This window comes from Serratia sp. PAMC26656 (genome assembly GCF_016469055.2).
In the GTDB taxonomy this organism is placed as follows: Bacteria; Pseudomonadota; Gammaproteobacteria; order Enterobacterales; family Enterobacteriaceae; genus Serratia; species Serratia plymuthica.
In genome coordinates, this window is sequence record NZ_CP150486.1 from 515,025 (window position 1) to 1,437,770 (window position 922,746).

822 protein-coding genes, 23 tRNA genes, 3 rRNA genes, 4 other RNA genes, 22 pseudogenes, 3 riboswitches and 3 other annotated features (2 of these 880 running past the window's edge) are annotated in these 922,746 nt (G+C 56.3%); of the genes and pseudogenes, 507 read left to right on the top strand and 367 right to left on the bottom strand.

Going from position 1 to position 922,746, the window contains the following annotated elements; genetic code table 11:
* The 7 genes in view from phnL to phnF are tightly spaced (at most 19 nt apart) and all read right to left on the bottom strand, a layout consistent with a single transcriptional unit that may run on beyond the window.
* On the bottom strand, positions 1–580 hold the 5' portion of the coding sequence (gene phnL, locus JEM67_RS03035; protein ID WP_199635642.1) for a phosphonate C-P lyase system protein PhnL. Its footprint begins 125 nt before the window's first position; only the first 580 of its 705 coding nucleotides appear in the window; its start codon is at positions 578–580; its stop codon lies beyond the left edge, outside the window.
* A 19-nt stretch (positions 581–599) separates the two neighbouring features.
* Positions 600–1,388, bottom strand: a complete 789-nt coding sequence (phnK, locus tag JEM67_RS03040) for a phosphonate C-P lyase system protein PhnK (protein ID WP_004952936.1) — start codon at positions 1,386–1,388, stop codon at positions 600–602.
* Complete coding sequence (locus JEM67_RS03045; RefSeq protein ID WP_199635643.1) at positions 1,388–2,248, bottom strand: alpha-D-ribose 1-methylphosphonate 5-phosphate C-P-lyase PhnJ; 861 nt, start codon at positions 2,246–2,248, stop codon at positions 1,388–1,390. The genes phnK and JEM67_RS03045 overlap by 1 nt, the downstream gene beginning before the upstream one ends.
* Positions 2,241–3,326, bottom strand: coding sequence for a carbon-phosphorus lyase complex subunit PhnI (locus JEM67_RS03050; protein ID WP_199635644.1), 1,086 nt, complete (start codon positions 3,324–3,326; stop codon positions 2,241–2,243). The genes JEM67_RS03045 and JEM67_RS03050 overlap by 8 nt, the downstream gene beginning before the upstream one ends.
* Positions 3,326–3,907: a phosphonate C-P lyase system protein PhnH gene (gene phnH / locus JEM67_RS03055; protein WP_199635645.1), complete on the bottom strand. Its 582-nt coding sequence runs from the start codon at positions 3,905–3,907 to the stop codon at positions 3,326–3,328. The genes JEM67_RS03050 and phnH overlap by 1 nt, the downstream gene beginning before the upstream one ends.
* Positions 3,908–3,910: 3 nt before the next feature.
* The gene (phnG, locus tag JEM67_RS03060) at positions 3,911–4,354 is read right to left on the bottom strand and encodes a phosphonate C-P lyase system protein PhnG (RefSeq protein ID WP_013811304.1); all 444 of its coding nucleotides are present in this window, start codon (positions 4,352–4,354) and stop codon (positions 3,911–3,913) included.
* Complete coding sequence (gene phnF / locus JEM67_RS03065) at positions 4,355–5,080, bottom strand: phosphonate metabolism transcriptional regulator PhnF (RefSeq protein WP_199635654.1); 726 nt, start codon at positions 5,078–5,080, stop codon at positions 4,355–4,357. It abuts the gene before it with no gap.
* A gap of 294 nt (positions 5,081–5,374) precedes the next feature.
* On the opposite strand from phnF, the gene JEM67_RS03070 reads away from it, so the two are divergent.
* Together JEM67_RS03070 and JEM67_RS03075 are read left to right on the top strand one after the other, a co-directional pair.
* Entirely contained in the window at positions 5,375–6,433 is a 1,059-nt protein-coding gene (locus tag JEM67_RS03070) for a permease (protein ID WP_199635646.1), read from the top strand.
* Between the two features lie 56 nt (positions 6,434–6,489).
* On the top strand, positions 6,490–6,681 hold the full coding sequence (locus JEM67_RS03075; protein ID WP_199635647.1) for a hypothetical protein: 192 nt from the start codon (positions 6,490–6,492) through the stop codon (positions 6,679–6,681).
* A 177-nt stretch (positions 6,682–6,858) separates the two neighbouring features.
* Here the strand turns inward: JEM67_RS03075 and JEM67_RS03080 are convergent.
* The 4 genes and pseudogenes from JEM67_RS03080 to JEM67_RS03095 form a co-directional block, all read right to left on the bottom strand.
* Positions 6,859–7,083 (bottom strand): annotated as a pseudogene (locus tag JEM67_RS03080) (integrase core domain-containing protein); the annotation flags it as partial.
* A 288-nt stretch (positions 7,084–7,371) separates the two neighbouring features.
* Positions 7,372–7,836, bottom strand: a complete 465-nt coding sequence (gene nrdG, locus JEM67_RS03085; RefSeq protein ID WP_126527414.1) for an anaerobic ribonucleoside-triphosphate reductase-activating protein — start codon at positions 7,834–7,836, stop codon at positions 7,372–7,374.
* Positions 7,837–8,004: 168 nt separating this feature from the next.
* The gene (nrdD, locus tag JEM67_RS03090; protein ID WP_199635648.1) at positions 8,005–10,143 is read right to left on the bottom strand and encodes an anaerobic ribonucleoside-triphosphate reductase; all 2,139 of its coding nucleotides are present in this window, start codon (positions 10,141–10,143) and stop codon (positions 8,005–8,007) included.
* Between the two features lie 214 nt (positions 10,144–10,357).
* Complete coding sequence (locus tag JEM67_RS03095; RefSeq protein ID WP_199635649.1) at positions 10,358–11,263, bottom strand: LysR family transcriptional regulator; 906 nt, start codon at positions 11,261–11,263, stop codon at positions 10,358–10,360.
* A 104-nt stretch (positions 11,264–11,367) separates the two neighbouring features.
* Between JEM67_RS03095 and JEM67_RS03100 the strand changes: the two genes are divergently transcribed.
* A complete protein-coding gene (locus tag JEM67_RS03100) occupies positions 11,368–11,892 on the top strand; it encodes an NAD(P)H-dependent oxidoreductase (RefSeq protein ID WP_199635650.1) in 525 nt (174 codons plus the stop codon).
* A gap of 198 nt (positions 11,893–12,090) precedes the next feature.
* Here the strand turns inward: JEM67_RS03100 and treC are convergent, their stop codons facing one another.
* Both treC and treB read right to left on the bottom strand, forming a co-directional pair.
* Entirely contained in the window at positions 12,091–13,755 is a 1,665-nt protein-coding gene (gene treC, locus JEM67_RS03105; RefSeq protein ID WP_199635651.1) for an alpha,alpha-phosphotrehalase, read from the bottom strand.
* 178 nt (positions 13,756–13,933) lie between these two features.
* Positions 13,934–15,349 carry a PTS trehalose transporter subunit IIBC gene (treB, locus tag JEM67_RS03110; RefSeq protein WP_199635652.1) on the bottom strand — a complete coding sequence of 472 codons (1,416 nt, stop codon included), beginning with the start codon at positions 15,347–15,349 and terminating at the stop codon, positions 13,934–13,936.
* Between the two features lie 523 nt (positions 15,350–15,872).
* On the opposite strand from treB, the gene JEM67_RS03115 reads away from it, so the two are divergent.
* On the top strand, positions 15,873–16,286 hold the full coding sequence (locus tag JEM67_RS03115; protein ID WP_073439998.1) for an Exc2 family lipoprotein: 414 nt from the start codon (positions 15,873–15,875) through the stop codon (positions 16,284–16,286).
* 104 nt (positions 16,287–16,390) lie between these two features.
* Here JEM67_RS03115 and JEM67_RS03120 read toward each other — a convergent pair whose 3' ends face one another.
* From JEM67_RS03120 to treR, 9 genes and pseudogenes are all read right to left on the bottom strand, one after another.
* Positions 16,391–16,663, bottom strand: a complete 273-nt coding sequence (locus JEM67_RS03120; RefSeq protein ID WP_064799555.1) for a hypothetical protein — start codon at positions 16,661–16,663, stop codon at positions 16,391–16,393.
* A gap of 79 nt (positions 16,664–16,742) precedes the next feature.
* Positions 16,743–17,854, bottom strand: a protein-coding gene (locus JEM67_RS03125; RefSeq protein WP_426406339.1) for an IS3 family transposase whose coding sequence is annotated in 2 segments (ribosomal slippage) — positions 16,743–17,593 and positions 17,593–17,854 — 1,113 coding nt in all. Because the reading frame shifts where the segments join, the coding sequence is not laid out codon by codon here.
* 73 nt (positions 17,855–17,927) lie between these two features.
* A pseudogene (locus JEM67_RS03130) lies at positions 17,928–18,440 on the bottom strand (S-type pyocin domain-containing protein); the annotation flags it as partial.
* A gap of 208 nt (positions 18,441–18,648) precedes the next feature.
* On the bottom strand, positions 18,649–18,906 hold the full coding sequence (locus JEM67_RS03135) for an immunity protein (RefSeq protein WP_199637954.1): 258 nt from the start codon (positions 18,904–18,906) through the stop codon (positions 18,649–18,651).
* Positions 18,906–19,499: pseudogene (locus tag JEM67_RS03140) on the bottom strand (S-type pyocin domain-containing protein); the annotation flags it as partial. The gene JEM67_RS03135 and the pseudogene JEM67_RS03140, both read right to left, overlap by 1 nt.
* Positions 19,500–19,707: 208 nt before the next feature.
* Complete coding sequence (locus tag JEM67_RS03145) at positions 19,708–19,971, bottom strand: immunity protein (RefSeq protein ID WP_126527420.1); 264 nt, start codon at positions 19,969–19,971, stop codon at positions 19,708–19,710.
* Positions 19,968–21,608, bottom strand: coding sequence for an S-type pyocin domain-containing protein (locus tag JEM67_RS03150; protein ID WP_233527814.1), 1,641 nt, complete (start codon positions 21,606–21,608; stop codon positions 19,968–19,970). Before JEM67_RS03150 ends, JEM67_RS03145 begins: the two co-directional genes overlap by 4 nt.
* 98 nt (positions 21,609–21,706) lie before the next feature.
* Entirely contained in the window at positions 21,707–22,819 is a 1,113-nt protein-coding gene (locus JEM67_RS03155) for a tail fiber domain-containing protein (RefSeq protein ID WP_199637956.1), read from the bottom strand.
* A 299-nt stretch (positions 22,820–23,118) separates the two neighbouring features.
* Positions 23,119–24,066, bottom strand: coding sequence for a trehalose operon repressor TreR (gene treR / locus JEM67_RS03160; protein WP_199637958.1), 948 nt, complete (start codon positions 24,064–24,066; stop codon positions 23,119–23,121).
* Between the two features lie 417 nt (positions 24,067–24,483).
* Between treR and mgtA the strand changes: the two genes are divergently transcribed.
* Positions 24,484–27,192 carry a magnesium-translocating P-type ATPase gene (mgtA, locus tag JEM67_RS03165; protein ID WP_199637960.1) on the top strand — a complete coding sequence of 903 codons (2,709 nt, stop codon included), beginning with the start codon at positions 24,484–24,486 and terminating at the stop codon, positions 27,190–27,192.
* Between the two features lie 146 nt (positions 27,193–27,338).
* Positions 27,339–29,732 carry a beta-N-acetylhexosaminidase gene (locus tag JEM67_RS03170; RefSeq protein WP_199637962.1) on the top strand — a complete coding sequence of 798 codons (2,394 nt, stop codon included), beginning with the start codon at positions 27,339–27,341 and terminating at the stop codon, positions 29,730–29,732.
* A gap of 37 nt (positions 29,733–29,769) precedes the next feature.
* On the opposite strand, the gene JEM67_RS03175 is transcribed toward JEM67_RS03170, so the two are convergent.
* The 9 genes from JEM67_RS03175 to argF all read right to left on the bottom strand — a co-directional run bounded on the left by JEM67_RS03175 (position 29,770) and on the right by argF (position 39,201).
* A complete protein-coding gene (locus tag JEM67_RS03175; protein WP_013811319.1) occupies positions 29,770–30,498 on the bottom strand; it encodes a proteasome-type protease in 729 nt (242 codons plus the stop codon).
* Positions 30,499–30,594: 96 nt separating this feature from the next.
* On the bottom strand, positions 30,595–31,401 hold the full coding sequence (locus tag JEM67_RS03180; protein WP_063202332.1) for a transglutaminase family protein: 807 nt from the start codon (positions 31,399–31,401) through the stop codon (positions 30,595–30,597).
* Positions 31,398–32,327, bottom strand: coding sequence for an alpha-E domain-containing protein (locus tag JEM67_RS03185; RefSeq protein ID WP_006323351.1), 930 nt, complete (start codon positions 32,325–32,327; stop codon positions 31,398–31,400). Before JEM67_RS03185 ends, JEM67_RS03180 begins: the two co-directional genes overlap by 4 nt.
* Positions 32,321–33,757, bottom strand: a complete 1,437-nt coding sequence (locus JEM67_RS03190) for a circularly permuted type 2 ATP-grasp protein (RefSeq protein ID WP_006323352.1) — start codon at positions 33,755–33,757, stop codon at positions 32,321–32,323. The genes JEM67_RS03185 and JEM67_RS03190 overlap by 7 nt, the downstream gene beginning before the upstream one ends.
* A gap of 275 nt (positions 33,758–34,032) precedes the next feature.
* Complete coding sequence (gene ridA / locus JEM67_RS03195) at positions 34,033–34,419, bottom strand: 2-iminobutanoate/2-iminopropanoate deaminase (RefSeq protein WP_004953012.1); 387 nt, start codon at positions 34,417–34,419, stop codon at positions 34,033–34,035.
* A gap of 278 nt (positions 34,420–34,697) precedes the next feature.
* Positions 34,698–35,162 (bottom strand): aspartate carbamoyltransferase regulatory subunit, encoded by a 465-nt coding sequence (gene pyrI / locus JEM67_RS03200; RefSeq protein ID WP_013811322.1) that lies wholly within the window; start codon positions 35,160–35,162, stop codon positions 34,698–34,700.
* A gap of 12 nt (positions 35,163–35,174) precedes the next feature.
* Positions 35,175–36,110 (bottom strand): aspartate carbamoyltransferase, encoded by a 936-nt coding sequence (gene pyrB / locus JEM67_RS03205; protein WP_126479957.1) that lies wholly within the window; start codon positions 36,108–36,110, stop codon positions 35,175–35,177.
* A 288-nt stretch (positions 36,111–36,398) separates the two neighbouring features.
* Positions 36,399–37,967 (bottom strand): ABC transporter substrate-binding protein, encoded by a 1,569-nt coding sequence (locus tag JEM67_RS03210; RefSeq protein WP_199637964.1) that lies wholly within the window; start codon positions 37,965–37,967, stop codon positions 36,399–36,401.
* A gap of 214 nt (positions 37,968–38,181) precedes the next feature.
* Positions 38,182–39,201: an ornithine carbamoyltransferase gene (gene argF / locus JEM67_RS03215; protein ID WP_199637966.1), complete on the bottom strand. Its 1,020-nt coding sequence runs from the start codon at positions 39,199–39,201 to the stop codon at positions 38,182–38,184.
* A gap of 163 nt (positions 39,202–39,364) precedes the next feature.
* Between argF and rraB the strand changes: the two genes are divergently transcribed.
* Both rraB and miaE read left to right on the top strand, forming a co-directional pair.
* On the top strand, positions 39,365–39,793 hold the full coding sequence (gene rraB, locus JEM67_RS03220; RefSeq protein ID WP_006323358.1) for a ribonuclease E inhibitor RraB: 429 nt from the start codon (positions 39,365–39,367) through the stop codon (positions 39,791–39,793).
* A 95-nt stretch (positions 39,794–39,888) separates the two neighbouring features.
* Positions 39,889–40,653 (top strand): tRNA isopentenyl-2-thiomethyl-A-37 hydroxylase MiaE, encoded by a 765-nt coding sequence (gene miaE / locus JEM67_RS03225; RefSeq protein WP_199637968.1) that lies wholly within the window; start codon positions 39,889–39,891, stop codon positions 40,651–40,653.
* A gap of 18 nt (positions 40,654–40,671) precedes the next feature.
* Here the strand turns inward: miaE and JEM67_RS03230 are convergent, their stop codons facing one another.
* Positions 40,672–42,279, bottom strand: a complete 1,608-nt coding sequence (locus tag JEM67_RS03230) for a GMC family oxidoreductase (RefSeq protein ID WP_199637970.1) — start codon at positions 42,277–42,279, stop codon at positions 40,672–40,674.
* A 403-nt stretch (positions 42,280–42,682) separates the two neighbouring features.
* Between JEM67_RS03230 and JEM67_RS03235 the strand changes: the two genes are divergently transcribed.
* On the top strand, positions 42,683–43,693 hold the full coding sequence (locus JEM67_RS03235) for an acyltransferase family protein (protein WP_199637972.1): 1,011 nt from the start codon (positions 42,683–42,685) through the stop codon (positions 43,691–43,693).
* Between the two features lie 66 nt (positions 43,694–43,759).
* Here JEM67_RS03235 and JEM67_RS03240 read toward each other — a convergent pair whose 3' ends face one another.
* The 4 genes from JEM67_RS03240 to pepA all read right to left on the bottom strand — a co-directional run bounded on the left by JEM67_RS03240 (position 43,760) and on the right by pepA (position 49,534).
* On the bottom strand, positions 43,760–44,263 hold the full coding sequence (locus JEM67_RS03240) for a GNAT family N-acetyltransferase (RefSeq protein ID WP_041415863.1): 504 nt from the start codon (positions 44,261–44,263) through the stop codon (positions 43,760–43,762).
* 209 nt (positions 44,264–44,472) lie between these two features.
* Entirely contained in the window at positions 44,473–47,349 is a 2,877-nt protein-coding gene (locus JEM67_RS03245) for a valine--tRNA ligase (RefSeq protein WP_013811330.1), read from the bottom strand.
* Positions 47,350–47,362: 13 nt separating this feature from the next.
* Positions 47,363–47,812 carry a DNA polymerase III subunit chi gene (locus JEM67_RS03250; protein WP_199637974.1) on the bottom strand — a complete coding sequence of 150 codons (450 nt, stop codon included), beginning with the start codon at positions 47,810–47,812 and terminating at the stop codon, positions 47,363–47,365.
* 210 nt (positions 47,813–48,022) lie between these two features.
* A complete protein-coding gene (gene pepA, locus JEM67_RS03255; protein WP_062869416.1) occupies positions 48,023–49,534 on the bottom strand; it encodes a leucyl aminopeptidase in 1,512 nt (503 codons plus the stop codon).
* A gap of 281 nt (positions 49,535–49,815) precedes the next feature.
* Between pepA and lptF the strand changes: the two genes are divergently transcribed.
* The 5 genes and pseudogenes from lptF to JEM67_RS03280 form a co-directional block, all read left to right on the top strand.
* Positions 49,816–50,910, top strand: coding sequence for an LPS export ABC transporter permease LptF (lptF, locus tag JEM67_RS03260; protein ID WP_065505834.1), 1,095 nt, complete (start codon positions 49,816–49,818; stop codon positions 50,908–50,910).
* Positions 50,910–51,980, top strand: a complete 1,071-nt coding sequence (gene lptG, locus JEM67_RS03265) for an LPS export ABC transporter permease LptG (RefSeq protein ID WP_013811333.1) — start codon at positions 50,910–50,912, stop codon at positions 51,978–51,980. The genes lptF and lptG overlap by 1 nt, the downstream gene beginning before the upstream one ends.
* A gap of 250 nt (positions 51,981–52,230) precedes the next feature.
* Positions 52,231–52,315, top strand: a tRNA-Leu gene (locus JEM67_RS03270).
* 164 nt (positions 52,316–52,479) lie between these two features.
* On the top strand, positions 52,480–53,739 hold the full coding sequence (locus JEM67_RS03275) for a tyrosine-type recombinase/integrase (RefSeq protein ID WP_199637976.1): 1,260 nt from the start codon (positions 52,480–52,482) through the stop codon (positions 53,737–53,739).
* Positions 53,740–53,916, top strand: a pseudogene (locus JEM67_RS03280) (IS481 family transposase); the annotation flags it as partial.
* 69 nt (positions 53,917–53,985) lie between these two features.
* Here JEM67_RS03280 and JEM67_RS03285 read toward each other — a convergent pair.
* Both JEM67_RS03285 and JEM67_RS03290 read right to left on the bottom strand, forming a co-directional pair.
* Entirely contained in the window at positions 53,986–55,974 is a 1,989-nt protein-coding gene (locus tag JEM67_RS03285; RefSeq protein ID WP_199637978.1) for a hypothetical protein, read from the bottom strand.
* Positions 55,975–56,619: 645 nt separating this feature from the next.
* Positions 56,620–57,327 (bottom strand): NAD-dependent aldehyde dehydrogenase, encoded by a 708-nt coding sequence (locus tag JEM67_RS03290; protein ID WP_199637980.1) that lies wholly within the window; start codon positions 57,325–57,327, stop codon positions 56,620–56,622.
* Positions 57,328–57,881: 554 nt separating this feature from the next.
* Between JEM67_RS03290 and JEM67_RS03295 the strand changes: the two genes are divergently transcribed.
* The 18 genes and pseudogenes from JEM67_RS03295 (at position 57,882) to JEM67_RS03380 (ending at position 77,089) form a co-directional block, all read left to right on the top strand.
* Positions 57,882–58,142, top strand: a complete 261-nt coding sequence (locus JEM67_RS03295) for a helix-turn-helix transcriptional regulator (RefSeq protein ID WP_199637982.1) — start codon at positions 57,882–57,884, stop codon at positions 58,140–58,142.
* Positions 58,139–58,384 (top strand): hypothetical protein, encoded by a 246-nt coding sequence (locus JEM67_RS03300; protein WP_199637984.1) that lies wholly within the window; start codon positions 58,139–58,141, stop codon positions 58,382–58,384. The genes JEM67_RS03295 and JEM67_RS03300 overlap by 4 nt, the downstream gene beginning before the upstream one ends.
* Before the next feature lie 5 nt (positions 58,385–58,389).
* Positions 58,390–58,935 carry a host cell division inhibitor Icd-like protein gene (locus JEM67_RS03305; RefSeq protein ID WP_199637985.1) on the top strand — a complete coding sequence of 182 codons (546 nt, stop codon included), beginning with the start codon at positions 58,390–58,392 and terminating at the stop codon, positions 58,933–58,935.
* The gene (locus tag JEM67_RS03310) at positions 58,932–59,195 is read left to right on the top strand and encodes a hypothetical protein (protein WP_199637987.1); all 264 of its coding nucleotides are present in this window, start codon (positions 58,932–58,934) and stop codon (positions 59,193–59,195) included. Before JEM67_RS03305 ends, JEM67_RS03310 begins: the two co-directional genes overlap by 4 nt.
* Positions 59,192–59,530 (top strand): DUF5375 family protein, encoded by a 339-nt coding sequence (locus tag JEM67_RS03315; protein ID WP_199637989.1) that lies wholly within the window; start codon positions 59,192–59,194, stop codon positions 59,528–59,530. Before JEM67_RS03310 ends, JEM67_RS03315 begins: the two co-directional genes overlap by 4 nt.
* A 12-nt stretch (positions 59,531–59,542) precedes the next feature.
* Positions 59,543–61,876 carry a primase-helicase zinc-binding domain-containing protein gene (locus tag JEM67_RS03320; protein ID WP_199637990.1) on the top strand — a complete coding sequence of 778 codons (2,334 nt, stop codon included), beginning with the start codon at positions 59,543–59,545 and terminating at the stop codon, positions 61,874–61,876.
* Between the two features lie 514 nt (positions 61,877–62,390).
* Positions 62,391–63,614 carry a lysozyme inhibitor LprI family protein gene (locus tag JEM67_RS03325; protein ID WP_199637992.1) on the top strand — a complete coding sequence of 408 codons (1,224 nt, stop codon included), beginning with the start codon at positions 62,391–62,393 and terminating at the stop codon, positions 63,612–63,614.
* A 1,044-nt stretch (positions 63,615–64,658) separates the two neighbouring features.
* Positions 64,659–65,054, top strand: a complete 396-nt coding sequence (locus JEM67_RS03330) for a DUF6088 family protein (RefSeq protein WP_119804576.1) — start codon at positions 64,659–64,661, stop codon at positions 65,052–65,054.
* A complete protein-coding gene (locus tag JEM67_RS03335; RefSeq protein WP_119804575.1) occupies positions 65,047–65,997 on the top strand; it encodes a nucleotidyl transferase AbiEii/AbiGii toxin family protein in 951 nt (316 codons plus the stop codon). Before JEM67_RS03330 ends, JEM67_RS03335 begins: the two co-directional genes overlap by 8 nt.
* A 421-nt stretch (positions 65,998–66,418) precedes the next feature.
* Positions 66,419–67,054: a carbonic anhydrase gene (locus JEM67_RS03340; protein ID WP_119804574.1), complete on the top strand. Its 636-nt coding sequence runs from the start codon at positions 66,419–66,421 to the stop codon at positions 67,052–67,054.
* A 98-nt stretch (positions 67,055–67,152) separates the two neighbouring features.
* Positions 67,153–67,308: pseudogene (locus JEM67_RS03345) on the top strand (IS3 family transposase); the annotation flags it as partial.
* Between the two features lie 591 nt (positions 67,309–67,899).
* Positions 67,900–68,292, top strand: a complete 393-nt coding sequence (locus JEM67_RS03350) for a putative T6SS immunity periplasmic lipoprotein (protein WP_199637994.1) — start codon at positions 67,900–67,902, stop codon at positions 68,290–68,292.
* Positions 68,293–68,326: 34 nt separating this feature from the next.
* Positions 68,327–69,028, top strand: coding sequence for a hypothetical protein (locus JEM67_RS03355; RefSeq protein ID WP_199637996.1), 702 nt, complete (start codon positions 68,327–68,329; stop codon positions 69,026–69,028).
* Positions 69,029–69,237: 209 nt separating this feature from the next.
* The gene (locus JEM67_RS03360) at positions 69,238–69,486 is read left to right on the top strand and encodes a helix-turn-helix domain-containing protein (protein WP_004953056.1); all 249 of its coding nucleotides are present in this window, start codon (positions 69,238–69,240) and stop codon (positions 69,484–69,486) included.
* A gap of 2 nt (positions 69,487–69,488) precedes the next feature.
* Positions 69,489–70,787, top strand: coding sequence for a type II toxin-antitoxin system HipA family toxin (locus JEM67_RS03365; protein ID WP_199637998.1), 1,299 nt, complete (start codon positions 69,489–69,491; stop codon positions 70,785–70,787).
* A gap of 305 nt (positions 70,788–71,092) precedes the next feature.
* A complete protein-coding gene (locus JEM67_RS03370; RefSeq protein WP_199638000.1) occupies positions 71,093–72,238 on the top strand; it encodes a DNA cytosine methyltransferase in 1,146 nt (381 codons plus the stop codon).
* Positions 72,235–75,204, top strand: a complete 2,970-nt coding sequence (locus JEM67_RS03375) for an ATP-binding protein (protein ID WP_199638009.1) — start codon at positions 72,235–72,237, stop codon at positions 75,202–75,204. Before JEM67_RS03370 ends, JEM67_RS03375 begins: the two co-directional genes overlap by 4 nt.
* Positions 75,197–77,089 (top strand): response regulator receiver domain, encoded by a 1,893-nt coding sequence (locus tag JEM67_RS03380; protein WP_199638011.1) that lies wholly within the window; start codon positions 75,197–75,199, stop codon positions 77,087–77,089. Before JEM67_RS03375 ends, JEM67_RS03380 begins: the two co-directional genes overlap by 8 nt.
* Positions 77,090–77,307: 218 nt before the next feature.
* Here JEM67_RS03380 and JEM67_RS03385 read toward each other — a convergent pair whose 3' ends face one another.
* The 4 genes from JEM67_RS03385 to ascF form a co-directional block, all read right to left on the bottom strand.
* The gene (locus JEM67_RS03385; RefSeq protein WP_199638013.1) at positions 77,308–78,069 is read right to left on the bottom strand and encodes an HNH endonuclease; all 762 of its coding nucleotides are present in this window, start codon (positions 78,067–78,069) and stop codon (positions 77,308–77,310) included.
* Between the two features lie 187 nt (positions 78,070–78,256).
* Entirely contained in the window at positions 78,257–78,574 is a 318-nt protein-coding gene (locus tag JEM67_RS03390) for a hypothetical protein (RefSeq protein WP_199638015.1), read from the bottom strand.
* 355 nt (positions 78,575–78,929) lie between these two features.
* Entirely contained in the window at positions 78,930–80,360 is a 1,431-nt protein-coding gene (locus JEM67_RS03395) for a 6-phospho-beta-glucosidase (RefSeq protein ID WP_199638017.1), read from the bottom strand.
* A 152-nt stretch (positions 80,361–80,512) separates the two neighbouring features.
* The gene (ascF, locus tag JEM67_RS03400) at positions 80,513–81,958 is read right to left on the bottom strand and encodes a PTS cellobiose/arbutin/salicin transporter subunit IIBC (protein ID WP_199638019.1); all 1,446 of its coding nucleotides are present in this window, start codon (positions 81,956–81,958) and stop codon (positions 80,513–80,515) included.
* A 285-nt stretch (positions 81,959–82,243) separates the two neighbouring features.
* On the opposite strand from ascF, the gene JEM67_RS03405 reads away from it, so the two are divergent.
* Entirely contained in the window at positions 82,244–83,266 is a 1,023-nt protein-coding gene (locus tag JEM67_RS03405; RefSeq protein WP_199638021.1) for a LacI family DNA-binding transcriptional regulator, read from the top strand.
* A gap of 264 nt (positions 83,267–83,530) precedes the next feature.
* On the opposite strand, the gene yjiA is transcribed toward JEM67_RS03405, so the two are convergent.
* The 4 genes from yjiA to JEM67_RS03425 form a co-directional block, all read right to left on the bottom strand.
* Positions 83,531–84,493 (bottom strand): GTPase, encoded by a 963-nt coding sequence (gene yjiA / locus JEM67_RS03410; protein WP_199638023.1) that lies wholly within the window; start codon positions 84,491–84,493, stop codon positions 83,531–83,533.
* 22 nt (positions 84,494–84,515) lie between these two features.
* Positions 84,516–84,719 carry a YbdD/YjiX family protein gene (locus tag JEM67_RS03415; RefSeq protein WP_004953088.1) on the bottom strand — a complete coding sequence of 68 codons (204 nt, stop codon included), beginning with the start codon at positions 84,717–84,719 and terminating at the stop codon, positions 84,516–84,518.
* A 191-nt stretch (positions 84,720–84,910) separates the two neighbouring features.
* Positions 84,911–87,091, bottom strand: coding sequence for a carbon starvation CstA family protein (locus tag JEM67_RS03420; RefSeq protein ID WP_199638025.1), 2,181 nt, complete (start codon positions 87,089–87,091; stop codon positions 84,911–84,913).
* A 279-nt stretch (positions 87,092–87,370) separates the two neighbouring features.
* A complete protein-coding gene (locus JEM67_RS03425; protein ID WP_199638027.1) occupies positions 87,371–88,570 on the bottom strand; it encodes a serine hydrolase domain-containing protein in 1,200 nt (399 codons plus the stop codon).
* Between the two features lie 312 nt (positions 88,571–88,882).
* Here JEM67_RS03425 and sfnG point away from each other — a divergent pair, with 312 nt between their 5' ends.
* Positions 88,883–89,974 (top strand): dimethylsulfone monooxygenase SfnG, encoded by a 1,092-nt coding sequence (gene sfnG, locus JEM67_RS03430; RefSeq protein WP_199638029.1) that lies wholly within the window; start codon positions 88,883–88,885, stop codon positions 89,972–89,974.
* Between the two features lies 1 nt (position 89,975).
* Here sfnG and JEM67_RS03435 read toward each other — a convergent pair whose 3' ends face one another.
* From JEM67_RS03435 to JEM67_RS03445, 3 genes are read right to left on the bottom strand one after another with little or no spacing between them, the layout of a single operon-like run.
* Positions 89,976–90,677, bottom strand: a complete 702-nt coding sequence (locus tag JEM67_RS03435) for a trehalose-6-phosphate synthase (protein ID WP_006323392.1) — start codon at positions 90,675–90,677, stop codon at positions 89,976–89,978.
* 14 nt (positions 90,678–90,691) lie between these two features.
* Positions 90,692–91,231: a GNAT family N-acetyltransferase gene (locus JEM67_RS03440; protein WP_013811352.1), complete on the bottom strand. Its 540-nt coding sequence runs from the start codon at positions 91,229–91,231 to the stop codon at positions 90,692–90,694.
* Positions 91,232–91,289: 58 nt separating this feature from the next.
* Positions 91,290–92,669 (bottom strand): glutamine synthetase family protein, encoded by a 1,380-nt coding sequence (locus JEM67_RS03445; RefSeq protein ID WP_199638031.1) that lies wholly within the window; start codon positions 92,667–92,669, stop codon positions 91,290–91,292.
* Between the two features lie 255 nt (positions 92,670–92,924).
* On the opposite strand from JEM67_RS03445, the gene JEM67_RS03450 reads away from it, so the two are divergent.
* The 3 genes from JEM67_RS03450 to JEM67_RS03460 all read left to right on the top strand — a co-directional run bounded on the left by JEM67_RS03450 (position 92,925) and on the right by JEM67_RS03460 (position 94,058).
* Positions 92,925–93,239 carry a hypothetical protein gene (locus JEM67_RS03450; protein ID WP_199638033.1) on the top strand — a complete coding sequence of 105 codons (315 nt, stop codon included), beginning with the start codon at positions 92,925–92,927 and terminating at the stop codon, positions 93,237–93,239.
* Positions 93,240–93,404: 165 nt separating this feature from the next.
* Positions 93,405–93,755, top strand: coding sequence for a type II toxin-antitoxin system RelE/ParE family toxin (locus JEM67_RS03455; RefSeq protein ID WP_013811355.1), 351 nt, complete (start codon positions 93,405–93,407; stop codon positions 93,753–93,755).
* Positions 93,756–93,758: 3 nt separating this feature from the next.
* A complete protein-coding gene (locus JEM67_RS03460; RefSeq protein WP_020438386.1) occupies positions 93,759–94,058 on the top strand; it encodes a helix-turn-helix domain-containing protein in 300 nt (99 codons plus the stop codon).
* 91 nt (positions 94,059–94,149) lie between these two features.
* Here the strand turns inward: JEM67_RS03460 and JEM67_RS03465 are convergent, their stop codons facing one another.
* The 11 genes from JEM67_RS03465 to JEM67_RS03515 form a co-directional block, all read right to left on the bottom strand.
* Positions 94,150–95,226 carry a YncE family protein gene (locus tag JEM67_RS03465; protein WP_199638035.1) on the bottom strand — a complete coding sequence of 359 codons (1,077 nt, stop codon included), beginning with the start codon at positions 95,224–95,226 and terminating at the stop codon, positions 94,150–94,152.
* Between the two features lie 284 nt (positions 95,227–95,510).
* Positions 95,511–96,734 (bottom strand): Bcr/CflA family efflux MFS transporter, encoded by a 1,224-nt coding sequence (locus tag JEM67_RS03470; protein WP_233527816.1) that lies wholly within the window; start codon positions 96,732–96,734, stop codon positions 95,511–95,513.
* A 44-nt stretch (positions 96,735–96,778) separates the two neighbouring features.
* Complete coding sequence (locus tag JEM67_RS03475; protein ID WP_013811359.1) at positions 96,779–98,002, bottom strand: cytochrome P450; 1,224 nt, start codon at positions 98,000–98,002, stop codon at positions 96,779–96,781.
* A 14-nt stretch (positions 98,003–98,016) separates the two neighbouring features.
* A complete protein-coding gene (locus JEM67_RS03480) occupies positions 98,017–98,274 on the bottom strand; it encodes an acyl carrier protein (protein WP_006323399.1) in 258 nt (85 codons plus the stop codon).
* A gap of 46 nt (positions 98,275–98,320) precedes the next feature.
* Positions 98,321–98,872, bottom strand: a complete 552-nt coding sequence (locus JEM67_RS03485; protein WP_199638039.1) for an NADPH-dependent FMN reductase — start codon at positions 98,870–98,872, stop codon at positions 98,321–98,323.
* A gap of 4 nt (positions 98,873–98,876) precedes the next feature.
* Positions 98,877–100,577 carry an acyl-CoA dehydrogenase gene (locus JEM67_RS03490; RefSeq protein WP_199638041.1) on the bottom strand — a complete coding sequence of 567 codons (1,701 nt, stop codon included), beginning with the start codon at positions 100,575–100,577 and terminating at the stop codon, positions 98,877–98,879.
* On the bottom strand, positions 100,567–102,309 hold the full coding sequence (locus JEM67_RS03495; RefSeq protein ID WP_199638043.1) for an acyl-CoA dehydrogenase family protein: 1,743 nt from the start codon (positions 102,307–102,309) through the stop codon (positions 100,567–100,569). Before JEM67_RS03495 ends, JEM67_RS03490 begins: the two co-directional genes overlap by 11 nt.
* Complete coding sequence (locus tag JEM67_RS03500; RefSeq protein WP_199638045.1) at positions 102,306–104,060, bottom strand: fatty acyl-AMP ligase; 1,755 nt, start codon at positions 104,058–104,060, stop codon at positions 102,306–102,308. Before JEM67_RS03500 ends, JEM67_RS03495 begins: the two co-directional genes overlap by 4 nt.
* A complete protein-coding gene (locus JEM67_RS03505; protein WP_199638052.1) occupies positions 104,057–105,778 on the bottom strand; it encodes a thioester reductase domain-containing protein in 1,722 nt (573 codons plus the stop codon). Before JEM67_RS03505 ends, JEM67_RS03500 begins: the two co-directional genes overlap by 4 nt.
* A gap of 11 nt (positions 105,779–105,789) precedes the next feature.
* A complete protein-coding gene (locus JEM67_RS03510; protein ID WP_370576175.1) occupies positions 105,790–113,982 on the bottom strand; it encodes an amino acid adenylation domain-containing protein in 8,193 nt (2,730 codons plus the stop codon).
* Between the two features lie 733 nt (positions 113,983–114,715).
* A complete protein-coding gene (locus JEM67_RS03515; protein WP_013811367.1) occupies positions 114,716–115,534 on the bottom strand; it encodes an AraC family transcriptional regulator in 819 nt (272 codons plus the stop codon).
* A gap of 114 nt (positions 115,535–115,648) precedes the next feature.
* Here JEM67_RS03515 and JEM67_RS03520 point away from each other — a divergent pair, with 114 nt between their 5' ends.
* From JEM67_RS03520 to JEM67_RS03560, 9 genes are all read left to right on the top strand, one after another.
* On the top strand, positions 115,649–116,527 hold the full coding sequence (locus JEM67_RS03520; RefSeq protein WP_013811368.1) for a helix-turn-helix domain-containing protein: 879 nt from the start codon (positions 115,649–115,651) through the stop codon (positions 116,525–116,527).
* 174 nt (positions 116,528–116,701) lie between these two features.
* Positions 116,702–117,622 (top strand): L,D-transpeptidase family protein, encoded by a 921-nt coding sequence (locus JEM67_RS03525; RefSeq protein ID WP_013811369.1) that lies wholly within the window; start codon positions 116,702–116,704, stop codon positions 117,620–117,622.
* 247 nt (positions 117,623–117,869) lie between these two features.
* Positions 117,870–118,250: a type II toxin-antitoxin system RelE/ParE family toxin gene (locus tag JEM67_RS03530; RefSeq protein ID WP_199638060.1), complete on the top strand. Its 381-nt coding sequence runs from the start codon at positions 117,870–117,872 to the stop codon at positions 118,248–118,250.
* Positions 118,213–118,536, top strand: a complete 324-nt coding sequence (locus tag JEM67_RS03535; RefSeq protein WP_199638062.1) for a helix-turn-helix domain-containing protein — start codon at positions 118,213–118,215, stop codon at positions 118,534–118,536. Before JEM67_RS03530 ends, JEM67_RS03535 begins: the two co-directional genes overlap by 38 nt.
* 234 nt (positions 118,537–118,770) lie before the next feature.
* Positions 118,771–119,178 carry an ExbD/TolR family protein gene (locus tag JEM67_RS03540; protein ID WP_004949818.1) on the top strand — a complete coding sequence of 136 codons (408 nt, stop codon included), beginning with the start codon at positions 118,771–118,773 and terminating at the stop codon, positions 119,176–119,178.
* 1 nt (position 119,179) lies between these two features.
* Positions 119,180–119,920: an energy transducer TonB gene (locus JEM67_RS03545; protein WP_199638064.1), complete on the top strand. Its 741-nt coding sequence runs from the start codon at positions 119,180–119,182 to the stop codon at positions 119,918–119,920.
* 41 nt (positions 119,921–119,961) lie between these two features.
* A complete protein-coding gene (locus JEM67_RS03550; RefSeq protein WP_199638066.1) occupies positions 119,962–122,205 on the top strand; it encodes a TonB-dependent receptor family protein in 2,244 nt (747 codons plus the stop codon).
* A 19-nt stretch (positions 122,206–122,224) separates the two neighbouring features.
* Positions 122,225–122,875, top strand: coding sequence for a MotA/TolQ/ExbB proton channel family protein (locus JEM67_RS03555; RefSeq protein ID WP_199638068.1), 651 nt, complete (start codon positions 122,225–122,227; stop codon positions 122,873–122,875).
* Entirely contained in the window at positions 122,868–124,118 is a 1,251-nt protein-coding gene (locus JEM67_RS03560) for a phospholipase D-like domain-containing protein (RefSeq protein WP_199638070.1), read from the top strand. The genes JEM67_RS03555 and JEM67_RS03560 overlap by 8 nt, the downstream gene beginning before the upstream one ends.
* Positions 124,119–124,191: 73 nt before the next feature.
* On the opposite strand, the gene JEM67_RS03565 is transcribed toward JEM67_RS03560, so the two are convergent.
* Positions 124,192–125,532 (bottom strand): aspartate aminotransferase family protein, encoded by a 1,341-nt coding sequence (locus JEM67_RS03565; RefSeq protein WP_199638072.1) that lies wholly within the window; start codon positions 125,530–125,532, stop codon positions 124,192–124,194.
* 260 nt (positions 125,533–125,792) lie between these two features.
* On the opposite strand from JEM67_RS03565, the gene JEM67_RS03570 reads away from it, so the two are divergent.
* Complete coding sequence (locus tag JEM67_RS03570; protein WP_199638074.1) at positions 125,793–126,722, top strand: LysR family transcriptional regulator; 930 nt, start codon at positions 125,793–125,795, stop codon at positions 126,720–126,722.
* A gap of 258 nt (positions 126,723–126,980) precedes the next feature.
* On the opposite strand, the gene JEM67_RS03575 is transcribed toward JEM67_RS03570, so the two are convergent.
* Positions 126,981–128,108, bottom strand: coding sequence for an iron-containing alcohol dehydrogenase (locus tag JEM67_RS03575; RefSeq protein WP_013811377.1), 1,128 nt, complete (start codon positions 128,106–128,108; stop codon positions 126,981–126,983).
* 276 nt (positions 128,109–128,384) lie between these two features.
* Between JEM67_RS03575 and JEM67_RS03580 the strand changes: the two genes are divergently transcribed.
* The 3 genes from JEM67_RS03580 to JEM67_RS03590 all read left to right on the top strand — a co-directional run bounded on the left by JEM67_RS03580 (position 128,385) and on the right by JEM67_RS03590 (position 130,932).
* Positions 128,385–129,143 (top strand): response regulator transcription factor, encoded by a 759-nt coding sequence (locus JEM67_RS03580; RefSeq protein WP_199638076.1) that lies wholly within the window; start codon positions 128,385–128,387, stop codon positions 129,141–129,143.
* A 100-nt stretch (positions 129,144–129,243) separates the two neighbouring features.
* A complete protein-coding gene (locus tag JEM67_RS03585) occupies positions 129,244–130,545 on the top strand; it encodes an NAD(P)/FAD-dependent oxidoreductase (protein WP_199638078.1) in 1,302 nt (433 codons plus the stop codon).
* Between the two features lie 21 nt (positions 130,546–130,566).
* Positions 130,567–130,932 carry a cupin domain-containing protein gene (locus JEM67_RS03590; protein ID WP_199638080.1) on the top strand — a complete coding sequence of 122 codons (366 nt, stop codon included), beginning with the start codon at positions 130,567–130,569 and terminating at the stop codon, positions 130,930–130,932.
* A gap of 41 nt (positions 130,933–130,973) precedes the next feature.
* On the opposite strand, the gene JEM67_RS03595 is transcribed toward JEM67_RS03590, so the two are convergent.
* The 4 genes from JEM67_RS03595 to JEM67_RS03610 all read right to left on the bottom strand — a co-directional run bounded on the left by JEM67_RS03595 (position 130,974) and on the right by JEM67_RS03610 (position 134,955).
* The gene (locus JEM67_RS03595) at positions 130,974–131,780 is read right to left on the bottom strand and encodes an alpha/beta hydrolase (protein ID WP_199638082.1); all 807 of its coding nucleotides are present in this window, start codon (positions 131,778–131,780) and stop codon (positions 130,974–130,976) included.
* A gap of 89 nt (positions 131,781–131,869) precedes the next feature.
* Complete coding sequence (locus tag JEM67_RS03600; RefSeq protein WP_199638084.1) at positions 131,870–132,982, bottom strand: class II histone deacetylase; 1,113 nt, start codon at positions 132,980–132,982, stop codon at positions 131,870–131,872.
* Positions 132,983–132,996: 14 nt separating this feature from the next.
* Positions 132,997–134,166 (bottom strand): MFS transporter, encoded by a 1,170-nt coding sequence (locus JEM67_RS03605; protein ID WP_199638086.1) that lies wholly within the window; start codon positions 134,164–134,166, stop codon positions 132,997–132,999.
* 141 nt (positions 134,167–134,307) lie between these two features.
* Positions 134,308–134,955, bottom strand: coding sequence for a helix-turn-helix transcriptional regulator (locus JEM67_RS03610; protein WP_199638088.1), 648 nt, complete (start codon positions 134,953–134,955; stop codon positions 134,308–134,310).
* A 563-nt stretch (positions 134,956–135,518) separates the two neighbouring features.
* Here JEM67_RS03610 and JEM67_RS03615 point away from each other — a divergent pair.
* The 5 genes from JEM67_RS03615 to JEM67_RS03635 are packed head-to-tail and all read left to right on the top strand — an operon-like array spanning position 135,519 to position 139,949.
* A complete protein-coding gene (locus tag JEM67_RS03615; protein ID WP_199638090.1) occupies positions 135,519–137,012 on the top strand; it encodes an APC family permease in 1,494 nt (497 codons plus the stop codon).
* Complete coding sequence (locus JEM67_RS03620) at positions 136,987–137,574, top strand: DUF3156 family protein (protein ID WP_199638092.1); 588 nt, start codon at positions 136,987–136,989, stop codon at positions 137,572–137,574. The genes JEM67_RS03615 and JEM67_RS03620 overlap by 26 nt, the downstream gene beginning before the upstream one ends.
* Positions 137,567–138,349 (top strand): SDR family NAD(P)-dependent oxidoreductase, encoded by a 783-nt coding sequence (locus JEM67_RS03625; protein WP_199638094.1) that lies wholly within the window; start codon positions 137,567–137,569, stop codon positions 138,347–138,349. Before JEM67_RS03620 ends, JEM67_RS03625 begins: the two co-directional genes overlap by 8 nt.
* A gap of 10 nt (positions 138,350–138,359) precedes the next feature.
* A complete protein-coding gene (locus JEM67_RS03630) occupies positions 138,360–139,157 on the top strand; it encodes a MoaF C-terminal domain-containing protein (RefSeq protein WP_199638096.1) in 798 nt (265 codons plus the stop codon).
* Between the two features lie 3 nt (positions 139,158–139,160).
* Positions 139,161–139,949 (top strand): SDR family oxidoreductase, encoded by a 789-nt coding sequence (locus tag JEM67_RS03635; protein ID WP_199638098.1) that lies wholly within the window; start codon positions 139,161–139,163, stop codon positions 139,947–139,949.
* Positions 139,950–140,232: 283 nt separating this feature from the next.
* Here JEM67_RS03635 and hpaR read toward each other — a convergent pair whose 3' ends face one another.
* A complete protein-coding gene (gene hpaR / locus JEM67_RS03640; RefSeq protein ID WP_013811389.1) occupies positions 140,233–140,685 on the bottom strand; it encodes a homoprotocatechuate degradation operon regulator HpaR in 453 nt (150 codons plus the stop codon).
* Between the two features lie 357 nt (positions 140,686–141,042).
* On the opposite strand from hpaR, the gene JEM67_RS03645 reads away from it, so the two are divergent.
* The 11 genes from JEM67_RS03645 to hpaC all read left to right on the top strand — a co-directional run bounded on the left by JEM67_RS03645 (position 141,043) and on the right by hpaC (position 151,736).
* Entirely contained in the window at positions 141,043–141,675 is a 633-nt protein-coding gene (locus tag JEM67_RS03645; RefSeq protein ID WP_199638105.1) for a fumarylacetoacetate hydrolase family protein, read from the top strand.
* Positions 141,672–142,436, top strand: a complete 765-nt coding sequence (locus JEM67_RS03650) for a fumarylacetoacetate hydrolase family protein (protein ID WP_199638112.1) — start codon at positions 141,672–141,674, stop codon at positions 142,434–142,436. Before JEM67_RS03645 ends, JEM67_RS03650 begins: the two co-directional genes overlap by 4 nt.
* Positions 142,433–143,887: a 5-carboxymethyl-2-hydroxymuconate semialdehyde dehydrogenase gene (gene hpaE / locus JEM67_RS03655; protein WP_199638114.1), complete on the top strand. Its 1,455-nt coding sequence runs from the start codon at positions 142,433–142,435 to the stop codon at positions 143,885–143,887. Before JEM67_RS03650 ends, hpaE begins: the two co-directional genes overlap by 4 nt.
* A gap of 37 nt (positions 143,888–143,924) precedes the next feature.
* Complete coding sequence (hpaD, locus tag JEM67_RS03660) at positions 143,925–144,998, top strand: 3,4-dihydroxyphenylacetate 2,3-dioxygenase (RefSeq protein ID WP_199638116.1); 1,074 nt, start codon at positions 143,925–143,927, stop codon at positions 144,996–144,998.
* Positions 144,999–145,050: 52 nt separating this feature from the next.
* Positions 145,051–145,437: a 5-carboxymethyl-2-hydroxymuconate Delta-isomerase gene (locus JEM67_RS03665; protein ID WP_013811394.1), complete on the top strand. Its 387-nt coding sequence runs from the start codon at positions 145,051–145,053 to the stop codon at positions 145,435–145,437.
* A gap of 10 nt (positions 145,438–145,447) precedes the next feature.
* Positions 145,448–146,251, top strand: a complete 804-nt coding sequence (hpaH, locus tag JEM67_RS03670; protein ID WP_004949866.1) for a 2-oxo-hept-4-ene-1,7-dioate hydratase — start codon at positions 145,448–145,450, stop codon at positions 146,249–146,251.
* Between the two features lie 9 nt (positions 146,252–146,260).
* A complete protein-coding gene (gene hpaI, locus JEM67_RS03675) occupies positions 146,261–147,061 on the top strand; it encodes a 4-hydroxy-2-oxoheptanedioate aldolase (protein ID WP_199638118.1) in 801 nt (266 codons plus the stop codon).
* An 87-nt stretch (positions 147,062–147,148) separates the two neighbouring features.
* On the top strand, positions 147,149–148,519 hold the full coding sequence (hpaX, locus tag JEM67_RS03680; RefSeq protein WP_013811397.1) for a 4-hydroxyphenylacetate permease: 1,371 nt from the start codon (positions 147,149–147,151) through the stop codon (positions 148,517–148,519).
* Between the two features lie 48 nt (positions 148,520–148,567).
* Positions 148,568–149,464 (top strand): 4-hydroxyphenylacetate catabolism regulatory protein HpaA, encoded by an 897-nt coding sequence (gene hpaA, locus JEM67_RS03685; RefSeq protein WP_199638120.1) that lies wholly within the window; start codon positions 148,568–148,570, stop codon positions 149,462–149,464.
* A 179-nt stretch (positions 149,465–149,643) separates the two neighbouring features.
* Positions 149,644–151,206: a 4-hydroxyphenylacetate 3-monooxygenase, oxygenase component gene (gene hpaB / locus JEM67_RS03690; RefSeq protein ID WP_199638122.1), complete on the top strand. Its 1,563-nt coding sequence runs from the start codon at positions 149,644–149,646 to the stop codon at positions 151,204–151,206.
* Between the two features lie 17 nt (positions 151,207–151,223).
* The gene (hpaC, locus tag JEM67_RS03695; protein WP_199638124.1) at positions 151,224–151,736 is read left to right on the top strand and encodes a 4-hydroxyphenylacetate 3-monooxygenase, reductase component; all 513 of its coding nucleotides are present in this window, start codon (positions 151,224–151,226) and stop codon (positions 151,734–151,736) included.
* A gap of 46 nt (positions 151,737–151,782) precedes the next feature.
* Here hpaC and ampH read toward each other — a convergent pair whose 3' ends face one another.
* Complete coding sequence (gene ampH, locus JEM67_RS03700; RefSeq protein WP_013811400.1) at positions 151,783–152,925, bottom strand: D-alanyl-D-alanine-carboxypeptidase/endopeptidase AmpH; 1,143 nt, start codon at positions 152,923–152,925, stop codon at positions 151,783–151,785.
* Positions 152,926–153,155: 230 nt separating this feature from the next.
* The gene (locus JEM67_RS03705; RefSeq protein WP_199638126.1) at positions 153,156–153,914 is read right to left on the bottom strand and encodes a FadR/GntR family transcriptional regulator; all 759 of its coding nucleotides are present in this window, start codon (positions 153,912–153,914) and stop codon (positions 153,156–153,158) included.
* Positions 153,915–154,149: 235 nt separating this feature from the next.
* Here JEM67_RS03705 and JEM67_RS03710 point away from each other — a divergent pair, with 235 nt between their 5' ends.
* From JEM67_RS03710 to fucP, 7 genes are read left to right on the top strand one after another with little or no spacing between them, the layout of a single operon-like run.
* Positions 154,150–154,890, top strand: coding sequence for an SDR family oxidoreductase (locus tag JEM67_RS03710; RefSeq protein WP_199638128.1), 741 nt, complete (start codon positions 154,150–154,152; stop codon positions 154,888–154,890).
* Positions 154,891–154,944: 54 nt separating this feature from the next.
* The gene (locus JEM67_RS03715) at positions 154,945–155,790 is read left to right on the top strand and encodes a fumarylacetoacetate hydrolase family protein (RefSeq protein ID WP_199638130.1); all 846 of its coding nucleotides are present in this window, start codon (positions 154,945–154,947) and stop codon (positions 155,788–155,790) included.
* 14 nt (positions 155,791–155,804) lie between these two features.
* Positions 155,805–157,082, top strand: a complete 1,278-nt coding sequence (locus JEM67_RS03720) for an L-fuconate dehydratase (RefSeq protein WP_199638132.1) — start codon at positions 155,805–155,807, stop codon at positions 157,080–157,082.
* A gap of 14 nt (positions 157,083–157,096) precedes the next feature.
* Complete coding sequence (locus tag JEM67_RS03725) at positions 157,097–157,936, top strand: amidohydrolase family protein (protein WP_199638134.1); 840 nt, start codon at positions 157,097–157,099, stop codon at positions 157,934–157,936.
* Between the two features lie 23 nt (positions 157,937–157,959).
* A complete protein-coding gene (locus JEM67_RS03730; RefSeq protein ID WP_199638136.1) occupies positions 157,960–158,736 on the top strand; it encodes an SDR family oxidoreductase in 777 nt (258 codons plus the stop codon).
* A complete protein-coding gene (locus JEM67_RS03735) occupies positions 158,733–159,092 on the top strand; it encodes an L-rhamnose mutarotase (RefSeq protein ID WP_199638138.1) in 360 nt (119 codons plus the stop codon). Before JEM67_RS03730 ends, JEM67_RS03735 begins: the two co-directional genes overlap by 4 nt.
* Positions 159,093–159,125: 33 nt before the next feature.
* Positions 159,126–160,355: an L-fucose:H+ symporter permease gene (gene fucP, locus JEM67_RS03740; RefSeq protein ID WP_199638140.1), complete on the top strand. Its 1,230-nt coding sequence runs from the start codon at positions 159,126–159,128 to the stop codon at positions 160,353–160,355.
* A gap of 45 nt (positions 160,356–160,400) precedes the next feature.
* On the opposite strand, the gene JEM67_RS03745 is transcribed toward fucP, so the two are convergent.
* A complete protein-coding gene (locus JEM67_RS03745) occupies positions 160,401–161,594 on the bottom strand; it encodes an MFS transporter (protein ID WP_199638142.1) in 1,194 nt (397 codons plus the stop codon).
* A 124-nt stretch (positions 161,595–161,718) separates the two neighbouring features.
* Here JEM67_RS03745 and JEM67_RS03750 point away from each other — a divergent pair, with 124 nt between their 5' ends.
* Complete coding sequence (locus JEM67_RS03750; protein WP_199638360.1) at positions 161,719–162,636, top strand: LysR family transcriptional regulator; 918 nt, start codon at positions 161,719–161,721, stop codon at positions 162,634–162,636.
* 20 nt (positions 162,637–162,656) lie between these two features.
* On the opposite strand, the gene JEM67_RS03755 is transcribed toward JEM67_RS03750, so the two are convergent.
* The gene (locus tag JEM67_RS03755) at positions 162,657–163,847 is read right to left on the bottom strand and encodes an MFS transporter (protein ID WP_199638144.1); all 1,191 of its coding nucleotides are present in this window, start codon (positions 163,845–163,847) and stop codon (positions 162,657–162,659) included.
* A gap of 134 nt (positions 163,848–163,981) precedes the next feature.
* Between JEM67_RS03755 and JEM67_RS03760 the strand changes: the two genes are divergently transcribed.
* A complete protein-coding gene (locus tag JEM67_RS03760; protein ID WP_199638146.1) occupies positions 163,982–164,593 on the top strand; it encodes a TetR/AcrR family transcriptional regulator in 612 nt (203 codons plus the stop codon).
* 51 nt (positions 164,594–164,644) lie between these two features.
* On the opposite strand, the gene JEM67_RS03765 is transcribed toward JEM67_RS03760, so the two are convergent.
* Positions 164,645–165,721: a GGDEF domain-containing protein gene (locus JEM67_RS03765; protein ID WP_199638148.1), complete on the bottom strand. Its 1,077-nt coding sequence runs from the start codon at positions 165,719–165,721 to the stop codon at positions 164,645–164,647.
* A 262-nt stretch (positions 165,722–165,983) separates the two neighbouring features.
* On the opposite strand from JEM67_RS03765, the gene JEM67_RS03770 reads away from it, so the two are divergent.
* Complete coding sequence (locus tag JEM67_RS03770) at positions 165,984–166,268, top strand: DUF1435 domain-containing protein (protein ID WP_199638150.1); 285 nt, start codon at positions 165,984–165,986, stop codon at positions 166,266–166,268.
* Between the two features lie 83 nt (positions 166,269–166,351).
* Here JEM67_RS03770 and JEM67_RS03775 read toward each other — a convergent pair.
* The 4 genes from JEM67_RS03775 to JEM67_RS03790 all read right to left on the bottom strand — a co-directional run bounded on the left by JEM67_RS03775 (position 166,352) and on the right by JEM67_RS03790 (position 167,709).
* Positions 166,352–166,438, bottom strand: a tRNA-Leu gene (locus tag JEM67_RS03775).
* Positions 166,439–166,482: 44 nt separating this feature from the next.
* Positions 166,483–166,569, bottom strand: a tRNA-Leu gene (locus tag JEM67_RS03780).
* Between the two features lie 36 nt (positions 166,570–166,605).
* Positions 166,606–166,692 (bottom strand) — tRNA-Leu (locus JEM67_RS03785).
* A gap of 72 nt (positions 166,693–166,764) precedes the next feature.
* The gene (locus JEM67_RS03790; RefSeq protein WP_199638152.1) at positions 166,765–167,709 is read right to left on the bottom strand and encodes a LysR family transcriptional regulator; all 945 of its coding nucleotides are present in this window, start codon (positions 167,707–167,709) and stop codon (positions 166,765–166,767) included.
* A gap of 131 nt (positions 167,710–167,840) precedes the next feature.
* On the opposite strand from JEM67_RS03790, the gene JEM67_RS03795 reads away from it, so the two are divergent.
* Entirely contained in the window at positions 167,841–168,833 is a 993-nt protein-coding gene (locus JEM67_RS03795) for an aldo/keto reductase (protein ID WP_199638154.1), read from the top strand.
* 56 nt (positions 168,834–168,889) lie between these two features.
* Here JEM67_RS03795 and rsmC read toward each other — a convergent pair whose 3' ends face one another.
* Positions 168,890–169,933: a 16S rRNA (guanine(1207)-N(2))-methyltransferase RsmC gene (gene rsmC, locus JEM67_RS03800; RefSeq protein WP_199638156.1), complete on the bottom strand. Its 1,044-nt coding sequence runs from the start codon at positions 169,931–169,933 to the stop codon at positions 168,890–168,892.
* A gap of 156 nt (positions 169,934–170,089) precedes the next feature.
* Here rsmC and JEM67_RS03805 point away from each other — a divergent pair, with 156 nt between their 5' ends.
* The 16 genes and pseudogenes from JEM67_RS03805 to yjjJ all read left to right on the top strand — a co-directional run bounded on the left by JEM67_RS03805 (position 170,090) and on the right by yjjJ (position 185,257).
* Positions 170,090–170,527: a DNA polymerase III subunit psi gene (locus JEM67_RS03805; protein WP_006323488.1), complete on the top strand. Its 438-nt coding sequence runs from the start codon at positions 170,090–170,092 to the stop codon at positions 170,525–170,527.
* On the top strand, positions 170,472–170,915 hold the full coding sequence (rimI, locus tag JEM67_RS03810) for a ribosomal protein S18-alanine N-acetyltransferase (protein WP_199638158.1): 444 nt from the start codon (positions 170,472–170,474) through the stop codon (positions 170,913–170,915). The genes JEM67_RS03805 and rimI overlap by 56 nt, the downstream gene beginning before the upstream one ends.
* Positions 170,916–171,077: 162 nt before the next feature.
* Complete coding sequence (locus JEM67_RS03815; protein ID WP_199638160.1) at positions 171,078–171,332, top strand: helix-turn-helix domain-containing protein; 255 nt, start codon at positions 171,078–171,080, stop codon at positions 171,330–171,332.
* Positions 171,299–172,186 (top strand): annotated as a pseudogene (locus JEM67_RS03820) (type II toxin-antitoxin system HipA family toxin); the annotation flags it as partial. The gene JEM67_RS03815 and the pseudogene JEM67_RS03820, both read left to right, overlap by 34 nt.
* 164 nt (positions 172,187–172,350) lie before the next feature.
* Positions 172,351–173,940: a peptide chain release factor 3 gene (gene prfC / locus JEM67_RS03825; RefSeq protein ID WP_013811419.1), complete on the top strand. Its 1,590-nt coding sequence runs from the start codon at positions 172,351–172,353 to the stop codon at positions 173,938–173,940.
* Between the two features lie 533 nt (positions 173,941–174,473).
* The gene (gene osmY / locus JEM67_RS03830) at positions 174,474–175,088 is read left to right on the top strand and encodes a molecular chaperone OsmY (protein ID WP_004949915.1); all 615 of its coding nucleotides are present in this window, start codon (positions 174,474–174,476) and stop codon (positions 175,086–175,088) included.
* A 113-nt stretch (positions 175,089–175,201) separates the two neighbouring features.
* On the top strand, positions 175,202–175,363 hold the full coding sequence (locus JEM67_RS03835; protein ID WP_004949916.1) for a DUF1328 domain-containing protein: 162 nt from the start codon (positions 175,202–175,204) through the stop codon (positions 175,361–175,363).
* A 55-nt stretch (positions 175,364–175,418) separates the two neighbouring features.
* Positions 175,419–175,604 carry a CsbD family protein gene (locus JEM67_RS03840; protein ID WP_013811420.1) on the top strand — a complete coding sequence of 62 codons (186 nt, stop codon included), beginning with the start codon at positions 175,419–175,421 and terminating at the stop codon, positions 175,602–175,604.
* 10 nt (positions 175,605–175,614) lie between these two features.
* Positions 175,615–176,524, top strand: a pseudogene (locus JEM67_RS03845) (patatin-like phospholipase family protein); the annotation flags it as partial.
* Between the two features lie 208 nt (positions 176,525–176,732).
* Complete coding sequence (locus tag JEM67_RS03850; protein WP_013811422.1) at positions 176,733–177,509, top strand: metal-dependent hydrolase; 777 nt, start codon at positions 176,733–176,735, stop codon at positions 177,507–177,509.
* Positions 177,510–177,707: 198 nt separating this feature from the next.
* Positions 177,708–178,985, top strand: a complete 1,278-nt coding sequence (locus tag JEM67_RS03855; RefSeq protein WP_006320018.1) for a NupC/NupG family nucleoside CNT transporter — start codon at positions 177,708–177,710, stop codon at positions 178,983–178,985.
* Between the two features lie 373 nt (positions 178,986–179,358).
* Entirely contained in the window at positions 179,359–180,138 is a 780-nt protein-coding gene (gene deoC, locus JEM67_RS03860; RefSeq protein ID WP_013811423.1) for a deoxyribose-phosphate aldolase, read from the top strand.
* A 69-nt stretch (positions 180,139–180,207) separates the two neighbouring features.
* The gene (deoA, locus tag JEM67_RS03865) at positions 180,208–181,530 is read left to right on the top strand and encodes a thymidine phosphorylase (RefSeq protein WP_199638165.1); all 1,323 of its coding nucleotides are present in this window, start codon (positions 180,208–180,210) and stop codon (positions 181,528–181,530) included.
* Positions 181,531–181,717: 187 nt separating this feature from the next.
* Positions 181,718–182,941 (top strand): phosphopentomutase, encoded by a 1,224-nt coding sequence (gene deoB, locus JEM67_RS03870; protein ID WP_199638167.1) that lies wholly within the window; start codon positions 181,718–181,720, stop codon positions 182,939–182,941.
* 99 nt (positions 182,942–183,040) lie between these two features.
* Positions 183,041–183,772 (top strand): purine-nucleoside phosphorylase, encoded by a 732-nt coding sequence (gene deoD, locus JEM67_RS03875; RefSeq protein WP_006320026.1) that lies wholly within the window; start codon positions 183,041–183,043, stop codon positions 183,770–183,772.
* A gap of 141 nt (positions 183,773–183,913) precedes the next feature.
* Positions 183,914–185,257 carry a type II toxin-antitoxin system HipA family toxin YjjJ gene (gene yjjJ / locus JEM67_RS03880; RefSeq protein WP_199638169.1) on the top strand — a complete coding sequence of 448 codons (1,344 nt, stop codon included), beginning with the start codon at positions 183,914–183,916 and terminating at the stop codon, positions 185,255–185,257.
* On the opposite strand, the gene JEM67_RS03885 is transcribed toward yjjJ, so the two are convergent.
* On the bottom strand, positions 185,254–185,940 hold the full coding sequence (locus JEM67_RS03885) for a YtjB family periplasmic protein (RefSeq protein WP_062869583.1): 687 nt from the start codon (positions 185,938–185,940) through the stop codon (positions 185,254–185,256). The two genes, yjjJ and JEM67_RS03885, sit on opposite strands and share 4 nt — an antisense overlap.
* Before the next feature lie 104 nt (positions 185,941–186,044).
* Between JEM67_RS03885 and serB the strand changes: the two genes are divergently transcribed.
* Genes serB through nadR form a run of 3 tightly spaced genes read left to right on the top strand, consistent with a single transcriptional unit; the run spans position 186,045 to position 189,747 of the window.
* A complete protein-coding gene (serB, locus tag JEM67_RS03890; protein ID WP_199638171.1) occupies positions 186,045–187,022 on the top strand; it encodes a phosphoserine phosphatase in 978 nt (325 codons plus the stop codon).
* 23 nt (positions 187,023–187,045) lie between these two features.
* Positions 187,046–188,431, top strand: coding sequence for a DNA repair protein RadA (gene radA, locus JEM67_RS03895; RefSeq protein ID WP_199638173.1), 1,386 nt, complete (start codon positions 187,046–187,048; stop codon positions 188,429–188,431).
* Positions 188,432–188,487: 56 nt separating this feature from the next.
* Positions 188,488–189,747 (top strand): multifunctional transcriptional regulator/nicotinamide-nucleotide adenylyltransferase/ribosylnicotinamide kinase NadR, encoded by a 1,260-nt coding sequence (gene nadR, locus JEM67_RS03900; protein ID WP_004949943.1) that lies wholly within the window; start codon positions 188,488–188,490, stop codon positions 189,745–189,747.
* Between the two features lie 33 nt (positions 189,748–189,780).
* On the opposite strand, the gene JEM67_RS03905 is transcribed toward nadR, so the two are convergent.
* Entirely contained in the window at positions 189,781–190,782 is a 1,002-nt protein-coding gene (locus JEM67_RS03905; RefSeq protein ID WP_199638175.1) for a zinc-binding alcohol dehydrogenase family protein, read from the bottom strand.
* Positions 190,783–190,880: 98 nt separating this feature from the next.
* Between JEM67_RS03905 and JEM67_RS03910 the strand changes: the two genes are divergently transcribed.
* Positions 190,881–191,792: a LysR family transcriptional regulator gene (locus JEM67_RS03910; RefSeq protein ID WP_199638177.1), complete on the top strand. Its 912-nt coding sequence runs from the start codon at positions 190,881–190,883 to the stop codon at positions 191,790–191,792.
* A 50-nt stretch (positions 191,793–191,842) separates the two neighbouring features.
* Here the strand turns inward: JEM67_RS03910 and ettA are convergent, their stop codons facing one another.
* The 4 genes from ettA to JEM67_RS03930 form a co-directional block, all read right to left on the bottom strand.
* Positions 191,843–193,510 (bottom strand): energy-dependent translational throttle protein EttA, encoded by a 1,668-nt coding sequence (gene ettA, locus JEM67_RS03915; RefSeq protein WP_013811429.1) that lies wholly within the window; start codon positions 193,508–193,510, stop codon positions 191,843–191,845.
* Between the two features lie 140 nt (positions 193,511–193,650).
* Positions 193,651–194,148, bottom strand: a complete 498-nt coding sequence (locus JEM67_RS03920) for an OmpA family protein (RefSeq protein WP_199638179.1) — start codon at positions 194,146–194,148, stop codon at positions 193,651–193,653.
* A 36-nt stretch (positions 194,149–194,184) separates the two neighbouring features.
* Positions 194,185–195,432, bottom strand: coding sequence for a diguanylate cyclase domain-containing protein (locus JEM67_RS03925; protein ID WP_199638188.1), 1,248 nt, complete (start codon positions 195,430–195,432; stop codon positions 194,185–194,187).
* A complete protein-coding gene (locus JEM67_RS03930; RefSeq protein WP_199638190.1) occupies positions 195,429–196,043 on the bottom strand; it encodes a YfiR family protein in 615 nt (204 codons plus the stop codon). Before JEM67_RS03930 ends, JEM67_RS03925 begins: the two co-directional genes overlap by 4 nt.
* 571 nt (positions 196,044–196,614) lie before the next feature.
* Here JEM67_RS03930 and sltY point away from each other — a divergent pair.
* Positions 196,615–198,543, top strand: coding sequence for a murein transglycosylase (sltY, locus tag JEM67_RS03935; protein WP_013811432.1), 1,929 nt, complete (start codon positions 196,615–196,617; stop codon positions 198,541–198,543).
* Between the two features lie 55 nt (positions 198,544–198,598).
* Complete coding sequence (gene trpR / locus JEM67_RS03940; protein WP_004949979.1) at positions 198,599–198,928, top strand: trp operon repressor; 330 nt, start codon at positions 198,599–198,601, stop codon at positions 198,926–198,928.
* A gap of 18 nt (positions 198,929–198,946) precedes the next feature.
* On the opposite strand, the gene yjjX is transcribed toward trpR, so the two are convergent.
* The gene (gene yjjX / locus JEM67_RS03945) at positions 198,947–199,486 is read right to left on the bottom strand and encodes an inosine/xanthosine triphosphatase (protein ID WP_013811433.1); all 540 of its coding nucleotides are present in this window, start codon (positions 199,484–199,486) and stop codon (positions 198,947–198,949) included.
* A 111-nt stretch (positions 199,487–199,597) separates the two neighbouring features.
* On the opposite strand from yjjX, the gene gpmB reads away from it, so the two are divergent.
* Positions 199,598–200,245 carry a 2,3-diphosphoglycerate-dependent phosphoglycerate mutase GpmB gene (gene gpmB, locus JEM67_RS03950; protein WP_199638192.1) on the top strand — a complete coding sequence of 216 codons (648 nt, stop codon included), beginning with the start codon at positions 199,598–199,600 and terminating at the stop codon, positions 200,243–200,245.
* Here the strand turns inward: gpmB and robA are convergent.
* Positions 200,242–201,111, bottom strand: a complete 870-nt coding sequence (gene robA, locus JEM67_RS03955) for an MDR efflux pump AcrAB transcriptional activator RobA (RefSeq protein WP_199638194.1) — start codon at positions 201,109–201,111, stop codon at positions 200,242–200,244. The two genes, gpmB and robA, sit on opposite strands and share 4 nt — an antisense overlap.
* Positions 201,112–201,454: 343 nt before the next feature.
* On the opposite strand from robA, the gene creA reads away from it, so the two are divergent.
* Positions 201,455–201,934, top strand: a complete 480-nt coding sequence (gene creA, locus JEM67_RS03960; RefSeq protein WP_013811436.1) for a protein CreA — start codon at positions 201,455–201,457, stop codon at positions 201,932–201,934.
* A 46-nt stretch (positions 201,935–201,980) separates the two neighbouring features.
* Here the strand turns inward: creA and arcA are convergent, their stop codons facing one another.
* Positions 201,981–202,697, bottom strand: a complete 717-nt coding sequence (gene arcA, locus JEM67_RS03965) for a two-component system response regulator ArcA (protein ID WP_004949989.1) — start codon at positions 202,695–202,697, stop codon at positions 201,981–201,983.
* Between the two features lie 631 nt (positions 202,698–203,328).
* Between arcA and JEM67_RS03970 the strand changes: the two genes are divergently transcribed.
* The 5 genes from JEM67_RS03970 to thrC all read left to right on the top strand — a co-directional run bounded on the left by JEM67_RS03970 (position 203,329) and on the right by thrC (position 209,062).
* Positions 203,329–204,015 carry a tRNA/rRNA methyltransferase gene (locus tag JEM67_RS03970; protein WP_199638196.1) on the top strand — a complete coding sequence of 229 codons (687 nt, stop codon included), beginning with the start codon at positions 203,329–203,331 and terminating at the stop codon, positions 204,013–204,015.
* Positions 204,016–204,227: 212 nt separating this feature from the next.
* Positions 204,228–204,296: a thr operon leader peptide gene (thrL, locus tag JEM67_RS03975; protein WP_100220745.1), complete on the top strand. Its 69-nt coding sequence runs from the start codon at positions 204,228–204,230 to the stop codon at positions 204,294–204,296.
* Positions 204,235–204,353: a sequence feature (Thr leader region), on the top strand. Its footprint overlaps the gene before it by 62 nt.
* 25 nt (positions 204,354–204,378) lie before the next feature.
* A complete protein-coding gene (gene thrA, locus JEM67_RS03980; RefSeq protein WP_199638198.1) occupies positions 204,379–206,838 on the top strand; it encodes a bifunctional aspartate kinase/homoserine dehydrogenase I in 2,460 nt (819 codons plus the stop codon).
* A 1-nt stretch (position 206,839) separates the two neighbouring features.
* Positions 206,840–207,769 carry a homoserine kinase gene (thrB, locus tag JEM67_RS03985; protein WP_004949998.1) on the top strand — a complete coding sequence of 310 codons (930 nt, stop codon included), beginning with the start codon at positions 206,840–206,842 and terminating at the stop codon, positions 207,767–207,769.
* Positions 207,770–207,772: 3 nt separating this feature from the next.
* Positions 207,773–209,062: a threonine synthase gene (thrC, locus tag JEM67_RS03990; protein ID WP_199638200.1), complete on the top strand. Its 1,290-nt coding sequence runs from the start codon at positions 207,773–207,775 to the stop codon at positions 209,060–209,062.
* A 58-nt stretch (positions 209,063–209,120) separates the two neighbouring features.
* On the opposite strand, the gene yaaA is transcribed toward thrC, so the two are convergent.
* Positions 209,121–209,894 (bottom strand): peroxide stress protein YaaA, encoded by a 774-nt coding sequence (yaaA, locus tag JEM67_RS03995; RefSeq protein ID WP_199638202.1) that lies wholly within the window; start codon positions 209,892–209,894, stop codon positions 209,121–209,123.
* Positions 209,895–210,173: 279 nt separating this feature from the next.
* Complete coding sequence (locus JEM67_RS04000; RefSeq protein WP_199638204.1) at positions 210,174–211,598, bottom strand: alanine/glycine:cation symporter family protein; 1,425 nt, start codon at positions 211,596–211,598, stop codon at positions 210,174–210,176.
* Between the two features lie 381 nt (positions 211,599–211,979).
* Here JEM67_RS04000 and tal point away from each other — a divergent pair, with 381 nt between their 5' ends.
* The 3 genes from tal (at position 211,980) to JEM67_RS04015 (ending at position 215,091) form a co-directional block, all read left to right on the top strand.
* Positions 211,980–212,933 carry a transaldolase gene (gene tal, locus JEM67_RS04005; protein ID WP_013811442.1) on the top strand — a complete coding sequence of 318 codons (954 nt, stop codon included), beginning with the start codon at positions 211,980–211,982 and terminating at the stop codon, positions 212,931–212,933.
* 138 nt (positions 212,934–213,071) lie between these two features.
* Positions 213,072–213,659 (top strand): molybdopterin adenylyltransferase, encoded by a 588-nt coding sequence (mog, locus tag JEM67_RS04010; RefSeq protein WP_013811443.1) that lies wholly within the window; start codon positions 213,072–213,074, stop codon positions 213,657–213,659.
* A gap of 124 nt (positions 213,660–213,783) precedes the next feature.
* Positions 213,784–215,091 (top strand): MFS transporter, encoded by a 1,308-nt coding sequence (locus tag JEM67_RS04015; RefSeq protein WP_199638206.1) that lies wholly within the window; start codon positions 213,784–213,786, stop codon positions 215,089–215,091.
* Between the two features lie 45 nt (positions 215,092–215,136).
* Here the strand turns inward: JEM67_RS04015 and satP are convergent, their stop codons facing one another.
* The gene (gene satP / locus JEM67_RS04020; RefSeq protein WP_013811445.1) at positions 215,137–215,736 is read right to left on the bottom strand and encodes an acetate uptake transporter; all 600 of its coding nucleotides are present in this window, start codon (positions 215,734–215,736) and stop codon (positions 215,137–215,139) included.
* A gap of 324 nt (positions 215,737–216,060) precedes the next feature.
* Between satP and dnaK the strand changes: the two genes are divergently transcribed.
* The 4 genes from dnaK (at position 216,061) to nhaR (ending at position 221,714) form a co-directional block, all read left to right on the top strand.
* Entirely contained in the window at positions 216,061–217,974 is a 1,914-nt protein-coding gene (gene dnaK, locus JEM67_RS04025; RefSeq protein WP_013811446.1) for a molecular chaperone DnaK, read from the top strand.
* Between the two features lie 106 nt (positions 217,975–218,080).
* A complete protein-coding gene (gene dnaJ / locus JEM67_RS04030; RefSeq protein ID WP_013811447.1) occupies positions 218,081–219,211 on the top strand; it encodes a molecular chaperone DnaJ in 1,131 nt (376 codons plus the stop codon).
* 242 nt (positions 219,212–219,453) lie between these two features.
* Positions 219,454–220,620 carry a Na+/H+ antiporter NhaA gene (gene nhaA, locus JEM67_RS04035; protein WP_199638208.1) on the top strand — a complete coding sequence of 389 codons (1,167 nt, stop codon included), beginning with the start codon at positions 219,454–219,456 and terminating at the stop codon, positions 220,618–220,620.
* A gap of 194 nt (positions 220,621–220,814) precedes the next feature.
* Positions 220,815–221,714, top strand: a complete 900-nt coding sequence (nhaR, locus tag JEM67_RS04040; protein WP_004950031.1) for a transcriptional activator NhaR — start codon at positions 220,815–220,817, stop codon at positions 221,712–221,714.
* A gap of 72 nt (positions 221,715–221,786) precedes the next feature.
* On the opposite strand, the gene rpsT is transcribed toward nhaR, so the two are convergent.
* Positions 221,787–222,050, bottom strand: a complete 264-nt coding sequence (rpsT, locus tag JEM67_RS04045) for a 30S ribosomal protein S20 (RefSeq protein WP_006317535.1) — start codon at positions 222,048–222,050, stop codon at positions 221,787–221,789.
* 390 nt (positions 222,051–222,440) lie between these two features.
* Here rpsT and ribF point away from each other — a divergent pair, with 390 nt between their 5' ends.
* The 5 genes from ribF to ispH all read left to right on the top strand — a co-directional run bounded on the left by ribF (position 222,441) and on the right by ispH (position 228,281).
* Positions 222,441–223,379, top strand: coding sequence for a bifunctional riboflavin kinase/FAD synthetase (ribF, locus tag JEM67_RS04050; protein WP_199638210.1), 939 nt, complete (start codon positions 222,441–222,443; stop codon positions 223,377–223,379).
* 156 nt (positions 223,380–223,535) lie between these two features.
* Positions 223,536–226,352, top strand: coding sequence for an isoleucine--tRNA ligase (ileS, locus tag JEM67_RS04055; protein ID WP_199638212.1), 2,817 nt, complete (start codon positions 223,536–223,538; stop codon positions 226,350–226,352).
* Positions 226,353–226,365: 13 nt separating this feature from the next.
* The gene (gene lspA, locus JEM67_RS04060; protein WP_004950035.1) at positions 226,366–226,875 is read left to right on the top strand and encodes a signal peptidase II; all 510 of its coding nucleotides are present in this window, start codon (positions 226,366–226,368) and stop codon (positions 226,873–226,875) included.
* 1 nt (position 226,876) lies between these two features.
* On the top strand, positions 226,877–227,347 hold the full coding sequence (gene fkpB, locus JEM67_RS04065; RefSeq protein WP_199638214.1) for an FKBP-type peptidyl-prolyl cis-trans isomerase: 471 nt from the start codon (positions 226,877–226,879) through the stop codon (positions 227,345–227,347).
* Complete coding sequence (gene ispH, locus JEM67_RS04070; protein ID WP_013811452.1) at positions 227,328–228,281, top strand: 4-hydroxy-3-methylbut-2-enyl diphosphate reductase; 954 nt, start codon at positions 227,328–227,330, stop codon at positions 228,279–228,281. Before fkpB ends, ispH begins: the two co-directional genes overlap by 20 nt.
* A 300-nt stretch (positions 228,282–228,581) precedes the next feature.
* Here the strand turns inward: ispH and JEM67_RS04075 are convergent, their stop codons facing one another.
* Positions 228,582–229,442 (bottom strand): LysR family transcriptional regulator, encoded by an 861-nt coding sequence (locus JEM67_RS04075; RefSeq protein WP_233527819.1) that lies wholly within the window; start codon positions 229,440–229,442, stop codon positions 228,582–228,584.
* Between the two features lie 253 nt (positions 229,443–229,695).
* On the opposite strand from JEM67_RS04075, the gene pvcA reads away from it, so the two are divergent.
* The 8 genes from pvcA (at position 229,696) to kefC (ending at position 241,429) form a co-directional block, all read left to right on the top strand.
* Positions 229,696–230,661: an L-tyrosine isonitrile synthase gene (gene pvcA / locus JEM67_RS04080; protein ID WP_013811454.1), complete on the top strand. Its 966-nt coding sequence runs from the start codon at positions 229,696–229,698 to the stop codon at positions 230,659–230,661.
* 90 nt (positions 230,662–230,751) lie between these two features.
* Entirely contained in the window at positions 230,752–231,615 is an 864-nt protein-coding gene (locus JEM67_RS04085; RefSeq protein WP_013811455.1) for a TauD/TfdA dioxygenase family protein, read from the top strand.
* Positions 231,616–231,639: 24 nt separating this feature from the next.
* Positions 231,640–232,899 carry a glycosyltransferase gene (locus JEM67_RS04090; protein ID WP_199638362.1) on the top strand — a complete coding sequence of 420 codons (1,260 nt, stop codon included), beginning with the start codon at positions 231,640–231,642 and terminating at the stop codon, positions 232,897–232,899.
* Positions 232,900–233,162: 263 nt separating this feature from the next.
* A complete protein-coding gene (gene dapB, locus JEM67_RS04095) occupies positions 233,163–233,984 on the top strand; it encodes a 4-hydroxy-tetrahydrodipicolinate reductase (protein WP_013811457.1) in 822 nt (273 codons plus the stop codon).
* A gap of 470 nt (positions 233,985–234,454) precedes the next feature.
* On the top strand, positions 234,455–235,603 hold the full coding sequence (gene carA, locus JEM67_RS04100) for a glutamine-hydrolyzing carbamoyl-phosphate synthase small subunit (RefSeq protein WP_013811458.1): 1,149 nt from the start codon (positions 234,455–234,457) through the stop codon (positions 235,601–235,603).
* A gap of 16 nt (positions 235,604–235,619) precedes the next feature.
* Positions 235,620–238,844, top strand: a complete 3,225-nt coding sequence (carB, locus tag JEM67_RS04105) for a carbamoyl-phosphate synthase large subunit (RefSeq protein WP_013811459.1) — start codon at positions 235,620–235,622, stop codon at positions 238,842–238,844.
* Between the two features lie 181 nt (positions 238,845–239,025).
* Entirely contained in the window at positions 239,026–239,583 is a 558-nt protein-coding gene (kefF, locus tag JEM67_RS04110) for a glutathione-regulated potassium-efflux system oxidoreductase KefF (RefSeq protein WP_013811460.1), read from the top strand.
* The gene (gene kefC, locus JEM67_RS04115) at positions 239,576–241,429 is read left to right on the top strand and encodes a glutathione-regulated potassium-efflux system protein KefC (protein WP_199638216.1); all 1,854 of its coding nucleotides are present in this window, start codon (positions 239,576–239,578) and stop codon (positions 241,427–241,429) included. The genes kefF and kefC overlap by 8 nt, the downstream gene beginning before the upstream one ends.
* Before the next feature lie 37 nt (positions 241,430–241,466).
* On the opposite strand, the gene JEM67_RS04120 is transcribed toward kefC, so the two are convergent.
* The gene (locus tag JEM67_RS04120; protein ID WP_013811462.1) at positions 241,467–242,081 is read right to left on the bottom strand and encodes a LysE family translocator; all 615 of its coding nucleotides are present in this window, start codon (positions 242,079–242,081) and stop codon (positions 241,467–241,469) included.
* 130 nt (positions 242,082–242,211) lie between these two features.
* Between JEM67_RS04120 and JEM67_RS04125 the strand changes: the two genes are divergently transcribed.
* From JEM67_RS04125 to JEM67_RS04140, 4 genes are all read left to right on the top strand, one after another.
* Positions 242,212–243,012, top strand: coding sequence for a threonine/serine ThrE exporter family protein (locus JEM67_RS04125; RefSeq protein WP_013811463.1), 801 nt, complete (start codon positions 242,212–242,214; stop codon positions 243,010–243,012).
* On the top strand, positions 243,009–243,473 hold the full coding sequence (locus JEM67_RS04130) for a threonine/serine exporter (RefSeq protein WP_199638218.1): 465 nt from the start codon (positions 243,009–243,011) through the stop codon (positions 243,471–243,473). Before JEM67_RS04125 ends, JEM67_RS04130 begins: the two co-directional genes overlap by 4 nt.
* A 143-nt stretch (positions 243,474–243,616) precedes the next feature.
* Complete coding sequence (gene folA, locus JEM67_RS04135) at positions 243,617–244,099, top strand: type 3 dihydrofolate reductase (RefSeq protein WP_013811465.1); 483 nt, start codon at positions 243,617–243,619, stop codon at positions 244,097–244,099.
* Between the two features lie 179 nt (positions 244,100–244,278).
* On the top strand, positions 244,279–246,168 hold the full coding sequence (locus JEM67_RS04140; protein ID WP_199638220.1) for a PhoX family protein: 1,890 nt from the start codon (positions 244,279–244,281) through the stop codon (positions 246,166–246,168).
* 46 nt (positions 246,169–246,214) lie between these two features.
* Here JEM67_RS04140 and apaH read toward each other — a convergent pair whose 3' ends face one another.
* The 6 genes from apaH to lptD form a co-directional block, all read right to left on the bottom strand.
* A complete protein-coding gene (gene apaH, locus JEM67_RS04145; RefSeq protein WP_199638222.1) occupies positions 246,215–247,066 on the bottom strand; it encodes a bis(5'-nucleosyl)-tetraphosphatase (symmetrical) ApaH in 852 nt (283 codons plus the stop codon).
* Between the two features lie 2 nt (positions 247,067–247,068).
* A complete protein-coding gene (gene apaG, locus JEM67_RS04150) occupies positions 247,069–247,446 on the bottom strand; it encodes a Co2+/Mg2+ efflux protein ApaG (RefSeq protein ID WP_004950071.1) in 378 nt (125 codons plus the stop codon).
* 12 nt (positions 247,447–247,458) lie between these two features.
* Positions 247,459–248,277 carry a 16S rRNA (adenine(1518)-N(6)/adenine(1519)-N(6))-dimethyltransferase RsmA gene (gene rsmA / locus JEM67_RS04155; protein ID WP_013811468.1) on the bottom strand — a complete coding sequence of 273 codons (819 nt, stop codon included), beginning with the start codon at positions 248,275–248,277 and terminating at the stop codon, positions 247,459–247,461.
* Entirely contained in the window at positions 248,270–249,262 is a 993-nt protein-coding gene (gene pdxA, locus JEM67_RS04160) for a 4-hydroxythreonine-4-phosphate dehydrogenase PdxA (protein ID WP_199638224.1), read from the bottom strand. Before pdxA ends, rsmA begins: the two co-directional genes overlap by 8 nt.
* Positions 249,249–250,547, bottom strand: a complete 1,299-nt coding sequence (gene surA, locus JEM67_RS04165; protein WP_013811470.1) for a peptidylprolyl isomerase SurA — start codon at positions 250,545–250,547, stop codon at positions 249,249–249,251. The genes pdxA and surA overlap by 14 nt, the downstream gene beginning before the upstream one ends.
* Positions 250,548–250,612: 65 nt before the next feature.
* Complete coding sequence (gene lptD, locus JEM67_RS04170) at positions 250,613–252,976, bottom strand: LPS assembly protein LptD (protein ID WP_199638226.1); 2,364 nt, start codon at positions 252,974–252,976, stop codon at positions 250,613–250,615.
* Positions 252,977–253,204: 228 nt separating this feature from the next.
* Here lptD and djlA point away from each other — a divergent pair, with 228 nt between their 5' ends.
* Positions 253,205–254,011 carry a co-chaperone DjlA gene (gene djlA, locus JEM67_RS04175; protein WP_004950081.1) on the top strand — a complete coding sequence of 269 codons (807 nt, stop codon included), beginning with the start codon at positions 253,205–253,207 and terminating at the stop codon, positions 254,009–254,011.
* A 186-nt stretch (positions 254,012–254,197) separates the two neighbouring features.
* Here djlA and rluA read toward each other — a convergent pair whose 3' ends face one another.
* The 3 genes from rluA to JEM67_RS04190 all read right to left on the bottom strand — a co-directional run bounded on the left by rluA (position 254,198) and on the right by JEM67_RS04190 (position 260,442).
* A complete protein-coding gene (gene rluA, locus JEM67_RS04180) occupies positions 254,198–254,848 on the bottom strand; it encodes a bifunctional tRNA pseudouridine(32) synthase/23S rRNA pseudouridine(746) synthase RluA (protein WP_199638228.1) in 651 nt (216 codons plus the stop codon).
* A 54-nt stretch (positions 254,849–254,902) separates the two neighbouring features.
* The gene (rapA, locus tag JEM67_RS04185; protein ID WP_199638230.1) at positions 254,903–257,809 is read right to left on the bottom strand and encodes an RNA polymerase-associated protein RapA; all 2,907 of its coding nucleotides are present in this window, start codon (positions 257,807–257,809) and stop codon (positions 254,903–254,905) included.
* A gap of 269 nt (positions 257,810–258,078) precedes the next feature.
* The gene (locus JEM67_RS04190; protein ID WP_199638232.1) at positions 258,079–260,442 is read right to left on the bottom strand and encodes a DNA polymerase II; all 2,364 of its coding nucleotides are present in this window, start codon (positions 260,440–260,442) and stop codon (positions 258,079–258,081) included.
* A gap of 183 nt (positions 260,443–260,625) precedes the next feature.
* Here JEM67_RS04190 and JEM67_RS04195 point away from each other — a divergent pair, with 183 nt between their 5' ends.
* Positions 260,626–261,393 carry a DedA family protein gene (locus tag JEM67_RS04195; protein ID WP_199638234.1) on the top strand — a complete coding sequence of 256 codons (768 nt, stop codon included), beginning with the start codon at positions 260,626–260,628 and terminating at the stop codon, positions 261,391–261,393.
* A gap of 146 nt (positions 261,394–261,539) precedes the next feature.
* Here JEM67_RS04195 and ilvN (JEM67_RS04200) read toward each other — a convergent pair whose 3' ends face one another.
* The 7 genes from ilvN (JEM67_RS04200) to sgrR all read right to left on the bottom strand — a co-directional run bounded on the left by ilvN (JEM67_RS04200) (position 261,540) and on the right by sgrR (position 269,113).
* Entirely contained in the window at positions 261,540–261,833 is a 294-nt protein-coding gene (gene ilvN, locus JEM67_RS04200; RefSeq protein WP_199638236.1) for an acetolactate synthase small subunit, read from the bottom strand.
* A 3-nt stretch (positions 261,834–261,836) separates the two neighbouring features.
* Positions 261,837–263,531 (bottom strand): acetolactate synthase large subunit, encoded by a 1,695-nt coding sequence (gene ilvB / locus JEM67_RS04205; protein ID WP_199638238.1) that lies wholly within the window; start codon positions 263,529–263,531, stop codon positions 261,837–261,839.
* A gap of 111 nt (positions 263,532–263,642) precedes the next feature.
* On the bottom strand, positions 263,643–263,759 hold the full coding sequence (ivbL, locus tag JEM67_RS04210) for an ilvB operon leader peptide IvbL (RefSeq protein ID WP_208295193.1): 117 nt from the start codon (positions 263,757–263,759) through the stop codon (positions 263,643–263,645).
* 88 nt (positions 263,760–263,847) lie between these two features.
* A complete protein-coding gene (gene thiQ / locus JEM67_RS04215; RefSeq protein ID WP_013811478.1) occupies positions 263,848–264,552 on the bottom strand; it encodes a thiamine ABC transporter ATP-binding protein ThiQ in 705 nt (234 codons plus the stop codon).
* A gap of 114 nt (positions 264,553–264,666) precedes the next feature.
* On the bottom strand, positions 264,667–266,271 hold the full coding sequence (gene thiP / locus JEM67_RS04220; protein WP_199638240.1) for a thiamine/thiamine pyrophosphate ABC transporter permease ThiP: 1,605 nt from the start codon (positions 266,269–266,271) through the stop codon (positions 264,667–264,669).
* A complete protein-coding gene (thiB, locus tag JEM67_RS04225; RefSeq protein WP_013811480.1) occupies positions 266,247–267,233 on the bottom strand; it encodes a thiamine ABC transporter substrate binding subunit in 987 nt (328 codons plus the stop codon). The genes thiP and thiB overlap by 25 nt, the downstream gene beginning before the upstream one ends.
* A 55-nt stretch (positions 267,234–267,288) precedes the next feature.
* Positions 267,289–267,414: riboswitch (TPP riboswitch) on the bottom strand.
* A gap of 37 nt (positions 267,415–267,451) precedes the next feature.
* Positions 267,452–269,113 carry an HTH-type transcriptional regulator SgrR gene (gene sgrR, locus JEM67_RS04230; RefSeq protein WP_199638242.1) on the bottom strand — a complete coding sequence of 554 codons (1,662 nt, stop codon included), beginning with the start codon at positions 269,111–269,113 and terminating at the stop codon, positions 267,452–267,454.
* Between the two features lie 88 nt (positions 269,114–269,201).
* Here sgrR and sgrT point away from each other — a divergent pair, with 88 nt between their 5' ends.
* From sgrT to JEM67_RS04245, 3 genes are all read left to right on the top strand, one after another.
* Entirely contained in the window at positions 269,202–269,417 is a 216-nt protein-coding gene (gene sgrT, locus JEM67_RS04235) for a glucose uptake inhibitor SgrT (RefSeq protein ID WP_199638244.1), read from the top strand.
* A gap of 383 nt (positions 269,418–269,800) precedes the next feature.
* Positions 269,801–271,006 (top strand): sugar efflux transporter, encoded by a 1,206-nt coding sequence (locus JEM67_RS04240; RefSeq protein WP_199638246.1) that lies wholly within the window; start codon positions 269,801–269,803, stop codon positions 271,004–271,006.
* A 142-nt stretch (positions 271,007–271,148) separates the two neighbouring features.
* The gene (locus JEM67_RS04245) at positions 271,149–272,621 is read left to right on the top strand and encodes a DASS family sodium-coupled anion symporter (protein WP_013811484.1); all 1,473 of its coding nucleotides are present in this window, start codon (positions 271,149–271,151) and stop codon (positions 272,619–272,621) included.
* A gap of 134 nt (positions 272,622–272,755) precedes the next feature.
* Here the strand turns inward: JEM67_RS04245 and leuD are convergent, their stop codons facing one another.
* The 4 genes from leuD to leuA are packed head-to-tail and all read right to left on the bottom strand — an operon-like array spanning position 272,756 to position 277,440.
* Positions 272,756–273,358 carry a 3-isopropylmalate dehydratase small subunit gene (leuD, locus tag JEM67_RS04250; RefSeq protein ID WP_199638248.1) on the bottom strand — a complete coding sequence of 201 codons (603 nt, stop codon included), beginning with the start codon at positions 273,356–273,358 and terminating at the stop codon, positions 272,756–272,758.
* Between the two features lie 11 nt (positions 273,359–273,369).
* On the bottom strand, positions 273,370–274,770 hold the full coding sequence (gene leuC / locus JEM67_RS04255; protein WP_013811486.1) for a 3-isopropylmalate dehydratase large subunit: 1,401 nt from the start codon (positions 274,768–274,770) through the stop codon (positions 273,370–273,372).
* A 1-nt stretch (position 274,771) separates the two neighbouring features.
* Positions 274,772–275,863 carry a 3-isopropylmalate dehydrogenase gene (leuB, locus tag JEM67_RS04260; RefSeq protein WP_004950110.1) on the bottom strand — a complete coding sequence of 364 codons (1,092 nt, stop codon included), beginning with the start codon at positions 275,861–275,863 and terminating at the stop codon, positions 274,772–274,774.
* A gap of 2 nt (positions 275,864–275,865) precedes the next feature.
* Positions 275,866–277,440, bottom strand: coding sequence for a 2-isopropylmalate synthase (leuA, locus tag JEM67_RS04265; protein ID WP_199638250.1), 1,575 nt, complete (start codon positions 277,438–277,440; stop codon positions 275,866–275,868).
* Between the two features lie 876 nt (positions 277,441–278,316).
* Between leuA and leuO the strand changes: the two genes are divergently transcribed.
* The 5 genes from leuO (at position 278,317) to cra (ending at position 285,479) form a co-directional block, all read left to right on the top strand.
* On the top strand, positions 278,317–279,264 hold the full coding sequence (leuO, locus tag JEM67_RS04270; protein WP_199638252.1) for a transcriptional regulator LeuO: 948 nt from the start codon (positions 278,317–278,319) through the stop codon (positions 279,262–279,264).
* A 464-nt stretch (positions 279,265–279,728) separates the two neighbouring features.
* Complete coding sequence (locus tag JEM67_RS04275; protein WP_199638254.1) at positions 279,729–281,537, top strand: AMP-dependent synthetase/ligase; 1,809 nt, start codon at positions 279,729–279,731, stop codon at positions 281,535–281,537.
* A gap of 508 nt (positions 281,538–282,045) precedes the next feature.
* Positions 282,046–283,764, top strand: a complete 1,719-nt coding sequence (gene ilvI / locus JEM67_RS04280) for an acetolactate synthase 3 large subunit (protein WP_004950120.1) — start codon at positions 282,046–282,048, stop codon at positions 283,762–283,764.
* A 2-nt stretch (positions 283,765–283,766) separates the two neighbouring features.
* Positions 283,767–284,258, top strand: coding sequence for an acetolactate synthase small subunit (ilvN, locus tag JEM67_RS04285; RefSeq protein WP_004950121.1), 492 nt, complete (start codon positions 283,767–283,769; stop codon positions 284,256–284,258).
* Positions 284,259–284,474: 216 nt separating this feature from the next.
* The gene (gene cra / locus JEM67_RS04290) at positions 284,475–285,479 is read left to right on the top strand and encodes a catabolite repressor/activator (RefSeq protein WP_004950124.1); all 1,005 of its coding nucleotides are present in this window, start codon (positions 284,475–284,477) and stop codon (positions 285,477–285,479) included.
* A gap of 47 nt (positions 285,480–285,526) precedes the next feature.
* Here the strand turns inward: cra and JEM67_RS04295 are convergent, their stop codons facing one another.
* On the bottom strand, positions 285,527–285,967 hold the full coding sequence (locus JEM67_RS04295; RefSeq protein WP_199638256.1) for an L-alanine exporter AlaE: 441 nt from the start codon (positions 285,965–285,967) through the stop codon (positions 285,527–285,529).
* 891 nt (positions 285,968–286,858) lie between these two features.
* Here JEM67_RS04295 and mraZ point away from each other — a divergent pair.
* The 16 genes from mraZ (at position 286,859) to lpxC (ending at position 304,712) form a co-directional block, all read left to right on the top strand.
* On the top strand, positions 286,859–287,317 hold the full coding sequence (mraZ, locus tag JEM67_RS04300) for a division/cell wall cluster transcriptional repressor MraZ (RefSeq protein WP_199638258.1): 459 nt from the start codon (positions 286,859–286,861) through the stop codon (positions 287,315–287,317).
* Between the two features lie 2 nt (positions 287,318–287,319).
* Positions 287,320–288,261 (top strand): 16S rRNA (cytosine(1402)-N(4))-methyltransferase RsmH, encoded by a 942-nt coding sequence (gene rsmH, locus JEM67_RS04305; protein WP_199638260.1) that lies wholly within the window; start codon positions 287,320–287,322, stop codon positions 288,259–288,261.
* A complete protein-coding gene (gene ftsL / locus JEM67_RS04310) occupies positions 288,258–288,578 on the top strand; it encodes a cell division protein FtsL (protein ID WP_004950132.1) in 321 nt (106 codons plus the stop codon). The genes rsmH and ftsL overlap by 4 nt, the downstream gene beginning before the upstream one ends.
* A 42-nt stretch (positions 288,579–288,620) precedes the next feature.
* Positions 288,621–290,384, top strand: coding sequence for a peptidoglycan glycosyltransferase FtsI (locus JEM67_RS04315; RefSeq protein ID WP_013811490.1), 1,764 nt, complete (start codon positions 288,621–288,623; stop codon positions 290,382–290,384).
* On the top strand, positions 290,371–291,858 hold the full coding sequence (murE, locus tag JEM67_RS04320) for a UDP-N-acetylmuramoyl-L-alanyl-D-glutamate--2,6-diaminopimelate ligase (RefSeq protein ID WP_006323584.1): 1,488 nt from the start codon (positions 290,371–290,373) through the stop codon (positions 291,856–291,858). The genes JEM67_RS04315 and murE overlap by 14 nt, the downstream gene beginning before the upstream one ends.
* Complete coding sequence (murF, locus tag JEM67_RS04325; RefSeq protein ID WP_199638262.1) at positions 291,855–293,216, top strand: UDP-N-acetylmuramoyl-tripeptide--D-alanyl-D-alanine ligase; 1,362 nt, start codon at positions 291,855–291,857, stop codon at positions 293,214–293,216. The genes murE and murF overlap by 4 nt, the downstream gene beginning before the upstream one ends.
* On the top strand, positions 293,210–294,292 hold the full coding sequence (gene mraY / locus JEM67_RS04330; RefSeq protein WP_004950137.1) for a phospho-N-acetylmuramoyl-pentapeptide-transferase: 1,083 nt from the start codon (positions 293,210–293,212) through the stop codon (positions 294,290–294,292). The genes murF and mraY overlap by 7 nt, the downstream gene beginning before the upstream one ends.
* A 2-nt stretch (positions 294,293–294,294) precedes the next feature.
* The gene (murD, locus tag JEM67_RS04335; protein WP_199638264.1) at positions 294,295–295,614 is read left to right on the top strand and encodes a UDP-N-acetylmuramoyl-L-alanine--D-glutamate ligase; all 1,320 of its coding nucleotides are present in this window, start codon (positions 294,295–294,297) and stop codon (positions 295,612–295,614) included.
* Entirely contained in the window at positions 295,611–296,813 is a 1,203-nt protein-coding gene (gene ftsW, locus JEM67_RS04340; RefSeq protein ID WP_013811493.1) for a cell division protein FtsW, read from the top strand. The genes murD and ftsW overlap by 4 nt, the downstream gene beginning before the upstream one ends.
* A gap of 3 nt (positions 296,814–296,816) precedes the next feature.
* Positions 296,817–297,881, top strand: coding sequence for an undecaprenyldiphospho-muramoylpentapeptide beta-N-acetylglucosaminyltransferase (gene murG / locus JEM67_RS04345; RefSeq protein WP_004950140.1), 1,065 nt, complete (start codon positions 296,817–296,819; stop codon positions 297,879–297,881).
* An 86-nt stretch (positions 297,882–297,967) separates the two neighbouring features.
* A complete protein-coding gene (gene murC / locus JEM67_RS04350) occupies positions 297,968–299,443 on the top strand; it encodes a UDP-N-acetylmuramate--L-alanine ligase (protein ID WP_013811495.1) in 1,476 nt (491 codons plus the stop codon).
* Positions 299,436–300,356 (top strand): D-alanine--D-alanine ligase, encoded by a 921-nt coding sequence (locus JEM67_RS04355; protein ID WP_199638266.1) that lies wholly within the window; start codon positions 299,436–299,438, stop codon positions 300,354–300,356. The genes murC and JEM67_RS04355 overlap by 8 nt, the downstream gene beginning before the upstream one ends.
* A gap of 1 nt (position 300,357) precedes the next feature.
* Positions 300,358–301,209 carry a cell division protein FtsQ gene (gene ftsQ / locus JEM67_RS04360; protein ID WP_013811497.1) on the top strand — a complete coding sequence of 284 codons (852 nt, stop codon included), beginning with the start codon at positions 300,358–300,360 and terminating at the stop codon, positions 301,207–301,209.
* Positions 301,206–302,462 carry a cell division protein FtsA gene (gene ftsA, locus JEM67_RS04365; protein WP_004950148.1) on the top strand — a complete coding sequence of 419 codons (1,257 nt, stop codon included), beginning with the start codon at positions 301,206–301,208 and terminating at the stop codon, positions 302,460–302,462. The genes ftsQ and ftsA overlap by 4 nt, the downstream gene beginning before the upstream one ends.
* A 74-nt stretch (positions 302,463–302,536) precedes the next feature.
* Positions 302,537–303,691: a cell division protein FtsZ gene (gene ftsZ / locus JEM67_RS04370; RefSeq protein ID WP_006317617.1), complete on the top strand. Its 1,155-nt coding sequence runs from the start codon at positions 302,537–302,539 to the stop codon at positions 303,689–303,691.
* A gap of 103 nt (positions 303,692–303,794) precedes the next feature.
* Positions 303,795–304,712 carry a UDP-3-O-acyl-N-acetylglucosamine deacetylase gene (gene lpxC / locus JEM67_RS04375; RefSeq protein WP_006317618.1) on the top strand — a complete coding sequence of 306 codons (918 nt, stop codon included), beginning with the start codon at positions 303,795–303,797 and terminating at the stop codon, positions 304,710–304,712.
* A gap of 14 nt (positions 304,713–304,726) precedes the next feature.
* On the opposite strand, the gene JEM67_RS04380 is transcribed toward lpxC, so the two are convergent.
* Positions 304,727–305,251 carry a DUF721 domain-containing protein gene (locus JEM67_RS04380; protein ID WP_199638268.1) on the bottom strand — a complete coding sequence of 175 codons (525 nt, stop codon included), beginning with the start codon at positions 305,249–305,251 and terminating at the stop codon, positions 304,727–304,729.
* A gap of 26 nt (positions 305,252–305,277) precedes the next feature.
* Between JEM67_RS04380 and secM the strand changes: the two genes are divergently transcribed.
* From secM to mutT, 3 genes are all read left to right on the top strand, one after another.
* Positions 305,278–305,811, top strand: a complete 534-nt coding sequence (gene secM / locus JEM67_RS04385; RefSeq protein ID WP_013811499.1) for a secA translation cis-regulator SecM — start codon at positions 305,278–305,280, stop codon at positions 305,809–305,811.
* 86 nt (positions 305,812–305,897) lie between these two features.
* Positions 305,898–308,609, top strand: coding sequence for a preprotein translocase subunit SecA (gene secA / locus JEM67_RS04390; RefSeq protein ID WP_013811500.1), 2,712 nt, complete (start codon positions 305,898–305,900; stop codon positions 308,607–308,609).
* 106 nt (positions 308,610–308,715) lie between these two features.
* Positions 308,716–309,120, top strand: a complete 405-nt coding sequence (gene mutT / locus JEM67_RS04395) for an 8-oxo-dGTP diphosphatase MutT (protein WP_013811501.1) — start codon at positions 308,716–308,718, stop codon at positions 309,118–309,120.
* A gap of 40 nt (positions 309,121–309,160) precedes the next feature.
* Here mutT and yacG read toward each other — a convergent pair whose 3' ends face one another.
* The 3 genes from yacG to coaE are packed head-to-tail and all read right to left on the bottom strand — an operon-like array spanning position 309,161 to position 310,775.
* On the bottom strand, positions 309,161–309,352 hold the full coding sequence (yacG, locus tag JEM67_RS04400) for a DNA gyrase inhibitor YacG (RefSeq protein WP_013811502.1): 192 nt from the start codon (positions 309,350–309,352) through the stop codon (positions 309,161–309,163).
* A 50-nt stretch (positions 309,353–309,402) separates the two neighbouring features.
* A complete protein-coding gene (zapD, locus tag JEM67_RS04405; protein ID WP_013811503.1) occupies positions 309,403–310,155 on the bottom strand; it encodes a cell division protein ZapD in 753 nt (250 codons plus the stop codon).
* 5 nt (positions 310,156–310,160) lie between these two features.
* A complete protein-coding gene (gene coaE, locus JEM67_RS04410; protein WP_013811504.1) occupies positions 310,161–310,775 on the bottom strand; it encodes a dephospho-CoA kinase in 615 nt (204 codons plus the stop codon).
* Positions 310,776–311,221: 446 nt separating this feature from the next.
* On the opposite strand from coaE, the gene JEM67_RS04415 reads away from it, so the two are divergent.
* Positions 311,222–312,265 (top strand): GMP reductase, encoded by a 1,044-nt coding sequence (locus JEM67_RS04415; RefSeq protein WP_013811505.1) that lies wholly within the window; start codon positions 311,222–311,224, stop codon positions 312,263–312,265.
* 62 nt (positions 312,266–312,327) lie between these two features.
* Here JEM67_RS04415 and hofC read toward each other — a convergent pair whose 3' ends face one another.
* From hofC to nadC, 4 genes are all read right to left on the bottom strand, one after another.
* A complete protein-coding gene (gene hofC / locus JEM67_RS04420) occupies positions 312,328–313,527 on the bottom strand; it encodes a protein transport protein HofC (protein ID WP_199638270.1) in 1,200 nt (399 codons plus the stop codon).
* A complete protein-coding gene (gene gspE / locus JEM67_RS04425) occupies positions 313,524–314,972 on the bottom strand; it encodes a type II secretion system protein GspE (protein WP_199638272.1) in 1,449 nt (482 codons plus the stop codon). The genes hofC and gspE overlap by 4 nt, the downstream gene beginning before the upstream one ends.
* Positions 314,969–315,418 (bottom strand): prepilin peptidase-dependent pilin, encoded by a 450-nt coding sequence (gene ppdD / locus JEM67_RS04430; protein WP_199638274.1) that lies wholly within the window; start codon positions 315,416–315,418, stop codon positions 314,969–314,971. Before ppdD ends, gspE begins: the two co-directional genes overlap by 4 nt.
* 199 nt (positions 315,419–315,617) lie before the next feature.
* On the bottom strand, positions 315,618–316,508 hold the full coding sequence (gene nadC / locus JEM67_RS04435) for a carboxylating nicotinate-nucleotide diphosphorylase (protein WP_199638276.1): 891 nt from the start codon (positions 316,506–316,508) through the stop codon (positions 315,618–315,620).
* Positions 316,509–316,593: 85 nt separating this feature from the next.
* Between nadC and ampD the strand changes: the two genes are divergently transcribed.
* Positions 316,594–317,190, top strand: coding sequence for a 1,6-anhydro-N-acetylmuramyl-L-alanine amidase AmpD (gene ampD, locus JEM67_RS04440; protein ID WP_013811510.1), 597 nt, complete (start codon positions 316,594–316,596; stop codon positions 317,188–317,190).
* Complete coding sequence (ampE, locus tag JEM67_RS04445) at positions 317,190–318,044, top strand: beta-lactamase regulator AmpE (RefSeq protein ID WP_013811511.1); 855 nt, start codon at positions 317,190–317,192, stop codon at positions 318,042–318,044. Before ampD ends, ampE begins: the two co-directional genes overlap by 1 nt.
* Before the next feature lie 59 nt (positions 318,045–318,103).
* On the opposite strand, the gene hemL is transcribed toward ampE, so the two are convergent.
* Positions 318,104–319,393 (bottom strand): glutamate-1-semialdehyde 2,1-aminomutase, encoded by a 1,290-nt coding sequence (hemL, locus tag JEM67_RS04450; protein ID WP_199638278.1) that lies wholly within the window; start codon positions 319,391–319,393, stop codon positions 318,104–318,106.
* A gap of 179 nt (positions 319,394–319,572) precedes the next feature.
* Between hemL and clcA the strand changes: the two genes are divergently transcribed.
* Together clcA and erpA are read left to right on the top strand one after the other, a co-directional pair.
* Positions 319,573–321,012, top strand: a complete 1,440-nt coding sequence (gene clcA, locus JEM67_RS04455) for a H(+)/Cl(-) exchange transporter ClcA (RefSeq protein WP_199638280.1) — start codon at positions 319,573–319,575, stop codon at positions 321,010–321,012.
* A gap of 89 nt (positions 321,013–321,101) precedes the next feature.
* Entirely contained in the window at positions 321,102–321,446 is a 345-nt protein-coding gene (gene erpA, locus JEM67_RS04460; protein ID WP_004950184.1) for an iron-sulfur cluster insertion protein ErpA, read from the top strand.
* Between the two features lie 106 nt (positions 321,447–321,552).
* On the opposite strand, the gene JEM67_RS04465 is transcribed toward erpA, so the two are convergent.
* From JEM67_RS04465 to mtnN, 3 genes are read right to left on the bottom strand one after another with little or no spacing between them, the layout of a single operon-like run.
* Positions 321,553–322,167, bottom strand: coding sequence for a TRIC cation channel family protein (locus JEM67_RS04465; protein ID WP_199638282.1), 615 nt, complete (start codon positions 322,165–322,167; stop codon positions 321,553–321,555).
* Positions 322,167–322,973, bottom strand: coding sequence for a vitamin B12 ABC transporter substrate-binding protein BtuF (gene btuF, locus JEM67_RS04470; protein WP_199638284.1), 807 nt, complete (start codon positions 322,971–322,973; stop codon positions 322,167–322,169). The genes JEM67_RS04465 and btuF overlap by 1 nt, the downstream gene beginning before the upstream one ends.
* Before the next feature lies 1 nt (position 322,974).
* Entirely contained in the window at positions 322,975–323,676 is a 702-nt protein-coding gene (gene mtnN / locus JEM67_RS04475) for a 5'-methylthioadenosine/S-adenosylhomocysteine nucleosidase (protein ID WP_199638286.1), read from the bottom strand.
* A 129-nt stretch (positions 323,677–323,805) separates the two neighbouring features.
* Here mtnN and dgt point away from each other — a divergent pair, with 129 nt between their 5' ends.
* From dgt to JEM67_RS04490, 3 genes are all read left to right on the top strand, one after another.
* The gene (gene dgt / locus JEM67_RS04480; protein WP_199638289.1) at positions 323,806–325,323 is read left to right on the top strand and encodes a dGTPase; all 1,518 of its coding nucleotides are present in this window, start codon (positions 323,806–323,808) and stop codon (positions 325,321–325,323) included.
* A gap of 191 nt (positions 325,324–325,514) precedes the next feature.
* Complete coding sequence (gene degP / locus JEM67_RS04485; RefSeq protein ID WP_013811517.1) at positions 325,515–326,954, top strand: serine endoprotease DegP; 1,440 nt, start codon at positions 325,515–325,517, stop codon at positions 326,952–326,954.
* Between the two features lie 219 nt (positions 326,955–327,173).
* Positions 327,174–328,313: a glycerate kinase gene (locus tag JEM67_RS04490; RefSeq protein WP_199638291.1), complete on the top strand. Its 1,140-nt coding sequence runs from the start codon at positions 327,174–327,176 to the stop codon at positions 328,311–328,313.
* 29 nt (positions 328,314–328,342) lie between these two features.
* Here JEM67_RS04490 and barA read toward each other — a convergent pair whose 3' ends face one another.
* Positions 328,343–331,069: a two-component sensor histidine kinase BarA gene (gene barA, locus JEM67_RS04495; protein ID WP_199638293.1), complete on the bottom strand. Its 2,727-nt coding sequence runs from the start codon at positions 331,067–331,069 to the stop codon at positions 328,343–328,345.
* A gap of 179 nt (positions 331,070–331,248) precedes the next feature.
* Between barA and JEM67_RS04500 the strand changes: the two genes are divergently transcribed.
* From JEM67_RS04500 to JEM67_RS04540, 9 genes and pseudogenes are all read left to right on the top strand, one after another.
* Positions 331,249–331,314: a hypothetical protein gene (locus JEM67_RS04500; RefSeq protein ID WP_426406359.1), complete on the top strand. Its 66-nt coding sequence runs from the start codon at positions 331,249–331,251 to the stop codon at positions 331,312–331,314.
* Positions 331,307–331,981, top strand: a pseudogene (gene rlmD, locus JEM67_RS04505) (23S rRNA (uracil(1939)-C(5))-methyltransferase RlmD); the annotation flags it as partial. The gene JEM67_RS04500 and the pseudogene rlmD, both read left to right, overlap by 8 nt.
* 9 nt (positions 331,982–331,990) lie before the next feature.
* Positions 331,991–334,222, top strand: coding sequence for a GTP diphosphokinase (gene relA / locus JEM67_RS04510; protein WP_013811519.1), 2,232 nt, complete (start codon positions 331,991–331,993; stop codon positions 334,220–334,222).
* A 174-nt stretch (positions 334,223–334,396) separates the two neighbouring features.
* Positions 334,397–335,191, top strand: a complete 795-nt coding sequence (mazG, locus tag JEM67_RS04515) for a nucleoside triphosphate pyrophosphohydrolase (protein WP_013811520.1) — start codon at positions 334,397–334,399, stop codon at positions 335,189–335,191.
* Positions 335,192–335,569: 378 nt separating this feature from the next.
* On the top strand, positions 335,570–337,207 hold the full coding sequence (pyrG, locus tag JEM67_RS04520; protein ID WP_013811521.1) for a glutamine hydrolyzing CTP synthase: 1,638 nt from the start codon (positions 335,570–335,572) through the stop codon (positions 337,205–337,207).
* An 81-nt stretch (positions 337,208–337,288) separates the two neighbouring features.
* Positions 337,289–338,584: a phosphopyruvate hydratase gene (gene eno / locus JEM67_RS04525; RefSeq protein WP_013811522.1), complete on the top strand. Its 1,296-nt coding sequence runs from the start codon at positions 337,289–337,291 to the stop codon at positions 338,582–338,584.
* 306 nt (positions 338,585–338,890) lie between these two features.
* Complete coding sequence (locus JEM67_RS04530; protein ID WP_199638294.1) at positions 338,891–340,081, top strand: NAD(P)/FAD-dependent oxidoreductase; 1,191 nt, start codon at positions 338,891–338,893, stop codon at positions 340,079–340,081.
* Positions 340,082–340,093: 12 nt separating this feature from the next.
* Entirely contained in the window at positions 340,094–340,474 is a 381-nt protein-coding gene (locus JEM67_RS04535) for a hypothetical protein (protein ID WP_199638296.1), read from the top strand.
* A gap of 36 nt (positions 340,475–340,510) precedes the next feature.
* The gene (locus tag JEM67_RS04540) at positions 340,511–341,701 is read left to right on the top strand and encodes a methionine gamma-lyase (protein WP_199638298.1); all 1,191 of its coding nucleotides are present in this window, start codon (positions 340,511–340,513) and stop codon (positions 341,699–341,701) included.
* A 30-nt stretch (positions 341,702–341,731) separates the two neighbouring features.
* Here JEM67_RS04540 and JEM67_RS04545 read toward each other — a convergent pair whose 3' ends face one another.
* From JEM67_RS04545 to JEM67_RS04560, 4 genes are all read right to left on the bottom strand, one after another.
* On the bottom strand, positions 341,732–343,123 hold the full coding sequence (locus JEM67_RS04545; protein WP_013811526.1) for an amino acid permease: 1,392 nt from the start codon (positions 343,121–343,123) through the stop codon (positions 341,732–341,734).
* A gap of 161 nt (positions 343,124–343,284) precedes the next feature.
* Positions 343,285–344,820, bottom strand: coding sequence for a histidine ammonia-lyase (gene hutH, locus JEM67_RS04550; RefSeq protein WP_013811527.1), 1,536 nt, complete (start codon positions 344,818–344,820; stop codon positions 343,285–343,287).
* Positions 344,817–346,508 carry a urocanate hydratase gene (gene hutU, locus JEM67_RS04555; protein ID WP_004950232.1) on the bottom strand — a complete coding sequence of 564 codons (1,692 nt, stop codon included), beginning with the start codon at positions 346,506–346,508 and terminating at the stop codon, positions 344,817–344,819. The genes hutH and hutU overlap by 4 nt, the downstream gene beginning before the upstream one ends.
* Positions 346,509–346,907: 399 nt before the next feature.
* Positions 346,908–348,245, bottom strand: a complete 1,338-nt coding sequence (locus JEM67_RS04560) for an MFS transporter (RefSeq protein ID WP_013811528.1) — start codon at positions 348,243–348,245, stop codon at positions 346,908–346,910.
* Between the two features lie 323 nt (positions 348,246–348,568).
* Here JEM67_RS04560 and queE point away from each other — a divergent pair, with 323 nt between their 5' ends.
* Positions 348,569–349,240: a 7-carboxy-7-deazaguanine synthase QueE gene (queE, locus tag JEM67_RS04565; RefSeq protein ID WP_013811529.1), complete on the top strand. Its 672-nt coding sequence runs from the start codon at positions 348,569–348,571 to the stop codon at positions 349,238–349,240.
* A 29-nt stretch (positions 349,241–349,269) separates the two neighbouring features.
* On the opposite strand, the gene queD is transcribed toward queE, so the two are convergent.
* Entirely contained in the window at positions 349,270–349,629 is a 360-nt protein-coding gene (queD, locus tag JEM67_RS04570; protein ID WP_004950240.1) for a 6-carboxytetrahydropterin synthase QueD, read from the bottom strand.
* 559 nt (positions 349,630–350,188) lie between these two features.
* Between queD and cysJ the strand changes: the two genes are divergently transcribed.
* The 3 genes from cysJ (at position 350,189) to JEM67_RS04585 (ending at position 354,507) form a co-directional block, all read left to right on the top strand.
* Positions 350,189–351,988: an NADPH-dependent assimilatory sulfite reductase flavoprotein subunit gene (gene cysJ / locus JEM67_RS04575; protein ID WP_199638300.1), complete on the top strand. Its 1,800-nt coding sequence runs from the start codon at positions 350,189–350,191 to the stop codon at positions 351,986–351,988.
* Positions 351,988–353,703, top strand: a complete 1,716-nt coding sequence (gene cysI, locus JEM67_RS04580) for an assimilatory sulfite reductase (NADPH) hemoprotein subunit (protein ID WP_199638309.1) — start codon at positions 351,988–351,990, stop codon at positions 353,701–353,703. The genes cysJ and cysI overlap by 1 nt, the downstream gene beginning before the upstream one ends.
* Positions 353,704–353,772: 69 nt before the next feature.
* Positions 353,773–354,507 (top strand): phosphoadenylyl-sulfate reductase, encoded by a 735-nt coding sequence (locus tag JEM67_RS04585; RefSeq protein WP_006323641.1) that lies wholly within the window; start codon positions 353,773–353,775, stop codon positions 354,505–354,507.
* Between the two features lie 63 nt (positions 354,508–354,570).
* On the opposite strand, the gene JEM67_RS04590 is transcribed toward JEM67_RS04585, so the two are convergent.
* Positions 354,571–355,641, bottom strand: a complete 1,071-nt coding sequence (locus tag JEM67_RS04590; RefSeq protein ID WP_199638363.1) for an aminopeptidase — start codon at positions 355,639–355,641, stop codon at positions 354,571–354,573.
* A 261-nt stretch (positions 355,642–355,902) separates the two neighbouring features.
* On the opposite strand from JEM67_RS04590, the gene cysG reads away from it, so the two are divergent.
* The 13 genes from cysG to rpoS all read left to right on the top strand — a co-directional run bounded on the left by cysG (position 355,903) and on the right by rpoS (position 367,760).
* Positions 355,903–357,333, top strand: coding sequence for a siroheme synthase CysG (cysG, locus tag JEM67_RS04595; RefSeq protein ID WP_199638311.1), 1,431 nt, complete (start codon positions 355,903–355,905; stop codon positions 357,331–357,333).
* Positions 357,334–357,342: 9 nt separating this feature from the next.
* On the top strand, positions 357,343–358,251 hold the full coding sequence (gene cysD, locus JEM67_RS04600; RefSeq protein ID WP_004950261.1) for a sulfate adenylyltransferase subunit CysD: 909 nt from the start codon (positions 357,343–357,345) through the stop codon (positions 358,249–358,251).
* A gap of 11 nt (positions 358,252–358,262) precedes the next feature.
* On the top strand, positions 358,263–359,708 hold the full coding sequence (cysN, locus tag JEM67_RS04605) for a sulfate adenylyltransferase subunit CysN (RefSeq protein WP_013811534.1): 1,446 nt from the start codon (positions 358,263–358,265) through the stop codon (positions 359,706–359,708).
* Complete coding sequence (gene cysC, locus JEM67_RS04610) at positions 359,647–360,339, top strand: adenylyl-sulfate kinase (protein ID WP_013811535.1); 693 nt, start codon at positions 359,647–359,649, stop codon at positions 360,337–360,339. Before cysN ends, cysC begins: the two co-directional genes overlap by 62 nt.
* A gap of 85 nt (positions 360,340–360,424) precedes the next feature.
* Entirely contained in the window at positions 360,425–360,742 is a 318-nt protein-coding gene (locus JEM67_RS04615) for a DUF3561 family protein (protein WP_013811536.1), read from the top strand.
* 453 nt (positions 360,743–361,195) lie between these two features.
* The gene (gene ftsB, locus JEM67_RS04620) at positions 361,196–361,516 is read left to right on the top strand and encodes a cell division protein FtsB (protein ID WP_004950270.1); all 321 of its coding nucleotides are present in this window, start codon (positions 361,196–361,198) and stop codon (positions 361,514–361,516) included.
* Positions 361,517–361,519: 3 nt separating this feature from the next.
* Positions 361,520–362,227: a 2-C-methyl-D-erythritol 4-phosphate cytidylyltransferase gene (gene ispD / locus JEM67_RS04625; protein ID WP_199638313.1), complete on the top strand. Its 708-nt coding sequence runs from the start codon at positions 361,520–361,522 to the stop codon at positions 362,225–362,227.
* Positions 362,228–362,237: 10 nt separating this feature from the next.
* Entirely contained in the window at positions 362,238–362,711 is a 474-nt protein-coding gene (ispF, locus tag JEM67_RS04630; protein ID WP_004950274.1) for a 2-C-methyl-D-erythritol 2,4-cyclodiphosphate synthase, read from the top strand.
* Positions 362,712–362,714: 3 nt separating this feature from the next.
* Positions 362,715–363,761 carry a tRNA pseudouridine(13) synthase TruD gene (gene truD, locus JEM67_RS04635; RefSeq protein WP_199638315.1) on the top strand — a complete coding sequence of 349 codons (1,047 nt, stop codon included), beginning with the start codon at positions 362,715–362,717 and terminating at the stop codon, positions 363,759–363,761.
* Positions 363,762–364,013: 252 nt separating this feature from the next.
* Positions 364,014–364,775: a 5'/3'-nucleotidase SurE gene (gene surE / locus JEM67_RS04640; RefSeq protein ID WP_006323649.1), complete on the top strand. Its 762-nt coding sequence runs from the start codon at positions 364,014–364,016 to the stop codon at positions 364,773–364,775.
* Positions 364,769–365,395, top strand: a complete 627-nt coding sequence (locus tag JEM67_RS04645; RefSeq protein ID WP_006323650.1) for a protein-L-isoaspartate(D-aspartate) O-methyltransferase — start codon at positions 364,769–364,771, stop codon at positions 365,393–365,395. The genes surE and JEM67_RS04645 overlap by 7 nt, the downstream gene beginning before the upstream one ends.
* A gap of 325 nt (positions 365,396–365,720) precedes the next feature.
* Positions 365,721–366,707 carry a murein hydrolase activator NlpD gene (gene nlpD / locus JEM67_RS04650; RefSeq protein WP_013811539.1) on the top strand — a complete coding sequence of 329 codons (987 nt, stop codon included), beginning with the start codon at positions 365,721–365,723 and terminating at the stop codon, positions 366,705–366,707.
* Positions 366,708–366,761: 54 nt separating this feature from the next.
* Entirely contained in the window at positions 366,762–367,760 is a 999-nt protein-coding gene (gene rpoS / locus JEM67_RS04655; protein WP_004950287.1) for an RNA polymerase sigma factor RpoS, read from the top strand.
* An 80-nt stretch (positions 367,761–367,840) separates the two neighbouring features.
* Here the strand turns inward: rpoS and mutS are convergent, their stop codons facing one another.
* Positions 367,841–370,396 (bottom strand): DNA mismatch repair protein MutS, encoded by a 2,556-nt coding sequence (gene mutS, locus JEM67_RS04660; RefSeq protein WP_199638317.1) that lies wholly within the window; start codon positions 370,394–370,396, stop codon positions 367,841–367,843.
* Between the two features lie 875 nt (positions 370,397–371,271).
* Between mutS and JEM67_RS04665 the strand changes: the two genes are divergently transcribed.
* The 5 genes from JEM67_RS04665 to chbG all read left to right on the top strand — a co-directional run bounded on the left by JEM67_RS04665 (position 371,272) and on the right by chbG (position 376,173).
* Entirely contained in the window at positions 371,272–371,589 is a 318-nt protein-coding gene (locus JEM67_RS04665; protein ID WP_006317708.1) for a PTS sugar transporter subunit IIB, read from the top strand.
* An 11-nt stretch (positions 371,590–371,600) separates the two neighbouring features.
* A complete protein-coding gene (chbC, locus tag JEM67_RS04670) occupies positions 371,601–372,962 on the top strand; it encodes a PTS N,N'-diacetylchitobiose transporter subunit IIC (protein ID WP_199638319.1) in 1,362 nt (453 codons plus the stop codon).
* Positions 372,963–373,010: 48 nt separating this feature from the next.
* On the top strand, positions 373,011–374,396 hold the full coding sequence (locus JEM67_RS04675) for a glycoside hydrolase family 1 protein (RefSeq protein ID WP_199638321.1): 1,386 nt from the start codon (positions 373,011–373,013) through the stop codon (positions 374,394–374,396).
* Entirely contained in the window at positions 374,396–375,259 is an 864-nt protein-coding gene (gene chbR / locus JEM67_RS04680; protein ID WP_199638323.1) for a transcriptional regulator ChbR, read from the top strand. Before JEM67_RS04675 ends, chbR begins: the two co-directional genes overlap by 1 nt.
* 152 nt (positions 375,260–375,411) lie before the next feature.
* Positions 375,412–376,173, top strand: coding sequence for a chitin disaccharide deacetylase (gene chbG, locus JEM67_RS04685; protein WP_199638325.1), 762 nt, complete (start codon positions 375,412–375,414; stop codon positions 376,171–376,173).
* Between the two features lie 34 nt (positions 376,174–376,207).
* Here the strand turns inward: chbG and JEM67_RS04690 are convergent, their stop codons facing one another.
* Positions 376,208–377,602 carry an MFS transporter gene (locus JEM67_RS04690; RefSeq protein WP_199638327.1) on the bottom strand — a complete coding sequence of 465 codons (1,395 nt, stop codon included), beginning with the start codon at positions 377,600–377,602 and terminating at the stop codon, positions 376,208–376,210.
* Between the two features lie 250 nt (positions 377,603–377,852).
* Here JEM67_RS04690 and pncC point away from each other — a divergent pair, with 250 nt between their 5' ends.
* From pncC to luxS, 13 genes are all read left to right on the top strand, one after another.
* Positions 377,853–378,341, top strand: a complete 489-nt coding sequence (gene pncC, locus JEM67_RS04695; protein ID WP_013811546.1) for a nicotinamide-nucleotide amidase — start codon at positions 377,853–377,855, stop codon at positions 378,339–378,341.
* Between the two features lie 112 nt (positions 378,342–378,453).
* Entirely contained in the window at positions 378,454–379,518 is a 1,065-nt protein-coding gene (gene recA, locus JEM67_RS04700) for a recombinase RecA (protein ID WP_004950320.1), read from the top strand.
* A 64-nt stretch (positions 379,519–379,582) separates the two neighbouring features.
* Entirely contained in the window at positions 379,583–380,089 is a 507-nt protein-coding gene (recX, locus tag JEM67_RS04705) for a recombination regulator RecX (protein WP_199638329.1), read from the top strand.
* Positions 380,090–380,221: 132 nt separating this feature from the next.
* The gene (gene alaS / locus JEM67_RS04710) at positions 380,222–382,849 is read left to right on the top strand and encodes an alanine--tRNA ligase (protein WP_199638331.1); all 2,628 of its coding nucleotides are present in this window, start codon (positions 380,222–380,224) and stop codon (positions 382,847–382,849) included.
* A 252-nt stretch (positions 382,850–383,101) separates the two neighbouring features.
* Positions 383,102–383,287, top strand: coding sequence for a carbon storage regulator CsrA (gene csrA / locus JEM67_RS04715; protein WP_004950328.1), 186 nt, complete (start codon positions 383,102–383,104; stop codon positions 383,285–383,287).
* Between the two features lie 309 nt (positions 383,288–383,596).
* Positions 383,597–383,689: transfer RNA gene (locus JEM67_RS04720), tRNA-Ser, on the top strand.
* Between the two features lie 3 nt (positions 383,690–383,692).
* Positions 383,693–383,769: transfer RNA gene (locus JEM67_RS04725), tRNA-Arg, on the top strand.
* A 60-nt stretch (positions 383,770–383,829) separates the two neighbouring features.
* Positions 383,830–383,906, top strand: a tRNA-Arg gene (locus tag JEM67_RS04730).
* 50 nt (positions 383,907–383,956) lie between these two features.
* Positions 383,957–384,033: transfer RNA gene (locus JEM67_RS04735), tRNA-Arg, on the top strand.
* Positions 384,034–384,208: 175 nt separating this feature from the next.
* Entirely contained in the window at positions 384,209–384,775 is a 567-nt protein-coding gene (yqaB, locus tag JEM67_RS04740) for a fructose-1-phosphate/6-phosphogluconate phosphatase (protein WP_004950329.1), read from the top strand.
* Positions 384,772–385,200, top strand: a complete 429-nt coding sequence (locus JEM67_RS04745; RefSeq protein WP_199638333.1) for a YqaA family protein — start codon at positions 384,772–384,774, stop codon at positions 385,198–385,200. The genes yqaB and JEM67_RS04745 overlap by 4 nt, the downstream gene beginning before the upstream one ends.
* 82 nt (positions 385,201–385,282) lie before the next feature.
* Positions 385,283–386,845, top strand: a complete 1,563-nt coding sequence (gene gshA, locus JEM67_RS04750) for a glutamate--cysteine ligase (RefSeq protein ID WP_199638335.1) — start codon at positions 385,283–385,285, stop codon at positions 386,843–386,845.
* 166 nt (positions 386,846–387,011) lie between these two features.
* The gene (gene luxS, locus JEM67_RS04755) at positions 387,012–387,527 is read left to right on the top strand and encodes an S-ribosylhomocysteine lyase (RefSeq protein ID WP_199638337.1); all 516 of its coding nucleotides are present in this window, start codon (positions 387,012–387,014) and stop codon (positions 387,525–387,527) included.
* Positions 387,528–387,596: 69 nt separating this feature from the next.
* On the opposite strand, the gene JEM67_RS04760 is transcribed toward luxS, so the two are convergent.
* Positions 387,597–388,886 carry an HlyC/CorC family transporter gene (locus tag JEM67_RS04760; RefSeq protein WP_199638339.1) on the bottom strand — a complete coding sequence of 430 codons (1,290 nt, stop codon included), beginning with the start codon at positions 388,884–388,886 and terminating at the stop codon, positions 387,597–387,599.
* Between the two features lie 42 nt (positions 388,887–388,928).
* A complete protein-coding gene (locus JEM67_RS04765; RefSeq protein WP_199638341.1) occupies positions 388,929–389,720 on the bottom strand; it encodes a cytochrome C assembly family protein in 792 nt (263 codons plus the stop codon).
* A gap of 169 nt (positions 389,721–389,889) precedes the next feature.
* Between JEM67_RS04765 and ffh the strand changes: the two genes are divergently transcribed.
* From ffh to rplS, 5 genes are all read left to right on the top strand, one after another.
* The gene (gene ffh, locus JEM67_RS04770) at positions 389,890–391,251 is read left to right on the top strand and encodes a signal recognition particle protein (RefSeq protein ID WP_006323687.1); all 1,362 of its coding nucleotides are present in this window, start codon (positions 389,890–389,892) and stop codon (positions 391,249–391,251) included.
* 216 nt (positions 391,252–391,467) lie between these two features.
* Positions 391,468–391,716 carry a 30S ribosomal protein S16 gene (rpsP, locus tag JEM67_RS04775; protein WP_004932501.1) on the top strand — a complete coding sequence of 83 codons (249 nt, stop codon included), beginning with the start codon at positions 391,468–391,470 and terminating at the stop codon, positions 391,714–391,716.
* 18 nt (positions 391,717–391,734) lie between these two features.
* Positions 391,735–392,283, top strand: coding sequence for a ribosome maturation factor RimM (rimM, locus tag JEM67_RS04780; RefSeq protein WP_004950368.1), 549 nt, complete (start codon positions 391,735–391,737; stop codon positions 392,281–392,283).
* Between the two features lie 52 nt (positions 392,284–392,335).
* Complete coding sequence (gene trmD, locus JEM67_RS04785; RefSeq protein WP_006323688.1) at positions 392,336–393,103, top strand: tRNA (guanosine(37)-N1)-methyltransferase TrmD; 768 nt, start codon at positions 392,336–392,338, stop codon at positions 393,101–393,103.
* A 54-nt stretch (positions 393,104–393,157) separates the two neighbouring features.
* Positions 393,158–393,514, top strand: a complete 357-nt coding sequence (rplS, locus tag JEM67_RS04790; RefSeq protein WP_004950372.1) for a 50S ribosomal protein L19 — start codon at positions 393,158–393,160, stop codon at positions 393,512–393,514.
* Positions 393,515–393,605: 91 nt separating this feature from the next.
* Here the strand turns inward: rplS and JEM67_RS04795 are convergent, their stop codons facing one another.
* From JEM67_RS04795 to JEM67_RS04835, 9 genes and pseudogenes are all read right to left on the bottom strand, one after another.
* On the bottom strand, positions 393,606–393,977 hold the full coding sequence (locus tag JEM67_RS04795) for a hypothetical protein (protein WP_199638343.1): 372 nt from the start codon (positions 393,975–393,977) through the stop codon (positions 393,606–393,608).
* Between the two features lie 281 nt (positions 393,978–394,258).
* Positions 394,259–394,477 (bottom strand): DNA-binding transcriptional regulator, encoded by a 219-nt coding sequence (locus tag JEM67_RS04800; RefSeq protein WP_065505891.1) that lies wholly within the window; start codon positions 394,475–394,477, stop codon positions 394,259–394,261.
* A gap of 88 nt (positions 394,478–394,565) precedes the next feature.
* Positions 394,566–395,692: pseudogene (locus tag JEM67_RS04805) on the bottom strand (contractile injection system protein, VgrG/Pvc8 family).
* A gap of 67 nt (positions 395,693–395,759) precedes the next feature.
* Complete coding sequence (locus JEM67_RS04810; protein WP_199638345.1) at positions 395,760–396,272, bottom strand: lysozyme; 513 nt, start codon at positions 396,270–396,272, stop codon at positions 395,760–395,762.
* Positions 396,256–396,474: an HP1 family phage holin gene (locus tag JEM67_RS04815; protein WP_006323707.1), complete on the bottom strand. Its 219-nt coding sequence runs from the start codon at positions 396,472–396,474 to the stop codon at positions 396,256–396,258. Before JEM67_RS04815 ends, JEM67_RS04810 begins: the two co-directional genes overlap by 17 nt.
* Before the next feature lie 3 nt (positions 396,475–396,477).
* Complete coding sequence (locus tag JEM67_RS04820; protein ID WP_041415897.1) at positions 396,478–396,681, bottom strand: tail protein X; 204 nt, start codon at positions 396,679–396,681, stop codon at positions 396,478–396,480.
* A 206-nt stretch (positions 396,682–396,887) separates the two neighbouring features.
* Positions 396,888–397,073, bottom strand: a complete 186-nt coding sequence (locus JEM67_RS04825; RefSeq protein ID WP_233527823.1) for a hypothetical protein — start codon at positions 397,071–397,073, stop codon at positions 396,888–396,890.
* Positions 397,074–397,416: 343 nt separating this feature from the next.
* Positions 397,417–397,638: a TraR/DksA C4-type zinc finger protein gene (locus JEM67_RS04830; protein WP_199638349.1), complete on the bottom strand. Its 222-nt coding sequence runs from the start codon at positions 397,636–397,638 to the stop codon at positions 397,417–397,419.
* A gap of 75 nt (positions 397,639–397,713) precedes the next feature.
* Complete coding sequence (locus JEM67_RS04835; RefSeq protein WP_199638351.1) at positions 397,714–398,022, bottom strand: hypothetical protein; 309 nt, start codon at positions 398,020–398,022, stop codon at positions 397,714–397,716.
* A gap of 229 nt (positions 398,023–398,251) precedes the next feature.
* Between JEM67_RS04835 and JEM67_RS04840 the strand changes: the two genes are divergently transcribed.
* Entirely contained in the window at positions 398,252–399,148 is an 897-nt protein-coding gene (locus JEM67_RS04840; protein ID WP_199638353.1) for a helix-turn-helix domain-containing protein, read from the top strand.
* Positions 399,149–399,194: 46 nt separating this feature from the next.
* Here the strand turns inward: JEM67_RS04840 and JEM67_RS04845 are convergent, their stop codons facing one another.
* Positions 399,195–399,959 (bottom strand): DUF481 domain-containing protein, encoded by a 765-nt coding sequence (locus JEM67_RS04845; protein ID WP_062869687.1) that lies wholly within the window; start codon positions 399,957–399,959, stop codon positions 399,195–399,197.
* A gap of 564 nt (positions 399,960–400,523) precedes the next feature.
* Between JEM67_RS04845 and JEM67_RS04850 the strand changes: the two genes are divergently transcribed.
* Positions 400,524–401,597, top strand: coding sequence for a 3-deoxy-7-phosphoheptulonate synthase (locus JEM67_RS04850; protein ID WP_006323715.1), 1,074 nt, complete (start codon positions 400,524–400,526; stop codon positions 401,595–401,597).
* A 6-nt stretch (positions 401,598–401,603) separates the two neighbouring features.
* Positions 401,604–402,725 (top strand): bifunctional chorismate mutase/prephenate dehydrogenase, encoded by a 1,122-nt coding sequence (tyrA, locus tag JEM67_RS04855; protein WP_013811571.1) that lies wholly within the window; start codon positions 401,604–401,606, stop codon positions 402,723–402,725.
* 40 nt (positions 402,726–402,765) lie between these two features.
* Here the strand turns inward: tyrA and pheA are convergent, their stop codons facing one another.
* The 4 genes from pheA to bamD form a co-directional block, all read right to left on the bottom strand.
* Positions 402,766–403,923, bottom strand: a complete 1,158-nt coding sequence (gene pheA, locus JEM67_RS04860; RefSeq protein ID WP_013811572.1) for a bifunctional chorismate mutase/prephenate dehydratase — start codon at positions 403,921–403,923, stop codon at positions 402,766–402,768.
* Positions 403,924–403,964: 41 nt separating this feature from the next.
* Positions 403,965–404,090: a sequence feature (Phe leader region), on the bottom strand.
* The gene (locus JEM67_RS04865) at positions 404,042–404,089 is read right to left on the bottom strand and encodes a hypothetical protein (RefSeq protein ID WP_197062210.1); all 48 of its coding nucleotides are present in this window, start codon (positions 404,087–404,089) and stop codon (positions 404,042–404,044) included. It overlaps the preceding feature by 48 nt.
* Before the next feature lie 123 nt (positions 404,091–404,213).
* On the bottom strand, positions 404,214–404,555 hold the full coding sequence (gene raiA, locus JEM67_RS04870) for a ribosome-associated translation inhibitor RaiA (RefSeq protein ID WP_013811573.1): 342 nt from the start codon (positions 404,553–404,555) through the stop codon (positions 404,214–404,216).
* Between the two features lie 312 nt (positions 404,556–404,867).
* Positions 404,868–405,599: an outer membrane protein assembly factor BamD gene (bamD, locus tag JEM67_RS04875; RefSeq protein ID WP_006323718.1), complete on the bottom strand. Its 732-nt coding sequence runs from the start codon at positions 405,597–405,599 to the stop codon at positions 404,868–404,870.
* Positions 405,600–405,730: 131 nt separating this feature from the next.
* On the opposite strand from bamD, the gene rluD reads away from it, so the two are divergent.
* From rluD to JEM67_RS04915, 8 genes are all read left to right on the top strand, one after another.
* Positions 405,731–406,708, top strand: a complete 978-nt coding sequence (rluD, locus tag JEM67_RS04880; RefSeq protein WP_004950391.1) for a 23S rRNA pseudouridine(1911/1915/1917) synthase RluD — start codon at positions 405,731–405,733, stop codon at positions 406,706–406,708.
* Positions 406,708–407,439 (top strand): purine nucleoside phosphorylase YfiH, encoded by a 732-nt coding sequence (gene yfiH / locus JEM67_RS04885; RefSeq protein WP_199638355.1) that lies wholly within the window; start codon positions 406,708–406,710, stop codon positions 407,437–407,439. Before rluD ends, yfiH begins: the two co-directional genes overlap by 1 nt.
* Before the next feature lie 130 nt (positions 407,440–407,569).
* On the top strand, positions 407,570–410,143 hold the full coding sequence (clpB, locus tag JEM67_RS04890; protein ID WP_199638357.1) for an ATP-dependent chaperone ClpB: 2,574 nt from the start codon (positions 407,570–407,572) through the stop codon (positions 410,141–410,143).
* A gap of 528 nt (positions 410,144–410,671) precedes the next feature.
* A 16S ribosomal RNA gene (locus JEM67_RS04895) occupies positions 410,672–412,213 on the top strand.
* A 145-nt stretch (positions 412,214–412,358) separates the two neighbouring features.
* A tRNA-Glu gene (locus tag JEM67_RS04900) sits at positions 412,359–412,434 on the top strand.
* Between the two features lie 246 nt (positions 412,435–412,680).
* Positions 412,681–415,590: ribosomal RNA gene (locus JEM67_RS04905) — 23S ribosomal RNA — on the top strand.
* 108 nt (positions 415,591–415,698) lie between these two features.
* Positions 415,699–415,814, top strand: a 5S ribosomal RNA gene (rrf, locus tag JEM67_RS04910).
* The 16S, 23S and 5S rRNA genes sit together here with 2 tRNA genes alongside, the layout of an rRNA operon.
* A 95-nt stretch (positions 415,815–415,909) precedes the next feature.
* A tRNA-Asp gene (locus JEM67_RS04915) sits at positions 415,910–415,986 on the top strand.
* A gap of 190 nt (positions 415,987–416,176) precedes the next feature.
* Here JEM67_RS04915 and JEM67_RS04920 read toward each other — a convergent pair.
* Entirely contained in the window at positions 416,177–416,566 is a 390-nt protein-coding gene (locus JEM67_RS04920) for a hypothetical protein (protein WP_199636682.1), read from the bottom strand.
* 284 nt (positions 416,567–416,850) lie between these two features.
* Between JEM67_RS04920 and JEM67_RS04925 the strand changes: the two genes are divergently transcribed.
* The 17 genes from JEM67_RS04925 to dkgB all read left to right on the top strand — a co-directional run bounded on the left by JEM67_RS04925 (position 416,851) and on the right by dkgB (position 431,328).
* A complete protein-coding gene (locus tag JEM67_RS04925) occupies positions 416,851–417,567 on the top strand; it encodes a beta-ketoacyl synthase chain length factor (protein WP_199636681.1) in 717 nt (238 codons plus the stop codon).
* Positions 417,567–418,385: a lysophospholipid acyltransferase family protein gene (locus tag JEM67_RS04930; RefSeq protein WP_199636680.1), complete on the top strand. Its 819-nt coding sequence runs from the start codon at positions 417,567–417,569 to the stop codon at positions 418,383–418,385. Before JEM67_RS04925 ends, JEM67_RS04930 begins: the two co-directional genes overlap by 1 nt.
* A gap of 4 nt (positions 418,386–418,389) precedes the next feature.
* On the top strand, positions 418,390–418,650 hold the full coding sequence (locus JEM67_RS04935) for a phosphopantetheine-binding protein (protein WP_013811577.1): 261 nt from the start codon (positions 418,390–418,392) through the stop codon (positions 418,648–418,650).
* A 9-nt stretch (positions 418,651–418,659) separates the two neighbouring features.
* On the top strand, positions 418,660–418,911 hold the full coding sequence (locus JEM67_RS04940; RefSeq protein WP_004948952.1) for an acyl carrier protein: 252 nt from the start codon (positions 418,660–418,662) through the stop codon (positions 418,909–418,911).
* Between the two features lie 15 nt (positions 418,912–418,926).
* On the top strand, positions 418,927–419,511 hold the full coding sequence (locus JEM67_RS04945; protein WP_013811578.1) for a hypothetical protein: 585 nt from the start codon (positions 418,927–418,929) through the stop codon (positions 419,509–419,511).
* Positions 419,478–420,851, top strand: coding sequence for an AMP-binding protein (locus JEM67_RS04950; RefSeq protein ID WP_233527742.1), 1,374 nt, complete (start codon positions 419,478–419,480; stop codon positions 420,849–420,851). Before JEM67_RS04945 ends, JEM67_RS04950 begins: the two co-directional genes overlap by 34 nt.
* Positions 420,848–421,192: a hydroxymyristoyl-ACP dehydratase gene (locus tag JEM67_RS04955; protein WP_199636679.1), complete on the top strand. Its 345-nt coding sequence runs from the start codon at positions 420,848–420,850 to the stop codon at positions 421,190–421,192. The genes JEM67_RS04950 and JEM67_RS04955 overlap by 4 nt, the downstream gene beginning before the upstream one ends.
* Positions 421,183–422,895 carry a glycosyltransferase family 2 protein gene (locus JEM67_RS04960; RefSeq protein WP_199636678.1) on the top strand — a complete coding sequence of 571 codons (1,713 nt, stop codon included), beginning with the start codon at positions 421,183–421,185 and terminating at the stop codon, positions 422,893–422,895. The genes JEM67_RS04955 and JEM67_RS04960 overlap by 10 nt, the downstream gene beginning before the upstream one ends.
* Positions 422,892–423,320 (top strand): acyl-CoA thioesterase, encoded by a 429-nt coding sequence (locus tag JEM67_RS04965; protein ID WP_199636677.1) that lies wholly within the window; start codon positions 422,892–422,894, stop codon positions 423,318–423,320. The genes JEM67_RS04960 and JEM67_RS04965 overlap by 4 nt, the downstream gene beginning before the upstream one ends.
* Complete coding sequence (locus JEM67_RS04970) at positions 423,317–423,922, top strand: LolA family protein (RefSeq protein WP_013811583.1); 606 nt, start codon at positions 423,317–423,319, stop codon at positions 423,920–423,922. Before JEM67_RS04965 ends, JEM67_RS04970 begins: the two co-directional genes overlap by 4 nt.
* On the top strand, positions 423,897–426,218 hold the full coding sequence (locus JEM67_RS04975) for an MMPL family transporter (protein ID WP_199636676.1): 2,322 nt from the start codon (positions 423,897–423,899) through the stop codon (positions 426,216–426,218). Before JEM67_RS04970 ends, JEM67_RS04975 begins: the two co-directional genes overlap by 26 nt.
* Positions 426,218–426,790, top strand: a complete 573-nt coding sequence (locus JEM67_RS04980; RefSeq protein ID WP_199636675.1) for a DUF3261 domain-containing protein — start codon at positions 426,218–426,220, stop codon at positions 426,788–426,790. The genes JEM67_RS04975 and JEM67_RS04980 overlap by 1 nt, the downstream gene beginning before the upstream one ends.
* Positions 426,790–427,959, top strand: coding sequence for a beta-ketoacyl-[acyl-carrier-protein] synthase family protein (locus JEM67_RS04985; RefSeq protein WP_199636674.1), 1,170 nt, complete (start codon positions 426,790–426,792; stop codon positions 427,957–427,959). The genes JEM67_RS04980 and JEM67_RS04985 overlap by 1 nt, the downstream gene beginning before the upstream one ends.
* A complete protein-coding gene (locus JEM67_RS04990; protein ID WP_013811587.1) occupies positions 427,956–428,429 on the top strand; it encodes a hotdog family protein in 474 nt (157 codons plus the stop codon). Before JEM67_RS04985 ends, JEM67_RS04990 begins: the two co-directional genes overlap by 4 nt.
* Positions 428,426–429,157: a 3-ketoacyl-ACP reductase FabG2 gene (locus JEM67_RS04995; RefSeq protein WP_041415902.1), complete on the top strand. Its 732-nt coding sequence runs from the start codon at positions 428,426–428,428 to the stop codon at positions 429,155–429,157. Before JEM67_RS04990 ends, JEM67_RS04995 begins: the two co-directional genes overlap by 4 nt.
* Positions 429,154–430,383 (top strand): beta-ketoacyl-ACP synthase, encoded by a 1,230-nt coding sequence (locus JEM67_RS05000; RefSeq protein ID WP_199636673.1) that lies wholly within the window; start codon positions 429,154–429,156, stop codon positions 430,381–430,383. The genes JEM67_RS04995 and JEM67_RS05000 overlap by 4 nt, the downstream gene beginning before the upstream one ends.
* A 141-nt stretch (positions 430,384–430,524) precedes the next feature.
* Positions 430,525–431,328 carry a 2,5-didehydrogluconate reductase DkgB gene (gene dkgB / locus JEM67_RS05005; RefSeq protein ID WP_013811590.1) on the top strand — a complete coding sequence of 268 codons (804 nt, stop codon included), beginning with the start codon at positions 430,525–430,527 and terminating at the stop codon, positions 431,326–431,328.
* Positions 431,329–431,374: 46 nt separating this feature from the next.
* On the opposite strand, the gene yafC is transcribed toward dkgB, so the two are convergent.
* Positions 431,375–432,259, bottom strand: a complete 885-nt coding sequence (gene yafC, locus JEM67_RS05010; RefSeq protein WP_199636672.1) for a DNA-binding transcriptional regulator YafC — start codon at positions 432,257–432,259, stop codon at positions 431,375–431,377.
* Between the two features lie 107 nt (positions 432,260–432,366).
* Here yafC and JEM67_RS05015 point away from each other — a divergent pair, with 107 nt between their 5' ends.
* Together JEM67_RS05015 and JEM67_RS05020 are read left to right on the top strand one after the other, a co-directional pair.
* Positions 432,367–433,542, top strand: a complete 1,176-nt coding sequence (locus tag JEM67_RS05015; RefSeq protein WP_199636671.1) for an MFS transporter — start codon at positions 432,367–432,369, stop codon at positions 433,540–433,542.
* 270 nt (positions 433,543–433,812) lie between these two features.
* Positions 433,813–434,586 (top strand): endonuclease/exonuclease/phosphatase family protein, encoded by a 774-nt coding sequence (locus tag JEM67_RS05020; protein ID WP_004948978.1) that lies wholly within the window; start codon positions 433,813–433,815, stop codon positions 434,584–434,586.
* 63 nt (positions 434,587–434,649) lie between these two features.
* Here JEM67_RS05020 and mltD read toward each other — a convergent pair whose 3' ends face one another.
* The gene (mltD, locus tag JEM67_RS05025) at positions 434,650–436,035 is read right to left on the bottom strand and encodes a murein transglycosylase D (RefSeq protein WP_199636690.1); all 1,386 of its coding nucleotides are present in this window, start codon (positions 436,033–436,035) and stop codon (positions 434,650–434,652) included.
* A gap of 71 nt (positions 436,036–436,106) precedes the next feature.
* Entirely contained in the window at positions 436,107–436,862 is a 756-nt protein-coding gene (gene gloB, locus JEM67_RS05030; protein WP_199636670.1) for a hydroxyacylglutathione hydrolase, read from the bottom strand.
* Between the two features lie 44 nt (positions 436,863–436,906).
* Here gloB and JEM67_RS05035 point away from each other — a divergent pair, with 44 nt between their 5' ends.
* Positions 436,907–437,626: a class I SAM-dependent methyltransferase gene (locus JEM67_RS05035; protein WP_006323760.1), complete on the top strand. Its 720-nt coding sequence runs from the start codon at positions 436,907–436,909 to the stop codon at positions 437,624–437,626.
* On the opposite strand, the gene rnhA is transcribed toward JEM67_RS05035, so the two are convergent.
* Positions 437,623–438,090: a ribonuclease HI gene (gene rnhA / locus JEM67_RS05040; protein ID WP_013811596.1), complete on the bottom strand. Its 468-nt coding sequence runs from the start codon at positions 438,088–438,090 to the stop codon at positions 437,623–437,625. The genes JEM67_RS05035 and rnhA overlap by 4 nt on opposite strands.
* Positions 438,091–438,162: 72 nt before the next feature.
* On the opposite strand from rnhA, the gene dnaQ reads away from it, so the two are divergent.
* Entirely contained in the window at positions 438,163–438,903 is a 741-nt protein-coding gene (gene dnaQ / locus JEM67_RS05045; RefSeq protein ID WP_006322410.1) for a DNA polymerase III subunit epsilon, read from the top strand.
* A gap of 146 nt (positions 438,904–439,049) precedes the next feature.
* Positions 439,050–439,126, top strand: a tRNA-Asp gene (locus JEM67_RS05050).
* A 46-nt stretch (positions 439,127–439,172) separates the two neighbouring features.
* Here JEM67_RS05050 and JEM67_RS05055 read toward each other — a convergent pair.
* Positions 439,173–440,633: an NCS1 family nucleobase:cation symporter-1 gene (locus JEM67_RS05055; protein ID WP_199636669.1), complete on the bottom strand. Its 1,461-nt coding sequence runs from the start codon at positions 440,631–440,633 to the stop codon at positions 439,173–439,175.
* Between the two features lie 166 nt (positions 440,634–440,799).
* Here JEM67_RS05055 and JEM67_RS05060 point away from each other — a divergent pair, with 166 nt between their 5' ends.
* Genes JEM67_RS05060 through puuE form a run of 3 tightly spaced genes read left to right on the top strand, consistent with a single transcriptional unit; the run spans position 440,800 to position 443,247 of the window.
* Positions 440,800–441,549, top strand: a complete 750-nt coding sequence (locus tag JEM67_RS05060) for a GntR family transcriptional regulator (RefSeq protein ID WP_199636668.1) — start codon at positions 440,800–440,802, stop codon at positions 441,547–441,549.
* Positions 441,546–442,289, top strand: a complete 744-nt coding sequence (gene hpxA, locus JEM67_RS05065) for an allantoin racemase (protein WP_199636667.1) — start codon at positions 441,546–441,548, stop codon at positions 442,287–442,289. The genes JEM67_RS05060 and hpxA overlap by 4 nt, the downstream gene beginning before the upstream one ends.
* Before the next feature lie 19 nt (positions 442,290–442,308).
* On the top strand, positions 442,309–443,247 hold the full coding sequence (puuE, locus tag JEM67_RS05070; RefSeq protein ID WP_199636666.1) for an allantoinase PuuE: 939 nt from the start codon (positions 442,309–442,311) through the stop codon (positions 443,245–443,247).
* A 64-nt stretch (positions 443,248–443,311) separates the two neighbouring features.
* On the opposite strand, the gene JEM67_RS05075 is transcribed toward puuE, so the two are convergent.
* Genes JEM67_RS05075 through JEM67_RS05095 form a run of 5 tightly spaced genes read right to left on the bottom strand, consistent with a single transcriptional unit; the run spans position 443,312 to position 451,305 of the window.
* A complete protein-coding gene (locus JEM67_RS05075) occupies positions 443,312–445,507 on the bottom strand; it encodes a TonB-dependent siderophore receptor (RefSeq protein WP_199636665.1) in 2,196 nt (731 codons plus the stop codon).
* Between the two features lie 35 nt (positions 445,508–445,542).
* Positions 445,543–446,871 (bottom strand): lysine N(6)-hydroxylase/L-ornithine N(5)-oxygenase family protein, encoded by a 1,329-nt coding sequence (locus JEM67_RS05080; RefSeq protein WP_199636664.1) that lies wholly within the window; start codon positions 446,869–446,871, stop codon positions 445,543–445,545.
* Positions 446,868–448,616, bottom strand: a complete 1,749-nt coding sequence (gene iucC, locus JEM67_RS05085; protein ID WP_199636663.1) for an aerobactin synthase IucC — start codon at positions 448,614–448,616, stop codon at positions 446,868–446,870. The genes JEM67_RS05080 and iucC overlap by 4 nt, the downstream gene beginning before the upstream one ends.
* Positions 448,613–449,563 carry a GNAT family N-acetyltransferase gene (locus JEM67_RS05090; RefSeq protein ID WP_199636662.1) on the bottom strand — a complete coding sequence of 317 codons (951 nt, stop codon included), beginning with the start codon at positions 449,561–449,563 and terminating at the stop codon, positions 448,613–448,615. The genes iucC and JEM67_RS05090 overlap by 4 nt, the downstream gene beginning before the upstream one ends.
* Entirely contained in the window at positions 449,560–451,305 is a 1,746-nt protein-coding gene (locus tag JEM67_RS05095; protein ID WP_199636661.1) for an IucA/IucC family protein, read from the bottom strand. The genes JEM67_RS05090 and JEM67_RS05095 overlap by 4 nt, the downstream gene beginning before the upstream one ends.
* Before the next feature lie 137 nt (positions 451,306–451,442).
* On the opposite strand from JEM67_RS05095, the gene JEM67_RS05100 reads away from it, so the two are divergent.
* Positions 451,443–452,666 carry an MFS transporter gene (locus JEM67_RS05100; RefSeq protein ID WP_199636660.1) on the top strand — a complete coding sequence of 408 codons (1,224 nt, stop codon included), beginning with the start codon at positions 451,443–451,445 and terminating at the stop codon, positions 452,664–452,666.
* A gap of 5 nt (positions 452,667–452,671) precedes the next feature.
* Entirely contained in the window at positions 452,672–453,556 is an 885-nt protein-coding gene (locus tag JEM67_RS05105) for a siderophore-interacting protein (protein WP_013811608.1), read from the top strand.
* Between the two features lie 193 nt (positions 453,557–453,749).
* Here JEM67_RS05105 and hpxZ read toward each other — a convergent pair whose 3' ends face one another.
* From hpxZ to JEM67_RS05125, 4 genes are read right to left on the bottom strand one after another with little or no spacing between them, the layout of a single operon-like run.
* Positions 453,750–454,136: an oxalurate catabolism protein HpxZ gene (gene hpxZ, locus JEM67_RS05110; protein WP_006322396.1), complete on the bottom strand. Its 387-nt coding sequence runs from the start codon at positions 454,134–454,136 to the stop codon at positions 453,750–453,752.
* Positions 454,137–454,139: 3 nt separating this feature from the next.
* Entirely contained in the window at positions 454,140–455,540 is a 1,401-nt protein-coding gene (locus JEM67_RS05115; protein ID WP_199636659.1) for an AtzE family amidohydrolase, read from the bottom strand.
* Complete coding sequence (gene hpxX / locus JEM67_RS05120) at positions 455,537–455,728, bottom strand: oxalurate catabolism protein HpxX (RefSeq protein ID WP_199636658.1); 192 nt, start codon at positions 455,726–455,728, stop codon at positions 455,537–455,539. The genes JEM67_RS05115 and hpxX overlap by 4 nt, the downstream gene beginning before the upstream one ends.
* A gap of 24 nt (positions 455,729–455,752) precedes the next feature.
* Positions 455,753–457,339 carry a gamma-glutamyltransferase family protein gene (locus JEM67_RS05125; protein ID WP_199636657.1) on the bottom strand — a complete coding sequence of 529 codons (1,587 nt, stop codon included), beginning with the start codon at positions 457,337–457,339 and terminating at the stop codon, positions 455,753–455,755.
* A 144-nt stretch (positions 457,340–457,483) separates the two neighbouring features.
* On the opposite strand from JEM67_RS05125, the gene JEM67_RS05130 reads away from it, so the two are divergent.
* The 10 genes from JEM67_RS05130 (at position 457,484) to JEM67_RS05175 (ending at position 466,191) form a co-directional block, all read left to right on the top strand.
* Positions 457,484–458,323 carry a MurR/RpiR family transcriptional regulator gene (locus JEM67_RS05130; RefSeq protein WP_013811613.1) on the top strand — a complete coding sequence of 280 codons (840 nt, stop codon included), beginning with the start codon at positions 457,484–457,486 and terminating at the stop codon, positions 458,321–458,323.
* Between the two features lie 219 nt (positions 458,324–458,542).
* Positions 458,543–459,334 carry a transporter substrate-binding domain-containing protein gene (locus JEM67_RS05135; RefSeq protein WP_197912127.1) on the top strand — a complete coding sequence of 264 codons (792 nt, stop codon included), beginning with the start codon at positions 458,543–458,545 and terminating at the stop codon, positions 459,332–459,334.
* A 12-nt stretch (positions 459,335–459,346) separates the two neighbouring features.
* Positions 459,347–460,012, top strand: coding sequence for an amino acid ABC transporter permease (locus tag JEM67_RS05140; RefSeq protein ID WP_004949021.1), 666 nt, complete (start codon positions 459,347–459,349; stop codon positions 460,010–460,012).
* Complete coding sequence (locus tag JEM67_RS05145) at positions 460,012–460,668, top strand: amino acid ABC transporter permease (protein ID WP_013811615.1); 657 nt, start codon at positions 460,012–460,014, stop codon at positions 460,666–460,668. The genes JEM67_RS05140 and JEM67_RS05145 overlap by 1 nt, the downstream gene beginning before the upstream one ends.
* The gene (locus tag JEM67_RS05150; RefSeq protein WP_004949026.1) at positions 460,649–461,392 is read left to right on the top strand and encodes an amino acid ABC transporter ATP-binding protein; all 744 of its coding nucleotides are present in this window, start codon (positions 460,649–460,651) and stop codon (positions 461,390–461,392) included. Before JEM67_RS05145 ends, JEM67_RS05150 begins: the two co-directional genes overlap by 20 nt.
* Positions 461,393–461,438: 46 nt before the next feature.
* The gene (locus JEM67_RS05155; RefSeq protein WP_199636656.1) at positions 461,439–462,680 is read left to right on the top strand and encodes a pyridoxal-phosphate-dependent aminotransferase family protein; all 1,242 of its coding nucleotides are present in this window, start codon (positions 461,439–461,441) and stop codon (positions 462,678–462,680) included.
* Complete coding sequence (gene hpxK / locus JEM67_RS05160; RefSeq protein ID WP_199636655.1) at positions 462,680–463,936, top strand: allantoate amidohydrolase; 1,257 nt, start codon at positions 462,680–462,682, stop codon at positions 463,934–463,936. The genes JEM67_RS05155 and hpxK overlap by 1 nt, the downstream gene beginning before the upstream one ends.
* Positions 463,936–464,436 (top strand): 2-oxo-4-hydroxy-4-carboxy-5-ureidoimidazoline decarboxylase, encoded by a 501-nt coding sequence (uraD, locus tag JEM67_RS05165; RefSeq protein ID WP_199636654.1) that lies wholly within the window; start codon positions 463,936–463,938, stop codon positions 464,434–464,436. Before hpxK ends, uraD begins: the two co-directional genes overlap by 1 nt.
* Positions 464,429–464,764 carry a hydroxyisourate hydrolase gene (gene uraH, locus JEM67_RS05170; protein ID WP_013811619.1) on the top strand — a complete coding sequence of 112 codons (336 nt, stop codon included), beginning with the start codon at positions 464,429–464,431 and terminating at the stop codon, positions 464,762–464,764. Before uraD ends, uraH begins: the two co-directional genes overlap by 8 nt.
* Before the next feature lie 74 nt (positions 464,765–464,838).
* Positions 464,839–466,191, top strand: a complete 1,353-nt coding sequence (locus JEM67_RS05175) for a nucleobase:cation symporter-2 family protein (RefSeq protein WP_199636653.1) — start codon at positions 464,839–464,841, stop codon at positions 466,189–466,191.
* 42 nt (positions 466,192–466,233) lie between these two features.
* On the opposite strand, the gene JEM67_RS05180 is transcribed toward JEM67_RS05175, so the two are convergent.
* Both JEM67_RS05180 and JEM67_RS05185 read right to left on the bottom strand, forming a co-directional pair.
* Positions 466,234–467,007 (bottom strand): amidohydrolase, encoded by a 774-nt coding sequence (locus JEM67_RS05180; RefSeq protein WP_199636652.1) that lies wholly within the window; start codon positions 467,005–467,007, stop codon positions 466,234–466,236.
* Positions 466,995–468,155 (bottom strand): pyridoxal phosphate-dependent aminotransferase, encoded by a 1,161-nt coding sequence (locus JEM67_RS05185; protein ID WP_199636651.1) that lies wholly within the window; start codon positions 468,153–468,155, stop codon positions 466,995–466,997. Before JEM67_RS05185 ends, JEM67_RS05180 begins: the two co-directional genes overlap by 13 nt.
* A gap of 162 nt (positions 468,156–468,317) precedes the next feature.
* Here JEM67_RS05185 and JEM67_RS05190 point away from each other — a divergent pair, with 162 nt between their 5' ends.
* Genes JEM67_RS05190 through JEM67_RS05200 form a run of 3 tightly spaced genes read left to right on the top strand, consistent with a single transcriptional unit; the run spans position 468,318 to position 470,157 of the window.
* Entirely contained in the window at positions 468,318–468,932 is a 615-nt protein-coding gene (locus JEM67_RS05190; protein WP_199636650.1) for a methylthioribulose 1-phosphate dehydratase, read from the top strand.
* Positions 468,929–469,618: an acireductone synthase gene (gene mtnC / locus JEM67_RS05195; RefSeq protein WP_199636649.1), complete on the top strand. Its 690-nt coding sequence runs from the start codon at positions 468,929–468,931 to the stop codon at positions 469,616–469,618. Before JEM67_RS05190 ends, mtnC begins: the two co-directional genes overlap by 4 nt.
* Complete coding sequence (locus JEM67_RS05200; protein ID WP_013811625.1) at positions 469,615–470,157, top strand: 1,2-dihydroxy-3-keto-5-methylthiopentene dioxygenase; 543 nt, start codon at positions 469,615–469,617, stop codon at positions 470,155–470,157. Before mtnC ends, JEM67_RS05200 begins: the two co-directional genes overlap by 4 nt.
* 35 nt (positions 470,158–470,192) lie before the next feature.
* On the opposite strand, the gene mtnA is transcribed toward JEM67_RS05200, so the two are convergent.
* Positions 470,193–471,221 carry an S-methyl-5-thioribose-1-phosphate isomerase gene (mtnA, locus tag JEM67_RS05205; protein ID WP_199636648.1) on the bottom strand — a complete coding sequence of 343 codons (1,029 nt, stop codon included), beginning with the start codon at positions 471,219–471,221 and terminating at the stop codon, positions 470,193–470,195.
* Between the two features lie 143 nt (positions 471,222–471,364).
* Between mtnA and mtnK the strand changes: the two genes are divergently transcribed.
* A complete protein-coding gene (gene mtnK / locus JEM67_RS05210) occupies positions 471,365–472,564 on the top strand; it encodes an S-methyl-5-thioribose kinase (RefSeq protein WP_199636647.1) in 1,200 nt (399 codons plus the stop codon).
* 92 nt (positions 472,565–472,656) lie between these two features.
* Here mtnK and JEM67_RS05215 read toward each other — a convergent pair whose 3' ends face one another.
* Positions 472,657–472,809 (bottom strand): Hok/Gef family protein, encoded by a 153-nt coding sequence (locus JEM67_RS05215; protein WP_199636646.1) that lies wholly within the window; start codon positions 472,807–472,809, stop codon positions 472,657–472,659.
* A gap of 346 nt (positions 472,810–473,155) precedes the next feature.
* The gene (fadE, locus tag JEM67_RS05220) at positions 473,156–475,612 is read right to left on the bottom strand and encodes an acyl-CoA dehydrogenase FadE (RefSeq protein ID WP_199636645.1); all 2,457 of its coding nucleotides are present in this window, start codon (positions 475,610–475,612) and stop codon (positions 473,156–473,158) included.
* Between the two features lie 245 nt (positions 475,613–475,857).
* Here fadE and lpcA point away from each other — a divergent pair, with 245 nt between their 5' ends.
* Together lpcA and JEM67_RS05230 are read left to right on the top strand one after the other, a co-directional pair.
* Entirely contained in the window at positions 475,858–476,439 is a 582-nt protein-coding gene (gene lpcA, locus JEM67_RS05225; RefSeq protein WP_004949058.1) for a D-sedoheptulose 7-phosphate isomerase, read from the top strand.
* A gap of 97 nt (positions 476,440–476,536) precedes the next feature.
* The gene (locus tag JEM67_RS05230; protein WP_004949060.1) at positions 476,537–477,340 is read left to right on the top strand and encodes a class II glutamine amidotransferase; all 804 of its coding nucleotides are present in this window, start codon (positions 476,537–476,539) and stop codon (positions 477,338–477,340) included.
* Here JEM67_RS05230 and dpaA read toward each other — a convergent pair.
* The gene (gene dpaA, locus JEM67_RS05235) at positions 477,275–478,042 is read right to left on the bottom strand and encodes a peptidoglycan meso-diaminopimelic acid protein amidase (RefSeq protein WP_013811632.1); all 768 of its coding nucleotides are present in this window, start codon (positions 478,040–478,042) and stop codon (positions 477,275–477,277) included. The two genes, JEM67_RS05230 and dpaA, sit on opposite strands and share 66 nt — an antisense overlap.
* Positions 478,043–478,637: 595 nt before the next feature.
* On the opposite strand from dpaA, the gene JEM67_RS05240 reads away from it, so the two are divergent.
* The 8 genes from JEM67_RS05240 to nqrM are packed head-to-tail and all read left to right on the top strand — an operon-like array spanning position 478,638 to position 485,747.
* The gene (locus tag JEM67_RS05240) at positions 478,638–479,987 is read left to right on the top strand and encodes a Na(+)-translocating NADH-quinone reductase subunit A (RefSeq protein ID WP_013811633.1); all 1,350 of its coding nucleotides are present in this window, start codon (positions 478,638–478,640) and stop codon (positions 479,985–479,987) included.
* Between the two features lie 3 nt (positions 479,988–479,990).
* Entirely contained in the window at positions 479,991–481,232 is a 1,242-nt protein-coding gene (locus tag JEM67_RS05245) for an NADH:ubiquinone reductase (Na(+)-transporting) subunit B (protein ID WP_199636644.1), read from the top strand.
* On the top strand, positions 481,222–482,016 hold the full coding sequence (locus tag JEM67_RS05250; RefSeq protein WP_199636643.1) for a Na(+)-translocating NADH-quinone reductase subunit C: 795 nt from the start codon (positions 481,222–481,224) through the stop codon (positions 482,014–482,016). Before JEM67_RS05245 ends, JEM67_RS05250 begins: the two co-directional genes overlap by 11 nt.
* Positions 482,009–482,638, top strand: a complete 630-nt coding sequence (locus tag JEM67_RS05255) for an NADH:ubiquinone reductase (Na(+)-transporting) subunit D (protein ID WP_004949071.1) — start codon at positions 482,009–482,011, stop codon at positions 482,636–482,638. The genes JEM67_RS05250 and JEM67_RS05255 overlap by 8 nt, the downstream gene beginning before the upstream one ends.
* Before the next feature lie 6 nt (positions 482,639–482,644).
* Positions 482,645–483,241, top strand: coding sequence for an NADH:ubiquinone reductase (Na(+)-transporting) subunit E (gene nqrE, locus JEM67_RS05260; RefSeq protein ID WP_004949072.1), 597 nt, complete (start codon positions 482,645–482,647; stop codon positions 483,239–483,241).
* Positions 483,242–483,256: 15 nt separating this feature from the next.
* The gene (gene nqrF / locus JEM67_RS05265; protein WP_006321304.1) at positions 483,257–484,480 is read left to right on the top strand and encodes an NADH:ubiquinone reductase (Na(+)-transporting) subunit F; all 1,224 of its coding nucleotides are present in this window, start codon (positions 483,257–483,259) and stop codon (positions 484,478–484,480) included.
* A complete protein-coding gene (locus tag JEM67_RS05270) occupies positions 484,481–485,512 on the top strand; it encodes an FAD:protein FMN transferase (protein WP_199636642.1) in 1,032 nt (343 codons plus the stop codon).
* Between the two features lie 7 nt (positions 485,513–485,519).
* Positions 485,520–485,747 (top strand): (Na+)-NQR maturation NqrM, encoded by a 228-nt coding sequence (nqrM, locus tag JEM67_RS05275; protein WP_013811638.1) that lies wholly within the window; start codon positions 485,520–485,522, stop codon positions 485,745–485,747.
* Positions 485,748–485,784: 37 nt separating this feature from the next.
* On the opposite strand, the gene JEM67_RS05280 is transcribed toward nqrM, so the two are convergent.
* Positions 485,785–486,681, bottom strand: coding sequence for a glycerophosphodiester phosphodiesterase family protein (locus tag JEM67_RS05280; protein ID WP_199636641.1), 897 nt, complete (start codon positions 486,679–486,681; stop codon positions 485,785–485,787).
* Positions 486,682–486,921: 240 nt separating this feature from the next.
* Between JEM67_RS05280 and dinB the strand changes: the two genes are divergently transcribed.
* Positions 486,922–487,983, top strand: coding sequence for a DNA polymerase IV (gene dinB, locus JEM67_RS05285; protein ID WP_126480517.1), 1,062 nt, complete (start codon positions 486,922–486,924; stop codon positions 487,981–487,983).
* A 43-nt stretch (positions 487,984–488,026) separates the two neighbouring features.
* On the opposite strand, the gene pepD is transcribed toward dinB, so the two are convergent.
* The gene (gene pepD / locus JEM67_RS05290) at positions 488,027–489,487 is read right to left on the bottom strand and encodes a beta-Ala-His dipeptidase (RefSeq protein WP_199636640.1); all 1,461 of its coding nucleotides are present in this window, start codon (positions 489,485–489,487) and stop codon (positions 488,027–488,029) included.
* Between the two features lie 324 nt (positions 489,488–489,811).
* Here pepD and gpt point away from each other — a divergent pair, with 324 nt between their 5' ends.
* From gpt to JEM67_RS05325, 7 genes are all read left to right on the top strand, one after another.
* The gene (gene gpt, locus JEM67_RS05295; RefSeq protein ID WP_004949082.1) at positions 489,812–490,270 is read left to right on the top strand and encodes a xanthine phosphoribosyltransferase; all 459 of its coding nucleotides are present in this window, start codon (positions 489,812–489,814) and stop codon (positions 490,268–490,270) included.
* Between the two features lie 141 nt (positions 490,271–490,411).
* Entirely contained in the window at positions 490,412–491,659 is a 1,248-nt protein-coding gene (frsA, locus tag JEM67_RS05300; protein WP_199636639.1) for an esterase FrsA, read from the top strand.
* A 60-nt stretch (positions 491,660–491,719) separates the two neighbouring features.
* Positions 491,720–492,121 carry a sigma factor-binding protein Crl gene (crl, locus tag JEM67_RS05305; protein ID WP_004949084.1) on the top strand — a complete coding sequence of 134 codons (402 nt, stop codon included), beginning with the start codon at positions 491,720–491,722 and terminating at the stop codon, positions 492,119–492,121.
* Between the two features lie 114 nt (positions 492,122–492,235).
* Positions 492,236–493,339 (top strand): glutamate 5-kinase, encoded by a 1,104-nt coding sequence (gene proB / locus JEM67_RS05310; protein WP_006323805.1) that lies wholly within the window; start codon positions 492,236–492,238, stop codon positions 493,337–493,339.
* Positions 493,340–493,348: 9 nt separating this feature from the next.
* Positions 493,349–494,602: a glutamate-5-semialdehyde dehydrogenase gene (gene proA, locus JEM67_RS05315; protein ID WP_199636638.1), complete on the top strand. Its 1,254-nt coding sequence runs from the start codon at positions 493,349–493,351 to the stop codon at positions 494,600–494,602.
* Positions 494,603–495,077: 475 nt separating this feature from the next.
* Positions 495,078–495,296, top strand: coding sequence for a DUF6500 family protein (locus JEM67_RS05320; RefSeq protein ID WP_004946854.1), 219 nt, complete (start codon positions 495,078–495,080; stop codon positions 495,294–495,296).
* A gap of 178 nt (positions 495,297–495,474) precedes the next feature.
* The gene (locus JEM67_RS05325) at positions 495,475–495,678 is read left to right on the top strand and encodes a DUF6434 domain-containing protein (protein WP_071919944.1); all 204 of its coding nucleotides are present in this window, start codon (positions 495,475–495,477) and stop codon (positions 495,676–495,678) included.
* Between the two features lie 187 nt (positions 495,679–495,865).
* On the opposite strand, the gene JEM67_RS05330 is transcribed toward JEM67_RS05325, so the two are convergent.
* Entirely contained in the window at positions 495,866–496,111 is a 246-nt protein-coding gene (locus JEM67_RS05330) for a helix-turn-helix domain-containing protein (protein ID WP_063198226.1), read from the bottom strand.
* Positions 496,112–496,207: 96 nt separating this feature from the next.
* Here JEM67_RS05330 and JEM67_RS05335 point away from each other — a divergent pair, with 96 nt between their 5' ends.
* Positions 496,208–496,273 carry a hypothetical protein gene (locus tag JEM67_RS05335; protein WP_426406360.1) on the top strand — a complete coding sequence of 22 codons (66 nt, stop codon included), beginning with the start codon at positions 496,208–496,210 and terminating at the stop codon, positions 496,271–496,273.
* A gap of 119 nt (positions 496,274–496,392) precedes the next feature.
* Here JEM67_RS05335 and JEM67_RS05340 read toward each other — a convergent pair whose 3' ends face one another.
* The 3 genes from JEM67_RS05340 to JEM67_RS05350 all read right to left on the bottom strand — a co-directional run bounded on the left by JEM67_RS05340 (position 496,393) and on the right by JEM67_RS05350 (position 499,545).
* On the bottom strand, positions 496,393–496,932 hold the full coding sequence (locus JEM67_RS05340; RefSeq protein ID WP_199636637.1) for a hypothetical protein: 540 nt from the start codon (positions 496,930–496,932) through the stop codon (positions 496,393–496,395).
* Positions 496,933–497,306: 374 nt separating this feature from the next.
* Entirely contained in the window at positions 497,307–497,831 is a 525-nt protein-coding gene (cybB, locus tag JEM67_RS05345) for a cytochrome b561 (protein ID WP_199636688.1), read from the bottom strand.
* A gap of 115 nt (positions 497,832–497,946) precedes the next feature.
* Positions 497,947–499,545: an ABC transporter substrate-binding protein gene (locus JEM67_RS05350; protein WP_199636636.1), complete on the bottom strand. Its 1,599-nt coding sequence runs from the start codon at positions 499,543–499,545 to the stop codon at positions 497,947–497,949.
* Between the two features lie 340 nt (positions 499,546–499,885).
* Here JEM67_RS05350 and JEM67_RS05355 point away from each other — a divergent pair, with 340 nt between their 5' ends.
* Positions 499,886–501,232 (top strand): condensation domain-containing protein, encoded by a 1,347-nt coding sequence (locus JEM67_RS05355; RefSeq protein ID WP_199636635.1) that lies wholly within the window; start codon positions 499,886–499,888, stop codon positions 501,230–501,232.
* Positions 501,233–501,275: 43 nt separating this feature from the next.
* Here the strand turns inward: JEM67_RS05355 and JEM67_RS05360 are convergent, their stop codons facing one another.
* A complete protein-coding gene (locus JEM67_RS05360; RefSeq protein ID WP_199636634.1) occupies positions 501,276–504,368 on the bottom strand; it encodes an amino acid adenylation domain-containing protein in 3,093 nt (1,030 codons plus the stop codon).
* A 72-nt stretch (positions 504,369–504,440) separates the two neighbouring features.
* Positions 504,441–506,033 carry a condensation domain-containing protein gene (locus tag JEM67_RS05365; protein ID WP_199636633.1) on the bottom strand — a complete coding sequence of 531 codons (1,593 nt, stop codon included), beginning with the start codon at positions 506,031–506,033 and terminating at the stop codon, positions 504,441–504,443.
* Between the two features lie 503 nt (positions 506,034–506,536).
* Here JEM67_RS05365 and JEM67_RS05370 point away from each other — a divergent pair.
* From JEM67_RS05370 to JEM67_RS05380, 3 genes are all read left to right on the top strand, one after another.
* Complete coding sequence (locus JEM67_RS05370) at positions 506,537–508,660, top strand: TonB-dependent receptor (protein ID WP_199636632.1); 2,124 nt, start codon at positions 506,537–506,539, stop codon at positions 508,658–508,660.
* Positions 508,661–508,760: 100 nt separating this feature from the next.
* Entirely contained in the window at positions 508,761–511,664 is a 2,904-nt protein-coding gene (locus JEM67_RS05375) for a condensation domain-containing protein (protein ID WP_199636631.1), read from the top strand.
* 45 nt (positions 511,665–511,709) lie between these two features.
* Positions 511,710–512,942 (top strand): YncE family protein, encoded by a 1,233-nt coding sequence (locus JEM67_RS05380; protein WP_199636630.1) that lies wholly within the window; start codon positions 511,710–511,712, stop codon positions 512,940–512,942.
* 288 nt (positions 512,943–513,230) lie between these two features.
* Here JEM67_RS05380 and JEM67_RS05385 read toward each other — a convergent pair whose 3' ends face one another.
* The gene (locus JEM67_RS05385) at positions 513,231–513,479 is read right to left on the bottom strand and encodes a hypothetical protein (protein ID WP_199636629.1); all 249 of its coding nucleotides are present in this window, start codon (positions 513,477–513,479) and stop codon (positions 513,231–513,233) included.
* Between the two features lie 355 nt (positions 513,480–513,834).
* The gene (locus tag JEM67_RS05390) at positions 513,835–514,083 is read right to left on the bottom strand and encodes a hypothetical protein (RefSeq protein WP_013811657.1); all 249 of its coding nucleotides are present in this window, start codon (positions 514,081–514,083) and stop codon (positions 513,835–513,837) included.
* A gap of 231 nt (positions 514,084–514,314) precedes the next feature.
* Between JEM67_RS05390 and JEM67_RS05395 the strand changes: the two genes are divergently transcribed.
* Together JEM67_RS05395 and feaR are read left to right on the top strand one after the other, a co-directional pair.
* Complete coding sequence (locus tag JEM67_RS05395; RefSeq protein ID WP_199636628.1) at positions 514,315–514,953, top strand: DsbA family protein; 639 nt, start codon at positions 514,315–514,317, stop codon at positions 514,951–514,953.
* Positions 514,954–515,147: 194 nt separating this feature from the next.
* A complete protein-coding gene (feaR, locus tag JEM67_RS05400; RefSeq protein WP_199636627.1) occupies positions 515,148–516,062 on the top strand; it encodes a transcriptional regulator FeaR in 915 nt (304 codons plus the stop codon).
* A 35-nt stretch (positions 516,063–516,097) separates the two neighbouring features.
* Here feaR and JEM67_RS05405 read toward each other — a convergent pair whose 3' ends face one another.
* The 4 genes from JEM67_RS05405 to JEM67_RS05420 all read right to left on the bottom strand — a co-directional run bounded on the left by JEM67_RS05405 (position 516,098) and on the right by JEM67_RS05420 (position 520,017).
* The gene (locus JEM67_RS05405; RefSeq protein WP_199636626.1) at positions 516,098–517,597 is read right to left on the bottom strand and encodes an aldehyde dehydrogenase family protein; all 1,500 of its coding nucleotides are present in this window, start codon (positions 517,595–517,597) and stop codon (positions 516,098–516,100) included.
* Positions 517,598–517,754: 157 nt separating this feature from the next.
* Positions 517,755–518,393 (bottom strand): leucine efflux protein LeuE, encoded by a 639-nt coding sequence (leuE, locus tag JEM67_RS05410; RefSeq protein ID WP_013811661.1) that lies wholly within the window; start codon positions 518,391–518,393, stop codon positions 517,755–517,757.
* Between the two features lie 169 nt (positions 518,394–518,562).
* Positions 518,563–519,423 carry an SAM-dependent methyltransferase TehB gene (gene tehB, locus JEM67_RS05415; RefSeq protein ID WP_199636625.1) on the bottom strand — a complete coding sequence of 287 codons (861 nt, stop codon included), beginning with the start codon at positions 519,421–519,423 and terminating at the stop codon, positions 518,563–518,565.
* Positions 519,424–519,546: 123 nt separating this feature from the next.
* Positions 519,547–520,017 (bottom strand): GNAT family N-acetyltransferase, encoded by a 471-nt coding sequence (locus JEM67_RS05420; protein WP_013811663.1) that lies wholly within the window; start codon positions 520,015–520,017, stop codon positions 519,547–519,549.
* A 132-nt stretch (positions 520,018–520,149) separates the two neighbouring features.
* On the opposite strand from JEM67_RS05420, the gene JEM67_RS05425 reads away from it, so the two are divergent.
* The gene (locus tag JEM67_RS05425; RefSeq protein WP_199636624.1) at positions 520,150–521,265 is read left to right on the top strand and encodes a DUF1615 domain-containing protein; all 1,116 of its coding nucleotides are present in this window, start codon (positions 520,150–520,152) and stop codon (positions 521,263–521,265) included.
* Here JEM67_RS05425 and JEM67_RS05430 read toward each other — a convergent pair.
* Together JEM67_RS05430 and JEM67_RS05435 are read right to left on the bottom strand one after the other, a co-directional pair.
* Positions 521,262–521,870, bottom strand: coding sequence for a glutathione S-transferase N-terminal domain-containing protein (locus JEM67_RS05430; RefSeq protein WP_199636623.1), 609 nt, complete (start codon positions 521,868–521,870; stop codon positions 521,262–521,264). The two genes, JEM67_RS05425 and JEM67_RS05430, sit on opposite strands and share 4 nt — an antisense overlap.
* Before the next feature lie 28 nt (positions 521,871–521,898).
* Positions 521,899–522,744: an alpha/beta fold hydrolase gene (locus JEM67_RS05435; protein WP_199636622.1), complete on the bottom strand. Its 846-nt coding sequence runs from the start codon at positions 522,742–522,744 to the stop codon at positions 521,899–521,901.
* Positions 522,745–522,809: 65 nt separating this feature from the next.
* Between JEM67_RS05435 and JEM67_RS05440 the strand changes: the two genes are divergently transcribed.
* Positions 522,810–523,718 (top strand): LysR family transcriptional regulator, encoded by a 909-nt coding sequence (locus tag JEM67_RS05440; RefSeq protein ID WP_199636621.1) that lies wholly within the window; start codon positions 522,810–522,812, stop codon positions 523,716–523,718.
* 22 nt (positions 523,719–523,740) lie between these two features.
* Here JEM67_RS05440 and JEM67_RS05445 read toward each other — a convergent pair whose 3' ends face one another.
* On the bottom strand, positions 523,741–525,417 hold the full coding sequence (locus JEM67_RS05445; protein WP_199636620.1) for an alpha-keto acid decarboxylase family protein: 1,677 nt from the start codon (positions 525,415–525,417) through the stop codon (positions 523,741–523,743).
* Between the two features lie 644 nt (positions 525,418–526,061).
* The gene (locus JEM67_RS05450) at positions 526,062–526,361 is read right to left on the bottom strand and encodes a hypothetical protein (RefSeq protein ID WP_162470424.1); all 300 of its coding nucleotides are present in this window, start codon (positions 526,359–526,361) and stop codon (positions 526,062–526,064) included.
* Between JEM67_RS05450 and pagP the strand changes: the two genes are divergently transcribed.
* The 3 genes from pagP to JEM67_RS05465 all read left to right on the top strand — a co-directional run bounded on the left by pagP (position 526,308) and on the right by JEM67_RS05465 (position 527,947).
* Positions 526,308–526,901, top strand: coding sequence for a lipid IV(A) palmitoyltransferase PagP (gene pagP / locus JEM67_RS05455; protein ID WP_174270189.1), 594 nt, complete (start codon positions 526,308–526,310; stop codon positions 526,899–526,901). The genes JEM67_RS05450 and pagP overlap by 54 nt on opposite strands.
* Before the next feature lie 174 nt (positions 526,902–527,075).
* Complete coding sequence (locus tag JEM67_RS05460; RefSeq protein WP_199636619.1) at positions 527,076–527,564, top strand: DUF2501 domain-containing protein; 489 nt, start codon at positions 527,076–527,078, stop codon at positions 527,562–527,564.
* A 113-nt stretch (positions 527,565–527,677) separates the two neighbouring features.
* Positions 527,678–527,947, top strand: a complete 270-nt coding sequence (locus tag JEM67_RS05465; RefSeq protein ID WP_199636618.1) for a putative hemolysin — start codon at positions 527,678–527,680, stop codon at positions 527,945–527,947.
* Between the two features lie 29 nt (positions 527,948–527,976).
* Here the strand turns inward: JEM67_RS05465 and JEM67_RS05470 are convergent, their stop codons facing one another.
* Entirely contained in the window at positions 527,977–528,594 is a 618-nt protein-coding gene (locus JEM67_RS05470; RefSeq protein WP_199636617.1) for a hypothetical protein, read from the bottom strand.
* 172 nt (positions 528,595–528,766) lie between these two features.
* Here JEM67_RS05470 and JEM67_RS05475 point away from each other — a divergent pair, with 172 nt between their 5' ends.
* Positions 528,767–529,549: a DeoR/GlpR family DNA-binding transcription regulator gene (locus JEM67_RS05475; RefSeq protein WP_199636616.1), complete on the top strand. Its 783-nt coding sequence runs from the start codon at positions 528,767–528,769 to the stop codon at positions 529,547–529,549.
* A 1-nt stretch (position 529,550) separates the two neighbouring features.
* Complete coding sequence (locus JEM67_RS05480) at positions 529,551–529,934, top strand: VOC family protein (protein ID WP_199636615.1); 384 nt, start codon at positions 529,551–529,553, stop codon at positions 529,932–529,934.
* On the opposite strand, the gene JEM67_RS05485 is transcribed toward JEM67_RS05480, so the two are convergent.
* Positions 529,935–530,843: a LysR family transcriptional regulator gene (locus JEM67_RS05485; RefSeq protein WP_199636614.1), complete on the bottom strand. Its 909-nt coding sequence runs from the start codon at positions 530,841–530,843 to the stop codon at positions 529,935–529,937. It abuts the gene before it with no gap.
* Between the two features lie 126 nt (positions 530,844–530,969).
* Between JEM67_RS05485 and JEM67_RS05490 the strand changes: the two genes are divergently transcribed.
* From JEM67_RS05490 to JEM67_RS05515, 6 genes are all read left to right on the top strand, one after another.
* A complete protein-coding gene (locus tag JEM67_RS05490; protein ID WP_199636613.1) occupies positions 530,970–531,851 on the top strand; it encodes a pirin family protein in 882 nt (293 codons plus the stop codon).
* A gap of 122 nt (positions 531,852–531,973) precedes the next feature.
* Entirely contained in the window at positions 531,974–532,600 is a 627-nt protein-coding gene (ycaC, locus tag JEM67_RS05495; RefSeq protein ID WP_013811677.1) for an isochorismate family cysteine hydrolase YcaC, read from the top strand.
* A gap of 446 nt (positions 532,601–533,046) precedes the next feature.
* Positions 533,047–534,213 carry a type I restriction endonuclease gene (locus JEM67_RS05500; protein ID WP_199636687.1) on the top strand — a complete coding sequence of 389 codons (1,167 nt, stop codon included), beginning with the start codon at positions 533,047–533,049 and terminating at the stop codon, positions 534,211–534,213.
* A gap of 292 nt (positions 534,214–534,505) precedes the next feature.
* The gene (locus JEM67_RS05505; protein WP_199636612.1) at positions 534,506–534,838 is read left to right on the top strand and encodes a hypothetical protein; all 333 of its coding nucleotides are present in this window, start codon (positions 534,506–534,508) and stop codon (positions 534,836–534,838) included.
* Positions 534,839–534,908: 70 nt separating this feature from the next.
* Positions 534,909–535,373, top strand: coding sequence for a thiol-disulfide oxidoreductase DCC family protein (locus JEM67_RS05510; RefSeq protein ID WP_199636611.1), 465 nt, complete (start codon positions 534,909–534,911; stop codon positions 535,371–535,373).
* Between the two features lie 87 nt (positions 535,374–535,460).
* Positions 535,461–535,715 carry an ABC transporter ATP-binding protein gene (locus JEM67_RS05515; protein ID WP_199636610.1) on the top strand — a complete coding sequence of 85 codons (255 nt, stop codon included), beginning with the start codon at positions 535,461–535,463 and terminating at the stop codon, positions 535,713–535,715.
* Here the strand turns inward: JEM67_RS05515 and JEM67_RS05520 are convergent.
* The 3 genes from JEM67_RS05520 to JEM67_RS05530 all read right to left on the bottom strand — a co-directional run bounded on the left by JEM67_RS05520 (position 535,712) and on the right by JEM67_RS05530 (position 538,024).
* Positions 535,712–536,263 carry a GNAT family N-acetyltransferase gene (locus tag JEM67_RS05520; RefSeq protein WP_199636609.1) on the bottom strand — a complete coding sequence of 184 codons (552 nt, stop codon included), beginning with the start codon at positions 536,261–536,263 and terminating at the stop codon, positions 535,712–535,714. The genes JEM67_RS05515 and JEM67_RS05520 overlap by 4 nt on opposite strands.
* A 100-nt stretch (positions 536,264–536,363) precedes the next feature.
* Positions 536,364–537,113, bottom strand: a complete 750-nt coding sequence (locus JEM67_RS05525; protein ID WP_199636608.1) for a DUF2076 domain-containing protein — start codon at positions 537,111–537,113, stop codon at positions 536,364–536,366.
* Between the two features lie 125 nt (positions 537,114–537,238).
* On the bottom strand, positions 537,239–538,024 hold the full coding sequence (locus JEM67_RS05530) for a helix-turn-helix transcriptional regulator (protein ID WP_199636607.1): 786 nt from the start codon (positions 538,022–538,024) through the stop codon (positions 537,239–537,241).
* Between the two features lie 181 nt (positions 538,025–538,205).
* Between JEM67_RS05530 and JEM67_RS05535 the strand changes: the two genes are divergently transcribed.
* Positions 538,206–538,976, top strand: coding sequence for a class I SAM-dependent methyltransferase (locus JEM67_RS05535; RefSeq protein ID WP_199636606.1), 771 nt, complete (start codon positions 538,206–538,208; stop codon positions 538,974–538,976).
* A gap of 57 nt (positions 538,977–539,033) precedes the next feature.
* On the opposite strand, the gene aqpZ is transcribed toward JEM67_RS05535, so the two are convergent.
* The gene (gene aqpZ / locus JEM67_RS05540; protein WP_013811685.1) at positions 539,034–539,729 is read right to left on the bottom strand and encodes an aquaporin Z; all 696 of its coding nucleotides are present in this window, start codon (positions 539,727–539,729) and stop codon (positions 539,034–539,036) included.
* Between the two features lie 446 nt (positions 539,730–540,175).
* Between aqpZ and JEM67_RS05545 the strand changes: the two genes are divergently transcribed.
* Positions 540,176–541,537 (top strand): esterase-like activity of phytase family protein, encoded by a 1,362-nt coding sequence (locus JEM67_RS05545; protein ID WP_199636605.1) that lies wholly within the window; start codon positions 540,176–540,178, stop codon positions 541,535–541,537.
* Between the two features lie 40 nt (positions 541,538–541,577).
* Here JEM67_RS05545 and JEM67_RS05550 read toward each other — a convergent pair whose 3' ends face one another.
* Entirely contained in the window at positions 541,578–542,759 is a 1,182-nt protein-coding gene (locus JEM67_RS05550) for a low temperature requirement protein A (protein WP_199636604.1), read from the bottom strand.
* Positions 542,760–543,070: 311 nt separating this feature from the next.
* Between JEM67_RS05550 and JEM67_RS05555 the strand changes: the two genes are divergently transcribed.
* Together JEM67_RS05555 and JEM67_RS05560 are read left to right on the top strand one after the other, a co-directional pair.
* Positions 543,071–543,355 (top strand): DUF1471 domain-containing protein, encoded by a 285-nt coding sequence (locus JEM67_RS05555; RefSeq protein ID WP_013811688.1) that lies wholly within the window; start codon positions 543,071–543,073, stop codon positions 543,353–543,355.
* A gap of 246 nt (positions 543,356–543,601) precedes the next feature.
* Complete coding sequence (locus JEM67_RS05560; RefSeq protein WP_199636603.1) at positions 543,602–544,159, top strand: class I SAM-dependent methyltransferase; 558 nt, start codon at positions 543,602–543,604, stop codon at positions 544,157–544,159.
* Here JEM67_RS05560 and JEM67_RS05565 read toward each other — a convergent pair whose 3' ends face one another.
* Positions 544,160–544,621, bottom strand: a complete 462-nt coding sequence (locus tag JEM67_RS05565; protein ID WP_013811690.1) for a GNAT family N-acetyltransferase — start codon at positions 544,619–544,621, stop codon at positions 544,160–544,162. It lies immediately after the preceding gene.
* Positions 544,622–544,833: 212 nt separating this feature from the next.
* On the opposite strand from JEM67_RS05565, the gene JEM67_RS05570 reads away from it, so the two are divergent.
* From JEM67_RS05570 to JEM67_RS05590, 5 genes are all read left to right on the top strand, one after another.
* The gene (locus JEM67_RS05570) at positions 544,834–545,949 is read left to right on the top strand and encodes an ABC transporter substrate-binding protein (RefSeq protein ID WP_199636602.1); all 1,116 of its coding nucleotides are present in this window, start codon (positions 544,834–544,836) and stop codon (positions 545,947–545,949) included.
* Between the two features lie 94 nt (positions 545,950–546,043).
* Positions 546,044–546,562, top strand: a complete 519-nt coding sequence (locus JEM67_RS05575) for a GNAT family N-acetyltransferase (RefSeq protein ID WP_199636601.1) — start codon at positions 546,044–546,046, stop codon at positions 546,560–546,562.
* Positions 546,563–546,679: 117 nt separating this feature from the next.
* Positions 546,680–547,204 (top strand): shikimate kinase AroL, encoded by a 525-nt coding sequence (gene aroL / locus JEM67_RS05580; protein WP_004949177.1) that lies wholly within the window; start codon positions 546,680–546,682, stop codon positions 547,202–547,204.
* Between the two features lie 178 nt (positions 547,205–547,382).
* Complete coding sequence (locus JEM67_RS05585; RefSeq protein ID WP_199636600.1) at positions 547,383–548,429, top strand: aldo/keto reductase; 1,047 nt, start codon at positions 547,383–547,385, stop codon at positions 548,427–548,429.
* Between the two features lie 81 nt (positions 548,430–548,510).
* Positions 548,511–549,098: a TetR/AcrR family transcriptional regulator gene (locus tag JEM67_RS05590; protein ID WP_199636599.1), complete on the top strand. Its 588-nt coding sequence runs from the start codon at positions 548,511–548,513 to the stop codon at positions 549,096–549,098.
* Here the strand turns inward: JEM67_RS05590 and JEM67_RS05595 are convergent.
* Positions 549,055–549,816: a helix-turn-helix domain-containing protein gene (locus JEM67_RS05595; RefSeq protein ID WP_199636598.1), complete on the bottom strand. Its 762-nt coding sequence runs from the start codon at positions 549,814–549,816 to the stop codon at positions 549,055–549,057. The genes JEM67_RS05590 and JEM67_RS05595 overlap by 44 nt on opposite strands.
* A gap of 98 nt (positions 549,817–549,914) precedes the next feature.
* On the opposite strand from JEM67_RS05595, the gene JEM67_RS05600 reads away from it, so the two are divergent.
* The 3 genes from JEM67_RS05600 (at position 549,915) to ppnP (ending at position 551,172) form a co-directional block, all read left to right on the top strand.
* A complete protein-coding gene (locus tag JEM67_RS05600) occupies positions 549,915–550,319 on the top strand; it encodes a nuclear transport factor 2 family protein (RefSeq protein ID WP_199636597.1) in 405 nt (134 codons plus the stop codon).
* A 47-nt stretch (positions 550,320–550,366) separates the two neighbouring features.
* Positions 550,367–550,567 (top strand): YaiA family protein, encoded by a 201-nt coding sequence (locus tag JEM67_RS05605; protein ID WP_013811697.1) that lies wholly within the window; start codon positions 550,367–550,369, stop codon positions 550,565–550,567.
* 317 nt (positions 550,568–550,884) lie between these two features.
* Positions 550,885–551,172 carry a pyrimidine/purine nucleoside phosphorylase gene (gene ppnP, locus JEM67_RS05610; RefSeq protein WP_004949189.1) on the top strand — a complete coding sequence of 96 codons (288 nt, stop codon included), beginning with the start codon at positions 550,885–550,887 and terminating at the stop codon, positions 551,170–551,172.
* Positions 551,173–551,438: 266 nt separating this feature from the next.
* Here the strand turns inward: ppnP and rdgC are convergent, their stop codons facing one another.
* Positions 551,439–552,350, bottom strand: coding sequence for a recombination-associated protein RdgC (rdgC, locus tag JEM67_RS05615; protein ID WP_013811698.1), 912 nt, complete (start codon positions 552,348–552,350; stop codon positions 551,439–551,441).
* Positions 552,351–552,438: 88 nt separating this feature from the next.
* Positions 552,439–555,051: an ATP-binding protein gene (locus JEM67_RS05620; protein ID WP_199636596.1), complete on the bottom strand. Its 2,613-nt coding sequence runs from the start codon at positions 555,049–555,051 to the stop codon at positions 552,439–552,441.
* 141 nt (positions 555,052–555,192) lie between these two features.
* On the opposite strand from JEM67_RS05620, the gene JEM67_RS05625 reads away from it, so the two are divergent.
* The 6 genes from JEM67_RS05625 to JEM67_RS05650 all read left to right on the top strand — a co-directional run bounded on the left by JEM67_RS05625 (position 555,193) and on the right by JEM67_RS05650 (position 561,413).
* Complete coding sequence (locus tag JEM67_RS05625; protein WP_013811700.1) at positions 555,193–556,713, top strand: sugar ABC transporter ATP-binding protein; 1,521 nt, start codon at positions 555,193–555,195, stop codon at positions 556,711–556,713.
* A 28-nt stretch (positions 556,714–556,741) separates the two neighbouring features.
* The gene (locus JEM67_RS05630; protein WP_199636595.1) at positions 556,742–557,731 is read left to right on the top strand and encodes an ABC transporter permease subunit; all 990 of its coding nucleotides are present in this window, start codon (positions 556,742–556,744) and stop codon (positions 557,729–557,731) included.
* 104 nt (positions 557,732–557,835) lie between these two features.
* Positions 557,836–558,780, top strand: a complete 945-nt coding sequence (locus JEM67_RS05635) for an ABC transporter substrate-binding protein (RefSeq protein WP_013811702.1) — start codon at positions 557,836–557,838, stop codon at positions 558,778–558,780.
* A gap of 60 nt (positions 558,781–558,840) precedes the next feature.
* Positions 558,841–559,527 carry a D-lyxose/D-mannose family sugar isomerase gene (locus tag JEM67_RS05640; RefSeq protein WP_199636594.1) on the top strand — a complete coding sequence of 229 codons (687 nt, stop codon included), beginning with the start codon at positions 558,841–558,843 and terminating at the stop codon, positions 559,525–559,527.
* 12 nt (positions 559,528–559,539) lie between these two features.
* The gene (locus JEM67_RS05645; protein WP_013811704.1) at positions 559,540–560,400 is read left to right on the top strand and encodes a ketose 1,6-bisphosphate aldolase; all 861 of its coding nucleotides are present in this window, start codon (positions 559,540–559,542) and stop codon (positions 560,398–560,400) included.
* Positions 560,400–561,413: a carbohydrate kinase family protein gene (locus tag JEM67_RS05650; protein ID WP_199636593.1), complete on the top strand. Its 1,014-nt coding sequence runs from the start codon at positions 560,400–560,402 to the stop codon at positions 561,411–561,413. The genes JEM67_RS05645 and JEM67_RS05650 overlap by 1 nt, the downstream gene beginning before the upstream one ends.
* On the opposite strand, the gene JEM67_RS05655 is transcribed toward JEM67_RS05650, so the two are convergent.
* Positions 561,388–562,128 carry a response regulator gene (locus JEM67_RS05655; protein ID WP_199636592.1) on the bottom strand — a complete coding sequence of 247 codons (741 nt, stop codon included), beginning with the start codon at positions 562,126–562,128 and terminating at the stop codon, positions 561,388–561,390. The two genes, JEM67_RS05650 and JEM67_RS05655, sit on opposite strands and share 26 nt — an antisense overlap.
* Before the next feature lie 191 nt (positions 562,129–562,319).
* On the opposite strand from JEM67_RS05655, the gene mak reads away from it, so the two are divergent.
* The 3 genes from mak to JEM67_RS05670 all read left to right on the top strand — a co-directional run bounded on the left by mak (position 562,320) and on the right by JEM67_RS05670 (position 563,946).
* Positions 562,320–563,228, top strand: a complete 909-nt coding sequence (gene mak / locus JEM67_RS05660; RefSeq protein ID WP_199636591.1) for a fructokinase — start codon at positions 562,320–562,322, stop codon at positions 563,226–563,228.
* 101 nt (positions 563,229–563,329) lie between these two features.
* Positions 563,330–563,563 carry a type II toxin-antitoxin system Phd/YefM family antitoxin gene (locus tag JEM67_RS05665; protein WP_013811708.1) on the top strand — a complete coding sequence of 78 codons (234 nt, stop codon included), beginning with the start codon at positions 563,330–563,332 and terminating at the stop codon, positions 563,561–563,563.
* Entirely contained in the window at positions 563,560–563,946 is a 387-nt protein-coding gene (locus JEM67_RS05670) for a type II toxin-antitoxin system VapC family toxin (protein WP_199636590.1), read from the top strand. Before JEM67_RS05665 ends, JEM67_RS05670 begins: the two co-directional genes overlap by 4 nt.
* Before the next feature lie 2 nt (positions 563,947–563,948).
* Here JEM67_RS05670 and licT read toward each other — a convergent pair whose 3' ends face one another.
* Positions 563,949–564,791 carry a BglG family transcription antiterminator LicT gene (gene licT / locus JEM67_RS05675; protein ID WP_199636589.1) on the bottom strand — a complete coding sequence of 281 codons (843 nt, stop codon included), beginning with the start codon at positions 564,789–564,791 and terminating at the stop codon, positions 563,949–563,951.
* Positions 564,792–565,057: 266 nt separating this feature from the next.
* On the bottom strand, positions 565,058–566,425 hold the full coding sequence (gene eat / locus JEM67_RS05680; protein WP_199636588.1) for an ethanolamine permease: 1,368 nt from the start codon (positions 566,423–566,425) through the stop codon (positions 565,058–565,060).
* Positions 566,426–566,859: 434 nt separating this feature from the next.
* Here eat and JEM67_RS05685 point away from each other — a divergent pair.
* Positions 566,860–567,159 (top strand): annotated as a pseudogene (locus JEM67_RS05685) (helix-turn-helix transcriptional regulator); the annotation flags it as partial.
* Here the strand turns inward: JEM67_RS05685 and sbcC are convergent.
* Positions 567,156–570,410 carry an exonuclease subunit SbcC gene (gene sbcC, locus JEM67_RS05690; protein ID WP_199636586.1) on the bottom strand — a complete coding sequence of 1,085 codons (3,255 nt, stop codon included), beginning with the start codon at positions 570,408–570,410 and terminating at the stop codon, positions 567,156–567,158. The pseudogene JEM67_RS05685 and the gene sbcC sit on opposite strands and share 4 nt — an antisense overlap.
* Entirely contained in the window at positions 570,407–571,639 is a 1,233-nt protein-coding gene (gene sbcD, locus JEM67_RS05695) for an exonuclease subunit SbcD (RefSeq protein WP_199636585.1), read from the bottom strand. Before sbcD ends, sbcC begins: the two co-directional genes overlap by 4 nt.
* Before the next feature lie 223 nt (positions 571,640–571,862).
* Here sbcD and phoB point away from each other — a divergent pair, with 223 nt between their 5' ends.
* The 6 genes from phoB (at position 571,863) to proY (ending at position 579,415) form a co-directional block, all read left to right on the top strand.
* On the top strand, positions 571,863–572,552 hold the full coding sequence (gene phoB, locus JEM67_RS05700; protein WP_004949222.1) for a phosphate response regulator transcription factor PhoB: 690 nt from the start codon (positions 571,863–571,865) through the stop codon (positions 572,550–572,552).
* 24 nt (positions 572,553–572,576) lie between these two features.
* Positions 572,577–573,893: a phosphate regulon sensor histidine kinase PhoR gene (phoR, locus tag JEM67_RS05705; RefSeq protein ID WP_199636584.1), complete on the top strand. Its 1,317-nt coding sequence runs from the start codon at positions 572,577–572,579 to the stop codon at positions 573,891–573,893.
* 16 nt (positions 573,894–573,909) lie between these two features.
* A complete protein-coding gene (locus JEM67_RS05710; protein WP_199636583.1) occupies positions 573,910–574,848 on the top strand; it encodes a PstS family phosphate ABC transporter substrate-binding protein in 939 nt (312 codons plus the stop codon).
* 214 nt (positions 574,849–575,062) lie between these two features.
* Complete coding sequence (locus JEM67_RS05715) at positions 575,063–576,169, top strand: cobalamin-independent methionine synthase II family protein (RefSeq protein ID WP_199636582.1); 1,107 nt, start codon at positions 575,063–575,065, stop codon at positions 576,167–576,169.
* Between the two features lie 448 nt (positions 576,170–576,617).
* Complete coding sequence (gene brnQ, locus JEM67_RS05720; RefSeq protein ID WP_013811717.1) at positions 576,618–577,937, top strand: branched-chain amino acid transport system II carrier protein; 1,320 nt, start codon at positions 576,618–576,620, stop codon at positions 577,935–577,937.
* 71 nt (positions 577,938–578,008) lie between these two features.
* Positions 578,009–579,415 carry a proline-specific permease ProY gene (proY, locus tag JEM67_RS05725; protein ID WP_013811718.1) on the top strand — a complete coding sequence of 469 codons (1,407 nt, stop codon included), beginning with the start codon at positions 578,009–578,011 and terminating at the stop codon, positions 579,413–579,415.
* A gap of 33 nt (positions 579,416–579,448) precedes the next feature.
* On the opposite strand, the gene JEM67_RS05730 is transcribed toward proY, so the two are convergent.
* Positions 579,449–579,712, bottom strand: a complete 264-nt coding sequence (locus JEM67_RS05730) for a hypothetical protein (RefSeq protein ID WP_013811719.1) — start codon at positions 579,710–579,712, stop codon at positions 579,449–579,451.
* A 131-nt stretch (positions 579,713–579,843) separates the two neighbouring features.
* The gene (locus JEM67_RS05735) at positions 579,844–581,109 is read right to left on the bottom strand and encodes a mechanosensitive ion channel family protein (RefSeq protein ID WP_199636581.1); all 1,266 of its coding nucleotides are present in this window, start codon (positions 581,107–581,109) and stop codon (positions 579,844–579,846) included.
* Positions 581,110–581,357: 248 nt separating this feature from the next.
* Between JEM67_RS05735 and malZ the strand changes: the two genes are divergently transcribed.
* On the top strand, positions 581,358–583,181 hold the full coding sequence (malZ, locus tag JEM67_RS05740) for a maltodextrin glucosidase (protein WP_199636580.1): 1,824 nt from the start codon (positions 581,358–581,360) through the stop codon (positions 583,179–583,181).
* Positions 583,182–583,246: 65 nt separating this feature from the next.
* Here the strand turns inward: malZ and ggt are convergent, their stop codons facing one another.
* The 3 genes from ggt to JEM67_RS05755 form a co-directional block, all read right to left on the bottom strand.
* Positions 583,247–585,010 carry a gamma-glutamyltransferase gene (gene ggt / locus JEM67_RS05745; protein WP_199636579.1) on the bottom strand — a complete coding sequence of 588 codons (1,764 nt, stop codon included), beginning with the start codon at positions 585,008–585,010 and terminating at the stop codon, positions 583,247–583,249.
* Positions 585,011–585,240: 230 nt separating this feature from the next.
* On the bottom strand, positions 585,241–585,843 hold the full coding sequence (locus tag JEM67_RS05750; protein WP_004949238.1) for a peroxiredoxin C: 603 nt from the start codon (positions 585,841–585,843) through the stop codon (positions 585,241–585,243).
* A 229-nt stretch (positions 585,844–586,072) separates the two neighbouring features.
* A complete protein-coding gene (locus JEM67_RS05755; protein ID WP_199636686.1) occupies positions 586,073–586,654 on the bottom strand; it encodes an ACP phosphodiesterase in 582 nt (193 codons plus the stop codon).
* Between the two features lie 120 nt (positions 586,655–586,774).
* Between JEM67_RS05755 and queA the strand changes: the two genes are divergently transcribed.
* The 5 genes from queA to secF all read left to right on the top strand — a co-directional run bounded on the left by queA (position 586,775) and on the right by secF (position 592,260).
* Positions 586,775–587,845, top strand: coding sequence for a tRNA preQ1(34) S-adenosylmethionine ribosyltransferase-isomerase QueA (gene queA, locus JEM67_RS05760; protein WP_013811724.1), 1,071 nt, complete (start codon positions 586,775–586,777; stop codon positions 587,843–587,845).
* 72 nt (positions 587,846–587,917) lie between these two features.
* On the top strand, positions 587,918–589,042 hold the full coding sequence (gene tgt / locus JEM67_RS05765) for a tRNA guanosine(34) transglycosylase Tgt (RefSeq protein WP_013811725.1): 1,125 nt from the start codon (positions 587,918–587,920) through the stop codon (positions 589,040–589,042).
* A gap of 33 nt (positions 589,043–589,075) precedes the next feature.
* Complete coding sequence (gene yajC, locus JEM67_RS05770) at positions 589,076–589,408, top strand: preprotein translocase subunit YajC (protein WP_004949246.1); 333 nt, start codon at positions 589,076–589,078, stop codon at positions 589,406–589,408.
* Positions 589,409–589,433: 25 nt separating this feature from the next.
* Positions 589,434–591,281, top strand: a complete 1,848-nt coding sequence (gene secD, locus JEM67_RS05775; protein WP_071531432.1) for a protein translocase subunit SecD — start codon at positions 589,434–589,436, stop codon at positions 591,279–591,281.
* A 10-nt stretch (positions 591,282–591,291) separates the two neighbouring features.
* The gene (gene secF, locus JEM67_RS05780) at positions 591,292–592,260 is read left to right on the top strand and encodes a protein translocase subunit SecF (protein ID WP_013811726.1); all 969 of its coding nucleotides are present in this window, start codon (positions 591,292–591,294) and stop codon (positions 592,258–592,260) included.
* Positions 592,261–592,337: 77 nt separating this feature from the next.
* Here secF and JEM67_RS05785 read toward each other — a convergent pair whose 3' ends face one another.
* On the bottom strand, positions 592,338–592,898 hold the full coding sequence (locus JEM67_RS05785) for a DUF3251 domain-containing protein (RefSeq protein WP_199636578.1): 561 nt from the start codon (positions 592,896–592,898) through the stop codon (positions 592,338–592,340).
* 185 nt (positions 592,899–593,083) lie between these two features.
* On the opposite strand from JEM67_RS05785, the gene nrdR reads away from it, so the two are divergent.
* The 6 genes from nrdR to pgpA all read left to right on the top strand — a co-directional run bounded on the left by nrdR (position 593,084) and on the right by pgpA (position 597,211).
* On the top strand, positions 593,084–593,533 hold the full coding sequence (nrdR, locus tag JEM67_RS05790) for a transcriptional regulator NrdR (protein ID WP_199636577.1): 450 nt from the start codon (positions 593,084–593,086) through the stop codon (positions 593,531–593,533).
* A 10-nt stretch (positions 593,534–593,543) separates the two neighbouring features.
* Positions 593,544–594,653 carry a bifunctional diaminohydroxyphosphoribosylaminopyrimidine deaminase/5-amino-6-(5-phosphoribosylamino)uracil reductase RibD gene (gene ribD / locus JEM67_RS05795; RefSeq protein WP_199636576.1) on the top strand — a complete coding sequence of 370 codons (1,110 nt, stop codon included), beginning with the start codon at positions 593,544–593,546 and terminating at the stop codon, positions 594,651–594,653.
* Positions 594,654–594,771: 118 nt separating this feature from the next.
* The gene (gene ribH, locus JEM67_RS05800) at positions 594,772–595,242 is read left to right on the top strand and encodes a 6,7-dimethyl-8-ribityllumazine synthase (protein ID WP_006323924.1); all 471 of its coding nucleotides are present in this window, start codon (positions 594,772–594,774) and stop codon (positions 595,240–595,242) included.
* A gap of 20 nt (positions 595,243–595,262) precedes the next feature.
* A complete protein-coding gene (nusB, locus tag JEM67_RS05805) occupies positions 595,263–595,679 on the top strand; it encodes a transcription antitermination factor NusB (RefSeq protein ID WP_013811729.1) in 417 nt (138 codons plus the stop codon).
* A 52-nt stretch (positions 595,680–595,731) separates the two neighbouring features.
* Positions 595,732–596,715, top strand: a complete 984-nt coding sequence (gene thiL, locus JEM67_RS05810) for a thiamine-phosphate kinase (protein ID WP_013811730.1) — start codon at positions 595,732–595,734, stop codon at positions 596,713–596,715.
* Positions 596,657–597,211, top strand: coding sequence for a phosphatidylglycerophosphatase A (gene pgpA, locus JEM67_RS05815; RefSeq protein WP_174270190.1), 555 nt, complete (start codon positions 596,657–596,659; stop codon positions 597,209–597,211). Before thiL ends, pgpA begins: the two co-directional genes overlap by 59 nt.
* Before the next feature lie 46 nt (positions 597,212–597,257).
* On the opposite strand, the gene JEM67_RS05820 is transcribed toward pgpA, so the two are convergent.
* From JEM67_RS05820 to xseB, 4 genes are all read right to left on the bottom strand, one after another.
* Complete coding sequence (locus JEM67_RS05820; RefSeq protein WP_199636575.1) at positions 597,258–598,232, bottom strand: aldo/keto reductase; 975 nt, start codon at positions 598,230–598,232, stop codon at positions 597,258–597,260.
* 109 nt (positions 598,233–598,341) lie between these two features.
* Positions 598,342–600,207 (bottom strand): 1-deoxy-D-xylulose-5-phosphate synthase, encoded by a 1,866-nt coding sequence (gene dxs, locus JEM67_RS05825; RefSeq protein ID WP_199636574.1) that lies wholly within the window; start codon positions 600,205–600,207, stop codon positions 598,342–598,344.
* Between the two features lie 34 nt (positions 600,208–600,241).
* Positions 600,242–601,162 (bottom strand): (2E,6E)-farnesyl diphosphate synthase, encoded by a 921-nt coding sequence (gene ispA / locus JEM67_RS05830; RefSeq protein ID WP_199636573.1) that lies wholly within the window; start codon positions 601,160–601,162, stop codon positions 600,242–600,244.
* Between the two features lie 5 nt (positions 601,163–601,167).
* On the bottom strand, positions 601,168–601,431 hold the full coding sequence (gene xseB, locus JEM67_RS05835) for an exodeoxyribonuclease VII small subunit (RefSeq protein WP_013811734.1): 264 nt from the start codon (positions 601,429–601,431) through the stop codon (positions 601,168–601,170).
* Between the two features lie 232 nt (positions 601,432–601,663).
* Here xseB and thiI point away from each other — a divergent pair, with 232 nt between their 5' ends.
* Positions 601,664–603,112 carry a tRNA uracil 4-sulfurtransferase ThiI gene (gene thiI, locus JEM67_RS05840; protein WP_199636572.1) on the top strand — a complete coding sequence of 483 codons (1,449 nt, stop codon included), beginning with the start codon at positions 601,664–601,666 and terminating at the stop codon, positions 603,110–603,112.
* Between the two features lie 77 nt (positions 603,113–603,189).
* Here the strand turns inward: thiI and yajL are convergent, their stop codons facing one another.
* Positions 603,190–603,780, bottom strand: a complete 591-nt coding sequence (gene yajL, locus JEM67_RS05845; RefSeq protein WP_199636571.1) for a protein deglycase YajL — start codon at positions 603,778–603,780, stop codon at positions 603,190–603,192.
* Entirely contained in the window at positions 603,743–604,654 is a 912-nt protein-coding gene (gene panE / locus JEM67_RS05850) for a 2-dehydropantoate 2-reductase (protein WP_199636570.1), read from the bottom strand. Before panE ends, yajL begins: the two co-directional genes overlap by 38 nt.
* A gap of 182 nt (positions 604,655–604,836) precedes the next feature.
* Here panE and JEM67_RS05855 point away from each other — a divergent pair, with 182 nt between their 5' ends.
* Complete coding sequence (locus tag JEM67_RS05855; protein ID WP_199636569.1) at positions 604,837–605,328, top strand: YajQ family cyclic di-GMP-binding protein; 492 nt, start codon at positions 604,837–604,839, stop codon at positions 605,326–605,328.
* 47 nt (positions 605,329–605,375) lie between these two features.
* On the opposite strand, the gene JEM67_RS05860 is transcribed toward JEM67_RS05855, so the two are convergent.
* The 8 genes from JEM67_RS05860 to JEM67_RS05895 all read right to left on the bottom strand — a co-directional run bounded on the left by JEM67_RS05860 (position 605,376) and on the right by JEM67_RS05895 (position 614,286).
* Positions 605,376–606,740: an MFS transporter gene (locus tag JEM67_RS05860; RefSeq protein ID WP_013811738.1), complete on the bottom strand. Its 1,365-nt coding sequence runs from the start codon at positions 606,738–606,740 to the stop codon at positions 605,376–605,378.
* Positions 606,741–606,938: 198 nt separating this feature from the next.
* Positions 606,939–607,829: a heme o synthase gene (gene cyoE, locus JEM67_RS05865; RefSeq protein ID WP_004949283.1), complete on the bottom strand. Its 891-nt coding sequence runs from the start codon at positions 607,827–607,829 to the stop codon at positions 606,939–606,941.
* Between the two features lie 18 nt (positions 607,830–607,847).
* Positions 607,848–608,186 (bottom strand): cytochrome o ubiquinol oxidase subunit IV, encoded by a 339-nt coding sequence (locus tag JEM67_RS05870; protein ID WP_004949284.1) that lies wholly within the window; start codon positions 608,184–608,186, stop codon positions 607,848–607,850.
* The gene (locus JEM67_RS05875) at positions 608,183–608,800 is read right to left on the bottom strand and encodes a cytochrome o ubiquinol oxidase subunit III (protein WP_013811739.1); all 618 of its coding nucleotides are present in this window, start codon (positions 608,798–608,800) and stop codon (positions 608,183–608,185) included. Before JEM67_RS05875 ends, JEM67_RS05870 begins: the two co-directional genes overlap by 4 nt.
* Positions 608,790–610,781 carry a cytochrome o ubiquinol oxidase subunit I gene (gene cyoB / locus JEM67_RS05880; RefSeq protein WP_199636568.1) on the bottom strand — a complete coding sequence of 664 codons (1,992 nt, stop codon included), beginning with the start codon at positions 610,779–610,781 and terminating at the stop codon, positions 608,790–608,792. The genes JEM67_RS05875 and cyoB overlap by 11 nt, the downstream gene beginning before the upstream one ends.
* A 4-nt stretch (positions 610,782–610,785) precedes the next feature.
* Positions 610,786–611,733, bottom strand: coding sequence for a cytochrome o ubiquinol oxidase subunit II (gene cyoA / locus JEM67_RS05885; protein ID WP_004949290.1), 948 nt, complete (start codon positions 611,731–611,733; stop codon positions 610,786–610,788).
* 442 nt (positions 611,734–612,175) lie between these two features.
* Entirely contained in the window at positions 612,176–613,654 is a 1,479-nt protein-coding gene (gene ampG, locus JEM67_RS05890; RefSeq protein ID WP_199636567.1) for a muropeptide MFS transporter AmpG, read from the bottom strand.
* Between the two features lie 53 nt (positions 613,655–613,707).
* The gene (locus JEM67_RS05895; RefSeq protein WP_006323933.1) at positions 613,708–614,286 is read right to left on the bottom strand and encodes a lipoprotein; all 579 of its coding nucleotides are present in this window, start codon (positions 614,284–614,286) and stop codon (positions 613,708–613,710) included.
* Positions 614,287–614,651: 365 nt separating this feature from the next.
* Between JEM67_RS05895 and bolA the strand changes: the two genes are divergently transcribed.
* From bolA to JEM67_RS05940, 9 genes are all read left to right on the top strand, one after another.
* Positions 614,652–614,966 carry a transcriptional regulator BolA gene (gene bolA, locus JEM67_RS05900; protein ID WP_004940361.1) on the top strand — a complete coding sequence of 105 codons (315 nt, stop codon included), beginning with the start codon at positions 614,652–614,654 and terminating at the stop codon, positions 614,964–614,966.
* Positions 614,967–615,332: 366 nt separating this feature from the next.
* The gene (gene tig / locus JEM67_RS05905; RefSeq protein ID WP_013811742.1) at positions 615,333–616,637 is read left to right on the top strand and encodes a trigger factor; all 1,305 of its coding nucleotides are present in this window, start codon (positions 615,333–615,335) and stop codon (positions 616,635–616,637) included.
* Positions 616,638–617,075: 438 nt separating this feature from the next.
* A complete protein-coding gene (gene clpP, locus JEM67_RS05910; RefSeq protein WP_004949301.1) occupies positions 617,076–617,699 on the top strand; it encodes an ATP-dependent Clp endopeptidase proteolytic subunit ClpP in 624 nt (207 codons plus the stop codon).
* 162 nt (positions 617,700–617,861) lie between these two features.
* Positions 617,862–619,133: an ATP-dependent protease ATP-binding subunit ClpX gene (gene clpX / locus JEM67_RS05915; protein ID WP_004949303.1), complete on the top strand. Its 1,272-nt coding sequence runs from the start codon at positions 617,862–617,864 to the stop codon at positions 619,131–619,133.
* A 193-nt stretch (positions 619,134–619,326) separates the two neighbouring features.
* Positions 619,327–621,681 carry an endopeptidase La gene (gene lon / locus JEM67_RS05920; RefSeq protein ID WP_199636566.1) on the top strand — a complete coding sequence of 785 codons (2,355 nt, stop codon included), beginning with the start codon at positions 619,327–619,329 and terminating at the stop codon, positions 621,679–621,681.
* Between the two features lie 216 nt (positions 621,682–621,897).
* Complete coding sequence (gene hupB / locus JEM67_RS05925; RefSeq protein ID WP_006323936.1) at positions 621,898–622,170, top strand: nucleoid-associated protein HU-beta; 273 nt, start codon at positions 621,898–621,900, stop codon at positions 622,168–622,170.
* Between the two features lie 182 nt (positions 622,171–622,352).
* Complete coding sequence (gene ppiD / locus JEM67_RS05930) at positions 622,353–624,236, top strand: peptidylprolyl isomerase (protein ID WP_199636565.1); 1,884 nt, start codon at positions 622,353–622,355, stop codon at positions 624,234–624,236.
* Positions 624,237–624,374: 138 nt separating this feature from the next.
* Positions 624,375–624,764, top strand: a complete 390-nt coding sequence (locus JEM67_RS05935; RefSeq protein ID WP_199636564.1) for a ComEA family DNA-binding protein — start codon at positions 624,375–624,377, stop codon at positions 624,762–624,764.
* A 157-nt stretch (positions 624,765–624,921) separates the two neighbouring features.
* Positions 624,922–625,335 carry an acyl-CoA thioesterase gene (locus tag JEM67_RS05940; RefSeq protein WP_013811745.1) on the top strand — a complete coding sequence of 138 codons (414 nt, stop codon included), beginning with the start codon at positions 624,922–624,924 and terminating at the stop codon, positions 625,333–625,335.
* 150 nt (positions 625,336–625,485) lie between these two features.
* On the opposite strand, the gene queC is transcribed toward JEM67_RS05940, so the two are convergent.
* Together queC and JEM67_RS05950 are read right to left on the bottom strand one after the other, a co-directional pair.
* A complete protein-coding gene (gene queC / locus JEM67_RS05945; protein ID WP_199636563.1) occupies positions 625,486–626,184 on the bottom strand; it encodes a 7-cyano-7-deazaguanine synthase QueC in 699 nt (232 codons plus the stop codon).
* A gap of 122 nt (positions 626,185–626,306) precedes the next feature.
* Positions 626,307–628,031, bottom strand: a complete 1,725-nt coding sequence (locus JEM67_RS05950; protein ID WP_199636685.1) for an SgrR family transcriptional regulator — start codon at positions 628,029–628,031, stop codon at positions 626,307–626,309.
* 103 nt (positions 628,032–628,134) lie between these two features.
* Between JEM67_RS05950 and cof the strand changes: the two genes are divergently transcribed.
* A complete protein-coding gene (gene cof, locus JEM67_RS05955; protein ID WP_199636562.1) occupies positions 628,135–628,959 on the top strand; it encodes an HMP-PP phosphatase in 825 nt (274 codons plus the stop codon).
* Positions 628,960–629,016: 57 nt separating this feature from the next.
* Here the strand turns inward: cof and JEM67_RS05960 are convergent, their stop codons facing one another.
* Positions 629,017–630,057 carry a PLP-dependent cysteine synthase family protein gene (locus JEM67_RS05960; protein WP_199636561.1) on the bottom strand — a complete coding sequence of 347 codons (1,041 nt, stop codon included), beginning with the start codon at positions 630,055–630,057 and terminating at the stop codon, positions 629,017–629,019.
* 122 nt (positions 630,058–630,179) lie between these two features.
* On the opposite strand from JEM67_RS05960, the gene JEM67_RS05965 reads away from it, so the two are divergent.
* The 5 genes from JEM67_RS05965 (at position 630,180) to amtB (ending at position 636,243) form a co-directional block, all read left to right on the top strand.
* A complete protein-coding gene (locus JEM67_RS05965; RefSeq protein ID WP_013811750.1) occupies positions 630,180–630,641 on the top strand; it encodes an Lrp/AsnC family transcriptional regulator in 462 nt (153 codons plus the stop codon).
* Between the two features lie 94 nt (positions 630,642–630,735).
* Positions 630,736–632,511 (top strand): SmdA family multidrug ABC transporter permease/ATP-binding protein, encoded by a 1,776-nt coding sequence (locus JEM67_RS05970; RefSeq protein WP_199636560.1) that lies wholly within the window; start codon positions 630,736–630,738, stop codon positions 632,509–632,511.
* Entirely contained in the window at positions 632,504–634,282 is a 1,779-nt protein-coding gene (locus tag JEM67_RS05975; protein WP_199636559.1) for a SmdB family multidrug efflux ABC transporter permease/ATP-binding protein, read from the top strand. The genes JEM67_RS05970 and JEM67_RS05975 overlap by 8 nt, the downstream gene beginning before the upstream one ends.
* 299 nt (positions 634,283–634,581) lie before the next feature.
* Positions 634,582–634,920, top strand: coding sequence for a P-II family nitrogen regulator (glnK, locus tag JEM67_RS05980; RefSeq protein ID WP_004949337.1), 339 nt, complete (start codon positions 634,582–634,584; stop codon positions 634,918–634,920).
* A 36-nt stretch (positions 634,921–634,956) separates the two neighbouring features.
* Positions 634,957–636,243: an ammonium transporter AmtB gene (amtB, locus tag JEM67_RS05985; protein WP_013811753.1), complete on the top strand. Its 1,287-nt coding sequence runs from the start codon at positions 634,957–634,959 to the stop codon at positions 636,241–636,243.
* An 87-nt stretch (positions 636,244–636,330) separates the two neighbouring features.
* Here amtB and tesB read toward each other — a convergent pair whose 3' ends face one another.
* A complete protein-coding gene (gene tesB / locus JEM67_RS05990; RefSeq protein ID WP_199636558.1) occupies positions 636,331–637,194 on the bottom strand; it encodes an acyl-CoA thioesterase II in 864 nt (287 codons plus the stop codon).
* A gap of 230 nt (positions 637,195–637,424) precedes the next feature.
* On the opposite strand from tesB, the gene JEM67_RS05995 reads away from it, so the two are divergent.
* Entirely contained in the window at positions 637,425–637,916 is a 492-nt protein-coding gene (locus JEM67_RS05995) for a YbaY family lipoprotein (RefSeq protein ID WP_199636557.1), read from the top strand.
* 65 nt (positions 637,917–637,981) lie between these two features.
* Here JEM67_RS05995 and JEM67_RS06000 read toward each other — a convergent pair whose 3' ends face one another.
* The gene (locus tag JEM67_RS06000; protein WP_199636556.1) at positions 637,982–638,296 is read right to left on the bottom strand and encodes an MGMT family protein; all 315 of its coding nucleotides are present in this window, start codon (positions 638,294–638,296) and stop codon (positions 637,982–637,984) included.
* Between the two features lie 158 nt (positions 638,297–638,454).
* Between JEM67_RS06000 and ffs the strand changes: the two genes are divergently transcribed.
* An RNA gene (gene ffs / locus JEM67_RS06005) (signal recognition particle sRNA small type) lies at positions 638,455–638,551 on the top strand.
* A 79-nt stretch (positions 638,552–638,630) separates the two neighbouring features.
* On the opposite strand, the gene JEM67_RS06010 is transcribed toward ffs, so the two are convergent.
* The 4 genes from JEM67_RS06010 to JEM67_RS06025 form a co-directional block, all read right to left on the bottom strand.
* Positions 638,631–640,640: a right-handed parallel beta-helix repeat-containing protein gene (locus JEM67_RS06010; RefSeq protein ID WP_199636555.1), complete on the bottom strand. Its 2,010-nt coding sequence runs from the start codon at positions 640,638–640,640 to the stop codon at positions 638,631–638,633.
* A gap of 709 nt (positions 640,641–641,349) precedes the next feature.
* Entirely contained in the window at positions 641,350–641,553 is a 204-nt protein-coding gene (locus JEM67_RS06015; protein WP_006322256.1) for an HHA domain-containing protein, read from the bottom strand.
* 50 nt (positions 641,554–641,603) lie between these two features.
* Positions 641,604–641,972: an Hha toxicity modulator TomB gene (tomB, locus tag JEM67_RS06020; protein ID WP_004949348.1), complete on the bottom strand. Its 369-nt coding sequence runs from the start codon at positions 641,970–641,972 to the stop codon at positions 641,604–641,606.
* Positions 641,973–642,131: 159 nt separating this feature from the next.
* Entirely contained in the window at positions 642,132–642,458 is a 327-nt protein-coding gene (locus JEM67_RS06025) for a hypothetical protein (RefSeq protein ID WP_013811775.1), read from the bottom strand.
* 478 nt (positions 642,459–642,936) lie between these two features.
* Here JEM67_RS06025 and JEM67_RS06030 point away from each other — a divergent pair, with 478 nt between their 5' ends.
* The 3 genes from JEM67_RS06030 to JEM67_RS06040 are packed head-to-tail and all read left to right on the top strand — an operon-like array spanning position 642,937 to position 645,408.
* Positions 642,937–643,650 carry a metal ABC transporter ATP-binding protein gene (locus tag JEM67_RS06030; RefSeq protein WP_199636554.1) on the top strand — a complete coding sequence of 238 codons (714 nt, stop codon included), beginning with the start codon at positions 642,937–642,939 and terminating at the stop codon, positions 643,648–643,650.
* On the top strand, positions 643,647–644,504 hold the full coding sequence (locus JEM67_RS06035; protein ID WP_013811777.1) for a metal ABC transporter permease: 858 nt from the start codon (positions 643,647–643,649) through the stop codon (positions 644,502–644,504). Before JEM67_RS06030 ends, JEM67_RS06035 begins: the two co-directional genes overlap by 4 nt.
* A 25-nt stretch (positions 644,505–644,529) precedes the next feature.
* Positions 644,530–645,408 carry a metal ABC transporter substrate-binding protein gene (locus tag JEM67_RS06040; RefSeq protein ID WP_199636553.1) on the top strand — a complete coding sequence of 293 codons (879 nt, stop codon included), beginning with the start codon at positions 644,530–644,532 and terminating at the stop codon, positions 645,406–645,408.
* A 115-nt stretch (positions 645,409–645,523) separates the two neighbouring features.
* Here the strand turns inward: JEM67_RS06040 and ykgO are convergent, their stop codons facing one another.
* The 4 genes from ykgO to sdeX all read right to left on the bottom strand — a co-directional run bounded on the left by ykgO (position 645,524) and on the right by sdeX (position 650,463).
* The gene (ykgO, locus tag JEM67_RS06045) at positions 645,524–645,664 is read right to left on the bottom strand and encodes a type B 50S ribosomal protein L36 (RefSeq protein WP_013811779.1); all 141 of its coding nucleotides are present in this window, start codon (positions 645,662–645,664) and stop codon (positions 645,524–645,526) included.
* A gap of 12 nt (positions 645,665–645,676) precedes the next feature.
* Positions 645,677–645,931, bottom strand: a complete 255-nt coding sequence (locus tag JEM67_RS06050; RefSeq protein ID WP_004949355.1) for a type B 50S ribosomal protein L31 — start codon at positions 645,929–645,931, stop codon at positions 645,677–645,679.
* Between the two features lie 177 nt (positions 645,932–646,108).
* Positions 646,109–649,258, bottom strand: coding sequence for a multidrug efflux RND transporter permease subunit SdeY (gene sdeY, locus JEM67_RS06055; RefSeq protein WP_199636552.1), 3,150 nt, complete (start codon positions 649,256–649,258; stop codon positions 646,109–646,111).
* 17 nt (positions 649,259–649,275) lie between these two features.
* A complete protein-coding gene (gene sdeX / locus JEM67_RS06060; RefSeq protein WP_013811781.1) occupies positions 649,276–650,463 on the bottom strand; it encodes a multidrug efflux RND transporter periplasmic adaptor subunit SdeX in 1,188 nt (395 codons plus the stop codon).
* 142 nt (positions 650,464–650,605) lie between these two features.
* Here sdeX and acrR point away from each other — a divergent pair, with 142 nt between their 5' ends.
* From acrR to mscK, 3 genes are all read left to right on the top strand, one after another.
* On the top strand, positions 650,606–651,286 hold the full coding sequence (acrR, locus tag JEM67_RS06065; protein ID WP_013811782.1) for a multidrug efflux transporter transcriptional repressor AcrR: 681 nt from the start codon (positions 650,606–650,608) through the stop codon (positions 651,284–651,286).
* Between the two features lie 13 nt (positions 651,287–651,299).
* Positions 651,300–651,653 carry a DsrE/DsrF/TusD sulfur relay family protein gene (locus JEM67_RS06070; RefSeq protein ID WP_199636551.1) on the top strand — a complete coding sequence of 118 codons (354 nt, stop codon included), beginning with the start codon at positions 651,300–651,302 and terminating at the stop codon, positions 651,651–651,653.
* Positions 651,654–651,753: 100 nt separating this feature from the next.
* A complete protein-coding gene (mscK, locus tag JEM67_RS06075; protein WP_199636550.1) occupies positions 651,754–655,140 on the top strand; it encodes a mechanosensitive channel MscK in 3,387 nt (1,128 codons plus the stop codon).
* A 40-nt stretch (positions 655,141–655,180) separates the two neighbouring features.
* On the opposite strand, the gene rsmS is transcribed toward mscK, so the two are convergent.
* On the bottom strand, positions 655,181–655,360 hold the full coding sequence (gene rsmS / locus JEM67_RS06080) for a pleiotropic regulatory protein RsmS (RefSeq protein WP_013811784.1): 180 nt from the start codon (positions 655,358–655,360) through the stop codon (positions 655,181–655,183).
* A gap of 109 nt (positions 655,361–655,469) precedes the next feature.
* Entirely contained in the window at positions 655,470–656,006 is a 537-nt protein-coding gene (gene priC, locus JEM67_RS06085) for a primosomal replication protein PriC (RefSeq protein WP_199636549.1), read from the bottom strand.
* Between the two features lie 150 nt (positions 656,007–656,156).
* Between priC and JEM67_RS06090 the strand changes: the two genes are divergently transcribed.
* From JEM67_RS06090 to JEM67_RS06130, 9 genes are all read left to right on the top strand, one after another.
* A complete protein-coding gene (locus JEM67_RS06090) occupies positions 656,157–656,537 on the top strand; it encodes a DUF454 family protein (RefSeq protein WP_013811786.1) in 381 nt (126 codons plus the stop codon).
* Positions 656,538–656,784: 247 nt separating this feature from the next.
* Positions 656,785–657,336 carry an adenine phosphoribosyltransferase gene (apt, locus tag JEM67_RS06095; protein ID WP_199636548.1) on the top strand — a complete coding sequence of 184 codons (552 nt, stop codon included), beginning with the start codon at positions 656,785–656,787 and terminating at the stop codon, positions 657,334–657,336.
* Between the two features lie 92 nt (positions 657,337–657,428).
* On the top strand, positions 657,429–659,378 hold the full coding sequence (gene dnaX / locus JEM67_RS06100) for a DNA polymerase III subunit gamma/tau (RefSeq protein WP_199636547.1): 1,950 nt from the start codon (positions 657,429–657,431) through the stop codon (positions 659,376–659,378).
* Positions 658,711–658,775, top strand: a sequence feature (DnaX frameshifting element). Its footprint overlaps the gene before it by 65 nt.
* Before the next feature lie 41 nt (positions 659,379–659,419).
* Positions 659,420–659,749: a YbaB/EbfC family nucleoid-associated protein gene (locus tag JEM67_RS06105; RefSeq protein ID WP_004949379.1), complete on the top strand. Its 330-nt coding sequence runs from the start codon at positions 659,420–659,422 to the stop codon at positions 659,747–659,749.
* A complete protein-coding gene (gene recR, locus JEM67_RS06110) occupies positions 659,749–660,354 on the top strand; it encodes a recombination mediator RecR (protein ID WP_004949381.1) in 606 nt (201 codons plus the stop codon). The genes JEM67_RS06105 and recR overlap by 1 nt, the downstream gene beginning before the upstream one ends.
* A gap of 141 nt (positions 660,355–660,495) precedes the next feature.
* Complete coding sequence (gene htpG / locus JEM67_RS06115; RefSeq protein ID WP_062869874.1) at positions 660,496–662,361, top strand: molecular chaperone HtpG; 1,866 nt, start codon at positions 660,496–660,498, stop codon at positions 662,359–662,361.
* Positions 662,362–662,563: 202 nt separating this feature from the next.
* Positions 662,564–663,208, top strand: coding sequence for an adenylate kinase (gene adk / locus JEM67_RS06120; RefSeq protein WP_199636546.1), 645 nt, complete (start codon positions 662,564–662,566; stop codon positions 663,206–663,208).
* 191 nt (positions 663,209–663,399) lie between these two features.
* Complete coding sequence (gene hemH, locus JEM67_RS06125; protein WP_199636545.1) at positions 663,400–664,362, top strand: ferrochelatase; 963 nt, start codon at positions 663,400–663,402, stop codon at positions 664,360–664,362.
* Positions 664,363–664,438: 76 nt separating this feature from the next.
* Positions 664,439–665,743, top strand: a complete 1,305-nt coding sequence (locus JEM67_RS06130) for an inosine/guanosine kinase (protein WP_199636544.1) — start codon at positions 664,439–664,441, stop codon at positions 665,741–665,743.
* A 201-nt stretch (positions 665,744–665,944) separates the two neighbouring features.
* Here JEM67_RS06130 and ybaL read toward each other — a convergent pair whose 3' ends face one another.
* Together ybaL and JEM67_RS06140 are read right to left on the bottom strand one after the other, a co-directional pair.
* Entirely contained in the window at positions 665,945–667,636 is a 1,692-nt protein-coding gene (ybaL, locus tag JEM67_RS06135; protein WP_013811796.1) for a YbaL family putative K(+) efflux transporter, read from the bottom strand.
* A 244-nt stretch (positions 667,637–667,880) separates the two neighbouring features.
* A complete protein-coding gene (locus JEM67_RS06140) occupies positions 667,881–669,101 on the bottom strand; it encodes an MFS transporter (RefSeq protein WP_199636543.1) in 1,221 nt (406 codons plus the stop codon).
* A 183-nt stretch (positions 669,102–669,284) separates the two neighbouring features.
* On the opposite strand from JEM67_RS06140, the gene ushA reads away from it, so the two are divergent.
* Positions 669,285–670,937: a bifunctional UDP-sugar hydrolase/5'-nucleotidase UshA gene (gene ushA / locus JEM67_RS06145; protein ID WP_199636542.1), complete on the top strand. Its 1,653-nt coding sequence runs from the start codon at positions 669,285–669,287 to the stop codon at positions 670,935–670,937.
* A gap of 35 nt (positions 670,938–670,972) precedes the next feature.
* Here ushA and ybaK read toward each other — a convergent pair whose 3' ends face one another.
* The 3 genes from ybaK to copA all read right to left on the bottom strand — a co-directional run bounded on the left by ybaK (position 670,973) and on the right by copA (position 675,374).
* Positions 670,973–671,452 carry a Cys-tRNA(Pro)/Cys-tRNA(Cys) deacylase YbaK gene (ybaK, locus tag JEM67_RS06150; protein ID WP_004949396.1) on the bottom strand — a complete coding sequence of 160 codons (480 nt, stop codon included), beginning with the start codon at positions 671,450–671,452 and terminating at the stop codon, positions 670,973–670,975.
* Positions 671,453–671,680: 228 nt separating this feature from the next.
* A complete protein-coding gene (locus tag JEM67_RS06155; RefSeq protein WP_199636541.1) occupies positions 671,681–672,484 on the bottom strand; it encodes a TraB/GumN family protein in 804 nt (267 codons plus the stop codon).
* A gap of 169 nt (positions 672,485–672,653) precedes the next feature.
* Positions 672,654–675,374: a copper-exporting P-type ATPase CopA gene (copA, locus tag JEM67_RS06160; protein WP_199636540.1), complete on the bottom strand. Its 2,721-nt coding sequence runs from the start codon at positions 675,372–675,374 to the stop codon at positions 672,654–672,656.
* A gap of 107 nt (positions 675,375–675,481) precedes the next feature.
* Here copA and cueR point away from each other — a divergent pair, with 107 nt between their 5' ends.
* Positions 675,482–675,892: a Cu(I)-responsive transcriptional regulator gene (cueR, locus tag JEM67_RS06165; protein WP_199636539.1), complete on the top strand. Its 411-nt coding sequence runs from the start codon at positions 675,482–675,484 to the stop codon at positions 675,890–675,892.
* 132 nt (positions 675,893–676,024) lie between these two features.
* Positions 676,025–677,794 carry a hypothetical protein gene (locus tag JEM67_RS06170; RefSeq protein ID WP_199636538.1) on the top strand — a complete coding sequence of 590 codons (1,770 nt, stop codon included), beginning with the start codon at positions 676,025–676,027 and terminating at the stop codon, positions 677,792–677,794.
* A gap of 53 nt (positions 677,795–677,847) precedes the next feature.
* Here the strand turns inward: JEM67_RS06170 and JEM67_RS06175 are convergent, their stop codons facing one another.
* Together JEM67_RS06175 and JEM67_RS06180 are read right to left on the bottom strand one after the other, a co-directional pair.
* Positions 677,848–678,318 carry an NfeD family protein gene (locus tag JEM67_RS06175; RefSeq protein WP_199636537.1) on the bottom strand — a complete coding sequence of 157 codons (471 nt, stop codon included), beginning with the start codon at positions 678,316–678,318 and terminating at the stop codon, positions 677,848–677,850.
* A 2-nt stretch (positions 678,319–678,320) separates the two neighbouring features.
* Positions 678,321–679,226 (bottom strand): SPFH domain-containing protein, encoded by a 906-nt coding sequence (locus JEM67_RS06180; RefSeq protein ID WP_013811804.1) that lies wholly within the window; start codon positions 679,224–679,226, stop codon positions 678,321–678,323.
* Between the two features lie 262 nt (positions 679,227–679,488).
* On the opposite strand from JEM67_RS06180, the gene cfa reads away from it, so the two are divergent.
* Positions 679,489–680,640 (top strand): cyclopropane fatty acyl phospholipid synthase, encoded by a 1,152-nt coding sequence (gene cfa, locus JEM67_RS06185; protein WP_199636536.1) that lies wholly within the window; start codon positions 679,489–679,491, stop codon positions 680,638–680,640.
* Positions 680,641–680,768: 128 nt separating this feature from the next.
* Here cfa and JEM67_RS06190 read toward each other — a convergent pair whose 3' ends face one another.
* The 3 genes from JEM67_RS06190 to tesA all read right to left on the bottom strand — a co-directional run bounded on the left by JEM67_RS06190 (position 680,769) and on the right by tesA (position 683,143).
* Positions 680,769–681,623: a thioredoxin family protein gene (locus JEM67_RS06190; RefSeq protein WP_041415927.1), complete on the bottom strand. Its 855-nt coding sequence runs from the start codon at positions 681,621–681,623 to the stop codon at positions 680,769–680,771.
* Positions 681,624–681,702: 79 nt separating this feature from the next.
* Positions 681,703–682,479, bottom strand: a complete 777-nt coding sequence (locus JEM67_RS06195; protein ID WP_004949412.1) for an SDR family oxidoreductase — start codon at positions 682,477–682,479, stop codon at positions 681,703–681,705.
* 25 nt (positions 682,480–682,504) lie between these two features.
* Positions 682,505–683,143: a multifunctional acyl-CoA thioesterase I/protease I/lysophospholipase L1 gene (tesA, locus tag JEM67_RS06200; RefSeq protein WP_042437248.1), complete on the bottom strand. Its 639-nt coding sequence runs from the start codon at positions 683,141–683,143 to the stop codon at positions 682,505–682,507.
* Between tesA and ybbA the strand changes: the two genes are divergently transcribed.
* The 4 genes from ybbA to galE (JEM67_RS06220) all read left to right on the top strand — a co-directional run bounded on the left by ybbA (position 683,114) and on the right by galE (JEM67_RS06220) (position 689,146).
* On the top strand, positions 683,114–683,800 hold the full coding sequence (ybbA, locus tag JEM67_RS06205; protein WP_013811808.1) for a putative ABC transporter ATP-binding protein YbbA: 687 nt from the start codon (positions 683,114–683,116) through the stop codon (positions 683,798–683,800). The two genes, tesA and ybbA, sit on opposite strands and share 30 nt — an antisense overlap.
* Positions 683,797–686,229 (top strand): putative ABC transporter permease subunit YbbP, encoded by a 2,433-nt coding sequence (gene ybbP, locus JEM67_RS06210; RefSeq protein ID WP_199636535.1) that lies wholly within the window; start codon positions 683,797–683,799, stop codon positions 686,227–686,229. The genes ybbA and ybbP overlap by 4 nt, the downstream gene beginning before the upstream one ends.
* A 420-nt stretch (positions 686,230–686,649) precedes the next feature.
* Positions 686,650–688,056, top strand: a complete 1,407-nt coding sequence (locus JEM67_RS06215; protein WP_199636534.1) for a sugar porter family MFS transporter — start codon at positions 686,650–686,652, stop codon at positions 688,054–688,056.
* Between the two features lie 73 nt (positions 688,057–688,129).
* The gene (gene galE / locus JEM67_RS06220) at positions 688,130–689,146 is read left to right on the top strand and encodes a UDP-glucose 4-epimerase GalE (protein ID WP_199636684.1); all 1,017 of its coding nucleotides are present in this window, start codon (positions 688,130–688,132) and stop codon (positions 689,144–689,146) included.
* Positions 689,147–689,212: 66 nt separating this feature from the next.
* Here galE (JEM67_RS06220) and purK read toward each other — a convergent pair whose 3' ends face one another.
* The 4 genes from purK to ppiB all read right to left on the bottom strand — a co-directional run bounded on the left by purK (position 689,213) and on the right by ppiB (position 692,195).
* A complete protein-coding gene (gene purK, locus JEM67_RS06225; protein WP_199636533.1) occupies positions 689,213–690,280 on the bottom strand; it encodes a 5-(carboxyamino)imidazole ribonucleotide synthase in 1,068 nt (355 codons plus the stop codon).
* Positions 690,277–690,801: a 5-(carboxyamino)imidazole ribonucleotide mutase gene (purE, locus tag JEM67_RS06230; RefSeq protein ID WP_013811811.1), complete on the bottom strand. Its 525-nt coding sequence runs from the start codon at positions 690,799–690,801 to the stop codon at positions 690,277–690,279. Before purE ends, purK begins: the two co-directional genes overlap by 4 nt.
* Positions 690,802–690,967: 166 nt before the next feature.
* Positions 690,968–691,690 carry a UDP-2,3-diacylglucosamine diphosphatase gene (locus JEM67_RS06235; protein ID WP_199636532.1) on the bottom strand — a complete coding sequence of 241 codons (723 nt, stop codon included), beginning with the start codon at positions 691,688–691,690 and terminating at the stop codon, positions 690,968–690,970.
* A gap of 10 nt (positions 691,691–691,700) precedes the next feature.
* A complete protein-coding gene (gene ppiB / locus JEM67_RS06240; protein ID WP_006322339.1) occupies positions 691,701–692,195 on the bottom strand; it encodes a peptidylprolyl isomerase B in 495 nt (164 codons plus the stop codon).
* 302 nt (positions 692,196–692,497) lie between these two features.
* On the opposite strand from ppiB, the gene cysS reads away from it, so the two are divergent.
* The gene (gene cysS, locus JEM67_RS06245) at positions 692,498–693,883 is read left to right on the top strand and encodes a cysteine--tRNA ligase (RefSeq protein ID WP_199636531.1); all 1,386 of its coding nucleotides are present in this window, start codon (positions 692,498–692,500) and stop codon (positions 693,881–693,883) included.
* A gap of 61 nt (positions 693,884–693,944) precedes the next feature.
* Here cysS and ybcJ read toward each other — a convergent pair whose 3' ends face one another.
* Positions 693,945–694,157 (bottom strand): ribosome-associated protein YbcJ, encoded by a 213-nt coding sequence (gene ybcJ / locus JEM67_RS06250; protein ID WP_004949428.1) that lies wholly within the window; start codon positions 694,155–694,157, stop codon positions 693,945–693,947.
* A gap of 10 nt (positions 694,158–694,167) precedes the next feature.
* Positions 694,168–695,034 (bottom strand): bifunctional methylenetetrahydrofolate dehydrogenase/methenyltetrahydrofolate cyclohydrolase FolD, encoded by an 867-nt coding sequence (gene folD / locus JEM67_RS06255; RefSeq protein WP_006324012.1) that lies wholly within the window; start codon positions 695,032–695,034, stop codon positions 694,168–694,170.
* A gap of 209 nt (positions 695,035–695,243) precedes the next feature.
* On the opposite strand from folD, the gene JEM67_RS06260 reads away from it, so the two are divergent.
* The 3 genes from JEM67_RS06260 to JEM67_RS06270 all read left to right on the top strand — a co-directional run bounded on the left by JEM67_RS06260 (position 695,244) and on the right by JEM67_RS06270 (position 695,960).
* On the top strand, positions 695,244–695,444 hold the full coding sequence (locus JEM67_RS06260; RefSeq protein ID WP_037430385.1) for a hypothetical protein: 201 nt from the start codon (positions 695,244–695,246) through the stop codon (positions 695,442–695,444).
* Positions 695,441–695,737, top strand: a complete 297-nt coding sequence (locus tag JEM67_RS06265; RefSeq protein WP_233527739.1) for a hypothetical protein — start codon at positions 695,441–695,443, stop codon at positions 695,735–695,737. The genes JEM67_RS06260 and JEM67_RS06265 overlap by 4 nt, the downstream gene beginning before the upstream one ends.
* 146 nt (positions 695,738–695,883) lie before the next feature.
* Positions 695,884–695,960: transfer RNA gene (locus JEM67_RS06270), tRNA-Arg, on the top strand.
* A gap of 15 nt (positions 695,961–695,975) precedes the next feature.
* Here the strand turns inward: JEM67_RS06270 and JEM67_RS06275 are convergent.
* The 6 genes and pseudogenes from JEM67_RS06275 to JEM67_RS06300 form a co-directional block, all read right to left on the bottom strand.
* Positions 695,976–696,380 (bottom strand): annotated as a pseudogene (locus JEM67_RS06275) (tyrosine-type recombinase/integrase); the annotation flags it as partial.
* 339 nt (positions 696,381–696,719) lie between these two features.
* Positions 696,720–697,643, bottom strand: coding sequence for an alpha/beta hydrolase (locus JEM67_RS06280; RefSeq protein WP_199636527.1), 924 nt, complete (start codon positions 697,641–697,643; stop codon positions 696,720–696,722).
* 426 nt (positions 697,644–698,069) lie between these two features.
* The gene (locus JEM67_RS06285; RefSeq protein ID WP_199636525.1) at positions 698,070–698,390 is read right to left on the bottom strand and encodes a LysR substrate-binding domain-containing protein; all 321 of its coding nucleotides are present in this window, start codon (positions 698,388–698,390) and stop codon (positions 698,070–698,072) included.
* Between the two features lie 156 nt (positions 698,391–698,546).
* On the bottom strand, positions 698,547–699,476 hold the full coding sequence (locus JEM67_RS06290) for an amidohydrolase family protein (protein ID WP_199636524.1): 930 nt from the start codon (positions 699,474–699,476) through the stop codon (positions 698,547–698,549).
* A gap of 37 nt (positions 699,477–699,513) precedes the next feature.
* Positions 699,514–700,131: a TetR/AcrR family transcriptional regulator gene (locus tag JEM67_RS06295; RefSeq protein ID WP_199636522.1), complete on the bottom strand. Its 618-nt coding sequence runs from the start codon at positions 700,129–700,131 to the stop codon at positions 699,514–699,516.
* Between the two features lie 119 nt (positions 700,132–700,250).
* On the bottom strand, positions 700,251–700,430 hold the full coding sequence (locus JEM67_RS06300; RefSeq protein ID WP_199636520.1) for a hypothetical protein: 180 nt from the start codon (positions 700,428–700,430) through the stop codon (positions 700,251–700,253).
* 237 nt (positions 700,431–700,667) lie between these two features.
* Between JEM67_RS06300 and JEM67_RS06305 the strand changes: the two are divergent.
* The 16 genes and pseudogenes from JEM67_RS06305 to JEM67_RS06380 form a co-directional block, all read left to right on the top strand.
* Positions 700,668–701,051: pseudogene (locus JEM67_RS06305) on the top strand (transposase); the annotation flags it as partial.
* 56 nt (positions 701,052–701,107) lie between these two features.
* Positions 701,108–701,398: pseudogene (locus JEM67_RS06310) on the top strand (SOS response-associated peptidase family protein); the annotation flags it as partial.
* Positions 701,399–701,963: 565 nt separating this feature from the next.
* Positions 701,964–702,197 (top strand): PapB/FocB family fimbrial expression transcriptional regulator, encoded by a 234-nt coding sequence (locus JEM67_RS06315; RefSeq protein WP_426406361.1) that lies wholly within the window; start codon positions 701,964–701,966, stop codon positions 702,195–702,197.
* A 123-nt stretch (positions 702,198–702,320) separates the two neighbouring features.
* Positions 702,321–702,866: a type 1 fimbrial major subunit FimA gene (gene fimA, locus JEM67_RS06320; RefSeq protein ID WP_199637650.1), complete on the top strand. Its 546-nt coding sequence runs from the start codon at positions 702,321–702,323 to the stop codon at positions 702,864–702,866.
* A gap of 75 nt (positions 702,867–702,941) precedes the next feature.
* A complete protein-coding gene (locus JEM67_RS06325) occupies positions 702,942–703,487 on the top strand; it encodes a fimbrial protein (RefSeq protein ID WP_197928232.1) in 546 nt (181 codons plus the stop codon).
* A 68-nt stretch (positions 703,488–703,555) separates the two neighbouring features.
* A complete protein-coding gene (locus JEM67_RS06330; RefSeq protein ID WP_199637648.1) occupies positions 703,556–704,254 on the top strand; it encodes a fimbria/pilus periplasmic chaperone in 699 nt (232 codons plus the stop codon).
* A 90-nt stretch (positions 704,255–704,344) separates the two neighbouring features.
* Positions 704,345–706,930: a fimbrial biogenesis usher protein gene (locus tag JEM67_RS06335; protein ID WP_370576172.1), complete on the top strand. Its 2,586-nt coding sequence runs from the start codon at positions 704,345–704,347 to the stop codon at positions 706,928–706,930.
* A gap of 12 nt (positions 706,931–706,942) precedes the next feature.
* Positions 706,943–707,476 carry a fimbrial protein gene (locus tag JEM67_RS06340; RefSeq protein WP_199637646.1) on the top strand — a complete coding sequence of 178 codons (534 nt, stop codon included), beginning with the start codon at positions 706,943–706,945 and terminating at the stop codon, positions 707,474–707,476.
* Positions 707,477–707,485: 9 nt separating this feature from the next.
* A complete protein-coding gene (locus JEM67_RS06345; protein WP_199637644.1) occupies positions 707,486–707,971 on the top strand; it encodes a fimbrial protein in 486 nt (161 codons plus the stop codon).
* Entirely contained in the window at positions 707,964–708,917 is a 954-nt protein-coding gene (locus JEM67_RS06350; protein WP_199637642.1) for a fimbrial protein, read from the top strand. Before JEM67_RS06345 ends, JEM67_RS06350 begins: the two co-directional genes overlap by 8 nt.
* Positions 708,918–709,256: 339 nt before the next feature.
* On the top strand, positions 709,257–710,483 hold the full coding sequence (locus tag JEM67_RS06355; RefSeq protein ID WP_426406346.1) for a phosphoadenosine phosphosulfate reductase: 1,227 nt from the start codon (positions 709,257–709,259) through the stop codon (positions 710,481–710,483).
* Positions 710,468–711,097 (top strand): IbrB-like domain-containing protein, encoded by a 630-nt coding sequence (locus tag JEM67_RS06360; protein WP_071880440.1) that lies wholly within the window; start codon positions 710,468–710,470, stop codon positions 711,095–711,097. Before JEM67_RS06355 ends, JEM67_RS06360 begins: the two co-directional genes overlap by 16 nt.
* A 546-nt stretch (positions 711,098–711,643) precedes the next feature.
* Positions 711,644–713,200 (top strand): L-lactate permease, encoded by a 1,557-nt coding sequence (locus JEM67_RS06365; RefSeq protein WP_199635549.1) that lies wholly within the window; start codon positions 711,644–711,646, stop codon positions 713,198–713,200.
* A gap of 53 nt (positions 713,201–713,253) precedes the next feature.
* Entirely contained in the window at positions 713,254–713,973 is a 720-nt protein-coding gene (locus JEM67_RS06370) for a (Fe-S)-binding protein (protein WP_013811831.1), read from the top strand.
* A 10-nt stretch (positions 713,974–713,983) separates the two neighbouring features.
* Positions 713,984–715,405, top strand: coding sequence for a LutB/LldF family L-lactate oxidation iron-sulfur protein (locus tag JEM67_RS06375; RefSeq protein WP_199635548.1), 1,422 nt, complete (start codon positions 713,984–713,986; stop codon positions 715,403–715,405).
* Positions 715,405–716,100: a LutC/YkgG family protein gene (locus JEM67_RS06380; RefSeq protein ID WP_199635547.1), complete on the top strand. Its 696-nt coding sequence runs from the start codon at positions 715,405–715,407 to the stop codon at positions 716,098–716,100. The genes JEM67_RS06375 and JEM67_RS06380 overlap by 1 nt, the downstream gene beginning before the upstream one ends.
* 110 nt (positions 716,101–716,210) lie before the next feature.
* Here the strand turns inward: JEM67_RS06380 and JEM67_RS06385 are convergent.
* Together JEM67_RS06385 and JEM67_RS06390 are read right to left on the bottom strand one after the other, a co-directional pair.
* A pseudogene (locus JEM67_RS06385) lies at positions 716,211–716,333 on the bottom strand (DUF4400 domain-containing protein); the annotation flags it as partial.
* A 21-nt stretch (positions 716,334–716,354) separates the two neighbouring features.
* A pseudogene (locus JEM67_RS06390) lies at positions 716,355–716,687 on the bottom strand (integrase core domain-containing protein); the annotation flags it as partial.
* A gap of 197 nt (positions 716,688–716,884) precedes the next feature.
* On the opposite strand from JEM67_RS06390, the pseudogene JEM67_RS06395 reads away from it, so the two are divergent.
* Together JEM67_RS06395 and JEM67_RS06400 are read left to right on the top strand one after the other, a co-directional pair.
* A pseudogene (locus JEM67_RS06395) lies at positions 716,885–717,835 on the top strand (tyrosine-type recombinase/integrase); the annotation flags it as partial.
* A gap of 200 nt (positions 717,836–718,035) precedes the next feature.
* On the top strand, positions 718,036–719,991 hold the full coding sequence (locus JEM67_RS06400; protein WP_199635545.1) for an acyltransferase family protein: 1,956 nt from the start codon (positions 718,036–718,038) through the stop codon (positions 719,989–719,991).
* Between the two features lie 209 nt (positions 719,992–720,200).
* On the opposite strand, the pseudogene JEM67_RS06405 reads toward JEM67_RS06400, so the two are convergent.
* The 5 genes and pseudogenes from JEM67_RS06405 to JEM67_RS06425 all read right to left on the bottom strand — a co-directional run bounded on the left by JEM67_RS06405 (position 720,201) and on the right by JEM67_RS06425 (position 725,594).
* A pseudogene (locus tag JEM67_RS06405) lies at positions 720,201–720,817 on the bottom strand (IS3 family transposase).
* A complete protein-coding gene (locus tag JEM67_RS06410) occupies positions 720,814–722,067 on the bottom strand; it encodes an MFS transporter (protein ID WP_199635544.1) in 1,254 nt (417 codons plus the stop codon). Before JEM67_RS06410 ends, JEM67_RS06405 begins: the two are co-directional and overlap by 4 nt.
* A 173-nt stretch (positions 722,068–722,240) precedes the next feature.
* Positions 722,241–722,927: a hypothetical protein gene (locus JEM67_RS06415; RefSeq protein ID WP_199635543.1), complete on the bottom strand. Its 687-nt coding sequence runs from the start codon at positions 722,925–722,927 to the stop codon at positions 722,241–722,243.
* Between the two features lie 151 nt (positions 722,928–723,078).
* Positions 723,079–724,416 (bottom strand): sigma-54-dependent transcriptional regulator, encoded by a 1,338-nt coding sequence (locus tag JEM67_RS06420; RefSeq protein WP_199635542.1) that lies wholly within the window; start codon positions 724,414–724,416, stop codon positions 723,079–723,081.
* Complete coding sequence (locus JEM67_RS06425) at positions 724,401–725,594, bottom strand: sensor histidine kinase (RefSeq protein ID WP_370576139.1); 1,194 nt, start codon at positions 725,592–725,594, stop codon at positions 724,401–724,403. Before JEM67_RS06425 ends, JEM67_RS06420 begins: the two co-directional genes overlap by 16 nt.
* A 383-nt stretch (positions 725,595–725,977) precedes the next feature.
* On the opposite strand from JEM67_RS06425, the pseudogene JEM67_RS06430 reads away from it, so the two are divergent.
* Positions 725,978–726,260: pseudogene (locus JEM67_RS06430) on the top strand (transposase); the annotation flags it as partial.
* A gap of 47 nt (positions 726,261–726,307) precedes the next feature.
* Here the strand turns inward: JEM67_RS06430 and JEM67_RS06435 are convergent.
* Positions 726,308–727,372, bottom strand: coding sequence for a GlxA family transcriptional regulator (locus JEM67_RS06435; protein WP_233527602.1), 1,065 nt, complete (start codon positions 727,370–727,372; stop codon positions 726,308–726,310).
* Positions 727,373–727,553: 181 nt separating this feature from the next.
* Here JEM67_RS06435 and JEM67_RS06440 point away from each other — a divergent pair, with 181 nt between their 5' ends.
* From JEM67_RS06440 to JEM67_RS06475, 8 genes are all read left to right on the top strand, one after another.
* Positions 727,554–729,452: a beta-ketoacyl synthase gene (locus JEM67_RS06440; RefSeq protein ID WP_199635541.1), complete on the top strand. Its 1,899-nt coding sequence runs from the start codon at positions 727,554–727,556 to the stop codon at positions 729,450–729,452.
* 121 nt (positions 729,453–729,573) lie between these two features.
* The gene (locus JEM67_RS06445; protein WP_199635540.1) at positions 729,574–729,984 is read left to right on the top strand and encodes a hypothetical protein; all 411 of its coding nucleotides are present in this window, start codon (positions 729,574–729,576) and stop codon (positions 729,982–729,984) included.
* A gap of 192 nt (positions 729,985–730,176) precedes the next feature.
* A complete protein-coding gene (locus tag JEM67_RS06450; RefSeq protein ID WP_233527631.1) occupies positions 730,177–730,851 on the top strand; it encodes a hypothetical protein in 675 nt (224 codons plus the stop codon).
* A gap of 55 nt (positions 730,852–730,906) precedes the next feature.
* Entirely contained in the window at positions 730,907–738,745 is a 7,839-nt protein-coding gene (locus JEM67_RS06455; protein ID WP_199635538.1) for a type I polyketide synthase, read from the top strand.
* Positions 738,745–739,761 carry an arylesterase gene (locus JEM67_RS06460; protein WP_199635537.1) on the top strand — a complete coding sequence of 339 codons (1,017 nt, stop codon included), beginning with the start codon at positions 738,745–738,747 and terminating at the stop codon, positions 739,759–739,761. Before JEM67_RS06455 ends, JEM67_RS06460 begins: the two co-directional genes overlap by 1 nt.
* A gap of 1 nt (position 739,762) precedes the next feature.
* The gene (locus JEM67_RS06465) at positions 739,763–740,833 is read left to right on the top strand and encodes a 2Fe-2S iron-sulfur cluster binding domain-containing protein (RefSeq protein WP_199635536.1); all 1,071 of its coding nucleotides are present in this window, start codon (positions 739,763–739,765) and stop codon (positions 740,831–740,833) included.
* Positions 740,827–741,981 carry an alkane 1-monooxygenase gene (locus JEM67_RS06470; protein ID WP_013811847.1) on the top strand — a complete coding sequence of 385 codons (1,155 nt, stop codon included), beginning with the start codon at positions 740,827–740,829 and terminating at the stop codon, positions 741,979–741,981. The genes JEM67_RS06465 and JEM67_RS06470 overlap by 7 nt, the downstream gene beginning before the upstream one ends.
* Before the next feature lie 26 nt (positions 741,982–742,007).
* Entirely contained in the window at positions 742,008–742,925 is a 918-nt protein-coding gene (locus JEM67_RS06475) for an alpha/beta fold hydrolase (RefSeq protein WP_013811848.1), read from the top strand.
* An 88-nt stretch (positions 742,926–743,013) separates the two neighbouring features.
* Here JEM67_RS06475 and JEM67_RS06480 read toward each other — a convergent pair.
* Positions 743,014–743,097: pseudogene (locus JEM67_RS06480) on the bottom strand (helix-turn-helix domain-containing protein); the annotation flags it as partial.
* Between JEM67_RS06480 and JEM67_RS06485 the strand changes: the two are divergent.
* A pseudogene (locus JEM67_RS06485) lies at positions 743,091–743,270 on the top strand (IS5 family transposase); the annotation flags it as partial. The pseudogenes JEM67_RS06480 and JEM67_RS06485 overlap by 7 nt on opposite strands.
* Positions 743,271–743,330: 60 nt before the next feature.
* Here JEM67_RS06485 and JEM67_RS06490 read toward each other — a convergent pair.
* The 5 genes from JEM67_RS06490 to JEM67_RS06510 all read right to left on the bottom strand — a co-directional run bounded on the left by JEM67_RS06490 (position 743,331) and on the right by JEM67_RS06510 (position 748,424).
* Positions 743,331–745,445, bottom strand: a complete 2,115-nt coding sequence (locus tag JEM67_RS06490; protein WP_199635535.1) for a peptidase domain-containing ABC transporter — start codon at positions 745,443–745,445, stop codon at positions 743,331–743,333.
* Complete coding sequence (locus JEM67_RS06495; RefSeq protein WP_199635534.1) at positions 745,438–746,712, bottom strand: HlyD family secretion protein; 1,275 nt, start codon at positions 746,710–746,712, stop codon at positions 745,438–745,440. Before JEM67_RS06495 ends, JEM67_RS06490 begins: the two co-directional genes overlap by 8 nt.
* Positions 746,713–746,818: 106 nt before the next feature.
* Positions 746,819–747,898: a TcdA/TcdB catalytic glycosyltransferase domain-containing protein gene (locus JEM67_RS06500; RefSeq protein ID WP_426406362.1), complete on the bottom strand. Its 1,080-nt coding sequence runs from the start codon at positions 747,896–747,898 to the stop codon at positions 746,819–746,821.
* Positions 747,856–748,098, bottom strand: a complete 243-nt coding sequence (locus JEM67_RS06505; RefSeq protein WP_426406347.1) for a TcdA/TcdB catalytic glycosyltransferase domain-containing protein — start codon at positions 748,096–748,098, stop codon at positions 747,856–747,858. Before JEM67_RS06505 ends, JEM67_RS06500 begins: the two co-directional genes overlap by 43 nt.
* Positions 748,099–748,154: 56 nt before the next feature.
* Entirely contained in the window at positions 748,155–748,424 is a 270-nt protein-coding gene (locus tag JEM67_RS06510; protein WP_199635575.1) for a hypothetical protein, read from the bottom strand.
* 874 nt (positions 748,425–749,298) lie between these two features.
* Between JEM67_RS06510 and JEM67_RS06515 the strand changes: the two genes are divergently transcribed.
* Positions 749,299–749,496, top strand: a complete 198-nt coding sequence (locus JEM67_RS06515; protein WP_233527599.1) for a hypothetical protein — start codon at positions 749,299–749,301, stop codon at positions 749,494–749,496.
* Positions 749,497–749,837: 341 nt separating this feature from the next.
* Here JEM67_RS06515 and JEM67_RS06520 read toward each other — a convergent pair whose 3' ends face one another.
* The 3 genes from JEM67_RS06520 to JEM67_RS06530 all read right to left on the bottom strand — a co-directional run bounded on the left by JEM67_RS06520 (position 749,838) and on the right by JEM67_RS06530 (position 750,775).
* Positions 749,838–750,161, bottom strand: coding sequence for a CcdB family protein (locus JEM67_RS06520; RefSeq protein ID WP_063197941.1), 324 nt, complete (start codon positions 750,159–750,161; stop codon positions 749,838–749,840).
* Positions 750,161–750,409 (bottom strand): type II toxin-antitoxin system CcdA family antitoxin, encoded by a 249-nt coding sequence (locus JEM67_RS06525; RefSeq protein ID WP_081113140.1) that lies wholly within the window; start codon positions 750,407–750,409, stop codon positions 750,161–750,163. Before JEM67_RS06525 ends, JEM67_RS06520 begins: the two co-directional genes overlap by 1 nt.
* 117 nt (positions 750,410–750,526) lie before the next feature.
* Positions 750,527–750,775, bottom strand: a complete 249-nt coding sequence (locus JEM67_RS06530; protein ID WP_199635533.1) for a helix-turn-helix domain-containing protein — start codon at positions 750,773–750,775, stop codon at positions 750,527–750,529.
* A 269-nt stretch (positions 750,776–751,044) separates the two neighbouring features.
* On the opposite strand from JEM67_RS06530, the gene JEM67_RS06535 reads away from it, so the two are divergent.
* Positions 751,045–752,589: a glycosyltransferase family 39 protein gene (locus tag JEM67_RS06535; protein ID WP_199635532.1), complete on the top strand. Its 1,545-nt coding sequence runs from the start codon at positions 751,045–751,047 to the stop codon at positions 752,587–752,589.
* Between the two features lie 71 nt (positions 752,590–752,660).
* On the opposite strand, the gene JEM67_RS06540 is transcribed toward JEM67_RS06535, so the two are convergent.
* Positions 752,661–752,966 (bottom strand): YnfU family zinc-binding protein, encoded by a 306-nt coding sequence (locus JEM67_RS06540; protein WP_199635531.1) that lies wholly within the window; start codon positions 752,964–752,966, stop codon positions 752,661–752,663.
* Positions 752,967–753,134: 168 nt separating this feature from the next.
* A complete protein-coding gene (locus tag JEM67_RS06545; protein WP_062869904.1) occupies positions 753,135–754,199 on the bottom strand; it encodes an aldo/keto reductase in 1,065 nt (354 codons plus the stop codon).
* A gap of 97 nt (positions 754,200–754,296) precedes the next feature.
* Between JEM67_RS06545 and JEM67_RS06550 the strand changes: the two genes are divergently transcribed.
* The 3 genes from JEM67_RS06550 (at position 754,297) to JEM67_RS06560 (ending at position 757,970) form a co-directional block, all read left to right on the top strand.
* Complete coding sequence (locus JEM67_RS06550) at positions 754,297–755,208, top strand: LysR family transcriptional regulator (RefSeq protein ID WP_199635530.1); 912 nt, start codon at positions 754,297–754,299, stop codon at positions 755,206–755,208.
* A 130-nt stretch (positions 755,209–755,338) separates the two neighbouring features.
* A complete protein-coding gene (locus JEM67_RS06555) occupies positions 755,339–755,890 on the top strand; it encodes a flavodoxin family protein (protein ID WP_013811854.1) in 552 nt (183 codons plus the stop codon).
* A gap of 631 nt (positions 755,891–756,521) precedes the next feature.
* The gene (locus JEM67_RS06560) at positions 756,522–757,970 is read left to right on the top strand and encodes a GGDEF domain-containing protein (protein ID WP_233527598.1); all 1,449 of its coding nucleotides are present in this window, start codon (positions 756,522–756,524) and stop codon (positions 757,968–757,970) included.
* A 5-nt stretch (positions 757,971–757,975) separates the two neighbouring features.
* Here the strand turns inward: JEM67_RS06560 and JEM67_RS06565 are convergent, their stop codons facing one another.
* Positions 757,976–758,137: a YnfU family zinc-binding protein gene (locus JEM67_RS06565; RefSeq protein WP_013811856.1), complete on the bottom strand. Its 162-nt coding sequence runs from the start codon at positions 758,135–758,137 to the stop codon at positions 757,976–757,978.
* A gap of 172 nt (positions 758,138–758,309) precedes the next feature.
* Entirely contained in the window at positions 758,310–758,789 is a 480-nt protein-coding gene (locus JEM67_RS06570) for a cold-shock protein (protein ID WP_013811857.1), read from the bottom strand.
* Positions 758,790–759,079: 290 nt separating this feature from the next.
* On the opposite strand from JEM67_RS06570, the gene JEM67_RS06575 reads away from it, so the two are divergent.
* Positions 759,080–759,592 (top strand): VOC family protein, encoded by a 513-nt coding sequence (locus JEM67_RS06575; RefSeq protein WP_199635528.1) that lies wholly within the window; start codon positions 759,080–759,082, stop codon positions 759,590–759,592.
* Positions 759,593–759,626: 34 nt separating this feature from the next.
* Here the strand turns inward: JEM67_RS06575 and JEM67_RS06580 are convergent, their stop codons facing one another.
* From JEM67_RS06580 to JEM67_RS06600, 5 genes are all read right to left on the bottom strand, one after another.
* Positions 759,627–760,454 carry an amino acid ABC transporter ATP-binding protein gene (locus tag JEM67_RS06580; RefSeq protein ID WP_004949541.1) on the bottom strand — a complete coding sequence of 276 codons (828 nt, stop codon included), beginning with the start codon at positions 760,452–760,454 and terminating at the stop codon, positions 759,627–759,629.
* Positions 760,455–760,463: 9 nt separating this feature from the next.
* Positions 760,464–761,351 carry an amino acid ABC transporter permease gene (locus JEM67_RS06585; protein ID WP_013811858.1) on the bottom strand — a complete coding sequence of 296 codons (888 nt, stop codon included), beginning with the start codon at positions 761,349–761,351 and terminating at the stop codon, positions 760,464–760,466.
* Positions 761,352–761,392: 41 nt separating this feature from the next.
* A complete protein-coding gene (locus JEM67_RS06590; RefSeq protein WP_199635527.1) occupies positions 761,393–761,920 on the bottom strand; it encodes a GNAT family N-acetyltransferase in 528 nt (175 codons plus the stop codon).
* 132 nt (positions 761,921–762,052) lie between these two features.
* Entirely contained in the window at positions 762,053–763,378 is a 1,326-nt protein-coding gene (locus tag JEM67_RS06595) for an LLM class flavin-dependent oxidoreductase (protein ID WP_199635526.1), read from the bottom strand.
* Between the two features lie 197 nt (positions 763,379–763,575).
* Positions 763,576–764,739, bottom strand: coding sequence for a M20 peptidase aminoacylase family protein (locus tag JEM67_RS06600; protein WP_199635525.1), 1,164 nt, complete (start codon positions 764,737–764,739; stop codon positions 763,576–763,578).
* A 345-nt stretch (positions 764,740–765,084) separates the two neighbouring features.
* On the opposite strand from JEM67_RS06600, the gene cspE reads away from it, so the two are divergent.
* Entirely contained in the window at positions 765,085–765,294 is a 210-nt protein-coding gene (gene cspE / locus JEM67_RS06605; RefSeq protein ID WP_002210315.1) for a transcription antiterminator/RNA stability regulator CspE, read from the top strand.
* A gap of 68 nt (positions 765,295–765,362) precedes the next feature.
* On the opposite strand, the gene JEM67_RS06610 is transcribed toward cspE, so the two are convergent.
* From JEM67_RS06610 to crcB, 3 genes are all read right to left on the bottom strand, one after another.
* Positions 765,363–766,553 carry a multidrug effflux MFS transporter gene (locus tag JEM67_RS06610; protein WP_199635524.1) on the bottom strand — a complete coding sequence of 397 codons (1,191 nt, stop codon included), beginning with the start codon at positions 766,551–766,553 and terminating at the stop codon, positions 765,363–765,365.
* Positions 766,554–766,559: 6 nt separating this feature from the next.
* Positions 766,560–767,156 (bottom strand): TetR/AcrR family transcriptional regulator, encoded by a 597-nt coding sequence (locus JEM67_RS06615; protein WP_199635523.1) that lies wholly within the window; start codon positions 767,154–767,156, stop codon positions 766,560–766,562.
* 293 nt (positions 767,157–767,449) lie between these two features.
* Positions 767,450–767,833: a fluoride efflux transporter CrcB gene (gene crcB, locus JEM67_RS06620; protein ID WP_013811865.1), complete on the bottom strand. Its 384-nt coding sequence runs from the start codon at positions 767,831–767,833 to the stop codon at positions 767,450–767,452.
* Between the two features lie 77 nt (positions 767,834–767,910).
* Positions 767,911–767,973, bottom strand: a riboswitch (Fluoride riboswitch).
* 82 nt (positions 767,974–768,055) lie between these two features.
* Between crcB and JEM67_RS06625 the strand changes: the two genes are divergently transcribed.
* Positions 768,056–768,487 (top strand): GNAT family N-acetyltransferase, encoded by a 432-nt coding sequence (locus JEM67_RS06625; protein ID WP_199635522.1) that lies wholly within the window; start codon positions 768,056–768,058, stop codon positions 768,485–768,487.
* Here the strand turns inward: JEM67_RS06625 and JEM67_RS06630 are convergent.
* On the bottom strand, positions 768,484–769,545 hold the full coding sequence (locus JEM67_RS06630; RefSeq protein WP_013811867.1) for a diguanylate cyclase: 1,062 nt from the start codon (positions 769,543–769,545) through the stop codon (positions 768,484–768,486). The genes JEM67_RS06625 and JEM67_RS06630 overlap by 4 nt on opposite strands.
* Positions 769,546–769,764: 219 nt before the next feature.
* On the opposite strand from JEM67_RS06630, the gene tatA reads away from it, so the two are divergent.
* A complete protein-coding gene (gene tatA / locus JEM67_RS06635) occupies positions 769,765–769,974 on the top strand; it encodes a Sec-independent protein translocase subunit TatA (RefSeq protein WP_006324068.1) in 210 nt (69 codons plus the stop codon).
* A 95-nt stretch (positions 769,975–770,069) separates the two neighbouring features.
* Here tatA and lipA read toward each other — a convergent pair whose 3' ends face one another.
* From lipA to leuS, 13 genes are all read right to left on the bottom strand, one after another.
* Positions 770,070–771,035: a lipoyl synthase gene (lipA, locus tag JEM67_RS06640; protein WP_004949576.1), complete on the bottom strand. Its 966-nt coding sequence runs from the start codon at positions 771,033–771,035 to the stop codon at positions 770,070–770,072.
* Positions 771,028–771,696: a lipoyl(octanoyl) transferase LipB gene (gene lipB / locus JEM67_RS06645; RefSeq protein WP_199635521.1), complete on the bottom strand. Its 669-nt coding sequence runs from the start codon at positions 771,694–771,696 to the stop codon at positions 771,028–771,030. Before lipB ends, lipA begins: the two co-directional genes overlap by 8 nt.
* 134 nt (positions 771,697–771,830) lie before the next feature.
* Positions 771,831–772,094 (bottom strand): DUF493 family protein YbeD, encoded by a 264-nt coding sequence (gene ybeD / locus JEM67_RS06650; protein WP_004949579.1) that lies wholly within the window; start codon positions 772,092–772,094, stop codon positions 771,831–771,833.
* Between the two features lie 111 nt (positions 772,095–772,205).
* Complete coding sequence (dacA, locus tag JEM67_RS06655; protein ID WP_041415955.1) at positions 772,206–773,417, bottom strand: D-alanyl-D-alanine carboxypeptidase DacA; 1,212 nt, start codon at positions 773,415–773,417, stop codon at positions 772,206–772,208.
* Between the two features lie 241 nt (positions 773,418–773,658).
* Complete coding sequence (rlpA, locus tag JEM67_RS06660) at positions 773,659–774,750, bottom strand: endolytic peptidoglycan transglycosylase RlpA (RefSeq protein WP_199635520.1); 1,092 nt, start codon at positions 774,748–774,750, stop codon at positions 773,659–773,661.
* A 10-nt stretch (positions 774,751–774,760) separates the two neighbouring features.
* Positions 774,761–775,873 (bottom strand): peptidoglycan glycosyltransferase MrdB, encoded by a 1,113-nt coding sequence (mrdB, locus tag JEM67_RS06665; RefSeq protein WP_013811871.1) that lies wholly within the window; start codon positions 775,871–775,873, stop codon positions 774,761–774,763.
* 8 nt (positions 775,874–775,881) lie between these two features.
* Positions 775,882–777,777, bottom strand: a complete 1,896-nt coding sequence (gene mrdA / locus JEM67_RS06670; protein ID WP_013811872.1) for a peptidoglycan DD-transpeptidase MrdA — start codon at positions 777,775–777,777, stop codon at positions 775,882–775,884.
* A gap of 38 nt (positions 777,778–777,815) precedes the next feature.
* On the bottom strand, positions 777,816–778,286 hold the full coding sequence (gene rlmH, locus JEM67_RS06675) for a 23S rRNA (pseudouridine(1915)-N(3))-methyltransferase RlmH (protein ID WP_004949595.1): 471 nt from the start codon (positions 778,284–778,286) through the stop codon (positions 777,816–777,818).
* A gap of 3 nt (positions 778,287–778,289) precedes the next feature.
* Positions 778,290–778,607, bottom strand: a complete 318-nt coding sequence (gene rsfS / locus JEM67_RS06680; RefSeq protein WP_013811873.1) for a ribosome silencing factor — start codon at positions 778,605–778,607, stop codon at positions 778,290–778,292.
* Between the two features lie 188 nt (positions 778,608–778,795).
* Positions 778,796–779,458: a nicotinate-nucleotide adenylyltransferase gene (nadD, locus tag JEM67_RS06685; RefSeq protein ID WP_004949600.1), complete on the bottom strand. Its 663-nt coding sequence runs from the start codon at positions 779,456–779,458 to the stop codon at positions 778,796–778,798.
* Positions 779,448–780,482 (bottom strand): DNA polymerase III subunit delta, encoded by a 1,035-nt coding sequence (holA, locus tag JEM67_RS06690; protein WP_004949603.1) that lies wholly within the window; start codon positions 780,480–780,482, stop codon positions 779,448–779,450. The genes nadD and holA overlap by 11 nt, the downstream gene beginning before the upstream one ends.
* A complete protein-coding gene (gene lptE, locus JEM67_RS06695; RefSeq protein ID WP_199635519.1) occupies positions 780,479–781,039 on the bottom strand; it encodes an LPS assembly lipoprotein LptE in 561 nt (186 codons plus the stop codon). Before lptE ends, holA begins: the two co-directional genes overlap by 4 nt.
* 14 nt (positions 781,040–781,053) lie before the next feature.
* A complete protein-coding gene (gene leuS, locus JEM67_RS06700; RefSeq protein ID WP_199635518.1) occupies positions 781,054–783,636 on the bottom strand; it encodes a leucine--tRNA ligase in 2,583 nt (860 codons plus the stop codon).
* A gap of 266 nt (positions 783,637–783,902) precedes the next feature.
* Between leuS and JEM67_RS06705 the strand changes: the two genes are divergently transcribed.
* Complete coding sequence (locus JEM67_RS06705) at positions 783,903–784,385, top strand: zinc ribbon-containing protein (RefSeq protein ID WP_004949608.1); 483 nt, start codon at positions 783,903–783,905, stop codon at positions 784,383–784,385.
* Between the two features lie 46 nt (positions 784,386–784,431).
* Here the strand turns inward: JEM67_RS06705 and JEM67_RS06710 are convergent, their stop codons facing one another.
* From JEM67_RS06710 to miaB, 12 genes are all read right to left on the bottom strand, one after another.
* The gene (locus JEM67_RS06710) at positions 784,432–785,130 is read right to left on the bottom strand and encodes an FMN-dependent NADH-azoreductase (RefSeq protein WP_199635517.1); all 699 of its coding nucleotides are present in this window, start codon (positions 785,128–785,130) and stop codon (positions 784,432–784,434) included.
* A 148-nt stretch (positions 785,131–785,278) separates the two neighbouring features.
* A complete protein-coding gene (rihA, locus tag JEM67_RS06715; RefSeq protein ID WP_199635516.1) occupies positions 785,279–786,211 on the bottom strand; it encodes a pyrimidine-specific ribonucleoside hydrolase RihA in 933 nt (310 codons plus the stop codon).
* Between the two features lie 309 nt (positions 786,212–786,520).
* Positions 786,521–787,246: an amino acid ABC transporter ATP-binding protein gene (locus JEM67_RS06720; protein WP_006319906.1), complete on the bottom strand. Its 726-nt coding sequence runs from the start codon at positions 787,244–787,246 to the stop codon at positions 786,521–786,523.
* Positions 787,246–787,920, bottom strand: a complete 675-nt coding sequence (gltK, locus tag JEM67_RS06725; RefSeq protein WP_013811879.1) for a glutamate/aspartate ABC transporter permease GltK — start codon at positions 787,918–787,920, stop codon at positions 787,246–787,248. The genes JEM67_RS06720 and gltK overlap by 1 nt, the downstream gene beginning before the upstream one ends.
* A complete protein-coding gene (locus JEM67_RS06730; RefSeq protein ID WP_020438628.1) occupies positions 787,920–788,660 on the bottom strand; it encodes an amino acid ABC transporter permease in 741 nt (246 codons plus the stop codon). The genes gltK and JEM67_RS06730 overlap by 1 nt, the downstream gene beginning before the upstream one ends.
* A 211-nt stretch (positions 788,661–788,871) precedes the next feature.
* Positions 788,872–789,768: an amino acid ABC transporter substrate-binding protein gene (locus tag JEM67_RS06735; RefSeq protein ID WP_199635515.1), complete on the bottom strand. Its 897-nt coding sequence runs from the start codon at positions 789,766–789,768 to the stop codon at positions 788,872–788,874.
* Between the two features lie 385 nt (positions 789,769–790,153).
* Positions 790,154–791,683, bottom strand: coding sequence for an apolipoprotein N-acyltransferase (gene lnt, locus JEM67_RS06740; RefSeq protein ID WP_199635514.1), 1,530 nt, complete (start codon positions 791,681–791,683; stop codon positions 790,154–790,156).
* Between the two features lie 7 nt (positions 791,684–791,690).
* Positions 791,691–792,569, bottom strand: coding sequence for a CNNM family magnesium/cobalt transport protein CorC (corC, locus tag JEM67_RS06745; RefSeq protein ID WP_006319913.1), 879 nt, complete (start codon positions 792,567–792,569; stop codon positions 791,691–791,693).
* Between the two features lie 83 nt (positions 792,570–792,652).
* Positions 792,653–793,126 (bottom strand): rRNA maturation RNase YbeY, encoded by a 474-nt coding sequence (gene ybeY, locus JEM67_RS06750; protein ID WP_004949634.1) that lies wholly within the window; start codon positions 793,124–793,126, stop codon positions 792,653–792,655.
* A complete protein-coding gene (locus tag JEM67_RS06755; protein WP_004949638.1) occupies positions 793,123–794,178 on the bottom strand; it encodes a PhoH family protein in 1,056 nt (351 codons plus the stop codon). The genes ybeY and JEM67_RS06755 overlap by 4 nt, the downstream gene beginning before the upstream one ends.
* Before the next feature lie 202 nt (positions 794,179–794,380).
* Entirely contained in the window at positions 794,381–794,716 is a 336-nt protein-coding gene (locus JEM67_RS06760; RefSeq protein WP_013811883.1) for a zinc ribbon domain-containing protein YjdM, read from the bottom strand.
* A 131-nt stretch (positions 794,717–794,847) separates the two neighbouring features.
* A complete protein-coding gene (gene miaB / locus JEM67_RS06765) occupies positions 794,848–796,272 on the bottom strand; it encodes a tRNA (N6-isopentenyl adenosine(37)-C2)-methylthiotransferase MiaB (protein WP_013811884.1) in 1,425 nt (474 codons plus the stop codon).
* A gap of 197 nt (positions 796,273–796,469) precedes the next feature.
* Here miaB and ubiF point away from each other — a divergent pair, with 197 nt between their 5' ends.
* Positions 796,470–797,651 (top strand): 3-demethoxyubiquinol 3-hydroxylase, encoded by a 1,182-nt coding sequence (gene ubiF, locus JEM67_RS06770; protein ID WP_199635513.1) that lies wholly within the window; start codon positions 796,470–796,472, stop codon positions 797,649–797,651.
* A 108-nt stretch (positions 797,652–797,759) separates the two neighbouring features.
* On the opposite strand, the gene JEM67_RS06775 is transcribed toward ubiF, so the two are convergent.
* From JEM67_RS06775 to nagB, 12 genes are all read right to left on the bottom strand, one after another.
* Positions 797,760–797,834 (bottom strand) — tRNA-Gln (locus JEM67_RS06775).
* A gap of 19 nt (positions 797,835–797,853) precedes the next feature.
* Positions 797,854–797,930: transfer RNA gene (locus JEM67_RS06780), tRNA-Met, on the bottom strand.
* 38 nt (positions 797,931–797,968) lie between these two features.
* Positions 797,969–798,043, bottom strand: a tRNA-Gln gene (locus JEM67_RS06785).
* A gap of 47 nt (positions 798,044–798,090) precedes the next feature.
* A tRNA-Gln gene (locus tag JEM67_RS06790) sits at positions 798,091–798,165 on the bottom strand.
* 29 nt (positions 798,166–798,194) lie between these two features.
* Positions 798,195–798,279 (bottom strand) — tRNA-Leu (locus JEM67_RS06795).
* A gap of 8 nt (positions 798,280–798,287) precedes the next feature.
* Positions 798,288–798,364: transfer RNA gene (locus tag JEM67_RS06800), tRNA-Met, on the bottom strand.
* Between the two features lie 220 nt (positions 798,365–798,584).
* The gene (gene asnB / locus JEM67_RS06805) at positions 798,585–800,249 is read right to left on the bottom strand and encodes an asparagine synthase B (RefSeq protein WP_013811886.1); all 1,665 of its coding nucleotides are present in this window, start codon (positions 800,247–800,249) and stop codon (positions 798,585–798,587) included.
* A 288-nt stretch (positions 800,250–800,537) separates the two neighbouring features.
* Positions 800,538–801,983, bottom strand: a complete 1,446-nt coding sequence (locus JEM67_RS06810) for a carbohydrate-binding protein (RefSeq protein ID WP_199635512.1) — start codon at positions 801,981–801,983, stop codon at positions 800,538–800,540.
* A gap of 201 nt (positions 801,984–802,184) precedes the next feature.
* Positions 802,185–802,937 (bottom strand): HAD-IIA family hydrolase, encoded by a 753-nt coding sequence (locus tag JEM67_RS06815; RefSeq protein ID WP_013811888.1) that lies wholly within the window; start codon positions 802,935–802,937, stop codon positions 802,185–802,187.
* Between the two features lie 67 nt (positions 802,938–803,004).
* Positions 803,005–804,225 carry a DNA-binding transcriptional regulator NagC gene (nagC, locus tag JEM67_RS06820; RefSeq protein WP_013811889.1) on the bottom strand — a complete coding sequence of 407 codons (1,221 nt, stop codon included), beginning with the start codon at positions 804,223–804,225 and terminating at the stop codon, positions 803,005–803,007.
* A gap of 27 nt (positions 804,226–804,252) precedes the next feature.
* The gene (gene nagA, locus JEM67_RS06825) at positions 804,253–805,392 is read right to left on the bottom strand and encodes an N-acetylglucosamine-6-phosphate deacetylase (protein WP_199635511.1); all 1,140 of its coding nucleotides are present in this window, start codon (positions 805,390–805,392) and stop codon (positions 804,253–804,255) included.
* A gap of 18 nt (positions 805,393–805,410) precedes the next feature.
* A complete protein-coding gene (gene nagB, locus JEM67_RS06830; RefSeq protein WP_013811891.1) occupies positions 805,411–806,211 on the bottom strand; it encodes a glucosamine-6-phosphate deaminase in 801 nt (266 codons plus the stop codon).
* 334 nt (positions 806,212–806,545) lie between these two features.
* Here nagB and nagE point away from each other — a divergent pair, with 334 nt between their 5' ends.
* From nagE to JEM67_RS06870, 8 genes and pseudogenes are all read left to right on the top strand, one after another.
* Positions 806,546–808,582 carry an N-acetylglucosamine-specific PTS transporter subunit IIBC gene (nagE, locus tag JEM67_RS06835; protein WP_199635510.1) on the top strand — a complete coding sequence of 679 codons (2,037 nt, stop codon included), beginning with the start codon at positions 806,546–806,548 and terminating at the stop codon, positions 808,580–808,582.
* Positions 808,583–808,823: 241 nt separating this feature from the next.
* A complete protein-coding gene (gene glnS, locus JEM67_RS06840) occupies positions 808,824–810,488 on the top strand; it encodes a glutamine--tRNA ligase (protein WP_199635509.1) in 1,665 nt (554 codons plus the stop codon).
* A 577-nt stretch (positions 810,489–811,065) separates the two neighbouring features.
* Entirely contained in the window at positions 811,066–812,469 is a 1,404-nt protein-coding gene (chiP, locus tag JEM67_RS06845; RefSeq protein ID WP_006324091.1) for a chitoporin ChiP, read from the top strand.
* 48 nt (positions 812,470–812,517) lie between these two features.
* Positions 812,518–812,844, top strand: a pseudogene (gene chiQ / locus JEM67_RS06850) (ChiQ/YbfN family lipoprotein).
* Between the two features lie 18 nt (positions 812,845–812,862).
* Positions 812,863–815,520, top strand: coding sequence for a beta-N-acetylhexosaminidase (locus JEM67_RS06855; RefSeq protein ID WP_199635508.1), 2,658 nt, complete (start codon positions 812,863–812,865; stop codon positions 815,518–815,520).
* A gap of 70 nt (positions 815,521–815,590) precedes the next feature.
* Complete coding sequence (locus JEM67_RS06860; RefSeq protein WP_199635507.1) at positions 815,591–816,745, top strand: MFS transporter; 1,155 nt, start codon at positions 815,591–815,593, stop codon at positions 816,743–816,745.
* Positions 816,746–816,793: 48 nt separating this feature from the next.
* Positions 816,794–817,825, top strand: coding sequence for a UDP-glucose 4-epimerase GalE (galE, locus tag JEM67_RS06865; RefSeq protein WP_199635574.1), 1,032 nt, complete (start codon positions 816,794–816,796; stop codon positions 817,823–817,825).
* Between the two features lie 2 nt (positions 817,826–817,827).
* Entirely contained in the window at positions 817,828–819,789 is a 1,962-nt protein-coding gene (locus JEM67_RS06870) for a glycosyltransferase (RefSeq protein ID WP_199635506.1), read from the top strand.
* Positions 819,790–819,996: 207 nt separating this feature from the next.
* On the opposite strand, the gene fur is transcribed toward JEM67_RS06870, so the two are convergent.
* The 4 genes from fur to ybfF all read right to left on the bottom strand — a co-directional run bounded on the left by fur (position 819,997) and on the right by ybfF (position 822,852).
* The gene (gene fur / locus JEM67_RS06875) at positions 819,997–820,443 is read right to left on the bottom strand and encodes a ferric iron uptake transcriptional regulator (RefSeq protein ID WP_013811900.1); all 447 of its coding nucleotides are present in this window, start codon (positions 820,441–820,443) and stop codon (positions 819,997–819,999) included.
* 322 nt (positions 820,444–820,765) lie between these two features.
* Positions 820,766–821,305, bottom strand: coding sequence for a flavodoxin FldA (gene fldA / locus JEM67_RS06880; RefSeq protein ID WP_199635505.1), 540 nt, complete (start codon positions 821,303–821,305; stop codon positions 820,766–820,768).
* 229 nt (positions 821,306–821,534) lie between these two features.
* Positions 821,535–821,822, bottom strand: a complete 288-nt coding sequence (ybfE, locus tag JEM67_RS06885) for a LexA regulated protein (protein WP_004949692.1) — start codon at positions 821,820–821,822, stop codon at positions 821,535–821,537.
* Positions 821,823–822,078: 256 nt separating this feature from the next.
* Complete coding sequence (ybfF, locus tag JEM67_RS06890) at positions 822,079–822,852, bottom strand: esterase (RefSeq protein ID WP_199635504.1); 774 nt, start codon at positions 822,850–822,852, stop codon at positions 822,079–822,081.
* A 284-nt stretch (positions 822,853–823,136) separates the two neighbouring features.
* Here ybfF and seqA point away from each other — a divergent pair, with 284 nt between their 5' ends.
* The 4 genes from seqA (at position 823,137) to JEM67_RS06910 (ending at position 826,533) form a co-directional block, all read left to right on the top strand.
* Positions 823,137–823,676 (top strand): replication initiation negative regulator SeqA, encoded by a 540-nt coding sequence (gene seqA, locus JEM67_RS06895; protein WP_199635503.1) that lies wholly within the window; start codon positions 823,137–823,139, stop codon positions 823,674–823,676.
* Positions 823,677–823,753: 77 nt separating this feature from the next.
* Positions 823,754–825,397, top strand: a complete 1,644-nt coding sequence (gene pgm / locus JEM67_RS06900) for a phosphoglucomutase (alpha-D-glucose-1,6-bisphosphate-dependent) (RefSeq protein WP_199635502.1) — start codon at positions 823,754–823,756, stop codon at positions 825,395–825,397.
* A gap of 186 nt (positions 825,398–825,583) precedes the next feature.
* Complete coding sequence (locus JEM67_RS06905; RefSeq protein WP_199635501.1) at positions 825,584–826,234, top strand: PadR family transcriptional regulator; 651 nt, start codon at positions 825,584–825,586, stop codon at positions 826,232–826,234.
* Positions 826,234–826,533 carry a DUF3861 domain-containing protein gene (locus tag JEM67_RS06910; RefSeq protein WP_013811905.1) on the top strand — a complete coding sequence of 100 codons (300 nt, stop codon included), beginning with the start codon at positions 826,234–826,236 and terminating at the stop codon, positions 826,531–826,533. The genes JEM67_RS06905 and JEM67_RS06910 overlap by 1 nt, the downstream gene beginning before the upstream one ends.
* A gap of 26 nt (positions 826,534–826,559) precedes the next feature.
* Here the strand turns inward: JEM67_RS06910 and kdpE are convergent, their stop codons facing one another.
* The 6 genes from kdpE to JEM67_RS06940 all read right to left on the bottom strand — a co-directional run bounded on the left by kdpE (position 826,560) and on the right by JEM67_RS06940 (position 834,498).
* Positions 826,560–827,249 carry a two-component system response regulator KdpE gene (gene kdpE / locus JEM67_RS06915; RefSeq protein WP_199635500.1) on the bottom strand — a complete coding sequence of 230 codons (690 nt, stop codon included), beginning with the start codon at positions 827,247–827,249 and terminating at the stop codon, positions 826,560–826,562.
* Between the two features lie 18 nt (positions 827,250–827,267).
* Positions 827,268–829,961, bottom strand: a complete 2,694-nt coding sequence (kdpD, locus tag JEM67_RS06920; RefSeq protein ID WP_013811906.1) for a two-component system sensor histidine kinase KdpD — start codon at positions 829,959–829,961, stop codon at positions 827,268–827,270.
* A 73-nt stretch (positions 829,962–830,034) separates the two neighbouring features.
* Entirely contained in the window at positions 830,035–830,604 is a 570-nt protein-coding gene (gene kdpC / locus JEM67_RS06925; protein ID WP_199635499.1) for a potassium-transporting ATPase subunit KdpC, read from the bottom strand.
* A 19-nt stretch (positions 830,605–830,623) separates the two neighbouring features.
* Complete coding sequence (gene kdpB / locus JEM67_RS06930) at positions 830,624–832,693, bottom strand: potassium-transporting ATPase subunit KdpB (RefSeq protein WP_199635498.1); 2,070 nt, start codon at positions 832,691–832,693, stop codon at positions 830,624–830,626.
* Positions 832,694–832,720: 27 nt separating this feature from the next.
* Positions 832,721–834,409 (bottom strand): potassium-transporting ATPase subunit KdpA, encoded by a 1,689-nt coding sequence (kdpA, locus tag JEM67_RS06935; protein WP_199635497.1) that lies wholly within the window; start codon positions 834,407–834,409, stop codon positions 832,721–832,723.
* Positions 834,409–834,498, bottom strand: coding sequence for a K(+)-transporting ATPase subunit F (locus tag JEM67_RS06940; protein ID WP_004949718.1), 90 nt, complete (start codon positions 834,496–834,498; stop codon positions 834,409–834,411). The genes kdpA and JEM67_RS06940 overlap by 1 nt, the downstream gene beginning before the upstream one ends.
* A 443-nt stretch (positions 834,499–834,941) precedes the next feature.
* On the opposite strand from JEM67_RS06940, the gene JEM67_RS06945 reads away from it, so the two are divergent.
* From JEM67_RS06945 to nei, 11 genes and pseudogenes are all read left to right on the top strand, one after another.
* Positions 834,942–835,148, top strand: a complete 207-nt coding sequence (locus JEM67_RS06945) for a YbfA family protein (protein WP_199635496.1) — start codon at positions 834,942–834,944, stop codon at positions 835,146–835,148.
* Positions 835,149–835,290: 142 nt separating this feature from the next.
* Positions 835,291–836,247, top strand: a complete 957-nt coding sequence (locus JEM67_RS06950) for a YbgA family protein (RefSeq protein WP_199635495.1) — start codon at positions 835,291–835,293, stop codon at positions 836,245–836,247.
* Positions 836,248–836,262: 15 nt separating this feature from the next.
* Complete coding sequence (gene phrB, locus JEM67_RS06955) at positions 836,263–837,693, top strand: deoxyribodipyrimidine photo-lyase (RefSeq protein ID WP_199635494.1); 1,431 nt, start codon at positions 836,263–836,265, stop codon at positions 837,691–837,693.
* 22 nt (positions 837,694–837,715) lie between these two features.
* On the top strand, positions 837,716–838,696 hold the full coding sequence (locus JEM67_RS06960; protein WP_199635493.1) for an MBL fold metallo-hydrolase: 981 nt from the start codon (positions 837,716–837,718) through the stop codon (positions 838,694–838,696).
* A gap of 17 nt (positions 838,697–838,713) precedes the next feature.
* Entirely contained in the window at positions 838,714–839,457 is a 744-nt protein-coding gene (locus JEM67_RS06965) for a type 2 GTP cyclohydrolase I (protein ID WP_199635492.1), read from the top strand.
* Positions 839,458–839,679: 222 nt separating this feature from the next.
* Positions 839,680–840,273 (top strand): 5-oxoprolinase subunit PxpB, encoded by a 594-nt coding sequence (pxpB, locus tag JEM67_RS06970; protein ID WP_232241120.1) that lies wholly within the window; start codon positions 839,680–839,682, stop codon positions 840,271–840,273.
* The gene (pxpC, locus tag JEM67_RS06975; RefSeq protein ID WP_199635491.1) at positions 840,267–841,199 is read left to right on the top strand and encodes a 5-oxoprolinase subunit PxpC; all 933 of its coding nucleotides are present in this window, start codon (positions 840,267–840,269) and stop codon (positions 841,197–841,199) included. Before pxpB ends, pxpC begins: the two co-directional genes overlap by 7 nt.
* A complete protein-coding gene (pxpA, locus tag JEM67_RS06980) occupies positions 841,189–841,926 on the top strand; it encodes a 5-oxoprolinase subunit PxpA (protein ID WP_199635490.1) in 738 nt (245 codons plus the stop codon). Before pxpC ends, pxpA begins: the two co-directional genes overlap by 11 nt.
* A 59-nt stretch (positions 841,927–841,985) precedes the next feature.
* Positions 841,986–842,272 (top strand): annotated as a pseudogene (locus JEM67_RS06985) (5-oxoproline transporter, DUF979 family subunit); the annotation flags it as partial.
* 8 nt (positions 842,273–842,280) lie between these two features.
* The gene (gene pcp / locus JEM67_RS06990) at positions 842,281–842,925 is read left to right on the top strand and encodes a pyroglutamyl-peptidase I (protein ID WP_199635489.1); all 645 of its coding nucleotides are present in this window, start codon (positions 842,281–842,283) and stop codon (positions 842,923–842,925) included.
* Between the two features lie 64 nt (positions 842,926–842,989).
* On the top strand, positions 842,990–843,781 hold the full coding sequence (gene nei / locus JEM67_RS06995; RefSeq protein ID WP_199635488.1) for an endonuclease VIII: 792 nt from the start codon (positions 842,990–842,992) through the stop codon (positions 843,779–843,781).
* Between the two features lie 59 nt (positions 843,782–843,840).
* On the opposite strand, the gene JEM67_RS07000 is transcribed toward nei, so the two are convergent.
* A complete protein-coding gene (locus JEM67_RS07000) occupies positions 843,841–845,133 on the bottom strand; it encodes a citrate synthase (RefSeq protein ID WP_004949745.1) in 1,293 nt (430 codons plus the stop codon).
* Positions 845,134–845,867: 734 nt separating this feature from the next.
* On the opposite strand from JEM67_RS07000, the gene sdhC reads away from it, so the two are divergent.
* The 8 genes from sdhC (at position 845,868) to sucD (ending at position 855,577) form a co-directional block, all read left to right on the top strand.
* Positions 845,868–846,257, top strand: a complete 390-nt coding sequence (gene sdhC, locus JEM67_RS07005; RefSeq protein ID WP_004949747.1) for a succinate dehydrogenase cytochrome b556 subunit — start codon at positions 845,868–845,870, stop codon at positions 846,255–846,257.
* Positions 846,251–846,598 carry a succinate dehydrogenase membrane anchor subunit gene (gene sdhD, locus JEM67_RS07010; protein WP_004949748.1) on the top strand — a complete coding sequence of 116 codons (348 nt, stop codon included), beginning with the start codon at positions 846,251–846,253 and terminating at the stop codon, positions 846,596–846,598. The genes sdhC and sdhD overlap by 7 nt, the downstream gene beginning before the upstream one ends.
* The gene (gene sdhA, locus JEM67_RS07015) at positions 846,599–848,365 is read left to right on the top strand and encodes a succinate dehydrogenase flavoprotein subunit (RefSeq protein ID WP_199635487.1); all 1,767 of its coding nucleotides are present in this window, start codon (positions 846,599–846,601) and stop codon (positions 848,363–848,365) included.
* A gap of 16 nt (positions 848,366–848,381) precedes the next feature.
* Positions 848,382–849,098 (top strand): succinate dehydrogenase iron-sulfur subunit, encoded by a 717-nt coding sequence (locus JEM67_RS07020; protein WP_199635486.1) that lies wholly within the window; start codon positions 848,382–848,384, stop codon positions 849,096–849,098.
* Between the two features lie 276 nt (positions 849,099–849,374).
* Complete coding sequence (gene sucA, locus JEM67_RS07025) at positions 849,375–852,182, top strand: 2-oxoglutarate dehydrogenase E1 component (RefSeq protein WP_199635573.1); 2,808 nt, start codon at positions 849,375–849,377, stop codon at positions 852,180–852,182.
* Positions 852,183–852,200: 18 nt separating this feature from the next.
* Positions 852,201–853,421 (top strand): 2-oxoglutarate dehydrogenase complex dihydrolipoyllysine-residue succinyltransferase, encoded by a 1,221-nt coding sequence (gene odhB, locus JEM67_RS07030; RefSeq protein WP_199635485.1) that lies wholly within the window; start codon positions 852,201–852,203, stop codon positions 853,419–853,421.
* Between the two features lie 117 nt (positions 853,422–853,538).
* Positions 853,539–854,705 (top strand): ADP-forming succinate--CoA ligase subunit beta, encoded by a 1,167-nt coding sequence (gene sucC / locus JEM67_RS07035; protein WP_004949756.1) that lies wholly within the window; start codon positions 853,539–853,541, stop codon positions 854,703–854,705.
* Positions 854,705–855,577, top strand: coding sequence for a succinate--CoA ligase subunit alpha (gene sucD, locus JEM67_RS07040; RefSeq protein ID WP_004949757.1), 873 nt, complete (start codon positions 854,705–854,707; stop codon positions 855,575–855,577). The genes sucC and sucD overlap by 1 nt, the downstream gene beginning before the upstream one ends.
* A 63-nt stretch (positions 855,578–855,640) precedes the next feature.
* Here the strand turns inward: sucD and JEM67_RS07045 are convergent, their stop codons facing one another.
* Positions 855,641–857,539 carry a bifunctional metallophosphatase/5'-nucleotidase gene (locus tag JEM67_RS07045; protein ID WP_199635484.1) on the bottom strand — a complete coding sequence of 633 codons (1,899 nt, stop codon included), beginning with the start codon at positions 857,537–857,539 and terminating at the stop codon, positions 855,641–855,643.
* 684 nt (positions 857,540–858,223) lie between these two features.
* On the opposite strand from JEM67_RS07045, the gene cydA reads away from it, so the two are divergent.
* From cydA to pnuC, 21 genes are all read left to right on the top strand, one after another.
* A complete protein-coding gene (gene cydA / locus JEM67_RS07050; RefSeq protein ID WP_199635483.1) occupies positions 858,224–859,792 on the top strand; it encodes a cytochrome ubiquinol oxidase subunit I in 1,569 nt (522 codons plus the stop codon).
* 14 nt (positions 859,793–859,806) lie between these two features.
* Positions 859,807–860,946: a cytochrome d ubiquinol oxidase subunit II gene (cydB, locus tag JEM67_RS07055; RefSeq protein WP_199635482.1), complete on the top strand. Its 1,140-nt coding sequence runs from the start codon at positions 859,807–859,809 to the stop codon at positions 860,944–860,946.
* A 17-nt stretch (positions 860,947–860,963) separates the two neighbouring features.
* Complete coding sequence (cydX, locus tag JEM67_RS07060; protein WP_004949761.1) at positions 860,964–861,077, top strand: cytochrome bd-I oxidase subunit CydX; 114 nt, start codon at positions 860,964–860,966, stop codon at positions 861,075–861,077.
* Complete coding sequence (gene ybgE / locus JEM67_RS07065) at positions 861,077–861,373, top strand: cyd operon protein YbgE (protein WP_013811927.1); 297 nt, start codon at positions 861,077–861,079, stop codon at positions 861,371–861,373. The genes cydX and ybgE overlap by 1 nt, the downstream gene beginning before the upstream one ends.
* 130 nt (positions 861,374–861,503) lie before the next feature.
* Positions 861,504–861,908, top strand: a complete 405-nt coding sequence (gene ybgC / locus JEM67_RS07070) for a tol-pal system-associated acyl-CoA thioesterase (RefSeq protein ID WP_013811928.1) — start codon at positions 861,504–861,506, stop codon at positions 861,906–861,908.
* Positions 861,905–862,588, top strand: coding sequence for a Tol-Pal system protein TolQ (tolQ, locus tag JEM67_RS07075; protein WP_006324117.1), 684 nt, complete (start codon positions 861,905–861,907; stop codon positions 862,586–862,588). Before ybgC ends, tolQ begins: the two co-directional genes overlap by 4 nt.
* 12 nt (positions 862,589–862,600) lie before the next feature.
* Positions 862,601–863,029 (top strand): colicin uptake protein TolR, encoded by a 429-nt coding sequence (gene tolR, locus JEM67_RS07080; protein WP_013811929.1) that lies wholly within the window; start codon positions 862,601–862,603, stop codon positions 863,027–863,029.
* An 81-nt stretch (positions 863,030–863,110) separates the two neighbouring features.
* Positions 863,111–864,445: a cell envelope integrity protein TolA gene (gene tolA, locus JEM67_RS07085; RefSeq protein ID WP_199635481.1), complete on the top strand. Its 1,335-nt coding sequence runs from the start codon at positions 863,111–863,113 to the stop codon at positions 864,443–864,445.
* 135 nt (positions 864,446–864,580) lie between these two features.
* Entirely contained in the window at positions 864,581–865,873 is a 1,293-nt protein-coding gene (gene tolB, locus JEM67_RS07090) for a Tol-Pal system beta propeller repeat protein TolB (RefSeq protein WP_004949773.1), read from the top strand.
* 44 nt (positions 865,874–865,917) lie between these two features.
* Positions 865,918–866,433, top strand: a complete 516-nt coding sequence (gene pal, locus JEM67_RS07095; protein ID WP_013811931.1) for a peptidoglycan-associated lipoprotein Pal — start codon at positions 865,918–865,920, stop codon at positions 866,431–866,433.
* Between the two features lie 9 nt (positions 866,434–866,442).
* Positions 866,443–867,240 (top strand): cell division protein CpoB, encoded by a 798-nt coding sequence (cpoB, locus tag JEM67_RS07100; RefSeq protein ID WP_013811932.1) that lies wholly within the window; start codon positions 866,443–866,445, stop codon positions 867,238–867,240.
* 178 nt (positions 867,241–867,418) lie between these two features.
* Positions 867,419–867,494: transfer RNA gene (locus tag JEM67_RS07105), tRNA-Lys, on the top strand.
* Between the two features lie 32 nt (positions 867,495–867,526).
* Positions 867,527–867,602 (top strand) — tRNA-Val (locus JEM67_RS07110).
* 7 nt (positions 867,603–867,609) lie between these two features.
* A tRNA-Lys gene (locus tag JEM67_RS07115) sits at positions 867,610–867,685 on the top strand.
* A gap of 14 nt (positions 867,686–867,699) precedes the next feature.
* Positions 867,700–867,821, top strand: a non-coding RNA gene (locus tag JEM67_RS07120) — RtT sRNA.
* Positions 867,822–867,892: 71 nt separating this feature from the next.
* Positions 867,893–867,968, top strand: a tRNA-Lys gene (locus JEM67_RS07125).
* 13 nt (positions 867,969–867,981) lie between these two features.
* Positions 867,982–868,103, top strand: a non-coding RNA gene (locus tag JEM67_RS07130) — RtT sRNA.
* Positions 868,104–868,161: 58 nt separating this feature from the next.
* Positions 868,162–868,237 (top strand) — tRNA-Lys (locus JEM67_RS07135).
* Positions 868,238–868,280: 43 nt separating this feature from the next.
* Positions 868,281–868,410: non-coding RNA, RtT sRNA (locus tag JEM67_RS07140), on the top strand.
* A 246-nt stretch (positions 868,411–868,656) separates the two neighbouring features.
* On the top strand, positions 868,657–869,718 hold the full coding sequence (gene nadA, locus JEM67_RS07145; protein WP_013811933.1) for a quinolinate synthase NadA: 1,062 nt from the start codon (positions 868,657–868,659) through the stop codon (positions 869,716–869,718).
* A 26-nt stretch (positions 869,719–869,744) separates the two neighbouring features.
* A complete protein-coding gene (gene pnuC, locus JEM67_RS07150) occupies positions 869,745–870,470 on the top strand; it encodes a nicotinamide riboside transporter PnuC (protein ID WP_013811934.1) in 726 nt (241 codons plus the stop codon).
* Positions 870,471–870,507: 37 nt separating this feature from the next.
* On the opposite strand, the gene zitB is transcribed toward pnuC, so the two are convergent.
* The 3 genes from zitB to JEM67_RS07165 are packed head-to-tail and all read right to left on the bottom strand — an operon-like array spanning position 870,508 to position 875,287.
* Complete coding sequence (gene zitB, locus JEM67_RS07155; RefSeq protein ID WP_065505974.1) at positions 870,508–871,470, bottom strand: CDF family zinc transporter ZitB; 963 nt, start codon at positions 871,468–871,470, stop codon at positions 870,508–870,510.
* On the bottom strand, positions 871,470–874,685 hold the full coding sequence (locus JEM67_RS07160; RefSeq protein WP_199635480.1) for an ATP-binding protein: 3,216 nt from the start codon (positions 874,683–874,685) through the stop codon (positions 871,470–871,472). The genes zitB and JEM67_RS07160 overlap by 1 nt, the downstream gene beginning before the upstream one ends.
* Positions 874,682–875,287, bottom strand: a complete 606-nt coding sequence (locus JEM67_RS07165) for a response regulator (protein ID WP_199635572.1) — start codon at positions 875,285–875,287, stop codon at positions 874,682–874,684. The genes JEM67_RS07160 and JEM67_RS07165 overlap by 4 nt, the downstream gene beginning before the upstream one ends.
* A gap of 206 nt (positions 875,288–875,493) precedes the next feature.
* Between JEM67_RS07165 and aroG the strand changes: the two genes are divergently transcribed.
* The gene (gene aroG / locus JEM67_RS07170) at positions 875,494–876,546 is read left to right on the top strand and encodes a 3-deoxy-7-phosphoheptulonate synthase AroG (protein ID WP_065505976.1); all 1,053 of its coding nucleotides are present in this window, start codon (positions 875,494–875,496) and stop codon (positions 876,544–876,546) included.
* A gap of 197 nt (positions 876,547–876,743) precedes the next feature.
* Here aroG and gpmA read toward each other — a convergent pair whose 3' ends face one another.
* The 9 genes from gpmA to modE form a co-directional block, all read right to left on the bottom strand.
* Positions 876,744–877,496 (bottom strand): 2,3-diphosphoglycerate-dependent phosphoglycerate mutase, encoded by a 753-nt coding sequence (gpmA, locus tag JEM67_RS07175; protein ID WP_004941818.1) that lies wholly within the window; start codon positions 877,494–877,496, stop codon positions 876,744–876,746.
* A 214-nt stretch (positions 877,497–877,710) separates the two neighbouring features.
* Positions 877,711–878,055 carry a PsiF family protein gene (locus JEM67_RS07180; protein WP_004941822.1) on the bottom strand — a complete coding sequence of 115 codons (345 nt, stop codon included), beginning with the start codon at positions 878,053–878,055 and terminating at the stop codon, positions 877,711–877,713.
* Between the two features lie 197 nt (positions 878,056–878,252).
* Complete coding sequence (gene galM / locus JEM67_RS07185; RefSeq protein WP_013811940.1) at positions 878,253–879,296, bottom strand: galactose-1-epimerase; 1,044 nt, start codon at positions 879,294–879,296, stop codon at positions 878,253–878,255.
* The gene (galK, locus tag JEM67_RS07190) at positions 879,290–880,441 is read right to left on the bottom strand and encodes a galactokinase (protein ID WP_199635479.1); all 1,152 of its coding nucleotides are present in this window, start codon (positions 880,439–880,441) and stop codon (positions 879,290–879,292) included. Before galK ends, galM begins: the two co-directional genes overlap by 7 nt.
* A complete protein-coding gene (gene galT / locus JEM67_RS07195; RefSeq protein ID WP_199635478.1) occupies positions 880,438–881,490 on the bottom strand; it encodes a galactose-1-phosphate uridylyltransferase in 1,053 nt (350 codons plus the stop codon). Before galT ends, galK begins: the two co-directional genes overlap by 4 nt.
* A gap of 284 nt (positions 881,491–881,774) precedes the next feature.
* Complete coding sequence (locus JEM67_RS07200; RefSeq protein ID WP_199635477.1) at positions 881,775–882,593, bottom strand: CPBP family intramembrane glutamic endopeptidase; 819 nt, start codon at positions 882,591–882,593, stop codon at positions 881,775–881,777.
* A gap of 153 nt (positions 882,594–882,746) precedes the next feature.
* A complete protein-coding gene (locus JEM67_RS07205) occupies positions 882,747–883,319 on the bottom strand; it encodes a cysteine hydrolase family protein (RefSeq protein ID WP_013811944.1) in 573 nt (190 codons plus the stop codon).
* Between the two features lie 131 nt (positions 883,320–883,450).
* Positions 883,451–884,923, bottom strand: a complete 1,473-nt coding sequence (gene modF / locus JEM67_RS07210) for a molybdate ABC transporter ATP-binding protein ModF (RefSeq protein ID WP_199635476.1) — start codon at positions 884,921–884,923, stop codon at positions 883,451–883,453.
* A gap of 147 nt (positions 884,924–885,070) precedes the next feature.
* Positions 885,071–885,862 carry a molybdenum-dependent transcriptional regulator gene (gene modE / locus JEM67_RS07215; RefSeq protein WP_199635475.1) on the bottom strand — a complete coding sequence of 264 codons (792 nt, stop codon included), beginning with the start codon at positions 885,860–885,862 and terminating at the stop codon, positions 885,071–885,073.
* Between the two features lie 190 nt (positions 885,863–886,052).
* Between modE and JEM67_RS07220 the strand changes: the two genes are divergently transcribed.
* The 4 genes from JEM67_RS07220 to modC all read left to right on the top strand — a co-directional run bounded on the left by JEM67_RS07220 (position 886,053) and on the right by modC (position 888,893).
* A complete protein-coding gene (locus JEM67_RS07220) occupies positions 886,053–886,202 on the top strand; it encodes an AcrZ family multidrug efflux pump-associated protein (RefSeq protein WP_004941845.1) in 150 nt (49 codons plus the stop codon).
* A gap of 163 nt (positions 886,203–886,365) precedes the next feature.
* Positions 886,366–887,139, top strand: a complete 774-nt coding sequence (gene modA, locus JEM67_RS07225; RefSeq protein ID WP_013811947.1) for a molybdate ABC transporter substrate-binding protein — start codon at positions 886,366–886,368, stop codon at positions 887,137–887,139.
* Positions 887,136–887,825, top strand: a complete 690-nt coding sequence (gene modB, locus JEM67_RS07230) for a molybdate ABC transporter permease subunit (RefSeq protein ID WP_013811948.1) — start codon at positions 887,136–887,138, stop codon at positions 887,823–887,825. The genes modA and modB overlap by 4 nt, the downstream gene beginning before the upstream one ends.
* Positions 887,826–888,893 carry a molybdenum ABC transporter ATP-binding protein ModC gene (modC, locus tag JEM67_RS07235; protein WP_013811949.1) on the top strand — a complete coding sequence of 356 codons (1,068 nt, stop codon included), beginning with the start codon at positions 887,826–887,828 and terminating at the stop codon, positions 888,891–888,893. It abuts the gene before it with no gap.
* 32 nt (positions 888,894–888,925) lie between these two features.
* On the opposite strand, the gene JEM67_RS07240 is transcribed toward modC, so the two are convergent.
* Positions 888,926–889,750 (bottom strand): pyridoxal phosphatase, encoded by an 825-nt coding sequence (locus JEM67_RS07240; RefSeq protein WP_199635474.1) that lies wholly within the window; start codon positions 889,748–889,750, stop codon positions 888,926–888,928.
* 178 nt (positions 889,751–889,928) lie between these two features.
* Here JEM67_RS07240 and pgl point away from each other — a divergent pair, with 178 nt between their 5' ends.
* Complete coding sequence (gene pgl, locus JEM67_RS07245; RefSeq protein WP_199635473.1) at positions 889,929–890,924, top strand: 6-phosphogluconolactonase; 996 nt, start codon at positions 889,929–889,931, stop codon at positions 890,922–890,924.
* Between the two features lie 250 nt (positions 890,925–891,174).
* Here pgl and JEM67_RS07250 read toward each other — a convergent pair whose 3' ends face one another.
* Positions 891,175–891,657, bottom strand: coding sequence for a kinase inhibitor (locus JEM67_RS07250; protein ID WP_199635472.1), 483 nt, complete (start codon positions 891,655–891,657; stop codon positions 891,175–891,177).
* Between the two features lie 165 nt (positions 891,658–891,822).
* Between JEM67_RS07250 and JEM67_RS07255 the strand changes: the two genes are divergently transcribed.
* The gene (locus JEM67_RS07255) at positions 891,823–892,224 is read left to right on the top strand and encodes a YkvA family protein (RefSeq protein WP_199635471.1); all 402 of its coding nucleotides are present in this window, start codon (positions 891,823–891,825) and stop codon (positions 892,222–892,224) included.
* 4 nt (positions 892,225–892,228) lie between these two features.
* Here the strand turns inward: JEM67_RS07255 and bioA are convergent, their stop codons facing one another.
* The gene (bioA, locus tag JEM67_RS07260) at positions 892,229–893,503 is read right to left on the bottom strand and encodes an adenosylmethionine--8-amino-7-oxononanoate transaminase (RefSeq protein ID WP_199635470.1); all 1,275 of its coding nucleotides are present in this window, start codon (positions 893,501–893,503) and stop codon (positions 892,229–892,231) included.
* Positions 893,504–893,593: 90 nt separating this feature from the next.
* Here bioA and bioB point away from each other — a divergent pair, with 90 nt between their 5' ends.
* Genes bioB through bioD form a run of 4 tightly spaced genes read left to right on the top strand, consistent with a single transcriptional unit; the run spans position 893,594 to position 897,206 of the window.
* Positions 893,594–894,631: a biotin synthase BioB gene (gene bioB / locus JEM67_RS07265; RefSeq protein WP_013811954.1), complete on the top strand. Its 1,038-nt coding sequence runs from the start codon at positions 893,594–893,596 to the stop codon at positions 894,629–894,631.
* Positions 894,631–895,782, top strand: coding sequence for an 8-amino-7-oxononanoate synthase (gene bioF / locus JEM67_RS07270; RefSeq protein WP_199635469.1), 1,152 nt, complete (start codon positions 894,631–894,633; stop codon positions 895,780–895,782). Before bioB ends, bioF begins: the two co-directional genes overlap by 1 nt.
* The gene (bioC, locus tag JEM67_RS07275) at positions 895,766–896,533 is read left to right on the top strand and encodes a malonyl-ACP O-methyltransferase BioC (RefSeq protein WP_013811956.1); all 768 of its coding nucleotides are present in this window, start codon (positions 895,766–895,768) and stop codon (positions 896,531–896,533) included. The genes bioF and bioC overlap by 17 nt, the downstream gene beginning before the upstream one ends.
* Complete coding sequence (gene bioD, locus JEM67_RS07280; RefSeq protein WP_199635468.1) at positions 896,526–897,206, top strand: dethiobiotin synthase; 681 nt, start codon at positions 896,526–896,528, stop codon at positions 897,204–897,206. Before bioC ends, bioD begins: the two co-directional genes overlap by 8 nt.
* 59 nt (positions 897,207–897,265) lie before the next feature.
* Here the strand turns inward: bioD and JEM67_RS07285 are convergent, their stop codons facing one another.
* Positions 897,266–898,942 (bottom strand): hypothetical protein, encoded by a 1,677-nt coding sequence (locus JEM67_RS07285; RefSeq protein ID WP_199635467.1) that lies wholly within the window; start codon positions 898,940–898,942, stop codon positions 897,266–897,268.
* A 172-nt stretch (positions 898,943–899,114) separates the two neighbouring features.
* The gene (locus JEM67_RS07290; RefSeq protein WP_004941886.1) at positions 899,115–899,825 is read right to left on the bottom strand and encodes an ATP-binding cassette domain-containing protein; all 711 of its coding nucleotides are present in this window, start codon (positions 899,823–899,825) and stop codon (positions 899,115–899,117) included.
* Between the two features lie 1,318 nt (positions 899,826–901,143).
* Between JEM67_RS07290 and uvrB the strand changes: the two genes are divergently transcribed.
* On the top strand, positions 901,144–903,156 hold the full coding sequence (gene uvrB / locus JEM67_RS07295; protein WP_013811958.1) for an excinuclease ABC subunit UvrB: 2,013 nt from the start codon (positions 901,144–901,146) through the stop codon (positions 903,154–903,156).
* 165 nt (positions 903,157–903,321) lie between these two features.
* A complete protein-coding gene (locus JEM67_RS07300; RefSeq protein WP_063202833.1) occupies positions 903,322–903,579 on the top strand; it encodes a VF530 family DNA-binding protein in 258 nt (85 codons plus the stop codon).
* A 15-nt stretch (positions 903,580–903,594) separates the two neighbouring features.
* Here the strand turns inward: JEM67_RS07300 and yvcK are convergent, their stop codons facing one another.
* On the bottom strand, positions 903,595–904,512 hold the full coding sequence (yvcK, locus tag JEM67_RS07305; protein ID WP_004941894.1) for a uridine diphosphate-N-acetylglucosamine-binding protein YvcK: 918 nt from the start codon (positions 904,510–904,512) through the stop codon (positions 903,595–903,597).
* A gap of 261 nt (positions 904,513–904,773) precedes the next feature.
* A riboswitch (molybdenum cofactor riboswitch) is annotated at positions 904,774–904,917 on the top strand.
* Here yvcK and moaA point away from each other — a divergent pair.
* The 6 genes from moaA to JEM67_RS07335 all read left to right on the top strand — a co-directional run bounded on the left by moaA (position 904,904) and on the right by JEM67_RS07335 (position 908,524).
* On the top strand, positions 904,904–905,890 hold the full coding sequence (gene moaA / locus JEM67_RS07310; protein WP_013811960.1) for a GTP 3',8-cyclase MoaA: 987 nt from the start codon (positions 904,904–904,906) through the stop codon (positions 905,888–905,890). (Overlaps the previous riboswitch by 14 nt.)
* Before the next feature lie 83 nt (positions 905,891–905,973).
* Positions 905,974–906,486, top strand: a complete 513-nt coding sequence (moaB, locus tag JEM67_RS07315) for a molybdenum cofactor biosynthesis protein B (protein ID WP_013811961.1) — start codon at positions 905,974–905,976, stop codon at positions 906,484–906,486.
* Between the two features lie 5 nt (positions 906,487–906,491).
* On the top strand, positions 906,492–906,971 hold the full coding sequence (moaC, locus tag JEM67_RS07320) for a cyclic pyranopterin monophosphate synthase MoaC (protein ID WP_013811962.1): 480 nt from the start codon (positions 906,492–906,494) through the stop codon (positions 906,969–906,971).
* Positions 906,968–907,213: a molybdopterin synthase sulfur carrier subunit gene (gene moaD / locus JEM67_RS07325; protein WP_006324160.1), complete on the top strand. Its 246-nt coding sequence runs from the start codon at positions 906,968–906,970 to the stop codon at positions 907,211–907,213. The genes moaC and moaD overlap by 4 nt, the downstream gene beginning before the upstream one ends.
* Before the next feature lie 2 nt (positions 907,214–907,215).
* A complete protein-coding gene (gene moaE / locus JEM67_RS07330) occupies positions 907,216–907,683 on the top strand; it encodes a molybdopterin synthase catalytic subunit MoaE (protein ID WP_126481030.1) in 468 nt (155 codons plus the stop codon).
* A gap of 130 nt (positions 907,684–907,813) precedes the next feature.
* Positions 907,814–908,524, top strand: coding sequence for a Bax inhibitor-1/YccA family protein (locus JEM67_RS07335; protein ID WP_004941907.1), 711 nt, complete (start codon positions 907,814–907,816; stop codon positions 908,522–908,524).
* 374 nt (positions 908,525–908,898) lie between these two features.
* Here JEM67_RS07335 and JEM67_RS07340 read toward each other — a convergent pair whose 3' ends face one another.
* The 5 genes from JEM67_RS07340 to cecR all read right to left on the bottom strand — a co-directional run bounded on the left by JEM67_RS07340 (position 908,899) and on the right by cecR (position 914,767).
* Complete coding sequence (locus JEM67_RS07340) at positions 908,899–910,005, bottom strand: ABC transporter permease (protein WP_199635466.1); 1,107 nt, start codon at positions 910,003–910,005, stop codon at positions 908,899–908,901.
* A gap of 11 nt (positions 910,006–910,016) precedes the next feature.
* Positions 910,017–911,171, bottom strand: coding sequence for an ABC transporter permease (locus JEM67_RS07345; RefSeq protein ID WP_199635571.1), 1,155 nt, complete (start codon positions 911,169–911,171; stop codon positions 910,017–910,019).
* Positions 911,172–911,203: 32 nt separating this feature from the next.
* Positions 911,204–912,934, bottom strand: coding sequence for an ATP-binding cassette domain-containing protein (locus JEM67_RS07350; protein WP_199635465.1), 1,731 nt, complete (start codon positions 912,932–912,934; stop codon positions 911,204–911,206).
* A 10-nt stretch (positions 912,935–912,944) separates the two neighbouring features.
* Positions 912,945–913,931, bottom strand: coding sequence for a secretion protein HlyD (gene hlyD, locus JEM67_RS07355; protein WP_199635464.1), 987 nt, complete (start codon positions 913,929–913,931; stop codon positions 912,945–912,947).
* Between the two features lie 146 nt (positions 913,932–914,077).
* Positions 914,078–914,767 carry a transcriptional regulator CecR gene (gene cecR / locus JEM67_RS07360; RefSeq protein WP_199635463.1) on the bottom strand — a complete coding sequence of 230 codons (690 nt, stop codon included), beginning with the start codon at positions 914,765–914,767 and terminating at the stop codon, positions 914,078–914,080.
* A 304-nt stretch (positions 914,768–915,071) separates the two neighbouring features.
* Between cecR and rhlE the strand changes: the two genes are divergently transcribed.
* The 3 genes from rhlE (at position 915,072) to dusC (ending at position 918,525) form a co-directional block, all read left to right on the top strand.
* Positions 915,072–916,436 (top strand): ATP-dependent RNA helicase RhlE, encoded by a 1,365-nt coding sequence (rhlE, locus tag JEM67_RS07365; RefSeq protein ID WP_013811971.1) that lies wholly within the window; start codon positions 915,072–915,074, stop codon positions 916,434–916,436.
* A 118-nt stretch (positions 916,437–916,554) separates the two neighbouring features.
* The gene (locus tag JEM67_RS07370) at positions 916,555–917,514 is read left to right on the top strand and encodes a D-2-hydroxyacid dehydrogenase family protein (RefSeq protein WP_199635570.1); all 960 of its coding nucleotides are present in this window, start codon (positions 916,555–916,557) and stop codon (positions 917,512–917,514) included.
* Positions 917,515–917,595: 81 nt separating this feature from the next.
* Positions 917,596–918,525, top strand: coding sequence for a tRNA dihydrouridine(16) synthase DusC (dusC, locus tag JEM67_RS07375; protein ID WP_062869983.1), 930 nt, complete (start codon positions 917,596–917,598; stop codon positions 918,523–918,525).
* A gap of 35 nt (positions 918,526–918,560) precedes the next feature.
* Here the strand turns inward: dusC and JEM67_RS07380 are convergent, their stop codons facing one another.
* Positions 918,561–919,322, bottom strand: coding sequence for an arylamine N-acetyltransferase family protein (locus JEM67_RS07380; RefSeq protein WP_199635462.1), 762 nt, complete (start codon positions 919,320–919,322; stop codon positions 918,561–918,563).
* A 201-nt stretch (positions 919,323–919,523) separates the two neighbouring features.
* Positions 919,524–920,459: a LysR substrate-binding domain-containing protein gene (locus JEM67_RS07385; RefSeq protein ID WP_199635461.1), complete on the bottom strand. Its 936-nt coding sequence runs from the start codon at positions 920,457–920,459 to the stop codon at positions 919,524–919,526.
* A 93-nt stretch (positions 920,460–920,552) separates the two neighbouring features.
* On the opposite strand from JEM67_RS07385, the gene JEM67_RS07390 reads away from it, so the two are divergent.
* Together JEM67_RS07390 and JEM67_RS07395 are read left to right on the top strand one after the other, a co-directional pair.
* Positions 920,553–921,401, top strand: a complete 849-nt coding sequence (locus JEM67_RS07390) for a DMT family transporter (RefSeq protein ID WP_199635569.1) — start codon at positions 920,553–920,555, stop codon at positions 921,399–921,401.
* A 72-nt stretch (positions 921,402–921,473) separates the two neighbouring features.
* Complete coding sequence (locus JEM67_RS07395; protein ID WP_199635460.1) at positions 921,474–922,070, top strand: HD domain-containing protein; 597 nt, start codon at positions 921,474–921,476, stop codon at positions 922,068–922,070.
* A 107-nt stretch (positions 922,071–922,177) separates the two neighbouring features.
* Here the strand turns inward: JEM67_RS07395 and JEM67_RS07400 are convergent, their stop codons facing one another.
* Positions 922,178–922,746, bottom strand: partial view of a hypothetical protein gene (locus JEM67_RS07400; protein WP_199635459.1) — the end only. The gene runs 1,249 nt beyond the window's last position; the window shows 569 of its 1,818 coding nt (coding positions 1,250–1,818); the start codon falls outside the window, past its right edge — the gene reads right to left on this strand; it ends in the stop codon at positions 922,178–922,180.

Here is a 922,746-nt window from a genome sequence, read left to right on the forward strand (position 1 = left end):
GGCCGACCACCGCCGCGCTGTTGCGGCTGTCGAGTGAGGCGGTCGGTTCGTCCAGCAGCAAAATCGGGTAGTCGACAATAAAGCCGCGCGCGATATTCACCCGCTGCTGTTCACCGCCGGAGAAGGTCGAGGGCGCCAACTGCCACAGGCGCTGCGGCACGTTGAGCTGGTTGAGCAGCGTCTGGGCGCGCTCGCGGCATTCGGCACGGTCGACGGCCTGTTCCAACAGCGGTTGCATCACCACGTCCAGCGCGCTGATGCGCGGAATAACCCGCAGAAACTGGCTGACCCAGCCGAGGGTGTGGCGGCGGACCGCCAGGATCTGGCGCGCTTCGGCCTGCACCATGTCCAGCCATTCGCCCTGATGATTGACCCAGATATGGCCGCTGTCGGGCAGGTAGTTGGCGTACAGCGAGCGCAGCAGGGTGGATTTACCGCTGCCGGAGTGGCCATGCAGTACCACGCATTCGCCGCTGCTGACCGTCATGTTGGCGTCATGCAGCACCGGCAGGCGCGTGCCGTGCTGCTGGTGGAGCACGAAGGTTTTGCTGAGGTGTTCAACCCGGATTTGAATCGTCATTATTAATTATCCCCTTGCGTTACGACAGCACCGAAGAAACCAGCAGCTGGGTATAAGGATGGTGCGGATCGTCCAGCACCCGGTCGGTCAGGCCGCTTTCCACTACCTGTCCCTCTTTCATCACCAGCAGCCGGTGCGCCAGCAGGCGTGCCACGCCCAGATCGTGGGTGACGATCACTGCCGCCAACTGCATTTCCACCACCAGATTGCGCAGCAGATCGAGCAATCTCGCCTGCACCGAGACGTCCAACCCGCCGGTCGGCTCGTCCATAAACACCAGTTTCGGGTGAGTCACCAGATTACGGGCGATCTGCAGCCGCTGCTGCATGCCGCCGGAGAAGGTGGTCGGCAGATCGTCAAGGCGCGACACCGGGATCTCCACATCCTCCAGCCACTGGGCAGCCTGCCGGCGGATGTCGCCGTAGTGACGCTGGCCGATGGCCATCAGCCGTTCGCCGATGTTGCCGCCGGCGGACACCTTGGGCCGCAGCCCGTCGAGCGGGTGTTGATGCACTACGCCCCAGTCGGTGCGCAGCAGGCGGCGGCGATCGCTCTCCGCCATCGCGTACAGGTCGTGCTGTTGCCCGGCCTGCGGGCGATAGAGGATCTGCCCGTGCTGCGGCGCCAGCCGTGCGGAGATGGATTTCAGCAGCGTGGTTTTACCGGAGCCGGATTCGCCGACGATGCCCAGCACTTCGCCGGGGTAGATATCGAAAGAGACATCGCTAAAACCTTTGCCCGGCGCGTACAAATGGGTGAGGTTGGCCACCGACAACAGCGGCGTGGTGCTCAGGGGTTGGGAAATCATCAGTGCTGCGCCTCTAGCGAAGGTTGCGCCAGCTGCTGCCGGCAGTAGTCGGTGTCAGAGCAGACGAACATGCGGTTGCCCTGGTCGTCGAGCACCACCTCATCCAGATAGCTGTGGCGCGAGCCGCACAGCGCGCAGGGTTCATCCCACTTTTGCACGCTGAACGGATGGTCGTCGAAGTCCAGGCTTTCCACCTTGGTGAACGGCGGCAGGGCGTAGATGCGCTTCTCGCGCCCGGCGCCAAACAGTTGCAGCGCCGGCATCATGTGCATTTTCGGGTTGTCGAATTTCGGGATCGGCGAAGGGTCCATCACATAACGATCGTTGACCTTCACCGGATAGGCGTAGGTGGTGGCGATATGGCCGTAGCGCGCAATGTCCTCGTACAACTTCACCTGCATCACGCCGTACTCTTCCAGCGCGTGCATTTTGCGGGTCTCGGTTTCGCGCGGTTCGATAAAGCGCAGCGGCTCCGGGATCGGCACCTGATAAATCAGGATCTGGTCTTCGTGCAGCGCCGTTTCCGGAATGCGGTGCCGGGTCTGGATCAGCGTGGCTTCCGGCGTGCGTTCGGTGGTGGCTACCCCGGCAACGCGCTGGAAGAAGCGGCGAATAGACACCGCGTTGGTGGTGTCGTCGGCCCCCTGGTCAATCACCTTTAGCACGTCGGCGCGGCCAATCACGCTGGCGGTCAGCTGAATGCCGCCGGTGCCCCAGCCGTAAGGCATCGGCATCTCGCGGCCGCCGAACGGCACTTGATAACCGGGGATCGCCACGGCTTTTAAAATGGCGCGACGGATCATGCGTTTGGTTTGCTCGTCGAGATAGCCAAGGTTGTAGCCGGTCAATACTTCACTCATTGCGGGCCTCCTGACGCTCGCTAAACTCCTGCCGCAGGCGCTTGAGCAGCTCCAGCTCGGCCTGGAAGTCAACGTAGTGCGGCAGTTTGAGGTGGGAAACGAAGCCGGCGGCTTCGACGTTGTCGGCATGGGCCAGCACGAACTCTTCATCCTGCGCCGGGCTGGCGACGCCTTCCTGGTACTCGGGGCTCTGCAGTGCGCGGTCCACCAGCGCCATGCTCATCGCTTTACGCTCGGCGCGGCCAAACACCAGGCCATAACCGCGGGTGAAGTGCGGCGGCCGGTCTTCCGGGTCGACAAAGCCGTTGACCATTTCACATTCGGTCAGCAGGATTTCGCCGATATCTACCGCGAAACCCAGCTCCTCAGGCACGATCTCCAGCGAAACGTAGCCGGTTCGGATCTCGCCGGCGAACGGGTGGGTACGGCCGTAGCCGCGCTGGGTGGAGTAGCTCAGCGCCAGCAGGAAACCTTCGTCACCGCGCACCAACTGTTGCAGCCGCGCCGAGCGTGAACAAGGGTAAACCGGCGGGTTGCGGGTGATGTCGTCCGGCACGCTGCCGTCGTCGCGTTCCGCCAGCGCCAAGTGTTCTTGGCTGAGCAAATCAAACACGTGGGCGCAATTTTCCGGCAGCGGTTCGTCGGCCTGCGGCGCGCGCGGTGCTTCACCTTCCGCCAGCAGGGCAAAATCCAGCAGCCGGTGGGTGTAATCGTAGGTTGGGCCCAGCACCTGCCCGCCGGGCAAGTCCTTGTAAACCGCCGAGATACGGCGTTCGAGCCGCATGTTTTCGGTCGCCAGCGGTTCGCTGACCGCCAGACGCGGCAAGGTGGTGCGGTAGGCACGCAGCAGGAAAATCGCCTCGACCAGATCGCCGCTCGCCTGCTTGATGGCCAGCGCGGCCAGTTCGGGATCGTAAATACCGCCTTCGGTCATCACCCGATCCACCGCCAGCCCCAGTTGCTGTTCAATCTGCTGGATGCCGAGCGCCGGCACGCTGTCGTCGCCGCGCCGCAGCTGTTCTTGTAACTGATGGGCGGCCTCAATGGCTTTTTCGCCCCCTTTAACGGCTACGTACATCAGCACACCTCCACGCGGGTGGTCCGCGGCAGCGCCAGCAGGCGATCGCCGCAGGTCAGCAAAATATCCAGCCCCAGCGGGAAGCGCAGCGGGCGGTTAATAAGAAAATCCAGCAGCGCCGGCGGCAACTGCGGTGAAACCTGGCGTTGGCGCTCAATGCCAGGGCCGGTCAGGCGTAGCGGGGTGCCTTGTTCCAGCCCATTGAGCTGCACGATGACCGTGGCGCCGAATTCCGGCGAGATTTCACTGCCGTGCGGCAGCGTCAGTAAATCAGCGGCCTGCAACTGCGTATCGAACAGGGCAAAACACACCTCTTCAGGCTGTGCCGCCAATGGCGCACCGCTGTGGAAGCGTATGTTTGTTAGCACTTGCTCACTTTTAAAGGCTTCACACAGCTGGATCGGGGTTTCCTGATCCGCCAGCGTCAGTAACGCGGCGGTGCTGGCGGCGTTCAGTGCGCCCCAGACCGGGCAGCCTTGCAGCGTGACGGTATAGCCAGGTTCGCTTAACGCCTTGAGAATCAGGCGGAAAGCGTGCTGCGATTGGTCTATAGGCTGTTCAAATCCGGTTAACAGGCTCATCGGTTAATCCCCCCGAACCAGCGTAAAGAAGTCGACCCGGCTGGAGGCGACTGAGCGGGCGCGCAGCTGACGTTGTTCGTGCAGCAAGGCGGCCAGCGGTTCAATCAGCCGCTGTTGCAGCAATTCGGTCTGATCCGGCTGTTGCAGCAGGGCGTCCGCCAGCGCGCAGAGTTCGGCATGCACCTTGTCGCGCCCGGCGATATAGCTGTAGCCATAGCCGCCGTTTTCCAGCTGCACCACCGCACGGGTGACGGTCATATCGCCCAGCACAAAGCGGCGGCCGGTGGCGCCCATGCGCCCTTGCAGTTGCGCCAGGCCAATCTCCGGCGCGCGAATGCTTTGGTAGCGCGGGCTGAGGTTCAGCGCCTGCCAGTGGCTGCGCAGCTGGGCCGGTTGGCTGTGCGCCAGTACCGACATCCAGCGTTGTCTCGGCTGTAAGGCTTGCATTTAGTGCTCCATCGTCAGTTCAATCATGTCGGCGCGTGCCAGGCTGACGGAGTATTCCGCCACGTTGGCGCTGCCGGTGCAGACGTTCAGGGTGCGCACGCACAGCAGCGGCGCGTGGGTAGCAATCTCAAGCAGCCGGCTCTCTTTGGCCTGCGCCCGGCGGGCGCTGATGCGTGTCTGGCTGCGGGTCAGCGGCTGGTGAATATGCCGTTCGATAAACTCGTGCAGGGAGCCGCTGTGGAACTGTTGCAAGGCCGGCCACCAGTCCAGATCGGGCAGATAATGGTCGATCAGGCTCATCGGCACGCCGTTGACCCGGCGCAGGGTGCGCAGGTGGATCACCGTTTCGCCTTCTTCACGCGATAGCGCGCTGGCGATATGCCCATTGCACGGGCGTAATACAGCGAGTAAGCGCTCACTGGTGGGGTGGCTGCCCTGCTCGAACAGGTTCTGGCTAAAGCGGGTATTGGCGTGCAGCGGGTAGTCATAGGGGCGCATCAGCACCAATATGCCGATGCCGTGTCGGCGCTGCAGCCAGCCGCGATCGACCAGCTGATCCACCGCTCGGCGCAGGGTATGGCGATTGACCTGGTAGCGATCCGCCAACTGTTGCTCGGAAGGCAGATAGTCGCCACAGCGGTATTGGGTGCGCAACTCTTGCTCCAGCTGCGCGGCGATCTGCTGGTAACGGGTAGGAAAACTGGTCGGATGTCTAGATAAGTCCATCATAATAAAAACCTCGGCGTGCCGGATACCTATTAAACTTTATGATTTATCAGGATTTTTTACAGTACTGGTGCTTACCCTATGACTTTCAAATTGCAGCTAACAACGCTACGGCTTGAAAGGCGACGGGTATGCCCTGTGGCTTTCAAGTTGGCATTATGTTGCCGCCGCCAGATGACAATCGCGTTACGTGCCGGTGGCGAACAGATGAACTATTTTGGACAGGCCGATGATGCGCAGGGGCCGGCGGCGCGCTAAGCTGGCGTTATCGATGCACTGACCTGAGGCAGCCCTATGCCGCAACCCTTGACCGCTCCTGAAAATACTTCCCGCGCCTGGCCGCTGTGGAAACCGATCCTGTTCTTGCTGGTGGTGGCTATCGGCCTCTACTACGTCAAATGGCAGCCTTATTACGGCAAAGCCTTTTTGGCGGCGGACACGCACTCCATCGGCAAATCGATTCTGGCCAATGCCGACAGCAACCCGTGGCTGGCGGCCTGGCACTATGCGCTGGTGTATTTCACTGCAGTGTGGAAGGCGGCGGTGCTCGGCGTGTTGCTGGGGTCGCTGGTGCAAGTGCTGATCCCACGCGACTGGCTGATGCGCACCCTGGGCCACCCGCGTTTCTCCGGCACCCTGCTGGGTGCGGCGATCGCGCTGCCGGGCATGATGTGTACCTGCTGTGCTGCACCGGTGGCCGCCGGGCTGCGGCGTCAGTCGGTCTCCAGCGGCGCGGCGATGGCGTTCTGGTTGAGCAACCCGGTGTTGAATCCAGCAACCTTGATTTTTATGGGTTTTGTGCTCGGCTGGCCGTTTGCCGCTATTCGGCTGGTGGCCGGGGTGATTATGGTGCTGGGCATCGCCTGGCTGGTGCAACGGGTCACCGCCAGGGATCCGCAGCCGGCCGCGCTGCAACCGCCGGCGGCGCCGCAGGTGAGAACCGAGGATCGGCCGTTCCTCGGCCGCTGGTTGAAAGCGCTGTGGGCGCTGTTTTGGGCGACCATCCCCGTTTACATTGTGGCGGTGCTGGCGCTGGGCGCGGCGCGCGTGTGGCTGTTCCCACACGCCGATGGGGCGATAGACAATAGCCTGCTGTGGATTATCGCCCTGGCGATCGCCGGTTGCCTGTTCGTGATCCCCACCGCCGCGGAAATTCCGATTGTACAGACCATGATGCTGGCGGGCATGGGCACCGGCCCGGCGCTGGCACTGCTGATGACCCTGCCGGCGGTCAGCCTGCCTTCATTGCTGATGCTGAACAAAGTCTTCTCCGCCAAAGCGCTGTGCCTGACCGCATTGCTGGTGGTGGTGTGCGGGATAGCGACGGGTCTGGTGGGGATGGGGTTGGTGTAACTGACCTGCTCCCCGTTGATTAGTGGCCCGATGCTATCTCAAAGGAGGAGAGGGAAATGAAACCGCTGGATAAACCTGAAATGGACGTGAAGTTTATGTCTCAAGAGGAAGAGTTGCGCGAGAGAGTGGATGCCGCCTTTGAACGTTTAAGAACCGGTAAAGCGGTTTATATAAGCCATTCGGATGTAGAAAAAAGAATGGCTATATTCAAAGCGAAAATCAGGGCTTGTTATGCTCGGGGGTTGTAAAGGGCGCTTTACTTTGGCTATTCACTACCCTCTTTGATGAGACGCAATACCTCCGTTACCAACCCAGCGGCATATCGCTGATCCTGCAGTCTCTCGTGTTCAAGGGACGCGTCAGAGCCATGCATAAATTGCCCATAACGTATACAACCAGTTAGTCTATATGTAAGTATCCCAGCTTTAGTTCCACGCACTTTTTGAGATTTCCGGTTTCTCAGCCATCAGCCGGTACTCTTCCGGTGTCAGGTTATCCAGGGATTCATGGGGTCGCTCACTGTTGTATTCATTCAGCCAGCGTTCCGTAATTTCCCGTGCTTCTTTCAGCGTTCTGAACAGGTAAAAATCCAGTATTTCTGTCCGGTAAGTTCGGTTAAACCGTTCGATAAATGCGTTCTGCGTTGGCTTAACTCATGTGCATGACAACAGGCTACCCTTCTGTCTGTCATACGATGCACGCATTCTAAATGCGCGCATGCGCTCTCTTTCTGCTCTTTGATTCTGCGCATTTGTCTTCGCTGCGGCAATCCAATGCCCGATAATCCTTCGCGCAACTTGCGGGCACCGGTGTAGAGGTTTACTGAATCTGGCTACTTAATGTCAGCTCTGACACAGACCCGCCTGCTAGATTAGCTCTATGCTGAGCTGCGCCAGGTCGAGTCTGGGCTAATACATGTTGAGCCGTATTTTGTTGGGTCAACGCAGCTTATGCACCACCTGGTTAGCGCTGCCGCGCCAGATCAGCGCCGGGTCTTTCAGATCCTGCACAAACTTTCCGTCAATCAATACGTTAATTCTGTCCACCACCTGCATCTGCTGCGCATCCAGCTCCGCCAGCCGGTAGCCGGTCCATAGCCAGATATCCTTGCCGGGGCACTCGGCGCGTACCCGTTTCACCAGTTGCAAAATCGACGGGACGTTGGCCGGGTGCAGCGGATCGCCACCGGACAGCGACAACCCCTGACGCGGAATGCGTGCGTCGTTGAGATCGGCAATCAGCCGGTCTTCCATTTCCTGAGTAAAAGGCCGGCCGGAATTCAGCCGCCAGGTACTTTTGTTGTAACAGCCGACGCATTGGTGCACGCAACCGGCGACAAACAGCGTGCAGCGGGTACCGGGGCCGTTGACCACATCGATAGGGTAGTACTGGTGATAATTCATGTGAGGCCTGCCCATCAGGCTATTTTACTGGCCATTTTGCCTCCGGGCAGTGCTGCAAATCCTCACGTACTGCGTGTACGCTCCGGTTTGTGCGCGCTGGCCGAAGACAAACTGGCGGCGACGATAACGCCTGATGAACAGGCTTATGCATAGGTTTAACGGCGTTTTTCAGCCGAGCTGCCCATTGCCGAGGTGTTTCACCCGGCGCTTCACCTCTTCCTGCTTGCCGGCGTTGAACGGCCTGGCATCCGGGCTGCCGAGGTAGCCGCACACCCGGCGGGTGACCGACACCTTGGACGGCTCGTGATTGCCGCATTTCGGGCAGGTAAAACCCTTGCTGGTGCAGGCGAATTCGCCGGTAAAGCCGCACTCGTAGCACTCATCTATCGGCGTGTTGGTGCCGTAATAAGGCACGCGGCTGTAGCTGTAATCCCACACGTCTTCCAGCGCTTTCAAATTGTGTTGCAGGTTGGGGTATTCGCCGTAACAGATGAAACCGCCGTTGGCCAACGGTGGGTAAGGCGCCTCAAAGTCCAGTTTGTCGTACGGATTGACCTTTTTTTCCACGTCGAGATGGAAGCTGTTGGTGTAATAGCCTTTGTCGGTAACGCCCGGCACCACGCCGAAATCGGCGGTGTCCAGCCGGCAGAAGCGATCGCACAGGTTCTCGCTTGGGGTGCTGTACAGGCTAAAACCGTAGCCGGTCTCTGCTTTCCAACTGTCGGTCGCGGTGCGCAGACGTTCGACGATGGCGACCGCTTTGGCGCGCAGCGCGGCATTGTCGTAAACGTGAGTACCGTTGCCGAACAGCGCGTTGATGGTTTCATGCAGGCCGATATAGCCCAGCGAAATCGACGCGCGGCCATTTTTGAAGATGTCGGCGATATTGTCGTCCGCCTTCAGCCGTACGCCGCAGGCACCTTCCATATACAGGATCGGGGCCACCCGCGCCTTGATGCCTTCCAGCCGGGCGATACGCGTCATCAGCGCCTTTTTCGCCAACAGCAGCCGCTGGTCCAGCAGACGCCAGAAACGCGCCTCGTCGCCGGCCGATTCCAGCGCGATACGCGGCAGGTTCAGGCTGATCACGCCGATATTATTGCGGCCGTCGTGCACCAGTTCGCCATCTTCCTCGTAAGTGCCGAGGAAACTGCGGCAGCCCATGGGCGTTTTAAAGGAACCTGTGACGTTAACCACCTGATCGTAATTGAGAATGTCCGGGTACATGCGCTTGCTGGCGCATTCCAGCGCCAGCTGTTTGATGTCGTAATTTGGGTCGCCGTACTGGTGGTTCAGGCCGTCGCGGATGGCGAACACCAGTTTGGGGAATACCGCCGTCTTGCGGTTCTTGCCCAGCCCGGCGATACGGTTTTTCAGGATTGAACGCTGAATCAGCCGCGATTCCCAGCAGGTGCCCAGGCCGAAGCCGAAGGTGACGAACGGCGTTTGGCCGTTGGCGGTGTGCAGGGTGTTGACCTCGTATTCCAGCGACTGAAAGGCGTCGTAACACTCTTTCTCGGTGCGCGCCATCGCATAGCCCTGCGCGTCCGGGATTTTCCACTGTTCGGCCACCTGGCGGTGTTTTTCGAAGCTTTCGCTGACGAAGGGCGCGAGGATCTCGTCGATGCGGTTAATGGTGGTGCCGCCATAAATATGGCTGGCCACCTGCGCGATAATTTGAGCGGTCACGGCGGTGGCGGTGGAGATCGACTTCGGCGGTTCGATCTCGGCATTGCCCATCTTGAAGCCGTTGGTCAGCATGCCTTTCAGATCGATCAGCATGCAGTTGAACATCGGGAAGAACGGCGAATAGTCGAGATCGTGGTAGTGGATCTCACCGCGTTCATGCGCCAGCACCACGTCGCGCGGCAGAATGTGCTGCTTGGCGTAGTGTTTGGCGACGATCCCGGCCAGCAGATCGCGTTGGGTGGGGATCACCTTGCTGTCTTTATTGGCGTTCTCGTTCAGCAAGGCCATATTGCTTTGTTCGACCAGACCGCGGATCTCCTGGTTCAGCCGCCCGCGCAGCTCGCGCGCCACGTCGCGATCGTGGCGATATTCGATATAGGCGCGCGCCAGCTGCTTGTATTCGCCGGCCATGAGCTGATTTTCCACCGCCTGCTGAATGTCATGGATATCCACGCGCGGCTGTTGCGCCATCTGTTGAGCGACCACGCGGGCCACGGTTGCGCAGTAATCGGCATCGACAACCCCGACGGCCAGCGCGGCCCGTTCGATAGCCTGCCCAATACGTGCCTCGTCAAAAGAGACCTGACAACCGTCCCGTTTAATCACTACTGGTTTCACGTTGCGACTCCTTGTTCCCCGAAGGATAGGTTATCCACAGGGCAATGCCGCAGCGCACAAGGGCTACGGCGGCGTGTGGATGATTTTGTGGATAACTACTATATATAGGTGATTTGTTTTCTTTACGCACTATATATAGATATTGGCGGGGGTCTTTTGATGTAGAACAAGGAAAGCGGAAGAGCGCGCGCTAGCTGTACAGACGTCAATCTGCTCACGAGCGATCGCGAAAGTGCGCCAGCAGGAAGTTGACCCAGGCGCGTACCCGTGGCGGCAGATCCGCAGAGGCGTAGTACAGCCATAGCTGCGTCGGTTGCGGCCAGCAATCCGGCAGCACCGGTTGCAGCGTGCCCTGCGCAAAATGGGGCTCTGCGTACCAGCTTGCCAGGCAGACGATACCCAACCCGGCCAGCGCGGCGTCCAGCAGCATCTCCGGCCGGCTGGCGACCAGGCGGCCATGCAACTCCAGGGTTTTGGCTTCGCCGTGCTGCCGCAGCGGCCATTTTACGCTGCGGCCGTTGGCCGGATTGCGGTGCAGCAGGCAGTTATGCCGCAACAGATCGTCCGGATCCTGCGGCGTGCCGCGCTGCGCCAGATAACCGGGGGAAGCGGCCAACACCATCTGCATCTGATACAGCGGCCGCGCCACCAGCCGGCTGTCGGGATCGACCCGGCTGCCGATACCCACGTCAAAGCCTTCGCCCACCAGATTGACGACTCGCGCATCCAGCGAAAGATCGAGGTCGATCTGCGGATAACTCTCAAGGAACTGCGGGATCAACGGCATCAGCATCTGGCGGCCGAAGCCGGGGATCATGCTGACGCGCACGGTGCCGGAGGGATCTTGCTGCGCGCCACCGGCGTTTTCCAGCGTGGCGGACAGCGCCTGCCACAGCGGCGCCACCTGCGCCAGCAGCGCTTTGCCTTCGTCGGTCAGCACCACGTTGTGGGTGTTGCGCTGGAACAGACGCAGCGCCAGCTTCTCTTCCAGCACACGGATATTTTTGCTGACCGCCGCCGGGGTAACGCCTAACTGGCGGGCGGCGGCGGAAAAGTTTTGCGCCTGGGCGGCGCTGAGAAAAGCCGGCAGCAGGCGATGCACGTCAAAGGGCAGCGACATAATGGTTGATACTTTCAGTTGAAATTGAAGTGACAGAGAACAGCCTACACCCCGGGCGAAGGAAATGGAAAAATGCGATATCAATTTTCAACCGAGGATCTCTTATGTCACGCATTTTAGCGTTAACCGCTCACCGCTTTCCCGATGATTCACGCGTCAACAAGGCGCTGATTGAGGCGTTGAACCCGCTGCCCAACGTTACCGTGCATGAATTGATGCGCACCTACCCGGATTACCGTATCGACGTGGCCCGCGAGCAGGAGCTGCTGCAAAGCCATGACGCGGTAGTGATGCTGTTCCCATTTTACTGGTACAGCTCGCCGGCGATCCTCAGCGAATGGCAGGACGCGGTATTAACCTACGGTTTTGCCTACGGCAGCGAAGGCACCCGATTGCACGGCAAACCGCTGCAACTGGTGGTGACGACCGGCGGCAATCCGCAGGCCTATACGCCGGAAGGTTACAACCGTTATCCGGTGGCGGATCTGCTGCGGCCATTCAATGCCATGGCCAACCTGACCGGCATGGATTATCTGCCGCCGCATCTGGTGCAGGGGGTGCTTGATATGAGCGATGAACGCCTGGCGCAAGAGGCTGCCGGGGTGGTGAAGCTGCTGCAAAAATTGTAGGGCGCAGCGGGTTGCCGCACTGTGCCCACATTATGGCTGCTAAATAGCTGCGCCGAATAGTGCTACAGGTAGGATCATGCAGAGCGCCGACACGCCGTGACCCCGTCCCTGGGGGCTCGTATCGCGCATCCCTGCGCTCAACGGTCGGCTAACCTGCCATGACGCCCACCCACCTCAAGCTTAGGGTGTAGCGGTATTTTAGTCCTCCAGCAGCCACCATACCGCTTCGAACGGCCGCAGGGTCATCGCCTGCGGTTGGTCTGCTGCATCGGCGTAGTTGCCCATCAGCGGGCGCCACTGGCTGGAAGGTTCCACGCCTTCGGCATCCCAGGCCAGCGGTTCGCGGCTCAGGTTGGCGGCCACCAGCAGACGCTGTCCGTTCCAGCTACGCTGGTAGCACCACAGCGCCGGGTGCTCAGGCGCCAGATCCTGATAGTCGCCGTGGGTCAGCAGCGGATACTGCTTGCGCAGGGTGATCAACTGGCGGTAGGCGTAAAACACCGAATCCAGATCGGCCAGCGCCGCTTCGGCGTTGATCTGCGGATAGTTTGCCGCACAGCCAATCCAGGGTGTGCCTTGGGTGAAACCGGCGTTCGGCGCGGCGCTCCACTGCATCGGCGTGCGGCCGTTATCGCGCGATTTACTGGCCAGGATCGCCAGCAGCTCGGCGTCACGCTTACCCTGGGCGCTCAGTTCGGCATACATGTTCAGGCTTTCCACATCGCGATACTGCCCGATGGCGCTAAAGCCCGGGTTGGTCATGCCAATCTCTTCGCCCTGATAAATATACGGCGTGCCTTGCATACCGTGCAGCACCATGGCCAGCATCTTGGCGGCCGGCACCCGCAGTTCGCCCTCATCGCCGAAGCGTGAAACGATGCGCGGCTGATCGTGGTTACACCAGAACAACGCGTTCCAGGCACGGTTATGCATGCCCTGCTGCCAGTGGCGGAAAATCTGCTTCAGTTCGACGTAGTCCGGCGCCGCCAGCGTCCATTTTTCCCCACCGGCGTAGTCCACTTTCAGGTGGTGGAAGTTGAAGGTCATCGACAGCTCTTCGCCGCTGCGCGCCGCATACTGCTGGCAATGTTCCAGCGTGGTGGAGGACATTTCGCCGACTGTCATCAGGCCGCGCGGCTGGAACACGTCGCGGCTCATCTCTTGCAGGAATTCGTGAATGCGCGGGCCATCGGTGTAGAAACGGCGGCCGTCGCCCTGGGGATCGGACGGGAAATCCTGCTGCTTGGAGACCAGGTTGATCACGTCGAGACGCAGGCCGTCGACGCCTTTGTCCGCCCAGAACTGACACACCTTTTTCAGCTCTTCGCGCACCGGCGGGTGTTCCCAGTTGAGGTCCGCCTGTTCGGTGGCGAACAGGTGCAAGTAATACTGGCCGCTGTCGGCGTGCCACTGCCAGGCATTGCCGCCGAACTTGGAACGCCAGTTGTTCGGCAACGCATCGCCTTCGCCATCGCGCCAGACATAGAACGGGCGGAATGGGCTGTCAGGGTCTTGCGAGGCCTGGAACCACGGGTGTTCGGTCGAGGTATGGTTGAACACCATATCCATCACGATACGGATGCTGCGCTGGTGGGCGGCGGCGATCAGACTGTCGAAATCCTCCATGGTGCCGTAGGCCGGATCGATGGCGCAGTAATCCGCCACGTCATAACCGTTGTCCACCTGCGGGGAGACATACACCGGCGTCAGCCAGATGGCGTCGACGCCCAGTTCCTGCAGATAGTCCAGCCGCTGGGTCACACCGGCCAGATCGCCGTAGCCGTTACCGGTGCTGTCCTGAAAACTCTTCGGATAGATTTGGTAGATGACACCGTTCTGCCACCAGGGGATTGGATTGCTCATAGTTATACCTTTGAATCGTGACAACGGGCCCGATACCCTTCATCTTTCAAACTGCAGCGTTGTTGGCTGCTGACGTTGCACCCCAGTCACTTACCTGAGTAAGTTCCTGGGGATTTACGCCCTTGCCGCCTGGCTGCTGTCTGAAAGCTATTGGGTATTTACGGCCCCTACATTTCAATCAGACCGGCAATTCGCCGCGGGCGGCTTTGCGTTTATAGACCATGATGGTCAGCAGCATTGGGATCACCACGGCCACCACAATCGCCGCCGAGTAAACCAACCAGAACTGCGGTTTGATGGACAGAATACCCGGCAAGCCGCCGACGCCGATGCCATTGGCCATCACGCCGTCCAGGCCGCAAATCAGGCCGGCGAAGGCGGAGCCGATCATCGCGCACAGCATCGGGAAGCGGTATTTCAGGTTGATCCCGTACATCGCCGGTTCGGTAACGCCGAGGTAAGCGGAAATCGCCGCCGGCACCGAGATTTCACGCTCGTTGGCCTTGCGGCTGACGATGATAATGCCCAATACCGCAGACGCCTGCGCAATGTTGGACAGCGCAATCAGCGGCCATACCGGGGTGCCGCCCATGCTCTGGATCATCTGCATGTCGATAGCCAGCGTGGTCTGATGCACACCGGTAATCACCAGCGGCGCATACAGGAAGCCGAACAGCGCGGCGCCAATCGGGGCGAAGCTGCCGGTCATGACGGCCTTCACCGCCCAGGCCACGCCGTCGCCGATCATGCGGCCAAACGGCCCGATCAGCGCGTGCGCCAGGAATACCGCCAGCAGCAGTGAAACGACGGGCACCACCACCAGATACAGGTAATCGGGCACGATCTTTTTCAAGCGGGTTTCAATCCAGCCCAGCGCCATACCGGCCAGCATGGAAGGGATCACCTGCGCCTGATAGCCGACTTTCTGAATGGCGAACCAGCCGAAGTTCCACACTTCCGGCACCTGCTGCCCGAGTTGGTAAGAGTTCATCAACTGTGGGGAGACCAGCGTGACGCCCAGCACGATGCCGAGTACCGGCGTACCGCCCATTTTTTTCACCGTCGACCAGCAGATAGCCACCGGCAGGAACATGAAGATCGCTTCACCGAGCAACCACAGGAAGTCGTAGAGGGTTTTCCACGCCGGGTGCATTTGCGCCAGCGTCTGGCCGCCGGACATCGGGATGTCGCCGATCACGTTGCGGAAGCCGAGGATCAGACCGCCGCTGATCAGCGCCGGCAGCAGCGGGAAGAAGATTTCGGCGAAGTGGGCGATGGCGCGCTCGCTCCAGGTCATGTTCTGCCGCGCGGCGACCTTGGCCTGCTCCTTATCGGCCTCGTTGAGGCCGGTGGTGGCGATCAACGCCTGATAGTAATCGCCGACCTCCGGGCCAATCACCACCTGGAACTGCCCGGCGTTGGTGAAGCAGCCTTTGACCATCGGCAAGGTTTCTATTTCTTTCGGGTTGGCTTTGGCGGGGTCGTTAAGGACGAAACGTAACCGGGTAATGCAATGGCTGACGGTGGCGATGTTATCGCGTCCGCCCACCAGCACAATCAGGCGGTCGATATCCTGTTGCTTAACTTTGCTCATTATAAAGTACCTTTTTTGGGTAAGGCGCAGAGGTGTTGGCTGAGTAATGATCAAAGCTTAGTCATTCCCCTTTTTTTATGGAATGGGAACGTTCCCGGTTTGGGGCGACGATCACAAAAAGATAAAAAATGACCGCATTATGCGCCCTGTCGGGGGACAACAATCTCGGAGTGAGGGGGCGCCCGCAAAGCCGCAAAAACATCCTGCAGACTCCGGTGGGTTGTATTATCCTGTACCGGAATAACAAAGAGTTACCTCTCTCTTATTGGGTAAGAGGTCGGTTGCAGACTGCTGACAAAGCCCGTTATTAGGGAGAGCGTGCCGAAGGGGTCGTAGCGGCTTGCCCGCCGGAGTGCCCCTCGGTGCGCTAGGCCCGGGTATCTCGGGTTCAAAGACAACTTTGTCATCAAACTCAGTTACCTTTCCCTTATTGGGAAAAAGGTCGATTGAAGACATCAATACTCACTGCTTTTTCAACGTGATGCCGGTGGCGGTATCGCAATACACTTTTCAAGGAAGAATAATGAATCTGATAGCCCGCCGTACCCTTATCTTGTGTTCCGCGCTGTTCCTGAGCGCTTGCGCCAGCCAGCAAACCAGCCCTGAACGTCACGCCCGGCATGCCATTCATCAACTGGCCCAGGCGCACTTTGATCCCAATACCCGTACGCAGATTTCGGACTCGATAAAATCGTCCATTCCGTTTTTTGACCAGTTCTATCAGATAGGGAAAACCGATCGGGCTAATGGCATGACGCGCCAGCAGGCACAGCAGAGGGAGGCCGAGTTCCGCAGCCCTGAATTCCTTAGTGACGTAGGGCAAAAAGGGATATTTATCAATCGCAAATATTCGACGGATAACCCGCAAAAACAACGGCAGATTCTGCTGGATTCAGCCGTTGCCACCTACTGGGATGGTTACGAAGGGCGGCCTTGAAGGGCATAGATAAATGGATAGCATAGTAAGAGGCTATTAATGAAAACGCCCAACAAACGAGAATTTGTTGGGCGTTGCTTAAATTTACAGGAAGAGTCTGGAGGTTATTCGATACCGTATTTTTTCTCGGTCACGAACTTTGGGGCTTTCCAGTTAGGGCCTTTTTTATATCCAGAAACGATCTCACCTTGGTTGATAAGAACTTTGGTGTCTGAGATTAATTTCGTATTGTATGACTCATATTTTTCATCTGCTTTGTGCAAATTAAAAAATCTATCTAACGATGGATGAGACATGCCTTGTTCTCTGCGTCCAATCAAGAACAAGATAACGTCTTTCATCTCCTCGCGTATTACCATTTCATCGAAATTTACCATGTTCAAGTACCTCGATTATTTATTCACTGAATCTAACGCATCTGGGGTATATAAAAGTGCGTCTGTAAGTATCCCAGCTTTAGTTCCACGCACTTTTTGAGATTTCCGGTTTCTCAGCCATCAGCCGGTACTCTTCCGGTGTCAGGTTATCCAGGGATTCATGGGGTCGCTCACTGTTGTATTCATTCAGCCAGCGTTCCGTAATTTCCCGTGCTTCTTTCAGCGTTCTGAACAGGTAAAAATCCAGTATTTCTGTCCGGTAAGTTCGGTTAAACCGTTCGATAAATGCGTTCTGCGTTGGCTTACCCGGCTTAATAAATTCCAGCATCACACCATGGTCTTCAGCCCATTGCGCCAAAGCCAGTGATATCAGTTCCGGCCCATTATCCATCCGCATTTTCAGCGGATATCCACGGTTTGCCACAATCCTGTCCAGCACCCGGACGACCCGCTGTGCAGGGATACTCAGGTCAATTTCGATGGCCAAAGCCTCGCGGTTAAAATCATCCACGACGTTGAAGGTTCGAAAACGTCGACCGCACACCAGCGCGTCGTGCATAAAATCGATAGACCAACTCTGATTGAGCGCTTCCGGCGTTGCCAGCGGAGCCGGATTACGCACCGGCAGACGTTGTTTACCCTTACGCCGAAAATTCAGTTTCAGCAGACAGTAAATCCGGTGCACCCGCTTGTGGTTCCAGACGTGACCCTGCCTGCGAAGCACCTGAAAAAGCTTCTTAAAGCCGTAGCGGGGATAGCGCTCGGCCACCTCGGCCAGCACCTGGATCACCGGTTCATCACGTCGCGTATCGGGTTGATAACGAAATACCGTCCTGCTCAGCGATAACGTCCTGCATGCCTGGCGTATGCTCATCGTAAACTGCGCGGTCAAATAGTTGACAAGCTCACGCTTTATCGCTGGTTTTAAAGCTTTTTTTCGATGACGTCTTTCAGTGCCCGACATTCCAGACTCAGATCGGCAAACATCTGTTTCAGGCGACGATTCTCGTCTTCAAGATCTTTGATCTTTTTGATATCAGCGGCTTCCATACCGCCATATTTCGCCTTCCAGTTGTAATAGCTGGCTTCGGAAATAGCGGCCTCACGGCACACATCTTTAACGGTGCGTCCGGCTTCGACAGACTTCAGAACGGCGATGATCTGGTGCTCGGTGAATCGGATTTTACGCATAGCGATCTCCTCGGGGACATAATCAGTATGTCGGAAGATCTCTAAAAGTGAACGGGACGTTTTGCAGGGATACTTACACGTCATCAGAGCTTAATTTATAGTCTTCCAAAGTGGCAGTATGGGTATTATTCCAGACTTCACCTTCATTTTCAGGAAGTTGACCGTCTTTTACTCCTAAATTTCTATACCGTTCCAATTCCCTGACTTCATGCGTATAAAAACGCTTGTCGGTATCGGTGGCAGCAAGCTCACCCTTCAGGATTTTCTCCAGGCGGTCAATCATCACTTGGTTCTCCGGTGCCCCCTCAAAACGTCCAGCATGCAGTTTTACCTTGTCTACACCTGCACGGTCAATTTTAGCGGTTTTCCAGTCCAGATTCTGGATAGGTCCGCCGGCTTTCTCCGTATGGAAGTCGCGCCCGCTGTACTTGCCTTTGGCATTACTTTCCCCATAAGGCTTGCTGACCATCACGTAGATAGCTTCAACACCGACTTCCGTTGCATCCGGATGCCACAAGATAAAATCTTGCAGCTCCTGGACGACATCCGCAGGGAAGGTCGTGACCACGATACTATCAGCCTGCCTGACATTGGTGCCGGTATGTACCGGCGTCCTGGGTACCGGCGAACCGTTGCCGGTAGAGCTTACTCAGTATTACATGGATAGCTTCAACGTCAGTTTTCGGTATGGCGATAAATCATATGCACGATACAGATGCCATCAACAAAAACGCCCAACAAACGAGAATTTGTTGGGCGTTGTTTTAATTAAATTTACCGGAAGAGTCTGGAGGTTATTCGATACCGTATTTTTTCTCGGTCACGAATTGGGGGGCTTTCCAGTTGGGGCCTTTTACGACCTTTCCATTCTGGTCCTGTAGCACCCCTCTTTTTAATAAGTCATCATACCGAGCTGAAAGCTCACCGCTGGTTATAACCTCAATTTTGTTATATGTGAATAATCTGTCTAATTTTCTATAGTCAGATGTTGGCCCTAAGAAGGTCAATACATCCTCTACACTTTCATTTTTAACAATCTCTTTCAAAGACATTATTTTTTCCCTCCCAGAGCATCCTTTAATTCCTGTTCATATGCAGCCTGTAAGGCTTCATCAGTATAAAGAGCCTGTTCTTTTTCGTTTATTTTGTAATCTTCTAGAGTTGCAGTATGCGTATTGTTCCATACTGCTTTTTGTTCCTTAACACTTTGCGGTACCTCGCCATCCTTTATGCCCAAATTCCGATAACGCTCCAGTTCTCTCACTTCATGCGTATAAAAACGCTTGTCGGTATCGGTTGCAGCAAGCTCACCTTTCAGGATTTTCTCCAGACGGTCGACCATTACTTTATTCTCCGGCGATGATTCAAATCGCCCAGCATGCAGTTTTACCTTGTCTACACCTGCAAGGTCAATTTTAGCGGTTTTCCAGTCCAGATTCTGGATAGGTCCGCCGGCTTTCTCCGTATGGAAGTCGCGCCCGCTGTACTTGCCTTTGGCATTGCTTTCCCCATAAGGCTTGCTGACCATCACATAGATAGCTTCAACACCGACTTCCGTTGCATCCGGCTGCCACAAGATAAAATCTTGCAGATCCTGGACGACATCCGCAGGGAAGGTCGTGACCACGATACTATCAGCCTGCCTGACATTGGTGCCGGTATGTACCGGCGTCCTGGGTACCGGTGAACCGTTGCCGGTAGAGCTTACTCAGTATTACATGGATAGCTTCAACGTCAGTTTTCGGTATGGCGATAAATCATATGCACGATACAGATGCCATCAACAAAAACGCCCAACAAACGAGAATTTGTTGGGCGTTGCTTAAATTAAATTTACAGGAAGAGTCCGGAGGTTATTCGATACCGTATTTTTTCTCGGTCACGAATTTTGGAGCTTTCCAGTTGGGACCTTTTAGCGTATGGCCTTTTTCATCCTCAGAGAATTGCCCTTCCTTCAATAACTTCGCATAGGCTGGGTAAAGCAGGTCTTTTTCAACGACTTCAAATTTATATCGGACATACATTCGATCAATAGCAGGATATGCTGTTCGAGGAGCAAAAAATAAAAGCACATCTTCGACACTTTCGTTTTTGTAAATACCTTCAAAATCGATCATTGGCTTTCCCTCATTTCTTGCGCTTCATAAGCCTTTATGGCTTCAGGTGTATACAAAGGCTGCGTTTTCTCATTCACTTTGTAATCCTCAAGTGTTGCTGTATGAGCGTGATTCCATACGGATTTATCTTCAATTCCATCAGGTATGCCTAATGTTCGATAACGCTCAAGTTCTCTGACTTCATGCGTATAGAAGCGTTTATCGGTATCAGTGGCGACAAGCTCTCCTTTCAGAATTCTCTCCAGACGGTCGACCATCACCTTATTATCGGCTTGCTCTCCAAACCGGCCTGTATGCAGTTTTACCTTGTCTACACCTGCGCGGTCAATTTTAGCGGTTTTCCAGTCCAGATTCTGGATAGGTCCGCCGGCTTTCTCCGTATGGAAGTCGCGCCCGCTGTACTTGCCTTTGGCATTACTTTCCCCATAAGGCTTGCTGACCATCACGTAGATAGCTTCAACACCGACTTCCGCTGCATCCGGCTGCCACAAGATAAAATCTTGCAGATCCTGAACGACATCCGCAGGGAAAGTCGTGACCACGATACTATCAGCCTGCCTGACATTGGTGCCGGTATGTACCGGCGTCCTGGGTACCGGCGAACCGTTGCCGGTATGCGAAGGCGCTGCAGGGCCCGTCGGCACCGGGTTTATCAGTATAGTCCGGGCGGGGACCCCTCCCATTGCGGGCAGCGTGATTTTATCAAGCCCCATTTTCTCATCACGAACCGGTCTGAACACCGGCACGCTGGCAGATACGCCGCCGACGCCCGTTCTGACAAAGTTTACACTTTGTTTGCCATCGTCGTCAGTGGTGATAAAACCACGCACCGGCAAATCGACCGAAGTCATCCCTGGCCGGATTGCGGTTTCGCCGACGGCCGCCAGACTTGCCTGGAAGGCAAACATATTGATATCACGACCGGGAACCTGGTCACTGCCCGTTCCAACTGCTGTCGGAATGAAGCCGATAGCAAATGCACCGAGTACCGACCCTGCGGCGACAGCGGTACCGGCACGTATGCTGCCGACTTCCGCAGCCGCTCGCCACAGTGCGCCCGATACCCAGCCGGCCAGTTCACTGGATGTCGTCATAACACCCTGTGCAACCGTCGACGCCTGTAGCATTGCGGGGGCGCGGTTGAGTGCCATTGTTCCTGCGGCAGCCAGCGCCGCAGTGGCCGCTTTCGCTTTTTCAGGCGTGTAAGCCGGGGCGTCCAGAACCCCAGCTTTGGCGAACAGCGCTTTCCTCGCTTCTTCTGCCTTGCGGGCTTCCTCGGCCTTGCGGGCTTCTTCGGCCTTGCGGGCTTCCTCGGCCTTGCGGGTTTCCTCGGCTTTTCGAACCTGCTCCTCTTTTTCCTGTTTTAATATTTCCTGCTGTTCTTGCCATATTTGTTGAGATGCATCAAGCATATCCCAAGAGTTACCACCAAGAATACCTGTCCACGGGTTATTTGTTGGGGTATTTGGAAATCCAATGCCTGGATTTCCTGTATGGTTGGGATTACCATTATTAGGGGTTACTGTTAGTGTGTCACCGTTCCAACTACCTGTAGTTGGCCATCCCCACTGTGCCCCGTCCCATACCTGACCTGTCTCAGGTGGAGTACCATTATTATTGTTACTGGAGTTTTCCATATAAATCCTTTTATTAATTTATAAAAATACAGTTATTTTTTTGTTTTATTTAGATTCTGGTTTACCTTTGGATAATATAAGTTAAATATTGTGCTTATTTATTCCAACATAGCCAACCGAGTTTCCAGCGCAAGCCGGGCCTCACGTTCTTCTTTTAACGCCTCGACCAGAAGGGCGACCACGCCATTGATATTAATTCCGCGGGCATCTTTCAGAACGCTGCCGTCATTCAGTTTCAATTCGGTTTTGGTCACTGTCTGAGGTAATACGCTCTCTACTTCCTGGGCAATGACCCCGGCTTCCGGCACGCCCTGCTTCAGGTAGGTATAGCCACTGATTTTCCCCAGCTTATCCAGCGCACCGCCAATTTTTTCGATATCCGTTTTCATTCGGGCATCTGAGCTGCTGTGCCAGGCACCGTTGGCGTAGGCGTGGCCATCATTGCGGAATTCGTACCAACCCTGTGCGCCACCATTAGCAACATGCAACCCCACAAAATGATGTTGACCGATGCGTTCGTAATGATAGAAGTCTGCACACAGCGCATCCTTCCCTTGGATGCGTATCCCGTTGGTGTTCCGGTCTGCGTTGTTATTAACGTTCTGGTTTCCGCTCGCTACAATCCAACCATCGACGTTGCGTTTGGTCAGTTGCCCAACTGAAAGTTCGGCATTGGCCCTGATCTGAATTTCATTCCAGCGCCCCTGCCAATCCCGGTAGGAGAGCAGGCCGTAATCTTCTTTACCGGGGACGACCCGTGACCCCATCATCATCGTGGTGGTGACGTTGCCGCTGGTAAAATCGGTATGCACAGGCGGTGCGCCGTACGTCTGCCCGCTGATAAGAGAAGCGGGGCCAGTGGTGACCGCGCCAATGCCTGCGTTATGCGATACCAGCGCGCCGCCCGAGACATCCACGCCGTTACGCAGCGCCACGCGGCCGGTAGAGAGGTTGAAGGAGAAGGGACGCAGCGTGTTCCACTGCCCGTTCTGCGCCTGGCCGTCAGGGGTAACCAGGGCGGAGAAGTTAAGCCCGTCACTACGCAGGAGCACGCCGGTATTGCCATTTGCCAGGCGAAAACCGATTTCGGAGCGGGAAACAATCTCACCGTCGCTGACAACGCGTTTACGCAATGTGGACAGTGATTTCAGTTCAGTGATGTCTTCATTAATGCCGTTAAGCACTTGAGCATTTTTCTTTTCTTCAGCCAAGATGAATCTTCCTTTTTGACACTCTGTTATTTGATGGCTAACAGCATCCGGTATCCTTCCGCCCATTCTGGCTAATGGCTATCGGCGTTCACGTTCCGTGCGCTGCCAAACCGCTGGAACACACAATAAATACTGTATTTTTAGCCAGTATATTGTTGCTGTAGGCGACAGAGGTCAATCAGGAAAGGCTATCCGTTGTTGTGTGGTGGCTGATACAAAATGGCGACGAACTTATGCCCACTTGAGTGGGCAAGAACCGAGGATGCGAGTAGGGGGATTGATGGGGGCAAACCCCGCCGTCAGGCGAGTTTGCTGGGCACGATGATTTGGCGGATGCCCTGTTCGCCGCTGAGCTGGCCCAGCAGTTGTTGGGCGGCCTGTAACCCGGCGCTGCCGTAGCCCAGTTCGACCGAAAACGTCTCGGGGAACAGGAAGTTAAGCAGCGGCGTATTGCCGATGCCGCAGACTTGCAGCGGGGCGATGTGCTGCTGTTGCAGGTATTTGATGGCGCCGAGGGCGATGGTGTCGGAGGCGCACACCAGCGCGGTGGTCTGCGGGCCAATCACTTCGGCAGCCAGTTGAAAGCCGCTCTGGTAGCTCAGTTCGCCCAGGGCGACACTCGGGGTGATCCGCTGCTGGCGGCAGGCGTCGAGGTAAGCCTGATGGCGGTGCAGGCCGGTGGTGGCATCGGCAAGTTGCACCCCCAGATAGCTGATATGCCGGTGGCCCTGCTGTTGCAGGCGTTCCATCAGCAGCCGAACTGCGCCATCGTCGTCGTAGCAAACCGATGAAAAACCTTCGTATTCGCGCGCCAGCACCACCATTTTTTCCTGCCAGGGGCTGAGCATGGCCGCCGTCAGGCCGGTGAAACCGAACAGGATCACCCCGTCGACGTTGCGCTGTTGCAGCACGTGCAGGTGCTCTTCCACCAGGCGGGTTTCAAACTGGCTTTCCATCACGATCGGGTCGTAACCCTGTTGATACAGCAGCGGCAGCATGGTGCGCACCGCCTGGTTTTCCGACGGCGAATCGAGGCGGGAAACGATAATCCCCACCACTTTGTCGCTCTGCCCGCGCATGGCGCGCGCCGATTTGGACGGCGTAAACCCCTGCTGGCGGATCACCGCTTCCACCCGTTCACGGGTTTGCGGGCTCACGCTGCCTTCGTTGTTCAATACGCGCGATACGGTGGATTTCCCCACGCCGCTCAGGCGGGCGATGTCCTTGATGGTCAGCCGGTTTTGCATGGTTTACTTATCGTTTAGGTTAAAAGGCGTAATCTGGCGGCCTGCGATGAATGCCCGTCAGCATAGCCTATTTTCCAGTACGGATCTTGGCGCAATGCGGGGATCTTCGTACTGCGCTGAACGGCCGCTCTTGTCGTTCGATCTTTTTATTTACCGGAGGTTATTACCCGTATGGATCCCGATCCGACCCCAATAGACACCCATTCGGCTCACCGGTAAAACCTCTCCGCTTTGCGCTGCTGTTTTACCGGTGAAATAAACGGTAACCGGTCGCGCGCGCGCTGTCGTTCGCTCCTGCTGCTTTTAAAAATACAAGAATCTGCCCCGGCAGAGGCTTTTTGGCGTGTCCGAAAGCTTCATCCGGGCAATTGTGCGTTTACCCGCCGCCGTGAGGTTGCGGGTGACGAGGTGCGAATAATGAAACTTAAAAATATCCCCCGTCAGCTGCTGGGCCTGCTCAGCCGCAATTTGCCGCGCCGCCTGATTCGGCGCGATCCTCTGCTGGAAGGCGTCAGCGGCACAGCGCACGAACTGCCCGCAGGCATGGCCCAGCAACGGCTGGAATGCGCCGCCGCCGATGCGACCCAGCTTTACGAGCGTTTCCACAGCCACCCGGAAGGCATTACCGTCCATGAGGCGGAACAACTGCGCCAGCGCTTTGGCGCCAACGTGATTGAGAACCAGCAGGCGGAGTCCTGGTGGTGCCATTTATGGCACTGCTATCGCAACCCGTTCAATCTGCTGTTGACGGTGCTGGGGCTTATCTCTTACGCCACCGAAGACCTGACCGGCGCGCTGGTGATCGGCCTGATGGTGCTGATCTCCACGCTGCTGCATTTCATTCAGGAAGCGCGTTCCAACAAGGCGGCGGACGCGCTGAAAGCGATGGTCAGCAATACCGCCACGGTCATTCGCAGCGACGCGCTGACCGGTAAAAGCGAACACCTTGAACTGCCGATTGCCCAGTTGGTGCCGGGCGATGTCATCAAGCTGGCGGCGGGGGACATGATCCCAGCGGATCTGCGCGTGCTGTCGGCCAAGGATCTGTTTATCAGCCAGGCGGCGCTGACCGGCGAATCTCTGCCGGTGGAAAAGATCGCCGAACCGCACGGGGTGGCGGAGGATCCGCTGGAATGCCAGAACCTGTGCTTTATGGGCACCAACGTGGTGAGCGGCACCGCGCTGGCGATGGTGATCGGCACCGGCGGCGACACCTACTTCGGCCAGTTGGCGCAGCGCGTCACCAGCCAGGATGAACAACCGAACGCCTTCCAGAGCGGCATCAGCAAGGTCAGTTGGCTGCTGATCCGCTTTATGCTGGTGATGACGCCGATCGTGCTGCTGATCAACGGCTACACCAAGGGCGACTGGTGGGAAGCAGCGCTGTTCGCGCTGTCGGTGGCGGTGGGGCTGACGCCGGAAATGCTGCCGATGATCGTGACCACCACCCTGGCCAGAGGGGCGGTGAAACTGTCGCAACAGAAAGTGATCGTCAAACGCCTGGACGCGATCCAGAACTTTGGCGCCATGGACATTCTGTGCACCGACAAAACCGGTACCCTGACCCAGGATAAAATCGTACTGGAACGTCACACCGACGTGTTCGGTGCCAACAGCGACCGGGTGCTGCGTTATGCCTGGCTGAACAGCTTCTACCAGACCGGGCTGAAAAACCTGCTCGACGTGGCGGTGTTGAGCTGTGCGGAGCAGAACCGGCAGCCGGATACGCTTCAGCATTACCGTAAGGTGGATGAGATCCCGTTTGATTTTGAACGCCGCCGCATGTCGGTGGTGGTTGCCAACGACGAGGAATATCACGAGCTGATCTGCAAGGGCGCGTTGGAGGAAATGCTGGCGATTTGCAGCCATGTGCGTCAGGAAGATGAAGTTCACCCGCTCAGCGATGCGCTGCTGGCGCGCATTCGGCGCATTACCGACGATCTTAACCAGCAAGGGCTGCGGGTGGTGGCGGTGGCCAGCAAGATCCTGCCGGCACAGGCGCATGAATACGGCGTGGCCGACGAATCCGATCTGATCCTCGAAGGCTACGTGGCTTTCCTCGATCCGCCGAAAGAGAGCACCGCACCGGCGCTGGCGGCGTTGAAGAAAAACGGCGTGACGGTGAAGATCCTCACTGGCGATAACGAGCTGGTGGCGGCCAAGGTCTGTAAAGACGTCGGGCTGGCGGCAGATCACGTGCTGTGCGGCAGTGAAATCGAACACATGACGGACGAGCAGTTGGCGCAGGCGGCCGCGCGCACCTCGGTGTTCGCCAAACTGACGCCGATGCACAAAGAGCGCATCGTCAAGCTGTTGCGTCAGCAGGGGCACGTGGTCGGCTTTATGGGCGACGGCATCAACGACGCCCCGGCGCTGCGGGCGGCGGATATCGGCATTTCCGTCGATTCAGCGGTGGATATCGCCAAGGAAGCGGCGGACATCATCCTGCTGGAAAAAAGCCTGATGGTGCTGGAGCAGGGCGTGATCGAGGGGCGCCGCACCTTTGCCAACATGCTGAAGTACATCAAGATGACCGCCAGCTCCAACTTCGGCAACGTGTTCAGCGTGCTGATCGCCAGCGCTTTCTTGCCGTTCCTGCCGATGCTGCCGCTGCATCTGCTGATCCAGAACCTGATGTACGACATTTCACAGATCGCCATTCCGTTCGACAACGTCGACGACGATCAAATTACTCAGCCGCAGCGCTGGAACTCCAGCGATCTGGGACGGTTTATGGTGTTCTTTGGGCCGATAAGCTCGATCTTTGACGTGCTGACCTTCTGCCTGATGTGGTGGGTATTCAAGGCCAATACGCCGGAAATGCAGACGCTGTTCCAGTCCGGTTGGTTCGTGGAAGGGCTGCTGTCGCAAACGCTGATTGTGCATATGATCCGCACGCGCAAAATTCCGTTTATCCAGAGCCGCCCTTCATGGCCGCTGTGCATCATGACGTTGGCTGTGATCGCCACCGGCATCGGCCTGACCTTCTCGCCGTTGGCCGGTTTCCTGCAACTGCAGGCGCTGCCGCTCGGTTATTTCCCGTGGCTGGTGCTGATCCTGGCCGGTTATATGGTGCTGACCCAGTGCGTGAAAGGCTGGTTCGTGCGCCGCTACGGCTGGCAGTAATCCCTCAAGCCCTCTCTGCGCTGCAAGAGAGGGCCTCTGTGATCCACCCCGGCTTTTCATCTTTGCGGTTGGACATCTGAACTATGCTCAGTCTTTATTGACAGCTTCGCTGTTTTTATTGATTTTTTTCCTTCGAGGAATTTCTGATGCATAGACCGCTCCGTTATACGCTACTGGCTTCATCGTTATTGCTTTCCCTCGGCGCGTTGGCCCAACCGGCTGGCTCGCTGCCGCTGATGCCCTGGCCACAGCAGGTCGAACTGACGCAGCCGGCGGGCAGGCTGGTGCTGGATCACCGCCTCACGTTTAGGGTGCAGGGCGACGATCTGGCAGAGGCGGAGCTGCGCTGGCGGCAACGCATCGAACGGCAGACCGGTTGGACGCTGGCACCGCAAACAGCAAAAGCCGAGGGTGCGGCGATTCAGGTGAATATCAAAGATAAAGTGGCCGCTCAGCCACTGCTCGGCAGCGATGAAAGCTACAAGCTGACGGTGACGCCGCAGGGCGCCACACTGACCGCCAATACCCGCTTCGGCGCGCTGCACGGCATGGAAACCCTGTTGCAACTGGTGCAGACCGACGGCCAAAACACCTTCTTGCCGCTGGTGACGATTGCCGACGTGCCGCGTTTCCCGTGGCGCGGCGTGCTGCTGGATTCGGCGCGCCATTTCTTGCCGCTGCCTGATATCCTGCGCCAGCTCGACGGTATGGCGGCAGCCAAACTCAATGTCTTCCATTGGCATCTGACCGACGACCAAGGCTGGCGCTTTGCCTCTGAGCGCTACCCCAAACTGCAACAGCTGGCCAGCGACGGCCAGTTCTATACCCGCGAACAGATGCAGCAGGTGGAGGCTTACGCCACGGCGCGCGGCATCCGGGTGGTGCCGGAAATCGATCTGCCGGGCCATGCCTCCAGCATCGCCGTGGCTTACCCGGAATTAATGAGCGCGCCGGGGCCGTATTCGATGGAGCGCGAGTGGGGCGTGCACAAGCCGACGCTCGATCCGACCCGCGACGAGGTTTATCGGTTCGTTGATGCGATCATCGGCGAATTGGCGGCGATTTTCCCCGATCCCTACCTGCATATCGGCGGTGATGAAGTCGACGCCAGCCAGTGGAAGGCATCGGCCTCGATTCAGGCGTTTATGCAAAAAAATCAGCTGGCGGATACCCATGCGCTGCAAGCCTACTTCAACCAGAAGCTGGAGAAAATCCTCGAACAGCACCAGCGGCGCATGGTCGGCTGGGATGAGATTTATCACCCGTCGCTGCCGCGCACCATTGTCATCCAGTCCTGGCAGGGGCCGGATTCGCTTGGCGCCAGTGCGCAGGACGGCTACCAGGGCATTCTGTCCACCGGTTTCTACCTCGACCAACCGCAGAGCGCCGCCTATCACTATCGCAACGAAATTTTACCCCAGCCGCTGGGGGTAGATACCGAGGTACAGCCCGCTGAGCAGGCGCAGAGCTGGCAGTTCAGCATGCCGCGCCTGAAGGGCAGCGCAGTAGAAGGCAGTTTTACGTTGATCGAAGGCAAGCAGGGCTGGCGTGGTTTTATCGACTTCAACGGCAAATCCCGCCGTGCGTTGCACGATATCGTCTGGCGTTCTCCGCAGCAGGTAACCTTCCGCCTCGACAGCTGGATGGGCGAGACGCGCCCGGTATTCAGGCTGCAACAGGACCAACTGAGCGGCTATACGCTGGTCGGCAACGTGCGCTACCCGACCAGCGGCAGCAGGCTGGCGGCGATCCCGGCGGGCAAAATGCCGGTGGTGCCGGAGGCGAAGCAACAGGCCAATATTCTCGGCGGCGAGGCGGCGCTGTGGGCGGAAAACGTCCGTGCGCCGATCCTCGATCTCAAGCTGTGGCCGCGGGCCTTTGCGGTGGCGGAGCGGCTGTGGTCGGCGCAGGATGTGGCCGATGAAAACAACATGTACCAACGGCTGGCGGCGGTGGATGCCTGGTCAGTGGTGTCGGTGGGCTTGCAGCAGCATGCCGAAACCGCCCGCGAATTCACCCGGCTGGCGAACAGCGTGGAGATCTTGCCGCTGCAAATTCTTGCCGAGGCGGTGGAGCCGGGGCAGTACTACACTCGCCAGCACCTGAAATTCAAGGCCGGTAATTATCATCAGTTCGAACCTTTGAACCGCTTTGCCGACGCGCTGCCGCCGGAAAGCAACGCGGTGCGCGACATGGGGCGACAGGTTGAGGCGCTGCTGAAGGACAAAAACGATCGCGCAGCGGCGCAGGCGATCCGCGAGCGTTTGCAGCGTTGGCAATTGAACACCGCAACGGTGAAAACGACTGTCGCCGGTAACCGGGTATTGCAGGATTTGGCACCGGTGGCGCAGGATGTCGGTGCGCTGTCCACGTTGGGGTTGATGCTGCTGGAGCGCTATCAGCAGGGTAAGCCGTTGAGTAAAACCGAAGCCGGGCAGATACAGCAGCAATTGGATGCCGCGGCACAGGTGCGTGACGAAGTGGTGATTGCGGCGGTCTATCCGCTGGAGGCGCTGCTGCGTGCCTGCGCGATCGAATAAGGGGGGATTTAGGGCTCAGCATGCTGAGCCCTAAAACTTACAACTGCAACGGCGGCAGCTGTTTGAAAATGCTGACCAGCCCTTCGCCCCAGCCTTTGCGAATGGCGCTGAAGTGCGGGTGATCTTCGGTAATGCGGTACTGCTGTTGGCTGCTGAAGCTGTCGCGCGGGTAGATCATCACGTCGAGCGGCAGGCCGACTGACAGGTTGCTGCGCAGCGTGGAGTCGAGAGAAATCAGCGCGCACTGCATCGCCTGCTCCAGCGGGGTATCGTAATTCAGCACCCGATCGATAATCGGCTTGCCATATTTGCTTTCGCCAATCTGGAAATAGGGCGTATCCCGGGTGGCTTCGATAAAGTTGCCCTGCGGATAGATATGGAACAGCCGCATCTCTTCGCCGTCAATCTGGCCGCCGAGCAGCAGGCTGCAGCTGAAATCGGTGGTGCTGCCGCTCTGCTGGGCTTCGCTGTCGCGCTGGATCACTTCGCGCACCGTTTCGCCCACCAGCGTGGCGGCTTCATACAGGTTGGGCACGTTGAGCAGGTTGGGGCGATCGGCATCCTTGCTGCGGCGCAGCAGCAGGCTGATGATGCTCTGGGTGGTCGCCAGGTTACCGGCGCTTTGCAGCACCAGCGTGCGCTCGCCGTCCTGCTGGAACACGTGCAGCTTGCGGAAGGTGGAGATATGATCCACCCCGGCATTGGTGCGGGAGTCGGAAGCAAACACCAGCCCGGATGACAAGCGCATGGCCACACAATAGGTCATACCAAAATCCTTCAAACGCGAAATAATACCGTGCTCGATGACGGCACGCCGGAAAAAACCAGCGTGCCGCAAACCGCTGCGTTCGGCAAGGGGATGTTATTGCCCCTGAGCCTGGCTGGCCGGCATCATCTGCACTGCCGCCATGGTCTGCATATCCTCGCTGCCGCCGCCGAGCCTGATACCGCGCACCGGGCAGGCATCCAGATAATCGATCCCCACCGCCAGCTTAAGGTGCTGATTCGGCAGGCGGGTGTTGTTGGTAACGTCGAAACTGTGCCAGCGTTCGTCCACCCAGGCTTCCGCCCAGGCGTGGGTGGCGACGTGGGCGGAATCTTCGCTGTAAAGGTAGCCGCTGACGTAGCGCGCCGGAATATTCAGGCTGCGGCAGCAGGCCAGAAAGACGTGGGTATGGTCCTGGCAGACGCCGTTGCCGGAAGCGAACGCTTGGGCGGCGCTGTCGGTCACCTCGGTGGCGCCCGGTGTGTAAGGCATTTTCAGCAACAGATCGCCCATCAGTTTTTCCAGCCCGGCAAGCAGCGTTTCCGGTTGGTAATAGCGCAGCGCAAAGGCCTGGATGGCGCTGTCGGGCTGAGTCAGCGGGCTGTGGCGCAGGAACACCAGCGGCGAGAGATGCCCCATCGTCGGGTCCTCTACGCCGTCTTCAATCTCCACCACGCCGTGGGCCTGAATGGTGATCGCCTGATGCGGGTGATCCAGCGTCAGCACGTGCAGCACATTGCCGAAGGCATCGGTGGTGCACACCGCGTCTTCCGGCAGCGTTAACTGCCAGGATATGATGCGCTGGTGCTGCGAATCCTGCGGCGTCAAACGCAGATACTGGGTGCTGCGCTTCACCTGCTGGGCGTAGGTGTAATGGGTATTGTGCTCAATATTCAGTTTCATTGCGCCTCCAGGTAAGTGTGATGGATGCTTTCCGCGATGCCGTTGATCTGCCCGAGGAATAAGCCCAGCCAGTCGCTCAGCCCCACCTTGTTCAGATCCTTCATGCTGCTGAAACGCAGCTCGGCGTGCAGCGTGTGCGCCAGCCTGCGCGGCTCGTTGGCACTGTTGCCGCCAATCTGCTCCAACTGTTGCACCATGTCGCCGACGCAGGCCAGCAGGGAACGCGGAATTTCGTTACGCAGGATCATCAGTTCGGCAATGGTTTCCCGGCTGAGTTGCTGCTTGTAGATGCTGTGATAGGCTTCGCGTGCGCTGACGGCCCGCAGCAGCGTGTCCATGCGGTAATACTCGCGCACCGGATCGTTGTCGTTATCCAGCAACTCGTTTTTGACGCCGAGCAGGCGTGCGGTGCTGTCTGCCCGCTCCAGCAGGGTGCCGAGGCGGATAAAGCACATCGCGTCGCTGCGCAGCAGGGTGCCGAACATCGCGCCACGAAACAGGTGCGAGCGCTCCTTGACCCAGTCGAAGAAGCCGTCGGCGCCCACAGAGCCTATGCCCTGGCGGCGGATCAGCTTCATTTCGATCCAGGTGGCGTTAATGCATTCCCAGACCTCGGAAGACAGGCTGCCGCGCACCGCATGGGCGTTGTTCCAGCCCATTTGCAGGCAGCTGTAGATGCTGCTGTGGTTACGGCTGTCGAGCGCAAAAAAGCTCACCAGATTGGCCATCGTCAGATCGGGATAGGCGGCGGCGTACAGTTGCCCGGTGCCGGTCAGGTTGAGCGGCACCTGCAGATCATGATCTTCGCTGTCGCGGATCGGCATCATCGACAGTTTGTTGGTCACGTCGAGCACCCGGGCGATGCTTTCCGCCCGCTCCAGATAGCGGGCCATCCAATAGAGTTCACTGGCAGTTCGGCTCAGCATGCGTCATCCTCCAACACCCAGGTATCCTTGGTTCCCCCGCCCTGTGACGAGTTGACCACCAGTGAGCCTTGCGCCAGCGCTACGCGCGTCAGGCCGCCGGGCACCAGGCGAATTTCCGCACCGCTCAGGGCGAACGGCCGCAGATCGATATGACGCGGCGCCAGGCCGTCGTTGACAAAGGTTGGGCAGGTCGACAGCGCCAGCGTGTTCTGCGCAATGTAGTTGTGCGGTTTGGCCAGCAGCAGAGCGCGGAAGTGGGCGATTTCGTCTTTGGTCGCCGCCGGCCCAATCAGCATGCCGTAACCGCCGGCGCCGTGAACCTCTTTCACCACCATCTGCTCCAGGTTCGCCAGCACGTACGACAGCTCATTTTTGTGGCGGCACTGCCAGGTGGGCACGTTGTTGAGGATGGGTTCTTCCTGCAGATAGAAGCGCACCATGTCCGGCACGTACGGGTAGATCGACTTGTCGTCGGCCACGCCGGTACCGATGGCGTTCGCCAGCACCACGTTGCCGGCGCGGTAGACGGAAAGCAGCCCCGGCACGCCGAGCATCGAGTCCGGGCGGAACGCCAGCGGATCGAGGAAGGCGTCGTCCACCCGGCGGTAGATCACATCCACCTTGCACGGCCCGGCGGTGGTGCGCATAAACACCGCGCCGTCCTTGACGAACAGATCGGCGCTTTCAACCAGCTCCACGCCCATTTGCTGCGCCAGGAAGCTGTGCTCGAAATAGGCGCTGTTGAAACGGCCCGGCGTCAGCACCACCACGGTGGGATCGTTAATCGGCGAGCTTTCGCGCAGGGTTTGCAGCAGGTGCGACGGGTAGCGCTCCACGGGGGCGATGCGCTGCTGGGCGAACAGTTCCGGGTACAGGCGCATCATCATCTTGCGGTTTTCCAGCATGTAGGACACGCCGGACGGGGTGCGAAGATTGTCCTCCAGCACGTAATACTGGCCGTCGCCGCCGCGCACCATATCCACGCCGACGATGTGCGCGTAAATATTGCGGTGCAGATCGACCCCCTGCATGCAGGGCTGATACTGATCGTTAGCCAGCACCTGTTCGGCCGGAATAATCCCGGCTTTCAGAATATGCTGCTGATGGTAGATATCGTGCAGAAAAGCGTTGAGCGCCTGTACGCGCTGACGAATGCCGCGATCGAGCATCGCCCATTCGCTGGCGGGGATGATGCGCGGCACGCTGTCGAACGGGATCAACCGTTCGGCGCCGTCATCCTCACCGTAAACATTAAAGGTAATGCCCACCCGGTGAAACAGCAGTGCAGCCTCTTCTCTTTTGCGCTGAATAGCCTTTTGGTCGGCCTGTTGCAGCCAATGCCAGTAAGCTTCGTAATGGCCCCGGTGTTTACCCTCAGCCAGAAGCATCTCATCAAAAAACGGTGAAGCGGACAGGTCGATATTTAGCATCGTCACCTCGTTGACATTGCAGGCTGTAACAAGATCGAGCATAAAATGTGCCAAAATGTGAAAGAGGCGAAAACCGGCGTAAAAAGCAGGAAAAAGGCAGGGGAAAGCGCGATTTGGGTGCAGGCGCGGCGGGCGTTGCCTTAAAATGGGGCGAAATTGTGGTGCGTTGGGTTAACTATGATCCCTGATAGCGCACCCTAACGGATCGTTGCTTCAGGCGGGACAAATAAAAACGGCCAGCCGATGGCTGACCGTTGGGCTCGGTGGTCGTGGAATTAACGACGAACGGCGATGGCTTCGATCTCGATTTTCACGTCTTTCGGCAGACGGGCCACTTCGACGCAGGAACGGGCCGGGAACGGCGCGTTGTGCTCGGTGAAGAAGCTTTCGTAAGCGGCGTTTACGGTGGCGAAATCGTTCAGATCTTTCACGAACACCGTGGTTTTCACGATGTCGGCGACTTTCAGGCCGGCGGCTTCAACGATCGCTTTAACGTTTTCCAGCGACTGGCGTGCCTGTGCGGAAACGTCGTCGGCCACTGCGCCGGTTTTCGGATCCACCGGGATCTGGCCGGAAGTGATGATCATGCTGCCCAGATCAACGCCCTGCACGTAAGGACCAATGGCTGCCGGGGCGAGTTCAGTGCTGATATTACGTGACATTTTTTCTCCTGATATATACCCGTCATACTTGAAGCTGCCTCTGTGTTGGCTGCGCTCACCCACCCGAATCACTTACTATAGTAAGCTCATCGGGATGAGTTCCCTTGCCGCCGTGACGCAACTCCAATTATTTTGGGTATACCATTTGTCTTTCAAACCGCAGCGTTGTCGGCTGCGTGTGCTCGCCGCTGGGGGCGAATAAATTCGCCCCCAGCGGCATTCCATTATAGGGAGTGACGAGCGGATTAACAGCGTCGTTCCCGGCAAATGGGCATATTTCAATCCGCCTGCAGCACCACCTGATGGTCGAACTCTTTCTCGCAGTAGCGGCATTTCAGGTGCACTTCGCCGTCGCGGGATTTCACGCCAAAGCTGGATGCCACCGGCTCGCTGCGGCTGATGCAGTTGCCGTTCGGGCAGGTCAGCACGCCGTCGATATGGTCCGGCAGGCTGAGGGTCAGCTTGCGCACCACTTCGTAGTTGTCGATGCGGTTCACCGTGGCTTTCGGCGCGTACATCGCCAGCTGGTTGGCCTGCTGTTCGGTCAGGAAGGTGTTCTCGATTTTGATCAGGTCTTTGCGGCCCAGCTCATTGGAGGGCAGGTTCAGGCCGATGGTGATGCGCTGGTCGGTGGCGGTCAATTTGAACAGCGTCAGCAGCTTAAAGCCCACCTGCGCCGGAATATGGTCAATCACCGTACCGCACTTGATCGCTTCAACCTGCAGTTTGTTATCCTGAGTCATGACGGTTCCCCCTTAAAGAGCCAAATCTGCGTTTAATACCAGTGCCAGCAGCGCCTGGCGGGCGAAGATGCCGTTGCCTGCCTGCTGGAAGTAGTAGGCGTACGGCGTGGTATCCACGTCGGTAGTGATCTCGTCGATGCGCGGCAGCGGGTGCAGCACTTTGAGATTGGCGCGCGCGCCGGCCAGATCCGCCGCGCGCAGCACGAACTGCGCCTTCACGTTGGCGTATTCCGAAGGATCCAGACGCTCTTTCTGCACCCGGGTCATGTAGAGAATATCCAGCTCCGGCACCACTTCTTCAATGCTGCTGTGCAGGCTGTATTCGATGCCTTTTTCTTCGAGCATTTTCAGGATGTAAGCCGGCATCGCCAGCGCATCCGGGGCGATAAAGTAGAAGCGGTTGCCTTCGAACTTGGCCAGCGCCTGCGCCAGCGAGTGTACGGTGCGGCCGTATTTCAGGTCGCCGACCATGGCGATGTTGATGTTGTTCAGGCGGCCCTGGGTTTCCTGGATGGTGAACAGGTCGAGCAGCGTTTGGGTCGGGTGCTGGTTGGCGCCGTCGCCGGCATTGAGCACCGGGATACCGCCGGAAAATTCCGTCGCCAGCCGCGCGGCGCCTTCCTGCGGGTGACGCATCACGATGGCGTCTACGTAGGTGCCGATGACCGAGATGGTGTCGGCCAGCGTTTCGCCTTTCTTGCCCAGCGACGTATTGCTGCCGTCGGCAAAGCCGACCACCGAGGCACCGAGGCGGTGCATCGAGGTTTCGAACGACAGGCGGGTGCGGGTCGAGGCTTCGAAGAAGCAGCTGGCGATCACCTTGTGCTTGAGCAACTCGGGCTGCGGGGTGGCTTTCAGGCTGGCGGCGGTGCGCAGCACCAGCTCCAGATCCTCGCGGCTGAGATCGTTAATAGAGATGATATGTTTGTGATACAGCGGGTTGGCCATTTTTCACTCTCCTCGACTCGTGCCCGTGGCGCGGGGCTTTTTAAGGCAAAAAAAAGCCCCTCAACGAGGGGCTTGAAACGATCGGTTTAGCAACAGGAGAAACAACGGCAGTTGGCCGCCGATTGGCGGTTGGTTTTGTCGGTTGCGGCTAACAAAACACATGGCGTTTTTCATGCTTTCTCCTGGCAAATTGTCGCGCATTATACTCGCGCTTTTCGCCACTGCAAGCGCTAAAACACCGATTTTTGCCGCTTCGCAATCGATTGGCCGGCGATGGCCGCTTGCCGGTTATTTGCTGACGCGATCGTAGTAGACCATGTCGGCGTTCAGGCCCTGCTGGTAGCCTTTGACGTTATCGCGCAGCACCACTTCGGTTTTGGCCTGATCGATAAACACATACGGCGAACTGCGTTGCAGCTCCTGTTGCATGGCAGTGTACAGCGCGGTGCGTTTGGCCGGATCGGCTTCGGCTACCGCCGCCAGCGTCTGTTTGCTCAACTGCGGGATCTGCCAGCCGTTGAGGCCCGCGACCGTGCTGGTTTTACCGTCGTTATAGGCGAAGGCGCTGGCGTTGGAATGCGCATCAAAATAATCCGGGATCCACAGGCGGATCGCCGCCTGGTGCTGTTTGGCGCGTACCCGCGAATACACCTGGCTGCCGGCGGCCGGCAACAGATCCAGCTTCACGCCACCCTGGGCAAAACTGGCCTGCAACGCCTGAGCGAGGGTGATAAACGGCGGCTTGTTCTCCACGTCCAGCGTCAGGGCGGCGTTGGTGATACCGGCCTTGGCCAGGATCGCCTTGGCCTTGGCCGGATCGAAGCTGAACGGGTTGTCTTCCAGCGCACCCGGCAGCCCGACCGGCAGGAAGCTCTGGTGCACAAAATACTGCCCCTTCAGCAGATCCTGAGTAATGCCCTGATAATCGATCAGATAGCGCGCCGCCTCCCAGAAGGCCGGGTTTTTCAGCAGCGGATTGGCGGCGTTGCCGGTGTTGAACACCAAATAGTTCTGCTCGGCGGACGGGATTTCCAATACCTTCACGCCCGGTTGATTTTTTAACGCTACGGTCTGGTCCGGGCCAAGCTCACGCGCCACATCGGCGTCGCCCTGCTGGATCAACAGGCGGCGGGTGGCCGGGTCCGGCACGCTTTTAATGATGATGCTGTGCAGCAAGGGTTTGCTGCCCGGCGAGGTTGGGTTGGCGTCCAGCACGATCGCCTGATGCGGCTGGTAGACGCGCATTTTAAACGGCCCGCTGCCGGCGGAGTGCATTTTCAGCCAGGCGTTGCCGTAGTCGCCGTCTTTGGTGTTCGGCTGCACCGCCTTGCTGTCGACGATCGAGGCGATCGGCGTGGAGAGAATATTCAGCGCCACCGCCGGGCTGACGTCCGCCGTCCAACTCAGTTGCAGGCTGTGCTCGTCGATTTTCTTCAGTTGCGTGTCAATGTTGTCCGGCTGCCAGCCGAGCACGTTGAGGATAAACGCCGGCGATTTGTTCATTTTCACCGCGCGGCTGTAGGAGAAAATCACGTCGTCGGCGGTCAGCGGGTTGCCGGAGGCGAACGTCGCCTGTGGGCGCAGTTTGACGGTCAGGGTTTTTGCCGCCGCATCGCCCTGCCAGCTTTCCGCCAGCACCGGCACCACTTTCGCCGGATCATCGCGATCCGCCTGCACCAGCCGCTGATACAGGCTGGGCACGGTCTGGATGCTGGACAGCTCGTTGGCTTCCGCCGGATCCAGGCTGACGATATCGTCCAGCGATTGCACCACCACCAGCGTATTGGGCGGGGTGACGGCGAGCGCAGAGGCGGACAGGGCGGCAAGCATTAACAGCGGCAGGACTTTGGCTTTCATCGGTGTGTATCCCCTGAAGGCGCCACGCATGGCGCTGAGAAGTGTTTGTTATCGTTGGTTTTCGCACCACGGTAGAACCTTTGCCCAAGGCAGGCAAAGGTCAATCGGCTATTTGATATGACAAGAATATATTAGGCGCGCCGGCCGGGGGTTGCCAGAGCGGGGAAGGGGCTGGGGCACGCGAGCCTGCAGACCTGCGCGCCGGCAATAGGGTTTACATCGTTTCGCTCAGCGTGGCGACCATCACCGCCTTGATGGTGTGCAGGCGGTTTTCGGCCTGATCGAACACCACGCTGTGCGCGGATTCGAACACTTCATCGGTGACTTCCATGCCGCCCTGCAGCCCGTATTGTTCCGCCATCTGTTTGCCGAGGGTGGTTTGGTCGTCGTGAAACGCCGGCAGGCAATGCAGGAATTTGACGTTCGGGTTACCGGTCAGTTTCACCATCGCCATATTGACCTGATAGGGTTTCAGCAGCGCGATCCGCTCCTGCCAGGTTTCTTTCGGTTCGCCCATCGACACCCACACGTCGGTGTACAGGAAATCCGCGTCTTTCACCCCTTCGGCAATGTCTTCGGTCAGGGTGATCTTGGCGCCGGTCTGTTGCGCCAGCGCCTGACACTCGGCGACCAGCTCCGGCTGCGGCCAACAGGCTTTCGGCGCCACCAGGCGCAGATCCATACCCGCCAACGCGGCGGCTTCCAGCAAGGTGTTGCCCATGTTGTTGCGCGTGTCGCCGAGGTAAGCGAATTTCACCTCGCTCAAGGGTTTGCCCGGCAGGTGTTCCTGCACGGTGAGCAGGTCCGCCAGCAGCTGGGTTGGGTGGAACTCATTGGTCAGCCCGTTCCACACCGGCACGCCGGCATGGGTGGCCAGGGTTTCCACCAGATGCTGGCCGTAACCGCGGTATTGAATACCGTCATACATCCGGCCCAGCACGCGGGCGGTGTCTTTCATCGATTCCTTATGGCCGATCTGGCTACCGCTTGGGCCGAGATAGGTGACCTGGGCGCCCTGATCGAAAGCGGCAACTTCGAAAGAGCAACGGGTGCGGGTCGAGTCTTTTTCGAAGATGAGCGCGATGTTCTTGCCCTGCAGACGCCGCGTTTCCTTACCCTGCTTTTTGGCCTGCTTCAATTCGGCCGAAAGCCGCAGCAGCGCCAGCAGCTCTGTCGGCGTGAAATCCATTAACCTCAGAAAGTGACGTTTGTAGAACGGGTTCATCGTACTCATTTCCGCATGTCCTGATCGTTTTAATTGAATTAAAATTCACTTTATATGTATGAATATTCAATTTCAACCCCGAAGCAGAAATCTTTCACGTTTATCGTGGCAGCTATGGCGGCGGTGTGTGAAAATAGAAGGAATACAGGCCATTTGACTTGAGGATATAGGCATGGCAAACCGCGAACAGCTGGAAGAACAACGTGAAGAGACCCGCCTGATCATCGAAGAACTGCTGGAAGACGGCAGCGATCCGGATGCGCTCTACACCATCGAACACCACCTCTCTGCTGAAAAGTTTGAAGTGCTGGAGCAGGCTGCTGTCGAAGCCTTCAAGCTGGGCTACGAAGTGACCGACGCCGAAGAGCTGGAAGTGGAAGACGGCACGCTGGTCATGTGCTGCGACGTGATCAGCGAAGTCGGCCTGAATGCCGAACTGATCGACACCCAGGTAGAGCAGCTGTTGGCGCTGGCGGAACGTTGCGGCGTAAACTACGACGGTTGGGGCACCTACTATGAAGATCCGAACGGTGAAGACGGTGAGGATGATGAAGAAGACGGTGAATTGATCGACGAAGATGACGACGGCAAACGCCACTGATTAATGTTGTGGGCCGGCGCAAGCCGGCCTCTCCCGTCGTCTTTCAAGCCGCAGCGTTGTTGTCTGCACTCACTCACCCCAGTGACTTACTGCTGATGAAATACCAATCCCTGTTATCCCCGATTCTAAACTTCCTGCACTGCGAAACGCCCGATGGCTGGATCGACGCTGCGCGGCGTCCGGAAAACCTGCCGCTGTTGCTGACCGACCATATGGTGTGCGAGCTGAAGGCGGCGCAGACCGGCATGTGGCTGATTCGCCGCTACGTGGCGGACAAAGAGAGTGGCGATGCCTTGCTGGCGCTGCTCAGGCCTTACGAGGCGTTTTTGCATGAAGCGCAGGGCGAGCCGGAAGCCTTGTTCCGCCAGGGCCAGTTCACCAGGAAAATCTTGCCGAAAAACGGTTCGGCCTACGGGCAGGATCTGGCGGACAAGATGGTGCTGCTGATCAAAGAAGAGCTGCACCACTTCTCGCAGGTGCTGGAAATCATGCAGGCGCGGCGCATTCCCTACAAGAAAATCACCGCCAGCCGCTATGCCAAAGGCATGATCCGCGAGGTTCGCACCCACGATCCGGCCACACTGATCGATAAGCTGATCTGCGGCGCCTACATCGAAGCGCGCTCCTGCGAACGTTTCGCCCGGCTGGCACCGCATCTGGACGACGAGTTAAACCGTTTCTACGTCTCGCTGCTGCGCTCCGAGGCGCGGCATTATCAGGATTACCTGACGTTGGCCGAACAGATTGCCGGCGGTGACATCAGCGAGCGCGTGGCTCACTTCGGCCGCATTGAAGCGGCGCTGATCCAGACCCCGGACAGCGAGTTCCGCTTCCACAGCGGCGTGCCCGCCGCTGCCTGACCGCCGGGCGCCCGGTTTTCACATCGGCGCGCCCAGCAGCAAATCCACCGCTTTTTCCGCCAGCATGATGGTCGGCGCATTGGTGTTGCCGCTGGTCACCTGCGGCATCACCGAGCAATCGATCACCCGCAGCCGTTCAAAGCCGTGTACCCGCAGTTGCAGGTCGGTCACCGAGTCCTGCGGCGACTGGCCCATGCGGCAGCTGCCTACCGGGTGATACACCGTTTTGCAGAAGTTACGCACGAACTCCTCCAGTTGCGCCTCATCGTTCAGCCATGCCGGCTGCGGCATCAGCAGATCTTTGACGATCGGCTTGAGGGCGGCGGTTTGCAGGAAGCGCAGGCCGAATTTCACCGCGCGCACGCTGCCGGCCAGATCTTCCGGGTGGCCGAGATAATTGGCGTGCAGTTTGACAGGATCGCGCGGATCGCGGCTGCGCAGCAGCACTTCGCCGCGCGCCTTCGGTTGCAGGTAGCCGACCTTCAGCGTGAAGCCGTGAATATCCGGCAGCGGCTCGCCGGGCACGTCGTCCCAGCTGTCCAGCATCGGCAGAAAGTGGATCTGCACGTCCGGCCAGCCGTCGCCCAGGCTGTCGGAGAAGGCGGCGCCTTCCAGCACGTTGGAGGTGAGCACGCCGCTGCGGAACGCCAACCATTCGGTGCTGTGGCGCAGCGCCTGCAGGCCGCGATCGGCGCCGAACAGGCTGACCGGCTCGCGGGTGCTGACGTTGATCGACATATGCAGGTGATCGTGAAAGTTTTTGCCCACCGGCAAGTCCGCGCGCGGCTCGATCCCCAGCTGTTGCAGGTGTTCGCGCGGCCCAATGCCGGACAACATCAGGATCTTCGGCGAGCCTACCGCACCGGCGCTGAGGATCACTTCTTTTGCGGCCTGCACGGTGACTTCGCCGCCGCCGTTCTGGCTATACGCCACGCCGGTGGCGATGTTGCCGTCGAACACCACCCGATGCACCAGCGCGTTCAGTTTCACCACCAGCCGTTGATCGTTACGCACCGCTTTCAGGTAGGTGCGGGCGGTACTGGCGCGTTCGCCGTTGTGGGTGGTGGTCTGATAAAAGCCCACGCCGTGCTGGCTGTCGCCGTTGAAATCGTTGCGGTAAGGCAGGCTCAGCTCCTGGCCGGCGCGGATAAACGCCATGCTGAGCGGGTGGCGGTAGCGGTTCTCGCTGACCGGCAGCAGCCCCTCGCCGCCGTGATAAGCGTCGGACAGGCTCTCGTTGGCCTCGGCGCGTTTGAAATAGGGCAGCACGTCCTGATAGCCCCAGCCGACGCAGCCATAACGTTCGGCCCATTCGTCGTAATCCTGCCGCTGGCCGCGAATGTAGATCATACCGTTGACCGAGCTGCTGCCGCCCAGCACCTTGCCCTGGGCAATTTGCATGCGGCGGTTGTTGGCGTGCGGTTCCGGTTCGGTTTCATACGGCCAGCTTTTTTTGGCGATGATCTTCGCCACGCCGGCCGGCATCTTGATGAACAGGTTATTGTCGTCGCCGCCGGCTTCCAGCAGTAGCACCCGCGCCTGGGTGCGGCGGATCAGCTGCGCGGCCAGCACGCAGCCGGCGGAGCCTGCGCCGACAATGATGTAATCAAAAGCGTTTTCCGACATGACCGTTCTCCGTGCGAATGCGGCATAAGCCTGTCAGGGCAGAGTATCGCAAGGCGGCAAGAGGTCAATTTGTAATCATTAATTTGTTAATGAATATCACAAAAAATATGATAGTTGGTTTTAATTTTTATTCTATCACTTTGATTTTATTGTTTTTATATAAAAAATACAAAATATAACCATGTTAATGATCATGCGTGTCCTGGTTTCAGGCAGGGTTTTGGCGCCGTGGGATAGCAAAAAACGGTAACGAGAGCGGGAGAAACGCGTTAATAAAATCGCTGTGCCTTTGTTTTTTACCGGGAAATTAAATATGGGATTAATCTGATTAGAAAGAAAGTGTCAGGGAAGCGGGGCTGCTATATTATGACGACACTTGTTAGCGGATAATGTATTAATAAATATGGAAATTTCAATTAATAAGTCTAATTATTTAAAAGGGATTGCCATCATTCTGATGTTGGTCCACCACCTGTTCGCCTATCCAGACCGAATTAGCCCTGATATTCCGGTGTATTATATCGTTAGCGGGATCAATATTGAGATGTATCTTGGTTTGTTCGGCAAGATTTGCGTGTCGATGTTCCTGTTCTTGTCCGGTTACGGTTTTTCACTTAAAAAAGACATTTCTTTTAAATATATCTGGGGCAAGCTGAAGAATTTATATATCAGCTACTGGATAGTGTTGTTTATCTTTGTGCCGATCGGCATTATTTTCTTTCCGGGTGAAAGATATTCCCTTTCGCCGTCATTGTTTATTGAAAACCTGATTGGCCTCAAATCCACCTACAACAGCGAGTGGTGGTTCTTCAAACTTTATGTTCTGTTCGTGCTCTCGCTGCCGCTGCTGTCGAAGCTGAATACGACGGCATTGCTGGGCGTGCTGTTTGCGGCTGCGCTGTGCGGCAGGGGATTACAGTATTTCCCTTGGGCGCCGCAGGCGCTGATCGAGTATTGCACCTGGCTGCTGCCTTTTGGTTTTGGCATGGTGTTTGGCCGTACTCAACAGGCTCCGGCGGACTCGTGGTTGGCGAAGCTGATTGATACGTTGGGCCGCACCCATCCGTTGATCTTGCTGGTGGTGACTGTAGCGGTGTTTATCGTCGCCCATAATCCGGGGCTGCTGGTGGTGACGCCGCTGTTTATCATCGCGATGATGAAAACCGCCGACGGGCTGGGCAGCAGGGTGAACAAGGCGGTGGTTGAGCTGGGCAAACATTCGATGTACATGTGGCTGACCCACAGCTTCTACTGCTATTACTTCACCCAGAAACTGATTTTTGCGCCGCGCTATACGCCGCTGGTGCTGCTGCTGTTGATCCTGGTGTCGTACCTCACCAGCCTGGTGCTGAGCCGGATTGAGGTAGCTATCAAAAGCGGGGGGATGAGGGGAAAAGTGCGAGCCTCTGAGTAGGGCCAGCGCATGCGGCGCTTGCCATGACAGGGGACGAACATCTTCGCCCCCTGCCCAGAAGCCAGATTAAAGCGTTTTCAGCATGGTCACTTCGCAGTCGACGTGGCCGGTGGTGCCCATGGCGCAGTCGATGTGTTCGAAGCCCAGATGCTCATACAGCCCGATGGCCTGCGTCAGGCTGGCGGTGGTTTCTAAATAACAACAGCGGAAGCCCTGTTGACGGGCAAACTCCAGCGCCTGCAACGCCAGGCGTTTCGCCAGGCCCTTGCCGCGCAAAACCGGCAGAAAATACATTTTCTGTAATTCGCAAATATCGTCTTCACCGCCCTGCAGCGGGGCAACGCCGCCGCCGCCGGCAATCTGGCCGTCGACTTCTATCACCCAATAAGCGCTGCGCGGCAGGCTGTAGAGCTGATACAAGACGTCCAGATTGGGATCGGAAACGGTATAGCCTTTATCCGCCGTCAAACCGTGCTCGGCGGAGACTTCGCGAATGACGTTAGCAATAGCGGCATTGTCGTCGGCCGTTATTGGGCGCACCAGAAGACGCACTGGGGTTGCTGTTGTCATGTTTACACTCGCCATAAAAAGAACCTGAATAGTTCCGGAATATCATTTTTGGTGCAGACAAAAACGCGCCGGGTTTATACCCTGGCGGCGTCCATGTGGGACGTTGCCTTTCACCTTGTAATAACATCTTAACCGGGCCGGATGCAACGGCGATAAAAAAACAGCGGGGAGATCCCCGCTGTTTTCAACTGTTGCAGCGAACCGACAGATTACAGCGCGGCGATGGTCGCCTGCTGCTCTTGCAGTTTCACTTTGCCTTCTTTGCAGGCCGCCAGACGCTCACGCTCTTTAGCGACGACCGCTTCCGGTGCGCGCGCCACAAAGCCTTCGTTCGACAGCTTGCCTTCGATCGAGGCGATTTCCGCATCCAGCTTGCCCATTTCTTTCGACAGACGCGCGATTTCAGCGTCTTTATCGATAAAGCCGGCCATAGGGATCAGCAGCTCGGCACCGTCCACCAGTTTGGTGACCGATAACGGGCCTTTGTCACCCGCAGGCAGCAGGGCGATAGACTCCAGGCGCGCCAGACGCTCGATAAAGCTCTGGTTCTCCTGCACGCGGCGCTGGGCGTCGGCGTTGCAGTTGCGCAGCAGTACTTCCAGCTGTTTGCTTGGGGCGATGTTCATCTCGGCGCGGATGTTACGCACCGCGGTGATCGCCTGTTTGATCCACTCCAGGTCGTTCAGCGCCTGCGTGTCTTCCAGCGCGGCGTCGTACTCTGGGAACGGCTGCAGCATGATGGTGTCTGCGGTTTCGCCGGTCAGGGTTTTCACGCGCTGCCAGATGGTTTCGGTAATGAACGGGATCACCGGGTGCGCCAGGCGCAGCAGGGCTTCCAGCACGGTGATCAGCGTGTGGCGGGTGCCGCGCTGTTCCGCTTCGCTGCCGTTGATCACGACCGGCTTGGTCAGCTCCAGATACCAGTCGCAGAACTGGTTCCAGGTGAATTCATACAGAATGTTGGCGGCCAGATCGAAGCGATAGGTGTCCAGCGCTTCGCGGTAAGCCTTCACCGTACGGTTGAATTCGGCCAGGATCCAGCGGTCCGCCAGCGACAGCACTTTCTCGCCGCCGTTAAAGCCGCAGTCTTGATCTTCCGCGTTCATCAGCACAAAGCGGCTGGCGTTCCACAGCTTGTTACAGAAGTTGCGGTAGCCTTCCAGGCGCTTCATGTCCCAGTTGATGTCACGGCCGGTAGAGGCCAGCGCCGCCAGGGTGAAGCGCAGGGCGTCGGTACCGTGCGGCTCGATGCCGTTCGGGAACTGCTTCTCGGTGCGCTTGCGGATTTTTTCCGCCAACTGCGGCTGCATCATGTTGCCGGTGCGTTTTTCCAGCAGGTCTTCCAGCGAGATGCCGTCAACCATGTCCAGCGGATCGATCACGTTGCCTTTCGACTTGGACATCTTCTGCCCTTCGTCGTCGCGGATCAGGCCGGTCATGTAGACGGTCTTGAACGGGACCTGCGGTTTGCCGTTTTCGTCCTTCATGAAGTGCATGGTCAGCATGATCATGCGCGCAATCCAGAAGAAGATGATGTCGAAGCCGCTGACCATCACGCTGGTCGGGTGGAAGGTTTTCAGCGCGTCGGTCTGCTCTGGCCAGCCCAGGGTAGAGAAGGTCCACAGGCCGGAAGAGAACCAGGTGTCCAGCACGTCTTCGTCTTGCGTCAGCACCACGTCGGCGCCCAGGTTGTTTTCGCTGCGCACTTCTTCTTCGCTGCGGCCAACGTAGACTTTGCCGTTCACGTCGTACCAGGCCGGAATGCGGTGGCCCCACCACAGCTGACGGGAGATGCACCAGTCCTGAATGTCGCGCATCCAGCTGAAATACATGTTTTCGTACTGCTTAGGCACGAACTGAATCTCGCCTTGCTCAACGGCTTCCACCGCCACTTTCGCCAGCGGCGCAGTGCGCACGTACCATTGGTCGGTCAGCATCGGCTCGATCACCACGCCGCCGCGGTCGCCGTAAGGCACCGTCAGGTCGTGTGGTTTGATCTCTTCCAGTAAACCAAGCTCTTCAAAGGCGGCAACCACCGCTTTACGCGCCGCGAAACGCTCCAGGCCACGGTATTGGGCCGGAATTTCGTTGCAGTAGTCGGTGCAGATTTCGCCGAGCGTGTTGAACACTTCCGCTTCCTGGCGGATATCGCCGTCGAAAGTCAGGATGTTGATCATCGGCAGGCCGTGACGTTTACCGACTTCGTAGTCGTTAAAGTCGTGCGCCGGGGTGATTTTCACGCAGCCGGTGCCTTTTTCCATATCGGCGTGTTCGTCGCCGACGATGCGGATGCGGCGGCCCACCAGCGGCAGAATGATTTCTTTGCCGATAAGGTCTTTGTAGCGCGGATCTTCCGGGTTCACCGCCACGCCGGTATCACCGAGCACGGTTTCCGGACGGGTGGTGGCGACCACCAGATACTCTTTGCCTTCGGCGGTTTTCGCGCCGTCGGCCAGCGGGTAGCGCAGGTGCCACATCGAGCCTTTGGACTCGCGGTTTTCCACTTCCAGATCGGAGATGGCGGTGCGCAGTTTCGGATCCCAGTTCACCAGGCGCTTGCCGCGGTAGATCAGATCTTCTTTGTGCAGGCGGACAAACACTTCGCGTACCGCGTTGGACAGGCCTTCGTCCATGGTGAAGCGCTCGCGCTCCCAGTCGACGGAGTTGCCCAGACGGCGCATCTGGCGGGTAATGGTGCCGCCGGATTCCGCTTTCCACTGCCAGATTTTGTCGATGAACGCGTCGCGGCCATAGTCATGGCGGGTTTTGTTTTCTTCTGCGGCGATCTTGCGCTCAACCACCATCTGGGTAGCGATACCGGCATGGTCGGTACCGGCCTGCCACAGGGTGTTTTTCCCCTGCATGCGCTGGTAGCGGATCATGGTGTCCATGATGGTCTGCTGGAAGGCGTGGCCCATGTGCAGGCTGCCGGTGACGTTCGGCGGCGGGATCATGATGCAGAAGCTTTCCTGGCTGGTATCGCCGTTTGGCTTGAAGTAACCCTGGTTTTCCCAGTGATCGTACAGCTTCTGTTCGATCTCTTTCGGGTCGTAGGCGGTATCGAGATGACTGTTTGTCTTTTCCATTTTATATCGTTGTTCAGTGAGTTGGCGGCGTTGCCGTGGTCAAATGGAAGCCGACGCTGCGATAGGCTTTATATCGGTCGCGCGCCAACTGTTTCAGGGTGTCTTCGTAAGGGACGAAGTCTACCACTTCATGGAAAGCAGTAGCAAAATCTGCAAACTGCGGCAGCAGGGCGATCAGCAGATCCCGTGGGGAGTTGCCGCGCTTGCCGGGCCAGCACAGCTCTACCGGCGCACCGTAGTGCGGGCCTTCGCCGGCCAGGTTGTGCGGCACGAACTGGTGCGGATCGCGCTGCCACAGCGCTTCGTCCAGCCGCTGGGCCTGTTCCTGGCTCTCGCAGGCGATCAACACCCGCTTGCCGGAACGCCAACGTTCGGCGGCAACGGCGCAGGCCACGGCCTCATGCGCGCTGAGCGCGCCTGCCGGTTCTGCCTGTTCGATAAGATAGAACGTTGCCTGTTTCATATAACCCCTTCATCTTTCAAGCTGCAGCTGTGTTGGCTGCCCTCCCTCACCCCAGTCACTTACCGGTGTAAGCTCCTGGGGATTCTCTCGGTTGCCGCCTTGCTGCAACTCGAAAGCTATCGGGTTTATAAAATTGTGCGCCATTACTAAAAATACAAGGGTACAGCATGCTGTACCCTTGAGGGATTATACCTGAATTACCGCTCAGATTTAATCGTCGCCGTTTAACCCAGCGCGGTTCAGTAAAAACTGAGACAGCAAGGCTACCGGACGACCGGTTGCCCCTTTGGCCTTGCCGGAACGCCAGGCGGTGCCGGCGATGTCCAGGTGCGCCCAGCTGTACTTGCGGGTAAAGCGCGACAGGAAGCAGGCGGCGGTGATGGCACCCCCCGGACGGCCGCCAATGTTCGCCATATCGGCAAAATTGGAGTCCAGCTGCTCGTAGTACTCGTCGGCCATCGGCAAACGCCACGCGCGGTCGCCGGCCTGCTCGGACGCGCCGATCAGTTCGTGCGCCAGCGGGTTGTGGTTCGACATCAGGCCGGTGATGTGGTGGCCCAGCGCGATCACGCAGGCGCCGGTCAGGGTGGCGACGTCAATCACCAGCTCCGGATCGAAACGCTCGACGTAGGTCAGGGTGTCGCACAGCACCAGGCGGCCTTCGGCGTCGGTGTTGAGCACCTCGACGGTCTGGCCGGACATGGTGGTCAGCACGTCGCCCGGACGATAAGCGCTGCCGCCCGGCATGTTTTCACAGCCTGCCAGCACGCCGATCACGTTCAGCGGCAGGTTCAGCTCCGCCACTACGCGCATCACGCCGTACACGGTGGCTGCGCCGCACATGTCGTACTTCATCTCGTCCATGCCTTCGGCAGGTTTGATCGAGATGCCGCCGGAATCGAAGGTCAGCCCTTTGCCCACCAGCACGATCGGCTTAGCGTCCGGGTTCGGGTTGCCCTTATATTCCATCACTGACATCAATGATTCGTTCTGCGAACCGTGGCCGACCGCCAGATAGGCGTTCATCCCCAGCTCTTTCATCTGCTGCTCGCCGATGACGCGGGTAACGATGTTGGTGCTGAAGGCGTCCGCCAGTTGGCGAGCCTGGGAGGCCAGGTAACCGGCGTTACAGATGTTCGGCGGCATGTTGCCGAGATCTTTCGCCGCTTTAATGCCGGAAGCCACCGCCAGACCGTGCTGGATAGCGCGTTCGCCGCTGGTCAGCTCGCGACGGGTCGGCACGTTGAACACCATTTTGCGCAGCGGACGGCGCGGCTCCACTTTATTGCTTTTCAGCTGATCGAAGGTGTAGAGCGTTTCTTTGGCGGTTTCTACCGCCTGGCGCACCTTCCAGTAAGTGTTGCGGCCTTTCACGTGCAGCTCGGTCAGGAAGCAGACCGCTTCCATGGAGCCGGTATCGTTAAGGGTATTGATGGTTTTCTGAATCACCTGTTTGTACTGGCGTTCATCGAGCTCGCGCTCTTTGCCACAGCCGATTAACAGGATGCGTTCGGAGAGAATGTTAGGTACATGGTGCAGCAGTAATGTCTGCCCGACTTTACCTTCCAGTTCGCCACGGCGCAGTAATGCGCTGATATAACCATCACTGATTTTGTCGAGTTGTTCTGCGATAGGGGACAGGCGGCGCGGCTCGAAAACGCCGACTACAATACAGGCACTGCGCTGTTTTTCCGGGCTACCGCTCTTTACACTGAACTCCATGCACTCTCCTGAATCTTAAAGACAAAGGCGGAAGCTACGGCTAGAATGACCCAACTCCGTAATGAACTCCCGCCATTGAGTTAACTAACTATGTTAACCTGAACGGCGTAAATTGCTCTGTTTTGGCGACTATAGGCAAGTTCCTATAGGACACCCAAATGCTAGATGTTGTAATACTATTTTAGCTATGACGGTTGCCATATGATGAGAATAAATGGCGGATTAGCGATGAAACTATCGATTTTCCTGCAAAAAGACAAGTTTTCACAGGCGTAATAAGCGTGATCATCATAAGATATCTGGTACGGGAAACGCTAAAGAGCCAAATCGCGATCCTTTTCATCCTGCTTCTGATCTTCTTTTGTCAGAACCTGGTCAAGGTGTTAGGCGATGCGGTGGACGGCGATGTCCCGACAAATTTAGTCCTTTCTCTGCTTGCATTGGGTGTGCCGAAGATGGCGCAGCTAATCCTGCCATTAAGCCTGTTTCTCGGCTTGTTGATGACGCTTGGGCGGTTGTATACCGACAGCGAAATCACCGTTATGCACGCCTGCGGGCTGGGTAAACGCACTCTGATCATCGCCGCGATGGTGCTGGCACTGATTACCTCCGCCGTGGCGGCGGTAAACGTGTTCTGGGCCGGCCCGCTGGCTTCCCGTTATCAGGATGTGGTGATCAGCGAGGCGAAAGCCAACCCGAGCATCGCCGGCCTGGCGGAAGGGCAGTTCAAACCGTCGCAAGACGGCAACGCCGTGCTGTTTATCGGCAACGTCAAGGGCAGCACCTTCAACGACGTATTCCTGGCGCAACTGCGGCCGAACGGCAACCAGCGCCCTTCCGTGGTGGTGGCCGAGCACGGCAAGATCAACCAAATGAAAGACGGCTCGCAGGTGGTGACGCTCGATAAGGGCACCCGCTTTGAGGGCACCGCGTTGCTGCGTGACTTCCGCATTACCGATTTCAACGACTATAAAGCCGTGGTGGGCCACCGTGCGGTCGCCATTGACGGCAACCAGGCCGAGCAGATGTCGATGCAGACGCTGTGGCAGTCGGACGATCCGGACGCGCGCGCCGAGTTCCACTGGCGCCTGACGCTGGTGCTTTCCGTGGCCATTATGGCGCTGCTGGTGGTGCCGCTCAGCGTGGTGAACCCGCGTCAGGGCCGCGTACTGAGCATGCTGCCGGCCATCCTGTTGTATTTGATTTTCTTCCTGCTGCAGACCTCGCTGCGTTCCAACGGCGGCAAAGGCAAGCTGGACCCGATGATCTGGCTGTGGGTGGTCAACGCGGCGTACTTCGCTATCGCGCTGGCGCTAAACCTGTGGGATACGGTGCCGATGCGTAAGCTGCGTGCACGCCTGAGAGGAGCGGCCTGATGTTTGGTGTTTTAGACCGATATATCGGTAAGACGATTTTCAACACCATCATCATGACGCTGTTCATGCTGGTGTCGCTTTCCGGCATCATCAAGTTCGTCGACCAGCTGCGTAAAGTGGGCCAGGGCGACTACTCGGCGCTGAGCGCGGGGATGTTTACCCTACTGAGCGTGCCAAAGGACATCGAAACTTTCTTCCCGATGGCGGCCCTGCTGGGCGCACTGCTCGGCCTGGGGCAACTGGCGACGCGCAGTGAACTGGTGGTGATGCAGGCTTCCGGTTTTACCCGCATGCAGATCGCCGGCTCGGTGATGAAAACCGCTATCCCGCTGGTGCTGTTGACCATGGCGATTGGCGAGTGGGTGGCGCCGCAGGGCGACCAGATGGCGCGCAACTACCGTGCGCAGCAGATGTACGGCGGCTCGCTGCTTTCCACCAAAAGCGGCCTGTGGGCGAAGGACGGCAACGACTTCATCTACATCGAGCGCGTGGCGGGCGAGAAAGAACTTTCCGGCGTAAACATCTACCACTTCAACGACCAGCGCAGGCTGGAGACGGTGCGCTATGCCGCCACCGCCAGCTTTGAAGACGGCGTGTGGAAGCTTTCGCAGGTGGATACTTCCGACCTGACCAACGAAAAGCAGGTTACCGGCACCCAGACGTTGACCGGCGAATGGAAAACCAACCTCACCCCGGACAAACTGGGCGTGGTGGCGCTGGACCCAACCTCACTCTCCATCAGCGGCCTGCACAACTACGTGAAGTACCTGAAGCAGAGCGGCCAGGAAGCCAGCCGCTACCAGCTGAACATGTGGAGCAAGGTGTTCTCGCCGCTTTCTGTGGCGGTGATGATGCTGATGGCGCTGTCGTTCATCTTCGGGCCGCTGCGCAGCGTGCCGATGGGCGTGCGCGTGGTGACCGGCATCAGCTTCGGGTTCCTGTTCTACGTGCTGGACCAGATCTTCGGCCCGCTGAGCCTGGTGTACAACATGCCGCCGGTGCTGGGTGCGCTGCTGCCGAGCATGCTGTTCCTGCTGATCAGCGTGTATATGCTGCTGAAACGCAAGTAGCGGCATTACGGGCAGTTTAAGAAGGCGTGGCCATTGGGTTACGCCTTTTTTGTTTCTGGAGCCTGGTGGGGCGCGGAGCGTGATTACGGCGGGGTAGGCGTTGGCGCGCTGCATGCTGCGCCCACAAAATGGACACAATGTGACCCCTGCGACGATTTTTTCAGCACTTAACTCATTGAACAACGGATAAGTGTTGCATGCGGATCGCTGAAAGGTATAATTCACCCGTTTTCCGCATACTACTTGCAGTGCCGAAGTGGCGAAATCGGTAGACGCAGTTGATTCAAAATCAACCGTAGAGATACGTGCCGGTTCGAGTCCGGCCTTCGGCACCATTAGTATGTTCGAGAACGTCCGTAACAGTCCGTAAGTTACTAAAATTAAAGCCGAAAGGCTTTTTTTTTGGTCTGAATCCGTCCGAGCACATCCGTTGCAATCCGGGTATCGGTGGGGGCATAATTGGGGGCATCTACACTTCGATTGAAAATGTGCCCCCAAAATGAAGCTCAACGCCCGCCAAGTCGAGACCGCAAAGCCCAAAGACAAAACCTACAAAATGGCCGACGGTGGCGGTTTGTATCTTGAGATCACCGCGAAGGGATCCAAATACTGGCGCATGAAGTACCGCCGACCTAATGACAAAAAAGAAGATCGCTTAGCATTTGGTGTGTGGCCGACAGTTACCCTTGCCGAAGCTCGTGGAAAACGAGATGAAGCCAAAAGGTTACTGGTGCAGGGAGTAGACCCAAAAGCCGAACAGAAGGAAGCACTGGCCGAAACGGCAGGGGCATATACTTTCGAAACCATCGCCCGAGAATGGCATGTCAGCAACAAGCGCTGGAGCGAGGATCATCGTTCGCGAGTGCTCCGCTATCTGGAACTGCATATTTTCCCGTATATTGGCGCAGCTGATATTCGTGGCCTTAAAACCAGCCATCTCTTAGCACCGATTAAGGTTGTTGATGCCACTGGCAAGCACGATGTTGCTCAGCGCCTGCAACAGCGTGTTACAGCTATCATGCGTTTTGCTGTCCAGAATGATTACATCGATTCTAACCCTGCCGTTGATATGGCTGGAGCCTTAACGATAACCAAAGCTCGGCATTATCCCGCTCTACCCCCACACCGTTTTCCAGAGTTTCTTGCACGTCTTGGTGCCTACCGTGGCCGTCAGATGACGCGTATCGCTGTAGAGCTTTCATTACTTACCTTTGTACGTTCTAGTGAACTGCGTTTTGCTCGCTGGGATGAGTTCGATTTTGATAAAGCTTGCTGGCGCATACCTGCAAAGCGGAAAGAAATAGAAGGCGTACGCTATTCCCATCGCGGGATGAAGATGAAAGAAGAGCACATTGTTCCGCTAAGTCGTCAGGCGCTGTCCTTGCTGGAGAGGTTGAAGCAGCTTAGTGGTGATAACGAGCGACTTTTCCCCGGCGACCACGATCCCAAAAAGGTCATGAGCGAAAACACGGTGAATAATGCGCTGCGTGCGATGGGATACGACACCAAAACGGAAGTCTGTGGGCACGGTTTTAGGACGATGGCGCGCGGTGCTTTGGGTGAGTCAGGATTGTGGAGCGATGATGCAATAGAACGTCAGCTAAGCCATTCTGAGCGTAATAATGTGCGCGCTGCTTACATCCATACCTCTGAGCATTTGGATGAGCGTCGGTTGATGGTGCAATGGTGGGCTGATTATCTTGATATGAATAAGAGCAAAACAATTACACCTTATGATTATGCACTCACTAGACAGTAAATATTGTCAAAAAAATATTCAAAGATGTTTCACTATCTAAACATGCAATCGGATCTTGATGAATGGCTGTTTTGCTACAATAATGAGAGAGTTCATCAGGGGAAATGTACTGTAGTAGGGCTTTGATGGACATTTTTTGATGGTAAATACATCTTCGATGAGAAAAAAGTAAACTAGATGTCATCTGACAGGTACCTTTTTTAACCGGTAACTGTCAGGTATTAACTGATTAATTTTATTTTTTCTTTATGCTTGCATGAGATTTCTAGAAAGAGAATATTCCTTATAGAAGTCTCTGGTAGAATGTGAAACTGATGAAAGGGTTCTTAATGCTTTATCTATGCCTTCGCTAGAAACTTTATCCTCCAGTATCATCAGCAATTGCGGGGTACTCATGAAAAATAAGCTATGGAATGGCTCATCATCAAGTTGACCGAAATGCTTAAGTTTTTGGATGTGTTCAGATAATTCATTTATATGCTCTTTCCAGTTATCAAGTTTTTTGTCAATCTTTGCATCAGAGCCTTTGAATGTTGCACCCAGAGAATTATTTAGAATTGAACGGATTGTCATTCTGTCTTGAAAACTTCCGTAATCATACAAAGTGAGAGCAATTTTAAATATTCTTTGAGATTTATATATTAGAGGGGGGGAACCTTCAATATTAATCTCGCCATCACATCTTAAAACTCGCTCCGCCTTGAAGCATTGACTTGTGGCGTGAATCAGACCTCCTCCTAAATCAGAAAGAATTGAATAATCAACTCCCGACATTGAAAGTCTTGTCATTCCTTTCTTTTTTATCTCAATGAAAATAATGGAATTTTCAGTTTCAATGGTTAGGTCGCTTTCACCAGAAACCAAGCCATCGTTACTTACAAAATTACCACTGCGATATGCAATACTATAATGTTTTAATTTATCCTTAACAAATTTTTCTATTACATGTCCTAACATAGCATCATTGTCTTTATTTCTTTTCCCGTCAGGGGCAATGATTGCGTTTAACGTGCTGTTAAGAAATGCTAAAGCAGACAATGGCTTTGGTAATAAAAGATAGTTTTCCTTAAATGGAATTAACTGTGTGAAATTATTATCAATATCTGTGCTTTTTGGGGGGAATTCTAATGATTTATTAGGGGTTTGATTGAGAAGAAGATTGTTAATCATCACAGAGGATTTTTTTGTTCCTAAATTTAAAGTTTTTTTTGCTACATTAAAACTAATGTCAGTGATTTGTTTTTCTAAAGATTTATTAAGTAAGGCCAAGCCGCTATTATATATTTTCCCAATTAGGAAGCCATAGCTTCTTACGTTTTTAAATTCAGCCGAGTTTACTAAGAAATCTAGGAGTTCACTCACGTATCCACTATGCATTTGGGCTATGCAAAAAAGGTTGTCAAATACAATTCCGTCAGAAAGGAATCTAGTTAAGCCATGATGATCAACGTACCAAGATTCGTAAGGGGTATAGTCTTGAAGTTCAAAAATAGATACTATATCCGTTAATAACTCAATTAACTCTTGGATATTACTCTCGTTTTCACTATTACCCAAGCTATTTGAATGTTTCGTACCTAGCGCAATTAAATATGCCCATGGTATAGCAGGCAACGGCCGATTACTCCCCATCGAAAGTGATCTAAAAGTATGGAATCTTTTTTGACTAGAGTCATAGCTATTAGAAATACATTCAAAAACCGCATGCAGGATATTACATCCACCAACTGAAACTGCAAGTCTGTCTATTTCTAACGTTAGTTGGTGATGATAAGTTTCGTCAAAATAGAAAACATCTTCTTTTTCAATTATTGGGAATCCTTTTTTTATGATTCTTGCGCAGGACCGGCTGAAGTCAAAATGTTTAGCATATATATCTTCGTAATTCGTGTTTGCTCTCATCAGTATATTAGTTTCTTTTATTTCCCCCAGAACGCTTATGATGTCATCCCATTTAATAGATGAGTAATTACCTTGTTCTTTGGTTTTTGTATTATCCCTTACTCCATCTAGTAACACATTTACATAAGCTATGTAAGGATTCAAAGGCCTTTCATTAACAACGTGCTCATAAATTATCTTCTTTTGCAGATATATTAGCTTTTCACGTACCAGATAGATCTCATCTCCTGAGATGTTTTTCATTTTAACATAACCGTCCTTACTATTTATTTGAGGGTAAGTTACATTGGAAACTCGCTCATCACATAAATGTAAAAATAATTCATAATTCATTTTCTTCTCCATGAAGTTAAAAGAGAGGGGTTACGAGTGTTATAATAATTTAAAGAACCCAAGACTATAATGGTGTCATTAGCATTTTTTTCTTTAGATGCGTTACCTAAACACTAGGTTAGTACTATTTCCTACATGATCTAACTATTTTTACCACTAAATGATGATTCGTAACAGGGTACCATGCTTAACCTTGCACTGAGCTCTTCCCCCCTTAGATTGAAATTCCCGCTAGTGCTCTCAGGTTTATTTTTCGGGGCGCTACCGGTTTGTTCCCCTCTGCATTCGTGCTTGCTTGCCTGCGCGCGCAATACTCCCTCGCCTACGCGCTCTGACTTTATCATGCGCATTTCATGCATGATGCTGAGGCCCTGTAAGCCCTTGTGGCGCGGGGTTTCGGCTGTTTTGAGGGGCTGGGGATTCATGCAAAATCATGCACCCTATGCATGCACGCACGGTTTGAGGCAGGCTAGCCAGAAAAAAGGCTGTTTTCGGGCTTGGGGAAAAGTAAACGCCCCGCAGCAAAATCAGCATTGCAGCGGGGCCAGTTCAATCAATGAAATGTTTTATTTCGGCTATAACGACTGGTTAGGGTATAAGACGAAGGAGTGCACAGCGGGCAACGCATCATGATTTTGCTCCCTTTTACTGCAAGCGCTGGCGTTTTTCCTGCAGTTCGTTAGCAACCTGCATCCGGCGCATTGGACTTCTTCGCAGCTCCGGTAATACCCCGGTTTCTTCCGGCTTCGTCAGCCCGATGTCTTTCAATACTGGGTGCTCAATGCCCTGTAGTGCCGTGGCCGCATGAATATGGCCGCTCAGCGCCCCTAACAGACGCTGTTCAATCGCTTTCATCGGGTCGTTCCCATAGACGCCGTAAGCCTGCTTCGCCAGTGTACAAGCCTTGATAACATCAGGACTGATCAACGCAGCACTGAGCGCGTCCAACGCCTTGCTCATCGCATGTTCAGCAAATGAAGTCAGGGCTGCTTCGTGTGCCGCTACCATCTTAGGGGCTGTGCCCCCGCAACTGAGGTGAAGCTGCATTTTATCCAGCTCCATTTCCTCAATCAGGCCGTCGAATTCCTTCGCCAGTTCCCGCTTGGAAATCCGGCTGTGATGCTGTGCTTGCAGCTCCGGGGTCATTTCCCCGCGTAGCTTACGAAACAGGGGGCGCCACTGGCTTTCGGCTTCATGACTTTCCACTTCCGTGTCTTTCTTCTGTTGATGACAGCGGGCAATCCCCGTAATGACGTCCGTCAGCGCCTGATAGTTTTTGTCGTGGGCGGCGCGGGCATCACGCAGGGCTTGCAGCTTGTCGTTGATGTGCTTGGGTAATGCAGTTGTGCTCATGGGTTTATCTCCGGTGTCAGTCAATGTGAGGCTATTCTGCTGACTGCCGTACAACATCGCCATTCATCCCGGTTGGACTGTCCGCAGGACAACAGCACTGAAAACTGACGATAAAACCATCAACGAGATTTTAGTTTTATATAAAACTATTCACTACTGTTCACTTTAATAAAAAAGGTAAATAAATCAGTAAATAAAGCAGTGAACAGTTTCTCTAAAACTAGTCACCAAGTGTTCACTACTGTTCACCCGGCTAAAAACAGCCTTTTTTCTGGCTAGCCTTTTCTGAATACCTTGGACTGTTTATGCCTATTAATAACTAACCATTCATTGTTAATTCATTACTGCGGTTCTGCCTCTGTTTGCCAATATAGGCCAATATGAGCCAATATATGCCAAAACGTACACTCAATTGAAAATCAAGGAAAAAATCTCGGATACCACACAACATCCCCTTGTTGCCACCCCGCAAAATATTCACATAATAGGGCGCTACCAGACGAACCCACACAGCGCCGGTGAGATCCCACCGGGCATAAACGAGGTAGCATTCCATGCTTGCAGTTGCCACACAGACCCCTTCCACACTCTCGCCCGTCCCGGTTGATTACACGCCACGCGATCGCTTCATTCGTCTACCTGAAGTGTTGTATACCACCGGGCTGTCACGCTCTACCGTCTACGAGATGATGACCCGCAAGCAATTCCCGGCCCAAATATCCCTTGGCGGCAAAACCGTCGCATGGCTCGAATCAGAAATCGAAAACTGGATGGCTGAACGCATTGCCAACCGTCATCAGGGGGCCACAGCATGATGCGGTTAACCTTTGGCCGACACAGCTTTACCCTGACCGATACCGACGCGCTGTTTGTCGCAGAATCCATCCTGTTGCAACGCAAACAGCCGGATATTGCCTTGCCGGAGCACCGCAGCGATAAGCACGGCGTGATCCGCCTGGCCAGCAGCCAGGCCGAGCCACGTTTATTCCGTGCCGTGCCGGTGCCGCTGACCCGCGCTGCCGCCGATACCCGCAACGACCAGCTTACCGACTGTTGATCACTATGCGATCGATTGAACGTCCGGGGGTGCCTTACCGCTTGCCCCCGCGTCCAGCCCTGCGCTATAGTCCCCCCGCTGTCGCACAATCGGCAGCCGGGCGTGGAAACCCGTGTAACTTATTGGCGACACAACACGCGCCATGCGTGTTTTTTTATGTCGTAGCCTTAGTGCGCTCATTTTTTGCACAGTGGTATTTATGCTACTGTGGCTGTCAAACAATGGTGGCTCAGGCGGGGCTGACTTCGGTCAGGCCGGTTTCCAATAAGGCCGGTATTTCCACCCCCGTCTGGGCTACCACCCATAAGCGTGGAAACTTCGGTGGTAGCAATAACCAATACTTATTGGAGGCTGCCACCATGGCTACGACCCTCACCCCGACTCACCCTAAATTCTGTTTCCTGTTTGCGGCTATTCGCCGTACAGCTCTGACGGCAGCCCCGTGCATGCTGCGCACCGTGGCAGATTCCGAACACAGCGCCCGCCGCCTGCTGGCGCGTGACTACATTCTGTCGTTTGCGGGCCGTCTGCCTGTACAGGGGGTGGCATGAATACGCTGGCCACCCGTTTCCACAGTGAAACCTTCTATCCTATTCCGCATGCTGATTTCCTGCGTCTTCAGCATGCACATTCTACCGGCGTGCTGTTCCTCGACATGCTGGACACCCTTGAATCGACCGGCCAGCGCCCGGACGCCGCTCAAAAAGCCGCCTTTGCGTCTGTCATAGCGGTACTCACTGACCAGCTCGGACAGGTCGTAAAAACCTGTGATTCTCACATTCTCGCCAGCATGGAGGCTTCCGCCGCATGAACACCCCACAGTCTTGTTTACCCGTTGAAGTCCGTACCGCCGTTTACCGCCGCGCATTGGCCCATGCCTATCTCGATACCTGCGCCTTTTACCGGGTGAATCCCGGCTACACGCTGGATGAGCTGCAAATGGCGATTGCGATGGACATTGAAGGCTACTTTGTCCGCCAGCACGGCGCAGAGGTGGGCATGGACATGGCCTGCACCATGCTCAGTGACATGGTGCTGCCGGATATTCTGGTGGCGCCGCCGCGCCTGACCACGCTCGGCCAAAAGATGATGGATGAGCTGTGCTGTAGCCGAATGGCCGTCATCTGTAATACCACCGTGCACTGAGGAGGCAAAACAATGACCGCATTAAGCGTTTCTCACACCTCACGTGCTGCTACCGGTCACTGGCCGGTCTTGCTTCCCGCACTGGGCATTCACATTACTGCCGGGGGCCGGGCGCAGCCCTGCCCGGTCTGCGGCGGCAAAGACCGCTTTCGCTTTGATAATCTGCAGGGCCGTGGCACATGGTTTTGTAACCAGTGCGGCGGTGGCGATGGCCTGAATCTGGTCGAAAAAGCGCTGGCCGTGACCGCCAAAGAAGCCGCTGTGAAGGTGGCCGGGGTATTGGGTGAGCCGTCGGGCAATACATTGCCGGAGCACAATCCCCAGCAGGAACAGCAAGACAGGGCGCAGGCGCGAAATAACGCAGCGCAGCAGGCCAGACAACTGCTCGCCAGCGCCCGACAACAGGCCGGGAATAGCTATCTGACCGCCAAGGGCTGGCCGGACACTGACGCCCTGACATTACAGGGGCCGTCATTACGCATGGGCGGTATTACTTACCAGTACGGCGACCTGTTGTTGTCTCTAACTGACAGCGCTGGGGAGGTGGTTAACGTCCAGTTGATTAACGCCGCAGGTGATAAGCGCACGCTGGCCGGGGGGCAGGTGAAAAACGCCTGCCATTTCCTGCACGGGCAGGATAATGCCGTTATCTGGCTGACCGAGGGCTACGCCACCGGCCTGACCGTGCATCAACTGACCGGGGAAAGCGTCTGCGTTGCACTCAGCGCCAATAACCTACCCGCGATGGCGCAGCAGTTACGCACCCACTACCCTGACGCGCTGTTGCTGCTGGCGGCTGATAATGACGAGAACGGCACCGGGCAGGCCCGTGCTGCCGAAGCCGCGCAACTGAGCGGCGGCAAACCGGCGTTACCGTCAGAAACAGGCGACTGGAACGACATTTACCTGCAACAGGGCAAGCTGGCCGCGCTTGCGCAATTGACTGCCTTTAGCCAGCCCAAGCAACCCAGCCCGTTTGATACGCTCAGCGATGCCGACCTGAAAGCCATGAGCGCCAGTGAAAAGGCCGAACTGCTGGCAGAGCACTACCAGCACCTGCTGGCCGTTCCACAGGTCGGTGAAGACTTGTGCCGCTATGAAAACGGCGCATGGCAGGTGTTGCCATACCGGGTGCTTAGCCGCGAAATTGCCGCGCTGTTCCAGAAAATCCGCGCCCCGTTCTCGGCGGCAGGTATCAACAGCATTCTGGACACGCTCCGGCTGATGGTGCCGCAAATGGGCACGCCGGCACGGCACCTGATTGGCTTTCGTAACGGGGTATTTGATACCACCACCGGGCAATTCAGTGCACACCAGAAAACGCACTGGCTGCGTACCGTCAACAGCGTGGACTACACGCCACCCAAGGCCGGGGAAAATCTGGCCGACCATGCCCCGCACTTCTGGCGCTGGCTGACCCGCGCCGCCGGGCAGCAACCCGACAAGCAGGCGCGTATTCTTGCCGCGCTGTTTATGGTGCTGGCGAACCGGTATGACTGGCAACTGTTCCTTGAGGTCACCGGCCCCGGCGGCAGCGGTAAAAGCGTGATGGCCGCCATAGCCAGCCTGTTGGCGGGGAAAGACAACACCACCTCGGCCACCATCGATACACTGGAATCGTCACGGGAACGCGCCTCCGTGGTCGGGTTCTCGCTGATTATCCTGCCTGACCAAGAGAAATGGAGCGGTGACGGAGCGGGTATCAAAGCGATCACCGGCGGCGATGCGGTGGCTATCGATCCGAAATACCGGGATGCCTACTCCACGCACATTCCGGCGGTGATTTTGGCGGTGAATAACAACCCGATGCAGTTCAGTGACCGCAGCGGCGGGGTGTCCCGTCGCCGGGTGATCCTGCCGTTCCCGGAGGTGATACCGGCCAACGAGCGTGACCCGCAATTGCTGGCAAAAATCGCCGGTGAGCTGGCAGTGATCGTGCGCCATCTGATGCAGCGTTTTGCCGTGCCCGATGACGCCCGCGTATTGCTGGAAGCGCAACAGAACTCGGGCGAAGCGCTGGAGATTAAACGCAGCGCCGATCCGCTGGTCGATTTTTGCGGCTACCTGCTGGCAGTCAGTGCGCCTGACGGCCTGTATATCGGTAATGCCAACATTACCCCGGCGAACCCACGCAAATACCTGTATCACGCTTACCTCTCCTATATGGAAGCGCGAGGACACAAGTACCCATTGAATCTGACCGCGTTCGGGCGCGCGGTGCCGCAAACCCTGCGTGAGTATGAAATCGCGCTATTGAAACGCAAGACCAATCAGGGGATGCAGACCAACCTGATATTGAGCGAAGACTGTGAAACCGACTGGCTCCCCAAGTGTGAAATGCGCTAAGCGAATAGCATCACGATCGTTTCCGCCGATCAATACGCGGTTATTGATCTGCCGAACCCATTGGACGCTGTTGTGTGGGGGCACTTATAGTTCCCCTGTACAAACCGCATACACCCAACACCGGGGAACCCCGTAGCGGTGACTACTCAGGCCTGCATTGCAGGCCTTTTCTTTGCCCTGAAACATCTCCCCCGTTATTCACCCGCTGTGCAAACAATCACCGGCTCAGGCCGGTGTTTTGCATTTTTGGGTATGACTGTTCACTGAGAGTGACCAGTCAGGGTAAACTCGTCACCAACTGGTCACTTCTTAATTTATTGTTTTTAAACAACTAAAATTAAAAGTGAACAGTGTGACCAGTTTTTCTATAAATCTTTTTTTAGCCGTATAAAATGGTGTCGAGTGGCTTATGCAATGGATATCGAAAACATAACGTTTTGTGCCGCCACCAATCCAATTTAACAGTCAGTTACTGAATGTTAAATTTTCTGCTCAAACTCATGGGGGGATTAGATTGCAGAACTTTGACTTTATAAATTGGCTTATTAAAGCTTTGCAAAACCCTTTAGGGCAGTTCGTCCTTTTGCCTATTGGGTATGCTTTATTTAGATTCGCAGAATACTTAGTTAAACGAAAAGTTGAAGGAAAAGATACATCAGAAAAGATTGATCAGTACAGTAAACTTTTAGATCTAAAAGAGAAGCTTGTAAAAAACAAAGTCACTATAAAAGAATTGCAATCACTCAGAACGGAAATGTTTGAAAATGATATTGACAAGGCATTAATTATTTCCACCCAATTTAACGAAAAAGCCAAGCTTTTAATAAGAAATATTGACAATATCAACGGTGAGAATAAAAACGAAAATTCAAGTTTCATTAATGAACCACATCTAACGCAAATTGATATGAATTCAATATCACATCAGAAAGTAAAAGATGCTGAGGAATATCTAAAAGATATTATAGGTCGATTAACACAAGATCTTTCATATAAAAACATAGAGGCACTTAATACTTCTCAGGTCTCATGGATAAAGTTTAGGGATGATGAAGTTTCTAGAGAGACGCTGAAGTGGGAAGGTGGCTCAATATTACCGCTTATGAAAAATGTAAGGCTTGAGGTTTTGACTCGTGAACGTATTGCTTCACTCGAAAATGAATATTATGAACAGGGCAACTTACTAGTTCCTGAGATGACTAAACCAACGCCAACCAATTTATTCCAATATATTGAAGTTGGCCTTGCAAAAAATAAGGCAGAGGTTTTTTTAGGGGAACCATACAAAATTGAAAGTGACACTTGGTATTATAACTATAAAGAAACTCAACTTCAAATCAGTTTTGATGAAGAAAAAGCTATAAGTCAGGTTATGTTGTTACTTAGGCATGGGCATATAGTTTATTGTGCAGATGCAATAACAAGCATCCCTCTTGGCCAGTTAACCTTTCAAGATTTGATAGATAATGAAAGCTCAACTATTATAGCTCATGAAGCAACTATGCGTACCGAAACTCTTTACTCTTGGCAACGTATAGGTCCAGCAGGAGCATGGGATAATTATTGCTTTGGTACAACAACGATTTTTTCGGGTATAGGCCAACTTGAGGATGTATCTTTCGAGTGGGATTGCAACCAAGATGTCCTTGTTAGCCCCCCAAAAGACATTAAAATAAACTGGGTGGGTAAATCACGGACAACTATTGATTACCCATTCTTTAATTACTTTATAAGTTAACTTTCTGATTTATTGACTCTTGCATTTCACTACCTGTTGTTTATGTTGGTACGTGGCTACCAACGATGGTCTTCGGGCGCGCTGTGCCGAAAGCCTGCGTGAGTATGAAATAGCGCTGTTGAAGCTCAAGACCAATCAGGGGATGCAGATCAACCTGATACGGTGTGAAGCTGACAGGCCTCTCAGGTGTAATATGCCGAACTCATTGGGCGCTATTACGCGAGGCCGCTTATAGTCGATCTGTATAAATCGTATACACCCAACACCGGGGAACCCCGTAGCGGTGACTGCTCAGGCCTGCATTGCAGGTCTTTTCTCTGCCTGAAATCTCTCCCTGCCGCTCATCTACAGCGCAATAAATCACCGGCTCAGGCTGGTATTTTGCATTTTGGGGCTGACTGTTCACGCCCAGTGACCAGTCAGGGCAAACTCATCACCAACTAATCACCAGTTAATTAATTGTTTTTAAACAACTAAAATAAAAAGTGAACAGTGTGACCAGTTTTTCTATAAATCTTTTTTTTCAGCCTCCAAAAAAGAGAACGCTGTGTTCAGAAAATACCCGCGACAATTTATGCTTAGTTGCGCTTCCGGTTTGGGTTCGTAGGACGGAACCTAACCGAAATCTTTTATCTGATTGAATACTGGTCGAAAATGTAGGAGGGAATGATCAATTTTCTGATGTATCACGGAATTTATACTGGGGGCACAAAAAGGGGCATATCCTCGAATGAGATATAATTATTTCATATATTTCATTGTGTTACGTCGATGTTTGAGTCCGGCCTTCGCACCATTAGTACAGCGCGAACAAGAAGCCACCGAAAGGTGGTTTTTTTGTGCCTGAAATCCGCCCCGCGAGTTTTCCTCATCTTACCCAGACTTATCTTCAGTACATAACCTTCAAGCGCCTTGAGCTGATGAGTGACATCATCGCTAGACACTATCCGGGAATGCTGGCAGCAGGGTAAGTTAAGTGTCGTATGTTTGCTGTAAAAATGTCGTATGTTTGCTATGATGAAGAAATGACCAAAGGAGGATAACATGACCATAAAAGCTCGTATTCAGTCACGACTGAAACGCTCAAAGCGTTATGTTTTCACTCGTGACGATTTCAAAGATCTTGCTGGTTACGATCAAATTGGCAGAGCACTGCGTGAACTGGTGAAGGAAGGACAGCTGTTGAAAGTAGGCTATGGCGTCTATACCAAAGCGCGGCAAAATGTGATTACCGGCAAGTTGATGCCTGCTGCTCCCGGAGGTTCTGCTGCGGTAGTGATTGAGGCGTTGGAACGTCTGAACGTGGATTACCGCTTGGTTGGAGCAACAAGCGCCTATAATAGTGGTAAATCCACTCAGATCCCCGCATCACTGGAAATCAAAACCTCACCACGTTTTAAGAGAACGTTGTCAGTAGGGAACAGTAAATTAAATGGATGATTTAACAACGCTATTCCCAGATGTTGCCGATGCTCTGGGCATTGAATCAGTTGCAATTGTAGAGAAAGATTATTACATCGTTGAGTTATTGCGATTGCTCCAGCCTCTGGCCTTTGATACGCATCAACTGGTTTTTGCCGGTGGAACGGCATTGTCAAAAGCGGGGATATCTTTGAACAGGATGTCGGAGGACGTGGACATTAAGCTTGTCCCTGTCGCCGGTTTTTCCCAGCAATATTCCAGAGGTCAGCGTAAAAACATCCGTAAGGGTATTATTCAGATCATTATCGAAACGATTGCAGCCTCTGGTACGTTTCGCCTGGATGAAGAGTATCCAAAGGTTACTCGTGATGAATATCGCTATAATGAAATTCCGGTGCGCTACCCGCAGGAATATGCACAAATTCCCTGCTTAAGGCCATTTATCAAACTGGAACTAATGGAAACAGATTTGCTTGAGGTTGCGGAAAACCGCGCTATTAGTTCATTGGTAATGGATCTAACAAAGAAGGGCGAAGTAGTGGGGGCTTTCCCCTGCGCAACTATCACCAGCACGCAGGCTGAAAAGCTGATTTCGATGATGCGTAGAACGGCTGCAAGCATGCGTGATGTGGAGCGTGCAGTGGATGAGTCACTGGTGCGTCATATCTACGACAATTTTTGTATAGTTAGAGAAAAAGGTTCTGACGTTCCTGTTTTGAAGCACTTGGTGCAGGAATGCATTGAGCAGGATATTGAACGTTACGGTGCCCAGTACCCTGAATTCTGCGAATCGCCTGTTGAAGAGCTGAAAATGGGGCTGGAAGAACTGGCGAGCAATCCTGTTTATAAGGAACGCTATCTGCAGTTTGTTACACCAATGGTATTCGGTGAAAGCCAGGTTTCCTGGGAAGAGGCCTATACCTGTTTTCGCAAGACGGCATTGGATGTGGTTGATGCATAGCGCCAGAGATATGTTCGATTGTTAGTATCTTCCTGGGCAGGGCTGGCCCGATTCGAGTCCCAAACTCAACGATTTAATGTGTTGGTATCGATGTTGGTATCGATGTTGGTACATTATCTAAAAGTTATTTTTAATTTTTTAAAATCAAATGATTAATCATTATGTGCGAGTCCGGCCTTCGCACCATTAGTACAGCGCGAACAAGAAGCCACCGAAAGGTGGTTTTTTTGTGTCTGCGATTTGCCCCGCGAGTTTTCCTCATCTTACCCAGACCTACCTTCATCAGCGGATTACTGCACCTCGTAACTTGGTAGGCTTGCCCTCCAGGCCCTTGAAACGCGCCTTTTTGCCAACGAGGTGCTGGACTAACGGGAAGTGATGCTTATCATGTTATCGAGACTACAGATCCAGAGAGCGTGCTATGCAACATATCATTGAAGGTTTCCTCAACTTCCAGAAAGAGATTTTCCCTCAGCGTCAGGAGCTCTTCCGCAGCCTTGCCTCCAGCCAGAACCCTAAAGCGCTTTTTATTTCGTGTTCTGACAGCCGCCTGGTACCCGAGCTTGTGACTCAGCAAGAGCCGGGGCAGCTTTTCGTTATCCGTAACGCAGGCAACATCGTTCCTTCCTTTGGCCCGGAGCCGGGTGGGGTGTCGGCGACCATTGAATACGCGGTGGTGGCATTGGGCGTCTCGGATATCGTGATTTGCGGCCACTCGAACTGCGGCGCCATGAAGGCGATAGCTTCTTGCCAGTGCCTTGACCCGATGCCAGCTGTGGCCCACTGGCTGCACTATGCGGACGCGGCAAAAGCGGTGGTAGAGAAGAAAACGTGGGATAGCGAAACCGACAAAGTTAACGCTATGGTTGAAGAGAACGTTATAGCCCAGCTAAATAATATTAAGACTCACCCGTCCGTTGCTGTTGGTCTGCGCAACAACGGCCTGCGTCTGCACGGCTGGGTGTACGACATCGAAAGTGGCGAGATCCGCACGCTGGATAAAAATACGAAGAATTTCGTTTCGCTGGCGGATAACCCCGAAGTTCACTTCGAATAACGTGATGCCTGGCCTTGGCGATGAAATTGAATCCACGTTCCGGCGTGGATTTTTTTATGGATAGCTCTCATTAGCTGAATGTCATTAATAATGTTCTTTATCTGTTTAGAACGCCGAACGAAGCACGGGAGATAGCCGATCTCAGGTTGAATGAATACAACAGTGAGTGACCTCATGAATCCCTGAATAACCTGACGCCGGAAGAGTACCGGCTGATGGTTGAAAAACCGGAAATATCAAAAAGTGCGTGGAACGAAACCGGGCGTGCTTACAATCGCACCATTCGTAAAATGCGAACAAGAAGCCACCGAAAGGTGGTTTTTTTGTGCATGCGATCCCATTCTGGCAACTTTCCCTCATTTTTCTTTCAGTATAACTCAGTCTGTTCAACCCGTATGCAGGCTACCGTTGCGGGAGCCAATTGGGGGCTTTCTGATAAATCCCTCAGGCTTATCTTATTGACGTAATGAGTTAAAAAAGTTTTATCTCTTCTTCTTTTGAACAGGGAGTTCCAGAATCGAACATAAACAAGAAAAGATAAAACGGGCGTTAACACCTGGCGAAGTTAATCTGGCACGTTCGTGTTTGGCAGCATCAAAGAAGCATGTGGGGGCGCACCAGAGGGCTTCTCAGTTGGGATGTGAGTTATCAATATCGGCTCGATAAACCATTACTGAGCCACTACAGTATGGAGCAGCAAGCATCGATAATTGCAGGCTATTTCAACCTCAAGACGTTTGGCGTCAGCGACTTCATCAGTTTATATGGTAGGAATTACGCAGGGATAGTAGACAACAATACATTGTCAAAATGTCACCCATAATCAGAAGTGCAGGGCTACCACTATGAAAAAATTTTCCTTGCTCTTTCCTCCCCCCTTTTATTTCTGCTTGCCCCATGGGGTCAGAGTTTACTGCGAGTCCGCTCAGGCGACGGTTGCAGGAAATAAAATTTGTGTGTTTGTAGGTGAGAATGACTTGCGGAAATATGAGTCTATTTTAAAAGTCCGTATATGGAAGATTGGTAACGATAGCTATGTCTATGAAAAGGCATACGTGAATAATCCTATAAAAATCAAGTCCGATAAGTGTATTCCAGATATTGGTGATTTCAATTTTATTCCTGTGGTAGGATATGGAATTAGCGTTAGCACTCCACTTAACACTTATATGACGAATTTTATTGTTTGGAAGAGTGGTATACTAGGGGGTATTAGTTTTGTGAATTTATATAGTTAAGTTATTTACATGGTAATATAAATAGGAGTATGTGATGGAGTTAATTAATATTGTGGTTAGTCCTTTTTTAGAGTTGTTGAGGGGATTGCAGTCCAGTGGAGAGTTATCGCAATGGCAGGTGTTTTTTACTTTTTTTTCTTCAGTTCTTTTACTTGTTATTTTCTTAAGAATTAAAACGATTCTAGGTTTTATGAGGAATATGAAAAATAGTCGATTTGATGAGCTGAAATACCTTTATCAATTTTCAGATGAGAAGAGCATCGAGGCTAGGTGCATTAATATAGAAATAAATAAGATAGTGAGATACCGTGTGTGTGGTGTTAGTGATGTTGCTACACAAAATTTGATTTTTAAAGTGTCAGAAAAAAATAGTGATGTAATAGCGCCTTCTTTTTTTAAGAAGTATCGTCTATGGATAGAGAGCAAAGATGGTTTTTTGATTTTTAAGCAAGGTGCTATGTATTGGATTGAGTGTACTATTTTTGTCGTTTTTGCATTGCAGTATATTATGTTTGCTTTTTTGTTTTTATTTTATTCTATCTATTTTGGTGATGCATTAGCATTATGGAAACATGTCTTGATTTATACGATGGCAGTAATTCTTATTATTATGTTCGACTCGTTTTGGAAAATGGTACCAACGCGTAAAGAATGTCATCTTTTGAAAGATGTGCTTAGCAAGCAGTTCGAAGACACTTGTAGCGATCCTGAGCCTGCGGATAAGTCTGCTCTATAGCTATGCGCGCCATTAGTTATCACACGAGCAATAATCCGTCTCAAGGTGGTTTTTGCTCCTAAAATTCGACATATCCCTATTTATATTCAATATGTTACGGATATTTATCCGTGATAGAGGATATGCTCACTTTTACCCCCTGTAGCGGATAATATTTGCTTTATCCGTTATAGGGGATAATACTCATTTCATCCGCTTGGGAGGATAAAATGAAAATCACCTCGGCAAAGATGTTGGCGCATGCGCTACGCAATGAACGTAAAAAGCGTAACCAAAGCCAAAGTAAAACTGCTGACAGCATTGGGTTAAAGCAGGCCACGGTTTCCGCGTTTGAAAACAACCCGGACGGCACCCGGCTGGAAACGTTGTTCAAACTGCTTGCTGCGTTGGATTTAGAGCTACAAGTGACTCCGCGCGGTAAGCCGGTCGATCCCAAAACCTGGGATCAGGAGTGGTGAGCATGGAAAAGCTACGTGTGGTGCTGAATGGCACCCTTGTTGGGACGCTGGAAAAGCATGCGGGTGGCGCGATGTCGTTTGTTTACCACGAAGAGTGGTTGGCACAAGCCGGCGCGCGCGCCATATCGTTATCCCTGCCGCTACAACCAGAACCGTTCCGCGGTGACGTGGTGTATAACTTTTTCGACAACCTGCTGCCGGACAGCGAGCTTATTCGCAGCCGCCTACAGGCGCGTTTTAGAACGGCAACCAAACAGCCTTTTGATCTGCTTTCCAGCATTGGCAGCGACTGCGTGGGTGCGATCCAGCTTTACCCTGAACATGCCGATGTGGCCCCGGTCAAGCAAGTGAACGCCGTGCCTGTCAGTGATGAAGAAATAGAGCAGCTTCTGCTGGGGTACCGCGAGGCGCCGTTGGGCATGGAGGCGGGTACTGATGATTTCCGGATCTCTCTAGCCGGTGCGCAGGAAAAGACCGCGCTGCTTTGGTTCGGCAATCAGTGGTATCGGCCACAGGGGAGTACGCCAACCAGCCACATCATAAAACTGCCCATTGGGCATATCGCGCATAACAATCTGGATCTCAGCGAAAGCTGTGAGAACGAGTGGTTATGTTTACGCATTGCAGAACAGTTTGGCCTGCCGGTAGCGCAGGCTAAGTTGGCGCGTTTTGGTGAACAAAAGGCTTTGATCGTTGAGCGTTTTGACCGACGTTGGGCGCGGGATAACAGCTGGCTGATTCGTTTGCCGCAGGAGGATTTCTGCCAGGCGTTAGGTATTGCCCCTGTGCTGAAATATGAGGCTGATGGCGGGCCCGGTATTGCGGCTGCGATGCAACTGCTAATGGGTTCTCAGCAGCCATTACTCGATCGAGACATCTTCTTTAAAAGCCAAATCGTCTTCTGGATGCTGGCGGCCATTGATGGACATGCCAAAAACTTTAGCCTGTTCATTGAGCAGGAAACGGCCTATCGAATGACTCCGCTTTACGATGTGCTCTCGGGTTACCCATTTATGCATGCCCGTGGCATTGCACCACAGAAAGCAAAAATGGCCATGGCCGTATTGGGGCAGAGTCGCCATTACCGTTGGAGCCAGATCTTGCCCAGGCACTTTACCTCTACCGCGAGAACTGTGGGGTATTCCGAAGAGAAAACGCTGCAGGTGATGACTGAGCTGAAAGCACAAACAGAGCAGGCGCTCGCTAATGTGGAAGCGATGTTGCCGGACGAGTTTCCTCGTTCTGTGAGTGATGCAATTTTTGCCGGGGTTCGGCGGCAGGCTGAGAGGTTGCCGGGGTAGGGCCAGTCCAGTACAAGCTGTCCTCTCTTGCAAATTTGAGGTTTATCAGTAGCTCTATCGTAAAAGGATGGTCCATAATAGACTCAAGGTGTCAAATCCACATGGTTACCTTCATTTCCCAACTCAGTTGCTAGGATTCCCCGCACCTGGATCATGCGTTAGACTCCTGATGTACAGTCAACATGGGAGATTGCCCATATGATAGTACTTCAAAGGTCTTACATAGCATCACTGTTGTTGTGTTTAAGATGTTTACCCAATTGACTCATAGTCAATTTAACCTTAGTTGAGCGTTCTGAACTCGAATGGACAAAAAAAATTGTGAAGTTAAACCTGTTGTTGTCGATTTATTCGCGGGAGCGGGTGGGTTCTCGCTTGCTGCTATCGAGGCAGGCTGTTCAATCGCAGTTGCTATTGAGAACGACCCTTATGCGGTGGAAACCTATAAGGAAAATCTGCTCAAATATGAAGCCGCTAGAAAGGTAAAGGTCTTAGACAACAGTATATTAGATTACATTCCTGAAACCGTTCGTGCTGAAAATCTTGGTGATGTTGAATGTGATCTCCTCCTTGGAGGGCCACCTTGCCAGGGTTTTTCGACACATCGGATATTAGATGCGGGTGTGGATGACCCCCGTAATCAGTTGGTTCTTGCCTATTTTCGGTTCGTCAAAGCGTTTCGCCCGCGCATTTTCCTTATGGAAAATGTGCCTGGAATTCTTTGGGAACGCCACAAATCTTATCTTGATAAATTTTATGAAGAAGGTAAGAAGGCTGGTTACCAAGTACTTGATCCTATAGTTTTAGATGCCCGCGATTTTGGCGTACCGCAACGAAGAAAGAGAGTCTTCATCTTGGGGATTAGAGATCACCAAGACGTGCAGGGCTTCGTTTGGCCCCCTGAGGCGACCCACGTTGCACCAGGAAAGGCTGTGCTGGGTCAAAAAACCTGGGTTTCTTGTGCGGATGTCTTTAAGTCTGCTCCTAAAGGGGACGAAAACGACATCCATATGAACCATGGCTCTGAGTTGGTGGATGCATTTCGTAATACTCCCCCGAATGGAGGAAGTCGCAAGGACTCTGGTCGTATTCTTCCGTGCCATAAAAAACATGACGGGCATAAAGACGTATATGGTCGAATCAATCCGGCAGAACCCGCGCCAACAATGACTACGGCATGCATTAATCCATCAAAAGGACGCTTTGTGCACCCGACAGAGCACCACGGTATTACGCTAAGACAAGCGGCAAGGATCCAGACATTTCCTGATAGTTTCACTTTTATTGGGGGGCTTACTGCCGCTGGCCGACAAATCGGTAATGCGGTTCCGGTTGAGCTTGGCAAGCACTTGATCCAATATATTAAAACCTATTTGATTGATAAATCATTTGACCAGGCGCGAGTCGACGTACCAACTAGCGCCGAAGAACACGAAACTGAGAAAGTATGATTGAAACACTCGCTTTTCGTACCCAGGCCAGAACGGTTGACCACTTAGGACGCGAACAAATTGCCGACTGCCCTACGGCAATTTCGGAGCTTTGGAAAAATGCCTACGATGCATATGCGCGCAACGTAAGCCTCCATATTTTTGATGATTCCGAACCTGTGGCCGCTGTTTTCGATGATGGGCATGGCATGAGCTATGATGATTTCGTCAACAGATGGCTTGTTGTTGGCACAGACTCTAAATACGATAACAGTACTCAGGATAAGGATGATCGGGATGGTTTGCCAAAGCGAACCAAGCAAGGTCAAAAAGGTATTGGCCGCTTATCATCAGCGAATCTTGGGCCGCTTCTCCTAATCGTTAGTAAAAGAAAAAATGCGGACTTTGTTGCTGCACTTATTGATTGGCGCATTTTCGAGAACCCGTATCTGGTCTTGTCAGATATTGAAATTCCGGTGACTCAATTTTCCGACAAGGCTGAACTGTTTCAACTGCTCCCCCGCTTATTTAATCGTTTGAGGGAGAATCTTTGGGGCAGTGCTTCGGATAAAAGTCGAGCGAATCGTTTGATGCTTGCTTGGGAAACATACGATAAGGTTATTCAGGAAGGCGATCCCCAAGCAGGAAAACCATCTGAGCTTATTGCGAACACAATTATTAATGCGCGGTTTGAAGAAAAACATTTGCAGCCTTGGTTGGTTTGGAGCGGAGAAAGAGAGCACGGAACAGCTTTAGTTGTATCTGACATAAACTACGATCTTAGGGCACAATTACCATCAATTAAGTCGGATGCTAATGTTAAAAATATTCGACGGGCATTTATTTCCACCCTTTATGCATTTACTGACCCTTACGTTGTAGTTGATGCCAGCGAGTTTAATTCTTTCGACCCTGAATTTTCTTATGAAGTGAAAACATGGTCCGGTGGATTTTCTTCTGCGATTGTGGAAGATGAGCGGGAAGCTATAAACCGCGAAGTCACCGAAGAAATGGAACATGTTCTTTCCGGAAATATTGATGAGGATGGTGTATTTCGTGGGCAGGTTAAAGCATATGGAGTATGGAGAAAGTTTGGTTCAGATTACAAAATTTTTCCGCCAAGAGATTTAGCTATTCCGAAGGGACCGACCACTTTCATTGGGCCATTTAGCCTACATATTGCAACCTTTGAACAAATGAGGGTTAATTCAACCCTGTCAGATGCGGATTTTACTCGCTTTGATGGACTTGCGAAGCAACATAGTGGTTTTCTAATCTTTCGCAATGGATTACGAGTGCTTCCTTATGGACGCGAGGTCAATGATTTTTTCGAAATTGAAAAGCAGCGTAGTATTAATGCCGGGCGAGAGTACTGGAATGCTAGGCGTATGTTTGGTCGTATCGCAATATCGAGAGAACAGAACCCTAATCTGCGTGATAAGGCTGGACGTGAAGGTTTTATTGACAATCGTGCAGCCAAGATGTTGCGAGAAATTGTGAAAAATATTCTTAGGCGCGCAGCCTACGAGTATTTTGGAAGCAGCTCAGCTTTAAGAAAGGAACTTCTCCCTGACATTCAAGCTCTGAATGCAAGAGAAAGGGCCGAAAGAGAACGTAAAGAACTTTCGAAGATGAATGCGAAGAGGTTTCGTTCTCGCTTAAAGAGAAACTTACCGCTTTTGGCAGCGATATTCGATGAAACGCAAAATATAGACTTCAATACTCAAATTGACGACGAACAGGGACTTGAAGATGCTCAGACGTTGATCAGTGAGTTGAATGCTCGTTTAGCTGATTTACGAATCGTAGGTGCACCAGCAAAGCTCGGTATTACCGAAGATGATTATCGCTCATTTAGAGTTATGTATGCTGAAATACTAGATCGCATCCGGGCGCTTGAAGAAAAGCGCGCTACTGCTATTGAGAGGATCAATCCCGCACATCCTGAAGAGATTGCCCAAAAGCAGCTTAATAGTCACGCTAGTCGGCTACAAGCTCGTTTGCGTTCTTGGCGGAAGTCTATTGATGTCCTACAAAGTACAGAGAGAGACCGAGTTACTGCATTATTCGATGAGCGTAATAAAACGTTTCATCATGAGGCGATTCCACTTGTCGAGCAGGTTCGGTTGGGGCTACTCGGTCTTGACGAAGCTTTGGAGCAGATGAAAATACTGCACGCCAAGCTTGATTCGGAGAATGAAGATACCTTCCAGTCCTATTTGGATGCTCTTGAGTTGATGAGCGAAAATATCAATATCGAGCTTATTGCGCGACAAGGGACGGCCGACAATATTGCTTTACGTGATGATCTGAATCGTCTTAATCAAGTTGCTCAGCTTGGAGTGACTGTCGAAATATTAGGTCATGAACTAAACAATAATGAGCGTATGCTCCGAGAAGGTATTAGACAAATTCGGGAGTCAGGGGATATACCAGGTACTAATTTGGTTGTGGAAGGTTTTGAGGCTCTCAGTCAACAGCTTGAGTTCCTTTCTCCGCTGAAGCTTTCTGGTAGCCGAACTCGTCGGCAGATTTCAGGGAAAGAAATTGAAAGTTACCTCATCAATTTTTTTGATGTTGTTATGAAGAATAGAGCAATTAAAATATATTCATCTGATGAGTTTCTTGCATTCTCAATATATGAACAACCATCTCGATTGTATCCAGTTTTTGTGAATCTTGTGAACAATAGCGTTTATTGGTTAGTGAACTCTGGTACGTCTGACCCAAAAGTATACCTCTCAGTTGAAGAAGAGAAAGTTATTGTTTCTGACAATGGTCCAGGTATTAATCCAGTAGATCAAGAAAACCTATTCAAAATGTTCTTCACACGAAAATCGAGTGGAGGAAGAGGCATTGGGTTGTACCTGTGCCGAGTAAATTTGATGGCGGGTGGGCATTCGATTGAATATACCACAGAGCGTAAATTTAGACGTCTAGAGGGCGCTAATTTCGTAATCGATTTCAAGGGGGCCGACTTTGGCTAAGGAAAATACTTTTGAGGGTTTGGTCCGAGAAGCGTTTATTACGCCTCTGCGCTCTGTATTAATCGTTGATGATCAATACCCGACATGGGAAGAGATTTTTAATTCAAGGATGACGGGTGAGAAACATTCAAAAAAAATAGAGGTTAGTTCCGCTAAAAAGAAATGGCATGATCCCGCGACTGCTGATGAGGTTATAAGATTGATCAGCGAGTTTCGTAGTCAAAACCCTGGTTTCATTATTGATATTCATGATGGAGTTTCAGAAAAAACCTCAGAAAAAACAGCAGGGAGCGAAAGTCCTAACCAACTAGCTGACCATTTGCACCAGTCAGATTTGCTAATCTTAGATTATAATTTAGAGGGTGCTGAAGCTGGGACTGGTGGAGACTCTGCCAGGAAAATTCTAACATCAGTATTGAATAATCAACATTTTAATTTGGTAGTGGTTCATACTAGCGAAGATCTTGAAAAAACTATACATGAGTGCCTTCGAGCCCTTATGGAAAGTTGTACTTCGAAATATGATGAGCAACGTAATGAAAAAATTGATGAGCTCGATGAATTAATTTCTGGTAAAGAAGCTGCTGATGAGTTCGATCGTAGTCATATTGAACATAAACTCGACATGGCGACTTATATTCAGGCGCGGCACCCTGATGGAGGTTTAGCTTCAGGACTGGGTGAGTTTATGCGTGGTAAAGGTGCATATTTTGAGCTCAGTGAATGGGCTGAGGAATTAAAGTTAGCTCAATCGGAAAAGAAAACTTTCTTTTACTGGGCTATACGTGTTTTTGAAAAGCGATATTTGAATGATTTCACAGATACTCCACCTAAAGGGTTGGAGTGGCATATTTCCGCGGCCTGCAAATGGTTACGAACTTCACGCGGATTTGTATGTTTCGTGAGTAAAGGCCCAGAAAATCTTTTGCACGAACTGCAAAGTGCACTTGTTGATTGGAAGCCAACGCCATCTCGTTTGCTTTCGGCTAAATATCGTCATGAAATTAGCCGAATAGGGGCGGAAGTTGAGGATGCATCTTTAAGGCAGAGGCATGCTTTTGCCAAGTTTTACGAGACAATACGAAAACCAGGTAAGGAGGATCTTCCTGGGGCGCAAATTGAGCTTCTTCGCCACTACAAATTAAAAGATCATGTTTCTCGCCAATCTGAAATGCTATCTTTTTTGGTCGAGGAAAGTGTTGCTGATTTCGGGAAGAGAATTTACGCTACCGATGAATTAACAGGTTTCACTTTCCATGGGCACTATAAGGTAAACTTAAATAATGATAAGGATAAAAAAGAGGCTATCAGTCAATACAATCGTTATGTTTGTTGCCTACCATCGAGAGATGATATTTCTGGAGAAATAGGATCTGAACAATTAGATAGTGGTCATATTTTTAAGTTAGAGGATACTTGGTGGGTGTGCGCGACTCCAGCTTGCGATTTACAGCCAGGCCAAGGAACGATTGCTTTTAAAAAAGGCAGTGACTCAAGCTTGCGTCCGTTTACCGCGATAAAGTTATATCCAGTCACGAATTTAGATGAATTAACTTATCAACACATCAATAGCGGCTCTTATTGTTATGTTGAGTATGATGGGAAAATATTAGGGCTAGGAGTGAAGTCGCCCAAAGACGACTCTAGTACTCCCGCAATTCAGAAGGTCGAATGGCGCGCTTTTGTTGCACAACGTGGTGGGATAATTGAAGGTGGAAAACTTTCTTTATTGGAGTTGCAGCTTGAACTCGATGATTTGAAAATCAAGAGTGATAATAAGGAAGCTGAGGTCGTTGCAAAGCTAAGGTATGAATATGCACTCAACTATATTCAGCGTGTTGGAGTAAGTGTAAGCCGTATTGGCCTTGGATATGTGGCTCCATAATTTAAATTTATCTGTAATCAATAGGACTTAAGGTTTGAGCTAAATGTGAATCATTCAATTTACGCAAACAAATTTTTCTGGCCTATGTAGTTATGTCTGGGGTTCCCATTTTTTAGATCAGGGGCACCCCACTATTTTTTTAGCGTGTTTGGTGATATGCAGGATATTAGTGAAATAGCCTGATTTATATATACGGTTACAGTAATGATAAATAAAATTTAATTACATATAAATATATTATCTCTATGATAAGCCAAGTGTTTATTGTCAGGATAATAACTTAATGGCAACCGAAGTTTTTTTCCTTCATATTTCTCAAAATTATCCACATAAACACCGCTTTTCAACTTTTTGAGCTGCGGTGATAAAACCAACTCAAAATTCTCATTAAACGTCATTAACCCGCGGTCAAAAGCCTTGTCATGAAGGCTGGACAGGCACAACCCATTGCTAGGGTTAAGGCGCTGCTCTATCGAGTGACTCCAAGGAAGGATATGACTAGCGACCAACAGTGCGGGTTCTTCCAATCCAGTCACACAACAACGGTACTCATATATCTCAAGTACGTTTTTACGAAATAGGTTCTGATCAACGCGTGTTTTGACGGTGGAAATTCGTTCGTTGCCGCTGAAATTCTTTGGATTCTCATCAAGCTCTGGCGTAACGCTTTCTCCGAGGTGATCCATCGCCAACTGACATTGCTGATTGAAGGCATCAGTATCGTGGCTCATTTCTTGCCATAACGCACGATCAGCATTCGATGCGCCTTTTAAGCCACTGCGGCCAGATTCAGTGATGAAAGGATCTAAACTGGCGAGATTAACTAACTTCATGGCCAACGCCGACGGCGTACGGCCAATCAGTTTTGCAAAATGGATAATATCGGGGTTCTTCGAATGCAGTTTGCCAAACGGAATTTGGCTATACAGCGTGAAAGCGACCAGTAATTCTTCCCGAGTCCAAAGTTTTGCAGCGGCCATACGTAGTCATCCAGCAGTTAGCTCATCGATTTATCGAATGCGTTAACTATGCCAGGCTAGGGGGAAAATGCCTACCTTGGTGAATGTATTTATCTTGATATGTAATCGAAATCTATGGGATTCTCTGGAGAGGATAAGAACGGCACCAAACTAATACCGTCCTTATTATTTTCATTTTTATCTTTTTTTAACCTGCCAGCTCCTGGCACTCCATCTCCCGAAGTGCACGGCCATAAAGGTTGCACAGGGCGGGCACCAAGTGAGCTGTAGCATTGAGGTAGTGATTCAGCTGTTCCCACTGGGTGTCGTCGGATCGCGGGTTCTTTTGCATAAGGTCGCCAAACAGCATCAGGCCATGACATAACCCTTCGGCCTGCTCGGCGGAGAGTGCGGCTAAGTCTAAGAGCTGTGACGAGTCTAAGGTACTGAGATCGAGTTGGTTGAACAGTTGGCGATAGAGGGTGAGGGTATTTGTGGCGGGTTGTGAGGTGGAAGTATCAGCCATGATTGCATCTCCATATGTCATTAGATAATGACTATCACCAGAGACGCTAAACTCGGGTGGTAGCCCAGACGGGGTTAGCGTCACCGGGACATAGGAACCGGCGCTTCTTGCGAAGCCCCCGCCTGAGCCACCATTATTTAGGGTGAGCTAAAGCTGCGGCATTATTACACAACGCCGCGGTATATGTCAGATTCGGAACGCTAACTCCGGCTGCGGATTGTGCCGCAGCCAAGGGACTATAGCGCTGGCAGAAAGGTGAAAAAATAGCCTGTATGGAATTACAGGGGCTTACTGCAAAGTCTGGAATCCAGCTCGCAACAATCACCTTCAGCGGCCCTTGTCGCCGTCAGCCCCATTACCCCAAATCCGCCCCATTACTCGCAATCACCTTCTTGTACCACCAGAAGGATTTCTTGCGCGTGCGGGCGAGGGTGCCGTTGCCGTAGTCGTCGCGGTCGACGTAAACAAAGCCGTAGCGCTTGCTCATTTCCCCGGTCGAGGCCGCCACCAGGTCAATGCAGCCCCAGGTGGTGTAGCCGATCACCGGCACGCCGTCGGCGATGGCGTCGGCCATGGCGCGGATGTGCTCCCGCAGGTAGCTGATGCGGTAATCGTCCTCAATCTCGCCGGCGGCATTGAACTCGTCGTGTGCGCCCAGGCCGTTTTCCACCAGGAACAGCGGCTTTTGGTAGCGGTCGTACATCATGTTCATGGTGATGCGCAAACCCAGCGGGTCGATGCCCCAGCCCCAGTCGCTGCGCGGCACGTGCGGGTTCGGCAGCGATTTCACCACGTTGGCGGCGCTGCTGTTGTTGTCGTTCATATCGGCAGAGGCGCAGCGCGAGGCGTAATAGCTGAAGGAGACGAAATCGACCGTGTTCTTCAGGATCTCGGCGTCGCCTTCCTCCATCGCGATGCGCACGCCTTTCTCGCGGAACACCCGGGCGGAGTAAGAGGGGTAAGCGCCACGGGCCTGCACGTCGATAAAGAACAGGTTCTCGCGGTCTTTCTCCAGCGCGGCCCACACGTCTTCCGGCTTGCTGGACCACGGATAGAAATTGCCGCCTGCCAGCATGCAGCCCACCTGGTTGGCGGGGTTCACCTCATGTGCGATGCGGGTCGCCAGCGCACTGGCCACCAGTTCGTGGTGCGCGGCCTGGTATTTCACCTGCTCGGGGTTTTCGTCGGCTTCGAACACCAGCCCGGCACCGGAGAACGGGCTGTGCAGCAGAATGTTGATTTCATTGAAGGTGAGCCAGTATTTCACCAGCCCGTCGAAGGCTTCGAAGCAGGTGCGGGCATAGCGGGTGAAAAACTCCACCATCTTGCGGTTGCGCCAGGAGCCGTATTCGGTCACCAGGTGCATCGGCACGTCGAAATGGCACAGGGTGACCAGCGGCTCGATGCCGTATTTGCGGCACTCTTCGAACAGGCTGCGATAGAACGCAATGCCCTGCGGGTTGGGCGTCAGCTCGTCGCCATTCGGGTAAAGCCGGCTCCAGGCGATGGAGGTGCGGAATACGCTAAAGCCCATCTCCGCCATCAGCGCGATGTCGTCGCGGTAGCGATGATAAAAATCGATCGCGTCGTGGCTCGGGTAAAACTCGTCTTCACGCAGGGTAAAGCGCTTCTCCAGGCCCAGCTTCACCGGCATGCGGTTGGCGCCATGCGGGATCATGTCGACCGTAGTCAGCCCTTTCCCGCCCTCCAGATAACCCCCTTCAGACTGGTTGGCGGCCAAGGCGCCGCCCCATAAAAACCCTTGCGGGAATGTTGAATCAGACATGCAATCCTCAATAATTACCCGTCATACTTGAAGGCTGCCTCTGTGTTGGCTGCGTCCGCACACCCCAGTCACTTAGCTAACTAAGCTCCTGGGGATGTACGGCCTTGCCGCCGTGATGCAACTCCAATTATCTAGGGTATAAAAATGGTGCGTTAATGGGTCGCGTTAGCGGTATTCGCCGCAGGCGCAGTGGCCGCCGGGCTGGTTGCTTCGCTTTCCGGAATGTCTTCGAACCCCAAGACCAGCGTGAGCACAAACGACAGCACCACGGAAAGCACCATCACGCCGCCCACCCAGACAATGCTCATCGGGTTCGTCGGGTCAAAAAACTGCACGCTGGTGAACAGGCCGGGCGAGGCCATCGAATGGCTGGCCAGCCCGCCGATACCGGCGACGGCGCCGCAGACAAAGCCGCTGATCAGGCTGGCGATTAACGGGCGTTTAAGCCGCACTGCCACGCCATACAGCGCCGGTTCGGAAATCCCCGCCACAATGGCGGAGGCAGCAGCGGCCAGCGCGGTCTGGCGCAGTTCGCGGTTCTTGGTTTTGAACGCCACGGCCAGCGAAGAGCCGCCGAGCGACAGGTTGGCGCCAATCTCCGAAGGCATCACCATGCCTTCTTTGCCGGTTTCGGCGATGGTCTGAATAATGGTCGGGGTGAACACGCGGTGCATGCCGGTCATCACCAGCAGCGGCCAGATGGCGCCCATAATGGCGACGGAAAGCCAGCCCAAATAGCCGTGCACGGTGTACACCAGCGCCGAAATACCGCTGCCGATCCAGATGCCCAGCGGGCCGATAAATACAATCGCGATCGGCGCGGCAATCAGCACAATCAGCATCGGCTTGAGGAAGTTCTTGGTCACCGCCGGGGTGATGTGGTCAACCCATCGTTCGATATACGACAGGATCCAGGTCATCACCAGCGCCGGGATCACCGTATAGGTGTATTTCACCGCCGTCACTGGGATGTAGGCGAACTCCACGGCCTGGCCCTGCGCCGCCTTGGCCATCAGATCGATAAAGTTGGGGTGCAGCAGCACGCCGGCAATGGCGATCGCCAGCGACATGTTGGTTTTGAACTTCAGCGCCGCAGAGGCCGCGACCATCACCGGCAGGAAGAAGAACGCGCCGTCGCCGATCACGTTCAGGATGATCAGGGTCGAGGAGCCTTTTTCGAACAGGCCGGCCATATCCAGCATCATCGCCAGCAGCTTCACCATCGAACCGCCGATAATGGCGGGGATCAACGGCGACATGGTGCCCACCAGCGCATCGAGAATGCCGGCACCAATGCCTTTCAGGGTGATCTTGCGTTTTGCGGGCGCGGCGGCAGGAGTGTTACCCGGCAGGCCGAGCGCCAGCACCGCCTGGTAGGCTTTCGATACCTCGTTGCCGATGATCACCTGGCACTGCTCGCCGCTGTGCACCACGCCCAGCACGCCATTAATCGCTTTGAGCGCGGGGGTGTCGATCAACGCCTTGTCTTTAACAACGAATCTCAGGCGGGTCATGCAGTGCGTCACGGCTTCGATGTTGCCGAGGCCGCCCACCGCATTCACGATTGCCTGCGAGATCTCTGTGTAGTTCTTCGGCATGAAATATCGTCTCTTAAGATAGGAATTCGGATTGCCCAAAGGCGAATTTTTACTGCCTGGGCGATCCGCCGTTCCATCTCAATGAAACGCCCACAAGAAACCGGTTTCACAAAATCATGAAGGTGTATTTTGTTGTTGGCAAGAATTATGATTTTTTGGTTTTTCGTTTCGTGAGGCTGGTCACTTTTAGATCAAGGGTGCTCGCGCTGGCGGGCGTGAAAACATTTCAAACGGGGGGCGTCTTGGGTAGACTGCGCTCATCCAATGGATTTTGACGGCGCACAGATGGCAACAATACTTGAGGTGGCTAAAAAGGCCGGCGTTTCTAAGGCGACGGTATCCCGTGTGTTGTCCGGCAGCGGCTATGTCAGCCCGGAGAAGCGTGCGCTGGTGGATAAAGCCATTGCTGAGACGGGTTATCGGCCCAACCTGCTGGCGCGCAATCTGGCGACCAAAACCACTCAGACCATCGGGCTGGTGGTCACCAACACGCTGTACAGCGGTAACTACTTCAGCGAGCTGATGTCTCAGTCCGCCCGCATCATGGAAGAAAATGGCCGTCAGCTGATCCTGGCGGACGGCAAGCACACCGCAGAAGAAGAAAAGGCGGCCATTCAATTCCTGCTGGATCTGCGCTGCGACGGGGTGATCATCTACCCGCGTTTTCTCTCTATCGCGCAAATGGACGAGATCATTTCCCGGCATAAGCAGCCGATCCTGGTCATCAACCGCCGCTTAAGGCTGAACGACAGCTACTGCATCTTCAGCGATCAGCAAGCGACCAGCGCAGCGGCGGTGGCGCACCTCATCCAACTTGGGCATCGCGATATCGCGTTCATCACCGGCTCGCTGGATTCCCCCACCGGGCTGGAGCGGCTCTCCGGCTACAAATCTGCGCTGGCGGAACAGGGTATTGCGGTCAACAACGCGTTGATTGTCGAAGGGAAGTGGAATGCGCAAAGCGGCATGGCGGCGGTCGATGCGCTGTTGGCCGGCGGCTATGCGTTCAGCGCCATTGTCGCCAGCAACGACGAGATGGCCATTGGTGCGATGAAGCGGCTGGCGGAATGCCAAATCCCGGTGCCGTCCGCCGTGTCGGTGATCGGGTTCGACGATATCCCGCTGGCGCCTTACACCATCCCCTCGCTCTCCAGCATGAAAATGCCGGTGACCGAGATGATTAAGGAAACCATCAACCGCCTGGTGTCGATGCTGGACGGCGGCGAGCTGAGCAAACGCCCGACCTTCCCGGCGAGCCTGATCCTGCGCGATTCGGTGGCGGCGGGGCCCTATTTGCAGAAGGGGTAAGTTATCTCTGATGAACTCTGGGCTGTCGGCATGTTTTAATTATTACGCGTTACGGCCATCTAAATAACTGAGTTTACTACCGCTACACCCTAAGCTTGAGGTAGGTGGGCGCCATTGCAGGTTAGCCGACCGTTGAGCGCAGGGATGCGCGATACGAGCCCCCAGGGAGGGGTTCACGGCGTGTCGGCGTTCTGTATGGCTCCCGCCTGTAGCACTATCAGGCGCAGTTCTTTAGGTTGCCCCCATTAATGCGATTTTTCACTCTCAACCCAACGCGGCAAACCGTCCCCGAATCTCCTCCTCCGGCAAATCCACGCCGATAAACACCAGCGTACTGCGCCGTTCCTCATCCGGCAGCCACTCGCGGTCCCAGTCGGCGTTATACAGCCGTTGCACGCCCTGGAACAGCAGCCGGCGCGGTTCGTCCTTGATCGACAAAATGCCCTTGTAGCGCAGCAGGCTGTCGGCGTATTCCAGCAGCAGACCTTCCATCACTTCGGAAATCTGCATCAGTTCCAGCGGCTGGTCGTGGTACACCACGATCGACCGGATGTTGTTTTGCGGCTGCGGAATGCGGCGGAACAGCGGGGCGGGCGGCGTCAGGTTCAGCCTGTCGTTGAGCGTAAAACCTTCGATGCCGAACAGCAGGCTCAGATCGATATCGCCGTGCGTCACGGTGTAAACCGGCGCGCGGGCGTTCATCAGCTGCAGGCGTTGGGTCAGCGCCTCGCAGTCCGGCGCTACGTCGGTTTTGGTCAGCAGAATGCGGTCGGCGTAGCCCACCTGTGCCTGCGCGATGCTGAACTGGTTCAGTTGCTGGTCGGCGTGCGCGGCATCCACCAGCGTGATGATGCCGTCCAGCAGGAAGCGTTCGCAAATGAGCTCATGCGAGAAAAAGGTCTGGGTGATCGGGCCGGGGTCGGCCATGCCGGTGCATTCGATGATCAGCCGGTCGAATGCCAACTGGCCGCTGTCTACGCCGTCCAGCAGGTCCAGCAGTGCGTCTGCCAGCTCGTTGGCTTTGCTGCAGCAGATGCAGCCGTTGCTCAGGGTGGTGATGCGGCTGGCGCGGTCGCCAATCAGCGCGTTGTCGATCGGCACTTCGCCGAACTCGTTTTCGATAACCGCAATCTTGTAGCCGTGGTCGGCGTTCAGAATATGGCGCAGCAGGGTGGTTTTGCCTGCGCCCAAAAAGCCGGTCAAAATGGTGACGGCGATGGGTTTCATGTCGGGTCCTTATTGACTCAAATCAGCAGCAGCGCATGCCGCCTTTACCGTCGCCGCCGTAGCGGGCCTGCTGGCGTTCGCGGAAAAACTCTTTATAGGTCATCACCGGCTTGTCCGGGTGGTTGTCTTTCATGTGCTGGACGTAGGTATCGTAGTCGGGCACGCCCACTAACATGCGCGCCGCCTGCCCGAGATATTTCCCCGCCTGGCCGAGATTTCCGAACATGGCCTTCTCCCAAAAAATTACCCTGCGTACCCGTCGTCTTTCGAGCCGCAGCGGTGTTGGCTGCACTCGCGAACCCCAGTCACTTACGGGTGTAAGCTCCTGGGGGTTCGCTCATTTGCCGCCTTGCTGCGGCTCGAAATCCATTGGGTACTACTTAGCTTTCATTATGCAGGGTATCCGTTAAATCACCATCAGTGCTGCGGCGAAACTTTGACGTCCCCCTCAGTTACGCCGTGGGATGGCGCTTCTTCGGGCACCGGCACGTACGGCGTTTCCTGGTCGCTGCGGTTCGGGTTTTTATACGCCGCCATCGCGGTTTTCACCCCGTAGAAGATGATGCTGTACACCACCAGCAGGAACAGAATGCTCAGCCCGGCGTTGGTGTAGTTGTTCACCACGATATGCTGCATGTTGGCCACCTGCTGGGTGCTCAGCTCGGCGCTGCCCTCGGCGATTTTGCGTTTGTACTCGCCGGCCTGGAAGAAGAAGCCTTCCAGCTGCGGGTTGTCGCTAAACAGCTTCAGGCCCAGCGCATAGGTGGTGCAGATCAGCAGCCACACCGCAGGCAGCACGGTGACCCAAATGTATTGGGTACGCTTCATCTTGATCAGCACCACGGTGCCCAACACCAGCGCCACGGCCGCCAGCATCTGGTTGGAGATGCCGAACAGCGGCCACAGACTCTTCACGCCGCCGAGCGGATCGACCACCCCTTGGTACAGCAGGTAGCCCCACAGGCCCACGCAACCGGCGGTGCCGACGATACCGGCCACCAGCGAGTCGGTTTTTTTCAGGAAGGGCGCAAAGTTGCCCAGCAAGTCCTGCAGCATAAAGCGGCCGGAACGGGTGCCGGCGTCCAGCGCGGTCAGGATAAACAGCGCTTCGAACAGAATGCCGAAGTGATACCAGAAGCCCATATTGGCGCCAGGGATGATCTGGTGGAACACGTGGGCGATGCCCACCGCCAGCGTTGGCGCGCCGCCGGCGCGGTTCAGCACCGAAGGCTCGCCGATGTCCTTGGCGGTTTGCAGGATCTGTTCCGGGCTGATGACGAAGCCCCAGGAACTGACGGTCGCCGCCGCGTGGGCGGTCACATCTTTGAGCGACGCCATGATCATCGGCGCGTCTTCGGTGCCCAAACGGTGCAGGTCCGGCATGGTGATGCCCAGCGCAGCCGGCGGGGTGTTCATGGCGAAGTACAGGCCCGGTTCGATGATCGAGGCCGCCACCAGCGCCATGATGGCGACGAAGGATTCCATCAGCATCGCGCCGTAACCGATAAAGCGTGCGTCTTTTTCATTGGCCAGCAGTTTCGGCGTGGTGCCGGATGCGATCAACGCATGGAAGCCGGAAACCGCGCCGCAGGCGATGGTGATGAACAGGAACGGGAACACCGAACCTTTCCACACCGGGCCGGTGCCGTCGACAAACTGCGTCACCGCCGGCATTTTCAGCTCGGGGTTGAGGATCACGATGCCAATCGCCAGCCCGACAATCACGCCAATCTTCAGGAAGGTGGCCAGATAATCGCGCGGCGCCAGGATCAGCCACACCGGCAGCAGGGCGGAGACGAACGCATAGCCAATCAGCGTGAAGGTGATGGTGGTGTCTTTAAAGGTCAGTGCCGGGCCCCAGTACGGGTCCTGGGCGATCACGCCGCCGAACCAGATGGACGCCACCAGCAGCACAATGCCAATCACCGACACTTCACCCACCCGGCCGGGGCGCAGGAAGCGCATGTAAATGCCCATAAACAGCGCGATCGGCACGGTGGCGCAGACGGTGAACACGCCCCACGGGCTTTCTGCCAGGGCTTTCACCACGATCAGGGCCAGCACCGCCAGGATGATGATCATAATTAGGAAGCAGCCGAACAGCGCGATGGTGCCCGGTACCGGGCCCATTTCCTTTTTGATGATCTCGCCGAGCGAAGCGCCATTGCGGCGCGAGGAGATGAACAGCACCATAAAGTCCTGCACCGCCCCCGCCAGCACCACGCCGCCCAGCAGCCACAGCGTGCCGGGCAGGTAACCGACCTGCGCCGCCAGCACCGGGCCGACCAGCGGGCCTGCGCCGGCAATGGCGGCGAAGTGGTGGCCGAACAGCACGTTCTTGTTGGTCGGCACGTAGTTCAGGCCGTCGTTGTTGACCACCGCCGGGGTGGCGCGGAAGGCGTCCAGCTTCATCACCTTGGTGGCGATATACAGGCTGTAATACCGGTACGCCACCAGATACACCGCCACCGACGCGACGATGATCCACAGCGCACTGATGTTTTCGCCACGGCGCAGCGCAACCACGCCCAGGCAGGATGCACCGAGTATCCCCAGTAGCATCCACGGAATGTGTTTTAAAATCCCCTCTCGGTTCATGAGGTGTCCTTAATATTCTAATCTGCAAAAAAAATGAGTGAGTTAATCCGCTTATAAGATGTTTCAGGCGCGTGGCCCGGGTGCGAATAACGGTGGAGCCGTAGGTTTGGCAACAGCTCATCATCAAGGGTCTGGAGAGGGGAAGACATGTGAATTTCAGTCAGCGGTTCCCTGCGCTGGGTGAACGGTTGAAATGGGCAGGTGAGCGGTTGGAGATGTGTGAGAGGTGAACGGCATCGGGCGCAGCCGATGCCGTATGCAGCAGCTTAATGGGTTGAGTCAAACGGGGGGCGTTTCCTCGCCGCTCATTATCGCCATCACTTTTTTGGCGAGCCAGGTGGCAAGAGTGGTGCCATTCACCGTCAACCCCTTAACGTTCACCATTACGCTAACCCCGGCAGGAGAAGCGATTTGCCCGGGGGCGTCGCTGGCTATCAGCAACAGATAGCTGTTGGCGCCCGCCAAGTCGCCATCCTTATAGAGCATTGCCGGTGACAGAGCGGATGCCGGGGTCATGAACCATCCCATGCACAGCTGTGACGTACCGGCGGTGACGCCGGTTGTGGGCGTATGGAGTTTTTGCAGCAGGGCTTCGCTATCCGGCAGGTTCTTATTCAGGCCCAGATTAAACCTCAGCCATTGCAGCATATCCCGTGGCGAGGTCATCACGCCGCCACCGCCGTAATAGGCGTCGAAGTTGTGGGAACTGGGCGATGCGAGCTCGTAGGTGCCGTCATTGCCATTGTCGCCCGCGCTATAGGTATAGCAACGAGGGAGCATTTTCGGTGCAGCGGGCGGTTGAGACTCGGTAGAAGAAGTACCCTTGATATAGGGTGGGGTGTACTGCGAGTCGTTCATCTCCAATGGATGAAAAATCCAATGGGTGATGAGCTGCGCAAATTTGGCATGGCCGATTTTTTCGGCCAGCAACCAGCCCAGCAAAGAGAAAGCCAGATTCGAGTAGGTATAACGCTCCGTGGTTCCTTCGGGTTCAAAGGGATTGCCGCGCAGGAACCCGAACATCTCGTCAACTTCATAAGGAACCGGAAAAGGCGTCGGCTGGGTGCCGGATCCCGGCACATTATCGGCCGGAAAACCCGAGGTGTAATTCACCAGGCTGCGCAGGGGAATATCAAGATAATTGCTGCCGAGGGTGGAAGGACGCACGATATCCCCGACGGTGGTGTCGTCATCAATCATGTCTTTTTGCAGCGCCATGGCGTAGGCGGTGGCGGTAAAGGTCTTGCTGCAGGACGCTATTTTAAACAGCACGTCATCGGTGAATGCGATGGAATGGTTATCCCAATCGCGCAGATTGCCGTACCGGTAAATCCCACCTGCGCCGGGGAGATCGCCGCCGTCCCAGCAGATGGCAATCCCCACCCCATCTGGGAAAGGCTCGGTTTGGGCGGCGCTGGCTTGTTGGAGCAATTGATCCAGTTGGTCGGTAGTCGGCGGGCGATAGCTATGGTCTGGCATGGCGCTGTCCTCTATCAACACGCCGGAAGGGGCGTTCAATCAAGATAGCTTATATTTCGTACAGCTGTGGAGAGCGTCGCTCGCTGCTGCATGGGCAACACTCACCCGACAGCCGCTGCTGCCAATGCAACAGGCTCCGTTTTACTTATCTCGCTAACCTTTTATTTTTCAATTAGATCGAATGATCAGGCGGTTGGCATGCATCCTGCTAATCGGTTTATAACCAAATTGCGTGATTCAATATCTATAAATTAATAATGGTTATATAAACGCCGCATAACGGCACCGACATTCAGAAAAGGGAGAGGAAGCATGTCCAAATCGAACGAGCAGCAGCCCATCCAGTTTGCCTACTGGGTGCCGAACGTCTCCGGTGGGCTGGTGATCAGCAACATCCCGCAGCGTACCGGCTGGGATATCGTCTACAACCGCAAGCTGGCGCAAATCGCCGAGCGCGCCGGTTTTGACTACGCGCTGACCCAGATCCGCTTCACCGCCGGTTACGGGGCGGATAATCAGCATGAATCGGTAGCGTTCTCGCAGGCGCTGCTGGATTCCACCTCAAGGCTCAAGGTGATCGCCGCGCTGCTGCCGGGGCCGTGGAACCCCACGCTGGCGGCCAAGCAGATCGCCACCATCAGCCACCTGTCCGATGCGCGCATTGCGGTCAATATCGTCAGCGGCTGGTTCCGCGGCGAGTTCAAGGCCATCGGCGAGCCCTGGCTGGATCACGAGGAGCGCTACCTGCGTTCGGAAGAGTTCATCCGCTGCCTGCGCGGCATCTGGACCGAACCCAGTTTCACCTTCGCCGGCGATTTTTATCGCTACCGTGATTACTCGCTCAAACCCAAACCGCTGGATCCGCTGCCGGAGATTTTCCAGGGCGGCAGCTCACGGGCGGCGCGCGACATGGCGGCGCGGGTGTCGGACTGGTATTTCACCAACGGCAACAGCGTCGAAGGCATCAAGCAGCAGGTGGACGATCTCCAGACCAAGGCGACGGCCAATCACCACCGCGTGAAGGTCGGGGTGAACGGTTTTGTCATTGCGCGCGATACCGAGCAGGCGGCGCAGGCGGTATTGCAGGAGATCATCGACAACGCCAATCCGGCGGCGGTAAAAGGCTTCGAGCATGAAGTGAAGAACGCCGGGGCGGCATCGCCGGAGGGCGAAGGCAACTGGGCCAAATCCAGCTTCGAGGATCTGGTGCAGTATAACGACGGCTTTAAAACCAACCTGATCGGCACCCCGCAGCAGATCGCCGAGCGCATCATCGCGCTGAAAGACGCCGGGGTAAACCTGATGTTGCTGGCGTTCCTGCATTTCCAGGAAGAGGTGGAGTTCTTCGGCAGAGAAGTGATCCCGCTGGTGCGTGAACTGGAACGTCAGCGGGCGGCAGCCTGAATCAGTAAATCTTTCTGGCGTTGATCCCGGCCGGGAAGAGGCCGGTGGCGAAGATGTGCCCGTTAACCTGCAACTGGTCGTCGGGCAGCATCTCCAGCGGGTACTCGTTGGCCAGATAGCTGAGGAAGTTATTGCGGTCATCGAGCGTCTGAAAGCCGATCAGATCATAAAAAAACAGCGACTCGATTAACCCGCGGTGCTCGGGGATCTGCCTGAGCAGCGCCGCCGACGGGAACGGCAGGTGGAAGAAGAACGCGCATGGGTTCAGCAATCCCTGTTCCTTCAGCGCCTGGCCGCAGGGCAGCAACTGGTAATCATCGATGCAGATGATGTCGCTTGGGCAAACATACTCGCAGGCGATGTCGGCGAAGTGCAGGTTGAGCTGCCGGTAAGCCCGGTAATTCTCCGGCGTGAAATGCGCTTTCTCCGGCTGGTTGTGGAACACCGGCCACAGGCCATCGTGATAGTAGCCCTGATAGTGGCGGCAAAACTCGTCGACAGACAGCGGGAAAGTCACCTGTTCATAGCCGGCATTGTGCCGATAGCAAACCGGGCGCTCGCCAAAGTTCTGCACGTCGCCGTTCCAGCCCAGCCACAATCCCCGATCCGCCTCATTCGCGCCGTCGGGCGAAAGGGCCTGCGTGGCGCAGGCCAGATCCTTGCTGTCACACTGCTTATTCGAAATCAAAACCAAACGGGACATGGTGTTTTCCTTACTCAGTGCACAGACTGGGGGATATTGAGTGCGCCGCAGGGGTGATCAATCGTGGGCTGCGTGATGGTCCACACCCTGTCTGGCTGGTTGATCGGTTCATAGCCCACCTTGGCGTACAGCCACGGCGCCTGGCTGGCGTAGAGCATGATACGGTGCAGCCCGCTCATGAGCGGATGTTCCAGGCAACTGTGCATCAGCCATTGCCCCAGCCCATTGCCGCGGTATTCGGCCGTGATAAACACGTCGCTCAACCAGGCGAAGGTGGCGTGGTCCGTCACCACCCGGGCAAAACCGATCTGGCGTTTTTTTCGATACAGGCCGAAGCACAGACTGTGGCGAATGGCGTGCTCCAGCGTGGCGCGGTCGATCCCCTGCGCCCAGTGCGAATGACGGAGAAAGTGATGAATAAAATCGATGTCCAATAGCCGGCGATCGGTGCTGATCGTCAATGCACCTTTATGCCAGGTGAATAGCGGCCCATCATTTACTGCGTTCGGCTGATTATTTTTGTCGGTTATTACCGACCGAGGTTGATACTTCATCGTCGTCCTCTGTGCATTGCCAATAAATAAGGTCGTCACCGGGGGAGAAACCACGGCGTTACAGCATCCAGCTTATTTCCGCCTCGGTGACCTGTTCTTCGAAACGGCGCAATTCGGCGGTTTTGCAGGTGTGCCACAGCGCGGTAAACGCCGGGCCGAGCGTTTCGCGCAGCGGCAGGTTTTGCCGGAACAGCGTTAGCGCTTCTTGCTGGTTAAGCGGCAGCGCCGCCGCGTCGTCGTTTTCATACCCGTTGCCGCAGGCCGCCGGTGGCAGCGGCAGTGCGTGCTCCAGCCCGTACAGCATGCCGCTCAGCATCGCCGCCACCGCCAGATAAGGGTTGGCGTCGGCACCGGCCAGCCGGTATTCGATCCGTTGATTGGCGCTGTCGGCGCAGGGCAGACGCAGCGCCACCGTACGGTTGTTGTGGCCCCAGGAGGCACGCAGCGGCACGTGCATGCCTGGGCGGAAACGGCGGAACGCATTGATGTTCGGCGCGAATATCGCCATCGAGGCCGGCATCAGTGCCAGCATCCCGGCGATCGCCTGCGTCATGGTGGCGCTCAGTTCACCCGGCGTGCCGGCCAACAGGTTGTGGCCCTGTTCATCCTGCAGGCTGATATGAAAATGCAGACCGCTGCCGGCGGCCTGCGCGCAGGGCTTGGCCATAAAGCAGGCGTGCTGGTGGTGTTTTTCCGCCATCTGGCGCGTCAGCCGTTTCAGGGCCAGCACCTGGTCGCAGGCTTCCAGCACCCGCGCACTGTGGTGCAGGTTCAACTCATACTGGCCGGAAGCGGCCTCGGCCACGATCCCCGTCAGCGGCAGCGTCTGCAACCGGGCCTGATGCTCAATCTCATTGAGCAGCGCATGGTGGCGCTCCGGGGCATCGACAGAAAAACTCTGCGTTGGACAGGGGTTGGCCTCGGCGGGCTGTTGCTGCGGATCGTGCAGATAAAACTCCAGCTCGGCCGCCACCACCGGGTAATAGCCTTTGGCATGCAAGCGCCCGAGCACCTGTTGCAGCACCACGCGCGGCTCCAGCTCGCAGGCGTCACCATCGGCATTTTGCATCGTCAGCAGCAGTTGGGCATGGCGTTGCGGATCGCGGGCGCAGGGCCGCAGCGTGCCGGGCACCGGCAGGCACAAGCGATCCGGTTCGCCCGCCTGCTGGCCCAGTCCGCTTTCTTCGATCACCCGCCCGCCGAGATCCATGGCATAAATCGACAACGGGAAATAGCAGCCCTTATCCAGCGAAAACAGTTCGGCAACCGGCAGCCGCTTGCCGCGAAACTGGCCATTCAGATCGTTGAGATAAATATCGACGTGTTCGGTCTGCGGGTAGCGCTGTAAATACTGTTCGACTTCTTTGCGAAACGAGCGCGACCGCGAGGCGGGAATATCCGCCAGCAGAGGGTTAAAACCAATAATATTAGAATACATGGCGGCCCCCGAGCTTAATGAAAAACGCGGGTTCAATAATAAAAAAGGCAGGGGATAAACACATGAGGCATCCGTCTCGTGAGGCCATAGCGGCGATGTAATGATGTTATCCGTGGCCCTGAAAACTGTCTGTAAAAACGCCGTAACTTTATTTCCGCCCGGAATAAAAAAGCTGTAAATAATAGGCTGCGGTCCGATGGCCGAATAATAAAAGGCTGCATATACTGCGGAAAACAAAATAAATCGGAGAGAGCCATGCTCAGAATCATTATCCTGTTTGCCGCCGCCATCACCGTCTTCAACGCGGCGGCCTCGTCCGAAGCGGCCTGGGCCAAGGGCGATAAAGCGATGCAGGCAGCCTGCCTGAAGGCCAGCGGGTTGAAAGCGGCCAAAGCCGCCGGGACGATCATTCATTATGATGACGACGTCGGCTACTCGGCGCTGTTGATCGGCGGGCGTTACCCGCAGCCGTTTATGAAGAACAAACCGGGCAAAGAACTGTGTCTCTACCAGCGGGCGACCCAAAAGGCGGTGGTTCAGGAAGCCGACGGGTTTCTGGGTAAGCCGTAGAGATGGCTTAGTGGGCTGTATTTACAATAAAACTGCGGCGGTTCACTTTCTGGGTGATGATCTGTTTCACCGTTGAGACGCCAAAGCTTCAAATCCGGGGTATTGCATTTATAGGTTGTAGTCTATAATTTAATTATAGACTGTGGTCTATAAAAAGGGAATGCCATGTGGACTGTAATAACAACGGAAGAGTTTGATCGGTGGTTTGCGGTGCAGGATGAACTTACTCAGGAGAAAGTGCTGGCTGCATTAGTATTGCTTGAGCGGAGTGGCCCCAACCTCTCACGTCCTTTTGTAGACTCGTTGAGAGGGTCACAGCACCCTAATATGAAAGAACTGCGGGTTCAGCATAAAGGGCGGCCGATTCGCGCTTTTTTTGCCTTTGACTCACTACGTCAGGCTATTGTTTTGTGTGCCGGCGATAAGACTGGTAACGAGAAGCGGTTTTACAAAGTCATGCTGCCTATTGCTGATGCGCAGTTTACCCAGCATTTGATGTGTAATTTTAAGGAGTAGCCAATGGGTACTTTAAAAGACATGCTAGCCTCGCGTACCCCGGAGAGTCTGCAACGAATCGAAGAAATGGCGCAAGAAATGTGGCTGGAAACACGGCTGTACCAGTTGCGTGAGGCGCTGAATATCTCACAGCAGGAACTGGCGAATAATCTGGGTATCTCCCAGCCTTCCGTCGCGGCGATAGAGCAGCGTGGCAATGAGCTGAAGATATCGACATTGAAGCGCTATGTGGAAGCGATGGGCGGAACGTTGCGGCTGGATGTCGAACTGCCGGACGGCAAGCACGTTGGATTTAGAGTTTAAAAGCCAAAAGGGGCGCTAGGCCCGGGTATCTCGGGCTCAAAGACAACTTTGTCATCAACCTCAAGGGGCGCAGAAGCGCCCCCGGTCTTGATTATTTCAATGCTATGCGAATCACGTCATCCGGAGCCGTGGCTTCTTTTTCGCGGCTGGAAGCCTGTTTGACGCTGACGTACAGCGTCTGGCCATCCGGTGACAGCGCCAGGCTGTTCGGGTGGGTCGGCGTCTTGAGGGTGTTCAGCAGCTTGTAACTTTTGGCGTCAATCACGCTCACTTCGCCCGCCTTGCGGTGGGTCACGTAAACTTCATTGCGCGCCGGGTTGAACAACACCGCCAGCGATTCCGGTACCTCGATTTTGCTCAGGACAGTGCCGTCGCGGGTATCGACAACCAACACCTGTGCCTGTTTGGAGTCGGTGATAAACGCGCGGTGGGTGGCCGGATCCAGGCTGAGGTTCAAGAAGAAGTGCTCTTTGGCTTCATCCAGTTTTTTGCGGGTGAGCACCTTGTTGGTTTTGGTATCGATAGTCACCAGCTCGCCGTCGGCGTTGGTCACATACAGGCGGCCGGCTGCGGCGTCCAGCGCCAGGCCGGTGCCATATTTACCGGTATCGGTGATGGTGGTGCGCAGGGTGAGATCTTTACCGTCCACCACCCAGACCACGCTGGATTCGCCCAGCCCGGTAATGTACAGCGTGTCGGTCGCGGCGTCGGCCACCAGCTCACGCGGCGCCAGCGGTTTTACCGTCTCGGTGCGTTGGCGGGCATCCAGCACCAGGCGGCCTTTCACTTCGCCGGTCTTGGCGTCGATAGCGGTCACCGCGTTGTTTACCGTGTTGCCGAAGAACAGCGTATCGGTCTTGCCGTTAATCGCGGCGCCGAAAGGTTTGATGTCGTTGTGGATCACCTGAGTGATATCCAGCGTCTTGGGATCCAGCCGATAAACCACGCCGCCCTTGTCCAGCTTACGGCTTTGCGAGGTCGCCAGATAGAGCGCGTTTTCGCCCTGGCTATACACCATCTCGTAAGCGCCTTTACCTACCGGTTTGCGCAGCAGCTCAGGCTCGCTCTGGGCCAGCAACGGGGCGGAAAACAGCATTGACGTGAGCAACAGCAGCGGGAAGGTGGCGCGTGCGCCAAAGCGGCGGCTGGTGGTGGTTGCAGAATTCATAACCTCTCCATGGAGTTAAAAAAGCCTATCGCCACAGGGCGGTTGCCCTGGAGCCAGGAACGCTCAACATTGAATAAAGGGAAAATCCGGCCGGTCGCGTCGTGGCGCGCCGATCCTTGTATTTGCGAATAATAATCATTATTCATGGCGAAGGGGAGTTATTTCGGCAGGGGTGGGGGGAAATCACAGTGTGGAGGGGGCGCTGCGCTTTCCTGCGGCTGGGGCGGGATGGCGATAAACAACCGGTGCCAGAAGCCAGGCACCGGTTTTACTGCGATGTGACCTCAAGAACCGTCGGCGCTGTAGGAGACGCGACTGTCGGCTTGCGCATGTCGGCCCCACAGCAATGCCAGCCCCATCAATGCCGAGAACAGCAAAATGGTCGCCGTCATGGCCGTCACCATACCGAGTGGGCTGGCGAGCAGCGAAGCGACGCTGATGGAGATAAACGCGATGGTGGTCACCATAAAACCGATCGAACTGGCGCAAGCGCCGGCTCGGTCAGCGAAGCACTTGATTAAAAAGGCCGAGCCGGTCGGCACCAAAAAGCCGTTGCCGAAGGTGATCAACGAGAAGGGAACGATGATTTTCCAGGCCGCCGAGACGGAGAAAAAGAAGGGCGTGAGGAACAGCAGCAGCGCGCCGGCCATGCCGAAACAGATGCCGACTTTCATGCTGCCCGCGTCGCCCAATTTGGCATACTGGCGTTTGGCCACCTCGGTCCCGGCAATAAAGGTCAGCGCGATCGGCAGATACATCAGCCCAATGGCGTCCGCTGAATAACCGATGCCCGTCAGGATAAACGGCAGCATGGTCAGAAATACCAGATACAGCGTGATGCCGCAGGCAATGGCGCAGGCATGTCCGATAAAAAATCGACTGGACAGGAACGAGCCGTAACTCTTCAAAACCCGGGTGGTGGAAAACGCAGTGCGGTTGGCGGGCGCCAGCGATTCCCGGTAGCCGAACAGCGTCCAGGCCAGCAGCAGAACGGTCAGCGCCAGCAGCAGGCCAAACACCATCTTCCAGCCGAAGTAGGCCGTCACATAGCCGCCGATCAACGGCGCCAGAGCCGGTGAAAGCCCGCCCAGCGCCATCATCAGGGTGAACAGCTTTTGCACGTCGTTACCGTCGAACAAATCGACGATCATCGGTTGCCACAGTACATAGGCGGCGCAGACGCCAAGGGATTGCAGCAGGCGACAAAACAGGAAGAATTCGATCGAGCGGGCGTAAATGCAGCCCAGGGTGCCCGCTAAAAACAGCAGCAGCCCGATAAACAGCGGCGCTTTGCGGCCAAGCTGATCGGAGATGGCGCCGTAGAACAGCTGGCCGATTGAGAATCCCGCCATGTAGATGCTCAGCGATAAGCCGACGGTGCCTGCATCAGTTTGATAAAACTGCTGAATATTCGCGAGTGCCGGCAGGTAAAGATCGGAAGCGAACAGCCCGATAGTGGACAGCAACGCGGCGTAAATTAAAAACAAAACTTTCCTGGTACCTTGCATGGTAGCCCCATCATTGAGTTGAATTTTCGGAGAATCGTTGCGCATCAGGCCGGTTGCCAGCTCACCGGCAGCGCTTTCAGGCCATACAGCACCATTTCATCGCGGTAGGTCAGCGTCTCTTGCGGTACGGCTATCGCCAGGCTGGGGATGCGGGTGAAAATGGCGTGGAAGGCAATGGTCAGTTCGGCGCGGGCGAAATGCATGCCCAGGCATTTGTGAATGCCGTGGCCGAAGCCTAACTGGGTCTTTTCTCGCCGGTGAAGGTTGAAGACATCGGGTTGCTCGAATATCTCCTCATCGCGATTGGCGGAGCTCAGCATGATCAGCACGCCTTCGCCGGCCTTGATCTGCTGGCCGCCAATTTCGGTATCCTCCAGTGCCGCTCGCGGCAGGCCCGCGTGATTGATGGTCAGATAGCGCACCAGCTCATAGACCAAATCGTTGCCCAGATCGATATCGGCGAGAAACGCCTGCAACTGGGCGGGATTGTTCAGTAAGGTCACCACGCCCAGCCCCATGGCCAACGCCATGGTGTCGTAAGCGCTCAGCAGCAACAGCGCGGCCAGGCCGACAATCTCTTCATGGCTGGGTTGGTGCGCCTGCTGGGCCTTATGGATCAGCCTGCCGAGCAGATCATCGCCCGGCGCGCGCTCCTTTTCGGTCACGATACGATCGAAATAACCCATCAGCTCAATCGCCGCCTGTTCGGCCAATTCGGGAGGGCTGCTGCGATCCAGCACGGTATCGGTCCTGCTTTGCACAAAAGGGTGATCCTCAACCGGCGTGCCCAGCAGCTCGCAAATGATCTTGGCGGACGCGGGGATGGCAAAGGCCTTGACGAAGTCTACCGGCGGCTGCATGGACAGCAGCTCATCGAGCTGGCGCTGAATGATGGCCGTCATTTGCGGCTTGAGTTTTTCCACATGCGCGTTGAGAAATTCTTCCGTGACGGCTTTGCGCAAACGCGTATGGTCGGGTGCATCAAGTTGCAGGAAAAAACCCGGCGGTGGCGGCACTTCGCCGGAGATATACGTCGGGAAGCCGGCGGAACGTGGGTCCGAGCTTAACCGTTTGTCGCTCAAAGCCTTTTTGACATCCTGGTGGCGCGTCACCAGCCAGGCGAAATCCCCGCGCGGGGTTTTCACCCGAACCACCGGGCATTCCTGGCGGATAAACCGGTACTCTTCCGGCGGATTGAACGGGCAGGTGCGCCGGGTGGGCAGGCATTCAAGGTGTGGCGTGGCGTTAGCGTCGCTGGATAACATCATCGTATTCCCCCGGCTCAGGCCGCGTTTTTACTGATTTCGGTTTCAAGGAAAGCGCGTAGCTGCCCGACCGAGGGATTATCCCAAATGGCGGTGGGATCCAGCTCCAGGCCGTAGCGATCTTCGATCTCGCCGATCATGGTCAGCGTGAACACGGAATCCATGCCGTAATCGGAAAAATTTTTATCTTCTTCAATCTCGGCGGGCGTGAGGCGGCAGTAGGCGGCGACGCGCTCAACAAGCCATTGTTCAAGTTCGTTTTGTACTGAGGCCATTTTGTTTTCCTTGCGTGTTTTTTTTGCCGACGTCGGCAATGTCGTTTCAGTGCGATTCAGATAGCGCGAGCTCAATGTTGCGCCACAGGTCTTTCAGACGTGGGCCGATTTCGGGGTGGTCGACCAACCTTTGTTCATCCGCTTCCGGCAAGACATAAGGTGCGGCGAGGGTGGCGCAGGGGCTGCAACTTTCAATCAGGCGGCAGCCCATAATCTGCAGCGTTTCCGCCAGTTGCGACTGCGCCAGCTCCGCGCGCACCGAAATGTTGGGAAAAGCCAACGGCTTGTCCACGAGCTCGCCGCTGCCGACGATCCAGTCCAAAGCATTCTTCACCACGCCGGTCACGCCATGCGCGTATTCCGGACTGGCCAGCAGCACCAGATCGGCCTGCGCCAGCGCAGATTGCCAATGGGCGACGGCCGGATTTTCCCGATTTTCATGGTCCGCGTTGAATAAGGGGATGGCGTCCAGGCGCGAGTAAATCTCGAATTGCACGCTGGCGGGGCTCACCTGCGCCATGGCGCGTAAAAACAGGCTGTTCAGCGACGCGGCGCGCAGGCTGCCGGAAATGCCCAAAATACGAAATTTGTGTGCCATAAAATTATTCCTCCCAACCCTGTAGCGGGTAGTGCATTAAGTCGAAACTGACGCGCCGGCGGTAATCGTCGAACAGGCGCTGACAGACATAGTCGGCTTCCGATTCATCCAGGCCTTCATCCGGGGCGATTTGCAGATGAACCAGTTGGCGTTTGACCATCAATTGCGTCAACGCCAGCGGCAGTTTCTCTGCCGCCGTTTGATGCCATTGCAGACAAGCGGCGATGGCGAGCAAACCGGCGTACAGCGTGCTTAGCTGATAGTGACCGGCCGGCGCGGTGGCGGAAATGTCTCGCGGATCCAGCGTTTGCAACTTGTCCAACAGCCGCTCTCTGGCCGCCAGGACCTGTGTCGCCAATGCAGCGCCCAGCAGCGGCGCGGTGTGGAGCAGCGAATCCAGCAGCGGATCGCGCCCCGTCGGCGCCACCTGCAGCCGGTTGAAATCTATCGGCTCGTCGATCGGCGCGTCCGAGGCGAGCATTGGCGAAAGCCGGGCCGCTTCCGGCGTGGCGGCGTTTTTGCGCGCCAGCATGAACAGCAACGGCAGCAGCGTGAGCTGGCAGGCCGGGCGGCCTACGTGTGCGAATCCGGCAGGTTTGATGTCTCTGAGCAGCTTTTGGAACAGGCCGAATTCGCTTTCCGTGAGGTAAAAACTGGCACCCAGATGATCGGCCAGGCGGTTCATGGCGCCGATCAGCAGTTTGGGTACCACAATCTTGATCGACGGCGCATACAGGCAGCAAAATTCAGGATGAACATGCAGTGCCCGGGCGCCCAGTCTGCTGAATGCGTCCGCCAGCAGCAGATCGAGCAACGCGAGGCTCAATACCTGGCGCGCCGAGGGGAAGTCGGCCAGGCAGCGGCCATACAGCTGCCGTTGCAGGCTGAAACGCGTGGCCAATCGCAGGCCGGAGTCCAGCACGCCGACAAACATGCCGGGGAGCAGCGTGCGGGTGACCTGAAACGACCGCAGAGTGGTTTCCAGCGCCTTGCCTTCCGCTCCCAGCAGCAATTCGTCGTCGGCTGCGGCGGGCAAGCGGGTGCGATCGAAACGTACGCCGCCCAGCTGTACGCCGCGCATCCCCACGCTGCTGTGGCGCGGCAGTTCCTGCAAGGCGCCGTCCGGCAGTTGCGACTTCACTATCAATATTTGGGTATGGCTGCGGCTACCGGGCTGTGGCGAGGTGCGGGCGAAGGCCACGAAAACGCTGCTGCGGGCAATGTTGGAGGTGACCTGTTTTTCGCCCTCCAGCACCCAGCGGCCGTCCTGCCTGTCGGCGGAAAATTCCACGGCGGACAGATCGTTACCGTGTTCCGGCTCATAGTAGGAGCAGGCCACTTTTTCATTGCGATGCAGCGCCTGGGCGACGGTGCGTTGCTGCGTGGGTGAACCGACCGCCCAGATATTGCAGCACGCGATAAAGCTGCTGCCGGCATAACCCAACCCCAGGCACGGATCCTTGCGATAGAGCACCCTGAACAGATCCATCAGCACGTCCAGCCCGCGCCATTGGCCGCCCATCGCTTGCGGGATCAGGCAGCGATTGAATCCGGCCTCGTCGAGCCGGGCTTCGCCCTCCGCCCACAACGCGCAGGCGGCGTCGGCCGCCAGTACCGCATTGGCCCAGGCGGCGTAGCCGTCGCAACCGGCTGGCGTCAGCTGTCTTTCAAGCATGTCGACGGTAAGAAGATGTTCAGCGTTCATGGTCAGTTTCCTGCTGCAGAATGGCGTCGGCTGACGTGAAGGGACGATCGGCAAAAGACGCTTTCAGCGTTTGCCAGGCGACGTGCGGCTCTGCGGTTTCCGGCAGCCCCCATTGGCGGACGACGAGCGTCAGGCACAGCGGCAACCAGTGCCGGCATCGGAGCGCGGATGGTGCCGGATTGTTCAGCCAAAACAGCAGGCAGCTTGCGGCGATAAATAGGCTTTCATAGCGCTGAAGGCCCAGCAGCGTTTGCTGAGGCACCTGCGGGTAAACCACGGGTGCGGACGCCAGGTCATCGATAACCCGATGGCTTGCCTGTAGCAGAGTGTCCAGCAGTGCAGCGAGATCCTGCTCCGCCACCTGCCCGGCATGCTGTTGTTGCGCGCGGGCAATCATGGCCGGTAAGGCCTGAACCAGAGAACAGCCGCTGCGAGAGTAAATCGTCAGGGCGTTCAACGGCAGCTCAGCCGGCGTGGGGGAATGCCGGTTTCCCAGCTTGTCCAGCGCGGCGCTGTCGCTTGCGCCACGGCGGTATTGCCGGATTAGGGTCGGCAGCTGCGGCGCCAGGGATGAGCGGCTGACCAAGGTGCTGCCATCGAAAATGGGCACGATTTGATGGTCGCGGATCAACTTTTGAAAAGCGCCGTCGGCAAATAAATCGCTGACGAAGCCCCGCGCGCCCATCTGTTCTTCCAGCAGGCTCAGCTGGTGCGCGGCCAATGACGGGATGGCGGCTTTGGCCAGCGCGGAGACGACGCTCATTTCCTGCGGCAGATAACTGGCGTGGCGGGCGGCTGTCCACGCGGTGATTTCCAGCATCCAGGAGACAGCCTGAGATTCCGCCAACAGCGTCTGTACCGTATCCAGCTCCGACAGCCGGCGGCCATATAAGCGGTGGTGTTGAACCAGCCCGGTGGTCAGCCGCAGCCCGGCGTCGAGTGCGCCGACCGATAACCCGCAGCAGGCGGTGCGGGTCAATTGCAGGGCGCGCAGGGTGATCTCCAGCCCCTGGCCCGGCTCACCGACCAGCGCGTCATCGGGCAGCTCGGCATCCTGCCACTGTTGCCCGCTGATATCCGCGCCACGAATGCCGTAGGTGCTGACCTTGGGCAGATTGCGCCAGCTCGTGGCGGGCAGATGGCGCTTGTCCAGCAGCAAAACGCTCATGCCGCGTGCGCCGGCGAGTTCGTCGGTCCGGGCCAGCAGGGTGATGATATTGCCGCGAGTGGCGTTATTGATCAGCCACTTCTCCCCCTGAAGACGCCAACCTTGCGCATGCTTGACCGCCGTGGTCCGGGTTGCCATTAAATCGGCGCCGCGCCCGCGCTCGGTCAGGCCCCATGCCAGGGCTTCATCGGCCAGCAATGCGCGACGAGTCTGTTCGACTTGCCGTGCGTTACCGGCCAACCAGACGCTGACCGCGCCCAGGAAGGATTTTCCGTGGCCGATGGCGACGGTGAGATCCAGCGCCGCCAAGGCTCGCCACAGCGTGCTGATCTGTTCCAGCCCCCTCAGGCGGCCCCGGTGTTGAGAGGGCAGGTAGAGCAGGGCAGCGCCTTGCTGATTCAACCAGTCCACGGCCTCCTGAGGGAAGGTGGCATCACGATCGTGCTGCATCAGTCGCGTGCTTTCGAAGGCCCGTTCAGCCTGTTCGCGCCAATGCGCGTAAGCTTCTGCGGTCAGCGGCGCATCGCGGGTGGCCTGCAGCGTTTGCAGCAGCAAATCCATCATTCGCCCCTCTCGACGCGGCTTTCATCCTGGCCGGCAATGTGTTCACGGACGGCGGCGGCGAGCCATTGATGGCGGGTGCGCAATGTCTGGCTGAGAAAGCGTTGTTTCATGGCGGTGCGCTGTATTTTGCCGCTGGTGGTGCGGCTGACTTCGCCGGGCGGCACCAGGATCACGCCGGCCAGCGGTGCGCCCCATTCGCGCTGCACCCAGCCCTGAATGTCTGCCGAAAGCTGCTCCAGCTCATGATCTTCAAAGGATCCCGGCAATTCGTGGCACACCACCAACGCCTCCTGCGCAGTATCCAGCGCTACGCCGAACACCGCGCCGTATCGGCCCGCCAGCACGTTGAAATGGCGTCGCAGATCGTGCTCGATGTCCTGTGGATAGAGGTTTTTTCCGTGGGTGATAATCACTTCTTTGATCCGCGCCGTGACGTGGATTTCACCCTGTTGCAGAAAGCCCACGTCGCCGGTGCGCAGGTAAGGGCCCTGGCCGCATGCGGTATAGGCGTCGAAGGTGTCGCGGGTAGCCTGCGGGTTGTTCCAATACCCCTTGGCCACGCTGCCACCTTGCAGCCAGATTTCACCGAGTTCCCCTTCGGCCAGCGGCTGGAGCGTTGTCGGATCGATAATCCGCAAGTCGTAGTGGCGCGCGCAACCGCAACTGACCGACAGTTTCTGCGGGCCCCCGGCCTGTTGGCGATCCGGCAAGCTGATTGTCTGCGGCGGACGCGGCGTACTGCCGGAAATGAACACCGTGCATTCCGCCATGCCATAGCAGGGCTGCATGGCGCTGGGGGTGAAACCGGCGGCGGCGAAACAGTCGATAAACGCCTGAATGGTGCTGGCCTGCACGGGCTCGGAACCGTTGATCAGGTAACGCAGCGACGAGAGATTCAGCGTCGGCCGTTGTTCGGCGGTTATGCGTCGGCAACAGAGTTCAAAAGCAAAATTAGGGGCGCAGGTATGATTGATACTGAAACGCTCAATCATTTGCAGCCAGTGCAGCGGCCTTTTCAGGAACTGGGTCGGGGTCATCATGTAGCAACTGCTGCCGAGGAACAGCGCGGGCAGCAGTTGCGCCATCAGCCCCATGTCGTGGTATTGCGGGATCCAACCGCCGAAACGCGTGTCATCCGCATAGCCCAGCGTTTGCTGGAAACTGTTGACGTTATGCACCAGGTTGGCGTGGGTCAGCATCACCCCTTTGGGGTTGCCGGTGGAGCCGGAAGTGTATTGCAACAGCGCCAGATCGTCGGGATTAACCTCAGATGCGTCGGATTCGAATGCTGGTGCCTCATTTTGCAGGGCGATCGGCAACTGATCGCAGGCGATGGCCGCCTGTTCCAGCCAGTCGCGGATCGCGCCTTCATCGCCGGGGGCATACAGCAGGGCGACGATACCGGCGTCATGCATGATATTGGTCAGCCGTTGACGCTGATGCTGATACTGGGTTGGCAGCGGCGCAGGCACGGCGATCATTCGCGCATACATGCAGGCCAGGAAACCGATCGCAAAATACTCGCTGACCGAGGACGGCAGTAAAATGCGGCTGTTCGGCGCATAGGTCGCCCGCAGTTCCGCCGCCAGATGCAGGGCCGAATGGCGCAACTGGCGGTAATTGACCTGACGGTTTTTTTCGTCATGGTGCGGGTGATTCACCATCATCAGCGCCAGCGCTTCGGGGTTGACGGCGGCATGGTGATCCACCGCCGCTTGCAGGGTCGGAAAACGGGGGGGATTCAGCATCATGACTGGCATCCTTTGCTGGTGGTGTAAGCCATATCCGGCGTTGGGATAAAGCCGATCGCGATGAAATAGTCGAGATAACGATTCAACAGGCTCTGATCCAACGGCTGGGCGGAAATGCCGCTGCCTTCCAGCGCCTGAAGCAGATTGCGGTAGTCATAGTGCGGCAGACTGCCTTCGTCGCCGGCGTCTTTCGACGGCGCCTCTTCACCAAACAGCGAGAAGAATTTGCCGAGGGCATTTTGCTCGCCGGCTTCAAGCGCGGCGGCCAGGCGCTGATACCACTCGGGGTAGCTCACCGCATCAATCCTGTAGCCCCGTTGGCGCAGCATGCCGATGAGATCGCGCCAATGTAACGGCGCTGACTGCGTCAGATGATAAATCCGATGCTCTCCGGCGCCGGAAAGGGCGATATGCGCCACGCTTTGCGCGCAGAAGTCCACCGGCGAGATGTCCAGCATCACGTCAAACGGCAGCTCCGTCTGCAGTTGAATGCAGCTTTTGATGGCGGCGTTGAGGTAGGTGTCCGTCGAACAGGCGCCGTTGGTTTGCGCGCCGGTGATCTGGCCGGGGCGATAAATGCGGCAAGGCAGGCCGCGTTCGCCGGCCAGGGTTATCAAGCGTTCGGAAACCCACTTGGTTTGACGGTATCCTCCCGCCAGGCCGTTGGGGTGCATGAGCGGTTCCTCGCGGAAATGGTGCTCGCCCGGCTGGCCGGGAAACACCGACAGCGAAGAGATGTAATGCAACGGTTTTACCCGCACTTGCCCCGCCAGACGCAGCACCTCGAGGGTGCCGAGCACGTTGGTGGGCTTTAACTGGCGATAAGGCATGGCGTAGCTGGAGATCGCCGCGTTATGCACGATCATCTCGACGTCCTGGCACAGTTGCCGCCAGGTGGGTTTATCTACACCGAGATAAGGTTTGCCCACGTCTCCCGGTACGCCGGCGATGCGCGCACGATCGCCCAGGCGTTGCAGGCCGTACTGTTGCAAGTTGTTCAGGATGCGTTCCACCGCTTGCTGCGGGTTTGCCGAACGCACGACGACCCACAGCATCGCCTGTGAACGATCCAGAAACTCCCTCAACAGGAAGGCGCCGGTATACCCGGTGCCGCCGGTGAGCAGGATATGGCGAAAATCGCTGTTGACGGCGGGCAAGGCCCCAGGCTGGGCGCCAATGTCGGCCGGCAGTTGGGCTTCGGCGCAGAGCTCTTCGTCGCTGAGGTTTTGCAGACCGGCAGAGGCGGTGCGGTGTTTGCCTTTGATATAGGCGGAGAGCGCGGCGATGGTCGGGTTTTTGAACACGTAGCGCAGGCTGACGGCGGTATCCAACTCCCGACGCACTCTGGAGACCATCTGCACCACCGACAGCGAATCGCCGCCGAGTTCAAAAAAGCTGTCTTCAATGCCGACCTGCGACACTGACAGCACGTCCTGCCAGATGCGGGCGATTTTCTCCTCGCTCAGGTTGCGGGGGGCGACATATGCCTGCTGACTGCGCTCTTGCTTTAACGGGGCCGGCAGTTGCTTGCGGTCGATTTTCCCATTCGGCAGTTTCGGCAAGACCGGCATCACCACAACGTGGGCCGGTATCATGGCTTCCGGTAACTCTCCGCGCACAAAGTCGCGCAGTTGCCGGGCCAGCTCAGCGTTGCGTTCCTGCGCCAGCGGGTTGTTGGAAAGTGCGGCGGGTGAGTTCATTGCGTTATTTTTTTCCATTTTTTGGCCACTCACTTCGAGTCTGCGATAACGCCGGTCTGGCGGCGTTCGGTAAGCGGAACTTCGTGCAGCGTCAGTTCGAGGTTGAACAGCCGAAGCCCCTCTTCCGGGGTTAGCGTCAATCGAACCTGATAGCCCTGAGCTTCAAAGTGACTGGCGATATCTTCCGGGTGCAGTGGGTTCGGTTCGGTGATTTCCCACAACCGTTTCTCGATATCCCATTTGGTCTGGTCGTCATCGGCCTCGGCCAATAGCGTCATCAGGTCGCTGTCGCGTTGCAGTCGACAATTCGGCAGATTGCGAATGACGATGTGATGTTTTTCGCGGTTTTCGTCACTAAGCTGCGCGGTCAACGCCGTCAACCCGTGCGAATCGAGGGTTTGCCCTTGCCAGTCCAGATAGCGCGGTGCGGCGGTTGGTTTGCGGCCACTGACAATCACGTCATAACGGAAATCATTCAGTTCGTTGGCGGCTTGCCCGCGCTTGAGCTCCAGTTGCAGCTTGCGCGAGGTTCCGTGGCGCTCGTTGAACGTCTGGAAATAACGCGGAGACAGGCACAACTCTTTCTCCGCCTCCCTGTCTCTTTTGATCTGTTGGCGGATTTCCGCCACGCGGGCCAGAGGCGCTGCCTTATAAAATTGAACGCCGGTATGGAATGCGCTCAGATCGTCGAGGCTGCGGACATCGCCGAGATAGATAACGCCATCGTCCTGGGTGATGCGCAGCGCTTCGTCCAGCACGCTTTTCAGATAGCCGAGGTCCGGGAAGTATTGAATCACCGAGTTCAGGATCACCAGCGTGTCTGGCCGCGCGGCCAGGTTTTCGAGCCGCTTCGCGTCGCCCTGCGTCAGGGTAATGTGTGCGGCGGAATGCAGCGCCGGCGGCAGTGATTGGCGGGCGACGTTCAGCGCCTCCTGAGACAGATCCAGCCCATGATAAGAATGGCTGTCCGCCGCCAGATGACGCATGATTTGCCCCATGCCGACGCCCACATCGATCAGATGGCTGCGATCGCAGGCGCGCAGTTTGATCAGGGTATGGTTCAACCATTCGCGCATCTCGTTCGGCGGAATGGGCGCACCGGTATAGCTGCTTAACCAGCCGGCGAATTGACGATCCTGCTCATGGTGCACTTCATAACTGGCGCGTTCTTCGTAGGCGTTGTTCCACAGTTGTCCCCAGTGAGCGATCAGGGTGTTCGCCGAGTCGCCGGCCTGTTGCTGGGCTTCATTGATTTCAACGTAAGCCACCAATTCGTAACGTTCGTTTTCCTGCTTAACGGCGATGACGGCGGCGTTTTGTACCAGTGGATGCCGTGAGATCACGCTTTCAATTTCATCAAGCTCGATGCGATGACCCAGTACTTTGACCTGCCGATCGATACGGCCGACAAATTCAATGTCGCCGGAGGCATTCCATAACGCGCGGTCGCCGGTGCGGTAGAAAACCTGGCCGACAGCCGGTTGCAGCGCGAAACGTTCGGCGGTCAATTCCGGTCGGCCCAGGTACCCCTGGCAGACGCCGTCGCCGCCAATCCACAATTCACCCGCGACGCCGATCGGGCTTGGGTGCCCGTCCGGGCCGAGAATCAACATTTGGGTATTGGCGATAGGCTTGCCGATCGCGATACGGTTGGCGGCCTGCGACCCTGTGCCCGGCAAGCGATGGACGCTTGACCAGATGGTGGTTTCCGTCGGGCCGTACATGTTGTAAACCGCCGCGTCCAGGCGCTGGGACAACTGCTGGGCCAGGCCGGCGGGGAAGGGCTCGCCACCGATCAAAATGGCGCGCAGATGCTCCATCGCGCTTACCGCCGCGGGCTCCGCCATTACCGCCGCCATAAAGGACGGCGTACTTTGCACCAGGCTGATGCGATGGCGTTGCAGCAGCGCGGCAAAGTTGTAGGGCGCATCGCGCAGTTCGTTCCGATGCAAGGTTTGCAGCTGTTTCAGCGCCTGCAATCCTTCCAGCACCTGTTCGTTGGCGATGCCGAAGTCAATCAGCCCGGCGAGCTCATCGACCCCCGCCTGCTGCAACTGCGTCAACAGCGGCAGCACGCTTTCCGGCGAACCGAACAGACCCGAACGTTCAAAGTAACGCTCCACTGCGCTGTCGAGCAGCGACTCCAGATCTTCCTGCGGCAGATCCTGCTGGAATTCCAGCCCCATGCTGGCGGACAGCTCGCGCAACAGCCCGGTGGAGGTGCGCAGGTAGTCGCGGAAGGGGCCTTTAGCCACCGCTTTGGCGCGTTGTTCGTCCGGCAGCAGGAAGGTATGTATCATCAAGGTGACATGGCCGTTACCCGCATGACCCGCAGCGTGCCAGGCCTGGCGATAGGCGGCGATTTTTTGCTGCAGTTGTTCGAGATCCTGGCCCAGCAGGTGGGTCAGCAGATTGACGCCGTAGGTCCCCGCCAATTCGAACGTGGTGACGTCGCCGGAGGACGTGAACCAAATCGGCAACTGAGGCTGAACCGGGGAAGGGTAAGCCGTCAGACTGACCTCTTTGCCGTCACCGTTGAGGCGGTGAAGGCATCCGCCCTGCCAAAGCGTGCGCAATTCCTGCAGTTTTTGCAGCATCACGGCTTTTCTGGCTGGGTAGTTGTCCGGCGCCAGAGCAAAGTCATTGGTGTTCCAGCCAGAGGCGAACGCCAGCCCGACGCGTCCGGACGACAGGTTGTCCACCAGGGACCACTCTTCCGCCAGGCGCAGGCTGTCGTGCAGCGGTGCGACCACGCTGCCGCAGCGCAGTTCGACGCGGTTCGTGATGGTCGCCAGCGCGGCGGACATGACGGAAGGGTTGGGATACAAGCCGCCGAAGGCATGGAAGTGCCGCTCCGGGGTCCAGACGGCTTTGAATCCGTGGCTATCGGCATAACGCGCAGCGTCCAGCACCAGTTGATAACCTTCGTGACGCCGTTCGTTATTGGCGGCGCCAAAGAAGAACAGGCTGAACTCCAGGGGAGTGACGCGGCTGTCGCCGTGCCACGCCAGATTGTTGATCTGGTGTTCCGGGGCCAGCACCACGTTGGCGCCGCGGCTCAGCGGCCAGAAAATTTCCAGAATGGAGATGTCAAACGAGATGCTGGTCAACGCCAGCAGGCTGTCTTCCTGACGACACCCCACCGCCTCATCCATGCCGACCAGGAAGTTCGTCAGGTTTTTTTGCAGGATCAAGGTACCCTTCGGTTTGCCCGTCGAGCCGGAGGTGTAAATGACATAGGCGACATCGTTGCCGAACGACGCTTGCGGCGGATTTTGATGCTCTTCACGCAGCAACTCCCGATATTCCGGCCATTCGATGCGTGTGGCCGCGGCCAGTTCGGGCGCGTCGGCCTGCGTGATCAGACAGGAAAGCTGCGAGTCTTTGACGATATAGTCCAGTCGCTCCGCCGGGTAGTCGGGATCGAGAGGAACATAAGCCGCCCCGGCTTTATGGATCGCCAACAGGCTGGCCACCAGCGTCACGCTGCGTCGCAAGCAAATGCCCACCAGCGAGCCGGGCATTACGCCGGCTTCGCGCAGGCGCGCCGCCATGGCATTGGCCAACTGATTAAGTTCAGCGTAACTGAGGCTGTCGTCGCGGCAGCACAAGGCTTCACGCTGTGGATTAAGCGCCGCCTGGTGCTCGAACTGTCGATAGGCGCAGGCGTCAGCCTCATAGGCCACATCGGTGCGGTTCCATTCTCGAATCAGCGCCTGTTGGCGCCCGGCCTCCAGCGCGGCGGTGAATACCGGCTGCTGCGGGGCGTCCGCCAGTTGACTCAGTGCCTGCAGGTAATATTCCGGCAGCAGATCGCACAGCGGCTCGCTCAGCTGTGCGAGGTTGCAGTCAAACCACAAAGATAAAGACTGGCTGACCGGATCCTTCAGATAATTGACCGCCAGAGCAAAATTGGTGTCTGCAACGCCATAGGCATGCGAAATCGGTGAGTTTTCATCGCCCCAATTGCGATGGAAATCCATGTAGTTGATATAGCTGTCCAACACGATTTCCTGACCGTAATCGCGTTGCATTGCGGTAAAAGGGTAACGGCCATAAGGATAGGCATCGGCTTCAAACTGCGCGATCCTCTGCGCCAATTCAATAAATGACGCCTGTTCGATAGACAGAGCCAGCGGCAGGGTGTTGAGGAATACGCCGATGGTTTTATCTGCATCCTGTACCCCGAGGCGGCCGTTGAAAACCAGCCCGGTAGCGACCCGATCCTGGCCGGTCAAGACGGCTTGCACCTTCAGGTGAGCCGCAACCAGTAACGCTTTGAGCGGCAATGAGTGAGTTTGCACTAACTGTCCGAGCTTGTTGGCCAGCGTGGCGGGCAGTTCGGCGCGCACGGACTTGTGCCGCGTGGGGCCGGATTTGTCCGGGCGTGGCAAAGGCGCGGGATCCAGCTCGTTCAGTTGCGATTGCCAGAAAGCCGCCGCCTGGCGGTCTGCGGTAATCTGCTGTTCGGCAACGATAAAATCGCGATAGTGGCTTGCAAGCTCGGCACGCTGCGGTTCGCGGCCGTCGAGCAATTGCCGGTAATTATCCACAATCTCATCCAGCATTAATAAGTCGCTCCAGCCATCGAGCACCACGTGGTGCTCGATGACCGAAAGCTGGAAGCGTTGCGGATGCAGACCGTGGCTGAAAAAGGCCAGACACGGGGCTTCAGCCAACGTGAAACGGTGATATTTAGCCTGATCCACCCAGCGCGATAGGGCTTGCCGCTGCTGTTCTGGCGCCAGCGAGGTGAGATCCTCCGCCTGTGTCAGCGGGGTTGTAACCCGTTGATGAACCAACTGCAGCGGCTGACTGTAATTTGAAAGGTCAAAGCTGCTGCGCAGCAAAGGATGGCGCGCCAACGTGAACTCTATGGCGCGCTGCAACAGCGCAAGCGTCAACGGTAGCTCGACGGTCAATGAGGTGACCACGCGATATACCGAGGCCTCGTGTTCAATTTCTGCCTGGTAGGCCATGGACTTTTGCATGGCGGACAGGGGATAAGCGTCTTCCAATCCCTGCGGCAGACGCTGGCGATCCTGCGGGGTGAGCAGTGAGAAAGGGGCCGGAGAAGCGGGCGGCGTCGTTGCTGTGGCCGCCGGTGTCAGCTGCTTTGCGAGTTGGCGTAGCGTCGGGTTGCGAAACAGCGCTGCCAAATCGAGGGCGTAGCCGCGTTTCTCCAGTGCGCTGCGCACGCGAATGGCCAGCATGGAGTCACCGCCCAGGCTGTAGAAGGGCGTATCCGGCGACAACGTCGGCCGTTGCAGTACGCTTTGCCACACCGTGGCGACCAGGCGTTCCTGGTCATTCAATTCACCGCCGCCGTTTTCCAGCTCCGCTTTGGGGCTCGGCAACGCTTTGCGATTCACTTTGCCGTTGCTGAGGTACGGCAGCACCGGCAGGATCACCCATTGCGCGGGGAGCATGTATTCCGGCAGTGTCGCCCTGAGCCGCCGTTCGATCTCGGGGAGCGAGTCGCCGGCCGCGTCGCGTTCGGCCAAGACCAGATAACCCACCAGGCGATCCTGACCGAGAGGATCGCGATAGGTTGACACCAGTGCCTGTTCCACCTGCGGCAGCGCCACCAGTTGGGCTTCAATTTCCCCCAGTTCAATGCGCAGTCCGCGGATTTTTACCTGATGATCGAGGCGGCCAAGAAATTCCAGCCCGTGGTGCTCGGTCAGCCGCACCAGATCGCCGGTTCGGTACAGACGACCGCCATCGGCGGCCAGCGGAATAAGCTCATCGGGTTGCGGAATAAAGCGCTCCGCAGTCAGTTCGGGCTGATTGACGTATCCCTGCGCAACCTGCACGCCACCGATATAGAGTTCTCCCACGGTGCCGGGGGGCAAGGGGCGCAATTGCGCATCGAGCACCCAGAGCTGAGTGTTGGCCACCGGATAGCCGATCGGTACGCTGCCGGCATAGGCCACGCCGGGGAGGCAATCCCAATAGCTGACGTCGATGGCCGCTTCGGTAGGACCGTACAAATTATGCAGACGGCAGTCGGGCAACGACTGATTGGCGCGCGTCACGCTGGCCAATTTCAAGGCTTCGCCGCTGCAAAACATTCTCGTCAGCGACGGTAACGGCCGGCCGTCCAGCTCGGCTAAAAACAGATCCAGCATCGGAGGAACAAAATGCAGCGTCGTAATCTGCGTCGTGCGAATGATGTCGATCAGTTGGCGGGGATCCTTATGGCTGCCCGGAAGCGCGATCACCAACCGTGCGCCCACCGTCAGCGGCCAGAAAAATTCCCACACCGACACGTCAAAAGTAAACGGCGTTTTCTGCAGGACGCGATCCTCCGCGTCAAGTGGGTAGGCCGCCTGCATCCATAAAATGCGGTTCGTTACGGCGCGATGGCTGACGGCCACCCCTTTAGGCTGCCCGGTCGAACCTGAGGTAAAGAGGATATAGGCGATGGCGTCCGGCGAGACCGACGGCAAGGTGAACGGCACCGCATCGTTTAACTCTCTGGTCTGCAATGAAAATACCGCCGTTCCGATATCGGGCGGCGTATCCCAATACAGCAGAGTATGGATGCCGGCCTGGGCGATCTGAGACTGCAAACGGGCCATAGGCAGCTCAGGATCCAGCGGCACAAAGGCCGCGCCGACTTTTTGAATGGCGAGCAGTGCGAGGGTCATGTCCAGGGAACGTTCGCCATAAACGGCCACCGCATCTCCGGGGCGTACCCCCTGCGCTACCAGGCCGCAGGCCCAGCGTTCGCTGCGCTGCACCAGTTCGCTATAGGTGATCGTTTCATCGGCGAATTGCAGCGCAATGGCATCGGGACTGCATTGCGCCTGGCGGTCAATCCGCGCCGGCAGCGTTTGCTGAAGATCGTAATCTTGCCGGTTGGCATTGAATTGCCGGATAGCCAGACGATCTTCGGGCAGCAGCAGCGTCTCCGCCGGGCAATCAATTCGCTGGTGGGTCAAACACCAGCCGATAAACTGCATCAATCTCTGAGCATGATGATCGAGCAAGGTGGCGGAATAGTTTTCCGGGTTGGCGTCCCACAGCAACTCAATGCGATCGGTGCCAATAAACAGCGTCAGAGTCAGATCGGTCACCGGCCCGGTGGTGAATTGGTGGCAGAGGGCTTTTTCATGGCCAAAATAAACATCATGTTCGAATGAAATAATATTGATCAGCGTCTTGGTTAGCTTGTCTTCAGGGGCGCCCAGCCCGATGGCGCGATGAATATCCTCATTGCGGCATTGCTGGTGTTTGATCGCCAACGCCAATTCCTGCCGGGTCAGACGCAACAGTTGAGACAGGTCTGAAATCCCTGAGACAGAGAGCGTCAGGGGAATTTCATTCGCCTGCATCGCGGGCTTTTTCAACGCGACAAGCGTGGCGCGGCCAGTCACGGCCAGCCCCAATTGAACGATATCCTGGCCGGTTAAACGGTGGCTGTAAGCGGAAAACAGCGCCAATAACAATTGCGGCAGCGTAAGGCCGTGCTCAGAGGCGAAGGTGTTGATTTGGCGATAAAGGTCTTGTGCAAGAGTACAGCGAGTTTGCAACAGGCCCCGGGCCATGCTGGACCGGTTTTTGCCCAGCGTGGTGGCGCCTTCCGTCGAGGCCAGTTTAGCTGTCCAAAATGCCATGTCGCGCTGGTGCTGCGTGCCGGCGGTGTAATTGTCCAGGCTTTCGAAATAGGCTTCGCGCGTGACCCACTCGCTTGCGGGGCATGTCGCATGTTGCACGCTGGACGTGTAAATTTTCGCCAGACGTTCGATCAGCATCGATTGGCCAAAACCATCGAGCACCAAATGATGATATTTCCCATACAGCAGCAGATCCCCGGCGGGCAATGCGATGATATGCCATTGCAGCAAGGGCGCTGAGCCGTCCAGGGGGAAAGGGAGCTGGTTTTGCCGTTCCATCCAGGATTGCGCCTGGTGTTGATCAGCAAATGAATGGCGGGCAATCAAAGCATCCGCTGGAAAATGCGGGAATTGAACAGGGCCTTCCTCGGTTGCCGAAAGGGAAATTCTTTGCAGCTCGGCTTCTTGGTTGAGTTGCAGCAAAGCGTCATGCAACGCTTCCTGATTGATATTTTTCCCGAGCTTCAGAAAGAAACAGGCATTAAAGCGGAAATTCTCTGGTTCCATTTGGGCGGCGGCCCAAATAGCGCGTTGCGCTGGGGTAAGTTTATTTAATGACATTGTCATTCCAATTATGTTGTTGGTTTGGATACGGACCATGACATTCTTACCGATTTAGCCCGATATGAATTAAACGCATCTGCTCCGATATAAATAGTAATGAAATATAATTAAAAACTCGCTCAGTACGTCTGGCGCACGGCAGGTAATAAAATGGCGTAGCGGCGCCCGCACCAATAAATAGGGCGTTCTTTCCATTAGGCTATTCACACCCTGTAATAAATCATTGACTCAACAGACGCATCGTCAGAGTGCGTAAGGGCAATTAATGCCGATGAAGTCATCAATAAAAGATCATTTTCTCAGGGCGATTTACCGGTCATTAAAGGTCAGGAATTGACTATAGACATAAAGAAAATTTACATCAATTTGATGAGGGATAAAAACATTACAAAATGTTAACATTGCTATTAAGCTGAGTTGTGTTTTTATTGTGACTTTAAATTTTTTAATTTTGAATTATTTTGGATTTTTATGCTGATTTTTGGCTTTGTTTTTGATTTTTTGTTTTATCAGGAAATCATTTACCGTGCTAATCAATTGAGTGCGGAATAATGCGGCGTGGTAGTAAACTCTTTTGGAATCATTAGGATGTGCATGTAAATATAAAAAATTGCATTTTCAGAATGCAATTTTTCATCATCAATAATGAGTTTAATCCTAAAAATATGACGGTATCTCTTGGGCCGAATATAAACATCGTCATCTTCACCACTGAACATAAAGTTATTTTTACCGCAGCAATTAGAATTTAGTGCTTAACCGCCGCCCGCTACATGGCGATGCCGCTCCCCGCCGTTTGGCCTGTGGCGTTCCTTTCCGCCAAAAAGCGCGCCGGCGGTTTGCCTACCGCTTTGCGGAACATGGTGACAAAGCCGCTGGCGCTCTCATAGCCCAGATCCAGCGCCACCTTCTGCACGCTGTCGCCCTTGGTCAGCCGTTGCAGCGCCAGCATCACGTGCAACTGGCGGCGCCAGTGGCCGAAGCTCATGCCCATCTGCTGCTGCAGGGTGCGGTTGAGGGAGCGCTCGCTCATGCCGATGCGCTGCGCCCATTGGTTCAGGGTGGCTTTGTCCGCCGGATTGGCCAGCAGTCGCTCGGTCAGTTGGCGAATGCGCGCGTCCTGAGAGACCGGCAAATGCAGATTCTCGATCGGCGCATTAACCACCTGATCCAGCAGCACTGCGGTCAGCCGCCCTTCCGGGCCCTGCTCGTCATAGAGCGGATCGAACCCGCTGGCCTGCAACAGCAGCTCGCGCAGCAACGGCGATACCGCCAGCGTGCAGCAATGGGTCGGCAAGCCGGCGATAGCATCCTGATCGACAAACAGGCAATAGCATTCGGTGTCGCCGGCCCCCTGGGCGCTATGCAGCACGTTGCTCGGCATCCAAAGCGCGCATTGCGGCGGCACCAGCCACAGGCCGTTTTCCACTTCGCAGCGGATCATGCCGCGCACCGTATAAATCAGCTGCGCTTTGCGATGGCGGTGATGGGCCATCTCCCAATCGCTGCTGATGGTGGAGCCCTGTACGGCAAAAATCGCCCGCGGTACCTGATCGATATCGAAACGCGGTTTGGTAATAACAGTCATGAGAATTATTCTCAATTTGGCGTGATTGAAAAACATTATGTCCTGATTGTGCAATGTGGTCTAGCGCCGTAGTCGATAAAGTAAGCGCCAGCTTTAGCACTCTGAGGGGGCGCAATGTATCAGCAACAGGTAATCACTCAACTGCTGGCCTGGATTGAGCAAAATCTCGACCAGCCGCTGACGCTGGACGATATTGCCGCCAAATCCGGCTATTCCAAATGGCATTTGCAGCGGCTGTTCAAGCAGTTAACCGGCCACGTTCTGGGGACCTACGCCCGGCGCAGAAGGCTGAGCGCCGCTGCGCGCGAGTTGCGGCTCACCCACATCAGCGTGGCCTGCATTGCCGATAAGTACCAGTTTGATTCCCAGCAGACCTTTACCCGCTGTTTCAAAAAGCAGTTCGGTTTGCCGCCGGCCGGCTATCGCCGCAGTCCGGATTGGGCCAGCCACGGCATGCAGCCGCCGCTGCGTTTGAGCGAAGGGCCGTTGCCGCAGGCAGACATCGTTACCCTGCCGGCCATGCAACTGGTGGGGCGCTCCCAGCGGAGCAACTGCACCCTGGGGCAACTGCCGCATTCGAAACACGAGCTGCGTCAACACGCCTGGCGCCAGATGGTGCGCACGCAAGCCGAGCCGCCGGCAGTGGTATACGGCCTCACCAGCCTGGAGGCGGACAGTCGCCAACGCGGCGGAAAGCGCATTGTCTATACCGTGGCGCTGGCGGATGAGCAGGCGGAAGGCGAGAGGGTGCTCATCGAGCAAGGCGACTACGCCAGTTTTGTCTATCAGGGCAGGGTGGAGGAATTACAAAACTTTATCGCCCGCCTGTACGATACCGCGATCCCGATGATGAAAGCGGTGCGGCGACCGGGGCAGGATATCGAGCGCTTTTACCCGGCGGCGGGCGGCGTTTGCAATGGAGCAAGCACGGCGATCCGTTGTGAATACCTGATCCCCATACGCCGAATGACGCCGCCAGACGTCGCGCTTTAGCGGCGTTTTTCACAGTAAGTCATCTTCATACCGCAGCAGGTTACAAAAAAGTGCGTCATGACACAGGGAATGTTTCGCACTTAGGTCAATGTGCACATATAATGCGCATCCGGTCATTTATGGCCGAAAATAACCTATATCAATAATCTGCCAGTGGCCACGACCAACACGAAGATGAAAATGAACATTCGCGCGTTATTAACCCTGTGTACGGCGCTGGTTGCATTCAGCCAGTCTGCCTTCGCCGTCGTATACCCTTTGCCTGCCAAAGACAGCCGTCTGGTCGGTGAAAACATCCAAGTCACCGTACCCGAAGACAGCAAGCTGCCGCTGGAGAGCTTTGCCGCTCAATACCAGATGGGCCTGAGCAATATGCTGGAAGCCAACCCGGGCGTGGATCCGTTCCTGCCGAAAGCGGGCAGCACCCTGACCATCCCACAGCAGTTGATCCTGCCGGACGCACCGCGTGAAGGCATCATCATCAACAGCGCCGAGATGCGTCTGTACTACTATCCGAAAGGCACCAACACCGTGATCGTGCTGCCAATCGGTATCGGCCAGTTGGGTAAAGACACCCCGCTGAACTGGATTACCTCGGTACAGCGTAAAAAAGATGGCCCAACCTGGACGCCAACGGCCAAGATGCGTGAAGAATACGCGGCAGACGGCGAGATCCTGCCGGCGGTGTTCCCGGCCGGTCCGGACAACCCGATGGGCCTGTATGCGCTGTACGTTGGCCGCCTGTATGCGATCCACGGCACCAACGCCAACTTCGGTATCGGCCTGCGCGTGAGCCACGGCTGTGTGCGTCTGCGTGCTGACGACATCAAATATCTGTTCGACAACGTGCCGGTCGGCACCCGCGTGCAGTTTATCAACGAGCCGGTGAAAGCCAGCGTTGAACCGGACGGTTCCCGTTACGTGGAAGTGCATAACCCACTTTCCGCTAACGAAGAAGAGCTGAAGTCCAAAGATCCGGTGCCGTTAACCCTTTCTGCGCCAGTGGGCAAAGTGGTGATGGATCCTGCCGTTAACCAGAGCGAAGTGGACGCGGCGATCAAAGCCCGTTCCGGTATGCCGGTTAAAGTGAACTGATTGATTCAGTGATGTGAAAAAGACGCCTTAGGGCGTCTTTTTTTTGGTTGAAAATCGCTATTTTGCGTACTCTGCCGCAACTATTTTCTTCTCGTTACTTCTACGGATTTCAACGCTCGGCACCTTAGGCAATTCTAGGTTCTACTCGTTGCGGTCAACCTGTATTACGACGATGTTGGTGAACCCAGTTGCGCTTGGAAAGTATATCACTAAGTGCTATATTTTTTGCAGACAGGACTTCATCGTCATGCGTGCGTTTAAAACCAAGTGGTTTGCTAAAAAAGCCTCTGCTCATGGCATAGCGGATATTGCCTTGTGCGAGGCGATTCAGGATATACAACGTGGTTTAGCTATTGATTTAGGTGGTGGCGTTTTTAAGAAACGGTTGAATTGTAACCGCGAACGGGCGCTGGTGTTGGCAAAGAGCGGAGATAGCTGGGTGTATACCTTTCTGTTCGCCAAGCAGGACCGGGCTGGTATCAGTACGGCTGAATTGCAGACATTCCGAAAATTGGCGGCGCAATATGACCAACTGAGTGTTGGAACCATCGCCACACTGATAGAACAAAATGAATGGGTGGAGATTTGCCATGAAAAAAAAAGCGGATTTTCGCAGCACTGCCTTTGAGGCTATCCATAGCGCCGCTGAAGGTTTACATCAGGTTGGGGCTATTTCACAGGAAACCATGCGCAGTTTCGATGAGTCTTGTCTGGTCCCGCTGGAAGAGTTGCAACCGCAAGAGATCAAGGCGCTTCGTGAACAATTGCATCTGAGCCAACCGGTTTTTGCCCGCTATTTAAATACCAGTCTTTCAACCATTCAAAAATGGGAGTCCGGTGCGAAACTACCGGGAGGCCCGTCCCTTAAACTGCTCTCCATCGTGCAAAAACACGGCCTGAAGGTTTTGCTGTAGCCTGTTAGGTTAATCACATTCACCCGCCGCTATTTTGCCTGCCTTGCAGATGCACTTGCTATTTAAGCATAAAAAATATCAGTTAATTAATTGGTTATATAACCAGTTAGGTCAGGTGTTGTCTGAAACAATCCTCGCAAAATACCCTCTGTGTGATAATAAGATCACAAAAGCGTAACGAAAGGTAAACAAAGGCCTCCTATATTGGCTGCTTTGCTTTTGGGAGGGAGTGCCATGCGTAACTGGAACGAACCGAAAAAGAACAAGGCGCACATCGAATTGATCCCCATGATCGACGTGATGATGTTTTTGCTGGTGTTTTTTGTGCTGATTAGCCTGAACGTGATCCCGGCGCTGGGGCTGAAAACCCAGTTGCCCTCTGCCGGCAGCGCTCAGCAACTGAAGCCGCAGAAAAAAGCGATCATCACGCTGGGGGCGGAAGAACAATTGCAACTGGACGGCCAACCGGTGGCGCTTAACGCGCTGGTCAGCACGCTCAAACAGCAGCAACAGGAAAACCAGACCACCACCATTATCGTCAATAGCGACAAGGGCGTTGCGGTGGAGCGACTGGTGGCGGTGATGGATAACCTGCGCCAGGGCGGATTCTATTCCGTCTCTATCGCCACACGGAAGCTGTGACATGTATCTGCTCTATCGCTCACGTCACCTTTTCAGTTGGATGCCCGCGCTGATCGTGGCGGGTTGTTTGCTGTTCGCCAGCCAGCAGGCTGCGTTGAAAATCCAGCCACGCTACGACGACACCACCATGGAACTGGCGCTGGTCGAGCCGGAGCCTGAACCTCAGCCGGAACCGCCGGTGGAAACGCCGCCGCAACCCGAACCCCCGCCACCGGAGCCGCAACCCGTTCCTGAACCCGTGGTGCCGGCCCCAGAGCCGATTATCGAGGCCAAGCCGGTTCCCAAACCGCAGCCAAAACCCAAGCCCAAACCGGTGAAAGAGAAAGCCAAACCGGTAGAAAAGGCGAAACCGGTATCCGCACCGCCTGTGCCGAAAGCGTCGGTCAGCAAGCCTGCGCCAACGCCGGCCGCACCTGCCGCGCCGAAGGTCAACGCCCAGGCTGTCGAAAACGGTTATTTGCAGGCACTGCGCCACGAACTGGAACAGCGCAAGCGTTACCCGAGCGGACGGCAGGCTTCGCTCGAACGGCCGCAGGGCAACGTCGAGGTCTGGCTGGAGGTTGATCGCAGCGGCCGTGTGCTCTCTTCCGGCATCGCCAACAAGGCTGCCAGCATGCTGCTGAACCGCGCGGCAATGAGCAGTTTACAAAGTATCAGCCAGGTGAAGCCGTTCCCGAGCGACGCTTTTGCCGGGCAAACAACAAAACGATTTTCAGCCACGTTCAATTATCAGGCGCCTTAGCGACCTGGCATAACAGTTTGATTTTTTAGGGGATGGAAACAATGAAGTCTTTCAATCGATCTGGGATTTATCTGGCAGTGATGTCGGCGATGCTGCCGGGCGCGGCGCTGGCGGCGGACACTACCGACGTCGGTACCATCAGCGTGAAAGGGCAGTCGCTGGGCGGCGGCATGATGGTGCAGGACGACAGCGCCAAGGCGCGTTCCACCGTCACCAAAGAGGCGATGGACAAAATGCCCGCAGCGGCCAACGCCATCGACAAGCTGAAGTACACGCCGGGCCTGAACGTCAACAGTAACGACGCCAGCGGCCTGAGCGGCGTCGATTACACCATGCGCGGCATGAACTCGGATCAGATCGGCCTGTCGATGGACGGCATCCCGATCAACGACTCCGGCAACTATGCCGTCTACCCGAACCTGCTGGGCGATTCGGAGAACCTGGAGGAAGTGTTCGTCACCCAGGGATCCTCCGAGGCGGACGGCCCGCATATCGGTTCCAGCGGCGGCAATATCGGCATGGTGACGCGCCGGCCGGCAAAAGATTTCGGCGGCTTCGTCAAACAGACGCTGGGCAGCAACAACCTGAGCAAAACCTTTGCCCGTTTGGAAACCGGCGAGTACAACGGTTTCAGCAACTGGATCTCCTACTCGCACACCGAGGCGAAAAAATGGCGCGGTGAAGGGCGCGAATATTCCAACAAGTTCGAGATGAACTCGCTGTACGAAGACGGCAACGGCAACAGCAGTAACCTGATCATGAAGTACAACCGCCAGCAGAACGTCAACTACAACACCCTGAGCAAGGCGCAATTCGAAAGCGACGGGCGCGATACCGACTACGCCACCACGCCGGAATACAACAACAAGGGGCAGTTGAACAAGTACTACAAACTCAACCGCAACCCGTTCGATACCTTCACGCTGTCATTCACCCAAAAGTTGCAGTTGCGCGACAACCTGTCGCTGACCCTGCAGCCGTATTACTACTGGGGCAACGGCGGCAGCTTCACCGGCCAGACGGCGTCGGTGCTGTCCAATACGTCGGACAAGGCCGGGCAATACGATCTGAGCAATTTGCAGTCCAACACCTATTACCGTCCATCCTGGACCCAGACCTGGCGCCCCGGCATTACCACCAAGCTGAAGTGGGACATCAACGATCAGCACAGCCTGGATATCGGTTACTGGTATGAACGTGCGCGTCAGTTGCAGACCCAGCCGTTTATCGGCATCAAGGGCGACGGCAACCCGGCGCAGATTTCGGGCAAACCGGGCGGTTCCGATCAGGTGCAGGACGCCAACGGCAACACCGTGCAGGGTCGTAACCAATACACCATCACCCCGGCGCAGAAAGTGTGGCTGCAGGACACCTGGTACGCCACGCCGGACTGGACCTTCGTCGGCGGGCTGGCCTATCAGTACGTGGAACGTAAAGGGGACAATCGGGGCAGCCTGTACAACGTGCCGGAGAAGCGTGATGCCACTTACCACGAGTTCCTGCCGAACTTCAGCGCCAGCTACAAGCTGAACCAGGAAAATCAGGTGTTCTATAACCTGACGCGCAACATGCGCACCCCACCGAACTACGTGCTGTACAACGTCGGCGACTCGATCAGCACCAAGCCGGAACTGAGCTGGAACCACGAGCTGGGCTGGCGTTTCCAGCAGGAAGACATGCTGATGAGCGCCACGCTGTTCTATATGCGCTACAGCGATCGTCAGGTCTCCACCACCAACTCGTCCGGCGACTACGAGATGATGAATATCGGCAACGTGGAGAACAAAGGGCTGGAGCTGGAGTGGAGCGGCCAACTGCCGCACAACTTTAACTACTACACCTCATACACCTATACCCAGTCGAAGCAGAAGAACGACATCGTCAGCAACGGCGGGCTGCCGTTGCCGACGTCCGGCAAAGAGGTGCCGAACGTGCCGAAAAACCTGCTGAACATGACGCTGGGCTACGACGACGGCCTGTATTACGGCAGCGTCAGTGGCAAATACGTCAGTTCGTTCTACGGCGATCTGACCAACGACGAGAAGATCGGTGGCCGTACGGTGTTCGATCTGGCGGCGGGCGTGCATTTGCCGGTGGACAAGAAAATCATCAAAAGCGCAGCGCTGCGCTTTGGCGTCAGCAACCTGTTTGACAAGGAATACCTGACCTCGGTGCGTACCACCACCTTCAACGCCGCGCCTTATGGCGGCGTGAAAGCCAGTACGCCGTATTACAACGTCGGAGAAGAGCGCACCTTTAGCGTGTCGCTGGAAGCCACCTTTTAACTAATTTGAGGGGTATGTTATGAATGCCAATTTATTGCACGACATTATTTTCTACGTGATGTACGCCGCGCTGGCGATTGCGCTGGTGATCATTATCGAACGCTCGCTGTATTTCGCCTACACCCAACGCCAGGCGAGTCGACTGGAGCAGGCACTGACGCCGGACGTGCATCGCGCCGCCGATCTGCCGGACGAACTGACCCAGCGCAACAGCCTGCCGCTGGCGGTGATCGCGCCGGTACTGGAGCAGAAGCACCGCGCCGGTGACCGTGAAGCGATAGGCGATCTGGTCGACGCGCAGTACCTGTTGAGCAAACCGCTGATGGCGCGTGGCCTGTGGCTGTTGGAAACCATCGTCACCGCCGCCCCGCTGCTGGGGCTGCTGGGCACGGTGATGGGGATTATCGAAACCTTTAAGGCGCTGGCCGCTTCCGGGGTGTCGGAGCCGAGTCTGGTGTCCGCCGGCATGGGCACCGCGCTGTACGCCACCGGGCTGGGGATCGCCATTGCGCTGCTGTGTCTGGTGGGCAACAACTACCTGCAAAGCCGCATGGAGCGCATCAACGAACTGTTGAAGGTGCTGTTGATCCGCGCCGGTGCGCCGGCCAGCCGGCCGGAAAACGGCAGCCGCGAGCAATGGGTTGACAGTGAGGCACCGCGCTATGCCTAATGGCCGTCAACCACGGCGGCCATTAGGCCGCCTTTACACTGCGTTATGGGGTAGCTGTCTGTTGATGTTGAGCCAGAGTGCGGCGGCGCGTTTTGATATTCCCGGCTACGAGCTGGTGTATACCGCGCCGGTGGAAACTGCGTTGCAGGCGGATGACCTGCGCAACACCGCCGAGGTGTGGCAGCAGATGTTCGATGCGGCCAAAACCCGCATCGATCTGGGTCAGTTCTACGTGGCGAACCAACAGGGTTCGCTGCTGGACGGCGTGCTGCAACATCTGAAAGCGGCGGGCGAGCGCGGGGTGAGAATCCGTTTTCTGATGGAAGAGAAGGGGATTCGTCTCTCCACCCCGGAGACGCTGGAACAGCTGAAGGCGATCCCCAACCTGGAGCTGCGGATTATTCCTTACCGGCGGTTGAGCGGTGGCATCCTGCATGCCAAATACCTGCTGGTGGACGGCGAGCAGGCGTTTGTCGGCAGCCAGAACTTCGACTGGCGGGCGCTGGAGCATATTCATGAAACCGGGCTGCGCATCAGCGATGCCGGGGTTGTCGGGCAGATTCAGGCGATCTTCGAGCAGGACTGGCGGGCGCAGGCGCTGCTGACGGCGGATAAACCGGTGCCGCAGCTGACGTATCAGCCCACGGCGGCAACGCCGCAGGGCAACTATCTGGTCGCCAGCCCGCGCGCCTATAACCCGGCCGGCGTGATTGACTCGCAGGTTGAGTTGCCGCGCCTGCTGGCGAGCGCCAAACAACGAGTGCGGGTGCAGGTGATGGATTATGCGCCGTTGTCTTACGGCCCCGAACGCAGCCGGCCTTATTACGCGGTCATCGACAATGCCCTGCGCAGCGCCGCCGCGCGTGGCGTGCAGATTGAGCTGATGGTGGCCAACTGGAACACCAAAAAACCCGATATCGCCTGGCTGAAAAGCCTGGCGCTGGTGCCGAACGTGCAGATAAAGGTGGTGACCATTCCGCCGGCAAGCCACGGGTTTATCCCATTCGCGCGGGTGATCCACAGCAAGCTGATGACTATCGACGGCGAAACCGCTTGGGTGGGCACCAGCAACTGGACCGGCGGCTATCTGGATAACTCGCGCAATCTGGAGTTGGTGCTGCACAACCCGGCGATGAGCCAGCGGCTGGACACACTCTACAGCCAGCTGTGGGACAGCGTTTACGCCGAACCGCTGAAACTGGATTACGACTATCCGGCACCCAAGCCGGGTGGCGAGTCCTGATTTATCGTGGGCTGCGGGTGCCGGCGGCGGGCTGGCCGTTGATCCAATGTGAAATGGGCATGGCATTCGCTCCTTATTCGGTTGCGTTGAGGGCGTCGCCCAGGGCGTTGATCAGCGAGTCGATCTGCGCCTCGCTGCTGATAAACGGCGGTGCCAGTTGGAGGGTGTCGCCGCCATAGCGGACGTAAAACCCGTTTTCCCAGCAGTGCATCGCCGCTTCATATGGCCTGCGCGCCGCTTCCCCTGGCCGTGCCGCCAGCGTGATGCCTGCCGCCAGGCCAACGTTGCGGATATCGGTGACGTGCTTGCAGCCTTGCAAGCCATGTACCGCCTGTTCGAAATAGGGAGCCAATGCCTGTACCCGTTCGATCATCTGTTCGCGCTCAATGATATCCAGCGTCGCCAGCCCCACGGCACAGCTGACCGGGTGGGCGGAATAGGTATAACCGTGCGGGAATTCGAGCAGGTACTCCGGCTCGTCGGTGTGCATGAAGGCATCGTAAACCGCCGGTTGGACCACCACCGCCCCCATCGGCTGCGCGCCGTTGGTCACCTGTTTGGCGATGTTCATGATGTCCGGCGTGACGCCGAACGCCTCGGCGCCGGTCAACGCGCCACAGCGGCCGAAGGCGGTGATCACTTCGTCAAAAATAAGCAGAATGTTGTTTTGGCTGCAAATTTCACGGATACGTTGCAGATAACCGATTGGCGGTACTATCACCCCGGCGGAGCCGGAGAAGGGCTCGATAATCACGGCCGCGATGGTCGACGCATCGCGCAGCGCGATAATTCGGTTCAGCTCTTCCGCCAGTTCGGCGCCCTGCGCGGGCATGCCGCGCGAAAAGGCGTTACCCGCCAGCAGGGTATGCGGCAGGTGGTCCGCTTCCGCCCCTGCACCAAAAGCCTTGCGGTTACCGGCGATGCCGCCCACCGAAATACCGCCAAAGTTAACGCCGTGGTAGCCCTTTTCACGGCCGATAAAACAGGTTTTTCCTGCCTGGCCTTTGGCCCGCCAGTAGGCGCGTGCCATTTTTAACGAGGTGTCCGCCGCTTCGGATCCGGATCCGGTGAAAAATACATAATCCAGCCCGGCCGGTGTCATGGACTTAATTTTATTCGCCAGTTCGAAGGATAATGAGTGGCCGAATTGAAACGCCGGGGAATAATCCAGCTGAGAAAGTTGACGGTGGGCCGCATCGGCAATTTCCTGGCGGCCGTGGCCTAATCCGCAGCACCATAGGCCGGATAAACCGTCAAAGATTTTACGCCCATCCTGGCTGGTATAATAAGCGCCTTCAGCGTGACTGATCATTCGCGGGTTGGCTTTAAAATTACGGTTGCCGGTAAATGGCATCCAATGTGCTTCTAACCATTCACGATCGGGTTTATTTTCGCGGGGATTTAAATCAGCCATTTTTCCCTCCGGGTAGGAGAATAGGGACGGTTAATTAAATATACCCGTCATCTTTTAAGTTACAGCGTTGTTATTTTCACTCGCTCACCCCAGTTACTGACTTGAGTAAGCGCCTGGGGATGAGCGAGTTGGCCGCCTGGCCGCAAATTAAAAGCTATAGGGTATAAATAAACGTGTTAATGAATTTTTGTGTGAAATTGACTATGTTCCGCTTCTTCACTAATGTGAATAATCATATGTCGAAACTTACTTAAGGTTTTATGCAAGTAAAAAAACGCGCGCTTTTAGGGCAGTTGTCGGATATGGATCTGCGGTTGCTGCGGGTGTTTAAAGCGGTGGTCGACTGCGGAGGAATGAGCGCCGCCGAGCTGGAGCTGAATATCAGCCTGTCGACCATCAGCAAACATATCAAGGATCTGGAGCAAAGGTTGGGGCTGACGCTGTGCCAACGCGGGCGGGAAGGCTTCGCCGTCACCGACGAAGGGCTGTTGATTTACCAGGAAACCATCAACCTGCTGGCGGCCACCGAGGCTTTTCGCCGTGGGGTGGATGACGTGCATCGACGCATGGGCGGCCAGCTGCACGTGGCAATATTTGATCATACGGTCAGTAATCCGCAGGCGCACATCGGCCGGGCAATTGCGTTATTCAGCGAGCGTGCGCCGGACGTGTCTTTGCAAATGTACGTGGAGCCGATAAATACCATTGAGCGTGGCGTTATTGACGGGCAGTTTCAGATTGGCGTTATTCCCATGCACCGCAATGCGGAAAGTTTATCTTATAATTCTTTATTCAATGAGAGGATGTTCTTATATTGCGGTACGCAGCATGAGTTATTTTCCGCTCATCACGACATGCTGAATTGGGATCTGTTGCACCATTATGCCTTTGCAGGATTGGGCTACCATTCACCGAATATGGCGTTAAGTTTGCAGCAGCATTTGCAGCGCAAGGCGACGGGTTTTGCTCAGGAGTCGATAGCGACCTTAATCCTCTCCGGCAAGTATGTCGGTTTTCTTCCCGACCACTATGCGGCGTTTTTCGTCGCGCAGAATATGATGCGGGCGATCAAACCGGAGTTGTTCCGCTACCACTGTGAATATTCCTGTGTGGTACGGCGTTCACCCAGCCCGCAACGGGTGGTGAAGGTATTCCACGACTGCCTGCTGGCGGCGCATGAGGGGGGATGAACGCTTATTCCTGGCCTTCGACGCCTTGCCAAAAATTGCTTATCAATTGCTCAAAACCGCCGTTACCTGCTGCGTAAAGGCGGTTTATTCGAACAGGCTTTCGGCGCTGCCGGCCTTTAAAATCCGCTTACTGCTTTTTCTTCTTACCGAAGATCTTTAGCAGCACGCCAACCAGAATGCCAATGGCGATGCCGGTGAAAATCCAGCTGATGATACCCATTTCCGATCTCCCGCTATTGCTTTGATCTCATTATATTATCATTCGACGCGGAATGCGCCTTCGATCATCAGTTGCCGTTGCGCGGCGGTATAGTCGATCAATGAGTTCTTGCTGTTGGATTTTTCCAGCGTCACCGCCAGTTCGTCGCCGGAAATCGGCAGGTCATCCTGCCAGAACGGCGCGATGGCGTTGCGGGTAATAAACTCGATCAGATAGCGTTCCGGGCTGTCTTGCTGTTCGGGGAACAGCCGTGCGGCCAGATCGCTCATCAGCGCGCGCTGTTGCGGTTGCTCGCTTTGCGCCAGCAGTTCGAGGAACGGCAACAGCAGGCGGCCGCAGACCTGGCCGTGGTGGTAATCGTGCAGCGCGCCAATCTCGCCGGCAATGCCGTGGATCACCCCCAGCCCGGCGGCGCTCAGCGTCAGCCCGCCCAGGTAAGAGGCCTGCATGATGGCTTCACGGGCGCGATCGCTGCGGTTGAGCGCCGGCCAGGCATCCAGGAAATGGCGGATGCCGGTCAGTGACATCTCGCGCGTCATGGCGCTGGCGGTTTTGGACAGATAGGCTTCGAACAGGTGGGTAAAAGCGTCGATGGCGCAGTAAGCCAGCACCTTGTCCGGTGTGCCCTGCAGCAGTTGCGGATCCAGGATGGCGGTATGCGGCACAAAGTTGTTATGGCGCAGCGAGGCTTTCACCTTGCTGAGCCGAGTATCGGTGATCACCGCGTTCTGGGTCACTTCACTGCCGGTGCCGGCAGTGGTCGGGATGGCGATCAACGGCAGGGTGGCGCCGCTGATTTTGGTATCGCCGATCTTTTCCATATAGCGCAGCGTCGGCAGCGGGTGCTCCACCAAGGCAGCAAACGCCTTGGCGGCATCCAGCACGCTGCCACCGCCAATGGCCACCACGCGCAATGCCTTGCCGCGCCAGCGTGCGACCCAGGCGTCGATCTCCTGCGGCGAGGCTTCGTGGCTGACGATCTCGGTGCCGATCAGCAGCGGCGTCAGGGCATCTGCCAATGAGGAATATACCGCGCCATTGAGGAATGAACGGCAGCTGAACAGCAATGTCGGCTGGGGATCGGCGGCCAGTAATGGGATCAGTTGGCTAATACTGCCGTGGCCGAACCAGGTATGCCGGTTGGCGATCGTCAGGCTGGTGGTCATGTTCTCTCCTTGGCGCGGTAAAACCACAGCATAAGCCAGCCTCGTCGGAGGAACCACTGCTTTTCACTGCCGGAAATCCATTCATTAACATATTAACCAGGCCCGTGGGTGACGGGGTGCCATAATCTGGCGAAGCTGTGATTTGTTTTACATGCAAGCAAGCGAAACCTTGCATTTGGCGCTGTTGAATGCTTTTTATAACAAGCGGGCCATGGCGCTGCCGGTTTTATCCGAAACAAGGTAATTGTTAATTTGTTAATGATGGCGAGGGCGGATATGAATATTCAGGTCGAACGGTTATCGGCGGTGATTGACGCGGTCGCGACACCCAGGTTTTATCCCAGCCTGCTGGCCTGGATGGAAGCTTTCTTCGCCTTCGACAACGCCATTGTTTATGCCTTCGAACGAGGCTGTGCGCCGCGTTGCCTGCTCAAAACCGAGCGAGAAAACAGCGACGCGGTCAACCAAATCTACCAGCAGGGCGCTTACCTGCAAGATCCTTTTTACCAGGTGCTGAACGGCGGTGGCGGCGGCGAGGTGTTTTCGCTGCGTCAGTTGGCGCCATGCGGTTTCTATCACACTGACTATTACCGTAATTTCTACCGTAAAACCGGCTGGCACGACGAGGCCGGCGTGCTGCTGCCACTGACGCCGGAACGCGGATTGGGGGTGTTTTTCGGCTCGGCGCGCCAGACGGTAGGGGTACGTTATCCGCAGTTGGCTGAGTTGAGGAGTGCGTTGACGCTGCTCAAAAGCATCGCGCGCCTGCATGGCGAAGTGGTCGTCGCGCCGGTGTTGCCGGATGCGCCTGAGGACAGAACCCTGCAGGTGCGCTATCTGTTGACCCCGCGCGAACGTGAAATTGTCGATCTGATCCTGAGCGGCTGCGGCTCGCAACAGATTGCCGACCGGCTGTTCATCAGCCTGGGGACGGTGAAAAACCACCGCAAGAACATCTACGGCAAGCTGGATATCGGTTCGCAGGCCGAACTGTTCAACCTGCTGTTGGCCGGGCCGAACCGCCGCAGCGCATGATGTTAATTTTTTGTAGCAAATGTCCCTAAGGGGACATGGCGGCTTTGCCGGCCGCTCCCGATAATCCGCTGTAGGGCATAGGGTCTTCGGGAGTGCGGCAGTGAACAATAATATCGAATCGTTAACTTACTACGCGGCAACCAAAAAGTACGATCTGCGCTTCCCGACGCTGGAAGACGATCTGGACGTTGACGTGGTGATCATCGGTGGCGGCTTCTCCGGCATCAATACCGCGCTGGAGTTGGCGGAGCGGGGCATCACCAACATCGCCATTCTGGAGGGGCGCCATCTGGGCTACGGCGGCACCGGGCGTAACGGCGGGCAGGTGATGGCCGGCATCGGTCACGATCTGGAAAAAATCAAACGCCACGTCGGCCCATCCGGGCTGGAAACCATCTTCAAAATCAGCAACCTCGGCGCCGGCATTATCCGTGAGCGCATCAAGAAATACGCTATCGACGCCGATTTCCGCTTTGGTTACGGCTACCTTGGCAGCAATGCACGCCAGGAGAAAACCCTGCGCAGCTGGCTGAAAGAGTTCAAGGCGGTATCGCCGAATGAAGAGATCGAACTTTATACCGGCGCGGAAGTGAAGCAGGTGGTGGGATCCGACGCCTACAGTTGCGCATTGAAGCACATGGGTGGCGGGCACGTGCATTCGCTCAACCTGCTGTTGGGCGAGGCCAAGGCATTGAGCGGCTACGGCGTGAAAATCTTCGAAAACAGCAGCGTGCTTAACGTCGAATACGGTTCGCGCATTAAGGTCCGCACCGCCATGGGCTCGGTGCGCGCCAACAAGATGCTGTGGGCGTGCAACGGCTTTCTCAACGGCATGGAGCCGTTTATCCACAGTAAAACCATCAATACCTACGCTTTCCAGTTGGCGACCGAACCGCTGCCCGAGGCGTTGATCCGGCGCATCAGCCCGATCCGCGGCGCTTACAGCGATATTCGCCCGGTGATCGATTACTACCGTGTCACCAATGAAAACCGCCTGCTGTTCGGCAGCGCCACCCGCTTGATCGAATACATCCCGGCGGATCTCAAAGCCTGGAACCGCAACCTGATGCTGAAAGTGTTCCCGTACCTGCATGACGTGAAGATCGATCTGGCCTGGGGCGGGCCGCTGTGCTGCAGCGCCAACCTGTTCCCGCAGATCGGTACCTTGCCGCAGCACGACAACGTGTTCTACGTACAGGGCTATTCCGGCTTTGGCGTGACGCCAAGCCATATCGTCTGCAAGGTGCTGGCGGAGGGCATGAGCGAAGGATCCGATCGTTACGATCTGATGAGTTCGATCCCGCACGTCAACATCTTCGGCAAAGATCGGCTGCGCCGGGTGATGACCACCGCCGGCAAGGCTTGGCACCAGACATCCGGCTACTGGAAAGGCCGCCGTTAATTCTTATCAGAGGAGAAAGACATGAAACCATTACTGCTTAAACAGCCGCTGCCTGAACTGCTGGAGATTGGCAGCGTCAGCAATCTGGGTGCCAGAGTGATCGCAGGTTCACCCAACGTCGGGGTAGCGACTCTTTTCGGTGAGCCGACCGATAACCTGAACTGCGGCGTTTTCAGCTGTACGCGCGGCACCTTTGTGATGGAGTATCCGTTTGCCGAACACGCTACCGTGTGGGAAGGCACCGCGACGTTGACCGATGAGAACACCGGGAAATCCGTGCAGTATCAGGTCGGGGATTCGTGGTTTGTCGAGAAGGGCACGTCGGTGCGCTGGGAAATCACCTCCGATCGCTTTGTAAAACACTATCTCGCCATCGTCGAAGGTTGATCTAACCGTTATCCCCTCTCCGCCGGGAGAGGGGAAATCCGCTATCCCAGCACCCGCTCGATAAAGTCGGTGACCCGCTTCAATATCTGATCTTTGTTGGTTTCGTTAAAACTCTCATGCCGCCCGCCGGGGTTGATCATGGCGTCGAAATCGCTGCCCTTCAGCCGATCGATGGCGGTCTGCGATTCGGCCATCAGCACCAGCCGATCGTCATCGCCGTGTATCCACAGCGTAGGCAGCGCGCCGAAACCCGGCCCTGCGTTGATTTTTGCCAGGATCTGCTGCATGGCGCGCAACGTCGGGCGTTTGAATGGCCCGTGCCACACCAACGGATCGACCTGATAGGCTTCGCCAACGGCCGGATCGCGTGACAGAGTGGCGGTATCCAGCGGTTCGTTCGGGATAGCGGGCAGATCAAGCAAGTCGGAGATCAGGGTTCTTTCACCGATCAGCGGGCCGGATAGCACCAGTGCGCGGATACCTTCGCGATAACGCTGGGTATAACGAGTTGCGATCATGCCGCCCATCGAATGACCTATGACGACCAGCGGCACGTCTGGGTGTAGCCGCTGAAAATGCTCTACTACGCGGTGAACATCGTCGACTACGGCGTCGTAATCCTCAATCAATACGCGCTCGCCCTGTGACAGCCCATGGCCGAGATGGTCGGGGCCAAACACCCGCGCGCCGTGCGCTTCCAGCGTACGCGCCACATACTGATAACGGCCAAGATGCTCGCCGTAACCGTGTACCAGCAGCGCCAGAAAGCGCGGCCGATCGCGGCTCCAGTCATGCACGGCAATATCGCCATGGCCACCTTTGATAAAGCTAATCTTTTGTTCAGACATAGTATTTTCTCATCGGCAGGATAACGGAAACCCTATTCAGCGTAGCGGCAATGGCGTAGGGGCACAACCTGCGGCGCCCCAGAGGGAAACTACAGTTTGAACTGCTGCGCCAACCGATCGATGGCGTCGCGTTGAAACAGGTTGAAGGCATCACGCGGTTGCTGTTGCCGGATAAAATCCAGCAGCGGATCCTGCACTTCGGTGCGAATGCCGCTGAGCTGTTCCATCACCGCCAGGCCGCAGAACGGCACGTAGGATTCGGCGTAGCCGCCCTCATGAACCATCACCAGTTTGCCGCCGCACAGGCGATCGGCGGCGTCTTGCACCAGCGCGGTCATGCTGCGAAAGCTGTCGCTGTGCAACTGCATGCGTGCCAGGGGATCGATGGCGTTGGCGTCGTAACCGCAGGCAATAATAATCAGTTCAGGCTGAAACTGTTCCAGCGCCGGGATCACTATCTGTCGCAGAGCGTAGAGGTAGCCGTCGTCGCCGGTACCGGCCAGCAGCGGAATGTTGATGTTACAGCCTTCCCCCGCGCCTGCGCCGCGATCCTGCTCGCCGGAATAGCCGGCCGGGAAGCAGCCGTCCTGATGCAGCGACAGCGTCAGCACATCATCTCGCTGCCAGTAGATATGCTGGGTGCCGTTGCCGTGATGCACGTCCCAGTCGAGCACCGCCACCTTGCCCAGGCCGTATTGGGCCTTGGCGCGCTCGATGGCAATCGGGATATTGGCCAGAAAGCAGAAACCCATCGATTGGTCAGGCAGGCAGTGGTGACCCGGCGGGCGCGACAGCGCATAGGCGTTGTCCAGCTCACCTTGCAGCACCGCCTCGACCGCCGCGCAGGCCAGCCCGGCGGACAGTTTCGCTATTTCATAACTGCCCGGGCCCAGCGGGGCTTCTTCCCCCAGCATGCCGCCGCCGTTGTCGCTTAACTGTTTGAAACGTTGCAAATAGCCGGCCGGGTGAATGCGCAGCAGGTCTTCGTCAGTGGCCAGTTCGGCGCTCAGCAGCCTGAGCCGGCGCGACAGGCCGGAGACGTCCATCAGGTTTTTCATCCGCCGTTTGGTTTCCGGCGATTCCGCATGGCCCGCCCCCGAAGGGGGTTGAACCCAGCCGCCGACCGGCAGCGTAGTGGCATGTAAGCCGGTGCTGTGCCAGAAACAGCGTTCATCAAAGAAGAAACCGGTTTTTCTTTTCACCTTTTTACTCCTGGTCAATGGCGCGTCGCGCGCGGTGAAGCTAACAAAATCAATAACAGCGACAGCAGCGCGCAACCCAGCGCGCCGATCAACAGGGCGTCGAAGCCACCCGAAGATTCAATCAGGTAGCCGGCCAGCGTTGGGCCAATCGCCATGCCGCCGCCAATCACCAAATTGATGTTATTCATCAGCTTGCCGTTATTATCCAGCCCGGCGACGCGGGCCAGAATAAACGGCAGGACAAAGGTCCAGGTAAACTTGAACAGCACCGCCGCCACCGCAAAACGCAGCAGCAAGGGGTCACGGATCAGCAGCGCAATGCCGGCGATCAGCAGGCCGTAGCCCAGCCAAATCAGTCCGTTGCCACGGCGGCGTGCGCTGATAAACGCGGCACTGCCGGCACCGACGATGCCAAACAGGGTGGCGGCAGCCAGCACCTGGCCGCTGTTGACCGGCGAAAGGCCGGCCGCGGCGGCGATACTGCCGATAAAGGTCCAGACCGCGCTCAGGCTGATATAAAAGCTAAGTACCGCCAGCACGGCGAAAGCTTTGCGGAACCAGGGAGAGGTGGCGGAGCGCAGCGCTGCGTGCGTCGGGTGAAACCCGGCTGGGAAGGCGCGGATCAGAGGCAGGCAGCACAGCATGATGGCCGCCAGAATCAGATACACCGCCATCAGGCCGAAATGAGCGAACAGCGGGGGCAGCACCAGTAGCCCGACCGCACCCAGCACCAGTTGGCCCAACACCCAGAAGGCGTAGACCCGGCTGGGGTTGGCGGTGCCGCCCGCGCAGGTGATGCACAGGATCATCAACGTGCCGCCCGCCATCGAAACGATAAAACGCAGCCCCAGCAGCAGGGTGAAATCGCTGATGAGCGCCGAGGCCAGATTGCCGGCGATAAACACCGCTGCCGCCAACGCAGCGACCCGGCGCCAGTTAACGCGGCTTATCCACCACCAGGCGGGCAAGGTAGCCAGGCTCATGGCACCCAATTCGGTCGAAAACAAGTGGCCGATTTGCGCCGGGGTGAGCTGCCACTGGCCGGCCAACTGCGCCGCTATCGCCGGGGCGGTCATCAGGATGCCCGGCGCAATGGCGGCAAAAATAATAATGGCGGTCAGCAGCCGTGGCGGGCAGGGGATAGCCGCCCCGGTTGAGGGTACAGAAACTGAATCACTGGACATAATAATTATCCCCGCAGGTTAAACCTGAATCAGATATCGCCGCGATGCCGTATTCAGGGCAGGCGGGAACCGCGCCATGGATGGCGAATAATTAACGAGTTTATTTTTACCTGTTATAAGCCATCGTTATGGCTGTATTCATTAACCCAGGACAATAAAGCTGCTGGCCACCAATTCGGTGCGGTTCACTACCTCGGTTTTGGCAAAGATGTTGCGCATATGGGTTTTCACCGTCGAAAGTGAAATGCCCAGCTTCAGGGCGATGCGTTTATTGCTGGCCCCTTCGCGCACCATATTGACGATCTCCTGCTCCTTGGCGGTCAGCAACTGGGCTTCGCCGCCGGGCAGCAGATCGCGTGTCGCCAGTTCTATCAGCGGCAGTACCGCCCGCAGGCGGCCGCGCTCCAGCTCGGTAAACGGCGTATCGCGGATCAAAGACACCCCGGCGATAATGCGTTTACGCTGACGGATAAAAATCTCCGTCATATCGCGCATGTCATTCGGCAGCATAAAGTCATGATAATAATGGCGGTTATTGGCGATCGCCGCCGGGCTCATGCCGACCATGCTGATATCCTGCTGATGGAAATTGGCGGGTTTAAGCGGATCAATCTGCTGAAAATGGGTCAAATACTGCTGATGCGTCTTATCGGAAATGCCGTGCAGAATATAGTGGTCTGGCCGCAGATCTTGATTGACCAGGTAAAACACCCCGGCGGACACCGGGATCAAATGCGCAATGGTGGTCAGACAGCTGTTGATAAAGGCATCGGATGATGTGCTGTGCATGATTCATTTCCCCCCTTTACCTACCCTGCGATCTGGAGAATACGTCGTTCAATATATGAACGATGTCAGCATAATTGCAGCAATTCAGTAACACAATAAGAACATATTAACAACGTGAGCCTGATTACAATAAAATACATAAATAACAAGGCAACGACCCAGAGTTAGCAGGGAATGGGACGACCTTACGCCAATATTTTGTTCATATGTTAATGAATGAGGCGCATCCTTCCCGCTGAATTTAAAGTGATTTCCCCTGCCAGCGGGGCGGCGCTGTGCGTACCGCCGATTGACGTCCCCTTTTCGCTGACAACCGGAAGCTCGTTCCTAAGAACGATGGACAGACGCGCTGTTCCCCGCATTCTCTCGAAAATCCCCTCGGCGAGATTCAAACCATAACGGTTGGCCGGGCTAAAAAGATAAGAGGAAAAAGCTATGGTTCGGCCTCGTCCTTAAGGACGATAGCCAGCATTTTCCTTTCCTCTCTATAGTGAGATCACCGCTACCTGCGGCGTAAACCTGCACAAACAACACCAGGGCAAAAACTATAAGAGGAACTACCCATGAACCTGTCGTCGCGGCTTCATGCCCACCTTGAACGGGGCAAGGTCGGATTCCCCACTACGCTGGCCAGCTCGGTCGGGGTGATTATGGCCAGTCCGGTGATCCTCACCGTCACCAGCGGTTTCGGTATTGGCGGCGATACCTTCGCGCTGGCGATGCTGATCGCCTTTATCATGATGCAAGCCCAGCTCACCACCTTCTCGGAGGCGGCGGCGATGCTGCCGACCTCCGGCTCGGTGTATGACTATATCGCCTGCGGCATGGGCCGCTTTTTTGCCATTACCGGCGCGCTGTCGGCCTATCTGATCGTGCATATCTTTGCCGGCACCGCCGAAACCATTCTTTCCGGCATCATGGCGCTGGTGAATTTCGAACACCTCAACACCCTGATGGCAACCCACAACGCCTCCTGGATGATTGGCGTCGGGTTGGTGATCCTGTTCGGTCTGCTCAATGCGTGTGGCATCGAAGCCTTCGGCAAAGCGGAGATCGTGCTGACTTTCTCCATGTGGAGCACGCTGGTGATCTTCGGGATCGCCGGGCTGCTGTCGCCGCATGCGGTGCCGCTGGAAGGCTGGTTCGGCAGCACGCTGAGCCTGAGCGATCCTTTTGCGGTGTTCAGCCTGATCGGTATGGCGATGTTTATGTTCGTCGGCTGCGAACTGGTGACGCCGATGGCGCCGGAGATCAAAGGCTCCGCCAGCGTGATCCCGCGCGCCATGTCACTGGGGCTGTGCGGCGTGGCGGTCTGCATGGCGCTTTACGGCGCCGCGCTCAGCCATCAGGTGGAGAACGTGGTGGTGGATGCCGTCAACGGCGTTCACTTGCTGGATACGCCGATGGCGATCCCGGCCTTTGCCGGGCAGGTTATGGGCGAGTTCGGCAAATATTGGCTCGGTATCGGGCTGCTGCTGGCCGGGGCTGCCACCATTAATACGCTGATGGCGGCGGTGCCGCGCATTCTGTACGGCATGGCGCTGGACGGCGCGCTGCCGCGCATCTTCGCTTATCTGCACCCGCGCTTTAAAACCCCGGTGGTGGGCATTCTGGTGGCGGTGCTGATCCCCTGCGTTCACGCCTTCGTCATTCAGGGCAATCTCGAGCGTATTCTCCCGCTGGTGCTGGCGGCGGTGTGCGCCTGGGGTGTGGCCTACTTGCTGGTGACCTGCTCGGTGGTGATCCTGCGTATCCGCCGGCCGGATCTGCCGCGCGCCTACAAATCGCCGTGGTTCCCGTTGCCGCAAATCGTCTCCAGCATCGGCATTGTGCTGGCGATTATCTACATCACTCCGCCGGGCATGAACCCGCGTGACGTTTATATCCCCTTCAGCATCATGATCGGCCTGACCGCCGCCTATGCGCTGTTCTGGACGCTGTGCGTGCAGAAGGTCAACCCGTTCAAACCGGTGCCGGTCGAACAGGTGCTGGAAACCGCCTTCGCCAAAACGGAAAACGAGGAGGCGCAGTTTGATCGGCTTACTTCCCTCACTTAATCGCGTGTGGCGGCGGCAGCCGGCGGGTTATCAGCCGGGGGTGACGCTCACTCGGTTGGCGCAAAATCTTCAGCCCTATGCGTGCGAACGCCTGGCGCCGTGCCAACTGCGCTTGACGCTGCCGCAGGGGCCGGTGATTGAGGTCAGCGAACGGGTTAGCGCGCTGTTTATGGCGCATATCGTCAGCCATCGCTTCCGCCTGCAGGGGGCAAGCACGTTGGCCGAGCCGCTGATGCTACGCATCACCGCTGGGGGTTGGCTGCGGCGGCGGGGCGTGGTTTATCGCGCCACCCGCGACAATGCCACGGCGCAGCGGGTGATCGACGCCTTGCAGCGTTATCCGCAGATTGGCCAGACGCTGACGCAACTCGATTTCCGCAGTATCCAACTGAGGGTGGCCGACGGCCGCTGGTGGCTGGATATCGAACATTTTGCCGCTTCGGAAGTGGTCAGCCGGTTGCCGGCCGGCCGTCGCTACCTGCGGCTGGAGCCGGAACAGCGGCGGTTGTTGCTGAGCAGCCTGCTGATGATCGGCCAACTGATGGAGAAACTTGATGAATAGAGTGGTGGTGATTACCGGCGGCGGCACCGGTGTGGGCGCTGCCTGCGCCCGGCGCCTGGCCGCTCAGGGCGACAGGGTGTTTATCATCGGCCGCCGCCGCGAACCGCTGGCGCTGCTGGCAGAGGAAATCGGCGCCGTGGCGCTGGTGGGCGACGCGTCGAGCGGCGAAAGCTGGGACACCACCCTGCTGCCGGCCATTTTGCAGCAGGGCGGGCGCATCGATTGCCTGATCGGCTGCGCCGGCGGTATGGGGTTTGGGCGCATTACCGACACGAGTGACGCGCAGTGGCAAGGCGCGCTGGACAGCAATCTCAACAGCGCTTTCGCCAGCGCGCGCGCCTGCCTGCCGGAACTGGTGAAAACCGGGGGCAACCTGCTGTTTGTCGCCTCTATCGCTTCGCTGACCGCCGGGCCGGAGGTGTGCGGTTACGTCACCGCCAAGCATGCGCTGATTGGGCTGATGCGTTCCATCGCCCGCGATTATGGCCCGCTCGGGGTGCGCGCCAATGCGGTGTGCCCCGGTTGGGTGACTACGCCGATGGCGGACGAGGAGATGCAGCCGCTGATGGACGCCCATCAGATCTCGCTGGAGCAGGCTTATCGGATGGTCTGCCGCGACGTACCGCTGCGTCGCCCGGCCAGCGCGGAAGAGATCGCCGGCATCTGCCGTTTTCTCTGCTCGGCCGAGGCGTCAATCATTACCGGTGCGGCGCTGGTGGCCGATGGCGGCTCCACCATCGTCGACGTGCCGACGTTGGCTTTTACTTCCCTTTAAGGAGAATCAGATGAGTACAGAGGCGGTATTTATTCAGGTTGGCGCACTGGCGGAAGGCTTTGCGCCGCACAGCAACACGCTGGAACGGCAGCTCGGGCTGAGCGGCAGCACGCTGACGCTGCGGTTTGCCGAGGGTGAAACGCTGAAGTGCCATTTTACCGATGATCAAACGCTGAACTGGGGCGCGCGCGCGGGTATCGCTTATCGTGCCACCAGCATTCGCTCCGGCATTTTGTTTATCGATTTTCTCGATCCTTCACAAGACAACGCCAGCATGACGCTGGTGTGCGATCGCAATCAGGGCAATTTCACCCTGGTGTACGGCCAATTGCCGGACGAGCAGCAAACCCGGCTGGATGCTTTTAGCCGCGTTGAACAAGGGTTGCCGCTCACGGCGGTCAACGCCGAATTCCGCTTCGGCACGCTGGATAATGCGACCGCCGCGCTGCCGCATTTCACCGACGAATTGATCGGCATGCGCAATATGTACACCTACAGCCCGACCGAACGTTACGAGCACATCTACCTGAACGACAATTTTTACGCCTGGCAGTGTCTGGACGGCGTAGAGAAAGGGCTGGCGGACGTCGATCGTTGTCATTACGTGAAAGTCGCCGAGCAGCTTTACCTGTTCGTGTGGCGCGAGAAGATCGTGCCGACGCTGGGCGTGGTGATGATCGATCTGCAGGCGATGCGTACCGACGGCAAGATCCTCGGCTATCAGGGCAGCGACTTCAGCGCGCTGAGCAATTTTGCGGTGGGCGCTCATGCACAGGTGCTGAACACCACCCGCCATCCCAGGGGGTAGCCGATGAACGTAACCTATGCGGCCGATGCCTTCAGCGGCCAGGTGGTGTTGGTGACCGGTGGCGCTCAGGGCATCGGGCTGGCGATTGTCAGCGCCTTTGCCCGCTTGGGCGCGACGGTGGTGATGGCCGATCTGCAACTGCGCAAGGCGCAGGACGCGGCGGAGACTTTGCAACGGCAAGGCTGGCGAGTGCAGGCGATGGCCTGCGATGTGGCCGACGCGACGCAGATTGCCGAACGGGTCGCGGCTGTGGGGGAGCAGTATCGGCGGCTGGACGTGGTTGTCCACAATGCGGCTTACTTCCCGCTGACGCCGTTTGCCGACATTGACGCCCCGCTGTTGCAACGCACGCTGAGCGTTAATCTGATGGCGCCGTTCTTTCTGGCCCAGGCGGCGCTGCCGTGGATGCGCCGCCTGGGCGGCTGCATGCTGGTGACCTCGTCGGTGACCGGGCCGCGGGTGGCTTATCCGGGGCTGGCACACTACGCCGCTTCAAAGGCGGGCGTGAACGGGTTTATTCGCGCGGCGGCGCTGGAGTTGGCACCGGTGGGCATTCGGGTTAACGGCGTGGAGCCGGGGATGATCCGCACGCCGGCGATGGCCAATTTGGGCGGCGCGACAGTCAATCAGGCGATTGCCGCCGCCGTCCCGCTCGGGCGGCTGGGGGAGCCGGAAGACATCGCTGCGGCGATGGTGTTTCTCGCCTCGCCGGCGGCGGCTTATATCACCGGCCAGACGCTGGTGGTGGACGGCGGCGCACTGCTGCCGGAAGCGAATTCTCTTCTTACTTGATGCTGCAGCGTGGTTGGCTGCAGGCGCGCACCCCAGTCACTTACTTGGGTAAGCTCCTGGGGATTTACGCCTTGGCCGCCTAAATAGCTGCGCCGAATAGTGCTGCAGGTGGGGTCATGCAGAACGCCGACGCGCCGTGAACCCGTCCCTGGGGGCTCGTATCGCGCATCCCTGCGCTCAACGGTCGCATGACTCCCACCAACCTCAAGCTTAGGGTGTAGCGGTATTAAACACAGCTATTTAGCTGCAACGCCCATTCATTTGAGGATGCCGATTCATTGAATCATTTCTGGGTGGGATGGGCCGTCACGTTGGCTGGCAGTTTGTCGCCCAGGGTGATCAGCTCGTCCAGCAACGTCATCAGTTGATCCATCTTCTGCTGCGAAAACGCGGCTTCAATTTCGCGGTAACCCTGTTCCACCTGATGGCGTGCCACGTCGTACAGCTCCTGGCCCGGCTGGGTCAGCGAAACGTACAGCTTGCGCTGATCGTTGACCGGCTTCAGGCGGAAAATCAGCTTATCGCGCTCCATGCGCGACAAAATGCCGGTCAGGCTGGGGCGCAGGATGCAGGTCTCCGCCGCCAGTTCGTGGAATTCAATCGAACGGCTGTTGGCCAGCACGCGGATGATGCGCCACTGCTGTTCCGTCAGATTGTGGCTTTTCAGGATCGGGCGGAAAAACCCCATGGCGGTTTCACGCGCCTGCAACAGGGCAATGGTTAAGGATTCATGCATAGATTTGGCCTTTACTGTCAAGGTGTTCGGTATGTCGGCCCTGATTCTGGGAGCCCAGCATGCTGAGCCCACGAGCGCAATAGAGTACGCCCCTGCCAGGCCTGATTTATTAATAACTTAATAATAGCCAGATTTACCCCAACGTATAAAGCGAAAAAGCGGCTGGCGGGTGAAAATACGCCAAAAAACGATTAATCCTTTGAGTAATAACGCAAATGTTCCGCAGTTGTGAATATTTTGTTATCAGGATCACAAATCAATCCAACCGCGTTGCGTAAATCGTAAACAGCGTATAAAACTAATCGTTAATATATTAATGAATGCCGGTTGTCATGTTCTGTCACGAGAGGAGTTTGCATGAAAGGCACCGTATTTTCCGTCGCGTTGAACCACCGTAGCCAGATTGACGCCTGGGATCAGGCGTTCCATGAGCCGCCCTATAACACCCCGCCCAAGACCCCGGTGTGGTTTATCAAACCGCGCAATACCCACCTCGCCAACGGCGGGGCGATCCCGTTCCCGGCCGGTGAGAAGGTGCAGAGCGGCGCTACGCTGGCGGTGGTGATCGGCGATACCGCCCGCAAGGTACCGGCCGAGCGGGTGGCGGACTATCTGGCGGGCTATGCGCTGGCCAACGACGTCAGCCTGCCGGAAAGCAGCTTCTACCGCCCGGCGATCAAGGCGAAGTGTCGCGACGGTTTTTGCCCGCTGGGGGATATCGGCCAGCTGTTGGCAACCGGCCAGCTTGAGATCGTCACCGAAATCAACGGCGTGGAGCAGGATCGCTGGTCAACGGCCGATCTGGTGCGCTCGGTGCCTGAACTGATCGCCGCTATCAGCGATTTTATTACCCTGCAACCGGGCGACGCGGTGCTGATTGGCACCCCGCACCAGCGGGTGGAGATCAAACCGGGGGATGAAGTGACGGTGCGCGCCGCCGGTCTGCCCACCCTGACCAACTGCGTGACGCAGGCAGGAGACTTAACATGAGACACGCCCGTATTCGCCATCATGGCCAGATTGTTAACGCCCGCGTGGATGACCAGCTGCGCGTTACCTTGCCGGACGGCACTGTGTTGCAGGAACGGGACGCCGAGTGGCTGCCACCGGCGCAGGGCACGGTGTTTGCCCTTGGCCTCAACTACGCCGACCATGCCAGCGAGCTGGAATTCAAGGCGCCGGAAGAGCCGCTGGTGTTCCTGAAAGCGCCGAACACCCTGACCGGCCACCGCCAGGTATCGGTACGCCCGGCCGGCGTGGAGTACATGCACTACGAGGCCGAGCTGGTGGTGGTGATCGGTAAAACCGCCCGCAACGTCAGCCGCGAACAGGCGATGGAGTACGTGGCGGGTTATACGCTGTGCAACGACTACGCCATCCGCGACTATCTGGAAAATTATTACCGCCCGAACCTGCGGGTGAAAAGCCGCGACACGCTGACGCCGATCGGGCCGTACATCGTCGATCGCGATGATATCGCCGATCCGCACCGCCTGGCGCTCAGCACCTACGTCAACGGCGAGCTGCGCCAGCGCGGCAGCACCGCCGACATGATTTTCGATATCCCGTTCCTGATCGCCTACCTGAGCGAATTTATGACGCTGCAACCGGGCGACATGATCGCCACCGGCACGCCGAAAGGGCTGGCCGACGTGCAGCCGGGCGACGAGGTGGTGGTGGACATCGAGGGCATCGGCCGTCTGGTTAACCACATCATCAGTGAAAAAGATTACGAGGAGAGCCTGCGATGAAAACCATCAACCATTGGATCAACGGCAAGAACGTCGCTAGCAAAGACTATTTCACCACCAGCAACCCGGCCAACGGCGAGGTGCTGGCGGAGGTGGCGTCCGGTGGGCAGCAGGAAATCGACCAGGCGGTGGCCGCCGCCAAGGCCGCGTTCCCGAAATGGGCCAATACGCCGATGAAAGAGCGTGCGCGTCTGATGCGCCGTCTGGGCGAGCTGATTGACGAGAACGTACCGCAGATCGCCGAGATGGAAACCGCCGATACCGGCCTGCCGATCCACCAGACCAAAAACGTGCTGATCCCGCGGGCCTCGCACAACTTCGAGTTCTTCGCCGAAATCTGCCAGCAGATGAACGGCCGCACCTACCCGGTGGACGACAAGATGCTCAACTACACGCTGATCCAGCCGGTTGGCGTGTGCGCGCTGGTGTCGCCGTGGAACGTGCCCTTCATGACCGCCACCTGGAAAACCGCACCCTGCCTGGCGCTGGGCAACACTGCGGTGCTGAAAATGTCCGAGCTGTCGCCGTTGACCGCCGATCGCCTGGGCGAACTGGCGCTGGAAGCCGGCATCCCGGCCGGGGTGCTCAACGTGGTGCAGGGCTACGGCGCTACCGCCGGCGACGCGCTGGTGCGCCATAAAGACGTGCGCGCCGTGTCCTTCACCGGCGGTACCGCCACCGGCCGCCGTATCATTGAAAGCGCCGGGTTGAAGAAATTCTCCATGGAGCTGGGCGGCAAATCGCCGGTGCTGATTTTTGAGGATGCGGACATCGAACGCGCGCTGGACGCCGCGCTGTTCACCATCTTCTCGATCAACGGCGAACGCTGCACCGCCGGTTCGCGCATTTTCATTCAGGAAAGCATTTACCCGGAATTCGTCAAACGTTTCGCCGAGCGCGCCAACCGCCTGCGCGTGGGCGATCCGCAGGATCCCAACACCCAGGTGGGGGCGCTGATCAGCCTGCAGCACTGGGAAAAAGTCTCCGGCTATATCCGCCTGGGGGTGGAAGAAGGGGCAACGCTGCTGGCAGGCGGCCCGGAAAAACCGGCCGGACTGAGCCACGGCAACTTCCTGTGCCCGACGGTGCTGGCGGATGTCGACAACCGGATGCGCATCGCGCAGGAGGAGATCTTCGGGCCGGTGGCCTGCCTGCTGCCGTTCAAATCGGAAGAAGACGGCCTGCGCATGGCCAACGACGTGGAGTACGGCCTGGCGTCGTACATCTGGACGCAGGATGTGAGCAAGGTTCTGCGTCTGGCCCGCAATATTGAAGCGGGCATGGTTTTCGTCAATACCCAAAACGTACGCGATCTGCGCCAGCCGTTCGGCGGCGTGAAATCTTCCGGCACCGGCCGCGAAGGCGGGGAATACAGCTTTGAAGTGTTCGCCGAGATGAAGAACGTCTGTATTTCCATGGGTGATCACCCCATCCCGAAATGGGGCGTCTAAGCCTCAGGCCACAATAAAAACGAAAGAGATGAGAACGATGACGACAAAACTTACCACCCATGCTGTCCCTGCTCCCGACGTTGTGCGCTGTGCCTATATGGAAATTCAGGTAACCAACCTTAAAGCGGCGCGCGAATTCTACGTCGACATCCTTGGCCTGGTGGTCACCGCCGAGGATGAGAAAACCCTGTACCTGCGTTCGATGGAAGAGTTTATTCACCACAACCTGGTGCTGCGCGAAGGCCCGGTGGCCGCCGTTGCGGCCTTTGCTTTCCGCGTGCGCACGCCGGAAGACGTCGACCGCGCCGAAGCCTATTTCAGCGCCTTGGGCTGCCGCACCGAGCGCCGGGTGAAGGGCTTCGTCAAAGGCATCGGCGATTCGGTGCGGGTTGAAGATCCGCTCGGCTTTCCGTACGAGTTTTTCTACGACGTGCAGCACGTCGAACGCCTGGCCTGGCGTTACGATCTCTACACGCCGGGCGCGCTGGTGCGCCTCGATCACTTTAACCAAATTACGCCCGACGTCCCGCGAGCCGTGGAATACATCCAGGGGCTGGGTTTCCGCGTGACGGAAGATATCCGCGATGAAAACGGCGTGGTTTACGCCGCCTGGATGCGTCGCAAAGCCACGGTGCATGATACCGCGATGACCGGTGGCGCCGGGCCGCGTATGCACCATATCGCCTTCGCCACCCATGAAAAGCACAACATTCTGGCCATCTGCGACAAACTCGGCGCGCTGCGTAAATCCGATGTGATCGAACGCGGTCCCGGTCGCCACGGCGTCTCCAATGCCTTCTATCTCTACCTGCGCGATCCCGATGGCCACCGGGTGGAGATCTATACCCAGGATTACTACACCGGCGATCCGGATAACCCGACCGTGACCTGGGATGTGCACGACAACCAGCGCCGCGACTGGTGGGGCAACCCGGTGGTGCCGAGCTGGTACACCGAGGGATCGCTAGTGTTGGATCTCGACGGCCAACCGCAGCCGGTTATCGAACGCAGTGCGCCAAGTGAAATGGCCGTCACCATCGGTGCCGATGGTTTTTCCTACACCCGCGAGGGCGACAAGGAAAAAGGCTTCAAGCTCGGCAACACCCTGTAACCACCACCGCGCGGGCGGCTTGCCCGCGTAAATTCGCCGTTCGGAGATTGCTATGCCGCATTTTTATGCTGAATGCACCAACAACATCCGCGAAGAGGCCGATCTTCCCGCCCTGTTCGCCAGGGTCAATCAGGCGCTGGCGGACACCGGCATCTTCCCGCTGGCCGGGGTACGCAGCCGCGCCCTCTGGCTGGACACCTGGCAGATGGCCGACGGCAAGCAGGATTACGCTTTTGTGCACATGACGTTGAAAATCGGCCATGGCCGCAGTCTGGAAAGCCGCGAGCAGGTCGGCGAGATGCTGTTCGCGCTGATCAAGGAACACTTTGCCGCGTTGATGGCCAGCCGTTATCTGGCGCTGTCCTTCACCCTTGAAGAGCTGGATCCGGTGCTGAATTACAAGCAGAACAATGTCCATGCGCTATTTCGCAAAGAGTAAGGGGCCGTAAATGTTGGATAAAGAGCTGATTAGCCGCGCCGTGCAGCGCTTGCACCAGGCGGAACAGAGCCGCGAACAGATCCGCGCGCTGTCGCTGGATCATCCCGAGATCACCCTTGAAGACGCTTATGCCATTCAGCGGCAGTGGGTGGCGCTGAAGATCGCCGAAGGCCGTACGCTGAAGGGCCATAAGATCGGCCTGACCTCGCGCGCCATGCAGGTCAGCTCGCAGATCACCGAACCGGATTTCGGTGCGCTGCTGGACGACATGTTCTTCAACGACGGCAGCGACATTCCAGTCGATCGTTTTATCGTGCCGCGCGTCGAGGTGGAGCTGGCGTTCGTGTTGGCCAAACCGCTGCGTGGGCCGAACTGCACGCTGTTCGACGTGTACAACGCCACCGATTACGTCATTCCGGCGCTGGAGATCATCGATGCGCGCAGCCATAACGTCGATCCGCAGACCCAGCGGCCGCGCAAGGTGTTCGACACCATTTCCGATAATGCTGCCAATGCCGGGGTGGTGATGGGCGGCCGGCCGATCAAACCGGACGCGCTGGACCTGCGTTGGATCAGCGCGTTGCTGTACCGCAACGGGGTGATCGAAGAGTCTGGGGTGGCGGCGGCGGTGCTCAACCACCCGGCCAACGGCGTCGCCTGGCTGGCCAACAAGCTGTTCCCGTATGACGTAGAGCTGGAGGCCGGCCAGGTGATCCTCGGCGGTTCCTTTACCCGGCCGGTGCCCGCGCGGCGCGGCGATACCTTCCACGTCGATTATGGCCCGATGGGCTGTATCAGCTGCCGGTTCGTTTAAGGGGGTTCAATGTTTACCAACCATTTCAAACGGGCATTGCAGGAAAAGCGCCCGCAGATTGGCCTGTGGCTGGGTCTGTGCAGCAGTTACAGCGCGGAACTGTTGGCCGGCGCCGGTTTCGACTGGTTGCTGATCGACGGCGAACACGCGCCCAATAACGTGCAGACGGTGCTGGGCCAGTTGCAGGCGATAGCGCCTTACCCGAGCCACCCGGTGGTGCGCCCGCCGTGGAACGATGCGGTGATCATCAAACAACTGCTGGACGTCGGTGCGCAAACCCTGCTGATCCCGATGATTCAGAATGCCGAACAAGCGCGCGAGGCGGTGCGAGCCACCCGTTATCCGCCGCACGGCATACGTGGCGTCGGCAGTGCGCTGGCGCGGGCTTCTCGCTGGAATCGGGTGCCGGATTATCTGCAGCAGGCCGATGCGCAGATGTGCGTGTTGGTGCAGATCGAAACCCGCGAGGCGGTGAAAAATCTGGACGCCATTCTGCAGGTGGAAGGCGTCGACGGGGTGTTTATCGGCCCGGCGGATCTGTGCGCCGACATGGGGTTTGCCGGGAATCCTCAGCACCCCGACGTGCAACGCACCATTGACGACGCCATCGCGCGCATCAGCGCGGCCGGTAAAGCGCCGGGCATCCTGATGGCCAATCCGCAGCTGGCGCAGCATTACCTGGCCTCCGGCGCGCTGTTTGTCGCCGTTGGGGTGGATACCACTTTGCTGGCGCGTGCGGCGGAATCCCTGGCGAGCCGCTTTAAACAGGATCTGCCGCCGGCGCAACCGCAATCCCCAAGCGTTTATTAGGTTGTATCCCTTAATTGATCACCAGCGGCGCTCACGCAATTAAGGGGCACAGCCTATGTTACCGGACACAACCCTATCGGAGCCACCATGAGCAACGTCGATTCGCTGCCGCCGGTCAACCCGGCGCAGCAACATAAAGCGTTAACCGCCGCCGAGCAATCGGTGATTAAAAAGCTGTTTCGGCGACTGATTATTTTCTTGTTCGTGCTGTTTGTTTTCTCTTTCCTCGACCGCATCAACATCGGCTTCGCCGGGCTGACGATGGGCAAGGATCTCGGCCTCAGTTCGACCATGTTTGGCCTGGCGGCGACGCTGTTTTACGTCACCTATGTTGTCTTCGGCATTCCCAGCAATATCATGCTGGGGATCGTCGGCGCGCGGCGCTGGATCGCTACCATCATGGTGCTGTGGGGCATCGCTTCGACCTGCACGTTGTTCGCCACCGGCCCGACCAGCCTGTACGTGCTGCGCATGATCGTCGGCATCACCGAAGCCGGTTTCCTGCCCGGCATTCTGGTGTATCTCACCTACTGGTTCCCGGCGTTTTACCGCGCCCGCGCCAACGCGCTGTTCATGATCGCCATGCCGGTGACCATGGCTATAGGTTCCCTGGTATCGGGTTACATTTTGGCGCTGGACGGGGTGATGAACCTCAAGGGCTGGCAATGGCTGTTCCTGCTGGAAGGCATTCCTTCGGTGTTGCTGGGCGTGGTGGTGTGGTTCTATCTCGACGATACGCCGGCCAAGGCCAGGTGGCTGACCGACGAAGAAAAAGCCAGCCTGAAGGCGATGATGGACGCCGACAAGCTGCAACTGGTGCAGCCCAACGGGCCGCGCAGCCACCGGGCGATGCAGCAGCGCAGCCTGTGGCGTGAGGTGTTCACCCCGATCGTACTGATGTACACGTTGGCCTATTTTTGCCTGACCAATACCCTGAGCGCCATCAACATCTGGACGCCGCAGATCCTGCAGAGCTTCAATCAGGGCAGCAGCAATATCGTGATCGGCATTCTGGCGGCGATCCCGCAGATCTGCACCATCGCCGGCATGGTGTGGTGGAGCAAACGATCGGATCGCCTGCAGGAGCGTAAACACCATACCGCGCTGCCGTACCTGTTTGCCGCCGCCGGTTGGCTGCTGGCTTCCGCCACCGATCACAGCCTGATCCAACTGCTGGGGATCGTCATGGCTTCGGTAGGGTCTTTCACCGCGATGGCGATCTTCTGGACCACGCCGGATCAATCCATCAGCCTGGAGGCGCGCGCGATCGGGATCGCGGTGATCAACGCCACCGGCAATATAGGATCGGCGGTCAGCCCGCTGTTGATCGGTTGGTTTAAGGATCTGACCGGCAGTTTCAACGCCGGGCTCTATTTCGTGGCGGCGCTGTTGGTCATAGGGGCGTTGATCGTCTGGCGCATTCCGATGCAAGGCTCGCGTCCGCGGGCCACGCCATAAGCCTGATATTAGGCTATTTTACCGATCTCATCGCTGAGGGAGGATGATGTGCAGAAAAGTACCGGTTTTATCGCCAATATCGACATCTGCAAAGAGTACGATGCGCGCTACGCCACCGATGAGGTGCATTACGAAACCTTCGCCGGGCTGGCGGCGTTTTTTGGCCGCGACATGCAGGTGCACTGGCACGACCGTTTCTTCCAGGTGCATTTTCTGGAGACCGGCAAGATTGAGCTGCAGCTGGACAGCCAGCACTATTCGGTGCAGGCGCCGCTGTTTATCCTGACGCCGCCCTCGGTGCCGCATGCGTTCTTCACCGAGCCGATCAGTGACGGCCACGTGCTGACGGTGCGCCAGGAGCTGATTTGGCCGCTGCTGGAGCGGCTGTACCCCGGCAGCAATCTGGCGCTCGATATGCCGGGCATCTGTCTGTCGATGGCGGACGCCCCGCAGGAGTTGACGGCGCTGAGCCATTACTGGGCGCTGATCCGCCGTGAATTCGGCCAGCAACTGGCCGGCCGCGAGCAGACTCTGGCGCTACTGGCGCAAGCGGTGTTTACCCTGCTGTTGCGTAATGCCGCGTTGGAAGATACCGCCACCAGCGGGGTACGCGGCGAACTGAAATTGTTCCAGCGTTTCAATAAAATGGTGGATGAACGCTTCCGCGACCACCTGCCGGTGCCGGACTATGCGCAGGCGTTGGGAGTGACCGAATCACGGCTGAACGATCTGTGCCGCCGCTTCGCCAACCAGCCCCCCAAACGGCTGATCTTCGACAGGTTGCTGCGCGAAGCCAAGCGCATGCTGCTGTTCAGCGCCTGTACAGTGCATGAGACCGCTTATAGCCTGGGGTTCAAGGATCCGGCCTATTTCGCCCGTTTTTTCAATCGTCTGGAAGGCTGCTCGCCTTCGACCTACCGCGCCGCACAACATCCCCTTTCGTAACCTGGATCACAATTCGCAGCCATTGCGGCAAATCCGCCTGAAAAGTACCGGCGATTGCCGCAAAAGTCTCTTCTCGAAATCGGCGTTGTCAGCTTCAATTAAGCAACCAAAAAGAAACATGAATTTAACAAATGACCGAGTCCAGGGTCTGAAAAATGCCGATTACGAGGAAGACTTAAATGAAACCAGAAGACTTTCGTGCCGACAGCAAACGCCCGTTCACCGGCGCCGAATACCTGAAAAGCCTGCAGGATGGCCGCGAAATCTATATCTACGGCGAGCGGGTGAAGGACGTCACCACCCACCCGGCATTCCGCAACGCGGCGGCTTCGGTCGGCCAACTGTACGATTCGCTGCACGATCCGGTCAGCCAGGATCGGCTGTGTTGGAATACCGACACCGGCAACGGCGGCTACACCCACAAGTTCTTCCGCTACGCTCGCAGCCCGGAAGAAATGCGCCAGCAGCGTGACGCCATCGCCGACTGGTCGCGCCAGACCTACGGCTGGATGGGGCGCACCCCGGATTACAAGGCGGCCTTCGGCTGCGCTTTGGGGGCTTACCCGGAGTTTTACGGTCAGTTCGCCGATAACGCCCGCCATTGGTACAAACGCATTCAGGAAACCGGTCTGTACTTTAACCACGCCATCGTCAATCCGCCGATTGACCGCCACAAACCGGTCAACGAAGTGAAAGACGTTTACATCCAGGTGGAGAAAGAGACCGACGCTGGCATTATCGTCAGCGGCGCCAAGGTGGTGGCGACCAACTCGGCGCTGACCCACTACAACTTTATCGGCTTCGGCTCCGCCCAGGTGATGGGCGATAACCCGGATTTTGCGCTGATGTTTGTGGCGCCGATGGACGCCGAAGGGGTGAAGCTTATCTCCCGCGCCTCCTATGAGCTGGTGGCCGGCGCGACCGGATCGCCGTTCGATTACCCGCTCTCGAGCCGTTTTGACGAGAACGATGCGATCCTGATTATGGATCACGTGCTGATCCCCTGGGAAAACGTGCTGATCTACCGCGATTTCGATCGTTGTCGCCGTTGGAGCACCCAGGGCGGCTTCGCCCGGTTGTTCCCGCTGCAGGCCTGCGTGCGTTTGGCGGTGAAGATGGACTTTATCACCGCGCTGCTGCAAAAGAGCCTGTCCTGCACCGGCGTGCTGGAGTTCCGCGGCGTGCAGGCCGATCTCGGCGAAGTGGTGGCCTGGCGCAACATGTTCTGGTCGCTGAGCGATGCGATGTGCGCGGAGTCCACAAAATGGGAAAACGGCGCCTATCTGCCGGATTCCGCCGCGTTGCAGACCTACCGCGTGATGGCGCCGATGGCCTACACCAAGGTGAAGCACATCATCGAAAAGAACGTCACCAGCGGGCTGATTTATCTGCCGTCCAGCGTGCGCGACATGAACAACCCGGAGATCGACAAATACCTGGCTCGCTACGTGCGCGGATCCGATGGGATGGATCACGTTGAGCGTATCAAGATCCTCAAGCTGATGTGGGATGCGATCGGCAGCGAGTTCGGCGGCCGTCATGAGCTGTATGAGATCAACTATGCCGGCAGTCAGGATGAGATCCGCCTGCAGTGTCTGCGCCACGCGCAGGGATCCGGCACCATGGATCAGATGATGCAGATGGTCGACAAGTGCCTGTCCGATTACGATCAGCACGGCTGGAAAGTGCCGCACCTGCATAACAATGGCGATATTAATCAGCTGGATAATCTGCTGAAGTAATTCAGGAGGAGGGTTGTATGTCTCAGGAAAATGAACACCGTCTGCGGTTTCGCGACGCCATGGCCAACCTGTCTGCTGCGGTGAATATTGTGACTACCGACGGCCCGGCGGGGCGCTGCGGCATCACCGCCACGGCGGTCTGCTCGGTGACCGATACGCCGCCGACGCTGCTGGTATGCATTAACCGCAACAGCGCGATGAACCCGGTCTTCCAGGAGAATCAGCGGCTGTGCGTCAACGTGTTGAACCATGAACAGGAGCTGATGGCGCGCCATTTCGCCGGCATGACCGACGTCAGCATGGAGGAGCGCTTCCGGCTGGAGGAGTGGCAAAGTGGGCCGTTAGGCCAGCCGGTCCTGCGCAATACGCTGGCCAGCCTGGAAGGGGAGATCGCGCAGATCCAGATCATCGGCACCCATCAGGTGTATCTGGTGCAGATCCGCCAGATCCTGGTGAACGCCGCCGGTAACGGCCTGATCTACTTCAAACGCAACTTCCACCCGGTGATACACGAAATGACCCTGGCGTGAGTGTTGGCGGGGCGAGCCTGTTCGCCCCGACATTCACTCGGCGGGGCTAGCTTTTGTTGGCGGCCAGATCCCCCACCAGCCGGTTAACCGGATCGCTCATATTGGTGAATTTGGTCAGTTCTGAACGGGTTACCACCACGAAGACGCCGATATTTTTCTGCGGGATCATCGCCATATAAGTAATAAAGCCGCCGCCGCCGCCGGTTTTCTGAATAATGCCCGGCAGGCCGTCCTTCGGCGCCATATACACCCAACCCAATCCCAACGCGCTCGCTTCACCCGGCACGTCCATGCCTTTCAGCGACACCAGATCGTTGCGCTGGAAATACATGGTTTGTTCGCTGGCCGCCGTCGATTTGCGTGCGCCGGCGGTGTTGGAAGAGAGGAACTGTTGCATCCAGCGCTGCATGTCGCGCGGGGTGGAATAAACCCCGCCGCTGCCGCCTGCTGCGGTGGTGTCGCGGCAGGCGCTTGGCCCGGCGGCCGCCACCATCAGGCGCGAGCACTGTTCGGCGCTGGGGGTGAGGGTGGTGTCGACCATGCCGAGCGGCGCGGTGATTTTTTCGCGCAGCAGGGCGCTGTAGGGTTTGTTTGCCGCCCGCGACAAAGCATCCGCCAGCAGATCATAGGCCAGGTTGGAATAGGCGGCGCGCACGCCCGGCGGCACGGTGACGTTGGCATGTTCGAGCCACTGCCAGCGCTGTGCCTTGGTCGGCCAGGTGAACACCGGCGTTTTCGCCGGTTTTTGGCCCGGTTGTTCGCGCGGCAGCGAGCTGGTGTGAGTCGCCAGGCTCAGCAAGGTGATGGGCTGTCGCGAATTATAGGCCGGCACGGAGGCGCCCTGCGGGGCGTATTTTCGCAGCGGATCGGTCAGCTTGACCCGACCTTCCGCCGCCATTTTGACCATCACTTCGCTGGTCATCAGCTTGGTGATCGAGGCGATGCGGATCAGCGAATCCGGGCGCGGGCGCAGATCGTTGCCCGGCTTGGTATCGCCAAAGCTGCGGTTAACCACCTGATTGTTATCAATCACCACCAGCGCCATGCCGGTGGCGCCGCTGTTGAAGAAAATGTGTTCGGCATACTGGTCGACGATTTGCGAGGCCAGTTGCGGGTCGGCGGCTTGAGCGGCCAGTGGCGCGGCGCACAGGCTCAGCGCCAGCAATGAAGCGCGGAAAGAGTTCTTCAACGATCGTTATCCATGTTAAAAGGCTGCAGGGAGAGGGCCCGGGCCGTGGCGTAACACGGCCTATACCCGTAGTCTTTCAAGCTGCAGCGCCGTTACCTGCGCTTGCTGCATCTTGAAAGCCATAGGGTGCAATGTGCTGCCAGTGTAATGTGCCTTGGCCCCTGCTGCATGTGGAAAAAAGAGCGGTCCGTCAAAAATTTTTACCCTGGCCCCTGCCGTACCAAAATGGCCTATTGCGCGCGGGTAAAGATGGCGATCACTTCATCCAGATGCGTTTTCATGGCCTTGCGTGCGCCGCGCACGTCACGCGCCTCGATCGCCTCCAGGATCGCCCTATGTTCCTGTTCTGATCGGTGTGGCATATCGTCCGGCGTATAGTGACGTTGCAGCACGCGGAACATGCTGCCGTAGCGGTGGCCGAGCAGGTGGCCGATAACGAACGCGTAGGCCGGGTTGCCGCTGGCCTGGGCAATGCGGATATGGAACAGCCGGTCGCCGGGGTGGGTGGCCGATCCGGCACGGTTATCGCGGCAGTTTTGCTCATAGGCCGCCCGAATGCCCGCCAGCTCTTCGTCAGTGGCATGGCGCGCCGCCAGCGCAGCGGTTTCCGGTTCGATCAACAAGCGGGTTTGCAGCAGCGAAAACGGCGGCAGCTCGGCGTTAAAATCCAGCTCGATATTCAGTTCATCATCGATTTCCGCCCATTGGTCGCGCCCGGCCTGCGCCATTACCGGTTCCTGCGAGGCCAAAATCGGTGCCTGCGCCCGAACGATTACCCCGTTACCGACTTTCACGTCGACCAGGCCAATCACTTCCAGCGCGATCAGCGCCTCGCGTACCGAAGCGCGGCTAACCTGTAACTGCTGGGCCAGATCCCGCTCGGACGGCAGGCGGCTGCCCGGGGGGAATTCGTTGTTTTCGATGAGCCTTTTTAATTGATCGGCTATCTGTCTGTAAATACGAGGATTTTCCAGTCGGGTAATGGGCATGGGTTACCTTGAGCTGTTTAGCGATAAGTGATTCAGCGCACAGTTATTAGTCAATTCGCTTGAGTAATGGTTAATCAAGTGTAAAAAGTTGGTTAATCAAAATGCTGTTTTAACTGTGTCTCATAACATTCTCACCAAACGATAACGCGTAAAGCGTCTTTTGTCATGTTAAAGGCCTGACCTTTAACCGTCTTTAATGGCCTGACCATTAGGCCTTTAGGCCAAGGGAGCAAAAATGAATTTAACCGGGAAACGCGTACTGATCACCGCCGCCGGACAGGGGATCGGCTTCAGCACCGCCAGGCTGTTCGCCGAGGCGGGCGCTGAAGTGATCGCCACCGATATCAACACCAGCCAACTGCAGGGGCTGCCCGGCATTCAGGCGCTGACGCTTGACGTGACCGACCCGGCCGCAATAGCCGCGGCGGCGGAAATCCTCGGGCCCGTCGACGTGTTGTTTAACTGCGCGGGCGTGGTGCACAGCGGGTCGATTCTGGCGTGCAGTGAAGCGCAGTGGGCGTTCGCCAACGAGCTTAACGTGACGGCGATGTTCCGCATGATCCGCGCCTTCCTGCCCGGCATGCTGGCGCGTAAAAACGGCTCGATTATCAATATGTCTTCGGTCGCCTCAAGCGTGAAAGGGGTGCCGAACCGCTTTGCTTACAGCACCACCAAGGCGGCGGTGATCGGCCTGACGCGTTCGGTGGCGGCGGATTACGTTACCCAGGGCATTCGCTGTAACGCCATCTGCCCCGGCACGGTGGAGTCGCCGTCGCTGCGTCAACGCATTGCCGAGCAGGCGCATGAACAGGGGCGCAGCGAGGAAGAGGTGTATCAGGCGTTCGTCGCCCGCCAGCCGATTGGCCGTATCGGCACCACCGCCGAGATCGCCCAGTTGGCGCTGTATCTGGCCTCGGACGCCAGTTCTTATACCACCGGCACGGTGCAGATCATCGATGGCGGCTGGAGCAACTGATTTTTATTTTTTGCGGCGTCGCCGAAGGCGCTTCTACGGAGGATTGAGGAATCTATGAAACTTTTACGCTATGGCGCACCGGGGCAGGAGCGCCCAGGGGTGTTGGACAATAACGGCCAGATCCGCGACCTTTCGCAGCATATCGCCGATGTCAGCGGTGAGGCGCTGCTGCCGGCGTCACTGGAAAAACTGCGTGCGCTGGATATCAACCAACTGCCGCTGGTCGAGGGGCAACCGCGCCTGGGGCCGTGCGTCGGCCAGATCGGCAAGTTTATCTGCATTGGCCTCAATTACGCCGATCACGCGGCGGAAACCGGTGCGGCGATCCCCGACGAACCTGTGGTGTTCAGCAAATGGACCAGCGCGGTGGTGGGGCCAAACGACGACGTGCAAATTCCGCGCGATTCGGTCAAAACCGACTGGGAAGTGGAGCTGGGCGTGATCATCGGCCAGGGCGGGCGTTATATCAGTGAGCAGGATGCGCTGCGCCACGTCGCCGGCTATTGCGTCATTAACGACGTTTCCGAGCGTGAATTCCAGATTGAACGCGGCGGCACCTGGGACAAGGGCAAAGGCTGCGACACCTTCGGCCCCACCGGCCCCTGGCTGGTAACCGCCGATGAAATTGCCGACCCTCACCGCCTGAACCTGTGGCTGGAGGTGGACGGCAAACGCTATCAAGACGGCAACACCGGCACCATGATCTTCCGCATTCCGCACATCATCAGCTACCTGAGCCGCTTTATGAGCCTGCAGCCGGGTGATGTGATTTCCACCGGCACGCCACCGGGCGTGGGCATGGGGCAGAAGCCGCAGCCCATCTACCTGAAGGCCGGGCAGACGATGCGCCTGGGCATCGAGGGATTGGGTGAACAGCGTCAAACAACCGTACAGGCCTGATGGGGAGCCGCACCATGACGACGATTACCGCACTGCGGGTTGAAGATATTCGTTTCCCTACCTCGCTGGGGCTGGACGGATCCGACGCGATGAATCCGGATCCGGACTATTCGGCGGCGTACGTGATCCTGGAGACCGACCACGCCGATCTGCGCGGCCACGGGCTGACCTTTACCATCGGCCGCGGCAACGAGATCTGCTGCGCGGCGATCCGCGCGCTGGAGCATCAGATTGTCGGCGTCCGGCTTGAGGAGATCGCCGCCGATATGGGCGCGTTTTGGCGGCGCTTTACCGGCGACAGCCAACTGCGCTGGATTGGGCCGGACAAGGGCGCTATCCACCTGGCGACCGGTGCGGTGGTGAATGCGGTATGGGATCTGTGGGCCAAATCCGTGGGCAAACCGGTGTGGCGGCTGGTGGCGGAGATGACGCCGGAGGAGTTGGTACGTTGCATCGATTTCCGTTACATCACCGACTGCATTACGCCGCAGGAGGCGTTCAGCCTGCTGAAGCAGCGGGCCGAGGGGAAAGAACAGCGTCTGGTGCGGCTGCTGGAGGAAGGCTATCCGTGCTACACCACCTCCGCCGGCTGGCTGGGTTACCCGGACGACAAACTGCGTCGGCTGTGTCAGGAAGCGGTCGACGCCGGTTTCTCCTACCTGAAGCTGAAAGTGGGCCGCGACCTGGAAGACGATATCCGCCGCGTGCGTATCGCCCGCGAGGTGATCGGCCCCGATCGCCAACTGATGATCGACGCCAACCAGGTGTGGGAAGTTAACGACGCCATTCCGTGGGTGAAGCACCTGGCGTTCGCCAAACCCTGGTTTATCGAAGAACCGACCAGCCCGGACGACGTTGAGGGGCATCGCCGCATCCGCGAAGGGATCCATCCGGTCAAGGTCGCCACCGGCGAGATGTGCCAGAACCGCATTATGTTCAAGCAGTTCATCATGCGCGGGGCGATTGACGTGGTGCAGATCGACGCCTGCCGCCTTGGCGGGGTCAACGAGGTGTTGGCGGTGATGCTGATGGCGGCGAAATACAACCTGCCGGTGTGCCCGCATGCCGGTGGCGTGGGGTTGTGCGAATACGTGCAGCATCTGTCGATGATCGATTACCTGTGCATCGCCGGTACCCACGACGGGCGAGTGATCGAATACGTTGACCACCTGCATGAGCATTTTATTCATCCTTGCGACATCCGGGGCGCAGCCTACATGCCGCCGCAACATCCTGGGTATTCGATCGAGATGCACCCTGCGTCGATCGAACAGTACCGGTTTCGCGGTTGAGGCGGGAGCACGGCATGCTGCGCATCGACGCTCACCAACACTACTGGCGCTACCGACCGCGGAGTTATCCGTGGATTAGCGAACAGATGGCGGTGCTGCGCCAGGACTACGGCCCGGCGCAGCTCGAACCGCTGTTGAAACGCCACGGTTTCGACGGCGCGCTGGTGGTGCAGGCCCGCCAGTGCGAGCAGGAAACCCAGACGCTGCTGGCGCAGGTGCAGCAAAGCCGTGGCGTATCCGGCGTGGTGGGCTGGCTGGACATTGCCTCGCCACAGCTGCCGCAGCGGCTTGAACAACTGCGCCAACAGCCGCTGCTGCGCGGCCTGCGTCATCTGGTTCAGGATGAGCCGCAACCGGCGGCCTGGCTGGAGCGGCAGGCTGTGCGGCGCGGCATGCAGACGCTGCAGCGGCACGGTTATGTCTACGACATTCTGGTCACCCACCGGGATCTGGCGGCTGCGGCGCAGTTTGCCGCCCGGCACGACGATTACTGGTTGGTGTTGGATCATCTCGGCAAGCCGGATATCACCCGTGGCGCGCAGCATTGGGCGCAGCAAATCAAACCGCTGGCGGCGCTGCCCCACGTAGCCTGCAAGCTGTCAGGGTTGATTACCGAAGCGCCCGGCGGCGGTTGGCAGGCGCAGCAGCTGTTGCCGTTTTTTGAGGTGGCGCTGGAGGCGTTCGGCCCGCAGCGGCTGATGTTCGGCTCCGATTGGCCGGTGTGTTTGCTGGCTGGTGATTACGGCCAGGTTTATCACCTGTGCGAACAGGCTGTTGCCACGCTGAGTCCTGCACAGCAGGCGGCAATTTGGGGCGGCACTGCCAGCCGCGTGTACAGCCTGGCTATGGGCTAGCGACGAATTAACGGAGTTGAGTGATGGATTTGTATCTGAACGAGAAGGTGGTGATTGTCACCGGCGGCGGTTCCGGCATCGGCGCGGCCATTTCCCGCCTGCTGGCGGAAGAAGGGGCTATTCCGGTGATTGTCACCAACGTGGCCCCGGAGACGGATTTCCTGACGGCACTGCGCCGGTTGCAGCCGCAGAGCGAAGTGATCATCACCGATCTCTGTGAAGAAAACGACTGCCGGCGAGCGGTGGATCAAACCCTGGCAACCTTCGGCCGCCTCGACGGGTTGGTGAATAACGCCGGGGTGAACGACGGCGTCGGGCTGGAGGCGGGGCGAGAGGCATTTGTCGGATCGCTGGAGAAAAACCTGATTCATTACTATCTGATGGCGCACCTGTGCCAGCAGGCGTTGCAAAGTTGCAAGGGGGCCATCGTCAACATCGCCTCCAAAACTGCGCTCAGCGGGCAGGGCGGCACCAGCGGTTATACTGCCGCCAAGGGCGCGGTGCTGGCGTTAACGCGCGAGTGGGCAGTGTCGCTGCGCCATGACGGGGTACGAGTGAATGCCGTAGTACCGGCGGAAGTGATCACGCCGCAGTATCAGCGCTGGATCAATACCTTCGAACGGCCGGAGCAGCAGCTTGAGAAAATTACCGCGCGCATTCCGTTCGAACAGCGGATGACCACGCCGCAGGAAATCGCCAACACCGTGGTGTTTTTGATCTCGTCGCGATCGTCGCACACCACCGGGCAGTGGCTGTCGGTGGACGGCGGTTACCTGCACCTTGATCGGGCGCTCACATGAGCGGCTCTGCGGGGTTGCCGCGGCGCTTTTGCCAGGCGCTCGATCTGGTCGATTCACCGGCGCTGATTGAGGAGTATCAGCGCCACCACCAACGCATCTGGCCGGAAATTGCCGAACATCTGCGTGAGCACGGCATCCTGGATATGGAGATTTACCGGCTGGGCACCCGGCTGTTCATGATCGTCGAGGTCAGCGCCGCGTTCGATGCCGGGTGGTTTGACGCCGCCGGTCTGAGCAGTCCCCATGTGCAGCGCTGGGAAGCCCTGATGTGGAAATACCAGGTGGCTACCCCCTGGACGCCGCAGGGCGAAAAATGGGTGGCGATGGAGCGGATATTCTCTTTGCAACAGCAATAACAACATCTCATTACCCTACCCGAGGATATATCAATGCTTGCTGAAAAAAGTGCGGCCCCGCCACAGCTGGGTGTCAAGGCGACCTCCAATTTACGCTGGGCCTTTATCCTGGTCACCAGCCTGTTCTTTATGTGGGGGCTGTCGTATGGCCTGTTGGACGTATTGAATAAACACTTTCAGGAAACACTGCACGTGACCAAGGCGCAGTCTGGGCTATTGCAGGCGGCGTATTTCGGCGCTTATTTCCTGGTGGCGTTACCCGCCGGTTATTTTATGGATAGGAAAGGCTATAAGGCCGGCATTCTGGTAGGGCTGTGCCTGTATGCGCTGGGGGCGCTGTTGTTTGTACCGGCGGCCTCCGCCAACAGCTTCGGCGCCTTCCTGTTTGCGCTGTTTGTCATTGCCTGCGGCCTGGGTTGCCTGGAAACCGCGGCCAATCCTTACGCTACGGTGCTGGGCGATACGCAGGGCGCGGAACGGCGGCTCAACCTCGCTCAGTCTTTTAACGGCCTGGGGCAGTTCATCGGACCGATGATCGGCGGTACGTTATTTTTCTCCGCAACCCAGGGGGCAAGTGGCGATGACCAGAGCGCGGTGAAGGTGACTTATGTGGCGATCGCCGCGTTGGTGCTGCTGATTGCCTTGCTGTTCAGCCGCACCCGGCTGCCGGATATCCGTGAGGAAGAGCAGCCGGAACAGGGCGAAATCGCGCAAGGATTGTGGCAGCACAAACACTTTGTCGGCGGGGTGATTACCCAGTTCTTCTACGTGGCGGCGCAGGTCGGCGTGGGGGCGTTCTTTATTAACTACGCCACCGAACACTGGAGCGACGTTTCCAACCAGAGCGCCTCCTACTTGCTCTCCATCGCCATGATTTGTTTTATGATCGGGCGCTTCTTCAGTACCTGGTTAATGGGCAGAGTGAAACCCGCCACGCTGCTGATGCTTTACTCGCTGATCAATATTCTGCTGTGCGGCGTGGTGATGCTCAGTATCGACGGGATCTCGGTGGTGGCGCTGATTGGCGTGTTCTTCTTTATGTCGATCATGTTCCCGACCATTTTCGCCCTGGGGGTGAAAAACATGGGTAAACACACCAAGCGCGCCAGTTCCTTTATGATCATGGCGATCGTCGGTGGCGCCATCATGCCTTACTTTATGGGGGCGCTGGCGGACAGGTACAGCACCGCGCTGTCGTACCTGCTGCCGTTGCTGTGCTTTGCCGTGGTGTTTGTCTACGGCATGCGGCAGCGTCGCCGCTAAGTCCACGGCCCGCCGGCTCAGACAGCGGCGGGCCGCAGGTTGCCATCAGGGGGCAGGTTCAGCCCTGATTTTTACCCGCGCGATAACCACCAATGCCAGACCTGTGGTGGCGCCGGCCATCAGGGTGTTGGTTACCAGACCGTATTTATCGACAAGTTGCCCTCCTGCTACGGCGCCGAGAGAAATACCGATATTAAAGAGGGCGATATAAAGAGAAGTGGCGACCTCAATGGATCGGGGGGTTGCGATCATCATCCAGGTCATCAGCGATACGGAAACCCCGCCATAGGCAAGTCCCCACAACAGGGTAATAAGACCGCCGCCGACGGCGGTTCCTCCCCACCAGGAAAACAGGATGACGGCGGCAGTTATCCCGAGGGCGATCAGCGCCAGCGTCGGGCGAAGGTGTTTTGCCGCTGCGCTGCCGGCAAGAAAATTCCCGGCAATGCCGGCGAGGCCGTAGGCGAACAGCAGCGGGCCAATCCAGTTGTCGTCAAAATGGGATACCGTCTGCAGCAGCGGTCGAATAAAGGTGAAAGCCATGAAATGGCCGGCGACCAACAGGACTGTCACCAGGAGTCCTGCAAGTAGCTTTGGGTTTGCCAGTTGTTCGGCGAATTGCCCTAAAGTGACAGTGTGTTCCGCAGGCACCGATGGGAACGATCTGATGAGCAAGATTAGCGCCAGCAGAGCTAAAAGGGCCATCGCCAGAAAGGCGGTACGCCAGCCGAATGCATCACCCATAAATGCCCCTAAGGGTACGCCTAATACCGAAGCGGCCGCGACGCCGCCAAAAATTATCGACATCGCCAGACCAAGGGAAGCTTGCGGTACCAACCGCCCCGCAATGCCCCCGGCAATGGCCCAAATCCCGCCCATGCAGAAACCGACGATGACGCGGGCGACCAGCAGCCCGTTCATACTGGTTGCCGTGGCCGAAGCAATATTAGCCGCAATCAGCAAAGCGAGAAGCCAGCGGAGGATCGTCCTGCGGTTAATCCCTCCGGAGGTGAGAACAACCAGTGGAGCAAAAAAGGCGGCCAGCAGGGCCGGCAATGAAATCATCAGGCCCGCCCGGCCAACCGTGGCGTTTAGCGTATCCGCAATGGGATTCAACAGGCCGACGGGTAACATTTCGGTGGTGACGACGGAAAATGTGGCGAGCCCGATTGAAAATACCGCCAGCCAGGGCCTTGGGACGCTTGCCGGTTGCCCGGCGGCCCGGTGAGATATGCTCATTGAATTTCCTCGTTTACTGGGTTTGATAGAGGGCATGGGGGGAACGAACACAGTGTATACGCGCGCTATCGGGTGATAAACTGGCCTAAATGAGTAATATTGGGGACAAAACGTGGCTAATTTAATGGCGATGCCGCTGGATAACCTGTCCGATCTGCTGGTGTTTGTGCGGGTCGCTGATGCGCGTAGTTTTACTCTGGCGGCCGAGAGACTTGGCATATCCCGCTCGTCGGCGGGGAAAAGCGTTAATCGGCTGGAAGAGCGGTTGGCCACCCGGCTTCTGCACCGTACGACGCGCAGCGTGAGCCTGACCGAAGAAGGTCTGGTGTTTTATGAACATGCGCTGCGGATTCTGGCGGAAGTTGATGAAGCGGAGACGGCGATAAATCAGCGGCATCAAACGCCAAGAGGACGCTTGCGTATCGATCTTCCCGTCGCCTTTGGCCGTTTGCATATTTTACCGATTTTGAGGGATTTCCTGCTCCAATGGCCGGAAGTGGATGTAGAGGTGACGTTCTCCGATGACTACAGCGATCTGGTGCGCGAGGGGATCGATTTGGCTATCCGCATTGGCGGTAACGATGACAGCCGGCTGGTACGCAAAGTCCTCGCACCACACCGGTTGATAACCTGTGCTTCACCAGGCTATTTGGAGAACCATGGCGTGCCTCAGACGCCGGACGATCTGGTTGATCACCACCGTTTGGTGTTCTCGCACCAGGGAATGCCGGTTCCCTGGCGCTATCAGGTGAATGGACAACATCGCGACGAACCTGTCGGCGGAAGAATGCGTTTCAACAACACCGAAGCATTGCGGGACTCGGCGCTCGCCGGTGTTGGTCTGTGTCAACTTGGTGCTTTTCTGGTTGGCGAACAACTCTCGGCCGGCACGCTGGTGCCGGTACTGGAGCGATATTGCCGGGCTGAAGCGCCAATATGCGCCGTTTATCCCACCCGGCGCTATCTATCGCCCAAAGTGAAACGATTCGTGGGGGCGATAGAAAGCCGATGGGGCGGCAAGGCTATTTGGGAACCGGCCTAACGCTAGCCGGCCATTTCCCGTCAGGGTGCATGCACGGATTTTTGCAGCAGACGGTAACCGCCGGCGGCGACCAGCAATACCACCAGGCCGGCAGAAATCGTAATGATGAACCCGGCTTTTACCCCGGCCTCATCGACAACCCATCCCGCCAGAGCGGCGCCGAGTGCTACGCCAATCCCCAGCCCGGTGATCATCCAGGTTAACCCTTCCGTTAACCGGGAGGGTGGAACGATATTTTCAACCAACCCCATCGCAATGATCATGGTCGGGGCAAAGAACAGGCCCGCGACAAACACCGTGGCCGCCAGCGTGAAAATATCCTCAACCAGCAGCAAGGGCAATGCGGTCATCGCCGTGGCCAGAGCGGCGTATAAAAACAGGTGGGGCAGGGGAACCGGGATTTTCATGGTGCCGAAAATCAACCCGGCCAGACAAGACCCGATGGCGTAAACCGACAGCACCAGGCTGGCTGCGGCAGGTTGCCCAAGCTGTTCGGCAAAGGCGACGCTGATGACGTCCACGGTGCCGACAATGGTGCCCAACGCGACTAAAGCCAGCACCAATATTTGCATCGGCACCTGCTTGATGACGCAGCCGCGAGCCGCGCCGTCGTCAGGATAAACCGGCGGTTCCGAGCCTGTTTGCCAGACAAAGGCCGCGACGCCCATCGTCAACAAAATGGCGGCGGCCAATGGCCCCGCCTCCGGAAAGATCGCGACGCTGAGGCCAACTGAAATGGGGGGGCCGATAATAAAACAGACTTCATCGAGCACGGACTCAAACGAAAATGCGGTGTGCAGGCGTGGTGTGCCACGCAAGATCTCGGTCCAGCGGGCTCTGACCATGGCCGGCATGCTGGGCATGCAGCCGGACACCGCCGCAAAGATGAACAGCGTCCAGTCGGGTGCCTGATAATGCGTACACAGCAGTAATGACAGCACGCCGACTACGCTGACGGCGGTGACGCAGGGCAGCACGCGGCGTTGCCCCAGGCGATCAACCGCGCGTGAGATCTGCGGCGCCAGCAGCGCCATGGAAAACGCAAAGGTCGCCGCTACGGCTCCGGCCAGCCAATAAGACCCCCGCAATTGCGCGAGCATGGTGATGATGCCGATCCCGAGCATGGAGAGGGGCATACGTGCGATAAGCCCGGCAAGGGAAAATGCTTTGGTGCCCGGCGTGCTGAAAAGTTCGAGGTAAGGGTTAGCCATAAAAACTCCAGAGTATTGATGGGGTAACATTGGACCTCATTTCACTTATTGACATACGAGGCGTATGTAAACATAATTGACATACGCTACGTATGTCAATTATAACGTCATGACCCTAAGCCCGGAGCGTCAAAATGGCACGTAAAGCACGAACGGAAATGATTGAGGAAACGCGCAAAAAGCTGGTTGCGACCGCGCGTCAGCAATTTGGCCGCGTTGGATATGCCGATACGGTGATGGATGAGCTCACGGCGCAAGCCGGCATGACGCGCGGCGCGCTGTATCACCACTTTGGCGATAAAAAAGGGTTGTTTCTTGCCGTGGCGCAGGAAATCGATGCAGAAATGGACGCGCGCCTGGCCGATATTTCCGCCTATGCACCGGATAACTGGAGTGCATTCAAAGGGCGCTGCCGGGCTTATCTTGAGATGACGATGGCGCCGGAAGTGCAGCGTATTTTGCTGCGTGATTCGCCGTCGGTACTTGGCGCGGAGTATTTGCAGGCCGGCAAATTGCAATGCGTTGCTTCGATGACCCGCATGCTGAAGACGTTGATGGAAGAAAAACATATCGCGCCAACCTCGCCCGAAGTGCTGGCGCATCTGATTAATGGCGGCTTGATGGACGCGGCTTTTTGGATCGCCAATCGCCCTGAGGACTCGCAAGCATTGGCGCAGGCACTGGATGGGGTGGAACTGCTGCTGAACGGGTTGAAACCTTTGCGTACTCCGACGACGAGCGCATGAGGTTTCTCGCTTTCCCCCGCAAATGATAATGCGGGGGAAGCGGTCAGCTTGTCATGGGGTCACCGCAGCCTGCACGTTTTCCGCCAGCTGGATATTGTTGCGGCCGTTGTTTTTAGCCAGATACAGCGCCGCATCGGCCGCGCGGATCGCCGAGGCCACGTCAAGCTTGTCCAGCATGGCGATGCCAGCGCTGAGCGTGACGTTGGTCATCTCTAACTGGTTAAAACGGTGGGGTATTTTCAATTCCTGCACGCGCTGGCGCACTCGTTCAGCCAGTTGCGCGGCGTAATCTTCTCTGACGTTGGTCAGCAGCACCAGAAACTCTTCCCCGCCGTAGCGCACCACAATATCGCGCGAACGCACCGAGTCGCGGATGGCGATAGCCACTTGCACCAGCGCCTGATCGCCCATGGTGTGGCCATAGTTATCGTTATAGGCTTTGAAGTGGTCAATATCGAGCAACAGAACAAAATGGCGACCCGATTGGGACTCCGGTAACATATTGATCTTGTTCTCCAGGCCACGCCGATTATAAAGGCCGGTTAACGGATCGATCATGCTTAAATTACTGAACCTGTCTCGTTCGTTATACAGGTTAGCCACCAGCGTCTTGGTAAAGGCTTCGCTGCGCTTGAGCATGAGGTGATGGATTGAGAAAGCGATAATCGGCAGCACTGTGGTGAAAACTATCCGCACGGTATTGTGCATACCATCCAGAAATAGAATGACCAGCGCGGACGGAACGGCATGCAGACAAAAAGCGATAAAGTTATCGGTTAAGGCAATAGCGCTGATAAAGAACATACTGAACAGGCTAAGTAATAAAAAGCCTTGGTTATTCGGCGCATAGTACTGACTTTTAATGTAAATATGCGCTGCCCACAGCAGGCCAATAACGCATGAAAACAGATTAAGCTTTTTGACGAATTGCCGCATGGATTGCAGGGTAAATAACAATGCAATCAGACAAAATAGCGGTATGGCTAATAAAGGTAGGGTAAATGCGGGTTTGCCCTGAAACGGAACCAATATTGTAAATATAGAAGAGGCCGCGTTCATCAATAAAAACAAAAACAATGATAAGCGGTGCTTGCTAGTCAGCAGTTCCTGATAAGAACGCGCGTTCATACGGAGTTCACTCTTTACAATATCGATCTGTCGAAAAATTAAGGTTAGAAAGATTCTTTCAGCGTGAATTAAACACCTATATTACATGGTTTTTAATTGTAATTATTAGCACGCTACGGCGACTAAGAATTTTCTTATCGCAAACTATCATTTTTTCGCCGTTCTGTCATCCGCGTTTGGCCGCAGCGGTGAAAATGATGCGCAGTGAAAAAAAGTGGTATATGATATTGGTTCTCATTATCACTTGAAGGGTAGGGTTATCATGATTGCAGCCATGATTGCCGCGTGTGGGTTGTGGGGCGTCAGTTGGTGCCTGGGCAACCGTTTGGCCAGCGCCTGGGGCGTTCTGCTGCCCTGCGCCTTGATGCCGTTACTGGCGTTGATCAACCTGGATATGATGCAACTGCGCACGCTAATCGTGATCGCCATGTTAGCGACGTTGGTGATGCTGTTTAACAGCCGCTGGCGTCATTATTTGCTGCTGCCTTCCTGCATGGCGCTGGCCGGTGGATTGGCGGCGATCAGCCTGAATTTCAGCTTCAGTTAAAAACGCAAAAATCCGCTTCAGCGGAGAGTCTTGGGTGCTATTTGGGGGACTTCAGAGGAACAACGGGAGGAAAACTCATCAATTGGTGCGAAGAGAGGGACTTGAACCCTCACGTCCGTAAGGACACTAACACCTGAAGCTAGCGCGTCTACCAATTCCGCCACCTTCGCACAGTCGATGTTGTTGCTTTTAGATTTATATTACGTCGCCAGCTTGGTGCGAAGAGAGGGACTTGAACCCTCACGTCCGTAAGAACACTAACACCTGAAGCTAGCGCGTCTACCAATTCCGCCACCTTCGCATCGATGCTGCGTGCAATATAAATTATGTGGTTATTTGGTGCGAAGAGAGGGACTTGAACCCTCACGTCCGTAAGGACACTAACACCTGAAGCTAGCGCGTCTACCAATTCCGCCACCTTCGCATGACCAAAACATTACCGGAGTAACGTTACCACGGAGGCGAATTCTAGAGATTTTGGCGGGTACGTCAATAGTTATTTCCCCTGTTTGCGGGCGTTTGCTGGAAAAACAGCCATATCGCTGCTTTTAGGGTTTTCAAACAGCCAAATCAGCCAGTCAATCAATACTCTGACCCGTGGCGCGAGAAATCGGCCAGGCGGATACATGATGTAAATCGGCATCGGCGGCGGTGGCGTTTCCGCCAGCACTTCCACCAACTCCCCGTTTTCCAGCCACGGCGCCAACGAATAGTGCGCCGCCTGTATCAACCCCATGCCGGCGCGACAGCCGCTGGTGTAAGCATCGGCGCCGCTGACGCTCAGCCTGGCGGGCAGTTCGCGCCGATCCACTTTCCCGCTGCGGCAAAATTCCAGCGGGTAGTCACGGTTGTTGGCGAGGGAAAAATACCCCACCGCGCGGTGTTGCTGCAGGTCGTCAATGGACTGCGGTACGCCGAACGCCGCCAGGTAACCGGGAGAGGCGCAGGTTAACTGCGGCAGCATGGCGATGCGTCGCGCCACCAGGCTGTCGTCTTCGGTTTCCCAGGCGCGTAGCACGCAGTCCACGCCTTCACGCAGCAGATCCACGTGAGTGTCATTGGCGCCTAACGCCAGCGTAATATCCGGATAGCGCCGATAAAAATCATCCAGCGCCGGGATAACGACTTCACGCGCCAGCGAATGCGGCATATCGATGCGTACCTTGCCGGAAGGTTGCAGCTTATGGCTGCTGAACAGCGTATCCGCTTCTTCCAACGCGCCCAGCAGTTGTACGCAGCGCTGATAATAGAGCGTGCCTTCGCTGGTCACCTGCACCTGACGGGTGGTGCGGATCAGCAGCCGTACGCCGAGGCGCTGTTCCAGCCGTTTCAGCACGTTGCTGACCGTGGCACGCGGCAGTTGCAAGCGCTCGGCCGCCCGGCTGAAGCTGCCCAGCTCGACGATACGGGTGAAAATACGCATGGCCTGAACCTGATCCATTTTACCGTCCGTGATTGTTAGCGATTTTTGAACAGTGATGAGTAATCTGCATTATTTATCTTTACAGGGTAAACAACCAGACTTTGTTGCGACACCACTCCGGTTTAAAAAAACAGCAAGAGGGCAGCACAATGCAACAGCGCACATTAGGATTTAACGGGCCGGTCGTTTCCGCTCTGGGTTTGGGATGCATGGGAATGAGTGACTTTTACTCGACTGATTCCGATGAAAAGGAAGCTATTGCCACTCTGCATCGGGCACTGGAACTGGGGGTAACCCTGCTGGATACCGCCGATATGTACGGGCCGCACACCAATGAGCAACTGATTGGCAAAGCGATCAAGGGCAAACGGGATCAGGTTTTTCTGGCCACCAAGTTCGGCATTCTGCGCGATCCGACCGATCCCACCGCCCGGGGCGTCAGCAGCCGGCCGGAATATATTCGCCGCTCGGTGGAGGGCAGCCTGCAGCGGCTTGGGGTTGAAGTGATCGATCTTTATTACCAGCACCGTGTGGATCCTGAGGTGCCGATTGAAGAGGTGGTGGGCACCATGGCGGACCTGATTAGCGAAGGTAAAATTCGTTATATCGGGCTGAGTGAGGCTTCGGTCGCCACGCTGGAGCGTGCGCACAAGGTGCATCCGATTACCGCGTTGCAAACCGAATATTCCCTGTGGACGCGCGATGCCGAGCAGGGAACGTTGGCAGCCTGCTCGCGGCTGGGCATCGGCTTTGTGCCTTACAGCCCGCTGGGACGCGGTTTCCTGACCGGAGCGATCCAGCGGCGGGAGGATCTGGACGCCGACGACTTCCGCCTCAGTAACCCGCGCTTCCAGGGCGAGAACTTTGCCCGCAATCTGGCGTTGGTGGAAAAGGTCGCCGAGCTGGCCAAACAAAAAGGCGTCGCACCGTCACAGCTGGCGCTGGCCTGGGTATTGGCGCAGGGCGAACACATTGTGCCGATCCCGGGCACCAAGCGTCGCCGTTATCTGGAGGAGAATATCGCGGCGGCTGAGCTGACGCTGAGCGAGGCTGAGCTGGCGGCGATTGAGGCGGTGTTCCCGTACCAGGCGGCGGCGGGCCCGCGCTATGGCGCCGAGTCGATGACCTACATCAACGGCTAAAAAAAAGCGCAGCGTGGAAACGCTGCGCTCTGGCCATGATATTCAGTGGCTAGTCGTTACTTCTTTTTCTTCGCATCGCGCGGCGCACGGGCTACGGTGGCTTGATATACCTTGAAGCGGCCGTTCTGCGCCAGCACTTCGTGGCTGCCGAAGGTGGCGTCCAGAATGTCCGGGTACGGCAGGAAGGCGTTGGCCACGATACGCAGACGACCGCCTATCGGCAGGTGTTTTAACGCACCGCGGATCAGGGTTTCGGCTGCGGTCAGGCTGGTTTGCAGGCCATCGTGGAACGGCGGGTTGGAGATGATCATGTCGAAGCGGCCGGTAATGTCGGAATAGACGTTACTGACGATCACTTCGCCCTCGATACCGTTGGCGGCCAGCGTAGCGCGGCTGGATTCCACCGCGGCGGCGTTGACGTCGCTGAGCGTCAGCTTCACCTTAGGCGACAGCTTTGACAGCACCGAGGCCATCACGCCGGCACCACAGCCCAGATCCAACACTTTGCCCTTCATGTGTTTTTCCAGGGTCGACAGCAGCAGTGAGCTGCCTACGTCCAGCCCATCGCGGCTGAACACGCCCGGCAGGGTTTTCACTTCCAGATCGTGCAACGGGTAGCTTTCCCACCAGTCGTTCAAATCAAATTCGGTTTGGGCATCCAGGCGACCGTGATACAGGCCACAGCGACGGGCGCTGTCGATTTTCACCAAGGTGGCGTAGTCTTCCATTATCAGTTCCGCACTGCGCACGCCGCTGCGGTTCTCACCGACCACGAACACGTCTGCGCCCACCGGCAGCAACGCCAGGATGTTGCACAGCTGGAACTGCGCTTCCTGTTTGCTCTTCGGCCAGTAGTAGATCAACGTATCGCATTCGGCGACAAACTCGGCATCTACGGTCAGACCGAACTGCACGTTGTCACCCATCGCCCGGTTAAGTAACTGCCAGTGATGGTATTGCTGGGTATGGACACGTACATCCGCGGCTTCGAATTGGGCCGGCAGGGTATCCTGCAGGTCACCGGCGAACAGAACGCGGCGTTCAATAAACTCATCACTGTGGCGCAGCATGACTTCACTGGCGGGGGTTAATGCAGACATCGGTTTTTTGCTCCTGGAAATTAAGCTGGGGATTATAGAGCTTTGTGGCGATATGTTCGACGGGTTTGTTGGCGCAGGCCGCGCGGGTTTGTTAGCATAGCGCGGCGCATGGCAGGCATGGCGCACCACAACGGGTAGCTCCTGACAGGAATCGGCATGGCATCAAAACGCGACTGGCTGTTACAACAACTGGGTATTACGCAGTGGACATTGCGCCGCCCGGGCGTGTTGCAGGGCGAAGTAGCGGTCAGCCTGCCGCCCGATGTGCGTTTGCTGGTGGTGGCGCAGCCACTGCCTGAGCATAACGATCCGCTGTTTTGCGACGTGTTGCGCAGCCTGGGGCTGACCCCGGCGCAAACCTATGGCCTGACGCCGGACCAGGTAGCGATGCTGCCTGAGGATACCGAATGCAACAGTTGGCGGCTGGGCGTTGCGGAGCCGCTCGCGGTGGCCGGCGCACAACTACACAGCCCGGCACTGGCCGAGCTTTCCCTCGACGCGAGTGCCAAGCGCGCACTCTGGCAGCAGATTTGTCATCATGAACAGTATTTCTACCCTGACGGCGGCCGATCTGGCCACGGCATTCAAGATTGAGCAGGCCAGTCACGCCTTTCCCTGGACGCAAGCCACCTTTGCCGGCAATCAGGGCGAACGTTACCTTAACCTGAAACTGGACGCCGAAGGGCAGATGGCGGGCTTCGCCATTACCCAGATCGTGCTCGACGAAGCGACGTTGTTCAATATTGCGATTCATCCTGACTGGCAGCGTCGCGGTTTCGGCCGTTTTCTGCTGGAAGCGTTGATTGCGCAGTTGGAAGCCCGTGGCGTCGTCACGTTGTGGCTTGAAGTGCGCGCCTCTAACCGTGCGGCCATTGCGCTGTATGAAGATCTCGGCTTTAACGAAGTGACTCTCCGCCGTAATTACTATCCGAGCGCCAACGGGCGTGAAGATGCGATAGTGATGGCGCTGCCGCTGGCCTGATCTTGAACAAAAAACAGCTTATTTATTGTTCTGTTGTTTATTTACAACTAATGGGTTGTTTTTAGATGCAGATACAGCAAATGAGTTGTTTTTGCCTGATGTAACAACTAATGTGTTGTTTATTGCGGTAGGTACAATCAATAAGTTGTTTTGAGGTGAAAGATGCGGAAATCATCAGAGATAGCAAAATTTTTGAAAGAGAAACGCACCGAGCTGGGCTGGAACCAAAAAGACTTTTTGATGAAAATCGGTATGACCCAACAGCAATATCAGCGTATTGAATCCGGCAGTGATATGCGAGTGAGCACCCTGCTACGCATATTGGCGGCGATGGATTTGGAATACCTTATCGTGCCGAAAAACGATGTGCGTGATGTGGAGCGCTTGCTGCTAATGAGAGCCCCGCTTGGGCATTAACCTCTCGCGGCGAGCTGGAAGCGGTGCAAATCGACGTCGGGCTGGATACGCAGAAATTTTCTCTGGCAGGCGTGCAGATGAAGTTTTCCTCGCTGCGTAAAGATGGGCGCTTCAACATTTCTTCTCAGGTGGGGGCTGATAGCTGGATTATTAAAACGCCATCGACGGTGCATCGTAACGTGCCTGAAAATGAATATACGGCGATGTGATTGGCGCAAGCTATCGGTGTGGATATTCCTGATATTGAGCTGGTTGCTTTGGGGCAACTGGATAACTTACCGGATATTCGCCTGGCTGATGAGCCTTATGCTTACGCCATTCGTCGTTCGGGCGCGTGCATACGGAAGATTTTGCCCAACTATTTGAACTCTATGCACACGATAAATATCGTGGAAAAAACTATGATCAAATAGCGGCATATCTTTATGACTGGGGCAGTGACCCCTTGGCCGATGTGCAACAGATGGCCCGCCGCTTATTGGCCAATATTTTGTTGGCGAATGGCGATGCCCATGTAAAAAACTGGTCCATGATCTACCCCAACCAAATCGGTGTTCGGCTTTCTCCCGCTTATGACATTGTTACTACACGGGTTTATATCCCGGGTGAATCAGAAGTGGCGCTGAATATGGCGAGAGAAAAGCGTTGGGCAATGATTTCCATGCAGACTTTTGAGCGTTGGGCGGAGCGCGTCGGCATTCCCTGGCCGGCTATTCGGGTGCATTTATTGGATGCCATCGACAAGGCACGCACCTTATGGCCAGGTTTGTTGGAAAACTTACCCATGGTGGCAGAGCACCAAATCCGTATTACGGCAGCACTGGGCTTCACTCTCATCCGACTTCCGTTCGTAATGACAAACAAGGTTATTCCCCCGCCGGGAAAAGCATTGATTGTCACCGGTTGACAAATCAGCGAAAATGCCCGGCTATTATCTTTTATTTACCGCTTTGCCTGGCGCCGTGCGCGGCGCGTTCTGATGATGTCGCAGGGCGGACTAACCGTAGAATCTGAAAAAATGTCTCCTAGTGAATTTGCCCGCGAAGTCTCGAAAAGAAGAACTTTCGCCATCATCTCGCACCCCGATGCCGGTAAAACGACCATTACCGAAAAGGTATTGCTGTTCGGACAGGCTATCCAGACTGCCGGTACGGTAAAAGGCCGCGGCTCGAACCAACATGCCAAATCCGACTGGATGGAGATGGAAAAGCAGCGTGGTATCTCGATCACCACCTCGGTGATGCAGTTCCCGTACCGCGAATGTCTGGTTAACCTGCTGGACACCCCGGGGCACGAAGACTTCTCCGAAGATACTTACCGTACCCTGACCGCCGTGGACTGCTGTCTGATGGTGATTGACGCCGCGAAAGGCGTTGAAGATCGTACCCGCAAGCTGATGGAAGTCACCCGTCTGCGTGATACGCCGATCCTGACGTTTATGAACAAATTGGACCGTGATATCCGCGATCCGATGGAAGTGATGGATGAGGTTGAGCGTGAGCTGAAAATCGCTTGCTCGCCAATCACCTGGCCTATCGGCTGCGGCAAGCTGTTTAAAGGGGTTTATCATCTGTACAAGGATGAAACCTACCTTTACCAGAGCGGCAAAGGCCACACCATTCAGGAAGTGCGCATCGTCAAAGGGTTGGACAACCCGGAACTGGACGTCGCGGTAGGCGAAGATTTGGCCGCGCAGTTGCGTGAAGAGCTGGAGCTGGTGAAGGGGGCCTCCCACGAATTCGATCACGAAGCTTTCATGAGCGGTGATTTGACGCCGGTATTCTTCGGTACCGCTTTGGGCAACTTCGGCGTGGACCACATGCTCGACGGCCTGGTGGCCTGGGCACCGGCGCCGATGCCGCGTAAAAGCAGCACCCGTGAAGTGGTGGCGGCGGAAGATAAATTCACCGGCTTCGTGTTCAAGATCCAGGCCAACATGGATCCTAAACACCGTGACCGCGTGGCCTTTATGCGTGTGGTTTCAGGCCGCTACGAGAAAGGCATGAAGCTGCGTCAGGTGCGCACCGGTAAAGACGTGGTGATCTCCGACGCCCTGACCTTTATGGCGGGTGACCGTTCGCACGTGGAAGAAGCCTATCCGGGCGATATCATTGGTTTGCACAACCACGGCACCATTCAGATCGGCGATACCTTCACTCAGGGTGAAGACATGAAGTTCACCGGTATTCCGAACTTCGCGCCGGAGTTGTTCCGCCGCATTCGTCTGCGCGATCCGCTGAAGCAAAAACAGCTGCTGAAAGGCCTGGTGCAACTGTCCGAAGAAGGGGCGGTGCAGGTGTTCCGACCGATAGCCAACAACGATCTGATCGTTGGCGCGGTCGGTGTGCTGCAGTTCGAGGTGGTCGTTGCGCGCTTGAAAAGCGAATACAACGTGGAAGCCTTGTACGAGTCGGTCAACGTCTCGACTGCCCGTTGGGTTGAGTGCAGTGACGTGAAAAAATTCGAAGAGTTCAAGCGCAAATGTGAGCTTAACCTGGCATTGGACGGCGGCGACAATCTGTCGTACATCGCGCCAACCATGGTTAACCTGAATATCACACAGGAACGCTACCCGGAAGTGGTGTTCCGCAAAACGCGCGAACATTGATAGAATAGCAGGGCGCCTTAGGGCGCCCTGTGTTATGTTGCCTGACCCTACTTCTGCTAATTAATAAATCTCCCTCATCATTTTCCTTTCCCCCGCTTGCCACCAGGATTTCATCGGTATTCCCTACGCTTTTTGCCCTATAGTCTATATTTAACAGGGGAGGGCGTATCCAATAAGCGTAATTCACTGCTTTTTACTTTATAGATAGATAGTTGTTCGGCAGTGTTGCCAATTGGAGACAGGTCGATTTGTTAAAGATCAGTGAGATAGCTAACGTGTTGTTTTTACAGGTTACCATTGTCGCTGATTGGCGACATATTTTAGGTTAAACAATGAGCTGTTTTTTATTTGTAGTTGATTTTTAATGGTATTTTACGGTTGGCACAGGTGTTGCAATAATCCTTGTGTGACAGCAATCGTTTTAGCGTGAACGTTTGATCGTATAGAAATCGTGAAGTATTTACTGAGTGGGCCGCATCATGGCGGCTGAAGGATCCGCAATCATTTGGATCCGCAACCAAAGGAAGAGATCGATGAAAAATACCAAATTTGCACAATCACTGATGGCTGTTGTTTTGGGTTCCGTACTGGTTAGTGGCAGCGCGCTGGCTGAAGATACGCTGCTCAATAAAGCGTCAAGTGCCGCTGACAGCGCGGGTGCCAAAATCGATAGCTCCATGAAAAAAGTCGACGGTTACATGGATGACAGCGCAACAACGGCTAAAGTTAAAAGTGCGCTGGTCGACGATAAAACGATCAAAAGCACCGACATCTCCGTGAAAACGGAAAAAGGCACCGTGACCCTGAGCGGTTTTGTCGGCAGCCAGGCGCAGGCCGAGCACGCGGTTGAAGTGGCCGGCAAAGTAGAAGGCGTCAAATCCGTCAGCGACAAGCTGCACGTGAAAGATGAAGCCAAACAGTCGGTGAAGGCTTACGCCGGTGACACCGCGACCACCAGCGAACTGAAAGCCAAACTGCTGGCTGATGACATCGTGCCTTCGCGCAACGTGAAAGTAGAGACCACCGACGGCGTGGTGCAGCTTTCCGGCGAAGTGAAAACACAGGCGCAGGCTGAACGTGCAGAGAGTATCGCCAAGGCTATCGACGGCGTGAAAAGCGTCAAGAACGACCTGGTCGTTAAGCCGTAATTGAAGCAACGGTAGAACCAAGCTCTACAGGTAGGGGTTCAGCATGCTGAACACATTGATTCATTGGGTCATCACGGGCGCAACTTATTGCGCCCCTACGTAAGGAGAGGCTTATGTTTCGTTGGGGCATTATCTTTTTAGTCATTGCATTGATTGCTGCGGCGTTAGGTTTCGGGACGCTGGCGGGCACCGCCGCATGGGCCGCGAAAATCGTTTTCGTCGTGGGGATTATCCTGTTCCTGGTCAGCCTGTTTACCGGCCGCCGACGTCTTTAGTTTTCTCAAAGTGTAACAAAGCTTGATTCCTTTTCTTGCAGTAGGGAGGTGCGTCATGAACAGCGACATCATCCTCGGACGCTGGAAACAGCTGAAAGGGCAGCTATGTCAGGCCGTGGCGGAATGGTCCGGCAGTGACTGCATTTGGCTGATGGGAAGCAATGATTGCCTCTCTGGCGTACTGCAAGAGGATTACGGAAGAGAGCAAGACGAGGTATCCTCGGAAAAAACGTCTCACTGAGGATACAGGGTTGGGATACAGAATACCCATCACGCTCGGCAACATAGAACCGCTGGCGTATAAACCGTACCGGCCCGGTAAAATGGCGTTGGTATGTGAAGGGGGCGGGCAGCGCGGCATCTTTACCGCCGGCGTGCTGGACGAGTTTCAGCGTGCCCGCTTTAACCCTTTTGAGCTGATGATCGGCACTTCTGCCGGCGCGCAGAACCTCTCGGCCTTTATTTGCGGCCAGATGGGCTACGCACGGCGGGTCATCACCCGCTACACCACCACCGCTGACTTCTTTAACCCGCTGCGCTTTGTGCGTGGCGGGCACCTGATTGACCTCGACTGGCTGATCGACACGACTTCTCAGCAATTGCCGCTGGCGATGGACGTGGCCGAAAAGCACCTGGTCGATGGCCGTGAATTCCTGATGTGCGCCTGCCGCAGCGATGACTTCGAACCGACTTACCTGCCGGCGCTGCGCGCCAGTTGGCTGCCGGCGATCAAAGCCTCCAGCGCCATCCCCGGCTTTTACCGCATGGGCGTAGAGTTGGACGGCGTCAGCTATCAGGACGGCGGCATCAGCGACGCTATCCCGGTCGAAGAGGCCTACCGCCGCGGTGCCGATACCATTGTGGTGATCCGCACCGTGCCTTCTCAGATGTATTACACGCCGCAGTGGATGAAACGCATGGAGCACTGGCTGAGTGAAAGCAGCCTGCAGCAGATGGTGCGCATCCTGCAACACCATGAGCAAAGCTATCACCGCATCCAGCAGTTTATTGAGAAACCGCCGGGCAAGCTGCGCATCTTTGAGATTTTCCCGCCCAAACCGCTGGCCAGCAATGCGTTGGGCAGTCGCGTGACGTCGCTGAATCAGGATTATCATCTGGGCCGCCGCTGCGGGCGCTACTTCCTGGCGACCGTCGGCCATTGGCTGATGCAACAGGAAGAACGGGACGGCGTCAAAGTGAAAAAGGCGCTGTCGCGGCGTCTGCTCCAGCCGGAAAATGTCAGAATGCCATCGCCGATCATTACCGATGTCAATCATCCGCATGGCCTTGCCGCGCAACCGGAGACCAACCTGGCCGCACCGAAAATTATCCTGCCGGGCGACGTGCCGCCAGGTGAAGGAGGCGCGCTGTGAGTCACGGTTTTACCGACACCCACTGCCATTTCGATTTTCCGCCCTTCAGCGGCCATGAGCACGAAAGCCTCGCGCTGGCGGAACAGGCGGGAGTGCAGCGAATTATCGTGCCGACGGTGACCGCCGATCGTTTTGCGCGGGTGTTGAAGCTGGCACGCGAGCATCAGCCGCTGTATGCCGCGCTGGGGTTGCACCCGTTGTATATAGCCCAGCATCAGGATCCGCAGCTTGAGCAGTTGGCCGGGTTCCTGGCCAGTCGGCCGCCGAAGCTGGTGGCGGTCGGAGAGATAGGTCTCGATCTGTACATGGAAAACCCGCAGTTTGAGCGTCAGCAGCGGTTGTTGATTGCCCAGCTGAAGTTGGCGAAACAGCATGATCTGCCGGTGATCCTGCATTCCCGCCGCACGCACGATCAACTGGCCGCCGCGCTGCGCCGCGTGCCGTTGCCGCGCCGTGGCGTGGTCCACGGTTTTGCCGGCAGTCTGTCTCAGGCGCAGGCATTTATTCGTCTGGGCTATTACATTGGCGTCGGCGGCACCATCAGTTATGAGCGGGCGCAGAAAACCCGCAGTGTGATGGCCCAGTTGCCGCTGACCTCCTTGTTGCTGGAAACCGATGCGCCGGATATGCCGCTTTCCGGTTACCAGGGGCAACCTAACCGCCCTGAACGCGCCGCAGAGGTGTTCCGGATATTGTGCCAACTGCGCCCGGAATCCCCTGATGACATTGCCGCCCACCTGCAACACAACACCCACGCCTTGTTTCGCTTCTGAACGATAAATGAGTTAAAAAACGTGACTTGTGTCACGTTATAAGATTTTCATTTGCTTCCTGTTGTATATATTTGTGACATAAATCGGGGCGGGGACTGCCCCGCTCCGTATAATCGCACCCCGAAATCACTTTCCAGCGACCCTCTCGTATCTACCGGGTAGGGATGCATTTTCTTTTTCGCAACAGGGATACTTTGCATGCAACTCATCATGAGCCTGGTAGGAATGGCGGCACTGATCGCCATAGCCGTGCTGCTCTCCAGCAACCGTCGCGCCATCAAATTGCGCACCGTTGTCTGGGCATTCATCATTCAGGTGGCCATTGGCGCGCTGGTGCTGTACGTGCCGGTGGGCCGCAGTATTCTCGGCGGCATGTCGGCCGGCGTGGCTAACGTGATCGCCTACGGCAACCAGGGGATATCGTTTATCTTCGGCGGGTTGGTGTCCGACAAGATGTTCGAGGTGTTCGGTGGCGGCGGTTTCGTCTTCGCTCTGCGCGTGCTGCCGGTGATCGTGTTCTTCTCCTCGTTGATTGCCGTGCTGTATTACCTTGGCATCATGCAACTGGTGATCCGTGTATTGGGTGGCGGCTTGCACAAACTGCTGGGCACCTCACGCACCGAATCGCTGTCGGCGACCGCCAATATCTTCGTCGGCCAGACCGAAGCCCCGCTGGTGGTGCGTCCGTATATTGCCACCATGACCCAGTCAGAACTTTTCGCCGTCATGTGCGGTGGCCTGGCCTCGGTGGCCGGTTCGGTGCTGGCCGGCTATGCCCAGATGGGCGTACCGCTGGAATACCTGATTGCCGCGTCGTTCATGGCCGCGCCGGGCGGGTTGTTGTTCGCCAAGCTGATGGTGCCGGAAACCGAAAAAACCCACGATAAAGACGATGCGACGAAACTGATCGCCGAAGATGACCGCCCGGCCAACGTGATCGATGCGGCGGCATCCGGCGCGGCATCCGGCATGCAGTTGGCGTTGAACGTCGGCGCCATGTTGCTGGCGTTTATCGCGCTGATCGCCTTGCTGAACGGCATTCTCGGCGGTATCGGTGGTTGGTTCGACTACCCGCAGCTGTCGCTTGAGTTGATGCTCGGTTGGGTCTTCTCGCCGATCGCCTTCCTGATTGGCGTACCCTGGCATGAGGCGATGACCGCCGGCTCATTTATCGGCCAGAAGATTATCGTCAATGAATTTGTCGCTTACATGAACTTCGGCGCCTATTTGCGCCCGGACGACGTGGTGGCGGCGGAAGGGTTGCAGGTGCTGTCGACGCATACCAAGGCGATCATCTCTTTTGCGCTGTGCGGCTTTGCCAACCTGTCATCGGTGGCGATCCTGCTTGGCGGCTTGGGCAGCATGGCGCCGAACCGTCGTCACGACATCGCGCGCTTCGGCCTGAAGGCGGTCGCGGCCGGCACGCTCTCCAACCTGATGAGCGCGACCATCGCCGGGTTCTTTTTGGCGCTGTAAGCCTGGCATAGTTCTGCACTAGTGCGCCACGCCCTATTGCGAGACACCGCCTATACTCTAAGACGGGCACATGATGCCGTGCCCGTTGCCTGCGTCCGTTTCTTTAGCGAATTTGTGAACGATATCGCGTTATTTTGTGATGTTCTTCACATATAATTCCGGCCTGTTACAGTGTTATTTCATATAGTGTGACTCTGAGCGCGAATTGCCCCGGGTGATCGTGTTCAAATAGCTATTACTGACCCTGCACGATATGCAGGGCCAAGTGCGGTGAGAAGGATCTCAGTTGCCGCCGTGGGAACCCGTTCCCCAGCGCTATCTTCAAGGAACCAAGTCCGCTCGCCAACACCCAGGTTCGCAGTTGGAGAGTTTTATGACCGAATTAACCGCAGCAGCGCAACGTGCGCTGGCCCTGATGGATTTAACCACGCTGAACGATGACGACACCGATGAGAAAGTGATCGCGCTGTGTCGTCAGGCCAACAGCCCGGCTGGCCATACGGCGGCCATCTGCATTTATCCGCGCTTTATTCCGGTGGCGCGCAAGGCCCTGCGTGAGCAAGGGACGCCGGACATCCGCATCGCGACCGTCACCAACTTTCCGCATGGCAACGACGATATCGACATTGCGCTGGCGGAAACCCGTGCGGCTATCGCCTATGGTGCCGACGAAGTCGACGTGGTGTTCCCATACCGCGCGTTGATCGCCGGTAATGAGCAGGTCGGTTTTGAGCTGGTGAAGCAGTGCAAGCAAGCCTGCCAGGCGGCCAATGTGCTGCTGAAAGTGATTATTGAAACCGGTGAGTTGAAGCAGGCCAATCTGATCCGCAAGGCATCGGAGATTGCCATTAACGCCGGTGCCGATTTTATCAAAACCTCTACCGGTAAAGTGCCGGTCAACGCCACGCTGGAAAGCGCAGAGCTGATGATGTCGGCGATCCGCGATCTGGGTGTCGCCAAAACGGTGGGTTTCAAGCCAGCCGGCGGCGTGCGCACTGCGGAAGATGCACTGCATTATCTGCAACTTGCCGATCGTATTCTGGGTGAAGGCTGGGCCGATGCGCGTCATTTCCGTTTCGGCGCTTCCAGCCTGTTAGCCAGCCTGCTGACGACGCTGGGCCACAGCACCGCAGCGTCCGGCAGCGGTTACTGATCGATAACGTCGGCAAGGCGCGATGCAGCGCCTGCCTGCACCCTACATTCGCTCAATCAGGGGGATGCTTTGTTCCTGGCACAAGAAATTATTCGTAAAAAACGTGACGGTCAGCCGTTGAACGAAGCGGAAATTCGCTTTTTCATCAATGGGATCCGTGACAATGTGGTTTCAGAAGGTCAGATCGCCGCGCTGGCGATGACCATTTATTTCCACGATATGACCATGCCGGAGCGCGTGGCGCTCACCATGGCGATGCGTGATTCCGGCACCGTGCTGGATTGGAAAAGCCTGTCGCTGAACGGACCCTTGGTCGACAAGCACTCCACCGGCGGCGTGGGCGATGTCACTTCGTTGATGCTAGGCCCGATGGTGGCCGCCTGCGGCGGCTACGTGCCGATGATTTCCGGCCGCGGTCTGGGCCATACCGGCGGCACGCTGGACAAGCTGGAAGCCATCCCGGGTTTTAACATTTTCCCGGATGACAGCGCCTTCCGCAAAATTATTCAGGACGTTGGCGTGGCGATTATCGGCCAGACCAGCTCGCTGGCACCGGCGGACAAGCGTTTCTACGCCACCCGCGACATCACCGCTACCGTGGATTCTATCCCGCTGATTACCGCCTCTATTCTGGCGAAGAAGCTGGCGGAAGGGCTGGATGCGCTGGTGATGGACGTTAAAGTCGGCTCCGGCGCCTTTATGCCGACCTATGCGCTGTCGGCCGATCTGGCGCAGGCGATCGTTGGCGTGGCCAATGGCGCAGGGTGCAAAACTACCGCGCTGCTGACCGACATGAATCAGGTACTGGCCTCCAGCGCCGGCAATGCGGTGGAAGTACGAGAAGCGGTGCGTTTCCTGACCGGCGAATACCGCAACCCGCGCCTGCTGGAAGTGACGATGGCGCTGTGCGTGGAAATGCTGCTTTCCGGCGGCCTGGCGAAAGATGACGCCGACGCGCGCGCCAAGCTGCAGGCGGTGCTGGACAATGGCAAAGCGGCAGAAGTGTTTGGCCGCATGGTGGCGGCACAGCAGGGCCCGACCGATTTTGTTGAGCGCTACGACAGCTATCTGCCGGCAGCGACCCTGAGCAAGCCGGTTTACGCCGAAAAACAGGGCATTATCAGCGCGATGGATACCCGTGCGCTGGGCATGGCGGTGGTATCGCTGGGCGGCGGTCGTCGCCGCGCGACCGACAATATCGATTACAGCGTCGGCCTGACCGGCATGGCGCGCCTGGGCGATAAAGTGGATACCCAGCAACCGCTGGCGGTGATCCACGCCAACGACGAAGAGAGTTGGCAGCAGGCGGCCGAAGCGGTACGCAGCGCTATGGTGCTGAGCGATAAAGCGCCGGAAGCGACGCCAGTAGTTTACAAACGTATTTCAGAATAAGTATTACTTTTACAACATTATATAGCGGTAGCAAAACTCGCTGCCGCTATACCCAATGGATTTCAAGATGCAGGTAGGCGGTAACTGAAGGAATCCCCTGGAGCTTGGTGAACCAAGTGACTGGGGTGAATGAAGGCAACCAACACCCCTGCGGCTTGAAAGACGACGGGTATACAGGAGAGCACAGATGAAACGCACATTTATTATGGTATTGGACTCATTCGGCATCGGCGCCAGCGAAGACGCCGAGCGTTTTGGCGACAAGGGTTCCGATACCCTGGGCCACATTGCCGAGGTTTGCGCGCGCGGTGAAGCCAACGTTGGCCGTCAGGGCCCGCTGACCCTGCCTAACCTGAGCCGTCTGGGTCTGGGTAAAGCGGCGGAAGAATCCACCGGCACCTTCCCGCAGGGGCTGGACAGCAATGCGGATATCATCGGTGCCTACGCTTATGCGAGCGAACTGTCTTCCGGTAAAGATACGCCGTCAGGCCACTGGGAAATCGCCGGCGTACCGGTATTGTTCGATTGGGGTTATTTCAGCGACGAACACAACAGCTTCCCGCAGGAACTGCTGGACAAGCTGGTCGAGCGCGCCAATCTGCCGGGTTACCTCGGTAACTGTCACTCCTCCGGCACCGTGATCCTCGATCAACTCGGCGAAGAGCACATGAAAACCGGCAAGCCGATTTTCTATACCTCCGCCGACTCGGTGTTCCAGATTGCCTGTCACGAAGAGACCTTCGGTCTGGACCGTCTGTATGAGCTGTGTGAAATCGCCCGCGAAGAATTGACCGAAGGCGGTTACAACATTGGTCGCGTTATCGCGCGTCCGTTCCTCGGCGACAAGCCGGGCGAGTTCCAGCGTACCGGCAACCGTCACGATTTGGCGGTAGAGCCACCGGCACCTACCGTGCTGAAAAAACTGGTGGACGAGAAGGGCGGTGAAGTGGTGTCGATCGGTAAAATCGCCGATATCTACGCTAACGTCGGCATCACCAAAAAGGTGAAAGCCACCGGCATCGACGCGCTGTTTGACGCGACCCTGATCGAAATGGAAAAAGCCGGCGACAACACCATCGTGTTCACCAACTTTGTTGATTTTGACTCCTCTTACGGCCACCGCCGCGACGTGGCGGGTTATGCCGCCGCGCTGGAGCTGTTCGACCGCCGCCTGCCGGAGCTGCTGAAATTGGTGAAAGATGAAGACATCATTATCTTCACCGCCGACCACGGCTGCGACCCGACCTGGCCGGGCACCGACCACACCCGTGAGCACATTCCGGTCTTGGTTTACGGCCCGAAAGTGAAACCGGGCTCGCTGGGCCACCGTGAGACCTTTGCCGACATCGGCCAGACCGTTGCCAGCTATTTTGGCGTGTCACCGATGGATTACGGTAAATCCATGTTCTAAGCCCCGTCTTTCAAGCCGCAGCGTTGTTGGCTGCGGCTCGACATCCAAAGGCTTATACGTTTAACGTTTTTATTTAATACGATTTGAAGGAAGAGAATTATGGCTACGCCGCACATTAATGCTGAAATGGGTGATTTCGCTGACGTAGTACTGATGCCGGGCGATCCGCTGCGTGCAAAATACATCGCGGAAACCTTCCTGGAAGGCGCGGTGGAAGTGAACAACGTGCGTGGCATGCTGGGCTTCACCGGGACCTACAAAGGCCGCAAAATCTCCGTAATGGGCCACGGTATGGGTATCCCATCCTGCTCCATTTATGCGCGTGAACTGATTGCCGAGTTCGGCGTGAAAAAAATCATCCGCGTGGGTTCTTGCGGCGCAGTGCGCGACGATATCAAACTGCGCGACGTAGTGATCGGCATGGGCGCCTGCACCGATTCCAAAGTGAACCGCATGCGTTTTAAAGATCATGACTATGCGGCGATTGCCGACTTTGACATGGTGCGCAACGCGGTAGACGCTGCGGCGGCGCAAGGTATCCCGGCGCGCGTGGGCAACATCTTCTCCGCCGATCTGTTCTACACGCCGGATCCGGACATGTTCCAGGTGATGAAGAAGTACGGCATCCTGGGCGTAGAAATGGAAGCGGCCGGCATCTACGGCGTGGCGGCTGAGCTGTATGAAGAGTTCGGCTGTAAGGCGTTGACCATCTGTACCGTTTCCGACCACATTCTGCGTCACGAAGCCACCACCGCCGCAGAGCGCCAAACCACCTTTAACGAGATGATCGTTATCGCGCTGGAATCCGTGCTGCTGGGCGACAAAGAGTAATAATACTGCGGGCGCAGCATCCTGCTGCGCCCCTGTGCCAATCTATTCATCTTGCATCAATCATTTTCTTGAAATGCTTTACCTTATAGGTAATTAGCGCTATTACTTTATTCACCAATCTATTCACTAATCTATTCATTTATGACTACCCTCGAGCAAGTTCTGCGTAACGGTTCGGCTGCGTCAAAAGTTCTCACCGAGGCGCTGGGCATCAGCCAACCGACGCTATCACGCCGTATCCGCGAGCTGGCAGAAGCGGTATTGGCTATTGGCAAAGGCCGAGCCACTCGCTATGCGTTACGCAGGGTTGTGGGTGGGGAATCGTATTTTCCGCTGTATCAGGTGGATGAGCAGGGTAAGGTCTCTAAGCTGGCCACGCTTTATCCTGTCTATCCGGCGGAGTGTTATGCGGTACAAAATGAGCAAAATGGCGAGTGGCAACTTTATGACGGTCTGCCTTGGTATCTTAATGATCTGCGGCCGATAGGTTTCCTTGGCCGGGCATGGGGAAAAGCGGTCTCGCAAGTACTGCACCTGCCGGAAGATACACGGCTCTGGAGCGAAGAACAGCGGCTGTTGGCGCTTTGCCACTCTGGGGACGACATGAGCGGTAGTCTGCTGCCCGGTAATGGCAGTTATCAACGCTGGCTGATGCGCAGTCCGGAGAAAGCCGTGCCGATAGCGGATAAAAATGCCCGTTACGCGGAACTGGCGAAACAGGCGTTGGCGGGGGAATTGGTCGGCTCTTCTGCTGGCGGTGAGCAGCCCAAGTTTATCACCTATGCCGAACTTAGGGATGACCGACGTGGTCATGTGTTAGTTAAATTCAGTACTGTCCCGGAAAACCCTAATGCCCAGCGTTGGAGCGATTTGTTGATCGCGGAGTCGCTGGCGTTGCGGGTTGTGGCAGATGCGGGGTTCTCTGCTGCGCAGGGTGAAGTCCTGCTTGATGAGAACCTCCAGTGTTTTCTGGAGATTGAGCGGTTCGATCGCGTCGGGGAGTTTGGCCGGGTGCCGATGGTCTCGTTGGAAGCCCTGGATGCGGAGTTTAGCGGTAGCGGCAATGCCAACTGGGCCACGGCGGCGGAAGGGTTATTGCGGCAAGGCGTGATCGATCGCCAGACCTGCCAGGAAATGACGCTGTATTGGGCATTTGGCCGGTTGATTGCCAATAGCGATATGCATCAGGGTAATTTATCGTTTTTGCGCCCTGAACGACGGCCGGTAGCGTTGGCACCCTTATACGATATGTTGCCGATGGCATTTGCGCCAACCAGCAGCGGCAATATGCGCCAGGAAGCTGTGGAAATCAGGCTGGACCATGAAGTCAGCGGCGCCGTTTGGCGGCAGGCGGAATTGATGGCGCTTGAGTTCTGGCAGCGAACGGCGCAGCACGAGTCGATTAGCGAAGCGTTCCGCATGATTGCCGGCCAGATGCTGGCGCAGGTTCAGGGGCTGAACGAGCGTATCCAGCGCCTGGCTTAAGGGCGTTTCGTTTCTTCTTTATCCTGTGGCTTGTCGTCATCGTCGTCTTCCACCGTATTACCTTCTTCCAGCGGCGTATTGGCGGTCAGCAGATACGGCGATTGCTGCCAGCGGCTGCGGCGATGTTGCAGCAGGGTACGCGCCAGAATAATGCCGATGGCCAGCGCCAGCAGGATCATCAGACGCAGCAGGTTGGTGGTGTTATCTACCTGTTTGGATTCGGTCGCCAGCACGTGGGTGTCCAGCGTAATGCGGATAAAGCCGATCGGGCCGTCTTTGCCCTGAATGGATTCCACCAACTGGTGATTGAAATAGCTGCCGGCACGTTTGCCGTCAAGTGACAGGCGATCGCGTATACTGATCTGTTCACCGGCGTGGGAAACCAGCGTGCCGTCCAACTGATAGACGCTGGCGTCCAGAATGCGGCTGTGGTCGGTAAGCTGTTTGAGAATGGCGTCGACGCGCTGGTTGTCGACGTCGCTGTCGTCATCGAGCAAAGGCGCCAGGCTGGAGGCCACCTGTTTGGTCAGCGTTTGCGCCAGTTCTTCCACCTGTTCGGATCGCGCCAACTGGTGACTCAGGCTAAAATAGGACGCGCCCTGCATCAATAGCACCAGCAAAGCCAGGCAAATCAGGATAATAGCGGTGCGGTGCAGGCGGAATTTCAGTTTAGCGCGAGCCATTCAGGTTCCTTGGGCATCTTGGACACTTTATGTTGCCAGAACCAATGGCGATAGGATAGCTTGATGCGTCGTTTTATCATGCAGCGTTTTTTCAGGAGTTAATGATGTCGAATAGTCTGACCTATTGCGATCTCCCGGCAGAGATCTCTCAATGGCCGGGTCTGCCCCTTTCGCTGAGCGGCGACGAAGTGATGCCGCTGGATTATCGGGCGGGCCATACCGGTTGGCTATTATATGGCAGAGAACTGGATAAAACGCGCATTACTCATTTTCAGCGCAAGCTGGGCGCGGCGATGGTGATCGTCACCGCCTGGTGCGTAGAGGATTATCAGGTCGTGCGTCTGGCCGGCACCCTGACGGCGCGCGCCAAAATACTGGCGGCGGAGAGCGGGCTGGACGTAGCGCCACTCGGCAAGATCCCTCATTTACGCACCCCTGGGCTGCTGGTGATGGACATGGACTCCACCGCGATCGAGATTGAATGCATCGACGAAATCGCCAAGCTGGCGGGTGTGGGTGATGAGGTGGCGGAAGTGACCGAACGCGCAATGCGCGGCGAGCTGGATTTTACCGCCAGCCTGCGTCAGCGCGTTGGCAAGCTGAAAGGCGCCGATGCCAATATCCTCAAACAGGTACGCGATGAACTGCCGCTGATGCCCGGGTTGATCAACCTGGTGCGCAAGCTGCAAGCGATGGACTGGCATGTGGCGATCGCTTCCGGCGGCTTCACATACTATGCCGAGTACCTGCGCGACAAACTGAAGCTGGTGGCGGTGGCGGCCAACGAGCTGGGGATCCGCGATGGCAAGCTGACCGGCGAAGTGCTGGGACCGGTGGTTGACGCACAGTTCAAGGCCGATACGCTGGTCGCGCTGGCGGAAAAGCTGGGCATCCCGCCGCAGCAGACCGTGGCTATCGGCGACGGTGCCAACGATTTGAAAATGATACAGGTGGCCGGGTTGGGCATTGCCTACCACGCCAAACCGAAAGTGTATGACAAGGCGCAGGTGGCCATTCGCCATGCGGACCTGATGGGCGTGCTGTGCGTACTGACCGGCAGCCTGAAACACGAAGTTCGCTAAACATATCGAGTAAGAGGTAATACGTGGCAAAAGCAGCAAAACGGGCGTTTGTATGTAATGAGTGCGGCGCAGATTATCCGCGCTGGCAGGGACAGTGCAGCGCTTGTCACGCCTGGAACAGCATTACAGAAGTTCGTCTGGCTGCGGTGTCCTCTTCTTCTCGCTCCGAGCGTTTAAGCGGCTATGCCGGCGATGCCGGCATCAGCAAAGTGCAAAAACTGTCGGACATCAGCCTGGACGAGTTGCCGCGTTTTTCCACCGGCTTTCTTGAGTTTGACCGCGTACTGGGCGGCGGCGTGGTGCCGGGCAGTGCGATCCTGATCGGCGGCAACCCCGGTGCCGGTAAAAGTACTCTGCTGTTGCAGGTGTTGTGCAAGCTGTCCGAGCAAATGAAAACCCTGTACGTCACCGGCGAGGAATCGCTGCAACAGGTGGCGATGCGCGCTCACCGCCTCGGGTTGCCGACCGGCAACCTGAACATGCTGTCGGAAACCAGTATCGAGCAGATCTGCCTGATTGCCGAACAAGAGCAGCCGAAGCTGATGGTGATCGACTCGATTCAGGTGATGCACATGGCGGATATTCAGTCTTCGCCGGGCAGCGTGGCGCAGGTGCGGGAAACCGCCGCCTACCTGACGCGTTTCGCCAAAACGCGCGGCGTGGCGATTGTCATGGTTGGCCACGTCACCAAAGACGGCTCGCTGGCCGGGCCGAAGGTGCTGGAACACTGTATCGACTGTTCGGTGCTGCTGGACGGCGATGCCGATTCGCGTTTTCGCACCCTGCGCAGCCATAAAAACCGCTTCGGTGCGGTAAATGAGCTGGGCGTGTTCGCCATGACCGAGCAGGGTCTGCGTGAAGTCAGCAACCCGTCCGCCATCTTCCTCAGCCGTAGCGATGAAGTCACCTCCGGCAGTTCGGTGATGGTGGTTTGGGAAGGAACCCGACCGCTGCTGGTTGAGATCCAGGCGCTGGTGGATCATTCGATGATGTCTAACCCGCGCCGGGTCGCGGTCGGCCTGGAGCAGAACCGGTTGGCGATCCTGTTGGCGGTGCTGCACCGCCACGGCGGGTTGCAGATGTCGGATCAGGATGTGTTTGTGAACGTGGTCGGCGGGGTAAAAGTCAGCGAAACCAGCGCCGATCTGGCGTTGCTGATGTCGCTGGTGTCCAGCCTGCGCGATCGCCCGCTGCCGAACGATCTGGTGGTGTTCGGTGAAGTGGGGTTGGCGGGGGAGATTCGTCCGGTGCCGAGTGGGCAGGAGCGCATTTCCGAGGCGGCGAAGCACGGCTTCAAGCGCGCTATCGTGCCGCATGCCAACGTACCGAAAAAACCGCCGGCGAATATGCAGGTATTCGGCGTGAAGAAACTGGCGGACGCCCTGGACGTGCTGGAACAATTCTATTAATTGCCATGTGATGCGCAGAATATGCTATTTTGTTTAGCATATTAAACGGAGGAATTATGCGGCAATTCGACTACCTGAAAGCATCTATCAAGCAGAAGAACTGTACCCTGCAGCAGGTGGCGGATGCCAGCGGCATGACCAAAGGCTACCTTAGCCAGCTGTTGAACGACAAAATCAAAAGCCCGAGCGCCCAGAAACTCGAGGCGTTACACCGTTTTCTTGGCCTGGAATTCCCGCGTCGCGAGAAAAAAGTCGGTGTGGTGTTTGGTAAATTTTACCCACTGCACACCGGCCACATTTACCTGATCCAGCGCGCTTGCAGCCAGGTAGATGAGCTGCACGTGATTTTGTGTCACGACGAACCGCGTGACCGGGAACTGTTCGAGAACAGTTCGATGTCGCAACAGCCTACGGTCAGCGACCGTCTGCGCTGGCTTCTGCAAACCTTCAAGTACCAGAAAAACATTCATATTCATTCGTTCGACGAGCAGGGCATCGAACCCTATCCGCACGGCTGGAACGTTTGGAGCGACGGGATGAAAGCCTTCATGGAACAGAAGGGCATCGTGCCGAGTTTTATCTATTCCAGCGAAACGCAAGACGCCCCGCGTTATCGCGAGCACCTGGCGACGGAAACCATTCTGATCGATCCCGAACGTTCATTCATGAACATCAGCGGCCGCCAAATCCGTCAGGATCCGTTCCGCTATTGGGATTACATTCCGACCGAAGTGAAGCCGTTCTTTGTGCGCACCGTGGCGATCCTCGGCGGCGAGTCGAGCGGCAAATCGACGCTGGTGAACAAGTTGGCGAACATTTTTAACACCACCAGCGCCTGGGAATATGGCCGCGACTATGTGTTCTCGCACCTGGGCGGCGATGAGATGGCGTTGCAGTATTCCGACTACGACAAGATTGCGTTGGGGCAGGCGCAGTACGTTGACTTTGCAGTGAAATACGCCAACAAGGTGGCATTTATCGATACCGATTTTGTCACTACCCAGGCGTTCTGCAAAAAGTACGAAGGGCGTGAACACCCCTTCGTGCAGGCACTGATCGACGAGTACCGGTTTGATCTGGTGATCCTGCTGGAAAATAACACCCCGTGGGTGGCGGATGGCCTGCGCAGCCTCGGTGCGCCGACCGATCGCAAGGCATTCCAGCACTTGCTGGAAGAGATGCTGCGCGCCAACAATATCGAGTATGCGCACGTGGAATCCAGCGACTATGAGGAGCGCTTCCTGCGCTGCGTCGAACTGGTAAAACAGCTGTTGGCGGCCGATGCCAGCCGACTGGTGGGCGCCACGACGGAATAAGCCGGAGGCGCAGCGCGCTGCGCCTCTCTTACCTCAGTAAACAATCACCAGTTTGCCCTGCATATGCCCGTCGAGCAGCTTTTTATGCGCGGCGGTCAGGGTCTCGACCGTCAGCCCCTGCAGCGTTTCGCTCAGTGTGGTGCTCAGCTTTCCTTCGTCCAGCAACTGCGCCACCTGCCTGAGGATTTCACCCTGCTGAGCGATGTCCGGCGTGGTGAACATGCTGCGGGTAAACATCAATTCCCAATGCAGTGCGGCGCTTTTCAGCTTCAACGCGTTCTGATCGAGCGGCTGTTGGTTTTCCACGATGGTGCAGATGTGGCCCAGCGGCGCAATCAGATCCGAGATCGCTTTCCAGTGGCCATCGGTATCGTTCAGGCAAAGAATATAATCCACGCTTTCAATGCCATGCTGCGCCAGATTTCCTTTAAGATCGCGGTAATCCACCACCATATCGGCGCCGCGCTCCCGGCACCAGGCTGCCGACTCGGGGCGCGAAGCGGTGGCAATCACCTTCACCTTGCTCAACTGGGCGGCGAACGGGATCGCCAGCGAACCCACGCCACCGGCACCGCCGATAATCAGCAGGGTTTTCCCTTCCGCCGCGTCCTGGATTTTCAGGTGCTCGAACAGCGCTTCCCAGGCCGTCAGCGCGGTCAACGGCATGGCGGCGGATTCCGCCCAGTTCAGGCTGCTTGGCTTATGTGACACGATGCGCGAATCAATCAACTGCTGAGTGCTGTTGCTGCCCGGCCGAGTGATATCACCGGCGTACCAGACTTCATCACCGGCTTTGAAACCTTTGACGCCGCTGCCTACCTCAAGCACCACGCCGCTGGCGTCCCAGCCGAGGATGCGCGGCTGTTGCAGGCCGCTTTTTTGCAGGCCGGCGTGGACTTTGGTATCCACCGGATTGACTGACACCGCTTTGACCTCCACCAGCAGATCGTATTGGCCCGGGGCCGGTTTTTCAGGGCTGATTTCAATGAAACCGGCGGGGTTTTTCGGGTCTACGGCAATGGCTTTAATTGGCATGATTGTGCTCCTTTAGAATGAATACCCTCAGTGTAGACCTCTGAGAGGGGAGTGATAAGATGGACAATAGCTAACTAAGCGTTCGTTTGAGGTGAACAATGATGTTTAAACAGCTGCAGGATATGGCGTTGTTCGCGCTGGTGGCCGAGTGCGGCAGCTTTACCGCCGCCGCCAACCGCGCCGGTTTGCCTAAATCCAGCGTTAGCCAGCGCATCAGCCAACTGGAACAAACGCTGGGTTTGCGGTTGCTCAACCGCACCACCCGTCAGCTCAATCTGACCTTCGCCGGCGAACGCTATCTGGTGCACTGTCAGGAGATGTTGTCCGCCGCCGAACGGGCCGATCTGGCGCTGCAGCGACTGCGTGACAACCCCAGCGGCCGGTTGCGCATCTCGACGCCCGCCGGGCTGGGGGCGACGTTGTTGGCGCGGCTGGCGGCGGATTTTCAGCGCCAGTACCCGGACGTTACGCTGGAGGTTTCGGTGTCTGATGCGATGGTGGATTTGGTGCAAGAGGGCTATGACGCCGCGTTGCGCACCGGCAAACCGCAGGACTCCTCGCTGATTGGTCGCCGCCTGGGGCATGCCCCGCGTTATCTGCTGGCGGCGCCGGCCTATCTGGCGCAGTACCCACCGATCCTTCATCCTCAGCAGTTGCAGCAGCACCGCTGCATTGCACACCGCGCCTGGCCTGCCTGGAGCCTGCGTCGCGGCGACGAGTATTACCGCTGGCAACTGCCGATGCTGCATATCACTGACAATCTGTTGTACGCGCGTGAATGCGCGATTTCCGGTGCCGGTATCACTCTGCTGCCGGCCTTTCTCAGCCGCGAGGTGGTGGCGCAGAAACAGCTGGTGGAGGTACTGCCGGAATGGCGGGCGGAAGGGAATGAACTGTATTTGGTTTACCCAAGCCGTAAGCTGAACTCGCCGGCACTGGCCTGTTTTATTGATGTGGTGTTGCAGCATCCGGTATTTGTGGACTATGCGCAGGCACTGGATTGGGGATAACAAAAAGCCCGCAAGATGCGGGCTTGAGAGCATAGATAGCCAACCTGATGTTACTTGGTGACTTTCTTGTACTTGATACGGCGAGGTTCCAGTGCATCGGCACCCAGAGTACGTTTCTTATACTCTTCGTACTCGGTGAAGTTACCTTCGAAGAATTCCACCTTGCCTTCATCCTGATAGTCCAGAATGTGGGTAGCGATACGGTCGAGGAACCAACGGTCATGCGAGATCACCATGGCGCAGCCAGGGAATTCCAACAGGGCGTTTTCCAGCGCGCGCAGGGTTTCGATATCCAGGTCGTTGGTCGGTTCATCGAGCAGCAGCACGTTGCCGCCAACCTGCAGCAGCTTGGCCAGATGCAGACGGCCACGCTCACCACCGGACAGCTCGCCCACGCGTTTGCCCTGATCGACGCCCTTGAAGTTGAAGCGGCCGACATAGGCACGGCTTGGCATTTCGGTGTTGCCCACGCGCATGATGTCCTGGCCGCCGGACACTTCTTCCCACACGGTTTTGGCGTTGTCCATGCTGTCGCGGAACTGATCGACTGAAGCCAGCTTGACGGTATCGCCCAGCGTGATGCTGCCGGAGTCAGGTTGTTCCTGGCCGGACATCATGCGGAACAGCGTGGATTTACCCGCGCCGTTCGGGCCGATGATACCAACGATGGCTCCCTTAGGTACCGCGAAGGTGAGATCTTCGATCAGCAAGCGTTCGCCGTAGGATTTACGCAGGTTGCTGACTTCAACCACTTTATCGCCCAGGCGTGCGCCAGGTGGAATAAACAGCTCGTTGGTTTCGTTACGTTTCTGGTATTCGGTGCTGTTAAGCTCTTCAAAGCGGGCCAGACGGGCCTTGCCTTTAGACTGACGGCCCTTGGCACCCTGGCGTACCCACTCCAGCTCTTTCTCGATCGACTTGCGGCGAGCGGCTTCGGTTGAGGCTTCCTGCGCCAGACGCGCGTCTTTCTGTTCCAGCCAGGAAGAGTAGTTGCCTTCCCACGGAATGCCTTCGCCACGGTCCAGCTCGAGGATCCAGCCGGCCACGTTATCAAGGAAGTAACGGTCGTGGGTGATCGCCACCACGGTGCCTTCGAAGTCGTGCAGGAAGCGTTCCAGCCAGGCCACGGACTCGGCGTCCAGGTGGTTGGTCGGTTCGTCCAGCAACAGCATGTCCGGTTTTTCCAGCAGCAGGCGGCACAGCGCTACGCGGCGGCGCTCACCACCGGAAAGGTTGGCGATTTTGGCGTCCCATTCCGGCAGGCGCAGCGCATCGGCGGCGCGCTCCAATTGGGTGTTGAGGTTGTGACCATCGTGGGCCTGAATGATCTCTTCCAGGCGGCCCTGTTCAGCGGCCAGCTTGTCGAAGTCGGCGCCTTCTTCGGCGTACAGCGCGTACACTTCGTCAAGACGCTTGAGGGCACCGACGACTTCGGCCATCGCTTCTTCAACCGATTCGCGAACGGTGTGTTCCAGGTTGAGTTGCGGTTCCTGCGGCAGATAGCCGATTTTAATCCCCGGTTGCGGGCGCGCTTCGCCTTCGATATCGGTATCAATACCGGCCATAATGCGCAGCAGGGTGGATTTACCGGAACCGTTCAGGCCCAGCACGCCAATTTTGGCGCCAGGGAAGAAGCTCAGGGAGATATTTTTCAGGATGTGACGCTTCGGCGGGACCACTTTGCCGACGCGATGCATGGTATAGACGTATTGAGCCACGTTGCTCTAGCCTCTCTATATCAGTTTTTATAGGATGTCTGGCTGCGGAGTGTAGCCCGTTTCGAACACGGATCCCAGACATCATCAGCGATCGCTAAGTATAACCCTTTATGCGCCTTTAACAGGCGCATATCGACAGGTTAAGGTGTAACGACGATCGCGACGCGGCGGTTTTCCGCGCGGCCGCTGGAGGTGCGATTTTCGGCGACCGGATCGCGCTTGCCCATGCCGCGAGTTTCGATATTGGCGCGCGGGATGCCTACGCTGGCCAGCAAATCGGCCACTGCGTTGGCGCGGCGCAGCGAAAGCTGGTCGTTATAGCTGTCTTCGCCGTAGTTGTCCGTATGACCATCCAGACGGAACTTGGTGATGCCTACGCTCATCAGCGCGCGGCCCATTTTCTGGACCGTTTCGGTGCTTTCCGGATTCAGTTTACCGATGTTGTTGCCAAACAACACCTTGTCGGAGAGGCCGAATTCCCAGCCGTTATCCGTCAGTTTGAACCCTTGAGACTGTAACAACGCGACCTGCTCGGGCGTCAGGCCCTGCGGTTTGCTCTGGCACCCGGCAAGGGCGAGCAGGGCGACAAACATCATCGCCAGTAGTGAGAAACGGTTTTTTAGTGTTTGCTGTATCATAATCAAATCCCTGGTTTTAATTTTATAGCTGGGGCTTTATTTCTGTATTGCCAGCCGCCAGCCTCCGTTATAACGATGCTTTGCCTGATACATCGCATCGTCAGCTTCGTGCAAAAGACCCTGAGGCGTTACTGCATGTTCAGGGTAAAGTGCAATACCGATACTCAAAGAGGTCGTCACCGCCTCGTCGTTCGGTAAAATTATCGGTTGGGTCATGCAGTCGATAATGTTGTCGGCAATTTGCAGCACATCTTCCGTACTGTGAACCGGCGCCAACAGCACGGCGAACTCATCGCCGCCTAAACGCGCGACCAGGTCACTTTCGCGCAGTTGCGCGCGAATGCGCCCGGCAATGGTGGTCAGCACCGCATCACCGGCCGCGTGACCGTAACTGTCATTCACTTCCTTGAAGCGATCGCCGTCGATAAACAACACCGCAAGTTTTTCTGTCGGCTCAATATCGCCCAGCGCGCGGCTCAGCCGGCCTTCAAAAAAGGCGCGGTTCGGCAATCCGGTCAGGCTGTCGTGGGTCGCCCGGTGGGTCAGTGAATCATTTTCCTGCTTCAGGTGCGCCTGCCATTCTTCCAGCTCATCAAGCAGGCCGTTGAAGTCGTTGCTCAGTTCATGCAGTTCGGCGATCGGTGCCGACGGCACCCGCAGCCCGAAGGTGCGATCGCGGCGCACCGCGTGCGCCACCTTGGCGATATCGTCCAGCGAACTGACAATGCCGACCAGCATGCGGCGGGAAAGCACCAGCGCGCACAGGGTACTGAGTACCAGGCAGGCGATCATGCCTAGTATACCCCGCAGCAGGAAACGCAGCAGACTACCGCCGTTGCCGCTGAGCCAGACCTTGCCGACCTGTTTGCCTTCATGGGTGATCGGCAAGACCACCGGCTCCGGCAGCGCCCAGCGAGCGACAATTTGCTCCAGGCCATGCAACGGACCGTCCTTGGGACGATGCCAACTGGCCAGCACGTTGCCGCCGTTGTCCAGAATTTTGGCTTCCGACACCTCTTCTTTGGAGGCGATCAGCACCATCGCCTCTCGAATGTAGGGGCGATCCCCAAACACCACGGCGGCCTCGACGGTATAGCTGATGGAGCGCGCAATAAGATGCAGGTTGTGGTTGGCATAGGCGCGTAGCGCGAACAGCGCTACCAACGTCAGGAAAATCCCGGCGGTGCCGACGGCAATCAGCGCCAACCCAAGATTTGCCCGTTGCAGCACCCGGCCCAACGTGGGCCGCGAATGCCCGGAACGGTTCTTGCGCAACCATATCATAGCGGCGGCGCCTGTTTGCGCGCCAACTGCAGCACATTAGGATGAACGCGCACGCCACTGCGTGCCAGAGCGTCCAGGTTCACCTTGAAACCGGCCTGGTCACCGTCAACCTGCAGGCAAAACGCGCTGCCGGCAGAGCATTCGCCGTCGTTCTCGCTGATACTGAGAATGGAATGACCCTGGATGCGCTGTATAAAGTTTTGTTTCTGGCCGGCGTTGATATTACCCAAATAAATCACGTCACATCCGGTGTTCAGCAAAGGGCTGTCAAAGGGCACTCGCTCGGTTTTGATCGGCCGGGGAGCGCTCAGCAAAATAGGGTCGAACAGGCCTTCGGCATATTGGGTCGGCGCCGTTACGCACAGGCGGATTGGTTTGGGCTCACTGGGCCAGCGGGCATAGCTGATAATGCCGACCACGACGGTGGTGACGGCATGTGTGCGGCTCTGATAGGGGCTGCCCGTCTCGGGGCGAGCCAGCCCCGGAAACGCCAGCAGCAGGACCAGAATGAAGGGTAGCAGGCGGCCGTCGTCAAGACGTGCGCAAATGAAGCTCGTGAGTGAGCTTTTTGCGCTGGCTGCTAACATCACGGCATTTTTTGCCATCTTCATCTGCCATTCCTGCCAACGTCCGCAGTACGGTAGCGGTGATCTAACAATGAGAAACCTGACCCAACCGAAGGGGTAAACGTAATACTAAGCACTATCAATCGCACTGTGTGATGAACACTATCTAACCCATAACTGGCGCGGATTGTATTATAAGATATCTCTGTTGCGCGCTTTATGTGCCGTTTTCTCGGATTTATCCTATCTTTTTTTAACAGTATAAAACGCCTCGGGGAGTTGGCCAGGCGTTTTCTGCAAAGAAAACGGCATGGGGTCGGCAGTACGGCGATTTGCGCCACGCCTGCAGTTAATTTGTCAGCCAGGGTAAACGTTTTTTACCTGACGCCCCTCATGACGATAAACTTCTTCTTCTACAGTAGTGAATGGATAGGCGATTGCGCTGTCTATGATAGATGCCTGAGCTTATCGCTCTGCACACCTTTTTGCTCTGGCGTGTATTCCACTTCAGGGCGCGAAATACTCGAAGAACCGGTGTCTCCGGGCCTTGACCGTTGGCGTAGCGCGGCAAGGGGGTAGGGGTTCTGGCAACACAACCAGCGAGGAAAGAGTAAGTATGGTCAAGGTAGACAAATGGCGGCTGTTGGCCGTGGGGGTGTGCCTGACGGCATTCTCGGGCGCGGCACTGGCGGACTCTCTCGACGCACAGCGTCAGCGTTACCTGCAAATCAAGCAGGCGTGGGACAGCAATCAGATGGATGTCGTGGCGCAACTGATGCCGACGCTGCGTGATTACCCGCTTTACCCTTATCTGGAATACCGCGAATTGACGCAGGATCTCAGCCAGGCCGGCTTCTCCGAGGTGAATGACTTTATCAAGCAGCACCCGACGCTGCCGCCCGCCAAGTCGCTGGCGCCTCGTTTTGTCAATGAATTGGCGCGCCGTGAGGACTGGCGTACTCTGCTGGCTTTCAGCCCGCAGGCCCCCAAGCCGATAGCCGCACGTTGCAACTATTACTACGCCAAATGGGCCACCGGCGATCAGCAGGCGGCCTGGAGCGGTGCGGACGATCTCTGGATGAGCGGTAAAACGCTGCCGGGCACCTGTGACAAACTGTTCAACGTCTGGCAGGGGGCCGGCAAGCAAACGCCGTTGAATACCCTGGAACGCATGAAACTGGCGTTAAAAGAGGGCAACAGCAGCCTGGTTAACAGCCTTTACCGCCAGTTGCCGTCCGACTATCAGACCATGGGTGATGCGCTGGTGCGCCTGCAGAACGATCCCGCCACCGTAGAGGCTTTTGCCCGCAGCGTTGGCCCGACTGACTTTACCCGGGCGGCGACCGGCATCGCTTTCGAGCGGCTGGCACGTCAGGATGCGGAAAACGCCCGGGCGATGATCCCGAGTATCGCTCGCCTGCAGAAAATGAGCGACAGCGAGCGGTTGGGGCTGGAAGAGGCGGTGGCGTGGCGCCTGATGGGCAGCGATGCCACCTTCGAGCAGACCCAGTGGCGCGATAAGGTGATCCTGCGCAGCCAGTCTCCGACGCTGCTGGAACGTCGTGTGCGCATGGCGCTGGGCAGCGGCGATCGCCAGGGTGTGGCGACTTGGCTTGCGCGCCTGCCGGCAGAATCGCGCAATAAAGATGAATGGCGCTACTGGCGTGCGAGCATCTTGCTGGACGAAGGTAAACGCAGCGAGGGTGAAGAGATCCTGCGCAGCCTGATGAACGAACGTGGCTTCTACCCTATGGTGGCGGCGCAGAAACTGAATACGCCTTATCCGGTTATGGTGGCGGTGGCGGCCAAACCCCGCGCTTCGCTGGTGGACGGACCGGAAATCGCCCGCGTGCGTGAGCTGATGTACTGGAACATGGATAACCTGGCGCGCAGCGAGTGGAGTTCGTTCGTTGCCAGCCGCAGCCGGCCTGAACAGGAAGCGCTGGCGCGTTTCGCCTTCGAGCAGAAATGGGCCGATCTCAGCGTGCAGGCAACCATCGTCGGCAAGCTGTGGGATCACCTTGAGGAGCGCTTCCCGGTAGCCTGGTCGCAAGAGTTCCGCAGCGCTACCGATGACAAGGGGATCACGCCGAGCTACGCCATGGCGATCGCCCGTCAGGAAAGCGCCTGGAACCCGAAAGCGCAGTCACCGGTGGGGGCCAGCGGCCTGATGCAGGTGATGCCGCGGACCGCGCAACATACCGTGCAAATGTACAATATTCCCGGCTACTCAAGCCCGAGCCAACTGCTCGATCCGCAAACCAATATTACTATCGGTACCAGCTACCTGGAGTATGTTTACCAGCAGTTTGGCCGTAACCGCATCCTGTCGTCGGCGGCCTATAACGCCGGCCCATCGCGGGTGAATACCTGGTTGGGGAGCAGCGAAGGGCGCGTCGATGCGGTGGCGTTTGTTGAAAGCATCCCGTTCTCGGAGACCCGTTCCTACGTGAAGAACGTGTTGGCCTACGACGCGTTTTACCGCTATTTGATGCACCGCCCGGCCAAGGTGCTGACCGATGCCGAATGGCAGAGACGTTATTGATTTTGACGGCGCTATGGTATGCTGCTGTACTAGTTAAATAGTATGGTGGCTTGCCATGACGCAATTATCGCTTAACGATCCGGCTCTTTCAGAACAAGGCAATGAGGATTGGCTGCGCTTTGTCGCGCTGCTGCAAAATTCGTTCGCTCAGGAGTTGCACCAGCCCTTGATGCAACTGTTGCTGACGCCGGATGAGCGCACGGCCTTAGGCACGCGGGTACGGATTATTCAGGAACTGATGCGCGGTGAGATGAGCCAGCGGGAACTGAAGAACGAACTGGGGGCGGGAATTGCCACCATTACTCGCGGGTCGAACAGCCTGAAAGCGGCGACGCCGGCGTTGAAACAGTGGCTGGAGCAACAGTTGCTGGGCGATGCACAGTAGCGCCGCGCCCGGCATAGGTTATTTATTCGGCGTGCCGTTGTGCTGTTGGTAGACAGGATTGTGAAAAGGCACCAGCGCCAGCAGCAGAGCCTGATGATAAACGCTGGTGCGGCTCAATCGCCCATCGGTAAAGATGCCGATAGCGCCACCCTGGCGCTTCACGTCGATATTGCCGGTGATGGCCGCCATCTCCGCGCCCAGTTCGCGGCCGGCGCGAATTCCCTGTAAAATTGTCTCCGGCAGCATCAGGCTGGCTGAGCGCGATTCGCCGCGAGTATTCGGGCTTTCCACCGTCATCCAGGCGAAGGTCATATTCTCTTCGATGCCTGCTTCCACGCCGACCCAAAAGTCGGCCTCCGGGCGAACCTGACGGGCTTCCATTACGCGCTGGCGTGCGCCGGTGCGGGTCTCGTGATTGCCTATCGGTTGCAGTGAGACGCCGCTGGCGACGTCGACAGGTTCAATGCGACATTGGCCCGCGCCAAAGGTGTCATCAAAGGCCAGTTGAATAGCCTTGATCTTTGCCGGGTTGGTAGTTGCAGCGACAACATGATACATAACGGGTTTGGCATCCTTAAGCTAAGAGCTTATTCACTACGTCAGAGGCTTGCGTAAGCCGCTTCTGATGAAGATAAACTCAGGTTTCACGCAGTATAACGGAAAAGCAAAATGTTACAGGTATACCTCGTTCGCCACGGCGAAACGGAATGGAATGCGGCTCGCCGTATCCAGGGCCAGTCCGACAGCCCGTTAACCGCCAAGGGTGAACATCAGGCGCATCTGGTTGCCCGGCGTGTCAGCAAAGAGGGCATCACGCACGTTATCACCAGCGATTTGGGGCGTACTCGTCGCACCGCGCAAATCATCGCAGAAGCTTGCGGCTGCGAGGTGATTAACGATCCACGTTTGCGTGAACTGCATATGGGGGTGCTGGAAGAACGCCTGATCGACAGCCTGACGCCGCAGGAAGAACAGTGGCGTAAACAGATGGTCGATGGCACTGCTGACGGCCGTATCCCTCAAGGTGAATCCATGAACGAGCTGGGCGAACGGATGCGCGCCTCGCTGGAAAGTTGCCTGATGTTGCCTGAAGGCAGTAAACCGCTGATTGTCAGCCACGGTATTGCCCTGGGCTGCCTGATCAGCACCGTGCTCGGGTTGCCGGCCTATGCCGAGCGCCGCCTGCGTTTACGCAACTGTTCGTTGTCGCGTGTTGATCATCAACAGAGCCCCTGGTTGGCTTCCGGCTGGATCGTGGAAACGGCGGGCGATGTCACGCACCTGGACATGCCCGCGCTGGACGAACGACAACGTTAACGGCGGATCGGGATCAGGTAGTCGCAGTTGATCTCGGTTGGCGACTGGGGTGGCCGACGGTCACCCTTGGGATAAAAGCGCTCGATGTCATGCCCTTTGCGGCGCGTCAGTTTGAGCGCCGGCAGGCAGGTGCCATACAGAGTCAGGATAAAGTCCTGCAAGCCAGAAGCCGGTCCTTCGTAGCTGAACATCGCATACTCACCGCCCTGCAACACCAGCGGCTGGCCTTCTTGTACTTTATCCGGCACGTGGTGCGGCTCCAACGCCGTGGTGTACAGCACTTCCTGTTCGTCGTCTTTTTCCTGGCTTGGGCGCGAATGGTGCAACCCGTAGAGCACAGGCGGTAGCGTCTCGGCTTCGCCCAGATATTGGCGCCAGAATTGCGAGCGCAGTTCGGTACGGAAGTTGGAGATTTGCTCCAGCGTGCAAGAATAGCTTTGCGTCAGGCCAATCAGGTGCTGTTCCGGCAACGTGACGAATTCGGGTTGCGGCAGGGTGAAGGCACCCAGGCGGATGGGCGGACAGATGCCGAACGCGTTCCAGTCTTCGGCACGGCGATACAACGCCGGTGTTTGCGCAAACTGTTTTTTAAACGCGCGAGTGAAGGTCTGCTGCGAGTCGAAGCGATACTGCAAGGCGATATCCAAAATCGGCCGGCTGGTTAAACGCAGCGCCACCGCAGCTTTAGACAGTCTTCTTGCCCGGATATAAGCGCCGATGGCGTTACCGGTAATATCTTTGAACATCCGTTGCAGATGCCATTTAGAGTAGCCCGCTTTTGCCGCCACGTTGTCCAGCGACAAGGGTTGGTCCAAATGGCTTTCCAGCCAGCTAAGCAGATCACGAATGATACCGGCTTGATCCATAGATCTTCCTCGTAGAGCTTTAGGGTAGGAACCCGAACTGTTTATTCATTACGCAGGTGCTTGCGCTATCAGACCAATCCATGAGCCATTTTGCGTAGCACTCTTTGCTTCTTGCAGCTCGTTGCGCAAGAGTTGGACAGGGGCACACCTTAAACGGGCGCAAAGAAATAACGACGCAGCATAATAGCAATTTTTTTCCTCCGAGACTCTCAAAGATTTTTTTCACGCTCTGTGCTAGAAAGAGGAGTGCGGACCAGAAAAATCCCGATTCTGTGACCTAAAACATAAACAATATTGATCGCTGAGCCTGCTTTTCCAGGCGGTAGCCGTTGGAGTTAAGTGAATGAAAAAAGGATGGATATTTTTGTTTGGTTTAGTTTGCGCAACGGTAAGCAGCGCGCAGGCTGAACAAGTAGGTTCGGTCGATACGGTATTTAAACTCTTTGGTCCGGACCACAAAATTGTGGTGGAAGCGTTCGACGACCCGGATGTTAAAAATGTAACTTGTTATATCAGTCGGGCAAAAACCGGTGGCATCAAAGGTGGCCTGGGATTAGCGGAAGATACGGCGGATGCGGCTATTTCCTGCCAACAGGTGGGGCCGATTACCCTGAACGATAAAATCAAAAACGGCAAGGCGGAAGGGACGGTGGTGTTCCAGAAAAGGACGTCGCTGGTATTCAAAAAGCTGCAAGTGGTGCGTTTCTACGATGCTACCCGCAATGCGCTGATTTATCTGAGCTATTCAGACCGTGTGGTGGATGGTTCACCGAAAAATGCGCTGAGCGCGGTGCCTATCATCCCTTGGGGTGAGGCGAAATAAAATCAGGGGTTCAAATGAACCCCTGATGTTTTTAACGCGGGAGAGTTTACTCTTCCAGATCGCCGCAGAAACGGTAGCCTTCACCGTGAATGGTGGCGATGATTTCCGGTGTATCCGGCGTTGATTCGAAGTGCTTGCGGATGCGGCGGATGGTTACGTCTACGGTACGGTCGTGCGGTTTCAGCTCACGGCCGGTCATTTTCTTCAGCAGCTCGCCACGGGATTGGATCTTGCCCGGGTTTTCGCAGAAGTGCAGCATGGCGCGGAATTCGCTGCGCGGCAGCTTGTACTGTTCGCCCGCCGGGCTGATCAGTGAGCGGCTATTGATGTCCAGCTCCCAACCGTTGAATTTATAGCTTTCTACCAGTCGACGTTCTTCGCCGACGCTGCCCAGGTTCATGGTGCGAGACAGCAGGTTGCGTGCGCGAATGGTCAATTCACGCGGATTAAACGGCTTGGTGATGTAGTCATCAGCGCCGATTTCCAATCCGAGGATCTTATCCACTTCGTTATCGCGGCCGGTCAGGAACATCAGTGCGACGCTGGCCTGTTCGCGCAGTTCACGCGCCAGCAGCAGGCCGTTTTTGCCTGGCAGATTGATGTCCATGATAACCAGATTGATATCATTTTCAGACAGGATGTTGTGCATCTCTGCACCATCATTGGCTTCATGAACAACGTAGCCTTCCGCCTCGAAAATGCTCTTCAGGGTGTTACGAGTGACTAACTCGTCTTCGACAATCAGAATGTGCGGGGTCTGCATATTTGCTACCTAAAATTGCCAACAAAATAGAAAATAGGAAGTACAGAAGTCTTTGCTTTCTTAGACGAGGGCAGAGATAGCGCTCACGTTCCCTCTTACCAAATGACTAAAGTACGTAAACTCGTTCTTGATGCACTTTCCATCTAATGTCAACAAGATCGCTAGCTTGGTGGGGCGGTTATTCCCTATACCCCAAAGGTGCCAAAACGGCGGATATCCTAACCCTATTAACAGCAATATAACAGTGCGTGCCGAATTCATCACCCAACAAAACTACGCTTTGTTGACATATATCAAATTCAATTGTAGCACGTTAACAGTTTTGTGAAAAACACTTACAGAACTGCCAGCTTAAGTCACAGAACCACAAATTCTGTGTACGATTCAGCATTGTTGCGCTTAATGGGTTACAATTATGGGCTTATTGATAAAGGTATTGTTTTAACATATTGATTAATAAGAACAGCAAAACATAAGTGGCAATAATATCTATTCCACTCTATTTATCCGTTTAAGAACCCATTTATACATCTCTGTAGCAATTTTCGGGATTTTTGTTGCGCAGTTGTAAATATAATCAGACTATCCCGGACAGTCAAAAACTCGCGATTCCTTTTTCTGTGGAGTATTGATGCAGCTTCATATTGTTTTAGTGGCTCCGGCACGGCCGGAAAACGTCGGCGCCGCAGCGCGGGCAATGAAAACCATGGGGTTCACCTCGTTGCGCATCGTCGACAGCGAAGCGCACCTGCAACCGGCAGCACGCTGGGTCGCTCATGGGGCGGGGGAGATCCTCGACGGCGTGCAGACGTTCGCTACCTTGGCTCAGGCGTTAGCGGACGTGGACTTCACCGTAGCCACCACGGCCCGCAGCCGTGCGCGTTTCCATTATTACTGTACGCCGCAGCAACTGTTGGGGCAATTGGGCGAGCGCAGCCAATGGGTGAATCAGGCTGCTCTGGTATTTGGTCGCGAAGATTCCGGCCTGACCAATGAAGAGCTGGAACTGGCCGATCTGCTGACCGGCGTACCTATGCAGGCGGACTACCCTTCGCTGAATCTCGGTCAGGCGGTCATGGTGTATTGCTATCAGCTGTCGGAACTGATGAACGTCAGTGCACCGCAGGAGACGATGGCCAATGAAGGGCAGTTGCGGGCATTGCGTCAGCGCGCCGAAGGATTATTGGGCGCGTTGGGGGTCAGCGATGACCAAAAATTGCGCGATTGGCTGCATCAGCGGCTGGGCGCTCTGCCACAACGGGATACGGCGATGTTGCACACGTTGCTGCATGACATCGAAAAAAAGCTCACAAAGTGATACCTGCAAGCTCTGGTCATTATGCAGTGTGATCCACTGCAAAACTGCCTTCAGGTTGTTTTTTTGTTCTGTCATTTGGCTTTTCTGCTATCGCATTGCTCAATCACCAGGCGGGGCGGCAAAGGAGCAAAAACAAGAAATAATTTGACTTGGGAAAGCGATTGCTTTAACCAATAGAGGGGACAGAGTATTTAATGAGACAGACAGAAAAAATGCGAAACATCAGCCTGAATATCACAATTATTACCACCACCGAAACCACAGGTAACGGGGCGGGCTGACGCGTACAGGAAACAAAAGAAAAAAGCCCGCACCTAACCAGTGCGGGCTTTTTTTTCGACTTAAATTCGGGAGAGATCAGAAATGCGAGTGCTGAAATTTGGCGGAACCTCGGTAGCGAATGCAGAACGTTTTCTGCGCGTTGCCGACATCATGGAAAGTAACGCACGTCAGGGACAGGTAGCCACGGTATTGTCCGCGCCTGCAAAGATCACCAACCACTTGGTGGCGATGATTGAAAAAACGGTGGCCGGGCAAGACATTCTGCCAAATATGAGCGATGCGGAGCGCATCTTCGCCGACCTGCTGAGCGGCCTGGCGCAGGCTCTGCCAGGTTTCGAATACGATCGCCTGAAGACCCTGGTTGATCAGGAGTTCGCCCAACTCAAGCAGGTGCTGCACGGCGTATCGCTGCTGGGGCAATGCCCGGACAGCGTGAACGCGGCGATTATCTGCCGTGGCGAGAAGCTCTCCATCGCCATCATGGAAGGCGTATTCCGCGCCAAAGGTTTCCCGGTGACGGTGATCAACCCGGTAGAGAAACTGCTGGCGCAGGGGCATTATCTGGAGTCGACCGTAGATATCGCCGAATCCACGTTGCGCATCGCCGCAGCGGCTATCCCGGCGGATCACATCGTGCTGATGGCCGGTTTTACCGCCGGTAATGACAAGGGTGAGCTGGTGGTACTGGGCCGTAACGGTTCCGATTATTCCGCCGCGGTGCTGGCCGCTTGTCTGCGCGCAGACTGCTGCGAGATCTGGACCGACGTAGACGGCGTTTATACCTGCGACCCGCGCACTGTGCCGGACGCCAGGTTGTTGAAGTCGATGTCGTACCAGGAGGCGATGGAGCTTTCTTATTTCGGCGCCAGCGTGCTTCACCCCCGTACCATCACACCGATTGCCCAGTTCCAAATCCCTTGCCTGATCAAAAACACCTCCAATCCGCAGGCTCCCGGCACGCTGATCGGCGGTGAAAGCGTGGATAGCGATACCCCGGTGAAGGGCATCACCAACCTGAACAACATGGCAATGATCAACGTCTCCGGCCCGGGGATGAAGGGCATGGTCGGCATGGCCGCGCGGGTGTTCGCCGTGATGTCGCGCACCGGTATTTCGGTGGTGCTGATTACCCAATCCTCTTCCGAGTACAGCATCAGCTTCTGCGTGCCGCAGAGCGAGCTGCAACGTGCGCGCCGTGCGCTGGAAGACGAATTCTACCTTGAGCTGAAAGACGGCTTGCTTGAGCCGCTGGACGTGATGGAGAAGCTGGCGATTATCTCTGTCGTGGGCGACGGCATGCGCACCTTGCGCGGCATCTCGGCCCGCTTCTTCTCCGCGCTGGCGCGCGCCAATATCAACATTGTCGCTATCGCTCAGGGCTCGTCGGAGCGTTCCATCTCGGTGGTCGTCAGCAATGATTCCGCTACCACCGGCGTTCGCGTCAGCCACCAGATGCTGTTCAATACCGATCAGGTGATTGAAGTGTTTGTCATCGGCGTCGGCGGCGTCGGCGGCGCCTTGATCGAACAGATTTATCGCCAGCAGCCGTGGCTGAAGCAAAAGCATATCGATCTGCGCATCTGCGGCATCGCCAATTCCCGAGCCATGCTGACCAATGTGCACGGTATTGCTCTGGAGAGTTGGAACGAGGAACTGGCCGCAGCTAAAGAACCGTTCAATCTGGGCCGCCTGATCCGTCTGGTGAAGGAGTATCACCTGCTGAACCCGGTGATTGTCGACTGTACCTCCAGCCAGGCGGTTGCCGACCAATACGCGGATTTCCTGGCTGATGGTTTCCACGTGGTGACGCCGAACAAGAAGGCCAACACCTCGTCGATGAACTACTATCAACAGCTGCGCACCGCCGCTGCCGGCTCACGCCGCAAGTTCCTGTACGACACCAACGTCGGCGCGGGTTTGCCGGTTATCGAGAACCTGCAAAATCTGCTGAATGCCGGCGACGAACTGACGCGTTTCTCCGGTATCCTGTCCGGTTCGCTGTCGTTTATTTTCGGCAAGCTGGACGAAGGCATGTCGCTGTCGGCGGCGACCCTTGAGGCCAAGGCCAAAGGGTTCACCGAGCCGGATCCGCGTGACGACCTTTCCGGCATGGACGTGGCCCGCAAGCTGCTGATCCTGGCCCGTGAGGCGGGTTACAAGCTGGAACTGGGGGACATTGAGGTCGAGTCGGTGCTGCCGCCGTCCTTTGACGCTTCCGGTGATGTGGAGACCTTCCTGGCGCGCCTGCCGGAGCTGGATAAAGAATACGCCCGCAACGTGGCTAACGCCGCCGAGCAGGGTAAGGTGTTGCGCTACGTCGGCGTGATCGAAGATGGCCGCTGTCAGGTGCGCATTGATGCGGTAGACGGCAACGATCCGTTGTATAAAGTGAAGAACGGTGAGAACGCCCTGGCCTTCTACAGCCGTTACTATCAACCGTTACCCTTGGTGCTGCGCGGTTACGGCGCCGGTAATGATGTGACGGCGGCGGGGGTATTTGCCGACCTGTTGCGCACACTGTCATGGAAGTTGGGAGTTTAATATGGTTAAGGTGTATGCACCGGCCTCAATTGGCAACGTCAGCGTCGGCTTCGACGTTCTGGGTGCAGCGGTGTCTCCGATCGACGGCACCCTGTTGGGCGATTGCGTCAGCGTGGAAGCCGCCGAAACGTTCAGCCTGCAAAATGCCGGCCGCTTTGTCAGCAAACTGCCTGACGATCCGAAAGAAAATATCGTCTATCAATGCTGGGAGCGTTTTTGCCAGGAGATAGGCCGGCAGATCCCGGTGGCGATGCGGCTGGAGAAAAACATGCCGATCGGTTCCGGGCTGGGTTCCAGCGCCTGTTCGGTGGTTGCCGGGTTGATGGCGATGAATGAATTCTGCAACCGTCCGCTGGACAAAATGACGCTGTTGGGCCTGATGGGCGAGCTGGAAGGCCGCATTTCCGGCAGCGTGCATTACGACAACGTGGCGCCATGCTACCTGGGCGGCCTGCAACTGATGCTGGAAGAAGAGGGTTTCATCAGCCAGGAAGTGCCCTGCTTTAAAGATTGGTTGTGGGTGATGGCCTACCCGGGCATCAAGGTGTCCACCGCCGAAGCGCGCGCTATCCTGCCCGCGCAGTACCGCCGTCAGGACTGCATCAGCCATGGTCGCTATCTGGCGGGCTTTATCCATGCCTGCCACACCCAGCAGCCGCGTCTGGCAGCCAAACTGATGCAGGACGTGATTGCCGAGCCGTACCGCACCCGCCTGCTGCCGGGCTTTGCCGACGCGCGCAAGGCCGCGCAGGACATCGGCGCTCTGGCTTGCGGCATCTCCGGCTCCGGCCCGACGCTGTTCGCCGTCTGTGACGACGGCGCCACCGCACAACGCATGGCCGACTGGCTGACCAATCACTATCTGCAAAACGACGAAGGTTTTGTTCATATTTGCCGTCTGGATACCGCAGGCGCACGACTACTGGGATAACGCATGAAACTGTACAACCTTAAGGATCACAACGAGCAGGTCAGCTTCGCGCAGGCGATCAAACAGGGCCTGGGCAAACAGCAAGGGCTGTTTTTCCCGCTGGAGCTGCCGGAGTTTGAACTGACCGAAATCGATCACCTGCTGGAGCAGGACTTTGTCACCCGCAGCACCCGTATCCTGTCGGCGTTTATCGGCGATGAAGTGTCGGAAGAGGCACTGCATAAGCGCGTTGCGGCGGCGTTTGAATTCCCTGCGCCGGTTGCGCAAGTAGAAGACGACATTGCCTGTCTGGAGCTGTTCCACGGTCCGACGCTGGCGTTCAAAGACTTCGGCGGCCGCTTTATGGCACAGATGCTGGCGGAAGTGGCGGGCGATCAGCCGGTGACTATCCTGACGGCGACCTCCGGCGATACCGGCGCCGCTGTGGCGCACGCTTTCTACGGCTTGAAGAACGTACGCGTGGTCATCTTGTATCCGCAGGGCAAAATCAGCCCGCTGCAGGAAAAACTGTTCTGCACCCTGGGTGGCAATATCCACACCGTGGCGATCGACGGTGACTTCGATGCTTGCCAGGCGCTGGTGAAACAGGCCTTTGACGATCAGGAGCTGAAAGAGGCGCTGCACCTGAACTCGGCAAACTCCATCAATATCAGCCGCCTGCTGGCGCAGATTTGCTACTACTTCGAAGCGGTGGCGCAATTGCCGCAGGAAGCGCGCAATCAACTGGTGATCTCGGTGCCAAGCGGCAACTTCGGCGATCTGACCGCCGGTCTGCTGGCCAAGTCGCTGGGCCTGCCGGTGAAGCGTTTTATCGCTGCCACCAATGCCAACGATACCGTGCCGCGCTTCCTGACCAACGGTCAGTGGCAGCCGCAGGCTACGGTCGCGACGCTGTCGAATGCGATGGACGTAAGCCAGCCGAACAACTGGCCGCGGGTGGAAGAGCTGTTCCGTCGTAAAATCTGGCAGTTGAAAGATCTGGGCCACGCTACGGTGAGCGATGAAACCACCAGGGAGACCATGCGGGAGCTGGCGCAATTGGGGTATCTTTCAGAACCGCATGCCGCGATTGCTTACCGCGCTCTGCGCGATCAACTGCGGGAAGGGGAGTTTGGTTTGTTCCTCGGCACCGCGCATCCGGCCAAGTTCAAAGAGAGCGTAGAAGAGATCCTCGGCCAGGAACTGCCGCTGCCGAAGGCGCTGGCTCTGCGTGCCGATTTGCCGCTGCTGTCCCACAGCCTGCCGGCCGGTTTCGCCGAGTTGCGTAAATTCCTGATGGCTCTGCCGGCCTGAAACCGCTCAGCCTAAAAACGAAAGCCGTCATTGCGACGGCTTTTTTTTGCGTTCTTTTTTACTGTTCGGGGCGTTTGAAGACCAGTTCATTGTCTTTGGAGCCGGCTTCATCAAAGACGTAGCCTTCCAGATTGAAACCAAGCAGTTGTTCGCGCTGCGTCAGGCGGTTTTTGATGATAAAGCGGCTCATCAGCCCACGCGCTTTTTTGGCGTAGAAACTGATCACCTTATATTTGCCGTTCTTCTCGTCGAGAAACACCGGTTTGATCAGCGTGCCGTGCAGTTTGGCCGGTTTCACCGATTTGAAGTATTCGTCGGAAGCCAGATTGACCACCACGTCGTCGCCCTGTTGTTCCAGCGCCTCGTTCAACTTTTTGGTGATCTGCTCGCCCCAGAAACTGTACAAGTCTTTGCCCTTGGGATTCTCCAGCCTGATGCCCATCTCCAGCCGGTAAGGCATCATCAGATCGAGCGGGCGCAGCACGCCATATAAGCCTGACAGCATCCGCAGATGCTGCTGGGCGAAATCAAAGTCGTCTTCACTGAAGTCCTGCGCCTGCAGCCCGGTATACACATCGCCTTTAAACGCCAATAACGCCTGGCGGGCGGTGTCTGGGGTGAATTTAGGCTGCCAGTCGCTGAAGCGAGCGGCGTTCAGGCCGGCCAGTTTATCGCTGATGCCCATCAGGCTGGAGATTTGCGCCGGCGTCAGTTCGCGGCAGATTTTGATCAGTTGCTTCGACTTGTCCAGCAATTCGGGCTGCGTGAAGCGTTCTGTCGCCAGCGGACTTGCGTAATCAAGGGTTTTTGCAGGTGAAATAATAACGAGCATGGCCAGATCCTGTTTATCCAAGAGCGGATACTGTAGCAAAAAGCGCGAGAAAAAGGGGCAATGGGTCTGATACCCGTCGCCTTTCAAGCTGCAGCGTTGTTGGCCGCAGGCGCTTACTCCAGTTACTTACTCAAGTAAGCGCCTGGGGTAAGCGACTTTGCCGCCTGGCTGTGCCGTACAGGGATGTACAAATGCCGCGAGCGCATGGATGCGGCTTGAGCGGCCAACTCGAAATTCATAGGGTATAGGAAGAGAGCAGTGATACGCGCCCGTATAAAATTAATCTTTATCCCACACGCCCGGTTCAAGCTGGGATTTCAGCTCGGGAAAACGCTTCGCGTCGAAAGTGGGCAATTGCCCGAGCTTGCGCTGGCGGTGGTAGTCGTTGGCCAGCCTCAGCGCCACGCGCGACAGCAGCAGGATCGCCGTCAGGTTGGTGATCGCCATCAGCGCCATCGAGGTGTCGGCCATTTTCCACACCACCGGCAGCTCGGCCAGTGCGCCAAACATCACCATACCCAGCGCCGCGCAGCGGAAAATCGTCAACCCGGCCGGGTGGTTGTGTTCAAGGAACACCAGATTGCTCTCGGCGTAGGCATAGTTGGCAATGATCGAGGTGAAAGCGAAAAAGAAAATGGCAACGGCGACAAACGGAGCTCCCCAACTGCCGACGGCGGCGGACAGCGCCCGTTGGGTGATATCGATGCCGCTGACGCTGGCTGCCGGCTGATCCAGTACCCCGGACGAGAGAATGATCGCGGCGGTGGCGCTGCAGATAACGACAGTATCGATGAAGACCCCAAACATTTGCACGTAGCCCTGCGAGGCGGGATGCGGGGGGTAAGGTGACGCGGAGGCCGCCGCATTGGGCGCGGAGCCCATGCCGGCCTCATTGGAGAACAGGCCGCGCTGAACGCCTTGGGCCATCGCCTGCGAAATGCCATAGCCGACGGCACCGGCCGCCGCTTCCTGCAGCCCGAAGGCACTCTTGAGCACCAGCGTTAGGATCGTCGACATCTGCTCACTATTGTGGCCAATCACCCAGAAAGCCAGCAGCAGATAGGCGCCGGCCATCAGCGGCACCACCCGTTCGGCCACGCGCGCGACGGAACGGATGCCACCGAAGATCACGATGCCGCTCAGCAACACCAGGCCGATCCCCACGTGCAGCGGCTTCACGTTGAAAGCCACAGCGGAAGCCTGGGCGATGGTGTTGGCCTGGACGGCATTAAACACCAAGCCGAAGGCGATGATCAGGAAAAGAGAGAACAGCACGCCCATCCAGCGCATGCCCAGGCCCTTTTCCATATAGTAGGCCGGGCCGCCGCGGTAATTGCCCTGATCGTCTTTGGTTTTGTAGAGCTGGGCGAGACTGCTTTCAACGAACGAGGTGGACATGCCGATAAACGCCACAACCCACATCCAGAAGATAGCCCCCGGGCCGCCGGCAGTGAGGGCTATCGCCACGCCGGTCAGGTTACCGGTACCGACGCGTGCCGCCAGGGTGGTACACAGCGCCTGAAAAGAGGAGATGCCTGCGCTGTCGCTTTTGTTGCTGTGCTTCAGCACCGAGAACATGTGGCTGAAATGGCGGACCTGAATAAAGCGGGTGCGCAGGGTGAAATAAATGCCCGTACCCAGCAGCAAATAAATCAGTACCGCATCCCACAAAACAGTGTTTATAAAATCTATCAGGTCCGTCACGGATCCCTCCTTGATGAGATTTACCGCACACCGCGCAGCATCCACCGCGGGTGAAAATACATTGAGTCAGTTTTTACAAGAGCTTAGCTGAATTCAGCCGGGTTCAGATGAATTGAGATTTGTCTCAAGGCTCTGGATCCATCGCCTCATTTGGCGCGAATTTAACATAATTCATTTCATCGATAGCACGTTATTGCCTTTTCATTAGCTCGGGAATGACGAAAGATATCTGCGTAAACGGTTGCTCGCCCAAGGAAAAAATCAACGCCGTCTGGCCGTGATTTTCCAGCCTTGCACCGGGCCTTGCGCATGTTATTATCAGGGCAGGGCATGGTTGAACGATGCCAAAAGTTCATGCACAAACGATGAGATAATGCCAACATGACCGATAAATTAACTTCCCTGCGCCAGCTCACTACTGTGGTTGCGGACACGGGCGATATCGCGGCAATGAAGCTGTATCAACCGCAAGACGCCACAACCAATCCTTCGCTGATCCTCAATGCAGCTCAAATTCCTGAATACCGTAAACTGATTGACGAAGCCATTGCCTGGGCGCGCGAGCAGAGCAGCGATCGCGAACAGCAGATCGCCGATGCCGCCGACAAGCTGGCCGTCAACATTGGTCTGGAAATCCTTAAACTGGTTCCGGGCCGCATCTCCACGGAAGTGGACGCACGTCTGTCCTACGACACCGTAGCCAGCGTTGCCAAGGCCAAGCGCCTGATCAAACTGTACAATGATGCCGGCATCAGCAACGATCGCATCCTGATCAAACTGGCTTCTACCTGGCAGGGCATCCGCGCAGCGGAGCAGCTGGAAAAAGAAGGCATCAACTGTAACCTGACCCTGCTGTTCTCCTTCGCTCAGGCGCGTGCCTGCGCTGAAGCCGGCGTGTTCCTGATTTCTCCGTTCGTTGGCCGTATCCTCGACTGGTACAAAGCCAATGGCGACAAGAAAGAGTTCGCGCCAAACGAAGATCCGGGCGTGGTTTCCGTTACCGAGATCTACCAGTATTACAAAGAGCACGGTTACAAAACCGTGGTGATGGGCGCCAGCTTCCGTAACGTGGGCGAAATCATCGAGCTGGCTGGCTGTGACCGTCTAACCATCGCCCCTGCTCTGCTGAAAGAACTGGCAGAGAGCGAAGGCGCACTGGAACGTAAACTGGCTTATACCGGCGAAGTAAAAGCGCGCCCTGCTGCGCTGACCGAGCCTGAGTTCTACTGGCAGCACAACCAGGATCCAATGGCGGTTGAGAAACTGACCGACGGTATCCGCAAGTTTGCCGTAGACCAGGGCAAGCTGGAAAAAATGATCGCCGATCTGCTGTAATTACCGCAATCAGCGCGAAAAAGGTGGCTTAGGCCGCCTTTTTTTATGCTCGCCGCGCCCGGCGGAGGGCAGACACTTTATACTCTCAGGATTAATAACAGGATGGGAAGTGAACCCATCAGGCTGTAGAGGTTACGCATGGACATATTACGTATTGGTTTGGTTTCTGTTTCCGACCGCGCTTCCGGCGGTGTTTACCAGGATAAAGGCATTCCGGCATTGGAAGAGTGGCTGACCGCCGCACTCGTCTCACCCTTTAAAGTGGAAACCCGTTTGATCCCCGATGAGCAGACGCTTATTGAACAGACTCTGTGCGAGCTGGTGGACGAGATGGGTTGCCATCTGGTGTTGACCACCGGCGGTACCGGCCCGGCCCGGCGCGATGTGACGCCTGATGCCACCCTGGCGATAGCCGATCGCGTGATGCCCGGCTTCGGCGAGCAAATGCGGCAAATCAGCCTACACTATGTGCCAACGGCAATTCTTTCACGCCAGGTCGGGGCGATCCGCAAACAGGCGTTGATCATCAACCTGCCGGGGCAGCCGAAGTCGATCAAGGAAACGCTGGAAGGGGTGAAGGATGAGCAGGGCAATACGGTGGTGCACGGCATTTTCGCCAGCGTGCCTTATTGCATCCAATTGCTCGAAGGGCCTTATGTGGAAACGCAGGCGGCGGTGGTAGCAGCATTTCGCCCGAAGAACGCGCGCCGCGAGATAAACCTCTAAATTTCAGCGATCTGTGAGATTAGCTTCAGTGCGTCTGGTGTGAAAATAATTTGCCGCTATAGTAAGAATTCGTTTACAGAAAGCCTGCGGCTTTTATTTCTACAGCCTTTTCCGACGGTACCCTATGCCTCACGATAATAATCGCCGGTTAAACCGGCAAAACTACAAAACTCTGACGTTGGCTGCCCTCGGCGGTGCGCTGGAGTTTTATGACTTCATCATTTTCGTCTTTTTTGCCGCGGTGATGGGCGAGCTGTTTTTCCCGGCGGACATGCCGGAATGGCTGCGACAGGTGCAGACCTTCGGTATCTTCGCCGCCGGTTATCTGGCCCGGCCGCTGGGCGGCATCGTGATGGCGCATTTCGGCGATCGGGTTGGTCGCAAAAAAATGTTCAGCCTGAGCATTCTGCTGATGGCGTTACCGACCCTGGCGATGGGCCTGTTGCCCACTTACGCCAATATCGGCATTGCCGCACCGCTGTTACTGTTGCTGATGCGCGTGTTGCAAGGGGCGGCGATTGGCGGTGAAGTGCCGGGCGCCTGGGTATTTGTCGCCGAGCATGTGCCGCGCCGCCGTATCGGCTTCGCCTGTGGCACGCTGACCGCCGGCCTGACCGTCGGCATCCTGCTGGGGTCGCTGGTCGCGACGGTGATCAACACCACCCTGAGCCAACAGACTATTCTCGACGGCGGCTGGCGCATCCCGTTCCTGCTCGGTGGCATCTTCGGGCTGGTGGCAATGTATTTGCGCCGCTGGCTGCAGGAAACGCCCATCTTCATCGAGATGCAGGCACGCAAAGCGCTGGCCAAGGAGCTGCCGCTAAAATCCGTGGTGCTTAATCATCGCAAGGAAGTGGCGGTCTCTATGCTGCTCACCTGGTTGCTGTCCGCGGGTATCGTGGTGGTCATTCTGATGACGCCAACCTACCTGCAAAAACAGTTTGGCATCGCCCCGGCGCTGTCGCTGCAGGCCAACAGCATTGCCACCATTATGCTGATTGCCGGCTGCATTGCCGCCGGGCTGTCGGCGGATCGCTTTGGCGCCAGCAAAACCTTTATCGTCGGCAGTCTATTGCTGGCCGGTTGCAGCTGGCTGTTCTATCAGACGGTGGGGATACACCCGGAAATGCTGTTCGCTTGTTATGCGCTGGTAGGCTTCAGCGTGGGGGTAGTGGGCGCGGTGCCTTACGTGATGGTGCGGGCCTTTCCGGCGGAAGTGCGATTTACCGGGATTTCGTTCTCATACAATGTTGCATACGCTATTTTTGGCGGTTTAACCCCAATATTTGTCACGCTGATCATGAAGTTAACCCCGTTAGCCCCCGCTTACTACGTACTGGCGTTGTCCGGTATCGGGCTGCTGCTGGGCATCTACCTGCACCGCGATTTAAACAGCGAAACCAAGGTGCAACGCGCCGATTCCTACAGCTAAAAAAAACCCTGCGACGCAGGGTTTTTTGTTTCGGGCCAAAGACAATTACGCCGTCGCCGGCACAGGCTCCGCACGTTTGGCAGTCACTTCGCCAATTGGCAGCACCGTACGGCCAAACTGCTCGTTGAGCACTTCCGCCATGGCCAGGTAAATGGCGCTGGCGCCGCAGATCACCCCTTCATAACCGGCAAAGGTCAGCAGCTCGTGGTTGCCGGTGATGTTGCCAATCGCCAGCAGGGCGAACAGCAGCGTCAGGCTGGCAAAGATGAATTGCAACGCACGATTGGCGCACAGCGTGCCGAAGAACATGAACAGGGTGAAAACGCCCCACAGCGCCAGATAGATGCCCAGCACGGTTGCGTCGGTCGGTTCGGCCAGGCCCAGGCGTGGCAGCAGCAGAATGCCGACCAGGCTCAACCAGAAGCTGCCGTAAGAGATAAAGGCGGTCATGCCGAAGGTGTTGCCCTTCTTGTATTCCAGCAGGCCGGCCATAATCTGGGCCAGGCCACCGAAGAAAATCCCCATGCTGATGATGACGGAAGTCAGTGGGAAAAAGCCCGCGTTGTGCAGGTTCAGCAAGACGGTGGTCATCCCGAAGCCCATCAGGCCGAGAGGGCCGGGATTTGCCAACTTGTTGGTGTGCATATGTCCTCTGCGATAACAGAAAATTAACGGAAACAGCTAAGTAAATTCATAAATGGTCTGAATGGCCGAAAAACCCGTAACTTCCATCAGAGCGCGCGGCATCATAATGATCCCCTGAGCAGGAAACAATGATCTGAGTGACGATAAAAAAGAAATTTTTTTCACCTTGCCCCTTGATGCTGAGTGGGATGGCCCCATCTTATTTGCAACCGCAGTTGCTGACCGCGGGAAAGACTGAGATAGCGGGCAGTTGAAAAGCAAAAAATCGCCCGCATATAGGTTAGCAACCTGACCGATTATGAATTTATTAGTGGAGACGTTTAGATGGGCAAAATTATTGGTATCGACCTGGGGACTACCAACTCCTGCGTAGCAATTATGGATGGTGGTAAGGCGCGCGTGCTGGAAAACGCCGAGGGCGACCGCACAACTCCTTCTATTATCGCCTATACCCAAGACGGTGAGATTCTGGTTGGTCAGCCAGCTAAGCGTCAGGCTGTGACTAACCCACAAAATACCCTGTTTGCGATCAAGCGCCTGATTGGCCGTCGTTTCCAGGACGAAGAAGCACAGCGTGATAAAGACATCATGCCGTACCAAATCGTGGCCGCGGATAACGGCGACGCCTGGATCGAAGTGAAAGGCCAGAAAATCGCGCCTCCGCAGATTTCTGCTGAAGTGCTGAAGAAAATGAAGAAAACGGCGGAAGATTACCTGGGCGAACCGGTAACTGAAGCGGTTATCACCGTACCTGCCTACTTCAACGACGCACAGCGTCAGGCGACCAAAGACGCCGGCCGTATCGCAGGTCTGGAAGTAAAACGCATCATCAACGAACCGACTGCTGCAGCCCTGGCTTACGGCCTGGACAAAGAAGTCGGCAACCGCACCATCGCGGTTTATGACCTGGGCGGCGGTACTTTCGATATTTCCATTATCGAAATCGACGACGTTGACGGCGAAAAAACCTTCGAAGTTCTGGCAACCAACGGTGACACCCACCTGGGTGGCGAAGACTTCGACAGCCGCCTGATCAACTACCTGGTTGAAGAGTTCAAGAAAGATCAGGGTATGGATCTTCGTAAAGATCCGCTGGCAATGCAGCGTCTGAAAGAAGCCGCAGAGAAAGCGAAGATTGAGCTGTCTTCCGCTCAGCAGACCGACGTCAACCTGCCGTACATCACGGCAGACGCGAGCGGCCCGAAACACATGAACATCAAAGTGACCCGCGCCAAACTCGAGTCGCTGGTCGAAGATCTGGTTGCGCGTTCTATCGAGCCGCTGAAAGTTGCGCTGACTGACGCAGGTCTGTCGGTCTCCGACATTCAGGACGTGATCCTGGTGGGCGGCCAGACCCGTATGCCAATGGTTCAGAAGAAAGTGGCTGATTTCTTCGGTAAAGAACCGCGTAAAGACGTTAACCCGGACGAAGCCGTTGCGGTAGGTGCTGCGGTACAGGGCGGCGTGTTGGCCGGTGATGTGAAGGACGTTCTGCTGCTGGACGTTACCCCGCTGTCGCTGGGTATCGAAACCATGGGCAGCGTGATGACTCCGCTGATCACCAAAAACACCACCATCCCGACCAAGCACAGCCAGGTGTTCTCTACCGCTGAAGACAACCAGTCTGCGGTAACCATCCATGTGCTGCAGGGTGAGCGTAAACGCGCTAACGATAACAAGTCGCTGGGCCAGTTCAACCTGGACGGCATCCAGGCTGCTCCACGCGGTATGGCGCAGATCGAAGTCACCTTCGACATCGACGCCGACGGTATTTTGCACGTGTCTGCCAAAGACAAGAATACCGGTCGTGAGCAGAAAATCACCATCAAGGCTTCTTCTGGTCTGAACGAAGAAGAAATCCAGAAAATGGTGCGTGATGCCGAGCTGAACGCCGAAGCTGACCGTAAGTTCGAAGAGCTGGTGCAGACCCGTAACCAGGCCGATCACCTGATCCACGGCACCCGTAAGCAGTTGGAAGAAGCGGGCGACAAACTGCCGGCGGAAGACAAAACGGCTATCGAAGCGGCGCTGAAAGATCTGGAAGTGGCGGTTAAAGGCGAAGACAAAGCCGAGATCGAAGCCAAGACCCAGGCGCTGGTGCAGGTTTCCGGCAAGCTGCTGGAAATGGCTCAGGCGCAGCAGGCTCAGCAAGGTGCTGATGCCGGTGCTGACAACGCGGCGCAGAAAGACGACGACGTGGTTGACGCTGAGTTCGAAGAAGTTAAAGACAAGAAATAATCGCCCTTAAGCGGGCACGTAACGGCCGTCAGGCCGCTACTGGAAACCAGCACGGGCGTCGAGGCAACTCTACGCCCGTGCACGCATGTTAAGGGTAAGAGAAATAATGGCGAAGAAAGACTATTACGAGATTCTCGGCGTCTCCAAGACGGCGGAAGAGCGTGAGATAAAAAAGGCGTATAAGCGCCTGGCGATGAAATACCATCCTGACCGCAACCAGGAGAAAGACGCCGAAGCCCAATTTAAAGAGGTCAAGGAAGCCTACGAGGTTCTGACCGACGCTCAAAAACGCGCGGCCTACGATCAGTACGGCCATGCAGCCTTTGAACAGGGCGGTATGGGGGGCGGTGGCGGGTTTGGTGGCGGCGGCGCCGACTTCAGCGATATCTTTGGCGACGTATTCGGCGACATCTTCGGTGGTGGCCGCCGTCAGCGCGCCAGCCGCGGTTCCGATCTGCGCTACAACATGGAGCTCTCCCTCGAGGAAGCGGTTCGTGGCGTTACCAAAGAGATCCGTATCCCGACGCTGGAAGAGTGTGGCGTTTGTCACGGCAGCGGCGCGAAGCCCGGCAGCTCGCCGGTGACCTGTCCGACCTGTCATGGTCAGGGCCAGGTGCAAATGCGCCAGGGCTTCTTTACCGTGCAGCAGGCCTGTCCGCACTGTCATGGCCGCGGTCAGATCATCAAAGATCCTTGCAACAGCTGCCACGGCCACGGCCGGGTAGAGAAAGCCAAAACGCTGTCGGTGAAAATCCCGGCCGGCGTAGATACCGGTGACCGCATCCGCCTGGCGGGTGAGGGCGAAGCGGGTGAACAGGGCGCGCCAGCGGGCGATTTGTACGTTCAGGTTCAGGTAAAGGCGCACCCGATCTTCGAGCGTGAAGGCAATAACCTGTACTGTGAAGTGCCGATTAACTTCGCGATGGCAGCATTGGGCGGCGAGATTGAAGTGCCGACGCTGGATGGCCGCGTGAAGCTGAAAGTGCCTGCGGAAACCCAGACGGGCAAACTGTTCCGCATGCGCGGCAAGGGCGTCAAATCTGTGCGTGGCGGCAGTCAGGGCGACCTGCTGTGCCGCGTGGTGGTGGAGACCCCGGTTAACCTGAACGACAAGCAGAAGCAGTTGTTGAAAGAGCTGGAAGAGAGCCTTGGCGGGCCATCCGGCGACAAAAACAGCCCGCGCTCGAAGACCTTCTTCGACGGCGTGAAAAAGTTCTTTGACGACCTGACGCGTTAACCTGCTGTTTACGTTAGCGTAATGCATAAAACCCCGGCGTCGAATCCGGGGTTTTTTATTGCTTTCGGGATCTCAACACCCTTCATTAAAATGTGACTTACCTCTTTTATTGCTCGGTTTTTACGATGTTTATAGCATTTATAAACGTGTTTTATCGAGTTAAAACGGCGTCTATACTCATTCCATTACTTTGTCTGCGGGGCGGTTTTCCTAAGCCTCGCAATGCTGTGGAGAGACGTATTGTGACCAACATTATTCGTCAGTTTTTACGTCAGGAAGCCGCGGGCGGCATTATCCTGATTGTGGCCGCGATTATCGCGTTGATCATGGCCAATACCCCAACTCAGGGGATTTATCACGCTTTTCTCGATTTACCGGTCATGGTGAAAATCTCCTCGCTGGAGATTGGCAAACCCTTGCTGTTGTGGATTAACGACGGCCTGATGGCGATCTTTTTCCTGGTGGTCGGGCTGGAAGTTAAGCGTGAGTTGATGGAAGGCTCATTGGCCGGGCGCGACAAGGCGGTATTTCCGGCGATCGCCGCGTTGGGCGGTATGCTGGCGCCGGCGCTGATTTATTTGATGTTCAACGGTGCGGATGAGGTCACCCGTCAGGGCTGGGCAATCCCGGCGGCAACCGACATTGCGTTCGCACTTGGGGTTATGGCGCTGTTGGGGAACCGGGTTCCCACCAGCCTGAAGGTGTTCCTGTTGGCGCTGGCGATTATCGACGACCTGGGCGTGATCGTGATTATCGCGTTGTTCTATACCCATGAAGTGTCGATGGCGGCGCTGGGCGTGGCTGCGGCTTCCATTGCCGTGCTGGCGTTGATGAACTGGCGCGGCGTGGGGAAAACCTCGCTCTATATGCTTGTCGGCCTGGTGTTGTGGGTGGCGATCCTGAAGTCCGGGGTGCATGCGACGCTGGCTGGGGTGATCGTCGGCTTTATGATACCGCTGCATGTGAAAAAGGGGCCATCGCCGTCAGAGACGCTGGAGCATGGGCTGCACCCCTGGGTGGCGTTCCTGATACTGCCGCTGTTTGCCTTTGCCAACGCCGGCGTTTCATTGCAGGGCGTGTCACTGAGCGGGCTGGTCTCGCTGTTGCCGATGGGGATTACCGCGGGGCTGTTTATCGGTAAGCCATTGGGTATCTTCACTTTTAGCTTGCTCGCAGTGAAGCTGGGCATTGCCCGTCTGCCTGAAGGAATTGGTTTCAAACAGGTGTTTGCTGTTTCTGTGCTCTGTGGTATTGGTTTCACCATGTCGATCTTCATCGCTTCGCTGGCTTTTGGCGATGCGGATGTTGCATTAAGCACCTACTCGCGGCTGGGTATCCTGATGGGTTCCACCACCGCGGCGGTAGTGGGATACGGTCTGTTGCGTCTGTCGTTACCTCGAGTCAGATAACTCCTTTAGGGGATCCCCTGTTGATGGGGGCACACTACAATAGCTGGTCGGAGTTGTTCGGTATAAAATATGTTCAGCTTCGACCATTCTGTTTAGGACGAATGCAGCAACAGGTTGTCTGAAACATTACAAGGACATTAATCGCTCATCACGGCAGGTCTTTTGCCGATGCGAAACGTTAAGGAGAGCACCTCGTGAGGATGTCGCATATCAACTTTAATCACCTTTACTACTTCTGGCAGGTCTGCAAAGAAGGTTCGGTGGTCGGTGCCGCCGAAGCGTTGTTTCTGACGCCACAGACCATTACCGGCCAGATCAAGGCGCTGGAAGAACGTTTGGACGGCAAGCTGTTCAAGCGTCAGGGGCGTGGGCTGGTGCCTTCAGAGCTGGGGCAGCTGGTTTTCCGTTATGCTGACAAGATGTTTATGCTCAGCCAGGAAATGCTGGATATCGTCAACTATCGCAAAGAATCGAATCTGCTGTTCGACGTGGGGGTAGCCGATGCGCTTTCAAAACGTCTGGTGAGTCAGGTTCTGGAAACGGCGGTGGTGGTGGATAACGAGCAAATCCATCTGCGTTGCTTTGAATCAACGCATGAGATGCTGTTGGAACAGCTCAGCCAGCACAAACTGGATATGATCCTGTCAGACTGCCCGGTGGATTCCAGCCAGCAGGAAGGGTTGTTTTCGCTGAAGCTGGGCGAGTGCGGCATTAGCTTCTTCTGCCGCCAGCCGGCGCCGGACCTGCCGTTCCCTGCCTGTCTGGAGCAGCGCAAGCTGCTGATACCCGGCCGCCGTTCGATGCTGGGGCGTAAACTGCTCAACTGGTTTAACACCCAGGGCATTCAGGTGGAAATTCTGGGCGAGTTTGATGATGCTGCGCTGATGAAGACATTTGGCATGTACCACAACGCGATCTTCGTTGCGCCGACTCTGTATGCGCAGGACACTTATAACGATGATGACGTGGTGGAGATTGGGCGAATTGATAGCGTACAGGAAGAGTACTACATCATCTTTGCCGAGCGAATGATCCAGCATCCGGCGGTACAAAGGGTGTGCAACAAGGATTTCTCGGCGCTGTTTGCTTACTAGATAGAACGGGTATTGCAGACGTAAAAAAACCGGCCTGAGCCGGTTTTTTTTATCAAGCAGACAACACGATGCTTATTGCATTGCGTTGATGCGCGCCGACAAGTTTGACTTATGACGTGCTGCTTTATTTTTGTGGATCAGACCTTTAGCAGCCTTGCGGTCCACGATTGGTTGCATTACGTTGAATGCGTTTTGTGCTACTTCTTTGTCGCCAGCTACGATTGCCGCTTCTACTTTCTTGATGTAGGTACGCATCATTGAACGACCACTAGCGTTATGCTTGCGGCGTTTCTCAGACTGTACGGCGCGTTTCTTAGCTGATTTGATATTAGCCAAGGTCCAACTCCCAAATATATTCTATTGAGGACAATTCGAAGGCCGAGGAATATGCCCTTTTGGCCTGCGTTTGTCAATGAATTTGTGCAAATAAGCGCCGTTTGTACGGGCGGCACTTGCTACGTTGTGATGGCGCAGGATTTTACCAGCTTCGGTCATGGGAATACAGTCTTTCGCGAGAAAATTCGCCAATGATTTGCCGCCGTGGTCGCAAGCCATTGGCTGTAGTCGGTAATCGCGTTTATAGCACCGGATAAACTGCGGTCTGGGCGTTTCACCTGCAGATTATCTCCGGTATGGTATGTCTATTACATAAAGGCACCAATCGCGGGTTAACCTTAACCGCTGTACAAGGTATAATCCGGCGATTTCCACTGTTTTGAGCCAGCTATGCAGCTAATTCGCGGCGTTCACAATATCCGGGCACGTCACCATGGTTGCGTGCTCACCATCGGCAACTTTGACGGCGTACACCGCGGTCACCAGGCGTTGCTGGAGCAGCTGAAGCAAGAAGGGCAGCGTCTGGGTCTGCCCGTGATGGTCATGATCTTTGAGCCGCAGCCGCTGGAAATGTTTGCAGCGGACAAGGCACCGGCCCGGCTCACGCGTTTGCGTGACAAGGCCAAATACCTGGCACAGGCGGGGGTAGATTACCTGCTGTGCGTCAAGTTTGATCCGCGTTTCGCCGCCAACACCGCCCAGGCGTTCGTCGCCGAACTGCTGGTGGAAAAGCTTGGCGTGAAATTCCTGATGGTCGGGGATGATTTTCGCTTTGGCGCAGCCCGCCAGGGCGATTTTCCGTTATTGCAAAAAGCCGGGGAAGAATACGGCTTTGAGGTGGTCAGTACGCCGACCTTCCGCGAAGGCGATCAGCGTATCAGCAGCACGGCCATTCGCAATGCGCTGCGCGATGATGACCTGGCGCAGGCGGAAACGCTGCTGGGCCATCCGTACAGCATTTCTGGCCGGGTGGTACACGGCGATGAACTGGGCCGCACCATTGGCTTCCCAACCGCCAACCTGCCGCTGAAGCGCCTGGTTGCGCCGGTGAAAGGGGTTTATGCAGTGGATGTTTATGGTCTGGGCCCTGAACCGCTCCCTGGCGTGGCCAATATCGGCACGCGCCCGACCGTTGCCGGCGTGCGACAGCAGCTGGAAGTCCACCTGCTGGATGTCACAATGGATCTTTACGGGCGCCATATTGACGTGGTGCTCCGCGCGAAATTGCGCAATGAACAGCGTTTTGCTTCGCTCGATGCGCTGAAGCAGCAAATCGCCAATGATGTGGTGACGGCCCGAAAGTTCTTCGGGTTAAAAACACTGGTTTAATCGTTTACCCTAAACAATTCGAGTTGTATCGCGGCGGCACCCGCGCCAACCCCGATGAGCTTGCACAGGCAAGTGATTCGGGTAAGAAGCGGCCGCCAACAAAGAGGCAGCTTGAAGTGTGACGGGTAAATAGCCGAAAACGGAAACGAGAATCTCATGAGTGACTACAAGAATACCCTGAACTTGCCGGAAACAGGGTTCCCGATGCGCGGCGATCTCGCCAAGCGTGAACCTGGCATGCTGCAACGTTGGTATGAACAGGATCTGTACGGGATGATTCGTACTGCCAAAAAGGGCAAAAAATCCTTCATTTTGCATGACGGCCCTCCGTATGCGAACGGCAGCATTCACATTGGTCACTCGGTTAACAAGATTCTCAAAGACATTATTATCAAGTCTAAAGGGATGTCCGGTTTCGACTCGCCTTATATTCCGGGTTGGGACTGTCATGGTCTGCCGATCGAACTGAAAGTAGAGCAGCTGTACGGTAAGCCGGGCGAGAAACTTACGCCGGCGGAATTCCGTCAGAAATGCCGCGAGTACGCCGCTGAGCAGGTTGAAGGTCAGAAGAAAGATTTCATCCGTCTGGGCGTACTGGGCGACTGGGATCACCCGTACCTGACCATGGACTTCAAAACCGAAGCCAACATCATCCGCGCGCTGGGCAAAATCATCAGCAACGGTCACCTGCTGAAAGGCGCGAAGCCGGTGCACTGGTGTACCGACTGCGGCTCTTCGCTGGCGGAAGCGGAAGTTGAGTATTACGACAAAACCTCGCCGTCAATCGATGTGGCTTTCCACGCGGTTGACGCAACTGCCGTAGCGGCCAAATTTGGCGTGACCCACTTTAACGGCCCGGTTTCTCTGGTGATCTGGACCACGACGCCGTGGACGCTGCCGGCTAACCGCGCTATCTCGCTGCACCCTGAGTTTGCTTATCAACTGGTACAGGTTGAAGGCCAGTGCCTGATCCTGGCGGCCGAATTGGTCGAGAGCGTGATGAAACGTGCCGGTATCAGCGCGTGGACCGTGTTGGGCAGCTGCAAAGGCGCCGATCTGGAGCTGCTGCGCTTCGAACACCCGTTCATGGGCTTCGACGTGCCGGCAATCCTCGGCGAACACGTCACGCTGGACGCCGGTACCGGTGCGGTGCATACCGCGCCTGGTCACGGCCCGGACGACTTCGTGATCGGCCAGAAATACGGCCTGGAAGTGGCCAACCCGGTGGGGCCGAACGGCTGCTACCTGACCGGCACCTACCCGCTGCTGGACGGCAAGTTCGTGTTCAAGGCCAACGATCTGATCGTTGAGCTGTTGCGTGAGAAAGGCGCACTGCTGCACGTGGAAAAACTGGTTCACAGCTATCCATGCTGCTGGCGCCATAAAACGCCGATCATCTTCCGCGCTACCCCGCAATGGTTCATCAGCATGGATCAGAAAGGCCTGCGTCAGCAGTCGCTGGAAGAGATCAAAGGCGTGCAGTGGATCCCTGAATGGGGCCAGGCACGTATCGAAACCATGGTCGCCAACCGCCCGGATTGGTGTATTTCGCGTCAGCGTACCTGGGGCGTGCCGATGTCGCTGTTTGTGCACAAAGACACTGAGCAGTTGCACCCGCGCAGCGTAGAACTGATAGAAGAAGTGGCGAAACGCGTTGAGCAGGACGGCATTCAGGCCTGGTGGGATTTGGACGCGGCCGATATCCTCGGTGCTGACGCTGCCGACTACATGAAAGTGCCCGATACCCTGGACGTGTGGTTCGACTCAGGTTCGACCCACTCTTCGGTAGTGGACGTGCGCCCCGAGTTCAACGGCCACGGCGCCGACATGTATCTGGAAGGTTCCGATCAGCATCGCGGCTGGTTCATGTCATCATTGATGATCTCTACCGCCATGAAGGGCAAGGCGCCTTATAAAGAAGTGCTGACCCACGGTTTCACCGTTGACGGTCAGGGCCGCAAGATGTCCAAGTCGATCGGCAACACCATCAGTCCGCAGGACGTGATGAACAAGCTGGGTGGCGACATTCTGCGCCTGTGGGTGGCCTCGACCGATTACACCGGCGAGATTGCGGTTTCCGATGAAATCCTGAAACGCTCCGCTGATTCTTACCGCCGTATCCGCAATACCGCGCGTTTCCTGCTGGCTAACCTGAACGGGTTCGAGCCGAGCACCGACTGTGTGGCACCGGAAGAGATGGTGGTGCTGGATCGCTGGGCGGTCGGCCGTGCGCTGGCGGCGCAGCAGGATATCGAGCAGGCTTACGCCAACTATGATTTCCATGAAGTGGTGCAGCGTCTGATGCAGTTCTGTTCGGTCGAGATGGGCTCCTTCTATCTGGATATCATCAAGGATCGTCAGTACACCGCGAAGAGCGACAGCGTCGCCCGCCGCAGCTGCCAGACCGCGCTGTTCCACATCGCGGAAGCGCTGGTACGCTGGATGGCGCCGATCATGTCGTTCACTGCCGATGAAATCTGGGGCTTCCTGCCGGGCAAGCGCGCGCAGTACGTGTTCACTGAAGAGTGGTACGACGGCCTGTTCGGTCTGGCCGAAGGCGAAAGCATGAACGATGCCTTCTGGGCTGAACTGCTGAAAGTGCGTGGCGAAGTGAACAAGGTGCTGGAACAAGCGCGGGCCGATAAACGCCTTGGCGGTTCTCTGGAAGCGGCGGTCACGCTGTATGCCGACAGCGACCTGGCTGAGCGCCTCACTAGCCTGCAAGACGAACTGCGCTTCGTGCTGCTCACCTCGGCGGCGCGCGTTGCGCCTCTGGCCGATGCGCCGGCGGATGCGCAGGCGTCAGAACTGGTGAAAGGTCTGAAGATTGCCTTCAGTACTGCAGAAGGCGAGAAGTGCCCGCGCTGCTGGCATTACACCACTGACATCGGCCTGGTGGCGGACCACGCAGACATCTGTGGCCGCTGTGTGATCAACGTAGCCGGCGACGGCGAAAAGCGTAACTACGCCTGAGAACAAGTGCCTGATGAGTAAACCAATCTGTTCGACCGGCCTGCGTTGGCTATGGGTGATGGTAGTGGTGCTGGTGCTGGATTTTGCCAGCAAGCAGTGGATCCTCGGTAACTTCGTGCTGGGCCAGTCCCAGCCGTTGATCCCGTCGTTCAATCTGTTCTATGCGCGCAATTACGGTGCCGCGTTCAGCTTCCTCGCCGATCACGGCGGCTGGCAACGCTGGTTCTTCGCCGGTATCGCTGTCGCCATCGTGGCGGTGCTGCTGGTGATGATGTACCGCAGCCAGGCGCAGCAGAAGCTGAACAACATCGCCTATGCTTTTATCATCGGCGGTGCGCTAGGCAACCTGTTTGATCGTCTTTGGCACGGCTTCGTGGTCGATTTTATCGATTTTTATGTGGGCAACTGGCACTACCCGACCTTCAACCTGGCGGATAGCTTTATCTGCGTGGGGGCGGCGATGATTGTGCTGGAAGGCTTCCTGTCGCCGGCGAGCAAAGGCGCAAAGAGTAAAGGTGAGTAATATGACGGCTCAGGTTAACGGTGACAGCGCCGTATTGGTTCATTTCACGCTGAAACTGGAAGACGGCTCAACCGCAGAGTCGACCCGCGGTAACGGCAAACCGGCGTTGTTCCGCCTGGGTGACGGCAGCCTGTCGGCACCGCTGGAAGAGCAACTGCTCGGCCTGCGTGCGGGCGATAAATGCGCCTTTACCCTGCAGCCGGAAGCGGCGTTCGGCGCAGAGAATCCGGATCTGGTCCAGTTCTTTTCACGCCGTGATTTCGCGGAAACCGGGGTGCCGGACGTGGGCACCATCATGCTGTTTACCGCCATCGACGGCAGCGAAATGCCGGGTGTGGTGCGTGAAGTAGCGGAAGAGTCGATTACCGTTGATTTTAACCATCCGTTGGCGGGCCATCCGGTGAGCTTCGATATCGAAGTGCTGGAGATTGACCCGCCGCAGGAGGAGACGCATGCAAATATTGCTGGCTAACCCACGCGGTTTTTGCGCCGGTGTTGATCGTGCGATCAGTATCGTTGAGCGCGCGCTGGAAATTTACGGCGCGCCTATCTACGTGCGTCACGAAGTGGTGCATAACCGCTACGTGGTGGACAGCCTGCGTGAGCGCGGGGCCGTGTTCATCGAAGAGATTGCCGAAGTGCCGGACGGGTCGATTCTGATCTTCTCGGCGCACGGGGTTTCCCAGGCAGTACGGGCAGAAGCCAAAGCCCGTGATCTGACCATGCTGTTTGACGCGACCTGCCCGTTGGTGACCAAGGTGCATATGGAGGTGGCGCGAGCCAGCCGCCGGGGTACCGAAGCGATCCTGATTGGCCATGCCGGCCATCCGGAAGTGGAAGGCACCATGGGCCAGTACAGCAACCCGAAGGGCGGCATGTATCTGGTGGAGTCGCCGGAAGACGTGTGGAAACTGCAGGTGAAGGACGAAAGCAACCTGTGCTTTATGACGCAGACCACGCTGTCGGTGGATGACACCTCAGAAGTGATCGACGCCCTGCGCCAGCGTTTCCCGAGCATTATCGGGCCGCGCAAAGACGACATCTGCTACGCCACCACCAACCGTCAGGAAGCGGTGCGCAATCTGGCCGGTGACGCGGACGTGGTGCTGGTGGTCGGGTCGAAAAACTCTTCCAACTCCAACCGTTTGGCTGAGCTGGCTCAGCGCGTTGGCAAGCCGGCGTACCTGATCGACTCTGCGGCGGATATTCAGGAAGCCTGGCTGAAAAACGCCCGTAACATCGGCGTGACTGCCGGCGCTTCGGCGCCGGACGTGCTGGTCCAGGATGTCATCAGCCGCCTGAGAGCGATGGGCGGTGTGGATGTGCATGAAGTCAGCGGCCGTGAAGAGAATATCGTATTTGAAGTGCCGAAAGAGCTGCGTGTTGATATCAGACAGGTAGAATAAGCTTTTTGGCAAAAGTGTTACCGCGGGGAGCTATGGCTCCCCGTTTTGCATGTTGGGGATACGCTGCGGGAGAAATAGCAAAATTGAGAAGAGCTGATTCAAATTTTCTGTTACTTAAAGCCAAATTCGTTCTGACTATTTGAATTAACTCTGCAAGAATGATTATATTAGCGGAAATAAAGTCATTAAGGATAATATCATTAGGCTGCAATCTAAAAAATAACGCTCTGGTGCTGGTCAGCAATCGGCTGGAAAGTTAAAAAACTAAAGTTATTGGTGTTACAGACACTTCTTATTTAATTAAGTGCGTAACTGGTCTACGGAATGTTGTTCTTTTTCTTTTAAATGGATTTTCATATGTTCCAGCAAACGGCGAACTTTTAATGGTTGGCTGTCACGGCGGGGCATAATCGCATAGCAATTAATCTCCGGTAATCGCCATTCAGGCAACACTTCCACTAAATCACCGCTGCGTAATTCACGTTCAACATTGACAAAGAAATTACGGATAATCCCCTTGCCGGCCAGCGCCAATTCTTTCATCGCCATGCCGTTATTGGTAAATAAACGCCCGGTCATGCGCAACCGGTGCTCATCGCCACTCGCGTGGTTCAGCCGAACAAACTGCGGGTTTCCCAAAGGGGTGAAGGTGACCCATTGATGGCGGGTTAAGGCCTGTGGAGACTCCGGCACGCCGTGCTCGTCAAGGTAGGCCGGAGAAGCGCACAACACTTCGCGAAAGCGTGCCAGGCGGGTGGAGACGTAGCTGGAGTCGGCCAGCACGCCGCCGCGGATCGCCAGATCTATCCGTTGGCCTATCAGGTCGATTTTCTCGTCATGGATTTCCAGCCGCAGCGTGATGCGCGGGTGGTCATCCAGAAAGCTTTGCAACGCCGGTACCAGATAATGGGTGGCGAATTCCGTGGAGGTGGCGACGCGCAGTTCTCCGGCCAGTTCGCCGCGCAGCGCGGCAATACGCTGTTGACCCCGTTCTGCGGCATGGATCATCAACACGCAATCCTCATAAAAACATTGTCCGGCTTCTGTCAGGCTCAGTGAGCGAGTAGAGCGCAGAAGTAATTGAATGCCCAGTTCGTTTTCCAGTTGGCGGATATGCTGGCTGACGGCTGAGGTGGTAATGCCTAATTCTTTGGCTGCCATACTGAATGCGCCGCAATCGACAACTTTAGAAAAAATAGCCATGCGTTTTAGAATATTACTCATAGTTTGTTAAGTTCAACTTAACCAAGATTGCAAATTATAAGGGCTAATAATATAGCATTATCTCTTCTATATTGCCTGAAGCAGATAAACGCACGGTGAGACTTATGGCCTGCGCGTCATTCCTCTTTTTGATAAGTCTTATTGCGTTTGCGAATAAAATTCTTATGCCACATCTGAACAGGAGTTAATTGTGGATATTGCCCATATTGAAACCGTGTCATTAAAAATTCTCCATGAGTTATTACAATATCGGCGTCGCTTTCCCGGCCTTGAAACCTCAAATACTGAGGAGGAACAGGTCGTTTCTCAGGTGCAATTGCCGCGTATCCGGGCATTCATTGCAAACAATCAGCGCATCGAATTTGTGCTGCCGGCCTTCCCGACAAAATCACCCAATACCAATAAAGTGATCGGCGCGACGCCCGATATGGCGGAACGACTATCGTTGATATTCCTTAATTCTCTGTGTCAGCGCATCCAGCTTTATTACCCGCCGGGGGCGCATATCGTGATCTGCTCTGATGGCCATGTGTTCGGTGATTTGATCCGTGTCAGCGACGATGCCATCAACCATTATCAGCGCGAAATTGAAAATCTGTTGCACGAGGTGGGGGCGACGCACCTGAGCGTGTTCAACCTGGGTGACGTCGAAGGGCTGGCGGAACATACCGACGACTATGACCTGCTGCGTCAACTGCTGGTCGACGGCTACGCCGAACCGGAGGAGGCCATCAAGCAGCAACTGATGCAAGATGAGCAGGGATTGCAACTGTATCGCGCCATTACCCGTTTTCTGTATGAAGACAGCCAGTTGCCGGGTTACAGCGGCTCCAATGCCGCATTGCAGAAAGACGCCAAACAGCGCGCCTGTGGCGTAATACAGCGCAGTTGGGCCTGGGGCAACCTGCTGGCCCAACATTTCCCGGCGGCGATACGCCTGTCGATCCACCCGCAACCCGCCGACAGCCTGAAAATGGGCATCCATATGATGCCGACCAAAGACGACTGGCTGACGCCATGGCACGGTGTGGCGGCAAACGTCAACGGCCAGTTCGTGCTGATGAAGCGCAAAGACGCGCAGCAGCTGGCGGGTGAGCTGGTGGCGATCCGCGGCACGCCAAGCTATTACCTGATCGAACAGCCTCAGGTGGCGTAACACGCCACGTTACGCCCGCAGCGTTGGTGGGCGTGTTTTAACGGCACGGTTGCCGTGTGAGCAGCAAATTCGCTTCAAGGAGAATCACCGATGGACAATCAACAACTGAATTGCCGCATTGAACTGAATACCCCGTTTGGTGCAGTGCTGACCCCGCAACATCCCGGGCAACAGATCGGCGAGCTGCCGGTAGCGGCGCTGCGGGCGCTGGCGCAAAGGCACCATCTGCTGGTGCTGCGCGGTTTCGATTCCGGCTTTACCGATCCTCAGGTGTTGACCCGCTACGCCGGCGGTTGGGGAGAGATCATGATGTGGCCGTTCGGCGCGGTGCTGGACGTGAAGGAGCACCCGGACGCCAAAGATCACATTTTCGACAGCAGCTACGTCCCGTTGCACTGGGATGGTATGTACAAACCGACCATTCCGGAGTTTCAGTTATTCCACTGCGTGGCGGCGCCGTCGCAGGATGAGGGTGGGCGCACCACCTTTGTCGATACTGCGCGGCTGCTGGCCAATGCCGATGAGTCGCTGTTGGCCCAGTGGCTGAAGGTGTCCATTTCTTATCGGATCAAGCAAGTGGTTCACTATGGCGGCGAGGTATGTTCGCCGCTGGTGGTGACGCATCCGAGCGGCAGCGGGTTAATCATGCGTTACAATGAACCGCCGACGGAGGGCAAGAAGTTCCTTAACCAGCATGCGCTTGAATATCATGGCGTTCCGCAAGAAGAGCAGGAAGCTTTCCATCAGACTCTGCAACAGCATCTCTACGATCCCCGCCATTATTACGCCCACCAGTGGCAGCAGGGCGATGTGGTGGTCGCGGATAACTTCTCGCTGCTGCACGGCCGTGAAGGTTTCACCGCCCGCTCCGCCCGTCATCTGCAGCGCGTGCATATTCAGAGCAACCCGGTGTGCGCCAACCTGGCGCTGAAGCCGGCCAACGCAGAGGCTTAACAGGACATTATGGCAAGGATACTGATGGCGGCCGTCGCCACCCCAGGGCACGTTTACCCGATGCTGGGGATTGCCCGTTACCTGATTGCGCAGGGCCACCGGGTGCGAGTGATGACCGGTGCGCTGTTCCGCGAACGCGCCGAAGCGGTGGGCGCACAGTTTGTGCCTTTCGATGCGCAGGTGGATTTCGATTATCGCTACCTGGAGCAGCATTTTCCCGAACGCGCCGCGCTACCACCGGGCAATGCGCAGATGGCGCTGGCGCTGAAAGATTTCTTCGCCGCGCCGATCCCGTTGCTGGACCGGCAACTGAGGGCGGCGATAGCCGCCGAGGCGACCGATCTGTTGATGGTGGAAAACTGCTTCTACGGAGTATTGCCGCTGTTGCAGGTCACCGAGCGCCTGCCGGTGATCGGTATTGGCGTGACGCCGTTGTCGTTCTCGTCCGAAGATTCCATCTTTTACGGGCCGCGTATTCCCCCGGCGCTGTTGCCGCGCGAACTGCAACGTGAGCAGTTGGTGGACGAAGCCACTCGTGCCTTGATCGATGAGGTACAGCAGAGCTTCAACACCGCGATGGTGCAATCCGGCGGCGGGCCGCTGCAACAGCCGTTCACGGATGCGTTGATAGGCGGCTGCGATCGCTTTTTGCAACTGGCTACCCCGGCTCTGGAGTATTCGCGTGACGATCTGCCGGCAGGCGTGCGATTTATCGGCCCGTTGCGCAGTGCGGTGGCGGCGCAACAAGGCGGGGGCGAGTGGGATGAAACGGATCCTCGCCCGTTGGTTATCGTGACGCAGGGTACGTTGGCGAATGTCGATCTGCACCAGTTGATGGTTCCGACGCTAAAAGCGCTGGCCGGGTTACCGGTGCGGGTGCTGGCGACCACCGGCGGCCGCCCGATTGATGGGGTGTTGGCGCAACTGCCGGACAACGCCAGAGTACGGGAGTTTATCTCTTTCGAGCACTGGCTGCCGCAGGCGGCGCTGTTGATCACCAATGGCGGTTATGGCTCGATCAACTACGCGCTGGATCACGGTGTGCCCTTGATTGTCGCCGGTACCGGTGAGGATAAGCTCGAGGCGGCTTCTCGGGTGGTGGCTGCGGGCTGCGGGATTAACCTGCACACCAGCGAGCCGGATGAGGCGCAACTGCGACAGGCCGTGCAGCAGGTCCTGTCACAGCCGGTTTATCGGCAGCGCGCGGCGCTGGTACAGGCCGACTATGCCCGTCATGATGCATTGGCGGCGATTGCCGAAGAGGTGGCAGCCTTAACCGGCTGAAAGTCGTCATCGAGTTCTTCTGGGCGCCCTTTGCGGCGCCTTTTTTTATGCAGGTTTCTCTCATCAAATTTGCATGATTATGTACAATTAAAAAACGGGTTTTATTTGACCAGTTGTTAACCCATTGACAACATTACTGATGAAAAGCGGGGGATATCATAATTTTCTAATTATGAAATGAATCTTCTGGCGGTGATCAGATGGGGCAGTTACCCTAAACCTATAGCCTATGGAGTAGGCGTCTAATCAAGAAGAGAGCAAGCATGACTGATTCACAAATCCGCATTGCGATTGCGGGTTCCGGCGGCCGCATGGGGCGCCAATTGATCCAGGCGGTACATCAGGTGCAGGGCGTGGTGTTGGGGGCTGCAGTGTCGCGCCCGGGTTCAAGTCTGATCGGCACCGATGCCGGCGAACTGGCAGGCGTGGGCAGGCTGGGCGTTACCGTCAGCGATAGCCTGGAAAAGGTCGTCGATGACTTTGATATTCTGATCGACTTCACCCGCCCGGAAAGCACGCTGGCGTATCTGGCTTTCTGCGTCGAACATCACAAGGCGATGGTGATCGGCACCACCGGTTTTGACGATGCAGGCAAAGAGGCCATCCGCGCGGCTGCCCAGCAGATTGGCATCGTGTTCGCCGCCAACTTCAGCGTGGGCGTCAACCTGGTGCTGAAACTGTTGGAAAAAGCCGCGCAGGTGATGGGCGACTACACCGACATTGAGATTGTTGAAGCGCACCACCGCCATAAAGTGGATGCCCCTTCGGGCACGGCGTTGGCGATGGGCGAGGCGATTGCCGGCGCGCTGGGGCGTGACCTGAAAGAGTGCGCCGTCTATGCGCGCGAAGGTTATACCGGCGAACGCGATCCCAAGAGCATAGGCTTCGCCACCATCCGTGCCGGCGATATCGTCGGGGAGCATACCGCCATGTTTGCCGACATCGGTGAACGGGTAGAAATCACCCATAAAGCCTCCAGTCGCATGACTTTTGCCACCGGTGCGGTTCGGGCGGCATCTTGGTTGAATAGCCACGATAAAGGTTTGTTTGATATGCGCGACGTGCTCGGATTGGACCGGTTATAATCGATTTTAATACCATCGTGATGTGGTTGTATTGATCATAAGGCTATGATTAAAGGACAATAATTTTATTGTCCTTTTTTTTAACATTAAAAATGAAGCGTTTGTTTGTTTTTTATTGGTTAATCATTATTTTTTATAGTTTACTTGTGTTTTATGGCGAGTAATCTCCCTGATAGATACTTTTTAACCGATAACAGACCGTTGGAAAGGTGATTTTTTGTCATTCTTCCTCGCAACCGTTTACCCACCCGAGTTTAGCTGTGTTTTTATGGCTGCTGACCCTATTAAACGTTGAGAAGTGCGAAAATAAGAGAAAAAATGGCGCTTTGGGTAGACAAGCGGAGCACTCATCATTAAAATGCGCCCAATTTGCCAAAAATTGGCCTTGAGGGCGGTTTTTGCATTGATTTAGATCGCGATATCTGAATTAATATGCAGATATTGTGATTGATTATTCCTCGGAGGGTGTTTTGATTAAGTCAGCGCTATTGGTTCTGGAAGACGGAACCCAATTCCACGGTCGGGCCATCGGGGCAGAGGGTACGGCAGTGGGGGAAGTGGTCTTCAATACGTCGATGACCGGCTATCAAGAAATCCTCACTGATCCTTCCTACTCTCGCCAGATCGTTACTCTTACTTATCCTCATATCGGCAATGTCGGCACCAATGCTTCCGACGAAGAATCCTCCGCGGTACACGCCCAAGGCCTTGTCATTCGTGATCTCCCTTTGATTGCCAGCAACTACCGCAGCGAAGAAGGCCTGTCTGAATACCTGAAGCGTCATAACATCGTGGCGATTGCCGATATCGATACCCGCAAGCTGACCCGCCTGTTGCGCGAGAAAGGCGCACAGAACGGCTGCATCATCGCCGCCGACTCACCGGACGCCGCGCTGGCGCTGGCCAAGGCGCAGGGTTTCCCGGGTTTGAAAGGCATGGATCTGGCGAAAGAAGTGACCACCAAAGAAGCCTACAGCTGGCAGCAGGGTAGCTGGACGCTTGAAGGCGAGCTGCCGGAAGCCAAGCCGGCCTCCGAGCTGCCGTTCCACGTGGTGGCTTACGACTACGGCGCCAAGCGCAACATCCTGCGCATGTTGGTGGATCGCGGTTGCCGCCTGACGGTGGTGCCGGCGCAGACCCCGGCAGATGAAGTATTGAAGATGAATCCGGACGGCATTTTCCTGTCCAACGGCCCGGGCGACCCGGAGCCTTGCGATTACGCCATCACGGCCATCAAACAGTTCCTGGAAACCGACATTCCGGTGTTCGGCATCTGCCTCGGCCACCAGTTGCTGGCACTGGCCAGCGGCGCGAAAACCGTGAAGATGAAGCTGGGCCACCACGGCGGTAACCACCCGGTGAAAGATCTGGATAACGACTGCGTGATGATCACTGCACAGAACCACGGTTTTGCGGTTGACGAAAATAACCTGCCGGCCGAACTGCGCGTAACGCACAAATCGCTGTTTGACCACACGGTGCAGGGCATTCACCGCACCGACAAAGCGGCGTTCAGCTTCCAGGGCCACCCGGAAGCCAGCCCGGGCCCGCACGACGCCGCGCCGCTGTTCGACCACTTTATCGAACTGATCGAGACTTACCGTTCTAACGCCAAATAATCAGGAGCAGTAAAAAATGCCAAAACGTACAGACATAAAAAGCATCCTGATCCTCGGCGCTGGCCCGATTGTTATCGGCCAGGCGTGTGAGTTCGACTATTCGGGTGCTCAGGCGTGTAAAGCGCTGCGCGAAGAGGGTTACCGGGTCATTCTGGTGAACTCCAACCCGGCCACCATCATGACCGACCCGGAAATGGCCGATGCGACCTACATCGAACCGATCCACTGGGAAGTGGTGCGTAAAATCATCGAAAAAGAGCGCCCGGATGCGGTATTGCCGACCATGGGGGGCCAGACCGCGCTGAACTGTGCGCTGGAGCTGGAGCGTCAGGGCGTGCTGGCCGAGTTCGGCGTGACCATGATTGGCGCCACGGCCGACGCTATCGATAAAGCCGAAGACCGCCGCCGTTTCGACGTGGCGATGAAGAAAATCGGCCTGGATACTGCGCGTTCCGGCATCGCACATAATATGGAAGAAGCGCTGGCGGTTGCCGCTGACGTTGGCTTCCCGTGCATCATCCGCCCTTCCTTTACCATGGGCGGCACCGGTGGCGGCATCGCTTACAACCGCGAAGAGTTCGAAGAGATCTGCGAGCGCGGCCTGGATCTGTCGCCAACCAAAGAGCTGTTGATCGACGAATCGCTGATCGGCTGGAAAGAGTACGAGATGGAGGTGGTGCGCGATAAGAACGATAACTGCATCATCGTCTGCTCTATCGAAAACTTCGACGCCATGGGCATCCATACCGGTGACTCCATCACCGTGGCACCGGCGCAAACGCTGACCGACAAAGAATACCAAATCATGCGTAACGCCTCGATGGCGGTGCTGCGTGAAATCGGCGTGGAAACCGGCGGTTCCAACGTGCAGTTCTCGGTTAACCCGAAAAACGGTCGCCTGATCGTTATCGAAATGAACCCGCGCGTGTCCCGTTCTTCGGCGCTGGCGTCAAAAGCCACCGGCTTCCCGATTGCCAAAATCGCCGCCAAGCTGGCGGTGGGTTACACCCTCGACGAACTGATGAACGACATCACCGGCGGCCGCACTCCGGCGTCCTTTGAGCCGTCCATCGATTATGTAGTCACCAAAATTCCTCGCTTTAACTTCGAGAAATTTGCCGGCGCTAACGACCGCCTGACCACCCAAATGAAATCCGTCGGCGAAGTGATGGCGATTGGCCGCACCCAGCAAGAATCGCTGCAGAAAGCGCTGCGCGGTCTGGAAGTGGGTGTCACCGGTTTCGACCCGAAAGTGAGCCTGGACGATCCGGAAGCGCTGACCAAAATCCGTCGCGAACTGAAAGATGCCGGCTGCGACCGTATCTGGTACATCGCGGACGCGTTCCGTGCCGGCATGTCGGTAGACGGCGTGTTTAACCTGACCAACGTTGACCGCTGGTTCCTGGTGCAGATTGAAGAGCTGGTACGTCTGGAAGAGCAGGTTGCCGAATCCGGCATCAACGGCCTGACCCACGAGTTCCTGCGTACCCTGAAGCGTAAAGGTTTCGCCGATGCGCGCCTGGCCACGCTGGCCGGCGTAGCCGAGAGCGAAATCCGCAAGCTGCGTCACGGTTATGGCCTGCACCCGGTTTACAAGCGTGTGGATACCTGCGCGGCGGAATTCGCCACCGACACCGCCTACATGTACTCCACTTATGAAGAAGAGTGCGAGTCCAACCCGACCAACGACCGTCCGAAAGTGATGGTGCTGGGCGGCGGTCCGAACCGTATCGGCCAGGGCATCGAGTTCGACTACTGCTGTGTGCACGCCTCGCTGGCGCTGCGCGAAGACGGTTACGAAACCATTATGGTCAACTGTAACCCGGAAACCGTCTCCACCGATTACGACACCTCTGACCGCCTGTATTTCGAGCCGGTGACGCTGGAAGACGTGCTGGAAATCGTACGCATCGAGAAGCCGAAAGGCGTGATCGTGCAGTACGGCGGCCAGACCCCACTGAAGCTGGCGCGTGAGCTGGAAGCCGCAGGCGTACCGATTATCGGTACCAGCCCGGATGCGATTGACCGTGCCGAAGACCGCGAGCGTTTCCAGCAGGCGGTGCAGCGTCTGGGCCTGAAACAGCCGGCCAACGCCACCGTTTCCACCATTGAACAGGCGGTAGAGAAAGCGGCCGGTATCGGTTACCCGCTGGTGGTGCGTCCTTCCTATGTGCTGGGCGGCCGTGCGATGGAAATCGTCTACGACGAAATCGACCTGCGCCGTTACTTCCAGAACGCCGTCAGCGTATCCAACGACGCGCCAGTGCTGCTGGACCGCTTCCTGGATGATGCGGTAGAAGTGGACGTCGATGCCATTTGCGACGGTGAGCGCGTGCTGATTGGCGGCATCATGGAACACATCGAACAGGCTGGCGTGCACTCTGGGGACTCCGCTTGTTCACTGCCTGCTTACACCCTGAGCAAAGACATTCAGGACGTGATGCGTCAACAGGTTGAGAAACTGGCGTTCGAGCTGCAGGTGCGCGGTCTGATGAACGTACAGTTCGCGGTGAAGAACAACGAAGTCTACCTGATTGAAGTCAACCCGCGTGCCGCACGTACCGTGCCGTTCGTTTCCAAAGCCACCGGCGTGCCGCTGGCCAAGGTAGCCGCACGCGTCATGGCGGGCAAAACGCTGGCCGAGCAGGGCGTAACGGAAGAAGTTATCCCGCCTTACTACTCAGTGAAAGAAGTGGTGCTGCCGTTCAACAAGTTCCCTGGCGTCGACCCGATTCTGGGGCCGGAAATGCGTTCTACCGGGGAAGTGATGGGCGTGGGTCGCACCTTCGCGGAAGCGTTCTCCAAGGCGATGCTCGGCAGCCAATCAGGCATGAAGAAACAAGGCCGTGCGCTGCTGTCGGTGCGTGAAGGCGATAAAGCCCGCGTGGTGGATCTGGCGGCAAGCCTGCTGAAACAGGGCTTCGAGCTGGATGCGACCCACGGTACAGCGGTCGTGCTGGGCGAAGCGGGCATTAACCCGCGTCTGGTCAACAAGGTGCATGAAGGCCGTCCGCACATTCAAGACCGTATCAAGAATGGCGAGTATACCTACATCGTGAACACCACGGCCGGTCGCCAGGCGATTGAGGACTCCAAGCTGATTCGCCGCAGCGCGTTGCAGTACAAGGTGCATTACGACACTACCCTGAACGGCGGCTTTGCCACCGCGATGGCGCTGAAAGCGGATCCGACCGAGCAAGTGACCTCCGTGCAGGAGCTGCATGCTCGCATCACCAAGTAATCCAGTGATGCCGTAATGCCAGAGGGCGCTGCATATGCAGCGCCCTTATTTTTTTATCTTGTTCAGCAAATTTGTTGCCTTGAATTAGAAATTTCCGCTATCAATCATTCAGCAAACTGTCACGCTGTATGATTGGTATATGCTTGATGTATTGGCACGGAACGAAGGAACGACGACCCCCATGATTCTGATTATTTACGCCCATCCTTATCCCCGGCATTCGCATGCCAATCACCGTCTGCTGCAGGCGGTAAAAGACATTCCTGACGTGGAAGTGCGCGCGCTCTATGAGCTGTATCCTGACTTCAACATCGATATCAACGCCGAGCAGCGTGCGCTGGAGCGCGCCGATATGGTGGTGTTCCAGCATCCCATGCAGTGGTACAGCCTGCCGCCGCTGCTGAAACTGTGGATCGACAAGGTGCTGGAGCACGGCTGGGCCTACGGCCATGACGGCGATGCGCTGGTGGGCAAGGACTGCCTGTGGGCGGTCACCAGCGGCGGGGACGAGCATCATTTCGAGCTGGGCGATTACCCAAATTTCGCCGCGCTGGGGCAGCCGCTGCAGGCGACCGCGATCTATTGCGGGATGAACTGGCAACCCTACTTTGCCGTGCATAATACCTTTACCTGCAACGAGCCGGCGCTGATTGCCGCCGGCGAGGCCTACCGCCAGCGTTTGGTAGAGTATCTGATGGAACACAGTGAGCCTGCGGATCAGGGAGTCGGCCATGGATAATCACAACATGATGATTGAGGGGCTGATCTATCTCGGATCGGCCGCGCTGTTCGTGCCGATTGCGGTGCGTCTCGGCTTGGGTTCGGTGCTCGGCTACCTGATCGCCGGCTGCATTATCGGCCCCTGGGGGCTGAAGCTGGTCTCCGACGCCGAGTCTATTCTGACCTTCGCCGAGATTGGCGTGGTACTGATGCTGTTTATCATCGGGCTGGAGCTGGATCCTAAACGGCTATGGACGCTGCGCGCCTCGGTGTTTGGCGGCGGCAGCATCCAGATGACGGGCTGCGGGCTGGCGCTCAGCGCCTTTTGTTATTTCCTCGGGCTGGACTGGAAGGTGGCGCTGCTGATTGGCCTGACGCTGGCGCTGTCTTCTACCGCCATCGCGATGCAGGCGATGAGCGAGCGTAACCTGACGCCATCGCCGATTGGCCGCAGCTCGTTTGCGGCGCTGTTGTTCCAGGATATCGCGGCGATCCCGCTGGTGGCGATGATCCCCTTGTTGGCCAGCAGCGGCGCGACCACCACACTGGGTGCGTTCGCGCTGTCGGCGGCGAAGGTGGTGGGCGCGTTGGCGATCGTGGTGCTGCTTGGGCGCTATGTCACCCGTCCGTTGCTGCACTTTGTCGCTCGTTCGGGCATGCGTGAAGTGTTCAGCGCCGTAGCGCTGTTCCTGGTGTTCGGTTTTGGCATCCTGCTGGAAATGGCCGGGCTGTCGATGGCGATGGGCGCTTTCCTTGCCGGGGTACTGCTGGCGAGTTCTGAATATCGTCATGCGCTGGAAAGCGACATTCAACCGTTCAAGGGCCTGTTGCTCGGGCTGTTCTTTATCGGTGTCGGCATGTCCATCGACTTCGGTACTCTGTTCCACCATCCGTTGCTGATCGCTTCGCTGTTATTGGGCTTTATGTTGATCAAGGCGGCGTTGCTGTGGCTGATTGGGCCGTGGCTTGGCGTGCCAAAACGCCAGCGCGGCATGTTCGCTATTTTGTTGGGGCAGGGCAGTGAGTTTGCCTTTGTGATCTTCGGCGCCGCCCAGTTGGCCGGCGTGTTGCCGCCAGACTGGGCTAAATCGCTGACGCTGGCGGTCGCTCTGTCGATGGCGGCGACGCCGCTGTTACTGGTGGTGGCCGCGAGGCTGGAGAAAAATGCGCCGAAGGACGAACGTCCGGCGGATGTGATTGATGAAGAAAACGCCAGCGTGATCATTGCCGGCTTCGGCCGTTTTGGCCAGATCGCCGGCCGTTTGCTGTTGGCTAACGGCGTTCACACCGTGGTGTTGGATCACGATCCGGACCATATTGAAACGCTGAGAAAATTCGGTACCAAAGTGTTTTACGGCGACGCGACTCGTGCCGATCTGTTGGAAGCTGCGGGTGCGGCACATGCCAAGGTGCTGATTAACGCCATCGACGACGTGGAAGCCAACCTGCAACTGACCGAACTGGCCAAGCGACACTTCCCGCACCTGAAAATCGTGGCACGTGCGCGCGATGTCGATCACTGGTATCAACTGCGGCAGTTAGGGGTGGAAAACCCGGAACGCGAAACCTTCGAAAGTTCGCTGCGCATTGGCCGTGAGGCGCTGGAGCTGCTGGGGCTGGACGCCTACGAGGCACGGGAGAAAGCGGATACCTTCCGCCGCTACAACCTGAAGATGCTGGAAAATACGCTGGAGAATTACCAGGATACCGAGTTCCGTATCGCCAGCCTGCAGCGGGCTAAGGAAATGCTCAGCGCGGCCATCGAGCAGGATCAGAATCGGTTGGCCCGGGTGCAGCAAACCGGCTGGCGTGGCAGCATTGACGGCAAGGCACCGGAAGACGACGTGGTGGAAGCCAAGGGCTAACGCCGAGGGCGCAGTTCGGCACTGCGCCCTTTTCGCATCAGCTCAGTGCAACCTTGATACCCAGCGCGATCAGCATGCCGCCCAGCAGCTTATCGACCACCTTCTGCGTTTTTTCCAACCCGCGACGCACCGGTCCGCTCTGGAACAAGAACACCAATACTGGCCACCAGACGGCGGACAGGCCCAGGATAATCCCCGCATACCACAGTTTTTCGCCCAGCCCGGAGTCGATCTGCAGCACCTGCGTGAAGACCGCCAGGAAGAACAGCGTGGCTTTGGGGTTGAGCAGATTGCACAGATAACCCTGCACAAAAGCGCTTTTCAGGCTCACCTGCTGCTGCGGCAGGTTACCGACGTTCATCTTGCTGCCCCCGCGCGACAGCAGCGCCTGAATGCCCACCCAGATCAGGTAGACCGCACCGGCGTATTTCAGCACGTTGAACAGCCACGGCGTAGTGGTGATCACCACCGCCAACCCGGCAACGCAGTAAGACATGTGGGTCGCGACGCCACAGATCACCCCGAGGGCGGTCATCATGGCGGCGGGGCGCGGATAGCGAGCGGCATTCTTGATCACCAGGAAAAAGTCTGGGCCGGGCGACAGCATGCCCAGGGCGACAATACCGGCGACGAACAGCGAAGTTTCAAGCATGGTTTTGAGTCTCTGCACAAAAGGCGTAATTGCGCTGATAATAACGCTGCTTCTCCTGATTAGCATCAACCCATTGGGACCCTGTTAGGCAATATGATGAACTTTTATTCAGGGCGCACCACGGGACATTATGAATCAAACCACAACGATCGAAATGCCGGAGCCGCACCGGCAACAGCGTGAAATCACTCGCCTGTGCATTCAATGCGCCTTGCTGCTGTTGCAGCACGGCGCTGAAAGCATGGTGGTGGAACAATTATCGACCCGGCTGGGCATAGCGCTGGGTATGGACAGCGTGGAAAGCTCCATTTCGGCCAACGCGGTGGTGCTGACGACCATCAGCCATGGCGAATGCCTGACCACCACGCGCAAGAACATCGATCGGGGCATCAATATGCAGGTGGTGACCGAGGTACAGCATATCGTCATTCTGGCGGAACATCGGTTGGCGGATGCGCGCGATGTTGCCCGGCGTTTCGAGAAAATTCGCCCGCTGCGCTATCCTCGCTGGCTGGTGGTGGTGATGGTGGGGCTGTCGTGCGGTTGTTTCAGCATGCTCAACGGCGGCGGCGGGGATGCCTTTGTGGTCACCTTTATCGCCAGCGGCGTGGCGATGCTGGTGCGCCAGATGCTCACCGCCCGTCATATGAATCCGCTGATCAACTTTTGCCTGACGGCGTTTGTCGCTACCTCGGTTTCCGGCCTGTTGCTGCGGTTAGCCGCGTTCAGCGACACCTCCAGCGTGGCGATGGCCGCCAGCGTGCTGTTGCTGGTGCCGGGATTCCCGCTGATCAACGCGGTGGCGGACATGTTTAAAGGCCATGTGAATACCGGATTGGCGCGCTGGGCTATGGCCAGTCTGCTGACCTTGGCTACCTGTATCGGGGTGGTGATGGCGATGTCGCTGTGGGATTTGCGGGGGTGGTCATGAGTCTGTTGTGGGCCTTGTTGCTGGAAATGCTGTTGGCGGCGGTGCCGGCGCTGGGTTTCGCCATGGTGTTCAACGTGCCGCTGCGTGCGCTGCGCTACTGCGCCCTGCTCGGCGCGGTGGGCCGGGGTTCGCGCATGTTGATGATACACGGCGGCATGAATATCGAGTGGGCGTCGCTGCTGGCGGCGATTTTGATCGGCATCATCGGCATCTATTGGTCGCGCTGGCTGTTGGCGCACCCGAAGGTCTTTACCGTAGCGGCGGTGATCCCGATGTTCCCCGGTATTTCCGCCTATACCGCGATGATCACGGTGGTGGAGATTTCGCATCTGGGCTATAGCGAAGCCTTGATGGAAACCATGGTCACCAACTTTCTCAAGGCCAGTTTCATCGTTGGCGCGCTATCGATAGGGTTGTCATTGCCGGGGTTATGGCTGTATCGAAAACGTCCAGGGGTATGAAACCCGGCAGCCGTAAAACGCTGGTTATTAGATATACTGATAAGAGCTATCTTATATATTCATCTTGCTTGATTAGCCTATCGACGACAGATAGGCCTTTACGTATAGTGTGAGCAATTTTGCTGCCTACACAGGGTTTAACAATGATTATCAGCCTGATCGCTGCCTTGGCGGCGGATCGCGTTATCGGTATGGAAAACGCCATGCCGTGGCATTTACCGGCAGACTTAGCGTGGTTTAAACGTAACACGCTGAATAAACCGGTCATTATGGGCCGTAAAACGTTCGAGTCCATTGGTCGCCCGCTGCCGGGCCGCCATAACATCGTTTTAAGCAGCCGTCCCGGCAGTGAAGCCGGGGTGACCTGGGCTACGTCTTTGGACGACGCGTTGGCTGCGGCCGGTGATGTGGAAGAAGTCATGGTCATGGGCGGTGGGCATATCTACACCCAGTTCCTGGCGCGTGCTGACCGCATGTATCTGACGCATATCGACGCCGAAGTCGGCGGCGACACCCATTTCCCGGACTACGAGCCGGATGAATGGGAAACCTCGTTCAGCGAATTCCATGATGCTGACGAACTGAACTCCCACAGCTACTGCTTTGAGATTTTAGAACGCCGTTGATTTTCGGGCGTTAGCTACCACCTCCCAAAGGGCGCAAGAGATTGTGCCCTTTGTCGTTTTTGCGCCGTTTAGTTGTAACATTTTCGTCACACTTACTGATTAGTATGAAGCTCAACTTCGAGCGCCCGGCAACTCTGGTGAATCTTGATCGCGGCGCCATCTAAAAAGGAAGCAGACACATGACGAGCAAAATTGAGCAACTGGACGCCGACCGCCTGACCGATCCCACCCGTCGTAAACTGCTGCTCGGCAGCGCAGGCGCTGTTGGCCTGGCGGGATTTCTTGGCGGCGGCATCTGGACGGTTTCCGCCGAGGCGCTGGCCGAGGATTTACCGCCGAACAAGCTGTTGGGCTTTAAAGGCATTGCAGCCTCCACCGCTGACGAAGTGGTGATTGCGCCGGGGTATCGTGCCGAGGTGTTGATCTCCTGGGGGGAGCCGCTGGTGGAGGGCGCCGCCGCATTTGACGCCCAGGGCAACAACAGCGCCGCCGATCAGGAAAAGCAGTTTGGCGACAACAATGACGGCATGAGCTTCTTCCCGATTGATGACAATCACGGTGTGATGGCCATCAACAACGAATACGTGAATGAGCAGTACCTGTTCGCCCACGGCGGCAGCAAGGCCACCAGCCTGGAGGACGTACGTAAATCCCAGGCGGCGCATGGCGTTTCCATCGTGGCGGTGAAGCGCGCCGGCGATAGCCAACGCTGGGAGGTGGAGCGCCCTTCGCGCTATAACCGCCGTATCACCGCCAACACCGAAATGCAGTTCAGCGGCCCGGCCGCCGGCCATCCGCTGCTGCAAACCGCAGCCGATCCCACCGGGCGCAAAGTATTGGGCACTTTCGGGAACTGCGCTAACGGCAAAACGCCCTGGGGCACCTACCTGACCTGCGAAGAGAATTTCGATACCTATTTCGGCACCCATCAGGCCGACTATCAAACTACGGCAGAACAGAAGCGCTATACGCTGAAGGTCAGCGAACCTGAGCGCAACTGGCCGGACTATGATGAGCGCTTTGACGTGACGAAGAACCCGAACGAATTCAACCGCCACGGCTGGATCGTTGAAATCGACCCGATGAACCCTACGTCAACGCCAATCAAACACACTGCGCTGGGCCGCTTCAAGCATGAAAATGCCGCGGTGACCGTTGCTAAAGATGGGCGTCTGGTGGTCTACATGGGTGACGACGAGCGTGGCGAGCATATCTATAAGTACGTCTCGAAAGGCTTGGTTGATATCGCCAATCCGGCCAATAACCGCAGTTTGCTGGATGAAGGCACGTTGCATGTGGCGCAGTTTGACGGTGACGCCGGCGGCACGCCGCTGAAGGGGACGGGGCGCTGGATTGCACTGGAATTCGGTAAAAACGGCCTGACGCCGGAAAACGGCTTCCGTGATGAGGCGGAGGTGTTGATCTTTGCGCGCAAGGCAGCGGCGCAGGTGGGGGCAACCAAAATGGATCGCCCTGAATGGATCGCCGTGAACCCGCATGACGGGCGCGCTTATTGCACGCTGACCAATAACAGCAAGCGCGGCGAAGAAGGGATGCCGCTGAACGCCGCCAACCCGCGGCCGAACAATGTTTACGGCCAGATTATTCGCTGGGATGAGGGCGGTGACGCCACCGCAGCCTCTTTTACCTGGGATATTTATGCGCTGTGCGGCAATCCGATCGCGCACCCGGAAGGGGTCAATCGCGGTACGCCGAACATCACCGCAGATAATACCTTTAACAGCCCGGACGGGTTGGGTTTTGATAAGACCGGGCGCCTGTGGATCCTCACCGACGGTAAGTACAGCAACAAGGGCGATTATGCCGGGCAGGGGAATAACCAAATGCTGGTGGGGGATCCGCTGAGCGGTGAAATCCGCCGATTTATGGTTGGGCCGAAATCGTGCGAGCTGACCGGCATCACTTTCACGCCGGATTACAAGACGATGTTCGTCAACGTGCAGCACCCGGGGGAAGAGGGCGATTCTCATTTCCCGAACAACAGCCCGCGCCCGCGTTCGTCAGTCTTGATGATTACGCGTGAGGATGGCGGGGTGATTGGCGCTTAAGCTTAAACGGAAAAGGCCGGGGCGGCGTCGAACTGCCCCGGTTTTATTATGACGCTGCCAGCGTATTCGCGTTGTCGAGTATATTGCGGCGGTTTGAAGGTTGAGTGAAGTACTGTTGGTCTTCCCAGCGCAACATGGTCAGATCGCCTCCCCAGCAACAGCCGGTATCGAGGCCCACAATGCCTTCTGGCGTGCCCTTACCTTCCAGCGATGCCCAATGACCAAAGATAATGGTGTATTCAGGATCCACTAAACGCGGCAATTCAAACCAGGGTTTCAGCGGCGCAGGGGCGGTGCCCGGCGCATCTTTGCAGATCATGTCGAGCTGGCCATTCGGGAAACAGTAGCGCATGCGCGTCAGGGCATTGGTGCTGAAACGCAGGCGCGCCAACCCACTCAGTTCCGGAGTCCAGTTGTTCGGCATATCGCCGTACATGGCATCCAGGAACAACGGATAGCTGTCGCTGCTCAGTACCGCTTCGACTTCGCGGGCGCACAGTTGGGCGGTTTCAATATCCCACTGCGGCGTGATGCCGGCATGCGCCATCACCAGTTTGAGTTCTTCATCCACCTGCAGCACCGGCTGGCGGCGCAGCCAGTTGATCAGCTCATCGGCATCCGGGGCTTCCAGCAGCGGGGTAATGCGGTCTTTGGGTTTGTTGCGGCTAATACCGGCATAGACGGCCAGCAGATGCAGATCGTGGTTGCCCAACACCATACGCACCGCAGGGCCAAGTGAACGCACGTAGCGCAACACGTCCAGCGAGCCGGGACCGCGGGCGACAAGATCGCCGGTCAGCCACAGTCGGTCGCTTTGAGGATCGAAAGCCACCTGGGCCAATAGCGATTGAAGTTCATCAAAACAGCCATGAACGTCGCCGATAAGATATGTCGACATAGTTAGTGAATCAGTGTTGGGATAGCTAAGCGGAACACGGGAATGGCAGTGCGGAATGGCTGACCCTGATGATCAACCATTTCGTAATGGCCTTCCATGGTACCCAACGGCGTTTCAAGAACCGCGCCGCTGGTATATTGGAATTCACCGCCGGGCTGAATGAGCGGCTGTTCGCCGACCACGCCTTCGCCCTGAACTTCGGTTTGGCGGCCATTGGCGTTGGTGATTAGCCAATAGCGGCCCAGCAGCTGCACGTTGAAACGCCCCAGGTTGCGGATGGTGATGGTATAAGCGAAGACGTAACGTTCTTCTTCAGGTATCGACTGTGATTCCACGTAGATACTTTGTACCTGAATACATACACGGGGCGAATCAATCATGACCACTACTCCTTATTGCTGTGGCGTGGGGTTGGCTGAAAGCCAGTTAGCCAGCTTACAGTATTGCGCCACAGAAATATTCTCTGCTCTTAACGTCGGATCGATACCTAATTCCGTCAACTGCTCTGGGGTGAACAGATCGCCCAGGCTGTTGCGAACGGTTTTCCGGCGTTGGTTGAATGCCTGAGTGGTAATGCGGCTAAGCATACGCACATCACCCACCGGGTTTGGGTTCACCTGGTGCGGCACCAGACGTACCACGGCGGAATCCACTTTCGGCGCCGGCGTGAACGAGGTAGGTGGCACTTCCAGCACCGGAATCACGTTGCAGTAGTACTGCGCCATCACGGTCAAACGCCCATAGGCTTTGCTGTTCGGGCCTGCAACCAGGCGGTTGACTACCTCTTTTTGCAACATAAAGTGCATGTCGCGAATGGCCTGAGTATAGCTGAAAAGGTGGAACATCAGCGGCGTCGAAATGTTATACGGCAGGTTGCCAAACACGCGCAGCGATTGGCCAGCCTGCTCGGCCATCTCGGCGAAATTCACCGTCATGGCATCTTGCTGGTGAATGGTCAGCTTGTCTTTCAGCTGCGGGTGGTTTGCCAGGCGGGCCGCCAGATCGCGGTCCAGCTCAATCACCGTCATGCGGTCCATGCGTGCGCCGACCGGCTCGGTCAGTGCGCCCAGGCCGGGGCCGATCTCGACCACCGCTTCACCCGGCTGAGGGTGAATGGCGGAGACAATGCTATCGATGACAAACTGATCGGTTAAAAAGTTTTGTCCAAAGCGTTTGCGGGCAAAGTGCCCTTGGTGGACTTTATTATTCATTACAATTAATTATCATTTTAATGGCGAGATTCAAGGCCGTTTTGAAACTGCCCGCATCGGCGGTGCCGGTGCCGGCCAGTTCCAGAGCGGTACCGTGGTCGACCGAGGTACGAATAAAAGGCAAACCGAGGGTGATATTTACCGCCCGGCCGAACCCTTGGTATTTTAGCACCGGCAGACCCTGATCGTGATACATCGCCAGCACCGCATCGGCGTGTTGCAGATACTTGGGCTGGAACAGGGTGTCCGCCGGCAGTGGGCCGATAAGAACGATGCCCTCATCGCGCAACGCATCGAGCGCCGGGATGATGGTATCAATCTCTTCGCGCCCCATGTGGCCGCCTTCCCCGGCGTGCGGGTTAAGCCCGCAGACATAAATCTGCGGCTGGGCGATGCCAAATTTGGTTTTCAGATCGTGGTCGAGTATGCGGATGACTTCGAACAGGCTTTGACGAGTGATGGCGCCCGGCACCGCCAATAACGGCAGGTGAGTGGTCGCCAGCGCTACGCGCAGTTCTTCGGTTGCCAGCATCATCACTACGCGTTCGCAACCGCTGCGATCGGCAAAGAATTCGGTATGGCCGATAAAGGGCACGCCGGCGTCGTTGATCACGCCTTTGTTCACCGGGCCGGTAATCAGCGCGGCGAACTCGTCGTTCAGGCAGCCGTCGCAGGCGCGTGCCAGGGTTTCCACCACATAGGCGCTGTTGCCCACGTTCAGCTCGCCCGCGACAACCGGATGGGCGGTAGCTATCGGCAGCACCGTTAGCGTACCTGCACGCTGCGGTTGGGCGGGTTGGCCCGCCTGATAGTCGCGAAGCTGCAACGGCAGATTCAACTGCCGGGCGCGCTCAAGCAACAAGGCCGGATCCGCGCACACCACCAGTTCAACAGGCCAATCCTGTTGCGCCAGCGCTGCCACTAAATCCGGCCCAACCCCGGCAGGCTCGCCGGGGGTGATGACTATGCGATTATTGTTGTGCATTACCGTCAAGGATCTTCACGTAAGCCTGAGCACGTTGTTCCTGCATCCAGGTCTGCGCTTCTTCAGCAAACTTGCGGTTGAACAGCATGCGGTAAGCGCGATCTTTCTGCGCAGCGTCGGTTTTGTCCACCTGGCGGGTATCCAGCAACTGAATCAGGTGCCAGCCGAAGGAGGAGTGCACCGGTTTGCTGACTTCGCCTTTGCTCAGCTTCATTAACGCATCGCGGAAGGCCGGATCGTAAATGTCCGGAGAAGCCCAGCCCAGATCGCCGCCCTGCAACGCAGAACCCGGATCCTGAGACAGCTGTTTGGCTTCGTCAGCAAACTTGGCGTTACCGCTCTTGATGGCTTCGGCTACTGCCTGAAGCTTGGCGCGAGCCTGATCGTCGGTCAGCACCACAGAAGGTTTCAGCAGAATGTGGCGTGCATGAACCTCGGTGACGGACACGGACTGGTTGGCACCGCGGATATCATTCACTTTCAGAATGTGGAAACCGACACCGGAGCGGATCGGGCCGACCACGTCGCCTTTTTTGGCGCTGGCCAGTCTTTCGGCAAACAGGGTAGGGATTTCCTGCAGTTTGCCCCAGCCCATGTTGCCGCCTTTCAGCGCCTGGGAATCGGCAGAATAGGAGATCGCAAGTTTACCGAAATCGGCGCCGCCGTTGATTTCACCCATCAGCTTTTTGGCCAGGGTTTCCGCTTCGTCAACCTGCTGCTGCGACGGGTTTTCCGGCAATGGGATCAGGATATGGCTGATGTTCATCTCGGTATCGCTGCCGTTCTGGGCACCAACCTGTTTTGCCAGTGCGTCGACTTCCTGAGGCAGGATCGTGACGCGACGACGCACTTCGTTGTTGCGCACTTCAGAAATCAGCATTTCCTTGCGGATCTGGGAACGATAGGTGTTGTAGTTCAGTCCTTCGTACGCCAGGCGGCTGCGCATCTGGTCGATGCTCATTTTGTTCTGTGCGGCGATATTGCCGATGGCTTTGTCCAGATCGGCATCGGAAACGGCGATCCCCATTTTCTTGGCCATCTGCAGCTGGATGTTATCCATAATCAGACGTTCGAGGATCTGGTGACGCAGCGTAGCGTCATCCGGCAATTGCTGGCCTGCCTGTTGCGCGTTGAGCTTCACCGACTGCAACAGACTGCTAACGTCGCTCTCAAGCACTACGCCGTTATCCACGACGGCGGCGACTTTATCCACTTCTTGGGGTGCTGCGAACGCGGTATTGGCGCAAACCACCAATCCGAGAATAAGCGTTCTCCAGTTCTTCATACATTTCCCATTCTGTAATCCGCAAATGCGGGTGAAAGTTGTCGTTTTCAAAGTGTTACAAAGTATCAAAACGCACGCTGGTAAGGCAGAATGCCGGAACGCAGCATTTCCGCGGAGCCCAGGCTGTGATCGCTGCTCAGGCCACGCAGTTCGATATTGAATGAAACTTTGTTGTCATAAACGCTGCTTTGGTTGCTGTTGTTCCAGTCGGTGATCTTGCGTTCATAGCCCAGGGTCACCGCCCAGCAGCAGGTGTTGTACTTCAGCCCGAGCAACTGATCGGCGGACTGTTGCGCGCGGGTGTCGTAGTAATAAGCGCCCACGATTGACCAGCGATCGACAATCGGCCAACTGCCGGTTACGCCCACCTGAGAGATCCCGTCCTGATAGGCTGGAACCTGCCTGGTGTTCAGCGCCGTCTGGATATATTCCGGCGTTGCGTAGCGGTAGTTCAACTGCAGAACGCGTTCAGCGTCCTGGCGGTACTCCAGCACGCCGTTGCCCAATGAGATGCTGTTCAGGCGCGTATCATACTGCAGCCCGCCACGCAGTCCCCAACGATCGTCAATCTTCCAATAGGTATCGCCAGCCCAAGCCAGGCTGCCGGTATTATCGTTGTTGTCGTAGTTCGTCGTCTGGTCACCGGTACGTGAACGGCTGAAGTAGTAGATTTGACCCACGGAAGCGTTAAAACGTTCAACCAGCGCGTCATCATAAATTCGCGTGGTTAAACCGGTGGATACACGGTTCTGCGAGGCGATGCGATCCAGGCCGCTGTAAGTGCGGTCGCGGAACAGCCCGGAGTAGTCGGTCTGCAGCAGCGTGGTGTCGTAGGTATAGATGTTGCTTTGGTCGCGATAGGGCACGTACAGGTACTGGAAGCGCGGTTCGAGGGTCTGGGTAGCGCCTTCGTTCCAGATCATCGGGCGCTCGAACACCAGCTTGCCGTCGACCTTGAACTGCGGTAGCACACGGTTGACCGAGTCTTGCAGGTCTGGCGCGTCGTTGCCGTTGCGGCTCTTGTAGTTGTTGGCAAAGCCGTCAGGAATATCCTGCTGATAATGGGTGGCCAGCAGTTTGGCTTCAGTGTTCAGGCTGGCCCAACCGTTGGTCAACGGTAGATTGAGCGTCGGCTCCAGGTGCAAACGGGTCGCATCCGGGCTGTAGGGGTTAACGCTGGTGAACTTGGCCGCCTGGCCGTAAATACGCAAATCGAACGGGCCAAGATCGTTTTTATAGTAGTTCAGGTCCAGTTGCGGCTGAACTTTGTACGAATCCGATTGGCTGCGGTCGGTGCCGTCATAGATCTGGAACTGCTTGGAGCTTAAGGTGGCATCCCAGTTGTCGATGGCATAGCCGACGCTGAATTTCTGCGTTGCGTAACCGTCGGTGGTAGAGCCGTATTTTGAGTCCAGATCGGTAAAGTATTTGGAGTCGCTGACTTTGGTGTAATCAACGTTAAAACGCCACACCTGATCCATCACGCCGTTGTGATTCCAGTAGAACAACCAGCGGGTACTGTCGTCAGGGTTGTCCTTGCTGTATTCCTTGTCATCCGGCAACCAGTCGAACTCCATCAGGCCCAGGCCGGGCTGCACCAGATAGCGGAATTCGTTCTGCCACTGCAGGCCACGTTTGGACATGTAGTGCGGTGTGATGGTGGCGTCGAAGTTTGGCGCGATGTTCCAGTAATACGGCAACATGAACTCAAAGCCATTGTTGCTGCCGTATTTTGCATTCGGGATCAGGAAACCGGAGCGGCGTTTATCGCCGACCGGCAATTGCAGGTACGGGCTGTAAAACACCGGTACGCCACCGATTTTGAAGCGGGCGTTCCAGACTTCGGCCACCTGCTCTTCGCGGTCGTGGATCACTTCTGAACCGACGACGCTCCAGCTGTTGTCGCCAGGCAAACAAGAGGTAAAGGTGCCGTTTTCCAGAATGGTGTAACGGTTGGCGCCGCGCATCTTCATTTTGTCGGCGTCGCCACGCCCCTGACGGCCTACCATTTGGTAGTCGCCTTCATAGACGTCGGTATCTTTGTTGTTCAGGTTTGACCAGGCTTTCGGGCCTTTCAGCTTGATCTGATTGTCGCTGTAGTGCACGTCACCGGTCGCAGTCACGGTGCGTACCGGTTCGGTCTGCCCCGGATTTTGCGTCTGGTTCAGTTCCACTTGCTTGGCGGTCAGGGTGCTGTTGCCTTGTTCAATATTCACGTTGCCGGTGAACAGGGCGCTTTTCGGATAGTCTGCTTTAGAGTCATCCGCATGGATAGTGACAGGCAGGCTGTTCGGGTCGCCGCTGACCAGCGGTTTGTCATAAACAGGGACGCCAAGCATACATTGCTCGGCCAGATCAGCCAGCGCGTGCTGACTGTAGAGTGCCGTCCAAATCATTGTGGCCAGCAGTGTTGGGAAACTTTTTTTCATACGCGGTTTTGGTGTTCCGTCATCAGAGGCGTCATGTCCGGCAAACGGTCAGAGACTATATCACTCATCTGCGTTGCGCTAGTGTTAAATCCTGCCGTTTACTTGCGTCGTCGTTAGGCGCAAAGATAAATGACAGGTATGATAATCCAAATCCTGGGAAAAATCGCCTTAACCCTTATCTAAGACACAAGGGAGCCGGCGGCTTTCGGCATGATAATTGAGGAGTATATGCAGTATTGGGGAAAACTGCTCGGGGTCATCGTTGCCATTTGGTCTGGCGCGGGATTCTGGGGTGTAGTTTTGGGGCTGATTGTCGGTCATATGATCGACACTGCGCGCAGCAACAAGCGCAGTCGGGGCTTTTTCGCCGATCAGCAAACGCGGCAAACGCTGTTTTTCCGCACCACTTTTCAGGTGATGGGTCACCTGACCAAATCAAAAGGGCGCGTTACCGAGGCGGATATTCAGATCGCCAGCCTGTTTATGGATCGTCTGCAACTGCACGGCGAAGCCCGTACGGCGGCGCAGCAGGCGTTTCGCGAAGGCAAACAGAGCCAGTTCCCGCTGAGAGAGACGCTGCAGCAGTTCCGCAGCATCTGTTTCGGGCGTTTTGACCTGATTCGGATGTTTCTGGAAATTCAAATCCAGGCAGCGTTTGCCGACGGCTCGCTGCATCCGAACGAACGTCAGGTGCTGTATGTGATCGCTGAAGAGCTGGGCATTTCACGCGCGCAGTTCGATCAGTTCCTCAGCATGATGGAAGGCGGGCGCCAGTTTGGCGGCGGCCAGCAGGGCGGCTATCAGCAAGCGCAACGCGGGCCAACGCTGGAGGATGCCTGCAAAGTGCTGGGCGTCAGCAGCAGTGACGACGCTACCACCATCAAGCGCGCCTACCGCAAGCTGATGAGCGAACACCATCCGGATAAACTGGTGGCGAAAGGTTTGCCGCCGGAAATGATGGAAATGGCCAAGCAGAAAGCGCAGGAGATTCAGGCGGCGTATGACCTGATCAAGCGCGAGAAAGGCTTCAAATAACTATACCCGTCATACTTGACGCTGCCTCTTTGTTGGTTGCGCCTGCTCACCCTGGTCACATAGTTGGCTATGTTCCCGGGGATTTCCAGGCTTGCCGCCTCGATGCAACGCCAATTATTTAGGGTATAGATTCGTCATACTTCGAGCCGCAGGGGCCCAGCATGCTGGGCCCGTTTTAAATGCGATTCAGAAATCCGGCTCGGCGCGGAAATGCATCGGCGTCAGGAATGCCGGATGGGTGATGCGCAGTTCCTGCGCATGCAGTTGCAATCGCGGCGCCATTGCCTTGGCTTCGGGGTGCGCATAGAACCCGTCGCCGAGGATCGGGTGGCCCAGCGCCAGCATATGCACACGCAACTGGTGAGAGCGGCCGGTGATCGGCGTCAGTTTTACCCGCGTACTGCCATCGGCATCGCGCGACAACACCAGATACTCGGTTTGCGCCGCTTTGCCGGTTTCGAAACACACCTTCTGCAGCGGCCGGTTCGGCCAGTCGCAAATCAGCGGTAAATCCACCACCCCTTCATCGTGCTCCAGATGGCCCCATACGCGGGCGATATAGCATTTCTTCGGCTCGCGATCGCGGAACTGACGTTTGAGCTCACGCTCTGCGGCCTTGTTCAGCGCCACCACAATCACCCCGCTGGTTGCCATATCCAGACGATGCACCGATTCGGCGGCCGGAAAGTCCGCCTGAATGCGCGTCATCAGGCTGTCTTTGTTTTCCGGCGCGCGGCCGGGCACCGACAGCAGGCCGCTAGCCTTGTTGACCACGATAATGTGCTCATCCTGATACAGAATATGCATCGGGTCCTGAGGGGGATTGTAGGGTTCCATCTTGGCTCCGCTGAAAGTGACCGTACGGGGAACCGGAGTTCCCCGTAACGCAGGTTACTGGTGAGTGACCACCACCAGACGGATAGCGTCCAGACGCCATCCCGCTTCATTCAGGTTGACCAGCACCTGTTTACGGTTGAACTCCAGCGCTTCCACTTCGTCATCACGGATGTTCGGGTTAACCGCCTTCAGCGCTTCCAGACGCGCCAGTTCGGTGCTCAGCTTGTCGTCCGCTTCCTGTTTCGCCTGTTCAATCAGCGCGCGCGCCTGGTCTTCAACCAGGTTTTCCGCCTGTTGCAGCATGGCGTGTACGTCCTGCTGTACGGCGTTGACCAGCTTGCTGGAGGTATGGCGGTTGACCGCGTTCAACTGGCGGTTGAAGCTTTCGAATTCGACCTGCGCCGCCAGGTTGGTGCCTTTGCGGTCCATCAGCATGCGGATTGGCGTCGGTGGCAGGAAGCGGGTCAGTTGCAGGTGTTTCGGCGCCTGCGCCTCCACCACGTACACCAGTTCGACCAGCAAGGTGCCGACCGGCAGCGCCTTGTTTTTCAACAGAGACACCGCACAGCTGCCGGTATCGCCGGACAGGATCAGGTCCAGGCCGTTACGGATGATTGGGTGTTCCCAACTGACGAACTGCGCGTCTTCACGCGACAGCGCCTGCTCGCGATCGAAGGTGACGGTGCAGCCGTCTTGCGGCAGGCCAGGGAAGTCCGGTACCAGCATGTGATCGGACGGCGTCAGCACAATCAGGTTGTCGCTGCGATCGTCCTGGTTGATGCCGACGATGTCGAACAGGTTAAGCGCAAAGCCCACCAGATTGACGTCGTTGTCCTGATTGGCGATGGCCTCCGCCAGTGCCTGAGCTTTCTCGCCGCCGTTGGAGTGCATTTCCAGCAGGCGATCGCGGCCCTGCTCCAGTTGCGCCTTGAGGTGGTCGTGCTGTTGGCGGCAAGCGTGAATGAATTCGTCCAGCCCTGCATGTTCGGTCGGCGTAGCCAGGAAGCCAATCAACTGCTCATAGCCGCTGTCATAAATGGTGCGGCCGGTCGGGCAGGTGTGCTCAAAGGCATCCAGCCCTTCATGGAACCAACGAACCAGCACCGCCTGAGCGGTGTTTTCCAGGTACGGCACCATGATTTCAATTTCATGCATCTGGCCGATACGGTCCAGACGGCCGATACGCTGCTCCAGCAGATCCGGGTTGAACGGCAGGTCGAACATGACCAGGTGGCTGGCGAACTGGAAGTTACGGCCTTCGGAACCGATCTCCGAGCACAGCAACACCTGGGCGCCGTCTTCTTCTGAGGCGAAGTAGGCGGCGGCGCGGTCACGCTCGATAATCGACAGCCCTTCGTGGAACACCGCAGCGCGGATCGCTTCACGCTCACGCAGCACCTGTTCCAGTTGCAGCGCGGTGTCGGCCTTGGCGCAGATCACCAGCACTTTCTTATCGCGGTTGGCGACCAGGTAGTCCAGCAGCCACTCTACGCGCGGATCAAAGTTCCACCAGGTGGCGTTCTCGCCTTCGAACTCCTGGTAGATTTGCTCCGGGTACAGCATGTCGCGCGCGCGTGCTTCAACCGTTTTCTTCGCCCCCATGATGCCGGACACTTTGATGGCGGTCTGGTACTGGGTCGGCAGCTGCAGCTTGATTTGGTGCAGATTGCGGTGCGGGAAGCCTTTAACGCCGTTGCGGGTGTTGCGGAACAGCACGCGGCTGGTGCCGTGGCGATCCATCAGCATGGTGACCAGTTCCTGGCGCGCCTGCTCTGCACCCTCGGCGTCGCTATTGGCGGCCTTCAGCAGCGGTTCGATGTCCTGCTCGTCGATCAGTTCGCCCAGCATGTTCAGCTTGTCATCGGCCAGACGCTCGCCGCTCAGCAACAGGGTGACGGCATCGGCGACCGGGCGGTATTTTTGCTGTTCGCTGACGAATTCTTGGTAATCGTGGAAACGGCTCGGATCCAACAGGCGCAGACGGGCGAAGTGGCTTTGCTGGCCAAGCTGCTCCGGGGTTGCGGTCAGCAGCAGTACGCCAGGGATGTGTTCCGCCAGTTGTTCGATGACCTGGTATTCGCGGCTCGGCGCGTCTTCGCTCCAGGCCAGGTGGTGGGCTTCATCGACCACCAGCAGATCCCACTGGGCGTCCGCCAGCTCTTCCAGGCGCTGCTTGTTGCGGCGCACGAAGTCCAGTGAGCAGATCACCAACTGTTCGGTTTCAAACGGATTGCTGCTGTCGAGTTTGGCTTCCGAATAACGGCTGTCGTCGAACAGCGAGAAATAGAGGTTGAAGCGGCGCATCATTTCGACCAGCCACTGGTGTTGAAGCGTTTCCGGCACCACGATCAGTACGCGCTCGGCGCGGCCCGCCAGCAGTTGCTGATGGATGATCATCCCGGCTTCGATGGTTTTCCCCAGACCGACCTCATCCGCCAGCAGTACGCGCGGCGCATGGCGCTGCCCGACTTCATAAGCGATGTGCAACTGGTGGGGGATCAGGCTGGCCCGCATGCCGCGCAGGCCGGCGAACGGCAGGCGATACTGCTCGCTCTGGTATTTACGCGCGCGAAAACGCAGGGCGAAGCGATCCATACGGTCGATCTGGCCGGCAAACAGACGGTCCTGCGGCTTGCTGAAGGTCAGTTTGCTGTCCAACAGCACTTCGCGCATCGCCACGCCGCTTTCCTGGGTGTCCAGGCGGGTGCCGATATAGGTCAGCAGGCCGTTATCCTCTTTGACCTCTTCTACCTGCAGCTCCCACCCTTCGTGGTTACTGATGGTGTCGCCCGGATTGAACATCACGCGGGTGATTGGCGAGTCACTTCTGGCATAGAGGCGGTTTTCACCGGTGGCGGGGAAAAGCAGGGTAACCATGCGCACATCCAGCGCCACGACGGTTCCCAGACCTAATTCGCTTTCCGTATCGCTGATCCAGCGTTGACCAAGTGTAAAAGGCATATGTTGTTGGCTCGATTCTTTTTAAGTAAGTCTTGTTACCGGGCGGGAAGGGCCGCGGCACCTGTATCAAACGTTTGCTAATCCCGGTTTATTTTAATTTGACGGGCAATAGCTGTTCACGCCATGCGGGCGTCGCGAGACGGCATGGGCGCAGCGTGGTTCAGAATTTGGGAAGGGCGCTATGGTAATGGAAGGCGGCGCGTTCGTCACCTGCAAAACCCGATGATTTTTCTTAACCCTTCGCCAAAGCCCGCATGGCGGGCGCAATGTCAGAATAGCCCCATCTGCCCGGTGACCAGCGTGGTAAAATCGTCATGCAGAAAAGGGAGTATAGCGTCTGCCACCGGTTGCAACTGGCGGTCCAGATAATGCTGGTAATCAATCGCCGATTGCTGGGTCTCCAGGGGTTCCGGCCCAGCCACTGTCATGACGTAGCTGATCCAGCCGCCGCTCTGATATTGCAGCGGCCGCCCCTGTTGACGATTATAGTCGTCGGCGATACGGGCTGCGCGGACATGCGGCGGCACGTTGCGCTGATACTCTTCCAGTTTCCTGCGCAGGCGCTTGCGGTAGACCAGCCGATCGTCAAAGTCGCCGTTAAGCGTTTTGCTGACGTATTCACGCACAAAATCCTGATACGGCTGCTGTTTGAATATGCGCTGGTACAGCAACTGCTGGAACTGTTGCGCCAGCGGCGTCCAGTCGGTACGCACCGTTTCCAGCCCTTTGTAGACCATTTCTTCGCTGCCGTCGGCTTTGACGATCAGCCCGGCATAGCGCTTTTTGCTGCCCTGCTCGGCGCCGCGGATGGTGGGCATCAGGAAGCGCGAGTAATGGGTTTCAAACTCCAACTCCAGCGCGTTCTCCAGCCCGAATTGCTGCTGAAGATGCTGCTGCCACCAGTGGTTAACCTGTTGCACCAGCGCCCTGCCAATCTGCGCCGCCTGCTGTTCGCTGTGTGGCTGTTTCAGCCAGACGAAGGTGGAATCGGTGTCGCCGTAGATCACCTGATAGCCCTGTGCCTCGATCAGTTCGCGTGTCTGGCGCATGATCTCATGGCCGCGCAGAGTGATCGACGACGCCAGGCGGGGATCGAAAAAGCGACAGCCGCTCGATCCCAACACGCCGTACAGCGCGTTCATGATGATTTTTAAAGCCTGGGATAACGGCTTGTTCTGTTGGCGCTTTGCCGCTTCGCGTCCTTGCCAGATTTGTTCGACGATCGCCGGCAGGCAGTGTTTGCCGCGCGAGAAACGCGCGTGGCGAAAACCGGGTACCGAATCGGCATCGCTTGGGTGCTGCATGCCTTCCACCAGCCCGACCGGATCGATCAGGAAGGTGCGGATGATCGACGGGTACAGGCTTTTGTAATCCAGCACCAGCACCGAATCATACAGGCCGGGTTGGGAATCCATGACAAAGCCGCCGGGGCTGTGTTCCTCCGGCTGCTCGCCGAGGTTGGGCGCCACAAAGCCCAGCCGGTGCATGCGCGGCATATACAGGTTACTGAACGCGGCCACCGAGCCGCCGCTGCGGTCCGTCGCCAGCCCGGTGACGGTCGCTCGCTCCAGCAAGAAGGTCAGCAGCTCGGCTTTGGCGAAAATCCGCGTGACCAACTCGCAGTCCTTCAGGTTGTAGCGCGCCAGCGCCGGTTTGTCTTCGGCGAAGCGCCGATCGATTTCCGCCATCCGTTGGTAAGGGTTATCGATGGATTTACCTTCTCCCAGCAGCGCCTGCGCTACGTATTCCAGGCTGAAAGAAGGGAAGTTCCAGGTGGCGGATTTCAACGCTTCTATACCGTCGATAATCAGCCGCCCGGCGGCAGAGGCGAAAAAGTGATTTTGCTTGAAGCCGTGCTCGCGCCACTCCAGCAGGTTGCCGCCACGGCCCAGCCGCAGAGGGATTTGATAGCGCTCGGCGTGTTTTTGCAGTACGCGCAAATCGAACTGCACCAGGTTCCAGCCGATGATGGCGTCCGGATCGTGCCGTTCCAGCCACTGATTCAGCCGCTCCAGCATCTGTGGACGGCTGGTGCAGTATTCCAGCTCGAAATCCAGCGGTTCATTGCCGCCGTTGACCGGCCCCAGCATGTACACCTGGCGTTGGCCGCAACCTTCCAGCGCGATTGAATACAGCTCGCCGTGGGCGGTGGTTTCAATGTCCAGCGAGACCATTTTCAGCGTCGGGCGATAATCCGGCGCCGGTTTCATCTGGCCGTCGAGCAGTGGGCCGCTGCCGTTGGGCCGGCCGCTGAACCACACCGGCGCAGTGATAAAACGCTCCATCAGGTAGCGTTCCGGCGGGCGGATATCGGCTTCGTAGACAGTGATGCCGCCGTCTTTCAGCAGCTTTTCCAGTTTGATCAATTGACGGTGCTGACGGCAATACAGCCCCAGCACCGGGCGGTGATGGAAATCGGTCAGCGGCAGGGTTTTCAGCTCCAGTTGCCGCTCTTCACGCAGCAACAGCTCAGCGCGCTGGCGCTGTTCGGCGGGGATAAAGGCCACGGAGGTTTGCGGAGGCAGGCGAAGTTGCTGCGGCCCGTGGTCGGTCGCCAGCCAGAACTCCACCTCGGTACCTGCGGGCGTATCGCGCCAGTGGCGGGTGAGCAGAAAACCCTGTTGGAGTGACATCACGCGGTTCCTGAGAAGCTAAACTGAAAGGGGATAGGCATAAGTTACAGTATGGGTTTTTATACAGTGTTTGTCCATTGCCGGGCGGTTCCGCTAAAAACGCATACAATTCATCGGTTGACTCACCTCCGGCCGCACCGGACAATCCCACGCCCACGCGCTTTTGATAACGAGTAGAGGTTTATGGAAGCCTATTTGCAGCATTTGATCACCCAGTCATTGGCTTTCACTCTGATGGTCGTCATGTTTGTCGCGTTCCTGGAATCGCTGGCACTGGTGGGGTTGCTGTTGCCGGGAACGGTAATGATGGCCAGCATCGGCGCGCTGATCGGCAGCGGCCAGGTGGATTTTTATTACGCCTGGGGGGCGGGGATCCTCGGTTGCCTGCTGGGGGATTGGATCTCGTACTTTATCGGCCGTGCTTTCAAGGGGCCACTGCACCGCTGGTCATTTCTAAAAAAGAACAAGGCGATGCTGGACAAGACCGAGCACGCGCTGCATCAACACAGTATGGCGACCATTCTGATTGGCCGTTTTGTCGGCCCGACGCGCCCGCTGGTGCCGATGGTGGCCGGGATGCTCGATCTGCCGCCGTACAAATTCGCCCTGCCTAACATTGTCGGCTGCATCACCTGGCCGCCGGTCTATTTCTTCCCGGGTATTCTGGCCGGTGTGGCGATAGACATTCCTGCCAGCGCCAACAGCGCGTTATTCAAATGGTTGCTGTTTGCGGTGGTGGTGCTGATTTGGCTGGCCGCCTGGTTGAGCTGGCGTTGGTGGCGTGAAGGCAAGCGCAGTGCCGATCGGCTGAGCACCTGGCTGCCGCCGGTGCGGTTGCGGATGGCTTGCGTGCTGAGTTGGGTGCTGGCGTTCGGTACCTTTTACTCCCTATACCAACAGCCGTTGATGCCGGTGTATCGGCATCTGCTGTGGAAGGTGCTGGCCGGCTGATGTCGGACAGCAAATTTTATCCCCTATGGATTTCATGCGACAGCTAGGCGGCAAGAACCTAAACTCCCGGAGCTTACTTAGGTAAGTGACTGGGGTTTAGGGACGCAGCCAACAACGCTGCCGCTTGAAATACGACGGGGATATCATTATTGGAAGAACGTTTCCAACTGTTCAAACACCCGCACATCTTCGCTGTGGCGTTTCACCTGCAGCACGTCCTCGAGTTTTTCTACCTGGCTGATCATTTGCACCAGCCGTTGATCGTCCGCCACCAATAGCCAGATGCGGCTCTGCTTGCCGTCTTTCAGCGGCATGCACAGAATGCCTTCCACGTTGAAGGCGCGGCGCGCAAACAGACCGCACACGTGCGACATCACGCCGGGATGGTTGCGGACCGACAGCTCAAGGATCACCTGTGGATTATTGTGTTGTTCTGACATGGCTTATTCTCCAATCATGTCGATGTTGGCGGCGCCCGGCGGCACCATCGGGAAGACTTTTTCATTGATATCGATCAGCGCGTGGATCAGGCACGGGCCAGGGCGTTGGATCGCCTCGGCCAGCGCGGTCTGCGGATCTTCTGCGGCGTTCAGATCGCAGGTGTCCAGCCCGAAACCAGCGGCAATTTTGATAAAATCGGTGCGTTTCGGGTAGGCGGCGGCAAAGATGCGCTGCTGGTAGAACAGGGTTTGCTGCTGATGCACCAGCCCCAGCGCCTGATTGTTCATCAGGATAATCTTCACGTCCAAATTGTGCTCGACGGCAGTCGCCATTTCCTGAATGTTCATCATCAGGCTGCCGTCGCCGGAGAAGCACAGTACCTTGCGCTGCGGTTCGGCCAGTGCTGCGCCGATAGCCGCCGGCAGGCCGAAGCCCATGGTGCCCAGGCCGCCGGAGGTCAGCCACTGGCGCGGCCGGCTGAGTGGATAGGCTTGCGCCACCCACATCTGATGCTGGCCCACGTCGGTGGTGATGATGGCGCTTTCATCCACGCAGCGCGCGGCGGCCAGCACCAGCCCATAGTGGCTCAGCGGATCTTCGGCGTTCGGCATGCTGAACGGGAACTCGCGTTTCAGGCCGTTGACGGTGTCCAGCCACTCGCTGCGCGGCTGCGCTTCAATCTGTGGCAACAGTTGTTGCAGCACCTGGCCGACGTCGGCATGAATGGCAATATTCGCTTGCTTCACCTTGCCCAGTTCGGCGCGATCGATATCCACGTGAATGATGCTGGCGTTAGGGCAGAACTGTTCGGTTTTGCCAATCGCCCGATCGTCAAAGCGTGCGCCCAATACGATCAGCAGATCGGCTTCCTGCAGAATAAAGTTGGTGCTGCGGGCCGCATGCATCCCCAGCATGCCCAGTGACAGCGGATGCTGCACCGGCATGGCACCCAGCGCCATCAGCGTCATGGTGGTCGGCAGGTTGGCGCGTTCGGCCAGCTCAATCGCTTGTTGGTAGGCGTTGGCGCAGATAATGCCGCCACCCAGATACAGCACCGGGCGCTTGGCCTGGTTGATCATTGCGGCGGCTTGCGCCACTGCTGCGGCTTCAAAGGCCGGCGCTGCGTCAGGCACTGCGACGGGCGGCAGTTCATCCAGACTGATCACCGCCGTTTGTACGTCTTTCGGCACGTCAATCCATACCGGGCCGGGGCGACCGGATTCGGCGATGCGGAATGCGTCGCAGATCACCTGCGGCAGTTCGCGGATGTCGCGCACCAGGTGGTTGTGTTTGGTGATGGGAATCGAGATGCCGTAGGTATCCACTTCCTGGAAGGCGTCGGTGCCAATCATTGAAGAGGGCACCTGGCCGGTGATGCACACCAGCGGGATGGAATCGAGTTTGGCGTCGGCGATGGCGGTGACCAGATTGGTCGCCCCCGGCCCGCTGGAGGCGATGCAGACCGCCGCCTTGCCGTTGGCGCGCGCCATGCCCTGCGCCATAAAGCCCGCGCCCTGTTCGTGGCGTGCCAGCACGTGGTGAATGCGGGTGCTTTGGCTCAGCGCGTCATACAGCGGCAGTGCTGCGCCGCCGGGAATGCCGGCTACGGTGGTGATGCCCTGGCGCTCCAGCAAATGAACGATCAGTTCTGCGCCGGTGAAGCGTTGGCCTTGATGTGGCGTGCCCGAAATTGCCATGTTCCTATCCTTTCTCAGGGCCGGTTCGCTTTTCTGGGCAGGGGGCTAAAACAAGAAACCCCGCCCGGTTTGCGCCGGCGGGGTTTGGGAATCGATGCGTTGATTCGGACCCTACGGCGCATTGCCGACGACCACCACCACACGCACGACGACCATCACCGCGGCTGGTAGCGCGGTAACTAGTAGGGTCGAAGTCAGCGAGGATGCGATCACAGGGAACCTTATCATCAATAATAAAAGTCAGGTTTTTATAAAACCACAGGCGAAAAATTCGCACAACAGGTTTATTCGTCCAGCATAAAAAACGCGCTGCAGATCACGGTTTGTGCGAAATGCCCAGCACCCGGGCTTCCGGCGCGCTGCCGTCCAGTAGTGCCTGCGTGGAGCCGTCGTAATAAATCCGCCCGTCGACCACCAACAGGGTGCGCGGCGCGATGCGTGCGGCGTCATCCAGGTTGTGCGACACCATCAGCAGCGTCAGGTTGCGTTGGTCGCAAACCTCTTGCAACAGTTGCAGCATCTCATTGCGCAGCGCGGGGTCGAGCGCCGAGAACGGCTCGTCGAGCAGCAGAATGGGCTGCTGGCGAATCAGGCAACGAGCCAGGGCTGCGCGCTGGCGCTGGCCACCGGAAAGCTGCGACGGCAGGCGTTGCAGATGCTCTTCCAACCCCACCTGGCGGGCAATCTGCGCCAACTGTTGTTGCTGGTCCGCGTTCAGCCGTAGCCCGGGGTCAAGGCCCAATCCGATGTTCTGCGCTACCTTCAGGTGGGCGAACAGGTTGTTTTCCTGAAACAGCATCGAGACCGGCCTTTTGGCCGGCGGCGTGCCGGTGTGGTCGCTACCGTTCAGCAGCAGCTTGCCGCTGGCGGCCGGCAGGAAACCGGCGATCAGGCTGAGCAGGGTGCTTTTACCCGCGCCGCTGGGGCCGAGCACCGCGACACGTTCGCCCGGCTGGATACGCAGGTCAAAGCGCATCGGCAGGTGTTCATACAGATAGGTCAGTTTTTCAAGCGTCAGCATATGTCCTTCATCTTTCAAGTTGCCGCTGTGTTGGCTTTCTTCACTTATCCCAGTCACTTAGTGGACTAAGCCCCTGGGAATTCGCTCAGTCGCCGCCTTGCTGCAGCTTGAAATCTATTGGGCAGAGCGCCCCGGTAAGCGTTCGATCAGGGTAAACAGCAGGAAGCACAGCAGCAGAAGCAACAGTGCGGTGACCGCGCCGTCATTGCTGCGATAGGCGCCGATCTGCTGATACAGGTAAAAAGGCAGAGTACGGAACTGCTCGTTGCCAAACAGGGCAACCACGCCGAAATCGCCGATCGACAGTACGCAGGCGAAAGCCAGCGCCTGCGCCAGCGGGCGGCGCAGCGCTTTCAGCTCGATCCAGCGCAGCCGCTGCCAGCCGTGCATACCCAGCGACAGGCACAGCGGGTTGTAACGCTCGGCCAGGTCTCGCATCGGGTTTTCCAACACCTTCAGGGCGTAGGGTACCGCCATCAGCGCATTGGTGAGGATCACCAACGCATAGGGCGATTGCGGCAACCCGACAGTATCGCTCAACAGCAGGAAGAAACCGGTGGCCAGTACGATCCCCGGCATCGCCAGAATCACCATGCCGCTCAGTTCAAGCGTTTGGCCCCAGCGTAGCCGCTGTTGCAGCTTCAGTTCACGGCTGCTCCACAGCAGCATCATGGTCAACACCACGCACAACGCGCCGGCCCCGAGCGCGATACGCAGTGACGTGAACAACGCTTGCCACAGCACCTGCTGTTGCAGGACGTTGACCATCGTCTGATTGGCGCCATCGGCAATCACCGCCAGCAGCGGGGGCAGCAGCAACAGCAGGGCGGCGGCGATCAGCAGAAAATCGCTGGCGCGACGCCACAGGCTGTCTTCGGGATTGCGCCAGATGTGGGCCTGGGTACTGCCGACCGGCAGCGCCTGGCTCAGCCGCTGGCTGAGCACTACCAGGCCCAGACAGCACGCCAACTGGATCAGCGCCAGCAGGGCGGCGCGGCTGAGATCGTAGTCATAGCTGAGTGCCTGGTAGATCGCCAGTTCTATGGTGGTGGCCTGCGGCCCGCCGCCCAGTGACAGCACGGTGGCGAAGCTGGCGAAACAGAGCATGAAGATCAGCGCGCCGCTCGGCAGGATTTGGCGGCGCAACGCCGGCCACTCGACGAAGCGGAACTGTTGCCAGCCGTTCATGCCGAGCTGAGCCGCCAGTTGGCGCTGTTCGACCGGAATGTTTTCCAACGCCTGCAGCAGCAGGCGGGCGGCCAGCGGCAGATTGAAAAACATATGCGCCAGCAGGATGCCTTGCAGACCATAGGGGGAAAAACTGTAGTTGATGCCGAGCCAGCCGCACAGCAATGCCAGCCAGCCCTGCCGGCCATACACGCTGAGCAGGCCGAACACCGCCACCAATACCGGCAGCACCAGCGTCATGGCGCACAGCCGCAGCAGCAACAGCCGGCCGGGAAAGCGGCGGCGATACAGCGCGCGGGCCAGCGCGATGGCGGGTAGCACCGAGATCAGCGCGGACAGCAACGCCTGCCAGAAGGTAAAGCGGACTACGTGCCACAGGTAGCTGTCCTGCCACAGGCCACGCCAATCGCTTTCCGGTGCGTGCCGCCACAGCGAGCCCATCGCCAGCGCGGCGACGGTCAGGATCAGGCCGGCGGCCAGCAGCCCCGGCCAGAGCCAGTGCGGGATCAGCGGCTGACGGCGGTTTGCCATGCCCGGATCCAGCTACCGCGTTGTTTGGCGACCTCTTCGGCGCTGTATTGCAGCGCGGTCTGGGGTACGGTCATTTGCTCAAAACCGGCCGGCAGTTGAGTCTTGATCACCGGGTACATCCAGTTACCGGTTGGAATGGTGTTCTGGAACGCCGGGGTCACCATAAACTGCATGAAGCGCTCCGCCAGCTCAGGCTGCTTGCTGGCCTTGAGCTTGCCTGCCACTTCAACCTGCAGATAATGGCCCTCGCTGAAGTTGGCCGCGGCGTAGCTGTCTTTCTTCTCTTCGATCAGATGATAAGCCGGGGAGGTGGTGTAGCTGAGCACCAGATCGCCTTCGCCTTTCAGGAACAGGCCGTAGGCTTCACTCCAACCCTTGGTGACGGTGACGGTTTTCTTCGCCAGTTTCTGCCAGGCTTCCGGCGCTTTATCGCCAAACACTTTCTGCATCCACAGCAGCAGGCCCAGGCCTGGGGTGCTGGTGCGCGGATCTTCGTAGATCACCTTCCAGTTTTGATCGCCGTTGACCAGTTCCTGCAGGCTCTTTGGTGGGTTCTTCAGCTTTTCTTTGTTGTAAACGAAGGCAAAGTAGCCGTAGTCATAAGGCACGAAGGTTTTATCCTGCCAGCCGCCCGGCACGCTCAGTTTGGCGCCGTCAACGCGGCTTGGCGCGAATAAACCCGTTTGTTGCGCGGCCTGCAGCAGGTTGTTGTCCAGCCCCAGCACCACGTCGGCGGTGCTGTTTTTCCCTTCCATGCGCAGGCGGTTAAGCAGCGAAACGCCGTCTTCCAGCGCGACGAATTTCAGCTCGCAGTTGCAGTCTGCTTCAAATGCTTTTTTCACCGCCGGGCCTGGGCCCCAGTCGGCCGCGAAGGAATCATAGGTGTAGACCGTCAACGTGGGCTTGGCAAACGCCGGTGCGGCGCACAACAACAGTAATAAGGGCAGGCTTTTTTTGACCACTTTGCACTCCTGAAAGATAAGGGGGCAAAGGTATCTGAGGGCGAGGTGATTACACCGGGTCGCTATGCTCAAATCCCTCCGCCGGTATTGACCGGATCAGGTTCGACGGGTTTGTTCTCAGCAAAACCTGCACGCCGCGTTTTCATCGCGCCGCCGCCGTTTCGCACCCCGTTGAGACGGCGCTATTGTAGAGATTAACGGGCGCCGGCGAAAGGCGCTTATGCTTCCGGCGGCGCAAACCAGGCGGATTTAAAATCAAACCAGCCAAGGGTGTTCATGCGCACACCGCGCATGCTGCGCTGGCCGTGCAGTTGCAGCCAATGATGAAACAGCGGGTGTAACTGGTGACCGCTGACCAACCGTTGGCAAAAATCCGCCAGCGGCAGGGCATTGGCGCGCCATAACGCCGCATCTGCGGCGAGATCGTCATTCATGCAATGCTGCATCAACGGCAACTCATACAGGGTGGCGAACAGCGAGAACTCCAGCGGCAGGTAGAAGTTGGCGCTACCCAGCCACAGATCGCTGGTGGCCTCTCCTTTATGCCAGGCGTCGTAGTTCACCGTCTGCACGTTAAGCCGTACCCCGTGCAGCGTCAGCAGCGGTTCAATTGCCTGCTCAATCGCCTGGAATTCCGAGTGCTCGCTGTAGTAAGTCAGCGTCAGCTCGGTTAACCCGGCCGGCTTTGGCTGCTGCGCCAGCGCACGATTGTGATGCCAGCGCGGCAGGATGCCATAGGCCGGTGACCAATAGCGCTGATAAACCGCTCCGGCATTGCTCAGCAGCGAGATGGGGTTAATCAGCTCGCACAGCCAACTGCGAATGGCCGGATCGGCCGCCAGAGGAGAGCGTTGATCGAACAGCAGGAAATAGCAGCCTTCCTCCAGCCGGCTTTCCAGCTCGTTGTTGCCGGTGTCATCCGCCTGCAACTGCACGCCGGAATGCACCAGGTCCTCGGTGATATCTGGCAGCACCCAGATATTGACCTCATCGATCAGTGCACGGTAGCCGAAGTAGTCATCGAAGGCGTGAATTTTCATTTGGCTGCGGTGGTTGCGCACCACGCTGTATGGCCCGGTGCCCACCGGATGGCGCGAGAACTCCGGCATGCTTTGCCACTCGCGCGGCAGGATCATGGCAGGCACGCTGCCCAGCAGCCAAGGCAACCAGTAATCGGGGCTGTGCAGGTGCACGTCAATCACGAAAGGCGTCGGTGAGGTTACGCTCTCGATATGTGAAAATAGCGGCTGAGGGATCAGACGAGTGAGGGAGCTGATCACATCGTCCATTTCCAGCTCGCGCCCGTGATGAAAATGTATCGCCGGGCGCAGATAAAAACGCCAGTGCAAAGGCGTCAGCGCCTGCCAGTGATGCGACAGGTCCGACTCCAGTTCCCCGTTTTCCTCGTTTATCCGCGTCAGGCCGCTGAAAATCTGCCGGGCCAGATGAGTTTCCGAGCGTCGTAGCGCAGAGCCGGGCAGCAGGTTGTACAACTGGCGATAATAGAGCACGCGCAAGATATGTTTACCCTGCCGGAAACTGCGGCCAAGCTGGGACAGCAGCATCTGCCGCACCACGTTTTTATCGCCGACCAGTTGTACCAGCTGATCGATGCGGTCTTGCTCCAGCAGTTCCTCCGCTCGCTGCTGCTGCAGGGCCAGACCGGTATAGTGGAAGGTCAGCCGCGATCGCTTGCCGCGCCCCGATTCCGCCTGCCAGGTCAGCCACCCTTGCTGTTGCATGGCGCCGAGCAATGAACGCACGTGACGGCGCGAGCAAGTGAGCACTTCGGCCAACTCTTGCAGCGTGGTGTCGGTGGTCTCGCCGTGGCAGCGCTGCCACAGGCGAATGAACTGCTGTTGCAAACGTGAGGTAGACATAAAAGAGGAACTCTCCGGCATCAACTCATCAATTTATCTTTCCCCATATTACGCCGATAATTTTCCTCAATGAATGGGGGAGGGGCGAATGATGAAAGCTTTCTTGTCAAAACAGTTCTATCAGCGCTACTTCAGCGCGGTGCGCCGCCAGCACGCCGATTGGTTGGGACTGGTGCCGGAACAGGCGCGCCTGGAGATGTTGGCTCACCTGACCCAGTGGGATCTTAGGCTACGTCCCACCGTTGACCGTGGTGCCGTCGCAGACCCAAAAGCCCGTTATCCCGACGAAGGGAGCAACCCATAGTGGGCTATGGGCAAGCCCGCCAACACAGAAAACGGATTTTTGGGGCGCGACCCGAAGGGCTGGGGCCATTTGAGCGCACATTTGTGTTGCGCGCCGCTTATTTGGCCCACCAAACCTCACGACACGCGCCTTGCTGCACGCCCAAATGACAGCCAGCGGCGCTCACGTGCAACGGTGGGGCGTAGCCTCGATATGACGGACAAGCAATACCGCGAGCACCTCTGAGGTTGCGGTAGCAAAAATGTTTCTGAGTAATGGTGTTGTTCACCAGCCAGTGGGGTCATGCCCACTGGTTTTTTTATTATCGGTCGCGGTGATGTTCTTGCAATTTTTTCACCGTAGCCTAAGGTTTTGTCTTCCGCTTTAGGGGCAGGGACGAAGATATGAAACGACTGTACGGGTTGCCGCGCCGCTTTAATCCCATTTTTGCCGCATTCCTGCTGATTGCTTTTCTTTCCGGGATCGCCGGAGCGCTGATGGCACCGACGCTGAGTCTGTTCCTCACCACTGAAGTCAAGGTGCGGCCGCTTTGGGTGGGGTTGTTCTACACCGTCAACGCCATTGCCGGCATCGTCGTCAGCTTTCTGCTGGCCAAGCGTTCAGATACGCGTGGTGACCGACGCACGCTGATCCTGGTGTGTTGCCTGATGGCGGTCGGCAACTGCCTGCTGTTTGCCTTCAACCGCGACTACCTGACGCTGATCACCGCCGGGGTGCTGATGTCGGCGATTGCCAATACCGCCATGCCGCAGATTTTTGCTCTGGCGCGGGAGTATGCCGATAGTTCGGCGCGCGAAGTGGTGATGTTCAGCTCGGTCATGCGTGCGCAGCTGTCGCTGGCGTGGGTGATCGGTCCACCTCTGGCGTTCACGCTGGCGTTGAACTACGGCTTTACCTGGATGTTTGGGATTGCCGCCGCCACTTTCGCGATCTGTGCCTTGCTGGTGTGGTTTACCTTGCCTTCAGTGCCGCGCACCCAACCGGCGGCGCAGGGCGATGCGCTGGACGGTGTGCCTTCGGCCCCGATAGCGTCCGCCAGCGCCTGGCGAAACCGCGATGTGCGGTTGTTGTTTATCGCCTCGATGCTGATGTGGACTTGCAACACCCTGTACATCATCGATATGCCGCTGTACATCACCGCCGATCTGGGCCTGCCGGAAAACCTTGCGGGGTTGTTGATGGGCACGGCCGCCGGGCTGGAGATCCCGGCGATGCTGCTGGCCGGTTATTACGTCAAACGTTTCGGCAAGCGCAATATGATGCTGTTTGCCGTGGTGGCCGGCATCCTGTTTTATGCCGGATTGGCGGTGTTTAAATTCAAGCTGGCGCTGATGGCCTTGCAACTGTTCAACGCCATATTTATCGGCATCATCGCCGGTATCGGCATGCTCTATTTCCAGGATCTGATGCCAGGGCGGCCAGGTGCGGCGACGACCTTGTTTACCAACAGCATTTCCACCGGGGTGATCCTGGCCGGCGTGTTGCAAGGCGCACTGGTGGAAAACCTGGGGCACTATGCGGTTTACTGGTTGGCGACAGCCCTGGCGGTGGTGGCGCTGTGGATCAGTATCCGGGTTCGAGAAGTGTAAACGCTAACGTCATTAACATTGACGCATGTCATTGAGAACATTAAGCCAGAACCCCAAGCTATACGGACCTGGAGCGCGATAGCGGCGCTCTTGCCCATCTTGCTGCTGAGATGCCGATCCGTTTAGACCATTTGGGTATGCCATGGACAAACTAACACCGCTCAAACCTGTCCCCTCTTTGTGTGCCGTTGCCGCCGTTTTGCTTATTTGGTTTGTCATCCCGGTTCCTGAAGGGGTTGCGCCCAATGCCTGGCATCTGCTGGCGCTGTTTATCGGCACCATCATCGCCATCATCGGCAAGGCGATGCCGATTGGCGCCGTTTCGGTGGTGGCCATCGCGCTGGTGGCAATCACCGGGGTGACTAATCCCGGCAAACCGGGTGCAGCGCTGGAGGATGCGCTTAGCGGCTTCTCCAATCAGCTGATTTGGCTGATTGGCTTTTCGATCATGATCTCCTTTAGCCTCAACAAAACCGGGTTGGGTTCGCGGATCGGTTACTATTTTATTTCTCTGTTCGGCAAAAAGACGCTGGGTATCGCCTATGCGCTGACGCTGGCGGAACTCACTTTGGCGCCGGTTACCCCGAGCAATACCGCCCGTGGCGGCGGGATTATTCATCCGATAATGAAGTCGATCGCCGACAGCTTCGGATCCCGGCCGGAGCTGAACAGTTCCGGCAAGATTGGCCGTTATCTGGCGCTGGTGAATTACAATATCAACCCGGTGAGCTCGGCGATGTTCATTACCGCCACCGCGTCTAACCCTCTGATCGTAAGCCTGATCGCCAAAGGCACCGGCGGCAGCCTGGAACTGTCATGGTCGATGTGGGCGCTCGCCGCACTGGTGCCGGGGCTCTGTTCGTTGGCGGCGATACCGCTGGTGCTTTATCTGTTGTACCCGCCGGAGATTAAAAGCACCCCGGACGCACCGCGTTTTGCGCGGGAAAAACTCGCTGCATTGGGCCCGGTGACGTTGCCGGAGAAAATCACTTTAGGGGTGTTTGCCCTGCTGCTGGTGCTGTGGGCCGGCATTCCGGCGATGATCTTTGGCCCAGCGTGGCTGGTAAACCCGACCACGGCGGCGCTAATCGGCCTGGCGGTGCTGCTGGCGACCGGCGTGTTGAGCTGGGAGGACGTGCTGAAGCACAAGGGAGCCTGGGATACGGTGGTGTGGTTCTCTGCGCTGGTAATGATGGCCAGTTTCCTCGGCAAGCTTGGGCTGATTGACTGGCTGTCGCACTCCGTCGGCAGCGGCATCGATCATATGGGGATGAGCTGGGTGGGGGGCGCTATCTTGCTAACCGCCATCTATCTCTATTCGCATTATTTCTTTGCCAGCGCCACCGCTCACGTTACCGCTATGTTTGCCGCTTTTCTGGCTGCCGGAATGACATTGGGCGCACCGCCGGCGCTGCTGGGGTTGATTCTGGCGTTCGCCTCTTCTCTGATGATGTCGCTGACCCATTACGGTACCGGCACTGCGCCTATTGTCTTCGGTTCCGGTTACGTGACGCTGGGAGAATGGTGGAAAACCGGTTTTGTGGTGAGCGTGGTTAACCTGTTGATCTGGATCCTGATCGGCGGGGCGTGGTGGAAGTGGCTGGGTTACTGGTAATTCCCGTCATACTTGAAGTTGCCGCGGTGTTGACTGCGTGAGCGCACCCCTGTCACTTGGTTAGCCAAGTGACAGGGGATTGACTCACTTGCCGCCTTGCCGCAGCCCCAATTATTTAGGGTATTGGAAGACGATCAGTTCAGAAACGCCGGCTGCTGCGCCTCGTAGCGGGAGATGTCCGCTTCGTGTTGCAGCGTGAGGCCGATGCTGTCCAACCCGTGAATCATGCAGTGGCGGCGGAAGCTGTCGATCTCGAACGGATAGCTTTTTCCACCGGCATTCACCGTCTGATTTTCCAGATCCACCACAAACTCGGTACCTTCGTTTTCAACCACCAGCTTGAACAGCGTATCCACGTCCTGTTCGCTCAGTGTCACCGGCAGCAACTGGTTGTTGAATGAGTTGCCGTAGAAGATATCGGCGAAGCTTGGCGCTATCACCACGTTGAAACCGTAGTCGGTCAGCGCCCAAGGCGCATGCTCGCGTGAGGAGCCGCAGCCGAAGTTCTCACGCGCCAACAGGATGCTGGCCCCTTTGTAGCGCGGCTTGTTCAGCACGAACTCCGGGTTCGGTTGCTGGCCGGCGTCGTCCAAAAAGCGCCAGTCGTTAAACAGGTGCTGGCCGAAACCCGTACGGGTGACTTTCTGCAAAAACTGTTTTGGAATAATGGCGTCGGTGTCGACGTTGGCCGCATCCAAAGGCACCACTAAACCGGTATGTTGAGTAAATTTAGCCACGGTAGTGCCCCTTAATGAATATCACGGATATCGGCGAAATGGCCGGCAACGGCGGCGGCGGCAGCCATTGCCGGACTGACCAGGTGGGTGCGCCCACCGCGGCCCTGACGCCCTTCGAAGTTACGGTTGCTGGTGGATGCGCAGCGTTCGCCCGGATTCAGGCGGTCGTTGTTCATCGCCAGGCACATGGAGCAGCCCGGCAAACGCCATTCAAAACCGGCTTCAATAAAAATCTTGTCCAGACCTTCGGCTTCCGCCTGCGCTTTTACCGGGCCGGAGCCAGGCACCACGATGGCCTGAACGCCGTTGGCGACTTTACGCCCTTTGGCAATCGCCGCCGCCGCACGCAGATCTTCGATGCGCGAGTTGGTACAAGAACCGATAAACACTTTGTCGATCGGCACTTCCGTCAGCTTGATGCCCGGTTTCAGATCCATATAGGCCAACGCCTTCTCGGCCGAGGCGCGTTCGACCGGATCGCTAAAGGATTCCGGTGCCGGGATCGCCTGATTGACGGCGATCACTTGCCCTGGGTTGGTGCCCCAGGTCACCTGTGGCGCGATGTCTTCGGCGCGCAGGGTTACTACGGCGTCGAATTTGGCATCGTCGTCGGATTTCAGCGTGCGCCAGTAAGCGACGCCTTGTTCCCAACTCTCGCCGGTAGGCGCAAACTGACGGCCTTTCAGATAATCAAAGGTGGTGTCGTCCGGCGCGACCAGGCCCGCTTTGGCGCCCATTTCGATCGCCATGTTGCACAGCGTCATGCGGCCTTCCATGCTCAGCGCTTCAATCGCCTTGCCACAGAACTCCACCACGTGGCCGGTGCCGCCGGCACTGCCGGTTTTACCGATCACCGCCAGCACGATGTCCTTGGCGGTGATGCCTTCCGCAGCGACGCCGGTCACTTCAATTTTCATGGTCTTGGCGCGGCCCTGTTTCAGGGTCTGGGTCGCCAGCACGTGCTCCACTTCCGAAGTACCGATCCCAAAAGCCAGCGATCCGAAGGCGCCGTGGGTGGCGGTATGGGAGTCGCCACAGACGATGGTCATGCCCGGCAGCGTCATGCCCTGCTCTGGGCCGATAACGTGCACGATGCCCTGGAAGGGGTGGTTCAGGTCGTACAGCGAAACGCCGAACTCAGCGCAGTTCTTGATCAGTTCCTGCATCTGAATGCGGGCCATCTCGCCGCTGGCATTAATGTCTTTGGTCTGGGTGGACACGTTGTGGTCCATGGTGGCAAAGGTCTTGCCCGGCTGGCGTACTTTGCGGCCCATGGCGCGCAGACCGTCGAACGCCTGCGGAGAAGTGACTTCGTGCACCAGATGGCGATCGATATACAACAGCGGCGTTTCGTTTGGCGCTTCGTACACCACGTGGGCATCGTATAATTTCTGATATAACGTTTTCGACATGTTATGCCCCCTGAGCTACAAAGCGGGCGATGATGTCACCCATTTCATCGGTGCTGATGGCTTTGCCCTCACCGGCCAGATCGGCGGTGCGGTAACCTTGTTCCAGCGCCTGGTTGATGGCGCGTTCAATGGCGTCGGCCGCCTCAGAGGCCCCCAGGCTGTAACGCAGCAACAGGGTGGCGGACAGGATCTGGGCGATCGGGTTGGCGATGCCTTTACCCGCGATATCCGGCGCAGAACCGCCCGCAGGCTCATACAGACCAAAGCCCTGTTCGTTCAGGCTGGCAGAAGGCAACATGCCCATCGAACCGGTGATCATCGCGCATTCGTCGGACAAGATATCGCCGAACAGGTTGGAACACAGCAACACGTCGAACTGCGACGGGTCTTTAATCAGCTGCATGGTGGCGTTGTCGATGTACATGTGCGACAGCGACACGTCCGGATAGTCTTTGGCAACCTGGTTCACCACTTCGCGCCACAGAATGGAGCTTTGCAGCACGTTGGCCTTATCGATAGAGGTCACTTTGTTACGGCGTTTACGCGCGGACTCAAAGGCGATGCGCGCAATGCGTTCGATCTCGAAGCGGTGATACACCTCGGTATCAAAAGCGCGTTCCTGCATGCCCTGGCCTTCACGGCCTTTCGGTTGACCGAAGTAGATACCGCCGGTCAACTCACGCACGCACAGGATGTCAAAGCCACGGGCGGCGATATCGGCGCGCAGCGGACAAAATTCTTCCAAACCCTGGTACAGGCGGGCTGGACGCAGGTTACTGAACAGTTTGAAGTGCTTGCGTAACGGCAGCAATGCACCGCGCTCAGGCTGTTCTGCCGGTGGCAGGTGTTCCCATTTCGGGCCGCCCACCGAACCGAACAGGATCGCATCGGCCTGCTCGCACCCGCTGAGTGTGGCCTGCGGCAACGGGCTGCCGTGGCGATCGATGGCAATGCCACCGACGTCGTATTCGCTGGTGGTGATGCGGATATCAAAGCGCTGACGCACTGCGTCCAGCACCTTGTGCGCCTGAGCCATTACTTCCGGGCCGATTCCGTCTCCGGGCAAGACGGCAATATGGTAAGTCTTCGTCATGTTCACACCGTTTCCTGATTATTTTGATGTTTGCTTTGCTGCAGACGCTGTTTTTCTTTTTCTACCTGCTGGGAGCGCCAAATATTATTCAATACGTGAACCATCGCCTTGGCGGAGGATTCCACGATGTCGGTCGCCAGACCCACGCCGTGGAAGCGGCGGCCGTTGTAGGACACCACGATATCAACCTGGCCCAGCGCGTCGCGGCCCTGGCCTTTGGCGGTCAGTTGATACTTCACTAATTCGATCGGATAGTCGGTAATACGATTGATGGCCTGATAAACCGCGTCGACCGGGCCGTTGCCGGTAGCTGCTTCGGCTTTTTCTTCATCGCCGCAGATCAGTTTCACCGAGGCGGTGGCCATAATGTTGGTGCCGGACTGCACGCTGAAATAGCCCAGGCTGTAATGCTCCGGCTCTTCCTGCTGCTTGTTAATGAAGGCTAAAGCCTCCAGATCGTAATCGAATACCTGGCCTTTCTTGTCGGCCAGTTTCAAGAACGCCGTGTACAGGGTGTCCAGATTGTAGTCCTGTTCCTTATAGCCCATCTCTTCCATGCGGTGTTTTACCGCAGCGCGGCCGGAACGGGAGGTCAGGTTCAACTGCACGTCTTTCAGACCTATGGTCTGCGGCGACATGATTTCGTAGTTTTCACGGTTCTTCAGCACGCCGTCCTGATGAATGCCGGAGGAGTGGGCGAAGGCATTGGAACCCACGATCGCTTTGTTGGCAGGAATCGGCATGTTGCACAGTTGGCTGACCAACTGGCTGGTGCGGAAGATTTCCTGGTGATTAATGTTGGTGTGCACGTTCATGATGTCCTGGCGCACTTTGATCGCCATGATCACTTCTTCCAGCGAGGTATTGCCGGCGCGTTCACCGATGCCGTTCAGCGTGCCTTCAACCTGACGAGCGCCTGCCTGTACGGCGGCGATGGAGTTACCGACCGCCATGCCCAGATCGTTGTGGCAGTGGACTGAAATAATGGCTTTATCAATGTTCGGTACGCGGTCATACAGGGTGGTGATGATGCCGCCGAACTGGTTCGGCGTGGTGTAGCCGACGGTGTCCGGGATATTGATGGTGGTGGCGCCGGCGTTGATGGCGGCTTCCACTACGCGGCACAGATTATCGATTGGCGTCCGGCCTGCGTCTTCGCAAGAGAACTCCACGTCGTCGGTGTAATTGCGGGCGCGCTTCACCGAGCGTACCGCCATCTCCAGCACTTCATCGAAAGAGCGCTTCAACTTGGATTCAATGTGCAGGGTCGATGTAGCCAGGAACACGTGAATACGGAAGGCTTCGGCAACGCGCAGCGCTTCGGCGGCGACGTCGATATCGTTATCTACGCAGCGGGCCAGGCCACATACGCGGCTGTTTTTGATCTGACGGGCGATGGTCTGCACCGATTCAAAATCACCCGGAGAGGAGACCGGGAAACCGACTTCCATTACGTCGACGCCCATTCTCTCCAGTGCCATGGCTATCTGAATCTTCTCTTTTACGCTCAGACTGGCTTGCAGCGCTTGTTCACCATCACGCAGCGTGGTATCGAAAATAATGACTTGTTGGCTCATCAGGGCGTTCCTTATCGTGTTTATTTCACGCTAAGCGGGTAAAAAAAAACCCGCGCACTAGCGCGGGTTTGTTATGAGTGAGGGACTGAATCAGCTCTGAACTCCGTCCACCAGCATACCGCGCAAAGAAGATGCGTTAAGTAGTAGGCTTAGTAGACGGTGAGTACGGATCATGAGGGTTCAGCTTCTCTTAAAATTGTGTCGTTCCTAATTTGATACGTTATTGGCCTGGCGATGTCAACATCTGATTGAATAGGGGACGAACCCCTTGTCAGGAAATTGGGTAAAAGTGGTCGCAGAGGATAATTCGGTAAAAATGAGTAGGGTTAGCGGAAACGAAGGGGAAGTTTTGCGCATTGCTTAGCATAAATTAATCGAATATATGCGGCGGCAATTGCTTCTGCATCTCATTGGGTTAAAATTTGTATTGAAGCGATAAAGATATCTGACAACTGGAGGACGAAGTGCATACCATTTTTTTTGTAAATGGTTTCATTTAAATACATATAATTTATCTATTGGTGGAAGGGCAAGATAACAAGATGGTGCCTTTTTGCATGAGCTAAACGTCTATTTTAGACGGTTGTGATATGTTTTTATCGCCTGGCTTATAATCGAAACTTTGCTGCTAAACAGTATTCATTATTTCATCTACCTATTTATTAGTACTGTATTGGCGCCGTTCTTCCCCGTAATGGTGGAAGTCTCTGGTACGCACCTCATATGCGGTTTTCGCCACGGCGGTATAGCAAGGGTTTCTGTCGTTTGATTGAAGGAATAACTGATCTTTTCTTGTGGGAATAAAACAATACGGTTTCACATTGTTTGTCTTGCACAGCGATAAGATTATCTACACAGGATTTAGTGGAGTGATATATGGCTGAATATGATTCAGAAGTTGCCATGGTTAAAGAGCCTGCGGACATTCATTTGCGCAGCGTCGATCTTAATTTGCTGACTGTTTTTGACGCCGTGATGCAAATGCAGAATATTACGCGAGCCGCTACTTCATTAGGGATGTCGCAACCGGCGGTGAGCAACGCGGTTGCGCGCCTGAAGGTAATGTTCAAAGATGAGCTGTTTGTGCGCAGCGGGCGGGGGATCCAGCCCACGATGCGGGCCAGACAGTTATTCGGGCCGGTACGTCAGGCGCTGCAATTGGTGCAAAATGAACTGCCTGGCTCAGAGTTCGAACCGCTTACCAGTACTCGGGCTTTCTCGCTATCCCTCTGCAGTCCGCTCGATTTACGGTTGGGAGCCAAGATAATCAACCACGTCAAACAGATAGCTCCACAGCTTAATTTGCAAGTTAAGTCATACATTAACAATAATATTGAGCATCAATTGCGTTATCAGGATGTTGAGTTCGTTATTGGCTACAGCCGATTTGAGTCGGCGGAGTTTCGCAGTTTGGCGTTGTTCGACGATGAGCTGGTGCTGGCAGTCGCGCAGGCGCACCCGAGAATAACTGCGGGTCTGACACCGGAGCAAGCTTTATCCGAGCAACATGCCGTGGTCTCGCTGGAAAGCTTTGGATCTTTCAGCAAGCCTTATTATATCGAAGAAACCATGCAGCGCGCAGTGACTCAGCAGTGCACCGATTTATATAGCGTGTTAAATATGGTATCCCAGACGGAAATGGTGGCTATTGCTCCGGCATGGCTGGTACGGCAACAGGCCACTTCATTGAAGATAAAAGCAGTGCCTTTATGTGCGCAAGACAATAAAGCGACATGTTATCTTTCCTGGCACGAATCGTCCGAACGCGATAAAGGGCATCAATGGATGAAATCCGTTCTGACTGAGGCGGGCAATCCAGAGTAAATCCATGGAATACTCTCCCTGAAGAAAGATACTATTTATATGAGTGGTTTTTTTCATGATAAAAAGCTAAGAACTATCTTGGTTTTTATTAAGATGTTTCTGGGTTTTTGGCGAGAAAATAACTTTTCCATAGCTGTTATGATTATTTTATGAAAAATAATCAACATGAATTTATATTCTGATTTTTTAATTTTTACTGGTGTTTTAAACTGATTTGAATGGACGGCCCGCAGGGGCCGCATTTTGTCCCCGACATAAAACCTTTTCAGCGCTGCTTTGTCCAACCGGAGGGTGTGGTGAAGTTAGTCTGCATTTTGGCTCACACTTCTACGCTGAAAACCCTTTTCCCGCTGCCTGAGAGTAGGTAGACTGCGCGAAAAAAAGTAAACACGTGTAAGCTGAGATTCAGGGCAAGAGGCTCTGTTCGAGGTTAACTGTTTGATTCATTTCAGGCTTAGAGCGCTATGATCAATAATCTGCTGCAATACCATCTGACTCATCGTATACAGCACCAAATTTCCCATCGTGCCGATCGCACAGCTTTTCGCCAATGGTCTCCTGATGGCGAGACACAGCTGACCTGGGGACAGGCCGACGTCCACATTAACCGCATCGCCAGCGCGCTGCTGGCGTTGGGGTCTGAAGTGCAGGAGCGCATCGCGATTTTTGCCAATAACTGCATGGCTTGGTCGCTGGCGGATTTGGCTATCCTGCAACTTCGGGCGGTGAGTGTACCCTTGTATGCCACCAACACGCCCGCCCAGGCAGCATTTATTATTAATGATGCGGATATTCGCATCCTGTTAGTCGGCGAGCAGGCGCAGTTGGATGCAGCCATTGCGCTGCGCGGCGTATGCCCGCAGTTGAACCATATCATCGTGTTCGATGACGCAGCCGATCTGCGTGGGTGCGATATTGCCCTGCATCTGAGCGCCTTTGAGCGCGGGGCCGATGTTGATGCCTTTGAACCTCAACGACGGGAGCGTATTGCAGAATGCGATCTGCGGGATCTGTTCACTCTGATCTACACTTCCGGCACCACCGGCGAGCCAAAAGGGGTGATGCTGGATTACCGTAATCTGGCTGCGCAGCTCTATCTGCACGATGAGCGGCTAACGGTGAACGAAGACGATGTCTCCCTCAGCTTCCTGCCGATATCACACGTATTTGAGCGCATCTGGAGCTTCTTCATCATGCACTCGGGCGCGCAGAACGTGTATCTGCCGAATACTGACTGGGTGCGTGAAGCCATGACGGCGGTACGGCCGACGTTGATGTGCGCGGTACCCCGCTTCTACGAAAAAATCTTTAGCGCGGTGCATGAAAAGGTCGCGCGTGCGCCCTGGCTGCGTCGCGCGCTGTTCCATTGGGCGATCGTCTGTGGTGAACGCAAGTTCCTGCAGGAGCGTGCCGGCAAGCCGCTGGGTAAGTTGTTCAACCTGTCTCACCGCTGGGCCGACAAGCTGGTCCTGAGCAAGCTGCGCGGCATTCTCGGCGGGAGGGTGCGTTTCTTGCCGGCTGCGGGCGCCAAACTTGACGACAATGTCATCCTGTTTTTCCAGGCGATGGGCGTCAATATCAAATATGGTTACGGCATGACCGAGACCTGCGCCACCGTCTCCTGCTGGGAAGAGGGTAATTTCCGCTTTGGCTCTATCGGCAAGCCGTTGCCGGGGGTTGAAGTGCGTATTGGCGAGGAAAACGAGATTCAGGTACGTGGCCCCGTCGTGATGCGTGGCTATTTCAATAAGCCGCTGGAAACCGCCGCTTCTTTTACCGGGGACGGCTGGCTGAAAACCGGTGACGCCGGCGCGATTGACGAGGCAGGTAACCTGTTCATTACCGAGCGACTGAAGGATTTGATGAAAACCTCCGGCGGCAAATATATTGCCCCGCAGATGCTCGAAGGCACGCTGGCTCAGGATCGTTTTATCGAGCAGGTGGCGATCATCGCCGATGCGCGTAAATTCGTATCGGCCCTGATCGTACCCAGCTTTGAGTCGCTGGAAGAGTATGCGAAATCCATCAACCTGAAATACCAGGATCGGCTTGAACTGCTGCGCAATAGCCACATTATAGAAATGTTCGAGAGCCGTCTGCGCGACATGCAAAAAGAGCTGGCGCGCTTTGAGCAGGTGAAAAAGTTTACCCTGCTGCCGGCGGCCTTTTCGATGGAGTTGGGTGAACTCACTCCAACGCTGAAGCTGCGCCGGAAGGTGATTCTACAGCGCTACCAGCATGAAATTGACTCGATGTACCAGGATCAGGTTTAAGGATGTCGCCGGGCAGTGCGGCCGGCTAAAAAAACAGCATAATTATTGCCTGATATAGTTCTGTAATTCCCTATCTGCTCGAAACAATGCCTAGCCCGATCCTCCAGCGGCTAGTGCATTGTTTTTGTAAACCCCCAATCCTCAGCCACATGGCAATAACCACTCTACTGTTAGGTCTTTTTGTCGTTTGCCTGCTCAATACTCTGACGTTATGTTAAGCAGTTATATACCCGTTGTATTTCAAGCTGCAGCGTTGTTGGCTGCTTTATAAGGCCCATCCGTGGACCTTGCCTCTGGGCCGCTGTGAGCTGCGTTCAGATCTGTTCCCGACAGATTTGTCGCTCGCCCCAGTGACTTGCGTAAGCGCCTGGGACTCCCGAACTGGCCGCCCGGCTGCAACTTGAAATCCATAGGGTATAATCAATCCACAAAAATTTTGGGGTATTACCCCACAACAGGCGCTACGTTCCGGCGCCAGACAAGAATAAGTAAGCCTGGAGGCAAACCCATGGAGATGTTGTCAGGAGCCGAGATGGTCGTCCGATCGTTGATCGATCAGGGCGTTAAGCATGTATTCGGATATCCGGGCGGGGCGGTACTCGATATCTACGACGCCCTGCATACGGTCGGAGGAATCGATCACATATTGGTGCGTCATGAGCAGGGTGCGGTGCATATGGCCGATGGCTATGCGCGCGCTACCGGTGAGGTCGGCGTGGTGCTGGTGACCTCCGGCCCCGGCGCGACCAATGCGATTACCGGCATTGCGACCGCCTATATGGACTCCATCCCGATGGTGGTGCTTTCCGGCCAGGTTCCAAGCTCGCTGATTGGTTATGATGCCTTCCAGGAGTGCGACATGGTCGGGATTTCTCGTCCGGTGGTGAAGCACAGTTTCCTGGTGAAGCGCACCGAGGATATCCCCGGCATCCTGAAAAAAGCCTTTTATCTGGCCTCAACCGGCCGTCCTGGCCCGGTCGTGATCGACCTGCCGAAAGATATCGTTGGCCCGGCGGTCAGAATGCCTTACGCCTATCCGCAGGAAGTGAGCATGCGCTCCTATAACCCAACGGTGCAGGGCCACCGCGGGCAGATAAAGCGCGCGCTGCAAACCATTTTGGCGGCTAAAAAACCGGTTATGTACGTTGGCGGCGGGGCGATCAACTCGGCCTGCGATGCAGAACTGCTGGAACTGGCGGAAAAGCTGAATCTGCCGGTGACCTGCACCCTGATGGGGCTGGGCGCCTTCCCCGGTACGCACCGGCAGAGCGTCGGCATGCTCGGCATGCACGGCACTTACGAAGCCAATAAAACCATGCACCATTCCGACGTGATTTTCGCCGTCGGCGTGCGTTTTGACGATCGCACGACCAACAACCTGGCAAAATACTGCCCGGATGCCACCGTACTGCATATCGATATTGATCCTACCTCGATCTCCAAGACGGTCGATGCCGATATTCCGATCGTGGGCGATGCCAAACAGGTGCTGACCCAGATGCTGGAACTGTTGGCGCAGGACGATAAGGCGCAGGACTTCGATGCGTTGCGCGACTGGTGGCAGTCCATTGAACAGTGGCGCGCGCGCGACTGTCTGGGCTATGACAAAAACAGCGGTACCATCAAACCACAGGCAGTGATCGAAACCCTGCATCGTTTGACCAAGGGGGATGCTTACGTCACCTCCGATGTGGGCCAGCACCAGATGTTCGCCGCGCTCTACTACCCGTTCGACAAGCCGCGCCGCTGGATCAACTCCGGTGGGCTGGGCACCATGGGCTTCGGCCTGCCGGCTGCGCTGGGCGTGAAGCTGGCGTTGCCTGATGAGACCGTGGTGTGCGTAACCGGCGATGGCAGTATCCAGATGAACATTCAGGAGCTTTCCACCGCGTTGCAATACAACCTGCCGGTGATAGTGGTGAACCTCAACAACCGCTATCTGGGCATGGTGAAGCAGTGGCAGGACATGATCTACTCCGGTCGCCATTCGCAGTCTTATATGGATTCCCTGCCTGATTTCGTCAAACTGGCGGAGGCTTACGGTCACGTAGGCATCGCCATTCGCACGCCGGATGAACTGGAAAGCAAACTGGCGCAGGCGTTGGCCGAGAAAGAACGACTGGTGTTTGTCGATGTCACCGTCGATGAGACCGAACATGTTTACCCAATGCAGATCCGCGGCGGAAGCATGGACGAAATGTGGTTAAGCAAAACGGAGAGGACCTGATCATGCGGCGTATTTTATCTGTATTGCTGGAAAACGAATCCGGTGCGTTGTCGCGTGTGGTGGGGCTGTTCTCCCAGCGTGGTTACAACATTGAAAGCCTGACGGTAGCGCCGACCGACGATCCCACGTTGTCGCGTATGACCATCCAAACCGTCGGCGATGAGAAAGTGCTGGAGCAGATCGAAAAGCAGCTGCATAAGCTGGTGGATGTGCTGCGCGTCAGCGAGCTGGTGCAGGGGGCGCATGTCGAGCGCGAGATCATGCTGGTGAAGTTGCAGGCCAGCGGTTATGGCCGTGAAGAGGTGAAACGCTGCGCCGATATTTTCCGTGGGCAGATTGTCGATGTTACGGCGACGCTTTACACCGTTCAGCTGGCCGGCACCAGCGACAAGCTGGATGCGTTTCTTAATGCAGTGCGCGAAGTGGCTGAAATTGTCGAGGTGGCGCGTTCCGGCGTCGTCGGCGTGTCGCGCGGCGATAAAATCATGCGCTGAAACGTGATATTGGCATAATCTGAGGGCGCGGCATGGCTGCGCCTTTTGTTTTTCGGTGTTTTTTGTCTGTTTGCTGGCACCTTTCGGCAAAAGCGGTTGCTCGGCAGTGTTTTCTGCTGTTAGATCGCAGAGGCTGGATTGAATAACCGCACGGGATGCGATGGTTAATCCGAGCATGGCTTTCACTTCTATTTTCAGCGTCATTAAGGGGTTAACGTGAAACTGGATGAAATCGCGCGTCTCGCTGGCGTTTCGCGCACCACGGCCAGTTATGTCATCAACGGCAAAGCGAAGCAGTATCGTGTCAGCGATAAAACCGTCGAAAAAGTGATGGCTGTGGTCAGGGAGCATAACTATCACCCGAATGCCGTCGCTGCAGGGTTGCGCGCCGGACGAACTCGCTCTATCGGCCTGGTGATACCGGATCTGGAAAACACCAGCTACACCCGCATCGCCAACTATCTGGAACGTCAGGCGCGTCAGCGCGGTTATCAGCTATTGATTGCCTGTTCGGAAGATCAGCCGGATAACGAAATGCGCTGTATTGAACACCTGTTGCAACGCCAGGTCGACGCCATTATCGTTTCCACCGCTTTGCCGCCGGAGCACCCGTTCTATCAGCGCTGGGCCAAGGATCCCTTACCGATAATCGCTCTCGACCGGGCGCTGGATCGCGAGCATTTCATCAGCGTGGTAGGGGCCGACCAAGAGGATTCCTTCGCGCTGGCGCAGGAGCTTCGCACTTTTCCGGCGGAGTCGGTGCTGTATCTGGGCGCGTTACCGGAGCTGTCCGTCAGTTTCCTGCGTGAGCAAGGATTCCGCCAGGCGTGGGAGGGCGACGAACGGCCTGTCGATTATCTGTATGCCAACAGCTATGAACGCGAGGCTGCCGGCGTACTGTTTGCGGAATGGTTGAAAACGCATCCGATGCCGCAGGCGTTGTTCACCACCTCTTTCTCTCTGTTGCAGGGGGTGATGGATGTGACGTTGAAACAGCGGGGTCGTTTACCGACCGATCTGGCGATCGCCACCTTCGGCGATCACGAGCTGCTGGACTTTCTTGAGTGCCCGGTGCTGGCGGTAGCGCAGCGCCACCGTGATGTGGCTGAACGGGTACTGGAACTGGTGCTGGCCAGTCTGGATGAGCCGCGCAAGCCTAAACCGGGCCTGACGCGTATTCGCCGCAATCTGTTCCGTCGCGGTAGTCTGAGCCGGAAATAAATAATACAGGCGGGGCGGCGACGCTGTTTCCTGCCTGTCTCCCCGCCTTATACGTAGCCGGTTACCCGGAACAGCTTTCTGCAGTATTCAAGAAAGTAGCCATATACCACGCCCATCGCCATCGAGACCACGGCATTTCCGGCCACCGCGGTCATAATTTGCTGTCCATCTGCGCCTACGCTCCACAATATGGCGGCGTACACTGGCGATTGAAAACTGACATACGCCAGCAAGTCGGCGAGGTTACGCAGCAACCATTGCCCGTGATGAGAGTGTTTCGCAAGGCGAATAAACAGGTCGCGGTAGCGTCCATAGGGCCAGGCGATCAGGATATTCACCGGGATCGACACCAGGCGGGAGGAGAGCGATTGCTGAAAATTCATGCCGGAAACCAGCATTTCTATCGCCATTCCTGCGATGAAACAGTACACCACCAGTGCAAAAGTATCGGCGGCGGCGCTGCGCCAATAAGCGACAGGCGAAAGCATGCTGTAATCTCCTTATGTGTTAGTTAATATTCTGTTAATTTATATGATTATGGTTGTTGATTCTTGATTTTTGCATTTTTTATAGTTTACTCCTCTGTCTTGGTTTTCTTGGGTGGTTGAATATTTTTATTTATTGCCCTTGGCCGGTTTTTATCCTGAGGAAGAGCGGTAGAATCTGGCGTGAAGGGATTAAAACGGGAGATTTTTTACTTTTATGATTTAAAACATGCAGTTACGATTATTTTCATTATAAAGTGCATTTTCACAGCAAAAATTGTGGGAATAAATGATGTAAGGAAATGAAACCATAATTGTAAACAGGTATTTTGAGAATAATCTTACCAAACTGATTTAAATCGAAAATAACTCGCCTCGTAATATCCGAGTAATTTATTTTTTCATCTGGCTTATCACTGACGCTTTAATTGAAGTAAAATAGCGCCCGACCTGAAGTGCAATAACCGTTGAGCGTTATTAACTCAATGGCTTATGCCGTATTTCGCCAACGACGGGAGTTAGCGGCGAGCCTTGACCGGTGCGGGTTACGGCGGGTTACGGCGGGTTACGGCGGGTTACAGGGTTGTGATTGCCGAGCTAAAAAATGAGACATCGATTGCAGAAGGAAGTAATGAGTTAATTAATCGCCAATTTGTCAGGTTTTTAATCACCCTCTTTCCGCTCAGAAAATTATCCCCGTTTATCATGATGTTAATTTTAACTCATCGAATAAATAGCGTTCCTTTCGCGAGTCAGCTCCCAAAATGACGGGAGAAATATTGCCAAAGCGCCGCCGCTCTGGCTTGACAAGGTTTTCATACCCTCCGTAAACTCCCTTATGTGGGAATTTGTGGTGTAAAGTGGTGAAAACGGTCATGAAGGGGTAGCTCAGGAATGTTCCGTGGGGCAACGATGGTTAATCTCGACAGCAAAGGGCGGCTTGCCGTACCCACCCGTTATCGGGATTTGCTGAACGAGCAATCGCAAGGCCAAATGGTCTGTACCATTGACCTCCATCAGTCCTGCCTGCTGCTTTACCCCTTGCCCGAATGGGAAGTTATTGAACAAAAATTATCCCGTCTGTCGAGTATGAATCCCGCAGAGCGCCGCGTTCAGCGCTTATTGTTGGGGCATGCCAGTGAGTGTCAGATGGACAGCGCCGGTCGGTTGTTGCTAGCTACTACGCTACGTCAACACGCCGGGCTTACAAAAGAAGTGATGCTGGTCGGGCAGTTCAACAAGTTTGAACTGTGGGATGAACAGACCTGGTATCAACAAGTCAAGGATGATATTGACGCAGAACAGTCGACTCAGGAACCGTTGTCTGAGCGGCTACAGGACTTGTCGCTATAAGCATGTTGGAAAACTATAAACACACCACCGTACTGTTGGATGAGGCGGTCAATGGCCTCAATATTCGCAGTAACGGCATATATATCGACGGTACTTTTGGTCGCGGTGGCCATTCTCGTCTGATTCTGTCCCAACTGGGGCCGGAAGGACGTTTGTTGGCAATTGACCGTGATCCACAGGCGATTGCAGCCGCCAAGTCTATTGAAGATCCTCGTTTTACCATCGTACACGGCCCATTTTCTGATTTGTCACACTATGTGCGGGAACGCGAATTGGTGGGGAAGATTGATGGCGTCTTACTCGATTTGGGCGTTTCTTCGCCGCAGTTGGATGACGCAGAACGCGGTTTCTCCTTCATGCGTGACGGTCCATTGGACATGCGCATGGACCCATCAAGCGGCCAGTCCGCCTCTGAATGGCTGTTGAAAGCGGAAGCGGACGACATTGCCTGGGTGCTGAAAACCTTCGGCGAGGAGCGTTTTGCCAAGCGCATTGCCCGTGCCATCGTGGAAAGAAACCGTGTCGAGCCGATGACGCGCACCAAAGAGCTGGCTGACCTGATCGCCAATGCCAGCCCGTTCCGGGAAAAACACAAGCATCCGGCAACGCGCAGTTTCCAGGCCATTCGTATTTATATCAACAGTGAGCTGGAAGAGATTGAGCGTGCGCTGGACGGCGCGCTGGAAGTGCTGGCCCCACAGGGTCGCCTGTCGATCATCAGTTTCCACTCGTTGGAAGATCGTATCGTCAAACGCTTTATGCGCCACCATAGCCGCGGTGCTCAGGTGCCGGCAGGTCTGCCGCTGACTGAAGAGCAGTTGCGTGGCATGGGCGGGCGTACGCTGAAAGCGCTGGGCAAGATGATGCCTTCGCAAGATGAAGTGGCGGAAAACCCACGCGCGCGCAGTTCAGTGCTGCGTATTGCCGAGAGGATGCCCGCGTGATTGGTAATGAACGCCACGGTTTGGTTGGGGTGATTGGCGGCGATCTGCTGCGTAACGCCAAGATCCCATTGATTTTACTGGTCGCTTCACTGATTTCTGCGATTTTTGTGGTGACTACCGCACACCGTACTCGCCTGCTGACCGCTGAACGCGAGCAGTTGGTGCTTGAGCGGGATGCTCTGGATATTGAATGGCGCAACCTGATTTTGGAGGAGAACGCCCTCGGCGACCACAGCCGGGTCGAGCGTATCGCCACCGAAAAGCTGCAGATGCAACATGTTGATCCATCGCAGGAAAATATCATCGTTAAACAATGAATAGTTTAACTTAAATCATGACACGGAGAAGAAAGGGAACGCATGAAAGCAGCACGCCCCGGTAAGTTGAAACGCCCGGAAAATCAGGCCAGCTTTGTAAGCTGGCGTTTTGCGTTGCTGTGCGGCTGTATTTTGCTGGCGCTGGTGGGATTGATGCTGCGCGTGGCCTATCTGCAGGTCATCAATCCGGACCGCCTGGTGAAAGAAGGCGACATGCGTTCGCTGCGTGTGCAGGAGGTACCGACCTCACGCGGCATGATCAGCGATCGCGCCGGCCGCCCATTGGCGGTGAGCGTACCGGTCAACGCCATCTGGGCGGATCCTAAAGAGCTGAACGAGCGTGGCGGCATTACGCTGGACAGCCGCTGGAAGGCGCTGTCCGACGCGCTGAATATCCCTCTGGATCAGCTTTCTACCCGTGTTAACGCCAACCCGAAAGGGCGCTTTGTTTACCTGGCGCGCCAGGTGAACCCGGCGGTAGGCGATTATATTCGCAAGCTGAAGCTACCGGGAATTTACCTGCGTCAGGAATCGCGCCGTTACTATCCGGCCGGCCAGGTCACCTCGCACATTATCGGCGTGACCAACATTGACGGCCAGGGCATAGAAGGCGTCGAGAAGAGCTTCGACCGCTGGCTGACCGGGCAACCGGGTGAACGAACCGTGCGTAAAGACCGCTATGGCCGGGTGATCGAGGATATCTCTTCGGTCGACAGTCAGGCGGCGCATAATCTGGTATTGAGCGTCGATGAGCGCCTGCAGGCGCTGGTGTATCGCGAACTGAACAACGCGGTGGCGTTCAACAAGGCTGAATCCGGCACGGCGGTGCTGATCGACGTGAACACCGGCGAAGTGCTGGCGATGGCCAACAGCCCGTCCTACAACCCGAATAATATGGCCGGTACGCCGAAAGACACCATGCGTAACCGCGCTATTACCGATATTTTTGAGCCTGGCTCCACTGTGAAACCGATGGTGGTGATGACCGCGTTACATAACGGTGTGGTAAAAGAAAACAGCGTGCTGAACACCATTCCTTTCCGCATTCAGGGCCACGAAATTAAAGACGTGGCGCGTTATGCGGAGCTGTCGGTTACCGGGATCTTGCAGAAGTCGAGTAACGTTGGCGTTACCAAGCTGGCGTTAGCGATGCCGTCCTCGGCGTTAGTAGATACTTACTCTCGTTTTGGACTGGGAAAAGCGACCAATTTGGGGCTGGTCGGAGAAAGCAGTGGCATATACCCAAAAAAACAACGGTGGTCTGACATAGAGAGGGCCACCTTCTCTTTCGGCTACGGGCTAATGGTAACTCCGTTACAGTTGGCGCGAGTCTACGCAACGATCGGCAGCCTGGGCGTGTATCGCCCATTGTCGATCACCAAGGTTGACCCTCCGGTTGCCGGCGAACGCATTTTCCCTGAACCTCTGGTGCGCACCGTGGTGCACATGATGGAAAGCGTGGCCCTGCCGGGCGGCGGCGGTGTGAAAGCCGCCATCAAGGGTTACCGCATCGCTATTAAAACCGGTACCGCCAAAAAGGTCGGTCCGGATGGCAAATACGTCAACCGATATCTCGCTTATACCGCCGGCGTCGCGCCAGCCAGTAATCCCCGTTTTGCTCTGGTGGTGGTGATTAACGATCCTCAGGGTGGGAAGTACTATGGCGGTGCAATTTCCGCACCGGTATTCGGCGCCATCATGGGCGGCGTATTGCGCACCATGAACATCGAACCGGACGCGTTGCCCACCGCTGATAAAAGCGAATTAGTGATTAATAAAAAAGAGGGTTCAGGTGGCAGATCGTAATTTGCGCGATTTACTCGCTCCATGGGTGCCGACGGCGCCCGGGCGCGCGCTGCGGGAAATGACATTAGACAGCCGTATTGCGGCTGCCGGGGATCTGTTTGTCGCCGTTGTTGGCCATCAGACAGATGGACGCCGCTATATTCCGCAGGCCATTGCGCAGGGTGTTGCAGCCGTGATTGCCGAAGCTGAAGGTCAGGCAGAAGACGGCGCAATCACGGAAATGCACGGTGTGCCGGTAATTTATCTGAGCCAGCTTAACCAGCGCCTTTCCGCACTGGCCGGGCGTTTTTACCATCAACCGGCAGAGCGCCTGCGTCTGGTTGGCGTGACCGGAACCAACGGTAAAACCACCACTACGCAACTGCTAGCGCAGTGGAGCCAACTGTTGGGTGAAACCGGCGCAGTGATGGGCACCGTCGGTAACGGTCTGCTGGGCCAGGTGTGCCCGACGGAGAATACCACCGGTTCTGCGGTGGATGTTCAACACGTATTAAACGAGCTGGTCGATCGGGGCGCAACTTTTGCCGCGATGGAAGTCTCTTCTCACGGGTTGGTGCAAAACCGCGTGGCGGCGCTGCCGTTTGCCGCCGCGGTGTTCACCAACCTGAGCCGCGATCACCTGGATTACCACGGTGATATGGCCAATTACGAAGCGGCCAAATGGTCGTTGTTTGCCGGCCACGAAGTGGGGCAGGCGATCATCAACGCCGATGACGAAGTGGGCCAGCGCTGGCTGAGCAAATTGCCGGATGCGGTGGCGGTCACCATGCAGGATAACCTGCAACTGGGTTGCCATGGCCGCTGGTTGAAAACCACTGCGGTCAGTTATCACGATAATGGCGCCACTGTTCGCTTCAGCTCAAGCTGGGGCGACGGCGAAATTGAGAGCCGCCTGATGGGTGCTTTCAACGTCAGCAACCTGTTGCTGGCACTGGCGACGCTGCTGTCACTGGGCTATCCGCTGGACAAACTGGTGGAAACCGGCAATCAGCTGCAGCCGGTATGCGGCCGTATGGAAGTATTCAACGCGCCAGGCAAACCGACGGTCGTGGTGGATTATGCCCACACCCCGGACGCGCTGGAGAAGGCGCTGGAAGCTGCGCGCCTGCACTGCCAAGGGCAGCTGTGGTGCGTGTTCGGTTGCGGCGGCGATCGTGACAAAGGCAAGCGCCCGCTGATGGGTGGCATCGCCGAGCAGTTCGCCGATCGCGTAGTGGTGACCGATGACAACCCGCGTACCGAAGAGCCGCAGGCGATCATTGCCGATATCCTGACCGGTCTGCTGGATGCCGGGCGTGCTCTGGTGATCCACGGCCGTGCCGAAGCGGTGACCAGCGCGATTATGCAAGCCAAAGAACAAGATGTGGTGCTGGTGGCGGGTAAAGGCCACGAGGACTACCAACTGGTGGGGAACCGCCGTCTGGATTACTCCGATCGCACCACCGTTGCGCGTCTGCTGGGGGTAATAGCATGATTCCTGTCTCCCTTCAGGCACTGGCCGATGTATTGAGCGCTGAGTTGATCGGCGCCGATTGCCAAATCATTGAGGTGACGACAGATACCCGCCAGGTAACCGCAGGTTGCCTGTTTGTGGCGCTGAAGGGCGAGCGTTTTGATGCGCATGCCTTCGCTGCCGATGCTGTAGCCGCAGGCGCTGGGGCGCTGCTGGTGAGTAAGCGCTTATTGGTGGACGTACCGCAACTGGTGGTGAAAGACACGCGTTTGGCGCTGGGGCAACTGGCTGCCTGGGTGCGCCAGCAAGTGCCGGCCCGCGTTGTGGCGTTAACCGGTTCATCGGGCAAGACCTCGGTGAAAGAAATGGTTGCCGCTATTTTGCGTGAATGCGGTGAAGTGCTGTATACCGCCGGCAACTTCAACAACGATATCGGCGTGCCGCTGACGCTACTGCGTTTGCAACCGCAGCATGATTTTGCCGTGATTGAGCTGGGCGCCAACCATATTGGCGAGATTGCCTATACCACCGCATTGACGCGGCCACAGACCGCTCTGGTGAATAACCTGGCGGCTGCTCACCTGGAAGGTTTTGGCTCTTTGGCCGGCGTCGCCCAGGCGAAAGGTGAAATTTTTACCGGCTTGCCGGCTGACGGCGTGGCAATCATCAACGCCGACAATAACGACTGGCCGCACTGGCAGAGCATGCTGAACGGTAAAACCGTCTGGCGCTTCTCGCCGCAGGCGGCGGAAGGCGTGGATTTTTTCGCCAGCGACGTGCTGGTGAGCGCCAAAGGTACGCAATTTACGTTGCACAGCCCATTCGGCACCGCGGTGGTAACGCTGCCGTTGCCGGGCCGCCATAACGTGGCCAATGCGCTGGCTGCAGCGGCGCTGGCCATGTCGGTCGGTGCCTCGCTCGAAGCCGTGCGCCAAGGGTTGAAACAGTTGCAGGGGGTGCCGGGGCGGTTGTTCCCGATTGCGTTTACCGAAAATAAACTGCTGCTCGATGACAGCTATAACGCCAACGTCGGCTCGATGACCGCCGCTGCGCAGGTACTGGCAGAGATGCCGGGCTACCGCGTAATGGTGGTTGGCGATATGGCTGAGCTGGGGGCGGATGCCGAAGAATGTCACCGTCAGGTGGGCGAAGCCGCCAGGTTGGCCGGCGTCGATAAAGTGATAGGTATCGGTCCGTTAAGCCAGGCGCTGTGTGCGGCTTCCGGTAACGGCGAACATTTTCAGGACAAGGCAGCAGTGATCGCGCGCGTGGCGGAGTTACTGTCGGAACATGCGGTAATTACCGTGTTAATCAAGGGTTCACGTAGTGCCGCAATGGAGCAGGTAGTACGCGCGTTACAGGAGAAAGCACCATGTTAGTTTGGCTGGCCGAGCATTTGGTCAAATATTATTCCGGCTTCAACGTCTTCTCCTATCTGACGTTCAGGGCCATTGTCAGCCTGCTGACCGCGCTGTTTCTCTCCTTATGGATGGGCCCGCGCGTGATTAAACGCCTGCAGGAGATGTCCTTCGGTCAGGTCGTGCGTAACGATGGCCCGGAGTCGCATTTCAGCAAACGCGGCACGCCGACCATGGGCGGCATCATGATACTGACCTCCATCACCATTTCGGTGCTGATGTGGGCTTACCCGTCCAACCCGTACGTGTGGGGCGTGTTGTTCGTGCTGGTGGGCTACGGCATCGTCGGCTTTGTCGATGACTACCGCAAAGTGGTGCGTAAAGATACCAAGGGGCTGATTGCCCGCTGGAAATATTTCTGGCAGTCGGTGATTGCGCTGATTTTCGCCTTTGCCATGTATGCCGTAGGAAAAGACACGCCAGCCACCGAGCTGGTTGTGCCGTTCTTTAAGGACATCATGCCGCAGCTCGGCCTGTTGTACGTGTTGTTGGCGTACTTTGTGGTGGTCGGTACCAGCAACGCGGTCAACCTGACTGACGGGCTGGATGGTCTGGCGATCATGCCAACGGTGTTCGTGGCTGCGGGCTTTGCGCTGGTGGCTTGGGCGACCGGTAACATGAATTTCGCCAACTACCTGCACATTCCTTATCTGCGTCATGCGGGTGAGCTGGTGATCGTCTGTACTGCCATCGTCGGCGCCGGCCTGGGCTTTTTATGGTTCAACACCTACCCGGCACAGGTCTTTATGGGTGATGTTGGCTCACTGGCGCTGGGTGGCGCGCTGGGCACTATCGCGGTACTGCTCCGCCAAGAGTTCCTGTTATTGATTATGGGCGGCGTGTTCGTGGTTGAAACGCTGTCGGTGATCCTGCAAGTGGGATCGTTCAAGCTGCGTGGGCAACGTATTTTCCGCATGGCGCCGATCCACCACCATTATGAATTGAAGGGCTGGCCGGAACCGCGCGTGATCGTGCGCTTCTGGATTATTTCGCTGATGCTGGTGCTGATTGGCCTGGCGACGCTGAAGGTACGGTAATTATGGCGGATTATCAGGGTAAAAAAGTGGTCATCATCGGGTTAGGCCTCACCGGCCTGTCCTGCGTTGATTTCTTTATGGCGCGTGGCGTAACGCCGCGCGTTATGGATACCCGCATTTCGCCGCCGGGGCTGGACAAGCTGCCTGAAAGCGTTGAACGGCATTTGGGTGACTTGAATCTGGACTGGTTGTTGGCGGCGGATTTGATCGTTGCCAGCCCGGGCATGGCGCTGGCTCACCCGGCGTTGAGCGCTGCGGCGGATGCGGGGGTGGAGATCGTCGGTGACGTCGAACTGTTCTGCCGCGAAGCTCAGGCGCCGATCGTAGCGATCACCGGCTCTAACGGCAAAAGCACCGTCACCACTCTGGTAGGCGAGATGGCGAAAGCGGCCGGCTGGGCGGTGGGTGTGGGCGGTAACATTGGCCTGCCTGCGTTGAGCCTGCTGCGTCAGGAATGCCGGTTGTACGTGCTGGAGCTGTCAAGTTTCCAACTGGAAACCACCTTCAGCCTGAAAGCGGCGGCGGCGACCATCCTGAACGTGACAGAAGATCATATGGACCGTTACCCGTTTGGCCTGCAGCAGTATCGCGCCGCCAAACTGCGCGTCTATGAAAATGCCGCCCTGTGCGTGGTTAACGCAGATGACGCGCTGACCATGCCGGTACGCGGCGCAGACCAGCGCTGCATCAGCTTCGGGGCCGATGTGGGCGACTACCACCTCAACCGCCAGCAGGGCGAAACCTGGCTGCGCGTGCGCGGTGAGAAAATCCTGAATACCCGCGAGATGAAGCTGACTGGCCGCCACAACTATACCAATGCGCTGGCGGCGTTGGCGTTGGCCGATGCGGTGAATATCCCGCGCGCCTCCAGCCTGAAGGCGCTAACTACCTTTACCGGGTTGGCGCACCGTTTCCAACTGGCGTGGGAACACAACGGCGTACGCTGGATTAACGATTCGAAAGCCACCAACGTCGGCAGCACCGAAGCGGCGTTGAATGGCCTGCAGGTGGACGGCACTTTGCACCTGCTGCTGGGCGGCGACGGCAAGTCTGCCGATTTCTCCCCGCTGGGGCGCTATCTGCAGGGCGATAATGTGCGCCTGTATTGCTTCGGCCGCGATGGCGAACAACTGGCGGAGCTGCGGCCGGAAGTTGCCACGTTGACCGACACGATGGAACAGGCGATGCAAGCGATCGCGGGCCGGGTACAACCTGGCGATATGGTGCTGCTGTCACCGGCGTGCGCCAGCCTGGATCAGTTCCGTAACTTTGAAGTGCGTGGCGACGAGTTTGCCCGTCTGGCACAGGAGCTTGGCGGATGAAACTACGGGTGCCGACGTTCGGGTTGACCGAAAGACTGAAAGACTGGGTGATGGGATCGCGCGAGAGCGATTCAGTCAATATGGTGCTGTACGACCGTACCCTGCTGTGGCTGACCTTCGGGTTGGCCATTATCGGTTTTGTCATGGTGACTTCGGCGTCAATGCCGATTGGTCAGCGCCTGGCGGACGATCCTTTCCTGTTTGCCAAGCGTGATGCGCTGTATCTGGGGCTGGCCTTCGGTCTGTCGATGGTGACGCTGCGCATCCCGATGGAAGTCTGGCAGCGCTACAGCAATGTGATGCTGCTGTTGTCGATTGTGATGCTGCTGATCGTACTGGTGGTCGGCAGCTCGGTAAACGGCGCATCGCGCTGGATCGCGCTGGGGCCGTTGCGTATTCAGCCGGCGGAGCTGTCCAAGCTGTCGCTGTTTTGCTATCTGGCGAGCTATCTGGTGCGCAAGGTAGAAGAAGTGCGTACCAACTTTTGGGGCTTCTGCAAGCCGATGGGCGTAATGGTAGTGCTGGCGGTACTGCTGCTGGCGCAACCGGACCTCGGTACCGTGGTGGTGTTGTTTATCACGACTCTGGCAATGCTGTTCCTGGCAGGCGCCAAAATGTGGCAGTTCCTGGCGATCATCGGCTCCGGTGCTTTTGCGGTGGTGCTGTTGATCATTGCCGAGCCTTACCGTATGCGCCGTGTGACGTCGTTCTGGAACCCGTGGGCCGATCCGTTCGGCAGTGGCTACCAGTTGACCCAGTCGCTGATGGCATTTGGCCGCGGTGAATTTTGGGGGCAGGGGCTGGGGAACTCGGTACAGAAACTCGAGTATTTGCCGGAAGCGCACACCGACTTTATCTTCTCGATTTTGGGCGAAGAACTGGGCTATATCGGTGTGGTTTTCGCATTGTTAATGGTATTCTTCGTCGCTTTTCGCGCTATGTCGATTGGCCGCCGCGCGCTGGAGATCGATCAGCGCTTTTCCGGCTTTCTGGCCTGCTCGATCGGCGTCTGGTTCAGCTTCCAGGCACTGGTCAACGTCGGCGCCGCAGCCGGCATGCTGCCAACCAAAGGGCTGACGCTGCCGCTGATAAGTTACGGCGGTTCGAGCCTGTTGATTATGTCGACGGCGATCGTGCTGTTACTGCGTATTGATTATGAAACGCGTCTGGCCAAAGCCCAGGCGTTTGTGAAGAGGTAAGGGATGAGCGGGAAACCTAAGCGTTTAATGGTGATGGCAGGCGGTACCGGCGGACACGTGTTCCCGGGGCTGGCGGTCGCGCATCATCTGATGGCGCAGGGCTGGCAGGTGCGCTGGCTCGGAACCGCAGACCGAATGGAAGCCGATCTGGTGCCAAAGCACGGGATCGAGATTGATTTCATCCGTATTTCCGGTTTGCGCGGTAAAGGGCTGAAGGCCCAGCTGAGCGCACCGCTGCGTATCTGGCATGCGGTACGCCAGGCGAAGGCGATTATGCGCAGCTACCAGCCAGACGTGGTGCTGGGCATGGGCGGTTACGTTTCCGGTCCCGGCGGTTTGGCTGCGTGGTTGTGCGGGATCCCTGTGGTGCTGCATGAACAAAACGGCATTGCCGGGCTGACCAACCGTTGGCTGGCCCGCATCGCCAAAAAAGTATTGCAGGCATTCCCCGGCGCGTTCCCGAATGCGGACGTCGTGGGTAACCCGGTACGTACCGACGTACTGGCGCTGCCGCTGCCGGCGGAGCGACTGACCGGGCGTGAAGGCCCCATCCGCGTGCTGGTGATTGGCGGAAGTCAGGGCGCGCGGGTGCTGAATCAGACAGTTCCTGAAGTCGCGGCGAGATTGGGCGATAGAATTACGCTCTGGCATCAGGTAGGTAAAGGTGCGCTGGAAAACGTGTTGCGCGACTACGAGAGGGTAGGGCAGACGCAGCATAAGGTGACCGAGTTTATCGATGACATGGCCGCCGCTTACGCCTGGGCCGACGTTGTAGTGTGTCGCTCCGGCGCGCTGACCGTCAGCGAGATTGCCGCTGCGGGCCTGCCGGCGATATTTGTGCCGTTCCAGCATAAAGACCGGCAGCAGTACTGGAATGCTCGCCCGCTGGAAGAAGCCGGCGCAGCGAAGATCATCGAACAGCCGCAGTTCAACGCCGATACCGTGGCGGATCTGTTGGCAAGCTGGGATCGCCCGCAGTTGCTGGCGATGGCCGAAAAAGCGCGGGCAGTGGCTATTCCCGACGCCACCGAGCGCGTGGCGGCAGAACTGGTGCGGGTTGCCAAATAAATAATGCAGGGGTTCGGTACGCCGAGCCTGAATCAAAGAAATGTCATTTAGGGGCCCGGCATGCCGGACCCGGATTAGAGAGAGTGATGAATACACAACAACTGGCGAAACTACGTACTATCGTGCCCGAGATGCGACGCGTCCGGCACATTCACTTTGTCGGCATCGGTGGCGCCGGCATGGGTGGTATCGCCGAAGTGTTGGCTAACGAAGGTTATCAGATCAGCGGCTCCGACCTGGCGCCTAACCCGGTAACCCAACAGTTGAGCGCGCTCGGGGCGACGATTTATTTCCATCACCGCCCGGAAAACGTGCTGGATGCGAGCGTAGTGGTGGTTTCCACCGCGATTTCCGCCGATAACCCGGAGATTGTCGCCGCCCGCGAAGCGCGTATCCCGGTTATCCGCCGCGCGGAGATGTTGGCCGAACTGATGCGTTTCCGTCACGGCATTGCCGTCGCCGGTACGCACGGCAAGACCACGACGACGGCAATGGTGTCGAGCATTTACGCCGAAGCCGGTCTGGACCCGACCTTTGTCAACGGCGGGCTGGTGAAAGCGGCCGGTACCCATGCGCGTCTGGGTTCCAGTCGTTACCTGATCGCGGAAGCGGATGAGAGCGATGCGTCGTTCCTGCATTTGCAACCGATGGTGGCGATTGTCACCAATATTGAAGCCGACCATATGGATACCTACCAGGGCGACTTCGAGAACCTGAAGCAGACGTTTATCAACTTTTTGCACAACCTGCCGTTCTACGGCCGTGCGGTGATGTGTGTTGATGACCCGGTGGTGCGCGAACTGCTGCCACGCGTGGGCCGCCATATCACCACTTACGGTTTCAGCGAAGATGCCGATGTGCGCATTGAGAGCTATCGCCAGGTTGGGCCGCAGGGCCACTTTACCTTGAGCCGCCAGGATAAACCCTTGATGACGGTGACCCTGAACGCCCCGGGCCGTCACAACGCGTTGAACGCGGCGGCGGCAGTGGCGGTGGCGACGGAAGAAGGCATTGACGACGAGGATATCCTGCGCGCGCTGGCGGGCTTCCAGGGCACCGGTCGCCGCTTTGATTTCCTGGGCGAGTTCCCGTTGGAGCCGGTGAACGGCAAAAGCGGTACCGCGATGCTGGTCGATGACTATGGCCACCATCCGACCGAAGTCGACGTCACGCTGAAAGCTGCACGTGCCGGCTGGCCGGATAAGCGCCTGGTGATGATTTTCCAGCCGCACCGTTACACACGTACCCGCGATCTCTACGACGACTTCGCCAACGTGCTGTCACAGGTTGATGTGCTGCTGATGCTCGATGTGTACGCCGCGGGTGAGACGGCGATCCCGGGGGCGGATAGCCGCTCGCTGTGTCGTACCATCCGTAGCCGCGGCAAGCTGGATCCGATCCTGGTATCCGATGCGGACATCGTACCGGAAACCTTGGCTCAATTGCTGCAGGCCGACGATCTGGTGCTGGTGCAAGGCGCCGGCAACGTGGGCAAAATCGCCCGCAAACTGGCTGAGCTGAAGCTGCAGCCACAGAAAAAAGAGGAGGAACATCATGGCTGATAAAGTTGCCGTACTGCTGGGTGGCACCTCCGCTGAACGTGAAGTGTCATTGCAATCCGGTGCTGCCGTGCTGGCAGGGCTGCGGGAAGCCGGTATCGACGCCCATGGCATTGATATCCGCGATTACCCGGTAACCCAGCTTAAAGAGCATGGGTTTACCAAAGTGTTTATCGCGCTGCACGGGCGCGGCGGCGAGGATGGCACCCTGCAGGGGATGCTGGAATTCCTTGAGCTGCCTTATACCGGTAGCGGTGTGATGGCGTCGGCGCTGACCATGGACAAGTGGCGCACCAAGATGGTGTGGCAGTCGATGGGGTTGCCGGTCGCGCCTTATGTGGCGCTTAACCGCCAGCAGTATGCCGGTGCAGAGAAACAGAGCCTGATTGCTCGCGTGGAGGCCTTGGGCCTGCCGCTGATCGTCAAGCCGAGCCGCGAAGGCTCCAGCGTCGGCATGAGCAAGGTGACCGAACGCGATGCCCTTGAGGCCGCGCTGGAAGAAGGTTTCCGCCATGACGACGACGTGCTGGTGGAGAAATGGTTGAGTGGCCCTGAATATACCGTAGCGATGCTGGGCGACCAGGTGTTGCCTTCGATTCGCATTCAGCCGGCCGGCGTGTTTTACGACTATCAGGCCAAGTACATTTCGGACGATACGCAGTATTTCTGTCCAAGTGGCCTGGGCGCGGAACAAGAGGCCGAAATGGCTGCACTGGCGTTACGCGCCTACCGTGGACTGGACTGCAGCGGCTGGGGCCGCGTGGATGTGATGCAGGATAGCGATGGCAGCTTCTATCTGCTTGAGGTGAATACCTCGCCGGGCATGACCAGTCATAGCCTGGTGCCGATGGCAGCGCGCCAGTCTGGTTTAAGCTTCTCGCAGCTGGTAGCGAGAATTTTGGAGTTGGCCGACTGATATGTCGCAAGCTGCCCTGAATGCGCGTGAACGCGAGGTGGATAACAGCCCGCGCCGTAGCAATGGAACTCAATTGGCGGGAATGGTTTTCCTGCTGATGGTGCTGGGAACGGTGCTGTGGAGTGGCTGGATGGTGATTGGCTGGATGAAAGACGCCAGCCGGCTGCCGCTCTCACGGTTGGTGGTTACCGGCGAACGCCACTACACCACCAACGATGATATTCGCCAGGCGATTCTGGCGCTGGGAGCGCCGGGCACGTTCATGACGCAGGATGTTGATGTCATCCAGCAGCAGATTGAACGCCTGCCGTGGATCAAGCAGGCCAGCGTGCGCAAGCAGTGGCCGGATGAGCTGAAGATCCACCTGGTCGAGTATGTCCCGATTGCGCGTTGGAATGATTTACACATGGTGGACGCCGAAGGCAAATCCTTCAGCGTGCCGGCAGAACGAATTGGCAAACAAAAATTGCCGCTGCTCTATGGCCCGGAAGGGAGCGAACAGGATGTTCTGGAAGGTTATCAGGCCATGAGCAACATGTTAGCGGCCAGCAAATTTACGCTGAAAATGGCGGCCATGAGCGCTCGCCATTCCTGGCAGCTGGCTTTGGATAATGATGTTCGGCTGGAGCTGGGACGTGATGATCGTACCGGACGCCTGCAGCGGTTTATCGAGCTCTATCCGGTATTGCTGCAGCAGGGGCAGGCGGAAAGCAAGCGCGTCAACTATGTCGATTTGCGCTACGAGTCCGGCGCCTCGGTAGGTTGGACCCCGGTATTGATCGACCCGCAGGCGGCAGGCGGTCAGCAGAACAGTAATCAGCAACAGAATCAGGCACAGGCAAAACAACAATGATCAAGTCGACGGACAGAAAACTGGTAGTTGGACTGGAGATCGGTACTGCAAAAGTCTCCGCATTGGTAGGGGAAGTTCTGCCCGATGGCATGGTCAACATTATCGGGGTGGGCAGTTGCCCGTCTCGCGGTATGGATAAGGGTGGCGTTAACGACCTGGAGTCGGTAGTCAAATGCGTACAACGCGCTATCGATCAGGCCGAGCTGATGGCGGATTGCCAGATTTCTTCGGTTTACCTCGCATTGTCGGGTAAACACATCAGCTGTCAGAACGAAATAGGGATGGTTCCTATTTCCGAAGAGGAAGTGACACAGGAAGATGTGGAGAACGTGGTGCATACCGCTAAATCGGTACGTGTACGTGACGAACACCGCATTCTGCACGTTATCCCTCAGGAATACGCCATCGACTATCAGGAAGGCATCAAGAACCCGGTTGGGTTGTCCGGCGTGCGTATGCAGGCCAAGGTGCACTTGATTACCTGCCATAACGATATGGCAAAGAACATTGTTAAAGCGGTAGAACGCTGTGGTCTGAAAGTTGACCAACTTATTTTCGCCGGTCTGGCCGCCAGCTATGCGGTTCTGACCGAAGATGAGCGCGAGCTTGGCGTTTGTGTGGTGGATATCGGCGGCGGCACCATGGATATGGCGGTGTACACCGGCGGTGCTCTGCGCCACACCAAAGTGATCCCTTACGCCGGGAACGTGGTCACCAGCGATATCGCCTACGCCTTCGGCACGCCGCCGACAGACGCGGAAGCGATCAAAGTTCGACACGGCTGTGCGCTTGGGTCGATTGTTAGCAAGGATGAAAGTGTAGAGGTGCCAAGCGTTGGGGGACGTCCTCCTCGTAGTCTGCAAAGACAGACACTGGCTGAAGTCATTGAGCCACGCTACACCGAACTGTTGAATCTGGTTAACGATGAAATTTTGCAATTGCAGGAGCAACTGCGTCAGCAAGGGGTGAAGCATCATCTGGCAGCGGGTATTGTGCTGACCGGTGGCGCCGCCCAAATTGATGGCCTGGCAGCCTGTGCGCAACGGGTGTTCCACACCCAGGTACGCATCGGCCAACCCTTGAACATCACGGGTCTGACGGATTATGCGCAGGAGCCTTACTACTCAACTGCGGTAGGTCTGCTGCACTATGGAAAAGAGTCTCACCTGAGCGGTGAGGCAGAAGTAGAAAAACGCGCCTCGGTGGGCAATTGGTTTAAACGTATCAATAGCTGGCTGAGAAAAGAGTTTTAATGTTTCAACAAAGAGATCATGCTGAGTAATCTTTTTATGATCTCGCAGCGACAGGCACAAAACGGAGAGAAACTATGTTTGAACCAATGGAACTAACCAATGACGCGGTGATTAAAGTCATCGGCGTCGGCGGTGGCGGTGGCAACGCCGTTGAACACATGGTGCGCGAGCGCATCGAAGGTGTTGAATTCTTCGCCGTTAATACAGACGCTCAGGCGCTTCGTAAAACGGCAGTTGGCCAAACCATCCAGATCGGTAGCGGTATTACCAAAGGTCTGGGGGCAGGCGCGAACCCTGAAGTGGGTCGCAATTCAGCGGAAGAAGACCGTGAAGCCCTGCGTGCCGCACTTGATGGCGCAGACATGGTCTTCATTGCAGCCGGCATGGGCGGCGGTACCGGTACCGGTGCAGCACCTGTTGTGGCTGAAGTTGCTAAAGATCTGGGTATTCTGACAGTGGCCGTGGTTACCAAGCCTTTCAATTTTGAAGGCAAGAAACGCATGGCGTTCGCTGAGCAGGGTATCGCAGAGCTGTCCAAACATGTGGATTCACTGATCACTATCCCGAACGACAAGCTGTTGAAAGTTCTGGGTCGCGGTATTTCTCTGCTGGACGCGTTCGGCGCGGCTAACGACGTGCTGAAAGGCGCGGTGCAGGGTATTGCCGAGCTGATCACCCGTCCGGGCCTGATGAACGTCGACTTCGCCGACGTGCGCACCGTGATGTCCGAAATGGGCTACGCGATGATGGGTTCCGGCGTTGCCTGTGGTGAAGACCGTGCTGAAGAAGCGGCGGAAATGGCGATCTCCAGCCCACTGCTGGAAGACATCGACCTGTCCGGCGCTCGCGGCGTTCTGGTCAACATCACCGCCGGCTTCGACCTGCGTCTGGATGAGTTCGAAACCGTGGGTAACACCATTCGTGCTTTCGCTTCCGACAACGCCACCGTGGTCATCGGTACCTCGCTGGATCCGGAAATGAACGACGAACTGCGCGTGACCGTGGTTGCGACCGGTATCGGCATGGACAAACGTCCTGAAATCACTCTGGTGACCAATAAACAGGTTAGCCAGCCAGTGATGGATCATCGCTACCAGCAGCACGGTATGTCGCCGTTGCCGCAGGAAGTGAAACCGGCCGCCAAGGTGGTCAACGATCCGACTGCGCAGCCTAATAAAGAGCCCGACTATCTTGATATTCCTGCCTTCCTGCGCAAGCAGGCAGACTAAGAATATCCTGAGAATTTGGAATCTCCGCTCTTTGTGCTAAACTGTCCCGCCGGCCATGCTGTATGCTTGGTCGGTAGGATGGATAACATTGCGAGATAAAACGATGATCAAACAAAGGACATTAAAACGTATTGTTCAGGCGACTGGAGTCGGTTTGCATACCGGCAAAAAGGTCACGCTGACAATGCGCCCAGCGTCGGCTAATACCGGGGTCATCTATCGTCGCACTGACTTGAATCCACCGGTTGATTTTCCGGCTGATGCAAAATCCGTGCGTGATACCATGCTCTGTACTTGCCTGGTCAATGAGCATGACGTGCGTATTTCTACCGTTGAGCATCTGAATGCTGCGCTGGCTGGGCTGGGTATCGACAACATCATTATTGAAGTTGACGCCGCCGAGATCCCAATCATGGACGGTAGCGCCAGTCCGTTCGTCTACCTGTTGCTGGATGCCGGCATCGAAGAACTGAACTCAGCGAAGAAATTCCTGCGTCTGAAAGACACCGTACGTGTTGAAGATGGCGATAAATGGGCAGAGCTGTCCCCGCATAACGGGTTCCGTCTGGACTTTACCATCGACTTCAACCACCCGGCGATCGACGCCAGTACGCAACGCTATCGCCTGGATTTCTCCGCCGACTCGTTCGTGCGTCAAATCAGCCGTGCGCGTACCTTCGGTTTTATGCGTGACATCGAGTATTTGCAGTCACGTGGTTTGGCCTTGGGCGGCAGCTTTGACTGCGCCATCGTGGTAGATGACTACCGCGTTCTGAACGAAGACGGCCTGCGCTTTGAAGACGAATTCGTACGCCACAAAATGCTGGACGCCATCGGTGACCTGTTCATGTGCGGCCATAACATCATTGGCGCGTTTACCGCGTACAAGTCAGGCCATGCGCTGAACAACAAACTGCTGCAAGCCGTTCTGGCGAAACAGGAAGCGTGGGAATACGTCACCTTCCAGGACGAAGCCGAAATGCCGTTGGCATTCAAAGCCCCGTCCACCGTATTGGCCTAAGCCGATACCGCTGATTATTTCTTACGACTGGTAGCGTTGGCACTCTCTCCGGCCAGCGACGCCAGTCGTTCCAATACCTTGCGCAGTTTTTCCGGACTGCGGCTCGCCAAACCTCTTAATTCCTCAGCACTTTCCTGACTCAGATGCCGCATCGGCACGTTTGTATGCGTATTCCCCAAAGTTTTTGCGGCGTCCTGCACAAGGTTGCTCCCTTTTGCCATCAAGGCCGGATTAATCCTGATGTCGATCGACGACAATGATGGTAGAATTTGCGCTCGTAGTGCAGATAATAAAGCCGGTTGTTCGTAGCGCAGGCGCATCAGCCAGCTGGCATTGGCCGTTTCTAGCACTAAAATACCCTGTCGGAAATTCGCGACGCGGCACCAGGGATGCAGTTGAACGGGCAATACGCCTTTCACTGCACGGTTAAGCTTAAGCAGCGCCACCGCGCGTTGTTGGACGTTATGCAGCGGCCCTTTGTCTTCTGCAGACGCGTCGTCGAACAGGACATCTAATAATTGTGGACGGCTATCGCGCATAATGGGCTCCGGCGGATTATAAACTCGTGATCGGTATTCTAAATCGTTGGCGACAATTTGGCAGACGTTATTTCTGGCCCCATCTCCTGTTAGGGATGGTCGCGGCCACGCTTGGCGTACCTTCAAATCTGTCAGGCAGCTCCGATCAAGCCGCTCTGCCGAGCACCTCGTCCAGCCTGAACCGGCAAAACTCCGCCAGCGGCGCCTTTAATAGCCTGGCGTTGCTGCAGGAAGCGCACCGCCGCCCGACCTTCAGCGTCGACTACTGGCACCAGCATGCGCTTCGTACCGTCATTCGTCACCTCTCTTTTGCTCTTGCGCCGCAGGCAGTCTACGCGCGGGTGCAGGAAAGCGAGGCGGAAGTCGCCGAACCCCCGTTGCAGGTGGCGCAACTTGCGCTGCTTTCCACACTCAACGCGCTGCTGACGCATGAGCCAAAGCCGCCGACCATCATTCGCAATACCCATCATGCCGTGCTGCCTGCCTTTGCGCAGCACCAGACCGGCTTGTGGCTCGCGCAGGTGCAGGGCATTCGCGCCGGGCCAGTAGCGTTAAGCTGATTCATTGCCCTTTGGGCGACAAAAACCTAAAAATAACAGCAAGTTGACTGCCTGTGTTGGCTGTCATGACAGAGATATTAAACATCATGTTAGTGAAATTATTGACCAAAGTTTTTGGTAGCCGTAACGATCGTACACTGCGCCGCATGCGTAAGTCGGTTGAACTGATCAACCGCATGGAACCGGACATGGAAAAGCTGTCCGATGACGAGCTGAAAGCCAAGACCAACGAGTTCCGCGCGCGCCTGGAAAAGGGTGAAGTGCTGGAAAACCTGCTGCCGGAAGCTTTCGCCGTGGTACGTGAAGCGAGCAAGCGCGTATTCGGCATGCGCCATTTCGACGTGCAGCTGCTGGGCGGTATGGTACTGAACGACCGCTGCATCGCAGAAATGCGCACCGGTGAAGGTAAGACTCTGACCGCAACCCTGCCCGCCTACCTGAACGCCTTAAGCGGCCGCGGCGTACACGTGGTGACCGTCAACGACTATCTGGCACAGCGTGATGCCGAAAACAACCGCCCGCTGTTCGAGTTCCTTGGCCTGAGCATCGGCATCAACCTGCCGGGCATGCCTGCACCGGCCAAGCGTGAAGCCTATGCCGCCGATATTACTTACGGCACCAACAACGAATACGGCTTCGACTATCTGCGCGACAACATGGCGTTCAGCCCGGAAGAGCGCGTTCAGCGCAAGCTTCACTATGCGCTGGTGGATGAGGTTGACTCCATCCTGATCGATGAAGCCCGTACTCCGCTGATCATCTCCGGCCCGGCCGAAGACAGCTCAGAAATGTACATTAAGGTCAATAAACTGATTCCAAAGCTTATCCGTCAGGAAAAAGAGGATTCAGACTCCTTCCAGGGCGAAGGCCACTTCTCGGTAGACGAGAAAGCGCGCCAGGTGCACCTGACCGAACGCGGCCTGATCCTGATCGAAGAAATGCTGGTGGAAGCCGGCATTATGGAAGAAGGGGAGTCACTGTACTCACCGACCAACATCATGTTGATGCACCATGTGACTGCCGCTCTGCGCGCGCACGTGCTGTTCACCCGCGACGTTGACTACATCGTGAAAGACGGTGAAGTGATCATCGTTGACGAACATACCGGCCGTACCATGCAGGGCCGGCGTTGGTCAGATGGTCTGCATCAGGCGGTGGAAGCCAAAGAAGGCGTGGAAATCCAGAACGAGAACCAGACGCTGGCATCCATCACCTTCCAGAACTACTTCCGCCTGTACGAGAAGCTGGCCGGGATGACCGGTACCGCCGACACCGAGGCGTTTGAATTCAGCTCTATCTACAAGCTGGATACCATCGTGGTGCCGACCAACCGCCCAATGCTGCGTAAAGACATGCCGGATCTGGTCTATATGACCGAGCTGGAGAAGATTGGCGCCATCATTGAAGATATCCGCGAGCGTACCGCCAACGGCCAGCCGGTGCTGGTGGGGACGATCTCGATCGAAAAATCCGAAGTCGTTTCCCGCGAACTGGCGAAAGCCGGTATTGACCACAAAGTGCTGAACGCCAAATTCCACGCTATGGAAGCGGACATTGTGGCGCAGGCCGGCCAGACCGGTGCGGTGACTATCGCCACCAACATGGCGGGCCGTGGTACCGATATCGTGTTGGGTGGCAGCTGGCAGGCGGAAATTGCCCAGTTGGAAGACCCAACCGAAGAGCAAATTGCGGCGATTAAAGAAGACTGGAAAATCCGCCATGAAGCGGTATTGAAGGCGGGTGGCTTGCACATCATTGGTACCGAGCGCCATGAATCACGCCGTATCGATAACCAGCTGCGCGGCCGTTCCGGTCGTCAGGGCGATGCCGGTTCATCCCGCTTCTACCTGTCGATGGAAGATGCCTTGATGCGTATTTTCGCCTCGGATCGCGTTTCCGGCATGATGCGTAAACTGGGTATGAAAGAGGGTGAGGCCATTGAACACCCATGGGTCACCAAGGCGATTGCCAACGCACAGCGTAAAGTAGAAAGCCGCAACTTCGATATTCGTAAGCAACTGCTGGAATACGATGATGTGGCCAGCGATCAGCGTCGCGCTATCTATAGCCAGCGTAATGAACTGCTGGACGTGTCCGATGTGAGCGAAACCATTGCCAGCATCCGTGAAGACGTCTTCAAAACCACCATTGACAGCTACATCACGCCGCAGTCGCTGGAAGAAGAGTGGGATATTCAAGGTCTGGAAGAGCGCTTGAAAAACGACTTCGATCTGGATATGCCAATCGCCGAATGGCTGGATAAAGAGCCGGATCTGCACGAAGAAACGCTGCGTGAGCGTATTCTGGAAAAGGCCAAGGAAGACTATCTGCGCAAAGAAGAAGTGGTTGGCACAGATATGATGCGCAACTTCGAGAAGGGCGTGATGCTGCAAACGCTGGATTCCCTGTGGAAGGAGCATCTGGCGGCAATGGACTATCTGCGCCAGGGCATCCATCTGCGTGGCTACGCGCAGAAAGATCCTAAGCAAGAGTACAAACGTGAATCCTTCAATATGTTTGCGACCATGCTGGAATCGCTGAAATACGAAGTGATCAGCGTGCTGAGTAAAGTGCAGGTGCGGATGCCGGAAGAGGTTGAAGCCATGGAGCTGCAGCGTCGCGAAGAAGCTGAGCGCCTTGCAGCACAGCAACAGCTGAGCCACTACGAAGAAAATGCGTTGGTTACCGAAGACTCTAATGCTCCTGCAAGCGCGGAGCGCAAGGTGGGCCGCAACGATCTTTGCCCATGTGGATCCGGTAAAAAATACAAACAGTGCCACGGCCGTCTGCAGAAGTAAGTAAGCTCGGCAGCGTTTAACGAGTCAAACCCAGGGGGTCAGCATGCTGAGCCCCTGTTTTTTAGGGCCAGAGTCCGCGCCCTTATGAATTAATCAGGAGTATGCGATGAAACATCTGAACATCGCCGTCGGTATCATTCGCAATGCCCAGCAGGAAATTTTTATTACCCGTCGTGCCGCAGATTCACATATGGCCGGTTTCTGGGAGTTTCCCGGCGGCAAAATTGAGCAAGGGGAAACCCCGGAGCAGGCGCTCAATCGTGAACTGCTGGAGGAAACCGGAATTGAAACTGAACGGGCTGAGCTGTTGGAGGTGCTGGAGCACCGCTTTAGCGATCGTATCGTGACGCTGAATTTTTATCTGGTGGAAGGTTGGGCAGGGGAACCGTTCGGTCGTGAAGGCCAGCCTATGCGTTGGGTGAAGCAGGCCGAACTGCGGGAGGACGAATTTCCCGAGGCCAATGTCAGTATTATCAAGCTGTTGGTGACGCAGGCGAACGCTGCGCAATAAGACGGGCGGCCTGGCTGGCGCCAGGCCGAAAGAGAGACAATCAGCGATCGTCTTCTTCACTCCATTCTTCGCTTTCCGACAGATCGCTGTTGCTGGGAATGCGTTTTTCTTCATCGGCCCATTCGCCGAGATCGATTAACTGGCAGCGTTTGCTGCAAAATGGGCGGAACGGGCTCACTTCACCCCAAACCACACCTTTGCCACAGGTTGGGCATTTCACTACGGTAGTCATCTCTTTTCCTTACTTCCTTCCAACGCGTGAAAGGTCTTTATGTCATTGGGTTAGCAACAGGCTAACTCAAAGGTTAACCGTTCCGGCACCACGCCAAGCTCGCTGTCCAGAGGCAGGAAGCGGATCGCATAACGCGTCTTATGGCCGGAGATCTGCGGATAAAGCTGATGTGTCAGGCTAATGCGCAAACGCAACAGGTCTGCGCCTTCCGCGTTATCTTGGAAGAAACCGTTCAAACTGATCTGGTTGCGGAATGGGCCGGCCTGACGAATCAGATCCAGCACCATAGTCAGCGCCAGATTCAACGGCTCCAGTGCCTGCAGCCAGTCAGCGACGTCGGCGTCCCGTTCTTGCTGCGGTGCATGCATCCACATGTGCAATGTGGGCAAGTCAAAGCTGCAACAGCCGCCGGGAATGCTCAGACGTTGGCGCACCAGGCTTATCAGCCGATCTTCGCGCAGCGCCTGCCCCAGACGCGGAGCGGACATCAGCGCTGCTGCGCGCACCTTCAGTTGACCGCGTAGCTGGTCCATCAGAGACATATCGACGCCCGGTACATCGGTCCATGCCAACAGTTTTTGTTGCTGACGCTCCAACTCTTTCAGCAGTTCGGTGCGTACTTCGCCACGTTCCAATACGTCCAGCAGGTCCGACACAGTGCGGAAGAAGGTCAGTGCAATGGCGGTTTCGCTCAGCGCCCGCTGGCCATGCAATTGTTGCAGCAAAAACTCGATACGCAGCCAGGTGCGCATTTTTTCATTCAACGGATGTTCAAAAAGAACGCTTGGGGAAACATCACTCATTCAGTTTAATCCTGTCGGGTCGCTGATGCCGCCAGTTCAAGGTAGCGGCGATGCAGTGCGGCAACAAATGGCTCTATCCCCTGAGCGGCACCGCTATTATCGATTATGTCGTCTGCAGCGGCCAGGCGCTGCTCGCGTGTGGCCTGTGCGGACACTATGTTCTGTGCCTGTTGGCGGCTTATCCCGTCGCGGGTAATGGTTCTCGCCAACTGTGTTTCGCTGTCGACGTCGACCACCAACACGCGATCTGCGCGCGCTTGCAGGCTGTTTTCCACCAGCAGTGGCACAACCCACAACGCATAGGGGCTGGCGACCTGCGCCAACTGGCGTTGGGTTTCCTGATGAATCAGCGGGTGCAGCAATTGATTCAGCCAGCGCTTTTCATCCGGGGTGCTGAATATACGCTGCCGCAGTGCCGTGCGGTTAAGCGTGCCGTCAGCCAGCAACATTTCATTACCAAAACGTTCGGCGATAGCGGCTAAAGCAGGGGTGCCGGGTTCGACAACCTGCCGTGCAATGACGTCAGCGTCGACAATCTCCACGCCGTGGCGGGCAAAGGCTTCTGCTACGGTGGACTTGCCGCTGCCGATACCCCCTGTCAACGCTACAATGTAGGCCATGGTATAAAATGCACTCGATATTCATAAAAAAATAATAGACGAATCATAAAGCGATCGTGCAGAAGTGCAAGTCAGTAGGGAACGCTAGCCCGGCAGGTTGCGTTGTACGGTGATAAAAAATGCGGCAGGGAAAGGAAAATGAGCGATAAATCACGCCGCATGTTCGTAGGTAAATTTGTCGGATTGTAGCGTAAACAAAGGTGAATTCGCAGTCTTGTCCGGTGATTATTAGCGCGTATGATAGCGTCACTGGAACTGGCATTAATCTATACCCGTCATTCTTCAAGCTGCAGGCGTGTTGACTGCGAGCGTTCACCCGAATCACTTACGTGAGTAAGCTCATCGGGACTCTCGTTCTTGTCGCCTTCCTGCAACTCGAAATTTATAGGGTATAGGTTCGAATACTCTCCTGCGATCCGTCGCCAAAAACCAGGAAATCATAAGTCATGCGTATTGAAGAAGATTTGAAGTTAGGCTTTAAAGATGTGTTGATTCGCCCAAAGCGCTCCACGTTGAAAAGCCGTTCTGAGGTTGAACTGGAACGCCAGTTTACCTTCAAACATTCTGGCTGGAACTGGTCCGGTGTGCCGATTATTGCCGCCAACATGGACACGGTCGGCACCTTCAGCATGGCAGAGGCTCTGGCTTCCTTCGACGTTCTCACCGCCGTACACAAACACTACACCGTTGAGCAATGGGCCGCATTCGTGCAGCGCGTACCGGCATCGGTACTGCGCCACGTTATGGTTTCAACCGGCACCTCCGAGGCCGACTTTGTGAAGATGAAGCAGATTCTGGCGTTGTCTCCGGGTCTGAAGTTTATCTGCATTGACGTGGCCAACGGTTACTCGGAACATTTTGTCGCCTTCTTGCAGAAAGCGCGCGAAGCTTGCCCGAACCATGTGATCTGCGCCGGTAACGTGGTTACTGGCGAAATGGTGGAGGAATTGATCCTGTCTGGTGCCGATATCGTAAAAGTCGGCATTGGTCCGGGGTCGGTTTGCACCACCCGGGTAAAAACCGGTGTCGGTTATCCGCAGTTGTCTGCGGTGATTGAATGTGCCGATGCGGCACACGGCCTCGGCGGCCAAATCGTCAGCGATGGCGGCTGTTCTGTGCCGGGCGACGTGGCCAAAGCCTTTGGCGGCGGCGCTGATTTTGTCATGCTGGGCGGCATGTTGGCCGGTCATGACGAGTGTGAAGGCACCGTAGTGGAAGAGAACGGCGAAAAATTCATGCTGTTCTACGGCATGAGCTCAGAGTCGGCGATGAAGCGCCATGTGGGCGGTGTTGCCGAATACCGTGCCGCTGAGGGCAAAACCGTTAAGCTGCCTCTGCGCGGCGAGGTTGAGTTTACCGTCCGTGATATTCTCGGGGGGTTGCGCTCAGCCTGCACCTATGTCGGTGCAGAACGCCTGAAAGAGTTGACCAAACGTACCACCTTTATCCGCGTTGCGGAGCAGGAAAACCGCGTATTCGGTGCTAAGTAACCCGTAATAAAGCCCCTCTCCGGGGAACGGCTCACATTCTGCTGTGCCCCGGATCGTTCTGTTTATCCCAAAACATTTCCCAGCTGAAATATCGGCAAATACATGGCGATCACCAGCGTCCCGACTATTCCTCCCACCACCAGCATCAATATCGGCTCCAGCGTTTGCGCCAGCGTATCGGCCAGTTCAAAGGTTTGCTGCTCATGCCACAGCGCCAGCTTGCCCAGCAAGGTGTCAAGCGAGCCAGACTCTTCGCCCACCCGCACCAACTGTTGGCATAATGGGGGGAATAGAGCCTGTTGCCCCAGGGCGCTGTAGAAAGTATGCCCCTGTGCAATCTGTTGCCGAACCGTCTCAATCGCCTGGCGGTAAAACAGGCTGTCTACCGACAGCGCCGCGGCGTTCAGGCCTTCAACCAGGGTGAGGCCCGCCTGCTGAGTCATGGCCAGAATACGGAATATTTGGCTCAGGTTGCCGCCTTTGATCAGTTGCGCGATCAACGGTAAACGCAACAGCGTCGCCTGTTCGCGCCTGCGCCATTGCGGCTGTGGATGCAGCCAGCGGAAATAGGAAAACACCGCGCCGGCCATTATCAACACCAGCCAGGGACCGCTGTGGACCAAGATCGCGGACAGGTTCAACAGCCCTTGGGTAAACCAGGGCAATGGCGCATCGAACGACTGGTAGACGCCGGCAAACTCCGGAAGCACCATCACCAGCATCAGAATGCTCACCAACAGCGCTACTGCGCAGATAAACAGCGGGTAGCGCAGTGCCTTAATCACTTTTTTTTGCAGTTTTTGTTGCGCCTCCTGCTGTTGAGCCAGTTGCAGGCAGCAAGCGTCAAGATTGCCGGTCAGTTCCCCGATAGCGATTAACTGACGGTAGATGAGCGGAAAGATGGCGCGTTGCCCGGCGATAACGTCGGAGAAGGGTTGACCCTGCCGTACCTGTTCGGTTATCTCGCGCAGCAGGCAGCGCCAGGCGGCAGATGGGTGCTCTTCCGCCAACAGTTGCAATCCGTTGACCAGCGGTAACCCGGCTTGCAGCAGGGTGGCGAGCTGGCGGGTGAATTGGATCATGGGCTCGCCCCGCCACTGAGCGGGGGCAATGCGTTTCCCGCTATTAATCTGGCAGGGTTGCAACCCCTGCTCAATGAGCCACTGGCTGACCACGTGTTTTTCGTTGCTCATCCGCTCCCCCTGGCGTAACTGGCCGTGAGGATCGACTGCTTGCCACAGGAAAAGGCGCTGTGCTTTCACGGTGCCGCTCCGCTTTCGGCGGTGATGCCGACAATGCGATATACCTCTTCCAACGAGGTGAAGCCCTGAGAAACCAGCGTTAATCCGGCTTGCAGCAGCGTTATCTGCCCTTGTTGTCGGGCAATATCGGCCAGTTGACCGGGAGCTGCGCCTTGCAGCAGACCGGCTTGAACTTCTGGAGTGATCATCAGCAACTCATAGACCCCAGTGCGGCCGTAGTAACCGCTAAAGCAGTGTTCGCAGCCGTCAGCCTGCCAGGGCAACAGGGGGGTGGCCCAAATGGCGGTGGGAAAGTGAACGGGCAGGTTCTGTTGATAGCGACAGTGACTGCACAGCTTGCGCACCAGCCGTTGGGCGATGACCAGCTTCAGACAGGCGGCGATCAGATAACCCGGAATACCCATATGGGTCAGGCGCGTCAGGGTTTCGCTGGTGGAGTTGGTGTGCAGCGTCGAGAGGACCAGATGACCGGTTTGAGCCGCTTTCACTGCGATTTCCGCCGTTTCCCGGTCGCGGATCTCACCGATCATGATGACGTCCGGATCCTGGCGCAACAAGGCGCGCAACACGCGAGAAAAATCCAGCTCGGTTTTGGGGTTTATCTGGGTCTGGTTGACGCCGAACAGCGGAATTTCAATCGGGTCCTCGACGCTGCACAAATTGCTTTGCGCGTCATTCAATTGTCGCAGGCCGCTGTACAGCGTGACGGTTTTACCGCTGCCGGTCGGGCCTGTGACCAGGATCATGCCCTGGGGGCAGGACAGTGCCTCAGCATACTGCGCCAGCGCCGTTTGGCTCATGCCTAACCGATCCAACGGCAGCTCCTGGCGTTCGGTTTGCAGGATCCTCAGCACCACTTTTTCACCGTGCAGTGTCGGCAAGGTAGCGATACGCATTGAATAACTGGCGTTATCCAGTTGTACGCTGAGCTGCCCATCCTGCGGCAGCCGGCGCTCGGCGATATCCAACTGCCCCATGATCTTCAGCCGGGCGATAAGGCGTGCGGCCAGGGGAAAAGGTGGTGAAGCTATGGCCTGCAACACGCCGTCGATGCGCAGCCGGATACGCAGAGTCTGCAGATAAGGTTCGAAATGAATGTCCGAAGCGCGTCGTTGTATGGCGATGCGCAGAGTTTGGTTGATAAACTGCACCACGGGCGCGTCGCTGTCGTCATTTAATGAGGATGCGTCCGGCTCGGCTTCCGGCGCGCTTTGCCCAAGCCTGTCACCCTGCATTTGCCGGCGGTTCAGTTCCAGCTCCAGTCGGGCCGCAGGCCACTGCTCCAGATGAATACGTTTGCCGGTGGCGAAACGCAGGGCCGGCAGCAGCCCCTGCGGTACTTCAGCGTTCAGGGCAACGGTCAGGCTGTCGTCGTCTTCGCTGAGGGCCAGCGCCTGGTAGCGCTGGCACAGGGCGTGAATTTCATCGCTGATACCGATGCTCATTGAGACGCCCCCTTCGGCGTATCATCAAAGCGGAAGACTTCCTGGCAGGTCTCCTGCAGATTGACGTTGTCGCTGGTGCATTGGCGTGTCCAACGCGTCAGGCCGCTGGCGTTCTGGGTGGGCGTCAGCGCTACGGTCAGCCCTTGCAGCGTTTGCGTGCCGGTCAGCGTGATCACGCCCTGACTGACCTTAACGACGCTGACGTAACGTGAGGTGCCGCTGGCAGGAATACCTTTACTGCCGGCATTACAACCCGCCGGTGCGCCGCCATCGAGCACGCACAGCTCCACGGCCAGCTTGTAAGGGGTCATGACTTGCAGAATGTCAGTCATCGCCGCTTTCTGGATGTAACGTTGGTAGGCGGGTATGCCTATGGCGCTCAATATTGCGATAATGGCGATCACCACCATCAGTTCGATCAGAGTAAAACCGCGCTGTGTTTCCATTTGTTATTGCCTCCCTGTGAATGTGGGGGTAACGGTAACGGCTCATACAGCGGGCTTCTAGCGGGGAGTCAGTGTTCTGCGGCGTGCTTCCATGGCAAGTTGTTCAGTTTGCAGCGGCATGAAAATAGTTGCGGCGGGGTTCGCAGTTTTGACGAAAAAGCACCGTCCCAGCTAGCCAGGACGATGTGAATGGCAGAGATTATTTGAAGCGCATTGACAGATCGAGTGCGGTCACATGTTTGGTCAGCGCGCCAACGGAGATGTAGTCCACGCCGGTTTCGGCGAAGGTGCGCAGGGTTTCGCTGGTCACGTTGCCGGAAACTTCCAACTGTGCGCGGCCTTGGGTCTGCGCCACCGCGGCACGCATCATCTCGACGCTGAAGTTATCCAGCATGACGATGTCGGCGCCGGCATCCAGCGCCTGTTGCAGCTCATCGAGGGATTCTACTTCCACTTCGACCGGCACGTCGGCATGCAGCCAAAAAGCTTTCTCGACCGCATTTTTGATCGAACCGGAGGCGATGATGTGGTTTTCCTTGATCAGGAAGGCATCGGATAATCCCAACCGGTGATTGCTGCCGCCACCGCACAGCACCGCATATTTCAGTGCGGTACGCAGTCCCGGCAGGGTCTTGCGCGTATCCAGCAGGCGGGTTTGCGTCCCCTGCAGCAGTGCCACATAACGGCTGACTTCGGTCGCTACGCCGGAAAGCGTCTGCACAAAGTTCAGCGCAGTGCGCTCGCCGGTCAGCAGTATCCGCGCCGGCCCGCTCAGTTTGCACAGCGGTTGGTCAGGCACCAGGCGATCGCCATCCGCCACCAGCCATTCCACCTTCACCTGGTTGCCCAGCTGGATGAAGACTTCACTCAACCAGCGCCGGCCGCAAAATACGCCGGGTTCACGGGTGATAATGGTGGCTTCTGCCTGTTTGTCGGCCGGTAACAATTGCGCGGTAATATCGCGGTCGGCATCGACTTCGCCTCCCAGGTCTTCGCGCAGCGCCTGGGCAACGGCATAGGGGATATCGCTTTCAATTCGTTCAAGAAGCTCGGTGCGGCGACTGTCGGCATCGTAGCGGCGTGTCGGCATAGAAAACTCCGAAATGGACGGTAAGATCGTAGGGGGAACATGCTACTCTGTTGCCGTGATAAGTACCACCGCAGAGAGGTGTCTGATGCAGTTAGAGCATGGCTGGATTGTCGGGGTGAAACGGGTCGTTTCGCCGCATTGCGATCTTCGCCCGAATGATGAAGCCCCTTCGCTGCTGGTGATCCACAATATCAGCCTGCCGCCCGGCGAGTTTGGCGGTCCCTATATCGATCGGTTGTTTACCGGCACTCTCGATCCCGCAGAGCATCCCTATTTTTCCGGCATCCATCAGCTTCGGGTCTCGGCGCATTGTCTGATCCGCCGCGAGGGTGAAATCATTCAGTATGTGCCGTTCGACAAGCGCGCCTGGCACGCCGGCGTTTCCGAGTATCAGGGGCGCGAACGCTGCAACGATTTTTCGATCGGCATTGAGCTGGAAGGTACCGATCAACTGCCGTTCACGTCGCAGCAATATCAGAGCCTGAAAGCGGTGACCGCGCTGCTAATCAGGTATTATCCGATGTCGGCGGCGAGCATTACCGGGCACAGCAACATCGCCCCTGGCCGCAAAACCGATCCAGGCCCAGCGTTTGACTGGGACTTTTATCTGGCATCTCTGGAACAACCCTGCGAGCCCGATGGCGCTATGCTTGGGAAAATGGAAAGGGAGAGGAGTCGCTAATGACGCTGTTTACGCTGTTACTGGTTCTGGCGTGGGAACGTTTGTTCAAGCTGGGGGAGCACTGGCAGCTGGATCATCGCCTGGAAGTGGTGTTCCATCGGCTGCATAGGTTTTCGCTGGCGCAGACGCTGCTGCTGACCGTTGCCTGGATGGTGGTGGTGTGGGGCATTTTGTGGTTGGCTCACGGGCTGTTTTTCGGCGTGGTGACGCTGCTGCTGTGGATTATTATTGATTTGCTGTGTGTGGGCGCCGGCATCAAGCGCAAACACTATCGTGCTTATCTTAAGGCGGCGCGGCAGGGAGATGCCCATGCCAGCGACCAGATGGCAGAGGAACTGGCGCTGATCCACGGTTTGCCGGTGGATTGCAGCGAAGAGCTGCGCCTGCGCGAGCTGCAAAATGCGCTGCTGTGGACTAACTTCCGTTATTATCTGGCGCCGCTGTTTTGGTTTGTGGTCTGCGGGCCATACGGGCCAATCGCACTGGCGGGTTATGCTTTCCTGCGTGCTTATCAAACCTGGCTGGCGCGCCACAATACCCCTCTGGAGCGTTCGCAGTCCGGCATCGATCATCTGTTGCACTGGCTGGACTGGATCCCGGTGCGCCTGGCAGGCGTGGCCTACGCGCTGCTGGGGCACGGTGAAAAAGCTTTGCCGGCATGGTTTGCGTCGTTGGGCGATCGTCATACCTCGCAATATCAGGTACTGACTCGCCTGGCGCAGTTCTCTCTGGCGCGCGATCCGCATAGGGATCCGGTACAAACCCCGCGTGCGGCGGTCACTCTGGCGCGCAAGGTGACGATGGTTATCGTGGTGGTAGTGGCGCTGCTGACGATTTACGGTACCTTGCTCTAACAAAATAAAAACGGGCGCTCAGTTCACACCGGCGCCCGTTTTTGTTTGACCGCGAAATATTACAGCTTGGCGAAGCAGCGGCGTGCGGCATCGATGGTGCGCTGAATGTCTTCCTTGCTGTGCGCAATGGACATAAAGCCGGCTTCAAAGGCGGAAGGCGCCAGATAAACCCCCTCATTCAGCATCAGATGGAAGAAGCGCTTAAAGCGTTCCACATCGCACTGCATCACGTCCTGGTAGCAGGTCACCGCCGGGGCATCGGTAAAGAACAGGCCGAACATGCCGCCGACGTGGTTGACGACCAGCGCGACGTTTTCTTCTTTGGCTGCATCCTGCAGGCCTGCCGCCAGCATATCGGTCAATTCGGTCAGCGTCTGGTGGACACCGATCCGCGAAACCTCGGTCAGGCAGGCATAACCGGCCGCCATCGCAATCGGGTTACCGGACAGCGTTCCTGCCTGATAGACCGGGCCGGTTGGCGCCAGCGCCGCCATCACGTCGCGACGACCACCGAACGCGCCCACAGGCATGCCGCCGCCGATGATTTTGCCCAGACAGGTAAGATCCGGCTCCACATCGTAATAGGCCTGCGCCCCGGCCAGCGCGACGCGAAAGCCGGTCATCACTTCATCGATAATCAGCAATGCGCCGTATTTGTCGCACAGTGCCCGCAGGCCCGGCAGGAATTCCGGCAGCGGCGGCACGCAGTTCATGTTGCCGGCGACTGGCTCGACGATGATGCAGGCGATCTCGGAAGGATACTGTTCGAACGCGACGCGGACCGAATCCAGATCGTTGTAGGTGCAGGTCAGAGTGTGCTTGGCGAAATCGGCCGGCACACCCGGCGAGTTCGGCTGGCCCAGGGTCAGCGCGCCGGAACCGGCTTTCACCAGCAGGCAGTCGGCGTGGCCGTGGTAGCAGCCCTCGAACTTGATGATTTTATCGCGGTTGGTGTAGCCGCGCGCCAGACGAATAGCGCTCATGGTGGCCTCGGTACCCGAGTTTACCATCCGCACCATATCCATGGTCGGCACCAGTTCGGTGACCAACTCCGCCATTTTGACTTCCATCTCGGTGGGGGCGCCAAAACTCAGGCCGCGCTGCGCCGCTTCGATGACCGCATTGCGGATCGCAGGGTGGTTGTGCCCCAGCACCATTGGGCCCCAGGAACCGACGTAGTCGATATAGGCTTTGCCGTCGACGTCGAACAGGTAAGCCCCGTCCGCCCGCTCGATAAACAGTGGCACACCGCCAACGCCGGTGAATGCACGCACCGGAGAGTTAACCCCACCTGGGATCACCTGTTGCGCTTGGGCATACAGACTTTCGGACTTGCTGTGTAAGCTCATAAATCGGCTCCTGGATTCTCTTTTGAATGATTTAATCGCGCTATTCTAGAGAAGTGTTCGTCGATATGAAACGATCACAGTCAGATACCTATTTTGGGGGGCGGTCGCTCAGCGGGTGCGTTAGAATAATCGGCTTCCCTATTTGTATTACATTTAATTCCGTTAATGAATAACCCATTATGACTGAATTACAGCAACAGCCGCCGGTAGCGCGGGCTCCACGCCTGAAACGCAGCGACGCGGTGCGTCAGTTTATCCGCCGAGACAAAACGCCGGTGGCCATCCTGTTTATGGCGGCGGTGGTGGGCGCCCTGGCGGGTTTGCTCGGCGTAGCCTTTGATAAGGCGGTGGACTGGGTGCAGCAGCGGCGGTTGTCCGCGCTGGCGCAGGTCGCCGATTCCTGGCTCCTGGTTTGGCCGCTGGCCTTCATTCTTTCTGCTGCGTTGGCGGTGCTGGGGTATTACCTGGTGCGCCGTTTTGCGCCGGAAGCGGGCGGCTCAGGCATACCGGAGATCGAAGGGGCGCTGGAAGAGCTGCGTCCGGTACGCTGGTGGCGGGTGATCCCGGTAAAGTTTATCGGTGGCATGGGCACGCTGGGGGCGGGTATGGTGCTCGGCCGTGAAGGGCCTACGGTGCAGATGGGGGGCAACGTCGGGCGTATGGTATTGGATATTTTCCGCATGCGCGGCGCCGAAGCGCGTCATTCGTTGCTGGCCACCGGCGCGGCCGCCGGGCTTTCCGCCGCCTTCAATGCGCCGCTGGCGGGCATTCTGTTTATCATTGAGGAAATGCGTCCGCAGTTCCGCTATAACCTGATCTCGATTAAAGCGGTATTTATCGGCGTGATCATGTCGAGCGTGGTGTTTCAGTTGTTCAACGGCGAACACTCGGTGATTGAGGTAGGCAAGCTTTCCTCTGCGCCGATCAACACGCTGTGGCTGTATCTGGTGCTGGGTGCGGTATTCGGCGCCGTTGGGGTGATGTTTAACGCCCTGATTTTTCGCACTCAAGATATGTTTGCCCGTTTCCATGGCGGGAAGATGCGCAACATCCTGATGATTGGTGGGCTGATCGGCGGTACGTGCGGCATTCTTGGGCTGATCCAGCCGCAAGCGGCGGGGGGCGGTTTTGGTTTGATCCCCATTGCTGCTGCCGGCAATTACAGCGTCGGTATGCTGCTGTTTATTTTCATCGCACGGGTGATCACCACACTGCTGTGCTTTGGTTCAGGCGCGCCGGGCGGGATCTTTGCGCCAATGTTAGCGCTGGGCACCCTGTTTGGCACCGCTTTTGGCCTGGCCGGCGCGCACCTGTTTCCACAGTACGGCATTGAGGCCGGTACTTTCGCCATTGCCGGAATGGGCGCGTTGTTTGCCGCCACGGTGCGCGCACCCTTGACCGGGATCGTGCTGGTGTTGGAGATGACCGATAATTATCAGCTCATACTGCCAATGATCATTACCTGCCTTGGTGCTACGCTGGTGGCGCAGTTCCTCGGGGGTAAGCCGTTGTATTCGTCGATATTGGCCCGTACGTTGCAGCGGCAGGAAGTGCTGCAGGCGCGTGAGGCGGCAAATAAAACAGGTAAAGAAAATACAACAAATGCGGTGAATACTTGAACGCAGCACTCAGGTATTGGATAATCAAAAACATTAATCAGACTGCCATTGTAGCGGCCTGATGCAGAACAATGTTGGGAGTAAAGAGTATGAGTGATGAAACAGCACTGCCCCTGCAATTTACCGAGGCAGCAGCAAGCAAGGTTAAGGTCCTGATTGCTGATGAAGAAAATCCGAATCTGAAGTTGCGGGTTTACATTACCGGTGGCGGCTGCAGCGGATTCCAGTACGGTTTCACTTTTGACGACAAGGTCAACGATGGCGATATGACCATCGAGAAGCAGGGCGTTGCGCTGGTGGTTGACCCAATGAGCCTGCAATATCTGGTGGGCGGTTCGGTCGATTATACCGAAGGGCTGGAAGGTTCACGTTTCGTGGTAACCAACCCTAACGCCAAAACCACCTGCGGCTGCGGTTCTTCGTTCAGCGTCTGATCCCGTCTGCAGCAGCATAAAACCCGCCAACCTCACCGGTTTGCGGGTTTTTTTATGGTTGCCATTTCATGCTGACCCGAGCCGGGTTTGCTTCGGCGGGCAGTCGCTATCGTTCGAGGATAAACGCGGGCAGTTTCAGATGCCAGCGGATGGCCGCCAGCCGGATCGCCAGCGTGATGCCCATGCCAAGCATCATCGCCTGCTGCAGCGGCATACCGAAGGTAGCGAAAGCGGTAACGTGGACGATACCGCCGACAATACAGGCGGTGGCGTAAACTTCGGTTCGCAGGATCATCGGAATTTCCCGCGCCAGGACGTCCCGGATAATACCGCCGCCAACCCCGGTAATGACCCCCATGCACACGGCCACCAGCGCACCGGTATCGGCGGCGAAGGCTTTATTGACGCCGATGCCGACGAACACCGCCAGCCCGACGGCATCCAGCACCGGCAGGATCCATTTCGGCAGGCGTCGCGGCTGGCGTACCAGCAGCAGCGTCAGCACGCAGGTTATCATCGCCACCACCAGATCGGTCGGGTCTTTCACCCAAAATACCGGGCCATTGGCCAGCGCCATATCGCGGATGGTGCCGCCACCGACCGCAGTGACCACGCCGAGCACCAACACGCCGAACGGATCCATGCGCAACTTGCCGGCCAGCAATACGCCGGAGATGGCGAAAACCGCAGTACCCAGAATATCCAGCCAAAACACCAGCATCAGGGGAGCTCCGCCAGTTGGCTGCACAGTTGTTGTGCGGCCAGCATGATGCGCGGGCCGGCGCGGTTGAACCAGTCGCCGTTCAGCGCAATCACCGGCACTTGCAGCTGTGGCGCCCAAAAGGCTTTCACGCTGGCAATCTCTTTTGCGTCGCCGGTAATCACTACGGCCTGAGGCTGGCGGGCCAACACTTGCTCGCGGCTGATTTGCGGCCACGGCATACGGCTGTCGGCAAAGATATTCTCCGCTCCGCACAGCGACAGCACCTGGCTTTGCAGAGTGGCGCCGGAGCTGGTGAACAGCGGCTGGGTGCCAAACTGCAACAAGACCCGGCGCGGCTGGTTGTGCGGGTATTTTGCTTTCAGCGCGGCGATCTGTTGGCGCATGGTGCCCGCAGCCTGGTGCGCCTGCTCCGGATGCGGGCTGTATTTGGCCAGGTCATCCAGCGACTGGGCGATGTCATCGAGCGTGGTGGCATCCGCATAAAAAATCGGGATACCGAAGGCGGCGAGCTGATCCAGCACCCGTTGCGGATTGCCGCCGCGCCAGGCGAGGATCAGATCCGGCTTCAGCGCCAGTACCCGCTCCAGGTTGATCCCTTGCCAGGAAGCCACCTGTTCCAGCTTTTTGGCCGCCGGCGGGTAATCGGAGAAGGCGCTCACCGCCAGCAGGGTATCGCCCATGCCGGCGGCGTAGGCAAGCTCGGTGGCATTGGGTGCCAGGCTGATCACGCGCTGAGCGGCGCCGGCAGGCAGAGCCGCCCAGATCGCGAGCAGCCACAACAGGGCTGAAAGGCGTGGCTTCACATCAACCGCGCTTGGCCAGGGTTTGCAGCATCGCGTTGACCATCAGCGTTGATTGCTTGGCGGCCACGACCAGGAACTCGTCAAAGCTCATGTGCGACTCACTGTCGGCGACGTCAGAGATGGCGCGAACCACCACAAACGGCGTGCCGAACAGGTGGCAAACGTGGCCGACGGCGGCGGCTTCCATTTCTACCGCGGCAACGGTTGGGAAGGTGGTGCGGATGCGCTCCAACGGTTCTGCACCGTTAATGAAGGCGTCGCCGCTGCAGATCAGGCCGCGCACCGCGTTAAGATCCAACTGCTTGATGCAGCTTTCCGCCAGCGCAATCAGTGCTACGTCCGCCACGAAGGCCGCCGGGCAACCGGCCATCTGGCCTGGCTCGTAACCAAAGGCGGTGACGTCGGCGTCGTGATAGCGCACTTCTTCGGAAACCACGATATCGCCCACTTTCAGCGTAGCGGCCAGGCCACCGGCGGAACCGGTATTGATCACCAGATCCGGCTTGCAGTGCTCCAGCAGCAGGGTGGTACCCATTGCCGCAGAAACTTTACCGATTCCGGATTTCAGCAGTGCCACGTCAACGCCGCCGATCTGGCCGGTATAGATTTCACAACCCGCGCGTTGAATGGTTTGACGGTTTTCAATTTGTTCGCGCAGCAGGGTAACTTCCTGCTCCATGGCGCCGATGATGCCTACTTTCATAAATAACACTCGCTGATTGGGTGTGGGAATTGCGCCATAGTCTATCATGGCTCTCATAGAGAGATAATCCGTTGCATATGCCCTCGGGAATTGTTATCACGGAGGCTGGGCGCAACGGAGGAGAAACAGATGTCCGGGATCGACTTTAAGCAAAAAATCAGCTTCCAGCGGCCTTTCAGTAAGCCTATCGAGGCTGAGGAAGAATATGACATCGTGCGGCAGTTTGAGAGCGATCGCGGGCGCATTGTCAATTCAGCCGCCATTCGCCGTCTGCAGCAAAAAACCCAGGTGTTCCCTCTGGAGCGCAACGCCGCGGTGCGTAGCCGTCTGACGCACTCGATGGAGGTGCAGCAGGTCGGGCGGCACATTGCAAAAGAGATCCTCAACCGTTTCAAACAGGAACGGCGGATCGACGCGCTTGGCCTGTCCAAACTGCTCGATCCTTTTGAAAGCATAGTTGAGATGTCCTGCCTGATGCATGACATCGGCAACCCGCCGTTTGGGCACTTTGGCGAGTCGGCGATTAACGACTGGTTTTCCCAGCGGCTCGATCCCGCCAGCTGCGGGAGCGAGCCCGCCAGCAACGATCGTTGCCAGATCGGCGTGCTGCGCCTGCACGAAGGCGAAGGCGATCTCAACCGCCTGCGCAGCCGCATCCGCCACGATCTCAGCCATTTCGAGGGTAATGCCCAGGCTATTCGGCTGGTGCATACGTTACTGAAGCTCAACCTGACCTATGCGCAGGTGGGCTGCATTCTGAAATATACCCGTCCGGCGTACTGGGCGAGCGAGATCCCCGCCAGCCACAGCTACCTGATGAAAAAACCGGGTTTTTATCTGGCGGAAGAGGCGTTTGTCGATCGATTGCGGCGCGAGCTGAATATGGGCGAGTTCGATCGCTTCCCGCTGACTTATATCATGGAGGCGGCGGACGATATTTCTTACTGCGTCGCCGATCTGGAAGACGCGGTGGAAAAAAACATTTTCACCGTTGAACAACTTTATCAGCATTTAACTCAGGAATGGGGCGAGGTATCGCCGGGCGATTTGTTTGATAAAACCGTGGCCAGCGCTTTTCGCAAGATCGATCGCGGCGGTGCGCGGCGCAGCAGCGAAGATCAGTTCTTCATGTATTTGCGGGTGTTCACCGTGGCGCGGCTGGTGCCGCATGCGGCGCAGCGTTTTATTGATAATCTGGATGCGGTTTATCGGGGCAACTTTAATCAGGCGTTGCTGGAAGACTCCAGCCCGGCGTTCCAACTGTTGAAGATCTTCAAAAATGTGGCCTTCAAGCACGTCTTCAATCACCCCGAAGTGGAACAGCTTGAGCTGCAGGGCTACCGGGTGATCAGCGGCTTGCTGGACATCTACAGCCCCTTGCTGGCGATGTCGCTGGCGGATTTTACCCGCTTGGTGCGGGAAGACAGCCATCGCGCTTACCCGATAGAAACGCGCCTGTTCCACAAGCTTTCCACCAAACATCGGTTGGCGTATGTCGAAGCGGTTGAAGGGTTGCAACACCTGTCGCCCGAGCAATTGGCGATCCGGGAATATTATTTCCGCGCGCGTTTGCTGCAAGATTATATCAGCGGCATGACCGATCTTTATGCCTACGACGAATATCGAAAACTAATGGCGGCTGAATAATTCATTCAGTTAATAAATATTATTTGAACGCATGCGTAGCAGGTCGCAGTGAGTATTTCGAGTTTTGTAAAGACGGACAATATTTGTTTACTATTACCAATAACCTGCGCCGGAACTTCAGGCTATTAATAAGCTCTGACTATGCACAAAGAACGCAATACTTTCTGAACGACTTTATAAGAGACACACAGATGAAAAAAACCGCATTAGTTCTTAGCGCCCTGGCTTTCAGTATTGGTATGGCGATGGGCCCGATGACGGCCAGCGCCGCAGAAACCGCGTCTTCAAGCACCCAACAGCTGCCTAGCCTGGCGCCGATGCTGGAAAAAGTGATGCCTTCCGTGGTGAGCATTAACGTTGAAGGCAGCACCACCGTCAATGCGCAGAAGATGCCGCCGCAGTTCCAGCAGTTCTTTGGCGAGGATTCGCCTTTCTGCCAGGACGGTTCACCGTTCCAGGCTTCTCCAATGTGCCAGAACGGCGCTGATGGCGGGCAGGGCACACCGGGTCAGGGCACCCAGGAAAAATTTCAGGCGCTGGGCGCCGGGGTGGTGATTGACGCCGCCAAAGGCTACGTGGTGACCAACAATCACGTGGTGGATAACGCCAATAAAATTCAGGTGCAACTGAGCGACGGCCGCAAGTTTGACGCCAAGGTGATAGGCAAGGATCCGCGTTCCGATATCGCGCTGATCCAACTGAAAGACTTTAAAAATCTGACGGCAATCAAAATGGCGGATTCCGAGCAACTGCGCGTCGGCGATTACACCGTGGCGATCGGCAACCCTTACGGATTAGGCGAAACCGCGACTTCCGGCATCGTTTCCGCGTTGGGCCGCAGCGGGTTGAATATCGAAAACTACGAAAACTTTATCCAGACCGATGCGGCGATTAACCGCGGTAACTCCGGTGGCGCGCTGGTTAACCTGAACGGCGAACTGATCGGCATTAACACCGCGATCCTGGCGCCGGACGGCGGCAACATCGGTATTGGCTTCGCGATCCCGAGCAACATGGTGAAAAACCTGACGGCGCAAATGGTTGAGTTCGGCCAGGTGAAACGCGGCGAGCTGGGCATTATGGGCACCGAGTTGAACTCCGAACTGGCGAAAGCGATGAAGGTGGACGCCCAGCGCGGTGCCTTTGTCAGCCAGGTGATGCCGAAATCCTCCGCCGCCAAGGCGGGCATCAAGGCCGGTGACGTTATCGTCACCATGAACGGTAAAGCCATCTCAAGCTTTGCCTCGTTCCGTGCGGAAATCGGCACGCTGCCGGTCGGCAGCAAAATGTCGCTGGGCATCATTCGCGACGGCAAACCGGTGACCGTGGACGTCACGCTGGAGCAAAGCGCCCAGACTCAGGTGGAGTCCGGCAATATCTACACCGGCATTGAAGGGGCCGAGCTGAGCAATGCCCAGGCCGGCAGCCAGAAAGGCGTGAAGGTGGATAACGTCAAGGCCGGCAGTGCCGCTGCGCGTATCGGCCTGAAAAAAGGCGATATTATCCTCGGGGTTAACCAGCAGCCTATCCAGAATCTGGGCGAACTGCGCAAAATTCTCGACAGCAAGCCGTCGGTGCTGGCGTTGAACATCCAACGCGGCGATACCCAGTTGTATCTGCTGATGCAGTAATTTCTTCCGGTCTCCGCTCTCAAGGCACGCCACGGCGTGCCTTTTTTATGGGGGAGAGTTTATGGCGACGCCAACTGCCGTCATGGACAGGATTCAGGCGTTGTGATTCAGGGGCTGGTTGCAACGGTTCTCAGCGTACCGGCCTGCTATTATCAGATATCAGCCACGGCAAAAGTGAAGCCGACAATGGGTCTATGCAGTCGAGGAAACGGACCGTATATGAAAATAGTGATCGCGCCGGACTCATACAAAGAAAGTCTGTCGGCACTGGAAGTGGCGACCCAGATTGAAGCGGGTTTTCGCGAGATATTTCCTGATGCCGAGTACATCAAACTGCCGGTAGCCGACGGCGGGGAAGGTACGGTGGAGGCGATGGTGGCCGCCAGCGGCGGGCGTAAAGTGGATGTCGAAGTCACCGGGCCGCTGGGCGCAAAGGTGCGGGCCTTTTTCGGCCTGTCCGGCGATGAGCAGAGCGCCTTTATCGAGATGGCCGCCGCCAGCGGGTTGGAACTGGTGCCGGGACGGCAGCGCAACCCGCTGAACACCACCTCTTATGGCACCGGCGAACTGATCCGTTCGGCGCTGGATCACGGCGTAAAACATTGCATTATCGGCATCGGCGGCAGCGCCACCAACGACGGCGGCGCCGGCATGGTGCAGGCGCTGGGGGCGAGGTTGCTGGATAAAAACGGCGACGACATTGGCTTTGGCGGTGCGCAGTTGGAACACCTCGTCGCTATCGACGTCAGCGGGCTGGATGCGCGCATTGCCCAGTGCAAATTCGAGGTCGCTTGTGACGTCACTAACCCGTTAATCGGTAAAGAGGGCGCTTCGGCGATTTTCGGCCCGCAGAAAGGAGCCACTCCACAGATGGTGGCGCAGCTCGATCGCTGCCTGCTGCACTATGCGCAGGTGATTGCGCAGGATATGGCGATTGAGGTGGGCGGGGTACCCGGCGCGGGCGCAGCCGGCGGTATGGGAGCCGCACTGTTGGCGTTCTGTCATGCCGATCTGCGTCAGGGGATTGAGATCGTCACCGAAGCGCTGGGGCTGGACGCGTTGGTGCGCGACGCGACGCTGGTAATCACCGGCGAAGGGCGCATCGACAGTCAGAGTATCAACGGCAAGGTGCCTATCGGCGTGGCGCGCGTCGCCAAGCGCTACAACAAGCCGGTGATCGGCATCGCCGGCAGCTTGACAGCCGACGTTGGCGTGGTGCACCAGTACGGGCTGGATGCGGTGTTCAGCGTGCTGTACAGCATCTGCACGCTCGAGGAAGCGCTGGAGAATGCCGCCGACAACGTGCGCATGACCGCACGCAATATTGCGGCGACCATCAGGCTGTCGCAGCAGATATAGGTTCCGCTAATCATGCTGAGGGGCACCCCTCAGCATGTCGCTGGGCGATCGCTCTCCAGATGGCTGCGGGCTGCCTGGCTCACCAGTTCGATTTCATCCAGCAGTTCCAGCCATTCCGGCTCCAGTTCGTCGTTGCCGACGCCCTTGCGCAACTGCTGTTCAAGGTAGAAGCACAGCTGCTTCATGCGCGGCACGCCACTGTAGCTGCAACTGCCGTGCAATTTATGGATCAAATCGAGAATGCTGTCGTCTGGGGTGCCATCCAGCACCGCCTGCACCCGTTCGCTGACTTGCGGCAGGAAGTCGAGCAGCATCTGCAGCAGGTCGCGCGCCAAATCCTGTTTGTTCGCCGCCTGGCGTAACGCCAGCGGCCAGTCTAACGACAGCAATGGCTCGGCGGCCGATTCGCCGCTGTAATAACGGGCCAGCACGCGGGTCAGCATAGCTTCATCAATCGGCTTGGCCAGGTAGTCATCCATTCCCGCTTGCAGCAAATGCTCGCGCTCACCGCTCACCGCATGGGCGGTAACCGCGACGATAGGCGTAGAGTTGTGGTGCGGCAGTTGGCGGATCAGTTCGCTGGTGCGGATGCCGTCGATATTCGGCATTTGGATATCCATCAGGATTAGGTCCAGCACGTTATCGCGTGCCAGCGCCAGCGCCTCTTCTCCGCTTTCGCACAGCAGGGTCTTTTCCACTTGTTCAGCCAGCAGGGTACCAATCAGTTTCAGGTTGGCCGGGTTATCGTCAACCGCCATCACCGTCAATGGCAGGCGTTTGGGTTCCGGCACGGCGATGAGGCGATGCGGCGTTTCCATGCGCAGCAGCGGGAACAAGCGATTGCCGGTGATGGGTTTGATCAGGCAACCGATAGCGCCCTGTTGTTTAAGCTGTTCGGCGTTGATCTGCGATTGGCAGGGTAGCGCCAGAATCACCCGACCGGCGATACTCAGCGCCGCTTTCAGTTTGCCTTCGTGCTGTGCCAGGTTGTCGCGGAACGGGATCGGTACCCCCACCAGCAGGAAGTCGTAATCCTTTTTCGGTAACTGAGCCAGCGTAGGCGAATGGGTGATCACAAGCGGGGTCACGCTCAGCATGTTGAGCGTGGCTTCTGCCGCCATCGGGTTGGCTTCGATATACCCCAACGTCTTGCCGCGCAGGTCTGGCAGGCTCGGCGGCAACGACAACATACCCTCGTGCAGCTCGAGGGTGATGTGGAACCAGAAGGTTGAACCTCGGTTCAGCTGGCTGTGGAAGCAGATATCGCCACCCATCTCTTTTACCAGCTTCTGGGTGATCACCAGCCCCAGACCGGTACCGCCGTGGCGGCGTGAAATGCTGGCGTCCGCCTGGCGGAACGCCTGGAACAACTGCGACTGCTGCCGTTCTGATATACCGATGCCGGTGTCATGGATTTGCACTTCAAGTTCAACCTGACGTTCCTGCAGGCCACGCAGCTCTACGCGGATATCGATGTTGCCGGTTTCGGTAAATTTGATCGCGTTGCCCAGCAGGTTGGTAATGATCTGCTGCAACCGCAATGAATCGCCGATTACCTGCTCCGGCACGTCATTATGCACGTCCAGCGTCAATTCCAGCCCTTTCTCGTGAGCGCTGGGTGCCAGCAACACAATCACTTCGTCCAGCGTTTCACGCAGCGAGAACGGAATGTGTTCCAGCACCAGCTTGCCGGCTTCCAGCTTGGAGAAGTCCAGCACGTCGTTGATGATGGTCAGCAGGTTGTTGGCCGAGCGTTCGATGGTTTGCAGATAGTCGGTCTGGGTGACGCTCATCTCGGTTTTCAGCATCTGGCGGGTAAAGCCGATCACGCCGTTGAGCGGGGTACGCAACTCGTGCGACATGTTCGCCAGAAACTCGGATTTGATACGCGCCGCTTCCTGAGCACGTTTTTTCGCCAGATCCAGCTCGACGTTCTGGATCTCCATCTGCTCCAGTGTCTCACGCAGGTCCGAAGTCGCCTGGTCGATATTCTGCTGCATCTCTTCGTGATAGGCGGTCAGCGACATTGCCATCGAGTTGATGCCGTTCTTCAGCATATGCAGTTCGCCGAGCATAAAGCCTTCAACGCGGCTGTCGAGCTGGCCGCGGCGGATGCGGTCAACGGTGTTCACCATATTGCGGATCGGGCCGGTCACGTCGCGCATCAGACGGTAAGCAAACAGGATGGCAATGCACATGCACAGCAGCAACAGCAGGGTGGAAACAAACACCTCTTTATACTGTTGCAACCGCACCGATTGAAGATCCAGTTCGATCGCCACATAGCCCAGGTTGTTGTCCGGCGGAACCGGGTCGGTGGCGTTTTGATCCGGGTACTGGCTTTCCGAGAGGATCGGCGTGCGCAGGATCAGTGAGTTGCCGCGCCGCGTCAGCATCAGATCGGTGGGCATTGGCACACCTTTCGGCAACTGCAATTGGGCGAAATTGTGATGATAATTGGAGGTGACAAACAGATTATTCTGCGCATCGAACACCGTAATTGAACGCACAATATCCGAATGACGACGGTGCAACAGGCTGACCAACTGCCTCACCGACTCGCGGCTGCGGAATGTCATGCCGTACTCGCTGGCCACCGCCAAGGGTTCGATAATGCTGGCGCCGGCGTCAACCAGCTGTTCTTGCAACTCATTGTAACGGTGCACCACGAAGAAGGTGCTGAGCAGCAGACCAATCAACAGCGTTGGGGCCAGAATCAGGATCATCATGCGCGCACGCAAGCTGTATTTGGTCATGGGATTCCAATGTGGGAGAATTGCCGGACACACTCTACTTTAATGAGCCAGCACTCAATCGGCAAATATGGCGCAATTCTACTCTCCCAAACGCCGCCTGACGACCCGGCAAAGTCTGCAAATGTGTGAGCGACCTCGCTCCCTTTGGGCAGGGTGTGGCACGCCACAACGGCAAAGACGTGTTTGTGCGGGGAATCTTGCCGGGCGAGCAGGCGGCAATCCAGCTGACCGAAGAAAAAAGATGAGGATCGCCAGGCGTTACTGACCTTTGCGCAGCAAGAAAGCGCAACCATTTATTGGGCGCCCGGCAGCGGCAGGGGCGAAAACTGTGTGGGGGAACGCCGTACTATCAGGTCGACGGGCTACGCTTAGACTTCAGTCCGCGTGACTTTATTGAGATAAATGACACAGTAAATCAGCAAATGGCGGCGCAGGCCCTTGAATGGCTCGACATTCAGCCCAATGATCGGGTATTGGACCTGTTCTGTGGCATGAGCCAACTTTGCCCTGCTGCTGCGGTGGTGGGGATAGAAGGTGTTGCCACGCTGTTAGCGAATGGGCAATATAATGCACATAAGAATAAACTGAATAATGCCTCCTTCTTCCATGAAAATCTGGGAGAAGACGTTGAGTGGCAACCTTGAGCGGCACAAGGATTTGATAAAGTGATGCTGGACCCTGCCCGTGAGGGTGCGGTCGGCGTGATGTCACATAGTGTAAAACTGGCGCCAGAACGGGGAGGGGTACGTTTCTTGTAACCCTACCAGGCTGGCACGCGACAGCAAAATATTGCTGGATGCCGGTTATCGTCTTGCACGTGTGCGGATGTTGGATAGGTTTCCGCATACGGGGCATCTTGAGTCAATGGCGCTGTTTATTAACGACAACACGCCTGGGGTCGCTGCAAAGTAGGGAGAGGGTATGGTTGCGGTAAGAAGTGCACATCTGAACACGGCTGGTGAATTTGCTCTCGACGAGTGGATTGCCAGCTTGGGGCTACCTAACCCGCAGTCATGTGAGCGATTAGCCGCAACCTGGCGCTACTGTGAGCAACAGACCCAGAACCATCCCGACGCACCGCTGTTGTTGTGGCGTGGGCTGGAGATGGTGGAAATCCTCTCCACGCTGAGCATGGACAACGACAGCATGCGCGCCGCGCTGCTGTTCCCACTGGTGGACGCCGGCATCGTGCCGGAAGAAACCCTGACCGAAGCGTTTGGCAAGGGTATCACCTACCTGGTGCACGGCGTGCGCGATATGGACGCCATCCGCCAACTGAAAGCCACCCAGAACGATTCCATGGCCTCCGAACAGGTCGACAACGTGCGCCGCATGCTGTTGGCTATGGTGGAGGATTTCCGCTGCGTGGTGATCAAGCTGGCGGAGCGTATCGCCCACCTGCGTGAAGTGAAGGATGCGCCGGAAGACGAGCGCGTACTGGCGGCAAAAGAGTGTTCGAATATCTATGCGCCGCTGGCCAACCGCCTCGGCATCGGGCAACTGAAATGGGAGCTGGAGGATTTCTGCTTCCGTTACCTGCACCCGGATGAATACAAGCGCATCGCCAAGCTGCTGCACGAACGTCGCATCGATCGCGAACAGTTTATCGATGACTTCGTCGCCTCGCTGCGAAAGGCGATGGGCGACGAGGGCATCAAAGCGGATATCTACGGCCGCCCGAAACATATCTACAGCATTTGGCGCAAAATGCAGAAGAAGGCGCTGGCCTTCGACGAGCTGTTTGACGTGCGCGCGGTGCGCGTGGTGGTCGAGCGTTTGCAGGACTGCTATGCGGCGCTGGGGATTGTGCATACCCACTTCCGTCATCTGCCGGATGAGTTCGACGACTACGTCGCCAACCCGAAACCCAACGGCTATCAGTCGATCCACACCGTGGTGCTGGGCCCGCGCGGCAAAACGCTCGAAATCCAGATCCGTACCCGGCAGATGCATGAAGATGCTGAACTGGGCGTGGCCGCGCACTGGAAATACAAAGAAGGCGCGGTAGCGACGGTACGCTCCGGCTATGAAGAACGCATCGCCTGGCTGCGCAAGCTGATCGCCTGGCAGGAAGAGATGGCGGACTCCGGCGAGATGCTCGACGAGGTTCGCAGCCAGGTGTTCGACGATCGCGTCTACGTGTTTACCCCGAAAGGCGATGTGGTGGATCTGCCGGCCGGCTCCACACCGCTTGACTTTGCCTATCATATTCACAGCGACGTCGGCCACCGTTGCATCGGTGCCAAGATTGGCGGGCGCATCGTGCCGTTTACCTATCAGTTGCGGATGGGCGATCAGATTGAAATCATCACCCAGAAGCAGCCGAACCCGAGCCGCGACTGGCTGAACCCGAACCTGGGCTATGTCACCACCAGCCGTGGGCGCTCCAAAATCCATAACTGGTTCCGCAAGCAGGATCGCGACAAGAACATCCTTGCCGGCCGCCAGATGCTGGACAGCGAGCTGGAGCACCTCGGCATCAGCTTGAAAGAGGCCGAGAAGCTGCTGATCCCGCGATACAATATGAATTCGCTGGATGAAATACTGGCGGCGATTGGCGGCGGTGATATCCGCCTGAATCAGATGGTGAACTTCCTGCAAGGCAAGTTCAACAAACCGAGCGCCGAGGAGCAGGATCGCGAAGCGTTGCGCCAATTGGTGCAGCATAAAGCGCCGCCGGCGACCCGCAGCAAGGACAACGGCCGGGTAGTGGTGGAAGGGGTAGGCAACCTGATGCACCACATCGCCCGTTGCTGCCAGCCGATCCCGGGCGACGATATTGTCGGCTTTATCACCCAGGGGCGCGGTATCTCCATCCACCGTGCGGACTGCGATCAGTTGGTGGATTTGCAGTCGCACGCGCCGGAACGCATCGTTGACGCCGTGTGGGGCGAAAGCTATTCCAGCGGTTATTCGCTGGTAGTGCGTGTGATGGCCAACGATCGCAGCGGCCTGCTGCGCGACATCACCACCATTCTGGCCAACGAAAAGGTCAACGTGCTGGGCGTGGCCAGTCGGAGCGACACCAAAAAGCAGCTGGCGACCATCGACATGGACATTGAAATCTACAACCAGCAGGTGCTGGGCCGGGTGCTGGCCAAGCTTAATCAGTTGCCGGACGTGATAGACGCCAAGCGCCTGCACGGCAGCTAAATCCTCTGCGTCTTTCGAGCCGCATCGTTGTTGGCCGCTAACGTGCCCCCCAGTCACTTGGTTTACTAAGCTCCTGGGGATTTACGTTCTTGCCGCCTGGATGCGACTCGAAATCCATTGTGGATTCACCAGAACGGGCACAAAAATGAGCCCCCATTATTTCAGAGATTTTTTATGACCCAATCCTCCCCGCTGCAGCGCCTGCTGAATATCATGAAAACGCTGCGCGACCCGCAGAACGGTTGCCCATGGGACCGCAAGCAGACCTTCGCCACCATCGCGCCTTACACGCTGGAAGAAACCTACGAAGTGCTGGACGCCATTGAGCGTCAGGATTACGCCGATCTGCGCGATGAGTTGGGCGATCTGCTGTTCCAGGTGGTGTTTTACGCCCAGATGGGGCAGGAGCAGGGGGTGTTCGACTTCGATGAGGTGTGCAACGCCATCAGCGACAAGCTGGAGCGCCGTCACCCGCATATCTTCGGCGATGCCGATGCGGCGGATAGCGAAGCGGTAGCGGCCCGCTGGGAGCAGTTGAAGGCCGGCGAACGCGCCGAGAAGGCGCTGCATTCTGCGCTGGACGATATCCCGCAGGCACTGCCGGCGCTGATGAAGGCGCACAAAATCCAGAAGCGTTGCGCCTCGGTCGGTTTCGACTGGCATACCTTGGGGCCGGTACTGGACAAGGTGTACGAAGAGATCGACGAAGTGATGCATGAAGCCAAGCAAGCGGTGGTTGATGAACAGAAACTGGAAGAGGAAATCGGCGATCTGCTGTTCGCTACGGTGAATTTATCGCGCCATCTCGGGCACAAGGCGGAAAACGCGCTGCAGGCGGCCAACCGCAAGTTCGAACGTCGTTTCCGGCAGGTGGAAGAGATTGTCAAACAGCGCGGGCTGCAGATGGAAGAGGCTACGCTGGAGCAGATGGAAGAGGCGTGGCAACAGGTTAAACGCCAGGAAAACTAATCCCGTTCGGCGTTGTCCTAAAGTTGTTCGGCGAGGGGCGTAATGTTGATCGGCGACAAGGTTCGCTCAAGCTGAAACGGTTAAGCTCAGAGTCCTGGTTTGCTGAACGACGAGAGAACGGCAAGAAAATGCCAACAAACTGAAATTTAAGGCGTTTTGGTGCCATGAAACGGCGGTAAAAGAAAATTTTCCCTGCTAACTCATTGTTTTAAAAAGACAGTAAGCAAGGTGCCCACGGATTAAACCCTGATGAACTCCCGGTGGTGACAGAGATGATGGACAGTAAAACGATCGTTTGTAGGTCTGGAGAGGTTCGGGTATACTACTTTCCCGTCTTGGTACTTCCATCGTCTTTAAACCTAAACTCTCAGGTTCAGCATGACAACTAATTATATTTTTGTGACCGGCGGGGTCGTATCCTCTCTGGGTAAAGGCATTGCCGCAGCCTCTCTGGCGGCTATTCTCGAAGCCCGTGGCCTCAACGTTACCATCATGAAACTGGACCCGTACATCAACGTGGATCCGGGCACCATGAGCCCGATTCAGCATGGGGAAGTTTTCGTCACCGAAGACGGGGCAGAAACCGATCTGGATTTGGGTCACTACGAGCGCTTCATCCGCACCAAAATGTCGCGCCGCAACAACTTCACCACGGGTCGCATTTATTCCGACGTTCTGCGTAAAGAACGCCGTGGCGACTACCTGGGCGCAACCGTACAGGTTATCCCGCACATCACCAACGCGATCAAAGAACGCATTCTCGAAGGTGGCGAAGGTCACGACGTGGTGTTGGTGGAAGTGGGCGGTACCGTCGGCGATATCGAATCGCTGCCGTTCCTGGAAGCTATCCGCCAGATGGCGGTAGAAGTGGGCCGCGAGCACACTCTGTACATGCACTTGACGCTGGTGCCGTACCTGGCTGCCGCCGGTGAAGTGAAAACCAAACCCACTCAGCATTCCGTTAAAGAGCTGCTTTCCATCGGTATTCAGCCTGATGTGCTGATTTGCCGTTCCGATCGCACAGTTCCTGCTAACGAACGCGCGAAAATCGCACTTTTCTGCAACGTGCCGGAAAAAGCGGTTATCTCCCTGAAAGACGTTGATTCCATTTATAAAATCCCGGGCCTCTTGAAATCTCAGGGCTTGGATGATTATATTTGTAAACGATTCAGCCTCAACGCACCGGAAGCGAACCTGGCCGAATGGGAACAGGTGATCTCCGAAGAAGCCAATCCGGGCGGCGAAGTGACCATCGGCATGGTCGGCAAATATGTTGAACTGCCGGATGCGTATAAGTCGGTGATTGAAGCCTTGAAACACGGCGGTCTGAAAAATCGTCTGACCGTGAACATCAAGCTGATCGACTCGCAGGATGTCGAAACCCGCGGTGTGGAAGTGCTGAAAGGTCTGGACGCGATTCTGATCCCAGGCGGTTTTGGCTACCGTGGCGTAGAAGGCAAGGTGATGACCGCGCGTTATGCGCGTGAAAACAACATCCCTTATCTGGGCATCTGCCTGGGTATGCAGGTGGCACTGATGGAGTTCGCCCGCAACGTAGCGGGTATGGAGAACGCCAACTCAACCGAGTTTGTGCCAGACTGCAAGTACCCGGTGGTGGCGTTGATCACCGAATGGCGTGACGAAGACGGCAACGTCGAAGTGCGCACTGAAGAAAGCGATTTGGGTGGCACGATGCGTGTCGGTGGCCAGCAATGCCACCTGACAGACAATAGCCTGGTACGCAAGATGTACGGCGAACCGACCATTGTTGAACGTCATCGTCACCGTTATGAAGTCAACAACATGCTGTTGAAGCAGATCGAAGCCGCCGGGTTGCGTGTTGCCGGTCGTTCTGCAGACAACAAGCTGGTTGAGATTATTGAACTGCCGAATCACCCGTGGTTTGTCGCTTGTCAGTTCCACCCGGAATTTACTTCAACGCCGCGTGATGGTCATCCGTTGTTCGCCGGCTTTGTGAAGGCCGCTGGTGAGCACCAGAAGCGCCAGGTGAAATAAAATATTTGGTAAGCGGCGCGCGGTGAGAACCGCGCGTTGTTTGTCTGGAGTTTTAGTTTAACTTGTACTGAGGAAAACCTAATGTCCAAAATCGTTAAAGTCATCGGTCGTGAAATCATCGACTCCCGCGGTAACCCGACTGTTGAAGCCGAAGTGCATCTGGAAGGCGGTTTCGTAGGTCTGGCTGCTGCGCCGTCAGGTGCTTCTACCGGTTCCCGTGAAGCACTGGAACTGCGTGACGGTGACAAGTCTCGTTTCCTGGGTAAAGGCGTACTGAAAGCCGTTGCTGCAGTAAACGGCCCGATTGCTCAGGCAGTATTGGGTAAAGACGCCAAAGACCAGGCTAACATCGACAAGATCATGATCGACCTGGACGGCACTGAAAACAAATCCCAATTCGGTGCAAACGCCATTCTGGCGGTTTCCCTGGCTGCTGCCAAAGCGGCTGCTGCTTCCAAAGGCATGCCGCTGTATGAGCACATCGCTGAACTGAACGGCACCCCAGGCAAGTTCTCTATGCCACTGCCTATGATGAACATCATCAACGGCGGCGAGCACGCTGACAACAACGTCGACATTCAGGAATTCATGATTCAGCCGATTGGCGCGAAGACCCTGAAAGAAGCCGTTCGCATCGGTTCTGAAGTGTTCCATCACCTGGCTAAAGTGCTGAAGGCCAAAGGCCTTAACACCGCTGTAGGTGACGAAGGCGGCTACGCGCCAAACCTGGGTTCCAACGCCGAAGCGCTGGCTGTTATCGCTGAAGCGGTAAAAGCGGCAGGTTACGAGCTGGGCAAAGACGTGACCCTGGCGATGGACTGTGCAGCTTCCGAGTTCTACAAAGACGGTAAATACGTTCTGGCCGGCGAAGGCAACAAAGCCTTCACTTCCGAAGAGTTCACTCACTTCCTGGAAGACCTGACCAAACAGTACCCAATCGTGTCTATCGAAGATGGTCTGGACGAATCTGACTGGGCTGGTTTCGCATACCAGACCAAAGTGCTGGGCGACAAAATCCAGCTGGTGGGCGACGACCTGTTCGTTACCAACACCAAGATCCTGAAAGAAGGCATCGATAAAGGCATCGCTAACTCCATCCTGATCAAATTCAACCAGATCGGTTCTCTGACCGAAACTCTGGCTGCTATCAAGATGGCGAAAGACGCAGGCTACACTGCGGTGATCTCTCACCGTTCAGGTGAAACCGAAGACGCAACCATCGCCGACCTGGCGGTAGGTACTGCGGCTGGCCAGATCAAAACCGGTTCCATGAGCCGTTCTGACCGCGTTGCTAAATACAACCAACTGATCCGTATCGAAGAAGCGCTGGGCGACCGCGCACCGTTCAACGGCCTGAAAGAAGTTAAAGGTCAGTAATAACGGCTTGGTTCGTTGTTGAATAAAAACCCGCTGCGGCGGGTTTTTTTATCACTATTTTTCAGCATTAATTATTTACGCAAGTAATAGTGTGTTATTTATTGATATTTAATTAATCTTCCAACGATGTTTTTAACTCTATAATTTAATTGTAATAACAAAATTCCCATTTATAAATTCCATTTTTAATTGCTTTATATATTTTAGTTACTAGAATGCCTGTAAGGCAGAGCTATTACCCGCTGTCCTGCCTCTTTGAGTTTCCTAACAGAGTCGCTGCCCTATGGGCGGCTGGGTGAGGGCTTGATGCGGAACAGGATTGTGATTGTCGGCGGTGGAACCGGTGGGACGATATTAGCCAACGTGCTGGCCACTAAATTGCATCGGGATATATTGAATAATAAGGTTGAGTTATTAATGATTTCGGATTCTCCGATTCATTATTATAAACCGGCATTTATGTACGTGGCATTTAATGCCTTTTTTAAACAGGAGTTAATGCGTCCGCAACAAAGTTTGCTGAGTCCGGAAGTTAAGTTTGTTGTTGATAAAGCTGAGCGGTTCGATTTATCTCAGCGGGTGATCCATACCCGTAGCGGCAAACAGTATGCGTACGATTTCCTGGTGTTTGCTACCGGTTGCGTGCCTTGGCCTGAGCGTATCGAGGGGTTAGCGCAGGCGGGGGATCACTTCTATCAGTATCAGGCGGCCCGGCAGTTGGCGCAAAAGCTGGCGACAATCGAAAAAGGCCGCATTTTTATTACCGTCTCCTTCCCTGAAACGCCCAACGTGCCACACCAATGTGGCATCGCACCGATTGAAACCACGCTGATGCTTGATGATTACCTGCGTCGGCGCGGCGTGCGTAAGGCGATTGAGATTGTTTATACCTATCCCAGCGTTTCACAGCTGTTGCGTAATTGCCTGTTTCTACAGCGCCCTACCGCCGAAGCCTTACCCGCGATTTTCGCGGCGCGAGATATTCGCCATCAACGTGGTTTTACCCTCAATCGGGTGGATACGCAGCGACAGGTGGCATACTCCGCCGAGGGCGAGGAACAACCTTTCGATATCCTGATGGCGACGCCGCCGATCCGTGCGGTCGAAGCGGTACGCAATACCGGGCTGAGCGATATTAAAAATGGAGAAGGCTGGCTGCCGACCGATCACCAGACATTGCAGGTCTACGGGCAGCAGGGGGTTTATGTCATCGGCGATACGGTGGATCTGCCCGTCAGCAAAGCCGGCGGTTCCTGCCACAATCAGGCGCCGGTGATCGCCGATAACATTGTGGCTGAACTGAGGCTGGGCCAGACCGTAAGCCACTACGACGGCAAGGTGCAGGCAATTGCCCAGATGGGGCTGCACGCCGGTATGCCGCTGGTTTATGACTACCGGCATGATGTGTTGCCGACGCCGCCGACCAAGGTGGGCGGTATGCTGCGCAACGTGTTTAACCGCAGCCTCTACTGGGCGACGGTACGCGGGCTGATATAGCGAGGGGCAGTGATGAACGCACCTGAAAATGAACCCCTGACGGCACTGCTGGAGAAGCTGGAACCGCTGCTGGCCGGTGGGCGGCTCGATAACGTAGTCGATCTGCTGTCGTTGCTGTCAGATGGGGTGGATATCGCGGATAACGCGCTGGTGGAAAAACTGGCCGGCCAATTTGAAGGCGTAGTAGCCGCAGGATGGGAAGGCGGCATGGCGCTGCGAATGGCACACACGGAACTGCAGCTGGATCCGCCGCCTGCCAATTTTCGTTCACTGTATGCCTTGTTACGTCAGCCGGATACCTTGTTGGGCCTGATGTTGGTGCTGCGTACCTTGCAAATTATCGGTGGGCGTATGCGCATGAGCACGCTGCCGCCTGACGCCGCTGATGAATAACGGGAATTGTTTTACTCAATCAGGTAAGGAGTTGTTATGTCTGACACTATCCGACACGCCTTTGCCACACGTGCGATCCACCACGGCTACAATCCTCAGCAATATTTGGGGGCGCTTTGTCCACCGGTCTTTATGAGTTCGACCTTTGCCTTTCCTACGGCAGAATACGGTGGTGCCTGCTTTGCCGGCAGCGAGCCGGGCTATTTTTATTCGCGCATCGCCAACCCGACGCTAAATCTGCTGGAACAGCGGATAGCCAACCTGGAGGGCGGTGAGGCGGCGGTGGCGTTTTCTTCCGGTATGGGGGCGATCACCGCCTGTTGCTGGACGCTGCTGGCGCCGGGAGATGAGCTGATCGTCGATGAAACCATTTATGGCTGCACTTTCAGCTATTTTCATCAGGGTCTGGCGCGTTTTGGCGTCAAGGTTACGCACGTCGATCTGACGCAGCCGGAAAAACTGGCAGCAGCCATAGGGCCACGTACCCGTTTGGTGTACTGCGAAACGCCGGCCAACCCCAATATGCGGCTGATCGATATTGCCGCGGTGGCGGAGATTACTCATCGGCAGCAGGCGCTGCTGCTGGTGGATAACACGTATTGCACGCCCTATCTGCAACAACCGTTGGCGCTTGGGGCTGACATCGTGGTGCATTCCGCCACCAAGTATATCGGCGGCCACGGGGATTTGCTGGCCGGGTTGGCGGTGACCCGCCAGGATTTGGCGCAGAATATCCGGTTGGTGGGACTGAAGGATATGAACGGCGCGGTATTGTCGGCGCAGGATGCCGCGCTGCTGTTGCGCGGTTTGAAAACCCTGCAGCTGCGCATGGATCGCCACTGCGATAACGCTCAGCGGTTGGCGGAAATGCTGGTTCAGCATCCTGCGGTAGAGCAGGTGTATTATCCGGGGTTGGAGACTTTCCCGCAGTACCCTTTGGCGCAGCGGCAGATGACGCGTCCTGGCGGCATGATCGCTTTTGAACTGAAGGGCGGTATGGCGGCGGGCATTCGTTTCCTCAATGCGTTGGAGTTAATCTTGCGTGCCGTCAGCCTGGGGGATTGCGAAACGCTGGCGCAGCATCCGGCGAGCATGACCCATTCCGCTTACAGCGCGGAAGAGCGTCAGCGGCATCATATCAGCGATGGATTGATTCGCCTGTCGGCGGGCCTGGAAGACATAGAGGATTTGTGCGCCGATATCGAACAGGCGCTGGCACAGGCGTAATAAAAAACCCGCCAGTGGCGGGTTTGAGCGTTAATACTGAGGCGAGCTTGTGACGGGGGAACTTCCCCCTTTTTTACGCACCCACAACCAGTATGCCAAGGTAAGGAAAGCCACCCACACCAGCCCGACGTACAGGGCGATGCGGCTATCCTCGAAGTAACCGAGCAGGCCGATGACGAACAGCATAAATACTGTCGCCAGCGCCGGTGCTATCGGCCACCACGGAACCGGGAAGCTCAGTTTACTGACCTCCTGCGGCGTCAGCGTACGGCGCATGGCTGCCTGCGACAGCAGGATCATCAGCCACACCCAGACGGTCGCGAAGGTGGCGATGGAGGCGATGATCATAAAGACCTGTTTTGGTATCAGGTAGTTAAGCACCACACCCAACAGCAGGGCGACAGACATCACCAGCACCGTCATCCAGGGCACGCCGTTGGCGGTCAGCTTGGAGAAGCTTTTCGGTGCCTGGCCATCCTGCGCCATGCCGTACATCATGCGGCCTGCGCCGAAGATGTCGCTGTTGATGGCGGAAATGGCGGCGGTGATCACCACCACGTTCAACACGTTGGCGGCGGAGCTGATGCCCAGATTGCTGAAGATCTCCACAAACGGGCTGCCGTTCTGGCCGATGCTGTTCCACGGATAGATAGCCATCAGCACCAGCAGCGTCAGTACATAGAACAGCAGGATGCGCACCGGTACCGCATTGATCGCTTTCGGCAGCACCTTCGCCGGGTCTTTCGCCTCGCTGGCGGTGATACCGATGATCTCGATGCCACCGAAGGCGAACATCACTACCGCCAGCGAGGCGATCACGCCGCCGATGCCGTTAGGCATAAAACCGCCGTGCTGCCACAGATTGCTAAAGCCGGTGGCGTGCTGGGTCTGGCCGAAACCAAACAGCATCACCGCCGCGCCGCCGACGATCATCGCCACGATAGCCGCGACCTTGATCAGCGACAGCCAGAACTCCATTTCGCCGAACACTTTCACGCTGCACAGGTTGAGCGCGCCGATAAACATGATAATGCTGAGCACCCACACCCATTGGGCGACGTCCGGGAACCACAGCCCCATATAGATGCCGAAGGCGGTGACGTCCGCCAGGGCGACGATCACCATTTCGAAGGTATAGGTCCAGCCGGTGAGGAAACCGGCCAGCGGGCCAAGATAGTGGCTGGCGTAGTGGCCGAACGAACCGGATACCGGTTGATGCACCGCCATTTCACCCAGCGCGCGCATGACCATAAACACCGCCGCGCCGCCGACCAGATAAGCCAGCAGCACGGCTGGACCGGCCAGTTGGATCGCCCCGGCGGAGCCGTAGAACAGGCCGGTACCGATGGCAGAACCGAGCGCCATAAAGCGGATATGCCGCGCGTTTAATCCGCGTCTGAGTTGTGTTGTTTCATTACGCATGTTGCTTCCCGTTGAGTTTTTATTGCCGAACAGGCACGCGCTATCCGCACCGGGTGGAACGCACCCGGCGGGACAGAACAAACTGCGTGGTATAACCCTTATTTACTCGAAGCCGCCGCGTTGTTAGCGGCAACGCCAACTACTTTGGGTAGAGGTTTTATTTATGCCTGGCTAGGCAGCAGCGCTGAAGGTATCAGCGATGTCAGATGACCGGCCGCCAACAGCTGACTGGCGGCTTCAATGTCGGGAGCGAAGAAACGATCCTTGTCGTAGTAGCTGACATGTTCACGCAGCACGCGGCGTGCCTGCTCCAGACCTTCCGACGTTTTCAGGCCCTTGCGCAGATCCAGCCCCTGACAAGCGGCCAGCCACTCGACGGCCAGGATGCCGCGCACGTTATCCGCCATTTCCCACAGGCGGCGGCCTGCGGCCGGTGCCATGGAGACGTGGTCTTCCTGGTTGGCGGAGGTCGGGATGCTGTCGACGCTGGCCGGGTGGGCCAGAGCCTTGTTCTCGCTGGTCAGTGCCGCGGCGGTCACCTGGGCGATCATAAAGCCCGAGTTCACCCCGCCGTTGTCCACCAGGAATGGCGGCAACTGCGACATGTGTTTATCCATCATCAGCGAGATACGGCGCTCGGACAGCGAGCCTATTTCGGCAAACGCCAACGCCAGGTTATCGGCGGCCATGGCGACCGGTTCGGCGTGGAAGTTGCCCCCGGACAGCACGTCACCCTCTTCGGCGAACACCAGCGGGTTGTCGGATACGGCGTTGGCTTCGATCTCCAGCACTTCGCTGGCCTGGCGGATCTGCGTCAGGCAGGCGCCCATGACTTGCGGCTGACAACGCAGGGAGTAAGGATCCTGCACTTTCTCGCAGTTGCGATGCGAATCGGACACTTCGCTGCGTTCGCCGAGCAAGTGGCGGTAGGCGGCAGCGGCGTCGATCTGGCCACGCTGGCCGCGCACCGCATGGATACGCGGGTCAAACGGGCTGCGTGAACCCAGAGCGGCTTCCACCGTCAGGCTACCGGTGACCGTTGCCGCAGCGTACAGGTCTTCCGCGTCAAACAGGCCGCGCAGAGCAAAGGCGGCGGAAACCTGCGTACCGTTCAGCAGCGCCAGGCCTTCTTTGGCGGCCAGCGTCAGAGGTTTCAGGCCCGCTTTGGCCAGCGCCTCGGTGGCAGGCAGCCATTCGCCCTGATAGCGGGCCTTGCCTTCACCCAGCAGCACCAGGCTCATGTGCGCCAGCGGCGCCAGGTCACCGGAGGCGCCAACGGAGCCTTTCAGTGGAATGTGCGGGTAAACTTCTGCATTCACCAGTGCCATCAGCGCCTGGATCACTTCCAGACGGATGCCGGAAAAGCCGCGCGACAGGCTGTTGATTTTCAGCACCATAATCAGGCGCACCAGGTTGTCGTCGGTCGGGGCGCCAACGCCGGCGGCGTGGGACAGCACGATCGAACGCTGCAGGTTTTCCAGATCTTCACGGGCGATACGGGTGGAGGCCAGCAGGCCAAAACCGGTATTGATGCCATAGGTGGTGCGGTTTTCTTCAACGATGCGTTCTACGCAGGCAACGCTTTGCTGAATGGCGGCATAGGCGCTGTCATCCAGCGTCAGGTTGACCGGATGCTGATAAACCTCACGCAGCTGCGCCAGAGTCAGTTGGCCAGGGCGAATAGTCAGCGCTTTCATGCTTTGTCTCCTTGAGTGGCGGCGACCATCGGCAGATTCAGACCTTGCTCGCGGGCGCATTCGATGGCGATGTCGTAACCGGCATCGGCATGACGCATTACACCGGTGGCTGGATCGTTATGCAAGACGCGGGCGATGCGCTCGGCGGCTTCATCGGTACCGTCGCAAACGATGACCATGCCGGAATGCTGCGAGAAGCCCATGCCGACACCCCCACCGTGGTGCAGAGAAACCCAGGTCGCGCCGCTGGCGGTATTCAGCAGTGCGTTGAGCAGCGGCCAGTCGGATACGGCGTCTGAACCGTCTTTCATCGATTCGGTTTCGCGGTTCGGGCTTGAGACCGAGCCGGAGTCCAGGTGGTCGCGGCCAATCACGATCGGTGCGGACAGCTCGCCGCTGCGTACCATCTCGTTGAACGCCAGGCCCAGTTTGGCGCGCTGGCCCAGCCCGACCCAGCAGATACGCGCCGGCAGCCCCTGGAAGCTGATGCGCTCGCGCGCCATATCCAGCCAGTGGTGCAGATGCTCGTCGTCCGGGATCAGCTCTTTAACTTTAGCGTCGGTTTTGTAGATGTCCTGCGGATCGCCGGACAGCGCAGCCCAGCGGAACGGGCCGACGCCGCGGCAGAACAGCGGGCGAATATAGGCCGGTACGAAGCCCGGGAAGTCGAAGGCGTTGCTGACGCCCATTTCTTTCGCCATCTGGCGGATGTTGTTGCCGTAGTCGAAGGTTGGTACGCCCATTTTCTGGAAGGCCAGCATGGCTTCCACGTGTTCGGCCATTGACTGCTTGGCGGCGATGACCACCTGAGCGGGTTCGGTCTGCGCGCGCTGGCGGTATTCTTCCCAGCTCCAGCCCTTCGGCAGGTAGCCGTTCAACGGGTCATGGGCGCTGGTCTGGTCGGTGACCATGTCAGGACGCACGCCGCGGCGTACCAGTTCCGGCAGGATATCCGCTGCGTTGCCGCACAGGGCGATAGAGATGGCTTTGCCTTCGGCGGTGTATTTCTTGAGACGCGCCAGCGCGTCGTCCAGATCGGTCGCCTGTTCATCGACGTAGCGGGTTTTCAGACGGAAATCGATGCGGCTCTGCTGGCATTCGATGTTCAGCGAGCTGGCACCGGCCAACGTGGCGGCCAAGGGTTGTGCGCCGCCCATGCCACCCAGACCGGCGGTCAGCACCCAGCGGCCTTTCAGGCTGCCGTCGTAATGCTGACGGCCAGCTTCCACGAAGGTTTCGTAAGTGCCCTGGACGATGCCTTGGCTGCCGATGTAGATCCAGCTGCCGGCGGTCATTTGGCCGTACATGGCCAGGCCTTTGGCATCCAGTTCGTTAAAGTGTTCCCAGGTGGCCCAGTGTGGCACCAGGTTGGAGTTGGCGATCAGCACGCGCGGTGCGTTGCTGTGGGTTTTGAATACGCCGACCGGCTTGCCGGATTGCACCAGCAACGTTTCGTCGTCTTCCAGCGTTTTCAGGGTGGCGACAATTTTGTCGTAGCAGTCCCAGTCACGCGCGGCGCGGCCAATGCCGCCGTACACCACCAGTTCATGTGGGTTTTCCGCTACTTCAGGATCGAGGTTGTTCATCAGCATGCGCAGCGGCGCTTCGGTCAGCCAGCTTTTTGCATTTAATTGTGTGCCGCGTGGCGCGCGTACATCGACATGGCGAACTTTGTTATTTGCAGTCACAGCATTTTCCTCAAACAGTATCGGTGCAGATTCCATGACGCGGTGGGGTGAATCACCACGGCATAACAATGCGTAGGGTTTATTAACATATACTTGTATGTACAAGCATATGCAACACTGACCAGTGGACGCCTTAAATGGCATAAGAGAAAGTTATTTTTGTTTATTATCAATAATATGATGTTGTTTGTGAGGCTGGGATCATTAGGTTGGGGCAGAAGAATAGTGAGCTATTCAACAAAAATGAATTAAAAATGGGTCATTTTTGAGCGTCAAATCACAATAATTTTACATACCCATTACAAGTTAGATGCGGTGATAAAAAAATCATATCGCCGACAGCAAAACGCCCGCCACTCTGGAACACAGGGATGCATTCCAGAGTGGCGGGCGTTAGCCTTATGCTGTCGGTTGCAGTGCCGCTCTTCGGGTCATTTTGAATACCGTAGCGATGGCGGCGATCAGCGCCGGCACGCACAGGAACATCAGGATGCTTTGCACTTCCCACTGCATGGCCAGCAGTTGCGCGCCCATCATGGTCCCCGCAACGCCGCCAAATCGGCCTATGCCCTGCATCCACGCAATACCGGTAGCGCGGCTGTGGGTGGGATAAAAGGTGGCGGCCAATGTTTGCAGGCCGGACTGCGCGCCGTTCATGGTGATGCCCATCAGGAAGATAAAGGCGCCCAGCAGCACGATATGGCTGTCCTCGGTCGCCATCGCCACAATCAGCAGGGCGGTGATCACAAAGCCGCTTGATACCACCTTATGGGCGTTCCAGCGGTCCATCAGCCAGCCAGCCAGCAAAATGCCGAGAGTGCCGCCGAAGGTGAACAGCGAGGTCAGAATGGCTGACTGTTCAAGCTGATAACCCAGGCCCTGCATCAGGATCGGCATCCAGCTCAGCAGCACGTAATAAATCACCAGCCCCATGAAGTAGGTTAGCCACAGCATCAGCGTGCCAGCCAGATAAGGGCGGGTGAACAGCAGGCCGATGCTGGTTTTTGACTGCGCCAGCTTCTCTTCATACAGATAGAAACGCGTGACGTTATCAATATTCTGGCTGACAAAACGCTGGGCTATACGTCGGATTTTCATTGCGTCCTTGCCGCGATTCACCATGTATTTTACCGATTCCGGCAGGAACAGGATCAACAATACCGTCAGGATCAGCGGGGCAATCGCCCCCAACAGCAGCACGCTGTGCCAGCCATAGGCCGGGATCAGCCACGATGAGATAGCGCCACCACCGGCCGCACCCAGCGGGAAACCGCAGTACATGGTGTTAATTGCCATCGAACGGCAGCGCTGCGGCGCATATTCCGAAATGAGCGTGATGGCGTTCGGCATCGCCGCGCCCAGCCCCAGCCCGGTCAGAAAGCGCCACAGCGTCAGGCTGTTGAGCGAACCGGCATAGGCGGTGGCCAGGCTGGACAGGCCGAAGAACAGACACGAAAACACCAGCACCCGCTTGCGACCGATGCGATCGGAGATCGGTCCGGCCACCAGCGCACCGAGTGACAGCCCCAGCAGCGCGGCGCTCAGCACCGGGCCAAGATCCTGTCTCACAATTCCCCAATCTTTGGCGACCGAAGGGGCGATATAACCCATTGCCGCAGTGTCAAAGCCATCAATGGCAAGGATCAGAAATCCCAAAATGATTAAAGTCCAATGGAACAGCGAGAACTTGCTGTCGTCGATGGCTTGCTGAATATTCAACTCGCTGGAATGAGCCATGGCAACCTCTAAACGCAGATGTGATGTTGGTGGATGCACTGCCGGAACGGATGTCCGACTTGTGCTTGCCTGTATATACATCTGTGTCGCGGCAGTTCATGTCAAATATATTTGTCCGATTTGTTATCTGGATGTTGTTTTTACACCGCAGGATGCATCGCCAATGCGGCAGTTGACGCAGATAAACGTAATAAATGAAGCAGATAGGCGGTGAGATAGGCTGAGCTACGGGCAGAAGATAAAATTTAATACAATTTAGCCAGTTTGGTTGCCGGGCCGTAATCTGAGATAATCGCTTTTTCCCTATCCTGATTGAGAAACCGATGCAGTACCCGATTAATGAAATGTTCCAAACCTTGCAGGGCGAAGGCTTTTTTACCGGCGTTCCGGCCATTTTTATCCGCCTGCAGGGCTGCCCGGTAGGATGCAGTTGGTGCGATACCAAACATACCTGGGAAAAGGAAGCCAATCGGGAAGTGGATATGCAGCGGATCCTGGTAAAAACAGAAGAGAGCGATGCCTGGGGCAGCGCCAGCGCGGAGCAACTGCTGGCCGTCATGCGCCAGCAGGGCTATACCGCACGTCACGTGGTGATCACCGGCGGCGAGCCGTGCATTTACGATTTGACCCCGCTGACCCAATTGCTGGAAGAAAATGGCTATGGTTGCCAGATTGAAACCAGCGGTACCCATGAGGTCCAGTGCTCGGCGAAAACCTGGGTGACGGTTTCCCCCAAGGTGAATATGCGCGGCGGCATGAAGGTGCTGGATCAGGCTTTGCAACGTGCGGACGAGGTGAAGCATCCGGTTGGACGCGAGCGTGATATTGAAGCGTTGGATGCGCTGCTGGCGACGCTGCACGATGAAAAACCGCGGATTATCGCGTTGCAGCCAATCAGTCAAAAGGAAGAGGCGACTCGCCTGTGCATTGAAACCTGCATTGCGCGTAACTGGCGCTTGTCAATGCAGACGCATAAGTATTTGAATATTGCATAAAATTTAGGGCGCTATACAGCGCCCTTTCTTCAACCTTTATAGACGCATCCCGCGCTGCAGGTTTCTTTCACCATGACCGCACTCAGTTCCGGCAACTGGGGTTTAAGCTGTTGCCAGATCCAGGCGGCAAGCACTTCGCTGGTGGGATTTTCCAATCCTGGAATATCGTTCAGATAATGGTGATCCAGGCGCTCCCAGATCGGGGAGAACACGGCTTTAAGCTCGGCGAAATCCATCACCCATCCGGTGTGTGCATCCACTTCACCGGTCACTTCCAGACGCACCATAAACGAATGCCCATGCAGACGGCCGCATTTATGGCCCTCCGGTACATGCGGCAAACGGTGTGCGGCTTCAAACTGAAAATCTTTAAACAGCGTGGTTGCCATTATTACGGCCTCATTGACTCAAAAACCGCCGCATAGTACCGGAAAGCGCGCCTGCTTGCCATTTATACTGCTTTAGTCTACCCGTGCGCCGTTAAACCGGCGTTAACACTTTTTTTGTTTGGTCCGTGCCGTACCTATCGGATGGGGTAATCAGCGGTAAATGCGATTCATTCAAAAACTGCCAAAAAAACAGGTTTATTTTCAAAAGGATAAAAATCGCTCTTTAGCGTTTTAACCACTATCCCTTACCAGAAAAACCGCTTAGTCATTTTGGTTATTATTTATTGCTATCCCTTATTTAATCGTTGCTATTGTGCTCGGTAACCTTACAAACTCTCCTGATCTTTTCAGGACCCCAGACTGAACGAAAAGACAGCGACTGACATTGGCGAGCGCCTGGCTGGATAGGTGCCATACCCGTTGCCTTTCAAACTGCAGCGTTGTTACCTGCACTCGCTCTTCCCAGTGACTTACCAAAGTAAGCGCCTGGGGTGAGCGAGTTGGCCGCCTGGCTGCAGCTTGAAATTCATAGGCTATAAGTAAGGAAATAAGTACTGCGATGACGACTCAGGCTCCTCCAACATCTTTGCTCCCGCTGACGCCCGAACAGCTGGCGCGCCTGCAAGCGGCGATTGGTGAATATTCACCGACGCAACTGGCGTGGCTGTCAGGCTATTTCTGGGGAATGGTTAACCAACAACCCGGAGCCGTAGCCATTGCGCCGGCTGCATCCGCTGCCGCCAGCATCACGATAATTTCTGCGTCCCAGACCGGCAATGCGCGCCGCCTGGCGGAGCAACTGCGTGACGATCTGCTGGCCGCCAAGCTGAGCGTCACTCTGGTGAACGCCGGCGACTACAAGTTCAAGCAGATCGCCCAGGAACGTTTGCTGGTGATCGTCGCCTCCACGCAGGGGGAGGGCGAACCGGCGGAAGAGGCGGTTGCGCTGCATAAATTCCTGTTCTCGAAGAAAGCGCCCAAACTCAACGAGACCGCATTTGCGGTATTCGGGCTGGGGGACACTTCCTACGAGAACTTCTGTCAGTCCGGTAAAGACTTCGACGGCAAGCTGGCCGAGTTGGGTGCCGAGCGCCTGGTGGAGCGCATTGACGCCGATGTGGAGTACCAGGAACTGGCCACGGCCTGGCGCAAGCAGGTAGTGGATGTGCTGAAAGCGCGTGCGCCGGCGGAAAACGCCGCACCGGGCGTGCTGGCTAGTGGCGCGGTTGACCTGCTCGACAGCAGCCCGTACAGCAAAGAACAGCCGCTGACCGCACAACTGGCGGTGAAGCAAAAAATTACTGGCCGCGGCTCCGATAAAGACGTGCGCCACATCGAGATCGATCTCGGTGATTCCGGCCTGCGCTACAAACCGGGTGATGCGCTGGGCGTATGGTTCGATAACGATCCTGCGCTGGTGGACGAACTGGTTCAGTTGCTGTGGCTGAAGGGTGATGAGCCGGTGGAAGTGGAAGGCAAGACCCTGCCGCTGGCTGAAGCGTTGCGCAGCCACTTCGAGCTGACGCAAAACACCACGCCGATTGTCGATAAATATGCCGCGCTGTCGCGTGACGAGAAATTGATTGGCCTGTTGGCGGATAAAGCCGCGTTGCAGCATTACGCGCACAATACGCCGATCGTCGACATGGTGCGCCAGGCCCCGGCGGATCTTAGCGCCGAGCAGTTGATTGGCCTGCTGCGTCCGCTGACGCCGCGTCTGTATTCCATCGCCTCCTCGCAGGCTGAGACCGAAAACGAAGTGCACGTTACCGTTGGCGTAGTACGTTACGACATCGACGGCCGCGCCCGCGCCGGCGGCGCTTCCAGCTTCCTGGCCGATCGCCTGGAAGAGGACGGCGACGTACGGATTTTCATTGAGCATAACGACAACTTCCGCTTGCCGGCTAACCCGGAAACCCCGGTGATCATGATCGGTCCCGGCACCGGCATTGCCCCGTTCCGCGCCTTTATGCAACAGCGTGACGTCGAGGGTGCGAGCGGCAAGAACTGGTTGTTCTTCGGCAATCCGCATTTTACCGAAGATTTCCTGTATCAGGTTGAATGGCAGCGCTATGTCAAAGACGGCCTGTTGACCCGCATTGATTTGGCCTGGTCACGTGACCAGCAACATAAGGTTTACGTACAAGACAAACTGCGCGAACAGGGCGCTGAAGTGTGGCGCTGGATTCAGGAAGGCGCGCACATTTACGTCTGTGGCGATGCGAACCGCATGGCGAAAGACGTGGAAAACACATTACTGGAACTGGTGGCCGAGCACGGTGGCATCGATACCGAGCTGGCGGATGAATTTTTAAGTGAGCTGCGCCTTGAGCGCCGTTATCAGCGAGATGTTTACTGATGAGTGATAAACACCCGGGGCCTCTGGTGGTTGAAGGCAAACTGGCCGATGCCGAGCGTTTGAAGAAAGAAAGCAACTTCCTGCGCGGCACTATCGCCGAAGATTTGAAGGACGGCCTGACCGGCGGTTTCAACGGCGATAACTTCTTGCTGATCCGTTTCCACGGTATGTACCAGCAGGACGACCGCGATATCCGTGCCGAGCGCGCCGAGCAGAAGCTGGAACCGCGTCATGCGATGATGCTGCGCTGCCGTTTGCCGGGGGGTATTATTTCCCCGCAGCAATGGCTGGGCATCGATAAGTTCGCGCAGGAAAGCACGCTGTACGGCAGCATTCGCATCACCAACCGTCAGACCTTCCAGTTCCACGGTATTGTGAAGGGTAACGTCAAGCCGGTGCACCAATTGCTGAACCGTCTGGGGTTGGACGCGCTGGCTACCGCCAACGACGTGAACCGCAACGTGCTCTGCACCTCGAACCCGGTGGAGTCCGAGCTGCATCAGGAAGCCTACGAGTGGGCGAAGAAGATCTCCGAGCATCTGCTGCCGCGTACCCGTGCTTATGCGGAAGTGTGGTTGGATCAGGAAAAAGTGGCAACTACCGACGAAGAGCCGATCCTCGGCGCTACCTATCTGCCGCGTAAATTCAAAACTACGGTGGTGATCCCGCCGCAGAATGACGTCGATCTGCACGCCAATGACATGAACTTTGTGGCGATCGCCAAGAACGGCAAGCTGGTGGGCTTTAACCTGCTGGTGGGCGGCGGCTTGTCGATTGAACACGGCAACAAAAAGACCTATGCGCGTCAGGCCAGCGAATTCGGTTACATTCCGCTGGAACACACGCTGGCGGTAGCCGAAGCGGTGGTGACCACCCAGCGCGACTGGGGGAATCGTACCGATCGCAAGAACGCCAAAACCAAATACACGCTGGAACGCGTCGGTGTGGATACCTTCCGCGCCGAAGTGGAAAAACGCGCCGGCATTACCTTTGAGCCGATCCGCCCGTACGAATTCACCGGGCGCGGCGATCGTATCGGTTGGGTAAAAGGCATTGATAATCAATGGCACCTGACGCTGTTTATTGAAAACGGCCGCCTGCTGGACTATCCGGGTCGCCCGTTGAAAACCGGCGTTGCCGAGATCGCCCGGATCCACAAAGGGGATTTCCGCCTGACCGCCAATCAGAACCTGATCGTCGCCGGCGTGCCGGAAAGCGAGAAGGCGAAGATCGAAGCCCTAGCGCGCGATCATGGCCTGATCGACGACGGGATCAGCGAGCAGCGTAAAAACTCGATGGCCTGCGTGTCGTATCCTACCTGCCCGCTGGCGATGGCGGAGGCCGAGCGCTTCTTGCCGGAGTTCGTCACCAAGGTGGAAGGGATCATGAACCAGCACGGCGTGGGTGACGAACACATCGTGTTGCGCATCACCGGCTGCCCGAACGGCTGCGGCCGTGCGTTGCTGGCGGAACTGGGCCTGGTGGGCAAGGCGGTGGGTCGCTATAACCTGCATTTGGGCGGTAACCGTGAAGGCACGCGCATTCCACGCATGTACCGTGAAAATATTAACGAAGAAGAAATTCTCAAGGAGATCGACCAACTGGTTGGCCGCTGGGCGAAAGAGCGCACTGTGGGCGAAGGCTTTGGCGATTTCACCATCCGCGCGGGCATTGTCAGGCCGGTTGTGGATCCGGCGCAGGATTTCTGGGACTGACGTCGTTTGGCCCCTCTTTGGTGGGGCCAAGTGAGCGCGGTAGAGTTCAAGAATCAGGAGGCAGGCAATATGGCTGAATTCGATCTGGCGGCGCTGAATGCGTTGCCCAAGTCTGGACAGGCGTTGAAGCTGGGGGCCGTCAACGGTCAACTGGAAACCCTTTCCGCCGAGCAACGCGTGGAATGGGCATTGGAACATCTGCCCGGCGAGTTTGTGCTTTCTTCAAGCTTTGGCATTCAGGCGGCGGTGTGTCTGCATCTGGTCACCCGGATCAAGCCGGATATCCCGGTGATCCTCACCGACACCGGCTATCTGTTCCCTGAAACCTATCAGTTTATCGATCAACTGGTCGACAAACTGAAGCTGAATCTGCAGGTGTTCCGTGCCGAGCAGTCGCCCGCCTGGCAGGAGGCGCGCTATGGCAAACTGTGGGAACAGGGCGTAGAAGGTATCGAGAAATACAACCAGATCAACAAGGTTGAACCGATGAATCGCGCACTGGAGACCCTTGGCGGGCAGACCTGGTTCGCCGGCCTGCGCCGCGAGCAATCCGGCAGCCGCGCCAACTTGCCGGTGCTGGCGGTGCAGCGTGGCGTATTCAAAATCCTGCCGATTATCGATTGGGATAACCGCAAGATTTATCAATACCTGACCGATCACGGCCTGAGTTACCACCCGTTATGGGAGCAAGGCTATCTGTCGGTCGGGGATACCCATACCACGCAGAAATGGGAGCCGGGCATGAGCGAGGAAGAAACTCGCTTCTTCGGCCTCAAGCGTGAGTGCGGCCTGCACGAAGGCTAAGTTTGCAGTGAACCCGCTCAAGGCCCGGCAATGTTTGTCGGGCCTTGTTATTTCTATTTAAAATTACTTTTTCTGCGCTTTAACCGGATGCGCCTGCGCCAGTTCTTTGATTAGCGGCAGCAGGATCTGCACGCTCTCGCGGCTGCGCTTGTCGATCCTGCCCGGCAGATAACGTTCCAGATACTGCAAGTTGTCGTACTGCGGGCGGTGCCAGGTCATGCCTTGCGGGAAATGGGGGCTGACGGCGCGCTGCTGGTAGCCGTCTTTATCACCCAGTGACCAGTTGGTGGCTTCGACCGAAAGCACCGGAATACCTGCGCTATCAAACACCTCTTGATCGGAACAACAACCGGTGCCTTTCGGCCGTTGTTTGCTGCCAGGATTAGTAGCAGCGGCGATGCCGTAACGGTGGGCGATATCCAGGGCGCGATCGCGGCTCCGCTTGGCCATCTTAGGCGGGGTATTGAGACCGGCGTTGAAGTACAAACGATCGCCGGTTACCAGGCTGTCGAGGTTAATCACCAGTACGGTGTTGCGTTTTTCTTCCGAGCTCATACGTTGCAGGTAGTTCTGTGCGCCCAGCGAGCCGATCTCCTCGGCGCTGGTGGCAACAAAGCGCAGGCCGTAAGCGGTGGGGATGTTCTTCAGGCGCTCCGCCAACTCCAGCATTACGCCGACGCCTGAGGCGTTGTCATCCACGCCCTGCAGCGTCAGCCCACCAAGGTTGTTGTCCAGATCGGCATCGCTTTGCGGGGTGTAAGTATCAAAATGCGCCACGATCAGGATCTGCTGCGGGCTGCTGCCATTTTTGGCGGCGATCACCGAACTGGCGGTGACGTTATTCCAGTTCTTTTTACCGTCTTTGCTGGTGTAGAGATAGCGGGTGTTGAAGCTGCGGATATCGCTCTGATAGCCCATCTTGCCGAATTGTTGTTTGAGGTAGTCTGCCGTGAGCAATTCTGCCGGGCTGCCCGCCATGCGGCCGGGGAAATAGGTGGCGATATGGCGAATCTGGTCGGCGGCGAATTTCCCCATTGGGGCTTCTTTCACTGCCGGGAGAGTGGCCGAAACGCTGAAAACGCCGCTGAGCGCTGCTGCCAGCAGGCCGGTCTTCAGGTAAACGCGGGAGAGCATACCGAAAAATCCTTCTTTGATATCGGCGATACCGATGATTTTTTGCGGTGTCCAGTATGAGACGACGCGCGACATTACACAATTTCTTCGGCTCCTAATTTTGGCGCCTGCGCGCAAACTTTCATCCCGCTTATCACCGCCTGAGCCATGCGATGCGGCCTATATTCCATAAAGGAACTATTAATTCCTTTTCGTCATTTCAGAGGCTAAATCTCAGCCCGTATAGTCACACTATCTTTCTGCATATATGAAAAGGCTGTTGTGGACTATCTACCTATATTTGCCGACCTGAAACAACGCCCGGTGTTGGTCGTTGGCGGCGGCGAAGTGGCTGCGCGCAAAGTCGATCTTCTCCTGCGCGCCGGGGCTGAAATACGGATAGTTGCGCAGTCGCTCTCACCGGAACTTGAACATCAGCGTCAGCAGGGGCATATCCGCTGGCTGGGGCAGGCTTTTGCCGCGCAACAGCTGGATGACGTTTTCCTGGTGATTGCCGCAACCGATGACAGCGTGCTGAATGCCCAGGTGTTTAGCGAGGCGGATAAACGCCGGGTGTTGGCTAATGTGGTCGACGATCAGCCGCGCTGCTCGTTTATCTTCCCGTCGATTATCGATCGCTCACCGCTGGTGGTGGCCGTCTCTTCCAGCGGCCAGGCGCCGGTATTGGCGCGCATGCTGCGCGAAAAGCTCGAAGCGTTGTTGCCTGCCAGCCTGGGGCAGATGGCGGAGGTGGCTGGGCGCTGGCGCGGCCAGGTGAAGCAACGGCTGAGTTCAATCGGCGAACGTCGTCGCTTTTGGGAGAAAACTTTCGGCGGTCGCTTCTCCACGCTGGTGGCCAATGGTCAGCAGGCGCAGGCGGAGCAGCAGTTGGAGCAGGATTTGCAGCAGTTTGCACTGGGCAGCGAAGGCACCCAGGGTGAAATTGCGCTGGTGGGCGCAGGCCCTGGCGACGTGGGGTTGCTGACCTTGCGTGGGCTGCAGGTGATGCAGCAGGCCGATGTGGTGCTGTATGACCATTTGGTTAGCGATGAAATTCTGGATTTGGTGCGTCGCGACGCTGAACGCATCTGCGTGGGCAAACGTGCCGGCGCACACTCGGTGATTCAGGAAGAAACCAACCGTCTGCTGGTGGAACTGGCGCAACAGGGCAAACGCGTGGTGCGGTTGAAGGGGGGCGATCCCTTTATCTTTGGCCGCGGTGGCGAAGAGCTGCAAGTGGCTGCAGCCGCAGGCATTCCATTCCAGGTTGTGCCAGGCGTAACCGCCGCTGCCGGGGCGACGGCTTATGCCGGCATCCCGCTGACGCACCGTGACCATGCGCAGAGTGTTACCTTTATTACCGGCCACTGTCGTCCCGACGGCGACGGGCTGGATTGGGCCGATCTGGCGCGTGCGCGACAGACTCTGGCTATCTACATGGGCACCATGAAGGCGGCGGATATCAGTCAGCGCCTGATTGCCCACGGCCGCGAGGCCAGTACGCCGGTCGCGGTGATCAGCCGCGGTACGCGTGCGGACCAACAGGTGCAGATCGGTACCTTGCAACAACTCGAACAATTGGCTCAACAGGCACCGTTACCGGCGCTGCTGGTGATCGGCGAAGTGGTGGAACTGCATCACCAAATCGCCTGGTTTGGGCATCAACCGCAGACGGAAGGGGTATCACGCCCAGCCGTCGTGAATTTGGCTTAAGGATCTGTTATGGACGAAAAACGACTCACTCATTTGCGGCAATTGGAGGCGGAGAGTATCCATATCATCCGTGAAGTCGCCGCTGAATTCGGCAACCCGGTGATGCTCTATTCCATCGGTAAAGACTCTTCCGTGATGCTGCACCTGGCGCGTAAGGCATTCTACCCAGGCACGTTACCCTTCCCGTTGCTGCACGTGGATACCGGCTGGAAATTCCGCGAAATGTACGAATTCCGTGACCGTACTGCGAAAGAATACGGCTTTGAGCTGCTGATACACAAAAACCCGGAAGGCGTGGCGATGGGCATCAACCCGTTCGTGCACGGCAGCGCCAAGCACACCGATATCATGAAAACCGAAGGTCTGAAGCAGGCGCTTAACAAGTACGGTTTCGACGCCGCCTTTGGTGGGGCGCGTCGTGACGAAGAGAAATCGCGCGCCAAAGAGCGCATCTATTCCTTCCGCGACCGCTTCCACCGCTGGGATCCGAAAAACCAGCGCCCGGAGCTGTGGCACAATTATAACGGCCAGATCAACAAGGGTGAGAGCATTCGCGTGTTCCCGTTGTCGAACTGGACTGAGCTGGATATCTGGCAATACATCTTCCTGGAAAAAATCGACATCGTGCCGCTGTATTTGGCTGCACCGCGTCCGGTGGTAGAGCGTGACGGCATGTTGCTGATGGTGGACGACGATCGTATCGATCTGCAGCCGGGCGAAGAGATCAGCCAGCGTATGGTGCGCTTCCGCACCCTGGGCTGCTGGCCGCTGACCGGCGCGGTGGAATCGGAGGCGGAAACGCTGCCGGAGATCATCGAAGAGATGTTGGTATCTACCACCAGTGAGCGCCAGGGACGGATGATCGACCGCGATCAGTCCGGCTCGATGGAGCTGAAGAAGCGTCAAGGGTATTTCTAAGGAGCCGCCGGATGAAGACTACAGTTTCGCAAAACCAGGCAATTGCCCAACAAATCGCTGACCAGGGCGGAGTAGAAGCCTATCTGCACGCGCAGCAACATAAAAGTCTGTTACGGTTCCTGACCTGCGGCAGCGTCGATGACGGTAAAAGCACCCTGATCGGTCGCTTGCTGCACGATACCCGCCAGATCTACGAAGATCAGTTGTCAACGTTGCACAGTGACAGCAAGCGCATCGGCACTCAGGGCGAGAAACTCGATCTGGCGCTGCTGGTGGACGGCCTGCAGGCCGAGCGCGAGCAGGGCATTACCATCGACGTGGCCTATCGCTATTTCTCGACCGAAAAACGCAAATTTATCATCGCCGATACCCCGGGACATGAGCAGTACACCCGCAATATGGCGACCGGCGCTTCGACCTGCGATCTGGCGATCCTGCTGATCGACGCCCGCAAAGGGGTGTTGGATCAAACCCGCAGGCACAGCTTTATCGCTACGCTGCTGGGGATTCGTCACCTGGTGGTGGCGGTCAACAAAATGGATCTGGTGGACTATAAAGAGTCGGTGTTCGAGCAGTTCAAGCAGGACTATCTGACCTTTGCACAACAGTTGCCGAACGATCTGGACATCAAATTTGTGCCGCTGTCGGCGCTCGACGGCGACAACGTCGCGACCGAAAGCGCGCATATGCCTTGGTACAGCGGCCCGACGCTGCTGCAGGTATTGGAAACCGTGGATGTGATCAGCGAGCGTGAAGCGCAGCCGCTGCGCTTCCCGGTGCAATACGTCAACCGACCGAATCTGGATTTCCGCGGCTACGCGGGCACGTTGTCGGCCGGTGTAGTGCGTGTGGGCCAACGCGTGAAGGTCCTGCCTTCCGGCGTGGAATCCACCGTAGCGCGCATCGTCACCTTTGATGGCGACTTGCAGGAAGCAGTGCCGGGCGAAGCCATTACGCTGGTGCTGAAAGATGAAGTGGACATCAGCCGCGGCGATCTGCTGGTCGATGCCGGGGAAACCCTGCAGGCGGCGCAAAGCGCGCTGGTCGACGTGGTGTGGATGGCTGAGAAGCCGCTGCTGCCGGGCCAGAGCTATGACATCAAAGTCGCGGGCAAAAAGACCCGAGCGCGCGTGGAAGGCATTCGCCACCAGGTAGAAATCAACTCGCTGGCGCAGCATCAGGCGGATACCCTGCCGTTGAACGGCATAGGTTTGGTGGAACTGACCTTTGACGAACCGCTGGTGCTGGACAGCTATCAGCGCAACCATGATACCGGCGGGCTGATCTTTATCGATCGTTTGAGCAACGTTACGGTCGGTGCCGGCTTGATCCGCGAAACCTTGCAAGGTGCGCAGGCGCTGGCGGGGGACCATAGCGCGTTCGAGCTGGAACTGAATGCCCTGGTGCGCAAGCACTTCCCGCATTGGGGTGCGCGCGACCTGCTTGGGGGCAAATAACGTGACCGAGGATCAACAACGGCCAACCGGGCCGGATGATGACAACGTGGTCTGGCATCCGCATGCGGTAGCGCGTGCGGATCGCGAAGCCCGCAACGGTCATAAGGGTGTGGTGCTGTGGTTTACCGGGCTGTCCGGCTCGGGGAAATCTACCGTTGCCGGCGCGCTGGAACAGGCTCTGCACGCGCTTGGCGTCAGCACCTATCTGTTGGACGGCGATAACGTGCGTCACGGTTTGTGCCGCGATCTGGGCTTCTCCGATGACGATCGGCGTGAGAATATTCGCCGTGTGGGTGAAGTGGCGAAGCTGATGGTGGATGCCGGGTTGGTGGTGCTGACCGCATTTATTTCCCCGCATCGCGCTGAACGACAAATGGTGCGTGAACTGCTCGATAGCGATCGTTTTATCGAGGTGTTTGTCGATACTCCATTGGCGATTTGCGAAGCGCGCGATCCTAAGGGATTGTACAAAAAAGCACGTGCCGGCGAGCTGCGTAATTTCACCGGGATCGACTCGGTTTACGAGGCGCCGCAGCAACCTGATATTCACCTTGATGGCCAACAATTGGTAACAAATTTGATTGCGCAATTGTTAGACGTGTTGCGTGGTCGGGCTATTATCAAACCCTGAATTCAAAAAAGCGTGTGGCGTTTTTGCGCCATACGCTTTTTACGCTAAGCTCGCCGCAGAGCGCGCCGAATAACCAGGGATTACTATGCAAAATGTCTCGCCTGTCTTGATCGACTCTACGCTTGAAAAAGAGGAACCCTCGTATTCTTTCCTGGGCGGCGTCTGCGGCTTTGTTTTCTACTGGCTGGCGTTCGCGGTGCCGTTTCTGGTTTACGGTTCCAATACCCTGTTCTTTCTGCTCTACACCTGGCCGTTCTTCCTGGCACTGATGCCGGTTTCGGTGCTGATTGGCATCACGCTCAGCATGTTGCTGCGCGACAGGCTGCTGCTGACGTTGCTGCTGACCGGCGTTATCGTGCTTTGCCTGTTCTGGCTGGTATTCAGTTTTCTGACCGGCTGGTGAGCTGCGGGGCGCCAAACCACCGTGCCCGAAGCATTGCAAAGCGGTGCTGAAGGTTACAAAACTTTGCTTAACACGCCTGAATGCGCGGATGGGGCGGGTGGGTGAAAATCTGCTGCGGCAACCTTTCCTCTTAATCATGCCCCGACCGGTGAATTTAGCCCCATCGGCGCTAAAATGCTGTTTTACGGCATTGCCACCGGCGTAAACAAAGTAAAACTGCCACCCCATTTTTCTTGTTGCATCACTTCCAAAAGCATAACAGGAGAAAAAACTGTGTGGTCGGTAGGTTTTTTCTGAGACGAAATGGGCTTTTTTTACCGCTTTCAGCGCGAATTTAGGTTATAAACTCAGTAAATTCTCATCCTTACTCTGAATTTGGCGGTGAATGCCGCTCTCAGTGTGGAGTCCAACGAAAAGTTGTGGGATGATTGGTCGGTTTTTCAGGGGGCGGAGATGGGAAAACTTACGCTGCTATTGCTGGCATTGCTCGGATGGCTACAGTATTCACTGTGGCTGGGTAAAAATGGTGTTCACGATTACGTGCGGGTCAATGAAGATGTTGCGCTCCAACAGGGCAGCAATGCTAAATTGAAAGCGCGTAACGATCAGTTGTTTGCCGAAATCGACGATTTGAACGGTGGTCAGGAAGCGATCGAAGAGCGTGCGCGCAATGAACTGAGCATGATTAAGCCCGGTGAAACGTTCTATCGTCTGGTTCCTGATCAATCAAGACGCAACGCGGCGTCCTCCTCGCAAAATAACGTACAAAAGTAACGAATGAATCACTCTGCAGGCACCTTTCCCTCGGTGATTGCCGTCCTGCCCGCTGCCGGTATCGGCAGCCGCATGCAGGCGGATTGCCCGAAACAGTATTTGACCATCGGTAAGCAAACCATTCTCGAACATGCGATCCACGCGCTGCTGCGTCATCCGCGCATTCCGCAGGTGATTGTGGCGATCGGTCCTGAGGATCGGCAGTTCTGCCAGTTACCTATTGCCCAGGATCCTCGAGTACGAGTGACCGTTGGCGGCCGACAGCGCGCCGATTCGGTGATGGCCGGGTTGCAACTGGCGGGCGAGGCCGATTGGGTATTGGTGCATGACGCCGCACGCCCCTGCTTGCATGCCGAAGATCTCGATCGTCTGCTGGCTATCACCGAACACAGCAACGTTGGCGGCATTCTGGCAGCACCTGTGCGCGACACCATGAAGCGGGCGGAGCCCGGCCACGCAGCTATCTCCCATACCGTTGAACGCCAGGGCCTATGGCATGCGCTTACGCCGCAACTCTTCCCGCTGCAATTGCTCAAGCTTTGTTTGCAGCGCGCGCTGGACGACGGGGCGACGGTCACCGATGAAGCCTCTGCGCTGGAGCATTGCGGTTATCACCCGCTGCTGATTGCCGGGCGCTCGGACAATATTAAAGTGACGCGGCCGGAGGATTTGGCGCTGGCGGCGTTCTATTTAACCCAGTTAGACGATTAAGGAGCGCATCATGCGTATCGGTCACGGTTTTGACGTACATAAATTTGGTGGCGAAGGGCCGCTGGTGATCGGTGGTGTTCGCATCCCTTATGAAAAAGGTTTGCTGGCCCATTCGGACGGTGACGTGGCCCTGCATGCGGCGACTGATGCCCTGCTGGGGGCGGCGGCGCTTGGGGATATCGGTAAACTGTTTCCGGACACCGATCCGGCCTTCAAAGGCGCCGACAGCCGCGAGCTGCTGCGTGAAGCATGGAAACGCATCCGCGCCAAAGGTTATCGCCTAGGGAACCTGGATATCACTATTATTGCCCAGGCGCCCAAAATGGCGCCGCATATTCCGCAGATGCGCATTTTCCTGGCGGAAGATCTGCAGTGCCATATGGACGACGTTAACGTCAAAGCCACAACCACCGAACAGCTTGGTTTTACCGGGCGTGGCGAGGGCATTGCCTGCGAAGCGGTTGCCTTGTTGATCAAGGAATAACGCATGGACATGGCTAATTTGACCTGGCTGTACGGCCAGCCGCAAAGCACCGGGGTGCTGAAAGCCAGCCCGGAAGATTTCGTGGTGGTGGAAGATTTGGGCTTTGAGCCGGACGGAGAAGGCGAACATGTGCTGGTGAACATCCGCAAGAACGGATGTAACACCCAGTTTGTCGCCGATTATCTGGCACGTTTCGCCGGCATTCACGCCCGTTCGGTCAGCTACGCCGGCCTGAAAGATCGCCATGCGGTGACAGAACAGTGGTTCTGCCTGCATCTGCCGGGCAAAGAAACGCCTGATTTCAGCCAGTTCTCGCTGGAGGGCTGCGAAGTGCTGGTCAGTGCCCGCCATCTGCGAAAAATGCGCATCGGTACGCTGAAAGGCAATGCTTTTACTCTGGTGCTGCGTCAGATCTCCGATCGTCAGGATGTAGAGCAACGCCTGCAGGCCATTGCTGCGGGTGGCGTGCCGAACTATTTCGGCAGCCAGCGTTTTGGTCGCGGTGGCAATAACCTGGTCATGGCGCGCCGCTGGGCGAATGATGAGATCCGGGTTAAAGAGCGCAGCAAGCGCAGTTTTTACCTTTCCGCCAGCCGCAGCGCGCTGTTTAACCTGATCGCCAGCCGACGCTTGGCCAATCAACAGCACCGCACGGTGCTGGAAGGGGATGCGCTGCAACTGACTGGCCGCGGCAGTTGGTTTGTCGCCAAACCGGACGAACTGGCTGAGTTGCAGCAGCGGCTGGATGCCGGTGAACTGTTGATTACCGCGCCGTTGCCGGGCGACGGCGAACCGGGTACCGCCGGGGAAGCGCTGAACGTTGAACAGCAATGTTTGGCGGAACAGCCGGAGCTGATGGCGTTGTTAAAGCGCGAACGCGTTGATCCGGCTCGTCGCGCGCTGCTACTGCAACCGCAAAAGATACAGTGGAATTGGTGGGATGATGCCACCGTTGAATTGCGCTTTTGGCTGCCGGCCGGCAGTTTTGCCACCAGCGTGGTGCGCGAAATCATGCGGCAAGATAGCAGTGATGCGGACATTAGCGAGTAATAAAGAAAACCTGCAGAGGCAGGTTTTTTTTCGTCTGGCGAATGGCGGCAGAGGCTAAGTTTATTGTTTTTGGCGTGGTCAATGGCTGGCCGGAAAATTCGACTTTCCCTTGGTTACTGGACACGCCGGGGGGAGTAAACATAATATCTGCTGGTTAAGTACCGCCTTTTGGGCGGCTATTCCGAGTATTTAAATGCCAGGCTGCGTTAAACGCTGTATGGGCGAGAGAGAGATAAAAGAAGACAACCTCTTATGCGGATATTGCTGAGTAATGACGACGGTGTTACCGCCCCAGGTATTCAGGTGCTGGCGGCGGCGCTGCGGGAATTCGCTGAGGTGCAGGTTGTGGCGCCCGACCGTAACCGCAGCGGATCTTCGAATGCGCTGACGCTGGAATCACCGCTGCGTACCCTGACGTTGCCCAATGGTGACATTGCGGTGCAGCAGGGAACGCCGACCGACTGTGTGTATCTGGGAGTGAACGCCCTGATGCAGCCAGCGCCGGACATCGTGGTTTCCGGCATCAACGCCGGCCCCAATCTTGGCGATGACGTTATTTATTCCGGCACCGTAGCGGCCGCCATGGAGGGGCGCCATTTGGGCTTGCCCGCGTTGGCCGTGTCGTTGAATGGCCATCAGCATTACGCTACTGCTGCTGCGATCACCTGCCGCGTGCTGCGTGCTTTACAGCGTGAACCGTTGCGAACGGGAAAAATTCTGAATATTAACGTACCGGACTTGCCGCTGGACCAGATCAAAGGTATTCGCGTGACCCGCTGCGGGAGCCGTCATCCGGCCGACAAGGTGTTCTGCCAGCAAGATCCGCGTGGACAAAACCTCTATTGGATTGGGCCGCCGGGTGATAAGTTTGATGCCGGGCCAGACACGGATTTCGCCGCGGTGGAGCAAGGGTATGTGGCGATTACGCCATTACAGGTGGATTTAACCGCCTATGCGGCCCAGGACGTGGTAAAAACGTGGTTAACCAAAGCAGGGGTTGGCGGGGAATGGTGAACAAGCGTATGCAAACATTGCTGACGCAGCTGCGTCAACAGGGGATCCAGGAAGAACGGTTGCTGCAAGCGATAGAGGCGGTACCGCGTGAACGCTTTGTTGACGAAGCGCTTGAACACAAAGCCTATGAAAATACTGCGCTGCCTATCGGCTCTGGCCAAACCATTTCCCAACCTTATATGGTTGCGCGAATGACCGAGCTGTTAAATCTGACGCCCACTTCAAGAGTATTGGAAATCGGCACAGGCTCCGGTTATCAAACCGCTATTCTGGCGCATCTGGTGCAACATGTCTGTTCCGTCGAACGTATCAAAGGGCTGCAATGGCAGGCCAAGCGCCGTTTGAAACAGCTCGATCTTCACAATGTGTCCACACGTCATGGCGACGGCTGGCAGGGTTGGGCATCGCGCGGCCCGTTTGATGCCATTATCGTTACTGCAGCACCGCCGGAGATCCCACCGGCGCTGATGGAACAGCTGGACGACGGCGGCATTCTGGTGTTGCCGGTGGGTGAACAGACCCAAACTCTCAAGCGTATCCAACGTCAGGGTAATGATTTTGTCATCGATACCGTCGAGGCGGTGCGTTTTGTGCCGTTGGTGAAGGGTGAGCTGGCCTAAGGATTGTCTGAATTTTAGGCGTAAAATGAAATCTGTTGCACTTTCATCACGTCTGGTTAAGGTTTTAACGTTTCAATAAAGTTAATTTTCAATACAATTGCCTTTCTGCGTAGTTGTCTTATGGTGCGGCATCGCTAATGTGGTTAGCATTGGCGCGCTGTTTTGAGGCTCCGGCAGGAGATTTCCTGGCATTCAGGGATCGGCCGCGGGCACCTTTCATCGCAGAAACTGAGAGAGTGGTAAAAGCTCAGCTACGATGTAAAGGGTATTTTGGATATATCGCTGATATTGCTGTCATGGGGGAAGCATGAGCACGGGAAGCCCAATGATTACTTTACGCCGGGTTGCGGTGTGTACGATGGTGAGTTTGTGGTTGGCGGGTTGTACGAATGATGCATCGACATCAGCCCCTATCAGTAGTGTGGGCGGTGGCGGAGCCGCTGCATCCGGCAACGCCGGAGCAAACGCCAGCCCTGAAGGGCGTATCGTTTATAACCGCAGTTACAATTCAATTCCCAAAGGGAGCTACAGCGGTAATACCTACACGGTAAAACGAGGCGACACGCTATTTTACATCGCGTGGATCACCGGGAGCGATTTCCGCGACCTGGCGCAACGTAATAATATTCCTGAGCCATACAGTTTGAATGTGGGTCAAAGCATTCAACTTGGTAATGGTTCTGCGAACGGAAACGGCGGCATGCTGGCGGCGACAGACGCAACCCGCGGCGGTGTTCCGAAGCCGCCTTCCACTACGCAGATACAAACTGCAACGGTTGATTCTCCATCAACTAACGCGTATTCTGATAATTCGGGTAAACAGAATGTAGGTAAGATGTTACCTGCAGCAGGTGCAGTAGCGGCAACCACCGCAGCAGCACCTGTTACCGCGCCGGTCGTTGCTCCACCAGTGAGCAGCACCGTCAGTAACAGCTCGCCAGTGAGTAGCTGGAGATGGCCAACTGACGGTAAGATTATTGATAACTTTTCCTCATCAGAAGGTGGGAATAAAGGTGTCGATATCGCCGGTTCCCGTGGGCAGCCTATCTTCGCTACCGCCGATGGTCGCGTAGTGTACGCAGGCAACGCTTTACGGGGTTACGGTAATCTGATCATCATCAAACACAATGATGATTACCTGAGCGCCTACGCTCACAACGACACAATGCTGGTCCGGGAACAACAAGAAGTGAAGGCGGGTCAAAAAATAGCCACCATGGGTAGCACCGGAACCAGTTCAGTACGTTTGCATTTTGAAATTCGTTACAAGGGGAAATCCGTAAACCCGCTGCGTTTTCTTCCGCAGCGATAGATTGGGCAGAATACGCTGATATTCTGCTCGCGGTATCACGGGTAGGAGCAGCATATGAACCAAAATACGCTGAAAGTTAACGAGTTACAGGATGATGCGGATTTCGACGAGAACGCAACGGAAGCGGAGTCATTCGACGAAAAAGCACTGGTCGAAGAAGAGGCCAGTGAGAGTGATTTAGCGGAAGAAGAGTTGCTCTCTCAAGGCGTTACCCAACGCGTATTGGATGCGACGCAGCTCTATCTGGGTGAAATCGGTTATTCTCCGCTGCTTACTGCAGAGGAAGAAGTTTATTTTGCGCGGCGTGCACTGCGCGGTGACGTGCCGTCCCGCCGCCGAATGATCGAAAGCAACCTGCGGCTGGTGGTGAAAATCGCCCGTCGCTACAGTAATCGCGGCCTGGCGCTGCTGGATCTGATTGAAGAGGGCAACCTCGGCCTGATCCGTGCAGTGGAAAAGTTTGACCCGGAACGCGGTTTCCGCTTCTCAACTTACGCAACCTGGTGGATCCGTCAGACGATTGAACGGGCGATAATGAACCAAACCCGAACCATTCGTTTGCCTATCCACATCGTTAAAGAACTGAATGTCTATTTGCGCACTGCGCGCGAGCTTTCTCATAAACTGGATCATGAACCGAGCGCTGAAGAGATTGCCGAGCAACTCGACAAGCCGGTCGATGACGTCAGCCGTATGCTGCGTCTGAACGAACGTATCACTTCTGTCGATACGCCGTTGGGCGGAGATTCAGAGAAAGCGCTGTTGGACATTCTGGCTGACGAGAAAGACAACGGCCCGGAAGACACCACGCAAGACGATGACATGAAACAGAGCATCGTTAAGTGGTTGTTCGAACTGAACGCCAAGCAGCGTGAAGTGCTGGCTCGTCGTTTCGGCCTGTTGGGCTACGAAGCGGCAACGCTTGAAGATGTGGGCCGTGAAATTGGTCTGACTCGCGAACGTGTACGTCAGATCCAGGTTGAAGGTTTGCGTCGCCTGCGTGAAATTCTGCAGTTGCAGGGCCTGAGCATTGAGGCGCTGTTCCGCGAATAGCGTCGGCAGTTGAATCGCATCAAAATAAAAACGGTGAGCATTATGCTCACCGTTTTTTTATGCCTGTAGCGTCGGCGGATTTACACCATTTTCTTCAGGCGGTAAAGCCACTCCAGCGCCTGGCGTGGGGACAGAGAGTCCGGGTCCAGTGCCTCGAGCGCTTCTACCGCCGGTGAGGTTTCTTCATTCAGCAGCGTCATCTGGGTGGCGTCAACGGTACCGGAGGCGGTATGGCTGGAGATGGCTTCCAGCTCACGCAGTTTCTGGCGTGCGCGTTTGATCACCTCGCGCGGCACACCGGCCAGCGCCGCAACCGCCAGACCATAGCTTTTACTTGCCGCACCGTCCTGCACGCTGTGCATGAAGGCGATGGTGTCGCCATGTTCCAGCGCATCCAGATGAACGTTAACCACACCTTCCATTTTCTCCGGCAGGGTCGTCAGTTCGAAGTAATGGGTGGCGAACAGCGTCATGGCCTTAATGCGGCTGGCCAGATTCTCGGCGCAGGCCCAGGCCAGGGACAGACCGTCGTAGGTCGACGTGCCGCGACCGATTTCATCCATCAATACCAGGCTGTGCTCGGTGGCGTTATGCAGAATATTGGCCGTCTCGGTCATTTCCACCATAAAGGTAGAGCGGCCAGAGGCTAGATCGTCTGCGGCACCAACGCGGGTAAAGATACGGTCCACCGGGCCGATAACGGCTTTGGCTGCCGGCACGTAGCTGCCGATGTGCGCCATCAGAACGATCAGCGCCGTTTGACGCATATAGGTACTTTTACCGCCCATGTTGGGGCCGGTAATGATCAGCATTCGACGCTGAGGCGACAGCGACAGCGGGTTGGCGATAAACGGCTCGCTCAGCACCTGTTCCACCACCGGATGTCGGCCTTCGGTAATGCGTACGCCCGGCTGCTCGCTCATGGTCGGGCAGGCGTAGTTCAGCGTTTCCGCACGCTCCGTCAGGTTAGCCAGCACGTCCAGTTCAGCCAGCGCAGCGGCGCTTTGCTGCAATTCCCCGAGGTGCGGCAGCAGCAAATCGAACAGTTCTTCATACAGGCCTTTCTCGATCGCCAGCGCCTTGCCTTTGGAGGTCAGGACCTTGTCTTCATACTCTTTCAGTTCAGGAATAATATAGCGCTCGGCGTTTTTCAGCGTTTGGCGGCGCACGTAGTGGATAGGTACCAGGTGGCTTTGTCCGCGGCTGACCTGGATGTAATAGCCGTGCACGCCGTTGAACCCCACCTTCAGCGTATCCAGCCCCAACTTTTCGCGTTCGCGGATCTCCAGACGATCGAGATAGTCGCTGGCGCCGTCGGCCAATGCGCGCCACTCATCCAGCTCGCTGTTATAACCGGGGGCGATGACGCCGCCGTCACGCACCAGCACAGGTGGGGCTTCAACCACCGCTCGTTCCAGCAGATCCTGCAGTTCATTAAACTGGCCGACTTGCGACAACAGATGTTGCACATGCGGAGTTTCCACACCCTGGAGCAGAGCGTGAATATCCGGCAACTGCTGGAATGCATGGCGCATGCGCGCCAAATCGCGCGGACGGGCACTGCGCAACGCCAGACGCGCCAGTATGCGCTCCAGATCCCCCACCTGCCGCAGCGAAGGCTGCAGATCGGCATACAGATCCTGCAGCGCGCCAATCGCCTGCTGGCGGTTGTTCAACACCTTGATGTCGCGGGTCGGCATATGCAGCCAACGTTTTAGCATACGGCTGCCCATCGCCGTTGCGGTGCAATCGAGAATGGCCGCCAACGTATTTTCACTGCCGCCAGACAGGTTTTGGGTCAGTTCAAGGTTACGCCGCGTTGCGGCATCCATGATGATGCCGTCTTGCTGACGCTCCATGGTGATGCCACGGATATGCGGCAATGCCGTGCGTTGAGTATCTTTGACGTACTGCAACAGGCAGCCGGCGGCGCGCAATGCCTGATGGGCCTGTTCCACGCCAAAACCGGTGAGATCGCGGGTGCCGAACTGCAGGTTAAGCTGCTGGCGTGCGGTTTCGGGTTCAAATTCCCACAATGGACGACGGCGCAGGCCGTGGCGCTTCTCGATAAGCGCCATGTGTTCAAAGGTTTCTGGATAAAGCAGCTCGGCAGGATTGGTGCGTTGCAACTCGGCCGCCATGGTTTCAATGTCTTCCGGTTCGGCGACGCGAAAACGGCCGGAGCTGATGTCCAGCGTGGCGTAGCCGAAACCGCGCGCATCCTGCCAGATCGCCGCCAACAGGTTATCCTGGCGTTCCTGCAGCAGCGCCTCGTCGGTAATGGTGCCGGGCGTGACGATACGCACGACCTTGCGCTCGACCGGGCCTTTGCTGGTCGCCGGATCGCCGATTTGTTCGCAAATGGCGACGGACTCGCCGAGCTGAACCAGCTTGGCAAGGTAGTTTTCGATCGCGTGGTGCGGCACGCCGGCCATTGGGATTGGCTCACCCGCTGAAGCGCCGCGTTTGGTCAGCGAAATATCCAGCAGTTGGGAGGCGCGTTTGGCGTCATCGTAGAACAACTCATAGAAATCGCCCATGCGGTAGAACAGCAGAATTTCGGGGTGCTGCGCCTTGAGGCGCAGGTACTGCTGCATCATCGGCGTGTGTGAATCGAGTTTATCGGTGCTGGTCATAACGTTACCGGTTCCAATCCATTGAATTTAAAGTTAATTGTGATTTTCATTGTCATCATTAGGTATCACGCCATTTCACAAAAAATCGCTAAATCTGTGGGTTGCGAGCAAAAATATACGATAGCTCATGTAAATCAATCAGTGGGCCTAAAACGGAGCTTATATGGCAGGCAAACAGGCTGGCAAACTTTTGTCGCCTGAGCCATCAAGATGATGAGGCTTGCGTGTTACTGGTAGCGCTACGAATATAAGAACCTTTTCCAACGCTATACTAGCCCAGCGGGCAATCCGCTGTCACAGGTAAAAATTGGAAGCTTTGCGCAAAGATGGCTTGCAATGAAAGGATGAAGTTGCACATCAATCTGCCGGTCGGCACCAAATTTCCATGATTTTTCCCTTCGATGTTTCACTTCTCCTATCCGTTGGCGCACGCCAGAACCTGCCCGTTAGGCTACGGGTTTTCGGGTGCCACCGGTACAGCGACATAATCAACTATGAACTATTTTATACTGTTACCTTGAATGCTATGAGACAAAGCCGCTGATAAGACGTATATATAGCGTGTCTATTTACAACTTATTGTTTATAGATAACATTTAAGGGGTTTCTTCGTTTTTATTTCGTCATGTGCATTTATTTGTTAAGCCGCTCACATAATTTTTTTGCCCGAAATGTGAAGGGAGTCAAGTTGCCAGGTCAAGGAGAGACGGTTATATAGAGCGGTGAATTACTTATCCGCGCTTGCAGCTCCGTATACTGTTCGCAACCAGGGCAACATTCATGGAGTCTTCACAAGGAAAGTGCGTAGGGCAATCGTCATTGCATCTGGCATACAAATGACATGTGGTTTTTTTGATTATCTCAAGGTGCTTGGTATGGAAAAGAAAAAAATCTATCTGTTTTGTTCTGCCGGTATGTCCACTTCTCTGCTGGTTTCAAAAATGAAAGCGCAAGCGGAGAAGTACGAGGTGCCGGTGATCATTGCCGCTTATCCCGAAGCTCTGGCTGCGGAGAAAGGCGCTGAGGCAGATGTGATCCTGCTGGGGCCACAGATTGCCTACACGCTTGCCGAAGTGCAAAAACAGTTGCCGCATAAGCCGGTCGAAGTGATCGACTCCGTTTTGTACGGCAAACTTGATGGCCTTGGCGTACTGAAGGCGGCGGTTGCCACAATCAAAAAAGCTAACCAATAAGGGGCGTTGCCGTGAATACGTTAATTGCCTCGTTGGAAAAGGTCATTCTGCCTTTTGCCGTGAAAATTGGTAAGCAACCCCATGTTAATGCCATCAAAAACGGGTTTATCCGGTTAATGCCGCTGACGCTGACCGGGGCTATGTTCGTTCTGATCAACAACGTGTTTCTCAGCTTCGGTGAGGGATCGTTCTTCTTCTCGCTGGGAGTGCGGCTCGATACATCCACCATTGAAACGCTGAATGGCCTGAAAAGCATCGGCGGCAGCGTTTATAACGGTACCCTGGGGATCATGTCCCTGATGACGCCCTTTTTTATCAGTATGGCTTTAGCTGAGGAAAGAAAGGTTGATCCGTTGGCAGCCGCGTTGCTGGCCGTTGCCGCCTTTATGACCGTGACGCCGTTCAGTGTGGGTGAAGCCTACGCTGTGGGGGCGAACTGGCTGGGGGGCGCCAACATCATTTCCGGTATGGTGATCGGTCTGGTGGTGGCGGAGATGTTTGCCTTTGTGGTGCGCCGCAATTGGGTGATCAGCCTGCCGGACAGTGTGCCTTCTTCGGTATCACGATCTTTCTCCGCGTTGATCCCCGGCTTTATTATCCTGTCGATTATGGGCGTGCTGGCTTACTGCCTTACGCTGTGGGGCACTAACTTCCACCAAATCATTATGGACAGCATTTCGGCTCCGCTGGCGAAAATGGGCAGCGTAGTGGGGTGGGTGTATGTGATGTTCTCCTCGCTGCTGTGGTTCTTCGGGGTACATGGCTCGATGGCGCTGGCGGCGTTGGATAGCGGCATCATGACGCCATTCGCGCTGGAGAACGTGGAGCTTTACAACAAGTACGGTTCCGTCGAGGCGGCGGTTGCTGCGGGCAAAGAGTTCCACATGTGGGCGAAGCCGTTCGTCGACTCTTACATTTACCTTGGCGGGACCGGCTCGACGCTGGGGCTGATTATCGCCATCTTTATCGCCTCACGCCGCGAAGACTATCGTCAGGTTGCCAAGCTGGCTACCCCGTCGGGCATCTTCCAGATCAATGAACCTATCCTGTTTGGTCTGCCGGTGATTATGAACCCGGTGATGTTTATTCCGTTCATCCTGGTTCAACCGGTATTGACGATTATCACCACGGTGGCCTATTACACCGGGATGATCCCGCCCATCACCAACATTGCGCCCTGGACCATGCCGGTCGGGTTGGGAGCGTTCTTCAACACCAACGGCAGCATCGTCGCCATGTTGCTGAGTTTCTTCAACCTGGGCGTGGCGACCTTGATTTACCTGCCGTTCGTAATGATTTCCAACAAGGCGCAAAGCCAGATCGATCAGGCGACCGAGAGCGAAGAAGATATCGCCAAGGCGCTGAAATTCTAACTGTCGGAATGGGGCAACGTCTGCTGCCCCGGTTTTAGGGGCGTTTGAATGAAATATCACTTTGCTGACGATTTCTGGTGGGGAAGCGCCACGTCTGCGCCGCAGTCGGAAGGGGCCTCTGCGCGGGATGGCAAGAGCCGGAACATCTTCGATTACTGGCATGAAACCGCCCCCGAACGTTTTCATCATCAGGTGGGTCCCTCCGAGGCGTCCACGTTTTATGACAATTTTCGCGACGATATCCTGCTGTTAAAAACGCTTGGACATAACACCTTCAGAACGTCCATCTCCTGGTCCCGGCTGATCCCGGAGGGCGATGGCGAAGTGAACCCTAAAGCGGTCGCCTTCTATAATGCGCTGATTGATAGTCTGTTAGCGCAGGGCATCACGCCATTTATCAATCTCTACCATTTCGATATGCCGCTGTGCATGCAGCAGAAAGGCGGCTGGGAAAGCAGGTCTGTGGTCGAAGCCTATGCTCGCTACGCCAAGACTTGCTTCACCCTGTTCGGCGACAGAGTCACCCACTGGTTCACGTTCAATGAGCCGATTGTGCCGGTTGAAGCGGGCTATCTGAACGACCTGCACTATCCGTGTTTGGTCGATTTCAAAAGGGCCGTCGTGGTGGCTTACCACAGCGTTCTGGCGCACGCCAAAGCGGTGAGTCATTTCAGGGCGCTGGGTAACGAGGGCACGATCGGCATTATTTTGAACCTGAGCCCGACCTATCCCCGCTCGACCCGCCAGGACGACCTCGTGGCGGCCAACTATGCGGATCTGTTGCTGAACAAGAGCTTCCTGGATCCAGTGACAAAAGGGCGTTATCCGCAAGAATTGGTGGATTTGCTGAAAGCCAATGGGCTGCAACCGCAGACCGAGCCCGAGGATGCACAGCTGATTGCCGACGGGGTTGTGGATATCCTGGGCGTCAATTATTACCAGCCTCGCAGGGTTAAAGCGAAAGAAGGTTTCCGGGCCACCGATAGGGTGACGATGCCGGAAGATCTGTTCAGCTACTATGAGATGCCGGGCCGGAAGATTAACCCGCACCGGGGCTGGGAGATCTACGAAAAAGGGCTGTATGACATTCTGATGGATCTGAAGGAAAACTACGGCAATATTCCCTGCTATATTTCAGAAAATGGCATGGGCGTAGAGGGTGAGGAGGCGTTCATCGGCGCTACCGGCCGGGTGGAGGATGACTATCGCATCGACTTTATACGCGATCATCTCAAATGGTTGCATCGGGCGCTGGCAGAGGGGGCTCAGTGCAAAGGGTATCATTTATGGACCTTTATTGACTGTTGGTCCTGGCTCAATGCCTATAAGAATCGCTACGGGCTAGTCAGACTGGATCGGGAAAACCAACGGCGCACGCTTAAAAAGAGTGGCTACTGGTTCGCCGAAACGGCCAGACAAAACGGTTTCGACTAATGGGAGCGTACGCGGTGACTGATAATCAGGTTTCGCTGAATGCGAACGACGTTAAGCTGATTCGGGAGCAGGATTTTTTTAACTGCAAAGACTTTCATCTGTTTATCTATAACAAGGTGGAGAGCGCGACCGGGCTGCATCAGCATGACTACTATGAGTTCACCATTGTCCTGAGCGGTAAATGCTATCAGGAGATCAACGGCAAGCGGGTGCTGCTCGAGCGGGGAGACTTTGTTTTTATCCCTATCGGCTCACGCCATCAAAGCTTCTACGAGTTTGGCGCCGCGAAAATTTTCAACGTGGCGGTCGGCAAGGTCTTCTTTGAGGAGCTCTACCTGCAGCTTCTGCCGCGCTGTTTTGTCGCCTCGCAGGCTTACAGTCTGAAGAACGAATTTTTGGCCTATATCGAGTCGGTCGTCGGTTCCCCGCAGTTTCGCGAAGATGACTTTGCCGAGTTCCTGGAAACGCTGACTTTTTATATCGTCAGCCGCATCCGTCATTACAAGGAAGAGTGCGGCGAAGGCGATGACATTCCCCAATGGCTGAAGAATACGCTGGCGGGCATGCATGATAAGGCGATGTTTGGCGAAAAGGCGCTGCTGAATATGGTTGAGCTGTCTGGGAAAACGCAGGAATACCTGACCCGGGCGATGCGGCGTTACTACCATAAAACGCCGATGCAGGTGATTAATGAAATCCGCATCAATTTTGCCAAAACGCAGCTTGAGGTGACGAACTATTCCGTGTCGGATATTGCCTTCGATTCAGGCTACGGTGACGTGAGCCTGTTTATTAAAAACTTTAAAAGACTCACCGAAGTCACCCCGGGTAATTACCGAAAAAAGTTCTACGGCCCTATTTAGGGCCGCTCCCGATAAGTATTAACGCCGATATTCCGAATACCTTTCAGGCCACTCATAGCCTGATGAAATAAGTTTCTTTGTCTACGTGAAGGGACCTGCCGTACCTGACGGACGGCTTTCCCTCGCCAAAAATGTGTTAAATGGATGCCAAAATGGAAAAGTTACTGATAGTGAACGCCGACGATTTTGGCCTGAGCAAAGGCCAGAACTACGGCATTATCGAGGCGTTTCACTATGGGGTGGTCTCTTCAACTACCGCCATGGTGAATGGCGAGGATGTGCACCACGCTGCGCAGTTAAGCAGAATTTTTCCTGGGCTGCAGGTGGGGCTGCATTTTGTGTTGACTCATGGGCGTCCCTTGACTGCGATGCCGTCATTGGTCAATGAGCGGGGGGAACTGGGTAAGTGGCTGTGGGAAAGGGCCGAGTTTGCGATGTTGGATTTGGACGAAATCTACAATGAGCTGGCGGGGCAGTACGACAAGTTTACGGCCGTTTTCGGTAACGCACCGACTCATATCGACAGCCACCATCATGCGCATATGCTGCCGCAGATCTATCCGTTGGTGGAAGCCTTCGCTCAGTCCAAATCCATTCCGCTGCGTATTGACCGCCAGGCAGTGGAGCAACAAGGCATTCCGTTGCGTTATGATCACAGCACCGAGTGGTTTGATTCGGGTTTCTATGGCGAGGCTATATCCAAAGCCCTGTTTTTGCAGGTGCTTGACCGGGCCGACAAACGTGGCGTCGGTTCAGTAGAGATGATGTGCCACCCGGCATTCCTGGATAAGACCCTATTGGAGAGCAAATACTGTTATCCGCGGCTTGCGGAAGTGGAAGTATTGACCGCGCCAGGCATTAAAAACGCGATTGAGGAGCGCGGTTACCGTCTGGGATCCTTCCTGGATCTGTGATGCTCGGATACCGCGCTCAAGGAGGGGCCGATGATTAAAGCATCGAGTGGGCCTTTTTCAACCCCGTATCCTCATCGGGGTCTGCGCCCTGCGGGATAGGCTCCTCCGCTTCTTCCATCGCCGGCGTTTCGCTGGTTTGCTCCTCTATTGGTTCCGGTGCCGCCTCTGGCGGCGGCATGGTATCGTGAATGATCTGCTCATCGAAGGTTGGGTTCAATGCCGGTGAAAGTGGCGAACTGGTCAGGCTGTCCGGCAGGGGAATATGCGGTAATGGCGCATCCTGCACAAACTGCGATTCGTCTTCTTTTACCGTACGGCTGAAGGCCACCAGCAGCACGCCGCAAAGCGAGAAGAACGCATACAGAATGTTGCCGCCCAGCGGCTGAATCAGCGCACCGACCGCCAGCGGCCCGATACTGGCACCAACGCCGAACGCCATCAGCAAACAGGCTGCCAGCGATACGCGCCGCTCCGGTTCGATCAGATCGTTCGCCAATGCCACGACCAGCGGATACAGCGTGAATTGCAGCATGCTGACGATAAATCCCACCACCAGCAGCACCGGAAAATCGATGTGTGGCACCAGAGCCAGCGGCAGTGCTGCCACGATCAGTAAAATGGCATTGATGCGCATCAACAGCGTACGGTTATAGTGGTCCGACAGCCAACTGAGCGGGAACTGCGCCACCAGCCCGGCAAAGATGGAGATCGCCATAAACAGGCCGGTTTGTTGGGTAGTTAGCGCCTGCATGCTGGCGTAGACCGGTGCCAGACCATAGAAAGAGCCGACGACCATGCCGATCACCAGCGTGGTCGCCAATACCTTGGGAATGGCGCCGATAAAATAGCGCAGCTCCATGGGTGCCGGTGACATATGACGCGCATTGGTGCGAGTGGTGAGGGCGATGGGCACCAGACAGAGTGCAAAACACAGTGCGATCACCAACAACGTGGTGATGCCGAGATTGGTCTGCAGCATCAGAACCACCTGGCCCAGCGACATGCCCAGGTAGGTGGCCGCCATGTAGAAACCGAAAACCCTACCGCGCTGATTGGATTCCGACTGGTCGTTCAGCCAACTCTCCAGCACCATAAACTGGCACATCATGCACAGGCCGATAATCAGGCGCAGCACCACCCAGGCCGGAATGTATTCCGTGAGGCCGTGCCCCAGCACTGCGGCGGTAATGATGCCGGCGCAGGAGACGTAAGCGCGGATATGGCCGACGCGGGCAATCAGGAAATGCCCGACTTTACCGCCGATCACCAGGCCGATGTAGTTGGCGGCGATAATCGCGCCGATCAGCGCACCGGTGACGTGGATTGAGGTTAAGCGCAGGGAGATGTAAGTGGTGAGCAACCCTGAACCCAGCAACATCAGCAGGGTGGTGGTATACAACGGAAAGAAGACGCCTAACGTTTTTTTCACTCTATCATCCTAATCTTTTGTCCTGGTTTGCCTGGGCCCGCCATGCCGGCAGCACAGACGGCCCTGTGAGATCCCTCATCCTGAAACGCCATTCGTTAACCCGGGCGTTACATTTGATACTAGCAGTTTGACCCGCGGCTTAACACTGCCTGTCCTGCGAGGCGCTGCGCATTTATGTCAACGCGCCGTCGGCCAGGCATTGATAAGTGCTACTATCGGGCGCATATACCTGATTCGCTATGGAGGGGTTATGAGTGAAAATCAGCTGCGGGAACTCAGCATTGCCGTAGGGGAAAAACTGAAGGCCAAAGGTCTGTGGATCACCTGTGCGGAATCCTGCACCGGCGGCGGCATCGCCAAAGCCATTACTGACATTGCCGGCAGCTCCGCCTACTTCGATCGTGGGTTCGTCACCTACAGCAATGCGGCGAAACACGAGTTGTTGGGCGTGGCGGAAGCGACTCTTGCCGCCCACGGTGCCGTGAGCGAGGAAGTGGTTCGCGAGATGGCGCAGGGGGCATTACACGCGGCGCAGGCCAGCCTGGCGCTGTCGGTCAGCGGCATTGCCGGCCCGGACGGCGGCAGTGCGGAAAAACCGGTGGGTACCGTATGGTTTGGTTTCGCCGAACGCTCTGGGCAGGTGCTGGCGCACAAGATGCAATTTGCCGGCGATCGTGATGCAGTGCGGCTTCAGGCGACGATTTTCGCGCTGCAAACCGCACTTGACGAATTTTTGTAAAATTAGGCTTGATACTGTATGACCATACAGTATAATTAGCGACATTTCCTGCACAACATACATTCCGTGGCAGTGTGGGGTAACACCGGCATTGCGAAACGAAGGAGCAAAAATGGCTATTGATGAGAACAAGCAAAAGGCGTTAGCTGCGGCACTGGGCCAGATTGAGAAACAGTTCGGCAAAGGCTCCATCATGCGTCTGGGTGAAGACCGTTCTATGGATGTAGAAACGATCTCTACCGGCTCACTGTCACTCGATATCGCACTGGGTGCGGGCGGCCTGCCAATGGGTCGTATCGTTGAAATTTATGGTCCGGAATCCTCCGGTAAAACCACTCTGACGCTGCAGGTTATTGCTGCCGCACAGCGCGAAGGCAAAACCTGTGCATTTATCGATGCCGAGCACGCGCTGGACCCGATTTATGCCAAAAAACTGGGCGTCGATATCGACAACCTGCTGTGTTCCCAGCCGGACACCGGTGAACAGGCTCTGGAAATCTGTGATGCCTTGACCCGTTCTGGTGCGGTTGACGTGATCATCGTTGACTCCGTAGCGGCGCTGACGCCAAAAGCGGAAATTGAAGGTGAAATCGGTGACTCACACATGGGCCTTGCGGCACGTATGATGAGCCAGGCGATGCGTAAGCTGGCCGGTAACCTGAAAAACGCCAACACGCTGCTGATCTTCATCAACCAGATCCGTATGAAAATCGGTGTAATGTTCGGTAACCCGGAAACCACCACCGGCGGTAATGCACTGAAATTCTATGCTTCTGTTCGTCTGGATATCCGCCGTATCGGTGCGGTTAAAGAAGGCGATGAAGTGGTGGGCAGTGAAACCCGCGTCAAAGTGGTGAAAAACAAAATCGCTGCGCCATTCAAGCAGGCTGAGTTCCAAATTCTGTACGGTGAAGGCATCAACAGCCGCGGTGAACTGGTCGATCTGGGCGTTAAGCACAAGATGATCGAGAAAGCCGGCGCCTGGTATAGTTATAACGGCGATAAAATCGGTCAGGGTAAGGCGAATGCCTGCAACTTCCTGAAAGAAAACCCGGCTGTTGCCGCTGAGTTGGACAAAAAACTGCGCGACCTGCTGCTGCACAGCAACGGTGAACTGGTTACTGCTACCAATGAAAGCTTCGATGATGGCGAAGCTGAAACCAGCGAAGAGTTTTAATCGCTGTTGAGGTTGGTGCGTGCGGTGTAGGCCGCACCAACGTCGATTAAATCAGGCTTGAATAATGAATGACTTGCTGAGCCGCGCAATGCGCCTGCTGTCGCAACGCGATCATAGTGAAGCTGAACTGCGCCGCAAACTTGCGGCGCAGCCATTTATGGCGAAAGCCAGATTCGGCTCCAAGACCCCCACCCCCTCTGCGCCGCCCCCTGAAGAACCCGTAGATCCCGCCGTTATCGAGCAGGTTATTGCCTATTGCTACCAGCACAACTGGCTGGACGATCAACGCTTTGCCCGCAGTTATATCGGCAGTCGCAGCCGTAAAGGTTACGGCGCGCAGCGCATTCGCTCGGAACTGATGCAAAAGGGCGTGGATAAAGAGCTGACTCAGACGGCGCTGGCAGACTGTGATATCGACTGGTGTGAACAAGCCAAACTGGTGGCGCAGCGTAAATTTGGCGACGAACTGCCAACGGACTGGAAAGAGAAAGCCAAAGTGCAGCGTTATCTGCTCTATCGGGGCTTCTTTCAGGAAGAAATTCAGTCAATTTACCGTGATTTTGCGCAATGAGCGCACACGGGGTTTTACTTCCCTCTGAAGAAAATTTATCTTATCCCCACTTTTTGTTCGTGAGCTAGATGCCATCGTCAGGATGTCGCGCTCTTGCTCACGTGTCGTTATTCTAGCCTTTCCGGGAAAATTATGAGCAAGAGCACCGCTGAGATCCGTCAAGCGTTTCTCGATTTCTTTCATAGTAAAGGCCACCAGGTTGTAGCAAGCAGCTCCCTGGTACCTAACAATGATCCGACATTGTTGTTTACCAATGCCGGCATGAACCAATTTAAAGATGTTTTCCTGGGGCTGGACAAGCGTGCCTATTCCCGCGCCACTACCTCACAGCGTTGCGTGCGTGCGGGCGGTAAGCATAACGATCTGGAGAACGTCGGTTATACCGCACGTCACCATACGTTCTTTGAAATGCTGGGCAACTTCAGCTTCGGCGACTATTTCAAACACGATGCCATCAGTTACGCATGGGAACTGTTGACCGGTGAAAACTGGTTTAACCTGCCAAAAGAAAGGCTGTGGGTGACCGTCTATGAAACCGATGACGAAGCCTTCGACATCTGGCAGAAGCAGATTGGCGTACCGGCAGAACGCATTATCCGCATCGGCGACAATAAGGGCGCGGCCTTCGCGTCTGACAACTTCTGGCAAATGGGCGATACCGGCCCATGTGGCCCGTGCACCGAGATCTTCTACGATCACGGCGATCACATCTGGGGTGGCCCGCCAGGCAGCGCGGAAGAGGATGGCGATCGTTACATCGAGATCTGGAACATCGTTTTCATGCAGTTCAACCGTCAATCTGACGGCACTATGTTGCCTCTGCCAAAACCTTCGGTAGATACCGGTATGGGCCTGGAACGCATTGCCGCGGTGCTGCAGCATGTGAACTCCAACTATGAAATCGATCTGTTCAGCAAGCTGATTACCGCAGTGGCGAAAGTGACCGGCGCGGTTGATTTGGATAACAAATCCCTGCGTGTTATCGCCGACCATATCCGTTCCTGCGCCTTCCTGGTGTCAGACGGCGTAATGCCGTCAAGCGAAGGCCGCGGCTACGTGCTGCGCCGCATCATCCGTCGTGCTATCCGCCATGGCAACATGCTGGGCGCGAAAGAGAGCTTCTTCTATAAACTGGTTGCGCCGCTGATCGAAGTCATGGGCTCGGCAGCCGACGAATTGAAGCGTCAGCAATCGCTGGTTGAGAAAGTGTTGAAAACCGAAGAAGACCAGTTTGCCCGTACGTTGGAGCGTGGTCTGGCGTTGTTGGACGAAGAGCTGGCCAATCTGCAGGGCGATACCCTGGATGGAGAAGCCGCCTTCCGCCTGTATGACACCTATGGCTTCCCGGTCGATTTAACCGCAGACGTGTGCCGTGAGCGCGGTTTGAAAGTGGATGAAGCCGGCTTCGAACAAGCGATGGAAGCGCAGCGACGCCGTGCGCGCGAGTCCAGCGGCTTTGGTGCCGACTACAACAGCATGATCCGCGTTGATGACGCCAGCCAGTTCAGTGGGTATGACCACGAAGAACAGCAGGCTACAGTGACGGCGTTGTTCCGCGACGGCCAGCCGGTGGATGAGATCCACGCGGGCGAAGAGGCTGTTGTAGTACTGGATGAAACGCCATTCTACGGTGAATCCGGTGGTCAGGTTGGTGATAAAGGCGTGCTGAAAGCTGTCGGTGCGGATTTTGTGGTTAGCGATACGCAGAAATACGGTCAGGCTATCGGACATCAGGGCAAGTTGTCCCATGGCGTGCTGAAGGTGAAGGATCGCGTCGATGCGCAGATTGATATCGCCCGCCGTAATCGTATTCGTTTGAACCACTCAGCTACCCACTTGCTGCATGCCGCATTGCGTCAGACGCTGGGCGAGCACGTGGCGCAGAAAGGCTCGCTGGTTAACGATAAATATCTGCGTTTCGATTTCTCGCATTTTGAAGCGATGAAGCCGGAACAAATCCGCGTTGTGGAAGATTTGGTTAACCAGCAGGTGCGTCGTAACCTGCCGGTGCAAACCGAAGTGATGGCGCTGGACGATGCCAAAGAGAAGGGCGCGATGGCGCTGTTTGGCGAGAAGTACGACGACAGCGTACGTGTACTGACCATGGGTGACTTCTCTACCGAACTGTGTGGCGGTACTCACGCCAGCCGTACCGGTGATATCGGCCTGTTCCGCATTCTGACCGAATCAGGTACCGCAGCGGGTATTCGCCGTATTGAAGCCGTAACCGGCGAGGGCGCGATTGCGACCCTTCATCAGCAAAACGATCTGTTACAGGACGTTGCGCACTTGGTGAAAGGTGACAATAGCAACCTGACGGACAAGGTGCGTGCGGTGCTGGATCGTACGCGCGCACTGGAGAAAGAGCTGCAGCAGTTGAAAGATCAGCAAGCTGCGCAGGAAAGCGCTTCGTTGTCCAGCCAGGCGAAAAGGGTCAATGGCGTGCAGCTGTTGGTCAGCCAGCTTGATAACGTTGAGGCGAAAATGCTGCGGACCATGGTTGACGATCTGAAAAATCAGCTGGGTTCTGCAATTATCGTGCTGGCCACTACGGCTGACGATAAGGTTAGCCTGATTGCCGGCGTGACCAAAGATTTGACCGACCGGGTGAAAGCCGGCGAGTTGATCGGTCACGTAGCGCAGCAGGTTGGCGGCAAAGGGGGTGGGCGCCCCGACATGGCGCAGGCCGGGGGTACCGATGTCAGTGCCCTGCCAGCGGCCTTAAACAGCGTAGAGGCCTGGGTGGCTTCGAAACTGTGAATATAAATAAATAGCACTTATAAACGCCATAACTCATTGCTGATTATGGCGTTTTTAGCCTGTGCTAACACAATTTAGTTACAATTCCGGGAACAAAGTTTTTCAGGTCGGCTAAACTTATCATTATCTGAGGTGAGACCAAGCCTGCTTACACTTATTGTGGGTTAGATGGCTTACGTTTTCGCAGCATATGATGGATAATGACGGGGAAACTGAGAGACCCGACTCTTTTAATCTTTCAAGGAGCAAAGAATGTTAATTCTGACTCGTCGAGTTGGTGAAACCCTCATGATTGGCGATGAGGTCACTGTCACAGTGTTAGGGGTCAAGGGCAACCAGGTTCGTATTGGTGTGAATGCCCCTAAAGAGGTGTCAGTGCACCGCGAAGAAATCTATCAGCGCATTCAGGCAGAGAAGTCTCAACAGACGACCTTCTGATTTCGAAGCAGCGTCTCGTTGCTTGGCGAGACGCTACTGAGCTTTTTTGTGCCCATCATTATCTTTTCCCACTTTCTTCTTCTCATTTCCCGATTGCAGCCATTCGCTTTGTTTGCGGTTTTACACTAGTGGTCTGTTGATAAAACACTCTTTTTGCCGTGAAATCGCCCATGTTGAGCGTGAATTGCGCAAACGCACGTGAGTTGGGAAAAATTGTTTGACTTAAAAGTCGGAGAAAGTAATATGTGCGCCACGCAGTGCCGATGAGCTTCTCTAAAGCAAGTTAGGCACAATTCGAAAGAAGCGTATGGTGAGGTGGCCGAGAGGCTGAAGGCGCTCCCCTGCTAAGGGAGTATGCGGTCAAAAGCTGCATCCGGGGTTCGAATCCCCGCCTCACCGCCATTTGCATCCATAGCTCAGCTGGATAGAGTACTCGGCTACGAACCGAGCGGTCGGAGGTTCGAATCCTCCTGGATGCACCATATTTTGCAGTATGGTGGGGTAGTAAAACGTACCATACGGTATCAAAAAAGAATTCCTGTGCATCCATAGCTCAGCTGGATAGAGTACTCGGCTACGAACCGAGCGGTCGGAGGTTCGAATCCTCCTGGATGCACCATTCTTTCTGTCAAACTTGTTTCCTCAAGCAGACAAAACAAAAACAGTAATGCATCCATAGCTCAGCTGGATAGAGTACTCGGCTACGAACCGAGCGGTCGGAGGTTCGAATCCTCCTGGATGCACCATCTAAGAAAAACCCGCTTCGGCGGGTTTTTCGCTTTCCGGTCTTGGCAAAATACTTTCCGCACTTCTCTTCTCTCCGAACTTTTCCCAGAGCACATTCCGCCATTACGCGATCAGCGACAACCCTCCGGCTTTACGCTAAAGTAGTTTTCTTTCCTCAACGATCATGGAGTAACGATGTACGACCGCTATCAGGGTCTGATCTTCGACATGGACGGCACTATTCTTGATACCGAGCCGACGCACCGTAAAGCGTGGCACGAGGTGCTGGCCCGTTACGGTATGACGTTTGATGAAGCGGCCATGGTGGCGCTGAACGGTTCTCCGAGCTGGCGCATTGCCCAGTCGATTATTACCCGCCATCAGGCCGATCTCGATCCCCATCAACTGGCTGCGGAGAAAACCCGTGCGGTGGAAACGATGCTGCTGGATACCGTGCGCCCTCTGCCGCTGATTGAGGTAGTCAAAGCCTATCACGGCCGTCGTCCAATGGCGGTTGGCACCGGCAGCGAACATCGTATGGCGGAGTCTTTGCTACGCCATTTGGGCCTGTTCCACTGTTTTGATGCGATCGTGGGTGCCGATGACGTACTGCGGCACAAGCCCGAACCCGATACTTTCCTGCGTTGCGCCGAGCTGATGGGCGTGCCGCCGGAAAAATGCGTGGTATTTGAAGACGCAGATTTCGGTATCCAGGCGGCGAAAAGCGCCAATATGGCTGTCGTAGACGTTCGCACGCTTTGAGTAGTACGCTGGCGGTTATGTCGTTATTCGGCAGCAGTTTCCTCAGTGCGACGCTGCTGCCGGGAAATTCAGAGATTGTTTTGGTCGCCTTGCTGGCCAACAGCCGTGTCTCACCGGAGTTACTGGTGTTGGCCGCGACGTTGGGGAATACGCTCGGTGGGTTGACCAATGTCATTATCGGACGCTTGTTACCGGCGTTGAAACCGCAGCGGGGGCTGGAGACAGCGCTCGGGTGGATGAAACGCTTTGGCCCGGCTGCGCTGTTGCTCAGTTGGGTGCCGGTAGTGGGCGATTTGTTGTGCGTGTTGGCAGGTTGGCTGCGCATGCCCTGGGGCCCTGTAGCGCTGTTTCTGTGTATCGGAAAGGCGCTGCGTTACATCATTTTGACTATGATAACGTTACAGGGAATGACCTGGTGGCATTAACGAAGTGAATATAACTCAATATTCACTCTGGTGCAGATTCAGTATGCTTACGAGTTATTGTTTTTAGAAGCGGGAGGTCAATTTGATCCCGGACGTATCACAGGCGCTTTCTTGGTTGGAAGCCCACCCCCATGCATTAAAAGGTATTCGTCGCGGCATCGAGCGTGAAACGCTGCGTGTCACTGCGGACGGAAAACTGGCGACAACCGGACATCCGGAGAAGTTGGGGGCGGCATTAACGCACCACTGGATTACCACAGACTTTGCCGAGGCGCTGTTAGAGTTTATTACGCCGGTTGACGATAACCTCGACCACCTGTTGACGTTCCTGCGTGATATCCATCGTCACGTGGCGCGTAATCTGGGTGATGAACGCATGTGGCCGCTCAGCATGCCGTGCTTTATTGAAGCCGAGCAAGACATTGAGCTGGCGCAGTTCGGTTCGTCGAATATTGGCCGCATGAAAACGCTGTACCGTGAAGGATTGAAAAATCGCTACGGTGCGCTGATGCAGACCATTTCCGGCGTGCATTACAATTTCTCGCTGCCGCTGGAGTTCTGGCAGGCATGGGCCGGCGTTAAAGACGCAGAAAGCGGTAAAGAGCAGATTTCTGCGGGCTACTTCCGCCTGATCCGCAATTACTACCGTTTTGGCTGGGTGATCTCGTATTTGTTCGGCGCGTCACCGGCGATCTGTTCCTCGTTCCTGAAAGGGCGTGAGACCGCATTGCCGTTCGAGCGTACTGAACAAGGGATGTGCTATCTGCCGTATGCCACTTCGCTGCGATTGAGCGATCTGGGCTACACCAATAAATCCCAGAGCAATCTGGGTATTACCTTCAACGATCTGCAAAGTTATGTCGCCGGTCTGAAGCGGGCGATTGTCACGCCTTCTGAAGAGTTCGCCGAATTGGGTGTAAAGGATGGCGATCGTTACCTGCAATTGAACAGTAACGTGCTGCAGATTGAAAATGAGCTGTATGCGCCGATCCGGCCGAAGCGTGTGACTAAAAGCGGTGAGACGCCGTCAGATGCGCTGCTGCGCGGTGGTATCGAATATATCGAAGTGCGTTCGCTGGACATCAATCCATTCTCGCCAATCGGCGTGGATGCGGTGCAGGCGCGCTTCCTGGACCTGTTCCTGGTGTGGTGCGTGCTGGCCGACGCGCCAGAGATGAACAGTGATGAACTGCTGTGCACGCGCAAAAACTGGAATCGGGTGATCCTCGAAGGACGCAAGCCTGGCCAAACCATCGGTATGGGCTGTGATGACAGCCGTGAGCCGCTGGAGAAAGTCGGTAAGGCGTTGTTTGACGATCTGCGACGCGTAGCTGAGGTACTGGATAGCGAAGCCGGAGATCGTCAGTACCAGCAAGTTTGCGATGAGCTGGTTGCGGCGTTTGACGATCCGGAGCTGACGTTCTCTGCTCGCATCCTGAAAGCGATGAAGGAAGAGGGAACCGGCCGCGTGGGCCTGCAATTGGCCGAGCAGTACCGTCAGATGCTGATGGAAGAGCCGTTGGAAATTCTGACCGAAGCCGATCTGGCGAAGGAACAGGAAGCCTCATGGCAGCGTCAACGCAACATAGAAGCCAGCGATACGCTAAGCTTTGAAGAGTTCCTGAAGCAACACGGCGGGGGCTGAAAAAGAAAAAGGCCACATCAATGTGGCCAAATATGCATCTCTGATGACAGGGATGATGATAACAAATGCGCGTCTTTCACATACTCAGACTCGCTGGGTTGGAAAAGGTTTCCTGGTTAGTTAAAAAAGTTTCGAAATAAATACTCTTTCACGAGGAGGTAACGAAATGCCACTGCTGGATAGCTTCACCGTAGACCATACCCGCATGGCAGCCCCGGCTGTCCGCGTCGCGAAAACCATGAAAACTCCTCATGGCGATACCATCACCGTGTTCGATCTGCGCTTCTGTCGGCCGAACCTGGAAGTGATGCCAGAACGCGGCATTCATACGCTGGAACACCTGTTTGCCGGCTTTATGCGCGATCATCTGAACGGCCAGGGCGTTGAGATTATCGATATCTCCCCGATGGGATGCCGCACCGGTTTCTACATGAGCCTGATTGGCGTGCCGGAAGAGCAGCGCGTTGCCGATGCGTGGAAAGCGGCGATGTCCGACGTGCTGAACGTGACTGACCAGCGCAAAATTCCTGAGCTGAATGAGTTCCAGTGCGGAACTTATCATATGCACTCTTTGGAAGAAGCGCAGGAAATCGCCAAGCACATTCTTGATCACGACGTGGTAGTGAACCACAACGAAGAGCTGGCGCTGCCGAAAGAAAAGCTGCAGGAACTGCACATCTAGTTCACAGCCACAGGCTACAGCGATAAAAAAAGACGCGAGGTTCGCGTCTTTTCTCTTTCTGGCGGGCAATCAGCGCTGTTGAACGCTGGATTGCAGCGACTTTATCGGTGTGACCCGCACCTGTTTTATCATATTGTCTTGCACGTCGAGGATATCGACGTCGTAGTGACTTATGCGCACACGGGTCCCGATCTCGGGGATCTCTTCCAGCTCTTCCAGCAGCATGCCGTTAATGGTACGAGCCTCGGTGGCCGGCAGCGTCCAGTTGAACGCCTTGTTTAACTCGCGCACGTTGGCAGTACCGTCTATCAGTACGGATCCGTCGCTCTGCGGATTAACTTCCTCCGCCAGCGTGGGTGACATTGAGGTCGTGAAATCGCCTACGATCTCCTCCAGAATATCTTCCACCGTTACCAGCCCCTGAATATCACCGTACTCGTCCACCACGATGCCGACTTTCTCTTTATTCCGCTGGAATTTTACCAGTTGGACATTGAGCGGCGTACCTTCAGGCACGTAGTAAATTTCGTCAGCGGCGCGCAACAAGTTCTCTTTGTTAAACTCTTTCTTCTCGGTCATCAGCCGGTAAGCTTCACGCACCCTCAGCATGCCGATAGCGTCATCCAGCGAGCTGCGATACAGCACGATGCGGCCGTGCGGCGAGTGGGTGAGCTGGCGCATGATCGACTTCCAGTCGTCATTGACGTCGATACCGACGATTTCGTTGCGCGGTACCATGATGTCATCGACCGTCACCTTTTCCAGATCCAGCACCGAGATCAGCATGTCCTGATTGCGACGGGAAATCTGCGAGTGGGATTCATTGACGATGGTGCGCAGCTCGTCCTTGCTCACCGCATCGCTGACGCGCACGTTGGTACGAATACCGAACACGCGTAATATCAGCGTGGTGATGCCATTGAGCAGCCACACTAGCGGGAACATCACCTTCTGCAGAGGCGCCAGTAAAAAGCTGCTGGGGAAGGCGATGCGTTCCGGATACAGCGCGGCGAAGGTTTTTGGCAGCACTTCGGCGAACAACAGCACGGCGAACGTCAATACGCCGGTGGCGATGGCCACACCGAGGTCGCCATACAAACGCATACCGACAATGGTCCCCAGGGCCGATGCGAGAATGTTCACCAGGTTATTGCCGATCAGCACCAGGCCAATCAGGCGATCCGGTTTTTGCAGCAGTTTCTCGACCCGGCGGGCAGAGCGGTTACCCTGCTTGGCGAGATGACGGAGACGATAGCGGTTGAGCGTCATCATGCCGGTTTCGGATGCTGAGAAGTAAGCGGAGACCACAATCATGATCACCAGAATAATGATCAGGGTCCCTGTCGAAACGTGCTCCAACGCGGTATTCCTTATATAAGGGAAAAGAGGGCCTGAGGCGGCTTAGCGCACCATGACTTGTTGAATCAGACGGCTGCCGAAGTAGGCCAGCGTCAGCAAGAAAGCGCCGGCAAAGCTGAACCAAACGACACGACGTCCGCGCCAACCTTCATGATAATGGCCCCACAGCAGAACGATGTACACAAACCAGGCCATGATGGACAGCACGGCTTTGTGAACGTTCTCTTTGCTGAACAGGTTATCCATATAAAGCAGACCGGTACACAGCGTGAGCGTGAGCAGCACTACGCCGATCTGGGTGATGTGGAACATTTTGCGTTCGATACTCATCAGCGGCGGCATGTCGGCACTGAAGGACAGTTTTTTATTTTTTAGCAGGTAGTCCAACCAGGCAAGCTGCAGCGCATACAGTGCGGCAATAATCAGCGTAGCGTAAGAGAACAGCGCCAGACCGATATGCACCATCAGCTCCGGGCTGGCTTCCAGATGGGTGATGAACTCGCCCGGCATAAAGCTGGCGAAGGTCAGATTGATCATCGCGAAGCTATAAACGATGGGCAGCAAGAACCAGCCGCGATTGCGCGAAGCGACAAAGGTCATGATCGAACAAATGATCAGGCTGACGATGGAACCGATGTTCAGCAGGCTGAGATTTTGCCCGGCGCTGACGTCAAAGATGCGTTGCTGCAGTGCGATGGCATGGCAAATTAGCGCCACCACCGCCGAGACGATAGCAAGCCGACGGTATGCGCTATTCTTCCGCAACAAGCTGGGAATAATCAGTCCAAGGCTGAGCAGGTAGGCCATCAAAGCCACAATGGAGAAAACTGGCATAGCGTTTAATTTTGCTTCGGCATGGTTAATTGGATTGCCAGTATAGCGTTGAGCGCGTTCTACTCCAACCGATCTCCAACGCTGGGGCAGAGATCCTGTACGCTTCGTGTTATCATCGCCGCAATTGTGTCGCCAAAGCGGCCTGTCATTACACGTTGAGCATGAGACGATGTTTGAAAATTTAACCGATCGATTGTCGCGCACCCTGCGCAATATCAGCGGCCGTGGGCGGCTGACCGAAGAGAATATCAAGGAAACCCTGCGTGAAGTGCGCATGGCGTTGCTGGAAGCGGACGTTGCGCTGCCGGTGGTGCGCGACTTTATCAACCGCGTCAAAGAGAGTGCGGTGGGGCATGAAGTCAACAAGAGCCTGACGCCGGGGCAAGAGTTCGTCAAGATCGTCAAGAGCGAGCTGATTGCCGCGATGGGCGAGGTGAATACCGAGCTGAACCTGGCTGCGCAACCGCCGGCCGTGGTGCTGATGGCGGGCCTGCAAGGCGCCGGTAAAACCACCAGCGTCGCCAAGCTCGGCAAATTCCTGAAAGAAAAACAGAAGAAAAAAGTATTGGTGGTTTCCGCGGACGTTTACCGTCCGGCGGCGATCAGGCAGTTGGAAACGTTGGCGGAAGGCGTCGGCATCGATTTCTTCCCGTCGGATGTCAAAGAAAAGCCGATCGACATCGTTAACCGTGCATTGCAGCAGGCCAAGCTGAAATTCTACGACGTGCTGATCGTCGATACCGCCGGCCGCTTGCACGTAGACGAAGCGATGATGGACGAGATCAAACAGGTGCACGCGGCGATCAAGCCGGTGGAAACCCTGTTTGTGGTCGATGCCATGACCGGTCAGGATGCCGCCAATACGGCCAAGGCCTTTAACGAGGCGCTACCGCTGACCGGCGTGGTGCTGACCAAGGTCGACGGCGATGCGCGTGGCGGTGCCGCGCTGTCTATCCGCCACATTACCGGCAAACCCATCAAGTTCCTCGGTGTGGGCGAGAAGACCGATGCGCTGGAGCCATTCCATCCAGATCGCGTGGCATCACGTATTCTCGGCATGGGCGATGTGCTGTCGCTGATCGAAGATATCGAAAGCAAAGTTGACCGCGAGCAAGCGGAAAAACTGGCTAACAAACTGAAGAAGGGCGACGGTTTCGATCTGACCGACTTCCTGGAACAGTTGAAGCAGATGCGTAACATGGGCGGCATGGCAAACATGCTGAGCAAATTGCCCGGTGCCGGCCAACTGCCGGACAATGTGAAATCGCAGATGGACGATAAAGTGCTGGTGCGCATGGAGGCGATCATCAACTCGATGACGCTGAAAGAGCGCGCCAAACCGGAAATCATCAAAGGTTCGCGCAAACGTCGTATCGCGATGGGATCCGGCATGCAGGTGCAAGATGTTAATCGCTTGTTAAAGCAGTTCGACGAAATGCAGCGCATGATGAAAAAGATGAAGAAAGGCGGGATGGCGAAAATGATGCGCGGCATGAAAGGTATGATGCCGCCGGGCTTCCCAGGCCGCTGACAGGCGCTTGCCCCTTGGGGTGAGCGTGTTTAAGCATTTGCCGTTCGCGGCAAAAAACGCCCGAAATAGTGCTGGCCGAAAAAAGTTGTTGACGGTGATCTACGCTTTAGATTGCTTTTTGCGCCAAAATGAGTAAAATTTTCGGGCTTTTTATATTGCAACCGGGCCCCGTTCCCTCAATGGGGCCCGGCTGTTTTATTAACTAAAGAGGATGTTATGGTAACAATTCGTTTGGCACGTGGCGGCGCTAAAAAGCGTCCGTTCTATCAAGTAGTAGTGACCGACAGCCGCAATGCTCGTGATGGTCGCTTCATCGAGCGCGTAGGCTTCTTCAACCCGATCGCATCTGGTCAGGCTGAAGCACTGCGTCTGGACCTGGACCGCATCGAACATTGGGTCGGCCTGGGTGCAACCGTTTCTGATCGCGTTCACGCGCTGATCAAAGACGCTAAGAAAGCAGCTTAATCTGTCGCGGTGGTGGCAATGAGCAAGCAACTCAAACCGGTAGCACCGATCGCGCCGATTGTACTCGGTAAAATGGGGTCTACTTACGGCATCCGTGGTTGGCTCAGAGTATTTTCATCCACCGAGAATGCCGAAAGCATTTTTGACTATCAGCCCTGGTTTATCCAGCAGGCGGGTCAATGGCAGCTTGTCGAGTTGGAAGACTGGAAGCGCCACAGTCAGGACCTGATCATCAAAGTCAAAGGCGTTGACGATCGGGATGCTGCGAATCTACTGACCAATCGTGAGATTGTCGTGGATTCGGAACAACTTCCCGAGCTGGAAGGTGATGACTACTACTGGAAAGACCTTATGGGCTGCCAGGTAGTCACTACCACCGGCTACGAACTGGGTAAAGTCGTCGATATGATGGAAACCGGTTCGAACGACGTGATGGTTGTGAAAGCTAATCTGAAGGATGCGTTCGGCATGAAGGAGCGGTTGGTCCCGTTTCTTCATGGGCAGGTTATCAAGAAAGTCGATCTCACTGCTCGCGTGATTGAGGCAGATTGGGATCCTGGTTTTTGACCTCCGAATTAAACGGTCGAAACAAGTGGAATAACGGTATGGGGATTGGCTTGTGTTCATTGGTATTGTAAGCCTGTTTCCTGAGATGTTCCGCGCGATCACCGATTACGGGGTGACTAGCCGGGCAGTAAAAAATGGCCTGCTGAGCGTGCAGTGTTGGAGTCCGCGTGACTTCACCTACGACCGGCATCGTACCGTGGACGATCGCCCTTATGGCGGCGGCCCGGGAATGCTGATGATGGTGCAACCCTTGCGGGAAGCTATTCATGCAGCAAAAGCAGCGGCAGGCGAGGGAGCAAAGGTGATTTATCTGTCACCTCAGGGGCGCAAGCTGGATCAAACCGGCGTGTGCGAACTGGCGGCCAACTCGAAGATGATTCTGGTTTGTGGCCGTTATGAAGGGATAGACGAGCGCGTAATCCAAACCGAAATTGATGAAGAATGGTCAATCGGCGATTATGTTCTCAGCGGTGGGGAACTGCCGGCAATGACCCTGATTGATTCTGTCGCCCGTTTTATACCGGGTGTACTGGGCCATCAGGCTTCAGCAGAAGAGGATTCTTTTGCCGATGGATTGCTGGACTGCCCGCACTATACCCGTCCTGAGGTGTTGGAAGGGATGGAGGTTCCGCCGGTTTTACTGTCGGGCAACCATGCCGAGATACGTCGCTGGCGCTTAAAGCAGTCGCTGGGCCGTACCTGGCTTAGAAGACCTGAACTTCTGGAAAGCCTAGCTCTGACTGACGAGCAAGCGGTGTTGCTGGCTGAGTTCCAACGGGAACATCAGGCCAAGCAGCAGGACTATGAAGGGAACGTCTGAGCATCTGGCTCGACGGGACCGATATATCAGTTTACCTAGGGTAAGAGACATATTATGAGCAACATTATTAAGCAAATTGAACAAGAGCAGATGAAGCAAGACGTACCTGCATTCCGTCCGGGTGATTCCGTGGAAGTGAAGGTATGGGTCGTTGAAGGTAGCAAAAAACGTCTGCAGGCATTCGAGGGCGTGGTTATCGCTATCCGTAACCGCGGTCTGCACTCTGCATTCACTGTTCGTAAGATTTCCAACGGCGAAGGTGTTGAGCGTGTATTCCAGACTCACTCCCCAGTAATCGACAGCATTACTGTTAAACGTCGTGGTGCCGTTCGTAAAGCCAAACTGTACTATCTGCGTGAGCGTACTGGTAAGTCTGCTCGTATCAAAGAGCGTCTGAACCGCGTCGGCTAACGCTGCATCCAAAAGTTAATAGCTATGAAGGGGTTGGCAATATGCCAACCCCTTTTTTTATGTCCGCGGGAAACAAACCACCGCTGGGACGTTACCAACTCAGGTTTTGCTTGCTGGCGTCTAAATCCCGGTCATACATCATCTGTAGGTTTTGATAAGTACACATGTCTATTTGATCGCAGTAGGTTTTAACCACTTTCTTCAGTAGTTTTTTGTCGGTGGCTTCAGTCAGTTTCTTAAAGGCATCCAGATTGGTTTTTTCCATCATGCGTAGGGTGGCTGGGTTATCCATGCCCACTGATTGCATGTCTTTTTTGGTTTTTGCCTGGATATAGCCAATCACGGCTTGTTTTTCAGCTTCAGTGCCTTTAAACCCTGTCGGGTCAACGAAGCCTTTCGGTGCGGCTATTGTCGCCATAGGTACGAGCAAGCTCAGGGCAAATAACACCTGCTTAAATTGCATGGGAACCTCTTTGTGTGCAGTTTATTGAATTATTTAACATGGTGGGGATATCCCGATCCGCTTTAAATCGGCCTTATTCCATGTCTGATATGGGGAAGGAGTCGCTCTTTAGCGGTAACCAATGGTATTCGGCAACTATTCATACAGTTTTATAATGATAATTCATTGATTAAATACTGAAAACCTTATTAGCCACAATTTGACGGATTGAAAGGCAAAATTGATATTTGCCAACTCTTGAGTTGGCAATAAGGAAAAAGCCTGCTGTCGCAGGCTATGCATTAGAGTGCGGTAGCGCGCTGTTTGCCTTTCTCCGGGTGCGGTTGAGCCGGGATGATATCACCGGGCTTTACGATCACCCGCGCGACGGACTCGTGCGTGGCAAAGGTACAGCTGCAGTTAATGTTCTGGCATTGATGATAGCGCTCCTTGGTCGACTCGCTCAGGTAGCGGCTGGAGCGAGTGTGGGCCACGTTACCGCATAGTGGACAGTGCATCATAGTTGAATCCCCCTTTCGACTGCATCAAGTTATGTGACTTATAATAGCCGGTTAACTTGCAAAAGCAAGATTTGGATTCAAAATAAAATCAATGATCGATAATGGTGAACTCAACCCGTTGAGTCAGCACATCGAGATCGATTTTGGTGACATAGCCACTGGCGTTTAATGTGTGAACTACCGTATTGATTATCCAGTTTTGCCGATCGATGGCTTCCTTGAATCCGCGTACCTGAATTGGCGTCTCGGGATAAAGCTCGGGCCGGCCCATCGCCAGGTTGATAGAAAACGGTAGTTTCCCTGCTGGATGCGTTCCCATTTTGCTCTGGCTGCCCGCATAGCATTTTCTTTGTTGGCATAAATCGTAGGCAAAGTGAAAACGTTATTACTGTCACCCTCGAGATAGTTGGGGGTTTCTGCCTCGTCAGAGGCGGCATGCTGGCGTTGCACCGCTAGCTGCTGCGGTTTGGCGTTCTTCGTATCCTGCCACTTGGCGCGAGCGCCGGTGTAATTCCCGCGATCGGCCAGGTTAAAGTAGTGCTGGTCGCCGTCATTACGGGCCAGGATAAACGGATCAATGGATTTGCCTGATGCAGTTTGCCCTCAGCCAGGAATGAGAAACAGCAGTCGCTCGTTTTTGATGGCCGCCACCGCACCATTCATCGTGGCCAGTCGGGTCAGGAACGCGGCATCTGTTTCTTGAGTCTGGTCGATGTGGGATATCTTTATCTCGGCAAGTCCGGTTGCCAGTGTATTGCCCAGACGGTTACGGTTTGCTATCTCATTAACGATGTCACCCAGGGTTTTGTCATGATAAGAATGATCGCGGGCGATGTTCATCGAGCCTCTAAAGTCGACGCTGCGGGCACGGAGGGTGAGTTTATCTGGTGCCCCCTGATGCTCGACTTCATCAATAGTAAACTTGCCTTTATCGACTAACCCCTGACCTTTCCAGCCCAGCTTCAGGGTAATCACCTGATTACGTGTCGGCATCACCACTTGGCCATCGGCATCGTCGAGCTCAAGCACCAACTGATCTGCGGTAAAACCGCGGTGATCGGTCAATGTCAGGGATTGGTATTCGAACGACAGCGAAGGACCCAGCGTAGAAACCACGCGGCCGTCATCGAGGTTGAGGCGTAGCCTGTCGGGGAACGCCTGCAGAGCAGGTAGAGCGTTGACAAGTGCTGTGCGCAACTGCTCGGGTTTTAACATGATATGTCTCCTGGCAGGCGGGGCCTGCTTGGGGGGGAATAGAAGAAAGCAATGCCAAAAGCTGCCGTCATGAACGGCTTCCCTGCAGGCATAATGCTCGTTCGGCGTTGCGGCGGCGTTCCAGCCCTTTGCTTTTGACGCCGTTGACATAAACCCAGCGCGGCAATTGATCGCAGGCTGCCTGCCATTGCCGGCGTTTAATAAAGGTGGCCAGGGTGGAATTACAGGCGGCATTGACGCCGACGTTAAAGGCAAAGGCGCTGACTGCGTCATAAACCTGCTGCGGCATCGCTACATTGATGCAGCGAGCTATACCGCGTTCGACGTTGCGGACATCGTCGAGCAGATTGGCGGCCGCCTGACGTTCGCTGATGGGGGCACCCGGTTTCACGCCGGCGGTATGGCCGATGCCGCTGGTCCAGACGCCTGCGCTGCACTGATAGGGGGCGAGCTGGCAGCCTTCAAAATCGGCGATCAGGCGCAATCCTTGTTCGGAGGTTTTCAGGGTATCGAATTGCGGCAGTAAGGCGGCGATCGCCAGAATAACGGCCACGCTGCAGCGTTTAGCGAGTGAGTTCATCGTAGACTCCGGGTTTCAGGCCGTTTTTTTTTAATGACTCCAACAGCTGATAGCTTTTGCGCCGGTAGTACCAATTCACCGCGAAGGTGCCGACACCGACTGCTGCGCCGACCAGAATGGCGATATCCTGTGCAGAATGTCGTCCGAGCCAGGCCAGGCAGGCTGCCACTATGTAGGCGAAGGTTGATGTGAATTTTTCCATCGCTTAGTCCCAGAGTTTGACGGTTTCGCGTTGCGCCGCCGCCGGCAGGTCCGGTAGCTCGATCGGGTGACCGTGCGGCAGCAGCGGGCCAACGTCGGCCAAGCCGATATTGGCGAGATAGACCTGCTCTACCAGACGTTGTGTACGGCCGTAATAGCGCCAGCAAATCGCGTCAATGGTGTCGCCCTGTTGTGCATAAATTTTCATCATTACCATCCTGCGATGTGAGTGGGTGAGAGGGGGCTGCCCCCCGAATGCTCACCAGTTTCCCGCGCGTGGCAAGAGGCGGCAATGTAATGGCGTTGTGGATGAGGTGGCACAACTAAAGCGAAAAATACGTGCGACAGAAACGAAAACACCCGCTGGCTGCGGGTGTTGGAAATAGGGGGGGGGAGGCGTATTCAGGCGTTGGCCTAGCGAGGGTCCTGCCTGTCGGCCGGGTAAAATATTTCTTGATAATCATTGTCTGGCAGTACTTGGCCGGCGAGATCCGAGATCAGTGACATGGCGATCAGCAACTCGTTGGAGTTGCATTGAGCAGCCTGTGAAACATCGGCGATGAACTGGATTCGGGACAGTGTTACTTGTTGTTTATCCATGACATTCACTGTTTTTACCCTCTATTAATCATACTGTTTATTTATACAGTATTAAGCAAAACGCTAAAGGCGTCAATGGTCAGACTTATCATTTGTGCAGTAAAAATATGCCCAGTCATTGATTAGCAGAAATTGTACGAGAGGGGCGTTGAAGGCGATGCTCCCCTTCTGAGCGGGACTTCCCGTTGCAGAATGCGTGTCCATAACCGGCGTGCGAAAGCGAGTACCCCATAGCGCCAGTGGGTTCAGTCGCTGCCGGTGGCGTTCGGTGAACTGCGCCCGCAAATATAGGGTGGCGCGGGGTGAGCCTGTACCGCCGGCGCAAGGAAGGAGAGCAGGGCTTTTAGCGCCGAATAAAATGACGTTGTTGGGCCTCTGCGATTTCCTGACAGGTCACGCAGCGGCTTACCCCGGGAATGGCGATGCGTCGTGCTGTCGGGATTGCGGCTTCGCATTCAATGCAAAACCGTGCCGAGGTCTGTGTTATTGCCGGTCTGGCGTGCGCGATTTGCTTCTCGAGCATCAGTGCTTGGCGCTCTTGCGCTATATCAATGGTGTCAGCCAAGGTATGTTCTCCTGACAAGGGGCGAATTGGGGCCGAGCGGCATCCGGCGGATTGCACGCCTGGAATGACCAACGGTTATTTTTCCTGAGTTAGCTGGCAGTCTTCTTCGCTGATATAGCGCGGTAGCGACTTACCCAGCGCAATAAAGTCATTGAGCGCAGCAACAATTTTCTGTCGCTGGGGATAGCTCATTTCGTGGAACAACGGCAGCAACGAGTGGCTTTCGGTCAATCCGGCGTGAAAACACAACGTGTGGCGTAAATGCAGCGGCGCCGTGTTGTAGATCTCCTCGGCCTGATTGGTCTGTTGGGCAAACAGCGTACGGCGGATTTCTGCAATGTGCCGCAGGCCGATAGCCCGTTGCTCTTCAGTGGCCAGCAGCATGACAACCTCCTTTGCATGCGCATTGACGTTTTACTTGCAAAAGCAAGGTCCGATTCTTACCGGGCATCTGCAATACAGAGTATCGAACCCGATACCTATGGACTTGCTATTGGCATGATGCGGTGTTTGCATTTTCATTAATCATGTCGCATCATCTTAACTAAAGTGACATGAAAATCGTTTGTTAGGCGATCAGATGCTACTTTAGATCGCAAAATGCGACTTGTAAATGCAAATTTTGATTTTAATCGGTGATGATATGCGTGAAGAGACTGTGAGTGATAATGCCTCTGTGGGCGCAGTGATTGAAAGGCTCCTTTCATCTTATGGCGTTGGTACGCAAAAAGAGCTGAGCGAAATCCTCGGGATAGCCCCAAATAACATCAGCAGCTGGCAACAGCGCGGTAGCGTGCCCGGCTATGTGATCATCAGCTGTGCATTAACCACTGGTGCAGATTTGGCTTGGTTAATGAACGGTGAACTTGCAAAAACAAGAAATATCCACAAGCCAGTACAGCCTGCGCAGGGTAAAGCGCTTTATGATCGGGTGCTTGCTTCGGGTGGGAAGAGCGTGCTTCGTCGTATTCTCGATGCTTATGGCTTCAGTCTGCAAAAAGAATTGGGGGATCTGCTGGGGATTTCTTCGGGCACGATGAGCACCTGGGTGCGCCGTAACTATTTCCCTGGGGATATCGTGGTGACCTGCGCTCTGGATACCGGCGTGTCTTTGTTATGGCTGGCGACCGGCCAGGGAGATATGTGGGCCGACAACGGGGCTGAAACCGCGCCTGCAGGAGGGCGAACCTTACCCAAGTATCGATTGATCGCCGGGCAGTTGAAAGATGCGGGCGAATGGGTGGCGGACAGTTCGTTGATCCCGGCCAGTGTAGCGCAGCCGGCCTATATCGACGGCGGGCGGTTATCCTGGCTGGTGGATTTGTCGGTGACGCACATTGCCAATGGCCGTTGGCTGATCGACATCGACGGCAACCTGGACGTCTATGATATCGCGCGTCTGCCGGGCAATCAGGTGCAGGTGAGTGGAGGTCATACGGATTTTCAATGTTCTCCCGATGCACTGAAAGCGCTGGGCATAGTCTGGTTGACGCTGAGCCCGCAAGCATAAAAAAAGCCCATCAATGATGGGCTTGATCGAGTGAGGCTTGGAAGGATTACAGGCCGTAAACCAGCGAGACCGAGGTGGTGGTGTCGGTATTTTTCGGCGCAGACGCCGGTGGTTTGCTGTTGTAAGTCACGGTGTAAGCCAGGCGCAGCGAGAACTTGTCGTTGATCGCAACGCTTAATGCGGTTTCGGAGTTCAGCGTGGTTTCTTCGTTAGCCAGTGCCGAAACGCCTTCGGAGAACTTGGTGGTGTCGGTCAGCTGGTACGAATAGTTGGCTGCGCCGTAGGCCAGCGCTTTCGTTGAACGGCCACCGCCATGATATTCATCGTGACGCACGCCCGGACCAAATTCTACCCGTAAGTCGCTGAGCGGCCCATTGAGCAATTGACGACCGTAACCGCCGGTTGCAGTAGAACGAGAGTCGTAACCGTTAAAACGATCGCTCAGCCAGCTTGCCTGACCGAACAGGTAATTGCGATCGGACAGATTATAACGGGTACGGCCGCCGGCCTGATACTTTTCCGATGAGCGCACGTTGGAAGACGTGGTGTTGTTGGCCGCTCCCCACAGGCTGTAGGCAGCATCGCTGTTAAACCAGGTCATGCTGGTATTGGCCAACAGGGTCGAACTTTGCGAGTTGCCTGACTGGGCGTTGTATCCGGCCTGGACATTACCTTCAAACGGCTTTTTAGCGGTGGCCGGGTCGTCCATCGCAGTGAAAAGCGTATTGTCGGCAAAGGCTGAAACGCTGGTGAAGGCAGTCAAACAGCTAATGAATAGTGGAATAGCGCGACGAGCGCGTAAAGAGAGCATTTTGGATCCAGTTGTTAAGAGTGATTATAGGTGATAACGGTCACATTATAACGATTCGGCATTGCGACAAAAATAGCCGTGATTAGCTTAAGTTTTAAATTTTCCATCCTCACTTATTCACTTTTCTTCTACTTAATTAACCCCTCCCGTTGGCACATCATGCTAAGTGTCCTTAAGGTCTGATGGGTTTTTAGACGAGATTGTCGCCGGTGGGCAACAAAAACGGCTGTCATAACCCCGCTGAGGCTCCGTTCCTGTCTGCCATGTGCTGCAATGTTTTTTGTACATTAATGTTTACGGTTGTCGTCTGGAGTGTTCAAAACAATAGGCCGTAAATCAGAACCGGAAAGGTGATTAAATTTATTTTTATTGATTTAAAATCAATGAAATGACTGCTTTTTTCTGCTATCGATATCCTGAGTTTTTGGGGGCGTGTTGTGGTGGTAATTTTTTATTTACGGATTTCGGATTGAAAACTTTACAGTTCATGGTAGGGTAAGGCTCTGAAACGCTCAACGTTCTCATCACGCTTACGCATAACGGCAAAACGACAGGAATAGCATCATGCAAAAAGACGCGCTCAATAACGTACATATCAGTGCAGAACAAATTCTGATCACACCGGAAGAACTGAAGAACCAGTTCCCGCTTAGCGCCAGCGATGAAAATGAAATCGCCACTGCGCGCAAAACCATCGCCGATATTCTGCAGGGGCGCGATCACCGCCTGCTGGTGGTGTGCGGGCCTTGTTCTATCCACGATCCGGATGCGGCACTGGATTACGCCCGTCATTTGAAAACCCTGTCGGCTGAATTGAGCGATCAGCTGTATATCGTTATGCGTGTCTATTTTGAGAAACCGCGGACCACGGTCGGCTGGAAGGGCCTGATTAACGACCCGTACATGGATGGTTCGTTTGACGTTGAGGCAGGTTTGCACATCGCGCGTCGCCTGTTGCTTGACCTGGTCGGGATGGGGTTGCCGTTGGCGACCGAAGCGTTGGATCCGAACAGCCCGCAATACCTGGGCGATTTGTTCAGTTGGTCAGCGATTGGTGCCCGTACTACTGAATCGCAAACTCACCGTGAGATGGCTTCAGGGTTGTCAATGCCGGTAGGTTTCAAAAACGGTACCGATGGCAGCCTGGGTACGGCAATTAACGCCATGCGCGCAGCGGCAATGCCGCACCGGTTTGTCGGTATTAATCAGGCGGGTCAGGTGTGTCTGTTGCAAACTCAGGGTAATCCGGATGGCCACGTGATCCTGCGCGGCGGCAAGACGCCAAACTACAGCGCCGAGCACGTTGCGGCTTGCGAAAAACAGATGCAGGATGCGGGACTCCACCCATCCTTGATGATAGATTGCAGCCATGGCAACTCGAATAAAGACTATCGCCGTCAGCCGGCGGTTGCCGAGTCCGTGGTTGAGCAGATCAAAGCGGGTAACCGTTCGATCACCGGCATTATGCTGGAAAGTCACCTGCACGAAGGCAGCCAGTCTTCTGAGCAACCACGTGCAGATATGCGCTACGGTGTTTCTGTTACTGACGCCTGCATTAACTGGGAGAGTACAGAGACGCTGCTGCGCCATATGCACCAGGAACTCGGCGCTGCGCTGACGGCACGCACTGGAGAGTAGTAAGTTATGGTGGCTGAACTGACCGCGTTGCGCGATCAAATCGACGAAGTGGATAAAGCGCTGCTGGAGCTGCTGGCGAAACGCCTGCAACTGGTGGCGGAAGTGGGCGAGGTTAAAAGCCACCACGGTTTACCGGTGTACGTTCCCGAGCGTGAGGCGGCGATGCTGGCCTCGCGCCGTAAAGAAGCGGAAAACCTTGGCGTGCCGCCGGATCTGATCGAAGACGTACTGCGCCGCGTGATGCGCGAGTCTTACGTCAGCGAGAATGACAAAGGTTTTAAAACCTTGTGTCCGCAGTTGCGCCCGATTGTGATTATCGGCGGTAACGGTCAAATGGGGCGGTTGTTCAATCGTCTGCTGACGCTGTCCGGCTACCAGGTCAAGGTGCTGGATCAGGAAGATTGGCCGCAGGCCGACGCATTGTTGGCGGATGCTGGCATGGTGATCGTCAGCGTGCCTATTCACGTGACCGAACAGGTGATTGAGCGGCTGCCGCCGTTGCCGGCGGATTGTATTCTTGTCGATCTGGCTTCGGTAAAAAATCGTCCTCTGAATGCCATGCTTGCGGCACATGGTGGCCCGGTGGTGGGGCTGCACCCGATGTTCGGGCCGGATGTAGGCAGCGTGGCCAAGCAGGTCGTGGTGTATTGCGATGGTCGCCAACCGGAAGCCTATCAGTGGTTGCTGGAACAGTTGCAGGTGTGGGGTGCTCGTTTACACCGCATCAGCGCAGTTGAGCACGATCAGAATATGGCGTTTATCCAGGCGCTACGCCATTTCGCGACTTTTGCCTATGGGCTGCATCTGGCGGAAGAGAACGTTCAATTGGAACAACTGCTGGCGCTGTCTTCGCCAATCTACCGGCTGGAACTGGCGATGGTCGGGCGACTGTTTGCTCAGGACCCGCAGTTGTATGCGGATATCATCATGTCGTCGGAAGAGAACATCGCGCTGATTAAACGCTACTACCAGCGTTTTGGCGAGGCGATAAAGCTACTGGAACACGGAGATAAGCAGGCGTTTATCCAGAGCTTCCAGAAGGTGGAGGACTGGTTTGGCGATTACGCCCAACGCTTCCTGGTGGAAAGCCGTTCGCTGTTGCGGCAGGCGAATGACAGTCGGCAATAAGTTATCAGGGTTCGGCTAGCCGAACCCTTTTTTATTTCATTCAGGACGGATTGACCGGTACCACGCTGTCGCTGGGATAGCAGCCCAGCACCTTCAGCGAACGGGTGATCGGCGTTAGATCTTTCAAGGCTTTTTGCATCGCTTCAGAACGCAGGTTCGCTTGCACATCGATATAAAACATCTCTTCCCATGGATTGCCGTTAATTGGACGGGACTCCAGTTTGGTCATGATGATGCCGTTGTCACGCAGCACCAGCAACGCTTCAACCAGCGCGCCTGACTGCTGGCCGGTGGCCATAATCAGCGTGGTTTTGGCCGGTACTTGTTCCGACACCTCGATAGCCTTGCGCGCCAACACGATGAAGCGGGTAATGTTCTGCTGCTGGTTTGCCAGGTTGTGTTCCAGTACCTGCAGGCCATACAGTGCGCCGCCAGCCTCGCTGCCCAATGCCGCAGCTTTCGGTGAGTTTAGCTTGGCGACTTTTTCCATTGCTGCCGCGGTGCTTTCGCAGTACTCGATTTTCCAGTGCGGGTAGCGGTTAATAAACTGACTGCATTGTTGGAACGGTTGCGGGTGGCTGTACACGGTTTCGATCTGATTCAGGTCGGTGTCGCCGGCTACCAGAACACAGTGATTGATAGGATTGGTCAGTTCGCCCACGATCGACAGGCTGGTGTGCTGCAGCAGATCGTAGACGTCGTTGATCGAGCCGGAACTGGTATTTTCAATCGGCAGGATGGCGTAATCCGCCTGACCGGTTTCGACCTGAGTGAAAATGTCCTGGAATTTATGGCAACCGCACTCAATCAGTTGGTCGAAGTGGCGAGCGGCGTATTGGCGCGCTGCCAGGTGCGAATAAGATCCTTTCGGCCCGAGGAAGGCAATGCGGGCCGAATGTTGGCTGATTTGATTAAGCTGATGCTGCAACAGCGCTTGCTGGGTCAATACCGAGTCTTCGATAATCAGCTGGAACAGGCGGGTAACGTAAAAACCGTCGAGATCGTAGGGTTTGGCGGCGGCGATTAACGCATCGAGCAGGTCTCGTTCGCGTTCTTTATCGCGGATGGGACGATGGGAATGCAACTTGGTTTTTCCGACCTCGACCGCCAGCTCACGGCGCTCTGCCAGCAGCGCCAGCAGTTTGAGATCCAGTGCGCTGATGCGTTCGCGCAGCACGAGTAACGGGTTGTCAGTCATAATCAGCTTCTGCCTTGTATTTTTATACGTCGTAAATAGCCATAAAAAAAGCCCCCTGTTTCAGGAGGCTTTGCTGTTCGTCTTCGCATTCTTTATCACACGACGAAACGCCTCCCAATCAGGGGAAGGTAAAAAAGAATGCGAAGAAAAACGGTTTGCGGGTCATGCGTTATCCAAAATAGGCGTGAGACAGGTTTTAAAGTAACCGCAGGCTTTTATCTCTGTCAATAAAAACTCCAGACAAAAAACGCGCCCTCGGGCGCGTTTGAAGTGAAACAGCCGCTAAACGGTTATTCCTGTTCCGGCTCAACTTCCGGAACGATGTCTTTCACACTGGTGGCGGCGCGGCGTGCTTCGCCTTTGTGCTGCACCTTATTCAACTGACGCTCCAGCTTGGCGATCAGATCGTTAACGGCGGTGTACATGTCTTCATGTTTTGCGCTGGCGACCAGCGGGCCGTTAGGGGTGGTAATGGTGGCGTCTGCTACAAACCCTTTAGGTTCTTTGGATAAAACAATATGCGGGTTAATCAGCTGGGCCTGCCATTTTTCCAGTTTGGTGAGACGGTCTTCGACGTGACTGCGGATTGCGGGAGTGATATCCATTTGTTTGCTGGTAATGTTCAATGTCATATAACTTACCTCTCTGTCTTTCCGTCTTGGATGACCCCAGCATACCGCGCTTTTTGCTTAAATGCGTGATGAAAATCACGTTTTTTTGTCACTTTTTGCAAAGTTAGTTCAATCTGTGATTCAGCATTTGAATCGGTCATCTAACGCTTGAGTCTTGCGAACAGAACGCGCATTATTGAAAGGATAAGCGGTTGTGCAATCTTGCTAATACCTTGTTTTTGCTTGTGTATTTTTCCAATTATGACCAAATTCGCAGCAAATAAAAACGGCAGCCGAAGCTGCCGTTTTGCTTTTCTGCCATCGCTAATCCGCTTATGACGGATTGGCGGCAATCACTTTGGCCACTTTGTCGGCCTGGCCGCTCAATTGCAGCTGTTTGTAAGCGTTTTCCATCAGAGGTAAGGCGTCGCGCGTTGCCTGGGTATCCGGGTATTCACGCAACATCTGATCGGCACGATTAACGACCGCGACGTAAGCACCGCGTTTAGTGTAGTATTCCACCACCGAAAGCTCATATTTGGCCAGGCGGTCTTTCAGATACACCAGACGCTTGTTGGCATCGGTTACATACTGGCTGGTCGGGTATTGCTGAATCAGCTGGCTGAAATCGCGAAAAGCAGCGCGAGCATGCTGTGGATCGCGGTCTGAACGATCGACCCCGAAGAAGCCTTGCAACGCACTGTCATCCAGCGCCATATCGGTCAGACCACGCATGTACATCACGTAGTCGATGTTCGGGTGCGTTGGGTTCAAACGCATGAAACGATCGATAGACGCCTGAGCCAGCGGTAAATCGGCAGATTTATAATAGGCATAAATCAGGTCCAACTGAACCTGCTGGGAGTACGGTCCGAAAGGATAGCGGTTATCTAACGCTTCGAGTTGCGTAATCGCGCCCTTAAAGTTACCGTCCTGCAGTTTTTGCTGGGCAGTAGCATAGATTTCCGAAGGTGGGTTGTCGGGAACCGCATCCTTGGATGTGGAGCAACCTGCCAGCGCCAGGCTCAACGTGGCTGCCGCCACCAGATATTTCATACGCGTCATGACGTTTTGATTATCCTCAGGGTGTTATTCCGGGAGACTGTCCGTTAAGCTCCCGACAAAGACCAGGTACAATAGCACATTATATTAAACGGCATCGCCGTGAAAACCCAACGTTAACGAAGAAGCTGCATATGGCACAACAAGTACAACTCACCGCAACGGTGGCCGAATCTCAACTCGGACAACGTTTAGATCAGGCTTTGGCCGAATTGTTCCCTGATTATTCACGATCTCGCATAAAAGAATGGATCCTGGACGATCGGGTACAGGTTAATGGCAAAACGACGAACAAACCGAAAGAGAAAGTGCTGGGGGGAGAGACGGTCGCCATTGATGCCCAGATAGAAGAAGAAGCCCGTTGGGAACCGCAGGATATTGCACTGAATATCGTCTACGAAGACAGTGATATTTTAGTGATCAACAAGCCTCGCGATCTGGTTGTGCACCCTGGCGCCGGTAACCCGGACGGCACGGTGCTCAATGCGCTGCTGCATTACTATCCGGAAATCGCTGACGTGCCGCGTGCCGGTATCGTGCACCGTCTGGACAAAGACACTACAGGCTTGATGGTGGTGGCGAAAACCGTTCCTGCGCAAACTCGCCTGGTCGAGGCGTTGCAGGCGCGTGAAATCACCCGCGAATACGAAGCGGTCGCTATTGGTACCATGACCGCAGGCGGTACCGTTGAAGAGCCGATCTCACGCCACTCCACCAAGCGCACGCATATGGCGGTGCACCCGATGGGCAAACCGGCGGTGACGCATTACCGCATTATGGAGCACTTCCGCGCGCATACCCGTTTGCGTCTGCGTCTGGAAACCGGTCGTACCCATCAAATCCGCGTGCATATGTCGCACATCAATCATCCGCTGGTAGGCGATCAGCTGTACGGTGGCCGCCCACGTCCGCCGAAAGGCGCATCGGAGGCATTTATTGCTACGCTACGCGGTTTCGATCGCCAGGCGCTGCACGCCACCATGCTGCGTTTGTATCACCCAATCAGCGGTATCCAGATGGAATGGCATGCGCCGTTGCCGCAGGATATGGTCGATCTGATTAACGCGCTGAAGGTCGATACCGAAGAATTCAAAGATCAGATGAATTGGTAATGGATTCGCTTATCCTGCCTGATTGGCCGTTGCCTGCTGGGGTCAAAGCCTGCAGCACCACACGTGGTGGCGGTATTAGCCTGCCGCCATATGATTCGCTCAACCTCGGCACCCATGTCGGGGATGTTGCGTCTGCGGTGGAGCGTAACCGTGAACGGCTGGTGGGGGGCGTGAGCCTGCCGCAGATGCCGCTTTGGCTGGAGCAGGTTCACGGTACCCGCGTAGTGCGGCTGGATGGACAAACCCCAACCGATCTGTGTGCGGATGCGGTTTACAGCAATGTGCCAGGGCAGGTGTGCGCAGTGATGACGGCGGACTGCCTGCCGGTGTTGTTCTGCTCACACGCCGGTGATGAAGTTGCCGCTGCCCACGCCGGTTGGCGCGGGCTTTGCAATGGCGTGCTGGAACAGACTCTGGCGGCATTTGCCGCTGAACCGGACCACATCAGCGCCTGGCTTGGTCCGGCAATCGGCCCGCAGCAGTTTGAAGTGGGGCCAGAGGTTCGTACCGCATTTATGGCAGTGGATAGCGCCGCGGCGGCCGCTTTTATCCCGCACGGCGATAAGTTCCTGGCAGATATCTACCTGCTGGCTCGCCAGCGCCTGCAGCACGCCGGCGTAAAACTCATCTACGGCGGTGATCGCTGTACGGTTAGCGAAATCAGTCAATTTTTCTCCTATCGACGCGATGGAGTAACCGGACGTATGGCAAGTTTAATCTGGCTGATATAACCTATTGAATTGGGACGGTCCACTGACGCATGACGTTGTACTGATAATATAGTGTCGAAATAACCTTGAAAATTTGAGGGATGACCTCATTTAATCTCCAGTAGCAATTTTGACCTACATTGGAGGTGTTATGCGTCTGGATCGTCTTACCAACAAATTCCAGCTTGCCCTCGCCGATGCCCAATCTTTAGCCCTTGGGCACGACAACCAGTTTATGGAACCGTTACATCTGATGAGCGCTCTGCTCACTCAGGAAGGGGGCACGGTTCGTCCATTATTAACTTCAGCCGGTATCGATAGCGGGCGCGTGCGCACCGAAATCGAACAGGCATTGTCTCGTCTGCCTCAGGTTGAAGGCACTGGTGGTGACGTTCAACCGTCCCATGAACTGGTGCGCGTTCTGAACCTGTGCGACAAGCTGGCGCAAAAGCGGGCGGACAAATTCATTTCTTCCGAACTGTTCGTCCTGGCGGTGCTTGAAGATCGCGGAACCTTGACCGATCTGCTGAAAGCCGCCGGAGGAACAGCCGATAAGATCAGTAAGGCCATTGAGCAAATGCGGGGTGGTGACAGCGTGGAAGATCAGGGTGCTGAAGATCAGCGTCAGGCGTTGAAGAAATACACTATCGATCTGACCGAGCGCGCCGAACAGGGCAAACTTGACCCGGTTATCGGCCGTGACGAAGAGATCCGCCGCACCATTCAGGTGTTGCAACGTCGTACCAAGAATAACCCGGTGCTGATCGGCGAGCCTGGCGTGGGTAAAACCGCGATTGTCGAAGGTCTGGCGCAGCGCATCATTAATGGTGAAGTGCCGGAAGGCCTGAAGCACAAACGCGTGTTGTCCCTCGACATGGGGGCGTTGATCGCCGGGGCTAAATACCGCGGTGAATTTGAAGAGCGACTCAAAGGCGTACTGAGCGATCTGTCAAAACAGGAAGGCAGCGTCATTCTGTTTATCGATGAGTTGCATACCATGGTCGGCGCGGGCAAGGCCGATGGCGCAATGGATGCCGGCAACATGCTTAAACCTGCGCTGGCGCGTGGGGAACTTCACTGTGTTGGCGCGACTACGTTGAACGAGTACCGTCAGTATATAGAGAAGGATGCGGCGCTTGAACGTCGTTTCCAGAAGGTCTATGTGGCTGAGCCGAGCGTCGAAGATACCATTGCTATCCTGCGCGGCTTGAAGGAGCGTTATGAGCTGCACCACCATGTGCAGATCACCGACCCGGCGATAGTTGCTGCGGCCACGCTGTCACACCGCTATATCTCCGATCGTCAGTTGCCGGATAAAGCTATCGATCTGATCGATGAGGCGGCGTCAAGTATCCGTATGCAGATGGACTCCAAACCGGAATCGCTCGACAGGCTGGAACGCCGCATTATTCAGCTCAAACTGGAACAGCAGGCGCTGAACAAAGAGTCGGACGACGCCAGCAAGAAACGCCTGGAAATGCTCAGCAGCGAGCTGGAGCAGAAAGAGCGCGAATATTCAGAATTGGAAGAAGAGTGGAAAGCCGAGAAAGCTTCGCTCTCCGGCACCCAGAATATAAAGGCGGAACTGGAGCAGGCCAAGATCACTCTGGAGCAGGCGCGTCGCGTCGGCGATCTGGGGCGTATGTCTGAACTGCAGTATGGCAAGATCCCTGAGTTGGAAAAACAGCTCGCCGCCGCTACGCAAGCCGAAGGCAAAACCATGAAGCTACTGCGTAACCGGGTGACTGACGCGGAAATCGCTGAAGTGCTGGCGCGCGCCACCGGTATCCCGGTAGCCAGAATGTTGGAGGGCGAGCGTGACAAACTGCTGCGTCTGGAGCAGGAGTTGCATTCGCGGGTGATTGGCCAGGATGAAGCAGTCACTGCGGTATCCAATGCGATCCGTCGCAGCCGTGCGGGATTGTCTGACCCTAACCGGCCGATCGGCTCGTTCCTGTTCCTCGGCCCGACCGGGGTGGGTAAAACTGAGCTGTGCAAAGCGTTGGCGTCTTTCCTGTTCGACAGTGACGATGCGATGGTGCGTATCGATATGTCCGAGTTTATGGAGAAACATTCGGTATCGCGGCTGGTGGGCGCACCTCCGGGCTACGTTGGTTATGAAGAGGGCGGTTATCTGACCGAGGCCGTGCGCCGTCGACCTTATTCGGTGATCCTGCTGGATGAAGTGGAGAAAGCGCACCCGGATGTGTTCAACATCCTGCTGCAGGTATTGGATGACGGGCGTCTGACCGATGGTCAGGGTCGTACCGTTGATTTCCGCAATACCGTGGTGATCATGACCTCTAACCTTGGGTCTGACCTGATACAGGAACACTTTGGTCAGATGAACTATGCGCAGATGAAAGAATCGGTTATGGAAATGGTTACCCATCATTTCCGCCCGGAATTCATCAACCGTATAGATGAGGTGGTAGTGTTCCACCCGCTCGGCCAGAAGCATATTGCCGAGATTGCCAAGATTCAGCTGGCGCGTCTGTACAAGCGTCTTGAGGAGCGTGGTTACGAAGTCACCATGACCGAACCGGCATTGGCACTGTTGGGCCAAACCGGCTACGACCCTGTTTATGGCGCACGTCCGTTGAAACGCGCTATCCAGCAGGAAATCGAGAACCCGTTGGCGCAGCAAATTCTTTCCGGCAAGCTGATCCCGGGCAAACTGGTGACGCTGGATGTGGAAAACGAGCATATCGTGGCCAGGCAATAACGGCTATTTAGCGTAATAAACAAAAAGGGAGCGGGATACCGCTCCCTTTTTGTTATCTGTTTTTTGCCGGGCTTGTGGGGTTTGCATCCCCCATAGCCCTAAAACCCCACTTTTTAGGCTAATAAATATCCTAAAAAGCCGTTATTGATTAATGTTTGAGCGCTTGAAAAGTTTTTTGCATTTAGGGGTTGCGGCCTTCTGAGAACTCCCTATAATGCGCCTCCACTGACCGGGAACAACGACTCCTCTAACGAGAACCAGTCGCCAGGTCGGTAAGAGAAAAGCGAAATAAACGCTTGACTCTTCGGGTGAAAAGCGTAGTATACGCCACCTCGAGATAGCAAGCTACGGCGGCTAACTCACTGCTCTTTAACAATTTATCAGACAATCTGTGTGGGCACTCCACAAGACGATATCCAGTACCTTCGGGTACGAAAAAATATCAAGTCTTGAAGAGTGACTACTGAAGTAAAATTCATTTAGTAACCTTTGAGCATCGCTTCACGAGTTGAAGCAAATCGAACTTTTAAATTGAAGAGTTTGATCATGGCTCAGATTGAACGCTGGCGGCAGGCCTAACACATGCAAGTCGAGCGGTAGCACAGGAGAGCTTGCTCTCTGGGTGACGAGCGGCGGACGGGTGAGTAATGTCTGGGAAACTGCCTGATGGAGGGGGATAACTACTGGAAACGGTAGCTAATACCGCATAACGTCTACGGACCAAAGTGGGGGACCTTCGGGCCTCACGCCATCAGATGTGCCCAGATGGGATTAGCTAGTAGGTGGGGTAATGGCTCACCTAGGCGACGATCCCTAGCTGGTCTGAGAGGATGACCAGCCACACTGGAACTGAGACACGGTCCAGACTCCTACGGGAGGCAGCAGTGGGGAATATTGCACAATGGGCGCAAGCCTGATGCAGCCATGCCGCGTGTGTGAAGAAGGCCTTAGGGTTGTAAAGCACTTTCAGCGAGGAGGAAGGGTTCAGTGTTAATAGCACTGTACATTGACGTTACTCGCAGAAGAAGCACCGGCTAACTCCGTGCCAGCAGCCGCGGTAATACGGAGGGTGCAAGCGTTAATCGGAATTACTGGGCGTAAAGCGCACGCAGGCGGTTTGTTAAGTCAGATGTGAAATCCCCGCGCTTAACGTGGGAACTGCATTTGAAACTGGCAAGCTAGAGTCTTGTAGAGGGGGGTAGAATTCCAGGTGTAGCGGTGAAATGCGTAGAGATCTGGAGGAATACCGGTGGCGAAGGCGGCCCCCTGGACAAAGACTGACGCTCAGGTGCGAAAGCGTGGGGAGCAAACAGGATTAGATACCCTGGTAGTCCACGCTGTAAACGATGTCGATTTGGAGGTTGTGCCCTTGAGGCGTGGCTTCCGGAGCTAACGCGTTAAATCGACCGCCTGGGGAGTACGGCCGCAAGGTTAAAACTCAAATGAATTGACGGGGGCCCGCACAAGCGGTGGAGCATGTGGTTTAATTCGATGCAACGCGAAGAACCTTACCTACTCTTGACATCCAGAGAATTCGCTAGAGATAGCTTAGTGCCTTCGGGAACTCTGAGACAGGTGCTGCATGGCTGTCGTCAGCTCGTGTTGTGAAATGTTGGGTTAAGTCCCGCAACGAGCGCAACCCTTATCCTTTGTTGCCAGCGATTCGGTCGGGAACTCAAAGGAGACTGCCGGTGATAAACCGGAGGAAGGTGGGGATGACGTCAAGTCATCATGGCCCTTACGAGTAGGGCTACACACGTGCTACAATGGCGTATACAAAGAGAAGCGAACTCGCGAGAGCAAGCGGACCTCATAAAGTACGTCGTAGTCCGGATTGGAGTCTGCAACTCGACTCCATGAAGTCGGAATCGCTAGTAATCGTAGATCAGAATGCTACGGTGAATACGTTCCCGGGCCTTGTACACACCGCCCGTCACACCATGGGAGTGGGTTGCAAAAGAAGTAGGTAGCTTAACCTTCGGGAGGGCGCTTACCACTTTGTGATTCATGACTGGGGTGAAGTCGTAACAAGGTAACCGTAGGGGAACCTGCGGTTGGATCACCTCCTTACCTAATGATATTGATTCGAGTGGCGTGCTCACACAGATTGTCTGATGAAAAAGTAATGAGCAAAAGCGCTACCTGTTGATGTAATGAGTCTCTGACTCATGCTGATACGAACCGATTAAGACGTTCAGTTTAATCGGATTTTCGTGTCCCCATCGTCTAGAGGCCTAGGACACTGCCCTTTCACGGCTGTAACAGGGGTTCGAATCCCCTTGGGGACGCCAATCCGATAATGAGTGAAAGACATTATCACCGGTTAGTCATAACCGAAAAAATCTTAAAGATGACTCTTGCGAGTCGTGTTTAAGATATTGCTCTTTAACAATCTGGAACAAGCTGAAAATTGAAACATGACAGCTGAAACTTATCCCTCCGTAGATGTATTGGGGTAAGGAGTAACCTGTCATAGAGTCTCTCAAATAAACAGCACGACAGTGTTTTCTGTTTACAGAAACACCTTCGGGTTGTGAGGTTAAGTGACTAAGCGTACACGGTGGATGCCTAGGCAGTCAGAGGCGATGAAGGGCGTGCTAATCTGCGAAAAGTGTCGGTAAGGTGATATGAACCGTTATAACCGGCAATACCCGAATGGGGAAACCCAGTGCAATTCGTTGCACTATCATACGATGAATACATAGTCGTATGAGGCGAACCGGGGGAACTGAAACATCTAAGTACCCCGAGGAAAAGAAATCAACCGAGATTCCCCCAGTAGCGGCGAGCGAACGGGGAACAGCCCAGAACCTGAATCAGTTTGTGTGTTAGTGGAAGCGTCTGGAAAGTCGCACAGTAAAGGGTGATAGTCCCGTACACTAAAATGCATATTCTGTGAGTTCGATGAGTAGGGCGGGACACGTGACATCCTGTCTGAATATGGGGGGACCATCCTCCAAGGCTAAATACTCCTGACTGACCGATAGTGAACCAGTACCGTGAGGGAAAGGCGAAAAGAACCCCGGCGAGGGGAGTGAAATAGAACCTGAAACCGTGTACGTACAAGCAGTGGGAGCCTACTTTGTTGGGTGACTGCGTACCTTTTGTATAATGGGTCAGCGACTTATATTTTGTAGCAAGGTTAACCGTATAGGGGAGCCGTAGGGAAACCGAGTCTTAACTGGGCGAATAGTTGCAAGGTATAGACCCGAAACCCGGTGATCTAGCCATGGGCAGGTTGAAGGTTGGGTAACACTAACTGGAGGACCGAACCGACTAATGTTGAAAAATTAGCGGATGACTTGTGGCTGGGGGTGAAAGGCCAATCAAACCGGGAGATAGCTGGTTCTCCCCGAAAGCTATTTAGGTAGCGCCTCGTGAACTCATCTTCGGGGGTAGAGCACTGTTTCGGCTAGGGGGCCATCCCGGCTTACCAAACCGATGCAAACTCCGAATACCGAAGAATGTTATCACGGGAGACACACGGCGGGTGCTAACGTCCGTCGTGAAGAGGGAAACAACCCAGACCGCCAGCTAAGGTCCCAAAGTCATGGTTAAGTGGGAAACGATGTGGGAAGGCATAGACAGCCAGGATGTTGGCTTAGAAGCAGCCATCATTTAAAGAAAGCGTAATAGCTCACTGGTCGAGTCGGCCTGCGCGGAAGATGTAACGGGGCTAAACCATGCACCGAAGCTGCGGCAGCGACGCTTAGGCGTTGTTGGGTAGGGGAGCGTTCTGTAAGCCGTTGAAGGTGGCCTGTGAGGGTTGCTGGAGGTATCAGAAGTGCGAATGCTGACATAAGTAACGATAAAGCGGGTGAAAAACCCGCTCGCCGGAAGACCAAGGGTTCCTGTCCAACGTTAATCGGGGCAGGGTGAGTCGACCCCTAAGGCGAGGCCGAAAGGCGTAGTCGATGGGAAACAGGTTAATATTCCTGTACTCGGTGTTACTGCGAAGGGGGGACGGAGAAGGCTAGGCTAGCCGGGCGACGGTTGTCCCGGTTTAAGCGTGTAGGGGGAGAGAATTGGTAAATCCGTTCTCTTATTCAACCCTGAGGCGTGATGACGATGCACTACGGTGCAGAAGTAGTTGATGCCAAGCTTCCAGGAAAAGCCTCTAAGCATCAGGTAACACAGAATCGTACCCCAAACCGACACAGGTGGTCAGGTAGAGAATACCAAGGCGCTTGAGAGAACTCGGGTGAAGGAACTAGGCAAAATGGTGCCGTAACTTCGGGAGAAGGCACGCTGGCGCGTAGGTGAAGAGACTTGCTCTTGGAGCCGAAGCCAGTCGCAGATACCAGCTGGCTGCAACTGTTTAATAAAAACACAGCACTGTGCAAACACGAAAGTGGACGTATACGGTGTGACGCCTGCCCGGTGCTGGAAGGTTAATTGATGGGGTCAGCCGCAAGGCGAAGCTCTTGATCGAAGCCCCAGTAAACGGCGGCCGTAACTATAACGGTCCTAAGGTAGCGAAATTCCTTGTCGGGTAAGTTCCGACCTGCACGAATGGCGTAATGATGGCCAGGCTGTCTCCACCCGAGACTCAGTGAAATTGAACTCGCTGTGAAGATGCAGTGTACCCGCGGCAAGACGGAAAGACCCCGTGAACCTTTACTATAGCTTGACACTGAACATTGAGCCTTGATGTGTAGGATAGGTGGGAGGCTTTGAAGCGTGGACGCCAGTCTGCGTGGAGCCAACCTTGAAATACCACCCTTTAATGTTTGATGTTCTAACTCGGCCCCGTGATCCGGGGTGAGGACAGTGTCTGGTGGGTAGTTTGACTGGGGCGGTCTCCTCCCAAAGAGTAACGGAGGAGCACGAAGGTTAGCTAATCACGGTCGGACATCGTGAGGTTAGTGCAAAGGCATAAGCTAGCTTGACTGCGAGAGTGACGGCTCGAGCAGGTACGAAAGTAGGTCTTAGTGATCCGGTGGTTCTGAATGGAAGGGCCATCGCTCAACGGATAAAAGGTACTCCGGGGATAACAGGCTGATACCGCCCAAGAGTTCATATCGACGGCGGTGTTTGGCACCTCGATGTCGGCTCATCACATCCTGGGGCTGAAGTAGGTCCCAAGGGTATGGCTGTTCGCCATTTAAAGTGGTACGCGAGCTGGGTTTAGAACGTCGTGAGACAGTTCGGTCCCTATCTGCCGTGGGCGTTGGAAGATTGAGAGGGGTTGCTCCTAGTACGAGAGGACCGGAGTGAACGCACCACTGGTGTTCGGGTTGTCATGCCAATGGCATTGCCCGGTAGCTAAGTGCGGAAAAGATAAGCGCTGAAAGCATCTAAGCGCGAAACTTGCCTCGAGATGAGTCTTCCCTGGGCCTTTAAGGCCCCTGAAGGAACGTTTAAGACTAAGACGTTGATAGGCTGGGTGTGTAAGTGCAGCGATGCATTGAGCTAACCAGTACTAATGATCCGTGAGGCTTAACCTTACAACACCGAAGGTGTTTTAGAGAGATTGGTGTAGATTTTCAGCGAAGTTCCGAGATTGATTTCAATGGCGACACGAGAGTGAAGCGGTTGGAATGAAACAGAATTTGCCTGGCGGCAATAGCGCGGTGGTCCCACCTGACCCCATGCCGAACTCAGAAGTGAAACGCCGTAGCGCCGATGGTAGTGTGGGGTCTCCCCATGCGAGAGTAGGACACTGCCAGGCATCAAATAAACGTTATCAGCATGACACCTGGTAATGAGCAAGATCGCCAAGCGCGGTTTTGCCTGCATCGAAAGGTGCAACGTAAAAGAATCGGTGGAGCGGTAGTTCAGTTGGTTAGAATACCTGCCTGTCACGCAGGGGGTCGCGGGTTCGAGCCCCGTCCGTTCCGCCACTTATTGATAAGCCCTGAGTCTATGACTCAGGGCTTTTTCATATTGAAAATTTGTCATGATCGAAATATCGTGCGTATTTTATGCGGTGAAAGGTTATTATTGATAAATAATTGTCTGAATTTAACGCCAACATAAAGAATAATATACCCGACATCATTACTTTTGCCGGGTGATGTACCTTGAAGAAGGTTATTTAATATTTTGCCGTGCCAGTTCTAACTGAATATCCTTATTCAGGTTAGCCACCCAGCGATTGTAATTTGAATGAATTTTGCCCTCCTTGGCATCCATATTGTTGCTTCCCACATACCTAATCTGGTAACGATTCGTACTGTAAGTGATACGGATGTCGGCGCTGTGGCCGCGCAACAATATTTTGCCATCGATAACGCCTTCACTGACCGGGTTGATGATCCAGCCACGGTTAAGCCCGGCGTAGAGAATAGCCTGACGCACCTGAACTTCGCTGTGCTTACCGGCAACGCTTTGATTGATGTTTTGCACGGGAGCGGTACCTGCACAGCCGCTAGCCAGAACGGCGACGAATACGCCAGCTAAAATGCGTGTTAACGGTTTCATACTCTTTTCCCTGAGTGATAGTAAATAATAAATACATTAGCTATGAGAATGTTTTAGGCGATATACCACCTTCATTAAGATACTAACAAGAACCATTGTCGATAAATATGGATGATTTTTATCGTGATAATATTACACCGCTTAATTCTCTCTAGGTTATGTCTATAACTAAGCTTAATCATTTAATCGAGTATTCCGAACAAAAATAGGAATTTTGCGCATGCATTATTGGGTTAAATATAATAAATTTACGCACGGAATTTTTCTGACCTGTAATAGCATTAATGGCGGGCGGCATGAATATACTCAGTTGGTGGGCGATGGCTCCCGATCGTGGAACGCGTGAAGCATGGCGCCAGTGGGCTACAGATACTCATCTTGCCGCTGAATACCGGGGTGCCTTACCCGCATGTTCCCATATCCCCATGATGTCGCTACGGCGGATGAGTGTTGGAACGCGGTTGGCCGTTGAGAGCGGGTTGATCTTATTAAACGACCATCAGGCGGATATGGCGATTTTTACCAGTCGTCACGGTGAGCTGGAGCGTACGCACAAAATTCTTCAGCATCTGCATCAGGAACAGCCATTGTCACCCACAGATTTTGCCATGTCGGTGCACAATACCGCGGCGGGGTGGTTGACCATTACGGCGAAGAATACCTTACCGACCACTTCACTGGCTGCCGGTGAAGACAGCTTTCAACAGGGAATGATTGAAGCCCAGGCCGTGTTGGCCACCGGCAGTGCCGAGCGGGTGTTATTAATTGATTTTGACGGTATCGTGCCGGAGGTTTACCAACCTTTCATCCCGGCGAATCCCTTCCCCTATGCAGTCGCGCTGCTGCTCGAAAGCGGCGATTCATTGAATTGTCGTGCGGTAACGCCTGGGCCGGATCTCCGTAAGGAACCGCAGAGCCTGTCGTTTTTGCGTGGCTGGCTTGGCGCAGATAAAGAATTCATGGTGCCTGGCCCGCAGCACTGTTGGATGTGGGAGCGCTGATGGCCAGGGTTATACCTGCTGAACAACTCCCCGAGCAATCCTCATGGGCGAACCGTTGCTGGCGGGTTATCGCCACCGGTTTGTGTTTTTCGCTTTTCGGCCTCGGCGGGCTGTTGCTGTCCGGCATCTGGTTTAACCTGATGCGCCTGGCAGTGCGCGATCCTGCGCGCCGCAGCCAACTGACGCAGAATTCAATCCGAAACAGCTTTCGCTTCTTTCTGGCGACAACCCGGTTTTTTGGCGTACTGGATTATCGTTTCGACGGTGCCGAGCGCCTCAAAGAGGATCGCGGTTGTCTGGTGATCGCCAACCATCCCAGCCTGCTGGATTATGTGCTGCTGGCTTCGCGCATGCCGCGCTGCGACTGCATCGTTAAAGAGGCCCTGCTGAATAATGTGTTTGTCAGCGGTGTGATAAAGGCGGCGGGTTACCTGGCCAATGCGGAATCGGATCGTTTACTGGAGCAATGCCGACAACGCCTGGCTAGCGGCGGTACTATCCTGATCTTCCCTGAAGGGACACGCACCTCGCCAGGCAAGGCACTCAGGCTACAGCGAGGGGCGGCAAATATAGCGCTGCGCAGCCAGTGTGACATTCGGGTGGTACAGATTCACTGTCGCCCGCCCATGCTGACGAAACAGGGCAAATGGTATAACATTCCGCCGATAAAACCTCAGTTCCATATCACCGTTCAGGATAAGATCGAAACCCGTACCTTTATTCGTGCGGATGACGTTTCTCCCGCCCTTGCGGCAAGAAGATTAACCCAGCATTTAACTGACGCTTTACAGTCAGACTCTATAAATAATGAGAAATAGTGGAATGAATTTATTGAGCACCGAAATCAAGCAATTGATCATTGATACGCTCAATCTTGAAGGTATGACGCCGGAGGAGATTGATGCCGAAGCACCGCTGTTTGGCGAGGGACTGGGCCTGGATTCGATTGATGCGTTGGAATTGGGCCTGGCATTAAAGAACCGTTATGGCGTGGTGCTGTCAGCTGAAAGCGAAGACATGCGCCAACATTTTTATTCCGTGGAAACGCTGGTGAAGTTTGTTTCTGCACTGCGTAGCAAATAAGAGGTTTTCATGGATAAGCAAGCTATTTACCTGCAAATTCAGGCACTGCTGGTCAAACTGTTTGAACTGGATGCTGATGATATTAAACCGGAATCTCGCCTTTACGAAGAGCTGGAGCTGGACAGCATTGATGCGGTAGATCTGGTGGTGCATCTGCAGAAAACCACCGGCAAGAAGATTAAGCCGGAAATGTTCAAGTCGGTGCGCACCGTGCAGGACGTGGTTGACGCTATCGATGAACTGCTGAAATCAGACAGTTAACGTCGCGGCGCTAAGATGAGAACCGCCTCTTGGCTGAACCCTGTCTTGCGGTTGCTGCAGATCCTGACCTGGCTGCTGCTGTTGCTTTACCCACTGGCGGTGTGGGCTGGCCTGACGCGCTGGGGAACCACAATCCTGGCACCCTTACTGGCGGCAGTGTTTGCGTTGCGGCTGTTGGTTTTGCGCGGCAACCTGCACCGGCACATGTGGCTGGGCAAGGCGTTAGCCGGGGTAGGTATCCTGCTAGCACTCGCCAGTTGGGGGCTGAAGCAGACCCACTGGTTGCTGTATTACCCGGTGTTGGTCAACGTTTTACTGCTTTTGCTGTTTGCCTACTCCCTGTTTTCGCCGCCCACGGTGGTTGAACGGCTGGCACGAATTACCGAACCGCAATTAGGCGCCACCGGCGTGGCTTATACCCGACGGGTGACTCAGGTCTGGTGCGGGTTCTTTATTGTTAATGGCGCAATAGCGCTGGCAACCTGCCTGTCAGACGATATAGCGCTCTGGACGCTGTATAACGGCGGCATCAGTTATCTGCTGATGGGGGCATTAATGGGTATTGAATGGATAGTCAGGAAAAGGATCAGGCGCGCCTGAGTTTACCGATGAGCCAGTGGCTCAGCGCGGAGCGGGATGATTCCCTGCTTATTGCCTGGCGTGGCCCGCAGGCACTGCGTCTTGGCCAATTCCGTCGCGATGTCGCCACCCTGACCGCGAGGTTGGCAGGCAGGGAGGAACGCCGCTGGGCGCTGTGTTTTGATGATAGTTATCGTTTTGCCGTTGCCTGGCTGGCATCGATTTATGCCGCCAGATTGCCGGTGATCTTCGGTCACCAGCGTGAAGCTATCCTCAAAGAGCAGCGGGCAGATTACGACGCTTTGCTGACCGATTTCCCTCTCAATCCCGGTACGCCGGTTCTGAGTGTGGCAGAGGACTCTGTGGCGGATATACCGCTGCCCACCTGGCCTCAGGATCCTCGATTTATTCTTTATACCTCAGGGTCGACCGGCCAGCCGCAAGCGGTAATCAAATCTGTCGCCTGCATGGATCGTGAGAGCGAGCTGTTGGCCGCCGAGTGGGGCGAAGTCTTTCAGGGCTGCTGCGTGGCGGCATCGGTGTCTCATCAGCATATGTACGGCCTGAGCTTCCGCCTGTTCCTGCCGCTGGCGCTTGGCCTGCCATTTGATGCGCAATTGACGCAATATCATGAGCAACTGATTGCCAGGCATCAGGAACGGCGTCTGATTTTTGTCAGCAGCCCGGCGTGGCTTAAACGTTTGGATAACCGGTTGGCGTTTTCAGCCTGTGCCCAGGTGTTTTCCGCCGGTGGCCCGCTAACCTTTGCCGAAGCGCAGCTTACCCGGCAAATGCTGAAGGTGCTGCCGCTGGAGATTTACGGCACCACCGAAACCGGCATGCTGGCCTGGCGCAGACAAACCGAGGAGGCAGAGCTTTGGCGGTTGTTTACGTCCATTGAGCTAAGGGTTAATTCGGATAAAAGCGTCAACGTAGCCTCGCCGCTGATACCTGATAGCGGTGAGGCGGCGCTGAGCGATATTATCCAGCTCGCACCGAATGGCCGGCTATTTCAGCTGAATGGCCGCGCCGATCGGATTATCAAGGTAGAAGAGAAACGTCTGTCGCTGACGGAAATTGAGCGACGCCTGAAAGCCTTGACGGAGATCGCTGATGCCGCGGTGCTGCCACTCCAGCAAAGAGGGCGTACCCTGTTGGCGGCGGCGATAGTGCTCTCCCCGCACGGTGAAACTCGCCGGCAAAGCATGTCCGAAGGGGCTTTCACCCGAGAACTCTGCCAGGCTCTGCGTAGCTGGCTGGAGCCGGTGGCATTGCCGCGCAGTTGGCGCTTTATTGATGTCATCCCGCTTAACCCGCAGGGCAAACGCGCCTATGCCGAACTACAGGAGCTGTTTTTATGATGCAACCTGAGGTCCTGCAACAGCAGGTGGGCGATGCGACCCACGCCAGCCTGCAATTGCGTCTGCCCGAGGAGCTGTTTTGGTTTCGCGGCCATTTTCCTGAGCAGCCGATCCTGCCCGGCGTGGCCCAAGTGAACTGGGCGATGCAGTATGCGCATCAGCTATTGAGCATCAAGGCAGCGTTCAAAGGCATCGACGTCGTCAAGTTTCAACAACCCTTGCTACCGGAGCAGAGCGTATTGCTGCTGCTTGAATGGCAACCGGCGCGCCACAAGTTGTTGTTCAGCTATCGCCTCGGCGAGGCTACCGCCAGCAGCGGTAAGATTTCGCTATGTCAGTGACCGCGCCGTTCTCCGTCTGCATTGTTATCCCCTGTTTCAATCATGGGCAGATGATGGCCGACGTGCTGGCCTCGCTGGCCGGTTATGGTCTGCCGTGCCTGGTGGTGGATGATGGCAGCACTGCCGCTACTGCCGACGAATTGCAACGGCTGGCGGCTGAGTTACCTTGGGTTCAACTGCTGCGGCTGGAGCAAAATCAGGGCAAAGGCGCGGCGGTGATCGCTGGGCTGCAATGGGCGCACAACCAGGGCTACAGTCACGCTCTGCAGGTGGATGCCGACGGCCAGCATCAACTGAGCGATATCCCGGACATGATCGCCGAATCGCGCGCTCACCCCGATTGTTTGATTTCCGGTCAACCGGTCTACGACAGCTCGGTGCCGAAGGCGCGGCTATATGGCCGCTATGTCACTCACGTATGGGTGTGGATAGAAACCCTGTCGCTGTCGTTGAAAGACAGCATGTGCGGTTTTCGCGTCTACCCGGTGGAACCGACGTTGGCGCTGGCGGCGAGTCATCCGCTCGGCAAGCGCATGGATTTCGATACCGAGGTGATGGTCAGGCTGTACTGGCAAGGTGTGCCAAGCCGTTTCCTTCCGACGCGCGTCACCTATCCGGTCGATGGCGTTTCCCATTTTGACGCGCTGCGCGACAACCTGCGTATTTCCTGGATGCACACCCGTTTGTTTTTCGGTATGTTGCCGCGTATTCCACGCCTGCTGTGCCGCAAGCCGGCTAGTTCATTGCACTGGTCGGCAACCGAAGAACGCCACGGTCTGTGGGGCATCCGGCTCATGCTGCTGGTTTACCGGCTCTTTGGCCGCCGGGCATTTCAACTGCTGCTGTACCCGGTGATGGGTTATTTCTGGCTGACCGGCCGCGCCCAGCGCGAAGCATCACGCGACTATCTGCAACGCCTGCGGGAGTTCGCACAGGGCAGGCAACGAGCCTTGCCCGCACCGCTCAACAGTTTCCGTCACTTTATGCGCTTCGGCGATGCGATGCTCGATAAGCTGGCAAGCTGGCGGGGGGAGCTGCATGACATTCAGTTGGTGGATCGTGCGGGCTGCGAACGGCAGATCGCTTCCGGCCAAGGGACCTTGATCCTGGCTTCGCACCTGGGGGATATCGAGTCGTGTCGTGCGCTGGGCGAGCTGGATGCCAGCGTTAAGGTCAATGCTTTGGTGTTTACCGAACATGCCGAGCGCTTCAACCAGGTGATGAAAGAGGTGAATCCGCGCGCCAATCTGAATCTGATTCAGGTCACTTCGCTGGGCCCGGAAACGGCCATGCGCCTGCAAGACAAACTAAACGCTGGTGAATGGGTGGCGATTGTCGGCGATCGTACCTCCGCCGGAAAGTATCAGCGTGGCGAACGGCCGCGCGTGGTGTGGAGCCATTTCCTCGGCAAGCCGGCGCCTTTTCCGCAGGGGCCGTTCGTCCTGGCCGCCGCGCTGCGTTGCCCGGTATTTCTGATGTTCGGCCTCAAGCAACAGGGGCGGCTGAACCTGTATTTCGAACCCTTTGCCGATCCGCTGCTATTACCCCGTGCTCAGCGCCGCCAGGCATTGCAGCAGGCGGTAGATAATTATGCCGCGCGGCTCGAGCACTATTGCCTGTTGGCGCCGCTCGACTGGTTCAATTTTTTCGATTTCTGGCAGTTGGCGGCACGGCCATCGGCGCAACAGGAGCCTGAGACATGAAGCTAAAAGAGGATCCGCGTTTTTCCACCCGGATTGAGATGACTATCCCGTTCCATGATACCGACGCCATGGGCGTGGTGTGGCACGGCAACTACTTTCGCTATTTTGAGATCGCGCGCGAAGCCTTGCTGAAACAGTTCAATTACGGTTATCGCCAGATGCAGGCTTCGGGTTATGTTTGGCCGATCGTGGATACGCGGGTGAAATACATTGCGCCGGTGCTGTTTGAGCAACGGATCATCGTTTGTGCCGGGCTGGAAGAGTATGAGAACCGTCTGCGCATTGGTTACCGCATCCTTGATGCGCAAAGTGGCAAAACCACCACCCGCGGGCACACTATCCAGGTGGCGGTGGATGCCGAAAGCAAAGAGATGTGCTTTGTTTCGCCACAAATACTGTTGGATAACATCGGGGGTGAGCAATGAAAAGCGGGTTATTGATGGTCGTCGCCCTGTTCAGCCTGAGCGCTCAGGCGGTCACGTTGACGGAGTTGCAGCAGCGCTTTAGCCAACAGCCGGTGTTGCGTGCCGAGTTCGAGCAACAGCGCAGCATCAGCGGTATGGCGAAACCGCTGAAATCGCGCGGCGAACTGCTGATTTCCCAGCAAAAAGGGCTGTGGTGGTCACAACAGAAACCTTTCCCGCTGACCTTGCTGCTGGACGATAAACGTATGGTGCAAACCCTGGCCGGCCAGCCCCCGCAGGTGGTGACGGCGGATAACAATCCGCAGATGTTCCAGTTTAATCACCTGCTGACCGCGTTGTTTCACGCCGACAGCCAGGCGCTGGAGCAAAACTTTGCCTTGCAGTTCAGCGATCTGGGGCACAACAAATGGCGGTTGGTGCTGACGCCAAAAACCACGCCGCTCGATCGCTTGTTCAAACGCATTACGCTCAACGGGGAGCAATTCCTGGAAACCATTGATATCGACGATATGCAAAACGATGCCACGCACATTCGCTTCTTTAATCAACGTACGGTGCCGCAGGAACTGACCGTTGATGAGCAACAGCGTTTTGCGTCCTGAACAGCATCGGCGGCTGGCCTTTGGCTGGTTGGCGATTTGCCTGATATTGCTCGCTGCGCTGTGCTGGCTGCTGCCTCGCAGCCAGATCAACAGCAGTGTGCTGGCGTTATTGCCGAAGCAGCAACTGGTGGGCGTGCCCGATGAACTGGCCGACGGCTTCAGCCGCAGGCTCGATCGCCAATTGATGTGGCTGGTGAGCCCTCCGCCAGGTGCGGACAGCGCGGCAGTGAGCTGGTGGTGGCAGCAATTGCGGCAGATGCCGGAATTGCAGCAGGTTGGCGGCCCGATGGACGCGCAACGCCAGCAGCAGTGGGGACGATTTTTTTATCAGCACCGCAACGTGTTGCTGGACGATGCCACCCGGCAACGGCTGATGCAGGGGGCGGATGTGCAAAGCCAGTGGATCCTCGGCCAGCTTTACTCGGCCTTCGCCGGTGTCAGCGGCAAGGAACTGGCTAACGATCCGCTGATGTTGGTGCGTGGTTCGCAGTTGGCGCAGCAGCGCAACGGTGGCTCACTGAGCTTATCAAACGGCTGGCTGGTGGCGAGTGACCCGCAGGGGCGCAGTTGGTATCTGCTGCACGCCGAGCTTGGCGCTTCCTCTTATGACATCGGCAGCGCACGAAGCACGGTAGATAAACTGACGGCGTTGCAACAGCAACTGCAACAACGTTGGCCGGGCGCCGAGGTGTTGAACCGCGGAACGCTCTATTACAGCAACTACGCCAGCCAGCAGGCTGAACGGGATATATCGACCATTGGTCTGGCCTCGGTGGCGGGAGTCTTCCTTCTGGTGCTGTTCATGTTCCGTTCAGTATTGCCGCTGTTGCTGTGTGCGCTGTCGGTGGGGATCGGCGCATTGGCGGGTACCGTCGCCACGCTGCTGGCGTTTGGTGAAATTCATTTGATGACGCTGGTGCTGAGCATCAGCATCGTCGGCATTTCGGCAGATTACGCGCTCTATTTTCTGACCGAACGCAGGGTGCATGGGCAGCAATCGACACCGTTGGCCAGTTTGCAAAAACTGCTGCCGGCACTGTCGATGGCGCTGCTGACCACCGTGGTCGCCTATCTGGCGCTGTTGATTGCGCCGTTCCCGGGCCTGCAGCAGTTGGCGGTGTTTGCCGCCGCAGGCCTGAGCGCCGCCTGCATTACCGTGATCTGCTGGTATCCGCAGCTGTCGCGTCGGCTGCCGGTGCGTCCGGCGCCGGGGCTGGCGTTTATCCTTCGTTGGCTGCGCGCCTGGCGCCACCGGCCACTGCTGCGCTATGGGCTGCCCGGCACAGCAGTACTGGTTATTATTGCCGGTTTCAGCCAACTGAAAGTGGATGACGATATCGGCCAACTGCAGGCGTTGCCGGTGGCGTTGCAGCAGCAAGAACAGCGTATCGCCGCGTTGACCGGCCAGCATAACGACCAGAAATGGTTGGTGGTGTACGGTGCCAATAGCGAACAACTGCTGCAGCGGCTGGAGCTGTTGCAACCCAAGTTGGCTCAGGCCAAACGGCAAGGCGTGCTGGCGGATTATCGCCTGCTACCGCTGCCTTCGCATCAGCGTCAGCAGGAAAATGTCACCCTGTTGCAACGCGTAGCGCCACAGGTGATGGCGCAGTTGCAGCAGGCGGAACTGACACTGAATGCGCCTGACTTGACCGCTGACTGGGTGACGCCGCAACAGTGGCTGGGCAGCGTGGTCAGCGAGGGGTGGCGTCTGCTTTGGCTGACGTTGTCTGATGGCCGCAGTGCGGCGCTGGTGCCGGTCAACGGCGTGCAAAACAGCGCGGCGATGCAGGCGTTGGCTGGGCAGGTGCCGGGCACCGGTTGGATTGACCGGAAAACCGAATTCAGCGAACTGTTCGGCCAGTACCGGCTGTATCTTTCGTCTCTGTTGGCGCTGTCGGTGGCGGCGATCGCACTGATCTACCTGTGGCGTTTTGGGTTGGGGCACGGCCTGCGCTGCATGGTGCCGACGCTGTTGTCGCTGGGCTGCGGTATTGCGGTGCTGGCGCTGAGTGGCCATTCGCTGAATCTGTTTTCGCTGTTGGCGCTGATATTGGTATTGGGGATTGGCATTAACTATACGCTGTTCTTCACCAATCCCCGGGGCACGCCGACCACCTCGATGTTCGCCATCTTTATGGCGGTCTTCACCACCCAACTGACCTTTGGCATGCTGGTACTGAGCCATACTCAGGCCATCAGCAGTTTTGGCATTGTACTAAGCAGCGGCATCGCCGTGGCATTTCTGTTGGCACCGCTGACGTTAGCAACGAAAAGAAAAAGAGGAAAAGCCTGATGCGCGGCTTACGAATGATGCTGTTAATGCTGGCAACCCTGCTGGCCGGCTGTGCCGGTTCGCAGGATCCTACGTTGCCGCAGGCGTGGCTGAAACCCGGGACGCGGGTGACATTGCCGTCGCCGGTGTTGGAGCAACCGATCAGCCAGCAGCAGTTATTGACCGCCGAAGTGAAGGGACAGCGACATTCGATGTTGGTGCTGCTCAATGCCGACGGCCGGCGCCTGCAATTGGTGGGGATGTCGCCGCTGGGCATCCGCTTGTTCAACCTGACCTATGATCGTCAGGGGATCCACACCGAGCAGTTGATCAAAGTGGGTGAACTGCCGCCCGCCAATCAGGTGCTGGCCGATATCATGCTGAGCTATTGGCCAGCGGCCGACTGGCAGCCCTTGCTGCCTGCAGGATGGCGGTTGGAGGATCGGCCGGAGGTGCGCCGTCTGTATGACGATCGCGGCGCGACGATCGGTGAAATTCGTTATCAGCAAGCCAATGGCCAACGCAATCCGCTGTCGATAACCCAATCCGCTTTCCATTACCGCATCACCATTCAGAATCTGGGGAGCGAATAATGATCTATTTCACTGCCGTAGGGATGGTGAACGCGCTGGGCGACAGCCTGCCGCAGATCGCGGAAAATTTGGCTCGCGGCGTATCGCCTGGCATGCAGAGGCAGACGCAGTGGCTGCTCGGCGGCGTGCCATCCTGGTTCGGTAACGTACAGGGCGAACTGCCCGCCGTTCCTGAGGCGCTCAAACGCCATAACTCTCGCAACAACCGCCTGCTGTTGGCCGCATTGGCGCAAATCGAGGTACCGGTGCGCGATGCCATCGCCCGCTACGGTGCCGATCGCGTTGCGGTGATCATGGGCACCAGTACCTCCGGCATTCGTGAAGGTGAACTGGCGCTGCAACAGCATCAGGCAGGGCAGTGGCCGCAGGGCTATGATTATCAGCAGCAGGAGTTGGGCGACCCAGGCCAGTTCCTCAGCGCTTTTCTTGCTACCCGTGGCCCGGCCTATACCCTGTCTACCGCCTGTTCCTCCAGTGCGCGCGCCATCATCAGCGGTAAACGCCTGATTGATGCCGGGCTGGTGGACGCGGCGATTGTGGGTGGTGCCGATAGCCTGTGCCAGATGCCGATCAACGGCTTTAACAGCCTGGAGTCGCTGTCGGCGGAGCGTTGCACGCCATTCGCCGCCGGGCGTAGCGGCATCAATATTGGCGAGGCCGCTGCGCTGATGCTGCTGACGCGTGAGCCGGCAACAGTCGCGTTGCTGGGTGTCGGAGAGTCTTCCGATGCCTGGCATATGTCGGCACCGCATCCGGAAGGCGCCGGTGCAGAACGGGCTATCAACATGGCGCTGCGACAGGCGGGTTTGAGCGCCGAACAGATCGGTTATATCAATTTGCACGGCACCGCGACGCGGCTTAACGATCTGGTAGAAGCTCAGGTGGTGAATCGCCTGTTTGGCGCGCAGACGCCGTGCAGCTCCACCAAGCACCTCACCGGCCACACGCTCGGTGCCGCTGGTGCGGTAGAAGCGGCGCTGAGTTGGCTGTTATTGACCCAGCCATTGCCATTGCCGCAGCAGGATTTCAGCGTTGCGCCCTGCGATGGCGAGCTGGCACCGATAGGTCTGGTTTACCGGCAGCAACCGTTGCGCCAGCGCGCTATCTTGTCTAATTCGTTTGCGTTCGGCGGCAATAATGCCTGCCTGTTGCTGGGGGATGCGCCATGAGTCGTTATCACACTGCGGAATACTATTTGCCCCACGCATCACCGATGGTGCTGCTGGAAAGGGTGCTTGAGGTGGGTGAGGAGCACGCGCAGTGCGCGGTGACAGTCAGCCCTGACGGCGTATTGGCACCCTTTCTTGACGCACAGGGCGCGCTGCCTGGTTGGTACGGCATTGAGCTGATGGCGCAGGCCATCGGCGTCTGGAGCGGTTGGCATGGCAGGCAACATGCCCAATCGCCGCAGCTTGGCATGCTGCTCGGCGGGCGCGCTATTCACTGCGAACTGCCGGTATTTCCTGCCGGCAGCGAACTGCGGGTTAGCGTGCAGCAACTGCTGAAAGACGAAAAACTGGCCAGTTTCGAATGTGAAATCAGTATCGATAATGTGCGGGTCGCACAGGGCAGGCTGAATACCTATCAGCCTGATCAACAAGAAATAATCCAATTGACTACTTTAAGGGGAAACGCATGATGCGTTCCGTTTTAGTCACCGGCGCCAGTAAAGGGATCGGTCAGGCTATTGCCTGCCGCCTGGCTGCGGATGGCTTTTTGATCGTCGTTCACTATCACCGCGATAAAACCGGGGCAGAGTACACGCTGCAGCAAATTGCCACCGCCGGCGGGCAAGGGCGTTTGATTCAGTTTGATATCAGCAACCGCACCCAGTGCCGCGAGCAGCTTGAGCAAGATATTGAGGTTCACGGCGCCTATTACGGCGTGGTGAACAATGCGGGCATTACCCGCGATGGCGCTTTCCCGGCACTGAGCGAAGAGGACTGGGACGGGGTGATCCACACTAACCTCGACAGCTTCTACAATGTGCTTCACCCCTGCGTCATGCCGATGATTGGCCTGCGCAAAGGCGGGCGAATCATTGCGCTGTCGTCGGTTTCCGGCGTAATGGGTAACCGTGGACAGGTCAACTACAGCGCGGCCAAGGCCGGCGTAATCGGTGCCTGCAAGGCGCTGGCTGTCGAGTTGGCGAAACGCAAAATTACCGTTAACTGCATCGCCCCGGGCCTGATTGACACCGGCATGATTGACATGGAGCCGGCGGCGCTGATTGAAGCGATGCGCACGATCCCGCTCAAACGCATGGGCTCGGCGGAAGAGGTGGCCGGGCTGGCTAGTTATTTGATGTCAGATATTGCCGGCTATGTAACGCGGCAGGTCATTTCCATTAACGGAGGAATGGTATGACGCAGCGAGTGGTTGTGACCGGCATGGCGGGTGTTACCGCCTTCGGCAATAACTGGGCGGACGTGTCCCACCGGCTGAAGCAGGGGAAGAATGCGGTACGTTATATGGCGCCATGGGAAGAATATCAGGGGTTGAACACCCTCCTTGGCGCACCGATCGATGATTTCGTGCTGCCGGAGCATTATACGCGCAAGCGCATCCGTTCGATGGGGCGTGTTTCACTGCTGGCTACCCGTGCGACCGAACTGGCGCTTGAGCAGGCCGGGTTGCTGGGTGAGGCGGTGTTGACCAACGGCGAGACCGGCATCGCCTACGGCTCCTCTACCGGCAGCACCAAACCGGTCAGTGAGTTCGCCACCATGCTGACGGAAAAACACACCAACAATATCACCGGCACCACCTATGTGCAGATGATGCCGCATACCGCAGCGGTGAATACCGGCCTGTTTTTCGGCCTGCGGGGGCGGGTAATCCCGACTTCCAGCGCCTGTACTTCAGGCAGCCAGGCGATTGGCTACGCTTACGAGAGCATTCGCCACGGTTATCAGACGGTGATGGTGGCGGGTGGCGCCGAGGAACTGTGTCCTTCGGAAGCGGCGGTGTTCGATACATTGTTTGCGACCAGCCAGCAAAATGATCGTCCGGATCTGTCGCCGCGCCCGTTTGATCGTCAGCGCGACGGCCTGGTGATTGGCGAGGGGGCGGGAACCTTGATCCTTGAGTCGCTGGAGCATGCGCAGGCGCGCGGTGCCACAATTTACGGCGAGATTATCAGTTTTGCGACCAACTGCGATGCGGCGCATATTACCCAACCGCAGCGGGAAACCATGCAGATTTGCATGCAGCAGGCGCTGAAGGCCTCTGGGCTGGCGACCGGCGATATCGGCTACATCAGTGCTCACGGTACGGCGACCGATCGCGGCGATATAGCGGAAAGCCAGGCAACGGCGGCGATTTTCGGCAACCGCACGCCAATCTCCTCGCTGAAAAGCTATTTTGGCCATACGTTGGGTGCCTGCGGCGCGCTTGAAGCCTGGATGACGCTGGAGATGATGCGTGAAAGCCGCTTTGCGCCGACCATCAACCTCAGTGAACCGGACAGTGCCTGCGGCGATCTGGATTACATCATGGGCGAATATCGGCAAATTGATACCGAGTTTGTGCAATCGAACAACTTCGCGTTCGGTGGTATTAACACCTCGTTGATCCTGCGCCGCTGGGCGTAATTCCTTCAAGCCGGGGCGCTCGCTCCGGTTATTGTTGCCATTTAATCAAAAGTCTTATGCGCAATAGGGCGTTTTTGATCAACAAAACAGTTGCCATAATCCTCCCATATCGCATCAACATCCTAATGAGAGAATAACATTATGAGCATCCCTGCATTTGGTTTAGGCACTTTCCGTCTTCAGGATCAGGTCGTGATCGACTCGGTCAGCACTGCGCTGGAGTTGGGGTATCGCGCGATTGATACTGCGCAGATCTACGAAAACGAAGCGGCGGTGGGCCAGGCAATTGCCGCCAGCGGCATACCGCGTGACGAGTTGTTCATCACCACCAAGATTTGGATCGCCAATCTGGCGAAGGGCAAGTTGATCCCGAGCCTGCAAGAGAGCCTGAGCAAGCTGCAAACGGCCTACGTTGATTTGACGCTGATCCACTGGCCATCCCCCAATGGCGAAGTCCCCGTTGCCGAGTTTATGGCTGAGCTGCTGGAAGCCAAAAAACTGGGGCTGACGCGCCAAATCGGGGTGTCCAACTTCACCCTGGACCTGATGCAGCAGGCGATCGATGCCGTGGGCGCAGAGCAAATCGCGACTAACCAAATTGAGCTGTCTCCGTATCTGCAGAACCGTCAGGTGGTTGAGTTTGCTCAGCAGCACGGCATTGCCATCACTTCCTACATGACGCTGGCCTATGGCAAAGCGCTGCAGGATGAAACCATCAAGGCTATCGCGGCACGGCGCAACGCGACCCCTGCTCAGGTTATCCTGGCCTGGGCGCTGCAACTGGGTTACGCGGTGATCCCTTCTTCCACCCGACGTGAAAACCTGGCGAGCAACCTGCTGGCGCAGCAGTTGACGCTGACTGCGGAAGAAATGGCGGAAATGGCTACGCTGGAAAGCAATGGCCGTTTGGTTAGTCCGGAAGGCTTGGCGCCGAACTGGGATTAATGTTCCGGAACATGTGCATCAGGGCGCCCAAGGGGCGCCTTTTTTATTACGCCAGGCGTTCGCTGACAAAGTCGATAAAGCTGCGCAGGCGGTTGCTGACCGCACTGTCGCTGTAATACACCGCATTGATCGGCATCGCTACCGGCAGGGTCTCTTTCACCAAAATTGGCACCAGATTGCCGCGTTCGATATCCGCATCGATCATAAAATCCGACAGGCAGGCAATACCGTTACCGTGCAGGCACAGATGACGCTGGGTTTCACCACTGTTGGTGGTCAGCCCCGGTGTGATTTCCAGTTGACGGCCGTCGCCACAGGCCAGCGGCCAGCGGTTCAAGCTGGGCAGATCGTTAAAACCGATACAGCAATGCCGTTCCAGCGCCTCTACCGTCTGCGGCGTGCCGTACTGCGCCAGATAGGCGGGGGAGGCCAGCACGCGCCGATAGCTGGTCATCAGCTTACGCGCCTTCAGGGTGGAGTCGCTCAGTTCACCCACGCGGATGGCGATATCCACCTTACGTTCAATCAGGTTGATAAAGTTCTCTGACGACACCAGCGACAGCGACATCTCCGGGTAACGAGCCCTGAACTCCGCCACCAGCGGCGTCAATACGTGCAGTACCACCGGCGTAGCGGCGTCGATACGCAGCAGCCCCTGCGGGCGCTGGCGGCTTTCGATCAGCGCATTTTCTGCCGCCGCCATATCGCTCAGTACCTTCTGCACCTGGCGGAAATAGTTTTCCCCTTCCTGCGTCAGGCTGATTTGCCGCGTAGTGCGATTTAACAGCGTCACACCCAGCTTGGCTTCCAGTTTCTTGACTGTGCGGCTAACCACCGAGTTGGCCTGTTCCAGCCGCTCAGCCGCTCGGCTGAAACTGCCGCTTTCCACCACGGTGACAAAAGTGATCAACTCATCAGAATTGGCTTTCATTGTTGCTCCATTGGCAAAATTAATTTGAAACTTTGAGCATTTTTATCATTTAAGCATGAGCAGATAATAGCCGTCATCAACCTGCACGCTATTTGGAGTAAATAAACATGCCTCTCGCATTACTTGCATTGACCATCAGTGCCTTTGCTATCGGTACCACGGAGTTTGTGATAGTCGGCTTGATCCCGACCATCGCAGAGCAACTTGGCGTTACCGTGCCCTCGGCAGGGCTGTTGGTAACCATTTATGCTATCGGCGTAGCGATTGGCGCACCGGTACTGACGGCATTGACCGGCCGCGTGCCGCGCAAGCTGCTGCTGATCGGCCTCATGGTGCTGTTCACCCTCGGCAACTTGCTTGCCTGGCAGGCACCAGGCTATGAGTCGCTGGTGGTGGCCCGCCTGCTGACCGGCCTGGCGCATGGCGTATTCTTCTCAATCGGCTCTACTATCGCGACCGGCCTGGTGGCGAAAGAGAAAGCTGCCTCGGCGATCGCCATCATGTTCGGCGGCCTGACCGTGGCGCTGGTGACCGGAGTGCCGTTGGGGACCTTTATCGGTCAGCATTTCGGTTGGCGCGAAACCTTCCTGGCGGTGTCACTGATTGGCGCTCTTGCCACTGTGGCCAGCATCATTCTGGTACCGAACAATATCAAGAATCAGGCCAGCACCAGTATCGGCGAGCAGTTTAAAGTGCTGACCCATCCGCGTCTGTTGCTGATCTACGCCATCACCGCCCTCGGTTACGGCGGCGTGTTCACCACCTTTACCTTCCTGGCGCCCATGATGCAGGAACTGGCGGGTTTCTCCGCCCCGGCGGTGAGCTGGATCCTGCTTGCCTATGGCATCGCGGTGGCGATCGGTAACATTTGGGGGGGTAAACTGGCAGATCGTCATGGCGCGGTGCGGGCGCTGAGCTTTATCTTTGCCGCATTGGCCGTTCTGCTGCTGGTGTTTCAGTTCACTGCCGGCCACAGCATTGCCGCGTTGATAACGGTGATCGTCATGGGGGTGTTTGCCTTCGGCAATGTTCCGGGTTTGCAGGTGTATGTGGTGCAGAAAGCCGAGCAGTATACGCCGAACGCAGTGGATGTGGCTTCCGGCCTGAATATTGCGGCATTCAACGTGGGCATTGCGCTGGGGTCGGTGATTGGCGGCCAGACCGTTGCTACCCTGGGATTGGCGCAAACGCCGTGGATTGGCGCGCTGATCGTGCTGGTGGCCCTGTTGCTGGTTGGTCTTAGCGGGCGTCTGGATAAGAAGTACCAGCAGCAGCCTGCCTGATAGCTACGCATTCTCGTTATTCAGGCCCGCAGTTCATTTTGCGGGCCTTTTCGCATTTCTCACTCATCGCCGCTAACCTTTACATACATATACTGTCAGAACATTGAATTCCCTGTTTCACGCCCCTATAACTGAAAAGGATATACCCCGTAAAAGCCATGCTGTCAGGTGAGGGCAGGCGTATAATCGATTCATTGTTGGCGGGAATGTCACCGTCAGTTTCATCCTCATGGGAAATAGGCGAATAGCGTGCCGAAACGAACTTATGCAATGAGGTATGTTGCAGGCCAGCCAGTTGAGCGAATTTTCCCTGGTGCCATCAACCAGCCGCTGCCGCCCGGGGCCGCATTGCCCACGGCAGGCGCGTTGCGGGTGATGGTGTGGAATATCTTTAAACAGCAACGGGCAGACTGGCTCTCGGTGCTGAAAAACTATGGCAAGGATGCACAGCTGGTGCTGTTGCAAGAAGCGCAAACTACACCTGAACTGGTGAGCTTTGCCACTGCCAACTATCTGGCGGCCGATCAGGTGCCAGCATTTGCGCTGCCCCAACATCCTTCAGGCGTGATGACGCTGGCGGCGGCTCACCCGGTTTACTGCTGCCCGCTGCGTGAACGTGAACCGCTACTGCGGTTAGCCAAGTCGGCCTTGATTACCGTCTATCCGCTGTTTAACGGCCAACTGCTGATGGTGGTAAATATCCATGCGGTGAATTTTAGCTTGGGTGTGGACGTATACAGTAAGCAACTGGGGCCAATCGGTGAGCAAATTGCTAATCACCATGGGCCGGTGATCATGGCCGGGGATTTTAATGCCTGGAGCCGCAAACGAATCAATGCGCTGTATCAGTTCGCCAGCGATATGGCGCTGCGTGAGGTGAATTTCACAGACGATCACCGCCGCAAAGCCTTTGGCCGCCCGTTGGATTTCGTCTTCTATCGCAATATGGGGGTTGCGGAGGCATCCGTGCTGGTGACTAGTGCTTCGGATCACAACCCTCTGCTGGTGGAGTTTCATCCTGAGGCAGACAAGCCGCACTGGTAATGAACGCTCAGCATTCAGCCAATAAAAAAGCACCCCGTAGGGTGCTTTTTTTGTGCCGGAAATTTAGGTGTCCGGCGTCATTTTGTTGCTTACAAACAAGGTCAGTTTCAGACCGGGTTGCAGGCTGCTGCCTTTGCCGAGCGTTGAATTCCAACGCATCACGTCGGTAATATCGACGCGATGACGACGTGCAATACTGGCAAGCGAATCACCTTTACGAACCTGATAGGTGATACTGCTGTTACTGTCAGTGTTGCTGGCCACTTGCAGGGTTTGCCCAACTTTTAAAGCGCTCTTGGCACGCAAGTTGTTCCAACTCTGCAAATCGCTGGTTTTAATGTTCAACCGCTTGGCAATGCCCGATACTGTGTCGCCGGAGCGCACTTTATACGAGCTGCCACCAGACAAGCCGCTGTTCTTCGCCAACTGCGTCGTTGGCTGAGTCACTGCGATCTGGCCATCGGCCAGCGAGTCTTTCAGCTGATCGGCATTTCCTTTAGGAACCATAATGTAATGGGGCCCGTTGGGTGCCGTAACGCCTTTTTTGTAACCGGGGTTATAAGCTTTCATCTTGGTAATTGAAAGCCCAGCCATCTCAGCCGCCTGAGTTAACTGTATTTGCTGTCCGACATCAATACGAGCCAGTGCACGGGTGTTATCAGTCTTTGGCAGATTGATGCCGTACTGTTTGCTGTTTTTAATGATGTCGCTCAGCGCCAGCATTTTCGGGACATAAATTGACGTTTCACGCGGAAGCGACAATGCCCAGAAATTGGTTGGCTTACCCTGGCGTTTATTTGCCTTAACCGCTTGCATGACACGGCCTTCACCACTGTTATAAGCGGCAATGGTCAATAACCAGTCACCGTTAAACATGCGGTTCAAATACTGCATCATATCAAGCGCAGCAGTCGTCGAGGCCACGACATCGCGTCGCCCGTCATACCACTGGTTGTTTTTCAAACCATAATTACGACCCGTTTGCGGCACGATTTGCCATAGCCCTGCGGCGTTGGCACTTGACGTGGCGTGTGGGTCAAAAGCGCTCTCCACTATGGGTAGCAGTACCAGTTCCATCGGCATATTACGTTTCTTAATCTGCCCGACTATCCAGTACATGTACGGCTCTGCCCGTAATGTTACATCGTGGAGATAGCTCTTACTTTTTAGGTACTTTCTTTTTTGATCACGGATCCGGGAATTTTCCGGAACCTCCATCTTCAGCTCGTCGCTAATGAAGTTCCACAGGTTCTGTTGCGCGGCACCACTATTGTTATCTAGCCACCGCGCCGAGCTCGCTCGACCATTCGCTGTGTACTCTCCTGCTTCACCTTCTTGACCTGCCGAAGACAAACTCTGTGCATGCTGTTCTGGGGCCGGTGCATCCTGCCTGGATGACTGGCACCCCACTAGCAAGACTGAGGCGAGAAATATCGCTTTAGCCTTCATGTGTGTGTCAATATAGTTGCTTAAAAGACGAGCAATCATACTTTGCTTCGTCAAATAACACAACTAAAAGCTCAGAAGTTATCTTTCCTGAGGCGTAATTCGGAAAAAACCGAATGAAGATGGTCTGGTGGTGTATAAAAGCCTAATTTCTTTTGTAAATCAGTGTCATGGCATCGTAAAAATAGGTTAATTTTACGCTCTGTTTGTAGCCATGTAGGGACGCTGGGCTGGCCTTTTGCCCTTAATGCTTCGACTTGTTGTTGATATGTTTCAATCTCTCGATCTTCCGGCAAAATAGCCCGCGCAAACTTAAGATTTGAAAGAGTATATTCATGCGCGCAGCAAATTAAGGTGTTATCGGGAAGTTGCGCGAGTTGTTGAAATGCGTTGTACATTTGCTCGGCAGTTCCTTCAAACAGCCTGCCGCAGCCGGCAGAGAAAATCGTGTCTCCGCAGAACAGATAAGGCGCGCTATAGAATGCCACATGACCCAGCGTATGTCCGGGAACCGCGATAACGGCATATTGGCGGCCGTTGATTTCGATCGTTTCACCGTCATGAACGAGGTGATTTGCTCCCTTGTCGGCCGTTTCCTGCGGGCCGTAGACCTTCAAGCCAGGATAGCGCGCCGCAATTTGCGCTACGCCGCCGACGTGATCGTGATGATGGTGGGTCAGCAGAATGGCATCAGGCGTCAGATTCAGGCGTTCCAACGCGTCAAGCGCCGGCTGCGCTTCGCCGGGATCGACCAGGACGCAATGCCCTTGTTGGTTATCCAATAACCAAATGTAATTGTCCTGGAAGGCGGGAATGCTGATAAGATTCATGTTGGACCTCCTGTTGGCAACGGCTTGAAAGAAGATAATAAATCATGAAACCAGCCCATACTCTAGAAAAGCTCGCCGGCCCACAGTCTTGGGCGGAGATGCCGTGGGGGGAATACTATCGTGAGGCGCTCGAGCGGCAGTTGCAACCCTGGTGGTCGAAGCTGTTCGGTTTTCACCTGCTGAAACTCGGTAACCTCAGCGCCAGCCTGGCGACCGACAAGTGCGCCATTTCGCATCAGGTGAATGTGAGCTTGAAAGGGGAAAACCTGCAGGTGCTGGCGGATGCCTACCAGCTGCCGTTCGCCGCCAAATCGGTAGATGCCTGCCTGCTGGCGCATACGCTGTCTTATGCCGACGATCCGCACCGTATGCTGCGCGAAGTCGATCGCGTGTTGATTGACGACGGTTGGCTGGTGATCAGCAGTTTCAACCCGTTCAGCCTGTTGGGATTGGGCAAGCTGGTGCCCGGATTACGCCATCGTCAGCCCTATGTCAGCCGCATGTTTACCCAAATGCGCCTGTTGGACTGGCTCAGCCTGTTGAATTATGAAGTGCTGCATCAGGCGCGTTTTCATGTACTGCCGTGGCAGCGCAAAGGCGGGACGTTTTTAAGTACGCATTTGCCGGCGCTGGGGTGCATGAGCGTGATTGTCGCGCGCAAACGGACCTTGCCGTTGACGCCAACGCCGATGAAGGTAGGGGCCAGAAAACCGGCTCTCAGCCGCGCCGTAGGCGCGACCAAGAGTTACCGCAAGCTGCCTTAGCTTTCCGGTTTGTAACCCACGTCATCCTGCGTGGGGTTGCCGGCCGCATCGCGCGCCAGCACGTCGCAGCGTTCGTTCTCCGGGTGACCGGCGTGGCCTTTGACCCATTCCCACTTGATAGTATGGGTCTGAATAGCTAGGTCCAACCGTTGCCAAAGATCGACATTTTTGACCGGTTTCTTATCGGCTGTTTTCCAGCCACGCTTTTTCCAGTTATGGATCCAACTGGTAATGCCCTGGCGCACATACTGGCTGTCGGTGCTCAGCGTCACTTCACAAGGGGTGGTCAGGGCTTCGAGCGCGACAATCGCCGCCATCAGCTCCATGCGATTGTTGGTGGTCAGGCGGTAGCCCGCACTGAAGGTTTTCTCAACTTGCTTATAGCGCAGTATTGCGCCGTAACCACCGGGGCCCGGGTTGCCAAGGCAGGAGCCGTCGGTGAAAATTTCTACCTGTTTGAGCATCTCTGGTAGACTCTTCCTATCGGTTTTATAAAAGCCAAGTCTGACATAAACGAGCGCTGTGAGCACTGCAATATGATCTCTACAACCACCAGACAGATTGTCCTCGATACCGAAACCACCGGTATGAACAAACTCGGGGTGCATTACGAAGGCCACCGCATCATTGAAATTGGCGCAGTGGAAGTGATTAACCGTCGCCTGACCGGCCGCCACTATCACGTTTACGTCAAACCGGACCGGCTGGTGGATCCTGAAGCCTACGGGGTTCACGGCATCAGCGATGAGTTCCTGGCGGATAAACCCACGTTCGACCAAATCGCCGATGAGTTCATCGAGTTTATCCGCGGCGGTGAGTTAGTCATTCATAATGCGTCGTTCGACATCGGCTTTATGGATCACGAATTCCGCATGTTGCAGAAGGGGCTGCCGAAGACCGACACCTTCTGTACCATCACCGACAGCCTGTTGATGGCGCGCCGCCTGTTCCCGGGCAAGCGCAACAACCTTGACGCCCTGTGCGGCCGTTATGAGATAGACAACAGCAAGCGTACGCTGCACGGCGCATTGCTCGATGCCGAGATCCTGGCGGAAGTTTATCTGGCGATGACCGGCGGCCAGACGTCGATGGCGTTTCAGATGGAAGGCGACACGCAGCATAACGACTCGACGCAGGATATACAGCGGATTGTGCGTCCGGCGACGGCGATGAAAGTGGTCTATGCCAGCGATGCAGAAGTGGTGGCCCATGAGGCGCGACTGGATTTGGTGGCGAAAAAGGGCGGCAGTTGCCTGTGGCGTGCGGAAGCGGAATAACGGCGTTCCCGGCATGAAAACGCGCTTTTTAACCGCCTTAGCTGAAAAACTGCGCAAACGGTTAATTTCGTAAGAAAAAGGCATTGACGGAATAGAAGCCCAACCGTAATATGCGCCTCGTTCCTCTCGCAAGAGTTGAACGGCGCGGAGCGGTAGTTCAGTTGGTTAGAATACCTGCCTGTCACGCAGGGGGTCGCGGGTTCGAGCCCCGTCCGTTCCGCCAACATTAAGAAGCCCTGAGTTAGCAATAACTCAGGGCTTCGTTGTTTTTAATCTTTGCTCAACTGCCTTTTAGCAAAGGTCACTGACTGATTGGCTGCCCATTCGCGGCGGGCAATGATCCGATAGCATCCCCCACCCAGTGCGGCACCGATAAACCAGCTAAAGTTCGCCACCTCATGCAGGCTGGGCGTAAAGCTGATCGCCAACCCGATAATCACCGATGGCACCAGCGCCCAGATAGCGTTCGGGTTGAAACCGTTCTTATACCAATAACGTCCCCCCGGCGTAGCGTTGTACAAATCGTCGACGTGCAGTTCGCCGCGTTTGATGATGTAAAAATCCACCAGCAAAATGCCGAACAGCGGGCCTATAAAGGCCGCCAGCACGTCCAGCGTGTAGTGGATCAGCTCGGGTGACTGGAACAGGTTCCACGGCGTCAGCAGGAAAGAACCCACGGCGGCGATCATCCCGCCGGTGCGGAAGCTGATTTTCTGCGGTGAACAGTTGGAGAAATCAAACGCCGGTGACACAAAGTTGGCCACGATATTGATGCCTATGGTGGCGACAATCATGGTCAGCAGGCCAAGGGCCACGGCGATATCGCTGTCGAGACGGGTGACGGTTTCGATCGGATCGGTGATCAACTGACCGAACAGCGGCAGGGTGCCGGAAACGATCACTACGGTGACCAGCGAGAACAACAGGTAGTTGAACGGCAGGCCCCAGCGGTTGCCGCGCTGCACCTCGGCAAAGCTTTTGCCGTAGCGGGTAAAGTCGCCGAAATTCAGCAGCGGGCCGGAGAAATAAGACACCACCAGCGCAGTGGCGGTCAGCATCAGCCAGCCCTGTTCACCGGCGCTCAGGTTTTTGCTCGCCAGCGTGAGGGAAAGGTTGGAGAAACCGACGCGGTATACAATCCAGCCGGCCAACGCGAACATCACCACGTAAACCGCCGGTCCGGCGATATCGATAAAGCGCTTAATGGCCGCCATGCCGTGCCAGAACACCATCGCCTGCAACACCCACATGGTGATGTAACAACACCAGCCAAGCTGCGACAGGCCGAGGAAATGCGGCAGGGTCATCGGCTCCAGCGACGGGAAGAATTTCAGCAACGTCAGCATCAGCGCATTGGAAGCCAGATAGGTTTGTATACCGTACCAGGCGAAGGCGATCATCCCACGGATCACCGCCGGAATATTGGCGCCGAACACGCCAAACGCCTGGCGGCTCAGCACGGCGTAAGGCACGCCACCGAGTTGACTGGGTTTGGCGACCAGGTTGGCGCAAAACTGCACGATACAGATCCCCACCAGCAGGCAAATCAGTACCTGCCAGCTCGACAGACCGAGAGCGAAGAAGCTGGCGGCTACCACATAGCCGCCCATGCTGTGTACATCCGACATCCAGAAGGAAAAGATGTTGTACCAGCTCCAGTTCTGGTCGCGCGTTGGCGCCAGATCGTCGTTACACAGCTTTGGGCTGTAATTTTCATTAGGGTTTGGCATAAATCGTGCTCCTCTCAAGAACGTCACCCGGAGGTGGCTATCTGTTTTTTGGCAAAGATTGCTGAGAAGGCTTTTGCAGGATTCAGGCCAGATTGCTCTTTTTTGTATACAAAATATCTTAATCTTGTATACGATTTGATTCTCTAACGGTACAGGGAGCAGCAAAATGATCGGCACGACGATCGGCGCCAACACCGCGTGGCTCGGGCAACAAGCCACTTATTTCACTGAAGATAAAGACGATCATATTTACAACGAGCTGGTGAAGGCGATTGTCGAACACCGGCTGCTGCCCGGCAGTAAATTGCCGGAAGAGACGTTGGCGGAGACCTTTGGCGTCAGCCGCACCGGGATCCGGCGGGTGCTGCAGCGCCTTGCCGCAGTGCAGATGGTTACCCACCTGCCCAAGCGTGGTGCACAGGTGACAACGCCGGGGCCGGATGAGGCGGCGAACGTTTTCCAGACGCGCAAAATGCTGGAGTGCGCCAATTTGCCGCAGGTGATTGCCGCCTGTCGTGAAGAGCATCTGCTGGCGATGGAAGGCATCGTGGCGCAGGAACAGCAGGCGCACCGCGATCAGGACGGCGCGGCGGCCATTCGTCTGTCTGCCGCCTTTCACGTCCAATTACAGGCGATCGCCGGCAATAACGTACTGACCGAAATGGTTTCGCAGCTCACGCTGCGCTCATCACTGGTGATTGCCGTTTACGGCGCACCCTGGCAGCAGGGATGCCGTTGTCACGATCACAGCGATCTGCTGGCGCTGCTGCGCCGCAAGGACAGTACGGCGCTGGTGGAGCACATGGCCCGTCATTTTGACGATATTGTGGCGAACCTGAGATTTAATGACGGTGCGGATGAAACCCCTGATTTCGCCCGTATTTTTGCCAAGAGCGGTTTGCAGGAGCCTCTATGACAGCCGATTGCATCATCCAGGTTATCAATCCGAACACCAGCCGGGCCATGACGGCGACCATTGCCGGTGCTGCCCGCGCCGTGGCCGCGCCGGGCACCGAGATCCTGGCGGTTTGTCCGCAAGAGGGAGCGCCGTCGATAGAGGGCCATTTCGACGAAGCGATTGCCGCGATCGGTGTTCTGCAGCAGGTCAAACTCGGCCGCGAAGCCGGCGTCAGCGGCCATATCATTGCCTGTTTTGGCGATCCGGGCCTGCTGGCGGCGCGTGAGCTGGCAAGCCGGCCGGTGGTTGGCATCGCCGAGGCGGCCATGCATATGGCGACGCTGGTGGCGACGCGCTTTTCTATCGTCACCACGCTGCCGCGCACGCTGACCATTGCGCGCCACTTACTGCATCAATACGGGTTTGAGCACCACTGCGCCGCGCTGCACGCTATCGATCTGCCGGTGCTGACGCTGGAAGATGGCAGCGGCCTGGCTCAGCAGAAAGTACGCGAACAGTGCATTAAAGCAAAGCAACACGACGGCAGCGGGGCGATCGTGCTCGGCTGCGGCGGCATGGCCGATTTGGCTCGTGAACTGACGCAGGAGCTGGGGATCCCGGTGATCGACGGCGTCAGCGCTGCGGTGAAAATGATCGAATCGCTGCATGCGCTGGGCTTGAGCACCAGCAAGCACGGCGATCTGGATTTCCCGCTGGTCAAACCCTTGTCCGGCATGTTTGGCAGTTTTAACGGGTAATCGGCAGAGGGAAACAGCAATGAAAGAGTATGACTTCAATCAAGAGTATCCCCGCGATCTAATGGGCTATGGTGGCCGGCCGCCGCACGCCCGCTGGCCGGGGCAGGCGCGTATCGCAGTCCAGTTTGTCCTCAACTACGAAGAGGGTGCGGAAAACAACGTGCTGCATGGCGATGCCGGTTCCGAACAGTTCCTGTCCGATATCATTGGCGCGGCCAGCTACCCCGAACGACATATGTCGATGGAGTCGCTGTACGAGTACGGGTCACGCGCCGGGTTCTGGCGTATCCATAATGAGTTTCAGCGTCGTGGCCTGCCGTTAACGGTGTTTGGCGTAGCGATGGCGCTGGCGCGCAATCCGCTGGTGGTCGAGGCGATCAAAAACGCCAATTATGATGTGGTCAGTCACGGCTGGCGCTGGATCCACTATCAGAATATGGATGAAGCGGCCGAACGGCAGCATATGCAGCGGGCGCTCTCGGTACTGAGCGATCTGTTCGGCAAAGCGCCGCTCGGCTGGTATACCGGCCGCGACAGCCCGAACACCCGCAGGCTGGTGGTAGAACAAGGTGGTTTGCTGTACGACAGCGACTATTATGGCGACGATTTGCCGTTCTGGACCGAAGTACAGTGCGCCAATGGCGAAAAAAAACCGCATCTGATCGTGCCCTACACGCTTGAGGCCAACGATATGCGCTTTGCTTCGCCGCAGGGCTTTAATACCGGCGAGCAGTTCTATACTTACCTGAAAGACAGCTTTGACGTGCTGTATGCCGAAGGGGAAGCGTCGCCGAAGATGCTGTCGATCGGCATGCACTGCCGTTTACTGGGGCGTCCGGGCAAGTTTCGCGCGTTGCAGCGGTTCCTGGATTATGTCGAGCAGCACGATCGGGTCTGGGTGTGCCGGCGACAGGATATCGCCGAACATTGGGTGGCGCAGCACCCTTTTAAAAAATAACCCGTGCCGGCATGGCGGTACGGGTCGATTGATGTTGGGCGCCGTAGAGGCGCTCTTATCAGGATCAGAACAGCACTGAGTAGTTCAGACCAAAGGTGCGGCCACGGCCTTTATAGCTGTACAGCTCTGGTGAGCCGTAGGTTGGGCTGTAAAGGATCGGCGCGCGCTGGCCCCAGACGGTGGTGTAATTCTTGTCCAGCAGGTTTTCCACGCTGAAGCTGACTTTCCCCACCGGCAAAGCGTAGCTGCCGAGGAAGTCGAGGGTGTTGTAACCGTTGATTTTATTGCCGTCGGCATCCGAAACGTCGAACGTTTGCTGCGACTGCATGCGAAGATTCCAGTCGCCCGGAGCCCAATTGACGTAGGCGGTGGCTTTCGACGGGCTGGCGGTGTCGACGGTCAGCTTCTCCCACTTGCCGTCGGTTTTGGTTTCCGATTTGATCAGGTTAAAGGTGGTGCCGGTGCTCCATTCGCTGTTATCGAAGAAGTAATCCACCGCACCTTCCACCCCGTAAATCCGGCGTTTATCCGAATCCAGGTTGATGGTCATGTCGGTTTTGTTGATCGAGATGGTTTTATCCGACAGCGAGTAGTAGGCAGCGACCTGGGTACGCAAGTTATCGCCGGTGTAGCGCCAGCCCAACTCGTAGGCATTGACCTTGATGCCTTCCAGCTTGGAGTCGTTAACGTTGACGCTTTTCTGCAACTGATAATGCCCGTTGACCAGCTTATAAGTACCCGAACCGTAGTACTTCGCCAGATCCGGGATCTCAAAGCCTTGCGAGAAGTTGATCCATGCTTGCTGACGGTCGGTCAGGTGCGCCAGTAAACCGGCGTTGAACAAGGCGTTGTTGTAGTCGGTTTTGCCGCCCGGCACCGCATCGGCGGAGCTCGCCAGACCATTGGCGATCCCTTGTTGCTGCGCATAGCCGACAAAGTCGTCCACCTTGTTCTCGGTGTATTGATAACGTACGCCACCGCTGAGGGTAAACATCGGGTCGATGTCATAGCTGGCCTGCAGGAACGGTGCCAGGTTGGTGGTGGTATAGCCCGGATAGCGGCCGACGTTATAGGCATTTTCCAGCGTCATCCCGCCGGACTGCTGCGCTTTGGCCAGATTGAAGAACTGCTGGTTGGCGTTGAAGCTTTCATGCTCGGCGTCGACGCCGTAAGTCAGCGTCAGAGCGTCAATCGGCTTGCTGTTCAGCGTCAGTTTGCCGCCGTAAAAATCGGTCTTCTGCTGTGAGGCACCGATGCTGGTGACCTTGCCGCTAGCCAGCGTCGGGAACGGGTAGAAGGTCAGCGACTCGTCGCGATAATAGACCTGCGCCACCAAATCTTGTCCCCAGAAATCGGTGTTGGAATATTGCAGGTTAATCAGGTGACGTTCGGTGCCCGGTATACGGTCCGAATTCAGGTTGCTGCCGTTGGAGGCCTGGCCCGCACCGGTCACGGCCGAGAAATTTTGTCCCAGATACAGGCCGTGCTTGCCGTCTGACTCGCTGTTGAAATACTGCGTCGTCACCTGCAACTGCTGGTGATCGTCAATGTTAATGGTGCCGGTACCCATTACGTCGATGCGATCGGAATATTGCAGCCCGGTTTGGGTGTTATCAATCAACACCTCATTGCCTTTGCCGTCGTACCAGCCGCCGTAACGCTGATAGGAGACCGACAGGCGGCCCGAAGCGTTATCGTTGCCGCCGCTGACCGCCGCCGACACATTCTCGTCGTGATCGTTATGGCCGCCGAAACCGGTTTTTCCGCCCACCTGCAGCTCAACCTGTTTCTCTTTTTGCCCTTTCTTGGTGACGATGTTGATCAGGCCGCCGGTGCTGCCGCCGCCATACAGCGAGGTAGCGCCGGAAATCACCTCAATGTGCTCGATGTTGAACGGATCGATGGAGTCCAACTGGCGGCTGTCGCTGCGCGAAGAGTTCAAACGCACGCCGTCGATCATCACCATCATCGAACGGCCGCGCATGTTCATGCCGTAGTTGGTGCGGCCCTGACTGCTGACATCCATGCCTGGGATCAGTTGCGCCAGGATATCTTTGATTTCCTTGCCGCCCTGAACCTGTTGCTCAATTTCCTGGCTTTCAATCACCCAGGTGGTTTGCGCCATCTCTGCCACGCTACGGTGTGAGCGGCTGGCGGATACCACCATTTGATCTTCGCTTTTTTGTTCTTCTGCCCAGGCCGCCGGCGCAAGCATCGCCAGCAGGCAAGGGTTCAATACCCAAAGGTGTTTGCGTTTCATCGTTATTTTTCCAGTGTTCCCATTTTGGTGTGTAGTTAAAACTCGGTGTAATTGAGCATGACGTGTTCAGCGCGGGCCGGGGTGGCCGGTTGCTGACTGCGCCATTGGATCACCGCCGGGGTGGACGTTAAATCGAACTGGTCGCGTCCTAAAGCCCGGTTGAGAATGCGTGCCGACCGCCAGGCCATCAGGCTGAGCTGGGGTTCGGCGATACCGTGGCTGTGCATACCGGCGTTGACGGCAAACAGGCAGTTTTCCTGTGGGCCCTGCCACTCGAGTGTGAAGTCGGGGGCAACGCGGTATTGGTCATCGGCCGTGGTCAGCAGGCGCTCCGCCAGCGGGGCGAGGAATGCCGGGCGATCCTGCTGATAACCGGTGGCGAAGATCACCACATCGGTATCGAACGTTTCTTTGCCCTGATCGAGGTGGTGATGAGTCACCAACTGATAGCCGTTACCCTGAGCGTGGATCGCCGCCAGCGAACGGCTTGGCAGCAGATGCGCCCAGGGTTTTTCACGCAGCACTTCAAACTGGTGATACATCGCGCGGTAGATGGCCAGCAGCGAATCGCTGGTGATGCCGTCGGAGGTCATTTTCTGCTCGGTCAGCATGCGTTGCTTGGCGCTGTCGTTCAGGCCATAAAAGCTGTCGACGTAGTCCGGCGTGAAGTACTCGTTGGCGAACGCCGCTTCGTCCAGCGCATTGTAGTTATTGCGGCGCGAGATCCAGTTCAGCTGCGCCGGTTGGCCCCACTCGGCGCGGAAAATGTTCAGGAACAGATCGGCGCCGCTCTGGCCGCCGCCGACGATGGTGACGCGTTTGCCGGTCAGATCCGGGTTGCGCAAGGTCATCTCGCTGGCGTGGAAGCAGCGGTCGTTTTGCTCGGTAACGCAGTCCGGCAGTTTGATGCGCTTGCCGATGCCCAGGCAGACATGGCGCGCCCGGTAGGTAGCGCGCTGGGTGGTGACGACAAACTGGCGCTGCCGATCGTCAAAATCCACGCTCTGAATATCCTGGCTGAACTCGAGCGAACTCAGCCCGTTGGCGGCCCAGTCGAGGTAATCGGCGAACTCTTCGCGCGACACCGTACGCAGTTCGGTGGTCAGGAAACGGTAGAATTTCTTCCTTTTCACCAGGTAGTTAAGAAAGCTGTACGGATTGGTGGGCGACACCGCGCTGACCAAATCTTTCAGGAAGCTGGTCTGCATATGACAATCCGGCACCATCATGCCGGGGTGCCAGGAAAAGTGCGGTTTGCGCTCCAGGAATTTGCCGTTAAAGCCGGCAACTTCACTGCCGAGCGCGGCGATGCTGAGGTTGAAGGGGCCGATGCCGATGCCGATGAAATCCAGAGGCTGATTCATTGGGCAAACTCCTTGGTGACCAAATAAAGAGGGTTATCCAGATCCTGCAGATAGTTTGGCAACATGCGGCTGCCGCCATCCTGCTCCGAATAGGTGAGTTTCACCGGGTTGAGCACCACGCGAATAATTTGTGGTTTGAATAAATCAAAGAGGGCAAAGCGTTCTGCCATGTCCGGGTGTTGCGCCATGTAGCGCTCCAGCACCTGCGCCAGCAATTGATAGAAACGGGATTCACTGACCCCGCAGGCTTGCATCAGCGGCGAGATAAAACGCAGCACGGTGACGAAATGCCCGGTTTGCAAATCATGGATCAGATAGTCTGCGGACAGGCGCACGGTAACGTCCTTCACCACCTTCGGCAGTGAGGCCGCTTCCGGGAAGTCCTGATCCACCAGGCGCATATCGCCCTGGAAGTCTTTCAGCAGCACCCGTTGCGGCACATGGTCCTTCATCACCAGCGTGATGTTTTGGCCGTGGGCGATCAGGGCTACGCCGTAACGGCACATCAGGTGGTACATCGGTAGCACCACCCGGCTAAACATCTGTTGCAGCCAGGCCTCGGCGCTCAGGCCGGATCGGGCGATGTAAGCGCCGATCAGCGGCTGGCCGTGGTTATCGGTTTCCATCAGCGTCGCCATCAGAATGGCCTGCTCGCCGTCTCGCAGATAGCACGAAGGGTTCTCGCGCCAAATCACCCCCAGCATTTCCTGATAGCGATAGGGCGCTTTGGCCAGAGCCGCGTAGGTTTGGTGCGTCATATAGCCTGCGGCCGGCTCGCCGAGGATCTCGGCACCGCTGGCGCGCAGCGTACTGTCTTCGGCAAACACCTGCTGCAGCCAGCGGGAGGCGGCCGGCCCGGTGCTGATGTACTTGCCCGGAATGCCGCGGTAACACGAGGTGTTGTAAATGGTCAGCGGCAGCTTGATATCGAACGCTGAACGGCGGCTGACGTTGGTCAGGGTGCGTAATGATTGCTGCGCCAGATAGTTATCGCCGAACTCGCCCAGCTCGATCAGTTCTCCTTCGGCCAGTTGCGGCAGGAAGTGCAACGCGATCTTTTGCTGCCATTGCCACGGGTGCAACGGCACCGGGATCCAGTCATCGTTCAGCTTCAGTTCACGCCAGCGGCGGTCAAAGCGCTGGCGTTCAGCCGCTGTCATGGCGCTGTTGAGCAGGTTTTCCAGCGGGTAGTTATCGTCGGCACACCAGACAAAGCTGCCCCGTTTGGCCGCGACCCAGTGCAGACGGAACTGGCCCTGATATTCGGGCGCATATTGCTGCAACGCGGTCAGACCCCAGCCGCGACGGCCTTTGTTGAAGATAAACTTGGGATGGCCGGCCAGCAGGCATTGCAGCGCGTCGGCGTCCAGCGCAATCAAATCCTGCGCGCTCATGCCGTGACGGGCGGACAGCAGTTGCATATCACCGCGCAGCGTGGCGTACAGATCTTCCAGATGTTCGGCGATCTGCGCATCGTCCATCTTCAGCACTTGCGCCAACTGACGCAGCGTTTGGTCGGCCGCTAACGGCTGGCGATCGCAGGCCAGGCTGGCGGCGTCGATGTGTAACCAGCCCCAGATGCCGCGCTCGGCGCTGAAGGTATAACTGGCGTCGCCCAGTGCGATGCGCCATTGGCCGTCATGTTGTTCGGCGCATAGCGTGCGTTCGTATTCCAGCTCGGCCAAGATCTTGGCGATCATCTGGCGGTTAACCCGTTGCCAGTTGGCGTAATCAGTGGTGGTCATAAGCCGATCCCCCGGAAGAATTCATCGCGCTGATTCATGATCAGACGCGAACGCTTGTGCGGGAAATCGAACTCTTTCACGGTGTGGTAACCGGCGGCCGGCAGGTGGCGGAACAGGCGCTGGTTATCGGCGCGTGGCTCGGCGACCACCCGCGTGGTACGCGGTTCGTCCAGATACAGGTAATGGGTCAGGCCTCGCAACCAGCTGCGGATATAGTGCGCGCCACGGCGATCTTCCTCGCCGACCAGCATGTGCAGCCCGCGGTCGAACGGTTGCCAGCGGTAGTGGCGGCCAATGCGATCTTCCGGTGCCCAATAGACTTCGAAATAACCGAACGGGCGATCGTCGAAACACCCCAGCAACGGATAGCAGTAGCTGGAATCCAGCTGGCGTTGCAGGTAGGCCGCCTGCGTTTCCAGCGGGCCGCTCATTTCCCAGAAGGCATCGACGCGTGGCGAATTCATCCAACGGGTGAATTGCCCGGCATCGCGTTCTACTTCCGGCAGCCGGAAACTCAGGGTCTGTTTAAGCTGCGGATCGTAACGGCGATAGACCTCGCCATGGGGCCGCGTCGGGCGTTGCGGGTACCAGAGACTGCGTTCGGCGTCATACTGCATCTGGGCGGCGGCGCGGTTGCGTTCTGCACCCAGCCACAGCGGTAACTGATAAAATGTCTCGCGAGCCAGATAGTCGCCGCTTGCGAGCGCGAACAGCGCCTGAGCCTGCGGCTCTTCGCGCCATTGCGCATAGGGCAGCGTGATACCGCTCAACTGCGGTGCGGCTATCAGCAACTGGTCCAGCGCCTGTACCAGCCAGCCTTGCGGCAGCGAACCGGGATAGTGCAGCACCGCACTGCCGTCCAGGCCCAGCCCGAGTTGCAGCTCCTTTTCCAGCCGTTCACAGCGAAAGCCGCTGCCGGCATGCATCAGTTTGGCGTGCGGCATCATTGGGCGGCTCCCTGGCGCAGCGGATTGACGAAATCAAAGTAAATCACCGCCGGATCGACGATGGTATTTTCGTTGTGGTCGTGCAGGTAACAGAAGAAGTTGCCTTTGCAGTTCCAGTGGCTGCTGTCGAGCACGTAGTCCAGGCACAGGGTATTTTTGGCCGTGGCGCGCAGGCCGCTCAGCGCGTCGCGCACCCGAGCCATCAGGCTTTCTTCCGTGTCGAAACCGGCGGCAGCCAGCGCGGCGGTCACCGCCAGACTGGAGTTCACCAGCAGGTAGTAAGGGAAGTAGCGCAGCAATTGCTGTTCGCTGAAGCGGTTTTCCGCATCGGCTTCGCCAATCTCTTCCAGCCACGGCGCGGCATCGCGGGTAAAGCCACTGCCCTGGCAGTCGCGGTACAGCATGCCGATCGGCAGATCCTGCTGCATCTCCACCAGAATGTTTTGCTGGTGGGCCAGCAGCACCAGCCCGTAATCGGCTTCCGTGCTGAACAGCGGCAGCAATACCTGTTGGCAGTAGGCGTCCAGCCAGGCATGAGCAGCTTGTTGCAGCGGCAGATTCAGGCGGGCGGCCAGACGGCGCACTGCAGCGGCCAGCAGGCTGTCACCGCCATCCGGTGCCGCCTGCGTCAGCGTTACCAGCACGTTGGTTTGGCTATGCGGCTGGTCGAACAACAGGTTATCGCGCAGCGCCATCAGGCTTTCTTCCTGGACGGTGCCGTCCGCCGATCGCAGGCCGGCCCAGCCGTCTTCCTGCATCACGCGGAAGGTCGGATAGCGCGCTTGCAGCTCTTGCCAGCGCGGCGTTTGCGCCAGCCGGGCCAGGCGGATACCGCGTTTTACTTCTTTAACCGACAGGGTGCGCACCGAGTTGGTCAGGCGCACGCTGAGGGAGAATTTGATCATGTCGCGGTTGCCCGCGCTGTAAAGCGAGCGTGAGGAGCTGGTTGGCAGCCAGCGCTCGCCGGCTTCGCCCAGATCGCTCAGCAATCCCTGCACGGCGAGATCCTGGCACCATGTCTGTGTCAGCAGATGGTCGGCCTGCCACGGATGCATCGGCAGCAGCCACACGTCATCGGTAAAGTGTGCCAACAGCTGCGGCGCGCTTTCGGCGGCAAAACGTTGCAGGCGTTGTTGCAGCGTCAGGTTCAGGCTGTCCCCGCACAGGTAGCGCTTATCGACGGCAAACCAGCGCAGCGGGAAGCTGGCGGCAAAGTCCGGCAGGTAGCGGCGCGCCTGCTGCTCATCGAAGGGCTCATGGGATTTCGGCGCCGGGTGGAAGGCGTGGCCGACCAGCAGACCTTGCTCCGCCTGGGCAAAGTTCAGCGGCTTGTCGCGCAGTGAAGGCCAGTCCAGCCGGACATCAATGGCCTGGCGGGTATTATCATGACTTTCCAGCACACGCTGCCGGAAACGCGCTACGGCCTCATCGGACAGCTCACCTTTTATTGCCGGTTTCTCCAGCAGCAGGGTGACCAGTTGCGCCATGCTTAGCGCCACGCCAGCCCCATCGTCCTGCTGATGCAGATAAGCAGGGAAAAGGTACTGATGGTGTTGTGTGGGCGAGGTATGGCGTAAGGCAATGCGAATAGCCTGGGTAGATGAAAGCGGAATGTTGAGCTGCGGATACTGTGAGTGGTTGGTGGCTGGAACGATTTGCCAGTCCCGGGTTTCACGCATCAGTGCGTTGAGAAAACATTGGGCAGCCACGTCGGTCGCCGCGGTTTCAAACTGGAGAGTCATGATCCGATTTTCGCTAAGAATCAATTGAGAATGATTCTTATATCAATAATATTTATTGTTATCAATCATCCTATGATACAATTTTTCAATGATTCTTTCATAACCATATAATTTCATTAACGGTAACCTTACTTTTGATGAGTATTTCACCTCCCGCTAAATCACTCGCATCTGGGAATACGTCTCCTTCAAACTGGCCGTTGGCGCTGTGCGCCGGTCTGTTGGGCATCGGGCAAAACGGCCTGCTGGTGGCGTTGCCGGTGCTGGTCGGCATGACCCACTTGTCGCTTTCCGTCTGGGCCGGGCTATTGACGCTTGGCTCAATGCTGTTTCTGGTCGGCTCTCCCTGGTGGGGGCGACAGTCTGAAATTCGCGGCTGCAAGTTTGTCGTGACGATGGCGCTTGCCGGTTATTTGTTCAGCTTTGCTTTACTGGCGTTGGCCGTTTGGGGGCTGGCAGCCGGATGGCTTTCACCGATGGTGGGGCTGGGCGGCCTGATCCTGGCGCGCGTTATCTATGGGCTGACGGTGTCCGGCATGGTGCCCGCCAGCCAAACCTGGGCATTGCAGCGTGCCGGCTACGAACAGCGCATGTCGGCGCTGGCGACCATCAGCTCCGGGCTGAGCTGCGGGCGGTTGCTGGGCCCGCTGTGCGCCGCGCTGGCGTTGTCTCTCCATCCGATGGCTCCGCTGTGGCTGATGGCCATTGCGCCATTCATCGCCTTGCTGGTGGTGTGCCGCCAGCATAACGATCCGCCCTTGCCGCCGGTGGCGCAGCAGCAAAACCGCCTGCGTCTCACGATGGTGCCTTATCTGCTTTGCGCGCTGTTGCTGGCGGCATCGGTCAGCCTGATGCAGCTTGGCCTGGCGCCGCATCTGACCCGTTTGTTCAACCACTCTGCCACGACCGTCAGCCACCATGTGGCCGTATTGCTCAGCGTAGCGGCGGCCTGTACGCTGCTGGCGCAGTTCCTGGTGGTGCGTCCGCAGCGATTCAGCGCGCCGCAATTGCTGTTGATTGCGGCGGTATTGATGGTGACGGGATTAGGGTTGATGTGCGCCCAACCGCTGGCGCTGTTCTATCTCGGCTGCGCGCTGGCTTCCTTCGGGGCGGCGATGGCGACGCCAGGTTATCAGTTGATGCTGAACGATAAGTTATCCACCGGCAAAGGCGCCGGGGCCATCGCCACCAGCCATACGCTGGGCTACGGTCTGAGCGCGTTGATGGTGCCGGTGGTGGCAAGGTTTTATGGCGAGTCACAGCTGATTGCAGCGGCTCTGATGATGGCCGTCCTGCTGGGCGGTCTCAGCGGCTGGCTATGGTGCCGGCAGCGTATTCAGCTACATTCTGCGGGAGAGTAACAGGTATGTCCGGCGCATCAAGTTACCGAATTTTTGATATCACACTGAAAGTAAAAGAAAACGTATCGCCTTCCTTACTGCGCTGCGTTTTCGAAGGCCCGGATGTCCACCGCATGAAGCTGGAGGCACCGGATCAGCGCATCAAACTGCTGTTCCCGGCCGATGATGGCCAGATCCCACGGTTGGAAAACAGCGACGATTGGTATCGCCACTATATGGCGATCCCGAAAGAGCAGCGCCCGATTATGCGTACCTACACGCTGCGAGCGTTGCGCACTGAACACAATCAGATGGACGTCGAGTTTGTGCTGCATGGCGTGAACGGCCCGGCCTCCGCCTGGGCGACCCATGCCAAACCGGGGGATGCCCTCCAGGCGGTGGCCCCCAATGCGGATTTTGACGGCGACAGCGGCGGCTACGAGTGGGCGCCGCCGACGCATCTGAGGCAGGCGTTGTTGATTGCCGATGAAACGGCGGTGCCGGCGGCGATGGGCATTCTGGAACAACTCGCGCAGCAGGCCAACCCACCGCAGGTGCAGGCGTTCTTTGAGGTGCCGCTGGCGAGCGATTGCCTGAATATGGACCGCTTCCCGTTCGCCGAGGTGTATTGGTTGCCGCGTGACGTCGGGCATCAGCAGATGCACGGCACGCTGCTGGTGGAATCGGTGCGCCAGCGGGTGACCATTCCTGAATCGGCGCGTGCGCAAGCGCAGTCGTTGACGGAAAACAGCCTGGGCGGCGAACTGCTTTGGGAGCGCGCAGAGGGCGCGAAGGGTTTCTATGCCTGGGTGGCGGCGGAGTCTTCTGCGGTGAAGGCGCTGCGTCGTTACTTGATCGGCGAGCGCGATCTGGACCGCTCTACCGTTAACTTTATGGCTTACTGGTGTTGAGTCGCGGCATCAATACCCGGTTTCGCTTTGGTGGCGAATAGCCAAAATAACGGCGGTTACACCGTTACACCGTTAAACCGATACAGAACAAGATAACCGCTATTGCCGAAATCGATAGGCCACGTCCTGAATTCAGGTGCCATATCTTTAGTGGCTCATGGCGTCATGCTGTCCAATTTTTGCGCACGGTGACTTATTCTGCCATCAAACTCACGTGCGCGGCCACGATGCGCCAGCCGCAGGCCAGCTTGGCCCAGGTTTGCATCTGGCGGCCGACGCGTTCGCTGCCCGGGCGGCGAAATTCAGTGCTGGCAACCGCCATATCATCACCGTAGGTGGTAATGACGGTGTTCTCCAGGAGGCGATCCAACCCTTGCGACGGCCGTTGCCGACGGAAATCGCGGATCTGATCGATGCCGTACAGATTTTCCGTCGCGCCGTAGCGAACGGTACGCCCATCGTGCCAGAACAGCTCATCCAACACGTCAATGTCATTGCCGATCAGCGCCTGTTCATAGCGATAAAACGCGGCGTTCACCTCAGCCAGCACCGCCGGCCGGTCGATATATTCACTCTTCATTCATTAACCCTGTTTTGCCGGTAAGGAACAGCTCGCCACGCCGCGTTGCTCGAGCGCATAGGCGGCACGCAGCGCCAGATCTTCACGCCACGGCGGGGCGATAAGTTGCAGGCCGATGGGCAACCCCGAGGCCGTTTTCAGCGGCACCGTCACCACCGGCAGGCCAAGGAACGAAATCGGCTGCGTCAACATGCCCATGCTGGCGCGGATCGGCAGATCGGTGCCGTTGATGCGCATTGTTTCCTGACCCAGGCGGGTAGCGCTGCACGGCGTTGCCGGGGCGATGAGAATATCCCAGTGTTCAAACAGCGGCAGCACTTGCTGTTGGAAATGGGCGCGGAAGCGCTGCGCCTGCACATACCAGGCTGCGGGCAGCATGGCGCCTGCCAACAGTCGCTCACGCGACAGCGGCTCAAAGCGTTCCGGCTGGCTGCGCAACTGCGGCAGATAGTGATTGCCTCCCTCGGCGGCGCTGATAATAAACGCCGCCGAACGCGCCAGTTCAGCCTGCGGCAGCTCAACCTCGGCGCAGGCCTCCAGCGCCATCGCGACCTGTTGCACGGCGGCTTTGGCGTCGTCATTGCACCACTGCTGGAAATAACCTGCGAGCACTGCACAACGCAGCCCCTGCTGGCCGCGTGGAAGCAGCGATTCGGTTTGGGTGATCGGTTTTTCCGCCTGAAAGCGGTCTTCGATATCGGTTCCCTGCATCACGTCGTACACCGCCGCCAGATCCCGCACCCGGCGGGCGAAAGGCCCCACATGATCCAGGCTGGCGACAAAGGGTTGGCTGCCGCTGCGCGACAGGCGGCCGAAGGTCGGTTTCAGCCCGTAAATGCCGCACAGCGATGAGGGTACGCGGATCGAGCCGTTGGTGTCGCTGCCGAGCGAGAAGGTCACCAGCCCGGCGGCGACCGCGGCCGCCGAGCCGCCGGAAGATCCGCCGGCAATGCGCGTGGTGTCGTGCGGGTTGCGGGTTGCGCCGTAGTGGCTATTTTCGGTGGTAAAGCCGTAGGCGTAGGCATCCATGTTCAGCATGCCGGAGAGCAGCGCGCCTTGTGCCGCCAGTTTGCCCACTGCCCAGGCGTCTTGTTTGGCGGGCGCGCGGTCGCTGAACAGGCTGGCACCGGCCAGAGTGGTTTCGCCGGTGACGTCGAACAGGTTTTTCACCGCGTAGGGGATGGCTGCCAGGCTCGGCAAGGTTTGCCCCTTGGCGCGGATACGATCGAGGTGATCGGCTTCACTCAACATCCGCTCGCGGGTGATGTGGGTATAGGCGTTCAGTGAAGGGTTGAGCGTGTCGATATTTTCCAGCGTTTGCTGGGCTATCTCACGTGCGGAAATCGCCCCCTGTTTAAGGGCGGCGCGGATCTCGGCGATCGATAGTGCGCTTAATGGATTCATGCGCGATACACCCCGGCAATCTCCAGGCGTTGATCGAGCGGGAAGGTCATCAGCGGTTCCGCCATCGCGGCGATGCGGTTGAACTGAGTCAGCAGTTCCTGGCGGCGCGCGTCATCCATTTCCAGGACCAATATCGCCTCCATCTGGCTGATATAGGCCGCCCAGTCGGTGGCAGGCAGGTTGTTCATAGGTGTCCCCTGTTTAACATATGGCTAAAAGCCGGCGGCGCTGCCGTTGCTGCGCGGGTCAAAAGCGCCTTCCAGCATGCCGTTGGTATGACGAACGATGGCGCCGGCGTGGCCGACCGCCTCGCTGAAATCGGGCAGCAACTCCACCTCATGGCCGCGCCGGCGCAGATACTCCACGGTTTCTGCGCTGAAACGGCCCTCCAGCTTCAGGGAGTCCGAGCTTTCGCCCCAGGTGCGGCCGAGCAGCCAGCGCGGCGCGCTGATGGCCTGTTGCAGCGGTAACCCTTGCACCACGTGGCGGACAAATACCGCTGCCTGGGTTTGCGGCTGGCCGTCACCGCCCATTGACCCATAGACCAGGATACGCCCGTCATACAGGCGTGCGGCAGCCGGGTTAAGGGTGTGGAACGGCTGTTTGCCAGGCGCCAGCGCCAGCAGGTGGGTGGCATCCAGGCTGAATGATGCGCCGCGGTTTTGCCACAGCACGCCGCTGTGCGGCAGAACGACGCCGCTGCCGAATTCGTGATAAATGCTCTGAATAAAGGACACCGCCAGGCCGCTGCTGTCCATCACCCCCATCCAAACGGTGTCGCCCGGGCCTTTGCCTTTCCCCCAGGCGGCGGCCTGGTGGGGATTGATGCGTTTGGCCAACGCATTCAAATGTTCGGCTTCCAGCAGCGCCTGCGGATCCTGCGTCATATGGCGGGGATCGGTGATGAATTGATCGCGCAGGCCGAAAGCCAATTTGGTGGCCTCCACAATGCCGTGCACCACGGCGCCTTCGCTTTGGCCGGCGAGCGGCAGCCGATCGGTCAGCCCGAGGATAGCCAGCGACACCAGGCCCTGAGTGGGCGGCGTCAGGTTGAAGACTTCGCCTTTCTGATGCTCCAGCCGCAGCGGCGTGCGGCGGCGTGGCCGGTAATCCGCCAGATCCTGCGCGGTGAGCGGCATACCCAGCCGGGCCATATCTGCTGCCATGCTGTGCGCCAGTGGGCCGCGATAGAAGCTGTCCAACCCGTCTTCGGTCAGCGCTACCAGGGTATCTGCCAGTTGCGGCTGGCAGAAACGCTGGCCGGCGTGAGGGATTTCCCCGTGCGGCAGGTAAGTGCGGGCAAAATGTTCCAGTTCCGCCAATTCATGATACTTGCTGCGGGTGGCGGCTTCCTGCGAGGCGGTGACCGGGATGCCGTCCGCCGCATAGCGAATGGCATCGGCCAACAGGCGCGGCAGCGGTAACGGCTCATTGCCCAATTCGGCGGAGTAATCCAGCGCGGCTTGCCAGCCGCCGACGGTACCGGCTACGGTCAGCGCCGCCTTCGGCCCACGGTGCGGAATGTGGCTTTCACCGGCGTAGAAATCCAGCGTAGCCAGAGAACCGGCGGCACCGCTGGCGTCAATCGCGACCGGATCGCCCTGCGGCGGAACAATCAGCCAGAAACCGTCGCCGCCCAGGCCGTTCATGTGCGGGTAAACCACCGCGATAGTGGCGGCTGCGGCGACCATCGCCTCAATCGCATTACCGCCTTCGCGCAAGACCGCCAGCGCACTTTCGCTGGCGAGGTGATGCGGTGTGACCGCCATGCCCAATGGCGCGGTGTTGCTGTTAATCATTTCTTGGCCCTTTTTTGAGGTCAGCATCTGATTCAGTACAAGCAAGAGGCGTTCCATATTTTTTCGGGGGGCAATAATTGCTTGCCAGCGGGTGGATTGGCCGTGTTATGTTCCGCTGAAACGAACGTTACAGCCGGAGTGGCGATGAAGCAGATTGATGAACGCCTGCGCAGTGAATACCCACAGTTGACGCCGCAGGAACAGCGGGTGGCCGATTTTATCTTCGATCACTTCGATGACCTGATCAGCTACAACAGCGCCGAGCTGGCGCGCCTGAGCGGCGTTTCCAAGGCTACCGTCAGCCGTTTGTTCAAGCGACTGGGCTACCAAAGCTACCGCGAAATGCGCGACGAACTGCGTACCCTGCGCCAGAGCGGCATGCCGTTGACCGATAACCGCGATGCGGTGCAGGGCAACACCCTGCTGGCGCGCCACTACAAGCAGGAAATGGCCAATCTCACGCACTGGGTGAACCATATTGATGCAAACCAGTTCAACGCGGTGATCGCCGCGCTGGTCCAGGCGCGGCGGGTGGTGCTGATGGGGTTTCGCAACAGCTATCCGGTGGCGATGCACCTGCGTCAGCAACTGATGCAGGTGCGCGAAAATGTGTTGCTGGTGCCACAGCCTGGGCAGACGCTGGCCGAAGAACTGGTCGATCTGAGTACGCAGGATGTGGCGGTGGTGGTGGCATTTCGCCGTCGGCCGCGCCAGTTGCGGGCGTTGCTAACGCAATTGCAGGCCCAACAGGTGCCGACGCTGCTGGTGTGCGAACCACAGGCGCAGGCGTTGATCCCGCTGGCGAACTGGCATCTGGCGGCGCCGCTTGACAGCGTTTCCGCCTTTGACAGCTACTCCGCCGCCATGAGCCTGGCTAACCTGCTCAGTAACGCTTTGCTGCACGAGACGTTGGCGCAAGGGCGGCAGCGCATTCATCAGATCGCTGACCTGTATAATGATTTGGACGAGCTGGAACAGCGCTGATCTCAGCGCTATTTTGGTGCTTTTGCACTTTGATGGTGCGCTTTTTTCCCCATGTTATGCCTTTCCTCCGCCGCTGCAGCGGCAGGGGCAATCCCCTCCTGATGCCTTAAACTACGGGCAATAAAGCAGAACGCTCCCCGCGCAGCTGGTTGGCACATTAGTTGCAAAGTGATAATCAAAGAATCTTTTGTTTCATTACTTCACCATCGGGGATAATCTATGAACTTCAAGAAAATCGGGGTAGCGACATTGGGTGCGGTTTTGCTGATGGCGCAGGCCGCCTCGGCGATGGCGGATCAATTACAGGAAATCCAGCAGCGCGGCGTGCTGCGAGTGGCGGTGCCGCAGGACTTCCCGCCGTTTGGCTCCGTGGGAACCGATCTGCAGCCGCAGGGTTATGACATCGACATGGCGCATTATCTGGCCGACAAGATGAAACTTAAGTTGCAGTTGGTGCCGGTCACCAGCGCCAACCGCGTGCCTTATCTGCAAACCAACAAGGTTGATCTGGTGATCTCCAGTCTGGGCAAAAACCCGGAACGCGAGAAGACGATTGCGTTTAGCCGTGCCTATGCACCCTTCTTCCTCGGGGTCTTCGGGCCGAAAGAGGCGGCACTGGGTGATGCCGCACAGCTGGACGGCAAAACCGTCGGCGTGACGCGCGGTGCGGTCGAAGACATGGTACTGAGCGATACCGCACCGAAGGGCGCGCAGATCAAGCGCTATGAGGATAACAACACCACGCTGTCGGCCTACCTGTCCGGTCAGGTGCAGTACATCGCCACCGGTAACCTGGTGGTGAGCGCTATCGCGCGGCAGAACCCGACCAAAGCGCCGGTCGCCAAGTTTATGCTGAAAGACTCGCCGTGCTTCGTCGGCCTGCGCCTGGGTGAACCGGCGTTGAAAGCGAAAGTGGATGAGCTGATTGAACAGGCATTGAAGGACAACACCCTGAACGGCCTGTCGGAAAAATGGCTGAAAGCGCCGCTGCCGGCCAACCTTGGTGCATAACGGGAGCGCCTGATGACCTATCAGCTGAATTTTCCCGCTCTGTGGCCTTATATGCCCGAACTGCTGGCCGGTCTGCTGACCACCATCGAGTTGACGGCGTTGGCCACCCTGATGGGCGTCGCGCTGGGGATTTGCGGCGCGGCGATCCGCAGCGGCAAGGCTAACCTGCTTAGCCATATTTGGGGCATTTACGTCGAGGTAGTGCGCAATACGCCGTTTGTGGTGCAGCTGTTCTTCATCGTGTTCGGCCTGCCGAGCCTGGGCTGGAAACTGACTGCCGGGCAGGCGGCGCTGTTGGCGATGGTGATCAACCTGGGCGCCTACAGTACCGAAATCATTCGCGCCGGTATTCAGGTGACGCCGAAAGGCCAGTGGGAAGCCGGGCGAGTGCTGGGGTTCAGCCGCAGCCAGACGTTTCTGCGCATTGTGCTGCCGCCGTCGTTGCAGCGGATTTATCCGGCGCTGGTCAGTCAGTGCATTATCGTCATGCTGGGATCATCGGTGGTGTCGCAGGTGTCGTTCGAAGAATTGACCTTCGCCGCCAACCTGATCCAGTCGCGCACTTTCCTCAGTTTTGAGGTGTATCTGGTGACGACGCTGTTTTATCTGCTGTTATCGGTATTGATGCGCCAGCTGTTGCTGGCCGCCGGACGGCGCTTTTTGGGGAGCCAGGGCTGATGCTGACTTTTACCGACTGGGACATTGTGCGCAATCTGTTGCTGGCGGCGCGCTGGACGTTGCTGCTGTCGCTGACGGCGTTCTTCGGCGGTACTCTGGTGACGCTGCCGCTGTTATTGCTGCGCCTGAGCAAGCGCAAGTGGGCGATGCGTTTTGTCCGCTTCTATTCCGAGCTGTTTCAGGGCACGCCGCTGCTGATGCAGCTGTTCCTGGCGTTCTTCGGCCTGGCGCTGTTCGGCATCGACGTCAGCCCCTGGACTGCTGCCGCGCTGGCGCTGACACTGTTCACCAGCGCTTTTCTGGTGGATATCTGGTCCGGCAGCATCGCCGCCCTGCCGAAAGGGCAGTGGGAAGCGTCGCGTTGCCTGGGGCTGAGCTTTGGCCAGACCCTGATGCGGGTGATTGTGCCGCAGGCGGTGCGTATCGCCATCGCGCCCACCGTCGGGTTTTCGGTGCAGGTGATCAAGGGCACCGCGTTGGCGTCGATCATCGGTTTTATCGAGCTGACCAAGGCTGGCACCATGCTGAACAACGTCACTTATCAACCGTTTAAAGTATTTGGCCTGGTCGCGCTGGGCTATTTCCTGATGTGTTACCCGCTGTCGCGTTACAGCCATTATCTGGAGAAGAAATTCCATGCCGCTCATCACAATTAATCAGGTTCAGAAATATTACGGCCAGAACCATGTGCTGAAGGGCGTGGATCTGGATATCGACATGGGCCAGGTGATTTCGATTATCGGGCGCAGTGGTTCCGGCAAGAGCACGCTGTTGCGCTGTATCAATGGACTGGAAGGGTATCAGGAAGGCAGCATCAAATTGGGCGGGATGACCATTACCGACCGCGATTCGCAGGCGCGTGAAATCAGCCGCTCCATCGGCATGGTATTTCAGAACTTTAATTTGTTCCCGCACATGACCGCGCTGGAGAACGTGATGCTGGCGCCGCGCCGGGTGCTGAAAAAAAGCCCCGCCGAATGCCGCGAACTGGCTGAGGAGATGTTGAACAAGGTCGGACTGGGCGAGCGAATGCACTATTCACCGGCCAATCTTTCCGGCGGGCAGCAGCAGCGCGTGGCGATTGCTCGGGCGCTGGCGATGAATCCGAAGGTGCTGCTGTGCGATGAAATAACCTCGGCGCTGGATCCTGAGCTGGTGGGTGAGGTGCTGAAGGTGCTGGAGCAACTGGCCAAAGAGGGTATGACGCTGATTCTGGTGACCCATGAAATGAACTTTGCTCGCGAGGTCGGTGACCGGGTGGTGTTTATGCACCAGGGCAAGGTTTGGGAGCAGGGCGACAGCCGCACGCTGTTCGCTAATCCGCAAACGCAGGAATTAAAACAGTTTATCGCTTCGGTCCGTGGGTTGACAGAGGCCTGACCGGGGCGAATGGGATAATAACTTATTAAGTTGATAAGGAATGAGCATGTTAGATATCACCCAGTTCGATCAGATTAATCCGCCGGCTCGCCTGTTGATGGGGCCGGGGCCGATCAACGCCGATCCGCGCGTGCTGCGCGCCATGTCGAGCCAGCTGATCGGTCAGTACGATCCGGCGATGACCGGTTACATGAATCAGGTGATGGAGCTGTACCGTGCGCTGTTCCGCACCGAAAACCGCTGGACCATGCTGGTGGACGGCACTTCGCGTTCCGGTATTGAAGCCATGCTGATCTCCTCGATTCGCCCCGGCGACAAGGTGTTGGTGCCGGTGTTTGGCCGTTTCGGTCATCTGCTGTGCGAGATTGCCCGCCGCTGCCGTGCCGAGGTGCACACCATCGAGGTGCCCTGGGGCGAGGTGTTCAGCGCCGATCAGATTGAAGACGCGATCAAGAAGGTGCGCCCGCGCCTGCTGTTGACGGTGCAGGGCGATACGTCCACCACCCTGTTGCAGCCGCTGGAAGAATTGGGTGACATCTGCCGCCGTCACGGCGTGTTGTTCTACACCGACGCCACCGCCTCCTTCGCCGGCAACCCGCTGGAAACCGACGCCTGGGGGCTGGACGCGGTATCCGCCGGCCTGCAGAAATGCCTGGGCGGCCCGTCCGGCAGTTCGCCCGTTACCCTCAGTCCGCAGTTTGAAGAGATCGTCCGCCGTCGTAAATGCGTGGAGCAGGGCATTCGCACGGCTGACCATGCCGACGGCGATGACGAGATGATCTACTCCAACTATTTCGATCTCGGCATGATCATGGATTACTGGGGCCCGGAGCGGCTGAACCACCATACCGAAGCCACCAGCATGCTGTTCGCCGCACGCGAGTGCGCCCGGGTGATCCTGGAAGAAGGGCTGGAAAATACCATCGCCCGCCACAAACTGAACGGCGCGGCGATGCTGGCCGGCATTCAGGGGATGGGGCTGGCGGTGTTCGGCGATCTCGATAATCGCATGAACAACGTGCTGGGCGTGGTGATCCCGCAACAGGTTCACGGCGAGCAGGTGCGTCAGATGATGCTGAATGATTTCGCCATCGAGATCGGCACCTCGTTCGGCCCGCTACAGGGCAAGATCTGGCGTATCGGTACCATGGGTTACAACGCACGCAAAGACTGCGTGTTGCAGACCCTGACTGCGCTGGAGGCGGTACTGAACCGGCTGGGCTTCGCCAGCACGCAGGGCGAAGCCTTGCAGGCGGCCTGGAATACCTACGACGCCGGGATCCGCTGATGGCGGCGCTGTTAACCGCCCAGGAGGCGGAACAGGCGGCGGCTCGCGTTATGGCGCGCTGCGATGCGCTGGCGGCGATCAGCGCCACGCCGGGCCAGCTGACGCGGGTCTATCTGTCGTCGGAACATCGGCGCGCCAACCAACTGGTGGGCGACTGGATGCGTACCCTTGGCATGACTGTGCATCAGGACAGCGTCGGCAATATCTGCGGCCGTTACGAAGGCCAAACGCCAGGCGCACCGGCGCTGCTGCTGGGTTCGCATCTGGATACGGTGCGCAATGCCGGCCGCTATGACGGCATGCTCGGCGTACTGACCGCACTGGAAGTGGTGGCGCATCTGCATCGGCAGCAGCGGCGTTTGCCGGTGGCGGTGGAGGTGATTGGCTTCGCCGATGAAGAAGGCACCCGCTTTAGCGTTGCCTTATTGGGTAGCCGGGGTATCACCGGGCAGTGGCCTGCCGAGTGGCTGGAACGGACCGATGCCGAGGGGATCAGCATGGCGCAGGCGCTGCGCGAGTTTGGGCTGGATCCGGCGGCGGTGGGTGAGGCTAAGCGTGCGCAACGTGATATCTGCGGCTATCTGGAGCTGCATATTGAGCAGGGGCCTTGCCTGGAAGCGGCCGATTTGGCGCTGGGGGTGGTGACGGCAATCAACGGCGCTCGCCGGCTCAACTGCACCTTTACCGGCGAGGCGGGCCATGCGGGCACCGTGCCGATGGGGCAACGTAAAGACGCGCTGGCGGCGGCGGCAGAATGGATGGTGGCAGTCGAGGCGATCACCTCGGCCTGCGATCCGCATCTGGTGGCCACCGTTGGCCGAATCGAAAGCCTGCCGGGAGCGGTCAACGTCATCCCCGGCGAGGTAAAACTGTCGCTCGACGTGCGCGGCCCGGAGGATGGCCCTCTGGCCGAGCTGTTGGCGCAATTGCTGGCACAGGCTGAGGCGATCTGCGCGCGCCGGGGGTTGAGTTTTGCCAGCGAAGAGTTTTACCGCATAAATGCAACAGCCTGTGATGCAAATTTGCAACGGCGTTGGCAGGACGGCGTGATGCAGGTACAAGGCCGCAGCATGGCGCTGCCGAGCGGCGCCGGGCACGATGCGATAGCCGTGGCGGCCTGCTGGCCGGTGGGTATGCTGTTTGTGCGCTGCGACCGCGGTATCAGCCACCATCCGGCTGAGGCTGTCACTCACGCCGATGTGGCGTTGGCGATTCAGGCCTACTGCCAGACGGTTGTCAGTTGGGAGGAAGCCTGATGGATTTGCAAGCGTTTAACCGGCTGTCGCCGCTGGAAGTTGAGCGGTTGCTGCGCCCCTGCGTGGATATTCCGTCCTGGATCGCGGCGGTGATTGCCGCCCGGCCGTTCGCCGGCATTGATGCCGCACTGGCGTTTGCCCGGCAGGCGTCACAGCGCTGGCAGGAGGAGGACGTCAATCGGGCGTTGGCGCAGCATCCACGCATCGGTGAACGCGCCAACGGTGCTGGCCGCGAGGCGCAGTTTTCCCAACGAGAGCAGGCGGCGGTCAATACAGAGGACGCCGCGCTGACCGAAGCACTGCTGGCAGGCAATCGGCGTTATGAAGCGCGATTTGGTCAGGTGTTTCTGATCCGCGCCGCCTGCCGCGATGGCCAGGCTATATTGCGTGAGCTGGAGCGCCGGTTGAATAACCATGCGGAGCAGGAACGGCGGGAAACCGCCGAACAGCTGCGCGAAATCGTGATGCTGCGTTTTAAGGAGTTACTGAGCGATGAGTAATATCAGCACCCATATTCTGGACACTTCACTCGGTAAACCCGCGGCAGACGTGCGGGTGTGGCTGGAGAGAGAGCACGACGGGCAGTGGCGGATGCAGGCCGAAAGCCATACCGATGCAGACGGCCGCGCGCGCGACCTGACGCCGGATGGCCTGACCGCCGGACATTACCGTCTGTATGCCGATCTCGGCGGCTATTTTGCCGCAGGCCGGCGTGACACGCTGTACGCCACGGCGATTATCGATTTTGTCGTCGGCGATGCGGCACAGCATTACCATTTACCGCTGTTAATCAGCCCCTATTCGTACTCGACCTACCGCGGCAGTTGATCTGATCCACTGACGTACCCTCGGGCGCGGCGTACCGCGCTCCCGGATTCAATCACCCAGTAAATGGGGGAAATATGGCTCTGTCTCAGGATAAGGGTGCGGCCTCGTGCTGCCCGGAAGATGAAAAACTGCCGCTGGGAAAAACCTTTGCTTTCGGCCTGCAGCATATTTTAACCATGTACGGTGGAATTATCGCGCCGCCCTTGATCATCGGTTCGGCGGCGGGTTTAGGCGCGCCGCAGATTGGCATGCTGGTGACGGCGGCGCTGTTTGTCAGCGGGCTGGCGACGTTGCTGCAAACCCTCGGTCTGCCCGGTCTGGGTTCACGCCTGCCGCTGGTGCAGGGCGTTTCCTTCGCCGGGGTGGCGACCATGGTGACCATCGTGACCGGGGACGGCGGGCTGCCTGCGGTATTCGGTGCGGTGATCGCCGCCTCGCTGGCGGGGCTGTTGATCGCGCCGTTTTTCTCGCAAATTATCCGCTTCTTCCCGCCGGTGGTGACCGGCACCGTGGTGACGGTGATCGGTCTGTCGTTGATGCCGGTGGCGGTGCGCTGGGCGATGGGCGGCAACGCCAAGGCGGCGGATTGGGGGGCGACCGGGAATATTGGCTTGGCCGCTTTCACGCTGGCGGTCATTTTGTTGCTCAATAAGATCGGTTCCCCGACGTTGAAGCGGTTGTCGGTACTGCTGGCGATGGCCGTAGGCTGCGTAGCGGCGGCGCTGGCGGGGAAAGTGAGCTTTGCCGCCGTGGGCAACGGGCCGTGGCTGGCCTTCCCCGAACCTTTCGCCTACGGTTGGCCAACCTTCGAGCTGAGCGCGATCCTGTCCATGCTGTTGATCGTACTGGTGCTGTTGACGGAAACCACCGCCGGGCTGATGGCGGTGGGGGAAATTGTGGGTTCGCCGGTCAATTCGCGTCGTATCGCCAAGGGGCTGCGCGCCGATATGCTCTCCAGTGCGCTTTCGCCGGTATTTAACTCATTCCCGCAAAGTTCGTTTGCCCAGAATATCGGCCTGGTGGCAATCACCGGCGTGAAAAGCCGTTTTGTGGTCAGTGCCGGGGGCGCCATTCTGGTGCTGCTGGGGGTGTTGCCGGTTCTCGGGCGGCTGGTGGCCTGCATTCCGCCGCCGGTATTGGGCGGCGCCGGCGTGGTGCTGTTCGGTTCGGTGGCCGCCAGCGGCATTCGCACTCTGGCGAAGGTGGAGTATAAGGACAACATGAATCTGGTGGTGGTGGCGACGGCGATTGCCTTCGGCATGATCCCGATTGTGATGCCGACTTTTTACGATCAGTTCCCGAATTGGGTCCGCACCTTGCTGCATTCAGGTATCAGCGCGTCGTGTCTGGCGGCGTTGCTACTGAATCTGTTGTTCAACCGAATCGATATGGTGGAGAAAAATGCGACGGAAGAGGAGCTTTCCTGAGGAGAGCGGGCGCAGCGGACTGCGCCCGGAAGGATCAATGGATCAATCGTGCCGCAGGAAGCTGTCGGCATCGCGCCAGGCCGGAAAAGCGCTGCGGTAGCTCTGCAGGTTTTCCAGCGACAGTTCTGCGTCCAGCCTTGCGGCGGCGCCCGGTTCCGCCTGCGCCAGCGTTTCCCCCTGCGGGCTGATGATCAGGCTGTCGCCGCTGTAGTTCAGCCCGTTGCCGTCTTCGCCAACGCGGTTGCAGCCGGCCACGTAGACCTGATTCTCAATGGCGCGCGCGGCCAGCAGCGTTTGCCAGTGTTTGCTGCGCGGCGCCGGCCAGTTGGCGACGTACAGCGCCAGATCGTAATCCTGCTGATAGCGGGACCACACCGGGAAGCGCAGGTCGTAACAGATCTGCGGCAGAATGCGCCAGCCGCGCCACTCGAAAATCTCGCGTTTTTTACCGGCGCGGTAATGCAGATGCTCGCCGGCCATGCGGAACAGGTGGCGCTTATCGTAAGCATGCACCCGGCCGTGAGGTTCGACCAACAGGAAACGGTTGACCGCGCCCTCGGCAGTTTTCAGCGCCACGCTGCCGCCGACCAGGGCGTTGCTTTTGCTGGCCCAGCCGTGCAGCCAGGCGATCACCTGTTGTTCCGGCAGCGCACTTTCCCCGGCGTCCATCGCGAAGCCGGTGGTGAACATTTCCGGCAGAACGATCAGATCTCGGCCGGTCAGCGGTGCCAGCAGCTCATCGAAATGGCGCAGGTTGGCTTCGCCGTCGCGCCAGACCAGCGGTTGCTGCAACAGGGTAATTTTTAAAGTCGACATAACCGCTCCGCAGCCGCATCCAGCGTGGCATCCTGTTTAGCGAAGCACAGCCGGATCAATTTATGAGGGAAAGGATCTGCACAGAAGACCGACAGCGGAATGGCCGCCACGCCCACGTGCTCAGTTAACCAATGACAGAAAGCGACGTCATCCAAATCGGAGACCGCGCTGTAATCCGCCAGCAAGAAGTATGTACCTTCACAGGGTAAAATTTCCAGTCGGCTGTTTGACAGCGCCTGCACAAAGCGATCGCGCTTGGCGCGGTAAAACGCCGACAACTGTTGCCAATGCACCGGCTCGCTGCGCAGCATATCCGCCAGCGCCAGCTGTGCCGGGGTGTTGACCGAGAAAGTCAGGTATTGATGCACTTTACGTACTTCGGCGCTCAGCGCGGCGGGGGCCACGCAGTAACCTACTTTCCAACCCGTCATGTGGAAGGTTTTGCCGAAAGAAGATACCGCAATGGCGCGTTGCCGCAGTTGAGGATGGGCCAGCACGCTGGCATGGCCGCCCTGGGCAAAGCAAATATGCTCATACACTTCGTCGCTCAGCACATAGATTTCGTGATCGCTAATGGCGTGCCACAGCTGTTGCATATCTTCTGCCTGCCAGGTGGTGGCAGACGGGTTGTGCGGCGTATTGAGGATCACCAACCGGGTACGCGGCGAAAGCAATTCGGCAAACTGCTGCCAGTCCACGCCGAATGCAGGCGGCTGTAGCGCAATGCGCTTCAATGTGCCGCCGGACAGCGTGACCGCCGGCGCATAGCTGTCGTAGCTCGGGTCGAAACAAATCACTTCATCGCCGGGGCGCACCAAGGCGCTGATGGCTGCGAACAGCGCTTCAGTGGCGCCGGCCGTCACCGTGACTTCGCTGGCGGCGTCCGGCAGCCAGCCGTACAGCCCGGCAGTTTTCTCGGCGATGGCTTCGCGCAATGGCGCAACACCGGTCATGGGGGCATATTGGTTGGCCCCCTGGTTGACGTGCCAGGCCAGGCGATCTTTCAGATAATCCGGGCCATCGAAATCGGGGAAGCCCTGCGACAGGTTGATCGCCTGATACTGCGCCGCCAGCGCACTCATCTGCGTGAAAATGGTGGTGCCCAGAGCGGGCAATTTACTGTCGGGAATCAATGCTGACGTGCTCATAGCAGGCTAATACTCCTGGCGCTTAGGTTGCCGTCAATATAACACGATGTTAGTATTTGGCAATCAAGACGCTTAGATGGCTAAATGAAGAAAAGATCTAACGATATAAGCAAATCATTCTAAGCTTCACCTGCTGGACGACCTTACTGACCGGGAAAAATAATGACAGAAAATCCGCAACTTACAGCGCTATTGGCTGCCTGCCACTGGATTGGCGAAAAGGGCTGGTGCCCGGCGACCGGCGGCAATATGTCGCTGCGTCTCGACGATCAACGTTGCCTAGTCACCGAGTCCGGCAAGGATAAGGGCAGCCTGACCGACGCGGACTTCCTGCTGGTGGAAACGGCGAACAATCATGTGCCGAGTGGCCGCACGCCTTCGGCGGAAACCGGCTTGCATACCCTGATTTACCGGCTGTACCCGCAGATTGGTGCGGTGCTGCACACTCATTCGGTGAATGCGACCGTACTGTCGCGCGTTGAACGCAGCGATGGGCTGGTATTGCAGGGCTATGAAATGCAAAAATCGCTCGGCGGCCAGAGCAGCCATCTGGACAGCGTGATGATTCCCATTTTCGATAACGATCAGGATATTCTGCGGCTTGCGGCGCGCGTGGCGGCTTATACCGAAGTGACGCCGCTGCAGTACGGTTTTCTGGTTCGTGGACACGGCCTGTATTGCTGGGGTCGCCAGGTCGCGGAAGCCCGTCGTCACCTTGAAGGGCTGGAATTCCTGTTCCAGTGCGAACTGCAACGCCGTTTACTGGAGGCTAAATGATCCGCGCCATCGTCACCGATATTGAAGGCACCACCAGCGATATTCGCTTCGTGCATCAGGTGTTGTTTCCTTATGCGCGCGAGCGGCTGGCGGAGTTTCTCTGTCAGCACGCTGCCGATGCCGAAGTGGCCGCACCGCTGGCCGCGCTGCGGCAGGAGATTGACCAGCCGCAGGCAGACATTGAGCAACTGATTGCCGCGCTGTACCGTTTTATGGATGAAGATCGCAAATCCACCGCGCTGAAGGCGCTGCAGGGCATCATTTGGCGCAGCGGCTACCAGAACGGTGATTTTCGCGGTCATCTGTACCCGGAAGTGGCTGGGCAACTGGCTGCCTGGCAGCAGCAAGGGTTGACACTGTACGTCTACTCTTCCGGCTCGGTGGAGGCGCAAAAGCTGCTGTTCGGCTACAGCGAGGCCGGGGATTTGCAGCCGCTGTTCAGCGGCTATTTCGATACCCACGTCGGTGCCAAGCGTGAAACCGCTTCGTACCGAAATATTGCCGCTGAAATCGGTATCGCACCCGACGAGCTGTTGTTCCTTTCCGATATTCATCAAGAGCTGGACGCCGCACGCGCCGCAGGCTGGCGCACTTGCCAGTTGATCCGCGACGACGCCGATGCGCAGAGTCGGCACCCGCAGGTTAACCGTTTTGATCAGATCGATTTAGGGGAGTTTGCCTCATGAGTGGATTGACCATTTTCAGCGATAAAGAGCCGCAGCAGCCAATATGGCAAAGCCAGGATGCCGAGGCCATTCAACGGCAACTGACGCAAATTGGCGTGCGCTTCGAGCGCTGGCAGGCGGATCGCGAACTGGGTGAAAACCCGGAGCCGGCGGCGGTGATTGCCGCCTATCAGCACGAGATTGATCGGCTGGTGGCGGAGAAGGGGTATCAGAGCTGGGATGTGATCAGCATGCGTCCGGATAATGCGCAACGCGAAGTCTTGCGCAGCAAATTTCTTTCCGAACATACGCACGGCGAAGATGAGGTGCGCTTCTTTGTGGCCGGCGCAGGGCTGTTCTGCCTGCATCTGGATGGCAAGATCTTCCAGATCCTGTGCGAGAAGAACGATCTGATCTCGGTACCGGCCAATACCCGTCACTGGTTCGATATGGGGTCGGCGCCCAACTTTACCGCGATCCGCGTCTTCGATAATCCGGAGGGGTGGGTCGCGCATTTCACCGGCGACAGGATCGCCGATGCCTATCCGCGCCTGGATTAACATTTAACGGGGCGGCTCTCGCGCCCCGTGATTAATTACCCCAGCGCCCGCTGGAAAATCCCGTCATTGACCTGTTGCGGCGTAATTACGCCGCTGTCGAACACCCAACCGCTAATCAGCGCCGCAGGCGTCACGTCAAACGCCGGGTTATAAACCGGGGCATCGGCAGGCGCCCACTGGCATGATCCGAAACTGCCGGAGACGCCGGTCACTTCAGTTGCGGCCCGTTGCTCAATCGGGATGGCTGCGCCGTTCGGGCAGTGCGGATCGTGGGTGGTGTGCGGGGCGGCCACGTAGAACGGAATGCGGTGATAGTGCGCCAACACCGCCAGGCTGTAAGTGCCAATCTTGTTGGCGACGTCGCCGTTGGCGGCAATGCGGTCTGCGCCAACCCACACGGCATCTACCTGGCCCTGCGCCATCAGGCTGGCGGCCATCGAATCGCAAATCAGCCGGTAGGGAATGCCGAGCTCACCCAGTTCCCAGGCGGTAAGGCGGCCGCCTTGCAGCAACGGACGGGTTTCGTCGACCCACACCTGTTGTACTTTCCCTTGCTGATGGGCGCGCAACAGCACCCCGATAGCCGTGCCGATACCGGCGGTCGCTAGACCACCGGTATTGCAATGAGTCAGCAGGCGGCTGCCGGGTTGCACCAGTTCCGCGCCATGATCGGCGATCCGATCGCACAACTGACGGTCCTCTTCCACCAATCGCAACGCTTCTTCCACCATCGCAGGCACCCACTGCGGTTGTGCCAGAGCCTGCTTCATGCGGTCCAGATTATTCATCAGATTAACCGCTGTCGGGCGCGAGGCGCGTAAGGTGGCCAACGCTTGCTCCAGTTCTTCACGCGGTAGACCGCGTTCCGCCAGCAGCGCCAGCAACAGGCTGGCGGACAGGCCGATCAGCGGTGCGCCCCGTACCCGTAAGGTGAGGATGTGATCGACCAACTCCTCCACGGTGTCACATTGGCGCCACTGTTTTTCCTGCGGTAAAGCCTGCTGATCGAGGATCCAAAGTCGGTTGTCACTCAGGGTCAAACTGGTGGTGTTAAGCGATTGCATCGGCAGTTAAATCCTTGTTGCGTTGTTATTGCATCTGAAAAGGTATTCTGCCAACATGCCATACGGATGTATAGACGTCCAAATGCTTTTACGTCTAAAAAATAACGTCGCTGTGTCAGTGAGAAAAATCAGAGGGGTTGGGAATGTCGCTTTATCGTACGTTTACTGCTGCCGATGCCGTTGAATATGCTCGCCAATACGGGCAGTTGGCCGATCCGCAGGCGCTGGTGAGCGCTGACGAGATTGGTGACGGCAACCTGAACCTGGTGTTCAAAATCCGCGATCGCGACGGCGTAAGCCGGGTGATCGTCAAACAGGCGTTGCCGTACGTACGCTGCGTGGGCGAATCCTGGCCGCTGACCCTGGATCGGGCGCGCATTGAAGCGGAAACCCTGTTGATCCACGGCGGCGTTTGCCCACGGCATACGGTGAAGGTGCTGCATCACGATCCTGAATTGGCGGTGATGGTGCAGGAGGATCTTTCCGATCACCACATCTGGCGCAACGAGCTGATCAAAGGCCACTATTACCCGTTGGCGGCCGGACAATTGGCGGAATATCTGGCGCAAACCCTGTTTCATACCTCCGATTTTTACCAGACGGCGCAAGAAAAAAAGGCCGAGGTCAGCCGCTTCACCAACCCTGAGCTATGCCAGATCACCGAAGATCTGTTCTTTACCGATCCCTATATCGATCACGAACGCAACCAGTTCGACGAGGCGTTGCTGCCGCAGGTGCGATCGCTGCGTGACGATACCGCGCTGAGGCTGGCCGTGGCCGGGCTGAAACACCGTTTCCTCAGTAAAGCGGAAGCGCTGCTGCACGGCGATATTCACAGCGGCTCTATTTTTGTTGCGGAAGGCAAGCTGAAGGCGATAGATGCCGAGTTTGGTTTCTATGGCCCGATAGGTTTTGACGTCGGCAGCGCGTTGGGTAACCTGTTGCTGAATTACTGCGGTCTGCCTGGCCTGTTAGGGCCGCGCGATGCCGCTGCCGGGCGGGAGCAGCGCCTGCAGGACGTGCGTGAACTCTGGCTGATTTTTGCCGATCGCTTCCTGGCATTGTGCCACCAACAGACCCGTGAGATAGCGCTGGCGGTGCCGGGCTATGCCGAACAATTCCTGCAGCAGGTGTGGACCGATGCCATAGGTTACTGCGGCAGCGAGCTGATTCGCCGCACTATCGGCCTGGCACACGTCGCCGATCTGGACAGCATCAGCGATGCCGAAATGCGCGCCGAATGCCAGCGCAGCGCCCTGAGCCTGGGCCGTGCGCTGATCGTCAACGCGGCGCAGATTGAGCATATCGACGCACTGCTGGCGCGTATCCGCCAGAACGGCTAGGCGTTGTTTGGGCACCGCCGGTAGGAAGAGGGTGCTCATGGATCCTCTGTTTAACAACCAACGGGCGGGGCGAACCCCGCCGTTGGGTTGCCTTACCCTTCGGATTCGTAAGCCAAAATGGCCGCAACCTCCGTGTCTCCCAGTTTGATGCGCAGTTCACATAGCGAACCGCGGGTGATCAACATGAACGCAATCAGCGTCATGCAGATAATCATCAGCCTTAGAATGACCCGTTCTTGCTGCATTTCTGACCTCCTTATCCTTGCCTTCCGGCGGGTAAGAGGCTAACCTGATGTTGCTTAGACATTCAGAGTGGCCTCGGGTTGATAATATCGACTCGGGGCCTTTCTCTTTCTACCCTTCGTCTTTCAAGCTGCAGCGTTGTTGGCTGCAACATGAAATCCATTGGGTTAATCCGTTGCTTATGCCCCGGAAAGAAAGATCCAGAGCACCCGCTACGCAGTCTATCCGATTATTCCCGAAGTTAAATTAGTCGTTCTGGCAAGGCTGCGAGCTGCTGCGCATTTTGCTGCGGCACAAAAAGAAAAAGGGGCGATAATCATCGCCCCTGGGTGAACGGGAGTAACGCTGTTACGCCGCTTCGGTGTGCTGCTGGCGTTTAGACGGCGCTACCGGCTTTTCCGGCTTGTTGGCCGCCAGCGCATCCGGCTCGAAGTCATCTACGTTGATGGAACGCAGGCGGCTCTCTTCGGCTTTCACCAGGATCTTCGCTTCATCGGCGCTGATCTTGCCTTCTTCCAGCGCACGCTGTGCCAGGCGATCCAAACGGGTAAACGGCAGATTTTTGCCGCTTTCCTTGCACAGGCGCAGGTGAATCGGCTCGGCGGCAATGACGTCAGCCAGTGCGGCTTCCAACAGGCCAACCGGGTTATGCTCGCTTGGCGTCAGGTACTGGCCACGGCCCAAACGGCTGCGGGTTGCGGACGGCTGCTGGATAATCTTGGCCAACTGGTGGTCCAGACGATCAGAAGGTGCGGTATGCACACGGCCGAACGGGAAGATCACGAAGCGCATCACGCCGGCGATAAAAGGGTTCGGGAAGTTGCGCAGCAGATCGTCCAACGCTTGCTCTGCCTGATGCAGACTGTCCTGCACCCCCCAGTGTACCAGCGGTAAATCCTCTTTCTGACGGCCTTCATCTTCAAAACGTTTCAGCGTCGCGGAAGCCAGGTACATCTGGCTGAGAATATCCCCCAGACGGGCGGAAATCCGCTCGCGGCGTTTCAGGCTCCCGCCCAGCACGCCCATGGAGACGTCCGACAGCAGCGCCAGGTTCGCGCTCAGGCGGTTCAACTGTTGGTAGTAACGGCGTGTCGCATCTTTGGTCGGCGTGCTGCTGGTGCGGCCATTGGTCAGGCCCAGCCAGAAGCTGCGTACCTTGCTGCTGCCCACGTGGCCCAGATGGCCGAACAGCGATTTATCGAAGGCGTTCAGATCATTGCTTTGCGCCGCCGCCATTTCGTCCAGTACGTAGGGATGGCAGCGGATGGCGCCCTGGCCGAAGATCATCATGGTGCGGGTCAGGATATTGGCGCCTTCAACCGTGATGGCGATCGGTGCGCCCTGGTAGGCCCGGGCCAGGAAGTTGGATTTGCCCAGCATGATGCCTTTACCGCCGGCGATATCCATTGCATCAATGATTGCCTGCTGGCCTCTGTGGGTACAGTGGTATTTCACGATGGCTGACAGCACCGCCGGTTTCTCGCCCAGCATCAGGCCGCTGGTGATAAGCGTAGCCGCTGCATCCATCACATAGGTGTTACCGGCGATACGCGCCAACGGTTCTTCGATGCCTTCCATCTTGCCGATAGAGATCTTGAACTGACGGCGGATATGGGCGTAAGCGCCAATGGCCAGCGCCATAGACTTCACGCTGCCGGTCGAGTTGGAAGGTAGGGTGATGCCGCGGCCGACCGACAGACACTCAACCAGCATGCGCCAGCCCTGACCGGCCATTTTTGGCCCGCCGATGATGTAATCGATAGGGACGAACACGTCGTTGCCGCGGGTTGGGCCGTTCTGGAACGGCACGTTCAGCGGGAAGTGGCGATTGCCGATTTCAACGCCTGGGGTGCTGGTCGGGATCAGCGCGCAGGTGATGCCCGGTGATTCGTTGGTGCTCAACAGGTGATTCGGATCATACAGTTTGAACGCTAGGCCCAGCACGGTTGCGACCGGCGCCAGCGTAATATAGCGTTTGTTCCAGGTCAGGCGCATGCCCAATACCTGTTCGCCTTGCCACTCGCCCATGCAGACGGTGCCGACATCCGGAATAGCGCCGGCGTCTGAACCCGCTTCCGGGCTGGTCAGGGCGAAACAAGGGATCTCGTCGCCGCGCGCCAGGCCTGGCAGGTAGTGGTTTTTCTGCTCGTCGGTGCCGTAGTGTTGCAGCAGTTCGCCAGGGCCGAGGGAGTTTGGCACGCCGACGGTGATTGCCAGAATACCGGAAACGCCGGACAGTTTTTGCAGCACGCGCGCCTGGGCATAAGGAGAGAAATCCAGGCCGCCGTATTCTTTCTTGATGATCATGGCAAAGAAGCGGTGTTCTTTCAGATAGGCCCACAGTTCCGGCGGCAAGTCGGCCAGTTCATGGGTGATCTGGAAGTCATTCGCCATGCGGCAGGCTTCTTCCACCGGGCCGTCGATAAACGCTTGTTCTTCGGCGGTCAGTTGCGGTTTCGGGTAGTTATGCAGCTTGTTCCAGTCCGGTTGGCCGCGGAACAGATCGCCTTCCCACCAGGTGGTGCCGGCTTCGATCGCTTCTTTCTCGGTGGTGGACATCGGCGGCATTACCTTGCGGAACGCGCGCAGCGCCGGAGCGGACAGCATCGAACGGCGCAGGGAAGTCACGTTCAGCGGCAGAAGCACGATCGCCAGCGGCAGCAGCATCCAGAAGGTCCACAGGCCGATAACGCCCATGGCGGCGGTGTATGCCAGCAGAATAAGGCTACTGAGGGTGAGGTTCACTCGGTGATAAAACACCACACCAATGAGTGCCAGTAAAACAACAATACTAAGAACCATCATAAGAAGCTCCGAAGTAGTAAGAGGTCTGACCTGTTGTATGTATGTAATAGGTTTTAGTACAACCTCATATTTTTATCAATGCATTTACAGTTTAATTACAACTCAAGTCACAAACTGAGCGCATCAATAATCAAAAACCTCACTCGTACCTCAACCGGCGCGCTGTTTGGCTCACAGTGCTTCTCGGTTTTTCCCCGATCCGGTACACTGCGAAGCGGAAGATTGACGATAACAAGAGGTTCCTCATGTACCACGACCTTATTCGCAGTGAACTGAACGAAGCGGCCGATACCCTGGCGAAATTTATCAATGACGATGCCAATATCGACGCCATTCAACGCGCGGCAGTGCTGCTGGCCGATTCCTTTAAAGCCGGTGGGAAAGTGATTTCCTGTGGCAATGGCGGCTCTCACTGTGACGCCATGCACTTTGCCGAAGAGCTGACCGGTCGCTACCGCGAAAACCGTCCGGGCTATCCGGCGATTGCCATTTCCGATGTCAGCCACCTGTCTTGCGTCAGCAACGATTTCGGTTACGAATACGTGTTCTCACGTTACGTGGAAGCGGTAGGCCGTGAAGGCGACGTATTGCTGGGCATTTCCACTTCGGGCAATTCGGGCAACATCATTAAAGCTATCGAAGCGGCGCGCGCCAAAGGGATGAAAGTGATCACCCTGACGGGCAAAGACGGCGGCAAAATGGCCGGCTCCGCCGATGTGGAAATCCGCGTACCGCACTTCGGCTACGCTGACCGTATTCAGGAAATCCATATCAAAGCGATTCACATCTTGATTCAGCTGATTGAAAAAGAGATGGTTAAAGCGTAATGGCTTCAGGGGGCATGCCGCCCCCGCGACATTTTGTAGGGGCGCCGCATGCTGCGCCCGCATAGACAGTGCCAGTGTGGGTAAGGAGTGGCAAGCGATGTGTGAACTGCTCGGGATGAGCGCGAACGTACCGACCGATATCTGCTTTAGCTTTACCGGGCTGGTTCAGCGCGGTGGCCGTACCGGGCCACATAAAGATGGTTGGGGCATTACCTTCTATGAAGGGAACGGCTGTCGTACGTTTAAGGATCCCCAACCGAGTTTCGATTCGCCGATCGCCCGCCTGGTGCAGGAGTACCCGATCAAATCCTGCGCGGTGGTATCGCATATCCGCCAGGCCAACCGCGGCGAAGTGGCGCTGGAAAATACCCACCCGTTTACCCGCGAACTGTGGGGCCGCAACTGGACCTACGCGCACAATGGTCAGTTGAAAGGCTATCGCCAGTTGGAAACCGGCACCTTCCGTCCGGTGGGCCAGACTGACAGCGAATATGCGTTCTGCTGGCTGCTGCATCAGCTTTCCCTGAAATATCCGCGCACCCCGAGCCGTTGGCCGCCGGTATTCCGCTATATCGCTTTGCTGGCGGATCAACTGCGCAAGAAAGGGGTATTCAATATGTTGCTGTCGGACGGGCGTTTTGTGATGGCCTACTGCTCCACCAACTTGTATTGGATCACCCGCCGCGCGCCGTTTGGCAAAGCCACGTTGCTCGATCAGGATGTGGAGATTGATTTTCAGCAGCAGACCACACCTGACGATGTGGTCACCGTGATTGCTACCCAACCGCTGACGGCGAATGAAACCTGGCACAAGATTGCGCCAGGCGAGTTCGCATTATTTCACTTCGGTGAGCGGCTTGGTTTGAGCGAAGGGGTTGGTGCTGGCAGCGGGAGCCGTTGACGCATACTGCGTCATCTGGCTGCTGCTCATGACCGGCTGACCCAGCACGTACTGGCCATTGGAGACGCTGACCACCGGCGGCTGGTGATTCTTGACGAAGTAGTCATAGCCCGGTTTCAACTGGTTCCAGAAGGCGATATCGCTGGATGTGCGGTGACGCTTCAGGTTCTGATCGGTCATGCGGAACGGATAGATGCTGATATCGATCCGGTTCTGACCATAAGCGAATGCGGCTTCAACGTAACGGTAGATCTCATCCATATAGGTGTTGGTCATCGCGTAACAACCAATCGATTTACATTCACCGTGGATCATCAGATAAGCGCCGGAATAACCCTGCGACTTGTCGTAATCGTTCGGGAAGCCGATATTTATTGCGCGATAATATTTACTGTCGGGTTTCAGATGGCGCGAATCGACGCTATAAAAACCTTCCGGACTTTTAAAGTCGCCTTCACGGCGTTTCGGGCCGAGTCCGCCGGAAAAATTACAGATGCGGAAGGAGTTCACCAGACGGAATTCGTTGCCCATTTTGGCATACAATTCCAGCGTGCGTTCTTCTTTGAAGATCTGAATATAGACCGGTGAACCTACTAATTGCTGTTTAACTACCGGTGCCTCGGGAACCTGCTCGCTGGCGCTGCAGGCCGTGATCATCGGCATAGAAAAAAGCATCGCAAACAACAGCGCGATTTTGCTCATTATTATTCCTGCTTATATTTATCTGCTGGCTCAATGAACTCGGCCGGCATGCCACTGATTATTGTTTTACTGCGTTAAAACCCCGTCAGATTACCAGTGTGTTTTTTTTTAGCAATATGCGATGTGTATAAAAAAACTACAAACTTCGATAAAAGTGAATCGACAGGCAGTTTTTAACGATTGGTGATGCAAAACAGCAGAAATTTAATTGCATTTGCTTGACTCAGGTCACTGCTCAACGCAGAACAAAGTGGTGAAAAATGTTAATATTCCGGCTCCAATTAACCTGTTGTTGCAGTTGCATAAGAAGGCCTTGAGCTTATCTCCATGGCGATAACATGGGCTCTGCGGCAACAAAGTATTAACAGCGTTTTTGTCGAGAAAGCCTTTTTTATCGTGCTAAACGAGGCAGGCGGGAGTTAATCAAGGGAATGTGCGTAACCCCATTTTATCGGCGCGAAAAAATTCATGTTGAGCGTGATGCCGTTGCGCTTAACCCGGAGGCTGCCGTTGCAGTCTCATCATCCAGGCATCGTCAGCACCAGCCTCTGGGGCCGGTAAGACGTGTAAACCTAGTCAACATCGTATAAATCCTATGATTAAAATCAGAAAAGGGTTAGATCTGCCCATTGCCGGAGCCCCGGTTCAGGCGATTCAGGACGGCCCACCAGTTCAGCATGTTGCCCTGCTTGGGGAAGAATACGTCGGCATGCGCCCTTCCATGTTAGTGCAGGAAGGCGATACCGTTAAGAAAGGCCAGGCGCTGTTCGAAGATAAAAAGAACCCCGGGGTTTTCTTCACGGCTCCCGCCAGCGGGCGCATTGCGGCAATCAACCGCGGTGAGCGCCGCGTGTTGCAGTCCGTGGTGATCGCGATAGAAAACGACGGTGACGAGCAACTTGAGTTCGCCCATTATCCGGTCGCCGAACTGGCGGAGCTGCCGCGAGAACAGGTTGAAGGCGAACTGATCGCCAGCGGCCTGTGGACCGCGCTGCGCACCCGTCCCTTCAGTAAAACGCCGCGTCCCGGCACCACCCCGCGCGCCATCTTCGTGACCGCCATGGACAGCCAACCGTTGGCCGCCGATCCACAAGTAGTCATTGCCGGGCAACGGGAGGCCTTTAACGCCGGGCTGGCGGTGCTGGCGCGCCTGACCGACGGCAAGCTGCACGTTTGCCACGCCGCAGGTGCGAATCTGGGCAAACAGCCTGGCGCGCAGATAACCTACAACGAATTCGCCGGCCCGCATCCCGCCGGGCTGGTGGGCACCCACATTCACTTTCTCGAACCGGTCAGTTTGAAAAAAACCGTCTGGCATATCGGCTATCAGGACGTCATCGCCATCGGCACGCTGTTCACCACCGGCCGTCTCGACACCCGTCGGGTGGTGGCGCTGGCCGGGCCGCAGGTAGAGCAGCCGGTGTTGCTGCGCACCCGGTTGGGCGCCAGCATTGAGCAACTGACCGCCGGTCGCCTTAAAAGCGGCGAGAACCGGGTGATTTCCGGCTCGGTACTGAGCGGCACCCATGTTGCCGGCCCGAATGCCTATCTCGGTCGTTTTCACTCGCAGGTTTGCGTGCTGCAGGAAGGGCGTGATAAACAGCTGTTCGGCTGGATCGCGCCTTCACCGGACAAATTCTCCATTACCCGCACCACGCTGGGCCACTTCCTGAAAAACAAGCTGTTCGCCTTCTCGACCACCACCCACGGCGGCGAGCGTGCAATGGTTCCGATCGGCAACTACGAACGGGTGATGCCGCTGGACATTCTGCCGACTCTGCTGCTGCGCGATCTGCTGGCGGGCGATACCGACAGCGCGCAGGCGCTGGGTTGTCTGGAGCTGGATGAGGAAGATCTGGCGCTGTGCACTTTCGTTTGTCCGGGCAAGTATGAATATGCGCCGGTGCTGCGCGACGTGCTGACCAAGATTGAGCAGGAAGGATAACCGATGGGCCTGAAGAACTTTTTTGACAAGATAGAGCATCACTTCACGCCGGGCGGCAAGCTGGAAAAGTGGTACCCGTTGTTTGAAGCGACCACCACGGTGTTCTACACCCCCGGTCTGGTGACGCGCGGGGCTTCGCACGTGCGCGACGCCATCGATCTGAAACGCATGATGATCCTGGTGTGGCTGGCGGTATTCCCGGCGATGTTCTGGGGCATGTATAACGTTGGCCAGCAGGCCATCCCGGCGCTGCACCATCTCTATAGCGGCGATCAACTGCAGCAGGTGCTGGCGGGCGACTGGCACTACCGGCTGGCGCAATGGCTGGGGGCGTCGCTGGCGGCGGATGCCGGCTGGATCAGTAAAATGGTGCTGGGCGCCTGCTACTTTATGCCGATCTACGCCGTGGTGTTTCTCGTCGGCGGTTTCTGGGAAGTGCTGTTCGCGGTCATCCGCAAGCATGAGATTAACGAAGGTTTCTTCGTCACGTCTATTTTGTTTGCGCTGATTGTGCCGCCAACGCTGCTGCTGTGGCAGGCGGCGCTGGGCATCAGCTTCGGCGTGGTGGTGGCGAAAGAGATTTTCGGCGGCACCGGGCGCAATTTCCTCAACCCGGCGCTGGCGGGGCGCGCTTTCCTGTTCTTCGCCTATCCGGCGCAGATCTCCGGTGACCTGGTGTGGACTGCCGCCGACGGCTTCTCCGGCGCGACGCCCTTGGCGCAATGGAGCGTGGGCGGGGCGCACAGCCTGAGCAACCTAGCTACTGGCCAGTCGATCAGTTGGATGGACGCCTTCCTCGGCAACATCCCCGGCTCGGTCGGTGAGGTCTCCACGCTGATGATCCTGATCGGCGGTGCGATTATCCTGTTTGGCCGCGTGGCTTCCTGGCGCATTGTCGCCGGCGTGATGCTCGGCATGATGGCTACCGCCTTCCTGTTCAACGGCATCGGCTCCGCCACCAACCCGCTGTTCGCCATGCCGTGGTACTGGCATCTGGTGTTGGGCGGCTTTGCCTTCGGCATGATCTTTATGGCCACCGACCCGGTTTCCGCCGCCTTTACCAACAAGGGAAAGTGGTGGTACGGCATCCTGATTGGCGTGATGTGCGTGTTGATCCGGGTGGTCAACCCGGCCTACCCGGAAGGCATGATGCTGGCGATCCTGTTCGCCAACCTGTTCGCGCCGCTGTTCGATTATCTGGTGGTGCAGGCCAACATCAAGCGGAGAAAAGCCCGTGGCGAATGAATCTAAAAACGACACTATCGGTAAAACGCTGCTGGTGGTACTGCTGCTGTGTCTGGTGTGTTCGGTCGTGGTGGCGGGTTCCGCCGTCGGCCTGAAGTCCAAACAGCAAGAGCAAAAGCTGCTTGACAAGCAGCGCAATATCCTCGACGTGGCCGGGCTGTTGCAGCCGAAGATGGAAGGCGAGCAGGTCAAGGCGCTGTTCACCCAGCGCATCGAACCGCGCCTGCTGGATTTGAACAGCGGCGAGTTTGTGGCGGGCAATGCGGCGGCGTTCGATCTGGCCGCTGCGCTGCGTGACGATGCCAAAAGCGTCACCTTGTCGGCGGGCGAAGATCCGGCCGGCATCAAACGTCGCAGCAACCGGGCGGAGATCTATTTGGTGCGTGATAACGGCGGGGCGGTGAATCAAATCGTGCTGCCGGTCTACGGCACCGGCCTGTGGTCGATGATGTACGCTTTTGTGGCGCTGGACAGCGACGGCAACACGGTGAAAGGCATCACGTATTACGATCAGGGGGAAACCCCGGGCCTGGGCGGTGAAGTTGAGAATGCCGGTTGGCGCCAGCAGTGGATCGGCAAAAAGCTGTTTGATAACGACGGCAAGCCGGCGATCCGCGTGGTGAAAGGCGGGGCGCGTCAGGGGGATGAGCACGGGGTGGACGGTTTGTCCGGCGCCACGCTGACCTCCAACGGCGTACAGCACACTTTTGATTTCTGGTTGGGCGAGCAAGGTTTTGGCCCATTCCTGAAAAAAGTTCGTGAAGGAGCGCTGAAAAATGGCTGATTCCAAAGAGATTAAGCGGGTTCTGCTCGGGCCGCTGTTTGACAACAACCCGATAGCCTTGCAGGTCCTCGGGGTGTGTTCCGCGCTGGCGGTGACCACCAAGCTGGAAACGGCGGTGGTGATGACCATCGCGGTGACCCTGGTCACGGCGTTCTCCAGCTTCTTTATTTCCCTGATCCGTCACCATATTCCGAACAGCGTGCGCATCATCGTGCAGATGGCGATTATCGCCTCGCTGGTGATTGTGGTCGATCAGCTGCTGCGCGCCTATGCGTTCGAGATTTCCAAGCAGCTGTCGGTGTTTGTCGGCCTGATCATCACCAACTGTATCGTGATGGGGCGCGCCGAAGCCTATGCCATGAAGTCGCCGCCGATTGAAAGCTTTATGGACGGTATCGGCAACGGGTTGGGTTATGGGGTGATCCTGGTGCTGGTCGGTTTCCTGCGCGAGCTGATTGGTTCGGGCAAGCTGTTTGGCATTCCGGTGCTGGATACGGTGCAGAATGGCGGCTGGTATCAGCCGAACGGCCTGTTCCTGCTGGCGCCGAGCGCGTTCTTTATCATCGGCCTGCTGATTTGGGTGCTGCGCACCCTGAAGCCCGCACAGATCGAAAAGGAGTAACGGCCGATGGAACATTATATCAGCCTGTTTGTGCGCGCGGTGTTCGTTGAGAACATGGCGTTGGCGTTCTTCCTGGGGATGTGTACCTTCCTGGCGGTGTCGAAGAAGGTGTCGACCGCCTTCGGTCTGGGCATCGCGGTGACCATCGTGCTCGGCATCTCGGTGCCGGCGAACAATCTGGTCTACAACCTGGTGCTGCGCGATGGCGCGTTGATGGAAGGCGTCGATCTGAGCTTCCTCAACTTCATTACCTTTATCGGCGTGATCGCGGCGCTGGTGCAGATTCTGGAGATGATCCTCGATCGCTTCTTCCCGTCTTTGTACAACGCACTCGGCATTTTCCTGCCGCTGATCACCGTGAACTGCGCCATTTTCGGCGGTGTGTCCTTTATGGTGCAACGCGACTACAACTTCGCAGAATCGGTGGTGTACGGCTTCGGCTCCGGCACCGGCTGGATGCTGGCGATTGTCGCGATGGCGGGGATCCGCGAAAAACTCAAGTATGCCAACGTCCCCGCAGGGCTGCGCGGTCTGGGCATTACCTTTATCACCACCGGGCTGATGGCGTTGGGCTTTATGTCCTTCTCCGGTGTTCAGTTGTAAAGGCGGGAAGAATCTATGGAAATTATTTTAGGCGTCGCGATGTTTACCGGCATCGTTATGGTGCTGGTACTGCTGATCCTGTTCGCCAAATCAAAGCTGGTGAACACCGGTGACATTGCGGTGGAAGTTAACGGCGATCAGGGCAAGAGTTTTAATGCGCCGGCGGGCGACAAGCTGCTGAACATGCTCTCCAGCCAGGGGATCTTCGTGTCCTCTGCCTGCGGCGGTGGCGGCTCCTGCGGCCAATGCCGGGTGGTGATTAAAGAGGGCGGCGGCGATATCCTGCCGACCGAACTTTCGCACATCAACAAGCGCGAAGCGAAAGAAGGCTGCCGCCTAGCCTGCCAGGTGAACGTGAAGCAGAATCTGAAAATCGAGCTGCCGGAAGAAATTTTCGGCGTGAAGAAGTGGGAGTGTGAGGTTATCTCCAATGATAACAAAGCCACCTTTATCAAAGAGCTGAAGCTGAAAATTCCCGATGGCGAAGACGTGCCGTTTCGCGCCGGCGGGTTTATCCAGATCGAAGCGCCGGCCCATGACATCAGCTATGCCGATTTTGACGTGCCGGAGGAGTACCGCGGCGACTGGGACAAGTTCAATCTGTTCCGCTACCGCTCGGCGGTGAATGACACCACGGTGCGCGCTTACTCAATGGCGAACTACCCGGATGAAAAGGGCATCATCATGCTCAACGTGCGTATCGCCACGCCGCCACCGCGTGCGCCGGACGTGCCGCCGGGCATTATGTCCTCCTATATCTGGTCGCTGAAGGCCGGTGACAAGGTGACCATCTCCGGGCCGTTCGGCGAGTTCTTCGCCAAAGACACCGATGCCGAAATGATCTTTATCGGCGGTGGTGCCGGTATGGCACCAATGCGCTCGCATATTTTCGATCAGCTCAATCGCTTGAACTCGAAGCGCAAAATCACCTTCTGGTATGGCGCGCGTTCGCTGCGTGAAATGTTCTATGAGGATGATTTCAATCGGCTGCAGGCGGAGAATGAAAACTTTACCTGGCATGTGGCACTTTCCGATCCCCAGCCTGAGGATAACTGGACCGGCTACACCGGCTTTATCCATAATGTTCTGCTGGAGAACTATCTGAAGCACCACCCGGCGCCGGAAGACTGCGAGTTTTATATGTGCGGCCCGCCGATGATGAACGCTGCGGTGATCAAGATGCTGAAAGATCTGGGTGTCGAAGATGAAAATATCATGCTGGATGACTTTGGTGGCTAAATGCGCATAGGGGCAATGAAGGGCTGGATGACGGCGGTGGCGCTGGGCGCCACGTTGTTATTGACCGGTTGCGGGCCGGAGCAAGTGAATCTCGATGGCAAAACCATGGGGACGTCTTATTCGATCCGTTATGTCACGGGTGACGACACGCCGTCGGCGGCCAGAATACGGGCGGAGATCGACAAACGCCTGGAGTTGGTGAACGATCAAATGTCCACCTACCGGCCGGGCTCGGAACTGAGCCGCTTCAACGCCAGCCGCGAGGTGGGCAAGCCCTTCCCGGTATCGGCCGCGACGACCGAGGTGGTGCTGGAGGCGCTGCGCATCAACCGCGTGACCGACGGCGCGCTGGACGTGACCGTCGGACCGCTGGTCAATCTGTGGGGCTTTGGCCCGGAAGGGCGACCGGACAAGGTACCGAGCGCTGCCGCACTGGAACAACGCCGCGCCTGGACCGGCATCGACAAACTGTCGGTGCAGGGCAACGCGCTGGTGAAACACATTCCGGAACTGTATGTCGATCTCTCGTCCATCGCCAAAGGTTACGGCGTGGATGTGATTGCCCAGTATCTGCAATCGCAGCAGGTGAAAAACTACATGGTGGATATCGGCGGCGAGGTGCGTACCCGCGGCCACAACGGCGAGAAAAAACCGTGGCGTATCGCCATTGAGCGGCCGACGGCCGGCGTGGAGCAAAAAGCGCAGTTGGTGATCCAACCGGGCGAGATGTCAATCGCCACCTCAGGGGATTACCGCAACTACTTTGAGCAAGACGGTGTGCGCTACTCGCACACCATAGATCCGATCACCGGGCGACCGATCCATCATCATCTGGTTTCGGTCACCGTACTGAGCCCGACCTGCATGGCCGCCGACGGCCTGTCGACCGGGCTGAATGTGCTGGGGCCGGAGCGAGGTATGGCGTTGGCCAACCTGATGGGGATCCCGGTGTTCATGATTGTGAAAACCGCCAACGGATTTGAAGAGCGCCACTCTGAGGCGTTTAAACCCTATCTGAAAAAGATCTTATGAGGTCGCTATGTTGACGGTATTTATCGCCACCTTCGTGCTGTTTCTGCTGGTGATCGGCGGCATGTCGCTGGGCTATGTGTTCAAGCGCAAAAGCCTGCAGGGCAGTTGCGGCGGCATCACTTCGCTGGGGATGGAAAAGGTCTGCGACTGCCCGGAGCCCTGTGATGCGCGTAAGAAGCGCGAAGCCAAAGCGGCGCTGCGGCGGCGGCAGTTGGAAAAACACCGGATCATCTGACTACGAGGGGCGCGCGTGGCGCCCCTTTCTCTACCGGCTATTTGGCCTTGCGAAAGTTTTTCGCGCCGGCCGGTGAGTTGACCATCACCCCGTCGGCCCCCAGCGCCAGTGCCTGCTGGTATTCCGCCGGTGAATTGACGCCGAACAAAATGATGTGCGCCGGGCCTTGCGAACGGAAGCAATCGATCGACTCTTTATCCCAGGTCAGAAACGCTTTCGAGCGCCCTTCGCCCAGAGTGTATTTCTCCACCACGTCCACTTCACGTTTCAGCTCCAGCCCGTACCAGCGCGGTTGCTGATTATCCGCTTTCAATTCGCACTGGTGCGCCATGGTGACATTGGCCAGCAGGGTGCGGGTTTCGTCGCGGCTTTCAAAGCGTTTGACCTGCGGCGGCAGTGCCTGCAGGTATTTGGCATCGGTAGAATACACGCGGGTGCGGTTCAGGCTGTCGGCCTTCTCCAGCGTTGTCAGCAGCGCTTTGCCAAATTGCGTCGGATCGGCGTCCGGCGACTTGATATCCAGATAGAAGGTCACCTTGGGGAAAGCCTCCAGGATCTCGTCCAGACGCGGGATACCTATGCCTTTGCCGCGAAACGGATACGTTTCACCTTTTGCGAATGACCAGCCGGCATCCACTTTGACCAATTGATCGGCAGTATGGGCGGAGACCGGCCCCTGCTCGTTGGTCAATGCTTTGAGATCGGAAGGGCGGTACAGCACGATCGCGCCGTCTTTGGATTGTTGTAGCGTAATCCAAATGGCGTCGGCGCCATTTTTCAGTGCGGTTTCAATGGCGATGCGGGTGTTTTCCGGCGCGTCTGCGGTGCCGCCGCGGTGGGCGATAATGGCTGGAGCATGGCCGACAGTGGCGCCCGCCGCCAGCGAAACCAGCGACAGCGTGGAGGCCAACAGCAAATGAGAAAACCTGATCATGCGAGATACCTTATTATGCTATATCCGTCGTCTTTCAAGCGGCAGCCTTGTGAGCGGCGACATGAAATCCATAGGGTATAAGAATGAAAGAGCGTGAGTCAGCGGAGATCATACTATTGAAAAATTAAGCTTTTTTAACAACGCGGAAATATCTGACGCAAACGCCGTTTTCTCCATGCCCACCGAGTCTTGAGCTTTCGATTATTGGCTGTATACTTATACAGTGTTATTGGAGGCGCGATGCGTAAAATCATTCATGTCGATATGGACTGCTTCTTCGCGGCGGTAGAAATGCGCGACGATCCCAGCCTGCGCGATATTCCGTTGGCGATCGGCGGCAGTGCCGACCGGCGCGGGGTGATCAGCACCGCCAACTACCCCGCACGCCGCTATGGCGTGCACAGCGCTATGTCGACGGCGATGGCGTTTAAACTGTGCCCACACCTCAAACTGTTGCCAGGCCGTATGGCGGCGTACAAGGAAGCCTCGCTGCACATTCGCGAAATCTTCGCCCGCTACACCTCGCTGATTGAACCGCTGTCGCTGGACGAAGCCTATCTGGATGTGACCGACTGCACCCAGTGCAACGGTTCGGCGACGCTGATCGCCCAGGAAATCCGCCAGGCGATTGCCGAAGAGCTCAACCTTACGGCCTCTGCGGGTATCGCGCCGATCAAGTTCCTCGCCAAAATTGCCTCAGAGCTGAACAAACCGAACGGGCAATACGTCATCACGCCGGCGCAGGTGCCGGCTTTTTTACGGCAACTGCCGCTGAGCAAAATCCCCGGCGTGGGCAAAGTGACCGCCAAACGGTTGGAAGACGTGGGGCTAATCACCTGCGCCGACGTACAGCAGTACGATCTGGCGCTGTTGCTCAAGCGCTTCGGCAAGTTTGGCCGGGTGCTGTGGGAGCGCTGCCAGGGAATAGACCTGCGCGAAGTCTCGTCGGAAAGGCTGCGTAAATCGGTGGGGGTGGAACGCACGCTGGCGGAGGATATTCATGATTGGGAAGACTGCGAGGCGTTGATCGTCGACAAGCTCTATCCCGAGCTGGAAATGCGGCTGCGCAAGGTGAAACCGGATCTGCATATCGCGCGGCAGGGCGTGAAGCTGAAGTTTCAGGATTTTCAACAAACCACTCAGGAACACGTCTGGCCGGTGCTGAATAAAGACGATTTGCTCAACGTGGCGCGGCAGGCGTGGCGTGAGCGGCGGGAAGGCCGTGGCGTACGGCTGGTGGGCTTGCACGTAACGCTGCTGGATCCGCAGCTTGAGCGGCAACTGTTGTTGCCGTGGGAATAAAAAGGCCGGCGAGAGGCCAGCCTTTTAGCGTTAAACGCGGCAATTAGGCGCGTTCTGGGATCGCTTTCAACAGCGCGGTCAGCAGCTTCCAGTACAGGCCGACGCTTTCGATATGTACCTGCTCATCTGGCGAGTGTGGCCCGGTGATGGTTGGCCCAATCGACACCATATCCATGTTCGGGTACGGCTTTTTGAACAGGCCGCATTCCAGACCGGCGTGGATCACCATGATGTTCGGCGTCTTGTTGAACAGATCCTGATAGATCTCGCGCACCAGATGCATGACCGGTGAGTCTGCGTCCGGCTGCCAGCCTGGGTAACCGCCTTTCGGCGCCACTTTGGCGTTCGCCAGTTGGCCCAGCGCGGTCAGCATCTCGACCACGTAATCTTTGCCGCTGTCGATCAGCGAGCGGATCAGGCAGACGATTTCCGCTTCGTTCTCGCTGGTGGTGACCACGCCAACGTTCAGTGAGGTTTCCACCACGCCTTTTACCGCGTCGCTCATGCGGATCACGCCATTTGGCGTTGCGTTCAGCAGGGCCAGGAAACGTTGCTGGCTGTCGGCGGTCAACGCCTGAGAGGCGCTGGTAACCGGCTCCAGCAGCACGGTGATGTTCTTCTCTTTGGCGGAAAGCTCGTTTTGCAGCGTGCTCAGGAAGGCCTGGCTCAGCGCTTTCAGCGCGTCGGCTTTTGCCGCAGGCACGGCAACCACCGCAGAGGCTTCACGCGGGATAGCGTTGCGCAGGGTACCGCCGTTCAGATCCAGCACGCGCAGGTTCAGTTCTGCGGCATGAGCGAACAGGAAGCGCGTCAGCAGCTTGTTGGCATTGCCCAGGCCCACGTGGATCTCGGCGCCGGAGTGGCCGCCTTTCAGGCCCTTGAGCGTCAGTTTCAGCGTCTGATAGCCGGCCGGTACCGCTTCGCGCTGCAACGGCAGGGTAGTGATAAAATCAATACCGCCGGCGCAACCCATGTAGATCTCGCCTTCTTCTTCGGAGTCGGTGTTGATCAGGATATCCGCCTGCAGCCAGTTAGGCTGTAGACCGAATGCGCCGTCCATGCCGGCTTCTTCGGTCATGGTCAGCAGCACTTCCAGCGGGCCGTGTTCGACGCTGTCGTCAGCCAGCACCGCCAGCGCGGAAGCCATGCCGATGCCGTTGTCGGCGCCCAGCGTGGTGCCACGCGCCTTGATCCACTCGCCGTCGATATACGGCTGAATCGGATCCTTGGCGAAGTCGTGCACGGTGTCGTTATTTTTCTGTGGCACCATATCCAGGTGCGCTTGTAGGGCAACCGGTTTACGGTTTTCCATGCCTTTGGTGGCCGGCTTGCGCAGCAGGATATTGCCCACCTGATCGCGTTCGGCATGCAGGTTCTTCTCTTTGGCCCATGCGAGGATGTGCTGTGCCAGCGCTTCTTCATGATAAGAAGGATGCGGAATAGAGCAGATTTTGGCAAAAATATCCCACAGCGGCTGTGGTGAAAGTTGAGACAATTCAGACACTATAGGTCTCCTGTGACAGCATTCTCAGCATGGCGTGAATGCCGCTCGGTTAGGGTGGATTGGCATCGGTGCGTTTTTGGCACGATCTCCAGAGAATATCACTTTATTCAGGGGCGCGCGCGTACCCTATTGCACTGTTTAAGAGAGGGAATACACATATTTGACGTGTGATTGCTTGTTTACGCAGGATCAATCACCAGACGAAATACTTATGATTTCCACAGTACAACTGGTATTCGGCTCAACCAGTCTCTATAATCTCGCGCAACCTTTTTTCCCCTGATCACGAGTAAGCCACACCATTGCTGGCTGGGATACCATTTTATGAGCGAAAAATACGTTGTTACCTGGGACATGCTGCAAATGCAAGCGCGCAAACTGGCTCACCGCCTGCTGCCTGCTGACCAATGGACGGGCATTATTGCCGTAAGCCGCGGCGGCCTGGTGCCGGCGGCCTTACTGGCGCGCGAATTGGGCATCCGCCACGTGGATACCGTCTGCATTTCCAGCTATGACCATGACAACCAACGCGAAATGAAGGTACTCAAGCGCGCCGAAGGCGACGGTGAAGGCTTTATCGTGGTTGACGATCTGGTGGATACCGGCGGCACCGCGAAAGCGATCCGCGACATGTACCCGAAAGCGCATTTCGTCACTATTTTCGCCAAGCCAGCAGGCCGCCCGCTGGTGGACGACTATGTGGTCGATATCCCACAGGATACCTGGATCGAGCAGCCGTGGGACATGGCGGTGACCTTCGTGCCACCGATCGGCGGCCGTTAATCTCCGCTCGCTCCAGTAAAACGCCCGGTTCTGCCGGGCGTTTTCGTTATTTTGGTTTATCGCCCCAGAGTTAGGTACACTACCTCCAGTTAAGTAGGCTGTTTGCGGCCTACGGCCAGATTTACGGAGGCTGTTGTTACCATGGCACAAGCCAACCTTTCTGAAATCCTGTTCAAACCCTCATTTAAACACCCCGAGACCTCGACGCTGGTGCTGCGTGCGCGCAACAAAACCGGCGCCGATCTGCACTCCACTCTGGAAGGCAACACCGTCAGCAATTGGTATCGTATGCTCAACCCGCTGCTGTGGGCCTGGCGCGGCGTTGATCCGATCGAAATCAACGAAGTGCTGGCGCGTATTGCGGTCGCCGACGTGGAACATACCAACGACAAACTGCTCGATACCGTGATCGGTTACCGTAATGGCAACTGGATCTACGAGTGGGTGCGTCAGGGCATGCTCTGGCAGCAGCGGGCACTGGAACAGCAAGATCCGTTGATCGGCGGCCAGTACTGGCTCAATGCCGTCAACTTTTACAGCATCGCCGGCTACCCGCACTTGAAAGGCGACGAACTGGCCGAACAGGCCGAGACGCTCGCCACCCGCGCCTACGAAGAGGCTGCGCTGTTGTTGCCTTATCAGCTCAAAGAGCTGGAGTTCCGCATTGACGGGGGAAGCAGCATTACCGGCTTCCTGCACCTGCCGGAGAAGGGCGAGGCGCCGTTCCCGACGGTGCTGATGTGCGGCAGCCTGGATACCCTGCAGACCGACTACCACCGCCTGTTCCGCGAGTACCTGGCGCCGCACGGCATCGCCATGCTGACCATCGACATGCCTTCCATCGGTTCTTCTTATAAGTGGAAGCTGACGCAGGATTCCAGCTTCCTGCATCAACAGGTGCTGGCCCAACTGCCTTCGGTGCCTTGGATCGACCATCAGCGCGTTACCGCATTTGGCTTCCGCTTCGGCGCCAACGTGGCGGTGCGCCTGGCTTATCTGGAGCCGCAGCGGTTGCGTGGCGTGGCCTGCCTGGGGCCGGTGGTCCACAGCCTGTTATGCGACGCCGGCCGCCAGCGAGACGTGCCGGATATGTATATGGACGTGCTCGCCAGCCGGATGGGGATGGCCAACGCCTCGGATAACGTGCTGAGGGTGGAGCTGAACAGCTATTCGCTGAAAACCCAGGGTTTGCTGGGCCGCCGCTGCCCGACGCCGATGTTGGCAGGCTATTGGGATCGGGATCCGCTCAGCCCGAAAGAGGAGGCGCAACTGATCGCTTCGTCCTCGATGGACGGCAAGTTAATTGCTATTCCACGTGCACCGGTGTATAGCAGTTTCCACAAGGCCTTGCTGCAAATGGCCCACTGGATGAAAGATAAAATGCGTTAATTTGTTGCTAAATTTTAACAATTTGTTAAAAAGAGTGGTCTACATTGAGGAGGTTAAAGAATGACGTTACCTAGTGGTCACCCTAAAAGCCGACTAATGAAACGTTTTGCCAGCTTGGGGCCGTACCTGCGTGAAGGGCAGTGCGAGAACGACCGTTTTTTCTTTGATTGTTTAGCCGTTTGCGTCAATGTCAAACCCGCGCCAGAGAAGCGTGAGTTCTGGGGATGGTGGATCGAGCTGCATGCTGAAGAGGCGCGTTTCACTTATGCTTATCAGTTCGGTCTGTTTGATAAGGACGGGCGCTGGACGCCGGAAAAGATTAAAGATACTGAAGTAAAAACCAAGTTGGAAACCACCCTGCGTGATTTCCATCGTCGCTTGGGCGAGTTGCTGGCGACGATGGAGCTGGCGCTGGAACCGGCCGATGATTTCAAAGAAAAACCGATTAAACTCTCCGCCTGACCCCGTTTGACTACAGTATTGTGCTGATTTCGCGTTGTGCCTGTTGGCATAACGCGTCTCTCCTGTTACAAAGTCCTTTGCATTATCCTTCTCATCTTACACGGCAGAAACACTATGAACGGCAGCCAGACATTGGTTGTGAAATTGGGCACCAGCGTGTTGACCGGCGGATCGCTGCGTCTTAACCGTGCCCATATTGTCGAACTGGTACGCCAGTGCGCACAACAGCATGCAGCGGGTCACCGCATCGTTATCGTCACCTCCGGCGCGATTGCCGCCGGGCGCGAACATTTGGGCTACCCCGAACTCCCCGCTACCATCGCCTCCAAGCAGCTGCTTGCGGCGGTCGGCCAGAGCCGGTTGATCCAACTGTGGGAACAGCTGTTCTCCATTTATGGCATCCACGTCGGGCAGATGCTGCTGACGCGCGCCGATCTGGAAGACCGCGAACGCTTCCTCAACGCGCGTGACACCATGACCGCGCTGCTGGACAACCGTATCGTGCCGGTAATCAATGAGAATGACGCGGTAGCGACCGCAGAAATCAAGGTGGGCGACAACGACAACCTGTCGGCGCTGGCGGCGATCCTGGCCGGGGCCGACAAACTGCTGCTGCTGACCGATCAACAAGGCCTGTATACCGCCGACCCGCGCAACAACCCGCAGGCGGAACTGATCCGCGAAGTGCATGGCATTGACGACGCGCTGCGCGCCATCGCCGGCGACAGCGTTTCCGGGTTGGGCACAGGCGGCATGGGCACCAAATTGCAGGCGGCCGACGTGGCCTGCCGCGCCGGTATCGACGTGATCATCGCCGCAGGCAGCAAGCCGGGCGTGGTGGGCGACGTGATTGAAGGCAAACCGGTGGGCACCCGTTTCCACGCGCTGGAAACCCCGCTGGAAAACCGCAAACGCTGGATCTTCGGCGCACCGCCGGCCGGTGAAATCACCGTGGACGACGGCGCGGTCGACGCCATTATGGCGCGCGGCAGCTCGTTGCTGCCGAAGGGCGTTCGCGAAGTGAAGGGCGATTTCTCCCGTGGCGAAGTGATCCGCATCCGCAACCTGGCGGGGCGCGACCTGGCGCACGGCGTCAGCCGCTATAACAGCGACGCGATGCGCATGATTGCCGGCCACCACTCGCAGGAAATCAGCGAAATTCTCGGTTACGAATACGGCCCGGTGGCAGTGCACCGCGACGACATGATTGTGAGCTAAGGAGTGAGCATGCTAGAGCAAATGGGGAAGGCCGCCAAACAGGCCTCCTGGCAACTGGCGGTGCTGAGCACGGCGAAGAAAAACCAGGTGTTGTCGGTGATGGCCGACATGCTGGAGGCCAACAGCGAAGTGATTTTGCAGGCCAACGAACAAGACATGGCGCAGGCGCGCGCAACCGGGATGACCGACGCGTTGCTCGATCGCCTGTTGTTGACCCCGGCGCGGCTGGCGGCCATCGCCAACGATGTGCGCCAGGTGTGCCGCCTGAACGATCCGGTCGGCCATGTATTGGACGGCAGCCTGCTGGACAGCGGGCTGAAGCTGGAACGCCGCCGCGTGCCGCTCGGTGTGATCGGCGTGATTTATGAAGCGCGGCCGAACGTCACCATCGACGTCGCCAGCCTGTGCCTGAAGACCGGCAACGCGGTGATCCTGCGCGGCGGTAAAGAAACCCACAACACCAACCTGGCGACGGTGAAGGTGATCCAGCAGGCGCTGGAACAGTGCGGCCTGCCGGCAGCGGCGGTGCAGGCGATTGACAGCCCCGATCGCGCGCTGGTGAATGAGCTGCTGCGCCTGGATCGCTACGTAGACATGCTGATCCCACGCGGCGGCGCCGGTTTGCACAAACTGTGCCGCGAGCAGTCGACCATTCCGGTGATCACCGGCGGTATTGGCGTTTGCCATACTTACGTTGACGACAGCGTTGATTTCGACAAGGCGCTGACGGTCATCGAGAGCGCCAAAATCCAGCGCCCAAGCGCCTGTAACTCGCTCGAAACGCTGTTGGTGAACCGCAACATCGCCGAACAGTTCCTGCCGGCGCTGAGCGCCAAGATGGCGGCGGCGGGCGTGACGCTGCATGCGGCGCAGAACGCCATGCCGTTGCTGCAAAACGGCCCGGCGACGGTGGTGGACGTGGCGGAAGGGGATTACGACGACGAATGGCTGTCGTTGGATTTGAACGTGCTGGTGGTGGACGACATCGATCAAGCCATCGACCATATCCGCACCCACGGCACCAACCACTCCGATGCGATCCTCACCCGTTCGCTGAGCAGCGCCGAGCACTTCGTGCGCGCCGTGGATTCCTCGGCGGTGTACGTTAACGCCAGCACCCGCTTCACCGACGGCGGCCAGTTCGGCCTGGGCGCAGAAGTGGCGGTCAGCACCCAGAAGCTGCATGCACGCGGCCCGATGGGGCTGGACGCACTGACCACCTACAAGTGGATCGGCTACGGCGACGATTTGGTGCGCAGTTAAGTCAGGTTTCGCGTTTTAAATTTAAGGGCGCAGTTCATTGAACTGCGCCCTTTTTGCATACGGGTTCAGGCCTGAGCTGGCATCGCTGCTGGTCTAAGCGAAACCCAATCGGACAGTCGGCTTTGTGCTGTGAGTTCAACGGGTCGATGCAACGCTATCCTTAATCAAGGGGGGACGTTGGTACTTTGAACTCACACGGACGATGAGTCGAAGAGATATTATGATTCTTACGAGATCTTCGGTTAATTGCTCGAACTTATGGTATCAGGCTGGATAGAGAAAAAATAATGAGTGTCAGTCCTCAGGCTATTGCCAGTTACCACAGTAATACAGGTGCGTTTTTGGGTATTCAGCCGGGTAAAAATATGGGTTTTGAGCCCGTAGCTCGCAGAAAAGCCCTGAGAGGCGTTCGGGTGTTGCACGTACAGATGTTATGGTTAATAGGCTTAAGTCCAGCGAACAAAAAGGAGCGAACATGCGGGTAGGAATGAAGGAAAAGATCATCAGGACGTGTGAGGCAAAAATTGTGACCAAGGGCAGTAACGTAGGGCTGTCTTTTTATGCTTTTTTTGCCAATAAAAATGATGACCCGGAACTGCTGATGGAGGTTGCGCATTGGTGGATTATGGAGATGAAACTGGATCACTTTGAAAAGGCGGAAAAGATAAAATCTCTCGTTTTAGCCATGAAGTAAACCATTACGGTAGCTAATGATACCTTACAGTTCGTAGCGTCTTAATTATGATATGACAGCCTTTACTCTGGACAGGTATGCCTGCTCCTCGCTCTTAACAGGCGATGAATTCGACATTTAGACAATTTCGGGTATGAAACGAATGCTAAAAAATGAATCATTACAGTGGGATTGTAAATTGAAAATAGATTGGCATAGCTCATTGCTTACACGCGCTACGAATGTTGATAAAAACTACAAAAACACTCAAAACGTCCGTCGTTTCATGATTAAGGAGTGTGGGGACGACTTTCGATTTAATCGAGAATTTATGGCCTGGATACGTAATGATGTTCCAAAAACTTTAGGTGATGTAGTCGATGAGTGGAAACGCAGACAGTAATTGCAGGTCTGCATTTCGCTCGTAGCCGCCGAAATCCTGCGGATGACTTAGCCTGACTATAGGGCAGGATTGTCTACCGAGCAGGGTCAGTACACCAACGGCTCGGAAGTGCCTAATTTGCTCGTGGCGCTCGATACGCAATCTATTTACATATTCTAATGCGAAGGTCGTAGGTTCGATTTCGTTATTACAATGAATGAACCCGCTCACCAATCATTCCCAGCACGGCACCAGCATCCACCCCAAGCAGCCGTGCCATCACAGCAAACTCAACCACGTCCAGCTTGCGCTCGCCGTTCTCAACCTTGGCGATAAACGACTGCGGGCGACCCAGCGCCTCGGCCAGCTTGGTCTGAGTGATGCCTTTTTCTATACGAGCGTCCCGAAGTATTTTTATAACTAATTGATACTCGGTTGAATAAACTGAAGTCATGGCGTTTTCCGCGAGTGATATCCCAAAATCGAATATCTGCCATTATCCCAAAATGGGATAGTAGGCGCATCAGATAACAAGCTGATAGCCGAAGCTTTGAATCTGCCCCCTGCGGAGATATGGCCTTCAAGATACTCTGAACCTGTATATAAGCATGAGTAGGGCGGTCATTCTGCATCAGAATTCGGCACTATTTAACACGGATGAAAACAGCAGATATAAATATGGGGGAGGGCAGTTAACTATCCGCACCCCCATTATTATCTAATGAATAGTCGCGGTTATTGCTTAACCACAAGGTGGCTGCGCTGTTCTTTGCTCATTGCCTTGTTAGAGCTGGAAATTACGCAGTTATATTTTTCATATTTATTAATGATCATAAAGGTACTGACCGGGTTTTTATAGTCTTTGTCGATAGTGAAATAAACATAATCCTGCGGCAAAGAACTCGGTTTGAATGCGCCGAACGCATAAACACCCGCCATGCCCAACGGGGACAAATCAACCGTAAGTTCTAGCGGTTGCAGGGTATTCGGGGAGGGCAGCATGGATTTTGCGGACATCATTAACGAAGCGGTATCGATGGTGTATTCGCTGGTCACTTTCATCCCGACATACTTGGATTCAGGTTTCGAAAGCTGTTTCATACAGGCGGCATCGTGCTGGGGCGCGGGGCTGCCATTTTCTTGCACGGCGTGCACATGTTCCAACGTCACCTGTGCTTTGCCGGTCATAGGTTTTACGCTGTCTTCCGCTTGCGCCATACCGGCAAAAGCGAGGGCCGCAACTGTGGGTAGAATAACGCCAGTCATTATTTTCATTACTTTTCTCCAGACTTTTATGAGTGGGAAAATAATATTAATTTTCCCGTGTGTGTAGTCGATAAAAGTGAATTAATGAAATCATGGGCAGCACTAAATCGCCTTGTATGAACACATGGCATGGCATCGTTGCCCAGAAAAATAACTGGCGTTTTTAAGATGAGGACATAAATTTTAAATAAACTGACGTGTGATTATCGTTATTAACTTTCGGGCATATGAACTGTATGGATAACCTTAGTCAATATCCGGGATAGATACAACACGATGGGTGAAAATTTTATTTTATCGAAGCAATAGTGGGATTAATAAGCCAATGTATTATTTCCATTAGCTTATATATACATGCTTATTATTATATTGTTGCCCCTGGGTTAACGCTTTTTAAACAGCGGTAGCATTCTCACCAAAGTATTGTCCTTAAAGGCATAATGATGGATCAGCGCCGCAGCGGCGTGCAAACCAATCAGCCAATAACCGAAAGCGGCCAGCGTCTTGTGCCAGCCGATAATCGTCCGCGCCTGCGGCCGGTCGGCAATCTCGGCAAACGGCATCGGCAGGCCGAATAAAAACCACTCTTTGCCACCCAGATAGCGGGAATAGACGCCCAGAACCGGCAGCGTCAGCAGCAGCAGGTAAATCAGGGTATGCACCAGATGCGCCGCGCCGGTTTGCCATTTTGGCGGTTTCGGGCTGATGGCGGGGGAGGCGTGACGCGAGCGCAGGATCAGACGAGCGATCATCAAGACGAAAACCGTCACCCCGCAGCTGAAGTGGGTGACCACCAGCAGATACCACAACGGCGTGCCCGGTTCGGCAATGCCTCTCAACTCAATTGTGGCGCAGGTGATGACCAACAGGATAGCGACCAGCCAGTGCAGACGGATCTGCATCGGCATAAATGTTTTCTGCACTGGGTTTGCCTTGCTAAGGTGAGATTCGATAGGCATTGAGAGTAACGAAATGTTACAAGGGAGGAAAGCGCCGGGTTTGAATTTATCCCGGCGCCTTGGCTTAGTTCACCTTCGCCTTGGCGAAGTCACTGCCGTTCACGTCAACCACATAGCCGCTGACATTGCTGCGGGTGGCGTAGAACACCTTGCCGTTAGCCAGCGGCAGCAGCGGGGCCTGTTCGGCAAAAATCACCTGCGCTTGCTGATAAAGCTTGGCGCGTTCTGCCGGGGTGCTCACCTGAATCGCCTGCTGGATCAACCGATCGTAACCTTTGTCGCACCAGCGGGCTATGTTGGCGCCGGTTTGCACGCCGGCGCAGCCGAGCAGCGTGGCGAAGTTGTCCGGGTCGCCGTTATCCGACATCCAGCCATACAGTGCGCTCTGCTGTTCCCCTTTGCGCAGCCCGGCCAGGTACTGGCCCCATTCCCAGGTGACGATTTTGGCCTTCACGCCCACTTTCGCCCAATCGCTCTGGATCATCTCGGCAATGCGTCGCGAATTAGGGTTGTATGGCCGCGCCACCGGCATTGACCAGATGTCGGTTTCAAACCCTTTTTCCAGCCCGGCCTGTTTCAGCAGATCACGGGCCTTCTGTGGATCGTAAGTATATTCCGGCAGCTTGTCGTTGTAGCCCAGCATCGCCGGCGGCAGCACTGAATAGGCCGGCGTACCGCTGTCTTTGAACACCGCCGCGACAATCGCCTTCTTGTCCACCGCATAGCTCAGCGCCTGGCGAACCAGCACATTATCAAAAGGTTTCTTCTGAGTATTGAACGCCAGATAGCCGACGTTCAGGCCGTTGATGTTGTGCAATTGCAGGTTCTTGTCGCTCTTGATAGCGTCGAACTGCTCCGGCAGTGGGGCGGGAATGATCTGGCACTCATTGGTTTTCAGCTTGGCCACCCGGGTCTGCGCATCCGGCGTGATAGAGAAGATCAGGTGTTTGCTGGCCACCTCGCCTTGCCAGTAATGCGGGTTGGCCACGTAGCGGATCAGCGAATCCTGCTTGTACTGTTGCAACGCGAACGGGCCGGTGCCGATAGGCCAGTTATCCACGTACTCCGGCGTGCCTTTCTTCAGCATGGCGTCGGCATATTCCGCGGAAAGAATCGAGGCGAAATCCATCGTCCAGTCGGCCAAAAACGCGGCGTTGGGCTGGCTGAGCGTAAAGCGCACGTGGTCGTTATCTACCGCTTCGACGTGGGTAATCAGCTTGTCCAGCCCGGTGTCGGTAAAGTACTCGTAGTTACCGCCGGACACCTTGTGGTACGGATGATTAGCGTCTTTTTGGCGCATCACGGTGAACACCACGTCCTCGGCGTTGAAGTCGCGCGTCGGGGTGAAGTATTTGTTGCTGTTGAATTTCACGCCCTTGCGCAGCGTAAAGGTGTAGGTTTTGCCATCCGGGCTGATGGTCCACTCGGTGGCCAGCGAGGGGGCAGGGGTTTTATCGCTTTCGCGCAGCGTCAGCAGGCGGTTATACAGCACCTGCGAGGTGGCGATAAACGTCGGCCCGGAGCTGGCGAGTTGCGGATTGAAAGACTCCGGTGAGGCGACCGTGCAATAGACCAGCGTATCGGAAGCCGCCAGCGCGCTGCCCGCCGCCAACAGGCTGGTTCCCGCCAATAGCAGGCCTGCAGTTGTTTGTTTTAAAAGCATAAAAGTGATAGCTCCCTCAGGTTGATGGGGGACACTGCCGCCGCAGTGGCATTCAGGCAGCCCCCGGTTTAACTATAATGAGGCTTTGCGGATCTGGGAACTGGCTGTGGCGGATTCCTTTCCGGTTATTACGCTGGCCGCCAACATTTCCACCGCCGCCGGCGAACGTTTTTTGCCTCGACAATCCCCTTATCCGACACGCATTAACCGGTTGTCCTATATTTATGAAAATGATAATAAGTGTTATTATTATTTTCATTTGTAACCATGTTGAAACACTTTCAGCGCGTTGCGGCCGTCGTTTTCCTGGTCTCCATGTCGCATATCAAAGGTAGGTAACATGTCGGAAACCCTTTTGGCTACTGAATGGCTGCCGCTGTCGCCGGCGCAGTTAGACTTCTGGGAGGAGTTTAGCTTGCACCCCGGGCAGCCCTTTTCCACCGTCGCTCACGTCACCGAATTGCGCGGAGCGGTGGACGAGGCGGCACTGTGTCGGGCGATAACCCTCACTGTCGCAGAAACGAAGGCGTTTGCGCTGCGGTTTGGCACCCGCAGAGGCGATCGGTTGCCGATGCAGCGCTACGATCCCGAACGGGTTCCGCGCCTGAAGCGTATTGATTTGCAGGATCATCCCGACCCTTATCAGGCCGCGATGCGGCTGATGCAGGCCGATGCCGAGCAGCCGATGGATCTGCATACCCAACCGATGGCGGCCGCGTGGTTGCTCACTCTGGGGCCGACGCGCTATCTCTGGTACCTGCGTGCTCACCATATCATTATCGATGGTTACGGCATGGCGCTGGTCGAGCATCGCTGCGCTACGTTGTACGCGCATTTTCTCGGCAAGGGTACGGCGGGACAAGCATTGGGCGCCTTCAGCGCCTTCCAGCAACATGAGCTGGCCTACGGGGCTTCCGAACGCTGCGACAAGGATCGCCGGTTCTGGCAGCGTTATTTACCGCCGTCGCAGGTGCTGCCGACGGTGCGTAAAGGCGGCCGGGAATATGGCGTGAAATGCCTGAGCACCAGCACTCCGCTGCCGGAAGACATTTCACGGCGGCTGCGTCTGTTGTCCGAACACAGCGGCATCGGCTGGCCCGATCTGCTGCTGGCTCTGTCCGCTGCCTGGCTGTTTTTTACGTTGCCGCCTTTACCGTATGAAAGAGGGGATACGCGGACCCTGTGGATGCCGGCGATGAATCGTCGCAGCAGCAAAGCGACCAATACACCGGCTTTGGCGGTCAATACGCTGCCGTTTTTGGTTTCACTGCGTGCGGAAGAGACGCTGGGGCATTTCCTGTCCGTCGTGACGCAGACGCTGCGTGAACTGCGCAGCCACGCCGGTTATCGCCTGCGGCAGATTGCCGCCGATCGCGGCGTGACGCCCGCGTCGCGTCTGTTTATTTCTCCGTTTATCAACGTTCAGCCGTTTGACTCGGCCGGTTTCAGCGGTTGTACCAGCACGCGCCGGGTGCTGGCAGGCGGTGCCGGCGACGGGATTAACCTGATCTTCCGTGGCGGCACTGACGCCGGCGATCTGCATTTGGATATCGATGTCTTTGTGCAGCAGTTCCCCACCGACGGGGCGGCCAACTACCGAAGCGCCTTGCAGGACTTTTTGCAGCGCGCGTTACGGGAAGGGGCGTTGGAGATGGCGATCGGCGAACTGGTTGCGGTGCCCGCCTGATGAAAGCGGGCAGGGGATGACCCTGCCCGTAGGGAATTGACGGTTAACGGGCCAGCAGCGCTGCGACCTCCCGTGCATTTTTGCAGGGGATCAGCACCGTTGGCGGCAGTTGGGTGCCAAAGGCGTCATTAAGCTGTGCGGCCACCTGGCGGATATGCGGCAGTTTCAGGCCCATGGTAATAAAGGCGGTTTCCTCCCCCCACTCAGGACGCGGCGCCGCGCCGATGGCCTGCAGATAGATGGTCAGAATTTTGCCGCTCTGCGCCGGCGGCGCGCTCGGCAAAGGTGCTGCACAGGCGTTCAAGCCGGGAGCCGCCCGCCCGGCCCCGAGCGTGCTGCGAATAGCATGACGGTCGGTTTTTCCGTTGCCCGAGAGCGGCAGCGTTTCGGCGTGGATAAAGCGCGTCGGGATATGTGTGCAAGGCAGATAGCCGGTCGAGAAGGCGCGAATATCCGCCAGCGACAGCGGCTTGCCGTCGTGGGTGAGGTACATCGCGCCCAGCGTCGATTCGGCATTTTCCCCGCTCGGATAATCCACCACCACGATGTCCAGAATCGCCTCATGCCCACGCAGCACGTCTTCGATCTCCGGCAGCGACACGCGCACGCCGCGGATTTTCACATAGCCGTTCACCCGGCTGGCGAACAAAATGTTGCCGTCCGGGCGATAGTAGCCCTGATCGCCGGTGCGGAAGGCCCGCAGCGGTTGCCCGTCGGGGCCATTCAACGGGACGAAGTCATGTTGCTTCACTTCGCCGTCTTCCAGATAGCCTAACGCCAGATTCACCCCCGCCGTATGAATGCGGCCCACCACGCCGGCCGGGCAGTGCGTGCCGTCGTCATGGCAAATAAAGTATTGGTTGCCCGGCAATGGCTGGCCGTAGGGCACGGTGCCGGTGTCCTGCGCTGCAATCGGGTGCCAGATGCTCCAGATAGTGGTTTCTGTCGGGCCGCCGAGTGAGAACAGGCAAATGTCCGGGCGCAGGCTACGCAACGTCTGCACCGTCGCCGGTTTGATGTAATCGCCTCCCTGAGCCACCAGCCGCAGTGAGCGCAGGCTGTCGGCCGTTTTACAGGTGAGCAGCATTTCCAGGATCGCGGGTACGGAACACCACAGGCTGACGCGGTGGCGCTCCACCAACTGGTTCCAACTGATGGCGTCTTTTTCCTGATGCGGCGCGGGCAGAACCAACGTCGCACCGGCGCTGAGCGATCCGAACAGGTCAAACATCGACATATCGTGGTGCGGCGGCGTCACGGAGATAAACACATCATCGGCGGTGACCGCCCAGCGTTGCAACGTCTGCCCAACCACGTTGGCGGTGGCGCGGTTGTTGAGCACCACGCATTTGGGTTTGCCGGTGGTACCGGAAGTGTACAGATAATAGCCGGCCTCGGTGCTCGCGCTGCGCTCCGTCAGCGTTTGGTCGTCCGGCAGTTCAGGCGTGCCGGCTGCCGGATCGAGCAATTCTGTCGGCGTCACCCCGTGCGGGGTATCCAGCTCGCCCTGATGTACCACCAGATCCGGCCGGCAGTTGCTCAGCAGATAGGCGGTGCGTTCTGGCGGCGAGTTGATGTCGATCGGCACCCAGATAACCCCCAGCAGCGCACAGGCCAGGGAGATAGTCACGTGTTCCGGGCTGCGCGCCAGATACAGCGCCAGCACGCTGCCGCGCCCCAGATTGCGCCGTTGCAGGTTGGCCATTACGGCTCCGACCTGGCGACCCAACTCAGGGTAAGACAGGGTCTGCTCATCGCAGATCAGCGCCGGTCGCGGCTGTGGGTCGTTAAACAGCCGTTCGGCCAGCTGCGCCAGGTAGGGATAAGCGCTGAATGCCGCTTCGCCGTGGTTATGGCGATAGTGTCGGTAATCGATAAAGCGCGTCGGGGCGATCTCCAGATCGCTGTCCTGGCACATTTGCACCACGCGGCGTTGCAGGGCGTCCAGCATCGCCTGCACCTGTTCGCCGTCCAGCGCCTGTTCGGCGTAATCGACGCACAGTTGCAGATTTTTGTCGGCGTCCTGCGTCAGACGGATATCGATCGCGACCTGCGGCGTTTGGGTCAGGCCGTCGTGGTAGCGGACCGGTGCGCCGGCCGGCAGCGTCTCCCAGCTTAGGCAGTTGGTGAGAATGACCGGCAGCGCCGGGGCACCCTGGCTGCGGTTCAGCAACTGCCGCGCCAGATCAACGCCGGAAAACGTCAGGTGATCGAGAGCGCCCAGTATGTCGTCTTGCAGTGCCTGCGCGCGGCTGACAAAGGTACCCCCCTCGCGCGAATAACGCACGGCCACAAAGCTAGAGGCGTTGCCGAGCGAACCCCCAGCAGCAGGAAACGCCACCGGCACGCCCACGCACAGCTCGCCGTCGGTGGTCCACTGCGCCAGCGTATCGAGGATCACCGCCGAAAGGGCGCTGTTGCGCAACAGTGAATGGGCCGAGCCCAGGCGTGAGAAGGCTTTTAGCACGTCACGCGGCAGGGTCAGGCTGGCGCGCCGGTAGCGAGAGCTTTTGATGTTGGCCAGCGGGGCGCGCCACGGCAACGCCGAAGGCGTGGTGACGTCCTGCAGTTGGGTCTGCCAATAGGCTGCGTCGGCCTGGCGTTGTTCTGCCGTTGCGGCGGCCGGCGAGCTGGCCGGTACGATTGGCGGCAACGGAGCGTCATCGAACAGCCGGGCAATCAGGGTAGCGATGCCCTGGCCATCGAGGATCAGCGCGTCGAAGCTGGTGAAAATCAGGGTGTCGTAGTGCCCGGTGGCGTCCTGCGTCTCCGGCAACTGAATGGCGGCAATGCGCCACAGTGGCTGAGCGGGATCGTGGCGCTGGTGCGAATACTGCTCGCGCAGGGCGGCCAGCCGTTGCTGCGCCGCATCATGCTCCAGCGAACGCAGATCGTACCGATCCAGGTTCAGCGTGGTTTCCGGCCGTACGCGCTGGGTGAAACGCTGGGGATCGAGGCAGGTACGCAGCGCGGGATAGTGCTGCACTAATTCGGCCAGCCGGGTTTCCAGCCGCGCCAGATCCAGCCGTTGGCCGCGGTATTCGCGGAAATCGTGCATTGCCACGCCGCCGAGCGGCCACTGTTCGCTGCGGCCGAGGAGGTAAGCCTGTTGCAGCGCGGTTAATGGTGTCTCCATGGTATTTCCCTATTGTCGCTAACCGATGAAAAAGAACGCAGGGCGCGTGGGGCTACGCGCCTAAAACCGATATCAGACCTGAGGCGCCAGCACGTTCAGCAGCATCTTCGCGCCTTCGGCGGTCTTGGGGTCACGCTCGCAGATCAAAGCGGCCAGCGTTGCCGGAGTGGGGTGCGCCGCCAGATCTTGCGGGGTCAAGGCTACCGACAGGTATTTATTGAGCACCCCGATCAGGGCGAGCAACGCGGCCTCCGGCAGCGGCAGGGCGGTGATGTCGTCATCGTCGCGCAGCCTGACGCCCGGCGCTACGCGCGCCACCAACCGGTGCAGCAACTGGCGTACCGGGGCCTGAGTTTCCGGTAAGCACTGTGACAGCAACTGCGCCAATGGCCGTCTGAAACTGTCGGGGTGGCGAGCTGCCTGCTGCAACAGGGCGCAGTAGGTGGCAAACAGCTGCTGCGGCAACCGGTCCGGGAAGGCATCCATCCGCAGATCCCAGTTGATCAAAATACCACCGTTGGCATGCGCCACCTGGGCGTCCAGCGCCACCTGCGGGCCCTGGGAAATCACCCAGTCCAGCGGGCCGAAGGTGCGGGTGACCTGGTCGGAAAACAGCGCTTTGCCGCGAATGCCGAAACCGGCGGTGAACACCACCGGCGAAGGTTGCATGCTGCCGTGCAGGCGCGACAGGTCGCGCATCACGCTCACGCCCGGGTAGTCGGCATGAGTGAGCAATTCCGCCAGTTGATCCATCAGGCGGCGGCAGAAGGCGGGCAAGTTTTCCGCCGGATTGAGCTCTACACCGAGCAGCACCAAATTGGAGAAGTCGCCAATGATGCCCTCCAGGCCCTCCGCATCGCGGTGGAACAGCGGCACGTTGAGCCGGAAGCGTCGCAGGTTCCAGCCGTGGCCGACGGTAATGGCAAACAGTGCCAGAAACAGGGAGGAAAGCGTGATGCGGTGCGCTTTGGCGGCATCGGCCAGCGCCTGAGCCTCTGCGGCGTTCAGTTGAAGCGCCAGCCGATCGCTCTGGCAGCGTTCCGGTGCGCGCAGCAGGTGGGGCGCGGGCGGCAGTTGCGCCAGGCGTTCACGCCACCAGGTCTGAGCGCGGGCCCGCCGCTGAGGCAGCTCGGTGTCGGCCTGGTGCCGATCCAGATAGTCAAAATAGGGTACGCCGTCGTTGTCGGGGGCGGCCGGGCAGTGGTGATAAAACCGCGCCAGATCCTCCATCAACACGCGAAATCCCATGGCATCGCCGGCGATCATGTCCAAATCCACATGCAGCCGGCTGTGGCCGTTGGGCAACAGACTGAGGCTGATATCACAGGGAATGCCCTGTTCCAGCGGCAATTTTTGGCTGCTTTTTTTCCAGCGTTTAGCGCTCAGCGCGTTGGCTGTCTCGGGGGCGTCGGCGTGGCGGAAATCGTCGATATACAGGCAATGGCGCGGACCGCAAGCATCAATGGTCTGTTGACCGTCCGCCGTGATGCGCAGGCGCAGCATCGGGTGGTGCAAATAAAGGGCGGTCACGGCCTGTCTCAGTCGTTCGACGTCCAGGTCGCAGCCGTTAAATTCCGCATACAGGTGGGCGGAGACGCCCCCCAGCGGCGCTTCGGATTGCCGGCCCACCCAGTAGGCGGCCTGCATCGTGGTCAACGCTTTCATTGGGTTTCCATCAGTATTGAGAGACGGGAAGAATATATGTCAATGTTAATGGGAATGAAAATTATTACTATTTTTATTTGTTGTTGTAAAACGAAGTCGTCATAAGGGACGGGATGAGCATCGCCGCCCTGGGGTAAATGGCTATTTTGATATAATTATGTTTTGTATTAATTTTTAAAGAAATTATTGCGATTTTAAATGACGAGAAAACCCGGATTTTTGGTCTTTCTGCTGTTTGTCTGTGAGTCTGTTTTTTCCTGCTTATTGATAATAATTTGCATTAAAGTATGTAAAATATTATCATTATTAACATTTATTTACGTTTCCAGACAAAAATACTGCATCCGCCCGCTGTGCATCTGGGGGGAAGCCGTCTGCTGCAGGGATAGGCAATAGCAAGGTCAGGAAGGCCGCAATGCCAGTGTTAGTGTGAGTGTCAGCGTCGTTACCTATGTGAAAACAATCAAATTTTTGTGCATCTGGGATGAAAGGAGAATACATCTATGAGCAAGCATTCAGCGGCTCAAAGGCATAAAACCGTAGGAAACAAGGAAAAAGCGGGCTTACAGGCCATCGGGGCATTTTCCTCACTCTTTTTAGGGCTTTGCTCTGTGTCTGTGGGGAACGTTAACGCAGCAGCGCCGGACGATAAGGTGCAGGAAGCCACCGACAGCAAACGCCAGGGCAATTGGCAGGACTCGGAGAGCCTGCTGGTCACCGGCGAAAAAATTAAACGCACCATTTTCGATACCGGCTCCAGCGTGCAAGTGTTCGACAGCGAACGGATCTCTTCCATGCCGAATGCGTTGCAGGTCACCGATTTGCTGCGCATGACCCCCAACGTGGTCGATTTGGGCATTGGCAATAATTTGCCGACCGTGCGCGGCATTGATGGCTCCGGCCCGAACGTCGGTGCCAATGCTTTCCTCAGCGGCACCCGGCCGCGTCTCAATCTGTCAATGGACGGCCGCTCTCTGACCTATAATGAGCAGGCATTTGGTCCGCAGTCGCTGTGGGATCTGGATCGCGTTGAAGTGTTCCTCGGCCCGCAGAGTTATATTCAGGGGCGCAACGCCATCGCCGGCGCCATCGTGATGACCAGCAAGGATCCGACTTTCGACTGGGAAAGCGCCTTCAAGGGCGGAGCCGGCAACCAGCATTCTTCACAGCTGTCCGCGATGGCCTCCGGCCCGCTGGTGGAGGACCAACTGGCGTTCCGCGTCAGCGTCGATCGTCAGCGTCGCCGCAGCGATGTCGACCTTCCTGCCTATGAACCGGTAGGCGATCCTCGCGAGGTTGAAGCCACTACCGCTCGCGCCAAACTGTTGTTTAACCCGGCAGGGATGCGCGAGTTGACCACCAAGCTGACCTTTAACCATTTTGGCAGCACCTCACCGCAAAACGAGAGCCTTAACCCGCTGGTTCACCCGACTAACCCGCGTCACGATCCGCGTCGTGCCGTGTTTAAAAGCAACACCAACAGCAGTGTCTGGGATCTGGCCTGGGAGCAATCCGACAGCCTGACGCTGGAAAACCGCGTTATTTACACCGACTTCAACATTAACCGTCCTACGGCCTACAACATTCAGTATGCAGAAATCGACGGTAAAGAGGTGCATGTGGAGCCGGTGGCGCGCTTTGGCGGGCCAGACAGCCGCCTGCGAGGGCTGGCGGGGTTGCGGTATTTCCATGCCAAGCAGGATGAGTTCGTTAATATTTTCGGCGGTTCCAGCTTCAAGGATAAAACTGACACCCACTCGGCCTTTGCCGAACTGACCTACGCCATCACGCCGCAGGTGGATATCACGGCCGCCAGCCGCGTGGAACGTGAACATCGCCGGCGCACCGGTGGCAGCAACGCCGTGCGTATCGATTTCGACGAAACTTACGATGTGTTCCTGCCGAAGCTGGATCTGGCCTGGAAACCGACGGACACGCAGACCTACGGCGCCAAAGTGGCGCGCGGCTATAACGCCGGCGGCGCCGGTATCACTATCGGCACGCCGGTGGTCAGCTACACCTACGGTTCAGAATATGTCTGGAACTATGAGCTGTATTCCCGCCACCACCTGAAAGACGCCAACGTCATCCTGACCAGCAACATTTTCTACAACGACTACAAGGACATGCAGCTGCCTTACTCGTTGAGTGAGAACTCCAGCGTGATCCGCAATGCCGACAAGGTGGAAACCTACGGTGCGGAAATGGGGGCGACCTGGCAGCCGCGTTGGGACGTCGAGCTGTTCGGTAACGTCGGCCTGCTGAAGACCAAGATCAAGAAGTTCTCGGGCAGCGGCGTTGATGGGCACGAACTGGCGCGTGCGCCGGCGTATACCGCCAACATGGGTGCCAAGTACCAGTTGATGGCCGGGTTGGAACTGAGCGGCAACGTGGCGTTCTCGGATTCCTACTACTCGCAGTACGACAACGATTCACGCGGGCGTATCGGTTCTTACTGGTCGGCGAATACCCAACTGGCGTACACCTTCGCCTATGGTCGCGCCACTCTGTATGCGCAGAACCTGTTTGATTCGGAACGTCGCGTGATGGTCAGCGGCAACGACGTTTATACCGCGACCCAGCAGCGTCCGCGCATGATCGGCGCCGCACTGGAACTGACATTCTGATAACGGGCTTTGTCAATTGCCTGTGGGGCGTGTAAACGCCCCTTTTCGTGACAAGCGTTCCCCGACGTTCCGGTGCGACCGGACACAAGGAGATAGAGCAGTGAGCGGTTATTTTGACAATATTCTGAGCGACGACGAGGCCCAGCGTCTGGATCTGGCGTTCAAGACGCTGGGCGACCGGGCGGCGGATGACTCGCAGCCTTTGAGTGAAGCGGAAGAGCTGGCGTGGTTCACCCACCAGCAGCGGGGAGACGGCGGCAGCCAACAAGCGATGGCGTGGCGGTTGGGCGGTGAGCCGGATATCGGCAGGTTGGCCAGTGCGCTGGAGGCCCTGACGCGGCAGATGCCGGAGCTGGACGTTCGCTATGATTTCGATGATGAGCTAGGTTTGCGCAAGCTGCGAGGCAATGCGCCGCTGAACCCGGTGGCGATTCAGCCGGTGACGAGCGAAGAACAGGCGCTCAGTCGCTTGTTGCAGGCGCAGGCCACACCGCTCGAGCTGGCGCGGGAAGCGCCGCTGCGCTTTTTGGTGTTCACGGGCGCAAACGCCGTGCTGGGCGTGGTTGCGCACGATATTTTGGCTGAAACGCTGTCATGTCGGCACTTATTGACCCGGTTGTCGGCACTGTATAACCGGCAGGAGCCGGCATCGATTTATGCCGCCCTGCCGCCGATGGGGTTAAATGCGCGATTGCCGGAAAGTGCCGGTTTGGTGCTGCCGTGGCCGCGCCATGCGGCGGCGTTGCGGGACTATCGTCCGGCGGTGCCGCAGGATGACCTTCTGGCGCAGGCCGGTGTGCGCGTCGTGACCCGCGTTGCGCGCAGGATATTACCCGCTGCCGAAAACCCGGCGCAGCTGCTGGCGGCAGTCGCCGTTCGCTTCGCCGGCTTTATCTCTGCCCAGGCCGGCGGGCAGCCGTTGCAACTGTGCGTGCCGCAGGGGGATGCGCAAGAGGCTATCGGCCTGGAGAGCTGGACGGGCACCGCCCGCTTGAAGCGCCTGACTTTGCAACACCCTAATCCCGATCCATTGAACCGGCTGTTGGCGCAACAAACGGCGGAAGAGCCGAACCCAGACTTGGCCCAACTGTTGGTGACCTGGTTGGCGGATCCATCGGTGACTTTACAGCTCGATGGCGTGAGCGCCGAGCGTATGCTGTTGCCGCCGCTGCATACCCCCTTTGAACTGGTACTGGCCCTCAGCCTGCCGGATCCCGACTCGGTGCTGCTGGAACTGGTCGCGGACCCAAGATTAACCCCACATGCCGCCCCTTTCCTGCTGGAGCAGTTTGTCGCTTCCCTTGGCGGGCAGAGGATCACGGCGGCGCTGCTTCCCGTCAGTGAACGTCCTATGGCGCCGGACAACGGGGCAGATGAAGAGATCGCGCAGCTGATTCTGGCGGAGTTCCGCGACGCGCTGGCCGCGCCGGAGATGACCCTCGAGGAAGATTTCTTCGATCGCGGCGGGCACTCGCTGGTGGCGACCCGCGTTATCGGTCGGCTGCTTAGCCTGCACCGCATCGAGCTTAACATTAACGATCTGTTCAGCCACGCCACCGCCCGCGGGTTGTCGGTTTATGCGAAACGGCAGGCGGCTGCGGCCCCGGTGGCGGAGCGGGTCACGCAGGATCAGGGCGAAGCGGTACAGGCGCCGCTGTCACTGGCGCAGCACTCTTTGTGGAAGGTTTACGAAGCTTTTGGTCACGACGAAATCTTCAACCTGCCGTTCGCCATCAGCTTCCTCGATCCTGTGGATGAAGGGGCGTTGCGCCAGGCGTTTATTGACGTGATGGTGCGCCACAGCGTATTGCGCTCACTGTTTATCGAGCAGCAAGGCGAAGTGCGTCAGCAGGTGGTGCCGGCCGTTGAGCTGCCGGACTATGCCTGGTTCCGTTTCTCCCATGAAACCCTGGCCGGTGACGCGAGCGAAATGCTGGCCAAAGCCGGTGAACACCGCTTTAACCTGGCCACCGAGCTGCCGCTGCGCGCCACCTTCCTGCGTGACGCGGCAACGGGCCGGCAGTTGCTCTCGCTGCTGTTCCACCATGTGGTGCTGGACGAGTGGTCGCTGAACCTGATGATGGAAGAGTTGGGCATGGCCTACCGCTATCGTGTGGCGGGGCAGCCGCCGACGTGGAAAACCGAGGTGCCGCAGTTTTATGCCTTCGCCCGGCAGCAACAGGCGAGCGGTGTCAGGCAAAAACATCTGGATTACTGGCTCGATAACCTGCGCGATGCACCGGTCGGCCAACCTTTGTTCCAACAGGAGCCTTCACACCATCCTGCGGTACCGGCAGAGGCCGATGTCAACGGCGGGTGGCTGGAGTTTGACGTCGATCCGGCGGTGGCGGATGGGCTGTACGCGCAGGCCAGAAAGAACAACGCTTCGCTGTTCAATGTGGTCTACGCCGGCATTACCACTGCCCTGCGCCTGCTTGGCGGCCCGGCGGACCTGCTGGTAGGCACCTCGACCTCCGGCCGTAACGACGCCGAATTCTTCGACACCGTCGGCTACTTCACCACCGTGGTCGTGCACCGGGTGCGTTTCGCTGACTCACTGACGCTGGCGGGGCTGATCGACCAGGTCAAAAACACCATCAACGGCTCGATGCCCTACACCGATATCCCAATCGATCTGGTGGAAGAGGGGCTGTTCGGCGCGCACGCCGATCGCAAGAATCACATGTTCGAAGTGTTCATTCAGATCCACAGCCGCATCAAGTTGAACGGGGAGTTCACTCTGCAAGACGGCAGTACGGTGGCGTACCGCCAGGTAGAGCCGGAAAAAACCGAATCGCTGCTTGGCCTGCAGTTTGAGGTGATGGAGGAAAACCTCGACGGCGTGAAATCCCTGCGCGTGATGATGACCTACCGCACCGATCACTATACCGCTCAGCAGGCGGGGCTGATCGCCGGCACCATTCAGCACGTGTTCTCACATTTTGCGCAGTACGCTGGCGGGGACATCCCGCTGTCGGCCCTGTCGCCTGCGCTGCAGGAATGACGTTGTTCACCCTAACGGGCTTTATTATTTCAAGGAGATAAACGGATGTCTGGAACAATAGGAACACCCCGCGCCTTACTGTCGCTGTTGATTGCAACCTCGTTGGTGGTGGCCGGTGCGGCACAGGCCCGCGATGCCGGGATCAAACCAGAGGATATCCAGCGTCAACCGCTGTCGTCTGCGCTGGTGGAGATGGCCTACAGCCCGAGCCAGCAGTCGCTGTTTGTCAGCGCGCCGGACTGGAAGGAAGAGGCGCGTTCACGCGTGCTGCGCCTGGATCCGGCAACGCTGGCGGTGCAGGCGGAGATCCCGCTGCAGGTTAAGGGGTTTGGCGTGGCGCTGGATGATGCCGGTAAACGGCTGTATCTGACGCAGGGCTTCAACGGTTCGGTCGGCGTGGTGGATACTCAGACCAACCGTGCGCTGAACAGCATCCCGGTGACCGAAAAGACCCTGCTTGAGCAGACCTACAAGCAGGCGGGCATCAGCGGCAAACGGCTGGAGTTCCTGCTCAAGGAACTTAAGCGCTTCAAGATCACCGAGGATTACCAGTACCGGATCCGCGAGGTGAAATATGACACGCAGACCGGCCGCCTGTTCCTGCCGGGGCTGGGGTTTGGCGTGGATAGCGTGCTGTTTGTGGTCGACACCCGCAATAACAAGCTGGAAAAAATCATTCCCGGCTTTGGCTATAATGCGGTGGGCATCACGCTCGATGAGAAAGGGCGACGGGTATTTGTCTCCAACATGCAGGGGCAGCTGATCACCCTGAATGCCGATACGCTGGCGATCACCTCGACGAAAGAGATCCAGGCGGATCAATTGCTGAACCTGGTGTATGACGGTAAGAATAATCGTTTGTTAGGGGTGGATCAGGGAATCGATCGTGACGACTACCGCAACACTCATCTGGGGCACGACTATGCCAAGCGCAGCAGCGGGCACCGGGTATTTGCTCTGGATGCGGACAGCGGCAAGGTGCTGGCCAGCGAACTGACGGATGAAGTGCCGATCGGCCTGCTGTTGGACGACGGCAACCAACGCCTGTACGTTGCCAATCGTAATGGGATCCGCGTCGATCAGGGGGCAGGCACCTTGACGGTGTTTGATTCGAACACCCTCAAGCGGCTGCAAACCGTGGCGCTGCCGCCGCACCCTAACAGCCTGGCGCTGGATACGCGCAACAATGTGCTGTTCGTGACGGTGAAAAATGACGGTGCAAGCACCAAGGCCGGCAAACCGGAAAGCGTAGTGCGCATTCAACTGCACAAAAACTAAAGAGCTGCGCCGAAATAGTGCTACAGGTGGGCGTCATGCAGAACGCCGACACGCCGTGAACCCGTCCCTGGGGGCTCGTATCGCGCATCCTTGCGCTCAACGGTCGGCTAACCTGTCATGACGCCCACCCACCTCAAGCTTAGGGGGTTGCGGTATTAAACGCCGCCTTTTCACCTATCCAGCCTAAGCCGCCCTGGTAGGCTCGGTTCCCTTCGTCGGGGCGCTGCATGCTACGCCCACCTGATCATCCTGCGGTGTTTTTTGTCCGCTGTTTGGGTGACTGCAGATTCAATAACCGGAACCATTGTTGTGCTCGGGGCGAACCTCTGGCGCGCGTTTTTCCGTCGCTGGTTTGTGCGTTTTCCTGAGCGGTTTTTTATTGTGATGCGGCTTTGGCGGCATTTTATTGTCATGCGGTTTTTTATTATTCTGATGAATTATCGGTTTTTCATTAGGTTCATTTACCGGCGGTACCGCGAAGACCTGTACGCTATTTAACGCTATCACGGCGGCGATGATAAGCATCCGTTTTTTCATTATTACATCCTGAGTTCTGATAAATATATTTTTATTAAGCCCCCTATTACAGGGGCTGTTATTTAGCGTGGTGCGTTAAAGTGATAACCGGGCCCGCCTGGGCCACCGCGCCCGCCGCCACCACCACCGCCACCAGGAGGTGGGAATAAACAGCCGGACAGCATTGCGCTAATAGTCACCGCGCTGATGAACATCAGAATACGACGCATAATATAACCTTTATCACTAAATCGAGGTGGCTAGTATTATCTTCCGACGCGGGGGTTAGCAATATGGAAAGAGTAGGCAAACCGAAAAGATTCCGTAAGTAAGATTATTCCAATCGGGGCATTTTGACCGATTGAGATAATATGGGCTAAAACCCAGCCTTGAGCATCTCTTCTCGCAGTAAATCGACGATCGCGGGTTCTATGTCAGGGAACTGTCGCGTAATATCCGCAATCGCCCCCGCGACAGAAGGCGCTGAAAAGGTGCCGGAGAAAGGCAGAAGAGGAAGGTTGGCGTCGCTGTCCGGAAACTCGCCGCTGATGGTTCCGCTGATCATCCCTCCTTTCTTTTCCGCAGTGAAGTCATATTCACCCACGTTTTTATTAATCAGTGTCATTTTTACCTCTATATCGCCGGCTCCAGTCGCGGGATTCTTTGCATTCCACTCTCCTTTTTCAAGGATAGTGGTTGAGGTGGAGAATACCAATGAAACGCTGGTTTTCAGGCTTTGATTTTGATGTGTGTCAACGCCCTATAAACAGAAGGTAATAAAACTGGCCTTGAACCGATAATTTTATTATAAACACCGCCGTTAGGGACAATAGTCGAATCTGAAACGGGAGTGTTTATGATGGCTAAAATGAATCGGTTAATCGCCGCTGTACTGCTGATGTTATTGCTTCCTGCCGCTGCTGCGGCGGATTATCGCGAAGGCGAGCAATATACCCGCCTGGATAAGCCGGTGGCCTCCGCCCCTGCGGTGGTGGAATTCTTCTCCTTTTACTGCGGCCCTTGCTATCAGTTTGCCGATACCTACCACGTGGGCAGCACCGTCAGCCAGGCGCTGCCTGCCGGCAGTAAACTGACCAAGTATCACGTTGGCCTGATGGGCAAGTTGGGTAACGAACTGACCGAGGCCTGGTCGGTGGCGATGGTGCTGGGGATTGAGGATAAAATTGAAGGGCCGCTGTTTGACGAGCTGCAAAAGAAGCGCGCCATCAACAGCGTTGAGGATATCCAGCGGGTGTTCAGCGCTGCCGGCGTGGATGCGGCCGCTTATGAAAATGCGCGCCACAGCCTGTTGGTGAAAGGTCTGATCGCCAAGCAAAATGAGGCGGTGAAGGCGCTGGACGTGCGTGCGACGCCGTCGTTTTATGTTTCCGGCAAATACAAGATCGATAACGCCGGTATGGCGAGTACCAGCATCGACGGCTACGCGCAGGAGTACGCGGCCGTGGTCCGGTATTTGTTGGATACGCAGCCATAACGGCGCGGCGGTAACTTTACTTTGACCGACCCGGCTACGGCCGGGTTTTTCATTTATGCATGGCGAAATGGGCAATCTGTGATCCCTGCGCCAGATCGCCGTCCCGGCGTTGATTGTGTGTTATCGGATTGTTATGTTTATTTTCTGTTCAGCAACGCTCGCGGTTTCATCGCGGGTGTTTGAAGGGGAAAATCATGGCAATTTCCGCACAGGTCAGAGACGCCGGATTTGAGGCGTGGTTGGGGAAAATCAATTCCGCCTGCGGCCGGTTCTGCGCCAAGACGCTGGGGCCGGGGTTTAGCGGCGCGATACAGGAGTTTCGCACGCACGCGCTGCGCCTGAGCGTGGTGGATGCCGCTCAGACCCGGTTGTACCGCACGCCGCAGGAGATTGCCCGCAGCGACGGTTCGCACTTTTTTACCGTCTTTCAACTGCGCGGCAGTGCATTGATGGAGCAGGGTGATCGGCAGGCCGTGTTGTCCGCCGGTGACATCACGTTAATAGACGCTGCACGGCCCAGCAACTTTACCTTTCAACAAGACTCCCGCCAGATTTCCTTACTGATGCCGCGCAGCTATATCGAACAGCCTCTGGGCGTGGCCGATTTTCCGTGCGCGCGGCGGATTGAGGCGGAAAACAGCGTGGTACGGCTCAGCCGGCAACTGGTATTGGGCTGCATGCAGGACCCGCAGATGAGCGCGGCAGAGAGTGAGGCGATCCTGAACGCGGTGGCAACGTTGCTGCGCCCAGCGCTTATCGGCCGTGATGCGGTTTCCGAAGCGCAGCCGCAGCTCTTCGCGCGTTCGCTGGCGTTTATTGATACGCATATTCAGTCGGAGCTGTTGCGGCCCGAGTGGATCGCCGGGGAGCTTGGCGTTTCGGTCCGCAGCCTGTACCGGATGTTCGCCCGTCAGGGGCTGGTGGTGGCCCAGTACATCAAGAACCGCCGCCTGGACTTGTGCGCGCAGGCCTTGCGCAGTGCGCCGGGGCGGCAAAAACTGGCTACGGTCGGCTATGACTGGGGCTTTGCCGATCACAGCCACTTTTCTACCGCCTTCAAAGCCCGCTTTGGCGTTTCACCGAGCGAGTACCGCAAGCAGTATCAGTAGCGCCGCAGGCGGCGCCCTGATGAGTTAGCCGATTCTCAATAGCGAATGCACACCGATTTGGTTTCGGTATAGGCATCCAGCCAGTCGGGGCCGAAGTCGCGGCCGCTGCCGGATTGTTTGAAGCCGCCGAACGGCATGTTGGCGTCGATCAAGGTATGCGTATTGACCCACACCGTGCCGGCCTGAATGCGCGGCGTCAAAGCCATCGCCTGTTGCAGGCTGGTGGTCCACAGGCTGGCGGTCAGGCCGTAGTCGGTGTCGTTGGCTTTGCTCAGCGCCTCTTCGGCGTCCGCTACCCGGATCAGATTGACTACCGGGCCAAACACTTCTTCACGCGTCAGGTTCAGCTTGTCGTCCGGGTTAATCACCAGCGTCGGCGGGATGTAAAATCCTTGCGGATCCGGCCCGGCTGCGCCGCTGATCAACTCTGCGTGCTTGGCTCTGGCATCATCCAGATAGGCCGCCACTTTATTGCGGTGATCGCGTGAGACCAGCGGGTTTATCTGTGCCGTGGCGTCCATGCCCGGCCCGACCGACAGCGATTTCACCGCCTGCTCGAACCCGGCCACCAGCCTGTCGTAAATCGGCGCTTCGATGTAAATCCGCGAACTGGCGGCGCACACCTGGCCCTGGTTGAGGAAACTGCCCATCATCAGGCCTTCGATCACCTGCTGCGGATCCGCGTCTTTCAGCACGATGGCCGGGTTTTTACCGCCCAGCTCCAGCGTGACGCGCGTCAGGCGCTCCGCCGCGCTGCGTGCGATGCTTTTACCTACCGGGGTGGAACCGGTAAAGCTCACTTTGGCGATCAGCGGGTGTTCGGTCAGCGCCTTGCCGCAACCGGTGCCACGGCCGGTCACCACGTTGAATACGCCCGGCGGAACGCCGGCCTCGGTGGCCAGTTCGGCCATGCGCAGCAGGGTAAGTGGGGTGGTTTCAGACGGCTTGATCACGATCGAACAGCCCGCCGCCAACGCCGGTATCACCTTCCACATGCCGATCATCAGCGGGAAGTTCCACGGCACGATGCCGGCCACCACGCCAATCGGCTCTTTACGGGTATAAACCTGATATTTTGCGCCCGGCGGCATCGGGATCGACACGTCCAGGGTCTGGCCGACAATCTTGGTGGTCAGCCCGGCGGTATAGCGCATCCAGTTCAGTGTGCAGCCCACTTCAAAGGCGCGGGCGATATTGATCGATTTGCCCTGTTCCAGCGTTTCCAACTGGGCCAGCTCTTCGGCGTGTTGTTCAACCAGATCGGCATAGCGCAGCAAAATACGCTCGCGTTCGGCCGGCAAGCGCTGTGCCCAAACTCCGGTTGTGAAGGCTTTATGGGCCGATTGCACCGCACGGGCTACGTCCTGCGAGTTGGCATCGGCGGTGGAGGAGATCTGTTGTCCGTCGGCGGGGTTATACACCGCCAACCGGTCATCGGCGCTGGACTCGCACCATTGACCGTCGATATACAGCCCGTGTTGACGATCGAGAAAACGCGAAACGCTGTCCATCACTGCTTGGGTATTGTCAGGCATACGCCCTCCTGTCAGACAAAAAAGGTCGTTATCGTTAACCTTAAAAGCCTACAACAGGCGGCCGGGATCGCCTTTTGTCTGCCTGACATTCGGTTTGTGCTGCGTGACAGTCTGCAAGAAGGGAACGGCTGAGGCGCTCAGCCGTTGCTAAACAAGATTACGAACTGAGCGTCGCCAGGCGGGTGGCGAAGCCGAGGAACAGCAGGCCAATCAGGCCGTTGCCCAGTTTTGCCAGCCCTTTCTTATGGTTAAAGAAGTGCGCCAGCATCGCGCCGGAGAAAATCAGCGTGGTCATGTAGATAAAGCTGACCGACTCGAGGATCACGGCCAGGATAGTGAACGACAGGCCGGTGTGGGCATAGTTGAAATCGATAAACTGCACGAAGAACGACACGTAAAACAAAATCGCCTTCGGGTTGGTCAGGCTCAGCGTCAGCGATTTGCGTAGGATGCTGTGGCTGTCTTCAACCTGTTGTTGCTGCGCGGCGTTTTTCTGGATAAAGGTGGCGTAGAGGATTTTTGCGCCCAGGAACAGCAGGTAAATCGCACCGAGAAAACGCACCAGGGTAAACAGGAACGGCGTAGTGCGGATCAACGAAGCCACGCCGATATAGGCGCAGAAGATCAGGATCGCATCGCCGATAAACACGCCCAGCGCAGCGGTATAGCCGGCGCGTACGCCACGTGAAACCCCGGTTTTAAGTACGTACAGCGTATTCGGGCCCGGCAGGATGATGATGAAAATCACCCCGGCCAGATAGGTCCAGAGATTCAGGACGCCAAAACTTTCTAACACAATAACCTCTCCATGCGCGGAACTGACAGGCAAAAAAACTGGCTACGCCCGTAGCCGTGCGCGATCCTAACGCTGCAGAGGTGGGTTGGCAACGTAATAAACTTCATGTTGTTTGTCGAAAATGGCGTCAGTCACATTCGCGGCGCTGACGCCAATCTTTTGCTCAGGATTAGGGCTTTCGTGCCAGCAGCGTGGCGAAACGCAGGGAAATGCGGTTGCCGGCGGTGTCGGTTCGGTGCAGTTGGCCAACATCTTCGTTGTACTTGAGAATTTCCCAGCCCCGGTAATGGCCTTTCAGCTCGCCCGGCTTAAAGGTGAACGGAAAGGGCAGGCTGCACGGGTAATCCGGGGTATCCATCGCCGCGACGATCAGGTTATGGCCGCCGCTGAGGGTGCCATTTTGCATTTCCTGCACCAGCGAGGGGATCCGCTCCCGGTTCAGGAACATGAACACCACGGTGGAGAGAATAAAGTCGTATTCGCCGCTGAAAGAGTGGGTGTTGAGGTCCAGCGTGCCGGCGCGGATGTGCGACAGGGCTTCGCTGTCGATGATGCCGCTGAGCTTGTCAATCGACGGCGAGTGTTTGTCCCTGGCGGTGACGTCAAAGCCTTTCAGGTTGAGGTAAAGCGAATTGCGTCCGCCGCCGCAGCCCAGATCCAGCGTTTTGCCGGGGGCGATTTGCCGCGCGGCTTCGATCACTTCCGAGTGGGTGCGCGTCAGTTCATACTTTTTAGCGTAGTAATCTTCCGGCGAACAGTAGAAAGCCAGCTGACAGATCATGTCATCCGAGAAGGAAACGATGCGGTGCCATTGCTGCGGCTCGATAAACGGCGGTTGGCTCTCGGGGCTGAACTGCCAGGTTTCGGTGGTTTCACCTTCTTGCGTCATCAGCGCGAAGGTCAGGGTGCCGCTCAGCAGGGTAAGCCTGGCCCAGGTGCCGGTCTGGGTGTTGTGTTTTTGCTGGAAGGCGGCCGGCAGCGTTGCGCTGTTCCATTGCGGCAGCGTTTTATAACAAAGCAGATCGTTCATGCGTCTCTCCTGAGGCTGGGCGTTGCCGGCGCGTGGCGGGCGAACAAAATGATTTTATATGTTGCATATAAAATACATGTTTATTAGCCCTTTGAAAATGCCTGCAAAGAGGAAAGGCGCGGTTTACAACCTGCGATGCATACGGGTGTTTACCGCGTTGAAGCCCATCCGGGCGTACAGCCGTGCCGCCGTCGGGTTGTCGTTGAAGACCGCCAGCTCGGCATATTCCGCGCCGTCGGCCCGGCCGGCGTCCAGCACCGCGTTCAGAATTTGCTCGCCGTAACCTTTGCCGCGCCAGGTGGTGACCACTTCAAAATCATAAATAAACAGCTGCTTGCCGTAAGTTCGTTGTTTGATGGCGTACCAAACGATGGCGATATTTTCTGCCGAGCCCGCCAGCCGAGCGCAAACCAGCCGATGGCCCGACGTTGCCGCCCCGTTGGGCAGCGAGTCGTTGAAGGAGGCGGTAGCTTCAACCAGCGCCTGCTCCCGGTTCAACAGCAGCACGCGCGCCAGATCCTTAGCGTATTCCTCGATGCCGTGGGTGCGATAGCGCTCAAATTCTTGTGGGCTCATGTCCCTGAGTTCAATCATTGGATTATCCCTTGATGTTTATTTCGCCGTCAGAGCTTAGCCCAGGCGATCTGATCCGCCTATTTTTAACTGGATCGCGTTCTCCGGCTGGGCTAACGTCAGTGCAGATTATGCCAAACGATCAGGGAAAAGATGTCAATTCGCCGTTATATCAACTCGATGACCTTGCGTCCGTTGAGCCTGGCCGCGCTGCTGGTGCTGGCCGGTTGTACTACGAAAACCACGACAGCGCCGGAGCATCGCCCCGCCGACGTCAAGGCGCAACTGGTGCGGCTGATGCCGGCCAACGCGGCCGATCGCCAGGGCTGGGCCACCGACATCACCGCCGCCTTTGCCGCACAGGGCATAGAACCGAACACCGAAAACCTGTGTTCGGTGCTGGCAGTGACCGAGCAAGAGTCGACCTTCCAGGCCAATCCGCCGGTCGCGGGGTTGCCCAACATCGCCTGGAAAGAGATCGACCGCCGCGCCGACCAGTTGCATATCCCGAACTTCCTGGTGCATACCGCACTGCTGATCAAATCGCCGAACGGCAAAAGTTACAGCGAACGGCTGGATAAGGTGCGCACCGAGAAGGATCTGAGCGATATCTTTGATGACATGATCGGTACGGTGCCGATGGGGCAAAAGCTGTTCGGCAGCCTGAACCCGGTGCATACCGCCGGACCGATGCAGGTGAGCATCGCCTTTGCCGAGGCGCACGCGAAAGGTTATCCGTACCCGATCGACGGTTCGATCCGTCGTGAAGTGTTCAGTCGCCGTGGCGGTATGTACTTTGGTATCGCGCACCTGTTGGGCTACCCGGCCGACTACAGCCAGCCGATCTACCGCTTTGCCGATTTCAATGCCGGCTGGTACGCCAGCCGCAATGCGGCGTTCCAGAGTGTGGTCAGCCGGGCGACCGGCATTCCGCTGGCGCTGGACGGTGATTTGATTAACTACGGTACCGATAAGCCCGGTTCCACCGAGCTGGCGGTGCGCACGCTCGGCAAAAGGTTGGATATGAGCGATTCGGCGATTCGCGGGGCGCTGGAGAAAGGGGATCTGCTCGAGTTTGCCGATACCCGCCTTTATGAGCGGGTCTATGCCCTGGCGGAAAAAACGGCCGGCAAGAAACTGCCGCGCGAAATGCTGCCGGGCATCCAGCTGGAAAGCCCGAAAATCACCCGTAAACTGACCACCGCCTGGTTTGCCAAGCGGGTGGATGAGCGGCGCCAGCGTTGCCTGGCGCGCGCGTCGGCGGGTTAAACCTGCGGGGTGCCGATAAACGCGGGGTGTCGCTCGGCCTGGGTGGCAAACGCCGCCAGCACCGGGTGCGCCTGCGCGGTGATCCGTTCGGGCAGCATCAGTTGAGTAAAGCTCCAGGCCACCGCCACGCTGACCTCTGCGCTGCCCATAACCTGCGGTATGGCGGCGGTTTGCGGCAGCAGTTTTTCCAGTTCGGCGTAAGCTGCCAGCAATTGGCCCTGCACGCGATCCAGCCACGGCTGATGCTGTTTTTCCTGCGGGCGCTGCTGCTGTTCATAAACGATTTGCACCGTTTTTTCGCAGGCGGCCAGCGCGAGCCCGGTCAGTTGCAAAGCGCGCAGCCGTGCAGGTCCGTGCGCCGGTAGCAGGGCCTGGCCAGCGGGAACCAGCCCGATGGCATACTCCAGAATTAGCGACGAATCCATCAGGATTTGATCGTCGGCCAGCACCAGCGTTGGGGCTTTCACCACCGGGTTGAGGGTTTTGAACCGTTCAAAATCGCTAAATACCGACACTGCGCGGTGTTCAAATTCGACGCCCAATAATTTCAGGCAAATAGCCACCCGGCGCACATAGGGTGAATCCAGCATGCCAATCAATTGCATCAGGTTTTCTCCTGGGCATATTGCCCGTTTATAGTGAATGTATAAATGCCGCCAACCGTTGCGCCACCGTCTCCGGCGCATCTTCCATGACAAAATGCCCTGCGCGGGAGAGCACCTGCAGCCTGGCATCGGGAATGTCGGCCTGCAAACGGTAGGCGTAACTGACCGGTTGCCATTCATCGTTTTCGCCCCACAGGATCTGCACCGGCAGGCGCAGTTCGGGCAGGCGCTGTGCGAAATCCTCAGTATAGCGGGCGTTGTAATGGGCGATTTGCTGCTGATAGAACGCCGGTTGGCCGACCACGCCGACGATCGGCGCCAGATAGCGCTGCAATAATTCTCCCTCCATCAGCGATTTGTCGAACACCGCCATTTTCAGTTGCCGCTCCAGGGTTTGCTCATGCTGCCGCTCGTCCATCACGGCGTACTGACGATAGTTATCGCGAATACCGCGCCAGGTGGGCGAAGGCCAGGAATCGTAGCTGCAAATATCTGCGATGGTCAGCGAGCGAAAGCGCTCCGCATGGCTAAACGCCGCACGTAATGACAGCGCGCCGCCAATATCGTGACCAAAGACGTGGGCGGTATCCAGTTGCCAGTGATCCAGCAGGCCAATCAGCAACTCCGCCTGTGCGGCAATCGACGTGTCTGCTGACAGCGGGCGCTCTGACGCGCCAAAACCCAGTAAATCGTAGAGGTGGACCTGAAAGCCCGCAGACGTCAACCTGGGCAGCAGGTTACGCCAGATGATCGAGTGGGCGGGCGTACCGTGCACCAGCACCAGCGGATCGCCTGCACCATGCACGCCGGCAGCAATGCGATGGCCACCGACGATAATGTGCCGATCGAGCAGGGTAGGGAAGTCGTTCATCATGATCTCTCCATGGGTTGGCTGTACCCAACCTACTCATTCTCTTTTCATGACACCAATGACAAGTTATGGTTGGTAAATCCCACTTTTGTCATGGCGTGCTGATGACCCCGCGTTTATCCATCGATGCATTACGGGCGCTGCAAAGCGTCATTGATACCGGCAGCATGACGCGCGCCGCGCAACAGCTCAATCTCAGCCAGTCGGCGGTGAGCTGGAAAATCAAACGGCTGGAGGAACAGCTGGGGCGCATTCTGATCGATCGTCAGGGCGGCGTGTTGACCGCCACCACCGACGGCGAGGCGCTGCTGCTGCACGGGCGGCGTATTCTGCAGGCTCACGATCGGGCGCTGGCCCACTTTTCACCTTCATCATTGCAGGGCGTGGTGCGTTTTGGCGCCACGGAACAGATGCCGCTGGCCCAATTGGCCGCTTTGCTGACGGCATTTACCCATCAGCATCCGCAGGTTGACGTGCAGTTGGTGATTGAACAAAGCCAGGTATTGCGCGCTGCTCTCGCGAAAGGGGATCTTGACCTGGTGCTGCATCAGCAGTTCCGCGATGCCCTGAGCGCCGAGGATGTGGCACTGGAAAGCGAGCGCATTCACTGGTGCGTCCCGCCTGGGTGGCATTATCAGCCGGGCGAAAGAGTGAAGCTGGTAAGCTACGGGCCGGACTGTTTTTACCGCGGTCTGGCGGAGGATCGCCTGAGCGCGGCGGGCATCGATTACCGGGTCTGCGTTGAGTGCCCTTCGATTGCCGGCATGCTGGTGGCCATTTCTGCGGGCATGGGGATTGGTCTGCTCAGCCAGCAATGTCTCGATCGCCGGGTGCAGGTCGATGCCGGGTTTGAACGCAGCATGCCGCTGCCCGAAGTGGTGAATGCGCTGCGCCTGGGTGCCAGGCGGCATCATCCGCTGCTGCAAAGGCTGCAACAGCGGATCGTACAGGCACTGGGGAAAACAGCCGCTTCCTGAGAAGCGGCGGATAACGGTGCGGTTATGCGCGGCGCGGGTTGGTCAGGCCGAAGTTGAAGTTATTGCAGCGGTTGCAGAACTCTTTCATCACCGGCGGGGTATCCATCATCGGCACCTTGATTTCGATAAAGGCCAGCCGATCCTGGCGCGAAGCCTGTTCCAGCGCCAGCTCCAGCTGTTGAGTGGTTTCGACCGCCATGCTGAACGGCGTAGCCTGGGTGTTGAGTACCGCCGGCAGTTTGGCGTAATCCCAGGGGCCAATGTCGTTGTAAGACGAATTTTCCCCGAGAATGTAGCGCTCTATGGTATAGCCGTCGTTATTAATCAGGAAAATGATGGGCTTTTGCTCATAGCGTAGCAGGGTAGAGATCTCCTGGGCGGTGAGCTGGAAGGAGCCATCGCCAATAAACAGCAGGTGCCGACGATGTGGCGCGGCCATCAGGGTGCCGAGCAGCGCCGGCAGGGTATAACCAATCGACCCCCAGATAGGCTGATTAACCACTTTCACGCCGTCCGGCATGCGCATGCCGCCAATCGCCGCCCCTGAGGTGCCGTTCTCCACCACCAACACGTCATCCGCCTGAATAAAGCGCTGCATCCGTTGCCAGAAATAGGCCTGATCGAGAGCCGCTTCGCCCGGTGTCGCCAGCCTGTGCTTGTGTTCGGGGAGCGGGGCCAGCGGCGGGGCCGTTATGCTTTTATCCAGCGCCAGCAGTGCTTGCAGCAGGTCCGCCGCCGCTACCGCCGGGTAGGAGGTATTGCCCAGCTTCAGCGAGAAAGGCTGAATATCAATCTGCGCGCCGGCAGGGATTTGATGGGAGAAATAACCGGTGGTGGAATCGACCAGGCGTACGCCGAAGGTCAGCACGCAGTCGGCGTTCGCCATGTGCTCGTACAACTCGGGGCGCGACAGGTCGCCGCTGTAGCCACCCATCCAGCCCGCGGTGGTTTCCGGGATAATGCATTTTGCCGTCGGCATATTGGTGAGTGGGATCGCAAATTTATGGGCGACCTCGATCACTAATTGCTGCAGCTGAAAGCGATCCACCATTTGGTCGACCAGAATAATCGGTTTTTTCGCCTGGTTGATGCGCGCCAGCAGTGCCATCGCCGCCAGTTGGACATTATATCGGTCGCTTTTCGGTAATTGCGGTGGGGTGCTCATCTGGGCTATTTCAATTTCCACATCGCAAATATCGGAAGGCAACTGTAAATAAACCGGTTTCTTTTCCGTCCAGGCGCGGGAAATAACGCGCGGAATTTCCACTGCCGCATTTTCCGGTGTGATTAACGCTTGGGCGACGGTGAACTGTTTAAAGCAGTTCATGACGTTATCAAAGTTACCGTCCGCCAGCGTGTGGTGCAGCAGTGCATGGTTTTTCATCGCATGCAGCGGCGGGGTGCCGGACAGGCAGATCACCGGTGCGGATTCGGCATAGGCGCCGGCAATGCCGGACAGCGCGGCTAGGTCGCCTACGCCGTAGGTCGTGATTAGCGCTCCGGCACCTTTCAACCGTGCATAACCGTCGGCGGCATAAGAGGCGTTCAGTTCGTTACAATTACCGATAAATTCAAGTTCGCCTTGCTGCTCAATCAGTTCCAGCAGCGCCAGGTTATAATCGCCGGGCACGCCATAAATACGATCGATGCTCAGGGTACGGAGCTGTTGCAGAATAAAGGCTCCAATAGTGATTTTCATGTGTTTCTCCGGATTTTATCTCTTTTCTTTTATCAGGCAGAAATCAGCAAAATACATTGCCGGCGATGTTGTGTGGCGAATGAATCAATACGCCGCTCTGGTGCAAACGGTTTTTTCTCGCTGGTTTTAACCATTATTTAAACACCCCACTTGTTCAAGTTGGGGCTGTGGCGTGGTAAACGGCGGGATTGTATTCGGGGGTTTACGTTGTCAGTAATCAATATTAAAAATAAGGTTATTGGGGGGTGGCATTTTTCATTGAATCTGATTGAGCAGTAAAATCGGGATAGGGCGCGCAGATAATGGGGCGTTCGGCAATCTCTCGGTACTTTTGCCGGCAGGGTTAATCCCTATTTTTTATTGCCGCGACTTTTTTGCTTTTCCCGCTTTGCTTACCGCAATAAATAACTCTTTTTAAGTATCTCTGGTGTGGGGCTCATTAAATTGCAGGTTGTTATCCGCAGGCGATGAAAGATTATCTTCAATAGTGCTTTGATGTAATGGCACCTTTACAGGGGATCTATATCTGGCGAGCCATCTGTTTGCTGGGGGCTGCCCGCCCAGCGGGCTTTCAGCCGCGGTGCAAATGGGGTGGCCATCACATTCCTATTCCGGACGACAGTAACGATTTCGCTACACTTTGCTTAAAGACGAAGATCGGCCAACGCGGCGGAGACCTCCATTATTGCGGAGTTTTCCGACAGACGGGGTATTGGGAGATCAGTAGGCTGAGCGCCCGGAACAGGACCCACGAAATGATATTCCTTGCCGACGGTTAAACTTAACCAAGTTGCAATGAGATGGGAAAAAGATCTTGGATAAATAAGATACAGCTTGATCTTGCTAATGCGATCGGTAAGAATCCCCGGCCTTAATTTTACAGGAGCTTTATGATGTTTTTTAAACGGACAATTTTGGCTTGCTCTATGGGATTGATGTTTCATGCACTACCTTCTTACGCAGAGGTTGGTGCAGGAAATAGCAATTCCGTACAGGCTGAAAAACCGGGGCTGTGGCAACGTTTCACCGATAACGTGTCGGAAACCTGGAATAATTCGCCGAATAAAGACATCTATCTGCCGGCCATCACCTGGCATAACCGCTGGACTTACGATGACGAACACATCGACAAGTACAATGAGCGGCCCTGGGGCGCCGGTTATGGTATCTCGCGCTACGATAGCGATGGTGACTGGCACGGTATCTATCTGATGGCGTTCAAGGATTCGTTCAACAAGTGGGAACCGATCGGCGGTTACGCTTACGAGAAAATCTGGCGGCCGCTGGATGACAAGGATTTCCGCCTGGGGTTGGGCTTTACCGCCAGCATTACCGCGCGGGATAACTGGAACTACATTCCTATCCCGGCGCCGTTGCCGCTGGCGTCGATCGGCTATAAACAGCTGACCTTCCAGGCGACCTACATTCCCGGCACTTATAACAACGGCAACGTGTTCTTCGCCTGGCTGCGCTGGCAGTTCTGATTTCTAGCGGGCCGTTGGTTCCGCTGCTTTCCTGCCCCCAAATTACCTGAATTCTGAAAAACGGCTGCTGCTGCAGATAAAAGGAACTTGTCGGCACCGGTGGCGTCGGAAGAGATGACCCGGCGCATTGCGTAGAGCGCGCCGTTTTCGGGAAATAACAGGAGCTTTACCCCCATGAATACCAAACATCGTTTACTGTTGGCGCTGACCTTGACCACGACTATGACCTGCGGGGCTGCGCAGGCTGCCGGACTGATGGATTCCATCAGCAGCGCCGCCGGTGAACTCAGTAAGTCGTCAGGGGGTAGCACCGGCGGCACCTCGCTGTCTTCGCTGACCGGCCTGCTGAATGGCGGCGATAAAGCGCTGAGTTCCGGCAGCATGACCAATGCCGCCGGCATCCTGCAATACTGCGTGAAAAACAATGTGTTGTCGGCCAATGGCACTGAAGCGGTGAAAGACCAATTGCTGAGTAAGTTGGGTATCAGCAGCACGGAAAACGCCAAGAGCCAGGACTACCAGCAAGGGCTGGGTGGTCTGTTGAAAACCGGCGAAGGCAAGAGCCTGGATCTGAACAACCTGGGCGTTTCGCAAATCACCGAAAAAGTGAAGCAAAAAGCCTGCGATCTGGTGCTTAAGCAGGGCGCGTCCTTTATTTCCTGATAGCCTGAACGGCGGGGGCTACGGCCACCCGCCGTTTTTATTTCCCCGCCGTCTTTCAAACCGCAGCGTTGTTGGCTACAACGTGAAATTCATCGGGGTTTATAAGAGCAAAAATGAAAAAAATTCTGATGATCTCCCTGTTGGCGGGAGTGACCCTGCTACAAGGTTGTGCGATGAAAACGCCTGAGGCGCCACCACCGCCGCAGGTGAAACCGATCGGGATGGCCAACCCGGCAGACGTTTATTGCACCGAGATCGGCGGCAAGCTGAACGCCAGGCAAAACGCCGACGGCCAGTATTCTACTTGCACCTTGCCGAACGGCCAGGAAATCGATAGCTGGGAACTGTTCCGCCGCGATCACCCGGTGAAGAAGTCAACTTGACGGCATCGGCGCATTTATCTGGTGCCGTATCAGAACTCGCGATCGCTGATGGATTGGAACTCGATGCCGCTGTTCGAGCCCATCTTCAGCGGCATCCGCCAATCGCTGTCTTTGCTCAGGGTGAACGCTCTGGAGCGGAAGTTGCAGCCGCTCTTGATGTTCTTGATTTTCATCACGTGTTCCGCTGTTGAATCGATTTTGACATCGAAGTTGCCGGCGGCGGGAATAAACACCTCCGCCAGCTGTTGCGGCGCTGCGGGGGTTTCCAGCCTGACCAACACCGCAAAATCGTTGCCTTGATTGTCCAGCGTCAGACGATGCAGGCCGGTATCGGCCCGGCGTTCCGGCTGATGCAGATAGCCTGCCGAGGCTGGCCAGGCTTGCCCGGCATTGTCGTGCAACGGCCCGCCGCACTGTTCACGCGCTTCGCGCAACGGCATTTCACGAAGGGCTGCCCGGTTGTAATCGATGGGGGTGGTCATCACAAATTCATCGTCATTTTGATGTGCGCGCAGATAGCGTTTGGCGCTGAATACCCCAGCGGCAATCAGCATAAAGAAGATAAAAATCGTCAGGCGATTCCTGAAGATGGATCCGAACAGCCTGCCCGGCAATTGAAATAGCCACTTCGCGATTTTCGACAGCATCTTTTTCCCTTAGCGCCCAAGCCGTTACGTTCTGCGGTAACGATGCTTGCCTCAGTATAGCCAACATCTCGCCAACGAAAATCCCTCTCCGGCATTTTTCTTTCCCCTGATTGTTGTACGTTTTTGTTCATTTGTGTACATTTGTGATCGATTGTTCACCTTGAGCCTGAAAATGTCCAAACTGTTACCCAATGAACGTCATGACGCGATCCTCGCGACCCTGCAGCGCCAGGGGCGGGTGCTGGCGGTTGAAATGGCGGAACGCCTGAATACCACCGAAGCCACCATTCGGCGCGATCTGCGCCAGTTGGCGGCGCAAAACCTGTGTAAGCGCATCTATGGCGGCGCGTTGGCACCCACGCCGGCATCCGGACCGATGAGTGAACGGCTGCATTTAAGCGGCGATGAGAAGCAGGCGCTGGCGCTGGCCGCGCGGGCTCTGGTCACGCAGGGGCAGATCATTTTCCTTGATGCCGGCAGCACCCATCTTTATCTGGCCGACCTGCTGCCGCGCGACCAGCGGCTGACCGTCGTCACTAACGCGCTTTCCATCGCCGGTAAAATGCTGGAACGGCCGGGGATCCGCACGATTTTAATCGGTGGCGAACTGGATGCCGAGGTGGGCGGCTGCGTGGATGCGAAAGCCGCGCAGGAAATTGACGGTTTTCATTTTGATATGGCCTTTATCGGCATCTGCGCCTATGACCCGGCCAGTGGTTTTTCGGCGCTCAATTATCAGGATGCCCAGTTCAAGCAGCGCCTGCTGACGCGCTCGGGCAACGTCGCGGTGTTGTGCACCCGCGACAAACTCAACACCTTCGCCCCTTATAGCTTTTTGCCCGCCGGGCGAGTCGATTATCTGGTCACCGTGAGCGGCGGGCATACGCAACTCGAACAGCAGGTGATCCAGGGAGGCGGCAAGGTGTTGTATGGCGATTCACCTAACGGAGACTGAGATGAAAATAGCCCATGTTGCATTGTGGACCCGCGATATTGATGCCCAGATGGCGTTCTGGCAGCGCTATTTCAACGGCGTTGTCGGCGAGGAATACGTTAGCCGCAGCCGCCCGGGTTTTATTTCCCGCTTTGTCAGCCTGGCTTGCGGCCCGCAGTTGGAAATTATGTGCCTGCCGGATCTGCTGCCGGCGGAACAGGCCAATGAGCGCGTAGGCTGGGCGCATATCGCGCTGTCGGTCGGCGATGAGGGCCAGGTCGATTTGCTGGCGCAGCGCGCCCGGCAGGAGGGGATCCTGCAGGCGCCGCCGCGCTGGACCGGCGATGGTTTTTATGAGGCGATCATCCGCGATCCTGACGGTAACGCCATCGAAATTACCGCCTGATCACTCTTCTTCGAGGATCGCGAACTGCCGGGACAAATAGTCGAGCAGCAACCGCACCGCCGGCAGCAGCCCACGGCGTGACGGATAGACCGCATGCACAACGCCGCCTTGCGGTTGCCAGTCTGGCAGCAATGGCACCAGCTCACCGCGCAGCATGTTGTCGCGCATCATCATCGACGGCAACTGCACAATGCCGACGCCGGCAATCGCTGCGGTACGCAGCATCAGCATGTCGTCGGTAACCAGCCGCGGCCTGTGTTCCCATTCCACTTTCTCACCGGCCGGCCCGGTCAGTTGCCATTGATGCTGTGCCCGCGCCGGCCCAAGATCGAGCGTCGGGTATTTATCCAATTCGTCGGGCCGTTGCACCGGGCCAAGGGTTCGCACCAACGCAGGGCTGGCGGCGATGTACCAGATGCGTTGAGCCAGGATCTTCAGCACCAGATCGCTGTCTTCCAGCGGCGGCGGCCGCACGCGGATCGCCAGATCCAGGCCTTCGCCCACGACGTCCACCCGGCGATTGGTGGCTTCCAGATGGACCGTCACTTTGGGGTAATCGGCCATAAAGGCCGCTACCATACTGCCGACACGGGTATGCAGGAGCGCCACCGGGCAAGACATGCGCACCGTGCCGCAGGGCTCTGCGCGGGTTTGCTCAATGGCCTGCTGCGCGGCGTCGGCCTCCACCAGCATCGCCTTACAGTGAACGTAGTAGTTCTGGCCGACTTCGGTGACGGAGAAACGCCGGGTTGAACGCTGGATCAGGCGCACGCCCAGGCGCTCTTCCAGCAGCGCCACGCGGCGGCTGAGCTTGGACTTAGGGATGCCCAACGCCCGGCCGGCAGGTGCAAATCCCTGGTGATCGACCACGCTGGCGAAATAAAACAGATCGTTCAAATCGGTGAACATCGCCCGTCCTTATCGTTCTATCTATAGAACACTGAGTGTACATATTACCTACTACTGCGGCAAATGGCATTCAATTAGACTTCTGGCATCAACGTAAGGTCGCGAGACCTGAAACAGGAGTTCAAGATGAAAAAGATCCTCGGTATTTACGACAGCCCTGAAGCCCATTGGGTCGGCAACGGCTTCCTGGTGAATTCGCTGTTCTCCTATAACGATCTGGGGGCGGAAATGAGCCCGTTCCTGCTGTTGGATCATGCCGCGCCAACCAAATTCCGCTCTGCCTCCGGCACCCGCGGCGTTGGCCAGCACCCGCATCGCGGGTTTGAAACGGTGACCATCGTGTATCAGGGCGAAGTGGAGCATCGCGATTCCACCGGCAGCGGCGGGGTGATTGGCCCCGGCGACGTGCAATGGATGACCGCCGCCTCGGGTATTTTGCACGAAGAGTTCCATTCACGGGATTTCTCGCGCAACGGCGGCACCATGGAAATGGTGCAACTGTGGGTCAACCTGCCGGCCAAGGACAAAATGGCCGAGCCGGGTTACCAGACGCTGCTGAATGCGGATATCCCGGTGGTTCCGCTGGCGGACGGCGCAGGGCAGGTGCGGGTGATTGCCGGTAACTTTGGCGGCCACGTCGGTCCGGCACGCACCTTCAGCCCGCTCAATGTGTGGGACATGAAGCTGAATGCCGGCCACACCACCACGTTGACGGTGGAAGAAGGTCATACCCTGGCGTTGGTAATGCTGCACGGTGCCATTCATGTTAACGGCGAGGAAGTGGTGCGCGAAACCCAAATGGTCAGATTTGACCGTGCGGGCGATTCGATCACTATCGAAGCCAACAACGATGTCGCCTTGCTGGTGCTGAGCGGCGAACCGATCGATGAGCCTATCGTCGGCTACGGCCCGTTCGTGATGAACAGCGACGCTGAGATCCAGCAGGCTTTCAGCGATTTCAACGGCGGCAAGTTCGGCACTATGGCGGCAGAGTACGGGGCGAGCTAAGCCATCCCTTTTGGCCCGGAACGAGTTCTCCGGGTCAGATACTACACTTAACCCTCTGCGCTCCCGGCGTTGTGGCCGGGGGCGCTATATCCGCAATAATCAAAACCCAACAGGAGTAAACCATGACTGCAAATTACAAACGCCTCGACAAGGATCAGGCCGCCGTATTGCTGGTGGATCATCAGGCAGGGCTGCTTTCGCTGGTACGTGATATCGATCCCGATCGTTTTAAAAACAACGTACTGGCGCTGGGTGATTTAGCGAAGTATTTCAACCTGCCAACCATCCTGACCACCAGTTTCGAAGAGGGACCGAACGGCCCGCTGGTACCGGAACTGAAGGCACAATTCCCTGACGCACCTTTTATTCCGCGTCCGGGGCAGATTAACGCCTGGGATAACGACGACTTCGTAAAAGCGGTAAAAGCCACCGGCCGCAAACAGTTGATTATCGCCGGCGTGGTCACTGAGGTGTGCGTGGCGTTCCCGGCGCTGTCTGCCCTCAGCGAAGGTTTTGAGGTGTTTGTGGTCACCGACGCCTCCGGCACCTTCAACGAGCTGACGCGTCAGTCGGCCTGGAGCCGCATGGAAGCCGAAGGCGCGCAGCTGATGACCTGGTTCGGCGTGGCCTGCGAGCTGCATCGCGACTGGCGTAACGATGTGGAAGGGTTGGGCGCGCTGTTCTCCAATCATATCCCAGACTACCGTAACCTGATGACCAGTTATAGCACGCTGACACGCGGTAAATAAGATCTATGGGGCGCAGCTGTCAGTTGCGCCCCACGCAGGAAATAAACTTTGTTACGTTGCGTCATTGAAGTATTTTATTAAATAAATCTGTGTGTTAACCCTTCTCCTTTAGTTTATCCCCTTCCTGATACCGATGAAATTTGACAAAAAACGCGTGAAAAACACTGACGATTTAATTGTCATTGAAATTATTAATTTGCTATAAATCCATTTGCTTAAAACACATAGCCGGTTATTTCTGTTCGTGCAGCAATATTTTCCAAATGGCTTTGATCAAAGCCAGGCCCTTCTGCTATATATTTAATGTTTAAAGATTAATGTGATTTTATTTAAGAAATAAAAATGAGTGGGCAGCCTATTAGGTGGTTCATGTGAAAGGAGTAAATTTTTCTGCAGATGTCATTTTAAGGAATGACGGACTTTTCACACAGCAAGAGGGATGGTTGATGAATGCATTCAGAGATAAACTCAAGGCACATGTGAATCATGTGGCTACGGTCGGCCAACATTGCAATACAGAAGAAACAACAAAACAGGCACTGATTTTGCCTCTATTAGAAATTCTTGGTTTTCATCCTTATGACCCAACGAAAGTGAAGGCAGAGTATGGTGCTGATTTTCCTGGGGTAAAGGTAGGTGAGCGGGTTGATTACTCTCTTTTTTGTCATGCGGTGCCCGTTATGTTTATTGAAGCCAAATCCTTCAATCAAAACTTAACAAATCATAGCCCACAGCTTTCACGTTACTTTAATGCTACCCCAGAAGTTACCGTGTCTGCGATCACCAATGGAAAGGAGTGGCGTTTTTTCACCGATCTTAAAGATAAAAATATCATGGATGACGCGCCATTTCTGAAGATAGATTTTAATGATTTGAATGATTCTGATATTGAACAGCTTTATAGGTTTAGGCACGATCAATTCCAGCCTGAGGCTCTCCGAACGCTGGCTGAGGAGAGCATTTACCTAACATCATTCACAAAAACAATCAGTGCAAGCTTAAGGGATGTGGACATGGATTTTGTCAGGTATGTGGCAAATCGATCTAATGTTCAGCGTCAACTTAATCAGCGTTTTCTTGAAACTATAACGCCTTTGGTTCGTTTGGCGGTTGAGAAGGCGGTGAGTGCAATGGTTGTTTCCGGTCTGTCTGTAACTTCTGAAAGTGCAGCGATCTCTGAAAGCGGCCCGAAAAGTGAGGAAAAGAACAAAACTGACCCACTGGCGCCGATTATTGATCCAGAAAACAGCAAAATTGTTACTACCTATGCTGAAAGAGCTTTATTCGACAATGTTGCGATGATTCTCGGTGAGAGCGCAGATCTGACAGCAAAAGACACTGAGAGTTATTACAGTATCTTGTTCCAGGGGAAGACTACGCGATGGATTTTACGTTATTTTGATAATAAACAAAGACCTACCATATTACTCCCTTTGGAGATCAATGAAGAGAGGCACGCTGAAATTATCCGTGCCGGTTTAGAGCTTGCTGCTGGGGGACATATCATCATTGATAGGCCAGAGAACATTTTGCGGCTGACGGGGTTGATCATCGATTCTTATCATTATTGTATTGACGATGAAAACTTCCGACAGAAGAAAAAATCACAGTAATAATGATTCGTTAGGTCAGATTTATCCGTTAATAACAAGCGGTTTCAGCCTGTGTATATGAGCGGTAGGTGCTTTATAAATCCGGTTTAACTGATGAACCCTTTTTCTAGAGTTGCAACGAGGAATTATCAAATAAAATTCCCATGATCTTTACAAGATCCTTAAGCTTTGACCACGTTGGCGTCAGGATGTAAGCAAAGATCATCGGTGTGAAAAGGTCGTGAAAAGCGGCTTTCTCATCTGCCGGGGGCGGGGTAGGTTAAACCTAATCCCGGCAAATGAGGTCAATATCATGAAAAATGCACGCAAAGTACGGGCACTGCCTTTCCTGGCAGCCGCGATGCTGTTCAGCGTCAGCGCGCTTTCCGCTCCGGCTCCGACAGATAAAAATGCTCCGCCCGCAGGACAAGACTTCCGCTTGCCGCCTTTCCCGGAGGGGCATATGCCGAAGCCTGGCTTCTGTCACGGTGGGGAGGTGTTCTGCGCCACCTCTGCCAGCGACAACCCGACCGAAACCATCAATAAGCTGACCTCGGTAATCCCGGCCGGCAGCGCCAAGCATTATGAAGTACGAATCTCGGTCGTGGCATTGCCGGATGCGTCGCCAGCCCCGCCGGCCCCTTAAACGCCGCATCAGTCTGCTGGCTCTGGGGGGGAATGCGCGCTAGTCTGGGGTGATCACCTCCGGAGGCAGGATGAATTCGCCAAAGCTCCCCCCTAATCTCTCTTCTTATCTACGGCCTGGCGATCGGGTGCTGTTGTTCGATGGCGAATGCAATCTTTGCCATGGGTTGGTGAGATATCTGATCCGCGCCGATCGGCAAGCCAAAATCCTGTTGGCGACGGTGCAATCGGCGGAAGGGCAGGCGATCCTGAGCTGGTTAGGGTTGCCTACTGACCCTGTCGACTCCATCGTTTATCTTGAGCAGGGGCACCATTGGCTGCGTTCGGCTGCGTTTTTTCAGGCGTTGCGCCAGCTTGGTTGGCCATTTCGCCTGTTGGCGTTGGCGCGCTTTCTGCCGCAACGGCTGGCCGATGGGGTTTACAATGCGGTGGCGAGCAATCGCTATCGGCTATTTGGCCGCAATGACGGCACCGCCTTGCCCGGCGCCGATCTGCCGGGGCGTTATCTGCATTCCGCTTCCCGCCGCTCTCGCTGAGCTTTACGCTTCTTTACCGTTTAATTGCTTGAAATATCAGCATCCTGACTCCATATAATGGAATAATCAGCCAAAAAAGGAGCGCGTATGGGAATCAGTGAAGAAGAGCATCTCCGCCGTCTAACCCACGAAAAGAACGCCGTGGGGAATTCGGCGAAATGGGTGGCGATCGTTTCAGCCGTTTACTTTGCCCTGATGGTGTTTTACGGCCACCCGATTGGCGTGCTGGCCATGTCCGGGGTGATCTTTATCGTCTCCACCGCCATCTGGTTGAAGAAGCGCAAGAAAGTGAAATCCTATCGTCGGGTGCTGGCGAAAATCAACGACGACGCCTCCGTTTAACCGCCCTGATAGTCGCTGCGCATCAGGGTATAAATCAGGCTTGGCTCGGCGCCAGGCACGTCGTCTAACGTATCCACCAAACGCAGTCCCGCTTTTTCCAACACGTGACGTGAGGCCTGATGGTTTGCACGCACGGTGGCGGAAATCTCATCCAGCCCCAGGTGTTCGAAGCCATATTCGAGCGCAGCCAGCGCCATCTCCGTGGCCAATCCCATCCCCCAGACTTGCGTATCGAAGCGGTAACCCAGATTCACCGTGCGCTGTGCGCCGAGCGGATGCCACGACAGCCCGCCGAAACCGATGATCCACTCCGGGCGTTCACGCAGCGCAATCGCCCAAGAGCCATAACCGCGTTGCCGCCATGTATCGATGCGTTCAGTCAGCGCCTGGTTAGCCTGCTCTTCACTGACAACGGGGCCGGCGGGGTTGAAGCGCTGGGTTTCCGGATCGCCGAAAATGGCGTAAAACCTGGCCAGATCGTCGGCCACCGGTGGGCGCATCACTAAGCGGGTGCTGATATAGGGATCGGTAGGGATCATCTTGGGCATAGTTTTTCGTAACCTGCTGTGATTGGGCAGGTTTAACTGTAGACCAGCTGCGCGGGGGAGGAAACATAAACCCCCTCCCCAGGCGGAGAGGGGGGCAGAATCAGATAAATGAATCGTCGTCGCTGTAGTCGTCATCCGAGAAATCGTCGCTGTCGTCGGTTTGATAACCTGCGTTCTGGAAGCCGTTGTCCTGATTCAGGAAGCGGTTGTCGCCATTGTTAAAGGTGTCGAGGTTGTTGGACGCGTCAAACTCTTTCATTGCGCTGTCATCCACTGGCTGTACCGGCGTTTCGTCGATAATGTTCACAATCTCTTGCGGCTGCGAATGGCGGAACATGCCGGTCAGCATGTCGGCCAATACCACGCCGCCGGCCACACCTGCCGCAGTTTGCAATGCACCGCCCAGGAACCCGCCGGCCCGTGAAGGGGCTGCTGCCTGCTGTGGCGCTTGTTGTGGCTGCTGCTGCGGAGCGTAACCCGCCTGCGGCTGATTATTCCAGGCTGCATTATTCTGCTGTTGCGCCTGGTACTGATCGCGCGGGCTTGGCGTATTGCGGCTGCCACCGCCGAACAACCCGGCCAGGAAGCCGCCGCTGCTCTGTTGGCTGGCGGTATTTTGCTGTTGCTGAGCAATCTGGTTCTCCAGGTCTTTTACCCGCTGGTCCAGTTGCTTCAACGCCGCTTCCTGAATGATCATCGCCTGCGCCATATAATAAGGCGCAGAAGGTTGTTCGCGGATGTGCTGGTTGATGAGCTGCTCTGCCTGGAGATCCCTCTGGCCCGTCTTGGTCTCGGCTTCTTTCAAGCGGCCAAACAAACCATCGATAAGGCGCTGTTCTTCAGATTGCATAGGGTTACCTCAGGAGATAAATAACAAAGCTTGATGATGATTATCATCGGTAGCTATCACCCTAGCGCGTTTGTGTTAACCAATAAATAAATGGTGAGTAAACCTGTTTATGAATTTGTTACCAGTTACGCCAAAGGGATCAGCATGACCAGCTTCAGCGCGCTGTTTTCCGCCGGATGAAAGGTCAGTTGCCGATAGCGCAGCGCCCCCTGCAGCGGATGAGTGAACCCCCGTTCGCCGCCTTCGCGCGCCATCACGTCATGTTGTTTCCACCAGTGATTAAAGGCTTCGCTGTTGTGCGTCATGTTGCGAACGAAGGCGCGTATCGCTTCGGTATTCTGGTGATGGCTGGTTTCCGCGCGAAACTCGGCCACCACGCGCCGAGCACGATCGTCCCAGTCGCTGACCAGGGTCTTCGCCAGCGGGTGGAAAAACATAAAGTGCAGCAGATTGGGCGTCTTGGCCTGGCCCAGCCAGTCACAGAACAGGGTTTCCGCTTGCGGGTTCCAGGCAAGGATATTCCAGGTGAGATCCAGCAGATAGCAGGGGACAGCCACCTGGTAAACGCTTTGCAAAACGGCGCTGTTGGCGATGTCCTGATGCTGTTCCTGTTCGGGATCGGCCACCCGTGCCAGGGTAAACAGGTAGTGACGTTCGGCATGCCCCAGTCGTAACGCTTTGGCAATGCGCGCCAGCGTATGTGGAGAGATGGACACCTCGCGACCCTGCTCTATCCAGGTATACCAGGTGGCGCTGATGCCGCTGATTTGCGCCAACTCCTCACGCCGCAGGCCGCTGGTGCGGCGGCGCGGTGCGCTGGGCAGCCCCAACATGTCTGGCGTGATGCGCTCGCGGTGGGCGCGCAGAAAGGCGCCGAGGGCTTTGGGGCCGGATAAGGCTTCGGATTGCATAGGGGGGTACCTTCTCATACTAGGATAACTGCTTATATTGTACCCGTATATCAGCCTGATTATAGTGGGTTGTATCCCGTAATTGTTTGTGACCGCCAGCGGCGCTCAGGTGCAATGACGGAAACACCCTAATAGAAAGCCATCCGGCACGGGCGCAACCCCGACAATAACAGGAGCAAACATGAGCATCAGCAACAGCCATAAAAATGCGGTCGATCGTCAGTTCGGCGAGCAGGCCAGCGCCTACCTGACCAGCGCGGTGCATGCGCAGGGCAAAGATTTGCAGCGTCTGGCAACATTGCTGGAACCCCATGCCGATGCCAGGCTGCTCGATCTGGGCTGTGGGGCCGGACACGCCAGCTTTACCGCGGCGGCGAAAGTGGCTCAGGTCGTGGCCTATGATTTGTCCGCACAGATGCTGGAAGTGGTTAGTCAGGCGGCAGTGGATAAAGGGTTTGGCAATATTCAGGTACAGCAGGGTGTGGCGGAATCGCTGCCGTTTGACGATGCCGACTTTGACCTGGTGATCAGCCGTTACTCGGCGCATCACTGGCATGATGTGGGCCAGGCGCTGCGCGAAGTTAAACGCGTGCTGAAACCGGGCGGCGTGGCGATCTTTATGGATGTGGTGTCGCCGGGGCACCCGCTGTTGGATATTTATCTGCAAACCGTTGAGGTGCTGCGCGACACTTCGCATGTGCGCAATTATGCGCCGGGAGAATGGTTGAGCCTGCTGACTGAGGCTGGGCTGGTGGTGCGGGAGGTCACTTCGGATCGGTTGTATCTGGAGTTCGGCAGTTGGGTGGCGCGCATGCGTACGCCGGAGCATTTCGTCACCGCCATTCGCGCGTTGCAGCAGGGGGTTTCTGAAGACGTGCTTCAGCACTTTGCCATCCAACAGGATGGATCCTTCACCAGCGATATTATGATGTTTGAGGCGGCGAAAGCTTAAAAACAGCAGGGCAGCCGATAAGGGCTGCCCTGTTAAACGCAATCAAATACCGCTTAATTACTTTTTGTCTTCCAGCAGGCAGCGATAAATCAGGCCACCGATGACACCGCCGATTAACGGCACCAGCCAGAATACCCAAAGCTGTTGCAATGCCCAGGTACCCTGGAATATTGCCACGCCGGTACTGCGCGCCGGGTTAACGGAGGTATTGGTTACCGGAATACTGATTAAGTGAATCAGCGTTAATGCCAGGCCGATAGCCAAAGGGGCAAACCCTGCCGGCGCACGCTTATCTGTCACGCCGTGAATAACAATCAGGAAGAATGCGGTCAGGACCAATTCAATAACGATGGCGGATTGCAGAGAATAGCCGCCCGGTGAATGTTCGCCGTAGCCGTTGGAGGCAAAGCCGCCGCCGGTTGGATCAAAGCCCGCTTTACCGCTGGCAACCAAATACAGCACTGCCGCTGCAGCGATACCGCCGATGACCTGAGCGATCACATAGGGGATGACGTCTTTGGCTGGGAAACGGCCGCCGGCAAATAATCCCACGGTAACGGCCGGGTTAAAGTGCCCGCCAGAAATATGCCCAACGGCATACGCCATGGTGACTACGGTAAGACCAAAAGCGAGTGCCACACCGGCAAAACCAATACCCAGTTGTGGAAATGCTGCAGCTAATACCGCACTGCCACAACCACCAAACACCAACCAAAATGTGCCAAAAAATTCAGCAAATAGTCGCTTTGACATAAACTCCATCCTACGGAAAATACTAACGATCGTTAGCACTAAAAACTATAGAACACCTTTCTCAATTAATGCAGGTTTCTATCAGCATTTTCTTAATGCACCTTAATAACGGCGGGTATTAAATCCCCGTAAATTAGTTTTGTCTATGCGACTTCGGCTATATTTTTCCGAATTTTCGCGCGTTTGTTTATTTTTTTATCTTTCTTATAAGAATTTGCCCTAAGCTTAAATGTTGGGGTTGTTGTTAGCGTAATCCGACCCTGGGGAAATTTAATTTTCCATCTGCTTTTTCCATTCAATTCGCCGATGTTAATTGTTAATTTCTATTTGCCATGTTTAATTAGCACTATGATTCATGACATTAGCGGGGCTGTCATCAGAATGTCACGCTAGGTTAATACCTTAGCAAGCTGCAAACTTCACTCCCTTAACTCTGAGCCATAACCATGAAAATAAAACCGGTTTCGCTGTTAATCACCTCGTTGTTTCCTCTGATCTCTTATGCCGCCGACGTTGAGGTAGAGCGCTATGTCGTCAGCTTTCCCGGCGGCGAGCACGTAAGCTATCAGGGCGCTTTCGCCAAGAATTTCCCGCAGGGATTACCGGTAGGTATTGGCTCCGGCCTGGTTTTCAATGGCCGTGAGGGCAATGATCTGCTGCTGACCACCGTCACCGATCGCGGTCCTAACGCCGATGCGCCTGCGGTCGGTGAGCAAGAAGCCAAAATCTTTGCCAACCCGCAGTTCGTTCCCTTGCTGATGGATATTCGCGTCGGCGGCGGGAAAGCCGTGGCCGGCAATCAGCGCCCATTGCATGACGAACAGGGGCCTGTCAGCGGGCTGCCGCTGCCGGGCGGACTGATCGGTTCCACCAACGAAGTGGCGCTGAGCGATACGCTTAAAACGTTGCCGAGCGATCGGCGCGGGCTGGATACCGAAGGCATCACGGCCGACGGTAACGGCGGCTACTGGTTGTGCGACGAATACGGCCCGTTCCTGATCCATATCGACAGTAAAGGCAATATCCTCGCCAAATACGGCCCTGCACCGCAGAAAGGGGAGCAGGCGGTGGCCGGCGGCTTGCCGAATATTATCAAGTGGCGCCAGCCTAACCGGGGTTTTGAGGGCATCACTCGCCTGCCGGATGGCCGCATTCTGGCGGCGGTGCAGAGCACGCTGGACGTTGATGGCAAGAGCAAGAACAAGGCGCAATTTACTCGCCTGGTCAGTTTTGATCCGGCCAGCGGCAAAACGGCGATGTATGGCTACCCGATTGATATCGACAGCTATAACAAGGCCAAGGATGCCAAAGTCGGCGACATCGTGGCGGTGGACAACCAGCATATCTTGCTGATTGAGCAAGGCAGCGATAAAGACAAGCAGATGATTAACAAAATCTACCTGGTTGATCTCAGCCAGGCGACCGATCTGACGGCCTTCGACGGCAAGGACAAAGCGCTGGAGTTTGACGATGCGAAGGATCTCGCCAAGCGCGGCGTGAAGCTGGCGCAAAAGCGCGAAGTGGTGGATCTGCGCAAATTGGGCTGGCAGCAGGAAAAGGTGGAAGGCCTGACGCTGATCGACGATCGCACGCTTGCGGTGATTAACGATAACGATTTTGGTCTGCAGGCCAAGCTGGTGAACGCCGAGCCTAAGGGCAAGAAAATCGGCGATTACCAGTTGGATAAGCAGGGTGGCTTGAGCCTTGACGGTAAAGCCGTGTCGACGAGCATCGAACTGCAGCCGCTGGATAAGCCGGAATCACTGAGCGAACTGTGGGTGCTGAAACTGCCGCAACCGCTGAAATAACTGCCGTGGCAGGGGGCATACCGTGCCCCTGTCCGCCTTCTTATGCTGCCGCGCCATTCTGTTTCTGCGGCGTTCTGCCCCGCGAGATGCTCTCCCACACCGCAACTACCACCATAATCAGCGTGGTCAGTCCGTTCACCATCAGCAAATCGGTCAGGTAAGCTATAGGTGTCAGCACGGCCAGCGCGATCAGTCCCACCAGATGCGACAGCGGGAAGCGGCGATACACCAGCCGTTTGTACAAGGCGTTGGCGAGCAGGTAAATGGCCGGGCCGAGGATCAATACCGCCGCCGTCACGTTGCTGATAGGGCCGTCGGGATGGGCGATCACCAGTTCGTTGGCGACGGCGCAAACGATAATTGCCCCGACCAGCACCACGTGCACATAGTGGAAGTTGGCCCCCAACTGGCCGGGATTTTCCGCCTGGCTGATGGCGTGGCTTCCGGCTTTGCTGCTGGTATCGAAATAGACCCACCACATTGCCAGGCTACCGATAAAGGCCACCAGCGAGGCGATCAGCGCCGGTACTGTCCAGGTTTCCATTTCACTGAGGGTAGAGCCGGTAATCAGAATGGTTTCCCCCAGCGCCACGATCACGAACAGTTGGCAGCGCTCTGCCAGGTGATGGCCCTCTATGGTCCATTCACTGCTGCTGTTGGAGCGGCCCAGCACCGGCAGGCGGAAACCGAACATCGGTGATACGTATTCGCACAGTACCGCCAGCGCCCACAGCAGCAGCCGGCTATTGCCTTGCGCCAGACCGCCCAGGATCCAGAACACCGCTGAAATGCACATCCAACCCAGAATACGGCGGAAGTTTTGCTTCAGCGGGTGATTGGCCTCCAGCAGATTCAGGACCACCCAGGAGCGACCCACCTGAATCGCCACGTAGAACAGCGCAAAAATCAACCCGCGTTCGCCAAACGCCTGCGGCAGCGCGGAGGCGGCGAACAGCCCCAGCAGCATGATGGCGAACAGCAGGATACGAATGGGGCGGGTATCAGGATTAAACCAGTTGGTCACCCAGGCGGTGTATTGCCACGCCAGCCAGACGGCAAACCACAGTAACAAGGTTTCCAGCGCGCCGGTCAGCGTCAGATGGTGCAGCAGGTAGTGGGAAAGTTGAGTAACGGCAAAAACGTAGATCAGATCGAATAACAGTTCCGAGAACGAAACCGAAGCGCCTCGACCATCGCGCACACGCAGTAAGGTTTGCGACATAGAGAGTCCTTCTAAAATGATAACCTTCAGAAAACAGCGTAGCTCAGGGGGTAACCGAGGGCGGAAATTTCTTAAAAATGAAGGTTTTTATATTACGGGGAGCATCGGGCTTTTAATTGCCGTCGGGCAGGGGTAAAGTTTTCTCTGCAACCGCAGAATTATCTTATCAAGACATCGATGTACGCACTTCCTCCTTATTTACCTCACAATGATTGATGTTCTTTACATTGAATGACGTCGCTTTGCACAGCCAGGCGGATAATTAACTCCACTGATAGAGAAAATAAACAAAAAAACATCTGGAGCTAATCATGAAACTATTACCTGGCATCGCAGCAGTCCTGATCGCAAGCGCTACTTTTTCTTCTTTCGCCGCGCCACTGTCAACGGTAAAACAAATTGACAGCGAGCAGGCAAGCAACATGCAGAGCATCGGCGTGGTGTCGGTTTCCGGCATCAGCGGTTCACCGGGCGATGCGGTTCATGCGCTGAAAGAAAAAGCTGCGGCGGATGGCGCAAGCCATTACCGTATTATTGCCCTGGACACCCCAGGAGATTCCAGCAACTGGCGCGGTAATGCAGAAATCTACCGTTAAAAATGGGCTGAAAATAATTCCCTGGCCGCCATCAGGTGGCCGATAAAATAAACGGTTGCGGAAGATAATCTGACCGGTAATGCTGTTGTTTGATTGCCCTAAGATTATTACCGCAACCGTTTCGCGTTTTTGGCGCTCGCCGGTCGCATTTTATTACAACTGTTTCGATGGCTTTCGGATTCATGTTAATGAATACTTAAGAAATTGAGGGCAGATTGGTGGCTACTCAACCCAACGGAGGCCCCAATGTTAAATGCGACACGGCTGCAACTGAAGAACCACTTTTCCTATCTCCAGCAGTTTATGGCTTCACCGCGCACCATTGGCACCCTGGCGCCTTCTTCCCCCTGGCTGTGTCAGGCAATGTTGAATCAGATCGAATGGACAAGCGCCTTGTCGATTGCCGAGCTGGGGGCCGCGGATGGGGTGCTCACCAAACGCATACTGGGGCGCATGCGCGCCGATGCCTCGCTCGAAGCGTTTGAGATCCAGCCTAATTTTGTGCATCAGCTGCGCAAGATTGACGATCGCCGCCTGCACGTTATGGACCGTTCCGCAGAAGAGATGGCCCGCGACTATGACGTGGTGTTCTCCTGCCTGCCGTTGTTGTCTATTCCGGTTAAAGTCAGCATCCGTATTCTGCAGCAAGCCCAGCAGCGGTTGCGGGCACGTGGCGGCACCCTGGTCCTGTTCCAGTACAGTCACCTGTCGGAAAAGCTGCTGTCTCGCTACTTTCATTGGAAGCGGGTGCGGGTGGTGCGTAACTTCCCGCCGGCATTGGTGTATATCTGCACGCCGCGCTAGCTAGAGTTTTTTCTCCATCACCACCACTTCGCCATCATATTGCTGCCGACGCTCGATCGTGTGCCAGCCCCAGCCCGCATACAAAGCCTCTGATTTGTCGGTGATCAGGTGCAAGACGGGGTGGTTACGTTGGCGAGCCAACTGCACGATAGCGGCTTCCAGACGCTGCGCAATCCCCTGGCGCCGGTGATCAGGATGAACAAAAACCCCCGCCAGCCAGGGAGACAGATCCCTTCGCTGATGATCGTCGCTCGGCCACAGGCTGGCCATGCCCAGCGGGCGTTCGCCGTCGAGTATCAACAGGGTGACATAGTCTTCACTCGGTTGGGTGCACAGGGCAAAACGCTGGCGTGTGCGCTCCAGCGAGCCGCCGCGCTGAGACCCCCATTGGCCAAAGGCCCATGCGGCGCAAACATCGCTGTACTGCGGGCATTCCGTTAGCGAAACAATACATTGGCTCATCTGTGCTCCTCTGGTTTTTCCCATCTCGCCATTTTTATCGATTTATCGGCCGATTTTCACTGTAGAAAATCACATTTACGGCGGTTTTGCATTTATCAGCGCCGAAACACTGTGATTCAGCGGATTTGTCCTGTCCTGTGCGCGTTATCAATTGAAACTGTTAATGAGAGTAATTATCATGCACCCATCTTTTAGCTGCCCCCGGCCTACTTATGCGCAATCCTTTCATTTTACTGCTGCTTTCCCTGTTGTTCGGCGTTTTTAGCGTTCAGGCGAAAATGGTCACCGACATTACCGGCCGACAGGTCGACGTGCCGGATAACCCGCAGCGCATCGTGGTGGGCGAAAGTCGCATGCTGTATACCCTGGCGCTGCTGGAGCCGGGCAATCCTGCTCAGCGCGTCGTCGGCTGGCCGGAAGACATGGCGCGTTATGATGCGCAAAGCTGGCAGCTCTATACGCAAAAATTCCCGCAGATCAAAGCGATCCCTTCCATCAGCAAGGGTAATTTCCGCCAGGTTAACGTTGAAAACCTGATCCAACTGAAGCCGGATCTGGTGATCCTCGCCCGTTACGCGCGCGAAGAGGGCGACAGCGATTTTCTGCTAACGGCGCTGAACAAGGCCGGTATTGCGGTTATCTACGTCGATTTACGGGTTGATCTGCTGAACAATACCGTGCCGAGCGTGCGTCTGCTGGGCGAAGTGCTCAATCGCCAGCAGCGGGCGGAGCAGTTCATCAGTTTCTATCAGCAGCATATGACGGTGATTCAGCAGCGGCTGGCCGGCTACCAAGGGCCAAAACCCAAGGTGATGCTGCATCTGCACCTCGGGCGGCGCGAAACCTGCTGTACCACCGCTGCGCACGGCAATCTTGGCGATCTGGTGGCCTTTGCCGGCGGTGACAATATCGCCAACGCCAGCATCAAGGGCGTCTTCGGCGAGTTAAATCCGGAAACCATCCTGACCGCCAACCCTGATATCTACATCGCTACCGGCATGGCCGGGCCGGAGGGCAAGCGTTTTTCCGATCTGCGCCTTGGGCCGCGGGTTACTCAGCAGGAGGCTGATGAAAGCTTCCGCATGATCATGCAAAAACAGCCGATGCTCGCCAACCTGAAAGCGATCAAGAGCCGCCAGGCCTGGAGCATTTGGCACAATTTCTATCTCAGCCCGTATCACGTCGTGGCGGTCGAGATGCTTGCCAAAGCTTTTTATCCGGATTTGTTTGCAGACATCAATCCGCAGCAGACCTTTAAGCAGCTATACCAGCAATTTTTGCCGTTACCTTTTTCAGGCACCTACTGGAGCCAACTGAATAACGAATAACGCCAGACGTGGCTGCCGGGGGCACAGCCCCTGGCGGCTTGCGTTCAATACCGACGTTGAGTTACATAGCCGCCCGGTCGTTAAGGAGAACCCGATGAGCCCGCTTGTTCGTTTAGCGCAACTGCAGGATATTCCCCAACTGATCGCCATTGAACGCTCGGCGGCGCAGCTGTTTCTTCAGCAACCGGCGTGGCGTTTTCTTGCCGAAGGCCCGGTGATGAGCCGTCAGCAGCATGCTGATTTTATTCAGCAACAGCAGGAGTGGTTGGCTGAAAGCACCCTGGGTGAGGTGGCCGGGTTTATCGCCGTATTGCCGCAACGGCAGGATTGGCACATCGCGGAGTTGTCGGTGGCCGCCGACTGGCAGCGGCGCGGTATCGGCCGACGTTTGATCGCCGAGGTTGCCATGCTGGCAAAATCGCAGGGGGCGCAGCGCCTGACGCTGACCACCTTTATCGACGTGCCCTGGAATGCGCCTTACTACCAGCGGTTAGGATTCCAGCCGGTCGCTGTCGAACGACTCAGCTTGCCGCTGCGGCAACGGCTTGCTGAAGAGGCGGCGCAGGGATTTGTTGCCGGTAGCCGCTGTGCAATGGAATTTACACTATCGTAAATATTGAAATACAGGCTGATGGCGGTATGATGCAAGCAATCACGCCATCGCACGATCTGCGCGCCGATCTTCAGGCGTACAAATGCAATCAAGTCACCGTATAAGGGACAACCCGTAATGACACAAACCATTTTCATGGTAGGCGCTCGCGGAGCCGGTAAAACCACGGTGGGCAGCGCACTGGCGCAGACAATGGGCTATCACTTCACCGATACCGATCTGTTTATGCAGCAGACCACGCAAATGAGCGTGGCGGAAATGGTCGCGCATGAAGGCTGGCTGGGCTTTCGCCGCCGTGAAAGCATTGCGCTGCAAACCGTGACGCAACCGTCAACTGTAGTTGCCACCGGTGGTGGCATGATCCTGGCGGAAGAGAATCGTCGCTTCATGCGCCAGCACGGCACCGTGATTTACCTGCGTTCGCCTGCGGACGTGTTGGCGCAGCGGCTGGAAGAGTATCCGCAGGACGCGCAGCGCCCAACGCTCACCGGCCGCCCAATTGCCGAAGAGATGCTTGAAGTGCTGGCGGCGCGCGAAGCGCTGTATCAGGAGGCCGCGCATTTCGTCATGGATGGTACCGGTAGCCCGCAGCAGGTGGTCGAGCAAATCCTCTCGGCGCTGCAGCGCGAAACGGTAAAATAATCCACCGCGACTTTTCCTTTGGGCACAGTGCGTTGTGCCCAATACTCTGTTTTTCTCCCCTGATTTTTCCGGTCTGACGACAAATCGCGCTTGCCTTTATAAATGACAAGTGACATATATAAATAAATGATAACCATCATTTATGATATTTAACACAAGCTTATTGCGAGGCATCTGTATGAAATACACCACCTTTGGTCGCAACACCGGCCTGCGCGTTGCCGAACTGGCTCTGGGCACCGGCAACTTTGGCACGGGCTGGGGCTACGGTTCGGAAAAAGAAGAGGCCAAGCAGGTATTCGATCGCTACGTCGACGCCGGCGGCAACTTCATCGACACGGCTGACGCCTATCAGTTTGGTCAGTCGGAACAGCTGGTGGGGGAATTTATCGCCGCCGAGCGCGATCGCTTCGTCGTCGCCACCAAGTACACGCTGGGCGCTGCGCCGGAGGCAAGTGTTGCGCACACCGGCAACAGCCGTAAAAACATGATCGCCTCGGTGGAAGCCAGCCTGAAACGCCTGAAAACCGATCGTATCGACCTGCTGTGGGCGCATTTCTCCGACAATCTGACCCCGCTTGAGGAGATCGTACGCGCCTTTGACGATCTGACTCGCGCCGGCAAGATCCAGTATGCCGGGCTGTCCAACTTCCCGGCCTGGCGCATTGCCCGGGCGGATACCCTGGCCGAGTTACGCGGCTGGGCGCGCATTGCCGGCATTCAGGTGGAATACAGCCTGGTGGAACGTACCGCCGAGCGCGAACTGCTGCCGATGGCCGAAGCGTTGGGGATGGCCGCTACGCTGTGGTCGCCGCTGGGCGGCGGTCTGTTGACCGGGAAATATCGCCACAGCAACGCCGGGCGGCTGGCCGAGCTGGGGCGCCTGGTGCATCGCGAGAAAGATACCGCGCTGCTGGATGAAGTGCTGGCCATAGCGCAGGAGCACGGTGTTCAACCGACTCACGTCGCCATCGCCTGGCTGCGCAACCGGGCGGCGAACTCCAGCACCAGCCTGATCCCCATTCTGGGGCCGCGCACGTTAGCGCAACTGGACGATACGTTGTCGGCGCTCAGTCTGACGCTGAGCGAAGAGCAAGTGGCGCGTCTTGATCGGGTAAGCGCTATCGAGCCCGGCACGCCTCACCGGCAGATTGCCGACACGCTGGCGCGAGCGCAGGGTGGTGACAGCGACCGTTTTGCTGCACCGCGCCCCCCGCGTGCCTGAGTCTTTTGATGAAAGGCATCATCATTGAGTGCGGTCAGCGGATGGCCTAAGATGATGCCGGATTGATAAGGAGAAAACACCATGGCGCGGGTATCAAAGCAACAAATGGAACGCAATCGCGAGGCGATTGAGCAGGTGTCTTCACAACTGTTTCGTGAACGTGGCCTGAACGGCGTCAGCGTTAACGATCTGATGGCGGCAGTGGGGCTGACCCACGGCGGTTTCTATGGCCATTTTGCCTCCAAGGATGAGCTGGCGGCGGTAGCCAGCCGCAGAGCGGCGGCGGAGTCGGGCCATCGTTGGGAGGCGTTGAGCAGCCAGCCCGGCAAACACACTTTGCAAACCCTGGTTGACAGCTATCTGGATGTGAAACACCGTGACTGTCCCGCCGAGGGCTGCGTGGTCACCGCGCTGGCCACCGACGTGGCGCGGGAAGGGGCCGATAAACCCGTACACCAGGCCTACCTGAGCGGCGCAAAATCGATGCTGGCGCGGCTGGAGTCGCTGTCGCCCTTGGAAGATGAACAGCAGCGGCACCAGCAGGCTTTGGCGCAGATGGCGATGCTGGTGGGGGCACTGACGCTGGCGCGGGCGACTCGCGACGACGCGTTGTCGGAACAGTTCCTCAACGCGGCGCGTCAGGCTCTGTTACCGGCGGACGTTGAGTAAAATACCGCCCCGGCGTGGTGCCGAAACGCTCGCGGAAGGCGGCGATATAGGCACTGACATTGTCGTAACCGCAGTCACCGGCAATCTGGCCGACGGGTTCCCCCCGTGACAGCGGTTCCAGCGAGCGGAGCACCCTGGCTTGCTGGCGCCAACGTGAAAAAGTCACGCCCGTTTCGCCGATAAAACGGCGGCTCAGGGTACGGACGCTTAACCCGGCCCAGTCGGCCCATTCACGCTGAGTGCGCTCGCCGGCAGGTTCGTTCAGCAGTGCGCGGGCTATTTTCAGCAGCCGCGTATCTTGCGGCAGCGGCAGTTGCAGCGGGGGGCTTTCCTGAGCGTGCATTTCATCCAGCAATACCTGCAACATCCGCTGTTGCGATGCACTCAGTGGCTGCCCGGCAAACTGCGCGATACGCTCGACCAGCGCCTGAATCAGCGGTGAGGCGGCGCTCAGCCGGGGATGCTCCGGCAGCGCCGCACCGCGTTGTTCCCCCAGATACAGGATCCAGCCCGCCACGTTACCGCAGGCCAACGCCTGGTGTGCGCAGTGTGGCGGCAACCAGCCGATACTGCCTGCGGTCATTGCCCATTGTCTCCCTGCGGTTTCCAGTGCCATCATGCCGTGCGTTAACAGATAGATCTGCCCGTCGGCATGGTGGTGCCAGGGCGTGAGGTGTTTTTTCTCATGCAAAAGCCGTTCGCTGCGCAGAATCATCATATTGGCCGATTACCGGTATAAAAAGTCCAGGTACGGTTATTATGCCACCGCCTGCCTTCGCTATGATCCCCGCGTCATTCCATTTTTGGAGATCCTCTATGAACGAAAATCCCTCAATAGCCGTGGTGCTCGACGCCTTGCAGCGGGTGGTTGCCTGCTCGCAACACCAACCGACGCTGATAGCTGAACTGTTCAGCGAAGATTACCGCCAGCAGGTGGACGGCAAAGTACTCGATTATGCGCAATTTATGCAGCATATGGCGCTGTTGAAGCAGCTCACCCGCAGCATGGCGCTGGAAATTATCGCCGTCGCCGGACAGGGGGAGGCGGTACTGACGCATCATCAGGTACGGGTGGAAAAGCGCGACGGTGGCCGCAGCCTGGTCAAAGTACTGGCACATTTCACCGTACGTGGCGGCAAGATCTGTGCCTGCGATGAGCTGACGCAGCTGCTGGAAGGCGAACATGGCGATCGCGATCTGGGATCGCGCGTGTCGGCATAAACTCGGCTGCTATACTTAACCCTGTGTGATTCACACGGGAGAACAGCATGCGCGAAAATAACCGACCAGGCTATCCGAGAACCGCTCGGGTGGTCGAAGTTGACCGGGGCGACCCCAGCTTGCATATGCATCGTTTTGAGGTGCGCACCGACGACATTGAGCCGAATACGCTGCTCAGTGAGCATTCGACCGAGCAGGAAGCGCTCGACGCCAAGCATCGCTACGAGGATCCGGCGCTGGAAGATTAACCTGTACCCTACAGAAGCCGGCGCGATGCCGGTTTCTTTTTTTGCCTTTTGCTTAAGGCCACTTCGTGCGCATTGATCTTGCCGGTCGCTGAGTTAATTATCTGATTCGAATGCGAATAAAATGCCATGACGCTGACTGTCCGGTGGTGGTATGGCGCTGTTTTTGTTGCGGGTTCAGAACGGCAGGCTGACGACCGATCGCCGGGCAGAATTTTACTCTGCGCCCCGATCGCATTTCGCGTGAAAAACCAGTGACAGATCAAGCGCAATCCCCCAATATGGATTTCTCATAAAGTTGATTATGCGGGTGCCAGTCTATGTTGAAAGTGAACGAGTATTTTGCCGGAAAAGTGAAGTCTATCGGTTTCGATAGTAGCAGCATCGGCCTTGCCAGCGTTGGTGTGATGGAAGAGGGTGAGTACACCTTCAGCACCGCCCAGCCGGAAGAGATGACCGTGATTACCGGCGCGTTGAAAGTGTTGCTGCCGGGCTCGCCGGACTGGCAGGTGTTTATGCCGGGTGAGAAGTTTTTCGTACCGGCTCACAGTGAGTTCAACCTGCAGGTGGCTGATGCAACCGCCTATCTGTGCCGTTATTTAAGTTAGTAATCCATACCCTTCTTACTTGAAGCTGCAGCGTTGTTGGCTGCGTGCGCTCACCCCAGTCACTTACTTGAGTAAGCTCCTGGGGATAAATGAGCCTCGTCCTGAGGCTCACCCTTTGGGCAGCGCAAGCGCTGTTCAAATCGGTTCCCGACCGATTTGTCCCGCACTTGCCGCCTAGCTGCAACTCCAATTAATTTGGGTATGCTGTTTGTTTTGCAAAAGCGGCGTATGTAGAGCAAGGCGCAGTAATTTGCGCCTTTGTGTGTTTAACGCTGGGCTTCGCCGCCCAGGGCTTCGATGGTGTTCTTGATTAACGCCGCCAGTTCGCTGGTCATCAGGATAAAATCGGCGTCAAAACGCAGGGCGAAGTCCTCACGATCGATATCGTCATTCTGCTCACGCAGCGTGTCGGCAAACTTCAGGCGCTTGAGCGAACCGTCGTCCGCCAGCACCAGTTGAATGCGTTCCTGCCAGTCCACCGCCAGTTTGGTCACCAGCTTGCCGGCTTCGATATGCACCGCAATTTCGTCGCTGATCAGGTTCTGCTTCTTGCAGCGGATCACGCCACCGTCTTCCAGAATCGCCTTCAGTTCCGCTTCGTCCTGAATGATAAAACCGGCCGGCAACTCACCGGAGCGCACCCACTCGGTCAGTGTCAGCTCGATCGGGCTTTCCATGGTCAGCGGCACCACCGGCAGCGAACCCAGGCTTTTACGCAGCAGCGCCAGGGTATCTTCCGCGCGTTTGGCGCTGGCGGCGTCAACCATGATCAGGTCATTGACGGTGTCGATCCACATAAAGGTCTGGTTGAAACGGCTGAAGGCACGCGGCAGCAGGCTGTGCAGCACCTCATCTTTCAGCGCGTCTTTCTCGGTTTTTTTCAGTTTGCGGTGCTGTTCGCCTTCCAGGCGTTCAATCTTGGCCTGCAACTCTTGCTTGATGACCGGCGAAGGCAGGATTTTTTCTTCCTTGCGCGCGCAGATGACGATCTGGCCGTTAACCGCGTGCGTCAAGGCGTCGCTGTGGGAACCCATTGGGGAGACCCAGCCGGTTTTCGCCATGTCCTGGCTGCCGCAAGGGGTGAAAGCAAAAGCGCTGAGCTGTTTTTCCATTTCATCCGCGTTTAGCGCAACTTCGCGGCTCAAACGGTAAACCATCAAATTCTTAAACCACAGCATAATGTTGTCCCTGGCTGGGCGTGCAGTCGGCACGCTTGTTCATCAAAAGCAGGGCGGCATGATAACGAATCAGAGGCGAAAAATCGCCTCATTCCCTCTGAATTGCGTCGCCGGCCGCGTTTCTTCTCCGCGCTCGTTGCAGCGCCAGCGCCAGTTGCCGCTGGCTGAAAGGCTTGCGCAGCAGCTCAGGCTCAGTCAGATCTCCCTGAGAGTGGCGGCGCATGTCCTGGCCGCTGATCAGCAGAGCGCAGAGGTGGGGATTGATCTCCCGTGCCTGCTCAATCACCTGCGCGCCGTTCAGTTCGCCCGGTAGCATCAGATCGCTTATCAGCAGCGAGATATCCGGCGTCTGGCGCAGCAGCGCCAGCGCTTCCTGGCTGTCTGCGCTGTCCAGCGTCAGGTAGCCGAGCTGGTGCAGGTGTTCGCACAGCGTGTGGCGCACGTCGTTCTCATCTTCCAGTACCAGCACCAGATTGTCGGTGCCGTCACTGTCGTCGAGCGGCAGCAGCGGCGTTTCCGTTACCGCCTGCATGGGCGCACGGGGCAACTGCAGGCGCACCAGCGTGCCTTTGCCCGGCGCGGTTTCAATCTGTACACGCCCGCCGGATTGGCGGACAAAACCGTAAACCATCGACAGGCCCAGCCCGCTGCCGCTACCGACCGCCTTGGTGGTGAAGAAGGGCTCGAACACCTGCGCCTTGACCTCCTCCGACATCCCGCAGCCGGTGTCGATCACTTCCAGTGCCACCATGTCCTGTTTTTTGCCGCTGCTGCGCACCACCCGCTGGTTATAAATGCGGATCTTCACCACCCCGCTGCGGCCTTCCATCGCATCTCGCGCGTTGACCACCAGGTTGATCAGCGCGTTTTCCAACTGATTGGCATCGATCCACGCCGGCCAGCCGGGCTGTTGCGCCTCAATGGTTAGTGACAGCGTGGCGGGCAGCGAATGGCGCAGCAGTTCCTGCAGGTTTTCCACCAGCGTGCGCAGCGCGATGGCCTGCGGGTGCAGCGCCTGTTTGCGTGAGAACGCCAGCAGGCGCTGAGTGAGTTGCGCGCCGCGTTCGGCAGCTTTCAGCGCTCGTGCGATGCGTTGTGCGGTTTGCGCGTCCTGCGTTTGCCCGGTAGTCAGTTCCAGGCTGCCGATAATCACCGCCAGCAGGTTGTTAAAATCGTGCGCCAGGCCGCCGGTAAGTTGGCCGACCGCCTTCATTTTCTGGCTGTGCAGCAGCGCCTCTTCCAGCGCCTTGCGCTCGGTGCGTTCGAGCACCACGTTCACCACCCCGCGGTTGGGCACCGGGCTGAAACGCAGTTCGACGGTGCGGCCGTCATCCAGACGCAGTTCCTGCGGCTGCGGCAGTTCGCTGGACAGATTGGCCAGCACCGCCTCCCAGCGCTGGCCCCGTGGCGGCGTTACGTGCTGCAGTAACTCGCGGTAGTGCTGACCGCGGTGCAACTGGTGTTCGTCCAGTCCCAGCAGCAGCGGGTATTGCGGGTTCCACACCACCAGTTGTCCGTCGTTATCAAACAGTGCAAAGCCGTCGCGCATCGCCAGAAAGGTAGTTTCCAACTGGGTGCTTTTTTCTTTCAACAGGCGAGAGGTTTGTTCCAGCGAGGCGGTATTGCGGGCAAACACGTTGAAAGCCCGCGCCAGTTCGCCCAGTTCATCGCGACGTTGCAGCGCCGGCACGCTGACGTCGCGTTCACCACGCGCCAGCCGCGTCATGGCGTTGGCGATCGCCGTCAAGTTAGAACCGAGGTTGCGGTAGATATACAGCCCGGCGAAGCCGGTAATCACCAACGCCAGCAGAGCGAACAGGCCGATAAATACGCTGATGGAGCTGAGCTCACGGTGCGTCTGGTGGGTGCGCAGCTCCGACTCGTTCGCCACCTTTTGCACGTACAGGTTGATGTCGTCGTTGAGCATCGCGACTAACGCTTTGATGTGATAGGTATAATAGGCGAGTGCCAGGTCGCTTTGTTCCAGCTCCAGCGTTTCGGGCAACAGGCGTTGTTCGCTGGCGCGAAACTGCCGCATTTTCTCGTCCACCAACGCATCCGGGCTGTGCTGCGGCCAGTAGACCATTACGCTGTCGAGTTGCTGTGCGGCCGCCTTGGGCGTTGGGGTCTGAATGGCGATTGCCAGCAGCCGGTCGATCTGGCCGAGCAGCGGCTGCGAAGGCTGGTCCAGATTATCGCGTTGGCTCAGGCTGGAGATATGCCGCAGCGTGCTCTGCGTCTGGTACAGCCCGCTGAGCAGGATGTTGCGTTGCAGGTGCCGTGCGTGACCGAGTTCCAGCATGCGGGTGACGCTGGTTTCCAGGGCGTTGCTGCGGCTGATGATACGCTTGACCAGCGCCGGCTCGCTGTGGGCCAGCGGGGCGTCCGCCAATCGGTTGAGGGACGCCTGCAGCGCCAACTGGGTCTGTTTCAACCGGGCGGATTCGCTCTGGTACTCCAGCGCGCCAACCACCTGCGAAAGCCGGATGGCGGCGGTGGCGACGTTCGACGTATCCCGGCTCAGCGCCATGCTGCCGTTCATCTCTTTCAGCGTTTGCGCCTGCACCTGTTCCTGCAGCTTGCCCGCATGCTTAAAGCCGACGATCGCCACGCCGCTGACCATCAGCGTCACCGCCACCACCAGCAGGTTGAACATCAGCAGGCGCCCACGCGCACCGGCAAGGAAAGGCAGTCTGCGCATCGTATCTCCCGTAACTGACTGTTCGCAGTATAAATCCCCGTTCCATTAACAATATGACAAACATGAACGGGCGCTGACATTTTGCATTTATTTATGTGTGGTTAACTGCATGTAATCCGAACCGCAGCCTGAGGTATGACGATGAGCGTGACCCCGATTTTGGAAATGCACAACATCGCCAAGAGTTTTGGTCAGTTTTATGCGCTGAAAGGCGTCGACCTGACGGTATATCGCGGTGAGATCCACGCGCTGATGGGTGAAAACGGCGCGGGTAAAAGCACGTTAATGAAAATATTGGCCGGCGCGTATATCGCCAGCAGCGGGGAAATTTTTATCGATGGGCAGCCGTTCGCCATCAAAGGGCCAAAAGACGCCCTGGCGGCAGGTATCACGCTGATTTACCAGGAAATGAATCTGGCACCGAATCTGACGGTGGCGGAGAACATTTTTCTGGGCAGCGAGATCCAGCGCGGTGGTCTGGTGAAACGCCAGCAGATGTTGCTGGAAGCGCAGAAGGTGATCGACAGGCTGGGCGCGCAGTTCAGCGCTGGCGATCGGGTCATGAAATTAACCATCGCCGAGCAGCAGCAGGTGGAAATCGCCCGCGCGTTGCATCGCAACAGCCGCATTCTGGTGATGGACGAGCCTACGGCGGCGCTCTCTTCGCGTGAAACGCATCGGCTGTTCGAGCTGATCAAGCGCCTGCGCGATGAGGGTATGGCGATCATTTACATCAGCCACCGCATGGCGGAAGTGTACGAACTGTCGGATCGCGTCAGCGTGCTGCGTGACGGCCAGTACGTCGGTAGCCTGACGCGCGACAAGCTGTCCGCCAGCGAGCTGGTGCGCATGATGGTGGGCCGCCCGCTGAGCGATCTGTTCAATAAGGAACAGGGGATTGCGGTGGGCGAACCGCGCCTGACGTTGCACGGGCTGACCGACGGCAAAAAAGTGAAGCCGATTAGCCTGCAGGTGCGCGCCGGCGAGATTGTCGGCCTTTCCGGGTTGGTGGGCGCCGGGCGCTCTGAACTGGCGCAGCTGATTTTCGGTGTGCGCAAGGCGAGCGGCGGCACGGTGGAGATTGACGGCAAAACGGCCAATATCCATTCACCGCGCGACGCTATCGCTCTGGGCATCGGTTTTCTCACCGAAAACCGCAAGGAGCAGGGTCTGTTTCTCGATCTGGCGGCGCATGAAAATATCGTTATGGCAACGCTGGAGCGCGATGGCCGCTACGGTCTGCTGAATCGCCGCAAGGCGCAGATCATTTCCAGCGACGCTATCGGCTTGCTGAATATCCGTGTGCCGCATGCTCAGGTCCGCGCCGGTGGCTTGTCCGGCGGCAACCAGCAAAAGCTGCTGATTTCACGTTGGGTAGCGATCGGCCCGCGCATTTTGATCCTCGATGAACCCACGCGCGGCGTCGATGTCGGCGCCAAGAGCGAAATTTACCGCATCATGAGCCAGATGGCGCAGCAGGGAGTGGCGATCCTGATGATCTCCAGCGAACTGCCTGAGGTGGTCGGCATGAGCGATCGGGTTTACGTCATGCACGAAGGCAGTATCGCCGGTGAACTGAGCGGCAGCGACATTACTCAGGAAAACATCATGACGCTGGCTACCGGCGTCGAAACCGCCGTGGAAATCGCCGACCATGAATAATTCAATCCGTACGCTCAAGGAGCCTGCCATGACTTCGAATCCGCTGCCGCCTGGCGCAAAAAATCCCACGCTGAAACGGGCGTTCTTGGGCGATATGATGCAAACCGTCGGCATCCTGCCGATCCTGATCCTGATCGTCGCGGTTTTCGGCTTTGTCGCGCCGAATTTCTTTACCGATGCCAACCTGCTGAATATCGCCCGTCAGGCGTCGATTAACATCGTGCTGGCCGCGGGCATGACCTTCATCATTCTTACCGGCGGCATCGATCTCTCGGTCGGTTCGATGCTGGGCACCACGGCGGTGGTGGCGATGGCGGTTTCCCTGATGCCTGGCCTGGCCGGGCTGTCGATCCCGCTGGCGCTGCTGGCCGGGTTGGGGATGGGGCTGTTCAATGGATTTCTGGTGGCTTACGCCGGTTTGCCGCCGTTTATCGTTACGCTGGGTACCTACACTGCCCTGCGCGGCGCGGCTTATCTGCTGGCAGACGGCACCACCATCATCAACTCGAATATCAGTTTTGAATGGATCGGCAATTCTTATCTGGGGCCGATTCCCTGGCTGGTGATTATCGCCTTTGCGGTGATCGCGCTGTGCTGGTTCATCCTGCGTCGCACCACGCTCGGGGTTCATATCTACGCGGTGGGCGGCAATATACAGGCCGCACGTCTGACCGGCATCAAGGTGGGCGCGGTGCTGCTGTTCGTCTACGGCATGAGTGGCCTGCTGTCCGGGCTGGGCGGGGTGATGAGCGCCTCCCGACTCTACAGCGCCAACGGCAACCTGGGTATGGGTTATGAGCTGGATGCCATCGCCGCGGTGATCCTCGGCGGTACCAGCTTCGTCGGCGGCATCGGCACCATTACCGGCACGCTGGTGGGGGCGCTGATTATCGCGACCCTGAACAACGGCATGACGCTGATGGGGGTTTCTTATTTCTGGCAATTGGTGATCAAAGGGGCGGTGATCATCATCGCGGTGCTGATTGATAAATACCGCACCCGCAATTATCAACACTGATTTTCCTGTCGAAATCCACAGGGGAAGGCAGAGTGAGGCAGGCAGGTTTGTTGAGGCCCAACAGGGCAGGTTTTTCGTATATCAAAAATTATGAGGAAAACACTATGCGTTTCAAGCCATTGATTACCGCTTTGTTGGTTACCGCCGCGCTCGGCAGCGCCTCTGTGGTCCAGGCGAAAGAATTGAAATCTATCGGGGTGACGGTGGGCGATCTGGCCAACCCGTTCTTTGTGCAGATCACCAAGGGCGCGGAGTTGAAAGCGCGTGAGCTGGCCGGTGACAAGGTGAATGTGACACTGGTGTCGAGCGGTTACGATCTTGGCCAGCAGGTGGCGCAGATCGACAACTTTATCGCCGCCAAGGTCGATATGATCATCCTCAACGCTGCCGATTCCAAAGGCATCGGCCCGGCGGTCAAACGCGCCAAGGACGCCGGCATCGTGGTGGTGGCGGTAGACGTGGCGGCCGAAGGCGCCGACGCCACCATCACTTCGGATAACACCCAGGCGGGTGCGATGGCCTGTAAATACATCAGCGATCGCCTGAAAGAGAAAGGCAACGTGGTGATCATCAACGGGCCGCCGGTTTCTGCGGTGCAAAACCGGGTGGAAGGCTGCATGACCGAGCTGAAGAAACACCCGGATATCAAGCTGCTGTCCTATAACCAGAACGCCAAGGGCAGCCGCGAAGGCGGTCTGGAGATCATGACCTCGTTGCTGGCGGCCAATCCGAAGATCGACGGCGTATTCGCGATTAACGATCCGACGGCGATCGGCGCCGATCTGGCGGCCAAGCAGGCGCAGCGCAGCGAGTTCTTTATCGTCGGCGTAGACGGTTCGCCGGACGGTGAAGAGGCACTCAAACGCGGTGGAAAATCGCTGTTTGTGGCGACGCCGGCGCAGGATCCGCAGGTGATGGCGGCCAAGGCGGTCGAGATCGGTTACGACATTCTGCAGGGCAAACCCGCGCCAACCGGCCCGGTGCTGATCCCGGTGACCATGATCGATAAGAATAATATCGGCAGCTACAAAGGCTGGACGGTGAAATAACCTCTGCCGACAGGGGCCGGCTCAGTCTGGCCCTTATTGATAACCACGCCCGGAGGTGCCATGAACCGTTCCGCCGTGAACCGGATCCTGCAGCAAACCCAGCACTTTTTTGCCCGCTTCGACGTCCATCTGCCGCCTTTCGCTCATTTTAGCCCGTCGGCCTGGCGGCAGCGCGATCGCCAGCCGTGGCAGGAGGTCTTCGATCTGAAACTCGGTTGGGATGTCACCGCGTTCGGCGGCGATGACTTTGCGCACTGTGGCCTGACGCTGTTTACGCTGCGCAACGGTTCGCCCGGTGGCCAGCCCTACGCCAAATGTTATGCGGAAAAGATGATGCACTGCCGCGAAGCGCAGGTGACGCCAATGCATTTCCACTGGCGCAAACGCGAGGACATCATCAACCGCGGCGGCGGCAATCTGATCGTCGAACTGCACAACGCCGATGCCGATGAACGGCTGGCTGAGGGGGCGGTGACCGTTACCCTGGACGGTTGCCGGCAGACCCATGCCGCCGGTTCGCGTCTGCGGCTGGCGCCGGGGGAAAGCATCTGTCTGACGCCGGGCATTTATCACAGCTTTTGGGGTGAGGAGGGCTTTGGTGACGTGCTGGTGGGCGAAGTCTCGACGGTCAACGATGATGACAACGACAACCGTTTCCTGACGCCGCTCAGCCGCTTCGGCCAAATAACGGAAGACCAGCCGCCGCAGTGGCTGCTGTGCAACGAATATTCGCGCTTTATCGATTAAAGGAGAACAGCTATGGCACTGATTTCATTGGCGCAGGGATTGGCGCACGCTCGTCAGCACGGCTATGCGCTTGGCGCGTTCAACGTGCTCGACAGCCACTTCCTGCGTGCGCTGTTTGCCGCCGCGGAGGCAGCGCGATCGCCGTTTATTATCAACATTGCCGAAGTGCACTTTAAGTACGTTTCGCTGGAGTCGCTGGTGGCGGCGATTAAAAGCGAAGCGGCGCAGCACGCTATTCCGGTGGTGCTGAATCTGGATCACGGTTTGCATTTCGAGGCGGTGGTGCAGGCGCTGCGCCTGGGGTTCAGTTCGGTGATGTTCGACGGCTCCGGCCTGAGCTATGAAGAGAACGTGCGCCAGACGCAGGAAGTGGTGCGCATGTGCCATGCGGCCGGGGTGTCGGTCGAGGCTGAGCTGGGCGCGGTCGGCGGCGACGAAGGCGGCGCGCTGTACGGCGAGGCCGACAGCAATAAATTCACCGATCCGCAACGGGCGCGCGAGTTTGTCGGGTTGACCGGCATCGATGCGCTGGCGGTGGCGATTGGCAATGCGCACGGTAAATACAAGGGCGAGCCGAAGCTCGATTTCGACCGGCTGGCGGCGATCCAGCAGCAGGCCGGCATTCCGCTGGTATTGCACGGCGGTTCCGGCATCAGCGATGCCGACTTCAAGCGGGCGATTGGCTTGGGTATTCACAAGATCAATTTCTACACCGGCATGTCTCAGGCGGCGCTGGGCGCGATTGAGCACCGTATGACGCAGCGCCACGCAATTTACGATGAGTTCGCCGAGGTACTGTTGGCGGTGGAGCAGTCGATTAGCGAAGTGGTGCAGCAACAGATGCATATTTTCGGCAGCGCCGGGCGGTTGTAATGACCCGGCGCGGCATTGTCTCGGCCGGCAATATGCTGGTGGATCACGTACACCAAATCGCTCACTGGCCGCAGCCGGGCTGGTTGGTGGAGATTGAACGCAGCCAACGCGCCACCGGCGGCGCGCCGCTTAACGTACTGCTGACGCTGGCGCGGATGGAAACCGGGCTGCCGCTGGCGGCGATCGGGCTGATCGGCTGCGACGCGGACGGCGATTACATCATGCAGATGCTGGCGCAGTACCGGGTTGACGGCCGTTGGGTGCGGCGCAGCGAAGGGGCAATGACCTCCATGTCGCAGGTGATGACCGAACCGGGTGGGCAGCGAACCTTCTTCCATGCGCCAGGCGCCAACCGGCTATTGGACCTGGACGCGTTTGACGGGCTACACAGCGAACACAAAATTTTCCATCTCGGTTATCTGCTGCTGCTCGACAGCCTGGATCGTCCGGATGAGGCGTTCGGCACCCGCAGCGCGCGGCTGCTGGCGCAGATGCAGCAGCGCGGTTATCGGACGTCGCTGGATCTGGTGTCGCGGCAGGGCGATCCGCGCTACCGGCCGCTGGTCTTGCCGGCGCTGCGCTGGCTGGATTATCTGGTGATCAACGAGCTGGAGGCCGGGGAGTTTACCGGGTTGGCGCTGCGATCTGCCCACGGCGCTTTACAGCCGCATTTGATGGCACAGGCCGCGCAGCAGCTGTTGCAGGCCGGCGTGCGGCGACGGGTGGTGATCCACTGCCCGGAAGGGGCGTACGGGCTGGAAAACGGCGGTGATGCGCACTGGCAGCCCTCGTGGCGCCTGAGCGAGGGCGAGATTGTCGGCAGCGTCGGCGCCGGGGATGCGTTCTGTGCCGGGGTGTTGTACGCCAGCCATGAAGACTGGCCTTTGGTGGAGACCTTGCAACTGGCCCACGCCTGCGCGCGTTTCAATCTGCTGTGCGCCAATGCTATCGACGGCGCACGGCCGTTATCGGAACTGCAGGCGTATATCAGGCGGCAGCCACCGGCTGGCTGACGTCGGCGGCGAACACATAACCCAGCCCGCGAATGGTGCGGATCAGTTCGGGTTGATGCGGATTGATCTCGATCTTGCGCCGTAGCCGCATGATCAGCACGTCGATGGTGCGATCGAAGACCTCCAGAGTTTCGCTGTGGGTCAACTCCAGCAGGCGATCGCGGGTCAGCACTTTGCGCGCATGCTGCACCAGCGCCAGCAGCAGGCCATATTCGCCTTGAGTCAGGTCGACAGGTTGTCGCTGCGGATTGTGCAAGGTACAGCGGGCGGCGTCCAGACACCAGCCGTTGAACTGCCAGCCTTCGGACTTGCCCTGGCCAACCGCTACCGGCTCCAGCGCCAACGCGCCGGTACGCCGCAGCACCGCTTTGGCGCGGGCCACGACTACGCGTGGGTTGAAGGGCTTGGCGATGTAATCGTCGGCGCCCATTTCCAGGCCGACAACCACGTCAGACTCGGAACCGAGGCCGGTTAGCATCACCACAGGCAAATCCGGGCGCAGGCGGTGGATCTGTTGCAGCACCAGCAGGCCGTTGGTATCCGGCAGGATCAGATCGAGCAGCACCAGAGCAATGTCCGGCTGCTGGTTGAGTATGGCAAGCGCTTCGCTACCCCGGTGGCAGGCATGAACGGTAAATACGTGTTCATTGAGCACGTCGCAGAGCACGTCACAGATAGCGGGGTCGTCATCGACGATCAGTACGGCAGGTTTCATCGCTGCTCTCCGGATTTATTATGTGGAACTGTTTAAAAACAGTGTACCTGATGGCTAATTAATAAGCGGCAGCCGGTATGGGTCTGATGCGGAAATTGCCGTCGCCGTCACATTCGGCGGCAAGGGGATGATCCTGTATGCCGGTTACAGTAGTCTGTAGCAATGTTGTTGTGCATTGAGGAGAAAAAATCGTGCGCATTGGTATCGATCTGGGTGGCACCAAAATTGAAGTGATCGCGCTGGCCAACGATGGGCATGAGCTGTTCCGCCATCGTATCGCGACGCCGCGTCATGACTATCAGCAAACGCTGGATGCAATCAGCGGCCTGGTAAAGCTGGCGGAAGAAAATACCGGGCAGCAAGGTTCTGTCGGCGTCGGCATTCCCGGCACGCTGTCGCCCTATACCGGGCTGGTGAAAAACGCCAACTCGGTCTGGCTCAACGGCCAGCCCATGGATAAGGACTTGTCGACGATGTTGGCGCGTGAAGTGCGCATCGCCAACGACGCCAACTGTTTGGCGGTCTCGGAAGCCACCGATGGCGCGGCGGCCGGTCAGAAAACCGTGTTTGCGGTGATTATCGGTACCGGCTGCGGCGCGGGCGTGGCGATTAACGGGCAGGCGCATTCCGGCGGCAACGGCATTGCCGGCGAATGGGGGCATAACCCCTTGCCCTGGATGGATGACGACGAACTGCGTTTTCGCACCGAGGTGCCTTGTTACTGCGGCAAACAGGGCTGCATCGAGACCTTTATCTCGGGCACCGGTTTTGCAACCGACTATGCGCGCCTGAGCGGCAATCCGCTAAAAGGCCATGAGATCATGACGCTGGCGGCGCAAGGTGATGCTCTGGCGGAGCGGGCCATCAGCCGCTATGAATTGCGACTGGCGAAATCGCTGGCACATGTGATCAATATATTCGATCCGGACGTGGTGGTGCTGGGCGGTGGCATGAGCAATGTGGACCGCTTGTATCAGCATGTGCCGCAACTGGTGAAATCCTGGGTATTCGGCGGTGAGTGCGAAACGCCAATTCGCAAAGCGATCCACGGCGATTCCAGCGGCGTGCGCGGCGCCGCCTGGCTGTGGCCGCAGAGGTAGCCGTTGCAAAAAAGCGCGAGCCTGTTCGCGCTTTAATCAATTCCCTGTACAAAAACTGGACGCCCCTCTATGCTTTAGCTAACTTAGCTAAGGAGACGCTTATGCCTATTCAGGCCAATATGCACGAAGCAAAATCGAACCTGAGCCAGTTGGCGGATAAAGCCGCAGAGGGAGAGACAGTGATCATAGCGAAAGCAGGGAAGCCTTACGTTCAGTTGATGGCGATTAAAGGTGAAGCGCGCAAGCCCGGCGCGGCCAAAGGTAAATTTACCGTACCGGAGGATATTAATGCCGGCGATGCGGACATCACCGCATTGTTTGAGGGAGAAAAATGAGGCGCTTGCTGCTGGATACCCACGCGCTGTTGTGGTGGCTGGTGGACAATGCCAGCCTGGGGCCGCTGACCCGCAATCTGATCGCCGATCCCAATAATCTGGTTTACGTCAGTACGGCGAGCGTATGGGAAATCTCGATCAAGCAGGCGTTGGGCAAGCTGCCGGTGCCAGAGGACATTTTTGACATCATTGAGGCTGAGGATTTTCTGTCGTTGCCGATAGTCGCTTTTCATAGCCAGCAGGCGGGGCAGTTACCGCAACACCACGGCGATCCTTTCGATCGCATGCTGATCGCCCAGTCGCAGGCCGAAGGGCTGACGCTGATCACCGCCGACGGCGTTTTCCCGCAGTATGGCATTCGGGTGTTCGACGCCCGTCGCTGATCCTATTTCACCTCGCTCTCACTGCGCACCCGTTCGATATGAATGGTCAAAAACATCATCTCTTCGCCGGTTAGCTGGTGCTGGTAATGTTTTTCGATGTGCTGATTGATCTTGCCGGCGCAGGCGAATGACTCGCGGTATTTCTCTTTCACCACCTGGTAGAGCGAATCATCGTCGCTGTCGACGTAGTTTTTCCCCAGCAGGCGCTGAGCGAAGAATTTCAGGTGAGTGACAAAGCGATGGTAACTCAGTGCTTCTTCGTTGTAATCGAAGCGGAAGTGGTATTTGACGATGTTAAGGATCTCCTGCATCACGCGGGTGACGTGCAGGGTGTTGTGCATTTCGTCGTTCAACTGGGCGTTGACCAGGTGCAGGGCGATAAACCCGGCTTCGTCCTCCGGGAGTGCGGTGCCCAGCCGCTGGGTGATAAGGTCCAGCGCTTCCAGCCCGACGGCAAATTCGGCCGGATAAAGCTTTTTGATTTCCCACAGCAGCACGTTTTTGATGTCCAGCCCTTGGTCGTGGCGCTGCAGTGCAAAGTGAATATGGTCGGTCAGCGTGATATAGACGATGTTGTGCAACTTGCCCGGCAGGCGCTGGCGAGCAAGGGTAATGATTTTATCGGCGGTGGTCACGCAGGCCAGTGGAATTTCTGCCAGCAGCTCTTTGTAGCGTTCGCTCATCTCACCGCCGTTGGGGGTGAAGATCTTTTCGATAAGACTTTCGTCCAGCAGATCGCCGGCCTTCTTTTTAAACCCGACGCCGCGACCCATCACCACCGTTTCTTCCTGACGGTCGTCCAAGGTAATCACCGCGTTATTATTAAGTATTTTTGCGATTTTCATGGTTGTTCCCTGTTGTTTCAGCCCGCTGAAAACGAAAAAACCTGACGCACGGGAGCGATCCCCTGCGTCAGGTTTTGCCTGTATGTGGATATCTCTTCTCCCTGGCATGCCAGGGACGCTGCATGTTGCGCCCGAATGAATCGGGCAAGGCTGCAGCTTGAAAATCCTTAGGTATACAGTAGCAATCCTGTTATCAGCAGCATAATAACCCTTGTCAGCGGCGGCTCAACGCTTTTCGCCGGGGAGTGCTGCTGTGGTCACACTTCTCAGTCGCTGCCGGACAGCATCAGGTCCTGCGGCGCATTTCGGCGCTGGGTTTTGGTCAGCAGGAAATAGAGATAACCGCAGGCCATCAGGGCGATAAACACCCCGCCGATCACCGGGTTAAACCACAGCATGGCGATCAGGCACACCAGCGCCAGCACCAGCGCGATGGCCGGCACCAGCGGATAACCCGGCGCCAGGAAGCTGCGCTTCAGTTCCGGCGCAATGCGGCGCAGTTTGAACAGGCTGAGCATGCTCATCAGGTACATCACGATGGCACCGAATACGGCCATGGTGATCATGGCGGCGGTGAGGCTCATGCCCTGAAGGTTGATCCAGCTGTCGCTGAAGATCGCGGCGATGCCGATCACGCCGCCGGCCAGGATCGCCCGGTGCGGTGTCTGGAAGCGCGACAGTTTCGCCAGCGAGGTCGGCAGGTAACCGGCGCGCGCCAGCGCGAAGAACTGGCGTGAATAGCCGAGAATAATGCCGTGGAAGCTGGCCACCAATCCAAACAGGCCAATCCACACCAGCATGTGCATCCAGCCGGAGTTTTCGCCTACCACCATTTTCATCGCCTGCGGCAACGGATCGTTGATGTTCGACAGTTTGCTCCAGTCGCCTGCGCCGCCCGCCAGCAGCATCACGCCCAGCGCCAATACCACCAGCGTCAAAATGCCGGAAATGTAGGCGCGCGGAATGGTGCGTTTCGGATCCTTGGCCTCTTCCGCCGCCATTGCCGCGCCCTCGATGGCCAGGAAAAACCAGATGGCGAACGGAATGGCGGCGAAGATGCCGGACAGCGCCGCGCTGCCGAAATGATCGCTGCCCGCCCAGCCGTTGAGCACGAAGTTGCTGAAGCTAAAGCCCGGCGCCACTACGCCCATAAATACCAGCAGCTCAAAGACCGCCAGCACGGTGACGCAAAGTTCAAACATCGCCGCCAGCTTAACGCCGAGGATATTGAGCGTCATAAAAATGGCGTAGGCGCCCACCGCCGCCCACTTGGGGTTGAGCGCCGGGTATTGCACGTTGAGATAAGCCCCGATCGCCATGGCAATCGCTGGCGGTGCGAACACGAATTCCACCAGTGTCGCCAGCCCGGCGATCAGGCCGCCGGTTTCGCCAAAGGCGCGGCGGCTATAGGCGAAAGGCCCGCCTGCGTGAGGGATTGCGGTGGTCAACTCGGTAAAGCTGAAGATAAAACAGCCGTACATGGTTGCCACCATCAGGGTGGTGATCAGGAAACCGAGCGTCCCCGCAACGCCCCAGCCGTAGCTCCAGCCAAAATATTCCCCGGAAATCACCAGCCCGACGGCAATGCCCCAAAGATGCAGGGTGCCCAGGGTAGGTTTAAGTTGCATTGTCATGTTGCTCTCCCGATCGAAAAAACCGCCTGCGCAGATAAAGAAGGTATCCACTCACGACGCTGCAGGTTTTATGCCATGACGAAGCCTCTCCGCCAGCACGAGGGCATGGCTTATAAGGGCCACCTGAACGCGCACCAAAAGTGGGCAGTGTGGCGACGATATTGTGCTTTTTTGGTGATTTTTTGACCGTAAGGGCGGTGAGGGGCGGACCGGTAAGCTGGTACGAAAGTTGCTTACCTCCCTGCACCGTTATAGCCACAGTGGAATACATCATGCAGACAGCGCTTTCCTGCCAGCCGGAAGCATTCACTCAGTTGGAAGCCGGTCTGACGCGGCGGGAGCACAAGAGGGAAGGCTATCGTTTCGACTATGCGGTGGAGCACGGCGGGATTTTGTGCCAACGGCGCAATGCCGAACTGACGCTGGTGGACCGTACCCGCGCCCAGGTGCGCCATGCGTTGCTGAGCGGAGAACCGGTGCTGGAAATTATCGCCGAGAAAATGGGTCTGTCCGCCGGTTCGTTGCAGCGCCGCCTGCGTGAACAGGGGGGGACCTTTACCGCGTTGGTGGACAAGGTACGCTGCGACCTGGCGACTCATTATTTGCAGCAGCGCCACCTGCCGATTGCCGAATTGGCGCTGCTGCTGGGATATTCCGACGTCAGCGCATTTTCACGCGCTTTTCGCCGCTGGTTTGGTATCAGTCCACGCCAGTGGCGGCAGTTGCCGGCCTAACTTTCCAGCCGAAACTGCGGCTCCAGCCGGCTGATACCCAGTCCGTTGACCTTTTTCACCTTAATCTGCACCGGAATGCGTTCTTTCATCGCTTCGACATGGCTGATCACGCCGATGGTTTTACCGGAGGCATTCAGGCTGTCGAGCGCGTCCAGCGCGGTATCCAGGGTTTCCGCATCCAGCGTGCCGAAGCCTTCGTCGAGAAACAGCGAGTCGATGCTGGTTTTGTGGCTGACCAGATCAGACAACGCCAGCGCCAATGCCAGGCTGACCAGGAAACTTTCGCCGCCGGACAGGGTGCGGGTATCACGCAGCGCGTCCGCCTGCCAGGTATCCACCACCTGCAGTTCCAGCGCGTCGCTGGTTTTGCGTTGCAACAGATAACGGCCGTGCAGTCGCCCAAGCTGGTTATTGGCCAGATACACCAGATGATCCAGTGTCAGCCCCTGGGCAAATTTACGGAATTTATCGCCTTCTTTGGAGCCGATCAGCTGATTGAGGTAACTCCAGTCATCGTACTGCTGCTGGCTCTGGCTGATTTGCTCAAACAGCGATTGCTGATTGAGACGGCGTGCGGCGTCGCTTTCCAATTGGTTGCGCACTTCGCCCTGGCGCAGTTGCACGGTTTTCAATTGCTGCGCCGACGCCTCCAGGCTCTGGCTCAGGGCTTGCGCATCGGCCTGGGTTTCATCCAGCCCTTCCGGGCGCTGTTGCCGCTGTTGTTCCAGCGTATGAACCGCCTGTGCCAGCAGGGCGCTGGCCTCCACCTGCCGCTGGTGCAGTTGTTCTTTATGCTGCTGCAATTGCCGGCGCTGTGCATCATCCAACAGTGCGGCGCTGAATGCGGCTTCGTCGCTGAATTCGCTGGCGGCCAGCGCCTGTAGCCAGCCTTGTTCCGCCTGTTGCAACCGTTCGTTCTGCCGTTGTTGCTGTTGTTGCAGGCCGGCAAGCTGGCCGGCCAGGCGATCGCGCTGCTCCTGAGCTTTCTGCCATTGTTCCGCTGCCTGATGACTGGCCTGCTCACAGGCGGTCAGTTGGGCACGCAGCTGTTCGCGCACCTGCGGAATGTGTTGTTCGCCAAACAGCGCCAGCCGCTGCGCGCGTTGCTCGCCCAGGGTTTTCTCGCCCTCTTGCCACTGTTGCTGCAGGCGCTGCTGTTGCAACTGCGCGTCGGCGTGGTTTTTTTCCAGCAGGGTGAAGCGCTCGTCCAGCAGCGCTTGTTGCTGTTGCGCCTGCTGTTGCTGCGCCTGGAGCTCGGCCAGTGCATCTTTCGCCTGCTGTACCGCGCGTGCTGCCTGCTCATGCTGTGACAGCTCTTGCTGGCCCTGGCGCTCTTCGCTGTCGCAGGCATTCAGCCACTGGCTCAGGCGCTCGGCATCTTGCAGATCGAAATCAAACGCCAGCGGCGCGCTGAGGGTTTGCCACTGTTGGCGCTGGGCGGCGAGTTGCTGCTCGTCCTGCGCTATTTGCTGTTGTTGGCGCTGTTGCTGTTCCTTCAGGCTTTCGCAACGGGTGCGCAGTTCGGTGCCCTGAGTGTACAGCGCCTCGGTTTTGACGCGCATTTCCGCCAGGCGCAATGCCGTCTCGGACGGTTTTACCGCCTGATATTGCTCAATGGCCGGATGGCTGGCGGAGCCGCACAGTGGGCAGGGCTCGCCGCTTTGCAGCAGCGCCCGCTCGGCTTCCAGGCTGACGATACGCTTTTCCAGCTCAAAGGCTTTTTCCACGTCCAACTGATGCGCTTTTTGCTGCTTGTAGTGCCGCCGGGTTTCTTCCAGCTGTTGCTCATGTTCGCCAAGCTGCGCCTGACGGGCGGTAAACTCTTTGCGCTGTTGTTCGAGCCGCTCGTTGGTCTGGCGGAACAGCGAGGAGAGGGTGAACAGTTGCTGGCGTGCCGGGCGCAGCTCGGCCAACGCGGTCTGACGCTGACGCAGCGCCGCCAGCGGTGACTGCGCTTCCAGCGCATTTTGCTGTTGTTGCTGCGCCATCAGCGCTGCGGTAAGACCGTTAAGCTTCTCCTTATGCTGCCCGGCCTGTGCGGTCAGTTGGCTGCGTTGAACGTTTAACTGCTCCAGATCCGTTTTCTGCTGATGGCACTGGCGGGCGGCGTTGTCGCACGCCTGCTGCAATTCCGTCTGCGTTTTTTGCAACTGAGCAATCTGGTGGTCGAGCGGGACGATCTGCTCGTCGATCAGCCGCTGCTGGGTCTGCTGGCGTTCGGCCTGCGCCTGTTGCTCGGCGCGCGCTTTTTCCACTGCCTGCTGCAATGGCGCCATCTGCGCAAGCTGATGCTCCTGCTGCTGCGCCATTTGGGCGATCTGCTGTTGCAGCGCCTGCTGCTCACTGCGGCAGCGGTGACGGTCGTTATGCAGCGGCCGCAGTTTCTCAGCCGGTTCGCTGCGTGCCAACTGTTGCAACTGCGGTTCGGCCGCAGCCTGCTCCTGTTGCACAACGCTCAACTGGCGTTGGTATTCCTGCTGCCGGAGCTGCGTTTGCTGCCACTGTTGCAGCCAGTTCAGCGTCTGTTGCTGTTGCCGGGCCTGTCCGCTGAGGGCGGTTTCCTGCGCGCTCAGCTCAACTAACTGGCTCTCCAATTGCTGACGTTGTTCGTCATTCAGCAGTTCAATGCCGCTGGCGCGTTGATGCAAGGCGTCCAGATCGGTTTTGGCCTGTTTGTGCTGCTCAAAAACCCGTTCGGAAAGCTGGCCGTAGATTTCGGTGCCGGTCAGCTCTTCCAGCAGTTCGGCCCGGTCATTGGCATCGGCATTGAGGAAGGCGGCGAACTGCCCCTGGGACAGCATCATCGATTTGGTGAAGCGGCCGAAATCCAGCCCGGTGATCGCGGCGGTCAGATCCAGCTTGTCGCGGACTTTATCCGCCAGGATTTTACCGTCTTCACGCAGTGCCAGTTCCACCTTTGGCGCTTGCAGGTTGCCGTCCGGCGCGTTTTTGGCTCGGCGTTGGCTCCAGAAGGCGCGGTAGCCGACGCCCTTGACCTCAAATTCGACCTCCGCCAGCGATTCGGCGGTGTGGCGAGTCATCAGTTCGTTTTGGCTCGGTGTCACGTTGAGGCGCGGTGTCTGGTGGTACAGCGCCAGGCAGATAGCATCCAGCAGGGTGGTTTTACCCGCGCCGGTTGGCCCGGTGATGGCGAACAGCCCATTACTGGCAAAAGGCTCAGCGGTGAAATCGATCTTCCACTCGCCCTGCAATGAATTGAGGTTCTTCAACCGCAGGCTCAGGATTTTCATTGGGTCGGCTCCTCGTCGTTGTGCCGCACGGCCTCGACCACCTGATGGAACATTTGGCGCATCCGCTGTTGGCGGGGCTCTGTGATTTCCGTCTCCTGCGCCAGCCGCCGCTCGAAGACCTCATCGACGCTCAGTTCGTTGAGCGTTTCCTTGTCCTGCCGTTCAAGGGCCTGGCGGCGCTGCTCTTTACTGCGGCGCAGCAATACCACCTCCACCGGCAGTTGATCCGCCAGCCGCTGAATACGGCGCTGAATGTCGCTGAGGTAATCTTGTGTCGCCACTTCGATGTCCAACCATACCGGCAGTGCCCCCTGATAATCGGCGAACTGCCGCAATTGTTGTTCGATCTGCGCCAAATCACCTTTGATCAGTTGCATCGGCTGGAAGTTGGGGATATCCAGTGCGGTGACCTGCTGCAGGGCGCCATCGGCGAAATCCACCATAAACACGCTTTTGGGTTTGCCCAGCTCATCGAAACTGAGCGGGATAGGCGAACCGCTGTAGCGGATATGCTCGGATTTGGCGACGTTTTGCGCCCGGTGAATATGCCCCAACGCAATGTAGTCGGCTGGCGGAAACGCCTGTGCCGGGAAGGCATCCAGCGTGCCGATGTAAATATCGCGCACCGAATCGGAGGTGGTAACGCCCATGGTGGTCAGGTGGCCGGTGGCGACAATCGGCAAGGTGAGCCCCAGTTCATCGCGGCGTGCGCAGGCCGCCTGGTAGAGCTGTTGATAGTGTTGCGCGATGGCCTCTTGCAACGCCTGCTGCTTTTGCCCGCCCGATTCGCCGGCGCGGCTGGTTGTCAGATCGCGCGGGCGCAGGAACGGGATGGCGCACAACACCGCACCCGGTTGGCCGTCGCGCTGGTTAAGTACCAGGATTTGCTGCCCGATGTCGCTTTGGGCGTTGGCGATCACCGTCGTATTCAGGCAAGAAAGCAATTCACGCGATTCATTCAGGGTTGCCACGGAGTCATGGTTACCGCCCAGCACCACCAGTTGGCAGCCGGTATGCTGCAACTCCACCACAAAGCGGTTATACAGCTCGCGGGCGTAGCTCGGCGGCGAGCCGGTGTCGAACAGATCCCCGGCGACGATCAGCGCATCCACCCGTTGCTGTTCAATTTGCTCGATCAGCCAGCGTAAAAAAGCCTGGTGCTCGGCGGCACGGCTTTTGGTGAAAAAGTACTGGCCAAGATGCCAGTCAGAGGTGTGGATCAGGCGCATGACACTCCCGGGGCGATAAACTAATGGGGGGATTATAAAGGGGGCAGACTCTCCTGTCGTGACGCAATGATTATGACAACTGAATGATTTTTCTTTGCAGTTGGAAATAATCGCTATGCTTACTGGCTATAACAGGCTGGTTTTTTCATAAAAGTGTCACAAAACTGACGCATAATGGCGCCCGCAATCAACTGTGATCGCTAACACATTGGCAGGATTGACGATGGCAAGACGCATACTGGTGGTGGAAGACGAAGCGCCGATCCGTGAGATGGTGTGCTTTGTGTTGGAACAGAATGGTTACCAACCGTTGGAAGCCGAGGATTATGACAGCGCCGTGACGCGCCTGTCTGAGCCGTTCCCTGATTTGGTGTTGCTCGACTGGATGTTACCCGGCGGTTCCGGTATCCAGTTTATCAAACACATGAAGCGTGAAGCGCTGACCCGCGATATTCCGGTGATGATGCTGACCGCTCGCGGTGAAGAAGAAGACCGGGTGCGCGGCCTGGAAGTGGGAGCGGACGATTACATTACCAAGCCGTTCTCGCCGAAGGAGCTGGTGGCGCGCATCAAGGCGGTAATGCGCCGCATTTCACCGATGGCGGTGGAAGAAGTGATTGAAATGCAGGGGCTGAGCCTGGACCCTTCCTCGCATCGCGTAATGGCTAATGAGCAAGCGCTGGATATGGGGCCGACCGAGTTCAAATTGCTGCATTTCTTTATGACCCATCCGGAACGTGTTTATAGCCGCGAACAGTTGCTTAATCACGTCTGGGGCACTAACGTTTATGTGGAAGACCGCACCGTTGATGTGCATATCCGCCGGCTCCGTAAGGCGTTAGAGACCACTGGTCATGACAAAATGGTTCAAACCGTTCGGGGCACCGGCTACCGATTCTCAACGCGTTACTGATCGCGTCGCGCTGGAGAATATGCTGTGCTAGAACGCCTTTCCTGGAAGAGGCTGGCCCTGGAGCTGGCTCTTTTCTGTTTACCTGCCTTGTTGCTGGGGCTGATTTTCGGCTATTTGCCCTGGCTGCTGCTGGCCGCCGTGCTGGCGGCGCTGGTCTGGAATTTCTACAACCAACTCAAACTTTCCCACTGGCTGTGGGTCGATCGCAGCATGACGCCGCCGCCTGGGCGCTGGAGCTGGGAGCCGCTGTTTTACGGCCTGTACCAGATGCAGCAGCGCAACCGTCGCCGTCGCCGTGAACTGGCGCTGTTGATCAAACGCTTTCGCAGCGGCGCGGAATCGCTGCCCGATGCGGTGGTGATGACCACCGTTGAAGGCAATATCTTCTGGTGCAACGGGTTGGCGCAGCATCTGCTGGGATTCCGCTGGCCGGAAGACAACGGCCAACACATCCTTAACCTGCTGCGTTACCCGGAGTTTAGCCACTATCTGCAACAGCAGGAATTCACGCGGCCACTGACGCTGCAACTCAATAACGAGCACTACGTCGAGTTCCGCGTGATGCCCTATTCGGAAGGGCAACTGTTGATGGTGGCGCGCGACGTCACCCAAATGCGCCAGCTGGAAGGCGCGCGCCGCAACTTCTTCGCCAACGTCAGCCATGAGTTGCGTACCCCGCTGACGGTATTGCAGGGCTACCTGGAGATGATGAGCGACGAGGAGCTGGACGGCTCGCTGCGCGGTAAGGCGCTGGGCACCATGCAGGAGCAGACCCGGCGCATGGACGGGCTGGTCAAACAGCTGTTGACGCTGTCGCGCATTGAGGCAGCACCTAACGTAGATATGAACGAGCGGGTCGATATTCCGCTGATGTTGCGGGTGTTGCAGCGTGAGGCGCAGTCGCTGAGCGGCGGCAACCATGAGATTACCTTCCGGGTGAACGAGCAGCTCAAGGTGTTCGGCAACGATGACCAACTGCGCAGCGCGGTGTCGAATCTGGTGTATAACGCCGTCAATCACACGCCGAAGGGCACCAATATTGAGGTGAGCTGGCAACAGACGCCAAACGGTGCGCAGTTCCAGGTCAGCGACAACGGGCCGGGTATCGCCGCCGAACATATTCCGCGCCTGACCGAGCGTTTCTACCGTGTCGATAAAGCCCGTTCACGCCAGACCGGCGGCAGCGGGCTGGGGCTGGCGATCGTCAAGCATGCGCTCAGCCACCACGATGCGCGGTTGGAGATCCTCAGCGAACAGGGGATTGGCACCCGTTTCATCTTTACCTTGCCTAACCGGTTGATTGTTCCTGCAGCTTTATCAGAGAATGCGGTGAAAAATTAACGCGCGAGAGGCTGGCATGATCCGAATCACCCGATGGCTGTTGCTGTGCCTGGCGCTGCTGGCGAGCCGCGGCGCACTGGCGCAGCCGGACGGTATGCTGTCCGGCAACCTGTCCAGCGTCGGCTCCGATACGCTGGCGAATCTGATGGCGCTGTGGGCGCAGGACTTCAGTCAGCATTACCCTAACGTCAATTTGCAGATCCAAGCCGCCGGTTCTTCAACCGCGCCTACCGCACTGGCGGCGGGCGCAGCGCAGCTTGGGCCAATGAGCAGGCCGATGAAGGCGGCGGAAGTGTCGGCGTTCGAACACCGTTATGGCTATGCGCCGCTGGCCGTGCCGGTAGCGGTGGATGCGCTGGTGGTGCTGGTGCATCAGGACAATCCGTTGCGCGGTCTGAACCTGCAGCAGCTCGACCGTATTTTCTCCGCTACCCGGCGCTGCGGCGAAAGCCTGCCTCTGATGCGTTGGGGGGAGCTGGGGTTGACCGGCAGTTGGCAACAACGCGACCTCCAACGTTTCGGGCGTAACTCCGCCTCCGGCACCTACGGCTATTTCAAGTTGCGCGCCCTGTGCGGCGGCGATTTTATGCCGCGGGTCAATGAGCTGCCCGGTTCGGCCTCGGTGGTGCAGGCGGTGGCCGGTTCGCTGAACAGCATTGGTTACGCCAGCATCGGTTTTCGCGCCAGTGGCGTGCGTCTGCTGCCGCTGGCGGAGTCGGGCGAAAACTATGTCATCCCCAATGATACCAACGTTAGCAACGGCAGTTACCCGTTGTCGCGCTATCTGTACATTTACATCAATAAAGCCCCCAACCAACCGCTGGAGCCATTGACCGCCGCTTTTCTCGATCGCGTGCTGTCCGATGCCGGGCAAAAGCTGGTTAATCATGACGGTTACCTGCCGCTGCCATCCGATACACTGCGCAAAACCCGGCTGGCGCTGGGCCTGAAGTAACCTTCCAACGGGCGGTTGCGTGGCGCCCAACATGAATTTCTCTCAACACCAATGAAAATTCTTCCATTGCCGCCCGACAAGCGGCGTGGCAGGATGCTCCCCAATGCGAATTTTAGCCGTCTGGATGTCCATGATAACCCGGCGTAATAGTTCACACTGTCAATCATTGAAGCAAAGAGGCTCGATCCTTTGCCTGTCACCGGGAGTTATAAATATGTGCGATTGCAACCACGCCTTTCACGCTGACGTTGTCGGCAGCCTGTTGCGCCCTGTGGCGCTGAAAACCGCTCGCCAGCAGTTCCAGCAGGGTGAAATTGATGCCGCCCGGCTGCGCGCGGTTGAAGACGAGCAGATCCGTTTGGCGGTGGCAAAACAGAAAGACCTCGGTTTGGCGGTGGTGACGGACGGCGAATTCCGCCGTGCGTGGTGGCATTTTGACTTCCTGGAAGGGTTGGACGGCGTGGAAGGCTATGATGCGGATCAGGGGATCCAGTTCAACGGCGTGCAAACCCGCGCGCGCAGCATCAAGGTGGTCGGTAAATTGGGCTTTAATCCCCAGCACCCGATGTTGGCGGATTTTCGTTTCCTGAAGGCGACGGCCGGCGATGCGGTGCCGAAAATGACCATTCCCAGCCCGAGCGTGCTGCACTTTCGCGGCGGGCGCAAGGCCATCGACAGCCGGGTTTACCCGGATCTGAATGTCTATTTCGACGATCTGGCGCAGACCTACCGTGATGCGATCAAGGCGTTTTATGACGCAGGCTGCCGCTATCTGCAGCTGGATGACACCGTCTGGGCTTATCTGTGTTCGGACGATCAACGGCGGCAGATCCGCGAGCGCGGTGAGGATCCGGATCGTCTGGCGAAAATCTACGCCGACGTGCTGAATGCGGCGATCGCCGGCAAGCCGGACGATCTGACTATCGGCTTGCACGTGTGTCGCGGTAATTTCCGCTCTACCTGGATCTCCGAAGGCGGCTACGAGCCGGTGGCGGAAATCCTGTTCGGCCAGGTGAATATCGACGCTTTCTTCCTGGAATACGACAATGAGCGCTCCGGGGGATTCGAGCCGTTGCGTTTTATCAAACCCGGTAAACAGCAGGTGGTGCTCGGTCTGATCACCACCAAAAACGGTGAGCTGGAGAGCCCGGAACAGGTGAAACAGCGCCTCGAGGAGGCCGCGCAGTTTGTCGATCGCCGCCAGTTGTGCCTCAGCACCCAATGCGGGTTTGCCTCGACCGAAGAGGGCAATAGCCTGAGCGAACAGCAGCAGTGGAATAAGCTGCAAAGCGTGGTGAATATTGCCCGAGAGGTTTGGTAAGCACGCAGATCCCGTTCAGACCACGCGAAAACCGATCGTTTATTGGCGTTTTCGCGCGGTCTCAAGCCGGATGCTTCACGGTTTGTGAATGCGATGCTCAAAAATGATACAAATCATGTAGTGTATATTTATTGATAGCCACTATGATCGACTGGCGACAAAAGATTATCTGGTCGATAGCTCTGGTTTTTGTCGCACGACTTGCCTTTCAACGCTATAAACGTTTAACTTACCCCCCGTTGTCGGACTAAACTTCCATTTATAACTCCTAAAACTCTGCCCAACATCATGAGTGGTTAATTTCGAATAAGGACAAAACGCCGGACGTTACGCGTTTTCTGCTCTTATTGGTCTCACGATGAAAGGGCAAGCCGGCAACCGGGTGGGGGCATTACGTCACCACGATATCGGGTACTTTTTTTCATTTGAACAGGCAGCACGACATCGTATGAGTCATCGTTTAACGTCAAAAGATATTATGGCGCTGGGTTTTATGACCTTTGCCTTATTTGTCGGCGCCGGGAACATCATTTTCCCGCCGATGGTCGGTTTACAGTCCGGTGAGCACGTCTGGACCGCAGCAATCGGCTTCCTGATTACCGCAGTCGGTTTGCCGGTGATAACCGTTATCGCTCTGGCACGCGTTGGCGGCGGTATTGACGCCCTTAGCACGCCGATTGGCCGCAGCGCCGGTTTGCTGCTGGCGACGGTCTGCTATCTGGCGGTTGGCCCGCTGTTCGCCACCCCGCGTACCGCGACCGTATCCTTTGAAGTGGGTATTGCGCCGCTGACCGGTGACGGCGCCATGCCGCTGTTTATCTACAGCCTGGTGTATTTCGCGCTGGTAATCGGCATCTCACTGTATCCGGGCCGCTTGCTCGATACCGTGGGCCACGTGCTGGCTCCGCTGAAAATCGTTGCGCTCGGCGCACTCGGCATTGCCGCGTTGGTTTGGCCGGCGGGCACGCCTATTCCGGCGACCGACATTTATCAGCACGTTCCTTTCTCTTCCGGCTTCGTCAACGGCTATCTGACCATGGATACGCTGGGCGCGCTGGTGTTCGGCATCGTCATCGTCAACGCTGCGCGTTCCCGCGGCGTGAAAGATGCCGGCCTGCTGACGCGCTACACCATTTTGGCCGGCCTGATCGCCGGTGTGGGCCTGACGCTGGTTTACCTGAGCCTGTTCAAGCTGGGTTCCGGCAGCGGCGTGTTGGTGCCGGACGCGACCAACGGCGCGGTGATCCTGCATGCTTATGTGCAAAATACCTTCGGTGGGTTGGGCAGCTTCTTCCTGGCGGCGCTGATCTTCATTGCCTGCATGGTGACTGCGGTAGGCCTGACCTGTGCCTGCGCCGAGTTCTTTGCTCAGTACCTGCCGTTTTCTTATAAGACGCTGGTCTTTATTCTGGGCCTGTTCTCGATGGTGGTTTCCAATCTGGGCCTGAGCCATCTGATCCAGATCTCTATCCCGGTGCTGACCGCGATTTACCCGCCGTGTATCGTGCTGGTGGTATTGAGCTTCACCCTGCGTTGGTGGAACAGCGCGACGCGTATCGTGGCGCCGGTGATGCTGGTCAGCTTGTTGTTTGGTATCCTTGACGCGGTGAAAGCGTCCGCCTTCCAGCACTTGTTGCCGGAGTGGACCAATCACCTGCCATTGGCTGCGCAGGGGCTGGCATGGCTGTCGCCTTCTCTGCTGATGCTGGTGTTGGTCGCGATTTATGACCGGGTTTGTACGCGTTCTGAAGTGACCGCGCACCCATAATCCCCCGGCTGAATTTTGGGCCACGGACTTGTCCGTGGCTTTTTTACGTTTAAAAAACACGGGTTATTTTCATGCAACAACAGTCACCCTCCGCCCCTGCGGCCAATAAGCTGAAGCGCGGTCTCAGCACGCGTCATATCCGCTTTATGGCTCTCGGATCGGCCATCGGCACCGGCCTGTTCTACGGTTCGGCGGATGCCATTAAAATGGCCGGCCCGAGCGTTTTGCTGGCGTACCTGATTGGCGGTATCGTCGCCTTTATCATCATGCGCGCTTTGGGCGAGATGTCGGTCAACAACCCACAGGCCAGCTCATTCTCCCGCTACGCGCAGGACTACCTTGGCCCGATGGCCGGGTATATCACCGGCTGGACCTACTGTTTTGAAATTCTGATCGTCGCCATCGCCGACGTGACCGCGTTCGGCATTTATATGGGCGTCTGGTTCCCCGAGGTGCCGCACTGGATTTGGGTGCTGAGCGTGGTGCTGGTGATCGGTGCCATCAACCTGATGAGCGTGAAGGTGTTCGGTGAGCTGGAGTTTTGGTTCTCGTTCTTCAAGGTCGCCACCATCATCATCATGATTGCCGCCGGTATCGGCATCATCATTTGGGGGATTGGCAACGGCGGGCAACCGACAGGTATCCATAACCTGTGGTCCAACGGCGGCTTCTTCAGCAATGGTTTTATCGGCATGATCCTGTCGCTGCAGCTGGTGATGTTCGCCTATGGCGGCATCGAGATCATCGGTATCACCGCCGGTGAAGCCAAGGATCCGAAAACGTCGATTCCCAAGGCCATCAATTCGGTGCCGTGGCGCATCCTGGTGTTCTACGTCGGTACGCTGTTCGTCATCATGTCGATTTATCCGTGGAATCAGGTGGGCACCAACGGCAGCCCGTTTGTGCTGACCTTCCAGCACATGGGAATTACCGTGGCTGCGGGCATCCTCAACTTTGTGGTGATCACCGCGTCGCTGTCGGCGATTAACAGCGATGTGTTCGGCGTAGGCCGCATGCTGCACGGGATGGCCGAGCAGGGCCATGCGCCGAAGATGTTCAGCAAGGTGTCGAAGCGCGGCATTCCGTGGGTCACGGTGTTGGTGATGATGTTGGCGCTGCTGCTGGCGGTGTACCTCAACTACATCATGCCGGAAAACGTGTTCCTGGTGATTGCCTCGCTGGCTACCTTTGCCACCGTGTGGGTGTGGATCATGATCCTGTGCTCGCAGATTGCCTTCCGCCGCAGTCTGAGCAAAGAGCAGGTGAAAAAGCTGGCGTTCCCGCTGCGCGGCGGCGTGTTCACCTCGGTGATTGCGATTATCTTCCTGGCGTTCATCATTGGTCTGATAGGCTATTTCCCAACCACCCGCGTATCGCTTTACGCCGGTCTGGTGTGGGTTGTGGTGCTGCTGGCGGGTTACTACTTCAAGGTCAACCGCCAGAAAAAGCGGGCGGTGCTGGCGCAGCAGCAGGATTAAAAATAAAAACACCGGCCATGCGCCGGTGTTTTTTTATCGGTTTTCCTCGGGCTCATCGTCGCCGGAAGCTCGGGCTTCGATGCGCAGGCTGCTGTCGTTCAGTCGTTCTTCCTTCCCTTCTCCTGCTGCGCGCGCCAGCACTTCGCGGATATCCTGCATATTGCTGCTCAGGGCGCTAAGCGCCGGCTGCAAGGTCCGACTCATACGGCTTTCGTCCAGCGAAGCGCTGTGCAGACAGCCAATAAACAGCAGCGTGGCCAGCGAGGTAAACAGCCGGTGGCGTAATGGTTTCAGCAATCCTCTTTTCCTTCAGCGGGCGATAATCAATGCATTAACGCTGTTTTTAGGCCGAAAGAAAAGCGGGCCGAGACATTCGTTGCCCCTGGGTTGATAGTCATTACCGGCTGAAACAGTTACGTCAGCCTGCGTCAGGAAACGTCCGTCGCCGCTCGCATTTGGCTCAGCATGCTACGCATGTCGTTGCCGGTGGGCGTTTGATGCACGCGCAGATCGAACTCGTTAATCACCGCCAGAATATGGTCAAAGATATCGGCCTGAATGCTCTCGTATTCCGCCCACACCGTGGTGTTGGTGAAGGCGTAGATCTCCAGCGGCAAGCCCTCAGGCGTCGGTGCCATTTGGCGCACCATCAGCGTCATGCTCTGATGAATATTGGGGTGCGCGCGCAGGTAAGCCACCAGGTAAGCGCGCAGCGTGCCGAGGTTGGTCAGGCGGCGGCCGTTGAGCGGTGAGCTGAGATCCACGGCACTCTGCTGATTATAGTGGCGCAATTCCTGCGTTTTATCGTTCAGATAACGCTGCAGCAGCGGATTGCGATTCAGGCGCTGTTGCTCTTCCGGGGACAGAAAATGCACGCTGGTGGTGTCGATATTGATGCTGCGCTTGATGCGCCGCCCGCCGGATTCCGACATTGAGCGCCAATTCTTGAAGGAATCTGAGATCAGCGCATAGGTGGGAATGGTCGTGACGGTGTTGTCCCAGTTACGTACTTTTACCGTGGTCAGGCCGATGTCTGTGACCGCGCCGTCCGCACCGTATTTTGGCATCTCCAGCCAGTCGCCGATTTTCAGCATATCGTTGGCGGAAAGCTGAATGCCGGCCACCAGCCCAAGGATGGGATCCTTGAACACCAGCATCAGTACCGCGGTCATCGCACCCAGGCCGCTGAGCAGCAGCAATGGCGATTTGCCCATCAGCAATGAAACGATCATGATGCCGATCAAAATGGCGGCCACCAGTTTCAGCCCCTGAAAAATGCCGCGCAGCGGCAGCTGATTCGACAGCGGGCTTTGGCGCAGCACCGCCAGCAGCGTATCCAGCAGCGAAAACAGCGACAGCAGGGCAAAGCCCATGATCCAGACCTGCGCGGCGGTGACGATGAACGCCTGCGTCTCGCCGCCGGCGCGCAGCCACAACACCGCTTGCAGATTGATGATGACCCCTTGCAGCAACAGCGCCATGCGCTGAAACAGCTTGTACTGGGTAAGCGCTTGTTGCCATACGCGCTGCGACTGCTGGCCACGGCGTTGGATCGTCGCCAGCACCACGCGGTGCAGCACCAGATGGATGGCCACCGAAATCAGGACGATCAGCCCAAGCACCATCAGCAGAGACATCACGCCGCTGAATTCCAGCCCGAACTTCTCCAGCCACAGTGTTATCTGTTGTTGCATTATCGCTCCTTTAAAAAATGCGCAAAAAATATCCAATACACTCAAAAGACGTTAGCCTAATGGCTGCGGGCCATAATGTGCGGCTGTTTACCCTTTTTTACATAGGGTTGCCGCCGGCTGCCTATCTCCACCCCCCGGCTCCTCCCCGAGTTTAGTGGCCAAAGAGGAGGGGGACTTGCACTCAACGTGGCATTGTTCGTGGCATTGAATAACGTCGTCGATTTCGTTTTGTACAGCAGGAGAACAGTATGCTTAACGCCTGGCATCAACCGGTCCCGCCCTTTGTGGTGAAGAAGGGACAACGCCTGGATATCACGCTGTGGTTACAGGGTGATGATTTGCCTGAAAGGGTGTTTTTACGCGCCGAGCCGGATAACGAAGAATGGCTGCTGATCATGAAAGCGCAAAGCGCCGAGGGTCGGTGGCGTTATCAGGCCAGCCTGACGCTGAACGAAGGAGAGGCCACGCGGCGCTACTGCTTCAAGTTGGTGTGGGCCGATCGTCAGCAATGGTTTGGGCCTCAGGGTTGGTCGCTGATCCCGCCGGGCCAACTGACGCAGTTTGCGCTCGACGAACCTGACCGGAGCCCGGCCTGGGTGGCGGATCAGATATTTTATCAAATTTTCCCCGATCGTTTCGCCGGCAGCGGCGGCGAGCACGGTATTCAGAACGGCAGCTATCGCCATCACGCGGCCGGTTGCGACGTGGTGCGTCGCGACTGGCAGCATCCGCTGGAAGACCGGGATGCCGCTTCCACTTTCTATGGCGGCGATTTGGATGGCATCAGTCAAAAGCTGCCTTACCTGCAGAAACTGGGCATTACGGCACTCTACCTGAACCCGATTTTCACCGCGCCGAGCGTGCATAAATACGATACCGAAGACTATTACCAGGTTGATCCCTATTTCGGTGGCAATGCCGCCTTGCAGCGTTTGCGAGTGAGTACTCACAAGGTGGGGATGAAACTGGTGCTGGACGGGGTGTTTAACCATACCGGCGATTCCCACCCCTGGTTTGATCGTCATCAGCAGGGCGACAATGGCGCCTGTCACCACCCGGATTCACCGTACCGCGGCTGGTTCAATTTCTACCCTGACGGCCAGGCACTGGACTGGAAAGGCAATGCCAGCCTGCCGAAGCTCAATTTTGCCGAACCTCAGGTGGCCGAGAAGATTTATCGCGGCGACGGTAGCGTGGTGCGCCACTGGTTACGCCCACCGTACAGCATCGACGGTTGGCGGCTGGACGTGGTGCATATGCTGGGTGAGAACGGCGGTGCTACCGGCAATCTCCAACATCTTGCCGGCATTTATCAGGCGGTCAAACAGGAAAACCCGCAGGCCTACGTGCTGGGCGAACATTTTGGCGATGCGCGCCGCTGGCTGCATGCCGGCGTAGAAGACGCGGCGATGAACTATATGGGCTTCGCCCTGCCGGTAAGAGGGTTCCTTGCCGGACTGGATGTGGCGCATCACCCGGTACAGATGGACGCTGCGGACTGCACGCAGTGGATGGACGGCTACCGTGCCGGATTGCCGCACGGCAGCCAACTGATTCAGTTTAACCAGCTCGACAGCCATGATACTGCGCGCTTTCTGACGTTGTTGCAGGGCAATCAGGCGCGAATGCAGATGGCGGCGGTGTGGTTGATGAGCTGGATTGGCGTTCCCTGCTTATATTATGGCGACGAGATTGGCCTGGATGGCGCCAACGACCCATTCTGTCGCAAGCCGTTCCCGTGGGATGAGAATCAGTGGGATCAGAGCCTGCTGGCGCTGTGCCAACGGATGGCGGCGCTGCGTAAACTGAGTCTGGCGCTGCGTCGCGGTGGTTGCCAGGTGTTATATGCCGCCGGTGAAACGCTGGTATTCGTGCGCCTTTATCAACGGGAACAGGTATTGGTGGCGTTACAGCGTGGCGGCGGCGGTGAAGTGGCATTGCCGTACAGCCCGCTGCTGGCCGCAGGCAAATGGCAGCGGCTGGAAGGGCATGGTGAGCTGAGAGAAGAGCAGAACGGCATGACGCTGCAACTGGGCGAAGAGTCGGTCACCTTGTGGCGACGGGGAGGCTAAGGCAGTGAAGGGGCTGATAAGCCGGCCCCTGATTAAGTTAGTGTGCGTTCACACTTTCTATAAGATCAATAGCCTACCGCTGAACCTGCCGGGCGGCGCACGTCATTGGCGCCGTACAGATAACCTTCGCGTACCTTGCCGGAAACCGCAGAGTCGTTGCCGGAGTTGGCCGGGCTAACGCCTGCGGCACCCGGCAGGCCCACCAGAATCAGTTCGGCGGCGCCCCACGGCGTTTGCTCAACCATCTTATAACCCATGCCGCCGAGGAGTTTCAGCGTATCGGCGGAGACGCCACGCTGCTCGTAATAAACTTCGTCCGGCAGCCATTGATGGTGAATACGCGGTGCATCCACCGCCTCTTGCGGCGCCATGCCGTGGTCGATCACGTTCAGCGCGGTCTGCAGGGTGATGGTGATGATGCGCGAACCGCCCGGCGAGCCAAGCACCATAAAGATTTTGTTGTCTTTGGTCACCAGTGTCGGGCTCATCGACGATAGTGGGCGCTTACCGGGGGCAATGCTGTTGGCGGTGCCCTGCACCAATCCGTACAGGTTTTTCTCGCCGACTTTAACGGTGAAATCGTCCATTTCATCGTTGAGGAAGAAACCTGTACCCGGGGCTATTACGACCGCGCCAAAGCGACCGTTGACGGTATAGGTGGTGGAGACGGCATTGCCGTCATGATCGACAATCGAATAGTGGGTGGTTTCCGGTTTTTCGTGGGGTTCCATGCCCGGCTGTACGTTCTCTGACGGCGTTGCCTTGTCGGCGACAATTTTTTTGCGGATCTCTTCGGCGTAGCTCTTGCTGACCAAGCGATCGATCGGGTTCTTGATGAATTCCGGGTCGCCAAGGTAGGTATTACGGTCCATATAGGCGTGGCGCATCGCTTCGGTCAGGGTGTGGATGGTCGCCGCTGAGTTAAAGCCCCTACTTTTCAGATCATAACCTTCGACCACGTTGAGGATTTCGCATAGCGTTACGCCGCCGGAGCTGGGTGGCGGTGCTGAAACAAATTTATAGCCACGGTAGCTGCAGGTAATAGGCGGCGTTTCGGTCACTTTGTAGTTGGCGAAGTCGGTCGCCGTCAGGATGCCGCCGCCTTGTTTGGCTGCGGCCTCCACGGCCTGCGGGATCTTGCCCTTATAGAAGGCGTCCGGGCCGTCTTTGGCGATGGCTTCCAGGGTGTTGGCCAGATCGCTCTGCACCAGACGGTCGCCCGGATGCAGTGCGGTGCCGTCCGGGCGCAGGAAGATTTTGGCGGATTCCGGGTCCTGTTTGAAACGGGCGACGGTGGTGTCGAGAATATCGGTATCGGCACGGGTCAATACAAAGCCTTCGCGCGCCAGTTTGATCGCCGGCCCCATTACCTGCTCACGGCTCAGCTTGCCGTATTTCTGGCGTGCGGTTTCCATGCCCAGCACGGTGCCCGGTACGCCCGCCGCCAGATAGCCATACAGGCTGGCGCCTTTTTTCACGTTGCCTTCGGCATCCAGGTACATGTTGGCGCTGGCCGCCGCCGGAGCGGTTTCACGGAAGTTGATAAAGGTGTCGGTACCGTCGGCCAGGTGTACCGTCATAAAACCGCCGCCGCCGATGTTGCCGCAGCAGGGGTTCACCACTGCCTGCGCATAGCCGACCGCCACTGCGGCATCGATGGCGTTGCCGCCCAGCTTGAGGATATCGACGCCAACCTGCGAGGCGAGATGTTGCGATGTCACTACCATGCCATTTTTGGCTTCGACCGCCGGGTTGGAGGCGGCGTACAGGCTGCTGCTGACCAGCAGGGCCGCCATGGTCAGCGGCTTGCTCCATTTCTGTAAAAACATAGTTATTCCTACCCTGTCAGTGTTCTTATTGTGATTGGCTTGCCGTTTTTACCTTGCAAAGAGCGAGCCAGCGTTATTTATAGTAGCTACAGGTGGGGTATTACGCGGTGTTCAGGGCTGGAAATGTGAGCGGAAACAGGGGAATAAAGCCCGGATGGGGGGCAGGCTGCCCTAAAAAAGAGCAAAAAAAACCGGCCACGAGGGCCGGTTGATTCACTTGCAGGCTGAAATTACAGCTTGGAAGCGTTCTCGGACAGGTATTTAGCTACGCCGTCTGGAGATGCGCCCATACCTGCTTTGCCTTTTTCCCACTGAGCCGGGCACACTTCGCCGTGCTCTTCGTGGAATTGCAGCGCGTCAACGGTACGGATCATTTCGTCGATGTTACGGCCGATTGGCAGGTCGTTAACAACCTGAGCACGAACCACACCGTCTTTGTCGATCAGGAAAGAACCGCGCAGAGCAACGCCGGCTTCTGGGTGTTCGATCCCGTAAGCTTTCTGAATTTCACGCTTGATGTCAGCAACCATGGCGTATTTCACTTCACCGATGCCGCCATTTTCGACAGGGGTTTTACGCCATGCGTTGTGAACGAATTCTGAGTCGAATGAAACGCCAACCACTTCAACGCCACGCTTCTGGAATTCTTCATAGCGGTGATCGAAAGCGATCAGCTCAGAAGGACATACGAAGGTGAAGTCCATCGGCCAGAAGAACAGTACGGCTGGTTTACCGTTCAGGTGCTTCTTAAAGTTGAAGTTTTCAACGATTTCGCCGCTGCCCAATACGGCAGCTGCAGTGAAGTCAGGGGCTTGACGAGTTACCAGGACCATAATTACTCCTGTAATAGGTATTAAGGGGTTGATGTAAAAGCAAGGGCCAGTATAGGGACCAAGACTCGGTGAATAAAGGGTAAAAGACCAATCGATGAGATAGCTTTTACCTATCAAATTCGATAATTAAATTTAGCAAGCTTTAAAAGTAACCTTTTCCTGCAAAAGGGCAAGGCTTAAAACCCAATTTCTTGTAAAACGTCGCATTTTCAATGGGTTTGGTTTGACGTTAAAGCTTTTTATCTTTTGCCTGCTGCATCATCTGCGGATAAAACTGCCAGAACTGTGTTTCAAGCTGATGATAGTGGCGCTCCACGTCGGCGAAGGAGCCGGCCAGAGCGGCCAGGCGTGGACGGCGGCTGGCCATGCCCGCCAGCACAGTGCCGATAAACGGCAGCTCGGCGTAGCGCTCCAGCCAACGTTCCTGCCATAAATACCCGTTTAAGTTCTGAAAGCGCGGTGGCGTTACCGGCAAATGCGGAACGATCTGGCTGCGGGCTTCTTGGGTAAAGGTGTGGAGGCTGAGGGACGGCTCCAACTGCTGCCAGTGGCGCGCCAGGAAATGATCCCACACCACGTCGAGCGTGATGGGCGCCACGCGGCGGTGCTCGTCACTGAAGAAGTCACGACAGACCTTCACCTGCGGCAGGCTGTCGGTCAGTACGTCGACGCGGCGGTGCATCATTATGCCGGCCACTACCTCGGGATTGTACTCGCCTGCGGGGTTGCCGCGCACGAAGTCGGCCAACAGGTTGCCCAGCAGTGAGCTTTCCGCCAACTGAGCCAAATGGAGATGTGCAAGGAAGTTCATCCGGGCATTGTATCCGAAGTCGTGCAAATCCTCCTTATTTCTTGCTGCTGACCGCCCGCGGCTTTAGACTAGGCCGCTTGTTTTTTACCAACCAGTCTTATATTGAAGAAGTGAATACCCATGCGCGTCGCCGATTTTTCCTTTGAACTTCCCGAGTCCCTGATTGCCCATTATCCTCAGCCTGAGCGCAGCGGTTGCCGTTTGCTGCAGCTGGACGGGCCGAGCGGGGCGCTGACGCACGGCGTATTCACCGATCTGCTGGACAACCTGGAAGCCGGCGATCTGCTGGTATTCAACAATACCCGGGTGATCCCGGCGCGCATGTTTGGCCGCAAGGTCAGCGGCGGCAAGATTGAAGTGCTGGTCGAGCGCGTGCTGGACGATCATCGGGTGTTGGCGCACGTGCGCGCTTCAAAAGCGCCAAAGCCGGGCGCTGAACTGCTGCTGGGCGATGACGAAAGCGTTGCCGCTACCATGATGGCGCGCCACGATACGCTGTTCGAATTGCGCTTCAACGATGAACGCGATGTGTTCACTATCCTCAATGCCGTTGGCCATATGCCGCTGCCGCCGTATATCGATCGGCCGGATGAAGACGCCGATCGCGAGCTTTATCAGACGGTTTACAGCGAGAAACCGGGCGCCGTTGCGGCGCCGACCGCCGGGCTGCACTTCGATGAGCCGCTGCTGGCTGCGTTGCGCGCGAAGGGCATTGAGATGGCTTTTGTCACCCTGCATGTGGGCGCGGGCACTTTCCAGCCGGTGCGGGTGGAAACCATCGAAGAGCACGTGATGCACGCGGAATACGCCGAGGTTCCGCAGGAAGTGGTTGACGCGGTGCTGGCCTGTAAAGCACGTGGCAAGCGCGTAGTAGCGGTGGGAACCACCTCGGTACGTTCGCTGGAAAGCGCGGCCAACGCCAGCAAGGACGCGCTGATTGCGCCGTTCTTCGGCGATACCAGCATCTTTATCTTCCCGGGTTACCATTATCAGGTGATCGACGCGCTGGTGACCAATTTCCACCTGCCGGAGTCGACGCTGATCATGTTGGTATCCGCCTTCGCCGGTTATAAAAACACCATGCATGCCTATCAGCAGGCAGTGGCCGAGCAGTACCGTTTCTTCAGCTATGGCGATGCGATGTTCATCAGCCGTAATCCGCAGGCGGAACACGAGTCCGTCGGCGCCTGATTCCCCGGGCTGCGCATTTGGCGCGGCCCTGTTTTAACGACGCCAGACTGTTTCTCTGGCGCTGGAGGTTTTGTGAAGTACGAATTAGACACTACCGATGGTCGCGCCCGCCGCGGCCGCCTGATTTTTGAGCGCGGCGTGGTGGAAACCCCGGCCTTTATGCCTGTCGGCACCTATGGCACGGTAAAGGGCATGACGCCGGAAGAAGTGAAAGAGACTGGCGCGCAGATTCTGCTGGGCAACACCTTCCACCTGTGGCTGCGTCCAGGGCAGGAGATCATGAAACTGCATGGCGATCTGCATGATTTCATGCAGTGGCACGGCCCGATCCTGACCGACTCCGGCGGTTTCCAGGTGTTCAGCCTGGGGGCGATGCGCAAAATTAAAGAGGAAGGTGTTTATTTCCGTAATCCGATTAACGGCGATAAAGTGTTCCTCAGCCCGGAAAAATCGATGGAAATCCAGTATGACCTGGGTTCCGACATCGTAATGATTTTCGACGAGTGTACGCCGTACCCGGCCGACTGGGATTACGCCAAGAGCTCGATGGAGATGTCACTGCGCTGGGCGCAGCGCAGCCGTCAACGTTTTGACGAACTGAATAATAAAAACGCCTTATTCGGCATTATTCAGGGCGGTGTTTACGAAGATTTACGAGATGTTTCAGTAAAAGGGCTGGTGGATATCGGCTTTGATGGTTACGCTGTTGGCGGCTTGGCTGTAGGCGAGCCAAAAGAGGATATGCATCGTATTCTCGAACATGTTTGCCCGCAAATTCCGGAAGATAAGCCACGCTACCTGATGGGCGTAGGCAAACCGGAAGATCTGGTTGAAGGCGTGCGTCGCGGTATCGATATGTTCGACTGCGTGATGCCAACGCGTAATGCCCGTAACGGCCACTTGTTCGTGACTGACGGTGTGGTAAAAATCCGTAATGCCAAGCACAAGGATGATACTTCTCCGCTGGATAAAGACTGTGATTGCTACACGTGTCGCAATTACAGCCGCGCCTACTTGCATCATCTCGATCGTTGCAACGAAATACTGGGTGCCCGATTGAATACCATTCATAACCTGCGCCACTACCAACGCCTGATGGCGGGTTTACGCCAGGCTATTGAACAGGGTAAATTAGAGCTGTTTGTTACGGATTTCTACGGTCGGATCGGCAAACCGGTTCCACCTTTAAACGCTTGAATTAATAATTGATAACTTAATGAGGGAATTTCAATGAGCTTTTTCATTTCTGACGCCGTCGCATCCGCAGGGGCCCCGGCTCAGGGAAGCCCGTACTCTCTGATCATTATGCTGGTCGTGTTTGGTCTGATTTTCTATTTCATGATCCTGCGCCCGCAGCAAAAACGCGCTAAAGAGCACAAGAAGCTGATGGACTCGATTGGCAAGGGTGATGAAGTGCTGACCACCGGTGGCCTGATTGGCCGCGTGACCAAAGTGGCTGACACCGGCATCATCGCCATTGCGCTGAACGACACCACGGAAGTGATGATCAAGCGTGACTTCGTGGCGGCCGTTCTGCCGAAAGGTACCATGAAGGCCCTGTAATTTTGTTTTCCCGAAGGGAATTGCCGTGCTAAACCGTTATCCTTTGTGGAAGTATCTGATGCTGATCGTTGTGATCATCGTCGGTCTGCTTTATGCGCTTCCCAACCTCTATGGTGAGGATCCGGCTGTACAAATCACTGGCGCGCGCGGTGTCGCCGCCAGTGAAACTACGCTGGACCAAGTCCGTACCGTATTAGAAAAAGACAATATCGCGAGCAAGTCGATTGCGCTGGAAAATGGCGCCATCCTGGCTCGCTTTAAAGATCCTGACGTTCAGTTGCGTGCCCGTGAAGCCTTGATGGCGGAGCTGGGCGACAAGTTCGTCGTCGCGCTGAACCTGGCTCCGGCCACGCCGGCCTGGTTGGCCATGTTGGGCGCCGAACCGATGAAGCTGGGCCTGGACCTGCGTGGTGGCGTGCACTTCCTGATGGAAGTGGACATGGACACCGCGCTGGGCAAGCTGCAGGAACAAACCATGGATACCCTGCGCAGCGAATTGCGTGAAAAGGGCATTCCTTATGCGTCTATCCGCAAGCTGGACAACAACGGCGTGGAAGTTCGCTTCCGTGACGATGCCGCCCGCGATCAGGCCATCAGCTACATTACCCCGCGTCAGCGCGATCTGGTGCTTTCCGCCAATGGCACCAACACCCTGAAGGCTAGCCTGACGGATGCTCGTCTGAGCGAAGCGCGCGAATACGCGGTGCAGCAGAACATCACTATCCTGCGTAACCGCGTTAACCAGCTCGGCGTTGCCGAACCGCTGGTGCAGCGCCAGGGCTCTGACCGTATCGTGGTTGAATTGCCGGGTATTCAGGATACCGCACGCGCCAAAGAGATCCTGGGCGCTACCGCTACGCTGGAATTCCGTCTGGTCAACACCAACGCGGATGCGACAGCTGCGGCCAACGGCCGTGTACCGGGTGATTCCGAGGTGAAAAACACGCGCGAAGGCCAGCCGGTAGTGCTGTATAAGCGTGTGATCCTGACCGGTGACCACATCACCGACTCCACCTCCAGCACCGACGAATACAACCAGCCGCAGGTTAATATCTCGCTCGACAGCGCCGGTGGCACGTCAATGTCCAACTTCACCAAGGACAACATCGGCAAACCGATGGCGACCCTGTTCGTGGAGTATAAGGACAGTGGCAAGAAAGACGCCAACGGCCGTGCGATTCTGGTGAAGCAGGAAGAAGTGATCAACGTGGCGAACATTCAGTCACGCTTGGGCAACAGCTTCCGTATCACCGGTATCGGCAACCCGAACGAAGCACGTCAGCTCTCGCTGCTGCTGCGCGCCGGTGCGCTGATTGCCCCTATCCAGATCGTGGAAGAACGTACTATCGGCCCAACCCTGGGGCAACAGAACATTACCCAAGGTCTGGAAGCCTGTCTGTGGGGCCTGGTGGCTTCTATCGTGTTCATGGTGGTTTGGTACCGTAAGTTCGGCATGATCGCCACGACGGCGCTGGTGGCCAACCTGGTGCTGATTGTCGGCGTGATGTCCCTGCTGCCGGGGGCGACGCTGACCATGCCGGGCATTGCTGGTATCGTGCTGACGCTGGCGGTGGCGGTCGACGCCAACGTACTGATAAACGAACGTATCAAGGAAGAACTGAAGAATGGACGCTCCATTCAACAGGCGATCCATGAAGGCTATAAAGGCGCGTTCTCCAGTATTGTTGACGCCAACATCACGACCCTGATCACCGCCATCATTCTGTACGCAGTGGGCACCGGTTCGATCAAGGGCTTTGCGATTACTACCGCAATCGGTGTGGCGACGTCCATGTTCACCGCGATTGTCGGTACCCGTGCCATCGTCAACCTGCTTTACGGCGGCAAACGCATTAACAAGCTGTCTATCTGAGGAGTGCGTTGTGGCACAGGATTATACTGTTGAACAACTCAACTACGGCCGTAAAGTCTATGACTTTATGCGCTGGGATTACGTGGCCTTCGGCATCTCATTGCTGCTGTTGGTCGCGTCAATCGCCACCATGTCGGTACGCGGGTTTAACTGGGGTCTGGATTTTACCGGCGGTACGGTAATTGAAATCAGCCTGGAAAAGCCGGCTAATCTCGATCTGATGCGCGATACGCTGGAAAAAGCCGGGTTCCAGGACCCGATTATCCAGAACTTCGGCAGCAGCCGTGACGTGATGGTGCGTATGCCACCGGCGACCGGCAACGCAGGCCAGGAACTGGGCAATAAAGTGATCGGCGTGATCAACGACGCGGTGGATAAAAACGCCACCGTGAAGCGTATCGAGTTCGTCGGCCCGAGCGTGGGCAGTGAACTGGCGCAGACCGGCGGCATGGCGTTGCTGGTGGCGTTGATCTGTATCCTGATCTACGTCGGTTTCCGCTTCGAATGGCGCCTGGCGCTGGGGGCGGTTATTGCGCTGGCGCACGACGTGATCATCACTATGGGCGTGCTGTCGCTGTTCCATATCGAGATTGACCTGACCATTGTCGCATCATTGATGTCGGTTATCGGTTACTCGCTGAACGACAGTATCGTGGTTTCCGACCGTATTCGTGAGAACTTCCGCAAGATCCGTCGCGGTACGCCTTACGAAATCATGAACGTGTCGTTGACCCAAACGTTGAGCCGTACATTGATGACCTCCGGTACCACCCTGATGGTGGTGCTGATGCTGTACATCTTCGGTGGCGCCATGCTGCAGGGCTTCTCGTTGGCGATGCTGATCGGCGTGTCTATCGGTACCATATCCTCTATCTACGTAGCGTCCGCGCTGGCGTTGAAACTGGGTATGAAACGCGAGCACATGCTGCAACAGAAAGTGGAAAAAGAGGGCGCAGATCAGCCTTCGATTCTGCCTTAATACGCTGATTTTTCGGTGAAATAAAAAGGAGTGCCGTTTGGCGCTCCTTTTTTTTGCCTGCGGCGAGGGAGTGCGTATCAGTGTTGCTGTACCACCGCCGGTTGGGCGGTCGGAACGAGACTGTGCAGCCGCACAAAGCCCAGTTGCTCCGGCGTCAGGCCGCTAAAGCGCAGTTCGAAATTCTGCTCCGGCTTCGGCAACAGCGAGTCTACACTGGCGACCGGTTGTGACAGCGAGTCGGCGGTGAGCGGTTTGCCGGTGACGGGATCCAGTTGCCCCCATTCCACCACCGCTTTAAATGCAGGTAGCGAAGCCTGCGAGAGAATGCGTACGTGCAGCAATGCCTGGGTGCCGTTGGCTTCGGCTTTAACGTGGCTGAGCGACACGCTCAGTTCGCCGATGCTGCTTTGCAGGCGCGCGGCGTTATTGGCCGCAGGCAGCAGGTAGACGCCGCTGGTGGAGTTCTGATTCAGCTGGTTCTGCTGTTCCAGCGCCGTGGCTTGCTGGGTCAGCGTAGTTAATTTCTGATTCAGTTCAACCACCTGATGGCGGAGCTTCGGCACCTCGTGAGTTTGCGCGCAGCCCGCCAGCAGAACAAACGCGCTGAGCAGGAAAACTTTCGGATAAGGGATTGTCATGGCGGCGATTTCCTATTCAATATCTCCTGTTATCAGCTTAGCCCGCCCGGCGAGGAAAGTCATGCGCGCCGCCGTTTTAGCGCCATTCGGTATCGCGGCTCGCAACAAATGGTCGACGGCCTTTGTTGTGACCGTACTTCGGGGTAAACTGCTCTTAACTATGAAAACGTTTATCAGGACGTGTTATGCATTGCCCTTTCTGCGCCGCCGTTGATACCAAAGTCATTGATTCCCGTCTGGTGGGTGATGGTTCGCAGGTGCGCCGTCGCCGCCAGTGTTTGGTTTGTAATGAACGTTTCACCACCTTTGAAGTGGCTGAGCTGGTGATGCCACGGGTGATAAAAAGCGACGAAGTGCGTGAGCCGTTCAACGAAGACAAACTGCGTCGTGGCATGCTGAAAGCGTTGGAAAAGCGCCCGGTCAGCTCCGACGACGTGGAAAATGCGATTAACCACATCAAATCCCAGTTGCGCGCCACCGGTGAACGCGAAGTGCCGACCAAGCTGGTCGGCAACCTGGTGATGGACGCGCTGAAGAGGCTGGATAAAGTGGCCTATATTCGTTTCGCCTCGGTTTACCGCAGTTTTGAAGATATTCGCGAATTCGGCGAAGAAATCGCCCGTCTGCAAGACTAAGGGATAGCGCATGCATAACGACGAATTTTATATGGCGCGTGCCTTTGAGTTGGCGCGGCTGGGGCGTTTCACTACCGCACCGAACCCGAACGTCGGCTGCGTGATCGTGCGTGACGGCGAAATCGTCGGCGAAGGTTATCACCTGCGTGCCGGCGAACCCCATGCGGAAGTGCATGCGTTGCGCATGGCGGGCGAGCGGGCGCGGGGCGCCACCGCTTATGTCACGCTGGAGCCCTGCAGCCACCACGGGCGTACGCCTCCCTGCGCAGATGCGCTGGTCGCCGCCGGCGTTGCCCGCGTGGTTGCGGCGATGCAGGATCCCAACCCTGAGGTTGCCGGTCGTGGCCTGTATAAGCTGCAACAGGCGGGTATAGACGTGCGTCACGGCATGATGCTGGCTGAAGCTGAAGCGGTGAATCCGGGTTTTCTCAAACGCATGCGTACCGGTTTCCCTTACATACAGCTGAAGCTGGGCGCGTCGCTCGACGGCCGCACGGCGATGGCTTCCGGCGAGAGTCAGTGGATCACTTCACCGCAGGCCCGGCAGGACGTGCAGCGTCTGCGGGCGCAAAGCGCCGCCATCCTGAGCACCAGCGCTACCGTGTTGGCCGACGATCCGTCGCTGACGGTGCGTTGGGATGAGCTGGATACCGCCACTCAGAGCCTCTACCCGCGTGAATACCTGCGCCAACCGTTGCGTATTATCCTCGACAGCCAGAACCGTGTAACGCCGCAGCATCGAGTAGTGCAGCAGCCGGGAACGACCTGGCTGGCGCGGTTACAGCCGGACGATCAGAACTGGCCGCAGGATGTTGAACAACTGACGTTTCCGGCGCACGGCGGCGGGATCGATCTGGTCGTGATGATGATGCAGTTGGCGAAACGCCAGGTGAATTCCATCTGGGTAGAAGCCGGCGCTGCGCTTTCCGGCGCGTTGTTGCAGGCAGGGCTGGTTGATGAGCTCATTTTGTACATCGCGCCAAAACTGATGGGTGATAATGGGCGCGGCCTGTGCCGGTTGCCGGGCCTTGAGTGCCTGGCCGATGCGCCGGAATTCGTCTTCAGCGAAGTGCGGCAAATCGGCCCCGACCTGCGCTTGCGGCTGAAGCCGAAATACTGAATGTAAAGTCTGTTTGCCGCTCCGATTGGCGTTTTACAAAACCGCCGCGCAGGCAGATAAAGAATGTGATAGAATCCGCCCCCCTGCGGGGTATCGAACCCATTTTTAAGGAAAGCCCATGAAAGTTATCGAAGGTGTTGTTGCTACTCCAAATGCCCGTGTGGCGATCGCAATTGCACGTTTTAACAATTTCATCAACGACAGCCTGCTGCAAGGTGCCATCGACGCACTCAAGCGCATTGGTCAGGTTGCTGACGACAACATCACCGTTGTCTGGGTCCCGGGCGCTTACGAGCTGCCGCTGACGGCTCGCGTGCTGGCCAACACCGGCAAATACGATGCAATCATCGCGTTGGGCACCGTTATCCGTGGGGGCACCGCGCACTTTGAATATGTCGCGGGCGAAGCCAGCTCCGGTATCGGCAGCGTTTCTCTGAACGCTGAAATCCCGGTTGCCTTTGGCGTGCTGACCACCGAAAGCATCGAACAGGCTATCGAGCGTGCCGGCACCAAAGCGGGCAACAAGGGTGCTGAAGCGGCTCTGACCGCACTTGAAATGATTAATGTTATCGAAGCTATTAAAGCCTGAATTTAGTTAAGGGGAATTCCGTGAAACCTGCTGCTCGTCGCCGCGCTCGTGAGTGCGCTGTTCAAGCGCTTTACTCTTGGCAGTTGTCTAAAAATGACATTGCCGATGTTGAACACCAGTTCCTGACGGAGCAAGATGTCAAAGATGTGGACATCGCCTATTTTCGGGAGCTGCTGTCCGGCGTGGCGGTGAATGCGGGTCTGCTGGATGGCCTGATGGAACCTTTCCTGTCGCGTCAGCTCGAAGAGCTGGGTCAGGTAGAAAGAGCCGTTCTGCGCATTGCACTGTTTGAACTGAAAATGCGTCAGGATGTGCCTTATAAAGTGGCTATCAACGAAGCGATCGAACTGGCGAAAACCTTCGGCGCTGAAGACAGCCACAAGTTTGTGAATGGCGTGCTGGATAAAGCAGCACCAAGCATTCGCAAGAAAAAATAAAAAATTAAGGCCGGAGATACCGGCCTTAATTTCTTCTATTGGAATATCGACCATGGCATGCGGCGAATTTGACCTCATTGCCCGCTATTTTGACCGGTTTAAGAGTCTGCGCCGGGACGTACAGTTGGGCATTGGAGATGACTGCGCACTCCTGACAGTGGCAGAAAAACAGCTTTTGGCCGTCAGTACCGACACCCTGGTTTCGGGCGTTCACTTCCTGCCGGATATCGATCCGGCCGATCTCGGCTACAAAGCACTGGCAGTCAACCTGAGCGATCTGGCGGCAATGGGCGCCGATCCGGCCTGGCTTTCACTGGCGTTAACCTTGCCTGACGTGAATGAGCCTTGGCTGAAGGCGTTCAGTGACAGCCTGTTCGAACAGCTTAATTATTACGGTATGCAGTTGATTGGCGGCGACACCACGCGCGGCCCGTTGAGCATGACGTTAACCATTCATGGTTTGATCCCGGCTGGCCGGGCGTTGACCCGCAGCGGTGCGCGCATCGGCGATTGGATCTACGCTACCGGCACGCTGGGCGACAGCGCCGCCGGCCTGGCTATCTTGCAGGATCGCCTGCAGGTAGCGGATACCGACGCACGCGATTACCTGATTGGTCGCCATCTGCGGCCGCAGCCACGGGTGTTGCAAGGGCAGGCGCTGCGTGATTTGGCCAGCTCTGCGATCGATATTTCCGACGGGCTGATCTCCGATCTGAAGCACGTGCTGAAAGCCTCCGAGTGCGGGGCGCGCATCGTTCTGGATGAGCTGCCGCTGTCGCAGGTATTGAGCAGCCATACGGACGCTGAACAAGCGCTGCGCTGGGCGCTGACTGGTGGTGAAGATTACGAACTGTGCTTTACGGTGCCGGAAATCAATCGCGGTGCGCTGGAAGTGGCGCTGAGCCATCTGGGCGCGGATTACACCTGTATTGGCCAGATTGGTCCGCTTTCCGAAGGCATTAAGTTCTACCGCAACGATGAAGCGGTGGAGCTGCCGTGGAAGGGTTTCGATCATTTCAGCGCGGAGCAGGCGTAACATGGATGAAGCTAAACGCCGTCTGCGGATGAGCAATCCGTGGCACTTGCTGGCTACCGGTTTCGGCAGCGGCCTGTCACCGGTGGTGCCGGGCACCATGGGATCGCTGGCGGCGATTCCGTTCTGGCTGCTGCTGATCCAACTGCCGTGGCAGCTCTATTCGCTGCTGGTGATGTTCAGCATCTGTATCGGCGTCTATTTGTGCCACCAGACAGCCAAAGATATGCGGGTACACGATCACGGTAGCATCGTCTGGGACGAGTTTGTCGGCATGTGGATCACGCTGATGGCGTTGCCGGTTAACGACTGGCAGTGGGTAGCCGCAGGTTTTGTGATTTTCCGTATTCTCGATATGTGGAAACCCTGGCCGATCCGCTGGTTCGATCGCAACGTGCATGGCGGTATGGGCATTATGGTCGACGACATCGTCGCCGGGGTGCTTTCGGCCGGCATTATCTACCTGATTGGCCACCACTGGCCGCTCGGGTTGTTTTGATTACAGGGGCGCAGTTCAACACGGCTGCGCCCTTGAAACCTCCGCGTTATTCAAACCCCGTCACGTGATGCGGCACATAGGCCGTTTCCAGCTCGGCAATCTCTTCCGGCGTTAATGCCAGATCGACGGCGGCCACGGCGTCTTCCAGATGTTCATGGCGCGACGCGCCGATGATAGGAGCACTGACCACCGGTTTGCTCAACAGCCAGGCCAGCGCAACCTGTGCACGCGATACACCGCGTTCTTGAGCAAGGGTGGCGACGCGTTCGGCGATGATGCCGTCAATACCTTCGGTTTCGTCATACAGATTTTTGCCGACCTGATCGGACACCAGCCGTGCGGTGGTTTCACCCCATGGGCGAGTCAGACGGCCGCGAGCCAGCGGGCTCCACGGCAGTACCGCGATGCCTTCGGCGGCGCACAGCGGATGCATTTCGCGCTCCTCCTCACGTTGAATCAGATTGTACTGGTCCTGCATGCTGACAAACCGCGTCCAGCCATGCAGATCGGCGGTGTACAGCGCTTTGGCGAACTGCCAGGCATACATCGACGACGCGCCGATATAGCGCGCTTTACCGGCCCTGACCACGTCATGCAGTGCTTCCAGCGTTTCTTCAATGGGCGTTTCATAATCCCAACGGTGGATTTGCAGCAGATCGACATAGTCGGTGCTCAATCGTTGCAGGCTGTCGTCGATAGACTGCATGATTTTGGCGCGCGACAACCCGCGTTCCAGATTGCTCAGGGGGAAATAGACTTTAGTGGCGATCACCACGTCATCACGGCGCGCGTAATCCCGCAGCGCTCGGCCTACGATCTCCTCGCTGCTGCCGTCTGAGTAGCTGTTGGCGGTGTCGAAGAAATTGATGCCGGCGTCCAGTGCCTGTTTCAGCAGCGGACGGCTGCTTTCTTCCGGCAGCGTCCAGGCGTGGTTGCCGCGGTTGGGTTCACCGTAGGTCATACAACCCAGGCAGATGCGCGAGACGTTCAGATCGGTGTTGCCCAGTTTCAGATACTTCATGCTTGCCTCCGGGTGTCAGCACAGATCTATAACTGTAGTGGATTATCGGGATGACTGAAACGAAAACGCCCCCGCAAAGCGGAGGCGTCGGTCAATCAGGCGCGGGGGGTTATTGCGCCAGCCAGGCTTCAATTTGTCGCCGTATGCCGGCGGCGTCCAGGCCCAGATCGACGCGGACCTCTTCCTGGCTGCCTTGCGACACAAAGCTGTCCGGCAGGCCGATATTCAGTACCGGCACTGCGCGGCGTTTGGCCATCAGCAGCTCGTTCACGCCGCTGCCGGCGCCGCCCATAATGGCGTTCTCTTCCAGCGTGACCAGTACCTCGTGGCTGGCAGCCAGTTCCAGCACCAGCTGTTCGTCCAGCGGTTTCACGAAACGCATATCCACCAGCGTGGCATTGAGAGCTTCCGCCACCTGAGCCGCTTCCGGCAGCAGGGTGCCAAAGTTCAGAATCGCGACCTTTTCGCCTTCCCTGCGCACCACGCCTTTGCCGATTGGCAACGCGCCAAGCGGTTCCAGCGGCGCACCCGTGCCGTTACCACGCGGGTAGCGGACGGCGCTTGGGCCTTCGTTATAGTGATAGCCGGTGTACAGCATCTGGCGGCATTCGTTCTCATCACTTGGCGTCATGATAACCATGGTTGGGATACAGCGCATGAATGACAGATCGAACGCTCCCTGGTGAGTCTGGCCGTCGGCGCCGACGATACCGCCGCGATCGATGGCAAACATCACCGGCAGTTTTTGGATCGCCACGTCGTGGATCAGTTGATCGTAAGCGCGCTGCAGGAAGGTGGAGTAAATCGCCACCACCGGCTTGTAACCGCCAATCGCCAGACCGGCGGCAAAGGTGACCGCATGCTGTTCGGCAATGGCGACGTCGAAGTATTGCTGCGGATAGTCACGGGAGAACTGCACCATGCCGGAGCCTTCGCGCATCGCGGGGGTAATGGCCATTAGCGAGCTGTCTTTGGCGGCGGTTTCACACAGCCAGTCACCGAAGATTTTTGAATAGGACGGTTGGCCGCCGGCGCTTTTCGGCAAGGTACCGCTGGCCGGATCGAATTTCGGCACTGCGTGGAAGCTGATCGGATCTTTTTCCGCCGGCGCGTAGCCCCGGCCCTTTTTGGTCATGATGTGCAGCAACTGCGGACCTTTCAGATCACGCATGTTTTTCAGCGTGGCGACCAGCCCCTGGACATCGTGGCCGTCAACCGGGCCGATATAGTTAAAGCCCAGCTCTTCGAACAACGTGCCCGGCACCACCATGCCTTTCAGGTGTTCTTCGGTGCGTTTGACCAACTCTTTGATGGGCGGCAGGCCGGACAGCACTTTTTTGCCGCCTTCGCGCAGGGTGGAATAGAGTTTGCCTGAAAGCAGTTGCGCCAGATGATTGTTCAGCGCGCCCACGTTTTCGGAAATCGACATTTCGTTATCGTTCAGCACTACCAGCATATCCGGGTTGATGTCCCCGGCGTGGTTCATGGCTTCAAACGCCATGCCGGCGGTGATCGCGCCGTCGCCAATTACGCAGACCGTGCGGCGATTCTTGCCTTCACGCTCCGCGGCAACCGCCATGCCGAGACCGGCGCTGATCGAGGTCGACGAGTGGCCAACCGACAGCACGTCATATTCACTCTCAGCACGCCAGGGAAAAGGGTGCAGGCCATCTTTCTGGCGGATGGTGGAAATCTTGTCGCGACGGCCGGTCAGAATTTTATGCGGGTAGGCCTGGTGGCCAACGTCCCATACGAGATGATCGAACGGTGTGTGGTAAACATAGTGCAATGCCACCGTCAGTTCGACGGTACCCAGCCCGGACGCAAAGTGGCCGCTGGAGCGGCTGACGCTGTCCAGCAGGTATTGCCGCAGTTCGTCACAGAGCTTCGGCAGGCTCTCTTTTGGCAGCGAGCGGAGTTCATCGGGATTTTCCACTAGCGCCAAGGTCGGGTATTTGGCTATATCAAGACTCATTCGATACTCATATCAGAGGAGTTAACGTCACACGTTAATTGTCGCGTTCAATAATGAAGCTGGCTAACGCTCGCAATGGCGCTGTGTTATAAGATTGCGCTGCCAAAATGTCTAATGCAGCTAAAGCTTCCTGATAGAGATCCCACGCTTTTGCTTTCGCGCTGTCAAGCCCGAGCAAAGCTGGATAGGTGCTCTTTCCGTGTTGCTGGTCCGCTCCCTGGCGTTTACCGATTTTCTCGGTTTCGCCGACAACGTCCAAAATGTCATCTTGCACCTGAAACGCCAGGCCGATCGCCGCAGCGTAACGGTCAAGTTGCGGCAGCGCTGCACGACCAGGTTCACCGGCGGCCAAAGCCCCAAGGCGAACCGCCGCGCGGATTAATGCGCCGGTCTTGTGGCGGTGTATCTGTTCCAGCGCGGGCAGATCAATTTGCCGGCCTTCAGCCTCGAGATCCAACGACTGGCCGCCGCACATGCCGGCAACGCCGCTGGCAGTCGCCAGTTCGGACACCATGGCCAGCCGATCGCGCAGCGCTACGTCGGGCATGTCGGCATCGGCCAGAATGGAAAATGCCAGCGTCTGCAGCGCATCACCCGCCAGGATCGCGCTGGCTTCACCAAATTTGATATGGCAGGTAGGCTGGCCGCGACGCAGGTCGTCATCGTCCATTGCCGGTAGATCGTCGTGGATCAACGAATAGGCATGAATGCATTCTACCGCAGCGGCCGGCACATCCAAATTATTCAGTGAAACGCCAAACATCTGCCCGGTGGTATACACCAGGAACGGGCGCAGACGTTTGCCGCCCAGCAGCGCGCCGTGGCGCATGGCAGCTACCATGTTGCCTTCATTGAACGGCAGCGGCGCGATAAAATCCAGCAGCGCACGGTCGGCCCGCTGGCGAAAAGCCTGTAACTGCTCAGAAAAAGCGGTCTGTTGGGCGATCTCAGACATGACGATTACTCTGCATCCGGGGTGAAAGGCGCCAGCGCGGCGTCATCGGCGCTGTCGTTAAGTAAAATTTGCACGCGCTGCTCGGCCTGTTGCAGCTTCTGTTGGCCCTGACGCGCCAGTTGAACGCCGCGTTCGAATTCATTCAGCGCGTCTTCCAGCGGCAACTCACCCGATTCCAGACGCGTCACGATGTTTTCCAGTTCGCTGAGGGAGTGTTCAAAGCTGATGCTTTGCTCTGTACTGTCTGATTGTGCAGGTTTTTTCGGCATAATTTTCTTTTTACATCATCATGTGAACAGTAGCGCCAGAGCCTATCCTAGCGGATTTTGATTAGCAAATCATGGCGCGCATGTGTGGTTTTGTGCACCGGGCTTCACCAGATAGTGATATACTCTGCGCCGCAAATGCGATTGATAAAACATTCGGCAGTACCGTTGGTTTTATCAATCGCATATACATTGTAAATCCTTTTCCCTCGTAATTCTGACAATAAAGACCGCCATGAAGTTTATCATTAAATTGTTCCCGGAAATCACCATCAAGAGTCAATCTGTGCGCTTGCGCTTCATCAAGATTCTCTCGACCAATATCCGCAACGTCCTGAAGCAGTATGATGAAACGCTGGCGGTTGTCCGTCATTGGGATCATATCGAAGTTCGCGCCAAAGATGAAAACCAGCGGCCGGTGATTGCCGACGCGCTGACGCGAATTCCCGGCATCCACCATATTCTGGAAGTGGAAGACCGCGGCTACACCGATATCCACCATATTTTCGAGCAGACGCTGGAAGCCTACCGCGAGCAGTTGGAGGGTAAAACCTTCTGCGTGCGCGTTAAGCGCCGCGGCAAGCAAGACTTCAACTCGCAGGACGTGGAACGTTACGTTGGCGGCGGTTTGAACCAGCACATCGAAAGTGCGTGCGTTAAGCTGTCGCACCCGCAGGTGACGGTCAACCTGGAAATTGAAGACGACAAGCTGATGCTGGTAAAAGCGCGCCGCGAAGGTATCGGCGGTTACCCGGTGGGCACTCAGGAAGACGTGCTGTCGCTGATTTCCGGCGGTTTCGACTCGGGCGTTTCCAGCTACATGCTGATGCGTCGCGGTTGCCGCGTGCATTACTGTTTCTTCAATCTGGGCGGTGCGGCGCATGAGATTGGCGTCAAGCAGGTGGCGTATTATCTGTGGAACCGCTTTGCCAGCTCGCACAAGGTGCGCTTTGTTGCCATCGATTTCGAACCCGTGGTCGGCGAGATCCTGGAAAAGGTCGACGATGGCCAGATGGGTGTGGTGCTCAAACGCATGATGGTGCGCGCCGCCTCGCAAGTTGCGGAACGTTATGGCGTACAGGCGCTGGTCACCGGCGAGGCGCTGGGCCAGGTGTCTAGCCAGACGCTGACTAATCTGCGTTTGATCGACAATGCGTCCGATACCCTGATCCTGCGTCCGCTGATTTCACACGACAAAGAGCACATCATCAAAGTGGCGCGTGAGATCGGCACCGAAGACTTTGCCAAGACCATGCCGGAATACTGTGGTGTAATCTCGAAAAGCCCGACGGTAAAAGCGATCAAAGCCAAAATTGAAGAAGAGGAAAGTCACTTCGATTTTTCCATTCTCGAGCGCGTGGTGAGCGAAGCGAAGAATGTCGATATCCGTACCATCGCCGAACAGGCGCAGGAACAGGTTGCTGAAGTAGAAACCGTGGCGGCCTTTGGCGCTGACGACGTGATCCTGGATATCCGTTCTAACGACGAGCAAGAAGAGAAGCCGCTGAAGCTGGAGCAGGTTGAGGTGAAACCGCTGCCGTTCTACAAACTCAGCACGCAGTTTGGCTCCCTGGATCAGAGCAAAACTTACTTGCTGTACTGCGATCGTGGCGTGATGAGCCGCCTGCAGGCGCTGTACCTGCTGGAGCAGGGATTCACCAATGTGAAGGTTTATCGCCCTTAAATCCTCTATGCTGCGCGGGGATCCCAATAGATTTCGAGCTGTAGCCAACAAGGCTACAGCTCGAAAGATGAAGGGATTCAGTCGCGGAAATCGTACATCCCCGGAATCAGCACCAGCTGCGCTGCTATTTCCGCTGCTTTGGCCTTACCCTGCAGCAAATCAATCAACTTCAGCGCAAACTCCATCGACGTTCCCGGCCCTTGGCTGGTGAGCAGGTTGACGCGTGCGTCGTATACCACGCGCCGCTCCATCCATTTGTCTGCCGGGATCTGATCTTTCAATCCGGGGAAGCCGGTCATATTGCCGATGGGGAACAGATCGTGGTGTTGCAATACCAGGGCCGGCGCCGCACAGATGGCGGCGACGATGTTGCCCTGCAGATGCATCTGACGCACTTTCTCTACCAACAGCGGGCTGTCGCGAAAACACTCGGCGCCTTTCAGGCCGCCGGGCAGCACGATGGCATCGAAGGGATCGTCCACAATCGACACCAGCGGCGCGTCCGCCAGCAGCTTTACGCCGCGTGAACAGACGATAGTCAGGTCACCGTCGCCGGCCACGCTGGCGGTAGTGACTTTCACGCCCGCTCGTACCAGAAGATCGATGGTAGTGACGGCTTCGGTTTCTTCGCTACCAGGTGCCAGGCAGACCAGCGCCGATACGCTCATATTCATTTTCCTTTCGCTTAATCAGTTCAAACAACCGCGCGTTCTCCGGCAGAATCATGCCGTGGCTGCGCGCGCGGCGCAGCAGATAGCCGGTAATGTAGTCGATCTCGGTATGCCGCTGGGTGCGGACATCCTGCAGCATCGAAGAGATGTTGTCCGCCGTGCTCTGAATCACCTCCATCACGTACTGCCGCAGCCCTTCGCATGAGGTGTGGTAGCCTTCCATTTCCATCACGCTGGAGACTTCGCGGCACAAGGTTTCGATTTGCTCCGGGTAACGCTGGAGCTCGCCGTTACGGCAGTCATACAGCGCCGTAAGGGGGTTAATCACGCAGTTGACCGCCAGCTTGCGCCAGTTTGCTGACGCAATGTTGTTGTGCCAGGCCACATCGGGCAAAGCCTGATGCAACATTTCCGCCAGATGGCTGAGATGTATCGCCGACGGCGATGTCGGACCGATATGGGTGGTGCCGCCGGCAACATGGATAATGGTGCTGCCTTCGCGTCTTGCCGCGTGGGTCGTGGTGCCCTGCAATATAGGCTGGCTGTTTGCCGGCAGTTCATCCTGGGTGCCCATGCCGTTATGCAGCAGCAGTATGGCGCAACGCGGGTTCAGCTTGGGCAGCAGCGCGCTGACGGCGCTGGAAACCTGCCAGGCTTTCAGCGTGACCAGCAACAGTTCGCTTTGGGCCAGATGTTCGGGATCGTTGGTGGGCAAATTACGGTTGAACGAGTCGCCCTCAGGCTCAATTACGTTCACTGCGCAGAAGGGTTGCGGTACCCGCAGCCATCCTTGTACGTCGTGGCCCTGCTGATAAAGCCTGGAGAGCCACAGTTGTCCGAGCGCACCGCAACCAAGAATAGTTATTTTCATTCAGTCTCCTTGGGGTAACGGGAATACCGCTCAATTACTGTCGTATAATTATAGACTTTTCTGCTATCCGGCGAGTTATCTGCCGGTAGGTTCAGCAGATTTTGCCTGAGGCGCTAAAGCGGTTATCATGCTCGGCATCGAAATCGCCTATCGCATTAGGCTCTAATTCAGGAGGAAGAAGTATGCCATCTTTCGACATTGTTTCCGAAATTGATATGCAGGAAGTGCGTAACGCCGTTGAGAACGCCACACGCGATCTCGGCACCCGTTGGGATTTCCGCAACGTGCCGGCCAGTTTTGAGCTGAACGAAAAAGACGAAAGCATCAAAGTCGCCAGCGAATCTGATTTCCAGGTGCAACAACTGCTCGATATTCTGCGTGAGAAACTGAGCAAGCGCAGTATCGATGGCGGTGCGCTGGAGATCCCGGAGGAAATGACCCACAGCGGCAAAACCTACAGCGTGGAAGCCAAGTTGAAGCAAGGCATTGAAAGCTCGCAGGCGAAGAAAATCGTCAAGCTGATCAAAGACAGCAAGCTGAAGGTGCAGGCACAAATTCAGGGTGATGAAGTCCGCGTTACCGGCAAGTCACGCGACGATCTGCAAGGGGTGATGGCGCTGGTGCGCGGCGCCGATCTGGGGCAACCGTTCCAGTTCAAAAACTTCCGCGATTAACTTTTCTGCGACGATATGACCAAGGGCCAGCAAGCTGGCCCTTTCTATTACAGCGAATTTACCAGAGCTTCCAGTTGGCCGCGGTTGGTCTGTTTGGTATCGACCTTCACGTAGGCGCTGCGCTCTTCGGGTACTACAATCGCCTCCGCCACACCTGGCTGGGCCTTCAGACGGCTTTCCAGCGCAGAATCCTTCACTGCCAGTTCCGACAACGTAATACGCAGGCTGCTGACGTAGGGCGGCTCTTGCATGGTGCTGCTGACCAGGAACCAAACGGCGGCGATAACCGCACCGGCGATAAACACCAACCCGGCGCCCTGCAGACCATACAACAAGCCGCCCAGGCTGCCGCCAATCGCCACGCCGATAAACTGGCTGGTGGAGTAAACCCCCATAGCGGTACCTTTGTAGCCGGCCGGCGATTCTTTGCTGATCAGCGAAGGCAGAATCGCTTCCATCACGTTAAACGCCATGAAGAACAGCTGCACGCCGGCAATGATGCCCCACAGGTGGGCGCCGGATAGCCACAATAGCACTTCGGCGCAGAACAGAACCGCCACACAGCCCATAAACACCTGCTTCATGCGGCGTTTCATTTCGGCATAAATGATAAAGGGCACCACGGCGGCGAAAGAGACCAGCATGGTGACCAAATAGACGATCCAATGCTGGCTCGGCGCCAGGCCGGCTTTTTCCATCGCCAGCGGCAGCGCCACGAAGCTGGACATCAGCAGGATATGCAGACACATGATACCGAAATTCAGCTTCAGCAGACGGGAGTTGCTCAGCACCTTGCTGAAACTGCCGCTCACGATGCTCGATTCACGGTTCAGCACGTGGCTGTCTGCCGAAGGCACCACTGCCAGGGTAATCACGATACCGGCCAAGGCCAGCACGGCAATCATCCAAAATAGCGCATGCAGGCCGAAAGCGTGGGTGACGATCGGGCCGACCACCATGGCAATGGCAAAGGTGATGCCGAAGCTGACACCGATAAACGCCATCGCCTTGGTGCGGTTCTGCTCGCGGGTCAGGTCCGACAGCAACGCCATCACTGCCGCCGCGATAGCGCCGGAACCCTGCAATGCCCGGCCGAGGATGACGCCCCAAATGGAGTCTGTGACTGCGGCAATCACGCTGCCCAGCGCAAAGATCAATAGCCCGCCGACGATCAGCGGCTTGCGGCCGATGCGGTCGGAAATCAGGCCGAAGGGGATCTGAAACACCGCTTGTGCCAGGCCGTAAATGCCGATGGCGATACCGATCAGCGTTTCGCTGGCGCCGTTTAACGCCATACCGTAGGTGGTCAGAACCGGCAGCACCATAAACATGCCAAGCATGCGCAGTGAAAATACCGTTCCTAGTCCCCAGGTCGCCCGTCGTTCCTGCGGGGTCATTGCATTGTCGTTCATTAAAACCTCATTAAAAGCCATTCCAGCAGGTTATCGGCGATAACGTCTGGTGGGATAGCTTCTGAAAAGCTGCGTCATTTTAGTGTGAAGGGCAGGGGGGGTAAATCGAATGTTGTTTAACAGATATTACAGTTCGGCGGCTTTTCGGCGAGACAAATAAAATGGGCCGCTAGGCGGCCCATTCACAGACGATTTGGCTTACCAGACGTAAGTCATCAGCGTTTCTGGCGATGCCGTTGCGCTGAAGTCGATAGACATCATTACGCTCAACGAAGTGATGGCAACAATGGAGAACACAAACAGCTTGCGCGCCCAGATGCTGTCATTTTCTGTTTTGTAACCACGCAGCGCCATACCCAGCCACCATACGCTTACCGCCGCAGCGACGATCAGGTATTTGTAGCCGGCGTAGCCGCTCAGGGTCAGCATCAGCGTAGCAATCATAAACGCCAAGATGTAGACCGTGATGTGGTTCTTCGCCACGGAAATGCCTTTGACCACCGGCAGAACCGGAATGTTGGCCGCCTGGTAATCTTTAAAGCGGAAGATGGCAATCGCGTAGGAATGCGGCATCTGCCACAGGCTAAAGATAGCCAGCAGGATCAACGCACCGGCATCAAACTCGTTGGTCACCGCGCAATAACCGATAACCGGTGGCGCAGCGCCCGACAGGCTGCCGATCAGCGTGCCGTATACCGAGTGGCGTTTCATGTACAGGCTATAAACGCCGACATAAACCACGAAGCCCATCACCGCCAGCCACATGGCCAGCGGGTTGGCGCCGATATACAGCAACACAAAGCCCGCAATACCCAAAACGGTAGCATAAACCAGGGTCACACTCGGCGCGATCAGGCCTTTCACCAGCACCCGGTTCTTCGTTCTCTCCATTTTCTTGTCGATGTCGCGGTCAATGTAGTTGTTAAACACACAGCCCGAAGCGACAACCAACGAGACACCCACCAGGGTGGCGAGAAACAGGGGATAGTCGATGCTTCCTTTGGAAGCGAGCAGGAATCCCCCTACGACAGAAATTAAATTGCCGAAAATAATTCCTGGTTTAGTTACTTGCAGGTATTGCTTAATCATCACGTGCAGCTCGACTCTTTAACTGACCATCATATTGATGTTGAGGTTGTACATAATCCAGAGTGAACCCACAACAACGATACCGATGATCATAGCGGTGAACAGCAATGCCACCAGGTTCCAGCGCTCTTCCGATGAGGTATTCATGTGCAGGAAGTAAATCAGGTGAACAATCACCTGAATGACCGCCATGCCAACTACAACCGCCAGGATGGTTGAGTGAGAAGCTGTGCCGCTCATCACCATCGCAAATGGAATCACCGTCAGGATGATCGACAGGATAAAGCCGATCAGATATGACTTAACGCTACCGTGGCTTGCGCCGCCGTGAGAAGTTTCATGGGATGAATGGCTCATGACATAACCCCCAGCAGGTAAACAACGGTAAATACGCAGATCCAGACCACGTCGAGGAAGTGCCAGAACAGGCTCAGACACATCAGACGGGTTTTGTTGGTTGAAGTCAGGCCGCGCTTGCTCACCTGAATCATCATAATGACGATCCAAACCAGACCGGTAGACACGTGCAGACCGTGAGTAGCAACCAGTGCGAAGAAGCCGGACAGGAATGCACTGCGATCCGGACCGAAGCCTTCGGCGATCAAATGATGGAACTCATAGATCTCCATCGCTACAAAGCCCAGACCGAACAGGAAGGTCAGGAACAGCCAGGTATTAACGCTGCCAACCTTGCCTTTGTTCATGCCGATCATCGCCATACCGTAGGTGATGGAGCTGAACAACAGCAGGAAGGTTTCAACCAGGACAAACTTCAGATCGAAGATGTCTTTGCCAGAGGGACCGCCGGCGGTCCCGTTCACCAGTACTGCATAAGTCGCGAACAAGCTCGCAAACAAAATACAGTCGCTCATCAGGTAGATCCAAAATCCGAAGACTTTGGTCTCGCCTGCGTCATGGTGCCCATGTTCTGCATGGGCTGCGTTATGGTTAGTCAGAGTATCAGTTGACATGTTTCACGCCTGCTTTGCTGATTTGTTCATAGTGTTGGTTCTCAATGCGCTCGATTTCATCAACCTGCACATAGTAATCAACATCTTCATCGAAGCTCTTGGCAATCCAGGTCACGATCATACCTACGAAGGCAGCGATCGCCATCCACCAGATGTCCCAGATCATCGCGAAACCAAATACCAGGCTGAAGCCAGCAATAATCACACCGGCACCGGTATTTTTCGGCATATGAATCGGCTCGTACTTAGCCGGTTTCTTATAGGCTTCGCCTTTTTCTTTCATGTCCCAGAATTCATCACGGTCGTGAATCTGCGGCACTACGGCAAAGTTATAGAATGGCGGTGGAGACGAGGTAGACCACTCCAACGTACGAGCACCCCATGGGTCACCGGTCAGATCGCGGTTCTGCTCGCGGTCACGTACGCTGACGAAGATCTGGATCAGTTGGCACAGAATACCGCAGGCAATCAGAGCTGCACCACCGGCCGCTACCAGCAGCAGTGGGTGGAACTCAGGGTTGATGTTCTGGCTGATACGACGGGTCATACCCATAAAGCCCAGAGCATACAGCGGCATAAAGGCCACGAAGAAACCGATGATCCAGAACCAGAACGCACGGATACCCCATTTTTCGTTCAGCGTGAAGCCGAAGGATTTAGGGAACCAGTAAGTCAAGCCAGCGAAGCAACCGAACACCACACCACCGATGATAACGTTATGGAAGTGGGCAATCAGGAACAGACTGTTGTGCAGCACGAAGTTCGCGCCCGGAACTGCCAGCAGCACGCCGGTCATCCCACCCACGGAGAAGGTGATGATGAAGCCGATGGTCCACAGCATTGCCGAGTTGAGCTGAATGCGGCCCTGGTACATGGTGAACAGCCAGTTGAAGATTTTCACCCCGGTAGGGATGGAAATGATCATGGTGGCGATACCGAAGAAGGCGTTGACGTTCGCGCCAGACCCCATGGTAAAGAAGTGGTGCAGCCATACGATGAACGACAGAACGGTAATCGCGATGGTTGCCCATACCAGTGAGGTATAGCCGAACAGGCGTTTTCTGGAGAAGGTTGCGGTCACTTCGGAGAACACACCGAACACCGGCAGAACCAGAATATACACCTCTGGGTGACCCCAGGCCCAAATCAGGTTGATGTACATCATCATGTTGCCGCCCATATCATTGGTAAAGAAATGGGTGCCCAGATAGCGATCCAGGGTCAGCAACGCGATGGTGACGGTCAGAATTGGGAAAGAAACGATGATCAGGACGTTAGTACACAGTGCCGCCCAGGTGAACACCGGCATCTTCATCAGAGGCATGCCAGGAGCACGCATCTTCATGATGGTGGCGAAGAAGTTCACACCGGTCAACAGGGTACCCAGACCGGAAATCTGCAGACTCCAGATCCAGTAATCGACCCCTACGCCAGGACTGTATTCCTTGCCCGACAGCGGCGGATAAGCCAGCCAACCGGTCTGCGCGAACTCACCAACCCCCAGAGAGATGTTGATCAGCACTACGCCCACCACGAAGAACCAGAAGCTCAGGGAGTTCAGGAACGGGAAGGCAACGTCACGGGCGCCGATTTGCAACGGAACCACGACGTTCATCAGACCCACCACGAAAGGCATCGCCATGAAGAAGATCATGATTACGCCGTGAGCGGTAAAGATTTGGTCGTAGTGGTGCGGCGGCAGGAACCCGGCCTCGCCGGCGGACGCAAGCGCCTGCTGGCTACGCATCATGATGGCATCGGCGAAACCACGCAGCAGCATAACCATTGCCACGATGATGTACATGATACCAATTTTTTTGTGATCGACTGAAGTCAGCCAATCGCTCCACAGCCACTTCCATTTGCCGAAATAGGTTATGAGAGCTAGCAGAGCCAGGCCCCCAATAACAATCGCAGCAACGGTGATCATGATGATCGGTTCGTGGTACGGAACCGCATCAAGTGTTAATTTTCCCAACATCAGATTATTCCTCGGCTCCGGCGTGAGCATGCTCACTCATGTCCATACCCTGGCTCATGTCCATGCCTTCATGCGCAGTAGCGCCTTTGTGCATGTTCATGTCACCCATGAATTTGCCAATAGTTTCTTTGAACAAATTCGGTTTGACACTGGAGAAGTACTCGACCGGGTTGTTTTCACTCGGCTCTGCCAGTTTGTTAAAGTCGCTGGTGGCGTTAAGGTTATTCGACGATGCTTTCACCTTGGCAACCCACTGATCGAAGTCGCCTTCGGTTGGGGTGACAATAGCGGTGAATTTCATGCCGGAGAACCCGCGACCGCTGAAGCTACTGGAAATACCGTCGTATTTGCCTGCTTCGTTGCCGATCAGGTGCAGTTTGGTCTGCATCCCGGCCATCGCATAAATCTGCCCACCTAACTGAGGAATAAAGAACGAGTTCATTACCGAGTTAGAGGTGATCTTGAATTCGACTGGAACATCTTTCGGGAAAGCCAATTCATTAACGGTTGCGATGCCTTGTTCTGGATAGATAAACAACCATTTCCAGTCGAGCGACACCACTTCGATCGTCATCGGCTTCTTGTCAGTGACAATTGGCTTGAACGGATCAAGTTCGTGGGTAGTCTTCCAGGTAATGGTGCCAAGGATGGCGATGATAATGATAGGAATGGTCCAGACGACCGCTTCGATCTTGTTGGAATGTGACCAGTTCGGACTGTACTTGGCGTCTTTGTTGGAAGCACGGTACTTCCAGGCAAAAGCGAACGCCATAAAGATAACCGGTATCACCACGATCAACATCAGCGCGATTGCAGTGATAATCAGTGTCCGTTGCTCAACACCAATTGCTCCTTTGGGGTTCATCAATACCATATTGCAACCACTGAGCATTACAGTAGATGCAATTAATGACATCATCCCAATACTTTTATTGTATTTCTTAAGTCTCATCTAACGACCTCAATTACAAAGGCTCTATTGTCGTTTCATGTGTGCGGGCATTTTACGGGAAGGTTGCAGTACTGTAAACATGCTTAAGGGAGTGTCAGCGCCTTGTTGACACTTTCTGTTAAGGGGGTCACAGATGTAACCTTGCGTGACAATTTACCAATGGCAACAACGCGTTGGCGAGCTGAATCGTGCCGGGCAAGCTCTATGTTAAGGAAAACTAACGGTATGCTGATTTTGGCACATTAACCTGCCGTATTTTAAATACGAAGGAAAGGTTTATATAATGTAAAATAATTGTTTATTTAAAGTGACGGTAATTTTATTTCCGAGCGTTTCGCTCGGATAAAAAAATAATTTTAACGGCAATTATGTTTTTTTAAGAAAAATAAACTCATCACGTTGATGCATTTTTGCCGACCGGTGCTATGACCGGCCGGCAATATCAGGCCAGCTTGGTGCGGCGCAGCGCCAGGTAGTCGAGCAGGCTGCCCATCGCGATGCCCGCCAGGCTCAGTGCAGCGCCAGTTTGCAGCAGGGGGTCAGCCAGGTTCGGCAAGGCACTCCAGTCGAGCGCGTTGGTAATCAACAGAATCAGCCAGACTCCCAGCAGCGAGCAGCCCAACGTCAGCAGACGCAGCGCCCAACGGTAAAGTTGACGGAACTCGGTACGCGGTATGAAATTGTCGGTACGCTGGGTATATTCCAGCGTTTGGCGGCACAGGCGCAACAGCAGCAGGCCTGGCAGGGCGGCTGCGATCGAGAATAAATAAAACAGCGGCCAGCCGTGTGCCTCAACGAACCAACCGGCAATCGGGCCAACATAGACGCGGCCGACGGCGGACAGAGCCGACAACAGGGCGAACTGGGTGGCGGAAAACGACTTGTTGCACAACGTCATCAGCAGTGCGACGAAGGCCGCAGTGCCCATGCCGCCGCACAGATTTTCCAGGAAGATGGCGCTGCCCATCGTCATGATGTTCTTGTCGGTGACCGCCAGGATCCAGTAACCGAGATTGGAAACCGCCTGGAGAATGCCGAACAGCATCAGGGCGCGGAACAGACTAAGGCGTTGCATCAGCACGCCGCCAAACAGCGCGCCGACGATGGTGGCGAACAGACCGAGAGTCTTGTTTACCAGCCCGACCTCCCCGGCGTCAAAGCCCACACCGCGGATCAGGAACGTAGTGCTCAGGCTGCCGGCAAAGGCGTCGCCCATCTTGTACATGACTATCAGCAATAAAATCAGCCAGGCATTGTTCCGTGCAAAGAAATCGCGCAGCGGGGCAACGACCGCCTGCTCCATAGAGCGCGGTGCCGGAATGCCATCGTCCGGCTCGGGTGCCAGCAGGGTGGCGACGATGCCAATCAGCATCAGCCCGGCCATCAGCCAATAGGTTGATTGCCAACCGAAATAGCGATCCGCCAGCCACAGCGCCAAGCCGCCGGAAACCAGCATCGCCAGCCGGTAGCCGAGAACGGAGATCGCCGCCCCCGCGCCGCGTTCTTCGGCGCTTAGCAGGTCGGTTTTATACGCATCAAAAACAATATCCTGCGAGGCAGAACAGAACGCCACCAGCACCGCCAATGCCGCCAGCCACCACAGATGTTGTGCCGGCTGCATGAAGCCCATGGCCACAATCGACACGACCAACAGCAACTGACTGATCAGCAGCCAACCACGACGCCGCCCAAGGAATGGCGGGGTGTAGCGGTCCATAAAGGGCGACCACAGAAATTTGAATACATAGGCTTGACCGACCAGTGAAAAAATACCGATGGTTTTCAGATCGATGTTTTCGACGGTCATCCAGGCTTGCAGCGTGCCGGAGGTCAGCGCCAGCGGCAAACCCGAGGCAAAGCCCAGCAGCAGGAGAATGGCGGAGTTACGCTGGGTGAAGATATTCAGATACTGTTTCGACATGAGTTCCCTGTCTGTGCCGCCCGATGGCTCAGGCGGCACAAAGTATTCGCGGATTAACGCGCGTTCTGCTTGATGAAGTCGTTGACGCTGGTGTCTTGCGCCATATCGGCAATAACGTCGCCCAATACGGTGTTAACCGCGTTGGTGATTTTCTCGTTGGTCGCAGTGAAAGCACCCTGCACGTTATAAGTGGAGCGGTAGTTTTTCACCTGCTTGTTGCCGTTTTTCGCTTGAGCGGTGATCGAAATATCGGCCTTGGTGGTGATGTTATAACGCAGGTTACCTTCGGATACGTCCGCATACAGGTTGTTCACCACGATTTGCAGATCAACCGCACCATCGGCGCCGATCATGTAACCGCGCGCGCCCATTTGTTTCTCCAGCACTTCTTGCAGCAGGAAGCGTAGATCGCGCGATGGCGTAAGGGTAACAAGCTGGCCGTCGCGGTTCACTTTCGCCAGCGCCTGGTCCTGGCGCTGATCTGCACCGTTAATGCTGACAGTTACGCCCTGCAGCGTTGGATCCTGCTGCGGCAGTACGATCTTGGGCGTGACGTTCAGGGTGTTGCTGCTGGTAGCACAGCCGGCCAGCATCAGAGCGGCCAACAGTGGAAGGCAAAGTTTTTTTAACATAGTTACTGTCTCATTCTCGATGGATTTTAAGCCGACTCAAACTGCTGCTGATAGAGAGGCCGGTTTGAGTAAACTTTCTGTAATAATCAGAGCGGGATAGCCAACAACGAATTGTCGACATCATAGCATCGCCGCCGGCCGGGGGAAGTGCAGAACGCACCGGAGTGACAAATTTTTACCTGCCGTTGATAAAAACATGCTTTTTTGACCATCTCAATCAGATAAACCTCAAGCGATAGCGGATGTTGGCGATTTTTGGCGGGTGGCGAAGAGAAATTTACGTGATGAATAGTCTAAAAGGGGCGAAACCGGCTAATATTGAAATAGATGGGTACGGTCCTCTGCCGGTGTAGTAAGGAGATCCTATGATTCGCGAGCAAATAGAAGCAAAGTTAAGGGCGGCATTTGAGCCCGCGTATCTGGAAGTCGTTGATGAAAGCTATCGTCATAACGTTCCGGCGGGTTCAGAAAGCCATTTTAAGGTGGTGTTGGTCAGCGATCGCTTTGTCGGAGAACGTTTCCTGACGCGTCACCGTTCGATTTACGGCGTGCTGTCGGAGGAGTTGGCCGATGGCGTACACGCCTTGGCGTTACATACTTACACGCTGAAAGAGTGGGAAGGGCTGCAGGATACTGTGCCGGCTTCCCCACCTTGTCGCGGGGCCGGCACGTTGGCCTGACGGGTAAATTTGCAGTATCAGTGGAACTTTAACCACGATTTAGGGTATTACTACTGACGAATTTTGGGACGGCCTGCGGGCCGTTTCTGTTTTTGACGACGACACAGCCGATGCGCAATGCAGTTAAGGCCAGGTCGGTTTCGGCGGTCTTTTGGCGATCAAATCGGCAAAAGTGTGAGTTTTAACGCGCCGGCGCCGCCTTGCTTTCCTCGACTCGCTTCGCTTGCGCCGCTATAATGTCGCGTCTTATTTTTCCGGAATGGTTTCGGGACGCTTCAGTCATCAGGGAATTCGGTTCTGTAATGTAGCCGTCCTGGTTCTTGGAACGGAGTTGACCGAGCACTGTGATTTTTTTGAGGTAACAAGATGCAAGTTTCTGTAGAAACCACTCAAGGCCTTGGGCGCCGTCTCTCTATTACTGTACCCGCTGATACTATTAATCAGGCTGTTAAAAAAGAGCTGATCAAGGCAGCGAAAAGCGTTCGTATCGACGGTTTCCGTAAAGGCCATGTGCCGATGAACATCGTTGAGCAGCGCTATGGCGCTTCCGTTCGCCAGGACGTGCTGGGCGAAGCGATGCAGCGCAGCTTTGTTGACGCGATCATCAAAGAAAAGATTAACCCGGCTGGCGCACCAAACTACGTGCCGGGCGAGTATAAAGAAGGTGAAGACTTCACTTTCGCGGTTGAATTCGAAGTGTATCCTGAAGTTGAGCTGAAAGGCCTGGATGCCATCGAAGTTGAGAAGCCAGTGGTTGACGTTAACGATGCTGACGTTGACACCATGCTGGACACTCTGCGCAAGCAGCAGGCGACCTGGAAAGACAGCGATCGTGCAGCGCAGGCTGAAGACCGCGTAACCGTTGACTTCACCGGTTCTATCGACGGTGAAGAGTTCGAAGGTGGTAAAGCCTCTGACTTCGTACTGGCCATGGGCCAGGGCCGCATGATCCCAGGCTTCGAAGAAGGTCTGGTTGGTCATAAAGCCGGTGAAGAATTCACCATCGACGTTAACTTCCCGGAAGATTATCACGCTGAAAACCTGAAGGGCAAAGCGGCTAAATTCGTTATCGTTCTGAAGAAAGTTGAAGAGCGTGAACTGCCAGAGCTGACTGAAGAATTCATCAAGCGTTTCGGCGTGGCTGATGGTTCTATTGAAGGCCTGCGTGCTGAAGTGCGTAAAAACATGGAGCGCGAGCTGAAAGGCGCAGTGCGTAACCGTATCAAGACTCAGGCAATCGACGGCCTGGTCAGCGCTAACGACATTGACGTTCCTGCTGCGCTGATCGACGGCGAAGTTGACGTTCTGCGTCGTCAGGCTGCACAACGTTTCGGCGGCAACGAGAAGCAAGCGCTGGAACTGCCACGTGAACTGTTCGAAGAGCAGGCAAAACGTCGCGTTGTTGTTGGCCTGCTGCTGGGCGAAGTGATCAGTACTCACGATCTGAAAGCTGACGAAGATCGCGTCAAGACCCTGATCGAAGAAATGGCCTCCGCTTACGAAGATCCAAGTGAAGTTGTTGAGTTCTACAGCAAAAACAAAGAGCTGATGAACAATATGCGCAACGTTGCTCTGGAAGAACAAGCGGTTGAAGCTCTGCTGGCGAAAGCGAAAGTGACTGAGAAAGCCACTACGTTCAGCGAGCTGATGAACCAGACTCAACAGGCGTAATGTCTGTACGCAGGGGCGCAACCTGTTGCGCCCTCAGGGCTGGCATGCCGGTTCCTGCGTGATAAAAAGCCCGTAACTTCGGTTGCGGGCTTTTCTTTTTGCCACGTTGCTGATTAATCTCAGGTTAAGCGTGCCAATATGCACTATATTTACCCTGTTGCGCTTGGGGCAGTCTGGCATTATGGTCATTACCGTTAGCCCGACGCATCGGTCAGGCCGGTAAAAATACTGCGCCGGGCTTGAAATTCTGCCAATGGCCCCAATCTGTAAAATGTATATATATGTGCTGTTTGCCAGAGTGCGCGGGATGATTATAACCGTCGGGTACGTGTGGCGCGGTCGAATGCTTGAGCATAGTCATCATGACCGTTCTCAAGTAGAATCGGTGCAATAGGGTGTAACCCTGGCCGCCAAGGCAATTTCTATTAGGAGACGGTAATGTCATACAGTGGCGAACGAGATCAATTTGCACCTAACATGGCCCTGGTGCCGATGGTGGTAGAGCAGACTTCACGCGGGGAGCGTTCTTACGACATCTATTCCCGCCTGCTGAAAGAGCGCATTATTTTCCTGACCGGCCAGGTAGAAGATCACATGGCCAACCTGATTGTGGCGCAGATGCTGTTCCTGGAAGCGGAAAGCCCGGAAAAAGACATTTACCTCTACATCAACTCTCCGGGTGGTGTGATCACCGCAGGCATGTCAATCTATGACACCATGAAGTTCATCAAGCCGGACGTCAGCACCATTTGTATGGGCCAGGCGTGCTCGATGGGCTCTTTCCTGCTGACTGCAGGTGCGAAGGGCAAGCGTTTCTGTCTGCCGAACTCACGCGTGATGATTCACCAGCCGTTGGGCGGCTATCAGGGTCAGGCGACGGATATCGAAATCCATGCGCGTGAAATCCTGAAGGTGAAGGCGCGCATGAACGAGTTGATGGCGGAACATACCGGCCAGACGCTGGAGCAGATCGAACGCGATACCGAGCGCGATCGCTTTATGACCGCGGAAGAAGCAGTAGAATACGGTCTGGTTGACGGCATTCTGACGCACCGCAGCTAGAACCACGCGGCTGGCGAGGTATATGTGCGAGCCGATAGACTATAGTAATCAGAGTGGGCGCGGCTCGCTCTGATGAGCATTATCGGCGTTCCCGGTATGAGTTTTGGGCGCACTGCCGCCGTGATTTTCCTGCGGGAAAAAGACTAAAGAAGAGGTTTACTGATGACAGATAAGCGCAAAGACGGTTCAGGAAAGCTGCTGTATTGCTCTTTCTGCGGCAAAAGCCAGCATGAAGTGCGTAAGCTGATTGCCGGTCCGTCAGTGTATATCTGCGATGAATGTGTTGACCTGTGTAACGACATTATTCGCGAAGAGATTAAAGAAGTTTCCCCGCATCGTGAGCGTAGCGCGCTGCCGACGCCGCATGAGATCCGACACCACCTGGATGACTATGTCATCGGTCAGGAACAGGCGAAGAAAGTGCTCGCGGTAGCGGTATACAACCACTACAAACGCCTGCGCAACGGCGATAGCAGCAACGGTATCGAGTTGGGGAAAAGCAACATTCTGCTGATTGGCCCGACCGGTAGCGGTAAAACCCTGCTGGCGGAAACGCTGGCGCGTTTCCTGGATGTGCCTTTCACCATGGCCGATGCCACCACGCTGACCGAAGCCGGTTATGTGGGCGAGGACGTGGAGAATATTATCCAGAAGCTGTTGCAGAAGTGTGACTACGACGTGCAAAAAGCGCAGCGCGGTATTGTCTATATCGATGAAATCGATAAGATTTCCCGTAAGTCAGACAACCCGTCCATTACCCGTGACGTGTCGGGCGAGGGCGTGCAGCAAGCGCTGTTGAAACTGATCGAAGGCACCATCGCCGCCGTTCCGCCACAGGGTGGCCGCAAGCATCCGCAGCAGGAATTCCTGCAGGTTGACACCTCGAAAATCCTGTTTATCTGTGGCGGCGCCTTTGCCGGTCTGGATAAAGTGATCGGCCAGCGCGTCAATACCGGTTCCGGTATCGGCTTCGGTGCGACCGTGAAGGGCGAGTCCGAGAAAGCGACCGAAGGTGAACTGTTGCTGCAGGCCGAACCGGAAGATTTGATCAAGTTTGGCCTGATCCCTGAGTTCATCGGTCGTCTGCCAGTGGTCGCGACGCTGAGCGAACTGAGCGAAGATGCGTTGATTCAGATCCTGAAAGAGCCGAAAAATGCCCTGACCAAACAGTATCAGGCATTGTTCAATCTGGAAGGTGTGGAGCTGGAGTTCCGTGATGAAGCGCTGAACGCTATCGCCAAGAAGGCCATGACGCGTAAAACCGGTGCGCGCGGCTTGCGCTCTATCGTTGAAGGTGCGTTGCTGGACACCATGTACGACCTGCCGTCAATGGACAGCGTCGATAAAGTGGTGATCGACGAATCGGTCATCGCTGGCCAGTCCAAACCTCTGTTGATTTACGGCAAACCGGAAGCACAGGCTTCAGGCGAATAATTAGCCAGTCAAACCAGAAAGTTAATACCAAAATGGGGGATTTTATCCCCCATTTCTTTTTCCTGCGTTCTGGCCGTTGAATGTCAGAGATTCATCCCCATATACTCATTAACCAGATTTTATGAAACGTTTGATGCTTGCGTCTCATGAGATTCCCCTCAACCTGGCGGAAACTAAACTAAGAGAGAGCTCTATGAACCCTGAGCGTTCCGAACGCATTGAAATCCCCGTCTTGCCTTTGCGCGACGTGGTGGTTTATCCGCACATGGTGATCCCGTTATTTGTTGGCCGGGAAAAATCAATTCGGTGCCTCGAAGCAGCAATGGATCATGATAAAAAGATCATGCTGGTGGCACAGAAAGAGGCCTCAACGGATGAACCTGGCATTAACGATTTGTTCTCTGTCGGCACAGTCGCTTCTATCTTGCAGATGCTGAAACTGCCAGACGGCACGGTAAAAGTGCTGGTGGAAGGCTTGCAGCGGGCACGTATTACTACGCTTTCCGATAGCGGAGAGCATTTTGCCGCCCAGGCAGAATATCTTGAATCACCGACGATCGACGAGCGTGAACAAGAAGTCCTGGTGCGCACGGCAATTAATCAGTTTGAAGGCTACATCAAACTGAACAAGAAAATTCCACCGGAGGTGCTGACGTCATTGAACAGCATCGACGACGCTGCACGCCTGGCGGATACCATCGCCGCGCACATGCCGCTGAAACTCAGCGACAAGCAGTCGGTACTCGAGATGTTCGACATCACCGAGCGTTTGGAATATCTGATGGCGATGATGGAATCGGAAATCGACTTGCTGCAGGTTGAGAAACGTATCCGTAACCGTGTCAAGAAACAGATGGAAAAAAGCCAGCGCGAGTACTATCTGAATGAGCAAATGAAAGCGATTCAGAAAGAACTGGGCGAGATGGACGACGCGCCGGACGAGCACGAAGCGCTGAAGCGCAAGATCGAAGCGGCTAAAATGCCGAAAGACGCACGTGAAAAAACCGAAGCGGAACTGCAAAAGCTGAAAATGATGTCACCGATGTCTGCGGAAGCGACGGTGGTGCGCGGTTACATCGATTGGATGCTGCAGGTACCCTGGAATGCGCGCAGCAAGGTGAAAAAGGACCTGATCAAGGCGCAGGAAGTGCTCGATATCGATCACTACGGCCTGGAACGCGTCAAAGACCGCATTCTTGAGTATCTCGCAGTACAGAGCCGCGTCAGCAAAATCAAAGGGCCTATCCTGTGCCTGGTAGGGCCTCCGGGCGTGGGTAAAACCTCGCTTGGCCAGTCGATCGCCAAAGCGACCGGCCGCCAGTACGTGCGTATGGCGCTGGGCGGCGTGCGTGACGAAGCGGAAATCCGCGGTCACCGCCGTACCTATATCGGTTCGATGCCGGGCAAGCTGATCCAGAAAATGGCCAAGGTTGGGGTGAAAAACCCACTGTTCCTGTTGGACGAGATCGACAAGATGTCTTCCGACATGCGTGGCGATCCTGCGTCTGCATTGCTTGAGGTGCTGGATCCGGAACAGAACGTGGCGTTTAACGATCATTATCTGGAAGTGGATTACGATCTGTCCGACGTGATGTTCGTCGCCACCTCGAACTCGATGAACATTCCTGCGCCGCTGCTGGACCGTATGGAAGTTATCCGCCTGTCTGGATACACCGAGGACGAGAAGCTCAACATCGCCAAGCAGCACCTGTTGCCGAAGCAACTTGAGCGTAACGCCCTGAAAAAAGGTGAGCTGACGGTCGACGACAGCGCCATCACCGGCATTATCCGCTATTACACCCGCGAAGCCGGGGTGCGTAGCCTGGAGCGTGAAATCTCCAAACTGTGCCGTAAAGCGGTGAAAACGCTGCTGATGGACAAAAAGATCAAGCATATCGAGATCAACGGCGACAACCTGAAAGATTACCTGGGCGTGCAGCGCGTTGACTACGGCCGTGCGGACACCGAAAACCGCGTGGGCCAGGTCACCGGTCTGGCATGGACAGAAGTGGGCGGCGATCTGCTGACCATTGAAACCGCTTGTGTGCCGGGCAAAGGCAAGCTGACTTACACCGGTTCTTTGGGTGAAGTTATGCAGGAATCGATTCAGGCGGCACTGACCGTGGTCCGCGCGCGCGCGGACAAGCTGGGCATCAACGCTGATTTTTACGAGAAGCGTGACATCCACGTGCATGTGCCGGAAGGTGCGACGCCGAAAGATGGCCCAAGCGCCGGTATTGCCATGTGCACTGCGTTGGTTTCCTGCCTGACGGGCAACCCGGTTCGCGCCGACGTGGCGATGACCGGCGAGATCACGCTGCGTGGCCTGGTATTGCCGATTGGCGGTCTGAAAGAAAAACTGCTGGCGGCGCACCGCGGCGGTATCAAAACCGTGCTGATCCCGTATGAGAACAAGCGCGATCTGGAAGAGATCCCAGATAATGTCATCGCCGATCTGGATATTCATCCGGTGCAGCGAATTGATGAAGTTTTGAACCTTGCGTTGCAAAACCCGGCGTTCGGCGCACTGCCGGTAGCGGCAAAATAGTGACGAATAGCAAAAACCATTGATAAAACTTATGCTGGCAAGTCATTTCGGACTTGCCAGTCTTTTTTTGTACCGCTAAGTTAGACAGCTGTCGGCCCGCGTTTTGCCACGCTTTCGGTGGCTTGCCAAGGTTCGATGGGATTGATATAACAGCTGCGCTGTCGCCACCGTAGGGATTTTTCGGTGCGACGATTGAATTCTAGAGGGGATGATAGAGTGAATAAGTCACAACTGATCGACAAAATTGCCGCAGGTGCTGATATTTCCAAAGCGGCAGCTGGACGTGCTTTAGATGCAGTAATTGCTTCTGTTACCGAATCCTTGAAGGAAGGGGATGACGTGGCCCTGGTTGGTTTCGGTTCTTTTACGGTGCGTGAGCGTTCGGCCCGTACTGGCCGCAATCCGCAAACAGGTAAAGAGATCAATATCGCGGCAGCCAAAGTTCCGGCCTTCCGTGCAGGGAAAGCGCTGAAAGACGCAGTAAACTGATCGTTTGCGTCTAACCGGTTAGCGCTACAGGGTTTTGTAATAAACAATCACCTGACGCAACGGTGCTGGTAAGGTAAGATATAAGGCGCATCAGATTGATGCGCTTTTTTTATTTTTGTCGCAGGGAACGCGCCTGCGCAAGGGTGTTTTTAATCCACATCACAGCGGAGTGTTGTCACACTATGATGGACAATTTACGCGCGGCAGCTAATCACGTCGTGCTCAAAATCATCCTGGGCCTGATCATTTTGTCATTCCTTTTGACAGGGGTGGTCAGCTATCAGGGGAGTGCCGGTGATTATGCAGCGAAGGTCAATGGACAGGTGATCGAGCGTGCTCAGCTGGAACAGGCTTTCCAAAGCGAACGCAGCCGGATGCAGCAACAGCTGGGTGACCAGTTCTCCGCACTGGCGGGCAACGAAGGCTATATGCAGCAGATGCGCCATCAGGCACTGTCACAGTTGATCGACAACATGCTGCTGGATCAATACGCCAAAAAATTAGGCCTGAGCGTCAGCGACGATCAGGTAAAAGACGCCATCCGTAAGGCGCCTTACTTCCAGACCAACGGCCAGTTCGATAATGCCAAGTATCTCGATCTGATTAGTCGCATGGGGTACACCGCCGATAACTTCGCGCAGTCGATGCGCCAGCAACTGGTTAATCAGCAGGTGATCCAGGCTTTCGGTCAATCAGGCTTCGTGTTGCCATCCGAGTCCCAAGGCATGGCTGCTCTGGTGCTGCAGGAGCGCAACGTGCGTCTGGTGACCCTGGACCTGAAAGCGTTGCAGGCTAAACAGACCGTGACCGACGATGAGCTGAAAGACTACTACAGCCAAAACAAGAACAGCTTCATTGCGCCGGAACAGGTCAAAGTGAGCTACATCCCGATGGACGCCGCCTCGATGCAAGACAAGGTGACGGTGGCAGATGCGGATATCAGCGCCTACTACGACCAGCACAAAAGCAGCTACGGCCAGCCTGAGCGCAAAAATTACAGTGTGATCCAGCTGAAAACCGAGGCGGAAGCCAATGCGGTGTTGGATGAGCTGAAAAAAGGCGGCGATTTCGCCACTCTGGCGAAAGAAAAATCCACTGACATCATCTCACGCCGCACCGGCGGTGAGCTGGGCTGGCTGGAGCCGGAAACGACCGCAGATGAGCTAAAGCAGGCTAACCTGACCGAAAAAGGCCAGCTTTCCGGCGTAGTGAAATCCTCCGTAGGTTATCTGGTAGTGCGTCTGAACGACATCGCTCCGGAGAAAGTGAAGCCGTTGAGCGAAGTGCGTGACGACATCGCCAAACAGGTCAAGCAAGAGAAAGCGGTAGACGCTTATTACGCGCTGCAGCAGAAGGTGAGCGAAGCCGCTACCAGCGATAACGAGTCTCTGGCGTCAGCTGAAGGGGCCGCCGGCGTGAAAGCGGCACAAACCGAATGGTTCACCCGCGACAACGTTCCGGCAGCGCTGAACTTTAAACCGGTCATCCAGTCGATTTTCGACGGTTCGCTGATTGGCGAGGGCGGCTCTCCGGGCAGCAACTCCGACGTGATCACCGTTGATGGCGACCGCGCCTTCGTGATCCGCGTGTCTGGTCACAAGCCGGAAGGCATTGAGCCGTTCGACCAGGTTAAAGATCGTGTGGCTGAGCTGGTTAAGCGCAACAAGGCTGAGCAAGAAGCCAAACTGCAGGGCGAGAAACTGCTGGTTGAGCTGAAACAGGGCAAGGGCGACGAAGCGATGAAAGCGGCCGGCCTGAGCTTTGGCAGTGTGCAGAAGATGGCGCGTGCGCCGGAAGACAGCCAACTGGTGCAGAGCGTGTTTGCGCTGCCGCATCCGCAGGAAGGCAAACCGGTTTACGGCATGTCGCAAGATCGTCAGGACAACGTGGTGCTGATTGCGCTTGATGCGGTGAATCCGGGCACCTTACCGGCAGAAGAAATGAAAACCTTCGTTGGCAAGATGGAAGAAGGGGCGACCGGTGTGTCCTTCGACTCTCTGCTGGCCAGCCTGCGTAAAGAAGCCAAGATCAAAATGGGTGCCGCTGAGCAGCAACAGCCTCAGTAAGCCCCGCATTTTTGTGCAACGCAATGTAATAACCAAAGGCCGCTTTCGCGGCCTTTTCCATATCTGAAATCCGCCAATTGCCGATCGTCACCCGCTGCGGCAAGGTAGCCATGCTGTTAAACACAAGGAGGATACAGCATGCAACTTACAGAAATAAAAGCAGTTAATGGTTATGGTTTCAGCCTCAAAGCGCTGCTGACGGCGGCCCTGATTTGCCTGACGGGGCCGTCGATGGCCGCAGTGGAAAAAGCGGGGGCTGCTCCGCCGGTATTATCTGCGCCGGCGGTTAAGGCGGGGCAGGGAAGTGAGGCTGTGGTCGCCGTCGATGATGAAGCCTCAGTCAGCATCAATCAGGCCGATGCCGAGCAACTGGCCAGCGTGTTGAAGGGCGTAGGGCTTAAGAAAGCGGAAAGCATCGTGCGCTACCGCGAGCAGAACGGTCCGTTTACACAGATAGAACAACTTCAGGAAGTACCGGGCATTGGGTCCGCACTGTTTGAAAGGAATCGCGCACGACTCAAAATGTGATGCTGTTCACGGCTGCGTGGCAAAATGCCATTGCAGCCTTTTTCCTCTGCTACATTTTACAGGTCTTACCAGTTTGGCATGTTGACCAAACGGGTGTGGGGGCAGTACGCCGTCCCCGCTTTATTCTGTAATCACCAGGCAGGAGCAGCGGTTCCCTATGCATCATACCTTTATTAAAGTCCGTGGTTATCATCTTGATGTTTATCAACACGTTAATAATGCCCGCTATCTGGAGTTTCTGGAGGAGGCGCGCTGGGATTGGCTGGAGAATCATGAAGGCTTCCGTTGGATGACGGAAAACAACATCGCCTTTATCGTGGTGAACATCAATATCAATTACCGCACTCCGGCGGTGTTGGGGGACAAACTGCGCATCGACAGCCAGATGGTGCAGCTTAACGGCAAAAGCGGTGTGCTAAGCCAGAAGGTGACGCAGGATGCAACGGGCACGCTGGTTGCGGATGCGCTACTGACCTTCGTCTGTATCGATCTGAAAACCCAACGGGCGTTGCCGATTGAGGGGCAACTGCGCGAACACCTGCAGGTGCTCACGCAGCCGGAGAATCAGTAAAGCAACGAGCGGCAATCTTTGCCGCCGTTATATCCGTCATATTTCAAGCGGCATCCTTGTTGGCTATTCGAATCACTTACTTGAGTAAGTTCATCGGGATGCGTTTGCTTGCCGCCTCGATGCCACTCGAATTATTTAGGGTATGTACACTCAGGCCAGGCCGGTTTTCTGTTTCAGGCTCGCCATCACTTCGGCTTTGTTGATTTGATATTGCTTCAGGCCGTTGGCGCGCAGGTGGCAGGCAGCGCATTCGCCGCAGCCATCGCCCTGAATACCGTTGTAGCAGGTCAGGGTATCCTGACGTACCCGATCCAACTGCTGATAGTAATCCGCCAGCGCCCAGGTCTCTGCCTTATTCAGCCACATCAACGGCGTTTCGAAGCGAATATCGCGGGCGATACCGAGCACCACTGCGTGATTCAGCGCTTTGACAAACTCGTCGCGGCAATCCGGGTAACCGGAAAAGTCGGTTTCACAAACGCCGGTGATCACGGCTTCGGCTTCCACCTGGTAGGCATAGATAGCGGCCAGCGTCAGGAACAGGATATTACGGCCCGGCACGAAAGTGCTTGGCAGCCCGTCTTTCTGCTCGCTGTCATAAACAGGCACCGGAATGTTGTCACGGGTCAGGCTGCTGATAGCCAGCTCGTTGAGCAAGCCCACGTCCAGTACCTTATGCGCTTTGGCGCCAAGCGCCACCGACAGCGCCTGAGCGACTTCGATTTCGGCGCGGTGACGCTGGCCGTAATCGAATGTGATGCAATGCACTTCATCGTACTGCTGCAATGCCTGAATCAAGCAGGTCGTGGAATCTTGTCCACCGCTGAAAACGACAACCGCGCGTTTCATAAAATCACCTTATTTTATGGCTGAAGCCAGACCCGATACATGCCCGGGCGGCCAAATAAAAAATGCGTGCGGCAACTAGGGTAGCAGAAATGGCTGCATGTCGTAGCCGCCGCTTCTATTTATCACTGAGGAGGCTCTGGTTGATTCTCCACCGGGGGTGGCAGCCAGGCCTGGCAGAAATCAAACCAGCCATAGGCGGTCAGGGTGACGCCATGAATGCGCGGTGGTGCGCTGATTTGATATTGGTAGTGAAACAGCGGGGTGATGATCGCCGCTGCCATCAACTGCTGATAGTAAGTTTTCAATTGCTCAAAACGCGGTTGCTGCGCGGGAAGTTGCTGGATCCGTTGCAACGTTTGTTGCTGATGTTGCCAGCGTGAGTCAGGCAAAATGCCACGCCACAGCGTATCTTGCCGCAACCAGCTTTCCAGCGTGGCCTCTGGCGACTCGCCGATCAGGTTATCCGCCAGCAGGAGATCGGCCTGCTCGATTTGCTCCGCACTTTGCCAGCGTTTGCCCGCATAGTAACGCACCTCCAGCTCACAGCCATGGCGTGCCAATAACTGTTGCAGCGCCACCGTGACCGTCTCCAGCTCAACCGGCGGACGGTACAACAGCGTCAGCCTGGCGGGCAGGGCAATATCTTCGCTGGCTTGATGCTGCGGGATCGCCCAGCCAGGCAGCATCTCGCGGCTGGGAGTGATGACGCTGTTGGGTACCGGCAGATTGGCCAGCAGGCCGGATTGCTGGATTAGCATCAGCAGTTTCTGCCCCTGCGCTTCACTTAGCACGCCATGCTTCAGGTTAATCGCCAGATAGCACCAGCCCAGGCTCATGCTGCGTTGCACCGGCCGGGCCAGCGCCAGCTCTTCCTGAGGGCCGATGGTAATACGCACCGGGTGCTGGCAACTGGTGTAGGCGCTGCCGGCATGCAGTTCCGGGGTAATCCAATACTCAATGCTCTCCAGATAAGGATGCTGCAAATGGTAAAACGAATGCTGTTCCAGGCGAACCAGATGCGGCTCATTTAACATCAGCTTAAAGGGGCCGGCGCCAATGCCCGGTGAATCTGGGTGAGTCAAAAGACAGGGCAACTCTGCCAGCCGGTGTGCCAGCCAGTAGTCTGGGCGCTGCAGATCAAACTGGATGCACAGCGCATGAGGCAGGCTGATGGCGGCAACGCTGGCCAGGCTTGGCTGGCTGCGCGGGTGCTGGAACAATTTCTTCAGCGTTTGCAGCAGCTGTTGCCCGGTCAGAGGTTCGCTGTTATGCCAACGCAACTGGCTGCGCAGGAAAAACTGCCAGCGCAGGCCATCCTCGCTGATTTGCCAGTGATGAGCCAGATCCGGTTGCGGCTCGGGGTTGCCGGTCATAAAGCGCGTCAATCCGGCGTGCAGGGTGGCGACCAGATGCTGCTCGGCACGGCCGGTGAGGGTCAGCGGATCCAGGGTTTCCAACGTGCGGTAGTAGGGGATACGCAGCGTCGGGCTGCCCGCCTGCCATTGGCCGCCGAGGTGCGGGCTGAGCAACTCTTGCAGATGCTGCGGATCCAACTGCGCCATTTCCAGCGCGCCCTGATGATCGCCATTATGCAACAACCTTTGCAGATGAGCGGCCCGCAGTTCATCCGGGGTTTTCAGGCAGTGAAGGCGGGCACGTTTGCCGCGCCCGGCCTGTGAATGCCAGCTCAGCCAGCCTTGATCCTGCAACTGCTGCACCAGCGTGCGGGCATGGCGTTCGCTGCAATAGAACAGCGCCGCCAGCTCGCCGATAGTGATCGCCACCGGCGCGCCGCCGATCTGCTGGTACAGGCGTTGATATTGGCTGAGACGGTGGGTCAGGCGCATGATAGAAATCCGGAACAGTTTTGCAGAATTGTTCACTATTACTTCCGCAAATGCCATCCCATACTGCAGTGATTGTAATCGCGTTCACATTCACGAGGTCTTTATGTATCGTCTGGCGGCTTTTGATATGGATGGTACTTTGCTGACGCCGGATCACCGGGTCGGATCGGAAACCCTGGCGGTGCTGAAGCAACTGGTTGAACGGGACATGATCGTGACCTTCGCCACCGGGCGCCACTACCTTGATGCTCAGCCGATCATGGCGCAACTCGGCCTGCAGGGCTATCTGATTACCGGCAACGGCACCCGGGTTTATGACAATCAGGGGCGGCAGTTGCACGCCACCGATTTGCCTGCCGATATTGCCGAAGAGGTGCTGCATACCCACTGGCGCACTGAGGCCAGCATGCACGTTTTTCGTGATGAAGGCTGGATAACGGAATTTGCGGTACCGGACGAGATGCTAAGGGCACACCACCTGAGCGGTTTCCGTTTCCAACTGGCGGAACTGCGCCGGTTGCCGGCGTTCGGCAACAGTAAAGTGTGTTTTATCGCGCCGCACGAGGCGTTACTGGCGTTGCAGCTGCAATTGCAGGCGCATCTGGGCGATAGGGCCGATCTCTGTTTTTCCGCCTACGAGTGCCTGGAAGTACTGCCGCTCGGCTGCAACAAGGGCACGGCGTTGGATATGTTGAGCCGCCACCTGGGGATAACGATGGCGGACTGCATGGCGTTTGGCGATGCGATGAACGACAAGGAGATGCTGGCGACGGTGGGGCACGGCGTGGTAATGGGCAATGCCTTGCCGCAGTTGAAGTCGCTGCTGCCCCGGCTACCGGTTATCGGCCACTGTGAACAGCAGGCGGTGGCTCACTATTTGCAACATTGGCTGCGTTCACCTTACCTCACCTATTCCCCCGAATTATGAGGTTTTACTTTTACAGCCGGCCGGGTATGACTTACCCGGCTTTTTTGTTCTCGAGGTCTACAAATCTTCCAGTTGCGCCAGCCAGGGCGTCAGGTCACCGATATTGCCGCTTACCCATTCTGGGTTGTAATAAGTGTCCAGATAGCGTTCGCCGCTGTCGCACAACAGGGTAACGATCGATCCCTGCTCACCCTTTTCACGCATTTGTTTCGCCAATTGCAGCGCGCCCCACACGTTGGTGCCGGTGGATGCACCCACTTTGCGCCCCAGAACCTTTTCCAGCCAGTGGATAGTGGCGACGCTGGCCGCATCCGGTACGCGCAGCATAGCGTCGACCACCGACGGAATAAATGAAGGCTCGGCGCGTGGGCGGCCAATGCCTTCGATCCGGCTGCCGCAGCTGCCGATAATGGTGCGGTCACGCTGGTGGAAACAATCGTAGAACACCGAGTTCTCCGGATCGACTACCGTCAGGCGCGTGTCGTGCCCTTGATAGCGAATATAGCGCCCCAGAGTTGCAGAGGTGCCGCCGGTACCGGCGCTCATCACAATATGTTTGGGAACCGGGAACGGCTCGCGCGCCATCTGGCGGAAGATACTGTCGGCGATGTTGTTGTTACCGCGCCAGTCTGTCGCACGCTCGGCGTAGGTAAACTGATCCATATAGTGGCCGCTCAGCTCTTTCGCCAACTGTTCGGAGACGGCGTAAATTTGCGCTGCATGATCGACAAAGTGGCAGCGGCCGCCGTAGAAGGCGATTTGCTCAACTTTGCGGCGCGCGGTACACGACGGCATTACGGCGATAAACGGCAAACCAATCAGCCGGGCGAAGTAGGCCTCGGATACCGCGGTACTGCCGGAAGACGCTTCGATAATCGTGGTGTTTTCGGTGATCCAACCGTTGCACAAACCGTACAGGAACAGGGAACGGGCCAACCGGTGCTTCAGGCTGCCGGTCGGGTGAGTGCTTTCATCTTTCAGGTACAGGCAGATACCGGGAAATTCAGGCAGGTTCAGGCGGATCAGGTGCGTGTCGGCGGAGCGTTGGAAGTCCGCTTCTATTTCACCGATCGCATATTTTACCCAAGAATTTGTCATCGTCTGGCCTCAGAATAGGGGGCTTGTTTACCGCGTAGCATAGCCTGTCGCAGGGAAAAAAGGATTGCCATTTTCCCTGTTTAATCGCCTAATAGGAGAAAATTTTTCTCCTGGTTGGCGATATGTTAGATAAAACAGACCGTAAATTACTGTGCATGCTGCAACAGGACTGCACGCAGTCGCTGCAGGCGCTGGCCGACGCGGTCAATCTGACGTCGACACCCTGTTGGAAAAGGCTGAAGCGGCTGGAAGATGAAGGCTACATCCGGGGGCGCGTCGCGCTGCTGGATAACGAAAAGCTGGGCCTGGGGCTGACGGCGTTTGTGCTGATCAAAACCCAGCAGCACAGCAGCGAGTGGTATCAGAAGTTCGTGCAACTGACCAAGCAGATGCCGGAAGTGCTGGCGTTCTATCGCATGGCGGGCGAGTACGATTACCTGATGCAGGTGGAAGTGGCGGACATGAAGAGTTACGACAACTTTTACAAGCGCCTGGTGAACGGCGTGCCGGGGCTGATTGACGTCACTTCCAGCTTCGCGATGGAAAAAATCAAATACACCACTGCGCTGCCGGTTCCCGAGTGAAATGTTCACCAAACTGGCAAAGTAACGGTGGTATTCTACTCTGCTGAGTCAGAGCGAGAGTAAAATCGACTACATTATCCTGGAATAAAACTGCGTGAGATTATTTGCTCAAATCGGCTGGTATTTCCGCCGCGAGTGGCGCCGCTACCTGGGTGCGGTGGTGCTGCTGATCGTCATCGCCATATTGCAACTGTTGCCGCCCAAGCTGGTGGGCATCATTGTCGACGGCGTCACCGAGAAACAGATGTCCGCCGGCGTGTTGATGGCCTGGCTGGGGCTGATGCTTGGGACTGCCGTGATTGTTTACCTGCTGCGCTACGTGTGGCGGGTGCTGCTGTTTGGTGCCTCCTATCAACTCGCCGTTGAACTGCGTGAGAATTTTTATCGCCAGCTCAGCCGGCAGAACCCGGCCTTTTATTTGCGTCACCGCACCGGTGATCTGATGGCGCGTGCGACCAATGATGTGGATCGGGTGGTTTTCGCCGCCGGTGAAGGGGTGCTGACGCTGGTGGATTCACTGGTGATGGGGTTGGCGGTGCTGGTGGTGATGAGTACCCAAATCAGCTGGCAACTGACCCTGCTGTCGCTGATCCCGATGCCGATCATGGCGATTGTGATTAAGTATTACGGCGATCAGTTGCATCAGCGCTTTAAATCGGCGCAGGCAGCGTTTTCCAGCCTGAACGATCAGGCTCAGGAAAGCATGACCAGCATCCGCATGATCAAGGCATTCGGCCTGGAAGATCATCAGTCCAACCAGTTTGCGGAAGTCGCCGCCCAAACCGGCGCCAAAAACATGCATGTGGCGCGAATAGACGCCCGTTTTGATCCGACGATTTATATCGCCATCGGCGCCTCTAATCTGTTGGCGATCGGCGGCGGCAGCTGGATGGTGGTCAACGGTTCGCTGACGCTTGGTCAACTGACCAGCTTCGTGATGTACCTTGGCTTGATGATTTGGCCGATGCTGGCGCTGGCCTGGATGTTCAACATCGTGGAGCGCGGCAGCGCAGCCTATGGCCGTATTCGCAGCCTGCTGGAGGAAGCGCCGGCGGTGACGGACGGCGAGAACATATTGCCGGCCGGGCGCGGCAGCCTGGAGGTCGACATCCGGGCGTTCCATTACCCGGGAAATTCGCACGCGGCGCTGCACGATGTGGCGCTGAAGCTGGAGCCGGGGCAGATGCTCGGCCTGTGCGGGCCAACCGGCGCCGGGAAGTCGACGCTGTTGTCGTTGATCCAGCGTCAGTTTGACATTGATGATGGCCAGGTTAGCTATCAGGGGATGCCGCTGACCCAGGTGAAGCTTGACGATTGGCGCTCAAGGCTGTCCGTGGTCAGCCAGACGCCGTTCCTGTTTTCGGACAGCGTTGCCAACAATATCGCACTGGGTAATCCGGGGGCGACGCAGGAGCAGATTGAGCGCGCAGCCCGCCTGGCCAGTGTGCATGAGGATATCTTGCGGTTGCCGCAGGGCTATGAAACCGAAGTGGGTGAGCGCGGCGTAATGCTCTCCGGTGGGCAGAAGCAGCGTATTTCCATTGCACGTGCCCTGTTGCTGGATGCGGAGATCCTGATCCTCGACGACGCGCTCTCGGCGGTGGATGGTCGTACTGAACATCAGATCCTGCACAATTTACGCAGTTGGGGGCAGAACCGTACGGTGATTATCAGCGCGCACCGGCTTTCGGCGTTGACCGAAGCCAGCGAGATCCTGGTGATACAGCACGGCGACGTGGCGCAGCGCGGCCAGCATGCGTCGCTGGCGGCTCAGCCAGGCTGGTATCGCGATATGTATCGCTATCAGCAACTGGAGGCGGCGCTGGATGAAGCTCCGCAAGTCGGCGAGGAGATGTTAGCCAATGAATAAAATGCAAAAGCTGTGGCCGACGCTGAAACGGCTGCTGGCTTATGGCTCGCCCTACCGCAAACCGCTGGGGCTGGCGGTGTTGATGCTGTGGGTAGCGGCAGCGGCGGAAGTCGCCGGGCCGATTCTGGTCAGTTACTTTATCGATAATTACGTCGCCAAAGGCCAATTGCCGTTAATGATCGTCTGCGGGCTGGCGGCGGCCTACATTCTACTGGAGCTGTTGGCGGCGGCGCTGCACTATTTTCAGGCGCTGCTGTTCAATCAGGCCGCGGTGGGGGTGGTTCAACGTCTGCGTACCGATGTGATGGACGCTGCACTGCGTCAGCCGCTCAGCGCCTTCGACACGCAACCGGTCGGGCAGTTAATCTCCCGGGTGACCAATGACACCGAAGTGATTAAAGATCTGTACGTGATGGTGGTTTCCACCGTACTGAAAAGCGCCGCGTTGATTGGTGCCATGCTGGTGGCGATGTTCAGCCTCGACTGGCGCATGGCGCTGGTGGCGATTTGCATCTTCCCGGCGGTATTTGTGGTGATGGGCATTTACCAGTACTACAGCACGCCGGTCGTGCGCCGGATGCGCGGCTACCTGGCGGACATCAATGACGGTTTTAATGAAGTGATCAGTGGCATGGGCGTGATCCAGCAGTTCCGTCAGCAGATCCGCTTTGGCGAACGCATGAGCGCAGCCAGTCGTTCACACTATTCCGCGCGTATGCAGACGCTGCGCCTGGACGGTTTTCTGCTGCGGCCGCTGCTCAGCCTGTTTTCGGCGCTGGTGTTGTGCGGCCTGCTGATGCTGTTTGGTTTCAGCGGCGAAGGGTCGATAGGCGTCGGCGTGCTGTATGCCTTTATCAATTACCTGGGGCGGTTGAATGAGCCGTTAATCGAACTGACGTCGCAACAGTCGATCCTGCAACAGGCGGTGGTGGCAGGCGAGCGCATTTTCGAGCTGATGGACCGCAGCCAGCAAAGCTACGGGACGGACGATCACCTGCTGGAAAGCGGCCGTATCGACATCGACAACCTGAGTTTCGCTTACCGTGAAGATAAAAAGGTGCTGCAACATATTTCGCTGTCGGTGCCTTCGCGCGGTTTCGTGGCGCTGGTTGGCCATACCGGCAGCGGCAAGAGCACGTTGGCTAATTTGCTGATGGGCTATTACCCGGTCAATGAAGGTGAAGTGCGCCTTGACGGCCGTCCGCTGTCCAACCTGTCGCACCGCACGCTGCGCCAGGGCGTGGCAATGGTGCAGCAAGATCCGGTGGTGATAGCCGAATCGGTGCTGGCCAACGTGACTCTGGGGCGCAACATCAGCGAAGAGGCGGTCTGGCAGGCGCTGGAAACGGTGCAGTTGGCTGAGCTGGTACGGACCTTCCCGCAGGGTATCCATACCCGTCTGGGTGAGCAGGGCAACAACCTGTCGGTGGGCCAGAAACAGCTGTTGGCAATGGCCAGAGTGTTGGTGCAGGCGCCGCAGATCCTGATCCTCGACGAGGCGACCGCCAACATTGACTCCGGAACCGAGCAGGCGATCCAGCGCGCGCTGCGTTTGATCCGTGAACACACCACGTTGGTGGTGATCGCTCACCGTTTGTCGACCATTGTCGATGCCGACTCGATTCTGGTGTTGCACCGCGGTCAGGCAGTCGAGCAGGGCAATCATCAGCAACTGCTGGCGCAACAGGGGCGTTACTACCAGATGTATCAACTGCAACTGGTGGGCGAGGAACTGGCCGCCGCCAGCCGCGAAGAAACGCAAATCGCATAATCCCAGGGGCCGGTCATCAAAACCGGCCCTTTCTTTTTCTCGCCACGCACCACAAACAGGCATCCCTCCTTTTCAAATCCCTTTCTCTGCACTTTTTAGACGCGTCGCGCACCAAAATGGTGCGCAATATTTAATCAATTCCCTTAGTGGGAACCGGTTGCCGGGTAGCCGTGGTGCGTCGCATCGCCACCCCGTCGGTTAATTTGCTGAATTCGCGTACAAAACCATTTGTGGCATAGCCTTTGCTTTATAAGACTCGTACCAAGGGGGAGTTTGGGCTTAATTCGTGGAGGGGCAATATGAAGCTGGTTACCGTGGTGATTAAACCATTCAAGCTGGAGGACGTGCGTGAAGCCCTATCCTCTGTAGGTATTCAGGGGCTGACCGTAACCGAAGTGAAAGGGTTTGGTCGCCAGAAGGGACATGCTGAGCTCTATCGCGGAGCGGAATACAGCGTCAACTTCTTACCTAAAGTCAAAATCGACATTGCTATCGCCGACGATCAGTTAGACGAAGTGGTTGATGTCATTAGTAAAGCGGCCTACACCGGTAAAATCGGTGACGGCAAAATTTTCGTTGCCGAATTGCAACGTGTCATTCGCATTCGCACCGGCGAAACAGACGAAGCAGCACTGTAATCACAGGCTCAGTAAAGTAATGGGGATGGATTGATAATGAAAAAACTTTTATCCATGTTGGGCCTGAGTACGGTAACCATGGTTCCTTCTTTGGCCCTGGCCGCTCCGGCGGTCGCAGACAAGGCTGACAACGCGTTCATGATGATTTGCACCGCTTTGGTGCTGTTCATGACCTTGCCGGGCGTAGCTCTGTTTTACGGTGGTTTGTTGCGTTCCAAGAACGTGCTCTCCATGTTGACTCAGGTCACTGTCACCTTCGCAATGGTGTGTGTGCTGTGGGTGCTTTATGGCTATAGCCTGGCTTTCAGCGAGGGCAATGCGTTCTTCGGCGGATTCCAGACGGCGATGCTGAAAGGCATTGGCATCGATAGCGTCACCGGCACCTTTAGCCAGATGATCCACGTGGCATTCCAGGCTTCCTTTGCCTGTATTACCGTTGCGCTGGTGGTGGGCGGCTTTGCCGAGCGTATCCGCTTCTCTGCGGTAGTGATTTTTGCGGCCATCTGGTTCACCATTTCCTACCTGCCGATTGCACACATGGTATGGGGCGGCGGTTTCCTGGCCGCTGACGGCGCGCTGGACTTTGCCGGCGGCACCGTAGTGCACATCAACGCGGCAAGCGCCGGGCTGATTGGCGCCTACCTGTTGGGTAAACGTGCCGGCTTCGGCAAAGAGGCCTTCAAGCCGCACAACCTGCCGATGGTGTTTACCGGCGCTTCAATCCTGTATGTCGGCTGGTTTGGCTTCAACGCCGGTTCTGCCAGCGCGGCTAACGGCATTGCGGCACTGGCGTTCCTGAACACCGTGGTTGCTACCGCCGGCGCGATCCTCTCCTGGACCTTTGCCGAGTGGATTGTGCGCGGCAAACCTTCACTGCTGGGCGCATGTTCCGGTTGTATCGCCGGGCTGGTCGCTATCACGCCGGCTGCGGGTACCGTGGGTATCGGCGGGGGGCTGATTATCGGCCTGGTGGGCGGCGTTGCCGGTTTGTGGGGCGTGGTCACGCTGAAGAAATGGCTGAATGTGGATGATACCTGTGACGTGTTCGGCGTGCATGGCGTGTGCGGCATCGTCGGCTGTCTGCTGACCGGTGTGTTCACTTCTGCCTCACTGGGCGGTACCGGGTACGCAGAAGGCGTTACCATGAGCCATCAGGTGCTGATCCAGCTGATGAGCGTGGCGATCACCCTGGTCTGGTCCGGTGTGGCTGCTTTCATCGCCTTTAAAGTGGCGGGCGCCATCGTCGGTCTGCGCGTACCGGAAGAGCAGGAGCGCGAAGGTCTGGACGTCAACAGCCATGGCGAGAGTGCCTATAACCAATAAGCCTTGAAGAAGGGCAGTGCGCTAAATAACACGAAAAATAATGATGATGCGAAAAGGGCGATGGTGACATCGCCCTTTTTTTCTTTTTTAGGCTTCGCGCTGGCGAATCACGCCTTCTTGTACCGTGGTGGCGACCAGTACGCCTTCACGGGTGTAGAACTGGCCGCGCACAAAGCCGCGTGCGCCAGAGGCGGAGGAGCTTTCCACCACGTACAGCAACCAGTCGTCCATGCGGAACGGCCGGTGGAACCACATCGAATGATCGATAGTCGCCACCTGCATGCCCGGCTCAAGGAAGCCGACGCCGTGCGGCTGTAGCGCCGTCGGCAGGAAGTTGAAATCTGACGCATAGCCCAGCAGATATTGGTGGATACGCTGATCGTCCGGCATGGTGCCGTTGGCGCGGAACCACACGCAACGGTGCGGTTCTTCCACCGTGCCTTTCAGCGGGTTGTGGAATTTGACCGGGCGCATTTCAATCGGCTTTTGGCCGATAAACTTTTCGCGAACCTTGTCCGGCAGCATATGCGCCAACTTCTGGGCAATGTCTGATTCGGACATCAGTCCTTCTGGCGGCGGCACGTCCGGCATGGTGTTCTGGTGTTCAAACCCTGCTTCCGGGCTTTGGAAAGAGGCCGTCATATAGAAGATCGGTTTACCGTGCTGAATGGCGCTGACGCGACGGGCGCTGAAGCTATTGCCGTCGCGCAGGATTTCCACGTCATAAATAATCGGCTTGCTGCTGTCGCCCGGGCGCAAGAAATAGCTGTGGAACGAGTGTACGCTGCGTTCTGGCGGTACGGTTTGTTTGGCGGCATACAGCGCCTGGCCGACCACCTGTCCGCCGAATACCTGACGCAGCCCCAGATCTTCGCTTTGTCCGCGGAACAACCCTTCTTCGATTTTCTCCAGATCCAGCAGATCGAGGAGGTTTTGCAGTGCCTGGCTCATAAAGTTATTACCCTTTTAATAATCATTTTGCGCAGTGTGCGGAATATCACGGCAAGACGTCAATATGTTGCGTTACGGCACAGGGGAAATTGCCTGAATACTGAGTGTTATTAGAAGGCTAAGTGATTAATAGGCAGTGCTAAGTAGATTTTTCAGTATTTTGTGCTAAGTTTAATGAGTGGGGTGGTGAAAGCCACCAAGGTATTGATAATAAAAAAGGAGACCGATCCATGAAACTCTGGCAAATCGTAGGTGGAGCAGCAGCATTGACGATCACCCTGGCGGGTTGTGCTCAAAAGAGCGCAAATGTGCCTGTGCCGGCGGCGGGAAACCCAGCGATTGCGCAAACGCAGATTCAGGGCCCGGCGGTAACTGGTTCGGTTAACATTCGCCAGCGTATTGCGCTGCCACCGGATGCGGTACTGACGGTTACGCTCTCTGATGCCTCATTGGCGGATGCGCCGTCGAAAGTGATTGCCCAGCGTGCGGTGCGCACTGAAGGCAAGCAGGCGCCGTTTAATTTTGTCCTGCCTTATAACCCGGCAGATATTCAGCCTAATGCACGCATTATCCTGAGCGCGGCCATTACGGTAAACGGCCGGATGACCTTTATCACCGATACTATCCAGGAAGTAGTGAACCGCAACGGCACCCGTGCCGACCTGCAGTTGGTTCCGGTGCAGGGCATTGCGGTTCAGACGACGCCAACAGCCATGCCGTAAACCGGCAAACCTGAAGCCGTAAGAAATCAACAGCCTTTGCGCTCCGGCCAAAGGCTGTTTTTTTGCTACCAGCGCCAGCCGTAAATCAGCAGATCGACCGTGCTGTGCGCGCCGAAGATGATCCCCTCGCTCAGCAGCGCCTGGCGCTGACGTTGAAAGTCCTCCCCCTGCTGCGAAATCTGGCCGTGGCGGTTAATCACCCGGTGCCAAGGCAGGCTGCTGCCTTCCGGCAGACGCCTCAATACGCCGCCGACCTGACGTGCGGCACGCGGTGAGCCTGCCAGCCGCGCTACCTCGCCATAGGTCGTGACCTTGCCATAGGGAATGGCGGCTACCACGTGGAACACGCGCTGGCTGAATGTGGCGTCTTCTGGTTCCATTTATGTTTTCCTGCTGCGGCAAAAAGCCAAGGATAGAAGTGTGCCACAGCCAAGGTGGGTAAGAAAACAGCGGTTGGCCCCGGTTGGCTTGCTATTTGGCTGGTCATCGCCGATAATGCCCACCGCTTCGCAGTCATAGAAGCCGTCAATGGGGGCCCTGTTGGTTCTCCCGCAACACTAACTTGTGAACTCGGTCAGATCCGGAAGGAAGCAGCCGCAGCAGGTGACGTGTGTGCCGGGATGTAGCTGGCAGGGCCTCCACCAATTTCAGCCTCCTGTAAAAGCTACCGATCTAATTTGGCGATATTATGCCGCTTTCTGTCCGTCGCACGCTTTACTGAATGGAGATCCGATCTTCAATCCAGTCAGTACCTAAAACATGGTTTTCACCATTTGTCACCCTCAACCATCCTCGTACGTAGTAGCTCTGGCCATTAGCGGTGATAGGCGAAAGAACCAGATTTCGGCGATAAAATCCGCGATAATAGATCCCAGATGATGGGATTGATGCTCCGCTGGTACCCGGCACACTTTTGATTGCATCAAAGTTTTCTGAGGATGGATCGCAGTCCGTAGGAATAATCACGCCCACTGATGAAAACCAGCCAGATGGGAAGTTCATAATACCCTGATTCATCGCCTCTCCGCCGGAAAAAGCGGGCAGGCACATCATTTTATTATCTGTCCCCCAAATAAATGCGCTTCCCTGACTAATTGAAGCTGCATTTTTAAACAGGTTACCCGCTGCATGGACAACAGAGTTTCCGGTATTATTGTTGTGGATACAGGTGTGTTCTGCGCCAGTCCCTGCTACCCAGCGGCCATTCGCTAATCTGTTGCTTTTTTTGAAGTAGGGATCTCCATTGAATATACAGTTTTGTATCTCAACTGCCATTTTTGAGTTAAGATAAACTCCTTTTTCAGAGAAACCATGAAGAGTATTGTTTGAGATTTTAATATTCCATGAATCAGAGTTTAAACTCAATGAACCGGTAACTGCGACGCTTATACTTGTGCCCATATTAGTTAATTGATTACCACTGATTAACAGGTTGGTCAGTGTACCTATGACGTTTATCCCAGTACAATTTAGATCGGAATGAAGTATTTTTGGTGATACAGGTCCATTTCTGGCATACCGGTCGCCATAACGATAGTCGGCGTAAAAAAAAACGGAATTATTATTTTCTAATGTAGAGCTGGCTGGCAATGTTCGGGTTAATATATTTTCAGTAATGGTTATTGAAAATGCACCCGGATAGATACTTCTATTGACATCCAGGTTTGATCTATAGAGATAAGGTTCAATAGGTGTGATTTCCCCATTAATCGGCTTGCCAGGAATTGTTGTTGAACCTGTATGAAGGTTAATACCACCAATATAAATGTACTGCTGTATATTCCCAGTATCAGGTGCAAACACTTTCCCTCGGAAAACATCACTGACTGTATTTCCTTTTATAATTATGTTCATTGGAACCTGAGAACCTTCCTGTGCGGCACCGCTGATCGCCGGCGTATCCATGCCGACAGCGATAGCCCGAGCATGAGGCCTGACCAAGGTATTGCCTTCTATCACGGTGTTTTTAGCACCAAGCGCACAGATGCCCTGACTGTCTGTGATCGTGTTGTTGCTGATACAGATAGAATGGTCGTCAACGGCAGGATTGATATCATCGGTAACATGAACCGCAATGCAATCATCATTAATAAATGAAAAGTTATTATTGGCGACAATGACTCGTTTGAAGTTAATTAGCCTGATACCATCCGCAACGCTACGATCAAACTGGCAACCAGTAACGATCGCCGTTTTCCCTCGCCAGATGCTGGCCATCATATATCTGGAGTTAGAGAATCGGCAATCGGTTATTCTTAATTCCCCCTCCAACATTGTTACCCCTAGTAAATGCCTGGCTTTATCTCGGCCACCGCTCCAGTTACCATTTTTGCCCCATGAACCATTAAATCCTAACGCGTTTATAGTGAGATTGCAGACATCAACACCGCCAATTCCTGCACTACCGGTGCCATATTCATCTTCAAAGTAAAGCACTGACTTCAACATACCGTCACCCAGTAATGTGACATTTCCGGAGATGGGTAAGGCTGGGCCTTCTTTGCTGTATTGTTGAGGATTTTCCGGATCATCGATTGGTTCAATGAGACCCGCTTGAGGAAAATATCGATAGATACCCGCTGGAAAATAAACTGCTTTACCGCTGGCTTTAGCGATTTTAATCGCTCTTCTTATCGCTGCAGTGTCATCAGTTATACCATCACCGATAGCATTTTTATTTTCATGGTAGTCTTTAACATTAATAATATTGCTGTTGCTATCCATACTTAATGTCCTTCTGACATGGGGTGATTGATTTCATAGCTTTAAGATGGTCGTTATAATGTTAAAATTATAGATACTTTACATTGACGACAAGAGTCTGATGTTTGGTTATCTCTCAGCAGACATGCGAGTAACCTTGTGAGAGGGGGTATCCCCGCGCTATAGGGGGATCTATATCAGAGATGTACCTGCTAGTACTGAGGAAATATGCTTGCGGAATGGTGAGCAGATGCAGATATTGATCAGTAGATACAACCTGGCAATCCGTATATGAGGTTTGCCAGGTCAGTCCTGGCCGCTGTATATGTTCAGGCCAATCAGGTTCGGCATCTAGACTGTGGGGGCATCAGCACAGCCGGTATGAGCAGCAGAATCGGTAAAAGTACTCCGCTGCTGTCGGTGAGGGTATTGTATTGCTTTAGTGGTGCGGTTCATTGCGCATGGAGTGGTTCGTTAGAAATTGCCGGTAGCTATTTTATTTACTGTCGCTTGAATGATATTGAACGGGCTGTGGCACAGCCGGGGCCGCTTACTTAGCCGCGTCCTGGGCTACTGTTCAGTGCCGCCCCGTGTTAATTGAGGATAGCTTCCGACTATATTGCGATTGTGGGAGTGAATGAAAATCACTGTAAGTCAATAAGATAAATGCGCACTTGCCGTAAACATTGAAGCCGATAAAGGTATCGGCTCAACGCATTTATCACCTGGATTATCGTACGAATTTCCAAACGGCAACGGGGATCTTATCGTACAGCTTATTCATGGTGAGCTCGGCCAAACGGTGGTCGGCAGCAGAGTAGAACAGCTCTAGTTCGTCATCCGAAAGCTCATACTTATTTTTTTCAATAACGCGTTCCAGGGTGTCAATCGTGGTGCATTTACGTAAACGCATCAGATAGTCAATTTTAGTCATGATAGCCTTTAGTTTTATAAACCGTAGAGTAATTTGGGGATAATTATCCCCTAAGTTTTCATTGTCGTACAGATGCCCTCTCCTGAGAACATTCTGAATAATCGCGCTTTGGTTTTTTGCCAGCGGCGCAAATCGGAATCATTAATACCATAACTGCTAAACAGCGTGTAGGTATCGTCGAGATACTCTTCGACTAACTCCGATAAATCACTTTCGTCCATGTATTTAATTTTATAACTCATCACAAACGAAGCAATATGTTCAATCAACTCGTTAAGCTGGAGGTTGACGGAAGACGTTGGATCGTTCACCCAGCCGTGGTGGCTGTCGCCCAGCGTGGCGATACCTTCATCATACAAATTTTCGCACAAGAATTTGAGCTGAGCAATATCGTGCCTTTTAGGCGAATACTCATCCATATCATCCCCTCCGTAAGTCTTAATTTCGGTGTTGATAACACTCTGTGAGTAAGCTGATTTACATCATGGACGGAGGCAGCTTAACGGTGACAAAATAAACTTTCCGTATAATGAATATAAATCATTTTTTCGCATTTGGCCTGCTGTTATTACGTAAACTTACAATTCATCTGCGGTAGAGGGGCGGGAGTTATCAATGATGTCAAAGGTTAATCCCGTTTCGACAACGCTAAAGGCCACGCTGTCGCTGATGTATTCCTCGGCGCTGATATCCAGACAGGCGTTGAAAATTGTCCATTTATAGCGATAACTCATTGAATACTGGTTGCTGCTCACATTTTGAATATCAAGTATTTCTAATGAGCCCTCGGCGTAACGTGCACTTTCTGAATAAAAACTCAGGCCGCTGGTCAATGCCGGCACCAACTCTGAAATTTTATCGTTAATCATTTTCTTTAGTTTTTTAACGGAAAGTGCTTCCGTCATTGTGTCGCAACGAAGAGTTACATGCATTTAATGTCTGGCCGTACAGCTATCCAATCTATTTATCTTACTCCTTTTTCGTCACCTCGTCGGTAAACTTTTCGTTTACCGGGGGCTTTTTTACAGTTTCTCAACGTTGTTTACTGCTTAATAACCCTGATGTTATTCGGTATATCTCAAAAGGCGTCGCCCCGTTATTCGTTAATCTGCTAATTATCGGTGTAAGCATAACTTTCGTTGTTAAGTTCCGTTACATAAATCAGCGGTGGAGCGCTTGAGGTGTTGATACTTTTGTGATGTTATACTATAACAAATCATCTTTCTTCTCTCTGGCTATGAAACTGACATCCACACCCCATCAAAATGACGCTGAGTCGTCATTGCATTCCCTGTTCACCGCATCGGCGGGACTACGCTGCGGCATTGCGGCAGCATTGTTGGCCCTGTTGTGGCTGGGCATTCGCTGGGCGGTATTGCTGCCATGATTACGTTGCAACAGGCTGTGGTTGGTTACGGCGGCACTCCGTTGTTTCCACCGCTTAGCGGACATTTCGCTGCCGGCTCTCTGACGGCGGTGGTTGGTGCTAACGGTGCCGGCAAGTCCACGTTGCTGAAAACCTTGGCTGGGCTTTTACCCTTGCAGAGCGGAAGCCTGCTTTTCAATGGCAACAAGTTGCCGCGCATGGCGTATCTGCCGCAGCAGGCTGAGCTGGATCGTCAGTTTCCGATCGTAGTGAGCGATCTGGTGGCTATGGGAAGCTGGCCGCAGTGCGGCATGTTCGGTGGGCTGAACAAGCGCGCGGGGTTGCAGATTGTCGAGGCGCTGGATGCCGTAGGTATGGCGCCGATGGCGAGAACCCCGGTAGGCGAACTTTCAGGTGGCCAGATGCAACGCGTGCTGTTTGCTCGTCTGCTGGTCCAGCAGGCACCGCTGATTTTATTGGATGAACCTTTTACCGGTATCGACAGCGCCACTATCCAGCTATTGCTGCAAGTGATTGCTCAGTTGCATCGACAAGGCAAGACGGTCATCGCGGTGCTGCATGACATGTCGTTGGTGGCGAACCATTTCCCACAGGCCTTGTTATTGACGTCACAGTGTTGCCACTGGGGAGCGGCAGATCGGGTGCTGGAACATATTCCGGCGCTGAACGTCGCCAGCCGGCCCCAGTGCCTGAGTGCGGTAGCGCCATGATGCTGCTTGATCCTCTCATCGATCCCTTTGCCTCATTCGGCTTTATGCGCCGTGCGCTGGTGGCCTGCTTTGCGCTGTCGCTCAGCGCCGCGCCGTTGGGGGTGTTTCTGTTGCTGCGGCGCATGAGTCTGGTTGGTGATGCGCTGTCCCATGCGGTGCTGCCTGGGGCGGCGATAGGCTACCTGATTTCAGGCATGTCGCTGGTGGCGATGGGGGTCGGCGGGTTTATCGCCGGGCTGGCGGTGGCGATGCTATCCGGGCTGGTCAGCCGCCGGACGCCGCTGAAAGAAGACGCCAGTTTCGCCGGTTTTTATCTGGGTTCACTGGCGCTGGGGGTGACGCTGGTCTCACTGCGCGGTTCCAGCGTCGATCTGCTGCATGTGCTGTTCGGTTCTATCCTGGCGGTGGACACGAATGCCATTTTGATGGTGGGTGCGATAGCCAGTTTTTCGCTGTTGGCACTGGCGGTGCTGTATCGCGCCCTGGTGATTGAATCTTTCGACGCCACCTTTTTGCGAGTCAGTGCGCCACGCTGGTTGGCGCTGATACACGGGCTGTTTCTGGCTCTGGTGGTGATAAACCTGGTGGCGGGGTTCCAGATCCTCGGCACGCTGATGTCGGTGGGGTTGATGATGCTGCCCGCCGCCAGCGCGCGTTTTTGGGCACGTAACCTGCCGCAGACGTTGGCGGTGGCGATGGGGATTGGCATGCTCTCAAGCCTGATTGGCCTCGAATGGTCTTATTACGCGTCATTGCCCGCTGGCCCGGCGATTGTGCTCAGCGCCAGCGTGATCTTTTTTGGGTCGATTTTGTTTGGGACGCGTGGGGGAATTTATTCTCTCTCGCGCCGTTGAGAAGTGCCAAGTTCAAGGAGAAAGTATGAAACGTTTACCTATTTCGCTGGCCGTCGCTGCTCTGCTGTCCAGCCCACTGGCGATGGCGAAAACCGTTGATGCCGTCGCCAGCTTTTCGATCCTCGGCGATATCGTGAAGCAGGTGGGGGGAGAACACGTCAGGGTCACCACGTTAGTGGGGCCGGACGGCGATCCGCACAGCTTTGAACCTTCGCCGAAAGATAGCAAGGTGTTGTCGCAGGCTGACGTGGTGTTCGTCAGCGGCCTGGGGCTGGAGGGCTGGATTGATCGCCTGGTCGGTGCCTCGGGGTATAAAGGGCAGGTGGTTACCGCATCGCAGGGGATCGACACCCGCCAGATGAGCGAGGATGGCAAGGAGGTCACCGATCCCCATGCCTGGAACAGCATGAAAAACGGGGTGCAGTACGCAACCAACGTGATGAATGCGCTGATTGCCGCCGATCCGCAAGACGCCAATTATTTTCGCCAACGCGGTTCGGAATATATCCAGCAGTTGCAGAAACTGGATCTCTGGGCCAAGACTCAGTTTTCCGCGGTACCGCAACAAAAACGCAAGGTGCTGACCAGTCACGATGCTTTTGGTTACTTTGGGCAAGAATATGGCGTCACCTTCCTTGCCCCGGTCGGTTTCTCTACCGAGGCTGAAGCCAGCGCCAGCGACGTGGCCGGTTTGATAAAACAGATCAAACAGGAGAAGGTTAATGCTTACTTTATTGAAAACCAAACCGATCCGCGGCTGGTGAAACAGATTGCCGCCGCCACCGGAGCGAAAGCCGGCGGTGAACTGTATCCAGAGGCACTGTCCAAACCGCAAGGGCCGGCAGCGACCTATGTACAGGCATTCCAGCACAACGTCGATACGTTGTTAGGCAGCATGAAATAAGCCGTAGCGGCCCTGCTGGTAAGGCAGGGCCGCTAGTTGCGTTCCAGTTTCCTTTCTCCATAAAAAAGCCCCGTTGAGCAGCAACGGGGCTTTGCGACAGATGACACTTCAGACGTTAACGTTTTTTCTTGCGTCCCTGCACCGCTTTGAAGCGCGGATTGGTTTTACAAATCACATAGATACGGCCATTGCGGCGTACGACTTTGCAATCCGGATGGCGCTTCTTCGCCGACCGCAACGAACTTAAAACCTGCATGTTGATTCCCTTTTATTTGCTGCCAAGAAAACGGCCAAAACGCTGCTGGAAGCGCGCGGTGCTGCCTTCTTTGGAGAACTCTTTCTGCTTGCCGGTGTAATACGGATGCGACGCAGAAGAGACGTCGATAGTGACGTACGGCCAATTTTCGCCATCGAGTTCGATGGTGCGATCGGTATTAATGGTCGAACCCACTTTAAAATAGGTGTTGGCACTCAGATCGTGGAACACCACGGTACGGTAGTTTGGATGGATGCCTGCTTTCATGATGTCCTCTCATGTAATGTTATACTATAACAATAATTATGCGCTGCACGGCAGAGCGGATCAAGTACAAAATGCAGCGACAGGCGAATTAATGAGAGTGGTTTGCATTAAGCGAATGAAGCCAAAGAAAAAGGCCGCATAAGCGGCCTTTGTGTTCAGCGGTAAGCGTTCACTGGGTTACCAGTGATGCTCAACCGGATGGCTGTGTTCCACATCCTCAGACTTCTTGCTGAAGCGGCGGCGAACCACCACGAAGAAGACAGGAACGAAGAAGATGGCCAGCACGGTAGCGGTAATCATCCCGCCCATAACGCCGGTACCTACCGCGTTCTGCGCGCCGGAGCCCGCACCGCTGCTGATAACCAGCGGCAGTACCCCGAGGATGAATGCCAGTGAAGTCATCAGAATCGGGCGCAAACGCATGCGCACCGCTTCCAGCGTGGCTTCTATCAGGCCTTTACCTTCTTTATCCATCAGGTCTTTGGCGAATTCCACTATCAAGATGGCGTTCTTCGCCGACAGGCCGATGGTGGTCAGCAGCCCCACCTGGAAGTAAACGTCGTTGTTCAAGCCACGCATGGTGGCCGCCAGCAACGCACCGATAACCCCCAGAGGCAGAACCAACATGACCGAGAACGGAATAGACCAGCTTTCATACAGCGCGGCCAGGCACAAGAACACCACCAGAATCGAGATGGCGTAAAGGGCAGGGGCCTGGTTACCGGACAGACGTTCCTGGTAGGACATACCGGTCCAGTCGTAACCGATGCCGCTCGGCAGCTTGGAGGACAGCTCTTCCATCATGTTCATTGCTTCACCGGTGCTTTTACCCGGTGCCGCTTGCCCCAGAATTTCCATGGAAGGCAGGCCGTTATAACGTTCCAGACGCGGTGAACCGTACTCCCATTTCGCTGAAGAGAATGCGGAGAACGGAACCATCTGGCCACTGGTGCCACGGACAAACCACTTGTTGATGTCCTCAGGCAACATACGGAACGGGGCTTCAGCCTGCACGTAAACCTTCTTCACACGACCGCGGTCGATGAAGTCGTTCACGTACGAGCCACCCAACGCGGTGGTCAGCGTGCTGTTGATGGTGGTGATGCTGACACCCAACGCCTTGGCTTTTTCCTGATCGATAATCAGTTTGAACTGCGGCGTATCTTCCAGGCCGTTAGGACGCATGCCGACCAGCAGGTCCGGATGCTGGGCTGCCATGCCCAGCAGCTGGTTACGCGCTTCGGTCAGTTTCTCATGCCCCAGGCCACCCTGGTCAATCAGCTGGAAGTCAAAACCGGTAGCGGTACCCAGTTCGATAATTGCAGGCAGGTTGAACGGGAATACCAGGCCGTCTTTAATTTGCGAGAACGCGCCCATGGCGCGGCCTGCAATTGCCGGCACTTTATTCTGTTCTCCGCTACGCTCGGACCAGTCTTTCAGGCTGACGAACGACAGACCGTTGTTTTGGCCGTTACCGTTAAAGCCGAAGCCCGCAACGGTAAATACCGACACCACGTTGTCTTTTTCTTTGGTCAGGAAGTAGTCGGTGACTTCTTCCAGCACCTTCGAGGTTCGAGCCTCGGTGGCGCCCGCAGGCAACTGCACCATGGTCAGCAGGATGCCCTGGTCTTCTTCCGGCAGGAACGAGGACGGCAGGCGCAGGAACAGCAGGCCCATACCGACGACGATTAGCAGGTAGATCACCAGATAGCGACCGGTGCTGCGCAGGATACTGGCTACGCTGTCGGTGTAGTGGTGGGTGCTCTTTTCGAACATGCGGTTAAACCAGCCGAAGAAGCCGGTTTTAGCCCCGTGATCGCCTTTTTGCACCGGTTTCAGCAGGGTGGCGCACAGCGCTGGCGTCAGAATCAACGCCACCAGCACCGACAGGGCCATCGCGGAAACGATGGTGATGGAGAACTGACGGTAGATCGCGCCGGTTGAACCGCCGAAGAATGCCATAGGTACGAATACCGCTGACAGCACCATGGCGATACCGACCAATGCACCCTGGATCTGCTCCATCGATTTCTTGGTCGCTTCTTTCGGCGGCAGTCCCTCTTCGGACATTACGCGCTCGACGTTCTCTACCACCACGATGGCGTCATCCACCAGCAAGCCTATCGCCAGCACCATGCCGAACATCGTCAGGGTGTTTATCGAGAAGCCAAAGGCCGCCAGTATCGCAAAGGTGCCCAGCAAGACGACCGGTACCGCGATGGTTGGGATCAGCGTCGCGCGGAAGTTCTGCAGGAACAGATACATGACCAGGAATACCAGCACGATCGCTTCGAACAGCGTTTTCACCACTTCGTTGATCGAAATCTTGACGAACGGGGTGGTGTCGTACGGATAAACCACTTTCATCCCCTGAGGGAAGAACGGCTGCATCTTGGTTAACGCGTCTTTTACCGCTTTGGCGGTGTTCAGGGCGTTGGCGCCGGTAGCCAGTTTGATACCCAGGCCCGCCGCCGGTTTGCCGTTGTAACGTGCGGTTACGGCATAGCTTTCGCCGCCACGCTCAATACGCGCTACGTCTTTCAGGCGAACCTGCGAGCCGTCCGTATTCACCTTAAGCAGAATTTTGCCGAACTCTTCAGGAGAGGTCAGACGGGTCTGCGCGATGATTGAGGCGTTAAGCTGCTGGCCCGGTACCGGTGGCATCCCACCCAATTGCCCTGCGGCGATCTGGTTGTTCTGCTCGGTGATGGCGGACGTCACATCCGTCGTGGTCAGTTGGAAATTGTTCAGCTTGCCCGGATCCAGCCAGATGCGCATGGCGTACTGTGCACCAAACAGTTGCACCTCACCCACACCCTGTGAACGGCTGATAGGATCCTTGATATTTGAGGCTACATAGTCCGCGATGTCGTCCTGAGTCATGTTCGGATCGTCGGAAATGAAGCCGGCTACCATCAGGAAGCTGCTGCTGGATTTTTCTACTTTCAGGCCTTGCTGCTGCACTTCTTGCGGTAACAGCGGCGTAGCCAGCGACAGTTTGTTCTGGACCTGAACCTGCGCGATGTCAGGGTCGGTACCGGAGTTAAACGTCAGCGTAATGGTGACGCTACCAGAGGAATCACTGGTGGAGGACATGTACATCAGATTATCGATACCGTTCATGTTCTGTTCGATAATCTGGGTCACGGTGTCCTGCACCGTTTTTGCATCCGCGCCTGGATAGTTGGCGGAAATACTCACCGCCGGTGGTGCAATAGTGGGATACTGCGCGATCGGCAGTTTCATTATTGCAAGCACCCCCGCCAACATGACGATGATGGCGATTACCCAGGCGAAAATCGGGCGATCTATAAAGAACTTAGCCATGTCTTACCGGCTCCTTTTTATGACTTCTGCGCTTCAGACTGCGGCTGTTTTTGCGCCTGAGTGTCAACTTCCTGCACTTTTACCTGAGCGCCCGGGCGGACTTTCATCAGGCCGGTGACAATCACGCGATCGCCGGCTTTCAAACCGTCGGTAACCAGCCATTTGTCGCCGATGGCCTGATCCGCTTTCAGCGTACGCAACTCGACTTTATCGTCAGCGCCCACCACCATCGCGGTAGCTTCGCCGCGCGGGTTACGCGTCACGCCTTGTTGCGGCACCAGCAATGCATCGCTGCGTACGCCTTCGTCCAGACGGGCGCGAACGAACATCCCCGGCAACAGCGTATCGTTCGGGTTAGGGAACAATGCGCGAATGGTGATGGAGCCGGTGGTTTCATCAACGGTAACGTCAGAGAATTCCAGCGTGCCTTCCTGGGCGTATTCCGAGCCGTTTTCCAGCAGCAATTTCACCTTGGCTTTGCCGTTTTCCTGTTTCAGCGCACCGCTGGCCAGTTCTTGCTTCAGACGCAGGAAATCGTTGCTTGACTGAGTCACGTCCACGTACATCGGATCCAGCTGTTGCACGGTAGACAGCGCGGTGGCTTGACCGTTGGAAACCAGCGCGCCTTCTGTCACGGCGGATTTGCCGATGCGGCCGGAGATCGGTGAAGTCACTTTGGTGTAAGCCAGGTTGATGCGTGCGGTTTCCACTGCGGCTTTCGAGGCCACCACGGCGGCTTCTGCCTGCTGCAGCGTGGAAACTGCGGTGTCGTAATCCTGCTTACTGATGTAGTTGGTGCCCAGCAAGGGTTTGTAGCGGTTCACCGTTACGCGCGCGATCGAAGCGCTGGCTTGAGATTTGGCCAGGTCGCCTTTGGCGCTGTCATAGGTTGCCTGATAGGTGGCGGGATCGATCTGATACAGGGAAAATCCTGCCTTGATGTCACTGCCTTCAACAAAATTGCGCTTCAGGATGATGCCGCTGACCTGAGGGCGAACTTCGGCGATACGATACGCAGCAGTGCGGCCAGGAAGATCGGTAGTAATGTTGAGAGGCTCGGCCTTCAATGTCACTACGCCCACTTCGGGAGCCGGTGGTTGGGCGCCTTGTTGTTGGGTTTCCTTATCGTTACATCCTGTAAGTACTAAGCTGCCTGAAAGCATCAGAACTGCCGCCAGAGGCGTTAACCCTCTGTTTTTGTTCATAGAAAAACCTCAAGTGTCCGATTTCAAAATGATCAATGGATCACAAGCTTTAAAACCCATTGCTGCGTTAATTATATGTGCGTGCTATGGTACATACATACGCGAATGTATGTAAATCACACTCCCCCTAAAAAACAACGCCATGGCACGAAAAACCAAACAGCAGGCGCTAGAAACTCGACAGCACATTCTTGATGCTGCGGTGCAGGAATTTTCTGAACGTGGCGTTTCTGCAACGTCACTGACAGATATTGCCACCGCTGCCGGTGTTACGCGTGGTGCTATTTATTGGCACTTCAAGAATAAGGTAGACCTGTTTAACGAAGTTTGGGAATTGTCAGAGTCGAAAATAGGCGATCTCGAAATAGAGTATCAGGCAAAGTACCCTGATAATCCACTGCGTATTTTACGTGAAATACTAATTTATATACTGACGGCGACGGTCGATGACGGCCGCCGGCGAGCGCTGATGGAAATCGTATTCCACAAGTGCGAATTTGTCGGCGAAATGATGCCGCTGCAGGACGCGCGTAAAGTGCTTAGTTTGGAAGGCTACGAGCGTATCGAGTCGGTGCTGCGCAACAGCATGCGTCACGGCCAGCTTCCCGCCGATCTCAATACCCGCCGGGCGGCGATTATCCTGCGCGCTTATATTACCGGCCTGATGGAAAACTGGCTTTTTATGCCGGAAAGTTTTGATCTGAAAGCCGAAGCGGCAGCCTTGGTCGATTCATTCCTCGAAATGACCCAATTCTGCCCGACCTTACGGGTAAAACCGGAAGAGCAGGCGGCCGAGCCGCACAGTGCCGACTGTCATCCTTGAAAGGAGATGCACCATGTCATCCGTTGTGTTGATTGCCAGTGGCGCGGCCTATGGCCATGAGTCACTGTTTAACGCCCTGCGTCTGGGCATCGCGCTGAAAGAGCAGCAGGCCGATCTCAATCTGAAACTGTTTTTGATGTCGGACGCGGTGGTGGCCGGCCTTGCCGGGCAACAGCCGCACGAAGGCTACCATTTGCAGCAGATGCTGGAGATCCTCACCGCGCAGCAAGTGCCGATAAAACTGTGCAAAACCTGCGCCGACGCGCGTGGCGTCAGCCGGTTGCCGCTGGCTGACGGGGTGGAAATCGGTACGCTGGTGGAACTGGCTCAATGGACGCTGGCCGCCGGGAAAGTACTGACGTTCTGATCCCGCTACATCCGTACATCACCAGCAACGCTTTTCTTATTCGTTGGCTATCTGCGATCGTGATAATCTTTCGGCTTCATTATTGATACGAAGTCAACTCATGCATCGCAGGTTAGCTAAACGTCCTTTTCTGACGTTACCCTCGTTCTTCGGGGGGGATATCTCCCGCGTCCTCGCACTGTTTTTATTGATCGCCATGTGTGCGGTGTGCCAGCCTGTTGCCCATGCGGCGTTGAATGGCGATGCGCCGTCGCGCAGTGAAATTCAAAACCAGCTTGATGTGCTGAATAAGCAGAAGACGCTGACGCCGGTCAATAAACTCGCCCAGCAGGATCTGACCCGCACGCTCGAACTGCTGGACGCCATCGAACGCGTCAAACAAGATGGCGCTGAGCTTAAACAGCAGTTGCAGTTGGCACCGGGCAAGCTACGCCAGGTGACCGAGGATCTGGATGCGCTGAAACTCCCTGTGGATAGCGCGGCCGCCAGAGCCGATCTGCTGCCGCTCTCCCTGCGCCAACTGGAAACCCGCCTTTATCAGACGCTGGACGAACTGCAAACCGCTCAGGAAAACCTCTCCACCTATAACAGCCAGCTGGTTTCGCTGCAGACCCAGCCGGAACGGGTGCAAAGCAGCATGTATACCGCGTCACAGCGTCTGCAGGAGATCCGTAACCAGCTCAACGACCAGACGCCGGGCCAAAACTCGCTGCGCGACAGCCAGCAGGTGATGCTGGCAACGGAGCAGGTGCTGCTCAATGCGCAGATTGATCTGCAGCGCAGGAGCCTGGAGGCCAACACCACCCTGCAGGACCTGTTGCAGAAACAGCGCGATTACACCACCGGGCACATCGACGCTCTGGACCGATCGGTGCAGTTGCTGCAAGAAGTGGTTAACAGCAAACGCCTGACACTGTCTGAAAAAACCGCCAAAGAGGCGCAGAATCCGGAAGACGCCACGGACATCCAACAGGATAAGCTGGTCAGTAAAGAGCTGGACGTCAATCGCCAACTCAGCCAGCGGCTGATTGCCGCCACGGAAGAAAGCAACATACTGTTTCAACAGAATATCCGGGTAAAGAACTGGCTCGATCGCGGTCTGCAGTCGGAGCGTAACCTGAAGGAGCAGATCCAGGTGCTGAAAGGCAGCCTGGTGCTGTCGCGCATTCTCTACCAGCAGCAGCAAAACTTGCCGCAGGGCACGTTGGTGGCGGATATGGGCACGCGAATCGCCGATTTACGCCTGGATCAGTTTGATATCAACCAGCAGCGCGACGACCTGTTCAAGGGCGACGATTACATCAATAAGCTGCTTGTGGACAGCAAAGAGAAAGCCAGTGCGGACGTGCTCGATGCGCTGAACGAAATCGTCGATATGCGCCGTGAGCTGTTGGATCAGTTGAATAAGCAGCTCAGCAACCAGCTTGCGCAGTCGATCAGCTTGCAGATTAACCAGCAGCAGCTGACCAGCGTTTACAGTTCGTTGCAAGATACGCTGACCCAGCAGATATTCTGGGTTAACAGCAACAAACCGATCGATCTGGCGTGGTTGAAAGCCTTGCCGGGCGCGGTCAAAGATCAGATAGCCGCACTCGATTTTAAACTGGACACCGGCAAAATGCTGCAGGGCGGGTTGAATGCGCTGGTGTTCCTCATCCCGATGCTGATTCTGATAGCCCTGCTGCGCTGGCGCTACAGGCTGATCGATACACACCTGCAAAAGCTGGCTAATGATGTCGGGCAGCTAAAACGCGACAGCCAACTGCACACGCCGAAGGCCATTATACTGACCTTGCTGAAAGTGCTGCCTGGCTCGGCGCTGCTGCTTGGTGCCGGTTTCTGGTGTTACCGCGCGGAAATCGGCCTCAGCGATTTTCTGTGGGCACTGTCGCAACAGCTGGCGCTGTTCTGGCTGATTTTCGGTTTTACCTACCTTACACTGGCGCCGGGCGGCGTTACCGAGCGCCACTTCAACTTTTCCACCGGACTGTGCGCGCACTATCGCCGGCAGACCCTGCGCCTGGGGTTGGCGCTGCTACCGCTGATCTTCTGGTCGGTGCTGGGCGAGAAAGCGCCGCTGCGACTGGTCGAGGACGTTATTGGCCAGGTGGTGGTGATGCTGACGCTGGCGCTGCTTGCCGTGCTGGTGTTTCCGCTGTGCCGCGACAGCTGGCGCGAGAAAGGTTCGCACGCGGTGCAACTGGTGATCATCACCGCCATTGCCGCCACGCCGCTAATTCTGCTCGGCCTGATGTTCGCCGGTTATTTCTACACCACGTTGCGTCTGGCCGGCCGCTGGATCGACAGCCTGTATCTGTTCTTCCTGTGGAACATCGTTTATCTGACCGCCATTCGCGGCCTTGGCGTTGCGGCACGTCGCTTGGCTTACCGCCGCGCGCTGGCGCGTCGCCAGAGCCTGGCGAAAGAGGGGGCAGAAGGCGGGGAGCCGATAGAGGAGGCGCCTTTGGCGCTGGATCAGATCAACCAGCAATCGCTGCGTCTGACCACCATGGCGCTGTTCATCATCTTTGCCTGCGCCTTCTACGGCATTTGGTCAGATCTGGTGACGGTGATTTCGTATCTGGACAGCATCACGCTGTGGCATTACACCACGACCGTTGCCGGCGGCAGCGTGCCGCAGGCGGTGACGCTGGGCAACATGATGGTGGCCATCGCGGCGGTGATCGTCGCCTATGTCATGACGCGCAACCTGCCCGGCCTGCTGGAGGTGGTGGTGCTGTCGCGGCTGCAACTGCGGCAAGGGGCGTCTTACGCCATCACCACCATACTGACCTATCTGATCACCACCGTGGGCGCCGTTACCGCGCTCGGATCGCTGGGCGTATCTTGGGATAAGCTGCAATGGTTGGCCGCTGGGTTGACCGTCGGTCTGGGCTTCGGTCTGCAGGAGATTTTCGCCAACTTTGTTTCTGGTCTGATCATTTTGTTCGAGCGGCCGATCCGCATCGGCGACACCATTACTATCGGCACCTTCTCCGGCTCGGTCAGCAAAATCCGCATTCGCGCCACCACCATTACCGATTTCGATCGTAAAGAGGTGATTATCCCGAACAAGGCGTTCGTTACCGAGCGGCTGATCAACTGGTCGCTGTCAGACACCATTACCCGGGTATTGATCAAGGTTGGGGTGGCGTACGGTTCCGATCTGGACAAGGTGAAAGCGGTGCTGTTGCAGGCAGCGCATGATAACCCGCGGGTGATGACCGATCCGGAACCGCAGGTTTTCTTCCTTAATTTTGGCGCCAGCACGCTGGATCACGAATTGCGTCTTTATGTTCGTGAATTGCGTGACCGCAGCTATACCGTCGATGAGCTGAACCGCTCGATCGATCGCCTGTGCCGGGAGAACGACATTAATATCGCCTTCAACCAGCTTGAGGTGTATTTGCACAACCAGCAGGGTAACGAGGTACAGGAAGTGAAACGGACGCTGTCGCAGGATGAGGGCAGCCCGTCGGCAGGATAATGGGATGAAAGCGAGGGTTCAGCGCAGGCTGAACCCTTTTTTACTGCTCGACGGGCAGGTATGGCGTGGTGACGCCGTTGCGTTGCAGTTTTTCCTGATAGTCCCGTTTGACAATATCCAGCGCCGCCAGCGCGATGGCTGGATCGATCTCGTTACATTCCAGCAGGTAAATCAGGTCTACCGCCAGCTGCAATTCTGGTGAGGCATTATCTAGAGACATAAAACCAACGTTTTTGTTTAGTAGGTGAATGAATAAGGTGTCGCTTCGGCTGAGTATAGTGAACAAGGCGCGCGGCAGGGAATAATCATTAAAGTATTGTGATAAATCTTCAAAAACCGTTTTCTTTACGCTCGATGCTGCGCTCAATACGCGCCAGCGCCTGTCGGCAACGCACCAACCTGCCTTCCAATGCCGCCAATTCGTGCTGCAATTTTTGCTGCGCCGCGAATGTGGTCTGCCTTCCCAGCAGGCTTTCCCGATCCTGAATCATCGACATTAACCGGCGTTCATAATCCTGATGCTCGGCCAGTTTGTGATACAAATCGACCGCCACCACTTCTTTCGGCTGATTTTTACGGCGCAACGCCTGTGTCGCCAACTCGCGCTGCAGAGCGGTGATCTGGGCCACCAGCTTCTCTGCCAGAAAGGCGACCTGACTGATGCGGCTGTCGTTGGCTGCCGTCTGCAACTGGACGAAGTTCCTTTGCACTTCCGCCAGATAATCACGCAGCCGGGTACCGCGATTGGAAAACAGCGCGGCGTCAAAGCGTGCCTGAGGGATAGGGGCGTCGCCACGCGGCGTCACTTCGGCGGCCAATGCCGCGATCTGCTGTTCTAACACCTGTAATAGACGGTGAGTGCTCACGTTGGCTCCATTAAAATTTCACAGGACTCAGCTTGCCCGCGATCCCGCCGTTAAACAAGCGCGGCGCGCATATTCCGGCCGTTGCGGCTGGTGGCGCAGGGGATGACGGTGATAAAGTAACGCCAGACAGACTAGCGGACAAGGGCTCGCATGACGCGTTGGTTATTGATTATCCTCGGTTGGTTGGCGGTGGTACTGGCGACGCTGGGCGTGGTGCTGCCGCTGCTGCCGACCACGCCATTTCTGCTGCTGGCCGCCTGGTGTTTTGCTCGTTCATCGCCGCGCTTTCACCATTGGCTGCTGTATCGTTCCTGGTTCGGCCCTTATCTGCGCCATTGGCAACAGCATCGTGCGTTGCCGCCAGGGGCCAAAGGGAAGGCGGTAGCGGTGATTGTGCTGACGTTTGCGGTTTCGCTGTGGCTGGTTAAACTCTGGTGGGTGCGCGGATTGTTGTTGCTGATGCTGGCTATTCTGCTGACCTTTATGCTGCGTCTGCCGGTTGTTGATCTGTCGCAACAAAAACAGCGCTGATCCTGTCTTATTATACCCCGGAGCTTTCGAGTTGGCTGCTCCGGCGCATTCATGCGCTCGCGGCATTTGTGCATCCCTGTACAACAACGCTGTAACTTGAAAGATGACGGGGATAGTTGCATTTGTCCGCCAGTTTGCATAGATTTGGGCGTTTTCGTGCGCGGGCTGCTTCCCATTCCTTCTTTATACTGGGCTGGGTGACGCGGTTTGCGCGCAAGTCTTCAGGTAGTTTTATCAGGCAATAATTATGACCGCTACTGCGCAGCAGCTTCAGTTTATTAAAGACAGTATCAAAACCATTTCGGATTACCCGAAGCCGGGCATACTGTTCCGTGACGTCACCAGCCTGCTGGAAAACCCGCTGGCTTACGCGGCCAGCATTGAATTGCTGGTTGAGCGCTATCGCGATGCGGGTGTGACCAAAGTGGTTGGCACCGAAGCGCGCGGTTTCCTGTTTGGCGCCCCGGTGGCGTTGGCGTTGGGCGTGGGTTTTGTGCCGGTACGCAAGCCGGGCAAGCTGCCGCGCGCGACCCTCAGCGAGAGCTATGAGCTGGAATACGGCACCGATCAGTTGGAAATCCACACCGACGCCATCGTGGCCGGCGATAAAGTGCTGGTGGTTGACGATCTGCTGGCGACCGGCGGTACCATTGAGGCCACCGCGAAACTGATCCGCCGCTTGGGCGGGGAAGTTAAAGACGCCGCTTTCATCATCAATCTGCCGGAGCTCGGCGGCGAAGGGCGTTTAAATAAGCAGGGCATCGAATGCTACAGCCTGGTCTGCTTCGCAGGCCACTGATCCTGCATTGTCCCAATGCCACAACGGCCTCGCGGATCGCCGCGGGGCTGTGTTAGCATGACCCTCTAGATTCCTCGACTTCTCCGGTATTAATGAGCTATCAGGTTCTTGCCCGTAAGTGGCGCCCTCAAACGTTTGCAGATGTTGTCGGACAAGAACACGTCCTGACGGCGCTGGCTAACGGCCTCTCGCTGGGGCGGATTCATCACGCCTATCTGTTTTCAGGCACGCGCGGCGTGGGTAAAACCACCATTGCGCGCCTGCTGGCCAAAGGCCTGAACTGTGAAACCGGCATCACCGCGACCCCGTGCGGCCAATGCGATAACTGCCGCGAGATTGAGCAGGGGCGTTTTGTCGATCTGATCGAGATCGACGCCGCGTCCAGAACCAAGGTGGAAGACACCCGCGATCTGCTGGATAACGTCCAATACGCGCCCGCCCGCGGCCGTTTCAAAGTTTACCTGATTGACGAAGTGCACATGCTCTCGCGTCACAGCTTCAATGCGCTGTTGAAAACGCTGGAAGAGCCGCCTTCGCACGTGAAGTTCCTGCTCGCGACCACCGATCCGCAAAAGCTGCCGGTGACCATTCTGTCACGCTGCCTGCAATTCCATCTCAAAGCGCTGGATGTCGATCAGATCCGCAACCAACTGGAAACGGTGCTGCAGGCGGAGAAAATCACCAGCGATCAGCGTGCATTGCAACTGTTGGCGCGCGCCGCCGACGGCAGTATGCGCGACGCGCTCAGCCTGACCGACCAGGCGATTGCCATGGGGCAAGGTCAGGTGACGACCGTCACCGTCAGTCAGATGCTGGGCACGCTGGACGACGAACAGCCGCTGGCCATCCTTGAGGCGCTGGTGAGCGCAGACGGCGAAAAGGTCATGGCGCAGGTCGCGCAGGCGGCTTCTCGCGGCGTAGATTGGGAGAATTTGCTGATCGAGACGCTGGCGCTGTTGCACCGCATTGCGATGGTGCAATTGCTGCCGTCGGTACTGGATAATCATTACGCCGCTATTGAACAAAGGCTGCGTGAACTGGCGCGCACCTTGCCGCCGACAGACGTACAGCTTTATTACCAAACGTTGCTGGTAGGGCGCAAAGAGCTGGCTTTTGCGCCGGATCGCCGCATGGGGGTTGAGATGACCCTGCTGCGTGCGTTGGCGTTTCACCCGAAAGCGGTGATCCCGGAGCCGGTGGCGCCGGTGCAAATGGCCCCTGCGCAGATAGCGCAGACGCGGGCCCCTTCTGCCCAGCCGCCACAGTTTCAGGACGTGCCACCGCCGTTAGGGCTGGCCGCACCGCAAAACAATCAACCGGCGAATTTACCGGATGCCACCGCGCAGTTATTAAAAGCGCGCACCCAACTGCTGCGGCAGGGAGCATCCACACCAAAAAAGAATGAGCCGGCGGCGCCTGGAAAAGCGCGGCCGGCAAACTCAGCACTGGAGCGCTTGGCTTCAGTGACTGAGCGCAGCCAGCAGCGCCTGGCGGAAAAACAGGTGCAGGAAAAACCGGCCAAACCGGAAGCCTACCGTTGGCGGGCGTTGACCGAGCCGGAACCGGAGCCGGAACCGCTGGCGACGCCGAAAGCGTTGCGCACCGCACTTGAGCATGAGAAAACGCCCGAGCTGTCGGCCAAACTGGTGGTTGAGTCGCTCGAGCGTGACCCCTGGGCGGCAGAGATCGATAAGCTGAAAATCCCGAAACTGGTGCAGCAACTGGCGTTGAACGCCGTGAAACAACAGCTGGAACCAGGCAAAATTTGTCTCCGCCTGCGGTCTTCGCAGCGCCATCTGAATTCGCCTTCGGCGCAGAAGGTGCTGACTGACGCGCTCAGCGAGTTGCACGGCAGCCCGGTTGAGTTAACCGTGGTGGAAGATGATAATCCGGCGGAGCGGACTCCGCTGGAGTGGCGGCAAGCCATTTATGAAGAAAAACTGGCGCAGGCGCGTCAGTCCATCGTTGCGGATACCAATATCCAGACACTGCGCCGGTTCTTCGACGCGGATCTGGATGAAGAGAGTATTCGCCCCCTTTAAACGCTGCGCAAAGTGCGCGGCCCTAGCGACGAGAGACGACTATGTTTGGTAAAGGCGGTCTGGGCAACCTGATGAAGCAAGCCCAGCAAATGCAAGAAAAAATGCAACAGATGCAGGAAGAAGTCGCCAAATTGGAAGTGACTGGCGAATCTGGTGCTGGCCTGGTGAAAGTCACCATTAACGGCGCGCACAACTGCCGTCGCGTGGAGATCGATCAAAGCCTGATGGAAGACGATAAAGAGATGCTGGAAGACCTGATCGCCGCTGCGTTTAACGACGCTGCTCGCCGCATCGACGAAACCCAGAAAGAGAAGATGGCGTCTGTTTCCAGCGGCATGCAATTGCCACCTGGCTTTAAGATGCCGTTCTGATGCAAACCAGCCCGCTCCTTGAAACATTAATGGAGGCGTTGCGCTGCCTGCCGGGCGTTGGCCCGAAGTCAGCCCAGCGCATGGCGTTCCAGCTGCTGCAGCGCGATCGCAGCGGCGGAATGCGCTTGGCGCAGGCGCTGACCCGAGCCATGTCGGAAATTGGCCACTGTGCCGATTGCCGCACTTTCACCGAGCAGGATATCTGCACCATTTGCGCCAATCCACGCCGTCTGCAAAACGGCCAGATCTGCGTGGTGGAAAGCCCGGCTGATATTCACGCCATCGAGCAGACCGGTCAGTTCGCCGGGCGCTACTTTGTGCTGATGGGCCACCTGTCGCCGATGGACGGCATCGGGCCTGGCGATATCGGTCTGGATCGGTTGGAGCAACGGCTGGAAAAGGAAAGCATTACCGAAGTGATCCTGGCCACTAACCCGACGGTGGAAGGCGACGCAACCGCCAACTACATCGCCGAGATGTGCGGCCAGTATGGCGTGGTCGCCAGCCGCATTGCCCACGGCGTGCCGGTAGGCGGCGAGTTGGAGATGGTCGACGGCACCACGCTGTCGCATTCGCTGGCCGGCCGCAACGTCATCAAGTTTTAATTTTTTCCCTGACGGGGCCCATGCGGCCCCGTTATTCCCCCGCAAAAATTTCCCGCCAGCCGCTTGAAAAACAACACGCTTGTCCCCACTTATTCCTCATTGTCCGATTTTGATAGCCACTGTCTTTGAGGTAATCTGAGTATGAAAGGTCAAGAAACCCGCGGTTTCCAGTCTGAAGTAAAACAACTGCTTCATTTGATGATTCATTCGCTGTACTCCAATAAAGAAATTTTCCTGCGCGAGCTGATCTCCAACGCCTCAGACGCCGCCGACAAGTTGCGCTTCCGCGCGCTGTCTGCGCCTGAGTTGTATGAAGGCGACGGCGAGCTGCGTGTGCGCCTATCCTTCGATAAAGATCAGCGCACGCTGACCATCGCCGATAACGGCATCGGCATGAGCCGCGATGAAGTGATTGAGAACCTCGGCACCATCGCCAAATCAGGCACTAAATCATTCCTGGAATCTATCGGTTCCGACCAGGCCAAAGACAGCCAGTTGATCGGCCAGTTCGGCGTCGGTTTCTATTCGGCGTTCATCGTGGCGGATAAAGTCACCGTGCGCACCCGTGCCGCTGGCGCAGCGGCGGATCAGGGCGTGTTCTGGGAGTCTGTCGGCGAAGGCGATTACACTATTGCCGATGACACCAAAGAAGATCGCGGCACCGAGATCACCTTGCATCTGCGCGAAGGCGAAGATGAATACCTCGATGCCTGGCGTCTGCGCTCGGTGATTGGCAAATACTCCGATCACATCGCGCTGCCGGTTGAAATTGAAAGCAAAAACGAAGAAGACGGCACCGTCACCTGGGAAAAAATCAACAAGGCGCAGGCCCTGTGGACCCGCAGCAAGGCGGACGTCACCGACGAAGAGTACAAAGAGTTCTACAAACACATCGCTCACGACTTTACCGATCCGCTGAGCTGGAGCCACAACCGGGTAGAAGGCAAGCAGGAATACACCAGCCTGCTGTATATCCCGGCGCAGGCTCCGTGGGACATGTGGAACCGCGATCATAAACACGGCCTGAAGCTGTACGTGCAGCGCGTGTTTATCATGGACGACGCCGAGCAGTTCATGCCGAACTACCTGCGCTTCGTGCGTGGCCTGATAGATTCCAACGATCTGCCGTTGAACGTCTCGCGTGAAATCCTGCAAGACAGCCGCGTGACGCAAAACCTGCGCGGTGCGTTGACCAAGCGCGTACTGCAGATGCTGGAAAAACTGGCTAAAGACGATGCTGAAGGCTACCAGAAGTTCTGGCAGCAGTTCGGCCTGGTGCTGAAAGAAGGCCCGGCAGAAGACGGCGGCAACAAAGAGGCCATCGCCAAGCTGCTTCGCTTCGCTTCTACCCAGGGTGACAGCTCGGCGCAAACCGTCTCGCTGGAAGAGTACGTCGGGCGTATGGCGGAAGGGCAGGATAAAATTTATTACATCACTGCCGACAGTTATGCCGCCGCCAAGAGTAGCCCGCACCTGGAGCTGTTCCGCAAGAAAGGCATCGAAGTGCTGCTGCTTTCCGATCGCATCGACGAATGGATGATGAGCTACCTGACCGAATTCGACGGCAAGCCATTCCAGTCGGTCAGCAAGGCGGACGAAGCGCTGGACAAGCTGGCAGATGAAACCGAAGAGCAGAAGGCCGCCGAGAAGCAGCTTGAGCCGTTTGTCGACCGTGTGAAGACGCTGCTGGGCGATCGCGTGAAGGACGTGCGTCTGACGCACCGCCTGACCGATACGCCGGCCATTGTCACCACCGGCGCCGATGAAATGAGCACCCAGATGGCAAAGCTGTTTGCCGCTGCGGGCCAGGAAGCGCCGGAAGTGAAATACATTTTCGAGTTAAATCCGGAGCATGCGTTGGTCAAACGCGCATCCGATGTGGGTGATAACGAACAATTCGCCGAATGGATCGATCTGCTGATGGATCAGGCGCTGCTGGCTGAACGCGGCACGCTGGAAGATCCAAACCAGTTTATCCGCCGTATGAATAAGTTGTTGTCGGCCTAATCCCGGGTTTATGCGCTCTTAGCCGTTCGGTTAGGGGCGCATTTTTCGCTTTTCTGCCTGATATCCCCCGTTTTACCCACTCTGTTGCCCGTGCTGTTCCGCAATCGATTTCCTTGCGTACCTTGAGCCAGCCCCCCCGGAAATGGTATGGTTGAGCGTTTTCGCAATTTTATAAAAACTACATAGCAAGGGGATTTACGCAATGCGTATCATTCTGCTGGGCGCTCCGGGCGCTGGTAAAGGTACTCAGGCTCAATTCATCATGGAGAAATACGGTATTCCGCAAATCTCCACCGGTGATATGTTGCGCGCAGCCGTGAAGGCCGGCAGTGAACTGGGCAAGCAGGCGAAAGAAATCATGGACGCCGGCAAGCTGGTGACCGATGAGCTGGTAATTGCACTGGTCAAAGAACGCATCACTCAGGAAGATTGCCGTAACGGCTTCCTGCTGGACGGTTTCCCGCGCACCATTCCACAGGCTGATGCGATGAAAGAAGCCGGCATCAACGTGGACTATGTGCTGGAATTCGCCGTGCCGGACGAACTGATCGTCGATCGCATCGTTGGCCGCCGCGTGCATGCGCCGTCTGGCCGCGTGTATCACGTTAAATTCAATCCGCCGCAGGTGGAAGGCAAAGACGACGTGACCGGCGAAGAGCTGACCACCCGTAAAGACGATCAGGAAGAAACCGTGCGCAAGCGCCTGGTGGAATACCATCAGATGACCGCACCGCTGATTTCCTACTACAGCAAAGAAGCGAAAGCAGGCCACACCCAATACCGTAAAATCGACGGCACCCGTAAAGTGACCGAAGTGAGCGCTGAACTGGCGACCATCCTCGGCTGATCGATTTTTATTGCTGTGCATAACGCCAGGCCTTAGGTCTGGCGTTTTTTTTATCTGGCGACTGAGGTGCCGCCTGTTGCTGATATCGGTTCCGGTGAAACGCTTTTCCGCTACAATAGACGCCATTAATTGACGTTAACCCCCTGACCCAGAACGGGGGGTTAGCCTGTAAGGCATCAAGGGGAGCTGAGATGAAGCAAGAGAAACACGGAGTATTGCTGGTGAACCTGGGCACACCGGATGCTCCGACATCGTCGGCGGTAAAACGCTATCTGAAGGAATTCCTCAGTGACGACCGCGTAGTCGATACTTCACCGTTGATCTGGTGGCCGATCCTTAATGGCGTGATCTTGCCGCTCCGATCGCCGCGCGTCGCCAAGCTGTATCAGTCGGTATGGATGGACGAAGGCTCGCCGCTGTTGGTCTACAGCCGCCGCCAGCAGCGCGCGCTGGCCGCCCGTATGCCGAACACTCCGGTGGAGCTGGGCATGAGCTACGGCTCGCCTAGCTTGGCGGAAGCGATAGACAAGTTGTTGGCGCAAGGCGTAACCAATCTGGTGGTGCTGCCGCTGTATCCGCAATACTCCTGCTCGACCAGTGCGGCGGTGTGGGATGGCGTGGCTCGCGTACTGAAAGGCTACCGCCGCCTGCCGTCGATAGGCTTTATCCGTGACTACGCCGAGCACCCGGCCTACATTGCCGCGCTGCGCCAGAGCGTTGAACGTTCGTTCGCCGAGCATGGCCAGCCGGATCGCCTGGTGTTGTCTTTCCACGGCATTCCCAAGCGCTATGCCCGCCTCGGCGACGATTATCCGCAGCGCTGTGAAGACACGCAGCGTGCCCTGGCCGCCACGCTGCCGCTGGCACCGGACAGGGTCATGATGACCTACCAGTCGCGCTTTGGCCGCGAACCCTGGCTGACGCCTTATACCGATGAAACCCTAAAAAGCCTGCCGGCGCAGGGCATCAAGCATATTCAGCTGATTTGCCCCGGTTTCTCGGCGGACTGCCTGGAAACGCTGGAAGAAATCAAAGAGCAGAACCGCGAGATCTTCCTCAAGGCCGGCGGTGAGAAGTTCGAGTATATAGCCGCGCTGAACGACGAACCGGCGCATATTGATATGATGCAGCAACTGGTGGCGCAGCGCTTCTGATCGTCATACAACCCCCTCCATCAGGCAGAAATGTGCTAACATTTTCTGCCTGATAATAGCCACTGCCGCCAATCACATGAAATTTCCTGGTAAACGTAAGTCCAAACACTATTTTCCGGTGAACGCTCGCGATCCGCTCTTGCAGCAAGTTCAGCCTGAAAATGAAGTCAGCACCTCTTATATCGTCGGCATCGACCAGACGCTGGTGGATATCGAAGCAAAAGTGGATGACGCGTTTGTCCAGCGCTACGGTTTGAGCCTGGGACATTCCCTGGTGATTGAGGATGACGTCGCCGAGGCGCTGTACCAGGAGCTAAGCGAAAACAATCAGATCGACCATCAGTTCGCCGGCGGCACCATCGGCAATACCCTGCACAACTATTCGGTGCTGGCGGATGACCGCTCGGTCCTGCTCGGCGTCATGTGCAGCAACATCAAAATCGGCAGCTACGCTTACCGTTATTTGTGCAATACCTCGAGCCGCACCGATCTCAACCACCTGCAGGCGGTTGACGGCGCTATTGGCCGCTGCTTTACGTTGATCACCGAAAGCGGCGAACGCACTTTCGCCATCAGCCCTGGGCAGATGAACCAGTTGCGACCGGAGAGCGTGCCGGAAGAGGTGATCGCAGGCGCTTCGGCGTTGGTGCTGACGTCGTATCTGGTGCGCTGCAAGGAAGGGGAACCGATGCCTGCCGCCACCATGCAGGCAATAGAATTTGCCAAAAAATACGACGTGCCGGTGGTGCTGACGCTGGGCACCAAGTATGTGATTGCCGATAACCCGCAGTGGTGGCGCGACTTCCTGAAGCAACATGTATCGATTCTGGCGATGAACGAAGATGAAGCGCTGGAACTGACCGGGCTGAGCGATCCCTTGACCGCCTCTGATATGGCGCTCGAGTGGGTGGATCTGGTGCTGTGCACCGCCGGGCCAAATGGTCTGTATATGGCGGGTTATACCGAAGAATCGAATAAGCGGGAAACCCAGCATCCGCTGTTACCGGGACATATTGCCGAATTCAACCGTTATGAGTTCAGCCGCGCCATGCGCCGTGAAAGCTGTGAAAATCCGTTCCGCATCTATTCGCATATCGCGCCATACATGGGCGGGCCGGAGAAAATCATGAACACCAACGGTGCCGGAGACGGCGCGCTGTCGGCGTTGTTGCATGATATCGCCGCCAACGGTTTTCACCGCAATAACGTGCCGAACTCTAGCAAGCATGTGCGCAGCTACCTGACTTACTCCTCGTTGGCGCAGGTATGCAAATACGCCAACCGCGTCAGTTATCAGGTGCTGAACCAGCATTCACCGCGCCTGACGCGTGGCCTGCCGGAGCGGGAAGACAGCCTGGAAGAGTCTTACTGGGAACGATAAAAAAGCAAAAGGTCCGGCAAGCCGGACCTCAGACTGCTGACAAAGCCCGCTATTAGGGAGAGCGTGCCGAAGGGGTCGTAGCGGCTTGCCCGCCGGAGCGCCCCTCGGTGCGCTAGGCCCGGGAATCTCGGGTTCAAAGACAACCTTGTCATCAAACTCAGGTCCGGCAAGCCGGACCTTTTTTGAATACCGGTTTTCACGTCAAATCGGGCAGGCGCCCATTTTCTCTTCTTCGCTCAGCGTATCCAGTTTAAGGATATTCAACATGCTGTTGGCGATTTCCCGCTCGCCCATCACCACCTGATCGGCACCGCGATCGGAGATATATGACACCTCGTCATCGTAATGCGCGCGGGCGATGATCTCGATGTTTGGCCGCTTGTTGCGTGCAGAGGCGACGATCTCCCCGGCTTCGTAGCCGTTTGGAATGGTCAGCAACAGCCAGCGTGCGCAGTCGAGCCTTGCCAGATCCATCACCTCCGGATTGGCGGCGTTGCCCAGCACCGTTTTGATACCCTGTTCACGCAGCGCTTCGACCCGAGGGCGAGAGTTCTCGATCACCACCAGCGGAATGCCGGCCTCGGCCAGTTTGGCACCCAGCAGGCTGCCGACGCGGCCATAACCGACCAGCAGGGCGTGATTGCACATATCGAACGGGATCTGCTTCTCTTCTTCCACCGCTTCTTCCAGAATCTGGTCTTCCATGGTTTCGGTCTTGGCCAGATAACGTTCAAGCAGGGTGAACAACAGCGGATTAAGCATGATCGACAGGATGGCGCCGGCCAGCACCAGATTGCGGCCGTGCTCCGACATCATGCCGAGCGAGATGCCAAGGCCGGCCAAAATGAAGGCGAACTCGCCGATCTGCGCCAGGCTGGCGGAAATGGTCAATGCGGTGCGTTTTGAGTGGCCGAACATTTTCACCAGCAGGAACGCCGCAGCCGATTTACCGAACACGATAATCGCCAGCGTTGCCAGCACCGCCAGCGGCTCGTTGATCAGGATCATCGGATCAAACAGCATGCCGACCGAGACAAAGAACAGCACCGCAAAAGCATCGCGCAGCGGCAGCGTGTCGTGAGCTGCGCGGTGGCTCAACTCCGACTCGTTGAGCACCATGCCGGCGAAGAACGCCCCCAGAGCGAAGGAAACGTCGAACAGCTTCACGGCGCCATAGGCAATGCCGAGCGCCAGCGCCAACACCGCCAGGGTAAACAGTTCGCGGGAGCCGGTGCTGGCGGTTTTCGCCAGGATCCACGGCACCAGGCGGCGGCCAACCACAATCATCAGCGCGATAAAGGCGATGACCTTGCCGATGGTGAGCGCCAGATCAATCAGCAACTGGCTGCTGCTGGCATTGTCATTGCCCATCATGTTGCCGAAGGCCGGCAGCAGCACCAACGTCAACACCATCGCCAGATCTTCCACGATCAGCCAGCCGATGGCGATTTGCCCGCGCTGGCTGTCGATCAACTGGCGCTCTTCCAGCGCACGCAACAACACCACGGTACTGGCGGTAGACAGACACAGCCCGAACACCAGACCGGAAATCAAATCCCAACCGAGCAACTTAGACAACCCCATACCCAGCAAGGTGGCGACGGCAATCTGTGCCACGGCGCCGGGAATGGCGATATGTTTTACTGCGAGGAGGTCTTTAAGAGAGAAATGGAGGCCAACACCGAACATCAACAAAATCACGCCAATTTCCGCCAGTTCCGGTGCCAGCGAGGTGTCGGCAACAAATCCAGGGGTAAAGGGGCCGGCGAGCACGCCTGCTGCAAGGTATCCTACCAGTGGGGAGATGCGCAGGCGATTTGCCAGCATACCGAGGAGGAAGGCGAGTACTAACCCTCCGACAATAGTGGTGATTAACGGTGTTGAATTATGCATCCAGACTCCTTCTAGCTATGCATGGCGGCAGAGGGAAAACGCAACGAAGTTACGAAAAGATACATTTAGTTTATTGCATTTGTGCGTGCTTTGCTTAGCTAAATTTGGCTTTTTTGCGAAAAAGCAGAGGATTTCGCGTTGGACAGGCCAGAGAGGGGATTTATCAATGAATAAGTCAAATAACATTGATTTATGTGGGAGATAACCCGGCTGAATGATATTTATCAACCGGGATGTAGCAGGGTTATTGCGAGTTATGATCCATATTAGGCAGCAGAGCGGTGATAATGCCGATCAAGGGCAAGAAAGCACAGATTTGGTAGACCAATTCGATGCTGGTCAAATCTGCGACATAACCAAGAACTGCCGCACCTAACCCCCCCATACCAAAAGCAAAACCGAAGAATAAACCGGAAACCATGCCCACTTTTCCGGGGATCAGCTCCTGAGCGTAGACCAAAATGGCCGAAAACGCCGAGGCGAGAATTACTCCTATGATCACCGTCAAAATACCGGTCCAGTACAAAGATGCATAGGGTAAAACAAGCGTGAAAGGTGCCGCGCCAAGTATAGAGCCCCAAATAACATATTTTCGGCCTATCTTGTCGCCCAATGGCCCGCCGATAATGGTACCGGCAGCTACCGCGAACAGAAAAGCAAACAGATGTATCTGAGCATTTTGTACCGAAACGCCGAACTTATGTATCAAATAAAAGGTGTAATAGCTGCTGATGCTAGCCAAGTAGAAGTATTTTGAAAAAATCAGTACCAGCAGGATGCCGAGAGCGTAGGTAACGGTACGTTTTGGCAGCGGTTGCCGCGCAGCGGCGGTTTTGGGCAGACCTTTTGTTGCCCGATGCTGTTGCTGATACCACTTGCTGACCTGCAACAGCACCACAATAGCCAGCAGCGCCGCCAGTGAGAACCAGGCGACGTTGCCCTTACCGTAAGGCGCGATAATCAGCGCCGCCAATAGGGGGCCCAGAGAACTGCCAAAGTTGCCGCCGACCTGGAACAACGACTGCGCCAGACCATGCCGGCCGCCGGAAGCCATGCGCGCCACGCGGGACGATTCTGGGTGGAAGACCGAAGAGCCGGTACCGACCAACGCCGCAGCCAGCAACACTAGCGGGAAGGTATTGGCTACCGACAACAGCAGCAGGCCACACAGGGTAAAACCCATGCCGATCGGCAGCGAATAAGGCTGCGGGTGTTTATCGGTGAAGTGGCCTATTAGCGGTTGCAACAGCGAGGCGGTCAATTGATAAGTCAGGGTGATCATGCCGATCTGCACAAAGCTGAGATTGAAATCGGCCTGCAGGATCGGGTAAATCGCCAGGATCAGCGACTGGATCATGTCGTTCAGCAAGTGGGATACGCTGATGGCGCCGAGGATCGAGAAAGCGGTGCCTTTAACCGCACTGCCCTTGGCCGGCGGCAAGGCGGTTTCGCTACGGTCGGTCATTTTATTATTAGCCTGGTAAGTTTTAGAGTTCAGAGCAGATTATCTTAGGCAAATTGTTCAATTTTTACCATATCCGACATAATTTGACGCACATCGCAAAAATTTGAAATCACTCGCCTTTGTTTCGCGCTACAATTTCGGCCACCTCAAAAAAACAGTTCATTTTCATCATGGAGAGCCGCCATGCGTTTTTCGTTAAAAACCACCGCATGCGCCTTGGCCGTGTCCCTGACTTTCCTGTCGGGAGCCGCCAGCGCCTGGGAAAAGGATAAAACTTACGACATTACCATCCTGCATACCAACGATCACCATGGCCATTTCTGGCAGAACGATCACGGTGAGTATGGTCTGGGCGCGCAGAAAACCCTGGTAGACAGCATTCGCCAGGAAGTGGCGGCCAAGGGCGGTAGTTTGCTGCTGCTGTCCGGCGGCGATATCAATACCGGTGTGCCGGAGTCCGACCTGCAGGATGCCGAACCGGATTTTCGCGGCATGAACCTGGTGGGTTACGATGCGATGGCGATCGGCAACCATGAGTTCGACAATCCGCTCAGCGTGCTGCGTCAGCAGGAGAAATGGGCGACCTTCCCGCTGCTGTCGGCCAATATCTATCAGAAAAGCACTCAACAGCGTCTGTTCAAACCTTATGCCTTATTTGACAAGCAGGGCATCAAGATCGCGGTTATCGGCCTGACCACCGACGACACCGCCAAGATCGGCAACCCGGAATACTTTACCGATATCGAGTTTCGCGTGCCGGCGCAGGAAGCGAAACAAGTGGTTGAGCAACTGCGCAAGGATGAAAAGCCGGACGTGATCATCGCCGCCACTCACATGGGCCATTACGATGACGGCAACCACGGCTCCAACGCGCCGGGCGATGTCGAGATGGCGCGCAGCCTGCCGGCGGGTTACCTGGATATGATCGTCGGCGGCCACTCGCAGGATCCGGTCTGTATGGCCGGCGAAAACCACAAACAGGTGGATTACGTGCCGGGTACCCCGTGCTCGCCGGATCGTCAAAACGGCACCTGGATTGTGCAGGCGCACGAGTGGGGCAAATACGTCGGCCGTGCCGACTTCCAGTTCCGCAACGGCGAGCTGAAGCTGGTGCATTATCAACTGATCCCGGTCAACCTGAAGAAGAAGGTGGAAAAAGCCGACGGCACCAGCGAGCGAGTGTATTACACCCAGCAAATTCAGGAAGATCCTTCCATGATGAAACTGCTGACGCCATTCCAGGACAAGGGCAAGGCGCAGCTTGAGGTTAAAATAGGCAGCGTGAACGGCAAGCTGGAAGGCGATCGCAGCAAGGTACGCTTCGTTCAGACCAACTTGTCGCGCGTGCTGCTGGCAGCGCAAATGGAACGTGCCGAAGCCGATTTTGCGGTGATGAGCGGAGGCGGGGTGCGTGATTCGATCGAGTCCGGCGACATTACCTATAAAAATGTGCTCAAGGTGCAGCCGTTTGGCAACACGCTGGTCTATGCCGAGATGAAAGGCAGCGAGGTAGAAAAATACCTGGCGGTAGTCGCCAACATGAAGGTGGATTCCGGCGCTTACGCGCAGTTTGCCAACGTCAGCCTGACGGCGGACGGCAAGGGCGTCAGCAACGTGAAGATCAAGGGCGAGCCATTGCAGGCGGACAAAACCTACCGTATGGCGACACTGAACTTCAATGCGTTGGGCGGCGACGGTTATCCGAAGCTGGATACCCTGCCAGGCTACGTCAATACCGGTTTTATCGATGCCGAAGTGCTGAAACAGTATATCGAGAAGCACTCTCCGCTGGATGCGGCGGCCTATGAGCCGAAGGGCGAGATTGTTTATCAGTAAGCGTTAATCGGGGAACCGGAAGGCTCCCCATCAGCTTAATCGCGCTTGGCGATATCGGCGAAGCTGCCGGCCAGCAGGCGGCATAAATCGCCGGCGGCCAGTTCGATATCCAGCCCGCGTTTGCCGCCGGAGACGTAAATGGTGGCGAACTGCTGCGCCGGGCTGTCGATCACCGTCGGCAGCCGCTTTTTCTGCCCCAGCGGGCTAATGCCGCCGACCAGATAACCGGTTACGCGCTGCGCCAGTTGCGGGTCGGCCATTTCCGCTTTCTTTGCGCCCAAGGCGCGGGCGACCTTTTTCAGATCCAGCTGGGTCGCGACCGGCGTTACCGCCACCGCCAGATGTTTGGCGTCGCCGTTCAGCGCCACCAACAGCGTTTTATAGACGCGGTCGGCATCGAGCCCAAGTTTCTGCACCGCCTCATCACCGAAGTGGGTTTCCGCACTGTCGTGATGATAGGGATGAAGGGTAAACGCGATTTTTTGTTTTTCAAGCAGGATCACTGCGGGCGTCATACTGTTTTCCTATTTCCCCTTTGCACGGGAAGTTGCAACGCGAAGCAACAAAATTACAAAAATCTAACGGCGGCAGCAACCTGAGCCACTGTTACATAAAGCGGGTTGCCAAGGTGTTCACTGGGTTGCTACCCTGTCTATTGTAACCGTTAACACGGTTGCTATGCGTATAACTAAAATACAAGAAATTCCTCTTTGACTGGCCAGTAGCGATATTGGCCACTTTTTTTACTGCGCCTGAAGCATCGCCGGCAGATTATCTTCGCCGTACAGATGCAGTGCGCCCACCGCCACCACGTAGTTACCGGCCGGTAAGGCCTCCAGTTTCTGCTGCCAGTCCCGGTTGCGCCGATGCATCAGCACGTCGTACAGATCGGCGCTGAAGGTGGCGGGCAGGGTTTCCAGCGCGCCGTTGGGTTTCGCGTCAAGCCACCAGCTCACCATGGTTTGCAGCAGCCGCGCGTTGGTGTGCCAGTGCTCCAGCGTATCGCGCAGCAGCGCCATACCGCCTTCCGGCAACTGTTCCAGCATCGCCATCTGCTGTTCCGCGCCTTCCAGCTCAATCACCTTTTTGTGTTGTTGCCTGGCGGCCTGCAACAGTTGGTAGTCCACGCCGTACTCGGCGCGCAGCCCCAGTCGCTGAGCCTGACGAGCCTGCATCGTCAGTGCCACCTGCCAGCCGGGGAGGGTCGAGAACACCTCTGCATCGGTGCCCAGTTCCTGGCACAGGACCAATAACTGCTGAAACTCGGTATCGGAAAGGCGCTCCGCCAGGCCGGGCTGTGGGTCGGCCTGGCCAAACGGCGAGGCGGAGCCGGTGATATCGGCTTCGACAATCAGGGCATCAGCCTGTTTCAGGCGGGTCGCCAGCGTGGCCGGCAGCGGCGACATATCCACCGTGCCCATATGAATGCTGCCCACCAGATGGAATTGCCGATCGCCGGGCAGCCGGATATCCAGCGCCGGGTAGGCGTAGGTCATCGGAGAAATAATGCCGAGAAAGGCGGCCAGGCGGCGTAATAGCTTACCCATACAGCGTGGTTCCTTATTTTCCCCGCGAGTTTGCAGACGATGGTCTGGCCTCTGGCGGGTAGCGCGTTTATGCCATGCTAAACGCTATCCGGCGCACAAGAAAGCCTGAAGAGTGAAGGAATTATCCCAAAGGAAGCGGGGCGTAAGGATTTACGCCCCGCTGTGGCATTCAGCGTTTCGGTTTAAAACGCAGCAGCCGGTTGGCGTTACTGACTACGGTAATGGAAGACAGTGCCATTGCCGCGCCCGCCACTACCGGGCTGAGCAGAGTGCCGGTCAACGGATATAGCACCCCGGCGGCGATGGGAATGCCGAGCGTGTTGTAAATGAATGCCCCGAGCAGGTTCTGCTTCATGTTGCGCAACGTGGCCTTCGACAGTTCCAGCGCGTCGGCGACGCCGTTCAGGCTGTGACGCATCAGGGTGATGGCGGCGGTTTCGATAGCGATATCGCTGCCGCCGCCCATCGCGATGCCCACATCGGCTTGCGCCAGTGCCGGGGCGTCGTTGATGCCATCGCCAACCATTGCCACGCGGTGGCCCTGCGCCTGCAGCTGTTTGATCGCCTCGGCCTTGCCGTCCGGCAGTACGCCGGCGATGACCCGGTCGATGCCGGCCTCTTTGGCAATGGCGTTGGCGGTCACCGGGTTGTCACCGGTCAGCATCACCAGTTGATAGCCCTGACGATGCAAACGCTGTAGTGCTTCAATGCTGTCGCTGCGCAGCGGATCACGGATGGCGATCAGCGCAGCCGGCTGCCCGTTGGCTGCCAGCAGCACCGGCGTAATGCCGCGCTCGGCCTGTTGCTGCATCTGCGCTTCCAGCGCTGCGGTTGCCACCTGGTGCTGTTGCAACAGTGCGGCGTTGCCCAGCAGCAGCTTCACACCGTCCACTTCGCCGCTGACGCCGGCACCGCGCAGGGTCCGGAACTGTTCAACCGACGGTAGCGCTTGCCCGGCGGCGTGCTCAACGATGGCACGCGCCAAGGGGTGGCTGGCACCTTGTTCCAGCGCCGCGGCCCAGCGCAGCGCCTGCTGCTCGCCGATCTGATTGAAGGTGAAAATCTCCACTACGCGCGGCTGCCCCTCGGTCAGGGTGCCGGTTTTATCGAACACCAGCGTATCCAGGGTGCTGGCCTGCTGCAACGCATCGGCGTCGCGCACCAGCACGCCGAACTCGGCCGCACGACCAACGCCGGAGATGATCGACATCGGCGTTGCCAAGCCCAGCGCGCAAGGGCAGGCAATGATCAATACCGTAGTGGCGATCACCAGCGTGTAAACCAACTGCGGCTGCGGGCCGAAGAAATACCAGATCGCCGCGCTGAACAGGGCGATGGCCACCACCACCGGCACGAACACTGCAGAAATGCGGTCCGCCAGTTTGCCAATCTCCGGTTTGCTGCTCTGCGCCTGGCGCACCAGTTTGATGATTCGCGCCAGCGTGGTTTTGCTGCCGATAGCGCCGGCGCGAAACAGCACGCTGCCGTCATCCACCACCGTACCGGCGTGCACCGTATCGCCAACGCCTTTCTGCTGCGGCACGGCTTCGCCGGTCAGCATGGCTTCGTCCAGCCACACTTCGCCCTGCACAATTTCGCCGTCCACCGGAATACGATCGCCGGTGGTCAGGCGCAGCGTCATGCCAAGCTGCACCTGCGCCAGCGCAATGGTTTTCTCGCCGTCGTCGGTCACCAGCCGCGCCGTCGGCGGCGTCAGGTCCAGCAGCCGCTCCAGCGCCTGTGACGAACGCTGGCGCGCCCGCTGTTCCAGCGCATGGCCGAGGTTGATCAGGCCGATGATCATGGCGCTGGCCTCGTAATACAGGTGCCGCGCCTCCATCGGGAAGAAATCCGGCCACAGGTTGACGCTGATCGAATACAGCCAGGCGGCGCCGGTGCCGAGTGCGACCAGCGTATCCATGGTGGCGCTGCCGTTGCGCAGTGCGCGCCAGGCGTTGCGGTAAAAATGCCCGCCGGCGAACGCCATCACCGCCAGCGTGATCAGACCAACCCACAGCCACGGGCGTTGGGTTTCCGGTGTCAGCGACATACTGCCGCCAAACAGCCCCCAGGCCATCAGCGGAATACCCAGTGCCAGGCCGAGCGCCGCCTGCCAGCGGAAGCGCTTCATGTTGGCCTGTGCGGTTTGCTGTTGGCGCTCGCGGCGTTCGGTTTCGTCCTGGATCATTTCCGCGCCGTAGCCGGCTTTCTCCACCGCCGCCACCAGCGCCTGCGGATCGGCATCGCCGGTAATCAACGCGCTGCGTTCCGCCAGATTGACCCGCGCCTGTTCGACGCCGGGCACGCTTTGCAGCGCGGTTTGGACTTTACTGACACAGCTTGCGCAACTCATGCCGCTGAGCAGCAGTTGAACGCTGTCATCATCGTCGCTGTGGCGAGTTACCGGAAGGGAAGAGGGGGCCGCTGCCTGGGGTTCCGGCAAATCAGGGGCTGATTCAGTCAACGGCTCAGTTTTTGGGAGAACGGCGGCTCCATTGACGCTGGCGTGATAACCGGCTTCCTCTACTGCGGCGATCAATGCCTCGGGAGCGGCATCGCCATAGACCTTGGCCGACTCGATGCCGACGTCGGCCGCGATCACGCCCGGTACCGCCTCCAGCGCTTTACGGGTGCTGGCGGCGCAGTGCATGCAGCTCAGGCCGCTCAGCTGCAGTTCGGTATCCGGCCGTTGCGCTACGGCAGCCTGGTAACCGGCGGCGATCACGCTGTCGATCAGCGCCTGGCTCGGCGCATCGCCGGTGACTCTGGCGTAATGGACGTTGACCTCTGCCTGTTCGACATCGTTGCGGCTTTCCAGGGCTTTTTTCACCCGTTGCGCGCAGTTCATGCAGGTTAGCCCCTGCAACGCCAGCACGGTGGTTTGTGACATGATTCGGTTCCTCGCTCAAGTGCGGTGTTTAAAGGTTGACCGCTTAGCCTATTTTCACTAAGAATGAAGGTTAAACCTTCCAGCAAGGGGAAGGTCAAGGAGTGAAAATGAATATCAGCGACGTGGCGAAAAAAACCGGTTTAACCAGCAAGGCGATCCGCTTTTATGAAGAGAAAGGGCTGGTTACCGCGCCGATCCGTACCGATAACGGTTACCGCAGCTATAACCCGAAGCATATCGAAGAGCTGACGCTGCTGCGCCAGGCGCGGCTGGTGGGCTTTAACCTGGACGAGTGCCGTGAGCTGGTGGCGCTGTTCAACGATCCGGCCCGGCATAGCGCCGATGTCAAAGCGCGCACGCTGCAAAAAGTGGTGGATATTGAAAAGCACATCAGTGAGTTGGGCGAGATGCGCCAGCGCCTGCTGGCGCTGGCTAACGAATGCCCGGGCGATGACGGGGCGGAATGCCCCATTATTAATAACCTGGCCGGTTGCTGCCATCATGCCAAAGCATCGTAATAGAGGCCGGACCCCGATTGATAAGGGCTATACCCATTGATGCCTGGCACACCCGGGACCTTTTCTTGCTGAACGAATCGTCTTTTAAAGTGGCTCTCTCCATTGAGAGCACACAACCAAGAGGCGTTTATTATGAATACTTGTCCAGATATCGCAACATTACGCACCATCATCCCGGCTTTTGCAGGCGATCTGATTGAGGTTACGGCCTATTACTCCGGATGGAGTGGAAATGACCGGCTGCAATCTGGCGGCGGCACTTTTAAGGCTTCAGGCGATACCGGCCTTATCGATGACGGCGGCATTTATATAAAACCTGACACGCAATGGACATGGGTACGCGTCCTCGACATGAATTCATTCGTCTCGCCGAATATGTTTGGCGCACGTGGTGATGGCGTATCAGACGATACGGCCGCGCTGACGGCGGCCTTTGTAACACCTTACAGCACGGTCTGCCAGCAGGGCGCGACCTATATGACGTCTGACACCGTGCGGATCAAAGACGGTACAGATGCCAGGAAGGTGATTAACCTGAATGGCGCGACAATCAAAGCCAAGGCTGGTCATCTGAAACCCTTCTTCGCCAATAAAACCCCAACAGCAGAAATATATGATTACTTACGTGGCGTAGAAATGTTTGGTGGCAGGCTCTATGGCTGGGTTAAGCGGGAAAGCGTTTATCATCAGGTTTCCTCACATAATGGGTTCGTCGCCGGAAATAAAAGTTATTTTTATCATATGACCGTACGTGGTTTCTGTGATGGTATGGTGTTGATGGGCGAATCTGTTGCCTTCGATGTGAATATTGATGAATGCCGTGATAATTTACTCGTCGTAAAAAATAATGACAATGTGGTCAGTAATATTACCGGCGGCTATTGTCTTGGTGATGGTATTTTGGTGAAGGGCAGTAAAAATATTGTCACTAAAGTCACTATCGCCGGCGCCGGGATCCCCGCAAGTACCTTCGAACCAGGCTATGTTTCCGGTTCCATTATCGCTGTAGGCCAGGATCAACAGTTAGATGGAACAACCAGTGATTGTTATGTCATTGATGTCAAATGCGGAGTGTGGGGCGGTGGCGGTGTTATCGTTGCCGGCGTAAATAATTTTTGTGAAAATATTGAAGCCGGCGACTGTTATTACCTTGAACAAACCAATGCTTCCGCGATCTTGAATGGGGCACCGGCAGTGTATACTGGCGGCAAAAAACATCGGGTCAATAATGTTACTGTGGGCCACTGTATTCGAGGGATTGAGGTACATTCCGGTTCAGAAGGCACTTTCATTGATAATATTTCCATTGCGTCATGCCGTGTTCATCCGGGGTTAAGCGCATCGGGTGTTCAGTCGGATAGCCGTGTCGGCAAAGTAACCTTTGGACGTCTGATCGGTAATAAGGCTCTAGATATTGATATGAGCGGGCTGGCTATCGATAAAATTACGGTTAATGAATATGCCAGTGCCTTTGGCAACGGTGGAAGCCTCTGCTCCATTGCAAAACCAGCGACAATCGGCAGTTTGGTTTTTAACAGCCCGTTGGCAAATAACATTATGCCGGTAGTGCTGATGAGTGCTAACGCCTCCATTGAAAATCTGGAGGTGAATAACAGCAAGGCCGTTTGCTTGCAAACTACAGCTGCCGTTACTCTGTTGCCGCAGAATCTGACTATTCAACAAACGTCTGATGCCATCGATTCTGCAGTTAAATTATTTGGTGAGGGTGAATCTCACGTTAAAACCTGGCAGATAAAAGGAAATACAACGGTTCTGCCGAGTATTCGAGGTACGGACGCACAATTAACCCTCGATCACTACCCTGCGGACAGTCTGCCGTGGAACGTGAAGTATCCGGATAAGTCGAAAGTCATTATTCTCGACTCAACATTGATCTCATAAGACTCAACATTGATCTCATAATAAGACAAGCCGGGGGAACCCGGCTTGATTCGTTAATGCACTTGTTGCGGCAACGCACGGATCACCAGGGTGACGCCCTCGACGGCGATAACTTCCACTTCGGTTCCTATCGCCAGATCTTCACTGGCCTGCGCGCGCCAACTGCTGTCGCCGATGTTAATGCGGCCCATGCCGTTGTGCATGGCTTCGGTCAGCGTTGCGCGGGTGCCGATCAACTGGCGGTTGCGCTGGTTCAGCACTTGCGAACCGCTGGTTGCCGCCGCCGGCCGCTGGCGCAGCCAGTACCACCACAGATAGGCCACGACAATGGTCAGGACGGCAAAAATCACCCCCTGCCACTCCCAGGCCAGCTGTGGCAGCAGCCAGACCATCGCGCCGACCACCACCGCCGACACGCCGCTCCATAACAGGTAACCGCTGGCGCCGAGCATCTCGGCAGCCAGCAGCAGCCCGCCAAGGGAAAGCCAGAGCCAGTGCGGGTTTGCTGCAATTTGTTCGAGCATGATTACTTGCCTTTGTTGTCTTTCAACAGTTCGGCAATGCCACCAATTGAACCAAGCAGGCTGCTGGCATCCAGCGGCATCATGATGACTTTACTGTTGTTGGCGGAGCCGATCTTTTGCAGCGCATCGGTGTATTTCTGCGCCACAAAATAGTTCACCGCCTGGATATTACCGCTGGCGATAGCGTCGGAAACCAGTTGAGTGGCTCGCGCCTCCGCTTCAGCGGCACGTTCACGCGCTTCGGCCTGCAGGAATGCCGACTGGCGTTCCCCCTCCGCCTTGAGGATTTGCGACTGCTTGTCACCTTCGGCACGCAGGATGGCCGCCTGACGTACGCCTTCGGCCTCCAGAATGTCCGCACGCTTGGTTCGTTCGGCCTTCATCTGGGCGTTCATTGCCGAGATCAGCTCTGCCGGCGGACGTACATCACGGATCTCGATACGGGTGATCTTGACGCCCCACGGGTTGGTGGCTTCGTCGACGATATGCAGCAGGCGGCTGTTGATGCTGTCGCGCTGCGACAGGATTTCGTCCAGCTCCATTGAGCCGAGCACGGTACGGAAGTTGGTCATGGTCAGGTTGACGATCGCCCGCTCAAGGTTGCTGACCTCGTAAGCGGCGCGCGCCGGATCGACCACCTGGATAAAGCACACCGCATCGATGGCCACGTTGGCGTTATCGCGCGAGATGATTTCCTGCGAGGGAATATCCAGAACCTGTTCCATCATATTGATTTTTCTGCCGATGCGATCCATAAAGGGCACGACCAGATTCAAACCGGGCATCAGCGTTTTGGTATAGCGGCCGAAGCGTTCCACCGTCCATTGGAACCCTTGCGGTACAATTTTGACGCCGGCGAAGACGATGATCAGCGCGACGACAATCACGATGGGGATAAGGGTAAACATGGCAAACCTCCTGTCAGACATATGTAAGAAGATTTTACGCCAGAGCGGGGGGAAAGCCTAATATCCCCGTCTTTTCAGGAGATAAATCAGCATAAGGGATCGATAACATTCCAAATTGGCATGTTTCCAATAATTTTAATTCATTTCATGACGTTGTCTACCTTGGCTAGAGTGGAACCTGTCGCTGCGCTTATCTTCAAACTTTTGTCATTTCTATTTGCGACTATGCTTTTTGAAGTGACATCTTGCGCCAAGGATCGTTATGGACTCAATCAGTGTCGATGAACTCGCCCAGAAAAAAGATCGCTGGTATCTCATCGTGGAAGAAATGTTGGCTGCGGCCGGCATTACCATCAACGGGAATAATGCATTTGATCTTCAGGTGCACAATCCGGGCTTATTTAAACGCATTCTGCAGGAAGGCTCGCTCGGGTTTGGCGAAAGCTATATGGACGGCTGGTGGGATTGCGAAAGACTGGATGCGTTATTTACCCGCATCCTGCATTTCGGCGTTGATGAACGCCTGCCCAAAAGCCTGGCGGACATTACGCGGATCGCCTGTGCGCGGCTGTTTAACCGGCAATCGCGCAAACGCGCCTGGCAGGTAGGGAAAGAGCATTACGACATCGGCAACGATCTGTTTCGTGCGATGCTCGATTCCTATATGCAATATTCCTGCGGTTACTGGAAGGATGCTGAAACGCTGGAACAGGCGCAACTGGCCAAGCTGAAAATGATCTGCGAGAAGCTGCAACTGAAACCGGGCATGTCGCTGCTGGACATCGGCTGTGGCTGGGGCGGGCTGGCACAGTATGCGGCGGAAAACTACGGCGTATCGGTGTACGGCGTGACCATTTCCGCCGAGCAGCAAAAGCTGGCGCAGGAGCGCTGTCAGGGGCTGGACGTGGAGATCCTGCTGCAGGATTACCGCGATTTGAACCGCCAGTTTGACCGCATTGTTTCCGTCGGCATGTTTGAACATGTCGGGCCGAAAAACTACGACACCTATTTCAGTGTCGCGGCGCGTAATCTGAAGCCCGATGGTCTGTTCCTGCTGCACACCATTGGCGCCAACCAAACCAATCTCCATGTCGATGCCTGGATTGATAAATACATCTTCCCCAACGGCTGTCTGCCCTCGGTGCGCCACATCGCCGAAGCCAGCGAAAAGCGTTTTGTGATGGAGGATTGGCACAATATCGGCGCCGATTACGATCGCACGCTGATGGCCTGGTATGAGAATTTCAAACGGGCGTGGCCGGCGTTGTCAGAAAATTACTCTGAACGTTTCGAGCGGATGTTCACTTATTACCTGAATGCCTGCGCCGGCGCGTTCCGTTCGCGCGATATTCAGCTGTGGCAAGTGTTGTTCAGTCCGAAAGGCGTTGAAGGTGGGGTGCGGGTTTACCGCTAAATCCCCGTCATATTTCATGCTGCATCTGTGTTGGCTGCGTTTGGCGCCCCAGTCACTGACTTGAGTAAGCTCCTGGGGACTTGCACACTTGCCGCCAACACAGATGCGGCTGGAAAGACGAAGGGTATTTAGTAGAGCAGAGAGTACAGCTGACGACGGTATTTAGCCGCTAATGCGTCACCGGTGCCCAGTGCGGCCAGAATATCCATCAGCGTCTTGCGCGCGCTGCCGTTGGCGGCGGCCAGATCTTTCTTCAAATGCCCCATCAGCAGTTCCAGCGCTTCTTCGTTGCGTCCCACCTGATGCAATTGCAGCGCCAGTTGCACGGCCAAATCGACGTTCTCCGGCTGTTGTTGCACCTGTTGCTGCAACAGCTGGATTTCCGGGGTGTCGGCCGCCTGCTTCAGCAATTCAATTTGTGCCACCAGGCCCTGATAACGGGTATCGCGATCCTGTAAAGGAATAGTCGCCAGCACCGTTTCGGCCTCTTCAGTGCGATTCAGCGCGATCTGGGTTTCTGCCAGCGTCAGGCCGATATCACTGCGTTGCTGGCTGGCTTGCCAGGCGTCTTTCAACAGCGGCAGCGCTTCAGCCGCGTTGCCTTCGGCCAGCAGGTCGGTTGCCTGTGCCAGTTTCAGATCTTCTGCCTTCGGCAGGAAGCGCTGCAGGAATTCGCGGATGACCTCTTCCGGCTGCGGGCCCTGGAAGCCGTCGACCGGTTGGCCGTCTTTGAACAGGTAAACCGTAGGGAGGGAGCGTAGCCCGAACTGTGCGGCGATCGCTTGTTCTACGTCGCAGTCCACTTTGGCCAACACGAACTGACCGGCATATTCCGCCGCCAGCTTATCCAGGATCGGGGTGAGCTGCAGGCAGTGTTGGCTGCGATCTGACCAGAAGTAGAACAGCACCGGCAGGGACATCGATTGTTCCAGCGTTTGGTGCAGGTTTGTTTCGTTAATATCAACAACAGCTTGAGCTAGCATGTGATTCTCTCTCTGATCTTGCGGAGCCATTGGCTCTTAAATGGGGGCGGGGCGACATTCTTCAACCCCGGCACCCAAATTAACCGTTGCTGCGCAGCAGCCAGTCCAGGCAGCGGCCGGGCAGAATGCGGCGCAATACGCTCAGCGCGTGCGCCAGCAGGGTCACCGGATAGCGCAGCCTGGCGCGCGGGTTTTCCAGCGCGTGGCGTAGCTTGGGCAAAATGGCCTCCGGCGGCAGCGTCAAGCGTTTGGCGATGCCGGGGTTATGCACCGGATTATCGCTCTGCGCCTGGTTCACGTTCTGGGTAAAGTGGGTCGAAATCGGGCCGGGTTCAATCAGGCTGACCTGAATGCCGGTGCCGTGCAGCTCCATGCGCAGCGCGTCGGACCAGGCTTCCAGCGCAAATTTGCTGGCGGCATAGGCGCCGCGTCCGGCGCTGGAGACCAGCCCCATCACCGAACTGGTTTGAATAATGCGCCCTTCGCCGTGCGGCAGCATCGCCGGCAACAGCAACTGGGTCAACTGGTGGGTGCCAAACAGGTTGGTGGAGAATTGCCGCTCCAGCTGTTGACGGGAAATGCTGCTCAGCGGGCCGTACACGCCGAAGCCGCCATTGTTGAACAGGCCATACAGCCGGCCGCCGGTCAGCGCGATCACCTGCGCCGCGGCGCGTTCGACACTGTCGCTGTCGTCCAGATCCAACTCAATGCCTTCCAGCCCCAGTTGACGCATGTTTTCCACGTCCTGCGGCTTGCGGCAGGCGGCCAGCACCCGGTAGCCGCGATTACGCAGATCTTGCGCTGCAATCAGTCCTATCCCGCTGGAACAGCCGGTTATCAATACCGCTTTTTGCATAACTTTACCTAGTGTACAACCCTATTTAGTTAGACTCATGTTTTACTAGAGGTTCCAGGCGTTCCGCCATCCAGGTGGCGATAAACGGTTGGGCGTCCTTATTGGGATGCAATCCGTCATCCTGCATCCATTCCGCTTTGATCACCACCTGTTCCATGTAGAACGGCAGCAGCGGAATGTTGAATTGCCTGGCAAGCTGCGGATAAATCGCGCTGAAAGCCTCGGTATAGCGGCGGCCATAGTTGGGCGGAATGTGGATTTGCATCAGCAGCGGCTGCGCACCGGCCTGCTGCACCAGGGTAATGATCTGGCTGAGATCGCGTTGTACGTCCTGCGCCGGAAAACCGCGCAGGCCGTCGTTGGCGCCCAGTTCGATCAGCACCCAGCGCGGTTGGTGTTGTTTCAGCAGGGCGGGCAAGCGCGCCAGCCCTTGTGCGGCGGTGTCGCCGCTGATGCTGGCGTTCACCAACTGCGGATCGCCCGGTTTTTTCTGCCATTGGTCGGCCAGCAGCGTCGGCCAGGCCTGCGCCACCGGCAAGCGGTAACCGGCGCTTAAACTGTCGCCTAAAATCAATAAGGTATCGGCGGCGACAGCGCGTAAACTGAATAATCCCAACAGCAAAAGGAAGGGAAGATGCCAGCGGAAAACGTTCTTGAAGTTCATCATCTTAGTAAACACGTTGGTCAGGGTGAGCATCAGCTCTCCATCCTTACCGGAGTCGAGCTGGTTGTCAAACCCGCACAGACAATTGCCCTGATTGGCGAATCCGGCTCGGGCAAATCGACGCTGCTGGGGATCCTCGCCGGGTTGGACGACGGCAGTGAAGGGGACGTGCATTTGTTGGGGGAATCGCTGACCGCGCTGGACGAAGAAGGGCGCGCGGCCCTGCGCGCCAAAAACGTCGGCTTTGTATTTCAGTCATTCATGCTGGTGCCGACGCTTAACGCGCTGGAGAATGTGCAACTGCCGGCGCTGCTGCGCGGTGAGAGCGACAGGCAGAGCCGCGAGCAGGCGGTCCAATTGTTGGAGCAGTTGGGGCTGGGCAAACGGCTCGATCACCTGCCGGCGCAACTATCGGGCGGCGAGCAGCAGCGGGTCGCGTTGGCGCGTGCGTTCAGCGGCCGGCCGCGGGTGCTGTTTGCCGATGAACCGACCGGTAACCTCGATCGCCAGACTGGCGAACGCATCGCCGATTTACTGTTCTCCCTCAACCGCGATTTCGCCACCACCCTGATCCTGGTCACCCATGACGAAACCCTGGCGGCGCGCTGCCAGCGGCGGCTGCGCCTGCGTGAAGGCAAGCTGTGGGAGGAAGCATGATCTGGCGTTGGTTTTGGCGGGAATGGCGTTCGCCGTCACTGCTGATCGTTTGGCTGGCGCTGACGCTGTCAATGGCCTGCGTACTGGCGCTGGGGAGCATCAGCGATCGCATGGACAAGGGGCTGAGCCAGCAAAGCCGTGATTTTATCGCCGGTGACCGGGTGCTGCGCAGCGCGCGGCCAGTACCGGAAGGCTGGCTGCTGGATGCGCAACAGGAAGGGCTGAAAGTGAGCCGCCAGCTGTCGTTCACCACCATGACCTACGCCGGTGACCGGCCACAGTTGGCGGACGTGAAGGCCACCGATCTGGCTTATCCGCTGTACGGCAAGCTGGAGACGCGCCCGCCCAACGTCAAGCTTGCTCCGGGGTCGGTACTGGTGGCGCCGCGTTTGCTGGCGTTGCTGAATGTGAAAGTGGGGGACTCGCTGGACGTGGGCGACACCCGCCTGCGCATTGCCGGTGAAATCCTTCAGGAGCCGGACTCCGGCTTCAATCCGTTCCAGACTGCGCCGCGCATCATGATCAACCTGGCGGATGTGGATAAAACCGGGGCGGTGCAACCGGGTAGCCGCCTGAGCTACCGCTATATGTTCGCCGGTTCGCCGGAGGACATTCAGCGTTACGAAACGCGCCTGACGCCGCAACTCCAGCCCGACCAGCGTTGGTTTGGGTTGCAGGAGTCCGGCAGCGCGCTGGGCAAATCGCTGCAACGATCGCAGCAGTTCCTGTTGCTGTCGGCATTGCTGACCTTGCTGCTGTCGATTGCCGCCGTGGCGGTGGCCATGAGCCACTATTGCCGCAGCCGTTATGATCTGATTGCGGTGCTGAAAACGCTGGGTGCCGGTCGCAACGCCTTGCGCAAGCTGATTGTCGGCCAGTGGCTGGCGGTCATTTTGCTGGCGGCAGCGTGCGGGGGGATTATCGGCCTGGGGTTTGAAGCGGTGCTTATTCGGCTGCTGGCACCGGTGCTGCCGGCGGAACTGCCAGCCGCCGGTGCCTGGCCGTGGTTGTGGGCAGTCGGTGCTTTGCTGATGATTTCGCTGCTGGTGGGGCTGCGGCCGTACCGGCAGTTGCTGGCGACCCAACCGCTGCGGGTATTGCGCCGTGACGTGGTGGCCAACGTTTGGCCGCTGCGCTATTTCCTGCCGGTAACGGCGGTGATTGTGGTGGCGCTGCTGACTGCATTGATGGGGGCCAGTACGCTGCTGTGGTCGATTCTCGCCGGTATTCTGGTGTTGGCGCTGCTGTTGGGGGCTATCGGCTGGGGCAGCCTGCTGCTGCTGCGCCGCATTACGCTGAAGAATCTGGCGCTGCGGTTGGCGGTCAATCGTCTGCTGCATCAGCCCTGGGTAACGGTCAGCCAACTGGCGGCGTTTTCGCTGTCGTTTATGCTGCTGGCGCTGTTACTGGTGCTGCGTGGCGATCTGCTCGACCGCTGGCAACAGCAACTGCCACCGGACAGCCCGAACTACTTCCTGCTGAACCTGACCGAAGCGCAAGTGCCGCAGGTGAAAACCTTCCTGCAGCAGCATCAGGTCAAGCCGGAAACGTATTACCCGATTGTGCGTGTGCGCCTGACCGAGATTAATCAGCAGGTGGCGACCGAGCGGGTACACGAGGACGATCCGGGCGGCGAGGCGGTTAACCGCGAGCTGAACCTGACCTGGCTGGCGAGCCTGCCGGCGCACAATCCACTACTGGCGGGCAGTTGGCCGCCGAAGGCCGGTGAGGTGTCGATGGATCAGGGCATTGCCGGGCGGCTCAAGGTTAAGCTGGGCGACACGCTGACCTTCAGCGGCGATACCCAGTCGTTCAGCGCCAAGGTCACCAGCCTGCGGCAGGTGGACTGGGAAAGCCTGAAGCCGAACTTTTACTTCATCTTCCCGCCGGGTGCGCTGGACGGTCAACCGCAGACCTGGCTTACCAGCTTCCGCTATGACGGAGACGGCCAGATGCTGACCCAGCTCAACCGGCAATTCCCGACGCTCAGCCTGTTGGACATCGGGTCAATCCTGAAACAGGTCGGCGGGGTGCTGCAACAGGTCAGCCGCGCGCTGGAGGTGATGGTGGTGCTGGTGGTGATTTGCGGTGGCTTGTTGCTGATGGCGCAGGTGCAGGTGGGCATGCGGCAGCGTCGCCAGGAGCTGGTGGTGTATCGCACCTTGGGCGCAGGCAAACGTCTGTTGCGCAGCACGCTGTGGTGCGAGTTTGCGCTGCTTGGGCTGGTGGCGGGCATCGCGGCGGCGGTGGGGGCGGAAGCGGCGCTATGGTTGCTGCAAAGCCAGGTATTCGATTTCCCGTGGGCGCCCACGCCGGTGCTGTGGTGGGCATTGCCGTTGCTCAGTGCGCTGTTGTTGTCCCTGTGTGGCGGCTGGCTGGGCGTGCGGCTGTTGCGCGGCCAGGCATTGTTCCGCAGTTACGACGGTTAAACCGCTGCAAAGTCGGCCCGGCCCCCTGTTATCGGGAGCCGGGCCGATACCTTTTGTATTGAAATCCCACAGATTCCCCTTCATGACCGCCTGCCTGGAAAATGCCTTTTTCCTCCCGCCTTGATCCTTCGTTGAGTATGCAACCTAAGTGAAATCGATTACAAATAAATGGCTGTTGTTCAAGATTAATATTGAAGTCTGATAAGCAGTGTTTTTTATCTTGAGATTGCTAGCAAGCGATATGAGTTTATTTGTGAATATAATCAATGTTATGTGTTTGATTTTTCGCGCCGATACGTTAGTGTGCAAAAATTGAAATAATGTAATCGTTTCCACTAGTGTGATCTCACTCACTTACCGCCTGCGGATTGCCTCCTATCATGACGGCTAACTGATTCAATGTTATCTACTGGAGGCTGTATGAGTGTTACCGTCAAAATTGCGTCGGCTGATAAAAGCCAGACGAATGCCGGTATGACTTTTTTCGTCTGTTTTCTGGCTGCGTTAGCTGGGTTGCTGTTTGGTCTGGATATCGGCGTGATTGCGGGCGCTTTGCCGTTTATTGCCGACTCTTTTCACATCACCAGCTCCCAACAGGAGTGGGTGGTCAGCTCGATGATGTTCGGCGCGGCGGTCGGCGCCGTGGGCAGCGGTTGGATGAATTTCCGCATCGGGCGCAAATACAGCCTAATGATCGGCGCGATCCTGTTCGTGGCGGGGTCGTTATGTTCCGCAGCGGCGCCCAATGTGGACATATTGATACTTTCGCGCATTCTGCTGGGGCTGGCGGTGGGCATCGCTTCCTATACCGCGCCGATTTACCTGTCTGAAATCGCGCCGGAAAAAATTCGCGGCAGCATGATCTCGATGTATCAATTGATGATCACCATCGGGATTTTGGCTGCCTACCTGTCTGATACGGCGTTCAGTTACACCGGCGCCTGGCGCTGGATGCTGGGGGTTATCACCATTCCAGCCGGCTTGCTGCTGGTTGGCGTGTTCTTCCTGCCGGACAGCCCGCGCTGGCTGGCCTCGCGCAATCGCCATGAACAGGCGCGTCAGGTGCTGGAAAAGCTGCGCGACAGCAGCGCCCAGGCGCAGCATGAATTGAACGAAATCCGTGAAAGCCTCAAGCTGAAGCAGAGTGGCTGGGCACTGTTCAAGGATAATAAAAATTTCCGCCGCGCCGTTTTCCTCGGCATTCTGTTGCAGGTTATGCAGCAGTTTACCGGCATGAACGTCACTATGTATTACGCGCCGAAGATTTTTGGCCTGGCGGGTTTTGCCAGTACCGAACAGCAGATGTGGGGCACGGTGATTGTCGGGTTGGTTAACGTGCTGGCCACCTTTATCGCCATTGGGTTGGTGGATCGCTGGGGTCGCAAACCGACGCTGATCCTCGGTTTTATCGTGATGGCGGTGGGCATGGGCGCACTGGGAACAATGATGAGTATCGGCATGAGCTCACCGGCGACGCAATATTTCGCCGTCATCATGTTGTTGATGTTTATTGTCGGTTTCGCCATGAGCGCCGGCCCGTTGATTTGGGTGCTGTGTTCAGAGATCCAGCCGCTGAAGGGCCGTGATTTTGGCATCACCTGTTCCACCGCCACCAACTGGATCGCCAACATGATCGTCGGGGCGACTTTCCTGACCATGCTCAATTCGCTGGGCAGCGCCTATACCTTTTGGGTCTACGCGGCGCTCAACGTAGTGTTTATCTTTATTACGCTGGCGTTGATCCCTGAGACCAAAAATATCTCTCTGGAACATATCGAACGCAATCTGATGGCCGGCAAGCCATTACGCAACATCGGTACGCGCTAGTCGGCTGGCTGCGCGCATGAAACAGACTTAGGCATCGGGTGTTAGCGCCCGATGCTGATGAAAGGGGAGCATGATGGCGATTTTAGTGACCGGCGGCGCCGGATACATAGGTTCACATGCGGTACTGGCGCTGTTGGAGCGCGGTGAAGAGGTGGTGGTGTTGGATAATTTGATCAACGCCTCCGAAGAGTCTTTACGCCGTGCAGAGCAACTGACCGGTAAAGCGGCGGTGTTCTATCAGGGGGATGTGCGGGACGCGGCGTGCCTGAGCCGGATCTTCGGCGAGTACCAGATCGCTTCGGTGATCCATTTCGCCGGCCTGAAAGCGGTGGGAGAATCCACCCGCAAACCGCTGGAATACTACCAGAACAACGTAGCGGGCACGCTGGTATTGCTGGAAGCCATGCGCGACGCCGGGGTTCATCAGTTTATCTTCAGCTCTTCGGCGACGGTGTACGGCGAAGATGCGCCGGTACCTTACCGGGAGGACATGCCGATTGGCGGCACGACCAGCCCTTACGGCACCTCCAAGTGGATGGTGGAGCAGATCCTGCAGGATTTCGCCAAGGCTGAACCGGCCTTTTCCATTGTTTCTCTGCGCTACTTCAACCCGGTGGGCGCCCATGAGTCTGGATTGATGGGGGAAGACCCCAGCGGCATCCCGAATAATCTGTTGCCTTATATTGCTCAGGTGGCCGTCGGTAAACGGGAGTATCTGAGCGTGTTCGGCGGGGACTATCCCACCAAAGACGGAACCGGCGTGCGCGATTACATTCACGTGATGGATCTTGCGCAGGGTCACCTGGCGGCGATGGATCACCTAAAGCAGATCGCCGGTTTTAAAGCTTATAACCTGGGGTCCGGGGTGGGGCATTCGGTGCTGGAGATGGTGCATGCGTTTGAGAAAGCTGCCGGCGTTGCCGTGCCTTATCAGATTTTACCGCGCCGTGCCGGGGATTTGCCCGCTTTCTGGGCCGATGTCAGCCTGGCTAAACGCGACCTGGGCTGGGAAGTGCAGCGCGGACTCGATGCGATGATGCGCGATACCTGGAACTGGCAAAGCAAAAATCCGCAGGGCTATACCCGATAGTTTTTCATTGGCAGTAAAAAAGGGTTCAGCCTGGCTGAACCCTTTGATTTTGTTGCGGAGTAAACCTTAAGTCAGCTTTTGCTGCGCCCAGGCCAGGCCGCTCTGGTATTCGGCCGGCAGCAGCGGTGCCAGTGCGTGCAATGCCTGTTGCAGCGCGGCGGCGCTCGGATCGTTCAGGTTGAGGTGGCCGACCTTGCGGCCTTCGCGCACCTCTTTCTCATACCAGTGCAAATGCACCAACGGCAGCGCCAGCCACTGTTGATTCACGGCGGTGCCGATCAGATTGACCATCACTGACGGCGTGCTCACTACCGGTTTCGGCAGCGGCAGGGCGAGAATAGCGCGCAGATGCAGTTCGAACTGGCTGATGGAGGCGCCGTTTTGCGTCCAGTGGCCGCTGTTGTGCACCCGTGGTGCCAGCTCGTTAATCAGCAGGCTGTCGCCAACGATAAAGCACTCCATCGCCATCACGCCGACGTAGTTCAGCTCGTCGAGGATCGCCGCCAGCATCTGCTCAGCTTGCCGTTGCAGGGCGGGGTCAGGCTGCGGCAGCGCCACGCTGGTGCGCAGAATGCCTTCTTCATGCAGGTTATGGGTCAGCGGATAGAACACCGACTTGCCGTCGTGCCCGCGCGCGCCCACCAGCGAAACCTCGCCGGAAAAGTTAATCCCCTGCTCGACGATGCACTCGCCGTAGGCATCCGCTGGCAGTTCCGCTTCCTGGCCCGGGCGCAAGCGCCATTGACCGCGGCCGTCGTAACCGCCAACGCGACGTTTGACGATCGCCAGTTCACCGAGGGTGGCGAACACCTGCGGCCACTCGGCGGCATCGGCCAGCAATTGCCACGGCGCGGTGGTCAGGCCGAGCTGATCGAGCAGCTGTTTTTGCGTCAGGCGGTCGGCCAGACGGGGGAAAATATCGCGATTGACGAAGCTGTTATGGGTTGCCAGTTCACGCGTCAGCGCGGTTTCCGGCCAGCGTTCGATTTCGGCGGTGATCACGCTGTTTTGATAGGGTACCGCTTCCGGTTCGGCGTCGATGCCGACCGGGTAAACGGCGATGCCCAGCGGTTCACCGGCCTGGCGCAGCATGCGCCCCAGTTGGCCGTTGCCCAGTACGCAAACCGGCTTCATGCTTCCTCCCGCGGATCCGGGTTGTTCAGCACGTCTTCGGTTTGCGCCTGGCGCCAGTCGGCCAGACGTTGCGCCAGCGCGGTGTCGTGCAGCGCCAGAATTTGCGCTGCCAGCAGCGCGGCGTTGGCCGCACCGGCTTTGCCGATCGCCAGGGTACCGACCGGAATGCCGCGTGGCATTTGCACGATAGAATACAGGCTGTCTACACCGCTCAGCGCGGCGCTTTGTACCGGAACACCCAGCACCGGAACCAGCGTTTTCGCCGCCAGCATACCCGGCAGGTGCGCAGCACCGCCCGCACCGGCAATGATCACGTCAAAGCCGTTGGCACCGGCCTGTTCGGCGAAACTGAACAGCTTGTCTGGCGTGCGATGAGCGGAAACGACTTCGACATGGAACGGGACATCGAGTTGGGTCAGGATTTCGGCCGCGAACTGCATGGTGGCCCAGTCACTTTTCGATCCCATTACAATTGCGATTTTAACCCCAGCGTTGGTGGCTGAAGCGGCGTTGGCTCCCATGGGTGTAAGGCTCCTGTAAGTGTACAAACGACGGCCGGTTGCCTGCGGCGGGAGGCCGAATGAGGGCGCAGATCATACCATGAGCGCACGGCGAGGAAAACGGTTGCGTCGCCGGTTTTCACCGTCGAAAACGCGAATTTTTTCACTCGCGTGGCAAGTCAGGGGGTTAGAAAGGGAATTGGATCAGTTCGACGGCGTCGGCGCTGACTTTGATCATCGAACCTTCAGCGTGCCAGGCGCCCAATACCACGCGCTGAGCCTTGCCGTTGCTCAATTCCAGCTCATGCACCGCCGGGCGGTGGGTGTGGCCGTGGATCATCCAGTGCACGTTATGGCTCAGCATCGCCTGCTCAACCGCCTGTGGGTTGACGTCCATAATGGCTTGCGATTTGCCCTGATTGCTCTGCCGGCTGCGAGCGCGCATCTTGGCGGCGATCTTCAGGCGCCAGCGCAGTGGCATGGCCAAAAACAGCTTCTGGATTAACGGATTGTGCACCTTGCGGCGGAACCGCTGGTAAGCCTGATCGTCGGTACACAGCGTGTCGCCGTGCAGGATCAGGATTTTGCGGCCGTACAGCTCCAGCACTTTTTCTTCCGGCAGCAGATGCATGCCGCTGGCGCGGGCAAAGCGCTTGCCGAGCAGGAAATCGCGGTTGCCGTGGATAAAGTAGCAGGGCACGCCGGCTTGTTGCAGCGTCTTCAGCGCGGCGGCAATCTCCGCGTGCAAGGGTTCGGGATCGTCATCGCCGATCCAGGCTTCGAACAGATCGCCAAGAATGTACAGGGCTTCGGCGTGGGGAGCATCGTGCCGCAAAAAACGCAGAAAACCGGCAGTGATTGCCGGTTCCTGTGCGCATAAGTGCAGATCCGCGATGAACAGCGTGTTCATGCAGCCGCGATTACTCGCCGACGGTAACGCTGGTGACGATCACGTCTTCTACCGGAACGTCCTGGTGCATGCCGCTGCGGCCAGTTTTCACGGCTTTGATCTTGTTGACCACGTCCATGCCTTCAACCACTTCGGCAAATACGCAGTAACCCCAGCCTTGCGCGTTCTCAGCGCGGAAGTTCAGGAAGTCGTTGTCAGCCACGTTGATGAAGAACTGAGCGGTAGCGGAGTGCGGATCGTTGGTACGCGCCATCGCCAGGGTGCCCACGGTGTTTTTCAGACCGTTGTTGGCTTCGTTCTTGATGGTCGCTTTGGTGTCTTTCTGGTTCATGCCTGGCTCAAAACCGCCGCCCTGAATCATGAAACCATTGATAACACGGTGGAAGATAGTGTTGTCGTAGAAACCTGCACGGCAGTAGTTCAGGAAGTTTTCAACGGTAACCGGCGCTTTGTCAGCAAAGGTATTGATAACGATGTCGCCGTGATTAGTGTGGAAAGTAACCATAGTTTTAGTCCTAACAAGATGAAGTGAGACGTCACGTAGAGCGAGTGAACATTCAGACCGACCTTATAACATATCTCTTTTAACGAGTCAGCAGCGGCTAAACCGCGCAGGCTCTGTGGTAAATCGGGTGTTGTTATATTATAACAATTATGGCAGGCGCTGATTTTTCACCGATTTGTGCAACCCGGCGCAGCAAAGCGCGGGCTTAACCTTGCATTAGATCAGGCTTCGGGTTTCAATACGTTGCTGGATGAACAGCCTAATTATCATTTTTGTTATCACGCACACCACGGAATGTCCCGATGCTAAAGATTTTTAATACCATGAGTCGTCAAAAAGAGGAATTCAAACCCATTCATGCCGGCAAAGTGGGCATGTACGTGTGCGGGGTAACCATCTATGACCTGTGTCATATCGGCCACGGGCGTACCTTTGTCGCTTTCGACGTGGTGGCGCGTTACCTGCGTTTTCTCGGCTATTCGCTGAACTATGTGCGCAATGTGACTGACGTTGACGACAAAATTATCCGCCGCGCGACAGAAAACGGCGAAAGCTGCGATCAACTGACCGCACGCATGCTGGCGGAGATGCACGCGGACTTCGATTCGCTGCTGATCGAACGCCCGGATCAAGAGCCGCGCGCCACCCAGCATATCGCCGAGATCATCGAGATCACCCAACGCCTGATCGATCGCGATCACGCCTACGTAGCCAGCAATGGCGACGTGATGTTCTCGATTGATAGCGATCCGCAATACGGCCTGCTGTCACGCCAGGATCTGGATCAGTTGCAGGCCGGCGCGCGCGTTGAGATTGACGACGTGAAGCGCAACCCGATGGACTTCGTGTTGTGGAAGATGTCCAAACCGGGCGAACCGAGCTGGCAATCGCCGTGGGGTGCGGGCCGCCCAGGCTGGCACATTGAATGTTCCGCCATGAACTGCAAGCAGCTCGGCACCCATTTCGACATCCACGGTGGCGGTTCGGATCTGATGTTCCCGCATCACGAGAACGAGATTGCCCAGTCCAGCTGCGCCCACGACGGCCCGTACGTCAACTACTGGATGCACTCCGGCATGGTGATGATCGACCGCGAGAAGATGTCAAAATCGCTGGATAACTTCTTTACTATCCGCGACGTGCTCGGCCATTACGATGCCGAGACGGTGCGTTACTTCCTGATGTCCGGCCACTATCGCAGCCAGCTGAACTACAGCGAAGAGAACCTCAAGCAGGCGCGCACCGCGCTGGAGCGTTTGTATACTGCATTGCGCGGCACCGACGCCAACGCGCAACCGACCGGCGGCGAAGCCTTCGAAGCCCGCTTCCGCGAAGCGATGGACGACGATTTCAACACCCCGGAAGCCTACTCGGCGCTGTTCGATCTGGCGCGTGACGTTAACCGCCTGAAAGGTGAAGACATGGCGGCGGCCAACGGGTTGGCGGCGGAACTGCGCAAGCTGGCGAAGGTGCTGGGCCTGCTGCAACAGGAGCCGGAACAGTTCCTGCAAAGCGGCGCACAGGCTGACGACGGTGAAGTGGCGGAGATCGAGGCGTTAATCAAACAACGTAACGACGCGCGCAAAGCCAAAGACTGGGCGCTGGCGGATGCCGCTCGCGATCGGTTGAACGAGATGAATATCGTGCTGGAAGACGGCCCGCAGGGGACCACCTGGCGCCGTAAGTAACAGGCGCAGCCGCAAACAAAAAAGGCGCTGATTACCAGCGCCTTTTTCTATGGAGCGGGGCTTACGGCTTAACTACAACCTGGCCGCCGTTAAACTCCACCACCTGATCGGCGACGATTTTGCAGCGTTTGCGCGTTTCGACTTTGCCGTTCACTTTCACCAACCCTTCGGCGATGACTTCTTTGGCGGCACCGCCGCTTTCACACCAGCCCTGGAACTTGAGCAGGTCGCACAGTTCGACGTGCGGGTGACTATCCAGATTAAAAGTTTCCATACTGCCTTACTTATTTAGGTTGAACGTCGTGATATTCCTCGCAGGCCTGCAAGGTATTTTGGATCAGTGTAGCAACGGTCATCGGGCCAACGCCACCCGGAACCGGGGTAATGTAGGCTGCACGCTCACTGGCGGCATCGAAATCCACGTCACCGACCACTTTACCACTTTCCAGACGGTTAATGCCGACATCGACCACGATCGCGCCCGGTTTGATCCAATCGCCCGGAATAAAGCCCGGTTTACCGACCGCCACCACCAGCAGATCGGCGTTTTCAATATGATGACGCAGATTCTTGGTGAAACGGTGGGTCACGGTGGTGGTGCAACCGGCCAGCAGCAGCTCCATACTCATCGGGCGGCCAACGATGTTGGATGCGCCAACCACCACGGCATTCAGGCCGTAGGTGTCGATGTTATAACGCTCGAGCAGGGTGACGATGCCCCGTGGGGTGCAGGGGCGCAGCTTCGGCGCGCGCTGGCACAGGCGACCGACGTTGTACGGGTGGAAACCGTCGACGTCTTTATCAGGATGGATGCGTTCCAGCACTTTGACGTTATCGATGCCGGCCGGCAGCGGCAACTGCACCAGAATGCCGTCGATTTCGCCGTCGGCGTTCAGTTTGTCGATCAGTGCCAGCAGCTCGGCCTCACTGGTGGTGGCAGGCAGATCGTAAGAGCGGGAGAGGAAGCCCACTTCATCACAGGCGCGGCGCTTGCTGGCGACGTAAATCTGTGACGCCGGGTTCACGCCAACCAGCACGACCGCCAGGCCCGGGGCGCGTTTGCCGGCCGCCAGACGTTGTTTAACTTGCTCAGCCACTTCGTTTCTAACCTGCTGCGCAATCGTTTTACCATCAATAATCTTTGCTGCCATCAGTGAGGAAATCCATCAATTAAGAAAAGCGGGGGATGGCGCTATTTTGTCAGAAGCTGAGCGCGCTGTCAGGCGTTGAATCGCGATCGTCGGTGTTTGCTGGTGGGGATTTACGTTTTTTTTATGCCAACGGAATGATCCTCTACGCCTTTTTTACCGGCTGCTGCGTAAGCTGGCATTATTCATACTGCGGTACGGGAGTAAAAATCATGATGGTCATCGCCCGGTTGCACTCATTGCACCACCCGATTGATAGCCAACCGAAACACGTCGGTGAAACGGTGTTCGACTCTTCTTTGCACCCGGCGGATGTGGCGCAGCTGATTGCGTTGCACCAACTCGCCGTACACAAGGCGCAGCCTTCATGGAGAGCGCGGCTGCACGCGTTGTACCGGAGGATGCGAGCATGAGAAAACTCGTGGGCATAGGTTTTATGCTGCTGGCGTGGATGCCGTTGGGCCGCGCCTCGTTAAATGCTGCACCGGTCAGCGCCGCGCTCAGCCAACAGCTAACGGCGGCCTGCAACCTGCTGACGGCGCAACACGCCGACTGGGGGAATATCAACGCGGTGGTGCGTTCGGCCCGCGTTTGCCTGCAACGCCCGGCGGGGCAAGAGCAATCCGAACGCCTTCCCGCCACCGCCGATCGCGGCCTGGCCCAGCGCAGCAGCAGCCTGCTGCCGGATCTCACCCAAGATAAATGAAGGTGCTGGCCCAATGGGCGGCACGGGGGATGGGCGAAAAATCGCCATAAAGCACGGCTGCCGCCGTAACGTCATGAAAAGGCATTGACTCAGTGACCTCTGACCGTATAATCCCAACCCGCAACCCCCGGTTGTCGCATCCCAATGCGCCCTTAGCTCAGTTGGATAGAGCAACGGCCTTCTAAGCCGTAGGTCACAGGTTCGAGCCCTGTAGGGCGTACCATTAAATTTCAATGAATTACCTCTGCTCTCCAACAACTACATTTTCCAAAAGTGCCAGATTAGTGACATTGCCCGCCAAGACTTCGTCAATTTTTCTCGCATGTTCGGTTAAGTGGGAAGGGGAAAGGTGAGCGTAACGCTGAACCATCTCTATGCTCTCCCAATCTCCCATTTCTTGCAGTGCTGACAGTGGTACTCCCGCCTGAACCAACCAGCTTGCCCAGGTATGTTTCAGATCGTGAAATCGGAAATCAGTAATGCCAGCGCGACGCTTTCCTGTATTCCAGGCTGAGTTATCGTCAACGCGCATTTTCCTGACGGCTGGTGTCATACCTCCGCCGGGACGTTTTCGCGCCGTCGTATGCACAAACACATACCGGGAATGACGACCAATCTGATCCCTCAGCGTTTTGCAGGCGGTACCCCGGCTTTAGCCTCGCGGAGAATACTGATGATCTGTTGGTCGGAAAAACGCTTCTTCATGGGGATGTCCTCATGTGGCTTATGAAGACATGGCTAATATCGGGGTGTACTAATCAACGGGGGGCAGGTCAGCTTCATATCAGCCCATTCTTTACTGATAACCCGCAAAACATGATTATTCACATCGAAATCAAAAGCGACGATATCAATGAAGGGGCGAACTAATGTCGCCCCTGATAACCATGGCTAGTAAGGAACTGACGCCCTTCTATACACAACTTGCGTTATATGAATCAGTTATGTCAGCGCAAAGAAATATTGTCTTACTCTGGTTAGCCTATTTTTTAACAGATCGGCAGATTTGCTGAGTTATAAACATTGCTGCTCTGTCCAGCGCAAAATCTGCTTCTTCCAGTTTTCCTGTAAATGCCTGGAATACATGGGGCACATCAGCGGTCACATCAAGAATAACATCCACCTCGGCATCCCGGGCCCTTTTTGCCATCCGGGTGGAGTCATCAAGCAGCAGTTCATTAGTTCCCACCTGGAGCAACATTGGCGGAAAACCATGCAGATCTGCATACAGGACCGGAGAAAGTAGCTCCTGATGTGGGTCACTCTGACCGATATACATACTGAAAAAACCATTTGGGTTACGGAATTCAGCTTTCGTGAAGAAAGGGTCGATCCCGTCTTTGGTATCCACACTCTCCCCTGAGCGCGTGGCATCAAAACCCGCTGAGAACGTGACCAGTGCGCCAGGTAGTGGCAGTCCCTGCTTGCGGGCATTCAGGCAGGTGGTGACACATAGTCCCCCCCCGGCGGAGTCACCGGCAAAGACGATGGATTTTGGGTTGATACCCTGCTCCAGTAATTCACGGTACGCGGCAGTACAGTCCTCAAGCCCTGCCGGGAATGGGTTTTCCGGGGCTAGACGATAATCAAGTGAATAAGCCGTCAGCCCCGTTCTGACAACCAGGCTGGACGTCAGGGACATAGCCGTTTCCGGCGATCCTATAGAGCCTGAGCCCCCGTGGAAATAGAGGATAATCCCTTCTTTTTTTTGTTCACAGGCTTCAATGACAAGTGTGCGCTGACTGCCGAGTTGCGTTGTTGTCATGGTGGTACCTTCAGGTACCTGCATCGTTCCCATCAAGGCCGCGAATCCGGCCCTGATTTGTTCAATGCTGCGCGCCGTGTCCGCATTCGGATTGGGTAGACCAAATTTAGCGTTCAGTTTTTTACGTTGCTCACGGCTCATTAGCGTGGTCTCACAATTCAGGTATCAGTGCTGATTGTAGTGCTGCAGCACAGACGCCACTTTTTAGATTGCCAGGAAGATATATGGATTGAGACTTCAATGTAAACCTCTGACGGGTAATGTGTATAATATTAATTATCTGAATTTCAATATCATAAATGTATTACCAGTTTAAGGCGTTCATTATTCTTAAGTGCAGCGATAGCTGCTCCCCTGTTTTGCTGATAACAGAAGTCATGGCGCTCACGGTAAAGGAACAGTCACCACTGCGGCAGGCTGCGGCAATTTTAAGTTCAAGATGCGGTGACTTGTCTGCAACCCACCGGAAAACCGCGCCACGGTAATGGCTGTTGCGCGCCTGAGCCGGTAATAACGCAATCCCCATCCCTGAACTGATCAGACTGAGAATACTGGCAATCTGCCAAGCTAAGGTTCGGTCACAACCTGTGGGCTGAAACCGGCTTCATCACAGGCCATAAGCAGTTTCGAATGAAGATGAGGCACTTTATCAAACGCTATCCCCGACAGGTCCTTAAGTGCTACTGCGGGTTCAGCGGCCAGAGGATGATGTTCAGGCAGAGCAATCATGAGCCTTTCTGTTGCAACCACACGAATGTCGATATCGGCCAGCCGCGTCAGGTCGTCGAAAGCGAACACACTCTCAGGAAAGCGCTGGCGCTGATCGAGGTGCACACGCTGGATCTCATTTTTGTCGCGTGCAACAACACGCGGCCATTCGCCGAACACGCACTGATGTAGTGCCAGTATGACGATAAAACCCGGCGAGCCATTGCCCCGCCTAGCCAAGGGGTTACAGCGTTGATATAGAACAGGATGGCTACCTTCAATTTCAATCCATGGGTTGGATGTGACTATATCTATTAAATCCTAGGACCTTCATATTCAGGCCACCGCGAGTCGTGGAAACAGTTTTTCCGCATTGCCGCGGTTGATCGCATGCCGCAGTTTCTCATCCAGGGGATAAGCGTCCAGAATGGCGGTGAACTGGCTGGACAATGCAAATGGGAAGTCACTCCCGAAGGTGATATGGGTCGGATCAGCAAAGGCCAGCAGAGACGGCAGTGCAGCCGGGCTTGAGGACAGGGCGGTATCGAAGTAGAAACGTTTCATGTCCGCCATGATCTGCTCGGGTGTCGTGTCAGGATTGAACTGCGCGGCACCGACGAAGCGATAGGCCGCATAGGGAAGGAAGCCCCCACCGTGCGACAGGATTACCTTAATTCGTGAGTGTCGGCTCATGACACCGTTCGCGACCATGTGAACCGCAGTGCGCGTGGTGTCGAACGGATAGTCGAGCAGCGGACTGGGCAATCCCTTGAGCATCTGGATCGGCGGTTCGGTCGGATGGATGAATACGACGGCCGAACGGGCGTCGAGTTCGGCCCAGAGCGGTTCGTAGTCGGGGTCCCCCAGATATTTCCCGTCCGCATTGGACAGAAGAACGACGCCATCGGCACGCAGCACATCCAGGGCGTAAACGGCTTCGGCAATCGCTCCATCGACATCAGGCAACGGAATGCAGGCGAATTGACCAAATCGATCGGGACGGCCCTTGACCAACTCCGCATGATATTCGTTCACCTGTCGCGCCAACATGCGTCCTTCTGCATCGTCCGCTAAGTGAACACCGGGCGCGCTCAGGGAAAGGATGCCGGTCGCAATCGACTCCCTGTCCATAAGGGCGATGGCCGCTTGCGGGTCCCAATTAGGGGTGGGCCACCCTCCCGCAGTCAAGCCACGCTCGTCAAGCAGCTTGCGATAGGTTGGTGGAATCAAATGCTGATGGGTATCAATCCGAGCTGCTGATGTCATGATGATAGTCCAGTAGGTGTAAAGGTTAGTTCGTGACTTACGCCTTTTTTGGCAAAAATGTCGGAAGGTGCAGAAAAGCTTCCAAGATGCTGGTCGTCAGCAGTTCTTGAACGCTCTCCGGGTCAATATCCGGTGAGAGATAATGGAGCAGGACCGGGGCGGCGCGCGGCTGATTCACAGCATTATTTAGCAGCGCGAAGAATGCAGTCGGGTGGCGCACGCGGATGATGCCGGCGTCAATCCCTTCCTCTATGAGGGGGAGAGTGGCCTCATAGGATGGCCGGACCAGCCGCTCCGTGAGGAGAATCACTCGTTCACTGCTCTCGAAAGCGTGGCGGACGACGAACTGGCGAACTTCTGGATGAGCAAAAGTGAAGCTGACATAGTGCCGGACCAAGGCGGTCAACCGCTCGGCAACCGTTGCGCTTTTGTCTGTTGTTATCCGCCTGATTTCCGCGATCATCGGCTCCCTTTGCGCGATGATCGCATCGACGCAAGCGTCCCAAAGCCCCGCCTTGCTACCGAAATGGATACGGACAAGCCCCGGATCGACATCGGCAGCGCAGGCAATGCTTCTTAAGTCGGCAGCCTCATAGCCACGCTCGGCGAAGGCGAAGGTCGCGGCGCTGATAAGGGCCGCCCGACCATCGGGCATATCTCGCCGCCTCCGGCCCCGCCTTTTTTGACCCAACTCATCATCCATCTAGGGTTCGCATCCAATTCATTTATATCTACAGATGAAGATATATGGGCGCGAGAGAGATATCAAGAGCCTCAGAGTTCCGTATCCAGCAATTGCCTTGTGGCGAGCACGTCATCGATGAACTCATCACCGGGGAGCAGGTCATCGTTGCCGCCATCGAGGGAACGCAATCGCGCCCCAGGGGAGAGGGGCATATGGGGCGGCAGTGAAGCGCCGGAGCGTGATTGTGTCTCTGTGGTGTTGAGGGACATCGAACGCTCTTCAACAATCGCAAGCTGCGGCGGCTGGCGGCGGTGGAGTTGAACGTCGGCGAGTTCGAGGTGGTCTACAAGAGGCAGATGGAGTTATACATGTTCCCGACTGGGCCACTCAGCACGCGAAGAGTGTCACTGTCATGTCTTCAATGGGTTGTAAGCATCCCGCTTAACCGAACCATTCACTTTTAGAGATCTTCCGACATACTGATTATGTCCCCTGAGGAGATCTCTATGCGTAAAGCCCGATTCACCGAACACCAGGGCATCGCCGTTCTGAAGTCCGTTGAAGCCGGACGCACCGTCAAGGATGTCTGCTGCGAAGCGGGCATATCTGAGGCCTCGTACTACAACTGGAAAGCAAAGTACGGCGAGATGGAAGCTTCTGATATCAAAAAGATGAAAGACCTTGAGGACGAAAACCGCCGTCTCAAACAAATGTTTGCCGATCTCAGTCTTGAATGCCGGGCACTGAAAGATGTCATCGAAAAAAAGCTTTAAAACCAGCGATAAAGCGTGAGCTTGTTGGCTATCTGACCGCACAATTTGCCATGAGCATCCGCCAGGCATGAAGGACGCTGCTCGCTGAGCAGGACAGTCTATTTTTACCAGCCCGATACCGGGACACCCAAAAAGGCGGATGAAACCGGGTATGTCATCATCATGATGATCAGTTGCAGCTGGCGCCGGTTGACTGGGGGTATGCGCTAGCATGGTGGCGCGCCTAGGGAAAACCTGCCTTCATCAACACCCGCGTCGAAACCGCTGCGAGCAGCCGGATGTTCGCTGCGCTCTGGAAACATGGCCGTGCGCTGGTACCGGCATCAGGTTGGTACGAATGGAAAAAATCCCCGGACGATCCGCGACTGAAACAGCCGTGTTTTATCTATCCAGCCGATCGCAGCCCGCTGTTCTTCGCCGTGTCGTGCGTCACTGATCCGGAAGAGGCCGGCAGCTTCGTCATCGCCGCCGTCGACGGCGAATGTACTGTAAAGCGGCTGCTGCTCACCCCGCGGATCTGCCTGACGCCTATGAACCCGGCATACAGCCCTATTTACCCCGAAACGCTGGGAGGGGGCGGAGTGGTGATTCACGCGCTGCACTCTTTTTCGCGAAGGCAGAGTTAGAACATCTCATAATAATTGCGGGCGTTGTCTTTATATATTTTATGTTCTTTACGTTATATATAAACTTCCATAAAAAAAACAACAAAAAAACAAACGACAGTTAAATCCAAAAAAAAATAATAATGTGAACTTAAACACCATTTAAATGACAATTAGTGGTATATGTTTCTATTTTATTCTTGAGTTTAAGAACATAAAACCAACAAAAACAGGCGTAAAAAAGTATTATTCAGGGGTTTAAAAGATGAAAATTATGATTATAATTTTGGGGAAAAATCGGAATGCAAAACGCAGGGGATATAAGCAACCACAACTAATCTTATAGGAGGATCATGCGTTGCCATATCAATTGAGGAACGCAAAGTTAAAACCCGGTAAGTTAACAGAAGAACATTTCTGGCTATTGATAGAAATATCATCAATGCATAGTGAAAAGGTAATCCTGGCTCTAAGGGATTATCTTGTTTTCGGCTTCACGAGGAAACATGTTGTAGAACGATACGGTGTTAATAATGGTTACTTTAGTCTGAGTTTAGCCCGGTTAGTCAATGTCAATAAGGTAGTATTGAAGCTAATTCCATATTACCAAGAATCACATAACAAGAACCAAGGAGGATTTACCGTTTCGAACAATTAACAATACATTAACATAAAGATCTTATTGGGAGAATAACCCCATGGTAATTTGTTTGTGCATTCAATAATTTACCATGTTTTATTTTCTTTTGACCTAAAGTCATTTAATTAGAAAGGATTTTGTATGAACTTTAAATTGATCCCCTTAGCAGGTTTGATTTCGGCATTAACTCTTGGCGCTGCAATGAATGCTTCTGCCGCTACCGTCAATGGTGGTACCGTCCACTTTAAAGGTGATGTGGTCAATGCCGCTTGTGCTGTAAATACGAACTCGTTCGATCAAACCGTTTTGCTTGGGCAAGTTCGCACAGCCAAACTCGCAACTGATGGCGATAAAAGCTCTCCTGTTGGGTTTAATATTGAACTGAATGACTGTGATACTACCGTCTCAAGTACCGCTTCAATTCGATTTGACGGTGTGTCTGTCCCAGGCAAAACGGATGTACTGGCATTGCAGAGTTCTGCTGCAGGTAGTGCAACAAATGTTGGGGTTCAGATCCTGGATGCTACCGGTGCGCCTGTAATGGTTGATGGCAGTGCTGGCAGTGCTGCACATACACTAATTGATGGAACCAATAAAATTCCATTCCAGGCTGTTTATTATGCAACTGGTCAGGCAACAGCAGGTACTGCAAACGCTGATGCAGCCTTTAAAGTTGAATATCAGTAAGTAAATGAATAAACAAGGACGTTTTCGGATCAGGGACGATCTCTAATCCGTCCATCACGAGATGGAAGCTATTGAATGAATATATTCATATCACGCCTGCTGATGTTGTTGTTATTATTATCTGCGACTGCACAAGCAGGAAACCGCTGGCATGTCATACTTCCCGGTGGGAATATGCAGTTTCAGGGGGAGGTCATCGAGGAAGCATGCAGTATTGCCTTAGAAAATAAACAAATGACTGTGTCAATGGGGCAAATTAGTAGTAATAATTTCCATGCTGCCGGTGCATTTTCCGAACCCGTACATTTTGATATACATTTGCAGAACTGTAGTACCTCTGTTAGTCAACATGTGGGGATTTCACTTCATGGGGTTGCTGACAGCCGGGAGCCAGACTTACTGGCGGTTAATAACGAGCAAGATTATTCAAATAATATCGCAATAGCCTTTTTTGATGAACATGAACGACCAATAAAGCTAAACCATCCTCCAAAATTCTGGAAAAGGATAGTCGACGGTCCGGTTACGTTACATCTTTTAGCCCGGTACAAAGCTATTCAGTATCCTGTTATGGGAGGGAAAGCAAACGGTCAATTATGGTTCTTTTTAACTTACGAGTAACAAATAGAATACATTTTTCGTGAATAAAACAGTGTAATGACCGGACAATTATTAAGGTAAAGATAAAAATGATTAGAGCTATAAATATAAAGGCCATCGTGGCAACTTTTTTTGTTTTCCTTTCGATACCTCAAAGTCATGCAGGTGTTGCACTTGGTGCAACCAGAGTTATCTACCCGGCAGAACAAAAGCAGGTACAGCTTGCCGTCACGAATAATGACGACAAAGGCAATTACCTTATTCAGTCGTGGATTGAAAATGCCGAAGGGAAAAAAGATAACCGTTTTGTTATTACACCCCCGTTATTTTCAATGATGGGAAAGAAGGAGAATACGCTGAGGATCATTGATTCCTCAAATGATACGCTCCCTAAAGATCGCGAGAGCTTATTCTGGATCAATGTAAAAGCGATACCCGCTCTTGATAAAGCCAAAGAAAATGAAAACTATCTGCAATTTGCCATTGTCAGCAGAATTAAACTTTATTATCGCCCAAAAGGGTTGGCTATTGCACCAGAGCAAGCGTCTGAGAAGCTTCGTTTTTCTATCCAAAAGGACAAGCTGGTGTTAAATAATCCTACGCCATATTATTTAACTGTTACGGATTTGAGAATTGACGGTAAAGCCTTAGAGCACACAATTGTGCCTCCAATGGGCAAAACCTCCGTTTCCATCCCTTCCGGGGTAGGTGCAGGAGGCGATATTACCTATAAAACCATCAACGATTATGGTGCCATTACATCAGCGCGAAAAGGGCTAATAGAGTAAGTGCTCTCCTGTTAGCCCAAACAAACTATAAGCACGCTAGGGAGATTTATTTTGTACAGTCGTAAGTGGGTTTTGTTTCATTCCAAAAAAATCCGGAACGCCCGTATATTGCATAAAAAAAGAGTAACGGCTCGCATTATCTCATTAGCCTATTTTATTGGTATGAGCATATCTGCCGCGCGTGCAGAATTATATTTTAATCCACGTTTTTTGTCTGACGATCCGGACGTCGTTGCTGATTTATCTGCATTTTCACGTGGTCAAGAGGTCCCACCCGGCACATATCGGGTAGATGTTTATATGAACGACGTATACATCTCAACCCAGGATATTGAATTTCAGCCGTCAAAGGAAGGGAAACTCATGCCGTGCCTTACCCCCACCCAAATTGAATCGATGGGGGTAAACAAGTATTCAGTTCCGGGAATGGATAAGCTGGAGCCTGATGTATGCATGTTGCTGACCTCGATGATAAACGGTTCAACATATAATTTTGATGTTGGCCTACAGAGATTAAATATAACGGTCCCTCAGGTATTTATGTCGAATAAGGCCCGGGGATATATCGCGCCGGAATTCTGGGACAATGGCATAACAGCGGCCATGATTAATTATGATTTTAACGGGAGTCGTTCCCGTAATGGTCATATAGGTAGCGGTGAGAGTGCTTATCTTAGCCTGCAAAGCGGCTTTAATATTGGTGCCTGGCGTCTTCGCGATAACAGAAACTGGAGTTACAACAATGGACGGGCAGGAACCCAAAGCCGATGGCAGCATGTCAACTCTTATATAGAAAGAGATGTCATTCCGCTCCGTTCCCACTTGACTGTGGGAGATAGTTACACGTCAGGTGATATTTTTGATGGTTTCAATTTTAGAGGGATCAAGCTGGAGTCAAACCTGAATATGCTTCCTGACAGCCAACGAGGATTTGCGCCAACAATACGCGGTATTGCGCGAGGCACTGCGCAGGTGAGCATAAAACAGAACGGATATGAAATCTATCAAACCACTGTACCGCCTGGGCCGTTTGTCATCAGTGACCTCTATCCGGCAAGCAGCGGCGGTGATTTACAGGTTATGGTAAAAGAAACTGACGGAAGTATTCAGCAATTTAGTGTTCCGTGGGCATCGGTACCTCTTCTGCAGCGCGAGGGGCAGGCAAAGTATTCCCTCAATGCAGGCGAATTCCGAAGTGGCAATACTCAACTGGACACGCCCGGTTTTGCTCAGGGGACGCTTAGCTACGGTTTTTCTGACGGTTGGACAGCCTATGGCGGTCTGCATTTAGCGGAGCGTTATCGGGCTTTTAACCTGGGCGTCGCTAAAAATATGGGACGAATGGGGGCAATGTCTCTGGATGCCACTCAGGCTAATGCCGTATTGCCTGATGATAGCCATAATAATGGTCAGTCCTACCGTTTTCTTTACAACAAAGCACTACCAGAAACGGGGACCAGTGTACAGTTGATCGGATATCGGTACTCTACGCAAGGATATTTCAATTTTTCTGATACCGCACATCAGAAAATGAACGGTTACAGTGTCGCCACCCAGGACGGGGACATCCAGATCCGTCCCAAATACACTGACTATTATAACCTTGCTTATAAAAAGCGTGGCCGATTACAACTCAGCATCAGTCAACAGGCGGGGGCATCATCAACACTATATTTAAGTGGCAGTCATCAAACATACTGGGGATCGAAGAAAACTGACCATCAATTGAACGCCGGATTCAATTCTTCGGTAGGTAATATCAACTGGTCCCTGAATTACAGTCTAACGAAGAACGCCTGGCAGGACGGAACTGACAGAATGTTATCGTTTGATGTGAATATTCCATTCAGTCGATGGATGCGCTCAGACAATACATCCGAATGGAGGACAGCAAATGCCCGTTTCAGCCAGTCATGGCAACAAGACGGGCAGGCGACCAGTATGGCCGGACTGTACGGAACATTACTCCCGGATAATAACCTGGGATACAGTGTCCAAAGTGGATATACCCATAATGGGTACCAAGACAGTCATCAGACAGGGTATGCCTCGATGAATTATCGTGGAGGATATGGCAATGTGAATGTCGGGTACAGTCATGGAAGTGATTTTAAGCAATTCCATTATGGCCTGAGTGGTGGGCTCCTTGCTCATGCTAATGGCGTGACACTGAGCCAACCGATGGGGGATACAATGATCCTCGTAAAAGCGCCGGGAGCTGCTAACACTCGAATAGAAAACCAGACCGGTATATCAACAGACTGGAGAGGGTATTCTGTCGTGCCTTATGCAATAGATTATCGTGAAAATCGGGTTGCTCTGGATACAAATACACTGGCTCCAAATGTAGATATTGAAAACTCGGTGGTTACCGTTGTGCCTACACGTGGCGCTGTTGTCAGGGCAGATTACAAGACCCGCGTAGGTGTGAAAGTCTTGATGACGCTGAAAAGGAATGGAAAACCCGTTCCGTTTGGCGCTGTTGTCGCAACAGAAAACTCAGGGGGGAGTATTGTCGGAGACAATGGGCAGGTTTATCTGAGTGGAATGCCACTATCCGGAAAAGTCAACGTAAAATGGGGCAACGGGCTTAAAGATCAGTGCCATGCCAGTTATAAACTGCCTAAAAGTAGTCAAAAAGAGATATTAAGCAACATTACGGTTAATTGCAGGTGAAGGGATGCATAAATGAGAACTGGGTTAATATATTTAAAGTTTTCCATACTCACCTGTTGCATGATCGCTGGCTTGACAACCATTAATATGGGGTATGCAGCCAGCGCTCTTGTCAATATCACAGGAAACATACAGAACAACACCTGCAATGTATCTGTGGATTCAATAGGGAGGGTTGTAAATCTTGGAGTATATAGCGCCCGACAGTTCAACATTGTGGGCGAGAAAACCGCCCCCGTTGGATTTGATATTAGTCTGGTAAACTGTGGGAATGCCGTTCGGTCGGTAGACATTACATTTCAAGGGGTAGCCGACAATCAAAACCCGGCACTGGTAAAAATTGACAGCCACACCGGAACAAAAGGTTTAGGCATCCAACTATTGGATAACAACAAAAATGAGTTGGCATTAAATACGCCATTTAACACCCCATTAACACCGGGGGACCAAACATTTAAATTCTATGCACAATTAAAATCAACTGATATCCCTGTAACTGCAGGAGATGTGGATGCCGTCGTAAATTTCGTACTTAATTACCAATAGGATAAAAAAATGAAAACTGCGTTGAAAATATTACTTGTGACTGGAATGCTAACAAATTCAGTTGTGGCTCACGCACAAACAACGATTACTGTAACCGGACAAGTTGTGCAGCGTTCATGTACTGTACCCACAAATGCAACTGTTGACCTTGGTACGTTGTACACATCAGATTTGATTAACAACAATAGTTATTCCAACTGGAAAACATTCGATTTGACACTGCAAAACTGTCAGAACATGACCACGGTTACGGCTACTTATAATGGCACTGCTGAGCAAACCGATTACTACAAGAACAATGGGGATGCCAGTAATGTTATGATTGAACTTATGGATGCGAATTCTAACAACCAAGTAAAACCAGGCTCGCAAGAGCGAGCAACGGTAACGAATGGCAATGCAACGTTCAATCTTAAAGCCCGTGCTGTAAGTCAAGGTAATGCTGGTGCGGGGAGTATAAACACACAAATTACTGTGACCTATACTTATGCATAATATTCTACGTAACTTCAAGAGTATAAATACCCTGAGCTATTTTCTGCTTACATTATTTTTACTAATGTATGCGGCAGAATCTCAGGCAATGCTTTGCCAGAACCGTCAGACCGGGCAGGAATTCCATCATGGAAGCTATGACGTTTATGTTGATCTCCCTACGCAGCTCGTAGGTGATAGACAAACATTTACGCTTGTTAATATAGAAGATGTTCTTCAATGTATGAATGAGGATTCTTCGGGAAGAAACTTTGACTACATCAAAGTGTTAAGGGGTAGTACTACTACCCCAAAATTACAACAATATGCCATTGCAGGCCTTGATTTTGATAGATGGAAAGGTCTTAATTTCCCATTATTGCAAGACACTTTTTATTATTCCGTCTACAAACCAGGAATATGGCAACCCATACCCGGTCGCTTGTTTGCTACCCTATCAGTTCCTTATGTAGGGGTATTTATTCGTCAAGGAGACGTAGTTGGTGCGCTTAAATTTTTAAAAGAATCTACCACTGGGGGAGCAAGTAGTGATAGGGAATTCGAACTGCGGTTTATTGCCAGGAATGACCTGATTATCCAGGGGGTTTGTGAAGCGCAACCTTATGTGAACGTCGTTTTACCTAATTTCCCTGGGAGTGCACCACTCCCTCCCTTTATATCTTGCAAGGCCCCAACGCCAGTAAGGTATACACTTGACGGTGCAACAACGACGAATGATAGAACCATTTTTTCCAATATAGCATCAACCAGTCCGGCAACAGGTGTTGGCATTCAATTTATTGATGAAAACGGCTCTCCGATAGAGGCAGGACATACTAAAATGAAAACTGTAGATTCCACTAAGAGCAATATGGGCCTGACGGCACGTTATGCACAAATTCCTGGGCAAAATATTACGTCAGGAAAGGTTCAATCACTTGTTACAGTCACCTATACTATCTTCTAATACGACATAACATCCATCTTAAATGGTGACGACAATCAGGACTGTAAAAACAGTCCTGATTGCTGTTCTCTGCTTTCGCGCCCACCCAAATTATATCTTGCCGATGAACCCGCAACACAATTAGATAAATTAATATCACTCCCAAAAATCAATGAAAAAAACACCATTTTTTATTGACCCAACACAGTTGCCACGATATATTTATATACGACACGTTAAGTGTCATGATAATTATACCTCTATTAAATCCATTGCCACCTTGCAATGCAGGTCTTATTACTAGGGTGGGGCCTGCATTGCCTTTTACGTCTATCTGCTTACCCTATTTGTAAATGAATTATGAGTAATAGATACGCAAAAATATACATCCAAAATGATGTTTTATCTGAAGCAAAGAGAAGGTTATCATGGGTTTTTGATACCTTTGAGAATATTTGTCTATCATTCTCTGGGGGCAAAGATTCGACCGTTCTCTACCATTTGACGGCAGAAGTCGCCCGAAAACGTAGCCGGCGTTTTTCTGTTATTTTTATAGACTGGGAAGCGCAATACCAACATACGATCCAGCATATTGAAAAAATGAGAGTGTTATATAAAGATGTAACCGAAAAATTTTTCTGGATTTCACTGCCATTAACAACAGTTAACGGTGTATCACAATTTCATCCAGAATGGACGTGCTGGGAAAAAAATAAATCATGGGTACGCTATCCCCCTAAAGATGCAATAATGGATGAACGTTATTTTCCATTCTACCGTTACGGTATGACATTTGAAGAATTTATTCCGGAATTTTCTTTATGGTTTTCAGGGGGGAATAAAATATCCGTTATACTCACTGGGGTACGAGCGGATGAATCATTAAATCGAATGCTGGGACTAACCTCCAGTAGAAAACTTAGATATGCTGATGATAAACCATGGACCACCGCTTCTATAGACGGTTTTTATTATACAGCTTACCCCCTATATGACTGGAAAGCTAAAGATATATGGCTATATCACGCCAAAACAAAAAAACCATATAATTCTCTTTATGACCTAATGTACAGAGCTGGCGTTCCGATAAAATTCATGAGGGTTTGTGAGCCTTTTGGTCCAGAGCAACGACAGGGGCTATGGCTTTATCACATACTGGAGCCTGATACATGGAACATACTATGCTCCCGTGTTTCTGGTGCACAATGCGGAGCCATTTATGCAAATGAAAGTAGCTCTTTTTATGCACGCAGGAAGCAGATATCAAAACCAGAACACCTTTCATGGCGTGAGTATGCTATGTTCCTTTTGGATGTAATGCCAAAGAGCACTGCTGAGCATTATAAAAACAAAATAGCTGTATATCTCCGCTGGTACAAAACACATGGATATCCGGCAGATATACCGGATGAGCAGGAAACCGATTTAGGGAGTAAGGATATTCCATCGTGGCGAAGAATATGCAAAGCCTTGATAAAAAATGATTACTGGTGCCGTATGTTGTCATTTAGCCCAACAAAAACACAGCATTACAAGAATTATCTTGAAAAAATGAAAGAAAAAAGAAAAGAATGGGGAATTATATGACTTTAAGTGAAATAAAGAATGTCATCAGCACATATTTAAATGAAATAACATCTGATGATGAAAAAATTAATTCAATCAACCAATTAAAAAGCACATTACATGAATTTAGCCCTTTTGCAAAAGAGCCAGTAGACTGTGTTTTATGGGTCAAAACAAACCAGATAGTCGCTAATGATTACAACCCTAACAGAATGGCCCCATCGGAAAAAAAACTCCTGAAACATTCTCTTAATACCAATGGATTTACACAGCCAATTGTTGTGCATGAAGAAAATGGGAGGTATACAGTTGTTGATGGTTTTCATAGATATGTAACAGGAAATAAGATCCCAAGATTAAAAAAATATTTACCTATAACGTGTGTGACACCTGAGCAGGGTGTGAAAACATGCCGCGTTGCTGCAACAATCCGACACAACAGGGCCCGGGGAAAACATTATGTTGAGCCAATGTGTGATATAGTACGCGAGCTCTCGCGATTAGGATGGAGCGATGAGCGGATAAGTAATGAGTTAGGCATGGATGCAGATGAGGTATTAAGACTAAAACAAATAAGTGGCCTGGCAGAATTGTTTAGACAAGATAACTTTAGTGAAGCCTGGACTGTAAAGTGATATGACCAGCATATTATAATTTCCTCTTGAATATATATTGTTAAGCACGGAATTAATACTACCTTCTATCAAGCTGTGCGTGACAACTTAAAAACACAGTCCACTAAATTATTTATCCAAACGGGTTGTTATAAGTAAATTTCATTATAGACTTAAATTCGGCGGGAAGAATGATTAATACAATAACTTTGCCTGGAATTAAGATGGCACCAGCCAATACGAGGTAAGTTTGAACATGTTAAATAGGTATTCACGAAACGGGCAGATCTTGCGTTACCAGCGAGCTGCAAGTCTGGCTATACGTTTTGAGATTAACGAACAGTGGATTGAAGCTAATGAAACATGGAACTATGCAGCTCGGATAGCACCTCAGTCACGCTGGCAAATGTTCTCTCGCGAAAGAGCCCAAAAATGCAAACATCGTTATAAACGATAAAGGGTTTGGAGCATATTACCTATCTCCATTGTTGGAGTGAAAATATCAAAAACAGGCAATTACACAATATCGTTTACAGTCTCTTCATTTATTTTCATTAAGGGAGTGATATGCACGGTTATCTGCTTTTTTTACTGGGTCTTACCCCTCTTCTGGTAATGATTATTTTGATTCTGAAGATCAAAATGCCTATACATTGCGCTGTCCTCGCCACCCTGCTCCTCACGCTTTTTCTGAGTGCATTTATCTGGCATACCCCGCTTCAGAACCTGAGAGCAGCGGTCGGATACGGTGCTGTTAAAGGTCTGTGGCCAATTGTCATTGTGATCCTGGCAGCCATCTACAGCTATAATTTGATGAACACCACAAACAGCATGGACGTCCTGCGTAATGTTCTGGCCAGTGTCAGTAACGATAAACGGATCCAGGTTCTTCTTATTGCATGGTGCTTCGGCGGTTTTCTGGAAGCCGCTGCAGGATACGGTACTGCCGTAGCCATCCCCATTGGTATACTCATTGCTCTGGGACTTAACCCACTTAAAGCTGCTATTGCGTCACTGGTCGCCAATACCGTTCCTACTGCGTTTGGTGCAGTCGGCATCCCGGTATCCGTCCTTGCAGAACAGGTGAATCTGCCCGTTACCTCACTCAGCGGGACAATCATTGCTCAACTGGCTATGTTCAATATTCTGCTTCCCTTTGTTATGGTGGCAATTATAGGTGAAGGACTTAAGGCAATCCGGGGAGTATGGTTCATCACCCTGATGTGTGGCATTAGCACGCTAATCCCACAGTACCTGGTTGCAGTTAATCTTGGTGCAGAACTGCCGGCCTTCGCAGGAAGTCTTGTCAGCCTGATCGTTATTGTCTTTATGGCGAAAGCCCGTAAAGAAAAAACAGAACCGGAATTTCTCATTGAAAATGCAGCACAGAATGTGACAACCAGCGTATATACCGGCACACAGTTACTTCGCGCATGCTCAATCTATATTCTGATCTTTTCATTTATTCTTCTCTGCTCCCCACTGTTTCCGTTATTCAAAAATGCGTTATCTCAGATTGCTTCATCGTTCAGTTTTCCGCTGACTAACGGCAGTGCACTGTCCCTGAAAATAGAATGGATCGCCACTCCGGGCGTTCTGATTATCATCGCAACTGTTCTGGGCGGTCTGATGCAGGGAGCCTCACTGTCATGCCTGTTAAAAGTATTCCTGAGTACGGTCAAACAACTCAAGAACTCCATTATTGCCATTACAGCTATTGTTGCCATGGCCACTGTCATGGATGTTAGCGGACTGATAGGCACTTTGGCGCAGAGTCTGGTTGATCTGACTGGTGGCTCTTATCTCTTCATCGCTCCGGTCATCGGTGCTCTTGGCACTTTTGTCACAGGCAGTGACACAAACTCCAATATTCTGTTCGGTAAATTACAGACCACTGCAGCGGAGAAACTGAATGTTGACCCTCTCTGGCTGGCCGCTGCCAACACTTCCGGTGCAACCGGTGGAAAAATGATTTCTCCCCAGAGTATAGCCATTGCCGTTTCTGCCACCCGAATGGATGGTCAGGGCAGTGTCATCATGTCAGGGACACTGAAGTATTGTTTTGCTTATATTGTCATTCTTGGTCTGAAAATCGGTTTGGTCTATTACCTGTTCATGGCTTAAAAACAACACCGACACAAAGGAAGAGCAATATTAATCAACAGGAGAAATAATCCTTGAATGTTAACTTTTTCGTCACCTGCATTGGTGATGCACTTAAATCCCGAATGGCACGTGACAGCGTGCTGTTACTGGAGCAACTCGGTTGCAATGTCCATTTCCCGGAAAAACAGGGATGTTGCGGACAGCCAGCCATTAATGGCGGCTATATCCGCGATGCCATTCCCGGAATGAAAAACATCATCACAGCACTGGAGGAGAATGACTGGCCCATTGTATCCCCGGCAGGCTCCTGTACCTATACAATCAAAAATTACGCCCGCTATCTCGCTGAACAACCTGAGTGGGCGCTCCGGGCGGAAAAAGTGGCAGAACGAATGCATGATCTGACGTCCTTTATTGTCAATCATCTTGGCATCGCGGATGTCGGAGCCACCCTTCAAGGTCGTGCCGTTTACCATCCATCCTGCAGTCTCTCCCGTAAACTGGGCGTGACAAAAGAACCTCTTTTGCTCCTTGAAAATGTACGAGGACTGGAGCTGCTTCCTTTCCATGCTCAGGATACATGCTGCGGATTTGGCGGAACCTTTTCCGTCAAAATGGCAGAGATTTCCGGTGAGATGGTGAAGGAGAAAGTCAGCCATATTATGGACTGTCAGCCTGACTATCTGATAGGGGCAGATGTCAGTTGCCTGATAAACATCGCCGGTCGACTGAGCCGTGAAGGACATCAGGTAAAAGCAATGCATATCGCTGAAGTCCTGATGCGCAGATGAGGGAAACGCCATGTACTTAAAAACAAGTGATATTAAGTTTAAAGAGCGTATCCGTATTCAGATTCAGGATCCCGTAATGCGCAAGGCAGTGGCCGGCGCTCAGGAGCGTATAGGTACAAACCGACAGAAGATGGCTGACGAACTGGGACACTGGGAAGAATGGCGTGCCCGTGCAGAGCAGATACGTCAGCATATTCTGGATAATCTGGATGCCTATCTGTATCAGTTGTCTGAAAAAGTGACGCAGAACGGTGGCCATGTATTCTTTGCCCGTACCAGAGAAGACGCGACCCGCTACATTCTGAACGTTGCCAAAGAAAAAAATGCCCGGAAGGTAGTAAAATCCAAGTCCATGGTAACTGAAGAAATTGGTATGAATGCCGTTCTCCAGGAAGCCGGGATCCCTGTCATTGAAACAGACCTGGGTGAATACATTCTTCAACTGGCGCATGAGCCCCCGTCACATGTTGTCGTTCCGGCAATACATAAAGACCGTCATCAGATCCGCCGTGTTCTGCATGAACACCTGGGCTATGACGGACCGGAAACACCGGAAGCCATGACGCTGTTCATCAGAGAAAAAATAAGAAAAGACTTTCTGAGTGCAGAAGTCGGCGTGACGGGCTGTAATTTTGCCGTTGCTGAAACAGGCTCGGTATGCCTCGTAACAAACGAAGGTAATGCGCGTATGTGTACGACGTTACCTAAAACACATATTGCTGTCATGGGAATGGAGCGTATTGCCCCGACCTTTGAAGAAGTTGATGTCCTTATTACCATGCTTGCTAGGAGTGCCGTGGGTGCCCGACTGACGGGTTATAACACCTGGCTTACCGGCCCCAGAGAAGAAGGACATGTTGACGGCCCGGAGGCGTTTCATCTGGTCATCGTTGATAATGGCCGTTCAGATGTGCTGGGTTCTGAATTTCGTGATGTTTTACGCTGTATTCGCTGCGGTGCATGTATCAATACCTGCCCGGCATATCGCCAGATAGGCGGACATGGCTACGGCTCTATCTACCCGGGGCCTATCGGTGCAGTTATTTCTCCACTGCTTGGGGGTTATGAAGACTTCAAAGATTTACCTTATGCCTGCTCGCTGTGTACAGCCTGCAATGGCGTATGCCCGGTAAAAATTCCTCTGGCACAGTTAATACAGAAACATCGCCAGGTTATGGCTGAGTCCGGTATGACACCATCAACTGAACGGCGTATAACCAGAATTTTCAATTATGTGAACAGTCATCCGGGACTGTGGAAAGTGGGCATGATTGCCGGCGCCAGAACCGCCAGCCTGTTAATCAAAGAGGGAAAAACACCGGTTACTGTTGATGCACTCAGAGAGTGGACTGAGGCCCGTGATCTACCATCAGCAGATGGGGAGAGTTTCCGCAGTTGGTTCAAAAAACATAAAGCAGGGGAGTCTATTTAATGGAAAATAGGGAAACATTTCTCGCTGAAATTGCCCGCAAGTTAGGCAGAACCGTCAGATATACTCCCGAACAGATGCCAGAGCCCGTGAATACGCTGGCCGCAACACGTCTGACAGAGCTGACAATGCAACAACGTTGTGAAGCTTTCATTCAGTTTGCATCAGAGGTTATGCTTGCACACTGTACCTTGGTCTCACCTGATGACGCGCCAACTGCAGCTCTGGACCTGTGCCGGAAATATGGCTCAGGTCCTGTCATTATCAGCGACGATCAGCGACTGGTTGAAACAGGTATAACCCCCTTACTGATAAAAGAGTGTGGGGCTGCTCTGTGGGATCCTGAGCTGGGTGAGAAAAATATCCACCTTGCAGAAAAAGCAAAAACAGGGGTCGTTTTCGCCGAATATGGGCTGACAGAATCCGGTGGAGTAGTCTTATTCTCGGCCCCCGGGCGTGGACGTTCAGTCAGTCTTTTACCCGAAGCGTCAGTGTTCGTTCTGCGTAAAAGCAGCATTTTGCCCCGAGTGGCTCAGCTCGCACAAAAACTGCATGAAATGGCTCAACAGGGACAACGAATGCCTTCCTGCATCAACCTGATTGGTGGTCCCAGTTCCACGGCCGACATAGAACTGATCAAAGTTGTGGGGGTTCATGGTCCCATGCACGCAGCCTATCTGATCATCGATGACTGCTGACACGTAAGTCACGCTGTATTATCTGACGCGCACTGACTGTTGATATATCGCTTGTCTGCTGACACCCCGGCACAAAACCAGTTTTGTACCGGGGTGTCAGCATCTGCAGGCTATAAATACTTTTTGAACGATGCCATGGTCACGGTAATGGCCAGTTCCAGCAACATGGCCGCCGGCCATATCAGCAGGTTCGGGTACACCGCTGTCGGTCAGGACAGGTAGAGAATGCAGGGGAACGGAGATGATAAGTAGAATCAGGCCATGCGTTGAATATGCTGCATCGGCGTGAAGCCATTCGGTGTTCGTGATTATAAAACCATTGCCACCGCGTGGCATACATAGCCCTGCAATTCGTCCAGCGAGGAAAACAGGTGCTGCCTCAGCCAGTCATAACGCACTGTCCGGTTGTATCGCTCAATATAAGCATTCTGCTGAGGTTTGCCGGGTTGAATAAAACGCAGGGTTATATTCTGCTTAGCTGCCCATGACATCAGTATCTTGCTGGTATATTCTGGCCCGTTATCGCAGCGTATTGCCGCCGGTTTTCCTTTCCACTCAATGAGTTGTTCCAGAGTCCTCGCCACCCGATTGTAAGCGTCATCCCAGCACCGTCTGGCGAATATCTGACACATTCGACAAAGTGGTTCCCACCAAATAAAGTCCGCTCATCCCAGCAATATTAGTCTTCCCAAAGAATCTCGGTCTACCAATGTCTCATGACGTCTATCGAAATCTACACTCAAGTGGGGGTATTCGCAGGTTCAATAAAGTGAGATACCCCCAGATGAAGCTCAATGCCCGGCAAGTCGATACTGCCAAGCCGAAGGATAAGCCTTACAAGCTCTCTGATGGCGGCGGCCTCTATTTATTGGTTAACCCTACAGGTGCCCGCTATTGGCGCTTGAAATACCGTGTTGCTGGCAAAGAGAAGCTTTTAGCCGTGGGGGGATATCCAGATGTATCTCTCGCTGATGCCAGGGCCAAACGAGATGAAGCGAAACGTCTCTTGGCCGCTGGTGGAGATCCAGGTGAAGAAAAGAAAACCGAAAGACAGGCAAAGAAGGTTAGCGTTGAAAACACCTTCGAAGCGTTGGCCAGAGAATGGCATGCCTATAAAGAGCCCAAGTGGTCCAAAGGTTATGCCGAAGACCTGATGGAGTCTTTCGAGAAAGATATCTTTCCTTACATAGGCAGACGGCCAGTTGCTGATATTAAACCGCTTGAAGTCCTAGAGGCGCTACGCAAATTAGAAAAACGTGGTGTTCTGGATAAAATGCGCAAGATCCGGCAGGCCTGCGGTCAGACTTTCCGCTATGCCATCGTTACCGGAAGAGCGGAGAATAACCCGGCCAGCGAATTAGCCGGTGCGCTGGCTATCCAGAAGCATAAACACTATCCCCACCTGGTCGCCTCAGAGTTCCCTGAGTTTCTACAGTGCCTCAATGATTACACCGGTAGTTCTGTCACCAAAATAGCGACACGCTTACTCCTGCTAACAGGTGTGCGCACGATTGAACTCCGTGCTGCCGAGTGGGCTGAGTTCGATTTGGATAAAGGGCTCTGGGAAGTGCCTAAAAGCAGAATGAAAATGCGCAGACCGCACTTGGTACCGCTTTCAGAGCAGGTTCTGGCGCTTCTCCACCAGCTTCAAGAAATAACTGGTCGCTTCAAATTAGTCTTCCCAGGGTCCAAAAGTGCCAGATTAGTGACATTGCCCGCCAAGACTATGTCAATCTTTCGTGCATGCCCTGTTAGGTGATTGTGCCAGATGTACATTCGGTAATCTCCCAACTCCAACGCTTTAAGAATCCACCGTAAAAATCTGATTAATGGGTCCTGCTATAGGTAAAATTCTGCTCATGATGCAATATGCATTGTCAAGAAACGCTACAAGCTGCTAGCTATCCTCATAATTTTGATAAATGAGTATTACATATGTCTTCTCCTGCAAGGACTTTTCGGCATGACATCAATGGGCTCCGTGCCTGGGCCGTGATTGCCGTTGTTCTCTTCCATTTTGGCATTCCTGGTTTTGCTGGCGGCTTCGTCGGTGTCGATGTCTTCTTTGTTATTTCAGGCTTTCTGATGACACAGATTATCGTCACTGGGATGGAGGCCGGTAAATTCTCCATTTGGCAGTTCTACCTGGCTCGAGCCCGTAGAATTATTCCTGCATTGCTGGCTCTCTGCTTGACCCTGCTGGTTCTCGGTTGGTTTTTCCTCACCACTGTGGATTATAGTACGCTCTCAAAGCATGTCTTAGTCGCCATTCTTTTCATTTCAAATGTAAAGTTCTGGAAAGAATCGGGTTACTTCGATGCTGCGTCACATGAGAAATGGCTGCTCCATACTTGGTCCTTATCTGTTGAATGGCAGTTCTATATCATTCTTCCAATTGTGCTGTGGGTTATGTGGCGCTTCTGGAAAACTAGTGGGATTAGGTTCACCATCTTCGTTGGTTTTCTTCTTTCGTTTGCCTTTGCTTGTTATTTAGCAATCAAATTGCCATCTGCCGCGTTTTTCTTATTACCAACACGAGCCTGGGAGATGCTGGGGGGAGGGGCCGTATGGTGGCTTACCCGCAACGCGAGATTCTCTAAGACTCAAGAAAAGTTGATGGAATTTGTCGGTTTCATCATGATAATTGCTGCGATTGTTTTTTTCACGCCTAAGCTGGCGTGGCCGGGTGTCTATGCGATGGTTCCCGTTGGCGGGGCAATGCTTGTACTTGCTGCGGCTAGGCAAGGGTCTATCTTTACGTCTAATTATATTGCAGAGCGTGTTGGGGTTTCGTCTTACTCGATCTATCTGTGGCATTGGCCGATTGTTGTTTTTCTGGCATACAACAATACGGCTGGATTATGGACATGGATGTTGGGTGGGATCATTGCGAGCGTCATTCTGGGTGAGCTGTCGTTGAGGCTGATTGAAAATCCCACTCGTAAAGGATTATCCAGACAAACCGCATGGGGTAATGTGTTCACCATTGCAACCTGTATGGCCGTGCTTGGTGTCGCGTCCGTGGCGATGTTCAAAATCAGTCATCCCAATCGGGTTCCGGCACAAATTGACCTTGTTGCTAATGAAAGTCTCAATTCTAACCCGAATCGTACTGGCTGCTTTGCAACGGTGGGGACAACATCTCCAGGATGTGTTTTTGGAGGGAGCGAAATTAAGGCAATCCTCATCGGTGACAGCCATGGGAATGCTATGGCAACGGCGGTTGAGGCTGCTTTACCGAGTAAAAAAGATGGAGTCCTGAATCTTACTTATGCTGGTTGTCCAACAATCTATCGGGCAAAAACTGTACCAGGAGAGGCAACAGATAACCAAGATTGTTATGGATTCAATCAATGGCAAAGGAAAAAGCTTGCTGGCCTTGATAAATCGATTCCGATTGTCATCGTTAACCGGACATCAGTCTATGCATTTGGGCGACATAACATTGCGGAGAAAATGAATACTCCAATAGTGTATTTTTCCACCATCCATCAGACTCCAACACCTGAGTTTCTGGCTGACTTTAAGGTATCTTTGATAGAGACAGCTTGTGAGCTGGCGGCTGAACACCCTGTATTTATGGTTCGACCAATGCCTGAAATGATGTCGAATGTGCCAAAAACACTCTCCAGAGCAATGATGTTTGGCAAAGAGACTCCTCATATTTATCTTTCTCAAAGTGATTATATGAAGCGCCACTCATTTGTGTGGGAAGCTCAGGATGAGGCTGCCGCCAAGTGTGGCGTGAAGATACTCAATCCACTTCCATTCCTTTGCAAAGATGGAATGTGTGAAAGTACTCATAATGGGCGCCCAGTTTATTACGATGATAATCATATGAGCGAATACGGAAATAAATTATTGGTTCCTATGTTCCAGAAGATGTTCTGACGAACCAGATTGCTCCTGTGCCGTGAGGGTAGATTCTATTTTCACGGTACGGCTGTTTATTTGGTTTGAGCTCGGTCTCGAATAAGGAGTTGAACTGGGAAAATAGTACCAACGATTGCCAGCATTACGGATAACCCGACGTTGCCTAACGGTGCAGTAGACTGGTTCCGAGGGCATATTGTTCTTACCCGCGTCATGTAGTCACAGCGCTAAGCGAGGGGCTGTTTTTCAAACTGTTCCTGGCTGAAGCCACCGCATATACTGCGGCGACGCCAGCGATCGTAGTCGCACTCAATATAATTACACACTGTCGTTCGCATTATTTCCCGGCTGGTAAAGCGTTCTCCATGGATACATTCCACCTTCAGCGAGTGGAAGAAGCTCTCTGCACAGGCACTGTCATAGCAGTTGCCTCTGGTGCTACGGGTCACGCAGAACACGCGGCACATGGCTTTAATACTGAACTCTGCCCGGTGTTTTTCGATAAAGACATACTTCATTTCAGGCGCTTCGCGAAGTATGTCGCGGCCTTTTGGAGGATGGTCAGCTCCTTGCCCCGTTCAGCCCACTGACGTTTGAGGCGGGCAATTTCGGTGGACATTTCCTGTTCACGTTCAGACGAGGAATGCTGATTCTGCTGTTTGCTGCGCCAGGCATAAGGCTGGGATTCATAAAGGCTAAGCTCGCGAGCAGCAGCAACCACGCCGATGCGTTCTGCCAGCTTAAGGGCTTCCGCACGGAATTCTGGCGTATGTTGTTTACGTGGCTTTTGCTGGCTGATAGGTTTTTTGTCATGTGAGTCACCTCTGGTTGAGAGTTTACTCACTGAGTGCCGTGTCCACTATTACCGGGTAAGATCAAACGCTGTTCCCGACCCGCTAAACCAAATAGCAGCAGTGCCAACGGGGCAATCAAGCCATGAAATAAAAATGCAGCGCCATAACCCGATTCCTGAACAACCATCCCCGCCACCACACTGCTTAGTGTGGCGCCAATACCTTGCACGGTCAGTACGGCTGCGAATCCGAGGTTAAAATGTCCCGTCCCTGCCAACAATTTTTCTAGCATCAACGGCGTCAAAATACCCAGTAAGCCGGCACCCAGGCCATCAAGAATTTGTACCGGATAAATCACGTCAAAACTTTGAGCCTGGGCCGCAATCACGCCGCGTACCGGTAATGTGGCCAACGCAAACAGCACCATATGACGTAACCCAAAGCGCCGGGCTGCGGCAGGCGCCAATAATGCCCCTGCGATGGCCGAGACTTGCCCGACAATCATGATAATTGCCGTTGTTTTAAAAGGTTGATCCAGGTTCATTGCAAATTGTTGAATCAACAAGCGAGAGATCGGCGCATTACCAAAATGGAACAGCATCAGTGTTAATGCAAAAACCAGCAAAACGCGGTTAGACCATAGAACCTGTAATTGGGAGGGTTGATTGGGCCGCCCCTTTTGTTGCGCTTCACCTTGCCCGCGAGCCACTTCATGATCAATGTGATGGGCATTGATCGATAATGTTGCGAGTACCGTGACTACGGTGGTCAGGATCATTAGCGTTGCGACCCCGGATAACCCTATTTCACTACTGATCCACCAGGTGCCGATTAACAGGACAATATTGCCGGTGTGGCTCCAGGCCTCATTATGGCTGACCTGTTGACCAAAACCCTTGCGCCCGACCAGCCCCAGTGAGATAGCAACCATTGCGGGGCCGATAAGCAGCCCTGCCAGAGCTGTTAATGCCTGAGTAGCAAAAACCACAGGTTTGGTTGGCCACAAAATACAGGCAAAAGCCAACAAGGTGGTCAATATTACCGGCACGATGATCAAACTGCGTTTGAAGCGGGTTGCATCGACCAATGCTCCCGCAGGAATCCCCCCAAGCAGCCCGATAATTCCCCCGGAGGTTGCCAATAATCCCAATTGAAACGGCGTCCAACCTTGGGTCACTAACCAGGCGTCAAGAAACGGCCCCATTCCATCACGGGCATCGGCAAGAAAGAAGTTAAGTGTCGCCAGCGAAACGAGCGTTCGGGTTCGAATATGGGTATGTAGATCACTTAGCACGGTCATTATGACATTCCATGTAGTACCGGAGCGAGAGCAACAGCGCAGGCGACATCACCAACGGCCCAGTTTGAAAAACTGAATCATGCCGACATGTAACCCTTCTCGGCGTAATGCGCTTAGCCACAAAATAGTGGACAGCGAACCGGTAACAAGCCAAATCCATAGGCTTGCCCCCATCAGGGAACGCCGCGATACAGAGGCTGAAGTGCCGAGAGATGGGCACCCACACTAACGGCTTCAAGCGACTGCCCATAATTATTACGTGTCCCCAGCCCCGACGCGGCAAACGGCATTCCGGCTTTAATGGGTATTTGCATACCATTGGGGGGGAAACGCACGATACTTCCGTCGTTGAGGATCACGCCATTGGTCTCACCGCGGGGTCCTGTCAGGACCGTCTCGATAGCACCTTCAACTTCCAGTTGCTGCAAATTATTCGCACGCAGATGGGGAGGAACTCCTCCATTACCGATAGCCGGTGGTTGATCAACCAGAACACGGCCTGTCGCAACATTGACTATGCTGTCGGCTTTTACTCGTTCCGCCGTTTCCCGATACCCCATGATACGAACGGACTGACCCGGCGAGGCGACCACGGCCAATATGTCCCCCATATGGGGTGGAAAGGCGACGACAATGCCGTTCTCCAGCCGCAAACCATCGACTTCCCCGAAAGGATTGATGAGAAGACGCTGTACCTTGCCTTCCGTTACCGCCGCCAAACTGTTCGAGGCAGTATTAACCGGGGGCAGAGGCAAGGGTTCAAGAGACACAAGAGGAGGATTGGGTGGGACCTGTGCTATAGCCGGCGCTATTCCACCCAATATAGAGAACAAAGATAAAACCGTAACGGACACTTTCATGATAACTCCCGAGAAAAAACAGCCATGTCTTTTCCTACAGCAAGGAGTGTGCCAAATAAAAAAATTAAATTATTCAGTATGTTAGGTTAAGTGTCTTTTATAAAGTGTCCGAAAACCAGACAGGTTGATGTCCAGAATACGGACACCCCTGCTATTTAATGCCAAAATGTTCAAGCCTACGATAAAGCTGCTGACGCGAAAGGCCAAGCCGACGGGCCGCTTGAGCCCGGTTGTCTCCGGTTGCCGCCAATGCCCGCATAATCATCTCCCGCTCAATGGCTGCCATGGTCTCTTCCAGCGTACCATCCCAGTTCAGCACCGGCCCCGGGCTCTCCACGGGAGAGGCACACAACCCCAGTTGGTTGGGGTCAATAATCGAACCCTGACTGAGCACTGATGCCCTTTTTATGGCATTCTGCAACTCACGCACGTTCCCCGGCCACAGATGCGCCAGCAACACCTGAGCGGCCTGATGGGAAAGACGTTTGGGTGTATCGCCCCCGGAACGTCGTAAAAAATGTTCCGCCAGTAAAATCACGTCTCCCAGGCGTTCACGCAGCGGGGGCAACGTAATGGTGATGACCTGTAGCCGATACCATAAGTCTTCGCGGAAACTGCCTTCCCGCACCGCCAAAGGCAGATCATGATGCGTAGCGGCAACGATGCGCACCTTCACCGGATAAGTGCGAGCTCCCCCGACGGGAGTGACCTCTCGCTCCTGCAATGTTCGTAAAATTTTCGCTTGCGTCGGCAACGGCATATCACCGATTTCATCCAAAAACAGGGTGCCCCCCTCTGCCTCTCGGAATCGCCCAATACGATCCGATATGGCACCGGAAAACGCCCCCTTTACATGCCCAAACAATTCGCTTTCTATCAGATCCGTCGGGATTGCCGAGCAATTTACCGCGATGAAAGGCCCGGTGGAGTATGAACTGTTACGATGTAGCTCGCGGGCCACCAATTCTTTCCCTGTTCCTGTCTCCCCCATAACCAGTACGGTGACATCACTGTTCGCCACCTGGCCAATACGTTTAAAAACCTGTCGCATGGCCTCGCTACTCCCGACCAGATCATCGTCAGGCGATGGCCTCTCGGCAGACGGTTTTGACGCGTTCTGATCTTCCGCGCTCTGCCTCAGGGCACGCATTAGCACCTCTTGCAGCGCTGCCCGGCTAATGGGTTTCGTCAGGTGATCAAAGGCACCCATCCGCATTGCCTCGATGGTATTACCCCCGCTGGCATACGCCGTTAACATAATGCAGGGCACGCCGGGGGCGAGCCTGCGGGCCTGACGCAGGAAGACCAGTCCGTCATCACCCGGCATGCGTAAATCCACAATAGCGACAGCGACATGACCTGCGCGAAGCTGTTCCAGTCCGGCCAATGTACCGTCTGCCTCTATCGCGTGATGATGCAAATCGGTCACGGCTTCAGCCAGGCTGGCACGGAAAGCGCCATCGTCATCAACAATCAACACACAGGCCATGTCAGCTCCATTTCAAAACGCGCCCCTCGTGGGCAATCGACCAAGTAAATATGTCCACCGTGGGCATGAACAATTTCACGTACCAGCGCCAGACCTAGCCCGGTGCCGCCATGCCGGCCTGTGATAAACGGCTTGAACAGCTGAGCCCGCAGCTCTTCGGATACGCCGGGGCCATCATCGGCCACCCACAATAACAAGTTACCGTTATCATTACGCCCGGCCCCCATCTCAATACGCCCAAGGTCGGAAACATGGGCCAGCGCGTTTAATATCAGATTATCCAGCGCTCGCGCCATTTGTGACGGGTCGAACAATGCGATGCCGTGCATCTGGGAATGCAACTCAGGGGCAATCGTCAGCACCAGTTCAATCTGCCGTTTCTGGGCAGTCTCAACATGCACGGTTTTCCTTTCCTGTAACCATGCCTCAATGTTGACTGCGTGGCGTTCAACGCGAAAGGGCTGTGTCAAGGCCAGCAGGCTGGAAACCAACCGGTTTAGCCGTTCCGTTTGCTCTAACACCGCCTGCAAGGCACTTTCTGCCCGTACCAGCCTGATCGCTTCGGGGGCGAGCAACGCATTTTCGGCCTTCATTTGCATAGTGGCGAGCGGATTGCGAATTTCATGCGCCAGCCCGGCGGAAAGCTCACCTAGCGCCGCCAGTTTTTCTGCCTGTGCCAATTCAGCCGACAGGCGTGTAGATTCACGTTGGGCATCAGCCAGGCGTTGCGCATAGTCATTCAGCGCCACCGTCACCCGATCAAGCTCAGCCAGCCCTGATAGTTCGGCGAGGGCCGGTGAGTCGATATTAGTCCGCGATTTGTCCAGAACCTCAGCCAGATGATGTACGCCGCGTGACCAGCGAGTGAGTGCCCAACCCAACCAACCGCCGGATAAGAGTACAAACCCCAGCAAAAGCCCCATTGCCAATACCAACTTATCAAGCGCATCACCGGTGATTGTCGGAACGCGAGATAATGTCCACGCAACCAGCCCCGTATTAGCCTCCATCGGGCAGGCTGAAAAAACGACGGCTTCACGCAGACCTGGACGCAAATCGGTAACGGAACGCCGCCCTTCAAATGCGCGACGGCTTGTTGACTCAATTCGCTCCAATTCAGCACTTGGCGGGTCCTGTTTGATCCCACTTCCGTCATAAGTGGGGAAGGCGTAGGCCACGACCCCCGAGTGGGCACTCCACAATCCACCTTCAATTCCAGGTCTGTCTCGCAGAGTTAAATCGATGACCGCCTGCGCTGTGGAAACCCACTGCGGGCTTGTGCCCATATTGCCAGGGACAGCGCGAATGCCTGCCCGCGTGGCGGAAGCTCGTAAAGTTTCACAGCTTGTGGCTGTTTCCTGGCGAACGCGCCTAATCTGCTCATCCGCCCCCTGTCGGCCAAGCTCGAAGATAAGCCACCCTAGCGTTATTGAGACCGCCGCGAAACTTAACCATATGAACAATAACCCGCGTCGCAGAGGCATCATTTTTCCTTTTTGTTGTGAGCAGTTCATACGTTTTTGAATCAGCGAATTCTAACATTCTTTGTAAGCCTCCCGCTTACCCTGATACAGAAGTCCAGCTCTGCGGCCATCCGTCAGATCGGCAACTCAATTAACTATGTCGCGTCGAAGCACAACAAGGTGTTTATGGCTGAAATATCCAAAGAGGCAGCGGAAACCACGCTGGACGAGCTGGGGGATAAACAGAGGGCACAATATCCGGTGGTGACTCAGTCTTGGAGGCGAAAATGGGTCAATTTGTCGTATCCGGCAATGATCCGTAAGGTAATTTACACCATAAACTCCATTGAATCGGTGCATCATCAGTTCAGAAAGCTGACTGATTGAGCATGAGAGGTGATTGGGGCCCCTTGCGGGCCCCCTTCAGGTTAAAGCCTTGAATCAGCCTCGACGGTGGAGTGTTCCGTGCGGAACATCTTGGCGCGAACGGTTTTGCGATAATCCCCGGGCGAAACGCTGGAGATGCGTTTGAACTGGCGGTTAAAGTGCGCAATATCCTGGTAACCCACCAGACCGGCAATTTCTTGAATACTCAAATTGGTCGTTTGTAACATATTGATTGCGGACTCAATCCGAGCCTTTAATAGATATTGCAAGGGCGAAATATCGGTCGCATTTTTAAAGCGGCGGTTAAAGTTGCGCAAACTCATTCCTACCATATCGGCGAGTTTTTGCATCGGTAAATCTGTCATGCAATTATCTTTTATCCAGGTTTGGATCTGGATTATATCCTCATCAGGATGAGGCTTATTTTCTTCTCTGTAACACTGGCGTTCAAAGTGGCTACGGATCTCGTGGAAGAAGGTACGTTGCGTATGGTTTGCCACTTTTTTACCGTAGATGGTCTCAATAAAATGAATAGTGAGATCGGAAAGGGCCTTAACGCTGGCAGCACAGAAAATATTCTCGGACTGGGTGATGAAGTATTTTGTTTTTAAATTCACCTCGGGATAATCATGTGCGAACTGTTCGAAATAGTGCCAGTGGGTGGTTGCCGGTTGAGCATCCAGTAGTCGGGCTTCGGCCAAAAAGCAGCACCCCGTCCCGACGGCGGCTATCCGCGTGCCTTTTGCCGCCTGCATTGTCAGCCACCGGGTGATGGCCGTGTTCTGTCTTACGATAGGGCGCGGATTGCGCCAGATTGCGGGCAGATAGATGATATCGTAATCGGCATCGTCTTCCAGTACGTCATCGGCAATCAGGCTAAAACCGCTGTGTGTAGGTATGGGATTTTTATTAATACTTATCGTACTAATATTGAGGATATTTTCGGGTCTGCATGAGGTAAGTGTGTATTTATCTTGATTTTTCTGATTGTTTCTTTGTTCCGCGAAATAACTGCTTGCTGCTGATTTCCACATTTCTATCGGTAGGCTGAGGCCTGAACTCAGCATGTGTTCACACAATACAAATCCTATCTTTGTATTTCTCATTTTCCGGTCAATACCTGATTTATTATTTGGTTATTGCTTTTCACACCTGTCTTGGCCAAAAAAGTCTGCATTTTGGCCGGATTTTCATAATAGCTTTTGCCCACGCTTTGTAAACTGATATCTGTAAATTATCTAAAGTAAGTGAAGGCATAACGATGCCGCAGAAAGGCTAGGATACTCTATGGTCAAGTTACCTGTCATAACCGCATTCGGTGGCTACGGTCCCGCAGGTCGGAGCTCTTCGCACCAAGCGTTTCGTCGCATGGTCATAGACTCTTTGCCGGAAGATCAGCAGCAAGAAACGCTATTATCATTAGCAGTGCTGATGGGATTGCTTAAATATCAGGATGACGGCTACCGTAACGCAGAAGGAAATATACGCTCAGCCGCACAGGCAGCGGCTGAAATAAAAGAAGCCGTGTTGCAAGGCACACTGATCAGGAAGATCGCCAAAGAGTATTTTGACGTTGATGCCGTGGCCAGCCATGCCAAATTGAATATGGCGGCGGGTGCCGAACCTTTGAGTTTTGATATACCCACTCGGCAGGTGCCTCATCCTTTGCCGCAGGGGTGGCTGGCTGAGCCGCTCACGGACGACCGGGTGCGTATCACCGTTCGGGGTGAAATGGACTGCAAAATTGACGTCACGCTGCGCACTGAGGCGCAAGCCGCCGGGCAATTGCCGCAGGGATTTAGGCCGGGTGACCACTACAGCTCGCAGTTTCATCCCCGTGCGTTGCAGATGGCGATCGTCGCGGCTTCCGATGCCATCAATGCTCTGGGGATCCCGTGGCGTGAAATCCGGGCGCTGATTGCGCCAGACCAGCTGGGGGTGTATTCCGGCAATATTCTGGGGCAGCTCGACGATCAAGGGTTTGGCGGTATGCTGCAATCGCGGCTGAAAGGCAACCGTGTCAGCGCCAAACAGTGCCCGTTGGGCCTGAACAGCATGTGCGCCGATTTTTTGAATGCCTATGTGCTGGGCAGTGTGGGGCACACCAGCGCTACCCTGGGCGCCTGCGCCACCTTCCTCTACAACCTGAATGCCGCAGTAGAAGATATTAAGGCGGGCAGGATCCGCGTGGCCATCGTAGGGAGCGCGGAGGCGCCGATCACCTCGGAAGTGATCGAGGGCTTTGATGCGATGGGGGCGCTGGCGACGGAGAGCAAACTCAAGCGTATCGATGAAACCGAAACGGCAGACTGGCGCAACAGCAGCCGCCCGTTTGGCAACAGCTGCGGTTTTGTGATTGCCGAGTCCAGCCAATATATTGTGCTGATGGATGATGAACTGGCGTTGCAACTGGGGGCGGAGATTCATGGCTCGGTGAGCGATGTTTTCATTAACGCCGACGGATATAAACGTTCTATCGCCTCGCCGGGGCCGGGCAATTACATCACCATGGCGAAGGCCGTAGCCTCTGCCGTCACGATGGCCGGGTTGGCATGCGTACAGAAAGGCTCTTTTATCCAGGCGCATGGTTCCAGCACGCCAAAAAACTGCGTGTCCGAAGCCGAGATCTTTGACCGGGTTGCCGAAGCCTTTTCCATTAACGCATGGCCCGTCACGGCGGTGAAATCCTATCTGGGGCACTCATTGGGGCCGGCGAGTGGCGATCAGTTGATTAGCTGTCTGGGCACCTTTAAGTACGGCATTTTGCCGGGAATCAAGAGCGTGGATCAGATATCGCCGCAGGTGAATGATGCTCGCTTGCTGATCCCAACCCAGGATCGTCCTTTGTCTGCCGACCAGGCGCAGATCGCTTTTATCAACTCGAAAGGGTTTGGCGGAAATAATGCTACCGGCGTGGTCTACTCACCGCAACTGACGGCGCAGTGGTTGCGCAAACGGCATGGCGAACAGGTCTTTGCCGACTACCAGCAGCGTAGACGGCAGGTCGAGCAACAGGTAGCGGCTTATGATACGGCGGCATCGCGCGGTGAATTGAACGTTATCTATCTTTTTGGGCAGCATGACATGAATGAGGATGAGGTTAAGATCGACATGAACGGCATCACGATGCCGGGATTTGAACAACCGATTCATTATTCCAAAGTTAAACAATTTACAGATTTTTAATTATACGGATTTATAACTTTATAGCGTTGAGGTTATTCAGAAAACTATTTTTTATTTATAAGGGTGTTTGCGATTCCGCAAGCACCTTATCTGTGTGGCTGTAATAATCAGGAGAAGTAAAGTGGTTAATCTCAGTGAAATGCTGATTGCCTTTGGTTGGGTCGGTATTGTTGTGGGTATTATGATGGGGGGCTTAATGGGGATGTACGCCTTTAAGGGGCCTTTTCGGGCACCTAAAGGGCATGAGAATTACACCGATTTAAACCGCAGGATGTTGAGATTGGCGCATATCGCTTTTATTATGCTGCCATTGATATCAATGCTTTATGGGATGTGCATTGACACTTTACAGGTTCCCTACGTTTACAAGTATTATGCGGCGATATGCATGGTCATTCTTTCCGTGGGTATTCCTGTATTACTGATTGCCTCCTGTTTTTATTTACCCTTCAAATATATTCAGGCCATTCCTTTTAGCTGTGGGATGTTTGCCTTAGTTGTTATGGCCGTTGGCAGGGTTTCAGCCCTGTAATCTTCTATCAACCGTAGTTTTTATATTGAGATCCTAATAATGGAAACGTTACTGAGTGCACGCCAACTCGGCAGAGACGCTATTGCTGAAACGGTAGAAAAGAATAACTATCAACGTAATCATAAATTTGCAAAGAGATTAATTGATCGCGTTGAATCGCATCCGTTGATGAGAAACCCTATCTTGTCAAAAATGAATAGCGGCGAATTTGACCTCAACCAGATGAAAGTCTTCCATCTGGAGTTTTATCATGCCTTCGCCCAGGTCTTTACCGATGCGGTGATCGAAGCGCTGAGCTCGGCAAAACAGTTGGAAGGCCGCCTGGGCGCCCGGGCAAAAATGGCCGCGCGTTTCCTGCTGCAGATCAACCTGCTGGACGAATTGGGTTTCCACCCGGGGACCGGCAGTGACGGCAGCTATAACGGGCAGCCTGCACTGGCGCACTATGTGCAATTCTTCAATACCATTGAACAGCTGGGTATGAGTGAGGACGAGGTGAAAGCCTGGTTGCCGATGTCCAGCTCTGTGGCTTGCCGCGCAACCTTTGAAAACGCCTACGGCGATTACCCGCAGCTGGTAGCGCTGCTGGCCGTTGCGGAAACGGTGTTCCATGATTTTGCGACGCCTTGGGCGAAGAGCGTGGACGTGGCGACCGACATTGACGTTTCCCGCGGTTATCACAGCATTCACGTCGAAGCGGAAACCGGCGAGTCGATTGAAGACGGTCACTCTGAAGACGCCTGGATTTTATTCTGCCAGGCGATAACAGAAGATCGTTTCGAGGAAATGGTACAACGTGTGGATCTGTGGCTGAAGGTATGGAATGACTTCTGCAACGATCTGCTTGCCGGCCGCGCCGCAAAATAATTTCAGGCTAATTTAACTTTTCATATTTTATATTGAGAATAAAGAGCTAATCATTATGCCGTCTCATCAGTTGTTTAACAGGGGATTTAATTCCTTCAACCAACTATTGCCCGAACTTGCTGTTCAACATACCGACAAGACGGCATTTGAGTTTTTGCGAAGTGCCAAAGAAATAAAGAATCAAAGTTACAGACAATTGCATCAGCGCGCCGCCTCTCTGGCCAGCGCGCTTCAGCAATACGGTCATCGGGGCGACAGGGTTATTTTACTTTATCCCGACGGCGAAGATTTTATTGGCGCTTTTTTTGGGTGTCTTTATGCCGGCATGATTGCCGTGCCTGTTCCTATGCCGGCCAAGGCCTCAGGAAGCGCGTGGGAGCGCTTTATTGGGGTTTTACGCAATGCGCAAACGGAATTTATTATCACCACAGGGAAAGGCGCTGAAACCTTAATATCGCTCAGTTTACCGCTAGCGCCGCTAATTTTTACCTTTGATCAACTGCCCGCCGTGGCATTACCGGCGGGGTATCGCCTTCAGCATCTCGATAGCCATTTTTCAGGGGCGTTTAATCCTGCGCCGGTGAGCGACGACGATGTGGCTTTTTTGCAATATACCTCGGGTTCAACCGGTACGCCAAAGGGGGTCATGGTCACTCATGGCAACCTGTGGGCCAACTCTCAAGCCATCCATCGCTATTTCGGTCACCACAATGAAAGCCGCGGCATGATATGGCTGCCGCATTTCCATGATATGGGGCTTATCGGCGGCTTGCTTCAGCCGGTATTCGGGGCATTTCCCTGCCGGGTGATGTCGCCGATGATGCTGATGAAAAACCCGCTTAACTGGCTAAAGCAGGTGTCAGAGTTCCGTGCGACGACGTCGGGTGGCCCTAATTTCGCCTATGACCTCTGTGTGCGCAAAATCAGCCCGCAGCAGGCCGAAGGCCTGGATCTTTCCAGCTGGGATGTGGCGTTTTGCGGTGCGGAGCCTATCCGCCCAGCTACGCTGCGCCAGTTCAGTGAACACTTTGCCCCGGCCGGCTTCCGGGGGCAGGCGTTTTTACCCTGCTATGGCATGGCGGAAACCACGCTGATTGTTACCGGCAGGGAGAAAGGCCAGGGGATGGCGGTCGCCGAAGAAAAATCGGGGGATGTCGTCAACTGTGGCGAGGCGTTGCCCGGCACCGATGTCCGCATTGTCGATCCTGATACTCTACAACCGCTTGCGGCCGGGCAAACCGGCGAGATTTGGTTACGTGGGCCCAGCATTGCGGCCGGCTATTGGGATAACCCGGCGGCGACAGAGGCCACCTTCCAGGCGTGCATCGAGCCTGATCCGGCGCATTGGTTACGCAGCGGCGATTTGGGTTTCCTGCAAGCGGGGGCGCTGTACGTCACCGGACGTGTGAAAGAACTTCTGATCGTCAATGGGCAAAACCATTACCCGACGGATATCGAGGAAACGATCAGGGGAGCAGATATTTTGCTGGCAGACGCAACCGTTTGCGTCTTCGCCGCCGAGATTGCCCAAACTGAACAGGCGGTGGCCTTGCTGGAGATCCCTGAACGTCTCAAAGAGACCCTGGATACCGCAGCGTTGAACCGGCGTTTGAATGCCGCGGTGGCCGAGCGGCACGGCATAACCCTGGGGGAATGGGTATGGGTCGGCCGCCGGGCCATTCCACGCACCACCAGTGGCAAATTGCAACGTACCCGCGCCAGAGAAATGTACCGGCAAAATGAACTGGCGGTGCAATGGCGTAGCCGGGCCGAGCAACCGCAAGCGGCCCAGGTTGCCGATGTTGCCTCATACAGCGTGCCTGCCCTGGCCGCGCTTATCGCCGGAATCATCGGCACTGCGGTCAATGGCGCTGTCGGTGAAGAACAGTGGGATGAGGCTTTTACCGCCTTTGGCCTGAACTCGTTACAGGCCGTTGGCGTGATCGGCGAGTTAGAGCACCATTTGGGGCGTGAGCTGTCGCCGGCGCTGATTTACGATTATCCGACGATCAATAAGCTGGCTGCGGGTCTGTTGCAACCCGTTGCGCGACCAGAAGCCGCCAGGACGGCCGTGGCCAGCCAGGATATCGCCGTGATTGGTATCGGGGTTGAACTGCCAGGCCACAGTGGCGTGCAGGCGCTGTGGGCGATGTTGCAGCAGGGGCAAAGCACCACGGGGGAAATACCCGCTCACCGTTGGGCGGGCTCTTCACTCAGCGGTTTTAACCGCATGGGCAGTTTCTTTGACCGCGTGAGTGATTTTGACGCCGGTTACTTTGGTATTTCGCCGCGCGAGGCGGAGTATATCGATCCGCAACATCGCCTGCTGTTGGAAACCGTGCAACAGGCGCTGACCGATGCGGGGTTACAGGCTTCGGCGCTGCGGGGGAGCGACACCGGGGTGTTTATCGGCATCAGCGCCAGTGATTATGCCCTGCTCTCGGGCGACCGAGTTTCCGCGTATAGCGGGTTGGGCAATGCACACAGCATTGCCGCCAACCGCATATCTTATCTTTATGATTTTAAAGGACCAAGCGTCGCCATTGATACGGCCTGCTCATCTTCGCTGGTGGCCATCGACGGGGCCATGCAAAGCCTGCGCTCAGGACGCAGTTCGCTGGCTATTGCCGGCGGCGTGAATCTGGCGTTGACGCCGCATTTGCAAAAGGTCTTCACCGAGGCGCAGATGCTGGCGCCGGACGGCCAGTGCAAAACCTTTGACGCGCGCGCCGATGGCTATGTGCGTGGCGAGGGGTGTGGCATCGTTGTTTTGAAACCCCTGGCGCAGGCATTGGCCGATGGCGATCGGGTTTATGCCACCTTGGTTGCCAGCGCTATCAATCAGGATGGCCGCAGCAACGGCATCACGGCGCCTAACGGGCCATCGCAGCAGGCGGTGATCGCGCGGGCGCTGGCCGAGGCGGGCATCGACAGCAATCACATCGACTATGTGGAAGCGCATGGCACCGGGACGGCGCTGGGTGACCTGATTGAGTATCAGGCGCTGGAAGCGGTGTTTGCCGAGCGGAGCCAATCGGCACCGGTTCAGGTGGGATCCGTCAAGACCAATATTGGCCATCTCGAAGCCGCAGCCGGCGTGCTTGGGGTGGTGAAGACCGCGTTGATGTTGCATAGCCAACAGCGCGTGCCTCATTTGAATTTCCAACAGAAAAATCCGCATATCGCTGCCATTAGCCGCCGGGTGGCGGTAGCGGGCAACCACTCTTGCGCCTGGGAGTCTGCGGCGGGCCAACGTTATGCCGGTGTCAGCAGTTTTGGCTTCGGCGGGACGAACAGCCACGTGATACTGCGTGATTGTCCGCAGGCCGCGAAGCGCGATGAGGCGGCCCAGCCGCTGGCGCTGTTGCTGGTGGCCTCGCACGAAGAACAGGGTTTCAACGCGCAGCGTGACGGCATTTATAACACCTTGCAAATGCAACACGACGTTGACGTCCCGGCATGGTGTCGCCTGGTCAATACCCGTTATGACCACCCGCGCTATCGCGGGTTTGCCTGTGGCGACAACCGCCGGCAATTGGCAGAAAACCTGGCGCAACTCACCGCGAATAAAGTGGAGAAACCGCGCCCGCAGGTCTGGCTCTTCCCGGGGCAGGGAACGCAGCAAATCGGTATGGGGGCGGCCCTATACCAGCACCTGCCGAACTACCGCACGTGCTTCGATAGCTTGGCAGAGCGGGTTCTGGAACGGTATCAAATTGATATTCGGCAAGCGCTGCATGCGCAGGACGACCGTTGGCAGCGTTGCGCCAAAACCTGCCAGTTGGCCCTGTTTGCCTGCAGCTATGCCACGGCGGACAGCTTGTTGCAGTTCGGGCTACGCCCGGCGGCGGTGATTGGCCATAGCCTGGGCGAGTATTGCGCTGCGGTTGTCGCCGGCCAGATTTCGTTGGATCAGGGGCTGGCGATGGTTCATCAGCGCGCACTCCTGATGGGCAGCCTGGAGCAGCAGGGCGCGATGGCAGTGGTGTTCAGCGGCGAAAACGAGGTTCGCCGCAGTATCGCTCCCTGGGCCGATGATATCGATATTGCCGCGTTCAATACGCCGACGCTGACCACCATCACCGGCAGTTCGCCGGCGATTGACGCTTGTCTGCAGGCGGTTTCAGCGCAAGGCGGCCATGCACGCCGGATTAAAACCACCAACGCCTTTCATTCTCACCTGATGGATCCCATCTTGCCGGCGTATCGCCTTTGGTTGACGCAGCATATTGATTTTGCTGAGGGGAATATCCCTTTCTACAGCAATCTGGACGCTCTGCCGCGCCGGCACACCGATGCCGACTACTGGAGCCAACAAATCCGGCAACCCGTTCATTTCCTGCAAGGCATACAGGCGCTGAGGGAGGAAGGGAAATATACCTTTGTGGATCTGAGCGCCGACAGTTCGCTGGGCAAGTTTGTCGCCGCCACCGATCGCAGCCAACCGATTTTGGCGGCCGCGGATCATCGCCATGAATACCAATCACTGCTGACGCTGCTGGGTTCGTTGTGGCAGCAAGGGCATGACATCGACTGGTCCAGGTTGTATCGCGCAACAAGTCGTGAAGCGTTGACGCTGCCGGCCATTCAATTCTGTCGGAAAACTTATTGGCTGGCCGATGAAACGCCAACGCTGCCACCATCTTCACATGAGGACGCTATGTCAAAACAACATCAATTACACGCCGAAATCAAAGCGATCATTGCCGGGTATTTGGGGGCATCGCCCGAAGCTCTGGATGATGATCTGCCCTTCCTGGAAATGGGGGCCGACTCGCTGGTCTTGCTGGATGCGATCAATACCATCAAAGATCGCTATGGCGTGGCGATCCCGCTGAGATCGCTGTTTGAAGAGTTGAATACGCTGGATGCGGTGATCCATTACGTCGTGGAGCGTGCGCAAGTGGCGGAACCCGTCGCGCTGGCCAGTGAAAGCCGGGTTGTGACGGCAATGCCGCAAGCCGACGCTTCAGTGATACCTGCGTCGTCCCCCCAGCTCGAACAGGAATGGGGAATACCGGCAACGGCCCCGGCCGAGTTGCAAGGCGTGATTGCGCGGCAATTAGAGGTCATGTCGCAACAGCTGCGTCTGTTAAGCGGCGGCCATGCTCAACCGCTTTCCGCACCCGCGCTGCCTTCGGTACCGGCAAGCGCGCCGGTAGCCGCACTTCCTGCACCGGCCGTGGCGAGTAACGCGCCGGCTACCGCTGCACCGGCCAAAGCCGGCGCGCACAGTAGCTGGTTTAAAAAGGAAACCAAGAAGACCTCATTAGGGGCCGAGCGCGATAAACATATACAGCAATTGACGCAACAGTTTGTCGGCAAAACCCCGAGCTCCAAGCACAATGCGCAGCAGTACCGCGCCGTGCTGGCAGATAACCGGGCATCGGCGGGCTTCCGGTTATCCACGAAGGAAATGCTGTATCCCCTGGTGGGCGTGCGTTCACAAGGCTCCCGTATTTGGGATGCCGATGGTAACGAGTACATTGATTTCACCATGGGGTTTGGCGCCAATCTGTTAGGCCATGCACCGGAGTGCGTGCAACAGGCCGTTGCCGCACAGCTGGCGCAAGGCATGCAAATCGGGCCGCAGAGCGCGCTGGCCGGTGAGGTGGCAACATTGATTGCAGAGCTGACGGGCCAGCACCGCGTGGCGTTCTGTAACTCCGGTTCTGAAGCCGTCATGAGCGCGGTGCGCCTGGCGCGTGCCGTAACGGGCAAGAACAAAGTGGCGCTGTTCAGCGGCTCTTATCACGGCGTTTTTGATGGCATCCTGGGGCGTCAGCAGGGGGGCGAAACCCCGGAGCGGGCAGTGCCGATTGCCGCAGGGACAACGGCGTCCCTGGTCGAAGATCTGCTGGTGCTCGACTACGGCAGCGAAGAGAGCTTGGCTTTGATTGCCCGGTATGCCGATCAACTGGCGGCGGTCATTGTGGAGCCGATTCAAAGCCGCTATCCCGACCATCAGCCGCGCGACTATTTGCATGCGCTGCGTAAGCTGACGGCCGAGCGCAATATCGCCTTGATGTTCGATGAAGTGATTACCGGCTTCCGCCTGGAGGCCGGCGGCGCGCAGGCGTATTACGGTGTCCAGGCCGATATTGCCACCTACGGCAAGATTGTCGGCGGCGGCATGCCGATCGGTGCCATTGCGGGGTCGGCGCGCTTTATGGACAGTATTGATGGCGGTTTCTGGCAATACGGCGATGAATCCTGGCCGCAGTCCGAACTGATTTTCTTTGCCGGGACCTTCTCCAAACACCCTCTGACCATGGCGGCCAGCAAAGCGGTGCTCGACTATATCAAGAGCCACCCCGGTCTCTATGACGACATCAACCAAAAGACGCATTACCTCGCGCAGACGCTCAACACCTGGTTTGTCACGACGGGGACGCCGATCGAGATCGTCTCGGCGGGCAGTTTGTTCCGTTTCAAATTCAGCGGTAACTACGACATTCTGTTCCACCATCTCATGCTGCGCGGCATCTTTATTTGGGAGGGCCGCAACTGCTTCGTGTCCACCGCGCACTCTTCGCAAGATATAGAGCTCTTTATCGCGGCGGTAAAAGAGAGCGTTAATGCCATGCGCGTTGACGGCTTCTTTGGTGACGCCGGTTTGCACCCCGATACGCCTTACCCGGCCGCCGACAGCCAGCAGCGTTTTATGCTGCTGGCCGCCAAAGACGAAAGCGGGCTGTGTGCGGGCAACATTGGCTGCGTGGTTGAGACGGCGCGTGAGATTGACGGAGCAACCCTGGCTGAGGCGTGGGCGCTGCTGAGCGAACGTCATGAATCCTTACGCATGCAGTTCAATGGGGCGGGGGCGTTGCGGGTGGCGTCGGGCGTGGTCAACGTTGATTTTATTGAGGAGCGCAGTGAGTCGGCAGAGGTTGCTGCAAGGCTGGCCGCGTTTGCCGCTAAACCCTTCGTATTGACGGCAGCGCCGCTGGCGCGCGTCTTGTTGCTGAGCCAGCCCGGCCAAACGGCCCTGGCGTTGACGGCGCACCATACGGTGGCGGATGGCTGGTCATTTATGGTGATGCTGCGTGAACTGCTGCATATCTATGATGCGCTGGCGGCAGGGTTTAGCCCTGAGCTGTCGGCGGCGCCGAGTTATTTGCGTTTTATGCGTGCGGAAAAGACGGCCAATGATGCAGAGGTTGCTCAACGGCTGGCCGCTATCCCCGCGCGTCGTCTCGATCCCGCCAGTGCGCTGCCGGTTGTCCTGCAGGCCGCGCCGTATCAAGGCCTGCGTTTGAAGCAAGGGCTGGCTTACCCGAACTTGTCGGCCCAACTGCGTAAAGTGGCCGCCGAACTGCGCACCACGCGTTTTGTGATGTTGAATGCCCTGTTTGTACTGACGCTCGAGAAGTTTGTCGGCCACTCTCTGTTGCCTGTCGCTGTGCCGAATGCCGGGCGTGACTTCGAGAACAGCGAAGGGGTGGTCGGCCAATGCGTCAGCCTGATGCCGTTGTGTTTCAACAGCGCCGCGAGCGCGTCGTTGCCTGAGTTCGTGGCCAAGGTGCATCAGGCCATTTTGGCGCAACGTGATGCGCCGGCACTGCCGTCACGTTGTTTCCATGGTGATCAAGCGCCACTGCCTCTGCTTGCCACGTTCAATGTTGAGCCGTCCGTTCCGTTGGCGGAAATGCGCCAGTGGCAGGCCAGCCTGTCGATGCTGCCGGTCAACGCGGTCGAGTTCCCCTTGATGATGAACGTGGTGGAAATGGCCGATGAGCTGTCGATTGAGTTGGATTATCAGACGCGTTATTTCACCGAGCAAACCGCCTCAGCGCTGCTGGAGCAGTATCTGGCTGCGATCGCGGTTCTGGCTGAGCAAGGTGTGAGCGTCGTAAATCAGCAGTTTTATTCACAGGTTGCCGTGGAAGCATGATGAAAAAGTTGATGGGTATAGCACTGGCTGTCGCTGTGCTGGCGTATGTAATCAATCTGCTGTTTGACGCCGGCGTGTTCTACCGCGTTCAGGATATTAACCTGCAGCAATGCCAAAAAATACCGGGGATCAGCGGCGCGGAGGATATTGCGCCGCTGAAGGAAGGGGGCGCACTGCTCAGCAGCCTGAATCGCCACGATAACGCGCCGGGGGCGCTCTATTACTTTCAACAGGGGCAAGCGCCCCTGCGTTTACCCGGCGACTATCCGGCTGAGTTTTACCCGCACGGTATCGATGTGTGGCAAAAGGGCGCAGAGACGTGGGTTTACGCAGTGAGCCACGGCTCTCGCGGGGATCGCATCGAGACGTTCCGTTTTGAACGGGCGGCGATGCGGCTGGTTTATCAGCCTGAACTGTCGCGCAGCGTCGGCAAGAATATCAATGACATCAGCGTCATTGATAAATCCCGTTGGCTGTTGACGCGCGATCACGCCTTTTCCGGCATGTTGGGGCGCGTTGAAGACTATCTGCGGCTGCCACTCTCGCTGGTCTTGCTGGTAGACGACGCGGGGGAGCATACGCTGCTTGATGGGTTGCATTTTGCCAACGGCATTTACTACAACCCGCAACGAGGGCGGTTGTACGTGACGGAAACCACCAACGGCACCGTGAGCAGTTGGGCATGGCGGCCGGGCGAGGCGTCCCCCGTCTTGCTGGGGCGGTTCACCGGGTTGCACGGTGTCGACAATATCATGCCTGACGGGGATGGGCTGCTGGTGGCCGCGCATCCGCAACTGTTAAAGCTGGCCGCATTTCAAAAGGATGCGCAAGCGCGTTCGCCGTCGCTGGTTTGGCAACTGTCGCTGGGCACACAGGGTGCGGTTGAGCGTTCGCAGATTTATTACCAGAGCCATGGCCAGGCGTTGGCGGCGATCAGCGTGGCGGCACCGCTCGGCGGGCGGATCCTGATGGGTAGCGTATTTGACGATGGCCTGCTGACGTGCGGAGAGCAATAACATGCTGAAGAGATGGTTCTCGCGCCGCAGCACCTTTCAGGGAGTGCTGGAGGGGAAAGTCTTCACCTTGGATGCGGGGGAAACGGTGCTGGAAAGCGCGCTGAAAGCCGGCGTGGCGTTGTCTTATAACTGCCAGGTAGGGTCTTGCAAATCCTGCCTGTGCCAGGTGGTCAGCGGTGAAGTGCGTTCGCTGGTGGATCTCGGCTATTTGCTCAGTGCCGAAGAAATTGCGACCGGCCATGTGTTGGCCTGCCAGTGCCTGCCCCAGTCTGATTTAACCCTGATGTCGGCTGCGGTAGCGACAAACTGGGTGCCGGCTCAGATAAAACAGGCAACTCCTCTCTCAAGCCGGGTGTGGCGAATCACCCTGTCGCCTGAGCAGGCTATGCCTTTCCTGCCCGGGCAATTTTTGCAGCTGTGCCACCAGCCGGGCACCGATGTCCGCAGTTACTCGGTGAGTTGGTCCAGTAACGCGCGGGAGATTGTCGTGGATGTCACGCTGAGAGAGCAGGGGCGCGTTTCTCCCCTTTTATGCGATCAGGACAGCGTCGGGCGCACCCTGTGGGTGTCTGGCTGTAGCGGACGGTTTGGGCAAGCCGATGACGGGAAAGGGCCATTACTGGCCATAGCCAGCGGCTCAGGTTTGGGGACCACGCTGGGGCTGGTTCGTGCGGCTCTGGCGCGTAATCCCTATCGGGCGGTGATGCTGGTGCATGCCATTCGCAAGCGGCAGGACAAGTTTGACGTTGCCGAACTGCAGCGGTTGCAACAACAGCATGAAGGCTTCCATTACTTGCATGCGTTGTCGCAGGAGAATGAAGGAAAACAGCACGAGCTTGCGGGGCGCTTTACATCCTGGCTGGAGGAGTGGCGCAGCCTCTATCCGTACCAAAAATACGGGCTGGAGGCTCGCGACTGGCGGGCGCTGATCTGCGGTAACCCAGGGCTGGCGCAGGCGTGCCAACGGGGGCTGCTTGCGAGCGGGGTGATGGCGCAACATATCCAAACAGACTGTTTTTCTCCTGCCGGCGCCGAGGAAAAAATCTCGAATAATAAGGAGTTAGTATGTTGAGTTATCTAAGATTCGCCCTGGTGCCACTGGTGTTTTTACCCCTGACGGCGGCGGCCAACTTGCTCGGCGGCGGGTGGATACTGGCCGCCATGCTGTGCGTATCCTTGAGTTATTTGATCTTTGATAATGTGACCCCGGTAGATACTGCCGATCACCACTATCGTTTCACCGCGCTTCTGGCGCTGATCCCCTATCTGCAACTTCCCGCGGCCCTGCTGGCGCTATTTACGTTGATCTGGCAGGCGGCGCCGGGCGATGTGCTGGGGTTTGGGGCCGGGATCTCGGCGGCGACGGGGTGGGATGTACCGGCCTTGCACGGTATGCGCATGCCAGAATTGCTGCTGGCCGCCGTGTCCACCGGCTATACGCTGAGTACCAACACGGTGGTGGCTCATGAGCTTATCCACAAAACCCAGAGCTGGTTGGCGATGATCGTCGGGCGCTGGTTACTGGCATTGGTCGCGGATGCGCAGTTTTCTATCTCCCATGTGTACTCGCATCACCCCAATGTGGCGACGTACGCCGATGGGGCGACGGCACGCCGTGGCGAGCATGTTTACCGTTTCTTTATCCGCTCGTCGCTGTCGCAGTACCGTGAGTCGTGGCAGGTGGAACAGCAACGGCTAAAAGGCCAGGGCAAGCGGAGTATTACGCTGGGCAATAGAGTGATTCGCAGCGTTATCATGAGCCTGACGATCCTGGCCGCCTGTTATGCAGCGGCAGGGGGGCGTGGATTACTCGCTTGCCTGGCGGCCATGCTGGTCTCCAAGTTCTTGTTTGAAACCGTCAACTATATCCAGCATTACGGTTTAATCCGGGTGCCCAATACCCGCGTTGAGCCACGCCACAGCTGGGATTGCAACAACCAGGCATCTTCTGCCGGCCTGTTGAATCTGACGCGCCACTCGGATCACCATACGAATCCGCGTCGGGAGTTCTGGCGGCTGCAAGCGCACAGCTATGCGGTGGGGATCGATCATGGTTACGTGGCGCATATCCTGTATGCGTTGGTACCGCCTCTGTGGTTTAAACGCATGGAAGCAAAGCTGGCGTATTGGGATCGGCATGTCGCCACGGAGGCGGAAAGGGCCCTTATTCGGCAGCTCGATAAGCGTCAAGCGGCGCAAGAGGCGTCCGCGCAAGTCTAACGTCACCCGCGATTCTGGAGAGTACAATGAGTGAACATTTTGACCAACTTATCGAACAAGCCTACCGGCAGTATCGTGGGCCGGCTTATATGCGCTCACCGGCCGTATCCTGCATTAAAGTGGGTATCCGGTTAATGGATTTTGTGGTGCCTGGCCCAACGGCCGCCTACCTTGGCAAACGCTTTTTCACCCCACGCCGCGTCCCGACGCGTGAAAGCGATAAACAGACGATGGGCATGGCGAGCAGCATTACGTACATCACCCTGAGCAACGATAAGCAGGCGGTGGTGTACCACTGGGGGCAACAGGGGCCAAAGGTGCTGTTGGCGCACGGTTGGGAGTCGCGGGCATCGCATTTCTCGCGTTTGATCCAGGTATTGGTGGAACGGGGTTTCCAGGTTGTCGGTTTTGACGCACCGGCACACGGGGATGCGGAAGGCGACCAGAGCAGCATTGTCGAGTTTATCGAAATCATTCAGCGACTGGAGCGGCAAGAGGGCGGGTTTGACGCGATTGTGGCCCACTCCTTCGGTGGCCTGTCGGCGATCAACGCGGTGAAAGCCGGGCTGCGTACCAAAGCCTTGGTGATTGTCGGCGCGCCTACGCACTTTAGCGGCCTGGTGACCAAGTATGCTTCTATCCTCAATTTGCCGGCGCGCCAGCAGCAACGTTTACGGGGTTACATTGAGCGTTACTTTGGCATTGGAGATGCCGTTTGGCAGCGCTTTAACGCCTATGAAGGGTTGCGGCAGATTGAACAACCGGCGTTAATCATCCACGACAACGCTGACGATATCGTCCTGGAAGTGGAAGCAGAATGCCTGGCCCAAGCCTGGCCCGCCGCCCGTTTGGTGAAAACCCGGGGGCTGGGGCATAACCCGTTGCGCCGCCCGGGGGAGGGCATAGATCTGGTGTTGGCGCATCTGGCTCCGCTTCAACCTTAACCGGCGCTATTCTTGCCGGGGCGGGATTGCCCGATAGTCAGGGATAATGGCTATCGGGTTCCGGCGCGGGGGCAAACCCCGCACATCTTCAGAGCCGGATCCTCGCCTTCCTGTCCAGCAGCAACCCGGCGTCATCATAATAACGGCTAGGCCAGATCTCGGCGGGATGGACGCAGAAAACTGGATACCCAGCGGTATAAAAAACGCAATGTCGTTGAGCGTTGCTTTGGGGGATAAAAAGAACATCGTCGTATTGCCACATGCTCAGAGAAAACAGCCAGAAATTACCTTTGCATGCTTAAGTTAGGTTCTATTAGGTTGTTTTTAAAGCGATTTTTTGGTTAAGAGACCTAACCATCAAGGCCATCGCAAAGCAGGCAAGCATGAAGTTGAAGCGCGATATGTTCATTTCTTTGCCTTGTTGGTCAGATCAATGATGCGATCGGCTGATGCAATAGTGGTTTCACGATGGGCGATGATCACCCGCGTAATGCTGAGCGCCTTTATCGCCTGATTCACCACCGCTTCACTCTCATTGTCCAGCGCACTGGTAGCTTCGTCCAGGAACAAAATTGCCGGTTTCTTGTAAATCGCCCGGGCAATAAACAGCCGTTGTTTTTGCCCGCCGGACAGCCCTTCCCCCAGTTCACCTATCAAGGTTTCATACCCCATGGGCATGCGCATGATCACCTCGTGCAGATAGCCAGCACGGGCACATTCCTCCATCCAGGCGTTATCCACCTCGTCCGCAAACCCGCAGATGTTTTCCCGGATCGAGCCGGAGAACAGCTTGTCGTCCTGCATCACGCAGGCGATCATCTTATGGTAGTTATTGATGCCGAGCTGCCGGATATCGATGCCATTCACCTCAACCCGGCCCGTATCGGGGGAGAATAGCCCGCACAGCACTTTCATCAACGTGGTCTTACCGACGCCGGAGGGGCCCACGATGGCCACGCACTCGCCCGGGGCAACGGTGATGTCCAGGGTATCAAAGATGGCCGGTGACTGACTGTCGTAACGGTAGCTCAGAGCGTTGGTCGTCAGGCCCGCCGGTAGCAGTCCCGCCGTGTAAGGGACGTCGGGTTTACGATTCTCGCGTGGGTGCAGAGCAATATCGGCAATGCGTTCGTTGTGCAGACTCATCATTCGCAGCTGCAGTAAAAATTCCGTCAGCGACCCAATACGGTCGGAGAACTGTCCCCGAAAGACACCAAATGCGACGAACATGCCAATAGTCATCTGATTATCGATCACCATGCTGATCCCCAACCACAGAATAACGACTTGGTCACAGGCTGCAACGAAGGTACTAATGCCGCCAAACAACATGTTCATTTTGGTGACCCGGATACCGGTATTTATATTGTCTATTTCGAGGTTGAGCCAGTGAGCGATGCGTCGTTCCGCCATGCCCTGCATCTTGACGGTAGCGATGCCGTACAGTGTCTCCATAAAATACGAACCGGCACGAGCGTTTCTCACTAACGACTCTTCAGACAGTTGCCGATAATAATCATAGGTCAGTAGACGCATCAGTACGTAGAGTGCGGTGAACGCGATCACCACCCAGGTCAACCACCCTCCATACAGCACCATCATCATCAGTACGCCAATGACCATAATGCCGTCCATGATGGCACCGACGATACTGGTGGTGAAGGTGCTTCGCAGCGTATCCAACGAGCCGAAGCGCGATTGAATGTCACCCAGTTTACGCCGTTCAAAATAACTCAGCGGCAGCCGCAGTAGATGGGTAAATAGCCCGGACTGCCACTGCACGTTGATTAGCGTCGCCATGACCAGCCCGGACCAGGCGCGCACCATGCCGATGGCGGCTCGTAACAGAATGAACAGCATCAGTCCAGCACAGATAAGCGTCAGCAAGCCGCGATCCCCTGCGGGAATGGCATGATCCATCACCAGTTGTGTGCCGACCGGCATAACCAGGTTGATAGTTTCGAACACCAGAGAGAGGCAAAAGATTTTGCCGAGCGTTCGCTTCAGCCCGTGCACGCTGCCAATCAGTGTGCGAAGACGGATTTGGTGTCGAGCGCTGTCGGCGGTGAATTCGCTGCCGGGCCAGGCTTCGAGCGCCACCCCTGTGAAACTGTGCGACAATTCCGCCAGACTGATTGTCCGGCGGCCACGTGCCGGATCATGCAGTACCACGCGGTTGCCTTTGACGCTGACCAATACCACAAAATGGTTGAATTCCCAGTGCAATAGGCTGGGCATTTTCAGTGCGCCAAGTTCGTTAAGATCCAGCGATAGAGGGCGCGTCGCCAGTCCCAACTGCTCGGCGATACCGATCAGACCACCCAGAGTGGTACCGCGGCTCGAAAGGTTGAATTGCCTGCGCAAAGCTATCAGGTCGATATTTTTTCCGTAGTAACCACAGATCATTGCCAGGCAGGCCAACCCACACTCCGAGGATTCTGTCTGGTGCACCATCGGGACATGATGGCTCAATCGTATATCCAACTGGCTGAGCAGTTTTTTGACGGAGGGCTTACTCATTGACCGGTCCCGTCGCGCTGTGTTTCATGTCGTAGAACGGGGATAACATCCATTGATAAATTTTCCTTTTTTCAAGAAACAGGGTGCTTTGCGCTTTCATGCCGTTTTCCAGGCTCAGGCGTTTACCGTCGTAGGTGATGGCCTGTTTCTCAGGAATAATAATCACCTTGTAGTATGGCACGGCGGCGGTCAGCGCCTCTTTGGGGGCTCCCTGGTAGGTCCGCATTTCCTGCGGCGATGCCGGGGCTCGGGAGATGACGGACACAGTGCCGGCGAACTGGCCGAATTTCTCTGCTGGAAAGGCGTCATAGCGTACATTCACCTTGTCACCGGCAACAATGTAGGGGATGGCGTCGTTGGGCACCCAGAGCACCAGGGCATAGTGATCGATATTGTGCGGGAGCACCTGCAGCAGACTGTCGCTTACGTTGACCATCTGGCCGACCGTGACACTCATCGAATCGACGCGTCCGTCAGCCAATGCGCGGACGATGATCTCACCAGTGGCATCAATGTTTTGCAGCTCCTTTTGCAACTCGTAGCGCTGCAGCTCCATCTGGTAAATCTGGTTGTCGAATTCGGCGGCCTGGGTGTGGATCTGGCTTTCCAGCGCGGTGATCTGCAGAGCGTTTTGTTCGTTCTGGCCTGAGAGGCCCAGCAGGTTGTTCTGTTGCTGGTAATACAGCGCCACCTGGTTGGTGAGCTGATCCTTGTTGATTAGCCCTTTGCTCTGATAGTGCCGGTAGTTCTCCATGTTCTCCTTCATGATGCGTATCCCTTCCTGGGCCCGCCGGAGGATGTCGGTGGAACGCGTGAACGCGGCGGTATATTGTTCCTTCTGCTTTTCCAACATGGCAAGTGTGGCCTGCTTGCTGCTTTCCAGTCGGCTTATAATTTGTGCAATGCGCGCCAGTTGGCCATCGATATCTCGGCGTTGATTGTCGCTGACCACCCCGCTGCGGGTACTCTTGCTGACGTCGATCTGGTAAATAGGAGTACCAGCTTTTATTACTTGCCCTTCGGTGACGAATTGTTTGACCACCACCCCCTGAACGCCGGAATAGACGTTGGCGGCGCGCGGATAGGTACTGATCTCGCCTGTCACGTTGACCCGCCGGGTATAGGTGCCGGCGATAACAAAAGTGAGAAAGGCAGTGAGAAAAAACAGACAGAGCCCTGCAGTCAGCCAAAAGGGAATACCGGGGAGTATGATGGCTCGACCGCGCCATTTCATTTTCTGATTATCAAGCGCTTCCTGGCGAAACATTATCAGCGTTCCTTATTGAAAGGATGTGCAAAATTACACTTTATTATATTGATAATGAAATCAGCAAAAACTCAACATGTATTTACCGATAAATTCGCTGTTGATTTTATTTTCGCCATGTGGAATAAACTCCATCGGGAGTATATATGTTGTGTTGAAATAATGCGATCCCAAACTCATCGTTTTGCATATGCTCTGCTAAACTTGAAGGTTCAACTAAATCTCCAATCTTAAAAACATTATAAGCCAATCCCAATAAAACCTCTATAATCAAACCTGGCCCGGTTAAGGCTGAAGTAACGCGATAGTCTCGTGTTATTAATTCAGTTCTCCACGTTAAAATCCTAGTCATATAGCAGTCTGGCTTATTATTATGAATGTAAAATTCAAAGATGCAGTTGTTTTTTTCTAAAAAACGATATCTTTTTTTCATGGTTATAAGTATGATTTTTATCGCTCTTGATTTGGGATGAGAAGATATAAAGTTATTAAAATAAATACCTTTGAATCTTCTGAGTGTTCCTAATGCTAACAAATTCTCATGAACGTATAATTTACCAAGAGGCAATATCTTATCCAAAGAAAAATCAGCGATATCAAGTTCGATGAGTCTTTTAATCTCTTTAAACCTAATGATGTCTAGCCCCGCTTCCTTTTCATTGTAATTAAGCATGTTTTCAAATAAAGGAGAGTTAGAATAAATTTCTTTTAAAATTAATTTTGTTTTAAAAAATAAGAAAGAGTCATTTTCTATGATCCCTTCTCTTTCTATAAACTTATTTAGCCTCTGATATATGTGATCAGTGTATGGAAGAGTGTCAACATCTATGTAAACACCACCATATTGATAGATAACCAAAAGCCTGACTATGTCACTTGCGCTAGCAAGATTACATCTTAATATAATCTCATAATAATAATATCTCATGAAATCATCAAAATCATTAAGAAACAGCTCTGCTACATCCTTTTTTATAAAGTTATTTTTTTCAAACCATGAATCTTCAATAATTAATGGTTGTCTCTGATAAGGAATTCCATTCTCCATCAAGAATTCAATAACTAGTTCATCAAAATTAAACCCCTCCTTTATCCTGGGGAATATGTAATTAAATGCGGCATTCTTTATTTTTAACTCAGCATTTATTTTATTTTTTCTTTCTTTGAGTTTGACAAAATCCCGTATGGAGTTGTGAAGAAAATTACATAGTGACGCATCTTTGGAGTACCAAAAAAAATCTCCTTATCTTTATTTGTTCTCTTCCATACATCGATATAACTTGTGTTTACTTCATTTAAATCACCAATCCATACAAAATGGATGCTATCAGGAACTTGGGTTTTTTTTATCTTAGATAAATCTATTTCTGACATCCTGCCACTCATTTAAATCATCCTGATAAATTAAAAACAATAGAAAAATAAATAAATTATTTACTTTGTTACCTGGCTAAAAAATAAACTATAGCCATAACAACAACACAAATAGAACAAATTAATAAGTTCCCAGAAAAATCTTTTAATGAGTCCAAATAATCATTGCTGTTTTTATTTAATTTGCTAATTGCTTCTGCTTCGTTTTCAGCATCGACTTCAATATGATGCTTTCTAAATCCTTTCAGCTTCATATCCTTAATTATTTCTCGTGTAACCACTTCTTTTTTCAGCACTCTTGATGCATCACTCTTTATAAAAATAACATATCTATTCATCATATACTCCATAAAAGCACAGAGTTTTATTTCTGTGCTAAAATTGTGTTAGTTAATTAACGTTTGGTTCCGGATTCTCTAGCTTCACTAGGCCCAGTACCATTTCCAGCGTAACCATTGCCTGCAGCCATTGAACTACCATTTCCCCAGAAACCACTGGCACCGGAGCCACTACCATAGGGACTATTTTGTGACAAGAATGACCCAAGTCCTCGATCGCCACCGTTATTTCCACCCCCTGTTGAAGAGCCAGAGCCCCCGTTATCAGATGACCTTTTTCCACTCCCGTCTCGATCCTGCCATCCACCTGACACTGCATCGAATTGGCTACTTAAGATTTCCTTCATGAATACTCTCCTATGGATTTACTGGGTTTACAACCATTAGAAATGTTTGAGTTACATACTATTCATACATAACGTGTAAAAAAAAGTAAATATTTATAAATTATGATTCAGGTCACACGCTTAAATAATTTGCAACGCAGATTGTGACGAGCTCTCCAGCGTTCTTGTGGCATCAATGACACCCATATCATTGAAAAAAACATAAATAATTTTGTCTTTCCCTCTGTTTCTTGGTTTCACAGCGATAGGCTGTCAGGAATACACGCCGACAGCGCAGGCATCGGAAGCGTTCGAACTGAGTCGGGCAAGTCTACGTCGATAAGCAACAGACGAGTTTCTCACTGCTTTGCAGCCTCAACTGTCTTTAAGTCGCTACCTAACATAAATCCGGTACAGGCTGCTGCCATAACCTTCGAATAAATCGCCACGGAGGCGGAAAGGGCCCTTATTCGGCAGCTCGATAAGCGTCAAGCGGCGCAAGATGCGCCCGCGCAAGTCTAACGTCACCCGCGATTCTGGAGAGTACAATGAGCGAACACTTTGACCAACTTATCGAACAGGCCTACCGGCAGTATCGTGGGCCGGCGTATATGCGCTCACCGGCCGTATCCTGCATTAAAGTGGGTATTCGGTTGATGGATTTTGTGGTGCCAGGCCCAACGGCCGCCTACCCATGGATTGGTGGACAGAGTTGCACGCTGATTAATGGCTGGCTGCACATTTAGGTGTGGCAATAATTCACTGATTACCAGATGTTGTGATCGAGGCTGGGACAGCGCCCGTCCCGGCCTTAATGCCAGAGTGTTTTATTTCATAGAGTATAATCTAACCATGTTGCCCGGTACCTTTATTGAAAAATGCATATTCAACTAAATCATAAAAACCATATTGGTTTGTTTTTATAAGCCACGTTTTATTATGCGATGAAATTAGGGAGCGAGATTAAAAATATTTATAGCAGGTGAGGATGATTTTCTTGTAGAGGAAGGATTGGTTTTTGTCATTCAGAACCAGGCGATTACCTGTTTCGGTGTATCGTCGTTACTGGAGAAATTTATAAGTGAGATCAAGTATTTGTAATGATAGCATCAAGGGCTGAGATAATATCACTTCTGGATGAGGCAAGATTACATACAAAATCTGTCTGGTTGATTTTTTTTGCATCCAAAAAAGTTATTGCTGGTGTAAATATATGATAAATTTTATTATCAATTGTGATCTGAGGAGTGATTCTTTTCTGGTTAAGGTTAATGTCGTTTTTCCAGACCAGAGGGACAATAATTCTTGTTGTTAAATCATCAAAATAATCATTCTGGATAATAAGGTAAAGTGGCCAAAGCTTGTTTGTTTTGGCCGAAGGATTTCGATAAACATCAAATTGTTGCGGCATTACAGGCTCCCGAAAAATTCATCATCCGTAAGCATCCCCGCTTTAGCCATGAATGCGTTCATAGCCTGCATATCTTCTTTTTCTTTCTCCCTCTCATGCTTTTTAGCTTCTATCGCTTGTGCCAAAAGTATGTCCAGCGTTGCAGAGAGATTCATGTCCAGACTACGGGCTTTCTCGACCAGCGCAGTAGTCAGGTAAACGTTGGTGCTTCTTTTGGTGCCCCGTCGTGAAGAGGTGACAGTAGTCATGGTATGTACTCCTATGCACAGAGGTATGCGCATGAGTATGAGGAATGATGGAAAAACAATCAAGCCTCCATTGTGCCGAGGCTTCGCTTAGCCGCGCGGGACAAACCCCGCACATCTTCAGAGCCGGATCCTAGCCTTCCTGTCCAGCAGCAACCCGGCGTCATCATTATATTGGCTAGGCCAGATCTCGGCGAGATGGACGCCGACGGCTTCGGCAATCATCCATTCACCTTTGTGCCAGGGCCGCACAAGGGCGTTTGCCAGCGTTGAAGAACTCAGCCCTGCCGCCCGCGAGAGTGCCGCCAGGCTAAGACGTTTTTTGTGTAGCGCCGCGATGATATCAGCGTGGTGCCAGTCGTTTTTCATCCTCGTCTCCTGACTTTGTTCCCTAACGTTTCCACTACCCTGCATGCTCCCCACCCGGCTCAAGCTGGGGTGTAGCGGCATTAAACGCCGTTATTTAGCCTCTAAAGAAAACGTCCCCCGATTAATCAGCATCAAAATGAAGTCTCCCTTGCGGCGGTTAAAGCGACGTTGGCTTATTTTAGTGATGATTGAGCTGCCATTTACCTAAGCTCGGTAATGATGATCGCCACGTCTCCACACTGTGTGGAACAACCCGGCGGAATGCGGTTATGTCTCTGCAACAGATATCTACTAAACCCCTGGCCGGCAAGGCGCTAAAAGGCATTGGCTACCGGCATTACGTCTATCTGATCCTGATGTTTGCCGCCGGGATCCGGTTTATTTCTTTAACCGGCAGATACTTTTGGTGTGACGAGGCCTCCAGCGTGCTGACCAGCCGTTATGACGTCTCGGCACTGTTGTACCATGCTTCTTTTGATGTCCATCCTCCGCTTTATTATCTGCTGCTGCGTGGCTGGATGCTGCTGTTCGGCGATAGCATTTTGGCTGTCCGTTCTCTCAGCCTGCTGTTTGGCGTTATTACGGTCGCGCTGGCCATAAAGCTGACGCGCAAGGTCGCCAATGAACGGGCGGCACTGCTGGCCGGCAGCCTGATGGCGATCATGCCGATGGCGGTGCGTTACAGCCAGGAGGCGCGTATGTATGCGCTGATGGGAATGTTGACGATCGCCGCTACCCTGGCGCTGGTGATGTGGTTAAAGGCGCCTGCTAGCCGTCGTTATTTGGCGGTTTATACGTTATTGATGGCGTTGAGTTTTTACACGCATTACTTCACCATTTTTGCCTTAATGACTCACTGGATAGTGCTGTTGGCGCTGTCCTGCCGGCGTGACGAACCCCAGCGTTATCTCAAACAACCGGCATGGTGGCTGGCCAATCTGGCTATAGGGTTGGCCTATATCCCCTGGCTGCTGGTGTTGGTGAACTTGCTGGATCATATTGCGGAGCTGAAAGTGGGCGGGGATGTCGGCTGGATCCCCCAGGTGGTGTGGAGCGATCTTCCTGCCATGTATTGGCGGTTATTCACCGGGAATGATGGCAGAGGTTATCCCGCGATCATTTTTTGGCTGTTGCCGGTGTGCTTCACCGGGTTGTCATGCCTGTGGCTGATGGGGCGGGGAGGGGAAAGAAAATACCTTTTGTTGTTGCTTTGCAGCGTATTTATCCCTGTTACTCTGCTGTTTATTATTTCGTTCCGCACGCCGTTGTTCGTCGACCGTTATTTATTTTTCTCCTCATTAGGCATTCCGATCATCCTGGCCCTGTTAATTACTGAAAACGAAAAAAAGGCGCACAGGTTTTTATTGTTGCTGCTGGTTAGCCTGTTGTTTGGCAGCGGGCTGCGGAATGATTATCCACCGGAGAAAGATGAGTTTAAGGAGATGGTGCGCTATATCAACAGTGGCTATCAACCTGATGATGCCGTTGTCGTCAGCAATATGTTCAATTATCTGAGTTATGTTTATTACAACGAAAAAGGGCATCGCGCGTTGCTGTATACGCCGGTTAAGCCCAACGGTCTTTCCGGAAAACCCAATGCCTATGGTTTTGGCACTTTTTTCCACGATCGCGCGGCGCAGACCTATGTCGATAATCTCAACGCCCTGGTGGGGCCCCATCGTCGGGTGTGGTTAGTCAGCAGCGGCGATTTTAATCAGGATTTTGGGCGGTTGCCGCCGGGATGGGCCAACACCAGCACCTTTAAAAGCGGCGGGTTCGAATCGCGGCTGTTTGTCGTGAAATCAGGCAGGTGAAAGCCGAGGGCAGCGGCGGCCCTTTGATAGCCGCCAACGACACCACTCCGCGGGCGCATTGACGGGAGGTGTTACTTTTCTTCTCCAGGGCGGAAATAATGCCCGCATTTAGGGCAGATCATGGTGATATTTTTGCGCATCTTGCTGCTGCTTTGTTCGGAGACGTAAGCGCATTTTGGGCAAGTCACTTTCACGGATGTGGCGCTGAACATCTTAAGGGCATCAAAGATAGACATATCTTTCACCGGGTAGATGTAGGGGTTATCAGTATACCACCCGGCGCTTTCAATAGCCCTGAATCGATTATTTATTAATCGGTTGTGTGAGATAGGTAAGGCGCTATGCCCATCCCTGAGCGCCAGCGCCACGGTCAACATGTCACATTTCCATCCGGCGTTACATCTGCCGGAGCAACCTTACGCAGGAATGACAGTTCTATACATTGGGATTGGTAAGGTAGTCCTACCCGATGATGTTGTGTGTTAGTCCCTGTAGTGTATTACCCCATCCCTGTTAAGTTTATCCCGCCTCGTGCGGGATTTTTTTTATCTGCGTCCGACGATATTCAGGCCGCCGAACATGATGTTGCGGGTGGTCGACAGCGTCAGAAAATCATGTGGGAAGCCCAATTCTATTGCGCTGAGCGCATCCAGACGTTGCCACCGATCTTCCGCTAACCTGACCTCCAGCGCACCGAGGTTGTCATCCAGTTGCGTCAGCGTGCGTGCGCCGATAATCGGCGCGCTCACCGCCGGATTGCGCAGCGTCCAGGCCAGCGCCACTTGAGCGGGTGTGTAACCGGCTTCGCGGGCGATATCGCTCACGGCATCGGCAATGTCGAGGTTGTGGGCGGTCAGCGTTCCTTTGGTGCGCACGACCTCGCGTCGGGTACCTGTTTCATCCCCCTCCGGTTGCAGATCCTGCCGCCGGTATTTGCCGCTCAGCACACCGCCCGCGAGCGGCGACCAGGGGATCACGCCCAGCCCCAGTTCTTGCGCCATCGGGATCAATTCACGCTCCACCGTGCGTTCCAGCAGGCTGTATTCGATCTGCAGGCCGATAAGAGGCGACCAGCCACGTAAATCCGCCAGCATCTGCATTCTGGCGGCCTGCCAGGCCGGGAGATCCGATACCGCCAGGTACAGCACCTTGCCGGCGCGCACCAGATCGTCCATCGCGCGCATGATTTCCTCCACCGGCGTGGTGTAGTCCCAGGCGTGCAAATAGAGTAAATCGATATAGTCGGTGTTCAGGCGCCGCAGGCTATCCTCCACCGAGCGCACCATGCTTTTACGGTGATTGCCGCCGGAGTTCGGGTTATCGGGCTGCATCGGCAAGGTGTATTTGGTGGCGATCACCAGACGATCGCGGCGCCCGGTGGCGAATTCGCCGACAAAGCGTTCGGCGCTGCCTTCGGTATAGCGGTTGGCGGTATCGATAAAGTTGCCGCCGTGGTCGACATAGGCGTCGAACAGGCGGCGGGCCTCGGCCTGTTCCGCTCCCCAGCCCCAGTCGGCGCCGAAAGTCATGGTGCCGAGCGCCAGCGGCGAGACGCGCAGACCGGAGCGGCCCAGCAGGCGGTAACTGTCCAGCGATAAGGATGTGTTCATGGGCGTTCTCCTGTTGATGTTGATTTCAAGATAGACCCGGCGAGCTGTTCACGGAATACGCTATAATCTTCATGAATTATTAAGCGATGGAGGCATAATGAGAGGAAGTGAATTTGCAGAGTTGCGCGCTTTTGCCGCCATTGTTGAACACGGAAGCTTCGCCCGCGCCGCCGTGCACCTGGGCATGACCGCTTCAGCGCTGAGTCAGACGCTGCGCAATCTGGAAAGCCGCCTGGGGTTGCGGCTGCTGAACCGCACCACTCGCAGCGTGGCGCCCACCGACGCGGGGGCGCAGATGTTGGCGCGCCTGTTGCCGGCTATCGCCGAAATCGATGCGGCGGTGGAGCAGGCGGTCAACCAACGCCAGCAGCCCACCGGGCGTTTGCGTCTTAATATTACGCGGATCGCCGCCATGCATTTTCTGGCGCCGTTGATCGCGCCGTTTCACCGGCAGTACCCGGATATCCTCCTCGATCTCAATGTGGAAGACCGGTTGGTGGACATTGTCGCCGGCGGTTTCGATGCCGGCGTGCGTCTGCACGAGAAGCTGGAAAAGGACATGGTGGCGATCAAGCTTGGCGGAGATCTTCGGATGCGGGTAGTCGCCTCCCCGGCATATCTGGCTCGTCATGGACAACCGCAGGCGCCGCGTGAGCTGCGCCAACACCTTTGCCTGAATTTTCGCTGGCCAACCAATGGCAATCTTTACCGCTGGGAATTTGAGCGCGACGGTGAAACGCTGGATATCGCGGTGGAAGGGCCTGTGATCGTCGACGAACCGGAGATCCTGGTGCGAGCGGCGCTGGACGGCGTGGGTATCGCTTATCTGTTTGAGCATCAGGTGGCCGCCGCGCTGGCCGATGGCCGGCTGGTGCCGCTGTTGGATGCCTGGACACCGCCTTTTCCCGGTTTTTATCTTTACTACCCCGCCAACCGACAAATGCCGCGCCCACTGCGCGCGTTTATTGATTTCGCCCGGCAGCAGAGCGTGCAGGCGGCCGGGGCGTGAATGCCACCCGGTTTTTTTGAATAACTCCGTCAGATAAATTGGGTATTCACCTTGGGGCCGCTTGAGTAGATTGGATTAGCGTATTTAAGGGGGCCGCCGGCACCCCGATGCAACTACCTGGGAGTTTCTTATGGCGAAGACAGTGGTGATTTTTCATTCCGGCTACGGCCACACCGAGCGTTTGGCGAGCATTGTTGCCGAAGGCGCAGAGGCTGAGCTGATCGCTATCGATCAAGACGGCAATATCAGCGAAGAAGCCTGGCAGAAACTGGATGAGGCCGACGCCATCATCTTTGGTTCGCCGACCTACATGGGCGGCCCGTCGTGGCAGTTCAAGAAATTTGCCGACGCCAGCTCAAAAGCCTGGTTCACTCGCAAATGGCAAGACAAGGTTTTCGGCGGTTTCACCAACAGCGCCAGCCTGAACGGCGACAAGCAGGTCACGCTGATCGCTCTGCAAACGCTGGCTTCACAGCACGGCGGCCTGTGGGTCAGCCTGGGGCTGCCACCGGCCAACAGCAAAGCGGCGCAGCGTACCGATGTGAACAATCTGGGGGGCTCTGTTGGCCTGCTGGTCCAGACGCCTGCCGATGCCGGCGTAGATGAAATGCTGTCGGGGGATTTGGAAACCGCCAAATTGTATGGCCAGCGCGTCGCGAGCATTGCCGCCAAACTGGCGTGATCCTGCTCCCCATCGCGTTCGGTGGGGATATCGCGTCGTTCATTTTTCCTGCACATTTGGCGTGTAAACTGCGGAGTGTTATTAGCCTGCTTGGGCTAACACTGCATTTCGTACAAATATTCCCGGTTCCTAGACCGGGTTTTTTGTTGCTAAGGTCCGCTTAAGCTTCCGTCGATATCATGAACAGCAGCACAGGCATGCAATGGCTGTGTCGTAACTGTCAATTTGCTGCTCTTCAAGCGAGCCCGCTCTGCGGGCTTTTTTTATGTTTCCGGTTCTAATTGCGCTTGCTGATGACTTGCTGGAAAATAATCGCAGGCACAATAGGGTAAACGAAATAATACCCACTTTATTATTATGGATTTATGCTTGTGCGGATCAGTAACGGCTTACGCTATGCTGATAGATATCGCTGAACATTTTTCTTCGGTTTGGCGTGAATGCGTTCACTCTGAGTTGCGGCGACGAGCTGTGGAGTTAAGAACGTTCTGCTAAATAAAAATGAATGTCTCTTTGTTTCTGAATCATCGGTATTTACTGGTTGAGAACGGGTTTTTTGTCCTCCTTATCATGCCGGGCGAGGGAATATGCAGATAATTGCTCTGGTTATTACGAATTTATGGGTAAGGTGATGAACGCCAGAATAAACGCCAAACATGGCCTGCCTGTTACCCTCCAGCTGATCACGCTTTTTCTGCTGGCGTTTTTACTTTCCTTGCTGGGTATATTTACTCGTCCGATCGGATCCCTTTCCTTGTTTTGGCCGGTGAATGCGATTTTACTCGGCCTGTTATTGCGCAAACCCGCCTATGCCACACCGCTGGGCTGGCTAACCACCTACCTTGGCATGATTGCCGCCGATTTGACGACCGGCGAAGCGCTGCCTTTGGCCATGTGGTTGAATGCCTGCAATATGTCGCTGATTGCCACCGGTTATGGCGTGATGCTGCTGTTACCGCAGTCGCAGCGCAGAATGGGCAAACCTCAGGCGATACTCTATATGTTTACCGCCAGCCTGAGTGGTGCGGCGGTGGCGTCGACCCTGTCGATACTGCGCAATGACAGCCTGTACAATAATACGGTGATCACCGCCTGGCTGGCGTGGTTCAGTGAACAGTTCTCCACCAACCTGTTGCTGTTGCCGGTGTTCCTGGCGGCACCGCGGCTGAAGCAGCTGTTGCGCATGCAGATCCACTGGCCGCTGCGTACCGGTATGCCGCTGCTGGCGCTGCTGTTTTCCCTGGTATTCAGCGTGTACATCGGCGGCCCGGGGGCGATTGCCTTCCCGATCCCGGCGCTGCTGTGGTGTGCGGTCCGCTACCAGTTATTCACCGTGACCTTGCTGACGCTGTTGACCGGCATGACCGAAATCAGCAGCATCTCCGCCAATCTGATGCTGTATGAAACGCCGAACAACCACAACGCGTTCCTCGATACCCTGATGTCGGCCCGGTTGGGGATTGCCATGCTGGTCATGGGGCCGCTGATCCTCGCCAGTTCGATAGCTGTTAACCGCAAGCTGATGCGCCGGCTGGAGCACAGCGCCAATCACGATTTCCTGACCGGGGTGCTGGCGCGCAGTGCGCTGACGCGAAAGGCCGGTGAACTGCTGGAGCACAAATATAAATCGAAAGAGGCGGTATCGCTGCTGCTGATTGATATCGATCATTTTAAACTCATTAACGACACTCACGGCCACGAGGCCGGCGATCAGGCACTGGCTACCTTCGCTCATATTGTCCGGCGCGAACTGCGCCACGATCAGCTGTTTGGTCGCCTGGGCGGGGAAGAGTTTGCGATTATGCTGCCGCGTGCGCTGGCGGCGCAGGGGGTGGCACTGGCGGAGCATTTACGGCAGTTGGTGCAAAAAACCGACCTGTATCCCGGTGGCAAAACGCCGCTGAAAATGACCATCAGCGTGGGCGTCGCCAGTCTGGCGATGAACGAAGTGAAATCGCTGGCACAGCTGATGAATATGGCGGATATCGCGCTTTATCGCGCCAAGTCACAGGGGCGCAATCGCGTGGAGTCGTTTAACGCGGTGAGTGGCAATAGCGTTGGGCACATCATGTTCAAATAAGCGTTTCAGTTCTGCCTGGGTTCAAACCGGGTACCGCAGTTCGGGCAGATAAGCAGAACGTTTTGCTGTAGCGTCGCGCATTTTTGGCTGGTGACGTAGGCGCATTTGGGGCAGGCGATGTTGGTGGAACGATTGATAAAGCCTTTAACGCTGCTGGAATCAGTCATATAGCACGGCCTGTGTCAGGTGAAAACCCACGCTAACACAGGTGATATAAAATTGCTTCGAATGTTTTTTATACGCGCCGCTATTAGTAGGGCGCGAATATATTCGTCCCGACGAAGGCGGGCGAAGCAGATAGCCCCCCGACAAGGGGCAGGGATAGGCGTTGGGCCGTGATTATAGGCTTTTCAACACTTTCAGCGTTTCATCCATGTCGATCTCCTGCTCGGAGAAGGTATGGGTCGCGTTCTGGAAAGTGGTGATGGTCAGCATACGCAGCGTCTGCATGGTTTGCGGCGCATCTTCGGACTGCGGACGGATGCGGTTCATCAGCAGGCCCACCGACAGCACGGTATTTTCTTTGTCCACGTCCGCTTTTACCGGCACTTCTTTGGTGAAGGTGTTGAAAGATTTGATGCTGGTGATCTTGATTCTTTCGTTGGCGATGATGATGTATTTGCTTGCCGCCTGGACCTTGACCGCATACGCCGAAGGGCCTTTGGTGTTGTTGGTCGGCTCGAAAGTCACCGTCGCATTTTTCTTAATCAGCTCCGGGTTTTGCACTTTAATCACGTGAAAATAACGATTTTCCCCGTTCTCATCGGTAATAAAGCCGAAGCCTTTGTCTTCAAAAAAAGTCGTTATCTTGCCGTTCATCATCATTCTCATTAATTCGTTCAATACAGTATTTATCCCCTATAAATTTCAAGTTGCGGCTAGGCGGCCAGCTCGCTCACGCCAGGCGCTTACTTAAGTAAGTCACTGGGGGGCGCGAGTGCAGACAACAACGCTGCGTCTTGAAAGGCGACAAGGATATGATAGCGCGGAATGCCTTGCAGTGACAGGTTACGCGCTCCGGTTTTGATAATGCGATAACGGCATTTAGCGGGTTTCCGGTCACATGCTATTTTCAAGCTGACTTTATTCAATGCGGAAAGGGAAAATCGATGGGAATTAAACGGCTTAACCACGCGGTGCTGTATGTCAGCGATGTGCAGCAAAGCGCGGAGTTTTATCATCAGGTGCTGGGGTTCAAGCTAAAACCTTCGGGCAGCCCCGACAAAGCGGTGTTTACCCAGGCGGCCGATTCGGATAACGATCACGATCTGGCGCTGTTCAGCAAAAATCTCGGACAACAGCGAGCCGGGGTGTTTCGCGCCAACGGCGAACCGCCGGCGGAAAACGAACCACCGGCCGGGCTGTACCATCTGGCCTGGGAAGTCGATAGCCTGGATGAGCTCGAACGCATTCGCGATCAATTGGCGCAGCAGGGCATTCTCGGGCTGGAGGAGGATCACGGCGTGCACAAGAGCATCTATGGCCACGATCCGGATGGGCTCTTGTTTGAAGTGACCTGGTTTATCCCGCCGGCGCTGCTGACCGAGCAGGATCGCAATCAGCGCGGTATCAAGCCGCTGGATTTCGCCGCCGAGAAACGCCGCTTCGCTGCTGTGGCTTAAGATTATCGGGCGGGGCGCGGTTGCGCCCCGTGAGTCACAGAACTTTGTTGAGGAAGTTAATGGTGCGCTGGTGCTGCGGATGGTTCAGCACCTGCCGGGCGTTGCCCTGTTCGACGACTTGGCCGTCGACCATAAACACAATCTGATCCGCCGCTTCACGCGCAAAGCCAATCTCATGGGTGACTACCACCAGCGTCACGCCCAAATCCGCCAGCCCTTTGATCACGTCCAGCACTTCGCCGACCAGCTCCGGATCGAGTGCCGAAGTGGGTTCGTCAAACAAAATGACCTTCGGGTTCAACGCCAGCGCACGCGCAATGGCAATGCGTTGCTGCTGGCCGCCGGACAGGTGGCGCGGATAAGCGTCGGCCTTGTGGCGCAGGCCGACGGTATCCAGCAACTGATAAGCGACTTCTTTTGCCTGAGTGCGCGAATAAATCTTATGCACCACCGGCGCTTCAATGATGTTCTCCAGCACCGTCAAATGCGGGAACAGGTTAAAGTTTTGGAACACGTAGCCGACGTTGATACGCTGCTTGAGAATGGCGTTCTCTTTCAGCTCATACAGTTTGTCACCTTTACGCCGGTAGCCGACGTAGTCGCCGTCGATGCGGATAAAGCCTTCATCGACGCGCTCCAGGTGGTTGATGGCGCGCAGCAGGGTGGATTTGCCCGAGCCGGACGGCCCGAGGATCACCGTGACCGTGCCGGGCCGCAGCGTCAGGCTGACGTCGTCGAGCGCCTTGTGCTTGCCGAAAAATTTGCTCACGTTGCTGATTTCAATCAGGCCGCGCGCCGGAACCGGAACGATGTTGCGCACCGGCGCTTCGCGCAGGGCATAGTAATCAATAGCTTCGGACATAAAATCCTCCTAACGTTTTATCCAGCCGGCCAGTTTCTGCCAGGGTGAAGGCGGCAACTCGCGTACTGCGCCTCGGGCAAAATAGCGCTCAATGTAGTATTGGATCACCGACAGCGCGGTGGTGATGAACAGGTACCAGACGGTCGCGACCATCAGCAGCGGTATTACCTGCTGCGTGCGGTTATAGATGACCTGAATGGTGTAAAACAGCTCCGGCAACGCCAGCACGTAAACGATCGAGGTGCCCTTTGCCAGGCTGATGATCTCGTTGAAACCGGTCGGAACGATGGAGCGCAGCGCCTGCGGCAGAATGATGCGGAAAGTGCGGCGATAGCCCGGCAGACCGAGCGCCGCTGCGGCCTCATGCTGGCCGTATTCCACCCCGAGAATGCCGCCGCGGATGATTTCTGCGGTATAGGCCGATTGCACCAGGGTCAGCCCCAGCACCGCGACGGAAAACTGGCTGAGGATATCGATGGTCGGGTAGCTGGCGAACACCAGTGAGGTAAAGGGAATGCCCAGCGAGATGGAATCGTACAGGTAAGAGAAGTTATACAAGATGATCAGAACCAGAATCAGCGGCAGCGAACGGAACAGCCAGATATAGCCCCAGGCCAGCGAAGCCAACAGATAAGAGCGCGACAGCCGCGCCAGCGCCAGCAAGGTACCGAAAATAATGCTGAACAGCGTGCCGAGCAGCGTCAGCAGCAGGGTTTGCCCCAGGCCGGAAAGCACCGCCGGCGCAAAGAACCACTCGGCAAATACCCCCCACTCCCAGCGCTCGTTGGCCGCCACCGACTGGACTATCGCCGCCAGAATAAACACCGAAAACAGTGCGCCCACCAGCCGCAGCGGATAGCGTGCGGGAACCACTTTTAACACTTCTTGTTTGGACATCGTATTGCTCCTGAAACAGATAAAGGGAGGGGAACCGGCCCCTAGGCAATCTTCCTTTCCTGCGCGCAACAGAGTGCGCCTGCTGTTATCAGGCTTTTGCGAAACGGCAACCTGCCGTCATAGGGCGGGCGGCTGTAAACTTCACTGTCGACGGTGGGATCGAACTGCGGCTGATAGCCGTTGCTCAGATACAGGCCCACCGCTTCCGGCTGGCGAAAGCCGGTGGTCAGGTAGAGCTGGCGGTAACCCTGCTCCCGTGCCAGCGTCTCCAGTTGCTGCAAGACCTTTTGCGCCAACCCCTGGCGGCGCAGGTCGGTTCGCGTCCAGATGCGTTTCAGCTCTGCGGTGTGCGGATCGTAGCGTTTGAACGCGCCCATGGCGATCGGCTCCCCGGCGCGCAGCAGCACGATAAACGCGCCCTGTGGCGGGGCGTACAGATCCAGCGTTTCTTGTTCCTGTTCACCAAAATAATCGCCGTAGCGCTGACGATATTCGCCGAACAGCCCTTCAATCACCGGCTCGACCAGCGGGTCGTCCGGCAGCGTTTGGATAAAGACGTCGTTTGCCATCGGTATGCTCCTAGTCGCCCAGACCTTGCTGATTTTTCGCCACGAGGCGATGGGTTTGGATGGCTTTTACATGGATGCCGGAGCCGGTAAAGGTGTTTTGCATAGCGGAATATCCCTGAAAAAATATTATTGTTATTGGGTAAATTGGTTCAGCGGCTGCTTCAGGCCAAGGTGGTCGCGCAGCGTGTCGCCGCTGTAATCGCTGCGGAACAGGCCACGTTGCTGCAGGATGGGCACAACGCGGTCAATAAAGTGGCCGAAGGCGTTCGGCGTGCCGCCGCTGATGATGAAACCGTCGGCGGCCTGGGTGTCGAACCAGTTTTGCAGACCGTCCGCTACCGCCTCCGGCGTGCCGCCGAACACCGGGCGCGGCGAGGCGGCTTCCAGCGCCACTTCGCGCAGCGTCAGATTACGCTCGCGGGCGTTGTGCTTGATAGCATCGGTGGTGCTGCGGAAGCTGTTTTGCCCGAGGTTGCCGATGTCCGGGAAGGGCTCATCCAGCGGATGGCGGGAAAAGTCATAATGCTCGAAATAGCGGCCAAGGTAGTTGAGCGCGTTCTCGATGCTGACCAGACGTGCGGTTTCCCAATATTGGCGTTCCACGTCTTCATTGTCGTCGCCGACGATCACGCTGACGCCCTGGAAAATTTTCAGATCGTCCGGCTCGCGGCCCTGTTCCACCAGTTGGTTTTTTACGTCCTGATAAAACGCCTGCGCCAACTGCTGGGTTTCATGGTGGGTGAAAATGGCATCGGCGTGTTTGGCTGCCAGTTGTTTTCCGTCTTCCGACGCACCGGCCTGGAACAAGATTGGGCGGCCCTGCGGCGTGCGGCCGATATTCAGCGGCCCTTGTACCGAGAAGAATTCCCCCTGGTGGTTCAGGGTATGCAGCTTGCTAGCGCTGAAAAATTCGCCGCTGTTTTTGTTCCGCACAAAGGCGTCACTTTCCCACGAGTCCCACAGCCCTTTGGTGACATCGAGATATTCACTGGCGATGCGATATCGCAGGCTGTGCTCCGGGTGTTCGGTGCGCGAGAAATTCTTTGCCGACCCTTCCAGCGGCGACGTCACCACGTTCCAGCCCGCCCGACCTTTGCTCAGGTGATCCAGGCTGGCGAACTGGCGCGCGACGGTAAAGGGATCGCTGTATGAGGTGGACAGCGTGCCCACCAGCCCGATTTTGTCGGTGGCGGCGGACAGGGCGGCAAGCAGGGTCAGGGGTTCAAAACGATTAAGGAAATGCGGAATGGATTTCTCATTGATATATAGGCCGTCGGCAACAAACACGAAATCCAATTTACCCTGTTCGGCTTTTTTCGCCGTGGCAATATTAAAATCGAGATTAATGCTGGCGTCGGCGGTGGCGTCCGGATGCCGCCAGGCAGACATATTTCCCGATGCGCCATGCAAAATGGCGCCAAGACGCAATTGCCGTTTGTTTTTCGCACTGTTGCTCATTGCTTTCACCCTGTTAAGTGCCGCTGTGGCGCTATCTGTCGAGTTCCCACTATTGATGAGCGTCCTCAGGATGTAAAACAACAAAACAGCATATTCAAATGTTGAAATAGCAAATATCGCGGCGGGTATGGATAACGGGAAAATAATAAATCGCAGCGCAGAAGACGCTGCGCCGCGAAATAATAATGAGGTGAGTTTTACGCCTTGCTGGTGATTTTTTCCGGCGCGGTGGCTAATTGTTGCAGCGTGCGCTCAGCGAGCAGTTCGAAATATTGCGAGGCCGGGAAGATCGCCTGTTCATCCGGGTTAAAGCGCGGATGGTGCAAGCCGAACTCACTGGCTGAACCGATACTGACAAAAGCGCCCGGCACGTGGTGCAGATAAAGCGCAAAATCCTCGCCGCCCATTTGCAGATCCGCTTCTTCTACCCGATAACCGGCTTCGGCGGCGACGGTTTTGCTGAAGGCCGCCCAGCGCGCGTCATTGACCACCGCTGGTGGGCCAGGTTGCCAGCGCAGTTCTGCCTGCGCGCCAAGTGATGCGGCTACGCCGTTAATCACCTGGCGGATTTTGTCCGGGACCTGAAGGCGGACTTTCTCGTTGTGAGTACGCACCGTACCTTCCAGTTCCACGGTCTGCGGCAACACGTTCCAGGTGTTGCCGCCTTCGATGCGCGTCACGCTCACCACCAGCGACTCCAGCGAGCTAAAGCTGCGGCTGGGCAGGGTTTGCAATGCGTTGACAATTTGGCTGGCGGTGACAATGGTGTCTACGCCTTGCTCCGGTTTGGCGGCGTGTGCGCCTTTACCGGTGATCAGGATCTGGAAGCGATCGACGTTGGCGTAAAATGCCCCCGCGCGAGTGGCGAAGGTACCGGTCGGCAGCTCCGGCGCATTATGCAGACCGAATACCGCGGCCACGTTATCCAGCGCACCGGCGTCGATCAGATGCTGGGCACCGTTAAAGGTTTCCTCTGCCGGTTGGAAGAAAATACGTACCGTGCCGGGCAGGGTAGCCTCGCGCGCTTTCAGCAAATGCGCTGCGCCGAGCATCACCGAGGTATGAAAATCATGCCCGCAGGCGTGCATGATGCCGCTATTTTGCGAACTGAAGGGAACGTCGGAGGTTTCTTCTATCGGCAGGGCGTCAATATCGCCGCGCAGCGCAATGATCGGGCCTTTGCCGCTGCCGATTTCGGCGACCACGCCGGTCTTCAGCCCCAGCGGCAGAATACGGATACCGGCCTCTTCCAGCCAGCGGGTGAGGCGGGCGGTAGTGGCAAACTCGTGGTTGGACAGCTCAGGGTTCTGATGCAGTTCACGGCGGTAGGCGACGATCTTCTCGGCCAGTTGGCTGGTCATAGTCTTGGCTCACAGTGGTTGATAAGCTCTAACCCTAGTGCAGCTCGGCCGGAAGCAAAAAGACTATCTGGTTATATTTCATAGCGATTATGTCTGCATCACGCTGGCAACGAACGCTGCCGGGGCTGAAACAGGCGTTCGGCCGTTGTTCGATGGAGATTAAAGAGCATTGAGCTGTCAAGACTGGTTACAACAAGCGGTGCAAGAGATTTACAGTAGACGATACCGATTTTTTCACTTTTTATCGGTTTTATGTGATCCAGGTTGTGGACAAAATCCGGTCTAATTGCTGTACTGTACTGGACACAGGTTCAGTGTCTTACATTCACGTTAAAGGTAAGTTTGATGTCTAAGATTAAAGGTAGCGTTAAGTGGTTTAATGAATCCAAAGGCTTCGGCTTCATTACTCCGGAAGATGGTAGCAAGGACGTTTTCGTTCACTTCTCTGCCATCGCTAGCAATGGTTTCAAAACTCTTGCTGAAGGCCAGCGTGTAGAATTTGAAATCACGAACGGTGCCAAAGGGCCATCTGCTGCTAACGTTATCGCTATCTAAGCTACAGTAGCCGAAATTCTTAAAACCCGCTCCCTGAGCGGGTTTTTTATTGCCTTTTTTACGGTGGCTCACGCCTGCGGTTTGCGCACCAGCAGGGTGAACAGCACGATGGCAATGGCGTAACAGCCGACAATGGTCAGCGCCATCGACACGCTGGAAGTGCCGCCCAGCCCGGTGATAGGCACGCTGCACGCGCCGAGCGCGAACATGCACACGCCGATCAACGCCGAGGCGCTGCCGGCTTTGTCGCCCTGGCTTTGCATCGCCAATGATGACGCCGTAGGGCCGACAATGCCGATTACGGCCACTGAGAAGAACAGCGGTATCATCAGCAGCGCCAACGGTGCGTGGAGGCTACCCGCCAGCAGCAACAGCAGCGAGGCGACGGCCGCCAATGTTAAGCCGCCTTTCAGTACTTGCCTTTCCCCCCAGCGCGCGCTCAGACGGCTGGCAAGCTGCGCAGAAATAATCAAACCGACGCCGTTAACGGCAAAACACAGGCTGAACATCTGCGGACTGAGGCCATAAATCTGCTGCAATACGAAGGGCGAAGCGCCGATGTAGGCGAACATCCCGGCCATGACGAAACCCTGCGTCAGGCACAGGCCCATAAACTGGCGCTGGGTCAGTAATCCGCCCAGCGACATCAGCATTGCCAAAATACCGCCCTGGCTGCGGCGTTCCACGGGCAGCGATTCACGCAGCTTCAGGCTTGAAAGGGTAAACAGCAGCACGGCAATGGCCGCCAGTACGCCAAAAATCCCACGCCAGTCCATCAATTGCAGCATGGCACCACCCAGCACCGGCGCAATAATCGGCGCCAGGCCGTTAACCAGCATCAGCAGAGCGAAGAAGCGCGTCAGTTCATGCCCGGCATAGAGATCGCGCGCGATGGCGCGGGAGATCACCGCACCGCCTGCACCGGCCAGCCCCTGTAACAGACGGGCGATCAACAACTGGTCGATATTCGGCGCCAGCGCGCACCACACAGAGGCGACCAACAACAGCACCAGCGACAGCAGCAGCGGTCGCATGCGGCCGAGCTTGTCGCTGAAGGGGCCAAAAATCAGTTGGCCGACGCCCAGCCCAAGCAGGCCGGCAGTCAGGCTGAGCTGCGCCGTTGCGGTGGACGTATTCAACTCGCCGGCCATTTCCGGCAGAGCGGGCAGGTAGAGATCGGTGCACAGCGGCCCCAGTGCGGCCAGCAGGCCAAGCACCACCGCGTACACCAGACGTTGTCTGGATAAGTGTCTGGTCATGGGGAATTAGGGTTTCCTGAATAGGTGAGAGATAGCTTGTTGATACAGGCCGTTCAGCAAGCTGACATCGGCTTTTTGCGTGGTAAGGATGCGATAACCTGTGCCTTCGCTTAAGACGGCGATAAATTCCACCCGGGCGGCGATTTCTTGTTCGGTGAAATGCGGGTACATCCGCTGCAGGTTTTGGCAGACATGATGGAACAACCGCGTTTCCGCGTCGCTGAGCATTTTCGCCACCACCGGGTTGCGCGTGGCTTCGGCGGTGACTTCCAGCATCAGCATATGGTCAGTTTCGTTTTCACCGGGTTGTTGGAACAGCGCGCGCGCCGACAGGGTGCCGGCGATCAGGTTAATGTGATCGCCAAGATCCTCCAGGCGGCGCATTTTACTGGCGATAATACGGTTGACGATTTCTTCGATGATCGCGTCTTTATTGGCGAAATAACGGTAGATTTGACCGACGCTGAGCTGTGAAGCCTGGGCGATTTCCGCCATGCTGGCGGCGTGAAAACCATGCCGACGAAAACAGACTTTCGCCGCATCGACGATTTGATCGCGGCGGGCCTGCGCTTTGGCTTGCCTGCTGTCGCTGGTGGATATCATTTCCCGATCCTTTGCCAATAGAGGGGTTTGCATTTTGGGTGCGAACGTTCATTCTCAATTGTAATGCAAGAACGGCAGCAGGGGAACTATAAAGGGGGATCCTGTGGGGGCTAAGCATCAGGCGAACAGATAGACCTTGATGAAGGCGGCGACAATCAGCAGGCACAGCAGGGTGGCAGTCACTTCAGCGGCGGTTTTGGGCAGGCTAAACATTTTGGTTCTCATCCAGTTTGGGACACTGGATGAGATTATGCGCATGGCTGATTAAGGAAACATTAAGAGAACGAAATCAGCTACTGCCCGTTAACCCAGATGACCAGCATAAACGCCAGCAAGGTCATCGCCAGAGAGCCGGCCAGATTGAGCAGCATATTGGCCAACGCCCAGGCAAAACGGCCATCCTGCAGCAAATACACCACCTCTAGCGAAAACGTGGAGAAGGTGGTTAAACCGCCGCAGAAACCGGTGGTAATCAGCAGTTTCCAGGTGGGATCCAGGTGCGCCATGCGAGTAAAGGTGGCGATGGCCAACCCGATGATAAAACCGCCCACCAGATTCACCGCCAATGTGCCCAGAGGGATATGCGCGTTAAGCGGGTTCATCTTCATGCTGATAACCCAACGCAGCACGCTGCCGACACCACCGCCAATAAAGACTGCCAGTAAAGAACTCAACATGGTTGAAATACCTTTCACTAAAAGGGGAAACCAAGGCTCAGAAAGGGGCTGGCGCAACGCTACGCACCCCTTTGAGAGGTTACGTAGACATCATCAGCCTGTGAAGGCGGTTATGGAGGAATGTCATCTCCGTTGTTCGGCGCCGCTTTTTTGCCGCGCAGGCTGGATCTTACACCCGGTGCCGCCTATTTTGTAGTATCTGTGACGACAGGGGCAATCGAAATGAAAGTGAGAACAGCGGTGCAGGCAGATAAAAAAGCCATTGTGGCGTTAATGGTTGCGCTGGATTACGCCGGAACCGAGGCATTTATTGATGCGCGCCTGGCGCAGCTATTGGCACATCCCGATGAAGCGTTGCTGGTCGCGACCGACGATGACGATAATGAGGTGCTGGGGGTTTTGTCGCTGCATTTCTTGCCGCAGTTGGCGTTGGCCGGAGATATTTGCCGTATCAGCTATTTTTGCGTTGATAGCCATGCACGTGGCCAGGGCGTCGGTCAGTTCTTGTTGGCTGAAGGAGAAGCATTGGCCCGCCAGCGCGGCTGTGACCGCCTTGAAGTGCATTGTCACAGCCGCCGTGAGCGGGCTCATGCGTTCTATGCGCGGGAGGGCTTTTTTGAAGCCCCTAAATACTTTGCCAAGTTATTAAGCTAGTTGCCGGGCACTGCCAGTTCCAGCCGATTGCGGCCATTGTTTTTTGCCCGGTACAACGCGTTGTCGGCAGCTTTCAGCCAGTCCAGATAGCCGCCCATCTCGCCGTGATAATCGGCTATGCCGGCGCTGATGTTCAGCCGCAGCTGCGGCGCTTCACGGAAAATAATGCCGTTCAACCGTTCCTGAATGCGTTGCAACGCAATGCTGGCCTGTTCGGCGCTGGTGTTCGGCAGCACGGCGCCAAACTCGTCCCCGCCGTAGCGCCCGACAATATCCACGGCACGCAGGCCGATTAACAACTCTTCCGCCAGCACCGCCAGCGCCTCGTCACCCAGCGCATGGCCGAAGGTGTCATTGATGGTTTTAAAACGATCGACATCCATCAGGATCAGGGTCGCAGTGTGTTGGTAACGGCGGCAACTGTCGAATTGGTGATGCAGTAAATGTTCCCAATGGCGGCGATTGTACAGCCCGGTCAGGCCGTCACGCATGCTGATACGCAGCAGCTCCTGTTTTTTCTGCGCCAATCGCTTGGCGGTGCGGTAGGTGACTAACCCCAGCAGGGCCGGGTAGAGATAGATCATCGGCAGGCAGAGGTAGATCTGCAGCGGCGTGCTTTGCGGCTGGAAGGGAAAACCCAACAGGGCACTGACCGTCAGGGCACCGGCCAGCTGTGCCACCAGCCCTTTAAAGAACAGGGTCTTGCCGGCGGCGGCAATATTGTTCATGCCCATCATCGACAGAATGACCACCGACGGCAATGCATTGAAGGCCATCATCGCTGCCCACAGACCGCCAAAAAACGAATCGATCAGCAGGTTGCGGGTTTCCGCCTTGAAGGGCATGGCAGAGCGGCGCGCCCATTGGTAGGCGACATGCGGCCAAATAAAACCATGAAAAATCAGCAGCCCCCACACCCAGGGGGCCGACGGCTGGGAATGGAGCACTGAAAATACGCACAGAAAACCAATCCCCAGGCCGACGATGCGTGGCAGATAGGTACGTCTGGCGAAGCTGAGACCGGATCGCCGGGTATCGATAACTGATGGTGCATACATCCTGCGGCTCCCTGATAGGTGTAACGACAGGGTACCATGCAGTGTGATAACTCAGAATAGTCTGATTAATGCGCAATGCATTTAAAAGAGGTCTCGGCGCGAGGATCTCACTCTGTTACATGTTGCTGTTGTATTGGCTTAGCGAAAGTAGGTAAATAACCCTAGGCAAGGTTTGTTTTTTCGCTGCCTCTGCAGCGCTATATGAATAAGAAGGTGAGTATGGAAGGTATCAGTATTACCAAACTTCTGGTGATTGCGGTGTTGATCATCTTGCTGTTCGGTACCAGCAAACTGCGCACCCTGGGTGCCGATCTGGGCGCTGCGCTGAAGGGCTTTAAAAAGGCCGTGGGCGATGACACGACTCCGCCGCCGGCAAACACGGCAGAAAGCCAATCCAACCCGCAGAGCGTCGAAAAGAAAGACGTGTAATCACGTTTTCTGTTTGGCAATAAAAAACGGATGCCGCAATGACATCCGTTTTTTGGCGTTTCCGCAAGCTTAAGCGTAACAAATTATTACCGCGTTTACTTCACTTCCATCCCTTTTGCCTGCAAATCGGCATGGTAAGAGGAACGGACAAACGGGCCGCAGGCCGCATGGGTAAAGCCCATCGCCATCGCTTCTTCTTTCATTTCATCGAATTCGGCCGGGCTGACATAGCGCTGTACCGGCAGGTGATGACGGCTTGGCTGCAGGTATTGGCCCAGGGTCAGCATGGTGACGCCGTGGCGGCGCAGGTCGCGCATGACTTCAACGATTTCCGCATTGGTTTCCCCCAAGCCGACCATCAGACCGGATTTGGTTGGGATGTGCGGATGCGCTTCTTTGAACCGCTCAAGCAGCTTCAACGACCATTCGTAGTTGGCGCCCGGACGAACCTGGCGGTAGACGCGCGGCACGTTTTCCAGATTGTGGTTGAACACGTCCGGCGGTGTCGCTGTCAGAATTTCCAGCGCGCGATCCATACGGCCACGGAAATCCGGCACCAGCGTTTCAATTTTGATGGTCGGGTTTTTCACGCGGATGGCGGCGATACAGTCGGCAAAGTGCTGAGCACCGCCGTCACGCAGATCGTCGCGGTCAACCGAAGTGATCACCACATAGCGCAGGCCCATGTCGGCGATGGTCTGCGCCAGTTTTTCCGGCTCGTTGGCATCCGGGGCGACCGGGCGGCCGTGGGCCACGTCGCAGAACGGGCAACGGCGGGTACAGATAGCGCCCAGGATCATAAAGGTGGCGGTGCCGTGGTTAAAGCATTCAGACAGGTTCGGACAGGAAGCTTCTTCGCACACCGAATGCAGACCGTTTTTACGCATGGCGGCTTTAATGCCCTGAATGCGCGTAGAGTCGGCAGGGAGTTTGATCTTCATCCACTCGGGTTTACGTAACAGCTCCTGCCGTTCGGTGACCACCGTTTTAACCGGGATCAACGCCATTTTGTCTGCATCGCGGTATTTAACGCCGCGTTCCATCTGAATTGGTTTACTCATAATCGTGCAGGTTCCAGTTACGAAGCTCGACCTTCGGGTAGCCGAGTAAATGAACAAATTCCTGTACCAGGATTGGGTGTACGTCTTCTATGCCTACGCCGGGCACCAGCGCGCTGACCTGCGCCATTTGCATGCCGGCGTAACCGCAAGGGTTGATACGTTGGAAGGGGCTGAGATCCATGGCCACATTCAGCGCCAGGCCATGGAATGAACTGCCTTTGCGGATCCGCAGACCCAACGAACAGATTTTTTGCTCCCCCACGTAAACACCGGGCGCATCCGGACGGGCGCGCGATTCGATATGAAAGTGGGCGAGGGTATTAATAACGGTATCTTCGATAGCCGTGACCAGTTGGCGAACGCCAATCTTGTTGCGTTTTAGATCGACCATCACGTACATCACCTGCTGCCCCGGACCGTGGTAGGTCACCTGGCCGCCGCGATCGCTCTGGACCACCGGAATATCACCCGGCATTAACAGATGCTCCGCTTTACCGGCCTGGCCCTGGGTAAACACGGGCTGATGCTGAACCAACCACAGTTCATCGGGCGTGGCATCGGTTCTGCGATCGGTGAAGTTGTGCATGGCTTGGGATACAGGCTCATAGGGCTGCAACCCCAGCTGACGCAAAATGATCTTGTCTGGTTGCAAAAGAGTCATCGTCAGGTTACAGAAGTGGTAATGCCATTATACCGGGCGCTCTGGCCGGCGACCAGCATTTAGCTGACCAAAAATGCGCAACCCGGGCAGACGATCCTCTGGCCCGGGTTAGTTAGCAGGGTTTTGTGCTGGAATTACAGCACCATGCGGACAATTTCAATGTTGCCCAATTCATCATATAACGTCTCAACCTGGTCGATATGGGTGGCGTTGATGGTGATGGAAACGGAGTGGTAATTGCCTTTGCTGCTCGGTTTAACTTCAGGGTTGTAATCCCCGGGAGCATGGCGCTGCACCACTTCAACCACCTGGTCCACCAGCTCTGGTTGTGCCAGGCCCATTACCTTGTAGGTAAACGAGCAAGGGAATTCGAGCAGTTCGTTCAGTTTAGTTTTCATGTGCGCTCCAGAGTGCTGCTATCAACATAGCGAATCTATAAATTATAACTCCCGCCGGAGCGGGAGTTAATGTTAATCAGTATATGAGGGCAATTTTGCCCGTTTCAACTGTTAACCGAACCAGTGGTGGAACATCAGTTTGATATAATCCACGATGCGGCTGAAGAAACCGCCTTCTTTCACTTCGTTCATCACCACCAGAGGGCGCTGATCGATGGTTTTGCCATCCAACTGGAAGTTGATGCTGCCGACAACCTGGTTTTTAGCCAGTGGCGCATGAATCTCCGGTGTGTTCAGCACGTAGCTGGCTTTAAGATCTTTCATCCGGCCGCGTGGGATGGTCAGGTAGACATCTTTGTCCACGCCCAGCTCAACGCGATCCGCATCGCCGAACCAGACCGGTTCAGACGCAAACTCTTTGCCCACTTTCAGCGGCGCAACGGTTTCGAAGAAGCGGAAGCCCCAGGTCAGCAGTTTCTTGCTTTCGGTTTCACGGCCTTTATAAGTCCGGCCGCCCAGTACCGCAGAGATCAGGCGCATCTGGCCTTCGGTGGCGGAAGCCACCAGGTTGTAGCCTGCCGCATCGGTATGGCCGGTTTTGATGCCGTCCACGTTCAGGCTGGTATCCCACAGCAGACCGTTACGGTTCATCTGACGGATATTATTGAAGGTGAACTCTTTTTCTTTATAAATCGCGTATTCGTCCGGCACGTCGCGGATCAGCGCCTGGCCGATCAACGCCATATCGCGCGCCGAGCTGTACTGGCCCTGTGCGTCGAGGCCGTGTACCGTCTGGAAGTGGGTGTTCTGCAGGCCCAGCTTGCTGACGTAGGTGTTCATCAGGTTAACGAACGCGTCCTGGCTGCCGGCCACGTAATCGGCCATCGCCACACAGGCGTCGTTACCGGATTGCAGGTTGATGCCGCGGGTCAGTTTGGAAACCGGCACGCGATCGCCTGGCTTCAGGAACATCAGCGAAGAACCTTTGAATACCGGGTTGCCGGTTGCCCAGGCATCTTGCCCCACGGTAACCATGTCTTCCGGGCCGATTTTACCCGCTTTCAGCGCCTGGCCGATGACGTAGCTGGTCATCATTTTTGTCAGGCTGGCCGGATCGCGGCGCGCGTCGGCATTCATTTCCGCCAAAACTTTACCGGAGTTGTAATCAATCAGGACGTAGGCTTCCGCATCGATTTGCGGCACTCCTGGGATCATGGTCTTGATATTAACGTCATCGGCTTGCGCAACGGAAGCTGCACTCATCGCGATAACGGAGCCGAGCGCTATGCTCTTGATTAAGCGAAAAGAAGTTACTTGTTTCATGATCGAGAGGACAACATCCATGAGGGTAAAGTTAAAGACGAGCCACACTATAACAGATGAGATTCCGGCAGGCATTATCCATTCATCTGACTAATAGCGCTTTACCGGCATTTTGCTGAAAGAAAATGTTTCAGATAGAGAAACGCTTATCAGTCGCGATCGCCCGCCGGGGCTTCATGCTTTTGACCTTTCAAGCTACAGCAGTGTCGGCTGCAACTTGAAATTGATCGGGTATCTCTGTTTAGGGTGCGGCAGTGACAAAAGATTGTTGTTGCGCTTCCGCGGCCAGGCGCTGTTGCAACTGTGCCGCCTGCTGGCGATCGCTGAACGGGCCTAACTGTACGCGGTAGACACCGCCGCTGGCGGCAACCTTGCCTGGCACGCCAAACTGCTGGCTCAGGCTCTGTTGCCAGGTTTGTGCGCGTTCAGCGCTGCTGAGTGCGCCAACCTGGACGACATAGCTCCCGGCGGAAGAGGTGCCGACAGCAACGGCTGCGGCTGCGGTGGCGGAGACGGGGGCTGCAATGGCGGCGGCGCTGACGGCCGGTTCAGGTTCTGAACCTTCCAACACGCCGGCGGGAACCTGGCTTGGTGCGCCGAGGAAACCGGTGCGGCTGCTGCCGGCAGCGGCGGCTTGGGCGTTGTCACCGGTGTCCAGGCTGTTGTTATCTATTGGACGTACTGCGGCGCCGCTGGCGATGGGGGCTTCCTGCTGCACGGGAGTTCCCATGCTGCTCGAACCAAGATCGGGGCGCGAGGGCAGGGCGTAGCTTTGTTTGGCGACGATTGTCCCTATGGTGCCGGGGCCGCTCAGGGTGCCATCCGGCGCCACGTTGATGAAATCAACTTTAACCTTGGTGTTGTTGGACAGGTTCAGACGGTCGGCAACAGCTTTCGACAGATCGATAATGCGGCCATTGGTGTAAGGCCCGCGATCGTTCACGCGCACCACCAGTTGACGGCCGTTGGCGAGGTTGGTCACGCGCACGTAGCTTGGGATCGGTAGCGTGGGGTGCGCTGCGGTAAGGCCGTTAGGATCGAACTGCTCGCCTAGCGCGGTGGTGTTGCCCCGGGCTTCTTCGCCATAGGAGCTGGCCAGACCGGTCTGCGAGAAATTCTGCGGGTCCTTCACGATGCGGTAAGTATCGCCATTAACCTTATAATCCTGCAGGGTGCCAGGGTTATAGGGTTCATATTGAGGCTCAACGCCGCCGATTTCCACCACCGGCCCGTTATACGGCTGCTGTGGCGGTGCCTGCTGTTCCGTGGTCGGGGAGGTACAGGCGGAAAGCAACACAGCCACTACGCCGACCCAAAGCCATTCCTTACGCATTACTCACCTCTTATAAACTTTTAGACAGCATTTTCCGATGCGTGTGGATCGACATGATAATGCCGAACCCAGCCATAAGTACGATCAGCGCCGAACCCCCGTAACTGACCAGAGGCAAAGGTACGCCAACTACCGGTAAAATACCACTGACCATACCAATGTTAACAAACACATAAACGAACAGAATCAGCATCAGGCCGCCAACCATGACGCGGCCGAAGGTCGTCTGCGCCTTGGCGGCGATCATCAGCCCGCGGATAATCACCAGCAGGTACAGTGCCAGCAGCACCAGCACCCCAATCAGCCCAAGTTCCTCGGCCAATACCGCGAAGATGAAGTCGGTATGGCGCTCCGGCAAGAACTCCAGCTGTGACTGGGTGCCATGCAGCCAGCCCTTGCCGGACAGGCCGCCAGAACCTATGGCGATTTTCGACTGAATAATATGGTAGCCGGCACCGAGCGGATCGCTTTCCGGATCGAGCAGCATCATGACGCGGTCGCGTTGATAACCGTGCATCAGGAAGAACCACAGCACGGGAATAAAGGCCGCCAGCATCACGGCGGCAACGGCGATCAGCTTCCAGCTCATACCGGACAGGAACAGCACGAACAGGCCGGAGGCGGCGATAAGAATCGACGTGCCCAGGTCCGGCTGCGCAGCAACCAGTAGGGTCGGCAGGAAAATCAGCACCAGCGCAATGGCGGTATTCTTCAGCGAAGGCGGGCAGACGTCGCGGTTCATAAAGCGCGCCACCATCAGCGGAACGGCGATTTTAGCGATTTCTGACGGCTGGAAGCGCACAAAGCCGAGATCCAGCCAGCGCTGAGCGCCTTTACTGATCTGCCCGAACGCGTCCACCATGATCAACAGGATCACGCAGAAAATGTACAGATAGGGCGCCCAGCTTTCATAGACCCGCGGCGGGATCTGAGCCATTACGCCCATCACGATCAGGCCCATGACGATCTGGCCGATTTTGCGTTCCATCATGCCGATATCCTGGCCGCTGGCACTCCACATCACGAATGCGCTGTAGACCAGCAGGGCCAGAATGAATAACAGGAAAGTGGGGTCGATATGGATTTTGGTCCAGAGCGAGCCTTTTTGTTGGCTTTCAGTCATGTTCTACCTTAATCACCTTCTACACCAGGCGGCAGTGGGGCCTCGGCTGGTAATTGCGTATTGTTGTCGCCCAGCAGGATATGGTCGAGGATCTGACGGGTAATCGTCCCGACAGCCGGACCGGAACCGCCGTTTTCCAAAATGATGGCGACCGACACCGTTGGATTGTTGTACGGCGCAAAGGCGGTCATCAGTTTGTGGTCACGCAGATGCTCTGCGAGTTTGTGGGCGTTATAGGTTTCGTAGCCGAATACCTGTGCGGTACCCGATTTTGCCGCGGCTTTGTAGGGGGCATCCGCGAAGTACTTACGCGCCGTCCCGTTAGGGCGGTTGGCGACACCATACATACCGTCTTTGGCAATTTCCCAGAAGCCGGAATGAATATCGCCGATCTGCGTGCTCTCTTCCTGACGGAAAGGCACCAGCACACCGTTGATTCGGGTGCTCTGCATCAGATGCGGCGTTTTGACGTTGCCGTCGTTAATCAGGGTATTCAGCGCCTTGGACATCTGGATCGGCGTTGCGGTCCAGTAGCCCTGACCGATGCCCACCGGGATGGTATCGCCCTGGTACCAGGGTTTTTTATAGCGTTTGAATTTCCAGTCGCGGGTCGGCATCAGGCCGGAACGTTCTTCGGAAAGATCGATGCCGGTGTACTGGCCATAGCCAAACTTGGTCAACCAGGTCGACAGGCGATCGATGCCCATGTCGTACGCCACCTGATAGAAGAAGGTATCCGCCGATTCTTCCAGCGCTTTGGTGACGTTCAGGCGGCCGTGGCCCCATTTTTTCCAGTCGCGAAAGCGTTTTTCCGAACCGGGCAACTGCCACCAGCCGGGATCGAACACGATGGTGTTTTTGGTGATCACCCCGGCGCTGAGCGCCGAGACGGAAATATAGGGTTTCACCGTTGACGCAGGTGGGTAAACCCCTTGCGTGGCACGGTTGATCAGTGGCCGGTTCGGATCGTTCAGCAGCCCCTGATACTCTTTGCTGGAGATGCCGTCCACGAACAGGTTCGGGTCATAGCTGGGGTTGGAGACCATCGCCAGAATGCCGCCGGTGCGCGGATCACTCACCACCACTGCCGCCCGACTGCCCACCAGCAATTGCTCGATATAGCGTTGCAGGTTGAGATCCAGCGTCAGGTAAACATCCTGGCCGGCGGAAGGCGGCTGCTCGTGCAACTGACGGATGACCCGACCGCGGTTGTTGACCTCGACCTCTTCGTAGCCGGTTTTGCCGTGCAGGGTGTCTTCGTAATAGCGCTCGATACCCAGCTTGCCGATATCGTGGGTGGCGGCGTAGTTCGCCAGCTTACCGTCTTTGTCCAGCCGTTCGACGTCGCGATCGTTGATCTTCGAGACGTAACCGGTGACGTGAGTGAGGGCGGAACCATAGGGATAATAGCGGCGCTGGTAACCTTTCACTTCCACACCGGGGAAGCGGAACTGATTGACCGCAAAGCGGGCGACCTGCACTTCGTTCAGCGCGGTTTTCACCGGGATGGAGACGAAACGGCGTGAGCGCTTGCGCTCTTTCTCGAAGTTGCTGATGTCGTCATCGGTCAGATCGACCACCGGTCGCAGCGCTTGCAGCGTCGCTTTCAGATCGTCGATCTTTTCCGGCATCAGTTCCAACTGATAGATAGTGCGGTTGAGCGCCAGCGGGGTGCCGTTACGATCGTAAATAATGCCGCGGCTGGGTGCGATGGGCACCAGCTTGATGCGGTTTTCGTTGGAACGGGTGCGGTAATCCTCGACGCGGACAATTTGCAGATTATACAGATTGGCGATCAGGGTGCCGCTCAGCACCAGAATGACCAAAAACGCCACCAGGGCGCGGCGTACAAACAGGGCAGATTCAGCCGTATAGTCGCGAAAAGGGTTACGTTCTATTTTCATCCCGCTGCTTTATTTCACTCTGTCACTGTCACCACCGGTTATTCCCGGTGGTAAGGATGATTTGTTGTAATACTCCAGGCGCGATAGAGGCTTTCAGCCACCAGGACGCGCACTAAAGGATGCGGCAATGTCAATGGCGAGAGCGACCAGCTTTGTTCTGCAGCGGCTTTGCAGGCCGGTGCCAGCCCTTCAGGGCCGCCAATCAGCAGGCTGACGTTGCGGCCATCCTGCTTCCAGCGTTCGAGCTGTTGCGCCAACTGCGGCGTTTCCCACGGCGTACCGGGGATATCCAGCGTGACAATGCGGTTGCCTTTGCCCACCGCAGCCAGCATCTGCTCGCCTTCCTTTTCCAGAATGCGTTTGATGTCGGCATTCTTGCCGCGCTTGCCTGCCGGGATTTCGGTCAGTTCAAACGGCATGTCTTTCGGAAAACGATGCAGATAATCCATAAAGCCGGTCTGCACCCAGTCTGGCATCTTAGTGCCGACCGCGACCAGTTGCAGTTTCACCGCTTAGCTCCAGAGTTTTTCCAGCTCGTACAGCTGACGGCTTTCTTCCTGCATGACATGTACGATCACATCGCCCAAATCGACCACTACCCAGTCGGAGGCTTCCTGACCTTTCATGCCATACAGTTCCATGCCTGCGGAGCGGGCTTCCTGCACTACGTGGTTGGCGATCGACATCACGTGGCGGGTAGAGGTCCCGGTGCAGATGATCATGCAATCGGTGATGCTGGATTTGCCCTGTACATCCAGAGCGATAATGTCTTGGCCTTTCAGGTCATCAATTTTATCGATGACGAAATCTTGGAGCGCTTTACCTTGCAAAGGTTCCCCCTCGGGTGTGTTCTGTTTGTTCGACTGCGGTGGGCAAATGCCCGCATGCGGCCTGAATCAATGATAATGTCGGCAGGATGCCGCTGAAAGCCAGCTGGTAATTGCCCGGCCAGCTAAGGTTTCCGGGGTTTTCAGCGAATACCTGAAAAATAGCGGCGCAGTATATCACGCGACTCCGGTTAGCGATATAAACCCTGTAACTCGATATAGCGCTGTACCGAACGCGGCAACAGGTCGTCACAGCTGAGGCCCTGATGGCGGCGCTGGCGGATTTCCGTGGCGGAAATTTCCAACAACGGCGTGTCGGCCAGGTAAATATGTCCCTGCGGCCGTTGGCTGAGCAGCGCGGCGTCGGTGACCCGATGACGCTCCAGCCACTGTTGCAGTTCCGGCGTATCCATTTGGTCATTGTAGCCAGGGCGGGCCAGCACCAACAGATGGCAGACATCCAGCAATGCCTGCCAGCGGTGCCACTTGTGCAGCGTCAGCAGCGAATCCTGACCAATAATAAAGGCCAATGGCAACGCGGGGCCACGTTCTTTACGAAGAGTTTCCAGCGTCTCAATGGTATAGGACGGTGTAGTGCGGTGCAGTTCACGATCGTCAACGGCGAACAGCGGGTTATTGGCGATCGCCAGCTCAACCATCTTCAGCCGTTGTTGGGCATTGGCCTCAGGCTGCGGACGGTGTGGGGGGACGTGGTTTGGCAGCAGCGTGACCTGGTTCAGACCGACTTCTGCGGCCAGCGCTTCCACCGGCCGCAAATGGCCGTAATGGATAGGATCAAAGGTGCCGCCGAACAGGGCATGCAGGATTGTCGCGCTTTGCGGATTAGTGGGCATCTGAAAAACTCGTGGCCAGGGGTTTGCCGCACAGCAGCATCGACAGGGTTTCCAGTTCCGGCCATACCGACTGACCGTAATCCTGCTTCAGGGTGATCTCAATCTGCGTCAGCAGATGGACCGCCTGCTGCAACTGAGCGCCGGACAGCCGCTGCAGGGCCTGCGTCACCAGGTTGCGGCGGTTTTGCCAGACCTTGTATTGATCGAACAGCGTGCGCAGCGGCACGGATGCCATGCGGCGTTGCAGGTTGAGCAGTTGCAGCAGCTCGCGTTGCAGGGTGCGCAACAGGATCACCGGTTCGACATCTTCCTGCTGCATTTGCTGCAGAATATGCCAGGCGCGTTTGCTTTTGCCCGCCAGCAGGGCGTCCAGCCAGTGAAACGGCGTAAAGTGAGCGGCGTCGTTCACCGCCAGTTCAACGCGTGGCAGCGTGAGCTTACCGTCCGGATGCAACAGCGACAGCCTTTCCAGCGCCTGCGACAGCGCAAGCAGGTTGCCTTCGTAGCAATAGCACAGCAGCTGGTTGGCGGCATCGTCCAGTTCCAGTTTCATGGTTTTGGCGCGCTGTGCCACCCAGCGGGGTAATTGCGCTTGTTCCGGCGTCTGGCAACTGACGTAAGCGCCATTTGGGCTAAGCGCTTTGAACCAGGCGCTGTTTTCCTGCGCTTTGGTCAGGCGAGGGCCGCGCAGCATCAGCAAAATGTCGTCATGCAGCAGCGCCGCCAGCTTGATCAGTTGCTCGCCGAGCGGGGCTGTCGGGCCGTTATCCGGGAAGATCAGCAGCAGGGTCTGGCGGCTGGCGAACAGGCTCATGGCCTGGCAGATGCTGAAAATGGCGTCCCAGTCGGTATGGGCGTCGAGAGAAATGCTGTAGTGCTCGGTGAACTGCTGTTGTTGCGCGGCCTGCCGGATCAGATCCTGGCTTTCCTGCAGCAGTAACGGTTCATTGCCACTCAGTAAATAACAAGCGCGCAGCCCCTCTCGGAGCTGCGCGGCAAGTTGTTCAGGATAAATACGGATCATTGCGCTGAGAGACTTTCCGCTTTTTCACCGGCGGCGGCAGCTTTTTGCTGAGCTTGTTCTTCCGCCGCATGCACGGTCAGCAGTTTGCGCACCAGTTGCTGGGCGGCCTGCTCACGCATTTCCTGGCGAATAATGTCCTGTTCGGAATCTTTTGCCAGCGCGGTCAGCGGGTTGTCGAAGAACGAACGGAAGACTTTCACGTTCAGCGGATACAGATCATGACCCGGGATCAGCACCTGAGCCTGAACGGTCAGCACCATCTGATACTCAGCGGTTTTGCCGTCCTGGAAGATCGAGGCGGTGTCCTGGCTTTCGCTGGAACCGACGAGACGCAAGGAAGGAACATCCTTACGTTTCGGATCTTTGACGATTGTCACGTCGTTCAGACGCAATTGCTCACGCACTGCGCGGGTCAGCGGACCATAAGGATCTCCACTGTCCAGCATCAGCGTTTTCATTTCCGAGGGGACCTGCGTGGTGCCACGCAGGTGAAAACCGCAGCCGGCGGTGACCAGCACCGCCAACCCCAGCAACAGCGTCAGAATACGATGTCGCACAATTCCTCCTTGTGTTAACCCACAACCAGGTTAAGCAATTTGCCCGGAACATAGATCACTTTACGAACCGTAACCCCGTCCAGATATTTAGCGACCAGATGTTCCTCGGCGGCACGCGCACGTACCTGCTCTTCGGTTGCATCTGCTGCCACAGTGATTTTAGCGCGAACTTTGCCGTTTACCTGTACCACGACCAGCTTGGAGTCTTCGACCATCGCCTGCTCATCAGCCTGTGGCCAGGCTGCGGTATCCACATCGCCTTCGCCGCCCAACGCCTGCCACAGTGAGAAGCAAACGTGCGGGGTAAACGGATACAGCATACGAACGACGGACAGCAACGCTTCCTGCAGCAGAGCGCGATCCTGCTCGCTTTCCTGCGGCGCGCGGGCCAGTTTGTTCATCAGCTCCATCACGGCCGCAATGGCGGTGTTGAAGGTCTGACGACGGCCAATATCATCGGTCACTTTGGCGATGGTCTTATGCAGATCACGGCGCAGCGCTTTCTGATCTTCGTTCAGCGCCGCGACGTTCAGCGGCTGGACAGCGCCTTTCTCAAGGTGTTCGTAGGCCAGTTTCCAAACGCGTTTCAGGAAGCGGTTTGCCCCTTCCACACCGGATTCCTGCCATTCCAGCGTCATTTCCGCCGGCGAGGCGAACATCATGAACAGACGCACGGTATCCGCGCCGTATTTCTCGACCATCACCTGCGGGTCGATGCCGTTGTTTTTCGACTTCGACATTTTGCTCATGCCAGCATAGACCAGTTCGCGGCCTTGTGGATCGGTGGCTTTAACAATGCGGCCTTTGTCGTCGCGTTCAACGGTGGCGTCGACCGGGGAAACCCACACGCGCTCGCCGCTGTTGCCGGTGTAATAGAAGGCATCCGCCAGTACCATGCCCTGGCACAGCAGGCGTTTTGCCGGCTCGTCGGAATCAACCATGCCTGCGTCACGCAGCAGTTTGTGGAAGAAGCGGAAATACATCAGGTGCATGATGGCGTGTTCGATACCGCCGACATACTGGTCCACCGGCAGCCAGTAGTTGGCGGCGGCCGGATCCAGCATGCCCTGGTCGTACTGCGGGCAAGTGTAGCGCGCGTAGTACCAGGAGGATTCCATAAAGGTGTCAAAGGTGTCGGTTTCACGCAGCGCCGGCTGGCCGTTAACGGTGGTTTTCGCCCACTCGGGATCGGCTTTGATCGGGCTGGTAATGCCGTCCATCACTACGTCTTCCGGCAGGATCACCGGCAGTTGGTCTTCCGGGGTTGGCATTACGGTGCCGTCTTCCAGCGTCACCATCGGGATCGGTGCGCCCCAGTAACGTTGACGAGACACACCCCAGTCGCGCAGACGGTAGTTGACCTTGCGTTGGCCCACGCCCTTGGCGACCAGTTTGTCGGCAATGGCGTTGAAACCGGCTTCGTGATCCAGACCATCGAACTCGCCGGAGTTGAACAGAGCGCCTTTTTCGGTCATCGCTTCAGCGTGTACGTCCGGCTGGCTGCCGTCGAGCGTCAGCACGACCGGTTTGATCGGCAGGCTATATTTGGTGGCGAACTCCCAGTCGCGCTGGTCGTGAGCCGGAACCGCCATCACTGCGCCGGTGCCGTATTCCATCAAGACGAAGTTGGCAACCCAAACCGGCACCTTCTCGCCGGACAGCGGATGAATGGCGAACAGGCCGGTCGGCATGCCTTTCTTCTCCATCGTCGCCATGTCGGCTTCGGCCACTTTGGTATTGCGGCACTCTTCGATAAATTCAGCCAGCGCCGGGTTATTCACCGCACCCTGTTGCGCCAGCGGGTGGCCCGCCGCGACGGCCACATAGGTGGCGCCCATGAAGGTATCCGGACGGGTGGTATAAACGGTCAGCTTCTCGTCGCTGCCCGCCACGTCAAAGGTGATGTCCACCCCTTCGGAACGGCCAATCCAGTTGCGCTGCATGGTTTTCACCTGTTCTGGCCAGCTTTCCAGCGTATCCAGATCGTTGAGCAACTGATCGGCGTAGTCGGTAATTTTGATGAACCACTGCGGGATCTCTTTACGCTCGACCTTGGTGTCGCAGCGCCAGCAGCAGCCGTCGATAACCTGTTCGTTGGCCAGCACGGTCAGATCGTGCGGGCACCAGTTGACGGCAGAGGTTTTCTTGTAGACCAGGCCTTTTTCGTACAGCTTGGTGAAGAACCACTGTTCCCAACGGTAGTAATCCGGATCGCAGGTGGCGATCTCGCGATCCCAGTCATAGCCGAAGCCCAGCAGTTTCAGCTGGTTCTTCATGTATTCGATGTTGTCGTAGGTCCACGGAGCCGGTGCGGTGTTGTTTTTAACCGCAGCGCCTTCCGCCGGCAGGCCGAACGCATCCCAGCCGATCGGCTGCAGCACGTTTTTGCCCAGCATGCGTTGATAGCGCGAGATCACGTCGCCGATAGTGTAGTTACGAACGTGTCCCATGTGCAGACGGCCTGATGGATAGGGCAGCATGGATAGGCAGTAGTACTTTTCCTTGCTCGCGTCTTCGGTAACCTTGAAAGTTTGCTTCTCTTGCCAGTGAAGCTGTACGTTCGATTCTATGTCTTCTGGACGGTATTGCTCTTGCATGGCGGCTGGTGGTCCTGTAGGTGTAAAACAGCTACATCCGTAGCATTCTGTTGAGTACTTATAGATCCGCATAGCATAGCTGATAAGACCTCCCGGCAACAACACCAAGCGCCCGACTCGGCGCATTTAAAAAATCCCCGCCATGACATGACTCACATCTTGAGGATCCCGTGCCTTGCCAAGTGACATCAGCAATTTACGACTAAAATGATAAGAGATAGTTTTAGGAGATAAGCCCTGTCACGTAAGTTCATCGAGGAGAGAATATGAACAAGGTTGCTCAGTATTACCGCGAATTGGTGGCATCTCTGACCGAACGCCTGAAAAATGGAGAGCGTGATATTGACGAATTGGTCGCCGGCGCCGAAAAACGGCTGAACGAAGCGGGTGAATTGACGCGCGGTGAGGTGGAACAGGTTATCCAGGCGGTACGGCGCGACCTGGAAGAGTTCGCCCGCAGTTACCAGGAAAGCAAGGGCGAGTTTACCGACAGCGTTTTTATGCGGGTCATCAAGGAGAGCCTGTGGCAGGAGTTGGCGGATATTACGGACAAAACCCAGTTGGAATGGCGAGAAGTGTTTAAAGACGTCAGCCATCACGGCGTCTACCACAGTGGTGAGGTGGTCGGGTTGGGCAATCTGGTGTGCGAGCAATGCCACCATCATTTGGCGTTTTACACGCCGGAAGTGCTGCCGCTGTGCCCTAAGTGCGGCCATGACCAGTTCCAGCGTCGCCCCTTCGAACCTTGAGTGTTACCCCTCATCCTTCTTGGCAAATCAGGATGAGGGGAGGCGATCAGCCGAAGAGCTTTTTCACCAGATTACTCAGAAAACCGCCGCTCGCCGGGGTTTGCAGCGCCGCAGGCTGGGCTGCCGGGGCTAATTGCGCCCTGGCCGGCACCTTTTGCGTCACGGCAATGCGGCTGTCTTGCGCGGCTTTTTCAGCGACTTCCGGCCCATAGGCAAAACCTTCCGCCAGCACGAATTCTACGTCGGTGATGCCGATAAACCCGAGGAACAGCTTCAGATAAGGGGTGATCAGATCGGTTGGCGTATCGGCGTGGATACCGCCGCGGCTGGAGATCACGATCGCTTTTTTCCCGGTAACCAGGCCTTCCGCACCTTCAGAGGTGTAACGGAAGGTTTGGCCGGCGCGCGCCACCAGATCGAAATAAATTTTCAGTTGGGTAGGAATATTGAAATTGTACATTGGGGCACCGATGATGACAGTGTCGTGCGATTTCAATTCAGCAATCAGCTCATCGGAAAGCGCCAGCGTCTCTTTTTGGTGCTGCGTCAAGGGATTATCACCGGCGTTAAAACCGCCAACCACTTCGCCATCCAGCTCGGGCAGGGTTGGGTTGGCCAGATCACGAACGGTAAATGTGTCATTCGGATGTGCTTCACGCCACTGTTCAACAAAAAAATCGACTAATTTTGCAGACTGGGAATAATCGCCCAGAATACTTGATTTCAGGACCAGTATACGACTCATTGGGCTATCTCCAGACTTGCTCTAAGGTGTTAGTGATGCGGTGTATGAGGCATCTTAGAGGCAAGCCGCAGTCAGTGATAGCGTAAAAATTCGCTGAGTTAAATCAAAAAAATTGAATGTAACGGGGCGCAGTGAGCGCCCCGGCCAATCAGTAACGCGCCACGCGTTCAATCAGCAGTTCGATAAATCCTTCACGATCAATACCGGTCAGTACTTCAACGTTGGCCGGTTTACCGCTCTGCTGGAAGTCATCCACCACCGTCATGCCGACGGTATATTCCCCTTTGGTTTCCACGCCGACCCAGCGTTCGATGCCGGTAAACAGCTGCGGTGCCAGCAGCCAGGCGATGGTGCAGGGATCGTGCATTGCGGCACCCGGCAACCCGCGTGGGTGGCTGAGGTACAGCGGCAGATAGAAATCGAGCATCTCTGCAACCGCCTGTGCCACCGGATTGCTAATCTGGCGGATACGTTCGATATCCTGCGGCAGCACCAGCGCCTGATGGGTGATGTTCAACCCGGCCATGGTCAGCGGCACGCCGGACTTCAGCACTATTTCTGCGGCTTCGGGATCGACAAAGATATTGAATTCCGCCACCGGCGTGGCGTTGCCGGCATTCATTCCGCCGCCCATAAATACAATGCGCTCGATGTTGCCTTTCAGCTCGGCATGCTGGGCCAGTAACAGGGCGATATTGGTCATCGGGCCGGTGACCACCAGGGTGATCGGTTGCGGGCTGCTGCGCAGCAGCCCGGCTATCAGTTCCACGGCGGTTTGCGTGACCGGTTTTATCGTTGGCGTTGGCAGATGGGTATTACCCATACCTGTTTTGCCGTGGACATGATCGGCAATCACCAGCGCGCGCATCAGCGGTGCTGCGGCACCGGCAGCGACGGGGATATCTTCGCGTTTCATCAGCGTCAGCAGGCCAAGCGCGTTATGCAGAGTTTTCTCCGGCGTCTGGTTGCCGGCGGAAGTGGTGATGGCCTTGATGTCCAGTTCCGGCGAGCGTAGCGCCATGGCAAGGGCAATGGCGTCGTCCAGGCCGGGGTCGCAGTCGATAATGATAGAGCGGGGCATGTTTATCTCCTTTGTTTACCCGTCGTCTTTCAAGCCGCAGCGTTCAAATCTGTTCCCTACAGATTTGTCGCTCACCCCAGTGACTTGACTTTAGTCAGCGCCCGGGGATGAGCGAGCTGGTCGCCTGGCTGTGCTGTACAAGGATGTACAAATGCCGCGAGCGCATGGATGCGGCTTGAGCGGTCAACTTGAAAGCCATAGGGTAGAGTTATGCTGTGAGCATCGGATCAAAACAGGGGAGAAACAAGCGCTTTTAGTGCCGGGAAAGGGGGGGAATGCGCCCCGGGCGGGGCGCATAGTGTCAATGAATCAATGCAGGATCTTGGCCAGGAAGTCTTTTGCGCGTTCGGACTCCGGGTTGTTGAAGAAGTCGTCTTTGTTGCGGTCTTCGACAATTTTGCCTTCGTCCATAAAGATCACCCGGTGGGCCACCTTACGGGCAAAGCCCATTTCGTGGGTCACCACCATCATGGTCATGCCTTCTTGCGCCAGCTCGACCATGACGTCCAGCACTTCGTTGATCATTTCCGGATCAAGCGCGGAGGTCGGTTCATCGAACAGCATGGCGATCGGGTCCATGCACAGCGCGCGGGCGATAGCCACACGCTGCTGCTGGCCACCGGAAAGTTGCCCAGGGAACTTGTTGGCATGGGCAGTCAGGCCGACGCGCTCCAGCAACTTCAGGCCTTTCTCTCGGGAGGCGGCTTTATCGCGTTTGAGTACTTTTACCTGCGCCAGCGTCAGATTATCGATGATCGACAGATGCGGGAACAGCTCAAAGTGCTGGAATACCATGCCCACTTTGGAACGCAGCTGCGCCAGGTTGGTGCTCTTGTTGTTGACCGCGGTGCCGTTCACCAGGATATCGCCTTGCTGAATCGGCTCCAGACCGTTGACGGTTTTGATCAGGGTAGATTTGCCCGAGCCTGAAGGACCACAGACTACCACCACCTCGCCTTTTTTTACTTCTGTGGTGCAATCGGTCAGAACCTGAAAGTGACCGTACCACTTAGAAACATTTTTCAGGGATATCATCAAACAGTCCTTTTCTTCAAATAGCTTACCAGCGCCGAGGCGGCGATACTGATAACAAAATAAACAAAGCCGGCGAACAGGATCATTTCAACCTGTGTACCGTCGCGCTCGCCGATGGTTGAGGCGGTACGGAAGAAGTCGGCCAGGCTCAGCACGTAGACCAGCGAAGTATCCTGGAACAGTACGATGCCCTGAGTCAGCAGCAGCGGAACCATGGCGCGGAACGCCTGCGGCAGGATCACCAGTTTCATCGACTGCCAGTGGGTCATGCCCAGCGCCAGCGCGGCGGAAGACTGGCCGCGGGAAATACTGATAATGCCTGCGCGGATAATTTCCGAGTAATAGGCCGCTTCAAACAGGGAAAAGGCTACCATAGCTGAGATCAGGCGAATATCGGTTTTCGGCGACAACCCCAGAACTTGTTGTAATAAGCTTGGAACCACCAGGTAGAACCACAGCAGCACCATCACCAGCGGCACGGAACGGAAAAGGTTGACGTAGAGTGTGGCAAACCAGCTGATAGGCTTGATGGGCGACAGACGCATGACCGCCAAAATGGTGCCCCAGAGGATACCGAAAACGATGGCGGTCACGGTGATCTTCAGCGTGATGACCAACCCTTGCAGCAGGTAAGGGAAGCTTGGGACAATGGATGCCCAGTCAAATTCGTACATTATTTACTCCCCATATTGCCAGGCAACTGCACTTTCTTCTCTACCAGACGCATGAACAGCATGATCACGGCGTTGATGCCGATATAGGCCAGCGTAATGGCGGTAAAGGATTCATAGGCATGTGCGGAGTAATCCAGCAGCTTACCGGCCTGAGCCGCCATATCCACCAGGCCAATGGTTGAAGCGATGGCGGAGTTTTTGACCAGGTTGAGCATTTCCGAGGTCATCGGCGGCACAATCACCCGGTAGGCGTTCGGTAACAGCACATAGCGATAGGTTTGCGGCAGCGTCAGGCCCATGGCCAGCCCGGCGGCGCGTTGGCCACGCGGCAGGGACTGAATCGCGGCGCGTACTTGCTCGCATACACGGGCGGCGGTAAACAGCCCGAGGCACAGCATGGAGGAGATAAAGAACTGGACGTTAGGATCGAGTTCGGTTTTGAACCACATGCCAAGATTGGCCGGCAGCAGCTCCGGCATCACCAGATACCAGGTAAAGAATTGCACAATCAGCGGTACATTACGGAACAGTTCGACGTAGCAGGTGCCGAGAGCGGAAAGAAAACGGTTTGGCACGGTACGTAAAATACCGAACAGCGAACCGACAAAGAAAGCGATAATCCATGCACAGACGGAGAGGGCTACCGTGACCTGGAAGCCGGACCAAATCCAGCCTAGGTAGGTGGTATTCCCAAACGGGGCCTGCTGCAGGAAAATACCCCAGTTCCAATCTATTGACATAACAAACTCCGTTAAGCGGGCGCAGAGCGCCTAAAGATTGATGACTATTCAGCGCCGATCGCATCGCGGCCAGTCAGGCTGGCTTATGTGGGCGGATATCGGTTGTGAGTTAGGGGGAAAATGAGGGAGGGGAACGGCCCCCCTCATTCCTGTCTGTCCCAGCCATCAACAGGGCTGGTTTGGCCTGATGGCCGCACCAGCTCTCTTTCTATTAGTTCAGTGCTTTATCGTTAGGCTCTTTGAACAGCTGCTTCATGTCGTCTGACAGGGCGAAGTTCATGTTGAGGTTCTTTGGTGGAATTGGCTGGTTGAACCATTTATCAAACCATTTTGCCGCTTCACCAGAGGTTTGGGCCTGAGCGATGGTGTCATCGACCAGTTTTTTGAACTCGGTGTCGTCTTTACGCAGCATACAGCCGTAAGCTTCTTTCGACTGCGGCGTGCCGAGAATTTCCCATTGATCCGGCTTCTTCGCTTTGGCACGTTCGCCCGCCAGTAGCGCGTCATCCATCATAAAGGCTACGGCGCGGCCGCTTTCCAGGGTACGGAACGAGTCACCGTGGTCTTTGGCGCTGATGATGCGCATGTTCATCTTGCCGCTGTCGTTCAGTTTGTTCAGCAGCACTTCTGACGTTGTGCCGGAGGTGACCACTACCGGTTTGCCGGCCAGGTCTTTGAAGTCTTTGACGTCAGAACCTTTTTTCACCAGCAAGCGGGTACCGACCACGAAGATGGTGTCGGAGAAGGCCGCCTGTTTTTGACGCTCAACGTTGTTGGTGGTTGAACCGCATTCAAAATCAAAGGTGCCGTTCTGCAGCAGCGGGATACGGTTCTGCGAGGTGATCGGCAGCATTTTTACCTGCAGATCGGGCATGTTCAGTTTTTTCTTAACAGCATCAACGATTTGGTTGGAGTAGTCCTGGGAGTAGCCCACAACTTTCTGCTGGTTGTCGTAGTAGGAGAACGGCACTGACGATTCGCGGTGGCCGACAACGATCACGCCGTTGTCTTTGATTTTCTTCAGCGTACCGGTCAGTTCTTCCGCATGGGCTACGTTACCCGCCATACCGATCAGCAGTAACGATAACGCCAATTTACGCATTTGCATGGTCCAGCTCCTTTGCTGTTGTCGTGGTTCTGACTCAAGAGCGTCAGGTTTAAAACGGGGGATCTCTTACTCAAGATATAAAGATAGTCTTGGAACAGATAACCGTTAGAAAATAGCCGATTGTGAACACAATGAAACTAAAATGTTTCATTTTTTGAGACGCCACACGCACCAAATTAATGCAACAAAACCCTGATGCACCTTTCCGGTGCCAGTGGTGCTCTCAAGTTGTGCGTAAGTGCGACAAAACGTCAGTAAAAGTAAATCGGTCTTAAATCACAAAGTAATTAAAGCAAGGAGTGTGCCAGAAGCGTTGATTTGATGGGTATTTGATATGGGGACAGGAGCGCGGTGCGCAGTTCACTGAACTGCGCACCGCGTGAGATTACCTGCGACGCAGGCCTAGCATCAACGCCATGCCGCCAAGCAGCAGGGTGATGATCCACAGCGGTGTGGCGCCAAAACGGGCGTATGGCGTAATGCCGGTGGTCGGGGTGACTTTCACCTCGAGCACGCTGCGGGTGAACTGCGGGATCTCGGCAATCACCTCGCCGTTGGCGTCAACGGCGGCGGTTACGCCATTGTTGGTGCTGCGCAACAGCGGGCGCCCCAACTCCAGCGCACGCATGCGCGCCATCTGGAAGTGCTGCCAAGGGCCGATGGAATGGCCGAACCAGGCGTCATTGGAGAGGGTTAGCAGGAAATTGGTGTCCGGGCGGAAGTTATCGCGCACCTGCTGGCCGAGAACAATCTCATAACAGATCGCGGCTGTCAGGTTATAGCCCTTCACGCTCAGTTGTGGTTGAACGTAATCGCCGCGGCTGAAGGACGACATCGGCAGATCGAAGAACGGCGCCAGTGGCCGCAACAGCGTCTCCAGCGGCACAAACTCACCGAACGGCACCAGATGATGCTTGTTATAGCGGTCTTTAGCCGGGTAGACGTACGGTGTCTGTTCACCCAATACAATGGCGCTGTTATAGATTTGCTGGCCCTGTGGGGTAGCGCGCACATCGACAATGCCGGTGATCAGGCTGCTGTTTTTGGCGCGCATCAGGTCGTCCATCATGGTCAGGAAACCGTTCTGGCTGGCTTCGTAATCCGGGATGGCGGATTCCGGCCAGATGATGATCGGCGCCTTGCCCATGTAAGGACGGGTTTCATCCAGATAGGTTTGCAGCGTGCTGACCAGCGCTTTGGGATCCCACTTCATCGATTGGGCGATGTTGCCTTGCACCATGGCGACATTCACCGCTTTCTCCGGCTGCGGGGTAAACCACTGCAACTGACGCAGCGGCCAGGGCAAGAGCAGCAGCGCGACGGCAATGGCCGCTGCGGCGACGCGGCGTTGATTGATGGCATAGACCAGCAACCCGGCGATCGCCATCAGCATGAAGGTGATGGCATCAACCCCCAGCAGCGGCGCGACGCCTTTCAGCGGGCCGTTGAGCTGGCTGTAGCCGAACTGCAACCAGGGGAAACCGGTCAACACCCAGCCGCGCAGAAACTCGGTCACTTGCCACAACACCGGCGCGGCAATCGCCAGACGGTACCAACTGGTGGTTGGCCACAGGCGCGCCAGCAACCCGGCGAACAGCCCGGTATACAACGCCAGGTAAGCGGCCAGCAGCGCGACCAGGAAAATATTGACGGCGAACGGCATGCCGCCGAAGTCGGCAATGCTGACGTAAACCCAGTTGACGCCGGCGCCAAACAGACCGAACCCCCAGCAGAAGCCGAGCAGGGCGGATTGTCTGGTGGTGCGGTTCAGGGTTACGGACAGCAGGCCGAACAGGGAGACAATGGCCGCAGGCCAAATATCGTAAGGAGAAAACGCCAGCGCGCCGCCGGCACCAGACAACAGCGCCAGCAGGGCGCGAACCCGCTGGCGTTCAAGGAAAGAGGCTTTAGCCATGTTTGATTTAGTCTTCCAGTTTCGGTTGCGGAGAGTCGTCCGGAATTTTTACATGAACCTGGATGATACGTCGACTGTCGGCCATCGCAACCTTAAACAGGTAACCTTCGATTTCAATGGTTTCCCCGCGCGCAGGCAGGTGCCCGAAGGCCTGCATCACCAGGCCGCCGATGGTGTCGACCTCGTCGTCGCTGAAGTGCGTATTAAAGGCCTCGTTGAAGTCTTCAATCGGTGCCAATGCCCGCACGGTATACATATGGCGGCTAAGCTGGCGGATATCCAGATCTTCCTCGTCGTCATATTCGTCTTCGATTTCGCCGACAATCAGTTCCAGAATGTCTTCGATGGTGACCAGACCGGAAACGCCGCCGAATTCGTCAATGACAATCGCCATATGATAGCGCTGGGAGCGGAACTCCTTCAGCATCCGATCAACACGCTTGCTTTCGGGCACCACCACCGCGGTGCGCAGCACCTTATCGATGCTGAACGGCTCAGACTCTGCGCGCATAAACGGCAGCAGATCCTTGGCCATCAGAATGCCTTCGATGTGATCTTTATCTTCGCTGATCACCGGGAAGCGCGAGTGGGCGGATTCAATAATCACGTCCAGGCACTCTTCCAGAGTCTGGTTACGCTTGAGCGTGACCATCTGGGAACGCGGGATCATGATATCGCGCACGCGCTGCTCGGCGATATCCATCACGCCTTCCAGCATGTCTCGGGTATCGGGATCGATCAGGTCGTTTTGCTCGGAATCACGGATCAGCTCTACCAGATCGCCACGGTTTTTCGGTTCGCCGTGGAACAGCTGGTTAAGGATGAGAGTAAAGAACCCCTTCTTGGGACTGGGGCTGTCATTGCTTTGTGAATGGTCGTCGCTCATGGCGTTTTAGTTAATATCACTCATGTAAGAGTTAGGGGCGTCAGCGACAGCCCCTTACAGGGGCTGCGGGGAATCAGCTGACGTCAGAGGGGGTCTTTTTCCGCCAGGTACGGGTCCGGATAGCCCAGGCCGTGCATGATTTCGGTTTCCAAAGACTCCATTTCTTCGGCTTCATCGTCTTCGATGTGGTCATACCCTAGCAGATGAAGGCTGCCATGGACAACCATATGCGCCCAGTGGGCCTCCAGCGCCTTGTCTTGCTCAACCGCTTCCTGTTCAACGACCTGACGGCAGATGATCAGATCGCCGAGCAGCGGCAGCTCGATACCCGGTGGGGCTTCGAACGGGAAGGACAGCACGTTGGTCGGTTTGTCTTTCCCGCGGTAAGTCAGGTTCAGTTCGTTGCTTTCGGCTTCGTCCACCAGGCGAATGGTGACCTCGGCCTCTTCCTGAAACTGCGGCAGCACGCCTTCCAGCCAACGCTGGAAGGTGGCTTCGTCCGGCAGGCCGTTGCTGTCTGCACAGGCAATCTGCAGATCCAAAATCACCTGGCTCATAGTGTCTCCTGCCCGGAGGCGATGATGGCCTCGTGCTTACGTTGTTCGGCAATCGCGTCTTTGCGTTTTTGTTCGGCGGCTTCCCAGGCTTCATAGGCGATAACCACGCGTGCTACCACCGGGTGGCGTACCACGTCTTCGCTATGGAAGAAGTTGAAGCTCAGTTCTTCGACATCCGACAGGACTTCTATCGCATGGCGAAGGCCGGATTTCTGGTTGCGCGGCAGGTCAATCTGCGTCACGTCACCGGTAATCACCGCCTTCGAGTTGAAGCCGATGCGCGTCAGGAACATCTTCATCTGTTCGATGGTGGTGTTCTGGCTCTCATCGAGAATGATAAACGCATCGTTCAGGGTGCGGCCGCGCATGTATGCCAGCGGCGCAACCTCAATCACGTTGCGTTCGATCAACTTCTCCACGCGCTCAAAGCCCAGCATTTCGAACAGGGCGTCGTACAGTGGGCGCAGGTAAGGATCGACCTTCTGACTCAGATCCCCCGGCAGGAAGCCCAGTTTTTCACCGGCTTCAACCGCCGGGCGCGTCAGAAGAATGCGGCGAATCTCTTGGCGCTCCAGGGCGTCTACCGCAGCGGCGACGGCCAGATAGGTTTTCCCGGTCCCCGCCGGCCCAATCCCGAAAGTGATGTCGTGATCGAGAATATTGGCGATGTACTGCGCCTGATTCGGCGTGCGCGGTTTCACCATGCCGCGCTTGGTTTTGATGGTCACCGCTTTGCCGTAATCCGGCACGCTGTCGGCTACCTGCTCAAGCACCCGGCTTTCTTTGATCGCCAGATGGATCTGTTCCGGGTCGATATCCGGGATCACGCCGCGAATGGGCGCGGTGTCCACGTACAGGTGGCGCAAGATATCGGCGGCGGCAACCACGCACGGGTTTTTGCCAACCAATTTAAAACGGTTGTCACGGCGGTTGATCTCGATCCCCAACCGGCGTTCGATCTGTTTGATATTGTCATCAAATGGGCCGCACAGGCTGAGCAATCGCTTATTGTCTGCTGGCTCTAACAAAATTTCTTGTGTTGCGACGTTCAAACTATTCCTCAAGGCTCACATCGGGCCTGGTTGATTTTCGGTACGCGCATTCAGGGCAAACCCTGACGTTTCTACCTTGAATTATTCATGGTGTGCCGCACTGGCGCAAGTTTACCCATGATCTATCTGTGCGCCGGCGGCGTAATTCAAGGGCCGAGAGAGGAAAAAACGCGGCAAAAACAGCCGCGTAATTGTGTGGGGATCAGTTCTTTTTCACGAATTCGGATTTCAGCTTCATCGGGCCAAAACCATCGATTTTACAGTCAATGTTGTGGTCGCCTTCCACCAGGCGAATGTTCTTCACCTTGGTACCAATTTTCAGCATCGAGGAACTGCCTTTGACCTTCAGATCTTTCACTACGGTCACGGCATCGCCGTCGGCCAGCAGGTTGCCGTTGGCGTCTTTGACAATCAAGGTATCGCTGTCCGCTGCAGGCGCACTGTCGCTCCACTCATGGGCACATTCAGGGCAGATAAACATCGCATTGTCCTGATAGGTGTATTCGGAGTTGCACTTCGGGCAGTGTGGGAGTTGCATGCTATGTCGCCTCTTAATAATAAAAAAACAAAAAAGAACATCACCGGACGCAAGCGCCCGGCGGAGAAATAATAAGGATAAACGTTAACGTGGCGACAGGCACCACGGCTTACGGCAATGCCGAAACGGCGTCAGGGCTGGTAAGTGCCGACACCCAGCGCATTTTCTTTGCGGGTACGGGCGATCACCGACTGCGGGGATTCATGTACGCGCAGATCCATCTGCTGTTCGGTACGCACCACTGCGCCACGCAGTGTGTTGGTCATTACCTCGGTGATTTCCACATCAACGAATTGGCCGATCATATCCGGTGTGCCTTCAAAGTTCACCATACGGTTGCATTCGGTGCGACCGGCCAGCTCCATCACGCTTTTGCGTGAGGTGCCTTCAACCAGAATACGCTGCACGGTACCGAGCATGCGGCGGCTGAACTGCATCACCTGCTGGTTGATGCGATCCTGCAGGATATACAGGCGCTGTTTCTTTTCGTCTTCGCTGACGTCGTCCACCATATCGGCCGCCGGGGTGCCCGGGCGTGACGAATAGATAAAACTGAAGCTGGCGTCGAAGTTAATTTCGGCGACAAGGTTCATGGTTTGTTCGAAGTCGGCCTGGGTTTCCCCCGGGAAGCCGATGATAAAGTCAGAGCTGAGTTGGATAGCCGGGCGCGCTTTGCGCAGCTTGCGAATGATCGCTTTGTATTCCAATGCGGTGTGTGCGCGTTTCATCATGGTCAGTATGCGATCTGAGCCGCTCTGTACCGGGAGATGCAGGAAGCTGACCAGTTCTGGCGTGTCTTGATACACCGCGATGATGTCGTCGGTGAATTCAATCGGATGGCTGGTGGTGAAACGGATACGGTCGATGCCGTCAATCGCTGCCACCAAACGCAGCAGTTCGGCAAACGAACAGATGCCGCCGTCGTAGGTGGCACCACGGTAGGCGTTGACGTTCTGGCCGAGCAGGTTCACTTCACGCACGCCCTGCGCCGCCAGTTGGGCGATCTCGAACAGCACGTCATCGCTTGGGCGACTCACTTCCTCGCCGCGGGTGTAAGGCACCACGCAGAAAGTACAGTATTTGTTGCAGCCTTCCATAATGGAGACAAAGGCGGTTGGGCCTTCGGCGCGCGGTTCCGGCAGGCGGTCGAACTTCTCGATCTCCGGGAAGCTGATGTCGACGATTGGGCTGCGGGTGCCCCGCACGTGGTTGATCATTTCCGGCAGGCGGTGCAAGGTCTGCGGGCCAAACACAACGTCGACGCAAGGTGCGCGGCTGCGAATGTGTTCGCCTTCCTGAGAAGCCACGCAGCCGCCAACGCCGATGATCAACGCCGGGTTCTTTTCTTTCAGCAGTTTCCAGCGCCCTAACATGGCGAAAACTTTTTCCTGCGCTTTTTCACGGATTGAGCAGGTATTCAGCAACAGTACATCCGCTTCTTCAGCGTTGTCGGTCCATTCGAAACCGTGTGTGCTTCCCAGTAAGTCTGCCATTTTTGATGAATCATATTCATTCATCTGGCAGCCCCAGGTTTTGATATGCAGTTTTTTGGTCATTGACTTGCCATTATTCAGTGCGGAGCGAAAGTTGCGATACGCGACATGCAGGGGGCGTATTGTAATCATTTGGCGCCGTTGTGACCAGCGCGGGGAAAACGGTATGCGACCTGATGCGCAATTAAAAATCCGGTACACTGATGCCAAACGCCGTGCCCGTTGGGATGGCGATAATTCACTAAGAAAACATGGCCAAAATGAACACATCTCAAAAAAGGTATGACGCCGTAGTGGTAGGCGGCGGGATGGTCGGCGCGGCGGCGGCGCTGGGATTGGCGCAGGCCGGTTGGTCGGTGGCGTTGCTGGAACATCAGCCGCCGCAGGCATTCGATGCCCAAAGCCCGCCGGATCTGCGTATTTCAGCCATTGGCTGCACTTCGGTAGGGGTGCTCAAGCAGCTTGGCGTCTGGCAAGCGGTGGCGGGTATGCGCGTGGCACCGTATCGCCGATTGGAAACCTGGGAATGGGCGTCTTCACGCGTGGCGTTTGACGCGGCTTCGCTGGGGCTGCCTGAACTGGGCTTTATGGTGGAAAATCGGATTTTGCAATTGGCGCTGTGGCAGCAAATGGAACAGTGCGACAATTTGACACTCTGTTGCCCCGCCAGGCTGCGTTCTCTGCAACGGGAAGGTCACCACTGGCAATTGGAGCTGGACTCTTCTGAGAGGCTGCAGGCGCGGTTGGTGGTGGGTGCCGACGGTGCGAATTCGCAGGTGCGTAATTTGGCGGCCATCGGTACCAGCGGTTGGCAATATCGCCAGTCCTGCATGTTGATCACCGTAGATACCGGCGCGCCGCAACAGGATGTGACCTGGCAGCAGTTTTTCCCTTCCGGGCCGCGCGCTTTCCTGCCGTTGTATGATCAATGGGCTTCTCTGGTGTGGTATGACAGCCCGCAACGCATCCGCCAGTTGCAAGCGATGCCGCCGGCGCAGCTTGAGAGGGAAATTGCCGAAGCATTTCCGGCGCGCCTGGGAGCGGTAAAAGTACATGCCGCCGGGGCCTTTCCGCTGGTGCGCCGCCACGCACAGCGCTATGTACTTCCGGGGTTGGCGTTGCTCGGTGATGCAGCACACACCATCAACCCGTTAGCGGGGCAGGGGGTGAACCTGGGCTATCGCGATGTGGAAGCGTTGCTGGCGGTACTGAGTGATGCCCGGGAGCAGGGTGAGGACTGGAGCAGTGAAGTGGTCCTGATGCGCTACCAGCGCCGTCGTCGTACCGATAACCTGCTGATGCAAAGCGGCATGGATCTGTTTTATACCGCGTTCAGCAATAATTTGGCACCGTTGAGCGTGGTGCGTAATGTTGCGCTGATGGCGGCCCAGCGGGCAGGCAAACTGAAGGAACATGCGCTGAAATACGCATTGGGGCTGTAGCCGAGGGGGTATTTTCTTGGTACGGGCGCAACAGGCTGCGCCCGCATTAACGAGATTTCAACGAACGCAGTATAGCAAAAAGCCCGCCGAAGCGGGCTTTTCTAAATGTGGCTGGGGTGCCAGGATTCGAACCTGGGTATGCTGGTATCAGAAACCAGAGCCTTACCGCTTGGCGACACCCCAATGGTATAACAGTAAAATATGGTGGCTACGACGGGATTTGAACCTGTGACCCCATCATTATGAGTGATGTGCTCTAACCAGCTGAGCTACGTAGCCATTTTTCGATATTTTACCTTAAAAGTCAACAGTGTTGATGGCTGGGGTACCTGGATTCGAACCAGGGAATGCTGGTATCAAAAACCAGTGCCTTACCGCTTGGCGATACCCCATCAACAAATTTTCAACCTCTTCTTACTGCATCAAACCATTTAAAAAATGGCTGGGGTACCTGGATTCGAACCAGGGAATGCTGGTATCAAAAACCAGTGCCTTACCGCTTGGCGATACCCCATCTGATGCCTGCAACTCGATGAAAAGAAATGGTGCGGGAGGCGAGACTTGAACTCGCACACCTTGCGGCGCTAGAACCTAAATCTAGTGCGTCTACCAATTTCGCCACTCCCGCAAAAAAGATGGTGGCTACGACGGGATTTGAACCTGTGACCCCATCATTATGAGTGATGTGCTCTAACCAGCTGAGCTACGTAGCCATCTTTTTTCGCGCAACCTTCATCGGCGTTGCGGGGCGCATTATGCGTATATGGCCGTTTTGCGTCAACAATTTTTTTCCCGAAAAAGCGACCGGATGCGTCGTTTGTCTGGGTTGTGAACAGTATGGCGATAAAATCATCAATTCCGGCAATTAATGGTTGAAAACATCAACAAAAAGGCGGGCCAGAAGGCCCGCCTTGGGTATAAAACTCACAGTGATTATTTATAGGCGGCCTGGTGAACGCCGACTGCACGACCAGAAGGATCGTCCATCTTTTTGAAGGATTCATCCCATTCGATGGCTTTCGCTGAAGAGCAAGCCACTGACGGGCCGCCAGGTACGCATTCGGCCGCGCTTGGCAGTGGGAACAGCTCCTCGAAGATTTCGCGATACAGGTAGCCTTCTTTTGAGCTCGGCGTGTTGTACGGGAAACGGAAACGTGCGGTTTCGAGCTGTTGATCGCTGATTTGCTTCGCTGCGACTTCTTTCAGCGTGTCGATCCAGCTGTAGCCCACGCCGTCGGAGAACTGTTCTTTCTGGCGCCAGGCCACGCTGGCCGGCAGATAGGATTCAAAACACTCGCGCAGGATGTGTTTTTCCATTTTGCCGTTACCGCACATTTTATCTTTCGGGTTGATGCGCATCGCCACGTCGAGGAATTTTTTATCCAGGAAGGGTACGCGGGCTTCCACGCCCCAGGCGGACATCGCCTTGTTGGCGCGTGCGCAGTCAAACATATGCAGCGCCAGCAGCTTACGCACGGTCTCGTCGTGGAACTCACGCGCATCCGGCGCCTTATGGAAGTACAGATAACCGCCGAATACTTCGTCCGCACCTTCGCCGGACAGCACCATCTTGATGCCCATCGCTTTGATTTTACGCGACATCAGGTACATTGGCGTGGAGGCGCGAATGGTGGTGACGTCGTAGGTTTCGATGTGATAAATCACGTCGCGGATGGCATCCAGGCCTTCCTGTACGGTGAAATGAATTTCATGGTGCACGGTGCCCAAATGGTTGGCCACTTCCTGCGCGGCGCGCAGATCCGGTGAACCTTCCAGGCCGACGGCGAAGGAGTGCAGTTGTGGCCACCAGGCTTCGCTGCGCTCTTGATCTTCCACACGGCGTGCGGCGTATTTTTTGGTAATGGCGGAGATCACGGAAGAATCCAGGCCGCCAGACAGCAGTACGCCGTACGGCACGTCGGACATCAGGTGGCTTTTCACCGAATCTTCCAGCGCGTTGCGCAATGCGTTGGCATCGGTCACGTTGTCTTTGACATTGTCGTAGTCGAACCAGTCGCGCTGGTAATATTCGCGGATCTCACCGTCCTGGCTCCACAGATAGCTGCCCGCCGGGAATTCTTTGATGGTGCGGCAGACCGGCACCAGCGCTTTCATTTCGGAGGCGACATACAGGTTGCCGAATTCGTCATGGCCCATGTAGAGCGGGATAATGCCCAAGTGATCGCGGCCAATCAGGTAAGCGTCCTTCTCTGAATCATAAAGGGCGAAGGCGAACATGCCCTGCAAATCGTCGAGGAAATCGATGCCTTTTTCCTGATACAGCGCCAGGATCACTTCACAGTCGGAAGCGGTCTGGAACTCGTAGCGCTCGCCCAGTTCTTGACGCAGTGACTGGTGGTTATAGATCTCACCGTTTACGGCCAAAACGTGGGTGTGCGCAGCGTTGTACAGCGGTTGGGCGCCATTGTTGACGTCGACAATCGACAGGCGCTCATGCACCAGAATGGCTTTATCGCTGGCGTAAACGCCGGACCAGTCCGGGCCGCGGTGGCGCATCAGACGAGACAGCTCCAGCGCTTTCTTACGCAGTTCAACGGGATCGGACTTCAGATCGAGCACACCGAAAATAGAACACATATAACGACTCTCCTAACGACTTTTTTAGACTGTGATGTTGATTTGCTGTTATGGGCGGCGCGGCCGGTTCATCAGTGATGACGCGGTTTTGCTGCGTTGTGTTTATGAAAATGCGTCAAAACCGGCAGGGGATGCAAGCGTTTTAGCGTTACGCAGAAAAATAGTTGTTTGGGGTATGTCGATTTTTAGCGGATGTTCAGTTTTTATCGTTTTTAATTAGAGAATGTTCATTTTTTTGGTGGATGAGTGAGTCGCCGGCCAATTTTACCGGCGACTCGTTGCCGACTATCAGGCGGTCAACTGCCACAGGGTGAAGGCGGCATCCGGCGTCCAACCGGGATTCGAGGTGTGTGCCTGGAGGCAGGCGTATTTTTTGCCTTTATAGGTCACTATATCGCCCACCTTGTAGTTGTGGTTGCTCTGCCACTCGGTCACGCCCGGTTCAGGCGGTGTACCGCCGTCGGCGGTTTTCACCGCCAGCGCGCTGCTTGGCAGCGAGGTATTTCCCTGGTTGTCGGTTGCGGTGACAAAATAGCTGTATTGAGTGGATGGGGTCAGACCGCTGTCCTGCAGCGAAAGGCCGCCGGTCTGGCCGATGGCGTTGCCGTTGCGGTAAACGCTGTAACTGGCTATCGGCGCGGTGCCGGTTGCAGCGCGCCAGCTCAGTGTCAGCGAGGTAGCTGCCAGTTCCGAGGCTGTCAGCACCGTGGGTGCATCAGGCTTTCCCGGCTGCGGCGGGGTGACGCCGCCCTGGATCAACGGCGCATAGCGCGTTTTGAATTCCCAGTTATAGGCAACGCCGGCGCTGCTTTTGCCGTTGTCCCAGTTGACTGACCAGGTCATCAGCCCCTTGATCGACAGCCCTTTGGCATCCAGACGTTTGAAAGCGTTGAACACCGCCTGCGGATTGATCACATAGCCGCTTCCTGCTGCGTCCACGTTACTTGGCAGGCCGATCACAAACTTGGCCGCCGGGATCTTGGTATAACCGCGAGTGCCGGTAACCAGGCTTTCGGTCAGGTAATAAAGAAACTCTTCTTTTTTGGCATCGTCAACCTGGGTGATCCAGGCATTGAGTTCGTCAACCCAAATACCATCGCCACCTTGGTTATAAAACTGCGGCGCGATAAAGTCATAATAGCCTTCGAGCGCGGTAATATAATCCAGATAGCTGCCGTTGGTACGCAAATAAGGGAATTCCGGCGCCATGCTGATAATGAATTTTTTGCCTTGTGCGGCATAATAATCCTTAACTTTTTTCAGCGCGGCGGGCAATACGGTTTTATTATTGGCTGCGCCAATCGCCGCTTGCTCCAGGTCAATATCCAGGCCATCAAAGCCATAGGTTTCTACCAGACGAATAATTTCATCTTTCAGCTTATCTTCATCGCCGGTTTTCAACTCGATGTGCGCGTCTGCGCCGCCCAGTGAAATCAGCACCGCCCGGCCCTGACTGTTCAGCACGCCAACCTGGCGGCGGAACTCGGCGTCGGACAGGTTGTAAGGCTTGAAGGTAGGAATGCCTTCCCCCTTCATAAAGGCGACCGCCACCACATTATATTCAGGCGGAATATCGGTCAGGTCCATATTGACGAATTTGCCTTGCTTGTAACCATCGCTGGCGCCGGCGAGCCAGTTATGCCAAAAACCCATCAGGATTTTTTTACCGGTCAGGTCTGGCATTGCGGCAGCAGCGTCTGCGGCTTGTACGTTGATAATGTTATTCGTGCTCATTGTGGCCTCGTTATCTTTTTGAGTAAGGGTATTTTCACTCGCCGGCAATTCAGTGATTGGCGGGGTGTAAATATATAGTGCGGATTTTTAACGAGGGCAGGCTGAAACCTTTTGCGCTCATGAATAAATTAAATTCACGCTGGCGAAGGTTTTATTATTGAGGTAATGGGGCAGAGGCGGCCATTGAGGCCGCCGCAGGCATTAAAAAATAGTGATGTCGGCTACGGAGGGGAAAATATAGCTCGGACGGAACGGCATGGTTTCGACATCGTTAAGCGTCGAGACGCCGGACAGCACCAGCACGGTTTCCAGACCCGCCTGGAATCCCGCCAGAATGTCGGTGCGCAGGTTGTCGCCCACGATCACCGTTTCTTCCGAGTGCGCCTGCATCTTGTTCAGCGCAGCGCGAATGATCCACGGGCTTGGCTTGCCGACGTAAAACGGCTTGCGGCCGGTGATCTTTTCGATAGGCGCGCACAGCGCACCACAGGCCGGCGTGAAACCATGACCATGGCTATCCGGGTTGGTGGCGATAAAGCGCGCACCGTTGTTCACGAAGTAGGCGGCCTTGTGCATCATATCCCAGTTGTAGGAGCGGGTTTCGCCGACAATCACGAAGTCCGGGTTGATGTCGGTAATGGTAAAACCGGCCTTATACAGTTCGTGAATCAACGCGCCTTCACCGACCACGTAGGCTTTTTTGCCTTCCTGGCGGCGCAGAAAATCGGCGGTGGCCATCGCGGAGGTATAAAACGCGTTCTCAGGCACTTCCAGCCCGGCGGCGGCAAAGCGGTTCGCCAGGTCCTGCGCGGTCTGCGACGGGTAGTTGGTCAGCACCACCAGCGGCATGCCCTGTTCCTGAATGCGCGCCAGAAAAAGATCGGCACCGGGAACCGGCGTGTTGTCATGCAGCAGCACGCCATCGATATCACATATAACGTTCTTGATTGTCATCGTTGCTGTTTCTCATGATTTACGGCAGGCAAAAAAGCGAAGATGCACACCTGCCTGAAGCGGCGGTTCAACTTTCCAGCAATCGCTGCAATAGCACGCCGTTGAGCATCGCCCGCTTGGCCAGGGCGAAAGCGCCGATCGCCGAGCGATGATTGAGTTCGGAAGTGACCACCGGCAGATTTTTGCGGAAGTCCTTCAGTACCTGAGTATTGATGCAGCTTTGGATCGCCGGCAGCAGCACTTTTTCGGCTTCGGTAATTTCCCCGGCGATCACCACTTTTTGCGGATTAAACAGGTTAATGGCGATAGCCACCGCTTTGCCGAGGTAGCGGCCAACGTGTTCGATCACTTCGCTGGCCAGCAGATCGCCACGGTTGGCGGCTTTGCAGATGGCGGTGATGCTGCAATCGTCGAGCGTCAGCTTGCTTGGATAACCTTGGGTCAGCAAATGGCGCACGCGGTGTTCAATCGCGGCGTTGGCGGCCACGGTTTCCAGGCAGCCGAAGTTGCCGCAGTGGCAGCGTTCGCCCAAGGGATCGATCTGAATGTGCCCGATTTCACCGACGTTGCCGTTATTGCCGAGGAAAATCTGGCCATTGACGATAATGCCGGCACCGGTCCCCCGGTGCAGACGGACCAGAATAGAGTCTTCGCAGTCACGGGTGGCGCCAAAATAATGCTCCGCCAGCGCCAGGCTGCGGATATCGTGCCCGACAAAGCTGGTGACGTTGAAACGTTGCTGCAGGTTATCTACCAACGGCCAGTGGTTGACGCTGATGTGCGGCATATAGCGCACCACCCCCAGCGCAGGATCAACCAGGCCCGGCAGGATCACCGCGATGGCGATCAGTTCGCGCAGCTTGCGTTGGTAGCTTTCGATAAACTGCGCAATGGCGTTGAACAGCGCATTTTCCAGCGTCTCCTGGGTACGTTCCGGCAGCGGGTAGTGTTCTTCACCGAGCGATTTTCCGCTCATGTCGTACAGGGTGATGGTGGCGTCGTGACGCCCAAGACGCACCGCCACGGTGTGGAAGTGCCGAGTTTCGGAGACAATGGAAATGGCGCGACGGCCGCCGGTGGAGGCTTGCTGATCGACTTCCTTGATCAGCCCGCGCTCCAACAGCTGGCGAGTAATCTTGGTGACACTGGCGGGCGCTAGCTGGCTGAGTTCGGCTATCTGAATGCGCGAGATCGGACCCTGCTGGTCGATCAGGCGGTACACTGCTGCGCCGTTGAGTTGCTTGACTAAGTCAACGTTCCCTATTTGTGCCTGTCCGCCAGTACTCATCAATAATTTTACTCGCTGTTCATTAAGTTAAACCTCGTTACCGTTAACGAGCGTTTTGGTGATATTAAAATCACGGGTAAATGCGGTCAGGTTTGCCACCTTGCCGGCTTCGATTGTGCCTAACAGGTGGTCTACGCCGATGGCGCGCGCCGGATACAACGTTGCCATCCGCAGCGCTTCGTCCAGCGCAATGCCGACATGTTCTACGCTATTTTTCACCGCGTCGATCATGGTTAGCGCAGAGCCGCTCAGGGTGCCGTTCTCATCCACGCACAGCCCGTCGCGATAGTATATTGTTTTACCGGCAAAAATAAATTGGTCAATCTCTGCGCCCGCCGGGGCGGTGGCATCGGTGACCAGCACCAATTTATCACCTTTCATGCGCTTGGCGTTACGGATACTCGCCCAGGCCACGTGATGCCCGTCGGCAATGATGCCGGTATACACTTCAGGCGTATCGAAAATCGCCCCCATCAGCCCTGGTTCGCGCCCGGTGATATACGGCATGGCGTTATACAGATGGGTCGCGAAGGTGACGCCGGCGGCAAAGCCGGTGCGGGCTTGATCGTAGGTGGCGTTCGAGTGGCCGGCGGAGACCACGATGCCCGCCGCGGTCAGCTGTTTGATAAAGTGCGGCTCCACCATCTCCGGTGCCAGCGTGACTTTGGTGATCACATCGGCGTTGGCGCACAGATAATCGATCATCTCGCTGGTCGGTTTGCGGATAAACGCCGGGTTGTGGGTGCCTTTTTTCAGCGGGCTGAGGTACGGCCCTTCCAGATGCAGACCCAGCGCCTGATTCGGGTGTTTTTTCAGATAAGTACGCATCACCTCGATGCTGTGCTTCATAAACTCGTCGCTGCTGGTGATCAGCGTCGGCAGATAGCTGGTGCAGCCGGATTTTTCGTTGGCGCGCTGCATGATCTCCAGCGTTTCTTCCGAAATGGCCTCCAGCGAATCGTTAAATTGTACGCCGCCACAGCCGTTAAGCTGCACGTCGATCAATCCGGGGGCCAGGATAGCGCCACCCAGATCGCGCGTTTCCATGCCGGCCGGCAGTTCAGCCAGCGGACAGACTCGTTCAATCAGTCCATCAGCGATGATTACCGCATGGTCGTCAAGCACGTCGTGGCCGGTGAAAATCCGGCATTGGGTTAAAGCGAACATCGTAGCCCCCTGTAAAAATTAAAGACTCTTAACGCTTTCCGCTTCTAATTCGCGGAAGTATTTAACGGTTTTGACTTTCAGTTCCATGGTGGAAGGTTCATCGCACACCACAACCGCCTTGGCGTGCAGCTGCAGGCAACTGATGGTCCACATATGGTTGATATTGCCTTCCACTGCGGCTTCCAACGCCTGTGCCTTGGCATGGCCGGTCACCAGGATCATCACTTCTTCTGCGTCAAGCAACGTACCCACGCCCACGGTCAGCGCGTATTTCGGCACCAGGCTAACATCCCCGCCGAAGAAGCGAGAGTTGGCGATGCGGGTATCTTCAGTCAGCGTTTTGATGCGGGTACGCGACGCCAGTGATGAAGCTGGCTCGTTAAACGCGATATGACCGTCAACGCCGACGCCGCCCATAAACAGGTGGATTTTACCGTAAGATTTGATTTTTTCTTCGTACTTACGGCATTCGACGTCAACGTCCGGTGCATTGCCATTTAGCAGGTTGATGTTTTCACTTGGAATATCAACGTGATCAAAGAAATTACGGTACATGAAGGTATGATAGCTTTCCGGGTGCTCCTGCGGCAGGCCAACGTATTCATCCATGTTGAAAGTCACAACATGCTTAAAGCTTACTTCACCTGCTTTGTGCATCGCAATCAGATGTTTGTAGGCTTCGAGCGGAGTACCGCCGGTTGGCAGGCCGAGCACAAAGGGACGCTCCGCAGTGGGCTTGAATGCGTTGATGCGCTGGACGATATGGCGGGCGGCCCATTTGCCGACTTGTGCGGTATCTTTCAGTGGGATAAGTCTCATCTAACACCTCTTTGGGTAAGTAAACTAAAGCTATACTGTACGGGCCTGAATAAGAGTCTAAGCGTAATCCAACTTTATGATTCTCACGTGAAGCGTCAGTCCCGATGATTTTTCGAATGATAAAATAAGTTTTGTGTGATGGCTAGCAATGTGGCAGCTTAAGACTACTTTTTGGTGATATAAATCACAAAAAAGGAGCTTTTAATTTGCGATACGAAATAATTTTTTTACACTCCGCATGAGTGATACGTGCCATGCGTTATTTCTAAAAGGTAGTGAGAGAGTTAAATAAACTACTAATAGGGTCCGTCCGCGGACAACATAGGGGGAAAAGGTGAACATTCTTAGTTATTTGCAAAAAGTGGGCCGCGCCTTGATGGTGCCGGTCGCCACGCTGCCCGCCGCCGCGATCTTGATGGGCGTTGGGTATTGGATTGACCCTACTGGTTGGGGCGCCTCCAACGCTCTCGCTGCTTTCTTTATTAAATCCGGTTCTGCCATTATCGAACACATGTCGGTGCTGTTCGCCGTCGGTGTGGCTTACGGCATGTCCAAAGACAAGGACGGCGCCGCTGCGCTGACCGGCTTTGTCGGCTTCCTGGTATTAACCACCCTGTGTTCACCGGCCGCCGTGTCGATGATTCAGAAAATTCCCCTCGACCAGGTGCCTGCCGCGTTTGGCAAGATTGAGAACCAGTTCGTCGGTATTCTGGTGGGTATCATCTCCGCCGAAGTCTACAACCGCTTTAGCAGCGTTGAGCTGCCGAAGGCGCTGTCGTTCTTCAGCGGCCGCCGTCTGGTGCCTATCCTGATCTCCTTCCTGATGATCCTGGTGGCCTTCATCCTGATGTATCTCTGGCCGATGATCTTCGGTGGCCTGGTTAACTTCGGTGAACACATTCAGAAGTTGGGCTCCGCCGGTGCAGGTATTTATGCGTTCTTTAACCGTCTGCTGATCCCGGTCGGCCTGCATCATGCGTTGAACTCGGTGTTCTGGTTCGACGTAGCCGGCATTAACGACATCCCTAACTTCCTTGGCGGCCAGCAGTCTATCGAATCCGGTAAAGCGGTTGTCGGCATCACCGGCCGTTATCAGGCGGGCTTCTTCCCTATCATGATGTTCGGTCTGCCGGGTGCGGCGCTGGCTATCTATCACTGTGCACGTCCGGAAAACAAAGCCAAAGTGCTGGGTATCATGATGGCGGGCGCCTTTGCCGCCTTCTTCACCGGGATCACCGAACCGCTGGAATTCTCCTTCATGTTCGTGGCTCCAGTGTTGTATGTGATCCACGCGATACTGACCGGTATTTCGGTATACATCGCCGCCAGCATGCACTGGATTGCCGGTTTCGGCTTCAGCGCCGGTCTGGTGGATATGGTGCTGTCGTCACGTAACCCATTGGCGACCCACTGGTACATGCTGATCCCGCAGGGCCTGGTGTTCTTCGCCATTTACTACGTGGTGTTCCGCTTCACCATCAACAAGTTCAACCTGATGACCCCAGGGCGCGAACTGGCGGTTGCCGGTGACGAAACCGACGGTTATGACGTCAACGTCGGTACCGACGGCGGTAAAGACGAAAACGAAACCACTACCCTGGCACGCCGTTACGTGGGCGCCATCGGCGGTTCTGACAACCTGACCGGCATCGACGCTTGTATCACCCGTCTGCGTCTTAACGTGAAAGACTCTGCGCTGGTGAACGACGCGGTGGCGAAACGTCTGGGTGCTTCCGGGGTGATCCGCCTGAACAAACAAAGTGTGCAAGTGATTGTCGGCACCCGTGCGGAGCTGATTGCCAGCGCCATGCGCAACGTGGTCGCCGCAGGTCCGATAGCTGCCACTGTAGCGCCGGCTGCCGCGCCTGTTGCTGAAGCCAAGCCGCAAGCAGTGCCTAATGCGCCGAAGGTGGCTTTTGAGACGCTGGTGGCACCGGTAACCGGTGAAGTGGTGTTGTTGGATCAGGTTCCTGATGAAGCCTTTGCCAGCAAAGCGGTGGGCGACGGCGTGGCTATCCGCCCGACCGACAAAACCGTGGTAGCGCCGGCGGACGGCACTATCGTGAAAATCTTCAACACCAACCACGCTTTCTGTCTGGAAACCGACAAGGGCGCGGAGATCGTGGTGCACATGGGTATCGATACCGTAGCGCTGAACGGTCAGGGCTTCAAACGTCTGGTAGAAGAGGGCGCTGAGGTGAAAGCCGGCCAGCCGATTCTTGAGCTGGATCTGGACTACCTGAACGCCAATGCCCGTTCGATGATAAGCCCGGTGGTGGTCAGCAACTCTGACGACTACGCAGGTCTGGCGGTGCTGGCGACCGGTTCCGTGGTGGCCGGCCAGACCAAGCTGTTCGACATCCAGAAGTAAAGTGTTTTACCTGAGTAGTACCCAGGGTGTTTAACGAGTCATGACGGAGCACACCCTACCTTTGGCGGGAAGAGAGCGATCTCTTCCCGCTTTTTTATGGGCGCAATTTGCCCCGTTGTGGTGCTGTGGTCTATTGCGGTGCAGCGCGGCGCATTTTTCGTGAAACAAACGGTTGTTTCCGGGCGTGGCTTGTTGGATCATAGGCGGTTATGTGTAGCGCTTTGCATTGAGGAATAGTCAAATGAGTGAGGCTGAAGCCCGCCCAACCAATTTTATCCGTCAGATCGTTGATGAAGATCTGGCGTCAGGGAAACACGCGTCGGTACATACCCGTTTCCCGCCAGAGCCAAATGGCTATCTGCATATCGGCCATGCCAAATCCATCTGCCTGAACTTCGGCATCGCCCAGGATTACCAGGGCCAGTGCAACCTGCGTTTCGATGATACCAACCCGGTAAAAGAAGACATCGAATTCGTTGAGTCAATCAAGCACGACGTGGAGTGGCTGGGCTTTGAGTGGAGCGGCAATGTCCGTTACTCCTCGGATTACTTCGATCAGTTGCACCACTATGCGGTTGAGCTGATCAACAAAGGTCTGGCCTATGTCGACGAACTGTCGCCTGAGCAGATCCGCGAATATCGCGGCAGCCTGACTGCCCCTGGCAAAGACAGCCCGTATCGCGGCCGCAGCGTGGAAGAGAATCTGGCGCTGTTTGAGAAAATGCGCAAGGGTGAGTTTGCCGAAGGCGCTGCCTGCCTGCGAGCCAAAATTGACATGGCTTCACCGTTCATCGTGATGCGCGATCCTGTGCTGTACCGTATTAAATTTGCAGAACACCATCAGACCGGCAACAAGTGGTGCATCTACCCGATGTACGATTTCACCCACTGCATTTCCGATGCGCTGGAAGGGATCACCCATTCGCTGTGTACGCTGGAGTTCCAGGACAACCGCCGTCTGTATGACTGGGTGCTGGATAACATCACCATCCCTTGCCATCCGCGTCAGTACGAGTTCTCGCGCCTCAATCTTGAGTACGCCATCATGTCGAAGCGCAAGCTGAACCAGTTGGTGGCCGAGAACATCGTTGAAGGCTGGGATGACCCGCGTATGCCGACCGTGTCCGGTCTGCGTCGCCGTGGTTATACCGCGGCTTCAATCCGTGAGTTCTGCCAGCGCATCGGTGTGACCAAGCAGGATAACAACGTTGAAATGGTGGCGCTGGAGGCTTGCATTCGTGAGGATCTGAACGAGAACGCGCCGCGTGCGATGGCCGTGCTGGATCCGGTGAAAGTGATCATCGAGAACCGGGCGGAAGGTGTGGAAATGGTCACCATGCCAAACCACCCGAACAAGCCGGAAATGGGCAGCCGCGAAGTGCCGTTCAGCAGTGAGATTTATATCGATCGTGCCGACTTCCGCGAAGAAGCCAACAAGCAATACAAGCGTCTGGTGCTGGGCAAGGAAGTGCGTCTGCGCAATGCGTATGTGATCAAGGCTGAACGCGTTGAGAAGGATGCCGAGGGTGAGATCACCACCATTTTCTGCAGCTACGATGCGGACACGCTGAGCAAGGATCCTGCCGATGGCCGCAAGGTGAAAGGCGTGATCCACTGGGTCTCCGCTGCGCATGCGCTGCCGGCGGAAATCCGCTTGTACGATCGCCTGTTCAACGTACCGAACCCGGCGGCGGCAGAGGACTTCCTCGCTACCATCAACCCGGAGTCGCTGGTTATCAAGCATGGCTTCGTGGAACCAAGCCTGGCTGCCGCACAGCCGGAAAAAGCCCACCAGTTTGAACGTGAAGGCTATTTCTGCGCCGACAGCCGTTACTCTTCGGCTGAGCATCTGGTGTTTAACCGCACCGTTGGCTTGCGTGACACCTGGGCGAAAATCGACGCCTGAGCGTGATACACCGCTGATGGATGAAAGCGCAACTTAGGTTGCGCTTTTTTTATGGTGTTCACCGCCTTGTTCCCTCCGTCCATGTTTTATCTCATCAACCTCATTTTAAATTTTCATCACAGCCTTTCATCATCAATTCCTTGATATAAAGCATCCTTCAGTTAATATTGTCTTATATATTCGTGATGCGAATTAATGTCATTTGGAGAGCGCTCTCATAGTTTCCTTTCTGGCTGACGATTTTCATTAAGCTGAAACCATTAATCGTCTCTGATTGACCTCGTATCAGTATTTATTCTGATTTTATTGAATTTTTTATTCAACACCCTCATTGCATAGCGACGTAACGATATCTCATCGATATGTGCTCTTTGTCATACTTTGACAAATCTCTCTCATTTTTCATTTGATAATTCGCGTCGCGAAAAATAGTCTGTCTGTAGCAATAAGTGCTACGGGGATTTCACCCCGCCGCAATATTTTTTTACCCGATTGGGTTTTTATTGGCAGTCGTGCAGGGCAGTGGTGAACACGGGCGGCTGCAACTTTTAAAGTTAAGTCAAAGAGGAATTTCATTATGGGTACGCACGGTGCTCAGCGTAAAACGCTGGCGCTCGCTATAGCGGGTGCGTTGTTGGGAACAGGGTTTGCCATGGCCCCTGAGGCGAAAGCCGCAGGGTTTGTCGATGATTCCACGCTGACCGGCGGCATTTATTACTGGCAACGTGAGCGCGACCGTAAAGATCTCAATCCGACCAGTGACGATTACAATAAATACACCACCAACCTGTCGCACTCGACGGCTAACCTGAGCCTGGATTTCGCTTCGGGCTATGCCTGGGATATGTTCGGTCTGGATGTGGGCGCATTCACCGCCATTGAGCTGGCCGAGTCCAGTGCCAGTGGCCACCCCAACGAAATTGCATTTTCCTCGAAAAACCGTACCTATGATGAAGACTACAGCGGCGACAAAGGCGGCATCAGCCTGTATAAAGCGGCCGGTAAGTTCAAATACGGCCCGCTTTGGGCGCGTGCCGGTTATATCCAGCCAAGCGGTCAGACGCTGCTGGCGCCGCACTGGAGTTTTATGCCTGGCACCTATCAGGGGGCCGAGGCCGGCGCCAAGTTTGACTACGGCGATGCCGGCGCGTTGAGCTTCTCCTACATGTGGACCAACAAGTACAAGGCGCCATGGCATATCGAGATGGACGACTTCCGCCAAAACGATAAAAAAACCGGCGTGTCCTACCTGCACTCATTAGGCGCCAAGTATGACTTCAAAAATGATTTGGTGCTGGAAGCGGCGTTCGGCCAGGCCCAGGGTTATGTAAACCAGTACTTCACCAAGGCGTCTTATAAGTTCGATCTGTTGGGCAACCCGTTAACCACCAGCTACCAGTTCTACGGTGCGGAAGACCGCATCAGCGACAAAAACGATGCTAACAGCATTTACGACGGCCTGGCCTGGCTGCAGGCGTTGACCTTCGGCTACACCACCGGTCAGTTCAACTGGCGGCTGGAAGGCACCATGGTGAAAGCCGAAGGCAATCAGGGCTTCTTCCTGCAGCGTATGACGCCAACCTACGCCTCCTCCAACGGCCGCCTCGACGTGTGGTGGGATAACCGCTCCGACTTCAACGCCAACGGCGAGAAAGCCGTTTATGCCGGCGTGATGTACGACCTGAGCAACTGGAATCTTCCGGGCATGGCGGTGGGCGGTTCTTACGTGTATGCCTGGGATGCCAAACCAAGCACCAACCCGATCTACGATCAGAGCCAGCGCCTGAAAGAGAGCGCCTGGAGCCTGGACGCCATGTACACCGTTCAGGAAGGCCGCGCCAAAGGCACCTTGCTGAAACTGCATTACACCCAGTACGACAATCACACCAATATCCCAAGCTGGAGCGGCGGTTACGGCAACATCTTCCAGGATGAGAAAGACGTCAAATTCATGGTTATCGCGCCATTCACCATCTTCTGATGCCTTCCCCGGCGGTGACGCCGGGGATGCTTAAAAGGGAATATAACGATGAAAAAAATGATGCTGACGTTGGCCGCCGTGGTCACGCTGAATGCCTGTGTGCAGCCCGCCGCACCGCCGGAAGATACCAAATTGAAACAGGCGTACAGCGCCTGTATTAACACTGCGTAAGGTTCGCCGGAAAAACTGCAGTCGTGCCAGGCGGTACTGAACGTGCTGCGGCAAGAAAAGCAGCACCAACAGTTTGCCGCACAGGAAACGGTGCGCGTGATGGATTATCAAAGCTGCATTCAGGCAGCCCACAGCGGTAACGGCCAGGCCTACGACGCCAAATGCGGCAAGATTTGGAAAGAGATCCGCCAAAATAACAATTAATTAAGGATGATGTTAACGATGAACAAATTTAAATTGAACGCGCTTGCTGCCCTGACGGCGACCGTTGGATTGTTTGGCTGCGTGGGGAACGCAATGGTCGATCAACAGCTGGTGGATCAACTGAGCCAGTTAAAACTGAATTTAAAGATGGTGGACAACCGTGCGGCCGACAGCGGCCTGGATTGTGGCAAGTTGGGCGCCGACTGGGCGGCCTGCAATAAAGTCGTGATCAGCCTGACCAACGATAATCAGGACATTAAAGGCCAAGACTGGGTGATTTATTTTCACAGTGCCCGCCAGACCATGAGAGTGGATAACGACCAGTTTACTGTCTCTTATTTGACCGGGGATCTGTACAAACTGGAGCCGACCGATAAATTTACCGGGTTCCCAGCCGGTAAAACGGTGGAAATTCCGATTATTGCGGAATACTGGCAGCTGTTTAAAACCGACTTCGTGCCGCGCTGGTACGCGACCTCCGGTGATGCCAAGCCAAAAATTCTGGTTAATACCGATACCGAAGATCTGAATCAGTTCGTCGCGCCTTTTACCGGCGACCAGTGGAAGCGCACCAAGGATGACAACAATATCCTGATGACGCCGGCCTCTCGTTTCACTAAAAACGCCGAACTGAAAACCTTACCGGCAGCATCGCTGCGTGGCCAAATCGTGCCGACGCCGCTGGAAGTGAAAGTGCACCCGCAGGATGTGGATCTGAGCAAAGGCGTGGCGCTTGAACTGAGCGCGTTGAGCAAGCCTGCTGCCGACGCGGCTGCTGAACGCTTTGCGCTGCTGGGGGTGACCAATAATGCGGGCGGCTACCCAATAAAAACCGATATCCAGCCGGGTAAATTTAAAGGTGAGCTGGCGGTGCCGGGCGCTTATGAGCTGAAGATTGGCAATAAGGAAGCGCGGGTCATCGGCTTCGATCAGGCCGGGGTGTTCTATGGCCTGCAGTCTATTTTGTCGCTTGTCCCGACAGACGGCAGCGCCAATATTGCCACGCTGGACGCTAAAGATGCACCGCGCTTCCAGTATCGCGGCATTTTCCTCGACGTAGCGCGCAACTTCCACCAGAAGGATGCGGTGCTGCGTTTGCTCGATCAGATGGCGGCTTACAAACTCAATAAATTCCACTTCCACCTGAGCGATGACGAAGGCTGGCGCATCGAGATCCCTGGCCTGCCGGAGTTGACCGGCGTAGGGGGCCAACGTTGTCATGACCTGAGCGAAACCACCTGCCTGCTGCCGCAATACGGTCAGGGGCCTGACGTGTACGGCGGGTTCTTCTCGCGCCAGGATTACATCGACATTATCAAATATGCCCAGGCGCGCCAGATTGAAGTGATCCCGGAAATCGATATGCCGGCGCATGCCCGTGCGGCGGTGGTTTCAATGGAGGCGCGTTACAAAAAGCTGCATGCCGCAGGGAAAGAGAAAGAGGCAGACGAGTTCCGTCTGCTGGACCCGACCGATACCTCAAACACCACCTCGGTGCAGTACTTTAACCGTCAAAGTTACCTGAATCCGTGCCTGGACTCATCCAAGCGCTTTGTCGACAAGGTGATCGGCGAGATTGCCCAGATGCACAAAGAGGCCGGGCAGCCGCTGCGCACCTGGCACTTTGGCGGCGATGAGGCGAAAAACATTCGTCTGGGCGTGGGCTATACCAATCAGACCAAGCCGGAGGCGGGCAAAGGCATCATCGATCAGAGCAAGGAAGACAAACCTTGGGCGAAATCTCAGGTGTGCCAAGCGATGATTAAAGAAGGCAAAGTGGCCGATATGGAGCACCTGCCAAGCTACTTCGGGCTGGAAGTCAGCCAATTGGTGAAGGCGCACGGCATTGACAGAATGCAGGCCTGGCAGGATGGCCTGAAAGATGCGAAAGACGCCAAGGCATTCGCTACCCAACGCGTTGGGGTAAACTTCTGGGATACCCTGTATTGGGGCGGTTTTGATAGCGCGAACGATTGGGCGAACAAAGGCTACGAAGTTATCCTTTCCAACCCGGATTACGTCTACATGGACTTCCCGTATGAGGTGAACCCGGACGAGCGCGGCTACTACTGGGGGACTCGCTTCAGCGACGAACGGAAAATGTTCAGTTTCGCGCCGAACAACCTGCCGCAGAACGCCGAAACCTCGGTTGACCGCGACGGCAACCATTTTACCGCCAAGAGCGATAAGCCGTGGCCGGGTGCTTACGGCATCTCAGCGCAGATGTGGAGTGAAACCCAACGCACCGATCCGCAAATGGAATACATGATCTTCCCACGCTCACTGTCTGTGGCCGAACGCGCATGGCACCGCGCCGGCTGGGAACAGGATTACAAGGCGGGGCGTGAGTATAAAGGCGGGGAAACTCACTTTGTCGACGGCAAGAAACTGGATCAGGACTGGCTGCGCTTTGCCAATATCCTGGGGCAACGCGAGTTGGCGAAGCTGGACAAGGGCGGGGTGAGCTATCGCTTGCCGGTGCCGGGCGCCCGCGTAGTGGGCGGCAAGCTCGAAGCCAATATCTCGCTGCCGGGCCTGGGCATTGAGTATTCCATCGATGGCAGCAAACATTGGCAGCGTTATGACGCCACAGCCAAACCTGCGGTAGCCGGCGAAGTGCAGATCCGGGCGGTAAGCCCGGATGGCAAGCGTTATAGCCGCGCAGAGAAAGTGTAAGGCTTAACCTTGGCCCGTCTGATTGCAGGTAGGCCATTTTTTCAACGGTAACGTTCGGCGGTAATCAATCATGAATTCGATACGGCTGACGTTTCTGGTGGTCGCTTTTTGCTCCGGTATTGCCGGCGCACTGCAAATACCGACGCTGAGCCTGTTTCTTACCACTGAAGTGCAGGTCACGTCGTTATGGGTCGGGCTTTTTTACGCGGTTAACGCCGGTACGGGCATTGTTGTCAGTTTCTTGCTGGCAAAAAAATCAGATCGCCGGCGTGATCGGCGCAATCTGATTTTAATCTGCTATTTATTGGCGGCGGGCAACTGCCTGCTGTTTGCGTTTAACCGCAATTATTTGACGTTAATTACGGCGGGCGTGTTGTTAACTGCCATCGCCAATACGGCGATACCGCAATTATTTGCCCTTGCGCGTGAGTATGGAGAGAAAACGTCGCATAACGTGGCGATGTTCAGCGCAATGATGCGCGCCCAGCTTTCGCTTGCCTGGGTCTTTGGTCCGCCATTGGCTTTTATGCTGGTGGTGAATTACGGCTTTACGGCCATGTTTATGTTTGCCGCTGGGATATTCCTGTTGGTCACGTTGCTGGCCTGGCGGATATTGCCCGGGGTGGTGCGAGCCGAAGAGAGCAGCGTCGGTATTGATTCGCCGTTGCGGCAAAAAGGGGCCCTCGATAAAGACGTTGGCCTGCTGTTTTGCGCCTCGGTATTGATGTGGACCTGCAGCGCCATGTATTTGATCGACGTGCCGCTGTATATCACAGCCGAGCTGGGGCTGCCGCATAGCCTGACCGGTTGGATCATGGGGGTTGCCGCCGCAGTCGAGATCCCGATCATGATTCTGGCCGGGCGTTATGTGAACACAATAGGCAAACGCCCGATGATGGCGGGAGCCATGGTGGCCGGCATCGTGTTTTACGCCGGCATGTTGTGGTTTACCTCGGCCGGCGGGTTGCTGGCTTTACAGGTGTTTAACGCGATATTTATCGGCATTATCGCTACCGTCGGCATGCTGTATTTTCAGGATCTGATGCCGGATCGGGCGGGAATGGCCACCACGTTGTTTACCAACAGTATTTCAACCGGCGTGATCCTGGCCGGAATATTACAAGGGTTTCTGACCGAATATGGGCCGCATTTATCCGTTTATTTGTTAGCCGTAGTACTGCTTTTAATTGCTTTGCCCGTGGGGGGGAAAGTCCGGGAAGTTTAGTGGTTTCTGAGTGAGTCGTTTATTTTTAAACACAAACAAGGATACATGATGGCTATATTAGTGACGGGCGGTGCCGGTTATATCGGTTCGCATACGGTATTGGCATTGTTGGAAAGGGGAGAGGACGTTGTCGTGTTGGACAATTTGTCCAACAGTTCACCGGAATCGCTGTTTCGGGTGGAGAGGCTGACCGGTAAAAAAGTGATTTTCTATCAAGGGGATATTCAAGAACATCATTTACTGGATCACCTCTTTCGCCAGCATGATATTCATGCGGTTATTCATCTCGCCGGGTTGAAGTCGGTTCGAGAATCTACCGAAGAGCCGCTGAAATATTATCAAAATAACATTTCCGGCTCGCTGATCGTGCTGGACAGAATGCGCCATGCCGGTGTTCGGAAATTTATTTTCAGCTCTTCCGCCACCGTTTACGGGCCGGCGGAATATACCCCGCTGACGGAGAGTTGCCGCGTCGGGCAGACGACGAATCCTTATGGCACCTCCAAGTTTATTGTGGAGCAGATTTTGGCGGAGTTTGCCAGAACCGCACCGCAGATGGCGATCACCGCGCTACGTTATTTTAACCCGGCCGGGGCGCACGAGTCTGGTTTGATCGGTGAAGATCCCGCAGGCATTCCCAATAATCTTCTGGCTTATCTGGCACAGGTGGCTATTGGCAAACTTGCGGTGTTGCCGGTGTATGGCAACGACTATCCCACCAGCGATGGCACCGGGGTGTGTGATTATATTCACGTTATGGATCTGGCCGAAGGGCATTTGAAAGCGCTGGATAATCTGCGGCCGGGTTTTAACGTGTATAACCTGGGCACCGGCAAAGGCTATTCGGTGCTGGAGATTATCCAGGCATTTGAACGCGCCTGCGGATTTAAAATCGCCTATCAAATTAATCCGCGCCGTGCAGGAGATATTGCCGAGTGCTGGTCTGACCCGACGCTGGCGGCGGAAAAATTAGGCTGGAAAGCCAAAAGAAGCCTGGAAAAAATGGTTCGCGACGCCTGGCATTGGCAGAGCAAAAATCCACAGGGATACGGCCATTGCACACCGCTGGTGGGAGGCTGACGATGAAGCTTGATGACGAGCATTTGAGATTCATGCAGCATGACCTGTTTCGTGCCGACTATGAGGCCTGGATTAATAACCTGAAGTTAGCGTTCGTGAAATTTCAGCGCCAGCGTTCCCCGGCGTTGCTGGAACAGTACCAGCGAGGGGTCAGCCAACTGCGGGCGTGGCTGGCTGAGCAAGGGCATTTATTCGATGCCGCGCAGTGCTCCTCGTTATTCTGCGTTCCTACTCATCCGTTGGCCGCGCCGGAAAAATTGCTGCACCGCATTTGGCTGGGCGGTGCGATTCCCGACGATGCCAGAGAGGTTATCTCCCAATGGGGAGATGCGCAGCAGGCTGTTCGCAGCACAACCGCCGACGAATGGGTCGGGATGTTGTGGGTATGGGATGCGCGGCAACTCAAAAACGAGGCGTACTTTTCCCCAGCTTCGGAAGTGAAAGGCGGTCTGCTGGGGGAGTTCGATGCCGGCAACCACCGGTTGCAGGTGCATTCGCTGAGCGAGTTGGCGCAAAAAAGGGTCGGCGGTAACCTGGATTTTATCCACGCGCTCCATGATAAGCGCTATTACGCCACGCTTTCTGACTACTTTCGCTTTTTGATCCTGATTGAAATGGGCGGAATGTATATGGATATCGACACTCTTCCGCACCGTTCGGCGACGTTTTTCCTGCTGAAACCCGAAGTGCCGGATTACCTTCAGTTTCTGCCCAATGGCGAAGCCAGTCACGTCAGCGGGTTGAATTTGTTTCTGGATGAAACCGGCATGATCATTGGTCGCAGCGGTGATAGGTCGCTGTGCAAAATATTGGCGGGTCTGGATCAGATCTATGCGGCGCAAACCGGTGACGTGCCAGATAAAAGCCCCCTTTATGAAAGAAGGCTGTTCGATGCGTTTTATCTGTTGTGGTGCCGCCACATCGGCAGGACTGTCCTCAGCCACGATAGTTTTTGCAAGGATCATGGGGTTCATTATGACGCTGTTCCACAGGCGGTGACCTGTGGTATCCGCGGCATGCGCCTGTTGGAGGATGTGCTCACCAATGAGACGTTGCCGCTCGGGGAGGAGGAACTGCGCAGCTATCGGCAGTGCATAAGCCGGCTGGAGCTGGTGGATTGGCAGCTTGAGCAACCGACGGATCTGGCACGCTATGCGGAAATATTTACCGTCGATGAAGTGCCGCGCATGGCCTACCCGGCGCAGATAAGGTCTGATATCGATCACTATCATTACTATTCGGTGCTGTCCCATGACCGCGCACTGGATCGGGTGAACCAGCTTTTTGGCGAGTATTTGATAGCGGATAACCGGCGGCAGATCGACGAAGGCAATTACTGGCGGTTAACCGTCGGAACGGGCGATGCGGCATTGCCGCTAGCGCAGGGTGGGTTACATTTTCTGCCGGGGCGGCAAGTTGGCGAAGCGGACAGGATCCGCATGGCGAAACTGCTTTTTGCCACCAGCTACCTGGAATACTGCTCTGCCGGCAACCCGGCCGGGATGGATCTGGTGTCGCTGCAGCAGGCGCAAAATATCGACCCCTATCTGGACCTGATTACCCTGGCTTACGATCGGTGCGGGGCATTTATCGGTTTTTTCACTGCGGCGAGTCTCGACGAGTTATATGGCGTTAAGGCGAGCTATCTATATCGCGATGAAATGAAGCCGCTTGATGAGGCCTACGACGATTTTGTTCACAGCCAGTGCGGTGCGGACGATTACTTTGTTTGTAGCCTGGCCATCGAGAGCCGATTCCGCGGACAGGGCTATTTTAACCCAATGTTTGCCCTGATTAAGCAGCAGGCGCAGCAGCGCCGGGCGACACATATCGTGCTGTGCGTCTGGCAACGCAGCGATGCCTGCCAAATCTACCTGAACCAAGGGTTCCGCGTTCGCGGCGTTTTCGACTATGCCTGGCCGATTTTCTTCGATCGGCTGCTGTTTCTTGAATATGCATTGTGACGAGTTTACCCATCCGCGTGTCGGCGGGTGAGTTGACGGTGACGTGAGCGTAAGTGGGAAGTGAGAGAAGTACCGTGGAGAAGTGCCGCTGCAATTGTTGTCTTTCAGATGTGATTTTCCCCGGGCCTGTCCGGGGATTTTTTTATCCCTCATCTGGAGGCATAAAAAAACCGCCGTTAAGGCGGTTCTCAATGCCGGTTGAGGGCATTATTTTTTGTCGTGCAGGGTGTCGTTTTCGCGGCAATCACCGATTTCACAGTGACCATACAGGTAGAGGCTGTGGTTGGTGAGCTTGATGCCATGCTGCTTGGCGATATCACGCTGACGCACTTCGATAGACTCATCGCTGAATTCGATCACTTTGCCGCAGTCCAGGCAAATCAGGTGATCGTGGTGATGCTGTTGGGTCAATTCGAACACGGACTTGCCGCCTTCGAAGTTGTGACGGGTCACAATCCCGGCATCATCAAACTGGTTCAGTACGCGGTAAACCGTCGCCAGGCCAATTTCTTCGCCCATGTCGATCAGTTTTTTGTACAAATCTTCCGCACTGACGTGATGGCATTCCGGATTTTGCAGTACTTCCAGGATTTTGAGTCGCGGAAGCGTGACTTTTAGGCCGGCCTTCTTCAATGCGGTGTTGTTGTCAGTCATGCGGATTCAGTCCTGTTACTATGCTAATCAAGTTGAGGCATTCTTGCCTGTGGCATCGGTCGGCACAAAGAGTTAATTGCGTGTCATTATAGAACCGGTTGCCCTAAATGGAAACCGCCGGTTGTTAACAAAGATATCATGGCACAATTGCATGTTACACACGCAACGTCTTGATGGATGGGATAAACCGATATCTCAGTCTACCTTGACGATGTGGGAAGTTACAAACATGTAGCTTCTATTGCAGAAATCCGTGCTGCCGATGAACGGCCCTGCTGGCAACACTATGCACTTTGCAGGGCTTTTGTTCAACCTTTGAGGGTTAGCCGACGATATCGGCCAGGCTCAGTTCTTCGCTGATCTGCTTCACCCAGGCCGCGACGCGATCGTTGGTCAATTCCGGTTGACGATCTTCGTCAATCGCCAGGCCGATGAAGAAATTGTCATCCGCCAAACCTTTCGATGCTTCGAAATGGTAACCCTTGGTCGGCCAGTGGCCGACAATCGCGGCGCCGCGTGGCTCAATGATGTCGCGGATGGTGCCCATCGCATCACAGAAATATTCCGCATAGTCTTCCTGGTCGCCACAGCCGAACAGCGCAACCAGCTTGCCGTTGAAATCGATTTCTTCCAGCGTCGGGAAGAAGTCATCCCAATCGCACTGGGCTTCGCCGTAGTACCAGGTAGGAATACCCAACAGCAGGATGTCGAAAGCTTCCAGATCCTCTTTGCTGCTTTTGGCGATGTCGCGGATTTCCGACACCTCTTTGCCAAACTGCTGCTGAAGAATTTTCTGGATCATCTTGGCAATGTTTTCGGTATTGCCAGTGTCGCTGCCAAAGAAAATGCCTACATTAGCCATATCGCGTATAACCTTTAAATTCAATTAATTGCATTGCACGATGTTAGCGTTGAACGCGATAACACCGATTAAAATGATGACATGGCAAGAATCTGCCTCTTACCGGTAAGTGCGTATCATGCCAGAGATTTACCCCGGGGTTTTATCGCGTTTATGCGATGCCGGGAGGAATAAAACGGTGTTGATCGGTGTCATCCATAACACCGCGCCGCATGTGCGGCTGCAAAGATCAATGTTCCGGCTGTTCATCCGCCAGTTGTGCCAGCAGCATTTGCTCAATAAGCTCGCTGCGGCTGATATTACGCTGTTCCGCCAGTTTGTTCAGGGCGTCCACCGCATCCGCGTTGATTTTCAGTTCCACACGCCGTAAGCCACGGACTTTATCGCGTCGAAGCTGATTACGCTTATTGATTCTAAGCTGTTCATCTCGGGATAGCGGGTTGGTTTTCGGGCGCCCCGGACGGCGTTCATCTGCGAACAGATCCAGCGTCGTGCGATCCGTTTGTTCTTTTGCCATAGGTAGCGGTACTGCAAGGGAGTTTGCATCAAAAAGCGTATACGCTTCCGGACGGTTCGGTTAACACACTTCGGGCCAATAAACCCTAACCCAAATTTACCCCCAGCCTGACGTTACTGAACACGCTGAGCAGGGCGGCAAAATTATAGCGCGCCATATTACCCCAGCAGATAGAGCAACGACAATGTTTAACTGAGCCGAAAACGCGCTAAGCCGTTATCTTTAGCGCGTTTTTTCGCCAGAAGGGGGTTTTTATTCAGGCTTCGTCGAGAAAACGGTGGATGGCGCGCAGTACCGCCTCCGGTTTTTCCGCGTGAACCCAGTGGCCAGTGCCGGCAACCACATGCGCTCGCGCCTGCGGGAACTGACGCGCGATATCTTCGCGGTAGCTGTCCTGCACATAGGGCGACAGGCCGCCGCGGATAAACAGCGTCGGGTGCGGCCATGCGGGGACGTCCTGCCAGCCGGTGACGTTTTCGTATTGGTCGATCAGTGCCGGCAGATTAAAGCGCCACTCGCCCTGATGAAAAGACTTCAACAGGAACTGGATCACGCCTTCTTCTTGCAGGTAGCTGCGCATCAACTCCGCGGCCTGCTGGCGTTGGGTGATACAGGCCGCACTCACCGCTTTTAAGGCGGCGAAAATCTCGTCATGGCGACGCGTGCGGTAATCCACCGGCGCCACATCGATAACAATGAGCTTTTCAACCCGTTCTGGGGCGATCGCCGTCAGCGCCATTGCCGCTTTGCCGCCCATGGAGTGGCCGATCACAATCGCCTTCTCCAACTGCAACTCATCGAGCAGCGCCAGCAGGTCCTGCGCCATTTCCGGATAGGTCATTACCGCAGAACGCGGCGAAAGGCCGTGGTTACGCAGATCGACTTTAATCACGCTGTGCTGTTGATTCAGATCGCGCGCCAGCACGCCAAGATTGTCCAGATTGCCGAACAGCCCGTGGATCAGCACTACCGGCAGGGCGGCGGAGTCGGTGGCCAGCAGTTGATAATGTAATTTCATGGCGAAGTTCATACTGAGAGAGATTCAGATTAGGGTATCATGATTAAAACACACGACGAATATACCCGTCGCCTTTCAGGCAGCAGCGTGGTTAGCGGAAACTTGAAATCCATAGGGTATAACACGGATTTTTCTCGTTTCGGGCTTGGCAGCGCCGGCTATAGGTATTAGTCTGCTTTTTCCGCCCGCAGGCACATAGTTGTGTTCGCCCTTGCGCTTTTAACCTTATAATCCCATGGCTTGAATGCAGGATCTGGCTTCAGGTTCTAAGTAGAAAAAAACAGTACTGGATAAAGATGAAAACTATTGAAGTCGACGAAGAGCTTTACCGTTATATTGCCAGCCACACGCAACATATTGGTGAGAGCGCGTCCGATATTTTGCGCCGTATGTTGAAATTTACCGCAGGCCAGCCATTGCGTGCCGTGCCTGCCGCCAGTGCTCAGAGCGCCGAGCAGGAAAAAGTCGCCGCCGCGCAGCGTCCTCGCGATCGTGTGCGCGCAGTACGCGAGCTGCTGCTGTCGGACGAATATGCCGAGCAGAGCAGAGCTGTGAATCGTTTCATGCTGGTTCTTTCGACCCTGTATACCCTCGATGCGGCGGGCTTTGCCGCAGCTACCGATGCATTGCATGGCCGTACCCGCACCTATTTTGCCGGCGATCAACAAACCCTGCTGGCGAACGGAACGCATACCAAGCCAAAGCACGTTCCGGGTACGCCTTACTGGGTGATCACCAATACCAACACCGGTCGTAAACGCAGCATGGTTGAACACATCATGCAGGCTATGCAGTTCCCTGCGGAACTGACAGATAAAGTTTGCGGCACTATCTAATTTAGCGAACAGCCCGTCATGGTGGCCGTGAGCGACATATTGCCCGGTTGCCGGACAGGGATTAGGGAGATATGTCGATGGCGAATAACCCACGTGCCGGGCAGCCGGCTCAGCAAAGCGATTTGATCAACGTGGCCCAGCTGACGTCGCAGTACTATGTACTGCAGCCGGAAGCGGGCAACGCCGCACATGCGGTGAAGTTCGGTACTTCAGGGCATCGCGGCAGCGCTCTGCGCCACAGCTTCAATGAAGCCCATATCCTCGCTATCGCCCAGGCGATTGCCGAAGTGCGTCGCCAGCAAGGGGTTACCGGCCCTTGCTACGTCGGTAAAGACACCCACGCGCTGTCGGAGCCGGCCTTTATTTCTGTGCTGGAAGTCCTGACCGCCAACGGCGTAGATGTGATCGTGCAGGAAAATAACGGCTTTACGCCAACTCCTGCGGTATCCCATGCCATTTTGTGCCACAACCGCAACGGCGGGGCGCAGGCCGACGGCATCGTCATTACCCCTTCGCACAACCCGCCTGAAGACGGCGGCATCAAGTATAACCCGACCAACGGCGGCCCGGCCGACACCAACCTGACCTCGGTGATTGAAAAGCGCGCCAACGAACTGCTGGCGCAACAGCTGAAAGGCGTTCAGCGCCAGTCGCTGGACAAAGCCTGGAACAGCGGTCATCTGCACGCGCAGGATTTGGTACAACCTTATGTGGAAGGGCTGGTAGACGTGGTTGACATGCCCGCCATTCAGGGTGCCGGTCTGAAGCTGGGCGTTGATCCGCTGGGCGGCTCCGGCATTGCTTACTGGCAGCGCATTGCCGAGCACTACAAGCTGGATCTGACGCTGGTCAACGACTCTATCGATCAGACCTTCCGCTTTATGCACCTGGACCACGACGGCATTATCCGCATGGACTGCTCGTCGGAATCTGCGATGGCCGGCTTGCTGGCGTTGCGCGACAAGTTCGATTTGGCGTTCGCCAATGACCCGGACTACGATCGCCACGGCATCGTGACGCCTAAAGGCCTGATGAACCCGAACCACTATCTGGCCGTTGCCATCAACTACCTGTTCCAGCATCGCCCGCAGTGGGGCGCGGATGTGGCCGTGGGTAAAACGCTGGTTTCCAGCGCGATGATTGACCGCGTAGTGGCCGATCTGGGCCGTAAACTGGTGGAAGTGCCGGTAGGTTTCAAATGGTTTGTTGACGGTCTGTTCGACGGCAGCTTCGGCTTTGGCGGCGAAGAGAGCGCCGGGGCTTCGTTCCTGCGTTTCAATGGCACCCCGTGGTCGACCGACAAAGACGGCATCATCATGTGCCTGCTGGCGGCGGAAATCACCGCAGTGACTGGCGAAAACCCGCAGAATCATTACGAGGACCTGGCCAAGCGTTTCGGCGCACCGAGCTATAACCGCATTCAGGCACCGGCTACCCATGCGCAGAAAGCTGCATTGGCCAAGCTGTCGCCGGAAATGGTCAAGGCCAACACGTTAGCGGGTGACCCGATCACCGCTCGTCTGACGGCGGCTCCGGGCAACGGTGCCTCCATCGGCGGCCTGAAAGTGATGACCGACAACGGCTGGTTTGCAGCGCGTCCTTCAGGTACCGAAGAAGCCTACAAAATCTACTGTGAAAGCTTCCTGGGTGCCGAGCACCGCGAAAAGATCGAGCATGAAGCGGTAGAGATCGTCAGCGAAGTGCTGGCTTCCGCCAAATAATCTCTTTTCTGCCTGATAAAAAGCGCTGTTTTTACAGCGCTTTTTTTATGTCTGCAATTTAGATATATCTATTTACAAAGATCCTTTGCGCATTTCGATATATCGATCTAGATTAGATATATCGAAGTGAGTTAGATATATCTAAATCACCTCGTCAACTGACTATTCATTGAGAGGTAAAACCCTATGTTCCATCGATTAGGTTTACACCGCCGGCACGGTTGCCACCATGACGGCGAAGAAGGGCACGAACATCGTCGTCGTGGCGGGCGCCACCATTTTGGCGGCGAGCATGGCGAAGAACACGGACGCGGTGGGCGCGGCGGCCGTGGTGGGCGTCACCGCATGTTTGAACATGGCGATTTGCGGTTGGTGCTGCTGGCGCTGGTGGCACGCAAGCCGAGCCACGGCTATGAGCTGATCAAGGCGATCGACGAGGCTTCCTCCGGTTTGTACGTGCCAAGTCCAGGCGTTATTTATCCGACCCTGACGCTGTTGGAAGAGCAGGACTTCCTCGAACCGATAACTACCGGTAACGGCCGCAAAAGCTACCAAATCACCGCGCTGGGCCAGAGTGAACTGCAAAAGCATCAGGCCGCCGTCGATCTTATTCTTGCCCGTTTGGCCGGGGCCGGCCGCAGTCATCATCATTACGGTAACCTGGCGGAAGGTATCTCAGAAGCCATGAACCGCCTGCGCAGTTTGCTGCGCGGCAACGTAATGCGCGCCGATCTCTCGCCGCAGCAGGTTGAACGTATCAATCAGGCGTTGCTCACTGCAGTAACGGCGATCGAAAGTGAAATGAACATTAACACGACAACGCAGGAGAACGACTGATGCCAGGCCACCGTTTCCGTATCACCGTTGAAGCCCTTAACGATCGCAAAGGCGATCCGGTCGATAAAGCGCCGTTGAGTTTTGAAGTGGAAAATCACGACGATATTCTCGGCATCGTCGAGCGAATCAAATCGCGTGAAGATCTGAATTTTGGCGAAGATAAAAGTGCGGCCTTCGCCGTCGGCCTAAAGCTGTTTTCGGAGGTGATGATCGAGAACCGCAAGCATCCGGTGTTCGCACCGCTGCGCGAGGCGTTCAAGGAGTTTATGGTGGGGTTGAAGAAGGGCCCACAACAGTAGGGTGCCGCATGCGGCACCCGTCAACCTTAAGGCATAAACCGGTACCCGACGCCGGTCTCGGTCAGCAGGTGTTTCGGCCGTGCCGGGTCTGCCTCCAGCTTCTGCCGCAGGTGCCCCATATAAATGCGCAGATAGTGGCTGTGTTCGACGTAGTTCGGCCCCCAGACGTGGCTCAGTAACTGACGTTGGGTGATCACTTTGCCGGAGTTGGCCAGCAATTCGGCCAGTAGTCGAAACTCTATTGGTGTCAGGTGCAGATCTTCGCCATTGCGTAGCACCCGGCGGTTGATCAGATCAACGGTGATTTCGGAAAAACTGACCAGCGGGCTTTCTTGTTGGCTGCCGGAGTGGCGGCGCAAGGCAACCCGCACCCGTGCCAGCAATTCGCCGATGCCAAAGGGCTTGCTGAGATAGTCGTCCGCCCCGGCGTCCAGTGCGGCGACCTTGTCTTCTTCGGCATTGCGCGCCGAGAGGACGATCACCGGAATGGCGCTCCACTGCCGCAGATCGCGGATATAGCTCAACCCGTCGCCGTCCGGCAACCCTAAATCGAGAATAATCAGATCCGGTTTACGCGTGCCGGCTTCAATCAGTCCGCGCTGTAGCGTCTCGCTTTCAAACACCCGCAGACCTTCGCTTTCCAATGCGATGCGCACGAAACGCCGGATCTCTTTTTCATCTTCGACAATCAGAATGTTGGTTGGCGTGCTGCTCACAGTGCTCCCTGGGGTTGATTACAGATCAAAGGATTCGCCGTCAATTTCGGGCGGTTTCTCCAGCGGAAGAACAAAACGGAAACTGGCACCGCCGTTGGCGCCGTTTTCCGCCCAGATGCGGCCGCCGTGCACTTCAATAATGGCACGGCAAATCGCTAACCCCAACCCCACGCCGGGGATTGCCGACTCTTTATTGCCGCGGGCGAATTTATCGAAAATCAGCTGTTTTTTCCCTTCGGGAATGCCGGGGCCATTGTCCCAGACTTCGACTTCCAGCCACTCCGGCAGAGTATGGGCGCGAATGCCGATAATAGCATCGATGCCGGCGTATTTATTGGCGTTTTCCAACAGGTTAGTGAAGACGCGTTCCAGCAGGCTGCCGTCGCAATTGACCAGCACCAGCTCAGGCGGCAACTCGACCTTGATCTGGTGTTGGGTCAGCAGCGGCTCCAGCATATGCAGCGATGCGCCGACGATCTCTTCCAGCGATTGCCACTCTTTACGCAGGTTAAAGCCGCCGGACTGAATGCGCGCCATATCCAGCAGGTTATTCACCAGCCGGGTAGTGCTCAGTACCTGCTGGCGGATCTGGCTGGCCTGCGGTGCGTGACTGGAGCCTTCGGCCGCCAGATCGAGCGTCAAAATTTCCGCCTGGCCGAACAGCACCGTCAGCGGGGTGCGCAAATCGTGGGACAGCGCCGCCAGCAGAGAGTTGCGCAGCTGTTCACGCTCGGCGTCCAGCTTGGCTTCTTCGGCGCTGCGCGCCAGGTGCAGTCGCTCCAGCGCGCTGGCGATCAGCACCGCAAAGGTCTGCAGCAGCCGCTGTTGCTCCGGTACCATCAACTGGCGCAGGTTACCGGGTTCGATAGCCAACAGGCCGAAGGTCTGCTTCGAGGCGGTTAACGGCAGCAGTTGATAAGGCACGCCAGGCAGTGTATCGGTGCCGGCGCCGGCCGGCATCCCCTTGTCAAAGCTCCAGCGGGCAATGGCTTCATCCACCGACAACAAGCCACCGGCCTCGCCGACCATCTGGTGCAGCTTGCCGTCCTCTTGTGGCAACAGCAGCACGGTTTTTGCCTGGAAGCTGCTGGAGAGGAAATGGCGGCTGGTTTTGGCGATATCTTCGGGGGTCAGCGCCTGGCTCAGGCCGCGTGAAATCTCATACAGGTGGCGGGCCCGCTGTTCGCGGTAGCGGGCGACGCGAGCCTGATAGCGTACCCCGGCGGTCAGGTTGCCGATGGTGATGCCGACGATCAACATGACGCCGAAGGTCAGCAGATACTGCATATCGCTGACGGCAAACGACCATTCGGGCTGGACGAAAAACAGATCAAAACTGGCGACGTTGATTACCGCGGCCAGCACCGACGGCCAGCGGCCGAAGAACAGCGCGACGATCGCCACGCCGAGCAGATACACCATCACCAGGTTAGCCTGGTCAAAACCCGGCAGCAGCCACTGGGAGAGCAGGGTGATCAGGGCGCACAGCGCCACGGCGACGGCGCAGCCGCGCAATTGCATGCGCCATTTCTCGGAAAAATTACGACCGTCATGCTCTTTACCGGGCTGCGCGAAGCTGTCGTTTTCCAGTGCGACGATCACCAAATCGAGATCCGGCCCCAAGCGGCCAAGACGATCGGCAAAGCTGCCGCGCAGTTTCCAACGCTGCTCGCCACGCCGGCCGATAATGATTTTGCCCAGGTTATGCTCGCGGGCGTAGCGCAGCACCGCACGTTCTTCGGAAGGATCGGACAGGGTGGCGGTTTCGGCACCCAGCTCCTGTGCCAGACGCAATGCTCGCAGGATCGCCCTGCGTTGGTTTTCCGGCAGCCGGTGCAGCTTCGGCGTTTCCACATACACCGCATGCCAGTGGCAGCCCAGACGTGCCGCCAGCCGGGCGGCGATGCGCACCAGCTTTTCGTTGCCGCTGTTGTGGCCGACGCACAGCAAAATGCTGTCGCGGGTATGCCACACTTTTTCTCGGCCCTGGGTATCGCGAAAGGCGCGCATTTGATCATCGACCCGATCGGCGGTGCGGCGCAGCGCCAGCTCGCGCAGGGCGATCAGGTTGCCTTTGCGGAAGAAGTGCTCGATGGCGCGTTCGGCCTGGCCGGGGATATACACCTTGCCTTCATTTAGCCGTTGGCGCAGATCGTCCGGCGGCAGATCGACCAGCACCACTTCGGTCGCTTCGTCGAAGACGTGATCGGGCACGGTCTCGCGTACCCGCACGCCGGTTACGCCGCCGACCACGTCGTTCAGGCTCTCCAGATGCTGCACGTTCACGGTGGTGAGCACGTCGATACCGGCGTCCAGCAACTCTTCTACATCCTGCCAGCGTTTCGGGTGACGCGAGCCTTGGGCATTGCTGTGCGCCAGTTCGTCCATCAGCACCAGCGCAGGATGGCGCGCCAGCGCGGCATCGAGATCAAACTCCTGTACCAGCCGGCCGCGATACTGGATGCGTTTTTTCGCCAGCACGTCCAGGCCGGTCAGCAGCGCAGCGGTTTCGGAGCGTCCGTGGGTTTCGACTACGCCGACCAGCACGTCCAGCCCCTGGCCGCGCAGGCGCTGTGCTTCTTGCAGCATGGCGTAAGTTTTGCCCACTCCGGCGCAGGCGCCGAAGAACACCTTCAGCCGGCCGCGAGGTTTTTCATTGGCTACCGCCAGCAGGCTGTCAGGATCGGGGCGCTGCTGTTCTTCTTCGACCATTACAATTCCTTGCGTAACAAAGCAAAAATGGGTTCGGCACGCCGAACCCTCTCACTATGCTGAATGCGGCGTATTACCGCAATGCGTCGAGCGCCAGGTTCAGTTTCAGCACGTTAACCACCGATTCGCCCATAAAGTTGGGGGTTGCCTGATCGGTGTTTTCGTTAATCAGCTTGGCAATCTGCTCCTGCGGCAGTTGGCGCGCTGCGGCAACCCTGGCCAGTTGATATTGCGCGGCAGCGATGGAAATCTGCGGATCCAGCCCACTGCCGGAGGCGGTCAGCAGATCGACCGGGATTGGGCCTTTCGCCGCCGGATTGGCCTGACGCAGCTGCGCCGCACGTTCGGCGATGGCTTTATCCAGTGCCGGGTTGGTGGCGGCCAGATTGCTGCCGGCGGACGCCATGGCATTATAGGCGGAATCACCGGTGGCTGAAGGGCGACCCCAGAAATACTCCGGTTTGGTAAAGTTTTGGCCGATCAGTGCCGACCCCACTACCTTGTCGCCCTGATACAACAGCGAGCCGTTGGCCGCGCCGGAAAACAGCAACTGCGACAGCCCGGTGGTCAGCAGCGGATAGGCAATGCCGGTAATCAACGTCAGCAGAATCAGCATCACCAGCGAAGGACGTAAATAAGACATGTTCATTTCCTCTTAATTCTTAGCCGGCGATATGCAAGGCGACCAGGACCAGATCGATCAGCTTGATGCCGACAAAGGGCACCAGTAGGCCACCTACACCGTACATCCACAGGTTGCGGCGCAGCAGCGCTGCGGCGCTCATGGGCTTATAGCTCACCCCTTTCAGCGCCAGCGGGATCAGGAACACGATCACCAGGGCGTTGAAAATGACCGCCGACATAATGGCGGAAGCGGGGGAGTGCAGGTGCATTACATTCAGAGCGTTCAACTGCGGATAGGTTGCCGCGAACGCCGCCGGGATAATGGCGAAATACTTCGCCACGTCGTTGGCGATACTGAAGGTAGTCAGCGAGCCGCGCGTCATCAGCATCTGTTTACCGATATGCACCACCTCAATCAGCTTGGTCGGGTTGGAGTCCAGATCGACCATGTTGCCCGCCTCTTTGGCGGCCTGGGTGCCCGAGTTCATCGCCACCGCCACGTCGGCCTGTGCCAGTGCCGGGGCATCGTTGGTGCCGTCGCCGGTCATCGCCACCAGCCGACCTTCCGCCTGGTACTGGCGGATCAGCGCCAGTTTGGCTTCCGGCGTGGCTTCCGACAGGAAGTCATCCACGCCGGCTTCGGCAGCGATCGCCGCAGCGGTCAAGGGGTTATCGCCGGTGATCATCACCGTTTTGATGCCCATTTTACGCAGCTCGGCGAAACGCTCTTTAATGCCGCCCTTGACGATATCTTTCAGCGCTACCACGCCCAACACCCGCGGCCCTTCGGCCACCACCAGCGGCGTACCGCCGGTGCGCGCTACGCTAGCCACCAGATCGTCCACCGCCTGCGGGAAGTGGCCCTGATTGGATTCCACATGGCGGCGAATGGCATCCACCGCCCCTTTGCGGATCATGCGGTCCTGCACGTTGACGCCGCTCATGCGCGTCTGGGCGGAGAAGGGCACGAAAGTGGCGTTCAGTGCCTGCAGGTCGCGTTCGCGCAGGTTAAAGCGCTGTTTGGCCAGCACCACAATGCTGCGGCCTTCCGGCGTTTCATCGGCCAGTGAGGACAACTGCGCCGCATCGGCCAGATCCTGTTCCTTCACGCCAGGTGCAGGCAGAAACTCGGAGGCCTGACGGTTACCCAGCGTGATGGTGCCGGTTTTGTCCAGCAGCAACACGTCAACGTCGCCGGCCGCTTCTACCGCACGGCCGCTGGTGGCGATCACGTTTGCACCCAGCATCCGGCTCATCCCCGCCACGCCGATGGCAGACAGCAGGCCACCGATAGTCGTTGGGATCAGGCAGACCAGCAGCGCCACCAGCACGGTGATGCTGACGACTGACCCGCCCTTGGCGGCATCCACGCTGTATTGCGAGAACGGGAACAGCGTAGCGGTCGCCAGCACGAACACGATGGTCAGCGCCACCAGCAGAATGGTCAGCGCCACCTCGTTCGGAGTTTTACGCCGCTTGGCACCTTCCACCATGGCGATCATCCGATCGAGGAAGGTTTCGCCGGGGTTGACGCTGCACTGCACCACCAGCCAGTCGGACAGCACGCGGGTGCCGCCGGTCACTGACGAGAAGTCGCCGCCGGATTCGCGGATCACCGGCGCAGACTCACCGGTAATGGCGCTTTCATCTACTGACGCGCCGCCTTCCAGCACCTCACCGTCACAAGGGATGGTATCGCCGGCTTCCACCAGCACCACGTCACCCTTGCGCAGGCTCTCGGCTGACACTTTCTCGGTGGCACCGTCACGGCGCGGCGCGGCCAATTTCTTCGCCCAACTGGTTTTCTTGGTGCCCCTCAGGCTTTCTGCCTGCGCTTTGCTGCGCCCCTCGGCCAGCGCTTCGGCAACGTTGGCGAACAGCACGGTGAACCACAGCCACAGGGCGATACTGCCGGTAAAGGCGGCGCTGCCATCGGTTTGTTTGACCAGGATCGCCAGCCAGATGACGGTAGTCAAAATGCTGCCGATATACACCACGAACATCACCGGGTTACGCCATTGGGTGCGCGGATCCAATTTTTTCACCGCATCGATCAGCGCGGTACGGACCAATGCCGGTTCAAACAGTGCGCGTTGTTTGCGAGTCATTTCTTTATTCTCTCTCTATGACGTCTGTTAGTTTGCCAACCAGAGCTGCAGGTGCTCGGCCACCGGTCCCAGCGCCAACGCTGGTACGAAGGTTAATGCGCCCACCAGCAGCACGGTGCCGATCAGCAAGCCGATAAACAGCGGCCCGTAGGTTGGCAGGGTGCCGTTGCCCGCAGGCTGACGTTTTTTCGCGCACAGCGAACCGGCAATGGCCAGCACCGGCAAGATGACCCCGAAGCGGCCGACGAACATGGCGCATGCCAGCAGCAGGTTGTAGAACGGCGTGTTGACGCTCAAGCCGGCAAAGGCGCTGCCGTTGTTGTTGGCGGCGGAAGACAAGGCATACAGCACTTCGCTGAAGCCATGTGCGCCTGGGTTAAGGATGCCGGCACGGCCTGCGTCGGTGGCGATGGCCAGCGCCGTGCCCAGCAACACCAGGGTCGGCGTGACCAGGATCGCCAGCGCGGTCATTTTCATGTCATAGACGTCGATCTTTTTGCCCAGGTACTCCGGCGTGCGGCCGATCATCAACCCGGCGATAAATACCGTAAGCAGCACGAACAGCAGCATGCCGTACAGGCCGGAGCCAACGCCGCCGAACACCACCTCGCCAATCTGCATCAGCCACATCGGCACCATGCCGCCCAACGCGGTGAAGGAGTCGTGCATCGCGTTGACCGCACCGCAGGAGGCTGCGGTTGTCACCACCGAGAACAGGCTGGTGGCGAGAATGCCAAAGCGAGACTCCTTACCTTCCATATTGATGTTGCTGTCGGCGCCCAGCGCGCTCAGATGCGGGTTACCGGCCAGTTCGGCGAACATCACCACGACCACCGCCACCACGAAGATCAGCGCCATCGCCCAGATCAGTGCGTGCCCCTGACGGTTCTCACCGGCAACCTGACCGAAGGCAAAGCACAGTGCGCACGGGATCAGGAAGATCGCCAGCATCTGTACAAAGTTGGTCAGGACGGTCGGGTTCTCGAACGGATGCGCAGAGTTGGCGCCAAAGAAGCCGCCGCCGTTGGTGCCGAGCATCTTGATCGCTTCCTGCGAGGCTACCGGCCCCATCGGCAGCGTCTGCTGCGCGCCTTCCAGCGTAGTGGTGTGCAGATAAGGCAGGAAGTTTTGCAGCGTGCCCTGGCTGACGAAGAACAGCGCGATCAGCAGCGAAATCGGCAGCAGTACGTATAGCGTCACGCGGAAAATGTCGATCCAGGCGTTACCTATGGTGGCGCTGGAACGGCGAGTGAAAGCACGGATCAGCGCAAAGGCCACTGCAATACCGGTGGCGGCGGACAAGAAGTTCTGCACGGCCAGCCCGGCCATCTGGCTGAGGTAACTGAGGGCGCTTTCGCCGCTGTAAGCCTGCCAGTTGGTATTGGTGACAAAGCTGACGGCGGTATTGAACGCCAGATCCCACGACAACCCAGGGAAACCCTGCGGGTTAAGCGGCAGCGAGCCCTGGCCCATCAGCAGTGCGAACAGCAGTACCAGGCCAAGCAGGTTGAACCACAGGATCGCCAGCGCGTATTGCCACCAGTTCATCTCGGCGGTGTCATTGCCACAGCAGCGCCAGACGGTGGCTTCCACCTGGCGCAGAGCGGGCAGCGGTTCGCCTTCGATCAGGCGTGCCAAAAAGCTGCCCAAAGGCCGGGCCAGCAGCAGAAGCACCAGCAGGAAGCTGGCAATCAGTAAAAAGGCTGAAGCTGCCATCAGAAATCCTCCGCGTTGAACAGGGCATAAACCAGGTAGCCCAACAGCAGCAGAACCAACAGCGCACCACCAATAACGCTGATACTCACAGGACACCTCCAGAGGTGTAGTTTTTGATACTGCGAGTGTAGGGAGGGCAATAAAAAGAAGATGAAAAAATAGCGCGAGCCGGTGTAAAAAAAGTATAAAAATGGCTGAAATTACAGCAAAAAATGGCTTTTTAACGGCGGTTTTGTGAGCGGGTGGCGCGTTTCAGCCTGTGTTCTGCCCTGCCTGGGGAAGCGGTAGGCGTAAACAGGCTATAAATAACCATAATATAACCAATGGTTAGTTAGTTATTAACCTGTATGTAACAAAATTACGGAATGGCGGATTTGTTTGCGATTTTCTGTGCAATTTAGTGGTCGGATGAGTAGTAAACTTTCATCAGTTGCGCTAAAATTTTGTTCAGTTACCAAATTGTCGCATTTACATTGTCTACGCCAGCGCTGTTCCGAGAAAATCAACGGCCGGGCGTTTTGAGGAGGTTCGCATGTCTATTTATCACGCTTATTCATTGCATCGGATTCTCCTGCGCCGCAGCGCAGTGATCCTGGCAGGGACTTTGGCTTTACCGGTTATGCTGTTCCGCAGCGACCGGGCACGTTTTTACAGCTATCTGCACCGCGTCTGGTCTAAAACCAGCGATAAGCCGGTCTGGTTGCAACAGGCAGAACTGGCGGCCTGCGATTTCTACTGATCGCCGCCAGTGTCTCCTGAAACCCTCGCCTCGCAGCGGGGGTTTTTTATGCGCGCAACCCGCTCATTGCGCAGCTAACGGTCGTTTCCCCGCGTGAATTCCTCTACACTTTTAGCATCGTCAAGGACTGTGGGAGCAAATCATGAGTGACAAAATTCCGGTCGGGATCAGCGCTTGCCTGTTGGGCGACGCGGTGCGCTTTGATGGCGGCCATAAACGCCTGGCCTTTGCGGTGGAGCAACTGGCGCCCTATGTGCGTTTTGAGTCGGTGTGCCCGGAAATGGCGATCGGCTTGCCTACCCCACGCCCGGCACTGCGGTTGAGCAAACAACAACATCCGTCACCGGCGATGCGCTACAGCAACGACGACAGCGTCGACGTGACCGACAAAATGCAGCAGTTCTCCGAGCAACGCGTCGCGGAGCTGGGGCATCTGTGCGGTTATATCGTCTGCGCCAAGTCCCCGAGCTGCGGTATGGAGCGGGTGCGGGTTTACAGCGAAAACGGAAAAGAGTCGCGCAAAAGCGGCGTTGGGCTATTCACTGCCGAACTGCTGCGCCAGATGCCTTGGCTGCCGGTAGAAGAAGACGGGCGACTGAATGATGCCACTCTGCGGGAAAACTTTGTCGAGCGGGTTTACGCGCTGTATGAACTGAATATGCTGTGGCGCAAGGGGCTGACCCGTGGTGGGCTGATTGCTTTCCACAGCCGTTATAAGCTTTCTCTGCTGGCGCATTCGCAGCCGGAATACCGCGAACTGGGCCGTTTTGTCGCCGGTATCGAAAAGTGGGCGTCACTGGAGGCGTTCGCCATTGAATACCGCAGCCGCCTGATGAGGCTACTGGCGCACAAGGCTACGCGCCGCAATCACACCAATGTGCTGATGCACGTGCAGGGTTATTTCCGCCGCCAGCTCAGTTCGGCTCAGCGGCAGGAGTTGGCGCAGCTGATTGACCGTTATCGCCAGGGAATGCAGCCGCTGTTGGCACCGATCACCCTGCTCAAACATTACATGGCCGAATATCCGGATCGCTATCTGGCCGATCAACGTTATTTCGAACCCTATCCTGAAGCGTTGCGCCTGCGTTACGGCCACTAACCGACGAGGAGTTTTATGACCACGCATCTGGTCTGGTTACGTAACGATCTGCGTATAACCGACAATAAAGCGTTGCACGCCGCCTGTTGCGATCCCGCTGCCCGCGTGCTGGCGGTGTTTATCGCTACCCCTGGGCAATGGCGGCAGCATGAGATGGCACCGCGTCAGGCGGCGTTTATTCATGCCAACCTGCTGCAGGTTCAGCAGGCGCTGGCGGATCGCGGTATCCCGCTGGTCTGCCATCAGTGCGATGATTTTTCCGCCGCTGTTGACTGGCTGGTGGCGTATTGCGCGCAAGAGCGGGTGGATGCGCTGTTTTATAACCGCCAGTACGAGTTCAATGAACTAAGGCGTGACCAACAGGCGCAACGGCGTTTATCTGGGCAGGTGATTTGCCAAAGCTTCGATGACAGCCTGCTGTTGCCGCCGGGCAGCGTACAAACCGGTGGCGGGGAGATGTACAAAATTTATACGCCATTCCGTAAGGCTTTTATCCAACGGCTGACCGAGTCTGACGTCCGTTCCTTGCCGGCGCCCAAACTTCGTGAAGGCGGCGCGTTGCCGGTGTCAGCTGTGCCGGCGGCGTTCGATTACCCGCAGGCTGAGGCGGGCGTAGATTTTCCCGCCGGTGAAGACGCGGCGCTGCAACGGCTGCGCGCTTTCTGCCGCGAGCAAGTGCAGGATTACCTGCAACAACGCGACTTTCCCGCTATTGTCGGCACCAGCAGCCTGTCGCCGTATCTGGCGATTGGCGTACTGTCGCCGCGCCAGTGCTTTAACCGCCTGCGCGCCGAATGCCCGCAGGTGTTGGAAAACAGCGACAGCGGCGCTTTTGGCTGGCTGAACGAATTGATCTGGCGCGAATTTTATCGGCATCTGATGGTGGCCTATCCTGCGTTATGCCAGCACCGTCCCTTTATCGAGTGGACGGATAAGGTACGCTGGCAGGATAACGACGTACTGTTGCTGGCCTGGCAGCAAGGTGCGACAGGTTACCCGATCGTCGATGCCGCCATGCGTCAGTTGAATGAAACCGGCTGGATGCACAATAGGTTACGCATGATCAGCGCCAGCTTTTTGGTGAAAGATCTGCTGATCGACTGGCGAGCAGGCGAACGTTATTTCATGTCGCAACTGTTGGACGGCGATCTGGCGGCGAATAACGGTGGCTGGCAGTGGGCGGCCTCAACCGGCACCGACGCCGCGCCGTATTTCCGCATCTTTAACCCGACCACCCAGGGCGAACGTTTTGATCCGCAAGGCACTTTTATCCGTAAATGGTTGCCCGAGCTGGCGGATGTACCGGACAATGCTCTTCATCAACCCCATCGCTGGGCGGAAAAACAGCAACGCACGCTGGATTATCCTTTGCCGATTGTCGATCACAAGCAGGCCCGGCTGGAGACGCTGGCGGCCTTTGAAGCGGCCAGGCGGGGGGAATATTAAGGCAACAGCAAGGAGCGAAAGAATGATGAACAAGGTGCTGGCCCTGTGCCTGAGCGGCTATTCAGCCCTGGCGCTGGCCGGCTTTGACGTGGTAGCACTTGGCGTTGACGGCGGCGTCAGCGACGGCAATCTGACATCCTATCTGATCCGCAGCGACAACCAGCCGCAGTACCTGGCGCTCGATGCCGGCTCACTGTTGCCGGGCATTGCCAAGGGGCTGGAAAAAGGCAGTTTCCCGCAGGTGACCCCCGAACTGGCGGCGCCTTACACCCCACAGGGGTATGTGTTCCGGCAACTGATTGGCGGTTACTTTATCAGCCACGGCCATCTGGACCACGTGGCCGGGCTGATTATCGCTTCGCCGGAGGACAGCAAGAAAAATATTTATGCCCAGGCCGATACCATCCTGACCTTGCGCAATCATTACTTTAACTGGAAGGCTTGGCCGAACTTCACCGACGCCGGTAACGGGTCGCGGCTGGGCACCTATCGGTTGCAAACGGTACGACCACAGCAGCGCTTTACCTTGGGCGTCACCGGCCTGAGCGGCGTGATGTATCCGCTTAGCCACGATCGTTATTCCTCTTCTATGCTGCTGGTGTCCGATCGCAGCGGATCCTTTGCCTATTTCGGCGACACCGGGCCGGATGCGCTTGAGCAGTCACGCAATCTGGATACCGCCTGGCGCGCGCTGGGGCCGTTAATTGAACAGAAAAAGCTGAAGGGGATGATTATTGAAACCTCTTACCCCAATGGCGTTGAAGATAAAAACCTGTACGGTCACCTGACGCCGGCGTGGCTGCTGAAAGAGCTGAAAAGTCTGACTCAGTACAGCGGCGGCGAAGGCTCGCTGAAGGATTTTCCGGTCGTGATCAGCCACATCAAACCCAGCCTGAAGCAGGGCGAAGACGTGCGCGCTACCATCAAACAGCAGTTGGATCAGGGCAACGATCTGGGCGTGAAGTTTATCCTGATGGCACAGGGCGACCGGCAAACATTTTGAATTGAAGAGAGAAGACTATGCGTAACCTCGATCTGGAAAATTTGATCAACAGCGAACTGAACACCGCTGCGTTTCAGGACTATGCGCCGAATGGCCTGCAGGTAGAAGGGCGGCCGCATGTGAAACGCATCGTTACCGGTGTGACCGCCTGTCAGGCGCTGCTGGATGCGGCGGTGGAGCAGCAGGCGGACGCTATTCTGGTGCATCACGGGTATTTCTGGAAAAACGAAGCGCCGGCGGTGCGCGGCATGAAACGCAATCGCCTGAAAACGCTGCTGACCAATGACATCAACCTGTACGGTTATCATCTGCCGCTGGATGCCCACCCGGTGCTGGGCAACAATGCGCAACTGGCGCATTTGCTTGGCATTCGCGTGATTGGTGAAGTGGAACCGCTGGTGCTGCACGGTGAGTTTGAACAACCGCTGACCGGCGCTGATCTGCAGCAGCGTATTGAGAGCCGCCTGGGCCGTGCTGTGCTGCACTGTGGCGATAACGCGCCGGCGCACATTCGCCGCGTGGCCTGGTGTACCGGCGGCGGCCAGGGTTTCATCGATAGCGCGGCGCGTTTCGGTGTGGACGCCTTTATCAGCGGCGAGGTGTCGGAACAAACCATTCACACCGCACGGGAAATGGGCGTTCACTTCTTCGCTGCCGGTCATCACGCCACCGAGCGCGGCGGCGTGAAGGCGCTGGGTGAATGGCTGGCACAGCATCATGGTTTCAACGTGACTTTTATCGATATCCCGAACCCTGCCTGATTTTTCCTCAGGATCTGGCCAGGCCTGCGCGCCGGCTGGATCCTTTTTTCGCCTTAATTCCTTATTTTTTCAATGGTTGCGTTCTATTGACAGCCGGAGCTGCGTCACGCATAACTGGTGTGTTTTTCATCGCGGTAATTAAGGAGAATCAGGGTGCAACGACAACGAGCACGTTATTACCTGTTGGGTGAAAGAGCCGTAGTGCTTGAACTGTCGCCGCCGATGACGCTGCCGAGCCAGCAGCGGATCTGGGCGCTGGCCGAAATATTTAATCATCATCCCGATGTGCTTGAAGTGGTGCCGGGAATGAACAATCTTACGCTGTTGCTCAATACGCCACAGGCCGACGCCGAAGCGATGTTGGCGCAGCTGCAGCAGGGCTGGGACAGCGAGGAAAGCCTGATGCCGCCATCGCGCCAGGTGGATATTCCGGTGATCTACGGCGGCGAATATGGGCCTGATCTGGACGAGGTGGCGCACCACACCGGCATGACGCCACAGCAGGTGGTGGAATGCCATTCTTCGGCGGCCTATGTAGTTTATTTCCTTGGCTTTCAGCCGGGCTTTTCTTATATGGGCGGCATGCCGGAAAAATTGGCGACGCCGCGCCGCGCCGAACCGCGTCTGGCGGTGGCAGCAGGCTCCATTGGCATCGGCGGTAGCCAGACCGGCATTTATCCGCTGGTCACCCCAGGGGGCTGGCAGTTGATTGGCCGCACGCCGCTGTCGTTATTCAACCCTTATGACATGCCGCCGACGCTGCTGCGTCCCGGCGATAACGTGCGCTTTGTGCCGCAGAAGGAGGGCGTATGTTGAAGATCCTGCGTGCGGGCATTTATACCACGGTACAGGACGCGGGCCGTCACGGATTCCGCCATCTGGGCGTTAGCCAGGGCGGTGCGCTTGACCTGCCGGCGTTGAAAATCGCCAACCTGCTGGTGGGTAACTCACCGGATGATGCCGGGCTGGAAATCACCCTTGGTCAATTCAGCGCCGAATTCACCCAATCAGGGTGGATCGCTCTGACCGGGGCCGGTTGCGATGCAAAACTGGACGAAAAACCGCTGTGGACCGGCTGGCGTTACCCGGTTAAAGCAGGCCAGCAACTGATCATGAACATGCCTAAACGCGGTATGCGCAGCTATTTGGCGCTTTCCGGGGGAATCGCCGTGCCCGAAATGTTGGGCTCGCGCAGCACGGATATCAAAGCTGCCTTTGGCGGGCTGGAAGGGCGCAACCTGAAAGACGGCGACAGCCTGCCGTTGGGCAAGCCGGGTTCCCTGCCGCAAAACAGCTGTGGCGTAAAGCAACTGCTGTTCAATAATCGCATCCGCGTCTTGTCGGGACCGGAATATGCCGAGTTCAGCCCCGAGGCGCAGGAGGCTTTCTGGCGTACCGCCTGGCAGCTCAGCCCGCAGAGCAACCGCATGGGATACCGCCTGCATGGCAGCAATGCGCTGGGCCGCACCACCGACCGCGAAATGCTGTCGCACGGCCTGCTGCCGGGCGTGGTGCAGGTGCCGCATAACGGCCAGCCGATCGTGCTGATGGCCGACGCGCAAACGACCGGCGGTTACCCGCGCATTGCCTGCGTGATCGAGGCCGATCTTTACCATTTGGCGCAGATCCGTCTGGGCGAGGCTATCCACTTTGTTCCCTGTACCCTGGCGGAGGCGCAACGCGCCAAGGCCGAGCAGGATCACTTTATCCAACAAATTGCCTGGGGGTTAGATGCTCGTTGATCTGAACGCCGATCTCGGCGAAGGCTGTGCCAACGACGAGGCGCTGTTGCAACTGGTCAGTTCGGCCAATATCGCCTGCGGTTTTCACGCCGGCGATGCACAAACCCTACGTCAGTCGGTCCGTTGGGCGCTGCATTATGGTGTGGCTATAGGCGCGCATCCCAGTTTCCCCGATCGCGAGAATTTTGGCCGCACCCGTATGCAACTGCCGCCGGAAACGGTGTATGCACAGGTGGTGTATCAACTGGGCGCGGTGGCGGCGATGGCTCGCGCAGAAGGCGGGGTGATGGTGCACGTGAAGCCGCACGGCATGCTGTACAACCAGGCAGCGGTTGAGCCGGCTTTGGCGGAGGCCATCGCCCGGGCGGTGAAAGCGGTCGATCCTGCTCTGCGATTGGTGGGGTTGGCGGGCAGCGAGCTTATCCGTGCCGGAGAGAAACTGGGGTTGGCGACGCGGAAGGAGGTGTTCGCCGATCGCGGTTATCAGGCCGACGGCACGCTGGTTCCGCGCGGTCAGCCAGGTGCGCTGATCACCAGCGACGAACAGGCGCTGGCGCAAACGCTTGAAATGGTGCGTCATCATCGGGTTCGAACCCAGGCAGGTACCTGGGCGGCGGTGCAGGCGGAAACCGTCTGTTTGCACGGCGACGGTGAACATGCGCTTAGCTTCGCCCGCACGTTGCGCGAACGTTTCGCCGTAGAGGGCATTAGCGTCAGCGCCGGGTAAAAATCATTCAAATACATAGCCTTTCCCAATGGATTCCGAGCCGCAGCCTGGTGTATCGGGCAGTGCTGACCATGGCGATGGGGAATGCTTTCTCCGCCTCCCTGCTCGTCACCGTCAGTATCGGTATCCCGAACCTGGTGTCGTAACATGGCTCATGGCGGCAATCGGTATGTTTTCCGGTTATTGCGGCACGCTGACGGCGCCAATGGCTGCTAACTTTACTATTGTACCGGCGGCATTGCTGGCATTGCCGGACAAGAATGCGGTGATCAAGGCGCAGGTGCCGCCCGGGGTGCTGTTGCTGTTGGTGAACGTGTTCCTGCTTTATTTCCTGATGTTCCTGTAGGAGAACTCATGCAAAAGGTATTGATTACGGGCTTTGAGCCCTTTGGCGGAGAACGAGTTAATCCTTCGTGGGAAGTGGTAAAGCAACTGAACGACAGGGAATTTGTTGGCACGCGCATTATTGCGCGCCAGCTGCCCTGTGTGTTTGGCGTAGCGGTTGAGGTGCTGAACGCGGCGATTGATGAGGTGAAACCGGTGATGGTACTGGCCATCGGCCAGGCCGGAGGACGCACCGATATCACTATAGAGCGGGTAGCGATCAACGTTGATGATGCGCGCATTCCTGATAATCAGGGTCGGCAGCCGATCGACGAACCGATCCTTGAAACCGGGCCGGCAGCCTATTTCAGCACTTTGCCGATAAAGGCGATGGCTAACTCGATGCGTGAAGCCGGCATACCCGCTTCGATATCGCAAACCGCCGGGACCTACGTCTGCAACCACGTGATGTATGGCCTGCTGCACCGTTTGAGCGGCCAGCCTGAGGTGAAGGGCGGGTTTATCCATATCCCGTACTTGCCGGAGCAGGCGGCGGCGCATCCTGGTGCGCCCAGCATGGCGTCCCAGACGGTGCTGTTCGCTCTGGAGTTGGCGATCTCTGTCGCATTGCAGATAGAGCACGATCTGAAAGTGGTGGGCGGTGCGACGCATTAACAAAAACAGATGTTTTTCACCGGGGTGTCCGCTGCGGCAGCCCGGTTAATTCAGGAGTTGCAATATGCCGGAAGGACCGGAAATTCGCCGGGCGGCGGATGCGCTGGCTACAGCGGTGATCGATCAACCGCTGACCGAGGTCGCGTTTGCTTTTCCCCAGCTTAAACATTACCGCGATCGGTTAATCGGTGAACGTATCATTGCTATCGAGCCACGCGGCAAGGCGCTGCTGACCCACTTTTCTAACGGGTTGACGATGTACAGCCACAACCAGCTGTATGGTGTGTGGAAAGTGGTAAAAGCGGGAGAAGCGCCGGATACCAAGCGCGACTTGCGCGTGCGGCTGGAAACGGCGCAGCAGGCGATTTTATTGTACAGCGCCTCGGAGATCACCCTGGGCCCGCGCGAAGAGATTGAGCTGCACCCGTTCTTGCAACGCATTGGTCCCGATGTGCTGGATATGTCGCTGACGGTGGCAATGGTGGCACAACGGCTGCTGTCGCCGGCGTTTCGCCGTCGACAATTGGGTGGCATGCTGCTCGATCAGGGGTTTCTCGCCGGGTTGGGCAACTACCTGCGTGCTGAAATTCTCTGGCAGGCGGAGCTGGCGCCACAGCACCGGCCACAGGACCTGACGCCGGAAACGCTGCAGCGGCTGGCTCAGGCTCTGCTGGCGGTGCCTCGCCTGTCTTACCAGACGCGCGGGCAGGTGGATGAGAATCGTCATCATGGCGCATTGTTCAGCTTTAAGGTTTTCCACCGCAGCGGTGAGCCTTGTGAGCGCTGTGGCGCGATGATTGTCAGAACCCAACTGTCGTCACGGCCGTTTTATTGGTGCCCCGGTTGCCAAAAGTAGCAAAAAAAACGCCGCCCAATCGGGCGGCGCTGTGCGGCTTTATGTAGGGTAAAGCGGCGTTATTTGTTTTTCAGCTGGGATTTGAAATCACGTTCGGCATAGCCGGTATACAGCTGACGCGGACGGGCAATTTTGATGCCTTCGTCATGCATTTCGTTCCAGTGTGCAATCCAGCCGATGGTACGGGCGATGGCAAAAATAACGGTGAACATGGAAGAAGGGATACCCATTGCTTTCAGGATGATGCCTGAGTAGAAGTCGACGTTCGGGTACAGTTTCTTCTCGATGAAGTACGGATCGTTCAGCGCGATGTGTTCCAGCTCCATCGCCACTTCCAACAGGTTGTCGTCCTTCTTGTTCAGTTCTTTCAGCACTTCGTGACAGGTTTCACGCATCACGGTAGCGCGCGGATCGTAGTTCTTGTACACGCGGTGGCCGAAGCCCATCAGACGGAACGAATCGTTCTTGTCTTTCGCGCGCTTGATGAACTCTGGGATGTGCTCAACGGTTTTGATCTCTTCGAGCATCTTCAGTGCGGCTTCGTTGGCACCGCCGTGCGCCGGTCCCCACAGGGAGGCGATACCGGCCGCAATACAGGCAAACGGGTTAGCGCCTGAAGAACCTGCGGTACGTACTGTAGAAGTGGAGGCGTTTTGCTCGTGGTCGGCGTGCAGGATCAGGATGCGATCCATTGCGCGTTCCAGCACTGGGTTCACCACGTATTCTTCACACGGGGTAGCGAACATCATGTGCAGGAAGTTGCCGGCGTAGGACAGATCGTTACGTGGGTAAACGAACGGCTGGCCCAGGGAATATTTGTAACACATCGCCGCCACGGTAGGCATTTTTGACAACAGGCGGAACGCGGTGATCTCGCGGTGGCGCTCGTTGTTCACATCCAGCGCGTCGTGGTAGAACGCCGCCAACGCACCGGTCACGCCGCACAGCACCGCCATAGGGTGCGAGTCGCGACGGAAGCCACGGAACAGATGGGTAATCTGGTCGTGGATCATGGTGTGACGGGTTACGGTGGTTTTGAAGGTTTCGAATTCTTCTGCGGTCGGGGTCTCGCCGTACAGCAGGATGTAGCACACTTCCAGGTAGGAAGACTCTTTCGCCAGCTGTTCGATCGGGAAACCTCGGTGCAGCAGCACGCCTTTGTCACCGTCGATAAAGGTGATTTTGGATTCGCAGGAAGCGGTAGAAGTAAAGCCGGGATCAAATGTGAAATAACCTTTGGAGCCCAGAGCGCGGACATCAAGGACATCGGGGCCCAGTGTCGGGGATAATACGCCCAGTTCGATCGGAGCTTCACCATCGTTAATGGTTAGCGTCGCTTTCTTATCAGTCATTTACTGTCTCCTTAGCGCCTTATTTTAAAAACCTCTAACAACTGAAATACCTTAATTCTCCGCAGGTTGCCCGCAAAAAATGGAGCGGACGCTAACTCTGTGAGCGACTGCGCAATTGCGCGGGTAGGGTACAGAGTGCTAACCAGGCGAACGAGGCGGGTGACCAGTTGTTAACGATTCATCGGAATTCGTTATATTCTGTTAATCGTACCTACGACGTGTTCGGGGGTTTTATGAACCTATCCCAATAAGCTGTTTTATCTGCCTTATTTGCTTTTACCTGCGGTGATTTGTTGCAAGCATGACCGGCAAAAACGGCTATTGGGATAGGTTCTGCCAAATACACTGTTGCATATCTTGAACACTGGGGGAAGTGTATCCGCTGACCTATAGCGCATCATAGGGCCGTTTGTGCCCCTATATGTAATGGAAATGTTGATCTCTTGTCAAATCAGATAATTAATTTTGTGCTAATTGTGAAATCCGTGATGTAAATCACTGTTCGGGGGAAATGTTACCAAACAGATTGTATGGGAATTGTAATCAGAATGTGATCCTCCTATACTGCCGCCAGGTCTCCGGATTACCCTGAAGTAGGAGCACCCAGCGTTATAAATGCGCACCGTTTAAGCTCAGAGGATGTTGAGGTTTAAGCGTGTGACGTGTAAGGGTTTTGGCTCTTAACGCTGTCTGATCCCCGCCCAGGCCGGAGGAAGGAAAATAATAAGAGCTGTGTGGGCAAAAACGTGAAAAAACAAAGACCTGTCAACCTGGATCTGCAAACGATTCAGTTTCCCGTAACTGCGATAGCGTCCATCTTACACCGAGTCTCTGGCGTAATTACCTTCGTTGCCGTGGGTATCCTCCTCTGGCTGCTGGGCCTGTCTCTCTCTTCCCAAGAGGGTTTCATGCAGGCTGCTGCCATCATGAATAGCTTCGTTGTCAAATTCATATTCTGGGGCATCCTCACTGCGTTGGCCTATCACATTTGCGGTGGCATCCGTCACTTGTTAATGGATTTTGGCTATATCGAAGAGAGTTTAGCCGCCGGTACCCGTTCCGCCCAGGTGGCGATCGGTCTGACCGTCGTGCTGTCAGTTCTGGCTGGAGTCCTCGTATGGTAAACAATGTTTCTGCATTAGGGCGCAACGGCGTACACGACTGGTTGTTACTGCGTGCTTCCGCTATCGTCATCACCCTGTACGTGCTGTATATCCTGGGCTTCTTCGTTACGGCTCCGGATCTCACCTATGAAATCTGGCGCGGCTTCTTCGCCACCTCTATTACGAAAGTGTTCACGCTGCTGACGCTGCTGTCGATTCTGGTTCACGCCTGGGTCGGTTTGTGGCAGGTGCTGACGGACTACGTCAAACCGCTGGCAGTGCGTCTGGTGTTGCAACTGGCGATCGTTGTCGTGTTGCTGGTCTATTTACTGTACGGAACAATCGTAGTGTGGGGTGTGTAAATGAAACTGCCGGTCAGAGAGTTTGATGCTGTAGTTATCGGTGCTGGCGGCGCAGGTATGCGTGCGGCACTGCAGATTTCTCAAGCGGGGTCCACATGCGCCCTGATATCCAAAGTATTTCCGACCCGTTCCCATACTGTGTCTGCACAGGGCGGCATTACCGTAGCCCTGGGTAATAACCACGAAGATAACTGGGAATGGCATATGTATGACACGGTGAAAGGTTCCGATTATATCGGTGACCAGGACGCCATCGAATATATGTGTAAAACCGGTCCGGAAGCGGTTCTGGAGCTGGAGCACATGGGGCTGCCGTTCTCCCGTACGGATGAAGGCCGCATCTATCAGCGCCCGTTCGGCGGCCAGTCGCTGAACTTTGGTGGCGAGCAGGCGGCACGCACCGCGGCGGCGGCCGACCGTACCGGTCACGCACTGTTGCACACCCTGTATCAACAGAATCTGAAAAACCATACCACCATTTTCTCCGAGTGGTATGCGCTGGATCTGGTGAAAAACCAGGATGGCGCGGTGGTGGGCACCACGGCTATCTGTATCGAAACCGGTGAAGTCGTGTACTTCAAAGCCAAAGCTACCGTGCTGGCGACCGGCGGTGCAGGCCGTATTTACCAGTCCACCACTAACGCACACATCAACACCGGTGACGGTGTCGGCATGGCGCTGCGTGCCGGCGTGCCGGTGCAGGACATGGAAATGTGGCAGTTCCACCCGACCGGCATCGCCGGCGCTGGGGTATTGGTGACTGAAGGTTGTCGTGGTGAAGGCGGTTACCTGCTGAACAAACACGGCGAGCGTTTCATGGAGCGCTATGCGCCGAACGCCAAAGATCTGGCGGGCCGTGATGTGGTCGCCCGTTCGATCATGATTGAAATCCGCGAAGGCCGCGGCTGTGACGGTCCGTGGGGTCCACACGTCAAGCTGAAGCTGGATCACCTGGGTAAAGACGTTCTGGAATCCCGCCTGCCGGGCATTCTGGAACTGTCGCGCACTTTCGCACACGTCGATCCGGTGAAAGAGCCGATCCCGGTGATCCCGACCTGCCACTACATGATGGGCGGCATTCCGACCAAGGTGACCGGCCAGGCACTGACCGTGAACGAGAAAGGCGAAGATGTGGTGATCCCGGGCCTGTTTGCCGTGGGCGAAATCGCTTGCGTATCGGTACACGGCGCCAACCGTCTGGGCGGCAATTCGCTGCTGGATCTGGTGGTGTTCGGTCGTGCTGCCGGTATGCATTTACAGGAATCTCTGGCGGAGCAGGGCGAGAGCCGTGATGCCAGTGAATCGGATGTGGATGCGTCGCTGGAGCGTCTGAACCGCTGGAACAACACCCGTTCGGGTGAGGATCCGGTCGAAATTCGCAAGGCGCTGCAAGCCTGTATGCAGCACAACTTCTCGGTATTCCGTGAAGGTGATGCCATGGCGAAAGGGCTGGAAGAGTTGAAAGAGATCCGTGGACGTCTGAAGAACGCGCGCCTGGACGATACCTCCAGCGAATTCAACACCCAGCGCATCGAATGCCTGGAGTTGGATAACCTGATGGAGACTGCGTTTTCCACCGCCGTGTCGGCCAACTTCCGTACCGAGAGCCGTGGAGCGCACAGCCGCTTCGATTTCCCGGAACGCGATGACGCCAATTGGCTGTGCCATTCGCTGTATCAGCCGCAATCGGAAAGCATGACGCGTCGTGAAGTGAACATGCAACCGAAGCTGCGCCCGGCATTTCCACCGAAAGTGCGTTCTTACTGATCGCGGAGATCGATTGATGAAACTCGAATTCTCAATATATCGCTATAACCCGGATGTCGATGATGCTCCGCATATGCAGGATTACACCCTGGAAGCGGAAGAAGGCCGGGACATGATGCTGCTGGATGCGTTAATCCAGTTGAAAGAGAAAGATCCGACCCTGTCGTTCCGCCGTTCGTGCCGTGAAGGCGTGTGCGGTTCCGATGGCCTGAACATGAACGGCAAGAACGGCCTGGCATGCATCACCCCAATCTCGGCGTTGCGCAAAGGCAAAAACAAGATTGTGATCCGTCCGCTGCCGGGCTTGCCAGTAGTGCGGGATCTGGTGGTTGATATGGGCCAGTTCTACACCCAGTATGAAAAGATCAAGCCTTTCCTGCAGAACGACGGCAAGAACCCGCCGGCGCGTGAGCACCTGCAATCACCGGAAGAGCGTGCCAAGTTGGATGGTCTGTACGAGTGCATTTTATGCGCTTGTTGTTCGACCTCTTGCCCGTCATTCTGGTGGAATCCTGACAAGTTTATCGGCCCGGCTGGCCTGTTGGCGGCGTACCGCTTCCTGATCGACAGCCGTGACACGGAAACACAAGAACGTTTAGACGATCTGGACGACGCTTTCAGTGTTTTCCGCTGCCATAGCATTATGAATTGTGTCAGTGTATGCCCTAAAGGCTTGAACCCGACGCGTGCGATCGGTCATATCAAGTCTATGCTGCTGCAACGCGGCGCATAAGCGCAATGAGATGCTGCGCCGGGCAGGTTCCGGCGCACATCGCAAAGGAGGGAGCCTCTAAAAACTGACCCGCGGCTGCGGCGCTATGCAGTCTGGTTCGTCCGCCGGTTTTTAGAGGTTCCTTGTAAGGGACCGCAAGGTCCATAACAAAACGTATCAGGCCTTATTAGGGTCATAAGATATGTCGAGTGAACCGTTTCTACGGCAAACCGTATCCATCACGGTAATTATGTTAACCACGGCGAAAACTAAAGCTTCAAAGCTTAAGGGATCATGATGCAGAACGGCGCAATGAAGGCCTGGCTGGATTCCTCCTATCTGGCGGGCGCGAACCAGTCTTACATAGAACAGCTCTATGAAGACTTCTTAACCGATCCGGGCTCCGTTGAAGATAGCTGGCGTTCCATTTTTCAACAGCTACCAACCGCGGGTGTTAAACCCGATCAGCTTCACTCTCAAACGCGTGACTACTTCCGCCGCCTGGCGAAAGACTCTGCGCGTTACAATACCACCATCAACGATCCAGACACCGACGCCAAACAGGTCAAGGTACTGCAGCTGATCAACGCCTTCCGTTTCCGCGGACATCAGCATGCCAACCTCGATCCGCTCGGCTTGTGGCAGCAGGAGACCGTTGCTGACCTCGATCCCGCTTACCACAATCTGACCGACGCCGACTTCCAGGAAACCTTCAACGTGGGTTCTTTTGCCATCGGCAAAGAAACCATGAAGTTGGGCGACCTGTATGCTGCGCTGAAGCAGACTTACTGCGGTTCGATCGGTGCGGAATACATGCATATCACCAATACCGAAGAGAAACGCTGGATCCAACAGCGCATCGAATCGGTAGCGGGGCGCGCCAGCTTTACTAACGAAGAGAAACGCCGTTTCCTGAACGAGCTGACCGCAGCGGAAGGTCTGGAACGCTATCTCGGCGCTAAATTCCCGGGAGCGAAACGCTTCTCTCTGGAAGGCGGCGATGCGCTGGTGCCAATGCTGAAAGAGATGGTTCGCCATGCCGGCAAGAACGGCACGCGCGAAGTGGTGCTGGGTATGGCCCACCGCGGCCGTCTGAACGTGTTGATCAACGTGCTGGGTAAAAAGCCCGCCGACCTGTTCGACGAGTTTGCCGGCAAGCATAAAGAACACCTCGGTACCGGTGACGTAAAATATCACCAGGGCTTCTCCTCCGACGTCGAAACCGAAGGCGGCATGGTTCACCTGGCGCTGGCGTTCAACCCGTCGCACCTGGAGATCGTCAGCCCGGTGGTTATGGGCTCCGTACGTGCCCGCCGCGATCGTCTGGACGAAGCGCGCAGCAACATGGTGCTGCCAATCACCATCCACGGTGACGCCGCCATTACCGGCCAGGGCGTGGTTCAGGAAACGCTGAACATGTCGCAGGCTCGCGGTTACGAAGTGGGCGGCACGGTGCGTATCGTCATCAACAACCAGGTTGGTTTCACCACCTCCAACCCGCTGGATGCACGCTCGACCCAATACTGTACCGATATCGCCAAAATGGTGCAGTCACCGATCTTCCACGTCAATGCTGACGATCCGGAAGCGGTGGCGTTTGTTACCCGTCTGGCGTTGGATTTCCGCAACACCTTCAAACGCGATGTGATGATCGATCTGGTCTGCTACCGTCGTCATGGGCATAACGAGGCCGACGAGCCAAGTGCAACCCAGCCGGTGATGTACCAGAAGATCAAAAAACACCCGACGCCGCGCAAGCTTTATGCTGACGTTCTTACCGAACAGAAAGTCGCGAGCCTGGAAGATGCCACGGAAATGGTCAACCTGTATCGCGATGCGCTCGATCGTGGCGATTGCGTGGTTGAAGAATGGCGTCCGATGAATCTGCATTCCTTTACCTGGTCGCCGTACCTGAACCATGAGTGGGACGAAGAGTACCCAAGCAAGGTTGAGATGAAGCGTCTGCAGGAACTGGCTCGTCGCATCAGCACCGTACCGGAAGCGATCGAAATGCAGTCGCGCGTAGCGAAAATCTACGGTGACCGTGCAGAGATGGCCGCAGGCAACAAAGCGTTCGACTGGGGGGCGGCTGAAACGCTGGCCTACGCCACTATGGTCGATGAAGGCATCCCGATTCGCATTTCCGGTGAAGATGCCGGGCGCGGGACCTTCTTCCACCGTCATGCTGTGGTGCATAACCAGAAAAACGGTTCGGTCTACGTTCCGCTGGCGAATGTGCACAGTGGGCAGGGCGAGTTTAAAGTCTGGGACTCCGTGCTGTCTGAAGAAGCGGTGCTGGCGTTCGAATACGGCTACGCCACTGCGGAACCGCGCACCCTGACCATCTGGGAAGCGCAGTTCGGTGACTTCGCCAACGGCGCTCAGGTCGTGATCGACCAGTTCATCAGCTCCGGCGAGCAGAAATGGGGCCGCATGTGTGGCCTGGTGATGCTGCTGCCGCACGGTTACGAAGGCCAGGGTCCGGAGCACTCCTCCGCGCGTCTGGAGCGTTACCTGCAGCTGTGTGCAGAACAGAATATGCAGGTGTGCATCCCGTCCACCCCGGCACAGGTTTACCATATGCTGCGTCGTCAGGCGCTGCGCGGTATGCGCCGTCCGTTGGTGGTGATGTCACCGAAATCCCTGCTGCGCCACCCGCTGGCGATTTCTTCTCTGGAAGAACTGGCTAACGGCACCTTCCTGCCGGCTATCGGCGAGATCGACGAGCTGGATCCGAAAGCGGTCAAACGCGTGGTGATGTGTTCCGGTAAGGTCTATTACGATTTGCTGGAACAGCGTCGCAAGAATGACCAGAAAGACGTGGCTATCGTACGTATCGAGCAGCTGTATCCGTTCCCGCACCAGGCCGTTCAGGCTGTGCTGGATAAGTATGCTCACGTGCATGATTTCGTCTGGTGTCAGGAAGAGCCGCTGAACCAGGGCGCCTGGTACTGCAGCCAACACAATTTCCGTGAAGTCGTGCCGTTCGGGGCTTCTTTACGTTACGCCGGACGTCCAGCCTCCGCCTCTCCGGCGGTCGGTTATATGTCCGTACACCAGAAGCAGCAACAGGCTCTGGTTAATGACGCGCTGAATATTGAATAAAGATTAAGGGAAAGCTAAATGAGTAGCGTAGATATTCTGGTTCCTGACCTTCCTGAATCGGTTGCCGATGCGACCGTAGCCACCTGGCACAAGAAACCAGGCGACAGCGTCCAGCGTGACGAAGTTCTGGTTGAAATCGAAACTGACAAAGTTGTGTTGGAAGTGCCGGCCAGCGAAGCAGGTATTCTTGATGCGATCGTGGAAGAAGAGGGCGCAACCGTGCTTTCTCGCCAGATCCTCGGCCGTATTCGCCCGGGCGATAGCTCTGGCAAGCCGACCGAAGAGAAAAGCCAGGCTAAAGAAGCCACTCCGGCACAGCGCGCAACCGCCAGCCTGGAAGAAGAGAGCAACGATGCACTCAGCCCGGCGATCCGCCGTCTGATTGCGGAACACGATCTCGACGCTGCAGCCATCAAAGGCAGCGGCGTGGGTGGCCGTATCACTCGCGAAGACGTGGAAGCGCATCTGGCTAACGGCAAGAAAGCCGACAAGCCGGCCGCAGCCGTAGTTGAAGCCGCACCGCAGCCTGCCCTGAGCAACCGCAGCGAAAAACGCGTGCCGATGACCCGTCTGCGCAAGCGCGTGGCTGAGCGTCTGTTGGAAGCGAAGAACAGCACTGCGATGCTGACTACCTTCAATGAAATCAACATGCAGCCGATCATGGACCTGCGCAAGCAGTACGGTGAAGCTTTTGAAAAACGCCACGGTGTACGTCTGGGCTTCATGTCCTTCTACATCAAGGCGGTGGTTGAAGCGCTGAAACGCTTCCCGGAAGTGAACGCTTCCATTGATGGTACTGATGTGGTCTACCACAACTATTTCGATATCAGCATTGCGGTATCTACCCCACGCGGCCTGGTGACCCCGGTACTGCGCGATGTAGACAGCATGAGCATGGCGGACATCGAGAAGAAAATCAAAGAGCTGGCGGTCAAAGGCCGTGACGGCAAATTGACCGTGGAAGAACTGACCGGCGGTAACTTCACCATTACCAACGGCGGCGTATTTGGTTCACTGATGTCTACCCCGATCATCAACCCACCGCAGAGCGCGATCCTGGGCATGCACGCCATTAAAGATCGCCCAATGGCGGTGAATGGCCAGGTTGTGATCCAGCCAATGATGTATCTGGCACTTTCTTACGATCACCGCCTGATCGACGGCAAAGAGTCCGTTGGTTACCTGGTGACGGTGAAAGAGATGCTGGAAGATCCGGCTCGTCTGCTGCTGGACGTATAACCCTGATGGGCGCGGTACGCCGCGCCCACACTCTGTGCTATGTGGCCGACAAAAGTCATGCGGTTTTCCGCCAAAATGGCTCGGCTAAAACCTTCAGAACTGAATGGATAGAACATCATGAATTTACACGAATATCAGGCAAAACAGCTGTTTGCTCGGTATGGCATGCCGGCACCAACCGGTTACGCCTGTACCACACCGCGTGAAGCAGAAGAAGCCGCATCCAAAATCGGCTCCGGCCCGTGGGTGGTAAAATGTCAGGTTCATGCTGGCGGTCGCGGTAAAGCTGGCGGCGTTAAAGTGGTTAACAGCAAAGAAGACATCCGTGCTTTCGCTGAAGCCTGGCTGGGCAAGCGTCTGGTGACCTACCAGACTGACGCGCTGGGTCAACCGGTTCACCAGATCCTGGTAGAAGCGGCGACCGACATCGATAAAGAACTGTATCTGGGTGCGGTAGTTGACCGTGCAAGCCGTCGCGTGGTGTTTATGGCATCCACCGAAGGTGGCGTTGAGATTGAAAAAGTTGCGGAAGAAACCCCGGAACTGATCCACAAAATGACCATCGACCCACTGGCAGGTCCACAGCCTTACCAGGGCCGTGAGTTGGCCTTCAAACTGGGTCTGACCGGCAAGCAAGTCGGTCAGTTCGCCAAGATCTTCATGGGTTTGGCAACCTTGTTCCTGGAGCGCGACCTGGCGATGGTTGAGATCAACCCGCTGGTAGTCACCAAGCAGGGCGATCTGATCTGCCTGGACGGCAAACTGGGTGCCGACGGCAACGCACTGTTCCGCCAGTCTGAACTGCGTGAAATGCGTGACCCTTCTCAGGAAGACGAGCGTGAATCCCGTGCTGCACAGTGGGAGCTGAACTACGTTGCTCTCGACGGCAACATCGGTTGCATGGTTAACGGCGCGGGTCTGGCGATGGGTACCATGGACATCGTTAAACTGCACGGCGGCGAACCGGCCAACTTCCTCGACGTAGGCGGCGGCGCGACCAAAGAGCGCGTGACTGAAGCGTTCAAAATCATCCTGTCTGACGACAAGGTGAAAGCGGTTCTGGTTAACATTTTCGGTGGTATCGTACGCTGCGATCTGATCGCCGACGGCATCATTGGCGCAGTCGCCGAAGTGGGCGTTAACGTCCCTGTGGTCGTGCGTCTGGAAGGGAACAATGCCGAACTGGGCGCCAAGAAACTGGCGGACAGCGGTCTGAATATCATTGCTGCGACCAGCCTGACTGATGCGGCTCAGCAAGTTGTTGCGGCAGTGGAGGGTAAATAATGTCCATTTTAATCGATAAGAACACCAAAGTAATTTGCCAGGGCTTCACCGGTAGCCAGGGGACCTTCCACTCCGAGCAGGCTATCGCTTACGGCACTAAAATGGTCGGTGGCGTTACGCCGGGCAAAGGCGGCACTCAACACCTGGGTCTGCCGGTGTTCAACACCGTGCGTGAAGCGGTCGAAGCTACTGGCGCTACTGCGTCCGTGATCTACGTACCGGCGCCGTTCTGCAAAGATTCCATTCTGGAAGCTATCGATGCAGGTATCAAACTGATCATCACCATCACCGAAGGCATCCCGACGCTGGATATGCTGACCGTGAAAGTGAAGCTGGATGAAGCCGGCGTGCGCATGATTGGCCCGAACTGCCCAGGCGTTATCACTCCGGGCGAGTGCAAAATCGGCATCATGCCAGGGCACATCCACCTGCCGGGCAAAGTGGGCATCGTTTCCCGCTCTGGCACCCTGACTTATGAAGCGGTTAAGCAAACCACCGATACCGGTCTGGGCCAGTCTACCTGTGTGGGCATCGGCGGCGACCCGATCCCAGGCTCCAACTTCATCGATATCCTGAAAATGTTCCAGGAAGATCCGCAGACTGAAGCGATTGTGATGATCGGCGAGATCGGCGGTAGCGCGGAAGAAGAAGCTGCAGCTTACATCAAAGAACACGTCACCAAGCCGGTTGTTGGCTACATTGCCGGCGTTACTGCGCCGAAAGGCAAACGTATGGGCCACGCAGGCGCCATCATCGCCGGCGGCAAAGGCACTGCGGACGAAAAATTCGCAGCGCTGGAAGCAGCCGGGGTTAAAACCGTACGCAGCCTGGCTGACATCGGTGAAGCGGTAAAAGCGGTATTGAACCGCTGATACGGTAATAGTCTCTCGACATGATTGGCCACCCTTTTGGGTGGCCTTTTTTATGGAAAGGGGTCAGAAGCTGTTGAGCGCCTTGATCAGCGCGATGCGATCCTGCAGACGTTGTTTTTGCATTGCGTCGTTGCTGGTTCCCCGTTGCTTTTCGAGCGAGGAGAGGGCGGAGTTATAGTCGGCGGCGTCACTGAATAATGCGTCTTTGACGTTGATTGATGCCACGTTGGTATAACGGCCGTCATCGGTGGTGGGGACGCGGATGATGCCTTGATTTAACAGACTTTTGACGATCGCCCGCTGGGGTTCATAGCCTTCCATGCCCACCAGTTTCCAGCGCTGCTGCGGCAGCCCTTGATATTGTCCTTTTTTCACTTCCGTCAGATAACGCAGGGTGAGATTGCGGATGGTGCCTTCCTCCTCGCCGTATTGCGCCTTGCTGTCGGACAGCACCGGGAAGGATTGCCCCTCCAGCGCACCGCCTTTTTGCGTCAGATGCCCCATGCGATAGCTGTTCATGCCCAGGCGAATCGGCATCTCGTCGGTAACCGGGGTGCCATCGGCTAGGCGTAAATCGGTAATGCGCGAACCGGCGGGTTGGCGCAGATCGATGCTGTAGGTGACGCCGTCGAAAAAGTCGTTGGTGGAGTATTTGGAGGAGCGACGCGCCGGGTTAAAGCTGTAGGTAACATCACCCGGCTTAAGCTGGTTAAAGTAACCGGCGGACCATTCCATATACTGTTTTAACGCTTTGCCGTTAAGCTGATAAACGGTGATTTCACCGCCGGCGTATTGATAGTTAAACGCGATATCCTTGGCCTTGATTTCACCGACATCGAGTTTGGCGGAGTCATTATCGATTTGCAGGGCGATCACCTGCGCCTGCGGTGCGTAATAACGGGCGGCTTGCTGGAACAGGGCGCTGATGCCGGTATCCTGAATATGCACTTGCGGAATACCCTTGATCTCGTCGGCCGGCACCAGATCGCTGCCGGTCAGCGTCGCTACCACCCGATTGGCATTGGCGCGCAGAATATCGTGATACGGCTGGTAGAGGGCCAGCATGCCGCTGTCGGGTGTGATGCCCTTAATCGGGTAGGTAAAACTGTCTTTATTGATCAGGGCGAACTTGCCGTCGCGCCGTTCAAACTGCAGATCGATGCGCGATAGCGCACGGCCATATTTATCCGGCTCGGTAATAATGACGCCGTTGACCACCGCCTTGTCGATTTTTACATGCATATGCCCGGCAACGATCGCGGCCAGTTGCGGGTTGGCGTTGGCAATGTCGGCCACGCCGGTGCCTGGCCGCTGGTTTTCGTTATCGATACCCATATGCGCCACCAGAACGATGGCGTCGACCTGGCCGTCAATCTCGCTGATTACGTTCTTCACCGCTTGCACAGGGTCGGTAAAGTTCAGCCCTTTGGTGCGATCGGTGCCTTTGGCAAACTCGGCGGTCATTGGCGTATCCATGCCGATAATGCCGATTTTAACGCCCTGGCGTTCGATAATTTTGTACGCCGGCAGGAACGGCTTGCCGTTATCCCAGAAAATATTGCCCGCCAGCGCGGTGCCTTCAAACTGCTTGAGTGGCGTCGCCAGCACCGGCAGGCCGAAATCGAACTCGTGGTTGCCCACCACCCAGACGTCGTACTTGAGCGCGTTAAAGCCCAGCATCATCGGGCTGATGGCCTCATGTTTGAAGGTTTCGACAAAATTGCCCTGAATGGTGTCGCCGGCGTCAACCAGGATCAGGTTGGGTTGTTCGGTACGCAGTTTTTTAATCTGAGTGGCGATCTGGCTCAGGCTGCCTGCCAGGTTTTCGGTATCGCTGGCGTAGTCCCAGGGCACGAAGGTGCCGTGCAGGTCAGAGGTGCCCAGCAACGTAATGTTCACCGTTTCCGCGGCGACGGCGCTCCCTGAGAGTCCAAGAACAGAGGCAAAAAGAATTTTTTTCATAAGTTATTGTAGGCCAAAGATTTTTTATACAAGATTCTATTTTGCTACAAAAATGCAACCTTTACGATCAAATAGCTAAAAATAGACTAATATTGGAGAGAGTTTTTTTGCTTTTGTGACTGAAATCACTGTGTTCGATTATTGGAAATAAAAAGTTAATTATGTCGCATAATAAGCGCGTAATAATACAATGGCACTGCTTTTAAATTACATTTATTTAACACAAAAATATCATTAAAAAACAATTAAACCATTACGCAACATGACCCTAAGAAAATTATGAGAAATGTGCTGATGAATATGGAAATAATACTGAGATAGGCTTAAATTGTTTCAGATCAAATTAGCCCAGAGTCCCTCTTTTGGCCAGGATTTGACCTGTAACCCAAAGTCTAACCCACATCACGCAAAAACCTATTTATTGTGTGGGATTGGGCGAGTATCATCCATGTTGTGATTATGGATGGTTGATCTTGTTGCATTTGTTACCCGTTGTCGGTTTTCAGTGGTGTGCTTGACGTTGGCCCGCGTGGCCTTGCGGTGAGTGTGCGGTTGAAAGCGGAGAAGCTGGATCAAATTTGTTGTTTTTAAGGGCATTCACTGCGGGGCGTTACCGGTGTCTTCGAAAGAAGTATTGCCGATAACCGCATGTCGGAGTCTTCCTGCGAGGAGCAAGGAGTCAAGATGTTTGATATTGTCGAACTGTCGCGCTTACAGTTTGCTTTAACGGCGATGTACCATTTCTTATTTGTCCCATTAACGCTAGGCATGGCGTTTTTGCTGGCAATTATGGAAACGGTATATGTACTGTCTGGCAAACAAATCTATAAAGATATGACCAAATTCTGGGGCAAGTTATTTGCGATTAACTTTGCTCTGGGTGTGGCCACCGGTTTGACCATGGAGTTCCAGTTCGGGACCAACTGGTCATATTTCTCCCATTACGTCGGTGATATTTTCGGGGCCCCGCTGGCCATCGAAGGTCTGATGGCGTTCTTCCTTGAATCGACGCTGGTCGGGCTGTTCTTCTTCGGCTGGGATCGTCTGAGCAAAGTGCAGCACATGGCGGTAACCTGGCTTGTGGCGCTGGGCTCGAACTTCTCCGCACTGTGGATCCTGGTTGCCAACGGCTGGATGCAGAACCCGATCGCCTCTGACTTCAACTTCGAAACCATGCGCATGGAGATGCTCAGCTTCTCCGAGTTGGTGCTCAACCCGGTTGCGCAGGTGAAGTTTGTGCACACCGTGGCTGCCGGCTACACCTGTGGCGCGATGTTTGTTCTGGGTATCAGCTCTTACTACCTGTTGAAAGGCCGCGATGTCGCCTTCGCCAAGCGCTCCTTCGCCATTGCCGCCAGTTTCGGTATGGCTGCCGTACTGTCCGTTATCGTGCTGGGTGATGAATCCGGTTACGAAATGGGCGACGTGCAGAAAACCAAGCTGGCCGCTATCGAAGCCGAGTGGGAAACCCAACCGGCTCCGGCCGCCTTTACCCTGTTCGGGATCCCGAATCAGGATAAAATGGAAAACTCCTACGCGATTCAAATCCCTTACGCGCTCGGGCTGATTGCGACTCGCTCAACGGACACCCAGGTCACCGGCCTGAAAGATCTGATGGCGCAGCATGAAGTGCGTATCCGCAACGGCATGAAAGCTTACCAACTGCTCGAAGAGCTGCGTGGTGGTAATACCGATCCGGCCGTGCGCGCCGAGTTCAACAAAGCCAAGCAGGATCTGGGCTACGGTCTGTTGCTGAAGCGTTATACCTCGAACGTCACCGACGCGACGGAAGCGCAGATCCAGCAAGCGACCAAAGACTCCATCCCACGCGTGGCGCCGCTGTACTTCGCCTTCCGCATCATGGTGGCCTGTGGTGTGCTGATGCTGTTTATCATCGGTCTGTCGTTCTGGAGCGTGATTCGCGGGCGCATCGGTCAGAGAAAATGGCTGCATCGCGCGGCGCTGTATGGCTTGCCGCTGCCTTGGATTGCGATCGAAGCCGGCTGGTTTGTGGCTGAATACGGTCGTCAACCTTGGGCGATCGGTGAGGTGCTGCCGACGGCTGTCGCCAACTCTTCACTGACTGCGGGCGACATTCTGTTCTCGATGGGGCTGATTTGCGGCTTGTACACCCTGTTCCTGGTGGCTGAGATGTACCTGATGTTCAAATTTGCGCGTCTGGGTCCAAGCAGCCTGAAAACTGGCCGCTACCACTTTGAACAACCGACTGCCGCCGTGCAGGAAGCGCGCTAAACAGGAGTCCACGTATGTTTGACTATGAAGTACTGCGATTTATCTGGTGGGCTCTGATTGGCGTACTGCTGATCGGTTTCGCCGTCACCGACGGTTTCGACATGGGCGTCGGCATCCTGCTGCGCATTATCGGCAAAACCGATACTGAGCGCCGGGTGATGATCAACTCTATCGCTCCGCACTGGGACGGTAATCAGGTGTGGCTGATCACCGCAGGTGGCGCGCTGTTCGCCGCCTGGCCGATGGTCTACGCGGCGGCGTTCTCCGGTTTCTATGTCGCGATGATCCTGGTGCTGTCAGCCTTGTTCTTCCGCCCGGTCGGTTTTGACTACCGTTCGAAGCTGGAAAACAGCCGCTGGCGCAACATGTGGGACTGGGGCATTTTCATCGGCAGCTTTGTGCCGGCCGTGGTGTTCGGCGTGGCGTTCGGCAACCTGTTGCAGGGCGTGCCGTTCCACATGGACGAATACATGCGTCTGTTCTACACCGGCAACTTCTTCCAACTGCTGAACCCGTTCGGCCTGTTGGCGGGTGTGGTCAGCCTGACCATGCTGGTGACGCAAGGGGCAACTTATCTGCAGATGCGTACCTCCGGCGAGATCCACCTGCGCGCACGCGCTGCGGCGCAGATCTCCACGCTGGTGATGGCGGTATGCTTCCTGCTGGGCGGCGTATGGCTGGTGAAAGGCATCGATGGGTATGTGATTACCTCGGCGCTGAATACTATGGCGGAGTCTAATCCGATGCGTAAAGAAGTGGCGCATCAGGCGGGTGCCTGGTTGATTAACTTCAACAAGTACCCGGCGCTGTGGGCGCTGCCTGCGTTGGGCGTAGTGCTGCCATTGTTCACCGCGCTGTTCTCGCGCTTGCAGAAAGACGCGTTGGCCTTTGTGTCTTCGTCACTGACCATTGCCTGTGTGATTCTGACTGCCGGGGTAACCATGTTCCCGTTCGTGATGCCATCGAGCACCGTGCCTAACGTTAGCCTGACCATGTGGGACGCGACGTCCAGCCTGTTTACGCTAGAAGTGATGACCGTTGTTGCGGCGATCTTCGTGCCTATCGTTCTGGCGTACACCAGTTGGTCGTACTACAAAATGTTTGGCCGTCTCGACAAGAACTTCATCGAGAACAACAAGCATTCGCTGTATTAAGGATAAGGAGCTAAACCATGTGGTATTTTGCCTGGATTCTCGGAACGCTTCTTGCCTGCGCCTTCGGCATCATCACGGCGCTGGCGCTTGAGCATCACGAAGATTCAAAAGCACAGCAAGACGGTAAGTGATGAGTTCGTCATTAACCGACAAGCTGTACGCCGTGACCGACAAGGGCCCGGTTCGGGCCCTTTCACTGGCATTGGCGTTGATTTTGGCGGGCTGTATTTTCTGGGATCCGACCCGCTTTGCGGCGAAGACCAGCTCGCTGGAGATTTGGGAAGGCCTGCTGCTTATTTGGGCGGTGTGCACCGGCATGATTCACGGCGTTGGGTTTCGGCCACAGCGTTCGTTATGGCGCGCTTTTTTTGCGCCACTTCCGGCAATTGTGATCTTGGCCGCAGGATTACTTTACGTTTCTTTATAATCTCTGTTATATCCCCGTGTTATGGGCCGTTCCGGCCCATAATTATTTTCGTTCCCTTCTTGTAACCCATTCCCAACCCGATCCGTCTTGCGTATAGTAGCACCGTTAAATTGCATTGCTGGGAAGTAGAGTGAGTAATACGTTGTTTCGATGGCCGGTTCGCGTTTACTACGAGGATACCGATGCCAGTGGTGTGGTCTATCACGCCCGCTATGTCGCCTTTTTTGAAAGAGCGCGCACCGAGATGCTGCGTCACCACAACTTTCATCAACAGCAGCTACTCAGTGAACATATCGCTTTCGTAGTCCGGCGCATGACGGTGGATTATCTGGTTCCGGCTCGTCTCGATGAACAGCTGGAAGTACAGAGTGAAATCACCTCAATGCGCGGGGCTTCTCTCACGTTTGCTCAACGTATTGTCAATTCTGACGGAACTCTTTTGAGTCAGGCCGATGTGTTGATTGCATGCATTGATCCACACCAAATGAAGCCGATAGCGCTTCCTAAGTCTATTGTCGCGGAGTTTAAGCAGTGAATGAGATGAACATCCTAGATTTATTCTTGAAGGCAAGCCTGCTGGTTAAGCTTATCATGTTGATTTTGATATGCTTCTCGGTGGCCTCCTGGGCGATCATCATTCAGCGCACCCGCATCCTTAATGCGGCCACGCGTGACGCCGAGGCCTTTGAAGACAAATTCTGGTCCGGTATTGAACTTTCCCGTCTGTATCAGGAAAGCCAGGCACGTCGCGATAGCCTGACCGGCTCCGAACAAATTTTCCATTCTGGTTTCAAAGAATTCGCTCGCTTGCACCGCGCTAACAACCATGCGCCGGAATCGGTGATCGAAGGCGCGTCACGCGCTATGCGCATCTCGATGAACCGCGAGCTGGAAACGCTGGAAAACCACATTCCTTTCCTCGGCACCGTGGGGTCGATCAGTCCGTATATCGGTTTGTTCGGCACCGTGTGGGGGATTATGCACGCCTTTATCGCACTGGGTGCGGTGAAACAGGCCACGCTGCAAATGGTAGCACCGGGTATCGCCGAAGCACTGATCGCAACCGCCATCGGTTTGTTCGCCGCTATCCCGGCCGTTATGGCCTATAACCGCCTCAACCAGCGCGTCAACAAGCTTGAGCAGAATTACGACAACTTTATGGAAGAGTTCACCGCTATTCTGCATCGTCAGGCCTTCTCCAGCGACAGCAAATAAGTAGGAGGTAGCATGGCGAGAGTTCGTGGACGCAATCGGCGAGAGCTGAAGTCCGAAATTAACATAGTTCCGTTGCTCGACGTGTTGCTGGTGCTGTTGCTGATCTTTATGGCAACCGCGCCGATCATCACCCAGAGCGTTGAGGTCTCCCTGCCGGACGCCACCGATTCCAAGGCGGTGTCCAGTGACGATAACCCGCCGGTGATCCTCGAGGTTTCCGGTGTCGGTCAATATACGTTGGTGGTGGATCACAACCGCATGGAGTTGTTGCCGCCGGAGCAGGTTGCAGCCGAAGCCAAGTCGCGTTTAGCGGCTAACCCGAAGACGGTCTTTTTGATCGGCGGGGCGAAGGAAGTACCCTACGATGAGATTATCAAGGCATTGAATATTCTCCATCAGGCGGGCGTCGCTTCCGTGGGGCTGATGACCCAGCCAATCTGACCCTAAGGTTGGAGGCAACCCGGTTCTTGTGCTCAGGCGCAGGAACCCCGTATAAGCAACACCAGTTTTTGGGAATCTATTTTGGTAAAGGCAACTGAGCAAAACGATAAGCTGAACCGCGCCGTTATTGTTTCGGTCGTTCTGCACTTCATATTGATTGCCCTGCTGATTTGGGGATCGCTGCAAGAAAACGTCAACATGGACAGCGCCGGCGGTGGCGGCGAGGGTTCGGTTGTCGGTGCAGTGATGGTCGATCCTGGGGCAGTGGTGGAGCAGTACAACCGCCAGCAACAGCAGAGTAACGACGCGCAGCGTGCTGAAAAGCAGCGCCAGAAAAAAGCGGAGCAACAGGCCGAAGAACTTCAGCAGAAGCAGGCGGCGGAACAACAGCGCCTGAAAGAGCTGGAGAAAGAGCGTTTGACCGCGCAGGAAAAAGCGGCGCAGGACGCGAAAGAACAGGCTGAACAGCAAAAGCAGGCCGCAGAGCAGCAAAAGCAAGCGGCAGAACAGCAGAAACAGGCCGCCGAGCAAGAAAAGCAGGCCGCTGAACAGCAAAAAGTGGTCGAGAAGGCTGCGGAGAAAGCCAAAGAACAACAGAAAGTAGCGGAAGCGGCCGCCGCCAAGGCTAAGGCTGAAGCGGATAAAGTTGCCAAGGCACAAGCGGACGCGCAGAAGAAAGCGGAAGCTGAAGCCAAGAAAGAAGCCGCCGCCGCCGCTGCCGCCAAGAAACAGGCGGAAGAAGCGAAGAAAGCGGCTGCCGCTGAGCAAAAAGCGACTGAAGCCGCAGAGAAAAAAGCGGCTGCTGACGCCGAGAAGAAAGCCGCAGCGGAAGCTGAGAAGAAAGCTGCAGCAGAAGCCGAGAAAGCCGAGAAAAAGGCAGCTGCTGACGCCGAGAAGAAAGCGGCCGCAGAGGCTGAGAAAAAAGCGGCTGCTGCCGAGAAGGCCGCAGCCAAGAAAGCCGCAGCGGATGCCAAGAAGAAGGCGGCTGCCGAAGCTGCTGAGCAGTCTTCCGATGTGAACAGTCTGTTTGGCGACCTGGCGGACGGTAAGAACGCACCGAAAGGTGGCGGCGCCAAGTCTGGCGGCGCTAAGTCGAAGGGCGACGGTAAACCTGCCGGTCAGGGCAATGCCAAGACTGCGGGGGCCAGTGGGGCGGATATTAATGGTTATTTGGGGCAGATTAAGGGCGCGATCGAGAGCAAGTTTTATGATGCCAGCTCGTTCGCCGGTAAGACCTGTAACCTGCGTATTAAGCTGGCACCGGATGGCCTGTTGATTGATGTTAAAGCTGAAGGGGGTGATCCGGCTCTGTGTCAGGCGGCGATAGCCGCAGCGAAGCAGGCGAAGATCCCGAAACCACCTAGCCAGGCTGTGTATGAGGTGTTTAAGAATGCTCCCCTTGTATTCAAACCATAATAACGGTTGATTGACTAAGTCATATCGCAGGGATGTACTAAGGTAACCAACAGGGATTATGTAGTTTTGTTTGCGTTGGTTTGTTAAAATTCTGCTAATTTATCGCAGGCATTCCGCCTGGATAAGGGAGATGAGATGAAGCAGGCATTTCGAGTAGCGTTAGGTTTTTTAATACTGTGGGCGTCCGTTCTTCACGCGGAAGTTCGCATCGAAATCACCCAAGGGGTCGACTCTGCTCGTCCGATTGGTGTGGTACCGTTTAAATGGGCAGGCCCAGGCACGCCTCCGGAAGACATTGGCAAGATTGTCGGCGCAGATTTGCGCAATAGCGGCAAATTCAACCCTATTGACGTGGCGCGCATGCCGCAGCAACCGACCTCCGCGTCTGAAGTGACGCCGGCGGCCTGGACTGCATTGGGCATTGACGCGGTCGTGGTCGGCCAGGTGCAACCTGGTGCAGACGGCGGCTACCTGATCTCCTATCAGCTGGTGGACACTTCAGGTTCACCGGGCACCGTATTGGCGCAAAACCAGTATAAAGTGACCAAACAATGGTTACGTTATTCTGCACACACCGCCAGTGATGAAGTGTTCGAGAAGCTGACCGGTATCAAGGGCGCGTTCCGTACTCGCATCGCTTACGTAGTGCAGACCAACGGCGGGAAATTCCCGTACGAGCTGCGCGTAGCGGATTACGACGGTTACAACCAGTTTGTGGTGCACCGTTCACCGGAGCCGTTGATGTCCCCTGCCTGGTCGCCGGATGGCAGCAAACTGGCGTACGTGACCTTTGAAAGCGGCCGTTCTGCGCTGGTCGTACAGACCCTGGCTAATGGCGCTATCCGTCAGATCGCTTCGTTCCCGCGTCACAACGGTGCTCCGGCGTTCTCACCGGACGGCAGCCGTCTGGCCTTCGCGCTGTCTAAAAGCGGCAGCCTGAACCTGTACGTGATGAATCTCGGCTCTGGCCAGATCACGCAAATCACCGACGGGCGCAGCAACAATACCGAACCGACCTGGTTCCCGGATGGCCAGTCTCTGGCATATACCTCCGATCAGGGCGGCAGACCGCAGATTTATAAAGTCAGTGCCAGTGGCGGTGCGTCACAGCGTCTGACATGGGAAGGCTCTCAGAATCAGGATTCTGAAGTCAGCTCTGATGGTAAATTCCTGGTGATGGTGAGCTCCAATAGCGGCGCTCAGCATATCGCCAAACAAGATCTTGGATCGGGAGCCGTTCAAGTTTTAACCGGCACGTTCCTGGACGAAACGCCTAGTATTGCGCCAAATGGCACCATGGTGATCTATAGCTCCACGCAAGGTATGGGCTCCGTGCTGCAACTGGTATCGACTGATGGGCGTTTCAAAGCGCGTCTTCCGGCAACTGATGGACAGGTCAAATTCCCTGCCTGGTCGCCGTATCTGTGATGCATGTGTAAATATGTATGGCAAACTATAAAAGGATCAAAGAAATGCAACTGAACAAAGTGCTGAAAGGGCTTCTGCTGGCACTGCCAGTTCTGGCTGTAGCGGCTTGTAGTTCTAACAAAAGCGCAAACAACGACCAATCTGGTCTGGGCGCTGGCGCTGGCACTGGTACAGAAAACGGCAGCAGCAACCTGTCTTCTGAAGAACAAGCTCGTCTGCAGATGCAAGAACTGCAGAAGAACAACATTGTTTACTTCGGCCTGGACAAGTATGACGTGAGCTCCGAGTTCGCTCAGATGCTGGACGCACACTCTGCATTCCTGCGTAACAACCCGTCTTACAAAGTGACCGTTGAAGGCCACGCGGACGAACGCGGCACGCCGGAATACAACATCGCTCTGGGCGAGCGTCGTGCTAACGCAGTTAAAATGTACCTGCAAGGCAAAGGCGTTTCAGCTGACCAGATCTCTATCGTTTCTTACGGTAAAGAAAAACCAGCAGTACTGGGCCACGACGAAGCAGCTTATGCTAAAAACCGTCGCGCAGTTCTGGTTTACTAAGAGAATCGCATGAACAGTAACTTCAGACGTCACTTGTTGAGTCTGTCGTTACTGGTTGGCGTAGCGGTCCCATGGGCCGCTACTGCCCAAGCGCCAATCAGTAATGTCGGCTCCGGCTCGGTCGAAGACCGTGTCACTTCACTTGAGCGTATCTCCAATGCTCAGGGCCAGCTTTTAAACCAACTCCAGCAACAACTCTCTGACAACCAGCGCGATATTGACTCTCTCCGCGGGCAAATCCAGGAAAGCCAATATCAACTGAATCAGGTTGTTGAACGCCAAAAGCAGATCTATCAACAGATGGATAGCATCAGCCAGGGCGGTGCTCAGAGCTCTGCAGCCGCTGCGGGTGCCGCAGGTGGGGCAGCAGCGGCTGCCTCCACCGACGGCGCTGACAGCGCGCCTGCGGGCGCCTCAGCAGCACCGGCCAGTACGGGTGATGAAAACAGCGACTACAACGCCGCTGTTTCATTGGCGCTGGAAAAAAAACAGTATGATCAGGCGATCTCCGCTTTTCAGACCTTCGTAAAACAGTACCCAAAGTCTACTTACCAGCCCAACGCCAATTATTGGCTGGGGCAGTTGTTCTACAACAAGGGTAAGAAAGACGATGCGGCCTACTATTTTGCCGTCGTGGTGAAGAATTACGCAAAATCACCTAAGGCGCCGGACGCAATGTACAAGGTGGGTATCATCATGCAGGAAAAAGGGCAGGCCGATAAAGCCAAAGCCGTGTTCCAGCAGGTGATTAAACAATACCCAACCAGTGCTGCGGCCAAACAGGCGAAAAGTCGCGTTGCCGGTTAGTCAGCAAAAAAATGAGCCCAGAAATTAGTCTATCTGACCGCTTTCTGGGCTCATTCGTGTGAAGAACAAGCAGTTGAACCACTTGTTTTAAAATTTAAGTTGCGCTGCCAAGATAAATTAGTAATATATGCCGCCGTTGCCAAGACAACTTGCAAGATGTTAAAGCAGCTAGGAAATTGGGTCGTTAGCTCAGTTGGTAGAGCAGTTGACTTTTAATCAATTGGTCGCAGGTTCGAATCCCGCACGACCCACCAATTCCTGAAGTAGTAGCAGTAACCACACTAGTGGGTGATTAGCTCAGTTGGTAGAGCATCTCCTTTACACGGAGGGGGTCGGCGGTTCGAGCCCGTCATCACCCACCACTGCTGTGGGTCGTTAGCTCAGTTGGTAGAGCAGTTGACTTTTAATCAATTGGTCGCAGGTTCGAATCCCGCACGACCCACCATTTTTAGATGTGATTACGATGTGGAATCGTAAGGGTGAGAACCGTAAAGGTTCGAGTCTCGCAAAGCGAGACAACATCACGAAGTGATGGCCCGAAGGGTGAGGCTAAAAGCCGAATAATCCCGCACGACCCACCATTTCAGAGTTGTTTTTCCGCAATACAAATCCTCGGTTTTGTATTCGTAGTTCAGCAGTAAACCACGTCAGTGGGTCGTTAGCTCAGTTGGTAGAGCAGTTGACTTTTAATCAATTGGTCGCAGGTTCGAATCCCGCACGACCCACCATTTTAGACGTGATTACGATGTGGAATCGTAAGGGTGAGAACCGTAAAGGTTCGAGTCTCGCCAGGCGAGACAACATCATGAAGTGATGGCCCGAAGGGTGAGGCTGAAAGCCGAATAATCCCGCACGACCCACCATTAATATTGCAGCGAGTTTCTCTCCTGCTTACGCGTTTCAGCAGTAAACCACATCAGTGGGTCGTTAGCTCAGTTGGTAGAGCAGTTGACTTTTAATCAATTGGTCGCAGGTTCGAATCCCGCACGACCCACCATTCTCTCCGATACACCAGTACTACTCCCAAACTTAAATATCATATATCGCACGATTCGTGTGGGTGAGAGCCTGCGTTCAGGTTCGACAAAATTGCTCCGTCAATTTTGGACAGCGCTTGCGCTGGCCCGAAGCGCGAGGCCAAAGGCCGAATCAATCCCGCACGACCCACCATTCTTTCAGTCCGTGCATCATTTCTATAAACACGCACTTTTCACTTCCTGATAAACCGCACCTACTGCAATCGTCTTTCTTTTGTCATAATTCAATCTATTAAACATTATCATCGCAAAAATGAAAATATCAGCGGACTTTTGGCGTGTTTTTAGGTATTTTGTTTAGTATATAAAACGAGTGGCGGTTGCGAAGGGGCATACCCGGGCAGCAGACACCCAGCCTAGCACAGAGACGATTGTAGCGATGAGTGAAATGTTTGATGTCAATGCGGCGGTGTACCCGTTCCCGCCCAAACCGGTGCCGCTGGATGTAGCGGAAAAGGCGTTTTATCGCGAGAAGATTAAAACCCTGCTCAAGCAGCGCAATGCGGTGATGGTGGCTCATTACTACACCGATCCGGAAATTCAGGCGCTGGCGGAAGAAACCGGCGGCTGCGTGGCGGATTCGCTGGAGATGGCGCGCTTTGGCAGCAATCACCCGGCTTCGACTCTGCTGGTCGCCGGCGTGCGCTTTATGGGGGAAACCGCCAAGATCCTCAGCCCGGAAAAACAGGTGCTTATGCCGACGCTGAACGCCGAGTGTTCGCTGGATCTCGGCTGCCCGGAAGAAGAGTTTCATGCATTTTGCGATAGCCACCCGGATCGCACCGTGGTGGTCTACGCTAATACCTCGGCGGCGGTAAAGGCGCGTGCGGATTGGGTGGTAACATCCAGCATCGCCGTAGAGTTGATAGAACACCTCGACAGCCTGGGCGAAAAAATCATCTGGGCGCCAGACCGCCATCTGGGCAACTATGTACAAAAGCAGACGGGCGCTGACGTACTGTGCTGGCAGGGGGCCTGTATCGTCCATGACGAGTTTAAAACCCAGGCGCTGATGCGTATGAAAGCCCTGTACCCGGAAGCGGCGATACTGGTGCATCCAGAGTCCCCACAGGCGGTGGTCGATCTGGCCGATGCGGTCGGCTCAACCAGCCAACTGATTCAGGCGGCTAAAACGCTGCCCAACCCGCAGCTGATTGTTGCCACCGATCGCGGCATTTTTTATAAGATGCAGCAGGCCTGCCCGGACAAAGAGCTCTTCGAGGCGCCAACCGCCGGTGAAGGTGCCACCTGCCGCAGTTGCGCGCACTGCCCGTGGATGGCGATGAACGGTCTTAAGGCGATTGCCGACGGGTTAGAGCAGGGCGGTGCCCTGCATGAAATCCACGTGGATGCCGCGCTGCGCGAAAAGGCGCTGATCCCGCTAAACCGGATGCTGGACTTTGCCGCGCAGTTGAAAATGCAGGTCAAAGGGAACGCTTAAGTTAACCATTTGATAAGGAAGAACAGATGAGCTTTTTCAGTACCAGCAATATATTGGTGCACATTCCGCTGGGGGCGGGCGGTTACGATCTGTCATGGATTGAAGCCATAGGTACCTTGTTTGGCCTGCTGTGCATCTGGTACGCCAGCAAAGAGAAAATCATCAACTATCTGTTCGGTCTGATTAACGTCACGCTGTTTGCGGTGATTTTCTTTCAGATCCAGCTTTACGCCAGCCTGTTGCTGCAACTGTTCTTTTTTGTCGCCAATATCTACGGTTGGTATGCCTGGAGCCGCCAAACCCAGGACAATCAGGCCGAACTGAAAATCCGATGGCTGCCGTTGCCGAAAGCGCTGGCCTGGGCAGCGGTGTGCGTTATCGGCATTGCCCTGATGACCTTCAATATCGACAGCGTCTTTGCCTGGCTGACGCAGCTTGCTGTGACAGTAATGCAGGGAATGGGCTTCAGCGTGCAAATGCCGCAGCTGCAGCCGGATGCTTTCCCGTTCTGGGATTCGGCGATGATGGTGCTGTCGATCGTGGCGATGATCCTGATGACGCGTAAATACGTGGAAAACTGGCTGTTGTGGGTGGTGATTGACGTGATCAGCGTGGCGATTTTCACCTACCAGGGCGTGTACGCCATGGCGCTGGAATACGTGATCCTGACGCTGATTGCGCTGAACGGTTCCTGGTTGTGGATCAAAAGTGCAGGTCGCAACCATTCCCTGCCGTTATCTTCCTCGCAATAACAAACGCAGAGGGCGCCAAACTGGCGCCCTCGTGATTTTAGTGGTGATGACCCAGATGTGAATGTGAGCCGGAATGTGAGTGGTCACTCGGCTCGGGTGCCCGGTTAATCCCGCAGTCCGGTGTATCACAGTGCTGATATTCCATCTGAATGGTGACATGGCCGATACGGTAGTGTTCCAGCAGATAAGCCTGAATGCGGCGCAGCAGGCCATCGTGGTCATTTGGCGGTATCACTTGCGCATGCAGCGTCATCAGTTTCTGTTCGCCAATCTGCCAGACGTGAACGTGATGAATATTGCGTACCTCAGGAATATTCAGGCACAGGTCTTTTTGCAGTTTGTTGATATCCACTTCCTGCGGTGTGCCTTCCAGCAACTCGTGAAAGCTTTCTTTCAACAGCCGCCAGGCGCTGCGTAGCACCAGACAGGACACCAGCACCGACAATATCGGGTCAATCGGCGTCCAGCCGGTGCTCAGGATCACAATGGCGGCTACGATCGCCCCCACCGAGCCCAGCAAATCCCCCAACACGTGCAACGCAGCGGCCCGCACGTTGATATTCTTCTCTTCCGTACCGCGGTGCAGCAGCCAGAAGGCGAACAGGTTAGCCAGAAGCCCCGCTATGGCGATGATCAGCATCGGCGTACCCATCACCGGCTGTGGCTCGAAGAAACGCCGTATCGCCTCCCACAGGATGAATACCACGATCACCAACAGGGCGGCGGCATTGAGGAACGCGGCCAGCGTGGTCAGGCGCAAATAGCCGAAGGTATGGCGCGCGTTGGGTTTCCGCTGCGAAAAGTGTACGGCCATCAGCGCCACCAGCAGCGCCGCAGCGTCGGTGAGCATATGGCCGGCGTCGGCCAGCAGCGCCAGCGAACCGGAAATCAACCCGCCGGCCACTTCGGCGATCATAAATACCGCAGTGACTAAAAAAGCGGTCAGTAGGCGTTTACTATTACTGTCTTTTGGCAGGTGTGCCTGTGGGGAGTCCGTCATTATTTATCCTTATGTAGAGCGAAATTCAGCGCGTCAGTGCTGACCAGACCGTCCAGTTCTATCAGTATCTGTTCTACTAACGCACTCAATTCAGTATAGGCGGCCTGAGCCAACCTCCCATCACGGCCGCTTTCCATCAGCAATTGGCACAGGTTTGCGGCCTCAGGCTGTTGCAACATCAGCAGGCTGCCCTTGATGCGGTGTGCGGCCTGGCCAAGGCTAGGCCAGTCTTCACCCTCCGCCGCTTTGCCAAGCCGTTGCCGGTCTTGTCGCAGCGTGGAGAGCAGCGTGGTCGCCAGGCGTTGCGCCATCTGCCGATCGTTACCGGCCATATCGGCCAGCATCCGTTGCAGGTCAGTAAGGGCTAACTGTCCTTCCAGCGCCTGTGGTTGCTGCGGTAACGCCTGAGCAATGGCGGCCAGTGAAATCGGCTTGGTCAAAAAGCGATCGATAGCCACCTGTCCCTGTGGAATGCGGGTAAATTCCTGCACGTCTGCCGAACAGAGAATAATCTGGCAGGCCGGCCGCTGATATCGCTGTTCATCGCGTCGTAGTAGTCTCGCCAATGTCAGGCCGTCCGGGCGCGGCATGTTGTAATCGATAAACAACAGGTCGAATGGCTGCCTGCGGTGCGCTTTCAGCAATGCGTAACCGTGCTCGAACAGCGCGGGTTGCAGGCCGAAGTGACGCAGTTGCCGCTCCATCAGCAGCAGGTTGGTGGGGTGATCGTCAATCAGCGCCACGCGCAGCGTGGGAGGCGGCAGGCTGAGCGGTTGGTCGTTCTGGCGTGGGGGGGCGGCATCTGGGGCGGCCTGGGTTACCGGGACTGAAACCTTGACTTGCGTACCGATGCCGGGTTGTGAATGCAGCTCAATCTGGCCGTCCATTTGCTCGATAATTTCCTTGCAGATAGACAGCCCCAGCCCGGTTCCCTGAACCGAGACGCGTTGTGCGCCGCGTGCGCGGTAGAAGGGTTGGAACAGCTTGCCTATCTCATCGGCGGCGATGCCACAGCCGCTATCGGTCACCGTCAGCAGCAGTTCGCCCTGTTGTTTATCCTGTTCGCGCCAGCCGATATTGATCTGAATGCTGCCGCGGGGAGTGAATTTAATGGCATTATTTATCAGGTTGTTAGCCACCTGAAGTAAACGCTCACCATCAATAACAACGGCGGCAGGAAGTTGGTGGCTGGCGGTAACGCTCAAGGTTACCGGGCGTTCGCCGATCAGCGGCTGATACAGCGCGCTGATGTGGGCTATCCAGGGTTGCAGCGCCATGGCTTTTGGCACCAGCGTCAGCGATCCGGTTTCCAGCCGGGCGTAATCTTGTAGGTCATTGAGCAAATTGAGCAAGGATGACGCCGAACTGTAAATGACCGGCAGCCCCTCCGGCATCGGCTGGCGTTTCAGCTCCAGCTCCAGCAGGCCGAGGATGGCGTGCATGGGCGTGCGCAGTTCATGGCTGATGGTGGCCAGAAACTTGCTTTTCATCCGGTTCTCGGCTTCGGCATGGCGGCGTGCTTGTTCGATCACTTCACGCTCACGTTTTTCCCGCCGCTGCAAAACAAAGCGGCGCAGAGTCAGCGCCAGCAACAGCAGGATCGCTGCCGCCAGTAGCGCCAGCAGCCAGGTAGTTTGCGGTTGCATGCGGTTGTCGTTCACCGCATCAATCAGGTTGCTGCGATCGACAATCCACTCATCGCGCAGCGATTGCAGCGTTTCCGAGGGGATCTGCATCAGGTTTTTATCGAGGATAGCCAGCAGCAGCGGCTGATCCTGGCGCACGCCGAACGCCACCGGATAGGCGATATTATTGGCGGCGAACGCCAATTTTATTGCCCCGGCATAACGTGACAGAGCGATAAAGTTTGCCGAGATCACGTTATCCACCAGCGCATCCAGTTGGCCGTTGGCCAGAGCGTCATACATCGCCTTGCTGTCGGCAAAATGAATGAGCTCTTCGTTCGGCGGCACCAGTCCTTGCGCCAGATCGCCCTGCAAGACGCCGATGCGTTTGCCGGCCAGATCGCTCCAGGTAGAAATCCCGTTGGCGTACTGACCGACGTAAACCCCCCACAGTGAACGGTGAATCGGCATGCTGGCGCTGTAACGCGCCTTAACGCCACGCACCAGCGGCAGAGCGGTGCGGAAACTGGCCTGGCCGGATAGCACCAACTGGTCTGCCTGTTCGGCGTTGCGTGCCCATAGCGGAGCAAAACGCAGCCCGGTGTTTTGCGCAATGATCTTGAGTATGTCGATCGCGTAGCCGCGCGGCTGGCCGTCGGAACCGTGATAGGCGAACGGGAAGTTATTCTCTATGGCGGCGTAATAAACGGTGCGGTGCTTTTCTACCCAGCTTTTTTCCATCTGCGTCAGATCGGCGTTGCCGGTATCGAGATAGCTGGGGATCTTTTTGCTCCAGCGGCTTTGAATGGCGTTCATCAACTCCATCGGCGCATCGGCGATAGCGACGTTGAGGGTGTCGATCAGTGCCGGGTTGTCGGCGGCGAAGACGAAAGACAGGTTACCGAGATTGACCGTGCTTTCGATCTGATAAAGCTGGCCGAGCTGCAACTGGTCAATAATAAAGCTGGCGCTGGCTTCGTCGGCAATAAAGTAATCGCTGCTGCCGTTCAGCAAGGCATACACCGCCTGCAGGTTGTTGTCATAACGCTGAACGTGGGAAGACACCGCCTTCAGCGCGTTGCCGGCCTGCATATCGGTCAGGGTACTGATTGCCACCCGTGCATCGGCGGAGTTAAGCATCACCCGGCGGTCATTGCTCCGATCGCGCAGTACGCGCAGGTTGCTGACATAGTAAGGCTGGGAGATTTTCAGATCCTCCAGCGCCTCGTTCTGCGGAATGCCGTACAGCAGATCGATAGCGCCGTTGTGCAGCGCTTGCTCGAGCTGCGCCAGATCGGCGAAACCGTAAATCTGAAAGCGGATGCCGGTGACCTGCTGGACATAACCGAGGTAGTCGGCGTTCAACCCGTACAGATCGTCATCCACAATAATGTTATAGGGGCTGGCATTCTCGCTGATGATCCCTACGCGTAGCGTCGCGTCGCGCCAGGGATTTTTCTCGCTGGCGATCAGCATGTCCGCCGGAATATTCAGGTTACTGACCAACTGATAAGACACCGGTTGCGCCGCGTACGCGACGTTGCCGAGGTTGAACAACATCGCCAGCAGCAACAGAACCCCACGCATCATGGTGCCAGCTCTCTAAATACCGCCACCAGTTCCAACAGATTGCTGGCGCCGGTTTTGCGCAGAATATTCTTCTTGTGAGTGCTGACGGTTTTGTTGCTGATGTTCAGCATCTCGGCAATTTGCAGGTTGGACAGCCCCTTGCTGAGCAGGCCGAGGATCTGCAGCTCTTTGGGCGTCAGCAGCACTCCCTCTGCCGGCTGCGTTTCTTCCGCCATCGCGGCGGCGGGAAAACTCGGCTCCCCGGCCAGCACGGTTTCAATTGCCTGCACCAGTTGTTCAAGCCGGCTGCCTTTATGCACAAACCCGTTAGCGCCGGCTGCCCAGGCCATGCGGGCGTAGATCTCTTCTTCCTGCGCGGTGTAGATCAGGATCGGTTGCTGCGGGTAGTGGCGGCGGATTTTTTTCAGCAGTTGCAAGCCGTCTACCTGCGGCAGGCCGATATCCAGAATGACCAGCGAAAAATCGGCTGCGGCCAAGTGGGCCAATGCCTGAACATCATCCTGAACCGCCTGCAGGCTATAAGGGCGGGAAGACTTCATTAGCGCCGCTTCCAGTGCGACATGAACCACCGGGTGGTCATCAACTAATAACAGAGAAGGCATGGTTTGGCTCAAGTAACGGTATCCTGATCGCTAGCATAGCGAAAAAGGAGCCACTGCGCTCTCCCGATGAAACAGCACAATCTACTGATAATTTGGCCGTTCCGCCAGGAGGCGGCAAAGGTGATTTACAGCGCTACCCTCACAGGCTAAATTGGTTGGATCTACGTTCTGTGAAATACCGCCCCTCGATACCGAATGGAAAAGTTATGAATTACCAAAATGACGATTTACGCATTAAAGAAATTAAGGAACTCCTGCCACCGGTGGCCCTGTTAGAGAAGTTTCCGGCCACTGAACGTGCAGCTGAGACGGTGTCCCTGGCGCGCAGTGCAATTCACAAGATCCTTCGCGGTAACGACGATCGCCTGCTGGTGGTCATCGGCCCATGCTCGATCCACGACACCAAAGCGGCAAAAGAGTATGCCGAGCGCCTGCTGACGTTGCGTCAGGAACTGAGTGGCGAACTGGAAGTGGTGATGCGCGTTTACTTTGAAAAACCGCGTACCACCGTGGGCTGGAAAGGGCTGATCAACGATCCGCAGATGGATAACAGCTTCCAGATCAACGACGGTCTGCGCCTGGCCCGTAAGTTGCTGTTGGATATCAACGATAGCGGCTTGCCGGCTGCGGGGGAATTCCTCGACATGATCACCCCGCAGTACCTGGCTGATCTGATGAGCTGGGGCGCGATCGGCGCACGTACCACGGAATCCCAGGTGCACCGCGAGCTGTCTTCCGGCCTGTCTTGCCCGGTTGGTTTCAAGAACGGTACCGACGGCACCATCAAAGTGGCGATTGACGCCATCAACGCTGCCAGCGCGCCGCACTGTTTCCTGTCGGTGACCAAATGGGGCCACTCGGCGATCGTTAACACCAGCGGTAACGGCGATTGCCACATTATTCTGCGCGGCGGCAAAGAGCCGAACTACAGCGCGGCGCATGTGAAAGAAGTCAAAGACGGCCTGGTCAAAGCGGGTCTGCCTGCGCAGGTGATGATCGACTTCAGCCACGCCAACAGCAGCAAGCAGTTCAAAAAGCAGCTGGAAGTGAATGCGGACGTGTGCAAACAGGTAGCCGGCGGTGAAAAAGCGATTATCGGCGTGATGATCGAAAGCCATCTGGTGGAAGGTAACCAGAATCTGGAAAGCGGCGAGCCGCTGGTCTATGGCAAGAGCGTGACAGACGCTTGCATCGGCTGGGAAGACACGGAAACCGTGCTGCGCGAGTTGGCGGCGGCAGTGAAAGCACGCCGCACCTAATATCCCCGTCGTCTTTCAAGCCGCAGCGTTGTTACCTGCACTCGCTCACCCCAGTTACTTACTCATGTAAGCGCCTGGGGATGAGCGAGTTGGTCGCCTAGCTGCAACTTGAAAGCCATAGGGGATAGAATGGGTAGTTTCTTAATAAAAAAAGCCCCCGGCCAAAACCGGGGGCTTTTTAGATCAACGGGCGAAAATTACTTCGCTTTACCCTGGTTTGCCACGGCGGCCGCTTTAGCAGCGATCTCGTCGGCATTGCCCAGGTAGTAACGTTTGATTGGCTTGAAGTTTTCGTCGAATTCATACACCAACGGCACGCCGGTTGGGATGTTCAGTTCGAGGATCTCATCTTCGCTCAGGTTATCCAGGTATTTCACCAGCGCACGCAGCGAGTTGCCGTGCGCGGCAACGATAACGCGCTCGCCGCTTTTGATGCGCGGCAGAATTTCTTCGTCCCAGTAAGGGATCACGCGATCAATAGTCAGCGCCAGGCTTTCGGTCAGCGGCAGCTCTTTTTCGGTCAGCGCTGAGTAACGTGGATCGTGGCCCGGGTAACGCTCATCATCTTTGGTCAGCTCTGGTGGGGTAACGGCGAAGCCGCGACGCCATTGCTTAACCTGCTCGTCACCGTATTTTTCAGCGGTTTCAGCCTTGTTCAGACCCTGCAGCGCACCGTAGTGGCGTTCGTTCAGCTTCCAGGATTTTTCAGTCGGCAGCCAAGCCTGATCCAGTTCGTCCAGAATGTTCCACAGGGTATGGATCGCGCGCTTCAGGACGGAGGTGTAAGCAAAGTCAAAAGAGAAACCTTCATCTTTCAACAGCTTGCCTGCTGCTTTCGCTTCGGTGCGACCTTTGTCGGACAAATCAACATCATACCAACCGGTAAAGCGGTTTTCGTTGTTCCACTGGCTTTCGCCGTGACGCACCAGAACCAGCTTAGTTACAGCCATAGCTTAACTCCTTAATAATCGGACATTTCAATGATAACGAAAATCATTATATTGCCGCGGCCTGTGGCTCGGCAATCGATAGTGTCTAACCATAGCCAATTTCTTGCCGCAAAGTAAGTGCTGTTCTGAGGAAAAGCTGAATCGATCAGGCGGGCGTCACGGGGGAAACCGGCACGGCGCAATGAGATCCCGCCGTGCCGCTAGCGAAGGGCTATCAGGCTGATTTTTTCAGACAGTTGCTCATAAAGGTTTTGCGCTCGTCGCCTTTCAGGCTTTTGGTTTTGGCATCGGCGTTACAGGTTTTCATTTTCTGCTGTTGCGGCGTCAGGGTTTTCGCTGCAGTGGAACCTTCTGCCTTCAGGCAGGTGCTCATGAAGGTCGTGCGGTCCGCGCCTTTCAGCGTTTTGGTGGAGGCTTGTTGATTACAATCAGTCATGCGCTTCTGCTGTGCAGCCTGCGCCGGTGAAGGCGTTTTTGCTGCGGTTGCGGTATCGGCAGCCATCAGGTTGGTGCTCAGCAGTAAACCCGCCAGTAATGGGAGTGCAGTAATCAGACGCATAGGTGTTCCTTCAGCTATTGAGCGGCCAAGGATGGCCGAAAATTGTGACGCAGCACAAGGCGTTGTGCTTATCACCGTAGCCTGATTCTAGTGTGCGCTTTGGAATAAGGAAAGGCAGGTGCCGGTGGGGTCGGCGTGTAAAAAGGTAAGCATTTATAACAAATGGCCCCTGGCCGCATGGCAAGGGGCGTGGCGGGTCAGATAGGATAAAACTGATAATGGGTGGCACTTTGATATTGCTGCCCCGGCTTGAGCCAACAGTCCGGCTGCGGCCATTCCGGGTGGTGCGGGCTGTCGGGCAAAAACTCGCTTTCCAGCGCTATGCCAGCGTAACTGGCGTAGCTGCCGCCATCACGTGCCGGTGTGCCGTCCAGGTAATTGCCGCTGTACAGTTGCAGCGCCGGAGCGCTGGTGAAGACGCTCATCTGCACCTGACCATCCGCCGACCACAGGTGCGCCGCCGGGCAGTCCAGTGCGCCGCAGGTACGGTGCAGCAGATAGGCATGATCGTAGCCTTTTACCCGCTGCTGATCGCGGTCGCGCAGGAAATCCTGCAGCAGCGTTTTCGGGTGGCGAAAATCCATGCCGCTGCCGTCCACCGGCGTGAGTTCGGCGTTGGGTATGCCCTCGCTGTCGACCGGCAGATAACGGTCGGCAAACAGTTGCAGCCGTTGCCGGCGGGCGTCGGTGTCGGCGCCGTCCAGATTGAAATAGGCGTGGTTGGTCAGATTGACCGGGCAGGCGCGATCGGTCCGGGCCTGATAACTGATTTCCAGCCGGTTATCGGCAGTGAGCCGGTAATTGACTTCAACCTCGAGATTGCCGGGAAATCCCTGGTCGCCGTCGGGTGAATGCAGCGCGTAACTCACCTGCTGCGTGTCTTGTTGAACAATCCGCCAGCGACGGGCGTTGAAGCCTTCCGGCCCGCCATGCAGTTGGTGTTCCCCTTGATTGGCGAGCAGCGGATGAGGCTTGTTGTCGACCAGCAGGCTGGCGTAGGCGATACGGTTGGCATAGCGTCCGACGGTGGCGCCAAGATAGGCCGCTTGCCGCTGGTAATCCGCCGGTGTCCGGCAGCCCAGCAGCAGTTCACGCGTTTTGCCCGATTTCAGCGGCAGCACGGCGGAAAGCCAGGTAGCGCCCCAGTCCATCAGCGTGACCGTCATCCCGCCGGCGTTCTGCAACCGGGTTAGCTGGTAGGGCTGGCCATCAGGGGCCAGTTGCAGGCTGTCTGTCAGCATATTCCGGCCCCCGCGGATGCCTTGCAAACGTAAAAGGTTTCCTGAAGTCCGTTGGTTTGCAACGGATACTCCCGCGCTACCGTCTCGCGCACCTGTTCCACCAGTTCTTGCGGCATCAGCGCCACGATGCAGCCGCCAAAACCGCCGCCGGTCATGCGCACGCCGCCGCGATCGCCGATAACGTTTTTGACGATCTCCACCAACTGGTCGATCGGCGGTACGGTAATGGCAAAGTCATCCCGCATTGAAGCATGAGATTCCGCCATCAGCCTGCCCATCAGTTTCATATCGCCCGCCGCCAATGCATCTGCGGCGGCCAGGGTGCGATCGTTTTCGGTGATCACGTGGCGCGCTCGCTTGGCGACGATCGGATCCAATTCATGCTGGATCGGGAAGAACAGATCCGGGCTGACGTCGCGCAGTGCCTTGACGCCGAAGAAGCGTGCGGCAGCTTCGCATTGTTCGCGACGGGTGTTGTATTCGCTGTCCACCAGCCCGCGCTTCACGTTGGAGTTGATGATTACCACGGCAATATTTTCCGGGACCGACACCGCACGGGTCTCAAGTGAACGGCAATCGATCAGTAAGGCATGATCCTGTTCACCGAGCGCGGAAATCAGCTGATCCATGATCCCGCAATTGCAACCGACGAACTGGTTCTCCGCCTCCTGGCCATTCAAAGCCAAGGCTACGCCATCCAGCGGCAGTTCATACAATGCCTGCATCACCTGGCCAACGGCCACTTCCAGTGAGGCGGAAGAGCTGAGGCCGGCGCCTTGCGGCACGTTGCCGGCGATCACCAGATCCGCGCCGCCAAAATTGGCGTTGCGTAATTGCAGGTGTTTGATCACGCCGCGGACGTAATCGGACCAAAGCTGGTCCGGGTGGCTGACGATTGGATCGTCGAGCGAGAACTGATCCAACTGGCCGTCGTAATCGGCCGCGATCACCCGGATCTGGCGATCGTCACGTCTGGCTCCGGCGATCACCGTTTGGTAATCAATGGCGCACGGCAACACGAAACCGTCGTTATAGTCGGTATGTTCGCCGATCAAATTCACTCGTCCAGGCGCTTGAATGGTCAGCGCGGGCGCGTAGCCAAAGCGTTGGGTGAAAATGGTGTGGGTATGATTTTTCAAACTCATTGTTTGGCTCCGGCTTCACGGTAATGAATGTCGTTAACGGCGCGCAGACGTTCTGCGGCCTGTTCTGCAGTCAGATCGCGCTGGGTTTCCGCCAGCATCTCGTAACCCACCATAAATTTACGCACCGTGGCGGAGCGCAGCAGTGGCGGATAGAAATGGGCGTGCAACTGCCAGTGACGATTATCCGCGTTATTGAAAGGTGCGCCGTGCCAGCCCATGGAATAGGGGAAAGAGCACTGGAACAGATTGTCGTAACGGCTGGTCAGTTTTTTCAGCGCTATGGCCAGGTCACTGCTCTGCGCGGCGCTCAGATCGGTAATGCGTTGCACTGCGGCCTTCGGCAGCAGCAGCGCTTCAAACGGCCAGGCGGCCCAGTAGGGCACCACGGCCAGCCAGTGTTCGGTTTCAACGATCGTACGGCTGCCGTCAGCGAGTTCACGCTGCACGTAATCCAGTAACAGAGGGGATTGGTGCTGTTGGAAATACTCGCGCTGCAGGCGATCTTCATGCTCGACTTCGTTCGGCAGGAAGCTATTGGCCCACACCTGCCCATGCGGGTGCGGGTTTGAGCAGCCCATGGCCGCCCCTTTGTTTTCAAATACCTGGACCCACGGATAGCTGCGCCCGAGATCGGCTGTTTGCTCTTGCCAGGTGGCAATCACCCGCTCCAGAGCCGCAAGCGTCAGTTCCGGCAGGGTTTTACTGTGATCGGGGGAGAAGCAGATGACCCGGCTGGTGCCGCGCGCGCTCTGGCAGCGCATGAGCGGATCCTGGTTTTCCGGTGCCTGCGGCGTATCTGTCATCAGCGCGGCGAAGTCATTGGTGAACACATAGGTGTCCTGATAATCCGGATTTTTATCGCCGGTAACGCGGGTATTGCCAGGGCAGAGGAAGCAGTCCGGATCGTGCTGCGGCAGCGTTTCCTGCTGCGCGGATTCCTGTTGACCCTGCCATGGGCGCTTGGCGCGGTGCGGCGATACCAATACCCATTGACCGGTCAGCGGGTTATAGCGGCGATGGGGATGATCGATGGGATTAAAATCCGTCATTGCGGTTCCTTTTCTTGTCCGGTGCGGCTGGGTGTAATCGCTTTCATCAAATCCTGGCGCACCCTTTACAGATTAAAATGGATAACGATGCGCAAAAAGATAGCATGCCCGACGGAGTAAAAAGGTGATCCAGAGCGAAAAATGGAATCGTTTACACTTGAGGCGACAAGAAGGAATGCTGGTAATACGGCAGAGGGGTTAGGGCAGAGAAAGCAGGACAACAAGTTGGATGATAGCGTTTTCATCCATAGCGCCGGCAGAGGGACTCCTGCCGGCTGAGAAGGTCAGGGATGTTGATACAGTGGATAAGTGAATAACAGCAGGTGCGTCAGATTAAGCCCGAAATGGAACAGGATCGGCACCCACAGGCGGCCGCTCCACATCCACGCCAGGCCGTAAATCAACCCGGCGAGCGTGGCGAAGGCTACCATCAGCATGCCACCGGCTAGGTGCGCGGCACCAAACACCAGTGCTGCGATTATCAATGCGGGCCAGGCGCCCAGCCACTGGCTGAGGCGTTGCTGCAGATAACCGCGAAACAGCGCTTCTTCCGCCATACAGACAAAAAACAGGTTGGCCATCACAAACGCCAGGATCCAGTCCGGTGCGTGCGGCTCAATCTTCAGACCACCGAGGGCTACGGCCACCAGCAGTAAGGCAGGCACTGCCAGTATCAGCGCGATCCAGCCGGTTTTACCGACGCTTTTACCGGTTTCAGCGGCAAACAACGTCGGCAGGCAGGCGAACAGCAGGAATGGCACCAGCGCTTTGTCGAAATTGTAATACATGGTGAACGGTGCGCTGAGCGGGCCGGGTTTCTCACCGTCGATCATCAACTGGTTATGGAACCCTGGTACCAGATGCAGGAATAGCGCCACGCAGCTTGCCACCACCAGCACTTCCAGCAGCACCGCCAGATTACGTTGGGCACGGAAATGGTGGCGCAGGCCCGCCAAAGCGGCAATGACCAACACATACACCAGACTCAGCGGGGTCAACACCCCGTGGTACATCCCCATGCCCGCTGATGCGGCCAGCACCAACCAGGCAATCAGCCGGTTAAATGGCAAAAAGAATAACGAAATCGAAAGTACGCCCCACATAACTCTATCCCTTTAAATATGCACACAGCGCTCAGTGCCTGTGCGGCGTGTGAGTATGGCGAAGTTGAACGCTATGACGAATAGTAACATAGAGAGGTTACAGCAAAGGTCCGGACAGTGATCTGACGTGAGTTTATTCGGCAACTGTCTGATTTACCCTTTCATCCAGGCCTGCGAGCGCATGATTTCCGCCAGGTTTTGCAAAATATCCAGGCTCTGTTGGTGTATCTCCTCGCTCGGCGCTGCGCACAAATCTTGCAATACGGTAACCTGAAAACCTGCGTCGTGAGCCTGTCGCGCGGTGCTTTCAATCGCCAGCGGGGTGCTGACGCCTCCCAGCAACAGGTGATGGCAACGATGCTGCTGCAACCAGGCTAACAAATTGTTACCGGCAAAAGCGGAAACGGCGTTCTTTTCGAACTGAACATCCACCGGCAACACCTGTAAAGCCTTGTCCCATTGGCAACCGGGGCTGCTCAAACGCAGAGCGCCGATCTGCTTCAGGTGGTTGAACAGCGGAGAGTGGGGCGGGATATCGTGATAATCGTCGGCAAACCCCACACGTACCCAAATCACTGGAATTTTGCGCACCCGTGCATAGGCCGCTGCGACATTGGTGTTGGCAATCAGATCATGCGCCGCCACCTGTTCATGGCAGTGATTCGCGCGCCCCTTGGGGCCAATCAGATCCTCGATCAGATCGATAATAATCAGTGCGGCGGACATAGCCTCTCCAAAAATGAATCCTTCATCCCTTTATGATAAAAGGCCCACTGCGATGTGCTGCGGAGGAAGTGTTGCCGGATATGTCATCGGATGAGTGGCTGGGCCACCCCTCCGAAGGATTATCCAGAATGTCAGGCAAGCTGCTCCTGCTGATAGCGGTAACCGTCACCGTCGGGCAAGAAGCTCAGGCGGTGGGTAATGCACTGTGGCGCGTCTTCCGCATGGTGGGAAACAAACAGCAATTGGGTGGCGCCCTGGCCGATCAGCACGTCGACAAAGCGGCGTACCAGTTGGCGATTGAGCGGATCCAGCCCCTGCAACGGTTCGTCGAGGATCAGCAACGCCGGATGCTTGACCAGCGCACGGGCGATCAACGCCAGCCGCTGCTGGCCCCAGGACAGGCTATGAAACGGCGTATCGCCGCGGGAACCGCCCAACCCCAACAGCGCCAGCCATTGGTCGGCCAATTGCTGCTGCCGGTCAGACACGGCCTGATAGATGCCGATGGAGTCGAAAAATCCGGACAAGATCACGTTGCGTACGCTTGAGCTGACACGGTAGTCCAGATGCAGGCTGCTGCTGACATAGCCGATATGGCGTTTGATATCCCAGATGGTTTCTCCGCTGCCGCGGCGGCGGCCGAACAGGGTAAGATCGTTGCTGTAACCTTGTGGATGATCGCCGGTGATCAGACTGAGCAGGGTGGATTTACCGGCACCGTTAGGACCGACGATCTGCCAGTGCTCACCGGGGTTAACCTGCCAGTCGAGATGATTAAGGATGGGGCGATCGTTGTAACTGACCACGCCGTCACGCAGCACGATTAACGGTTGATCCGTCGGCAAGGTGGTTTTCTGGGCCGGATCCTCGGTTTCCGGCAGCGCCAGGCCATCCAGATTCTCGCTGTGCGCCAATTGCGCCACCAGCGCGTCCGCCATCACCTGCTGGCGTGTGCCCTGGCTTGCGAGAGTGCAATCTGCCAGCACCCCCACCTGCCGGATAAAGTCCGGCACCTCGTCAAAACGGTTGAGCACCAGTACCAGGGTGTAGCCGTGCCCGGAGAGTTCGTTTAGCAGTGCGGCCAACTGGGCGCGGGAATTCACGTCGAGCCCGTCGAAGGGCTCATCCAGGATCAGCAAGTCGGGCTGCGGCATTAACGCCCGGCACAGCAGGGTTTTGCGCGTTTCGCCCGTGGAAAGGTACTTAAAACGGCGCGTCAGCAGTGCAGTGATGCCAAACTGCGCGGCCAGTTGCGCGCAGCGCTCCGGGTCTTTCACTTCTTCTTGAATGATTTCCGCCGCGGTGCGGCCGGTGTCTTCTTCGCCGGGGCTGAGCAGGTCGGTATTGTTGCGTTGCCATTCGTCGCTGACCAGTTTTTGCAATTGTTCGAAGGAGATGCGCACCTGGCGGCTGAAATCGCTGCGGCGCTCGCCACTCAGCAGCACCAACTCATTGGCCAGCGCGCGCGCCAGGGCGGATTTTCCGCTGCCGTTGGCGCCGACAAAAGCCCAACTGTCGCCAGACCGAATCTCCAGCGTGTCCAGCGTCAGGGTACGGGTATCGCTTAAGCGAAATGAACCTTGCGAAATGTGCATCAACGACATGACCTATTCCTTATACCCGTCGTATTTCAAGCCGCTGCGTGGCTGGCTGCGACTTGAAATCTATAGGATATTTTGTAGATATTTTGTTTAGAAATAGGCCCATTGGCGGGTGAAGTCAATCGGCAAAAACGCAACGTTACGTTGCGTTTAACACAACGTGGCGACAATCACCCGGTCGGCGTTAAACAGGGCGTGCACCGCGCTGCCGGGTTGCAATTTAAGCTGTTGCAGTTCCTGATTGGCCACCGTGGCGCACAGGATTTCGCCGCCCGCCAGCGTCACCAGCACTTCGCTGTGATCGGCGCCCGGCTGGATGCTGGCCACCACGCCCGCCAGCGCATTGTCCGCTGCCCCGATGAGGGCCGGATCGGTATTGAGCTTCACCCACGGCGCTTTAATCAGCGCCAACACTTCCTTGCCGGGGGCGAGCTGCAGCCGGTCGGCGCTCTGTTGGGTAAGCGCCGCGCTGAGGCGAGTTTCTCCATCGTTCAGTAAAATCTCCAGATGCTGCTGCACCTGCCGATGGTCGCGCTCGATGACGGTGCCGAAGAACTGATTACGCGCGCTGGTTTGCAGCGAAAAGCGGGAGATCGCCGCCAGCAGGCTGTCGAGCGGCAGATTGTCTTGCTGCAGTACGTCGAAGGCTTTTTGCTGGATTTGGCCCAGCAGATCGTACAATTGGATCAGCCGTTCACCGTAGTGGGTGATCTGAGCGCCGCCGCCGCCCTTGCCGCCGGTGGCGCGTTCCACCACCGTTTGCTCCGCCAGTTGGTTCATGTCGTTAATGGCATCCCAGGCGCTTTTATAGCTGATGCCCGCCAGTTTGGCGCCCTGGCTGATGGAGCCGGTATGCCGGACCTGCTTGAGCAGCGCGATGCGGCGTGGATCGGCGAACAGTTTCTGCTGGAGTTTTAGGGTAAGGAGGATTTCGGCCTGCATAACGTGTCCTGTCGGCTGCAAAAGCCTTATTGTCGCCGATTTACCGGCAAAGCGCCAAAATGGCACGTTTGGCCGGTTACAAATTTCACCCGATGTTTAAAATAACTCCGTTTTAGCCGCTATTTTGGTTTAAAATGGCGCTACGTAGCGGTGTTCATTACCGCTCAATGGGCAGTTAAGTGAGGCTACCATGTTGGAATTATTGAAAAGTTTGCTGTTCGCTGTGGTAATGGTGCCGGTGGTCATGGCGATCATTCTCGGCCTGATCTACGGTTTGGCGGAAGTGTTCAACATTTTCTCCAAAGTGGGCCGCTCGAAAGAAAACCGCACTCAGCACTGATCGTCACCCATCCCCCTCTCAATGCCCGCCGGCGCCGTTCGGCGGGTGTTTCTCAAGATATGTCTTCCCCTGCCGATAAACCGCATGACAAGTTTCCGCACAACGTTATATTATTTTTTATATAACGAAGGGCGATATTGCACATTAATTTGCGGAGAACACCATGAAACAGCAATGGACTAAATGGGTCGGCGGTATTGTATTGGCATCAGGTATGGTCATGCAGGCGTCTGCGGCAGAGAAAATTACCGTTTTTGCGGCGGCATCGCTGACTAACGCGCTGCAGGATATCGCGGCCCAGTATCAGAAAGGCAAGGATGTGCAGGTGGTTTCTTCATTCGCCTCGTCTTCTACGCTGGCACGCCAGATTGAGCAGGGCGCTCCGGCCGATCTGTTTATCTCCGCCGATCAGCAGTGGATGGACTACGCCATCGACAAACAGCAGATGGTCAAAGAGACGCGGTATACGCTGTTGGGCAACGAACTGGTACTGATCGCAGCCAAAGACGGCAAGCAGGATAAAATTACGCTTAACAAACAGACCGACTGGGCGAAGCTGTTGAACGGCGGCCGCCTGGCGGTGGGCGATCCGGACCACGTACCGGCGGGGATCTACGCCAAAGAAGCGTTGCAGAATCTCGGCGTTTGGGCCGCGTTGGAGCCTAAACTGGCGCGAGCCAACAACGTACGCAGTGCAATGGCGCTGGTGGAGCGCGGCGAAGCGCCGTTGGGCATTGTGTATGGCTCAGATGCGGTAGCCAGTGATAAAGTCAGCGTGGTGGGCGTCTTCCCGGAAGACAGCCACAAACCGGTTGAATACCCGATGGCAGTGGTTAAAGGCCATCAAACACCGGCCGTCAGCGCTTTTTATAACTACCTGAAAAGCCCGGAAGCGGCGGCTATTTTTCACCATTATGGATTCTCCCCGCGTAAATGATTCTGAGTGAGTACGAGTGGCAGGCCGTTGAACTGAGCCTGAAAGTGTCCGCCGTGGCGGTAGTTTGCAGCTTGCCTTTCGGCATTCTGATGGCCTGGATCCTGGTGCGTTGCCGTTTCCCCGGCAAATCGCTGCTGGACAGTCTTATCCACCTGCCGCTGGTGCTGCCGCCGGTGGTGGTCGGCTATATACTGCTGATCGCCATGGGGCGGCGCGGGGTGATTGGCGAATGGCTGTATGACTGGTTCGGTTTCAGTTTCAGCTTTAGCTGGCGCGGTGCGGCGTTGGCGTCCGCCGTGGTGGCGTTTCCGCTGATGGTGCGGGCCATCCGGCTGGCGCTGGAGGCGGTGGATACCCGCCTCGAACAGGCTGCCCGCACGCTGGGTGCCAATCCGTGGCGGGTGTTTTTCACCATTACGCTGCCGCTGTCGCTGCCTGGGGTCATCGTCGGTGTGGTGCTGGGTTTTGCCCGCTCGCTGGGGGAGTTCGGCGCCACCATTACCTTTGTATCCAATATTCCCGGCGAAACGCGCACCATTCCGCTGGCGATGTATACCCTGATTGAAACGCCGGGGGCGGAAGCCGCCGCCGCACGCCTGTGCGTGATTGCCATAGCGTTGTCGCTGGTTTCACTGATGGTTTCCGAGTGGCTGGCCCGCTGGGGCCGCAAACGGATGGGTATCTAAATGCTGGAGCTGGATTTTTCCCAACGCCTCGGCGATCTCGACCTCAACGTGCGTGCGGATCTGCCCGCTCAGGGCATTACCGCCATTTTTGGCCTGTCCGGCGCCGGTAAAACCTCATTAATCAACGCTATCGGCGGCCTGACGCGCATACAGCAAGGGCGTATAGCGCTCAATGGTCGCACGCTGGTGGATACTGCCAGCGGCCTCTGCCTGCCGCCGGAAAAACGCCGTATCGGCTACGTGTTTCAGGACGCGCGCCTGTTCCCGCATTACCGGGTGCGCGGCAACCTGCAATACGGCATGGCGGCCGGCATGCGCTCGCAGTTCGACAGCATCGTTGAACTGTTGGGCATTGGCCCCTTGCTCAACCGCCTGCCGTTGACCTTGTCCGGCGGTGAAAAACAACGAGTGGCGATTGGTCGCGCCTTGCTGACCGCCCCGGAACTGCTGTTGATGGACGAACCGCTGGCGTCGCTGGATCTGCCGCGCAAGCGCGAACTGCTGCCGTACCTGGAGCGGCTGGCGCAGGACGTCAATATCCCGATCCTCTACGTCAGCCACAGCATGGATGAAATCCTGCGTCTGGCGGAACAGGTGATGGTGCTGGATAACGGCCAGGTGCGGGCATTCGGCGGGCTGGAAGAGGTTTGGGCCAGCAGCGCGCTGCGCCCCTGGTTACAGCGAGAAGATCAAAGCAGCGTGTTGCGCGTCAGCGTGATCGAACATCACTCACGCTATGCCATGACCGCGCTGGCGCTGGGCGACCAACGCCTGTGGGTCAGCGGTGTCGATGCCCCATTGGGGGCGCAACTGCGTATCCGCATCAATGCCGCCGACGTTTCGCTGATCTTGCAGCCGCCGGTTAACAGCAGCATTCGCAACGTCTTGCCGGCCAAGGTGACCGAGTGTCTGGAAGTCGACGGGCAGGTGGAAGTGAAGCTGGCGGTGGGGGAAAGCGTGCTGTGGGCGCGCATTACGCCGTGGGCGCGTGACGAGCTGGCGATCCGGCCGGGGCAGTGGCTGTATGCGCAGGTGAAAAGCGTGTCGATCAGTCGCGAGGCGCGCTGAATACGGCCCTCCCGCAGGGGAGGGCGAAGGGGTTACTGGCCCAGCACCCGCGTGCGGATCACGTCGGCGATGCCTGGCTGCAGGTGATCGGCGATCACCAGATCGGCGCGCTGTTTGATAGCGTCATCGGCGTTGCCCATGGCTACGCCTAGGCCGGCGGCTTCCAGCATGCTGAGATCGTTGTAGTTATCCCCGAAGGCCACCACTTGATCCATGCTCAGCCCCTGAGACTCGACCCACTGTTGCAGGCGTTTGCCCTTGCTGTTGCCGCCTTTGGCGATATCTACCTGATCGTGCCATGACCATTCACACGCCAGCCCCAGCTCTTTTTCCACCGTTTCGGCGAAGCTGCGCAGCGCGGGAATATCGTCGTGCGAGGTCGCGAACTTCCAGATCGACTGCACCTTGTCCACCGCCTGAACCAGACTGTTGACGTGAAGCAGCGTCGGGCGTTGCGCCGGGGGCAGGGTTTCCGCCCAGGCCAGCGAGCGGGTGATGTGGCCGCTGGTATCCTGATACAGCATGGCGTCGTCCACATACATCAGGCCGTGAATGCCGCTTTGTTTCAGCATTTGCAGCACCAACCTGGCCTGCTCTTTTGGCAGCGGATCGGCAGCCAACACCTTTTTCTGCTGGAAGTCATACAGATAGGTGCCGTTGCAGCAGATCGCCGGCGTGTCTATTTCCAGCGCCTGATAGAACGGGTGGATCGCCACGTGATGGCGACCGGTGGCCACCACCACTTTGATACCGGCGGCGCGTGCTTCAGCCAGGGCCGCCAGCGATTGCGGCAAAATGCGTTTTTGGTTGTCCAGCAGGGTGCCGTCCAGATCGAGGGCAATGACGCGGTAGCTCATAGGGATCTCATTATCGTTAGCAACAAAACTAACCTGATGGTACACCGGATAAGCGATGGATAAAACTGCACAGATTTCATCTGCAATCCGGGGTTGTTATGTCACCGATGTGAGGTAAGCTAGGGGAAACCGACAAACCTGAAACCGGTTTCTCTTTTACTCTCTTCAAGGAGAACACATGAAGCAAATCGTTTATGTCGCCAGCCCGGAAAGCCAGCAAATCCACGTGTGGCAGTTAAATGACACCGGCGCACTGGTGCTGCTGCAGACCGTCGACGTACCGGGCCAGGTACAGCCGATGGTGATCCACCCGGATAAAACGCACCTGTACGTTGGCGTGCGCCCGGCTTTCGGGATCGTCAGCTACCGCATTGAGGCGGACGGTAAACTGCAACAGGCCGGCATGGCGCCGCTGCCGGGCAGCCCAACCCATATTTCCACCGATTTGCAGGGCCGCTATCTGTTCTCCGCGTCCTACAGCGGCAACTGCACCAGCGTCAGCCCGATCGGCCATGACGGTGTGGTAGTCGCGGCCCTTCAGCAGGTCGACGGTTTAACCGCACCGCACTCGGCCAATATCGACCCGACCAATCAGCTGCTGTTGGTACCTTGCCTGAAAGAAGATCGCATCCGCCTGTTCAACCTGAGTCTGGAAGGCAAACTGACGCCGCACGCGCAGGACGCGGTGGCTACCGCAACCGGTGCAGGCCCACGTCATATGGCGTTCCACCACAATGACAACTATGCCTACTGCGTGAACGAGCTGGACGGCACGGTAGACGTGTTCGTCATCACTGAAAACGGCAGCAAATACACCCTGACGCAGACGGTGAATATCATGCCGGACGATTTCGACGGCACCCGCTGGGCGGCAGATATCCACATCACACCGAATGGCCGCTTCCTGTACACCAGCGACCGCACCGCCAGCATTCTGACGATTTTCAGAGTGTCCGAAGACGGCAGCACCCTGTCGCCGGTCGGCCATCATCCGACCGAAGAGCAGCCACGCGGTTTCAACATCGACCACAGCGGCCGCTTCGTGATTGCAGCAGGTCAGAAATCCGATCATATCGGAGTCTATGAAATCGATCAGACCAACGGCAAACTGACCACGTTGGCAAGGTACCCAGTGGGTAAAGGCCCGATGTGGGTAAGCGTGTTAGCGAAGTAAATGATACCCGTCGTCTTTCAAGCTGCAGCGTTGTTACCTGCACTCTGTTATTCGGCCCATCCGTGGGCCGAACCCCTTCGGGGCCGCTGCAAGCCGCGTTCAAATCTGCTCCCGGCAGATTTGTCACCCCAGTCACTTACTTGAGTAAGCTCCGGGGATGAGCGAGCTTGGCGCCTAGCTGCAACTTGAAATCCATAGGGTATGAATTATTGGAAAGTAGGCTCGAAAGAGCCTTTTATTTGCCAAAAAATCAGTTGTACTTCACCGTCAGCGTAGCGCTGCCGAGGCTATGGAAGTGCACGTTAAAACCAACCAGTGCGCCGCTGGAGCCTTCATCCACCTCAATGGTTTCTACATCCAACGCATGCACGGTGAAGTGATAGCGGTGGCTTTCGCCCTGCGGTGGGGCCGCGCCGCCGTAGCCGGCTGAACCAAAATCGGTGCGGGTCTGGATAGCGCCGGCCGGCAAACCGCTTTTGCCTGAGCCTGCGCCCTGCGGCAGTTCACGCGTCTGCACCGGGATGTTGGCCACTACCCAGTGCCACCAGCCGGAGCCGGTCGGGGCATCGGGATCGTACACCGAAATCACGAAACTCTTGGTGCCTTCCGGCACGCCATCCCAGGCCAGATGCGGCGACAGGTTCTCGCCCTGATAGCCCATGCCATTAAAGACCTGGCGCTCCGGCATTTTCGCGCCGTCTTGCAGATCGTTGCTGTACAAACGAAAGCTCATAATGACTCCATGGGTCGGTAAAAGCTGAATGCCTAAGCTAGACCTTTTTGGCGCGATAACACAAGCGTCATTGCATCTCGCCAGTGGCCTCACCTATGAGTTACCATCCTTAACGCCGAAGCTACATAAGCGACATCAATAATTCACAGATCGATAAAAGTAATCATGATTTCATTCAAAAAACGCACGCCGAGGTTTGGTTGGCTGCGCCGCTGGGCCAAGGGCATCAAGCGCGACATTTATGCGCTGTGGCTGGCGGCCCGCGATCGGCGCACTCCCTGGTACGCCAAACTGGTTGCCCTGCTGGTGGCCGGCTATGCGGTGTCGCCTATCGATTTGATCCCGGATTTTATTCCGGTGCTGGGCTATCTGGACGACGTGATCATCGTGCCGTTGGGCATCATGCTGGCGGTGCGCCTGATCCCCCAACCGCTGATGGCGGAACTGCGGGAGAAGGCGCAACGGCGTATCGATAATCCCACCGGCCGCATGGCGGCGGTGATGATCATTTTATTGTGGGTGCTGTGTCTGGTGTTACTGGCCCGCTATCTGGACCAGCATTGGTAGGCCGTTAGCTCGCCGCTGCGGCCACGGCCGCGGTCAACCGGCTGAGCTGATCGGGCTGAATGATGTAAGGCGGCATCAGATAAATCAGCTTGCCGAATGGCCGGATCCACACCCCGCGCTCCACGAACCCGCGCTGCAACTGTGCCACGTTCACAGGTTCGCGCATTTCCACCACGCCAATCGCCCCCAGTACTCGCACATCCGCCACTTTTGGCAGAGACAGGAGCGGCAATAGCTGCTGTTTTAGCTGAGTTTCGATGGTGGCGACCTGCTGCTGCCAATGGTTTTCCGCCAACAGCGACAGGCTGGCTTCGGCCACCGCGCAGGCCAGCGGGTTACCCATAAAGGTCGGCCCGTGCATAAAGCAACCTGCCGCACCGTTGCTGATGGTTTCCGCCACGTGGCGGGTGGTCAGGGTAGCCGACAGCGTCATATACCCGCCGGTCAGCGCCTTGCCCAGGCAGAGAATATCCGGTACCACCTCCGCGTGCTCACAGGCAAACAGCTTGCCGGTGCGGCCAAAACCGGTGGCGATTTCATCGGCAATCAGCAGTATCTGATGCTGGTCGCACAGCTCGCGCACCCGTTTGAGGTAGGTGGGGTGGTAAATGCGCATTCCTCCTGCGCCTTGCACCACCGGCTCCAGAATCACTGCGGCGATCTCCCCGGCGTGCTGTTCCAGCAGTGCGGCGAACGGCGCAATGTCGTTTTCATTCCAGGGTTCATCAAAACGGCACTGCGGCGCAGTGGCGAACAGGTGCGGCGCGAGATAGCCCTGATACAGACTGTGCATCGAGTTGTCCGGATCGCACACCGACATCGCGCCGAAGGTATCGCCGTGATAGCCGTGACGCAGGGTCAGAATGCGCTGCCGCCGCTCCCCACGCGCCTGCCAGTATTGCAGCGCCATCTTCAGCGCCACTTCGACGGCCACCGAACCGGAATCCGCCAGAAAAACGCATTGCAGCGCCTCCGGCGTCATCTCCACCAGCCTGCGGCACAGCGCGATAGCGGCAGGATGGGTGATGCCGCCGAACATCACGTGCGACATTTTTTCCAGTTGCCGGGTGGCGGCCAGGTTCAACTGCGGATGGTTATAGCCGTGGATCGCCGCCCACCAGGAAGACATGCCGTCTACCAGGCGCCGGCCGTCGGCCAATTGCAGCTCGACGCCGCTGGCGGCCTCTACCGGATAGCAGGGCAATGGATGGCTCATGGAGGTGTACGGGTGCCAGATATGGCGCTGGTCGAATTCAAGGTCGGAGGCGCTGATAGACATGCTTGTAAACCAAATCATATTCGTAATGGTTGACAGTATATCCACAATATCTACACTGACGACACTTTTTTCATTTTTGGAGACGCCGTGATGGCCGATCGCATTCACTGGACAGTGGGTCTTGCCCAGACCCTGTTTGATAAACCGTTACTTGAGCTGTTGTTTGAAGCCCAGACCGTTCACCGTCAGCATTTTGATCCGCGTCAGGTGCAGGTGAGCACGCTGTTATCAATCAAAACCGGCGCCTGTCCGGAAGATTGCAAATACTGCCCGCAAAGTTCGCGCTACAAAACCGGTCTTGAGACGGAGCGGCTGATGCAGGTGGAACAGGTACTGGAATCGGCGCGCAAGGCCAAAGCGAATGGATCGACCCGCTTCTGCATGGGGGCGGCGTGGAAGAACCCGCACGAGCGCGATATGCCCTATCTGCAACAGATGGTGCAGGGGGTGAAGGCGATGGGCATGGAAACCTGCATGACGCTGGGTACGCTTGACCACACCCAGGCCGAACGGCTGGCGGACGCCGGGCTGGATTATTACAACCACAACCTGGACACCTCGCCGGAGTTTTACGGCAACATCATCACTACCCGCAGCTATCAGGAACGTCTGGACACGCTGGACAAGGTGCGTGGGGCGGGCATTAAAGTCTGTTCCGGCGGCATCGTCGGGCTGGGTGAGACGGTGCGTGACCGCGCGGGGCTGCTGGTGCAGCTGGCTAACCTGCCGACACCGCCGGAGAGCGTGCCGATCAACATGCTGGTGAAGGTAAAAGGCACGCCGTTGGCGGATAACGATGACGTCGATCCGTTCGATTTCATTCGCACCATCGCGGTGGCGCGCATCATGATGCCGGCTTCCTACGTCCGCCTTTCCGCCGGTCGCGAACAAATGAACGAGCAAACTCAGGCGATGTGCTTTATGGCCGGCGCCAACTCCATCTTCTACGGCTGCAAACTGCTGACCACGCCAAATCCGGAAGAAGACAAAGATCTGCAACTGTTCCGCAAGCTGGGCCTCAACCCGCAGCAGACCGAAACCGAGCACGGCGACAACCAGCAGCAACAGGTACTGGCGGAGCAGCTGCTGCATGCCGATACCGCTGAGTTTTACAACGCGGCGCTGTAATGAGCTGGCAACAACGTATTGAACAGGCGCTGGAGGAGCGGCAGCAGAATGCCGCTTACCGTCATCGCCAGGTGAACCAGGGCGGCAATGGCCGCCATATTCAGCTGGGCGGCGAGCGCTACCTGAATTTTTCCGGCAACGACTATCTTGGCCTGAGCCAGGATCCGCAGGTGATCGCCGCCTGGCAGCAGGGCGCCCAGCAGTATGGCGTCGGCAGCGGCGGCTCCGGGCACGTCACCGGGTTCTGTGCGGCGCATCAGGCGCTGGAACAGCAACTGGCGGAGTGGCTCGGCTACCCGCGTGCGCTGCTGTTTATCTCCGGCTATGCCGCCAATCAGGCATTGCTGGCGGCGCTGATGCAGGCGGACGATCGCATATTGGCGGACCGGCTCAGCCACGCGTCGCTGCTGGAGGCGGCCGCCCATTCACCGGCCCAGCTGCGTCGTTTTCGCCACAATCAGCCGCAGGCGCTGGCCGGTTTGCTGGCAAAATCCTGTGGTGGCCAGATGCTGGCGGTGACCGAAGGGGTGTTCAGCATGGACGGCGACAGCGCACCGCTGGCAGAGCTGCATCGCCTGACCCAAGCGGCGGGTGCCTGGCTGATGGTCGATGACGCGCACGGCATCGGCGTTCACGGCGAACAAGGGCGCGGCAGTTGCTGGCAGCAGGGCGTGCGGCCCGAACTGCTGGTGGTCACCTTTGGTAAAGCCTTTGGCGTCAGCGGCGCGGCCGTGCTGTGCGACGAAGCCACGGCGGAATACCTGCTGCAGTTTGCCCGCCATTTGATTTACAGCACCGCGATGCCGCCGGCGCAGGCTTGCGCCTTGCAGACGGCGTTGCACCGCATCCAGCAGGGTGACGAATTACGCGCCCGGCTGCAGGACAATATTCAGCGCTTCCGGCAAGGTGCGGCCCAGTTGCCATTAGCCTTGACGGCGTCGGTGACCGCCATTCAGCCGCTGCTGGTGGGCGACAACCAGCGTGCGCTCGATCTGGCGCAGCAGCTGCGTGGCCAGGGATTGTGGGTGAGCGCCATTCGCCCGCCAACGGTGCCACCGGGCGGCGCGCGCCTTCGCATTACCCTGACGGCGGCGCATCAGCCGCAGGATATCGATCGCCTGTTGGAGGTATTGCATGACGTCAGCCTTTGAGCCGGTCAACAAGCAGGCGGTAGCCTCGGCCTTCAGCCGTGCGGCGGGCAGTTATGATTCGGCGGCGGTACTGCAACGTGACGTCGGTGAGCGCTTGCTGGGGATGGGGGCGGAGCATCGGGGCGAACAGTTGCTCGACGCAGGCTGCGGCACCGGGCACTTCAGCCGCCGCTGGCGCGAATTGGGGAAACAGGTCACCGCGCTCGATCTGGCGCCGGGCATGCTGGCATTCGCCCGCCAGCAGCAGGCTGCGGACCATTATCTGCTGGGGGATATCGAAAATGTGCCGCTGCCTGCGGCCGCGGTGGATATCTGTTTCAGCAGCCTGGTGGTGCAATGGTGCAGCGATTTACCGCGCGCTTTGGCGGAGTTGTACCGGGTAACCCGGCCAGGTGGCGTGATTTTGTTTTCTACGCTGGCAGAAGGCTCGCTGGCGGAGCTGGGCGACGCCTGGCAGCAGGTAGACGGCGAGCGTCACGTGAACGACTTTCTGCCGTTAGCGCAGATCGACGCGGCCTGCGCCGGCTATCGCCACCGTCTGGAGACGGAGCGACAAACCTTGAACTACCCGGACGTGATGGCGCTGATGCGATCGCTCAAGGGGATCGGCGCCACCCATTTGCATCAGGGGCGCGAAGCCGGTTTGCTGTCCCGTCGGCGGCTTGCCGCTTTACAGGCTGCCTATCCACGCCGGGGCGGGCAATTCCCGCTCAGCTATCATCTGGTTTATGGAGTGATTTATCGTGATTAAGCGTTGGTTCGTCACCGGCACCGATACCGAGGTGGGTAAAACCGTGGCCAGCAGCGCCTTGTTGCAGGCGGCCAATTTGGCGGGTTATCGCACGGCCGGTTACAAGCCGGTTGCCTCCGGCAGTGACATGACGGCCGAGGGACTGCGCAATGGCGACGCGCTGGCATTACAGGCCAACAGCGCCGTGGCGCTGAGCTACGCGGAGGTGAATCCTTATGTGTTTGCCGAACCGACGTCGCCGCACATTGTCAGTGCCGACGAAGGGCGGCCAATCGAGCTGGCCCAGCTTTCCGCCGGCCTGCGCCACCTGGAGCAAAGGGCCGACTGGCTGTTGGTCGAGGGGGCAGGCGGTTGGTTTACGCCGCTTTCCGAGCAGCATACCTTCGCCGACTGGGTACAGCAGGAGCAACTGCCGGTGATCTTGGTGGTGGGGATCAAACTGGGTTGCATTAATCATGCCGTGTTGACCGCGCAGGCGATCCAGCAGGCGGGGTTGCAGCTTGCCGGGTGGATTGCCAACGACGTGACTGCACCGGGCCGCCGTCATCAGGAATATTTGGCTACGCTGCGCCGTATGCTGCCTGCGCCATTGCTGGGGGAGATCCCGCATCTGCCGCAACCTGAGCGGCAGGCGCTGGGGACGTATCTGGATTTGAACGTTTTATCCCACTGATCGTCGAGTCGTCCGTCCACGGCATTTACCGTGGACGGAGATAATGTGACTTGTCGTTTTCACATGGCAGTAACGCAGGCATTATCGAAGTACAGAACGCCATTTTTCGCTAAAGCGTACAAATTGAAAGACAGGATGACGTGGGTCGCCCAAACCGGCACTTTGCGTCTGTTGCTGTTGAAACGGTACTCTTTGAACTGAGCATAATCATTGGCGTTTAGGGTGCCATCCCAGGCGGCGGCATCAGATTTGGCGATGATCGACACACCGTTGCTTTCGATCTCCTGAATGCAGGCATAGCGCAGTGTGGCAAATAAATTGCCGGACCCGCCATTCAGCGCTTTCAGAGTAAAGCAGGCGCCCAACTGTTCATATTGCGATACCGGAACAACCACCCTCAGACCGGCGTTGGTATTGGTATTGCCCAATTTGGTCACTTTTAACGCATTGCTGCCGTTAACGCCCGTACCGGCTTCAATGGCGAGGGTAATGGCATCCGAGGTAAAAGGATCGCTGACGTTACCGCCGGAAACCTCCCAACCGAAGGGTTTGGTGCTGAATGCGAAACTGCCGTCCTTGATTTTATTATTATTCGCGGTAGTTAAAGTTTGAAGGCCTTTACCTCCGCCGCCGCCATCGAGCCGGCTGTTATTAATCACAAAGTCGCCAGTGCCGCCGAAATAACGCCCTGTCGCGGTTCTGACACCATAAAATTTAACGTTTTCGACGATAATTCCACTGCTGCCCGCTTCGGCAAAAAAACAGTAATCTTTGGTCAGAGGGCCTTCCAGCGTAATAATCTCGCCTCCCTGAATAAGCAATGAGGCATTTTGGTTGGCGCTACAACGGAAGGGGAAGTCAGTGAGTGGGCTATTTTCATTATTGAACTCGATATGGCAACCGTGCAGTTCGACGCTCCCTGCCTGCACATTTACAATAGCACCAGCGTAATCTATTGATGTACCGAAGAAACGAAAAGCGCCGTTCGGGTTCTGGTTGCCGATGGCCAGCCCTTGCGAGTTACCGAGAGTGCCGCCAAAGAAGTTAATGCCCTCACCAAAGTTTTTAGCACCGGATTCAGCAGAGGGCATGTGCACGCATTCATGACAGCGGATGATCTCACAGGCATAGTGATGTCCAATATAGGCGTTGGAGCCAAAATACATACCGTAATAAAAACCGGAGATATACACGTTATTAACGGAAAAATTCCCCAGCAGGCCTCCCTGCAAGTTTCCCTGAGGATCTTTTTTTTCCGGTGAATCAAACAAGATCCCGTCAATAAAGTTGTATTCGACTTTTTCTTCATCGGTCACAGTAGGCTGTGTGGGTTTTTTCTTTGCACCAATCCCTTTGACGGTAAAGTTTTTTAAGATTGGTGCTGGTCGAATTGGGACGCCATTATCCAATGCGAGGGACGTTGCGTAGCAACGCATAAAGTAGTTGTGATCGCTTTCAGTACCACTTGGAATATTAGTGGTTATTTTTACGCCATTGCCGTCGATATAAACGAAACCCACGTCGATATCGGTCTTGGGCGCGACCCATTCCTCAAAGGGCGCAGTGAATTTGACGATTGCCGGTCTTTTTAATGTGTCTTTAATGAAGGTTTGCGCTTTGATCAGCTCATCGCGTGACTTGACGTAAATCCCCCCGATATCGAGACGTTCTTTTAGGGTCCAGATCTTCGTGTTCAGATCGCTATATTGAATAAACGCTGCGTCGTTATCAGCCATTGTCCACTCCTCAGTAAGGTCAATCAGGTATGAAAGCCCGTTGAGTATGGAAGGCGTGTTGACTCATTCACAGCAACGCGGGCTCTGCCTTGGCTGATACAACACAGGAGCAGAGAAAGGGGATTTACCGGCTCGAACGAGAGCAGGGGCGCAATACTCCGCGCCCCGCCAGTTACACTGCCAGATAGGCATTGATCAAATCCTCGTCCAACTGCTCCAGCGTGCCGTTCGCCACACTGCGGCCCTGATCCATCAGGCAAAAGCGATCCGCCACGCGGCGGACAAACGGCAATTTGTGTTCCACCAGCAGGATCGTCATGCCCAGCTCGCGGTTCAGCTTGCGGATCGCATTACCGATATCGGCGGCGATCGAAGGCTGTACTCCACTGGTCGGCTCGTCGAGGATCAGCAGCTCCGGCTCCAGCACCAGCGCACGGCCAATCGCCAGTTGCTGCTGCTCGCCATCGCACAAATCACCGGCCCGGCGGCTGCGCATTTCCCGCAGGTTGGGGAACAGGCTGTAAATGAGAGGCGGAATGCGGCGGGTTTTGTCCCGGCCGGCCATCAGCGCCACCTGCAGGTTCTCTTCCACGCTGAGCTGCGAGAAGATTTGCCGCCCTTGCGGCACGTAGCTGATGCCCAGCGCCGCCCGGTTTTCCATCGGCTGCTGCAGCAGATTTTGCGGGGGTTCGTCCGCCAACTGCCAGGTCATGCTGCCGCTGACGACCGGCAAATGCCCCATGATGCAGTTGACCAACGTGGTTTTACCCACGCCGTTACGACCGATAAGCACCGTGCACTGGCCGCGCGGCAACTCCAGGTTAATATCCCACAGGGTATGATTTTGCCCGTAGAACTGGTTCACTGACCTTAAACTCAACATCCGACACTCTCCTCAAAGACCTGTATTCCACTCGTGGATGTGTGCCCAAATGGGCACAGGCGTAACACGTTTCTGTTAAAAACCGCACCGATCTCACCGGCCGGCATCAGCGCAGGAACGGCCATCAAACGTCTACTTCCCTGCGTTATCCACTCCTTCCTGCTTAAGCCGCCTTGGCGGTTTCTTTCCCGAGTGTCTTAATGTCCAGAACAAAATGCTGCATGCCTACCTTTAACGAGGTAGTTACGGTTCAGGAAAAATAAACGATTTGCAGGCAAAAATGGTTGTTAATGCCAATTTATCAGCGTGTATTCGCTTTTATCGTGCCATTGACAGTTATTTAACCCCAGGCTGGCGCTGACCGAAGAGCAGCGAATCCTGCCGTAGCGACACGGATATTTCACCTGGTCGCACTTTTGCCGTTAAACGATATTGCAACTCTCAGGCCAACTTTTACAATTGGAAAAAAAAGGGGAATGTTATTGTCTTGTTAACCGTTTGGCAGGCGTAGACTGGTCCGGTGGCCCGGCCAAAAATGCGGTGGAAAGTTAACGCGGACGATTTTTGCACTGTTGCAGTGCTGTGAGGAAAAGTGATGGTGCAAACTATTTCGCCGGTTGCGGCAAGATGCAGCACATGAGCGCAAAAATGGGATAAATGTGTTTTTGGCAATGGGGATGCTTAGCATTAATCGGCATAAACAAAGCGAATTTTTTGTGAAAAAATAACTAAAAAAGCCGTTTCGGTGAGGTGAAACGGCAAAAAGCGTTCTTTCTGCAACTCCCGTCACGGGCGGGGCGGTGGGAGTTATCCACTATTCCTGTGGATAACCTTGTGCATTAGATTTAGAAAAGCGGTTTAAAGCGAGAGCGGGCGCGGGTTCTGTTCGCGTTGGCCGCATTCTCATCTTTTTATTAAATATGTTTAATATCAATAAATTAACTAAAATCAAGCCACGAAGGTATTGATGATGTGGCTATGTATGATTTTTCGCCGCAGTGCTATCAATAAGTTAATTTTTGACGGATTTTGGGGATAAATCAGTTATTGACAATAAAAATGTCACGCGACTGTAACCCTGTCGGTGCATCCACGCCCCGCCGATGCGCATTAGGCAGCGCTTTGCCATTGCGCGTCGGCACCAGGGTCAATGGCGGGCTACGCCATCTTGAGCAACGAATCGCTTGAAGCTGGTTTTATATCCAGTATCATAGGCACTGGCGAAAATCGCCGGGGCTTTCCATAATTAGGGGCCATTCGTCGAGCATCCGCTCCATGGCCGCCTGAGCGCGCGCATCTCCACAGGGTAGCCGAGTCAATGAGTAAAATTTTCAAACTGCATTCCGATTTCAAACCGGCCGGCGATCAGCCGGAAGCCATTCGCAAGCTTGAAGAGGGCCTGGAAGACGGCCTGGCGCATCAAACGCTGTTGGGCGTTACCGGTTCGGGCAAGACATTTACCATCGCCAACGTCATCGCCGATCTAAACCGGCCGACCATGGTGCTGGCGCCAAACAAGACGCTGGCGGCGCAGCTGTATGGCGAGATGAAAGAGTTCTTCCCCGAGAATGCGGTTGAGTATTTTGTCTCGTACTACGACTACTACCAGCCGGAAGCCTATGTTCCCAGCTCCGATACCTTTATTGAAAAAGACTCCGCGGTGAACGAGCACATCGAACAGATGCGCCTTTCAGCCACCAAAGCGCTGCTGGAACGCCGCGACGTGGTGGTGGTGGCATCGGTGTCGGCAATCTACGGTCTGGGCGATCCGGAGCTGTATCTGAAGATGATGCTGCACCTGACCAAGGGCATGATCATCGATCAACGTTCGATCCTGCGGCGTTTGACGGAGCTGCAATATTCCCGCAACGATCAGGCTTTCCAGCGCGCCACCTTCCGCGTGCGCGGCGAGGTGATCGACATCTTCCCGGCAGAGTCGGACGAACTGGCGCTACGCATCGAGCTGTTTGATGAAGAAGTCGAACGGCTGTCGCTATTCGATCCGCTGACCGGCCAGATCGAGCAGGTGGTGCAGCGCTTCACCATTTACCCGAAGTCGCACTACGTGACGCCGCGCGAGCGGATCCTGCAGGCGATGGAAGAGATCAAGGTGGATCTGGCCGAGCGGCGCAAGGTGCTGCTGGCCAACAACAAGCTGCTGGAAGAACAGCGCCTGACGCAGCGTACCCAGTTTGATCTGGAGATGATGAACGAGCTGGGCTACTGCTCCGGCATTGAAAACTATTCGCGCTATTTGTCCGGGCGCAGCGAGGGCGAGCCGCCACCTACGCTGTTTGACTACTTGCCGGCGGATGGCCTGCTGGTGGTCGATGAATCGCACGTCACCATTCCGCAAATCGGCGGTATGTACAAAGGTGACCGCTCGCGCAAGGAAACGCTGGTGGAATACGGTTTCCGCCTGCCGTCGGCGCTGGATAACCGCCCGATGCGTTTTGAAGAGTTCGAAGCGCTGGCGCCGCAGACTATCTATGTGTCCGCCACGCCGGGCAAATATGAGCTGGAGAAATCCGGCGACGACATTATTGATCAGGTCGTGCGGCCTACCGGGCTGCTGGATCCGATAGTGGAAGTGCGGCCGGTCACCACCCAGGTGGACGACCTGCTTTCCGAGATCCGCAAGCGGGTGGCGGTCAAGGAACGCGTGTTGGTGACCACCCTGACCAAGCGCATGGCGGAAGATTTGACCGAATACCTGGAAGAGCACGGCGAGCGCGTGCGCTATCTGCACTCGGACATCGATACCGTAGAACGCGTCGAAATCATTCGTGACCTGCGTCTGGGCGAGTTTGACGTGCTGGTGGGCATCAACCTGTTGCGTGAAGGGCTGGACATGCCTGAGGTGTCGCTGGTGGCGATTCTGGACGCAGACAAGGAAGGTTTCCTGCGTTCCGAACGCTCCCTGATCCAGACCATCGGGCGCGCGGCGCGTAATCTCAACGGCAAGGCAATCCTCTACGGCGACAGAATTACCGACTCGATGGCCAGGGCGATTGGCGAGACCGAACGCCGCCGCGTCAAGCAGCAGGCGTTCAACGAAGAAAACGGCATTGTGCCTAAAGGCCTGAACAAGAAAGTGTCCGATATCCTGCAGTTGGGCCAGCCGGGCAACCGCAGCAAGGGCCGAGGGAAGGGCAAGGCCGTGGAAAGCGCCGCCCAGTATCAGCACCTGACGCCAAAAGCGCTGGATCAGAAAATCCGCGAGCTGGAAGCGCAGATGTATACCCACGCGCAGAATCTGGAGTTCGAGCAGGCTGCCGGTTTGCGTGACGAAATCCACCAGTTGCGCGAGCAGTTTATCGCCATTTCGTGAGCCGTTGGGGGCCGTATTCGGTGCCCGCATCCATCGGGGCGAATTTCTTCGCCCCTGAGGTGATATGAACGCGGCAGTTTGAAAGACGAAGGGGATAAATTTCTTGTCGCCTACGCCAAAGCTGATTATGGTGTGCGGCCAATTGATTAACGCGAGCCAAAGACCATGACCGAACACCAGTCCAAAGACCCGTTACACGGTGTCACTCTGGAACAACTTTTAACTAAGCTGGTGGAGAGCTATGGCTGGTCAGGGCTGGCCGAACGCATTCGCATCAACTGCTTCAGCAGCGATCCCAGCATCAAGTCCAGCTTGAAGTTTTTGCGCCGCACGCCTTGGGCGCGCAAGCAGGTGGAAGATCTCTATATCGATATGGTCAACAGTGCCGCCAGCGACAACCCGTGGCTGCGTGGGCGCGATTAACCGACCACGATTAACTCAGGCGCGAGTACCCAATTCTATCAGCGCCTGATCCAGCGCCTGGCGCAGCAGCTGGCGATCGTGGCGGTATGGAATATCGGCGGCTTCCAGCGGTTGCTGAATCACTACGCGATCCTGCACCGCACCGGTATCCGCCGCCGGGCCGACAATCAGCGCATCAATCATCTTGCGGCCAATCCGCTCTTCCATCAGCTCCAGCTTGTCCTTCAGCGACAATGCCGCCGCCGCGACGCTCAGTTCGCGCCCCAGATTGCCGATGTAAATCATATTGGCGCTGCTGCGACGCAGAGCCTGGGTGAGGTCGTCCAACAGTAACAACGGCATCAGGCTGGTGAGAAAACTGCCCGGCCCAATCAGGATCACGTCGGCCTGCGCGATGGCGTCCAGCGCCTCACGCGTGGCATGGACGTGCGGCGACAGCATCAGCTCCTGCGGCATATGGGTGAGCTGGTCGATATTCACCTCACCGTAAACCTGGTGGCCTTCGTGATCGTGCGCCATCAGATCCACCGGCTGTTCGGACATTGGGATCAGCGCCGCGTCCACTTTCAGCAGGCTGCGTACCAGATTGATCGCTTCCAACGGGCGTACGCTGAGGTGATCCAACGCTTTCAGCATCAGGTTGCCGAGATTATGCCCCGACAGCTCGCCGTTGCCACTGAAGCGGTATTCGAACATCGCGGAGGCGACGCTCGGTTCGGTAATCAGTTGATTGAGACAGTTGCGGGTATCGCCCCAGGCAATGCCGCCTTCCGAGCGGCGGATGCGACCGGTGGAACCGCCATTATCGGTGGTGGTAACAATGCCGGTTAAACGGGAGCCTAAAGACGACAGGGAAGACATCACGCGACCAAGACCGTGGCCGCCACCTAATGCCACCACCCGATCGAGATCGGCCAGGGTACGATTACGCATAAATTTCCTTACAAAGGGGCTGAAACTGCCCGCATAAAGTAGCGGATTTGGCGTAAAAACGCGAAAAAGAGTGTCATTTGCGTGATTCTGGTCAATTCACCTGCGCAAGGGGCGTTTATCATGGTTAACCAGACTCGCAGACACGTAAAAACGCTGTATACACAATTATATAGCGAAATTGCGCGTTGGCTATCGCGTTTATTTAGCGCTAGTATTCTGGTGAAAACCACGGTTTCGTTCCGGCTATTCAAGCAGCGGGAACTGAGACCAAAACTCCTAGCCTCTGGGCCTACGTTGTTCCTGCGAACAATATGGCGCTTGGGCCGTGGCGAAGTCAGCCACCAGGGTGCAGAGTGGAAACGCTCGCATCTCCCGACTTTGGAAAGGTGTTATGGTGCCGCAACTTATTGATGCTTATGAGCGTAAGTTCTATTACTTGCGCCTGTCGATCACCGACGTGTGTAACTTTCGTTGCACCTACTGTTTGCCTGACGGTTACCAACCTAACGGCAGCCCGAAAACCTTCCTGTCGCTGGATGAGATCCGGCGTGTCAGCCGTGCATTCGCCGAACTGGGCACTGAAAAGGTCCGCCTTACCGGCGGTGAACCTTCGTTGCGTCGCGATTTTACCGAGATCATTGCCGCCGTGCGTGAAAACCCGGCCATCCGAACGCTGGCGGTCACCACCAACGGTTACCGTCTGGCGCGCGATGTCGCCCAGTGGCGCGACGCCGGCCTGACGGCGATTAACGTCAGCGTCGACAGCCTGGATGCTCGCCAGTTTCATGCCATTACCGGCCAGGACAAGTTCCGCCAGGTGATGGATGGCATCGATGCCGCGTTTGCCGCCGGGTTCAGCAAGGTCAAGGTCAATGCGGTGCTGATGCGTGACGTCAATCATCAGCAACTGGGCGCATTTCTGCACTGGATCAAGGACCGTCCTATCCAACTGCGTTTTATCGAACTGATGGAAACCGGCGACGGTGGCGAGCTGTTTCGCCGGCATCACGTGTCCGGCGAAGTGATTCGTTTGCAACTGGAGCAGCAGGGCTGGCAACGGCAACCCCGCGGCCGCAGCGACGGCCCGGCTCAGGTATTCAGCCACCCGGATTACCAGGGGGAAGTGGGGTTGATCATGCCGTACGAGAAAGATTTCTGCGCCAGCTGCAACCGGCTGCGGGTCTCCGCCATCGGCAATCTGCACTTGTGCCTGTTCGGCGAGCAAGGCATCACGCTGCGCGATCTGCTGGCGGACGACGGCCAACTCGAGGCATTGAAGCAGCGTATCCAGGGCGGGTTGCTGAGCAAAAAACAGACCCATTTCCTGCATCAGAACAACACCGGCATTACCCAGAACCTGTCGTTTATCGGCGGATAATACTCTGTATATCTCAAGCCACGGCGTTATTGGCTGCAACTTGAAATCTATTGGGCATCCAACGAAGAGGAGCATCGTTAACAATGAGTCATGCCAGCAGTGAATTCATTCCGGCGCATATCGCCATTCTGACCGTCTCGGACAGCCGGGACGAAGCGGAAGACACTTCCGGCCACTATCTGCAGGAAGCGGCGCAGGAGGCGGGCCATCAGGTGGTGGATCGCGCCATCGTCAAAGACGATAAATACCTGATCCGCGCACGGGTTTCCGCGTGGATTGCCGATGAAGGCGTGCAGGCGGTGTTGATCACCGGCGGCACCGGTTTTACCGCCCGCGACAACACCCCGGAAGCGCTGTTGCCGCTGTTTGACCGCGAGGTCGAAGGGTTCGGCGAACTGTTCCGCATGGTGTCCTACGAAGAAATCGGCACCGCCACTATCCAGTCGCGCGCGCTGGCCGGCATCGCCAACCGGACGGTGATTTTCGCCATGCCGGGTTCGACCCGCGCCTGCCGCACCGCCTGGGAGCGCATTATTGAAGAGCAGTTGGACGCGCGCCACCGCCCGTGCAACTTCCAGCCCCATCTGAAGAGATAAGATCCATGACGCAGCTAACCCATATTAACGCCGCGGGCGAAGCCCATATGGTCGACGTGTCCGCCAAGGCGGAGACGGTGCGCGAAGCCCGCGCCGAGGCCTTTGTCGAGATGCTGCCCGCCACGTTGGCGATGATTATCGACGGCAGCCACCACAAGGGCGACGTTTTCGCCACGGCGCGTATCGCCGGCATTCAGGCGGCGAAACGCACCTGGGAGCTGATCCCGCTGTGCCATCCGCTGATGCTGAGCAAGGTTGAAGTGCAGTTGGAGGCGCAACCGGAACACAGCCGGGTGCGCATTGAAACCTGCTGCCGGCTGACCGGCAAGACCGGCGTCGAAATGGAAGCGCTGACCGCCGCCTCGGTAGCCGCGTTGACCATTTACGACATGTGCAAAGCGGTGCAGAAAGACATGGTGATCGGCCCGGTACGGCTGCTGGCGAAAAGCGGCGGCAAGTCCGGTGATTTTAAGGTGGACCTATGATTAGCATTCTGTTTTTTGCGCAAGTGCGCGAACTGGTGGGGACCGGCGATTTGTCGATGCCGGCGGACTATCCCACGGTAGAGGCGCTGCGCAGGGCGTTGTGCGCACGCGGCGAACGTTGGGCGCTGGCGCTGGAATCCGGCAAGCTGCTGACGGCGGTCAATCAGTCGCTGGTGGCGGCCGAGCACCCGCTGCGCGCCGGCGATGAAGTCGCTTTCTTTCCGCCGGTAACCGGAGGTTAACAGTGGAAAACACCCGTATCCGCGTCGGCGCAGCGCCCTTCAGCGTTGGTGATGAGTATCAGTGGCTGGCGCAGTGCGATGACGACGGCGCCGTCGTGACCTTCACCGGCAAGGTGCGCAACCATAATCTGGGCGATGACGTCAGCGCGTTGACGCTGGAGCACTACCCCGGCATGACCGAAAAAGCGCTGGCGGAGATCGTGGTGGAAGCGCGCAACCGCTGGCCGTTGCAGCGGGCGACGGTGATCCACCGCGTGGGCGAACTGTTTCCCGGCGAGGAGATTGTGTTCGTCGGCGTGACCAGCGCGCACCGCAGCATGGCGTTTGCCGCCACCGAATTCATCATGGACTACCTGAAAACCCGTGCGCCGTTCTGGAAGCGCGAGGCGACCGGGCAGGGCGACCGCTGGGTCGATGCTCGCGACAGCGATCGTCAGGCGGCGGAGCGCTGGCATCAAGCGGCTAAATAACGCGTAAACAGCGGAAACAAATCAATACCTTTGCCGCTTTGCCGTTCGATTTTCTGTGGTACGCTTATAGCAGGCCGAGTCTCGTAATACGGGACTCGAAATCTTGTTTCATACGCAAAAGGTAACCGTCATGGACCGATATCCACGCTCTAATGGTTCAATCGTCGAACGTGCCAACAGCGGCATTCAGGCTTATATGGCGCAGGTTTATGGCTGGATGACCTGTGGCTTGCTGTTGACGGCGTTCGTTTCCTGGTACGCGGCCAACACGCCCGCGATCCTCAACTTTATCTTCTCCAGCCAGATCACCTTCTTCGGCCTGATTATCGCTCAGTTGGCGCTGGTGTTCGTGATCTCCGGTATGGTCAACCGCCTGAGCGGCACGGTGGCTACGTCACTGTTTATGCTTTATTCGGCGCTGACCGGGTTGACGCTTTCCAGCATTTTCATTGCTTATACCTACAGCTCGATCGCCAGCACCTTTGTGGTGACCGCCGGGATGTTCGGAGCCATGAGCCTGTACGGCTACACCACCAAGCGTGATTTGAGCGGTTTCGGCAGCATGCTGTTTATGGCGCTGATTGGCATCGTGCTGGCTTCGCTGGTGAATATCTGGCTGAAAAGCACCGCGCTGATGTGGGCGATTACCTATATCGGGGTGCTGGTGTTCGTTGGCCTGACGGCGTACGACACCCAGAAACTGAAAGCCATGGGCGAACAACTGAACGCCGATGACAAAGACAGCTTCCGCAAATACGCCATTGTCGGCGCGCTGACGCTGTATCTTGATTTCATCAACTTGTTCCTGATGTTGTTGCGTATTTTCGGCAATCGCCGCTAAATCCGTTTTATCGGGGCTGCGACACAGCGTACTACTGCACCGTACGCTGCTCGAAATGCTCATTGACCTATGTCAACTGTGCTTTCTGCGCTGCGGGCGTCGCACCATTGCTTGGTCTCGCCGCCGCTAAAATCAGCGTTTTCCGGGCTTAGCATGTTAAGCCCCAGACTACTGACAAAGCCCGTTATTAGGGAGAGCGTGGCGAAGGGGTCGTAGCGGCTTGCCCGCCGACCAATTTGCCGGGAGCAAATTGGAACGACTTCATGTCGGCCCGCAGGGTGGGACACACGGATGTGTCCCATAATGGCCCCTCGGTGCGCTAGGCCCGGGTATCTCGGGTTTAAAGACAACTTTGTCATCAAACTCGACATTTTTTATGCCATTTTGCGGCGGAACATGGCGTAGGCGGCGCTGCCGGTGGTGGCGGTGATCACCAGCAGCGGCCACAGGCTGTGCCAGATAATGCCGAAGCTGGCGTCCTTCAAATAGATCTGTTTGGTGATGTCGGTAAAGTGGCGAATCGGGTTAACCCAGGTGAGATCCTGCAGCCACACCGGCATGTTCTCCACCGGCGAGACATAACCGGAAAGCAGGATCGCCGGCATCATAAACACGAACACGCCGATAAACGCCTGCTGCTGCGTGGCGCACAGCGAAGAAATCAGCAGACCGAACCCCACCAACGACAGCCCGTAAACCAGCATGGTGCCGTAGAACAACAGCAGCGAGCCGGCGAACGGGATCTGGTACATAAAGATGCCAATCAGCAGCACGATGCTGGCCTGGAAGGTGGCGACAATCAGCGCCGGGACCGCTTTGCCGATAAAAATCTGCCAGGTGGTCAGCGGCGACACCAGCAACTGCTCCAGCGTGCCCTGTTCGCGCTCGCGCGCCACCGACAGCGAGGTGACAATCAGCACGCCGATGGTGGTGATCATGGCGATCAGCGAAGGCACCACGAACCATTTGTAATCCAGATTCGGGTTATACCAGTTACGCACCACCAACTCGCTGTTGTTGGGCTTGACGCGGTTGCCGATCAGCTCGTTTTGGTAATCCTGCACAATCTGCTGCACATAGTTGGCGGCAATCTGCGCGCTGTTGGAATTGCGCCCGTCGAGCAGTAATTGCAGCGGGGCGGTAGTACCGCTGGCGATATCGCGCGAGAACTGCGCCGGGAAGCGGATCAGCAGCAGCGCCTGCTGGTTGTCGAGGGTGGTTTGTATCTCTTGCGGGCTGCGCAGCAGCAAGACGTGCGAAAAGGCTTTCGCCTTGGCGAAGCGCTGAGTCAGCTCCACTGAAGCATGACCGCTGTCTTCGCTGTACACCGCGATGGTGGCGTTGGTCACCTCCAGCGTGGCGGCGAACGGGAACAGCAGTACCTGCAGAATAACCGGTAAAATCAGGATGGCGCGGGTCTGCGGATCGCGCAGCAGCGATTGCATTTCCTTAATGATTAACGTCCAGAGACGGTAAAACATTGTCTTTCTCCTTAATCCAGCCGCCGCTGGGTTTTCCAGGCCGTCAGGCCGATAAACACCACCGCCGAGGCGATCAGGAACAGCAGATTAATCATCAGTACCGTGCCGACGTTGCCTGCCAGAAACAGCGTCTGCAATGTGCTGACGAAATAGCGCGCCGGGATGATATAAGTCACGGCGCGCACGATTGCCGGCATGCTGTCGATTTGGAAGATAAAGCCGGACAGCATAATCGAAGGCAGAAAGGCGGCGTTCAGCGCCACCATCGCCGCGTTGAACTGGTTACGGGTGAGGGTGGAAATCAACAGCCCCATGCCGAGCGTGCTGGCGAGGAACAGGCTGCTGATAACGAACAAAATCAGCAGCGAACCGCGATAGGGCACGCCGAGCACGAACACCGAGACCACCATGCACAGCACCATGGCGATCATGCCGAGGAAGTAATAAGGCACCAGTTTGGAAAGCAACAGTTCGCTGCGCGTCACCTGGGTGGAGAGCAGCGCCTCCATGGTGCCGCGTTCCCATTCGCGGGCGATCACCAGCGAGGTGAGGATCGCGCCAATCACTGTCATGATAATGGTGATGGCGCCGGGAATGATGTAGTGCCGGCTGATTGCCGCCGGGTTAAACCAGTAACGCATCTGCACGTCAATCAGCGGCTTATCCTCGCGCCCGCGATCGGTGGCGCGCTGCTGCTGCCAGATTTGCCACACGCCCTGGGTATAGCCCTGAACAAAGTTGGCGGTGTTCGGCTCGCTGCCGTCGGTGATAATCTGGATTGGCGCGCTGTCGTGCGGCCGCGCCAGCTGTTTGTCAAAGTCGTTGGGGATCACCACCAACCCACGGATGCGCCCGGCCTGCATCAGTTGGATCAACTGTTGGCGGTTATCGCTGATGGTCGGTTCAATGTAGGGCGAGCCGGCGAAAGCGTGGGCCAGATCGCGGGCGTCTTCACTTTGTTGCTCCATTAAAATGCCCAGCCGCAGCTTGCTGGAATCCAGGTTGATGCCGTAGCCGAAGATAAACAGCAGCATCAAAGGGATCACAAAGGCGATCAGCCCGCTGCTGGGATCGCGCAGGATCTGCCGCGTCTCTTTCAGACACAGCGCACGCAGCCGTCGCCAGGAGAAACCGCTGGCGTCGGTGGAGTTTGTTTTCTCGTTCATGGCTATTTTTTCGCTCACGGCTGCTTTCTCGCTCACGGCTGTTCCTCCCGATCGTAGCCCTGCACCAGTTCGATAAACGCCTGCTCCATTGAAGGATTGGGGTTGTCGTTGCTGGCGACCTGCTGTTTGAGATCGTCTGGCGTGCCGGCGGCGATGATCTTGCCGCGATATACCAGCCCGATGCGATCGCAGTACTCCGCCTCGTCCATAAAGTGGGTCGTGACCATCACCGTCACGCCTTTATCCACCATGCCGTTGATGTGCAACCAGAACTCGCGGCGGGTCAGGGGATCGACGCCCGAGGTCGGTTCGTCGAGAAACAGAATGTCCGGTTCGTGCATCAGCGCGCAGGCCAGGGCCAGCCGTTGCTTGAAGCCGAGCGGCAGCGAATCCGGCGTTTGGCTGAGGATCGGCCCAAAGTTGAAGGCGGTCGACATCTCGTTGATTTTGTCGCGCTGCGCTTTGCCGCTCAGGCCGTAAACACCGGAGAAAAATTTCAGGTTCTGCGCCACCGTCAGGTTGCCGTACAGCGAGAATTTCTGCGCCATATAGCCCAGACGTTGGCGCGCCTTGCCGGAGCTGGTTTTCAGATCCATATCCAGCACCAACGCCTTGCCTTCGGTCGGCACCAGCAGCCCGCACATCATTTTGAAGGTGGTGGACTTACCGGCGCCGTTCGGGCCGAGCAGGCCGAAAATCTCACCGCGCTGCACCTTGAAGTCCACATGGTCGGTGGCGGCGAAATCACCGAATTTCTTGGTCAGCCCCTGCGCTTCGATCACCGTTTGCGAGCTTTCACCCTCGACGGTCGGCATGATCTCCGCCAGCGCCGATTTACTGTTTGGCCCGCCGCCGAGCAGATCGATAAATGCATCCTCGAAGCGCGGATCCGCTTCCGTCATTTCGGCATCCGGCAGATCCAGCGCCTGCAGTACCTGCCGGTGATCTTCGCCCTGCTTGAGGATCAGCCGCAGGTATTTGCCCTGGATCACCCCGTCGCTGACCGACGGCAGACAGATCGCCCGTTGCAGCAGGGCGCGGTGGCTGCCGGCGGGGGGCGTAATCAGCACCGTGCGCCCGGCCATGCGCTGGGTCAGATCTTTAGGTGCGCCGCTGAACAGCAATTCGCCTTCATTGAGCAGCAGTACTTCGCGACACTGCTCGGCCTCGTCAAGATAGGAGGTGCTCCACAGGATCAGCATGCCGTCGTTGGCCAGCTCATGCACCATGCGCCACAGCTCGCGGCGCGAGATCGGATCGACGCCGACCCCAGGTTCATCCAGCAGCAGCACCTGCGGTTGGCCCACCAGCGTGCAGGCCAACCCGAGTTTTTGCTTCATGCCGCCGGAAAGCTTGCCCGCGAGGCGGGTGGTAAAGCGAGTGAGATCGGTGAAGGTCAGCAGCCGCTCGAAAGTCTGTTTACGCAGATCGCCGGTGACCCCGCGCAGATCGGCGTACAGCGTCAGGTTTTCCATGACCGTCAGATCTTCATATAGCCCGAACTTTTGCGGCATGTAGCCAAGGATGGCGTGCAGTTGACGATCTTGCGCGATCGGATCCAGCCCGGCGACGCGCAGCATGCCGCTGCTGGGTTTCAACAACCCGGCCAGCATGCGCAGCAGCGTGGTTTTACCGGCACCGTCCGGGCCAACCAGCCCGGTGACCGCACCACTGGTCAGGCGGGTGGTCAGGCTGGCGACCGCGGGTTTTGCCAACGACGGAAAACGTTTTTCCAACGCCTCAAGTTCAATGACCTGTTCCATCACTGCCCCCTCAAGGTGTGGCAAAACGAACGGTGACCGGCATGCCCTGGCGCAATTCGTCATCGGCGTCGGTGACGATCACCCGCAGGCGGTATACCAAATCGGTGCGCAGATCCGGAGTTTCGACGCTTTTCGGCGTAAATTCGGCGGTCGGCGACACAAAGCCGATTTTGCCGTGATAAGGCTTGTTCGGCCGGCCATCGGTATAAATTTCCAGTTCGGCGCCCGGCACCGCTTTACCCAGGCTGGATTCGTTCACATAAGCGCGCACCCACACCGGGCGAGTCAGCGAAAGTGTGAATACCGTGCCGCCGGCGCTGAGCATGGTGCCGGGCTCGACCGCCCGAGTCAGCACCGTGCCCGCTGAGGGGGAAACCAGAATGGTATCGTGCAAATTCAGCTGAGCCTGCGCCAGCGCGGCTTCATTTTGCGCCAGATTGGCTTTGGCTTCTTCTATCTCCTGCGGGCGGTTGCCGCTGAGGTATTGCGACAGCTTGTCTTTCGAGGCCTGCAGATTGGCCTGCGCCTGATTGCGCGAGGTGCGGGCATCTTCCAGCGCATCGGCGGAGGTGGCGTTTTTTGCCCATAATCCCTGCTGGCGTTTGAGGAAGCTGTCGGCATAGTTAAAGGCGGAAAGGCGTTGAGCCACTTCCGAACGCACCTGGGCAATCTCTTCGGTGCGGTAACCTGCCATCAGCAGCGCCAGCTTGGCCTTGGCGCTGGCGACGTTGGCCTGCGCCTGTTGCAGTGCGTTAATGTAGGGCGCGTCGTCCAGCTTGCCGAGCAGTTGCCCCGGTTGGAGCGGATCACCTTCATCCACGGTCAGCGACGCCAGCCGTCCGTCGACGCGGAAGCCGAGATTCACCGTGCGGATATCGACGTTGCCGTACAGCGTCAGCGGTGGGTCTTGTTGTTGTTGGTAATACCAAAAGCCGTAACCGGCGGCGGCGATCAGCACGATGACCGCCACAATAATGGCACTGCGTTTCTTGTTCATAACACTCCCTGCCTATAAAGATTAAACCCAATGAATTTCACGTTACGGCCAGGCGACAAGTGCGTGAGTCCCCAGGAGCTTACTCAAGTAAGTGACTGGGGGGAGTGCACGCAGTCAACAACGCCGTAGCTTGAAATACGCGGGGTTTACGCGCCATAACGCTGGCGCAGCCCATTAACCAGAAGATCTATGTGTTCCGCCAGCACCTCGCTGATTTGTGCCGCTTCGGCCGCACCTATCTGCTGCCAGCCTGCCTGCCGGCGCACGGTCTCCCGCGCGATGCGAAACGACAGCACCTCGCCGAGCAGTGCGTGGGTGTGCAGCACGATTTTGGTCGAGCCCTCGTCGATGCCGGTATAGGCCGCCAACAGGCGGCACAGTTTGTTATGCAGCGGCGCTATCACCTGCTGGTGGATCAGCGGATAAGCATCGGTAGGCGAGAGCTGTTCGCGCGACATGATTTTGCTCAGGTTCAGCGTGTGCGGTTGGGTCATCAGTTCGCTGAACGCCAGCAGCCCGCTTTTCAGGTAGGCGAGATACTGTTCCGGCCGGCGCTTGGCGGCTGGCCGTTGCCAGAAACGGTCAATCTCCTCGGCCAGCGGGCGGAACGCCTGCTGGATAAAATCGGCAATCCACTGTGCAACGGCCAGATAGAGGCCTTCTTTGGAATTGAAGTAATAGGTAATGGCGGCGATGTTCTGCCCGGCGCGCTGGGCGATATCGCGGGTGGTCGCGCCCTGAATGCCGTATTCGCCGAACATCTCGATGGCGGCGGCGATCAGCTGCTGGCGCGCCTGTTCGCCGCGCGCCCGGCTGGCAATTTGATTACCCGGCATAGACAGTGCTCGCAAAAGTTAATCAATCATATGATTAACCTTATGCCGGATTGAGTGAAATGCAACCAATAGGCGCTCTTTATTTAAGGGTTATTTTTTCGGACCAGGCTGAATTCTCGGCATATTGTGCTCTGAGTCACTTAAATTGCGTTTTCTTGTGCGACTTCTGCTACACTCCCGCGCTGGTGCACTGCAGTTTGTGCCAAATCCCTCGTGGTCATGCTTAATGCCCCGTCTGATCATCCTCCCAGGAAACTGCACCGAACATTGTTTAGGTTAGGGGGGATCTGGAGTTTTTCTCTTTATGTCATTTGAAACCCTCGGCTTAAGTGCTGAAATTCTGCGCGCTGTTGAAGAACAGGGCTATCGCGAACCTACGCCAATTCAACGCCAGGCTATCCCTGTGGTATTGGAAGGTCGTGACCTGATGGCCAGCGCCCAGACCGGTACCGGTAAAACCGCTGGCTTTACCCTGCCGCTGCTACAGCTGCTGAGTAAGCATGACCATGCGGTCAAAGGTCGCCGTCCGGTACGTGCGTTGATCCTGACGCCAACCCGTGAACTGGCGGCGCAGATCGGCGAAAACGTCGAAGCTTACAGCAAACACCTGCGCCTGCGTTCGCTGGTGGTGTTTGGCGGCGTGAGCATCAACCCGCAGATGATGAAATTGCGCGGCGGCGTCGACATTCTGGTGGCAACACCGGGTCGCCTGCTGGATCTGGAACACCAGCACGCAGTTGATCTGTCCAAAATTGAAATTCTGGTGCTGGACGAAGCTGACCGCATGCTGGATATGGGCTTTATCCATGATATCCGCCGCGTGCTGGCCAAGCTGCCTGCCAAGCGTCAGAACCTGCTGTTCTCCGCGACGTTCTCCGACGAAATCAAGGGGCTTGCCAACAAGCTGCTGCACAACCCGGCATCGGTTGAAGTGGCGCGCCGCAATACCGCGTCCGAGCAGATCGAACAAAGCGTGCACTTCGTCGACAAGAAGCGTAAGCGGGAACTGCTGTCACAGATGATCGGCGAAGGCGACTGGAAGCAAGTCTTGGTGTTCAACCGCACCAAGCACGGCGCCAACCATCTGGCCGAGCAGCTGAACAAAGACGGCATCACTGCCGCAGCGATCCACGGCAATAAAAGCCAGGGCGCGCGTACCCGTGCATTGGCCGATTTTAAAGACGGCAAAATTCGCGTGCTGGTGGCAACCGACATCGCGGCGCGCGGTCTGGACATCGACCAACTGCCGCACGTGGTGAACTACGAGTTGCCTAACGTGCCGGAAGATTACGTGCACCGCATCGGCCGTACCGGCCGTGCAGAGCGTACCGGTGAGGCTATCTCGTTGGTCTGCGTGGATGAACACAAACTGCTGCGCGACATTGAGCGCCTGCTGAAGCGTGAAATCCCGCGTATTGCCCTGCCAGGCTACGAGCCGGACCCAAGCATCAAGGCGGAGCCGATCATCAACGGCCGTCAGGGTGGCGGGCGCGGCAATGGCGGCGGTCAACGCTCCGGTAACGGTGGCGGCCAGCGCAGTGGTAACGGCGGCGGCCATAGCGGCCAACGTGAAAACCGTGGCGGCGGCAGTGCTCGCCCTCAGGGTGACGGCAAGCCGCGTTCAGGCGCGCCGGCACGCCGTCCGCGCAGCCGCAAACCGGGCGAATAATATCGCGCTGTTGCAAGACGCTATCAGGCCACCTTTATAGGTGGCTTTTTTTATGTCTGGCGGAAGTGAATTTTCGTACTAGGATCGACGGGGTAACTCAATTTATCTGGAGCCGATGATGAAACTGAAGTGCGCAATTATTGATGATTATCAGCAGGTGGCACTCACCATGGCGGACTGGTCGACGATAGCCGAGCGGGTCGAGGTGTTCGCCATGAGCCAGCATTTTACCGATGAGGCGGAGCTGGCGGTGCACCTGCAAGACTGCGACATGCTGGTGATCATGCGCGAGCGCACGCCGATCACCGCCACGCTGCTGGCCCGTTTGCCGAAGTTAAAACTGCTGATCACCTCCGGCATGCGCAATGCGTCTATCGATCTGGCCGCCGCCGAACAGCGCGGCATTGTGGTTTGCGGCACCGCCAGCGGTTCGGCCGCGCCGATGGAGCTGACCTGGGCGTTGCTGCTGGGGTTGGCAAAGCACACAGTGGCGGAAAACACTGGGCTGCGTAATAACGGCCCCTGGCAACAGGCGATTGGTGTCACCTTGCATGGCAAAACGCTGGGCCTGCTGGGATTGGGCAAGATTGGCAGCCAGATGGCCAGGGTGGCGCAGGCGTTCGGCATGCGGGTGCTGGCCTGGAGCCAGAACCTGACGGCGGAAAAAGCTGGGCAACTGGGCGTTGCGCTGGCCGAGTCGAAACGGGCGCTGTTCGAGCAGAGCGATTTTGTCTCCGTCCATTTGGTGCTGAGCGAACGCAGCCGCGGGCTGGTGGGGCGCGATGAACTGGCGGCGATGAAGCCTTCCGCGTATCTGATCAACACCTCGCGCGCGGCGATTGTCGATCAGGCGGCCTTGATAGAAGCCCTGCAACAACAACGGATCGCCGGTGCCGGGCTGGACGTGTTCGAGGTTGAACCCTTGCCAATGGACGATATCTTCCGCCGCCTGCCCAACGTGCTGGCGACGCCGCACCTGGGTTACGTGGCCGATGACAACTACCGTATCTACTTCCGCGAGGCGATAGAGGACATCGAGGCGTTTCTCGCCGGGCAGCCCCTGCGCAGGTTGAGCTAAGCGGCTTTTTATTCCCCCGTGCGCTTGTCTGATACCGGCATTCCCCCGTATCATTGCGCGTCTTTTTTAGCTGGGGTAATCATGCGCGTATTATTGGCTCCGATGGAGGGCGTTCTCGATTCTTTGGTGCGCGAGTTGCTCACCGAAGTGAACGATTATGACCTGTGCATCACCGAATTTCTGCGCGTGGTCGATCAACTGCTGCCGGCCAAATCTTTCTACCGCCTGTGCCCCGAACTGCACCACGCCAGCCGCACGCCGTCCGGCACGCTGGTGCGCATCCAACTGCTGGGCCAGCACCCGCAGTGGCTGGGGGAAAACGCCGCCCGCGCGGTCGAACTGGGCTCTTACGGCGTCGATCTCAACTGCGGCTGCCCGTCCAAGCTGGTTAACGGCAGCGGCGGCGGGGCGACCTTGCTGAAAGACCCGGAACTGATTTACCAGGGCGCCAAAGCGATGCGTGCGGCGGTGCCGGATCATCTGCCGGTAACGGTAAAGGTACGCTTGGGTTGGGACAGCGACAGCCGCAGTTTTGAAATCGCCGACGCGGTACAACAGGCGGGTGCCACTGAGCTGGCGGTGCATGGCCGTACCAAAGAGGACGGCTACAAGGCTGAGCGCATTAACTGGGCGGCGATTGGCGAGATCCGCAAGCGGCTGACCATTCCGGTGATCGCCAACGGCGAAATCTGGGATTACCAAAGCGCGCAAGACTGCCTGCAAACTACCGGCTGCGACGCGGTGATGCTGGGGCGCGGCGCATTAAACGTGCCGAACCTGAGCCGGGTGGTGAAATACAACGAACCGCGCATGCCCTGGCCGCAGGTGGTACAGCTGCTGCAAAAATACGTTCAACTGGAAAAGCAGGGCGACACCGGCCTGTACCACGTGGCGCGGATTAAACAGTGGCTGGGGTATTTGCGCAAAGAGTATGCCGAGGCGACGGAGCTGTTCGGCGAAGTGCGTGCACTGACCAACTCGAAGGACATTGCCCGGGTGATTTGCCGCTGAATAAGTAACAGGGGGAACTGCCCCCTGTCTCGGGCTCAATTTTCCAGATCAATCCCAAAATAGCGCATCAGCGTTGCACGCCGTTCGTCTTCGGAATACAGCGTCGATTCATGGCGCTGGTGATCTTCGGTGATAATCAGTTTGTTCTCGCTGAGGGTCACCCGGCCATTTTCCGTTGGCCGCGAGCACACCAGCCGCTGGGTAAAATGCGACTGCGGCGAGGTGCTGTGGTAGTGGCACATGCCGTCGAACTCACTCGGTTCACGGGCTTGCAGGGTAAAGCGGTACAGAGTTTTGGCGTGCGAGCGATTATCGCCGTTTCGGCGTTCCAGATAATAGACCTCGCCTTCCTGTTCTAAATGGAAGGTGCCGCTGGTCTGTGGTTGCTGCTCGGTGGTGGAGATTTTCAACGGAGTCAGGAACGAGTCGCCAAACCCCACGTCCACCAGATACGGCTGATCCAGCTCCACCTTCAGCGCCATATGATCGAAGGGCGCGCCGAAGCTGCCGTCGCGGGCGCGGATCTCGCCGGAAATAAACTGCACGTTAAAGCCGATATCCTTCAACAGTGCGGCAAACAGCCGATTCAGCTCATAGCAAAAGCCGCCGCGGTTCCGTTCGACAATTTTATTGAACAGCGCAGGTTCTTCCAGATGAATGCCCTGGCGATAAATAATGCTCAGGTTCTCAAAGGGCACGCTCAGCATATGACTGCGGTGCAATTGTTGCAGCGTCAGGAGGTCAGCCTGGGGGATGCCTGCAAATCCAATATGTTGCAGGTAGCGTTGTCTATCCACGGTGTGTCTCGCAGCAAAAAAATTGATTATATCTTTCATACTTCAAGCTGCCTCTTTGTTGACTTCCTGCGCTTACCCCGGTCACGTACTCTTTGTACGCTCCCGGGGATGCGCTTAGTTGTCGCCGCGATGCAACTCGAATTATTTTGGATATATAAAATAGTTGGATTTTTCACTGCTGTGGGCGCAATACGTGCTGCGTCAGAATGCCGGGGGTTGGCCCGCCGCCTTCAGCAGCAAATTCACCCAGCGGCGGGTGGTGGCGCTAACGAACGCGCTGTCCGCCCAGCACAGGCGATATTGATAGGCGCAGGGCAGTTGTCCGTACTCGCCAAACAACGGTACCAGCTTACCTGCGGCTAATGCATCCTGCGCCACCGCCAGGCTGCCGAGCACGATACCGTTACCTTCCATCGCTTCCTGCAACGCATGGCCGACGCTGTTAACGGTGAGGATGCCGCGCGGTGCCGCCGCGCCCGCGCCAAAGGCGGCGAACCAGTCTTGCCAGCCGGCGGCGCCCAGCCCTTGCGCGTCCTTCCACGGCGAGTGAATCAAGGGGGCCTGCGGTAAATCGGCGAGGGTGAACGCAGGGTGCGCGGCAAGAAAGGCGGGGCTCGCCAGCGGCGCAAAGGCATCGGTCAACAGTTCGCGGGAATGCGGCGGCGGGTTGCCTATGGGGCTGTAACGGATGGCGATGTCCGCTTCGCCGCTGGCTAAATCGCGCAGGCTTTCGTTGGCGTCCAGCACCAACGAGACATCAGGATCGGCGTGGCGCAGCGCCGGTAAACGCGCCGCCAGCCAATGGCTGGCAATGCCCAGCGTGCAGGTCAGTTTCAGCGTTTGTTGCTGCACCGGCCGGGCGCGATCGCTGGCTTTTTGCAGCAGCGTCAGCGCACGGGTGACGTCGGTGGCCAACCGTTTGCCGGTGTCGTTGAGCGCCACCGCATTGCCCTTGCGGTGAAACAGTTCAACGCCCAGTTCATTCTCCAACTGGCGTATCTGGCGGCTGACCGCCCCCAGCGTGACGTTCAACTGCTCCGCCGCCTCGGTAAAACTGGCGCAGCGCGCCGCCACCTCGAAAGTATGCAAGGCTTTCAGCGACGGCAGGCGTGGTTGAGCGTTCAGCTTGAGTTTCATTCAACCATATTGCCAATCTATCGATGTTCCACAAGCGATTTTTCTCTTACTTTTTGTCAACGGATCGGACGGGAGAATTGGGTGGATATATTCATGGGGTTAGCCGCCGCGTTGTGCTGGGGCAGCACGGATTTTTTGATCGGCATCAACGCGCGGGCGGTGGGGGTGCGCAGGGCGGTATTCTTCTCCCAGGCGATCGGTTTTGTCATTCTGACCGCGTTGTTACTGACCACCGCCATTCCCGCTTTTGCGGCGTCGACCAGGGTTTGGGGGGGGGCGCTGCTGGCCGCCGGCCTGACGGTGGGCGCAACGCTGGCGCTGTCCCAGGCTTTTGCCATCGGCAAGGCGGCGCTGGTGGCACCCTTGGTCACCAGCTATGGCGCGGTGACTACGTTGTTGTCCTGGCTCGGCGGCGAACGGCTTGGCGCACTGACGCTGGCAGGGTTGGCGGTGTGTCTGCTTGGGGTAATACTCAGCGCGATGGAGCCGGGGCGTCAGCCTGAAAAATCCGGTTCGGCATGGCCCTCCATCGCCTTCTCGTTGATGGCTGCGCTTTGTTACGGCACCGGTTTTTGGTTGCAGGGAAAATACACGCTGCCGGTGCTGGGGCCACGCGTCAGCCTGTGGCTCGGCTACACGGTCGGGTTGGCGGCGGTGCTGATTCTGAACACTGACCGACGAGCGCTGGTTGCACGGCCCACCTGGCGGCAAGGCGGGCTGTTGCTGGCCGCCAGCCTGCTGAGTTTGGGTGGTTTTACCGCCTTTGCCGTGGGGGCCGGGGCGGGCTCGCTGGCTGTCGTCACCGTGCTCAGCACGTTGTCCGGCGGCATCGCCGCGCTGTTGGGCGCGCTTTTGCTGCGCGAGCGGCTTTCCGGCTTGCAGTGGCTGGGGGTATTAACGGTATTGGCTGGCGCTGTGGTGCTGCATTTGCAACCGGCATAACTCATAACCAAACAGACTCTCTTACCCCAGACGATAACCGCTAAAATGGGAATATTCGGATAAGGAGTCAGCATGGATTTAACGCAAAAAGCCCGACGGTTCGCCACGGCGGCACACGAGAGCTGCAAGCAAAAGCGCAAGTTTACCGGCGAGCCTTATATCGTTCATCCCACCGCTGTGGTGGCGCTGTTGCAGCAGGCGGATCCTACGCCGGAAATGATCGCCGCCGCCTGGCTGCATGATACGGTGGAAGATACCCCGGTGACCCTGGCGGATATCCGCCGCGAGTTCGGCCCTACGGTCGAAGAATACGTGGAGATGCTGACCGACGTGCAAACTCGCAGTTACGGCGGTGAGCGGTTGCACCGCAAGAATGCCAACTTGCAGCACAGTGCCTTGGCTTGCCCGGAAGCGCAAACCATCAAGTTGTGCGACCTGATCGACAACAGCAAAAACATCACCGACTACGAGCTGGCCTTTGCGCGCCAATACTTGGTGGAGATGTCGCGCTTGCTGTGCGTGCTGCAGCAAGGCGACGCCGGGCTGTTGGCTATCGCCCGCAGCCAATGTGACGCCGCCGTCGCGCTAATTAACCGGCGCAGCGGCGACGACAGTTGGTTCAACGCGCTCTGGCAGCAATACGAGGAGCATTTCAGGCTGGCTGTGTAGGGGAGGATTGAAGTTAAACGGATTATGCTTTTGCGGGCGAGTTTATGAAAATGAAGCTTATTAAATCTGAGGGAACGAGCCGCCTCTAATGAGGCGACTCTTGAGCGTTACCAGGATTTACGTGGGTTGCGGGAAACAATATCAATCTTCTGACACAGCAGTTTGGTGATGTCCACCGAAGCCGGGTTGCTGGCGCTACCGCCGAAGTTTTTCAGGACGATGACAATTCGAGCGTAATTGACATAGCCTTCCGGCAGCGGCAGATACTCCGCAGAATCCAGCGCGGTGATACGATCCGAAGTCATGGTGGCCGGTGACGTTGGCGTTACGGTGCCGCTTCGTCCCCACTGGCAGGTTTTTTCCAGCACGGTGGTGGTCCCGGCGTTACCCTTAAGTTCGTATTTACCCTGATAGGTGTTAACGGCGACATCCATGCTGCTCAGGCCCTGCAGGTTCTCCAACGTGGCGCGCCACAACACCAGATCGTTTTTTTCAATCGGGAAATAAACTTCGAGTTTCTTGTCCGCCGCGGCCGTTTTGGTGGTGGCGGTAAGCACGCCGTTTTGCAGCGTCACCGTCAAATCGGAGGTTTCGGTTTGCGAGATGCGGGTGCCGCTGGCGGCGTAAACATTGTTCAATTGCAGCGCGCCGCTTTCCTTCCATGTCGGCTCTGGCA

Coding starts and splice junctions, on each gene's coding strand:
- phnK (WP_004952936.1), bottom strand. CDS start 1,388: ATGATTTCCCAACCCCTGAGCACCACGCCGCTGTTGTCGGTGGCCAAC.
- JEM67_RS03045 (WP_199635643.1), bottom strand. CDS start 2,248: ATGAGTGAAGTATTGACCGGCTACAACCTTGGCTATCTCGACGAGCAA.
- JEM67_RS03050 (WP_199635644.1), bottom strand. CDS start 3,326: ATGTACGTAGCCGTTAAAGGGGGCGAAAAAGCCATTGAGGCCGCCCAT.
- phnH (WP_199635645.1), bottom strand. CDS start 3,907: ATGAGCCTGTTAACCGGATTTGAACAGCCTATAGACCAATCGCAGCAC.
- phnG (WP_013811304.1), bottom strand. CDS start 4,354: ATGCAAGCCTTACAGCCGAGACAACGCTGGATGTCGGTACTGGCGCAC.
- phnF (WP_199635654.1), bottom strand. CDS start 5,080: ATGGACTTATCTAGACATCCGACCAGTTTTCCTACCCGTTACCAGCAG.
- JEM67_RS03070 (WP_199635646.1), top strand. CDS start 5,375: ATGCCGCAACCCTTGACCGCTCCTGAAAATACTTCCCGCGCCTGGCCG.
- JEM67_RS03075 (WP_199635647.1), top strand. CDS start 6,490: ATGAAACCGCTGGATAAACCTGAAATGGACGTGAAGTTTATGTCTCAA.
- nrdG (WP_126527414.1), bottom strand. CDS start 7,836: ATGAATTATCACCAGTACTACCCTATCGATGTGGTCAACGGCCCCGGT.
- JEM67_RS03095 (WP_199635649.1), bottom strand. CDS start 11,263: ATGTCGCTGCCCTTTGACGTGCATCGCCTGCTGCCGGCTTTTCTCAGC.
- JEM67_RS03100 (WP_199635650.1), top strand. CDS start 11,368: ATGTCACGCATTTTAGCGTTAACCGCTCACCGCTTTCCCGATGATTCA.
- treC (WP_199635651.1), bottom strand. CDS start 13,755: ATGAGCAATCCAATCCCCTGGTGGCAGAACGGTGTCATCTACCAAATC.
- treB (WP_199635652.1), bottom strand. CDS start 15,349: ATGAGCAAAGTTAAGCAACAGGATATCGACCGCCTGATTGTGCTGGTG.
- JEM67_RS03115 (WP_073439998.1), top strand. CDS start 15,873: ATGAATCTGATAGCCCGCCGTACCCTTATCTTGTGTTCCGCGCTGTTC.
- JEM67_RS03120 (WP_064799555.1), bottom strand. CDS start 16,663: ATGGTAAATTTCGATGAAATGGTAATACGCGAGGAGATGAAAGACGTT.
- JEM67_RS03135 (WP_199637954.1), bottom strand. CDS start 18,906: ATGTCTTTGAAAGAGATTGTTAAAAATGAAAGTGTAGAGGATGTATTG.
- JEM67_RS03145 (WP_126527420.1), bottom strand. CDS start 19,971: ATGATCGATTTTGAAGGTATTTACAAAAACGAAAGTGTCGAAGATGTG.
- JEM67_RS03150 (WP_233527814.1), bottom strand. CDS start 21,608: ATGGAAAACTCCAGTAACAATAATAATGGTACTCCACCTGAGACAGGT.
- treR (WP_199637958.1), bottom strand. CDS start 24,066: ATGCAAAACCGGCTGACCATCAAGGACATCGCCCGCCTGAGCGGCGTG.
- mgtA (WP_199637960.1), top strand. CDS start 24,484: ATGAAACTTAAAAATATCCCCCGTCAGCTGCTGGGCCTGCTCAGCCGC.
- JEM67_RS03170 (WP_199637962.1), top strand. CDS start 27,339: ATGCATAGACCGCTCCGTTATACGCTACTGGCTTCATCGTTATTGCTT.
- JEM67_RS03175 (WP_013811319.1), bottom strand. CDS start 30,498: ATGACCTATTGTGTGGCCATGCGCTTGTCATCCGGGCTGGTGTTTGCT.
- JEM67_RS03180 (WP_063202332.1), bottom strand. CDS start 31,401: ATGAAACTGAATATTGAGCACAATACCCATTACACCTACGCCCAGCAG.
- JEM67_RS03185 (WP_006323351.1), bottom strand. CDS start 32,327: ATGCTGAGCCGAACTGCCAGTGAACTCTATTGGATGGCCCGCTATCTG.
- JEM67_RS03190 (WP_006323352.1), bottom strand. CDS start 33,757: ATGCTAAATATCGACCTGTCCGCTTCACCGTTTTTTGATGAGATGCTT.
- ridA (WP_004953012.1), bottom strand. CDS start 34,419: ATGTCACGTAATATCAGCACTGAACTCGCCCCGGCAGCCATTGGTCCT.
- pyrI (WP_013811322.1), bottom strand. CDS start 35,162: ATGACTCAGGATAACAAACTGCAGGTTGAAGCGATCAAGTGCGGTACG.
- pyrB (WP_126479957.1), bottom strand. CDS start 36,110: ATGGCCAACCCGCTGTATCACAAACATATCATCTCTATTAACGATCTC.
- JEM67_RS03210 (WP_199637964.1), bottom strand. CDS start 37,967: ATGAAAGCCAAAGTCCTGCCGCTGTTAATGCTTGCCGCCCTGTCCGCC.
- argF (WP_199637966.1), bottom strand. CDS start 39,201: ATGAGTACGATGAACCCGTTCTACAAACGTCACTTTCTGAGGTTAATG.
- rraB (WP_006323358.1), top strand. CDS start 39,365: ATGGCAAACCGCGAACAGCTGGAAGAACAACGTGAAGAGACCCGCCTG.
- miaE (WP_199637968.1), top strand. CDS start 39,889: ATGAAATACCAATCCCTGTTATCCCCGATTCTAAACTTCCTGCACTGC.
- JEM67_RS03230 (WP_199637970.1), bottom strand. CDS start 42,279: ATGTCGGAAAACGCTTTTGATTACATCATTGTCGGCGCAGGCTCCGCC.
- JEM67_RS03235 (WP_199637972.1), top strand. CDS start 42,683: ATGGAAATTTCAATTAATAAGTCTAATTATTTAAAAGGGATTGCCATC.
- JEM67_RS03240 (WP_041415863.1), bottom strand. CDS start 44,263: ATGACAACAGCAACCCCAGTGCGTCTTCTGGTGCGCCCAATAACGGCC.
- JEM67_RS03245 (WP_013811330.1), bottom strand. CDS start 47,349: ATGGAAAAGACAAACAGTCATCTCGATACCGCCTACGACCCGAAAGAG.
- JEM67_RS03250 (WP_199637974.1), bottom strand. CDS start 47,812: ATGAAACAGGCAACGTTCTATCTTATCGAACAGGCAGAACCGGCAGGC.
- pepA (WP_062869416.1), bottom strand. CDS start 49,534: ATGGAGTTCAGTGTAAAGAGCGGTAGCCCGGAAAAACAGCGCAGTGCC.
- lptG (WP_013811333.1), top strand. CDS start 50,910: ATGTTTGGTGTTTTAGACCGATATATCGGTAAGACGATTTTCAACACC.
- JEM67_RS03275 (WP_199637976.1), top strand. CDS start 52,480: ATGAAGCTCAACGCCCGCCAAGTCGAGACCGCAAAGCCCAAAGACAAA.
- JEM67_RS03285 (WP_199637978.1), bottom strand. CDS start 55,974: ATGAATTATGAATTATTTTTACATTTATGTGATGAGCGAGTTTCCAAT.
- JEM67_RS03290 (WP_199637980.1), bottom strand. CDS start 57,327: ATGAGCACAACTGCATTACCCAAGCACATCAACGACAAGCTGCAAGCC.
- JEM67_RS03295 (WP_199637982.1), top strand. CDS start 57,882: ATGCTTGCAGTTGCCACACAGACCCCTTCCACACTCTCGCCCGTCCCG.
- JEM67_RS03300 (WP_199637984.1), top strand. CDS start 58,139: ATGATGCGGTTAACCTTTGGCCGACACAGCTTTACCCTGACCGATACC.
- JEM67_RS03305 (WP_199637985.1), top strand. CDS start 58,390: ATGCGATCGATTGAACGTCCGGGGGTGCCTTACCGCTTGCCCCCGCGT.
- JEM67_RS03310 (WP_199637987.1), top strand. CDS start 58,932: ATGAATACGCTGGCCACCCGTTTCCACAGTGAAACCTTCTATCCTATT.
- JEM67_RS03315 (WP_199637989.1), top strand. CDS start 59,192: ATGAACACCCCACAGTCTTGTTTACCCGTTGAAGTCCGTACCGCCGTT.
- JEM67_RS03320 (WP_199637990.1), top strand. CDS start 59,543: ATGACCGCATTAAGCGTTTCTCACACCTCACGTGCTGCTACCGGTCAC.
- JEM67_RS03330 (WP_119804576.1), top strand. CDS start 64,659: ATGACCATAAAAGCTCGTATTCAGTCACGACTGAAACGCTCAAAGCGT.
- JEM67_RS03335 (WP_119804575.1), top strand. CDS start 65,047: ATGGATGATTTAACAACGCTATTCCCAGATGTTGCCGATGCTCTGGGC.
- JEM67_RS03340 (WP_119804574.1), top strand. CDS start 66,419: ATGCAACATATCATTGAAGGTTTCCTCAACTTCCAGAAAGAGATTTTC.
- JEM67_RS03350 (WP_199637994.1), top strand. CDS start 67,900: ATGAAAAAATTTTCCTTGCTCTTTCCTCCCCCCTTTTATTTCTGCTTG.
- JEM67_RS03355 (WP_199637996.1), top strand. CDS start 68,327: ATGGAGTTAATTAATATTGTGGTTAGTCCTTTTTTAGAGTTGTTGAGG.
- JEM67_RS03360 (WP_004953056.1), top strand. CDS start 69,238: ATGAAAATCACCTCGGCAAAGATGTTGGCGCATGCGCTACGCAATGAA.
- JEM67_RS03365 (WP_199637998.1), top strand. CDS start 69,489: ATGGAAAAGCTACGTGTGGTGCTGAATGGCACCCTTGTTGGGACGCTG.
- JEM67_RS03370 (WP_199638000.1), top strand. CDS start 71,093: ATGGACAAAAAAAATTGTGAAGTTAAACCTGTTGTTGTCGATTTATTC.
- JEM67_RS03375 (WP_199638009.1), top strand. CDS start 72,235: ATGATTGAAACACTCGCTTTTCGTACCCAGGCCAGAACGGTTGACCAC.
- JEM67_RS03385 (WP_199638013.1), bottom strand. CDS start 78,069: ATGGCCGCTGCAAAACTTTGGACTCGGGAAGAATTACTGGTCGCTTTC.
- JEM67_RS03390 (WP_199638015.1), bottom strand. CDS start 78,574: ATGGCTGATACTTCCACCTCACAACCCGCCACAAATACCCTCACCCTC.
- JEM67_RS03395 (WP_199638017.1), bottom strand. CDS start 80,360: ATGTCTGATTCAACATTCCCGCAAGGGTTTTTATGGGGCGGCGCCTTG.
- ascF (WP_199638019.1), bottom strand. CDS start 81,958: ATGCCGAAGAACTACACAGAGATCTCGCAGGCAATCGTGAATGCGGTG.
- JEM67_RS03405 (WP_199638021.1), top strand. CDS start 82,244: ATGGCAACAATACTTGAGGTGGCTAAAAAGGCCGGCGTTTCTAAGGCG.
- yjiA (WP_199638023.1), bottom strand. CDS start 84,493: ATGAAACCCATCGCCGTCACCATTTTGACCGGCTTTTTGGGCGCAGGC.
- JEM67_RS03415 (WP_004953088.1), bottom strand. CDS start 84,719: ATGTTCGGAAATCTCGGCCAGGCGGGGAAATATCTCGGGCAGGCGGCG.
- JEM67_RS03420 (WP_199638025.1), bottom strand. CDS start 87,091: ATGAACCGAGAGGGGATTTTAAAACACATTCCGTGGATGCTACTGGGG.
- JEM67_RS03425 (WP_199638027.1), bottom strand. CDS start 88,570: ATGCCAGACCATAGCTATCGCCCGCCGACTACCGACCAACTGGATCAA.
- sfnG (WP_199638029.1), top strand. CDS start 88,883: ATGTCCAAATCGAACGAGCAGCAGCCCATCCAGTTTGCCTACTGGGTG.
- JEM67_RS03435 (WP_006323392.1), bottom strand. CDS start 90,677: ATGTCCCGTTTGGTTTTGATTTCGAATAAGCAGTGTGACAGCAAGGAT.
- JEM67_RS03440 (WP_013811352.1), bottom strand. CDS start 91,231: ATGAAGTATCAACCTCGGTCGGTAATAACCGACAAAAATAATCAGCCG.
- JEM67_RS03445 (WP_199638031.1), bottom strand. CDS start 92,669: ATGTATTCTAATATTATTGGTTTTAACCCTCTGCTGGCGGATATTCCC.
- JEM67_RS03450 (WP_199638033.1), top strand. CDS start 92,925: ATGCTCAGAATCATTATCCTGTTTGCCGCCGCCATCACCGTCTTCAAC.
- JEM67_RS03455 (WP_013811355.1), top strand. CDS start 93,405: ATGTGGACTGTAATAACAACGGAAGAGTTTGATCGGTGGTTTGCGGTG.
- JEM67_RS03460 (WP_020438386.1), top strand. CDS start 93,759: ATGGGTACTTTAAAAGACATGCTAGCCTCGCGTACCCCGGAGAGTCTG.
- JEM67_RS03465 (WP_199638035.1), bottom strand. CDS start 95,226: ATGAATTCTGCAACCACCACCAGCCGCCGCTTTGGCGCACGCGCCACC.
- JEM67_RS03470 (WP_233527816.1), bottom strand. CDS start 96,734: ATGCAAGGTACCAGGAAAGTTTTGTTTTTAATTTACGCCGCGTTGCTG.
- JEM67_RS03475 (WP_013811359.1), bottom strand. CDS start 98,002: ATGATGTTATCCAGCGACGCTAACGCCACGCCACACCTTGAATGCCTG.
- JEM67_RS03480 (WP_006323399.1), bottom strand. CDS start 98,274: ATGGCCTCAGTACAAAACGAACTTGAACAATGGCTTGTTGAGCGCGTC.
- JEM67_RS03485 (WP_199638039.1), bottom strand. CDS start 98,872: ATGGCACACAAATTTCGTATTTTGGGCATTTCCGGCAGCCTGCGCGCC.
- JEM67_RS03490 (WP_199638041.1), bottom strand. CDS start 100,577: ATGAACGCTGAACATCTTCTTACCGTCGACATGCTTGAAAGACAGCTG.
- JEM67_RS03495 (WP_199638043.1), bottom strand. CDS start 102,309: ATGATGGATTTGCTGCTGCAAACGCTGCAGGCCACCCGCGATGCGCCG.
- JEM67_RS03500 (WP_199638045.1), bottom strand. CDS start 104,060: ATGATGCTGAATCCCCCCCGTTTTCCGACCCTGCAAGCGGCGGTGGAT.
- JEM67_RS03505 (WP_199638052.1), bottom strand. CDS start 105,778: ATGGAAAAAAATAACGCAATGAACTCACCCGCCGCACTTTCCAACAAC.
- JEM67_RS03510 (WP_370576175.1), bottom strand. CDS start 113,982: ATGGTCCGTATCCAAACCAACAACATAATTGGAATGACAATGTCATTA.
- JEM67_RS03515 (WP_013811367.1), bottom strand. CDS start 115,534: ATGACTGTTATTACCAAACCGCGTTTCGATATCGATCAGGTACCGCGG.
- JEM67_RS03520 (WP_013811368.1), top strand. CDS start 115,649: ATGTATCAGCAACAGGTAATCACTCAACTGCTGGCCTGGATTGAGCAA.
- JEM67_RS03525 (WP_013811369.1), top strand. CDS start 116,702: ATGAAAATGAACATTCGCGCGTTATTAACCCTGTGTACGGCGCTGGTT.
- JEM67_RS03530 (WP_199638060.1), top strand. CDS start 117,870: ATGCGTGCGTTTAAAACCAAGTGGTTTGCTAAAAAAGCCTCTGCTCAT.
- JEM67_RS03535 (WP_199638062.1), top strand. CDS start 118,213: ATGAAAAAAAAAGCGGATTTTCGCAGCACTGCCTTTGAGGCTATCCAT.
- JEM67_RS03540 (WP_004949818.1), top strand. CDS start 118,771: ATGCGTAACTGGAACGAACCGAAAAAGAACAAGGCGCACATCGAATTG.
- JEM67_RS03545 (WP_199638064.1), top strand. CDS start 119,180: ATGTATCTGCTCTATCGCTCACGTCACCTTTTCAGTTGGATGCCCGCG.
- JEM67_RS03550 (WP_199638066.1), top strand. CDS start 119,962: ATGAAGTCTTTCAATCGATCTGGGATTTATCTGGCAGTGATGTCGGCG.
- JEM67_RS03555 (WP_199638068.1), top strand. CDS start 122,225: ATGAATGCCAATTTATTGCACGACATTATTTTCTACGTGATGTACGCC.
- JEM67_RS03560 (WP_199638070.1), top strand. CDS start 122,868: ATGCCTAATGGCCGTCAACCACGGCGGCCATTAGGCCGCCTTTACACT.
- JEM67_RS03565 (WP_199638072.1), bottom strand. CDS start 125,532: ATGGCTGATTTAAATCCCCGCGAAAATAAACCCGATCGTGAATGGTTA.
- JEM67_RS03570 (WP_199638074.1), top strand. CDS start 125,793: ATGCAAGTAAAAAAACGCGCGCTTTTAGGGCAGTTGTCGGATATGGAT.
- JEM67_RS03575 (WP_013811377.1), bottom strand. CDS start 128,108: ATGACCACCAGCCTGACGATCGCCAACCGGCATACCTGGTTCGGCCAC.
- JEM67_RS03580 (WP_199638076.1), top strand. CDS start 128,385: ATGAATATTCAGGTCGAACGGTTATCGGCGGTGATTGACGCGGTCGCG.
- JEM67_RS03590 (WP_199638080.1), top strand. CDS start 130,567: ATGAAACCATTACTGCTTAAACAGCCGCTGCCTGAACTGCTGGAGATT.
- JEM67_RS03595 (WP_199638082.1), bottom strand. CDS start 131,780: ATGTCTGAACAAAAGATTAGCTTTATCAAAGGTGGCCATGGCGATATT.
- JEM67_RS03605 (WP_199638086.1), bottom strand. CDS start 134,166: ATGTCCAGTGATTCAGTTTCTGTACCCTCAACCGGGGCGGCTATCCCC.
- JEM67_RS03610 (WP_199638088.1), bottom strand. CDS start 134,955: ATGCACAGCACATCATCCGATGCCTTTATCAACAGCTGTCTGACCACC.
- JEM67_RS03615 (WP_199638090.1), top strand. CDS start 135,519: ATGAACCTGTCGTCGCGGCTTCATGCCCACCTTGAACGGGGCAAGGTC.
- JEM67_RS03625 (WP_199638094.1), top strand. CDS start 137,567: ATGAATAGAGTGGTGGTGATTACCGGCGGCGGCACCGGTGTGGGCGCT.
- JEM67_RS03630 (WP_199638096.1), top strand. CDS start 138,360: ATGAGTACAGAGGCGGTATTTATTCAGGTTGGCGCACTGGCGGAAGGC.
- JEM67_RS03635 (WP_199638098.1), top strand. CDS start 139,161: ATGAACGTAACCTATGCGGCCGATGCCTTCAGCGGCCAGGTGGTGTTG.
- hpaR (WP_013811389.1), bottom strand. CDS start 140,685: ATGCATGAATCCTTAACCATTGCCCTGTTGCAGGCGCGTGAAACCGCC.
- JEM67_RS03645 (WP_199638105.1), top strand. CDS start 141,043: ATGAAAGGCACCGTATTTTCCGTCGCGTTGAACCACCGTAGCCAGATT.
- JEM67_RS03650 (WP_199638112.1), top strand. CDS start 141,672: ATGAGACACGCCCGTATTCGCCATCATGGCCAGATTGTTAACGCCCGC.
- hpaE (WP_199638114.1), top strand. CDS start 142,433: ATGAAAACCATCAACCATTGGATCAACGGCAAGAACGTCGCTAGCAAA.
- hpaD (WP_199638116.1), top strand. CDS start 143,925: ATGACGACAAAACTTACCACCCATGCTGTCCCTGCTCCCGACGTTGTG.
- JEM67_RS03665 (WP_013811394.1), top strand. CDS start 145,051: ATGCCGCATTTTTATGCTGAATGCACCAACAACATCCGCGAAGAGGCC.
- hpaH (WP_004949866.1), top strand. CDS start 145,448: ATGTTGGATAAAGAGCTGATTAGCCGCGCCGTGCAGCGCTTGCACCAG.
- hpaI (WP_199638118.1), top strand. CDS start 146,261: ATGTTTACCAACCATTTCAAACGGGCATTGCAGGAAAAGCGCCCGCAG.
- hpaX (WP_013811397.1), top strand. CDS start 147,149: ATGAGCAACGTCGATTCGCTGCCGCCGGTCAACCCGGCGCAGCAACAT.
- hpaB (WP_199638122.1), top strand. CDS start 149,644: ATGAAACCAGAAGACTTTCGTGCCGACAGCAAACGCCCGTTCACCGGC.
- hpaC (WP_199638124.1), top strand. CDS start 151,224: ATGTCTCAGGAAAATGAACACCGTCTGCGGTTTCGCGACGCCATGGCC.
- JEM67_RS03705 (WP_199638126.1), bottom strand. CDS start 153,914: ATGCCCATTACCCGACTGGAAAATCCTCGTATTTACAGACAGATAGCC.
- JEM67_RS03710 (WP_199638128.1), top strand. CDS start 154,150: ATGAATTTAACCGGGAAACGCGTACTGATCACCGCCGCCGGACAGGGG.
- JEM67_RS03715 (WP_199638130.1), top strand. CDS start 154,945: ATGAAACTTTTACGCTATGGCGCACCGGGGCAGGAGCGCCCAGGGGTG.
- JEM67_RS03720 (WP_199638132.1), top strand. CDS start 155,805: ATGACGACGATTACCGCACTGCGGGTTGAAGATATTCGTTTCCCTACC.
- JEM67_RS03725 (WP_199638134.1), top strand. CDS start 157,097: ATGCTGCGCATCGACGCTCACCAACACTACTGGCGCTACCGACCGCGG.
- JEM67_RS03730 (WP_199638136.1), top strand. CDS start 157,960: ATGGATTTGTATCTGAACGAGAAGGTGGTGATTGTCACCGGCGGCGGT.
- JEM67_RS03735 (WP_199638138.1), top strand. CDS start 158,733: ATGAGCGGCTCTGCGGGGTTGCCGCGGCGCTTTTGCCAGGCGCTCGAT.
- fucP (WP_199638140.1), top strand. CDS start 159,126: ATGCTTGCTGAAAAAAGTGCGGCCCCGCCACAGCTGGGTGTCAAGGCG.
- JEM67_RS03745 (WP_199638142.1), bottom strand. CDS start 161,594: ATGAGCATATCTCACCGGGCCGCCGGGCAACCGGCAAGCGTCCCAAGG.
- JEM67_RS03750 (WP_199638360.1), top strand. CDS start 161,719: ATGGCGATGCCGCTGGATAACCTGTCCGATCTGCTGGTGTTTGTGCGG.
- JEM67_RS03755 (WP_199638144.1), bottom strand. CDS start 163,847: ATGGCTAACCCTTACCTCGAACTTTTCAGCACGCCGGGCACCAAAGCA.
- JEM67_RS03760 (WP_199638146.1), top strand. CDS start 163,982: ATGGCACGTAAAGCACGAACGGAAATGATTGAGGAAACGCGCAAAAAG.
- JEM67_RS03765 (WP_199638148.1), bottom strand. CDS start 165,721: ATGAACGCGCGTTCTTATCAGGAACTGCTGACTAGCAAGCACCGCTTA.
- JEM67_RS03770 (WP_199638150.1), top strand. CDS start 165,984: ATGATTGCAGCCATGATTGCCGCGTGTGGGTTGTGGGGCGTCAGTTGG.
- JEM67_RS03790 (WP_199638152.1), bottom strand. CDS start 167,709: ATGGATCAGGTTCAGGCCATGCGTATTTTCACCCGTATCGTCGAGCTG.
- JEM67_RS03795 (WP_199638154.1), top strand. CDS start 167,841: ATGCAACAGCGCACATTAGGATTTAACGGGCCGGTCGTTTCCGCTCTG.
- rsmC (WP_199638156.1), bottom strand. CDS start 169,933: ATGTCTGCATTAACCCCCGCCAGTGAAGTCATGCTGCGCCACAGTGAT.
- JEM67_RS03805 (WP_006323488.1), top strand. CDS start 170,090: ATGGCATCAAAACGCGACTGGCTGTTACAACAACTGGGTATTACGCAG.
- rimI (WP_199638158.1), top strand. CDS start 170,472: ATGAACAGTATTTCTACCCTGACGGCGGCCGATCTGGCCACGGCATTC.
- JEM67_RS03815 (WP_199638160.1), top strand. CDS start 171,078: ATGCGGAAATCATCAGAGATAGCAAAATTTTTGAAAGAGAAACGCACC.
- prfC (WP_013811419.1), top strand. CDS start 172,351: ATGTCTCCTAGTGAATTTGCCCGCGAAGTCTCGAAAAGAAGAACTTTC.
- osmY (WP_004949915.1), top strand. CDS start 174,474: ATGAAAAATACCAAATTTGCACAATCACTGATGGCTGTTGTTTTGGGT.
- JEM67_RS03835 (WP_004949916.1), top strand. CDS start 175,202: ATGTTTCGTTGGGGCATTATCTTTTTAGTCATTGCATTGATTGCTGCG.
- JEM67_RS03840 (WP_013811420.1), top strand. CDS start 175,419: ATGAACAGCGACATCATCCTCGGACGCTGGAAACAGCTGAAAGGGCAG.
- JEM67_RS03855 (WP_006320018.1), top strand. CDS start 177,708: ATGCAACTCATCATGAGCCTGGTAGGAATGGCGGCACTGATCGCCATA.
- deoC (WP_013811423.1), top strand. CDS start 179,359: ATGACCGAATTAACCGCAGCAGCGCAACGTGCGCTGGCCCTGATGGAT.
- deoB (WP_199638167.1), top strand. CDS start 181,718: ATGAAACGCACATTTATTATGGTATTGGACTCATTCGGCATCGGCGCC.
- deoD (WP_006320026.1), top strand. CDS start 183,041: ATGGCTACGCCGCACATTAATGCTGAAATGGGTGATTTCGCTGACGTA.
- yjjJ (WP_199638169.1), top strand. CDS start 183,914: ATGACTACCCTCGAGCAAGTTCTGCGTAACGGTTCGGCTGCGTCAAAA.
- JEM67_RS03885 (WP_062869583.1), bottom strand. CDS start 185,940: ATGGCTCGCGCTAAACTGAAATTCCGCCTGCACCGCACCGCTATTATC.
- serB (WP_199638171.1), top strand. CDS start 186,045: ATGTCGAATAGTCTGACCTATTGCGATCTCCCGGCAGAGATCTCTCAA.
- nadR (WP_004949943.1), top strand. CDS start 188,488: ATGCGGCAATTCGACTACCTGAAAGCATCTATCAAGCAGAAGAACTGT.
- JEM67_RS03905 (WP_199638175.1), bottom strand. CDS start 190,782: ATGCCAATTAAAGCCATTGCCGTAGACCCGAAAAACCCCGCCGGTTTC.
- JEM67_RS03910 (WP_199638177.1), top strand. CDS start 190,881: ATGATGTTTAAACAGCTGCAGGATATGGCGTTGTTCGCGCTGGTGGCC.
- JEM67_RS03920 (WP_199638179.1), bottom strand. CDS start 194,148: ATGATACAGCAAACACTAAAAAACCGTTTCTCACTACTGGCGATGATG.
- JEM67_RS03925 (WP_199638188.1), bottom strand. CDS start 195,432: ATGATATGGTTGCGCAAGAACCGTTCCGGGCATTCGCGGCCCACGTTG.
- JEM67_RS03930 (WP_199638190.1), bottom strand. CDS start 196,043: ATGAAGATGGCAAAAAATGCCGTGATGTTAGCAGCCAGCGCAAAAAGC.
- sltY (WP_013811432.1), top strand. CDS start 196,615: ATGGTCAAGGTAGACAAATGGCGGCTGTTGGCCGTGGGGGTGTGCCTG.
- trpR (WP_004949979.1), top strand. CDS start 198,599: ATGACGCAATTATCGCTTAACGATCCGGCTCTTTCAGAACAAGGCAAT.
- yjjX (WP_013811433.1), bottom strand. CDS start 199,486: ATGTATCATGTTGTCGCTGCAACTACCAACCCGGCAAAGATCAAGGCT.
- gpmB (WP_199638192.1), top strand. CDS start 199,598: ATGTTACAGGTATACCTCGTTCGCCACGGCGAAACGGAATGGAATGCG.
- robA (WP_199638194.1), bottom strand. CDS start 201,111: ATGGATCAAGCCGGTATCATTCGTGATCTGCTTAGCTGGCTGGAAAGC.
- creA (WP_013811436.1), top strand. CDS start 201,455: ATGAAAAAAGGATGGATATTTTTGTTTGGTTTAGTTTGCGCAACGGTA.
- arcA (WP_004949989.1), bottom strand. CDS start 202,697: ATGCAGACCCCGCACATTCTGATTGTCGAAGACGAGTTAGTCACTCGT.
- JEM67_RS03970 (WP_199638196.1), top strand. CDS start 203,329: ATGCAGCTTCATATTGTTTTAGTGGCTCCGGCACGGCCGGAAAACGTC.
- thrA (WP_199638198.1), top strand. CDS start 204,379: ATGCGAGTGCTGAAATTTGGCGGAACCTCGGTAGCGAATGCAGAACGT.
- thrB (WP_004949998.1), top strand. CDS start 206,840: ATGGTTAAGGTGTATGCACCGGCCTCAATTGGCAACGTCAGCGTCGGC.
- thrC (WP_199638200.1), top strand. CDS start 207,773: ATGAAACTGTACAACCTTAAGGATCACAACGAGCAGGTCAGCTTCGCG.
- yaaA (WP_199638202.1), bottom strand. CDS start 209,894: ATGCTCGTTATTATTTCACCTGCAAAAACCCTTGATTACGCAAGTCCG.
- tal (WP_013811442.1), top strand. CDS start 211,980: ATGACCGATAAATTAACTTCCCTGCGCCAGCTCACTACTGTGGTTGCG.
- mog (WP_013811443.1), top strand. CDS start 213,072: ATGGACATATTACGTATTGGTTTGGTTTCTGTTTCCGACCGCGCTTCC.
- JEM67_RS04015 (WP_199638206.1), top strand. CDS start 213,784: ATGCCTCACGATAATAATCGCCGGTTAAACCGGCAAAACTACAAAACT.
- satP (WP_013811445.1), bottom strand. CDS start 215,736: ATGCACACCAACAAGTTGGCAAATCCCGGCCCTCTCGGCCTGATGGGC.
- dnaK (WP_013811446.1), top strand. CDS start 216,061: ATGGGCAAAATTATTGGTATCGACCTGGGGACTACCAACTCCTGCGTA.
- dnaJ (WP_013811447.1), top strand. CDS start 218,081: ATGGCGAAGAAAGACTATTACGAGATTCTCGGCGTCTCCAAGACGGCG.
- ribF (WP_199638210.1), top strand. CDS start 222,441: ATGCAGCTAATTCGCGGCGTTCACAATATCCGGGCACGTCACCATGGT.
- ileS (WP_199638212.1), top strand. CDS start 223,536: ATGAGTGACTACAAGAATACCCTGAACTTGCCGGAAACAGGGTTCCCG.
- lspA (WP_004950035.1), top strand. CDS start 226,366: ATGAGTAAACCAATCTGTTCGACCGGCCTGCGTTGGCTATGGGTGATG.
- fkpB (WP_199638214.1), top strand. CDS start 226,877: ATGACGGCTCAGGTTAACGGTGACAGCGCCGTATTGGTTCATTTCACG.
- ispH (WP_013811452.1), top strand. CDS start 227,328: ATGCAAATATTGCTGGCTAACCCACGCGGTTTTTGCGCCGGTGTTGAT.
- JEM67_RS04075 (WP_233527819.1), bottom strand. CDS start 229,442: ATGGCAGCCAAAGAATTAGGCATTACCACCTCAGCCGTCAGCCAGCAT.
- JEM67_RS04085 (WP_013811455.1), top strand. CDS start 230,752: ATGGACAATCAACAACTGAATTGCCGCATTGAACTGAATACCCCGTTT.
- JEM67_RS04090 (WP_199638362.1), top strand. CDS start 231,640: ATGGCGGCCGTCGCCACCCCAGGGCACGTTTACCCGATGCTGGGGATT.
- dapB (WP_013811457.1), top strand. CDS start 233,163: ATGACTGATTCACAAATCCGCATTGCGATTGCGGGTTCCGGCGGCCGC.
- carB (WP_013811459.1), top strand. CDS start 235,620: ATGCCAAAACGTACAGACATAAAAAGCATCCTGATCCTCGGCGCTGGC.
- kefF (WP_013811460.1), top strand. CDS start 239,026: ATGATTCTGATTATTTACGCCCATCCTTATCCCCGGCATTCGCATGCC.
- kefC (WP_199638216.1), top strand. CDS start 239,576: ATGGATAATCACAACATGATGATTGAGGGGCTGATCTATCTCGGATCG.
- JEM67_RS04120 (WP_013811462.1), bottom strand. CDS start 242,081: ATGCTTGAAACTTCGCTGTTCGTCGCCGGTATTGTCGCCCTGGGCATG.
- JEM67_RS04125 (WP_013811463.1), top strand. CDS start 242,212: ATGAATCAAACCACAACGATCGAAATGCCGGAGCCGCACCGGCAACAG.
- JEM67_RS04130 (WP_199638218.1), top strand. CDS start 243,009: ATGAGTCTGTTGTGGGCCTTGTTGCTGGAAATGCTGTTGGCGGCGGTG.
- folA (WP_013811465.1), top strand. CDS start 243,617: ATGATTATCAGCCTGATCGCTGCCTTGGCGGCGGATCGCGTTATCGGT.
- JEM67_RS04140 (WP_199638220.1), top strand. CDS start 244,279: ATGACGAGCAAAATTGAGCAACTGGACGCCGACCGCCTGACCGATCCC.
- apaH (WP_199638222.1), bottom strand. CDS start 247,066: ATGTCGACATATCTTATCGGCGACGTTCATGGCTGTTTTGATGAACTT.
- apaG (WP_004950071.1), bottom strand. CDS start 247,446: ATGATTGATTCGCCCCGTGTATGTATTCAGGTACAAAGTATCTACGTG.
- rsmA (WP_013811468.1), bottom strand. CDS start 248,277: ATGAATAATAAAGTCCACCAAGGGCACTTTGCCCGCAAACGCTTTGGA.
- pdxA (WP_199638224.1), bottom strand. CDS start 249,262: ATGCACAACAATAATCGCATAGTCATCACCCCCGGCGAGCCTGCCGGG.
- surA (WP_013811470.1), bottom strand. CDS start 250,547: ATGAAGAACTGGAGAACGCTTATTCTCGGATTGGTGGTTTGCGCCAAT.
- lptD (WP_199638226.1), bottom strand. CDS start 252,976: ATGAAAAAAAGTTTCCCAACACTGCTGGCCACAATGATTTGGACGGCA.
- djlA (WP_004950081.1), top strand. CDS start 253,205: ATGCAGTATTGGGGAAAACTGCTCGGGGTCATCGTTGCCATTTGGTCT.
- rluA (WP_199638228.1), bottom strand. CDS start 254,848: ATGGAACCCTACAATCCCCCTCAGGACCCGATGCATATTCTGTATCAG.
- rapA (WP_199638230.1), bottom strand. CDS start 257,809: ATGCCTTTTACACTTGGTCAACGCTGGATCAGCGATACGGAAAGCGAA.
- JEM67_RS04190 (WP_199638232.1), bottom strand. CDS start 260,442: ATGTCACTCCAACAGGGTTTTCTGCTCACCCGCCACTGGCGCGATACG.
- JEM67_RS04195 (WP_199638234.1), top strand. CDS start 260,626: ATGGAAGCCTATTTGCAGCATTTGATCACCCAGTCATTGGCTTTCACT.
- ilvN (WP_199638236.1), bottom strand. CDS start 261,833: ATGTCAGAACAACACAATAATCCACAGGTGATCCTTGAGCTGTCGGTC.
- ilvB (WP_199638238.1), bottom strand. CDS start 263,531: ATGGCAATTTCGGGCACGCCACATCAAGGCCAACGCTTCACCGGCGCA.
- ivbL (WP_208295193.1), bottom strand. CDS start 263,759: ATGATAAGGTTCCCTGTGATCGCATCCTCGCTGACTTCGACCCTACTA.
- thiQ (WP_013811478.1), bottom strand. CDS start 264,552: ATGCTGACGCTTGAAAAACTGACCTATCTGTATGAACACCTGCCGATG.
- thiP (WP_199638240.1), bottom strand. CDS start 266,271: ATGGCAAACCGCCGTCAGCCGCTGATCCCGCACTGGCTCTGGCCGGGG.
- sgrR (WP_199638242.1), bottom strand. CDS start 269,113: ATGTCTACCTCACGTTTGCAACAGCAGTTCATTCGCCTGTGGCAGCGC.
- sgrT (WP_199638244.1), top strand. CDS start 269,202: ATGATGAAAGCTTTCTTGTCAAAACAGTTCTATCAGCGCTACTTCAGC.
- JEM67_RS04240 (WP_199638246.1), top strand. CDS start 269,801: ATGAAACGACTGTACGGGTTGCCGCGCCGCTTTAATCCCATTTTTGCC.
- JEM67_RS04245 (WP_013811484.1), top strand. CDS start 271,149: ATGGACAAACTAACACCGCTCAAACCTGTCCCCTCTTTGTGTGCCGTT.
- leuC (WP_013811486.1), bottom strand. CDS start 274,770: ATGTCGAAAACGTTATATCAGAAATTATACGATGCCCACGTGGTGTAC.
- leuB (WP_004950110.1), bottom strand. CDS start 275,863: ATGACGAAGACTTACCATATTGCCGTCTTGCCCGGAGACGGAATCGGC.
- leuA (WP_199638250.1), bottom strand. CDS start 277,440: ATGAGCCAACAAGTCATTATTTTCGATACCACGCTGCGTGATGGTGAA.
- leuO (WP_199638252.1), top strand. CDS start 278,317: ATGGCTGAATATGATTCAGAAGTTGCCATGGTTAAAGAGCCTGCGGAC.
- JEM67_RS04275 (WP_199638254.1), top strand. CDS start 279,729: ATGATCAATAATCTGCTGCAATACCATCTGACTCATCGTATACAGCAC.
- ilvI (WP_004950120.1), top strand. CDS start 282,046: ATGGAGATGTTGTCAGGAGCCGAGATGGTCGTCCGATCGTTGATCGAT.
- ilvN (WP_004950121.1), top strand. CDS start 283,767: ATGCGGCGTATTTTATCTGTATTGCTGGAAAACGAATCCGGTGCGTTG.
- JEM67_RS04295 (WP_199638256.1), bottom strand. CDS start 285,967: ATGCTTTCGCCTGTCGCTTATTGGCGCAGCGCCGCCGCCGATACTTTT.
- mraZ (WP_199638258.1), top strand. CDS start 286,859: ATGTTCCGTGGGGCAACGATGGTTAATCTCGACAGCAAAGGGCGGCTT.
- rsmH (WP_199638260.1), top strand. CDS start 287,320: ATGTTGGAAAACTATAAACACACCACCGTACTGTTGGATGAGGCGGTC.
- JEM67_RS04315 (WP_013811490.1), top strand. CDS start 288,621: ATGAAAGCAGCACGCCCCGGTAAGTTGAAACGCCCGGAAAATCAGGCC.
- murF (WP_199638262.1), top strand. CDS start 291,855: ATGATTCCTGTCTCCCTTCAGGCACTGGCCGATGTATTGAGCGCTGAG.
- mraY (WP_004950137.1), top strand. CDS start 293,210: ATGTTAGTTTGGCTGGCCGAGCATTTGGTCAAATATTATTCCGGCTTC.
- murD (WP_199638264.1), top strand. CDS start 294,295: ATGGCGGATTATCAGGGTAAAAAAGTGGTCATCATCGGGTTAGGCCTC.
- ftsW (WP_013811493.1), top strand. CDS start 295,611: ATGAAACTACGGGTGCCGACGTTCGGGTTGACCGAAAGACTGAAAGAC.
- murG (WP_004950140.1), top strand. CDS start 296,817: ATGAGCGGGAAACCTAAGCGTTTAATGGTGATGGCAGGCGGTACCGGC.
- murC (WP_013811495.1), top strand. CDS start 297,968: ATGAATACACAACAACTGGCGAAACTACGTACTATCGTGCCCGAGATG.
- JEM67_RS04355 (WP_199638266.1), top strand. CDS start 299,436: ATGGCTGATAAAGTTGCCGTACTGCTGGGTGGCACCTCCGCTGAACGT.
- ftsQ (WP_013811497.1), top strand. CDS start 300,358: ATGTCGCAAGCTGCCCTGAATGCGCGTGAACGCGAGGTGGATAACAGC.
- ftsA (WP_004950148.1), top strand. CDS start 301,206: ATGATCAAGTCGACGGACAGAAAACTGGTAGTTGGACTGGAGATCGGT.
- ftsZ (WP_006317617.1), top strand. CDS start 302,537: ATGTTTGAACCAATGGAACTAACCAATGACGCGGTGATTAAAGTCATC.
- lpxC (WP_006317618.1), top strand. CDS start 303,795: ATGATCAAACAAAGGACATTAAAACGTATTGTTCAGGCGACTGGAGTC.
- JEM67_RS04380 (WP_199638268.1), bottom strand. CDS start 305,251: ATGCGCGATAGCCGTCCACAATTATTAGATGTCCTGTTCGACGACGCG.
- secA (WP_013811500.1), top strand. CDS start 305,898: ATGTTAGTGAAATTATTGACCAAAGTTTTTGGTAGCCGTAACGATCGT.
- mutT (WP_013811501.1), top strand. CDS start 308,716: ATGAAACATCTGAACATCGCCGTCGGTATCATTCGCAATGCCCAGCAG.
- yacG (WP_013811502.1), bottom strand. CDS start 309,352: ATGACTACCGTAGTGAAATGCCCAACCTGTGGCAAAGGTGTGGTTTGG.
- zapD (WP_013811503.1), bottom strand. CDS start 310,155: ATGAGTGATGTTTCCCCAAGCGTTCTTTTTGAACATCCGTTGAATGAA.
- coaE (WP_013811504.1), bottom strand. CDS start 310,775: ATGGCCTACATTGTAGCGTTGACAGGGGGTATCGGCAGCGGCAAGTCC.
- JEM67_RS04415 (WP_013811505.1), top strand. CDS start 311,222: ATGCGTATTGAAGAAGATTTGAAGTTAGGCTTTAAAGATGTGTTGATT.
- gspE (WP_199638272.1), bottom strand. CDS start 314,972: ATGAGCATCGGTATCAGCGATGAAATTCACGCCCTGTGCCAGCGCTAC.
- ppdD (WP_199638274.1), bottom strand. CDS start 315,418: ATGGAAACACAGCGCGGTTTTACTCTGATCGAACTGATGGTGGTGATC.
- nadC (WP_199638276.1), bottom strand. CDS start 316,508: ATGCCGACACGCCGCTACGATGCCGACAGTCGCCGCACCGAGCTTCTT.
- ampD (WP_013811510.1), top strand. CDS start 316,594: ATGCAGTTAGAGCATGGCTGGATTGTCGGGGTGAAACGGGTCGTTTCG.
- ampE (WP_013811511.1), top strand. CDS start 317,190: ATGACGCTGTTTACGCTGTTACTGGTTCTGGCGTGGGAACGTTTGTTC.
- hemL (WP_199638278.1), bottom strand. CDS start 319,393: ATGAGCTTACACAGCAAGTCCGAAAGTCTGTATGCCCAAGCGCAACAG.
- clcA (WP_199638280.1), top strand. CDS start 319,573: ATGACTGAATTACAGCAACAGCCGCCGGTAGCGCGGGCTCCACGCCTG.
- erpA (WP_004950184.1), top strand. CDS start 321,102: ATGAGTGATGAAACAGCACTGCCCCTGCAATTTACCGAGGCAGCAGCA.
- JEM67_RS04465 (WP_199638282.1), bottom strand. CDS start 322,167: ATGCTGGTGTTTTGGCTGGATATTCTGGGTACTGCGGTTTTCGCCATC.
- mtnN (WP_199638286.1), bottom strand. CDS start 323,676: ATGAAAGTAGGCATCATCGGCGCCATGGAGCAGGAAGTTACCCTGCTG.
- dgt (WP_199638289.1), top strand. CDS start 323,806: ATGTCCGGGATCGACTTTAAGCAAAAAATCAGCTTCCAGCGGCCTTTC.
- degP (WP_013811517.1), top strand. CDS start 325,515: ATGAAAAAAACCGCATTAGTTCTTAGCGCCCTGGCTTTCAGTATTGGT.
- JEM67_RS04490 (WP_199638291.1), top strand. CDS start 327,174: ATGAAAATAGTGATCGCGCCGGACTCATACAAAGAAAGTCTGTCGGCA.
- barA (WP_199638293.1), bottom strand. CDS start 331,069: ATGACCAAATACAGCTTGCGTGCGCGCATGATGATCCTGATTCTGGCC.
- relA (WP_013811519.1), top strand. CDS start 331,991: ATGGTTGCGGTAAGAAGTGCACATCTGAACACGGCTGGTGAATTTGCT.
- mazG (WP_013811520.1), top strand. CDS start 334,397: ATGACCCAATCCTCCCCGCTGCAGCGCCTGCTGAATATCATGAAAACG.
- pyrG (WP_013811521.1), top strand. CDS start 335,570: ATGACAACTAATTATATTTTTGTGACCGGCGGGGTCGTATCCTCTCTG.
- eno (WP_013811522.1), top strand. CDS start 337,289: ATGTCCAAAATCGTTAAAGTCATCGGTCGTGAAATCATCGACTCCCGC.
- JEM67_RS04530 (WP_199638294.1), top strand. CDS start 338,891: ATGCGGAACAGGATTGTGATTGTCGGCGGTGGAACCGGTGGGACGATA.
- JEM67_RS04535 (WP_199638296.1), top strand. CDS start 340,094: ATGAACGCACCTGAAAATGAACCCCTGACGGCACTGCTGGAGAAGCTG.
- JEM67_RS04540 (WP_199638298.1), top strand. CDS start 340,511: ATGTCTGACACTATCCGACACGCCTTTGCCACACGTGCGATCCACCAC.
- JEM67_RS04545 (WP_013811526.1), bottom strand. CDS start 343,123: ATGCGTAATGAAACAACACAACTCAGACGCGGATTAAACGCGCGGCAT.
- hutH (WP_013811527.1), bottom strand. CDS start 344,820: ATGAAAGCGCTGACTATTCGCCCTGGCCAACTGACTCTGGCGCAGCTG.
- JEM67_RS04560 (WP_013811528.1), bottom strand. CDS start 348,245: ATGGCTCATTCCAGCGAGTTGAATATTCAGCAAGCCATCGACGACAGC.
- queE (WP_013811529.1), top strand. CDS start 348,569: ATGCAGTACCCGATTAATGAAATGTTCCAAACCTTGCAGGGCGAAGGC.
- queD (WP_004950240.1), bottom strand. CDS start 349,629: ATGGCAACCACGCTGTTTAAAGATTTTCAGTTTGAAGCCGCACACCGT.
- cysJ (WP_199638300.1), top strand. CDS start 350,189: ATGACGACTCAGGCTCCTCCAACATCTTTGCTCCCGCTGACGCCCGAA.
- cysI (WP_199638309.1), top strand. CDS start 351,988: ATGAGTGATAAACACCCGGGGCCTCTGGTGGTTGAAGGCAAACTGGCC.
- JEM67_RS04585 (WP_006323641.1), top strand. CDS start 353,773: ATGGCTGAATTCGATCTGGCGGCGCTGAATGCGTTGCCCAAGTCTGGA.
- JEM67_RS04590 (WP_199638363.1), bottom strand. CDS start 355,641: ATGCTCTCCCGCGTTTACCTGAAGACCGGCCTGCTGGCAGCAGCGCTC.
- cysD (WP_004950261.1), top strand. CDS start 357,343: ATGGACGAAAAACGACTCACTCATTTGCGGCAATTGGAGGCGGAGAGT.
- cysN (WP_013811534.1), top strand. CDS start 358,263: ATGAAGACTACAGTTTCGCAAAACCAGGCAATTGCCCAACAAATCGCT.
- cysC (WP_013811535.1), top strand. CDS start 359,647: ATGCCCTGGTGCGCAAGCACTTCCCGCATTGGGGTGCGCGCGACCTGC.
- JEM67_RS04615 (WP_013811536.1), top strand. CDS start 360,425: ATGCAAAATGTCTCGCCTGTCTTGATCGACTCTACGCTTGAAAAAGAG.
- ftsB (WP_004950270.1), top strand. CDS start 361,196: ATGGGAAAACTTACGCTGCTATTGCTGGCATTGCTCGGATGGCTACAG.
- ispD (WP_199638313.1), top strand. CDS start 361,520: ATGAATCACTCTGCAGGCACCTTTCCCTCGGTGATTGCCGTCCTGCCC.
- ispF (WP_004950274.1), top strand. CDS start 362,238: ATGCGTATCGGTCACGGTTTTGACGTACATAAATTTGGTGGCGAAGGG.
- truD (WP_199638315.1), top strand. CDS start 362,715: ATGGACATGGCTAATTTGACCTGGCTGTACGGCCAGCCGCAAAGCACC.
- surE (WP_006323649.1), top strand. CDS start 364,014: ATGCGGATATTGCTGAGTAATGACGACGGTGTTACCGCCCCAGGTATT.
- JEM67_RS04645 (WP_006323650.1), top strand. CDS start 364,769: ATGGTGAACAAGCGTATGCAAACATTGCTGACGCAGCTGCGTCAACAG.
- nlpD (WP_013811539.1), top strand. CDS start 365,721: ATGATTACTTTACGCCGGGTTGCGGTGTGTACGATGGTGAGTTTGTGG.
- rpoS (WP_004950287.1), top strand. CDS start 366,762: ATGAACCAAAATACGCTGAAAGTTAACGAGTTACAGGATGATGCGGAT.
- mutS (WP_199638317.1), bottom strand. CDS start 370,396: ATGACCAGCACCGATAAACTCGATTCACACACGCCGATGATGCAGCAG.
- JEM67_RS04665 (WP_006317708.1), top strand. CDS start 371,272: ATGGAAAAGAAAAAAATCTATCTGTTTTGTTCTGCCGGTATGTCCACT.
- JEM67_RS04675 (WP_199638321.1), top strand. CDS start 373,011: ATGAAATATCACTTTGCTGACGATTTCTGGTGGGGAAGCGCCACGTCT.
- chbR (WP_199638323.1), top strand. CDS start 374,396: ATGGGAGCGTACGCGGTGACTGATAATCAGGTTTCGCTGAATGCGAAC.
- chbG (WP_199638325.1), top strand. CDS start 375,412: ATGGAAAAGTTACTGATAGTGAACGCCGACGATTTTGGCCTGAGCAAA.
- pncC (WP_013811546.1), top strand. CDS start 377,853: ATGAGTGAAAATCAGCTGCGGGAACTCAGCATTGCCGTAGGGGAAAAA.
- recA (WP_004950320.1), top strand. CDS start 378,454: ATGGCTATTGATGAGAACAAGCAAAAGGCGTTAGCTGCGGCACTGGGC.
- recX (WP_199638329.1), top strand. CDS start 379,583: ATGAATGACTTGCTGAGCCGCGCAATGCGCCTGCTGTCGCAACGCGAT.
- alaS (WP_199638331.1), top strand. CDS start 380,222: ATGAGCAAGAGCACCGCTGAGATCCGTCAAGCGTTTCTCGATTTCTTT.
- csrA (WP_004950328.1), top strand. CDS start 383,102: ATGTTAATTCTGACTCGTCGAGTTGGTGAAACCCTCATGATTGGCGAT.
- yqaB (WP_004950329.1), top strand. CDS start 384,209: ATGTACGACCGCTATCAGGGTCTGATCTTCGACATGGACGGCACTATT.
- luxS (WP_199638337.1), top strand. CDS start 387,012: ATGCCACTGCTGGATAGCTTCACCGTAGACCATACCCGCATGGCAGCC.
- JEM67_RS04765 (WP_199638341.1), bottom strand. CDS start 389,720: ATGCCAGTTTTCTCCATTGTGGCTTTGATGGCCTACCTGCTCAGCCTT.
- ffh (WP_006323687.1), top strand. CDS start 389,890: ATGTTTGAAAATTTAACCGATCGATTGTCGCGCACCCTGCGCAATATC.
- rpsP (WP_004932501.1), top strand. CDS start 391,468: ATGGTAACAATTCGTTTGGCACGTGGCGGCGCTAAAAAGCGTCCGTTC.
- rimM (WP_004950368.1), top strand. CDS start 391,735: ATGAGCAAGCAACTCAAACCGGTAGCACCGATCGCGCCGATTGTACTC.
- rplS (WP_004950372.1), top strand. CDS start 393,158: ATGAGCAACATTATTAAGCAAATTGAACAAGAGCAGATGAAGCAAGAC.
- JEM67_RS04795 (WP_199638343.1), bottom strand. CDS start 393,977: ATGCAATTTAAGCAGGTGTTATTTGCCCTGAGCTTGCTCGTACCTATG.
- JEM67_RS04800 (WP_065505891.1), bottom strand. CDS start 394,477: ATGATGCACTGTCCACTATGCGGTAACGTGGCCCACACTCGCTCCAGC.
- JEM67_RS04810 (WP_199638345.1), bottom strand. CDS start 396,272: ATGAACTCACTCGCTAAACGCTGCAGCGTGGCCGTTATTCTGGCGATC.
- JEM67_RS04815 (WP_006323707.1), bottom strand. CDS start 396,474: ATGGAAAAATTCACATCAACCTTCGCCTACATAGTGGCAGCCTGCCTG.
- JEM67_RS04820 (WP_041415897.1), bottom strand. CDS start 396,681: ATGAAAATTTATGCACAACAGGGCGACACCATTGACGCGATTTGCTGG.
- JEM67_RS04825 (WP_233527823.1), bottom strand. CDS start 397,073: ATGGATAAACAACAAGTAACACTGTCCCGAATCCAGTTCATCGCCGAT.
- JEM67_RS04835 (WP_199638351.1), bottom strand. CDS start 398,022: ATGCTGCTGGCCACTGAAGAGCAACGGGCTATCGGCCTGCGGCACATT.
- JEM67_RS04840 (WP_199638353.1), top strand. CDS start 398,252: ATGCAAATTTTGATTTTAATCGGTGATGATATGCGTGAAGAGACTGTG.
- JEM67_RS04845 (WP_062869687.1), bottom strand. CDS start 399,959: ATGCTCTCTTTACGCGCTCGTCGCGCTATTCCACTATTCATTAGCTGT.
- JEM67_RS04850 (WP_006323715.1), top strand. CDS start 400,524: ATGCAAAAAGACGCGCTCAATAACGTACATATCAGTGCAGAACAAATT.
- tyrA (WP_013811571.1), top strand. CDS start 401,604: ATGGTGGCTGAACTGACCGCGTTGCGCGATCAAATCGACGAAGTGGAT.
- pheA (WP_013811572.1), bottom strand. CDS start 403,923: ATGACTGACAACCCGTTACTCGTGCTGCGCGAACGCATCAGCGCACTG.
- raiA (WP_013811573.1), bottom strand. CDS start 404,555: ATGACATTGAACATTACCAGCAAACAAATGGATATCACTCCCGCAATC.
- bamD (WP_006323718.1), bottom strand. CDS start 405,599: ATGACGCGTATGAAATATCTGGTGGCGGCAGCCACGTTGAGCCTGGCG.
- rluD (WP_004950391.1), top strand. CDS start 405,731: ATGGCACAACAAGTACAACTCACCGCAACGGTGGCCGAATCTCAACTC.
- yfiH (WP_199638355.1), top strand. CDS start 406,708: ATGGATTCGCTTATCCTGCCTGATTGGCCGTTGCCTGCTGGGGTCAAA.
- clpB (WP_199638357.1), top strand. CDS start 407,570: ATGCGTCTGGATCGTCTTACCAACAAATTCCAGCTTGCCCTCGCCGAT.
- JEM67_RS04920 (WP_199636682.1), bottom strand. CDS start 416,566: ATGAAACCGTTAACACGCATTTTAGCTGGCGTATTCGTCGCCGTTCTG.
- JEM67_RS04925 (WP_199636681.1), top strand. CDS start 416,851: ATGGCGGGCGGCATGAATATACTCAGTTGGTGGGCGATGGCTCCCGAT.
- JEM67_RS04930 (WP_199636680.1), top strand. CDS start 417,567: ATGGCCAGGGTTATACCTGCTGAACAACTCCCCGAGCAATCCTCATGG.
- JEM67_RS04935 (WP_013811577.1), top strand. CDS start 418,390: ATGAATTTATTGAGCACCGAAATCAAGCAATTGATCATTGATACGCTC.
- JEM67_RS04940 (WP_004948952.1), top strand. CDS start 418,660: ATGGATAAGCAAGCTATTTACCTGCAAATTCAGGCACTGCTGGTCAAA.
- JEM67_RS04945 (WP_013811578.1), top strand. CDS start 418,927: ATGAGAACCGCCTCTTGGCTGAACCCTGTCTTGCGGTTGCTGCAGATC.
- JEM67_RS04950 (WP_233527742.1), top strand. CDS start 419,478: ATGGATAGTCAGGAAAAGGATCAGGCGCGCCTGAGTTTACCGATGAGC.
- JEM67_RS04955 (WP_199636679.1), top strand. CDS start 420,848: ATGATGCAACCTGAGGTCCTGCAACAGCAGGTGGGCGATGCGACCCAC.
- JEM67_RS04960 (WP_199636678.1), top strand. CDS start 421,183: ATGTCAGTGACCGCGCCGTTCTCCGTCTGCATTGTTATCCCCTGTTTC.
- JEM67_RS04965 (WP_199636677.1), top strand. CDS start 422,892: ATGAAGCTAAAAGAGGATCCGCGTTTTTCCACCCGGATTGAGATGACT.
- JEM67_RS04970 (WP_013811583.1), top strand. CDS start 423,317: ATGAAAAGCGGGTTATTGATGGTCGTCGCCCTGTTCAGCCTGAGCGCT.
- JEM67_RS04975 (WP_199636676.1), top strand. CDS start 423,897: ATGAGCAACAGCGTTTTGCGTCCTGAACAGCATCGGCGGCTGGCCTTT.
- JEM67_RS04980 (WP_199636675.1), top strand. CDS start 426,218: ATGCGCGGCTTACGAATGATGCTGTTAATGCTGGCAACCCTGCTGGCC.
- JEM67_RS04985 (WP_199636674.1), top strand. CDS start 426,790: ATGATCTATTTCACTGCCGTAGGGATGGTGAACGCGCTGGGCGACAGC.
- JEM67_RS04990 (WP_013811587.1), top strand. CDS start 427,956: ATGAGTCGTTATCACACTGCGGAATACTATTTGCCCCACGCATCACCG.
- JEM67_RS04995 (WP_041415902.1), top strand. CDS start 428,426: ATGATGCGTTCCGTTTTAGTCACCGGCGCCAGTAAAGGGATCGGTCAG.
- JEM67_RS05000 (WP_199636673.1), top strand. CDS start 429,154: ATGACGCAGCGAGTGGTTGTGACCGGCATGGCGGGTGTTACCGCCTTC.
- dkgB (WP_013811590.1), top strand. CDS start 430,525: ATGAGCATCCCTGCATTTGGTTTAGGCACTTTCCGTCTTCAGGATCAG.
- yafC (WP_199636672.1), bottom strand. CDS start 432,259: ATGAAAGCCAATTCTGATGAGTTGATCACTTTTGTCACCGTGGTGGAA.
- JEM67_RS05015 (WP_199636671.1), top strand. CDS start 432,367: ATGCCTCTCGCATTACTTGCATTGACCATCAGTGCCTTTGCTATCGGT.
- JEM67_RS05020 (WP_004948978.1), top strand. CDS start 433,813: ATGAGGTATGTTGCAGGCCAGCCAGTTGAGCGAATTTTCCCTGGTGCC.
- mltD (WP_199636690.1), bottom strand. CDS start 436,035: ATGAAGGCTAAAGCGATATTTCTCGCCTCAGTCTTGCTAGTGGGGTGC.
- gloB (WP_199636670.1), bottom strand. CDS start 436,862: ATGAATCTTATCAGCATTCCCGCCTTCCAGGACAATTACATTTGGTTA.
- JEM67_RS05035 (WP_006323760.1), top strand. CDS start 436,907: ATGAAACCAGCCCATACTCTAGAAAAGCTCGCCGGCCCACAGTCTTGG.
- rnhA (WP_013811596.1), bottom strand. CDS start 438,090: ATGCTCAAACAGGTAGAAATTTTCACCGACGGCTCCTGCCTTGGCAAC.
- dnaQ (WP_006322410.1), top strand. CDS start 438,163: ATGATCTCTACAACCACCAGACAGATTGTCCTCGATACCGAAACCACC.
- JEM67_RS05055 (WP_199636669.1), bottom strand. CDS start 440,633: ATGCCAAACCCTAATGAAAATTACAGCCCAAAGCTGTGTAACGACGAT.
- JEM67_RS05060 (WP_199636668.1), top strand. CDS start 440,800: ATGATCGGCACGACGATCGGCGCCAACACCGCGTGGCTCGGGCAACAA.
- hpxA (WP_199636667.1), top strand. CDS start 441,546: ATGACAGCCGATTGCATCATCCAGGTTATCAATCCGAACACCAGCCGG.
- puuE (WP_199636666.1), top strand. CDS start 442,309: ATGAAAGAGTATGACTTCAATCAAGAGTATCCCCGCGATCTAATGGGC.
- JEM67_RS05075 (WP_199636665.1), bottom strand. CDS start 445,507: ATGAAACGCAAACACCTTTGGGTATTGAACCCTTGCCTGCTGGCGATG.
- JEM67_RS05080 (WP_199636664.1), bottom strand. CDS start 446,871: ATGAATCAGCCTCTGGATTTCATCGGCATCGGCATCGGCCCCTTCAAC.
- iucC (WP_199636663.1), bottom strand. CDS start 448,616: ATGACCACCACTGATTACGCCAACTGGCAACGGGTTAACCGCCAGATG.
- JEM67_RS05090 (WP_199636662.1), bottom strand. CDS start 449,563: ATGATGCCGCACGCCAAACTGATGCATGCCGGCAGCGGCTTTCGCTGT.
- JEM67_RS05095 (WP_199636661.1), bottom strand. CDS start 451,305: ATGACTCTCCAGTTTGAAACCGCGGCGACCGACGTGGCTGCCCAATGT.
- JEM67_RS05100 (WP_199636660.1), top strand. CDS start 451,443: ATGAGTATTTCACCTCCCGCTAAATCACTCGCATCTGGGAATACGTCT.
- JEM67_RS05105 (WP_013811608.1), top strand. CDS start 452,672: ATGTCCGGCGCATCAAGTTACCGAATTTTTGATATCACACTGAAAGTA.
- hpxZ (WP_006322396.1), bottom strand. CDS start 454,136: ATGAAGAGTGAATATATCGACCGGCCGGCGGTGCTGGCTGAGGTGAAC.
- JEM67_RS05115 (WP_199636659.1), bottom strand. CDS start 455,540: ATGAATCCATTAAGCGCACTATCGATCGCCGAGATCCGCGCCGCCCTT.
- hpxX (WP_199636658.1), bottom strand. CDS start 455,728: ATGAACAACCTGCCTGCCACCGACTGGGCGGCCTATATCAGCCAGATG.
- JEM67_RS05125 (WP_199636657.1), bottom strand. CDS start 457,339: ATGATTAACAGCAACACCGCGCCATTGGGCATGGCGGTCACACCGCAT.
- JEM67_RS05130 (WP_013811613.1), top strand. CDS start 457,484: ATGAAGCAGATTGATGAACGCCTGCGCAGTGAATACCCACAGTTGACG.
- JEM67_RS05135 (WP_197912127.1), top strand. CDS start 458,543: ATGAACTTCAAGAAAATCGGGGTAGCGACATTGGGTGCGGTTTTGCTG.
- JEM67_RS05140 (WP_004949021.1), top strand. CDS start 459,347: ATGACCTATCAGCTGAATTTTCCCGCTCTGTGGCCTTATATGCCCGAA.
- JEM67_RS05145 (WP_013811615.1), top strand. CDS start 460,012: ATGCTGACTTTTACCGACTGGGACATTGTGCGCAATCTGTTGCTGGCG.
- JEM67_RS05150 (WP_004949026.1), top strand. CDS start 460,649: ATGCCGCTCATCACAATTAATCAGGTTCAGAAATATTACGGCCAGAAC.
- JEM67_RS05155 (WP_199636656.1), top strand. CDS start 461,439: ATGTTAGATATCACCCAGTTCGATCAGATTAATCCGCCGGCTCGCCTG.
- hpxK (WP_199636655.1), top strand. CDS start 462,680: ATGGCGGCGCTGTTAACCGCCCAGGAGGCGGAACAGGCGGCGGCTCGC.
- uraD (WP_199636654.1), top strand. CDS start 463,936: ATGGATTTGCAAGCGTTTAACCGGCTGTCGCCGCTGGAAGTTGAGCGG.
- uraH (WP_013811619.1), top strand. CDS start 464,429: ATGAGTAATATCAGCACCCATATTCTGGACACTTCACTCGGTAAACCC.
- JEM67_RS05175 (WP_199636653.1), top strand. CDS start 464,839: ATGGCTCTGTCTCAGGATAAGGGTGCGGCCTCGTGCTGCCCGGAAGAT.
- JEM67_RS05180 (WP_199636652.1), bottom strand. CDS start 467,007: ATGTCGACTTTAAAAATTACCCTGTTGCAGCAACCGCTGGTCTGGCGC.
- JEM67_RS05185 (WP_199636651.1), bottom strand. CDS start 468,155: ATGAGCACGTCAGCATTGATTCCCGACAGTAAATTGCCCGCTCTGGGC.
- JEM67_RS05190 (WP_199636650.1), top strand. CDS start 468,318: ATGACAGAAAATCCGCAACTTACAGCGCTATTGGCTGCCTGCCACTGG.
- mtnC (WP_199636649.1), top strand. CDS start 468,929: ATGATCCGCGCCATCGTCACCGATATTGAAGGCACCACCAGCGATATT.
- JEM67_RS05200 (WP_013811625.1), top strand. CDS start 469,615: ATGAGTGGATTGACCATTTTCAGCGATAAAGAGCCGCAGCAGCCAATA.
- mtnA (WP_199636648.1), bottom strand. CDS start 471,221: ATGCAATCGCTTAACACCACCAGTTTGACCCTGAGTGACAACCGACTT.
- mtnK (WP_199636647.1), top strand. CDS start 471,365: ATGTCGCTTTATCGTACGTTTACTGCTGCCGATGCCGTTGAATATGCT.
- JEM67_RS05215 (WP_199636646.1), bottom strand. CDS start 472,809: ATGCAGCAAGAACGGGTCATTCTAAGGCTGATGATTATCTGCATGACG.
- fadE (WP_199636645.1), bottom strand. CDS start 475,612: ATGATGGTTCTTAGTATTGTTGTTTTACTGGCACTCATTGGTGTGGTG.
- lpcA (WP_004949058.1), top strand. CDS start 475,858: ATGTACCACGACCTTATTCGCAGTGAACTGAACGAAGCGGCCGATACC.
- JEM67_RS05230 (WP_004949060.1), top strand. CDS start 476,537: ATGTGTGAACTGCTCGGGATGAGCGCGAACGTACCGACCGATATCTGC.
- dpaA (WP_013811632.1), bottom strand. CDS start 478,042: ATGAGCAAAATCGCGCTGTTGTTTGCGATGCTTTTTTCTATGCCGATG.
- JEM67_RS05240 (WP_013811633.1), top strand. CDS start 478,638: ATGATTAAAATCAGAAAAGGGTTAGATCTGCCCATTGCCGGAGCCCCG.
- JEM67_RS05245 (WP_199636644.1), top strand. CDS start 479,991: ATGGGCCTGAAGAACTTTTTTGACAAGATAGAGCATCACTTCACGCCG.
- JEM67_RS05255 (WP_004949071.1), top strand. CDS start 482,009: ATGGCTGATTCCAAAGAGATTAAGCGGGTTCTGCTCGGGCCGCTGTTT.
- nqrE (WP_004949072.1), top strand. CDS start 482,645: ATGGAACATTATATCAGCCTGTTTGTGCGCGCGGTGTTCGTTGAGAAC.
- nqrF (WP_006321304.1), top strand. CDS start 483,257: ATGGAAATTATTTTAGGCGTCGCGATGTTTACCGGCATCGTTATGGTG.
- JEM67_RS05270 (WP_199636642.1), top strand. CDS start 484,481: ATGCGCATAGGGGCAATGAAGGGCTGGATGACGGCGGTGGCGCTGGGC.
- nqrM (WP_013811638.1), top strand. CDS start 485,520: ATGTTGACGGTATTTATCGCCACCTTCGTGCTGTTTCTGCTGGTGATC.
- JEM67_RS05280 (WP_199636641.1), bottom strand. CDS start 486,681: ATGATCAGGTTTTCTCATTTGCTGTTGGCCTCCACGCTGTCGCTGGTT.
- dinB (WP_126480517.1), top strand. CDS start 486,922: ATGCGTAAAATCATTCATGTCGATATGGACTGCTTCTTCGCGGCGGTA.
- gpt (WP_004949082.1), top strand. CDS start 489,812: ATGAGCGAAAAATACGTTGTTACCTGGGACATGCTGCAAATGCAAGCG.
- frsA (WP_199636639.1), top strand. CDS start 490,412: ATGGCACAAGCCAACCTTTCTGAAATCCTGTTCAAACCCTCATTTAAA.
- crl (WP_004949084.1), top strand. CDS start 491,720: ATGACGTTACCTAGTGGTCACCCTAAAAGCCGACTAATGAAACGTTTT.
- proB (WP_006323805.1), top strand. CDS start 492,236: ATGAACGGCAGCCAGACATTGGTTGTGAAATTGGGCACCAGCGTGTTG.
- proA (WP_199636638.1), top strand. CDS start 493,349: ATGCTAGAGCAAATGGGGAAGGCCGCCAAACAGGCCTCCTGGCAACTG.
- JEM67_RS05320 (WP_004946854.1), top strand. CDS start 495,078: ATGCGGGTAGGAATGAAGGAAAAGATCATCAGGACGTGTGAGGCAAAA.
- JEM67_RS05330 (WP_063198226.1), bottom strand. CDS start 496,111: ATGACTTCAGTTTATTCAACCGAGTATCAATTAGTTATAAAAATACTT.
- JEM67_RS05340 (WP_199636637.1), bottom strand. CDS start 496,932: ATGAAAATAATGACTGGCGTTATTCTACCCACAGTTGCGGCCCTCGCT.
- cybB (WP_199636688.1), bottom strand. CDS start 497,831: ATGCCGATGCAGATCCGTCTGCACTGGCTGGTCGCTATCCTGTTGGTC.
- JEM67_RS05350 (WP_199636636.1), bottom strand. CDS start 499,545: ATGCTTTTAAAACAAACAACTGCAGGCCTGCTATTGGCGGGAACCAGC.
- JEM67_RS05355 (WP_199636635.1), top strand. CDS start 499,886: ATGTCGGAAACCCTTTTGGCTACTGAATGGCTGCCGCTGTCGCCGGCG.
- JEM67_RS05360 (WP_199636634.1), bottom strand. CDS start 504,368: ATGGAGACACCATTAACCGCGCTGCAACAGGCTTACCTCCTCGGCCGC.
- JEM67_RS05365 (WP_199636633.1), bottom strand. CDS start 506,033: ATGAAAGCGTTGACCACGATGCAGGCCGCCTACTGGGTGGGCCGGCAA.
- JEM67_RS05370 (WP_199636632.1), top strand. CDS start 506,537: ATGAGCAAGCATTCAGCGGCTCAAAGGCATAAAACCGTAGGAAACAAG.
- JEM67_RS05380 (WP_199636630.1), top strand. CDS start 511,710: ATGTCTGGAACAATAGGAACACCCCGCGCCTTACTGTCGCTGTTGATT.
- JEM67_RS05385 (WP_199636629.1), bottom strand. CDS start 513,479: ATGAAAAAACGGATGCTTATCATCGCCGCCGTGATAGCGTTAAATAGC.
- JEM67_RS05390 (WP_013811657.1), bottom strand. CDS start 514,083: ATGACACTGATTAATAAAAACGTGGGTGAATATGACTTCACTGCGGAA.
- JEM67_RS05395 (WP_199636628.1), top strand. CDS start 514,315: ATGATGGCTAAAATGAATCGGTTAATCGCCGCTGTACTGCTGATGTTA.
- feaR (WP_199636627.1), top strand. CDS start 515,148: ATGGCAATTTCCGCACAGGTCAGAGACGCCGGATTTGAGGCGTGGTTG.
- JEM67_RS05405 (WP_199636626.1), bottom strand. CDS start 517,597: ATGCCTGACAATACCCAAGCAGTGATGGACAGCGTTTCGCGTTTTCTC.
- tehB (WP_199636625.1), bottom strand. CDS start 519,423: ATGAACGATCTGCTTTGTTATAAAACGCTGCCGCAATGGAACAGCGCA.
- JEM67_RS05420 (WP_013811663.1), bottom strand. CDS start 520,017: ATGATTGAACTCAGGGACATGAGCCCACAAGAATTTGAGCGCTATCGC.
- JEM67_RS05425 (WP_199636624.1), top strand. CDS start 520,150: ATGTCAATTCGCCGTTATATCAACTCGATGACCTTGCGTCCGTTGAGC.
- JEM67_RS05430 (WP_199636623.1), bottom strand. CDS start 521,870: ATGCAATTGATTGGCATGCTGGATTCACCCTATGTGCGCCGGGTGGCT.
- JEM67_RS05435 (WP_199636622.1), bottom strand. CDS start 522,744: ATGATGAACGACTTCCCTACCCTGCTCGATCGGCACATTATCGTCGGT.
- JEM67_RS05440 (WP_199636621.1), top strand. CDS start 522,810: ATGGTTGGTAAATCCCACTTTTGTCATGGCGTGCTGATGACCCCGCGT.
- JEM67_RS05445 (WP_199636620.1), bottom strand. CDS start 525,417: ATGAAAATCACTATTGGAGCCTTTATTCTGCAACAGCTCCGTACCCTG.
- pagP (WP_174270189.1), top strand. CDS start 526,308: ATGATGTTTTTTAAACGGACAATTTTGGCTTGCTCTATGGGATTGATG.
- JEM67_RS05450 (WP_162470424.1), bottom strand. CDS start 526,361: ATGAAACATCAATCCCATAGAGCAAGCCAAAATTGTCCGTTTAAAAAA.
- JEM67_RS05460 (WP_199636619.1), top strand. CDS start 527,076: ATGAATACCAAACATCGTTTACTGTTGGCGCTGACCTTGACCACGACT.
- JEM67_RS05465 (WP_199636618.1), top strand. CDS start 527,678: ATGAAAAAAATTCTGATGATCTCCCTGTTGGCGGGAGTGACCCTGCTA.
- JEM67_RS05470 (WP_199636617.1), bottom strand. CDS start 528,594: ATGCTGTCGAAAATCGCGAAGTGGCTATTTCAATTGCCGGGCAGGCTG.
- JEM67_RS05475 (WP_199636616.1), top strand. CDS start 528,767: ATGTCCAAACTGTTACCCAATGAACGTCATGACGCGATCCTCGCGACC.
- JEM67_RS05480 (WP_199636615.1), top strand. CDS start 529,551: ATGAAAATAGCCCATGTTGCATTGTGGACCCGCGATATTGATGCCCAG.
- JEM67_RS05485 (WP_199636614.1), bottom strand. CDS start 530,843: ATGTTCACCGATTTGAACGATCTGTTTTATTTCGCCAGCGTGGTCGAT.
- JEM67_RS05490 (WP_199636613.1), top strand. CDS start 530,970: ATGAAAAAGATCCTCGGTATTTACGACAGCCCTGAAGCCCATTGGGTC.
- ycaC (WP_013811677.1), top strand. CDS start 531,974: ATGACTGCAAATTACAAACGCCTCGACAAGGATCAGGCCGCCGTATTG.
- JEM67_RS05500 (WP_199636687.1), top strand. CDS start 533,047: ATGAATGCATTCAGAGATAAACTCAAGGCACATGTGAATCATGTGGCT.
- JEM67_RS05505 (WP_199636612.1), top strand. CDS start 534,506: ATGAAAAATGCACGCAAAGTACGGGCACTGCCTTTCCTGGCAGCCGCG.
- JEM67_RS05510 (WP_199636611.1), top strand. CDS start 534,909: ATGAATTCGCCAAAGCTCCCCCCTAATCTCTCTTCTTATCTACGGCCT.
- JEM67_RS05515 (WP_199636610.1), top strand. CDS start 535,461: ATGGGAATCAGTGAAGAAGAGCATCTCCGCCGTCTAACCCACGAAAAG.
- JEM67_RS05520 (WP_199636609.1), bottom strand. CDS start 536,263: ATGCCCAAGATGATCCCTACCGATCCCTATATCAGCACCCGCTTAGTG.
- JEM67_RS05525 (WP_199636608.1), bottom strand. CDS start 537,113: ATGCAATCTGAAGAACAGCGCCTTATCGATGGTTTGTTTGGCCGCTTG.
- JEM67_RS05530 (WP_199636607.1), bottom strand. CDS start 538,024: ATGCAATCCGAAGCCTTATCCGGCCCCAAAGCCCTCGGCGCCTTTCTG.
- JEM67_RS05535 (WP_199636606.1), top strand. CDS start 538,206: ATGAGCATCAGCAACAGCCATAAAAATGCGGTCGATCGTCAGTTCGGC.
- aqpZ (WP_013811685.1), bottom strand. CDS start 539,729: ATGTCAAAGCGACTATTTGCTGAATTTTTTGGCACATTTTGGTTGGTG.
- JEM67_RS05545 (WP_199636605.1), top strand. CDS start 540,176: ATGAAAATAAAACCGGTTTCGCTGTTAATCACCTCGTTGTTTCCTCTG.
- JEM67_RS05550 (WP_199636604.1), bottom strand. CDS start 542,759: ATGTCGCAAACCTTACTGCGTGTGCGCGATGGTCGAGGCGCTTCGGTT.
- JEM67_RS05555 (WP_013811688.1), top strand. CDS start 543,071: ATGAAACTATTACCTGGCATCGCAGCAGTCCTGATCGCAAGCGCTACT.
- JEM67_RS05560 (WP_199636603.1), top strand. CDS start 543,602: ATGTTAAATGCGACACGGCTGCAACTGAAGAACCACTTTTCCTATCTC.
- JEM67_RS05565 (WP_013811690.1), bottom strand. CDS start 544,621: ATGAGCCAATGTATTGTTTCGCTAACGGAATGCCCGCAGTACAGCGAT.
- JEM67_RS05570 (WP_199636602.1), top strand. CDS start 544,834: ATGCGCAATCCTTTCATTTTACTGCTGCTTTCCCTGTTGTTCGGCGTT.
- JEM67_RS05575 (WP_199636601.1), top strand. CDS start 546,044: ATGAGCCCGCTTGTTCGTTTAGCGCAACTGCAGGATATTCCCCAACTG.
- aroL (WP_004949177.1), top strand. CDS start 546,680: ATGACACAAACCATTTTCATGGTAGGCGCTCGCGGAGCCGGTAAAACC.
- JEM67_RS05585 (WP_199636600.1), top strand. CDS start 547,383: ATGAAATACACCACCTTTGGTCGCAACACCGGCCTGCGCGTTGCCGAA.
- JEM67_RS05590 (WP_199636599.1), top strand. CDS start 548,511: ATGGCGCGGGTATCAAAGCAACAAATGGAACGCAATCGCGAGGCGATT.
- JEM67_RS05595 (WP_199636598.1), bottom strand. CDS start 549,816: ATGATGATTCTGCGCAGCGAACGGCTTTTGCATGAGAAAAAACACCTC.
- JEM67_RS05600 (WP_199636597.1), top strand. CDS start 549,915: ATGAACGAAAATCCCTCAATAGCCGTGGTGCTCGACGCCTTGCAGCGG.
- JEM67_RS05605 (WP_013811697.1), top strand. CDS start 550,367: ATGCGCGAAAATAACCGACCAGGCTATCCGAGAACCGCTCGGGTGGTC.
- ppnP (WP_004949189.1), top strand. CDS start 550,885: ATGTTGAAAGTGAACGAGTATTTTGCCGGAAAAGTGAAGTCTATCGGT.
- rdgC (WP_013811698.1), bottom strand. CDS start 552,350: ATGCTGTGGTTTAAGAATTTGATGGTTTACCGTTTGAGCCGCGAAGTT.
- JEM67_RS05620 (WP_199636596.1), bottom strand. CDS start 555,051: ATGCGCAGACTGCCTTTCCTTGCCGGTGCGCGTGGGCGCCTGCTGATG.
- JEM67_RS05625 (WP_013811700.1), top strand. CDS start 555,193: ATGAGCGTGACCCCGATTTTGGAAATGCACAACATCGCCAAGAGTTTT.
- JEM67_RS05630 (WP_199636595.1), top strand. CDS start 556,742: ATGACTTCGAATCCGCTGCCGCCTGGCGCAAAAAATCCCACGCTGAAA.
- JEM67_RS05635 (WP_013811702.1), top strand. CDS start 557,836: ATGCGTTTCAAGCCATTGATTACCGCTTTGTTGGTTACCGCCGCGCTC.
- JEM67_RS05640 (WP_199636594.1), top strand. CDS start 558,841: ATGAACCGTTCCGCCGTGAACCGGATCCTGCAGCAAACCCAGCACTTT.
- JEM67_RS05645 (WP_013811704.1), top strand. CDS start 559,540: ATGGCACTGATTTCATTGGCGCAGGGATTGGCGCACGCTCGTCAGCAC.
- JEM67_RS05650 (WP_199636593.1), top strand. CDS start 560,400: ATGACCCGGCGCGGCATTGTCTCGGCCGGCAATATGCTGGTGGATCAC.
- JEM67_RS05655 (WP_199636592.1), bottom strand. CDS start 562,128: ATGAAACCTGCCGTACTGATCGTCGATGACGACCCCGCTATCTGTGAC.
- JEM67_RS05665 (WP_013811708.1), top strand. CDS start 563,330: ATGCCTATTCAGGCCAATATGCACGAAGCAAAATCGAACCTGAGCCAG.
- JEM67_RS05670 (WP_199636590.1), top strand. CDS start 563,560: ATGAGGCGCTTGCTGCTGGATACCCACGCGCTGTTGTGGTGGCTGGTG.
- licT (WP_199636589.1), bottom strand. CDS start 564,791: ATGAAAATCGCAAAAATACTTAATAATAACGCGGTGATTACCTTGGAC.
- eat (WP_199636588.1), bottom strand. CDS start 566,425: ATGACAATGCAACTTAAACCTACCCTGGGCACCCTGCATCTTTGGGGC.
- sbcC (WP_199636586.1), bottom strand. CDS start 570,410: ATGAAAATCCTGAGCCTGCGGTTGAAGAACCTCAATTCATTGCAGGGC.
- sbcD (WP_199636585.1), bottom strand. CDS start 571,639: ATGCGCCTGATCCACACCTCTGACTGGCATCTTGGCCAGTACTTTTTC.
- phoB (WP_004949222.1), top strand. CDS start 571,863: ATGGCAAGACGCATACTGGTGGTGGAAGACGAAGCGCCGATCCGTGAG.
- JEM67_RS05710 (WP_199636583.1), top strand. CDS start 573,910: ATGATCCGAATCACCCGATGGCTGTTGCTGTGCCTGGCGCTGCTGGCG.
- JEM67_RS05715 (WP_199636582.1), top strand. CDS start 575,063: ATGTGCGATTGCAACCACGCCTTTCACGCTGACGTTGTCGGCAGCCTG.
- brnQ (WP_013811717.1), top strand. CDS start 576,618: ATGAGTCATCGTTTAACGTCAAAAGATATTATGGCGCTGGGTTTTATG.
- proY (WP_013811718.1), top strand. CDS start 578,009: ATGCAACAACAGTCACCCTCCGCCCCTGCGGCCAATAAGCTGAAGCGC.
- JEM67_RS05735 (WP_199636581.1), bottom strand. CDS start 581,109: ATGCAACAACAGATAACACTGTGGCTGGAGAAGTTCGGGCTGGAATTC.
- malZ (WP_199636580.1), top strand. CDS start 581,358: ATGCTTAACGCCTGGCATCAACCGGTCCCGCCCTTTGTGGTGAAGAAG.
- ggt (WP_199636579.1), bottom strand. CDS start 585,010: ATGTTTTTACAGAAATGGAGCAAGCCGCTGACCATGGCGGCCCTGCTG.
- JEM67_RS05750 (WP_004949238.1), bottom strand. CDS start 585,843: ATGGTCCTGGTAACTCGTCAAGCCCCTGACTTCACTGCAGCTGCCGTA.
- JEM67_RS05755 (WP_199636686.1), bottom strand. CDS start 586,654: ATGAACTTCCTTGCACATCTCCATTTGGCTCAGTTGGCGGAAAGCTCA.
- queA (WP_013811724.1), top strand. CDS start 586,775: ATGCGCGTCGCCGATTTTTCCTTTGAACTTCCCGAGTCCCTGATTGCC.
- yajC (WP_004949246.1), top strand. CDS start 589,076: ATGAGCTTTTTCATTTCTGACGCCGTCGCATCCGCAGGGGCCCCGGCT.
- JEM67_RS05785 (WP_199636578.1), bottom strand. CDS start 592,898: ATGACAATCCCTTATCCGAAAGTTTTCCTGCTCAGCGCGTTTGTTCTG.
- nrdR (WP_199636577.1), top strand. CDS start 593,084: ATGCATTGCCCTTTCTGCGCCGCCGTTGATACCAAAGTCATTGATTCC.
- ribD (WP_199636576.1), top strand. CDS start 593,544: ATGCATAACGACGAATTTTATATGGCGCGTGCCTTTGAGTTGGCGCGG.
- ribH (WP_006323924.1), top strand. CDS start 594,772: ATGAAAGTTATCGAAGGTGTTGTTGCTACTCCAAATGCCCGTGTGGCG.
- thiL (WP_013811730.1), top strand. CDS start 595,732: ATGGCATGCGGCGAATTTGACCTCATTGCCCGCTATTTTGACCGGTTT.
- pgpA (WP_174270190.1), top strand. CDS start 596,657: ATGAAGCGGTGGAGCTGCCGTGGAAGGGTTTCGATCATTTCAGCGCGG.
- JEM67_RS05820 (WP_199636575.1), bottom strand. CDS start 598,232: ATGAAGTATCTGAAACTGGGCAACACCGATCTGAACGTCTCGCGCATC.
- dxs (WP_199636574.1), bottom strand. CDS start 600,207: ATGAGTCTTGATATAGCCAAATACCCGACCTTGGCGCTAGTGGAAAAT.
- ispA (WP_199636573.1), bottom strand. CDS start 601,162: ATGTCTGAGATCGCCCAACAGACCGCTTTTTCTGAGCAGTTACAGGCT.
- xseB (WP_013811734.1), bottom strand. CDS start 601,431: ATGCCGAAAAAACCTGCACAATCAGACAGTACAGAGCAAAGCATCAGC.
- thiI (WP_199636572.1), top strand. CDS start 601,664: ATGAAGTTTATCATTAAATTGTTCCCGGAAATCACCATCAAGAGTCAA.
- yajL (WP_199636571.1), bottom strand. CDS start 603,780: ATGAGCGTATCGGCGCTGGTCTGCCTGGCACCTGGTAGCGAAGAAACC.
- panE (WP_199636570.1), bottom strand. CDS start 604,654: ATGAAAATAACTATTCTTGGTTGCGGTGCGCTCGGACAACTGTGGCTC.
- JEM67_RS05855 (WP_199636569.1), top strand. CDS start 604,837: ATGCCATCTTTCGACATTGTTTCCGAAATTGATATGCAGGAAGTGCGT.
- JEM67_RS05860 (WP_013811738.1), bottom strand. CDS start 606,740: ATGAACGACAATGCAATGACCCCGCAGGAACGACGGGCGACCTGGGGA.
- cyoE (WP_004949283.1), bottom strand. CDS start 607,829: ATGATTAAGCAATACCTGCAAGTAACTAAACCAGGAATTATTTTCGGC.
- JEM67_RS05870 (WP_004949284.1), bottom strand. CDS start 608,186: ATGAGCCATTCATCCCATGAAACTTCTCACGGCGGCGCAAGCCACGGT.
- JEM67_RS05875 (WP_013811739.1), bottom strand. CDS start 608,800: ATGTCAACTGATACTCTGACTAACCATAACGCAGCCCATGCAGAACAT.
- cyoB (WP_199636568.1), bottom strand. CDS start 610,781: ATGTTGGGAAAATTAACACTTGATGCGGTTCCGTACCACGAACCGATC.
- cyoA (WP_004949290.1), bottom strand. CDS start 611,733: ATGAGACTTAAGAAATACAATAAAAGTATTGGGATGATGTCATTAATT.
- ampG (WP_199636567.1), bottom strand. CDS start 613,654: ATGTCGAAACAGTATCTGAATATCTTCACCCAGCGTAACTCCGCCATT.
- JEM67_RS05895 (WP_006323933.1), bottom strand. CDS start 614,286: ATGTTAAAAAAACTTTGCCTTCCACTGTTGGCCGCTCTGATGCTGGCC.
- bolA (WP_004940361.1), top strand. CDS start 614,652: ATGATTCGCGAGCAAATAGAAGCAAAGTTAAGGGCGGCATTTGAGCCC.
- tig (WP_013811742.1), top strand. CDS start 615,333: ATGCAAGTTTCTGTAGAAACCACTCAAGGCCTTGGGCGCCGTCTCTCT.
- clpP (WP_004949301.1), top strand. CDS start 617,076: ATGTCATACAGTGGCGAACGAGATCAATTTGCACCTAACATGGCCCTG.
- clpX (WP_004949303.1), top strand. CDS start 617,862: ATGACAGATAAGCGCAAAGACGGTTCAGGAAAGCTGCTGTATTGCTCT.
- lon (WP_199636566.1), top strand. CDS start 619,327: ATGAACCCTGAGCGTTCCGAACGCATTGAAATCCCCGTCTTGCCTTTG.
- ppiD (WP_199636565.1), top strand. CDS start 622,353: ATGATGGACAATTTACGCGCGGCAGCTAATCACGTCGTGCTCAAAATC.
- JEM67_RS05935 (WP_199636564.1), top strand. CDS start 624,375: ATGCAACTTACAGAAATAAAAGCAGTTAATGGTTATGGTTTCAGCCTC.
- JEM67_RS05940 (WP_013811745.1), top strand. CDS start 624,922: ATGCATCATACCTTTATTAAAGTCCGTGGTTATCATCTTGATGTTTAT.
- queC (WP_199636563.1), bottom strand. CDS start 626,184: ATGAAACGCGCGGTTGTCGTTTTCAGCGGTGGACAAGATTCCACGACC.
- JEM67_RS05950 (WP_199636685.1), bottom strand. CDS start 628,031: ATGCGCCTGACCCACCGTCTCAGCCAATATCAACGCCTGTACCAGCAG.
- cof (WP_199636562.1), top strand. CDS start 628,135: ATGTATCGTCTGGCGGCTTTTGATATGGATGGTACTTTGCTGACGCCG.
- JEM67_RS05960 (WP_199636561.1), bottom strand. CDS start 630,057: ATGACAAATTCTTGGGTAAAATATGCGATCGGTGAAATAGAAGCGGAC.
- JEM67_RS05965 (WP_013811750.1), top strand. CDS start 630,180: ATGTTAGATAAAACAGACCGTAAATTACTGTGCATGCTGCAACAGGAC.
- JEM67_RS05975 (WP_199636559.1), top strand. CDS start 632,504: ATGAATAAAATGCAAAAGCTGTGGCCGACGCTGAAACGGCTGCTGGCT.
- glnK (WP_004949337.1), top strand. CDS start 634,582: ATGAAGCTGGTTACCGTGGTGATTAAACCATTCAAGCTGGAGGACGTG.
- amtB (WP_013811753.1), top strand. CDS start 634,957: ATGAAAAAACTTTTATCCATGTTGGGCCTGAGTACGGTAACCATGGTT.
- tesB (WP_199636558.1), bottom strand. CDS start 637,194: ATGAGCCAGGCACTGCAAAACCTCCTCGATCTGCTGGATCTGGAGAAA.
- JEM67_RS05995 (WP_199636557.1), top strand. CDS start 637,425: ATGAAACTCTGGCAAATCGTAGGTGGAGCAGCAGCATTGACGATCACC.
- JEM67_RS06000 (WP_199636556.1), bottom strand. CDS start 638,296: ATGGAACCAGAAGACGCCACATTCAGCCAGCGCGTGTTCCACGTGGTA.
- JEM67_RS06010 (WP_199636555.1), bottom strand. CDS start 640,640: ATGGATAGCAACAGCAATATTATTAATGTTAAAGACTACCATGAAAAT.
- JEM67_RS06015 (WP_006322256.1), bottom strand. CDS start 641,553: ATGACTAAAATTGACTATCTGATGCGTTTACGTAAATGCACCACGATT.
- tomB (WP_004949348.1), bottom strand. CDS start 641,972: ATGGATGAGTATTCGCCTAAAAGGCACGATATTGCTCAGCTCAAATTC.
- JEM67_RS06025 (WP_013811775.1), bottom strand. CDS start 642,458: ATGACGGAAGCACTTTCCGTTAAAAAACTAAAGAAAATGATTAACGAT.
- JEM67_RS06030 (WP_199636554.1), top strand. CDS start 642,937: ATGATTACGTTGCAACAGGCTGTGGTTGGTTACGGCGGCACTCCGTTG.
- JEM67_RS06035 (WP_013811777.1), top strand. CDS start 643,647: ATGATGCTGCTTGATCCTCTCATCGATCCCTTTGCCTCATTCGGCTTT.
- JEM67_RS06040 (WP_199636553.1), top strand. CDS start 644,530: ATGAAACGTTTACCTATTTCGCTGGCCGTCGCTGCTCTGCTGTCCAGC.
- ykgO (WP_013811779.1), bottom strand. CDS start 645,664: ATGCAGGTTTTAAGTTCGTTGCGGTCGGCGAAGAAGCGCCATCCGGAT.
- JEM67_RS06050 (WP_004949355.1), bottom strand. CDS start 645,931: ATGAAAGCAGGCATCCATCCAAACTACCGTACCGTGGTGTTCCACGAT.
- sdeY (WP_199636552.1), bottom strand. CDS start 649,258: ATGGCTAAGTTCTTTATAGATCGCCCGATTTTCGCCTGGGTAATCGCC.
- sdeX (WP_013811781.1), bottom strand. CDS start 650,463: ATGAACAAAAACAGAGGGTTAACGCCTCTGGCGGCAGTTCTGATGCTT.
- acrR (WP_013811782.1), top strand. CDS start 650,606: ATGGCACGAAAAACCAAACAGCAGGCGCTAGAAACTCGACAGCACATT.
- JEM67_RS06070 (WP_199636551.1), top strand. CDS start 651,300: ATGTCATCCGTTGTGTTGATTGCCAGTGGCGCGGCCTATGGCCATGAG.
- mscK (WP_199636550.1), top strand. CDS start 651,754: ATGCATCGCAGGTTAGCTAAACGTCCTTTTCTGACGTTACCCTCGTTC.
- rsmS (WP_013811784.1), bottom strand. CDS start 655,360: ATGTCTCTAGATAATGCCTCACCAGAATTGCAGCTGGCGGTAGACCTG.
- JEM67_RS06090 (WP_013811786.1), top strand. CDS start 656,157: ATGACGCGTTGGTTATTGATTATCCTCGGTTGGTTGGCGGTGGTACTG.
- apt (WP_199636548.1), top strand. CDS start 656,785: ATGACCGCTACTGCGCAGCAGCTTCAGTTTATTAAAGACAGTATCAAA.
- dnaX (WP_199636547.1), top strand. CDS start 657,429: ATGAGCTATCAGGTTCTTGCCCGTAAGTGGCGCCCTCAAACGTTTGCA.
- JEM67_RS06105 (WP_004949379.1), top strand. CDS start 659,420: ATGTTTGGTAAAGGCGGTCTGGGCAACCTGATGAAGCAAGCCCAGCAA.
- recR (WP_004949381.1), top strand. CDS start 659,749: ATGCAAACCAGCCCGCTCCTTGAAACATTAATGGAGGCGTTGCGCTGC.
- htpG (WP_062869874.1), top strand. CDS start 660,496: ATGAAAGGTCAAGAAACCCGCGGTTTCCAGTCTGAAGTAAAACAACTG.
- adk (WP_199636546.1), top strand. CDS start 662,564: ATGCGTATCATTCTGCTGGGCGCTCCGGGCGCTGGTAAAGGTACTCAG.
- hemH (WP_199636545.1), top strand. CDS start 663,400: ATGAAGCAAGAGAAACACGGAGTATTGCTGGTGAACCTGGGCACACCG.
- JEM67_RS06130 (WP_199636544.1), top strand. CDS start 664,439: ATGAAATTTCCTGGTAAACGTAAGTCCAAACACTATTTTCCGGTGAAC.
- ybaL (WP_013811796.1), bottom strand. CDS start 667,636: ATGCATAATTCAACACCGTTAATCACCACTATTGTCGGAGGGTTAGTA.
- JEM67_RS06140 (WP_199636543.1), bottom strand. CDS start 669,101: ATGACCGACCGTAGCGAAACCGCCTTGCCGCCGGCCAAGGGCAGTGCG.
- ushA (WP_199636542.1), top strand. CDS start 669,285: ATGCGTTTTTCGTTAAAAACCACCGCATGCGCCTTGGCCGTGTCCCTG.
- ybaK (WP_004949396.1), bottom strand. CDS start 671,452: ATGACGCCCGCAGTGATCCTGCTTGAAAAACAAAAAATCGCGTTTACC.
- JEM67_RS06155 (WP_199636541.1), bottom strand. CDS start 672,484: ATGGGTAAGCTATTACGCCGCCTGGCCGCCTTTCTCGGCATTATTTCT.
- copA (WP_199636540.1), bottom strand. CDS start 675,374: ATGTCACAAACCACCGTGCTGGCGTTGCAGGGGCTAACCTGCATGAAC.
- cueR (WP_199636539.1), top strand. CDS start 675,482: ATGAATATCAGCGACGTGGCGAAAAAAACCGGTTTAACCAGCAAGGCG.
- JEM67_RS06170 (WP_199636538.1), top strand. CDS start 676,025: ATGAATACTTGTCCAGATATCGCAACATTACGCACCATCATCCCGGCT.
- JEM67_RS06175 (WP_199636537.1), bottom strand. CDS start 678,318: ATGCTCGAACAAATTGCAGCAAACCCGCACTGGCTCTGGCTTTCCCTT.
- JEM67_RS06180 (WP_013811804.1), bottom strand. CDS start 679,226: ATGTTTACCCTTATCCCCATCGTGATTGTCGTCGCGCTGATCATCGTC.
- cfa (WP_199636536.1), top strand. CDS start 679,489: ATGGACTCAATCAGTGTCGATGAACTCGCCCAGAAAAAAGATCGCTGG.
- JEM67_RS06190 (WP_041415927.1), bottom strand. CDS start 681,623: ATGCTAGCTCAAGCTGTTGTTGATATTAACGAAACAAACCTGCACCAA.
- JEM67_RS06195 (WP_004949412.1), bottom strand. CDS start 682,479: ATGCAAAAAGCGGTATTGATAACCGGCTGTTCCAGCGGGATAGGACTG.
- ybbA (WP_013811808.1), top strand. CDS start 683,114: ATGCCAGCGGAAAACGTTCTTGAAGTTCATCATCTTAGTAAACACGTT.
- tesA (WP_042437248.1), bottom strand. CDS start 683,143: ATGAACTTCAAGAACGTTTTCCGCTGGCATCTTCCCTTCCTTTTGCTG.
- ybbP (WP_199636535.1), top strand. CDS start 683,797: ATGATCTGGCGTTGGTTTTGGCGGGAATGGCGTTCGCCGTCACTGCTG.
- JEM67_RS06215 (WP_199636534.1), top strand. CDS start 686,650: ATGAGTGTTACCGTCAAAATTGCGTCGGCTGATAAAAGCCAGACGAAT.
- galE (WP_199636684.1), top strand. CDS start 688,130: ATGGCGATTTTAGTGACCGGCGGCGCCGGATACATAGGTTCACATGCG.
- purK (WP_199636533.1), bottom strand. CDS start 690,280: ATGAAGCCGGTTTGCGTACTGGGCAACGGCCAACTGGGGCGCATGCTG.
- purE (WP_013811811.1), bottom strand. CDS start 690,801: ATGGGAGCCAACGCCGCTTCAGCCACCAACGCTGGGGTTAAAATCGCA.
- JEM67_RS06235 (WP_199636532.1), bottom strand. CDS start 691,690: ATGAACACGCTGTTCATCGCGGATCTGCACTTATGCGCACAGGAACCG.
- ppiB (WP_006322339.1), bottom strand. CDS start 692,195: ATGGTTACTTTCCACACTAATCACGGCGACATCGTTATCAATACCTTT.
- cysS (WP_199636531.1), top strand. CDS start 692,498: ATGCTAAAGATTTTTAATACCATGAGTCGTCAAAAAGAGGAATTCAAA.
- ybcJ (WP_004949428.1), bottom strand. CDS start 694,157: ATGGAAACTTTTAATCTGGATAGTCACCCGCACGTCGAACTGTGCGAC.
- folD (WP_006324012.1), bottom strand. CDS start 695,034: ATGGCAGCAAAGATTATTGATGGTAAAACGATTGCGCAGCAGGTTAGA.
- JEM67_RS06260 (WP_037430385.1), top strand. CDS start 695,244: ATGATGGTCATCGCCCGGTTGCACTCATTGCACCACCCGATTGATAGC.
- JEM67_RS06265 (WP_233527739.1), top strand. CDS start 695,441: ATGAGAAAACTCGTGGGCATAGGTTTTATGCTGCTGGCGTGGATGCCG.
- JEM67_RS06280 (WP_199636527.1), bottom strand. CDS start 697,643: ATGAGCCGTGAGCAACGTAAAAAACTGAACGCTAAATTTGGTCTACCC.
- JEM67_RS06290 (WP_199636524.1), bottom strand. CDS start 699,476: ATGACATCAGCAGCTCGGATTGATACCCATCAGCATTTGATTCCACCA.
- JEM67_RS06295 (WP_199636522.1), bottom strand. CDS start 700,131: ATGCCCGATGGTCGGGCGGCCCTTATCAGCGCCGCGACCTTCGCCTTC.
- JEM67_RS06300 (WP_199636520.1), bottom strand. CDS start 700,430: ATGTCCCTCAACACCACAGAGACACAATCACGCTCCGGCGCTTCACTG.
- fimA (WP_199637650.1), top strand. CDS start 702,321: ATGAACTTTAAATTGATCCCCTTAGCAGGTTTGATTTCGGCATTAACT.
- JEM67_RS06325 (WP_197928232.1), top strand. CDS start 702,942: ATGAATATATTCATATCACGCCTGCTGATGTTGTTGTTATTATTATCT.
- JEM67_RS06330 (WP_199637648.1), top strand. CDS start 703,556: ATGATTAGAGCTATAAATATAAAGGCCATCGTGGCAACTTTTTTTGTT.
- JEM67_RS06340 (WP_199637646.1), top strand. CDS start 706,943: ATGAGAACTGGGTTAATATATTTAAAGTTTTCCATACTCACCTGTTGC.
- JEM67_RS06345 (WP_199637644.1), top strand. CDS start 707,486: ATGAAAACTGCGTTGAAAATATTACTTGTGACTGGAATGCTAACAAAT.
- JEM67_RS06350 (WP_199637642.1), top strand. CDS start 707,964: ATGCATAATATTCTACGTAACTTCAAGAGTATAAATACCCTGAGCTAT.
- JEM67_RS06355 (WP_426406346.1), top strand. CDS start 709,257: ATGAGTAATAGATACGCAAAAATATACATCCAAAATGATGTTTTATCT.
- JEM67_RS06360 (WP_071880440.1), top strand. CDS start 710,468: ATGGGGAATTATATGACTTTAAGTGAAATAAAGAATGTCATCAGCACA.
- JEM67_RS06365 (WP_199635549.1), top strand. CDS start 711,644: ATGCACGGTTATCTGCTTTTTTTACTGGGTCTTACCCCTCTTCTGGTA.
- JEM67_RS06375 (WP_199635548.1), top strand. CDS start 713,984: ATGTACTTAAAAACAAGTGATATTAAGTTTAAAGAGCGTATCCGTATT.
- JEM67_RS06380 (WP_199635547.1), top strand. CDS start 715,405: ATGGAAAATAGGGAAACATTTCTCGCTGAAATTGCCCGCAAGTTAGGC.
- JEM67_RS06400 (WP_199635545.1), top strand. CDS start 718,036: ATGTCTTCTCCTGCAAGGACTTTTCGGCATGACATCAATGGGCTCCGT.
- JEM67_RS06410 (WP_199635544.1), bottom strand. CDS start 722,067: ATGACCGTGCTAAGTGATCTACATACCCATATTCGAACCCGAACGCTC.
- JEM67_RS06415 (WP_199635543.1), bottom strand. CDS start 722,927: ATGAAAGTGTCCGTTACGGTTTTATCTTTGTTCTCTATATTGGGTGGA.
- JEM67_RS06420 (WP_199635542.1), bottom strand. CDS start 724,416: ATGGCCTGTGTGTTGATTGTTGATGACGATGGCGCTTTCCGTGCCAGC.
- JEM67_RS06435 (WP_233527602.1), bottom strand. CDS start 727,372: ATGAGAAATACAAAGATAGGATTTGTATTGTGTGAACACATGCTGAGT.
- JEM67_RS06440 (WP_199635541.1), top strand. CDS start 727,554: ATGGTCAAGTTACCTGTCATAACCGCATTCGGTGGCTACGGTCCCGCA.
- JEM67_RS06450 (WP_233527631.1), top strand. CDS start 730,177: ATGAATAGCGGCGAATTTGACCTCAACCAGATGAAAGTCTTCCATCTG.
- JEM67_RS06455 (WP_199635538.1), top strand. CDS start 730,907: ATGCCGTCTCATCAGTTGTTTAACAGGGGATTTAATTCCTTCAACCAA.
- JEM67_RS06460 (WP_199635537.1), top strand. CDS start 738,745: ATGAAAAAGTTGATGGGTATAGCACTGGCTGTCGCTGTGCTGGCGTAT.
- JEM67_RS06465 (WP_199635536.1), top strand. CDS start 739,763: ATGCTGAAGAGATGGTTCTCGCGCCGCAGCACCTTTCAGGGAGTGCTG.
- JEM67_RS06470 (WP_013811847.1), top strand. CDS start 740,827: ATGTTGAGTTATCTAAGATTCGCCCTGGTGCCACTGGTGTTTTTACCC.
- JEM67_RS06475 (WP_013811848.1), top strand. CDS start 742,008: ATGAGTGAACATTTTGACCAACTTATCGAACAAGCCTACCGGCAGTAT.
- JEM67_RS06490 (WP_199635535.1), bottom strand. CDS start 745,445: ATGAGTAAGCCCTCCGTCAAAAAACTGCTCAGCCAGTTGGATATACGA.
- JEM67_RS06495 (WP_199635534.1), bottom strand. CDS start 746,712: ATGTTTCGCCAGGAAGCGCTTGATAATCAGAAAATGAAATGGCGCGGT.
- JEM67_RS06505 (WP_426406347.1), bottom strand. CDS start 748,098: ATGAGTGGCAGGATGTCAGAAATAGATTTATCTAAGATAAAAAAAACC.
- JEM67_RS06510 (WP_199635575.1), bottom strand. CDS start 748,424: ATGAATAGATATGTTATTTTTATAAAGAGTGATGCATCAAGAGTGCTG.
- JEM67_RS06515 (WP_233527599.1), top strand. CDS start 749,299: ATGAGCGAACACTTTGACCAACTTATCGAACAGGCCTACCGGCAGTAT.
- JEM67_RS06520 (WP_063197941.1), bottom strand. CDS start 750,161: ATGCCGCAACAATTTGATGTTTATCGAAATCCTTCGGCCAAAACAAAC.
- JEM67_RS06525 (WP_081113140.1), bottom strand. CDS start 750,409: ATGACTACTGTCACCTCTTCACGACGGGGCACCAAAAGAAGCACCAAC.
- JEM67_RS06530 (WP_199635533.1), bottom strand. CDS start 750,775: ATGAAAAACGACTGGCACCACGCTGATATCATCGCGGCGCTACACAAA.
- JEM67_RS06535 (WP_199635532.1), top strand. CDS start 751,045: ATGTCTCTGCAACAGATATCTACTAAACCCCTGGCCGGCAAGGCGCTA.
- JEM67_RS06540 (WP_199635531.1), bottom strand. CDS start 752,966: ATGTTGACCGTGGCGCTGGCGCTCAGGGATGGGCATAGCGCCTTACCT.
- JEM67_RS06545 (WP_062869904.1), bottom strand. CDS start 754,199: ATGAACACATCCTTATCGCTGGACAGTTACCGCCTGCTGGGCCGCTCC.
- JEM67_RS06550 (WP_199635530.1), top strand. CDS start 754,297: ATGAGAGGAAGTGAATTTGCAGAGTTGCGCGCTTTTGCCGCCATTGTT.
- JEM67_RS06555 (WP_013811854.1), top strand. CDS start 755,339: ATGGCGAAGACAGTGGTGATTTTTCATTCCGGCTACGGCCACACCGAG.
- JEM67_RS06560 (WP_233527598.1), top strand. CDS start 756,522: ATGAACGCCAGAATAAACGCCAAACATGGCCTGCCTGTTACCCTCCAG.
- JEM67_RS06565 (WP_013811856.1), bottom strand. CDS start 758,137: ATGACTGATTCCAGCAGCGTTAAAGGCTTTATCAATCGTTCCACCAAC.
- JEM67_RS06570 (WP_013811857.1), bottom strand. CDS start 758,789: ATGAACGGCAAGATAACGACTTTTTTTGAAGACAAAGGCTTCGGCTTT.
- JEM67_RS06575 (WP_199635528.1), top strand. CDS start 759,080: ATGGGAATTAAACGGCTTAACCACGCGGTGCTGTATGTCAGCGATGTG.
- JEM67_RS06580 (WP_004949541.1), bottom strand. CDS start 760,454: ATGTCCGAAGCTATTGATTACTATGCCCTGCGCGAAGCGCCGGTGCGC.
- JEM67_RS06585 (WP_013811858.1), bottom strand. CDS start 761,351: ATGTCCAAACAAGAAGTGTTAAAAGTGGTTCCCGCACGCTATCCGCTG.
- JEM67_RS06590 (WP_199635527.1), bottom strand. CDS start 761,920: ATGGCAAACGACGTCTTTATCCAAACGCTGCCGGACGACCCGCTGGTC.
- JEM67_RS06595 (WP_199635526.1), bottom strand. CDS start 763,378: ATGAGCAACAGTGCGAAAAACAAACGGCAATTGCGTCTTGGCGCCATT.
- JEM67_RS06600 (WP_199635525.1), bottom strand. CDS start 764,739: ATGACCAGCCAACTGGCCGAGAAGATCGTCGCCTACCGCCGTGAACTG.
- cspE (WP_002210315.1), top strand. CDS start 765,085: ATGTCTAAGATTAAAGGTAGCGTTAAGTGGTTTAATGAATCCAAAGGC.
- JEM67_RS06610 (WP_199635524.1), bottom strand. CDS start 766,553: ATGACCAGACACTTATCCAGACAACGTCTGGTGTACGCGGTGGTGCTT.
- JEM67_RS06615 (WP_199635523.1), bottom strand. CDS start 767,156: ATGATATCCACCAGCGACAGCAGGCAAGCCAAAGCGCAGGCCCGCCGC.
- crcB (WP_013811865.1), bottom strand. CDS start 767,833: ATGTTGAGTTCTTTACTGGCAGTCTTTATTGGCGGTGGTGTCGGCAGC.
- JEM67_RS06625 (WP_199635522.1), top strand. CDS start 768,056: ATGAAAGTGAGAACAGCGGTGCAGGCAGATAAAAAAGCCATTGTGGCG.
- JEM67_RS06630 (WP_013811867.1), bottom strand. CDS start 769,545: ATGTATGCACCATCAGTTATCGATACCCGGCGATCCGGTCTCAGCTTC.
- tatA (WP_006324068.1), top strand. CDS start 769,765: ATGGAAGGTATCAGTATTACCAAACTTCTGGTGATTGCGGTGTTGATC.
- lipA (WP_004949576.1), bottom strand. CDS start 771,035: ATGAGTAAACCAATTCAGATGGAACGCGGCGTTAAATACCGCGATGCA.
- lipB (WP_199635521.1), bottom strand. CDS start 771,696: ATGACTCTTTTGCAACCAGACAAGATCATTTTGCGTCAGCTGGGGTTG.
- ybeD (WP_004949579.1), bottom strand. CDS start 772,094: ATGAAAACTAAACTGAACGAACTGCTCGAATTCCCTTGCTCGTTTACC.
- dacA (WP_041415955.1), bottom strand. CDS start 773,417: ATGAAACAAGTAACTTCTTTTCGCTTAATCAAGAGCATAGCGCTCGGC.
- rlpA (WP_199635520.1), bottom strand. CDS start 774,750: ATGCGTAAGGAATGGCTTTGGGTCGGCGTAGTGGCTGTGTTGCTTTCC.
- mrdB (WP_013811871.1), bottom strand. CDS start 775,873: ATGACTGAAAGCCAACAAAAAGGCTCGCTCTGGACCAAAATCCATATC.
- mrdA (WP_013811872.1), bottom strand. CDS start 777,777: ATGAAAATAGAACGTAACCCTTTTCGCGACTATACGGCTGAATCTGCC.
- nadD (WP_004949600.1), bottom strand. CDS start 779,458: ATGCCCACTAATCCGCAAAGCGCGACAATCCTGCATGCCCTGTTCGGC.
- holA (WP_004949603.1), bottom strand. CDS start 780,482: ATGATCCGTATTTATCCTGAACAACTTGCCGCGCAGCTCCGAGAGGGG.
- leuS (WP_199635518.1), bottom strand. CDS start 783,636: ATGCAAGAGCAATACCGTCCAGAAGACATAGAATCGAACGTACAGCTT.
- JEM67_RS06705 (WP_004949608.1), top strand. CDS start 783,903: ATGAACAAGGTTGCTCAGTATTACCGCGAATTGGTGGCATCTCTGACC.
- JEM67_RS06710 (WP_199635517.1), bottom strand. CDS start 785,130: ATGAGTCGTATACTGGTCCTGAAATCAAGTATTCTGGGCGATTATTCC.
- rihA (WP_199635516.1), bottom strand. CDS start 786,211: ATGCCCCGCTCTATCATTATCGACTGCGACCCCGGCCTGGACGACGCC.
- JEM67_RS06720 (WP_006319906.1), bottom strand. CDS start 787,246: ATGATATCCCTGAAAAATGTTTCTAAGTGGTACGGTCACTTTCAGGTT.
- gltK (WP_013811879.1), bottom strand. CDS start 787,920: ATGTACGAATTTGACTGGGCATCCATTGTCCCAAGCTTCCCTTACCTG.
- JEM67_RS06730 (WP_020438628.1), bottom strand. CDS start 788,660: ATGTCAATAGATTGGAACTGGGGTATTTTCCTGCAGCAGGCCCCGTTT.
- JEM67_RS06735 (WP_199635515.1), bottom strand. CDS start 789,768: ATGCAAATGCGTAAATTGGCGTTATCGTTACTGCTGATCGGTATGGCG.
- lnt (WP_199635514.1), bottom strand. CDS start 791,683: ATGGCTAAAGCCTCTTTCCTTGAACGCCAGCGGGTTCGCGCCCTGCTG.
- corC (WP_006319913.1), bottom strand. CDS start 792,569: ATGAGCGACGACCATTCACAAAGCAATGACAGCCCCAGTCCCAAGAAG.
- ybeY (WP_004949634.1), bottom strand. CDS start 793,126: ATGAGCCAGGTGATTTTGGATCTGCAGATTGCCTGTGCAGACAGCAAC.
- JEM67_RS06760 (WP_013811883.1), bottom strand. CDS start 794,716: ATGCAACTCCCACACTGCCCGAAGTGCAACTCCGAATACACCTATCAG.
- miaB (WP_013811884.1), bottom strand. CDS start 796,272: ATGACCAAAAAACTGCATATCAAAACCTGGGGCTGCCAGATGAATGAA.
- ubiF (WP_199635513.1), top strand. CDS start 796,470: ATGAACACATCTCAAAAAAGGTATGACGCCGTAGTGGTAGGCGGCGGG.
- asnB (WP_013811886.1), bottom strand. CDS start 800,249: ATGTGTTCTATTTTCGGTGTGCTCGATCTGAAGTCCGATCCCGTTGAA.
- JEM67_RS06810 (WP_199635512.1), bottom strand. CDS start 801,983: ATGAGCACGAATAACATTATCAACGTACAAGCCGCAGACGCTGCTGCC.
- JEM67_RS06815 (WP_013811888.1), bottom strand. CDS start 802,937: ATGACAATCAAGAACGTTATATGTGATATCGATGGCGTGCTGCTGCAT.
- nagC (WP_013811889.1), bottom strand. CDS start 804,225: ATGAGTACTGGCGGACAGGCACAAATAGGGAACGTTGACTTAGTCAAG.
- nagA (WP_199635511.1), bottom strand. CDS start 805,392: ATGTTCGCTTTAACCCAATGCCGGATTTTCACCGGCCACGACGTGCTT.
- nagB (WP_013811891.1), bottom strand. CDS start 806,211: ATGAGACTTATCCCACTGAAAGATACCGCACAAGTCGGCAAATGGGCC.
- glnS (WP_199635509.1), top strand. CDS start 808,824: ATGAGTGAGGCTGAAGCCCGCCCAACCAATTTTATCCGTCAGATCGTT.
- chiP (WP_006324091.1), top strand. CDS start 811,066: ATGGGTACGCACGGTGCTCAGCGTAAAACGCTGGCGCTCGCTATAGCG.
- JEM67_RS06855 (WP_199635508.1), top strand. CDS start 812,863: ATGAACAAATTTAAATTGAACGCGCTTGCTGCCCTGACGGCGACCGTT.
- JEM67_RS06860 (WP_199635507.1), top strand. CDS start 815,591: ATGAATTCGATACGGCTGACGTTTCTGGTGGTCGCTTTTTGCTCCGGT.
- galE (WP_199635574.1), top strand. CDS start 816,794: ATGGCTATATTAGTGACGGGCGGTGCCGGTTATATCGGTTCGCATACG.
- JEM67_RS06870 (WP_199635506.1), top strand. CDS start 817,828: ATGAAGCTTGATGACGAGCATTTGAGATTCATGCAGCATGACCTGTTT.
- fur (WP_013811900.1), bottom strand. CDS start 820,443: ATGACTGACAACAACACCGCATTGAAGAAGGCCGGCCTAAAAGTCACG.
- fldA (WP_199635505.1), bottom strand. CDS start 821,305: ATGGCTAATGTAGGCATTTTCTTTGGCAGCGACACTGGCAATACCGAA.
- ybfE (WP_004949692.1), bottom strand. CDS start 821,822: ATGGCAAAAGAACAAACGGATCGCACGACGCTGGATCTGTTCGCAGAT.
- ybfF (WP_199635504.1), bottom strand. CDS start 822,852: ATGAACTTCGCCATGAAATTACATTATCAACTGCTGGCCACCGACTCC.
- seqA (WP_199635503.1), top strand. CDS start 823,137: ATGAAAACTATTGAAGTCGACGAAGAGCTTTACCGTTATATTGCCAGC.
- pgm (WP_199635502.1), top strand. CDS start 823,754: ATGGCGAATAACCCACGTGCCGGGCAGCCGGCTCAGCAAAGCGATTTG.
- JEM67_RS06905 (WP_199635501.1), top strand. CDS start 825,584: ATGTTCCATCGATTAGGTTTACACCGCCGGCACGGTTGCCACCATGAC.
- JEM67_RS06910 (WP_013811905.1), top strand. CDS start 826,234: ATGCCAGGCCACCGTTTCCGTATCACCGTTGAAGCCCTTAACGATCGC.
- kdpD (WP_013811906.1), bottom strand. CDS start 829,961: ATGGTCGAAGAAGAACAGCAGCGCCCCGATCCTGACAGCCTGCTGGCG.
- kdpC (WP_199635499.1), bottom strand. CDS start 830,604: ATGTCTTATTTACGTCCTTCGCTGGTGATGCTGATTCTGCTGACGTTG.
- kdpB (WP_199635498.1), bottom strand. CDS start 832,693: ATGACTCGCAAACAACGCGCACTGTTTGAACCGGCATTGGTCCGTACC.
- kdpA (WP_199635497.1), bottom strand. CDS start 834,409: ATGGCAGCTTCAGCCTTTTTACTGATTGCCAGCTTCCTGCTGGTGCTT.
- JEM67_RS06945 (WP_199635496.1), top strand. CDS start 834,942: ATGTCTATTTATCACGCTTATTCATTGCATCGGATTCTCCTGCGCCGC.
- JEM67_RS06950 (WP_199635495.1), top strand. CDS start 835,291: ATGAGTGACAAAATTCCGGTCGGGATCAGCGCTTGCCTGTTGGGCGAC.
- phrB (WP_199635494.1), top strand. CDS start 836,263: ATGACCACGCATCTGGTCTGGTTACGTAACGATCTGCGTATAACCGAC.
- JEM67_RS06960 (WP_199635493.1), top strand. CDS start 837,716: ATGATGAACAAGGTGCTGGCCCTGTGCCTGAGCGGCTATTCAGCCCTG.
- JEM67_RS06965 (WP_199635492.1), top strand. CDS start 838,714: ATGCGTAACCTCGATCTGGAAAATTTGATCAACAGCGAACTGAACACC.
- pxpB (WP_232241120.1), top strand. CDS start 839,680: ATGACGCTGCCGAGCCAGCAGCGGATCTGGGCGCTGGCCGAAATATTT.
- pxpC (WP_199635491.1), top strand. CDS start 840,267: ATGTTGAAGATCCTGCGTGCGGGCATTTATACCACGGTACAGGACGCG.
- pxpA (WP_199635490.1), top strand. CDS start 841,189: ATGCTCGTTGATCTGAACGCCGATCTCGGCGAAGGCTGTGCCAACGAC.
- pcp (WP_199635489.1), top strand. CDS start 842,281: ATGCAAAAGGTATTGATTACGGGCTTTGAGCCCTTTGGCGGAGAACGA.
- nei (WP_199635488.1), top strand. CDS start 842,990: ATGCCGGAAGGACCGGAAATTCGCCGGGCGGCGGATGCGCTGGCTACA.
- JEM67_RS07000 (WP_004949745.1), bottom strand. CDS start 845,133: ATGACTGATAAGAAAGCGACGCTAACCATTAACGATGGTGAAGCTCCG.
- sdhD (WP_004949748.1), top strand. CDS start 846,251: ATGGTAAACAATGTTTCTGCATTAGGGCGCAACGGCGTACACGACTGG.
- sdhA (WP_199635487.1), top strand. CDS start 846,599: ATGAAACTGCCGGTCAGAGAGTTTGATGCTGTAGTTATCGGTGCTGGC.
- JEM67_RS07020 (WP_199635486.1), top strand. CDS start 848,382: ATGAAACTCGAATTCTCAATATATCGCTATAACCCGGATGTCGATGAT.
- sucA (WP_199635573.1), top strand. CDS start 849,375: ATGCAGAACGGCGCAATGAAGGCCTGGCTGGATTCCTCCTATCTGGCG.
- odhB (WP_199635485.1), top strand. CDS start 852,201: ATGAGTAGCGTAGATATTCTGGTTCCTGACCTTCCTGAATCGGTTGCC.
- sucC (WP_004949756.1), top strand. CDS start 853,539: ATGAATTTACACGAATATCAGGCAAAACAGCTGTTTGCTCGGTATGGC.
- sucD (WP_004949757.1), top strand. CDS start 854,705: ATGTCCATTTTAATCGATAAGAACACCAAAGTAATTTGCCAGGGCTTC.
- JEM67_RS07045 (WP_199635484.1), bottom strand. CDS start 857,539: ATGAAAAAAATTCTTTTTGCCTCTGTTCTTGGACTCTCAGGGAGCGCC.
- cydA (WP_199635483.1), top strand. CDS start 858,224: ATGTTTGATATTGTCGAACTGTCGCGCTTACAGTTTGCTTTAACGGCG.
- cydB (WP_199635482.1), top strand. CDS start 859,807: ATGTTTGACTATGAAGTACTGCGATTTATCTGGTGGGCTCTGATTGGC.
- cydX (WP_004949761.1), top strand. CDS start 860,964: ATGTGGTATTTTGCCTGGATTCTCGGAACGCTTCTTGCCTGCGCCTTC.
- ybgE (WP_013811927.1), top strand. CDS start 861,077: ATGAGTTCGTCATTAACCGACAAGCTGTACGCCGTGACCGACAAGGGC.
- tolR (WP_013811929.1), top strand. CDS start 862,601: ATGGCGAGAGTTCGTGGACGCAATCGGCGAGAGCTGAAGTCCGAAATT.
- tolB (WP_004949773.1), top strand. CDS start 864,581: ATGAAGCAGGCATTTCGAGTAGCGTTAGGTTTTTTAATACTGTGGGCG.
- pal (WP_013811931.1), top strand. CDS start 865,918: ATGCAACTGAACAAAGTGCTGAAAGGGCTTCTGCTGGCACTGCCAGTT.
- cpoB (WP_013811932.1), top strand. CDS start 866,443: ATGAACAGTAACTTCAGACGTCACTTGTTGAGTCTGTCGTTACTGGTT.
- nadA (WP_013811933.1), top strand. CDS start 868,657: ATGAGTGAAATGTTTGATGTCAATGCGGCGGTGTACCCGTTCCCGCCC.
- pnuC (WP_013811934.1), top strand. CDS start 869,745: ATGAGCTTTTTCAGTACCAGCAATATATTGGTGCACATTCCGCTGGGG.
- zitB (WP_065505974.1), bottom strand. CDS start 871,470: ATGACGGACTCCCCACAGGCACACCTGCCAAAAGACAGTAATAGTAAA.
- JEM67_RS07160 (WP_199635480.1), bottom strand. CDS start 874,685: ATGATGCGTGGGGTTCTGTTGCTGCTGGCGATGTTGTTCAACCTCGGC.
- JEM67_RS07165 (WP_199635572.1), bottom strand. CDS start 875,287: ATGCCTTCTCTGTTATTAGTTGATGACCACCCGGTGGTTCATGTCGCA.
- aroG (WP_065505976.1), top strand. CDS start 875,494: ATGAATTACCAAAATGACGATTTACGCATTAAAGAAATTAAGGAACTC.
- gpmA (WP_004941818.1), bottom strand. CDS start 877,496: ATGGCTGTAACTAAGCTGGTTCTGGTGCGTCACGGCGAAAGCCAGTGG.
- JEM67_RS07180 (WP_004941822.1), bottom strand. CDS start 878,055: ATGCGTCTGATTACTGCACTCCCATTACTGGCGGGTTTACTGCTGAGC.
- galM (WP_013811940.1), bottom strand. CDS start 879,296: ATGCTGACAGACAGCCTGCAACTGGCCCCTGATGGCCAGCCCTACCAG.
- galK (WP_199635479.1), bottom strand. CDS start 880,441: ATGAGTTTGAAAAATCATACCCACACCATTTTCACCCAACGCTTTGGC.
- galT (WP_199635478.1), bottom strand. CDS start 881,490: ATGACGGATTTTAATCCCATCGATCATCCCCATCGCCGCTATAACCCG.
- JEM67_RS07200 (WP_199635477.1), bottom strand. CDS start 882,593: ATGTGGGGCGTACTTTCGATTTCGTTATTCTTTTTGCCATTTAACCGG.
- JEM67_RS07205 (WP_013811944.1), bottom strand. CDS start 883,319: ATGTCCGCCGCACTGATTATTATCGATCTGATCGAGGATCTGATTGGC.
- modF (WP_199635476.1), bottom strand. CDS start 884,923: ATGTCGTTGATGCACATTTCGCAAGGTTCATTTCGCTTAAGCGATACC.
- modE (WP_199635475.1), bottom strand. CDS start 885,862: ATGCAGGCCGAAATCCTCCTTACCCTAAAACTCCAGCAGAAACTGTTC.
- JEM67_RS07220 (WP_004941845.1), top strand. CDS start 886,053: ATGTTGGAATTATTGAAAAGTTTGCTGTTCGCTGTGGTAATGGTGCCG.
- modA (WP_013811947.1), top strand. CDS start 886,366: ATGAAACAGCAATGGACTAAATGGGTCGGCGGTATTGTATTGGCATCA.
- modB (WP_013811948.1), top strand. CDS start 887,136: ATGATTCTGAGTGAGTACGAGTGGCAGGCCGTTGAACTGAGCCTGAAA.
- modC (WP_013811949.1), top strand. CDS start 887,826: ATGCTGGAGCTGGATTTTTCCCAACGCCTCGGCGATCTCGACCTCAAC.
- JEM67_RS07240 (WP_199635474.1), bottom strand. CDS start 889,750: ATGAGCTACCGCGTCATTGCCCTCGATCTGGACGGCACCCTGCTGGAC.
- pgl (WP_199635473.1), top strand. CDS start 889,929: ATGAAGCAAATCGTTTATGTCGCCAGCCCGGAAAGCCAGCAAATCCAC.
- JEM67_RS07250 (WP_199635472.1), bottom strand. CDS start 891,657: ATGAGCTTTCGTTTGTACAGCAACGATCTGCAAGACGGCGCGAAAATG.
- JEM67_RS07255 (WP_199635471.1), top strand. CDS start 891,823: ATGATTTCATTCAAAAAACGCACGCCGAGGTTTGGTTGGCTGCGCCGC.
- bioA (WP_199635470.1), bottom strand. CDS start 893,503: ATGTCTATCAGCGCCTCCGACCTTGAATTCGACCAGCGCCATATCTGG.
- bioB (WP_013811954.1), top strand. CDS start 893,594: ATGGCCGATCGCATTCACTGGACAGTGGGTCTTGCCCAGACCCTGTTT.
- bioF (WP_199635469.1), top strand. CDS start 894,631: ATGAGCTGGCAACAACGTATTGAACAGGCGCTGGAGGAGCGGCAGCAG.
- bioC (WP_013811956.1), top strand. CDS start 895,766: ATGACGTCAGCCTTTGAGCCGGTCAACAAGCAGGCGGTAGCCTCGGCC.
- JEM67_RS07285 (WP_199635467.1), bottom strand. CDS start 898,942: ATGGCTGATAACGACGCAGCGTTTATTCAATATAGCGATCTGAACACG.
- JEM67_RS07290 (WP_004941886.1), bottom strand. CDS start 899,825: ATGTTGAGTTTAAGGTCAGTGAACCAGTTCTACGGGCAAAATCATACC.
- uvrB (WP_013811958.1), top strand. CDS start 901,144: ATGAGTAAAATTTTCAAACTGCATTCCGATTTCAAACCGGCCGGCGAT.
- JEM67_RS07300 (WP_063202833.1), top strand. CDS start 903,322: ATGACCGAACACCAGTCCAAAGACCCGTTACACGGTGTCACTCTGGAA.
- yvcK (WP_004941894.1), bottom strand. CDS start 904,512: ATGCGTAATCGTACCCTGGCCGATCTCGATCGGGTGGTGGCATTAGGT.
- moaA (WP_013811960.1), top strand. CDS start 904,904: ATGGTGCCGCAACTTATTGATGCTTATGAGCGTAAGTTCTATTACTTG.
- moaB (WP_013811961.1), top strand. CDS start 905,974: ATGAGTCATGCCAGCAGTGAATTCATTCCGGCGCATATCGCCATTCTG.
- moaC (WP_013811962.1), top strand. CDS start 906,492: ATGACGCAGCTAACCCATATTAACGCCGCGGGCGAAGCCCATATGGTC.
- moaD (WP_006324160.1), top strand. CDS start 906,968: ATGATTAGCATTCTGTTTTTTGCGCAAGTGCGCGAACTGGTGGGGACC.
- JEM67_RS07335 (WP_004941907.1), top strand. CDS start 907,814: ATGGACCGATATCCACGCTCTAATGGTTCAATCGTCGAACGTGCCAAC.
- JEM67_RS07340 (WP_199635466.1), bottom strand. CDS start 910,005: ATGTTTTACCGTCTCTGGACGTTAATCATTAAGGAAATGCAATCGCTG.
- JEM67_RS07345 (WP_199635571.1), bottom strand. CDS start 911,171: ATGAACGAGAAAACAAACTCCACCGACGCCAGCGGTTTCTCCTGGCGA.
- JEM67_RS07350 (WP_199635465.1), bottom strand. CDS start 912,934: ATGGAACAGGTCATTGAACTTGAGGCGTTGGAAAAACGTTTTCCGTCG.
- hlyD (WP_199635464.1), bottom strand. CDS start 913,931: ATGAACAAGAAACGCAGTGCCATTATTGTGGCGGTCATCGTGCTGATC.
- cecR (WP_199635463.1), bottom strand. CDS start 914,767: ATGCCGGGTAATCAAATTGCCAGCCGGGCGCGCGGCGAACAGGCGCGC.
- rhlE (WP_013811971.1), top strand. CDS start 915,072: ATGTCATTTGAAACCCTCGGCTTAAGTGCTGAAATTCTGCGCGCTGTT.
- JEM67_RS07370 (WP_199635570.1), top strand. CDS start 916,555: ATGAAACTGAAGTGCGCAATTATTGATGATTATCAGCAGGTGGCACTC.
- dusC (WP_062869983.1), top strand. CDS start 917,596: ATGCGCGTATTATTGGCTCCGATGGAGGGCGTTCTCGATTCTTTGGTG.
- JEM67_RS07385 (WP_199635461.1), bottom strand. CDS start 920,459: ATGAAACTCAAGCTGAACGCTCAACCACGCCTGCCGTCGCTGAAAGCC.
- JEM67_RS07390 (WP_199635569.1), top strand. CDS start 920,553: ATGGGGTTAGCCGCCGCGTTGTGCTGGGGCAGCACGGATTTTTTGATC.
- JEM67_RS07395 (WP_199635460.1), top strand. CDS start 921,474: ATGGATTTAACGCAAAAAGCCCGACGGTTCGCCACGGCGGCACACGAG.